798 protein-coding genes, 2 tRNA genes, 30 pseudogenes and 1 riboswitch (2 of these 831 only partly in view) are annotated in these 922,746 nt (G+C 63.5%); of the genes and pseudogenes, 442 read left to right on the forward strand and 388 right to left on the reverse strand.

What is annotated here, in order from left to right:
* From LOY42_RS12310 to LOY42_RS12345, 8 genes are all read left to right on the forward strand, one after another.
* Positions 1-916 carry the 3' portion of a secretin N-terminal domain-containing protein gene (locus LOY42_RS12310; protein WP_046855690.1) on the forward strand. Its footprint begins 962 nt before the window's first position, so 916 of the gene's 1,878 nt are visible here — the last part of the coding sequence; its start codon lies beyond the left edge, outside the window; its stop codon occupies positions 914-916.
* Positions 913-1,386 carry a type II secretion system protein gene (locus LOY42_RS12315; RefSeq protein WP_258600835.1) on the forward strand — a complete coding sequence of 158 codons (474 nt, stop codon included), beginning with the start codon at positions 913-915 and terminating at the stop codon, positions 1,384-1,386. Before LOY42_RS12310 ends, LOY42_RS12315 begins: the two co-directional genes overlap by 4 nt.
* Positions 1,387-1,391: 5 nt before the next feature.
* Positions 1,392-1,766, forward strand: coding sequence for a type II secretion system protein (locus LOY42_RS12320; protein WP_102685110.1), 375 nt, complete (start codon positions 1,392-1,394; stop codon positions 1,764-1,766).
* Complete coding sequence (locus LOY42_RS12325; protein WP_111532336.1) at positions 1,741-2,262, forward strand: type II secretion system protein; 522 nt, start codon at positions 1,741-1,743, stop codon at positions 2,260-2,262. The genes LOY42_RS12320 and LOY42_RS12325 overlap by 26 nt, the downstream gene beginning before the upstream one ends.
* Positions 2,259-2,654, forward strand: coding sequence for a curli production assembly/transport protein CsgE (csgE, locus tag LOY42_RS12330; protein WP_102685112.1), 396 nt, complete (start codon positions 2,259-2,261; stop codon positions 2,652-2,654). The genes LOY42_RS12325 and csgE overlap by 4 nt, the downstream gene beginning before the upstream one ends.
* Complete coding sequence (locus LOY42_RS12335) at positions 2,651-3,070, forward strand: curli assembly protein CsgF (RefSeq protein WP_198754288.1); 420 nt, start codon at positions 2,651-2,653, stop codon at positions 3,068-3,070. The genes csgE and LOY42_RS12335 overlap by 4 nt, the downstream gene beginning before the upstream one ends.
* 32 nt (positions 3,071-3,102) lie before the next feature.
* Complete coding sequence (locus tag LOY42_RS12340) at positions 3,103-3,954, forward strand: CsgG/HfaB family protein (RefSeq protein ID WP_110704246.1); 852 nt, start codon at positions 3,103-3,105, stop codon at positions 3,952-3,954.
* Between the two features lie 113 nt (positions 3,955-4,067).
* On the forward strand, positions 4,068-4,235 hold the full coding sequence (locus tag LOY42_RS12345) for a DUF6021 family protein (protein ID WP_173862475.1): 168 nt from the start codon (positions 4,068-4,070) through the stop codon (positions 4,233-4,235).
* A gap of 1 nt (position 4,236) precedes the next feature.
* Here LOY42_RS12345 and LOY42_RS12350 read toward each other — a convergent pair whose 3' ends face one another.
* Entirely contained in the window at positions 4,237-4,620 is a 384-nt protein-coding gene (locus LOY42_RS12350; RefSeq protein ID WP_102685114.1) for a helix-turn-helix domain-containing protein, read from the reverse strand.
* A gap of 129 nt (positions 4,621-4,749) precedes the next feature.
* On the opposite strand from LOY42_RS12350, the gene LOY42_RS12355 reads away from it, so the two are divergent.
* Complete coding sequence (locus LOY42_RS12355; RefSeq protein ID WP_139671134.1) at positions 4,750-5,304, forward strand: ester cyclase; 555 nt, start codon at positions 4,750-4,752, stop codon at positions 5,302-5,304.
* A gap of 208 nt (positions 5,305-5,512) precedes the next feature.
* Here LOY42_RS12355 and LOY42_RS12360 read toward each other — a convergent pair whose 3' ends face one another.
* Complete coding sequence (locus LOY42_RS12360) at positions 5,513-6,487, reverse strand: polysaccharide deacetylase family protein (RefSeq protein WP_139671131.1); 975 nt, start codon at positions 6,485-6,487, stop codon at positions 5,513-5,515.
* A 104-nt stretch (positions 6,488-6,591) separates the two neighbouring features.
* On the opposite strand from LOY42_RS12360, the gene LOY42_RS12365 reads away from it, so the two are divergent.
* Positions 6,592-7,470 carry a LysR family transcriptional regulator gene (locus LOY42_RS12365; RefSeq protein WP_102685117.1) on the forward strand — a complete coding sequence of 293 codons (879 nt, stop codon included), beginning with the start codon at positions 6,592-6,594 and terminating at the stop codon, positions 7,468-7,470.
* Between the two features lie 48 nt (positions 7,471-7,518).
* On the opposite strand, the gene LOY42_RS12370 is transcribed toward LOY42_RS12365, so the two are convergent.
* Both LOY42_RS12370 and LOY42_RS12375 read right to left on the reverse strand, forming a co-directional pair.
* Entirely contained in the window at positions 7,519-7,770 is a 252-nt protein-coding gene (locus LOY42_RS12370; RefSeq protein WP_102685118.1) for a hypothetical protein, read from the reverse strand.
* A gap of 28 nt (positions 7,771-7,798) precedes the next feature.
* Complete coding sequence (locus tag LOY42_RS12375) at positions 7,799-8,299, reverse strand: DUF4142 domain-containing protein (protein ID WP_023631357.1); 501 nt, start codon at positions 8,297-8,299, stop codon at positions 7,799-7,801.
* 144 nt (positions 8,300-8,443) lie between these two features.
* On the opposite strand from LOY42_RS12375, the gene LOY42_RS12380 reads away from it, so the two are divergent.
* Genes LOY42_RS12380 through LOY42_RS12390 form a run of 3 tightly spaced genes read left to right on the forward strand, consistent with a single transcriptional unit; the run spans position 8,444 to position 11,089 of the window.
* On the forward strand, positions 8,444-8,686 hold the full coding sequence (locus LOY42_RS12380; protein WP_102685119.1) for a hypothetical protein: 243 nt from the start codon (positions 8,444-8,446) through the stop codon (positions 8,684-8,686).
* Complete coding sequence (xth, locus tag LOY42_RS12385; protein ID WP_258600842.1) at positions 8,683-9,477, forward strand: exodeoxyribonuclease III; 795 nt, start codon at positions 8,683-8,685, stop codon at positions 9,475-9,477. The genes LOY42_RS12380 and xth overlap by 4 nt, the downstream gene beginning before the upstream one ends.
* A gap of 43 nt (positions 9,478-9,520) precedes the next feature.
* Complete coding sequence (locus tag LOY42_RS12390; RefSeq protein WP_139671123.1) at positions 9,521-11,089, forward strand: sensor domain-containing diguanylate cyclase; 1,569 nt, start codon at positions 9,521-9,523, stop codon at positions 11,087-11,089.
* Between the two features lie 40 nt (positions 11,090-11,129).
* On the opposite strand, the gene LOY42_RS12395 is transcribed toward LOY42_RS12390, so the two are convergent.
* From LOY42_RS12395 to LOY42_RS12430, 8 genes are all read right to left on the reverse strand, one after another.
* A complete protein-coding gene (locus LOY42_RS12395; RefSeq protein WP_139671120.1) occupies positions 11,130-12,089 on the reverse strand; it encodes a ribonuclease Z in 960 nt (319 codons plus the stop codon).
* A gap of 135 nt (positions 12,090-12,224) precedes the next feature.
* Positions 12,225-13,025 (reverse strand): 4-hydroxy-2-oxoheptanedioate aldolase, encoded by an 801-nt coding sequence (gene hpaI, locus LOY42_RS12400; RefSeq protein WP_139671117.1) that lies wholly within the window; start codon positions 13,023-13,025, stop codon positions 12,225-12,227.
* 9 nt (positions 13,026-13,034) lie between these two features.
* Positions 13,035-13,838 (reverse strand): 2-oxo-hept-4-ene-1,7-dioate hydratase, encoded by an 804-nt coding sequence (gene hpaH, locus LOY42_RS12405; protein WP_139671114.1) that lies wholly within the window; start codon positions 13,836-13,838, stop codon positions 13,035-13,037.
* 7 nt (positions 13,839-13,845) lie between these two features.
* Positions 13,846-14,256 carry a 5-carboxymethyl-2-hydroxymuconate Delta-isomerase gene (locus LOY42_RS12410; protein ID WP_258600854.1) on the reverse strand — a complete coding sequence of 137 codons (411 nt, stop codon included), beginning with the start codon at positions 14,254-14,256 and terminating at the stop codon, positions 13,846-13,848.
* 11 nt (positions 14,257-14,267) lie between these two features.
* Positions 14,268-15,191 (reverse strand): 3,4-dihydroxyphenylacetate 2,3-dioxygenase, encoded by a 924-nt coding sequence (gene hpaD / locus LOY42_RS12415; protein WP_258600856.1) that lies wholly within the window; start codon positions 15,189-15,191, stop codon positions 14,268-14,270.
* A gap of 141 nt (positions 15,192-15,332) precedes the next feature.
* The gene (hpaE, locus tag LOY42_RS12420) at positions 15,333-16,793 is read right to left on the reverse strand and encodes a 5-carboxymethyl-2-hydroxymuconate semialdehyde dehydrogenase (protein ID WP_139671111.1); all 1,461 of its coding nucleotides are present in this window, start codon (positions 16,791-16,793) and stop codon (positions 15,333-15,335) included.
* The gene (locus LOY42_RS12425) at positions 16,790-17,569 is read right to left on the reverse strand and encodes a fumarylacetoacetate hydrolase family protein (RefSeq protein WP_139671108.1); all 780 of its coding nucleotides are present in this window, start codon (positions 17,567-17,569) and stop codon (positions 16,790-16,792) included. Before LOY42_RS12425 ends, hpaE begins: the two co-directional genes overlap by 4 nt.
* On the reverse strand, positions 17,566-18,240 hold the full coding sequence (locus tag LOY42_RS12430) for a fumarylacetoacetate hydrolase family protein (protein ID WP_139671104.1): 675 nt from the start codon (positions 18,238-18,240) through the stop codon (positions 17,566-17,568). Before LOY42_RS12430 ends, LOY42_RS12425 begins: the two co-directional genes overlap by 4 nt.
* 164 nt (positions 18,241-18,404) lie before the next feature.
* On the opposite strand from LOY42_RS12430, the gene hpaA reads away from it, so the two are divergent.
* Both hpaA and hpaR read left to right on the forward strand, forming a co-directional pair.
* Positions 18,405-19,307, forward strand: coding sequence for a 4-hydroxyphenylacetate catabolism regulatory protein HpaA (gene hpaA, locus LOY42_RS12435; RefSeq protein WP_102685341.1), 903 nt, complete (start codon positions 18,405-18,407; stop codon positions 19,305-19,307).
* 170 nt (positions 19,308-19,477) lie between these two features.
* On the forward strand, positions 19,478-19,900 hold the full coding sequence (hpaR, locus tag LOY42_RS12440) for a homoprotocatechuate degradation operon regulator HpaR (RefSeq protein ID WP_023632900.1): 423 nt from the start codon (positions 19,478-19,480) through the stop codon (positions 19,898-19,900).
* A 118-nt stretch (positions 19,901-20,018) separates the two neighbouring features.
* Here hpaR and LOY42_RS12445 read toward each other — a convergent pair whose 3' ends face one another.
* Together LOY42_RS12445 and LOY42_RS12450 are read right to left on the reverse strand one after the other, a co-directional pair.
* Positions 20,019-20,615 (reverse strand): TetR/AcrR family transcriptional regulator, encoded by a 597-nt coding sequence (locus LOY42_RS12445; protein ID WP_173862483.1) that lies wholly within the window; start codon positions 20,613-20,615, stop codon positions 20,019-20,021.
* Between the two features lie 5 nt (positions 20,616-20,620).
* Complete coding sequence (locus tag LOY42_RS12450) at positions 20,621-21,829, reverse strand: multidrug effflux MFS transporter (protein ID WP_258600859.1); 1,209 nt, start codon at positions 21,827-21,829, stop codon at positions 20,621-20,623.
* Between the two features lie 339 nt (positions 21,830-22,168).
* Between LOY42_RS12450 and LOY42_RS26605 the strand changes: the two are divergent.
* The 8 genes and pseudogenes from LOY42_RS26605 to LOY42_RS12490 all read left to right on the forward strand — a co-directional run.
* Positions 22,169-22,291, forward strand: a pseudogene (locus LOY42_RS26605) (general stress protein); the annotation flags it as partial.
* 59 nt (positions 22,292-22,350) lie between these two features.
* A complete protein-coding gene (locus LOY42_RS12460) occupies positions 22,351-22,530 on the forward strand; it encodes a hypothetical protein (protein ID WP_102685338.1) in 180 nt (59 codons plus the stop codon).
* Between the two features lie 24 nt (positions 22,531-22,554).
* Positions 22,555-23,880 (forward strand): iron-containing redox enzyme family protein, encoded by a 1,326-nt coding sequence (locus tag LOY42_RS12465; RefSeq protein ID WP_256659302.1) that lies wholly within the window; start codon positions 22,555-22,557, stop codon positions 23,878-23,880.
* Entirely contained in the window at positions 23,880-24,836 is a 957-nt protein-coding gene (locus LOY42_RS12470) for a class I SAM-dependent methyltransferase (RefSeq protein WP_258600861.1), read from the forward strand. The genes LOY42_RS12465 and LOY42_RS12470 overlap by 1 nt, the downstream gene beginning before the upstream one ends.
* 4 nt (positions 24,837-24,840) lie before the next feature.
* Positions 24,841-25,965 carry a carboxylate-amine ligase gene (locus tag LOY42_RS12475; RefSeq protein ID WP_139671090.1) on the forward strand — a complete coding sequence of 375 codons (1,125 nt, stop codon included), beginning with the start codon at positions 24,841-24,843 and terminating at the stop codon, positions 25,963-25,965.
* A gap of 143 nt (positions 25,966-26,108) precedes the next feature.
* Positions 26,109-27,014 carry an SDR family oxidoreductase gene (locus LOY42_RS12480; RefSeq protein ID WP_111532327.1) on the forward strand — a complete coding sequence of 302 codons (906 nt, stop codon included), beginning with the start codon at positions 26,109-26,111 and terminating at the stop codon, positions 27,012-27,014.
* 81 nt (positions 27,015-27,095) lie between these two features.
* Entirely contained in the window at positions 27,096-27,233 is a 138-nt protein-coding gene (locus LOY42_RS12485; RefSeq protein ID WP_173862482.1) for a PSPA7_2676 family Cys-rich small protein, read from the forward strand.
* A 9-nt stretch (positions 27,234-27,242) separates the two neighbouring features.
* Positions 27,243-28,079, forward strand: a complete 837-nt coding sequence (locus LOY42_RS12490; RefSeq protein ID WP_198755809.1) for a Ku protein — start codon at positions 27,243-27,245, stop codon at positions 28,077-28,079.
* Positions 28,080-28,092: 13 nt separating this feature from the next.
* On the opposite strand, the gene LOY42_RS12495 is transcribed toward LOY42_RS12490, so the two are convergent.
* From LOY42_RS12495 to ligD, 5 genes are read right to left on the reverse strand one after another with little or no spacing between them, the layout of a single operon-like run.
* Complete coding sequence (locus tag LOY42_RS12495; protein ID WP_139671084.1) at positions 28,093-28,755, reverse strand: glycosyltransferase; 663 nt, start codon at positions 28,753-28,755, stop codon at positions 28,093-28,095.
* Positions 28,752-29,351, reverse strand: a complete 600-nt coding sequence (locus LOY42_RS12500; protein WP_139671082.1) for a bifunctional 2-polyprenyl-6-hydroxyphenol methylase/3-demethylubiquinol 3-O-methyltransferase UbiG — start codon at positions 29,349-29,351, stop codon at positions 28,752-28,754. The genes LOY42_RS12495 and LOY42_RS12500 overlap by 4 nt, the downstream gene beginning before the upstream one ends.
* A gap of 10 nt (positions 29,352-29,361) precedes the next feature.
* Positions 29,362-30,117: a PIG-L deacetylase family protein gene (locus LOY42_RS12505; RefSeq protein WP_102685330.1), complete on the reverse strand. Its 756-nt coding sequence runs from the start codon at positions 30,115-30,117 to the stop codon at positions 29,362-29,364.
* Complete coding sequence (locus tag LOY42_RS12510; RefSeq protein ID WP_110704300.1) at positions 30,114-31,154, reverse strand: acyl-CoA dehydrogenase; 1,041 nt, start codon at positions 31,152-31,154, stop codon at positions 30,114-30,116. Before LOY42_RS12510 ends, LOY42_RS12505 begins: the two co-directional genes overlap by 4 nt.
* 19 nt (positions 31,155-31,173) lie before the next feature.
* Positions 31,174-33,639 (reverse strand): DNA ligase D, encoded by a 2,466-nt coding sequence (gene ligD, locus LOY42_RS12515; protein ID WP_258600874.1) that lies wholly within the window; start codon positions 33,637-33,639, stop codon positions 31,174-31,176.
* Positions 33,640-33,796: 157 nt separating this feature from the next.
* On the opposite strand from ligD, the gene LOY42_RS12520 reads away from it, so the two are divergent.
* Together LOY42_RS12520 and LOY42_RS12525 are read left to right on the forward strand one after the other, a co-directional pair.
* Positions 33,797-34,258, forward strand: coding sequence for a phosphotransferase system, HPr-related protein (locus LOY42_RS12520; RefSeq protein ID WP_110704305.1), 462 nt, complete (start codon positions 33,797-33,799; stop codon positions 34,256-34,258).
* Positions 34,258-34,488 carry a metallothionein gene (locus LOY42_RS12525; protein WP_081941252.1) on the forward strand — a complete coding sequence of 77 codons (231 nt, stop codon included), beginning with the start codon at positions 34,258-34,260 and terminating at the stop codon, positions 34,486-34,488. The genes LOY42_RS12520 and LOY42_RS12525 overlap by 1 nt, the downstream gene beginning before the upstream one ends.
* Before the next feature lie 872 nt (positions 34,489-35,360).
* Here the strand turns inward: LOY42_RS12525 and LOY42_RS12530 are convergent.
* Genes LOY42_RS12530 through LOY42_RS12550 form a run of 5 tightly spaced genes read right to left on the reverse strand, consistent with a single transcriptional unit; the run spans position 35,361 to position 39,662 of the window.
* Positions 35,361-35,789, reverse strand: a complete 429-nt coding sequence (locus LOY42_RS12530; RefSeq protein WP_139671076.1) for a hypothetical protein — start codon at positions 35,787-35,789, stop codon at positions 35,361-35,363.
* A gap of 27 nt (positions 35,790-35,816) precedes the next feature.
* Complete coding sequence (locus LOY42_RS12535) at positions 35,817-36,776, reverse strand: lysylphosphatidylglycerol synthase domain-containing protein (protein WP_258600876.1); 960 nt, start codon at positions 36,774-36,776, stop codon at positions 35,817-35,819.
* Positions 36,776-37,978, reverse strand: coding sequence for a cardiolipin synthase ClsB (gene clsB, locus LOY42_RS12540; protein ID WP_258600878.1), 1,203 nt, complete (start codon positions 37,976-37,978; stop codon positions 36,776-36,778). Before clsB ends, LOY42_RS12535 begins: the two co-directional genes overlap by 1 nt.
* Positions 37,975-38,748 (reverse strand): endonuclease/exonuclease/phosphatase family protein, encoded by a 774-nt coding sequence (locus LOY42_RS12545; RefSeq protein ID WP_111532878.1) that lies wholly within the window; start codon positions 38,746-38,748, stop codon positions 37,975-37,977. Before LOY42_RS12545 ends, clsB begins: the two co-directional genes overlap by 4 nt.
* A complete protein-coding gene (locus tag LOY42_RS12550) occupies positions 38,745-39,662 on the reverse strand; it encodes a DUF72 domain-containing protein (protein WP_139671068.1) in 918 nt (305 codons plus the stop codon). Before LOY42_RS12550 ends, LOY42_RS12545 begins: the two co-directional genes overlap by 4 nt.
* 157 nt (positions 39,663-39,819) lie before the next feature.
* On the opposite strand from LOY42_RS12550, the gene LOY42_RS12555 reads away from it, so the two are divergent.
* The 5 genes from LOY42_RS12555 to LOY42_RS12575 all read left to right on the forward strand — a co-directional run bounded on the left by LOY42_RS12555 (position 39,820) and on the right by LOY42_RS12575 (position 41,721).
* Positions 39,820-39,954 (forward strand): hypothetical protein, encoded by a 135-nt coding sequence (locus LOY42_RS12555; protein WP_256659295.1) that lies wholly within the window; start codon positions 39,820-39,822, stop codon positions 39,952-39,954.
* 13 nt (positions 39,955-39,967) lie between these two features.
* On the forward strand, positions 39,968-40,363 hold the full coding sequence (locus LOY42_RS12560; protein WP_102682053.1) for a low affinity iron permease family protein: 396 nt from the start codon (positions 39,968-39,970) through the stop codon (positions 40,361-40,363).
* A 14-nt stretch (positions 40,364-40,377) separates the two neighbouring features.
* Positions 40,378-40,929, forward strand: coding sequence for an ATP-dependent Clp protease proteolytic subunit (locus LOY42_RS12565; RefSeq protein WP_102682052.1), 552 nt, complete (start codon positions 40,378-40,380; stop codon positions 40,927-40,929).
* Between the two features lie 257 nt (positions 40,930-41,186).
* Positions 41,187-41,396, forward strand: coding sequence for a general stress protein (locus LOY42_RS12570; RefSeq protein WP_102682051.1), 210 nt, complete (start codon positions 41,187-41,189; stop codon positions 41,394-41,396).
* Positions 41,397-41,499: 103 nt separating this feature from the next.
* The gene (locus tag LOY42_RS12575; protein WP_031316561.1) at positions 41,500-41,721 is read left to right on the forward strand and encodes a DUF6555 family protein; all 222 of its coding nucleotides are present in this window, start codon (positions 41,500-41,502) and stop codon (positions 41,719-41,721) included.
* A gap of 85 nt (positions 41,722-41,806) precedes the next feature.
* On the opposite strand, the gene LOY42_RS12580 is transcribed toward LOY42_RS12575, so the two are convergent.
* Positions 41,807-41,974: a hypothetical protein gene (locus LOY42_RS12580; protein WP_177486026.1), complete on the reverse strand. Its 168-nt coding sequence runs from the start codon at positions 41,972-41,974 to the stop codon at positions 41,807-41,809.
* A 146-nt stretch (positions 41,975-42,120) separates the two neighbouring features.
* A complete protein-coding gene (locus tag LOY42_RS12585; protein WP_102682050.1) occupies positions 42,121-42,735 on the reverse strand; it encodes a response regulator transcription factor in 615 nt (204 codons plus the stop codon).
* 106 nt (positions 42,736-42,841) lie between these two features.
* On the opposite strand from LOY42_RS12585, the gene LOY42_RS12590 reads away from it, so the two are divergent.
* Positions 42,842-44,461, forward strand: a complete 1,620-nt coding sequence (locus LOY42_RS12590; protein WP_258600888.1) for a hybrid sensor histidine kinase/response regulator — start codon at positions 42,842-42,844, stop codon at positions 44,459-44,461.
* A 17-nt stretch (positions 44,462-44,478) separates the two neighbouring features.
* Here LOY42_RS12590 and LOY42_RS12595 read toward each other — a convergent pair whose 3' ends face one another.
* The 9 genes and pseudogenes from LOY42_RS12595 to paaB form a co-directional block, all read right to left on the reverse strand.
* Positions 44,479-44,790, reverse strand: coding sequence for a hypothetical protein (locus LOY42_RS12595; RefSeq protein WP_102682048.1), 312 nt, complete (start codon positions 44,788-44,790; stop codon positions 44,479-44,481).
* A 201-nt stretch (positions 44,791-44,991) separates the two neighbouring features.
* Positions 44,992-47,040: a phenylacetic acid degradation bifunctional protein PaaZ gene (paaZ, locus tag LOY42_RS12600; RefSeq protein WP_258600890.1), complete on the reverse strand. Its 2,049-nt coding sequence runs from the start codon at positions 47,038-47,040 to the stop codon at positions 44,992-44,994.
* Between the two features lie 24 nt (positions 47,041-47,064).
* On the reverse strand, positions 47,065-48,297 hold the full coding sequence (locus LOY42_RS12605) for an OprD family porin (protein ID WP_258600892.1): 1,233 nt from the start codon (positions 48,295-48,297) through the stop codon (positions 47,065-47,067).
* Between the two features lie 35 nt (positions 48,298-48,332).
* Positions 48,333-49,901, reverse strand: a pseudogene (locus LOY42_RS12610) (cation acetate symporter); the annotation flags it as partial.
* Positions 49,892-50,200, reverse strand: a complete 309-nt coding sequence (locus tag LOY42_RS12615) for a DUF485 domain-containing protein (RefSeq protein ID WP_258600894.1) — start codon at positions 50,198-50,200, stop codon at positions 49,892-49,894. The gene LOY42_RS12615 and the pseudogene LOY42_RS12610, both read right to left, overlap by 10 nt.
* 123 nt (positions 50,201-50,323) lie before the next feature.
* On the reverse strand, positions 50,324-51,400 hold the full coding sequence (gene paaE, locus LOY42_RS12620) for a 1,2-phenylacetyl-CoA epoxidase subunit PaaE (protein WP_198755399.1): 1,077 nt from the start codon (positions 51,398-51,400) through the stop codon (positions 50,324-50,326).
* Positions 51,401-51,415: 15 nt separating this feature from the next.
* Positions 51,416-51,940: a 1,2-phenylacetyl-CoA epoxidase subunit PaaD gene (gene paaD / locus LOY42_RS12625; RefSeq protein WP_102682042.1), complete on the reverse strand. Its 525-nt coding sequence runs from the start codon at positions 51,938-51,940 to the stop codon at positions 51,416-51,418.
* On the reverse strand, positions 51,927-52,685 hold the full coding sequence (paaC, locus tag LOY42_RS12630) for a 1,2-phenylacetyl-CoA epoxidase subunit PaaC (RefSeq protein ID WP_258600897.1): 759 nt from the start codon (positions 52,683-52,685) through the stop codon (positions 51,927-51,929). The genes paaD and paaC overlap by 14 nt, the downstream gene beginning before the upstream one ends.
* A gap of 8 nt (positions 52,686-52,693) precedes the next feature.
* On the reverse strand, positions 52,694-52,975 hold the full coding sequence (gene paaB, locus LOY42_RS12635) for a 1,2-phenylacetyl-CoA epoxidase subunit PaaB (protein WP_011533969.1): 282 nt from the start codon (positions 52,973-52,975) through the stop codon (positions 52,694-52,696).
* Between the two features lie 37 nt (positions 52,976-53,012).
* On the opposite strand from paaB, the pseudogene LOY42_RS26610 reads away from it, so the two are divergent.
* Positions 53,013-53,126 (forward strand): annotated as a pseudogene (locus tag LOY42_RS26610) (hypothetical protein); the annotation flags it as partial.
* On the opposite strand, the pseudogene paaA reads toward LOY42_RS26610, so the two are convergent.
* The 7 genes and pseudogenes from paaA to paaF all read right to left on the reverse strand — a co-directional run.
* Positions 53,109-54,059: pseudogene (gene paaA / locus LOY42_RS12640) on the reverse strand (1,2-phenylacetyl-CoA epoxidase subunit PaaA); the annotation flags it as partial. The pseudogenes LOY42_RS26610 and paaA overlap by 18 nt on opposite strands.
* Positions 54,060-54,265: 206 nt before the next feature.
* Positions 54,266-55,585 (reverse strand): phenylacetate--CoA ligase PaaK, encoded by a 1,320-nt coding sequence (gene paaK, locus LOY42_RS12645; protein WP_258600905.1) that lies wholly within the window; start codon positions 55,583-55,585, stop codon positions 54,266-54,268.
* Positions 55,586-55,679: 94 nt separating this feature from the next.
* Positions 55,680-56,900 carry a 3-oxoadipyl-CoA thiolase gene (gene pcaF, locus LOY42_RS12650; RefSeq protein ID WP_258600913.1) on the reverse strand — a complete coding sequence of 407 codons (1,221 nt, stop codon included), beginning with the start codon at positions 56,898-56,900 and terminating at the stop codon, positions 55,680-55,682.
* Positions 56,893-57,342 carry a hydroxyphenylacetyl-CoA thioesterase PaaI gene (gene paaI / locus LOY42_RS12655; RefSeq protein WP_258600915.1) on the reverse strand — a complete coding sequence of 150 codons (450 nt, stop codon included), beginning with the start codon at positions 57,340-57,342 and terminating at the stop codon, positions 56,893-56,895. The genes pcaF and paaI overlap by 8 nt, the downstream gene beginning before the upstream one ends.
* Positions 57,335-58,852: a 3-hydroxyacyl-CoA dehydrogenase PaaH gene (gene paaH, locus LOY42_RS12660; protein ID WP_139671047.1), complete on the reverse strand. Its 1,518-nt coding sequence runs from the start codon at positions 58,850-58,852 to the stop codon at positions 57,335-57,337. Before paaH ends, paaI begins: the two co-directional genes overlap by 8 nt.
* A 2-nt stretch (positions 58,853-58,854) precedes the next feature.
* Positions 58,855-59,649 (reverse strand): 2-(1,2-epoxy-1,2-dihydrophenyl)acetyl-CoA isomerase PaaG, encoded by a 795-nt coding sequence (paaG, locus tag LOY42_RS12665; RefSeq protein WP_102682036.1) that lies wholly within the window; start codon positions 59,647-59,649, stop codon positions 58,855-58,857.
* Between the two features lie 31 nt (positions 59,650-59,680).
* Positions 59,681-60,454: a 2,3-dehydroadipyl-CoA hydratase PaaF gene (gene paaF / locus LOY42_RS12670; RefSeq protein WP_258600918.1), complete on the reverse strand. Its 774-nt coding sequence runs from the start codon at positions 60,452-60,454 to the stop codon at positions 59,681-59,683.
* A 341-nt stretch (positions 60,455-60,795) separates the two neighbouring features.
* Here paaF and paaY point away from each other — a divergent pair, with 341 nt between their 5' ends.
* Together paaY and paaX are read left to right on the forward strand one after the other, a co-directional pair.
* Positions 60,796-61,395: a phenylacetic acid degradation protein PaaY gene (gene paaY / locus LOY42_RS12675; RefSeq protein ID WP_094009904.1), complete on the forward strand. Its 600-nt coding sequence runs from the start codon at positions 60,796-60,798 to the stop codon at positions 61,393-61,395.
* 59 nt (positions 61,396-61,454) lie between these two features.
* Entirely contained in the window at positions 61,455-62,378 is a 924-nt protein-coding gene (paaX, locus tag LOY42_RS12680) for a phenylacetic acid degradation operon negative regulatory protein PaaX (protein WP_139671043.1), read from the forward strand.
* A 55-nt stretch (positions 62,379-62,433) separates the two neighbouring features.
* Here the strand turns inward: paaX and LOY42_RS12685 are convergent, their stop codons facing one another.
* The 7 genes from LOY42_RS12685 to LOY42_RS12715 form a co-directional block, all read right to left on the reverse strand.
* Positions 62,434-63,348 carry a fatty acid desaturase gene (locus LOY42_RS12685; RefSeq protein WP_256659301.1) on the reverse strand — a complete coding sequence of 305 codons (915 nt, stop codon included), beginning with the start codon at positions 63,346-63,348 and terminating at the stop codon, positions 62,434-62,436.
* A gap of 88 nt (positions 63,349-63,436) precedes the next feature.
* Positions 63,437-64,504 carry a GNAT family N-acetyltransferase gene (locus LOY42_RS12690; RefSeq protein ID WP_139671039.1) on the reverse strand — a complete coding sequence of 356 codons (1,068 nt, stop codon included), beginning with the start codon at positions 64,502-64,504 and terminating at the stop codon, positions 63,437-63,439.
* Positions 64,505-64,942: 438 nt separating this feature from the next.
* Positions 64,943-66,238, reverse strand: coding sequence for a histidine decarboxylase (locus tag LOY42_RS12695; RefSeq protein ID WP_139671037.1), 1,296 nt, complete (start codon positions 66,236-66,238; stop codon positions 64,943-64,945).
* An 81-nt stretch (positions 66,239-66,319) separates the two neighbouring features.
* Positions 66,320-67,069 carry a 2,3-dihydro-2,3-dihydroxybenzoate dehydrogenase gene (gene dhbA, locus LOY42_RS12700; RefSeq protein WP_110703388.1) on the reverse strand — a complete coding sequence of 250 codons (750 nt, stop codon included), beginning with the start codon at positions 67,067-67,069 and terminating at the stop codon, positions 66,320-66,322.
* Positions 67,069-67,935, reverse strand: coding sequence for an isochorismatase (locus LOY42_RS12705; RefSeq protein ID WP_258600923.1), 867 nt, complete (start codon positions 67,933-67,935; stop codon positions 67,069-67,071). The genes dhbA and LOY42_RS12705 overlap by 1 nt, the downstream gene beginning before the upstream one ends.
* Before the next feature lie 17 nt (positions 67,936-67,952).
* Entirely contained in the window at positions 67,953-69,554 is a 1,602-nt protein-coding gene (locus tag LOY42_RS12710; RefSeq protein ID WP_139671030.1) for a (2,3-dihydroxybenzoyl)adenylate synthase, read from the reverse strand.
* A 26-nt stretch (positions 69,555-69,580) separates the two neighbouring features.
* Complete coding sequence (locus LOY42_RS12715; protein WP_258600925.1) at positions 69,581-70,753, reverse strand: isochorismate synthase MenF; 1,173 nt, start codon at positions 70,751-70,753, stop codon at positions 69,581-69,583.
* Between the two features lie 128 nt (positions 70,754-70,881).
* Between LOY42_RS12715 and LOY42_RS12720 the strand changes: the two genes are divergently transcribed.
* Entirely contained in the window at positions 70,882-75,174 is a 4,293-nt protein-coding gene (locus tag LOY42_RS12720; RefSeq protein WP_258600927.1) for an amino acid adenylation domain-containing protein, read from the forward strand.
* Between the two features lie 75 nt (positions 75,175-75,249).
* Positions 75,250-76,569 (forward strand): putative histamine N-monooxygenase, encoded by a 1,320-nt coding sequence (basC, locus tag LOY42_RS12725; RefSeq protein WP_258600929.1) that lies wholly within the window; start codon positions 75,250-75,252, stop codon positions 76,567-76,569.
* A gap of 375 nt (positions 76,570-76,944) precedes the next feature.
* Here the strand turns inward: basC and LOY42_RS12730 are convergent, their stop codons facing one another.
* Positions 76,945-79,050, reverse strand: a complete 2,106-nt coding sequence (locus LOY42_RS12730) for a condensation domain-containing protein (RefSeq protein WP_258600938.1) — start codon at positions 79,048-79,050, stop codon at positions 76,945-76,947.
* A 218-nt stretch (positions 79,051-79,268) separates the two neighbouring features.
* On the opposite strand from LOY42_RS12730, the gene LOY42_RS12735 reads away from it, so the two are divergent.
* The 8 genes from LOY42_RS12735 to LOY42_RS12770 all read left to right on the forward strand — a co-directional run bounded on the left by LOY42_RS12735 (position 79,269) and on the right by LOY42_RS12770 (position 89,544).
* Positions 79,269-79,787: a sigma-70 family RNA polymerase sigma factor gene (locus tag LOY42_RS12735; protein ID WP_046855607.1), complete on the forward strand. Its 519-nt coding sequence runs from the start codon at positions 79,269-79,271 to the stop codon at positions 79,785-79,787.
* Between the two features lie 120 nt (positions 79,788-79,907).
* Positions 79,908-81,695, forward strand: a complete 1,788-nt coding sequence (locus tag LOY42_RS12740; RefSeq protein WP_258600942.1) for an ABC transporter ATP-binding protein — start codon at positions 79,908-79,910, stop codon at positions 81,693-81,695.
* Positions 81,696-81,697: 2 nt separating this feature from the next.
* On the forward strand, positions 81,698-83,467 hold the full coding sequence (locus tag LOY42_RS12745; RefSeq protein WP_258600944.1) for an ABC transporter ATP-binding protein: 1,770 nt from the start codon (positions 81,698-81,700) through the stop codon (positions 83,465-83,467).
* 50 nt (positions 83,468-83,517) lie between these two features.
* Positions 83,518-84,408: an ABC transporter permease gene (locus tag LOY42_RS12750; RefSeq protein WP_232967933.1), complete on the forward strand. Its 891-nt coding sequence runs from the start codon at positions 83,518-83,520 to the stop codon at positions 84,406-84,408.
* Positions 84,408-85,343 carry an iron chelate uptake ABC transporter family permease subunit gene (locus LOY42_RS12755; protein ID WP_102682064.1) on the forward strand — a complete coding sequence of 312 codons (936 nt, stop codon included), beginning with the start codon at positions 84,408-84,410 and terminating at the stop codon, positions 85,341-85,343. The genes LOY42_RS12750 and LOY42_RS12755 overlap by 1 nt, the downstream gene beginning before the upstream one ends.
* Positions 85,340-86,122: an ABC transporter ATP-binding protein gene (locus tag LOY42_RS12760; RefSeq protein WP_139671015.1), complete on the forward strand. Its 783-nt coding sequence runs from the start codon at positions 85,340-85,342 to the stop codon at positions 86,120-86,122. The genes LOY42_RS12755 and LOY42_RS12760 overlap by 4 nt, the downstream gene beginning before the upstream one ends.
* Positions 86,119-87,081, forward strand: a complete 963-nt coding sequence (locus LOY42_RS12765; protein ID WP_258600946.1) for a siderophore ABC transporter substrate-binding protein — start codon at positions 86,119-86,121, stop codon at positions 87,079-87,081. Before LOY42_RS12760 ends, LOY42_RS12765 begins: the two co-directional genes overlap by 4 nt.
* A 225-nt stretch (positions 87,082-87,306) precedes the next feature.
* Positions 87,307-89,544, forward strand: coding sequence for a TonB-dependent siderophore receptor (locus LOY42_RS12770; RefSeq protein WP_139671011.1), 2,238 nt, complete (start codon positions 87,307-87,309; stop codon positions 89,542-89,544).
* 81 nt (positions 89,545-89,625) lie between these two features.
* Here the strand turns inward: LOY42_RS12770 and LOY42_RS12775 are convergent, their stop codons facing one another.
* The gene (locus LOY42_RS12775) at positions 89,626-90,522 is read right to left on the reverse strand and encodes a LysR substrate-binding domain-containing protein (protein WP_111532852.1); all 897 of its coding nucleotides are present in this window, start codon (positions 90,520-90,522) and stop codon (positions 89,626-89,628) included.
* Positions 90,523-90,643: 121 nt separating this feature from the next.
* Between LOY42_RS12775 and LOY42_RS12780 the strand changes: the two genes are divergently transcribed.
* Positions 90,644-91,975: a serine hydrolase gene (locus LOY42_RS12780; protein ID WP_139671007.1), complete on the forward strand. Its 1,332-nt coding sequence runs from the start codon at positions 90,644-90,646 to the stop codon at positions 91,973-91,975.
* Between the two features lie 39 nt (positions 91,976-92,014).
* Here the strand turns inward: LOY42_RS12780 and LOY42_RS26615 are convergent, their stop codons facing one another.
* Both LOY42_RS26615 and LOY42_RS26620 read right to left on the reverse strand, forming a co-directional pair.
* Positions 92,015-92,878, reverse strand: coding sequence for a methyl-accepting chemotaxis protein (locus tag LOY42_RS26615; RefSeq protein ID WP_408981081.1), 864 nt, complete (start codon positions 92,876-92,878; stop codon positions 92,015-92,017).
* 45 nt (positions 92,879-92,923) lie between these two features.
* A pseudogene (locus LOY42_RS26620) lies at positions 92,924-93,622 on the reverse strand (HAMP domain-containing protein); the annotation flags it as partial.
* A 289-nt stretch (positions 93,623-93,911) separates the two neighbouring features.
* Between LOY42_RS26620 and LOY42_RS12790 the strand changes: the two are divergent.
* From LOY42_RS12790 to LOY42_RS12810, 5 genes are all read left to right on the forward strand, one after another.
* Entirely contained in the window at positions 93,912-94,649 is a 738-nt protein-coding gene (locus LOY42_RS12790; protein WP_258600951.1) for a hypothetical protein, read from the forward strand.
* A 1,022-nt stretch (positions 94,650-95,671) separates the two neighbouring features.
* Positions 95,672-97,495 (forward strand): Mu transposase C-terminal domain-containing protein, encoded by a 1,824-nt coding sequence (locus LOY42_RS12795; protein ID WP_258600960.1) that lies wholly within the window; start codon positions 95,672-95,674, stop codon positions 97,493-97,495.
* A 1-nt stretch (position 97,496) separates the two neighbouring features.
* Positions 97,497-98,393, forward strand: a complete 897-nt coding sequence (locus LOY42_RS12800) for a TniB family NTP-binding protein (RefSeq protein WP_258600962.1) — start codon at positions 97,497-97,499, stop codon at positions 98,391-98,393.
* Positions 98,390-99,190, forward strand: coding sequence for a hypothetical protein (locus LOY42_RS12805; RefSeq protein WP_258600964.1), 801 nt, complete (start codon positions 98,390-98,392; stop codon positions 99,188-99,190). Before LOY42_RS12800 ends, LOY42_RS12805 begins: the two co-directional genes overlap by 4 nt.
* Positions 99,191-99,248: 58 nt before the next feature.
* Positions 99,249-100,310: a TniQ family protein gene (locus tag LOY42_RS12810; protein WP_408981071.1), complete on the forward strand. Its 1,062-nt coding sequence runs from the start codon at positions 99,249-99,251 to the stop codon at positions 100,308-100,310.
* Positions 100,311-100,412: 102 nt separating this feature from the next.
* Here the strand turns inward: LOY42_RS12810 and LOY42_RS12815 are convergent, their stop codons facing one another.
* A complete protein-coding gene (locus LOY42_RS12815; protein ID WP_258600968.1) occupies positions 100,413-100,880 on the reverse strand; it encodes a helix-turn-helix domain-containing protein in 468 nt (155 codons plus the stop codon).
* A 238-nt stretch (positions 100,881-101,118) separates the two neighbouring features.
* On the opposite strand from LOY42_RS12815, the gene LOY42_RS12820 reads away from it, so the two are divergent.
* The 8 genes from LOY42_RS12820 (at position 101,119) to LOY42_RS26625 (ending at position 111,502) form a co-directional block, all read left to right on the forward strand.
* Positions 101,119-101,850 (forward strand): metallophosphoesterase, encoded by a 732-nt coding sequence (locus LOY42_RS12820; protein WP_258600970.1) that lies wholly within the window; start codon positions 101,119-101,121, stop codon positions 101,848-101,850.
* Between the two features lie 14 nt (positions 101,851-101,864).
* The gene (locus LOY42_RS12825) at positions 101,865-102,158 is read left to right on the forward strand and encodes a hypothetical protein (protein ID WP_309475691.1); all 294 of its coding nucleotides are present in this window, start codon (positions 101,865-101,867) and stop codon (positions 102,156-102,158) included.
* Between the two features lie 213 nt (positions 102,159-102,371).
* Positions 102,372-102,869, forward strand: coding sequence for a hypothetical protein (locus LOY42_RS12830; RefSeq protein ID WP_258600972.1), 498 nt, complete (start codon positions 102,372-102,374; stop codon positions 102,867-102,869).
* Between the two features lie 51 nt (positions 102,870-102,920).
* Complete coding sequence (locus tag LOY42_RS12835) at positions 102,921-103,556, forward strand: HAD family hydrolase (RefSeq protein ID WP_258600974.1); 636 nt, start codon at positions 102,921-102,923, stop codon at positions 103,554-103,556.
* Between the two features lie 456 nt (positions 103,557-104,012).
* Positions 104,013-106,766 carry a UvrD-helicase domain-containing protein gene (locus LOY42_RS12840; protein ID WP_258600976.1) on the forward strand — a complete coding sequence of 918 codons (2,754 nt, stop codon included), beginning with the start codon at positions 104,013-104,015 and terminating at the stop codon, positions 106,764-106,766.
* 168 nt (positions 106,767-106,934) lie between these two features.
* A complete protein-coding gene (locus tag LOY42_RS12845; RefSeq protein WP_258600978.1) occupies positions 106,935-110,741 on the forward strand; it encodes a hypothetical protein in 3,807 nt (1,268 codons plus the stop codon).
* A gap of 83 nt (positions 110,742-110,824) precedes the next feature.
* Positions 110,825-111,034, forward strand: coding sequence for a hypothetical protein (locus LOY42_RS12850; RefSeq protein WP_258600980.1), 210 nt, complete (start codon positions 110,825-110,827; stop codon positions 111,032-111,034).
* A 309-nt stretch (positions 111,035-111,343) separates the two neighbouring features.
* Complete coding sequence (locus tag LOY42_RS26625) at positions 111,344-111,502, forward strand: UTRA domain-containing protein (protein ID WP_408981072.1); 159 nt, start codon at positions 111,344-111,346, stop codon at positions 111,500-111,502.
* A 172-nt stretch (positions 111,503-111,674) separates the two neighbouring features.
* On the opposite strand, the gene LOY42_RS12855 is transcribed toward LOY42_RS26625, so the two are convergent.
* Complete coding sequence (locus tag LOY42_RS12855; RefSeq protein ID WP_258600982.1) at positions 111,675-112,745, reverse strand: hypothetical protein; 1,071 nt, start codon at positions 112,743-112,745, stop codon at positions 111,675-111,677.
* A complete protein-coding gene (locus tag LOY42_RS12860) occupies positions 112,742-114,376 on the reverse strand; it encodes an ATP-binding protein (RefSeq protein ID WP_258600991.1) in 1,635 nt (544 codons plus the stop codon). Before LOY42_RS12860 ends, LOY42_RS12855 begins: the two co-directional genes overlap by 4 nt.
* A gap of 279 nt (positions 114,377-114,655) precedes the next feature.
* Here LOY42_RS12860 and LOY42_RS12865 point away from each other — a divergent pair, with 279 nt between their 5' ends.
* Positions 114,656-117,232 carry an AAA family ATPase gene (locus LOY42_RS12865; RefSeq protein ID WP_258600993.1) on the forward strand — a complete coding sequence of 859 codons (2,577 nt, stop codon included), beginning with the start codon at positions 114,656-114,658 and terminating at the stop codon, positions 117,230-117,232.
* A gap of 62 nt (positions 117,233-117,294) precedes the next feature.
* Here the strand turns inward: LOY42_RS12865 and LOY42_RS12870 are convergent, their stop codons facing one another.
* Complete coding sequence (locus tag LOY42_RS12870; RefSeq protein ID WP_258600995.1) at positions 117,295-117,711, reverse strand: helix-turn-helix domain-containing protein; 417 nt, start codon at positions 117,709-117,711, stop codon at positions 117,295-117,297.
* A gap of 248 nt (positions 117,712-117,959) precedes the next feature.
* On the opposite strand from LOY42_RS12870, the gene LOY42_RS12875 reads away from it, so the two are divergent.
* Positions 117,960-118,109, forward strand: a complete 150-nt coding sequence (locus LOY42_RS12875) for a hypothetical protein (RefSeq protein WP_258600997.1) — start codon at positions 117,960-117,962, stop codon at positions 118,107-118,109.
* A 73-nt stretch (positions 118,110-118,182) separates the two neighbouring features.
* Here the strand turns inward: LOY42_RS12875 and LOY42_RS12880 are convergent, their stop codons facing one another.
* On the reverse strand, positions 118,183-119,130 hold the full coding sequence (locus LOY42_RS12880) for a tyrosine-type recombinase/integrase (protein ID WP_258600999.1): 948 nt from the start codon (positions 119,128-119,130) through the stop codon (positions 118,183-118,185).
* Between the two features lie 179 nt (positions 119,131-119,309).
* On the opposite strand from LOY42_RS12880, the gene LOY42_RS12885 reads away from it, so the two are divergent.
* The 3 genes from LOY42_RS12885 (at position 119,310) to LOY42_RS12895 (ending at position 121,463) form a co-directional block, all read left to right on the forward strand.
* A complete protein-coding gene (locus LOY42_RS12885; protein ID WP_258601001.1) occupies positions 119,310-120,305 on the forward strand; it encodes a DNA-binding protein in 996 nt (331 codons plus the stop codon).
* 802 nt (positions 120,306-121,107) lie between these two features.
* A complete protein-coding gene (locus tag LOY42_RS12890; protein WP_258601003.1) occupies positions 121,108-121,302 on the forward strand; it encodes a hypothetical protein in 195 nt (64 codons plus the stop codon).
* Positions 121,299-121,463, forward strand: a complete 165-nt coding sequence (locus LOY42_RS12895; protein ID WP_258601005.1) for a hypothetical protein — start codon at positions 121,299-121,301, stop codon at positions 121,461-121,463. Before LOY42_RS12890 ends, LOY42_RS12895 begins: the two co-directional genes overlap by 4 nt.
* Positions 121,464-121,530: 67 nt before the next feature.
* Here the strand turns inward: LOY42_RS12895 and LOY42_RS12900 are convergent, their stop codons facing one another.
* The 3 genes from LOY42_RS12900 to LOY42_RS12910 form a co-directional block, all read right to left on the reverse strand.
* On the reverse strand, positions 121,531-122,937 hold the full coding sequence (locus tag LOY42_RS12900) for a hypothetical protein (RefSeq protein WP_258601007.1): 1,407 nt from the start codon (positions 122,935-122,937) through the stop codon (positions 121,531-121,533).
* A gap of 98 nt (positions 122,938-123,035) precedes the next feature.
* Entirely contained in the window at positions 123,036-123,206 is a 171-nt protein-coding gene (locus LOY42_RS12905; RefSeq protein WP_168186819.1) for a hypothetical protein, read from the reverse strand.
* 216 nt (positions 123,207-123,422) lie between these two features.
* Entirely contained in the window at positions 123,423-123,635 is a 213-nt protein-coding gene (locus tag LOY42_RS12910) for a hypothetical protein (protein WP_258601010.1), read from the reverse strand.
* Between the two features lie 197 nt (positions 123,636-123,832).
* Between LOY42_RS12910 and LOY42_RS12915 the strand changes: the two genes are divergently transcribed.
* From LOY42_RS12915 to LOY42_RS12925, 3 genes are all read left to right on the forward strand, one after another.
* Positions 123,833-125,815 (forward strand): ATP-binding protein, encoded by a 1,983-nt coding sequence (locus tag LOY42_RS12915; RefSeq protein WP_258601012.1) that lies wholly within the window; start codon positions 123,833-123,835, stop codon positions 125,813-125,815.
* A 235-nt stretch (positions 125,816-126,050) separates the two neighbouring features.
* Positions 126,051-127,181 carry a hypothetical protein gene (locus LOY42_RS12920; protein ID WP_258601014.1) on the forward strand — a complete coding sequence of 377 codons (1,131 nt, stop codon included), beginning with the start codon at positions 126,051-126,053 and terminating at the stop codon, positions 127,179-127,181.
* A 166-nt stretch (positions 127,182-127,347) separates the two neighbouring features.
* Complete coding sequence (locus tag LOY42_RS12925) at positions 127,348-128,274, forward strand: hypothetical protein (protein ID WP_258601016.1); 927 nt, start codon at positions 127,348-127,350, stop codon at positions 128,272-128,274.
* A gap of 211 nt (positions 128,275-128,485) precedes the next feature.
* Here LOY42_RS12925 and LOY42_RS12930 read toward each other — a convergent pair whose 3' ends face one another.
* From LOY42_RS12930 to LOY42_RS12940, 3 genes are all read right to left on the reverse strand, one after another.
* Complete coding sequence (locus tag LOY42_RS12930) at positions 128,486-128,854, reverse strand: histone-like nucleoid-structuring protein, MvaT/MvaU family (RefSeq protein ID WP_258601018.1); 369 nt, start codon at positions 128,852-128,854, stop codon at positions 128,486-128,488.
* 201 nt (positions 128,855-129,055) lie between these two features.
* On the reverse strand, positions 129,056-129,367 hold the full coding sequence (locus LOY42_RS12935) for a hypothetical protein (protein ID WP_258601020.1): 312 nt from the start codon (positions 129,365-129,367) through the stop codon (positions 129,056-129,058).
* 18 nt (positions 129,368-129,385) lie between these two features.
* Entirely contained in the window at positions 129,386-130,321 is a 936-nt protein-coding gene (locus LOY42_RS12940) for a hypothetical protein (RefSeq protein ID WP_258601022.1), read from the reverse strand.
* 353 nt (positions 130,322-130,674) lie between these two features.
* Here LOY42_RS12940 and LOY42_RS26630 point away from each other — a divergent pair, with 353 nt between their 5' ends.
* Entirely contained in the window at positions 130,675-130,794 is a 120-nt protein-coding gene (locus tag LOY42_RS26630; protein ID WP_408981082.1) for an antitoxin Xre/MbcA/ParS toxin-binding domain-containing protein, read from the forward strand.
* A gap of 270 nt (positions 130,795-131,064) precedes the next feature.
* On the opposite strand, the gene LOY42_RS12950 is transcribed toward LOY42_RS26630, so the two are convergent.
* From LOY42_RS12950 to LOY42_RS12965, 4 genes and pseudogenes are all read right to left on the reverse strand, one after another.
* A complete protein-coding gene (locus LOY42_RS12950) occupies positions 131,065-134,103 on the reverse strand; it encodes an AAA family ATPase (protein ID WP_258601024.1) in 3,039 nt (1,012 codons plus the stop codon).
* Complete coding sequence (locus LOY42_RS12955) at positions 134,100-134,699, reverse strand: ABC-three component system middle component 1 (protein ID WP_258601025.1); 600 nt, start codon at positions 134,697-134,699, stop codon at positions 134,100-134,102. The genes LOY42_RS12950 and LOY42_RS12955 overlap by 4 nt, the downstream gene beginning before the upstream one ends.
* A 1-nt stretch (position 134,700) precedes the next feature.
* Positions 134,701-136,665 carry an ABC-three component system protein gene (locus LOY42_RS12960; RefSeq protein WP_258601027.1) on the reverse strand — a complete coding sequence of 655 codons (1,965 nt, stop codon included), beginning with the start codon at positions 136,663-136,665 and terminating at the stop codon, positions 134,701-134,703.
* A gap of 490 nt (positions 136,666-137,155) precedes the next feature.
* Positions 137,156-137,952 (reverse strand): annotated as a pseudogene (locus LOY42_RS12965) (cyclase family protein).
* 136 nt (positions 137,953-138,088) lie between these two features.
* Here LOY42_RS12965 and LOY42_RS12970 point away from each other — a divergent pair.
* Both LOY42_RS12970 and LOY42_RS12975 read left to right on the forward strand, forming a co-directional pair.
* Positions 138,089-139,207 (forward strand): hypothetical protein, encoded by a 1,119-nt coding sequence (locus LOY42_RS12970; RefSeq protein ID WP_258601029.1) that lies wholly within the window; start codon positions 138,089-138,091, stop codon positions 139,205-139,207.
* A gap of 134 nt (positions 139,208-139,341) precedes the next feature.
* Positions 139,342-140,034 carry an ImmA/IrrE family metallo-endopeptidase gene (locus LOY42_RS12975; protein WP_408981073.1) on the forward strand — a complete coding sequence of 231 codons (693 nt, stop codon included), beginning with the start codon at positions 139,342-139,344 and terminating at the stop codon, positions 140,032-140,034.
* Positions 140,035-140,053: 19 nt separating this feature from the next.
* Here LOY42_RS12975 and LOY42_RS12980 read toward each other — a convergent pair whose 3' ends face one another.
* Complete coding sequence (locus tag LOY42_RS12980) at positions 140,054-140,368, reverse strand: hypothetical protein (protein WP_258601031.1); 315 nt, start codon at positions 140,366-140,368, stop codon at positions 140,054-140,056.
* A gap of 139 nt (positions 140,369-140,507) precedes the next feature.
* On the opposite strand from LOY42_RS12980, the gene LOY42_RS12985 reads away from it, so the two are divergent.
* The 4 genes from LOY42_RS12985 (at position 140,508) to LOY42_RS13000 (ending at position 145,607) form a co-directional block, all read left to right on the forward strand.
* Entirely contained in the window at positions 140,508-141,329 is an 822-nt protein-coding gene (locus LOY42_RS12985) for an NADPH-dependent oxidoreductase (RefSeq protein ID WP_258601032.1), read from the forward strand.
* A 236-nt stretch (positions 141,330-141,565) separates the two neighbouring features.
* Complete coding sequence (locus tag LOY42_RS12990) at positions 141,566-142,099, forward strand: HAD domain-containing protein (RefSeq protein ID WP_258601186.1); 534 nt, start codon at positions 141,566-141,568, stop codon at positions 142,097-142,099.
* Between the two features lie 422 nt (positions 142,100-142,521).
* Positions 142,522-143,541 (forward strand): hypothetical protein, encoded by a 1,020-nt coding sequence (locus tag LOY42_RS12995; RefSeq protein ID WP_258601033.1) that lies wholly within the window; start codon positions 142,522-142,524, stop codon positions 143,539-143,541.
* A gap of 1,034 nt (positions 143,542-144,575) precedes the next feature.
* Positions 144,576-145,607, forward strand: coding sequence for a M48 family metallopeptidase (locus LOY42_RS13000; protein WP_258601034.1), 1,032 nt, complete (start codon positions 144,576-144,578; stop codon positions 145,605-145,607).
* 163 nt (positions 145,608-145,770) lie between these two features.
* Here LOY42_RS13000 and LOY42_RS13005 read toward each other — a convergent pair whose 3' ends face one another.
* The 7 genes from LOY42_RS13005 to LOY42_RS13035 all read right to left on the reverse strand — a co-directional run bounded on the left by LOY42_RS13005 (position 145,771) and on the right by LOY42_RS13035 (position 154,062).
* Positions 145,771-148,026 (reverse strand): hypothetical protein, encoded by a 2,256-nt coding sequence (locus LOY42_RS13005; protein WP_258601035.1) that lies wholly within the window; start codon positions 148,024-148,026, stop codon positions 145,771-145,773.
* A 1,133-nt stretch (positions 148,027-149,159) separates the two neighbouring features.
* Positions 149,160-149,543 carry a hypothetical protein gene (locus LOY42_RS13010; RefSeq protein WP_198754189.1) on the reverse strand — a complete coding sequence of 128 codons (384 nt, stop codon included), beginning with the start codon at positions 149,541-149,543 and terminating at the stop codon, positions 149,160-149,162.
* Positions 149,544-149,567: 24 nt separating this feature from the next.
* Complete coding sequence (locus LOY42_RS13015; RefSeq protein ID WP_198754188.1) at positions 149,568-150,131, reverse strand: hypothetical protein; 564 nt, start codon at positions 150,129-150,131, stop codon at positions 149,568-149,570.
* A gap of 243 nt (positions 150,132-150,374) precedes the next feature.
* Positions 150,375-151,280, reverse strand: a complete 906-nt coding sequence (locus LOY42_RS13020; RefSeq protein WP_258601036.1) for a glycine betaine ABC transporter substrate-binding protein — start codon at positions 151,278-151,280, stop codon at positions 150,375-150,377.
* Positions 151,281-151,291: 11 nt separating this feature from the next.
* A complete protein-coding gene (locus tag LOY42_RS13025; RefSeq protein WP_258601037.1) occupies positions 151,292-151,618 on the reverse strand; it encodes a putative quinol monooxygenase in 327 nt (108 codons plus the stop codon).
* A 209-nt stretch (positions 151,619-151,827) separates the two neighbouring features.
* A complete protein-coding gene (locus tag LOY42_RS13030) occupies positions 151,828-153,000 on the reverse strand; it encodes an L-dopachrome tautomerase-related protein (RefSeq protein ID WP_198754186.1) in 1,173 nt (390 codons plus the stop codon).
* 54 nt (positions 153,001-153,054) lie between these two features.
* Positions 153,055-154,062: a zinc-binding alcohol dehydrogenase family protein gene (locus LOY42_RS13035; RefSeq protein ID WP_258601038.1), complete on the reverse strand. Its 1,008-nt coding sequence runs from the start codon at positions 154,060-154,062 to the stop codon at positions 153,055-153,057.
* Between the two features lie 106 nt (positions 154,063-154,168).
* Between LOY42_RS13035 and LOY42_RS13040 the strand changes: the two genes are divergently transcribed.
* Positions 154,169-155,059: a LysR family transcriptional regulator gene (locus LOY42_RS13040; RefSeq protein WP_110703451.1), complete on the forward strand. Its 891-nt coding sequence runs from the start codon at positions 154,169-154,171 to the stop codon at positions 155,057-155,059.
* A 64-nt stretch (positions 155,060-155,123) separates the two neighbouring features.
* On the opposite strand, the gene LOY42_RS13045 is transcribed toward LOY42_RS13040, so the two are convergent.
* From LOY42_RS13045 to LOY42_RS13055, 3 genes are all read right to left on the reverse strand, one after another.
* Positions 155,124-155,600 (reverse strand): Atu1372/SO_1960 family protein, encoded by a 477-nt coding sequence (locus LOY42_RS13045; protein ID WP_258601039.1) that lies wholly within the window; start codon positions 155,598-155,600, stop codon positions 155,124-155,126.
* 118 nt (positions 155,601-155,718) lie between these two features.
* A complete protein-coding gene (locus tag LOY42_RS13050; protein WP_258601040.1) occupies positions 155,719-156,195 on the reverse strand; it encodes a VOC family protein in 477 nt (158 codons plus the stop codon).
* Between the two features lie 208 nt (positions 156,196-156,403).
* The gene (locus LOY42_RS13055) at positions 156,404-157,501 is read right to left on the reverse strand and encodes an alkene reductase (RefSeq protein WP_258601041.1); all 1,098 of its coding nucleotides are present in this window, start codon (positions 157,499-157,501) and stop codon (positions 156,404-156,406) included.
* A 177-nt stretch (positions 157,502-157,678) separates the two neighbouring features.
* Between LOY42_RS13055 and LOY42_RS13060 the strand changes: the two genes are divergently transcribed.
* Together LOY42_RS13060 and LOY42_RS13065 are read left to right on the forward strand one after the other, a co-directional pair.
* The gene (locus tag LOY42_RS13060; RefSeq protein WP_258601042.1) at positions 157,679-158,587 is read left to right on the forward strand and encodes a LysR family transcriptional regulator; all 909 of its coding nucleotides are present in this window, start codon (positions 157,679-157,681) and stop codon (positions 158,585-158,587) included.
* A gap of 37 nt (positions 158,588-158,624) precedes the next feature.
* Positions 158,625-158,753 (forward strand): hypothetical protein, encoded by a 129-nt coding sequence (locus tag LOY42_RS13065; RefSeq protein ID WP_258601044.1) that lies wholly within the window; start codon positions 158,625-158,627, stop codon positions 158,751-158,753.
* 154 nt (positions 158,754-158,907) lie between these two features.
* Here LOY42_RS13065 and LOY42_RS13070 read toward each other — a convergent pair whose 3' ends face one another.
* Positions 158,908-160,041 carry an aminotransferase class V-fold PLP-dependent enzyme gene (locus LOY42_RS13070; RefSeq protein WP_198754207.1) on the reverse strand — a complete coding sequence of 378 codons (1,134 nt, stop codon included), beginning with the start codon at positions 160,039-160,041 and terminating at the stop codon, positions 158,908-158,910.
* A 549-nt stretch (positions 160,042-160,590) separates the two neighbouring features.
* Between LOY42_RS13070 and LOY42_RS13075 the strand changes: the two genes are divergently transcribed.
* The 3 genes and pseudogenes from LOY42_RS13075 to LOY42_RS13085 form a co-directional block, all read left to right on the forward strand.
* Positions 160,591-161,625: a DUF4157 domain-containing protein gene (locus tag LOY42_RS13075; protein WP_258601047.1), complete on the forward strand. Its 1,035-nt coding sequence runs from the start codon at positions 160,591-160,593 to the stop codon at positions 161,623-161,625.
* A gap of 193 nt (positions 161,626-161,818) precedes the next feature.
* Positions 161,819-162,505, forward strand: a pseudogene (locus tag LOY42_RS13080) (cyclase family protein); the annotation flags it as partial.
* Positions 162,505-162,660, forward strand: a pseudogene (locus LOY42_RS13085) (LysR family transcriptional regulator); the annotation flags it as partial. The pseudogenes LOY42_RS13080 and LOY42_RS13085, both read left to right, overlap by 1 nt.
* A 99-nt stretch (positions 162,661-162,759) precedes the next feature.
* On the opposite strand, the gene LOY42_RS13090 reads toward LOY42_RS13085, so the two are convergent.
* The 4 genes and pseudogenes from LOY42_RS13090 to LOY42_RS13105 form a co-directional block, all read right to left on the reverse strand.
* A complete protein-coding gene (locus tag LOY42_RS13090; RefSeq protein ID WP_258601049.1) occupies positions 162,760-164,250 on the reverse strand; it encodes a hypothetical protein in 1,491 nt (496 codons plus the stop codon).
* 54 nt (positions 164,251-164,304) lie between these two features.
* On the reverse strand, positions 164,305-164,613 hold the full coding sequence (locus LOY42_RS13095) for a hypothetical protein (protein ID WP_258601051.1): 309 nt from the start codon (positions 164,611-164,613) through the stop codon (positions 164,305-164,307).
* 152 nt (positions 164,614-164,765) lie between these two features.
* Positions 164,766-165,911, reverse strand: a complete 1,146-nt coding sequence (locus tag LOY42_RS13100; protein WP_258601188.1) for an AAA family ATPase — start codon at positions 165,909-165,911, stop codon at positions 164,766-164,768.
* 246 nt (positions 165,912-166,157) lie between these two features.
* Positions 166,158-166,787 (reverse strand): annotated as a pseudogene (locus LOY42_RS13105) (RNA ligase family protein); the annotation flags it as partial.
* Between the two features lie 298 nt (positions 166,788-167,085).
* Between LOY42_RS13105 and LOY42_RS13110 the strand changes: the two are divergent.
* The gene (locus LOY42_RS13110) at positions 167,086-167,304 is read left to right on the forward strand and encodes a hypothetical protein (protein ID WP_050705559.1); all 219 of its coding nucleotides are present in this window, start codon (positions 167,086-167,088) and stop codon (positions 167,302-167,304) included.
* 87 nt (positions 167,305-167,391) lie between these two features.
* Here the strand turns inward: LOY42_RS13110 and LOY42_RS13115 are convergent, their stop codons facing one another.
* Positions 167,392-167,772 (reverse strand): termination factor Rho, encoded by a 381-nt coding sequence (locus tag LOY42_RS13115; protein WP_258601052.1) that lies wholly within the window; start codon positions 167,770-167,772, stop codon positions 167,392-167,394.
* 166 nt (positions 167,773-167,938) lie between these two features.
* A complete protein-coding gene (locus tag LOY42_RS13120; protein WP_309475692.1) occupies positions 167,939-168,118 on the reverse strand; it encodes a hypothetical protein in 180 nt (59 codons plus the stop codon).
* Positions 168,119-168,413: 295 nt separating this feature from the next.
* Between LOY42_RS13120 and LOY42_RS13125 the strand changes: the two are divergent.
* Both LOY42_RS13125 and LOY42_RS13130 read left to right on the forward strand, forming a co-directional pair.
* Positions 168,414-168,684 (forward strand): annotated as a pseudogene (locus tag LOY42_RS13125) (short chain dehydrogenase); the annotation flags it as partial.
* 498 nt (positions 168,685-169,182) lie between these two features.
* Positions 169,183-170,283 (forward strand): mechanosensitive ion channel family protein, encoded by a 1,101-nt coding sequence (locus LOY42_RS13130; protein WP_258601054.1) that lies wholly within the window; start codon positions 169,183-169,185, stop codon positions 170,281-170,283.
* Between the two features lie 17 nt (positions 170,284-170,300).
* Here the strand turns inward: LOY42_RS13130 and LOY42_RS13135 are convergent.
* Positions 170,301-170,823: pseudogene (locus LOY42_RS13135) on the reverse strand (cupin domain-containing protein).
* Between the two features lie 145 nt (positions 170,824-170,968).
* On the opposite strand from LOY42_RS13135, the gene LOY42_RS13140 reads away from it, so the two are divergent.
* Positions 170,969-172,756, forward strand: coding sequence for a thiamine pyrophosphate-requiring protein (locus tag LOY42_RS13140; RefSeq protein ID WP_258601056.1), 1,788 nt, complete (start codon positions 170,969-170,971; stop codon positions 172,754-172,756).
* 192 nt (positions 172,757-172,948) lie between these two features.
* Here the strand turns inward: LOY42_RS13140 and LOY42_RS13145 are convergent, their stop codons facing one another.
* Positions 172,949-173,473 carry a hypothetical protein gene (locus LOY42_RS13145; protein ID WP_023630687.1) on the reverse strand — a complete coding sequence of 175 codons (525 nt, stop codon included), beginning with the start codon at positions 173,471-173,473 and terminating at the stop codon, positions 172,949-172,951.
* A 124-nt stretch (positions 173,474-173,597) separates the two neighbouring features.
* Positions 173,598-174,479 (reverse strand): MerR family transcriptional regulator, encoded by an 882-nt coding sequence (locus LOY42_RS13150; protein WP_258601059.1) that lies wholly within the window; start codon positions 174,477-174,479, stop codon positions 173,598-173,600.
* A 147-nt stretch (positions 174,480-174,626) separates the two neighbouring features.
* Between LOY42_RS13150 and LOY42_RS13155 the strand changes: the two genes are divergently transcribed.
* The 7 genes from LOY42_RS13155 to LOY42_RS13185 all read left to right on the forward strand — a co-directional run bounded on the left by LOY42_RS13155 (position 174,627) and on the right by LOY42_RS13185 (position 180,134).
* Complete coding sequence (locus LOY42_RS13155; protein WP_102681968.1) at positions 174,627-175,073, forward strand: PAS domain-containing protein; 447 nt, start codon at positions 174,627-174,629, stop codon at positions 175,071-175,073.
* A 104-nt stretch (positions 175,074-175,177) separates the two neighbouring features.
* Positions 175,178-175,600, forward strand: coding sequence for a nuclear transport factor 2 family protein (locus LOY42_RS13160; RefSeq protein WP_258601061.1), 423 nt, complete (start codon positions 175,178-175,180; stop codon positions 175,598-175,600).
* Positions 175,597-176,349 (forward strand): SDR family oxidoreductase, encoded by a 753-nt coding sequence (locus tag LOY42_RS13165; protein ID WP_258601063.1) that lies wholly within the window; start codon positions 175,597-175,599, stop codon positions 176,347-176,349. The genes LOY42_RS13160 and LOY42_RS13165 overlap by 4 nt, the downstream gene beginning before the upstream one ends.
* A gap of 6 nt (positions 176,350-176,355) precedes the next feature.
* On the forward strand, positions 176,356-177,603 hold the full coding sequence (locus tag LOY42_RS13170) for an NAD(P)/FAD-dependent oxidoreductase (protein ID WP_214501688.1): 1,248 nt from the start codon (positions 176,356-176,358) through the stop codon (positions 177,601-177,603).
* Entirely contained in the window at positions 177,600-178,409 is an 810-nt protein-coding gene (locus tag LOY42_RS13175; protein ID WP_102681964.1) for a DUF1365 domain-containing protein, read from the forward strand. The genes LOY42_RS13170 and LOY42_RS13175 overlap by 4 nt, the downstream gene beginning before the upstream one ends.
* Positions 178,384-179,643 (forward strand): cyclopropane-fatty-acyl-phospholipid synthase family protein, encoded by a 1,260-nt coding sequence (locus LOY42_RS13180; protein ID WP_258601074.1) that lies wholly within the window; start codon positions 178,384-178,386, stop codon positions 179,641-179,643. Before LOY42_RS13175 ends, LOY42_RS13180 begins: the two co-directional genes overlap by 26 nt.
* 2 nt (positions 179,644-179,645) lie before the next feature.
* A complete protein-coding gene (locus tag LOY42_RS13185) occupies positions 179,646-180,134 on the forward strand; it encodes a DUF2878 domain-containing protein (RefSeq protein WP_258601076.1) in 489 nt (162 codons plus the stop codon).
* Here the strand turns inward: LOY42_RS13185 and LOY42_RS26465 are convergent.
* The 5 genes and pseudogenes from LOY42_RS26465 to LOY42_RS13210 form a co-directional block, all read right to left on the reverse strand.
* A pseudogene (locus LOY42_RS26465) lies at positions 180,075-180,254 on the reverse strand (DUF2256 domain-containing protein); the annotation flags it as partial. The gene LOY42_RS13185 and the pseudogene LOY42_RS26465 sit on opposite strands and share 60 nt — an antisense overlap.
* The gene (locus tag LOY42_RS13195; protein WP_258601197.1) at positions 180,251-181,777 is read right to left on the reverse strand and encodes a cryptochrome/photolyase family protein; all 1,527 of its coding nucleotides are present in this window, start codon (positions 181,775-181,777) and stop codon (positions 180,251-180,253) included. The gene LOY42_RS13195 and the pseudogene LOY42_RS26465, both read right to left, overlap by 4 nt.
* A gap of 8 nt (positions 181,778-181,785) precedes the next feature.
* Positions 181,786-182,091 carry a DUF6482 family protein gene (locus LOY42_RS13200; protein ID WP_258601077.1) on the reverse strand — a complete coding sequence of 102 codons (306 nt, stop codon included), beginning with the start codon at positions 182,089-182,091 and terminating at the stop codon, positions 181,786-181,788.
* Entirely contained in the window at positions 182,088-182,624 is a 537-nt protein-coding gene (locus tag LOY42_RS13205) for a DUF3833 domain-containing protein (RefSeq protein WP_258601087.1), read from the reverse strand. Before LOY42_RS13205 ends, LOY42_RS13200 begins: the two co-directional genes overlap by 4 nt.
* Positions 182,625-182,626: 2 nt before the next feature.
* Positions 182,627-183,166, reverse strand: a complete 540-nt coding sequence (locus LOY42_RS13210) for a chalcone isomerase family protein (RefSeq protein WP_258601089.1) — start codon at positions 183,164-183,166, stop codon at positions 182,627-182,629.
* Positions 183,167-183,278: 112 nt separating this feature from the next.
* Here LOY42_RS13210 and LOY42_RS13215 point away from each other — a divergent pair, with 112 nt between their 5' ends.
* Positions 183,279-184,049 carry an SDR family NAD(P)-dependent oxidoreductase gene (locus LOY42_RS13215; RefSeq protein ID WP_258601091.1) on the forward strand — a complete coding sequence of 257 codons (771 nt, stop codon included), beginning with the start codon at positions 183,279-183,281 and terminating at the stop codon, positions 184,047-184,049.
* Positions 184,050-184,061: 12 nt separating this feature from the next.
* Here the strand turns inward: LOY42_RS13215 and LOY42_RS13220 are convergent.
* Positions 184,062-184,324, reverse strand: a pseudogene (locus tag LOY42_RS13220) (putative quinol monooxygenase).
* A 137-nt stretch (positions 184,325-184,461) separates the two neighbouring features.
* Between LOY42_RS13220 and LOY42_RS13225 the strand changes: the two are divergent.
* Entirely contained in the window at positions 184,462-184,899 is a 438-nt protein-coding gene (locus LOY42_RS13225; protein ID WP_258601093.1) for a GNAT family N-acetyltransferase, read from the forward strand.
* 34 nt (positions 184,900-184,933) lie between these two features.
* Here the strand turns inward: LOY42_RS13225 and LOY42_RS13230 are convergent, their stop codons facing one another.
* A complete protein-coding gene (locus LOY42_RS13230; protein WP_258601095.1) occupies positions 184,934-185,788 on the reverse strand; it encodes a helix-turn-helix transcriptional regulator in 855 nt (284 codons plus the stop codon).
* A 156-nt stretch (positions 185,789-185,944) separates the two neighbouring features.
* Between LOY42_RS13230 and LOY42_RS13235 the strand changes: the two genes are divergently transcribed.
* Positions 185,945-186,511 (forward strand): GNAT family N-acetyltransferase, encoded by a 567-nt coding sequence (locus LOY42_RS13235; protein WP_198754151.1) that lies wholly within the window; start codon positions 185,945-185,947, stop codon positions 186,509-186,511.
* Here LOY42_RS13235 and LOY42_RS13240 read toward each other — a convergent pair.
* The 4 genes from LOY42_RS13240 to LOY42_RS13255 all read right to left on the reverse strand — a co-directional run bounded on the left by LOY42_RS13240 (position 186,508) and on the right by LOY42_RS13255 (position 189,530).
* On the reverse strand, positions 186,508-187,119 hold the full coding sequence (locus tag LOY42_RS13240) for a dTMP kinase (RefSeq protein WP_198754150.1): 612 nt from the start codon (positions 187,117-187,119) through the stop codon (positions 186,508-186,510). The genes LOY42_RS13235 and LOY42_RS13240 overlap by 4 nt on opposite strands.
* 52 nt (positions 187,120-187,171) lie before the next feature.
* Positions 187,172-187,594 carry a hypothetical protein gene (locus tag LOY42_RS13245; RefSeq protein WP_198754149.1) on the reverse strand — a complete coding sequence of 141 codons (423 nt, stop codon included), beginning with the start codon at positions 187,592-187,594 and terminating at the stop codon, positions 187,172-187,174.
* Between the two features lie 175 nt (positions 187,595-187,769).
* Entirely contained in the window at positions 187,770-188,669 is a 900-nt protein-coding gene (locus LOY42_RS13250; protein WP_198754148.1) for a proline iminopeptidase-family hydrolase, read from the reverse strand.
* A gap of 99 nt (positions 188,670-188,768) precedes the next feature.
* Positions 188,769-189,530, reverse strand: a complete 762-nt coding sequence (locus LOY42_RS13255; protein ID WP_102681950.1) for a LuxR family transcriptional regulator — start codon at positions 189,528-189,530, stop codon at positions 188,769-188,771.
* 171 nt (positions 189,531-189,701) lie between these two features.
* On the opposite strand from LOY42_RS13255, the gene LOY42_RS13260 reads away from it, so the two are divergent.
* The 6 genes from LOY42_RS13260 to LOY42_RS13285 are packed head-to-tail and all read left to right on the forward strand — an operon-like array spanning position 189,702 to position 195,924.
* On the forward strand, positions 189,702-190,592 hold the full coding sequence (locus tag LOY42_RS13260; protein WP_258597903.1) for a proline iminopeptidase-family hydrolase: 891 nt from the start codon (positions 189,702-189,704) through the stop codon (positions 190,590-190,592).
* 3 nt (positions 190,593-190,595) lie between these two features.
* Entirely contained in the window at positions 190,596-191,543 is a 948-nt protein-coding gene (locus tag LOY42_RS13265; RefSeq protein ID WP_111532829.1) for an ABC transporter permease, read from the forward strand.
* A complete protein-coding gene (locus LOY42_RS13270; RefSeq protein ID WP_102681948.1) occupies positions 191,540-192,394 on the forward strand; it encodes an ABC transporter permease in 855 nt (284 codons plus the stop codon). The genes LOY42_RS13265 and LOY42_RS13270 overlap by 4 nt, the downstream gene beginning before the upstream one ends.
* Positions 192,391-193,377 carry an ABC transporter ATP-binding protein gene (locus LOY42_RS13275; protein ID WP_258597904.1) on the forward strand — a complete coding sequence of 329 codons (987 nt, stop codon included), beginning with the start codon at positions 192,391-192,393 and terminating at the stop codon, positions 193,375-193,377. The genes LOY42_RS13270 and LOY42_RS13275 overlap by 4 nt, the downstream gene beginning before the upstream one ends.
* Entirely contained in the window at positions 193,374-194,348 is a 975-nt protein-coding gene (locus LOY42_RS13280; protein WP_258597905.1) for an ABC transporter ATP-binding protein, read from the forward strand. The genes LOY42_RS13275 and LOY42_RS13280 overlap by 4 nt, the downstream gene beginning before the upstream one ends.
* 34 nt (positions 194,349-194,382) lie before the next feature.
* Positions 194,383-195,924, forward strand: a complete 1,542-nt coding sequence (locus LOY42_RS13285; protein WP_258597906.1) for an ABC transporter substrate-binding protein — start codon at positions 194,383-194,385, stop codon at positions 195,922-195,924.
* Between the two features lie 2,169 nt (positions 195,925-198,093).
* Here LOY42_RS13285 and LOY42_RS13295 read toward each other — a convergent pair.
* A complete protein-coding gene (locus LOY42_RS13295; RefSeq protein ID WP_258597907.1) occupies positions 198,094-199,296 on the reverse strand; it encodes a DUF3142 domain-containing protein in 1,203 nt (400 codons plus the stop codon).
* Positions 199,297-199,916: 620 nt separating this feature from the next.
* On the opposite strand from LOY42_RS13295, the gene LOY42_RS13300 reads away from it, so the two are divergent.
* The 15 genes from LOY42_RS13300 (at position 199,917) to LOY42_RS13370 (ending at position 218,035) form a co-directional block, all read left to right on the forward strand.
* Positions 199,917-201,779 (forward strand): 3-dehydroquinate synthase, encoded by a 1,863-nt coding sequence (locus tag LOY42_RS13300; RefSeq protein WP_258597908.1) that lies wholly within the window; start codon positions 199,917-199,919, stop codon positions 201,777-201,779.
* Positions 201,776-202,666, forward strand: coding sequence for a UbiA family prenyltransferase (locus LOY42_RS13305; protein ID WP_198754142.1), 891 nt, complete (start codon positions 201,776-201,778; stop codon positions 202,664-202,666). Before LOY42_RS13300 ends, LOY42_RS13305 begins: the two co-directional genes overlap by 4 nt.
* Positions 202,663-203,436: an EboA domain-containing protein gene (locus tag LOY42_RS13310; RefSeq protein ID WP_258597909.1), complete on the forward strand. Its 774-nt coding sequence runs from the start codon at positions 202,663-202,665 to the stop codon at positions 203,434-203,436. The genes LOY42_RS13305 and LOY42_RS13310 overlap by 4 nt, the downstream gene beginning before the upstream one ends.
* Before the next feature lie 36 nt (positions 203,437-203,472).
* Positions 203,473-204,357: a TatD family hydrolase gene (locus LOY42_RS13315; RefSeq protein WP_258597911.1), complete on the forward strand. Its 885-nt coding sequence runs from the start codon at positions 203,473-203,475 to the stop codon at positions 204,355-204,357.
* Positions 204,354-205,586, forward strand: coding sequence for a metabolite traffic protein EboE (gene eboE / locus LOY42_RS13320; protein WP_258597913.1), 1,233 nt, complete (start codon positions 204,354-204,356; stop codon positions 205,584-205,586). The genes LOY42_RS13315 and eboE overlap by 4 nt, the downstream gene beginning before the upstream one ends.
* Entirely contained in the window at positions 205,576-207,021 is a 1,446-nt protein-coding gene (locus tag LOY42_RS13325) for an alkaline phosphatase family protein (protein ID WP_258597914.1), read from the forward strand. Before eboE ends, LOY42_RS13325 begins: the two co-directional genes overlap by 11 nt.
* A complete protein-coding gene (locus LOY42_RS13330) occupies positions 207,000-208,142 on the forward strand; it encodes a hypothetical protein (RefSeq protein WP_258597915.1) in 1,143 nt (380 codons plus the stop codon). The genes LOY42_RS13325 and LOY42_RS13330 overlap by 22 nt, the downstream gene beginning before the upstream one ends.
* A 10-nt stretch (positions 208,143-208,152) precedes the next feature.
* Entirely contained in the window at positions 208,153-210,540 is a 2,388-nt protein-coding gene (locus tag LOY42_RS13335; RefSeq protein WP_258597916.1) for a hypothetical protein, read from the forward strand.
* 57 nt (positions 210,541-210,597) lie between these two features.
* Positions 210,598-211,521 (forward strand): hypothetical protein, encoded by a 924-nt coding sequence (locus tag LOY42_RS13340; protein ID WP_258597917.1) that lies wholly within the window; start codon positions 210,598-210,600, stop codon positions 211,519-211,521.
* A 19-nt stretch (positions 211,522-211,540) separates the two neighbouring features.
* Positions 211,541-212,833 (forward strand): hypothetical protein, encoded by a 1,293-nt coding sequence (locus tag LOY42_RS13345; RefSeq protein ID WP_258597918.1) that lies wholly within the window; start codon positions 211,541-211,543, stop codon positions 212,831-212,833.
* A 3-nt stretch (positions 212,834-212,836) separates the two neighbouring features.
* Positions 212,837-214,648: a hypothetical protein gene (locus LOY42_RS13350; protein WP_258597919.1), complete on the forward strand. Its 1,812-nt coding sequence runs from the start codon at positions 212,837-212,839 to the stop codon at positions 214,646-214,648.
* A gap of 33 nt (positions 214,649-214,681) precedes the next feature.
* The gene (locus LOY42_RS13355; protein WP_198754132.1) at positions 214,682-215,737 is read left to right on the forward strand and encodes a hypothetical protein; all 1,056 of its coding nucleotides are present in this window, start codon (positions 214,682-214,684) and stop codon (positions 215,735-215,737) included.
* 83 nt (positions 215,738-215,820) lie between these two features.
* Positions 215,821-216,339, forward strand: a complete 519-nt coding sequence (locus LOY42_RS13360; RefSeq protein ID WP_258597920.1) for a GNAT family N-acetyltransferase — start codon at positions 215,821-215,823, stop codon at positions 216,337-216,339.
* A gap of 3 nt (positions 216,340-216,342) precedes the next feature.
* The gene (locus tag LOY42_RS13365) at positions 216,343-217,377 is read left to right on the forward strand and encodes a GSCFA domain-containing protein (RefSeq protein ID WP_258597921.1); all 1,035 of its coding nucleotides are present in this window, start codon (positions 216,343-216,345) and stop codon (positions 217,375-217,377) included.
* Entirely contained in the window at positions 217,346-218,035 is a 690-nt protein-coding gene (locus tag LOY42_RS13370) for a hypothetical protein (RefSeq protein WP_258597922.1), read from the forward strand. Before LOY42_RS13365 ends, LOY42_RS13370 begins: the two co-directional genes overlap by 32 nt.
* Here the strand turns inward: LOY42_RS13370 and LOY42_RS13375 are convergent.
* From LOY42_RS13375 to mnxG, 6 genes are all read right to left on the reverse strand, one after another.
* Positions 218,032-218,901, reverse strand: a complete 870-nt coding sequence (locus tag LOY42_RS13375) for a TauD/TfdA family dioxygenase (RefSeq protein ID WP_258597923.1) — start codon at positions 218,899-218,901, stop codon at positions 218,032-218,034. The genes LOY42_RS13370 and LOY42_RS13375 overlap by 4 nt on opposite strands.
* A complete protein-coding gene (locus LOY42_RS13380) occupies positions 218,883-219,566 on the reverse strand; it encodes a hypothetical protein (RefSeq protein WP_198754128.1) in 684 nt (227 codons plus the stop codon). The genes LOY42_RS13375 and LOY42_RS13380 overlap by 19 nt, the downstream gene beginning before the upstream one ends.
* Complete coding sequence (locus tag LOY42_RS13385) at positions 219,556-228,579, reverse strand: non-ribosomal peptide synthetase (protein ID WP_258597924.1); 9,024 nt, start codon at positions 228,577-228,579, stop codon at positions 219,556-219,558. Before LOY42_RS13385 ends, LOY42_RS13380 begins: the two co-directional genes overlap by 11 nt.
* Positions 228,576-232,691 carry an amino acid adenylation domain-containing protein gene (locus LOY42_RS13390; RefSeq protein ID WP_258597925.1) on the reverse strand — a complete coding sequence of 1,372 codons (4,116 nt, stop codon included), beginning with the start codon at positions 232,689-232,691 and terminating at the stop codon, positions 228,576-228,578. The genes LOY42_RS13385 and LOY42_RS13390 overlap by 4 nt, the downstream gene beginning before the upstream one ends.
* On the reverse strand, positions 232,688-241,663 hold the full coding sequence (locus LOY42_RS13395; RefSeq protein ID WP_408981054.1) for an amino acid adenylation domain-containing protein: 8,976 nt from the start codon (positions 241,661-241,663) through the stop codon (positions 232,688-232,690). The genes LOY42_RS13390 and LOY42_RS13395 overlap by 4 nt, the downstream gene beginning before the upstream one ends.
* Before the next feature lie 470 nt (positions 241,664-242,133).
* A complete protein-coding gene (gene mnxG / locus LOY42_RS13400) occupies positions 242,134-247,980 on the reverse strand; it encodes a manganese-oxidizing multicopper oxidase MnxG (protein ID WP_258597926.1) in 5,847 nt (1,948 codons plus the stop codon).
* Between the two features lie 748 nt (positions 247,981-248,728).
* Between mnxG and LOY42_RS13405 the strand changes: the two genes are divergently transcribed.
* From LOY42_RS13405 to LOY42_RS13450, 10 genes are all read left to right on the forward strand, one after another.
* On the forward strand, positions 248,729-249,790 hold the full coding sequence (locus LOY42_RS13405; protein ID WP_258597927.1) for a 3-deoxy-7-phosphoheptulonate synthase: 1,062 nt from the start codon (positions 248,729-248,731) through the stop codon (positions 249,788-249,790).
* Positions 249,791-249,869: 79 nt separating this feature from the next.
* Positions 249,870-250,151, forward strand: coding sequence for a peptidylprolyl isomerase (locus LOY42_RS13410; RefSeq protein ID WP_110604628.1), 282 nt, complete (start codon positions 249,870-249,872; stop codon positions 250,149-250,151).
* Positions 250,152-250,328: 177 nt separating this feature from the next.
* Positions 250,329-252,131, forward strand: a complete 1,803-nt coding sequence (locus LOY42_RS13415; RefSeq protein WP_258597928.1) for an extracellular solute-binding protein — start codon at positions 250,329-250,331, stop codon at positions 252,129-252,131.
* Positions 252,128-253,186: a microcin C ABC transporter permease YejB gene (locus LOY42_RS13420; RefSeq protein ID WP_198754120.1), complete on the forward strand. Its 1,059-nt coding sequence runs from the start codon at positions 252,128-252,130 to the stop codon at positions 253,184-253,186. Before LOY42_RS13415 ends, LOY42_RS13420 begins: the two co-directional genes overlap by 4 nt.
* Positions 253,186-254,202 carry an ABC transporter permease gene (locus tag LOY42_RS13425; protein WP_094009978.1) on the forward strand — a complete coding sequence of 339 codons (1,017 nt, stop codon included), beginning with the start codon at positions 253,186-253,188 and terminating at the stop codon, positions 254,200-254,202. Before LOY42_RS13420 ends, LOY42_RS13425 begins: the two co-directional genes overlap by 1 nt.
* Positions 254,203-254,242: 40 nt before the next feature.
* The gene (locus LOY42_RS13430; protein ID WP_258597930.1) at positions 254,243-255,628 is read left to right on the forward strand and encodes a sigma-54-dependent Fis family transcriptional regulator; all 1,386 of its coding nucleotides are present in this window, start codon (positions 254,243-254,245) and stop codon (positions 255,626-255,628) included.
* 264 nt (positions 255,629-255,892) lie between these two features.
* Positions 255,893-257,284, forward strand: coding sequence for a GntP family permease (locus tag LOY42_RS13435; RefSeq protein ID WP_102684277.1), 1,392 nt, complete (start codon positions 255,893-255,895; stop codon positions 257,282-257,284).
* 11 nt (positions 257,285-257,295) lie between these two features.
* Positions 257,296-258,066 carry a 3-hydroxybutyrate dehydrogenase gene (hbdH, locus tag LOY42_RS13440; protein WP_258597931.1) on the forward strand — a complete coding sequence of 257 codons (771 nt, stop codon included), beginning with the start codon at positions 257,296-257,298 and terminating at the stop codon, positions 258,064-258,066.
* A gap of 89 nt (positions 258,067-258,155) precedes the next feature.
* Positions 258,156-260,105 carry an acetoacetate--CoA ligase gene (locus LOY42_RS13445; RefSeq protein ID WP_258597933.1) on the forward strand — a complete coding sequence of 650 codons (1,950 nt, stop codon included), beginning with the start codon at positions 258,156-258,158 and terminating at the stop codon, positions 260,103-260,105.
* A 52-nt stretch (positions 260,106-260,157) separates the two neighbouring features.
* Positions 260,158-260,433: a peptidylprolyl isomerase gene (locus tag LOY42_RS13450; protein ID WP_013972552.1), complete on the forward strand. Its 276-nt coding sequence runs from the start codon at positions 260,158-260,160 to the stop codon at positions 260,431-260,433.
* Here the strand turns inward: LOY42_RS13450 and LOY42_RS26635 are convergent.
* From LOY42_RS26635 to LOY42_RS13465, 3 genes and pseudogenes are all read right to left on the reverse strand, one after another.
* Positions 260,421-260,879 (reverse strand): CZB domain-containing protein, encoded by a 459-nt coding sequence (locus LOY42_RS26635; RefSeq protein ID WP_408981083.1) that lies wholly within the window; start codon positions 260,877-260,879, stop codon positions 260,421-260,423. The genes LOY42_RS13450 and LOY42_RS26635 overlap by 13 nt on opposite strands.
* 36 nt (positions 260,880-260,915) lie before the next feature.
* A pseudogene (locus LOY42_RS26640) lies at positions 260,916-261,155 on the reverse strand (methyl-accepting chemotaxis protein); the annotation flags it as partial.
* A gap of 523 nt (positions 261,156-261,678) precedes the next feature.
* Entirely contained in the window at positions 261,679-262,302 is a 624-nt protein-coding gene (locus LOY42_RS13465) for a LysE family translocator (protein WP_198755070.1), read from the reverse strand.
* Between the two features lie 135 nt (positions 262,303-262,437).
* Between LOY42_RS13465 and LOY42_RS13470 the strand changes: the two genes are divergently transcribed.
* Both LOY42_RS13470 and LOY42_RS13475 read left to right on the forward strand, forming a co-directional pair.
* Entirely contained in the window at positions 262,438-263,256 is an 819-nt protein-coding gene (locus tag LOY42_RS13470; protein ID WP_258597935.1) for an AraC family transcriptional regulator, read from the forward strand.
* Positions 263,257-263,349: 93 nt separating this feature from the next.
* Positions 263,350-263,970, forward strand: a complete 621-nt coding sequence (locus tag LOY42_RS13475) for a LysE family translocator (protein WP_198755068.1) — start codon at positions 263,350-263,352, stop codon at positions 263,968-263,970.
* Here LOY42_RS13475 and LOY42_RS13480 read toward each other — a convergent pair.
* Positions 263,948-264,643: a metallophosphoesterase gene (locus tag LOY42_RS13480; RefSeq protein WP_258597937.1), complete on the reverse strand. Its 696-nt coding sequence runs from the start codon at positions 264,641-264,643 to the stop codon at positions 263,948-263,950. The two genes, LOY42_RS13475 and LOY42_RS13480, sit on opposite strands and share 23 nt — an antisense overlap.
* A gap of 74 nt (positions 264,644-264,717) precedes the next feature.
* On the opposite strand from LOY42_RS13480, the gene LOY42_RS13485 reads away from it, so the two are divergent.
* Positions 264,718-265,227: a DUF3016 domain-containing protein gene (locus LOY42_RS13485; protein ID WP_198755066.1), complete on the forward strand. Its 510-nt coding sequence runs from the start codon at positions 264,718-264,720 to the stop codon at positions 265,225-265,227.
* Between the two features lie 3 nt (positions 265,228-265,230).
* On the opposite strand, the gene LOY42_RS13490 is transcribed toward LOY42_RS13485, so the two are convergent.
* Positions 265,231-265,755, reverse strand: coding sequence for a DUF2867 domain-containing protein (locus tag LOY42_RS13490; protein ID WP_232968084.1), 525 nt, complete (start codon positions 265,753-265,755; stop codon positions 265,231-265,233).
* An 82-nt stretch (positions 265,756-265,837) separates the two neighbouring features.
* Between LOY42_RS13490 and LOY42_RS13495 the strand changes: the two genes are divergently transcribed.
* The gene (locus LOY42_RS13495; protein WP_258597939.1) at positions 265,838-266,578 is read left to right on the forward strand and encodes a carbon-nitrogen hydrolase family protein; all 741 of its coding nucleotides are present in this window, start codon (positions 265,838-265,840) and stop codon (positions 266,576-266,578) included.
* The gene (locus LOY42_RS13500; RefSeq protein WP_198755064.1) at positions 266,575-266,817 is read left to right on the forward strand and encodes a hypothetical protein; all 243 of its coding nucleotides are present in this window, start codon (positions 266,575-266,577) and stop codon (positions 266,815-266,817) included. Before LOY42_RS13495 ends, LOY42_RS13500 begins: the two co-directional genes overlap by 4 nt.
* Positions 266,818-266,820: 3 nt before the next feature.
* Here the strand turns inward: LOY42_RS13500 and LOY42_RS13505 are convergent, their stop codons facing one another.
* Positions 266,821-267,321, reverse strand: coding sequence for a methylated-DNA--[protein]-cysteine S-methyltransferase (locus tag LOY42_RS13505; protein ID WP_258597941.1), 501 nt, complete (start codon positions 267,319-267,321; stop codon positions 266,821-266,823).
* Between the two features lie 150 nt (positions 267,322-267,471).
* Between LOY42_RS13505 and LOY42_RS13510 the strand changes: the two genes are divergently transcribed.
* Positions 267,472-267,981, forward strand: a complete 510-nt coding sequence (locus LOY42_RS13510; protein ID WP_198755062.1) for a GNAT family N-acetyltransferase — start codon at positions 267,472-267,474, stop codon at positions 267,979-267,981.
* Between the two features lie 241 nt (positions 267,982-268,222).
* Here the strand turns inward: LOY42_RS13510 and LOY42_RS13515 are convergent, their stop codons facing one another.
* The 3 genes from LOY42_RS13515 to LOY42_RS13525 form a co-directional block, all read right to left on the reverse strand.
* A complete protein-coding gene (locus tag LOY42_RS13515; RefSeq protein WP_232968083.1) occupies positions 268,223-268,570 on the reverse strand; it encodes a hypothetical protein in 348 nt (115 codons plus the stop codon).
* Between the two features lie 120 nt (positions 268,571-268,690).
* On the reverse strand, positions 268,691-269,239 hold the full coding sequence (locus tag LOY42_RS13520; RefSeq protein ID WP_258597944.1) for a GNAT family N-acetyltransferase: 549 nt from the start codon (positions 269,237-269,239) through the stop codon (positions 268,691-268,693).
* A gap of 142 nt (positions 269,240-269,381) precedes the next feature.
* Positions 269,382-269,759, reverse strand: a complete 378-nt coding sequence (locus tag LOY42_RS13525) for a hypothetical protein (protein ID WP_102684263.1) — start codon at positions 269,757-269,759, stop codon at positions 269,382-269,384.
* 678 nt (positions 269,760-270,437) lie between these two features.
* Between LOY42_RS13525 and LOY42_RS13530 the strand changes: the two genes are divergently transcribed.
* Both LOY42_RS13530 and LOY42_RS13535 read left to right on the forward strand, forming a co-directional pair.
* Positions 270,438-270,644, forward strand: a complete 207-nt coding sequence (locus LOY42_RS13530) for a DUF6434 domain-containing protein (protein ID WP_023629947.1) — start codon at positions 270,438-270,440, stop codon at positions 270,642-270,644.
* Between the two features lie 376 nt (positions 270,645-271,020).
* The gene (locus tag LOY42_RS13535) at positions 271,021-271,296 is read left to right on the forward strand and encodes a hypothetical protein (RefSeq protein ID WP_258597946.1); all 276 of its coding nucleotides are present in this window, start codon (positions 271,021-271,023) and stop codon (positions 271,294-271,296) included.
* Positions 271,297-271,383: 87 nt separating this feature from the next.
* Here the strand turns inward: LOY42_RS13535 and LOY42_RS13540 are convergent.
* Positions 271,384-271,484 (reverse strand): annotated as a pseudogene (locus LOY42_RS13540) (VOC family protein); the annotation flags it as partial.
* A gap of 87 nt (positions 271,485-271,571) precedes the next feature.
* On the reverse strand, positions 271,572-272,039 hold the full coding sequence (locus LOY42_RS13545) for an anti-virulence regulator CigR family protein (RefSeq protein ID WP_258597949.1): 468 nt from the start codon (positions 272,037-272,039) through the stop codon (positions 271,572-271,574).
* 489 nt (positions 272,040-272,528) lie between these two features.
* Between LOY42_RS13545 and LOY42_RS13550 the strand changes: the two are divergent.
* From LOY42_RS13550 to LOY42_RS13560, 3 genes and pseudogenes are all read left to right on the forward strand, one after another.
* Positions 272,529-272,993 (forward strand): annotated as a pseudogene (locus LOY42_RS13550) (site-specific integrase); the annotation flags it as partial.
* Positions 272,994-273,013: 20 nt separating this feature from the next.
* Positions 273,014-274,600, forward strand: a complete 1,587-nt coding sequence (locus LOY42_RS13555) for an ABC-F family ATPase (protein ID WP_046855494.1) — start codon at positions 273,014-273,016, stop codon at positions 274,598-274,600.
* Between the two features lie 171 nt (positions 274,601-274,771).
* Positions 274,772-275,938 carry an MFS transporter gene (locus LOY42_RS13560; RefSeq protein ID WP_258597950.1) on the forward strand — a complete coding sequence of 389 codons (1,167 nt, stop codon included), beginning with the start codon at positions 274,772-274,774 and terminating at the stop codon, positions 275,936-275,938.
* On the opposite strand, the gene LOY42_RS13565 is transcribed toward LOY42_RS13560, so the two are convergent.
* The 8 genes and pseudogenes from LOY42_RS13565 to LOY42_RS13600 form a co-directional block, all read right to left on the reverse strand.
* Entirely contained in the window at positions 275,897-276,946 is a 1,050-nt protein-coding gene (locus tag LOY42_RS13565) for a dienelactone hydrolase (RefSeq protein ID WP_258597952.1), read from the reverse strand. The two genes, LOY42_RS13560 and LOY42_RS13565, sit on opposite strands and share 42 nt — an antisense overlap.
* A 148-nt stretch (positions 276,947-277,094) precedes the next feature.
* Positions 277,095-277,706 (reverse strand): FMN-dependent NADH-azoreductase, encoded by a 612-nt coding sequence (locus LOY42_RS13570; RefSeq protein ID WP_258597954.1) that lies wholly within the window; start codon positions 277,704-277,706, stop codon positions 277,095-277,097.
* A 1,157-nt stretch (positions 277,707-278,863) separates the two neighbouring features.
* Positions 278,864-280,249: a site-specific integrase gene (locus LOY42_RS13575; protein WP_258597955.1), complete on the reverse strand. Its 1,386-nt coding sequence runs from the start codon at positions 280,247-280,249 to the stop codon at positions 278,864-278,866.
* Positions 280,250-280,750: a hypothetical protein gene (locus LOY42_RS13580; protein ID WP_172288424.1), complete on the reverse strand. Its 501-nt coding sequence runs from the start codon at positions 280,748-280,750 to the stop codon at positions 280,250-280,252.
* Entirely contained in the window at positions 280,750-283,029 is a 2,280-nt protein-coding gene (locus LOY42_RS13585) for a hypothetical protein (RefSeq protein ID WP_258597956.1), read from the reverse strand. Before LOY42_RS13585 ends, LOY42_RS13580 begins: the two co-directional genes overlap by 1 nt.
* Positions 283,026-284,030 (reverse strand): hypothetical protein, encoded by a 1,005-nt coding sequence (locus LOY42_RS13590; protein WP_258597957.1) that lies wholly within the window; start codon positions 284,028-284,030, stop codon positions 283,026-283,028. Before LOY42_RS13590 ends, LOY42_RS13585 begins: the two co-directional genes overlap by 4 nt.
* A gap of 230 nt (positions 284,031-284,260) precedes the next feature.
* On the reverse strand, positions 284,261-285,295 hold the full coding sequence (locus tag LOY42_RS13595) for a hypothetical protein (protein WP_258597958.1): 1,035 nt from the start codon (positions 285,293-285,295) through the stop codon (positions 284,261-284,263).
* Between the two features lie 1,479 nt (positions 285,296-286,774).
* A pseudogene (locus LOY42_RS13600) lies at positions 286,775-286,888 on the reverse strand (IS5/IS1182 family transposase); the annotation flags it as partial.
* A 389-nt stretch (positions 286,889-287,277) separates the two neighbouring features.
* Between LOY42_RS13600 and LOY42_RS13605 the strand changes: the two are divergent.
* Positions 287,278-287,997 carry a hypothetical protein gene (locus tag LOY42_RS13605; RefSeq protein WP_172286460.1) on the forward strand — a complete coding sequence of 240 codons (720 nt, stop codon included), beginning with the start codon at positions 287,278-287,280 and terminating at the stop codon, positions 287,995-287,997.
* A gap of 107 nt (positions 287,998-288,104) precedes the next feature.
* Here the strand turns inward: LOY42_RS13605 and LOY42_RS13610 are convergent, their stop codons facing one another.
* The gene (locus LOY42_RS13610) at positions 288,105-289,280 is read right to left on the reverse strand and encodes a sel1 repeat family protein (protein ID WP_172286459.1); all 1,176 of its coding nucleotides are present in this window, start codon (positions 289,278-289,280) and stop codon (positions 288,105-288,107) included.
* A gap of 322 nt (positions 289,281-289,602) precedes the next feature.
* Positions 289,603-290,505, reverse strand: a complete 903-nt coding sequence (locus LOY42_RS13615) for an RES domain-containing protein (RefSeq protein ID WP_172286458.1) — start codon at positions 290,503-290,505, stop codon at positions 289,603-289,605.
* Positions 290,506-291,290: 785 nt separating this feature from the next.
* On the opposite strand from LOY42_RS13615, the gene LOY42_RS13620 reads away from it, so the two are divergent.
* From LOY42_RS13620 to LOY42_RS13655, 8 genes are all read left to right on the forward strand, one after another.
* Positions 291,291-292,427, forward strand: a complete 1,137-nt coding sequence (locus tag LOY42_RS13620) for a radical SAM protein (RefSeq protein WP_172286457.1) — start codon at positions 291,291-291,293, stop codon at positions 292,425-292,427.
* Positions 292,427-293,041, forward strand: a complete 615-nt coding sequence (locus tag LOY42_RS13625; protein ID WP_172286456.1) for a 3'-5' exonuclease — start codon at positions 292,427-292,429, stop codon at positions 293,039-293,041. The genes LOY42_RS13620 and LOY42_RS13625 overlap by 1 nt, the downstream gene beginning before the upstream one ends.
* Positions 293,038-293,619 carry an ATP-binding protein gene (locus LOY42_RS13630; RefSeq protein ID WP_258597959.1) on the forward strand — a complete coding sequence of 194 codons (582 nt, stop codon included), beginning with the start codon at positions 293,038-293,040 and terminating at the stop codon, positions 293,617-293,619. Before LOY42_RS13625 ends, LOY42_RS13630 begins: the two co-directional genes overlap by 4 nt.
* Complete coding sequence (locus LOY42_RS13635; protein WP_172286454.1) at positions 293,616-294,398, forward strand: aldo/keto reductase; 783 nt, start codon at positions 293,616-293,618, stop codon at positions 294,396-294,398. The genes LOY42_RS13630 and LOY42_RS13635 overlap by 4 nt, the downstream gene beginning before the upstream one ends.
* Before the next feature lie 63 nt (positions 294,399-294,461).
* Positions 294,462-296,237 carry an SIR2 family protein gene (locus LOY42_RS13640; protein WP_172286453.1) on the forward strand — a complete coding sequence of 592 codons (1,776 nt, stop codon included), beginning with the start codon at positions 294,462-294,464 and terminating at the stop codon, positions 296,235-296,237.
* 60 nt (positions 296,238-296,297) lie between these two features.
* Complete coding sequence (locus tag LOY42_RS13645) at positions 296,298-296,783, forward strand: hypothetical protein (RefSeq protein WP_172286452.1); 486 nt, start codon at positions 296,298-296,300, stop codon at positions 296,781-296,783.
* A gap of 84 nt (positions 296,784-296,867) precedes the next feature.
* Entirely contained in the window at positions 296,868-297,467 is a 600-nt protein-coding gene (locus tag LOY42_RS13650; protein ID WP_218583481.1) for a hypothetical protein, read from the forward strand.
* A 111-nt stretch (positions 297,468-297,578) separates the two neighbouring features.
* Positions 297,579-298,547 carry a toll/interleukin-1 receptor domain-containing protein gene (locus LOY42_RS13655; RefSeq protein ID WP_172286463.1) on the forward strand — a complete coding sequence of 323 codons (969 nt, stop codon included), beginning with the start codon at positions 297,579-297,581 and terminating at the stop codon, positions 298,545-298,547.
* A 418-nt stretch (positions 298,548-298,965) separates the two neighbouring features.
* Here the strand turns inward: LOY42_RS13655 and LOY42_RS13660 are convergent, their stop codons facing one another.
* On the reverse strand, positions 298,966-299,154 hold the full coding sequence (locus LOY42_RS13660) for an MbcA/ParS/Xre antitoxin family protein (protein WP_172286451.1): 189 nt from the start codon (positions 299,152-299,154) through the stop codon (positions 298,966-298,968).
* A 350-nt stretch (positions 299,155-299,504) separates the two neighbouring features.
* Here LOY42_RS13660 and LOY42_RS13665 point away from each other — a divergent pair, with 350 nt between their 5' ends.
* Positions 299,505-299,738 (forward strand): hypothetical protein, encoded by a 234-nt coding sequence (locus LOY42_RS13665; RefSeq protein ID WP_175586209.1) that lies wholly within the window; start codon positions 299,505-299,507, stop codon positions 299,736-299,738.
* 98 nt (positions 299,739-299,836) lie between these two features.
* Here the strand turns inward: LOY42_RS13665 and LOY42_RS13670 are convergent, their stop codons facing one another.
* From LOY42_RS13670 to LOY42_RS13680, 3 genes are all read right to left on the reverse strand, one after another.
* The gene (locus LOY42_RS13670) at positions 299,837-300,199 is read right to left on the reverse strand and encodes a histone-like nucleoid-structuring protein, MvaT/MvaU family (RefSeq protein WP_172286450.1); all 363 of its coding nucleotides are present in this window, start codon (positions 300,197-300,199) and stop codon (positions 299,837-299,839) included.
* 121 nt (positions 300,200-300,320) lie between these two features.
* The gene (locus LOY42_RS13675) at positions 300,321-300,911 is read right to left on the reverse strand and encodes a YiiX/YebB-like N1pC/P60 family cysteine hydrolase (RefSeq protein WP_172286449.1); all 591 of its coding nucleotides are present in this window, start codon (positions 300,909-300,911) and stop codon (positions 300,321-300,323) included.
* 101 nt (positions 300,912-301,012) lie between these two features.
* Positions 301,013-301,699, reverse strand: coding sequence for a hypothetical protein (locus tag LOY42_RS13680; RefSeq protein ID WP_172286448.1), 687 nt, complete (start codon positions 301,697-301,699; stop codon positions 301,013-301,015).
* Positions 301,700-302,066: 367 nt separating this feature from the next.
* Here LOY42_RS13680 and LOY42_RS13685 point away from each other — a divergent pair, with 367 nt between their 5' ends.
* Together LOY42_RS13685 and LOY42_RS13690 are read left to right on the forward strand one after the other, a co-directional pair.
* Entirely contained in the window at positions 302,067-302,984 is a 918-nt protein-coding gene (locus LOY42_RS13685) for a viroplasmin family protein (protein WP_172286447.1), read from the forward strand.
* Between the two features lie 169 nt (positions 302,985-303,153).
* Positions 303,154-303,386: pseudogene (locus tag LOY42_RS13690) on the forward strand (monooxygenase); the annotation flags it as partial.
* A gap of 590 nt (positions 303,387-303,976) precedes the next feature.
* On the opposite strand, the gene LOY42_RS13695 reads toward LOY42_RS13690, so the two are convergent.
* Positions 303,977-304,165: an AbrB/MazE/SpoVT family DNA-binding domain-containing protein gene (locus LOY42_RS13695; protein WP_172286446.1), complete on the reverse strand. Its 189-nt coding sequence runs from the start codon at positions 304,163-304,165 to the stop codon at positions 303,977-303,979.
* Between the two features lie 537 nt (positions 304,166-304,702).
* On the opposite strand from LOY42_RS13695, the gene LOY42_RS13700 reads away from it, so the two are divergent.
* Positions 304,703-305,785 carry a hypothetical protein gene (locus LOY42_RS13700; RefSeq protein ID WP_172288582.1) on the forward strand — a complete coding sequence of 361 codons (1,083 nt, stop codon included), beginning with the start codon at positions 304,703-304,705 and terminating at the stop codon, positions 305,783-305,785.
* Positions 305,786-305,787: 2 nt separating this feature from the next.
* Positions 305,788-307,917 (forward strand): hypothetical protein, encoded by a 2,130-nt coding sequence (locus LOY42_RS13705; protein ID WP_172288580.1) that lies wholly within the window; start codon positions 305,788-305,790, stop codon positions 307,915-307,917.
* 159 nt (positions 307,918-308,076) lie between these two features.
* Here LOY42_RS13705 and LOY42_RS13710 read toward each other — a convergent pair whose 3' ends face one another.
* Positions 308,077-308,436, reverse strand: a complete 360-nt coding sequence (locus tag LOY42_RS13710) for a hypothetical protein (protein WP_172288578.1) — start codon at positions 308,434-308,436, stop codon at positions 308,077-308,079.
* A 140-nt stretch (positions 308,437-308,576) separates the two neighbouring features.
* Positions 308,577-308,927, reverse strand: a complete 351-nt coding sequence (locus LOY42_RS13715) for a hypothetical protein (RefSeq protein WP_172288576.1) — start codon at positions 308,925-308,927, stop codon at positions 308,577-308,579.
* A 949-nt stretch (positions 308,928-309,876) separates the two neighbouring features.
* Here LOY42_RS13715 and LOY42_RS13720 point away from each other — a divergent pair.
* The 9 genes and pseudogenes from LOY42_RS13720 (at position 309,877) to LOY42_RS13760 (ending at position 322,125) form a co-directional block, all read left to right on the forward strand.
* Complete coding sequence (locus LOY42_RS13720; RefSeq protein WP_256676390.1) at positions 309,877-310,989, forward strand: TerB N-terminal domain-containing protein; 1,113 nt, start codon at positions 309,877-309,879, stop codon at positions 310,987-310,989.
* Between the two features lie 146 nt (positions 310,990-311,135).
* Positions 311,136-311,633 (forward strand): annotated as a pseudogene (locus LOY42_RS13725) (isocitrate/isopropylmalate family dehydrogenase); the annotation flags it as partial.
* A gap of 241 nt (positions 311,634-311,874) precedes the next feature.
* Positions 311,875-312,414, forward strand: coding sequence for a hypothetical protein (locus LOY42_RS13730; protein ID WP_258597960.1), 540 nt, complete (start codon positions 311,875-311,877; stop codon positions 312,412-312,414).
* Positions 312,415-312,506: 92 nt separating this feature from the next.
* Positions 312,507-312,911, forward strand: a complete 405-nt coding sequence (locus tag LOY42_RS13735; RefSeq protein ID WP_258597961.1) for a hypothetical protein — start codon at positions 312,507-312,509, stop codon at positions 312,909-312,911.
* Positions 312,895-315,966 carry a hypothetical protein gene (locus LOY42_RS13740; RefSeq protein ID WP_172287288.1) on the forward strand — a complete coding sequence of 1,024 codons (3,072 nt, stop codon included), beginning with the start codon at positions 312,895-312,897 and terminating at the stop codon, positions 315,964-315,966. The genes LOY42_RS13735 and LOY42_RS13740 overlap by 17 nt, the downstream gene beginning before the upstream one ends.
* Positions 315,963-318,377, forward strand: a complete 2,415-nt coding sequence (locus tag LOY42_RS13745; protein ID WP_172287289.1) for an RNaseH domain-containing protein — start codon at positions 315,963-315,965, stop codon at positions 318,375-318,377. The genes LOY42_RS13740 and LOY42_RS13745 overlap by 4 nt, the downstream gene beginning before the upstream one ends.
* 52 nt (positions 318,378-318,429) lie before the next feature.
* The gene (locus tag LOY42_RS13750) at positions 318,430-319,995 is read left to right on the forward strand and encodes an ATP-dependent endonuclease (protein ID WP_258597962.1); all 1,566 of its coding nucleotides are present in this window, start codon (positions 318,430-318,432) and stop codon (positions 319,993-319,995) included.
* Complete coding sequence (locus LOY42_RS13755) at positions 319,980-321,005, forward strand: AAA family ATPase (protein WP_172287291.1); 1,026 nt, start codon at positions 319,980-319,982, stop codon at positions 321,003-321,005. The genes LOY42_RS13750 and LOY42_RS13755 overlap by 16 nt, the downstream gene beginning before the upstream one ends.
* 49 nt (positions 321,006-321,054) lie before the next feature.
* Positions 321,055-322,125 carry a hypothetical protein gene (locus tag LOY42_RS13760; RefSeq protein ID WP_258597963.1) on the forward strand — a complete coding sequence of 357 codons (1,071 nt, stop codon included), beginning with the start codon at positions 321,055-321,057 and terminating at the stop codon, positions 322,123-322,125.
* A 29-nt stretch (positions 322,126-322,154) separates the two neighbouring features.
* On the opposite strand, the gene LOY42_RS13765 is transcribed toward LOY42_RS13760, so the two are convergent.
* From LOY42_RS13765 to LOY42_RS13780, 4 genes are all read right to left on the reverse strand, one after another.
* Positions 322,155-322,802: an HAD family hydrolase gene (locus tag LOY42_RS13765; RefSeq protein WP_258597964.1), complete on the reverse strand. Its 648-nt coding sequence runs from the start codon at positions 322,800-322,802 to the stop codon at positions 322,155-322,157.
* Positions 322,803-322,859: 57 nt separating this feature from the next.
* Positions 322,860-323,357, reverse strand: a complete 498-nt coding sequence (locus LOY42_RS13770) for a hypothetical protein (RefSeq protein WP_172288660.1) — start codon at positions 323,355-323,357, stop codon at positions 322,860-322,862.
* Positions 323,358-323,479: 122 nt separating this feature from the next.
* Positions 323,480-323,788, reverse strand: coding sequence for a hypothetical protein (locus LOY42_RS13775; RefSeq protein ID WP_172288662.1), 309 nt, complete (start codon positions 323,786-323,788; stop codon positions 323,480-323,482).
* 15 nt (positions 323,789-323,803) lie between these two features.
* Positions 323,804-324,550: a metallophosphoesterase gene (locus LOY42_RS13780; protein ID WP_172288666.1), complete on the reverse strand. Its 747-nt coding sequence runs from the start codon at positions 324,548-324,550 to the stop codon at positions 323,804-323,806.
* A 296-nt stretch (positions 324,551-324,846) separates the two neighbouring features.
* Here LOY42_RS13780 and LOY42_RS13785 point away from each other — a divergent pair, with 296 nt between their 5' ends.
* The 5 genes from LOY42_RS13785 (at position 324,847) to LOY42_RS13805 (ending at position 332,564) form a co-directional block, all read left to right on the forward strand.
* Positions 324,847-325,290 carry a helix-turn-helix domain-containing protein gene (locus LOY42_RS13785; protein WP_172287872.1) on the forward strand — a complete coding sequence of 148 codons (444 nt, stop codon included), beginning with the start codon at positions 324,847-324,849 and terminating at the stop codon, positions 325,288-325,290.
* Positions 325,291-325,517: 227 nt separating this feature from the next.
* Positions 325,518-329,363, forward strand: a complete 3,846-nt coding sequence (gene dsr1, locus LOY42_RS13790; protein WP_172287874.1) for an anti-phage defense-associated sirtuin Dsr1 — start codon at positions 325,518-325,520, stop codon at positions 329,361-329,363.
* Positions 329,364-329,569: 206 nt separating this feature from the next.
* Positions 329,570-330,778: a DUF5677 domain-containing protein gene (locus LOY42_RS13795; protein ID WP_172287876.1), complete on the forward strand. Its 1,209-nt coding sequence runs from the start codon at positions 329,570-329,572 to the stop codon at positions 330,776-330,778.
* Between the two features lie 221 nt (positions 330,779-330,999).
* Complete coding sequence (locus LOY42_RS13800; RefSeq protein WP_172287878.1) at positions 331,000-331,431, forward strand: hypothetical protein; 432 nt, start codon at positions 331,000-331,002, stop codon at positions 331,429-331,431.
* Between the two features lie 335 nt (positions 331,432-331,766).
* Positions 331,767-332,564 (forward strand): hypothetical protein, encoded by a 798-nt coding sequence (locus tag LOY42_RS13805; RefSeq protein ID WP_172287880.1) that lies wholly within the window; start codon positions 331,767-331,769, stop codon positions 332,562-332,564.
* Between the two features lie 125 nt (positions 332,565-332,689).
* On the opposite strand, the gene LOY42_RS13810 is transcribed toward LOY42_RS13805, so the two are convergent.
* A complete protein-coding gene (locus LOY42_RS13810) occupies positions 332,690-333,226 on the reverse strand; it encodes a hypothetical protein (protein WP_172287882.1) in 537 nt (178 codons plus the stop codon).
* A gap of 652 nt (positions 333,227-333,878) precedes the next feature.
* Between LOY42_RS13810 and LOY42_RS13815 the strand changes: the two genes are divergently transcribed.
* The 4 genes from LOY42_RS13815 to LOY42_RS13830 all read left to right on the forward strand — a co-directional run bounded on the left by LOY42_RS13815 (position 333,879) and on the right by LOY42_RS13830 (position 336,858).
* A complete protein-coding gene (locus tag LOY42_RS13815) occupies positions 333,879-334,331 on the forward strand; it encodes a helix-turn-helix domain-containing protein (protein ID WP_172287594.1) in 453 nt (150 codons plus the stop codon).
* 146 nt (positions 334,332-334,477) lie between these two features.
* Positions 334,478-335,401, forward strand: a complete 924-nt coding sequence (locus LOY42_RS13820; protein WP_172287592.1) for a LysR substrate-binding domain-containing protein — start codon at positions 334,478-334,480, stop codon at positions 335,399-335,401.
* A 172-nt stretch (positions 335,402-335,573) separates the two neighbouring features.
* The gene (locus tag LOY42_RS13825) at positions 335,574-336,491 is read left to right on the forward strand and encodes a LysR substrate-binding domain-containing protein (RefSeq protein WP_258597966.1); all 918 of its coding nucleotides are present in this window, start codon (positions 335,574-335,576) and stop codon (positions 336,489-336,491) included.
* Positions 336,484-336,858, forward strand: a complete 375-nt coding sequence (locus tag LOY42_RS13830; RefSeq protein WP_110701295.1) for an MmcQ/YjbR family DNA-binding protein — start codon at positions 336,484-336,486, stop codon at positions 336,856-336,858. The genes LOY42_RS13825 and LOY42_RS13830 overlap by 8 nt, the downstream gene beginning before the upstream one ends.
* Before the next feature lie 164 nt (positions 336,859-337,022).
* Here the strand turns inward: LOY42_RS13830 and LOY42_RS13835 are convergent, their stop codons facing one another.
* Positions 337,023-337,439, reverse strand: a complete 417-nt coding sequence (locus LOY42_RS13835; RefSeq protein WP_198755055.1) for a VOC family protein — start codon at positions 337,437-337,439, stop codon at positions 337,023-337,025.
* A 223-nt stretch (positions 337,440-337,662) separates the two neighbouring features.
* On the opposite strand from LOY42_RS13835, the gene LOY42_RS13840 reads away from it, so the two are divergent.
* Positions 337,663-342,294 carry an NEL-type E3 ubiquitin ligase domain-containing protein gene (locus LOY42_RS13840; RefSeq protein ID WP_258597967.1) on the forward strand — a complete coding sequence of 1,544 codons (4,632 nt, stop codon included), beginning with the start codon at positions 337,663-337,665 and terminating at the stop codon, positions 342,292-342,294.
* A gap of 2 nt (positions 342,295-342,296) precedes the next feature.
* On the opposite strand, the gene LOY42_RS13845 is transcribed toward LOY42_RS13840, so the two are convergent.
* Positions 342,297-344,801: a UvrD-helicase domain-containing protein gene (locus LOY42_RS13845; protein WP_258597969.1), complete on the reverse strand. Its 2,505-nt coding sequence runs from the start codon at positions 344,799-344,801 to the stop codon at positions 342,297-342,299.
* A 187-nt stretch (positions 344,802-344,988) separates the two neighbouring features.
* Here LOY42_RS13845 and LOY42_RS13850 point away from each other — a divergent pair, with 187 nt between their 5' ends.
* The 3 genes from LOY42_RS13850 (at position 344,989) to LOY42_RS13860 (ending at position 347,734) form a co-directional block, all read left to right on the forward strand.
* Complete coding sequence (locus LOY42_RS13850; protein WP_102684252.1) at positions 344,989-345,687, forward strand: pirin family protein; 699 nt, start codon at positions 344,989-344,991, stop codon at positions 345,685-345,687.
* A gap of 159 nt (positions 345,688-345,846) precedes the next feature.
* The gene (locus tag LOY42_RS13855) at positions 345,847-346,539 is read left to right on the forward strand and encodes a hypothetical protein (protein WP_232968082.1); all 693 of its coding nucleotides are present in this window, start codon (positions 345,847-345,849) and stop codon (positions 346,537-346,539) included.
* A gap of 238 nt (positions 346,540-346,777) precedes the next feature.
* Entirely contained in the window at positions 346,778-347,734 is a 957-nt protein-coding gene (locus LOY42_RS13860) for an AraC family transcriptional regulator (protein WP_258597971.1), read from the forward strand.
* A gap of 39 nt (positions 347,735-347,773) precedes the next feature.
* On the opposite strand, the gene LOY42_RS13865 is transcribed toward LOY42_RS13860, so the two are convergent.
* Positions 347,774-348,235, reverse strand: a complete 462-nt coding sequence (locus LOY42_RS13865; protein ID WP_198755051.1) for a sterol desaturase family protein — start codon at positions 348,233-348,235, stop codon at positions 347,774-347,776.
* Between the two features lie 73 nt (positions 348,236-348,308).
* Here LOY42_RS13865 and LOY42_RS13870 point away from each other — a divergent pair, with 73 nt between their 5' ends.
* Positions 348,309-349,079: a class I SAM-dependent methyltransferase gene (locus LOY42_RS13870; protein ID WP_198755050.1), complete on the forward strand. Its 771-nt coding sequence runs from the start codon at positions 348,309-348,311 to the stop codon at positions 349,077-349,079.
* Positions 349,080-349,417: 338 nt separating this feature from the next.
* Entirely contained in the window at positions 349,418-350,137 is a 720-nt protein-coding gene (locus LOY42_RS13875; RefSeq protein WP_258597974.1) for an MgtC/SapB family protein, read from the forward strand.
* A 138-nt stretch (positions 350,138-350,275) separates the two neighbouring features.
* Here the strand turns inward: LOY42_RS13875 and dksA are convergent, their stop codons facing one another.
* From dksA to LOY42_RS13890, 3 genes are all read right to left on the reverse strand, one after another.
* Complete coding sequence (dksA, locus tag LOY42_RS13880) at positions 350,276-350,683, reverse strand: RNA polymerase-binding protein DksA (RefSeq protein ID WP_102684247.1); 408 nt, start codon at positions 350,681-350,683, stop codon at positions 350,276-350,278.
* An 89-nt stretch (positions 350,684-350,772) separates the two neighbouring features.
* A complete protein-coding gene (locus tag LOY42_RS13885; protein WP_258597975.1) occupies positions 350,773-352,110 on the reverse strand; it encodes a dihydroorotase in 1,338 nt (445 codons plus the stop codon).
* A gap of 2 nt (positions 352,111-352,112) precedes the next feature.
* Complete coding sequence (locus tag LOY42_RS13890; RefSeq protein WP_102684245.1) at positions 352,113-352,673, reverse strand: carbonate dehydratase; 561 nt, start codon at positions 352,671-352,673, stop codon at positions 352,113-352,115.
* Between the two features lie 133 nt (positions 352,674-352,806).
* Here LOY42_RS13890 and LOY42_RS13895 point away from each other — a divergent pair, with 133 nt between their 5' ends.
* Entirely contained in the window at positions 352,807-353,322 is a 516-nt protein-coding gene (locus tag LOY42_RS13895) for a GNAT family N-acetyltransferase (RefSeq protein ID WP_198755047.1), read from the forward strand.
* Between the two features lie 28 nt (positions 353,323-353,350).
* On the opposite strand, the gene ppk2 is transcribed toward LOY42_RS13895, so the two are convergent.
* Positions 353,351-354,160 carry a polyphosphate kinase 2 gene (gene ppk2, locus LOY42_RS13900; RefSeq protein ID WP_258597977.1) on the reverse strand — a complete coding sequence of 270 codons (810 nt, stop codon included), beginning with the start codon at positions 354,158-354,160 and terminating at the stop codon, positions 353,351-353,353.
* A gap of 241 nt (positions 354,161-354,401) precedes the next feature.
* Here ppk2 and LOY42_RS13905 point away from each other — a divergent pair, with 241 nt between their 5' ends.
* The 3 genes from LOY42_RS13905 (at position 354,402) to LOY42_RS13915 (ending at position 356,006) form a co-directional block, all read left to right on the forward strand.
* Positions 354,402-355,034 (forward strand): hypothetical protein, encoded by a 633-nt coding sequence (locus LOY42_RS13905; RefSeq protein WP_258597978.1) that lies wholly within the window; start codon positions 354,402-354,404, stop codon positions 355,032-355,034.
* A 97-nt stretch (positions 355,035-355,131) separates the two neighbouring features.
* Positions 355,132-355,332, forward strand: coding sequence for a hypothetical protein (locus LOY42_RS13910; RefSeq protein WP_258597980.1), 201 nt, complete (start codon positions 355,132-355,134; stop codon positions 355,330-355,332).
* An 86-nt stretch (positions 355,333-355,418) separates the two neighbouring features.
* On the forward strand, positions 355,419-356,006 hold the full coding sequence (locus LOY42_RS13915) for a LysE family translocator (protein ID WP_258597982.1): 588 nt from the start codon (positions 355,419-355,421) through the stop codon (positions 356,004-356,006).
* A gap of 38 nt (positions 356,007-356,044) precedes the next feature.
* Here the strand turns inward: LOY42_RS13915 and LOY42_RS13920 are convergent, their stop codons facing one another.
* Positions 356,045-356,821 (reverse strand): AraC family transcriptional regulator, encoded by a 777-nt coding sequence (locus LOY42_RS13920; protein ID WP_258597984.1) that lies wholly within the window; start codon positions 356,819-356,821, stop codon positions 356,045-356,047.
* A gap of 10 nt (positions 356,822-356,831) precedes the next feature.
* Complete coding sequence (locus LOY42_RS13925) at positions 356,832-357,374, reverse strand: helix-turn-helix domain-containing protein (RefSeq protein WP_038706211.1); 543 nt, start codon at positions 357,372-357,374, stop codon at positions 356,832-356,834.
* A 154-nt stretch (positions 357,375-357,528) separates the two neighbouring features.
* Here LOY42_RS13925 and LOY42_RS13930 point away from each other — a divergent pair, with 154 nt between their 5' ends.
* The 3 genes from LOY42_RS13930 to LOY42_RS13940 all read left to right on the forward strand — a co-directional run bounded on the left by LOY42_RS13930 (position 357,529) and on the right by LOY42_RS13940 (position 359,918).
* Positions 357,529-358,311 (forward strand): aldolase, encoded by a 783-nt coding sequence (locus LOY42_RS13930; RefSeq protein WP_110701327.1) that lies wholly within the window; start codon positions 357,529-357,531, stop codon positions 358,309-358,311.
* A gap of 33 nt (positions 358,312-358,344) precedes the next feature.
* Positions 358,345-359,235 (forward strand): dihydrodipicolinate synthase family protein, encoded by an 891-nt coding sequence (locus LOY42_RS13935; protein WP_198755040.1) that lies wholly within the window; start codon positions 358,345-358,347, stop codon positions 359,233-359,235.
* Positions 359,236-359,360: 125 nt separating this feature from the next.
* Positions 359,361-359,918 (forward strand): RNA 2'-phosphotransferase, encoded by a 558-nt coding sequence (locus LOY42_RS13940; RefSeq protein ID WP_258597986.1) that lies wholly within the window; start codon positions 359,361-359,363, stop codon positions 359,916-359,918.
* A 54-nt stretch (positions 359,919-359,972) separates the two neighbouring features.
* Here the strand turns inward: LOY42_RS13940 and LOY42_RS13945 are convergent, their stop codons facing one another.
* From LOY42_RS13945 to LOY42_RS13990, 11 genes are all read right to left on the reverse strand, one after another.
* Positions 359,973-360,245, reverse strand: a complete 273-nt coding sequence (locus LOY42_RS13945; RefSeq protein WP_258597987.1) for a DUF3077 domain-containing protein — start codon at positions 360,243-360,245, stop codon at positions 359,973-359,975.
* 27 nt (positions 360,246-360,272) lie between these two features.
* A complete protein-coding gene (locus LOY42_RS13950) occupies positions 360,273-360,536 on the reverse strand; it encodes a hypothetical protein (RefSeq protein WP_258597988.1) in 264 nt (87 codons plus the stop codon).
* Positions 360,537-360,923: 387 nt separating this feature from the next.
* Positions 360,924-361,352, reverse strand: a complete 429-nt coding sequence (locus LOY42_RS13955; protein ID WP_408981055.1) for an Imm42 family immunity protein — start codon at positions 361,350-361,352, stop codon at positions 360,924-360,926.
* A gap of 326 nt (positions 361,353-361,678) precedes the next feature.
* Positions 361,679-362,404, reverse strand: a complete 726-nt coding sequence (locus tag LOY42_RS13960; RefSeq protein ID WP_258597990.1) for a hypothetical protein — start codon at positions 362,402-362,404, stop codon at positions 361,679-361,681.
* Entirely contained in the window at positions 362,310-362,561 is a 252-nt protein-coding gene (locus LOY42_RS26645) for an HNH/endonuclease VII fold putative polymorphic toxin (protein ID WP_408981056.1), read from the reverse strand. Before LOY42_RS26645 ends, LOY42_RS13960 begins: the two co-directional genes overlap by 95 nt.
* A gap of 231 nt (positions 362,562-362,792) precedes the next feature.
* The gene (locus LOY42_RS13965) at positions 362,793-363,113 is read right to left on the reverse strand and encodes a hypothetical protein (RefSeq protein WP_258597991.1); all 321 of its coding nucleotides are present in this window, start codon (positions 363,111-363,113) and stop codon (positions 362,793-362,795) included.
* Positions 363,110-370,621 (reverse strand): DUF637 domain-containing protein, encoded by a 7,512-nt coding sequence (locus LOY42_RS13970; protein ID WP_258597993.1) that lies wholly within the window; start codon positions 370,619-370,621, stop codon positions 363,110-363,112. The genes LOY42_RS13965 and LOY42_RS13970 overlap by 4 nt, the downstream gene beginning before the upstream one ends.
* 39 nt (positions 370,622-370,660) lie before the next feature.
* Positions 370,661-372,370: a ShlB/FhaC/HecB family hemolysin secretion/activation protein gene (locus LOY42_RS13975; protein WP_309475678.1), complete on the reverse strand. Its 1,710-nt coding sequence runs from the start codon at positions 372,368-372,370 to the stop codon at positions 370,661-370,663.
* Positions 372,371-372,520: 150 nt separating this feature from the next.
* A complete protein-coding gene (locus LOY42_RS13980) occupies positions 372,521-373,939 on the reverse strand; it encodes a short-chain fatty acid transporter (protein ID WP_094012630.1) in 1,419 nt (472 codons plus the stop codon).
* Positions 373,940-374,076: 137 nt separating this feature from the next.
* Complete coding sequence (locus LOY42_RS13985; protein WP_258597994.1) at positions 374,077-374,733, reverse strand: CoA transferase subunit B; 657 nt, start codon at positions 374,731-374,733, stop codon at positions 374,077-374,079.
* 35 nt (positions 374,734-374,768) lie between these two features.
* The gene (locus LOY42_RS13990; protein ID WP_023632552.1) at positions 374,769-375,467 is read right to left on the reverse strand and encodes a CoA transferase subunit A; all 699 of its coding nucleotides are present in this window, start codon (positions 375,465-375,467) and stop codon (positions 374,769-374,771) included.
* A 120-nt stretch (positions 375,468-375,587) separates the two neighbouring features.
* Between LOY42_RS13990 and LOY42_RS13995 the strand changes: the two genes are divergently transcribed.
* Entirely contained in the window at positions 375,588-376,493 is a 906-nt protein-coding gene (locus LOY42_RS13995; protein ID WP_198755031.1) for a LysR family transcriptional regulator, read from the forward strand.
* Positions 376,481-377,303, forward strand: a pseudogene (locus tag LOY42_RS14000) (aldo/keto reductase). The gene LOY42_RS13995 and the pseudogene LOY42_RS14000 overlap by 13 nt, the downstream one beginning before the upstream one ends.
* A gap of 89 nt (positions 377,304-377,392) precedes the next feature.
* Here LOY42_RS14000 and LOY42_RS14005 read toward each other — a convergent pair.
* The 7 genes from LOY42_RS14005 to LOY42_RS14035 all read right to left on the reverse strand — a co-directional run bounded on the left by LOY42_RS14005 (position 377,393) and on the right by LOY42_RS14035 (position 387,426).
* Positions 377,393-380,467 (reverse strand): error-prone DNA polymerase, encoded by a 3,075-nt coding sequence (locus tag LOY42_RS14005; protein WP_258597996.1) that lies wholly within the window; start codon positions 380,465-380,467, stop codon positions 377,393-377,395.
* Complete coding sequence (locus LOY42_RS14010; protein ID WP_258597998.1) at positions 380,464-381,882, reverse strand: DNA polymerase Y family protein; 1,419 nt, start codon at positions 381,880-381,882, stop codon at positions 380,464-380,466. The genes LOY42_RS14005 and LOY42_RS14010 overlap by 4 nt, the downstream gene beginning before the upstream one ends.
* A 6-nt stretch (positions 381,883-381,888) precedes the next feature.
* A complete protein-coding gene (gene imuA / locus LOY42_RS14015) occupies positions 381,889-382,509 on the reverse strand; it encodes a translesion DNA synthesis-associated protein ImuA (RefSeq protein WP_094012626.1) in 621 nt (206 codons plus the stop codon).
* Positions 382,509-383,126: a transcriptional repressor LexA gene (gene lexA / locus LOY42_RS14020; protein ID WP_198755027.1), complete on the reverse strand. Its 618-nt coding sequence runs from the start codon at positions 383,124-383,126 to the stop codon at positions 382,509-382,511. The genes imuA and lexA overlap by 1 nt, the downstream gene beginning before the upstream one ends.
* Before the next feature lie 72 nt (positions 383,127-383,198).
* Complete coding sequence (locus LOY42_RS14025) at positions 383,199-384,611, reverse strand: ATP-binding protein (RefSeq protein WP_198755026.1); 1,413 nt, start codon at positions 384,609-384,611, stop codon at positions 383,199-383,201.
* Positions 384,608-386,422: a DAHL domain-containing protein gene (locus tag LOY42_RS14030; RefSeq protein WP_258597999.1), complete on the reverse strand. Its 1,815-nt coding sequence runs from the start codon at positions 386,420-386,422 to the stop codon at positions 384,608-384,610. Before LOY42_RS14030 ends, LOY42_RS14025 begins: the two co-directional genes overlap by 4 nt.
* Positions 386,419-387,426, reverse strand: coding sequence for a cytochrome-c peroxidase (locus tag LOY42_RS14035; RefSeq protein ID WP_408981057.1), 1,008 nt, complete (start codon positions 387,424-387,426; stop codon positions 386,419-386,421). The genes LOY42_RS14030 and LOY42_RS14035 overlap by 4 nt, the downstream gene beginning before the upstream one ends.
* 191 nt (positions 387,427-387,617) lie before the next feature.
* Between LOY42_RS14035 and LOY42_RS14040 the strand changes: the two genes are divergently transcribed.
* Complete coding sequence (locus tag LOY42_RS14040) at positions 387,618-388,949, forward strand: HD domain-containing phosphohydrolase (protein WP_258598000.1); 1,332 nt, start codon at positions 387,618-387,620, stop codon at positions 388,947-388,949.
* Positions 388,950-389,073: 124 nt separating this feature from the next.
* Here LOY42_RS14040 and LOY42_RS14045 read toward each other — a convergent pair whose 3' ends face one another.
* The 4 genes from LOY42_RS14045 to LOY42_RS14060 all read right to left on the reverse strand — a co-directional run bounded on the left by LOY42_RS14045 (position 389,074) and on the right by LOY42_RS14060 (position 392,808).
* Complete coding sequence (locus tag LOY42_RS14045; protein WP_198755022.1) at positions 389,074-390,672, reverse strand: hypothetical protein; 1,599 nt, start codon at positions 390,670-390,672, stop codon at positions 389,074-389,076.
* Positions 390,673-390,675: 3 nt separating this feature from the next.
* On the reverse strand, positions 390,676-391,437 hold the full coding sequence (locus LOY42_RS14050) for a hypothetical protein (RefSeq protein WP_258598001.1): 762 nt from the start codon (positions 391,435-391,437) through the stop codon (positions 390,676-390,678).
* A 164-nt stretch (positions 391,438-391,601) separates the two neighbouring features.
* Positions 391,602-392,129 carry a thioesterase family protein gene (locus LOY42_RS14055; protein ID WP_052752599.1) on the reverse strand — a complete coding sequence of 176 codons (528 nt, stop codon included), beginning with the start codon at positions 392,127-392,129 and terminating at the stop codon, positions 391,602-391,604.
* Between the two features lie 268 nt (positions 392,130-392,397).
* Positions 392,398-392,808 carry a thioesterase family protein gene (locus LOY42_RS14060; RefSeq protein WP_198755020.1) on the reverse strand — a complete coding sequence of 137 codons (411 nt, stop codon included), beginning with the start codon at positions 392,806-392,808 and terminating at the stop codon, positions 392,398-392,400.
* A gap of 195 nt (positions 392,809-393,003) precedes the next feature.
* On the opposite strand from LOY42_RS14060, the gene LOY42_RS14065 reads away from it, so the two are divergent.
* Complete coding sequence (locus tag LOY42_RS14065) at positions 393,004-393,669, forward strand: HAD family phosphatase (protein WP_258598004.1); 666 nt, start codon at positions 393,004-393,006, stop codon at positions 393,667-393,669.
* A 969-nt stretch (positions 393,670-394,638) separates the two neighbouring features.
* On the opposite strand, the gene LOY42_RS14070 is transcribed toward LOY42_RS14065, so the two are convergent.
* On the reverse strand, positions 394,639-395,391 hold the full coding sequence (locus LOY42_RS14070) for a methyltransferase domain-containing protein (protein ID WP_258598005.1): 753 nt from the start codon (positions 395,389-395,391) through the stop codon (positions 394,639-394,641).
* A gap of 95 nt (positions 395,392-395,486) precedes the next feature.
* On the opposite strand from LOY42_RS14070, the gene LOY42_RS14075 reads away from it, so the two are divergent.
* The 3 genes from LOY42_RS14075 to LOY42_RS14085 all read left to right on the forward strand — a co-directional run bounded on the left by LOY42_RS14075 (position 395,487) and on the right by LOY42_RS14085 (position 398,159).
* Positions 395,487-396,152 (forward strand): bifunctional 2-polyprenyl-6-hydroxyphenol methylase/3-demethylubiquinol 3-O-methyltransferase UbiG, encoded by a 666-nt coding sequence (locus LOY42_RS14075; protein WP_258598006.1) that lies wholly within the window; start codon positions 395,487-395,489, stop codon positions 396,150-396,152.
* Between the two features lie 297 nt (positions 396,153-396,449).
* Positions 396,450-397,754, forward strand: coding sequence for an MFS transporter (locus LOY42_RS14080; protein ID WP_198754585.1), 1,305 nt, complete (start codon positions 396,450-396,452; stop codon positions 397,752-397,754).
* A 93-nt stretch (positions 397,755-397,847) separates the two neighbouring features.
* A complete protein-coding gene (locus LOY42_RS14085; protein ID WP_139670999.1) occupies positions 397,848-398,159 on the forward strand; it encodes a hypothetical protein in 312 nt (103 codons plus the stop codon).
* Positions 398,160-398,178: 19 nt separating this feature from the next.
* Here LOY42_RS14085 and LOY42_RS14090 read toward each other — a convergent pair whose 3' ends face one another.
* The gene (locus LOY42_RS14090; RefSeq protein ID WP_046855759.1) at positions 398,179-399,111 is read right to left on the reverse strand and encodes a LysR family transcriptional regulator; all 933 of its coding nucleotides are present in this window, start codon (positions 399,109-399,111) and stop codon (positions 398,179-398,181) included.
* 115 nt (positions 399,112-399,226) lie between these two features.
* Between LOY42_RS14090 and LOY42_RS14095 the strand changes: the two genes are divergently transcribed.
* Together LOY42_RS14095 and LOY42_RS14100 are read left to right on the forward strand one after the other, a co-directional pair.
* On the forward strand, positions 399,227-399,472 hold the full coding sequence (locus tag LOY42_RS14095) for a DUF2790 domain-containing protein (RefSeq protein WP_139670997.1): 246 nt from the start codon (positions 399,227-399,229) through the stop codon (positions 399,470-399,472).
* Positions 399,473-399,572: 100 nt separating this feature from the next.
* Positions 399,573-400,868, forward strand: a complete 1,296-nt coding sequence (locus LOY42_RS14100; RefSeq protein ID WP_258598008.1) for an MFS transporter — start codon at positions 399,573-399,575, stop codon at positions 400,866-400,868.
* A 6-nt stretch (positions 400,869-400,874) separates the two neighbouring features.
* On the opposite strand, the gene LOY42_RS14105 is transcribed toward LOY42_RS14100, so the two are convergent.
* Entirely contained in the window at positions 400,875-401,570 is a 696-nt protein-coding gene (locus tag LOY42_RS14105) for a tRNA (adenine(22)-N(1))-methyltransferase TrmK (protein ID WP_305955891.1), read from the reverse strand.
* A 168-nt stretch (positions 401,571-401,738) separates the two neighbouring features.
* Between LOY42_RS14105 and LOY42_RS14110 the strand changes: the two genes are divergently transcribed.
* Positions 401,739-402,119: a RidA family protein gene (locus LOY42_RS14110; protein WP_038706040.1), complete on the forward strand. Its 381-nt coding sequence runs from the start codon at positions 401,739-401,741 to the stop codon at positions 402,117-402,119.
* 75 nt (positions 402,120-402,194) lie between these two features.
* Here LOY42_RS14110 and LOY42_RS14115 read toward each other — a convergent pair whose 3' ends face one another.
* Positions 402,195-403,142 (reverse strand): RHS repeat-associated core domain-containing protein, encoded by a 948-nt coding sequence (locus LOY42_RS14115; protein ID WP_139670993.1) that lies wholly within the window; start codon positions 403,140-403,142, stop codon positions 402,195-402,197.
* Between the two features lie 74 nt (positions 403,143-403,216).
* Here LOY42_RS14115 and LOY42_RS14120 point away from each other — a divergent pair, with 74 nt between their 5' ends.
* Positions 403,217-405,217: a U32 family peptidase gene (locus tag LOY42_RS14120; protein WP_139670991.1), complete on the forward strand. Its 2,001-nt coding sequence runs from the start codon at positions 403,217-403,219 to the stop codon at positions 405,215-405,217.
* An 83-nt stretch (positions 405,218-405,300) separates the two neighbouring features.
* Entirely contained in the window at positions 405,301-406,191 is an 891-nt protein-coding gene (locus tag LOY42_RS14125) for a universal stress protein (RefSeq protein ID WP_139670989.1), read from the forward strand.
* A 72-nt stretch (positions 406,192-406,263) separates the two neighbouring features.
* Here LOY42_RS14125 and LOY42_RS14130 read toward each other — a convergent pair whose 3' ends face one another.
* The 3 genes from LOY42_RS14130 to ptrR form a co-directional block, all read right to left on the reverse strand.
* On the reverse strand, positions 406,264-406,785 hold the full coding sequence (locus LOY42_RS14130; protein ID WP_139670987.1) for an acyloxyacyl hydrolase: 522 nt from the start codon (positions 406,783-406,785) through the stop codon (positions 406,264-406,266).
* Positions 406,786-407,076: 291 nt separating this feature from the next.
* Positions 407,077-407,520: a carboxypeptidase regulatory-like domain-containing protein gene (locus LOY42_RS14135; protein WP_139670985.1), complete on the reverse strand. Its 444-nt coding sequence runs from the start codon at positions 407,518-407,520 to the stop codon at positions 407,077-407,079.
* A 99-nt stretch (positions 407,521-407,619) separates the two neighbouring features.
* A complete protein-coding gene (gene ptrR, locus LOY42_RS14140) occupies positions 407,620-408,495 on the reverse strand; it encodes a putrescine utilization regulator PtrR (RefSeq protein ID WP_102682356.1) in 876 nt (291 codons plus the stop codon).
* 105 nt (positions 408,496-408,600) lie between these two features.
* On the opposite strand from ptrR, the gene LOY42_RS14145 reads away from it, so the two are divergent.
* Together LOY42_RS14145 and panB are read left to right on the forward strand one after the other, a co-directional pair.
* Positions 408,601-409,986, forward strand: coding sequence for an aldehyde dehydrogenase family protein (locus tag LOY42_RS14145; RefSeq protein WP_258598009.1), 1,386 nt, complete (start codon positions 408,601-408,603; stop codon positions 409,984-409,986).
* 167 nt (positions 409,987-410,153) lie between these two features.
* Positions 410,154-410,969, forward strand: coding sequence for a 3-methyl-2-oxobutanoate hydroxymethyltransferase (gene panB, locus LOY42_RS14150; protein ID WP_258598010.1), 816 nt, complete (start codon positions 410,154-410,156; stop codon positions 410,967-410,969).
* On the opposite strand, the gene LOY42_RS14155 is transcribed toward panB, so the two are convergent.
* Complete coding sequence (locus LOY42_RS14155; RefSeq protein WP_258598011.1) at positions 410,957-412,360, reverse strand: PLP-dependent aminotransferase family protein; 1,404 nt, start codon at positions 412,358-412,360, stop codon at positions 410,957-410,959. The genes panB and LOY42_RS14155 overlap by 13 nt on opposite strands.
* Positions 412,361-412,534: 174 nt before the next feature.
* Entirely contained in the window at positions 412,535-413,434 is a 900-nt protein-coding gene (locus LOY42_RS14160; protein WP_139670980.1) for a helix-turn-helix domain-containing protein, read from the reverse strand.
* Between the two features lie 164 nt (positions 413,435-413,598).
* Here LOY42_RS14160 and LOY42_RS14165 point away from each other — a divergent pair, with 164 nt between their 5' ends.
* The 6 genes from LOY42_RS14165 to LOY42_RS14190 all read left to right on the forward strand — a co-directional run bounded on the left by LOY42_RS14165 (position 413,599) and on the right by LOY42_RS14190 (position 419,623).
* Positions 413,599-414,957: a glutamine synthetase family protein gene (locus LOY42_RS14165; RefSeq protein WP_028689491.1), complete on the forward strand. Its 1,359-nt coding sequence runs from the start codon at positions 413,599-413,601 to the stop codon at positions 414,955-414,957.
* Positions 414,958-415,085: 128 nt separating this feature from the next.
* A complete protein-coding gene (locus LOY42_RS14170; protein ID WP_023631637.1) occupies positions 415,086-416,174 on the forward strand; it encodes a polyamine ABC transporter substrate-binding protein in 1,089 nt (362 codons plus the stop codon).
* A gap of 13 nt (positions 416,175-416,187) precedes the next feature.
* Positions 416,188-417,483: an FAD-binding oxidoreductase gene (locus LOY42_RS14175; RefSeq protein WP_139670976.1), complete on the forward strand. Its 1,296-nt coding sequence runs from the start codon at positions 416,188-416,190 to the stop codon at positions 417,481-417,483.
* Positions 417,484-417,613: 130 nt separating this feature from the next.
* Positions 417,614-418,291: a DUF3313 domain-containing protein gene (locus LOY42_RS14180; protein WP_046857799.1), complete on the forward strand. Its 678-nt coding sequence runs from the start codon at positions 417,614-417,616 to the stop codon at positions 418,289-418,291.
* A gap of 263 nt (positions 418,292-418,554) precedes the next feature.
* On the forward strand, positions 418,555-419,148 hold the full coding sequence (locus LOY42_RS14185) for a DUF1842 domain-containing protein (protein WP_139670973.1): 594 nt from the start codon (positions 418,555-418,557) through the stop codon (positions 419,146-419,148).
* Positions 419,149-419,167: 19 nt separating this feature from the next.
* Complete coding sequence (locus tag LOY42_RS14190; protein WP_102682276.1) at positions 419,168-419,623, forward strand: DUF1842 domain-containing protein; 456 nt, start codon at positions 419,168-419,170, stop codon at positions 419,621-419,623.
* A 71-nt stretch (positions 419,624-419,694) separates the two neighbouring features.
* Here LOY42_RS14190 and LOY42_RS14195 read toward each other — a convergent pair whose 3' ends face one another.
* Both LOY42_RS14195 and LOY42_RS14200 read right to left on the reverse strand, forming a co-directional pair.
* The gene (locus tag LOY42_RS14195) at positions 419,695-421,002 is read right to left on the reverse strand and encodes a serine/threonine transporter (protein WP_046855776.1); all 1,308 of its coding nucleotides are present in this window, start codon (positions 421,000-421,002) and stop codon (positions 419,695-419,697) included.
* Positions 421,003-421,092: 90 nt separating this feature from the next.
* A complete protein-coding gene (locus LOY42_RS14200) occupies positions 421,093-422,469 on the reverse strand; it encodes an L-serine ammonia-lyase (protein WP_139670971.1) in 1,377 nt (458 codons plus the stop codon).
* A gap of 146 nt (positions 422,470-422,615) precedes the next feature.
* On the opposite strand from LOY42_RS14200, the gene LOY42_RS14205 reads away from it, so the two are divergent.
* Both LOY42_RS14205 and LOY42_RS14210 read left to right on the forward strand, forming a co-directional pair.
* The gene (locus tag LOY42_RS14205) at positions 422,616-423,563 is read left to right on the forward strand and encodes a LysR substrate-binding domain-containing protein (RefSeq protein WP_102682279.1); all 948 of its coding nucleotides are present in this window, start codon (positions 422,616-422,618) and stop codon (positions 423,561-423,563) included.
* 106 nt (positions 423,564-423,669) lie between these two features.
* Positions 423,670-425,916, forward strand: coding sequence for a TonB-dependent siderophore receptor (locus tag LOY42_RS14210; protein ID WP_258598012.1), 2,247 nt, complete (start codon positions 423,670-423,672; stop codon positions 425,914-425,916).
* A 2-nt stretch (positions 425,917-425,918) separates the two neighbouring features.
* Here the strand turns inward: LOY42_RS14210 and LOY42_RS14215 are convergent, their stop codons facing one another.
* Entirely contained in the window at positions 425,919-427,628 is a 1,710-nt protein-coding gene (locus LOY42_RS14215; RefSeq protein ID WP_258598013.1) for a sulfatase-like hydrolase/transferase, read from the reverse strand.
* A 384-nt stretch (positions 427,629-428,012) separates the two neighbouring features.
* On the opposite strand from LOY42_RS14215, the gene LOY42_RS14220 reads away from it, so the two are divergent.
* The 16 genes from LOY42_RS14220 to LOY42_RS14295 are packed head-to-tail and all read left to right on the forward strand — an operon-like array spanning position 428,013 to position 445,885.
* The gene (locus LOY42_RS14220; protein WP_139670965.1) at positions 428,013-429,362 is read left to right on the forward strand and encodes a UDP-glucose/GDP-mannose dehydrogenase family protein; all 1,350 of its coding nucleotides are present in this window, start codon (positions 428,013-428,015) and stop codon (positions 429,360-429,362) included.
* Positions 429,359-430,423, forward strand: coding sequence for an NAD-dependent epimerase (locus LOY42_RS14225; RefSeq protein ID WP_110699324.1), 1,065 nt, complete (start codon positions 429,359-429,361; stop codon positions 430,421-430,423). Before LOY42_RS14220 ends, LOY42_RS14225 begins: the two co-directional genes overlap by 4 nt.
* A complete protein-coding gene (locus LOY42_RS14230; protein ID WP_046855782.1) occupies positions 430,420-431,166 on the forward strand; it encodes a sugar transferase in 747 nt (248 codons plus the stop codon). Before LOY42_RS14225 ends, LOY42_RS14230 begins: the two co-directional genes overlap by 4 nt.
* Before the next feature lies 1 nt (position 431,167).
* Complete coding sequence (locus LOY42_RS14235) at positions 431,168-431,815, forward strand: CpsD/CapB family tyrosine-protein kinase (protein ID WP_102682284.1); 648 nt, start codon at positions 431,168-431,170, stop codon at positions 431,813-431,815.
* 22 nt (positions 431,816-431,837) lie between these two features.
* Positions 431,838-432,857, forward strand: a complete 1,020-nt coding sequence (locus tag LOY42_RS14240) for a polysaccharide biosynthesis/export family protein (RefSeq protein ID WP_139670963.1) — start codon at positions 431,838-431,840, stop codon at positions 432,855-432,857.
* Between the two features lie 14 nt (positions 432,858-432,871).
* Positions 432,872-434,446, forward strand: a complete 1,575-nt coding sequence (locus LOY42_RS14245; RefSeq protein WP_139670961.1) for a Wzz/FepE/Etk N-terminal domain-containing protein — start codon at positions 432,872-432,874, stop codon at positions 434,444-434,446.
* On the forward strand, positions 434,443-435,549 hold the full coding sequence (locus LOY42_RS14250) for a glycosyltransferase family 4 protein (RefSeq protein WP_256659291.1): 1,107 nt from the start codon (positions 434,443-434,445) through the stop codon (positions 435,547-435,549). Before LOY42_RS14245 ends, LOY42_RS14250 begins: the two co-directional genes overlap by 4 nt.
* Positions 435,546-436,916, forward strand: coding sequence for an O-antigen ligase (locus LOY42_RS14255; protein WP_258598015.1), 1,371 nt, complete (start codon positions 435,546-435,548; stop codon positions 436,914-436,916). Before LOY42_RS14250 ends, LOY42_RS14255 begins: the two co-directional genes overlap by 4 nt.
* Positions 436,913-437,878 carry a glycosyltransferase family 2 protein gene (locus LOY42_RS14260; RefSeq protein ID WP_258598016.1) on the forward strand — a complete coding sequence of 322 codons (966 nt, stop codon included), beginning with the start codon at positions 436,913-436,915 and terminating at the stop codon, positions 437,876-437,878. The genes LOY42_RS14255 and LOY42_RS14260 overlap by 4 nt, the downstream gene beginning before the upstream one ends.
* Positions 437,871-439,007, forward strand: a complete 1,137-nt coding sequence (locus tag LOY42_RS14265) for a glycosyltransferase (protein ID WP_139670955.1) — start codon at positions 437,871-437,873, stop codon at positions 439,005-439,007. Before LOY42_RS14260 ends, LOY42_RS14265 begins: the two co-directional genes overlap by 8 nt.
* 9 nt (positions 439,008-439,016) lie before the next feature.
* On the forward strand, positions 439,017-440,024 hold the full coding sequence (locus tag LOY42_RS14270; RefSeq protein ID WP_139670953.1) for a polysaccharide deacetylase family protein: 1,008 nt from the start codon (positions 439,017-439,019) through the stop codon (positions 440,022-440,024).
* Entirely contained in the window at positions 440,024-441,328 is a 1,305-nt protein-coding gene (locus LOY42_RS14275; protein WP_139670952.1) for an oligosaccharide flippase family protein, read from the forward strand. Before LOY42_RS14270 ends, LOY42_RS14275 begins: the two co-directional genes overlap by 1 nt.
* The gene (locus LOY42_RS14280) at positions 441,325-443,235 is read left to right on the forward strand and encodes a hypothetical protein (RefSeq protein WP_139670950.1); all 1,911 of its coding nucleotides are present in this window, start codon (positions 441,325-441,327) and stop codon (positions 443,233-443,235) included. Before LOY42_RS14275 ends, LOY42_RS14280 begins: the two co-directional genes overlap by 4 nt.
* A gap of 34 nt (positions 443,236-443,269) precedes the next feature.
* Positions 443,270-443,959, forward strand: a complete 690-nt coding sequence (locus tag LOY42_RS14285; RefSeq protein ID WP_139670948.1) for a GNAT family N-acetyltransferase — start codon at positions 443,270-443,272, stop codon at positions 443,957-443,959.
* A gap of 5 nt (positions 443,960-443,964) precedes the next feature.
* Entirely contained in the window at positions 443,965-445,137 is a 1,173-nt protein-coding gene (locus tag LOY42_RS14290) for a GNAT family N-acetyltransferase (protein WP_139670946.1), read from the forward strand.
* Positions 445,109-445,885, forward strand: a complete 777-nt coding sequence (locus LOY42_RS14295; RefSeq protein WP_102682359.1) for a ChbG/HpnK family deacetylase — start codon at positions 445,109-445,111, stop codon at positions 445,883-445,885. The genes LOY42_RS14290 and LOY42_RS14295 overlap by 29 nt, the downstream gene beginning before the upstream one ends.
* An 11-nt stretch (positions 445,886-445,896) precedes the next feature.
* Here the strand turns inward: LOY42_RS14295 and LOY42_RS14300 are convergent, their stop codons facing one another.
* The gene (locus LOY42_RS14300; RefSeq protein ID WP_256659290.1) at positions 445,897-448,140 is read right to left on the reverse strand and encodes a bifunctional diguanylate cyclase/phosphodiesterase; all 2,244 of its coding nucleotides are present in this window, start codon (positions 448,138-448,140) and stop codon (positions 445,897-445,899) included.
* 559 nt (positions 448,141-448,699) lie between these two features.
* Here LOY42_RS14300 and LOY42_RS14305 point away from each other — a divergent pair.
* From LOY42_RS14305 to LOY42_RS14315, 3 genes are all read left to right on the forward strand, one after another.
* Positions 448,700-450,319 (forward strand): NADP-dependent glyceraldehyde-3-phosphate dehydrogenase, encoded by a 1,620-nt coding sequence (locus tag LOY42_RS14305; protein WP_258598018.1) that lies wholly within the window; start codon positions 448,700-448,702, stop codon positions 450,317-450,319.
* A 240-nt stretch (positions 450,320-450,559) separates the two neighbouring features.
* Positions 450,560-451,027 (forward strand): VOC family protein, encoded by a 468-nt coding sequence (locus LOY42_RS14310; protein ID WP_102682297.1) that lies wholly within the window; start codon positions 450,560-450,562, stop codon positions 451,025-451,027.
* Between the two features lie 87 nt (positions 451,028-451,114).
* A complete protein-coding gene (locus LOY42_RS14315) occupies positions 451,115-452,308 on the forward strand; it encodes a hypothetical protein (protein WP_258598020.1) in 1,194 nt (397 codons plus the stop codon).
* Between the two features lie 72 nt (positions 452,309-452,380).
* On the opposite strand, the gene yiaY is transcribed toward LOY42_RS14315, so the two are convergent.
* Together yiaY and ilvA are read right to left on the reverse strand one after the other, a co-directional pair.
* Positions 452,381-453,529, reverse strand: a complete 1,149-nt coding sequence (gene yiaY / locus LOY42_RS14320) for an L-threonine dehydrogenase (RefSeq protein WP_102682299.1) — start codon at positions 453,527-453,529, stop codon at positions 452,381-452,383.
* Between the two features lie 82 nt (positions 453,530-453,611).
* Positions 453,612-455,174, reverse strand: coding sequence for a threonine ammonia-lyase, biosynthetic (gene ilvA / locus LOY42_RS14325; RefSeq protein ID WP_139670940.1), 1,563 nt, complete (start codon positions 455,172-455,174; stop codon positions 453,612-453,614).
* A 354-nt stretch (positions 455,175-455,528) separates the two neighbouring features.
* Here ilvA and LOY42_RS14330 point away from each other — a divergent pair, with 354 nt between their 5' ends.
* Positions 455,529-456,530 carry a FecR family protein gene (locus LOY42_RS14330; RefSeq protein ID WP_258598021.1) on the forward strand — a complete coding sequence of 334 codons (1,002 nt, stop codon included), beginning with the start codon at positions 455,529-455,531 and terminating at the stop codon, positions 456,528-456,530.
* Positions 456,531-456,638: 108 nt separating this feature from the next.
* On the opposite strand, the gene LOY42_RS14335 is transcribed toward LOY42_RS14330, so the two are convergent.
* Positions 456,639-457,958, reverse strand: a complete 1,320-nt coding sequence (locus LOY42_RS14335) for a Na+/H+ antiporter family protein (protein ID WP_102682302.1) — start codon at positions 457,956-457,958, stop codon at positions 456,639-456,641.
* Positions 457,959-458,544: 586 nt separating this feature from the next.
* Between LOY42_RS14335 and LOY42_RS26650 the strand changes: the two are divergent.
* The 7 genes and pseudogenes from LOY42_RS26650 to LOY42_RS14365 all read left to right on the forward strand — a co-directional run.
* Positions 458,545-459,462, forward strand: a pseudogene (locus LOY42_RS26650) (chemotaxis protein); the annotation flags it as partial.
* Positions 459,463-459,855: 393 nt separating this feature from the next.
* A pseudogene (locus tag LOY42_RS26655) lies at positions 459,856-460,368 on the forward strand (methyl-accepting chemotaxis protein); the annotation flags it as partial.
* Positions 460,369-460,466: 98 nt separating this feature from the next.
* Positions 460,467-461,477 carry an ABC transporter substrate-binding protein gene (locus tag LOY42_RS14345; protein WP_139670934.1) on the forward strand — a complete coding sequence of 337 codons (1,011 nt, stop codon included), beginning with the start codon at positions 460,467-460,469 and terminating at the stop codon, positions 461,475-461,477.
* On the forward strand, positions 461,474-462,322 hold the full coding sequence (locus LOY42_RS14350; protein ID WP_102682305.1) for a proline/glycine betaine ABC transporter permease: 849 nt from the start codon (positions 461,474-461,476) through the stop codon (positions 462,320-462,322). The genes LOY42_RS14345 and LOY42_RS14350 overlap by 4 nt, the downstream gene beginning before the upstream one ends.
* 72 nt (positions 462,323-462,394) lie before the next feature.
* Positions 462,395-463,258 (forward strand): LysR family transcriptional regulator, encoded by an 864-nt coding sequence (locus LOY42_RS14355; RefSeq protein ID WP_139670932.1) that lies wholly within the window; start codon positions 462,395-462,397, stop codon positions 463,256-463,258.
* 131 nt (positions 463,259-463,389) lie between these two features.
* On the forward strand, positions 463,390-464,307 hold the full coding sequence (locus LOY42_RS14360; RefSeq protein ID WP_102682307.1) for an AEC family transporter: 918 nt from the start codon (positions 463,390-463,392) through the stop codon (positions 464,305-464,307).
* Positions 464,308-464,353: 46 nt separating this feature from the next.
* Complete coding sequence (locus LOY42_RS14365) at positions 464,354-464,965, forward strand: cell wall hydrolase (RefSeq protein ID WP_198754561.1); 612 nt, start codon at positions 464,354-464,356, stop codon at positions 464,963-464,965.
* Positions 464,966-465,446: 481 nt separating this feature from the next.
* On the opposite strand, the gene LOY42_RS14370 is transcribed toward LOY42_RS14365, so the two are convergent.
* The 9 genes from LOY42_RS14370 to LOY42_RS14410 all read right to left on the reverse strand — a co-directional run bounded on the left by LOY42_RS14370 (position 465,447) and on the right by LOY42_RS14410 (position 471,465).
* Positions 465,447-465,683 carry a hypothetical protein gene (locus LOY42_RS14370; protein WP_139670928.1) on the reverse strand — a complete coding sequence of 79 codons (237 nt, stop codon included), beginning with the start codon at positions 465,681-465,683 and terminating at the stop codon, positions 465,447-465,449.
* A gap of 237 nt (positions 465,684-465,920) precedes the next feature.
* Complete coding sequence (gene ureG / locus LOY42_RS14375) at positions 465,921-466,544, reverse strand: urease accessory protein UreG (protein WP_102682309.1); 624 nt, start codon at positions 466,542-466,544, stop codon at positions 465,921-465,923.
* Positions 466,545-466,555: 11 nt separating this feature from the next.
* On the reverse strand, positions 466,556-467,230 hold the full coding sequence (locus LOY42_RS14380) for an urease accessory protein UreF (RefSeq protein WP_110699366.1): 675 nt from the start codon (positions 467,228-467,230) through the stop codon (positions 466,556-466,558).
* The gene (locus tag LOY42_RS14385; RefSeq protein ID WP_110699368.1) at positions 467,230-467,775 is read right to left on the reverse strand and encodes a HupE/UreJ family protein; all 546 of its coding nucleotides are present in this window, start codon (positions 467,773-467,775) and stop codon (positions 467,230-467,232) included. Before LOY42_RS14385 ends, LOY42_RS14380 begins: the two co-directional genes overlap by 1 nt.
* A 19-nt stretch (positions 467,776-467,794) precedes the next feature.
* A complete protein-coding gene (gene ureE, locus LOY42_RS14390) occupies positions 467,795-468,280 on the reverse strand; it encodes an urease accessory protein UreE (protein WP_139670926.1) in 486 nt (161 codons plus the stop codon).
* Between the two features lie 10 nt (positions 468,281-468,290).
* On the reverse strand, positions 468,291-469,994 hold the full coding sequence (gene ureC / locus LOY42_RS14395; protein ID WP_102682313.1) for an urease subunit alpha: 1,704 nt from the start codon (positions 469,992-469,994) through the stop codon (positions 468,291-468,293).
* Complete coding sequence (locus LOY42_RS14400; RefSeq protein ID WP_110699374.1) at positions 469,991-470,308, reverse strand: urease subunit beta; 318 nt, start codon at positions 470,306-470,308, stop codon at positions 469,991-469,993. The genes ureC and LOY42_RS14400 overlap by 4 nt, the downstream gene beginning before the upstream one ends.
* A 10-nt stretch (positions 470,309-470,318) precedes the next feature.
* Entirely contained in the window at positions 470,319-470,621 is a 303-nt protein-coding gene (locus LOY42_RS14405; RefSeq protein ID WP_139670924.1) for an urease subunit gamma, read from the reverse strand.
* A gap of 10 nt (positions 470,622-470,631) precedes the next feature.
* On the reverse strand, positions 470,632-471,465 hold the full coding sequence (locus LOY42_RS14410; protein WP_258598028.1) for an urease accessory protein UreD: 834 nt from the start codon (positions 471,463-471,465) through the stop codon (positions 470,632-470,634).
* Positions 471,466-471,748: 283 nt separating this feature from the next.
* Between LOY42_RS14410 and LOY42_RS14415 the strand changes: the two genes are divergently transcribed.
* The 5 genes from LOY42_RS14415 (at position 471,749) to LOY42_RS14435 (ending at position 475,851) form a co-directional block, all read left to right on the forward strand.
* Positions 471,749-472,117 (forward strand): glyoxalase superfamily protein, encoded by a 369-nt coding sequence (locus LOY42_RS14415; RefSeq protein ID WP_046855821.1) that lies wholly within the window; start codon positions 471,749-471,751, stop codon positions 472,115-472,117.
* A complete protein-coding gene (locus LOY42_RS14420) occupies positions 472,114-472,467 on the forward strand; it encodes a hypothetical protein (RefSeq protein ID WP_110699731.1) in 354 nt (117 codons plus the stop codon). The genes LOY42_RS14415 and LOY42_RS14420 overlap by 4 nt, the downstream gene beginning before the upstream one ends.
* A 142-nt stretch (positions 472,468-472,609) precedes the next feature.
* Complete coding sequence (locus LOY42_RS14425; protein ID WP_038706002.1) at positions 472,610-473,629, forward strand: branched-chain amino acid aminotransferase; 1,020 nt, start codon at positions 472,610-472,612, stop codon at positions 473,627-473,629.
* Positions 473,630-473,801: 172 nt separating this feature from the next.
* On the forward strand, positions 473,802-474,482 hold the full coding sequence (locus tag LOY42_RS14430; protein WP_038706001.1) for a response regulator transcription factor: 681 nt from the start codon (positions 473,802-473,804) through the stop codon (positions 474,480-474,482).
* Entirely contained in the window at positions 474,460-475,851 is a 1,392-nt protein-coding gene (locus LOY42_RS14435; protein ID WP_139670916.1) for a HAMP domain-containing sensor histidine kinase, read from the forward strand. The genes LOY42_RS14430 and LOY42_RS14435 overlap by 23 nt, the downstream gene beginning before the upstream one ends.
* A 118-nt stretch (positions 475,852-475,969) precedes the next feature.
* On the opposite strand, the gene cysS is transcribed toward LOY42_RS14435, so the two are convergent.
* Entirely contained in the window at positions 475,970-477,352 is a 1,383-nt protein-coding gene (gene cysS / locus LOY42_RS14440) for a cysteine--tRNA ligase (RefSeq protein WP_258598031.1), read from the reverse strand.
* A 9-nt stretch (positions 477,353-477,361) separates the two neighbouring features.
* A complete protein-coding gene (locus LOY42_RS14445; protein ID WP_258598033.1) occupies positions 477,362-479,065 on the reverse strand; it encodes a glutamine--tRNA ligase/YqeY domain fusion protein in 1,704 nt (567 codons plus the stop codon).
* 247 nt (positions 479,066-479,312) lie between these two features.
* Between LOY42_RS14445 and LOY42_RS14450 the strand changes: the two genes are divergently transcribed.
* Both LOY42_RS14450 and lpxH read left to right on the forward strand, forming a co-directional pair.
* Positions 479,313-479,816: a peptidylprolyl isomerase gene (locus LOY42_RS14450; RefSeq protein WP_139670912.1), complete on the forward strand. Its 504-nt coding sequence runs from the start codon at positions 479,313-479,315 to the stop codon at positions 479,814-479,816.
* Positions 479,813-480,535, forward strand: coding sequence for a UDP-2,3-diacylglucosamine diphosphatase (gene lpxH / locus LOY42_RS14455; protein ID WP_102682322.1), 723 nt, complete (start codon positions 479,813-479,815; stop codon positions 480,533-480,535). The genes LOY42_RS14450 and lpxH overlap by 4 nt, the downstream gene beginning before the upstream one ends.
* A gap of 37 nt (positions 480,536-480,572) precedes the next feature.
* Here lpxH and LOY42_RS14460 read toward each other — a convergent pair whose 3' ends face one another.
* Positions 480,573-482,879, reverse strand: a complete 2,307-nt coding sequence (locus tag LOY42_RS14460) for an acylase (protein WP_372241236.1) — start codon at positions 482,877-482,879, stop codon at positions 480,573-480,575.
* 200 nt (positions 482,880-483,079) lie between these two features.
* Here LOY42_RS14460 and LOY42_RS14465 point away from each other — a divergent pair, with 200 nt between their 5' ends.
* Positions 483,080-483,442 carry a fe2+ zn2+ uptake regulation protein gene (locus LOY42_RS14465; RefSeq protein WP_102682323.1) on the forward strand — a complete coding sequence of 121 codons (363 nt, stop codon included), beginning with the start codon at positions 483,080-483,082 and terminating at the stop codon, positions 483,440-483,442.
* A 36-nt stretch (positions 483,443-483,478) separates the two neighbouring features.
* On the opposite strand, the gene LOY42_RS14470 is transcribed toward LOY42_RS14465, so the two are convergent.
* Positions 483,479-483,667, reverse strand: a complete 189-nt coding sequence (locus tag LOY42_RS14470; RefSeq protein WP_023632313.1) for a hypothetical protein — start codon at positions 483,665-483,667, stop codon at positions 483,479-483,481.
* 444 nt (positions 483,668-484,111) lie between these two features.
* Here LOY42_RS14470 and LOY42_RS14475 point away from each other — a divergent pair, with 444 nt between their 5' ends.
* A complete protein-coding gene (locus LOY42_RS14475; RefSeq protein ID WP_139670908.1) occupies positions 484,112-484,480 on the forward strand; it encodes a Mor transcription activator family protein in 369 nt (122 codons plus the stop codon).
* Positions 484,481-484,496: 16 nt separating this feature from the next.
* On the opposite strand, the gene LOY42_RS14480 is transcribed toward LOY42_RS14475, so the two are convergent.
* The 4 genes from LOY42_RS14480 to LOY42_RS14495 are packed head-to-tail and all read right to left on the reverse strand — an operon-like array spanning position 484,497 to position 490,777.
* Positions 484,497-484,643 carry a helix-turn-helix domain-containing protein gene (locus tag LOY42_RS14480; RefSeq protein WP_256659289.1) on the reverse strand — a complete coding sequence of 49 codons (147 nt, stop codon included), beginning with the start codon at positions 484,641-484,643 and terminating at the stop codon, positions 484,497-484,499.
* Positions 484,644-484,660: 17 nt separating this feature from the next.
* Positions 484,661-488,335 (reverse strand): translocation/assembly module TamB domain-containing protein, encoded by a 3,675-nt coding sequence (locus tag LOY42_RS14485; RefSeq protein WP_258598038.1) that lies wholly within the window; start codon positions 488,333-488,335, stop codon positions 484,661-484,663.
* Positions 488,332-490,074 carry an autotransporter assembly complex family protein gene (locus LOY42_RS14490; protein WP_102682349.1) on the reverse strand — a complete coding sequence of 581 codons (1,743 nt, stop codon included), beginning with the start codon at positions 490,072-490,074 and terminating at the stop codon, positions 488,332-488,334. The genes LOY42_RS14485 and LOY42_RS14490 overlap by 4 nt, the downstream gene beginning before the upstream one ends.
* Before the next feature lie 52 nt (positions 490,075-490,126).
* The gene (locus LOY42_RS14495) at positions 490,127-490,777 is read right to left on the reverse strand and encodes an N-acetyltransferase (RefSeq protein ID WP_102682350.1); all 651 of its coding nucleotides are present in this window, start codon (positions 490,775-490,777) and stop codon (positions 490,127-490,129) included.
* A gap of 163 nt (positions 490,778-490,940) precedes the next feature.
* On the opposite strand from LOY42_RS14495, the gene xthA reads away from it, so the two are divergent.
* The 5 genes from xthA to LOY42_RS14520 all read left to right on the forward strand — a co-directional run bounded on the left by xthA (position 490,941) and on the right by LOY42_RS14520 (position 498,363).
* Positions 490,941-491,753: an exodeoxyribonuclease III gene (xthA, locus tag LOY42_RS14500; protein WP_102682351.1), complete on the forward strand. Its 813-nt coding sequence runs from the start codon at positions 490,941-490,943 to the stop codon at positions 491,751-491,753.
* A 137-nt stretch (positions 491,754-491,890) separates the two neighbouring features.
* Positions 491,891-492,769, forward strand: a complete 879-nt coding sequence (locus tag LOY42_RS14505) for a formylglycine-generating enzyme family protein (protein ID WP_139670904.1) — start codon at positions 491,891-491,893, stop codon at positions 492,767-492,769.
* A gap of 119 nt (positions 492,770-492,888) precedes the next feature.
* A complete protein-coding gene (locus LOY42_RS14510; protein WP_258598039.1) occupies positions 492,889-494,553 on the forward strand; it encodes a cyclic peptide export ABC transporter in 1,665 nt (554 codons plus the stop codon).
* A 227-nt stretch (positions 494,554-494,780) separates the two neighbouring features.
* Positions 494,781-497,225, forward strand: coding sequence for a TonB-dependent receptor (locus tag LOY42_RS14515; RefSeq protein ID WP_198754546.1), 2,445 nt, complete (start codon positions 494,781-494,783; stop codon positions 497,223-497,225).
* A 130-nt stretch (positions 497,226-497,355) separates the two neighbouring features.
* Entirely contained in the window at positions 497,356-498,363 is a 1,008-nt protein-coding gene (locus tag LOY42_RS14520; protein WP_258598041.1) for a GlxA family transcriptional regulator, read from the forward strand.
* Between the two features lie 103 nt (positions 498,364-498,466).
* On the opposite strand, the gene LOY42_RS14525 is transcribed toward LOY42_RS14520, so the two are convergent.
* Positions 498,467-498,982 (reverse strand): thioredoxin family protein, encoded by a 516-nt coding sequence (locus LOY42_RS14525; RefSeq protein ID WP_139671364.1) that lies wholly within the window; start codon positions 498,980-498,982, stop codon positions 498,467-498,469.
* Positions 498,983-499,001: 19 nt separating this feature from the next.
* Positions 499,002-499,277 carry a DUF2790 domain-containing protein gene (locus LOY42_RS14530; RefSeq protein ID WP_139670899.1) on the reverse strand — a complete coding sequence of 92 codons (276 nt, stop codon included), beginning with the start codon at positions 499,275-499,277 and terminating at the stop codon, positions 499,002-499,004.
* Positions 499,278-499,496: 219 nt separating this feature from the next.
* On the opposite strand from LOY42_RS14530, the gene LOY42_RS14535 reads away from it, so the two are divergent.
* From LOY42_RS14535 to LOY42_RS14555, 5 genes are all read left to right on the forward strand, one after another.
* Positions 499,497-500,237, forward strand: coding sequence for a response regulator (locus LOY42_RS14535; RefSeq protein ID WP_046855862.1), 741 nt, complete (start codon positions 499,497-499,499; stop codon positions 500,235-500,237).
* Positions 500,234-501,520, forward strand: a complete 1,287-nt coding sequence (locus LOY42_RS14540; RefSeq protein ID WP_046855863.1) for a HAMP domain-containing sensor histidine kinase — start codon at positions 500,234-500,236, stop codon at positions 501,518-501,520. The genes LOY42_RS14535 and LOY42_RS14540 overlap by 4 nt, the downstream gene beginning before the upstream one ends.
* Positions 501,521-501,662: 142 nt before the next feature.
* Positions 501,663-502,361: an AzlC family ABC transporter permease gene (locus LOY42_RS14545; RefSeq protein WP_258598044.1), complete on the forward strand. Its 699-nt coding sequence runs from the start codon at positions 501,663-501,665 to the stop codon at positions 502,359-502,361.
* Positions 502,358-502,672: an AzlD domain-containing protein gene (locus LOY42_RS14550; protein ID WP_102685400.1), complete on the forward strand. Its 315-nt coding sequence runs from the start codon at positions 502,358-502,360 to the stop codon at positions 502,670-502,672. The genes LOY42_RS14545 and LOY42_RS14550 overlap by 4 nt, the downstream gene beginning before the upstream one ends.
* On the forward strand, positions 502,669-503,505 hold the full coding sequence (locus LOY42_RS14555; RefSeq protein ID WP_258598046.1) for an AraC family transcriptional regulator: 837 nt from the start codon (positions 502,669-502,671) through the stop codon (positions 503,503-503,505). The genes LOY42_RS14550 and LOY42_RS14555 overlap by 4 nt, the downstream gene beginning before the upstream one ends.
* Here the strand turns inward: LOY42_RS14555 and LOY42_RS14560 are convergent.
* Positions 503,492-504,271, reverse strand: a complete 780-nt coding sequence (locus LOY42_RS14560; RefSeq protein WP_258598048.1) for a helix-turn-helix domain-containing protein — start codon at positions 504,269-504,271, stop codon at positions 503,492-503,494. The two genes, LOY42_RS14555 and LOY42_RS14560, sit on opposite strands and share 14 nt — an antisense overlap.
* A gap of 103 nt (positions 504,272-504,374) precedes the next feature.
* Between LOY42_RS14560 and LOY42_RS14565 the strand changes: the two genes are divergently transcribed.
* The gene (locus LOY42_RS14565; RefSeq protein WP_139670892.1) at positions 504,375-505,508 is read left to right on the forward strand and encodes an MFS transporter; all 1,134 of its coding nucleotides are present in this window, start codon (positions 504,375-504,377) and stop codon (positions 505,506-505,508) included.
* Positions 505,509-505,562: 54 nt separating this feature from the next.
* Positions 505,563-505,790 carry a hypothetical protein gene (locus LOY42_RS14570; protein ID WP_023630605.1) on the forward strand — a complete coding sequence of 76 codons (228 nt, stop codon included), beginning with the start codon at positions 505,563-505,565 and terminating at the stop codon, positions 505,788-505,790.
* Positions 505,791-505,899: 109 nt separating this feature from the next.
* On the opposite strand, the gene LOY42_RS14575 is transcribed toward LOY42_RS14570, so the two are convergent.
* The 5 genes from LOY42_RS14575 to LOY42_RS14595 form a co-directional block, all read right to left on the reverse strand.
* Positions 505,900-506,382 carry a copper chaperone PCu(A)C gene (locus LOY42_RS14575; protein ID WP_038705971.1) on the reverse strand — a complete coding sequence of 161 codons (483 nt, stop codon included), beginning with the start codon at positions 506,380-506,382 and terminating at the stop codon, positions 505,900-505,902.
* A complete protein-coding gene (locus LOY42_RS14580) occupies positions 506,383-506,991 on the reverse strand; it encodes an SCO family protein (RefSeq protein ID WP_031315095.1) in 609 nt (202 codons plus the stop codon). It lies immediately after the preceding gene.
* 295 nt (positions 506,992-507,286) lie between these two features.
* Positions 507,287-507,871 (reverse strand): Fe-S biogenesis protein NfuA, encoded by a 585-nt coding sequence (nfuA, locus tag LOY42_RS14585; protein WP_023630602.1) that lies wholly within the window; start codon positions 507,869-507,871, stop codon positions 507,287-507,289.
* A 57-nt stretch (positions 507,872-507,928) separates the two neighbouring features.
* Positions 507,929-508,963, reverse strand: coding sequence for an acyltransferase (locus LOY42_RS14590; protein WP_139670890.1), 1,035 nt, complete (start codon positions 508,961-508,963; stop codon positions 507,929-507,931).
* A gap of 189 nt (positions 508,964-509,152) precedes the next feature.
* On the reverse strand, positions 509,153-511,453 hold the full coding sequence (locus tag LOY42_RS14595; RefSeq protein WP_102684609.1) for a fatty acid cis/trans isomerase: 2,301 nt from the start codon (positions 511,451-511,453) through the stop codon (positions 509,153-509,155).
* A gap of 173 nt (positions 511,454-511,626) precedes the next feature.
* Here LOY42_RS14595 and metH point away from each other — a divergent pair, with 173 nt between their 5' ends.
* From metH to LOY42_RS14615, 4 genes are all read left to right on the forward strand, one after another.
* Entirely contained in the window at positions 511,627-515,334 is a 3,708-nt protein-coding gene (metH, locus tag LOY42_RS14600) for a methionine synthase (RefSeq protein ID WP_111532389.1), read from the forward strand.
* A gap of 145 nt (positions 515,335-515,479) precedes the next feature.
* Positions 515,480-516,592: a saccharopine dehydrogenase family protein gene (locus tag LOY42_RS14605; protein ID WP_258598055.1), complete on the forward strand. Its 1,113-nt coding sequence runs from the start codon at positions 515,480-515,482 to the stop codon at positions 516,590-516,592.
* 1 nt (position 516,593) lies between these two features.
* Positions 516,594-517,073, forward strand: coding sequence for a DUF2269 domain-containing protein (locus LOY42_RS14610; RefSeq protein WP_139670886.1), 480 nt, complete (start codon positions 516,594-516,596; stop codon positions 517,071-517,073).
* 162 nt (positions 517,074-517,235) lie between these two features.
* Positions 517,236-518,390 carry a cysteine desulfurase family protein gene (locus LOY42_RS14615; RefSeq protein WP_258598057.1) on the forward strand — a complete coding sequence of 385 codons (1,155 nt, stop codon included), beginning with the start codon at positions 517,236-517,238 and terminating at the stop codon, positions 518,388-518,390.
* Between the two features lie 161 nt (positions 518,391-518,551).
* Here LOY42_RS14615 and LOY42_RS14620 read toward each other — a convergent pair.
* Positions 518,552-519,144 (reverse strand): annotated as a pseudogene (locus LOY42_RS14620) (TonB-dependent receptor); the annotation flags it as partial.
* 279 nt (positions 519,145-519,423) lie between these two features.
* Here LOY42_RS14620 and LOY42_RS14625 point away from each other — a divergent pair.
* A complete protein-coding gene (locus tag LOY42_RS14625) occupies positions 519,424-520,278 on the forward strand; it encodes a CAP domain-containing protein (protein WP_139670883.1) in 855 nt (284 codons plus the stop codon).
* Positions 520,279-520,325: 47 nt separating this feature from the next.
* Here the strand turns inward: LOY42_RS14625 and LOY42_RS14630 are convergent, their stop codons facing one another.
* Positions 520,326-521,327 carry a GlxA family transcriptional regulator gene (locus LOY42_RS14630; RefSeq protein WP_139670881.1) on the reverse strand — a complete coding sequence of 334 codons (1,002 nt, stop codon included), beginning with the start codon at positions 521,325-521,327 and terminating at the stop codon, positions 520,326-520,328.
* A 98-nt stretch (positions 521,328-521,425) separates the two neighbouring features.
* Between LOY42_RS14630 and LOY42_RS14635 the strand changes: the two genes are divergently transcribed.
* The gene (locus LOY42_RS14635; protein WP_139670879.1) at positions 521,426-522,037 is read left to right on the forward strand and encodes a LysE family translocator; all 612 of its coding nucleotides are present in this window, start codon (positions 521,426-521,428) and stop codon (positions 522,035-522,037) included.
* 119 nt (positions 522,038-522,156) lie between these two features.
* On the opposite strand, the gene LOY42_RS14640 is transcribed toward LOY42_RS14635, so the two are convergent.
* From LOY42_RS14640 to LOY42_RS14650, 3 genes are all read right to left on the reverse strand, one after another.
* A complete protein-coding gene (locus LOY42_RS14640; protein WP_258598060.1) occupies positions 522,157-527,013 on the reverse strand; it encodes an RHS repeat domain-containing protein in 4,857 nt (1,618 codons plus the stop codon).
* A gap of 108 nt (positions 527,014-527,121) precedes the next feature.
* A complete protein-coding gene (locus tag LOY42_RS14645) occupies positions 527,122-528,321 on the reverse strand; it encodes an MFS transporter (protein ID WP_139670875.1) in 1,200 nt (399 codons plus the stop codon).
* Positions 528,322-528,428: 107 nt separating this feature from the next.
* Positions 528,429-529,328 (reverse strand): LysR family transcriptional regulator, encoded by a 900-nt coding sequence (locus LOY42_RS14650; protein ID WP_258598063.1) that lies wholly within the window; start codon positions 529,326-529,328, stop codon positions 528,429-528,431.
* 76 nt (positions 529,329-529,404) lie between these two features.
* On the opposite strand from LOY42_RS14650, the gene LOY42_RS14655 reads away from it, so the two are divergent.
* A complete protein-coding gene (locus tag LOY42_RS14655) occupies positions 529,405-529,734 on the forward strand; it encodes a cupin domain-containing protein (RefSeq protein WP_139670871.1) in 330 nt (109 codons plus the stop codon).
* Here LOY42_RS14655 and LOY42_RS14660 read toward each other — a convergent pair.
* A complete protein-coding gene (locus LOY42_RS14660; protein WP_177486029.1) occupies positions 529,725-531,092 on the reverse strand; it encodes an MATE family efflux transporter in 1,368 nt (455 codons plus the stop codon). The genes LOY42_RS14655 and LOY42_RS14660 overlap by 10 nt on opposite strands.
* 104 nt (positions 531,093-531,196) lie before the next feature.
* Between LOY42_RS14660 and LOY42_RS14665 the strand changes: the two genes are divergently transcribed.
* The 4 genes from LOY42_RS14665 to LOY42_RS14680 all read left to right on the forward strand — a co-directional run bounded on the left by LOY42_RS14665 (position 531,197) and on the right by LOY42_RS14680 (position 537,345).
* Entirely contained in the window at positions 531,197-531,790 is a 594-nt protein-coding gene (locus LOY42_RS14665; RefSeq protein WP_139670867.1) for a TetR/AcrR family transcriptional regulator, read from the forward strand.
* 142 nt (positions 531,791-531,932) lie between these two features.
* The gene (locus LOY42_RS14670) at positions 531,933-534,338 is read left to right on the forward strand and encodes a glucose/quinate/shikimate family membrane-bound PQQ-dependent dehydrogenase (protein WP_258598067.1); all 2,406 of its coding nucleotides are present in this window, start codon (positions 531,933-531,935) and stop codon (positions 534,336-534,338) included.
* Positions 534,339-534,447: 109 nt separating this feature from the next.
* The gene (locus LOY42_RS14675) at positions 534,448-535,698 is read left to right on the forward strand and encodes a carbohydrate porin (RefSeq protein WP_139670862.1); all 1,251 of its coding nucleotides are present in this window, start codon (positions 534,448-534,450) and stop codon (positions 535,696-535,698) included.
* Positions 535,699-535,947: 249 nt separating this feature from the next.
* On the forward strand, positions 535,948-537,345 hold the full coding sequence (locus LOY42_RS14680; RefSeq protein ID WP_139670860.1) for an APC family permease: 1,398 nt from the start codon (positions 535,948-535,950) through the stop codon (positions 537,343-537,345).
* 6 nt (positions 537,346-537,351) lie between these two features.
* Here LOY42_RS14680 and LOY42_RS14685 read toward each other — a convergent pair whose 3' ends face one another.
* Positions 537,352-538,365 carry an AraC family transcriptional regulator gene (locus LOY42_RS14685; protein WP_139670858.1) on the reverse strand — a complete coding sequence of 338 codons (1,014 nt, stop codon included), beginning with the start codon at positions 538,363-538,365 and terminating at the stop codon, positions 537,352-537,354.
* Between the two features lie 170 nt (positions 538,366-538,535).
* On the opposite strand from LOY42_RS14685, the gene LOY42_RS14690 reads away from it, so the two are divergent.
* From LOY42_RS14690 to LOY42_RS14700, 3 genes are read left to right on the forward strand one after another with little or no spacing between them, the layout of a single operon-like run.
* A complete protein-coding gene (locus LOY42_RS14690; protein WP_139670856.1) occupies positions 538,536-539,720 on the forward strand; it encodes an acetyl-CoA C-acyltransferase family protein in 1,185 nt (394 codons plus the stop codon).
* Positions 539,721-539,734: 14 nt separating this feature from the next.
* Positions 539,735-540,583: a 3-hydroxybutyryl-CoA dehydrogenase gene (locus tag LOY42_RS14695; protein WP_111532398.1), complete on the forward strand. Its 849-nt coding sequence runs from the start codon at positions 539,735-539,737 to the stop codon at positions 540,581-540,583.
* A 12-nt stretch (positions 540,584-540,595) separates the two neighbouring features.
* On the forward strand, positions 540,596-541,183 hold the full coding sequence (locus LOY42_RS14700; RefSeq protein WP_258598071.1) for a TetR/AcrR family transcriptional regulator: 588 nt from the start codon (positions 540,596-540,598) through the stop codon (positions 541,181-541,183).
* Between the two features lie 36 nt (positions 541,184-541,219).
* Here the strand turns inward: LOY42_RS14700 and LOY42_RS14705 are convergent, their stop codons facing one another.
* Together LOY42_RS14705 and LOY42_RS14710 are read right to left on the reverse strand one after the other, a co-directional pair.
* Positions 541,220-541,972 (reverse strand): anti-sigma factor, encoded by a 753-nt coding sequence (locus LOY42_RS14705; RefSeq protein ID WP_258598073.1) that lies wholly within the window; start codon positions 541,970-541,972, stop codon positions 541,220-541,222.
* On the reverse strand, positions 541,969-542,487 hold the full coding sequence (locus LOY42_RS14710; protein WP_139670850.1) for a sigma-70 family RNA polymerase sigma factor: 519 nt from the start codon (positions 542,485-542,487) through the stop codon (positions 541,969-541,971). Before LOY42_RS14710 ends, LOY42_RS14705 begins: the two co-directional genes overlap by 4 nt.
* A gap of 133 nt (positions 542,488-542,620) precedes the next feature.
* Between LOY42_RS14710 and LOY42_RS14715 the strand changes: the two genes are divergently transcribed.
* The 4 genes from LOY42_RS14715 (at position 542,621) to LOY42_RS14730 (ending at position 546,119) form a co-directional block, all read left to right on the forward strand.
* The gene (locus LOY42_RS14715) at positions 542,621-543,667 is read left to right on the forward strand and encodes a catalase family peroxidase (RefSeq protein ID WP_258598075.1); all 1,047 of its coding nucleotides are present in this window, start codon (positions 542,621-542,623) and stop codon (positions 543,665-543,667) included.
* On the forward strand, positions 543,664-544,197 hold the full coding sequence (locus LOY42_RS14720) for a cytochrome b (protein WP_258598077.1): 534 nt from the start codon (positions 543,664-543,666) through the stop codon (positions 544,195-544,197). The genes LOY42_RS14715 and LOY42_RS14720 overlap by 4 nt, the downstream gene beginning before the upstream one ends.
* Before the next feature lie 79 nt (positions 544,198-544,276).
* A complete protein-coding gene (locus tag LOY42_RS14725; protein ID WP_139670843.1) occupies positions 544,277-545,494 on the forward strand; it encodes an MFS transporter in 1,218 nt (405 codons plus the stop codon).
* A gap of 79 nt (positions 545,495-545,573) precedes the next feature.
* The gene (locus tag LOY42_RS14730; protein ID WP_023631327.1) at positions 545,574-546,119 is read left to right on the forward strand and encodes a cupin domain-containing protein; all 546 of its coding nucleotides are present in this window, start codon (positions 545,574-545,576) and stop codon (positions 546,117-546,119) included.
* A 377-nt stretch (positions 546,120-546,496) separates the two neighbouring features.
* Here the strand turns inward: LOY42_RS14730 and LOY42_RS14735 are convergent, their stop codons facing one another.
* Together LOY42_RS14735 and LOY42_RS14740 are read right to left on the reverse strand one after the other, a co-directional pair.
* Positions 546,497-547,096: a 2-hydroxychromene-2-carboxylate isomerase gene (locus LOY42_RS14735; RefSeq protein WP_110699471.1), complete on the reverse strand. Its 600-nt coding sequence runs from the start codon at positions 547,094-547,096 to the stop codon at positions 546,497-546,499.
* A 27-nt stretch (positions 547,097-547,123) separates the two neighbouring features.
* Positions 547,124-547,855 carry an SDR family oxidoreductase gene (locus LOY42_RS14740; protein WP_139670841.1) on the reverse strand — a complete coding sequence of 244 codons (732 nt, stop codon included), beginning with the start codon at positions 547,853-547,855 and terminating at the stop codon, positions 547,124-547,126.
* Between the two features lie 89 nt (positions 547,856-547,944).
* Between LOY42_RS14740 and LOY42_RS14745 the strand changes: the two genes are divergently transcribed.
* From LOY42_RS14745 to LOY42_RS14770, 6 genes are all read left to right on the forward strand, one after another.
* Positions 547,945-548,508 carry a TetR/AcrR family transcriptional regulator gene (locus LOY42_RS14745; protein WP_102684635.1) on the forward strand — a complete coding sequence of 188 codons (564 nt, stop codon included), beginning with the start codon at positions 547,945-547,947 and terminating at the stop codon, positions 548,506-548,508.
* Positions 548,495-549,088 carry a DUF4157 domain-containing protein gene (locus LOY42_RS14750; RefSeq protein WP_139670839.1) on the forward strand — a complete coding sequence of 198 codons (594 nt, stop codon included), beginning with the start codon at positions 548,495-548,497 and terminating at the stop codon, positions 549,086-549,088. The genes LOY42_RS14745 and LOY42_RS14750 overlap by 14 nt, the downstream gene beginning before the upstream one ends.
* Positions 549,089-549,240: 152 nt before the next feature.
* Positions 549,241-550,482 carry a multidrug efflux RND transporter periplasmic adaptor subunit MexE gene (mexE, locus tag LOY42_RS14755; protein WP_038705949.1) on the forward strand — a complete coding sequence of 414 codons (1,242 nt, stop codon included), beginning with the start codon at positions 549,241-549,243 and terminating at the stop codon, positions 550,480-550,482.
* Between the two features lie 12 nt (positions 550,483-550,494).
* Entirely contained in the window at positions 550,495-553,674 is a 3,180-nt protein-coding gene (locus LOY42_RS14760) for an efflux RND transporter permease subunit (protein WP_038705948.1), read from the forward strand.
* Complete coding sequence (locus LOY42_RS14765) at positions 553,671-555,086, forward strand: efflux transporter outer membrane subunit (RefSeq protein WP_139670837.1); 1,416 nt, start codon at positions 553,671-553,673, stop codon at positions 555,084-555,086. Before LOY42_RS14760 ends, LOY42_RS14765 begins: the two co-directional genes overlap by 4 nt.
* A gap of 605 nt (positions 555,087-555,691) precedes the next feature.
* The gene (locus tag LOY42_RS14770; RefSeq protein WP_038705946.1) at positions 555,692-556,309 is read left to right on the forward strand and encodes a LysE family transporter; all 618 of its coding nucleotides are present in this window, start codon (positions 555,692-555,694) and stop codon (positions 556,307-556,309) included.
* A 3-nt stretch (positions 556,310-556,312) separates the two neighbouring features.
* On the opposite strand, the gene LOY42_RS14775 is transcribed toward LOY42_RS14770, so the two are convergent.
* Positions 556,313-556,708, reverse strand: coding sequence for a hypothetical protein (locus tag LOY42_RS14775; protein WP_046855898.1), 396 nt, complete (start codon positions 556,706-556,708; stop codon positions 556,313-556,315).
* Between the two features lie 68 nt (positions 556,709-556,776).
* A complete protein-coding gene (locus tag LOY42_RS14780) occupies positions 556,777-557,478 on the reverse strand; it encodes an NrtR DNA-binding winged helix domain-containing protein (protein WP_139670835.1) in 702 nt (233 codons plus the stop codon).
* A gap of 142 nt (positions 557,479-557,620) precedes the next feature.
* Between LOY42_RS14780 and LOY42_RS14785 the strand changes: the two genes are divergently transcribed.
* The 5 genes from LOY42_RS14785 (at position 557,621) to LOY42_RS14805 (ending at position 562,954) form a co-directional block, all read left to right on the forward strand.
* The gene (locus tag LOY42_RS14785) at positions 557,621-558,271 is read left to right on the forward strand and encodes a nicotinamidase (RefSeq protein ID WP_258598086.1); all 651 of its coding nucleotides are present in this window, start codon (positions 557,621-557,623) and stop codon (positions 558,269-558,271) included.
* Entirely contained in the window at positions 558,268-559,467 is a 1,200-nt protein-coding gene (gene pncB, locus LOY42_RS14790) for a nicotinate phosphoribosyltransferase (protein ID WP_139670831.1), read from the forward strand. Before LOY42_RS14785 ends, pncB begins: the two co-directional genes overlap by 4 nt.
* Before the next feature lie 118 nt (positions 559,468-559,585).
* A complete protein-coding gene (gene ppnN, locus LOY42_RS14795) occupies positions 559,586-560,959 on the forward strand; it encodes a nucleotide 5'-monophosphate nucleosidase PpnN (RefSeq protein ID WP_046855903.1) in 1,374 nt (457 codons plus the stop codon).
* A 215-nt stretch (positions 560,960-561,174) separates the two neighbouring features.
* The gene (locus LOY42_RS14800) at positions 561,175-561,825 is read left to right on the forward strand and encodes a TIGR04211 family SH3 domain-containing protein (protein WP_094011156.1); all 651 of its coding nucleotides are present in this window, start codon (positions 561,175-561,177) and stop codon (positions 561,823-561,825) included.
* Between the two features lie 118 nt (positions 561,826-561,943).
* A complete protein-coding gene (locus tag LOY42_RS14805) occupies positions 561,944-562,954 on the forward strand; it encodes a zinc-binding alcohol dehydrogenase family protein (protein WP_258598089.1) in 1,011 nt (336 codons plus the stop codon).
* A 47-nt stretch (positions 562,955-563,001) separates the two neighbouring features.
* Here LOY42_RS14805 and LOY42_RS14810 read toward each other — a convergent pair whose 3' ends face one another.
* Both LOY42_RS14810 and LOY42_RS14815 read right to left on the reverse strand, forming a co-directional pair.
* A complete protein-coding gene (locus tag LOY42_RS14810) occupies positions 563,002-563,907 on the reverse strand; it encodes a LysR family transcriptional regulator (protein ID WP_198754498.1) in 906 nt (301 codons plus the stop codon).
* Positions 563,904-564,866: a GlxA family transcriptional regulator gene (locus LOY42_RS14815; RefSeq protein WP_258598092.1), complete on the reverse strand. Its 963-nt coding sequence runs from the start codon at positions 564,864-564,866 to the stop codon at positions 563,904-563,906. The genes LOY42_RS14810 and LOY42_RS14815 overlap by 4 nt, the downstream gene beginning before the upstream one ends.
* A gap of 103 nt (positions 564,867-564,969) precedes the next feature.
* Here LOY42_RS14815 and LOY42_RS14820 point away from each other — a divergent pair, with 103 nt between their 5' ends.
* From LOY42_RS14820 to LOY42_RS14850, 7 genes are all read left to right on the forward strand, one after another.
* Positions 564,970-565,758, forward strand: a complete 789-nt coding sequence (locus tag LOY42_RS14820) for an SDR family oxidoreductase (RefSeq protein ID WP_258598094.1) — start codon at positions 564,970-564,972, stop codon at positions 565,756-565,758.
* Between the two features lie 72 nt (positions 565,759-565,830).
* Entirely contained in the window at positions 565,831-567,051 is a 1,221-nt protein-coding gene (locus LOY42_RS14825; protein ID WP_258598096.1) for a M20/M25/M40 family metallo-hydrolase, read from the forward strand.
* Positions 567,052-567,071: 20 nt separating this feature from the next.
* Positions 567,072-568,571, forward strand: a complete 1,500-nt coding sequence (gene glcD / locus LOY42_RS14830; RefSeq protein WP_258598098.1) for a glycolate oxidase subunit GlcD — start codon at positions 567,072-567,074, stop codon at positions 568,569-568,571.
* Positions 568,571-569,617 carry a glycolate oxidase subunit GlcE gene (gene glcE, locus LOY42_RS14835; RefSeq protein ID WP_258598100.1) on the forward strand — a complete coding sequence of 349 codons (1,047 nt, stop codon included), beginning with the start codon at positions 568,571-568,573 and terminating at the stop codon, positions 569,615-569,617. Before glcD ends, glcE begins: the two co-directional genes overlap by 1 nt.
* A gap of 9 nt (positions 569,618-569,626) precedes the next feature.
* Entirely contained in the window at positions 569,627-570,865 is a 1,239-nt protein-coding gene (glcF, locus tag LOY42_RS14840; RefSeq protein ID WP_258598102.1) for a glycolate oxidase subunit GlcF, read from the forward strand.
* A gap of 194 nt (positions 570,866-571,059) precedes the next feature.
* A complete protein-coding gene (locus LOY42_RS14845) occupies positions 571,060-571,398 on the forward strand; it encodes a hypothetical protein (RefSeq protein ID WP_139670814.1) in 339 nt (112 codons plus the stop codon).
* Positions 571,399-571,504: 106 nt separating this feature from the next.
* A complete protein-coding gene (locus LOY42_RS14850) occupies positions 571,505-572,938 on the forward strand; it encodes a PLP-dependent aminotransferase family protein (RefSeq protein WP_139670812.1) in 1,434 nt (477 codons plus the stop codon).
* Here the strand turns inward: LOY42_RS14850 and LOY42_RS14855 are convergent.
* Together LOY42_RS14855 and LOY42_RS14860 are read right to left on the reverse strand one after the other, a co-directional pair.
* Entirely contained in the window at positions 572,931-574,124 is a 1,194-nt protein-coding gene (locus LOY42_RS14855; protein ID WP_258598106.1) for a cyanate transporter, read from the reverse strand. The genes LOY42_RS14850 and LOY42_RS14855 overlap by 8 nt on opposite strands.
* Positions 574,121-574,579, reverse strand: a complete 459-nt coding sequence (locus tag LOY42_RS14860) for a nucleoside deaminase (protein ID WP_139670808.1) — start codon at positions 574,577-574,579, stop codon at positions 574,121-574,123. The genes LOY42_RS14855 and LOY42_RS14860 overlap by 4 nt, the downstream gene beginning before the upstream one ends.
* A gap of 198 nt (positions 574,580-574,777) precedes the next feature.
* Here LOY42_RS14860 and LOY42_RS14865 point away from each other — a divergent pair, with 198 nt between their 5' ends.
* A complete protein-coding gene (locus tag LOY42_RS14865; RefSeq protein WP_038705936.1) occupies positions 574,778-575,215 on the forward strand; it encodes a carboxymuconolactone decarboxylase family protein in 438 nt (145 codons plus the stop codon).
* A 48-nt stretch (positions 575,216-575,263) separates the two neighbouring features.
* Here the strand turns inward: LOY42_RS14865 and argE are convergent, their stop codons facing one another.
* Positions 575,264-576,424 (reverse strand): acetylornithine deacetylase, encoded by a 1,161-nt coding sequence (gene argE / locus LOY42_RS14870; RefSeq protein WP_139670806.1) that lies wholly within the window; start codon positions 576,422-576,424, stop codon positions 575,264-575,266.
* Complete coding sequence (locus tag LOY42_RS14875; RefSeq protein WP_139670804.1) at positions 576,417-577,094, reverse strand: DUF1028 domain-containing protein; 678 nt, start codon at positions 577,092-577,094, stop codon at positions 576,417-576,419. Before LOY42_RS14875 ends, argE begins: the two co-directional genes overlap by 8 nt.
* A gap of 256 nt (positions 577,095-577,350) precedes the next feature.
* Between LOY42_RS14875 and LOY42_RS14880 the strand changes: the two genes are divergently transcribed.
* Entirely contained in the window at positions 577,351-578,667 is a 1,317-nt protein-coding gene (locus tag LOY42_RS14880) for an NAD(P)/FAD-dependent oxidoreductase (RefSeq protein WP_258598110.1), read from the forward strand.
* A complete protein-coding gene (locus LOY42_RS14885) occupies positions 578,667-579,083 on the forward strand; it encodes a RidA family protein (RefSeq protein WP_023632135.1) in 417 nt (138 codons plus the stop codon). The genes LOY42_RS14880 and LOY42_RS14885 overlap by 1 nt, the downstream gene beginning before the upstream one ends.
* Before the next feature lie 95 nt (positions 579,084-579,178).
* On the opposite strand, the gene LOY42_RS14890 is transcribed toward LOY42_RS14885, so the two are convergent.
* The 6 genes from LOY42_RS14890 to LOY42_RS14915 form a co-directional block, all read right to left on the reverse strand.
* On the reverse strand, positions 579,179-580,066 hold the full coding sequence (locus LOY42_RS14890; RefSeq protein ID WP_258598112.1) for a pirin family protein: 888 nt from the start codon (positions 580,064-580,066) through the stop codon (positions 579,179-579,181).
* Between the two features lie 175 nt (positions 580,067-580,241).
* The gene (pgm, locus tag LOY42_RS14895; protein ID WP_258598114.1) at positions 580,242-581,879 is read right to left on the reverse strand and encodes a phosphoglucomutase (alpha-D-glucose-1,6-bisphosphate-dependent); all 1,638 of its coding nucleotides are present in this window, start codon (positions 581,877-581,879) and stop codon (positions 580,242-580,244) included.
* 79 nt (positions 581,880-581,958) lie between these two features.
* Positions 581,959-584,214 (reverse strand): ATP-dependent DNA helicase, encoded by a 2,256-nt coding sequence (locus LOY42_RS14900; RefSeq protein WP_258598116.1) that lies wholly within the window; start codon positions 584,212-584,214, stop codon positions 581,959-581,961.
* Positions 584,211-585,863, reverse strand: a complete 1,653-nt coding sequence (locus tag LOY42_RS14905; protein WP_258601218.1) for a VRR-NUC domain-containing protein — start codon at positions 585,861-585,863, stop codon at positions 584,211-584,213. Before LOY42_RS14905 ends, LOY42_RS14900 begins: the two co-directional genes overlap by 4 nt.
* A 78-nt stretch (positions 585,864-585,941) precedes the next feature.
* Positions 585,942-587,321, reverse strand: a complete 1,380-nt coding sequence (locus LOY42_RS14910) for a hypothetical protein (protein ID WP_258598118.1) — start codon at positions 587,319-587,321, stop codon at positions 585,942-585,944.
* A gap of 208 nt (positions 587,322-587,529) precedes the next feature.
* Positions 587,530-588,555 carry a zinc-dependent alcohol dehydrogenase family protein gene (locus LOY42_RS14915; RefSeq protein WP_139670793.1) on the reverse strand — a complete coding sequence of 342 codons (1,026 nt, stop codon included), beginning with the start codon at positions 588,553-588,555 and terminating at the stop codon, positions 587,530-587,532.
* Between the two features lie 207 nt (positions 588,556-588,762).
* Between LOY42_RS14915 and LOY42_RS14920 the strand changes: the two genes are divergently transcribed.
* The 5 genes and pseudogenes from LOY42_RS14920 (at position 588,763) to LOY42_RS14940 (ending at position 591,547) form a co-directional block, all read left to right on the forward strand.
* Entirely contained in the window at positions 588,763-589,677 is a 915-nt protein-coding gene (locus tag LOY42_RS14920; RefSeq protein ID WP_046855927.1) for a LysR family transcriptional regulator, read from the forward strand.
* An 87-nt stretch (positions 589,678-589,764) separates the two neighbouring features.
* Positions 589,765-590,082, forward strand: a complete 318-nt coding sequence (locus tag LOY42_RS14925) for a type II toxin-antitoxin system PrlF family antitoxin (RefSeq protein WP_139670791.1) — start codon at positions 589,765-589,767, stop codon at positions 590,080-590,082.
* Positions 590,082-590,297, forward strand: a pseudogene (locus LOY42_RS14930) (type II toxin-antitoxin system YhaV family toxin); the annotation flags it as partial. The gene LOY42_RS14925 and the pseudogene LOY42_RS14930, both read left to right, overlap by 1 nt.
* 153 nt (positions 590,298-590,450) lie before the next feature.
* Entirely contained in the window at positions 590,451-591,029 is a 579-nt protein-coding gene (locus LOY42_RS14935) for an NAD(P)H-dependent oxidoreductase (RefSeq protein WP_258598123.1), read from the forward strand.
* Positions 591,030-591,163: 134 nt separating this feature from the next.
* Entirely contained in the window at positions 591,164-591,547 is a 384-nt protein-coding gene (locus LOY42_RS14940; protein ID WP_003253954.1) for a MerR family transcriptional regulator, read from the forward strand.
* A gap of 83 nt (positions 591,548-591,630) precedes the next feature.
* On the opposite strand, the pseudogene LOY42_RS14945 reads toward LOY42_RS14940, so the two are convergent.
* Positions 591,631-591,957, reverse strand: a pseudogene (locus LOY42_RS14945) (MMPL family transporter); the annotation flags it as partial.
* Positions 591,958-591,982: 25 nt separating this feature from the next.
* On the opposite strand from LOY42_RS14945, the gene LOY42_RS14950 reads away from it, so the two are divergent.
* Entirely contained in the window at positions 591,983-592,075 is a 93-nt protein-coding gene (locus LOY42_RS14950; protein ID WP_305955890.1) for a winged helix-turn-helix domain-containing protein, read from the forward strand.
* Positions 592,076-592,081: 6 nt separating this feature from the next.
* On the opposite strand, the pseudogene LOY42_RS14955 reads toward LOY42_RS14950, so the two are convergent.
* Positions 592,082-593,035 (reverse strand): annotated as a pseudogene (locus tag LOY42_RS14955) (KUP/HAK/KT family potassium transporter); the annotation flags it as partial.
* 700 nt (positions 593,036-593,735) lie between these two features.
* Between LOY42_RS14955 and LOY42_RS14965 the strand changes: the two are divergent.
* The 3 genes from LOY42_RS14965 to LOY42_RS14975 all read left to right on the forward strand — a co-directional run bounded on the left by LOY42_RS14965 (position 593,736) and on the right by LOY42_RS14975 (position 595,598).
* The gene (locus LOY42_RS14965) at positions 593,736-594,263 is read left to right on the forward strand and encodes a DUF3455 domain-containing protein (RefSeq protein ID WP_111532426.1); all 528 of its coding nucleotides are present in this window, start codon (positions 593,736-593,738) and stop codon (positions 594,261-594,263) included.
* 103 nt (positions 594,264-594,366) lie between these two features.
* The gene (locus LOY42_RS14970; RefSeq protein WP_111532427.1) at positions 594,367-594,915 is read left to right on the forward strand and encodes a sigma-70 family RNA polymerase sigma factor; all 549 of its coding nucleotides are present in this window, start codon (positions 594,367-594,369) and stop codon (positions 594,913-594,915) included.
* Positions 594,912-595,598: an anti-sigma factor domain-containing protein gene (locus tag LOY42_RS14975; RefSeq protein ID WP_139670785.1), complete on the forward strand. Its 687-nt coding sequence runs from the start codon at positions 594,912-594,914 to the stop codon at positions 595,596-595,598. The genes LOY42_RS14970 and LOY42_RS14975 overlap by 4 nt, the downstream gene beginning before the upstream one ends.
* Before the next feature lie 182 nt (positions 595,599-595,780).
* On the opposite strand, the gene chrA is transcribed toward LOY42_RS14975, so the two are convergent.
* Entirely contained in the window at positions 595,781-597,151 is a 1,371-nt protein-coding gene (gene chrA / locus LOY42_RS14980; RefSeq protein WP_111532429.1) for a chromate efflux transporter, read from the reverse strand.
* Positions 597,152-597,245: 94 nt separating this feature from the next.
* Complete coding sequence (locus LOY42_RS14985) at positions 597,246-599,324, reverse strand: PAS domain-containing protein (protein ID WP_408981058.1); 2,079 nt, start codon at positions 599,322-599,324, stop codon at positions 597,246-597,248.
* A gap of 286 nt (positions 599,325-599,610) precedes the next feature.
* On the opposite strand from LOY42_RS14985, the gene LOY42_RS14990 reads away from it, so the two are divergent.
* Both LOY42_RS14990 and LOY42_RS14995 read left to right on the forward strand, forming a co-directional pair.
* Positions 599,611-600,036, forward strand: coding sequence for a potassium channel family protein (locus LOY42_RS14990; RefSeq protein WP_139671358.1), 426 nt, complete (start codon positions 599,611-599,613; stop codon positions 600,034-600,036).
* 199 nt (positions 600,037-600,235) lie between these two features.
* Complete coding sequence (locus LOY42_RS14995; protein ID WP_258598127.1) at positions 600,236-600,805, forward strand: GNAT family N-acetyltransferase; 570 nt, start codon at positions 600,236-600,238, stop codon at positions 600,803-600,805.
* Positions 600,806-601,024: 219 nt separating this feature from the next.
* On the opposite strand, the gene LOY42_RS15000 is transcribed toward LOY42_RS14995, so the two are convergent.
* Genes LOY42_RS15000 through LOY42_RS15010 form a run of 3 tightly spaced genes read right to left on the reverse strand, consistent with a single transcriptional unit; the run spans position 601,025 to position 603,980 of the window.
* A complete protein-coding gene (locus tag LOY42_RS15000; RefSeq protein ID WP_258598129.1) occupies positions 601,025-601,675 on the reverse strand; it encodes a hypothetical protein in 651 nt (216 codons plus the stop codon).
* A 20-nt stretch (positions 601,676-601,695) separates the two neighbouring features.
* A complete protein-coding gene (locus LOY42_RS15005) occupies positions 601,696-603,063 on the reverse strand; it encodes an MBL fold metallo-hydrolase RNA specificity domain-containing protein (RefSeq protein ID WP_258598131.1) in 1,368 nt (455 codons plus the stop codon).
* On the reverse strand, positions 603,054-603,980 hold the full coding sequence (locus tag LOY42_RS15010) for a universal stress protein (protein WP_139670774.1): 927 nt from the start codon (positions 603,978-603,980) through the stop codon (positions 603,054-603,056). The genes LOY42_RS15005 and LOY42_RS15010 overlap by 10 nt, the downstream gene beginning before the upstream one ends.
* Positions 603,981-604,161: 181 nt before the next feature.
* On the opposite strand from LOY42_RS15010, the gene LOY42_RS15015 reads away from it, so the two are divergent.
* Complete coding sequence (locus tag LOY42_RS15015; protein WP_258598136.1) at positions 604,162-604,710, forward strand: GNAT family N-acetyltransferase; 549 nt, start codon at positions 604,162-604,164, stop codon at positions 604,708-604,710.
* A gap of 28 nt (positions 604,711-604,738) precedes the next feature.
* Here LOY42_RS15015 and LOY42_RS15020 read toward each other — a convergent pair whose 3' ends face one another.
* Positions 604,739-605,665 carry a universal stress protein gene (locus LOY42_RS15020; RefSeq protein WP_139670771.1) on the reverse strand — a complete coding sequence of 309 codons (927 nt, stop codon included), beginning with the start codon at positions 605,663-605,665 and terminating at the stop codon, positions 604,739-604,741.
* Positions 605,666-605,980: 315 nt separating this feature from the next.
* Between LOY42_RS15020 and LOY42_RS15025 the strand changes: the two genes are divergently transcribed.
* Genes LOY42_RS15025 through LOY42_RS15035 form a run of 3 tightly spaced genes read left to right on the forward strand, consistent with a single transcriptional unit; the run spans position 605,981 to position 608,234 of the window.
* Positions 605,981-606,199, forward strand: a complete 219-nt coding sequence (locus LOY42_RS15025) for a hypothetical protein (protein ID WP_198754523.1) — start codon at positions 605,981-605,983, stop codon at positions 606,197-606,199.
* A gap of 2 nt (positions 606,200-606,201) precedes the next feature.
* Positions 606,202-607,011, forward strand: coding sequence for a helix-turn-helix domain-containing protein (locus LOY42_RS15030; protein ID WP_139670767.1), 810 nt, complete (start codon positions 606,202-606,204; stop codon positions 607,009-607,011).
* On the forward strand, positions 606,996-608,234 hold the full coding sequence (locus LOY42_RS15035; RefSeq protein WP_139670765.1) for an MgtC/SapB family protein: 1,239 nt from the start codon (positions 606,996-606,998) through the stop codon (positions 608,232-608,234). Before LOY42_RS15030 ends, LOY42_RS15035 begins: the two co-directional genes overlap by 16 nt.
* 97 nt (positions 608,235-608,331) lie before the next feature.
* Here LOY42_RS15035 and LOY42_RS15040 read toward each other — a convergent pair whose 3' ends face one another.
* From LOY42_RS15040 to LOY42_RS15055, 4 genes are read right to left on the reverse strand one after another with little or no spacing between them, the layout of a single operon-like run.
* Entirely contained in the window at positions 608,332-608,646 is a 315-nt protein-coding gene (locus LOY42_RS15040) for a hypothetical protein (protein WP_258598139.1), read from the reverse strand.
* Positions 608,647-608,696: 50 nt separating this feature from the next.
* Positions 608,697-609,251 (reverse strand): hypothetical protein, encoded by a 555-nt coding sequence (locus tag LOY42_RS15045; protein ID WP_139670762.1) that lies wholly within the window; start codon positions 609,249-609,251, stop codon positions 608,697-608,699.
* Positions 609,248-609,772, reverse strand: a complete 525-nt coding sequence (locus LOY42_RS15050; RefSeq protein WP_139670761.1) for a hypothetical protein — start codon at positions 609,770-609,772, stop codon at positions 609,248-609,250. Before LOY42_RS15050 ends, LOY42_RS15045 begins: the two co-directional genes overlap by 4 nt.
* Positions 609,773-609,794: 22 nt before the next feature.
* Positions 609,795-610,448: a hypothetical protein gene (locus LOY42_RS15055; RefSeq protein WP_139670759.1), complete on the reverse strand. Its 654-nt coding sequence runs from the start codon at positions 610,446-610,448 to the stop codon at positions 609,795-609,797.
* Between the two features lie 277 nt (positions 610,449-610,725).
* On the opposite strand from LOY42_RS15055, the gene LOY42_RS15060 reads away from it, so the two are divergent.
* Positions 610,726-611,448, forward strand: coding sequence for a tellurite resistance TerB family protein (locus tag LOY42_RS15060; protein ID WP_258598141.1), 723 nt, complete (start codon positions 610,726-610,728; stop codon positions 611,446-611,448).
* A 170-nt stretch (positions 611,449-611,618) separates the two neighbouring features.
* On the opposite strand, the gene arsH is transcribed toward LOY42_RS15060, so the two are convergent.
* From arsH to LOY42_RS15080, 4 genes are read right to left on the reverse strand one after another with little or no spacing between them, the layout of a single operon-like run.
* Positions 611,619-612,320 carry an arsenical resistance protein ArsH gene (arsH, locus tag LOY42_RS15065; protein WP_258598142.1) on the reverse strand — a complete coding sequence of 234 codons (702 nt, stop codon included), beginning with the start codon at positions 612,318-612,320 and terminating at the stop codon, positions 611,619-611,621.
* A 12-nt stretch (positions 612,321-612,332) separates the two neighbouring features.
* Positions 612,333-612,803: an arsenate reductase ArsC gene (locus LOY42_RS15070; protein ID WP_258598144.1), complete on the reverse strand. Its 471-nt coding sequence runs from the start codon at positions 612,801-612,803 to the stop codon at positions 612,333-612,335.
* Between the two features lie 27 nt (positions 612,804-612,830).
* Positions 612,831-614,114, reverse strand: coding sequence for an arsenic transporter (locus LOY42_RS15075; RefSeq protein WP_258598145.1), 1,284 nt, complete (start codon positions 614,112-614,114; stop codon positions 612,831-612,833).
* A gap of 21 nt (positions 614,115-614,135) precedes the next feature.
* Positions 614,136-614,483 (reverse strand): metalloregulator ArsR/SmtB family transcription factor, encoded by a 348-nt coding sequence (locus LOY42_RS15080; RefSeq protein WP_102684010.1) that lies wholly within the window; start codon positions 614,481-614,483, stop codon positions 614,136-614,138.
* A gap of 240 nt (positions 614,484-614,723) precedes the next feature.
* Here LOY42_RS15080 and LOY42_RS15085 point away from each other — a divergent pair, with 240 nt between their 5' ends.
* From LOY42_RS15085 to LOY42_RS15095, 3 genes and pseudogenes are all read left to right on the forward strand, one after another.
* On the forward strand, positions 614,724-615,950 hold the full coding sequence (locus LOY42_RS15085; protein ID WP_258598148.1) for an MFS transporter: 1,227 nt from the start codon (positions 614,724-614,726) through the stop codon (positions 615,948-615,950).
* Between the two features lie 137 nt (positions 615,951-616,087).
* The gene (locus tag LOY42_RS15090) at positions 616,088-617,938 is read left to right on the forward strand and encodes an ABC transporter ATP-binding protein (RefSeq protein WP_139670751.1); all 1,851 of its coding nucleotides are present in this window, start codon (positions 616,088-616,090) and stop codon (positions 617,936-617,938) included.
* Positions 617,939-618,334: 396 nt separating this feature from the next.
* Positions 618,335-618,715: pseudogene (locus tag LOY42_RS15095) on the forward strand (LLM class flavin-dependent oxidoreductase); the annotation flags it as partial.
* A gap of 82 nt (positions 618,716-618,797) precedes the next feature.
* Here LOY42_RS15095 and LOY42_RS15100 read toward each other — a convergent pair.
* From LOY42_RS15100 to LOY42_RS15115, 4 genes are all read right to left on the reverse strand, one after another.
* The gene (locus LOY42_RS15100; protein ID WP_258598151.1) at positions 618,798-621,209 is read right to left on the reverse strand and encodes a TonB-dependent receptor; all 2,412 of its coding nucleotides are present in this window, start codon (positions 621,207-621,209) and stop codon (positions 618,798-618,800) included.
* 171 nt (positions 621,210-621,380) lie between these two features.
* Positions 621,381-622,301, reverse strand: coding sequence for a FecR domain-containing protein (locus tag LOY42_RS15105; protein ID WP_102684016.1), 921 nt, complete (start codon positions 622,299-622,301; stop codon positions 621,381-621,383).
* Entirely contained in the window at positions 622,298-622,813 is a 516-nt protein-coding gene (locus LOY42_RS15110) for a sigma-70 family RNA polymerase sigma factor (protein ID WP_139670749.1), read from the reverse strand. The genes LOY42_RS15105 and LOY42_RS15110 overlap by 4 nt, the downstream gene beginning before the upstream one ends.
* A 187-nt stretch (positions 622,814-623,000) precedes the next feature.
* A complete protein-coding gene (locus LOY42_RS15115) occupies positions 623,001-624,017 on the reverse strand; it encodes an AraC family transcriptional regulator (RefSeq protein WP_258598154.1) in 1,017 nt (338 codons plus the stop codon).
* 185 nt (positions 624,018-624,202) lie between these two features.
* On the opposite strand from LOY42_RS15115, the gene LOY42_RS15120 reads away from it, so the two are divergent.
* Positions 624,203-625,219, forward strand: coding sequence for a hypothetical protein (locus LOY42_RS15120; protein WP_258598156.1), 1,017 nt, complete (start codon positions 624,203-624,205; stop codon positions 625,217-625,219).
* Between the two features lie 230 nt (positions 625,220-625,449).
* On the opposite strand, the gene LOY42_RS15125 is transcribed toward LOY42_RS15120, so the two are convergent.
* The gene (locus LOY42_RS15125) at positions 625,450-625,962 is read right to left on the reverse strand and encodes a GrpB family protein (RefSeq protein WP_139670743.1); all 513 of its coding nucleotides are present in this window, start codon (positions 625,960-625,962) and stop codon (positions 625,450-625,452) included.
* Between the two features lie 162 nt (positions 625,963-626,124).
* On the opposite strand from LOY42_RS15125, the gene LOY42_RS15130 reads away from it, so the two are divergent.
* The 3 genes from LOY42_RS15130 to LOY42_RS15140 all read left to right on the forward strand — a co-directional run bounded on the left by LOY42_RS15130 (position 626,125) and on the right by LOY42_RS15140 (position 630,131).
* The gene (locus tag LOY42_RS15130) at positions 626,125-626,640 is read left to right on the forward strand and encodes a sigma-70 family RNA polymerase sigma factor (protein WP_139670741.1); all 516 of its coding nucleotides are present in this window, start codon (positions 626,125-626,127) and stop codon (positions 626,638-626,640) included.
* Positions 626,637-627,590, forward strand: coding sequence for a FecR domain-containing protein (locus LOY42_RS15135; protein WP_139670739.1), 954 nt, complete (start codon positions 626,637-626,639; stop codon positions 627,588-627,590). The genes LOY42_RS15130 and LOY42_RS15135 overlap by 4 nt, the downstream gene beginning before the upstream one ends.
* 105 nt (positions 627,591-627,695) lie before the next feature.
* Positions 627,696-630,131: a TonB-dependent siderophore receptor gene (locus tag LOY42_RS15140; protein ID WP_139670737.1), complete on the forward strand. Its 2,436-nt coding sequence runs from the start codon at positions 627,696-627,698 to the stop codon at positions 630,129-630,131.
* Between the two features lie 354 nt (positions 630,132-630,485).
* Here the strand turns inward: LOY42_RS15140 and LOY42_RS15145 are convergent, their stop codons facing one another.
* From LOY42_RS15145 to LOY42_RS15180, 8 genes and pseudogenes are all read right to left on the reverse strand, one after another.
* Entirely contained in the window at positions 630,486-632,909 is a 2,424-nt protein-coding gene (locus LOY42_RS15145) for a TonB-dependent receptor (RefSeq protein ID WP_258598161.1), read from the reverse strand.
* Between the two features lie 89 nt (positions 632,910-632,998).
* Positions 632,999-633,832, reverse strand: coding sequence for a FecR family protein (locus LOY42_RS15150; protein ID WP_110702299.1), 834 nt, complete (start codon positions 633,830-633,832; stop codon positions 632,999-633,001).
* A gap of 3 nt (positions 633,833-633,835) precedes the next feature.
* A complete protein-coding gene (locus LOY42_RS15155) occupies positions 633,836-634,345 on the reverse strand; it encodes an RNA polymerase sigma factor (protein ID WP_178082009.1) in 510 nt (169 codons plus the stop codon).
* 181 nt (positions 634,346-634,526) lie between these two features.
* On the reverse strand, positions 634,527-635,462 hold the full coding sequence (locus LOY42_RS15160) for a DNA-3-methyladenine glycosylase (protein ID WP_256659286.1): 936 nt from the start codon (positions 635,460-635,462) through the stop codon (positions 634,527-634,529).
* A gap of 353 nt (positions 635,463-635,815) precedes the next feature.
* Positions 635,816-636,823, reverse strand: a pseudogene (locus LOY42_RS15165) (chitinase); the annotation flags it as partial.
* A gap of 37 nt (positions 636,824-636,860) precedes the next feature.
* Complete coding sequence (locus tag LOY42_RS15170; protein ID WP_046855967.1) at positions 636,861-637,496, reverse strand: lytic polysaccharide monooxygenase auxiliary activity family 9 protein; 636 nt, start codon at positions 637,494-637,496, stop codon at positions 636,861-636,863.
* Between the two features lie 227 nt (positions 637,497-637,723).
* Positions 637,724-639,412: a phospholipase D-like domain-containing protein gene (locus LOY42_RS15175; protein ID WP_139670729.1), complete on the reverse strand. Its 1,689-nt coding sequence runs from the start codon at positions 639,410-639,412 to the stop codon at positions 637,724-637,726.
* A 23-nt stretch (positions 639,413-639,435) separates the two neighbouring features.
* Positions 639,436-640,206, reverse strand: coding sequence for a ribonuclease T2 family protein (locus tag LOY42_RS15180; RefSeq protein WP_177486027.1), 771 nt, complete (start codon positions 640,204-640,206; stop codon positions 639,436-639,438).
* 154 nt (positions 640,207-640,360) lie between these two features.
* On the opposite strand from LOY42_RS15180, the gene LOY42_RS15185 reads away from it, so the two are divergent.
* A complete protein-coding gene (locus tag LOY42_RS15185) occupies positions 640,361-640,534 on the forward strand; it encodes a DUF2986 domain-containing protein (protein ID WP_139670727.1) in 174 nt (57 codons plus the stop codon).
* A 48-nt stretch (positions 640,535-640,582) separates the two neighbouring features.
* Here the strand turns inward: LOY42_RS15185 and LOY42_RS15190 are convergent, their stop codons facing one another.
* The gene (locus LOY42_RS15190; RefSeq protein ID WP_139670725.1) at positions 640,583-641,467 is read right to left on the reverse strand and encodes a LysR family transcriptional regulator; all 885 of its coding nucleotides are present in this window, start codon (positions 641,465-641,467) and stop codon (positions 640,583-640,585) included.
* Between the two features lie 298 nt (positions 641,468-641,765).
* Between LOY42_RS15190 and LOY42_RS15195 the strand changes: the two genes are divergently transcribed.
* Positions 641,766-642,758: an NAD(P)H-quinone oxidoreductase gene (locus LOY42_RS15195; protein ID WP_198755672.1), complete on the forward strand. Its 993-nt coding sequence runs from the start codon at positions 641,766-641,768 to the stop codon at positions 642,756-642,758.
* Between the two features lies 1 nt (position 642,759).
* Here the strand turns inward: LOY42_RS15195 and LOY42_RS15200 are convergent, their stop codons facing one another.
* From LOY42_RS15200 to LOY42_RS15240, 9 genes are all read right to left on the reverse strand, one after another.
* Entirely contained in the window at positions 642,760-643,470 is a 711-nt protein-coding gene (locus LOY42_RS15200) for a PA1136 family autoinducer-binding transcriptional regulator (protein WP_258598167.1), read from the reverse strand.
* Positions 643,467-644,321: a glyoxalase III HchA gene (gene hchA / locus LOY42_RS15205; protein ID WP_139670721.1), complete on the reverse strand. Its 855-nt coding sequence runs from the start codon at positions 644,319-644,321 to the stop codon at positions 643,467-643,469. Before hchA ends, LOY42_RS15200 begins: the two co-directional genes overlap by 4 nt.
* 197 nt (positions 644,322-644,518) lie before the next feature.
* Positions 644,519-648,046, reverse strand: coding sequence for an NACHT domain-containing NTPase (locus tag LOY42_RS15210; RefSeq protein ID WP_258598169.1), 3,528 nt, complete (start codon positions 648,044-648,046; stop codon positions 644,519-644,521).
* A gap of 98 nt (positions 648,047-648,144) precedes the next feature.
* Positions 648,145-648,720, reverse strand: coding sequence for an NTP transferase domain-containing protein (locus LOY42_RS15215; protein ID WP_139670717.1), 576 nt, complete (start codon positions 648,718-648,720; stop codon positions 648,145-648,147).
* Complete coding sequence (locus tag LOY42_RS15220; protein WP_139670715.1) at positions 648,717-649,688, reverse strand: XdhC family protein; 972 nt, start codon at positions 649,686-649,688, stop codon at positions 648,717-648,719. The genes LOY42_RS15215 and LOY42_RS15220 overlap by 4 nt, the downstream gene beginning before the upstream one ends.
* Before the next feature lie 3 nt (positions 649,689-649,691).
* Positions 649,692-650,903, reverse strand: a complete 1,212-nt coding sequence (locus LOY42_RS15225) for a cytochrome c (protein ID WP_038705916.1) — start codon at positions 650,901-650,903, stop codon at positions 649,692-649,694.
* Between the two features lie 2 nt (positions 650,904-650,905).
* Positions 650,906-651,445 (reverse strand): (2Fe-2S)-binding protein, encoded by a 540-nt coding sequence (locus tag LOY42_RS15230; protein ID WP_139670713.1) that lies wholly within the window; start codon positions 651,443-651,445, stop codon positions 650,906-650,908.
* A complete protein-coding gene (locus LOY42_RS15235; protein ID WP_258598172.1) occupies positions 651,438-654,269 on the reverse strand; it encodes a xanthine dehydrogenase family protein molybdopterin-binding subunit in 2,832 nt (943 codons plus the stop codon). Before LOY42_RS15235 ends, LOY42_RS15230 begins: the two co-directional genes overlap by 8 nt.
* A 163-nt stretch (positions 654,270-654,432) precedes the next feature.
* Positions 654,433-655,344 (reverse strand): LysR substrate-binding domain-containing protein, encoded by a 912-nt coding sequence (locus LOY42_RS15240; RefSeq protein WP_046855980.1) that lies wholly within the window; start codon positions 655,342-655,344, stop codon positions 654,433-654,435.
* 95 nt (positions 655,345-655,439) lie between these two features.
* Here LOY42_RS15240 and LOY42_RS15245 point away from each other — a divergent pair, with 95 nt between their 5' ends.
* The 8 genes from LOY42_RS15245 (at position 655,440) to LOY42_RS15280 (ending at position 665,141) form a co-directional block, all read left to right on the forward strand.
* Positions 655,440-656,531: a tartrate dehydrogenase gene (locus LOY42_RS15245; RefSeq protein WP_102684031.1), complete on the forward strand. Its 1,092-nt coding sequence runs from the start codon at positions 655,440-655,442 to the stop codon at positions 656,529-656,531.
* Positions 656,532-656,802: 271 nt separating this feature from the next.
* Positions 656,803-658,401 carry a BCCT family transporter gene (locus LOY42_RS15250; RefSeq protein ID WP_258598175.1) on the forward strand — a complete coding sequence of 533 codons (1,599 nt, stop codon included), beginning with the start codon at positions 656,803-656,805 and terminating at the stop codon, positions 658,399-658,401.
* Positions 658,402-658,503: 102 nt separating this feature from the next.
* Positions 658,504-659,625 (forward strand): aromatic ring-hydroxylating dioxygenase subunit alpha, encoded by a 1,122-nt coding sequence (locus LOY42_RS15255; RefSeq protein ID WP_139670705.1) that lies wholly within the window; start codon positions 658,504-658,506, stop codon positions 659,623-659,625.
* A 63-nt stretch (positions 659,626-659,688) separates the two neighbouring features.
* Positions 659,689-660,663 carry a PDR/VanB family oxidoreductase gene (locus LOY42_RS15260; RefSeq protein WP_258598178.1) on the forward strand — a complete coding sequence of 325 codons (975 nt, stop codon included), beginning with the start codon at positions 659,689-659,691 and terminating at the stop codon, positions 660,661-660,663.
* Positions 660,664-660,846: 183 nt separating this feature from the next.
* Positions 660,847-661,998 (forward strand): DUF1624 domain-containing protein, encoded by a 1,152-nt coding sequence (locus tag LOY42_RS15265; protein WP_258598179.1) that lies wholly within the window; start codon positions 660,847-660,849, stop codon positions 661,996-661,998.
* Between the two features lie 27 nt (positions 661,999-662,025).
* Positions 662,026-662,224: riboswitch (cobalamin riboswitch) on the forward strand.
* A 108-nt stretch (positions 662,225-662,332) separates the two neighbouring features.
* Positions 662,333-663,346 (forward strand): ABC transporter substrate-binding protein, encoded by a 1,014-nt coding sequence (locus tag LOY42_RS15270; protein WP_110701687.1) that lies wholly within the window; start codon positions 662,333-662,335, stop codon positions 663,344-663,346.
* Entirely contained in the window at positions 663,343-664,359 is a 1,017-nt protein-coding gene (locus LOY42_RS15275) for an iron ABC transporter permease (protein ID WP_258598182.1), read from the forward strand. The genes LOY42_RS15270 and LOY42_RS15275 overlap by 4 nt, the downstream gene beginning before the upstream one ends.
* The gene (locus LOY42_RS15280) at positions 664,356-665,141 is read left to right on the forward strand and encodes an ABC transporter ATP-binding protein (RefSeq protein ID WP_258598184.1); all 786 of its coding nucleotides are present in this window, start codon (positions 664,356-664,358) and stop codon (positions 665,139-665,141) included. The genes LOY42_RS15275 and LOY42_RS15280 overlap by 4 nt, the downstream gene beginning before the upstream one ends.
* A gap of 111 nt (positions 665,142-665,252) precedes the next feature.
* On the opposite strand, the gene LOY42_RS15285 is transcribed toward LOY42_RS15280, so the two are convergent.
* Together LOY42_RS15285 and LOY42_RS15290 are read right to left on the reverse strand one after the other, a co-directional pair.
* Positions 665,253-665,573 carry a hypothetical protein gene (locus LOY42_RS15285; protein WP_139670218.1) on the reverse strand — a complete coding sequence of 107 codons (321 nt, stop codon included), beginning with the start codon at positions 665,571-665,573 and terminating at the stop codon, positions 665,253-665,255.
* Between the two features lie 136 nt (positions 665,574-665,709).
* Positions 665,710-666,144 (reverse strand): VOC family protein, encoded by a 435-nt coding sequence (locus tag LOY42_RS15290; RefSeq protein ID WP_139670216.1) that lies wholly within the window; start codon positions 666,142-666,144, stop codon positions 665,710-665,712.
* 276 nt (positions 666,145-666,420) lie between these two features.
* Between LOY42_RS15290 and LOY42_RS15295 the strand changes: the two genes are divergently transcribed.
* From LOY42_RS15295 to LOY42_RS15325, 7 genes are all read left to right on the forward strand, one after another.
* On the forward strand, positions 666,421-666,576 hold the full coding sequence (locus LOY42_RS15295) for a hypothetical protein (RefSeq protein WP_177486017.1): 156 nt from the start codon (positions 666,421-666,423) through the stop codon (positions 666,574-666,576).
* Positions 666,577-666,632: 56 nt separating this feature from the next.
* Positions 666,633-667,112, forward strand: a complete 480-nt coding sequence (locus tag LOY42_RS15300) for a hypothetical protein (protein WP_139670214.1) — start codon at positions 666,633-666,635, stop codon at positions 667,110-667,112.
* A 167-nt stretch (positions 667,113-667,279) separates the two neighbouring features.
* Positions 667,280-668,854, forward strand: coding sequence for a sensor domain-containing diguanylate cyclase (locus tag LOY42_RS15305; RefSeq protein ID WP_139670212.1), 1,575 nt, complete (start codon positions 667,280-667,282; stop codon positions 668,852-668,854).
* 84 nt (positions 668,855-668,938) lie between these two features.
* Positions 668,939-669,718: a DNA/RNA non-specific endonuclease gene (locus LOY42_RS15310; protein WP_198755228.1), complete on the forward strand. Its 780-nt coding sequence runs from the start codon at positions 668,939-668,941 to the stop codon at positions 669,716-669,718.
* A 104-nt stretch (positions 669,719-669,822) separates the two neighbouring features.
* Positions 669,823-670,269 (forward strand): hypothetical protein, encoded by a 447-nt coding sequence (locus LOY42_RS15315; RefSeq protein ID WP_102683734.1) that lies wholly within the window; start codon positions 669,823-669,825, stop codon positions 670,267-670,269.
* Between the two features lie 149 nt (positions 670,270-670,418).
* Positions 670,419-671,765 (forward strand): MFS transporter, encoded by a 1,347-nt coding sequence (locus LOY42_RS15320; RefSeq protein ID WP_258598191.1) that lies wholly within the window; start codon positions 670,419-670,421, stop codon positions 671,763-671,765.
* A 142-nt stretch (positions 671,766-671,907) separates the two neighbouring features.
* Positions 671,908-673,542 (forward strand): hypothetical protein, encoded by a 1,635-nt coding sequence (locus tag LOY42_RS15325; RefSeq protein WP_258598193.1) that lies wholly within the window; start codon positions 671,908-671,910, stop codon positions 673,540-673,542.
* Positions 673,543-673,598: 56 nt separating this feature from the next.
* Here the strand turns inward: LOY42_RS15325 and katG are convergent, their stop codons facing one another.
* The gene (gene katG / locus LOY42_RS15330) at positions 673,599-675,845 is read right to left on the reverse strand and encodes a catalase/peroxidase HPI (protein WP_258598195.1); all 2,247 of its coding nucleotides are present in this window, start codon (positions 675,843-675,845) and stop codon (positions 673,599-673,601) included.
* 480 nt (positions 675,846-676,325) lie between these two features.
* Between katG and LOY42_RS15335 the strand changes: the two genes are divergently transcribed.
* Complete coding sequence (locus tag LOY42_RS15335; protein WP_139670202.1) at positions 676,326-677,423, forward strand: carboxynorspermidine decarboxylase; 1,098 nt, start codon at positions 676,326-676,328, stop codon at positions 677,421-677,423.
* 30 nt (positions 677,424-677,453) lie between these two features.
* Positions 677,454-678,698, forward strand: a complete 1,245-nt coding sequence (locus LOY42_RS15340) for a saccharopine dehydrogenase family protein (RefSeq protein WP_038705903.1) — start codon at positions 677,454-677,456, stop codon at positions 678,696-678,698.
* A 99-nt stretch (positions 678,699-678,797) separates the two neighbouring features.
* Here LOY42_RS15340 and LOY42_RS15345 read toward each other — a convergent pair whose 3' ends face one another.
* On the reverse strand, positions 678,798-679,844 hold the full coding sequence (locus LOY42_RS15345) for a class I SAM-dependent methyltransferase (protein WP_258598197.1): 1,047 nt from the start codon (positions 679,842-679,844) through the stop codon (positions 678,798-678,800).
* A 194-nt stretch (positions 679,845-680,038) separates the two neighbouring features.
* On the opposite strand from LOY42_RS15345, the gene LOY42_RS15350 reads away from it, so the two are divergent.
* Complete coding sequence (locus LOY42_RS15350) at positions 680,039-680,527, forward strand: signal peptidase II (RefSeq protein WP_258598199.1); 489 nt, start codon at positions 680,039-680,041, stop codon at positions 680,525-680,527.
* Positions 680,528-680,640: 113 nt separating this feature from the next.
* On the opposite strand, the gene LOY42_RS15355 is transcribed toward LOY42_RS15350, so the two are convergent.
* Both LOY42_RS15355 and LOY42_RS15360 read right to left on the reverse strand, forming a co-directional pair.
* Positions 680,641-681,495, reverse strand: a complete 855-nt coding sequence (locus LOY42_RS15355) for a type 1 glutamine amidotransferase domain-containing protein (RefSeq protein WP_258598201.1) — start codon at positions 681,493-681,495, stop codon at positions 680,641-680,643.
* 13 nt (positions 681,496-681,508) lie between these two features.
* On the reverse strand, positions 681,509-681,814 hold the full coding sequence (locus LOY42_RS15360; RefSeq protein WP_139670194.1) for a putative quinol monooxygenase: 306 nt from the start codon (positions 681,812-681,814) through the stop codon (positions 681,509-681,511).
* Between the two features lie 87 nt (positions 681,815-681,901).
* Here LOY42_RS15360 and LOY42_RS15365 point away from each other — a divergent pair, with 87 nt between their 5' ends.
* A complete protein-coding gene (locus LOY42_RS15365) occupies positions 681,902-682,828 on the forward strand; it encodes a LysR family transcriptional regulator (RefSeq protein ID WP_258598204.1) in 927 nt (308 codons plus the stop codon).
* Here the strand turns inward: LOY42_RS15365 and LOY42_RS26660 are convergent.
* Positions 682,809-682,883: pseudogene (locus LOY42_RS26660) on the reverse strand (hypothetical protein); the annotation flags it as partial. The gene LOY42_RS15365 and the pseudogene LOY42_RS26660 sit on opposite strands and share 20 nt — an antisense overlap.
* A gap of 267 nt (positions 682,884-683,150) precedes the next feature.
* On the opposite strand from LOY42_RS26660, the gene LOY42_RS15375 reads away from it, so the two are divergent.
* Positions 683,151-684,203 carry a cytochrome D1 domain-containing protein gene (locus LOY42_RS15375; protein WP_258598206.1) on the forward strand — a complete coding sequence of 351 codons (1,053 nt, stop codon included), beginning with the start codon at positions 683,151-683,153 and terminating at the stop codon, positions 684,201-684,203.
* Positions 684,204-684,265: 62 nt separating this feature from the next.
* Here the strand turns inward: LOY42_RS15375 and gspF are convergent, their stop codons facing one another.
* Genes gspF through gspG form a run of 7 tightly spaced genes read right to left on the reverse strand, consistent with a single transcriptional unit; the run spans position 684,266 to position 692,080 of the window.
* Complete coding sequence (gene gspF, locus LOY42_RS15380) at positions 684,266-685,471, reverse strand: type II secretion system inner membrane protein GspF (RefSeq protein ID WP_139670188.1); 1,206 nt, start codon at positions 685,469-685,471, stop codon at positions 684,266-684,268.
* Positions 685,471-686,892, reverse strand: a complete 1,422-nt coding sequence (gene gspE, locus LOY42_RS15385) for a type II secretion system ATPase GspE (RefSeq protein WP_139670185.1) — start codon at positions 686,890-686,892, stop codon at positions 685,471-685,473. Before gspE ends, gspF begins: the two co-directional genes overlap by 1 nt.
* Entirely contained in the window at positions 686,889-689,252 is a 2,364-nt protein-coding gene (gspD, locus tag LOY42_RS15390; protein WP_258598210.1) for a type II secretion system secretin GspD, read from the reverse strand. The genes gspE and gspD overlap by 4 nt, the downstream gene beginning before the upstream one ends.
* Complete coding sequence (gene gspM / locus LOY42_RS15395) at positions 689,249-689,770, reverse strand: type II secretion system protein GspM (RefSeq protein ID WP_198755240.1); 522 nt, start codon at positions 689,768-689,770, stop codon at positions 689,249-689,251. Before gspM ends, gspD begins: the two co-directional genes overlap by 4 nt.
* Positions 689,760-690,680, reverse strand: coding sequence for a type II secretion system protein GspL (gene gspL, locus LOY42_RS15400; protein WP_258598213.1), 921 nt, complete (start codon positions 690,678-690,680; stop codon positions 689,760-689,762). Before gspL ends, gspM begins: the two co-directional genes overlap by 11 nt.
* The gene (gene gspK / locus LOY42_RS15405) at positions 690,677-691,627 is read right to left on the reverse strand and encodes a type II secretion system minor pseudopilin GspK (RefSeq protein ID WP_258598215.1); all 951 of its coding nucleotides are present in this window, start codon (positions 691,625-691,627) and stop codon (positions 690,677-690,679) included. Before gspK ends, gspL begins: the two co-directional genes overlap by 4 nt.
* 6 nt (positions 691,628-691,633) lie before the next feature.
* Positions 691,634-692,080, reverse strand: a complete 447-nt coding sequence (gene gspG / locus LOY42_RS15410; RefSeq protein WP_038705895.1) for a type II secretion system major pseudopilin GspG — start codon at positions 692,078-692,080, stop codon at positions 691,634-691,636.
* A gap of 147 nt (positions 692,081-692,227) precedes the next feature.
* Between gspG and gspI the strand changes: the two genes are divergently transcribed.
* A complete protein-coding gene (gene gspI / locus LOY42_RS15415; RefSeq protein WP_198755243.1) occupies positions 692,228-692,608 on the forward strand; it encodes a type II secretion system minor pseudopilin GspI in 381 nt (126 codons plus the stop codon).
* Positions 692,609-692,649: 41 nt separating this feature from the next.
* On the opposite strand, the gene LOY42_RS15420 is transcribed toward gspI, so the two are convergent.
* Positions 692,650-694,884, reverse strand: a complete 2,235-nt coding sequence (locus tag LOY42_RS15420) for a TonB-dependent siderophore receptor (protein ID WP_258598218.1) — start codon at positions 694,882-694,884, stop codon at positions 692,650-692,652.
* Positions 694,885-695,187: 303 nt separating this feature from the next.
* Here LOY42_RS15420 and LOY42_RS15425 point away from each other — a divergent pair, with 303 nt between their 5' ends.
* Positions 695,188-696,276 (forward strand): TerC family protein, encoded by a 1,089-nt coding sequence (locus tag LOY42_RS15425; RefSeq protein WP_232968116.1) that lies wholly within the window; start codon positions 695,188-695,190, stop codon positions 696,274-696,276.
* Here LOY42_RS15425 and LOY42_RS15430 read toward each other — a convergent pair whose 3' ends face one another.
* A complete protein-coding gene (locus tag LOY42_RS15430; protein ID WP_139670174.1) occupies positions 696,277-696,570 on the reverse strand; it encodes a DUF1330 domain-containing protein in 294 nt (97 codons plus the stop codon).
* Between the two features lie 78 nt (positions 696,571-696,648).
* On the opposite strand from LOY42_RS15430, the gene ribBA reads away from it, so the two are divergent.
* The 5 genes from ribBA (at position 696,649) to LOY42_RS15455 (ending at position 702,008) form a co-directional block, all read left to right on the forward strand.
* Positions 696,649-697,761 (forward strand): bifunctional 3,4-dihydroxy-2-butanone-4-phosphate synthase/GTP cyclohydrolase II, encoded by a 1,113-nt coding sequence (gene ribBA, locus LOY42_RS15435; RefSeq protein WP_110701627.1) that lies wholly within the window; start codon positions 696,649-696,651, stop codon positions 697,759-697,761.
* A 326-nt stretch (positions 697,762-698,087) separates the two neighbouring features.
* Complete coding sequence (locus LOY42_RS15440; protein ID WP_094011077.1) at positions 698,088-699,113, forward strand: ABC transporter substrate-binding protein; 1,026 nt, start codon at positions 698,088-698,090, stop codon at positions 699,111-699,113.
* On the forward strand, positions 699,110-700,027 hold the full coding sequence (locus LOY42_RS15445) for an ABC transporter permease (RefSeq protein ID WP_111532250.1): 918 nt from the start codon (positions 699,110-699,112) through the stop codon (positions 700,025-700,027). Before LOY42_RS15440 ends, LOY42_RS15445 begins: the two co-directional genes overlap by 4 nt.
* A gap of 6 nt (positions 700,028-700,033) precedes the next feature.
* Positions 700,034-700,840 (forward strand): ABC transporter permease, encoded by an 807-nt coding sequence (locus tag LOY42_RS15450; RefSeq protein ID WP_110701623.1) that lies wholly within the window; start codon positions 700,034-700,036, stop codon positions 700,838-700,840.
* 19 nt (positions 700,841-700,859) lie between these two features.
* Positions 700,860-702,008, forward strand: a complete 1,149-nt coding sequence (locus LOY42_RS15455) for an ABC transporter ATP-binding protein (protein ID WP_258598223.1) — start codon at positions 700,860-700,862, stop codon at positions 702,006-702,008.
* Between the two features lie 27 nt (positions 702,009-702,035).
* On the opposite strand, the gene LOY42_RS15460 is transcribed toward LOY42_RS15455, so the two are convergent.
* The 3 genes from LOY42_RS15460 to mqo form a co-directional block, all read right to left on the reverse strand.
* The gene (locus LOY42_RS15460) at positions 702,036-714,536 is read right to left on the reverse strand and encodes a filamentous hemagglutinin family protein (RefSeq protein WP_258598225.1); all 12,501 of its coding nucleotides are present in this window, start codon (positions 714,534-714,536) and stop codon (positions 702,036-702,038) included.
* Between the two features lie 207 nt (positions 714,537-714,743).
* The gene (locus tag LOY42_RS15465) at positions 714,744-715,892 is read right to left on the reverse strand and encodes a substrate-binding domain-containing protein (RefSeq protein WP_102683759.1); all 1,149 of its coding nucleotides are present in this window, start codon (positions 715,890-715,892) and stop codon (positions 714,744-714,746) included.
* A 467-nt stretch (positions 715,893-716,359) separates the two neighbouring features.
* Positions 716,360-717,934, reverse strand: a complete 1,575-nt coding sequence (gene mqo, locus LOY42_RS15470; protein WP_258598227.1) for a malate dehydrogenase (quinone) — start codon at positions 717,932-717,934, stop codon at positions 716,360-716,362.
* 216 nt (positions 717,935-718,150) lie between these two features.
* On the opposite strand from mqo, the gene aroQ reads away from it, so the two are divergent.
* Both aroQ and LOY42_RS15480 read left to right on the forward strand, forming a co-directional pair.
* The gene (gene aroQ, locus LOY42_RS15475) at positions 718,151-718,600 is read left to right on the forward strand and encodes a type II 3-dehydroquinate dehydratase (RefSeq protein ID WP_110701615.1); all 450 of its coding nucleotides are present in this window, start codon (positions 718,151-718,153) and stop codon (positions 718,598-718,600) included.
* Positions 718,597-719,442 carry a shikimate dehydrogenase gene (locus tag LOY42_RS15480; RefSeq protein ID WP_198755249.1) on the forward strand — a complete coding sequence of 282 codons (846 nt, stop codon included), beginning with the start codon at positions 718,597-718,599 and terminating at the stop codon, positions 719,440-719,442. The genes aroQ and LOY42_RS15480 overlap by 4 nt, the downstream gene beginning before the upstream one ends.
* Positions 719,443-719,513: 71 nt before the next feature.
* Here the strand turns inward: LOY42_RS15480 and LOY42_RS15485 are convergent, their stop codons facing one another.
* Positions 719,514-720,176, reverse strand: a complete 663-nt coding sequence (locus tag LOY42_RS15485; RefSeq protein ID WP_102683763.1) for a TetR/AcrR family transcriptional regulator — start codon at positions 720,174-720,176, stop codon at positions 719,514-719,516.
* 126 nt (positions 720,177-720,302) lie between these two features.
* Positions 720,303-722,210 (reverse strand): 3-dehydroshikimate dehydratase QuiC, encoded by a 1,908-nt coding sequence (gene quiC, locus LOY42_RS15490; RefSeq protein WP_258598230.1) that lies wholly within the window; start codon positions 722,208-722,210, stop codon positions 720,303-720,305.
* A gap of 393 nt (positions 722,211-722,603) precedes the next feature.
* Here quiC and LOY42_RS15495 point away from each other — a divergent pair, with 393 nt between their 5' ends.
* Positions 722,604-723,977, forward strand: a complete 1,374-nt coding sequence (locus tag LOY42_RS15495; protein ID WP_102683765.1) for an MFS transporter — start codon at positions 722,604-722,606, stop codon at positions 723,975-723,977.
* Positions 723,978-724,150: 173 nt separating this feature from the next.
* On the opposite strand, the gene LOY42_RS15500 is transcribed toward LOY42_RS15495, so the two are convergent.
* A complete protein-coding gene (locus tag LOY42_RS15500; RefSeq protein ID WP_198755824.1) occupies positions 724,151-725,494 on the reverse strand; it encodes an OprD family porin in 1,344 nt (447 codons plus the stop codon).
* Positions 725,495-725,772: 278 nt separating this feature from the next.
* On the opposite strand from LOY42_RS15500, the gene LOY42_RS15505 reads away from it, so the two are divergent.
* Positions 725,773-726,096: a DUF2790 domain-containing protein gene (locus tag LOY42_RS15505; protein ID WP_046856021.1), complete on the forward strand. Its 324-nt coding sequence runs from the start codon at positions 725,773-725,775 to the stop codon at positions 726,094-726,096.
* A 1-nt stretch (position 726,097) separates the two neighbouring features.
* Here the strand turns inward: LOY42_RS15505 and LOY42_RS15510 are convergent, their stop codons facing one another.
* Positions 726,098-727,252: a GGDEF domain-containing protein gene (locus LOY42_RS15510; RefSeq protein WP_102683768.1), complete on the reverse strand. Its 1,155-nt coding sequence runs from the start codon at positions 727,250-727,252 to the stop codon at positions 726,098-726,100.
* Between the two features lie 144 nt (positions 727,253-727,396).
* Positions 727,397-728,281, reverse strand: a complete 885-nt coding sequence (locus LOY42_RS15515) for a LysR substrate-binding domain-containing protein (RefSeq protein WP_102683769.1) — start codon at positions 728,279-728,281, stop codon at positions 727,397-727,399.
* A gap of 104 nt (positions 728,282-728,385) precedes the next feature.
* On the opposite strand from LOY42_RS15515, the gene LOY42_RS15520 reads away from it, so the two are divergent.
* The 6 genes from LOY42_RS15520 to LOY42_RS15545 all read left to right on the forward strand — a co-directional run bounded on the left by LOY42_RS15520 (position 728,386) and on the right by LOY42_RS15545 (position 734,689).
* Complete coding sequence (locus tag LOY42_RS15520) at positions 728,386-729,351, forward strand: DMT family transporter (protein WP_110701603.1); 966 nt, start codon at positions 728,386-728,388, stop codon at positions 729,349-729,351.
* Between the two features lie 114 nt (positions 729,352-729,465).
* Entirely contained in the window at positions 729,466-730,305 is an 840-nt protein-coding gene (yghU, locus tag LOY42_RS15525) for a glutathione-dependent disulfide-bond oxidoreductase (protein WP_258598232.1), read from the forward strand.
* Between the two features lie 202 nt (positions 730,306-730,507).
* Positions 730,508-732,211, forward strand: coding sequence for an amidase (locus LOY42_RS15530; RefSeq protein WP_139670159.1), 1,704 nt, complete (start codon positions 730,508-730,510; stop codon positions 732,209-732,211).
* A gap of 140 nt (positions 732,212-732,351) precedes the next feature.
* The gene (locus tag LOY42_RS15535; protein ID WP_139670157.1) at positions 732,352-733,047 is read left to right on the forward strand and encodes a transcriptional regulator; all 696 of its coding nucleotides are present in this window, start codon (positions 732,352-732,354) and stop codon (positions 733,045-733,047) included.
* Between the two features lie 15 nt (positions 733,048-733,062).
* Positions 733,063-733,977 (forward strand): pyridoxal-phosphate dependent enzyme, encoded by a 915-nt coding sequence (locus tag LOY42_RS15540; protein ID WP_139670155.1) that lies wholly within the window; start codon positions 733,063-733,065, stop codon positions 733,975-733,977.
* A gap of 100 nt (positions 733,978-734,077) precedes the next feature.
* The gene (locus LOY42_RS15545) at positions 734,078-734,689 is read left to right on the forward strand and encodes a TetR family transcriptional regulator C-terminal domain-containing protein (protein ID WP_139670152.1); all 612 of its coding nucleotides are present in this window, start codon (positions 734,078-734,080) and stop codon (positions 734,687-734,689) included.
* 22 nt (positions 734,690-734,711) lie between these two features.
* Here LOY42_RS15545 and LOY42_RS15550 read toward each other — a convergent pair whose 3' ends face one another.
* From LOY42_RS15550 to LOY42_RS15570, 5 genes are all read right to left on the reverse strand, one after another.
* Positions 734,712-736,130, reverse strand: coding sequence for a DOPA decarboxylase (locus tag LOY42_RS15550; RefSeq protein WP_139670150.1), 1,419 nt, complete (start codon positions 736,128-736,130; stop codon positions 734,712-734,714).
* Positions 736,131-736,208: 78 nt separating this feature from the next.
* The gene (locus LOY42_RS15555; RefSeq protein WP_258598238.1) at positions 736,209-737,153 is read right to left on the reverse strand and encodes a LysR family transcriptional regulator; all 945 of its coding nucleotides are present in this window, start codon (positions 737,151-737,153) and stop codon (positions 736,209-736,211) included.
* A 126-nt stretch (positions 737,154-737,279) separates the two neighbouring features.
* Positions 737,280-737,990, reverse strand: coding sequence for a YebC/PmpR family DNA-binding transcriptional regulator (locus tag LOY42_RS15560; protein ID WP_023631852.1), 711 nt, complete (start codon positions 737,988-737,990; stop codon positions 737,280-737,282).
* 105 nt (positions 737,991-738,095) lie between these two features.
* Positions 738,096-739,487: an FAD-dependent oxidoreductase gene (locus tag LOY42_RS15565; RefSeq protein ID WP_258598240.1), complete on the reverse strand. Its 1,392-nt coding sequence runs from the start codon at positions 739,485-739,487 to the stop codon at positions 738,096-738,098.
* Positions 739,488-739,501: 14 nt separating this feature from the next.
* On the reverse strand, positions 739,502-740,818 hold the full coding sequence (locus LOY42_RS15570; RefSeq protein WP_110701583.1) for an MFS transporter: 1,317 nt from the start codon (positions 740,816-740,818) through the stop codon (positions 739,502-739,504).
* Between the two features lie 246 nt (positions 740,819-741,064).
* Between LOY42_RS15570 and LOY42_RS15575 the strand changes: the two genes are divergently transcribed.
* On the forward strand, positions 741,065-741,934 hold the full coding sequence (locus LOY42_RS15575; protein WP_258598243.1) for a LysR substrate-binding domain-containing protein: 870 nt from the start codon (positions 741,065-741,067) through the stop codon (positions 741,932-741,934).
* An 884-nt stretch (positions 741,935-742,818) separates the two neighbouring features.
* The gene (locus tag LOY42_RS15580) at positions 742,819-743,193 is read left to right on the forward strand and encodes a DUF2784 domain-containing protein (RefSeq protein ID WP_102685406.1); all 375 of its coding nucleotides are present in this window, start codon (positions 742,819-742,821) and stop codon (positions 743,191-743,193) included.
* Here the strand turns inward: LOY42_RS15580 and tam are convergent.
* Complete coding sequence (gene tam / locus LOY42_RS15585; RefSeq protein ID WP_046856037.1) at positions 743,170-743,946, reverse strand: trans-aconitate 2-methyltransferase; 777 nt, start codon at positions 743,944-743,946, stop codon at positions 743,170-743,172. The two genes, LOY42_RS15580 and tam, sit on opposite strands and share 24 nt — an antisense overlap.
* A 143-nt stretch (positions 743,947-744,089) precedes the next feature.
* Complete coding sequence (locus tag LOY42_RS15590) at positions 744,090-745,499, reverse strand: amino acid permease (protein ID WP_046856038.1); 1,410 nt, start codon at positions 745,497-745,499, stop codon at positions 744,090-744,092.
* A 438-nt stretch (positions 745,500-745,937) separates the two neighbouring features.
* Between LOY42_RS15590 and LOY42_RS15595 the strand changes: the two genes are divergently transcribed.
* From LOY42_RS15595 to LOY42_RS15610, 4 genes are all read left to right on the forward strand, one after another.
* Positions 745,938-747,362 carry a PLP-dependent aminotransferase family protein gene (locus LOY42_RS15595; RefSeq protein WP_139671465.1) on the forward strand — a complete coding sequence of 475 codons (1,425 nt, stop codon included), beginning with the start codon at positions 745,938-745,940 and terminating at the stop codon, positions 747,360-747,362.
* 193 nt (positions 747,363-747,555) lie between these two features.
* The gene (locus LOY42_RS15600; protein ID WP_258598247.1) at positions 747,556-749,655 is read left to right on the forward strand and encodes an S-type pyocin domain-containing protein; all 2,100 of its coding nucleotides are present in this window, start codon (positions 747,556-747,558) and stop codon (positions 749,653-749,655) included.
* The gene (locus LOY42_RS15605) at positions 749,652-749,924 is read left to right on the forward strand and encodes a hypothetical protein (RefSeq protein ID WP_110703826.1); all 273 of its coding nucleotides are present in this window, start codon (positions 749,652-749,654) and stop codon (positions 749,922-749,924) included. The genes LOY42_RS15600 and LOY42_RS15605 overlap by 4 nt, the downstream gene beginning before the upstream one ends.
* 73 nt (positions 749,925-749,997) lie before the next feature.
* Positions 749,998-750,144: a hypothetical protein gene (locus LOY42_RS15610; RefSeq protein ID WP_177486036.1), complete on the forward strand. Its 147-nt coding sequence runs from the start codon at positions 749,998-750,000 to the stop codon at positions 750,142-750,144.
* Between the two features lie 51 nt (positions 750,145-750,195).
* Here the strand turns inward: LOY42_RS15610 and LOY42_RS15615 are convergent, their stop codons facing one another.
* From LOY42_RS15615 to LOY42_RS15625, 3 genes are read right to left on the reverse strand one after another with little or no spacing between them, the layout of a single operon-like run.
* Complete coding sequence (locus tag LOY42_RS15615) at positions 750,196-751,218, reverse strand: histone deacetylase family protein (protein ID WP_258598250.1); 1,023 nt, start codon at positions 751,216-751,218, stop codon at positions 750,196-750,198.
* Positions 751,218-752,459, reverse strand: coding sequence for a Zn-dependent hydrolase (locus tag LOY42_RS15620; protein WP_139671474.1), 1,242 nt, complete (start codon positions 752,457-752,459; stop codon positions 751,218-751,220). Before LOY42_RS15620 ends, LOY42_RS15615 begins: the two co-directional genes overlap by 1 nt.
* 16 nt (positions 752,460-752,475) lie before the next feature.
* Complete coding sequence (locus LOY42_RS15625; RefSeq protein WP_139671477.1) at positions 752,476-753,780, reverse strand: MFS transporter; 1,305 nt, start codon at positions 753,778-753,780, stop codon at positions 752,476-752,478.
* A gap of 248 nt (positions 753,781-754,028) precedes the next feature.
* Between LOY42_RS15625 and LOY42_RS15630 the strand changes: the two genes are divergently transcribed.
* Entirely contained in the window at positions 754,029-754,946 is a 918-nt protein-coding gene (locus LOY42_RS15630; RefSeq protein ID WP_198754864.1) for a LysR family transcriptional regulator, read from the forward strand.
* Positions 754,947-755,007: 61 nt separating this feature from the next.
* Here the strand turns inward: LOY42_RS15630 and LOY42_RS15635 are convergent, their stop codons facing one another.
* Positions 755,008-755,748 carry a hypothetical protein gene (locus tag LOY42_RS15635; RefSeq protein WP_198754863.1) on the reverse strand — a complete coding sequence of 247 codons (741 nt, stop codon included), beginning with the start codon at positions 755,746-755,748 and terminating at the stop codon, positions 755,008-755,010.
* A 364-nt stretch (positions 755,749-756,112) separates the two neighbouring features.
* Here LOY42_RS15635 and LOY42_RS15640 point away from each other — a divergent pair, with 364 nt between their 5' ends.
* The 8 genes from LOY42_RS15640 to LOY42_RS15675 all read left to right on the forward strand — a co-directional run bounded on the left by LOY42_RS15640 (position 756,113) and on the right by LOY42_RS15675 (position 770,343).
* A complete protein-coding gene (locus LOY42_RS15640) occupies positions 756,113-759,508 on the forward strand; it encodes an Ig-like domain-containing protein (protein ID WP_258598255.1) in 3,396 nt (1,131 codons plus the stop codon).
* 144 nt (positions 759,509-759,652) lie between these two features.
* Positions 759,653-760,609, forward strand: coding sequence for an SCO family protein (locus LOY42_RS15645; RefSeq protein ID WP_139671489.1), 957 nt, complete (start codon positions 759,653-759,655; stop codon positions 760,607-760,609).
* A 140-nt stretch (positions 760,610-760,749) separates the two neighbouring features.
* Positions 760,750-761,172: a hypothetical protein gene (locus tag LOY42_RS15650; RefSeq protein ID WP_258598258.1), complete on the forward strand. Its 423-nt coding sequence runs from the start codon at positions 760,750-760,752 to the stop codon at positions 761,170-761,172.
* 107 nt (positions 761,173-761,279) lie between these two features.
* Positions 761,280-764,501: an ATP-binding protein gene (locus tag LOY42_RS15655; protein ID WP_139671494.1), complete on the forward strand. Its 3,222-nt coding sequence runs from the start codon at positions 761,280-761,282 to the stop codon at positions 764,499-764,501.
* Positions 764,502-764,627: 126 nt separating this feature from the next.
* Complete coding sequence (locus tag LOY42_RS15660) at positions 764,628-765,905, forward strand: bifunctional O-acetylhomoserine aminocarboxypropyltransferase/cysteine synthase (protein WP_102685020.1); 1,278 nt, start codon at positions 764,628-764,630, stop codon at positions 765,903-765,905.
* 63 nt (positions 765,906-765,968) lie between these two features.
* Entirely contained in the window at positions 765,969-766,736 is a 768-nt protein-coding gene (locus LOY42_RS15665; RefSeq protein WP_139671500.1) for a hypothetical protein, read from the forward strand.
* 176 nt (positions 766,737-766,912) lie between these two features.
* On the forward strand, positions 766,913-768,667 hold the full coding sequence (locus tag LOY42_RS15670; RefSeq protein WP_139671503.1) for an FAD-dependent oxidoreductase: 1,755 nt from the start codon (positions 766,913-766,915) through the stop codon (positions 768,665-768,667).
* Positions 768,664-770,343, forward strand: coding sequence for an alpha-keto acid decarboxylase family protein (locus LOY42_RS15675; protein WP_258598261.1), 1,680 nt, complete (start codon positions 768,664-768,666; stop codon positions 770,341-770,343). Before LOY42_RS15670 ends, LOY42_RS15675 begins: the two co-directional genes overlap by 4 nt.
* 82 nt (positions 770,344-770,425) lie before the next feature.
* Here the strand turns inward: LOY42_RS15675 and LOY42_RS15680 are convergent, their stop codons facing one another.
* Positions 770,426-770,722 carry a DUF3077 domain-containing protein gene (locus LOY42_RS15680; RefSeq protein WP_102685025.1) on the reverse strand — a complete coding sequence of 99 codons (297 nt, stop codon included), beginning with the start codon at positions 770,720-770,722 and terminating at the stop codon, positions 770,426-770,428.
* Positions 770,723-771,088: 366 nt separating this feature from the next.
* Between LOY42_RS15680 and LOY42_RS15685 the strand changes: the two genes are divergently transcribed.
* From LOY42_RS15685 to LOY42_RS15750, 14 genes are all read left to right on the forward strand, one after another.
* Positions 771,089-771,994 (forward strand): AraC family transcriptional regulator, encoded by a 906-nt coding sequence (locus LOY42_RS15685; protein ID WP_139671506.1) that lies wholly within the window; start codon positions 771,089-771,091, stop codon positions 771,992-771,994.
* A gap of 236 nt (positions 771,995-772,230) precedes the next feature.
* The gene (locus tag LOY42_RS15690; protein ID WP_258598263.1) at positions 772,231-773,541 is read left to right on the forward strand and encodes a sugar ABC transporter substrate-binding protein; all 1,311 of its coding nucleotides are present in this window, start codon (positions 772,231-772,233) and stop codon (positions 773,539-773,541) included.
* 70 nt (positions 773,542-773,611) lie between these two features.
* Positions 773,612-774,535, forward strand: a complete 924-nt coding sequence (locus LOY42_RS15695) for a carbohydrate ABC transporter permease (protein WP_139671513.1) — start codon at positions 773,612-773,614, stop codon at positions 774,533-774,535.
* A 10-nt stretch (positions 774,536-774,545) separates the two neighbouring features.
* Positions 774,546-775,379, forward strand: a complete 834-nt coding sequence (locus tag LOY42_RS15700; RefSeq protein WP_046856056.1) for a carbohydrate ABC transporter permease — start codon at positions 774,546-774,548, stop codon at positions 775,377-775,379.
* A 126-nt stretch (positions 775,380-775,505) separates the two neighbouring features.
* Positions 775,506-776,618 carry an ABC transporter ATP-binding protein gene (locus LOY42_RS15705; protein WP_258598266.1) on the forward strand — a complete coding sequence of 371 codons (1,113 nt, stop codon included), beginning with the start codon at positions 775,506-775,508 and terminating at the stop codon, positions 776,616-776,618.
* A gap of 377 nt (positions 776,619-776,995) precedes the next feature.
* Positions 776,996-778,471, forward strand: coding sequence for a mannitol dehydrogenase family protein (locus LOY42_RS15710; RefSeq protein WP_258598268.1), 1,476 nt, complete (start codon positions 776,996-776,998; stop codon positions 778,469-778,471).
* A gap of 16 nt (positions 778,472-778,487) precedes the next feature.
* A complete protein-coding gene (xylB, locus tag LOY42_RS15715; protein WP_258598270.1) occupies positions 778,488-779,978 on the forward strand; it encodes a xylulokinase in 1,491 nt (496 codons plus the stop codon).
* 41 nt (positions 779,979-780,019) lie between these two features.
* Positions 780,020-780,964, forward strand: a complete 945-nt coding sequence (locus LOY42_RS15720) for a carbohydrate kinase (RefSeq protein ID WP_258598272.1) — start codon at positions 780,020-780,022, stop codon at positions 780,962-780,964.
* A gap of 175 nt (positions 780,965-781,139) precedes the next feature.
* Positions 781,140-781,439 (forward strand): His-Xaa-Ser system protein HxsD, encoded by a 300-nt coding sequence (gene hxsD / locus LOY42_RS15725; protein ID WP_139671527.1) that lies wholly within the window; start codon positions 781,140-781,142, stop codon positions 781,437-781,439.
* Entirely contained in the window at positions 781,436-782,923 is a 1,488-nt protein-coding gene (hxsB, locus tag LOY42_RS15730) for a His-Xaa-Ser system radical SAM maturase HxsB (protein ID WP_258598275.1), read from the forward strand. The genes hxsD and hxsB overlap by 4 nt, the downstream gene beginning before the upstream one ends.
* A gap of 5 nt (positions 782,924-782,928) precedes the next feature.
* Positions 782,929-784,158 carry a His-Xaa-Ser system radical SAM maturase HxsC gene (hxsC, locus tag LOY42_RS15735; RefSeq protein ID WP_258598276.1) on the forward strand — a complete coding sequence of 410 codons (1,230 nt, stop codon included), beginning with the start codon at positions 782,929-782,931 and terminating at the stop codon, positions 784,156-784,158.
* On the forward strand, positions 784,155-784,763 hold the full coding sequence (gene hxsA, locus LOY42_RS15740; RefSeq protein ID WP_258598278.1) for a His-Xaa-Ser repeat protein HxsA: 609 nt from the start codon (positions 784,155-784,157) through the stop codon (positions 784,761-784,763). Before hxsC ends, hxsA begins: the two co-directional genes overlap by 4 nt.
* Positions 784,764-784,953: 190 nt before the next feature.
* The gene (locus LOY42_RS15745; RefSeq protein ID WP_258598280.1) at positions 784,954-785,517 is read left to right on the forward strand and encodes a hypothetical protein; all 564 of its coding nucleotides are present in this window, start codon (positions 784,954-784,956) and stop codon (positions 785,515-785,517) included.
* Positions 785,514-785,903 (forward strand): hypothetical protein, encoded by a 390-nt coding sequence (locus LOY42_RS15750; RefSeq protein ID WP_198754850.1) that lies wholly within the window; start codon positions 785,514-785,516, stop codon positions 785,901-785,903. Before LOY42_RS15745 ends, LOY42_RS15750 begins: the two co-directional genes overlap by 4 nt.
* 152 nt (positions 785,904-786,055) lie before the next feature.
* On the opposite strand, the gene LOY42_RS15755 is transcribed toward LOY42_RS15750, so the two are convergent.
* Both LOY42_RS15755 and LOY42_RS15760 read right to left on the reverse strand, forming a co-directional pair.
* Positions 786,056-786,364, reverse strand: coding sequence for a DUF3077 domain-containing protein (locus LOY42_RS15755; RefSeq protein ID WP_258598282.1), 309 nt, complete (start codon positions 786,362-786,364; stop codon positions 786,056-786,058).
* A 76-nt stretch (positions 786,365-786,440) separates the two neighbouring features.
* Positions 786,441-786,677: a hypothetical protein gene (locus LOY42_RS15760; protein WP_258598284.1), complete on the reverse strand. Its 237-nt coding sequence runs from the start codon at positions 786,675-786,677 to the stop codon at positions 786,441-786,443.
* Between the two features lie 472 nt (positions 786,678-787,149).
* Between LOY42_RS15760 and LOY42_RS15765 the strand changes: the two genes are divergently transcribed.
* Positions 787,150-788,241, forward strand: coding sequence for an HNH endonuclease signature motif containing protein (locus tag LOY42_RS15765; protein WP_258598286.1), 1,092 nt, complete (start codon positions 787,150-787,152; stop codon positions 788,239-788,241).
* A gap of 45 nt (positions 788,242-788,286) precedes the next feature.
* Here the strand turns inward: LOY42_RS15765 and qatC are convergent, their stop codons facing one another.
* From qatC to LOY42_RS15780, 3 genes are read right to left on the reverse strand one after another with little or no spacing between them, the layout of a single operon-like run.
* Positions 788,287-789,555 (reverse strand): Qat anti-phage system QueC-like protein QatC, encoded by a 1,269-nt coding sequence (gene qatC / locus LOY42_RS15770; protein ID WP_309475685.1) that lies wholly within the window; start codon positions 789,553-789,555, stop codon positions 788,287-788,289.
* Positions 789,552-790,445, reverse strand: a complete 894-nt coding sequence (gene qatB / locus LOY42_RS15775; RefSeq protein WP_258598290.1) for a Qat anti-phage system associated protein QatB — start codon at positions 790,443-790,445, stop codon at positions 789,552-789,554. The genes qatC and qatB overlap by 4 nt, the downstream gene beginning before the upstream one ends.
* Positions 790,426-792,297: a P-loop NTPase fold protein gene (locus LOY42_RS15780; RefSeq protein WP_258598292.1), complete on the reverse strand. Its 1,872-nt coding sequence runs from the start codon at positions 792,295-792,297 to the stop codon at positions 790,426-790,428. Before LOY42_RS15780 ends, qatB begins: the two co-directional genes overlap by 20 nt.
* 409 nt (positions 792,298-792,706) lie before the next feature.
* On the opposite strand from LOY42_RS15780, the gene LOY42_RS15785 reads away from it, so the two are divergent.
* Entirely contained in the window at positions 792,707-794,134 is a 1,428-nt protein-coding gene (locus LOY42_RS15785) for a DUF6161 domain-containing protein (protein WP_258598294.1), read from the forward strand.
* A 280-nt stretch (positions 794,135-794,414) separates the two neighbouring features.
* Here the strand turns inward: LOY42_RS15785 and LOY42_RS15790 are convergent, their stop codons facing one another.
* The 10 genes from LOY42_RS15790 to thrS form a co-directional block, all read right to left on the reverse strand.
* Positions 794,415-795,293, reverse strand: a complete 879-nt coding sequence (locus tag LOY42_RS15790; RefSeq protein ID WP_258598296.1) for a nucleotide-binding protein — start codon at positions 795,291-795,293, stop codon at positions 794,415-794,417.
* A gap of 330 nt (positions 795,294-795,623) precedes the next feature.
* Positions 795,624-795,700: transfer RNA gene (locus tag LOY42_RS15795), tRNA-Pro, on the reverse strand.
* Positions 795,701-795,799: 99 nt separating this feature from the next.
* Complete coding sequence (locus tag LOY42_RS15800) at positions 795,800-796,156, reverse strand: MerR family transcriptional regulator (RefSeq protein WP_023629031.1); 357 nt, start codon at positions 796,154-796,156, stop codon at positions 795,800-795,802.
* The gene (gene ihfA / locus LOY42_RS15805) at positions 796,137-796,439 is read right to left on the reverse strand and encodes an integration host factor subunit alpha (RefSeq protein WP_009394049.1); all 303 of its coding nucleotides are present in this window, start codon (positions 796,437-796,439) and stop codon (positions 796,137-796,139) included. Before ihfA ends, LOY42_RS15800 begins: the two co-directional genes overlap by 20 nt.
* A gap of 4 nt (positions 796,440-796,443) precedes the next feature.
* The gene (gene pheT, locus LOY42_RS15810; RefSeq protein ID WP_111533098.1) at positions 796,444-798,825 is read right to left on the reverse strand and encodes a phenylalanine--tRNA ligase subunit beta; all 2,382 of its coding nucleotides are present in this window, start codon (positions 798,823-798,825) and stop codon (positions 796,444-796,446) included.
* Positions 798,826-798,856: 31 nt separating this feature from the next.
* On the reverse strand, positions 798,857-799,873 hold the full coding sequence (pheS, locus tag LOY42_RS15815; protein WP_023629191.1) for a phenylalanine--tRNA ligase subunit alpha: 1,017 nt from the start codon (positions 799,871-799,873) through the stop codon (positions 798,857-798,859).
* 111 nt (positions 799,874-799,984) lie between these two features.
* Positions 799,985-800,341 carry a 50S ribosomal protein L20 gene (gene rplT, locus LOY42_RS15820; RefSeq protein WP_003250671.1) on the reverse strand — a complete coding sequence of 119 codons (357 nt, stop codon included), beginning with the start codon at positions 800,339-800,341 and terminating at the stop codon, positions 799,985-799,987.
* 27 nt (positions 800,342-800,368) lie between these two features.
* Entirely contained in the window at positions 800,369-800,563 is a 195-nt protein-coding gene (gene rpmI, locus LOY42_RS15825; protein ID WP_003250667.1) for a 50S ribosomal protein L35, read from the reverse strand.
* 63 nt (positions 800,564-800,626) lie between these two features.
* Complete coding sequence (infC, locus tag LOY42_RS15830; RefSeq protein WP_172670897.1) at positions 800,627-801,178, reverse strand: translation initiation factor IF-3; 552 nt, start codon at positions 801,176-801,178, stop codon at positions 800,627-800,629.
* Positions 801,178-803,100 (reverse strand): threonine--tRNA ligase, encoded by a 1,923-nt coding sequence (thrS, locus tag LOY42_RS15835; protein ID WP_046856069.1) that lies wholly within the window; start codon positions 803,098-803,100, stop codon positions 801,178-801,180. Before thrS ends, infC begins: the two co-directional genes overlap by 1 nt.
* Before the next feature lie 336 nt (positions 803,101-803,436).
* On the opposite strand from thrS, the gene LOY42_RS15840 reads away from it, so the two are divergent.
* The 20 genes from LOY42_RS15840 (at position 803,437) to LOY42_RS15935 (ending at position 838,570) form a co-directional block, all read left to right on the forward strand.
* Entirely contained in the window at positions 803,437-803,739 is a 303-nt protein-coding gene (locus tag LOY42_RS15840) for a hypothetical protein (RefSeq protein WP_258601232.1), read from the forward strand.
* Between the two features lie 163 nt (positions 803,740-803,902).
* Positions 803,903-804,115, forward strand: coding sequence for a cold-shock protein (locus LOY42_RS15845; RefSeq protein WP_007956027.1), 213 nt, complete (start codon positions 803,903-803,905; stop codon positions 804,113-804,115).
* Between the two features lie 278 nt (positions 804,116-804,393).
* Entirely contained in the window at positions 804,394-805,794 is a 1,401-nt protein-coding gene (locus LOY42_RS15850) for an amidase (protein ID WP_258598301.1), read from the forward strand.
* A gap of 39 nt (positions 805,795-805,833) precedes the next feature.
* A complete protein-coding gene (locus LOY42_RS15855; protein WP_258598303.1) occupies positions 805,834-807,243 on the forward strand; it encodes a cytochrome P450 in 1,410 nt (469 codons plus the stop codon).
* Positions 807,236-816,628, forward strand: a complete 9,393-nt coding sequence (locus tag LOY42_RS15860) for a non-ribosomal peptide synthetase (RefSeq protein ID WP_258598305.1) — start codon at positions 807,236-807,238, stop codon at positions 816,626-816,628. The genes LOY42_RS15855 and LOY42_RS15860 overlap by 8 nt, the downstream gene beginning before the upstream one ends.
* Before the next feature lie 15 nt (positions 816,629-816,643).
* Positions 816,644-819,214, forward strand: coding sequence for a type I polyketide synthase (locus LOY42_RS15865; protein ID WP_258598307.1), 2,571 nt, complete (start codon positions 816,644-816,646; stop codon positions 819,212-819,214).
* Between the two features lie 19 nt (positions 819,215-819,233).
* On the forward strand, positions 819,234-820,214 hold the full coding sequence (gene sbnA / locus LOY42_RS15870) for a 2,3-diaminopropionate biosynthesis protein SbnA (protein ID WP_139671569.1): 981 nt from the start codon (positions 819,234-819,236) through the stop codon (positions 820,212-820,214).
* 17 nt (positions 820,215-820,231) lie between these two features.
* The gene (sbnB, locus tag LOY42_RS15875; protein ID WP_139671572.1) at positions 820,232-821,254 is read left to right on the forward strand and encodes a 2,3-diaminopropionate biosynthesis protein SbnB; all 1,023 of its coding nucleotides are present in this window, start codon (positions 820,232-820,234) and stop codon (positions 821,252-821,254) included.
* A 28-nt stretch (positions 821,255-821,282) separates the two neighbouring features.
* The gene (locus LOY42_RS15880) at positions 821,283-824,531 is read left to right on the forward strand and encodes an amino acid adenylation domain-containing protein (RefSeq protein ID WP_258598311.1); all 3,249 of its coding nucleotides are present in this window, start codon (positions 821,283-821,285) and stop codon (positions 824,529-824,531) included.
* On the forward strand, positions 824,528-828,478 hold the full coding sequence (locus tag LOY42_RS15885) for an amino acid adenylation domain-containing protein (RefSeq protein WP_258598313.1): 3,951 nt from the start codon (positions 824,528-824,530) through the stop codon (positions 828,476-828,478). The genes LOY42_RS15880 and LOY42_RS15885 overlap by 4 nt, the downstream gene beginning before the upstream one ends.
* Positions 828,466-829,083: a hypothetical protein gene (locus LOY42_RS15890; protein WP_258598315.1), complete on the forward strand. Its 618-nt coding sequence runs from the start codon at positions 828,466-828,468 to the stop codon at positions 829,081-829,083. Before LOY42_RS15885 ends, LOY42_RS15890 begins: the two co-directional genes overlap by 13 nt.
* Positions 829,080-829,664, forward strand: a complete 585-nt coding sequence (locus LOY42_RS15895) for an SRPBCC family protein (RefSeq protein WP_258598317.1) — start codon at positions 829,080-829,082, stop codon at positions 829,662-829,664. The genes LOY42_RS15890 and LOY42_RS15895 overlap by 4 nt, the downstream gene beginning before the upstream one ends.
* Positions 829,651-831,189, forward strand: a complete 1,539-nt coding sequence (locus LOY42_RS15900) for a hypothetical protein (protein WP_139671587.1) — start codon at positions 829,651-829,653, stop codon at positions 831,187-831,189. The genes LOY42_RS15895 and LOY42_RS15900 overlap by 14 nt, the downstream gene beginning before the upstream one ends.
* Before the next feature lie 512 nt (positions 831,190-831,701).
* Entirely contained in the window at positions 831,702-832,265 is a 564-nt protein-coding gene (locus LOY42_RS15905; protein ID WP_408981084.1) for a LuxR C-terminal-related transcriptional regulator, read from the forward strand.
* Positions 832,234-833,607 carry a HAMP domain-containing sensor histidine kinase gene (locus tag LOY42_RS15910; RefSeq protein ID WP_139671594.1) on the forward strand — a complete coding sequence of 458 codons (1,374 nt, stop codon included), beginning with the start codon at positions 832,234-832,236 and terminating at the stop codon, positions 833,605-833,607. The genes LOY42_RS15905 and LOY42_RS15910 overlap by 32 nt, the downstream gene beginning before the upstream one ends.
* A 75-nt stretch (positions 833,608-833,682) precedes the next feature.
* Positions 833,683-835,065 (forward strand): MATE family efflux transporter, encoded by a 1,383-nt coding sequence (locus tag LOY42_RS15915; RefSeq protein ID WP_258598321.1) that lies wholly within the window; start codon positions 833,683-833,685, stop codon positions 835,063-835,065.
* Between the two features lie 13 nt (positions 835,066-835,078).
* Positions 835,079-835,930 carry an acetylserotonin O-methyltransferase gene (locus LOY42_RS15920; protein ID WP_258598323.1) on the forward strand — a complete coding sequence of 284 codons (852 nt, stop codon included), beginning with the start codon at positions 835,079-835,081 and terminating at the stop codon, positions 835,928-835,930.
* Between the two features lie 3 nt (positions 835,931-835,933).
* On the forward strand, positions 835,934-836,362 hold the full coding sequence (locus tag LOY42_RS15925) for a ParB N-terminal domain-containing protein (protein WP_139671603.1): 429 nt from the start codon (positions 835,934-835,936) through the stop codon (positions 836,360-836,362).
* Between the two features lie 4 nt (positions 836,363-836,366).
* Positions 836,367-837,152: a thioesterase II family protein gene (locus tag LOY42_RS15930; RefSeq protein ID WP_258598327.1), complete on the forward strand. Its 786-nt coding sequence runs from the start codon at positions 836,367-836,369 to the stop codon at positions 837,150-837,152.
* On the forward strand, positions 837,143-838,570 hold the full coding sequence (locus LOY42_RS15935; protein WP_258598329.1) for an ATP-binding cassette domain-containing protein: 1,428 nt from the start codon (positions 837,143-837,145) through the stop codon (positions 838,568-838,570). Before LOY42_RS15930 ends, LOY42_RS15935 begins: the two co-directional genes overlap by 10 nt.
* Here LOY42_RS15935 and thpR read toward each other — a convergent pair.
* The gene (gene thpR, locus LOY42_RS15940) at positions 838,534-839,079 is read right to left on the reverse strand and encodes an RNA 2',3'-cyclic phosphodiesterase (protein ID WP_198754840.1); all 546 of its coding nucleotides are present in this window, start codon (positions 839,077-839,079) and stop codon (positions 838,534-838,536) included. The genes LOY42_RS15935 and thpR overlap by 37 nt on opposite strands.
* A 216-nt stretch (positions 839,080-839,295) precedes the next feature.
* Here thpR and lpxO point away from each other — a divergent pair, with 216 nt between their 5' ends.
* From lpxO to LOY42_RS15965, 5 genes are all read left to right on the forward strand, one after another.
* The gene (gene lpxO / locus LOY42_RS15945) at positions 839,296-840,195 is read left to right on the forward strand and encodes a lipid A hydroxylase LpxO (protein ID WP_258598332.1); all 900 of its coding nucleotides are present in this window, start codon (positions 839,296-839,298) and stop codon (positions 840,193-840,195) included.
* A gap of 145 nt (positions 840,196-840,340) precedes the next feature.
* Positions 840,341-840,679, forward strand: coding sequence for a carboxymuconolactone decarboxylase family protein (locus LOY42_RS15950; protein WP_258598334.1), 339 nt, complete (start codon positions 840,341-840,343; stop codon positions 840,677-840,679).
* 78 nt (positions 840,680-840,757) lie between these two features.
* Entirely contained in the window at positions 840,758-841,327 is a 570-nt protein-coding gene (locus tag LOY42_RS15955; RefSeq protein WP_139671623.1) for a GNAT family N-acetyltransferase, read from the forward strand.
* 154 nt (positions 841,328-841,481) lie between these two features.
* Positions 841,482-843,311, forward strand: coding sequence for an SLC13 family permease (locus LOY42_RS15960; RefSeq protein ID WP_139671625.1), 1,830 nt, complete (start codon positions 841,482-841,484; stop codon positions 843,309-843,311).
* Positions 843,312-843,426: 115 nt separating this feature from the next.
* A complete protein-coding gene (locus LOY42_RS15965; RefSeq protein WP_258598337.1) occupies positions 843,427-844,845 on the forward strand; it encodes a sensor domain-containing diguanylate cyclase in 1,419 nt (472 codons plus the stop codon).
* 1 nt (position 844,846) lies between these two features.
* Here the strand turns inward: LOY42_RS15965 and LOY42_RS15970 are convergent, their stop codons facing one another.
* On the reverse strand, positions 844,847-845,608 hold the full coding sequence (locus tag LOY42_RS15970) for a TSUP family transporter (RefSeq protein ID WP_110698285.1): 762 nt from the start codon (positions 845,606-845,608) through the stop codon (positions 844,847-844,849).
* 101 nt (positions 845,609-845,709) lie between these two features.
* On the opposite strand from LOY42_RS15970, the gene LOY42_RS15975 reads away from it, so the two are divergent.
* Positions 845,710-846,627, forward strand: a complete 918-nt coding sequence (locus tag LOY42_RS15975) for a LysR family transcriptional regulator (protein WP_139671631.1) — start codon at positions 845,710-845,712, stop codon at positions 846,625-846,627.
* A gap of 121 nt (positions 846,628-846,748) precedes the next feature.
* Here LOY42_RS15975 and LOY42_RS15980 read toward each other — a convergent pair whose 3' ends face one another.
* Positions 846,749-846,940, reverse strand: a complete 192-nt coding sequence (locus LOY42_RS15980) for a hypothetical protein (protein ID WP_031315428.1) — start codon at positions 846,938-846,940, stop codon at positions 846,749-846,751.
* A gap of 611 nt (positions 846,941-847,551) precedes the next feature.
* Between LOY42_RS15980 and LOY42_RS15985 the strand changes: the two genes are divergently transcribed.
* Entirely contained in the window at positions 847,552-848,112 is a 561-nt protein-coding gene (locus LOY42_RS15985; RefSeq protein ID WP_258598343.1) for a cysteine hydrolase family protein, read from the forward strand.
* On the opposite strand, the gene LOY42_RS15990 is transcribed toward LOY42_RS15985, so the two are convergent.
* The 3 genes from LOY42_RS15990 to LOY42_RS16000 form a co-directional block, all read right to left on the reverse strand.
* Positions 848,113-848,466, reverse strand: a complete 354-nt coding sequence (locus tag LOY42_RS15990) for an SH3 domain-containing protein (protein WP_139671637.1) — start codon at positions 848,464-848,466, stop codon at positions 848,113-848,115.
* A gap of 47 nt (positions 848,467-848,513) precedes the next feature.
* On the reverse strand, positions 848,514-849,005 hold the full coding sequence (locus tag LOY42_RS15995; protein WP_177486039.1) for a GNAT family N-acetyltransferase: 492 nt from the start codon (positions 849,003-849,005) through the stop codon (positions 848,514-848,516).
* A gap of 78 nt (positions 849,006-849,083) precedes the next feature.
* A complete protein-coding gene (locus LOY42_RS16000) occupies positions 849,084-849,788 on the reverse strand; it encodes an SDR family oxidoreductase (protein WP_139671640.1) in 705 nt (234 codons plus the stop codon).
* 103 nt (positions 849,789-849,891) lie between these two features.
* On the opposite strand from LOY42_RS16000, the gene LOY42_RS16005 reads away from it, so the two are divergent.
* The 3 genes from LOY42_RS16005 to LOY42_RS16015 all read left to right on the forward strand — a co-directional run bounded on the left by LOY42_RS16005 (position 849,892) and on the right by LOY42_RS16015 (position 852,902).
* Positions 849,892-850,833 carry a LysR substrate-binding domain-containing protein gene (locus LOY42_RS16005; RefSeq protein ID WP_258598347.1) on the forward strand — a complete coding sequence of 314 codons (942 nt, stop codon included), beginning with the start codon at positions 849,892-849,894 and terminating at the stop codon, positions 850,831-850,833.
* A 392-nt stretch (positions 850,834-851,225) separates the two neighbouring features.
* Positions 851,226-851,411: a hypothetical protein gene (locus LOY42_RS16010; protein WP_046856083.1), complete on the forward strand. Its 186-nt coding sequence runs from the start codon at positions 851,226-851,228 to the stop codon at positions 851,409-851,411.
* A gap of 534 nt (positions 851,412-851,945) precedes the next feature.
* Positions 851,946-852,902: a nucleoside-specific channel-forming protein Tsx gene (locus LOY42_RS16015; RefSeq protein WP_258598349.1), complete on the forward strand. Its 957-nt coding sequence runs from the start codon at positions 851,946-851,948 to the stop codon at positions 852,900-852,902.
* A gap of 192 nt (positions 852,903-853,094) precedes the next feature.
* On the opposite strand, the gene LOY42_RS26665 is transcribed toward LOY42_RS16015, so the two are convergent.
* Complete coding sequence (locus tag LOY42_RS26665) at positions 853,095-853,463, reverse strand: ArsR family transcriptional regulator (RefSeq protein ID WP_139671646.1); 369 nt, start codon at positions 853,461-853,463, stop codon at positions 853,095-853,097.
* A gap of 47 nt (positions 853,464-853,510) precedes the next feature.
* Here LOY42_RS26665 and LOY42_RS16020 point away from each other — a divergent pair, with 47 nt between their 5' ends.
* The gene (locus LOY42_RS16020) at positions 853,511-854,326 is read left to right on the forward strand and encodes an alpha/beta fold hydrolase (RefSeq protein ID WP_139671649.1); all 816 of its coding nucleotides are present in this window, start codon (positions 853,511-853,513) and stop codon (positions 854,324-854,326) included.
* A gap of 107 nt (positions 854,327-854,433) precedes the next feature.
* Positions 854,434-854,763: a DHCW motif cupin fold protein gene (locus LOY42_RS16025; protein ID WP_110698299.1), complete on the forward strand. Its 330-nt coding sequence runs from the start codon at positions 854,434-854,436 to the stop codon at positions 854,761-854,763.
* 590 nt (positions 854,764-855,353) lie between these two features.
* On the opposite strand, the gene LOY42_RS16030 is transcribed toward LOY42_RS16025, so the two are convergent.
* Positions 855,354-855,695, reverse strand: a complete 342-nt coding sequence (locus LOY42_RS16030) for a hypothetical protein (RefSeq protein WP_258598353.1) — start codon at positions 855,693-855,695, stop codon at positions 855,354-855,356.
* Positions 855,696-856,692: 997 nt separating this feature from the next.
* Positions 856,693-856,902, reverse strand: coding sequence for a hypothetical protein (locus tag LOY42_RS16035; RefSeq protein WP_408981059.1), 210 nt, complete (start codon positions 856,900-856,902; stop codon positions 856,693-856,695).
* A gap of 205 nt (positions 856,903-857,107) precedes the next feature.
* On the opposite strand from LOY42_RS16035, the gene LOY42_RS16040 reads away from it, so the two are divergent.
* Positions 857,108-857,410 (forward strand): DUF2388 domain-containing protein, encoded by a 303-nt coding sequence (locus LOY42_RS16040; protein ID WP_258598355.1) that lies wholly within the window; start codon positions 857,108-857,110, stop codon positions 857,408-857,410.
* A 14-nt stretch (positions 857,411-857,424) separates the two neighbouring features.
* On the opposite strand, the gene LOY42_RS16045 is transcribed toward LOY42_RS16040, so the two are convergent.
* From LOY42_RS16045 to LOY42_RS16215, 36 genes are all read right to left on the reverse strand, one after another.
* Complete coding sequence (locus tag LOY42_RS16045; protein WP_258598357.1) at positions 857,425-857,919, reverse strand: DUF2514 domain-containing protein; 495 nt, start codon at positions 857,917-857,919, stop codon at positions 857,425-857,427.
* Complete coding sequence (locus LOY42_RS16050) at positions 857,916-858,338, reverse strand: structural protein (RefSeq protein WP_258598359.1); 423 nt, start codon at positions 858,336-858,338, stop codon at positions 857,916-857,918. Before LOY42_RS16050 ends, LOY42_RS16045 begins: the two co-directional genes overlap by 4 nt.
* A 41-nt stretch (positions 858,339-858,379) precedes the next feature.
* Complete coding sequence (locus LOY42_RS16055; protein ID WP_258598361.1) at positions 858,380-858,763, reverse strand: phage tail assembly chaperone; 384 nt, start codon at positions 858,761-858,763, stop codon at positions 858,380-858,382.
* On the reverse strand, positions 858,760-860,448 hold the full coding sequence (locus tag LOY42_RS16060; RefSeq protein ID WP_258598363.1) for a hypothetical protein: 1,689 nt from the start codon (positions 860,446-860,448) through the stop codon (positions 858,760-858,762). The genes LOY42_RS16055 and LOY42_RS16060 overlap by 4 nt, the downstream gene beginning before the upstream one ends.
* A gap of 6 nt (positions 860,449-860,454) precedes the next feature.
* Complete coding sequence (locus LOY42_RS16065; protein ID WP_258598365.1) at positions 860,455-861,051, reverse strand: YmfQ family protein; 597 nt, start codon at positions 861,049-861,051, stop codon at positions 860,455-860,457.
* On the reverse strand, positions 861,042-862,082 hold the full coding sequence (locus tag LOY42_RS16070) for a baseplate J/gp47 family protein (RefSeq protein WP_258598367.1): 1,041 nt from the start codon (positions 862,080-862,082) through the stop codon (positions 861,042-861,044). Before LOY42_RS16070 ends, LOY42_RS16065 begins: the two co-directional genes overlap by 10 nt.
* Complete coding sequence (locus LOY42_RS16075; RefSeq protein ID WP_258598369.1) at positions 862,072-862,470, reverse strand: phage GP46 family protein; 399 nt, start codon at positions 862,468-862,470, stop codon at positions 862,072-862,074. The genes LOY42_RS16070 and LOY42_RS16075 overlap by 11 nt, the downstream gene beginning before the upstream one ends.
* A complete protein-coding gene (locus LOY42_RS16080; RefSeq protein WP_186733652.1) occupies positions 862,467-862,976 on the reverse strand; it encodes a phage baseplate assembly protein V in 510 nt (169 codons plus the stop codon). Before LOY42_RS16080 ends, LOY42_RS16075 begins: the two co-directional genes overlap by 4 nt.
* Positions 862,973-864,085 (reverse strand): phage baseplate assembly protein, encoded by a 1,113-nt coding sequence (locus LOY42_RS16085; protein ID WP_258598373.1) that lies wholly within the window; start codon positions 864,083-864,085, stop codon positions 862,973-862,975. The genes LOY42_RS16080 and LOY42_RS16085 overlap by 4 nt, the downstream gene beginning before the upstream one ends.
* 4 nt (positions 864,086-864,089) lie before the next feature.
* A complete protein-coding gene (locus LOY42_RS16090; protein ID WP_258598376.1) occupies positions 864,090-865,439 on the reverse strand; it encodes a DNA circularization protein in 1,350 nt (449 codons plus the stop codon).
* Positions 865,436-867,640: a phage tail tape measure protein gene (locus LOY42_RS16095; RefSeq protein WP_258598378.1), complete on the reverse strand. Its 2,205-nt coding sequence runs from the start codon at positions 867,638-867,640 to the stop codon at positions 865,436-865,438. The genes LOY42_RS16090 and LOY42_RS16095 overlap by 4 nt, the downstream gene beginning before the upstream one ends.
* A 129-nt stretch (positions 867,641-867,769) precedes the next feature.
* A complete protein-coding gene (locus tag LOY42_RS16100; RefSeq protein WP_258598380.1) occupies positions 867,770-868,069 on the reverse strand; it encodes a phage tail assembly protein in 300 nt (99 codons plus the stop codon).
* A complete protein-coding gene (locus LOY42_RS16105; RefSeq protein ID WP_186733650.1) occupies positions 868,069-868,416 on the reverse strand; it encodes a phage tail tube protein in 348 nt (115 codons plus the stop codon). Before LOY42_RS16105 ends, LOY42_RS16100 begins: the two co-directional genes overlap by 1 nt.
* A gap of 57 nt (positions 868,417-868,473) precedes the next feature.
* Positions 868,474-869,970, reverse strand: coding sequence for a phage tail sheath subtilisin-like domain-containing protein (locus tag LOY42_RS16110; RefSeq protein ID WP_258598384.1), 1,497 nt, complete (start codon positions 869,968-869,970; stop codon positions 868,474-868,476).
* Positions 869,967-870,146, reverse strand: a complete 180-nt coding sequence (locus LOY42_RS16115; RefSeq protein ID WP_110698332.1) for a DUF2635 domain-containing protein — start codon at positions 870,144-870,146, stop codon at positions 869,967-869,969. The genes LOY42_RS16110 and LOY42_RS16115 overlap by 4 nt, the downstream gene beginning before the upstream one ends.
* Positions 870,143-870,742, reverse strand: coding sequence for a hypothetical protein (locus LOY42_RS16120; protein ID WP_258598388.1), 600 nt, complete (start codon positions 870,740-870,742; stop codon positions 870,143-870,145). The genes LOY42_RS16115 and LOY42_RS16120 overlap by 4 nt, the downstream gene beginning before the upstream one ends.
* Positions 870,743-870,751: 9 nt before the next feature.
* Positions 870,752-871,186, reverse strand: a complete 435-nt coding sequence (locus LOY42_RS16125) for a hypothetical protein (protein WP_258598390.1) — start codon at positions 871,184-871,186, stop codon at positions 870,752-870,754.
* Positions 871,164-871,538 (reverse strand): head-tail adaptor protein, encoded by a 375-nt coding sequence (locus tag LOY42_RS16130; protein WP_258598392.1) that lies wholly within the window; start codon positions 871,536-871,538, stop codon positions 871,164-871,166. Before LOY42_RS16130 ends, LOY42_RS16125 begins: the two co-directional genes overlap by 23 nt.
* Positions 871,535-871,918 carry a head-tail connector protein gene (locus LOY42_RS16135; RefSeq protein WP_258598394.1) on the reverse strand — a complete coding sequence of 128 codons (384 nt, stop codon included), beginning with the start codon at positions 871,916-871,918 and terminating at the stop codon, positions 871,535-871,537. The genes LOY42_RS16130 and LOY42_RS16135 overlap by 4 nt, the downstream gene beginning before the upstream one ends.
* A 14-nt stretch (positions 871,919-871,932) precedes the next feature.
* The gene (locus LOY42_RS16140; RefSeq protein ID WP_258598396.1) at positions 871,933-873,156 is read right to left on the reverse strand and encodes a phage major capsid protein; all 1,224 of its coding nucleotides are present in this window, start codon (positions 873,154-873,156) and stop codon (positions 871,933-871,935) included.
* Between the two features lie 15 nt (positions 873,157-873,171).
* Positions 873,172-873,789, reverse strand: coding sequence for an HK97 family phage prohead protease (locus LOY42_RS16145; protein WP_050706323.1), 618 nt, complete (start codon positions 873,787-873,789; stop codon positions 873,172-873,174).
* A 3-nt stretch (positions 873,790-873,792) separates the two neighbouring features.
* Positions 873,793-875,019 (reverse strand): phage portal protein, encoded by a 1,227-nt coding sequence (locus tag LOY42_RS16150; RefSeq protein ID WP_214501395.1) that lies wholly within the window; start codon positions 875,017-875,019, stop codon positions 873,793-873,795.
* Positions 875,016-875,159 carry a hypothetical protein gene (locus LOY42_RS16155; RefSeq protein ID WP_214501394.1) on the reverse strand — a complete coding sequence of 48 codons (144 nt, stop codon included), beginning with the start codon at positions 875,157-875,159 and terminating at the stop codon, positions 875,016-875,018. The genes LOY42_RS16150 and LOY42_RS16155 overlap by 4 nt, the downstream gene beginning before the upstream one ends.
* 9 nt (positions 875,160-875,168) lie before the next feature.
* Positions 875,169-876,905 (reverse strand): terminase large subunit, encoded by a 1,737-nt coding sequence (locus LOY42_RS16160; RefSeq protein WP_258598400.1) that lies wholly within the window; start codon positions 876,903-876,905, stop codon positions 875,169-875,171.
* Positions 876,906-876,913: 8 nt separating this feature from the next.
* Positions 876,914-877,390, reverse strand: a complete 477-nt coding sequence (locus tag LOY42_RS16165; protein ID WP_258598402.1) for a phage terminase small subunit P27 family — start codon at positions 877,388-877,390, stop codon at positions 876,914-876,916.
* Between the two features lie 115 nt (positions 877,391-877,505).
* A complete protein-coding gene (locus LOY42_RS16170) occupies positions 877,506-877,895 on the reverse strand; it encodes a hypothetical protein (protein WP_258598403.1) in 390 nt (129 codons plus the stop codon).
* Entirely contained in the window at positions 877,795-878,214 is a 420-nt protein-coding gene (locus tag LOY42_RS26670) for an HNH endonuclease (protein WP_408981060.1), read from the reverse strand. The genes LOY42_RS16170 and LOY42_RS26670 overlap by 101 nt, the downstream gene beginning before the upstream one ends.
* On the reverse strand, positions 878,180-878,503 hold the full coding sequence (locus LOY42_RS16175) for a phage holin, lambda family (RefSeq protein WP_258598405.1): 324 nt from the start codon (positions 878,501-878,503) through the stop codon (positions 878,180-878,182). Before LOY42_RS16175 ends, LOY42_RS26670 begins: the two co-directional genes overlap by 35 nt.
* 933 nt (positions 878,504-879,436) lie before the next feature.
* Positions 879,437-880,123 (reverse strand): hypothetical protein, encoded by a 687-nt coding sequence (locus tag LOY42_RS16180; protein ID WP_258598407.1) that lies wholly within the window; start codon positions 880,121-880,123, stop codon positions 879,437-879,439.
* Positions 880,124-880,133: 10 nt separating this feature from the next.
* Positions 880,134-880,466 (reverse strand): hypothetical protein, encoded by a 333-nt coding sequence (locus LOY42_RS16185; protein WP_258598409.1) that lies wholly within the window; start codon positions 880,464-880,466, stop codon positions 880,134-880,136.
* A complete protein-coding gene (locus LOY42_RS16190) occupies positions 880,463-881,749 on the reverse strand; it encodes a site-specific integrase (RefSeq protein ID WP_258598411.1) in 1,287 nt (428 codons plus the stop codon). The genes LOY42_RS16185 and LOY42_RS16190 overlap by 4 nt, the downstream gene beginning before the upstream one ends.
* Positions 881,746-882,042 carry a DUF1364 domain-containing protein gene (locus tag LOY42_RS16195; RefSeq protein WP_258598413.1) on the reverse strand — a complete coding sequence of 99 codons (297 nt, stop codon included), beginning with the start codon at positions 882,040-882,042 and terminating at the stop codon, positions 881,746-881,748. Before LOY42_RS16195 ends, LOY42_RS16190 begins: the two co-directional genes overlap by 4 nt.
* Positions 882,024-882,236 carry a hypothetical protein gene (locus tag LOY42_RS16200; protein WP_214501382.1) on the reverse strand — a complete coding sequence of 71 codons (213 nt, stop codon included), beginning with the start codon at positions 882,234-882,236 and terminating at the stop codon, positions 882,024-882,026. Before LOY42_RS16200 ends, LOY42_RS16195 begins: the two co-directional genes overlap by 19 nt.
* Positions 882,233-882,916 (reverse strand): replication protein P, encoded by a 684-nt coding sequence (locus LOY42_RS16205; protein WP_104444122.1) that lies wholly within the window; start codon positions 882,914-882,916, stop codon positions 882,233-882,235. The genes LOY42_RS16200 and LOY42_RS16205 overlap by 4 nt, the downstream gene beginning before the upstream one ends.
* Complete coding sequence (locus LOY42_RS16210) at positions 882,913-883,656, reverse strand: helix-turn-helix domain-containing protein (protein ID WP_408981061.1); 744 nt, start codon at positions 883,654-883,656, stop codon at positions 882,913-882,915. The genes LOY42_RS16205 and LOY42_RS16210 overlap by 4 nt, the downstream gene beginning before the upstream one ends.
* A 207-nt stretch (positions 883,657-883,863) precedes the next feature.
* The gene (locus LOY42_RS16215) at positions 883,864-884,070 is read right to left on the reverse strand and encodes a Cro/CI family transcriptional regulator (RefSeq protein WP_258598418.1); all 207 of its coding nucleotides are present in this window, start codon (positions 884,068-884,070) and stop codon (positions 883,864-883,866) included.
* Between the two features lie 104 nt (positions 884,071-884,174).
* Here LOY42_RS16215 and LOY42_RS16220 point away from each other — a divergent pair, with 104 nt between their 5' ends.
* From LOY42_RS16220 to LOY42_RS16230, 3 genes are read left to right on the forward strand one after another with little or no spacing between them, the layout of a single operon-like run.
* A complete protein-coding gene (locus tag LOY42_RS16220) occupies positions 884,175-885,062 on the forward strand; it encodes a LexA family transcriptional regulator (RefSeq protein ID WP_258598420.1) in 888 nt (295 codons plus the stop codon).
* 27 nt (positions 885,063-885,089) lie between these two features.
* Complete coding sequence (locus tag LOY42_RS16225) at positions 885,090-885,908, forward strand: HipA family kinase (protein ID WP_258598422.1); 819 nt, start codon at positions 885,090-885,092, stop codon at positions 885,906-885,908.
* Between the two features lie 11 nt (positions 885,909-885,919).
* Positions 885,920-886,750, forward strand: a complete 831-nt coding sequence (locus LOY42_RS16230) for a DUF3037 domain-containing protein (RefSeq protein ID WP_258598424.1) — start codon at positions 885,920-885,922, stop codon at positions 886,748-886,750.
* A 45-nt stretch (positions 886,751-886,795) separates the two neighbouring features.
* Here the strand turns inward: LOY42_RS16230 and LOY42_RS16235 are convergent, their stop codons facing one another.
* Entirely contained in the window at positions 886,796-887,125 is a 330-nt protein-coding gene (locus LOY42_RS16235) for a DUF1654 domain-containing protein (protein WP_258598426.1), read from the reverse strand.
* A 671-nt stretch (positions 887,126-887,796) separates the two neighbouring features.
* Here LOY42_RS16235 and LOY42_RS16240 point away from each other — a divergent pair.
* Together LOY42_RS16240 and LOY42_RS16245 are read left to right on the forward strand one after the other, a co-directional pair.
* Positions 887,797-888,180, forward strand: coding sequence for a helix-turn-helix transcriptional regulator (locus LOY42_RS16240; RefSeq protein WP_217847483.1), 384 nt, complete (start codon positions 887,797-887,799; stop codon positions 888,178-888,180).
* A gap of 19 nt (positions 888,181-888,199) precedes the next feature.
* Positions 888,200-888,466: a hypothetical protein gene (locus LOY42_RS16245; RefSeq protein WP_258598430.1), complete on the forward strand. Its 267-nt coding sequence runs from the start codon at positions 888,200-888,202 to the stop codon at positions 888,464-888,466.
* A gap of 52 nt (positions 888,467-888,518) precedes the next feature.
* Here the strand turns inward: LOY42_RS16245 and LOY42_RS16250 are convergent, their stop codons facing one another.
* Entirely contained in the window at positions 888,519-889,136 is a 618-nt protein-coding gene (locus LOY42_RS16250) for a hypothetical protein (protein ID WP_258598432.1), read from the reverse strand.
* A gap of 79 nt (positions 889,137-889,215) precedes the next feature.
* Here LOY42_RS16250 and LOY42_RS16255 point away from each other — a divergent pair, with 79 nt between their 5' ends.
* Positions 889,216-889,926, forward strand: coding sequence for a hypothetical protein (locus LOY42_RS16255; protein WP_258598434.1), 711 nt, complete (start codon positions 889,216-889,218; stop codon positions 889,924-889,926).
* Between the two features lie 24 nt (positions 889,927-889,950).
* Here LOY42_RS16255 and LOY42_RS16260 read toward each other — a convergent pair.
* The 3 genes and pseudogenes from LOY42_RS16260 to LOY42_RS16270 all read right to left on the reverse strand — a co-directional run bounded on the left by LOY42_RS16260 (position 889,951) and on the right by LOY42_RS16270 (position 892,196).
* Positions 889,951-890,246: pseudogene (locus LOY42_RS16260) on the reverse strand (hypothetical protein).
* A 135-nt stretch (positions 890,247-890,381) separates the two neighbouring features.
* Complete coding sequence (locus tag LOY42_RS16265) at positions 890,382-891,131, reverse strand: hypothetical protein (protein WP_258598436.1); 750 nt, start codon at positions 891,129-891,131, stop codon at positions 890,382-890,384.
* A gap of 882 nt (positions 891,132-892,013) precedes the next feature.
* Positions 892,014-892,196: a hypothetical protein gene (locus tag LOY42_RS16270; RefSeq protein ID WP_258598438.1), complete on the reverse strand. Its 183-nt coding sequence runs from the start codon at positions 892,194-892,196 to the stop codon at positions 892,014-892,016.
* Between the two features lie 67 nt (positions 892,197-892,263).
* On the opposite strand from LOY42_RS16270, the gene LOY42_RS16275 reads away from it, so the two are divergent.
* Together LOY42_RS16275 and LOY42_RS16280 are read left to right on the forward strand one after the other, a co-directional pair.
* The gene (locus LOY42_RS16275; protein ID WP_217847475.1) at positions 892,264-892,506 is read left to right on the forward strand and encodes a DUF4224 domain-containing protein; all 243 of its coding nucleotides are present in this window, start codon (positions 892,264-892,266) and stop codon (positions 892,504-892,506) included.
* A gap of 1 nt (position 892,507) precedes the next feature.
* Positions 892,508-893,569: a tyrosine-type recombinase/integrase gene (locus tag LOY42_RS16280; protein ID WP_258598440.1), complete on the forward strand. Its 1,062-nt coding sequence runs from the start codon at positions 892,508-892,510 to the stop codon at positions 893,567-893,569.
* Between the two features lie 111 nt (positions 893,570-893,680).
* On the opposite strand, the gene LOY42_RS16285 is transcribed toward LOY42_RS16280, so the two are convergent.
* A tRNA-Ser gene (locus LOY42_RS16285) sits at positions 893,681-893,768 on the reverse strand.
* Positions 893,769-893,914: 146 nt separating this feature from the next.
* Here LOY42_RS16285 and LOY42_RS16290 point away from each other — a divergent pair.
* The 8 genes from LOY42_RS16290 to LOY42_RS16325 all read left to right on the forward strand — a co-directional run bounded on the left by LOY42_RS16290 (position 893,915) and on the right by LOY42_RS16325 (position 899,715).
* Positions 893,915-894,586 (forward strand): Bax inhibitor-1/YccA family protein, encoded by a 672-nt coding sequence (locus tag LOY42_RS16290; RefSeq protein ID WP_028692373.1) that lies wholly within the window; start codon positions 893,915-893,917, stop codon positions 894,584-894,586.
* A gap of 212 nt (positions 894,587-894,798) precedes the next feature.
* Positions 894,799-896,178: a nucleobase:cation symporter-2 family protein gene (locus LOY42_RS16295; RefSeq protein ID WP_110698403.1), complete on the forward strand. Its 1,380-nt coding sequence runs from the start codon at positions 894,799-894,801 to the stop codon at positions 896,176-896,178.
* An 85-nt stretch (positions 896,179-896,263) separates the two neighbouring features.
* Complete coding sequence (tusD, locus tag LOY42_RS16300; RefSeq protein WP_023632843.1) at positions 896,264-896,656, forward strand: sulfurtransferase complex subunit TusD; 393 nt, start codon at positions 896,264-896,266, stop codon at positions 896,654-896,656.
* A 1-nt stretch (position 896,657) separates the two neighbouring features.
* On the forward strand, positions 896,658-897,017 hold the full coding sequence (tusC, locus tag LOY42_RS16305) for a sulfurtransferase complex subunit TusC (protein WP_094010420.1): 360 nt from the start codon (positions 896,658-896,660) through the stop codon (positions 897,015-897,017).
* The gene (gene tusB / locus LOY42_RS16310) at positions 897,017-897,313 is read left to right on the forward strand and encodes a sulfurtransferase complex subunit TusB (RefSeq protein ID WP_139671850.1); all 297 of its coding nucleotides are present in this window, start codon (positions 897,017-897,019) and stop codon (positions 897,311-897,313) included. The genes tusC and tusB overlap by 1 nt, the downstream gene beginning before the upstream one ends.
* On the forward strand, positions 897,310-897,645 hold the full coding sequence (locus tag LOY42_RS16315; RefSeq protein WP_139671853.1) for a TusE/DsrC/DsvC family sulfur relay protein: 336 nt from the start codon (positions 897,310-897,312) through the stop codon (positions 897,643-897,645). Before tusB ends, LOY42_RS16315 begins: the two co-directional genes overlap by 4 nt.
* Positions 897,642-898,658, forward strand: coding sequence for a glycosyl transferase family protein (locus tag LOY42_RS16320; protein ID WP_139671856.1), 1,017 nt, complete (start codon positions 897,642-897,644; stop codon positions 898,656-898,658). The genes LOY42_RS16315 and LOY42_RS16320 overlap by 4 nt, the downstream gene beginning before the upstream one ends.
* A gap of 97 nt (positions 898,659-898,755) precedes the next feature.
* The gene (locus tag LOY42_RS16325; RefSeq protein ID WP_139671863.1) at positions 898,756-899,715 is read left to right on the forward strand and encodes a glutathione S-transferase family protein; all 960 of its coding nucleotides are present in this window, start codon (positions 898,756-898,758) and stop codon (positions 899,713-899,715) included.
* A 131-nt stretch (positions 899,716-899,846) separates the two neighbouring features.
* On the opposite strand, the gene cysG is transcribed toward LOY42_RS16325, so the two are convergent.
* The 6 genes from cysG to LOY42_RS16355 all read right to left on the reverse strand — a co-directional run bounded on the left by cysG (position 899,847) and on the right by LOY42_RS16355 (position 907,422).
* Positions 899,847-901,238 (reverse strand): siroheme synthase CysG, encoded by a 1,392-nt coding sequence (gene cysG, locus LOY42_RS16330; RefSeq protein WP_102682640.1) that lies wholly within the window; start codon positions 901,236-901,238, stop codon positions 899,847-899,849.
* Entirely contained in the window at positions 901,239-902,519 is a 1,281-nt protein-coding gene (serS, locus tag LOY42_RS16335; RefSeq protein WP_139671867.1) for a serine--tRNA ligase, read from the reverse strand.
* A gap of 30 nt (positions 902,520-902,549) precedes the next feature.
* On the reverse strand, positions 902,550-902,924 hold the full coding sequence (crcB, locus tag LOY42_RS16340) for a fluoride efflux transporter CrcB (RefSeq protein ID WP_139671868.1): 375 nt from the start codon (positions 902,922-902,924) through the stop codon (positions 902,550-902,552).
* Positions 902,921-904,246 carry a replication-associated recombination protein A gene (locus LOY42_RS16345; protein WP_102682643.1) on the reverse strand — a complete coding sequence of 442 codons (1,326 nt, stop codon included), beginning with the start codon at positions 904,244-904,246 and terminating at the stop codon, positions 902,921-902,923. Before LOY42_RS16345 ends, crcB begins: the two co-directional genes overlap by 4 nt.
* 12 nt (positions 904,247-904,258) lie before the next feature.
* Positions 904,259-904,882, reverse strand: a complete 624-nt coding sequence (lolA, locus tag LOY42_RS16350) for an outer membrane lipoprotein chaperone LolA (protein ID WP_102682644.1) — start codon at positions 904,880-904,882, stop codon at positions 904,259-904,261.
* 62 nt (positions 904,883-904,944) lie between these two features.
* On the reverse strand, positions 904,945-907,422 hold the full coding sequence (locus tag LOY42_RS16355; protein WP_258598450.1) for a DNA translocase FtsK: 2,478 nt from the start codon (positions 907,420-907,422) through the stop codon (positions 904,945-904,947).
* 379 nt (positions 907,423-907,801) lie between these two features.
* Here LOY42_RS16355 and aat point away from each other — a divergent pair, with 379 nt between their 5' ends.
* From aat to infA, 3 genes are all read left to right on the forward strand, one after another.
* The gene (gene aat, locus LOY42_RS16360) at positions 907,802-908,482 is read left to right on the forward strand and encodes a leucyl/phenylalanyl-tRNA--protein transferase (RefSeq protein WP_110698418.1); all 681 of its coding nucleotides are present in this window, start codon (positions 907,802-907,804) and stop codon (positions 908,480-908,482) included.
* A gap of 57 nt (positions 908,483-908,539) precedes the next feature.
* Positions 908,540-909,247: an arginyltransferase gene (locus LOY42_RS16365; protein ID WP_102682647.1), complete on the forward strand. Its 708-nt coding sequence runs from the start codon at positions 908,540-908,542 to the stop codon at positions 909,245-909,247.
* A 103-nt stretch (positions 909,248-909,350) separates the two neighbouring features.
* Complete coding sequence (infA, locus tag LOY42_RS16370; RefSeq protein WP_002553999.1) at positions 909,351-909,569, forward strand: translation initiation factor IF-1; 219 nt, start codon at positions 909,351-909,353, stop codon at positions 909,567-909,569.
* 128 nt (positions 909,570-909,697) lie between these two features.
* On the opposite strand, the gene clpA is transcribed toward infA, so the two are convergent.
* A complete protein-coding gene (gene clpA, locus LOY42_RS16375; RefSeq protein ID WP_038705843.1) occupies positions 909,698-911,968 on the reverse strand; it encodes an ATP-dependent Clp protease ATP-binding subunit ClpA in 2,271 nt (756 codons plus the stop codon).
* Between the two features lie 30 nt (positions 911,969-911,998).
* Positions 911,999-912,373: an ATP-dependent Clp protease adapter ClpS gene (gene clpS / locus LOY42_RS16380; protein WP_023630410.1), complete on the reverse strand. Its 375-nt coding sequence runs from the start codon at positions 912,371-912,373 to the stop codon at positions 911,999-912,001.
* 231 nt (positions 912,374-912,604) lie between these two features.
* Between clpS and cspD the strand changes: the two genes are divergently transcribed.
* Positions 912,605-912,859, forward strand: coding sequence for a cold shock domain-containing protein CspD (cspD, locus tag LOY42_RS16385; RefSeq protein ID WP_102682648.1), 255 nt, complete (start codon positions 912,605-912,607; stop codon positions 912,857-912,859).
* A gap of 77 nt (positions 912,860-912,936) precedes the next feature.
* Here the strand turns inward: cspD and icd are convergent, their stop codons facing one another.
* Positions 912,937-914,193 (reverse strand): NADP-dependent isocitrate dehydrogenase, encoded by a 1,257-nt coding sequence (icd, locus tag LOY42_RS16390; protein ID WP_198755745.1) that lies wholly within the window; start codon positions 914,191-914,193, stop codon positions 912,937-912,939.
* Between the two features lie 450 nt (positions 914,194-914,643).
* Between icd and LOY42_RS16395 the strand changes: the two genes are divergently transcribed.
* The 7 genes from LOY42_RS16395 to LOY42_RS16425 all read left to right on the forward strand — a co-directional run bounded on the left by LOY42_RS16395 (position 914,644) and on the right by LOY42_RS16425 (position 922,467).
* The gene (locus LOY42_RS16395; protein WP_046856175.1) at positions 914,644-916,869 is read left to right on the forward strand and encodes an NADP-dependent isocitrate dehydrogenase; all 2,226 of its coding nucleotides are present in this window, start codon (positions 914,644-914,646) and stop codon (positions 916,867-916,869) included.
* A 160-nt stretch (positions 916,870-917,029) separates the two neighbouring features.
* On the forward strand, positions 917,030-917,470 hold the full coding sequence (locus tag LOY42_RS16400) for an NUDIX hydrolase (protein WP_102682652.1): 441 nt from the start codon (positions 917,030-917,032) through the stop codon (positions 917,468-917,470).
* Between the two features lie 51 nt (positions 917,471-917,521).
* Positions 917,522-918,646, forward strand: a complete 1,125-nt coding sequence (gene mnmA / locus LOY42_RS16405) for a tRNA 2-thiouridine(34) synthase MnmA (RefSeq protein WP_102682653.1) — start codon at positions 917,522-917,524, stop codon at positions 918,644-918,646.
* Positions 918,643-919,269 (forward strand): high frequency lysogenization protein HflD, encoded by a 627-nt coding sequence (gene hflD, locus LOY42_RS16410; protein WP_102682654.1) that lies wholly within the window; start codon positions 918,643-918,645, stop codon positions 919,267-919,269. The genes mnmA and hflD overlap by 4 nt, the downstream gene beginning before the upstream one ends.
* A gap of 152 nt (positions 919,270-919,421) precedes the next feature.
* Positions 919,422-920,792 carry an adenylosuccinate lyase gene (gene purB, locus LOY42_RS16415; protein WP_046856178.1) on the forward strand — a complete coding sequence of 457 codons (1,371 nt, stop codon included), beginning with the start codon at positions 919,422-919,424 and terminating at the stop codon, positions 920,790-920,792.
* Between the two features lie 81 nt (positions 920,793-920,873).
* Positions 920,874-922,040, forward strand: coding sequence for a cupin domain-containing protein (locus LOY42_RS16420; RefSeq protein ID WP_102682655.1), 1,167 nt, complete (start codon positions 920,874-920,876; stop codon positions 922,038-922,040).
* Complete coding sequence (locus LOY42_RS16425; protein WP_102682656.1) at positions 922,033-922,467, forward strand: GNAT family N-acetyltransferase; 435 nt, start codon at positions 922,033-922,035, stop codon at positions 922,465-922,467. Before LOY42_RS16420 ends, LOY42_RS16425 begins: the two co-directional genes overlap by 8 nt.
* Positions 922,468-922,668: 201 nt before the next feature.
* On the opposite strand, the gene LOY42_RS16430 is transcribed toward LOY42_RS16425, so the two are convergent.
* On the reverse strand, positions 922,669-922,746 hold the 3' end of the coding sequence (locus tag LOY42_RS16430; RefSeq protein WP_258598452.1) for a polyurethanase. Its footprint extends 1,773 nt past the window's final position; 78 of the gene's 1,851 nt are visible here — the last part of the coding sequence; the start codon falls outside the window, past its right edge; its stop codon occupies positions 922,669-922,671.

The raw sequence follows: 922,746 nt of genomic DNA on the forward strand, positions 1-922,746 counted from the left end.
CGAGAAGCTGCTGCAGTCCCAGGACCAGTCCAACCCCGAGGTGGTGCTGGAAGTGGAGGTGATGGAAGTGGCCACTTCGCGCATCCTCGACCTCGGCCTGCAATGGCCCAACACCTTCGGCGTGCTGACCAGCGACGGCAAGTCGGTGAGCGTGCTCGACCAGCTGCGCGGCATCGACTCCAGCCGCATCAGCATCTCGCCGGCGCCACAGGCCAAGATCAATGCCCAGGACAAGGACATCAACACCCTGGCAAGCCCGGTGATCCGGGTCAGCAACCGCGAACAGGCGCGCATCCACATCGGTCAGCGGGTGCCGATCATCAGCGCCACCTCGGTGCCCTCGACCCAAGGCCCGGTGATCACCGAAAGCGTCACCTACCTGGATGTCGGCCTCAAGCTCGAAGTGCAGCCCACCGTGCACCTGAACAACGAGGTGGCGATCAAGGTGGCCCTGGAAGTGAGCAACGCCACGCCCCTGGAGGCCACGCGCCAGGGCACCATTCCGGTCCAGGTCGATACCCGCAACGCCCAGACCAGCCTGCGCCTGCACGATGGCGAGACCCAAGTGCTGGCCGGCCTGGTGCGCAACGACCACAACGCCAGCGGCAACAAGATCCCGGGGCTGGGCGACATTCCCGGCCTGGGCCGGCTGTTCGGCAGCAACAAGGACGACATGAGCAAGTCCGAACTGGTGCTGGCGATCACCCCGCGCATCGTGCGCAACCTGCCGTACCAGAGCCCGTCGGACATGGAGTTCGCCACTGGCACCGAGTCGGCCCTGCAGGTGCGCCAGCTGGCGCAACCGGCGCCGGCCAGCGCGCTGCCCGCCGACGCCCCGGCTGACGAGCCGGCCGCGGCGCCACTGGTAGAGGGGCAGATGGCCGTGGTGCCTGCCGCCGCGAGGCCACGGCCATGACACGCCGCCAGCAGGGTTTCAGCCTGATCGAAGTGGTACTGACCCTGGCATTGCTCGGGCTGCTCGCCACCATGGCCGCGCCCTTGACCGAGACCGTGGTGCGCCGGGGCAAGGAGCAGCAGCTGCGTGAGGCCCTGTATCAGCTGCGCGACGCCATCGACGCCTACAAGCGCGCCTTCGACGCCGGCTACATCGAGAAGCGCCTGAACGCCAGCGGTTATCCGCCGAACCTGCAGGTGCTGGTGGACGGCGTGCGCGATGTGCGCAGCGCCAAGGGTGCGAAGTTCTACTTCCTGCGTCGCATCCCCCACGACCCGCTGCGCGCCGCCAAGGACGACGACCAGGGCGGCTGGGGCCTGCGCGCCTACGACAGCGCGGCCGACAGCCCGCGTGAGGGCGAGGATGTGTTCGACGTGTATTCCAAGGCCAGCGGCAAAGGCCTGAACAACGTGCCCTACGGGCAATGGTGACGGCGATGAAAGCGAGCAGAGGCTTCACCCTCATCGAGCTGCTGGTGGTGATGGCGATCATCGCCACCCTGATGACCATCGCCATGCCGCGCTACTTCAACAGCCTGGAGGCCTCCCGCGAGGCCACCCTGCGCCAGAGCCTGGCGGTGCTGCGCGAGGCCCTGGATCACTACTACGGCGACACCGGGCACTACCCCGATTCGATCGACCAGCTGGTGGAGCAGCGCTACCTGCGCAACACCCCGGTCGATCCGATCACCGAGCGGCGCGATGCCTGGCAGCTGGTGCCGCCGCCCGAGGGCGTTTCCGGCGCGGTGGCCGACATCAAGAGCGGAGCAACCGGGAGGGCGCGCGATGGCAGCCTCTATGCCGAATGGTGAAGCCGGCTTCACCTACCTGGGCGTGCTGCTGCTGATCGCCGTCAGCAGCATGGCCCTGGCGGCCACCGGCACCCTGTGGGCCACCAGCCAGCAGCGCGAGCACGAGCGCCAGCTGCTGTGGGTGGGCGGCCAGTACGCCCAGGCCCTGCGCAGCTACTACCGCGCCTCGCCGGGCCTGGCCCAGTATCCGCAGGACCTTGGGGAACTGGTGGAAGACAACCGTTTCCCGTCGCCGCAGCGCCACCTGCGTCGGCTCTACCCGGACCCTGTCGGTGGCGGCGAAGAATGGGGCCTGTTGCGCGCGGTCGATGGCCGCATCACCGGGGTGTACAGCCGCTCCGACGCCGCGCCGCTCAAGCGCAGCGGTTTCGACGCCCAGTGGAGCGCCTTCGAGGGGCTGGAGCACTACAGCGACTGGCAGTTCGTCGCCGAGCAGGCCTTTGCCGAGAGCGCCGCTGGCGCCCGTCCACACGCCGGCCTGGGAGAAGCGCCATGAAACGCCTGGCCGCGCGGGTGTGCCTGTGCCTGGCCCTGTTGCATGGCCAGGCACAGGCCGGGGCCGAGGACGAGATGATGGGTTTCATCGTCGACAACACCATCTCGCACATCGGCCACGACTTCTATCACGCCTTCAGCGACCGGCTGCGCGCCACCAGCCGGCTCGACTTCAACCTGGTGGTGCGCGAACGCCCGGATGCCCGCTGGGGCAGCCTGGTGACGGTGGAGTACGAACGCGAGGTGCTGTACCGGCGCTTCCTGCCGCCCAACACCACGCAACTGAACGACGAGGCCATCGCGGCCGCCGACCTGGTCAGGCAGCAGATCATCCAGCGCAAATTGCAACGGCTGCTGCAGGACACAACCGATCTGGAGAGGGACGAGCTATGAGCAACCACCTTGCACGACGCATCGCCGCCTGCCTGCTGGCCGTCGGCCTCGGTGGCCAGGCCCTGGCCACCGAGCTGGTGTACACCCCGGTCAACCCGTCCTTCGGCGGCAATCCGATCAATGGCGCCTGGCTGTTGAACAACGCCCAGGCGCAGAACGACTACGACGATCCCGACCTCAAGGACCGCAGCTCGGCATTCGCCGGCACCTCGGCCCTGGAGCGCTTCAGCAACCAGCTCGAGTCGCGCCTGCTCGGGCAGTTGCTGGACAACATCAGCAACGGCAACACCGGCAGCATGTCCACCGACGCCTTCCTGATCGACGTGATCGACGATTCCGGGGCGCTGAGCATCAAGGTCACCGACCGGGCCACCGGGGAAGTCTCGATCATCGAGGTCAGCGGCCTGAACCCCTGAGAGGGACGGGTCTTTACTGGGGAGAGAACGCCATGAAACGCCTGCTGAGCACACTGCTGATCCTCACCGCCCTGGCTAGCCTGCAAGGTTGCGGCCTGCGCGAGCCGATGCCCGCCGAACAAGACCCTGAGACTCCGACGCTGACACCGCGGGCCTCGACCTACTACGACCTGGTCAACATGCCCCGGCCCCGTGGCCGGCTGATGGCGGTGGTATACGGCTTCCGCGACCAGACCGGGCAGTACAAGCCGACTCCGGCCAGCTCGTTCTCCACCAGTGTCACCCAGGGGGCGGCGAGCATGCTGATGGACGCCCTCAACGCCAGTGGCTGGTTCGTGGTGCTCGAGCGCGAGGGCCTGCAGAACCTGCTGACCGAGCGCAAGATCATCCGCGCCTCGCAGAAGAAGCCTGACGTTGCCGAGAACATCCAGGGCGAACTGCCGCCGTTGCAGGCGGCCAACCTGATGCTCGAGGGCGGCATCATTGCCTACGACACCAACGTGCGCAGCGGCGGCGAGGGCGCCCGCTACCTGGGCATCGGCCTGTCCCGCGAGTACCGGGTCGACCAGGTCACGGTCAACCTGCGGGCGGTGGACGTGCGCACCGGGCAGGTGCTGGCCAACGTGATGACCAGCAAGACCATCTACTCGGTCGGGCAGAACGCCGGGGTGTTCAAGTTCATCGAGTTCAAGAAGCTGCTCGAGGCCGAGGTCGGCTACACCACCAACGAGCCGGCGCAGCTGTGCGTGTTGTCGGCCATCGAAGCCGCGGTGGGCCACCTGCTGGCCCAGGGCATCGAGCGGCGGCTGTGGCAGGTGGCCGGGGACGGGGCGGGGGACAAGGCGGTGCTGGACAAGTACCTGAGTCAGTACCAGCAGCAGTAGCGGGCAACGGGGGCACGTGGTCCGTCGACGCCCCCGGCAGTCGGCATTTCAAAGCAAATCAAACTTTGCAGCCGTGGCGGTATCTCCATTGAACGCAACCAGGAGAAATCACCATGTCAGATCCACGCCAATCGCCGGCCAAGCAGGGCCCGCACTCATCCGAGCAGGCCACCGCGCCCGACGACCTCGGCTTCGACCCGGACTCGCCGGATGTCGATGACCCGCAGGTTGATCCCCAGGGGCCGGCCAAGCCACCGAGGGATGTCGAAAAGGAGGCCTGAATCATTCGGCGCATTGGTCATACAGCCGGCGTGCCAGAAGAATCGCCGGCATGTTCGACTCCGCCCACTGCGCCAGACGCTCCACCGTACCGCCCAGTGTCGCGCCCAGTTCGGTGAGGGCGTATTCGACGGTGGGCGGTACGCTCGGATGCACCTGGCGCTCCACCAGGCCGTCGCGTTCGAGCCGCTTCAGGGTTTGCGACAGCACCTTCTGCGATACACCGGCGATATCTCGGCGCAGCTGGTTGAAGCGCACCCGCTCACCGGCGCTGAGGCGGTCGATGAGCAACAGCACCCATTTGTCGGCGAGGCGATCGAGCACCAGGCGGGCCGGGCAATTCGGGGCGAACACGTCGTAGGCGGGGCATTCGCGGTAATGGGCCATGGGTTACTCCAAGGTAATCAGGTGAGTGAAAAGTGCCTTCTTGAGCGCCTGGGCGGGACTGGTTAGGCTTTTATCCATGGTTCGCGGCCGCGCCATACCCACCCGTTGAATGCACTGAAGGAAACTGAGATGAACACCGAACCCAAGGCTTCGGCGCTGCGTGCTGGCCGCTGGATCACCCTGTTGCTGCTGAGCGCGGCGGCCAATCCGGGCAATGCCGGCGAGCTGGTGACTCCGGCCACCCTGGTCGTGGACCGGAGCCTGCCCAAGGCCCAGCTGGAGCAGCAGATCCTCGCCGCCCGCCGCTACGACACCTTCTGGAACACCGGCGACGAGGCCATGGCCCGCGCCGCGCTGGCCAGCGACTTTCGCGACAACACCCTGCCACCGGGACGGCCACAGGGCGTGGAAGGGCCATTGAGCGCTTCCAGGGCATTTCGCGCAGCGGTGCCGGACCTGCGCTGCGAGGTGCTGCAGATGATCGTCGCAGGCGACCGGGTCACCGCGGCGCTGCGTTTCACCGGGCACTTCAGCGGCAAGCTGGGCGAGCACCAGGGGCAGGGCCAGGCCATCGATTTCATCGCCATGGATATCTACCGTGTCGCCGAGGGCCGGATCGCCGAGGACTGGCATCTGGAGGACAACCTTGCGTTCATGCGGCAGGCGGGGTTGGTTGGGCGTTGAATACCCGGGCCGGCCTTGATCCAGGGTTGTCAGGACTGGCCTCATCGCCGGCAAGCCGGCTCCCACAGGTTCAGTGCATGGCGTGACATTTGCGCGGTCGGTGTGGGAGCAAAGCCAGCTCTCACAGAGATGGCGCTTGGCTTGAGGGCGGCGCGGTCGGTGTGGGAGCCGGCTTGCCGGCGAAAGGGCGCTAAGCACCCCCTGTCGGTCAGGCGAACACCCGTGGCGGATTGACCGGCGTATCGGCCTGGGCAAGGGCCCAACGGGCAATCTCGTCCTTGCGCATGAACGCCACGCCGGCATGGCCGCGGGCATAGGTGAAGAACTGGTCCAGCGCGCGCACCACGGTAGGTGTGCCGCCGATGCGGTCATGCGCCGACAGCGACATCAGCCGGCGCCGTTGGCGGCCTTCGGCATAAAGCACGTCGAACTCGTCCTTGAGCTCCTGCAACAGCGCGGCGCCGGTCATCGCCGTGGACCCGGCAATACGACCGATGTCGTTGTTGCGCAGGGTGTAGGGCACTACCGCGAAAGGCTTGCCGCGCACCGGGATGATCGAGGGTTCGTCGCGGGCCAGGTCGTCGATGTGGTAGAGAAAGCCGAGGTCCTGGAGGATGTTCAACGTTTCGCGGGAGTGACGCATCCAGAACGCGTTGAAACCCACCGGGCGTTGGCCGGTGACGCGCTCGATGATGGCGCTGGCCTGCTCGTACTGGCGACGCTCCTCCGCCGGCGTCAGGCTGTACTGCGGAGCCCAGTGCAGGCCGTGCCCGGCGGCTTCGTGGCCGCGCCTGACCACCTCGGCCGCCAGCTCCGGGTAAGCCTCCACAGCCTTGCCGACCATGTGCGAAGTGACCTTGATGCCATGCCGGTCGAACAGCGCGAGCAGGCGCGGCACGCCTTCCAGCGGGCCGTAGCGGTACCAGCTGGGGGCGATGGTGTCGGGGTAGCGTGAATCCAGCGGCGGGAAGGGGCTTTCGGCGTGTTCCGGCTGGCCACCGGATTCGAATTGCAACGACACGGAAATCACCAGTTGCGCGCCATTGGGCCAGAACCCCTTGCCCTCGGCGCTATCGGGCGGCGCCCCGGTGCTGCCGCCTGGCTCTTTCGCCAGTACCGCGCCCGCCGCCACGGCGATGCCGCCGGCGAGGGTGCCTTTCATGAAATCTCTTCTGCTGGTCATCGGGTTGCTCCTGTGCGGGTGTCGATGCCGGGCAGTGTAATTAGCGAGGAAATCACCAATAATCAGGCGAAAGTCAAAATCATATTTCGGGAAAATCGAAAAGCATGCTGGATAACCTGGCGTTGTTCCTGACCATCATCGAAAAAGGCAGCCTGTCGGCGGCAGGCCGCGAGCGCGGGCTGTCACCGGCCACGGTGTCCGAGCGCCTGGCGGCGCTGGAGGCACACTACGGGGTGGCGCTGCTGACCCGCAGCACCCGTTCGCTGAGCCTGACCGACGCCGGCCGGCAACTCGCCGAGGGCGCACGGCGCCTGCTGGCCGAGGCCGACGAGCTGGAAAGCCGTCTCAGAGACGGCCAGCAGAAGATCTCCGGGTTGGTGCGCCTGAGCGCGCCGGTGGACCTTGGCCAGCACTGCATCGTGCCGCTGCTCGACCGTTTCCTGGCCGAGCATCCGCAAGTCTCGATCGACCTGGACCTGACCGATGGCTACGTCGACCTGGTGGGGCAGGGCATCGACTTCGCCATCCGCTACGGCACCCTGGCCGACAGTTCCCTGCGCGCACGGCCCCTGGGCGACAACCGCCGGGTGGTGTGCGCCGCGCCCGACTACTTGCATCGCCACGGCACGCCACTGCACCCGGACGACCTGGCCCACCACGATTGCATCGTCATGCGTTTCGGCATCCACGCCGAACGGGTCTGGCCATTTCGCCTGGACGGCGCGGCTTACCCGGTCGGCGTGCGCGGGCGGCGGGTTGCCAACAGCGGCGAGCAGGTGCGCCGCTGGGCGCTGGATGGGCACGGGCTGTGCCTGAAATCGCTTCGCGATGTGCGCGACGACCTCGACAATGGCCGATTGGTCGAAGTGCTGGAGGACTTCAGCGCCGGGCAAGTGGCGCTGCAGATCGTCTACGCGCCGACGCGGGTGCAGCCACGGCGGGTGCGCGCGTTGATGGAGGCAATCATCGAAGGCCTGCGCTAGCCCGCCCTGTGGCAGTTGGCCGAACCATTGCCACAGGGCGGACCGGCATCAGCCTTCGGCTTGTCTGGCGGCCTCGACACCGGCGGACGACAGCTTGATCGGGTAGTTGACGCTGAGCGCGTGTCCGGATTCGACATTCACGCTGCCATCGTGGATCAAGCCTTGCTCCTGCAGGGTCTTGAGCATGCCGGCCACGGCTTTCTCGCCGCGGTAGTTGTCCAGCACTTCCTTGCCCAGCCCTTGTGGGTGGGCGTGCAACAGGCGGGTCAGGACTTCCGAACGCAGTGCATCATTGCTCATGGGAGCCTCGCTTTTTCAGTGGGGCGGGTTACTGGCCGTGCTTGGCCTGTAGTTCCTTGGCATGCTTCAAGTGCTCTTCGAGCTTGGGCAGGGTCTCGCCGGCGAAAGCCTTGAGTTCGGCCTTGTCGGACGAGGCTGCCTCCTTCCTGAACAGTTCCACGGCTTTCTCGTGGGCCTCGACCTGGTTGTTGACATAGGAGCGGTCGAACGACTCGTCACGCCACTCCAGGATCATCTTCTTGACCTTGTCGGTCAGCGCCGCTTCATCGGGCACGCTGATGTCGAGTTTGCGGGCGATGTCGCCGAGCTTCTGGTTGGCCTGTGTGTGATCGGTGACCATCTGCTGGGCGAAGGTCTTGATTTGCGGGTCCTTGCTCTTGTCCAGCGCCAGCTTGCCGGTCACCACCTCGGCGATGCCGGCCTCGGTGGCGGCGTCGACGAAGTCGTCCGACGAGGCGGCCATGGCCTGTAGCGACGCCATGCCCAGCACCATGGAAAACCCGACCCGCTTGAGGAACAGATTGCTCATCTGTGACTCCTTATCCGTTGGCGCGACGTCAGTGTCGCGTACGGTTGAGGGCCGGCGGCGGGCAAAGGTTTAATTTTTCTGCGCGCTTTGAACCGATGATGACAAGCAAGGCTCACACCTTCAAAGGTGCAGAGGAACCCGACCATGAGCATCGAACGCAGCATTCCCGAACTCGAGGCCTGGTACGCCCAGTACGACGATGCCAGCTATCGGCGCGAATCGCCCGACGCCTATCACCATGAATTGCTGCGCACGGCCGAGGCGCTGCGCGATGATGGCGCGATCGACTGGGACGACTGGCTCAAGCTCAAGGAGCTGGCCGACCAGGCCCACCTGGGGGCACTGCAAGACGCGGTGCAGGCCCGCGTGGACGACCCCGACGCATGAAAGCGCTGAAGATAGCCACGTTCAATGTCAACGGCATCCGCAGCCGGCTCGACAACCTGCTGGCCTGGCTGGCGCGTGAGCAGCCCGACATCGTCTGCCTGCAGGAACTCAAGGCCAGCGACGCGCAGTTTCCCGGTGAGGCCATCGAGGCTGCCGGCTACGGCTGCCTGCACTTCGGCCAGGCGTCATGGAACGGGGTCGCCATCCTCGCCCGCGCCAGCCAGCCCCTGGAGGTGCGCCGCGGCTTGCCGGGCATGGAGGATGACGGCCAGAGCCGTTATATCGAGGCGGCGGTGCACGGCGTGCAGGTGGCCTGCCTGTACCTGCCCAACGGCAACCCGCAACCGGGCCCGAAGTTTGCCTACAAGTTGCGCTGGTTCGAATGCCTGATCGCCCATGCCGACACGCTGCGCGGCGCCGATCACCCTGTGTTGCTGGCGGGGGACTTCAACGTGGTGCCCACCGACCAGGACATCTACAACCCGAAATCGTGGCTCAAGGACGCGCTGCTGCAGCCCGAGTCACGCGCCTGCTACCAGCGTTTGCTGGCGCAGGGCTGGAGCGATGCGTTGCGGCAGTTGTACCCGCACGAGCGGGTCTACACCTTCTGGGACTATTTCCGTAACCACTGGCCGCGCAACGCCGGGCTGCGCATCGACCACCTGCTGCTCAACCCGGCCCTGGCGCCTTACCTGAAGGACGCCGGGGTCGACGCCTGGGTGCGCAACGAGGCGCACGCCAGCGACCACGCGCCGGTGTGGATCAGCCTCGGCACACGCAAGCGGCGCTGAACTATAGTCATTGGCGGCCAAGGGTCGATGACAAGGGACTTCAATGCGCGCAGTCAGGAAACAGACCGAGGACGGCCTCTTCCCGGTGACCGGCGAGGGCCGCGCCGTGTCGCTGTTCCGCCTGATGCTCAGCTTCATGGCGGTGGTGATGCTGGCTTTCGTGCTGGTGGAGGGCTGGCGGATCTGGCGCGACTACCGGCAGGTGTTCACCAATGCCGAAAACGCGGTCAGCAACCTGGCCCGGGCCACCGCCCAGCATGCCGAGGATGCCATCCGCCAGGTGGACGCGATCACCGCGGCCTTGGCCGAGCGCCTGGAGGGCGATGGCTTCGCCCATGTCGACCGACCGCGCCTGCACGCGTTGCTCAAGCAGCAGGCGCAGATCATGCCGCAACTGCATGGCCTGTTCGTCTATGGCCCCGACGGCGGCTGGATCGTCACCGACAAGGATGACGTGCCAGCGGGTGCCAACAATGCCGACCGAGATTATTTCATCTATCACCGCACCCATCCCGACCGTCAGGTGCGTATCGGCACGGTGGTGCGCAGCCGCTCCACGGGCGACCTGATCATCCCCATCTCGCGGCGCCTGGAAAATGCCGACGGCAGCTTTGCCGGGGTGTTGCTGGGGACCATCAAGGTCGACTGGTTCGTGCGCTACTACGGCGACTTCAAGATCGACGAACGTGGCGCCCTGGTGCTGGCCAAGCGCGACGGCACCATCCTCGTGCGCCGGCCGTTCGTCGAGCCGGTGATCGGCCGCAGCCTGGCGGCCAGCGACATCTTCCGCAAGTACCTGCCCCATACCAGCGAAGGGGTGGCCGAGGCGGTGGCGGTGGTCGATGGCACGCCGCGCCTGTACGGGTTTCGCGCACTGAGCAGCTACCCGCTGGTGGTGGAGGCGGGGTTGTCGCGCGAGTCGATCATCGCGCCGTGGCGCCATGACATGATCAAGTCGGTGGCGGTGCTGGTCCTGGTACTGATCGGCCTGGCCGGCTTCGGCTGGATCGTCCTGCGCCAGTTGCGCGAGCGCATCGCCATCGAGCGTGCCCTGCACCAGGCCCACCAGACCCTCAAGGCGCTGGCCCTGACCGACAGTCTGACCGGGCTGGGCAACCGCAGGCGGCTGGATGCGGTGCTGGAACCGGAGATACGCCGGGCGCGGCGACAGGGCTATGCCCTGGCCCTGGTGATGCTCGATCTGGACTGCTTCAAGTCCTACAACGACCGCTACGGGCATCCGGCCGGCGACCAGTGCCTGCGCCGCTTCGGCGAGCTGTTGCGCCAGGCGCTGAAACGCCCGGGCGACCTGGCGGTGCGTTATGGTGGCGAGGAGTTCACCTTGCTGCTGCCCGATACCGATGCCGCAGGGGCCAGCCAGATCGTGCAGGAGATCCTGCAGTTGCTGCGCCGGCAGGCCATCGAGCACGGTGGCAGTCCGTTCGGCCATGTCACGGCCAGCGCCGGAATTGCGGTGGGTGCGCCGACGTTGGCGACGGTGACCCCGGAAAACCTGATGGCGGCGGCGGATGCGGCGCTCTACCAGGCCAAGCGGCAGGGGCGTGATCGCTACTGCCTGGCGGCCAGTGTGGAGCAGCATCCGGCGCATTGAAGCCATCGCCTGAGGTCTGTCATGGCGCCAAGGCAGGGCCTTACTCCACCTCGACCAGCACCCCGTCACGGCCAATCCGATAGCGCGCCAGGTCCCGGGCCAGGGTCAGGTGCCCCTTGTAGTGCGCCAGCGCCTCATCGCGTACCTCCTCGATGGAACCGCCGCGCCCACCGCCCGACTGGTAGCGGGCGCTGAAGTGCGTCAGCACCAGGTTCTTCACCCCCACCATCTCGCCGAAGCGCGCCACAGCGGCGGCGGTGCTGTGCCCGAAGCTGGCCTGGGTGCGTTCGACCAACGGTTGGGTGAAGGTGGCTTCGTGGACCAGGACGTCAACGTTGGCGGCCAGTTCGCTCAACAATTCGGGGCGGTCGTTGTCACCACAGACGATGATGCGTTGCGCCGGGCGCGTCGGTTGCAGGTAGGCCTGCGGGTCGATCTGGCGACCTTCGTGCTCGACCGTTCGGCCACGGGCGATCTGCCCCCACAGCGGCCCGGCGGGGATGCCGTCGCCGCGCAGGCGCTCGGTGTCCAGGTGCGGTTGCGGGTCGCGCTCCTCGAACACGAAGCCGTAGGAGGGTACCCGGTGCGACAGCTCGACCACGCCGACCTGGATGTTACCGTGGCTCAAGCCACCAAAGGTCTCCAGCGCCTGCATCTGCAACTCGAAGGGCAGGTAGGTGTCGCTGACCTCCAGGCTCTGCCGGACCCAGGGGTGCAGGTCGGCCGGCAGGACCAGCACCAGTGGCTCCTTGCGCCCTGACATGCCGGCGCTGGCCAGCAGCCCCGGCAGGCCGAAGCAATGGTCGCCGTGTACATGGGTGATGAAGATGGCGCGCAGGTCGCGCACCGACAGCGGGCTGTGCAGCAGCTGATGCTGGGTGCCTTCGCCGCAATCGACCAGGAACCAACCGGTGCCGGTGGCCTCGATGACCGCGGTCGCGCTGACGTTGCGGGCCTTGGTGGGCACCCCGGAGGAGGTGCCCAGAAACTGCAGGTCCATTGCCTGACTCCTTGATTCGACGTTGTCGCGACCCCGCAGGGCGGGGCGCGCGGAGGCTAGCATGGTGCTGCCGGGCGAGCCAGCAGTGCTTTACCGGATCGCCCCAACATCGAGCTTACGCGCTACAAGGCCAGGCTAGTAGACACCGCCCTGGGCGATGGCGGCGGTCCCTGCCTTGAACGTGCCCGCCAACCCCTGCAAGCCGCGCATCAGCACCGTGGTGTCGACCCCCACCGCGACGAACGCCGCGCCCAGTTCGATGTAACGTCGGGCCAGCGTCGCGTCGGCGCTGAGAATACCTGCCGCCTTGCCGGCCCGCGCGATGCGCACGATGGCATCCTCGATGGCCGCCTGGACCTCAGGATGCCCCGGATTGCCCCGCTGGCCCATGGCGGCGCTGAGGTCGGCGGGGCCGATGAACACGCCATCGACACCTTCGACGGCACAGATCGCGTCGAGGTTGGCCAGCCCTTCGCGGTTTTCCACCTGCACCAGCAGGCACATCTGCTCGTCGGCCTGGTCCAGGTAGCCGGGGATGCTGTTCCAGCGCGACGCCCGCGCCAGCGCGCTGCCGACACCGCGCACGCCGTGGGGCGGGTAGCGCATCGCCCGCACCAGCTGACGTGCCTGCTCGGCGCTTTCGACCATGGGCACCAGCAGGGTCTGCACGCCGATATCGAGCAACTGCTTGATCAGCGCGGTATCGCCGATCACCGGGCGCACGATGGGCTGGGCCGGGTAGGGCGCCACCGCCTGCAACTGGCCGAGCAGGCTGCGCAGGTCGTTGGGCGCATGCTCGCCGTCGAGCAGCAGCCAGTCGAAGCCGGCGTTGGCCGCCAGCTCCGCGCAATATGGGTCGGCCAGGCCGAGCCACAGGCCGATCTGTGCCTGGCCGTCGCGCAGGCGTTGCTTGAAGGTGTTGATGGGCATGTGCATGGGCGCTCCTCAGACGAAACGGCAGGCGATCGAGCCAAGCTGGTCGTAGTCGACGTGAAAGGTGTCGCCGGGACGGGCGGCCACCGGGCGGGTGAACGAGCCGCCGAGAATGAGCTGGCCGGCTTCCAGGCTCACGTCATGTGCCGCCAGCTTGTTGGCCAGCCAGACCACGCCCTTGGCGGGGTGGTTGAGCACCGCCGCCGACACGCCGGATTCCTCGATCACGCCGTTGCGGTACAGCACCGCCGGGACCTTGCGCAGGTCGATATCGCCCGGCCGCACCGCACGCCCACCGATGACCACGCCAGCGTTGGCGGCGTTGTCGGAGATGGTGTCGAAGACCTTGCGGGTGACACCGCTGAGTGGGTCGACCTGCTGGATGCGCGCATCGATGATCTCCAGCGCCGGGATCACCCACTCGGTGGCGTCGAGCACCTCGAACAGGGTCACGTTCGGCCCCTTGAGCGGCTTGCCGAGGATGAACGCCAGTTCCACCTCGACCCGGGGCACGATGAAACGCTCGAAGGGAATGTCGCGGCCTTCCTCGAACAGCATGTCGTCGAGCAGCGCGCCGTAGTCTGGCTCGGTGATGTTCGAGGAGACCTGCATGGCCCGGGAGGTGAGGCCGATCTTGTGGCCGACCAGCTTGCGGCCATCCTTGATCTTCTGCGCCACCCAGGCACGCTGGATGGCGTAGGCGTCCTCGATGCCGATCGAGGGATGTTCCAGGGAAAACTGGCCGACCTGTTCGCGGGTGCGTTCGGCCTGGTCGAGGCGGGCGGCGGCTTGCTGGATGATACGGGCGTCGAGCATGGAGACCTCAGGGCTGGCGGGTGAACAGAGGGTGCAGGCTGCTGTGCTTGGCGTCGTAAACCTGGGCCTGGCTTTCGTCGATCTGCAGGGTCACGCCGACCGGGCGACGTTCCAGCAGCGCGTCCAGGTGCCGGCTCAACACCGCCAGCAGCGCGTCACCGACCTGCTGGTGCACCGCAGCGCTGCGGCCAGCGCCCATGCGCAGGTTGGCGTAGACGAAACCGTAGGCACCGCGGCCATCGGCGATTGCCGCATGGGCGGCGGGGTAGGCCAGCACACGTGTGCCGCCGGTGGGGAACACCTGGCGATGGTGTTCGTCGCGCTGGGCGAGCATGCAGTCGGCCAGGGCGCGGCATAGGCCTGGCATATCGGCGTCGGCTTCGATATCCGGGCTGTAGAGCAGGACCAGATGGGGCATGGTGATGCTCCTTACAGGCGGCTTGTGGAGGTGACGCCGGCCCGGTTCGAGGCCTGGGCGGCAGGGATCGCGCTGCCATCCTGCCGGGTGACCGGGAAGATCGCGTTGATCTGGCCGGTGCCGGAGGAGCCGAAGTACGGCGTCACCACCTCGGCCTTGCCGTCGTATTTCGACCAGCCGAGTGCGCCGAGCAACATGGCGGTGTCGTGCATGAAGCCTTCGCCGTGGCCCTTGACCGCGTACTCGGGCAGCATTGCGCAGAAATCGGCCCAGTCGCCGTCCTGCCACAGGCGCACCACGCGGTGGTCGAGGGTTTCCAGGAACGGGCTCCAGACCTTGGTGGCAAAGTCCGGGGCCTGGCCGTTCTGGGCGAAACGGTGCGACAGCGAGCCGCTGGCCAGGAAGGCCACGGTGCCGTCGTAGTGTTCCTCGACCGCCTTGCGCATGGCCCAGCCCAGGCGCGCGCTGTCGTTGAGGTAGTGCGAGGTGCACAGCGCCGAGACCGAGATCACCTTGAAGTGCTGGTCGGTGTTCATGTAGCGCATCGGCACCAGGGTGCCGTACTCAGGCGCCAGCGTGGTGGCGTCGTGGGCCATGGTTTCCACGCCCAGGCGATTGCACTCGTCGGCGAGGATGCGTCCCAGCTCGGGGTTGCCGGGGAAGCCGTAGTTCATGTTGGCGATGAAGTGCGGCAGTTCGTTGCTGGTGTACAGGCCTTCGAAGTGCGCGGCGCAGTTGATGTGGTAGTTGGCGTTGACCAGCCAGTGGGTGTCGAACACGACGAGGGTGTCGACGCCCAGTTCGCGGCAGCGCCGGCCGATCTCGAGGTGGCCGTCGATGGCCGCCTGGCGAAAGCCCTGGCGCGGGCCGGGCAGTTCGGACAGGTACATCGACGGCACGTGGGTGATCTTGGCGGCGAGAGCAAGTGTGCCCATGGGAGTCTCCGGTAACGAGTTGTTGTTATGTATCCATGGCGAGGGCTTCGCCCTCGTTTCGCCGGCAAGCCGACTCCCACAGTGTGCGGTGATCCCTGTGGGAGCCGGCTTGCCGGCGATGGGCTGCTCAGCAGCCCCGCGTTACACCCCCCAGCGCGGAATGTGATGGCTACCCATGGATATACACACGTTCTTTATCTCGGCGAAGACCTCGAAGCTGTATTGCCCGCCTTCGCGGCCGGTGCCCGAGCCCTTGACACCGCCGAACGGCTGGCGCAGGTCGCGCACGTTCTGGCTGTTGATGAACACCATGCCTGCCTCGATGCCACGGGCCAGGCGGTGGGCCTTGCCGATGTCCTGGGTCCAGATGTACGAGGCCAGGCCGTACTCGGTGTCGTTGGCCAGTTGCAGCGCCTCGGCCTCGTCCTTGAACGGGATCAGGCACACCACCGGGCCGAAGATCTCTTCCTGGGCGATGCGCATCTTGTTGTTCACATCGGCGAACACCGTCGGCTGGATGAACTGCCCCTTGGCCAGGTGCGCCGGCAATCCGGCCGGGCGTTCCAGGCCACCGGCCAGCAGGCGCGCGCCTTCTTCCAGGCCGATGCGGATATAGCCGGTGACCTTGTCGTAGTGCTGCTGGGTGATCATCGAACCGACCTGGGTCTTCGGGTCGGTCGGGTCACCGACGATCAGGCGCTTGGCACGGGCGGCGAACTCGGCAACGAACTGCGGATACACGCTCTCCTGGATGAAGATGCGGCTGCCGGCGGTGCAGCGTTCGCCGTTGAGCGAGAAAATGGTGAACAAGGCAGCGTCCAGCGCACGCTCGAGGTCGGCGTCCTCGAAGATCAGTACCGGCGATTTGCCGCCCAGTTCCATCGAGTACTTCTTCAGGCCGGCGGTCTGCATGATCTTCCGGCCAGTGGCGGTGCCGCCGGTGAAGGAGATGGCGCGCACGTCCGGGTGACGCACCAGGGCATCGCCGGCGGTGGCGCCGTAGCCCTGGATGACGTTGAGCACGCCATCCGGAATGCCGGCCTCCACGGCCAGGCGCCCCAGCTCATTGGCGGTCAGCGGCGACAGTTCGCTCATCTTCAGCACCGCGGTGTTGCCCAGGGCCAGGCACGGCGCGGTCTTCCAGGTGGCGGTCATGAACGGCACGTTCCACGGCGACACCAGCCCGCACACGCCCACTGGCTGGTACAAGGTGTAGTTGAGCATCTGGTCGTCCACCGGGTAGCTGTGGCCGTCCATGCGCGTGCACACTTCGGCGAAGAAGTCGAAATTGTGCGAGGCGCGGGGAATCAGCACGTTGCGCGTCTGGTGGATCGGCAGGCCGGTGTCCAGGGTTTCCAGCTCGGCCAGCTGCGGCACGTTCTGCTCGATCAGCTCACCCAGGCGGCGCATCAGGCGCGCGCGCTCCTTGGCGGGTGTATTGGCCCATTTCGGGAAGGCTTGCTTGGCCGCGGCTACGGCCAGGGCGACTTCCTCGGCGCCGCCACTGGCGACTTCGCCGATGGCCTCGCCGGTGGCCGGGTTGTAGTTGACGAAGGTGTCGCGGCTTTCGACTTCGCGGCCATCGATCCAGTGCTTGATCATGCTGTTGCCTCTTGTGCGTTGCGGGCGAAGAACTCGGCTTCGCTGACGATCCGGTTGACCAGGCGGCCGACGCCTTCCACTTCCACCACCACCTCGTCGCCCGGGACCACGTCGGCCAGGCCTTCCGGGGTGCCGGTGGCGATCATGTCGCCGGGTTGCAGGGTCATGAAACTGGAGAAGTATTCGATCAGGTAGGGGATGTCGAAGATCATGTCGGCCGTGGTGCCTTGCTGTTTCAGCTCGCCGTTGATCCACGTGCGCAGGGTCAGGTTCGACGGGTCCGGCACATCGGCGGTGTCGACGATCCACGGGCCTACCGGGGTGGTGGCGTCACGGTTCTTCACCCGCAGGTTGGGGCGGTAGTAGTTCTCCAGATAGTCGCGGATGGCGTAGTCGTTGCACACCGTGTAGCCGGCCAGGTAGTCGAGGGCGTCCTCGCGCTTGACGTTGCGCGCCGGCTTGCCGATCACCGCCACCAGCTCGCACTCGTAGTGCATGTACTTGACGTTGTCCGGGCGCCAGCTGACCTGGTCGTGCCCGGTGTAGGTGCCGGGCGACTTGACGAAGGCCAGCGGCTCGGTGGGCGGTGTGAAGGCCAGCTCGGCGGCATGGTCGGCGTAGTTCAGGCCCAGGGCGAACATACTGCCGGTAGCCGGTGGCAGCCAGGTGACCTGGTCGGCGTCTACCAGGCGACCATCGGCCAGGCGCAGTCGCTGGTCGTTTTCGACGGTGACCGCGTGGACCTGGCCGTCGAACTGGATACGGGCGTGCTTCATGGGACGAGTCCTTGTTCGGCGACGATGGGGTTGGTCAGCTGGCCGAGGCCGTCGATCTCGACCGTCACCCGGTCACCGGGCAGCACATCGACACGGCCTTCCGGGGTGCCGGTAATCAGCACGTCGCCGGCATGCAGGGTCATGAACTCGCTGATCTCGGCGATCAGCCGGGCCACGCCGCGCACGCAGTTGGCGGTGCTGTTCTGCTGGCGCAGCTCACCGTTGACCCACAGGCGAATGCCCAGCGCGTCAGGGTTGCCGACCTGCGCGGCCGGCACCAGTTGCGGGCCGAGCGGGCAGAAACCGTCGCGGCATTTGGCCTTGACCGCCGGGCGGTAGTAGCTGTCTTCGGGCAGGCTGAACTCGTTGACGATGGTGTAGCCCGCCACGTGGTCCAGGGCGTTGTCCAGGCTGACGCGACTGGCGTCCTTGCCGATGACCACGCCCAGTGCAGGGCCCGCTTGCAGGCGTTCGACTGCCGAGGGGTAGGTCACTGGCTGAGCGTGACCGTTGCGGGTGTTGGGCGTCTTGATGAACAGCACCGGCTTGACCGGCGGTTGCTGGTACGGCGCTTCGTGGAAGGACGCCAGATGTTGTTGCAGCAGGCCCTGGTAGTTCAGGGCGACGCCGAACAGGCTGCCGCTGGCGACCTCGTGCAAGGCACGGCTCATGCATTTCTCCTGCGGTGGGCGAAGCGACCGGGGGCGCTTCGTGGTGTTTTTGTTAATGTGTTAACGTTATATTTAATATGTTAACGATCGTCAAGGCATTCGCCGCTGGTCGGTGGTGCTAGGATGATTTCCCCCCGGCGCGTTTCACCGCTGCGAGAACAACAATGAAAGAACGACAGCCGATCCCCAACATCAACATCGGTCAGGTCTACGACCAGCGCTACAGCGACAGCGAGGTGCATTACGACCGGCTGGGCAACCTGGCCGGTTTCTTCGGCCGCAACATGCCGGTGCACCGCCACGACCGTTTCTTCCAGGTCCACTACGTGAAGACCGGCAGCGTGCGGGTGTACCTGGACGAGCAGCGTTACCACGAGTCGGGGCCGATGTTCTTCCTCACCCCGCCGACCATTCCCCATGCCTTCGTCACCGAGCCCGATGCCGACGGCCATGTGCTGACCGTGCGCCAGCAACTGGTCTGGCAACTGCTGCAGGCTGAGCCTGGGCTTGCGCTTGGCCCACGCCTGCAGCCGGCATGTGTCGCGCTCGGTCATCTGCGGGGGGCGGCGGCCGAGGAGGTGCAGCGCCTGGAGCAGCTGTTCGACCTGCTGGGCGGCGAACTGGGCCATGGCCAGGCCGGGCAGGGCACCGCCGTGCAGGACCTGGCCCGCCTGGTGATGATCAGCCTGTTACGCCTGTGCGCCAATTCGCTGGAGGCCACGCCCGCGCGGCACGAGGACCTGCAGCTGTTCCACCGTTTCAACGAACTGATCGAGCGCCACTACCTCGACCACTGGACCCTGCCGGCATACGCGGCGGCCCTGGGCGTGACCGAGGCGCGCCTGAACGACGTGTGCCGGCGCATGGCCGACCTGCCGTCCAAGCGCCTGGTGTTCGAGCGGCTGATGCAGGAGGCGCGGCGCTTGCTGCTGTACACCGGCGGCTCGGCCAACGAGATCTGCTACCGCCTGGGGTTCAAGGACCCGGCGTACTTCAGCCGCTTCTTCCAGCGCCATGCGCAGATGACGCCGGGTGAGTACCGCCAGCGCCAGGCGGGGTTGCGTTGACATGCGGCGACGGGGTCCGGGCGGTTGGCTGTCGGCAGATCGTGCTACGGGGAAGGCATCGCGGGAATGGGTGATTGCCAGGAGCGCTGGTACTTTTCACAGGGCTGGACAGCCCGGGTGAAAATGTATTTCACTTTATTAATATCTTAATAAAACAGCCCTTGATCCTGATGACCCAACCAAGACCCTCCCTGACCTTGACCCTGCTGCAGGCCCGCGAAGCGACCATGGCGTTCTTCCGCCCGGCCCTGAATGCCCACGACCTGACCGAGCAGCAATGGCGGGTGATCCGTATCCTGCGCCAGCAGGGCGAGCTGGAAAGCCACCAGTTGGCCGACCAGGCCTGCATCCTCAAGCCGAGCATGAGCGGCGTGCTCAAGCGCCTGGAGCGTGACGGCCTGGTGGCGCGGCGCAAGTCGCCGGAGGACCAGCGGCGCATCTTCATCAGCCTGACCGTGCGTGGGCAGCAGGCGTTCCTGGCGATGAGCGAGGAGATGGAGCGCAACTACCAGGAGATCCAGCGCCAGTTCGGCGCGGACAAGCTGGAGCAGTTGATGGGGTTGTTGAACGAGCTGAAGAAGGTCAGGCCCTGAAATCAAGGGGGCGCTGTGCGGCCCATCGCCGGCAAGCCGGCTCCCACAGGGTTGGCAGTTGGCGCGGACATTGTGGGAGCCGGCTTGCCGGCGAGGGGTTGCACAGCAACCCCATGGTTTACTGTCCAGCCAATTGCAGCGAATCATCGAGAATTTTCAGCAACGACGCTGCCCGCCGCGCATAAACCGCCGGGGGCGCGTACAGCAGCTCTACATGCAGGCTGTCGATGATTCCAAGGTACGCATCGCCGTACAGCTCCAGCTTGTTGCCATCGCTTTGGGCCCAGGCGTGGCGCTCGCGCAGGGCCTGGCAGAAGCCCAGGCGGATCCGCTCCAGGTACGCCTCGAAGCCGGTGGTGACAGTCGAGCGGATCGGCGCCGGCGGCAGGAATGCACTGCGCAGCACGAAGCGCAGGTTGGCCGACGCCGCGTAGCGCTCGGCCAGGTGCAGCGGATGCCAGTGCCCCGGCGCCTCGCGGCCCGCCGCTTCATGGCCGAAGCCCGCCTCGACGTAGGCGGTTTCGTCGGCCAGGGCCCGTTCGAAGGCGCACACGAATAACGCGTCCTTGTTGGCGAAGTGGGCGTACAGCGAGGCCTTGCGCATGCCTGCCAGGGCGGCGATCTCGTTCAGCGACGAGCCGTCGTAGCCGTGCTCGGCGAAATGCTCCACGGCATGCTCGCAGATGCGCGCGGCGGAAGGGGTCAGGGCTTTCAAGGCGGTCACTCCGGGTTGACGCAGCAGGGCGAGGCGCTGATTGTCTTTGCCACGGCGGCGCGGGTCAAACCGACGATGACCACGGCCGCCGCCGCCAGTAACCAGGCCCAGGCCAGCGGGCCCAGGGTGGCCAGGTGCCCGGCCAGGGGCGTGGCGCTGGACGAGATCACCAGTTGCAGCGCGCCGAGCAGGGCCGCCGTCGAGCCGACATCGCGCTGCTGCGATGACATCGCCAGGGCCATCAAGGTGGCCTCGCAAACCCCCAGGCCGAACAGCGCCAGCACCACGCCCGCCAGCAGCAGCGGCAGGCCTGCGCCAGACAGGCCGGCAATCACCGCCAGTGCTGCGCCGGCCCCCATGCACAGCGCCCCCCACCAGGCCACCAGGGCCACGCCGTGCCGGCTGACGCAATAGCCGGACAGCGCCGCGCCGAGCAGGATGGCAACGCCGCAGCCGCCGAACAGCAGGCCGAAGTGCGTGCTGGAGAGGCCGAAGTGCTGCTGGTACACATAGGCCGAGCCGGCGATGTAGGCGAACAGGAAGAAGAACACCGCCGACAGGGCCAGGGCCGGGCGCAGGAAAGCGCCGTCGGCGGCGATGCGGCCATAGGTACGCCATACCGTCGCCGGTGCCAGGCGCACCCGATGCGCCGGCGGCAGGGTTTCACTGAGTGTCACGGCCGAATTGACCAGGGTCAGCAGGCCGAGGCCGGCCAGCACCAGCATGATTGCCCGCCAGCCATAGGCCGCGTCGATCACTCCGCCCAGGGCCGGGGCGAGGATCGGCGCCAGACCCTCGATGGTCATCAGCAGGGCGAAGATCTGCGCCGCCCGTGCGCCATCGGCGCTGTCGCGGACCATGCTCATGATCACCACCAGCGTCAGCGCGCTGGCCAGGCCCTGCACCAGGCGCGCCACCAGCAGCGCGTCCAGCGACGGCGCGGCCGCCGCGGCCAGGGAGGCGATGCAGAACACCAGCAGGCCGGCGAGCAGCGGGCGACGCCGCCCCAAGGCATCCACCAGTGGCCCGAACAGCAGTTGCCCGGCGCCCATGGCCAGCAGGAACACGGTCAGCGTCAGCTGAACCTGGGTATAGCCGGTGGCGAAGTCGCGGGCCATTTCCGGCAGGCTGGCCAGGTACATGTCGATGGCAGACGGGCCAAGGGCGCCGATCAGGGCGAGGGAGGCGGCGAAGCGCAAATGTGAAGCGGGCATGAGCGAAAGTCCGTGCAAGCAAAATAGTAACCTACCGACCGGTAGGTTGTCGAAGTATGCCAGATCTCTGCCGGGGGTCAACGCAAAGTCTGCCCACCGGGGATCCGCTTGCGCCCCAAATACACCGTCGCCGCTTGTTTAGCGCCACCGGTCCGATCCGCTCGGAATAATCCGAATCCCTCTTTATCGCCGTACTCCCAATCCATGTACGGCACCTCGCCGTGCAACCCTTAGCCACACGAGGTTTTTGCAACCATGGCCAACAAAGACAGCAACATGACCGGTCGCCAGGACACCAACAAGCAGGACGCCAACAAGACCGGCAGCCAGGGTGGAACGAAGAACCCAGGCAATTTCGCCAATGACCGCGAAAAAGCGTCCGAAGCCGGTCGCAAGGGCGGGCAGAGCTCCGGCGGCGGCAATCGCCAGAGCGAGTCCGGCCACAAGGGCGGCCGCTCGTAAGTGAGGGCACGCGGTGCCGGGTTCGCCTGGCACCGCGCACACCCCACCAGGAGGTTCCCATGCGTATCGCACCTCTGATCTGCCTGTTGGGTAGCCTGAGCCTGCTGGCTGGCTGCTTCGACCGCGACAATGACCATCCGGCGAAAGACGCCGACCCGAGCAAGCCCTCGCTGCAGATGCAGCAACCCGATTCCCCGACCAGCAACCCGTCTCCCGAAACCAAGCCCCAGAATCCATAGCGCGAGGTGACCGGCATGGTGGCGATGATCCGTGAAGGCGTGCGTTCGCAAGCCAGGCACGACATGACTGATGATGTGGCGCATCGCTACCAGGCGTTGCTGGCGGGACGCGATGCCACTGCCGAGCACTGGCTGGAAACACAACTGCGCCGTGTTCGTGACCGGGAAGACGACCTGCCGGAAGAGCCGAACCTGTTGCCCCAATGGGCTGAAAACCATGCCGCCCAGGTCGCCCACGACCATGCGCATTACCTGCGGCAGCGGCGTGAAGGAGCGCCCCGGCGCTATTTCGCCACCCGCGCCCAGGCCTTGTGGTTCCTGCAGCAGGTCGCGCCGACCAAGGCGGTCGACGGTGCCTGGTTGCACGGTACCCTGCGGCATTGGCGCGACCCGCGTTACCACGGGTTGATCCGCACCTTTCTCGAAGAACTGGGCGACGGCGACCCACGCTGCAACCATGTGCTGATCTACCAGCGCCTGCTCAGCCGCCTGGGGTGCCTGCAAGGGCTGCCACTGGAGCCCTCGCGCTTCGTGCAGGGCGCCGTGCAATTGGCCCTCGGCCAGCACTGCGAGCGCTTCCTGCCCGAGGTGATCGGCTACAACCTGGGATATGAGCAGCCACCGCTGCACCTGCTGATCACCACTCATGAGCTGGCCGAACTGGGTATCGACGCCCATTACTTCCAGTTGCATGTGACCATCGACAATGCCGCCAGCGGCCATGCCCGGCGTTCGCTGGAGAGCCTGCGGATGTTGGCTCCAGCGGGCGATGAAGATTTCTATGCGCGTGTCAGGCACGGCTACCGGCTCAACGACCTGGGTCTCGACACACCTTCGCTGATCGCCAGCTTCGACCTGCAGGGCGAACTGCTCGCCGCGCTGGAGCGCAAGCGCGTATTCGGCCAGTTCATGCACTCCGATCGCTGCCGCCTGCAAGGGCGCACCATCAACCAGTGGCTTGTCGAGCCGGGGGCGATGGCCGGGTTTCTCGAGGCCCTGCAAGCCCAGGGGTGGATCAAGCGTGACAGCGACCCGATGCAGAGCCGCTTCTGGTCACTGATCGACGGCCCCGGCGCGGCAATGTTCGGCGTGTTCAGCGCCTACGAGAAACAGCTGTGGCATGACTGGATCGCCGGTAGCTGGCAAGGGGCCGGGCGTCGTCGGGTGCCGCCAGGGCAGTGGGAACAGGCATTGGCCCTGCAGGCGGAGGCGCCCGGCCGGGCCCAGTCCTCGGAGATCGCCACGCTGATCGAGGCCATGGCCGGTAACCGGCACGCCGAACCTGCGGGCCTGCGTGCCACACGCGACTACATCGCTGCCACCGGGCTGTACCAGGGAGGGCCGCGGTGATGCAACTCGACCAGAACCAGATTCGTGCCGACGAGGCCCTGTTGCGACTGGGCTGCAGGCTGCGTGCCGACGGCTACCGTTTCACCTGCGTCACCCCGGCGACCCAGGCGCGGGTCAATGCCCGACCTCAGGCCCAGCGCGCGTGCACGCTGCGAGATGTATTCGGCTGGAGCCGGCCGTTCGCGGCTTCGCTGATCAGTGCCGACGAGCTGGAACAACTGGGCACGGCCGGCGTGCTGGAGGCGCACGGCGAGCTGTGGCGCAGCCGAGTGCGCTGGTCGAGCCTGGATGACCTGTTGCTGGTGCATTCGGCCTGGCCGACGGAGAGCAGCGACGCGGTGTTCTTCGGGCCGGACAGCTACCGCTTCGCCCAGTTGATCGAGGATCACCTGCGGAACAGCCCCCGGCGCGTGCAGCACGCCGTCGATATCGGCTGCGGCAGCGGCATCGGCGCTTTGCTGATTGCCCGGGCCGCACGCCATGCGCAGGTCAGCGCGCTGGACATCAATCCGCTGGCGCTGCGCTACACCGCCGTCAACGCCGCCCTGGCCGGGCTGGCCAATGTGTCGGTCGAGCCCAGCGACCTGCTCACGGGCATCACCGGCACCTTCGACCTGATCGTCGCCAACCCGCCCTATATGCTCGATGCCAGCCAGCGCGTCTACCGCCACGGCGGCGGGGCGCTCGGCGCCGACCTGTCGCTGCGTATCGTCGAACAGGCCTGTGAGCGCATGACACCGGGCGGCACATTGCTGCTGTACACCGGGGTGGCGATCGTCGAAGGGCGCGATGCGTTGCTCGAAGCGGTCCGTCTGCGCCTGGCCGGCCCTGACTTGAGCTGGCACTACCGGGAGCTGGATCCGGACGTGTTCGGCGAGCAGTTGCTCGAGTCCGGCTATGAACAGGTCGAGCGCATTGCCGCCGTGGCCCTGACCGTCACCCGTCGCGGCGGATGAACGCATGGGGCGGCCCTGCACGTTCGGCATCGAGGAGGAGTACCTGCTGGTGGCGCTGGACAGTGGCCGGGTGCTGTCCTCGCCGTCGACGGCACTGATCCGTCTGTGCCGTGAGGTGCTGGGGCCGTGTTTCGCCGAAGAGATGTTCCGCAGCCAGATCGAGCTGGCCTCGCCGGTGTTCGAGACGCTGCGCCAGGCCCGCACCTTCGTTACCGAGCAACGCCAGCGCCTGAGCCAGGCGCTGGCCGCCGAGGGGGCTGGTCTGTACTGTGCGGCAAGCCACCCCAGCGCCCAGTGGTTGCGCCAGCATCCACGCGCAACGCCGCACTTTCGCCAGTTGTTCGACGACTACCGGCTGGTGGCCCGGCGCAGCTTGTTGAACGGCCTGCACGTGCATGTCGGGGTGCCACCGGGCCTGGATCGCATGCAGGTGATCAACCGGGTCCTGTACTGGCTGCCCTTGCTGTTGTCGCTCAGCACCTCATCTCCCTACTGGTGCGGCCAGGACACCGGCTACATGAGCTACCGCCGCGTGGTGTGCGGGGAATGGCCGCACATGGGCCTGCCGGAACCGCTGCCGGACTGGAGCGCCTACGAGCGTTATCGCGCGCTGTTGCAACGCAGCGGCACGTTGGCCGAGGACGGCGACTTCTGGTGGGCGATCAGACCTTCACGGCGTTTTCCGACCGTCGAATTGCGCATCTGCGACGGCTGTCCGCGGCTGGAGGATGCCTTGGCCATCGCCGGCCTGTTTCGCCATCTCGTCGAGCATGCGCTGGGGCGGCACGCTGGCGCCGCCAGCCGGGAAATGCGCTGGATCACCCAGGAGAACTACTGGCGCGCCATGCGTCATGGCCGTCTTGCCACCTTCATTGGTGTTCATGACCAGCACCCGGTGAATGCCGAAGTCTGGCTGACGCAGTTACAGACGCAATGCCCGGCCGACACTGCCGATGCCGAGCGTTCTTTCCTGCACGCCCGGCGCATCCTGCGCGACGGCAGCAGTGCCGATCGCCAGCGCCAAGCCTATGGGTTGGCCCGCGAGCAAGGCCTGGATGAGGGTTTGGCAATGCGCAGCGTGGTCAGGCAGGTGATGGACGACCACCTGTCGGCGATGGGCCCAGCTTGAGCAAACCATCCATCAGCCGGTTGCCTCGAAACTTGTGTGGTCCTCGTGCGGTGCCAGACCGCTTCCACGTGACGAACAGGACCTGTATGCGGGCTTGCCCCGCGCCAGACCTTACGCAGCCATTACCCGAAGGAGTCCAGCCGATGCCCCGCAAGCCCCAGGACCAGTTCACCCTGCAGAACCCCCTGACCCAGTATCCGCATCCGCCATTCCCCGCCCAGCATCAACCGGCCCCAGGCCTGGATGCGCACATGCAACCCAAGCCCGACCACGGCGAAACCACCTACAAGGGTTTCGGCCGCCTGGCCGGCCGGCGCGCCCTGATCACCGGCGCCGATTCGGGTATCGGCCGGGCCGTGGCCATTGCTTTCGCCCGGGAGGGCGCCGACATCGCCCTCAATTATTTGCCGACCGAGGAGCGCGACGCCCGCGAAGTGGTGCAGCTTATCGAGGCCGAGGGGCGCAAGGCCGTGGCGTTGCCCGGCGACCTGAAGGATCCGCGCTTCTGCGGCCAGCTGGTCGACCAGGCTCACGAACGGCTCGGCGGGCTCGACATCCTGGTGAATGTCGCCGGCAAGCAGGAAGCACGCAAGGATATCGGGCAGATCACCCACGAGCAGTTCGACCATACGCTGAAGACCAACGTCTACGCGCTGTTCTGGCTGTGTCAGGCCGCCGTGCCGCTGATGCCGGCCGGGGCGACCATCATCAACACCGCGTCGATCCAGTCCTACCAGCCATCGGCCACGCTGCTCGACTATGCCACCACCAAGGCCGCCATCGTCGCCTTCACCAAGGCCCTGGCCAAGCAGGTGATCGAGCGCGGCATCCGGGTCAACGCGGTGGCCCCCGGGCCGATCTGGACCGTGCTGCAGCCCAGTGGCGGGCAGCCACCGGAGAAGATCCCCGACTTCGGCGGGCACACGCCGATGAAACGCCCGGGCCAGCCCGCCGAGTGCGCGCCGTTGTACGTGCTGCTGGCCAGCCAGGAGTCGAGCTACATCACCGGCGAGATTTTCGGCGTCACCGGGGGCAATCCGCTGCCGTAGGGCAAAGCCGAATAAACCTTCCGCGCGCCGCGCAGTCAGTCCTTGTAAGCGCCCCGTCGATGTGGGCCAAGGAGGTGGCTGATGAAACTCGTCTGCCTGCTGCGTGGCTGCCAATGGCGCAGCCTGTTGTTCCATGAAGTCGCCGGGCTGCAATGCCACTGCTGCGAACGCTGCGGTGCGTTGCGTTACAGCCAGCCCGGCCTGACCCCGAACACTTAGGAGCCAACCATGGCCAGGGCGATCTGGAAAGGCGCGATCAGTTTCGGTCTGGTGCACATCCCGGTTTCCCTCAACACCGCGGTGCGCAGCGAGCGGGTGGATTTCGACTGGCTGGACAAGCGCAGCATGGAACCGGTCGGCTACAAGCGGGTGAACAAGGTCACCGGCAAGGAAATCGACAAGGAAAACATCGTCAAGGGCGTGGAGTACGAGAAGGGCCGTTACGTGGTGATCAGCGAGGAGGAAATCCGCAAGGCCCGGCCCGAGGCGACCCAGACCATCGATATCTTCTCGTTCGTCGAAGCCGGGGAAATCCCCCTGCAACAGTTCGACACGCCGTATTACCTGAGCCCGGACCGCCGGGGCGGCAAGGTCTACGCCTTGCTGCGCGAGACCCTGGCCAGCACCGGCAAGGTGGCCTTGGCCACGGTGGTGTTGCATACCCGCCAGCACCTTGCGCTGCTGCGCCCGCTTGATGAAGCGCTGGTGATGATCACTCTGCGCTGGCCGGAGGAAGTGCGGGGCCTGGAGACACTGGAGCTGGACAAGAGCGTGACCGACAGCAAGGTCGACAAGCGCGAGCTGGACATGGCCAAACGCCTGGTCGAGGACATGAGCGGGCCGTGGAAGCCCGATGACTACCACGACGCGTTCCGCCAGACCATCCTCGACCTGGTCGAGGAGAAGGCCAGCAAGGGCAAGATCGAGACAGTGGAGAAAGGCGAGGGCGTCACGGCGGAGAAGGGCGCGGACATCATCGACCTTACCGAGCTGCTCAAGCGCAGCCTGGGTGGCAAGAGCAAGGCGAAAAAGCCTGCGGCCAAGCGCCCACGCAAGGCGTCGTGATCCGAGCGCCGTTCTACGGGATCTGGCCTTCCAATCCGCTGAGGTAATCGCCGAATCCCTGCCGCGCCCGGCTGTCCCTGCGGCTGCTGGTGGCCACGCTGTGCCTGGCGGTCCAGACGATCTGCGCGCCGATGGCTTCCAGTGCCAGCACCAGTTGCACATCCTCGTGGGCCGGCAGCGGCTGGAAACCGCCGACCTTGGCATAGGCCTTGGCGCATACCCCAAGGTTGGCGCCGTGAATATGCCGGTGGCCTTCCATTGCCTGGTAGCGGCTGTGGTACAGCTGACGCAAGGTGGCACCCTGCCAGGGTTGCCAGCGCTCGATATGTACCGTGCCGCACACCGCGTCGGCATGCCATTGCAGCTGTGAAAGCAGCCAGTGGCCAGGCACGCGGCTGTCGGCATCGGTGAATGCCAGCCACTGGGCGCCGCGCTCGATCATCCACGCCGCCCCCAGGCGTCGGGCGATGCCGACATTGCCGGCCTCCAGCGCCAGCGTGTGCACGCCATGGTGCCTGGCGATGCGCGCGCTGGCATCGGTACAGCGATCGAGCACCACCAGCACCTCGACCTCCAGGCCCGCGGCTTCGGCCCGCGCAGCTGCCACCCGCACGGCCTTCAGGCAGTGTCCGAGGCGCCGGGCCTCGTTATGGGCGGGAATGATCACCGCGATCATGGGCAAATCTCGTCCAGGTCGACCACCCGGGGCTGGCACGACCAGTACTCGAGCAGGAAGTCCGCCTCCTCATGGCGCAACTGCGGATACAGCGGCAGGTGCCTGGCCAGCAGGGCGTGCACTTGGCCGCCGTCCTGGGGGCAGCCGGCAATCGGATGGCGCCAGTGGCAGGCCAGCAATCCGCCGTCGCCAGCCAGGCAGGCCACGGACTGTTCAATCACCTGCAACCAGTCGGTGGGGTCGAGGTAGTAGCCGATCTCGCTGAGCACGATCAGGTCGAACTGCCCGCCCGGCCAATCGCCCGGCAGGTGCCCCTGTTCGACGCGGGCATGATCGACCCCTGCCAGGCGTTGCCGGGCCAGCCTGACGGCAGTGGCGTCGATGTCCTGGCACAGCAGGCTGGCGCAGCGCTCGGCCAGCAGCACGCTCAGCTCGCCGTTGGCGCAGGCCGGCTCGAACACCCGGCCGTAGCACTGGCTGGGCAGGCTGGCCATCGCCAGGTCGCGCTTGCGACGTTCGTACCAGCGGGTGCGAAAGGCCCAGGGATCGTCGTTGCCGGCATACAGGTCGGCGAAATACTGCGCGTCGAGGCTCATGGCGACTCCATTACAGGAAGACCAGTTCGAAAGGCTGCAACAGGCAGGTCTGCAGGGTGACGGGCAGCACCGGCGGATGCTCCCCGTCTGGCTGCAACTGGCTGGCGTGGGCGGCCAAGGCCTGGCGTTTGCGCGCCAGGCGGGTGTCGTCGAGCTGTACCCGATGGGCCTGGGGCCAGGGCAGGCGCGGGTCATCGGGCGTTGCCCAATGCCACGCCCACACCGGGACCTCGGCCAGTTGTACCCGGCGTGCCTGGGCCGCCTGGGCAGCAGCGCGGCCGGCCGCCTCGTGGTCGCAGTGGCCGTCACCGCGCCAGGTGGTCAGCAGCAGGTCATCCGGTTCGAGCAGTTGCTCCAGGTAGTTGGCCAGGAACGCTTCATCGCGGGGCAGGGCGCCGTCCTTGAGGTTCAGGCGCCGCCAGTCCAGGCGGTTGAGGTCCAGATCAAGCTGTTGCAGGGCGTGCCGGCTTTCCTGGGGGCGCTGGTGGCGCAGACGGTGCTCGGTCCAGTGGGCGGAATGGGGATGGCTGCCTTCGCCGTTGGTGGCGGAAATCAGCACCAGGTCCTGCTCGCGCCCGTGGAAACCGGCCAGCAGTCCGCCGGCCATGAGGATTTCATCGTCCGGGTGGGGGGCCAGCAACACCAGGCGCCGGCCGGGGGGACAGAGCTGTTCGGGCTTGAGCCACTTGGCGCGGGCCAGGTGCGCGGATTGCTGCCAGTCGCGCCAAGGGGTGCCGGCAGCCGCCTGGATACGGTTCTCGCTCATAGCTGCCAGGCTCCCGCCGGCATGCCGGTCACTTGCCTGCCCAGTTCGGCCAGATCGCGTTCGGCATGGCTCTGGCGCAGGTAGACCGGCAGGTCGGCGCTGAGCCGGGCGAAATGACTGCTGCGACAGAAGGGCGTGGCACCCAGCGCCCTGCCGACATGGCGGATCACCTGCTCGACCGCCTGTTCGACCTGGGCGCGGGCGCGGCGCACTTCGAAGCTGGCGTCGGCATGGGGCTGCTGGTCGATCCAGGCGGCGCATTCGCGAAGCGCGGCGCGGGCGCCGTACAAGGCGGCATCCACCGCTCCCAGATGGGCATCGGCGTGCGGATCGGGCCGAGGCATGCGGCAATGCTCGCGCAGGTAGTCGGCCAAGGCCTCGGCCGCGCCGTACCAGCACGCGGCGATGCCGGCGCCGCCATGCCAGAAACCAGGACGTGCCAGGTACTGGCCGGGCAGGCCGACGGCCAGCCCGGGCGTGTCGTCGAATTCGATGCTGACGCTGGTGGTGGTGGCCATGCCCACCGCCTGCCACTGGTCGGCCTGGATGCGCTGGCTGGGGTGCGACAACTCGATGGCCACCAGCTGCGGTTGGTCATTCTCCCATGCAGTTATCAGTGCCCGGTCGATCTGCAGCGCGCCCGAGCACCAGGCCTTGCGCCCTTGCAGACGTACCTGCCCGTCGTGCCGTTCGACGATACGGGCACGGGCATCCGGCGGCTCTGCGGCCCACACGCCCCAGATCCCGTCCTGGGCGTGGTGGGCCGCACCGCATTCGGCCAGGATCGCCAAGGCATCGGTATGGCCTTCATAGAGTTTGGCCAGGGTCAGGTCGCAACCGGCTACCCGCGCGAGCGTCTGCCAGCGCTTGAGGGTCTGGCCCTGGCCGGGCAGGGGCAACAGGTCGAGGTGGTCGGCCTGCATGGCCTGCAGCAGCTCCGGCAGCAAGGTGTCGAGGTCGATGGCCTGCGGTCGGGCGCCGAAGCGGCGCAGCAGGCGGTCGAGGTTGGTCAGGTCGAAGTCCTGGATGATGCTCATGAATACGTTCCCCTTGGCCTCAGTCAATGCCCAGCTGTTTGCGCATGCGCACGGTGATGGACTGCCGGGTCTTGGCCATGTCCGCCCAAGGGTCGTCCACCTCGGCCAGCCGCGCCTGCAGATTGCCGATGTGCCACTGGTTGGCGCCTTTGAGCTGGGTCAGCTCTTCGCGCCAGATCGGCACCGACACCGGCAGCCCCTCGCGGGCACGCAGCGAATACGCCGCGACCGTTGTGGCGCCCTTGCCGTTGCGCAGGTAGTCGATGAAGATCCGCCCGACCCGGTTACGGGGCCCGGAGACGGCGCTGAGCCGCTCCGGGAACAGGCCCGCCATATGCTCGACGAGGGCATGGCTGAAGTCCTTCACTTCGTCCCAACCGGCGCGGCGGGTCAGCGGCACCACCAGGTGCATGCCCTTGCCGCCACTGGTCTTGAGGAACACCTTCAGGCCCAGCTCATCGAGCAGGGTGAGGGTCAGTTGGGTCGCTTCGAGCATGGCTTTCCAGGGCAGTGCCGGATCGGGGTCGAGGTCGAGGACGAAGCGGTCGGGCTTGTCGAAATCCTTGTCGGTGGCATTCCAGGTGTGCAGTTCGAGCATGTTCATCTGCACCGCGCCCAACAGGCTGTCGGCGCGGTTGAGCACCATCGCCGCCTGGCCGGCCTGCGCCTTGCTGTAGCTGCGCACCGCCGGGATGTGCAGCTGGCCGGCATTCTTCTGGAAGAACAGTTCGCCACCCAGTCCGTCCGGTGCGCGCACCAGCGCCACGGGGCGGTCCTTGAGCTGCGGCAGCAGCCAGTCGGCGACCTGGGCGTAGTACTCGGCGACCTGGCGCTTGGTGGTGCCGGTGCTGGCGTCGACCACGCGGTCGGGGTGGGTCAGGCGCAGGCTGCCGAGGGCCTTGGCGGGGGGCTGCGCGGCGCGCTTGGCGGGCATGGCTCGCTCCAGGTCGATGGCGGTGGCGGGTTTGTCGTCGCGCAGGCCGTGGAACACCGAGTGGCGCACGATGCCTTCGCGTGTCATCTGGGCGTAGGCGACTTCGGCCAGCAGTTGCGGCTTGAGCCAGTGCACGCCACGGGTGTCGGCGCCGCGGGGCGGCTTGGGCAAGGCCGGCTTGTTTATTTCCAGGGGCTTGAGACGCGCATGCAGGCTGTCCAGCGTGGTGGCGCTGAAACCGGTGCCGACCTTGCCGGCATAGCGCAGCTGGCCGCTGTCGGTGTCGTGCAGGGCCAGCAGCAGGGCGCCGAAGCCGTTGCGGCTGCCTTTGGGGTCGGTGTAGCCGACGATCACGAACTCCTGGCGCTGCTGGCACTTGAGCTTGACCCAATCACTGCTGCGCCGGCCCACGTAGGGGCTGTCGGCGCGCTTGCCGATCAGGCCTTCGAGCTTGAGGCGGCAGGCGCTGTCGAGCAGCGAGTCGACAGGCTCGGTGAAGTCTGCGGAGAACTTGAGGAGGTCCGACGGCGTGTTTTCCAGCAGTCGGGCCAGGGTGGCACGTCGCGCCTGCAGGGGTAGCGGGCGAAGGTCCTCGCCACCCAGGTACGGCAGGTCGAACAGGTAATAGGTGATGCGTTCGTCGTGCTCGGTGTCGAAGGCGTTCTGCAAAGCCTGGAAGTCGGCCACACCCTGTTCGTCGACCACCACCATCTCGCCATCGAGCCAGGCCGAATCAAGCCCCAGCGCTTTCAAGGCCTCGACCTGACGCGGCATCTTCGCACTCCAGTCGTGGCCATTGCGGGTGAACAGGCGCACATCCTCGCCTTCGATGCGGGCGAGGATGCGGTAGCCGTCGAACTTGACCTCGTAGTGCCAGTCACCGCTGGGCGGCGAATCGACCAGGGTGGCGAGTTGCGGCTGGAGCTTGTCCGGCAGGGCGACGGGGTTGGCCTTGCGTTTGTTGGCAGTGGCTGTTTTCGCCGGCCGGCGCGGCAGCAGTGTACGGTCGCTCAGCACACTGTCCGGCAAGGCTTCGACAATGCTGTAGTCGGTTTCGCTGCGGGCCTGGCCATCGTGGGACTTGACCAGCATCCACTGCTCCTTCTTGCCGGCCAGGTGGGTGCGGAACAGGTTCCAGACGCCCGACAGTTTCTCGCCCTGCAGGCGAAAACGCAGCTTGCCCTTGGCGTAGGCCTGGCGTGGATCGCCCTCGGGCTCCCAGATACCGCGATCCCAGACGATCACGTCACCGGCACCGTAGTGGCCTTCGGGGATATTGCCTTCGAAGTCGGCGTAGTCCAGCGGGTGATCCTCCACATGCACCGCCAGGCGGCGGACCTTGGGGTCGAGCGAGGGGCCCTTGGGAATGGCCCAGCTTTTCAAGGTGCCATCGAGTTCCAGGCGAAAGTCGTAGTGCAGGTGGCTGGCGTCGTGTTTCTGGATGCAGAACTGCAAGGCATGGGCCTTGCCCGTGCGGCCGCGCTTGCCGGCAGGCTCGGGCGTGGCGTTGAAGTCGCGCTTGCGCTGGTACTCCAGCAGGGGCTTGGCCATGGCGGGCTCCGAAACGGTTCGCGGGGTCTCTAGGTTGGGAGACGAGGGGGCTGGGCGGAGTTCAAAAAAAGCGTGGGCAGGTGCTGCCTGCAGAAACTCTGAATCATTGACTGGCAGGGGGAGTCGACCGAATGAGCCCACAAATCGGAGAGCGATCATGCCCATTCCCAGAGACCCTAAACCGGCAGTCGAGATCGACGACACGCAAGACCGCATGGGCAGTGTCCATGAACTGGATTTCAGCGAGCGCCGCGATGAGCGCCAGGGCCGGATTGGCGACGAACGACCGGCGCGGGAGGTGGAAGAGGAGTATCCACCCAGACGCGTTGCCGAAAGTGGCATGACCGGTGGCGAGGCGCTGAGTGACAGCCTGCACGAGGACAATGTCACCCTCGACGACCTGAGCCCTGACACGCTGCTGGACGAGACCGGTGCGCGCGATCCGCATGAGCCGGGTACGGCAGGCGGCCCGGCGGACCAGACCCTGCGTCATGTCGAGGCGCACGAGATCGGTGGCGGCATCGGCCTGGACGAGGCCGAACTGGCCCGCTCGGCGCCGTTGGACGGCGAGCCATGGACCGACGAGCTCACCCCTGAAGACGAGCGGAGAGAACGCTGATGAACGAGCAACGTTGTTCCTGCAACCACTGTTCCTGCACCGTGGATGCCAATGCCGTGGTCCAGGATGGCAAGGCGTACTGCTGCGAAGCGTGTGCGACGGGGCACCGTAATGGTGAGCCTTGTCGCATGGGGGATTGCAAATGTGGGGAGGTGAGTCAGCCGAAAGAGAGTAATGTCGATAACGCGTTGGATGAGACTTTTCCGGCGAGCGATCCTATTTCACCTTGATATTCAATATACAGCAGCCCTGTCATTAATTAATTCGACGATAGGGCTGCTGGCCACTAAAATTACATACCTTCACCACACTAAAGCCTTCAACTCTTGCTCTTGCTCTGCTTTTGCTTCTAAGTGCGCGATAGTTCAGGCGACACAAATTGCGACTTCAGGAGGCCGAACGGAGGTCTTGCGGAGGGAGGTGACGGGCATGGATGCCCGTCAAGCGCTGCGCCCCAGGATGGGGCGTTCAGCGCGGTCCTCCCGGGAGCAAGGCCGGAGTGAGGGGACCCCGGAGCGAAGCGTAGGGGCCGGATGAATGGAGCGAGGATTTTTTGGTTCCTTTTTGATCCTTCAAAAAGGGACCCGCCGTAAGGGCGGAAAGGTGATTATGCGTCACCATAGCAAATGAATGTGCGTATAACTTTCAAGACACACGCTGTGTAAGTCAAAGTCAAAGTCAAAGTCAAAGTCAAAGTCAAAGTCAAAGTCAAAGTCAAATGCGGTTGGCGTGGGTTTTTACAGTTGTAAGCGCATTCATTTGCTATAATGACGCTTATTCACCCTTTCGCCACCCGGCGAGTCACTTTTTGTCAAACGCGACAAAAAGTAACCAAAAAACGCTGCGCTCCATTCATCCGGCCCTCCGCTTCGCTCCGGGTCCCCTCTCTCCGGCCTTGCTCCCGGGAGGACCGCGCTGAACGCCCCATCCTGGGGCGCAGCGCTTGACGGGCATCCATGCCCGTCACCTCCCTCCGCAAGGCCTGCGTTCGGCCTCCTGAAGTCGCGAAGTTACGGGCGGCGCCTGCACTGGCGCAGCTGTCGCTAGCAGGCTTCGGGGGTAGACTCCTGATCGGCAGCGGCAGCGGCAACGGCCATTCGCGTCAATGCGTCTGCCAGATCCCATTGTTACGTTCGCAATCACTGCGCGCCTGCCCCAGGCTTGGGGTGTCGTAGTAGTAGGTGATAATCCGCGCATCCTTGGGCACGGCCGGCCGTGTCGAGGGCTCGCCGCGCCCTGCGGCATCAGGATTGGCCAGGGTTTCCTGGGTCAGCGGGGCGATGCAGCTGCCCACGCTGCCATCAGCGCAACGCTCGACCTTGCGTTTCTGGCTGTTGAGCATCTCCTTGCTCTCGTTGCTGCACGACCAGGCGATCGCTTCAGCCGGCATGTTGCCGTAGCTGTAGCAGGTATGCTGCTGCACCGGCTTGACCGCCTCGCTGGACGAGCGGGTGACCACGTCGCAGCCCTCGGCCAGCACCTGCCCGCTGAGCAGGCAGCCCAACAATGCCACACACACAATGAACCGCATGACGAACCTCCCGGGCCCGTGGGGCCCTCAGTGCTTGTCCAGGGCTGGCTCGGCCTGTCGGCGCAGGGCCTTGGCGCGCTTCTCCAGGATCAGGTAGGTAATCACCGCCAGCAACAGCGGGATCAGGTAGTACAGCGTCCGATACCCCAGCAATGCGGCCACCAGCGTGCCCTGGCCCAACTGTCCGTGCAGCAGGGCAAGGAACACCGCCTCCAGCACCCCCAGCCCGGCAGGAATATGCGCCACTACCCCTGCCACGCAACTGATCAGCAACACCCCCAGTACCGAGGGATAGAACAGCGCAGGCGGCAGCAGCAGGTGGATCAGCGCCGCCATCAACGCCCAGTTGCTCGCGCCCAGCGCCACTTGGCACAACGCCAGGCGCAGGCTCGGCAGGGTCACTTCATGCCCGCGCAGATGCCATGTGCGTCGCTTGGCAAATGCACAGGCGAGCAGGTAGCTCGCCGCGACCGCCACCATCAGCACACCGATCAGGCGCAAGCCGCCGGCCCCCACCGCCCAGCTTGCCGGCAACTTCACCAGGCCCAGGGCGAACACCGTGCCGGCCAGCAGCAAATAGCCCATCCAGTTGGTCAACAGACCCAGGGTGAGGATGCGGGTGATGGTCGCGGTGTCCAGCCCCAGCCGGCTGTACAGGCGGTAGCGCAGTGCCACGCCGCCGACCCAGGTGGTGAAATTGAGATTGAACGCGTAGCAGACAAACGCCACCGGCAGCACCTGACGGGCTGGCAACCGGTGACCGGTGTAGGCGCGGGCGAGCAGGTCGTAGCTGGCGAACACCAGGTAGCTGCACAGGGCCAGCAACAGGCCAAGGACCAGGGTGGAAGGTCGATAGGCCAGCAGCGACTGGTGCACCTCGTTCCAGTCCAGGTTGCGTGCCAGGGTGAACAGCAGCACCGGGATCAGCACCAGGAACAGCAGGGTGAGCAGGCGCATGCCCCAGGTCTGCCAGCGTGGCTTGGCCATCAGGTCTTGCCCCCGTTGAAGTCCGCCGGCGCTTCGCTGTCCGCCTGCAGCGACTGCAGGCGCTGCCGGTGCGCGGGGAACCAGCCGGCGATGCGCGGGAAGTAGCGGGTGATGTGAAAGCCCAGGAATATCAGCGGCGCGCGCCACCAGTAGCCACGCACCATGCGTTCCAGGGTCACGCGCTTGCAATGCGCGGCGGTCAGTTCGCTCAGGTGGCGGTACAGGCCATCGTTGAAGGCGCAGTCGCGGATCATCAGGTTGGCTTCGAGGTTGAACGACAGGCTCAGCGGGTCGAGGTTGCTCGAGCCCACAGTGGACCACTCGTCGTCCACCAGTGCCACCTTGCCGTGCAACGGGCGCTGGCAGTACTCATGGATCTGCACATTGTCGCGCAACAGGTAGTTGTAGAGCAGCCGCGACAGGGCGCGTACCCAACGCATGTCCGGTTGCCCCTGGAGGATCAGGGTCACCGCAACGCCGCGCCGGGCAGCATTGCGCAGCTCGCGCAGCAAGCGGTAGCCGGGAAAGAAATAGGCGTTGGCCACGACGATGCGTTGCTGAGCTTCACGGAAGACTTGCAGGTAGCACGCCTCGATGTCGGTGCGATGGCGGCGGTTGTCGCGTTCCACCAGTACGGCGCTGGCCGAACCTGCGACGTCACCGCCCGGCACGACCGCGCTTGGGTCACCCAGCACGGGGGCGAGCATCCGGCAGCTGGAGGCGTGCACCTGGGCCACTACCGGGCCTGTGACTTCCACGGCGTAGTCCTGCTTGGCCTGCGGGCCGAAGTCGCCGAGATGATCGGCACTGTAGTTGATACCGCCAATGAACGCGCGCTGGCCGTCGATCACCAGGATCTTGCGGTGCAGACGCCGGAACAGGTTGGTGCGCATGCCGGCCAGGCGCGGCTGCGGGTCGAATGCATGGAAGCGCACCCCGGCCTCGGTCATCGAGGCAATGAACCCGTCAGGCAGGTCGGCGGTGCCGTAGCCGTCAACCGCCACTTCCACCCGCACGCCGCGCCGCGCCGCGTCGATAAGCGCCAGGCGCAGCGGCTGGCCGACCTTGTCGTCGTAGATGATGAACGTTTCCAGGAGGATCTCCTCCCGCGCTTGGGCGATCGCCTCGAACACGCGCGGGTAGTACTGCTCGCCATTGATCAGCAGTTCGACGTGGTTGCCATCGCTCCAGGTCTGCTTCATAGCGTCACCTGCGCTACCAGCGGGGCATGGTCGGAAAGGTGGGACCACGGGTACCTCGACAACACCCGTGCCTCGCATGCCTGGGCATTGCGCAGGTAGATGCGGTCCAGGCGCAGCAGCGGCAGGCGCGCGGGAAAGCTGCGCGCCGGCCTGCCGAAGGCTTCGACCAGCGACACCGACAGCCGCGCATCGGCCTTCAGCCGCCAGTCGTTGAAGTCACCGGCGACAATGACCGGATCGTCCGGTGGCAGGCGCTCGAGCAAGGTCAGCAGCAGGTCGACCTGACGCTGGCGGTGGTCCTCGCGCAGGCCCAGGTGCACACAGATCGCGTGCACCTGCTCATGACCGGGCACTTCAAGCTGGCAGTGCAACAAGCCGCGCTCTTCATTGCCGTGAATCGACACGTCAAGGTTGTCATAGGCGCGGATCGGGAACTTGGACAGCAGCGCGTTGCCATGGTCGCCATGGGGGTAGACCGCATTACGTCCGTAGGCGAACTGCGGCCACATGCTGTCGGCAAGAAATTCGTACTGCGGGGTCTGCGGCCAGGCCGGATGGCGCTCGGCATGCCGTTGGTGGCTGCCATGCACTTCCTGCAGGAACACCAGGTCGGCGCCGGTGGCGCGCACCGCCTCGCGCAGCTCCGGCAGGATGAAGCGGCGGTTGAACAGGGTGAAACCCTTGTGCACGTTGAGGGTCAGCACCGTCAGGCGGTGCACGGCCGCGACCTTGTCGATGATGCGGTCAGGGGCGGGTAGGGTGCCGTTCATAGTGACTCCTGCGGCTCGACGCCAGGTTCGGTCACCAGTTCGCCGTCCAGGCCAAGCTTGCCCAGCAGGCGACGCGCATCGTAGGGGGCATGCACCTTCTGATCGTTGTCGAAGTAGCAATACACATCCCGGGAGGCGCGCTTGACCGGGGCACGACGGATGACGCGCTGGGCATCCTCCGGCTGGCCGCCCGCGGCCCAGGCCTGGATGCGCAGGCGCCAGCGACGCAGCGCGCTGGCGGTGTAGCCGCTGCTGTAGAGCTCGACATCGCCATGCAGGCGCAGGTAGACGAAATCGGCCGTGACTTCCTCGACACAGGGCCATTTGCCGGCGCTGTCGGCAACCACCAGCGCGACCTTGTGCTTGCGCAGCAGGTTGATGAAGGTGTCGCAGAGGAAGCTCGGATGGCGGATCTCCACGGCATGGCGCAAGTGCGCATTGCCACGGATGGCAGTACCACCATTGACCTGCAGGCGTACGGCCGCGTGCCGGGCACAGGCGCGCGCAGCCTTGCGATCGCGGGGCAGCAGGTCGAGGAAAGCGCTGAAGCGCTGGGCGTCGAACTTCATGCTCGGGGGAAACTGCCAGAGGAACGGCCCCAGCTTGTCGCCCAGCAGCAATGGCCCGGAGGCAAAGAAATTGGCCAGCGGCTCGTCGATGTCGCGCAGCCGTCGCACATGGGTGATGTAGCGCGGCGCCTTGACCGAGAAGACGAATCCTTCAGGTGTTTCATCGCGCCACTGGCGGTAGCGCTCGGGGGTCTGCAACGCGTAGAACGAGCCATTGATCTCGATGCTGTTCACCGCCCGAGAGGCGAATGCCAGCTCATCGTCCTGGCGCAGACCCTTGGGGTAGAAGTCCTTGCGCCATGGGCCATAGCGCCAACCGGAAATACCAATGCGGATCTCGCTCACGAGGGCTCCCTTTCGTTCGTGCACTCTTGACTAGCGACCGGCATCGCGGCGTCAGGGTTCACCAGGAATGACGAGTGGCCAGTGACGCAAAACCCGGAACTTTACCTGCCTTGCGGCCCTCCACCGCAGAGGGAAGCAGCCAATGGAGGCAATGCCGATGAACAGCGAGACAGAACCGGGGGAAGTGCAGGCGCCGCCAGCACCGACCGAGGCAGACGACGAAGAACCCGACGTGCTCCCGGACGACCCTGACATCGAGGGCCTGCCCGGAGAAACCCGGCAGCCGGCCTGAAGGAGCGCTAGCCATGAAATTCGATCGTTTCGCCCAATGGCTGGCCAACCGCAGCGGACGTCCACTGACCTTTGCCGTGGCATTGCTGCTGATCATCCTTTGGGGCGTGAGCGGACCGCTGTTCGATTTCAACGACACTTGGCAACTGGTGATCAACACCTCGACCACCATCATCACCTTCCTCATGGTGTTCCTGATCCAGAACACCCAGAACCGCGACAACGACGAACTGCACATCAAGGTCGACGAACTGCTGCGCACCACCCAGCGGGCGCACAAGGCCCTGCTCGACCTCGAGGACATGGGGCCGGCCGAACTGCATGCGCTGCGCAAGCAGTACCAGCAACTGGGCGAGCACGACCAAGCGGCGCCGGGCAACGATGCACCGGCCAAGGACACCCCTGACTGACCCTGGAGGACGGCATGGCCAGACACATCATCCACTACACCGGCCCGATCAATTCCGCGACCTGCGGCAACCTCATCAACACCTGTTCCAAGGCGTTGCAGCAGGGCGCAGAGGTGCTGCAGATCAACATCGCCACCATGGGCGGCGAATGCAGCTACGGTTTCACCCTGTACAACTTCCTGCGTTCACTGCCGGTGCCGGTGCACACCCACAACCTGGGCACGGTCGAATCGATGGGCAACATCCTGTTCCTGGCAGGCAGTCACCGCACCGCCTGCGCCTTCAGCAAGTTTCTGTTCCACCCGTTCCACTGGACCCTGCATGGCTCGGTGGACCATGCACGGATGGCCGAGTACGCCATGAGCCTGGACTATGACCTGCGCCTGTATGCGCAGATCGTCGCCGAGCGCACCGAGGGTGCGAGCGAGCGGCTCGATGTGCCGCGCTACCTGATGGCCTATCCGCGAATCCTGGGGCCCCAGGAAGCGCTCACCTGCGGGATGATCCAGGCCGTGGACGAGCTGCCGATCGAGGCCGATGCCGTACAGTGGAGCGTCCATGCCTGAGCCGTGGCGGCACTGGCCCCGCAGCCGGCCAGGGCGATGGCCGGGGCCTAGCGCAGGTTCCCCAGGGCAAGTGTCCGAGGGCCAGTTGCAGGCAAGCGTGGTGCATGGGGCGTCTCCTTCGTGCTTGGCCTGGCGGATAAGTGCCGTCGGTCAGAACCCTGGCACACCAAATGAGCCGTTGGCCTGCGCCCCTGTTCGTAATTGAGTGCACGGCATCTTCGCGCGGCACGTCCAACCTAGCGTAAAGGAGAAACGTCATGGCTCGTGACCAGGATCAGACCGGACAACGCGGCGGCACCAAGCAGACCAATCCCGGCAACTTCGCCAACGACCGTGAAAGGGCCTCCCGGGCGGGCCAGAAGGGCGGCCGCAACTCAGGCGGCAACTTCGCCAATGACCGCGCCCGCGCCTCCGAGGCCGGTCGCAAAGGTGGCCGCAACAGCCACGGGAACGCCAGCGGTTCGTAACCTTGCGGGCCCTCTCTTGCTGTTGTCGGACATTTTTTGAATTTTCATGGAACAACGTGATCTGTCAGAAAGTCATCCATGGAGAAGAGGAGGGCCTGCGTCAATGCCAAGTCCCCAGTTGTTTACCATCGAATACCTGCTGCATGGTCAGCCACGGCGTTTCATCATCCGCCAGGAACACATGGACAATGCCGAGGCCTGGCATTGGGCGAGTTGCGACGCGGGTTTGGGGATCATTCCGAAGTTCGGACGCGAGCGCATCAAGAAAGTCAGCCGGCCCATGGCCGAACGGCATGGGATCACCGAAGTGCGCTGGCGGGTGTGAGCCGGCGCGGATGGTTGCAGAAAATCGTCGATATGCGCATCAGTGTGAGAGCGGGCCTGGCCCGCTCTCACACTGCCATGCACACTCAGGTGCCTGACTCCGGATCGCTGGCCGGTACCCCGGGACGGTTCTCTTCCTCGGTCAGGTCGGGGTCGGAATCCGGGTCGTCGGCCTGATCGTTGCGTCGGTCTGGCTCGAGTTCCGGCCAGTCGCTCTGCACATCGCCACCACCCATCCAGTGTTTCGTGCTCATGTCGTCATCCTCTCCTCAGCGTGAAAAAACGGCCCACGCTCGGGCAGGCCGAACACAGGAGTGAACATCGCCACCCTCATGGATTAGGAGGTTGCAAAGCGCTTGAAGGGTCGATTGCATGCCACTGTGCGCCGACCAGCGGTCGCTCAGTTTCCGGAATATTTCACCGCGGCGGCCGTGCGGGTCGGCACATTGAGGGTCTTGAGCAGCGACGACACATGGATGCGCACGGTGAATGGCGAGATGTCCAGCGCCCGGGCGATCTCCTTGTTGGTCTTGCCCTGGGCGATCAGGCGCAGTACGTCCTGTTGGCGGTGAGTGAGCTGTTCCAGCTCGCTGGGGGCATCGAGATGCGGTAACAATCCGCTGGGGGCGTAGTCGACCACCACTTCGCCGTCGCGAATGGCAAGGATGGCGGCGCCGATCGCCTCGGGGCTGACGCTCTTGCCGATGAAGCCATCGACGCCGGCGGCCATGACTTCGCAGATCACCTGCGGGTCGTCGACCATCGATACAACGATCAGCGTGGTGCGCTGCAATTGTCGGCGCAGCTCGGCGAGGCGGCCGATGCAGGTGAGGCCGGGGAAGCGCAGGTCGAGGATCAGGGTGTCGGGCGTCTCGCCCATGGCGGCCAGCCTGAGCACGTCAGCGAGGCTGCCAGCTTCCTCCAGGCGCGCCTCGGGCAGGATGCGCCGTACGGTGTTGACCATGGCCTCCCTGAACAGCGGATGGTCATCCGCCACGATGATGCGGCAACTCACGTCGTGGAACTCCCTGTCAGCCGACACATGCTAATTTAGCAGTCACCTGCGGTTTTTTCCCACGCAGCGTGCCGCAAATGCCGACTGGCGCACAAGGACGTTACCCATGAAGTTCGAGAAGAACAACGAGCTGGACCAGGCCAACCTGCGCATCATCGTCGCCTCTTGTGCGATCACCTACGTGGCGTTGCTGGGTTTCCTGCCGGGCCGCTCGCCCGCCACCTACCTGCCGGTGCTGCTCTACTACGCGGGGTTCGTGGTGGTGTCGATCGGCATGCGCCAGGCGATCAAGCGTTGGCCGGGACACTACCCAGCGCGGCGCATCTTCGGCATGCTGGGCGATTACACCGGCACCAGTTTCGGCCTGGTGGTTGGCGGTGAAACCGCGCTGCCGCTGTATGCAGTGATGGTCTGGATCAACCTGGGCAACGGCATGCGCTTCGGCTCGCGCTACCTGGCCATCGCCACCGTGCTGGCCCTGGCCGCGCTGGTTGTGGTGTGGCAACTGACCCCCTATTGGCAGGAACAGCCGTTCCTGCTGCCGATGCTGCTGACCACCAGCACCCTGATTCCGTTTTATGCCCACCTGCTGCTGGAGCGCACGCGCAAGGCCACAGCCCTGGCCGAGGCGGCGACCCGCGAGAAATCGCGCTTCCTGGCCCAGGCCAGTCACGACCTGCGCCAGCCGATCCACTCCATCGGCCTGTTCACCGCCTGCCTGCGCGAAGCGCGGCTGGGCGAGGAGGAGCGGCGCCTGGTGGACAGCATTGATCGCTCGCTGCTCAACGTTTCGCAGTTGTTCCGTTCGATCCTCGACCTGTACACCCTGGACAACGGCCGGGTGCAGCCCAAGTGGGAAACCTTCGCCGTGGATGGTTTCCTGCGCGAGTTGTTGCGCCAGAACAGTGAGGCGGCGCGCTGGGCCGGGGTCGAGATGCGCCTGGTGCCCAGCCGCCACTGGACACGCGCCGACCCGGGGATGCTCGCGACCATGGTGCAGAACGTGCTGTCGAACAGCTTCAAGTATGCCGCCGGGCGCCCGTTGCTGATCGGCGTGCGGCCACGCGGCGAGGGCCTGGCCATCGTCGTCTGCGACCAGGGCCGGGGCATTGCCGAAGAGCACCAGGGCCGCGTGTTCGAAGAGTTCTACCGGGTGCGCGAGGCGCGTGACAAGGACGTCGAGGGCGTCGGCCTGGGGCTGGCCATCGTCAAGCGCCTGGGGCAACTGATGGGTTTGGCGGTCAGCCTGCGCTCGCGCCAGGGACATGGCACCACGCTGACCTTGCAAGGGCTGCCCAAGGTGCCGGCACAAGTGCCACGGGCCGTTGCCGACCAGGCCGTGCAGGCAGGCATGCTCACCGGTTTGCGGGTGTGCCTGGTGGAGGATGACCATAACGTCCTGCAGGCCACCAGTGCCCTGCTGCAACGCTGGGGGTGCGAGGTGCAGGCCGAGAGCTCGCCCTTTGGCCTGGCCAGTGACTGCGATGTGATCGTTGCCGACTACGACCTCGGCCCGCAGGCCACCGGCATCGACTGCATCGACCAGTTGCGCGCGCAACGCGGCGCCGAAGTGCCGGCGCTGATCATGACGGGCCATGATCTCGACAGGCTGCAGGGCGCCCTGCAGGCAAGGGGTATCGCGGTACTGGCCAAGCCGGTGCGCCCGGCGGAGCTGCGTGCGGCGCTGCGCGGTTTGCGTGAGAGCGTGGCGGCGCCGGTCGTCTAGGCCGGCGCCCTCGACCCTCACTGGAAGACCGGCGCCTGGCCTTCTTTCCAGCAGGTGGGGGATGGCGTGTAGATACCCATGCCGGCCACGGCCACCAGGCCGCCGCTGGGCACCTGGCAGTCGTACTGGCCCTTGCTGGTGCTGGCGGTGAAGTAGGTGGTGTTGGAGTCGCTGCGCAGGTTGCTGACCTTGCTCACGGGCACGCCCAGGGTGACCTCGGTGCGTTGCTTGAGGGTGTCGGCACTGGGGCTGGCGGTCTGGCAGCCGGCCACGGCGGCAAGGGCGCTGAGCAGGACGAGGGACTTGAAGGGGAAGGACTTGAGGATCATCGCGTTGCTTCCTTGGCATTGTTCTCGGTACGGCGCCCGCGCCGCCAGGAAGGGGGCTGGCGGTGGAACGCTGGACCGACTATAGCGCCAGGGAAACGTTGCGCGATGTAGGGCGGATGTGCGAGGTGGCATTTTGCCTTGATTGGGTTGCGGGATGCCTGCCATCTGACTGCATGCAGGCATCTCGCCGCCCACTCGCAGTCAGCGCTTGAGCACCAAGGTCAGAATGTCATAACTGGCCACCAGCTCACCCAACTGGTTGGTCACTTCCACATCCCAGGCCACCACGCCTTGCGCCTGCCCCTGAGGGCTGGTCTTGCCCTGGTCGATCTTGCGCTTGCAGGTCAGGCGCGCCTGGATGGTGTCGCCGATGCCCACCGGGGTGATGAAGCGCAGCGTGTCCAGCCCGTAGTTGGCCAGCACCGGCCCTTCGCCGGGGCTGACGAACAATCCGGCGGCCGCCGACAGCACGAAGTAGCCGTGGGCGATGCGCTTGCCGAACTGCGACTGTTTGGCGGCGATCTCGTCGAAGTGCATGTAGAAGTGATCGCCCGACAGGCAGCCGAAGTTGACCAGGTCGGCCTCGGTCACTGTGCGCCGGTGGGTCAGCAGCGACTCGCCGATGCGCAAGTCATCGAAATGGCGGCGGAACGGGTGCACCTCGGTTTCGATCACCTCGGCCCCGCGCACGTACTCGCCGGTCACCGCCATCAGCATGCTCGGCGAGCCTTGCACCGCGGCTCGCTGCAGGTAGTGCTTGACCGCGCGCAGGCCGCCCAGCTCCTCGCCGCCGCCGGCACGGCCGGGGCCGCCGTGCTTGAGCTGTGGCAACGGTGAGCCATGCCCGGTGGATTCCTTGGCCGCCTCGCTGTCGAGTACCAGCAGCCGCCCGTGCCAGGCCGCAGCCACCGGGATGGCCTTGGCCGCCACGCCGCGGTCGGCGGTGACCAGGCTCGCCACCAGGCTGCCCTTGCCGCGGGCGGCCAGGGCCAAGGCCTCGTCGAGGTCGTCGTAGGCCATCAGCGTGCTGACCGGGCCGAACGCTTCGATATCATGGGCACCGCCCTCGGCATGCGGGTCGCGGGCCAGCAGCAGGGTCGGGGCGCAGAATGCCCCCTCGGCCACGCCATCGCCGACCGGGGTGAAACCGTCACTGGCGCCCAGCAACTGCTCGCAGGTGGCCAGCAACTGGCGCACGCGCTCGGCGACATCACGCTGCTGGTCATGGGAGGCCAGCGCCCCCATGCGCACGCCCTCCACCGAAGGATCGCCCACCACTACCTTGCGCAGCCGTTCGCGCAGGCGAGTGGCCACCGCGTCGATGTGCCTGGCGGGGACGATGGCGCGGCGGATCGCCGTGCATTTCTGCCCGGCCTTGGTGGTCATTTCCCGCGCCACTTCCTTGATGTACAGCTCGAACTCCTCGCTGTCAGGGCTCACGTCCGGGCCAAGGATGGCGCAGTTCAGCGAGTCGGCCTCGGCGGTGAAGGGCACCGAGTTGCGGATCAGGTTCGGGGTGACGCGCAGCTTAGCTGCGGTGTCGGCGGAGCCGGTGAAAGTCACCACGTCCTGCCCCTGCAGGCGCTCGAGCAGGTCACCGGTGCTGCCGATCACCAGTTGCAGGCTGCCGGCCGGCAGCAGGCCCGACTCGTTCATCAGGCGTACCACGGCCTCGGTCAGGTAGCTGGTGGACGTGGCAGGCTTGACGATGCACGGCATGCCGGCCAGGAAGGTCGGGGCGAACTTCTCCAGCATCCCCCAGATCGGGAAGTTGAAGGCGTTGATATGCACGGCCACGCCCGCACGCGGCACCAGGATATGGCTGCCGGCGAAATGGCCTTGCTTGCCCAGGGGGATCGCCGGACCTTCGTGCACCAGGTTGCCCGACGGCAGCTCGCGGCGGCCCATGCTCGAATAGGCGAACAGCGTAGCGTTGCCGCCTTCGATGTCGATCCAGCTGTCGGTGCGGGTGGCGCCGCTGTGATGGGACAGGGCGTAGAGCTGCTCCTTGCGCTCGGCCAGGTACAGCGCCAGGGCCTTGAGGCGGGCGGCGCGCTGCTGGAAATCCATGGCCAGTAGCTGCTTCAGGCCCTGGGCGCGGGCAAAGTCCACGGCCTCGGCGAAGTCCGGGCGTTCCTCGTGGCTGTAGGCCAGAACGTGACCGTCGAGGGCGCTGCGCAGGGCCTGGGCGCCGTGCTGGCCGATCCAGCGGCCGGCGATGAAGCTTTGCAGGGTAGGGGCGGCGGACATGCTGTTCTCCTTTGAAGGGCGCGCTTACCAGAGCGCCAGGGTGTAGCCGATGATCAGGCGATTTTCGTCCACGGCATTGGTCAGGCCATTGCCGGAGCGGAAGGTAACGTTGCGCCAGCGCAGGCTGACGTCCTTGAACGGACCGCTCTGGATCACGTAGGTGATGTCGGTGTCGCGTTCACGCTCGCGGCCATTGTTGACCGTGGTGGTTTCGGCGTGGCGGCCGTCTGTGTAGCGGGTCATGAAACTCAGCCCGGGGATGCCCTGCGCCACGAAGTCGTAGTCGTAGCGCAGCTGCCAGGAGTCGAGCCCGGCGCGGGTGAAGGTGTTGTAGGTGACCAGGTTGACGGTGTACGGGTCGCCGCCGTTGAGGAACGGGAAGGCGCTGTCGCCGGACATCTGCTGCCAGGTGGCGGTGAACTTGTGGGCCTTCACGCCCAGGGTGAACATGGCGTTGAAGTTGCGGTTGTCGATCTTGCCCGCGCGCTCGGCGCCGTCGCCGCGGCTGTCGAAGTAGCGCAGGTCGCTGCGCAGGCTGACGCCCTCGGCCAAGGGTTGGGTATGCACAAAACCCACATATTGCTGGCGGTAGATGTCCTCGAGCTTGGCGTAGTAGTAGCTGACGCTGGCCTGCGGAGTGATGGCGTAGCTGCCGCCGCCGAAGTCGAAGTGGTCGCTGCTGGCGGCGCCGTAGCCGATATCATCGCGCCCGGACGAGTCGCGCAGGTTGGCCTTGGTCAGGCGGCCGCCGTTGAAGGTCAGGCCGTCCAGTTCCTGGCTGGTCAGCAGGCCGCCCTGGAAGGTCGAGGCCAGCAGGCGGGTATCGTTGTACACCACCACCGGCAGGATCGGTTGCAGCGTGCCCAGGCGCAGGGTGCTCTTGGAGACCCGCAGCTTGGCGGTCAGGCCCAGCTCGCTGTAGTCATCCACCGGCTCCAGGCTGTTCGGTCCGTAGGGCAGCAGGCCGGTGTTGCGTCGGTCGCGGCTGGAGTCGAGCTTGATGCCCAGTTGGCCCATGGCGTCCACCCCGACACCAACCGGCCCCTCGGTGAAACCCGATTCGAAGCGGGCGGTGAAGCCCTGGCCCCATTCTTCGGCCTTGCTCTGCGGGGCGTTGCTCTGGCGGAAGTCACGGTTGAGGTAGTGGTTGCGCAGTTCGAGGCGGGCGTGACTGTCAGCGATAAAGTCCGCCATGGCCGGCAAGGGCAGGGCGAGGGTGGCCAGCCAGGCGGCTGACTTGAGGTGCGTGCGGTTCATTGTTGTTGTACCCGACATTGTTATTGTTCTTGAGGTCAGTGCTTGCTGGCACCGGCGGCGCCGATACCGGTCATGGAGCGGATGAACTGGGCCAGGTAGCGCCCACGCTCTTCGCGCGCTTGTTCCGAGCTGTCGGTAACCGAGAAGGCCCAGGCCGCGAGGAAGGCCAGCGACATGGAGAACAGCGCCGGGTTGCTGTAGGGGAACAGCGCCCGTTCGTTGTGCAGCACGTTGACCCACACCGCCGGCCCCAGCACCACCAGCACGATCGCCGAGACCAGCCCGGCCAGGCTGCCGCCCACGGCGCCACGGGTGGTCAGGCCCTTCCAGAACATCGAGAGCAGCAGCACCGGGAAGTTGACCGAGGCGGCCACCGCCAGCACCAGGCCGGAGAGGAAGGCGATGTTCTGCGACTCGAACAGCAGCCCCAGCAGCACCGCGAACAGGCCTATCCCCAGGGTGGCCAGGCGCGATACGCGCATTTCTTCCTGCTCGCTGGCCTGGCCCTTGCGCACCACGCAGGCGTACAGGTCGTGGGACACCGCCGAGGCGCCGGACAGCGCAAGGCCCGCGACCACGGCGAGGATGGTGGCGAAGGCCACCGCCGAGATGAAACCGAGGAACAGGTTGCCGCCCACCGCCTGGGCCAGGTGCACCGCGACCATGTTGCCGCCGCCGATGATCGCCCCCGTGGCGTCGCGGTAGGACGGCTCGGTGCCGACCATGACGATGGCGCCGAAGCCGATGACGATCAGCAGCAAATAGAAGTAGCCGATGAAACCGGTGGCGTAGAACACGCTCTTGCGCGCTTCCTTGGCGTCGCTGACGGTGAAGAAGCGCATGAGGATATGCGGCAGGCCGGCAGTGCCGAACATCATGCCCAGGCCCAGGGAAATGGCGTCCACCGGATTGGACAGCAGCGCGCCCGGCGCCATGATCGCCTGGCCCTTGGCGTGCACGGCCACGGCGCTGGCGAACATCGCCTCGGTGCTGAAGCCGAAATGCCTGAGCACCATGAATGCCATGAAGGTCGTGCCGCAGAGCAGCATCACCGCCTTGATGATCTGCACCCAGGTGGTGGCGAGCATGCCGCCGAAGGTGACGTACAGCACCATCAGCGCACCCACCAGCATCACCGCGTACAGGTAGCTGATGCCGAACAGCAGCTCGATCAGCTTGCCGGCGCCGACCATCTGCGCCACCAGGTACATCAGCGCCACGGCCAGGGTGCCGAAGGCCGAGGTCAGGCGCACCGGAGCCTGGGCCAGGCGGTACGAGACGACGTCGGCGAAGGTGTACTTGCCCAGGTTGCGCAGGCGTTCGGCGATCAGGAACAGGATGATCGGCCAGCCGGCCAGCACGCCCAGGGCATACAGCAGGCCGTCGTAGCCGTTCATGAACATCATCGCCGAGATGCCCAGGAAGGACGCGGCGCTGATCATGTCGCCGGCGATCGCCAGGCCGTTCTGCATGCCGGTGAGGCCGCCGCCGGCGGTGTAGAAGTCGCTGGCCGAGCGGGTGCGCAGGGCGGCCCAGCGAGTCACCAGCAAGGTGAAGCAGACGAACACCAGGAACATCGAGATGGCGGTCCAGTTCATCGCGCGCACTCCTGCTTGACCACTTCGTTGAGCGGGTCGATGACGCGGTTGGCGCGGTGCATGTAGATGCCGGTGAGGGCAAAGGACAGCAGCACCATGAGCACTCCAACCAGCATGCCGACGCTGGTCACGCCGCCGCTGAGGGACTGGCCGAGCACGCCGGGGGCGAAGGCCACCAGCAGGACGAAGCCGTAGTAGGCGGCGAGCATGGTCAGGGTCAGTGAGCCGTTGAGGCGGCGCTTGCGCTTGATCAGTTGCACGAAGGCGGGGTGCTTGCTGATGGTTTCAAGGTGTTCGGGTGTCATGGGAGCGTTCTCTCTGGCTGTTGTAATTGTTTTTTCAGGTCACGCGTGTGTTGCCGAGGGCTTCATTGCTGGCAAGCCAGCGCTTGTGGGAGCTGGCTTGCCAGCGATGAAGGCAATGCGGTCTCAAAGCTGATCGAAGTCGAGCACCACCTTGTCGCTCAACGGGTAGGTCTGGCACGACAGCACATACCCGGCGGCCACTTCGTAGTCTTCCAGGGCATGGTTGCTGTCCATCTCCACCTCGCCCTCGATCACCTTGCACTTGCAGGTCGAGCACACCCCGGCCTTGCACGAGTACGGCAGCTCGGCGCCGATGGCGTTGCCGGCGTCGAGCACGCTGTGGGTGTTGCGCGGCAGGTCGAAGGCCAGGGCGCGGCCATCGCTGATCACGGTCACCTGGCTGACCGCCGAATCCAGCTCGCGGGCCGCTTCACGGGCCTCGCGGCGAGCTTCGCTGCCGGCGGCGGCGAACAGTTCATAGTGGATGCGCGCCTTGTCCATGCCGTTGGCCTGCAGGCTGTCGCGCACGGTTTCGGTCATGGCCTGGGGGCCGCAGATGAAGGCAGCATCGAGAGAGGCCACGTCGAGCCAGCGGGAGAACAGCTGGCCGCACTTGTCGGCGTCGATGCGGCCGTTGTACAGGTCGACGTCCTGTTGCTCGCGGCTGAACACGAAAATCAGGTTGAGGCGCTCGAGGTACCGGTTCTTCAGGTCCTCGAGGCGGTCGCGGAACAGCGCGCTGTTGCTGGCGCGGTTGCCGTACAGCAAGGTGAAGCGGCTGTTGGGTTCAGTGGCCAGCGTGGTGGCGACCAGCGACAGGATCGGAGTGATGCCGCTGCCGGCGGCCACGCCCAGGTAGTTGCCCCGGCGCGTCGGTTCCAGCGGCACGAAGAAGCTGCCCGAGGGCGGCATCACTTCGAGCTGCTGGCCGGCCTTGAGCATTTCGTTGGCAAAGGCCGAGAAACGACCGCCCGGCACGCGCTTGACGGCGACCCGCAGCTCGTCGTCCTGCACCGCGCTGCAGATCGAGTAGGAGCGGCGCACCTCTTCGTCATCCAGGTGGGTGCGCATGACCAGGTACTGGCCCTGGGTGAAACGGAACTCATCGCGCAGGTGCGCGGGCACGTCGAAGGCGATGGACACCGCGTCCCGGGTCTCCTGGCGCACTTGCTTGATGGTCAGGCTGTGAAACTGGCTCATGGCGTTCTCCACGGCTCAAAGGCATTTGAAATAGTCGAACGGTTCCAGGCAGGCGCGGCAGCGGTACAGGGCCTTGCAGGCGGTGGAACCGAACTGGCTGAGCAGTTCGGTATCGGCGCTGCCGCACTGCGGGCAACACACGCTGGGTGCCGCACCACGCAGGTTGGCGCGGCCCTCGGGTGGGGCGATACCGTAGGCGCGCAGCCGCTCACGGCCTTGCGCACTGATCCAGTCGGTGCTCCACGCCGGGGTGAGACGACGCTCCAGCGCCGGCTCCGCGAAGCCGGCCTGTTCCAGGGCCTGGCGAATGTCACTCTCGATCACCTCGGTGGCCGGGCAGCCGGAGTAGGTCGGGGTGACCACCAGGTGCAGGTGGCCGGCGCGCCAGTCGAGGTCGCGCACAACACCTAAGTCGACCACGCTGACCACCGGTACTTCCGGGTCCATCACCTCGGCCAGCACCGCCCAGGCCCGGCTCAGGTCGCCGTCGCGCAAGTCCCTGGCGCCCCGGTCGCCAGCGATCAGCTCACCAGGTTGCATCGGGGTAGGCTCGCGGCAGGAACTGCATTTCAGCCAGCAGCAGGCCGAGGTGTTCGGTGTGCAGGCCCTTGCGCCCGTCCAGGTAGAAGTGGCTGGCGGCCTTGGGCAGGGGCAGATCGACCGAGGCGAAGATGGCCGTGACGGTGTTCAGCCAATGCTGGGCGATCTGCGCCGGGTCGGCGCCGATACCGGCTTTGGCCAGCTGGACTTCACCGTCGTTGGCCACGCTCAGTTCGACCGTGAAGCGCCACAAGGCCGGGATGGCTTCGAGCATGCGTCGGCGGCTTTCTTCCGTGCCGCCCCCCAGGCGCTGTACCCATTCGCCGGAGCGGCGCAGGTGATAGGTGACTTCTTTCAGGGCCTTGGCGGCGATGCCGGCGATACGTTCATCGCGCGAGGCGCTGAGCGCTTCAAGCGTGGCGTGGTGCCAAGCGTCGTACAGGAACTGCTTGAGCAGGGTCACGGCGTAGTCGCCGTTGGGTTGCTCGACCAGGAGCAGGTTGCGGTAGGCGCGTTCGTCGCGACGGAACGCCAGGGCATCGGCGTCGCGGCCGTCGTCCAGCAGTTCGGCGGCGTAGTCCAGCCAGTTGCGCGCCTGGCCCACCAGGTCGAGGCCGACGTTCATCAGTGCCAGTTCTTCTTCCAGCGCCGGCGCCTTGCCGCACCACTCGCACAGGCGCTGGCCCTGAACCAGGGCGCTGTCGCCGAGCAGCAGCAGGTATTGGATAAGTGCTTGCTTGTGCATGGCGGGCCTCACATGTGTCCGACTTCGGCGGGCAGCTCGTAGAAGCTGGCATGGCGGTAGACCTTGTCGTCCGCCGGGGCGAACAGTGGGTCCTTCTCGTCGGGAGAAGAGGCGGTGATCAGCGCCGAGGGCACCACCCACAGGCTCACGCCTTCGCTGCGGCGGGTGTACAGCTCGCGGGCGTTCTCGATGGCCATGGCGGCGTCGGCGGCGTGCACGCTGCCCACATGCTTGTGGTTCAGGCCGTGCTTGCTGCGCACGAAGACTTCGAACAGGGTCCAGACAGACATCAGGGGTATCTCCGCATCATTCGCCGCTTCAGGCGGCATTCTTGTTCTGTTGCTTGCGCGCATAGGCCACGGCGGCCTCGCGTACCCAGGCACCGTCTTCGATGGCCTTGCGGCGGGTGGCGACGCGCTCCTGGTTGCAGGGGCCGTTGCCCTTGAGCACCTCGTAGAACTCATCCCACTGGATCTGGCCGAAGTCGTAATGGCCACGCTCGGCGTTCCACTTGAGCTCAGGGTCGGGAGCGGTGCAGCCGAGCAGTTCCAGCTGCGGCACGGTCTGGTCGATGAAGCGCTGGCGCAGTTCGTCGTTGCTCTGACGCTTGATCTTCCAGGCCATGGACTGGGCGCTGTTGGGCGAGTGTTCGTCGCTGGGGCCGAACATCATCAGCGCCGGCCACCACAGGCGGTCGATGGCGTCCTGGACCATGTCCTTCTGTGCCTGGGTGCCGTGGCGCATCATGGTCAGCAGCAGTTCATAGCCCTGGCGCTGGTGGAAGCTTTCTTCCTTGCAGATGCGCACCATGGCGCGGGAGTAGGGGCCGTAGGAGGTGCGCTGCAGCACCACCTGGTTGACGATCGCCGCGCCGTCCACCAGCCAGCCTACCGCGCCCATGTCGGCCCAGCTCAGGGTCGGGTAGTTGAAGATGCTCGAATACTTGGCCTTGCCGCTGTGCAGCTTGGCGATCTCTTCGTCGCGGTCGGCGCCAAGGGTTTCCATGGCGCTGTACAGGTACAGGCCGTGGCCGGCCTCATCCTGGATCTTGGCCATCAACTGCAGCTTGCGCTTGAGCGAAGGGGCGCGAGTGACCCAGTTGCCTTCCGGGAGCATGCCGACGATCTCGGAATGGGCGTGCTGGGAAATCTGGCGGATGAGCGTCTGGCGGTAGGCCTCGGGCATCCAGTTCTTGGCTTCGATCTTGATCTCGGCGTCGATCTTCTCCTGGAAGGCGCGCTCTTCGGGCGACATCTCTTCCAGGGTCTTCAGGCGTTTGACGCCGGTTTCTACGAGCTGTGCGTACATGGTCGGGCTCCCGCTGATGGGCTGCTTGGGGCGTGGGTCATTTATAAGCGATACAAAACACAACATCAAACAGTATTTGATGTATCAAATAAGATTTGTGTATCGCTTTGCGGCCAATCGCTGGCAAGCCAGCTCCGGTGCAGCACAGACCTAAGGAATTGCGCGATCGCTGTGGGAGCCGGCTTGCCGGCGAAAGGGGCGTAGGCGCCCCCAGCTTTCTCAAGGCAAAAAAAGCCCCGGATCAGGCCGGGGCTGAACGGAATGCCGATGAGTCAGCTGGCCAGCCGCTTGTCATACACGTGACAGGCCTTGCCCTCTGAACGTTTCAGCGTGCCGCACGGCTGCAGCTGGATCTGCGTGCTGATGCCGATGTAGGTCTTGATCTGCTTCGCCAGTTCACCCACCACCTGCTTGCGCTGGCCCTCGTCGAGGTACTGGCTGTCGCTGCGCAGTTCAACGTGCACCTCGACGCTGTCGAGATTGCCATTACGATACAGGTGAATCTCATACAGCTCGGAAAGCTGTTTTATCTTGAGTACCTGCTCCTCGATCTGCGTCGGGAACACATTGACCCCGCGGATGATCAGCATGTCGTCGCTGCGCCCGGTGATCTTGCCGATGCGCCGCATCGGCCGCGCCGTGCCCGGCAGCAGGCGGGTGAGGTCGCGGGTGCGGTAGCGCACCATCGGCAACGCCTCCTTGCTCAGCGAGGTGAACACCAGCTCGCCGAGCTGGCCATCCGGCAGCACCTGGCCTGTGACCGGGTCGATGATCTCGGGGTAGAAATGGTCTTCCCAGATGGTCGGGCCGTCCTTGGTCTGGATGCACTCCATGGCCACGCCCGGGCCCATGATTTCCGACAGCCCGTAGATGTCCAGGGCGTCGATGCCCAGGCGCTGCTCGATGGCGCGGCGCAGTTCATCGGTCCAGGGTTCGGCGCCGAAGATGCCCAGGCGCAGCTTGAGGTCGTGCGGGTCGATGCCCTGGCGCTCGATCTCGTCGGCGAGGTTGAGCATGTACGAGGGGGTAACCATGATGATGTCCGGCTGGAAGTCGCGGATCAGCTGCACCTGTTTCTCGGTCTGGCCGCCGGACATGGGGATCACCGTGCAGCCCAGGCGCTCGGCGCCGTAGTGCGCGCCCAGGCCGCCGGTGAACAGGCCGTAGCCGTAGGAGACATGCACCTTGTCGCCGCGGCGCCCGCCGGCGGCGCGAATCGAGCGCGCCACCACGTTGGCCCAGGTGTCGATGTCGTTCTGGGTGTAGCCGACCACCGTCGGCTTGCCGGTGGTGCCGCTGGAGGCGTGCAGGCGCACCACTTGATCCTGGGGCACGGCGAACATGCCATAGGGGTAGTTGTCGCGCAGGTCGTTCTTGCCGGTGAAGGGGAAGCGGGCCAGGTCCTCCAGCGATTTCAGGTCGTCGGGATGGGCGCCGCAGGCGTCGAAGCGCTGGCGGTACAGCGGCACATTGGCGTAGGCGTGGTTCAGGCTCCAGCGCAGGCGCTCCAGCTGGTGCTGGCGCAGTGCGTCGAGGCTGGCGGTTTCCATCGGGTCGAGCAGGGCGCGGTCGGCATCGTGGTAGAGATTCATGGTTTCACTCGAGTTGTTCTTGTCGTGGGCCGGGGCCCTGAGTGTCATGGCAGGCAGCATACTGCCCGCGTCGCTTGGCGTCTCTGGCGGCTGATCAGAGGCGTTCGATCACCAGGGCGATGCCCTGGCCGACGCCGATGCACATGGTGCACAGGGCGTAACGGCCGCCGGTCAGCTCCAGCTGGTGCAGGGCGGTGGTGACCAGGCGTGCGCCGCTCATGCCCAGCGGGTGGCCCAGGGCGATGGCGCCGCCGTTGGGATTGACCCGCGGATCGTCGTCGGCCAGGCCCAGCTCGCGCAGCACGGCCAGGCCCTGGGCGGCAAAGGCTTCGTTGAGCTCGATCACGTCCATGTCGCCCAGCGCCAGGCCGGTCAGCTCCAGTACCTTGTGAGTCGCCGACACCGGGCCGATACCCATGAGGCGTGGCTCGACGCCCGCCACCGCAAGGCCAAGCACCCGGCCACGGGCCTTGAGGCCGTGGCGTTGCGCGGCCTGTGGGCTGGCCAGCAGCAGGGCGCAGGCGCCGTCATTGACGCCCGAGGCATTGCCGGCGGTGACGCTGCCGCCCTCACGGAACGGCGTGCCCAGGCGCGCCAGTTGTTCCAGGGTGGTGTCGCCCCGCGGGTGCTCGTCCTGCTCGATACGCTTGGGCGGGCCTTTGCGCTGCGCGATCTCCACCGCGACGATCTCTCGGGCCAGGCGGCCATTGGCCTGGGCGGCGGCGGCCTTGAGCTGGCTGCGCAGGGCAAAGGCATCCTGGTCTTCGCGGGCGATGTTGAAGCGCTCGGCGACGTTCTCGGCGGTTTCGGGCATCGAATCGATGCCGTATTGCGCCTGCATCGACGGGTTGACGAAGCGCCAGCCGATGGTGGTGTCGAACAGCTGCGCGCTGCGGCCAAAGGCCTGTTCCGACTTGCCCATGACGAAGGGTGCCCGCGACATCGACTCGACGCCGCCGGCCAGCATCAACCCGGCTTCGCCGCAGCGCAGGGCGCGGGCAGCATTGCCGATGGCGTCCAGGCCCGAGCCGCACAGGCGGTTGATCGTGGTGCCGGGCACCTCGATCGGCAGCCCGGCCAGCAGGCCGGCCATGCGCGCGACGTTGCGGTTGTCTTCGCCGGCCTGGTTGGCGCAACCGAGGATCACATCGTCCAGTGCCGCCCAGTCGAGTCCGGGATGGCGCGCCATCAGCGCCTTGATCGGCACCGCGGCGAGATCGTCGGGGCGCACGCTCGACAGGGCGCCGCCGTAGCGGCCGATGGGGGTGCGCACGGCATCGATGATCAGCGCGTGGGGCAGGCTGGCGTCAGTCATTTGAAGTCTCCGGCGACAGCACGGTGCCGCGCACTTTGTAGGATTTGCCGTGGAACAGGGCGATCAGTTCGCCCTGCTGGTTCTTGATGCGCACGTCGTAGTTGCCGGTGCGGCCTTTGCGGCTTTGTTCGCTGGCGCTGGCCTGCAGGCGGTCGCCGAGCCGCGCCGGGGCCACATAGTCGATGCTGCAACCCAGGGCCACGGCTGCTTCATCGTAGCTGTTGCAGGCGAAGGCGAAGGCCGAATCGGCCAGGGCGAACAGGTAGCCGCCATGGCAGGTGCCGTGGCCCTGGATCATGTCGGCGCGCACGGTCATGCCCAGGCGGGCGCTGCCGGGGCCGGCTTCGAGCAGCTCGATGCCCAGGCCCTGGCTGGCGGCGTCACGGCCGAACATGGCCTCGACGCAGGCGCGGGCCAAAGTGTGTGCGGATTGATCAGCCATGCAGGCGACCTCCTTCGGCGTGGGTGCGGCGCAGCAACAGGGACGGTCGGTAACGTTCCTCGCCGTAGCTGCGTTGCAGGTTGTCGAGCACGTTCAGGGTGTAGCCGATGCCCAGGTCGTCGGCCCAGGCCAGCGGCCCGCGCGGGTAGTTGACCCCGGCGCGCATGGCCAGGTCGATGTCACCGGGAGTGCCTACTCCTTGCAGTACGGCGTCGGCGGCTTCGTTGGCGAGCATGGCCACGGTGCGCAGCACCACCAGGCCGGGCAGGTCGGCGACCGGGCAGGCGCTCAGGCCAGCCCGGGCAAGCAGGGCGACGGCCTGGTCCAGGGCCTCGGCGCTGCATTCGGCACCGTGGCTGATGGCCAGGCGCGTGGCGCTGGCGTAGTCCAGGGCCAGGTCCAGCAGCACCAGGTTGCGCAAGCCGTCCTCGCGGGCGCGCTGGCTGGCCAGTCGGCCATCGGACAGCGCCAGGGTGGCATCTCCCACACGGAGCAGGCCGATGCCGGCGCGTTCGGTGACGGCGATACCGTTGGCGCGCAAGCGCTCGACCAGGGGCTGCAGGGCACCCAGGTCGCCTTCAACCGTGCAGCGCTCTACAGGCGTCTGGCTGGTCAATGTCGCGGGCTGTAGCCGTTCGGCACCCTCGGCGTAGCTATAAAAGCCCTGGCCGGTCTTGCGCCCGAGGCGCCCGGCGTCGACCAGCTCTTTCTGCACCAGCGACGGCTGGAAGCGGAAATCGCCATAGAAGGCTTCGAACACCGAGCAGGTCACCGCGTAGTTGACGTCATGACCGATCAGGTCGGTCAGTTCAAAGGCGCCCATGCGAAACCCCCCGGCGTCGCGCAGCACGGCATCGAGGGTGGCGCAGTCGGCGGCGCCCTCCTGCAGCAGGCGCAGGCTTTCGGCATAGAAGGGCCGGGCCACGCGGTTGACGATAAAGCCCGGCGTCGAACGGGCATGCACCGGTTGCTTGCCCCAGGCACGGGCGGTGTCGTAAAGCGTGGCCGCCAGGCTCGGCGCAGTGGCCAGCCCGGAGACGATCTCCACCAGCGCCATCAAGGGCGCCGGGTTGAAGAAGTGCATGCCAATGACCCGCTCCGGGTGCTTGAGCCCGGCGGCGAGGCTGGTGATCGACAGCGAAGAAGTGTTGCTGGCCAGGATGCAGTCCGTGGCGCACAGGGCTTCAAGCCGACGCAGCAGGTCCTGTTTGACTGGCAGTTGTTCGACGATGGCTTCGATCACCAGATGGGCCTTGGCCAGGGCGTCGAGGCTGTCCACCGGTTGCAGCCGGTCGCGGATTGCGCTGCGGCTGTCAGGCGCAAGCTTGCCTTTTTCCACCTGCCGGCCGAGCAGGCGATCGATGCCTTCGATCGCCTGCTCGGCTGCGCCGGGGCGCGTATCGTAGAGACGCACGGGATGACCGGCCTGGGCCGCCACCTGGGCGATGCCGGCACCCATGGCGCCTGCACCGATTACTGCCACCAGGGCGTCGTTGTCGAGTGCGGCCATGGTCAGCGCCCCTTGAACACAGGTGTGCGTTTGTTCATGAAGGCGCTGACGCCCTCGCGGTAATCCTCGCTGCGCCCGGCCAGGCGCTGGAGGTCGCGCTCCAGTTCCAGCTGTTCATCGAAGCGGTTGTCGAAACTCTGGTTGAGGGCACGCTTGATCAAGGCCAGGCCGTAGGTGGGCTGGGCTGCCAGGTGACGGGCCAGGCCGAGTGCTTCGTCGCGCAGCGCGGCATCGTCCACCACCCGGTGGATCAGCCCCCATTGCTCGGCCTGCTCGGCGCTCAGGCGCTCGCCCAGCAGGGCCAGCGCCTTGGCCCGGGCCATGCCGACCAGTCTGGGCAGCAACCAGGTGCCGCCGGAATCCGGCACCAGGCCAATCTTGCAGAACGCCTGAATGAAGCTCGCCGAGCGTGCCGCCAGCACCAGGTCGCAGGCCAGTGGCAGGTTGGCCCCGGCACCGGCGGCCACGCCGTTGACCGCGCAGATCACCGGCAGCGGCAGGTCGCGCAGGCTGCGCACCAGCGGGTTGTAGAACTGTTCGATGGATTGGCCGAGGTCAGGCAGCTCGGCGCCGGGCGCGACATTGCGGTCGGCCAGGTCCTGGCCTGCGCAGAAGCCACGGCCTTCGCCGGTCAGCAGCAGCACGCGGGCGTGGTCGCTGTGGCGTACCTGCTTCAAGGCCTCGCGCACCTCCAGGTGCATCGCGGTATTGAAGCTGTTGAGCTGCTCGGGCCGGTTGAGCGAGAGGAGGGCGACGCCGTCGTCGCCGATGGAAAACAGGATGTGCTGGAAAGACATGACTGGCTCGCTCCGTCAGTCGGTGGAAGGCTTACAGCCCTTGGAATCGGGCCGGGCGTTTTTCCTGGAAGGCGCGGATGCCTTCGTTGCGGTCGGCGGTGCCGGCCAGCAGGGTGAAGGCATGGCGCTCGAAGCGCAGGCCGCTCGCCAGGTCCATGTCCTGGGCCTTGAGCAGCGCCTCCTTGGCCAGGCGCACCGCCAGCGGCGCCTTGGCGGCGATGGCGACGGCCACCTGCAGGGCGCGCTCGACGGTGAGTTCGGGCTCGGTGACTTCACTGACCAGGCCGGCCTGCAGGGCATGGCGGGCGCCGATGGCCTCACCGCCGAGGACCATCTGCATGGCCAGCGGCTTGCCCACGGCGCGCAGCAGGCGCTGGGTGCCGCCAGCCCCGGGAAGGATGCCGAGGTTGATTTCCGGCTGGCCGAAACGGGCGTCGCTGCCAGCGATAACGATGTCGGCGCACATCACCAGTTCGCAGCCGCCGCCTAAGGCGAAGCCGTTGACGGCGGCGATCAGAGGTTTGGCGAAGCCGGTGATGCGTTGCCAGTGGGCCACCCGCGGGTCTTCGAGGATGCCGACCAGGTCGCGCTGGGCCATTTCGTTGATATCGGCGCCGGCGGCGAAGGCCTTGCGGCTGCCGGTAATGACCACGGCACGGATCTGCGGGTCCTGGTCGGCGGCATGCAGTTCTGCGGCCAGCTCTTCCAGCAGCGCTGTGTTCAGGGCGTTCAGGGCCTGCGGGCGGTGCAGGGCGATCAGGCGGACACCGTCCGCTGGGGCCTGCACGATGAGGTTGCTTGGCATGGGATACCTCGGGCTGCACGTTCGGCGCCGGCTGGGGCCGGCTTTTCTTGGAATTGTTCGTGGTGCTGGGGCAAGTATATGTTCAATACGATACATAAAATCAACATGGAAATTGTAATTGCGTATCTATATGTGAAGCGAGTTACGCTGTCACGGGGCAAGCCCGCTCCCACGCAGCCTCGCTCTTACTATCACTCGGTGGGAGCGGGATTGCCCCACGATGAAGTCTTCACAGGTCTGAAGCTTGGTGAAGAAAGCGATACACCAGCAAGGCATTGACTAAGTGATTTGATCTGATACAGGATCGATAAGTCTTCTGAATCATATCGAGAGCCAGACCCATGCCCTGCTACCGCCTCGACGGCCTCACCCCCGTGGTCCACCCCAGCGCCTACGTACACCCAAGCGCCGTGCTGATCGGCGACGTGCTGGTCGGCGCAAACTGCTACATCGGCCCCTTGGCCTCGCTGCGCGGCGATTTCGGGCGAATCATCCTGGAGGAGGGCGCCAACCTGCAGGACACCTGCGTGATGCACGGTTTTCCCGGCGGCGACACGGTGGTCGAGCGCAACGGCCATATCGGCCATGGCGCCGTGCTGCATGGCTGCCGGATCGGCGAGGATGCCCTGGTCGGCATGAACGCGGTGGTCATGGACGCCGCGCATATCGCCCCGCGCTGCATCGTTGCCGCCACGGCCTTCGTCAAGGCCGGCTTCGAATGCCCGCAGCAACACCTGGTGGTCGGCGCGCCGGCCGTGGCCAAGCGCCCGCTCAGCGACCAGGAACTGGCCTGGAAGCAGCGCGGTACCGCCGAGTACCACAGCCTCGCCCGGCGTTGCCTGAGCGCGCTGGTGGAATGCCCGCCATTGACCGCGCCGGAGCAGGACCGCCCACGCATGGGCGACTCCGGCTTCAGGCCCAAGGCCGAGGGCGGTGCATGAGCCTTGCGCGGTCGCGGCAGGCAGGTATAGTCGAGGCTTTAGCCGCGCCTCGTTCCCCCATGAGCAGCCTTGCCCCCCTGAATCACCTGATCACCCGTTTCCAGGAGCAGACGCCGATCCGCGCCAGCTCCCTGATCATCACCCTCTACGGCGATGCCATCGAACCCCATGGCGGCACGGTCTGGCTGGGCAGCCTGATCAACCTGCTGGAGCCGATGGGCATCAACGAGCGGCTGATCCGCACCTCGATCTTCCGCCTGACCAAGGAAGGCTGGCTGACCGCCGAAAAGGTCGGCCGGCGCAGCTATTACAGCCTTACCGGCACCGGCCGGCGGCGCTTCGAAAAAGCCTTCAAGCGCGTCTACAGCGCCAGCCTGCCGGCCTGGAACGGCGCCTGGACCCTGGTGCTCCTGGCCCAGCTCGACGCCACCAAACGCAAGGCGGTGCGTGAAGAGCTCGAGTGGCAAGGCTTCGGCGTCATGGGCGCGAACCTGCTGGGCTGCCCGCGCACCGACCGTGCCGACCTGGCGGCCACCCTGCGCGAGCAGGATGCCGAGGACGACTGCATCGTCTTCGAGACCCACGCCCAGGAAGTGCTGGCTTCCAAGGCCCTGCGCGCCCAGGTGCGGGAAAGCTGGAACATCGAGGAACTGGGCCAGCACTACAGCGAGTTCATCCGCCTGTTCCGCCCGTTGTGGCAGGCGATGAAGGACCTGGACGCGCCAAGCCCGCAGGACTGCTTCCTGGCGCGCACGCTGCTGATCCACGAGTACCGCCGCCTGCTGCTGCGTGATCCGCAGTTGCCGGACGAGCTGTTGCCGGGGGATTGGGAAGGGCGCGCGGCGCGGCAGCTGTGCCGCAACCTGTACCGGCTGGTGCAGGGCAGGGCGGAGGAGTATCTGGCCAGCGCGCTGGAAACGGCGGATGGGCCGTTGCCGGATGCCAACGAGAGTTACTATCGACGCTTTGGTGGGCTTGCTTGAAAAGCTGTGCCCTGTAGGAGCGGCCTTGCCCGCGCCTACAGGGACGGTGACGCTTTCAACCCCGCTGATCGAAGAAATGCCCCATCAGCTGCAACAACGGCCGGCGTCGGTTCTTCACCGCGAACTCCCATTCATGCGTCTGCGACGGCGCATGGCCGAGCTCATGCTCGCCCAGCAGCTTCTGTACCTTGGCCAGGCGGTACCAGGGCACCGAGGGGAAGGCATGGTGAACGATGTGCAGGTTGAAGTTGAGGATCACGAAGCGCGACCACAGCGGCAGGCTCTTGCAGTCGTGGGACACGCCGTCCTGCTCCCAGAACTGCAGGCGATCGGCATCGCGGGCGAGCAGCGGGGCCTCGGCGTGGTGCGGCAGGTTGAGCAGCTCGACCATGAAGAACAGGAACACCCAGTTGATCAGGTAGAACAGCACCAGGTCCAGCAGGTGCCCCAGGCTCCAGGCCAGCACGGCCGCCGCCAGGTAGCCGGCCAGGTACAGGCGGGCGAAGCGGATCTCCTTGAGGATCCGCGGCGAGCTGTCGCCCTTGGCCTTGGCGATGAAGGGCGCGCGCCAGTTGAGCAGGAAGTGGTTGGCGGCGATCATCGGGATCCAGTGCTTCCAGACGAACTCCAGGGTGCGCTCCTGCTTCTTGGTCATCACCGAGAAGCGCTCGATCATGCCGCGGTTCTCCGGGTCGTTCACCGGGTGCGCGGTCCAGGTGTGGTGGGCCATGTGGAAGCGCCGGCGGACCAGGAACGGCAGGGCAATCAGCCAGCCGTTGCAGTGGCCGATGAAGTCGTTGAACCGGCGGTTGGCCGAGGCGGCGCCGTGGGTCGCCTCGTGCATGATCAGGTAGAGCTGCACGGTGGCCAGACCGGCCAGCGCCAGGCCCAGCAACTGCAGGGCAGTGGAGTCGGCGAGCCAGAGGTTCCAGGCCACCGCCAGCAGCAGCAGGTCGGCAAACCACAACATCACGGTCCAGGGTTCCCGGGCACCGTCGGGGATCTGTTTTCTTACACTAAGCCATTGGTCCTTGGTCACTTGCTGAAACTCCGATCGGTTAGCTGGCGGCCCGGGAAGCCGGGGCCGCGGGTAGGCTGCAGAGGTTGTTGGCCAGGTGCGCGTAGGCCAGGTCGAAGCGGGCGATGTCATCATCGAAACCGTGGCTGCGCGGCGCCACGGCGAAGTCCTGGAACACCAGCTGGATGCAGTCGTAGCGGCTGCCGTTCTCCAGGTGCCAGGCCGGCAGGTAGGCGGTGATCGCAAAGCCCAGGCGGCGCAGGCTGGCCAACAGCTCCAGCTTGTCGGCCAGGATCACCAGGCCGACGTACTCGGCCTGGGAATATTGACGCAGCAGTGCGCCCAGCTCGGTCAGCACGGCGTGGGTCGAGGCATAGCGGCCGCACTGGCCCGACAGCATCAGCGCGGCGGCCTGCGGGTCGTGGCTGTAGCTGAGCTGGCCATGGCGTTCGGCGCCGCTCGGGCCGCTGAGGTAGGTGTCCGGGTAGCTGCCGGGGGCAACGGCAAGCTGCAGGGCGGGGTAGAGCAGCCTGCGGATATAGTCGGCGGCGCGGGTGGTCACGTACCAGGGGGCGACGTGCGCAAAGCGGGCCTGGGGGACGGGGTGGATGGCGGTCAGGTGATACTCGCGCAGGCCATCGACCTTGTCCGGGCCACCGTCATGGCCCACCAGCACGGCGGGGCGGATCTTCTTCATGACGCCGTGGCTGGCGATGTTGCGGGTAATGTAGAAGCCCAGTTCCATGGGTGCTGGCCGGTGCGTCTCGAAACCGAGGCGGACCAGGCTGGAGATGGCGCCGGTCCTGCGCGCGTCAGGGTGAATCACACCGTGGCACACCTCCCACGACTGGTTCCACGGGCGGCGGGCGATGCAGCAGCAGCCGACCAGGTTACCCTCGGCCTCGGCGACGAACCACTGCTGTTGCCCGCTGCTCATCGAGTAGCGGATGTAGGACGAGCTCTGGCAGGGGTGGGTGGTCTGCCCATAGACCTGCTGGAACAGCGCGGCGAGGGCTTCGATATCGGCGGGGTTGGCTGGGCGATAGCGTAGTGTTTCGGTTTCCGGCAACGGCGCAACGGCCGTTTGCGGTGAACGGGTCGCAGTCATGACGCACCTATTGTCTTTATTGAAGGCGAACGAAGGCAGTGACCGCCCAGGGCAGGTCACGGGTACGTGTCGTTTTTGGCGCTGCGGTCAGTGGCGAGGATGTCGTCGGTTGACGGCGGGGCTGGCGGGGGCAAGCAAAAGGCAAGGCAGGGCGGGTTTGAACGGAGCGTCATCCGTGAGCGTGGCCATTACGCAACTCCTGTACATGGCGGGGTTCTTGTCCGAGGCAAACAGAAATCCTTCTCGTTGCCAGGAAACCGACTATAGAGCCATGCCATGGGCTGTCAAACGCGCACGGAGGGTCGCCTGCGCGGTGGCCTGTGTGGGGCGGGCAAGGGGCGGATCAGCCCGCCCCCGGTTTTTCGGCACGCCAGGTTCCAGGGTCATGTGTTGTAGGCACAGGCTTACATGCTTACGCCCGAAATGACGACTCGGCGTTCAGCTATCGCTGCCCTTGGGATGGGCGATGATGCGTTGCGGTTCAGGTTTCCCCAGGCCCGGTGCAGGCACGCGCAGTGGCTGGCCGGCAGTGCTGTAGACCTGGGTGCGAGTGGCCAGTCCGTCGACCAGGGCGCCTTGCAACGGTTGCCTGGCCGGCGGCTTGCCACGGGCCTTGAGATCGGCGATCACCTCGTCGACCAGGGCATCTATCTGCGTGCTGTCCCGGTGGTGGGCGGTGGTGATCAGGTGCGCGGTATCCCCCGAGGTGGCCAGGCAATGCCGCTTCCACACGCTGGCCGAGGGGCAGGGGAACACCACGGTGATCGAGTTAGGGTTGCGCCAGGCCTCGATGCCGGCTGCCCGCAGCCGGTCTACCGCATGCTGGGCCAGGTCCAGGCAGCGCTGGATGCGCTCCCGCCAGTCGTCCATGGAGCGGCTGCGCAGGGCGGCCCACATCATCAGCGGCGTATGGCCGTTGCGCGAGCCGCTGATGGTCTGGTCGCGGGCGCTGATGTAGTCGACCTCCACCGAGATGCGCTCGACGTTGGCGCGCCGGGCCACGACGATGCCGCAGGGCATCGGCGAGCCGATCATCTTGTGCCCCGAGACACAGATCGAGTCGATGCCGTCGGCGAACGAGTAAGGCTCGGGGGCGTCGACGAAGGGCAGGATCATGCCACTGAGTGCCGCGTCGGCGTGCAGGTAGTAGTCTTCGCGGCGGATGCCGGCCCGGGCCAGACGCTGCTGGATGGTGGCGATGTTGTCAGTGGCGCCGCGCAAGGTGGTGCCGATGTTGGCGAAGATGATCGGGTGGTGCTCGCCGTCGGCCGTGATCCGTGCGACCAGGTCGTCATAGTCCATCTCGCCACTGGCCTGGGACGCCACCACCTGGGCCTTGATGCGCAGCAGGCGGACGATCTTGGCCACCGAGTAGTGGGTGTCCTGGGAGTAGTAGAGCGTGGCGTCGGGGAATAGCTCGCGGGCCAGGTAGCAGCCGAACATGTTGCCTTCGGTGCCGCCATTGGTGACATAGCCCCAGCTGTCCTCGAAGGGGATGTGGAACAGTTCGGCGAAGAAGCGCATGACCTCGCGCTCGAAATCGAAGGAGTTGAGCAGGTAGTTGCTGTACTCGTTCCAGTCGCCGCAGTTGTTGATGGAGAAGCGCATGAAACGGTGCAGCAGGCTGTAGTCGAAATCGGCGGATTCGGGGTAGCCGACATTGAAGTACTGGTGGGTGAGGCAGTAGCGCCAGAACCCCTCGAGACGTGCGTGGTCGGCAGGTGAGAATGTCATGTCCAGCTCCATGGAGCGCGCCCGGCCGACCTGGGCCGGGCGCGTTGCGGGTGAAAGTCCTTGTCGGTGGTCGTGTCGGGCTCAGGCGGCCAGGGTGGCGCCGCCGTCGACCACGATGTCCTGCAGGGTCACGTGGCCGGCCTGCTCGGACGCGAGGAACAGCACCACATGGGCGATGTCTTCGGGCGTGGCGATCTTGCCCAGGGGCACGCCGAGCTTGAATTGCTGTGGCAGGCCGTCGATCAACTGCCGTTCTGCCGCCGGATCGCCCAGCATGCCGGCCAGCATCGGCGTGCGCGTCGAGCCCGGCGAGACCACGTTGCAGCGCACGCCGTAGGGCGCAAGCTCCAGGCCCACGCAGTGGCTGAGGCTGACCAGCGCGGCCTTGGAGGCGCAGTAGGCGGCCATGTTCAGGCGCGGCACATGGGCGGCGTTGGAGGCGACGTTGACGATGGCGCCGCGGCGCTGGCGGCGGAACACCGGGGTCCATTGGCGCATCAGGTAGAACGGCGCGCTGGCGTTGACGTCGAGGCAACGCTGCCAGTCCTCGCAGGACACCTCGTCGCTGAGCCCGAGCCGCAGTACGCCGGCGACGTTGACCAGCACATCGAGATACTGCGCCTGTTCCTTGAGCCGGTCGCAGACCCGTTGCACGTCGGCCGGATCGGTCAGGTCGACATGCAGCAGCGGGAACGGCACGTCGGCCTCCTCGCAATCCAGGCCGATGACCTCGGCGCCTTCCTCGACAAAGCGCTGCGCCACGCAGCGGCCGATGCCGCTGGCGGCGCCGGTGACCAGCACGCGCCGTCCAGTGAAGCGGGCCATGGCCATCAGGCAGCCCCCCGCGCTTGTACCAGCGACCACCAGCCGTCCAGGGTCGGCGCGTTGGCCAACTCCTCGAAGCTGACGGCGATGCCGCGCTGCTTGAGCTCGGCCGCCAGCTTCATCACCTGCAGCGAGTCCAGGCCGTAGAAGATCAGGCTTTCCTGGGGATCGAGCTCGCTGTCGTCCTCGATCATCTGGCGCACCCGGCCGTGCAGCCAGTCGCGGGTGGTCACGCCCGCCGGCTGGGTCAGCAGGGTGGCGGTGTCGGTGACATGGCCACAGCGGGTGGCCACGTACTTCAGGGCCAGGCGGTGCTCCTCCTCGGAAAAGTCGGCCACCGCGTCGCCCACCAGGAAGGCCTGGATATCGTTCATGAAGGCATCGGCGGCGGTGATCATGCAGCCGATATGGGCGTACACGCCGCCGATCAGCAACTGGTCACGCTGCCAGCCACGCATGCGTTCGAGCAGGTCGGAGCGCTGGAAAGCGCTGTAGCGCCACTTGGTCAGCACGGTATCGCCCGGCTGTGGCGAAAGCGCGTCGATGATCGGTTGCTGCTCGGGGTTCGCCGCCGGCAGGCCCGGGCCCCACATGGCGTTGAGCAGGGCGCGGTCTTCCGGCGGTTGTTCATGGGGCTGGGCGGTATAAACCACCGGGATGCCCTGCGCGCGAGCCCACTGGATCAACCGCGACAGGTTGTCCACCAGCGCGGTGAGCAGGGCGCCGTCCGGCTGGTAGAAGCGCAGGAAATAGCGCTGCATGTCGTGGATCAGCAGCACGGCGCGGGTCGGATCGGGTTGCCAGGTGGTCTTGTTGGCCGGGTAGCTGGCCGGTTGCGGCATGGGGTAGTCGTGGATGGTTGGAATGGTCATGTCGGGTCCTTGGACGGTCAGGCGGTCGGGGCGACGGCGAGCAGCGCGCGCAGTTGCTTCTTGTCGATCTTGCCCACCGCGGTCAGCGGCATGGCATCGATCAGCCGGATGCGGTCCGGGAGCTTGTATTCGGCGATGCCCAGGCCCATCAGGTGGCGGCGCAGGGCGATCGGCTTGAGTTGCGGGTTGCGCGAGACGATGAACGCGCAGCTCTTCTCGCCGAGCAGTTCGTCGGGCAGCGCCACCAGGGCGGCATGAGTCACGTCGGGGTGCATGACGATCAGGTTCTCGATCTCCTCCGAGGCGACCTTCTCGCCGCCGCGGTTGATCTGGTCCTTGACCCGCCCGACGACCCGCAGGTTGCCGTCGGCGCTGCGCTGGACGATGTCGCCGGAGTGGTAGAAACCGTCCTGGTCGAACACCTGGGCGTTGTGCTCGGGGCTTTTGTAGTAGCCGCAGAAGGTATAGGGGCCGCGGGTGGCGAGCATGCCGGGCTCGCCGTCAGCGACCGGCCTGCCCTGTTCGTCGAGGATGCGCACCTCGTCCAGTTCGCTGATCGGCCGGCCCTGGGTGGTGAACACCTGTTCGTCGCTGTCGTCCAGGCGGGTGTAGTTGACCAGGCCTTCGGCCATGCCGAAAACCTGCTGCAGCTTGCAGCCCAGCACCTCGGGAACCTGGCGCGCCAAGGCCTCGGCGAAACTGGCGCCGCCGACCTGCAGCAGGCGCAGGCTGCGCAGCTTGGCGGCGTGCCCGGGGGCGGCCTGCAGCCATAGGGCCACGGCGCTGGGCACCAGGGCGGCCATGGTCACGGCGTGGCGTTCGATCAGGGCGAAGCAGTGCAACGGCTCCGGGTTGGCCGCCATGACGATGCAGCCGCCAGCGTGCAGCACGCCCAGGCCACCGGGGGAACTGAGGGTGTAGTTGTGCGCCGCTGGCAGCGCGCAGAGGAAGCGCGTGGCGCTGTCGAGGGCGCAGATCTGCGCGCTGGCCCGCACGCTGTAGGCGTAGTCGTTGTGGGTACGCGGGATCAGCTTGGGGGTGCCGGTGCTGCCGCCGGACAACTGGAACAGCGCCACCTCGCCGGCGGCGCTTGGGGTGTAGTGGGTGCCGCGCACATCGGCGCTGGCGCTCCAGTCGTCGAGGGCATCGAGCATCAGCGTCAGTTTCGGGCGCAGGCCTTCCTTGGCCAGGTCGTCGAGGAACGCCTCGTTGCGGAATACCTCATGCTCCGCCGAAGCGATCAGCAAGGCCGGCTGGATCTGCCGGGCGAAAGCGCCCAGCTCGTGCTGGCGGTGGCTGTACAGCGCGTTGACCGGGGCGATTCCGGCCTTGAGCAGGGCGAACAGCACAATGTAGAACTCGGCGACGTTGGGCAACTGCACCAGTGCCGTGTCGCCCTGGCCAAGGCCGTGGGCGGCCAGGCGCGACGCCAGGTTGGAGGCGCGGCGGTCCAGTTCGCCATAGCTGATGCGGCGTTCGCCGCAGAGGATCGCCGGGGCTTGCGGCTGCACGGCGGCGCGGGCGATCAGCAACTGGCTGAGTGGCTGGTCGTTCCACAGGCCGGCGGTGCGATAGCGTTGCGCCCGGTCTGTGGGCCAGGGGGTGAATTCGATGGTCATGGGCATCTCGGAAAGGCGGTTTGAGGTCAATGGTCCAGGCCACAGGCACGCAGCATGGTGCCGAGCTTGGTCTGCACTTCGTTCCATTCGCTGTCGGGGCTGGAGGCCTCGACGATGCCGGCGCCGGCGAACAGGCGCACGCGCTGGCCGCTGAAGGTGCCGCAGCGGATGGTCACCACCCACTCACCGTTGCCCTGGGCGTCGCACCAACCGACCATGCCGGTGAACAGGCCACGCTCGAAGGGCTCGACGAAGCGGATCAGCTGGCGGGCGCGCTCGGTGGGGTAACCGCATACGGCGGGGGTCGGGTGCAGGCGGCAGGCCAGTTGCAGGGCGTCGATATCGGCCGAGGCCAGTTCACCCTCGATACGCGTGGACAGGTGCCACAGCGCCGCAGTGCTGATCAGCGAGGGCCGCTCGGGGACCTGCAGGCGGCTGCACAACTCGCCGACGCGCTGGGCGATGTCCTCGGTGACCAGGCGGTGTTCGTAGTGGTCCTTCTCCGACGCCGCCAGCCATTGCGCATTGGCGCGGTCGGCCTCGGGGTCGGCCATGCGTCGCACGGAGCCGGCCAGCGGGTTGCTGACGAAGGCGGTGCCTTGCTTGTGCACCAGCAGTTCCGGGCTCACCCCCAGCAGGGTGGAACCGTCGGCCAGGGGCACGCGGAAGTGGTAGCCCTCGCGGTTCAGTGCCTTGAGGTTGGCCTGCACCTGGGCTGTGTCCACGGGCGCGGCAAAGTGCAGTTCGCGCTGTACCGAGAGCACGGCCTTGCGCACATCGCTGTGCTGGAAGTTGACGATGGCGTGGCGCACGGCGCGCTTGAAACCGTGTTCGTCGGGGATGTTGGCCTGGCTGAGCAGAGCAGGCAGCGAGCCGGTCTGTACAGGAGCCGCGGTGCGCGCCTGCCAGGTATAGGCCTCGGGAACGTACAGGCTGGAAGCCTGGGTGGTGTCGAAGGGGATCGCGCCGACCACGATGGGATTTTCCTGCCCGGCCTGGCGGGCGCGTTCGAAGGCCTGGTCGATGCTGCGCCGCAGTGCGCCACTGGCCAAATGGCTGCCGTGAGCCGGGGTGTCGATGCGTTCGCGCAGGCCGCTGACGCTCAGCTCGCGCTCGCCGGATGTGAATGAAAAGCTCGAATCCTCTTGGTTGAGCGGCATGGTGTCCCTGTCTTGCAAACGCAGGGTGCCTGTCTTCATGGGTTGCCTCCTTGGCGATGGGTGAGAAAGAAAACCTTGAAATATAATCATTCTCGTTAGTAAATATGAGGACGCGAAACACATGGATTTGTCAACTACGCGGGTAAGCGATGAGAGAGTTAACTTCGATGCAGGCCGCCTGTTGGATCGGGCGGGATGCACATGCGGCACTGGGTGGCGTCAGCGCGCACCTGTACGCCGAGTTCGATGGCCGGGCCATCGATGTGGCGCGCCTTGCCGGCGCACTTGAGGAGCTGTACCGGGCGCATCCGATGCTGAGCCTGCGCATCGACGGGCAGGGGCTGCAGACCATCGACGAAGCAAAGCGCGCCCATCTGGAGCTGGAGGATTTCAGCGATCTGGATGGTCCAGCCGTGGAGCGGCGCCTGCTGGAGAAACGTCGCCAGTGGAGCCACCAGCGCCTGGACCTGGGTGCTGGCAAGGGTGCGCGCTTCGGCCTGAGCCTGCTGCCGGGCAATGCCAGCCGGTTGCACGTGGACACCGACATGATCGCGGTGGACCCGTCGAGCTTCCGGGTGCTGATGGAAGACCTGGCCCGCCTGTACGACTCGCCTGGAAGCGTTCTGCCGACCACGCCGAACTACTTCGACTGGCTGGACCAGGTGCGTGCCGATGCCGACCTGCGTGCCGCCCGCAGCCGCGACCGCGCCTGGTGGCGAGCGCGCCTGGCGCAGATCGCCCCGGCGCCCTCGCTGCCCTTGCTCCCTGCGGGGCCGGCACGCAGCGAGCGCTTCGCCGCTCGCCTTGAACCTGCGCAGTATCGTGCCTTGCAGCACGCGGCGCGCGCACAGCGGATCACCTCGTCGGCGTTCATGCTCGGGCTGTTCGCGACCGCCCTGGGTGAGCACACCGGCGATCGGCGCTTGCGCCTGAACGTCCCAGTGTTCTGGCGCGAACCGCTGCTGGAGCCTGTGCAGCGCATCGTTGGCGAGTTCGCCAACCTGGTGCTGGTGGATGTCGACTTCACCGGAGTCGCCAGCCTTGCCGCGCTGTGCCGGGATCTGCATCGGCAACTGCTGGAGCGTCTGGCGCACAGCGCCTATCCGGGCGTGGACCTGATGCGCGACCTGTCGCGCCATCACGGTACGCCGCAACTGGCACCGGTGGTGTTCACCGCAGGCCTGGACCTGCCTGGCGGCGAGCTGTTCTCCGAGCGGGTGAGCGGGGTGTTCGGGCCGATGGACTGGGTGATCTCCCAGGGCCCGCAGGTGGCCCTGGACGCACAGGTGGCGCGGGCCGACGGCGGCCTGCTGATCAATTGGGACGTGCGCCTGGACGCATTGCCCGCTGACTGGGTCCAGGCACTGTTCGAGCGCTTCATCGCCCTGGCTGTGGCGGTGGCTGCCGACACGGGCGCGCTGCACCAGCCATTGGCGATTGCGGCGAGCCGGGATCGACCACTGAACGCTCTGCAACAGGCTTATCTGCTGGGGCGTGGCGAGCATCTGCCGCTGGGCGGCGTGGCCATGCAGGAGTTCCGCGAGTATCGCGGGCGCATGGACCTGGCGCTGCTGCGCAGCCGCCTCACGGACATGGTGCGCCGCCACGACAGCCTGCGCACCCGTATCGATGCCCAGGCATTGACCCAGTCGACAAGCGACCAGGTGCAGGTCAACCTGGAGGTGATCGACCTGCACGGGTTGACGGCCGAGCAGGCCCAGGCGCAGCTTGAGGTCCGTCGCGAGGACTATGCCCATGCGCTGTTCGACCTGGCCGGGCCGCCCTGGAATGTGACCGCCTTCCAGTCGCCACAAGGCGAGTTGGTGGTGTTCGTGCGCTTCGATGCGCTGATTCTCGATGGACGCTCCATCGCTACCTTGATGGTCGAGTTGTTCGACGGTCACTGCCAGCCGCTGACGGCCAGCGAGCCCACGGCGGCTGTCATCGACCAGAGCGAGGTGCGCAAGGCCGATGCCGAGTATTGGAAGGCAAAGCTGGCCGAGGTCGACGGCGCACCAAGGCTGCCGTGGCGCCAAGCCTTGGACAAGGTCGGCGTGGCCCGATACGCCCGCCAGCGTCAGGTAATCTCCGCCCAAGCGTTCAAGGCATTGAGCCGCGCCGGTGCGCGTGAGGGGCTGTTCAAGAACTCGACGATCATGGCCGTGGTGCTGGAAGTGCTCGGCCACTGGCTGGACGAAGGCAGCCTGTGCGTGGCGGTGCCGGTGGCGCCGCCCCAGGACGGCGCATTCGCCAACCGCTCCAGTTTCATCGCCGTCGATTGGCAGCGCGGCCTGCCCAGCCTGGCCGAGCGCGCCAAGCGCCTGCAGGCCGATGTGCTGGAGGGCTTGCAGCATCTGGCGTTCTCCGGCGTGGACCTGGCCCGCCTGCTGTACGACAGCAACGGGCCAGGCCCGGCGCTACCGGTGGTGCTGACCAACGGCCTGTCCTGGCCAGTGGGCGCGGTCGATGGCCCGATGACCCTCAGCGCGGGCCTGACCCAGACGCCGCAGGTGGCCATGGACATCCGATTCTGCAACACCACCGAGGGCGGGCTGGCGTTCGAGATCGACTATGCCCGTGAAGCGGTCGATGGCCGCTGGGTCGGGCAGTTGTTCGCAGCCTTGAACCAGGCGGTGGCGCAATTGGCCGGGCAGGCTGCATTCGAAGTCCACGCACGGCAGTTCATCGACCTTGGCCACTACCGCCTGAACAGCAGCGAGGCGCAGGCCGAGCCGGTCGATTTCCTTGGGCGCATCGCCCACAACCTGTTCGGCCCGGACAATGGACGCATCGCCTTGCTGCATGGCGAGCGGCGTATCAGCTATGCCGAACTGGGGGAGGGTGTGAAGCGCATTGCCGGGGCATTCCAGGCCCGCGGGCTGCGCCCCGGCCAGGTGGTCGCCATTTGCCTGCCACGCGGTCCTGAGCACACCATGACGACCCTGGCCTGCGCCCTGAGCGGGCTGGTCTGGGTACCGATCGACGCGGCGGCGCCCGAGGAGCGCCTGCGCTATCTGCTGGACAACTGCCAGCCGGCACTGGTGGTCGACGCCGTCGCGCCACTGCTGGCCAGCCCTCCGGCAGCCCTGGACCTGACGGGGCTGGCGGCCTTGTCGGCGAGCACCGCGCCGGCCTACTACCTGTACACCTCCGGCACCACCGGCAAGCCCAAGTGCGTGGTGCTGAACAACCGCGCCACCGCCAATGTCATCGGCAGCACCTTGGCGCAGTGGCAGGTCAGCCGCGACGATGTGTTCATCTCGGTGACCCCGCTGCACCACGACATGTCGCTGTTCGACGTGTTCGGCAGCCTGTGCGCCGGGGCGGCGCTGGTACTGCCCGAGGCTGGCGAGGAAAAGGATGCGCTGCGCTGGAACCAGTTGGTCAGGCAGCACGGCGTTAGCCTCTGGTGCTCGGTGCCGGCCATCCTCGAAATGCTCCTGGCCTGCCGTCAGGGTGATGGTCTGCGCAGCCTGCGCCTGCTGGCCCAGGGCGGCGACTACATCAAGCCGGCGGTGATCGCCGAACTACGCGAGCAACTGCCCGAGGCGCGGCTGGTGTCCCTGGGTGGCCCGACCGAGACCACCATCTGGAGCATCTGGCACGAAATCGGTGAACAGGACCGCGCCAGGGTGCCCTATGGCCGGCCACTGCCGGGCAACCGCTACTGGCTGCTGGACGAGCACGGCGCGCATTGCCCGCAGGGCGTCGCCGGGCGTATCCACACCAGTGGGGTGGGCTTGGCCTTGGGCTACCTGGAGGACGGCAAACTGGTGCAGAACGACTTCGTCAATGTGCCCGACGAGCACGGCGCGCCAGTGCGTGCCTTCCGTACCGGTGACCGGGGCCGCTACCGCGAGGACGGCGTGCTGCTGTTCGACAGCCGGGTCAATGGCTATGTGAAGGTGCGTGGCGTGCGCGTGTCGCTGCCGGACATCGAGATCGAGCTGATCCGCCATCCGGCGGTGCAGCAGGTGCTGGTGGTGGATTACGGCGACACGCTACAGGGCGAGGCCTGCATCGGTGCGCTGTATGTAAGGCGCAACGGTGCGCCGCCCGGCGCCGTGGCGTTGCGCGAGCATGCCCGGGCCCTGCTGCCGCAGTCCCACGTGCCCACACGGTTCGTCGAGGTCGACGCCTTGCCGTTGACCGCCAACGGCAAGCCGGACCGCAGGCTCGCCCGCGCCTTGCTTGAAGGTGACACCGAGCAGGCGCCGATACCGGCGGCTGTGCCCAGCGATCCGCAGCGTCATGCCCAGGTGCTGGCGATCTACCAGCAGGTGCTCGGCGCCACACAGCCGGCCAGGGATTTCCTCGCCATGGGCCTGCGGCCGCAGCACCTCAAGCCGCTGGCGGCGCGCCTGGGCGAAGCCTTCGCGGTGCGCCTGTCGCCCGCGCAGTTGCTGCCGTGCCGCACGGTGGAAGAGGTCGAGCGCCTGCTCGTCAGCGCCCCCGTGTGAAACCACCGGCCTGAATCAATCGCCCTGGGCCTGGCCCGGGGCGCCAATCATCGTTCTTGGGAAATCATCGAGCATATGGACATCGCACACCTGGATATCGCCGGCATCGGCATCGGACCGTTCAACCTGGGCCTGGCCGCGCTGCTGTCGCGCCACCCGCACCTGAACTGCGCGTTCCTTGAGCGCAAGGCGCAGTTCCGCTGGCACGAGGGGCTGCTGCTGCCCGGCACCACCTTGCAGGTGCCGTTCCTGGCCGACCTGGTGACCCTGGCCGACCCCTGTCACCCGCTGAGCTACCTCAATTACCTGCACCAGCATGATCGCCTGTTCCAGTTCTACTACTACGACCATTTCCAGGTGCCCCGGCGCGAGTACGACCACTATTGCCGCTGGGCGGCGGGCCAACTGCCGGGCTGTCATTTTGGCGAGGAGGTCACGGGCGTGCGTTACGACAACGCCAGCGAACGCTTCGTCATCGACAGCGTGTCGGTGTCGGGCCTGGAGCGGCGCTACAGCAGTTGCGACCTGGCCATTGGCCTCGGTACCCGGCCATGGTTGCCGGCCTGGGCGCGCACCCGCACCCAGGCGCCGTTGCTGCACTCGGCAGAGTTCGGCAAGCGTCAGGGCGAGCTGGAGCAGTGCCGGCGCGTGGTGGTGGTCGGTTCCGGACAGAGCGCCGCGGAGTGCGTGCTGGCGCTGTTCAACGCGCTGACCCCGGAGCAGGTGGAGGCGGGGGCGTCGATCCACTGGATCACCCGCTCGGGAGGCTTCCACCCCATGGAGTACTCCAAGCTCGGCCAGGAGTGTTTCACGCCGGCGTACATGAACTACTTCCACACCCTGGCGCGGGACAAACGTCGGGAGATCGTCGCCCAGCAGGGCCTGTTGTACAAAGGCATCAGCTTCTCGACCATCGGCGCGATCTACGACCTGATCTACGAACGCTCCATCGGCGGGCGCGAACCTGGGCTGACGCTGTTGTCCAGCTGTGACGTGGAGACGGTCGAGGAGCTGGGCTCGGCGGGGCTGCGCATGACCTTCCGGCACAGCCAGCTGGAGCAACGGGCAACGCTGGAAGCCGACGCGGTTGTCGCGGCGACCGGCTATGCCCATGCCTGGCCGCAATGGTTCGAGCAGCTCAAGGGTTCGGTGCTGGCCACCGACGCGCACGGCGACTGCATCGTCGGCGAGGATTTCACCGCGCAGCGTTGCGATGGCGGCAGTGGCCGGGTGTTCGTGCAGAACGCCGAGATCTTCCAGCATGGTGTCGGCTCGCCGGACCTGGGGCTGGGGCCGGTGCGCAATGCGGTGATCGTCAACCAGTTGCTGGGGCGGGCGCAGTACCGGGTGCCGCAGCGCTCGTCGTTCCAGCGCTATGGGTTGCCGGAGGGGTGATTGGCGTTTGGGCTGCGAGGTGTTCGCCGGGAGGGATGTTGCGCCTATGAAATCGAGCGCCGCCCGCGCGGCGCATCGCTGGCAAGCCAGCTCCCACATCTATTTCGGGCCAGTCTGTCCTGTGAAGTTGTCGCTGTCCGCCTTGGTGCATGTCTTGAGACAAGTGGGACGCCAGTGATGCCCACGCTGAGACCGTGTCGTACCCACAAGGCGTACAGCCGCGGCGGCGCAGGCATAACTGGCCCGAAACAGATGTGGGAGCTGGCTTGCCAGCGATGCGCCGCGCGGGCGGCGCTCGATCTTGAGGGCGCTGAACCTCTTTCGCCAAACACATAGCAGGCGACGCTCAGTCCCAGAAGCGCCGCCCACCTTGAACTACAACACCACCGCAGCCAAAGCCCGCCGGCCGCCATCCACCTCGGCCAACACACCGAACGCCGCCGAAATCATCGCGCACAGGCGCTCGACCTGAGCACCGCTGTAGCGATCGCTGCGGTAGGTGATCACCAGGCGCAGCGAGCGCTGGCCATCGAACACATCCTCCATGATCTCGAACTGCAGGCCGAACATCGACTCGCTCTTGTCCGGGTCGATCTGCTTGTAGCGGATAGCCCGGCCATCGGGTGCCTGCAACGCGCCATTGAGGGCGTTGTTGGCGTGGATCTGCACATACACATCGAACATCAGGCCCTCGGCGGGGGCCATGCCCAGCGCCTGCTGGATGGTCTCCATGGGCACGTCGGCATAGGCCATCGAGTCGTTGATCATCCGCGTCACCTCGCCTAGCAACCCGGCCAGCGACTGTTCGGGGGCGAACTGCACGCGGTGGGCGACCATGGTGGTGAAGTAACCGACGGTGTCGAAATACGCAGGGTCGGTGCGCCCGGACGCCGAGGTGCCGATCACCAGGTCCGAGAGGTTGCCGAGCTTGTGCAGCGACAGGGCGATGGCGGTGTAGATCACGCTGAACAGCGATGACTGATGCAGCCGGGCGCTGGCGCCCAGTTGCTCCAGCATGCCGGGTTCGGGACGCAGCTCCAGCCAGCGCGCACGCGTGGACGCCTGGTCGGCGGGCAGCAGCGTGGCGTCATCGCAGGCGGGCAGGGCGAGACCGCGGGTGGCGTCGCGCAGCAGCTCGGTCCAATACGCCAGGTGGCGCGGGTTCGGGCCCTGGGCACTCTGGGCCAGGGCGAATTCGTGGAAGGTGCGCGCCGCCGCGGGCCATTGCGGCGCCCGGTCCTGGGCGCGGGCCAGGTAGGCCTCGGCCAGTTCGGCCATGATCACGTTCAGCGACCATTCGTCGATGGCCATGTGGTGGACCAGGAACGACAGCACCTGGTGGCCACTGTGCGGGTCACGCAGCATGCGCAACCTGAGTGGCAGTTCGCGGGCCAGGTCGAAGCGGTGCTTCGCCTCGCTGGCCAGGCTCGCGCTGGTGCTTTCGGCGCTGTTCCAGAACCACTTGAAACGGCCCAGCTCGGCCAGCGGCACGATGCGCTGGCAGGCGTCGTCGCCCTCGCCATGGTAGGTGGTGCGCAGGCTGGCATGGCGCTCCAGCAGGTCGGTGAAGGCCTGCTGCAGCAGCGCCTCGTCCACCGGGTCGTGGAAGTCCAGGGCAAAGGGCAGGTTGAAGATAGTGCCGTAGTCGAAGGCCGCACAGGCACGCCACAACGATGCCTGGGCCAGGGCCATCGGCGCCTGCTGGATATCCACGGCCTGATCGCTGGCCTGGCTGGCTTGCCCTTGGCTCAGCTTGGCGCGTGTGGCCAGCGCCGAGGCGCTGGGCGAGGCGAAGAAGTCGCTGAAGCGCAGTTCGATGCCATGCTCGCCCTGCAAGCGCCCGATGATCCGGGTGGCCAGCAGCGAGTGGCCGCCCATGTCGAAGAAGTCATCGTCCAGGGTCATGCCAGGCTCCGCCAATGCCTGGCGGAACGCGTCGAGGATCCGTTGCGCGATGTCCGTCGAAGGCGCCTGCGACAACGGTTCGAGCACCAGTGGCTGGTCGCCGGCCTGGGCGTCATATGCGGCGCGGATGCGTTCGAGCAGGGCTTGCGGCGGCTGACGCAGCACCGCATGGCAGAGCAGACCGAGCGCAGCCTGGTGATCGCCGGCCAGCAGCAGGGCCTCGAACGGCGGCTGCGTGGTGGAATCCCAGGGCGCCGCCTGGCGCGTCCGCAGCAGGGCGTCCATGCCCTCGGCCGCGCTCCGTTCGATACGCAGGCACGGGTACCAGCCGGGTTCCTGGGTCTTGTACAGGTCGCCATCGTCGCTGAAGTGGTAGCGGCAGTTCAGTCCCGGCGTGGCTTCGACCACCGCCTGCACGGCCAGGGCCAGCAGCGACAGGTCGGCCGTGGGCCCAAGGCGCCAGGCGCCCAGTTGCCGGTGCAGCTGCTCGGGTTGCTGTTGCTGGGCGAACCAGGCGAGTTCTTCGTGTTCATCCAGGGCCTGGGGCGAGGGTAGGGTGGTGTTGCGTTCCAACATGGTTAGCTTCCTGCTGTTCGATCGATCAAGGCCCGCGTCGGCCTTCACTGCCATCCGTGGATCGCGGTGAGTGGCCGCGCAGAGGGTTCGCACCACCGGGGTGCATTGCGTGAATCCCGAGGATTCGTTATGGTGAGAAAGATGCAAATAATTATCATCTAGATTGGCGCACGTCAAAGGAAGCCGTCTGGAATGCACCACGCTCAGGGAGAGGTACCGTGGACAACGGAACGTTCGCGCTTCGTCAACAGCTGCAACAGCTGTATCAGGATCATCACGGCTGGTTGTGCGAGCTGCTGCGCCGCAAGCTGGGCAACGCGGTGGACGCGGCGGACCTGGCCCACGATATCTACCTGCACCTGATGAACAAGGGCCAGGTGCCGACGGCGGAACAGTCGCGCTGCCACCTGACGCAGATCGCCAACGGCAAGGTCATCGACCTGTACCGCCGCCGCCAACGTGAAACCCGTTACCTCGAGGACCATGGCCTGCAGCCCGAGCCGCGGGTGCCGTCGGAAGAGGCGCGGGCGCTGGTGGTCGAGGCCCTGGGTGCGATCGACAGCGCCCTGCAACGGCATTCGCCCAAGGCCCGCCAGGCCCTGCTGCTGTGCCGGCTCGACGGCATGGCCCATCGCGCCATCGCCGCCGAGTTGCGGGTGTCGGTGTCCTCGGTCGAGAAGTACATCGCCGCCGGCGTGCGCACCTGCAGGCGCTACCGCATCGGCAGTGGCGCCTGAGCGTGGGCATTTCTTTTTGCGGGTTTGCCCGCCTCGTGCGGAATACAGGTTGAGAAGGACTGGCGGGCTGGGCGCCCAAGTGGCTGCCCGGCCTGCTCCTCGTGCTGAAAAGGAGCATTCATGAGTGTTGAACAAGGGGTGGCGGTGCAGCAGCCCGCCAAGGGGCCGGTCGCCGCAGTGCTGGCGCCGATTCGCGGGCGCTTGATCATCGCCGGGTTGCTCGCCGCGTTGGGCGCCATGCTCAGCCTGGCGCCCCTGGCCGCGATCGCCGAGGTCGCCCGGCTGGCGTTCGCCGAAGGGCAGGGCGTCGCGCAGGCCTGGCCGGTGATCGTGCTGGGGCTGGGCTGCCTGTTCGTCGGCATGGCCCTGATTTCGCTGGGCGACCTGGTGGCCCACCTGGCCGACAACCACATCACCGGCACGCTGCGCCTGGCGATCATCCGCCGCCTGGCACGGGTGCCGCTGGGCTGGTTCACCAGCCGCGCCTCCGGCGAGGTGAAGCAGGCCATGCAGGACGATATCGGCATCCTGCACAGCCTCACCGCGCACTTCTACACCACCCTCGGACGCAGCGCCGGGGCGGTGCTGGCGTCGATCGTCTACCTGTTCGCCATGGACTGGCGCATGGCACTGGTGTCGATGCTGCCGTTCCCGCTGTTCTTCCTGTTCTTCGCCCGTGCCCACCAGGCCAGCGCCCGCAACATGCAGGCGTTCGGCGCCGGCATGGGGCGGATCAACCAGGCGGTGGTCGAGTTCGTCAACGGCATCCCGGTGGTCAAGGCCTTCGGTGGCCAGCGCAAGGCCCATGGCAGCTACCGCGAGGCGGTGGACGCCTTCGCCGCGGCCTTCACCGACTTCACCCGGCCGCTGGTCAGCGCCATGGCCAATGCCAACGCGATGATCGCGCCGGTATCGGTACTGGGCGTGGTACTGGCGTTCGGCACGCTGTTCGTCGGCCTGGGCTGGATCACCCCGGTGCAGGTGCTGCCGTTCGCCCTGGTGGCGCCGGGCATCTGTGCGCCGCTGCTGTTGCTGGCCTATATCACCCACGACCTGAACAACGCCACCGGTGCCGCTCAGCGCGTGCAGGCGCTGCTGAATACGCCGGTGCTGGAGACCGACGGCCAGGGCGCCGGCAAGCTGCCGGCCGATGCACGCATCGAGGTGCAGGGCCTGGGCTATCACTACGACCCGCGCAATCCGGTGCTGAGCGAGGTGTCGTTCACCCTGGAACCGGGCACGGTAACAGCGGTGGTCGGCGCCTCGGGCGCCGGCAAGTCGACCCTGGCGCGCCTGCTGCTGCGCTTCTTCGATCCCAGTGCCGGGCGTATCACCCTGGGCGGCGTCGACCTGCGGCAGATCGACAGCGCGCAACTATACCGACGCATCGGCTTCGTCCTGCAGGACGTGCGCCTGATCCATGCCAGCGTGCACGAGAACATTGCCCTGGGCCGGCCTTCGGCGAGCCAGGAGCAGATCGAGGCGGCGGCGCGGATCGCCAATATCCACGAGCGCATCCTCGCCCAGCCGCGCGGCTACGACGCGGTGATCGGCGAGGACGTGCAGTTCTCCGGCGGCGAACTGCAACGGCTGAGCATTGCCCGCGCGGTGCTGCTCGACCCGCCGGTGCTGGTGCTCGACGAAGCCACTGCGGCGGCCGACGCCGAGAACGAAGTCAAGCTGCAACAGGCGCTGTCGCGCTTCGCCCAGGGGCGCACGCTGCTGGTGATCGCTCATCGCCTGGACACGGTGATGCACGCCGACCAGATCCTGGTGCTGGACCAGGGCACGGTCGCCGAGCGCGGCAATCACGACGAACTGCTGGCCCGTCGCGGCCTGTATGCCCGCTTGTGGGCCGCCGGCGGCTATGCGAAGACGCGGGCGACCGCGCAGGTGGAGGAGCACTGATCATGTTGGGGATTTTCGTTCGACTGCTCGGCGACGACGCCGTGTTCCTGCGCCGTTACATCCGCCTGGCGCTGGTGTATGGCGTGCTGTGCGGGCTGACCATCGTCACCCTGGTGCCGATCCTGCGTCACCTGCTGGGCAACCAGCTGGAGGCCGCCGGCCAGTGGCTGGCACTGCTGGCCCTGGGCGTGGTGGTGTGCTGGTACCTGCGGCGACGGGTGGAGAAGGCCGGCATCGCGGTGGGCATTGCCGTGCTGCGCGGTGGCCGCCAGCGCCTGGGCGAGCATGTCGGCACGCTGCCGGTGGGCTGGTTCAATGCCACCAACACCGCGCGCCTGAGCCATGTCACCACCCAGGGCATGATGGAGATCGCGCAACTGCCGGCCCATGTGTTCACGCCGCTGTTCACCGGGGTGGTGACGCCGCTGGTGATCCTCGTTGCGCTGTTGCTGGTCGACCTGCGCCTGGGCCTGGTGGCCCTGCTCAGCCTGCCGCTGCTGGCCTTGGTGATGCTTGCGACAATGCGCCTTGGCCAGCGCGCCGACCAGCGCTACCAGCGCGACACCGCGCAGACCAGCCAGCGCATGGTCGAGTTCGCCCAGGCGCAGTCGGTGCTGCGCGCCTTCAATGGCGAGCAGGGCGGCACGCGCTTCCTGGAGCAGGCCGTGGCCCAGCAACAACAGGCGGCGCGCAAGCTGATCCAGCTGTCTGCGTTGTCATCGGTGCTCAACGTCTGGGCGGTGCAGGCCAGCTTTGCCGCGTTGCTGGTGGTCGCCACGCTGTGGCTCGGCGAGCAGGCCGGCGCAGGCTTCGACAACGCAACGGTGATCGGCACTCTGGTCGCGCTGGTGCTGGCGACCCGTTTCATCGACCCGCTGCTGGACGTGGCCGGCTACAGCGAGGTGCTACGCGGCACCCGTGGCCAGCTGCAGGCGGTGGCCGAGCTGCTGGCCGTCAAGCCGCTGCCCGAGCCCGCCGCACCGCAGGCGCCGGTCGACGGTTCGGTGCAGCTGGAGCAGGTCGGATTCCGCTACGGCGACGACCAGCCCGAGGTGCTGCGCGAGGTCAGCCTGGACATCGCGCCCGGTAGCATGACAGCGCTGGTCGGCGCGTCGGGGTCGGGCAAGACTACCCTGGTGCGCCTGATCGCCCGTTTCTTCGACGTTACCCACGGCCGGGTCAAGGTTGGCGGGGTGGATGTGCGGCAGATGTCCGCCGAACAGCTGGCCGGGCAGATCAGCCAGATCTTCCAGGACGCCTACCTGTTCCAGGGCAGCATCGCCGACAACATCCGCCTGGGCAAACCCGACGCCAGCGAGGCCGAAGTGCTCGAAGCGGCGCGACTGGCCGGGGTGCAGGAGATCCTCGAACGCCTGCCCGAAGGTTTGCACACGCCGGTGGGCGAGGGCGGTGCACGTCTGTCCGGCGGCGAACGCCAGCGCATCTCGATTGCGCGGGCGCTGATCAAGGACGCGCCGATCCTGCTGATCGACGAGGCCACCGCGGCGCTGGACGCCGAGAACCAGGCGGCCATCGCCGAAGCGCTGGCGCGGTTGCGCGGCAAGCGCACGCTGATTGTCATTGCCCACCAGCTGTCGACGGTGGCCATGGCCGACCAGATCGTGGTGCTGGACGAAGGGCGCATCCGCGAACAGGGCGCCCATGCCCAGCTGGCTGCCGAAGGTGGCTTGTACGCGCACTTCCTCGAGCAGCGCCGGGCCGCCAAAGGCTGGCGCATCGGTGAGGCCGCAGGCGATGGAGTGACCGCTTGAGTCGGGTGCTGCTGCCAACGCTGTTGTTGCTCTTGTGTGGTGCTTCATTGATGGTCGGGGCCAGCCAGATGTCCTGGTCGGCCTTGCTGTCGGCCTCCGACGATGCCTGGCTGACCCTCACCGCCAGCCGCTTGCCACGCCTGGCGGCACTCGTGCTGACGGGTGTCGGCCTGTCGATCTGCGGGGTGATCCTGCAGCAGATCGTGCGTAATCGTTTCGTCGAACCCGCCACCTGTGGCGGGCTGGATGCGGCCAAGCTGGGCATCCTGGTGGCCCTGACCGTGCTGCCGGGAGCCGGGGCTACCGGGCGCATGCTGTTCGCCCTGGTCTTCTGCCTGCTGGCGAGCCTGGTGTACGTGGCGATCATCCGCCGCATCCGCTTCACCAACCTGGTGCTGGTGCCAGTGATCGGCCTGATGTACGGCAGCGTGCTCAGCGCCATTGCCGAGTTCTATGCCTATCGCCACAACATCCTGCAGAGCATGCAGGGCTGGCTGCTGGGTGACTTCTCGCGGGTGATCGAGGGCAACTACGAAATCATCTACCTGATCCTGCCGATCGTCGTGCTCACCTACCTCTACGCCCAGCGCTTTACCGTGCTGGGCATGGGCGAGGGCATGGCTACCAGCCTCGGCCTTAACTACGCGGCCACCGCGATCCTCGGTCTGGTGCTGGTAGCGGTGACCGTGTCGGCCACGGTGATCACCGTGGGCGCGATCCCCTTCGTCGGCCTGGTGGTGCCGAACCTGGTGGCGCTGCGCTACGGCGAGAACCTCAAGCGCACCTTGCCCATCGTCGCCATGTGCGGCGCGGCGTTGCTGCTGGCCTGCGACATACTTGGCCGGTTGTTGATCCACCCCTACGAAGTGCCCATCGGCCTGACCGCCGGCAGTGTCGGCGGTGTGCTGTTCCTGGTGCTGATCCTGTGGAAGTGCAAATGATGCGCCGCGCCGCCTGGTTGTTGCTGCCGGCCCTGGCGCTGGCGTTCCTGTTGCTGGGCTCGGGCCTGGACTTCAGCTACGTGATCCCCAAGCGCCTGGTGCGCCTGGGCGCGATCGTGGTGGCCGGGGTGTGCATCGCCTTGTCCTCGGTGATCTTCCAGACCCTGGCCGGCAACCGGGTGCTGACCCCAGCGATCATGGGCTACGAAGGCATCTACCTGTTGTTCCAGGCCGTGCTGGTGCTGTGGCTGGGCACCGGCAGCGTGGCGCTGCTCGGCGCGCAGGGCAACGCGTTGCTGTCGATCGCGTTGATGCTCGGTTACTCGTGGCTGCTGCAGCGCTGGCTGCTGCGCGAAGGGCGCGGGGATGTCTACCGCCTGCTACTGCTGGGGCTGGTGCTGACCATGGTGCTGGGCACCTTCACCCAGTTCATCCAGCTCAAGACCAGCCCGGGGGAATTCTCCATCCTGCAAGGCTTGGGTTATACCTCGTTCAACCGCGCCCAGCCGGCCCAGGTGCTGTACTCGGGCCTGCTGGTGGCGGCAGTGGCAGTGCTGGTGGCGCGCGGCACACGGGTGCTTGACGTGCTGGCGCTGGGTCGCGACCAAGCCATTGCCCTGGGCCTGGACCATGGGCGCTGCCTGCGCCTGCAGATGGCGCTGATCGCCGTGCTGGTAGCGGTGTCCACCAGCCTGGTGGGGCCAACCGCATTCATGGGGGTGTTCGTCGCCAACATCGCCTATGCCCTGGCGCGCAGCGCCCGGCACCAGGTGACCCTGCCACTGGCCTGCGCCGTGGCCATCGGCATGTTCCTGCTCGCCCAACTGCTGGTCGAGCATCTGTTCAACTACCGGACCAGCGTGAGCATCCTCGTCAACCTGGTGTGCGGCGCGTACTTCCTCGCGCTGATGGTCCGTACCCGAGGCACCCCATGATCACCCTCGAACACCTGCACAAGGCTTATGGCGACAAGACCGTGCTCGAAGACGTGAGCCTGACGTTCCCGGCCGGCCAGGTTACCTCGCTGATCGGCCCCAACGGCGCCGGCAAGAGCACCTTGCTGATGTGCATGGCTCGGCTGCTGCCGGCCAGCCGCGGGCGCATCCTGCTCGACGGCCTGGACATCGGCCGCATCGCCATCGCCGACTACGCCCGCCGCGTGGCCACCCTGCGCCAGGTACTGGACTTCAACCTGCGCCTGACCGTCGAGGAACTGGTCGCCTTCGGCCGCTTTCCCTACAGCCGCGGGCTGCTGACCGCCGACGACCACCAGGTAATCGACGAATCCCTGGATTTCCTGGGGCTGCAAGCGCTGCGCCGCGCCTACCTCGACGAACTCAGCGGCGGCCAGCGGCAGATGGCCTTCCTGGCCATGACCATCGCCCAGCGCACCGACCTGTTGCTGCTCGACGAGCCGCTGAACAACCTCGACATGAAGCACGCGGTGCAGATCATGCAGGCGATCCGCAGGCTCTGCGACGAGCAGGGGCGCACGGTGATCCTGGTGGTGCACGACATCAACTTTGCCGCCAACTATTCCGACCATATCGTCGCCATGAAGCAGAGCGCGGTGCACAGCCATGGGCCGGTCGCCGAGGTGGTCACCGAGGCCAACCTGCGCGCGCTGTTCGGCCTGGCGTTCGAGATCCTGCCGAGCGCGCACGGTTTCGTCTGCAACTACTTCAACCCATCACTATCGAGAGAGCTGGTATGAACGGAATCTGCAAGATACTGCTGGCCGCCGCCGTGGCGGCCACGTTGCCGGGCTGCGACCAGGCCCCGCCGGAGCAGGCGCGCGCCGCCAGCGCCGACTACGCCCCGGTGAAGGTCGAACACGCCCTGGGCACCACACTGGTCGAACACCAGCCGCAGCGCGTGGTGGCCTTCGACATGAGCGAGCTGGACACCCTCGACCAACTCGGCGCGCCGGTGGTAGGCATCGCCAAGGACTATGTCGCGGGCTTCCTGGCCAAGTACCGCGACGACCCCAAGGTGGCCGACGTCGGCACCACCATCCAGCCCAACCTTGAACGCCTGCATGCGCTCAAGCCCGACCTGATCCTGATCTCGCCGCTGCAGGCGCAGAGCTACCAGGAGCTGAGCCAGATCGCCCCGACGGTGCACTACGACATCGACATGGACAACCGCCAGGGCAATGTCATCGACACCGCCAAGCAGCACCTGCTGACTGTCGGGCACATTCTCGGCAAGGAAGACTTGGCCCGGGAAACCGCCGCGCGCATCGATGCCAAGGTGGCCCAGGTGCGCAAGGTGACCGACGGGCGCCCGGAAAAGGCGCTGGTGGTGCTGCACAACAACGGCGCGTTCACCGCCTACGGTGTGCGTTCGCGCTACGGCTTCATCTTCGACACCCTCGGGGTCAAGCCGGCCAGCGACGACATGCAGGCCGGCCTGCACGGCCAGCCGATCTCCAACGAGTTCATCCACCAGGCCGACCCGGACATCCTCTATGTGATCGACCGCACCGCGGTGATGGAGCGCCGGGCGGCGCTGGACCGCGAGACCCTGGACAACCCGCTGCTGCGCCAGACCAAGGCGTGGAAGAGTGGCCATGTGGTGTTCGTCGATCCGCAGACCTGGTACCTGTGCACCGCCAGCGTGACCTGCCTGGAGCGGGTGGCGGACGAGGTGGTGAAGGGGTATCAGCGCTGACTTCCTGAAAGGGGGCTGCTGCGCAGCCCATTCGCCGGCAAGCCGGCTCCCACGGAAACTGCAGCCAGGCGCGATTCCTGTGGGAGCCGGCTTGCCGGCGATGAGGCCGGTACAGATGTGAAACCGATAGTGGCCATTTGAGTGTAATTTCTGTTGAGGGATTCGCCGATTCGTACGGAATGACTAATGAGAAACATTACCATTCTGTCCCGAAAGGAATCCCTCATGCCTCCACTGCAACATCCCCAGGCCCCGAAACTGCCCCGCAGGGCCTTGCGCATGGCCGTGCTGCTGGGCATGGCCGCCATCGCCGGCAATGCCTTCGCGCAACCGCCACGCAGCACCACCTCGGCGCAGCAGCAGCCCCCCGATGTGAAGGAAGAGGGCCTGACCCTGCCGGAAACCCTGGTGCAGGAAACCCGTGACGCCCTCGGTGCCCCGCCACCGGAATATGCCGGGGGCCAGGTCGGCTCGGGCAGCCGGGTAGGGCTGATGGGCAACAAGGACTTCAGCGAAACCCCGTTCAACGCCATCAGCTACACCAAGGAATACATCGAGAACCGCCAGGCCCAGGACATCGGCGCGGTGATCGGTGCCACCGATCCTTCGGTCTATGTGCCGAGCAAGCGCGGCATCTTCGAGACCTTCTTCATTCGCGGCCTGTACAGTACCGGCAACGACATTACCTTCAACGGCCTGCCGAGCATGGCGCCGAACATGCGCGGCTCCACCGAGCTTGCCGAGCGCATCGAAGTGCTCAAGGGCCCGTCGGCGCTGCTCAACGGCATGCCGCCAGACGGCAGCGTCGGCGGCAGCATCAATATCGTGCCCAAGCGTGCCGGCGACGAGCCCCTGGCCCGGTTGACCGCCTCCTACGAGTCCGATGGCCTGGCTGGCATGCATGCCGATATCGGCCGCCGCTTCGGCGACCAGAAGCAGTTCGGCGTGCGCTTCAATGGCGTCTACCGCGACGGCGACACCCCGGTGGACGACCAGCAGCACCGCATGCAGCTGTCGTCCCTGGCCCTGGACTGGCGCGGCGAGCGGGCGAGGGCGTCGCTGGACTACTACCACCAGCGCGAACGCATGGACGGGGTCAACTATTTCGGCATCGCCTCGATCAGCCCCGGCGTGACCCACCTGCCCAAGGCCAAGAAGGGCGATCACTCGCTGGCACCGGAGTGGGGCTACACCGTCAACGACACCGACACCGTGGTGCTGCGCGGCGAGTACGACCTCAACGACTCGCTCACCGCGTTCGCCGGCTGGGGCCATCGGGAAGGGGGCTACAACGCGCTGATGACCAGCGGCATGCTGCTCAATGATGCTGGCGACATCTCTGCTACACCGATCCGCTCTGCCCGCGATGGCGAGCAGAAGTCCGGCGAGGTCGGCCTGCGCGGGCGCTTCGCCACCGGCCCGGTCGACCATGCCTGGTCGCTGGCGGCCACCCGCTACGACTCCGAGAACAGTTTCAAGGACAAGCGCCTGTCGTCGAACATCCGCACCAACTATTACAACCTGGACTATGGCCCGCGCCCGGAGATCGGCGAGTACGGCAATGTCACCTCGCGTATGCGCGCCCGGCTGAGCAGCGAAGCCTTGCTCGACACGATGTCGTTCCTCGATGACAAGGTGCAGTGGACCGTCGGTGCACGCCACCAGAACGTGCGCGCGTCGAACTACAACGGCAACCACCAGCGTACTTCCAAGCCCTACGATGAAAGCCGGGTTTCGCCGGCCACAGCCTTGCTGGTAAAGGTCACCGACGAGCTGTCGCTGTACGGCAACTACATCGAAGGCCTGAGCCAGGGCGGCATCGCCCCGGACAACGCGCGCAACGCCGGCGCGATCATGGCGCCGTACCAGACCAAGCAGTACGAACTGGGCGCCAAGCTCGACCTGGGCACCTTCGCGCACACGGTCAGTGTCTACCAGGTGAAAAAGCCCAGCGCCTATACCGATCCGCTCACGCAGATCTACGGCGTGTACGGCGAGCAGCGCAACCGTGGCCTGGAGTGGTCGTTCTTCGGCGAGCTCGAACCGGGCCTGCGCCTGCTGGGCGGTGCGTCCTACACCAAGGCTGAGCTGACCCAATCGATACGCAAGGAAAACGAAGGCAACCAGGCCACCGGCGTGCCCAAGGTGCTGGCCAAGCTCGGCGTCGAGTACGACCTGCGCGAGATGCCCGGGCTGACCCTGACCGGCAACGCCAACTATGCCGGCCGGCGCTACGCCACCGATGCCAACAACCTGTCGCTGCCGTCCTACACGATTTTCGATCTCGGGGCCCGGTATACCCTGAAGGTCTCGGACAAGCCGGTCACCTTGCGTGCCACCGTGCAGAACGTCACCAACAAGGCCTACTGGATCGGCTCGTGGAACGGCGGCGACGGCAGCGGCCTGTCCGGAGGGCTGGGCACGCCGCGGTCGTTGTTGTTCTCCACCTCGGTGGATTTCTAGCCAACCCCACACTGGCTGCGTGAGAGCGGCGGCGAGCCGATGCGACTTGCCCCGCGACCACCAGCGCAGCCGGTGCCAGACTCACAGCGCATCCGGAAACTCCTCGCGCAGGCTGCCACCCAGCCAATCCATGAACCACAACGCATCGGCACTCGGCGGCTGAGTCGGCGTCAGCAACTGGTAGCTCTCCAGCGCCACGGCCTGTTCCACGCAACGCACCAGGCTGCCTTCGCGCAGTTCACGTCCGACCAGCACTTCGGTGGCCAGGGCGATGCCGTGGCCGCGCTGGGCCAGGTTCAGCACGATATCGTTGCTGATATGCGAGGTATCGGCCTTGACCCGCACCCTGAGGCCATTGGCCGCGAACCAGCTGTTCCACCAGGTGCCGTCATCGACATGGATCAGCCGCAAGGCGGGCAGGTCGGCAGCGCTCAGCCCTGCGGGCAACTGCGCCAGGTAGCTCGGCGCGCATACCGCGAACACCTTCGGGCGGATCAACACCTCGCGTACACCGTTCAGCTCACCCGGCAGGCCGAAGGCGATGCCCAGGTCCGCCTGGCGGGCATCCACGCTGGTGAACGTGGCATTGGGCTCGATGGCGATCCTCAGGTCCGGGCGCAGGCTGCGCAAGGTGTCGATGCGCGGTGTCAGCCAGCGTGAGGCGAACGCCGGCACGCAGAGGATCCGTAGCCAGCGCTCGTCTCCCCGTTGCGCCAGGCGTGCACCGGCATCGGCAAGGATCTGCAGTGCTTCGGCTGCGGCCTTGTAGTAATGGGCGCCGGGCAGGGTGAGGGTCACGCCGCGGGGGGAGCGCTCGAGCAGGCGCACGCCCAGCCAGGCCTCGAGGTTCTTCACATGCCGACCGATCGCCGGCTGGGTCACGTGCAACGCCTGGGAGGCCGCGACATAACTACCCAGGCGGGCGGCGGCCTCGAAAGCACGCACGGCGTTGAGCGGGGGCAGTCGGTCTTCGGCCATGGGCACTCTCCTGGCTGTTAGTTTTTTTAATAGTGAAGGCAAATTTATTGTGCTTTTCCCGCCCGCTCAAGTTGTCGACACTCGGGACGGCGTATTTCCGCGCTTTACGAGGAGCCCTCCGATGCGGCCAACAACAATAAATAAGTCGTTCAACGGTCTTTCCATCCTGGCCCTGACGCTCGCCGCCCTGGCCGGTGCGGCGCAGGCGGCCGACAACAAGGGGGCCTGCGGCGTGCCAGAGCTTGAACCCTGCCCGCAGCCCTTCGACAAGGTGCTGCCGGCTGCCAGGGATATGCTCACCTGGGACCAGGACACCCGGGTCGTGGGCTTTCGCAACACCTACCGCCTCTACGGTGGCGATGTCTTCGCCCCGAACGGCGCCACGCCATTTCCCTTGCCGCCGGCCAGCCACACGCTGACTGACGTGCAGTATCAGTTGGGCGGCAAGACGCACAACCTGGCGCAATACCTGGCCAACCAGAGCGTGACCGGCCTGCTGGTGCTCAAGGACGGCAAGATCGCCTACGAGTACTACGGCAAGGGCAACACGCCGCAGACCTTGTGGACGTCCCGCTCGGTGGCCAAGTCGGTGGTCAGCGTGCTGGTCGGCATCGCTGTCAAGGAAGGCAAGATCCAGTCGCTGGACGACAGAATCAGCCGCTATGTTCCCGAACTGGAGGGTTCCGAATGGCAGGACGTAACCTTGCACCAGCTGTTGCAACACACCTCGGGCGTAATCTGGGACGAGAACTACGCCTCCAAGGATTCGGACTTTTCGCACATGACCCAGTGCGAGGCCACCGCCGATCCCTATCACTGCGTGCTCGAACTGGTGAGGTCGGTCAAGCGCAAGCCCGGGGTCAAGCCGGGTGAGGTCTGGTCGTACAACACCGGTGGCGCCTGGCTGGTCGGTCGGGTGCTGGAGAATGCCACCGGCATGACCATTGCCAAGTACCTGCAGAGCCGCGTGTGGAGCCGCTACGGCATGCAACAGGCCGGGGTCTGGCATGCGCTGGTGCCCGGCAAGGTGGACATGGGCGGCCACGGCTTCAATGCCACGTTGCGTGACTGGGGGCGGTTCGGCCAGTTCGTGCTGAGTGGCGGACAATTGCCAACGGGCGACAAGCTGCTCCCGGACGACTGGATCGCGCGCTCCACCCACTGGACCCAGGCCAAGGGCTCAGTGACGGCCGCCGCACCCAAGGGTCAGTACGGCTACCAGTGGTGGTACAACGCGCCGGCCCCAGACAGCGATGCCGAACCCAAGCGCACCGCCACCAGCGGCCAGACGTTCTGGGCGCTGGGCATCTTCGGCCAGAGCATCGCCATCAACCCGGCGGAGCGTCTGGTAGTGGTGCAGTGGTCGACCTGGAAGAACGCCGAGAGCCCCGGCTCGCTGTATGACGAGCAGGCGGTATTCGTCAACGCGGTGGGCAAGGCGTTGAGCCTGTAGCGCCGGGCGAGAGCAGGGCGCTGGAAAGCGCCTGCCCAATCACACGCGAAACCGCGACACGCTCGCCTGCATGCCCTGGGCAATCTCGCCCAGGCGTTGCGCCGCCGAGGCCAGCTGCCGCGTGGTGTCGGTACTGTCCCGCGACATGCGGGCGATCAGCTCGACCTGCTGGGCGACATCCTGGCTGGCCCGGGTCTGCTCACCGATGGTCTGCGAGATTTCTTCGACCACCGACGCGGCGCGGCGGGCGCCTTCACGAATCTGCTGGATCGAGTCGCCGGCCTGGGTGGCCAGCTCCACGCCGGCGCGGACCCGGGTGACACCGGTCTGCATGCTGTCGACGGCGTTGCCCGTGCTTTGCCGGATACGTTCGATCATGCCGGTGATCTCCCGGGTCGATTGCGCCGTGCGCCCGGCCAGGCCCCGCACTTCGTCGGCGACCACGGCAAACCCGCGCCCGGCCTCGCCGGCACGGGCGGCTTCGATGGCCGCGTTCAAGGCCAGCAGGTTGGTCTGCTCGGCGATGGTGTTGATCACCTGGATGATCGAATGGATTTCTTCTGAGCTTTGCCCCAGCACAGTGATAGTTTCAGAGGAACGGTTGACCGCTTCGTCGATCCCCTGCATGCCGCCAACCACGTTGAGGATGACCTCGCCGCCGTCGCTGGCCAGGCGCTCGGACTGCCCGGAGATGGCCTGCGCATCGCGGGCGTGGTCGGCGATCCGCGCCAGGCTGGCGATCATCTGCTCGGTGGCCGAGGCCATGCTCACGGCGCTGTCGGACTGCTGGCTGGTACGCTGCACCAGGCTACTGGAGGCCTGGCCCAGTTCATCGGCCACTTCGCGCAGCAGCAGGTTCTCTTCATGGATGGCCTTGATCATATTGCCCAGGCTGTCACGCATGTCCGCCAGCGAACGCAACAGATGCCCGGTTTCGTCACGGTCGTGGACCTCGATCGCGGTGGTGAGGTCGCCCTGGGCGATACGCTCGGCAACCGCCATGGTCTGGCTCAATGGCCGCAGGATCGAGCGCAGCAGCAGGAAGGTGCACAGCACCAATGCCAGGGTCGCCAGGATCATCCCGGCCACCAGCACGCTGATGCCCTGATGCAGGGTGGCGGTGCTCTGTTCGCGGCTCTTGTCGGCATTGCCGGCGATCAAGTCGCTGAGGGTGCTGTTGCGCTGCTCCAGCTCCTTGAAGGCGGCGACGAAGGCCGGTAGCTGCGCCTGGGCCTGTTCAGGCGACTGCAATGCCAACTGAATGATCGAGGTGGCGCTGGCGATGTAGTGGTCGAGGAGGGGGCCCAGGTCGTTGATGGCCTGGTGCAGGTCAGTGTCCAGAGGCAGTTCCAGGTTGCTTTGCACGACGCTGCGGAACCACTTGGCGTGCTCGTCGAGGTCGGCCAGCACCTGGTTGGCGGTGTCGGTATCGCCCGGCTTGACCAGCAGGGCGGCCAGCACATCGGCGCGCAGCGCATCGTGCATCATGTCGCCTTCCATATGATTGCGCAGGGCCGCCATGCTGGCCTCGCTACGTTGCAACGCCTGGTTCTGGTCATGCTCGGCGAGCAGGCCGCTACCGCCGAGCAACAGGGCGGCGAGGATGCTGACCAGACCGAACCCGATGGTTTTCTGGCGAATGTCCATTTTCGAACAGGCTCCGTGGGGTGGGTTTGGTGAGCATAGATGGTTGGAGGTATTTCGCTGGCCGGAACAGGTCTGTGGAGGAGGGTAGGCAGTAGGCTCATGTCACGGCTTCAGAATTTCCTGATTCATGCATATAACTCAACTAAATGTTTATTTAGTTGAGTTATGCTTTATGGTTATTAAAAGCTGAGCAGGGCGCAGGGACGTGTTGCAGGAGTCTATCAAGCGTGTGAAGTTTTCGCCCAACTCGCTTACCTTGGCAAAAACATCAAAGGAATGAGACACCTTCATGCGTCGATTCGCCGTGTTACCGCTGTTGCTTGCCCCCATGATCGCCTGGGGCGATTGCACGCAGCACCTGCAAACCTGGGCCCAGGACCTGCATCCAACCTTGGAGCTCGCCACCGAGTTTGTGGTCTGCAAGGTCAATCCCGCAGACGCCAGTCAGGTGCTGGCAGTCTTGCCTTTGATGGTGAACGTCGATGAATACGGGCAAGGCGATTACGGCCTGGATGTGCTGGTGGCCGATGCCGTCAGCGGCAAGGTCATAGCCCACAGTTACCAGGAGGCTGCGATCGCTTCCGACGCGGTGCGGTTTTCAGGCCTGACGCTGGACACCGCACGTTACCAGGTCGCGCCCGGACTGCGGGCATTTGGCGTGCGCATCAGTCATACAGGCTCGTCACGGGTCAATCCGTTCGGCAGCGAAACCCTGAATCTCTACGTAACCGACGGTTCGCAGTTGCGGCAGATCATGGGGCAGTTGGTGGTCAGCGAGAGCAATGGCGAATGGGACGGTGTCTGCGCCGGTGAATTCGGCGAGACGAAGCGGACCCTGGCGATTGGCAAACCTGGCAAGGATGGATTCAGCCGATTGCGGGTTACCGAGGTTTCGACTGGCAGGCAGGCCGTTCTCAAGGGCGAGGATGACTGTGAAGAAATGGAGGTCAAGTCGAGGACAAAGACGTTCAGCCTGGATTATGACGGCGGTCGGTATGGAGTACCGAAGGAATTGACGTACCAGTGAGCTGGACTGGCAATGGGGCTTTGATGGAGGCTGAAATCTGGCCTCCCTTGTCAGGCCCCCGAAAAAATGCGCCTTCCGCAACCACCTGAATGTGATGGTGTTTTTTTCGCATCTGCCAATAGATGCGCTTTTTTCGAAGGTTAATAAGCAAGAAAGCGCGTTTTCTGGCGGGTAAACAAAAAAGGCGCATTTATTGGCGGGTAAAGGTAACGATCAGCTCTAGCGAGCCTGATACACAGCTTGTGTCATCCAATCTTGAACCCCGACTCAGATCAGGGGAGGAAGGATGGCGCGGGCTCATCCTCAAGCTGGCAGATAGAATACCAGCTACAAACCCGATCTGGACGGGAACTCCGGGATCATTCGGCTCCAAGCCGACGCTACCGTCAATCCCAGAGAATATGCCAGGAGGCTTGTCCGTACAAGCGGACGCTGTAGCTATGAGCCTGGCCTACGCGTCTATTCATTAGGCATTAGCGCCAGCACATAAAGTTCTTGAGACGGCTTGCTGCATTATGACTGTACAACTCAACAGAGCCTCTTTTGCTTACATCCACCCAGGAAGCTCACCGACGAGGATTCGGCTCGGCCTGACGTCTTGACAGTGCCTTACTGATCTCTGAAAGGGTGTCGATCATAAACCCACCTAGCAAGGCGCATGCCGCTTTAGATTGGCAGCGCAAATCACAATTATAGTAAAAGAAAGAGATTGTAAGTGTTTGATTTGCGTAGAGGTTTTGTGCGAAACAATTTAATTGTGTTCCGTAAAGCCCAAGTAGCCAATTAATGCGAAAGCCGTTGTGAAAAAATACAAAAAATATGCTCCCAGGTCTTAAGCAATTGATTACCAAGGCATGACACACTGTAAGGTGCGATGAGGGGTCGTCGATTTACAATATAGCTAATAATATATTGCCTGAAGTATTACATTGGATTTTTCAGCCTTATATGATTGACTTCATACAATCAGCTTGGTATTGCTTTGCAGTGTCAATCGCGCTGAACTGCAAGCCGAGGAAGAGATGCGGGAGATACTACAAAAGGGCCAGCTGGTTGTTTTTGAGGGCAAGCGCTGCAAGATCGTAAGCTTCGATAAAACTAACGGCGTACTCGTCCAGGACAGAAGTGACGGTTCCTTTTCCTACGCATCACCTGAACAACTCACTGCGGTAGAGGAATCTGACAAAACTGATGAACTGAAGAAAAATTTGCATGCACTTTGGTTTGACGACTCTAGGGTAACGCCTGAACAACGCACGCTTGCCTCTAAGCGTGAGACGGCCTTCATCGCGTATCGCAGCAAAGAGCTCTCGCGAGTTGAAGCAGCGTTGTCAGTCGGCATGTCCGTGTCTCAGTTTAATCGAAAGCTAAAACAATATCGCCCCGAGTACGGTGCGATTTCAATTCTGGCCATCCCTCGTGGACGCAAGAAAGGTACGCGCCTTCTATCTGGAGAAGTAGAGGCTATCATAGATTTTTGTATCCAAACGTACTACCAAGGGACAGGTGCGACCTTAGAAAATGTTTACCAGCAGATTGATACAAAGTGCACGCTAAGTGGTTTGCCTACTCCGTCAAGAAACGCTGTTTCTAAACGTTTCTACGAGATTCCAGCTTTCGATAGATGCCGAATGAAGTACGGCCTAGAGAAGGCCAAGCAAAAATTCGGAATGAAAACTCGCTCCAAGAAAGTATTGCATGCACTAGACTTTGTTCAAATTGATCACACAATGGTGGATTGTTTTATTCTAGATGATGCGCGCGTCCCTCTAATGAGGCCATGGATTACCATGCTCATAGACTTGCGTACGCGTGTGGTTTTAGGTTATTACATATCTCTATGTCCGCCTAGTGCAATCAGCTGCGCTATGGCGCTTGTTAATGCAGTATTCCCAAAAACAAAGGCGCTACTTGAATTTAATGATCCCGATATCTTGTACATATGCTACGGATTGATGAAGGTTATTCATTCGGATAATGCCAGTGAGTTCAAAAGCGAGATTTTTGAAGCTGCATGTACAGCTTATGGTATTGATGCGGTCTTGCGTCCATTAGGCGCGAAGCACTTTGGCGGGCATATCGAACGACTCATCGGCACCTTCATGGGAAAGGTACATTTTTTACGAGGATCAACGCAGTCCAACGTTGTGAAAAGGGGAGAGATTGATCCGGCAACTCAGGCCACGAGGACGCTGGATGAATTCGAGCTATGGTTCGCTAGAAGTACTAGCATATACCATGATACGGAGCATAGGGCTCTTGAAGGGCGAACTCCTTTTGAGGTATGGATAGAGGACATGACTACGCCAAGCGGGCAAGACATTATGCCTCCCACGCCCGTAGACCCGAGAACATTTGCTTTAGATTTTTACCCAGAAGACCACAGGGTTGTATCTCCTAAAGGCATACTGTTCAAAGGAAAATATTACGACGATCAGATTCTTCGGGATATGGTGCGCGAGACAGTTTATTTCAAATATGATCCCAGAGACCTAAGTCGCTTATTCCTTAAGGTTAATGGCTTTTATCACGATATCGTTCAATGTGATTTGATGGGGCCAGCTATGAGCGAAAATCAATACATACTGCGGGCTCCCGAAAAGCGTAGAAAGTCCGGAGCGGTGCGATCTGAGCGCAGTCATCGTCTACGTGAAAAAAACAACGAACAAGATATCGAAACCGCCAAGGAAACCAAACGCGCTCGCAAGAAACGGAATGCTGACGCAAAGCATGCCAAGAAAACCCAGGACGTCATAGGGGCACCCGCAGCGCCAGAGGCATCAAGTCCGGCAGTCAAGGAAATCGATCCAAACCGACCACGTCGTAAACTTCGCTGGGAGGATTGATATGGCAGGTGAGCATTTAGACCCTTCTCGTAGGCACCTGCTAGATCTGCCAGTGATTGAAAGGATTGCCGTGATTAAGAAGGATCTATGGGTGCATCATTCTCAATATGACCAAATCGAATTCATCATGAAAATGATGATGAGTTATCATGGCAATCAAATCTCAGCTGAATGCTTGGCCGTTTTGGGCCCAACGGGAGCAGGCAAAACTAGCTTCCTTGAGGCCAGAAGGCGCTCCGGTGATAGCTGGGCGCATAAACTCATTTATTTCGATGTCAAGCCAGAGATCGGGTACCGGAAATTCGTTGCCCAACTGTTCGAGGCTGTGGGGGAGCCAAGGCATGCGGATGCCGCAGTACGAGGTACTTTTAGCTATGAAAATTTTGCGGAAATTTTAAGGCTGAAAGGAAAATGTGGCTTGGCATTCGATGACTTTCATGGTCTAGGGAAGAATAAGCGCGACCAGCTTGATCTAATTTTGGGTTTAATCAGGGGACTTACTGCAAAGCCTTGCAGTCTATCCATTTTTGGGTTTGGCCTTCCTGGTGCGGAAAACCTATTTAAGAACGAAGACCAGCTAGCTAGGCGGGTTGAAAGGATCAAACTTGATCCGTGGCAGGAGAAGGATCCAGAGTTGTTGGATTTTCTGGATATGCTCGAACAGCTATATCCCTTGCGGGAGCGCTCTTACCTCACGGATCCAACAATAGTCCGTACCCTGCACGAACATTCAATGGGGGTTATAGGAATCATGATCAACCTATTGAAAAGTGCAGCGTGCTACGGCATTGTCACAGGGATTGAAAAAATCACTGTCGAGAACATAAAACTTGGCCACAAAGCTGCATCGGGCTGGGTACGTTACCTAGGTGACTCTTACTTAGAGTCGCCTGTATGAATCAGATTGCATACGTCCCCAACATAGTTCAGGATGTCGCCGAAACCGAAATTGCCATGGCTATCTCACACAAACTGCGGGACGGTGCTGGAGGAAGGGTCTGCCTTCATGGTGAAACTCTGAGCGGGATAACCACGGTTCTGTATCGCCTGTGCCGATCTCGGTTAACTGGGCTAAACTCTCCATGGCTGCTTAGGATGACACCAATACCTCATCTGTTAGGTGTCAGAGCTGCATTGCTCCACGCTATGCGGCTACCTAATGAAAGTGTCATGTGGAAAAATACAACGGTCATCCCTCGCTTCCTAAGTGAGTACCTGATGCACTCCACAATCAAAGTAATGCTAATTGACGATATTCACCTGATCCAGAAGCTCGGAAAATTGGAAAGGTCTGTATTTATAAGTATTATGCAGGCAATGATGGAGCCTCCTTACTCTGTAATTTTTGTACTGGCTGGAAATTTTTCTATTTTTCAACCCAAGGTCGTTGGCTGGAGTAATTTTGAGCTAGAGCCTCTACACTCCATCAAGAAATTTGGATCTTCGAAGTATGTTCAAGCGTTCTCCAATGCATTTTTGGCGGAGAAGGCCGTGTCCATGCCGAACTTGGTACCTTATCCGTTGATGCCCATAGATGACGCAAGCACCATCTTGAACCTGACCAAGGGGTATATCGGAGAGGTGGTCGCCTTTTTGTCCATCTTTGCTCGCGAATACCAAGGTGCTGAATGTTGGGCGGTTGGTGTGAATGCTTTCAGTAGGGCGAGGAGTCGCTATAGGCCACGTAATGGTTAAGAACGTGAAGCGGCCCGCGCAAGACGAGACATTTTCGTCATGGCTCTATAGGGTTTGCATGACGCGCTCAGCCTCTGATTACAACGCATTCACTATGGCTTTAAAAGCCATGATTACTCGGGAAAGCCGCGCCCCTGAGACGGTGCTGGCTAGCCAAGAGTCTGACCAATGGCGCTGGGAGTCCACTGATATTGACTACGACATGGATCTGATTCGTGAGGTCATCGGTAGATATCTCTCCAGTTTCGATGTTAAGCAGGACTATTTTGCATCAACCTTCAGCTTGGTCGTGCCGCACGCCATGCGAAACCATTATTGTCCTGAATGCTTGAGGGAGGACATCACTGCAATCGAATTTCCATGCTGGCGCAAGGCATGGACTTACTGCATGACAGCATATTGTTATCAGCACAAGCGCTTGTTGGTAACGATGCGATCTGGCCCAAGCACGTATGATCGGGCATGGCAGGCGTTCAAGGAGGAGGCGTCCGACTCCCCATCGAATGCTTTCAGGATGATGCGTGACCGCCTTGCGATTCGGGTTCAGCGCTGGTATTTCAGGCGGCCGAGCTTCAACACCTTGGGCCTTGAGAACACTCAGAGCACCAAGGCCCTGTTTGACCTCACCTACTCACTATTGCTGAAACAAAGAACCCGGTTCGAAGGAGGAGGATATGCTTGCGCACTGGCACGTGAGAATAGAGGCCAGGTAATCCCAAAAAGCATGCCCTTGACTGAGCGCATCCAAACAGGAATGAGCATCTCAAGCCCGCTCCAGCGATCCTATGCGTTGATTCTCACAGGAATGACTCTCGGCCTTATTCTGCCATCACAGATAACCAGATTTGTCGGGTTGGCGAAGCAGTCCGGCGTCCCCTGGCCAAGCACTCCGTTTGTGATAGGCAAAATGGCCATCCTTTATTCCAATCGGGAAGAATACCTGGAGCTGAGAAAGCTTTATTCCGCTACTCCCCCTGACCTCATTGCTCGATGTGCCGAATTTTTCCGAGGGCTTGAGCATGCTGTGTACTCGTTGCGAGATGAATATTCTTCCCAGGATCGTCTGTGGTTGGAGAGCGGAGCTCCGCATAAGCGCTGGTTGGTTTTCCCAGACCTCTGAGGCGAAGTTTTTCCTGCGTTCTCATTGTGTAGAAGGACGGGGCCTGCACCGTTCGAGAAAGGGGATTCACTACGAGCTTTGGAACATAGATACCGATGGCCGTCAGGATCTACCTTCAACAGATTTTTTCAAATGTCGGCTAACCGTCTGTCTGCTGACACCCAGCTGTCGAGCCACAGCAGACTGGCTGAGGCCCTGCCCGATGAGTTCCCGGATCTGAGAACTAAGCTCTTCCGCCGCAGCGGGTACTGGGTGAAGTACATCGGAAGGGCTGGATGGGATTTCAGTAGTCAGCAAGCCGGCTGAGGCCAGGTCACCCGTAAGGTGGTCAAGAACCTCCTGTGGGGTTTGACGCCGTTCTGCGGCATACGCCAGAACCAAAAGGGAGAGGGGATCGATCCCGAGGGCGCATGCAATGCTATGGCTCACGTCAACCGTGACTGAATGCTCACCCGCTTCAAGCCGGCTGATGTAGGAGCGGTCAGCCGCCTTGCCCAGCGCATCCTGGGACGATTCATGACGTGTGCGCAGGAATTTGAGGGTCGAGCCGTAGGCAGAGCGAAGCGACATGAGCGTTTCCGTTCAAATCGAACGATATGCTGAATTTGCTTTGTCACACGCAAGTGCATATATTCACCATCGTGGTCAGGTGGCTTGCTCCTCGCAATCGCACCACCCAGCTACACCCGTCATCGCAATTGATGCGTAAACCGAATTTAAGCACTGAGGAACTGGACGCCGGGCATCTTTTCGGTGAACCGGCACCCAATCTCTACCCTGGTAGCAAGGCCTAAAGCACTCACCACCCATGAAAGTCCTCATCTACTCAGACCTGCACAACGAATTCGACCGCTTCATCCCCCCAGATGTGTCGGCGGATGTGGTCGTGCTCGCCGGCGACATCGATCTCCAAGCACGAGGTGTTTTGTGGGCAAACGAGACCTTCAGAGCTCCAGTCGTGTACTGCGCTGGGAATCATGAGTGCTACAAGGGGCATATCGATCGAACAATAGAGAAAATGCGAGCGGCAGCGGCACCTCACGTTCACGTGCTAGAAAACGAGTCGTGGGTCTTCGGGAATGTCAGATTCCTGGTCGGTACTGCATGGACGGACTTTTCGGCCACGGGGGATACGGTCGCCGCATCCATCACCTGCGGTCGGGTGATGAACGACTTCAAAATGATCAGGGCCGACTCGAATTATCGGCGCTTGCGGCCGGCCGACCTCATTGCCAAGAACCACGCCGCGCGGGAGTTTCTTAGCCAGGAGCTGAGCCGGCCATTCACGGGGAAAACATTTGTCGTCACTCACCATGCCCCAATGGCTGAGGTAGCGGGCGATGAGCACGATGGGCATGTCAGCGCTGCGTACTACAACAGGTGGCACTCCTTGGTGGAACAGGCCGACTTCTGGGCGTTCGGCCATACCCATTTCTCCGTCGACACTGTCCTGGGTGGGTGCCGCTTGATCTCGAACCAGCGCGGGTATCCTCGGGAAGAATGTGGATTCGACCCGTACAAAATCATTGAAATTAACTGAGGAATAGCGAAAGCGTGAATGCCTGTGAACAGACCGGACTCCCAATGCGGGTTGTGCGGGCGAGTGGTATCGAGTGGGGTATCACCATCGATGCGTATTTAATGAACGCTGCTCGGGTGGGTGATCGCTACACGGCTCTCGTCTACGGTGATCAGTCCGGTGCGATCAGTAATGGCATGACCGTCGTTACCCCGCCGGTTCGTGCTGTCGAGCAACGCGGGGGATTCACGCTGATGCGGAGTTTGGGAGGCAATGATCACTACGTAATCGTCTCCGAGCTTCCGGAGTCTGATGACGCGGAGGCCTGAGTCCATTTTATCGCTGGGCAAACAAGCCCAGGATAGGGAGAGTCAGGTCATAGCCAGTCGAGCACCTCGTTGCTGATCTGATTTGGTCGCGATCTAACTTTTTGGCAGTAAACCATGTATTTCCGTCATGGGGAGGGCACCTGCCTGCTCGCCAGCCCCCCAACATGACCAAATTAACCCAGTACAAACATTGTGGAGCATTTAAGGAAAGGTATGTCCGATCTCAAGAAGATGACGCTCACTGTCAAGAATTTCCACCTCCAGGCGAGCGGTGACCTTGACGCGCTGTATACCCAAGTTCGGTGTGAGGATGACCAAGGTAATACATTCCACTTCAAAGAAGTGGTGATGCTAGCTTACCTCAAGCGGCACGGTGCGATGGTGACTGATGCTCCGCGCACTTGGTTCTATAAGCATGTAGGCAAGAAATCGATTGTTCTGGTTGCATTCGAAAAGAGCAATGGGAAGGTAGAGTATGACCTTGATCATATGCGGCTGGTAGCCAGATCGACCGTTTTAAAGGGAATTGTGTTTGGGGTGGGATCCATTCCGGCCGGCTTGATTGCTGCGACGGCAACGTTCGGTCTCGGCTTGTTGATCATTCCTTTAGGCCTATTTTACGGTTATAGAAATATTTTCAAATTGCCGAAGATGCTGCGTCACAAGACCTTGGTAAACGATCTAGCCTCATATGATATTGTCGTAAAATAGTGGGGCGTGCTCTAACCCACTAAGTGCTACTGATCAATAAGGGAAAACGACATGATCGCGGCGGTAATCTTTGACCTTTTTGGTACGTTGGTTGAAATCCAGAACCGCCAGAATCCCTATCGACAGCTGCTCAGGATAGGAGTGCAACAGGGCCGGGCCGCGTCTCCGATTGACCTGCGCTCGATCATGGCCATCAATGGCGGCCTTAGAGAGGCCGCTGATTTTCTGGGGATCCAGGTGTCCCGAACGCAGTTGGCCAACCTCCAGAGCTGCCTCGACGTTGAGCTCCAGTCCATTAGGCCTTTCGATGACGCAATGCCTGCCATCGGTCTTCTCCGTCAGCATCAAATCAAAATTGCTTTGTGCTCAAATCTGGCGGGGCCCTATTGCTCAATCGCTAGGAAGCTTTTCCCCGATCTCGATGGCTATGCACTGAGTGCTGAGTTAAACCTGCTAAAGCCAGATCCGGCGATATATCGGAGTGTCTGCGACATGCTTGATGTTCTTCCGGGTCAGGTACCCGGGGTGAGCGATGCGCAGGTATTGATGATCGGCGATTCAAAGCGCTGCGATGAGCATGGGCCACGTGCTGTAGGTATCATAGGTCATTTCTTGGATAGAAAAGAAGGAGGGAGTATCAAGGATTTACTCTCGTTCGCCCAGAGCATCACAGCTAGCAACCCTTGATTGAGAGTATTGCCCCCATCAACTCTCTGAGAAGTTGTAACGTAAGCTTTCCGGTTGTTTGAGGGAATGGATGGCGGCACAGCTGCGATCAAGGTCAGACGAGCCCACCGACACCTTCGATGGCGATGATGAATGCCTAGACCGGGGTGTGATTGATGCATCACTGGCAAACTCTCAACGCACCAGACAATAGACTAATCAGTGATCATTGACGCGTCTTTTGCCCGGCCATTTGATTGCTCGAAACGGACTGCCGTTTCGAGTGCTTTCAGGAGCGCAACCCGATACAACGGCAGGCAGGAGATCTGATTCGCCCCGTTGACCTCCTATCTGCCATCACCGATCCCCGTTCCGGCTAGACCTAACTGTCTACGGGATTGAAGCTTACGGTGAAAACTGATCGCACCAATCCTCTGATAAACTGCCAGCCTTTTGCGGTGTGATTAGCGGATGACAATGGAGTGGCAACCTTCTTTTCTGTCGCGGCTGTTCAGAAGGGCGGCGTCATGGCGTCTGACGATCGAAAACGATGAGCTCAGCGTCACGCTGAATGACCAAACGTATCCGATACCGCTCGAAGCGTTCTCCTCGCTGCGCTTCCATGAACGTCTGTTGTGGACGAACGTGACCGTCTGGATCGGTCACGAGGTCAAACTCGTTGGGCTGTCCCATGCTGCACGCAGCAACTTGGATCATCAGCTTCGAGCCGTCACGAGCAAGCAGCATTTCCGTGCTTACTACGCCAAGATCATGGCCTGGCTGAAAGAGGTTGATCAGGTTGTGGTAACTGCAGATGCCGAGCATCGATGGCTAACGCACGACATGCAGCAGGATCTCCTCTCGAAAAGGAATGCCCTGGGGATCGACGCTGCGAAGCTCAAAGCGTTGTTCGATTCTCCTGTCATCCAGGTGGCGTTGGGGGATAATAAGCCGCGAGTGCAAGGGCGGTTGCGGCAATGGTCTCAGGACTGGCCTGAGCACTGGAAAGCTCGAAACCAGGTTCACATGATCCGCGAGCTGGATGCATGTTCGCACCTGCTCGATCACGTCGAGTCCCGGGAGCTCAATGATGAGCAAGCAAAAGCCGTAGTCTGCTTTGACAACCGGGTTCAGCTGATTGCCTCCGCCGGCTCTGGCAAAACCTCAACGATGGTTGCCAAGGCGATTTACGCAGTTCATCGCGGTTTCGTAGCGCCATCCGAGATCATCATGCTGGCCTTCAACAAGGATGCCGCACAGGAACTGCAGGAAAGGGGTGCTCAGTCACTCGCAAGGCTTGGGATGGCCGGAGTCACGATCAACGCACTGACGTTCCACTCCCTGGGCCTGAAAATCATTGGCGGCGCGACGGGCAAGAAGCCGAGTGTTCCCAAGTGGGCCACCAGAGCGGATCTCGGGCTGGAGAAGCTTGGGGTGATCGTCGACACGCTCAAGGACAGTTCAGGTGAGTTCCGCACCAAGTGGGATCTTTTTCGCCTGGTCTTCGGGCGGGATCACTCCACCGCGCCGTTAAGAGATGTGGCGGAGGCTTTCGACCGAGAAGGGGAAGCTCGGCTGATCACACTCAATGGCGAGCATGTCGCAAGCCAAGAAGAGCGATTGATTGCCAACTGGTTGTTCTACAACGGTGTCGAATACGCCTATGAGCGCCCCTACGAGCACGATACAGCTACCGCCGAGCACAGGCAGTATGTGCCCGATTTTTACTACCCAGAGCTGAATCTCTATCACGAGCATTTCGCCTTCGACGCAGACGGCCAAGCGCCCGCACATTTTGAGAATTATGCGGAAGGTGCCGACTGGAAGCGAAAGACGCATGCAAGCTACGGCACCCAGCTTATCGAATCGACCTCCCATCAATTGCGGACGGGTGAGATCTTCGAGCACCTCGCACAAGAGCTGGCATCGCGTGGTGTTGTACTAGATCCAAACCCAGACCGCCCGATCCCGGATTCCGGCCTGGTGCCCCTGGATCACATTGACCTGGTGAAGGTGCTCCGAGCGTTCATTTCGCACTATAAGAGCAACAGCCTGACGGCGGACAACCTGCACGAACGCTATGACGCTCTCCCGCTCAGCGTCTTCAAGTTCCGGTACAAGATGTTCCTGGAGCTCGCTATCCCGGTGATTGAAGGGTGGGATGCCGCCTTGAAAGCAGATGGCGGTATTGATTTTGAGGACATGATCAACATGGCAGCAGACTGCCTTGAGCGTGGCTACCAGTCGCCATATCGTTTGGTCATGGCCGACGAGTACCAGGACGCATCACGCGCGCGTGCGCGGCTCTGCCGAGCCTTGGTTCAGGAGCCCCACAGTCACCTGTTCGCTGTAGGCGATGACTGGCAGTCGATCAACCGGTTCGCTGGCGCCGATGTCAGTGTCATGACAGGGTTCGTCGACTGGTACGGCCACGGTGAGGTATTCCGATTAGAGAAGACTTACCGATGCCCTCAGGCCATCTGCGATGCGTCCAGCCAGTTTGTGGCCAAAAATCCGGCTCAATTGCAGAAGACTGTGATTTCTGTGACTGAGCCTGTAGGCCCAGCTTTTCAGGCATTTCAGCTATCCAGCAGGGATCAGGTTAGGGATGGTTTGCGACAGTACCTGGATGACCTTTACAAGCAGCTTTCGACCGGTGTGATTCCTGGTGCCAGTGGGCGGCTGATATCGATCTTCGTGCTTGGACGGTACAAGTCCGATGCGCAGTTCATCCCTCAGGGATGGGAGCAGCGCTATGGCAACAAGCTCGAAATCAGATTCAAAACCATCCACACCTCGAAGGGTGACCAGGCCGACTACGTTCTGATTCCTGGAATGATGGTGGGAGGGTTCCCGAGCCTGAAAGGTGACGATCCGGTATTTGGTCTGGTCATGCCTGAAGGCGACACATACCTGTATGGCGAGGAACGCCGGCTTTTCTACGTGGCGTTGACCCGAGCGCGTAGGTCAGTCGCCATGTTCACCGTGACGGCGAGAAACTCCCCATTCCTGACCGAACTGGTGAAAGACGGTGTCGTGGTGGTTACAGACATCAAGGGTGAACCGATCCGGGAAGAACGATGCCCGGTCTGCCAACATGGTGTCGTGCTCCAGCGCACCGGCAAGTTCGGTGATTTCAAATCCTGCTCAAGCTTCCCTCGTTGCAAATACAAACCCGAAAAGCCAAGGCGCCAGGGCGGCCTACAGAAAAAGTTCACTCGACAGCGCTGAGGTGTAGGCAACACCCACGACTGCTCTTGGATAGCGCTAAGCATTCATATGTGGCATATAGCCGCTATTGAGTGCGCGGCGGTCAGATTGTGGCTAAGTCGTTATGAATTTGAAGGCGAGTGCGGCAAGGCTGTACGGCAGGCCAAGAACCAGGATCAGGATCAGGACATGCTAGGGAAAATCGTACGCGGCGTCAGCCGCTGTTGGTGGGCGCTCGTCGCCGGTGGACGGGCAACCCGGCGATCGTTCACGGCTTGGCGTAGTCAGGATGGACTCTTTTTCGAGCCGTTGACGCCGGTGCTAGTGGAAGACGGCAGGGCGGCACGGTATGAGCGCGAACTCTTGCGAGCGCTACAGAACGATGAAGTGCTGAACATCGCGATCACCGGTGGCTATGGGGCAGGGAAGAGCAGTGTCCTGAAGACGTTTTTCGAACACCATCGCAGCTTCAAACACACTTTCGTATCGCTGGCCACATTCACCAAGGCGAACGCGCCTACAGCTGTTACGGTGAAGCCACTTGATGAAGCGTCTGACTCTATAGCGCCCGAATTAGCGTCGCCGGTACCGGTTGCAGGCGGTTCCGATACGACAGCCAGTGACGACCTGATCAAACGGATCGAAGAGACGATCGTCCAGCAGCTCCTTTACGCGGTACAAGCTAAGCAGCTACCCAAGACACGGCTCAAGCGCATTTCTCACGCGTCAACGCTGCGCGTTTGTTGGCGTACCCTGTGCGTCGCAGTGATCGGTATCTCCGCACTGCGCCTGGCGGTACCGAAGCTGCAGACCCTCTCCGAGGTAGCTAAGGATTGGGCATTGAAAGGGCTGATGTGGCTGCCCGAACTCGTCGCCCTTGGTGTCGTAGTGGCAGGCGGTGTGTGGGCCCTGTATTCAGGCTTGAAGCTTCTCTCACTCTTCAGCGTTGATGGCCTGACGCTCAAGGGGGGTAAGCTTGAGGCAACTCATCATGGTTCGGTACTGCACAAGAACATCGACGAGATCATCTACTGCTTCGAGCGCAGCGACATCGATGTTGTGGTGATCGAGGATCTGGACAGGTTCGACATCCAGGAGATCTTCTTCAGGCTGCGCGAGATCAACTTCATCATCCGCCAGTCCCCCCAGGTCAAGCGTCCTATCCATTTCATCTATGCGCTGCGGGATGAGATGTTTACCGTCACAGATAAGACGAAATTTTTCGACCTGATCATTCCCATCATCCCTGTGGTGAACTCGGAAAACTCCCGTGAAAAACTGGTCGAGCTGCTGGGCCAGCGACATATGGGTGGTCAGCCGCTGAATGCAGGCCTCACGCCCAAATTGATCGAGACCGTGGGATATCACATCGACGAGATGCGGCTGATCAAGAACATCGTGAACGAGTTCGATATCTACGCGAATATTCTCGCGAATGATGGCTTGCCGCTTGATCCGAACAAGCTCTTTGCGATGGTAGCGTTGAGGAACCTCCATCCAGATGTCTATTCGGATCTACTCAAGCGCAAAGGTGTGGTCTACCAGGTCATCGAAGGCTATCCCACGTGGGTCAAATCTGAGATCCGGCGTCACCAGGCTGCCATCGCTGAGTTAAAACAACGCCGAGAGGAACGAGAAGCGGAAGTCGCCAGTGACATAGCGGGCCTTCGCGCATGTGTCTGGTTTGAGTTAATCCGCAAGGGAAACGTCCACCACGCCAATAACCTGTGGCTGGAAGACCATACAGAGATCTCCCTGATGGACTTTGTCACGGACAGCGTCTTTGAACACGTAGTCAGTCAGCGATACGTCTATCCTTACGTGAGCTCCAGGTCATTGGGATACCAGAGAGGGGAACCGTTGGGCCCCAAGGCGGTGCTACAGGAGCTGTCATATCCTGAGCGTGTCAAAGGCCTTGAGGTGTCTCTCGACGAGATTGATGACGAAATCAGCGTCATCCAAGCAAAAATCACCGGGCTCAAGACCATGCCTTTCCGGGCCGCCTGCAGCAATGCCTATGGAGAGTCATTTGGCTCCATCCTCAAAGGCTATGAGCTGATCACTTTCCTGCTACGACGAGGCAATCTGGACACCGATTACACTGACTACCTCGGCTTCTTCTACGAGGGCTCGCTGACCCAGTCGGACAAGATGCTCACCATGGCCCTTGCCCGGGGCGAAATGCTTGATGTTGGTACGCCCATCCGAAATCCCGAGCGCGTAGTGAGCAAGCTGGATTTCGACTCGATCGACAAGGGCAAAGGGCTGTTGGTGCACTTGATGGCGGAGCTCGTTCGCCCCCGGCACGATGATGTCCACGCTAGGGAAGAAAAGCTGTCGGTAATCATCAAGAGCAGCTTTCAGCACTTGGCGCGCCTTTCAGAGGTGGTCGAACTGCTGCCCGATGACGCGAAGCCTGGGCTCTTCAAGGCATTGTTCAAACATCATCCCAACGTTATCAATGAGCTCGTCGCCTACGACAAGGCGAACCTGGTGCGCGAAGATTTGGTGATCATGGTGTTGGACAGTTTGATGGCCGACCAGGTCAAACAGCTTGAAGGGCGCAGCGACACGCTCTTCAACGTCATCAACGATCTGCGTAATGTTTCGAAGCTGATTCCCGGATTGGCCTCAAACCAGATGGGATGGGCTTGGCTCAGACAAAGGCCCGCGCAGTTCTGGAATGTCAGCGAAACATGCACCTTTGACGAGCTCAAAGCGCTGGTGGAGTGGGGGTGTCTGGCGCCTACATTGCGGATGTTGGTGCTGCTATGCAGCCCCCTGGAACCTGGCACCAAACCGGTCATGGTTTCGCATCATCAGCTTACCCAGTTAGAGCTCGTGGGCTTCGATCAACTCATCGGGCAATCGGCCTCCGAATACGTGTATGAGTTGCTGAGTCAGGAGGGAACCCTACCTGAAACGGAGAGCTCACTGCTTGATCTGTTTGCATTGGTGGACGGTACCAAAGACATGGAGACGCTTCAGCTAGCGCTCTTCAAACACACCGACTGCCTGATAACGGATCTTGAAAAGCTTCCTCATGCACTTTGGTTGCCGGCTCTGAAGTCTGCGCGACTGTGCAACCTCGGGGATGCGGTTTGGACATTGTTCAACCGCGTCATCACCAGCACCGGAGACGCCTCATCGTCCGAGGCAGAACGGCCAGATCTTGGTCAGTCTGCTGTTCCAAGTTTCCTAGATTTTGTCACACGCCATTCAGCTAGCCTGGCCAAAGAACTTTGGGCAGGCGACGGCGATGAGGAATTGCAAACGTTCATTATCCAGCAAGAGCAGCTCACCAATGACACCCTGACGACCCTTTTCTCGTCGATCGTCCTGGCGCCTTCCGTGCTGTTGAAGAGCAAAATCCCGACGAGCCGGTGGCCCTGTTTCTCCAACGCCTCCTTCGTCCCATACAGCTCAGAAATCAGGCAGCTTCTAGCCCAGTATGATTCCTCCCTGGAGGCACGTTACATTGCCTACCATTGGCGGGACGCACGTGACACTCTCAGCCTGTCTAGCTTGCCAGTTGGCTTGGTTACAGCCCTCAGCCGTTCAGGTGTTGCGTCATTGGTCGATACCATGACGATGTGGCAGGGCATCACCGCAGAGATGTTCAGCAGTTGGGAGGGCTCGGTTGTAGAGCTGGCCAACGCTTGCGTCCGCGCAAACAGGGAGCAAGCCACATTCCCGGGCAGCTACCTGTCTGTGATTCTGCATTGTCTTTCGGATGTCTCGTTGAGCACTTTGCAGCGGACAGACATGGTCATCCAGGCGTTGCAGATGAATTGTGCTTGGACTGACGTGGCACCGGTGCTCCCTCTGCTGGGAGAGGAACATGCCGAACTCGTTGGGAAGAAGCGTGCACACCTTCCGCCGTCCTCAGACGTAAGACGGCTGGTCGAGGCCCTGAAGCGTCGTGGGTTTGTAGGGGTTGTGAGGTATGAGGCCAAGCGTACGGTCGTTTTCAACAAACGAAGCCAAATGGCCTAACCTGAAATTGGCTTGGAAGGTCGAACCGCAGACTTGGCTGCCGGCGCCGTTCAGGCATCAGGAGTAGGGAGCTGGAGCGGATCATGAAAAGAGACTTTCTAAAGATCTACGTGGACAGCCAACCGCTATCTCAGCAAGCTGTGGACGCCCTTAGGCGATATCACGAGGCCATGGCAGCCGAGCTTCCAGCAGAGGAGGTCGAGCGTTTGCGGACTGAAGGTGAGGCCATTTTTCAGGCCGTATCTGATTACCAGCTGAGGGCGATGGGTATGCCATCTCCGACACTGCAATGATGTTGCTCAGAAGTCTGATTCTGAGATGCCACGGGGTCGGAAAAGGGTGGAGGGGATAGTGGTTTTGTCGGGCTTGAAAACGAGATGGCCAGCCCTCTGCCTGTCACTGCTTCTGTCAGGGCACGCCGTTGCGGGCGGTGATGTTCACGTCAGGGATTATTACAGGAGCAATGGCACCTACGTGCAGCCTCACTGCCGATCTGCGCCTGACGGTGTGTTTTCTAACAACTGGACTACGTTGGGCAACGTGAATCCACACGCAGGTGAGGCTGGGCATCTAGCGGCTCCGCCCGCGCAAAGTGGGCAGTCATGCCAACCAGGGAGGAGGCTGAGCTTCTGGGAATAACCACAGGCCAGCCCTTGATAGGCATCGAGTCGATAGGTCGGATTAAGGACGGGTTTCCCATTGAGTACTACAACACCGTCTATTCAACGACCAAGAGCCGGCTGCGAGTGACAGCGGGATAGAGCGGGTCTTCAGGTTAAGCAGACAGGGGCTAGTTGCATTAATTCAGAGGCTTTGCCGCTGCTGTAAACTTCAATGGACTGCAGCGGCTTCTCAGATATCCGTCCGAAAAGGAATTGATCATATCCACCATGCTTCAGGTGTTTCTTCTCTACTCCTTGATATAGATCGATGCTACTTTATATTCAGCACGTTATTTATGTCGAACATTTTTACAATATCTCTATTATATTTCCCATATTGCAAGGTTAGAATTTCTTCTTTATTTTTCACGACACCAAAGGCCTTAATTAAATCTAGCAATGCGTTAAACTCATCAGGTGCACATGCAGGATTAGCAAGCAAGTGAGTTCGCTTGCTTAGAATATCGACAAGGTCAGCTGTGCGCGCAAGCTTAGTGCTGCCAGTGTAGCGTTCTTCCAAGCTTAAAATTCCGGCCAGCTGGTCTGGAAAGCTACCTGCCTTAACGAGCTTGACTTTTTCAACGGGCTTGTTGGCAAGCACAGAGTGGTTTAATTCAAATCTATATATAGAGTCGAAGCACTGTTGGTAAGGGTGTATGTGAGTGTCAGTGTCAAATATTTTGCCTTCCTTGAATGTCTGATTACAGATTTTGCAAGAGGGTACGTGATTATAAAATGATAAGGCCAGATAAGGGAAGGCGTGTTTCGGGTAAAAGTGGTCAATATCATAAAGCATCATGATTTTGCTTTTAGGTGCACCCTTTGCAACCTTTATTATCTTTGCTGGCTCGTCATTGCAATACGGGCAAGTTGCCTGCTCAAAAAGTAACTTTTGGTAGCGCCTGAAGCAATGATCGCTGCCGCGATAAGACGTATAGTTGAATACGTTTTTCAGCAGGATGTCTCCAAATGGCTGCGACTTGGTTTTACCTTTGACTGTTACAAATAGATCTTCCTCATGCAGAATGCTTTGGGCTGTCGTTATGATTGGCTTAAGCTGGTCGGGCTTGGCGGTAATGATATGCTTGAGATAAGTGGAGTCCTCTAGCTTTTCCACATATTTCAATTGCCTTGTCTGCGCATCGCCGCCAACCTTATCGAAGTGCTCTTGGCTGGATACTATCGCTCTGAGCCTACCGGCTTTTGAGATCAGAGCGTGCTTGATCGGTTGCTTGAATCTATTGACAGGATTCAGATCAGTCCACATTTCCTCGACAATGTCAGCTAGAAACTTGGTGACATCGGCATATTGGGTGGACAAGTGGTCATGGATGTTGATCATTGTGCTTCAACCCGCTTGCGGATATGGAAGCTAATGACATCATCATCAACCACAGAAAGCGCTAGCCTAAGGTTCTCGGCATCCTGTTGACTCAAGGACGCTTTGTCGAGAAGTTCAAATACTTGTTTTAAATAGTCAGAGGACAGATTTCCGCTTCTTTTCTGGTTCAGCCCAAATGAATATTGATAGATATCGTAAATATTGGCAGCAAACGTTTTCTGCCTTTTTGCGATCTGATTGCTTCCCTCGATGCAACTCTCTTTCTCATGATTCAAAATGACCACGCATTGGTGAGGCAGGTCGCTAATGAGGATGGGGGAGTGAGTCGTGAAGATGATTTGCACTGTGCCTTCAGAGAGTTCGGGCAAGCACTTTATGAGTCTTTCTACAAATTCCAACTGCCATTCTGGATGGAGATAGAGGTCGCCCTCATCGATACATATTAAAGTGGCACGCTTTCGATCCGATTTATATCTATAGCTATCCACACCATTCCATATGGAACTAAACAAATTCAAATAAGCTTTCTGTCCCGAGCTTACGCCCGCCCAGCCGATAGAGCCAAACCTCAAGGCTAGGACGATGTGCGCCAGGTTTTTGTACCAAAAGGATTCGCCTGGATCATAGTCAATTGTAAATACATACTTCGACCCTTTCAGGGTGTCGTCGATATCGAAATGTTTTTCTTCAAGGAAATTTCCAAGCCCTATCAGCGTCGTAAGCGCTTCAAATAAAGGCAGGTCGGGATTCCACGGGGCTACATCATTTTCCTGCAAATAGCGATTTCGCAGCCCGTCGATGAGTTCTTCGAGCTCCAGTTTAGGATTATTCTCCAGAGTGTGTACGATGTGAGAGATAAGCCCCTGATCCAAAGCGTCGCTTTCAAGCAGTACTTTCAAAAAACCCATTTGGATGGTTTGCCTGACTAGATAAAGCTTGCCTCTATCCCTATTAGATTTTCGAATCCCTGCCAGATAGTTCAATATAGGCCCGGCTGGGGCCTGCCTAGATACTTGATCGTGACGATTGATGAATTTATCAATTTTTATTTCAATTCTTGGTGGCGCTGACAGGTCTAGACCCTTAAACTCCTTTGATCTAAAGAACTCAACATCATTTATGAAATCAGATTCTCTTGAGTCCCGATTTTTGGCGAGAGTTCTAGGGTTGTTCTTATTGTTGACGGAAACATCAGCAACAACATCTCCAAAGTCGATAAAATTTTTATCGAATACGTTAGAGAAAAATACTGTGTCCATTCCTTCAAACTCGTCTCGACTTACGACCTCAGCAATATTAAAGCTAGAAGAAATGGTTCTTTTAATATTGGTTGACAGATAAAAAGATCCATCAATGGCGAAAACCATCAAATATTCATCTTTCAGTTTCTCGCTACCATTCACCACTCGGCATATCAATTCTAGTGAGTTGGTTTTGCCAGCACCGTTTATCCCGAGTACTCCTGTAATGCTCGAAATATTTTCGCCAAACAGATGGGGCATCGGGCGCTTCTCAAAGCGCTGAAGAAAATAACCTGTACCGTCGAATTTGAAATCAAATTCATTAGAAAGACTGATTCCAAAATTCTGCAAATTCTTGAATCTTTTTACCCATATAAAGCAAAGCTGCATTAGATCATCCTTGTAATTCTAAATCTCATTTATGTCATGAGGTCACTGCATAAAAAGATACGTGGCGTAATGCCATTCTTAGGAATTCTACCTGACCGGTGAAACCGGTGCAGCATGGTCAGCTGATAAAAAGTACCGCGAGAGGTGTTCTTGCCCATCGCCCCGTCGACGCAAATTTTTTGTTACGTTTGCAGCCTGCGCCCTGCGGAGTAACTGCCTGGCGAGGCGTATGACCCTCTGCTAGCTTTTTGCCACGACCAACGTCCAGGAGTGGGCAAGATGCAGGCGCAGGTGGATATCCGTTCATGGCTTCTTAAGCAAAATGACTGGCTTCAGGAGGCAGCAGACCGGCTGCTGAAGAAGGGCGAAATTGATGCACTCGATGTCGCGGATCTCACCGCGCTGATCAAAACACCAGCCGGAAGTAAGCCGTCATCACATCGCGAGTTTGCCGAGTTAAGTCACCGCCATACCGTCCAGGATGAGCTGAGGCTCATCCAGATTGGCGAGGTTGCAGGCATCGAGAACCTGGAGCCTCGCAGGCCTCTAGAGTTCGGCTCGCACAACCTTTCTGTTATCTATGGGCACAACGGATCAGGCAAATCCAGCTACACCCGCATCCTGAAAAAGCTCTCAGGAAAACCTAGAGCCGCTGAGCTCAAAACCAATGTCTTTAAAGCGGCCCCTCCAGCGAGTAGGTGCCAGGTCACCTCTGAGCTGAACGGCCAACAAAGCGCGCACGAATGGCACGTTGGCCAGCCCCTGATCGAAGCGCTGCGCAATATCGACATTTTCGACAGCGACGAGGCGAGCCACTACCTGACAGCTGAAAGCGCTGCCACCTACATCCCGTCTATCGTCGGCTTGTTCGAAAAGCTCGCCGTCGTCGTAGAGCAGGTGAGGGATGCCCTAGCAGTCGAGCAATCCAAGCTGGTTACAGCCTTGCCCCAGATGCCTGCCATTTATGACGGCACGCCAGGTAAGCGCTTTTACGAGAGCTTGGGGGCAGTGACGCCAACCGTGTTGAATGAGGCATTGACCTGGAAGCCAGAAGACGAGAGCCAGCTTACTGGCTTGATTGAGCGCTTGAAGGCAGAAGATCCAGGTGCTTTGGCTGTTCAGCGGCGACGCACCAAGGCGGAATTGCAGAAGGTTATCACCGCGCTGAGTGGCGGCGCCGAAGCCTATTCTGACCAAAGCCTTAAGGCGATCAGGGGGCTTAGGCAATCAGCCCAAGAAAAACGGCAGACCGCACTTGAAGGGGCCAAGATCAAGACAGCAGAGCTCGAAGGTGTGGGGTTACCTACGTGGAAGGCCATGTGGGAGGCTGCACGCGCGTTCTCAGCCTCGCCGTATCCGCACGATCAGTTTCCGGTCACCCATGACCAGGCGCGCTGTCCTTTATGTCATCAAACGCTGGATGAGCAGGCACAGCATCGACTTCAAGAGTTTGAGGCCTTCGTCCAGGGCAAGCTGGAAACAGATGCCAAAAACGCAGAATCGCTGTACGACAAGGCCTTAGAGCAGCTGTCGAAGATTCCGACAGAGCAAGAGATCACCACTCAATGCGAAGCAGCTGGACTGGGCTCTAAGGAGTGGTTTGAGTACCTCAAGGCGTTTTGGCTAACAGCATCACAAGCCCGGGCCGCACTGCATGCCCATGAAGCTGTGCATCCAGCACAACCAGTCGCCCCCCAGGCCGAAACAATCGCGTCGCTTACGGATTACGCAGGGCGCCTTGACGATGAGGCTGCTCAGCACGAAGCGGATGCTGTGCAGTTCGATAGAGCACAGGCGAGTAAGGAAAAACTGGGTCTGGAGGCGCGCAAGTGGATTACCGAGCAGGCAGTAGCCGTGCGAGCAGAAGTCGATCGGCTGAAAAAATCCAAGGAGTATGATGCTTGGAAGGCACTCACCAGCTCGCGGGCGATTTCCACCAAGGCAGCTGAGGTGACCCAGGCGGTAGTGACTGAAGCGTATGTCGGGCGCTTCAATCAGGAGCTGCGTGCGCTTGGTGCACACCGTATCCAGGTCGAGTTAATCAAAACCAGAGCGCGAAATGGTGTGGTGTTGCACCAGGTTCGACTCAAAGGTGCTCAAGACGCGCGCACCCAGCCTCAGGGAGTATTGAGCGAGGGAGAGCGCCGCATTATCTCACTCGCGGCGTTTTTGGCGGACGTGTGCGAGAAGCCAGGGGCAGCTCCCTTTGTTTTTGACGATCCTATTTCCTCCCTTGATCACGAGTTCGAATGGGCTGTCGCTTGTCGTCTGGTGGCGCTGGCGCAAACAAGACAGGTCATAGTCCTCACGCACCGACTGTCGTTGTACGGGATCTTGGAAGACCTGGCTCGCAAGGTCAGCGATGACTGGAAGTCCAAGCATTACCGCGCTATGCGAATCGAATCTTACGGCGGAGTTGCCGGCCACCCGTCTGATCAGGATGTATGGAATGCGTCGACCAAGAAGGCGAACAACATCTTGCTGACCCGGCTTACGGAAGCAAGAAAGGCCGGTGATGTCGGTGGCGCCGACGCGTACCGGGCCTTGGCGCAGGGAATTTGCAGCGAGTTTCGTAAGCTCGTTGAGCGATCGGTTGAGGAAGACTTGCTCAACAAGGTCGTGCTCAGGCACCGGCGGGGAATCCAGACCGATGGCCGACTCCGAGCTATCCAGGGTATCCAGCTGGAGGACTGCAGGCTGATTGATGAGTTGATGACGAAGTACAGTTGTTATGAGCACAGCCAGTCGACTGAAATCCCGATGTTCATTCCTGAGGAGGCTGAGCTGAGGGTTGATCTCGAAGCGTTAAGCGTCTGGCGGGAACAGTTAAGCAAGCGGCGCGACGCTGCGGCATAACAATACCCCCCCATGGGGCGCCTTAGGTTTTAGGCGCTCCTTTCCCATAGCCTGCAATATTCTTAGAAGGGCAGCTCAGCCTGCCCTGATCCAATCGCGTTCACAGGATGGCCAGACCGTCCAGGCCTCCGGCGCGCGACGACTGTCTGACCTATGGATTCTGGAGGAGGGCTCAATGCACTGAGCTCTGGCAATACACCATCACACGTCAGTGCGCGGATTTCATCGCTCAGCTTTGATATCAGCGTGGTTGTCGGTACGCCAGTGTCTTCGCTCACTGTGAGGGTAAGCAGAGCCAAAGGCGAGAGCTCAAGTCTGTCGCTCAATTGCTCCAACTTGTCCAAGGTGATACTTGACTTACCGCTTTCTAGCTTTGACAGGTATGTCCTGCTCGTCGTGTCGGCGAATCCACGTTGCGTGATGTTTCGCTTGCTGCGTAATGCCCGCAGTACGGTGGCGAATGACGATTTCAGGGGCATGGGATTTTCCTCGCATCCAAACGATCATTGCACATGCTTCTTCACCTTCCTCCTCGCCGAGATGACGCCCCACCCCTTAACGGAGATTGATTGCCACTGGTTCGCCCGGGAGCGGATCCGTACCGATGCGGGGCCACGTGCGTCGACCTCGACCACTGGTTAGCGTAGCACTGTTGAAATATACAGTATTCGAATTTATCCTTCGTGGAGAACATTTGTACTCTTGTCACGATGAAGGCCTATGGCGCATGCGCAAACCAAGTGATGACGATCTGCTCGAACCTTTTTTCACTCGTGAGGAGCTGCTTGAGCAGCGTTGTGACCTGCTTGAGTCCGAGCTCGCGGAGCTGGGGGATGAGCTGCAGGCGAGTCGCGAAAAATATCGACCCTGGTGCTGATGTGGTCAGGTGTTACGTCTGAGTTGCGGGCGGCAGAGGCAGAACTCAGCAAAATGAAGCTCCAGCCTCTCGCTTAGCGTTCATGCTCGATCTCTCCTGCGTTGTAAGCGGCCAGGCCGCCGAAGGAGCTGCTCGCGTCAACGTACCTCAGCGCAGATTTCATGTCCTTCCAGCCTACATAGCTCATAAGGCCTTTAATGTCCCAGCCATTTGCGGATGCCCAGGTTGCGAAGCCACGGCGCATTGAGTGGCTGCTGTACGCCTGCGCAGGTATGTCGGCTTCTTCCAAGATGCGCCTGAGCAGCGGAATCAGGCTGCTCGACTTGAGCCCTTTTTCTGACAGGTTCCCCCATCGATCAAGCTTACGAAAGATAGGGCCCTTAGAAATGCCGGCCACCGTGATCCAATTGATGTATGCATCAACCGGACAAAGCTTTTTAAGGGCAGGGGTGTGGAACGTGGTGCCTTGATGGGCGCGATCCGCTTTGGTGTAGGGCAGGTAAAAAGTGATGCCAATACTGGCCTCAGCCTGGGTATCCTCGACCTGAAGACGGGCCAGCTCATCACTCCGAAAGCCACGCCAAAAACCGATGAGTAGTAGGGCGGCATCGCGCCGGTACCTCATCAGCGCCCGATAGTCTCCCGACTCGATCGCTTCTCCTGCTTTGCTATTCAGCCAATAGACGGCCTTCTCAAGGTGTCGCAGCTGAAGCGGCGCAGCCTGCTTCTGTTTGGCCGGGTGCACAACGCGGATGCCCTTGAGCATCTGCCGTACCTGGGGTGCCTTGGTTGGATCGGGGAATCCCTGGGAGACATGCCATTGGGCGAGCGCTGCCAGGCGCTGACGCAGCGTGCTCAGCGCCAGCGATTCCGCATATTCCGCGAGATAGCGAACGATTCCCTCAGCCGTGGCTGGCAGGAATCCTCCCCATGCCACTTCAAAGTGCTCAATCGCAGCCCGATAGCTTTTGCGCGTGTTTTCGCGCTTGCCTGCCGTCAGGTACCGCTGCGCCTTGTCCATCTGCCATTTCCTGCCATTCGTACCGGGTCTGGAGACGATTCTCGCCGATTCCGGGCTATAAGAACAAATAATCCCCTATTATTTATTCTTGGAAATCCTACATTTTTCAAGATGAAAATTGAGTAAAATGTCACGTAGATACATGACATGTAACCCAGTACGAAATCGTAGGAGAGACCATGGCGCGCGGCGGCATCAACAAGGCATTGGTACAGAAAGCGCGTGCGGCGCTGCTCGCCCGAGGCGTTAATCCGAGCATCGATGCTGTGCGTGTTGAGCTGGGTAATACCGGCTCTAAAACAACGATTTCCCGGTATCTCCAAGAGCTGGAGGCTACCGATACCCGCCCTCAATCTGACCCGAACCGCTTGAGTGATGAGCTCATTGGGATCGTAGATCAGCTCTTGAAGCGGTTATTGGAGGAGGGGAATGCTGCCCTAGCGCAGGAGCGCAGTTCGCACGAACAGAGCCAGGCGGCGCTGTACAGTCAGATCGAGGGGCTTGAGGAAGAGCTGAAGCAGGCTCAGCGAGAGGTGGCGAGCCGAGACATCGCGTTGGCGAACCAGGCTGAGGAACTGAGCACCACGCAATCATCACTCCAATCAGAACTCACCCGGAACGCGCGCATCAGCCAAAGCTGCAGTGATCTCGAATTGCGGGTACAGGAGAAAGACGAGCAAGTTCGCTCCCTGGAAGAAAAACATGCCCATGCTCGTGATGCTTTGGAGCACTACCGCAATGCGATCAAGGAGCAACGTGAGCAAGACCAGCATCGCCACGAGACTCAGCTCCAGCAATTGCAGCATGAACTGTTGCAGCTTCAGCAGACCCTCATGGTGCGACAGGACGAACTGACCAGACTCAATCGTGACAACGAACGCCTGCTGGGTGAAGCGCGCCAGCAGACCAAGCTCGCTCATCAGAACCAGGACACACTGAGGCGCTTGGAAGGGGATCTGAGCTTGGCAAACATGACCGCAGCGCGCGCGGAGGGGGCGAAAGATATGCTCCAGGAGCAGTTAGTGCTCGCCAGGAATGCTACAGAGATTGCGAACGCCGAAGTCACACAGCTCAGGGCGACTTCGGCTGAGCTCAGCCAGCAGCTGACAGACGCCAGGAAAGCTCTGACGCTTGTTAAAGGCACTGAACCTGATAACGGCGATAAGCAAGGGTGAAAAACGAAGGACTTGCTCCGCGCCAAATCGGCCAAACAGGCATAGCAGGAGGCCTGTAAACCTACTTTTTCACTTGTTAACCACCGAGGTTTACAAGTGAAAAAGTAGGTTTACAGCCGATATTTGCCAGGTCACCGACTTTTCTTAGTTCGATGGGGGATTGCTCTGTGCTCCTCCGATGATCTGACGCAAATGCTGGGTGCAATGGCTTACTACGCCACAAATTTCAGGCGAACGAATACCTGCAAATCGCCACCGCAGGTGCCATCCACTAAAATTTTTTTCGAGTGCAAGGTTTTTTTGCAAGCAAAGCGAAGGTGGCGGCAGAGCCGCCAAAGGAAACGATTCCTCCTGCAGCCCACGGCGAGGCCCCCATAGGCGTTCTACTCAGGGTTGGAACGCCCAAGAAGCAAAGCCTAGTAAGCCCCGACGACAGGCTTTACGGCTGATATCCTAAAGCGCTGCGATCTCCGCTTTTTGTTATGCCCTCAAATATAAGAACTCCGTCTCGCCTGATTTTTTTCAAGGGGGTGGGGTGGTGGTTTATTTTCAAAGCGTGATGTACGTCACGCTTTAAGCCTCACTCGGCACGAGAGCCATCAGCCTCCTGGCAGCTGGCGACCGTCACAGAGCACTAGTCGAATGCTGAACGACTGGCCTCTTGCCAGGCGCTAAATTGATGGACAGGTGCAAGCCGGTGCGAAATCTCGCGAATGGCGTTTAATCGTAGAGGGGGTTGAGTCTCGCCGAATGGCTACCGTATTGCTATTACCCACCAACGGGTATGACGAGATGCACAACCATGGCGAAGCCTCTTAAAGGTGACCTGCGGTATGAGTACAGCTGGAAAGCAACGGAAGGGGATAACCCTCATCTCATCCATGACGATGCCAAGCACCTGAGCCGCAAAGAAGGCTACGAGATACTCAGCTACCTGAATAACCTCGGCCTGTCGTCCGACAAAAAGGGGTTGCATATGGGGAAGGGCAGGACTTGACGAAGGAAACCCGGCTGTACGCCGAGTGGATGCTCAAAGAGCATTTCAAGTCGACTGCACCCGGGCGTGGCAAGGTCACTGAGTGGCTCAATGCCAACTGGTGGGATCTGAAGAAAAAATTCACGTCTTTGAAGCCTGAGCGCACAGCAACCAAGGCCTAATGGCAGCAGGGTAGCCCGCCTTGCGGCCGGGCTACCTGTCCTGTGTCCATGGATGTTCGGCCAACGCTTAGCCGCTGTGACTCTGCTGTCGACGCTCCCATTCCTCATCGCTCACGACGGCCGCGATCGTCGTCATGGATGAGTAGACATGAAACTCCGGCAGGTGGCTGACGATCTGGTCATCCTCGAAGTAATGGTGTGCAATCGAAGGGAACAGCTTCTCTGGTACCGGATGCAAGGCATTGGGGTTATGGAATAGGCTCATACCCTCCGCCCAGGTTTCCCCGCAGGTCTCATCGACCTGGTATGCAAACATCTTTGGCATCGAAGCGTCGGGGTCGTGATCATGGTATGTACCCATACGGAACATCATGACATCGCTGTCTCCGAATCCAGCTTGCTTACCCATCCGGTTGAACTTGGACACGGTGCCACTTGCCGAGAACATGACCGCACTGATGTTCTCCACGCCGGGCTGGAAGAAGAAGCCTGACGGAATCTCTTTAGCACCCACGATGTGTTTTTCTATTTTCTGTGAGGTGATGACCAGCTTCCCGGCCTCATCGTAGTGGTGCTCGTGGTGTACCCCGTAGAGGTAGTTGATCAACGCTGTTGACGTCCAGAGCATCGACTGGTTCTCGTGGAAGTCAGCAATGGCGATGACCAATGGGTTGCCTGCGACATGCTCAAGCTCCCAATATTTCTTCTGCAGCTTTGAGAATAGAGGGCTGCCAAACTTGATGGGCATTTCATCCCGGGTCTTCTCTTTGATTTGCTCTGGGGTCATCTCCATGAGCTTGTCGAAGTCTGCGTCCGTCAGCTGGCCCTTGCGCCCCACGATGGTGGCCTCAATTGCCACAGTGTGCCCGTATTTTTGAACGATAAAATCGGGGGCATGGTGATCGCGCTCGAAGACGAGGCCTTCCTCCACCAGGTAGGCGTTCAGGTAAAGCTCCCAGACCCTGGCATCGAAGCCCGTCGTCTGGAATTGCTCGATGAAGTTGCCATCGATGTCGACGTAATGGGGCATCATCTCTTGGATAATGTCCCTCGCTGCTGCATGGGACGGTTGCGTCGAAAGAATCCGAAAATAGGGGTGAAGCCTTTCCTCTGCTCTGACGGGAGTGAAGATATCCATCGCCTCACCTGTTTCATCGTTTTGTTCAAAAACGGTCTTGCCGCTGGATGTCATCGCCGACATGGCATCCACAAGCCAGGCATGAGCTTCCTGAGGGGTTTGCATGGACACTTTCTGGTCAAAGCAGCGATAGCGTCCTACGGTGTCCCGACCAAGCAACAGGGCCGTGAAATCCTTATCGACGATGTCGATCAGCAGGACACCCAGAACCGTTTCCTCTTCATTGGCGAACCATCCAATCTCACGGGTGAAGAGTTCTGCCCTTGGACTACGTGACTGCCCGACCAGGGCAGAGAAACGCTTCAAATCCATTTTTTTGATTTCCACACTCTTCATTTTTTTCTCCGCGCTGGGTGATAAGACGTTAGCCGTAATGAGTCATTGCAGAATCGAGGCAAAGCAGGAAATGTTGGTCAAGAAAGCGGACGAGCTGATCAGCTTTGTGCAGAGACTTGATCTGAGGCTTGCATGGCTTCCAAGAGCGCCTCGAGCGCATCGAGCAAGCGCTGATCCTCCCGAGCATCACCAGTGCTAGGCCGATGCGTTTGGCAATGTCTCATCAAGGCATCAAAATCGTTGCGGTTCAGATCAAATTCAATAAACATCAAAATCCTCCAGGTTTTGGCTTGAGCGAAAGCCAGTTTAAATGACGACCCACCTCGACGAGCTCTCGCGGTAGGGCTTGCATGCATGGGCTTGGGAAAAGCGTATTGAATATCAGTGTAGAAACGGCGGTGTGGACACGAGCAACTGAGCGCTATGGCACTGACTTGGGACGGATACTCGACTCAGCGATCACAACCTACCGAAGACCACCAGGGCTAGAGTCGCCGTCGCGCCTTTACGCCCAAGATATCGGTGAGGAAGGTATTGATGCATTGCGCCATGCGTTGCTTCGCAATCGAGCAAGGCAGTTCCATGTCCTCGATCCCGGCATCGAAATGCGTCACTCCCTGCGCCTGCATCTGGTTCACTGCTTGCGCCAACACCTCGTCAAAGGTGGAGACGCGCCTGGCTGTATGCGCGACGAGCATTTGGCCGCCGACTTGGGGCTGTAGCTTGGTGCTGTTTTCAGTTTTTGAAGGATGCTAAGCGAGAGCGGTACCGTCTTGATTGCTGACTCAGGTGCTTTCGGGAGGTGACCCTTCTGGATTTAGCTCAGCAAGCCGATGAGGTAGAATTGACGCTATCTGGCAATTGGCCAGCCAGTACCCATCCATGGAGGGAATCAATGTCCGACCAAACCCGTCATCAGTCGTTGTTTGAGGAGGACTATCTTCTCCGGGAATTGGGCCCCGTGGCGCACGTGCCACAGGTGGCTCTTACCGAGCTTGTGGCCAATGCCTGGGATGCCGGCGCGAGCAAGGTGGACTTGATATTACCCACTGAGCCTGGCGGCAGACTGACAGTCGTTGATGACGGTCACGGTATGACGGCTCCGCAGTTCAGCAAACGCTGGATGACGCTTCGGTACAACCGCCTCAAGCATCAGAGCTTCAGGGTTGAATTTCCCAAAGGCACGAACGGCAAATCCAGAAAGGCCTATGGCCGCAACGGTGTGGGTCGGCATGGACTTCTTTGTTTTGGTGATGAGTACCAGGTAGAAACCTGGCGCGACGGTAAGCTCAGCACCTTCATCGTGGGTACCGAGTCCGGCCCCAGTCCTTTTGTGGTGCGCTCCGAGGCGTTTGGTGAGCGAGACGGTTCGGGGACGCGATTGTCCGTTTCGGTTGCCCGCAAGATGCCGGATGTGAAAGAGATCATCACGGTTCTCGCCGCACGCTTCATTCATGACCCAAGCTTCCAGATTCGAGTCAATGGCACACCTCTGACCCTCGCCAAGCTTGAGCAGCATGCTCGCACACACACATTGAAACTGAGTGATGGCCGCGCAGCAAAAGTTATTGTCATCGACTCCACACAGCAGAACCATTCATCCATTCACCAAGGCGTGGCGTTCTGGGTTCAGCATCGACTCGTCGGTAACCCCTCGTGGGTGATCGGCCAGGTCGCGAACTTTGATGGCCGCACGCGGTTCGCCAAACGCTATAAGGTCATCGTAGACACCCAGGGCTTTGAAGGGCACTTGATCCAGGACTGGACAGGCTTTCAGTCGACACCTGCTGTCGAGGAACTGTTTAAGGCCGCTGCCGAGTGCATCAGCCAGGTGGCGGATGAGTTGGCAGCCGAGGTTGTGGAAGCCACATCAGAAGATGCTTTGGTGCAGAACCGTTCAGAGCTGAAATCGTTGGGCCATGGGGCTCAGCTCGAAGTCACAGCGTTCACGAAAGCTGTGGCTCAAGCGCACCCCATGGTCTCTCCGGAGTTTCTCGCTACGGCGGTCAAGGCAGTGATCAATCTGGAGAAATCCAAGAGCGGGGCATCCTTGCTTCAAAAGCTGGCCATCCTCCCTGCGACGGACATTGAGGGTTTGGACTCTCTGTTGGCGGACTGGTCAGTCAAGGATGCGTTACGCGTGCTCGATGAGATTGATGGGCGGCTCTGCGTGATTGAAGCCATAACGAGATTGGCAGAGGATCCCGAAACGGATGAGCTCCACACCCTGCATCCGCTTATCCTGCGATCCCGGTGGCTGTTCGGGCCAGAGTTTGAGTCCATGGAATACTGCTCGAACATGACGCTGAAAAGCGTTGCCAAAGAGCTCTGGGCGGATGGCGACGCCTCGTTCATCAATGAACGGAAACGGCCCGACATTGTGGTGCTGCCCGACCGATCTACGGCGCAGCTGGTGGGTATTGAGCAGTTCGACCCTCAGGACGCATCAGTCGCCCAGATGCAAAACATCCTATTGATCGAGCTCAAGAAAGGCGGCTTCAAACTCAATCGAAAGGAGGTCAACCAGGCCGACGGGTATGTTCAGGACATCGCCGCATCGGGCTACGTCAACGGCTCCCCATTCATTACAGCTTGGGTAGTTGGCCAGTCGATCGCCGCCGGAGTGAGTACATCCAAGATTGTGGGTGATGAATCTCGGAGCTATGGCCAGGTACGAGCCACCACTTATGGCACCCTGGTGAGCACGGCCAACCTTCGCCTGATGCGCCTGCGGAAAACACTGGAAGACAGGTACGACAATCTCACTACAGACACACTACTGGCCAAGGTGTTGTCGACACAGGAGCAGGGTAACCTCGACCTGGGTGCATCCGACCCCGCTGAAGCAACGGATGACGCAATCAAGGAAGCGGTGTGATCATCAATAGGGATCTTTCGCTGGGCGGTGAACTGGGGCGCGAAGGGGGAGTTGAGCCGCTGTGAAGCCATGGAGTGTGGGTTTATTCAGTAAGGAGTTTCTAGGCCACAAGCTGCGACGGGAAACTTGTTCGCGAATCGCGATACCGGCGCCAGCAAGATCTCAGATGTTACTTTCAGAAACTGCAACCAAATCTTTTAGTGCTTACCTCCATTGACAAGGAAGATTCTGATAAATGACAGGCACCAGTAGTACAGATTCAGGTCAAGTATTGAAGGAAAAACGCGACGACTTCAGTAAGCCGACCGTAAGGGCGCTGTCATTGCGGGCCGGCCATTGCTGCTCATTACCTGAATGCCAAAGGCCCACAGCAGGCCCAAGCGAGTCTGGGCCAGATATGCATGTCAATATCGGAGTAGCAGCCCATATCTGCGCCGCCTCGCCTGGGGGGCCTAGGTATGATCCAACAATGACACCGGAACAGCGCTCTTCCATCACTAATGGGATTTGGTTGTGCCAGACTCACAGTCGCTTGATCGACGTAGACACCGTCGCTTTCACCAAAAGCCGCCTTCATGAAATCAAGCAAGCTCACGAGCGAGCGCAGGCAGCTCGTCTTGCAGGAGAGAGCGCCCCACTTCACGACAGTGACTTTATAGCTCTTGGCCCTGACTTGGTCTTTACCGGAGAGTTGATTGGTATCGAGAAAAACATATGGTCATTTCGATTGGATCATTTTGTTATCGGGGATCTCAACGACCTTATTTTCTTTGGTGAGAACTTCGAAAGTCTAGATCCATATGACCGTTATGTGCTTGTAAACGCACTTGGTGATGGGCGCCAGCTAGCTGATTCTCCACGGTGGTCAAAGCAGCAAAAGCAACTGCTTATATCTGTAGCTGTTATCGAGAGTTTTCCTCGCATCAACGCTGAAAATCTTCCTTTAGATTTGGCATTGAGTGATGACAATGATTTGTTTATCGTAAACGGAGACATAGCAACCGTACGAGGATTACCTGCTCTTCCGCAAAGAATAAAGGTGTGCCTCTCAACGAGCAGGGGAGAGGTTTTTTTTCATCCTTCCCAGGGCACGCGAATCCGCGAATACTCAAAAGAATTTTTTGGCTCGCCATGGCTTCCTAGGCTTATTAAGCTCGAAACCATTAGAATGGCGTGTATACCCCAAGTAGATCTTGGCCAGACCAAGCCAGTCACTCCGCTAATGGCCGTTCGTAAAGTGGAATCCGTTGAGATGGTGTCTCCTCACCGCAGCGATGGCACCATTCTGTTCAGGTTTCAGATGAATATAGAGGGGATCGGCGCTTGGAGCGACGAGATTCCAATTTACATCTCGCGTGATCTTTGAAGTATATAGTAATCTGGAGCGGCTCAATCGACCCAGGTCACCTAGAATTTTAACTAGTGAGTCGCTGGCCTTCATCACTTCCTCACGCCGAATAGGGCTGATCCGCTTTGTGTTGACGGGCCACCAACAAAGCGTAGAGGAGCGTAGCTAGGATAAGAATTTAGAGATGGGCAGCAGCATGGAAAAACGGGTTGAGTGGCTCTTGAAATCTAGTTTGATTCTTGAGCACGAGGTGGCAGCTATCATTGCCGAATCGGGATTTCACAATCATGGTGAGTTTTCATATGCCCGGACTAATGAAAAAGGCATTGATACTGATTTCTCAGCAGATCTATTGGCTTCAGCCGATATTGTCATGGGGGATACATTTGCGGAGTCATTAAGCTTAGGAGTCCTGATCGAATGTAAATACGCGTCCCCATCTGTTGAGTGGGTCTTTTCTAGAATGCCAGGTTGCGAGCCTACAGTTTACTCGGCGCTGTCGGTGTTCAACTGGTTAGGTAGTTATGTGGTCAAGAGCTCTGAGTCCCTGAATGCATTGGAGCCGCCAATCTACTGCAATCGTGGGGTGTCTTTATCTTCATCTTCCGCTGATCCGAAAATCATAACACATGGCCTTCAGCAGTTGCGATATGCACTGCCTAATTTGCTACAATGGATTTGCACTACATTCGAAGATTCTGAAGATGGGGTGCCTGTACCGATACTGGGCGCATTGCTCGTGACCAATGCGCCTATCAGGGTTTTAAATAGTGGCATCTGTGTAGAGCAGGCCTCAAACTACAGGACACTTGATGAAATCACAACAACATACTCCAATATTGGGGTGTATCAATCCGCCTCTCCCGAGCTTAAGCTAGTTTGTGACAGGATAGCCAGAGTTGTGAGCGGTGCGCTCGAAGTGAATCCAGAGTCAGGTCTGGAAGATATGATCAGGACATCTTTGATAGACTGCGTTGAAACAATTACAGTCGTTTCCCTAGAAGCTCTGCCAGCATATTTGAAGGAAATGCGAAGCACTATGGATCGAGTAGAGCTTATGAGTTATCAAAACTTTTCGAAGTACTACCGAGAACTCAGCAAGACAAGCTAAGCGTTTGTTTATTAGGAGCAGGGTGGTTCAGTAGGTCGATCAGTGAACGATAATTTAACAGGGGCACTTTACAGGCCCGCTGACAATGACGTTGATTGCCCTGTCGAGTTGCTATGCATCAGCCAAGCATCGTTTTGCAGGCATGATAAATGGCTAAGCTAACCAGCTGCGCAAAGGGGCCGTCCAAGGCCCCTTTTCGTACTAAGAAGTCTTACTGAGCTAACCAGCTCTCGACTTCCTCGGAACCGTATTGACCTTTCCATTCCTTCAGGGTCTTGTGGTTGCCACCCTTTGTTTCGACCACTTCACCGTTATGGGGGTTCTTGTACACCTTGACCTGGCGAGGCTTTCGGCTGCCTTTTTCCGCTACAGGAGCTGGAGCTCGGCGGGTTGCTGCCTGTGGATCCAAGATCGCCACGATATTGCGCAGGCTGTAGCCATACTCACCGAGCAAGTCTCGAAGCTTCTTTTCGAATTCGATTTCGCGCTTCAAACCGTCGTCATTTTTGAGGGATTCAAGCTCGGCTAATTGGGCAGCGAGTTGCTGCTCCAAGGCCCTAAATTCAGCGAGGCGAGACATTTGACACTCCTGTAGGTAAGACGTCGAGTATACCGCGAATATCGTTCTTTCGGTTTATGCGCCATAGCCCGTGGTCGAGCAAGTGGTGAACGCGCTTGGCAACCTGTCATCACAGCAGCCCCCGAGAAATACCAGGCATCGGGTGAGCTAAAACTGCCACGACGCGGGGCTGGTATTGCCTGTTCAGCTGGTCTCCTTCAGCTATCTCTCGTATGTCTCCCCGCCGGTGCTGATCTTGTAAATCGTATCCGAGTAAGGCAAGCGAGCTATGATAATAGTAGCTTTCACTACGCCCGCCATGGTCATCCCCCTGCACATGAGACTCACATAGCCCTGGATGCGCACGCACATGGCATCAGCGCTATCAATAAAATTCGTCTTGTTGAGGCGGAGCATAATGACTGTTCTGCCTTCGGGTACGGCTCCGATTGGAGGTACGGCGAAGATCGTGATCTGGGTGTATACGACCAAACAGAGCAGGGTGATACCCGCTGCCATGAGAGCTTTCTTCATGAGAGTCCTGTCTCGGATTCAGTCTATGCGCTTAACGATGCCGAACCGACCTTCCTTGAAGTCGCTGGCACGGAGTACATCTGGGGCAACCTGGTCACAGCTGTAGGTCAGGTAGCTCACAGGTGGATTACCAAATCGATCCGAGCTACGGTTCGCGCAGCCTGAAGATGAGGCAACGATGTAAAGCGGCTTGGTTATCACCTCATTGGGGACTTGGAGTCCCATGGAGAATCTGATACTCGCCTTGTGAGCAAAGTCATTCGCGTCATCATGGTAATTACCGAGGAACGTCGCATAGCTGCTCCAGCTAACGAATTCGAATCCCATGACGCCCAGTCGTTTGAGCTCGCCACCGTTTGACGCGTAGACCACCAACGGCGCCAGCCGAGGATCTTTGCTCTTTGACGAATAGGTAACCCTTGCCGTGATGTACTTGGAGCCACGCTCGGCTGATCGGTACTCGTACTGATCACCGTAATCGTTGAAGCTCCATTGGCCAGTTATCTGGGCAGATTGAAGTGATACAGAGCTGTCGTCTGCTGTGAAGGAGCTTTTGACCGGGATCGCCTTCATCCCAAGGGCTGCTAGCCGGCGCGCCTCTTGCTCTTTGGCTTCACGATCCTTGACCAGCTTCTGCAGGAAGCCGCTTCCGGTTGAGGCTTCAGCTGAATCGGGGTAGCGAGAAGTCAGCGAGGCCAGGGCTGTCCTAGTGGATGCTTCGTCGCCACTGTCGAAAGCCTTTCTCACCTGAGCCAGCAATACGCTTGGTGTCTCTTTGAGCGTGGTGTTTTCCCGCTCAAGCTGCGCAATCCTGTCCTTGGCCGCGCTAATTTCTGCTTGCAGGGCTTTGATGTCCGAGCGAAGGTTCTCAGCCTGCTTCTTGTACACCTCGCCGCCATCTCCACATCCCACAAGCGAGAGCCCCAGGCAGGCGACTAGTAAATCCTTTCTCAAGGTGCACTCCATTTTATCATTGGCCCCAGCGGCGAAGATGGCAATTTACTACCATGCTTGAATTACCGGAAAGGCGCCCACGGCTCGTCCGTAGCTGGCTGTGCGGAGCAAGAGAAGCCAGTGTCACTGGTGACCATGATGCGATGTACCTGGCTGGTACCGGTGAGCCCGGAGCGCTACCATGTATGAATTCGCGAGGGCGCCAGCAGAGGCTAACCGGCGCAGTACTACCCCAACGCATTAGGACATTTCCAATGAGCAGCATGCCCCCTGAACAAAACGAATACTTTTCGCAAGTGTTCAGTGCGGCGCAAAGATTGTATGGGGGTAATGTAGAGGCAGCCCGCCACTGGATGAGAAGTCCTGTCAGGGGACTAGGTGGAAAGTCGCCTGCCTCCATGCTCACGACCAGAGAAGAAACAGACAGAGTTCTCGACTACATCACGCGCCTTGAACATGGATTTGTGTTCTGACCCGCCTGTTCGCGACTCCCCGGTAGCCGAGAGCAAAAACGACCTTTCCTCAACTTCTCTGCAACCGGATGATCCTCTGCAATTTACCGCGCTGCATGAAGTGGGGAGGGAAGCCGCAGGAAGTCATCCCATAAAGGCGCATTCTTGCACCAGTACCCGGACTGCAGCGCCAGCTGATCCACGGTCGCAAAGCTGCCTTCTTGAATCATCGAAAACCACGTTTCGCTGGCTCAGTATTAAGTCAGCGGAACGAGGCAAGTATTGGGAGTATCAATCGGGACTGCGAGGAGCCGGTGATGAGTACCGGTCTACTGATAATTGGTTTTTCGCTGGCCATTGTGTTTCTACCGCTGTGACTCCCTCAGGGGTCGGCACGAGTGACCAGATGCGCGCCTCAATCCCATCATTCTGCAGCTTACGCATGAAATAACGAGCCTGAAGAGCGTCATGGGTGGCTATCACGACCTGAAAGCCATGATCGATGATGTAATCCCGAAGCACATCGAAGACTGCCGCTGCATGCACCATGTCATGGTGCTGGGTGGGGTCGTCGAGAAGCAGTCCGCGCCAGGAAGACCATGGATGATCAAGAGCCATGGACAATAGGAAGGTCAGCTGCAAATCTGTCAATTGGGCTTCGCTTGCTATGGCTGGTACCGGTGCTGAGCCCCCGTGAAGAGGCACTGAAACCTCGGCGCGTTCACTTCTCCAAGCAGTTCGAAAATCCAGATTCGTTCCGGTGAATCTTGGGTCTCTAACCACCCGCTTTAATAGTGCCTGCCAACGGGGTACAACTGCTAGCACGTGCTTTTGTACGTTGGCGATTTCAGCGGAAAGTGATTGGCTAAGTGATTCCATTGCCAGGGAAAGCATGGAGAGGCGCGTTAGGCTTGACTGCTTTGCCTCGATTCGATGATGAAGATCTGAGCTAAAGTCATCTTCAGAGAGTTCGCCGCGTCGCCGATCCAGCATACCTTGTGAGACACGTGCCTGTTCCAATTTGCTCCAAGCATCGATCTCGATTTTAATCGTCTGAAGCACCTCCGAATGGCGAGTCAGCTCACCCACCTTTGACTGCATCTGCGTCTCATGACCGCTCGCAACTTCAGCATTGGGATCACCATCGAACGAAAGTTGGCGCCATGAGGCTCGTACAGTGGCGAGGCGCGATTGGGCCTCAGTCAACTGTGTTTGAAGAGCGGCGACGGTATTCGTCAGCTCTGTCATCTGCACCTGCTGCCTGCTCAACGCAGATTGTTCAGTCGTCAACTTCGCAGACAGGTCAGCGAGCAGAGCGGCGTTCTGCTTTTGAGCTAAAGACAACGCCTCCAGTGTCTGAGCTGGGGGCGCATCTGCGGTAATGGCTGCCAACGCTGCGGTCGCTTGCTCAAGTCTGACGGTGGCATTTGAGCGGGTTTGCCTGGCGGCATCCACGGCACGAACTGCTGCAGCGTAAGCCTTCTTGGCCAAGTCAAATGCCTCAGGAGCTATCGGAGGTGCGAGATTACGCTGTTTCTCGTCAAGTTGGAGCTTTGCGACATCATTTGCATCTCTCCGCCGGCGAATGGAGTCTCTTGCGAGTGGCAAAGTATCACCGCCGAGCAGGGTGTTGGACTTAAGGTCGCTTAGCTCCAGCGCAATATCAGATAGCTGAACAGCTAACTCAACAAGCACACTTCGGCAAGCGATCAGCTCTGCTTCGACAGTTGCAACAGCCTTGTTGCACTCGTCCATCAACTTTTTCGACGTTTTGACAAGCTCAGCAGCTTGTACAACTTCTGGATCGAGAGTCTGCAAAGCCTTGGCCACTCGCTTTTGGAGAGCTTCAGCGCCGTGTTCTACACCGCAGAGAGGGCAGTCAATGCGGTCAGGGGGGAGGTGGGTCGCAATAGTCGCGACCGCACTGCGTATGGCATCAGCTGCCGAGGTTAGGGAATTGTGCCGATCCATGGCGGCCACTACCTCAGCATCTGCCACAACCTGTGCCGTCTGAGCAGTTGCAAGTTTTTTCTTCAGTTGGCTCTCTTCTGCTTCCTGATCCCCCAAGGAGACTGAAATATCTACATTGAGCTGAAGTAGCTCCTCCCACCTGGCAATGAGTTCGCTCGCTGTCAACAAGTCTGCGTCCACCTGCAAGAGCGTCTTACGTTGCTCATTAATGAGGCGGTGCTGAACGTTGACCTGCTCATTGCCCTCGGTTTCGGTACGCGATTCCGCAGCCTTGACCTCCGCGTCGACGAGAACCTTATCCGCGCTCTCTAAAACTCGGCTACGTTCGGATACCAAATCTTTAGCCTGAGTCTCACTCCCATATCGGTTGATCTGCCGAATTATGGCGTCACGCTCGCGTTCTGCAGCGACCAGCTCGTTCTGTACTCGCTCATGACTGGCCGTGGCATTGCTCCGATCCTGCTTTTTGCGCGACAGCTCTGCGGCATTCGATGCGAGCTCGCTACTCAGTTGGTCGATACGGGTTTGCTCGGAGTCGAACCGTCCAATCAGGCCATCTACTTCTGCCAGCGCCTTAATCTGATCTTTGAGCCGTGCGAGTTTGGTTTGCACCAACTGCTCTAGCGCGCTGTGAACAGTTTCCAACCCATCCTGCCCCAGCGGTGGCGTTAACAAACCAGCGGGAAGTTGCTCCAGAGCTTGGGCCTGGCTTGCGATATCTGTGATGGATTCGCCGATATGCTCTCTGCTTCGAAGCGCCCCTTGTGACTGGGCCGCCGCCTGATCTCGGTCATGCTTCAAGCTCTGCCATTCGCTGAATTCAAGTTCAAGTGTTTCTAGCGAAGCTTTGGCCTGGTTCAGTTGCTCTGTGAGCGAGCGGCGAATACCTCCGAGCGCGCCGGTCACTTGTGAGCCGTCCCGCCCAATTGGAAGTCGAGCCAGCTGTGAGCCAGCTACTTTCGCATCCGCTTGAACAAGCCAGTCTCGCTCTCTCTGATCCAGCAAGTGGGTAAGTCTGAGGAGAAACGGAATGTCTTCAGGATCGGCTTCCGGGAATACCGTGCTTAAGTCACCTGACCGCTCTACCTCGCCAAGCTCTCCGATGTGAGCAGCGACATGGGTATCACCAAAATCGAGGCTCACCCGAGCGGTACTTTGAGCGTCTCGAATGATCGGGAAAAGGTTGTCACCCAGTCGAGAAATTTTTCCCGTTAGCCCAAGCTCCAAAGCCTCGAAGACTGCGGTTTTCCCTGTCCCGTTAGGCGCCAGCAGGATAGTTGCTCCCCGACTAAATTCGATTTTGGTATCTATGCCAAATCGGCGAATGTTGGAAAGGGTGAGAGCCTTGAGCTGTTTCATTGGAAGTCCTCGTCACCATAAGCCACACGCTTCAGCGCATCAGCAATCTCAGCGCCCGCCATCCCGGAAAGCAGCAATCCATGCCACTCCGGAAGATGAGGTTCAACCCACGAGTGGGATTTTTTCAGCGAATCCAAGGCCGCTAACAGGGGGTCAGTGATACCGTCCGAGGTGCCTGCTGGAGCTAAGGCTGCCAGGAAGCTTCGGTCAAGAAAGGAACTGACATCCTCCTCCTGTCTCGCCACTACTTTTCTGCAAAAGCGGTCATCCGTTTCCAGACGGGCTGCGTCTTCCGAAGCAATACCATCGATGAGCAGAAACATATAAAGGTCAGCTGTCTGCGGTTCGGGAAGCATGTCTCGCACGTCTGCAGCCCATCGGAAAGCCCCCTGGATACTTACGGGTTCGAAAGGAAAGGCTGCGATCAAGACCGTTCGCCATCCCGCAGTGTTCTGGTTGACGCGCTTGAGCTGAATGGTCTGAAACTCGATTTCGGCTAAGGGTGACGCCAGGTCAACCGATTCGGGCGGGGAAACATCATAGCGGCCTTCAGCCCGCTGCCGAACGGCTGAAACCAACTCTGAGATGTCTATCATTTCAGATTCCTTCCACATGCGACTGAATGGCTGACTGGCGCGTAGCCACTCGCTCTTGCAATTGTTTTGAAAAGTGCTGTCGTACAGAGGCTAACGTGCCACCCCGCAGATGCTTGAACAGTCCAGACCGGGTGACCACCAGGAGAGGCTGGCGCTCAACGGCCATGCTGTTGAATGCCTCTGCGTCGTCAGCCATGCCTGCATCCATCAGATCTGAGGGGGAGGCGCTGATGCCTGACAGAATTACGACGGGGGGAGGCGATGGGCCTATCACTGTCATCAAGTGGTCATCAGATAGCTCGCGGACTAGCGGCGCTTGTCCTGAAGGGCCAGACCAATACCGGAGAGCGAGACTTAACACACGGCCGGCATCGGGGAAGCAGTCCCAGCCAGTGTTGGTACCCCCCAAGCCCACTGCAACCAGGAGCAACGTTTCAACCGCCGTGACCAGCAGATCCAAGGTTCGAGGGCCAAGGCGTAACGCATGCTTTGAGTTCTTACCTTCGGTTTCGGGATAAAGCAGTTGCTCCAGAAATCTCCGGCGGCTATCAGGGGCATTAGTGAAGCCAGTTACCCACTCCCGCCAAACTGCCTCCATCGCGTCCATAAGGTCTGGGTCAGAAATGGTAACGAGCTTGTCCGAGACACCTTGGATCAAACGTTTCCATACCAAGTCATCCATCGCATTTGCGAGCGCTTCAGCCTCATCGCAAGCGTCGCGAAGCGTTTTAAATTCTTTATCCAAAGCGCAAGCCAGGCGTTCAGGGTTATCAATCCACGGCAAATTGCTGAGATCAGTCTCAGCAGATCCGAAGGTGTGGCCCACTTCATGCCCAACACTAGCGCGCCACGCCACCTCGTCCAACATCAAACTCTGGCTTCCGTGAGGGAGGTGCAGCGCCATACGCAGAATTGCTGACGGAAGAGTAAGATTGGCACCGATTGCGGGTTTGTACGGGGCGTAGATTCTAAGCTTTCGATTACCGGCCTCACTGCTCCACAAATGCTCGACGACTCCCGCTGCTGACCTTGGCACAAGACTGCCCAAGTCATGCGTGCCAGCAAATGACCATACCTTGCCGCCGAGCTTCACCTCATCGCTTAACAAGTACTGAGCCCAGGTTACGATGTCCGAACGAAGGCCATCTTCGAGCTCTCGGATCGCCGCATGACATCCCAGCGCTGAAACATCTGAGGTATGGCCTGTGATGTAGGTAATGAGCCGCTCCAGCGTTCGCTTGGGATCAGCAAAATGGCGACCTAAGGTCGCCTGACAGCGTTGCTCCAGAGCTGCATCATTACCGACACAGACAATGGTGACTCGGCGCAGAGTGTCGCTGATCTGGGCCCAGCTCTCAAAACCACACCAAGTTGTCAGCCAAGTGAAGACTCGCTGTGTTGGGCCGTCTTTTCGATCCGCAAGCTCAGTCAGGTTGAGCCCATCTTGGCGGCAAATTTTACACAGCTCATCGAGATGGTTGATTGTGAGCCCGTCTTTGATCTTCAGCTCTGCGCCCACCAGCGTTAACTGGAAAATCCGATCGGGTACGGTCGCGAACGTACCCTTTCGGGCATGGTTCGCCAGACTAGCGAAAGCAGTGTCGAGGACGGAGTCGGGCTTCTTTGGTTTCGGAGCCTTCAGAGAGGCCTTGGACAAGGTAGGGTCAGGATCCTCGACCGGCTGCAAGTATTTTTTACCTTTCGCGCAGCTGGCCAAGTACTTCGCCTTGTCAGCGTCCTTGATGCAAAAATTAGTAGTCTGTCGTTTGATCTGAAGGTGCTCTAGAGAGCGCTCTTCATGTTGGATCACTACGTCATCCCATTCCTCAATTCCGCCCGTCTCGGCACCAATCGAGATAGGAGCGCGGCGGCCGTCGAGGAACTTCTCCAGCATCTCGGACAGCCTTTGAGCGATCACCAACTTCTCGTAGTGAGACTTCTGCTCAAGCCGGAACCTTCTGATCATACTGACATCCCTTCAACCAATCCTAACCTTGCCAGAGGCGCTGGCAGTTGGCCACATCCTAGCAATATGTGTGAGTTAGAAGGGTACAGATTGAGAATTTTCGATCACTAAATTATTTCCGTAGCTTTTCTGCACCCTTGATACCTATCCAGGCGAAGGCTGCACTACACCATCCTAGGGTTGGGGGAGGTTGATCGCTTCCAAGACAGAAATTGTCGGGTAACGGAGTGACAACGAGAGGCGAAGGGCAACGCTCAAGGCAGTTGGAAGGTCAATTCTGCAGATAGTGACGTAGTTCAGCTTAGGCCCGTAGGTGGGCTCTGGGAGCGCATAGACGCGCTTTGTAGCACAGCGAACGTCATAGAGATACGGTTCCAAGCAGCTGCTTCCTGCAGATGCCGAAGTGCTCAAGATTCGTGAGGTAAAGGCCGTCGTTTCGAGACGTGTGGCCCGATGCAGAAACAAGCATCAGGCCACTCCGGTGATAGCATCAGAAGCGATCATCATCCAGCAGCGCTACAGCCCGGACAAATCCTGCGGACGCATGCCTGATTTTGTAAGGGAAGCATGAAATCTAGAACCCAGATTGAAGGGAGCTGATCCAGGTTTGCCAGCTTTTCCATTTGACCGTAGCCTATGTCGCGACCGGCTTTGTGGCCCTCCCAGACAATTGATGCATCCCCAGTCTGTGCGAAGCGCTCGCGGGTAAACTTGAAGGGCGCATCCCAACTCCATGCGTCCGTTCCAACGACCCGAACCCCTTTTTCAAGAAGGTATAAGGTCGCATCGCGCCCCATCCCAACACCTGCATCGAGATAGCCAGGTTGCCCCAAAAGGCTTCCGGCGCGGGCATTGATCACAACGATCTCCAGTGGCTGTATCTCGTGATCAATGCGCTTCAATTCAGCCTCTACATCGGCAACGCTCACGACATACCCATCTGGCAAGTGGCGAAAGTCCAATTTGACGCCTGGCGTCAAGCACCACTCCAGAGGCAGCTCATCGATCCCGTAGGGGGGGCTTTCCACCATCCGTTGTCGAGGCATAGTGCCAAGGCGCATCCATGTGCATACCGCTGTGCGTGGTGATACTTAGCCGTTCTGCTGCCCACGACTCGTTTCCAGGCAAATCCTCCTTGCGAAGCCCTGGGAACATCGCGGCCATCTCTGGCCACCCCTGCTGATGATCCATGTAGTCAATCTTGGGCAGTAGGGGTGGTGGATCTGTATACGGGTTGTTGTCCAGGCTGACCGAGAGGTCGAGCATGCGAAATTTAGCCAAGTTCATGAGTAGTAATCCCTACTTCCGTGCTCTTGGGACGTGTGAAGGGTGGGTAGCCGACATAGGAGCCAGGTACGAATGTACTTTGGTGCGATTCCAGTTTAGAAATTCTCCTTCTCGTCAGGTCGCTCAAGGAGACCGCATGTATAAGAACGTAAGTTTTACGGCCCGCGAGCTATTCGATCGAGCCTGGTCTACACCGGTTCTGAGGCTGGCGCGGGAGATTGGTGTTTCAGATGTCGCGCTGAGCAAGGGATGCAGGAAGGCTGGCATTTCACTGCCGCCTCGTGGACATTGGGCCAAGCCCGCCGAGAACCGCCCCAGCAAGCCCGCTCCGCCGAACTCTACCGAGCTGATTACGTTTCGCGTATTGGACAGGACGATGCTACCTCCAGCGCCGCCCAAACCGCCCAGCACTCCCAAGCTAGAGAAACTCAGTGTGCCGGACAAGTTAATAGACCCCCACCCGCTGGTGCGTAAATGGCTCCAGGCTGTCAGGGCTGCGAAGGATGTTGAAGGACGGGTGGAGCTACGGCGCGAGCGGGTGTTGTATACCCGTATTTCGCGTGACATGGTCGATCGCGCTGCATTGCTTCTGGACGCCTTGATAAAAGACAGCTCAAAACGCGGATGCAGTTGGGCAGTGGATGATCACAACCGAACCACGGTAACGTTCGACGGGGAGATGGTATACGTGACCCTGCGAGAGCGTATTGCAAAAGCAGTGAAACCTCCGCCACCCCCAGAGCCCCGGCCCAGGCGGCGCCGGATGCGTGAGCCGGTGATGTGGTTGGGGCGACGGGAAATCTACGTCTATAGCTCGACTGGCGAATTGACGCTGATTGCTCAAGAAAAGCCAGACGTAGGATCGCAGAGGAGCTGGACAGACAGTAAGACGGGCCACCTGGAAGACAAACTTCATCAGTTCTGCACAGGTCTCGCCAAAGTAATAGAGCGGATGAGAGCGTATCGGGCGAGCATGGAGGAGTGGCGCCGTCAGCGTGAGAGTGAAGAAGCCATTCGACGCCAAGCCATCATGAAAGCAGAGCACCAGCGAGCGCTGCAGCTGCGTTTAGTGGAGAACATGGAGAAGTGGGAGCAAGCGGTACGCCTGAGAAGGTTCATTGATGCCGTAGCAGCTGGCATTGGCGAGGTCAGCGAGGAGGAGGGGCGTCATGTGAAGGCGTGGGTAGAGTGGGCGAGGGAGCACGTCGATGTACTCGACCCACTAGGCAAAAACGCCACCACCTCACTTGACTGAGCGAAACCCAGGGCGCCGCTGTACTCTTCTAAAAAGAGCGCCCATATGGGGTGCCCTCAGGCGACCGACCATGCCGCGCGCTTGGTTAGGATAGTTGCCGGAGTGCCAAATCAGGTTGACTGTAAACCACTTTTTTGAACGAAGCTTCAATCGAGAAAGCAGCGATCGATCTGCTCATGCAGATTTACCGTGATCGCCGGTACCTGTGGCCAGATCAAGATATTCCGCCGATGATGATGCGCAGCCCCCGGATCGCCGCGATGGTCAGCGGCTACGACTATCATGAGCATCCGACCCTAGGAGACACCCAATTCAACCGGCACAGCACCGGTACTCGTATCGCGGGCCTTATTGACCGTCAATCGAACAAGATCGCCGTGGCGACGGAGTTTGGTGACAAAGTCCAGCTCTTCACCGGCGCGCATGAGATCGGCCATCTTGTGCTCCCCGAAGACACTGTCATGCACCGAGACCGCGCTTTTGACGGCAGTCCTCTGCAAGCACCACGTGCACCTGCAGAGCGACAAGCCGATCGCTTCGCCGCCTGCTTCCTCATGCCTCAAAAACTGTTGAGGGAACGGTTCGGGTTCATGTTCTGCTGCACGGGCCAATTGCGCTTCAGCGACGTGATTGCCTATCACCTCGACCCCAACAATCCGGATCGGCTTTTCTACTCTCCGAAAGAGTCGGGAGAACGTGAGCTGGCGCTGGCGCGATGCACCCGACTTAACAACCAGCACCTGGTGTCACTGGCCCAGCAGTTCGGTGTCTCCGACTCGGCGATGGCCATCCGGCTCAAGGAGCTGGAGTTGGTGCGATGGCCTTAGCGAGCAGGGCGTTTTGGCCTTAGGCGACGCTCAAAAGCTTTTCCAATTGAGCGCGTTCCCAGGTACTCAGCAGCTCCACTGGGTCAGTACTGTACGACTGCAACGAGTCGAAAACGTAGACACGCCCCTCCGGGCTGTAGCAACTGTCGCAATAATCGAGCGTGCCACAGTCGTTGTAGAAGGTGAGCACCCAGCCATCGGCCTCCACTGTCATTAGACCGCCGTAGATTTCAGCCCACGACTGCTGACCTAGTCGGCGCATGCTACGAATCCCGAGAGCGATGTCCCGCAGGATCTGATAAGCCTCGCGGGCCGTTAGTGCTTTTGCTTCCAAAAGAACGGTACCTGTATCTGGTTGTTGTCGGACTATCCGTGTCCGACCAGGGCTGACCGAATGGTAAATGAAACCTTGCGTGTTGAGCGTGTTGCGCGGGCCTCAATTTGGTAGCCTTCGGCCCTTTTGGAGCATACCCATGACAGCCAACGCACAGTACAAGCTCAACGCCCGCTACGGCGCGCCTGACATTTCACCGGCCACGCAATGGAATGAGGTCATCGAGCAACTGCTGGATCACCGGAGCGTCCGGGCGTTCACTGATCAATCTCTGCCCGAAGGCACGATCGAGACCCTGGTCGCAGCCGCCCAGTCCGCATCGACATCTTCCAATCTCCAGGTCTGGAGTGTTGTCGCCGTTCAAGATGTCCATCGTAAGAAGCGGCTGTCCGGCCTGGCCGGTAATCAGGCCTATATCCATCAAGCCCCACTGTTCCTGGTATGGCTTGCAGACCTGTCCCGGGTCTCGCGCATCGCGGAGCAGGCAGGGGTAGAGCTGGAGGCGCTGCCGTATCTGGAAAGCTTGTTGCTCGGCACGATCGACGCCGCTTTGGCCGCTCAGAACGCTGTGGTTGCTCTGGAGTCGCTGGGGCTTGGCAGCGTATACATCGGTGGCATCCGTAATGACATCGAAGGTGTCGCCAAAGAGTTGGGGCTGCCGCCACAGGTCTATCCCGTTTTCGGCCTGTGCGTCGGCTATCCATCACCTGACCGCCCTGGAAAGGTAAAGCCGCGGCTGCCGCAGCAAGCCGTACTGCATCATGAAACCTATACAATCGCCGGCGAGGAGGGCGTCCTCTCGGAATACGATGCGCGCCTGGGTGCGTTCTATGAGCGTGAGGGAATGAAGGCATCGGGCTGGTCGGAGCAAGTGGTCAGTAGACTCCGGAATGTTTCGAGTCTGCATGGGCGTGAGGAGCTTCTGGGTGAGCTGGCGCGGATGGGCTTTGGGCTTCGCTGATGCGCTAGTCTGCCCGCGCATGCTCAGCCCTGCTTCAACTGACCGTGAAGGGGAATGCCTAAAATGGCGATGCTCCGCTTGCGACGAAGGTGTTATACATGAGCGGAGCCGCTCAAGTAGTGCGCTCAGCTAATGCTTTACATAGCTAACAGGAGCGTGGATGCGCACCGCCAGACGAAGACTTGAATGCATTGATAGACAACAGCCCAGTAAACACAGCCAGGGTCTCTGAGACGATGGTGGATCCCAGGCCTCGCAAGCTGAGACCTAACGACTTGGTGCTCTTTTTGGATTACGACGGCGTGCTGCACCAGGACGCTGTGTACCGCACAAAGCACGGCCTGGAGCTGCGCGCACCGGGCGAGCTGATGATGCACGCCCACATCCTCACTAGTCTGCTGCAGGACTTTCCAGAGGTTCGGATAGTGCTGTCCACGAGCTGGGCCAGGCTCCTGGGCTACAGCCGAGCGAAGGCAGCACTGCCGGCCGAGCTGCAAGCACGCGTTGTGTCGGCTACTTGGCACTCTCGAATGACTCGATCCCCTATAGAGGGATACGACAGTTTGTCGAGGCATGAGCAAATACGTGCCGCTGTTACACGCGCCGGCATCACCCGTTGGCTGGCAATTGATGACGATCCTGATCACAGTTGGTCAGCTCGCGACCACCGCCTAATACGTTGCGAACCCACGATGGGACTAGGCAGCGAGGCTACTCAAGTGGAACTGCGTACCAAGTTGCAGGCGCTGGTAGACACCGCTGCTGGCTAGTACTGATGACCACCAGTGCGCGGGAGGAGATCACCCGATTGATCCGGGATAACAAGCGGTTTCCGAAAATCGCCAACAGGCCAAAAAGGCCTCGCACCATCGCGAGGCCCTCGAACGTCTGCAGGGTGATCAGGGCATTGAGTGTGCGTACATTGGTGGCATTCGTAACGACATCGAAGTCGTTGCCAAAGCGCTGGCGCTGCCGCCCCAGGTATATCCTGTATTCGGTCTGTGCGTCGGCTACCAATCTCCTGACCGACCAGCGAAGGTAAAGCCGCGGCTGCCCCAGCAGACAGTGCTGCACCACGAAACCTACTCGGCCGCGCCGTTGAGCGGGTTCTCGCGGACTACGATGAGCGCCTGGGTGCGTTCTATCAGCGCGAAGGGATGCACTTCCAGTTCACATTTCAATAGAGGCCGACATGTCCTTCACTCATGCGCACCAGACAGCAATGGCCGAGCAGCGCAACAGGGGGCGGTGCCTCCACTACGAAAATGGGGCCCGCTGCGACGCCATCATCTCCGCGCACTCAATTCAGAAGGGTGGCCAGCTCAACCTGATCGTAGAACAAGGTCATGTCTACCAGCTGTCCGCCGATCTCACCACGTTGAAATCCACCGGGGGTAAGCCTCAACTGAAGAAAGTGGGCATCAACAAGGTGTCCACCTTCCGTGGCATGTGCAAGCACCACGACAATAGGTTGTTCGCACCAATCGATGACAGACCACTGGCATTCGATAACGAACAGATAGCTCTCTATGCCTACCGCAGCATTTGTCGTGAGTACTTCGTCAAAGAAAACGCCGCACGCTCTCTAGCAGCGATGATCGATCACCCTGACGTACCTCAGGCAAACCGCCAATTGCTGGTGGACTCAGCCCAAGGGCAGGCATTTGGTTTTCAACACCTCCATCGACACAAGCTCATCTACGATGCGTCGATCTCACAAGGTAATTTCGCGGAGTTTCGATTCATCATTTTTGGGTCGAGCTCCCCTTGCTCGGTACAGGCCTCAGGGCTGCTTTTTCCTGATTATGACTTTCTTGGTCGCAAGCTTCAGGATCTCGGGCCGGAGGCCGTGGCGCTCGACTTACTGACATTCTTTACCGCCCCCACGCAGGACGGTTGGGCGTATGTGCTCGCCTGGCATGAGTCGAGCGACCAATCCTGTCAGTGGGTGCGCGAGTCCATGCAGGAAGGTTTTAACAGGGGGGCAAAGCTAGAGGATATGCTGATGCGGCTTTCGCTGGCCTGTGAGAATCATGCTGTTCGAATCTCCTGGTGGGACGGGTTACTCCCATCGGCCCAGAGTGCGGGACTTGCCGCACTCTCAGTGGGGACTGACCCACGAGTAGCAACGCCACCAGACTATCTAGCGCATGGCTGTGAAGGACTTGCTGACTGGACGTTTGAGTATGTCCAGGACGGAGCGGAGATCTAGATCACCAAAGTGTCTAGGTAGGTTCAGGCAGGGGATGCAATGCCGGACTGAAAATCAGACACCTGATCCCATTCTGTCCTCTTCTCACGGGGGCACCTCGCAGCCAGATACTCCCAGCTCACTGGCTGACAGAGATTTCATGGACATGATGCGAGAATTCGAATTGGCAGGGCAATGGATCTAAGAGCAGCTGGCGCTGAGTCGTGCAGCTCTGAACGCTGCCGACCCGAAGCAGGCCAGCATTAATAGTCAATTAGCCCTCCCAGGTAGGGCCCGGATGGCTTTAGGACTGACGGGGCGGAAGTGAATCAGACACCGACACCCTGCGGTGACGACCGCGGGCGAAGAGTGCAAGTGCCAAAATCAATACTGGCATTGCAATCACCCACTGATGAATAGTGTGTACTCCGAAACCTGCTGTTGTAGCGGCAAGGCAGCCGATGATCGAGAATATCGATGCCAAGGCTACGCCACCCAACGCAAATGCGGTTCCGCCAGTGGCAATACCGAGTGTTCCTGTTAGCAAAAACGTCAGCCAGCCTAGCAAAGCACCTGTAGAACCACCCAGCACGATCCCTCCGATCCCAGGCAATACAAGTACGGTCGCCGTGCCTAGAGCAACGGCTAAAGCCAGGGCGCCGAAAAGCAGTATCGTCGCGAGCAACCACTGTGTAGTACGTCTGATCGGCTGCCAATGCCTGTAAACGCAGAAGCACAGAAGGCCAACAGCGAAAGTCATTACGAGGACGCGTACCATTAGAGCACCGGTAAGGCAGGATAGGTTTTCAGTTTAGACGGCTGCTGGCCGTCAGGACTACCTTGTGGACAGTTGAAAATGTCCGCCGGACGCAGTCTGCGACCTCCGCTAAGTAGTCGAGCCCAAGCTTTGCCGAGGGGGCCGACGCGCCTATACTGGCTTTTTGCTTTCGAAAGGTAGGAAATTCTCGCTTTTTGTCAGCTACTACAGACGCGGATGCATTGCTTGGAATGGGAGCCCGCATTCCAGCACGCTCAAATTTCCAAAGGAGTAGGAGATGAGCATTTTCAGCTGGCTGTTCAACCGGCCGAAAGCCGTTAAATCCAATACTGCAGTAACGCACCAGCCTGCTCAGGCTCAATCACAGGACGCTCATCCGGATCCACGCCCAGATCCTCAGATTGAACGAGATGAGTTTTTTCTCAGTGTCGAATCCCTTGATTTCTCCGGCATCTATCAGCTGTCCAAGTCCAAGAAGTGGGCGATCGCCTGGAGAGACTCCGATCCGTCAGCGGGTCGGGGAGGTCACAGAGAATCTGGCTTAGGGGCCTACGTGCTTGCAGATACGAGCAGCGGTACCGTTGCCTGCCATGGATGTATGCCTAGGCCAAACAATGGCCACGTGTGTGACACCGGAGTGTTTTGCCTGGAAGATTGGCATTTTGGGAGCACCCTGTCTGGGACGTTCAGCGTTTTCGATCCCAGTGGTTCTGTGATCCTCGCTAAAGAGCTAACGGCCAATATTCTCACCAGCGGTATTTCTAGGCACGGGAAATACGCTTTCTGCGCCACCGCCAACAGCCCAACCGATCATGGCAACAAGGTCTTCCTGTTCGACCTGGTCAATCGGATCGAAATGTACAGCGTCACGCCTAAGGCCGGATGGCCTGACAGCTACGAAGTGGACGAGGGTACCGGGGAACTCATGGCGCTGTTCAAGGACATGGGGAGCTTCCGGTACAACGCTCATGGCGAATTCATGGATGCTGATCAGTTTGGCGATGCCAACCTCAACTCCTCCCATTACGACCGCATCATCCTCGCCGCGGAAAAGATCTTGGGGGAGGTCGACCTGACAGACGAGCGCATCCAGGAAGTCCTGATCGCGGTGCAGCGCGCCCGATCGCTCGGCGCCGATGAAAACCTTGCCTGGAAACCCACAGCGCTCAAAGTCCAAGGGCTTGCACACGAGCAACTGGGCCAGTACCCCGAAGCAGTACAGGTTTATGAGGAGGCGCTGGCCTTGAATCCAAAAATTGGCGTTAAGCGCAGGTTGGCTTCCGTGAGTAAGCGGATCAAGGCTGAGTAGCAGGGGCCATTCTCACCCCCCGATGACGATAGAGGTACTGAGCGCCGGCGGCGCCGGCCAAATGCAGAGCTCCTCACGTCGCCTTGTCCTAACTGACCTCACCAACCTTGCCCTAGTTGTCCGTAGGGTAGGGTACCGCCTGTGTTAATGGGGAAGAACCTGATTACATGAAGTGTAAAGCCTCCTTGAATCGATACTCCGAAGGTTTACAAGAGTTCGCTAAAATTCCGATGGTGATGCTGCGTACCGTCGCTGTAAAGTGAGCGCTTTCCCCACTGCACTGCATGTCCTCTGCTGCAGCTCGGCAGACTTCAACAAGCAATTTTGAGACCCAGCTATCAGAAACCGCCACCCCAATTACCCTGCCAGAAAACAATGGGCATCTATCGATAGGAGATACATTATTTTTTTGAAGAAACATCCTATAAGGCAAAAAAACTTCTTGAACATACCTGGAGCTAACAAGGAGTGACCTTCGAGTTCCTTTTTTACCAGGCAGGGAGGCAGTCCACGCACCATTGCTTGCATCTAAGCAGTCAAACCTAAGAAGGCTGCCGAACGACTTTATATCAGATCTCGACAGTTTGAGCTCGTTAACTGTATATATTAAAAATAGCATTTTAAGCAAATCCCACCCCTTTAGTAGGGTGAAGGCGCCATCGATTACTTTCTGAAATTCAGCCTCACTTGCTCCTTGCTGTAATTTAGGGGTTGCCCGTCTTCTGTGGCTGTAGTGAGCAAAAGAGTCGAGATTAAGTAGAGGATTGTAATCAACGGCTTGCTTGGACAAAAGGAAATCAAAAAAACTACGGGCGACAGTGAGCTGCCCAGCTGAATTTTCAATTGAAGAGTGATATGACAAATCTTTAAGGTCTTCTCCGCACTTGCCAGCAATCCAAAATGGACGCCAATTCAGATTTGCCACTGTGAGAACAGCGCCTCTACTATAAGAGCCCGCTCTAACTTTAGTGAAGCGTCGCTCATAGGAAGTCCTGATCCAATCTTTTGGTGGAGACTTACAAAACTCATTAAACTCATGAAGATCAATCTCGCTCAACTCATATATCGGCTTGCGCTTTATGATATAAGTCCAAAGCAGAAGTCGCTCAACGTACTTCCTATATGCCTCATAAGTATTTCGATTCCTAAAGCCGTACAGATATTCTTTCGCGTGCTCGTAGGCCTCTCGCGGCCTAGCAGCCTCCGAACAGGAAGCTAGATATAGCAGGGTATCGGGATGATCGTTTACGCTCCCGTCGCTGCGTATCACTTCTAGATAATCGGCAAATAGGGGCCTTGGCATCTTATCGGAATCCGGCGAAACCTCCGAAATTGCTGGAGGCTGCGATCTTTTAGGCCCAGGCGCGATAGAATACAACCATACCTTGTACGCATCGTGAAGACTTTGCATCTTTGCTCCCGAGGCACCATTGCTTTCCATATGACGTAGAGCCTCACGAACTGCATCTTTTGTGATTTTCACCAGCGTGCGTCGAGTTAACTGGCCGCTACCATTTATCTTTGAAATTATGGGGCGTGAACCTTCATTCTGTGGGTATAATCCTTGGAAATCACAGACTCTCAAAAAATAGCGTTGAATGAAATCATCCGGAACAGTTATGTCCCCTGAGTCCAACCTTAGTAACCAGGTACCTTCATTGTGGACAAAGGAACCTAAAGTTATTATATTTCCTTTGGAGTCGAAAAAATCTGAGCATGCAACATTCAAATAAGCCTGCGCAGCAACTACAAATACCGTGCGCTCATGCATTCTGGGATTCGCGACTGCTAACCTCTCAGCAGCAGATAAAATTTCCGCCCAGTGATTGGATGCCAAGGTTAATTCAATTAGAGGGGTAGCCACCTCAGTCTTTGAGGCTTGAGAGATCAGCTCCGCAAATGGATTTCGTAGGGAATTTGACGTCTTGACTAAATAAGAAAAGAACGCCGAGCATTCAGTGAGAGTTTTGTACAGGCTTGAAGGCTCAGTGGGCAGCCGTCCCTTCGCAAATGGTCGCCATTTTGGATTCGGAGTGATCGTCTTCAAACCTGAATTAGAAATCTCATTTCTGAACCGCAAAGGGGCTTTTTCACAAATCCATGAATCTGGTGGTTCCTGTACGAACCAAATGAATTCGAAAGCATCGGCTCTATCGAGGGTGAATACTGATTTCCCTCTAATAAGTAGGGCCCATAAAATTAGCCTTTCAATAGCCGTGCGACAGCTTTCATAGCTCGGCAATTCGCGGCGATCCGCTAGGAAGTCGTATGCCAGTTCGTGTATTTCGAAGGGCTGCAGGGCAGGATCAAGCTTGCTCAAAAAAGCTGTGACCAAAACCCTCACTTGTGACGAGGCTGAAAATTCGCAGTCATCTAGAATACGAGCGGAAGCGAATAGTGGATGAGGTAAAAGCTCCATGAGCTATCCAGAACCTGATGGGCTAAAGCCCATCATAGTCCCTACGTGAATCCCAGGAGGCGCAAAATTAAGGAGGTAAAAGCTACTCGGCAGTTCTTCCTGCCGAATTGTACCAAGCAATCAGTGATCAGCTTCGAACTCTAGAGCCGCAGACTGGTGGCATAGGAGGGCGCCTTTGGGGCATTAAAAATAAGATAACTCAACTAAATAGTCATTTAGTTGAGTTGGGGTTTTATCGAGCTTAATTGCGAATGGAGCAGGGTGACTAAGCCTTTGAAAGTCCACTGGCACTATCTCTGCGGTGCACAGCATAGGCATTTTAGATCCTGCTAAGGCGTAGGAACTGCCTCAGGCCACGTTAACATTCCTTACCACTCCATTTCAAATTGCAGCCTGTGTGAGAGTCAGTACCACTGGAGTGACATCAGCATAACTCAACGACCAGGAGACTACTGTCGGCTGTGACGCCAGCGGGCGCACCCGTGGACAGCTTAGCAGCAGCCTGCCGTGCGAAACCGCCATGGGGAAGCAGATTCACCGCTGGCTGGGCAACGAGGTCTCTGACTTCATCGGTACCTCGGGTGATGTGGCCAACGGAAAGCATTTATGCAGCTTCCATTGGTTACGGGCCATCAATGGTGAGCTAGAGACTGTACGCAAACCATGAATGGCTAAGAGCATCATGCGGTAGCGTAATTTGCGAATCAGCACTCTCGTGATCCCGAGGGCGCATTTCCCTGTAGACGGCACCTCGGGGCAAGATAGCCAAAAAAAGCGTGACTGGTTGACGTGCAATTTGTGCGTAAAGCGTATTGGAGGCTTGGGAACCCCAAAAAAAGCGCATCTATAGATGGGGACCGCGTGTGGCTAGAAGCGCATCTTTAGCTGGGTATTCGTTGGTGCAGGTTGGGAAAAGCGCTGTCGATCTTGAGACTGGCACTAACAAATGCATGCTCAAGCCATTGATTTGTAAGAGGCGCACAATTAGGTAGGCAAAGGCGCATCTTTACGGGGGCCTGACATCCCTCTGGGCATGGTGCTTAATACAAACCTACGCATAATGTATATTATGTTAAATGACGTATTAAGGGAGGTGACCTCCTGAGTCGATCACCTGTGGTTTTGCCTGCCGATCACGCTCGAGCTGCCGGCGCCATATCGACAACTGCACAGCGTCCTTTCGTGCGTACCTTCTGCACCAGTCGCGCTCTGTTGACGAACACATCGATCTGACAACTGCCTGAGTGCTGCACATCCTCCCAGTATTCCGTGTGCACAAGCTGTCCGTTCTGCGGCCCCGTGTAAGCACCCGCGGCTTCACGTGTGACATAGCTGCTGTCGCGCACATACCTGAGCACGACCAGATCCTCCTCCGGCACCACCATGACCTGCCGTGGCACGCCGAAGAAATCGATCAGCTCGCCCACCGGGCGATCTTTCCAGGCACTGCTGGCTTCCAGCGATGCGCAGCCGCTGAGCAATGTGGCCAACAGGCCCAATGCGAACAATCGGTTCATAAGGTCTTCTCCCTGGAGGCCGCTTTACTTGGCAGACATCTGTGCGAACCCTTCGTCGATCTTCTGCATGATGGCTGCCTTGGCAGCCTCGCGGTTCAATATCTGGAACAGCTGCGGCCCTGCCTTGGCTATTTGCGATGCCGGCATCACACCCAGGCGCTCCATTTTCCGGGCCTGGCGGTCAGCCGGTTTACACAGGAAGTCGCGGCTTTGCGCCAACCAGGTGTCAGGTTTGCTCTGCCATTGACTGGAATACTTGGCGTTGTGCAATTCATTGAAAACACTACGAAAATCCTGCGCACCCATGATGCGTACACGGTTCTTTGCACAGTCGATTTCGACATCGTACGCCGTAAAGTTTGGCTTGCCGGGCTCTTCGTAAAGCTGATAAACGCCCAATGATTTCGCGCCACCTGGGCGATTGAAGATGTTATTGGGGTCGCCGTCTGCGACGAACACCTGGTTCTTGCCCAAGCCACCTTGGTAGTGGACTACCCAAAAGTCGCCCATCTGTACATCGCTCGCCTGGGCAGCGAGGACATTGCATACAAAGGCGACAGGCAGGAGCTGCTTCTTGAACACGATCATGGGGGACAGTCCTTTGCCTATTCTTCGAGGCAATAGTTTCTCGCCTGAACATAAGGCAAAGGGCTATCTAGTACATCCGTCCTATGCACCGCTGATAGCGCAGCGGCCACCCCATTCGGGTCTTGAGCGCCCTCCTCTGCAGCCTCACCGAAAGGCCCGACGCCAGTTGCGCATGATCCGTGTATCAGGGGACGATCTGTCAAAACCGTGTCGTCGATAAGGAGCCGTGCGACGCCCCTGGATTCAGGACACTGGCCGTAACCACGAAGCCAGCACCTGCGGGTGCTTCTCGAACCAGGCGCGCGCCGCTTCGTCAGGGCTCGCGCCGCGGCGGTTGATGGCGTGGTCGAGCTCGGCCACGATGGTGTTGTCCAGGCGGATGTTGTCGAGCACCTGCAGCTGTGCGGCACTGAAACCCGATAGCCGGTCGTCCCGTGCAAGCAATACGGCCCGGTCAACACTGCCCAGCAAACCCTTGGGGTCCTTGAGCTCGCGGATCCGATAGCTGTGATGCAGGAACTGCGGGTGCCAGAGCGGAACTATTCCCCATTTGCCCTCACGCACCAGTTGCTCATAGGCGGCGACGCATTGCTCCTGGGTCCCGGTACGGAAACTGTACCCGGCACTCACCAGGTCATAGTCGACCATCATTTTCAGGGAGAAGCGGGTAATGCCGGCGCCCGCCCCTATCCCTTGAATCTGTTTGTGCATGCGTGCGCTGACGCTGGGGTCAAGCAGGTCCTCTACCGACGCGACCATCGATTCCGGTACATAATCGGGAACCCCCCATAATGCATAGGGCGTGTAATGCAGCCCCAGCTCACGGGTTGCTACCTGTTCCTCCACCTGTGCCTTGTAAAGTCCATGGCTTGAAGGTATCCACGCCGACGCGAGCATGTCGATCGCGCCCTCGCGCAGCCGCTCGAAGTTGCGCTCGTGCGGCGCGCTGGAACGCTCCACCACGAAGCCCATGCGTTGCAACACCAGGGCCACGACCGCTGCTGTGGCATGGTGAAAAGACAAGTCGGTGACGCCGAGCCTGACCATGGTTGCCCCTCTCTCTTGCATGTGCCCACGCGCCAATGCCGCTGGCAGCAAAGCCACAGTGGCCAGGGCCTGGATGAATTGTCTGCGCTTGACCGGTCGCATTGCCCGCACCCTCAGGGATGGGGCGCAACGGCAGATGAAACCGGGTCAAGGAAAATCAGTTGCAAGGGCTCCGCCAACAGCTGGTCGGCCTGCTCGGCAAAACGCTGGAAGTGTGCGGTGGCCAGGTGGGTGTCCAGGGCCTGCTGGTGGTCGAACGCCTCGCGCATGTAGAACGTCCCGGGCTCGTCGCTGCGTTCGAACAGCATGTAGTCGCGGTTGCCGGGCTCCGCTCGGGTTGGCTCGATCAAGGCCAGCAAGGCCGTTTTCAGTGCCGGTGCCTGGCCCTGCCTGGCCTTGAGGATGGCAAGGGAAACAAGGGGTTGATCCTGTCGGTTCATATCGTGCTCCTGGTCGGTTGTCCAAGGCAGGCGCGGTAAGGCCTGCCTCGAGGTGTGTGTCAGTGTCTGCGGGCAGCTCGCCCGGAGTAACCTGGACTGCGCGTCAACACTTTCACGGCTGCAGTGAAAATACCGATCACATCTGTGTCGCCCGTGGCTTGCTGGTACAGCGGTAGAGCAAGTTGGGTTCACTGACGATCAACAAGTGCTCAATGGGTCGGTGCCGGCGCCGCATCGATCTTCAGGCGCATCAAGGCATAGGGTTTCTGCCGCAGGTCCCGCCCGCCTTGGAACAACGCCTGGCGGTGCAGTTGGTTGGCGATGAAGTACAGGTAGCCATCCGGCCCGATCGACAGGGTATCGGGCCAAAGCAGTCGCGGATCATGCACCAACGTCTGCCAGCGCCCGTCCGGCCAGCGCTTGCGGATGGCGTTATGCTCGTAATCGCCGGCATAGACAGCGCCCTCGGCGTCGGCCTCCATCCCATCGGAGGCGCCCTTTTCACCGAGGTCCTCCACGGCTGCGGCAAGCCGTTGCTCGCTGATGGCAGGGTCGCGCAACAAGGCGGTGGACACGGCATACAAGTGTCGGCTCGACAGCGGCGTGAAGTAGAGCGTCTGACCATCGGCTGACAAGGCGATACCATCGGACGCCACCGACAATGGTTTCGATGTGCCGTCCGGCTGGCTCGCCATCAGCGGTGTCCCCTCGACTACCGGAACAAAGCCTGGTGCCACGGAGGTCGAGAGGGCACCACTGAGACGGCGCTCGGCGCGCCCGCTGGCGATGTCCATCACGATGATCGCCCCTGGACCGCGCAGCGAGGAGTCGGTCACATAGACCGTGCCTTCGGCGCCATGGCGAAAATCAAAGCGCATGTCATTGACGTAGGTGCTGGGCAACATCACGTTTTCCGGGAACACCAGCCGCTTGACGATTCGATTGCTCGCCAGGTCGACCGCGATCAGCTTCGCGCCACCAGGGCGCGGCGTCTGAAACCCCGGTGCCGCAGTGTCCAGCAGCCAGACGCGGCCCCGGCCATCGGCCACCACGCTCTGCACGCTTATCAGTCCCTTTGCGGGGTCCTTCGGATCCTCCTGATTCAACGACAGGTCCGGAAAAGGCCGGACCTCGCCGTCACGAAGCTCGCCAACGGTGAAAGGGACCTTGTCGCCCCAGCGCGGATAGTTGACGAAGATGCGCCCGGTTTCGGTGACGGTAACGCCTGTCGGCATGGCGTCATGGAATGCATGGACCTGCTCGAGCTTGCCGAATGCCCGCTCTGCGGGCGCATGCGCAGAAAGCGCATTGGCAGCGATAACCTGCGCAGAGGACATACCTGCCGTCAGTGCGGCGCAGAGAAACACGGTTTGTTTAAGCATGCTTGCTCCTGGCGGACCGGATCGGCCGGTCCGCCGTTGCCTGTCAAATAGGTTTCAGAAGCCTTCCAGAACGATCTTGCCGCGCGCCTTGCCACTCTCGACCAACGCATGGGCACGGCGCATGTTGGCGGCATTGATGGCTCCGAAATGCTCGCCCAGAGTGGTGCGCAGGGTGCCCTGGTCGATCAGCCCGGCCACGCGCTCAAGCAGCGCGTGCTGGCACACCATGTCGTCGGTCTCGTACAGCGAGCGGGTGAACATCAACTCCCAGTGCAATGACAGCGACTTGCGCTTGAGCGGCATGACATCGAGGGTCTGCGGGTCGTCGATCACACCCAGGCGGCCTTGCGGCCGCAGCACTTCAACCAGTTGCGCGAAGTGCTGATCGGTATGGGTGAGGCTGGCGACATGGCTGACCGACTCGATCCCCAGGGCACGCAGTTGCCCTTGCAGCGGCGCACTGTGGTCGATGACGTGATGGGCGCCCAGTTCGCGCACCCAGTCTGCGGTCTCGGCGCGGGAGGCTGTGCCGATAACCGTCAGGCGGGTCAGTTGCCGGGCCAACTGTACCAGCATCGAACCGACGCCGCCGGCGGCGCCGACGATCAGCAGGGCATCGCCCTCTCCGCCGCCCTCCACGATACCCAGACGATCGAACAACAATTCCCAGGCCGTGATGGCTGTCAGCGGCAGCGCGGCTGCCTGCGCTGCACCCAGACTGCGTGGTTGATGCCCAACGATACGTTCGTCGACCAGGTGATATTCGCTGTAGCTGCCGGGCCTGGCGATGGAACCTGCGTAGTACACCTGGTCACCTGGCTTGAACAGGGTCACCTGCGGCCCGACTTCACGGACGATCCCGGCCGCGTCCCAGCCAAGTATTTTCGGCTCTCGGGTGAAAGTGCCAGCGCGCACCTTGGTGTCGACGGGGTTGACCGACACGGCCTTGACCTCGACCAGAAGGTCCCTTGGCCCAGGGTTCGGCCTGGGCATAAAGATGTCTTGAAGAGACGCAGGGTCTTCAATAGGCAAGCCGTTGTGGATGAAACTGATCGCTTTCATAGGCACTCGCTACTGGATATGGTTTGATTCGTGAACCCAGTCTGGCGTGTCCGGTCCTTGGGAAAAACGGGCCCTGCCCGTGAACACTTTCATTGCAGGAGTGATAATGATCCGTCTCGACGACCTGGGCATCTTCGTTCGCAGCGCCGCGCTGGGCAGTTTTACCGCGGCGGCTCACGAGGCCGATTTGTTGCCCGGCCAGGCGGCCGAGGCGGTCAAGCGCCTGGAGCGTGAGCTGGATGTGCGGCTGTTCGCCCGTACTACGCGCAGCCTGCGCCTGACGGCCGAGGGCGAGCAGTACCTGCCTTCTGCCCTGGCGGCCCTGGAAGCCCTCCGACACGGGCGGGACAACCTGAATCGGGAAAGCGCCCAGTTGAGCGGAACATTGCAGGTGGCCGCGCCCTCCGATCTGGGGCGTAACGTGCTGCTGCCCTGGCTCACGGCGTTTCGTCGCGAACACCCGCAGCTGAACCTGCGCTTCTTTCTCTCCGACCAGATCGCCGATCTGTTCCGTGACCCGGTGGATATCGCCATCCGCTACGGCCTTAACGCCGACGCCAACTATATCGCCCTGCCACTGGCACCTTGGAACCGCAAGGTGCTAGTGGCCTCGCCGGAGTACCTGGCGCGGCAAGGTGCGGTGCAGGCCCCCGAAGACCTGCGCGAACACCAGTGCCTGCTGTACATGCAGCAAGGCCGGATCTACGACAAGTGGCAACTGGGGGCGCAGACCGTCCAGGTGCGTGGCGCCCTGCTCTGCGACGATGCCGATATCGCCCGGCGCTGGGCCGTGGCCGGCGAAGGGATCACCTACAAATCCTGGCTGGATGTGAGCGACGACGTGCTGGCCGGACGACTCGTCGTACTGTTGCAGGATCACCCCGGGCCGATCATGCCGCTGAGCCTGGTGTGCCCGCACCGCAAGCAGTTGTCGCCTGCGGTGAGGCAGTTGCACGCCTGGTTGTCGTGCCGCTTCGCCGGGCTCGAGCGCGACTGATCAACGGGAACAGGCAACTGGCGAAGAACAGTTTGTTGGCCAGGATCATGATCAGGGCTCCCGTTCACTGGGCATCGATTTCAGCGAACAGGTACACCAGGCAGAAGCCGTCCATGGGCATCACGGGGTTGGACCAGATCATGCGTGTGTGACGGGCTCGCTCGTTGAAGACCTCCACCAACAGGTCCGAAGCACCATCCAGCGCCTTGGCATGATCGTAGAAGTCCTCGGCCACATTGAGCACGCCTTCGAGCCTGTAAATCTGACGGATCCGGCTCAATTCACCCACCGCATCCTTGAGCTGTGCGATCGCGTTCAACGCCGCCAAGCGGCAGGCCGCATAGCCTTGGCCGAGGTCGAGATCGCGCCCCAGGCGGCCTCGGTACTGCAATTGCCCATCGACCCAGGGAAACTGCCCGGACGTCATCAGCGTATTGCCGACGATGCTCCAGGGTACATAGTTGCCCAGTGCCGGTGCCGGGCTGGGCAAAGTCAGGCCGGCAGCTTGCAGGCGTGATTCGGGCGTGTCGAGCATGTTCATGGTGAGGTCCTTGTGCTGTTGTTATTGTCAAGCACGCGCAAGGCGCGCCTGGACGCCATGCCGAGGAAAACTCAAGCAGGAGGCAGGTCGCCGCAGATCCTTGTCGAACCAACGGCGGTCAATCTGCGCTGACGGTGTGAGGCGCTTCAGTCTCTAGGTGCGGCATGCTCTGGCCAACAATTCGGCTACCCGGCACGTAGTCGAAGATCATCTCGATGGTTATGCCGTTAGGGTCCTCGAGAAACAGTTGGTGTTCGCCGATTTGTGGTATGACGCGTTCACGAAACGCAATACCCAGGGATTGCAATCGTGCCTGGACTTGCACCAGTCCCTCGCAACGCAGCGACACATGATCGAGTGAACCCGATCCATACCCGCCTGGCTTGTCGCCCAGGTACATCTGCAGTTCCTTTGGGTCGCCCTGGACACTGGCGATGTGCAACAGCGGCTGGTCACCGGCATACATCCAGTAACCCGGGAAAAGAAACCCCGGCCGGGGCCCTGGCACCAGGCCGATCACGTGCTCGAAGAACGCTGCGGTTTCTACCCAGAGCGGGGTGCGGATGGTGAAATGGTCGAGTTTAAGGATGCCCATGAAATCCTCCGGATTGGGGGTAATGCCAATAAGCGAGCCGTTGGAACACGCGGCTCATCGCACCGGTACATCGTGTTGGAGACCGGCATTGCGCGTGTCGAGTCTGGCGTGCTCAGTGCCCGGGATTAATCAGCCCTGCCCATGAACACTTTCATTGCACAAGTGACAATCATCCGGCTCGAAGCACCGGTTATCTTCGTTCGCCACGTCACTGATAGGCGGGATAGTCGCTGTAACCCACTTCGTCACCGCCGAACAGGCGGCTGCCCTCGAACTCGGCCAGCGGCCAGTCATGCTGCAGCCGCGCGGGGAAGTCAGGGTTGGCGACGAAGGGACGGCCGAAGGCAACCAGGTCCACCAGGTCGGCATCGAGCAGCGCCTGGCCGCGCGCCAGGGTATAACGCCCGGCCACGATGATCGCACCGCTGAATTCGCGGCGCAGTTGATGCCGGAAGGGTTGCGGAATCTGCGGTGCGTCGTCCCAATCCGCTTCAGCCAGGTGCAAATAGGCGATACCCAAGGTGTCGAGCGTCTGGGCAGCCTGAAGAATGGTCGGGATCACGTCCCGGCAGTTCATGCCACGGGCGGTGATAAAGGGGGCCAGGCGTACACCGGTACATTGCGCGCCGATCTCCCCGGCGACGGCCCGGGTGACGTCGATCAGGAAACGGATACGGTTCTCGCGGCTGCCGCCATACTCGTCATTGCGCAGGTTCGAGGTGGTGCGCAAAAACTGGTCGATCAGATAGCCGTTGCCGGCGTGGATCTCGACCCCATCGAACCCGGCTTCGCGCGCATGCCGGGCGGCGAGGCGATAATCTTCGATCACCGCCTGGATATCCTCTTGGTTCAAGGCGCGTGGCTCGCTGACATCGACCATCCGCCCTACCCCATCGTCACCGACCACCCATACCTGCGCATCGGCACGCAGCGCGGAGGGTGACACCGGCTGGCCATCGTCGTGGAAGCTGGCGTGGGACATCCGTCCTACATGCCACAACTGCAGGAACATGCGCCCACCCTTGGCATGCACGGCATCGGTGACTTGTCGCCAGCCTGCCACTTGCTCGGCGCTGTAGATACCAGGGGTGAAGCTGTAGCCCTTGCCCTGGGGGCTGATCTGCGTCGCCTCGCTGATGATCAGCCCGGCGCTGGCGCGTTGGGCGTAATAATGCGCCATCATCGCATTGGCCACGTCTCCAGGCTGGGTGCTGCGTGAGCGGGTCATCGGCGCCATGACGATGCGGTTGGGCAGCGTGAGGGCGCCGAGTTCGTATGGGGTGAAGAGTTGCTGCGGGCTGGACATGGGAGGCTCCTGGTCAGATGGGGGCTTGGCTGGGGTGCTGGTAGTCATATGTGGTCGAACTTGAAAGCGAGAGACATGGGCGACATCGTCGCGCTCTGTCGGTGTCTGCATGATCATTTATTGGAAATGTGCGATAAATATGGCTTTTGGCACATAACTTTTAAGGAATGCTTACAAATGCAAGGGCTGGCTGAGTTGAAAGTGCTGGTCAGAACCGCCGAAGCCGGTAGCCTTTCGGCCGCGGCGCGTGAGCTGGACATCAGCCCTGCGGCAGCCAGCCTCACGCTCAAGCGCCTGGAGTCGCGCCTGGGGGTTCGCCTGTTCGCCCGCTCCACGCGCCAGCAGCGCCTGACTGTGGAGGGTGAGCGCTATCTGGAGGCTGCGCGGCTTGCCCTGGCAGCATTGGACGAAGGAGAACGGGCGATTCGCGGGGGGCAGCAGGGTCTGGCCGGAGTATTGCAACTGGCGGCACCTTCAGACTTCGGCCGCAGTGTGCTGCTGGGTTGGTTGGATGAGTTGCGCGTCTCGCACCCACACCTGCAGATGCATCTGTTGCTCAATGACCGCCCCAATAACCTGTTCGGCGAACCGGTGGATGTCGCCCTGCGGTTCGGCGTCCCGGTCGATTCAACCCTGGTGGCTTTGCCGGTGCTGGAGGCGCATCATCGGGTCGCCTGCGCCAGCCCCGCCTACCTTGCCCGTCAGGGGGAGCCTGCATCACCTCAGGCGCTGGCCGCCCACTCGGCGATCATCTACCAGCGTCATGGGCGCCCCTACGATGTCTGGCGTTTCAGCCGTGGTGACGAGGTCTGCGAGGTCAAGGTCCGCGGCGACTATCGCAGCGATGATGGCGAAGTTGCCAGGCGCTGGGCGCTTGCCGGGCACGGGATCGTGTACAAGGCATGGCTCGATGTCGTCACGGATGTGCGTGCCGGGAGGTTGCGCGTCTTGTTCGCCGGCTGGCAGGGAGAGCCTGCGCCGGTCTACCTGATGTGCCCGCACAGGGTTCAGGTCAGTGAACGGGTCAGGGTCCTTCAGGCCTTTCTACGCGAACGCTGCACGTCGTTGGCCGGGACGCAGGGGTAGGCTGCCTGCCGCTCAAGTCCGAACAGGCGTCGTCACTATGCCCACCGCGCACACTGCCAAGCCATATACCCTGCTGGCCAGGAGCAGCCTGCCCGACCTGATCATCCTCGATATCACCATGCCGGAGATGGATGGTTTCCAGGTGCTCGGTGAACAGCGCAAGTGAGCTGAAGGTACTTCCGCAGCCCCTTGAGCACCGAACACACCGACCAGTACCAGCGCGAGTACCAGCACATCCAACGTTGCCAGCGCACGATGGACCATGACCTTGTCCATGACTGCCTGAAAGAGTTGTCATGGCAGGTTCTCCAACCGTGCGCTTAGTTAACCATCACTTCGTCCAGCGCCTGCTCAAGGGTGCTGACCGTGCGCTCGAGATTGTGCAGCTTTTCGAGCCCGAACAGGCCGATGCGGAAGGTCTGGAAGTCGACCGGCTCGTCGCATTGCAACGGCACGCCGGCGGCAATCTGCAGGCCGTGGCTGGCAAACTTCTTACCACTCTTGATATCGGCGTCATCGGTGTAGCTCACCACCACGCCAGGAGCCTGAAAGCCTGCTGCGGCCACGCTCTTGATGCCTTTGCGGGTCATCATTGCGCGCACCCGATCACCCAAGGCCTGTTGTTCGTCGCAGACCTTGTCGAAACCGTAGGCTTGTGTCTCTTTCATCACTTCGTTGAATCGCGCCAGGGCATCGCTGGGCATGGTCGCATGGTAGGCGTGGCCGCCCTGCTCATAGGCCTGCATGATCTGAAGCCACTTCTTCAAGTCGCAGGCGAAGCTGGTGCTTTGCGTCGATTCGATGCGCTCGAGGGCCAAAGCGCTGAGCATCACCAGGGCGCAGCAAGGTGAGGCGCTCCAGCCTTTCTGCGGTGCGCTGATCAGCAGGTCGACTGCGCATCTGTGCATATCAACCCAAATCGCGCCTGAGGCGATGCAGTCCAGCACGAACAGGCCACCCACCGCATGCACGGCGTCGCCCACGGCCCGCAGGTATTCATCGGGCAGGATGATCCCTGATGACGTTTCAACGTGGGGGGCGAAGACAATCTGCGGCTTCTGCGACTCAATGGCCGCCAACACTTCTTCAAGAGGGGCCGGCGCGTAGGCAGCCTGGCGCCCCGTTTCAACCGGTCGGGCTTTGAGCACCGTTGTGGCCGCCGGGATATTGCCCATCTCAAGGATCTGGCTCCAGCGATAACTGAACCAGCCGTTGCGTAGCACCAGGCATTGCTGGCCGGTGGCAAACTGCCGGGCCACCGCTTCCATGCCGAAAGTGCCACTGCCCGGGACCACCGCAACCGCCTGGGCGTTGTAGACCTGTTTCAGGGTGGTTGAAATATTCTTCATCACCCCCTGAAACGACTGGGACATGTGGTTGAGCGAGCGGTCCGTATAGACCACCGAATACTCGACCAGCCCCTCGGGATCGATACCGGGATAAATCTTCGACATGGTGTGGCTCCTTTGGCAGAGTTGTCCTTGGCGTCGACCCTGCCCTAAGCCATTGCAAATGACAAGGGATCAGGCCCACCGCAATCGCCATCCTTGTCCGACTTTTTCCTTGGCTCGCTACCACCACAGCCGTTGCAGGTGCTTTTTGTTTCTGTGCTTCCGGCTAACAGTCCGAACCCCATCGGTCGAGTTTGACTTGTGCCAACGTGATGCGCGCCAGTCGCACGAGCGCCGAATGGCCAGTGCCAAAGTCGTCCAGCACCAGCGGTACTCCGCTTTTCACCAGCTGGCTGATGTTCTAGATGCCATTGAACTTCCTGGGACACGATCTGGGCGTCGAGCGCAGAGTTGAATGCTAGGCGAGGGCGCTTATTGAGGACACTTTTCCTGCTCAGTGCAGCTCTTATCGCCACGTGCTAGAAAGGTTATTCCAAATATCTTAGAGCCTATCCATGCAATACCTATGACGTAGTCTAAATTCAACTATGAATTCTTGAAAAGCACGGGGAGGTGCATGCCATGCGATCTTATGCGAAAGCTGTGAGCCTTATGCTTGTACTGCTGGCAATATTTTCAGCCAATAAGTCGAGCGCGGGAGGACTGCTGGGGGATGCTGTGGAAGGCCTTTGCGGTAACTGCGGTGTAGGAAAAGCAATGGACGATGCAAATCGGCAAGTAAAAGACGCTATCCCACCTTACAAAGCAATCGAGGAAGGGGCCAGCAGAACCGTTAATGAGGCTTTGGTGCAAGCTACCGCGCCACTATTGCAGGAGTTAATTGCGCGTTCACGTGATGATGCTTTGAATGCTGGGGTCGATCAGATCCCGCCGGCAATCAGAAGAAATCTTACTGGATTTATCCCTGAGCAAATTTTGAATATTGCACGCTACAGAGTCGAGGGCGGTGGTGACTTGACATTGCAGGTGAACTCCATCCGTTATGGCGAAGCCAATGCAATCACCCTCGATTACGTCATCGTATTCAAGGAAGTTAACGACGCCTTATATAACCCAGCGCTCTGGGTCCATGAGCTAACGCACGTAATGCAGTATCAGAACTGGGGGATCAAAGATTTTTCGATTCGGTATGTTCGTAATTATCGTGATGTGGAAGCAACAGCTTATGATGCAGGAACACAATATCTGGCGTGGGTGAGCGTGAGAAATGCTCAACAATGGTCTTCAACTGAATCCCCTAATGATACTGTGTCAACTGATATGCTAAATCGTCCGAGGTCCTCATTTCCACTGGACGTAAGCTCAAGCATGTGCGGCACGCCTATTGGTAATTGTCAAGTTAATGGCTCGGCGCCAGTTGGTACTCCTTGCTGGTGCAACTCTACTATAGGAGGAGTTGCTGGTTCGCTAGTCCCAGTAGCCGGGGCGGGTACCCCACAACCAATGCAAGTTTCAAATCCTACGGGATTACCGTCGGGTTACGGAATGCAGGCATGCGGTTGCTGGGGGCCGACTCCTACTGTTACTGCAGCTGAACCACGCTGCGGCAGTGGTTCCGTTAGATTGAATGTTTGCCCTGGGCAATGTGCTCCTGGCCATCCGCCCTATGCATACGTGTGCCAATAGTAAAAAGGGAAAAGTCTAACAAATAGAATGAAGTCTGCGAGAGCTGCTTATGGACTAAACAGCTCTCGCTCAACCATATGTTGAATCATTCTCTTGATCCTGACGCAAAACACCTTGTCTCCCCACTTTTCCCCATCCCCGCCGCCCCCCAAAATCCGCCCCTGACATCCCTCCCCGTTCAGGACCCCACAAATTGCACTATTTCAACCCCCTACTACTCACCCTGGCCCTGGCCAGCACCGCCCAATCCACCCTGGCCGCCAACTGGCAATCCTCCCCCTACGGCCCAAACGACGAAATCGGCGCCGCCAACCTCCTCACCCCCGAAGTGGTCAAGCAAGCCATCAGCCTGGTCAAAACCGGCAAGACCTCCCCCCTCGCCGTCGCCGTCAGCAAGGATCTGCCCGCCTTCCGCCACCGCAGCTTCCACCTTTACAACATCCAGTCCGGCGAACAGGCCGGCCAGACCCTGGGCAAGAACAAGTTCAGCTTCAACGATGAACTGGTCAACGGCTGGACCGGGGTCGGCACCCAGCTCAACGGCATCGGCCATATCGGTATCGACAACGTCTACTACAACGGCAACAAGGCCGCCGACTTCGTCACCGTCGAAGGCGTGACCAAGCTTGGTGTGGAGAAAGTGCCGCCGATGGTCACCCGTGGCGTGGTGCTGGACATGACCGCGTATTACGGCAAGGCCATCGTGCCGGGCGGTACGTCGTTCACCATCAACGACATCAAGACGGTGTTGAAGCGACAAGGCATCACCCTGCGCAAGGGCGACGTGATGCTGTTCAACACCGGCTGGCTGGAGCTGATCGGCAAAGACAACCAGCAGTTTCTCGCGACCGAACCAGGCATTGACCTGCCGGCGGCCGAAACGTCGGCCGCGTGGCGGCGCAGCTTCAGATCTCTCAATCTCCCTTGAGCCGGCAGATCGCCCAGCTCTAGGATCACCTCGGCCTGTCCTTGTTCGAGCGGCGCAACCAGCGCCTGTTCCTGACCGTCAATGATGGCCTCTCCTTCTCGTCCGAGGCCTGCTCAAGCACGCCGAACGTCTGGACTCGCGAGAATTAATTCATGACCAAGGCATCCGCTGAGGCCATTCCAGAACACACTCGCGCCATTCAATTCTTAGCATCCTAAAATTTTTGCCGCTTGGATAGCAGCATTATCTGCTTTCTCGCGGATATAGGAACTAGCGATATTTACGGCTACATCAATATCTGCAGCCCGGAACATATCGATAACTAATCGGATCTCGTGACTAGCACATTCATTTGATTCCTCCCACATCTCACATGCCTCCATACCACGGTGAAGCACCAAGCTGTAGCGCTGCGCCCAAAACTCGCGATAGCCATAGGGGATGGTATCCACTGCCCCCATCACACCTGTTTCCGACAGTCCTTCAACAGCTTTCCTGAGATAATGCCATGGTCGAGTGCTAACACCTGTGTAACCTTTCCACCAGAGCGGATATTCAATTTCCTGCACTCGCGCTCCTAAAACGCTCACTAGTGCAGAAAATCGCTCGACCATGGTCACAGCATTAGACTCTTGAAATCTCATCGTGAGCACTAGAGTCGAGCAATGCCAGTAAAACGCCTTCTGCTCATCTCCAACCTCTATGCCCGTAATATCGAAAACGAGTGCGAATAGCGTCGAGGTGGGGTACTCTAACTCGTCATACAACCACTCCTTGCCAAGTCCTAATGACTGCAGAACAGGCATGGAGTTGTCAGCCTTTAAAAACTCGACCAGCGCATCTGCTGCATAAAGTTTATGCTCAATCTCCAAGAGCGTGAGATGAACGTATAGTGCAACATCCAGTCTCGCGGGAGTAGTTCCCAACACAATTGGCAACATCTCTTTTAGCTTGCAAATTGTATCGTGCCTAACCCCCCGATAACCTTTAAGCAACACCAGTGGATTTACAAACGAGCGACTCTCGAACTGAAGTTGCAGCAACAGCATTACCCATCTAAGCTCATTGTGCTCAGGGCCCATCTGAAATGTCATGATTGCTTTTAGATCTGCGACCGTAGCGACGATATCCCATGCTTTTTTTGTTGACTCACCAGTGGCTACAAACGGCCAAGTGCTCCTAAACTCTGACGAGTAACCTTCTCCAGCTCGAGGGATTTTAAGTAAGCTTGTGAGCGTGGGGCGAACCCTCAATCTGAACTCATATAGCGCGCATAGAACTTTAGCTGTGATGTTTGAATCCACCTCACGAAAAGCTTTGATGTCATAGCCTGTCCAACTCTTGATGTCGTCGCTAATAGACTTAAGGGTTTGCTTGGGCTCACGATTTTCCGGGAAAGATTTCAGGTACGACATCACTCGAGCGGGGCGAGTGTTTTCTGGGGTGAGCTGATGATGGCTTCCCATGTCATAGGGTGACGGAAAGACTTCGATACGCTCTATGTCCGTAATCAAATGATTCACAATCAGCTCCACAAGTGACTGAGCATTACCAGGCCACTTATAAGCAATTGTGTCGAGGGTGCGCACATGTATCCACGAGCGATCACGTAAAAATCTTCGGCTGAATGGTCCTTCCAGGCAGGCCTGAACCTCTGACTGCTGTTGGACTTGCTGGCGAAGCTGTTCTACATCCACATGACGCTCCTTAATACTAGCAAGCCGCCCGTTTTTAAAGGGCGGCTCTCGGGGCTATGCCAACAGCCCTTGGACAAGAGTTGTGTGAGCCGACCTAGGCTCGGACGCTGAGAGACGCTCCCGGATTGCCTTGAAGCGGCCCTCCCCAGATTCGAGCCGCTTCATCATCTTGAATTCGGATGCGGCAGCAACGGCTGAATCCTCAAACGACAGCTGCTGACGTTCCCTGATTTCATCCTGCATAAAAGCCAAAACGCGGGCCTCACCGTTCTCCAGGCAGGCCATATTGAAATGGTAGTGCTCTCCGCCGGCGTGATACACCGACTCCGATGCTTGTGCTGCACGACTGACTTTGCTTTTCATGGGTATGCCTCTCTATAGGTGGGTTCCTGCGAGACAAAATTACCTAGCCATGCGGTCCAAAAATAGGGTGACTTTCTTCAGTGAGGCATATCTCGCTCCGAAACCAAGCAGTTTGGTGTCCAGCGGAGAACTACTGATTGAACGGGTGCGAATCACCCCGTCTCCACCTCATACCTCACCCGATGCGCCTCGGTCGGCAACGGCACCTCCCACTTGAACATCATCCGCCGTATATCGTCATTGCGCAGCGACGTATCGCGTCGCTGGTTCCGCCGCATGATCTCGTCCTCCGGCCGCTCCAGATAGACGATCTCCACCTGCGCCCCATAGCCGTACAGCAAGTCCAGCGTCCGGCTGCGCATCTGCGCCGACAGGTGCGTCGAGTTCCACACGAAGGGCCTGCGCTCGCGCAACAGCGCCTTGGCCCGGTCGATGGCGTAGTGCGCGGCCGCGCCTTCGTTCTGGCCGTGGCGCAGGCCCAGGGCCTGGCGCGCGTCGTCGAACGACACCACCGGCAGGTCTGGGTGGTGTCGGGCGGTCCAGGTATCCTTGCCGCTGGCCGGCAGGCCGGAGAGCATCACCACCTGGGAGCCCTGGGGTTCGTGCAGCGCGTAGTCAGGGTGCACGCGGGCGCCACGCAGGTACTGAATACGCGTGTAGTCGTCGGCAAACGGCCGTGGGCCGTACAAACACCCCTCCTCTGCGGCCAGTTCGCGCCACAGTTCGATGGCGGTCAGAACATCGGCCTTGCCGGCATAGTGGCGGCCCTGCATGTCGGCCTCGGCCACGGCGCAGAGCATCCACACCGGCAGCTCCCACGACAGCTTGTGCAGCAGAAACTCCGCGCTGCGTCCGCTGCGGTCGCCCTGCAAGGCGAAGAACGGCAATTGATGCACAGTGATGATCCGGCAGATCTGTTCACGCAGCGCGAACGGCACGCCAGCGCGCCACAGCAGCAGGCGTGCATCCACCGAGCCTCGGCGCGAGTGGCCGGGTTGGCCGATGCGCCCGGTCTGCGGGTCGATCACCGTGGTGTCGGGCTTGGCGATGTCATGCAGCAGGGCTGCAAAGAACAGCACGAAGCGCTGCTCGGCGCTGGCGTCGCGGTAGGCGCTCTGCGCCAGCAACGCTTCGACCACCAGCCGGGTATGGACCCACACATCGCCCTCGGCGTGATAGGTCGGATCCTGTGGGGTGTCGGCCAGGCGTGCCAGGGCCGGGATGGCCGCAAGGCAAGCGGCGCTGTCCATGTCGCGCCCAGGGTCGGGCACCAGTTGTTGCAGTTGTCGAATATCCATTTCAGGAAGCTCCACAGTCGCCGCGGCGTTCGCCGTGCCAGTCCAGGGACAGGCGCGGTGCGTAGAGATCGACACCGGCGGCCAGTTGATTGGGTATGAACGGTTGGTTGGCATGGTGCTGGTCGGCGTCGAGGATGGCCTGGACAAAGTCCTGGCGCACCCACTCTTGAGCCGGCCCAGGGTCTGGCGCTCGTCTTCGAGCTTCAGGTACAGCCCCTCCATGCGGCTCGAGCGGTCACATTGGCGCCAGGCGCGGGCCAGGTCGAGGCCTTCGCGGCGTACCACCTGCTCGAACACTTCGCGCCAACGCGCGGTCTTGGCCAGCGAGTCGCCGAGCAATGCCATCAGCTCGGCGTAGCGGCGCGGTGCCGGGCCTTCGTACAGCACCGGTACCGACAGCACCGGGCCGTCCGCGAGCAGATGTCGGCGCGCCGCGGTGGACAGGAACTGGCCTGTAGCGCGGTCCCACACGTCGAACTCGCAGAAGAAATGCGGCAGGTGGTCGTAGAACACCGAGTGCTTCTTGTGCAGCCACTCGCCATACAGCACGAAGCGGTCTTCAAGACGCTCCAGCAACCAGTGCTCGTGGGCCACGGCCCATTGCTTGAACAGGTTGAACTGGCGCTCGCGACCACCGCCGCTGAGGTAATGGCCACGCGATTGCAGGCGTAGCTCGCCGCCGTTGGTAAAGCTGATGCCGGCGTTGGCGCCGTCGAGTTTCTCTTCCACCACCAGCCATTGGCCAACCAACGAGCCATAGGCCACCTGGCCGGCATCGCTGTCGCCGTCCTGCAGACGCGAGCCTTGCAGATGCGCTGTGCGGGGGTATTTGAGCAGTTCGAGGGAATGTGCGTCGGCACGAAAATCCATGTTCATGGGTTTCTCCTTGGAAATAGGGAAAAACCGACGACAGGATCAGGCAGGTACGAGGATGAAGCGCCGCCGCGCGCAAGCACGGGCAGCCATCAGGCACGATGGACCGTCGTCGGTATCAGGCGTGTTTGATGGCGCAGGGCACTGGCTTCACCACTTTGGGGAAAGGTTGCGGGGATTCGAGGGCACATATTCAACAGCAGGTATCAGTCGTGGGTCAAGCCCTCAATAGCAGCAATGTGATAGCATCTGCGCGCCCCTGGAGGGGCAATTTTTTGATATCCCGCAAGGAATACGCTTCGTGAAAGACTTCGTCATCAGCGTCAACAACATCGTTCTCTACATCTCCCTGGCCGTTATCTGGCTGTTCGCGCTCATCACCCTGTTCACCGGCGGATTCCTGCCAGCCCTGGGTGTCTTCGTGGCCGGCAGCCTCGGATGGTGCATCGTCTCCGGCTTCTGGTTCGTCCAGTCCGCCACTTACGAAGAGCTGCGCAAGCTCAACGCCAGCAAGGACTGAAGCATCCGGGCGGCTAGGCACCTCGCCTCGCAGCGCATGGCCGCCCTCCTCCAAGCCTGGAACCGTTATCGGCCGATCAGTACCGCCTCAGCCTTTATTGCGCAGTGCCTCGACCAGTTGCGCCTTGGTCATGCTCGAACGCCCCTTGATATCTTTGCTTCGCGCCTCTTTCATGAGGCTTTCCTTGGTTTGCGTACCCAGTGACGCACCTGACTCACGCGCATGGCCCTGACGCGTTTGCGCCGCCCGCTTGGCCGAATCGGCGCGTGCTGTCTTCTTTTCGCTCGGCGATGTCTTGCTGCCCGACCCACCGGCCTTGTCACCGCCGCCGGACTGCTTGTTGACGGTAGCCCAGGCGCGAGCCTCGGCCTCGTCCGTGGACAGGCCCTTGTGCTCGTAGCTTTGCTCGATGTGCTCGGCCTTGCGCTTCTGTTTCTCGGTGTACTTGCCTTTGTCTCCACGGGGCATGTCGTTCACTCCTGAGTGAGTTTGGCTGAACGGTTGAAATGATTGCCACGCCCGAAGTGCGATCGACAGGACGAATGGTCGGCCACCGCAGGTTCTATTCAACGTGATAGTCCGCACCTGCCACCGCCTTAACGAACGCACGATCGGCAAGCCGGCGCAGGTCGCGCTACTCGGTCCAGTCGATCAACCGCTGCCGATCCATCTCATCGGCCTGGCGCAACAGTTCGTCGTGGTAGGTGCTTGGACAATGCCGACGCAGGGCGTGGTTGTCGTAGGTGTCGAACCAGCGGTTGACTGCTGCCAGCCGGCATTGCGCCGGGGTCATCGGGTCGCTGAAGGCATTCATCGCGGGCCGCCCTGCTTTCTTTTACGGAAGATGGCTGCGCGCCGTACGAGGTTCCGTCCAGCCGCCTGGATGGTCACCACAACGCAATGCCACTGGTGATCTGCGCCTGAACTTTACCGCGCTCCCTGGCTTCCCCTGCATAGACCCGTCACCACAGTGCGCAGGAGATCCAACCCATGAGAGCTTTGATCTGTCGCGGTACCCGCGATGTCCGTATCGATAGGCTTCCGGATCCGGTCGACCTGGATAAGGACGGCCGTGTTTTTCGCGCTACAGCCACACGGAGGGTGCAGCCATGATCGATCCCGCCACCGGCATGAAGCCGGGAGAACGCTATGCCGTGGACAACCTCGAGCGGGTGCATCCGTTCACCGGCTTCTTCCTCGACGGCAAGTACTACCTGGGGCCGGAACTGCTGACCGCCGTGGGGTGGCTGGAGGGGCGGCGATTCATCTATGACAACCTCGATGCCACGGGCGAGCCGGTGTTCGCGAACCGCATCGCCGGCGAGATCAAGGACCTGGTATTGACCCTGGCGGACGGCACTCTCCTGGCAGTGTCGCGCCTCAAGCATTGGCCCCCTGACGAGGGGGCCGGTGAAGTCGAACAGCCCGGACAGCGGCCATCGACACCTGAAGCCCCAGCCTTCGCAGCGGTGCAGGGGCGGCGTCTGCTGGCGGGTGTCGAGCGCCTGCAACGCCACCCCGCAGCCATCCTGGCAACCGCATTGGCCCTGGGATTCGTGGCGGGCTGGGTGCTGGCGGCACTTGAACGCAAGCGGCAGTAGGCGGACCAGGCACGCGTGCGCCCTACCCTGGTCTGCGTCTGTCACTCACTGCCATGTGAGGCTTGAAGATCAGCGTAAAGCTGCCGGTCAGGCGCGCACGCAATTCCTTGGGATGGTGTATCCGAAGTGGACAAGCCATGTAACGCGGTGGAGCGCTGGCAGGGTCAAGACGTTCCGAAAACCCGCTCGGGAAAATCCGATCGACCTCTGGCCGCACCTCGACGTCCCATGAAAGGACGCTGCACATCACCGAGGGCAACCAGGAGGCGAGCCACTCATGAATGACCGCATCATTGAACTTTTCACCGATACCACGCTATTCGGTATCTCCATCCTCAACCTGTTGCTGGCGTTGGGTGTCACCACCCTGACCTTTGTCGCGGCGCGGGCGGCGATCAGCTTCGTGCAGCGGCGGGTGCGCCGCTGGTCCGAACACGACGGCGCGTTCAGCCAGGTGCTGGCCAAGGTGCTCGGCGGCACCAGCAATGCCCTGCTGCTACTCGCCTCCCTGCTGGTGGGCCTGGGTATGCTCGACCTGCCTGAGCGCTGGCTGGCCCGGGTGGGCAGCCTGTGGTTCGTGGTGGCGGCGCTGCAGATCGGTCTATGGGCCAACCGCGCCATCGCCCTGGGCCTGCGCCGCTATTTCGCCCGGCACGGCAACGAGGGGCTGAACCAAGGCAGCGCGCTGGCCACCCTTTCGGCCTGGGGCGCCCGGGTACTGCTGTGGTCGGTGGTGGTGCTGGCCATGCTGTCCAACCTGGGGGTGAACATCACTGCCTTCGTCGCCAGCCTTGGCGTGGGTGGCATCGCCGTGGCGCTGGCGGTGCAGAACATCCTCGGCGACCTGTTCGCCTCGCTGTCGATCGCCGTGGACAAGCCCTTCGAGGTGGGCGACTTCATCGTCGTCGGCCCCCTGGCCGGCACGGTAGAGCATGTTGGGCTGAAGACCACGCGGATCCGCAGCCTGGGCGGCGAGCAGATTGTCATGGCCAATGCCAGCATGATCAGCAGCACCATCCAGAACTACAAGCGCTTGCAGGAGCGACGCATCGTCTTCGAGTTCGGCTTGTCCTATGACACCCCCACCGATGCCGTGAAGAAGGCACCCGGCATCATCGAGGAAGCGATCAAGGCACAGGGCCAGGCGCGCTTCGACCGCGCGCACCTGCGCGGCTTCGGCAAGGAGGCGCTGGAATTCGAGTGCGTGTATATTGTCAAGGACCCCGGCTACAACCTGTACATGGATATCCAGCAGGCCATCAATTTCCATCTGCTGGAGCGTTTCTCCAGGATCGGCGCCAAGTTTGCCGTGCCGGTGCAGGCGATCAAGGTCACCGCTTTACCCCAGGAAGACATGCTGCGCCTCAAAGAGGCCTGAACGCCTTTGGCCGGTGATCAGCGCCATAGCGTCATCAGGGCGCCTCGTGCGCCGGTCACCGGATCTTGCGCTGGCCGGGGCACGGCGGCGATGCGCGCCAGCGCCTGGTCGTGCGCGCCGTCCTCGGGCCGCTGAATATCGTACTTCTCCTGCCCAAGCGGATAAGCCCCCACCACCAAGAAGTCCTCGCTGTGCTCGACACAGCAATGGCCGGTGCCGGCCGGCAGCACCAGGACATTGCCCGCTCTCACGGTCAACGTCTGGCCGCCCGCGCCGCCCAGTGTCACCCGCGCCTGCCCGCAGGCGACACCCAGCACCTCATGGGCATTGGGGTGGAAATGCTGGTAGTCGAAAATGCCGGCGCCACAACGGCGTCCATTGGTGAGCGGCGAACAACGCCTCGAAGGCGCCGGCGTTGTCCTCGGCCGGTGCAAGGCGCAGGCGGTAGAGCAACACGGCGAAGCGGCTGTTCGGCGTCGCGCCGTCATCGGCGAAATGCAGCGTCTTCTGCGGCTGGGTGGTGCTGTCGAGGGCAAGCATGAGGGCCTCGCGATGAGGTTGGGCGATACCCTTGAGAATCCGCTGCCAGCGTCGAGGTTCCTGCCGGGCGACCAGGTACATCCAGTGAAACTTTCCCCTTCGCGGCCCAGTCCAGACCCTATCCATCACTGACAGGGACACGACGATGACAACGACGGTAGGTGACTTCCTGGTCGAGCGTTTGTACCAGTGGGGCGTGCGGCGTATCTACGGTTACCCGGGCGACGGCATCAACGGTGTGTTCGGCGCGTTGAACCGGGCCAACGGCAAGATCGCGTTCATTCAGGCCCGCCATGAGGAAATGGCCGCGTTCATGGCCAGCGCCCACGCCAAGTTCACCGGTGAGCTGGGCGTATGTATCGCCACCTCGGGCCCCGGTGCCTCGCACCTGCTCACCGGGCTGTACGATGCGCGCATGGACCACCAGCCGGTGCTGGCCATTGTCGGCCAGCAGGCACGGGCGGCGCTGGGCGGGCACTATCAGCAGGAGCTGGACTTGCTGTCGATGTTCAAGGATGTGGCCGGGGCGTTCGTGCAGCAGGCGTCCACCCCTGCCCAGGTACGCCACCTGCTCGACCGCGCGGTGCGCACGGCCGTGGGCGAGCGCCGGGTAACCGCGATCATCCTGCCCAATGACCTGCAGGACCTGCCCTATGAAGCGCCCGCCAGGGCTCATGGCACCGTGCACTCCGGCGTCGGCTACAGCAAGCCGAGGGTACTGCCCTACACGGCTGACCTGCAGCAGGCCGCCGACGTACTCAATGCCGGGCGCAAGGTGGCCATCCTGGTCGGTGCCGGCGCCCTGAAGGCGAGCGAACAGGTGGAGGCGGTGGCCGAAAAGCTTGGGGCGGGCGTGGCCAAGGCGCTGCTGGGCAAGGCCGTGCTGCCGGACACCCTGCCCTGGGTCACCGGTTCCATCGGCCTGCTTGGCACCGAGCCCAGCTATAAGCTGATGACTGAATGCGACACCTTGCTGATGATCGGATCCGGCTTTCCCTATTCCGAGTTCCTGCCCAAGGAAGGCCAGGCCCGCGGCGTGCAGATCGACCTGCAGCCCGACATGCTCGGCCTGCGCTACCCGATGGAGGTCAACCTGGTCGGTGACACCGGCGAAACCCTGCAGGCGCTGTTGCCATTGCTCGAACACAAGCCCGACAGGCGCTGGCGCAAGAAGATCGAAGGCTGGCGCGCACGCTGGGACAAGACCCTGGAAAAACGCGCCCTGGCCAAGGCCGACCCGATCAACCCGCAGCGGGTGGTGCACGAGCTCTCCCCGCGCCTGCCGGATGCGGCCATCATCACCAGCGACTCCGGTTCCTGCGCCAACTGGTTCGCGCGTGACCTGATGATCCGCCAAGGCATGCAGTGTTCGTTGTCCGGCGGCCTGGCATGCATGGGCGCCGCCGTACCCTATGCGATCGCCGCCAAGTTCGCCTACCCGCAACGCCCGGTGATTGCCCTGGTGGGCGACGGTGCCATGCAGATGAACAACCTGGCCGAGCTGATTACCGTGGCCAAGTACTGGCAGCAATGGGAAAACCCCAAGTGGATCTGCGCGGTGTTCAACAACGAGGACCTCAACCAGGTCACCTGGGAGCAGCGGGTCATGGAAGGCGACCCGAAGTTCGAGGCCTCCCAGTCCATACCCGACGTGCCCTACCACCTGTTTGCCATTTCCATCGGCCTGCAGGGCATCTTCGTCGAGCGCGAGGACGAGGTCGCCAGCGCCTGGGAACGGGCCCTGGCCGCCGACCGCCCGGTGCTGATCGAATTCAAGACCGACCCCAACGTGCCCCCGCTACCGCCGCACATCAAGCTGGAGCAGGCGAAGAAATTCGCCAGCACCCTACTCAAGGGCGACCCTGACGAGGCCGGAGTGATCGTGCAGACGGCCAAGCAGGTACTGGGTGCGGTGCTGCCTGGCAAGAGGTGATGCCAGCCTTCCGGGAATCCGCTGGAACTTCACGCCAGGCCCGAGGCCTGCCCTTTCAGACCTATCAAAAAAGGAGACACGACGATATCCCCGTCTTCAACGAGCAGTTGATCGCAGCGCTGGGGCGCTGACATTGGCGCATGGCCCCCTCGTCCCCAGCCTGCATCGAGCCGGGGCCATGCTTTGGGTTGTTCACGCCAGCTGGATATACACCGAATAACTACCCAGCAGCACCCAGAACACCAGGAAGATCCACGGGGTACGCAGTGAAAAGAGCAATGACTTGCGATGCCCCGCACGTGAGGTTTCGGCCTCGCAGAACAGGGGGGACTCGTCGTAGGCCAGCCCCATCAAGGGCTCGCTGCGCAGCAAGTGGCTCTGCTTGAGTTGCCAGTGATCGATGATGTTGTACGCCGCCCGAATGCCTGGCCAGGCATTGAGCGAACTCAATACTCCGAGCAAGGCAAGGAACGCAGGCACGATCAGGGTGAACATCTCGCCCCACCCCTGATTGAGGTTGCCCATGGATGAGACGAACGCGATGACCAGAAACGACTGGGCTGCCAGATAGGCGTCCGTGCGATTGGCCAGGATGCTGGTTTCGTACTGGATCTCACGCCGGTAGAAGTCCAGGCGCTCCTTGGGCGAGCCGAACATCCTGGCGTTATGTTCGGTGATTTCGTGTTCGGGGGTCGATGGGGTGATGATTCTAGGCACTCGGTTCTCCTGCGGTCAGGCTCCGGGCAAGAAGAATCGAGGAGCTCGCTGTGGTAGAACCGCTCATGCAGGGCAAAATTCAATTCTGTTTGGCGTTGACCAAATCGGCACCGCCGCCCTGCTTTCAGAGATCCAGGGCGCCCCTGAGCAAGGCGTTGAGCATCCCCGCCACATCATCCCCCTGCTCGTCCAGCACACGCAGCGGAATGCCCTGCAACACCGCTTGCGAACCCGCCACCCCGGTCAGGGCCATCGGGCAGGCAATCTCCATCTGCAATGCGCGCAGCCGCCTGGCCAGGCCGGCGTTCACCGGCCCTTGCACCGCGATCACCAGCGCTGCCGGCAGGGTTGCCGCGCACACCAGCGGAAGTTCCTCCAACGGCTGTCCGCAGCCGAGCACGTCGACGCGCTGTTGCTCGGCGCTCAGCAGCAGGCCGGTACACAGCAACGGTAGTTCGGCATGCCCCTCGGTACCGGCCAGCAGCACCCTTGGCGCATCGGCCTGGTTCATCTGCAGGCGCAGCAGCAGGCGGGCGCGCAGGAAGGTGTCGAGGAACAACCATTGGCTGCGTTCCCCGAAGGCCCTGCCTGCCGCCATTTCCTGCCACACCGGCAGCAGCACCTCACGCAGCACGGTAGCCTTGGGCAGGAGCGTGAACAGCTGGCCATGGACACCTTCCAGCGCCCGTGCATCGAATGCCATCGCCGCCCGTTTCACAGTGGCGCGCCAGTCGTGGAAGGCCGAGTCCAGCTGCACGGGCGCCTGGCGCTGGGCGGCGAGCATTTCGCCGACCTTGCTGATCGGCAGGCCGTTGGCAGTCCAGTGCAGGATGTCGCGGATGCGCTGCACGTCGCCGGGCGTGTACAGGCGATGGCCACCGTCGGTGCGCTGCGGGCGGATCAGCCCGTGGCGGCGCTCCCAGGCGCGCAAGGTCACCGGATTGATGCCGGTCAGGCTGACCACGTCGCGCATGGGCAATAAATCGGGTGAGATGGCTTCGGTCATCAGGAGGGATCGTCGGAAAGATGGCACATTCTAAACCCATACGCTCTTTCTGCGGCGAGCTCAGGTAGGCCATTATGTAGCGAATCGCGCCGGCGCTTTGTACCGTTGCGCCCGTCATACCGCTTAGGCTTTCCATGGGTGTCCCCAATGATCAACGCAAAACTCCTGCAACTGATGGTCGAGCACTCCAACGATGGCATCGTCGTCGCCGAGCAGGAGGGCCCAGAAAGCATCCTGATCTACGCCAATCCTGCCTTCGAGCGCCTCACCGGCTACTGCGCGGACGATATTCTCTACCAGGACTGCCGCTTTCTTCAGGGCCAGGATCGGCAACAGTCGGGCATCGCCGCGATCCGCGAGGCGATCCGCAAGGGCCAACCCTGCCGCCAGGTGCTGCGCAACTATCGCCAGGACGGCAGCCTGTTCTGGAACGAATTGTCCATCACCCCGGTGCGTAACGAGGCGGACCAGCTGACTTACTACATCGGAATTCAACACGATGTCTCGGCGCAGATCGCCGCCGAGGAGCGGGTGCGCGAGCTGGAAACCGAGGTCGCCGACCTGCGTCGCCAACTGGCGGCGGCCGGTCTCTGAGCAAAATATCTGTACAAGAACGTTGACTTGTACAGATTTAAACGTAGGCTTCGTTTATACCTGTACAAAAAATACCGGTTGTACAGGATTTCCCGGAGCCGAGCATGTCAACGTACCTGCAGAATTTCGCCGAGCGCTTCGCCCAGCTCGATGGAGAGCACCTCGAAGCGCTGGAAAACCTGTACAGCGAGAACGTCACTTTCCGCGACCCGCTGCATCAGATTGATGGGCTAAGCGACCTGCGGGCCTATTTCGCCCAGCTGTACGCCAACGCCCATGACATCCGTTATGTCTTCTCTGGTGTCGACGAGGTGAAGACCGGGCAAGGGTACCTGCGTTGGACCCTGCAGTTTCGTCACCCCCGGCTGGCCGGCGGTCGCCCGGTTTCCCTGCAAGGCTGCAGCTACCTGCAATGGCATGATCGGGTGCATTTCCACCAGGATTTCTTCGACGCAGGCGCCCTGCTCTACGAGCATGTTCCGCTGATGGGCGGGGCGATTCGCTGGCTCAAGGGGCGGTTGGCATGAGCCGCTGCTGGTTGACCGGTGCCAGCAGCGGCATCGGCGCGGCGCTCGCGCAGTGCCTGCTGGAGCAAGGCCATCAGGTAGCCCTGGGCGGTCGCCGGATCGAGCAACTGGTGCCTTTTGCCGAGCGCTTTCCCGGGCAGGTGCTGCTGGCCAACGGTGATCTGGACGATCCGGAGCAGGTCACGCAGATAGCAGCCCGCATTCGCCAGGCCTGGGGCGCACTGGACCTGGCGATTTTCAACGCCGGGACCTGCGAATACCTGGAGCCCGGCCGGTTCGATCCGGCGCTGGTCGAGCGCGTGATGCGCACCAACCTGCTGAGCCTCAGCCATTGCCTGGCGGCCGCCCTGCCCCTGCTGCGGGCCGGCGCACGTCCTCACCTGGTGGTGATGGGTAGCTCGGTGACCTGGCTGGCCTTGCCCCGGGCCGGTGCCTATGGCGCGTCCAAGGCCGCCGTGCGCTACCTGGTGGAGTCGCAGCGCATCGATCTGACGCAAGCCGGCATCGACGTCACGCTGGTCAACCCGGGCTTCGTCGACACGCCACTGACCCGGCGCAACGATTTCCCGATGCCGCAGCTGTGGTCGGCCCAGCGCGCCGCCCAGCACATCGCCAGACGGCTGCCGCGTCGCCCCCTGGAAATAAACTTTCCGCGCCTGTTCACCTGGGGATTGCGCCTGCTCGGAGTGCTGCCGGCGCGGGCGCGCCTGGCATTGGGCCGGCGCCTGGCACGTCAAGAAACGGACTGAGCAACCATGCGTATAGCCATCATTGGCAGCGGCATCGCGGGCCTGACCTGCGCCTACCTGCTGTCGCGCAAACACGAAGTAACGGTATTCGAAGCCGCCGGCTGGGTCGGTGGCCACACCCACACTGTCGACGTGCTGTGGCGCGGTGAGCGCCATGCCATCGACACGGGGTTCATTGTCTTCAACGACTGGACCTATCCCCATTTCATCCGTTTGCTTGAACAGCTCGGAGTCGCTTCGCAGCCGACGCAGATGAGTTTCTCCGTGCATGATCCACTCTGCGGTCTGGAATACAACGGGCACGACCTGAACACGTTGTTTGCCCAGCGCCGCAACCTGCTGTCGCCGGGCTTCTGGGGCATGCTGCGCGATATCCTGCGCTTCAACCGGCAGGCTCTCGCCGACCTCGAGCACCAGCGCATCGACGCCACCACCACCTTGGGCGCTTATCTTCATGAACGCGGTTACGGCCCGCGTTTCATTGAGCATTACATCGTGCCCATGGGCTCGGCCATCTGGTCCATGTCCCGTGCCGATATGCTCGGCTTCCCGCTGGCGTTCTTCGTGCGCTTCTGTCGCAACCACGGTTTGCTGTCGGTGAACCAGCGCCCGCAGTGGCGTGTCGTCGCGGGCGGTTCGCGCAGTTATGTCGCCCCGTTGTGCCGACCCTTCGCCGAACGCATCCGCCTTGACTGCAAGGTGCACCGGGTCGGCCGCGACGAAGGCGGTGTCACCCTGGTCAGCGACGCCGGCACCGAGCGCTTCGACAACGTGGTATTCGCCTGCCACAGCGACCAGGCCCTGGCGCTGCTGGAGGCGCCGAGCGTGCACGAGCGTGCCGTGCTGGGTGCCATCGGCTACGCCGACAACGATGTGGTGCTGCACACCGACACCCGCCTGCTGCCGCGCCGCCGTAACGCCTGGGCCAGCTGGAACTACCGCCTGGGCGGCCCCGAGCAGGCGCCGGCCGCGGTGACCTACAACATGAACATCCTGCAGGGCATCCAGGCACCGACGACCTTCTGCGTCAGCCTGAACCAGACCGCGCTGATCGACCCTGCGCAGATCCTCGCCCGCTTCAGCTACGCCCATCCGCAGTACAGCCTGGCGGCATCCGCCGCGCAGGCTCGGCAAACGCAACTGCAAGGCCAACAGCACAGCTATTTCTGCGGCGCCTACTGGGGCAATGGCTTCCACGAGGACGGCGTGGTCAGTGCGTTGCAGGTGGCCAGGCACTTCGGAGAGCAGCTGTGAACAGTGGCCTGTGCCTGGGCTGGCTCAGTCATCGGCGCCTGAGTCCGCGGCCCCATGCCTTTCGTTACCGGATCGGCCTGTTCTACCTGGATCTGGACGAACAAGCCTGGCTGATGGGCCTGTCTCGCTGGCTGGGGCGTTGGCGCCTGGCCCCGCTTTGCTGGCGGGAAACCGACTACCTGCCGAGCCTCACCCACCAAGGTCAGCCGCTGGCCCAGGCCGCGCGATTGCTGGTGAGCCAGGCCACGGGGCAAATGCCCGACGGGCCAGTGTGCCTGCTGACCCAGCTGCGTTGCTGGGGGCTGTCGTTCAATCCGGTGAGCTTCTATTTCTGCCATGACCGCGACGGACATCTGGCGGCGATCCTGCTGGAGGTGCGCAACACCCCGTGGCGGCAGCGTTTCCACTATGTGCTGCCGGTGCAAGGCGACCCGGCGAAAACCTTCGCCATGGCCAAGCGCTTTCATGTGTCGCCGTTCATGCCCTTGGACATGGACTATCGGGTGCGCTTTCACCTGGACCAGGCACAGATGCGCATCCACATGGAGAACTGGCAAGGCAGCCAGAAAGTGTTCGAGGCCGACCTGGCCCTGAAGCGCCGGCCGCTGAATCGCAAGGCTGTGCGCGACTACATCCTGGCCTTCCCCTGGATCAGCCTGCGCACCGTCTCGGCCATCTACTGGCAAGCCCTGCGCCTGTTCATCAAACGCACGCCCATCCACGACCACACCGCCAGCCGGGGCAACCTGGCACTCGGCCACTCCTGCGAGGACCCCGATCATGTCCAATCCGACCCTGAGCGTTAGCAAGTCCGCGGGCCTGGCGCCACTGCTCGGCGGCTTGGCGCGCAAGGCCGTGCTCGCCCAGCTGGGCAAGCTGCGTCATGGCCATCTGCGCCTACTCTGCCATGGTCGCCAGTGGACGTTCGGCGACCCCGGCAGCGCGCTGCAGGCCGAGGTGGAGATACTCGACGACACCGCCTGGAGCCTGATCGCCGGCAATGGCTCGATCGGCGCGGGCGAAGCCTATATCCATGGTTACTGGCGCAGCCCGGACCTGGCGTTGGTCACCCGCCTGTTCGTGGCCAACCTCGATGTGCTCGACGCCCTCGAGGGCGGCCTGGCACGCCTCGGCCGCCCTGCCCTGCGGCTGCTGCACCGGCTCAACCGCAACAACCGCCAAGGCGCCCGTCGCAACATCCTGGCCCATTACGACCTGGGCAATACCCTGTTCGAGCAACTGCTGGACCCGACCATGATGTATTCGGCCGCGCAGTTCGAGCACCCCGAACAATCCCTGGAGCAGGCTCAGCGGCGCAAGCTGGAGCGCATCTGCCAGAAGCTCGAGCTGAGTCCGCAGGATCACCTGCTGGAAATCGGCTGCGGCTGGGGCAGCCTGGCGATCCACGCCGCCACCCGCCACGGCTGCCGGGTGACCACCACGACCCTGTCGCACGCGCAGTACACCTATACCCTGCAACGGGTGAAGGACCTTGGGCTGGAGCAGCGGGTGACCGTGTTGTGCGACGACTACCGCGACTTGACGGGGACTTTCGACAAACTGGTCTCCATCGAGATGATCGAAGCGGTAGGCCACCGCTACTTGCCGGTGTACTTCCGTCAGTGCGCGTCACTGCTCAAGCCCAACGGGCTGATGTTGCTGCAGGCCATCACCATCCGTGACCAGCGCTACGCCCAGGCGCGGCGCTCGGTGGATTTCATCCAGCGCTACATCTTCCCCGGCGGCGCCCTGCCCTCGCTGAGCGTGCTGCTGGACACCGCCAGCCGTCGCACCGCGCTCAACCTCGTGCACCTGGAGGATTTCGGCGTCGACTACGCACTCACCCTGGGGCATTGGCGCGACAACCTGCGCCAGGCGCGCGGCACATTGGCGGCACTGGGCTACGACGAGACCTTTCAGCGCCTGTGGGAGTTCTACCTGTGCTACTGCCAAGGCGGCTTCGAGGAACGGGCCATCGGCGTGGCCCAGCTGCTGTGGGCGGCGCCCCAGGCGCGGCGGGCGCCGTTGCCCGGGCAATGACGATGCCCCGCGCCTGGCTGATCGCCAATGCGCTATGGCTGCAGGTGGGCTGGTGGGCCTGCGTGCTGGGCGCCAAGGTTCCCTGGCTATTGCTCCTGGTGCCGCTGGGGCTGGCCGTGCACCTTAAACTGTGCCCGGCCCGCAGCACCGAAGTCGGCGCACTGTTACGCGTGACCTTGGCCGGTTGCATGCTGGACGGCCTGCTGGGGGCAATTGGGATTTTTCGTTTCGAGGCATGGCCACTGCCATTGTGGCTGGCGCTGCTGTGGCTGGTGCTGGCCAGCGGCTTGCGCCACAGCCTGGCCTGGGCGGGTTGGCCGTTTTGGCGCGGTGCGTCAGTCGGCGCGCTGGGTGGCCCGTTGGCGTACCTGAGCGGTGCCGGGCTGGCCGATGTCGCCTTGCCCCTGGGGCCCGTGGCCACGGGCTTGCTGCTGATACCGGTCTGGGCCCTGGCCCTGCCCTTGCTGGTGCGCCTCGCCGCGCGGCGCTGAGCGGCGGCAGCGTTCGGAACAGTAGCGCACCTGCGCCCAGCACCGCGCCCAGCGCTTGCGCCAGGTGAAAGGCCGGCCGCATGCCGCGCATACCTTGCTTGGAAGATGCTGCTTCTTCATAAGTCCTGGCCGGCATCGAGCCGCGCCAGCAACGCCTGGCCGCGTTGCCACACGCCCTCGCGACGGGCAGGCGCCATGCCGTCCAGGCTGCGATACACCAAGGCCAGACGAGGATTGCCTGAAAGCTGGGCGCGGTGGCGAATGAGAAAATGCCAGTACAACGCATTGAATGGGCAAGCGTCTTCACCGACCGCCTTGTCCACCCTGAAGCTGCAGGCCTTGCAGTGATCGGACATCCGCTGAATGTAGCGACCACTGGCGCAATAGGGTTTGGAACCCAGGTAACCGCCATCGGCGTGCATCACCATCCCCAGGGTGTTGGGCAGTTCTACCCAGTCGAACGCGTCGATGTACACGGCCAGGTACCATTGGCAGATCGCGGCGGGCACGATTCCGGCCAGCAGGGCGAAGTTGCCGGTGACCATCAGCCGCTGGATGTGATGCGCGTAACCGAGGCGCAAGGTCTGTCCGATGGCCTGCGCCATGCAGCGCATGCGCGTCTGCCCGGTCCAGTAAAAGTCCGGCAGGCCACGCGTGTTGCCCAGGCGGTTGAGCCCGGCGTATTCGGGCATGCGCAGCCAGTAGATACCGCGCACATACTCGCGCCAGCCAATCAACTGGCGAATGAAGCCCTCTGCGGCGTTGAGCGGCACCCGGCCCCGGCGCCAGGCGTCTTCCACCTCCTCGCACAGGCAGCGCACGTCCAGCAGCCCGATGTTCAGCGCCGCGCTGATGCGCGCATGGAACAGGTAGGGCTCGCCTTCAGCCATGGCGTCCTGATAGTCGCCAAACGCCGCCAGGCCGAAATCGAGAAAATGACGCCATAGCTGTTGAGCGTCGGCATGAGTCACGGGATAGTCGAAACCATCCAGTTCGCCGTAATGGTCGCTGAAACGCTGGCGAACCAAGGCCACCACGCCACGGGTAATGGCATCCTGTTCAAAATGCGCCGGAAACGGGCCTCGCAGACCGCGCGCCAACGGCTTGCGATTTTCGTCATCGAAATTCCATGCGCCCCCCGCCGGGCTGCCGTCGGGCTCCAGGAGCAGGCCGCAACGCTTGCGCATGCCGCGGTAGAAATGCTCCATGCGCAGCTGGGTGCGGCCCTGGGCCCAGCGTGCGAAAGCCTCTCGCGAGCACAGGAAACGGGTGTCGCGGTGCCACACCAACGGTAGCCCTGCCTCCCGTAACGTCTGTTCCAGGCGCCACTCACCGCACTCGGTCAGGTGGATCTCGCTGGCGCCCAGGGCCTGCTGCCAGCGACGCAGTTCGCCGGCAATGCTGGCACTGTTGCCGTCGGCGTCCAGTTCGACGTAGTGCACATGCCAGCCACGCGCCCTCAGCGCCTGGGCGAAATGACGCATGGCGCTGAAGATAAGCACGATCTTCTGCGGATGATGCGGCACGTAGCGTGCCTCGCCCTCCACTTCAGCCATCAGAATCGCATCGCGGGCAGGGTCCAGCGCGGCGAGACTCGCCAATTCGAACGACAGCTGGTCGCCCAGCACCAGGCCCAGGCGCATCGCCGAGGCTACCACTGCTCGTCCAGCGTCACCGGCACCCGCAGCGGCGCGACGGGGCCGTCGCCTTGCCCGCACATTTCATCGTGTACCACGTGCTGGACCAGCATGCACGGCACCGTCGGCAGCCCGGCCAGCACCTGGCGCAACTGCGTGATGGAGCGAAAGCGCAGGGCCTGCCCGTGATCGTCGCTCAGCGTGACCGGCCCTGCGTCGGCCATGGCCCGCAGCAGGTAGAAACCGCCTTCCAGCGACAGCAGCTCCAGCGCCCGGACCTTCCCGGCGCCGACCTGATCGAAAAGTGTATTGAGATTCATCGCGTGCCCTCCGGCAGGCGGCGGAAGAACAGGGTGACCTGGCCGATCTCCACGCCCAGCTTGCTCATGCGCGAGCGGTTGATCAGGGTGTCGTCGTCCATCAGGTACATCCAGTCGTCCAGGTCCACCTGCCAGTGCCGCCCGTCAACCGGCAGGTCCAGCTGGTAACGCCAGCGCAGCGCATTGCCAGCCACCTCGCCGCGGGCCTCGCCGATCACGTCGCCAGCGGTGCCACGCCAGCGACCGGGGCCATCGGGTACCAGCGTCCAGGTGCGCCGCTGTCGGGTACCGTCGCTGTAGAGAAACTGCTCGTCGAGGATCAACCGGTCGCCATCGCGGCGGCTGTCGATACGCACGTGAAAACGCTTCACCACCTCGCCGGAACGCTTCTGGAACATGCCCCAGGCCTGCACCGGACGCGAAAAGAAGGCCGCCAGGTCCAGCTTGGGTTGCTCGTCGGCATAGTGCTCGACGCCGACATTGCCACAGCTGCCCAGCAGCAGGCACCCGGCCAATAACAGGGCTTTGTACATGTTCATTGTCCTCGATCGTTGCCGTCCAGGCCGAGCAGGCGCTGGCGCAGTTGTGGATCCCGGGCGCGCGGATCCAGCCAGATGGCGAAGAACGCCCGGGCAAAAGCCACATCGGCCACTTCACGGCGCAGCCGGCCATCGACGTAGAAGCGGCAACCTGCTTGCGGGAGGTACACCCCCGTGATGCGCATACCGGGACGCACATCCACGAATGCCGCTTGCATTTCCCCGGTCCAGGCGTCGAGTTGCTGTGCCGTGACGCTGCCGGCGCCAAGGCGACGCATCTCCTCAATGCTGGCCTTGACCAGGGTGTCCCGGGACAACGACCGGTGGTAAGCAAGCTCCAGGGCGAACGGTCGACCCCAGTCCAGCAGCGGGCCTTCTGCCCACAAGCGGGCGCTGTACAGGCGCAGGCCGAACCAGGTGAACTCGCCTTCACCCAGCCGTTGAGCCGCCGGCAGCGTGGCTCGCCAATCCGCGCCGATCGAGGCGAGCGAGATCAACAGCAGACAGAAGCAGGCTAATCGTAGAGCGAAGGTCATGATAAACCTGTACAGAAAACAAATTCTGTACAAGATTAGATTTTTGTACAGATAAATTCCAATGCTGTATAGAAATTAGGGCAGCTCGATCCATGCCAGGGGAGTACCTCGAATGAGCCTCATCACCAACCTCCACAGCCCCGCAAACGTGCTGGTCTGCGGCGCCAGCCAAGGCATCGGCCTTGCCCTGTGCGAACAACTGCTGGCACGCGAAGACGTGGGCCTGCTAATCGCCGTGTCGCGCCAGGCAAATTGCAGCACGCCGCTCGATGCTCTGGCCCTGACCCATGGCCGCAGGTTGATGCGCATCGACTGCGATGCTCGGAATGAACAGGCGTTGCAAGCACTGGCAGCGCAAGTCCGGGTCAGCTGTGCGCAACTGAACCTGGTCTTAAGTACCCTTGGCCTGCTCCACGCCCCCCCGGCACGCGCCGAGAAGTCGCTGGCGCAACTGGACATGGCAGGGTTGCAGGCCAGCTTCGTCACCAACTGCTTTGCCCCTGTCCTGCTGCTCAAGCACCTGCTGCCATTGCTGCGCCAGCAACCGGTCACCTTCGCCGCCCTGTCGGCCCGGGTCGGCTCGATCGGAGACAACCACCTCGGCGGGTGGTACAGCTATCGCGCGAGCAAGGCTGCGCTCAACCAGCTGTTGCGCACGGCCAGCATCGAACTCAAGCGGCTCAATCCCGCTTCAACAGTCCTTGCCCTGCACCCCGGGACCACCGACACCCAGCTCTCGCGACCCTTCCAGGGCAATGTTCCAATCGACAAACTGTTCTCGCCAGCGTTTGCCGCCCGTTGCATCCTCGAACTCATCGGCCGGCATGGACCATCACAGACCGGTACCTTCTGGGCCTGGGACGGCAGGCCAATTCCCTGGTGACTCGCAGGCTTGTCAGCGGTGGAGCGGGTCAAGGAAGATCAGTTGCAACGGCTCCACCAACAACGCGTCAGCCTGCTCGGCAAAACGAAGAAAGTGTTCGGTGGCCAGGTGGGTGTCCAGAGCCTGTCGAGGGTCGAACGCTTCACGCATGTAAAACGTCCTGGGCTAATCGTTGCGCTCGAACAACATGTAGTTTCGGTTGCCGCCCTCAGCCCGGGTCGGTTCGCCAGGCCTCTTTAAAGTGCCGGCGGCTGGCCTGGCTTGGCCTTGCGTATGGCAGCGGTATATCCGGACCGGACAATCTTTTACAAACAAGTTCTTGAGGGTATCGGCCAGTTAACCTCCAATACTCTAATCGGGAAGTTAGCAGTACTTCAGTACCCTCGAAACCATTGAGATCCAGAGAGCCTTTGTGAAAATATCACTCGCCACAATAGCAAAGCACAACTATGAAGCCGTTTGCGAATTGGAAGTCACAGACGAGCAAGAAGACTATGTGGCCAGCAATACCTGGTCACTGGTGGAGGCTGCGTACAACCCTGAATACTCCGTACGGGCCATTTACGCCAACGATGAGCCTGTTGGCTTTTTCATGTGGGTTCAGGCGTCACCCCATAAAATATCCATCTGGCGGTTTATGGTTGACAAGAAGCACCAACAAAAATCCATCGGCAGGATAGCACTAGGCCTGGCACTTCAAGAAATCAAGCGAACCCCTGGCCTGGAAGAAATTGAAATCTGCTACAACCCTGGTAATCCCGTGGCGAAAAGATTTTATTCCAGCTTTGGCTTCGAAGAGGTCGGCATGGCCCCAGACGGCGAAGACATGCTGGCGCTCATCAGGCTTTAATCAACCGAGACGCCTTTGTTTATCGAAAAGCGGTTCACGCCTGCCCCGCTTCCTTCTGCCCTTGGAGGCGATAGCGAGAAAGCGAAACACCGGTTTGCCGCTTGAAGTAGCGGCACAGGTAGGAGGCATCGACAAAGTTCAGCTCGTCGGCGATCTGGCCGATCGCCAGATTGCTGTAGGAAAGCAGCGCCTTGATTTCCTGGGTCACCTGCCGATCTATCAGGCCTTTGGCGGTGTCGTTGAAAAACGCTTTGGTCAACTGTGACAGGTAGAACGGCGTAATGCTCAGCGCGTCGGCATAGAACTTCACATCCCGGTGCCTGGTGCAGTGCTTGCCGATCAAGTCCCAAAATTGCCAACTGAGCATTTCCTTGCGGCTGAACGCCTTGCTGCCTTTGTATGTAGCTGGAAGCTGCTCGGCAATTTTCAGGAAAAGGTTCTGCAGTTGGTTGCGCAGCATGACGTGCCGGTAAGTCGGGCAGCACTTCACGATATCCCGCATCTGCGCCAGCCATCCTTCTATCAACGGCCTGTCGTCACTGTCCGGGACGCAATGTGGATGTTCATGCAAGAAGATGAACAGGGGGTTGGGCAGTTGGTAGGCGACCTCCGCAGCGAAACCCTTTGGCATCAGGCAAAAAAATACCTTGAATCCGCGTGAGCGACGTTTGAGCAAGGCAATGGTGTCTTCGGCCAGCAGCAGCACATCACCGCGCCGGACCACATGTTCCTTGAAGTTGAGCGTGAAGCGGGCGCTCCCGGACAGGCAGACCAGCAGCGTCAGATAGGTGTGGCCGAAGGAGAGTGGCACTCCCAGCCCTTCGGTCAGGGTGGTATCACCCATGCGCGGTGGGTCGTCAGCAGTAAAAAGTTGTGGAATATGCTGCATAGCCTCTAGATGCCAGGACCTGAAACGGGATGAATCTTATCACCCATTGGTCATCTAGTTTCGAAAAGTACCGAAATCACCGAGGTACTGATGTATACCGAACCTGTCTTCCTCCCTACCCTGTTCCCCACCTGATCAGCCAACTGAGGACATGAGATGAGCCTGGAAACAACCCGACTGCTGCTGCGCCCTTGGCGAGACACCGACGCTGCGGATCTATACGAATTCGCCAAGGACCAGCGAGTCGGTCCCATCGCCGGCTGGCCCCGGCACACCAGTGTGGAAAACAGTGCCGAGATCATTCGCACGGTCTTCAATCACCCTGAGGTCTATGCCGTCGAGTTGAGGGAAAATCGCCGTGCGGTAGGGTGCGTCGGTATCCTTATCGGTGGCGATAGCAACTTCGAAATCAGTGCCCAGGAAGGCGAAATCGCCTACTGGATCGGGGTACCGTACTGGGGCCAGGGCCTGATTCCCGAAGCTGTGCGGGAAGTGATGCGACACGCCTTCGAAACCCTGAAGCTCAAAGCGCTGTGGTGTGGTTACTTTGCCAACAACAGCCAGTCCTTTGTCGCGCAGTCGAAGTGTGGTTTCCGCCATCACCATACTGAAGAGAACAAGTACAACCCGTTCCTCCAGGACTACCGGACAGAACACATCAGCCGCATTACCTATGAGCAGTGGCTCGAGCATACGAAAGAAGGCACTTGTCGAGCAGGTTAATCAAACAGGCTACGGATCTCTGATACCAACGCCTGCGTTGCCTCTTCAAGGGTTCCTTCGTTGCGACATAAAACCCACCCTTGATCGGCAACCACTCGCTCGAACGCTTGGGTGCAAGCGACATGCTCCTCCAGCGCGTGCATCACAGTGCTGCTCAATCCTCGCGACCGCGCCGCTGCCCTCCTCCACGAGACTTCAGGGTCGGTGACAACGCCCACATGCAGGTCCGGCACCCGCACGTTGCGTTCGATGTTCAACCGCAGGATCTCGGCAAACGGCACCAACCGGCGAAACGCCGCATCGGACGGGTACCAGCGATCGATCAGGATGATGCTGTCCGTCGGCTGCTTGGCCAGCACGTGCCGGGAAATCCAGGCACGGCTGTCCGCCAGGCGCTCACAAACCTTCATCTCCAGGTCCCGGCAGGGTTTCCTGACGAACTGGTTGACCAGGACCATGGTTTCGCCCCGGTAGGGATCGCTTTTCTTCTCGCTGATGCGGATCACCTTCCTGTTTTCCGCCCTCAGCGCTTGCGTGACGGCTTCCAGGAGCGTGGTCTTGCCGGTGCCCTTGGGGCCATCCAGGGAAATGAACAGCGAACGACTCATGCTTCACACAACGGTTGAATTCCTTCACGAACAGTCAATGAACCGGGCTCGGTCACATCAGGCAGTAGAACTCACTGACCTCTGCGACGATTTCCCGGGCGGCATTGTACAGCCTCGCCTCGGGTGTCAGGGCCATGGAGCGGGCTTCCAGCACATAGCGCTGACCAGCCTGGAAATGGGCGTATTCGAGGGTGAGGTAGCATTGGCGGACGGTGGTGCCACCAAGCATGCTCATGCCTCCCCCACCGTTCGTTTCATAGTCGAAGCGCACGATCAGTTCGTGGCTGCCGGGGCTGACCTGGAAGAAACGGCCTTCATCCAGGCGTTGTTTGTCCAGGCGTTCGGCCAGCAGGACGCGGTCATTGGGGAATGGCAGCGACAGATCGACCCAGGCCATCTGCGGGTTGGCGGCTGGCAGTGGGGTTTGGCAGCCTGGGATGGCGGTGATCAGTAACAGCAGTAGCAGCCGGCGCATGGTGAGGTTCCTTGGGGAACTGGGTTAAGGATAGCGCTGGGGCGTTGGGTTGTTAATCACCGCGTGGGAACGTGCTGGTGCTCGTAACCTGGAGGAGATAAAACTCAGGCCCGCCAGGTTGAACCCGGACAGGCCTGAGGAAGGGAAACTGTCGGCCGGCGGACGGCCGTTGAAGCTACAGACTCTCGTCGAGGAACTTGACCACCGTGCCCATGCACGCCACCCGTTCTTCCACATGCGGCATGTGGCTGGAGTTCTCGAACAACGCCCAGCGGATACCGGGGATCAGGTCCAGGTACGGCTTGACCACCAGCGGCGTCGCCTCGTCGTAGCGCCCGGAGATCAGCAGGCTCGGCACGTTGATCCGCGGCAGGCGATCGACGATGGTCCAGTCCTTGGTACTGCCGATGATGTGAAATTCGTTGGGCCCGGTCATCGCGTGGTACACGGTCGGATCGGCCTCCACCTGGGCAAAAGTGCGTGCCACCTCTTCCGGCCAGGGCTTGAGCCGGCACACGTGGCGGTCGTAGAACACCTGGGTAGCGGCGATGTAGTCGGCTGCGGTGTAGTCGCCCACGGCTTCGTGGCGCAGCAGGGTTTCCTGGACGTCCTCGGGCAGTTCCTCGCGCAGGCGGTTGGCCTCGCGCACCCAGGTGCGCATGTCGGCCGGCGAGTTGGCGATCACCAGGCAGCGCAAGCCCCTGGGCTGACGCACCGCGTGTTCGCTGGCGAGCATGCCGCCCCAGGACTGGCCCAGCAGTGCGTAGCGCTCGCTGATGCCCAGGTGCTCGAGCAGGTTGTCGAGCTCATCCAGGAACAGCTTCACCGTCCAGAACGACGGCGGCATCTGCGGCAGGTGGGTCGAACGGCCGTTGCCCAGTTGGTCGTAGTGGATGACCGGGTAGCCACCAGCGGCGACATCTTTATAGGCATCGACATAGTCGTAGGTGCAGCCCGGGCCGCCGTGCAGGATGACCAGCGGGGTGCGGCCACAGGCCAGGTCGCCGGTGACGCGGTACCAGGTCTGGTAGTCGCCAAAGGGGGCAAAACCTTCACGCGATTGGGTGAGTTCCATTTCATCCGGCTCCATGTGAATCATGGAACACACGATAACCCTGCGCGCAACGCGGCATAACTAGAGAGTTCACTAGGTTTTCGGTTTTTTTTGCACCTTTCACGGGTCGAGCAGGCGGTAATGCACCGCCCGGGCGACCGCCTGGACGCGGTTCTTGGCCCCCAGCTTGTGCATGGCCGAGGTCAGGTGCAGGGAAATCGTCGCCAGCGAGCGGTTGAGCTTGTCGGCGATCTCCCCCGCCGTCAGGCCCTCGGCGGCCCAGCGCAGGCACTCGGCCTCGCGACGGGTCAGGCGGATGGCGCGGGTGGCGGATTCCTTGGCCAGCAAGGGATATGCGGCTTCCTGCAGGGCATGGGCGATCAGGCTGAAATCGGCAAGGTGTTCCCGGGCGTCGTCCAGGTCGCGCTGGCTGGCCTGGGGGCGCAGGCCGGTCAGGGTCGCCAGGCCGCCGCGCGGCAGGTGGATGGGTACGGTTACCCCGCAGGTCAGTTGCGCATCGTGCAAGTAGCCGACCACCGGGGCATGGCGCCTGTCGATCAAGCGCTGCAGGACGGTCTCGCCCTTGGGCAGGTACGACCAGACGAAGGGTGCGATGGAGGACACGGCCACCTGCTGTACCGGGTCGATCTGGTAGAAGCCTTCGGAGCACCACAGGTCCTGCCAGTCCTTCGGGGTCTGGCGCAGCCTGACCACGGACGGGGTGATCAGCTCGCCGGTGTGGTCCAGCGGTACCGGGCTGTAGTCATACACCAGGGCGTCGAAGCCCAGTTGCGCCGCCAGGTCGGCGACGCTGTCCATCTGTTCGTCCAGGCTGCTGCCTGACGCCAGACGCGAATTGAGTTCAGCCACCTTGGCCTGCATACCTGACACTCCCTGTGTTCCTTGTGGATTTCCAACTTGAAGTCCGGCACGTAGAATGCCACGGCTTGGCGCGGGACTGCCATACAAAACCTATAGGAAACACTAGCTTGTAGGCGACGAATTCTCCTGCGCTAGTTATAGCCCCAAGCCATGGCCAACAGGAGAGTAGCGATGTGGCGTGAGATGCAACCTGACCAGCGGTTCGATGTAGAGGTCGATGGCCACAACGTCGTGGTGTACAGCTTTGGCGAAGGTGACGAGGTGCTGCTGTGCCTCAATGGCGGGCCGGGGCTGCCTTGCGACTACCTGCGCGACGCCCATGCCTGGCTCAAGGACAAGGGTATCCGCGTGGTCGCCTTCGACCAGCTCGGCACCGGCGCCTCCGACCGCCCGGAAGACGACAGCCTGTGGAACATCACCCGCTACGTGGCCGAGGTCGAACGCGTGCGCCAGGCCCTGGATCTGGGGCGCGTGCACATGCTTGGGCATTCCTGGGGCGGCTGGCTGGCAATCGAGTACGCCATTTATCACCCGCAGTCGCTGAAAAGTCTGATTCTCGAAAACACCGTCGGCGACATTCCGCACCTGATCACCGAGCTTGAACGCCTGCGCGGCGCGCTGGGCAGCGAGACCGTGGCGATGATGCAGCGCCACGAGGCCCTGGGCACCCTCGACCATCCCCAGTACCAGGCGGCCATCACCCTGCTCAACTACCGCCATGTCTGCCGCCTCGAGCAGTGGCCCGCACCGATCCAGCGCTCGTTGGGCGACTGGAACATGGGCCCGTACAGCACCATGCAGGGCCCCAACGAGTTCCTTTATATCGGCAACCTCAAGGACTGGAATCGCCTAGAACAGATGGGCGAGTTCCGCATGCCGGTGCTGATCACCACCGGCCAGCACGACGAACTGACCCCCGCCTGCGCCATGCGCATGAACCTGGCCCTGCACGGCCGCGCCGAGCTGCACGTGTTCCCTAATAGCAGCCACATGCCGTTCTACGAAGAGCCCCAGGCCTATTTCCCGGTGTTGCTGGACTTCCTGCAGCGCAACCGGGGTTGATCGATGAACCTGGCACGTTACCGGTTCGTCCTTGTTCGCCCGTTGCAGTTGCTGCCGGTGCTGCTGGGCATCAGCATCATCACCTTCGTGCTGGTGCGCTCGATCCCCGGCGACCCGGCGCGGGTACTGCTCGGCGCGCGCAGCACGCCGGACGCGATCGCGAAGATTCGCGCCCAGTTCGGCCTCGATGAGCCGATCTGGGTGCAGTACCTGTACTTCCTGAAGAACCTGCTCAACGGCGACCTGGGCAAGTCATTGCTGTACAAGGTCGATGCCCTGCCCCTGATCGCCGGGCGCATCGAGCCCACCTTGTTGCTGGTGCTGGGCAGCGTGCTGCTGGCGTTGCTGATCGCCGTGCCGCTGGCCACCCTCGCCGCCCGCCACAAGGGCGGCTGGACCGATAACCTGATCCGTCTGTTCACCACCGCCGGGCTCGGCCTGCCGGCCTTCTGGCTGGGGCTGATGCTGATCCTGCTGTTCAGCGTGCACTGGGGACTGTTCCCGGTGTCCGGCTATGGCCGCACCTGGCCAGACAAACTGCACCACCTGGTATTGCCGTGCCTGACCATCGCCCTGGCGCTCTCGGCGGTGCTGGTGCGCAACCTGCGCGCGAGCATTCTCCTTGAGCTGCAGGCCGACCACGTCACTGCCGCACGCGCCCGCGGCCTGGGCGAAGGCGCGATTCTGCGCCGACACGTTCTGCCCAACGCCATGCTGCCCACTATCAACCTGCTGGCGGTCAACATCGGCTGGCTGATCAGCGGCACCGTAGTGATCGAGAGCCTGTTCTCGCTGCCCGGCGTCGGCCAGCTGCTGGTGCGCGGCATCTTCACCCGCGACTATATGGTGGTCCAGGGCGTGGCCATGGTACTGGCCTGCGCCACGGTGGCGGTGAACTTCATCGCCGACGTGGTGACCACCGCCCTCGACCCGCGGGTGAACATCCAATGAGCCAGAGCCCCGCACTGGCGCTGCGCTGGCGCCTGGCCTGGCACTTGGGCAATGGCCGCCTGACGCTGTACTGCGGCCTGGCGATCGTCCTCGGCTGGTGCCTGCTGGCCCTGTGCGCGCCGTGGATAGCACCCTTCGACCCGCTGGCACAGGATGCCGACCTGCGGCTGGCCGCGCCCAGCCTGGCCCACCCCTTCGGCACCGACAACTTTGGTCGCGACATCCTTTCGCGAGTGATCTGGGGCGCGCGCATCGACCTGCAGATGGCGCTGATCGGGGTGATCTTCCCGTTCCTGCTCGGCACCTGCATCGGCGCGGTTTCCGGCTATGTCGGCGGTTTGCTGGACAACGTCTGCATGCGCCTGGTCGATATCGTCCTGGCCTTCCCGTTCCTGGTGCTGATGCTGGCGATCATGGCCATCCTCGGCCCGGGCCTGGGCAGCTTCTACATCGCCATGGCCCTGGTCGGCTGGGTGTCATATGCGCGGTTGATCCGCTCGCAGATCCTGGTGCTCAAGCAAGGCGATTTCGCCCTGGCGGCCAGGAGCCTGGGGTTCAGCCACCGACGTGTGCTGTTCGGCCACCTGCTGCCCAACGCCCTGTTCGGTTCGGTGGTGTTCTGCATGTCGGACGCGGTGCTGGTGCTGCTCAATGGCGCGGCCGTCAGCTACCTGGGCCTTGGCGTGCAGCCGCCCACCCCGGAGTGGGGCACCATGGTGGCCGAGGGGCAGAGTTTCATCACCAGCGCCTGGTGGATCTGCACCTTCCCGGGCCTGGCGGTGGTGACCCTGGCCATGGGCTTCAGCCTGCTGGCCGACGGCGTCGCCGAGCTTCTGGGAGACCGCACATGAGCACTGCCCTGCTTCAGGTTCGCGAACTGAGCGTCATCGCCCGCGCCGGCCAACGCGATATCACCCTGGTCGATCGCCTGTCCTTCGACCTCGGCGAGGGTGAGATCCTCGGCCTGGTGGGCGAAAGCGGTTCGGGCAAGACCCTGGCCTGTCGTGCCCTGATGCGCCTGCTGCCGTCACCGAACCTGCGCCTCGAAGGCCAGGCCGTGCGCCTGGCCAGCAACGACCTGCTGCGCCTGGACGAAGCCGGCATGCGCCGTATGCGCGGCCGCGAGCTGGGCATGATCTTCCAGAACCCCAGCAGCCACCTCGACCCACTCATGCGCATCGGCGCGCAGATCGCCGAAGGCATCCGCCTGCACCAGGGCGCCTCGCGTCGCGAGGCACGGGCCGAGGCCATCGAGGTGCTGCGCCAGGTCGGCATCCCCGACCCGAAAACCCGGGTCGACAGCTATCCCCACGAGTTCTCCGGCGGCATGCGGCAACGGGCGATGATCGCCGTGGCCCTGGGCTGCAACCCCAAGGTGCTGATCGCCGACGAACCGACCACGGCGCTGGATGTGACCGTGCAGGCGCAGATCCTGCGGCTGCTGCTGGAGCTGCGCGACCGCCGCGGCCTGTCGATGATCCTGATCAGCCATGACCTGGGTGTGGTGGCGCAGACCTGCGACAGTATCGCCGTGATGTATGCCGGGCGCCTGTGTGAACATGGCGCCAAGCAGGCCCTGCTCAGCCAGCCGCGCCATCCCTACAGCGCCGGGCTGCTGGCCTGCCACCCCGCGGCGCGGCGGCACACGGGGCTGATGAACACCATTGCCGGGCAACCGCCGCTGCTCGACGCCCTACCCGCAGGGTGCCGATTCGAGCCGCGCTGCCCCCAGGCTACGCCTGACTGCCGGGCACAATTGCCGGAACTGCGCGTGATCGGCCCCGGGCATCGTCTGGCCTGCTATACCCCGCTGCTGGCCGGAGGCCTGTCATGACCACGCTGTTGCAGGTCAACGACCTGCATGTGCAGTTCCCCGCCCCGGGCGGCGGCCTGTTGAACCTGCGTCCACGCAAGGTCAACGCCGTCAACGGCGCTTCACTGAGCCTCGCCGCCGGCGAGGCCCTGGGCCTGGTGGGCGAGTCGGGCTGCGGCAAGAGCACCCTGGCCCGGGCCATCCTGCAGCTGACCCCGGCCAGCAGCGGCCAGGTGCTGTTCGACGGCAGCGACATGCACCAGGGCAACCGCGTGGATATCGAGCGCCTGCGCCGCGAGACCGCGATGATCTTCCAGGACCCGTACAGCGCGCTCAATCCACGCCAGCGCATCGGCCAGATCCTCGCCGAGGTGCTGCAGGTGCAGCGCAAGGTGCCCGCCGCGCAGATCCCCGCCCGGGTCGCCGAACTGCTCGGCCTGGTCGGCCTGCGCGCGGAACTCGCCGAGCGCAAGCCCGGTTCGCTCAGTGGCGGCCAGTGCCAGCGGGTCGGCATCGCCCGGGCGCTGGCGGTCGAGCCGAGGCTGATCGTCGCCGACGAGTGCGTTGCCGCCCTCGACGTGTCGATCCAGGGGCAGATCATCAACCTGCTGCTGGAACTGCGCCAGCGCATGGGCCTGGCCCTGCTGTTCATCACCCACGACCTGGGCGTGGTACGCCACCTGTGCGACCGGGTGGCGGTGATGTACCTGGGGCGGATCGTCGAGGAAGGCCCGGTGGCCGAGGTCTTCGACGACCCGCGCCATCCCTACACCACCGCGCTGGTACAGTCCATCGCCGACATCGACCCGGCCCGGCGCCTGCCGCAGCACCCGCTGGCCGGCGAGCCGCCGAGCCCGCTGCAGCCGCCGTCCGGCTGCGCCTTTCACCCACGTTGCCGACACGCGCTGCCCCAGTGCGGCGCAGACATTCCCCCCAGCCACGCAGAGGGCAACCGGCACCATGCCTGCGTCCACCCGCGACTGCCGTGTTGACCCACCCCACATGACCATCAAACGGAGCTTGAGCATGAAACCCACCGCATTGAAGTTACTCACCGCCGCCGTGCTGGCTGCCAGCACCCTGGCCGGCGGCATGGCCCAGGCCGCCGGCGTGCTGACCATCGGCTGCCGCGAGGAGAGCACCACCTTCGACCCGATCAAGAGCGCGCAGAACCGCGACAGCTGGGTCTTCGCCAACGTCTACGACGTGCTGGTGCGTGTCGATAACAGCGGCACCAAGCTGCTGCCGGGCCTGGCCGAAAGCTGGAAGGTCTCCGACGACGGCCTGACCTACACCTTCAAGGTTCGCGACGCCAAGTTCTCCGACGGCTCGCCGCTGACTGCCAGCGATGCGGCGTTCTCCCTGCTGCGCATCCGCGACAACCCCGGCTCGCTGTGGGCCGACTCCTACAAGATCATCGACAAGGCCGAGGCGCCGGATGACCGCACCCTGGTGGTGACCCTGAAGAACAAGTCGGTGCCGTTCCTCGCCCAGCTGGCCACCGCCAACGTGTCGATCCTGTCGAAAAAGGCCATGGACGCCATCGGCGAAGAGGCCTACGCCCAGGAGCCGGTGACCTCCGGCGCGTTCAAGGTCAAGGAATGGCTGCGCGGCGACCGTGTGGTCCTGGAAAAGAACCCCTACTTCTGGGAAGCCGACAAGGTCAGCCTGGACGGCGTGGAATGGATCTCCATCCCCGATGACAACACGCGCATGCTCAAGGTCCAGGCCGGCGAGCTGGACTCGGCGATCTTCGTGCCATTCTCCCGCGTCGACGCGCTGCAGAAAGACAAGAGCCTGACCATCCACATCGACCCGTCGACCCGCGAGGACCACCTGCTCATCAACCATGAGAAAGGCCTGCTGGGCAAGGTCGAGGTGCGCGAGGCCATCGACCTGGCGATCGACAAGAAGGCGCTGGTGGAAACCGTGACCTTCGGCCATGGCGAGGCGGCCTACTCGTACATCCCCAAGGGTGCGCTGTACCACAATGCCAACAACCCGCAACGCCCGTTCGACCCGGCCAAGGCCCGTGAACTGCTGAAGAAGGCTGGTGCCGAGGGGCTCAAGGTCAACTACGTGGTCAACGCCGGCAACGAGGCCGACGAGCAGATCGCCGTGCTGGTGCAAAAGCAGCTGGCCGATGTCGGCATTACCGCCAACCTGCAGAAAGTAGACCCGACCCAGAGCTGGCAGATGCTGGTCGACGGCGACTACGACCTGTCGGTGATGTACTGGACCAACGACGTGCTCGACCCGGACCAGAAGACCACCTTCGTGCTTGGCCACGACACCAACCAGAACTACATGACCCGCTACCACAACGACAAGGTCAAGGAGCTGGTGGCCGCGGCCCGGGTGGAAACCGACCCGGTCAAGCGCAAGCAGATGTACCAGGACCTGCAGAAGCTCGCCAAGCAGGACGTGCACTGGATCGACCTGTACTACAGCCCGTACATCAACATCTCGCGCAGCAATATCCAGAACTTCCTGCAGAACCCGTTGGGCCGTTTCACGCTTGAGGAAACGGTAAAGCAGGATGCAGGGGTGAAGACTGCACAGAAGTGAAGGTCAGGGGGCGGCTGATGGCCGCCCCTTTTCCTTTCACACCTTGGCCTTGCGCCGCCGCAACCACATCCAGCCCCCCCCGCCAACACCACCAACCCCACCGGTAGCACCTGCGCCTTGTACGGCCGCAATGCCGCCCGCGCGGCATCCAGCTTCTCTGCCACGTAGCGTTTGTTGGCCTGGTCGAAGCGGGGCGCTTCGCACTGGTTGCCGAAATCCTCTGCCCACTGCACAAACGGCCCCTGCTGGACATAACGCTTGTACAGCGCGCTTTCCTGATCGGTGCCCGGCACCCAGCCCGCCGCCGTGCACAGCACCGCGGCGAAGGCCTGGCTGCTGCGCGGCAACTGGTCCGCAGCCTGGTTGGCCAGGTCGGCGGCGACATAACGATAGTGGTAGCGTTGGTCTGGCTTGGCCTCGGTCGCCAACTGGCGCTGCACCTCGCCGGCACCGATGAACGGCCCGGGCTGCAGGGTGGCACTGCCCAGGCTGAAGCTGCCGCCCAGCCAGGCATAGTCCGGCGCCATTTCGTAGCCGAGGATCTCCATGCCGGCGCCGCGTGCCATGGTGGCCGCGGCAAACAGCGCCTCGGCGCGGCCCGTGGGCGTCCAGCGCGAGACGGCCTCCTGGCGGTGCTGGCCGTAGGCCTTGGCGTCGGCCTGCAACTGCGCCGTGGCGAAGTAACCGGGCGCCTCATCGTAACGGCCTTCGCGCAGCAGGCGGCGGCCCAGCAACTCACGCAGCTGCGTCGCCACCGGCCGCGGTGCATAGCCGCCCTCTTCCACCTTGGGCGCTGGCGCCGCCGGCACATGGGCGTCGACATAGCCCTTGAGCTCGTCCAGGGTCAGCACGCGGTCGGCCACGTTGGCCGTATCCTGCCAGTAGATGTCCTGGCTGCGGTACAGCAAGTCGAAGGCCTGCAGGTAGTCGCCGCGCTCCAGTGCCAGTATCGCGCCCTCGCCTTCGACCCGGCAGCCGGGCTTCACGCTTTCGTAGTCCCAATCGGGCGTCTGTCTCGAGCCCCACGACTCTTCGCGGGGGAACGCGGCGGCGGCCTTGGCATAGGCAGCGGCGGCCTGGGCCTTGTCACCGTCGCGCAAGGCCAGCTTGGCGCGCAGCCACCAGGCAAGGCCGGTATCGCCAGCCTGCTGCAGATAGCTCCTGGTCGCGGCATAGTTGCCTTGCTGATAGGTCAACGCAGCCAAGCGGTCGGCGTCTTCCAGCTGGTCGCCGACACTGGCCTGCAGCAACGCGGGCAGGCGCCGGGCCTGGGTTGTCGGCTGGCCGTCGTAGTCCCAACCGACATGGCTGAGCAGATAGGCGGTGAGCAGCTTGCGTGGCATCGGTTGTGCCAACTGCGTCTTCAGCTGTTCATCCGGCAGGCTCACCAGTTCGTTGGCAAGCTGCCTGAGCGAGCTGTAGCCGCTGCCCGAGCCCAGACGGCTCTGGCTGGCATACAAGCGGATGGCGCTGTTCCAGTCGCCAGCGAGCTTGGCCAGGCGGGCCTCCTCGCCAAGGCTGGCAACCCCCAGTTCCAATGGGTCGCTGAAGCCTTCGGCGCTGAGCGCGCGGGCTTGCTGGAAAGCCTCGCGCGCCTGGGCTTGCAAGGCCTGCGGGGTCTGTTGCGGATCATCACTGGCCTCGAAGCTCCGGGCCATCAAGGCCCGCCCCAGCGAGTAGGCCGCCCAGGTGCTGCGCAGCTTGCGTTGTTCAGCTGGCAGGGCCAGCACCTTGGCGAAATAATCCGCCGCCAGGGCGTGGTCGTTGGTGTCGAAAGCCACTGCGCCGGCAATGTACAGGCGCAGTTCATCCGGCAGTTCGGCGCCCTGCTCCAGCACTTGTTGCGGATCCGCCAGGGCCCGCAGTTGCGCGACCTTCTCGCGCAGCGATTGCGGTAGCTCGCTTGCCTCGATACGGCTGCGCTGCTCACGGTAAGGTCGGTCGTTATCGTCACTGTCCCAGTAAGGCGTCAGGGTCGCATCGGTGGCGGGCTTGAGGCCTGCAATCTGCTCGCCGAGGCGATTCACCTCGAAGCCGAAATTGCCCTCCGGCAACTCGGCCAGGGTGTGCGCTCGGTCGCCGAGCAACTGCATCGGGAAGTCCGTGCCACAGGCCAGCGCCGGAACGGCCGGCACGCACAGGGACAGGCACAGCAGGCGCCGGGGCCAGTTACGGGTAGACATTCCATGCTCCTTGATCGATTCCATGGCAGCGCGCCCAGCCGAGGATGCGCCGGCCGCCAGCGGCGAGACGCGCGCTGGACTGGCGGTTGAAAGTGAGGTGTCGCGGGGATTGCTGCAAGCGGTAGCCGTTGAGCCCGTCGGCGGCGTCACAGGATTCGACGTCCAGCTCTACCCGCGCAGGCATCGGCAGGTCGAGATTGCCGACATTGACCAGCGTGATGTCGCGCAGCCCCGCCTGCCCGGACAGCTCGACCCGCCATTGGCTGGCGAGCGCATCGCCCCGCGCCACCGCGCTCAAGGTGGTCAGGCTCCAGGCGCGGCGGTCGCCGGGCAACGGCAGGCGGAACCAGATCAGCCCGGCCAGGTGCGCAGGTGGCTGGTTGCGCAATTGTCTGCCCAGGTCCGCCAATTGCTGTGGATCGGCCAGCAGTTCGCGGCGTTCGCCACCACGGTTCAAGGGCGTTTCGCTTTCCACAACGGGCGCGCCGCCGGTGTCGGGCAGCAACGCGACGCCATAGGCGGGCAAGGCCAGGTAGAACGGCTTGTCGCCGACGCGACTCCAGCGTTCGGCCCATTGCCTGGCCTGTGCCGGATCGAACAGGCCGCGACGCGGGTCGCTCACTGCGTGCACCTGCAACACACTGCTGTCCACCACCTGCAACAGCGACGGCAGGTGCGGGCTGCCGAGCCAGGCGGGCAATGCGGTAATGCTCAGCTTCAGGCCCGGTGGCAGTTGTTCGCGCAGCTGCAGGAGAAATTCGCCATAGTCTGCAAGGCGAGCGCTGCCACTGTCATGGTCGATCTCCAACCCATCCAAGGGCACACCCACGGCCTGCCAGTCCGCCAGCAGGCGCGCCATCTGTGGGCCTGCCTCCTGCAGGTCGAGCGCCGGCAGCTGGCCGTCCAGGCGCACCACCGCGATCACCGGCCGGCCATCGGCCTTGAGCTGTGGCAGGTCGACCAGCGCCCTGCTCCACCCGGCCTTGGGCTGCGCTTGCAATGCCAGCACGCGCAAGGTCGAAAAGTCGGCGCGGCTGTCCGCCAGGGCCTGCTCGTGGACGGGTTGCCATTGGCGTTGCCAGATATAGAGCTGCTGGTCGAGGGGCGGTGCGGGTTCTGGCTGGCAGCCGGCGAGCGCTCCGAGCACGATACAGAAGCACAGGTGACGCAGGGACGGGGTGACGGGCATGCAATCCTTTGTCTGGTGCGTTGGCTGCCGTTGGCGAGGTGGGGATAATACCTCAACTCAGCCTCGAGGCGGCGTCCTGCCAGCCATGGAGCACAAATGTACTCCACGAGCAAATGTGCCAAGATTACCGTCGCTGCGCGGACAACACGAACCGCCCCGTCAGCCGGGGCAGTAGTTTGTTGTCCGGGTTGTATCAATGCGGTGAGGAAAGCGCCTTCACTCGGCACTCGTCATTCTAAATAGCTGCGCAATAGTTAGAAGACTACCTAACTTTGACTTCAACTACGAACTTGCAAGCCGAAGGATAACGCTAAAGTTAATTGATTATCATTCGCCAGCCAAATCATACGAACACCAAGATTAATCACTTATCTATAGTCACGAATAATAATTCGCAAGCATTCTAATGCGCGCATAAAAATCACGTGTTTCATCTAACCCTTCGCTTCACATTTACTTGCAAAAGCGAAGCGGCCGACTAGTTTTGTGTTTGTCTTCGCCAACATCCTAACTACAACTCCCCGGCCATTAAATTCAGAGGAGTCCATATCCTCGCGCCCATGGGGCGTGACGTTAGATTGCTGAAACGGAAATCAGTCAAACAACAAGAGGGACGCTTGATGAAGCGCAGCCGCGGGTATCGTGCGCTCTCGCAAAGAGGGCCGGGCAAACATTTCTGGTTGTCAGTACTGTGCTTCTCAGGCCTGGTGATCGCCAGCTTTGTGTTATTCGAGCAACAGATCCAGAACTTCCTCTCCCACCTAGAACACTTGCTGCCTTCGACCCCCGCCCAGATGCTTACCCTGGCGTTGCTGTTGATCGGCTTGCTGGCGCTGGACGTGGTGCTACCGGTGCCGTCGAGCATGGTCGCGCTGCTTGCGGTGGCGTCGCTTGGCAGCGTTGGCGGCTACCTGGTGATCTTCATCGGTCTGTGCCTGGGTGCCGGGCTGGGGTATGCGCTGGGGGCCGGGTATTTTCGCCTGCTGTCCAGCCGCCTGGGCCTGCACCAGCGCCAGCCGGGGCAACTGGCGTATCGGCTGGGCACGCTGTCGTTGATCTGCCTGCGCGGCGTGCCGGTGCTGGCGGAAACCTCGGTGGTGGCGGCCGGCATGCAGCGCTATCCGTTGCGCGCCTTCATCCTGGTCACCACCTTGGCCAATGCCGGCCTGGCACTGGCCTACAGCGCTATCGGCACCTTCCTGGTCGCGCAGAACGCGCTGCTGGTGACCCTGCTCGCCGGCATGGTCCTGCCCGCGCTGTTCATCGCCGGGTACAGCCTGTTCAAGGCCTTGCGCAAGGGTGAACCACTGCGCGGGCGTTTCACGGTCAGTTACGACTACCCCGTGGTGTTCACCGAGCACCTGTTCGATCCGCTCAACACCTGCCTGCATCGCCAGCTCACCGCACAGCAGCGTGGACGGGTAATGGTGCTGGTCTTCGCCGACGAACAGCTGCTGCGTTGCGCACCGCACCTGCCGGGCCAGATCGACGCCTACTTTGCCGCCCATGACGCGGACCTGAACCTGAAAGCCGCGCCCATCGCCGTGCCGGCCGGTGAGCTGAGCAAGGACGCACAGGTACTGCAACAGCTGTACAGCGACATGCTGAGCCATGGGCTGGACCGCCATTGCTTTGTCCTGGCCCTGGGCGGCGGCGCCGTGCTGGACGCGGTGGGCTACGCCTGCGCCACCTTTCACCGGGGCATGCGCCTGATCCGTATCCCCAGTACGGTACTGGCACAGAACGACGCGGGCATCGGCGTGAAGAACGGCATCAACGCTTTCGGCCAGAAGAACCTGCTCGGCGCCTTCTACCCCGCCAGCGCGGTGATCAATGACTTCCAGCTGCTCACCACGCTTGCCCACCGCGACCGCATCGCCGGCCTGGCCGAGGCGGTCAAGGTGGCGCTGATCAAGGACCGCGCCTTCTTCGAGTGGATAGAGCAGGAGGCCGACGCCCTCGCCCACTTCGATCATCCGGCCAGTCGTTACGCCATCCGCCGTTGCGCCGAGCTGCACCTGGGGCACATCACCGGCGCTGGCGACCCCTTCGAACGCGGTAACGGGCGTCCCCTGGACTACGGCCACTGGGCGGCGCACAAGCTGGAAAACCTCAGCCAGCACCGCCTGCGCCACGGTGAAGCGGTGGCGGTGGGAATGTCCCTCGACGGGCTCTATGCCAATGCCCTGGGTCTGTTGAGCGATGCCGACAGCGAGCGCGTCATCAGCCTGTTGCTCAGGCTTGGCTTCAACCTGTGCCCGCCGGAGCTGAGCCTGAAAGATGCGCATGGGCGTTCGCGGGTGTTGCTCGGGCTGGAGGAGTTTCGCCAGCACCTGGGCGGGCAGCTGTCCATCCCCATGCTCAGCTGCATCGGCACATCGGTCGACCTGCACGAGATCGATGACGCCCTGATGGAACAGGCGCTGCTGCGGTTGGTCAGCCAGCACGCGCCCCTCACCTTGGGCGAGGGCTGCGCGCAATGAGCCAGATCGCGCCGGACCTGAAAACCTGGATGACCGTTGGCCGGGTCTCCAACCTGCCCACAGTGTGGACCAATACCCTGGCCGCCGCCCTGCTGGCCAGCAGTGCCAGCGCCCTGGCGCCACCCTCGTCGCTTGTGTGGCTCCTGCTGCTGGCCATGCTGTCGCTGCTGTACCTGGCCGGCATGCTGCTGAACGACCTGCTGGACGCCGATTGGGACCAACAGCACAGCAACGCCCGCCCCATCACCCTGGGGCTGGTCAGCCGACGGCAGGTGCGCCAGGGCATCTACGGGTTGCTGCTGCTGGCCGCGACCGCCGCGCTTGGCCTGAGCCGCCTGGTCGAACAGCCGCACTGGCTGCTGGGCAGCGTCACCCTGCTGGTGGGCTGCATTCTCGGCTACAACCTGCTGCACAAGACCCATGTCCACAGCGTCTGGTTGATGGGCGCGTGCCGCTCCGCCCTGTACCTCACCGCGGCAGCCAGCCTGGCGGTGCCGGCGCAGCCCATCTGGCTGTGCGCGATCCTGCTGGGCGTGTACATCAGCGGCCTGACCTACCTGGCGCGCCAGGAACACCTCAACCAGTTGCTCAGCCGCCTGCCCCTGCTGCTGATGCTCAGCCCGCTGGCCCTGGCGGCCTACGCCGACACCCTGTGGTTCTGGCCGGTGTTGCTGCTATGGCTGGGCTGGTTGGGCTGGCACTACTGGCTGCACCTCGCCGATCCGCGGCGCCGACAAGTACGCGCCTTTATCGGCGCGGGGTTGGCGGCCCTGCCGCTGTTCGATGCCCTGGTCCTGGCTGTGGCCGACCAGCCCTTGGGCAGCCTGCTGTGCGTCCTGGTGTTCTTCCTGCTTCCACACCTCCAACGCTGGATCAAACCGACATGAACAGTCATATCGCTTCGTCGCCAACGGCGGCGCTGGACATGAGCCACGACTGCCTGGCCGAACGGCAGCGGGCCTTGATCGCGCAACTCGATCAGGCCGAGTTGCAGTGGTGGCACCAGGCGCAGACGCGCCTCGGGCAGTCGCCGGACGCCAACACCGCCGCCCTGCTGAGCAGCCAGTGCAAGCGCCGGGTCGGCGACCGGGCCATGCACGACGATAAGGGCTGGAGCCAGCTGCAAGTGGCGCGCGCGCTGCTGCTGGCGCAGGTCCTCAAGCAGCAACCCCAGGCCAGGCAGCTGCCTTTGCTGCGCCAGTTGTTCCTGTGGGGCGACGACCAGGAAAAGGTCGCCCTGCTCAAGGCCCTGGACTGGCTCGACAGCCGTGGCGCGTGCTTGGAGCTGGCCTTGCAGGCCGGGCGCACCAGCAACAGCCAGGTGTTCGCCGCCCTCGCCCTCGACACCCTCTACCCGTCCCGTCACTACCCGGAGCGGGCGTTCCACCAGCTGGTGCTCAAAGCGCTCGGCATGGGGCTGGACGTGAGCCGCCTGCTCGGCCTGAGCCAGCGCCAAGGCGTCACCCTCAACCAACTGGCCCTTGATCTGCTGGATGAGCAACTGGCTGCCGCGCGTCCGGTCTCCGGCGGTCTGTACCTGGCGATTGCCTTCAGCCTGCTCAGCCCGGCGCAGCACCAGCGTCTGCTCGGCCTCTGCCGCCAGCAATGTCTGCCCCCCGGCTGGCATGACCACCTGGCCGGCCACTTACCGACCTGATACCCGACGATGCCTTCTCCCTGACGAGGATTCACCATGCCCAAGTACTTCGACCCGCATATCCACATGGTCAGCCGCACCACCGACGACTACCAGAACATGGCTGCCGCCGGCATCACCGGGGTGATCGAACCCGCGTTCTGGCAGGGCCAGGCCAGGACCAGCCTCGGCAGCTTCGTCGACTACTTCGACACCCTGCTGGGTTGGGAGCGCTTTCGCGCCAGCATGTTCGGCATCCATCACTTCTGCACTATCGGCCTCAACCCCAAGGAGGCCAACGACCTGTCGATCGCCAATGAAGTGCTGGAGATCCTGCCGCGCTACCTGGTCAAGGACGGCGTGGTGGCAGTGGGTGAAATCGGCTACGACGACATCACCCCGGAAGAAGACCGCTTTCTCGCCGCGCAGCTTGAGCTTGCCAAGCAATTCAACCTGCCGGTGCTGGTGCATACGCCACACCGCGACAAGATCGGCGGCACCAAGCGCACCCTGGCGGTGATCCGTGAAGTCGGCATCGCCGAACACCTGGTGATCATCGACCACCTCAACGAACTGACCCTGCCGCTGGTGCTCGACAGCGATTGCTGGCGCGGCCATTCCATCTACCCCAACACCAAGATGTCAGAGCAACGCATGGTCGCGCTGCTGCAGCAGTACGGCACGGAAAAGATGGTGGTCAACAGTGCCGCTGACTGGGGCATCAGCGACCCGCTCAAGGTGCCAAAGACCGGCCAGGCGATGCTGGCCGCAGGCTTCAGCGAGGCCCAGGTCGAACAGGTGCTGTTCCACAACCCGGTGGATTTCTTTGCCCAGAGTGGCCAGCTGGACAAGGCCCTGGTCAGCACTCCGCTGCCCATCGACCAGCGTCGCCAGTGGCAGGAAAACTCGGCCCTGCGCGGCCAGGATCCGGTGGTCAAATGAGCGCTGCCCGGGGATGGAGCGCCACGCAGCTGGGCTACTGCGGCAATGTGCACCCGGCACCGGACCTGGCCGCGCTGCGCACCTCCATCAAGCTGCACTTCCAGGGCGTGCGCAGACTGCGCGGGCTCGAGGTGCAAGACAGCGGGCTGTGGATCAGCGCCCGCGCCGCTTCCGAGTTGCGCGAAGCGTCGGCACGGCAGGCGTTTCTCGACCTGCTGCGACGCAGCGGGCTGCGCCTGACCTCGCTCAACGGTTTTCCCTACGGGCAGTTCCATGAGGGCGCGGTGAAGGCTGCCGTGTACCTGCCCAGCTGGGCCGAGCCGCAACGGCTGGCGTACAGTCTGGAGTTGGCGCGGCTGCTTGCCGAGGCCCTGCCGCCGGACTGCCAGCAAGGGGTGATCTCCAGCGTGCCGCTGGGCTACGCCGCCCACTGGAGCCCGGCGCTGCAGCAGCGTGCCGAGGAACAGTTGCGCCAGCTCACGACGGCACTGGCCCGGCTGCACCAGGAAACCGGCAAGAAGATCATGATATGCCTGGAAATGGAGCCGGACTGCGTGCTGCAGAGCACCGACCAGGCCATCGCCTTCTTCCACCACTGGCAGGCCAGTGACCCATACCATGAGTACCTGGCACTGTGCTTCGACGTCTGCCACCAGGCGGTGATGTTCGAGGACTGCCGGCAGTCCCTGGAAAGGCTGCGCCAGGCCGGGATACCCATCGGCAAGATCCAGCTGTCCAATGCGATGATCTGCCGCCTGCCGGCCCAGGACATTCACCGTTGCGCCCAGATACTCGAGGTGCTGGGCGGCTTTGCCGAAGCCACCTATCTGCACCAGGTGCAGGCGCACGACAGCCAAGGCCACCTGTGCGCCTGGGCGGACCTGCCGGCTGCGCTCGCCGCCTGCCTGGCGGAGCCCGGGCGCTACCGGGAGTTGCGGGTTCACTTCCACATCCCGCTGTTCAGCGAACACCTGCTGCTGCCGGAGCTCGGCGCCAGCCAGGCCTCCCTGGCGCAGACCTTCGATTTTCTCGCCGCGCACGAGGACACCCGTCCCGTGCTGGAAGTGGAAACCTACAGCTGGGGCGTTCTGCCTACGCAACTGCGACCCACCACCGCCCCTGCCCAGCAACAGGGCATCAGCGACGAGTTGCGTTGGGTCGAGGAGCAGTTGCGCCAGCGTCGCCTGCTGCAACCCCACGCACAGGAGGTGTGTGCCGATGCCCTCTGAACAGCCCCGCCAACCGCTGCTGCTGATCAACGTGGTCGGGCTGACGCCTGCGCTGCTGGGCACGGCAACGCCGCACATCAACCGGCTGTTGCAAAAGGCCAGGATGGCCAGCCTGCAACCGGTGTTCCCTGCCGTCACCTCCACGGTGCAGGCCTCGATCCTCACCGGGCTGCCACCGTCAGGGCACGGCATCGTTGGCAATGGCTGGTACTTTCGCGACCAGGCCGAAGTGCGTTTCTGGCTGCAACCCAACGCCCTGATCCAGGGCGAGAAGGTCTGGCAGACGCTCAAGCGCGAGCTGCCGGGCTTCCGCTGCAGCCAGTTGTTCTGGTGGTACAACATGTACGCCGACGTCGATGCCGCCATTACCCCGCGCCCGCACTATCCGGCCGATGGCCGCAAGCTGTTCGGCCTGTACTCCTCCCCGGCAAACCTGCATGCGCGGATCGAAGCGCGGATCGGCGCGTTTCCGTTCCCGGCGTTCTGGGGGCCGGCCGCCGGCATCGCCTCCAGTCGCTGGATCGTCGATTGCGCCATTGCCGAGTTCCAGCTCGATCGCCCGGACCTGCAGCTGGTCTACCTGCCACACCTCGACTACTGTCTGCAGCGCCTGGGGCCAGAGCACCCGTCGATCGTCGACGAAGTGCGGGCCATCGACGCCGAGGTTGGCCGCCTGCTGGGCTTCGCCAAGGCGCAAGGCGCGGCCGTGATGCTGCTGTCGGAGTATGGTATCGAAGCGGTCAGTCAATCGGTGTCCATCAATCGCCTGCTGCGCGCCGAAGGTCTGCTGCAGGTGCGCCAGTCACTGACCTGGGAACTGCTCGACCCCGGCGCCAGCGATGCGTTCGCCGTCGTCGACCACCAGATTGCCCATGTCTACGTCCGCCAAGCCCGCGACATCCCTCGGGTCAAAGCCCTGCTGCAAGGCCAGCCCGGCATTGAGCGGGTGCTGGACAGGGCCGAGCAGCAGGCCTGGCAACTGGACCATGCGCGCAGTGGCGAACTGGTCGCCATAGCCGCCGCCGATCATTGGTTCGACTATCGCTACTGGCTAGACGATCGCAAGGCACCGGACTTCGCCCGCACCGTGGACATCCACCGCAAGCCCGGCTACGACCCGCTGGAGTTGTTCATCGACCCCGCCATCCGTTTCCCCAGGCTGAAAGCGGCGCGGCGCCTGCTGCAGAAGAAGCTCGGCTTTCGCTACTACATGGACCTGATCCCGCTCGACACCTCGATGGTGCGTGGCAGCCACGGCCGTCTGCCCGCCAGCGCGCAGACCGGGCCACTGCTCATTACCGATTGTGATCTGCCGTTGCCGGGCAGCCTGCCGGCGACAGCGGTGAAGCAACTGCTCCTGCAGCATTTTCTGGGGCACTCATACACCGACCTGGCCAAAGCCAAGGAGCCTACATGCGGCGAGCCATTTCAATAACCGTCCTCAGCGCACTGGCCGGACTGGCCCAGGCCGAGGGCCCCCCCCCCTTCGATTGCAACCAGTTCATGCAGTTTGGCGGCAACGTCGACCAGGCCCGGCAGACCTTCGCCCAAGGGCCGGAAAGCATGAGCTGGAACTGGTTCGTCTGCCTGAACCAGCCGGTCGAGTCGAACAGCCCCAACCGGGTCTGGGAAACCCTCAAACCCTCGGACCAGGTCTACCTGAGCAATGGCGCCGCGCCGCTGCCCTGGGGCCAGAGCGAGCCGGTGCCGGCCGCGGTGCTGCAGGCCGCCCAGGCCCAGGGCCTGAACCCCAACCGCACGTTCCACAACCTCAACGCCGTGCAGCAGGTGGATGGCCTGATCCTGGAAATGGGCGGCGCGGTACCCACCGCGCAACAGGGGCAACCGGTGCGTTTCCAGCTGTTGATGGGCGAGGACACCTTCAACTACATCGTGCAAAAGCAGGTGTACAACGTGAACGGCCAGGCTGCCTTGACCAGCAACCTGGCCTTTCCCTCCACCGCCTGGGAGCTCAAGGCCGCCTGGCTGTGGATCGGCAATGACCCGGATTATCAGCAGCAACTGCAAGGCGATGGCTACTACATTGCCCAGGCCTACTACCAGCAGGACAACGGCCAGTACCAGGTCGGCTACGCTGCGCTCAGTGGCCTGCACGTGGTCAACAAGCTGAACCCGCAATGGGTGTGGACCACCTTCGAGAATCGCAACAACGGCAAGTACACCGTGACCAACGCGGTTCCCCCGACCCCGATGAGCAACAGCACCGGGCCGACCCCGGCGGCGCAGACCGCCAACAGCACCTTCCAGGCCATGTACCCGGCACTGGCGCAATACGAACTGATCGGTACCCAGTCCGAGACCAATCCGACGTTGCTGGCCAACTCCCAGCTCGAGTCGGCCTTCCAGAGCCAGTCCTCGTGCTTCGCCTGCCATGGCACCGCGGCCTACTCCAAGACCAAGGGCTATTTCAATTTCGCCCAGAAGCAGCAGGGCGGCATTGTCTATCCGACTGCCGAAGTGCCGGCGTCCGAGTTCGCCGGGTACAACAAACTGGACTTTGTCTGGTCGCTGAAACGCGCCCAGTGGCAACGCTAAGGAGCATGACATGAGCGTACTGAACTTCCCGCGCATCTACCTCGGCGGCCATATGTTCTGGAGCCCGCCGACCGCCAACAACAACGACATGTACCCGCTGTACGATGCCTCGAAGATGCGCTTGAACTGGCGCTTCCTCGAGTACTACAAGATCAACCCGGCGAATGCCAGCAGCAAGTTGATGCCATGGGTGATCGCCCCGCAGGTGCTGCTCGAAGCGCCCACTTATGTGACCCAGGTGCCGGGCAACGTCGCGCAGAATCCCAGCGTGATGATCCCCGGCGAGTGGAACCTGTTCGGCGACAACGCCTGCGGCACCGTCAACTACACGCCGGCAGATCCCACGATCCCGGCGACCGCCTCCGTCATCACCGGCGGCGAGCTGCCCAATGGCGGCTATGTCAGCCAGGACCCGCTGATCAACCAGACCTACAACCTGCTCGGCAATCCGTTCGGCAGTGACGCCCCCACTCCGGCGCGCTTCGTCGACGTCAGCCCCTGGCAGAACACCTTCACCGCGCTGTATTTCGACCGGCTGGTGCTCGGCGACGCCCAGTGCGGCCTGACGCTCAAGCGCGAGCACCGCATGCTCGATCGCTTTCTCAACTTCAACTGGGCCAACCTCGGTGGCCTCATCTATGTAACCACCACCTGGCAGACCTGCTTCCCGAAAGAAAACCTGACCTGGGCGATCGGTAACTCGCAACTTCTGCAGAACCTGCAGCAACAGATGGAGCAGCAGAAGGCCAAAGGGCTGATGTTCCGCTTCTCCACCTACCTGACCTGCTACGACAAGAACGGCATCTTCAACGACCAGCCACCCATCAATACCCATTCCACCGCCCCGGCGGATCTGGCCAATGTGCAGGCGATGTACCAGAAAGGCCTGGAAAATGTCGGCAGCATCTTCTTCAACCCCGCCTACAGCCGCACCGCCGGCACCCTGGGCCTGTGGTTCGACGACGAGTTCCCCACGGCGCCGGCCGGGCGGCGGCTGGTCCCTGGTGATCCGGTACAGTTGCAGAAGGACGGTGTGGACTTCAAACTCATGACATTGGGGGTCATCTCGGCGCAGGTGCATGACGACACCCTGTCGCTGGATCTGCTCAACGGGTTCCCCAGCTATTCCCTCGACCCGGACGCCAAGATACCGGTGGCGGCGAAGTTCGACGCCGGCAGCTATCAACTGGGCGTGCGCCAGGGCGAGCAGTTCACGCCACTGGCCAGTTTCGGCTACGACGACTATCAGCAGGCGGCATTCGACAAGCGCTCAGGGATCCTCGACCTGCCGTTGAGCGCCGAGGCGCAGAAACAGCTGCAAAGCGGATCGCTGGAGCTGCAGCAGCAAGGCACCACGCCGGTGAAGGCGGCGACCCAGCAGATGTGGACCGCCGAAGTGGTCGAGAGCGCCAGCTTCATCGACGTCGGCGACACCAGGACCTTGCAGATCATGGTGCAGTACGACGGTCTGCCAGCGCCGGCCGGCACCGTGCTGTCGGTGGCCGAATACAACAACGCCTACATGATGTGCACCACCGACTACTACCTGGCGTTCAGCAACCCGGCCGACTTCACGCTGTTCCTGGAGGACCCAGACGATCCCGCCAACAACACCCCCAACCTGCCGCAGTTCGTCGGTACCCCGTCGCTCACCCGCCAGCTGAGCGAAGGCACGGGCCGCAGGCTCACGGCGGTCCACCCCGCCGGCCCGACCACCGGCATGAAAGCGGTGAGCTACCAGCAGTACCTGCCCACGCCAGGCTCGGTGGCCCTGAGCCCCAGCCTGGCGTTCGCCAACCCCATCCAGGGCCAGGGCACACTGAAGGATGAGCCGAAGGGCAACGTGCAGTACAGCACCACGCAGATAACTACAGACGCGAACGGAGTTGCCCTGCTGACCGTCAAGGCCGTGGCATCGGGATTCCCGACCTTGCGCTTCTTCGTGCATGAGGACAAGCAGCCGCCGCAGATCCCGTTCAGCTTCAAATTGATGCAAACCTACACCGACTTCCTCGCGCCGCTGCGCGTGCTGCCCCAGGAGCCGGAGATACAGCAGGCGTTCGTCGATGCCTGGAACCAGGTCTACAAGCAGCAGAACGCCGGCCAGTTGATCTGGGAAAGCTTCATCTACCCACTCATCCTGCAGCCGTTCTTCTACATGTACCCGATCATGAACAAGTACATGCCGCTGAACTCCCTGGCCCGCATAGAAGGCGCGGTCGACCAGCTGATCGTGCTGATCAGCAAGGAGTACCAGGAGGAAAGCACCCTGGCGATGCCCATCACCCGGGACATGCCGCAAAGCCGTCGGGCGGTGCTGGAGCTCTGGGCCCAGGCCCTGGTGAAACGCAACTACCCACCCATCGAGCTGAGCATGAGCGACTTCCCGCAAGGCTGACCGGCAGGACTGCCGGGTGACGAGGCTGTCACCCGGCACACTTCACAGGAGTGTCCCATGAACACCCGCATCCTCGACCGACTGTTGCTGCTTGTCCTGCTGCTGTGCCCCTCGCTGGTCGCCCAGGCCGACGACAGCGCCGTCTACTTCACCATGGGCGTGCACAACACCCTGGGGTGCGATGCAAGCAACGGCAACTGCATCGCCAAACGCGCACCGAGCGACCCGTCCGATCCGTTCTTTCCGGCGTACTGGATCAGCGACTGGACGATGTACCGGGTGATGCACAACTACCAGAAGAATCCACCGCCCTACAGCAACCCGCCGGCCACCCTGGCCCCGGCCGACTACACCGTCTCGCGTGGCACCAGCTACTACGACACCACCTACATTCCAGCCGATGGCGACGGCTTCGGCGCCATGATGGAGCACTACGAGAAGTACTGCCTGCCGATCTTCCCGATCAAGAACAACAACTACACCTGCTCGTTCGTGTCCCTGGGCAACAAGGCCTACTTCCTCACCTACCCGCAGGACCGGCCCAAGGACATGCCGGCCTGCTGCCTGTTCTCGCCGATGAACCACCCGCCTCGGCAGGATTTCATCAAGCACCTGCCCTACAGCGCCACCCGCAGCCAGCACCTGGACGCCAGCGTGCAAGCCTATGCCCTGGACCTGGACTCGCCGCAGGGGCCGATCCTGTTCGGCTATGCCTTCTACAACAAGGCCACGGGCCAGCCGCCCTACCGGCAACCGCAGTCGTTCTACTTTTCCGGGGACGCCAGCGTCGCCAACGCGCCGATCGTCAGCCAGAACTACACCGGCTTTCGCATCGCCAAGCCCGACCCCGCCAAGACCTGGGCGCAGGTCGCCGCCATGTGCCCGTCGAACCCGCCGCCCTGCCAGCTGTTCGAGCCGCCAGCGGCGCAGAGCAACGGGCACAAGGCGCAGTGGAACAAACTGATGCAACGCAAACCCTGAGCCACGACGAAGGATCGCCATGAAAGCCATACTGCGTTTATCCGTGATAGCCCTGGGCCTGGCCAGCCTGCCGGCGTTGGCCAGGGAACAGGCCTTGCCCTCGTCCCTGGCCACCCAGCTCGATTGCCAGCCGCCCAGCAGCGCCCCGGCCGCCAACGCCAGCCAGGACCAGTTCGATCGCTACAGCTGGCAGCTGTTCATCGCCTTGAACTGGCCGGCACAGGACCGCCAACGCGGCAACCCGGACTGCACCAGGCAGCCTGGGGACGCCGGCTACACCGTCTGGCAGACATACAAGAGCGTCGACGAGATCTTCCTGCCGGGGGGCGCCAATCCCGGCCCTTGGAACACCCCGCAAGGCGCCAGGAGCCTGGGCATCATCAACATCGCCGCGCTGAAGAACAGCTCGCTGGTCAACGCCATCGACCAGGCGGTCGGTGGCTGGCTGATCGACCAGGCCGGCAACCCGACCTACTACGATATCTCGGCCAACGAGGCGTCCTACGACTACATCGTCGCCAACCAGTTCTACAACGCCGACGTGGTATCCAGGGCACCCAACATCCAGTTCCCCTATGGCGTCATCGAGATCAAGTCGAGCTGGCGCATCCTCGGCCCCCATGACAACGCCAGCCGCTACCTGACCATGCTGGCGCGGGTGGCCACCTTCGATGACCAGGGCCGGCGCAACGGCGTGACCGAGGCCTACCTCGGCCTGGTGGGCCTGCATGTGATCACCAAGGCCAAGGGTTATCCGCAGTGGATCTGGTCGACCTTCGAGCAGATCGACAACGTGCCGCCCAAAGCGCTGGTGGGCGGCCAGTGGGTCGATCAACCAGCATCCGGCACCGCCTATTCCTACTTCAACGCCGACGCGCCCGCCGCGAGCCTCAACCAGTCGCCCTGCGACTGGCAGACCCAGGGCACGCAACTGGTCTGCGTGCCCAAACCTGGCACCACCTTCCAGACCCCCAACCCGCTGAACCGTGTCACCCCGATCGCCGATGTCACCCAACAGGTCAACGCCGCCTACCGCGCCGACCCAGGGCTGCAACGCAGCGTGCTCAGGTACTATCAGTTGGTCACCACCCAGCGCCCGCTGATGCCCGACAACCCTGGCAATCCGCTGGGCCAGCCGACGCCCGCACTGTCGGCCAACGTCACCATGGAAAGCTACATCCAGACCAACAGCAGCTGCATGAACTGCCACTCCATGGCCACGGCGGTCAGGAGCCCGTACAAGTCCGATTTCTCCTACCTGTTCAAATTCGCCCATGCGCCCCTGGGCAAACCCATCAAGGACGAGGATTGAACCATGAGCATCCTGAACGGCCCACGCCTGAACTTCTGGGGTGGCATCCGCACCGATGTCAGCCTGCCGAACAACTCGCCGACCATCCCCTTCGATGGCAACGACGAGTGGCCGATCTTCGACCTGACCACCTCGACCCTGGCACCGGGGGCCCAGTCCTATACCGACGAGCAGTTGAACGACATGCTCAATGCGCCGAACAGCAACTACTACACCGCGGGGGGCTGGAACCATTACGGGCAACACCTGGTCGACCTGCAGAACGCCATGATCAGCTCGCAGGGCAGCCCAGGCAGCGTCAGTACCAGCGGTGACCTGGTGGGGCAACCGGTATACCTGCTTGGCTCGCTGGACCCGGCGACCGGCCAGCCAACCAACTCTGGCCCGATGATGGTGGACCTGGACCCGACCTCGACGACCACCACACAGATCTTCGTCGGCGGCCTGCAGATCGGCGGCACCAGCGATACCCAGCTGCTGATCCGCTGCGACACCGTCTGCAGCAGCCTCGATGTGAAGAAGCGCGTGCTGTTGCCCGCATCGATGGACGCGCCGGGCTCGTTCCGCCTGAGCGGCACCTTCCAGCTGACCTTCCCGCTCACCAGCATCGTCAGCTGGAACCGCGACAGTCCGGGTCTGCGCGCGATCATCCAGGCGCCCGGGGCGACCGGGATCGTGTTGCGCTTCGTGATGTTCGAGATGTGCCCGGCGATGACCAGCGCGCAACTGGACGCCGACTACGCCGCAGGTCGATACACCCCAAACCCGAGCATCGGCCGGGTCATCGGCACCCTGGCCCCGGCCTTTGCCAACGAGCCCGCCAACTGCCAGCCCGGACGCCAGCTGGTCAACCAGAGCACCGGCGGCACCGCCTACGCCGAGCTTGCCAGCAGCGGCCTGCTGAGCGTCGACATGGTCAACCTGATTCCGAAGCAGACCTTCAGGGCCGTGCGCGACGACATCACCAGCCCCATCGGGCCCAACGCCAACTACGGGCCGGTCACCTTCACCGCCGGTACCGTACCCCTGGCCACGCTCGATCCGAACAGCGACCTGCTGCTCAACTACTACGTGTATGGTGGCCTGGTCGACTTGCCACTCGACGCCAGCCAGCAGCAAGCGACGAAAACCTCGGTGCTGCACGTCGACGCCCCCGGCGCCGTCGCCGGCACCCTGTTGCATGCGTGCGAATCGGTCTATCGGGTCTACGCCGACCAGCGCAATGTCTACACCGAGGACTACCCCGACGGCCTGTCGATCACCCTGCAGGTCCGCTACCTGGGTGGCCCGGTCACCACCCTCAGCAAGATAGCGCTCGACACCGGCCCTTCCGGCCCGGACTACGGAGCGCCGGAAAACTGGGACTTTCTCGACGTGCCCGAGGTCCTGGTCGTCGACGCCGGCCAGCTCGCGGTCAACCTGCCGGTCAAGGTCAAGCCCGGTACCGACGCACAGGCCGGGTTCGTCGCCCTGAGCTATTCCGTTAACGGCCTGGCCGCCGGCAGTTTTTTCACCAACTTCCGCAAATTCGCCAGCACCGACTTCGGCATCGCCGCGGGCAGCACCATCACCTGGCAGCAGGTGTACCCGAATGTGCTGCGTTTTCACTACCTGGCCTTCCCTGCCATGTCCCGGTACGTGCCGCTGAACCAGCCCGACGCGATCATGGCGGCGAAGGGGCCGATCCTCGCCCGCACCGCCGATGCCTACAAAGGCACCACGCTGTTCATGCCGGTGGTGCGCTCGATGTCGCCGAGTCAGCGGGCCCTGCTGCGCGCCTACCTCACCGGCGAGCCGTGGCAGCCACCGCAGTAGCCGCTACCCCTGTTCGCTCACGGAGAGAAGCCGATGCCTGCACCTGTTCATGTACCCACACATCCACGCGAAACGCTGCGCCCCAGTACCCTCGTCGCCGAGGGCCTGCTCAACCCACGCGGCATCTGCCTGCAGGCCGATGGCAGCCTGCTGCTGGCCGAGGCCGGCTCCGGCCTGCCCGAGCAGCCCTTCAGCGGCCGGATCAGCCGACTGCAACAGGATCCGACCTCACCCGGCGCCTACATGCCCCGGGAAACCCTGGCACAGGGCTTTCGCGCCATGAACATGCAGGCGCGCATGTTGCGCGACGAAATCATGGGGTTGTCGGACATCGCCTGCGGTGACGGACGCTGCCTGGCCAGCCAGACCGACTATGTCGAGGGCTCGAGGTTGCTCGACCTGCAGTTCAACCCGCCCGAGCCGGTGTTCCACAGCCGCGGCAACCTCAACGCACTGTGCTTTCATCCAACCCGGCACAGCTGGCTGGCGGTCAAGCCCGATAGCAACCAGTTGGTGGAGTTCGTCGATGGCCAGCACGAGCGCGTGCTGGCGCAGTTGCCCGAACTGGAGCAAGGCCAGGAGGCCGTGCCCGTCACACTGGTGTACGAACCCGACACGGACGCGGTACTGATCAGTCTGTTCTCCGGCGAGCTGCACGGTGACCCGCTGCGCAAGGGCATCGACTTTGCAGACAGGGCCGGACGGGTCATCCGGGTCTGGCCAGCCGATGGACGCATCGAGGTGGTTGTCCAGGGGCTGCAACTGCCCACCGGCCTGGCCCTGGATCGCAACGGCAACCTGCTGGTGCTGGAGCTCTGCGACAGCGTGCAGCAACCTTTGACGCCTGACTGGCACGGCGAACCGCGGCATGGCGGCTTCACCCGTTTCTCAGGCAGGCTCCTGCACTGCAACCTGCAGACCGAGCAGGTGACGGTGCTTGCCCAAGGCCTGGATACGCCGTCCAACCTGTGCCTGGTGCGCGATGGGGTGTTGGTCAGCGAAGGCATGGGGCTGCTGGGGCGGGCACTGCCCACGCCAGAGGGCGAGGTGGTGCAATTGGGTGGCAGAGTGCGCTGGGTGGGGCTTTGATACGGCGTACATTCAAGCCTTGAACATTCCCGGCGTCCGGCGTAAAAACTCCCTGCCCTCCCCAATCCCGCAAGGAGCACCGGATGCTGGAGCTGCACACCGACCGCCTCTACCTGCGCCCCCTGAACGAAGCCGATTGGCCACTGTTCCTCAGGCTCCACCGCGAGCCTGACACCATGCGCCATGTGTTCGACGAACTGCCGGAAAGCGAAGTGCGCCGTGGTTTCGAACACCGCCTGCCGCAGTGGTCGCCCGAAGCGGAGCATTGGCTGTGCCTGGTGATGGTCGACAAGGCCAGTGGCTGCGACGTCGGCGTCACCGGCCTGCGCGTGCTGCGCCCCGGCCACGCCGAGGTCGGCTACCTGCTGCTGCCGCAATGGCACGGCAAGGGCCTGGGCAGCGAGTCGCTGCGGGCCATCCTGGCATTCGCCGCCGACAAAGGCCTGGGTTCGCTGGAAGCAACTGTCACCGACGGCAACGACGGCTCCTGCCGGCTCCTGGAAAAGTGCGGTTTCACCCTCGCCCGCCGTGTGCCCCAGGCCTACCTGCTGCGCAATACGTTGCACGACGACCTCATCTACACCCTCGACCTGCACGGATAGCCCATGAACCCCTATCAATGCCTGCCGCCCCGCGCCTTCTGGCGCACGGCGATCGCCGTGCGGCCCGCCGAACAGGTCGGCGAGCTGTGGTCGCCCGCCTTCGAGATCGACGCCAAGGATGCCATCGTCACCGCCGGTTCCTGTTTTGCCCAGCACATTGGCCGTGCCCTGGTGGCCCGGGAAATGAACTGGCTCGATGCCGAGCCAGCCCCGGCCGACTTGCCCGAGGAGCAGCGCAAGGCGCGACAGTACGGAGTGTTTTCGTTCCGCACCGGCAACCTCTACACCCCGGCCATGCTGCGCCAGTGGCTGCAATGGGCGCTGGATGACCAGCCCCAGCCTGGCGAGACCTGGGCGCATGACGGACGCTTTTTCGACCCGTTCCGCCCCACCGTTGAGCCCGCCGGTTTCGCCAGCGAGCAGGCGTTGTTCGCCTCGCGCCAGGCAACCCTGACGGCGATCCGCCTGGCGGTGCGCCGCGCCAAGGTGTTCGTCTTCACCCTGGGCCTGACCGAGGCCTGGGTCCACCGCGACACCGGCGTGGTCTATCCGCTGTGCCCCGGTACCGTGCGCGGCGAGTTCGACCCGCGAGTTCACCAGTTCCGCAACTTCGGCTTCACCGACACCTGCCAGGCCATGACCGACGCCATCGCGCTGATGCGTGCGGTGAACCCAAGCCTGCGCCTGTTGCTCACCGTCTCGCCGGTGCCGCTGACCGCCAGCGCCACCGGCGAGCATGTGCTCAGCGCCACCACCTATTCCAAGTCGGTGCTGCGCGCCGTGGCCGGCCAGTTGTGCCAGGACCTGCCCGAGGTGGACTATTTCCCGTCCTACGAGATCATCACCGGCGCCCCGTTCAAGGGCGCCTTCTACCAGCCCAACCAGCGCGAGGTGACGCCCGAGGGAGTGGCCTTCGTCATGCGCCAGTTCTTCGCCGGCCTCGCCGCCGAGGCCGCGCCCGTGGCAAGCGTCGCCACCCCGTCCGTAACCTGTGAGGACCTTGTCTGTGAAGACGCCAGGCTCGACTATTACGCCTAGTTTCCTGCTGCTGGGCGATTCCCATGTCGCGGTGGTCGGCCTGGCCGCCAGGGCGCGGGGGCTGGCGTTCGGTGGTGGGCCGCTAGGTGCCGGGCGCGATTTTGGCGTGGATTTCTTCAGCCTGGCGGCGGACGACGTGGCAATGCGCGAACCCGAGCTGGAGCAACTGTATCGCCAGGCCCTCGCCCAGCTCGACGCCCCCTGCCTTGGGCGGATTCCCGGCCCGCTGGTGTGCAGCATCGGCCTGAGCCTGCACTACCTGGCCACCACCCAGAACTGGCTGTGCTACCAGGGCCCGGATGGTGAGTTCGACCCCGGTTTCCTCGACGGGCCGCTGTTCGCCACGATCATCGACACCCTGTCGCGCCCCGCCCTCGCGTTCTACGAGCAGGCACTGACCCTGGGCGTCAAGGTGTACGCCGTGCTGCCACCGCAACGGGTGCCGCCGATGGCCGACCGCCGGGTGTTCATGGCCGCGCAGGCGCTGCTGATGGAGCGCCTGCGCGGGCTGGGCGTGGAGCTGGTCGATGTGCGCGCAGCCGCCAATGACGACCGGGGGCTGCAGCGGGTCGAGTTCTGTGAAGTCGATGATCCGCTGCATGGCAACCTGGCCTTTGGCGAGCTGGTGCTCGATCAGTTGTTGCGGCAGATGGCCTAGGCCCGCGGCCGCCCGCCAAGAATCGTCACCCGCTCGCCATAGCGTGAATGCGGGAAGTAATCCCATACTGCATGGTGCTGGGTGCAGCGGTTGTCCCAGAACACCAGGGTCCCCGGCGCCCAGCGTACCCGGCAACTGAGCACCGGCTCCCGGGCCACCAGGTCGAACAGCATGTTCAACAACGCCTGGCTCTCGCCGGCCGCCAGCTGCACGATATGCGAGGTGAAGCCCGAGTTGACGAACAGCGAAGGCCGCCCGGTCTCGGGATGGCGCACTACCACCGGGTGCTCGGTCTTGGGCAGGCCGGGCGGCGGCGTGTAGCCCTTCCACGGGATCTCGCCGTCATGGATGGCGGTCAGGGTGCCGAGAAATGCCTGCATGGCCGGCGACAGCATCTCCAGCGCCAGGTGCATGTTGGCGAACAGGGTGTCGCCGCCCGTGCCGATGGCCGGGGTTTCCTTCACGTACAGCATCGAGCCCATGGACGGCTCCAGGTCGGCGGTGCCGTCGGTATGCCAGGTCTCGCCCGCGACGAAGCGTGACTGCGCATTGGCGCGGATCACCACCAGCTCCGGGTCGTCGCCGTCGATGTCTTCCAGCGGCAAGGCGCGCAGCTCGCCGAACAGGCGGCCGAAGGCCTTGTGCTGCTCGACGCTGAGCTGCTGGTCGCGAAACACCAGCACGTGGTTTTCCAGGAACGCCCGGCGGATCTCCAGCAACTGCGCCGGCGGCAAGTCGCGCGACAAATCGACCCCTGCAATCTCGGCACCGATGATCGGCGTCAGCCGTTCCACGCTGATGCTGCGGTACGGCGTGCGCTGGGCGCCGGCAATCCGTTCGATGGCGTTCAATCCGTGTTGATCCATGCTTCCCTCGCTGATGCGTGTTGATTGATTTGGCTCGCCAGGCGCTGCAGCCCCGCCGCCAGGTGCGTGGCCGGTGCCATGCGCTGCTCGGTCGAGGTCGCGCAGGCCCAGCTGCAGACCCGCGCCAAGGCGCCGACGACGCTGGCGCACGCCTGTTCGTCAGTGTTGGCATAGGCGCGGGCGGCGACTTCGCTGCTGGCCGCCGCATTGGCCGTGGCGAACGCGTGGGCATTGGCCTCGGTGCTCAGTTGCGCGTAGTGCCGGGCGAAAGCCTCGGCGTCACCGAACTGGCCGGCGATCATTGCCTGGTTGCTCGGCGCCTGGCCGTAGTCCAAGGCACTGTCGTAGGCCTGGGCGTAGGCCGCTTCGGCGTCGTAGGCCCGGCGAAACGCGGGCAACAGTACCGGCCTGAGCGCGGCGCGCCACTCACCGACACGCCCGCGCAGCCCCAGGCCGGCGCGTTGGTGCAGGCGTTGCAATGTGAGCAGCGCCTGGACGTGCTCGGGCAGTGCCTCGGCGAGCAGCGGCAACACCACCTCGGCCTGCCACCGGTGCAGCAGGCGCCAGTACGCCTGCCGCTCCAGCGGCAGTGGCAATGGCCCGGTCTGCAACACCCGCAGCAATGGGCTGAGCCACACAGGTGGCGTAATCTGTTCAGCCAGCATGGGCACCCTCCCCCTGCGCTTGCAGGTCGGCATTGATCGCCTCGGCGATCTGCCGGGCCCAGGGGCCGGCGACGATGCCATAGTGATCGGTATCCAGCGCCGCCCAGTCGCTCAGGCCCGGCAGCAATGCCTGCCAGGCCTGGCGCAGGTCCTGCGCCTGCCAGCCGCTGCCGATGCCGTAGGGGTTGGGCCGCGTGGCGATGAACAGCCGCCCGGGCGTGTCCGCCAGCATGGGCGGCACGTGCCCCAGCATGCTCGCCAGGTTGTTGCGACAGCAGGTCACCAGGCGCTCCAGATAGCGCGCGCCGTCCGCCTCGCCATTGCGCAGGGCGAATTCCCGTTCGAACACCTGCTGGATCTGCGCCTCGTCGATCTGTTGCAACTCGGTGCCGGCATCCGGCGCGGGTGGATCGACCAGGTACAGCGTCGGCGCCTCGCGCCCGGCTTCAACGGCCAGGGCGCACAGGGCCTGGGCCACCCAGGCGCCGAAGGACCAGCCCAGCAGGCTCCAGCGTGCACCGGCGGGCAGTTCGGCCTGAATCGCGTCCAGGTACAGCTGCGCACGGGCCTGCAGCGAGAGGTTGGGCAGCGCCGGCTGGCTCAGCACCGGGTCGGCGATCACCCGCACGCAAAGGTCCGGGTGCAGCGCCGTGGCCAGCTCGCGGTAGGCCTGGACGTCACCACCAACCGGGTGGATCAGGTACAACCAATGGCGGCCGCCCCCCTGCTGCCAGTGGTCGATGCGCAGCGCCTGGCGCCATGGGTCGCCGTCACCCTTGGCCTGCCACGGTTCGTCGGCAACCAGTGCCAGTACCTCGCCCAGGCTGACCTGCGGGCTGAACTGCGACAACTGCACGACCTGGCCGGTGGCGCCCTGCAATTCATCGATCAGGTCGAGCAGGGTCAGCGAGTCAGCGCCCAGGTCGTACAGCGACGCATCGTCCGCCAGCGCGTCCACGCCCAACCACTGGCACAGACAGCCACGCAGGCGCTCGGCCAGGTCGCTCCCGCTCGCCTGCACCACGCCTTGGGGTTGCGCCGCCGCCACGCCATGACGCACAGGGTAGAAGCGCCGAGCGGTTTCCAGTGACGTGGTCGAGACCAGCAGCTGGGGCAGCTGCGCAGCCATGGCTCGCTCGAACACCTCGCAGCCTTCCGCCGCCGACAGCCCGACCTTGAGGTGCTGCTGGTGCGCGGCGTCGCTGCCATGGGTGCGGGTGGCCATGCCGGTGTCGCGCCATATATCCCAGTTGATGCCCAGGCGCAGGCAGCCTTCGTCGGGCGTTGCGCGGTAATGGGCAAAGCCGTCGAGCACGCCGCTGGCTGCGGCGTAGTCCAGGTGCCCCACGCCACCGAACAGTGCCGACATGGACGAGCAGTACAGCACGAAGCCGGGCGTCATCCGTGCGATCAGCGCCTCCACGGCGAGCAGGCCACGGGTCTTGGCGGCCATCGCGGCGGCCATCTCCCGGGCGTCGCGATGCCGGATCAGGCTGCCGGCACCGACCCCCGCGGCATGGATCACCCCTTCGAAGCGCCCGTAGCGGCAGGCCAGGTCCTCGAGCACCTGGGGCCAACGCGTCAGGTCGGCGAGGTCGGCCTGCACCCAGTCGCCCCGCGGGTGATCCATGTCCACCGTCGGCGAACGCGACAGCAGCACCACGCGCCGCCCCTCGGCGCGCAGCAGGTGCTGGCACAGGGTAAGGCCGATGCCGCCAGCACCGAGGATCAGGAACGTGCCAGTGTGCGCGAGGCTTGGCGCCGGGGCCGCCGGCAGCGGGCTGGGCACCAGCCGCGGTTGCCACAGGAAGCCGTCGCGCAGGGCCAGGCGCCGGGGCAACGCCTCGGGCTCGCCCAGCAAGGTGGCCAGGGCGCTGGCTTGCTCGCCCAGCGCCGGGCTCGGGAGGTCCAGCCAATGGCAGCGCAGCGGGTATTCCTGGGGCGCGACTTCGGTCACCCCCGCCAGGGCCGCCAGCTCCGGCCGTGCCACCGCGCCCTGCACCGGGCACGCCTGCCAGGACAGCAGCCACAGGCGCAGGCTGGCGTCACGCGGCGCCTCGCCCCAGGCCTGCAGCAGGCTGCCGGGTGTATCCAGGCAGGCCCATTGCGCCGTCGCCAGGCTGCGCTCGTCGACCGCGCCGCTCACCGACAGGGGCAAGGCGTGCAGCCAGTCCAGCGCCCCTGGCAGTGCGTCGAACAGGCGGCCCAGTGCCTGGGCATCGCACACGTCCAGTTCGAAACGGTCGGCGCCAAGCTGACGGAAACCCTTGCCCGCCCGCACGTGCACGACCCGCTGGCAGGCTTGGCCCAAGGTCGCGAGCACACCTTCGTCGGCGGCGTCATGCGCGCACACCACGAGCGTCCGCTGGCCCTTGTGCACGGCTGCCGTGCCCAGGCGGCGCACGCGCTGCCATTGCCGCTGGTGGAACCAGTCGGCCAGAGGCTTGCGCTCAGGCGTGGTGTGCCCCTGGAAGCGGTAGGTTTCCAGGTCGAAGGCGGATGGCGGCAGGTTCCAGGGCGGCGGCGCCGAACGGCTCGGCCACTGGATCTGCGCACCCTCGTACCAGGCTGCCAGCACGGCCTGGGGCGCATGCTCGCTGGCCAGCAGCCGGACCGACGAGGGACTGACCTCGCGCACCGCCGCCAGCGACAGGGCATCGCCTGCCTGGTAGACCATGCCGAAACGCCAGCGACCCTGGCGACGGCCGCCCTGCAGGTGCCGCAGCAACACCTGCACATCACCGGGGTTGGCCAGCAGCCAGTCGCCGACAACGCTGATATCGCGCTCCAGGGCCGTGCGGCTGTGGGCCGACAGCAGCAACAGCGGCGCCACCGCTTCGTGCACCTGCGGCTCGGCCTGCAACGCGCCGACGATCACATGGGCGTTGGTGCCGCCGATGCCGAAGCTGCTCACCCCGGCCATGCGCCGCTGCCCCTGCGGCCAGGGTTGCGCGGTGGTCGGGATATGGAACGGCGAGCGCATCAGGTCGATCTGTGGGTTGATGGCGGAGAAGCCCAGGTTGGGCGGGATCACCCCGTGGTACACCGCCAGCGTGGCGCGGATCAGCCCGACCACGCCTGCCGCCGCGCCCAGGTGGCCGATCTGGCTCTTCACCGAGGCCAGCGCGCAACTGCCCGTCGGCGCCTCGCCAAATGCCTGGGTCAGCGCGGCGACCTCGACCGGGTCGCCGAGCAAGGTGCCGGTGCCATGGGCCTCGACGTAGCCGATGGCGCCGCCACTCACCCCGGCCTTGTCCAAGGCCTGGGCGATCACCGCGCCCTGTCCGGCCACCGACGGCGCGGTGTAGCTCATCTTGGCGCGGCCGTCGTTGTTCAACGCCGAGCCTTCCACCAGCGCGTAGATACGGTCGCCATCGGCGCGGGCGCGGGCCAGTGGCTTGAGCACCACCACCCCGTAGCCGCTGGCGCCGAGGGTGCCGCTGGCGTCTTCGCTGAAGGGCCTGCACAGCCCGTCGCGGGAGAAGATGTGCTGCGAACGGTGACGGTAACCGTCGGCCAGGGTCGGGTCGATCAGCACCCCGGCCGCCAGCATCAGGTCGCTATCGCCCTGGCGCAACAGGTTGCAGGCCAGGTGCACGCCGATCAGCGAGCTGCCGCAGGCAGCCTGTACGCTCAGCGCCGGCCCGGTGAAGTCCAGGTGGTAGGCGGCCTTGGTGGCGAGGAAGTCCTTGTCGTGGTGCAGGGCCAGCTGGAAGCCGTCCGGCAACTCGCCTGCGCCCTGCTCGCGCAGCATCTGCTGGAAGTAGGTGGTCTCGCCACAGCTGGCCACCAGGCCGATGCGCGGGCCCTCGCTCGACGGCACGATGCCGGCGTGCTGCAGGGCCTGCACGCAGGCCATCAGCAGGTGGCGTTGCTGCGGGTCCATCAGCCGTGCCTCCTGGCGGCTGATGCCGAAGTACTCGGGATCGAAGTCGAGCATGCCGTGCAATTGGCTGCGGGCGCCGACCAGGCCATCGGCAGCGGCGAAGTGCTCGATACCCAGCGCATTGTCCTGGACCATCGCCCAGAACTCGCCAAGGTCGCGGGCACCGGCGACGTTGACCGCCATGCCGATGATCGCCATCGGCTGCTCGCGGGTATCGCTGGCACGCGCACGCTGCGCCGGGGTGGCTGCGTCACGCGCCAGGTGCGCGGCCAGGCGGCGGATCGTCACGTGCTCGAACAGCTCGGCCATGCTCGGGGCACGGGTCAGGGCCTCGGTGTAGCGCGCCTGCAGGCGCATCAGGCCGAGGCTGGTGGCGCCGGCCTCGAAGAAAGTCTGCTGCGGCTCGATGGCATGGCCGATCACCTCGCGGAACAGCGTCGCCAGTTCAAGCTCCAGTGGGCTCGACGCACCCGTCACCACGCGGCGGCGTTCCAGGGGCTCACCCTGCCCGACCAGGGCCTTGCGCTCGATCTTGCCGCTGGGGGTGCGCGGCCAGTCGTCGATGCGTCGGTACTGGTCGATGCGCACATGGGCCGGCAGCTGCCGCGCCACCTGTTGGTCGAGGGCCTGTACCGTCGGCGGCGTGCCAGCAAGCTGCAGCCAGGCGACCAGGCGCGCAGTCTCGCCCTGTACCGTCACCACGGCGTTGGCCACACCGCTCACCGCCATCAATGCTGCCTCGACCTGGCCGAGTTCCAGGCGATGGCCGCTGAGCTTGACCTGCTGGTCGTCACGGCCCACGTAGTGCAGGCAGCCCTCGGCGTCGGCCCAGGCCAGGTCGCCGGTGCGGTAGTACAGGCAGCGGCCACCCTCGGCTTGGGGCAGTTCGACGAAACGTTCGGCGTTGAGCGCGGCATCGCCCAGATAGCAGCGGGCAACCATTGCCCCGGCCACCAGCAGGTAACCCTGGCTGCCGCGGGGCACCGGGCGGTCCAGGGCGTCGACCAGCAACAGCCGGGCATTGTCGACCGCCTGGCCGATGGGCGCGCGCAGCGGCCAGGCGCGCACGTCCGGCGGCAGCCGGTAGGCGCAGACCACATGGGTTTCGGTGGGGCCATAGTGGTTGAACAGGCGGGCCTTGGGCAGGCCTTCGAACCAGGTGCGCAGCGCCTCGCTGCACAGCAACTGTTCGCCGGCCGTCACCACCTCGCGCAGGGACGCGGGATAGATGCCCTGGGCCACGGCGGTCTGTGCCAGGTGCTGCAAGGCCACGCAGGGCAGGAACAGCCGTTCGATGCGCGCCTGTTGCAGATACCCCAGCAGCGCCTCGGCGTCCTGGCGCCAGCGCGGTTCGATCAGATGGTAGCAACCCCCGCCGCACAAGGTGCCGAACAACTCCTGGAACGCCACGTCGAACGACAGCATGGAGAACTGCAAGGTCACCGAACGGGCCGGCAACTGCCCGGCATTGCGCTGCCAGTGCAACAGGTTGCACAGGGTGCGATCGGTCACCTGCACGCCTTTCGGCGTACCGGTCGAGCCCGATGTGAACAGGGTGTACAACGGGCGCTCGCCGCGGTGTCGGGGCCGCGTCAGGCTTGCCGGCGCGGCGTCGAGGTTCACCCGCTGGCAGCGGCTGGCGTCGACATCAAGCGCCTGCAACGCCGACTGCGTGGCCGTGCTGAACAGCACACAGCACGCCTGCGCCTGGGCCAGCACCTGGCGCTGTACCGTCAGCGGATAGCTCGGGTCCAGCGGCACGGCGGTAATGTTGAGTTTGGCCAGGGCGAGCAAGGCGACCACGTGCTCCACCGATGGGGCCAGCAGCAGCACCATGGTCAACGGGCCTTCGCCTGCGTAGCGGCTGGCCAGGGTCGCCGCCAGGGTGTCGGCCAGGGCATCCAGTTCGGCGTAGTCCAGCTGTCGCGGTCCGGCCACCAACGCAGTGGCCTTGGGGGTTGCCTGCACCTGATGCTCGAACCAGTCGGCCAGCGTGACGAACGGCAGGCCAACGTCGGGACCTTCGCTGGCCGCTGGCAGGCGTAGCCGATAAGGCGCCACCAGAGCGTCGAGGGTCGCCCGGGGGGCTGCCAGCAACAGGTCCAGGCCCTGGTGCAGCAACGTGTCCAGCGCGGCTACCTCCTCGGCCTCGAAATGGCTGCACTGGTATTCCCACCAGCACTCCAGCGGCCCGTCACCGCCCACCACCAGCAAGCTCAGCGGGCACTTGGCCTGCGGCGTCGCGTACGGCTCCAGGCTAGCCCGCAAAGGGGCGGCGGCGAGCTTGGTGTAGTCGGTGTTTTCCAGCACGAACAGGTAATCGAACAGGCTATGGCCCGAGGACAGCCGCAGGTCCTCGACCAGATCGGCCAAGGCCACGTCTTGCAAGGCCAGCACTTCACGCACGGTGGCGGTCTGTCGGCGTAGTTGCTCGCCTAGGGGTTGCGTGGCACGCAGGTCGGTGGGGATCAGCACGGTGTTGGCGAACATGCCCACGCTGGCCTCGAACTCGGCCAGCGGCCGATTGGCCACCGGACTGGCGATCCGCGGGCGCTCGCAACCGAGCACCGCGTGCAGGCTCCAGGCGAAGGCGCTGAACAGGACGTCGAAGCGGGTCAGGCGCTGCTCCGCGCAAAAGCGTTCGAGGGCGGCGCTGCGCCGTTCGCCCAGTGGCTGGCGATACAGGCGCCCCCGGGCATCGCCGGGATACCTGGCCGGGCGCGGCGAGGTCGCCTCGCCGTGGCGTGCGTGCAACGCCACCAAGGCGCGGCGCTGTTCACGGTAGGCCGGGCTGACGCTCCATTGCCGCTGCCACAGGGCAAAGTCCAGGGTGTCCAGGGCCGGCGCCGGTGCCTGGCTGTCGCGCCCCTGCAGGGCGTCCTGGTACAGGCTGGCCAGATCATCGAACAGCAGGTTCATCGACCAGCCATCGGTGATGCTGTGGTGCAGATTCAGCAGCAGGCGGCAGCTGCCGTCGGCATGCGGCGCCACCCAGGCGCGCAGCAAGCTCGGGCTGGCCAGGTCGAAGGGGGTGTCGAACACCAGGCTGGCGAAGGCTGGCCAGGTATCCTCGGACAATTGGCCGGGAGCCAGGAGCCGACAGACAGCGGCCGACTCGGTGATCGCCTGCTGCGGGCCGTCGGCACCTGCCACGAACGCGGTACGCAGCGCCGGATGGCGCGCCACCAGGCGGCGCAGCGCTTCAGCCAGGGCCTCGGGCTCCGCACCCGGCGCCAGGTGCAGCACCATGGGCACGTTGTAGGCGGTCGATTCGGGCAAGCGTTGCTGTTCGAGCCACAGGCGGCGCTGTTCGCTGCTGGCCGGGCCGGCTTGGCTGCCATGGGGGGCCGGCGCGGGCGGATAGGCCGTGGCTCCGCCCTGCTGCTCCAGGCGCTTGGCCAATGCGGCGAACGGCTCCTCGAGCAATGCCCCGATGGCGATTTCCTGGTGCCAGTGGCTGCGGATCGCCGAACGCAGGCGCATGGCCTTGAGCGAATCGCCGCCACTGCCGAGCCAGTCGTCCCCGGCGCCCAGGGCGGCCTGGCCAAGCAGTCCACGGGCCTGCTCCAGCAGCCAGTGGAGTTGCGGCGACTGCATGCCCGCCTCGGCTGGCGCGCGCCAAGGCCGGGTGGCCTGGGCCAGCAACTCGGCCTGGTCGATCTTGCCGTTGGCGGTCAGCGGCAGGCGCGGCACCTGGAACAGTTGCTGCGGACGCATCCAGGGCGCCAGGTGCTTGCGCAGGTAAGACTCGAACTCGCGGTAGTCCAACGTCCCGCGTGGCACGAGGAAGGCCAGCAACTGGTGGTCCTCGGCGGCCTGCCGGCGGCTGCAGACATAGGCCTGCGCCACCTGGGGATGTTCGCGCAGGCGCTGCTCCACCTCGCCCGGCTCGATACGGTAGCCGCGGACCTTGACCTGCCGGTCCACCCGCCCCAGGCACTCGACCAGCCCTTGCGCGTTGATGCGCACCAGGTCGCCGGTGCGGTAGTGCTTCTGCAAGTCGCCATCCGCCGTGGGCAGCAGCACGAATCCGCGCGCAGTCTCCTCGGGGCGGTTGCGGTAGCCACGGGCCACGCCGCTGCCGCTGAGGTACAGCTCGCCGACCGCGCCCGGCGCCACCGGCTGCTGTTCTGCGTCGAGCACCTGGATGCCAGTGTCCGGCAACGGCAGGCCGATGGGCACGCTGTCGCCGGCAAACTCCCGTGGGATTGCATGGCACAGGGCGAAGGTGGTGCATTCGGTGGGGCCGTACACGTTGAACAGGCGGCAGGCACTTTGCGGATTGGCCTGGTACCAGGCGCGCAGCGCCACGGCGCCGACCTGCTCGCCGCCGGTCAGCACCTGGCGCAGGCTGGCGAAGCAGGCCGGGTACTCAGCGCTCAGGGTATTGAACAGCGAAACCGTGATGAACAGAGTGTCGACCCGCTGCGCCTCGAGCACTTCAGCCAGGCGCCGGGCGTCGAGCAAGTCGTGGTCAGCGATCATCACGCAGCAGCCACCGTTGAGCAGCGGTGCCCACAGCTCGAAGCTGCAGGCATCGAAGGCCGGGTTGGACAGGCAGGCAAAACGGTCGCCGGGGCGGATATCGATATAGCTGCCGGCCTGCGCCAGGCGCAGCAGGCCGCGCTCCCCCACCTCCACGCCCTTGGGCAGGCCGGTGGTGCCGGAGGTATAGAACAGACACATCACCTCGGCGAAGGCCTGCGGCAACGGCTGCGCCGGTTGCTCAGGGTAGTCCAGCAGCGCCTCGACACTGGCCTCCCACGGCCCCGGCAGCCCTTGGGGCGCATCCGCCAGGCTCAGCACACCGACACAGTCGGCATCGGCCAGCATCAATGCACGGCGCTCGCCGGGGCTGGCGCGGTCCAGCGGCATCACCACGGCGCCGGCCTTGAGCGCGCCGAGCAGCGCCGCCCCCCCCTGCCAGCCACGCGGCAGGTAGAGCGCAAGCGCCTGGCCCGGCAGCACGCCCCGCGCCTGCAAGCCCCGGGCGATGCGTTCACTGGCGCCTGCCAGCTGCGCATAGCTCAGCCGCACTTGTTGATCGATCACCGCCAGGGCTTGCGGGGTGCGCTGTACCTGGGCGGCGAAGCGCGCAAGCACGGTGTCCTGGAGCACGCTCATCATTTGCCCTCCTGGGCGTCGAAACGTTGCAGTTCACGCTGGAGGGTGCGTGACACCCGATGGATCTCGGCGCTTTCGAGCATGTCCCAGTGGCCGCCCTGCACCAGCGTGGCCAGGTAGCCGTCGGCGGCGCGGCACCGCCAGAACGCCCGCAGCCCGCGCAACTGGCCGCGGGTCATGTCTTCCCGCGCCTGCACCAGCACCACCCGCCCGGCCTGGGGTGGGCAGGCGTAGGCGGCCATGGCCAGACGGTTATGGTTGTAGACGTGGAAGTAGCGCTCGACCTGGGCGTCCTCGATACCGGGGTACATGCCGTTGAAGCGCACCAGCTTGTCGCGGAACTCGGCCATGTCGACGGTACCGATCTGCGCCCGGAAGGCCGGATCGTCCGAACCCTGGGTGTCGAGCAGGACCACGCTGACCTGCCCGTGTCCGGCCAAGCGCAGACGGCGGGCCATCTCGTAGGCCACCAGGCCGCCGAACGACAGCCCGGTGAGCAGCAGCGGGCCGTGCTTCAAAGGCTCGATCAGGCGCAGGTAGGCATCGGCCATCGCCTCGACCGTGGGCTCGGTGGCTTCGCCGGGGTTGAGCCCCGGCGATTGCACGCCGTACACACCAACCGCCTCGGGCAGCTCCTTGGCCAGCGACAGGTAGCAGAACGCGGTGCCGCCGGCCGGGTGGATACACACCACGTTGTGCCGCCCCTCGCCCTGGCGGAAGGTGATCAGGTTGCCGTTGTCCCCTTGAGTGGCGGCCCCGTTTCGCAACCAGCCGCCCAGGGCCTCGATGGTCGGGTGGCCGAGTACCACCCGCGCCGGGACCTCGACCTCGAAGGCCTGGCCGATCTGGTAGGCCATCTTCACCGCGGCGATGGAGGTGCCGCCGACGGCGAAGAAGTTGTCGCGAATGCCGATCTGTGGGGCCAGCAGCAGGCCTTTCCAGATCTGGTAGAGGGTCAGTTCGATATGGTCGCGGGGGCTGCCGAGGTTGACCTGGCGCGCGGCCAGATCGTGTTCGGCGCGCTCGGCCAGCGCCTGGCGATCGATCTTGCCGTTGGCGGTCAGCGGCATGGCGTCGAGCCACAGATAGCTGCTAGGCAGCACGGCGCTGGGCAAGGTGTCAGCCAGGTGCGCGCGCACGGCCTGTTCGTCCGGCCTGGCGGGCGCCACGCAACAAGCCACCAGGCGCTGGTGCTCGGCCTGTTCGCCGAGCATCAGTACCACGCTGGCCGTGATCCCGGGGAAGGCCTGCAGCCGCGCCTCGACCTCGCTCAGTTCCAGACGCACGCCGCGCAGCTTGACCTGGAAGTCGTCGCGCCCCAGGAATTCCAGTTGCCCATCGGCACGGTAGCGGGCCAGGTCGCCGCTGCGATAGAGGCGATCACCGGGCACGAACGGGCTGTCGATGAAGCGTTCGGCGGTCAGCGCCGGCAACCCGAGGTAGCCACGGGCCACGCCCACGCCGCCAATGTGCAGGTGGCCGGTGACACCGGGCGGCACCGGCGCATCGAAGTCGTCGAGCACATGGAAGCGGTTGTTGGCGATGGGCCGGCCGATCGGCAAGCGCAGGGCCGGCACCGCGTCACCCGGCGCCAGGGTCCAGATGCTGTTGATGACAGTGGTCTCGGTCGGCCCGTAGACGTTGTGCAGCCGCGCCTTGGGCAGGCGTGCGCGCAACAGCCGCGCCAGGGCCGGCGACAGCTCGCCGCCGCCGCAGAACACATCGCTCAGGCCGTGGCACAGGCTGGCCTCCTCCACCTCCAGGAACAGCTGCAGCATGGCCGGCACGAACACCATCGCGGTGACGCCCTGCTCGCGTACCAGCCGGGCCAGGTAGCCGGGCTCCAGATGCCCGCCGGGCCGGGCGATCACCAGGCGCCCGCCGGTGGCCAGCGGCCAGAAGGTTTCCCACGCCGAGGCGTCGAAACCGAACGGGATCTTGTGCAGCATCGCCCCGGCCTCGCCGCATACGCCCAGGCACCACAGCAGCAGGTTGCCCAGCCCGCGATGCGCGACCATCACGCCCTTGGGCAGGCCGGTGGTGCCCGAGGTGTAGATCACGTAGGCCAGGTGCTCAGGGGTCACGCCCACTTCATGGGCGGCCAGGTTGTCGGCGGCCAGGTGCGCCCAGCACGGGGCATCGGCCAGCAGGTCGAGGACCGGCGCCTCCCAGCCCGAGGCCTGCATGGCCCGGCCCAGGGTGGCGCGGGCCGCGCCCAGCGTCAGCAGTACCGCCGGGGTGCTGTCGCCCAGCATGTGGCCCAGGCGCCCGATTGGGTAGTCCGGGTCCAGCGGCACATAGGCGCCACCGGCCTTGAGCACCGCCAGCAGCGCCACCGGCAATGCCGCGCAGCGCTCCACGCAGACCGCCACGCGCACATCCGGGCCGACGCCCAGGGTGCGCAGGTGGCGCGCCAGGCGATTGGCCTGGGCATTGAGTTCGGCATAGCTCAGCGCCTCGCCCTCGAACACCACCGCGCAGGCCTGCGGGTTGCGCGCCACCTGCGCCTCGACCAGGCGGTGCACACAGTCGACCGGCGTCGGCAGCGGGGCCGGCCGGTTCCAGCCGTGCAGCACCTGCTCGCGCTCGGCCGTATCCAGCAACGACAGCTCGCGCAAGGGCCGCTTGGGATCGCCGGCCACCTGGGCGAGCAGATGGCGATAGTGGCCACTGAGGCGCTCGATGGTGCCGTGGTCGAACAGGTCGGTGTTGTACTCGACCAGCAGGTGCAGGGCACCGTCGCGCTCGCTCCACTCGAATGCCAGGTCGAACTTGGCGGTGGCGCTGCCAGTACCGTGAGGCGACAGTTCCAGGCCCGGCAACGCAACGGCGGCGCCCGGGGTGTTCTGCACCACCATCATCACCTGGAACAGCGGGGAATGGCCGGGGTCACGGGGTGGGTTGAGCGCCTCAACCACCAGGTCGAACGGCACGTCGTGGTGCGCGTGGATTTGCAGCATGTTGCCGCGCACTTCGCGCAGCAGTTCGGCGAAGGTCTGCGCCGGGTCGAGTTGCTGGCGGATCACCAGGGTGTTGACGAAGTGCCCGACCAGGGGTTCGAGCTCGGCCCTGCCGCGGTTGGCGAATGGCGTGCCCACGCACAGGTCGCGCTGCCCGCTGTAGCGCCACAACAGCACGTCCAGGGCGGCGAGCAGCACATTGAAGCGCGTGCCCTGGGTGTGCCGGGCCAAGGCGTCGAGCTCGGCCAGGGTGTCGGCGCCCAGTGTCGAGCTGAAGGTCGCGCCGACGAACCGCTGCACGGCTGGGCGCGGGCGGTCGCCGGGGATTTCCAGCAGGATCGGCGCACCGGCCAGGGTGCGCCGCCAGAAGTCCAGCTGGCCCTGCAGCGCCGCGCCGTCCAGGCGTTGGCGCTGCCAGCAGGCGTAGTCGGCGTACTGTATCGGCAGCGGTGCAAGGCGCGCAGGCACGCCGCGCAGCAGCTCGGCGTAGGCGTTGGCGACCTCGTGCAGGATCACCCCCATCGACCAGCCGTCGGCGACGATATGGTGCACGCTGTACAGCCAAACATGATCCTCATCGCCCAGGCGCAGCAGCGTCGAGCGCAGCAGCGGGCCCTGGGCCAGGTCGAACGGCGCGTGGGCCTCGGCTTCGACGGCGGCGGCCAGGCGCTCCTGGCGCAGCGCCTCGGGCAACTGGCTCAGGTCCAGCACGGCCAGGGGCAGCGGCAGGCTCGCGTGCACCACCTGGCGCGGCTCGCCATCGACGCTGGCGAAGGTGGTGCGCAACATGGCATGGCGTTCGACCAGCACGTTCAGCGCTCGCTCCAGCACGGCAGCCTCCAGCCGGCCCTTGAGCCGCAGCGCCGAGGGCACGTTGTAGAACGGGTTGCCCGGTGCCAGCTGGTCGAGGAACCACAACTGCCGCTGCGAGAAGGACAGCGGGCAATCGACCTGCCCGTGCGGACGGCACGGGATCGGCGCGCTGTCGTCTGGCGCTGCGAGCAAGGCGATCAACGCCTGCTTGTGGGTCTTCAGCGCCGCCATCAGGGCGTCATCGAGAAACCCTTTAGGCGCCTTGCAGCGCAGCTTGTCGCCGTCCACTTCGAGGGCTACGCCATGGCGATCGAACAACGCCAGCAGTTGATGGGCGTTCATACTTCGAATTCCTCCATGTCGTTGTCGTCCTGCGCCGTCACGGCGAGTACCTCAGGCTGCGTGGTTGGCGTTGCATGGGCTGCGCGCAGGCCGCCCACCATCGAATAGACCAGCGCATGGTCGGCGCCCAGGTCGAACAACCCGGCCAACTGGCGCGCCTCCACCGAACCGACGCCGCACAGGCCCAGCCCCAGGTCGGGCGCGGCCATGGTCAGCAACTGCGCCATGGCGCCGGCCTCGATCAGACAGAACTCACGGCTGCCGTCACCGTACAGCGGGCGAATCGCCGCCAGGTCGGCAACGAAGAACAGCGCGAACGCCGCGCCCTCGTACACCGGCCGGTTGACGAAGTAGTCGTAGGTGTCGGCATCCAGCGCACCGTCGCCCATGGCCACCAGGCGATGAGCGACCGGGTCGTGGTAGTAGGCGCCGCCGGGCACCCCGAGCACCCGCCCCGGCTTGATGTACAGGTAGGTCTGCAGCGGATAGGCGCCGCCGGCCGAGGGGAACAGGTACTTCGCCTCGCCGTCGAGCTGCCCCTGGGCCAGCATCGCCAGCAGCCCGGCAAAGGCCTGCGCGGTGATCGGCTGTTCCAGGTAATGGCGCACCGAGCGGTAGTCACGATAACGCTGGATAAAGGCCGGATCGTCCGGCACGCCCAGGGGCACCTGCCGCGCATCGTCGGCGAAACGCCGCCGTGCGCGTTGCTCGGCCTTGAAGCGTGCGCGTTGCTGGGGATCGTCCAGCACCTCGTCGACCTGCGCCCTCGGCGCTTCGTGACGCTGGGGACGCTGGCGGTACAGCGCCAACAGGTTGAGCAGGGTCGGCTGCGCCAGCAGGTGAGCCACATGGGGACGGAAGCCCAGTTCGCTGGACAGCGCGTTGCTGATGCGCACGATGTCGATGGAGGTGGCGCCGAGGCTCAGCAGGTTGGCATCGGCGGCGATGGCCGGCTGGCCCAGTACCTGCTCGACGATCGCCACCAGTCGCTGTTCCTGCGGGCCGTCGAGCAGCAGCTGCGGGCCGCTGGCCGGCGCCTGCTCGGGTTCGGGCAGGCGGCTCTTGTCGACCTTGCCGTTGGCCGACAGCGGCCAGGCGTCCACGAAGGTGAACGATGACGGCAGCATGTACGCCGGCAGCTTGTCGGCCAGGTAGCCGGCGAAGTCGCCGACCTGCAGCGCCGGGTCGGCCTTGAGCACGTAGCCGGCCAGGCGTTTTTGCGCCTGGGCCTCGCCGAGGATGCGCACCACCGCGCTGTGCACGCCCGGGTGGCGATTGAGCACGGCCTCGATCTCGCCCAGCTCGATGCGATAGCCCTGGACCTTGACCTGGTTGTCGTCGCGGCCGAGGAACTCGATGTTGCCGTCGGGCAGCAGGCGCCCGAGATCGCCGGTGCGGTACAGACGCTCACCGCTCAGCGGGTGGTCGAAGAAGCTCCTGGCGCTCAGCGCCTCGTCGCGCCAGTAGCCCTTGGCCAGGCCAATGCCGCCGATGTACAGGTGGCCGGTGGCCCAGGTCGGGCGCACCTGCAGGGCCTCGTCCAGCACGTGGAAACGCTGGTGATCCAAGGCCTTGCCGTAGGGAATGCTGCGCCACGCCGGATCGACCTGGGTGATCGGGTAGCCGATCGACCAGATCGACGCCTCGGTGGCCCCGCCCAGGCTCATCATCTGCAACCCCGGGCGCAGTGCCCGGGCGCGTTCGGGCAACGCCAGCGGGATCCAGTCGCCGGACAGCATGGCCAGGCGCAGGCTCGCCGGCAGCGCCCTGCCCTCGCCCTCCAGGTACTCGACCAGCATGCCCAGCAGCGCCGGCACCGAATTCCACACACTCACCCGATGACCCTCGACCAGGGCGGCCCAGTGCGCCGGGTCGAGGCTCAACTGCGGTTCGAGCATCACCACCGCCGCGCCCGCCGCCAGGGTGCCGAAGAAGTCGTACACCGACAGGTCGAAGCTCAGCGACGAGATGGCCAGCACGCGGTCCTGCGGGCCCACGGCGAAGCGCCGGTTGATATCGAGCAAGGTGTTGACCGCGCCCTGGTGGTCGATCACCACGCCCTTGGGGGTACCGGTGGAGCCGGAGGTGTAGATCACGTAGGCGAGGTCATCGGGGCGCACGTCCACTTCGCGCAGCGCTTCGGCCGCGCTGTGCGCCTGCTCGCTGACCGTCAGCGCGGTAATCTGCGCCGGCCACGCCACCTGCTCCAGCAGGCCGGGCTGGGTCAGCGCCAGGGTGGCCTCGGCGCGTTCGAGAATGTGCTGCAAGCGCGCCTTGGGCAGGGTCGGATCGAGCGGCAGGTAGGCGCCGCCGGCATACAGGATCGCCAGCGTCGCCACTACCTGCTCCCAACCACGCTGCATCACCACCGCGACCAGGCGATTGCGCTGCGCGCCGCGCGCTTGCAGTTGCGCGGCCAGTTGGCGGGCCTCCTGACGCAGCTGGCCGTAGCTGAGCTCACGGGTGCCCAGCACCGCGACGGCCTGTGGCGTGGCCAGGGCCTGGCGCTCGAACAGCGCGTGCATCAACGGCAGGTCTCGTGGCGCCGCCGGTGCTTGCGGCAGGCGCGCCTGGGGCAGCAACTGCGGCGTGCTGGCGGCCCAGGCTTCAGGGGCGAGCAGGCGATCGAGCAGCGCGTTGTAGGCGGCGAACATCTGCCCGATCATGCCTTCGGGGAACAATGCATCGATGCTGTCCCAGTTGAACAGCAGGCGGCCTTCGAGCTCGAGCAGGGTGTGGTCGAGCCACACGTGCGGGGTCTGGGTGATGCTGTGTTCCAGCGTCGCGCCCAGGGCGTCGGCCAGGTTAAACTCGGCCAGCTCCGGCGCGGCTTCCGACAGGGTGCTGTTGAACACGATCGGCATCGCCGTCTGCTGCACGCCGCGGGCCTGGGACAATTCGCGCAGCACGCGCACGCCGCTGACCACCGAGTGGTCGATGTCCTGCCACAGGCGTGCCTGCACGGCGCGGGCCTTGTCGGTGAAGCTGGCGGTGCCGTCGATGGCAACCTCCAGCAGTACCAGGGAGGTGAAATCACCGATGATCGCGTCCACCTGCGGGTGCAACGGCAGGCGGTTGAACAGCGGCAGGCTGAGGGTGAAGCGCGGTTGCCGGCTCCACAGCGCCAGTACCTCGCTGAACGCGGTCAGCAGCATCACCGACGGGGTGACGCCGAACCGCCGGGCCATGGCCTTGAGCTGGGCCCACTGCGCCGCCGGCATGTCGCGATCGCGCCGGGTGAAGTGCGGGTTGGCGATGCTTTCCGGCTGGCATACCCGTGGCAAGTCCGGGGCCGGGGCCAGGTGCTCGATGCGCCCGCGCCAGTAGTCCAGGGCCTGCGCGTAGCGCTGGTCGGCGCGCAGCCGGCGCTCGGCCAGCACGTAGTCGCGGAAGGTCACGCCCGGCTCGGGCAGCGCCCGCTCGGGGTCGTGATAGAACCCCATCAGCTCGCGGGCGAGGATCTGCGTGCTGGCGGCATCGACCACCAACGCGTCGAGGCTGATATGCAGGTGGCTGATGCCATGGTCGAGCAGCGATACACTGAAGTCGAACAGCGGCCATCGGCTGGCGTCGAGCACCTGGTGCGACTGACGCTCGCGGGTGGCCAGCAAGGCCTGGTTGGCCGCTTCTGCGCCCAGGCCACGCAGGTCGTGCACGGCCATGCTGTAGCGCGGCACCTGCTCCAGCACTTGCTGGGTGCCATCGCCGAGGAACACCACTCGCAGCATGTCGTGGCGCAAGATCATGCGGTTGAGCGCGGCCTCGAAACGCGGCACATCGAACGCCGGTATGCGCAGTTCCTCGTAGCCGTGGGCGCTGACGCCGCCGAGGCTGACGCTGGCTTCGCGGCCGAACCAGTAGGCCTGCTGGATATCGGTGAGCGGGAACGGCGCGTGACGGCTCGCAGGATCGGGCCGCAGCGCCTGAACCTCGGACGCGGCCTGCCCGTGCGCCATGGCTTTGGCCTGGGCGGCCAGGTCCATGAGCACGGGCGCCTGGAACAGGCTGCTCAGCGACAGCTGCGTGCCCAGGCGCTGGTTGACCGCGTAGACCAGGCGCGTGGCCAGCAGCGAATGCCCGCCCAGGTCGAAGAAGTTGTCATGGATGCCGACCCGCTCGCACTTGAGCACCTCGGCCCAGACCTGGGCCATGCGCTGCTCGGTGTCGTCGCGTGGCGCCTCGAAATGCGCCGCGCCGCCGCGCTCGGGCGCCGGCAACGCCTGGCGGTCGAGCTTGCCGTTGCGGGTCAGTGGCAGTTGCTCCAGGCTGACCCAGGCGCTGGGCAGCATGTGCTCGGGCAACTGGCGCTGCAACGCGGCGCGCAGGGTCTGCGGCGCTTGCTCGCCGACCACGTAGGCCACCAGGCGTGGGTCGCCGGCGACGTCCTCGCGCAACAGCACGGTGGCGTCGCGCACGCCCGGTTGCTGGCGCAGCAGGCTGTCGATCTCGCCCAGTTCGATACGGAAACCGCGCAGCTTGACCTGCTGGTCCGCCCTGCCCAGGTATTCGAGGTTGCCGTCGGCCTGCCAGCGCGCCAGGTCGCCACTGCGGTACATGCGTGCGCCAGGCTCGGTGCCGAACGGGTCAGGCAGGAAGCGCTCGGCACTCGCTGCGCTGCGGTTGAGGTAGCCGCGGGCCAGGCAGGCGCCGGCAATGTACAGCTCGCCGGACACCCCCACCGGCAGCGGATTGAGGTCGCCGTCCAGCACATAGAGCCGCGCGTTGGTGATCGGTTTGCCGATCGGCGGCAGTTCCGGCCAGTGTTCAGCCTCGTCGCAGGCGAGGCTGAACTGGCTGACCACATGGGTCTCGGTGGGCCCGTACTGGTTGCGCAGGCGCGCGCCACCCAGCCCGCAGACCAACCGGCGCAGCGCATCGTTGACCTGCAGCGCCTCGCCGGCGGTGACGATCTCGCACCCACCAGCCGGTCCGGGAGCGTCGGCCTCGGTCAGCGCGGCCAGTTGTTGCAACACGGCGAACGGCAGGAAGGCGCGCCCCGCCGCCTGGGCCACCAGGGTCGGGCGCAGGGCGGCCAGGTCCTTGCGCCCGGCTTCGCTCATCAGCAGCAGGGTGCCACCCTGGCACAGGGTGCTGCAGATCTCCTGGAACGACACGTCGAAGTTCAGCGAGGCGAACTGCAGCACCCGGCGCGGCGCCGGGTCGTCGTCGAGTTGCCAGCCGATCAGGTTGTCCAGGGCGCGGCGGCTATGGGCCACGCCCTTGGGTCGCCCGGTCGAGCCGGAGGTGTACAGCACATAACCGAGGTTCGCCGGGCTGACCACCACCTGCGGATCGCTGGCCGGGCAGCCGGCCCAGCGGGCCGCGTCGCGATCCAGGCACAGCAGCTCGACCGTCTGCGGCAGGCCCGGGCACAGTGAGGCCTGGGTCAACAGCAGGCTTGGCGCGGCGTCGGCGAGCATGAAGGCCAGGCGCTCGGCCGGATAGGCTGGATCGAACGGCACATAGGCCGCGCCCGCCTTGAGGATCGCCAGCAGGCCGACGACCATCTGCGCCGAGCGTTCCAGGCACAGGCCGACCCGCTGATCGGGGCCGACACCTTGGGCGATCAGGTGGTGGGCCAGGCGGTTGGCCGCGCGGTTCAACTCGGCGTAGCTCAGGGACTGCCCGTCGGCGACCAGCGCCACGGCACCCGGCTCACGCCGGGCCATGGTCTCCAGGCGCGCCATGCAGCCCGGCTGGCTGGCGGTGTCGCGGGCCGTACGGTTGAAGGCCTCCAGGACCTGCCCGCGCTCAGCGCCGTCCACCAGCTCAAACGTGGCGATCGACTGCGCGGGGTCATCGACCATGGCCTGCAACAGGCGGCGCAGGTATTCGCCGAAACGCGCCACGGTAGCGGACTCGAACAACCCGCTGGCGTACTCCAGGCCGCCGACGATCTCTCCGTCGCGCTCGCTCAACGCCAGTTGCAGATCGAACTTGGCCACCCGCTGGCGCGCCGGCACGGTGCTGACTTCAAGGCCCGGCAAGGCCAGGGTCTGGCCCTGATCCTGCTCCCAGGCGAACAGCACCTGGAACAACGGGCTGTAGGCCAGGCTGCGCGACGGGTTGAGCAGTTCCACCACCTGTTCGAAGGGCAGGTCCTGGTGGGCCTGGGCCTGCAACGTCAGCTGGCGGACCTGACGCAGCCATTGCGTCAGAGAAGGGGCGCCGCTGCGGGTAACGCGCAAGGCCAGGGTGTTGACGAAGAAGCCGATCAGCCCGTCCAGCGCCGGGTCCGGCCGGTTGGCCGAGGGTACGCCGATGACCACGTCGTCCTGGCCGGACAGGCGCATCAGCAGCAGCGACCAGGCCCCCAGCAGGACCATGAACAGCGTGGTACCCTGGGCCCCGCACAGTGCCTTCAGGCGTGCGGTCAGGGCGCGGTCCAGCACCAGTGGCACGTAACCGCCGCGATAGTCCTGCACGGCCGGGCGCGGGTGATCGGTCGGCAGCGTCAACAGCGCCGGCGCGCCTTCCAGCGCCTGACGCCAGTAGCGGCGTTGGCAGTGCAGGCGCTCGCCGGCGAGCCACTGCCGGTGCCAGGCGGCATAGTCCACGTATTGCACCGCCAGCGCAGGCAACAGGGCCTCGCGGCCTTGCACGGCGGCGCCATACAGCGCCTCCAGGTCACGGGTCAGCACGCCTACCGACCAACCATCGGAGATGATGTGATGCTGGGTCAGCAGCAGCACATGCTCGTCCACCGCCAGGCGTACCAGGCAGGCACGCATCAGCGGCCCTTGGGCCAGGTCGAAGGGCCTTGCGCCCTCCTCCTCGATCAACGCCTCAAGGCGCGACTGCGCATCAGGCAGGCCGTGCAGGTCGACCTGGCTGAAGGCCATGCCCTGGTCCGCGGCGCCAATGAGTTGGCGACCCTCGCCCTCGATGCTGACGAAGGTGGTGCGCAGTGCTTCGTGGCGGGCCACCAGGCGGCCCAGGCTCGCGACCAATGCCGTCACCTGCAACGGGCCCCTGATGCACAGGTTCAGCGGCATGTGGTAGGCGGCATTGCCGCCCTCCAGCTGGGCCAGGAACCACAAGCGCTGCTGGGCGGACGACAACGTTTGCGCGCCGGATCGTTCGATTGCGACGATCGGCATGCGCGCCTCGTCCCGGCTAGCCTGGAGCCGCTCGGCGAAGTCCTTGAGCCGCGGGTATTCGAACAGCAGCGCCGGCGCCACTTCGCGGGCCAGTTCCTGGCGCACCCTGGCCAGGATGCGCATGACCAGCAGCGAATGGCCGCCAAGGGCGAAGAAGTGGTCGTCGCGCCCGACCCGCGCCAGGCCCAGTACCTCGGCCCAGATGGCCGCCAGGGTGGTTTCCAGCGTGCCCTGCGGCGCCTGGTAGTGGGCTTGCTCGAAGTCACCGGCCTGCGGTGCGGGCAGGCCGCTGCGGTCGAACTTGCCATTGGCGGTCAGGGGCAAGGCTGGCATGGCCACGTAGGCGCTCGGCAGCATGTAGTCCGGCAGATGCGCACCCAGCTGTTCGCGCAGGGCCGCCGGGGTCAAGCCGGCGCCCGGCTGCTCGGCGTAGTAGGCCACCAGGCGCGGCTCGCCCGGTGGGTCCTGGCGCAGCAGCACCAGGCTTTGCCGTACGCCGGCCACTTGTGCCAGGCGTGCCTCGATTTCGCCCAGTTCCAGGCGCAGGCCACGCAGTTTGGCCTGCTGGTCGCCGCGACCAAGGAACTCGAGCTGGCCATCGGCGTTCAGGCGCGCCAGGTCGCCGGTGCGGTACAGGCGCTCACCTGCCACATAGGGGCTGTCGATGAAGCGTTCGGCGCTCAACTGCGGCAGATTCAGATAACCGCGCGCGACACCGACGCCGCCGAGGTACAACTCCCCCTCCTCGCTCGCCTGCCCCTGCGCGTCGAGCAGGTAGACGCGGCAGTTGGCCAGCGGTCGACCGATAGGCAGCACGGCGTCGGCGATATCGAGCGCCGGTACTTCGTGGCAGGTACTGTCGATACTGGCCTCGGTCACGCCGTAGGCCTGCACGATCCGCACCCGCTCGCCGCACAGGCGGCGCAGCTGGCGGGCACTGTGGGCGGTCCAGACGTCCGAGCCGCACACCACGGTGCGCAGGAACGACAGGTCGCGATCGTTCGCCTCGGCCCAGTCCATCAGCGGGTTGAGCACCGCCGGCACGAAGTCGCCGAAGCCTACCTGCGCTTCGCTCAGCAGGCGGTACAGCGCGGGCGGGTCCATCAGCGTGTCACGCGGGCACAGCACCAGGGTGCCGCCAAAGCCCAGCGCGCGAATCAGGTCGGCGCTGAACACGTCGAACGAAAAGCCCGCCATCTGCAGGTGATTCAACGGTGCCTGCAGCGAATAGAAGCGGCCCCAGGCGGCGCTCAACGCAACCAGGCCATGGTGCTCGACCATCACCCCCTTGGGGATGCCGGTGGAGCCGGAGGTATAGATCACATACGCCAGGTGACGGGGCGTCAGGCCGATCGCCTGCGGGTCGGGATCAAAGACCGGCTGCTCGGCCCAGGCGTGCTCCTCGTCCAGGTCGAGTACCACTGCCGCCTGCTCCAGGCCAGCGAGCAACGCCAGTGCCCGGCCGTGGCCAAGCAGCACCGCCGGCGCGCTGTCGGCCAGCATGTGCGCCAGGCGCGCCCGCGGGTAGGCGGGGTCCAGCGGCACGTAGGCGCCCCCGGCCTTGAGCACCGCGAGCACGGCCACCAGCATGTCCAGCGATCGCTCGACGCACAGGCCGACCCGCACGTCCGGGCCGACACCCTGGGCACGCAGGTGATGGGCCAGGCGGTTGGCCCTGGCATTGAGCTCGCCATAGCTCAGCGCATCCTCGCCATAGCGCACGGCGATGGCTTGCGGCGCTCGCCGTACCTGCGCTTCGAACAGGCCATGCACACACTGGTCGCTGTCGAACGGTGCGTCGTGGTGCCAGTTATCGGGTAAAACAGCGGCTTGCGCGCCGGCCATGCCGCGCGTGGAGGGGGTGTCGAACATCGGGCTGCCATCCGTGAGTATTGTTTTTATTCGGTGCGCGCAGGACGACGGGCGTCCTGCCGGTCGGGTCGGTCATTCGGGGGAGATCAGGGGCCAGGCGCGGCGCGGGCGCGCGCAGCAGTGAGGCGCACAGCGTGCGACCGGGGGATGGCGCACGTGAAGGGACATGTGGCGAGCACGGGCGCATGGCCCGTCATATCGACGATTCCAGACTGCGTGACCAATTGAAACCTCACCATCCTTATGGGGGCATGCAAGGGCCACGAGCGTTGAGCCTGGGTGGTCCCTTCGGCTGCGTTACCGATGACCTGTGGGCCGTCGGTTTTCCAATTGCGCCGGGCTCCTGGCCCCGGGCGCTGGCGGATGATAACCATGAGGGTCCGCGGCAAGGCAACAAAAACAGAAAATTTAATGCTTGTTTGTTTGCCTGGCGGCCCTCCCCACTTACCGGTCAGGCCGCCAGGCCCCTTTCACTGCGCAGGCGCCACCGCCGGCGGTGGCTCGTTGGTCACCCGCAGGATCCCCCACAGCCCCGAGGCATTGCCGTACGCCGCATAGTCGCGGAACAGGTAGTCCCCCGGCACGGCGTTGGCGCCCCCGGCACTGGGCAGCATGAAGCTGAAGTGCGCCGCCGGCAGCACGCTTTCCTGCGCGCCCACATACATCGCCATCGGGTTGTAGCCGTAGCGCACCGAGCCGATGCCCGGCAGGCCCATGGGGTAGCCCTGCACATCGCTCTTCTCGGCCTGGTAGTTGTGCAGCGGCCACAGGTGCCCGTCGAGCTGGTAGGTGATGCCGCGGCTGCCACCGCTGGGCATCAGTACGTGGCTGCGCGCCGGCTGGCCGGGCTTGGCCCAGAGCACCGGGGTCTGCGGATCACCGCCGACCAAGGCATTGCTGTAGGCCATGTGGGCATTGGGCACATCGGCGAAGCCAAAGCCATCGGCATGGCCGAACGGCGCGTCCGGCGCCAGGCCGAAGCGCAGCCACAGCGGCTCGGTCTTGTAGTTCATCGCCATGTTGCCGTTGTCCTTCGGATCGCCGGGCACGCCGTTGCCCTCGGTGGCGATGCCCTCCACCGGCCGGCCATCGGCCCAGCGCATGTTCAGCGAGCGCTGCCACACGGTGACGAAGTCGCGGTAGTCAGGCTGGCCGCTGACCTTCACCGTGGCCTGGGCGCGGCTGGCGGTGTCCTCGGTCCAGGTCGCGCTTTGCGGCAACACGCTCATGGCGCCCACCAGGCCTTTCTGCGGCTGCTTGATGACATCCGCCGGGGTCAGGTTGAGGCCGCCGAACTCGATGGCCGTGGTGTTGATGTTGTCCACGGTGCGGCCCAGTTGCAGCACCGGCTTGCCTTCACGCTCCAGGTGCCCGGCGTAGTACTGGTACACCCGGTTCGGGTAGGCGCCGCTGTTGCCGGTGCGTGGCGGCACGGTCTGCACCGGGTTGAGGCCGACGTTGACGCCGTCCGACTTGGTGATGTCGTAGGCCAGCAGCTGCGCATGCAAGCCGACATGGCTGGACGGGCGCATCAGGTTGTTGTTGAACGCCGTGGAGCCCTCGCCGCCGGCGCGGTCGCGCTTGACCACGTTCTGCATCACCGCGCTGCTGGGCAGGTCTGGCATCATCAGCGGCAGGCGGTTCTCCAGGGTGATGCTGATGCAGTCACCCGCGTTGGCGCGCAGCACCAGTGGCTCGACCGGCACGCCGGCCTTGAGCTTGCCGGTGCTCGCGTCGAGGTCGGCCTTGCGCACGTAGAGCACTGCGGTCGGGTCATGCAAAGGCGAACTGTGCCCGCCCACAGTGAAGGTCGCGCCGTCCTCCTCGTCGGTGACGGTGGCCATGGGAATATCGACCTTGCGGCTGTTGAACACCAGGGTGCCACCATTGGCCTTGAGCGCGCCACCGACGTGCTGACCGATACCAGCCGGGTCATTGATGCTGACCCCGTGGCGGTTCTCGAGAATGTCGTTGGCCAGGGCCGCGACGATCTCGTAGCTGCGCTTGACCGTCGGCCGCGTGCCGATGCCGTTGGCGTTGGCCGTGGTCTTCGGACAGATGCCGTCGAAATTGACGGTGTTGCGCATGGCCACCGGCTGCGGATTGTTCGGCAGGGCGAACAGGTCGGCGCGTTGCGCGGTGTAGTTGCGCATGATGCCCCAGATGCCGTTCCAGTAGCCTTCCAGCGCCGCATCCAGCGAGTACAGGTAGTCGCCGTTGGTGGCGGCGGAGCTGGAGATCATCGACACCGGTGCCATGAAGCCGAGCTGCTCGGAGATGCCCACCATCTGCGACGACTTCCAGCCCGAGTTGGAGCTGTTGCCGAAGCCTGAGCCGTTCTGCAGCCATTTCACGCCGTGCAGGGTGACGTTGTGTTCCTCTTCATGGCCGCCGGCATGCATGCGCAGGCGCACGTTGTCACCGGAATAGGTGCGCAGCAGCGGTGTGAACGGGTCACCCGGCTCGCTGCCCTTGTTGACGTGCGGCGGGAACAGCGTGGTGCCACCAGTGGGGCCGGTAGCCTGGGTGATCGCCGAGGGCGCCAGGTTCATCGCCGGGATGGCGCGGTCGGTGCGGCTCTGCATGGCGTAGGCCAGGTCGCCGCCGAGGCCATCAGCCTGCATGCCGCGCTTGCCGTCCGGGCCGACCTTGTTCGGGTCGAACACGCGCAGGGCCAGCGGTTCGTTGCGATAGTTGACGACGAACATGCCTGGGTCGTCCACCGAGATCGCCTGCGGGCACGGCCGGGTTGGGCAGCCTGGGCTCAGCCCGCCACGGGATTCGACCACCGACTCGAGCAGCGTCGAGGCCTTTTGCCGCACGGGCGGGTTGATGGCGTAGCGGAAGCTGTCGGCGGTGGCCGGATAGGCCTGGCCATCCGGTACGCCATTGGGCCCGGCGCCCACATACACGCCGGCTTCATAGGCGTGCTGGAAGTCGCTGTATTCGAGGAAGAACTCGCGGTAGCTGTCGTTCTTGCCATCGCCGTCGTGGTCGCCGGTCTGGATCACCGCCTGCCACGAGGTCGGGCCGCCATCCTGGCGAGTCGCCGGGTTGTACAGCTGTTCGCCGGTCTCGCCGTGGTACCAGGTAGAGCCTGCGGGCTCGGCCAGCACGGTCGCATACAGCCCGAGCTGTTGGTGGGTCGATGGGCCGAGGTGATCATGGGTGAAGATGGTGCCCAGGCCACGGTCGACGTTGTGCACGTTCACCAGGGGGTCGGCGAACCAGCGTTGCATCGCAGTGCGCGCGCCGAGCCAGTCGGCCCGGCCGAAGCGTCCGAAGTACGGATGCTGCTTGGCTTTCGGGCAGGCGGCGGTGCCGTCGCGGGTATCGCCTTCGGTGCAGTTGTTGAAGCTGCGAATGGCGTGCACGCGCTCGACCACGCTGCCGGGCGAGAGGATGCCGTCCTCGTAGTTCCAGCCGTTGGCCGAGCCGTCGGCGGCGGTCAGGTCCCATTTGGGCAGGTGGATATGCTGGCCGATCACGTCGGTCGGGGTGCGAACCTGGTAGTCGTCCATCTCGTAGAACGACGGGATCAGGTTGGTGTGCACGTACTGGGTGCAGTCGAAGGTGTTCATGCGCATCACCAAGGGCTCTGGCGGGCGCTGCTTGGTGATCACCGGCCAGGCGTCTTCCCACAGGGCGAGGATGCGCGCCTGCGGGAAGTGGTAGCCGACCTTGTTGTACACCGCGTCGAACTGGATGTTGGCCGCCTTGTACATACGCGGCCGGTCGGCGGTGAAGGTGGACGAACCGCGGAAACTCATGCCGGTGAGGTTTTCGCCGCTGAAGAACTCGCCGACGCCCGAAGATTGGGTCAGACGCTTGCCGCGGTCGTCCATGCACGGCTCATAGTACGGCGCGCCCGCCGTCGGCAAGGCGCCGTTGGTGCGGAAGGTCTTGGCCACCGGCGCGCTGCCGGGGATCAGGGCGAAGCTTGGGTGCTCGGCCTTGGCGTGGAACTGCATGGCCGCCTGTTCGACCTCGGTGCCCTCTTCGGGCAGGTAGATCGGCTTGGCCTTGTGCACCACCTTGGAGAAATCCAGCTTGGTGGTGGTGGTCACGGCGTCGCCACCGGCTGACACACCGTCGAGGGTATGCCGGCCAAGGCCGCCATCCCAGCCGTCGACCTGGTTGGGGTCGAGGTTGGCCCACAGCGCCTTGCCGCTGTCCTTGAGCTGCCGGGCCAGCGTCGGGTCAAGCATGTCCAGTGGCGGGGTTGGCGGACGCTGGCCGACGCTGCTTTCCATACCGCCGATCCAGAACGGATAGCCGGGGTTTTTCAGGCTGCCGTCGGCGTTGCGATTGGTCTCGCTGCGGTCGACCAACGCGAGGGAGCCAACCGCACGCGGCGTGGCGGGGTCGCCGGAGTGATCGCCGCCCTCCTCTTCTCCGTCATCGCCATGTTCGGCGACCAGGGTCTCGGCCAGCTTGGGCACCACCGTGACCTTGCCCGGCATCGGCGCCATGGCCTTGCCGGGTAGCGGCACGATGGCCGGGATCGGCGTGCCGGCGATGATCTCGCCGTCGGGCAGCGCCCGGGCACCCGGGGCCGGCTTGCCATTGCGCAGGGCGAACGGCGTGGTGTGAAAGCCGTTCTCGCCCTCGCCGCTGACCGCCAGGCGGGTGCCTGGCTCGAACACATCATGTACCCGCCACATGGCCCACATGCCCTGGGCAAAGTGCGGATAGAAATGGCAATGATAGATGGCGTCGCCCGCTACCCGGTTGCGGTTGCCGGAGCCGCCGTTGGCGATTTCGTAGGTGTAGCCCACGCCCGGGCCGATGCCCTGGGCGTCGATATAGTCGGAGTTGTCATCGTTGGGGTTGAACAGCCACTGGTGCCCGTGCAGGTGGAAGATGTGCTGCTCGTGGCCATTGTGGGTGTTGCGGAACTTGGTGAAGTCACCGATGTAGCTGTGGTGCACGTTGGCGGGCTCGGCCGGGTACAGGGCCATGGTCGCCTTGACCCCTGTGGCGCTGGCCGGCGGCGTATCGCCCGGACGGATGCTCTCCAGCCCGACGTTGGCCGGGATATCCACGAGGGTGCCGATATCGCCCACAGTGTGGGCACTGAGGAAGAATTCTTCGTAGGCGCACGACAGGCAGTCATGCATCGGCCCCACGCCGAGACGGTTGGCCACCACCTCGGCGCCCATGCCGCCGGAGCCGTAGTTGATCATGAACGAGTCGCGAGTCGGCTCCAGCACGTGGCCCATGACCGGGTCAGCCCAGTAGCCGGGGAAGGCCTGGGTGGCGGCAACCTCATCGGCGAACTGCGAGGCGAAGTCGCGGAAGGCTTCCAGGCGATTGGGCAGCGCCGGGTTGCGCTTGCCGACGCTTTCCAGCGGATAGGTGCTGGCAGGGAAGCTTCCGTCGGGGTTGGGGCCCATGACGATGGCGTCGGTCTCGCTGCTCTGGATCTCGTTGCCCTCGACCATGGCAATGATCGGCTTGCCGGCCTTGCCCTCGGCGATCCACGGCTCGACGTTGGGGTAGCGTGCCTGGTAGTCGATGACCGGCTGACCGGTGGCCGTGCGGCCGGTGGTGGCCAGGCGCATCTCTTCCTCGGTCAGGGTGTTGCGGTAGGTGCGCCCGGCCTTGGGCACCACCACCACCTGGCCGAACAGGCCGTTGGCGACGTTACCGCCGCCGCCCTGCCCGCCGAAGGTCGCGCCCTGGCTCGTAACGGCGAAGGCGCCTTCGCGCTCGGCGTACAGGGTGTAGCTGCGGGTGCCGCCCGGGGCGACCAGGAAGTTGCCGTTGCGCCCGGTGTTGGCGGCGATGTCGCCGATGCTGTTGACCGCCTGCAGGCCATTGACCTGGAAGCCCACATGGCGGTCGGTGACCTGCTCGTCAGCGACGAAGTGCTCGTTGCCCTCGTTCTCGACCTCGGCGCCCTCTTCTTCCTCGCCTTCGACTTCGTTCTCGTCGTGATCGATGCCGTGCTTGTTGGGGTTGGCCTGGTAGGCCAGCAGGTTGCTCAGGTTGACCGTCAGGCAGTCCCCCGCCGCCACCCGCAGCACGATCGGACGCGGGCGCTTGTCCGGGCGCAGGGTGACCTTGCCCGGCACCGCCGCACCGCCCTTGCTCAGGGGCACGCGGTGCTCGTCCACCACGTCCTGGCGCAGGGCGAACATCATGCCGTTGGCGTTCTGCGCGCCGAGGCGGTTGAACATCAGGGGCTGGTCCAGCGCCACCACGTTGGCCACCAGCGTGCGCTGGCACTGCACGGCGGCCTCGCTGGATACCTGCCAGCCCAGCAGGGCCAGCAGGAAGGTGGACAGGACCGGGCCTTTGCGAGGGGTCGACATGGGGCACCTCCGGGGACACAGGGATACTGCGTGGAGGTGAGCAAGTGGCGTGCCATATGATTAACTGATTAATTTCAATTAGTTAAGCCATAAAAAATGGGGCCACTGGGGAAAATCCCCGATGGGTATGCCCCGAATCCGGGGCGGCTACGCAGCCCTCAAGCCAAGCGCCGACCCTGTGGGACCTGGCTTGCCAGCGATGGGGCCAGTAGAGGCACACAATTACTGCAATAGCATTTAGTGATTGAACGCCAACGCGAAGGTGCAGTAAGCTCGGTCCCAATCACTGGAGAGCAACATGTCGAAACAAACCCGCAACCACGCCAACCACACCGGTCGCTCCGCGCACCGCGTGCTGGCCGTTGCCGGTCGTAACGCCGTTGCCAGCTTTTATTTTGGGTATTGGTTTAGCCACTAGGCGCCGATTACCCATCCGGCGCCCACCTTCGAGGGGCCGCCGAACATGAGAATACTCAAACCCCCGGTCGGCTTCCCGACCGGGGGTTTTGCTTTTCCGGGCCCACGAAACCTACCGATTACCTTGAGGACAGCGTCATGAACCACACCACCTACTACCGCACCTATGCATGGCGATTTAGCCAGTTCCGTTCGGGCCAGCCTGCCGCCTCCGTTCGGTCGATTTCCGGTGGCAATGCCGCACAGACACCCCATTTGACGATCAGTCGAACACCTCGATAGGGCCGACCGCGCGGGCCAGAACCCGCCGTCCGCCCAAGGAACAAACGCCATGCAAGCCTCGAACCTCGCCCTGCCCCTGACCCAGCCACACGCTGCCAACACCACTGTCAGCCAGCGCCTGCCCAGCCCGCACCTGCTCAAGCAGCAGATGCCGCTGTCCAGCGAACTCACCCAGCAAGTCCATGCCCAGCGCCAGGCGATCCGCGCCATTCTCGAAGGCCGCGACGAACGCCTGCTGGTGGTGGTCGGCCCCTGTTCGATCCATGACCCGCGCTCTGCCCTCGAGTACGCTGACCGCCTGGCCGCGCTCAGCCGCGAGGTCGACGACAAGCTGCTGCTGGTGATGCGCGCCTACGTGGAAAAACCGCGCACCACCGTGGGCTGGAAAGGCCTGGCCTACGATCCGCACCTCGACGGCAGCGATGACATGCACGCCGGCATCGCCCTGTCCCGCGGCCTGATGCTGGGCATGCTCGAACGCGGCCTGCCGATCGCCACCGAGCTGCTGCAGCCGATGGCCGCCGGCTACTTCGACGACCTGCTGGGCTGGGCCGCCATCGGCGCGCGCACCACCGAGTCGCAGATTCACCGCGAGATGGTCAGTGGCCTGGCGCTGCCGGTCGGCTTCAAGAACGGTACCGACGGCGGTATCGGCATCGCCTGCGACGCCATGCGCAGCGCCGCCCACCCGCACCGTCACTTCGGCATGGACACGCAGGGGCATCCGGCGATCATCGAGACCCTGGGCAACCCCGACACCCACCTGGTGCTGCGCGGCGGGCACAAGGGCCCGAACTACGACGCCCAGAGCGTTGCCCTGGCGCGCCAGGGCCTGGCCAAGGCCGGCCTGGCGCCACGCATCATGGTCGACTGCAGCCACGCCAACAGCGGCAAGGATCCGGCGCGCCAGCCGGCAGTGTTCGAGGACGTGCTGGCCCAGCGCCTGGCCGGTGACCGCTCGCTGGTCGGGGTGATGCTCGAGGGCCACCTGTTCGACGGCTGCCAGGCCCTGGGCAAGGGCGCGCTGAAGTACGGCGTGTCGATCACCGATGGGTGCCTGGGGTGGGACTCGACCGAGGTACTGCTGCGCGATGCCGCCGCACGCCTGTGAGTCTCTGCGGCAAGCCTGGCGAGACAGGGCACGAACAAGTGCGCTAGGCTTGCCTTTTCGAACCCAAGGAGCAGTACCCATGGCCCGAGCCACCGCCCGCCACATCCTGGTTGCCAGCGAAGACAAGTGCAACGAACTCAAAGCGCAGATCGAAGGCGGCGCCGACTTCGCCGAAGTCGCCAAAGCCAACTCCACCTGCCCATCCAGCCGCCAGGGCGGCGATCTGGGCTCGTTCGGCCCGGGCCAGATGGTCAAGGAGTTCGACACCGTGGTCTTCAGCGCGCCGCTGAACGTCGTCCAGGGCCCGGTGAAGACCCAGTTCGGCTACCACCTGCTGGAAGTGACCAGCCGCCAGGACTGATCCGGCATTGCCGTGGTCTTCCCCGTAGGAGAAGGTCTGCAGGAAGCAAGCTGCGTGGGAGCGGGCTTGCCCCGCGATGGTGTCCGCCCAGGCAGCGCTATCGCGGGGCAAGCCCGCTCCCACGATACCCCCTCCCATGTCAGACTTGGCGGTGTGCTGACAGGCTGCTTGTACCTGATGTTGTCCTTGTCAGCCCACGCCGCGCCCACCCACGCACTCACCGTCTACGGTGAAGCCCCCCGCTATCCGGCGAACTTCCACCACTTCGACTACGTCAATCCCGACGCCCCCAAGGGCGGCAGCCTGCGCCGCTCGGCCATCGAGATCGGCCAGTTCGACCATATCCTGCCCTACATCGACAAAGGCATCGGCGTCAGCCAGGTCGATGGCTGGCTGTACGCGCCACTGGCCGTGCGCTCGCTCGACGAGCCCTACACCGTCTACGGCCTGATCGCCCAGCGCCTGGAGCGCGGCCCCGACGACGCCTGGTTGCGCGTCTACCTCGACCCGCGCGCCACCTTTGCCGACGGCAAGCCGGTGCGCGCCGAGGATGTGCGCTTTACCTACGACCTGCTAATGAGCCAGGGCAGCCTCAAGTACCGTACCCAGTTCGCCGAAGTGGCTGGGATCACCGTCGAAGGCCCGCGCCAGGTGCGCTTCGACTTCAAGCAACCCCATGGCCGCACCCTGCCGCTGGAACTGGCCGGCCTGCCGGTGCTGCCCGAGCATGACTGGCGCCAGCGCGACTTCGCCAACGGCGCCGGTTTCGACAAGCCCGTGGGCAGCGGCCCCTATCGCATCGGCAGGATCGACAATGGCCGCAGCATCACCTTCGAGCGCGATGCGAACTGGTGGGCGCGGGACCTGCCGGTCGCCCGCGGGCTATACAACTTCGCCCGCATTGGCGTCGAATTCTTCGGCGACACCGAAGTGGCCCGCCAGGTACTCAAGGGCGGTGGCTACGACTACAACCGCGAGTACTCCGCCACCGCCTACACCCTCGGCTACAACGGCGCGGCACTGGATGACGGGCGCCTGCGCCGCGCCCACCTGGGCCCAGCCAAGCCGCAGATCGCCCAGGGCTTCGTGTTCAACCTGGACCAGCCGCAGTTCAAGGACCGCCGCGTGCGCCAGGCCCTGGCCATGCTCTGGGATTTCGAGTGGAGCAACCGGCAGATGATGCGCAACATGTACATCCGTCAGCAGAGCCTGTACGCCAACACGCCGCTGGCCGCCCGCGCCCTGCCCGACACCGGGGAGCTCAAGCTGCTCGAGCCGCTGCGCGGCCAGGTGCCGGATGAAGTGTTCAGTCAGGTGTTCAGTGCACCGGTCACCGACGGCTCCGGCATCATCCGCCAGCAGCAGCTACAGGCCCTGGCCTTGCTGCAGGACGCCGGCTGGCATCCCCAGGGCGATCGCCTGGTCAACGCCCAGGGCCAGCCGCTGAGCTTCACCTTCCTCAATGGCCAGTCAGGCATGGAGCGCCTGCTGCTACCGTGGAAGCGCAACCTGGCGCAGATCGGTGTCGAGCTGAACATCCGCAACGTCGACGCCGCCCAGTACGTCAACCGCGTGATGGCCCGCGACTACGACATGATCGTCACCGGCTACCCGGTGACTCTGTCGCCGGGCAGCGAGCAGTACAACTACTTCGGTTCCGCAGCGGCCAACGACCCCGGTTCGAACAACCTGATGGTGCTCAAGGACCCGGCGGTGGACCGCCTGCTCGACGGCCTGGTGCGCGCCAACAGCCAGGCCGACATGCTGCGCCACGCCCGCGCCCTGGACCGGGTGTTGCAATGGAACTACTACTGGATCCCCAACTACTATCCGCCTGGCAGCTCGACGGTGTGGTGGAACCGCTTCGGCCTGCCCAAGGTGCAGGCGGCCTATGACGAAGGCCTGGACACCTGGTGGGAAGTCAGCCCACGGGCACTGACCACACAGCAGATGGCCGAGCGCCTGGGGAACGCGCCATGACCTCCTACATCCTGCGCCGCCTGCTGCTGATCATTCCCACCCTGCTGGCGATCCTGCTGGTGAACTTCGCCATCGTCCAGGCCGCGCCCGGCGGGCCGGTGGAACAGGCCGTGGCGCGCCTGCAGGGTATCGGCGGCGGCGCGCCTGGTGCACGAGTCGAGGCGGTGCAGGGCGAATCCCGCGCCACCCGTGGCCTGGACCCCAAGCTGATCGAGGAAATCAAGCGCCAGTACGGCTTCGACAAGTCCGCCCCGGAACGGCTATGGCTGATGCTTGGCCAATATGCGCGGCTGGACTTCGGCCAGAGCTTCTTCCGCGGCGCCAAGGTCACCGAGCTGATCGTGGAGAAACTGCCGGTGACCCTGTCGCTGGGCTTCTGGGCCACGTTGATTACCTACCTGGTGTCTATCCCCCTGGGCATCCGCAAGGCGGTGCGCCATGGCAGCCGCTTCGATGCCTGGAGCAGCGCGCTGATCGTGATCGGCTACGCCCTGCCCTCGTTCCTGTTCGCCCTGCTGCTGATCGTGCTGTTCGCCGGCGGCACCTCGCTCAACTGGTTCCCGGTGCGCGGCTTGGTCTCCGACGATTTCGACCAGCTCAGCTTGCTGGGCAAGGTCGCCGACTACTTCTGGCACCTGGTGCTGCCGGTGGGCGCCCTGGTCATCGGCGGTTTCGCCACCCTGACCCTGCTGACCAAGAACGCCTTCCTCGACGAGATCGCCCGCCAGTACGTGGTCACCGCCCGGGCCAAGGGCCTGAGCGAACGGCGCGTGTTATACGGCCATGTGCTGCGCAACGCCATGTTGCTGGTGGTAGCCGGCCTGCCCCAGGCGCTGATCACGGTGTTCTTCGCCGGCTCCCTGCTGATCGAGGTGATCTTCTCCCTCGATGGCCTGGGGCGCATGAGCTACGAGGCGGCGGTGTCGCGGGACTACCCGGTGGTGTTCGGCACCCTGTTCATCTTTACCCTGGCCGGGCTGCTGATCCGCCTGCTGGGCGACCTGTGCTACACGGTGCTCGACCCGCGCATCGACTTCGACGCGAGGGGCCACTGATGTTCTCGCCCATCGCCCGGCGCCGGCTGCGACGCTTTCGTGACAACCGCCGCGGCTGGATTTCGCTGTGGCTGTTCGCCGGGCTGTTGCTGCTGAGCCTGGGCGCGGAGCTGGTGGCCAATGACAAGCCCTTGCTGCTCGGCTACCAGGGCGAGCTGTACACCCCGGCGCTCAAGCGTTACACCGAGCAGCAGTTCGGCGGGCAACTGCCGTTCCAACCCGACTACCGCAGCCAGTACGTGCGCCAGCTGATCGAGGGCCAGGGCGGCTGGATGCTCTTTGCGCCGATCCCGTTCAGCGCCGACACCCCCAACTACGACCTGCAGGTGCCCACCCCCAGCCCGCCCAGCACAAGCAACTGGCTGGGCACCGACGACCAGGGCCGCGATGTACTGGCGCGGGTGCTGTACGGCACGCGGGTCTCGCTGTTGTTCGCCTTCGCCCTGACCTTGCTCAGCGTGCTGATCGGCGTCACGGCCGGCGCCTTGCAGGGTTACCACGGCGGCTGGGTCGACCTGCTCGGCCAGCGCCTGCTGGAGGTATGGTCAGGGCTGCCGGTACTGTACCTGCTGATCATCCTGTCGGGGTTCGTCGAGCCGGATTTCTGGTGGTTGCTGGGGATCATGGCGCTGTTCTCCTGGCTGACCCTGGTGGATGTGGTGCGCGCCGAGTTCCTTCGTGGGCGTAACCTGGAATACGTCAAGGCCGCCCGGGCACTGGGGCTTTCCGACACCCAGGTGATGCTGCGGCATATCCTGCCCAACGCCCTCAACGCGACCCTGACCTACGTGCCGTTCATGCTTACCGGGGCGATCACCACCCTGACCGCGCTGGACTTCCTCGGCTTCGGCATGCCCGCCGGCAGCGCCTCGCTGGGCGAGCTGGTGACCCAGGGCAAGCAGCACCTCGAGGCGCCATGGTTGGGCTTCACCGCGTTCTTTGCCCTGGCGCTGATCCTGTCGTTGCTGGTATTCATCGGCGATGCGCTGCGCGAGGCATTTGATCCTCGCAGGTGATCGCCTGTAGCACCCTCACATCCAACCGCTGGACCAATGCATGCACGACAACCTCAAGGACTACCCCCAAGTCCGCCAACTGGCCATCCGCTCGCTGTTCGAGATCATCGAGCAGTCCAGCGAAGGCACGGTGATCGTCGACCGCCAGGCGCGCATCGTCTGGATGAACGAGCGCTATGCCCGCCGTTTCGGTCTGGCGGATGCCGCCAGCGCCATCGGCAAACCGTGTGAAGCGGTGATCCCTGGCAGCCTCATGCGTGAGGTAGTGAGCGACGGCACGCCAATCCTGCTGGATATGCTCGACACACCGAACGAACCCCTGGTGGTGATGCGCCTGCCAATCCACGACGATCAGGGCGCGCTGATCGGCGCCATCGGCTTCGCCCTGTTCGACGAGCTGCGCAGCCTGTCGCCGCTGCTCAAGCGCTTCGCCAGCATGCAGCAGGAACTGGCCTCGACCCGCTCGCAACTGCGCGCGCGCCAGGCCCGCTACAGCTTTGCCCAGTTCGTCGGCAGCAGCCCCGCCTGCCTCGAGGCCAAGCGCCGCGCCCGGCGTGGGGCCGGCAGCGACTCGCCGGTACTGTTGCTGGGGGAGACCGGCACCGGCAAGGAACTGCTGGCCCACGCCATTCATGCCGCCTCGGCCCGCGCGCACAAAGCCTTCGTCAGCATCAACAGCGCGGCGATCCCCGAGGCACTGCTCGAGGCCGAGTTCTTCGGCACCGCCCCAGGCGCCTTCACCGGCGCCGACCGCAAGGGCCGCAACGGCAAGCTGCAACTGGCCGAGGGCGGCACGCTGTTTCTCGACGAGATCGGCGACATGCCGCTGACCCTGCAAAGCAAACTGCTGCGCGTATTGCAGGAGAAGGAATACGAGCCGGTGGGCAGCAACCAGATGCTGCGCAGCGACGTGCGGATCATCGCCGCCACCTCCATCGACCTGCAGGCGGCCATGGCCCGGGGTGCGTTCCGCGCCGACCTCTACTACCGGCTGAACGTGCTGCCGGTGCAGGTGCCACCGCTGCGCGAACGCCTGGAGGACCTGCCGGCGCTGTGCGAGGCGATCCTCGTCGAACTGGGCAGCCAGTACGAGCTGGAGGCCGAGGCCCAGGCGTTGTTGGGGCGCCATGCCTGGCCGGGGAACATCCGTGAGCTACGCAACGTGCTGGAGCGGGCGACCCTGCTGGCGGACCAGCCACGACTGGGCGTGCATGACCTGGCGAACGCGCTGGGGCCGTTGAGCCCGGTGGCATTGGCCGCACCAGCGCTGGATTACCGCCAGGCGTGCGCCCAGTTCGAGCGCGGATTGATTGTCGATGCCTTGGCCCGCAGCGCCGGAAATGTGCCGGAGGCGGCGCAGGCATTGGGCCTGGGACGGTCGACGCTGTACAAGAAGATGGCGGCGCTGGAAATCGAGTCTCAATAATGAGACGTTAATCTCTTTTCTGAGATGACCACCAGGGCTTCGCCCTCGATCGCCGGCAAGCGGGTCCCACAGGGGCGTACCGCGATCAACTGTGGGAGCCGGCTTGCCGGCGATGGGCCGCGGCGCGCCCCCACTTTCTCAAATCAGAGACACTGAGCTTCAGAGAAATAAGAAAAACCCATAAATTCAATGACTTAAGAACTTGGCACGATTTCCGCTAACTGCATTCCAACCATAAAAACAACAGTTGGAGATCCCCTTAGGATGACCGTGCTCATCGCCCTGGCCGCCCTGGCCCTGCTGATGCTCGCTGCCTACCGCGGCTACAGCGTGATCCTCTTCGCCCCCATCGCAGCCCTTGGCGCGGTGCTGCTCACCGACCCCGCCGCCGTGGCCCCGGCCTTCACCGGGGTGTTCATGGAGAAAATGGTCGGCTTCATCAAGCTCTACTTCCCGGTGTTCCTGCTCGGCGCGGTGTTCGGCAAGCTGATCGAGCTGTCGGGCTTCTCGCGCTCGATCGTCGCCGCCGCCATCCGCCTGCTCGGCACCCGCCAAGCGATGCTGGTGATCGTGCTGGTCTGCGCCCTGCTCACCTACGGCGGCGTGTCGCTGTTCGTGGTGGTGTTCGCGGTGTACCCGTTCGCCGCCGAGATGTTCCGCCAGAGCGACATCCCCAAGCGGCTGATCCCGGCGACCATCGCCCTGGGCGCGTTCTCCTTCACCATGGACGCCCTGCCCGGCACCCCGCAGATCCAGAACATCATCCCCAGCACTTTCTTCAACACCACCGCGTGGGCCGCGCCCTGGCTGGGCCTGATCGGCACATTGTTCGTGTTCTGCACCGGCATGCTCTACCTGCAACGCCAGCGCAACAAGGCCCAGCGCAAGGGCGAAGGCTATGGCAGCAACCTGCGCAACGAACCGGAGACCGCCGACGACATCGCCCTGCCCAATCCCTGGCTCGCCCTGGCGCCGCTGCTTCTGGTAGGCGTGATGAACCTGCTGTTCACCCACTGGATCCCGCAGTGGTACGGCACCAGCCACACCCTGCAACTGCCGGGCATGGCCGCGCCGGTGCAGAGCGACGTGGCCAAGCTGACGGCAATCTGGGCAGTGCAGGCGGCGTTGCTGGTGGGCATCCTGATGGTGCTGGCCTGCGCCTTCGGCACTATTCGCCAACGCCTGGCCGAAGGCACCAAAAGCGCGGTGAGCGGCGCCCTGCTGGCGGCGATGAACACGGCCTCTGAATACGGCTTCGGCGCCGTGATCGCCTCGCTGCCTGGCTTCCTGGTACTGGCCGACGCCCTGCGCGGCATCCCCAACCCGCTGGTCAACGAAGCCATCACCGTCACCCTGCTGGCCGGCATCACCGGCTCCGCCTCCGGCGGCATGAGCATCGCCCTGGCAGCCATGAGCGACAGTTTCATCGCCGCCGCCAACGCCGCCAACATCCCGCTGGAGGTGCTGCACCGGGTCGCCGCCATGGCCAGCGGCGGCATGGACACCCTGCCGCACAATGGCGCGGTGATCACCTTGCTGGCGGTCACCGGGCTGACCCACCGCGAAGCCTACAAGGACATTTTCGGTATTACCCTGATCAAGACCCTGGCCGTGTTCGTGGTCATCGCCACGTTCTACGCCACCGGCATCGTATGAAGGAGAACTCCATGACGCTCAAAGGCAAGACCGCACTGGTCACCGGTTCCACCAGCGGCATCGGCTTGGGAATAGCCCAGGTGCTGGCCGAGGCCGGCGCCGACATCCTGCTCAACGGTTTCGGCGACCCGGCCGCGGCCATCGCCGAGATCAGGCGGTTCGGGGTCAAGGTCGCCCATCATCCCGCCGACCTGTCCGACGTCGCACAGATCGAGCAGATGTTCGCCCTGGCCGAACGCGAGTTCGGCGCGGTCGACATCCTCGTCAACAATGCCGGCATCCAGCATGTGGCGCCGGTCGAGCAGTTTCCGGTGGAGGCCTGGGACAAGATCATCGCGCTGAACCTCTCGGCGGTATTCCATGGCAGCCGCCTGGTGTTGCCGGGCATGCGCGCGCGCGGCTGGGGGCGGATCATCAATATCGCCTCGGTGCACGGCCTGGTGGGCTCCACCGGCAAGGCCGCCTACGTCGCCGCCAAGCATGGCGTGGTCGGCCTGACCAAGGTGATCGGCCTGGAAACCGCCACCAGCAACGTCACCTGCAACGCCATTTGCCCGGGGTGGGTACTGACGCCGCTGGTGCAGAAGCAGATCGATGACCGCGCCGCCAGCGGTGGCGATGCACAGCAGGCGCAACACGACCTGCTGGCCGAGAAGCAGCCCTCCCTGGCCTTCGTCACCCCCCGCCACCTCGGCGAACTGGTACTGTTCCTGTGTAGCGAGGCCGGTAGCCAGGTCCGTGGCGCCGCCTGGAACGTCGATGGCGGCTGGCTCGCCCAGTAAAGACTAGAGTGGAACAAGACAAACCCGCTCCTGTACAGGAGCGGGCTCGCACCGCGACAAGACGCTCATCCCTGACCGAGACTCCCGGCATGAACGACGTACTCTGGCGCCCCACCACCACCCAGATCGAAGCCAGCCGGATGGATGCCTTCCGTCGTCGCGTCAACCGGCGCTTCAACCTTCAGCTCGACGACTACGCCGCCCTGCACCGCTGGAGCGTCGAGCAGCGCCCGCAGTTCTGGCAGACCCTCGCCGAGTACTTCCATGTGCAGTGGCACACACCGCCTTCGAGCATCCTCGAGGAAGGCGAACACATGGCCGACGCGTGCTGGTTCCGCGGCGCCACCCTGAATTTCGCCGAACACCTGCTGCAGCGCCACGACGACCGCCCGGCCGTGGTGGCCGTGCGCGAGGACGGCGGCCGCCACAGCCTCACCCACAATCAACTGGCCGCGCAGGTCGCCGGCTTGCAGCAGGCTTTTCGCCAGGCCGGGATCGCGCCGGGTGATCGGGTCGCCGCAGTCATGCCCAACACCTGGGAAACCCTGGTTGCCATGCTCGCCGCCACTAGCCTCGGCGCAGTCTGGTCCAGTTGCTCACCGGAGTTCGGCAGCCATGGCATTATCGATCGCTTCGGCCAGATCGCGCCCCGGCTGCTGCTGGCCTGCGCCGGTTATCAATATGCCGGGAAGGTCATCGACCAGGTCGAGAAGATCAACCAGGTCGTGGCCCAGCTACCGAGCGTCGAGCAGTTGCTGGTGGTGCCGCATACCCGGCCGCAGACCCGCGCCGATGAGTTCACCGGCAAGCCGACGACCCTGTGGGCCGACTACTTCACGCCCGGCGGTACGCCGACCTTCGCCGCGCTGCCCTTCGACCATCCGCTCTATATCCTGTATTCCAGCGGCACCACCGGCGTGCCCAAGTGCATCGTCCACCGCGCTGGCGGCGTGCTGTTGCAGCACCTCAAGGAGCACGGCCTGCACAACGACCTCCAGGCCGACGATGTGCTGTTCTACTACACCACCTGTGGCTGGATGATGTGGAACTGGCTGGCCAGCGGGCTGGCGGTCGGCGCCACCCTGGTGCTGTATGACGGTTCGCCTTTTCACCCAGGGCCCGAGCGCCTGCTCGACCTGATCGACGCCGAAGGCATCCGCGCCTTCGGCACCAGCCCCAAATACCTCGCCGCCCTGGAGCAGGCCGCTGTGGAACCTGCGAAATCCCATGGCCTGGGCAGCCTGCGCCTGATCCTTTCCACCGGCTCGCCGCTGTCGCCCCACAGCTACGACTATGTCTACGCCAAGGTAAAGGCCGACGTATGCCTGGCCTCGATGTCCGGTGGCACCGATATCGTCGCCTGCTTCGTGGCCGGCAACCCGCTACTGCCGGTGCGCCGTGGCGAGATCGCTGGCAAGGCCCTGGGCATGGCGGTGGAAGTCTGGGACGGACAGCGCCAGCCGATCAGCGGCGCGAAAGGCGAGTTGGTCTGCGTGCATCCCTTCCCCTCCATGCCGCTCGGTTTCTGGGGCGACGCTGACGGTCAACGCTACCACGACGCTTACTTCAGCCAGTTCGAAGGTGTCTGGTGCCAGGGCGACTACGCCGAGCAGGTGCCTGGCGGCGGGCTGATCATTCATGGCCGCTCCGACGCCGTGCTCAATCCCGGCGGCGTGCGTATCGGCACCGCCGAGATCTACCGCCAGGTGGAAAAGGTCGGGGAGGTACTGGAAAGCGTGGCCATCGGCCAGGACTGGCACGGCGATGTGCGCGTGGTGCTGTTCGTGCGCCTGCGCGACGGTCTGCAGCTCGACGAAGCGCTCAGCCTGCGTATCCGCCAGGTGATTCGCCAGTACACCACGCCGCGCCATGTGCCGGCGGTGATCGTCCAGGTCAGCGACATCCCGCGCACCCTCAGCGGCAAGCTGGTGGAGTTGGCGATCCGCGACGTGGTGCATGGCCGGCCGGTGAAGAACACCGACGCCCTGGCCAACCCCGAGGCGCTGGAGCAGTTCCGCGACCGCCCGGAGTTACGCTGAGGGCGACATCAGGCATAATGTCGCCCTTTTGCCCCGAAGCACAGGTAACCCCATGAAAGCCCAAGCCCGCCACATCCTGGTCAAGACCGCTGACGAAGCCGAAAAGCTCAAGCAGCGCATCGCCAACGGCGAGGCTTTCGACGTGCTGGCGAAGAAATTTTCCACCTGCCCGTCCGGCAAGCGCGGCGGCGACCTGGGTGAAATCCGTCCGGGCCAGATGGTCGGCGCCATCGACCAGGTGATCTTCAAGAAGCCCCTGCGCGTGGTCCACGGACCGATCAAGAGCAAGTTCGGCTATCACCTTGTGCAGACTTTCTATCGCGACTGAGCCTCGCTCTCGCGCCGTCTCTGCAACAACGAAGGCGATTGCTCGCCACTGGCGACCACGCGCTCCAAACCCTCCTGCACGGCAAGGCTGGCACTCTCCATCTCGGCCACCGCCTTGAGCATCGCTGCGGTATCGCCGCTGGCATGGGCATCGATGGCGTCGAATGCACAACGGTGCACGGCGGCATGGGGCGCGTCGATATCCTTGTACCCTGCAAGATGCGCATAGTGCAGGGCCCCGTCCCCCTCGCGATACCACTTGCCCAGGCGGCAGTGGGTATGGTCGGTAAAGTCCGAGCCGCGCTCCTGCGAGACCCCGAACAATACCTTGTAGACGCGGAACTTGTAGATCAGGTGATCGAGCTTGGCCAGCTCGCAGAAGCTGCGCAGCGCCGACACCGATGCCGATCCTTCGGCCACCGTCGACATGTCGAGCAACTGGCGCATGGTACTGGCCGCGGACTGGCCGACACCGCTGTATGACGACGAATGCTCGGCCAGGCTGGCGATATGCCCACGACTTTGCGCACTGTCGGCACGAATCGCCGAGACCAGCGTGCCGATCTCGGCAGTGGCGTCTGCGGTGCGCCTGGCCAGGGTCCTGACCTCATCGGCCACCACGGCAAAGCCGCGCCCGGCATCTCCCGCCCGCGCCGCCTCGATGGCCGCGTTCAACGCGAGCAAATTGGTCTGGTCCGCTACCTCGCGGATGATCTCCAGCACACCGCCGACCTGCTGGGCCTGATGATCGAGCCTGCCGACCTTCTCCGACGCCTCGCCGGAGGCATCGGCCAGTTGCTCGAGATTGGTCGCGATCGCGTCGATACTGGCCTGGTTGCTGCTGGCGATACCCTGGATGCGGATGGCGTACTGCCGTTCCTGCTCCATGCTGTGGGCGAGGCTGGCGAACGAGGTCTGGGTCATTTCCAGGGAATGCGAGAACGCCGAGAGGTTGCCGGCCAGGTGCCCGAGCACCTGGTTCTCTCGCGCCAGTTCCTCAGCCCTCGATTCCGCCTCGCGGGCGCGCTGCTCCAACGCCGCCAACTGTGAACGGGAATGCTCCAGGGCGACGTTCAGCTCCTTGATCTGCGGGTCTTGCCGACCTGCCTTGCTCCACCACTTCACACCACGCTCCCGGGGTAGACCCACCGCTTGTCACCCGGCGAAAAAGCTCCGGGCAGAAACATGGAAAGGTCTCAGCAAGCGCAAAGCGCGGCAATACTCAGCTGCGAGGGAAAACAGCGGATCAGCGACGGGCCGCCAGCAGGCCAAGCCCCGCGCACCCCAGCAGCGAGGCGCTGACCCGGTTGAACATGCGCCGTGGCCCGGGCCGTTCGAACCAGCGCTGCAAATACGCGCCTAGCCCCGCATAGATGGCGATGGCCGCCCACTCCAGCAACAGGAACAGCACGCCCAGGCGCAGGAATTGTTCGCTGACCGGGGTAACGCTGCCCACGGTGACGAACTGCGGCAGGAACGCGGTGAAGATGAGTATTGCCTTCGGATTGCCCGCCGCCACCCAGAACTCCTGGCGCGCCAGCTTCCAGGTGCCGCGAGGCTGCTCGCCGGCCACCGCCGCCTCGCCGACCGGTGCCCGCCACAGCTGCCAGGCGATATAGAACAGGTAACCCGCGCCCAGCACCTTGATCGCCAGGAACAGGTACTCGCTGGTGTGCAGCACCACGGCCAGGCCCATCGCGGCCAGGGCGATCATGCCGCTGAAGGCGAGCAGGCGCCCGGCACCGGCCACACAGGCGGTGCGCAGGCCATAGCGGCTGGCATTGTGCAGGGACAGCAGGTTGTTGGGGCCCGGCGCCATGTTCAGGGCGAAACAGGCGGGGATGAACAGCAGCAGGCTCGACAGGTCCATTCTTGTTCTCCGGCAGGGACCGGCGCAGCGTCGCGCCTGGCGGGCAGGCCCGTCAAGCACAGTGGCGCGGCAAATGGCCGGAACAGCTGCCAGGCGCTAGACTGGCGCCCTCCGTACGTCTCAAGGCACCTCGCCATGACCCGCCCGAGCAGCGAAATCTGGTACGAACCGGCCATGCCGTACGTCGAGAGCCGGCGCGCCTGCCATAGCCGCGCCTGCTACAAGGCCCATAGCCACCCCAGCTTTTCCATCGGCGCAGTGGATGCCGGCAGCAGCCGCTTCACCGGCGCTGCCAGCGGTGAGGAGCGCTTGACGCCGGGTACCCTGGTGTTCGTGCCGGCGCAGCGGGTGCATGCCTGCAACCCGCAACCGGGACAGGCCTGGAGCTACCAGATGCTGCACCTGGATGCCGAGTGGCTGCGTAAGCTACGCCTCGAATCCGGCGTTGCCGCAGGCGAGCCCAGTGCCGTGGCCCGGGTCACTCGCTCGCAAGCGCTGTACCGGCAGTTCTGCGCGCTGAACAGGTTGCTGTTTTCACCGGCGGCAACCTTCGAGAAAGAGGCGGCGTTGGTGGCCTTCATCGGCGAACATGATTTCTCCATGCACCCAGCCTTGCTGCCGGCGCCACCTTTGCCGCCGTCGACACTGCGCGAACTGTTGGAGCACGCCCAGGAGCAGGACCTGGCCGAACTGAGCCTGGAGCGCCTGGCGCGCCAGGCCGGCATGGGGCGCTACCAGTTAATACGGGCGTTCAGCGTCGCTACCGGCATGACCCCTCACGCCTGCCTGCTCAACGCGCGGGTGAACAAGGCCCGGAGTCTGTTGCGCCAGGGGCAGGCGCTGGCGGAGGTGGCCTATAACCTGGGCTTTGCCGATCAGAGCCACTTCCAGCGGGTGTTCAAGGCGCATGTCGGGGTGACACCCGGGGCCTACCGGGCGGCACTGAAGCACTGACATCACCGCACAGCGGCCCCCTGCAATAATCTTCAATACTCCACCCATCACCAGCAACAGACTGCGGCTACCTCCACCAGGAAGCCCGCCCCCATGCAACTGTTCATGCTCGTCGCCACCGCCCACTTCCTCGCCCTGCTCTCCCCCGGCCCGGACTTTTTCCTGGTCGCCCGCACCTCGGCCAGCGCCGGCTGGCGGCTCGCCAGTGGCGCCTGTGCCGGGATCGCCCTGGCCAACGGCGTGTTCATCAGTGCGGCGTTTACCGGGGTATCCTTTTTGCGCGATGGCAGCCCCCTGTTCGTCACCCTCCAGCTGGCGGGCTGTGGCTACCTGCTCTACCTCGGCCAACTGTTCCTGCGCCATGCCGGGCAAGCCACCCTGACGCACGGCGAACCTGGCGCGGCATCGTCTGCGCGTGGCTGGCTGAACAGTTTGGGCATGGGCTTCGCCTCGGGCATCCTCAACCCGAAGAACGCACTGTTCTATGCAAGCCTGGCGAGCATGATCGCCAGCAGCGGCACCTGGGCCAAGCTGGGCTATGGCATCTGGATGTTCGGCATCGTCCTGGCCTGGGATCTGGGGATTGCCGTGGCCATAGGCAACCCGCGGGTGCTGCGCCGCTTCGCTCGCGCCCTGCCCTGGCTCGAGCGTGCCTCGGGCTTGATGTTGATCCTGCTGGCCGGCGCTGTTCTCACGCACCTGGCCTGGCACTGAGCGGCTCAAGGCCGTCCAGTTCTAGCAGGCTGAAGTGACCGCGGCTCCAGCCGCCGGTGTCCAGGTGCCAGACGTTGCCCAGCACCTTGATCTCCAGCACCGGTGTATGGCCGACCAGCAAGGCGCGCAGGCCCTTGACCGGGCGGCTGTCGCCCTCCTTGAGGCGCCGGCGCGACCACTGGCACAGCTCGCGCACCTGCAGGTCATCCCCGGCCAGCAGGCTCGCACACAGCTGGGGCCAGTCGTCGAATGGGCTGTCGGCATGCAGCAAGCCGACCGGTCCGCCCGCCGTGTCGACCTGCAAGGCGATCGGCAGGTGTTCGAACACCTCGACGAAACGCACCTGCTCGGCCTTTGGCAAATCGAGGAACCATCCGCCGCCGGCCGCCCGGTACATGTCCAGGTCGACCCGGCCACCGCGCAGGTGATTGACCGCCAGCGACTCGTGATTGCCCTGCACCGCATGGAACCAGGGCTCGGCCAGCCATTGCAGCGCCTGTGCGCTGCCCGGCCCGCGGTCGACCAGGTCACCGACGCTGAACAGCCGATCGACCACCGGATCGAAACCAACGGCCTCCAGACAGTCTCGCAGGCGCTCGAAATGCCCATGGATATCGCCCACGGCCAGGTCACGGCCACGGCTGTTGGCGGCGATCCGCTTGAACGCACTCATTGCATCATTCCTCTGCTTCTGCCCGGCACCGGCGTAAAATAGGCGGGTAAACCGCCCGAATCCGGAGGTGCATCATGCGAACCACCCTGGCCAGTTGCCTGCTGATGGTGCTGGCACTAGACAGCATGGCACAGGGCACCTCGACCGCGCAGGTCGAGGTGCGTTTCGACCACCCCGAGAAATTCCGCGATGCCAGCCTCGACAACCGGGCCTACACTCGCGGCGCCGACCCGCAGGTGATGAAAGCCCTCACCCAGCACCTGCAGAAACTCGGCCAGCGCTACCTGCAGCCTGGCCAGCAACTGGTCATCGACATCCGCGACATCGACCTGGCCGGCCAGTTCGAGCCCTGGCACAACCAGGCTTACGATGTGCGCTTCATGCGCGAAGTCACCTGGCCCAGCATTGACCTCGACTACATCCTGCAACAGCCCGGCCAGCCCGCGCTAAAGGCCCAGGAGCACCTGAGCGACAAGATGTACCTCAGCCGCCCCGGCCGGCTGGGCAACAACGACCGGCTGTATGCGGAGAAGGCCATGCTTGGCGACTGGTTCCGGCAGCGCTTCGCCCAGCCGCCCTCTTGAGTGTCACCCCGCCAGGCGGCGCAGGGCGATAGGCGCGATCAGCCGATGGAACGGCGCCACCGGCAGCATGTACAGGCGGCCCAGCCGATTGTGCGTGCGCACCACGGTGCTCACCAGCACCTCGCAACGGCCCGCGGCCGTCGGGCGTCGCATCAGGGCGATGTGCACGTCCAGGTGCTGGTCGCGGTCAACCAGCAGCACCTCATCCTCGGTATTGGCCACCAGGGTGAAAATCCCCACCCGCTCTCCGGGCTGGTAGCTGCCCGGGGCGCGGGCCGGGTCGATGGCGGTCAGGCGCCCCAGGTCCTTGAGGCCGAGCAGCGCGACCAGGCGGTTGCGCAGCACCATCAATGTGTCGATCCAGCCGGGCATGCTCGTCATCAGGCGCAGGAAGTGCGCCATGGCCGGCCGCCCGTCGTCCGCAATTTCAATTGCCCGACAATGGCGAAAACCCGCCTGCGCGGCATGCGTGGCGATCAGCGAGTCGGCGGGTATGGCGGCGGCGTGGGTCATTGCGTTTTCGTCCATGAAATCGACACATCGGTACTGGGAGGGAACGGCCGTCGATTGTATCCTCGACAGCCGACGACATGCCAAGGACGGATGCTTCATGAAGATCTGCGCAGTACAGCTGGCTTTGAGCAAAGGCGATCTGGCCGCCAACATCGCGCTCCATCTGCGCGCCATCGAACAGGCCGCGGCCCTGTGCGCCGAACTGCTGGTGTTCCCCGAACTGTCCTTGACCGGCTACGAACCAACGCTGGCCCGGCAACTGGCCATGCCCGCCGACTCGCCGCAACTGGCACCGCTGCAAGCCGCATGCGACCGCTTCGACGTGACGGCGGCGGTCGGCCTGCCCATGCCGACCATGGCCGGCGTACGCATCGGCATGCTGGTACTGCGCCCGAAGCTGGCGCCGCTAGTGTATGCCAAGCAGCGCCTGCATGACGACGAACTGGACTATTTCGTGCCCGGCAGCACCTCGCTGGTGTTCGCCGCCGGCAGCCACCAGGTGGCGCCGGCCATCTGCTATGAATCGATGTTCCTCGAGCACGCCGCGCACGCCCAGGCCCAGGGCGCCGACCTTTACCTGGTCAGCGTGGTCAAGACCGAGGAAGGTATCCGCGCAGGGGCGGCGCACTACCCGCAGGTTGCCCGGCAGCTGCGCATGCCGGTGATCATGAGCAACTGCGTCGGCCCCGCCGACAAGTACGTGGGGGCCGGGCAGTCGGCGGCCTGGGATGCCGAAGGCAACCTGCTGGCCTGCCTCGGTGATGCAGCACCAGGCCTTCTACTGCTCGATACGGCGACAGGCACTGCCCAGGCATGGCCGCTGGAGCTGTGCGCATGAAGTATGCGCTAGTGATCCTGGCCAGCTATGCCAGTGTCTGGTACGTGGTGGGCACCCTGATTCGCGGGCGCCTGGCCGATATCGCCGAAGGCCTGCGCCATCGCCCGGACGCCCCGCCTGCGGGGCAGTACCTGCGCGAAGTCCAAGCCCACGCCCGCCGCGCCCACCGCCACTACAGCCTGTTTGCCGGCACAATGCTGGCCCTGGTGTTGACGGTGTTTTGTGCCTGGCTCAGCTGACGCCTAGAAATCCAGCGCCAGGCTCTGGCGCCCCTCCAGTGCCAGCAGATACTGCTTGGCCGGCAAGCCACCGGCGAAACCGGTGAGGCTGCCCGAGGCCCCGATCACCCGGTGGCAGGGCGCGATGATCGAGATCGGGTTGCGGCCGTTGGCCGCGCCCACCGCCCGAACCGCATCGGGCTTGCCGATCTGCCGGGCGATCTGGCCGTAGCTGCGGGTCTCACCAAAGGGAATGGTCAACAGCGCCGCCCACACCTCACGCTGGAACGCGGTCCCGGCAAAGTCCAGGTCCAGCTCGAAGCGCAGGCGTTGCCCGGCGAAGTAATCGCCCAGCTGGCGGGCGGTCTCGCGCAGCACGCCGTGCTGGTCGTCGCGGTGCAGCTCGCCCAGGCGCACCCGGTTCTCCCGTTCCTGCTCCCACAGCACGGCGGCCAGCCGCTCGCCCCGCGCCACCAGGGTGAGGGTGCCGACAGGCGATTGCATGAGGGTGAAGGCACAAGACATGGCAGGCTCCGGCAGGATGACGATCGCTGCACTGTAACCATCGCGGCGCGGCCGCGCATCCGCTTTCTTGCCCGGCCATCGCCACTGGCTAGCCCGAGGCGCTACCTCGTACACTGAGGCGCCACTCGTTTTTCAAAGGACGGAAACACAGTGAACGACGCCTCGCCCGACATCATCATCGAACGCTTTGCCGAGCAGCACCTGCACGGTATCACCGCGCTCTACAACGAACCTGCGGTGTGCCGCCAGGTGCTGCAGATGCCCTACCAGGGCGTCGAAGTGTGGCGCGAGCGCCTGGCCGCCTATCATGACCGGCAGATCCGCCTGGTGGCGGTGCACCAAGGCCAGGTGATCGGCAATATCGGCCTGGACCAGAGCACGCGCATCCGCCAGGCGCACCTGGGCGAGCTGCTCATGGGCGTTGCCCAGGCCTGGCAAGGCAAGGGCGTCGGCTCGCGCCTGATGACGGCCATCCTCGACATTGCCGACAACTGGATGAATCTGCGCCGGGTCCAGCTGACCGTCTACGCCGACAACGAACCGGCACTGGCGCTGTATCGCAAGTTCGGCTTCGAGGTCGAAGGCCGGTTGCGCGACTACGGTGTACGCGATGGGGTGTTTGTCGACGCGCTGTGCATGGCGCGGCTGCGTCAGTCGTAGAACACCATGCCTTTCCGGGTGTTCGACGAGAGAGTTGCAGCGTTCTTGAGACCGAGCGCCGCCCGCGCGGCGCTCGATCTGATAGGCGCTGCAAGATTTGCGGCGGACACCGGAAGGCCCTCCTCCGGTATATAGTCATAACGCCCAAAGCCCTTGAAAGGGATGCGCATAAGGCCGAGATCAAGTAGGACAAGATCGTTTCGCGGGACGACGCAAACGGCAGCGCCCCGCGAAGCTGCGATCATACCCTCGAACACATCAGCGCGGCATCGAGCAGGCGCCCCTTGTCATACCAGGCATCGCGTTGATAGGCGGAGTATTGTTGCCGCCCTGGGGAGCCCTGGACCTTCACCAAACCGTCGGCCTTGTTCGGATCGGTGCTGGCGACAAACAGCTCGAGGGCGTCCTGGTTCTGCACGATAAAGGTCGTCGCGTTTGCAGGAAGCTCGGCCCTGACGCAGTTCAGGTAATCCGGCGGGGCTTTCGCGGTCACGCCGAAGGTGTTGTCGCTCCCGGCCCGGATATCGGGATCATGCGCGCAACCGGCCAGCAGCAGGCTGGCGGCCAATGCCATCATCAAGCGGTTCATACAGACTCCAACCACCCCAGCAGGATTTCCTGGACAGTCGCACAACTACCACCCTTTTTAATAGTCTGCTTACGATCTACAAGCCTAGCCCCAGGGTGACGGGCCCGGTATGCCGGTTCGCTATATCGCCTGGGTGGGCCGGTCGATCCGGTAGAGCACGTGCGGTCGCAACGAATTGCCTTCAGGCACCGTCACGTCGAGGAAGTCTTCCGTCGGCTCCGAACGCATCCCCAGCCTCTGCATCAATGCCCTGGACGGTGTGTTGATGCTGGAGGTGTAGCCGATGACCTGGCGCAACCCAAGGGTCGACCACGCGTAGGCCAGGCACGCACTGGCCGCTTCGAATGCATACCCTTGCCGCCAGTGGCTGCGCCCGAGGATCCAGCCGATTTCGACATGCGGGCCGCCCGGTATCTCGTCCCCGGTCGAGGACAAGCCAAGGCCGCCGACCAACGCGCCATCTGCCTTGCGCTCGAGCGCGACAAAGCCGAAACCGTGTGTTTGCAGGTGCCGATCGCACTCGGCAAGCATCGAGCGGGTTTCAGCGGGCGTCAGTACTGCGGGGTAGTAGTAGCGCCTGACTTCGGGGTCGGCGTTGACGAGGGCAAAGGCTTCGATGTCCCGCTCGGCCCAGGGGCGCAGGACAAGACGTGGCGTGTCGATGAACATGGGTTAGGCGCAACTCCCTTCTACCAGGCAGGACCGACATCGCCTTGCGATGCCTGCGAGGCATGGGAATCTAGCACATGCGCATGACCGCGGAACTCCGGCCCTCAATAGACCGGAGCCCGGACAGGTCAATCAATCGCGATCAAGCTTTGCCGAACACATAGAAGCTCAGGTTGGCCGAGCTCTTGCCCGCAGCGAACAAACCGCGCAGGTTGTTCATCGAAACGCTGCGAATGTTGAAGGTCTCCTGGGTGGAGTAGCTGTCATTGATGCTGACGTACTGCAGGTTCTTGTCGCTGCCACCGGAATAGTCCAGGCGAACCATGAAGGTGCCCGCGCCGGCGGTGGTCCTGAGGATGAAGGATTTGTACTGCTGGATCTGCGCTTCGACGAAGTTCGCGCCGGCCCGCTCACCTTCCTTGCCCTTCACATCGCAACGACCGCTGCTCAGGTAGGTATAGCCTGGGGGTACCTGAACATCGGCGGCCAGTTCTTCTTTGAAAGCCTGTTGCTGTGTCATGACTCATGCTCCTTATGAGTAGGATTTGCGTACAGCACTGGTGAGTCTACAAGCGCCAGGCAAGTCGGCACTGCTGGCGGACAAGCGGAGCACGCAAACGAGCACGTAAACACCCGAACGAATGCAATCCTCACAGATGCCTGATCTCTCGCCCAGACGAATTCCCGAGCACTCTGTGCCCGGCCCCGATTCTGGGGACGTGTCCTCAGGCGTGGGGGTCAGGCACTGGCCTGCAAGAATACGAAAACCGCCACCACATCCAAGGCCAGCACGGCGGCCACCACGAAGCTCATGAAATAGAGGTCATCCTGGAACATGTCTGCACTCCCGCCTGGTGGGTTTGCTTGACTCAAGCAACTCCCATTCCAGCCTGCCCGCTTCAGGACCATGTCCATTGGTCAGACGTGGTGGGTCTATCGCGCAAATAGGCGCTTACTGATCACTCACTCCGGCTCTACGCAAGGATGCCAATCGAGGTGTGCCCCGATGAGACGCATCCAGAAAATCATCCAGCAGCGCCGTCGGCAGCTGCATGTGCACCTGCCGCCCAGCGAATTGAAGGCGTTGAGCCGTGACGATGGGCCCGGTACGGCGAAAGCGGCATGGCTGCCGGAGAGGCGCCAGACCAAAACAAGAGATGCTAGGCTCCAGCGAACCTGGCCATCCAAGGTAGTGGAAATGAGCTTCGACTGGCACGCTGGACCTATCACCCGCACGACCCTGCTCGACAAGAACTACCGCAATACGCAGAAGGTCCGGCAGTTCCTGCTCGGTGAATGCGGCGCGGCGTTCAAGTTCGATCGGACCTTCATGGCCTGGATCAAGAGTGGAGCACCCTCCACCATGGGGGATGTCGCGGATGAATGGATGCGTACGCGCAGGTGACAGCCAGGCAGTTGATGCTGCCCGCCGATCACTCCGGGATGTCTTTCAGACGAAAAAGCCCGCCAGATGGCGGGCTCTCTGCCTGAGACGCGGGATCAGTTTGTCTGAATGCCTTTGATCAACTGAAGACGCATTGGGTCAGCCCGTGCGAGTAAATAGGTCAAATTTCGGAACTGGAAAAAGCCATCGAACTACTTGCTTTAATTATTTCATGGTCTTAACTGCGTAGCACAACAACCCCTACTGGAAAAAGGCATGATTTTTCTTACAGCCCCATGAGCTAACCTAACTACTAATCACAAGTAGCAGTGGCAAGTCTGCAAACTCCAAATAGGGAGCCGACTCATGGAATCTACAACCCAAAGGGACTTAAAATATGAAGCTCACGATCACCAATGGCGCAAGCACATCGATTGAAATTGCAGTGAGTGCATGGCGTAACGACGGCAATGACAGTTACTACTCGATAGCTCAAGGGGAATCTGATACCTGGGACCGCAGCGACGCAAGAGGGTACTTGATGGCGGTAAAAATGAAATCCCAGGTAAAAACCTACTACATATCCCAAACCAGCAAGATAGTTGTTGAAGACAACATTGTTAAAGACCACGGCCAAACCCTTAACCCGCTATACGCAGTAAACAACATGTAATACCAGCAGTAGTTGTCAACTGCAGAATGACTGGCATGCTGCACAGTGCCAGTCATTCTGCATGCCACTTTGCCCTGCGCATCCACGGTCGTCCGAATACAAGATGACCAGCGGGCCACCGGGCCTGAAAGGCTTACCGTGGTGAAGCCGCCAGTAAGCCGACCATCACTGAGCTCGGTGTATGTCGGGGGCGTGTAAGAGGTCAAACTCTACTACAGCCAGGTGATAGCCAAGCCTTGCATCATTTCCGTGATCTTTGTCGCGATACCTCGCACCTAGTCCAACGCCCCATTGAGCACCTCGTAGATTATGCCGGTGGTAATCGCAACGAGAATTAAGTCCGTTCCGACCTGTTGCCACTCATAACCATCGTAGCGCGGCAGATGACCCAGAAGTCTGCCATCGAGCTTTTTCGCGATGCCAGGAGGGAGCGGTTTTCCTCGTGCTAAATTCTTCTGGATGCCGGGCGGCAAGGCCGGCCCTGGACTCCAGTAGTTGTGGTAACTGCTCAGTACGTTTAGGACGCTGCCACGATCAATTCTTGGGCCGTCATCCCAGCCATTATGCCCTGAACTCTTTCCCTTCGCCCCGCCGCCCTCTGCCCCATGGCCTTGAATATTCTGCGAGTTACCCTTTCCGTGCCCCTGCCCTTTTCCATTGCCGGGATCAGCAGCGGCACTTATTGAGCCCGTAACAAGGGCAGCACTCGCGAGCAATGAGATCAAGGTTTTTGATTTGAGCATGTCCGTTCTCTCATAAAAAGGGAAACCCCCTCCAATGTAGACGACGTTGCCCTAAAAAGTTCATTCACCACCACGCCGCCACCAGCACGGAGGGCAAAGCCGCCTGATCCTCCGGCGCTGCGCGCCAGCACCTTCCCCTATTCAACGATAACGCCGACCCGGCGAGGATCCACCATGTTTCTGCACCGCCTGTGCAGCAAGACTATCCTAGGGTCTGTATGAAAAGTCTTGAGACGAAGGTCAGGCAAGGCGAAAACAGCCGAGGAAGCGGAGTTTACGGGTTGTAAATGAGCATTCCGAGGCTGTTTTCAACGCAGCATCACCGAGTATCAAGGCTTTTCATACAGAGCCTAAGCCGTTCAGGCGGCCGCGCCGCCGCCCGTGATGCAAGCGACACTCCGTCGCTACGAGGCCCTGCACCGTACCAAGGGGACCGCTGAGAGCCTGGCCAAGGCAGAGGTAAACGCCGAGCTGGCATCTCGCTTCGAGCGGACCATCGCCAAGACCTTGTGCGAGGTTGAGGAAAGGACGCAGACAGCAGGGATAGGTTCGTTTTGCTGAACCAGAGGGCTTGGCGCGCTGCAGTACGACAGGGAGTACGCCGAGCTGCGAAAGCCAGGGAAGAGATTAGCGGCCAAAACGCCCTACGTGTTTCCCCGTCAAAGGGAAGTGAGAACGTCAAACAGACGTCAGACGTGCACAAACAGCGGGTTCCGGTGCTGAATGAGCCGGGGATCAGAAGGAGGCCCCCATACAACTGTCGTCACACCTATGCGACAATATGCTTAATGTCTGGCCTCAACCCCGCATTTTATCGCCCAACAGCTGGGTCACAGCGTGCAAATGCTGCTGTCGACGTATGCGCGTTGGCTCAACTCAAGCTCCGACTGGAGCGAGCTGGAAAAGCTCAAGATTGGTATCAAATTGGTATCAGCCGAGAATCCAGCCGCGTAAGTTACTGATAGGTAAGCGCTTTGATCTCCACCGCTAATATCACCATGCAGTTCGGCTCCAAGCCCCTGTTCGAAAACGTCTCGGTCAAATTCAACAACGGCAACCGCTACGGCCTGATCGGCGCCAACGGTTGCGGCAAGTCGACCTTCATGAAGATCCTCGGTGGCGACCTGGAGCCGTCCGGCGGTCAGGTGATGCTCGAGCCCAACACCCGCCTGGGCAAGCTGCGCCAGGACCAGTTCGCCTACGAAGAGTTCGCCGTGATCGACACCGTGATCATGGGCCACGAGCAGCTGTGGAAGGTCAAGGCCGAGCGTGATCGCATCTACTCGCTGCCGGAAATGACCGAGGAAGACGGCATGGCCGTCGCCGAGCTGGAAACCGAGTTCGCCGAGATGGACGGCTACACCGCCGAATCCCGCGCCGGCGAGCTGCTGCTGGGCCTGGGCATTCCCCTGGAACAGCACTTCGGCCCGATGAGCGAAGTGGCGCCAGGCTGGAAACTGCGCGTGCTGCTGGCCCAGGCGCTGTTCTCCGACCCGGACGTGCTGCTGCTCGACGAACCGACCAACCACCTGGACATCAACACCATCCGCTGGCTGGAAACGATCCTCACGGCGCGCAACAGCACCATGATCATCATTTCCCACGACCGCCACTTCCTCAACAGCGTCTGCACCCACATGGCCGACCTGGACTACGGTGAGCTGCGCCTGTTCCCGGGCAACTACGACGAGTACATGACCGCGGCCACCCAGTCGCGCGAGCAACTGCTGTCGGACAACGCCAAGAAGAAAGCCCAGATCGCCGAGCTGCAGACCTTCGTCAGCCGCTTCTCGGCCAACGCCTCCAAGGCCAAGCAGGCCACCTCGCGCGCCAAGCAGATCGACAAGATCCAGCTGGCCGAGGTCAAGCCATCGAGCCGTGTCAGCCCGTTCATCCGCTTCGAGCAGACGAAAAAGCTGCACCGCCAGGCGGTGATCGTCGAGAAAATGGCCAAGGCCTTCGACGACAAGGTGCTGTTCAAGGACTTCAGCTTCACCATCGAAGCCGGCGAGCGCGTGGCGATAATCGGCCCCAACGGTATCGGCAAGACCACCCTGCTGCGCACCTTGGTCGGCGAAATGAAGCCGGACGCGGGCGCGGTGAAGTGGACCGACAGCGCCGAAGTGGGCTACTACGCCCAGGACCACGCCCACGATTTCGAGGACGACGTGACGCTGTTCGACTGGATGGGCCAGTGGACCAGCGGCGAGCAGGTGATCCGCGGCACCCTGGGCCGCATGCTGTTCTCCAACGACGAGATCCTCAAGTCGGTGAAGGTGATCTCCGGTGGTGAACAGGGCCGCATGCTGTTCGGCAAGCTGATCCTGCAAAAGCCCAACGTACTGGTGATGGACGAACCGACCAACCACCTGGACATGGAATCGATCGAGGCGCTGAACCTGGCGCTGGAAAACTACCCGGGCACCCTGCTGTTCGTCAGCCACGACCGTGAGTTCGTGTCGTCGCTGGCCACCCGCATCATCGAGCTGACGCCCGAAGGCGTGGTGGACTTCAGCGGCACCTATGACGACTACCTGCGCAGCCAGGGTGTAGTGGTCTGATCCAACGCTGAGTCATCTTCATCGCGGGGCAAGCCCGCTTCTGCAATGCCTTCGCGGCATTCGCAGGAGCGGGCTTGCCCCGCGCTGCGTTTAATTAGTTAGCCTGCTTCCTTTTCCCTCTCGCCGCAGCCATGATGGGCACAGCCCCACCGCCCGCCCGCGAACGAGCCCATGACAGCCCCTCACGCTTCCAGTGTCACCCTGCAGATCCTCTCGATCGTCTTCTACACCTTCATCGCCTTCCTCTGCATCGGCCTGCCGATCGCGGTGCTGCCTGGCCATGTGCACGATCAGCTGGGTTTCGGCGCGGTGATCGCTGGCCTGACCATCGGCCTGCAGTACCTGGCCACCCTGCTCAGCCGGCCTTTTGCCGGGCGGGTGGCAGACACACTGGGCGGCAAGCGCGCCATCCGCTATGGCCTGTACGGCATCGCCGGCTGCGGCGTACTGACCCTACTGTCGGCCTGGGCCCTCGCCCTGCCCTGGCTGAGCCTGGCGCTGCTGTTGGGCGGCAGGCTGCTGCTAGGCATCGCCCAGGGGCTGATCGGCGTTGCGACCCTGAGCTGGGGGATCGGCCAGGTGGGGCCGGAACATACCGCCCGGGTCATTTCCTGGAACGGCATCGCGTCCTATGGCGCCATCGCCATCGGCGCGCCGGCCGGCGTGCTGCTGGTGGACGGCCTGAGCTTCGCCGTGCTCGGGCCAGCGCTGCTGGGACTGGCGCTGCTGGCCCTGCTGGTGCTGCGCACGCGACCTGACGTGGTGGTGGTGCGGGGTGAGCGGTTGCCATTCTGGTCGGCGTTCGGGCGGGTGGCGCCCTGCGGCCTGGGGCTGACCCTGGCGTCGATCGGCTACGGCACCCTGACTACCTTCGTCACCTTGTACTACCTGGAACGCGGCTGGGTCGGCGCAGCCTGGTGCCTGAGCGCCTTCGGCCTGTGCTTCATCCTGTCGCGGCTGCTGTTCGTCAACGCGGTCAACCGCTTCGGCGGCTACAACGTGGCCATTGTCTGCATGGCCACCGAGGTCCTGGGCTTGACTATGCTATGGCTGGCGCCCTCGCCGCTGTGGGCGATGCTCGGTGCCGGGCTGACCGGCTTCGGCCTGTCGCTGGTATACCCGGCCCTGGGGGTCGAGGCGATCCGCCAGGTACCCAGCAGCAGCCGTGGCGCCGGGCTGGGCGCCTACGCGGTGTTCTTCGACCTTGCACTGGCCATCGCCGGCCCGGTGATGGGCGCGGTGGCAATACACCTGGGGTATGCCTCGATCTTCGCTGTCGCCGCTCTGCTCGCCCTGTCAGGGGTGGGCCTGACCCTGTTGCTGGCCCGCCGCGGCTGAACGTTCGGCGGGCTCCGGTGCACCCAGTGCCTGGCTGAAGAAGGCCGTGGTCTCGCTGCGCAGCGAGCGATGGATATGTCGACGGTCGACACCCTCGGCGTCCTTGCACAGGACCGGCATGCGCTGGTGTTGCTCTTCGTCGCAGGGGGCCATGAACACGAAATGCCCGGCACCGGTCAGCAGGCGGTAGTCAGGTGTTACCGGCAGCTTGCGCGCCAGGGCATCGGCGTTGTGCTCCAGGGCCAGTAATTGGTCATTGTCGCCGCTGTAGATCAGCGCCGGCACCTGCACGCCGGCCAGGGCGTGGCGACCGAACATCAGGCTCAGCGGCGCCATCAGCATGACCGCGCCCACCCTGGCGTCGGCGCGGGGCGCCAGTTCACTGTGGTCGGCGATCAGCACGCCATGGGTCTTGCAGGCGTCGGCGTCACCGGGGCGTTGCTCGCAGTAGCGGCGCAGGCGTTCGAGGTCGGGCCGCGCGCCAGAAAGGATCAGCGCGGTTTCGCCGCCAGCGGAATAGCCAATCACCCCGACCTTGCCATCATTCAGGTACGGCGCGAGCAGCCTGTCGTTTCGCGCCGCAGTGATCGCGGCGCTGATCTGCAGCGGCCGGCCATAAAGGTTGCTGAGGGTGCCCAGGCGGCTATGGTCGCGGTTGTTGTCCCCAGGATGGACCACCGCCACCACCACGAAGCCCTGCCGGGCCAGGCCGTTGGCCAGGTCATGCAGGGCCATCGGGCTGCCAGTGTTTCCATGGGAGATCACCAGCAGCGGGAACTGGCCCATGGCTACCGGTGCCTCTTCGGCAACGCGGGTCTGGTAGCCCTCGATGCGCACCGGGCGCGCTTCGCCGCTGGAGGGGTAGAACGCCAGGGCCTGCATGGGCTTGGCGTCCACCGGGTCGACCAGGGTCAGCCGGTGCAATCCGGCCACCCACGGCGCTGCATCGGCGCGGGCCAACAGGCCGCCCAGCAGTAATAGCGCCATCAGCTGGCGGGTTCGCTTCATCGCAGGGCGCTCCCAGGTTCAAGGCACTGCGCAGTACACGGGTATGGATGCCAGCATAGAACCCGGTGCGCTGGCGACACATGAAAACTGGATGAAAAAAGCCGGCTGGCGCACGAGGCGACAGCCGGCTTTCAGTCGATGGCATCGATCAGGCGGCAGCGAACAGCTCACCTGCAATCTGCGCCTGGGCGGCATCGATGGCCTTGGCGCGGTGCTCCGGGCCGTAGGCCAGGCCATGGGCGCGGACGATTTCCAGGTCGGTGATGCCGATGAAGCCGAGGAACACCTTGAGGAAGTCCTCATGGCCAACGCCGGTCGGCTGGCCCTGGTGCAGGCCACCGGCGGTGGACACCAGGATCACTTTCTTGTCACCGCACAGGCCTTCCGGGCCGGCTTCGGTGTAGCGGAAAGTCTGGCCGGCTACCGCCACGCGGTCGATCCAGGCCTTGAGCTGGGTCGGCACGGTGAAGTTGTACATCGGCGCACCAATCACCACCGCGTCGGCGGCGAGGAATTCTGCCAATGTTTCGGCGCTGAGGTTGGCTTCATGAGCCTGGGCGGCATCGCGCATTTCCTCGGGGGTACCGGCGGCCACCAGGGTAGCGGCGGAGAAGTGGCTGATGGCGTCGCTGGCCAGGTCGCGGTAAACCACTTCGATGCTCGGGTCGGCGGCCTTCCAGGCTTCGACCACTTCGCGGCTCAGTTGGCGGGAGGCGGAATTGTCGCCCAGGATGCTCGAATCGATATGCAACAGTTTCATGGGTCTCTCCTGTGAATGAAGACCGCGGCGGTGGGCGATCACGATGGAGAGAATCCTATCGGCACATCGAATAGCTGATAAGTCGGCAAAAACGCGTTAGTTTGTTCCACTGATGGAACAATGGGGCTGTCAAATGCAAGACCTTAACGTTTTCCTAGACGAACCACTTAACCCCCCGATTTTGATCAAAACCCTACCCTCTTCAACATCGAGCTCCAGTGCTTTGAGCGCGTAATGACATCGATCTCGAAGCCTACTCAGTGAGGTAGATAACGCAATAACCGCGATAATCGACCTAACTCACTGCTCCTGAACCTCTCTCAAAATCGCCCTACCCCAATTCCCTCCCTGCCGCTTATCCATCAATACTCTCCACCGCATTCAGAACAGCCAACCTACCTGCACGAGGCTTCTGACCCCGGGCTTTGTAAACCAAAGATCTGCGGCGCCGTATTTCGAGCTTTAGAGGATAAGCCTGCTGGAGCTGCAGCCGAACCATTGATCGCAGGGGCCGACCCCATGTATTGATGCTCACCATGCGAACCAGCTTCGCTTGCTGACTGTGGTCATAGCTGAGGGAATGGAGGCTGGGTCTCCGGAGCGGCTAGCCCTTCGCCTGCATCCTGCCCTTCTCATTTTCCACGCCGTGCTTACCTTTCGGGATGGCGACCATACGCCCATCCCTCCCCTGAAGGCCATGTCCACCTGGAGGTATGCCGACCATGCGCCCATCTCTCCCTTGAAGGCCGTGACCACCCTTGGGAATCGCAACCATCCTTCCATCTCGACCCTCAAGGCCATGGCCGCCCGGCCTGATCCCAACCATGCGTCCATCGCGCCCTTGGAGACCATGGCCACCTTTGGGGATAGCCACCATTCTCCCGTCGCGACCTTCCAGTCCATGGCATCCATCTGGGATCGTGACTTCTACTCCATCTCTTCCCTTGAGCTTCATCGTTCTTTCCTTCGTCAGGCTTCTCGTCTGGCTCGATAATGCCATGACGGCTAAGCGCGGTACAAAGGGGCCAGGAGCGCGCCCTGAGTACAGACTTAGCTCCCGGTGGGCCCTGACAGCCATTGGTGCAGCATTCGCCTCCAAGGCGTGAGTCTGATCTTCTCCGGAGATCTTTTTACAGGCGAGCAGTCCACCAGCTTGGTCAATGCTTACCCCGGGTGCGGAGGAAGTCTTTCACGGCCTTATTCGTCCGCTCCGCTTGTTCTTGCGCAGAGATCAGCCCCGCTTGCCAGTCCTCGTAATACTCTTCGAGCAATGCATCCAGGGCTTTCACAGACGCCTCAACGAACACCCCTTCTACTACCTTTTCCATCCGGGCCAATTCGTTGAACGCAAGATGAATGTAGCGATCCAGGCTCTCTGTAAGCTTGTGCCCTGACCACTGCTGAAGCACCCGTTTGATCACTTCAGAATTAGCAAGGGCCCGGCGCATCACATCAGTATTTTGAAGGTCGTACTGAATAATGAGCTCTTTAAATTTGTCCGTGATGAAACGATGACGAAACATATGAGGGTGAGAACGCACCTCAAGACCGGCAAGCTTTTTAAGGTCGCCAATTTCATTCGTCAGTGTATTTATGGACAGCGGCTGACAACTTTTTATACAAATAAAAAGAAAGCCATGATCATCAAATTTTTTCTTATGCCTAGCACACCAATCGTCAACCATAGGTATCCGAAAGTCTGTTATGTAGTCGACCCAGGACTTAAGAACTACGTGCGGCACAGGCACAAATCGATACTCATTATGCCCTTTAGCGGACGGCACACGCAGTAATGGATGACTCAAACCTGATCGGTATGCCTCCATGATATCCGGCACAGTGATGCGAGCGGCCTCTATGCGCCTGCACCCAGTATTTATCAGCACCGAAATAATTACCTTGGATCTCGCGCCTTTCTTTAATGGCTGCTTCCTGGCAGCGACCCTCAACGCTTTTATTGAACTGTCAGTAACAGGCTCTCTGCGCCCGTCTTCTGAGGAAACAGGAAAAGAGTGATGATACCAAGCGATTCGACGACAGGTCGATTTGTGCTTACTTCGCATGGCGGCATCTACTTTAACTCCACGAATGACTCCGCCAAGTGCCACAAAATCCGGCAAGTCAAAAAATTCACCGCAGTAAGATAAGAAATCTAAGCAGCGCGAGCCAATAGATCGTACCATACTGGGTTGACGAGCTAATTCACCGTCCTCATCGACATCTGCGCTTAATCCCTTTATAAACATCGTAAAATAAGTATCAGTCAGCCGCAGGAAACTAAGTCGGTTTTTCTCTACAAACCTAATCAAATGGCTGAGCAGCATGCAATCTTGCCTGAGCGAGCCACCTTTATTGGCCAGGGACTTTTTCTCATTGACCCACATATGTAGAATGTACGAGTTTACCTCAAAGCAATATTGTCCGTTAGTCCAATAAAAACATGGAATGCCCTCAGCGTCCTCCCCTATATCGGCGTCATAAGTCAATCCGGCGTTCAGCTTGGCTCCGGGAGGAAGTGGGCGATGCAACTGTGAGTCAGTCATTTATTTCCTCCTTTTCTGCAGCATCTGATTGATTCTGCTTATTTCAAGTTCGTAATAGGCTTTCCTATCAATCAAGTTCAGATCAACCAAGTGATTGCAGAGACTTTTCATTTCGCTGATCACAAGACTCAATTGCTGCAAATCTCGATCTTGAGACGCTATAATTTTTTGAAGGCTAGCCTTCTTCTCCTGCAAATCCCTGCGAGAGTTAGCGACACGTGGCCTAGGACGTCGACTGAGGGCTTTTTCGGCCTTAATCCTTAAGGCTTCAACCCCTGTAAAGCCCTCCCCTAGAGTGCAAGCCAGTGCCTTGAAAGTATTAAGGCTACATCCGACAATACCTCGTTCCTCGTTGCAATATGCAGCCAGTTTCACTTGAGTTTTGACAGCTTCCCGCAGAGGGTCATCTTGTGAAAATTCGGAAGGTATATTTGCTGCTTGGGTCAGCAGTTCAATTAGCTGAACAACTGAGGCTTTGGTGGCCCTACGCTTGCCATCCATCAATGATTTACCCTCACCATCAGATGGATATCGGCCTGCACACCATTGCTGGTCATCAGGCATGCACGTGTAGGAACAAGGTCAATCAGTTTCGAAGCTACAAGATGCTTAAGGTTTGAGTAAATTTCGGAATCAGATAACTTGGCCAACTCCTCGGCACTGGGTGCATCCTCACATGCAGCAGCTTTCTCCAAAATCATGCGCAATTCAGGGATGGTCTTAATACTCAGATCGTGAAGCTCATGCATCTTACACAATGCATACTTGACAGTGTTAAGGTGTTCAATACTCGAATCCTTAGCTAGCACGGCTTTCGCAAGGGCTTCCGTCTTCACACTTTGAAGCATAGCACCTGGCGTAATCTCCACTATATATGTGTAAAGATGCTGAATATCACTGTGCCCCAAAAATGCACGGAGAGCATCGAGGTCTTTGAAGCCAGCAGCCGCAAAGAAAGCCATAGCAAAGAAGCGCCTCAACTGATGCTGCCTGACATAGAAGCGTGCTACTTGCCCGCTTTCCAATACGACCGTGGGTGTTTGAGTGAAATCACAAATAGTACTCAAACAAGCATTGTAAGTTGTGGGGCACATCTGCCTAAAGCTTAAGTTATCAGGCCGAATAAAAATAAGTAGCGGAGTATTTTTTGGAATCAAATCCAGCCGAACACAATCCTGATGCACCTCCTTAAGTGCCCACAACAACTTCGCTACCAACCTAGGAATGGGTACAGTCAGAAACTCCTTTGTATGACGATCACCTGTTTTTCCGGCCATGAAGCCGATTTCGTACTGTACGCATTTGTTTTCGGGAAGGTTAGGATTTTTGTTTGGCTTTAAACAATTGCCCTCCATCATTCCCAGCAACTCCCTTTGCCTTCTTGCAGTTAGCGCGCCGAGTATGATTAAATACGCCCCCATCAGAGTTACAAATGAGTCATGCAGGCTTTTATCAGACCTGAAATAATCATAGTACTCCTCATCTCTCTCTGAGAACGGCGTAAGCCAACACTCGTACTTATTAGCATTCGACATCATTCCGCGCCGAATTTTGTCATTACAAGCTGATCGATGATTCGCCTTGACATATCTGCCATGCACCTTATTATCAATGGCGCGAGCAATAACATTCCAGAATATTGCCCTCGCATTGTTTCTAATATACACGTGCGAGTCGCGAATCAACTTATATACAACCTCTCCTGGCAAGGAGCGAAAATTCCCCTCAACCTTTTTGGGAATCCTTTTATATACCGAGCGGTAAGTTAATTTGGTTAGCATCTTTAGATTAAAATTCATTCCGGGCACCAACTGTTGCGCCAAGCCCATTAGTCGCACAGCGTTAAAATGCCTACTCAGCATTTTTCTGGAAACCGGAACTGTGCTCTCGTTACGAACAGGGACAGGCGGAAACTCGGTCTTCCACGTAAAACCTTCATTTAATTCAGGAAAGGTCTTCGGCACCAGGCTTTTACCAGCTAGCGTATTTCTGTACAATATTTGTGTAAAGGTGGCTGAATTGTACTGCTTTATCCCAAGCACGGTTTTGTACAAGGCATTATCATAAATATAAGCACGCGCGCGCAATAACTCGTCATCATCTAAATCTAGTTCGCGCTCCCACTCCGGGGAAATCTCATCTAAGAAGGGAAAACTTTCAGCTATCAACTCAATATCACTATGCATGATACCTGCAGACACTTTCCTGAGAAGTACTGCAAGCCTGGTTGGATAACTGTAAAGGTAGGTGGATGCGGGATATTTCGTACGGTTTATCAGGTAGTCCGTAAAGTCTACCTTCCTCATCAAGTTAAGCCCCAGCTTCGATAGCTGAAATCGTTCACCATTCATCAGTATGTGATCGACAAATTTAAGGCCGCATTTAAATATTTCGGCCTCCGTTTCACCTTGCCGCCTTTGGTTATTGTTGTACCTGGGATGCAACTGCACAACCAAGAAGGCCTTGAACCCCCTCAGCAGCTGAGCATTGGCAGCCTCCGTAAGCAAACTACCATCTTCTAAGCTTACGTTAAAATCCACAGACATTCTTACATAATTGCCTTCGCTTCCGAAGCGGCATTCCCACACATTGGATTCGAATGACGTACCTTCAACCAGCCAACTGGGGAAATCCATGTCCAGATCGCCAAATCCTCCTTGATCTCTTAACTGCTTAAGATACAGCCTTCGTTCGTAATAGCGCATAGAGCCAAGATCGGCTTGAGCTTCTTCAAGAACACCGTCATTTTTATAATCCTTGGCTTCTTCAGAATCTTTCATGCTTCCTCCAAATACTCCAAACCAATCCATCGGTAAATATTTGCTACGAGAGGAATTGATAGTTCTATGCTGGACAAGATGGTGGCAACCTGATCAGAAATAATTTCCAGTTCACCTGTTTTGTAAAGCTCCACAGCATGCCGTGTGAACGCCGCGTGTAGCTGCCATGATTCAAGCTGCTGGGGCACCTCACGCCCTGCGTTCTGCAGTTGAACTATTACGTGATCAATGCAGATCATAAAAGTCGATATACCGTAATCTACCGGCAGGACGCCTTCAGCCTGTGTTTGGGAGGGATTGCGCTGATCTGCAGGAAGCCAGTTCTCCAAGGTAAGTTGAGGGGGCAATGGTTTCAATTTATGAAGGCGAATAAACTCGTTCATCTCATCGAGTGAGTTCACGTCCATTACTTCCATCAAGTATTGAGTCCCTTGGAATGCCTCAAGAATCATCCCATTCTGGAAGAGCCGGATCCATCTCCCGAGATAGAACTTACGTATCGCTTTTGGCAAATACTTATCAATGAGCTTGACGTTATAATCTGCATGCCCCAAAGCCTCTGACATGGCTTGCACGCTGTTTGTTTGAAAATAAACGATTACGGCTGCGGTGACCCTTACTCTTTTCAAGGAAATCCGTTTAAGCATCACTGACCCTTGATCACCAAATTGATCCAAAATACGCATGGCCAGCAATGATTGCGCATTTCCTTGAACAGCCATTCCTCTGATTGTTGGAATCTTTTTAGGCCGTGTTATACCTGTTGCAGTACTCAGAAAAGTGTAGTGGTGAGCTGGGTCGTTCTCGCGCTTCAAATACTCCCGTGCTTCAGCAGTCAGCTCATATATTTCAGGAAACAACTCTCGTGCCTTGGGTGTTGACCTAACCACCTGACGCGCTAGTTTCGCTCCTCTCCTGGGCTTTGAACTCACAGCGCTGTTGAGTTCATCATCAAACCCAAATTTCTGTCCGAATTTATCTGTGATACGATGGTTATTCAACCACGAGCCCGTAATGCTAGGGCATTCAAGAATTAGAAGATAAATAAAGGGTAGCAACGTCGTGCTATCCAGCAGGCCTAGCGCATTTCTCACATAGGTTTTACTTGCACCAAAGTAATTTTCAAATTCCCGATCATCGTTAGTAAAATAGGGTCGCTGCGCCCATTTCCTGCAAAGAATAATGTACGACTGCTCTTCCTTACTGTAAGTATCAGAAAAACCAGGCGAGTCTACGTCAACCTTGCTCGCTTCGATCCGGCGCCTGTGGTTGGCAGCGTGGCTTCTCTAGCTTCCTCACAAGCAGCTCTCAGCTTCGTAGCATCATTATTTATTTGATGATATAACTTCTGTGCAGCGCCCTCATCTTCAATATGTAAAGGAATAGCAGTAATAGCACTGACAATTCCTTTGTCTTCTCCTTGAGATTGAAACGGATTATTCCCTGCCAGCTCCACACGTTCATGAAACGTGAAGTCAAATAACTTCTCCGGCAAGAAGCCATGCGTAATAAAAACCTCTTCAACAACTAGCATCATTGCACGCCAGTCACTCAAGAAAACCTTCGACTTAAATCCTTGTTCTAGCCAGCGATCATATTCGATGTTAAAAGTCGTGGAAAAAAATTCGTGCATTTCTAAAGGATTTTCAAGGAGGCGCAATTCTTCGGCATTCCAGAAGTGCTCAGTTACAATCCTCATTAATATCGAGATGCTTCTATTTTTTGAGATCCCAGTAGTTCTCGGGAATTTTTGTATGTAGTCTCTACATCTCCGATATATCTTCTCGCACAAGCCCTCACCATATTGATGGTGCACTACCACCAGATTTATAAATATAGGCTTGTCATCGTGATATTTTACCCACCAGCCCTTATAGTATTTAAGCTTGATGTAATTTTTTGGCACCCTGGAATATGCAAGTCGACATTCCTTCTCTTTTTTCGCACCACAAGTATCACGAAATTTATCAACATTAATGCCCAGCAGGTGTGCAACATGCCTGACCTTAGTCAATAGCAACCAGGCATGTGTATAAACAACATCGGTCTCCACCAATAGAAAGCCCCAAAATTTAGACATTATTAGCTCGTCATCTAAATTTTCTCGCTTCAAATTAGTAACGACCATAAACATATCAAACAACCTTAACCCTTGATCCAAGGTGGTTCTGACTTTAGGGTCAGGAAAGAAATTGCGAGCCTGCGCCAACTCGCTTGCTGAAAAATTAACACTTGGGAAATATGAATAGGCGGCTGTGTTTATCATGGCTACTAACATTAATTCTTTATATTACACCTAACATCTATTACCCGGGATGGCAACTATTTTTTACCTTGCATATATATTATCCAGAACCATAAAGGCCAGCGATCTAACTTTGAGAAATATTGATTATCCGTTCACGCCTAGGCATCTGCTAATGCATGTTTTTTATGGCGCTGATTAAGCACCTGCTACGGTAGACTCAACCACAGGTGATGGGTTTTGCCCAATTTGGGCAAAACGCAACGAGAGGGTTAGCTGCTGGATTCAGAGCAGAGCCAGCACTAGCCTAACCTATTGATATATATAGATATTATTTCTTCACAATTCTCTAGGCTGGCTCTGTTAGCACACTCGATCGAGCTGCAGTGCCCTGGCTGCCCCCGTCGCAAAAGGGGTTGGGCAAGAAAGACGCTCAACTTAACGAAAATCAAAGATTGACAACTTTGCGCACCAGCACTTAGATAAGTAATCGTTTCTTACTGAATTCTCCCTAACGGCAGTTCACAAGCTTTTTTGGAGTCAAGATGGCTACAAAACCTTCCAACCGTGACAAATCCCAGGCTGGCACTCTTGTAGTACGGGCCTTAACTACTGACGAGTTAAATCAAATCGCAATTGCAGCGCGCTACTCTGGCAAGAAAATGGAGATGGCACTGCACGAACTGCTTTCATTAGGACTTCGAGCGCAAGATGTTTCTGGAGCAAAACACGGAGTAGGTAACACCGTATTTCTGGCTGCACCCAAATCTTCTCGTCGAGAGAGTCACTCCCCTACACAATCTGTAGTTTTGCGGAGCGTGGAATTTTCGAACGCTATTCCGGGCGAATTCCTTTTCCCAAGTCGCACCGGGCCTGGGCCTTTGCACAGGGTGAAAATTGCTCGAATATTCCACCAGTGGGTACTTCGTGCTGGCCTCGGGGAGCAGGGTGTTACGTTGCATGCGTACAGACGGTCAGTGATGACTCAGAAACTGATGGAGGCCGCATCCTCACTACCTGGATAAATGCGGAGATCTACAGCCTCAAAGCAGGACAAACCGTATCAAGCAGATGCGTCTACTACTCTTAAAGGGATGGTCGTAGGCGTCGGTTGCTGAGCCGCCACGTGCTTCGGCTCAATGGCTTCCTTGCTCGATTGGTTGACGACTATCAGTCGACCATTGCTGATCCGGCTCAGCGACACGGGCTGCCTTTGGGCTCGGTTCAGTGACAGTCGCTCACCAGAGCTCTGCCGCGTCGAATTAGGCCATCATGGTCTCGAACTCCTCGTTGGTGAGGATCGAGGGAGTGTTGTGTGGCTCGTATGTGAATTCCCAGAGGCAGGGCTGTCTTACCCTCGGATATTGAAGCGAGTCCCAAGTGGCCGGCGACCCCCGGCGCAAAGACCATGCAAACTTGCGTCGTTGAATACAGCGAAGCTCCAATTTGAGTGGGAGCCAGACACTTGTATTGTCGTGAGTGGCAAGAAAGAGGTTATGCCTAGGCCCTATACGTAAAGAGATGTCGCAAACACCGCATGGAACAAGCCAGAGAGACCATGGCGGCATAGCTTTTCGCGAGCTTGTCGAAGCGTGTCACGATGCGGCGGTTCTCATCGAACAACTGGTACTCCAAATCCCGGGGCGATACCTTGTCCAGCGCTTGACACATCCTGATGGAGTGGCTTTGCGAACCGCTCCCTCGCGTACCGCTTTTCCTCAGCGCCCACTGCAATGTCTCCAAGCAAATAGGAATCAGGGTGCCCGTCGATGGGCGATGTGGCAATAGCGATGAGCCACTACTTCTTGTCTGCCCTGGGGACTCGTATGCACTGTCCCCACCGTCTTGATAGCGTTGCTCCACTGTCGTATAACCATCACGCTCAAAGGCCAGTCACATTTGGTTTCACCGCATGCGGACGAAGGTCGCCGGGCAGGAAGGCCTCAGGTTAAACAGGGCCGCAAACCTCGCAGCTACAACCGACTTAAACATAGGGAAATACGATGCGCACAAAAGTGGCTGCCATTTTGATGGCTGGTTTATTGATGGCTGGCTGCAGCGATCCAAAGCAGGCGATGCTTCCAGCGGACATGGCCAAATGGTCAGAAGACCAGGGGCTCAAGGATGCTGTGTCCAAGCTGTCCGATGACGAAAAGAAGCTCTTCATTGGGTATGCAACACGCCTCGCGGTAGCAAGTGCGTTTGGGGGCAATAAAACCGTGACCGAGATGACGGTCAATGATGCTCTGAAGTCCCAGCAAGCCTGGTTGGACGAGAAGGCAGCTGAGCAAGAAAAGCAGAAGCTCCTGGCCGAGCAGATCAAGCAACAGCAGCTCGCGGCCCTCAAGGAAATGAACGCCACCCTCACTGCCTCTTTGGTTGAGCTCAAGCTCAATCCCAAGGACTACGAGCGACGCAAATACTCGGAGTACTTCACCATCAGTGTGGCCTTCAAGAACAATACAGCTGAGGCCCTGGCTGGCGTGAAGGGCACGGTTGTGCTGAAGGACATGTTCGGCGATGTCATCAAACGCATCCGGCTGGCTGATGACGCCCAGATCGACGCAGGACAGAACTACATCTATCAAGGCACCATGGACTTCAACCAATTCGAAGCCTCGGACACCAAGCTCGCATCGTCGAACACAGCGAAACTGCAGTTTGAGTGGGAACCAGACACGTACATTTTCGTTAACGGCAAGAAGCAGGTCATGCCCAACTGAGACCATGAGCCTATCGCTTGGACAGGCAGAGGTAACAGGGCGATGGAAATGATCCTATCGCCCTGTATGTATCAACCCCACAAGCTGTTTTCAGCCCATTCGACTCGTTACAGACACTCACCGCCAATATTGTGCAGCCGCCAGCGCCTGAGATTCTCCCCCTTCTCTTCGCAGATTCTCTGCAGCTCAGCAGCCTCAAGGTCAGTGTCAGAAGCGAAGGCAAAGTGATGGGCCGCCCGGTCATACTGGTTCTTGCCCATGAACAGATAGCCGAGCTTCAGGTGGGCCAGAATCGCCTGGGCGGGCGAAGCATTTTCAGAACTGTACACCCGCTCATACCACCGTAATGCCTCTTCAGGATCCGGCTCGATTTCCATCTCAGAGGCCCCCTCGCCCGCGAGCAAGCTCGCGAGCTTGAGCTGCGTTTCGATATCGCCTTCGACCGCTGCCCCCCGGTAGAGCGACATCACCATACGCTTCGTATAAGAGGATTGGTCGTAAGCCAAATAAATTTCAGCCAAGGCCGTTGCAGCGCCCTCGCACCTCATTTCGACGCACTCCTTCAACATCTCAACAAGACGCTCATGTCTCGGTAGCTCCCCTGGATCACTCAACCAAAGCCGAGCGATCGCGACCCACGCAGGTGGGTAATTTCCCATTGTGGCTTCTGCGTAATGATCGAATGCGACTCGGACGCTTTTCAGCTGCCCTCCAACACCACGCTCCGCGAACTGCCCAAGTTGGTATTCGCACGCACTGCATCCCTTTGCCATACCTTGTTGGTAGGCCGCAGCCGCTTGTTCGACCTGCTCTTTACTCAAATAGTGATCACCCAAAAAGCAGTACGCTGCGACATTTCCTAAGTCGGCAGCCATCATTGCGCCCTCCATGCTTCCGGTACCTGTAATCAGACTGAGCTTCGATATGAGTATCAGCGCTGCCGACGAGCCATCTGAATATGCCGCGCCTAGGCTCTCCCAGATGTCTCCGCTAAGGGCGTCGAGGGATTCAACAAACTGCCCCTGATTTATCAAAGCTTCGAGCGGCAGGAAGCGCCCACGTAAAGCTTCGATACGGTTCGCCAGACTTCGAAGGCAATCCCTCTCAATGGAGCGCCAGCTCCTTCCAAATTTGGACTGACAATAATCATCTAAATTGGCCGGGTTTGGGCATGCCTGACTCACCATCCTGCCGTCCGGAAGCTTCAGCCGGCCTTGAAGGGGGGGCTCGGTATTCATCGGGTGGAAAGCGATGGGGGAAACGGGTGGTAGGTCTGGCTTCATGGGCTACTCCAGACAATAGAAAACGAATTCCCCGCCGAACGGGGCAATGGTTTGTCATATTGTCTGGCCGTTTCCAGCTCACGGCGGAACGCCTGCAGCAGGCGTCTGACATCAGATTAGAAGACAGACGAGACGTGTCAAGACGCTCGTGTGTTACGGGGCCACAAATTGACTTCGCCGCAGCAAAGCCTCATTTCGTCGCCCCCATGGGTACTCTTCGGCCCCACACCCGTGCCAATTAGGTCACCCAAGATAAACAACAAACAATGCGCAAAGCGCATCCCAACCAACCAGCTCCCCACCTACCCAAATTATTTGAGCCCTACTTAATCAAAATCTTAATGGGCGACTCGTTAAAATCCGTGTAGTACCCACGATCCAAAAGACGTTTATTTCTCTGAAAATCTAAGTTCTGCCGCTTTTGCTCCCTCGTGCTTTCTGCAATGAACAGGGATTTATTAGACCAAAAATTCAAACATGAAATTTTATTTTTCTTTTTATTGCTCAGCGGTCTGAACATCGAGTGCTGATAAGGAATAAACCCATCTCCACAGTAAGAAAGCCACGCGACGTCGAGCTCAGTTTTCTTGATGTATTCACCAGATATTGCAATATTTTCCGTTGAGCTTATAGCACCCCACGTTGGATCCTCATGACCCTGAGAAACCTTCACCGAGTCATAAACAACGCCATGGAATCCTTGAAACCTTAGCAGTTCATCACTGACTTTATTTATGACAGGATAGAACTTCTTATCCGGGGACATCAATAGCTCATAAACCATGTCTGTAAACTCGTTCACGCCAGGAACGACACGGAAGAAGCGCATCTCTACAGACAACTTTAAGTAGCCAAGAAGGAAATACTCCCCTACTTTTACGTCACACTCAGCAATCGCCACAAACGGATGTTGAGCCACGTATAATACTCGACGATTTGCCTCATTGAATCGTCCTTGCGGGATTTCTACCTTGTGAGACTTAGGCGGATAAAAGTCGCCAATCGCTATTTCACCCGAAACAAACTTACTCGCTTGATCTACCGACAATCGTCGAACCCGGGAGAAGCTAGAACCCTTTCTAAAAATTTGGCTCTGCAACTGATAAGCCGCGCCGTCAAAGCTATCCTGGGTCGAATTTGGAAATAGCTTGGAGCGGAACATCCGGTAATAACCATCCACACCAATATCATCATCGAATTTTTTAAAAATCCCTTCGACACTCATGACTAACGACTCTCAGTATGCCATTCGAATTTAAGAAACCCTAACTTTCCGGAGAACATTCCGACTTTGTTAAGAGTGGCCTGCCCCCGAATTCTACTCGACCACGGCCAGTAACCGCACGTTTTTTTTCGAGCAATGGCATGCTCAAACCCCCTCTCGAACATCAATCCATTTGGATGCCTAAGTAACAAATTGCCGCTCAATTGAATTACTAACTCTTCCATGACGGCGCCAGACTCTACATCCACATAATTGCGCCGCAGTTATAGACTTTGGGGATTTCGAGCCACGCAAGGACGGCGCGCCAACCCCGTCTATCGAAGAAGGAAGACCTTCAGCCTTGCATCAGCACCTCGGCATATAATCCGTCACATCGACATTTTTGCTAAAACCACAACGTCACTTCGTTCAACCAAAGGCGGTAGGCCGCAGATGTTGCAGTAATCAACTGGCTCCGCTCTCCGAGGGACTGAAAAGTACCTAGGCCTGACTTCTATATCGAGCGAAGGCTGTATGAAATACTCAGCATTCCTCCATTGAGGTTACGTAAATCAAGGGTGCGCCGATGACCTGCTCGCCCCTCACGCAAACCCGATCCTCACAAATCCCCCTCCGTTGCCACGGAAAAGATTCTGCCCCACCATTGATTCGATTGATGGCAAATTGATAGCCTGCCAGCTCGCCTGCCTGGTAGTGCTTCACCCCAGTTCCGAGCACGCTCCAGGAAGGATAGGCACACCTTGAAGGAACATCTGCAACTCGGTTGAGTTGCAAGGAGCGCGTCCATGGATAGAAACGTCGCTGTCATCAACGCCACGCAGCTGGCACTGGTCAACCCGAGCCTCCGGGATCCTGTCGAGTACCGCAAAAGTGGCTTGAGCCTGAACCACATCGTTGGCTGCCCCCTGGACTGCAGCTACTGCGTGAGGCACCTTTTCGGTAACTTCGAGCAGCGCACGCCCCAGGCCTTGATGACCGACGAAGAAGCCTTCAGGCAGTTTGTTTCGCATCGCTTCTTCCAGCCTCATATCACGCCGATTCAGCTTTTCAACCGGGCAACCGATCCGATGCTTCCGGACGTGAAAGGCCATACCCATAACCTGCTGCAACTGCTCGATGAGGCAGGGTTTACCAACAACGTGCTTGTGATCACTCGCTGGCGGGTGACGCCCGAGGATTGCGAACGCTTCAACGCCCTGACGAACATCAAGCTGACGGTGTTGGTGACTTACTCAGGCATCGAAGACCCTAAGATCGAGCCCATCAAATCGTCGATCGCAGCCAATAGCCTGCGAACCCTGTTCAAGCATGCACAGCGTTACCGGACGTTGCTCTACTGGCGACCAATTGTCCCTGGGCTCAACGATTCCGAAGAGCACATCGCTCGCGCCGCGCAGCTCGCAAAACACGCGCACGCAACGGTGTTCAGCGGGCTGTTTTATCGACAAGAGATTGCCCAGTACTACCAAAGCCAGGGTATTCCCGAGCCTTACACCTCAACCGCTAGACGTAAGCTGCTGCCGCTGGAGGAGGAGCAACGATTGCTGAGCATGTATCAAGCGCACGCTCCAGGCACCCCGATCTTCCGCAAGACCTCATGTGGGGTGGCCTATGCTCACCAGCAGCCCGACTACAACGGCCATTTCGGCATCACCGAGTTATGTGACACCTGCCCTTCCGCTCAATACACCACATGCCAGGCTGCTTGGAAGAAGCCCGATGAGGCGCTTCTCAGCAGCCTATGCCAGCGGCTGGGCGCTGAGGGTGAACCGGTGGTAACAGAACGCTCCATCATCGTTCGCGGCCTGGATGAACAGCGCCGGTACTTCATGCAGCACACGCTTGGGTACCAGGTGCACGATGCCGACAAGCCACATCACTATGATCGCCATGGACGCGCGGAAGCGCAGAGGAATATCTGATGACTGATACGGAGTTTCAGTGGCCCTCCGAGCCCATCGTAATCGTCGACGTTGAGGGTAATGGCCATACACCGCCTGACCTCGTGGAGCTGGCTATCGCCTCGTTCCCTGTCGTCGAGGGTGATGAGCCTTCGAGCTGGCTCATCAAGCCGCCAAACCCCATCACCTGGCAAGCCAAGCGTGTGCACGGCATCGGCAACACAAAAGTGAAGAGCTCACCTGTTTGGGAAGAGCTGCGGGACAATGTCGAACAACAACTTCAGGGCAAATGGTTCGTCGCGCACAACGCGTCAGTCGACTACGGAGTGATGAAGCGCCATCTTCCCGACTGGGCCCCGATTGGAGTGATAGACACCCTGAAGCTATCACGCCATGTGTACCCAGATGCTCAAAGCCACAGCCTCTCTGCGCTGCTGGCTCTGACTGGCCTGGACGCTGAAGTTTCGGGCGAGTTGCATCGCGCCGGGGAGGACGCCCGAGTAACCGCCCTCCTCCTGGGCAGATTGATTCAGGACTCCCTCCTCAATAGCTGGCCAGAAGTCTGCAAGATCGCTCAGCTCAAGATTCAGACCGTGGACAAAACACCCGCTCCTGAACAGGGAAGCTTGTGGTGAGTTCGGTCGTAATCGGGGTTGCCGGCACGCACTCAACCGGCAAATCCACCTTCTGTGCCGACTTGAGGAAGGTACTTGAGGTGAAGGGGATCCGCGTCGAAGCCATCCCCTCCTTCGGGGCACTTGCCGTTGAGCAAGGCATTCCTCTGCTCACCCAGCACACATACGACTCCACGATGTGGTTCATCGACCGGACGCTTGAGGCGGAGCACGCTGCCTGCGTCAACGCTGATGTTGTGCTGGTTGATCGCCCTGTCATGGATGCAGTGGCGTACTGGAACGCTGCCGTTGAGTACCGAGGCTGCGATTTGGCTGCGCATGAAGTCGAGGCCATTGGGGCCGTAATGATGAATTACAGCCCCAACTACACGACCGTTCTTGCCACGAAGCTGGATCCCTCCATCGCTCTCGGCCCGGGGCGAGACACAGACAGTCGCTACAGAGCATCAGTGGACACCCACCTGCATGCGCTACTTGAGCGGCACTCAATCCATCATCAGGTGCTTACTCCTGCGGCGCGCGAGGCGCTTCTGGCTCAAATCACCGCCGACGTATTCCTGCGCATGGGGTTGGCATGACGTTCACGACACACGGGATGCTGGCCGGAAAGAAGATACGTCGCCTAGGTTTTGGCACCATGCGGCTGACAGGGCCAGGCATCTGGGGGCCGCCTGCTGACGAGCAAAACGCGATCGAGGTCTTGCGCTCGGCGGTGGCATTGGGTGTCCAACACATCGACACCGCCGACGCTTACGGCCCGCACGACGCCGAAAGGTTGATCCGCAAAGCTCTATATCCCTACGCAGAGGATTTGATCATTGCCACGAAAGGCGGGTTTACCCGCCAGGGCCCAGGGCAATGGACACCGTGCGGTGTGCCGGCCTATCTGCGCCAGTGTGTCGAGATGAGCCTACGAAGGCTCGGAGTCGAAGCAATCGATCTTTACTACCTGCACAGAGTCGATCCCAGCGTACCGCTCGCAGATCAGGTCGGGGAGCTGGAGCAGTTGCGCGCAGAGGGCAAGATCAAGGCACTGGGGTTGTCCAAAGTGACCGTTGCTCAAATCATCGAGGCAGCAGCGATCGCTCCGATTGCGGCAGTTCAGAATGCCTTCAGCCGTCTTAACACGGAGTCCAAAGACGTGGTGCAGTGGTGTGAGGAAAACAGCATCGCTTTCGTCCCGTATGCCCCGTTGGGGGCCGGAAAATACCTTGAGTCCGAAGATGCATCGGCGACGTCACGCAGTGCTCTGCGCTGGCTGCTTGAGCACTCTCCTGCCACGCTCCCCATCCCAGGCACCTCTAGGATCGAGCACCTGGCAGAAAACATGGGTGCCGACGTTGAGCCGACGAGTTAGTCGTTAATCGGATACAACTCCCCCACACGAACAGTTCGCCTCTCCAAATCACGAGGATTCTGCATGACCGTTGCTGCTCCTGATCCAACAGCTCAAATCGCCTTCTCCATGTTTGAGAACAAGGGCGTCTATGCCGTGCTTATTGGCTCGGGCGTATCCCGCTCAGCTGGTATTCAGACCGGCTGGGAAATCACCCTGGAGTTGGTGAAACGTTGGGGAGTCGCGATGGGTGCGGGAGAGCAGGATGACTGGGTGGCGTGGTACGTAGGTCAGACAGGAGAGCAACCCAATTACTCCACCCTACTCGAGCGCCTTGCGGCCACTCAAACCGAGCGGCGAGCCATCATCCAAGGCTTTTTGGAGCCTACTGATGAGGAAATGGAGGACGGCCTGAAGCTGCCTACACGTGCCCATCGGGCAATTGCAGCCATGGTCAAATCGGGTCACGTGCGCGTGATCATCACGACGAACTTCGACCGACTCATGGAGAATGCACTGCGCGATGTCGGTGTTGAACCAACCGTCGTCAGCTCAGAAGACACCCTCACAGGCGCTGAGCCACTCACCCATGCATCCTGCTTCATCCTGAAAATCCATGGTGATTACAAGGATGCCAGGATCCTTAATACCGATGTGGAACTGGGCGAGTACCCGGCGGCGTTCAATACGCTGCTTGATCGCATCATCGATGAGTTTGGGCTCATCGTCGCAGGATGGTCAGGTGAGTGGGATCATGCGCTGAGGGCGGCGTTTTTGAGAGCGCCGTCACGTCGCTACCCGACCTACTGGCTATCCCGGGGTCGATTGAGTGAGCGTGGTCAGGAGCTCATCACTCAGCGTCGTGCCACGACCGTAACCGGAATGGATGCCGACACCTTCTTCGATGGGCTAAATCTCAAGCTTGAAACTATCCAACAGTCCCGCCTGCCGAACCCGGCTGGCATCGAGCTGACCCTCGCTTTGGCCAAGCGTTTTATGGCCAGACCCGAACATAGGATTCAGCTCGATGATTTAGTAACCAGCCAGGCTCATCAAGCGATCACTCATCTGGCTCCTCACTTTGCAGCACGACCTCAGGGTAGTACGTCTAAGGATTTTACTGACCTAGTTGAGATCTACGAAGCTGCTATCGAGCCCCTAGCACGTCTTTGTGCAGTGCTGGGGCGATGGGGTGCAGCGGCAGAGCATACGATCGTTCTGGATACCATCAAGGGCCTGCACGCTGCGTCTCAGGTCGAGCAGTCTGGATGGGTAGCTGGGCTTGCATTGAAGAGTTACCCGGTGGCACTTGTTACCTTTGCGTATAGCATGGGGCTTGTGCGGGCCAATCGCCTGGCTGAGCTGAGAGAGCTGTTTCAGACGACGCTGATAAACCGACGAGAAAAGCCTTTCGCTCTGGGCCTTGAGCTATCACCATTCTACGTCGAGGCAGCCAATGGCTTGTTCGAGTTATGGAAAAGTTTTGAAGACCAAAGCAGATCCCTCACCCCCTTGTGCAACCGACTCCATGACCATCTTACGCCTCGGTGGGCGCCTGACTTTGCGGGACTTCAGGATCACGGGCTGCTCTACGAACGCTTCGAGTTTTTGAGTTTCCTGTTCTTCTGCGAGCAACGCGGAATCAGTGAAGAGTCGCTCGCGGACGCGGTGAAAAACCACGGTTTTAGGAAAATCGCATTGGGCCGGCTTTCTTGGCATTCAGAAACCATTCATCGTTTTGCTCATGAGTATACGACCGAGGAGTACAAGGCTCCGGTGATTGCCGCTGGGTTTGCATTGGGGTCTGAAAGCTACTTGGAGCTCATGCTCGAAGGCCTCAAGCGGTTGTCCCGGTACTGAGCCGGCGTGCCGTTTGACTCCACATAGATACTCGAATCTGAAGGGACATGACGTTTGCTGATGAGAACACAGGAAAAGTTTGGACTCTGGCGGCGGGCAGCCCGGGAGATCATCTACGCGTTCTTCATTGGGGCACTGCCACTACTCATCAGTACCTCACCCGGGGAAGTGAGCGCTTTGGTAACTGCACTATTGGCAGCACCAGAGCTCATGGCGTACTACGTGTACCTACTTATCGCATTCGCGATCGTCAGTGTCCTCACTCTGAGGGTAACGTTCCGATCGTTTCATCTCATCGGCAAGTCGCGTGAGCTTCATGCGTTTTTCGTCAACGTAGGCGGTAGCCTGCTGACTGCTTGCAGGGCCGCGCTGGGGGCAATGATTGGTTACCTAGGCGTATGGTGCTATCGAGCAGTAGAAGACGTGAGCGCAGGAGGCGTGTATGCAGTGGTCAGCTACGCCTCCTTAACCCTCATGTTCTGTATTGGCCTTGCCTGGACAGATGAAACCCTTAGAGACCCGCATGCCGTGAGCAGCTATAGGTGAGAGTGAAATCACCGTCCCCCTGTCGAACCGGCCAGCGCCGACAGGTCGAGCCAAGTCATTTGGCACTCAATTTTTGAGAAGTTCATGATCAAAAGCCTGTGTCCCTGCAAGCCTGAGTTTCTAGCGAACGGTTGCTGCCTGGCGTGCGACGGCACCAAAATCAAGAATCCCAACAGAGAGAAAACACTGGATAGCAATCTGCGCCGGCGAATTCCTAGCTGGGAAGATTACCTTAGCTTTGATGGCGCACATTGCCGCCAGCTGTGGGCGAAGCTTCATGATAATTGGCGATGCCCATGCTGTGGTCGGACGCGATACGAATTGCTGCGCTGGACGATGCTGTTCCCCAAAAGACCGGATAGACGAGAAGGATGGGCAGCGGGCCTCCATACCCACCATGATCATGGAACCGATCCCTATGCGACCAAACCTCTCCCTGGTCAACCTCGCCGCATCACCTCATTCTCCCCAGTCATGATCTGCGAACAATGCAACAGTGCTGACGGCACGGCTAAACGACATCTGGGGCTTCCGTCTAGCTTCACCTTCGCGCCTGTGGAGATACGTCAATTCGTGCGGCCAACGCCACACGGGAAGCACATTATCCGCTACGACTTAGCCCAGATGATCTTCGACCAAGTCACGACCCGTAACCCGTTGCCTGCCCCGTTGTTCTTCAACTGACGGGGGGAAGAGGTGCATCGCAGTTTGCGTGCGAGCCAAGCCCAAACCTGTACTTCTGTGGTGAGCAAACCATATGATCGAACAGCACCTACCTGAATGGGAGTAGCCATTTTGCCGAACGTGTTCTTCTCGTATTGCCATGCTGACGAAGCGCTGCGTGACCAGCTCGAAAAGCAGCTTTCCATGCTCAAGCGCCAGGGAGTCATTGAGACATGGCACGACCGCAGAATCGGCGCTGGCCAAGAAATCGATGCCGCGATCGATGATCACATCAACAGCGACGAAATCATTCTCTTGCTTGTGAGCCCCGACTTCATCGCGTCCGACTACTGCTACAACATCGAGATGACTCGCGCGATGGAGCGTCATGGAGCGGGAGAAGCGATCGTCATTCCTGTAATTCTTCGCCCGTGCGATTGGCACCACGCGCCGTTCGGCAAGCTGCTTGGCACGCCTCAGGATGGTAAGCCCGTGACACTTTGGCCAGATCGTGACGAAGCGTTCTTGCAAGTCGCGAGGGAAGTTCGGAAAGCCGCTGAACGATGCAGCCGTGGCCAACCGAGCCCTGCTCCACGGGCCGAGCGCAACGATTTCAATGGCGGTTCAGCGCCCTCCCCTATGGCCCCCGCTGCCCCCAGGTCTAGCAACCTTCGGATGGCTAAGAGCTATACCCAGCTGGACAAGGATCGCTTCCTGCTCGACAGCTTCGAGTACATCGCCCGCTATTTCGAGAACTCACTTGCAGAGCTCCAAGCACGCAACCCAGGGTACGAGGGAGTGTTCCGGCGCGTGGATGCAAATCGCTTCTCCGCGAATATCTACAGGGACGGCAACGATGTTGCGAAAGCGACGGTGTTCACCGGTGGCCAGCTAGGCGCAGGAATCTATTACAGTCATGGCGACTCGTTTGGCGGTGGCTCATACAACGAGGCACTGACGGTAGAAACGGACGACCAATCCATGTACCTGAAGACGTTCGGTATGGCGTTCCACACTCGGCAAGACCAGAAGCTTTCACAAGAAGGTGGCGCCGAAACGTTCTGGAGCCTTCTTATCGCACCGCTACAACGCAATCGGTGAGTCGCTGCTAGATGCGAATTAGCAGGAGTATAGGGGTGAGCCTACGAATACACGCTAAAGGCGGAGTTCGGATGCTTGTGAATAGGACACTCGTTCCACACCCGTTTACACCCATTTCTAAATGCAGCGTCTTTCGGTGTCTACGTGGTCATTCGTTGTCATGTCGGATGACCTTCCGACCTTCCACAGGCAACCTCTGTGAGTCAAATTGATTGCTGAAGTCAGCAGGCACGTCAGAAGGTCGGCTCGCGCGCTTCGACGCCAACTGCTCCTTCATCCAGGCTGATGCCTGCTGAAAGTCTCGCATCATGTTCTCGTACTCTTCAGAGCTCAGCGTCCTAAGCGGGATCAGACTACTCATTGGTCTCTCTACGTTGGGCGGAGCGCAGCTGTGAAAGGGCAACCATGGCAAGCGCGCTCAAACGTAGCCATGATCGATCTGAGCCAGCACTTCCATCACCCGCTCAAAGCACTCCTGGTCGGTCACATAGTCGATGGCTGCCACGTCACCGAATTGATGCTTTGGCGTCGACAACCACACAGCTGCCTTGGCTTTGTCACCAAACACCAGCTGCGCCTTTTGCCACACCAGGTCAAAATTTTGCATACCCCACCCCATTCGATGCTAGGCCTTCGACGAGTAGTTTAAGCGCACCTTCAGGTGCGTCATAACGAAAAGCCTCGGGGCGGTGCCCCAGCCAGGAAAGTGCAGGCCATCATCGGACGCCGAAGCGGCCAATAGCGGAAATCAGACCGGGCGCCCCAACACCCTGCAATGAGCGGATGAATCGACGTCTGCAGTCGGTCGAACACCATGATCAACCCCACGTGGTAAAACGAGTCGTAATCCCCTACTGAAACTCTTGGCTACGCGCTTTGTAAGCGGCCACTATGCTATGTAAACAACGTCGTAGGCTAGACTCGCCATACTACCGCTAGCCAAAATTGGAGCCCCCCATGACCAAGCTGACCCAGCACAGAGATGTCACCGTGACTTTCGATATAGATGGCCGCCGGGCGGATGCTGAGTTGAGCCACGGGGAAACCTTAGCGCTTGCCCAATTCTTCAAGCGGCTCAATTGGAGCGAGGTACGCGGGTGCGCAGTAGATGATGACGAAGCCTATGTGATCCGAGCCGCTGTCGGAAAGCTGCAGTCTGCCCTGGCCCGTGGTGGTTGCGCACCCCGATGATCCTTTTGGTATTACCCAAAAAAGCCAGGGCTGCTGAACTGGGCCAAACGCAAAAAACGGCCTGACAGGCCGTTTTTCATTGAGACGTCAGTCGAATCTTAGGCAAGCCAAGATTCTACTACATCACCACCGTACTCGGCTTTCCACTCTTTCAGCAGCTTGTGGTTGCCACCTTTGGTTGCGATAATTTCGCCATTGTGTGGGTTCTTGTACTGCTTGACCTGGCGTGCACGCCGAGCCGGTTTTTCAGCACTAGGGGCTACCGAACGGCGGCCAGACTGAGGATCCAGCAGGTTGATAATGTCACGCAGACTGAAGCCATACTCACCAAGCAAAGCGCGCAGTTTGGTTTCAAACTCAATTTCTTTCTGCAACTCAGAGGAGCCTTTCAGGGCTTCCAGTTCAGCCAATTGGGCTGCCAATTTTTGCTCAAGCTGACGAAACTCTGCCAATCGGGACATGATGAAACCTCGGGCTAGCAAATGGAAATCATTGCTTAGGATCGCATACCTTTATAGTAATTACGCCTTCGACCAGATGTCAAACCATAATTATTAATCCCGCCCATCCCGAGGAAATTAATTAGGGTCTGTATCCGGTCACATTCCCAACCACCTGTACGACTTTAAGCCTAGAATCCTTGCTTATGTCACCTGGGTTGGAGCCCGGCTCACCGTCGGGCACACTCATTCCAAAATACTGATAGTATGAAGTCCAAGCTGGAAGAATTTCTCTTGTAAGCGGATCTCTGAAACTCATGGGATTTTCAAGAAAAAACTCTGAGCCACCGTTTGCGGCACGAAACATGTCGACAACCAGCTCGCTGCAGTACAGTGCTGATTCATCTGTCAGGTAAAGCTTGTCATAAGGAACGTTCCTGCAGCTCAATCCGTACTCTACTGCCATGGGAATCAAATTTTTGTAAGGCGTCTTCAGTCTCGCGCACACATACCTAGGTTTCTTGGTAACATCCTCCGATCTCTTTAGATGTACATCCACTTGAGTGACGCGTACTTCTGGCGGAAACGTCTCAAGCACAAAAGTCCCTTTATTGTTCACCAAGACAATGCCCATATGGTTAACCCTTGCCCCGCGGTAACCCTCTGTAACCGCCGAAATTGCGTTGTTCGCATCGCCTAGCTGGGTGAAGAGCAAGTCGCCATGTTCGAACATATGTAATCCTTCAAGTGAAAATTTCAGACTATTTTCTGGATGAGCAATCAAGAGGCAGGCCTATACATGCTTACTACATGCCGAGCTCTGATTGCTAACGCCTATTTTGGTTTGGCCAATGCTTCTGCTTCCTGAGCCGATTTTTCAGCCTGGTCGGCTGATGCTCGGGCTTTTTCTGCGGCTTCGATCAGTCTTGTTTCGCTCGGCTGAACGGAGGCGGCACGCTCTGCTTGCGCAGCGGCGTCCTTAGCCTCAACAGCGGCTTCCGCGGCTTTGTCAGCCTTTTCCTGGGCTTGTTTGGCCGCTTCCTGAGTACGTGCATTAGAGACTGGGTTAGGGTTACTAACATGAGCTGTAGTGATTGCCCGTAAAGCTGCGCTCTCAGCGTCAGCGGCGGCGACACTGCAGTTGAAAGCCATCGCAACGGCAACCGCAACGCGCTGATCATCGTCTTCCGCAAGGCTGTATTGGACAATGCCTTCCTTGCCCGCACTGGCAACACTCGCTCTTCGTCTGACGTATACCGCTGACGAGAACCCCTCCTCGAACCCGGTCTGCAGCGCGCTCGTCGAGCCGGACAATCCTGCCCATGCGTCCTTCGCACTACCGCCCGCCAAAGGAGCAGCCACAGCACCAGATAGGGTGCCGACTGCGCCAATCCAGAATTTGCTATTGGTAGCGTAGAAACCGTGAGCCTCATAATAATTTTGGACTTTTCGGCAAAAGCCCACGGCATCGACGAAGGCTTTCGACGCCTCCTTAGCCGTGCATTTCGCCGTGCAAGGCATACTCTCCTCCCATGGCCAGGTAGCTGTCGGCCCCGTGCTGCACCCCCCATAAGCGCTGACACGCCCAGAAGCCAAGCGACCTTTGCTTTACCCCCCATTACTTCCTCCTTGAGTCATCAAATAGCCACTATCCGTATTAGTCGATTATTTGGTAATGGCAAAGGAGAACGCGCTCAGCCGAACCCTCACTGAAACGAGATCGTTCATATTCACCGGACTCTAGGGGACTGATCAGGCAGTGTGCCCAGCTTTCAGAGGGTGACGCCATCAAGGTAGAGTGCACCATTGGCGATCCTGGTGAGGTATTGCTTGCTCACGATTGCTCGCTTCAACAGGCGAATTAGGTAACTCAGGAAGGTTGCACAGGATGGCAAAGAAACCCAAGTTCTACGCTGTCGTTCGAGGACGGAAACTCGGGATTTTCAATAGCTGGGTAGATGGAGCACGCTTGTCCATCGAGCGCTTTCCAGAAGCGAAACACCAGTCGTTCGCAACGCTTGCGCTCGCGGAAGAGTGGTACCGCAAGAACATCCCCACGCCAGGCTCGAATCACTCACCGGTTTTTCACTTCAGCACGCAGGCGCCCGAGCCGCAGCCAACCGCCGCTCCTCTGCAGGCGGCATTTGAAGGCGTGGTTGCCAAGAAATACGTCGTCTATTTGATTATTGATCCCGTGACGGAGGAGCCCTTTTACGTAGGGCAGACGGGCAACTTCAAAAGCCGGCAGCGGAGCCATCTCGAGAAAGCCAATCACAACTGCAAGCGTGCGGCAGCCAAAATCGCTCAGATACTCGATGCGGGGATGACCCCAGCATTCAAAGTCGTGGAAACCTGCGACTCAGAAGAGGCCTCATTGGAGGCAGAAACACGCTGGATCGAACATTGCACTGCCAGGGGTATCAAGGTTTGGAACCGCTGGAGGGAGCATCGAGAAATTCAGGCATTACACATGAAGCCCAGTATCGAGCTTGATCGAATCATCGGCGATGGCCCTTTCACTCTCGGCCCCTACCAATACGACTCCAGATTTGATCTCAAGACCAGGCTCACCGCCTTCCTGGCAAAGTCCTCTCCAGGCGCGATACAGTCCCGCATGGCCACAGAGAAGCTCAGATTGATCTGGGAAGTCACGCGGCAAGAGGGCGAAGTCAGTGAGTTCCGAATCGTCAGTTGTCTATCAAAGCCTGGGTTCATGAACACGCCGCGGCATCAGCTCGAAGCTGTACTCGAGTCCGGAGCAACTGTGGATTTTGACTACCGCGCTGCGATCGACCGCCTCCCCTAGCCGACTGCTTCGCAATTGACACCCAGGGCACCAAGTACAGCAAGTTGAGTTGATACACAGCTAGCAAACCCCAGAAACTTGTGAAGCCCTGGCCATTCTGTTCAGGGCCGTCATTCATTTTGGGAGATTTTATGTATCGTCTGCGCGCTGTGCTTGATCGGCTGTTCCCCTAGTCCTGGCTATCGGGACTGCCAACGTCGCTGCCACCCGTCAAGGTCTGGATATCTGTAACCGCCTGTTCGAAGTTACCGGCGCCCGCGCCACCCATGCTTCGCTGCGCTTCGACCGCCACTGGCGCAACCTGAGGACGCAAACCCTGCACGACCTGGTGGATTACCGCATCCACGAGTCGGCGAGTGGGCCCTCAGCGGAAAGCGCCCTGCCCCATCCTTCTATTCCTAAAGATCGCCCATACAACTGCTGCCCCTCCTCCCGTCGCGCAATGTCATCCGTAAGCGACTCATTGCGATTGTGCCAGTTGATGGTGAACAAGCGCCGAGTGCAGGATGCACAGGTTCTGGATAACCGGCTGGTGAGATTGTCGATTTGAGCTGAACGCCAAAGACCACAGGCAACGCAGATAACCTGACTACTATCAGTGAGGCCTTCAAGGACAACCCCGCTGAGACTGTGGATGGCGTCGAGAACACAAAAATTGAAAGAGGTAGCTGTACTGCTCCGAAACAGGCCACCTGTAAGATGGCCTGTACGTGACGGTTTACAAGACAAGGTGTTGTCGAAGCTTTTGGCTTCGGACGCAAACGTAACAATCTCGGCACGGAGCGATACGTAGTCACGACCCATTTTGTGTAGTCAGGTTGAAACCCGGATAAACGAAATCTAAACTTTACTTTCGTTTTTTCGAAAAACTAGGCAGTTCACCCCTAAAATCTAAGCTATAGCTTAGTTTTTAAGCGGCGTTGAGCATATCCATGTGAATCGCCCCTTGTTTTGTAGACCCATCTAACGACTGCAATGGGTTGATAGCTGCCTTAGGGCTGGGCGTCTGCACCACGAACCGGCTTGAGCACAATGATTCCGCCTATCAACTCGATGGTCAGGGAATCAGCGATTTGCAGGCCCATGCGTTCGAGGACATCGTCGGATAGCTCAATGATGACATCCGCAGAACCATCACCTGGATCTTGGCATTTCACGGTTGTCTGGACGAAATCTTTCATAAGAAGCGGCTCTTGCTGGCCTGATGGGGGAGCCTCCATCCTACGCCCACATGCTTACAACTCATAGCAGTCGCCCCACGGCGACCGCTAAATGTTGGGGCCTTCGGCTAGCGGCGATGGCGCTGAAAACTGAGCTTTGGGTAGTGTCTGCTTCGGGTCAATTTCTGCCGTTCAAGACTTACCAGTGCACTTGTGACATCCGATGCAAATGGCTGGTCATGTGGGATACAAACGCTTGGTCGGAAAAACCCCGCTTTAAGCCAGGATCTACAGTAAAGATAGGACTGAAGCCAACTATTCATTGCGCTTATAACTTCTTGAAACGCCCCATTCAATGCGAACCCACCTAAAATAACGCACGTTCCGCGGCAAAAAACTAGTCAAGTCGAAGACTTACACACCACAAGTAGGAAATAGCAAACACACTAGCAACTTAAATAACACCTCCTGCCCGAACAAATACCTTGCAAACCATTAACTTTTACAAATATACGTGCTACACTACCATGTTTTTTTAGGTGAAGAGGTTTGTCCGTCATGAATGAGATTGTAATCCCTTCTGGATGTTCTATAAGTCACTTAGCTAGCAAAATCAGACACAATCATAAATCAAGCTTCAAATTTGAAAAGGACGCCAGCTTCTCCATTGGAGCCGAAGGCTTTTTTATCTCCTGCGCAATAGGCCTTGCCCGATCTGGCAATTTAGAAAAAGTGAAGATCCACTTATCTAAAGCCGAACTTGAAGAATACGGCATCAAAGATGATTCGTATCTCGCCTCAGCTTGTTTTATCAATATATGCATGCAGGATTTGGTGATTTTAGACAGGCATGACAAGGACATAACACAATACCTTTTAGAAATGATCAGCGCTGCTGTTGATATGGACTATGGTGCATTTCAGGGAAGCCAATCTTATTCACTCTATGCATTGGATCCGTACTACGTCCACCCTCCCGTACTTAACCTAGGCTCCGCTGAGCCTTCGGAGGAGGACTTCCGGACACTCCTAGGCCCCAAGATCGAACAGTGCATGGTTGGGACTACTGCGGAAGCCTTAGGAGCACTTGAAAAAATTGTAAACTCAATGAGCCTCTATGTTTTCCTAAAGGAAATCTGGGAAAACACGATCCATCATGCTCGTCAACCTACAACATCGTTGCGATACATGAAGGTATCAAGAGTTATCTATAACAGTCTTACAGAGATTCAAAATTCAAAACTACCTATAGCTTTGGCTGCGTACCTAACAGCAAGATCCCAAAAGGAAGGCGCAAAAAAATACCTAATTATTGACGTTGTGGACTCAGGATACGGCATATATGAATCTTTGAAAGCCACATTCCCCGGACGAAGCAAGATAGAGGTCGTAGAGAGAGCATTCCACCAGCACAGCACTTCCAAGATTCAGCGCAAACCCATAAGGCGCGGACTTGGTTTACATGCTGCAATGGAGTGCGCCCACAAGCTAAAAGGACTGGTCGTCATCACAACCTCTGGCACTCTTTGCGCCAATTATGACTATGCTAGCGATACATTTCTAGACAACATAAAAGTCCTTTTCTCCGAAGATCAAACCGACGTACTTTCAACATCAATCTCGCTGATCATGCCGGTTTGACTATGAACCCAATAATCATAAACTGCATTGACATAGTCGGCCCAGCAGACATCGAACCACTGCTGGTAATGGCAACCAGCTCATCAGATGAACCCTACGACAAATGTTTTATTCTAGCTAGAAATCTGAATTTGGTTACGGAGATAGACAAAGAAGACAATACTCCTATTCGAAGAAAATTAATAAATCGCTTAAATCTTCCCTTCCTAGGAATTATCACGTACAGCACTCAATTCAAACGCTACCAGGTGTATCAAGTAACTAATGAGGGCGTATCACTCGCTGATGATGAACTCGACACTAAGGCGCTTGCCTCCATCGATCTAGATCGACTTCTAAACAAGTATTCCAGCGAAAGTTTTCTTCGTGGAGGCGATCAGTACCATTTTACAACACCTTCACACAACCATACTGATGCTTTTTTTCGACTCGGGGACTCGATCAAGAATAAAGATGACCTAGACAGGGTAGCATTTTGGTTACTTCAGGTTATCGACCATTCCGATTACATTTTCATTGACTCCTGGTCGATTGCAGCGCTCCCCCTTCGCGCAATGCAAATCCTAGGGAAAACTACTGTATTCGATGCCCTTCCGGCTCACCCGGCGAGGAAGCATGGGGATTGCAGATCTGTTATCTGCGCCACGACGCCGGCCTTGAAATCATCAACAAATCCCCTGCTGATCGTAAGTGTAGATAGCAGCGGTAGCCTGATCCGAACATTCCGCGAAATTTTTAGCGCTGCATATCCGTTAAAAAAGCTCACCGTAGTTTCTGTATATTCATTTAATGGCGGAGACGAGGCGATCTGCAAGATCAACGCTGAAGTCAAGCGCTTTAACTTCGACGAATGTGAACTCTGCAAAAAAAACAGCAAGCCAATAGAAATCCACGCAAGCGCCTATTATGTAAAAAGCCTTACTGACTCTGGGATTACCCTATGCAAAACTATCGCCAGCACAGGTAAACCATTTTTCGAAAAGTACCATGACCATTTGGACAGCATTATCAGCTTCCATAAAGGCGATCACTTCAAAGGCCGTAAACATTACGCTTACTACGTCGACTACAGCAAACTTTCCGGCATTGATGCCTTCTCTGGCGCTTTAAATCAAAAACTGAGATCTCTTCTGACGTCAGCTTCGCTTGTTTTGACCTTCTGCGATGATGAAAATCTTAAAAAAGAAGTTAACTCACTGGGCGCCAAGTGCATCTATCTGAAAGAGGTAGAAAGCGTACTGGAAGGCGACACCATTGGTGCCTTTGCCGCATCTGACAAAGTCGTGATATACGACCCCGTCGTCATCAACGGAAAGCCTTTTGAGCGGCTGAACAATCTAATAAGAGAAACACCAGAGCTAGATCAAGAGGTGCGCGATATTACTTTCCTATCAGGACTATATCGTCCCGCTTCAGGAAACGCTGAAAAGAGACTCAAAAACTGCGTCGCATACCCAGATCGAGATGGTGTAAAGCGAAGCCTTCAGCACATCGAAACCCTAGTACTACCTGATTATAATCAGTTTGATTGCCCCTGGTGCCTTGAGTTCAACTCTATAAATGGCTCCGTAAAAAAAGGCATTAAGAATTCTGGCCATTTCTACGAGAGGCTGACCAAACTCTCTAATATACAGGATGGTCTGTCCGGTAAAGATGCACTGTTCCACATAGATCCACGCACGGAATCCATCACACTGGGAGGTGGCTCTTACCTCGCACCAGAGAAGACCGGAATTTCTGGGGTGGTGCTTGCTGTTGCATCTTCTCTGCAGTTGATGAGAAGTCATGATGATGAAACCAAGCGGCTCTCCCCTGGGTTCCCTTACACCCAGGTATTAGGAGCAAAAAACTTTGAAAATTATTCTGAAGGGCTTATCCGGTCTGCCATCATCAGGAATGCATCAGCTATCGAGTATGGAGTTATTCAGAAAGAGGAAACTCTAGCTGTTCTGCTTCCAGCACTGGAAGACCCTCAACAGGGAAGTCTTCTATCCGAATACCTTATCGCCGTCATTTGCGGAAAGCTCCCGCCATTCACGACCCTAAGCGATAGTATCAACTCTCAGCTTGCAGAACTTAGAGCACAAAGCCCAAAACTTATGGCACTTACTTTGGCCAAGGGGTATGTATAGACCAATATCAATAAACTCACTACCTTGAGAGGTGGCTTTAGATTTTTAAGGGGCTACATCCAGTAGCCCCTCATCAAGCCCCGCACACAGGCCCAGGCTCGCACTTTAATATGTTGCGATCATATTCAGATCACAATAATTCTTTAGTACCTCAGCACATCAAGGTCTGGCCTTGGTAGTTTTCCAAGTATTCATTTCGAAAAGCACTGCTGCGTCGCCATCATCGTTCCAAATTGGGGTTTTGAGCCCAAAATAGAAATGATGCCACTTCACGCCACCATTTATCGTTGTCTGATATGTTCCCGGTTTCGTGTGAAGAGAAATCCGTTCGCCTTTTTTTACCGCAGTTGATTGAAACCAATGAGTATGACGGTGTTTGTTCGAAATCCGTCCATCCGCAGTGTAACTTGTGTCTGCAACCATGTAATAACTCATGTTGCAATCTTCCACCACACTTAGTAACACACGCTCTTCAGACGCATCGCCATGCCCATGAACGTGATCGATCTTGACTTTCATGTCGCTTTCCTTGCCAGAACACCAATTGAGCAAACGACTCTAATTGAATCGAGACCGGCGTGCCACTTTCGTCATTGCTCAGCACCTTAGGTGCCAAGCAGCTTCACCAAGGGCGGCTCACAGCTACTGGTCAAAATCCATCACGCCCCGAGATCCACCGCGAACAGTGCATCCCGCAACGCCGGCGTGCCCTGATGCTCCGACACGATCTTGCGGAGCAAAGCCTCACCTAGGTACGTGCGCAACCGGTAACGTATCTCGACAAAGGATTCCTCAACCTGGTATCCGCGGGCATGCCCTTGCTGTCTCAAGGCGCGCTTGAGAAGCATCAATACGTCATAGCCTGCCGTGCTCCCGTGGAATCGCGTCAATTCGTCAAACCCACCAGCACGCTTGTAGCTAGACAGCACGTTCTCCAAAATCGCGCCCAGCGACTCTCCGTAGATGAGCCACGCGCGCTGCCCCACCAACTGTTCTACTTCGGCGTCCACACAACCTCACAACCATGTCTCCGTGGCCGATACCTGAACACGACCATACCGCCACCCTACAGCCGAGGCCTACATGCACATCGAGTTTGATCTCAACCAGAATGACGCTGAAGCCCTCCTCAGGCACTGCCTGAGCCATCGCCCAGCGAGCGACGACCCCAGAGAGGATCAACGTCTTCTGGATGCCTTGGAAGCGCTAGGAGAGGCCTTGCAGGCCGCCAATAGAGCACATTGACCTATCGCCCGACATCCAGGTCACCAGTCGACAGGCGAACGAGCTAGGTGAGCTCAGCCAACCGGGGGGTGGTTGTCCGACGTTGGTACATAACGAGGTGCACCCTGCCCATCAAAAAAAATGCTGGAAGGACGTTTCTTTGTAATCAAAAGCAAAAGCAGCGGCCTAACGGCCGTAGTACCGATCCCCCTAACAGCCCTCGCCTTGCCTGGTCGGCAAGGCAAGCCAGGCTGTGAAAGCACCTCAGATCAACAGCCAAAAGCAAGGTCGTGACACCGCGTTTTGACCTCTGCGTCACCGGTGAGGCTGACACCTTATAAAGTTTTTTGCTCTCAAATATAAGAACTCCGTCGCGCAAAAAAATTTTCAAGGGTGCATGTAGGAAAAAATCAAAATACGGTGAAAATCACTATTTACAAAATCCTTATCAGTGATAATCACTGCCATCAACGATTAGTCCCGTGCTATCGGAGCTCGCATATACCGCACTCGATCACGGTCTCATCAGCACCAATTTCTGAGATTAAGCACTCGACAGCGGGACACAGGCGGCTGGCCTCAAGCGTGCTGGTGGACGAGTTCAATAGATCATCCTCGCTGGCAATCCCATCTCACTCATTTTCCTGAGCGCTCCCTTCGTCTAATCAGCTTGGCCGGCCCCGAAAAATCCGTAAGAATGTCATTTAGCCATTACCTAAAGTACGGAACACTTATATGCCACGGAAGCGCAAAGGGAGCGGCGGCGGGCCGATTGCTCTGTACGCCTTGTTGTTCGTCGTTGCCCTCTTGGCACAGATTCCAAAACAGGTCTGGATCGCCCTCGGGGTTATCCTGGGCATAGGCGTATTGGTATGGGCCATCAGACGCGCTACCCAGGCAAAGCCCTACGTTCCTGAAGATGATATTGCCGCCGAGATCGCTGCGTCCTCTCGACAAGCAGCCTCCCCCACTGTAACCGTTCAGTTCAGCACCAGTACCCGCGAGCGAGACTTCCATACCGTCCAGGTCGGTTCGTCAAGCGATAGTCAGAGCTACGCCATCCCAAAGCCCAGTGCTAAGCCAACGGGGGTTCGTTGGCTTGCTGAAGGTGAGTCCATCAACGTGGCTGGTCTGGCCATCCCAGGTGGACTGCTCTACATCACCGAGCGGGCGACGCAATTCGGCCAATCTGAACCGTCCCTGATCGATGCCACCCTTCGAATCGCGCGCTCACCGATGAACCTCACCGAGCGACAGATGCCCTACTGGCCAAGCTACCGGAGCATCACACCCGAGGCGCGGCGAGCGTATCTGCAATGGTTGGCAGGAGGTCGCCGCCAGCCTGCCGATGCAGGGTATGTATTTCTGTTTTTCTACGGGCTTGAACGCCGCGCACTGATCGACGCACCGACTGACCCTCAGGCCAAAGCCGAGATCCCAGCCATCAAGGCCGAGGTCGAGCGCTTGCTTGGTCTCTACGGCGACAACAATTCTTTCCGCGGCTACGCTACCCGCTTCCTGGCCCATATCGACGCAGGTTCTGTTCAACCTCTGAGCTACGTGAATGAGCCCGCCGCCAGTGCCGCAGATGGGTATGAGCTGCCTATGTCCCTGCGCGTTGCGCTGGGTCAGATGGCCGTGGACAAGTATCCGCTTAACCCGAGCTGGGCATTGGCCTGGGCGCTCGCAGAGCCCAATATCTCCAGGCGCACACCTGTGACCCGGTGTCCTGAGCAATTCGCAGCGCTCTTCAAAAACGAATTCGCAAAACGCTACCCCAACGGCATTGTGCTCCCTCAGAACAAGACCAAGCTGAAAATTGCCTATCGCCCTGCTTCCGCCGGATAGAGCATTCCGGCAGTGGCCATAGGTGATCTTCCCGATGTTGCGGCAACCTCGGGAACGCGTAACAAGCTGCAGGTCATTGTCGAGGACTGCGCCAACGTGCTTGACCCTTACAGTCGGTATCTGGGGCGCAATCCAGACGCCGGGGATACTGGGACGAGCGCACCGCTGCCATGGCTTCTCAGTACCCGGAAATCAGTTGGGACAAGCAACACATCGATATCCTCTGCGCTCGCTTCGTCTTGCAGCCAGAACGCTTCGATGTAGTGGTGGCCTCCAACCTGTTCGGCGACATCCTGTCCGACCTGGGCCCCGCCTGCGCCGGCACCATTGGTATCGCACCGTCAGCCAACCTCAACCCGGAGCGCAGCTTCCCATCGTTGTTCGAGCCCGTACATGGTTCGGCGCCGGATATCTTTGGCAAGAACATCGCCAACCCGATCGCCATGATCTGGTCGGGCGCCCTGATGCTTGAGTTCCTGGGCAAGCGTGACGAGGACGCTCGCTACCAGGCTGCTCACGATGACATTCTCAAAGCAATCGAGACGGTCATCGCTCAGGGCAATACCACGCGCGACATGGGCGGTACCCGGTCGACTCAGGAGGTTGGCCAGGCGATCATGGAGCTTGTTGAGCGCTCTGCATAAAGAGCATCCTGACCTGAATAAGCACAGCAAGTGACTGTGCTGATTCAGGTTTGTGCGCCCTATTCCCCCACCCAGACAATTCAAATACAGGACTAGGCAAGCCTCGCCTTCTCAGCTAGGCATTGCGCATCACACAACAGTTCCTGTGGGCATTGAACTCTTCGGTGGCACATTGCTAGCCTTACAGAGCTGGCGGCCCTTCCAGAGAAGGCATCGCCGTTCGAGCACAGGAGGCCTTGTCATGGATGATCCTTTACCCCAGTACCTGTTGAGGCTGCTGTCGACCGCGGCATCGTTGACCCAGACGGATCGAGAAGCAGCCTTACTGCTACTTCGTGAAGCCCAGGCGCGGCTGTGGCGAATTACTCCTGGAGAAGGACTTCTCTCGGCCCTGGAGCTCGAGCACCGCTTCGCCCTGCCTCTGGAAGATTGGCTACCAGAATCTGTCCGGTTGGACTACACCGGCCCACTCCTTGCCTCCGGCATTCCCACCCAGACATGCAGCGAGATGCTGCTCGAGCTGGAGAGCCAACAACTCTGGGAAGACATCCAGTCGATCGTAAAGGAGGTAAGAGACCTCTGTCGCATCCGGTCTGATGGTGATGGACTGTACCGTCGCTTTCGCCGCTTCTTGATCGAAAATCCAGTCATCGAGTCAGTAAAGGCGGCTGTTGTCTTTATCCCTCTGAGCAGAACACTCAATGAGTTCTACGATCCCATCCCCGAACACCTGATCGCGGATGGCCACCTTTATCGATGCCCGAATGCGGCTGGCCAATGAACCCTCAGCGCCTCGAGGTTCAATGTGATTCAGCTTGGTGCAGAGACAAACACAGCCTGTATCGGTGGGATAACCGAAGGCTGATCAACCTGGTGACCAATAGAGAACTGAAGGGCGAGGTTGCTGGCACACGCTATATGCTCAAGGGCGCCCTCTGGAAATTCACATTGCTACCTGGCCTTCTAGAGCTGCAGCTGGCGGAACAACTGCTGCAGCATGGTGTAGAGGTCACCTTGTGGCCCAACGTTGACCGATCTGATTTACGCGTGAAGCACGGCGGTATGGATCTGGACATCGACGCCAAAGTTTGGATTTCTCCTCGTGCCCTGGGGCACCACCTGGAAAGCGTTCGCGCGTCTACGCTTCGCTGGATTGTGATTCCTGACTATCAACAAGCCCATGTTGGTTGGCTACAGAGTGTGTGCCCTCCAGGCCTTCAGGTGTTCACTCAAAGCCAATGCATCAAGGAACTGACTAAACGTGCGCACCCTTTCTGACATTGCAGCAACACTGTTCATGGCTCTGGCGGCTCGGCATGTTGAAGGCCAAGTCAGCCTGGCCGATGCCGCGGCGTTGATAGCGGGAAGGACACACAAGTGGAGCACGTGGAACCATCTTGCGCTGGAGCAGCAGATCACCATCGCCAGAGCACTGCGGCTGAGACCACCGGAATTGGCACAACCCGCTCGATTCATTGAAATTGCCGAAGGTGTATTGGCGCACGAGCACAGCCCGTTTGAACTAGTCGACCTGGACTCACCTGGCACTGCACTGAGCGAAAAGGATCAGTACCAGGTCAGGACAGTCCTCAACGTAGATCAGGTTATTCAGGAGTACCTCGATGCCCTGAAGGGGTGGCATCAGCCACCGTCCACCGCCAAGATCCCAGAATCAGGAAGCGTCGCGTTCAAGTACATCACCGCCGAACGCACTCGAACCTTCACGATTCCAGCCGAGGAAAGAAGTTGCCTACCCAAAGGCGCCGAGTACCTCACGATACCTGACGTCGACTGCCTACCAGAAGTTGAATGGGACTACACCACGCTTCGCTCCATCGCCAAGCGCCTGGATGCCGCAGCAACCCCTCACACTCAGCACTGCGCCTCGCTCGACAACATCTGGGGCAATGCTGGTAAGCGATCGGCAGATGCGGGCAGCTTCTTCCGCGTCAATGCAGCGACGGGCACAGGCAAAACGGTGGTGATGTCGCTCATGGGAGTGGACGCTGCCAGCCGTGGTCATAAAGTAGTCATTGCCGTGCCGGGTTACGTCGAGCTGGAAAACACCGTGAGGATCATGCGTGAAGCTGCCTCAGTGGTGGCGCCAGGCTTAAAAATCGCCCCTCTGCATTCGGCATCAAAAATTCCCACGCGAGCAGCCTTACACTTCAAAAATCGCAGCGAGGATCACCCTTACGATTACGCGTGCCTGCTGAACGCGTTCTCAACCGACCAAGAAGAAATGCCTGCAGGCTCTGAACCCTGCTTCAAGCTCCAGGTTGTGACATCCAAACCCAACAGCCAAGAAACGACCAAGCGCATCAGCCACTGTCCATTTCTGTTTACCTGTGGTCAGACGAAAATGATGGCTCGAGCGCTTGAAGCCGACATCATCGTCATCAACCATCACGCCCTGTTGTCCGGCACCTCTCGCATCCCGTTTGAAGATTCAGACAAGTTACCCGGCCCTCGCAGCCTCATCGAAATTCTGCTGCGCACGGCCCCCATTTTTCTCGTGGATGAAATTGACGGGCTACTGAAGACAGCCATCGACAACAGCGCCTTGAGCTTACAGCTAGGCAACATCGGTGAAGACAGCCCGCTGATGCAGCTCTTCCGCACCTTGGTCTCCAATCGCTCTAGAATCCCCGGCATCGATAACAGCAGCATCCTTCGCATCATCTGGGCGCTCACCTACTGCTGTGTGAGCGTCGACCAGCTGATGAACCTCCAGCAACGTCGATACTTTGAGTGGCCGAAGAAGGAAACGACGTGGGCACAAGCGGATGACGGCTACATCAAGGCGAAGCTCGACATCAGCGCTGAAACGCTCGAAGCCCTGTATCGCAGCGGCAATGCCAGTGTTCCTAAGCACCTGATGGCGTTACGGGAGAACCTCGTTTACTGGAGAACCAACGATCCTGCCAGCAGACCAGAAAGCATGGCAGCTGAACTGGGCAGCCTGCTCGTAGCGTTGTCCGACGGCCACCACCTCAAGGAAAAGCTCAATCCCAAGGATCATCAACGGCTGAAAGCATCCCTGATCCTGCGCGGTGTGTTGGATTACATCGAGATTGCACTGAGAAACCTGCAGATCGAACTGCCCTCGTTCGCCAATGCCGAAGTCCCTTACGCCCAAGAGGTTCATAGCAAACTCAAGGGGCGTGAACCCCTCTCTTTCAGCCCGATCGGCCCGCTCCATCGGACAGTATTTGGATTCAAACGAAAACAAACCAGTGAAGAACAATCGACCCTAAACGTAGTCGCCATGCGCGGTGACCCTCACGGCACCTTGCTGGCTCTACCTGAGCTCGCTGCGCTGGGTTTTGCTGGAGTACGACGGATGTTCATGGGTTTCTCTGCAACTGCCTACTTCCCTGGAGCCAGTGCCTTCGACCTGAAGGCCCGAGACTTCATCGACGTACCAGACGCAAAAGGTCAGGTGACATTCGAGAATATCGGGCTGACCACCGTCGTCTCAGGTGCGCCCTATTTCGAACGCAAGGAGCGCATTCGCCAACTTGCACTGGAGCTTTGGCCTTGGCTTGAGAGACGTCTGCACTCCCTGGCCAAGGATCCGGCAACGCAAGACCGAGCGCGCCTACTACTGGTAGCCAGCAGCGATGCCGATGCTGAACTCTTGGCAATCACACTCGCAGACCTGTGCCCAACACCAACTGTTGGCTGGGTACGCGGTCGCTCCAGTGAGTACAAACCCACGCTGCTCAATAGCGAACACGCCCTGGTATACGACGACCTCGCGCAGTTCATTGACGGCATCCATCGAAACAAGACCATCTTGGTCAGCGCCCTTCAGCCCATGGCCCGTGGCCACAATATCGTCAACAAGGACGGGTTGTCTGCGATCGGCGGGGTGGTGCTCTGTGTACGCCCTCTGCCCGCCTCCGACAGCCCAGAAAACAACCTGGCGCATATCAGCTACGAAACGTGGAACCGCATGCAGCCCCAGCCCAGCCTTCGGCACATCCTTCACACGGAGCGAGTGATCTCCAACAAGCTGCTCGACAGCATTCGCGGCGCACCACCCGCCTTCAGTCAACAGCCCCCAAACATCCGCCACTACACCGTGATGAACATTCTGGTAACGCTGACTCAGCTCATCGGTCGGGGACGACGCGGCGGTACCCCAGTGACGTGCTTCTTCGCAGACGCAGCGTTCACGCGTGGGCGTACACCCTGGGCGAAGCTACTTTCCGACAGCGTCAAATGGCTCAAGGAAGAAGGCAACTGGAATCAGTTTTCCCTGCACCACAACGGCATTGCCACAGCCATCACGAAGTACATTGATCAATCAGCAAAGGAAGTTCGATGAAGACCCTCGATCTGCGCACCAGCCTTTTCAGTTTTGACCCTAAAAGGCTCGGGCATGCTTACCGCGTCCAAATCAGTGATACCTACCTGGCTGCCTGGCAAGTGCTGCAAAATCTGGCCAAGAAACACCATCCTGGCTTACCTACCAATGCCCTTGAGGAAATGCTCGCCGCAGTGTCAGGTGGGCCGGTGAAGGTAAACTGGTCGATTAACTGGGATAAAGGGCTATCCGCAATCCTGATGCTCAATCACCTGCCCGTCGAGACGATCAATCAGGTGCTGTACTTGTGGTCGCTGGAGGTCATGCGCATCTGGGGGCAGCAGGTAGAGGGGCTGGAAACCAAGCTTACTGTTACTGATCTGGTTCCACTTCGAACAGAAGACCTCATCGCAGATGACAACATTTCCCCGCTTGCTTACCACCTTGTCCCTTGGCTCGTTGGCAAAGCCATGTGCGCAACGCCCCTGCAGACGACTCAGAACGGCAGTCCTGACCCAATCCCCAAACAGATTTCCCTGCAGCAGGCCTCAGACGGCTCGCTGGTGGCCTGGGACGATCCGATCATCCCAGAGGTTGAGCGCACTGCCAGTGCGCTTCACGTGATAACACCCGGCCTGAAACTGCTCCGTGACTGCAACGAGCCCTTTATCCAGTTGCGTGTAAAGCTCAGTCAGATCATGCCCAACTGGATCGGCAAGAAAAAGCACGCCTGGGTACACACTGGGCAGATCATCGTGCATGCAGGTGTGCACAGCAAAATGACGGACACCGGGTGGCGCGCGTTTTACGACTTCCCTACCAATAAGCTTCTTGGGTTCATGGGCGTTCAACCACTGCCGGATTTGACCGAGGGAGACATTCCCCCGGATGGCCGCGTACGTCCGATCTTCAGCACTCCACCTCAAAATCCGGCCATAGGCTCAGGGCCTGGCCCCCTCTTCCTTGATCAGGCCTGCTTCCACCTGCGACGCAGTGTTGAAGGCGTTCAACCACTCCTCGCCCGAAAGGTTGTGTCGGGTCTCAGTAAGGCAAAAGCTGCGATCACTCCGGAGGCGACAACCGGAATTCGAGTTGGCGTGCTGGCCGGGCATTCCGAGACGTTGCTCAGGCTGACAAAAGCGCGTGAAACGCTGGCTCAAGCCATGCCCTTCTTCAAAAAAATCGCCCCGCCTGAAATCAACCTTACTCGCGTTGAGGTGGAAAGTGCGCGACACATGCTGCATGGCGAAGCCACAACTCAAGAGCTTGATGCCTGGGTGAAACAGGTAGTGGTGCCAGAGGTACGTAAGCTCAACACATCGGTACTGATTGTAGAAACGAGCTTGGCTGCAGCGGGCAAGTCACCTGAACAAGACCCCAAGCATTTCTTGCGACGCGTTCTGGCCGAGAATGGAATTGTCACTCAATTCATCATGCACGAAGTACCAAGGCCTACCAAAAAATCGGATGCTAAGGCCGTCGCTCCACAACCAACCGAAGACGGCAAAAAACCCAAGAAACCTCCTCGTGATTTCAAAGCACTCAACACCGTGACCGAGACCTTGCGCTTGAGCGGATTCTTCCCCGCTTCATTCATCAAAGCCAAGTCAATGCAGGCCGGCACCACTGTGCTGTCGATCTGGCTGGATCGGATTACTGGGCCCGGAAACATGATCTACCTCCCCGTCATTACCAGGACGGTGGTGGGTAGTCAGAAATGCGAGGTGTACTGGTTTGTGGCCGGCAATCTACAGCGTGGCAAATGGTACGAATACACGGAAGGCGTAGCCGCGATCCATGCCACGCAGTCGTTGGTCAATCCCGACGCGATCAGCAAGCTCATTGCGTGGGCAATGCTTGTGCCGACTGAGGACGTCGACACACCACTGCTCGTCTGTTTGGACAGTGACCTACGCACCTTCTACAAAGGCCTGAAGGACAGCCCCGATGTCGGGCTTCCTCCCATGCCCCAAGGGGCCGCTGTGGTACGCATCCGGGTCGGCGATGACATTGCACAGATGTCGGGCAACCACTCTGATCACCCTGATGAGCCGAGGTTCATCGGGCAAAAAATCGGCCTGTTCCAATCACAACGCAGCCCCAGCGTTTACTACTTCGTCTCTCCGTCGAAGATCTACAGCAAAGCCGAGGCACAGCGTCATAACACCCGCTACCAAGTCGATGATGAATGGCTGCAGACACCTTGGCAGCAACTGGGTGTCACCGAACTCACTGTCCTCGATGCCGGCGCGTTCTCTAATCCAACCACCTTGGTCGAGCAGGTCGCACTGCTATGTCGCAATGCGCCGATGTGGGATGGCCATCTCAAGCTGCCGAGCCCCATGCACCTAGGCGCCGTAATCGCAGGTGATCACCCCATCATGGAAATGCGCCGTCAGAGTGAAGCCAATCGCCAGGCTGCCAAGGCGTGAAGTGCACTGGTACTGACCACCTTTAACCGGATCGATCCGAGGGTAACTCGCAATGCCTGCCATCAAGAAAGTGACGCTTCATAACTTCAAGAAATTCGAGGCTCTGACCCTGGACTTTGCCCCGGATGTGAACGTACTGATCGGCGACAACGAGACGGGTAAAAGCAGCGTTCTTCTTGCCCTGGATCTCGCGTTGAGTGCAAGCCGCAGCCGGGTAGAAACCATCGGCTACGAGTCTCTTCTGTCGCAATCTGCCGTACGCACCTTCTTGAAGGGCCCGCGTACGCTCGACCATCTTCCCGAAGTGATTGTTGACGTCGCGCTGGAGGAAGGTGATGCCCCAGGCCTGTATGGCACCCAGAACCAAGCCGGTGTCATGACTGATGGCATCCAGATGAGAATCTCACCGCTGCTCGAGGAGTATGGCCCTACGATCGTCGAGCTCCTGCGCGAAGATCCGGACAACTTCCCTTACGAATACTACGCCGTGAGGTTCACCACCTTCGCAGGCGAGCCGCACGTGAGCTACCGTCGCCCGGTCAAACACCTGATGTTGGACAGCTCACGCATTGACAGTGAGTACGCTGCCCGCGAGTACACGCGAACCGTGTTCAGCTTCAACGCTGATGCCCCTCAGCGTTTCGGTCTGGAGAACCGGTACCGCCGCGGCAAGGAGGCGTTCCGGGACAACGAGCTTGCCGCACTCAATGCAAAGCTCGGAAATTATCAGTTTGCCGTCAGAACCAGCGTCCGCTCCAACCTCGAAACCGACTTGATCATCACCAAGGACGGGATACCGGTAGAAAATCGCGGTAAGGGCGAACAGTGCTTCATCAAGACAGAGTTCGCACTACGCAAACATGACGCCAAGGAACTCAACGCCCTCCTCCTGGAAGAACCTGAAAACCACCTGAGCCACACAAAAATGAAGCAGCTGGTTGAGCAGCTTGCCAAGACTGCCGGCACGCAGCTGTTCATCGCCACCCATAGCAGCCACATCAGTTCAAGGCTGGATCTGCGCCATGCTCTCCTGCTTGGCAGCGACCAAAAGGCTGGCCGTCTGAAAGCGCTGTCCGAGGGTACCGCCAATTTCTTCATGAAAGCGCCGGATAACAACGTGCTGGAGTTCGCCCTCTCTCGGAAGGTCATTCTCGTCGAAGGAGATGCCGAATTCATTCTCATCGAAGAAATGTACAAGCAGGTCACGGACGGCCAGACACCTCAATCTGAAGGTGTGCACATCATTTCAATCGGCGGCACCAGCTTCAAACGTTACCTCGAGCTCGGGAAACTGCTGGGGATCAAGGTCGCGGCTATCCGGGACAACGACGGGAGCCACCAGCAGCACTGCGTCGAAAACTACGAAGACTGCCTGTATGAGCAGGCTCGGATATTTGCTGATCCTGATGACGCACGATCGACATTCGAAATAGGCCTGTATCAGGACAACCAGGCTATCTGCGACGCGCTATTCGGTGGAGGTCGCAGGAAGCTGACCGTCCAAGAGTACATGCTGAAGAACAAGGCTGATGCCGCGTTCGAGCTGCTGACGAAGAAGGCCCCCGATCTGGTTACCCCTCAATACATCCAGGATGCAATCGCATGGATAAGAGAGTGATCTTTGCGGTTGCCGGCTCGGGCAAGACCACCCACCTGATCAACCAGCTCAGCCTAGACCGACGCGCGTTGATCATCACCTATACGGAGAACAACTATAGCCATCTGCGCACCAGCATCATCAAAAAATTCGGCGTCCTACCGCCGAACATTACCCTGATGACCTACTTCGGTTTCCTGCATGCCTTTTGCTTCCGACCTATTGGCCAGAGGCAATTCTCCACGCGAGGCCTCAGCTTCAAAAGACCCCCGGATCTAAAGCTGCCACTCAACGAAATGAGGCGGTACCGCGATTCCAAGGGGCGGCTGTACCACAACCGCCTGGCCAAGCTAATCGAGATCAAAGCGCTCCTCCCCGCTGTGAAGGCGCGAATCGAGCGGTTCTACGATGCGGTCTACGTTGACGAGGTGCAGGACTTCGCCGGGCATGATTTCAACCTCCTCCTGGAGGTCTCGTCCGCCCAGGCAGACATGCTGTTCGTGGGTGATTTCTTTCAGCACACGTTCGACACCAGTCGCGACGGCTCGGTGAATCGCACCCTCCATGACGACCTAGGGCGCTACGAAAAGAAATTCCGCGACGCAGGGCTGACGGTCGACAAGCAGACCTTGAGCAAGAGCTGGCGATGCGGCACCACCGTGTGCGAGCTCATACGCGTTCATCTGCAGATCGACATTGGCGCCCATGAGGATCGAGCAAGCGAGATCGTGAGGGTTGAAACTCAAGATCTCGCGAATCAGCTGCACGCCGATCACAGCGTGGTGAAGCTGTTCTACGAACAGCACTACAGGTACGACTGCTATTCACAGAACTGGGGGGCAAGCAAAGGCCAGGATCACTACCAGGATGTCTGCGTTGTACTGGGTGCCAAGGCCTGGAAGCAGTACTTAGAAGGCACACTACATGAGTCCGTGGCACAGACCCGGAACAAGCTCTATGTTGCCTTTTCACGCGCCCGGGGCAGTGTCTACCTTGCCCCAGACAAGCTCTTCAAGGCCTACAAGTCCTGAGTGCTCAAATAGCGAAGGAACACACCATGAATGTTGGGAGAATAACGCCATGCTAGTCAGCGAGCTGCCAGGAGCCAAATACCCACTGCTGGCCCTCTTCCCGTTTCGCTGGTACGAGACGAGTCACTGGATAATCCGTGCGCTGCGGCTTCATCCCAGTGGAGAGCTCAAATGGATGCATTACGGGGTCGAGCACAACGGCCACGCAAGAGCCCAAACATTTTCCAGCTATGAAGAAGGGCGTAAACACGTAGCTGAGTTCAACGCCGAAGTTTCAGCAAGGGTCGATGAGCTGGATTTGGATAACGACCTCCGCATCTCGATCACGTTGAAGGCTGAAAAGGAGCTGACCGCGCAGCGGCGCTTGGCTGACGAAGAGCGTCTGATGCTGAGTGAAGCTCTGCGCCGCAATGCTCATCTTGACCGACCTCGCGCCGAAGACCTTGTGCTGTCACCCGAGCTCGAAAACTTGCGGGAAGATCTCCACGAGCAGCTCCAGGAATCGCCCTACCTGCGGATTGCACACATCCCAAGGTGGGGAATGGCGTTAGTTCGGTCTGGAGAACATGACTGGTCGACACGGCTCAAGCCCACCAAAAAGTGCTTCGTTTCCTGCGCACGGGAAAAAATTGCCAGGGGATTTGGGCTGTCGGGTACCGACCATTGGGGAAAAACCAAAGCCGCTATCCGATCTATGCTGCTGCCACTTGCTAACCAGCTACTGCAGCTTGCCAGCGTTCAAAAAATCCTCATGGAGGCACGGGCCCGCGGTCAACGCGTCGTGGTCATGGGTGGATTTGTATTTTGGTACGAAGAGAACGGCACCCCCGGATGGGTGATCAAAACCACTGGTGGCGAATCAGGTAGCGAAAATGGACAAACCCTCTGGCATGAGGGAACGATCATCTCCAAGAACCATGGCCGGATTGTCGTACTGCCTTACATCAAAGAAAACGGCGAGAAGGTACAGGGGCACACCAAGAACGCAAGCCACGACGGCAAAGCACTCCCTCGCCATCGAGACGAGTATGTCGAGCTTCCATTCGAGATCCTCGATGGCGACCTGATGATTGGCCTATTTGGTGAGCTGCACTACGAGCGACCAGCCCCCGGTCAGTGACATTACGGGCACCTGCCTGGATCGGGCATTCACTCTTGTTCAACATCCAGGCTTTCGACAACAGCAGCGGAGAAATCGAGCAGACTCTTCAACGGCCCCGCCCCTCCGCGATCCAGGTGGTAACCCAAGATCCCGCATGCTCGAGGCCCTTGCTCATCACATTTACGAGAGTCTCCTACCATCAGCACTCGCCCTGGGTCTGTGTCAGCAGGATTGCCGGGCTGAACACCCAATGCAGAGCAAACGTGCCTGTAGATCATGGGGTCGGGCTTCATCAAACCGCACTCTGAGCTCAGCGCATAGGCATCCAGCCCCGGAAGCAGTAGCCGCGCTTTCTCACAATAGTCCCAGGCCAAATTGGAACACACGGCGATCTTGATACCTCGTGCTGCCAGCAACTCAATTGCCGGCCAGGCATCGTCATATGTCTGCATCGACCTCAGCTCAAGGTCAAGCGCAGCCTGAAGCTTCGCTCGTTGAGAAGGCAACAGTTCTATTTCAAGATGCTCGGCGAGATCAGCAAGGTTGCCAGCGAAGGTCATCAAGGTCTGCACATCCCTCGGAGACACTGCTCGACCTTGGCGCTTACCCTCGCGTAGCAGCCGCAGATAAGGCTGCTGACGATTCTCGATTTTTAGCAACGTTCCGAAAATGTCAAAAACGACCGCGGCCACCATGTTGGCCCCCCCACCAGAATCTTCGCCTAAGGCCCACGCTAATGTCAGTGCCGAAGCTTACCGTACGGTGATGCCGTGCTGCTCGAAATCGCTCAGCAGCCTTTTACGGCTAAGCTTTGCCCCAAGCTTGAAGATATTCACATACGCGTAATACAAAGCCATAGGAATGAAAACAAGTCCAATCCCAAAGGTGGCAGTGGCGATAATGATCCCTGCTGGGACGGCTGCGACCGTGGCCAGAATACCTTTGATAACAGCTGCTCGCGCCATACGACTCAGATCATCCAAGTCATACTCAACTTTACCTTTGCTACTTTCGCAAGCAACAACGACAGTCAACTTCTTTGTTAATTGCTTGACATACCAAGTTCTAGGCGAGTCCGTAACCAGTGCACCGTGTCGCCGAAGATATTCAGGAACAGCCAGTTGCTTGATATAGAAGGTTTTTCCTTGCTCGTCCTCAAGTCTGACCCGAGTGTAAGCACCATCTAAGTCGCCTCTACCCACAACATCATAGTTCTTGATGGTTGCAATCATTTTCCTAAGATTAGACATGCACATTCCTTAATCATGTCAGCCAGGTGAGTAATTTGCCCTTAGTACCCTGAGCAGCCGTAAGCACCACGGCGACCTGAGTTCAGGCCGCCGCGAGTAAAAATACCGGTATCTAGAACAGTTCAGCTAGCACGAAGTATTAGCGTCTGAGGCACGCCATCAAAGGTGTCCTCTATGAACATCAGGTGGCTAACAGCTACGTAGACTGACCCATTCTGGGTCATGAATAGCGTATAGCCATGCTCCTGGCACGTATCCAGAACCTTACTACTTGTGAAGGTGTCACCATCTTCATAGCGATTCAAGGCATCTCTGAAAACCGCGCCTCTCACACCTTCGTCCTTAAGCCGAGCATCAAATAGAAACCCGGTCACCGAGCGGCTGAATTCTTTCTGAGCAGCCTCTGCCAGTTTCTCTTGATAATTACGCATCACATTCCAATTCAATCAATTAATTTCAATGCTGAAATCTGGGTCAAAGCCGCAGTCTTCGTTAGGGTAGCCACGTGGATTACTTACGACACGGCAATTATCAACCATCACGTCTACTCGGCTATGAGTATGGCCAAACACCCAGAAATCCGACTTCCTCACAAGGTCTAACCAGTCATTAGAATATGCCGGCATCAAGACCGAATCCTTTTCCGGCCCACTGAGGTCGACAAGAGGGCAATGATGAGTGACGACCAGAGTCTTGCCTTGAAAATCCTTGTCCAGTTCAGACGCAAGCCATGCGTAGGTTTTGTGATTCCGGGTGATGACATCATCCACGCTCAGCGCTCTATAGCCCTCGCCGGCTCTAATACGCTTAAAGTCGTTCATGGATCGCCGGGCTTCCTGGGACGCCTGATATACGCTGCTCCCGGTCGAGAAGTCAGTCCACGCAGTGGCTCCCAAAACCCTTACGTTTCCAATAACGATTGAGTCGTTCTCAAGCACATGCACGTTTGTACCTGATGCCAGTGATTTCATGGACTGGAGGGTACGGTCAAAGTGGCCTTTATAAAATTCGTGGTTTCCCAGTATGTACACCACTGGTGTATTGAAGGTCGCTTGGGCCCACGCGATTCCCCTTCCCTTCGTATGGATATCCCCCGCCAGGATCACGAGATCGTTGATGCTGGGCTCAGCAGTTACCAGGCTAGGCTGCGAGGCGAACTCTTCATGGAGGTCAGAGTAAATTCGGACTTTCAAACAGCCTGTCTCCGATTCGTGATGAGGGCCTAGCACGCTTCACAGTGAGCGCCCCCTCGATTGGCCCATCTACAGCCATCCTCGCTGAAGACGCTTTAACTCAATATTGATGATTGTCGCAGCCGAGCACGGGCTTCAGCGGCATGGCACGGCTCTACCGGAACCGCAGCTTTCGTGGTTGGAATCAGCAATCATCGGCCTAGCCAGCCACAAAAGTTCGCTCCAGATGAATATAAGGGTTTGAGTCGAATCACGCAAACACGGCATACAGTTGGATTTCCAGGTGCCGGCCAGTCATGCATAGGAAAGCTTTCGCTTCCGCTCTCCGATTTCTTCGTCGCCAAGGCTCCGTTCTCCAGGCGGATTTTGATTCTGGTGTGTCCCAGTCCCACGTCAGCAGGCTAGAGCAAGGCCAGTCCAGCCCGACCTTGGATCGGCTGGAGGAAATTGCCGCTCAGCTTGGACTACACCCCATCACCCTGGTGGCGATCACTTGTGGAGCGAGCGAGCAAATCCCTCCAGCACAGTTGCTCGAGAGGGTTCGCCGGGAGCTGGAAGCTGTTGCAAGCCTCGATCAGCCGCTTCCCATCGAAGATCAGCCCATCACGCATCCGCAGATCATTGAAGCCAGGAAACTGCGTGACGAGGTTCAGCGACTGAAGGGTCTTGGGCACACCAAGGCTGAGATTTCTCGGCTTCTAGGGATTGCTAAGTCGACTGCGGCAAAACACTGGCAGTAAATCCTTACCGCGGGATGGCAACTAGACATCAAGTCTGATGCGCAGCCTTAAATACGCTGTCAAAATCTCCCCTCCCTGGCCAGCCCATCAGAGCCGAGCACAGCTCAGCACTGAATCACAGGTGGGCGTTGTGGCATCGCTTCGCGCCGAGACCTGGTGCAGTCATCAGAAACCCCAAATCAGATTTCGCTGAGCGTGCTCAGCCTTCGTGCTCTAGGAGGAGCAGCATGCAGTTTGTAGCAGATGGGCCAGACGTCCCCGAAGAGCTTTTGCAGGCACATGAAGAAGAGAAAGTGGTGTTCTTCTGCGGAGCTGGAATTTCGTACCCTGCGGGTCTACCAGGTTTCGAAGGCTTGGTTGAGAAAATCTACGACCTGTTGGGAACAGAGAAAGACGAGATCGAGCAGCAAGCGTTCGATAGCCAGAAATACGACGCAACACTCGACCTTCTCGAGCGGAGGATGCCCGGCCAACGTGGGATGTACGGCCACCAGGGGAAAATGAGGCTCGCGTTAGCTGAGGCATTGCAACCTGACCTCAAACCCAAAAGCGCCACGGCTACACACAAAGCACTGCTCAGGCTTGCACGCACAAGGCAGGACACACTTCGGCTCGTCACCACGAACTTTGACAGGATATTTGACGCAGCGGCTAAGCGCTCCAAGCAAAAGCTGCAGACCTACACCGCGCCCATGCTACCGATCCCCAAAAAAAGCCGGTGGAATGGATTGGTAGCCTTACATGGTGTGCTGCCGATCGAGCCTGATGATGATGCGTTGAATCGCTTGGTTATCACCAGTGGCGACTTTGGTCTTGCGTACCTAACCGAGCGATGGGCAGCACGATTCGTGAGTGAGCTCTTCCGCAACTATGTCGTCTGTTTCGTAGGGTACAGCATCAATGACCCGGTGCTCCGCTACATGATGGACGCAATCGCGGCTGACCGGATGCAGGGAGAAAGCACACCCCAGGCGTGGGCCTTCGGCGATTGCGCGCCTGGCCAAGAAGAGCTCAAGACCAATGAGTGGAAAGCCAAGGGGGTAATACCCATCCTCTACAAAGTGGTACCGGGCAGCCACGACCATTCGCTCATGCATAACACGCTCCACGAGTGGAGTGAGACCTACCGGGACGGAATCATCGGAAAGACGCGGATGGTCTCGCTGCATGCGCTTGCACGCCCTTCGTCCAGCACCAAGGAAGATGACTTTGTAGGGCGAATGCTCTGGGCACTCGCGGATAAGACTGGCGATCCGGCCCGACATTTCGCAGATTACAATCCAGCCCCTTCTCTCGAATGGCTAACACATGCGTTCGCAGAGGAACGCTTCCGACACTGTGACCTAAATCGCTTTGGCATCCTAGCATCACAGGATGTGGATAGAGATCTGCGATTCAGTCTGGTCAATCGACCGACTCCTCATGGGCTGGCTCCAAGAATGCGGCTTGCATCTGGCGATGTAAGCAATGTCGCCATGGATGAGGTCATGCTCCATCTATCACGGTGGTTAGTCAGGCACTTGAATGATCCGCAATTGTTGCTGTGGGTAGTGTCACAAGGAGGCGTCCTGCACAGCCACTTGGGAACGTTGATCGAGAATCAACTAGACCGTTTGACGTCGCTCCACCGAGATGGGGGGAGCTTGGAGCTTAAGGAAATTTCAACGAACGCTCCCAATGCTATTCCTACACCCCAGATGGAGCTGCTATGGCGCATAGTGCTCAGCGGTCGAGTCAAGTCGCTTTGGCAACCCACTCGCCTTAACAGCTGGCTGAGTCGCGTCAGAAAAGAAGGCATGTCAGTACTTCATCGACTCGAGCTTCGCGCATTACTTGCACCCAAATTACTGATCAGGGGCTCGATGCATTGGGGAGATGATGCCAGTGACAAGGACGGGGCAATACGCCTTAAAGACCGCTTGAATTGGGAGCTTGTGTTGGCCTCGAGCCACGTCCGCTCAACGCTGCAAGACTTGATGACTTGCCAGATGAACGGATTTCTACCGGGGCTTATCGATGATTTCGAGCGCCTCCTGCTAGAGGCATTGGATCTTGCAAACATCCTTGGAGATGCAACCAATCGCTCAGACAGGTCTTACTGGTACCTGCCTTCCGTTTCACAGCACCCACAAAACCGAGGAAACCGGGACTGGGTCACGCTTATCGAACTACTACGCGATGCATGGCTTGCGTTGCGATTAGAAAATCCGAGACATGCGAGCCAAATCGCGGAGCGGTGGTTCGAAATGCCCTATGCAACGTTCAAGCGGTTAGCACTTTTTGCAGCCTGCCAGGAAGGTAGCGTCGACCAGAATCTATGGGCGGCGTGGCTCACCAGTGAAGATGGCTGGTGGATATGGTCGCTTGAAACCCAGCGGGAGGTATTGCGCCTGATAGTGCTTCAGGGCAGCAAACTATCCAGGTCAGCCGGGGCGCAGCTTCAGCGGGCGATCCTCGAAGGCCCTCCACGTGAAATGTTCCGCCCCGATTTAGAGCCAGAGCGCATTCAGGACTCGACTGCTCACTCAATCTGGCTACGCCTGGCCAAGCTCCAAAGGTCTGGATTCAAACTAAATGCCACCGCGCGCAAACGACTGGAGCAGCTTTCCGTAGCCAACCCACGCTGGCGGGTATCGGAAAATGAGCGTGATGAATTCTCCCACTGGATGAGTGGTACAGGTGATCCCGACTTTGAAAACAGCATCGAGGTCAACGTCGCGCCTAACAAAAAGGCCGAGTTGATCGAATGGCTCAAGTTACCGCCCAAGGAGTCCTATGGGCTCAGCCGGGACACATGGAGCGAAACATGTAGTACTCACCCCCTGAATGCCCTGTTCGCGCTCTCTGAATTTACCTCACAGGGAGAATGGCCTGTCGAGCGCTGGCGGGAAGCACTCCGGGCTTGGTGGGATAGACGATTCCATGCTCGCTTCTGGACGCGGGCAGTACCCGTATTGTTAGCCCTCTCTGATGATAAATTGGCCGACATCGCTCATAGCGTTTCCAATTGGTTGGAAGTGGTTTCTGACAAGACCATCATCAAGGATGAGCATCAGTTGTACGCGCTATGCCGACGACTCATGGACGTGCCATGTGTGTCAGATGATGATTCAGAAGACGATTACTCTACGGTTCCCCCCGTCAATCAAGCCATCAACCACCCCGTCGGTATGGTCACTCAGACGCTGATCAATCACTGGTATCAGCAGTCCCCTAGTGATAACCAACGCTTACCCCCAGCATTGTCGGACTTTTTCACTGAGCTGACGGACACGAGTATCCAACGCAACCGCCATGGTCGAGTGATTCTAGGATCGCACCTGATCTCACTCTACCGGGTAGACAAGGATTGGGCAGAGCGCCGCCTCCTCCCTCTGTTGAACTGGGATCGAGATGCGTTGGAAGCAAAGGGTATCTGGGAAGGGTTTCTATGGTCGGCCCGGCTGTATCAACCGCTGCAAGCGGCCATCAAAAATGAATTTCTGCAGACGGCCCATCACTATGACGAACTGGGTGAGCACAAGCAGCAATTTGCCGCTTTATTGACCTATGTTGCACTAGGCCCCACCGAGGGTTACTCAAACCAAGAACTTCGTAGGGCCTTCGCAGCACTACCTGTCGACGGGCTTGAGGAATCGGCACAGGCGCTCTCGCAATCGCTTGAAGGAGCGGCAGATCAACGTGAGGAAAACTGGCTACACCGTGTTCATCCGTTCTGGAAGCGCATATGGCCAAAAAATCGTGGGCTGATAACAGAGAGAATCGCAGACTCCCTTGCCCAGCTAGCCGTGGCTGCCGGGAAACAATTCCCTGTAGCCCTCAACGCCGTCTCCGACTGGTTGATGCCACTCGACTTCACCTATTCCGTGATGCAGAAGATGGAGAACTCTGGCCTTTGCAGGCACTACCCAGCAGATTCGTTGAGACTTCTTGCGGCTGTGACCGGGGAGCATCAGATCTTTCCCAAAGACCTCCGAAAATGCCTGGAAGATATCGAGCAGTCAGCCCCTGAGCTCAGAGATAACGATCAGTTCCGAAGGCTCGACGAGCTTTTACGGCGCATGAGGGGGTAATCCAAAAAGGTATCCCCTGAGAAGGATAACCCCCTTGGACAATGGTGTTCGATTCGGGGGTAGTTTCAGGGGCTGCCTTCCTGCTCAACCTATCGTGCAGTCCTTTCGACACTCATAACAGATAGGATCTGAGTAGTTGGTTCACTAGGCGCCTAGGCGCTCCTCTGTCATACCGGCTACCGATAGACACCGAAAGGAAGCAAATAATGATCAAAACCGAATCAAGAAAACTCGTACGCCGACCTATCACCACAGAAATCCCCATCGCTAAAATTCGATGTCGCGATGACTTGGTCGTAGATGAAATTTTCCTAAAAAAATATCTGACATACAGCAATGGGAAGAAGCAAGCTCTGCTCACCCGCCTACCGCTGGACAGAATCCTAAACGGTTTTTATCAGAGAAATAATGGGCGATTCGACTTCGTTGAAGATCCTATCCGCAAGGACATGATTGACTACGCAAAGGACATGATCAGATCAGGACACCGACCAGGACTCTACATCTACAAAAACATCAACTCAGGCTCGGACGTAAAATTCATTGCGCCAGACGACAACCATGTTTACCTGGCTTACAAGGAACTCGGGATTGAGAGCGTACCCGTCGTGATCCTGGAGACGTCAGCTGAGCTTGAAGAAAGCGCATTCCAAGTCAGGCACCAGTACTATCACGAAGAGGATCTGGGCGGCTTCATCTGCTCAATACTGCCACAGCCGGAGAGAAGCGATTATTACTCGATCCTTGGTAGAAAGGCATTCCCCGATAATGATTCAAAGCTCGAACACATCCAACGAAACATCGAAGCCCTGATCGAGCGACTGAAAAAATTTCACGGAAACTACAGCAGTGGCATCCATTACCATCAGACATTATTTTCCGTCCTTTATCGCCTGAATGAAAACATTCAAGCCATCAGGCTGCTCATCAAAAATAGCTTCTACTATCAAGCAACTGCATTGCTTCGTTCTATCTACGAAATCTCGTTGGATTTCTACGTCGATTGGTTGGCCCCAGAGCAGGTAGGCTTCTGGCTGCAAACCCACTCAACGGTACATCGCAAAGGCTTTGAAGCCGCCTTAACGATGGCTTCGCGCTCTGATAATGCCAAGCGAAACAAGGTTTGGGCTGAGAGCATGAGATACTGCTATGACTTCTTGAGTAATGTCAGCAACAAGGCGCAGATGTCCCCGCTCGGGCGGAGCTTCTATGACACCGTCTATACGTTCACGTCAGAAGTCATTCATCAAGACTTCAATATGACTGAGATCTATGCGATCCGTATGGAAGATCCGGAACACCGTAGTTTCGACGCCAAGGCCATCACCACTTTGGTACGCTGTATAGATATGATCGCTGGGAAGGTTTGCTTGCGCATTCAACATGACATTGGTACGCCTGTCGATGCGGTGTAATGGCCAGGGCTGATTGCGACTGGTAGCGCAAGCTTCTATACGCATTGTTCAGGCCAACATAATTGGGAGTGGCTTCTCGCGCCTTCCACGAGACCGCTCCTATTGCAAAAATCACTCGATATACCTCAAAGGCTCGAGGCGTCAATGGCTTGGAGTATTGCCACAACTATCAGGGCGTGCCATCATTAACTCATAATAACAAAGAATTACTGGTAAATCTTATGAGCACCCTTTCCCTATCCATCTCGGTTGACGCCCACAACTCTGCAAGATACGTCGTGAAGCATACGACGAGCAAAATTGAATCAACCGACAAATCAGTTTTCCAGCGCATTGGATTAGCCTACCGACTGGCAGACTTTGTTGCGTACTCATACCCAAGCAATCGATATGCCTCGAAAGCCGATTTTGTCGGAGACATGTTACATCTTGGCTTCAGCAGATGTCATAGCGAAGAGCTACTGAGAGCTAAGAAATGGGATGCAAGAATGACGCTTGTGTGGAGCTATCTAGACCCGACAGAACGTGAACTGTCACAAGCACTTGACTATTCTGAATTAGAGAACTACTGGCCTAACCTTGATTTCTTAGAATTGGACTGTACATCTCCATACAGAACAACTGAAGACTATTTCGTGACTACGCCGATGTAACCATTACTCCATAGCAGCAGCTTTCATAGCTTCGAGCGCAGCGTGCTCCGCGCTGTGCCAGCGCATGCACTATATCGTCCTCGCCGTGAGCCCAGTGCACTGACGTCGCCTCCTACTCCTAGGCACGACTCGCCTTGCGGCAATCCCATTCAAACACCTCCTTCACCTGCTTAGCCAACCTTCGGCCACCAAGTTAAATTCATCGATTTACTTATATATTGAACCGTCCCAACCGCTAAAATTTCGTGAGTCTAGCGCGTTAAAAAAGCTTTGCTAACCTGAAGTCACTCACCGGCATCTAACTCACCTTACCTGAGCACGAGGAATCAACCAGAATGATCACCCTCACGCAAATCAAGCTTCATGACGCGGGTATTCCTCATGGCATGAGCGCGCTGAATGAGAAGGCCGTAAAGCAGCCTTTTTATGCCTGTCGATTGCAAGTGGATGCATCGGATAGCCTGTATATCTTCAACGCTTTCTTGGTGATCACTAAAAAGCGAAGCACAGCAAGGACTGACCTGACACAGCTGAGGGCTTTCCGGGGATTCCTGAGCATCGAGATGGCTATGAATGACGACGATGCCAGGTATATTGTGCGCCCGATCGCTGAGGCTCTTTTTTCATCCGTTGACGAAGCGAGTAAAGCTACCGATCAGATCATTGATTCACCGATAGCACGATGCAAGCAGGAGTACTTGGCGCTATCCCCCTCCAAGCGGAAGGTTGAAGAATACCAGTCAGTATTTGAATGCCAGGATCACGGCATTGGCATCTGTGTCGATTTTGGGCGTCTCCGCGCCCTACTTGGCGAGGCTGACTTAACGTACTTCAGCCAACTGCTAGCGAGACACCTGAAAACCACATCGCACGTCTACGCCCAGGGATTTGGCAATAGCATTTGCGGCATTATGCAGGGACTCGTGTACGAGAACCCTGGGAAACCACTTCCGGAGCTTCGCCTTGACAAGCAAAGCACCAATACCTTCATCAAGCATGTGGAGTACCAGGCGATTGATCAGGTAATGAAGGCCGGGTACACACTTGTGCAGGCGTTTGAGAATCGTGAGGTCATCAGGGATTTGATTTCAAAATTCTTTATAAGTAATGTATTTCTTTCCGCCTCGAAGTGAGGGAGGCTGGTTGGGGCTCATATTGATGAGCCCCAACCAGTGGATTGCAATGCACCTGCAAGACTGGACAATGATCCACTTCCACTACATGTAACACCAAGAAGGAGCCTCCAGATACTATGGCGCTATGGCTTTTCGATGAGCTTGAGCATGTCGTCATACGCCTCGTCTTGTGCATCTTCCTCACTGTCCATGTTATAAATTTCACTTAGAGAAGGTCGAGGGTCTTCTTGAGCCTCTTCATCGGCCTCTGCATCGCAATTTTCAAAATCGTAATCGTCGCTGTCCATCTCTTCGCTGGAAATCTGGTCGAACGGATAATTTAAGTCACCCGAACGATCAACAGACTGATTACCCGCTGACGCATCTACAGCCGCCGGCTCAGAACTGAAAAGGCCTTGCACCACGGCATCAGCCTTAGCGCTACCCTGAGCAACCTCCTGAGCGAGGTCTACCGGCTTAGTAACGATCGCGTTGTTGATCGCCGCCCACGCTTTAACCCCCTCCCCGCTCTGCTGCAGCCCCTGACGCTCCAAAGCCTTCTTCATCAGACCTGCTGCGACATCAGGGTCATACTCTTTCTCAAGATCGCTGTACTGGGTGTAATGGGTCACCAGATTAGCCGTACCGCTAGGTTTGTTTGAGCTGGAATCATCTGCCATGGCTTATCCTCTCGTATGAAGTGTTGGGGGGAGGTGGGTTGCTGCTTGCTGATTGCTGGTAACGCCCTCTGGCCTACAAGCAGAAGCGGGTGACTCCACGTGGGCTAAACATCCTGAAAGATGGCCTCGGACGTATCCCTAAGCTAAGGGTAGTTGACACCCGGCTGGGAGATGCCATAGCACGTCGAACGGTACGAGAATCTCCGGGCTTGCGGGCAATCCCTGCGCAGGCCAGCAGCCCGACAGCGGCGATAACTGATACTTGAAGCTCTTGAATCGGGATTGGCGACATCAGCCCCCTAGACCGGCGCTAATCTGCACCGGGGGACGTATTAGCTTCGAAAGGCTCAGCCGCAGGAGTATGGCGCCTTACTTCTCACAACTGCTCATAGGCCCTTTCGGAGGCTTCATGGGCCTCTACTGGCACTCCTCGGAAACAGGGCGCTCCGGGCATTAGCGGCACGCAAATGCCCTGTGGATGTTATTAGAGCTACGCGTTGATGTGTTGGTACTCTTGAGAGATTTTCTTTGCACTCCCCGTCAGAATCGCACCTTTAGGTTTTTCTTATGGGAACAGCCCAAAGGCCATAGGGTCAGCTCTTCAGATCAAGGGAGGGAGGAAGTCAAAGGTCATCTGATCTAGACACCGGAGGTGGACTGTCCGGAAAACTTTGCCGCAGCCTTGCAATTGCTTCGTACCCGCCGCGAGTCATCGCAGCAGGATTTGGCAGAGGCCGTCGACCCTAGCTACATCAGTCGTCTCGAAGCGGGTGCTCGATCTGTGACGCTAGACGTTAGCCAAGAGCTGGCGAAAGCACTGGGAGTGGATCCTTTGACCTTGCTGACGCTCGCTTACGCTGCAGAGCGCGGACAGACGCCACAACAGGTTTTGGATCACCTTGCAAAAGACCTTGAGTCCACCGGCTTGCTCTGCAGCGAGATACCGGCTCTGCCGTCGAAGAAGCCACACCCAAATGTCGCGGCATCCCTTGAGTTGAGAGAGCAAATCAAAGAGCTCGTCGATCAAGGCTATAGTAAGGCGGAGGTTGCGAGAAAGTTGGGGATTTCTCGGCAAACCGTCAGTAATCGTCTGAAGAAATCGTGAAGCTCAACGCGCAAGCGCCACGTCTTACAGCACAGCGGCGTAGGTGACTTTGATACCTGAATTGTGGACGGGTACAGGCCTCTGCCGACTCAGGCATAATGCATGCCCTGCATGCCTAGCTCCCTATGTCCTAAGGTCGTCCGAAAGTGGCTATTGGTGAACCCCGAAATTTGAATGACCTCTTCTATTTCGCGAAGGTCGTGGAGGCTGGTGGTTTCGCTGCGGCAGGCCGCCTGCTTGGCATCCCAAAGTCAAGGTTATCCCGCCGTATCGCGGAATTGGAGGAGCGGCTCAACGCTCGCCTCCTTCAACGCACAACACGCAAGTTGCAGCTCACTGCTTTAGGTGAACGGTACCTGCGCCACTGCCAGGCAATGCTCTTGGAAGCTGAGCAAGCCGATGAAGTGGTTGCCAGCGCAACCAGTGAGCCACGGGGCCCACTACGGGTGAGTAGCCCGGTCGGCTTGGCGAATCAATTCTTAAATCCACTGGTTCGTGATTTCCTCACCCGGTACCCACAAGTCCAGCTCGATCTGCTATTGGTCAATCGCCGAGTCGACTTGATCAATGAAGGTATCGATGTCGCGCTGCGCGTTCGCGAAGCCGAAGATGAAGAGCCAAATCTCGTCACCAAGCGCTTGCGTGAGGCTCGTACGGAGGTTGTGGCTTCTCCAGATTTCCTTGCCGCCCACCCTGTTTGTCACCCCAAAGAACTCATGGCTCTGCCCTTCCTGGGGGCTTTAGACTCTGACCGGCTGGCCAGAATGCGCTTGTTCAACCAGGCCGGCGAGCGGTACGAGATCGCTATGCCTGCCCGTTTGGGTGTCGAAGACTTCATCATGCGTAAGGAAGCGGCGCTGGGTGGTCTGGGCTTCACGGTTTTGCCGTTAATGCACTGTGAGAGCGAACTGGCCAACGGAGAGCTTGTTCGCATGCTTCCTGATTGGCATTGCGCCCCTGCGTGGCTCCAGGCGGTCTACCCGCACAGGCGTGGAGTGTTGCCGGCTGTCAGGGCTTGGTTGGATCACCTGGCACATGCGTTCGATCGCTGTGGTGACCGGCCTTTGTAAAAGGTGATGTTGCGTCCTTAGCCAATGCGTTGCTTTCAGTGGAGAGCTCCACCAGCCTCTCCTCCTCGGCTATCCTAATCTCAATCAATGAGCCTGATCAAAGTGCTGATTTTGATCATTCGTCAAAAGCAAAATCCTTCTATCCCGTTGATCGATAAAGGAAATATCAGTTTTGATCAATGGTTTCTCTAGGAAAACAGGTCACCTCTTCTACTTCGCCCGGGTGGTCGAAGCCGGTGGCTTCGCTGCCGCCGGGCGCCAGCTGGGCATTCCCAAGTCGCGCCTGTCGCGGCGCATCGCCGAGCTGGAGGAGCGCCTGGGCACGCGCCTGCTGCAGCGCACCACCCGGCAACTCAAACTGACCGCCGTGGGCGAGCGCTACCTGAGCCACTGCCAGGCGATGCTGCTGGAGGCGGAGATGGCCGATGAAGTGGTGGCCAGCATGTCCAGCGAGCCCAGGGGGCGGTTGCGGGTATCGTGCCCCGTTGCCCTGGCCCATGCATTCCTGCCGGATATCATCAGCCGCTTCCTTGCCCAGTACCCCTTGGTGCAATTGGACATGGTGCTGCTCAACCGCCGGGTCGACCTGATCTCCGAAGGCATCGACGTGGCCCTGCGCGTGCGCGACCTGGGTGATGAGGACCCCGCCCTGGTCACCAGGCGCCTGCGCCAGGCGCAGATGCAACTGGTGGCCGCGCCAGGTTTTGCCGACCATATCCGCGAGCCCGCACAGCTGGCGACCCTGCCGGTGCTGGGCGCCGCCGAGGCCGACCGACTGGTGCATTTTCGCCTGCATGGCCCCAACGGCCGGCAGGAGGAAGTCGCCCTGGAGCCGCGCCTGGCCATCGACGACTTCGTCGTGCGCAATGCGGCGGTACGCACCGGCCTGGGTTTCACCGCCCTGCCGTCAATGTTCTGCGAGGAGGAACTGGCCCGTGGCGAACTGGTGCGCCTGCTGCCAGACTGGTCCCTGCCTGGCGGCTACCTGCAGGCGGTCTACCCACACCGGCGCGGCCTGCTGCCGGCGGTACGCGCATGGATCGATCACCTGGCGACCTCGTTCGAGGCCTGTGGAGAGCGTTATGTCTGAGAAAAGGATGACCGAGGAGCAAGTGGCCGCGCTGTGCCTGGCCCTGCCGGGCGCACAGGAAGACTACAAATGGGGAGGCATCCGCGTGTTCTCGGTGGCAGGCAACAAGATGTTCGCCGTGCAGGACCTGGGCGGCGCGGGCCTGTCATTCAAGGTGGCCGATGAGTTATTCCTGGGCTATTGCGACCGCCCTGGGGTGCGCCCGGCCCCCTATCTGGCACGGGCGAAGTGGATCAGCATGCTGCCACCCTACCCCATGGGCCGCGACGAACTGAGCGACCTGCTGCGCCGCTCGCACCAGCTGGTGGTGCGACGCTTGCCAAGGCGCCAGCAAGTTGGGTTGCTGCTGGGGACGGGCGACGCCTAGTGTGGTGTTTTGCAAGTACGACCAATAAATCGCGAGTGTTTTTTGCGCTCAGGCAAGGCGTCGCGACGAGTCGTAGCCCAGCTACGGCGAGGAGCGACAACGCCGCATGAGCGCAAAAAGCGCCGCGAGTTATGGTCGTTATTTGTGAAACACCACACTAAGGGTCAACCCGACAATGGCGGCCCCTTGAGCTCGACCCGGTTGCCGTCCGGGTCGAAGCAATACAGCGACAGCCCCTCTCCCTCGGCCCCATAACGTTTTTCGGCAGCCTCCACCCTGACCCCGGCCTCGCTCAGCAGTGCGCGCAGCGCCTGCTCGTCGAACGGCTCGATGCGCAGGCACACATGATCGACATTATGCCCACACTGGCCGGGCGCCGCGCCACCCTGGCGCCCCAGCGGGCCGTCGACTGCCACCAGGTCGATCAGACCATCACCGGCGCCGAGGTGGATCATCCCCAGCGTGTCCCGGCGCTTGCGCACCGGGCAGCCGAGCAGCTCGTGATAGAAAGCCAGGCTGCGAGTCAGGTCGCTGACGCGCAGGACGACATGGTCGATGCGTAGTACGGCGAAAGCTGGCATGGCGAAGCTCCACGATCAGGCTTTGCCTAGACCATAGCAGCCGACCTGTGAAGACACCCTAGGTCGTTGGCGTCAATGACCGACGGCGGGTACACAGCAGCCGCTGTGGGGCAAACGGCCGTATACGTGTCAGCCATTGCCCTGGTGGCGGCGACAATCATGTACAGCCCCACGCGCCACCACCTGCCCTTGAATGGCCGCTCCCATCTTTTGGAATGTGACCATGCACCACAGCGAACCGCCCTACCACCAGCAACAGATCCTGCGCAGCCTGCCGGGCTGGACCAGACACTTGCACCCCCACCACGCCAGTCGACTGCTGCGGCGCGCCCACCGCGAGCATGTCGAGCAGGACGGGCAAATCGCCCCCTGGTTCGCCCAGGCCTCGGCCGCCCGGCGGGCCGAGCTGCGCCAGGCCATCAAGCAGCGCACGACGAGCCATCAGGCGCTGGCCAAGGCACTACAAGGTTTGCGCGGCATCACCGAGTTCTGCGAGCCGCTGCTGCAGGCACGGCTGGGCATTCAGGTGGCGCTGACGCAGGCCCAGTTCAGGCATCAGCCATTCACGTCGAGCCTGGGCGGTGAATTCCCCGACCCGGACGCTTCCCATCATGTCCCCCGTACACCGGCCTCGATCGAGGAACCTGCCGGCACAGCCAGCCTCACCAGCCTGCTCGAGGCGGCCCTGCACAATTTTGAAGGCATGACCGAGGTCGGCCCTTTCAGCACCCTGCAAGTCAGTGTCGACGACAGCAGGGCACTACCCGGCCTGAGCACCACTGCGTTTGTCACCCACTGCCGTGCACTCGACCTGGGTCGGCGCTATCAGGAGCACCTGCAGGATATCTACGGCGGCCAGCGTGAAGCGCTGTTACGCGCCCTGTGGGGCCAGGCTCGGCGCGATGAGCTCACAGTACAGGCGCTGATCGCGCGAATGCGCGGACTCCTGACAGACGACGGCCTCCAGTCCCTGCAACAGCTGTGTAGCACGGGCTCGATACCATGCTACCGAGGAGCACCGGCCAAAGTAGCGGTCTTGCGCATGCTGGACATCCAGCTGCACGATCTGTTGCTGTTGACATCCACCAGGCAGTCCACGCCATCGTGCATCGCCTACCTGCCTTTCGACGACGCGCAACCAGTGCAGGAGTTCAACAACCTGCTGGCCTTCGGCAGGTACCTGCGCCGCCGCTTGCTGGAACCCGCCTACCGCGAACGCTTCCTGGAGCATGTCGCCCTGAAGGACCGCCCGCAAATGGCGAGCAAGCTCAAGGCCAGACTGTTCGAAGCCACCGCAGGTGGCTTGAGCCCGCTGGAAACACCGTCCCCCGCCTTCGCCGAAACCGAGCCCGGCACACATCCCTGGCAAGGGTTGCAGGCCACCCTTTCGCGACAGGAGCAGGATACGCCCCGTCCCACCCGCTTCCCGGCACTGGCGATCCATGTGGTCGCGGTCGCCTTTCCGGTATGGCCCAAGCTGTTCAATGACCATGTCCAACGCCTGCAGGAGGACGCGCGCCGCGTCGCGGTGCCAACGGCGGACATCGATGCCAAGGCCAGGCGTGAGCGCCTGGCATTGTGGGGCGAGCGTGGCCTCACCCTGCTCGGGGTGGCGGCCATGTTCGTCCCCGGCCTGGACGTTGCCATGCTAGCCGTGGGTGCGGGCCAGGTCATGGCGAGCATTTTCCACGGTTTCGAATCCTGGTCTGAAGGTGACAACGCCGAAGCGGTGAACCAGGTCGAGTCGCTGCTGGTCAACCTGGGCAGCGTGGCCGCCATTGCCGGTGTTACCAAGCTGGCCAAGGCCTCCGGCTTTGTCGACTGGATGCAAAGTGTCTGGCTGGATGGCGAGAAGCTGCTATGGCACCCCCAGCTCGAGCAGTACCGCAGCCCAGTCGAGTTGCCGGCGGACCTGCAGCCGGACGAGCAAGGCATCTTCCGCCATGACGACCGGCATTTCGTCGACCTGGACAATACGCTTCACGAGATTCGCCAAGACCCTGAGGGGCACTGGCATGTTGTGCACCCGGCCGACCCACGGGCCTATCAGCCACGGCTGCACGGCAATGGCAGAGGGGCCTGGCGCATGGCGCACGAGCGGCCACAGGACTGGGGGCGGGTCAAGCTGATGCGCCGGCTAGGCCCGCTTGCCAACGGCTTGACCGATGAGGAGCTGATTGCAGTACTCGACAGTACCGACCTGGAACGCGGTGTGCTCGAGCAGGTCCACGTCGATGGCCGGCGCCCTCCCGCGCTGCTTGAGGACGCCATTCGGCGCATCAAGGCCGACCGCATCCATCTCGATCCAGCCACGCCAGCTTCCGCTCCGGCGCTGATGATCGGGCGCGCGTTCCCCGGCCTGCCCAGTCAAGCACTCGAAGAGCTGGTGGGCGCGGCCAACAGCGCCGAACGGCAAGCCCTGAACAGCGGACGGGTTCCTCTGCGACTGGCCGAAGAGGCGCGACTGATGCAAGCCCGGGTCCGACTGGACCGGGCGATTCTGGGCTTGTACCGCCCCGGCCTGGCCAATGACGACAGCCGGCTCATCAGCGATAGCCTGTTGGCCGCACACCCACAATGGACGCCCGAACAGCGCTATCACGCCGCACTGGCCAACCGCACGGCGACCGCACGCCTGCTCGGCCAGCAACCTGTACGGCCGGGCTGGCGCTCACCCTTGCGCCTGAGCGAAGGGCGATACGGATATCCCCTTAGCCCCGGTTTATTCGCCTCACGGGCAGAGCGCGAGCTGCATGCCCTGTATCCGGGGATGAACGGTCGCGAGGTCCGCCAGTTGCTGGCCACTTTGCGTGTCCGGGGAAGTGTGACCGAACAGATACAGGCACTGCGCACCCAACTGTCCTCGCTGCGCGACCAGCTTCACGCCTGGGCTACCAGAGGCGCCCACGACTGGGGTGAGGAAGTCGGTGCTTATTACACCAGGACCGCCGACCAACTCGTTCGGGCCTGGCAACGCCTGGACGGCGACATGCTGAGCCTTTCGAATGTCGCCCTCGACGCCCTGCCGACACTCACGGCACGCTTCGACCACATCACCACGCTGTCGCTGGAGAATCTCAATGTGATCGAGATGCCCGCCGACTTCCTCCAGGCCTTCCCATCGCTCAGGCGGGTGGATGTACGAAACAGCCCCCAGTTGAGCGCCAGTTCGGTCCTCCAGGCATTGCGCAACGCCCCACAGTTGCGGGAACTGCGCTTGAGCGGCACCAGCCTGGGCGCGCTACCCGCCGCGGCCCATGAAGTGCTGCCCACCTTGCACGGCCTGCGTAGCCTGGAATTGCCACATCACCGCTTGACGCTCACCGTGCAAGACGTGCGAATGCTCACCGGCCTGCCGCTGGAAACCCTGGACTTGCGAGCCAATCGTATTGCGCTGGACGCCGACACGGCGAATACGTTCAGTTCGATGCGAACACTGCGCCACCTGCACCTGAGCGACAACCCCCTTGCCATAAGTCCTAACCTGACCGGCCTGGACAACCTCGCCACCTTGCGTCTGGACAACAGCCGACTGCGCTTGTGGCCCACTGGGTTGAGCGACCTGATGCAGCGTAGCCCCTGCATGTTGCGGGTGGTGGACCTGAGCATGAACAGCATCGAACAGGTGCCGGGGCTGCCCGCGCTCTTGTCATCACCCTACCTGGGCGAACTGCTGGCCAGGCGTGCGCAGTATCGCTGGCGGTTCGATTACAATCCGCTGGACGAGACTACCCGCGAAAGCCTGCAGATTGTCGGCGCTTCGGTCGGACAACGTGTCGAGGGCCTCGACGCCACCGCTCCACCAGTGCGAATTGACTGGCTGCAAAGCGCCAGCCAGCAACAGCGGGCAACCTGGGGGGCGCTGTTCGACACGGGCGGCAACACCAACCTGCGCCAAATCGTCGAACAGGCGGGCATGTCGGCCAGTGCCCGTCGCCAGCCCCGAGCATTTGCCCGACAAGTATGGACACTGCTCGAGCGCGCAAGCGCCAGTACCCGACTGCGCGCACGCCTGGACGAAGTGGCCGGCGAGTTCCCGGTGAGCTGTGGCGATGCCGGGGCCGATGGTTTCGGCACCTTGCAAATCGAAGTGATGGCCTATGATGAAGCCGCAGGCGCAGAGGTAGCCACGCCACCGCTGTTCCAGTTCTTCCGCCGCCTGTTCCGCCGCGACCAGGTGAACAGGCTGGCCCAGGAGGTGTTCAACGCCCGCGTGGCCCGGCGCAATGCCCTGCACGCACTGGATGCCTGGGCCACCCGGCCGCTGGCCGAGCGCGGCGCCAGACCCGTGCTGCCGCCCCTGCATCACGTCGACACATTGTCCGACGACGTGCTGCACAATGGTCTTGGTGAAGGACTGGACCTGATCGAGATCCGCCTGGCCCTGCGCAGCGGCCTGGCCAGCCGGCTGGACTTCCCCGACCCCCAGCAGGCCATGTTGTACCGGCACACGGCTGAAATTTCCGCGAGGACCGAGGAAGCGGTGCACGATGAGGTCGATGCCCGGGACCATGACGCCGGGGCACGCCGCCAGTGGATCGCCCGGCAACCGAGCTGGCGGCGCCTGCTGCGCCGGGAACACAGTGCCCATTTCGAGGTGCTCAGAAAGCGCTGGGACGCAGGCCTGGACTACCTCGACGGCAACGACCTCGACGGCCCGCTCGAGCCGCCGGTGATCGAAGCGCTGACCCAGGCCCTGGGCCGCAGCCCGTTGGCCGAGGATGGCCAGCCCCTGCGCGAGCCCATTTCCAGCGACCGCTACGTCGCGGGCATGAACCGCATGGCACTGGGCCTGGAACAGGACGAAGACGCCCTCTATCTGCGCCTGACCCGCCGCCGCGACCCCAACAACTGAGCCTACTGGCCGCGCAGGTCTTCGAAGAAGGCCTGCCGCCCCTGTACCTGGCTTGACGCACGCGGCTGCGCGGCAGCCTCGCCGCTGGCTCGTTCCACGTGCCAGTAACAGTGCCGAACCGCACGCGTCACCGCCACGTAGGCAAGGCGCTGCACTTCTTCCTTCTGCGCCGTATCGAACGCCTGGGCGTCCCCTGGCTTGCCCAAGCCGGCCAGGCGATACGCCTGGTTCTTGTAGGGCGAGCTGGTCAGGTAGTGGCAATCGCCGAGCATGAACACCGCATCTGCTTGCAGTCCCTTGGCGCTGTGATAGGTCAGCTGACGCAGGCGGCGCTGGCCGGGCGGCAAGCTATAATCAACTTTAACTATTGGCAATAAATACTTTTCAATCAATAACTTATCGCTGGATTTTCGAAACAGCATCATGACCGTTTCACCCCGCTGATAATGCTCGATCACGGTTTCAGCCAGTGCCGCCTCGTCCCGATCGAAAACCTTCACCGGCGACAACGGCAGCTCGGCTGCCAGCCCGCTGGCCCTGGCCTTCTTGCCGGTGATGGCCGGCGCGCCTTTGACCAGATGCTCGGCGGCCTCGATGATGTACTGCTGGCTGCGGTAGTTCTCCACCAGCATCACCCGCGTGTTGGCCGGTGACGGGAAGGCCTTGGTGAACTCCATGAAGTACTTCGGCGAGCTGCCGCGCCAACCATAGATCGACTGCCAGTCATCGCCCACGCACATCAGCGATGAATGTTGCGCCACCCGCCCGCTGTGCATGGCCGGCCCACGGCGGCGGATTTCGGCGAGGCAGGCACGCAGCCAGCTGACGATCTGCGGCGAGACGTCCTGGAACTCGTCGATCATCAGGTGAGCCATTGGGCGCAGCAAGGGGGCGGGCAGCAACCCGAGGTTCTCCGGGTTGTTCTCGCCGAACAGGGCGAACATGCGGTTGTAGGTCATCACCGGCGGCGACTGCGCCAACAGGTGTGCTTCCAGTGCCTTCCAGAACAGCGCGAGGGCCTCGAAGAATGCCGCGTCGCTATCGCCAGAAGGGAAGCTCATGGCGGCCACGGCGTTGTTGACGTCCAGGCCGAGGTTCTCGATGAAGCTCGCAGCGGTGACGAAGGCGTCGAGCAACGGCGCCGGGGCCAGCTCGCCCTTGACCTTGTACTCGAAGCCCGGGCCGGCCACGGCATCCCCCGCCAAGGACGTTGCAAGCCGTTTTGCCGAAGAGTAATTATCAAGCCATATCAATGGCTTATCACAGAAAGCTTGAAACAGGGTGCGCTTTACCGCCCATTCCGCGCGCACCGCCAGCTTGGCGCCCGGGCGCTGGTACTGGGCGCTTTCGGACGGGTCGAAACCCAGCACCACCCAGGCGTCCAGCCCTTCCAGGCGGCCATGGACATGAAAGCGGCTGCCGCGGATCTGCACCGTATCGCGGCAGGGTTCGATACCCTTGATCGGCCAGGCACCGGCGGCGAACCACAGGTCCTCGATCACATCGCACAGTTCCTCGTCGCGCTGGGCGGCCAGCTGGGTGACCTGCACACGCTTGTGCACATCCGGATGATCCGGGTCCATCGGCTTGAGCAGCAGTGCTTCCTGGCGCAACGCGCCGACCAGCTGGGCAAACCGCGGGCTCTGGCCCAGCAGCTCGCTGTAGCACTGGTTGAGCTGCTGACGCTGGGCATCGTTCAGGCGCAGGTCGAACGGGTTGCTGTCAGCGTTTGCCTCGCCGCCTGCGGGCATCTCGTTGCCCAGGGTCTCGAACGCCCGCACCTGGGCGAAGCCTGGCAAGCTGCGCACCAACGGCAGGATGCGTGAATGAAAAGTGCGCACCAGCTCCCGCCCCTGGGCAGGCGACAGCTCGAGCTGCCACAGGGCAAACACCTGCAGCAGGCGCTGGATGAAGTCACGGCGCGACTCGCGGGTGAAGGTCACCACGGTCAGGGCATCGAGCTCGAAGCCCAGGTAGTGACGCAGCAGCAGGATGCGCAGCACCAGCGAGGTCGACTTGCCGGCCCCGGCGCCGGCCACGACGCAGGTCGAGGGTGTGTCGCTGAAGATCAGCTTCCATTGCGCCGCGCTCGGTTGCGCCTCGGCAGGCAGACGCCTGGCGACATCAGCCTTGAAGCGCTTTTTCAGCTCGGCGGTCAGCGGCAGGCGCCAGTCGTCGAACAGGTTGTCGTCCTGCCCGGGTACACCGGCATTCTCCGGGCGGGCATCGCGGATCACCAGAACCTGGCGCCCAGCCTCGAATCCAGCGACCCGACCCTGCTCGTAGCCCTCACGCAAGCCATCGGCATGGCCGTTGCGCTGCCCCGTGGCGTGGCCGAGGAACCAGGAATCGCGGTGCTGCGCCTGCAGGCGTGACAGGCCCCGCCCCAACAGGCGGGCGGCCAGGCGGCGCAGCCAGGGCAACTGGGCGGGAGGGGTCAGGTCGGCCGGGGCCCGGGGATGCTCGTGCGGCACGGTCACTCCATTGAAAATCAGAACAGCCGGCATGTTCGCCTCATCCGCGTAAAAGTGCCAGCGAATGCTTATGGATCATGGGATTAGGCGATGAACCGCATGCGAAGTCGCATAATTAAATATCGTATTTATAGATACTTAAGAGCCGATATTTACGCTTTTTATCGATACTTAAGATGCGCATCATGGCCTCATTCCACCGAATCAGAGGAACACCACCATGCTGCAACTACGGCCCTTCGAAAGCCTTGGCCACGCCAACCACGGCTGGCTCGACGCCCATCATCATTTCTCCTTCGCCGAGTACCATGACCCGGCACGCATGCACTGGGGCAACCTGCGCGTGTGGAACGACGACCTGATCGCCGCCGGCGCAGGCTTCCCACCGCACCCGCACCGTGACATGGAGATCATCACCTACGTTCGCGAAGGCGCCATCACCCATCAGGACAGTCTGGGCAACAAGGGCCGAACCGAAGCCGGCGATGTGCAAGTCATGAGCGCTGGCAGCGGCATTGTCCACAGCGAGTACAACCTGGAGAAGGTCGACACGCGGATCTTCCAGATCTGGATCATCCCGGAAAAGGTCGGTGACGCGCCCTCCTGGGGTACCCGCCCGTTCCCCAAGGGTGAACGTGGCGAGGGCTTCGTGACCCTGGCCAGTGGCCGCGAAGGCGATGACGACAGCCTGCGCATCCGCACCGACGCCCGCCTGGTGGCCGCGACTCTGCGCGCCGGTGAAAGCGCCGAGTACCGCCTCGATGAGGGCCGTCGCGGCTACCTGGTGCCGGCCAAGGGACGGATCGAGGTGAACGGCTTGCAAGCCAAGGCCCGTGATGGCGTGGCGATCGAGCAGGAGACGCGGCTCAAGGTGACAGCATTGGAAGACAGCGAAATCGTGCTGGTCGATGTAGCCTGATCGACCTTGGCCGGTTTGCCGGCGCAGGCCGCTATCGCACTTTTTCGCGTTTGTGCGCTCTATGCATGGCCAGGCCCCACCGATCCCCGGCGGGACCGACTTTTCCAACCGGTGCCGATGGCCGTACGAAGACGCCTTCCATTTCCTCGCCGACTGCTGATGGCCGGCAGCCTGGCCTGTCTGGTCGCCTGCACCCAGCAGCAGGGCCGCGACATGCTCACCCAGTTCAGCAACGGCAAGCCCGACGAGCTGTTCCAGACCAGTGTCGACCGCATGGCCACCCTGGCCATGCGCGACAACCTGCAAAGCCTGTACCTGCTGATGAACAAGCTGTACCTGCGCAACCCCAACCAGTGGCGACAATCGGGTTACCTCGACGCCACCACCGCGGCGCGGCAGATCCGCATCGCCATCGAGCAGCGCCAGCCCCTGGCGCAGTTGGGCGAGCGCCGCGACCTGGCGGCCTTGAGCTACGCCCTGAGCCCGGAGTTTCGCGGAGACCGGGTGGGTGCGTTCATTTACGCCATTGGCAGCATGCTGGTCACCGCCCACGGTGGGCGCACCGAGTTCTACATGACCGACACCCTCGACCCGTTGTTCATCCACAATGCCGCGCGCAACATCGAGAAGGCCACCTGGATGCTCGGCCAGCGCCAGGATGCCAATGGGGTGCTCCTGCTGTTTTCCAACGAAATTTCCGAACAAGGCAGCAACCTCAGCTTCGCCGTGGAGTTCGGCAAGGTCGTCGCCCGTCTCGACCTGCTGTCGCAGATGCTTGACGAGCGTTATCGGCGGATCGGCCTGAATTACGCGCAAAGCCTGCTGTTGATGAATTTCCTGCCGGTGCAATGAGCCGCGTCCGCTAATCGCACAAGCCAGCCCGAGGCGGCATCCGCTGTTCGCCCGGCGCTTGTCGGGCCGCATTGCCCCGGTCCCGGCTTATTGCATACTGTGGAAGCTGGCAGCCAACCTTCGCCTGCCTCTACGTGCGCCCGGTGGCTGGCCAGAATGACCGTGAACGACCGCTTGCGCAGCCTCCGGGCCGCAGCGAACGGCGCCCAGAACAATAACGATGGCGAGTGCCTTGCCCATGGAAAGCCGCCTGCTGAGCGAGCAAAGCTGCGTGTTCCACCACGCCGACCCCTATGCCGTGTCCGCCTATGTGAACCACCATGTAGGGCAGCACCATATCGGCCTGTCCCGCACCACCCATCCCCAGGCAAGCCTCAGTCACCGCAAGTTCGCCGAGCTGGACCTGTGCCGCCTCAGCTACGGGGGCAGCGTGCGGGTCACCTCACCCGCGCTGGAGACCCTCTACCACCTGCAGGTGCTGCTCAGCGGCAATTGCCTGTGGCGCGGCCCCCAACGCGAGCATCACCTGCTGCCGGGCGAGCTGTTGCTGATCAACCCGGACGACCCCGTGGACCTGACCTACTCCGAGGATTGCGAGAAGTTTATCCTCAAGGTCCCGGCCAGCCTGCTCGACAGCGTCTGCGACGAGCAGCGCTGGCAGCGGCCCAGCGGCGGCGTGCGCTTTTTGCGCAACCACTATCGGCTGGACGAGCTGGGCGGGTTCCTCAACCTGCTGGGCATGGTCTGCAACGAGGCCGAGGCAAGCGGCTCGCTGCCTCGGGTACAGAGGCACTACAGCCAGATCGTGGCCAGCAAGCTACTGACCCAGATGACCACCAACGTGGGCATGGAAACACTGAGTGGCCCAGGCGCGGGGCTGGAGCGGATCCTGGACTATGTGGAGCGCAACCTGATGCTGGACATGACCGCCGAGACCCTGGCCGAACAGGCGAACATGAGCGTTCGCTCGCTGTATGCATTGTTCGATCGTCACCTGAACACCACCCCCCGGCAGCACATCCGGCAACGCAAGCTGGAGCGCGTGCGCGCCTGCCTGAGCGACCCGAGCTGCACGGTGCGCAGCGTGACCGAACTGGCCCTGGACCATGGCTTCATGCACCTGGGGCGGTTTTCCGAACGCTATCGCCAACAGTTCGGAGAGTTGCCGTCGCAGACCCTCAAGCGGCGCGGTTGAGCCGTATTCGGCCTAACTGGCGAATGAGGCGCAGAGTCATCAGCTCCGTCGCCGTTTCAGTTGCTGCTTCAACACCCGCAACGGCGGCGCATAGAAGAACCCGAACGACACGCTGCCCTGGCGGCCCTTCACCGCATGGTGCAGGCGATGGGCCCGGTACAGGCGCTTGAGGTAGCGATTGACCGGTTTCGGCGCCCGCGGCCAGTGCCGGTGAAACACCCCATCATGGGCCAGCACGTAGGCCAGCCCATAGCCCGCCACGCCGCCACCGACCCATTGCAGCGGCGCGTGCCCGGCCTTGCCCAGCGTCATCAGGGCAGCGGCGATCAGCCCGAGCGCCAGCAGGTAGAGGTCGTTGGTTTCCAGCATGCCCAGTTGCGGCTCGTGGTGCGAGCGGTGCAGCCACCAGCCCCAGCCGTGCATGACGTACTTGTGGGCCAGCGTGCCGACGCCCTCCATGGCCACCAGGGTGCCGAACAGCACGGCGAGATTGAACAACATGTATCGGTCCGGGGGGTTGGCAACGAAATGCGCAAGCGTACCATTGCCGCCAGGTCATTCAGAGGGATTTTCCATGAAGGATGTACACGCCTCGGCCAGCACCGGCTACACCCGCCAGTCGGACAACTATGAGCAAGGTCGGCCGGACTACCCCGTCGCCTTGCAGGACTGGTTACGCGACACCCTGGGCATCGGCGCCGGGACCCCGGTGCTCGACCTGGGCGCCGGCACCGGCAAGTTCACCCGTCTGCTCAGCGCACTGGCACCACACCTGACCGCTGTGGAACCAGTGCCCGCCATGCGCGCACGCTTCCACAAACGGCTGCCCGACATCCCCGTGCTCGAGGGCACCGCACAGCACATACCGCTGGCCGAGGCCAGCCAGCAGGTGCTGGTCTGCGCCCAGGCCTTCCACTGGTTCGCCGATGCCGCCGCCCTGGAGGAGATGCACCGGGTGCTGGCCCCCGGCGGCCGTCTGGGTCTGATCTGGAACGTGCGCGACGAAACAGTGGACTGGGTGGCGCGGATCACCGAAATCATCACCCCCTACGAGGGCGACACGCCACGTTTTCACACCGGGCGCTGGCGCGAAGCCCTCGCAGGCAGCCGCTTCAGCACTCCGCAACTGACCACCCTGCCCCATGTCCATGAGGGTGACCCACAGACCGTGATCCTCGAACGCCTGCGCTCGGTGAGCTTCATCGCCGCCCTGCCCCAGGCCGAACAAGACGAGGTCATGGGCCAGTTGCAAAGCCTGATCGACAACCATCCGGACCTCAGGGGCCGTGAGCGCATCGCCTTCCCTTACCGCACCCAGGCCTACGTCTGCCAGCGCCTGCCGTAACAGGATTGTCATGATTCATGCCTTGACCCCGCGCGGGTCGAGGCGTATGGTCCGCCGCGCATTCAAGCATCCCTCACCCAGGAGACCCCTGCATTGGACAGTAGCCCCAGTCGATTGCGACAGGCCCACACGGCGAGCTAGTCCGGCAGCGTTCCTGCCACTGTCTCGCCGTACTCGGTAGACGGTGGTTTCCTTCGGCCCTCCCCGGCTGAACATTCCTCCTTGCTTCCCAGCCCTGCCACCCGGCATGGCGCGTGGTCCTGCGCATTCCTCGTTTGCAATCGCGCCGTCTCAAGTCGGCGCCCATGCGGGCCAGCGCCCGCAGAACGGAGTTCGCTATGGATTGGAAAATCTTCCTGCTGCGCGTCAGCGTGGCCCTGCTGCTCGGTGCCCTGATCGGCGCCGAGCGTCAACTGCGCCAGCGCCTGACGGGCCTGCGCACCAACGCCTTGGTCAGCACCGGCGCCTGCCTGTTCGTGTTGATGACCCAGGCAGTACCGGGCATGGCGCCCACCGATGCCTCGCGCATCGCCGCCTATGTGGTGTCGGGCATCGGCTTTCTCGGCGGCGGCGTGATCATGCGCGACGGCTTCAACGTGCGTGGCCTGAACACCGCCGCCACCCTCTGGTGCACCGCCGCGATCGGCGTGCTGTGCAGCCTCGGGTTGTTGCTGGAGGCGTCGCTGGGCAGCCTGGTGGTGCTGTGCGCCAACATCCTGCTGCGCGACCTCGCCCAGCGCCTCGACCGCCAGGACGTGCTGCCGGCCAGCGAGGTCGAGCAGCGCTACGAGGTGCGCATCGTCTGCCGCGCCGAGGACGAAATCCAGGTACGCAGCCTGATGCTGCACAGCCTAAGCGACCCGGGCCTGCGCCTGCAGTCGCTGCACAGCGAGGACCTGTCCGACCCGGCACGCCTGGAAGTACGCGCCGAACTGCTCGGCACGCCCCAGGCGCCGACCCAGCTGGAGCGCTTGGTCGGCCGGGTGAGCCTGGAGAAAGGCGTCAGCTCGGTGCGCTGGCAGTTGCAGCTGCAGGCTCAGGGCCTGAACATCGATTAGGGTCTGTACGAAATGTGTCTGCGCGACGGCCAGACAAGGCGAAACGGGGGGAGGAAGCGCAGTGTACTGGAGTACATGAGCATTCCGAGCCCCGTTTCAACGCAGTATGGGCGAGTGCAGATACATGTCGTACAGGGCCTAGACGCTGTCGCGCACATGCCGCTCGCGCAGCTCCTGGCGCTCCTTGGCCTCGACGCACAAGGTCGCGGTGGGCCGCAGCAGCAGGCGGCGCAGGCCAATCGGCTCGCCGGTTTCCTCACACCAGCCGTAGTCGCCCCGGGCCAGGCGCTCCAGCGCCTGGTCGATCTTGTCGAGCAGCTTCTTTTCCCGCTCCAGCGAGCGCAGTTGCCAGTGGCGCTCTTCTTCGGCGCTGCCGATGTCGGCCGGGTCGCTGTGCACTTCCTGCTCGCGCAGGGCGCGGAACTCCTGTTCGATACGGCCCTGCAGCTCGCCGCGCTGGGCCAGCAGCAAGTTACGGAAGAATTGCCGCTGCGGTTCGTTCATGTAGGCGGCGGCAGGTTGTTGCAACAATTGCTCTTCAGTCATGGCAAGGTTCCGAAATGCTGGGGGCGCGTCGCGCCCCTTTCGCTGGCAAGCCAGCTCCCACAGGGGCTGCGCAGCGGCCCCTGGCCCAATCAACGGTCGAACATCAAGGGCAGTCCCTGGCACGGGTCGCGCACCTGGCCCTGGTGCCAGGCCAGTTGCCCCGACACCACCGTGGTACGTACCACATGGTGAAAAGCGCGCTGCTGGAACGGCGTCCAGCCGCAGCGCGCCAGGATCGGGTCGTCCGCCACGGCCCGTGGCCTGGCCAGACGCTCGACGATGGCGAAGTCTGCCCAGTACCCCTCGCGCAGAAAACCGCGTTCGCGAATGGCGAACAGCTCGGCCACCGCGTGGCTGGTCTTGGTCACCACCTGGGCCATGCTCAGCACTCCTTCGCTGACCAGTTCCAGCGCCGCCGGGAGGGCATGCTGCACCAGCGGCAGGCCTGACGGTGCGCGTGCATACACCCGCCGTTTCTCTTCCAGCGTATGCGGCGCGTGGTCGGTACCGATCACATCGATACGGTCACGGGCCAGGGCCTTGCGCAAGGCGTCACGGTCGGTGCCAGTCTTGATCGCCGGGTTGCACTTGATCAGATGGCCGAGGCTGGCGTAGTCGCTGTCGTCGAACAGCAGGTGGTGCAAGCACACCTCAGCAGTGATGCGCTTGCCGCTCACCGGGCCGGGCGTGAACAACGCCAGCTCGCGTACAGTGGTCAGATGCAGCACATGCAGGCGCGTGCCAAAACGCCGGGCCAGTTGCACGGCCAGGCTCGAGGAACGGTAGCAGGCATCGGCATCGCGGATCAGCGGGTGCGCGGCCGGGGGGATGAACTCGCCGTGGCGCGCCCGCCACCAAGCCTCGTTCTGCAGAATGCTCGGCGTGTCTTCGCAATGGGCCAGGACGATGGTCGGCGCATAGATGAAGAGTTTTTCCAGCACCTGCGGATCGTCCACCAGCATGTCGCCAGTGGACGCGCCCATGAACACCTTGATCCCGGCCACTTCGCGGGGGTCGAGGGCGGCAATGGTGTCGAGGTTGTCGCGGCTAACGCCGAAATGAAAGCCATAGTTGGCCCGTGAGCCCGCAGCCGCCCGGCGCTTCTTGTCGGCCAGCGCCTCCAGGGTCAACGTGGGCGGGTTGGTGTTGGGCATGTCCATGAAACTGGTGATACCCCCGGCCACCGCTGCCCGCGACTCGCTGGCGATGCAGCCCTTGTGCGGCGCCCCCGGCTCGCGAAAGTGCACCTGGTCGTCGATCATCCCCGGCAGCAGCCAAGCTCCCTTGGCATCAATCTCCAGTGCCGCCCGGGCGTTGTCGAGGCTGCCGGCGATCCGTTCTATGCGCCCATGGCGCACCAGCAGATCGGCTTCGAATTCACGCCCCTCGTTGACCAGTCGCGCATTGCGCACCAATAGCGTGTCCATGCTCAGAACTCGTTCTGCAAGGCCTTGTAGCCCTGGACCAGGTCGATATTGGTGCGCGCCACGTCCTCGGAAAACTCCGAGGCCGATACGCTGACCGGCGGGTAGCGCTCCAGGTCGGTATGCGGACCGATGTGCTCGGTGGGCGGCACGTAAAAGCGTGGCGGCAAGTCGCGGCCGTCGACCACCGAGTTGTGCCGCACCACGCTGCCATCACCGACCTTGCAGTTGAACAGCACGCTGTTGAAGCCGATGAACACCCGGTCGCCGACTTCGCACGGGCCGTGGACGATGGAGCGATGGGCGATCGAGCTGTACTGGCCGATGCGCACCGCCGCGCCGGACTTGGAATGGATCACCACGCCATCCTGGATATTGGAATTGGCGCCGATGACGATCGGCTGCATGTCGCCGTCGGCGTCCACCTCGTCGGCGCGGATCACCGCGTAGGGGCCGACGAACACGTTGTCGTGGATGATCACCTTGCCGCAGATGATGGCGGTGTGGTCGATATAGGCCGATTCGGCGATTTGCGGGAGATGGCCGGAGGGGTTTCTGCGGATCACGATGAGGTCCTGCCTGTGAGGAAGATCGCAAATGTTACGTTATAACAATTACATTGCAACACCTTCCCGCGTCGATCTGGCAAACTGCGTCTTCTTGCGCAGCGACGCCACGCCCACAGGTCTTGTCTCCACCATGCTTGTCCGCCTCACCCGCATCGAGGATGTTCCCTTGCTCCCGGCCCTGGAACGCTCCGCCGCCCAGGCATTCCGGCAATTGCCGCACCTCGCCTGGCTGGCCGACAGCGACGTGATGGATGAAACCCAGCACCTGGCATTCGTGAGCGAAGGTTGCAGCTGGGTCGCCGCGGATGATCAGGGCCAGGCACTGGGTTTTCTCTGCGCCAGCGTTGCCGACGACGCCTTGCACATCCATGAGCTGTCCGTGCGGCAAGAGGCCCAGGGCCAAGGCCTGGGCCGGCGCCTGCTGGACCAGGCACGGGATGCCGCCCGCCACAAGGGCCTGGCCTGGCTGACCCTGACCACCTTCGACGATGTCCCCTGGAATGCCCCGTTCTATCAGCGCTACGGCTTCGAACGTCTGGCGGTGCGACAGCTGGATCATCGCCTGCAGACGATCATCTCCAGCGAGCTGGCCCACGGCCTGACCGATCGCTGTGCCATGCGCTTGGCCATTACCTGCGGCCCCTAGACACTGCCGATTTGACTTCGCATTGGCATCAGAACCGCTGCGCGACCATCTTGAACGGATACGGCTGCGCCTTGTACTTGCCGATCTTGCCGCGCTTGGGCAGCGTCACCTTGTGCTCCCGGCTGAGGTCCTTGTAAGGGATCTGCTGCAACAGGTGGCTGATGATATTCAGCCGCGCCTTGCGCTTGTCCTCGGAGCGCGCCATGTACCACGGCGCCCAGGAAGTATCGGAGGCGGCAAACATGTCGTCGCGGGCGCGGGTGTAGGCGTCCCAGCGGTTGTAGGACTTGACGTCCATCGGCGACAGCTTCCACAGCTTGCGCCCGTCGCTGATGCGGTCCTGTAGCCGACGGGCCTGCTCTTCGGCACTGACCTCGAGCCAGTACTTGATGAGGATGATCCCCGACTCGACCATCATCCGCTCGAACATCGGCACCACGGTGAGGAACTTGTGGGCCTGCTCTTCGGTGCAGAAGCCCATCACCCGCTCCACGCCGGCGCGGTTGTACCAACTGCGGTCGAAGATCACCACCTCGCCGGCCGCCGGCAGGTGGGTCAGGTAGCGCTGGGCGTACATCTGGGTCTTCTCGCGCTCGGTCGGCGCCGGCAGCGCCACCACACGGAACACCCGCGGGCTGACGCGCTCGGTGATGGCCTTGATGGTGCCACCCTTGCCCGCACCGTCGCGGCCTTCGAAGACGATGCACACCTTCAGGCCCTTCTCCACCACCCACTGCTGGAGTTTGACCAGCTCCACATGCAGGCGCTTGAGTTCCGCCTCGTAGGTCTTGCGTCCAAGCTTCTCGTCGACCTCACCCTTGCGCTTGCCCTTGGCCATTGCCTGCTCCTCTCTGCCCGCTTCAGGTCGCCCCGACGGCGCCGGGGCGGAACCAGCAGAGTATGGCTGAACACCCACCGTTTGCCGGTTGGCCGCCAGTCGGTGCCAGAGGCAGGCTTTGCCAAACAGCGCACAGCACGGGCGATATGTCGTCGTGCCACGATTGCGGCCGCTCTGGCGCGCGGGTTCTAATCCTGCCCTGCGCTCCACCCAGCAATTGGCAATACAAGGAAGCCTTACAATGGACAGGAAGATCATACCGCTGGCGTTGCTGGCGACCCTGGTCGGCTGCTCGGACAACCAGCAGCCCCGTGAAGCCGACCTGCGCCAGGCTGCCCAAGCCTACCTCGACAGCCAGTACCCGCACTGTTTCGTGATCAGTGCCTTCCCCACCCGCACCCGTGACTTCGACGTCGAAGGGACCAACCAGGCGTTGCATGCCCTGGCCCGGGTCGGCGTGGTCAGCGAACGGGAGGTTGCCCGTACCGAAGTCCCTGAGCGGCTGTGGCAGCCGGCACGCACCGACATCTACTACGCCTACGACCTCACCGACGAAGGCCGCCGCTACTACAAGGCCGATGCAAGGCGCAAAGCGAACGGCGCCAGCACCGGCGGGCTGTGCTTCGGCAAGGCCCAGGTCACCGCCATCAACAGCGTCGGCAAGCCTACCGAACATGATGGGCGCAAGCAGTCGCAGGTGAGCTACAGCTACCAGGTGAACGAACTGCCGAGCTGGGCCAGCGACGCGGCGGTCCAGGCCGGCATCGCAGGCCTCGGCCAGGCAGCCGCCAGTGTCGCCAAGCCGCTGGAGGAAACCCGCGCCATGGTGCTCACGGAACAAGGTTGGGTCCACGAGCAACTGCTGACCAACTGATCGCGGTGTTAATCCTGGGGAAATCCGCGCACGCCATCCTTGCCTCAACCCGGCCGCCTGGCGGCCGTTTTTAGGTCAATCGATGGAGACCCCAGTGATGAAAACCCTAACCTGTGCACTCGCCCTGCTGGCAACGATCTCGGCCACCTCGGCCTTTGCCGAAGGCGGTGCCGACCGCCTCAAGGAACGCAGCGACCAATGGGCGCTGCAACGCCAGCAGACCGAGCAGATCGCCAAGGGTGACGCCCAGTCACCCGCCCAGCAGCCCCAGGACAGCGCCAACACCCCCTCCAGCTGATAGGCCCCATGGGCATTTTTGTTCAATACCCGCGCCGCAGCATCGGGCAGGATAGCCGCACTATCCTCGCCATAAGGAAACGCCCGATGAGCCTGACACTGTCCATGGCGGCCTTCGCCCTCGCCGCCTCCATCTCCCCCGGCCCGGTCAACATCGTCGCCCTCGGCAGCGGCGCGCGCCATGGCCTGCGGGCCAGCATCGGGCATGCGGCCGGTGCCACCCTGGGTTTCTGCCTGCTGCTGGTGCTGGTCGGGCTGGGCGTGCATGAGCTGCTGCTGCGCTGGCCGTTGCTGGGGCAGCTGTTGCATTGGGGCGGGGTGTTGTTCCTGCTGTACATGGCATGGAAGCTGGCCAGCGACGATGGCGCGCTGGGCGCCGAGGATGGCCAGCGGGCGCCAAGCGCCTGGCACGGCGCGGCCATGCAGTGGCTGAGCCCCAAGGCCTGGCTGGCGGCCGTGGCCGGCATCGGCGCCTATACCGGCGGCGAGCAACAGCTGTTGTGGCTGTTCACCTGGATCTACGGGCCGATCTGTTTCGTCTCCGTGGCCAGTTGGGCCTGGGCCGGCAGCGTGATCCGCCAGTATCTGGCCGAGCCGTGGCGGATGCGTCTGCTCAATCGGGTGCTGGCGGGGTTGCTGGTGGCGAGCGCGGTGTACCTGATGGTAGGAGGTTGACAGTTCGTGCCCTATCGCGGGGCAAGCCCACGTGCTTTTCAGGCGTTGCGATAGTGCCCCGGCGTGGTCGCCAGGTACCGTTTGAAAGCCCTCTGCAGATGCGCCTGGTCGGCAAAGCCGGCTTCCAGCGCCACCTCGGCGATGGCCCTGCCTGCGCGCAACTGCGCCCGGGCATGCTGCACCCGCTGGTCGAGCAGGTAGGCGTGCGGCGATAGCCCGAAGCGCTTGCCGAATGCGCGGGTCAGGTAGGCCCGTGACAAGCCCGCCGCAGCACAGATGTCCTCCAGGGTCAGCGGATCCAGACGGTGGGTGCGAATGAACGCGGCGGCCATTTCCAGGCGTGGATGCGCCTGTGGGTGACGCGCCGCGCCGCCCTCGAGATAACCTGGCAGCTCTGTGAAGAACGTCGCCAGCCGCTCGGCCTTGTCCAGCGCCTCGCTGTCGAGCAGCCCGGCGAACAGGTCGAGCAACCGCCCGTACAGCGCAGTCGACGTGCTCAATGTCGCTGCCGGCAGTTCGAACCCTCGAGCCTGCAGCCACGGCAAATCAACGAACAGCATCAGGTAGGACCAAGGTTCGCCCTGGAGGGGGTTGCAGGTGTGTACCACCCCTGGATTCATGAGCACCGTGGTCCCCACGGTCACCTCATGCCGTGCATCACCGGTCAGGTAAGTGCTGCGCCCGCCGGTGATCACGCCGATGGAAAAGCTCGCGTGGGAATGCGCGGTGTAGCACACCTGGCGGCCATCCCCGACCAGACGGGCCTCGACGAAGGGCAATGCCGGATCACGCCAGAACCGCGAGACCTCGATCATCGCCCCACCCTCACCCTTCGCCGCCCTGCACCACCACCAGCAACTGCGCCTGGCGCTCGCCGACCGAACGCAGGCGGTGCGGGGTCTGGGCATTGAAATGCAAGGCGTCGCCGGCCTCCAGCAGCACCCGCTCGCTCATGAAGTCGACCTCCACCTGCCCCTCGTGGACGAACAGGAACTCCTCACCCTCGTGTTCCTTGAAGGTCGGGTCGCTGAACTCGGTCGGCGGCTGGATCAGAAACGGCAACAGGCTGCGCTGGCCGACCTGCGAGGTCAGCACCGCATAGCCCGGCCCCTCGCCACCGCCCACCAGCGCCTGGCGCTCGCCGCGGCGCACCAGGCTGTAGCGCGCCTGGCCGTCATGCTCGCCGTCGAACAGCTCTTCGACATTGACGTTCAACGCCCGCGCCAGCTTCAGCGCCGCGGCGATCGACGGCGTGTTGAGGCCACGCTCGACCTTGGACAGGTAGCTCTTGGTCATGCCGGACTTCTCGGCCAGCTGCTCAAGGGTGATGCCCAGTTTCTTTCTCAGCAGTTTCAGTCGGATAGACATGTGAAGCGGGTTTCCCGAACAAACGCACTTGCGCATGACACTTTGTGTCATATAGGATTATTTGTGTCACCTGATGGTTCGCCCCCTCACCGTCCAAAGCTCGGGGGCGAGCCAGCCCTGACATCCGTCATCACGCCACAGAGGAAAGATCCCCATGGCCAATACCCTTACCCTCAGCAAAGACCAGCTGGTGCAAAAGGCACTGACACAGATGCAAGGCTCGCTTGCCGATAATACGTGGACTGTGCGCGAAAAGCTGGCCCTGACCTGCCGAATTCTCTTCGATAACGGCCACGACTCGGGCCTGGCCGGGCAGATCAGCGCCCGTGGCGCGCAACCGGGCACTTTCTATACCCAACAACTGGGCCTGGGCTTCGACGAAATCACCGCCGGCAACCTGCTGCTGGTCAACGAAGACCTCGAAGTGCTGGAGGGCGAAGGCATGCCCAATCCGGCCAACCGCTTCCACAGCTGGGTGTACCGCGCCCGCCCCGACGTCAACTGCATCATCCACACCCACCCTACCCACGTCGCCGCGCTGTCGATGCTGGAAGTGCCGCTGCAGGTCTCGCATATGGACCTCTGCCCGCTGTACGAAGACTGCGCATTCCTCGAAGCCTGGCCGGGCGTGCCGGTGGGTAACGAGGAAGGCGAGATCATCAGCGCCGCCCTGGGCGACAAGCGCGCCATCCTGCTCTCGCACCACGGCCAGCTGTCCACCGGCACCAGCATCGAGCAGGCCTGCGTCTACGCCCAACTGATCGAGCGCGCCGCGCGCCTGCAACTGCTGGCGATGGCCGCCGGCACCATCAAGCCAATCGCCCCGGAGCTGGGCCGCGACGCCCACGACTGGATCGACCGGCCCAAGCGCCACGGCGCCGCCTTCAACTACTACGCCCGGCAGGCCCTGCGCAGCCACGCCGATTGCCTGAACTGATCCCTTTACGCCTTGCTTGCGGAGCCTTGCACAATGACTAATCAATTCCACGGCATCATCGGCTACACCATCACCCCGTTCAGCGCCGACGGCGAACAGCTCGACCTGCCCGCGCTGGGCCAGTCCATCGACCGCCTGATCGCAGGCGGCGCCCACGCCATCGCCCCGCTGGGCAGCACCGGCGAAGGTGCTTATCTGAGCGACAGCGAATGGCAGCAGGTCGCCCAGTACAGCCTGGAGCGCATTGCCAAGCGCGTGCCGAGCATCGTCAGCGTCTCCGACCTGACCACCGCCGGCGCCGTGCGCCGCGCCCGCTTCGCCCAGCAGCACGGCGCCGACGCGGTAATGGTGCTGCCGGCCGCGTACTGGAAGCTCAGCGAAGCCGAGATCCTCCAGCACTACCGCGCCATTGGCGCGGCCATCGACATCCCGATCATGCTCTACAACAACCCGGCTACCAGCGGCACCGACATGCCGGTGGAGCTGATCCTGCGCATCGTGCGCGAGGTGGACAACGTGACCATGGTCAAGGAGAGCACTGGCGACATCCAGCGCATGCACAAGCTGCAGCTGCTCGGCGAGGGCCAGGTGCCGTTCTACAACGGCTGCAACCCGCTGGCGCTGGAAGCCTTCGTGGCCGGTGCCACGGGCTGGTGCACGGCGGCGGCCAACCTGATTCCCGAACTGAACCTGCGGCTGTACCAGGCGGTGCAGAGCGGTGAGCTGGAACAGGCCAAGGCGCTGTTCTACCGCCAGCTGCCGTTGCTCGACTTCATTCTCAAGGGCGGCTTGCCGGCGACCATCAAGGCTGGCCTTGAGATGACCGGGCTACCGGTAGGCGAGCCACGGCGGCCGGTGTTCGGGCTGGATGCCGAGGGCCGCGACAAACTGAAGACGCTACTCGACGCTTTGCGTCAGGGTTGATGTAACAAACGCACCTGTGGAAGTTCGCTTCCACAGGTCATTGCACACACTTGAGAACCCCACCCCAAACCCGGAGAATGCCCCCCGACCCAAACGACCAGAAGACATGGAAAAGGACCTTTCCAGTGAACCAGAAACAACGCGACACCCTCAGCAAGTTCCTCAGCTACGTACTGCGCCACGCACCCGAATCCATCGACCTGTCCCTCGACCGCGACGGCTGGGCCGATGTCGATGCGCTGATCCACGGCGCCGGCAGGCAAGGCCATGCCTTCGACCTGCACGCCCTGCGTGAAGTGGTCGAGACCAATGACAAGCGCCGTTTCACCCTCTCCGACGATGGCCGCCTCATCCGCGCCGCCCAAGGCCACAGCAGCAACCAGGTCGAAGTGCGACACGTCGCCAAGGCGCCACCCTCCCTGCTCTATCACGGCACCGCCAGCCGCTTCCTGGCCTCCATCGAAGCCCAGGGCCTGATCCCGGGCAGCCGTCATCATGTGCACCTGAGCGAGGACCCGCAAACCGCGTTGGCGGTGGGCAAGCGATATGGTCAGCCAGTGCTGCTCACGGTCGATACCCAGGCCATGTGCGCAGCGGGAGCAGTGTTCTATCAAGCGGATAACGGTGTCTGGCTGGTAGACCAGGTGCCGCCGGCATATCTGTCACGCCAGGCAGAAGAATAAGCCGGCAGGAGCGGCCTTGCGCCGCACCTGCCGGCGGACGCGAAAATCCTTAGGCTAATGCGCCATCCCCAGCTCCGCATCATCCATCAGCGCCTTGGCCAGGGCACTGAGGTAGTGCGCGGCCCAGACCATTCGCGGGTCTTCATCCATCACCCCGACCAAGGTCAGGTGCCGCACGTAGTCCATCAGCTCCGACGCCTGTCCGCGGGCATGCTGGCAAGGGATGCCAGGCTCGATGCAGAACAGCGGCTGGGCATCCTTGCCCTCACCCTGGTAGAAACGGGTCTTGCCCGGCGTGAGCTGGCTCTTGCCATCGTCTGTGGTCATGATCGATCTCCCTGAAAACGTCGTCGGCTAGTGCAGCGTGCGGGGCTCGCTCGGCGCCTTAGCCGAGTGCTGCACCTGGGTCAGGGCGGATTCGAGCAACGTGCGCACCGCCTCCATCTCGTGGGCGGCCGCCAGCATCAGTATCGCGCCGGGTGACCGGGGCTTGAGCTGCACGGCCTGGTTGGCCACCGTGAGGGCGCAGAAGGCGTACTCGATGGCGCGTACCAAGGTGTCTTCGAGGAAGTGGGCGTGGTCTTGGGGGGAAGGTGGATCGGGGACAATCTTCAGCATGCTCGTACTCCAACAATGGTTGAGGGTTGAGCTGTCAGCTGAGCTGCTGTCAAACAGTCGGGTGGCAGCTGTACGCGGGTTGACAGACCGAGATTGTTGGCACTCGGCGCACACTAGGTGCCCACACGTACAGCCGCCATTGAGCGAATGCACACGAGGACAACAATCGACGGTCTGTCAAAACCGGCCACTGAATTGGCAGCGGCTGGCCGAGATTAGAAGCCGAAGTAGCCTGGGGCAAGGGCTGAAAGGCGGTAAAAGCATGCTTCGGAAATGGACTACAAGGAATAAGGAAATTCCGATTCTTATCCTTGCTCCAGATGCAAAAAAACCAGAACGGCGAGGCTGTCACAGCAAAGTTGCCTGAGAAGCTGTCTCGATTGAGCGCTACAACCTACACGCTTTAAGCTGTTCGATGACAGCAGCCACGGTACCTGTCTCAAGCTTTAAACCCTCGACTGTATGGCCATCATCCCGTGACCAAACCAGTCGATCGCCATCCCGTTCCATTTTGAAATACAGCATGAAACCAGAATCTTCAGCTTCAGTAGCCGAAAAGTCCGCGATGCCTGGTAGCAAATCGCCTATCTCCCCCGAAAAGTAGGCCCTGGCATTGTCGAAAACTTCTCGATCCTCATAGATTAGATCCGCAGTAGAGTCAGGCAATCGGATGCCGGAGAAGAAACTCAGCGCTGAACGCAGTTCCAACGCTTCTACAGCATCATAAATACGCACTCCACCGGCATACACGCAAAGCAAACCATTTTTCCAACTGTCACCCTGCACATTCCAAGCGCCAACGACCTGGAACTGCACGGCGAACCTATCCGGATCACCTGCAATCACTTGACTTTCACTCCCAAAAGTTTCTGTATATCCGTTGGAAAAAGGGGACACAATGGAAAAAGGGGACTGGAAAAAGGGGACAGATTTATTTTCTACACTCTAATTTTGACGCCACCAGCTTCCAGCTCGTGGCTTCCTCACCGATACTTTAAGCAACGGGCTTCAACGTCGTCTTGGCCATGCAAAGACAGAAATTAGAGTAGAAAAATAAATCTGTCCCCTTTTTGCAATACGAAGTCAGAATATTTTCAAATTGATCGCTGTCTGTTGGCCGATAAGTAGGCGCAAACCATACCCTATGGCAGGCTTTTAAAGTGTCTTAACAAAATCAGGCGATGCCAGTAGTAAAACTCCCCGTGCCACGTCATCAAAAAAACCAACACGCACCAGAACCGCCCCTCCTTTGACAAAAATAGGGAAAACGAACCAAGATCAGCCTCCACACTACCGTGGAAGGTCGAAATCTGACAATCGTCGAACCCAACACCTTTCGGCAGAAAAAACACGTACGAATTGCTTTCCGCCTCCATCAGACGCACGACAGACTTTAGAGAGGAAGTGGGAAAGCGTAAAGCCCCGATAAACGTCACCCCCTCCTCCGTGACCATCATACTCTCCTTAACATCCTGTCCATCAGCAACTTGAAGAGCACGATGCTTGACACTTCCCCAGAGCCCACGATACCTCACCACTCGAGTATCGGGCTGCACACAAGAAGTGGCCAAACATAACCAAAAATCATGTTCTGGAAAGCGCTCACTCAACATGGAACACACATAATCGAATGCACAAGATAAACCCACCACCCTTTCATCTTGAACAACATAGCTTGCTGCTGCAACCGGCACGTCCAAACTCAAGCCAAGGCCCGAATAATGATAAACATCATTGTCTTTGAAAATATTCAAAACCGTCGATTGAACGACATCAGTAGTCATAATGGTTACCTGGTTCGTCATTGAAATGCGCTCCTCGATTTTGTGCGTTGCCCTCTCCAAAATCGTGCCCTTTAGCGTCATCACGTATCGTTACCTTTCGGTATCCCCCGCCAGACTGTGGCACCTCAAACTCATAAACCAGGCCAGGTTGGACTTTCCCACGCCGGTCAACATTCAACGTTACCTTACTCGGTTGTTGACTCGTCGAAAAAGCGAAAAATGGGAAAGATTGATTTTCCACACTCTAATTTTGACGCCCCGACTTCCAGCACGTAATTTCCTCACAGACACTTTAAACAACGGGCTTCAATTTCGCCCCAGCCATGCAAAGACAGAAGTTAGAGCAAGAAAATAAATCTGCCCATTTTTTCTTCCTTTTCTCTTCCTCTCTCTTATGCAAAGATAGAATTTAGAGTAGACAAATATATCTACCCCTTGCTGGTCCTTTGCTGTTAAATAACCATGGAGATTCTTAAAACACTTCATGCCTAAGCAGCTTAAACCCCGCCTGCCTCATAACTCTCTCCAAAGCAGATGAGCGATCTGTAGCATTTATATAAAGCAGGACCGTATAGTCCGAATAATTTTGCTCTACAGCATCACCATCAAAAGGATCAACATTCAGCTTTAGAACAAAATTCTCTGCATCACCCCCACCCAACATATAATAAATACCTCCCTGATAAGAACTTTCTCTTTCCTCGAAAGCTTCCCCCAAGGCTCGTTCTACATTAACTTTCGCCGAGAGAATACCTAAATTTCTCACACCATATAGATCATACGCAACAGTCATTTTGGTAAGCTCACACTCGGTGCACGACTCGAGGCTGTTGCCGCAGAGTCATAAATCATGAAATTAACATCACGCCCAGCCTGGGCGCTAAGCTTACTCGACAAATCCTTTAGACCGAGTGCCTGCAAGTCTCTCGAACTCAACGGCCCTGTACGGGTTCCGCCACTCCTCAAACCTATCCCCAGGGATCGGGCACGTTGTAGAAGCTCTGAGCCAGCCAAGGCAATATCAAAATCACTCACCCTACCAACGTCAAATGCTTGCCCAGTTTTAAAGCTCTGGCCAGTTACAGCACTTCCTTGAAGAATTGGTTCTACATTGCCATAGCCAGCACGAGCCAAACCATCTCGTGCATCTGCGCCAAAGCGTGCGAAATCATCTGTACTTGAAAAACCTTTGGGAAGTACAGCCCCTTTCGCACCGCTCGCGCCAAACCAGGATTTTATAGACTCGATGAGCCCGCTACCACCCCGCGCCAACCCGCGAACAGCCCCTACGCCAGAAAGCACCAGTCCAGCCAGCTCAGCCTTCTCGAGCGTATCCAGCCGCTCAGCTTCCGATGCCGTTGGCGTAAACAACGATTTCTTGTCCGGGAACCTGTCTACGAACGTATCGACCAATTCCATGGCCAGTGGGTTGAGCTTATCTATTCCCTTGCCGTGTTGTGCCATCGATTCGAGGGCATCCACAAGCTCTTGCTGGCTCACCTTGCTGCTACCTTCAGGGCAAGCGGTAGGCACCTCAACGCATGCCTCCAGAATCCCTCTGGCAAAGGCCTCGCCATTCTTGCGATGCAGGTCATGGTTGTACTGGGTGGCCGACTGCGCGATTTGCACGCCCTTGTCCAGCTCGCCGTTCACTGCAGCAGCAGCCACCAGACCAGTCAGTTGCGACAGCATTAAATGCAATGCTTCATTGCCCTGCGCAGCCGACGAGAGCGCATTGACCATCGCCTCGTTGAGTCCAGCGGCGGCCGCGCCGGTCTTGAAGTCGCCACCAGTGGCTTCGGCAATCAGACCGCCCACGATGGCGTGGGAGATGACCTTCGGCAAACTACCGCTCTCGAAGCTGAGCGTCTGGTCGCCCACCCACTTGAAGCCAGTGGCCATGGCCACCGTGCTGGCTTCGCCGGCAAGTGAAGCGAGCAGGTTGTCCTTGAGGCTGCCGCCGTTGATGGCTGTGGAGATGCTGCCACTGATCACCGCCCGGCCACCGGCGCGGAGCGCAACATCGGATGCATTGCTCCAAGTCAGCACATTGTCGGGCGTGGAAACTGCTGGCAGTGCCTTCCCACCCTCAATGCTGACAGCACCTTTGTTGGCTGCCTCACTGGCCTTGAACCAATTGTTATCGGCGTATTGCAGTGCCCCTGCGACAGCCATGGCTGTCGCCGCGCTCTTCAAGCTCTCCTTGCTCAACGTTTCCTTGAGTGCCGCGCCCAGATCGCCTTTGTTATTAATGGTGCTGACCGCACCGGTCGTAGCCAAACTGGTGGCTCCCGCCAGGGGTACGCCCGTCATACCAAATCCGACTGGCCCCATGACTGCAGCCATCATGATCGCAATTGCCAACTGCGCCGCTGGGCCAAGTCCGGAGTTGGCGTACTTGAAGCTGGTGTGCAACTCTTGGACCTGGCGCCAATCAACGCCCCCCTGCGCTTCCAGCTCTTTGAGCCAAGCCAGCTTCGGATCGGCCTTGACCATTGCGTCGATGGACTCGTGCACCGTCTGTTGATTCACCTGGCGAACATCGGCGCGGATATTGCCCACGGCCTCGATCATCACGTCGCCTGTAGCCACCAGCTCACTCTGACGCAAGGTTTCGTCGCTACGCCCCTTGCCCTTCATGCTGAACCAGCCCGCGTCGGACTTGCTCTTCTCGTGGCTTTCGTCGTGCAGGTCCTTGACCCCTTCGAAGGTGATGTCACCCCCACTGCTCAGGGTCAAGTCGGCGCCGCTGGTGAGCTTGGCGGCCTGGTAGAGCTGATCACCCTTGCTTACCAGGCGCAGGTCGGCGCCGCTGGTAATCTTGCTGCCGACATGGGTGAGCTGGGTAACTTCGTCGCGCTGGGTCTGCTTGCTGCCCCAACCTCCCTTCTTCTTCATGTCGTAGAGCGAGTAGTCGCGCTCCTGCCCGGCGATCAGGCTGATGTCGTTGCCGGCATAGACATACGCCTCGTCACCGGCTTGCAGATTGCTGGCCACCAGGTTGACGTCGGTACCGGCAACGACATTCAGGCCGCTTCCGGCACTCAGGCTGGCCGCGACCAGCCGGCTGTGCTCCTCGACTTCGTGGACCTTCTTGTTGCCTTTCTTGCTGCGGCTGTCGATCGCATGGGAGTCTTCGCCGGCCACCAGGTTGATATTGCCCAAGGCACCGGCATCAAGGCGCTTGCCCGCCTTGGCGCTGCTCGCCTCGACGTACAGATCACGGCCTGCCTGCAAGCTGACGTTGCCTGCGGCCTCCAGGCCGGAGCCCAGCTGGGTGACCGTTTCTTCGGTGCGCAAGCCACGGCGCAGGGCGTCGCGAGTGACGGTGCGATCCTGCACGGCAAGCAGGTTGATGTCGCCTCCGGCCTTGGCTTTCAGATCGCCACCGCTGCTGATCTGGCCCTTGTTGGTCAGGTCGCCAGCAGCATTGAGGTTCATGGCGCCACGCGCCTGGATGACAGAGCCGGCATCCAGATGGGTCTTGCTCCCCGCACCGACCACCACTTCGGTAGCGGTACGGTCGTTGACGATATCGCCCTTGAGCGACTCAAGGTCGACACGGTTGCCACGGATCTCGCCGGCCAGGGCATTGCGGATGCTGTCCTGGGCCATCAGGCTCAGGTGTTCATTGGCCACCGCCAGGCCGCCTTGATACAGACTGCCGCCGGCTACGGCCGTCAGGTCGTTGCTCGCCCGCAGGCTACCGACACTCTTCAGGTCGCCACCCGTGACCAGTTCCAGGTCACGCCCCTGGATCAGGCTGCCGCCACGCAGGTTGCGCGAATCGACCTTGGCCAGGTACAGCACCGGGGCCAGGACCTTCTCGCCCCCGACAACCCGCTCTTCCATCCACACGATGTCATGGGTCAGTGCCGCGATCTGCTCGCCGGTAAGGCCCACGCCCACGCTCAGGCCAAGGGCATCCTTGCTGGCCACGGCGTTGTCCATCAGGTACTTGAACTGCTCGTAGTCGCTGGCCAGGCCATCGGCGAGGAAGCGCTGGCCGGTCTGCGCGCGCACCGCATCGGCGATCAGCCGCGTCTCGTAGCGGCCGTCGCCAAGGCGGCGCCAAGCCTGGTCGGGGTCGAAGCCGAGGTTGCCGAGCAGGTAGTCCGAGGCCATGAAGCGACCTGGGTCGGTAAGCTCGGGGTTGGTCTCGATCAGGTAGCGGGCGGTCGGGTTCTGAGTGCGCACGAACAGGCCGTACTCACCCTGCGGCAAACGGAAACTCGGCAAGGCAGTCGGGTCGACGCTGACGAACGGGGCGCCGCTGAAGTCGACCGGGACGAAGCTGATCTGGGTGCTGCCGTCGGCAGCCGTGGTTTCGACACGTTTGACATCGACTGGCAAGCCCGGATCGCCGGCCTGGGTGCCGATCACGATGCGTACTCCACCTGCTCCAATGGCCGCACTGTCCAGTGCCTTGCCGCTGAGCTGGGCATTGCTCTGTGCATCGAGGGTGCCGTTGACCAGCTCGCCGCTGACGTTCAGCGCCAGGGTGCCACCGGCCTGTACGGTGCCAACGTAGGCGGTATCGGTACCGGGCTCAACGCGGGTAATCGGCTTTTCGCTGGGGTACATGGTCACGGCGGTCGGTATCGGCGCCTGCTTGTCCGGTGCCAGGCCTCGGTTCGACGCATTCCAGGCGTTGGTGGCCGCCTCGGTGACACGGTAGGCGCCCTTGCTCACCCCTTGCAGCCAGTAACTGATCTCCTCGACCTCCTTGTCCAGGGTCCGACCACGGTTGTGGAAGTTCACCGCACTGGCGGTCAGGTCGCCGTTGGCTGCCAGCAGGCTCTGGCGGTTGTCCACCGTGCCCGCATCGATCGCCATGTCACGGTTGGCCAGCAGCCGAGCCGCGGGCGAATCGCTTTCGATGGTGCCTTTGTAGGTGGTGGTGACGATGTAGGAGCCGGTGTGACTACGACCGCTGCAGTCAGTGCAGTTGATGCGGATGTAGCGTTCGGCGATGGTCCGGCCGGGGACGAAGACAGCCTTGGCGTTCTCCAGTAAGTCGACCTTGAGGTCGATGTTGCCTTCACTCTCGATACTGCCCGAAAGGTTCTGCAGGCTTGCCGCCCTGCCCCCGCCCAGCGCCGCGTAACTGAAATCACCCTTGCTGTAGATATCGGCGTAGCGGTTGAGCAAGCTGGTGCTGCGCAGCTCCAGCGGGCCGCCGGCGAACAGCAGGCTGTCCTGCTGGTTGCTGATCGCCCCGTTGGCGCGCAGGGTAGCCTTGCCCTGGGCGCCGAGGGTGCCCTGGTTGTCGATGCTCGCGGCGGTGATGTCCAGGGTCTGGCTGCTGGTCAGCCGGCCACGGTTGCTCAGCGCACCGGCCAACTGCACGGTCATCGCCTCTTTGCTGACGATACGGCCACCGTCCTGGGTCAGGTTGGCGCCGCTGATGCTCATGGCCTTCATGCTGGAGAACAGGCCACGGTTGACCAGGTCGCCGGCCATCTCCAGGGTCAGTTTGCCGTCGGTGATCAGCTCGCCGGCATTGGTCAGCTGCGCGCCGGCCAGGCGCAGGTCACTGGCGCTGGCGATACGCTCGCCTGCGCCCAGGGTGAGTGCCTGCAGGCCACTGACATCCAGGGCGCCATTGCTGTGCCAGGTGCCGACGCCGGTGACGTTGGCGAAGGTCCAGCTACCCTTGCCCATGCTGCTGAGGGTGCCCTGGCTGCCACTGAAGTGGTTGGCATCAAGCACCAGGCTGCCGAGCCCGGCGTGCTCCACGCTGCCGCCCTGGTTGAGCAGGCTCGCGGCCTTGACCTTGAACTCGGTGGTGGCGCTGGCGATACGGCCACCTTGGTTGTCCAGCACACCGCTCAATTCGATGCTGGCCTTGTCGCCGGCATGGGCGATCAGCTTGCCGCCGCTGTTGTCCAGGCTCTGGCCCTTGAGCTGCACGGTGTCGCTGGCCTCGATCAGGCCGCTGCGGTTGAGCAGGCGCTGCACGGTCAGTTGCTGGTTGCCGGCCAGGCTGGTCAGGGTGCCAGTGCTGTTGTCGGTATCGCCGGCTACCAGGGTGATGGCGCTGGCGGTCAGGCTGCCCTGCTGGTTGTCCAGGCGGCCTGCGCCGAGCAGCAGTTCGGCCAGCGAGCCCCCGGCGACCAGCTTGCCTTGCTGGTTGCGCACGCGCGCGGCCTTGATCAGCATGCCCTCGCTGCCGGCCAACACCTGGCCACCGACACGGTTGTCGACGCTGTCGGCGACCAGTTCCAGGCGGCTGCTGAGCAACTGGCCGGCGCGGTTGTCCAGGGTGCCTTGGGTGGCAGTGGCCTTCACCGCCTTCTGCCCGACCACCACGCCGGCCTGGTTATCGATACTGGCGGCCGTGATATCCACGTTCGCGGCAGTCGCCTGCAAGCGCCCGCCACTGTTGTTCACCGCGCCGCTGGCCTTGACGCTCAGCGCACCCTCGTCAGCCACCACACGGCCTTTCTGGCTGTTGTCCAGCGACGTGCCATCAAGCGTGACGCTTGCGCCCAGCAGGGCGCCGCCTTGGTTCAGCAGTTTGCCGCCGTTGACCTGCAGGTGAGTCTTGGCCTGTAAGGTGCCGCCGCCATTGTCCAGGCGCTGGTGCGCGGTGACGGTCGCCGTGCCTTCGGTGGCTACGACGCTGCCACCCTGGTTGTCGAACTGCTCGGCCGTGACGACTAGGGTCTTGCCCACCACGCTGCCGCCTTGGTTGGCCACGCTGCCCGCCTTGAGCTGCTGGTGGCTGGCGGAGAGCCTGCCGCCCAAGTTGTTCAACTGCGCGACGTCGACGGTCAGTTGGCCGTCGCTGGCGATCAGGCCCTTGGCGCCGTTGTTAACCTGGCCACCCTCGATTTGCAGTTGCTCCACGCCAAGCACCTGGCCGCCCTGGTTGTCCAGGCGCTCACGGGCGCTGACGCTGGTGCTGCCATCGCTGCTCAAGACGCCGGCATCGCGGTTGTCCAACACCCGGCTGGCCACCTTCAATTCGCTAACGGCAAGCACCTGGCCATTGCGGTTATCCAGTGTGTCGGCCGCCAGGGTCTGGCGTTGGCCTTTGAGCGCCCCGCCACTGTTCACCAGGGTATCGCCGACCGTTACCGCCAAGTCGCGGCTGGCTACTATCTGCCCGCTGTTGACCAGGCCGGTGCTGGTGAGGGTGAGATCGGCGTTATCGTTGCGACGCTGGTCCGCCTCGACCCCGGCTTCGATCACCCCCTGGTTGCGCACCTGCGCGCCTTGCACACTCACATGCTGACGCGCCGCCAGGCTCTGGCGTACATCCACGTCGCCGCCGCTGCGCACGCGGGCCTCGCCCCCGGCGTAGGTGTTGCCGGTCAGCTCCACCTCGCCGGCCTTGAGCTGAATGTCGCGACTGGCACTGGCGTTGGCCAGGGTCAGCTTGCCACTGGCGTCGATATCCAGGTCACCGCCAGCGGCCGCGACGTCGCCGGCCAGGCGTACACCCACGCCCTGCTCGGTACCGACCAGGCGGATCGCCCCGGCGTACATGCCGCCCAGTGCCGTGCTGTCGATGGCCAGGCTCGGCGCCACGCTGCCATCGCTGGCGCGGGCGCTGGCCTTGAGGGTGTCGGCATCGACGTCGTTGCGCCCGGTGACGATATCCAGCTGCTTGGCGTGCAGCGTGGCGTTGACCTTGGCGCTGCGGGTGATCAGCTCGAAGCTGTCGAGGTTGCGGGCATCGAGCCCGCTGCCCTCGATGGCGATGGCACCGCCCTCGACCCGGTAGCTGCGCACCTGGCCGTTGTCGAGGATCGGCTTGCCGGTGCTCAGGGTCACCCGCGGCGTGTTGATGAAGCCGCAGCCGTCGCAGGTAATGCCATGGGGGTTGGCGACGATGACCCGGGCGCTCTGCCCGGCCACCTCGGTGTAGCCGCGCATGAGGCTGGGGTTGCTGCCGGTCACCTCGTTGAGGATGGTGCTGGCCGCCGTGCCCTGCAGGTTCGGGTTGCCAAGGATGATCCCGCCCAGCTCAGTGCCCTGGGTGCGCCCGGTGGCGTTGTTGAGGATCAGCCCCTGCTGGCCGACGTTGTAGTCGCTGAACTGGTTGTGCGACAGGCCGCTGCCGTTGGGCGCGGCGATGTTGACGATGGGCACGCCGTTGCCTGCCTGGCCGAGGCTGGTGCCTGGGGCGCTGACCACCACGCCTTCGGCGGCCTGGGCCCACAGCGGCTGCCAGAACATGACGTTGGCCAGCAGAAACGCCAGGCCGCGCTTGGGCAGGCCGCAAAAGCGTTCACGGGGCTGAATTACGGCCGAGCGTTGGCGGGCCAGGAAGGCGAATAGACGGACGTCCATGTGAAATCTCGTGGATAAGGCGGGGATGAGTCGGGTGAGTCAGAGGAAGAAGTCGAGGCGGAAATACACCGGGCGTTCCTTTTCGGTCAGCACGTCGGGGCGTTCCAGGCTGTGAGCGAAGGTCACGCTGGCAGCCATATGCTGGCCGCGGGCGAACAGCTCCAGCGAGTGGCTGCTGGCACGGCCGTGGTATTGGCCGTTGTAGCGGTCGTTGCGGATCACGCCCAGGTCGTAGCCCAGGCCCAGGCCGTACTCGGCCACCAGCGGCTGCAGCAGCGGCCAGCTCACCGGGCGGGTCCAGCGCAGGTCGTTGCGCCAGTAGCCACCGCTGTCGCCGGACAACGACTGGTCCTTCAGGCCGCGTACCGACGACAGCCCGCCAAGGCTGATGCGCTGCGGGCTGAACAGCACGTCTTCGCTGCGCTGGCCGGTGGCCAGGCTGGTAAAGCTCAGGCGCTCGCCGAGCACTTCAAAGCCCTGTACATAGCTGACGGTGGCGCTGTACTTGCGGTAGCGCGCCACCGGTTGGCCCGGGCGCGGGTGGGCGTTGTCCTGGGCGTCGAAGGCGCCGGTGCCCTGCTGGGTACCCAGGTCGATGTTGACGAAGGCATTGCCCAGGCGGCGGCCGTGGTTGATGCCGAACTGCGCCTCGCTCAGGCGGTTGCTGCTGCCCTCCAGGTGGCTGTCCTCGATGTAGTTGTTGGTGCGCAGGTGGGCCACGCCGGCATTCAGCGAGGTCTTGCTGGTGGCATCACGGTGCACCACGCGCTCGGCGCGCAGCTGGTGGTTCTGGCTGTCGCCGGTCTGCTTGAAGGCAAAGCCGTTGGCCTGCGCCAGGGAGCGGTACTCGCTCTCGCTGTAGCTGTAGCTGAAGTTCCACCAGCCCCACGGCAGGTTGTAGTACAGCACGCCGTTCTTCGAACCCTGGGTGTGGTCGCTGACCACGTCGTGGCCACCGCGCAGCATCAGCTGGTCGGCCAGGCCCAGCGGGCTGTCCCATTCCAGGCCGAGGTTGAGCATCTGTTCACCGGTGCTGCGCTGGCCTTCATTGTTGCGCGACAGCGAGGCGCGCCAAGGCTTCTGCTGGGTGTTGCGCACCAGCACTTCGCTGCCACCGACGGCCTTGCCGGGGGTCAGCTCCATCTGTGCCTTGTTCGACGGCAGGCGGTTGAGCTGGTCGACCATCTGCTCGACTTCGCGCAGGTTCAGGCGCTGCTCTGCTTCGCCGGGGAAAACCATAGCCAGCTCGCGCTCGCTCAGGCCGCTGGCCGGGTCCGGGCGCAGCCCTTCCAGGCGCCCCTCCACCACCAGCACCTGCAGGTGGCCCGAGGACAGGTCCTGCTGCGGCAGGTAGGCGCGGCTGGTGACCAGGCCGCGGCCCAGGTAATGGTCGGTGATCGCCTTGAGCAAGGCATTGAGCTGGGTGACGCCCAGGCACTGGTCGATGAAAGGCTTGAGCAGGCTGTCGCGATCGGCGGCGGACAGGCTGTCGGCGCCTTTGAGCTCGATGGTGTGGATATCGAAACAGCGGGTGTCTTCGGGCCGTTGCTGCTGGGTAGGTTGCGCGCTTTCACCGGGCAGGTTGCGCAGGTCTTCGAGGCGCCGTTGCTGCTCTTCGAGCAGGCGGTTCTGGCGTTCGCGGATCAGGTCCTGGTCACCCGGTGAGACGGCCCAGGCCAATGGGCTGCACAATGTTGCAACAAATGCGAAGCGCGCATAATTGCGCGCTGCGTGAAGACGTACCGGCATGCCTGTCCCTGGTGATCAACGTAAAGTGGCGCGCATAGTAAGTGGCCAGCATATTGACGTCAATTTGCCATCATTCAGCTTTTTCCGATTTTCCGGCAGCGGGCTGCACAAGCGCCGATCCTTGGCGCTTGCAGTTTTCCACCGCCCTGATCAGGGCATTACAGGCGGGACATATTGCAACGTGGTGCCCAGTGCCCACAGCAACACTAGCACCAGCGGCACATGCACCAGCAACTGCACGAACGAGAAGCCGATAAGGTCACGCGCCTTGAGCCCCAACACCCCCAGCAGCGGCAGCATGTAGAACGGGTTGATCAGGTTCGGCAGCGCTTCGGCGGCGTTGTAGATCTGCACCGCCCAGCCCAGGTGGTATTGCAGGTCGTTGGCCACCAGCATCACGTACGGCGCCTCGATGATCCACTTGCCACCGCCAGACGGAATAAAGAAGCCGAGCACCGCCGAGTACACACCCATCAGCAAGGCGTAGGTGTCATGGGTGGCGATCTGGGTGAAGAACAGCGAGATATGGTGGGCCAGGGTCTGGGCGTCCGCGCCCTTGACCTGGGTGAGAATGGCGGCGATCGAGCCGTACAGCGGGAACTGGATCAGCACCCCGGTGGTGGTCGGCACGGCGCGGGCCACGGCATCGAGGAAGCTGCGCGGGCGCCAGTGCAGCAAGGCACCGAGCATGATGAACAGTAGGTTGTAGGTGTTCAGCCCGGAAATCGCGGTGATCGCCGGCTTGGTGGCGAACTCCTGGTACAGCCAGCCGGCGGCCAGGGCCACCAGCAGCAGGATCAGGATCGGGCTGTATTCCAGCCATTCACCCGGCCGCGTGCGCTGGGGCGAAGGCGGTGCGCTGAAGCTCGGGTCCACTCCACAGTCCTGCGCGCTGCGGGCGCTGTTCGGGCCAGGCGCGGTGGCATAGGCGACGATCAGCGAGACGATCACCAGCGCGGCGAGCATCACCCCGGACTGCCAGAGGAAGATGGTCTCGGTGAACGGGATCACCCCGGTGATCGACAGGATCGACGGCGGCAGGCTGGCCGGGTTGGCCTGCAACTGCGCGGCCGACGACGACAGGCCCAGCGCCCACACCGCGCCCAGGCCCAGGTAGGCGGCGGCGCCGGCGGCGCGGTAGTCCATCTTCAGGTCGGTGCGGCGCGCCAGGGCGCGCACCAGCAGGCCGCCGAACACCAGCGACAGGCCCCAGTTGAGCAAGGAGGCGAGCATCGAGATCAGCGCCACCCAGCACACCGCCGAGCGGCCGTTCTTCGGCAGGCGCGCCAGGCGGTCGATCAGCCGGGCGGCGGGTGGCGAGCTGGCCACCACATAGCCGCCGATGACCACGAAGGCCATCTGCATGGTGAACGGGATCAGGCTCCAGAAGCCGTCACCGAAAGCCTTGGCGGTGTCGGTGGGCTTGCCGCCCATGGCCAGGGCGCCAAGGGCCACCAGCATCACGGCCAGGGCGGCGAACACCCAGGAATCGGGGAACCAGCGTTCGGCCCAGTTGGAGCAGCGCAGGGCAAAGCGGGCGGAGCGGCTGTCTTGGATATCAGCGGCCACGATGTTTTCCTTTTTCTGATTTTTATAGGACTGAAACGGCGTCGCCCCATCGCGGGGCAAGCCCGCTCCCACGAGGGATGCGTGGTCCGTCGTGGGAGCGGGCTTGCCCCGCGATGGGGCGCTTGCAACGGTGCTGCTTAGAAGGTCATTTCCTGCACGTCGTCCGGCACGATCAGCTTGCCGGCAGTCTTCGCGACGATCTCCTCGACACTCACGCCCGGCGCGGTCTCGCGCAGGATGAAGGCGCCGTTGTCGATCTCCAGGTAGGCCAGGTCGGTCAGCACCTTGCGGATGCAGCCGGCACCGGTCAGCGGCAGGCTGCACTTGGGCAGCAGCTTGGACTCGCCGTCCTTGGAGGCATGGGTCATGGTGACGATGATGTTGTCGGCGCCGGCCACCAGGTCCATGGCGCCGCCCATACCCTTGACCAGCTTGCCGGGGATCATCCACGAGGCGATGTTGCCTTCCACGTCCACCTCGAAGGCGCCGAGCACGGTGAGGTCGACATGGCCGCCACGGATCATGGCGAAGGATTGCGCCGAATCGAAGATCGACGCACCACGGCGTGCGGTAACGGTCTGCTTGCCAGCGTTGATCATGTCGGCGTCGATGGTGGCTTCGTTGGGGAACTCGCCCATGCCCAGCAGGCCGTTCTCCGACTGCAGCATCACTTCCATGCCGTCGGGCACGTAGTTGGCCACCAGGGTGGGGATGCCGATGCCGAGGTTGACGTAGTAGCCGTCCTTGAGTTCACGGGCGACGCGTTGCGCCATTTGTTCGCGGGTCAATGCCATGGTCAGGATCTCTTTGTTGTTCTTGAGGGCGGCGCTCAGGCCTTGACGGTGCGCTTTTCGATGCGCTTCTCGAAGGTGCCGACGATGACCCGGTCGACATAGATGCCCGGGGTGTGGATCTCGCTGGGCAGCAGCACGCCGGGCTCGACGATCTCTTCGACCTCGACCACGGTGATCTTGCCGGCGGTGGCGGCCAGCGGGTTGAAGTTCTGCGCGGTGTTGCGGTACACCACGTTGCCGTAGTGGTCGGCCTTCCAGCCTTTGACGATGGCGAAGTCGCCGGTGATGGACTCTTCGAGGATGTACTTGCGGCCGTTGAACTCGCGTACTTCCTTGCCTTCGGCAACCGGGGTGCCGTAGCCGGTGGCGGTAAAGAAGGCTGGGATGCCGGCGCCGCCGGCGCGCATCTTCTCGGCCAGGGTGCCTTGCGGGGTGAGCTCCACTTCCAGTTCGCCGCTGAGCAGCTGGCGCTCGAACTCGGCGTTCTCGCCGACGTAGGAGGCGATCATCTTGCGGATCTGCCGGTCCTCGAGCAGCACGCCGAGGCCGAAGCCATCGACGCCGCAGTTGTTGGAGACCACGGTCAGGCCCTTGACGCCGCGGCGCTTGATTTCGGCGATGAGGTTCTCGGGGATGCCGCACAGGCCAAAGCCGCCGGCCAGCACGGTCATGTCGTCGGTCAGGCCCGCCAGGGCCTCTTCATAAGTTGCTACACGCTTGTCCAGTCCGGCCATGCTCAGTCGCCTTTTGTAGTTGTTGGAACCGTACGGTCATCTTCACTGTAGTCGACTGATTTGTTAATTTTGTTTTCGTCATCGATTGATAACTTTTCCAAAACAAAGGGCCCGCCTCTCATGAACGTCAAGCAGCTGCGTGCCTTCGTTACCGTGGCCAAGTACCAGAGCTTCGCCCAGGCCGGCGAGCACCTGCACGTGTCGCAACCGGCCCTGAGCCTGACCATCAAGGCCCTGGAGGACAACCTCGGCGGCGCCCTGCTCACCCGCACCACCCGCAGCGTCAGCCTGACCCCTGAGGGCGAGGTACTGCTGCCCCTGGCCAGGCGCCTGCTCGCCGACTGGGACGATACCGAGGAGATGCTGCGCCAGCGCTTCACCCTGCAACTGGGTCGGGTGTCGGTGGCGGCCATGCCGGCCTTCGCCGGCAACCTGCTGCCACGGTCGCTGAAGGTGTTTCGCCAACGCTACCCCAAGGTCAATGTCACCGTGCACGACGTGATCAACGAGCAGGTGCTGGAACTGGTGCGCCATCGCCGCGTCGAACTGGGCATCGGCTTCGAGCCTGAAAGCAGCGAGGCGCTGCGCTTCCACCCGCTGTACATGGACCGCTTCGTCGCCGTGGTGCCGGCCGACTCGCCCCTTGCCCAGCAGCCCCAGGTGCGTTGGCAGGAGCTGCTGGCCGAGGACTTCATCGCCCTGCAGCGGCCATCGGCGGTGCGCCTGCTGCTCGAACAGCACCTGGCCGCCAACCATGGCAAGCTGGCGGTGGCCTTCGAGAGCCATCAGCTGTCGACCATCGGCCGCATGGTCGCCAGTGGCCTGGGGGTCAGCGCGGTGCCGGCCCTGTGCATCGAGCAGATGCAGGAGCTCGGCGCCCGTTGCGTGCCGCTGGTCGAACCCACCGTGGAGCGGCGCATCGGTGTGATCGCCCTGGGCGATCACAAGCTGTCCAAGGCCGCCGAGGCGCTGCTCGATGTACTGCTGACCCATACCCACCCACAGGAGGTGACATGCGTTACGTGAATCTGGCGGGCTCCCGCGTTCCGCGCCATCGGCCAGGGCACCTGGTACATGGGCGAGGACCCGGGCCGCAGGGCCGCCGAGGTGGCGGCCCTGCAACAAGGCATCGACCTGGGCCTGAGCCTGATCGACACGGCGGAAATGTACGCCGAGGGCGGCGCCGAGCAGGTGGTCGGCCAGGCCATCGCCGGGCGCCGCGACCAGGTGTTCCTGGTCAGCAAGGTCTATCCGCACAATGCCAGCCGACGCGGTGTACCGGCCGCCTGCGAGCGCAGCCTCCAGCGCCTGGGCACCGACTGCATCGACCTGTACCTGCTGCACTGGCGCGGTCAGTACCCGCTGGACGAGACTGTGGAAGCCTTCGAGCGGCTGATCGAGCAGGGCAAGATTCGCCGCTGGGGCGTGTCCAATTTCGACCTCGACGACTTGCGCGAACTGGATGACAGCGCCTGCGCCACCAACCAGGTGCTGTACAACCCGGCTGAGCGTGGTATCGAGTTCGACCTGCTGCCGTGGAGCCGCGAGCAGGGCTTGCCGACCATGGCCTACTGCCCGTTGGCCCAGGCCGGACGTTTGCTGCGTCACCCGGTGATGGCGCAGATCGCCGAACGCCATGGCGCCACACCGGCACAAGTGAGCCTGGCCTGGGTCACGCGCAATGATGGGGTGATCGCGATCCCCAAGGCGGTGGATCCGCAGCATGTGCGCTTGAATGCGGCGGCGGCCGACCTGGTGCTTGCCGAAGAGGACCTGCAAGCCATCGAGCAGGCGTTCCCGGCTCCGACACGCAAGCAGCGACTGGCGATGGTCTGAGCTGCCTGCACCAGGGGCCGCGCTGCGGCCCTATCGCCGGCAAGCCGGCTCCCACACCGACCGCGCCGCCTTCAAGCCAAACGCTATTTCTAGTGAAAGTCCCGGCTGCGCACATCCAGCCCCTGCAACAGTGGGCTGATATCTTCCAGGCGCCGGGCGATCAGGTGCCGTACCCCGCTCTCCTGCTCCAGCCGCCCGCTCACCTTGAGCAACTTCGAACCTACCAGTTCGCGCCGTTGGCGCTCGGCCAGGTCGCGCCAGACCACCACGTTGACCATGCCATGCTCGTCCTCGAGGGTGACGAAGGTCACGCCACTGGCGGTCTGTGGTCGCTGGCGCCCGACCACGATGCCGGCGACGGCGATGCTGTCGCCATGCTCGACCCCTGCCAGCTCCCTTGAACTGCGACACCCCAGCGCGCGCAAGCGTGTCCGTAGCAGGGTCAGGGGATGCGGCCCGAGGGTGGTACCCAGGGTGCCGTAGTCGGCTGCCAGATCTTCGGCAATGCTTGGTGTAGGCAAGGCCACCGCCTGTTCAAGTGTCGATTCGACTTCGGCGAACAACGGCAGCTGCGCCTGCACCCCCGCCACCTGCCAGCGCGCCTGGTGGCGGTCGCCGGCCAACCCGCGCAATGCCCCGGCGTCGGCCAGGCGTGCCCGGGCCCGGCCATCGAGCCCGACGCGCAGGCACAAGTCCTCGACATCCCGCCAGGGGCGTAGCGCCCTCGCCTGCTCCAGGCGCCGGGCATCGTCCTCGCTGAAGCCGCGGATCTGGCGCAGGCCCAGGCGGATGGCCAGTTCGTTCTCGCCCAGTGCCTCCAAGGTGCAATCCCACTCGCTATGGAACACATCCACCGGGCGCACTTCGATGCCCTGGCGGCGCGCCTCCTGCAGCAACTGGTCGGGGCTGTAGAAGCCCATCGGCCAACTGTTGACCAGCGCACAGGTGAAGATCGCCGGCTCATGGCACTTGAGCCAGCTGCTGGCGTAGCACAAAAGGGCAAAGCTGGCGGCGTGGGACTCGGGGAAGCCGTAGCTGCCAAAGCCCTTGATCTGCTCGAAGATACGCTCGGCAAAGGCCAGCTCGTAGCCATTGCGCAGCATGCCCGCGATCAGCCGCTCGCGGTGCGGTTCCAAGCCGCCATGGCGCTTCCATGCGGCCATGCTGCGACGCAACTGGTCGGCCTCGCCGGGGCTGTAGTCGGCGGCGACCATGGCCAGTTCCATCACCTGCTCCTGGAACAGCGGCACGCCCAGGGTGCGCTCGAAGACGGCCTTGAGCTTTTCCGATGGGTAGGTGACCGGCTCCTGCTTCAACCTGCGGCGCAGATATGGATGAACCATGTCGCCCTGGATCGGCCCGGGTCGCACGATGGCCACCTCGATCACCAGGTCGTAGAACTTCTCCGGCTTGAGTCGGGGCAGCATGGCCATCTGCGCCCGCGACTCGATCTGGAACACGCCCATGGTCTCGGCGCGGCCGATCATGGCGTAGGTGGCTGGGTCTTCCTTGGGCAGCGTCGCCAGGGTGTACGCCTGCCCACGGTGTCGGGCGATCAGGTCGAAGCAGCGGCGCAGCGCGCTGAGCATGCCCAGCGCCAGCACGTCGACCTTGAGCAGGCCGACCATGTCCAGATCGTCCTTGTCCCACTGGATCACCGTGCGCTCGGCCATCGCCGCGTTCTCCACCGGCACCAGCTGGTCCAGCGGCTGCTCGGAGATGACGAAGCCCCCGGGGTGCTGCGACAGGTGTCGGGGAAAGCCGATCAGATCCCCCGCCAGCACCAGGATGCGCCGCAGCGACGGGCTGTGCGCATCGAACCCGGCCTCGGCCAGGCGAGCGGCATCAGGGATGCGGTCGCTCCAGCGCCCGCAGCACTTGGCCAGGGCGTCCACCTGGTCGGCCGGCAGGCCGAGCACCCGCGCCACGTCGCGCACCGCGCCGGCGGCATGGTAGCTGCTGACCACCGCGGTGAGCGCGGCACGGTGCCGGCCGTAGCGCTGGAACACGTACTGGATCACCTCTTCACGGCGCTCGTGCTCGAAATCCACATCGATGTCCGGCGGCTCGTTGCGCTCGCGGGAAAGGAAGCGCTCGAACAGCAGGCGGTGTTCCATGGGATCGAGCTCGGTGATGCCGAGGACGAAGCACACCACCGAGTTGGCCGCCGAGCCTCGCCCCTGGCAGAGGATGCGCTGGCGGCGGGCGAAGGCGACGATGTCGTGGACGGTGAGGAAGTAACTCTCGTAGCCCAGTTCCTCGATCAGCGCCAGCTCCCGCTCCAGCACCGCGTGGACCTGGTCGCTCGGGCCCTGGGGCCAGCGCTCGGGCAACCCTCGCCGGCACAGCTCGCGCAGCCAGCTGGCCGGGGTCTGCCCCTCGGGCACCAGTTCCCGTGGGTACTGGTAGTCCAGCTGGGACAGATCAAAGGTGCAGCGCTCGGCAACCTGCAGGGTCTGCGCCAGCAGATCGTCGGGGTACAGCTCGTGCAACTGGTCGAGCGACCTCAGGTGACGCTCGCCATTGGCGAACAGAAAGCGCCCCGCCTCGGCGACCGCGCAATGTTCGCGGATGGCGGTCATGCAGTCCTGCAGCGCCCGCCGTCCGCGCACGTGCATGTGCACATCGCCGCAGGCCACCAACGGAAGATCGAGCCGCGCCCCCAGCGCGCGCAGGTGGGCCAGGCGCTGAGCGTCGTCGGCCCCGCGGTGCAGATGCACCGCCAGCCACAGGCGCCCGTCGAACAGGGGCTGCAGCCAGGCCCCGGCGCTGTCGTCCGGCTCGGCCACCCACAGCGCCAGCAAGCCCTGGTGATGGGCCTCGAGGTCCTCGACGAGCAACTGGTAGCTGCCCTTCTGCGAGCGCCGCCGGGCGCGGGTGATCAAGGCGCAGAGGTTTTGGTAGCCAGCAAGGTCCTGTGCCAGCAGGACCAGCTTCGGCCCCTGGTGCACCCGCACCTCGCTGCCGACGATCAACCGCACCTGATGCTGCTTTGCCGCCTGCCAGGCCCGGACGATGCCCGCCAGGGTGCATTCGTCGGTGATCGCCAGGGCCTGGTAACCCTGCTCGCGGGCGCGGCGGAACAGCTCGTCGGCACTGGAGGCACCACGCTGGAAACTGAAGTTCGACAGGCAGTGCAGCTCGGCGTAGCCGGGGGCGCTCATGCGAACCAGCCTTGCAGCCACAACGGCCCCGGCGCCGCGAGGTCGCGGAAGGCCCAGCCGCGCAGGCCATCACGGGTTTCGATGCGGTAGTAGTCGCGCCGCACATCACCACCGTCCCACCAGCCGGACTCGATGCGCTCGGCCTGCCCGAGCAGTTGCAGGCCGGTCTCGGACAGCGCCTGAGGCACCGGCAGCAACCAGCCGGGACGCCGACCGGGGGCCATCACCAAATGGCCCTGCCCACCCTGCTCCACCCCTTGCCAGGCGCACTCGGGGCGATGATCGGCCTCGGCGCGCAAGCCCTTGACCGCGTCATCGCCCAGCCGCGCGCGCAGGCGCTCGCGCAGCTGGTCCCAGGGCTGAGCCTGTTGCGCACGAGGGTCGAACAGCGCCTGGTGCTGGGGCACGAACGGTGGCAGGTCGGCGGCCAGCAGCCGCAGGTTGCGCACCGGCGCCGGGATGCGCAGCGGCTCAAGGCGGCCACGGGCAAGCTCGAACAAGAGCGAGGCGTCGCGCTCGGCAGCCAACAGGCCGACCTTGAGCACGGTGTCCGCGCCTTCGGCATGCTCCAGGTGCAGTTCGAAACGCTGCACGCCACAGTCACGCCCGGCGAGAAATGCCGCCAGGTCGTGAATGAGACGACGCAGGGGGAAAAGCAGGGCCTGGTGTGATTCGACGTCGAAGTTCAGCTCCAGGCGCGCCTCGAAACGGTCGGGCGGCTGGTAGAAACCCAGCCCCAGGCTGCGCAAACCAAGCAGTTGGTCCAGGTGCAACTGCACCTGGGCACTGAAGCGCCTGGCCAAGGCATCACGGGGCAGCGCCAGCACCTGTCCGAGGCGGCGCAGGCCCATGCGGATGAAGGCTTCGGCTGCCTCACTGGGCAGGCCGACACGCTCGACGGGCATGTCGAGCAAGGCAGCGCGGGTCGCCTGCGGGCAAGTCAGTGCCAGGCCATCGTGACCGTTGGCGAGCATTCTCGCCGCCACCGGGTTGCTGGCCACGACGATACGCTGGCGCAAGCCGAGTGCCGCCAGTTCCTGGCGCAGGCGCGCCTCGAACGACGGCCACGGGCCGAACAGCTGCAGACTCGAGCCTACCTCCAGCAGCAGCGCACGGGGATAGTGCAGGCTGACCTGGGCGCTGAAACGGTAGGCCCAGGCCGCGAGCAGCTGCTGCAACTGCTCGAGACGCGCCGGCTCGACCTCGACGCAGGTGAAACCGTCGGCCAGGGCGCGGGCGGCGGTCAGGGCCTGCCCGGCGCGCAGGCCCAGCGCACTGGCCGCCGGGTTGACCGCCCGCAGCACGCGGCGCTGGGGCGGCCCGCCGAGCAGCACCAGCGGCGCCTCGGGGTCGTCACGTTCGCGCAGGACAGTGTCCAGCGCCAGCTGGGGTAACAGGATGCAGGCCCAGAGCATGGTGCATCACCCCTGCCCAGGGCAGGCGATGGGTGCGGCAGGTGGCAGGCCACCCCGGCACTTGAGCACGCGCCATTGTGCCGGGCGCAGGTCGAGGGCGATGCGCAGGGCGGCAGGCGATGGGTTCAGCGCGGCCTGCCGCGGACGACAGGCGAATGCCAGCGCGTTGCCGGTTTCCGCGGCCACTTGCAAACGCCGCAGCGCCCGATCATCGGCACGCTCCGGCCAACACAACACCGCCGCGCAACTGCCCGAGCGCAGGCACTGCTCGGCTGCCCACAGGGCATCGCCGGCCTCGGCGTCAACCTGCACCAGCCAGCGCAGGTCCACCCCGGCGGCCTGCCAGGCCGGCGCATAAGGGATGAACGGCGGCGCCACCAGCACCACCCTCTGCCCTTCCCCGCTCAGCCGGGCGAGCGTGGGCCAGAGCAACTGCAACTCACCGCAGCCGGGGCTGGCCAGCAGCAGCTCGCTGAGCGACGCCGCCGGCCAACCGCCTTCCGGCAGCCGACCATCGAGGGCGGCATGCCCGGTGGGCTGCAGGCCCTGCGGACGCGCCTGGGCCTGCCGCCCACGCCATACCTGGCGCTGATCGAGCAGCCGGTCGAGTTCGACCACCGCGCCCATCAGTCACGCCTCAGCAAGCCGCAGAACACGCCTTCGATGAAGAACTCGCGCTCGGGGCTCACGTCGATGGGGGCATAGGCCGGGTTGCGCGGCAGCAGCCGATAGCCGTCGCGGGTGCGCTGCAGGCGCTTGATGGTCACCTCGCCGTCGAGCCGGGCGACCACGATCTGCCCGTCGCGGGCCTCGCCCTGCTGGCGAATGCCGACCAGGTCGCCATCGAAGATGCCGTCGTCGACCATCGAGTTGCCGCGCACCTTGAGCAGGTAGTCGGGGGTACGCCGAAACAGGCTGGGGTCGAGCAGCAACTGCTCGTGGATGTCGAGGTCGGGCCCGATCGGCGCACCGGCGGCGACCTGGCCGAGCACCGGCACTTCGAGGATCTCGGGCCGACGCAACGGCTCGGCCAGGCGGATACCCCGCGCCTGGTTGGGCGTGACGTCGATGAAGCCGCCCTGGCTCAGGGCGGTGATGTGCTTGCGCGCCACGCTGCGCGAAGCGAAACCGAAGCGCTCGGCGATGTCGGCCAGCGACGGCGGCTGGCCTTGATCGGTGATGCGCTCGCGGATGAATTCGAGGATGGCGCGGCGTTTGGGGGATAAATTGTCCATGGAGCACATTTGTACTCTTTTCCACAAAAACTGAACAGCCCCCTTCGTCGGCCGCCTGGATGTCGCCTATTTACCGACTATCTAAGGCACTACGCTTGGGGCTTGCTGTTTGATCGGCAGTTCAATGGTGAAGACCGTGCCCTCTCCAACCTGACTACGGACGGATATATGCCCGCTGTGTTTTTTTATAATGCCGTAGGACAGAGAGAGCCCTAACCCGGTCCCCTGGCCGACAGGCTTGGTCGTAAAGAACGGATCGAAGACCTTCTGCAGATGCTCCGGCGCAATTCCTGACCCCGTATCCGCTACCTCGATCCAGACACTGGCGTCCAGCTGGCCGGTGCTCAAGGTGATGGTGCCGCGCTCAGAGCCCATCGCCTGTGCCGCGTTGACCAGCAGGTTGAGAATCACCTGGTTGATCTGCGACGGCAGGCACTCGACATCGGGCAACGGCTGGTACCGCTTGATCACATCGGCCTTGTACTTGAGCTCGCTGGCGACGATGTTCACCGTGGAGTCAATGCCCTGCAACAAGTTGGCCGATTGCCACTGCTGCGCACTGTCGACGCGCGAAAAGTCCTTGAGGTCCTTGACGATCTGCGCAACGCGGCCAATCCCTTCCTTGGACTCCTTGATCAGCACAGGAATGTCTTCCCTCAGGAAATCCAGTTCGGTCTGCTCGCGCAGCCTCTGCAATGCCGCGCTGACTTCACTGGCGCCCAGGCCCTGCTCGGCATGGCGATAGGCATCAAGCATCGTCGCCAGTTGCTGGAAATACCCCTCCAGGGTACCGAGATTGGATGACACGAACCCGATCGGGTTGTTGATCTCATGCGCTACGCCGGCAGCCATCTGGCCCAACGATGCAAGCTTTTCCGACTGCACAAGCTGGCTTTCCAGTTGCTTGCGCTCGTCGATTTCACGCTGCAGTGCCTCGCTGGCATGCTTCAGCTCATGGGTGCGCTGCTCAACCCGCTGTTCGAGCTGGTGCATTTTCAATGAGGCACGCTGGGTCATTTCCCATTTGGTCAACAAGGTGCTGGCCATCTGCTGGACCTCGATGTTGTCGAAGGGTTTTTTCAGGATCAGCAAACGGTCGTGGGCGCGCAGTCGGTCGAGCAGTTCGTCCCAGGAGTAATCCGAATATGCGGTGCACACCACCACCTGCAACTGGGGGTCCTCCTGCCACAGGTGCTCGATAGTTTTGGCGCCATCCCAGCCATCTGGCATACGCATGTCGACAAAAGCCAGCGCATAGGGCTTCTGGGCCTGCAGCGCGCGCTTAAGCAAACCGAGGCCTTCCTCGCCACCGTAGGCCGAATCGAGTTCGAACACCGGTCCTTCCTGCTTGGCCGGTTCGCCGAACAACAGCGCCTCCATCTCGTCGAGTTCGGCGTTCTTCAGCCTGATCGGGGCCAGGACTTTGCGAAAGTCTTCGTGGATCGAAGGCATGTCGTCGATCAGCAGAATGCGGCGATTGGCCAGGTCACTCATGCAGGCTCCGTTACCGCGATCAGCGGAATTCGCAGGGTGAAAAGCGCCCCCAGGCCTGGGCCATCGCTATGAGCCGTCAAATGGCCGTTCATCTCGATGGCAGCCAGGGCGCAACTATGCAAACCGAATCCGTGCCCATCCTTGCGGGTGGTGAAGCCGTGGGCAAAAATCTTCTGCAGGTTTTCCGGGATGATGCCTTCGCCTTCATCCAGCACGCTCATCTCCAGGAATTCACCCTCGATGATCCTTGTCTTGAGCGTCATGGTCCGATGTTCGTTGCCCAGACCCGACATGGCGTATTTTGCGTTGCTGATGAGATTGATCAGGATCAACAGCAGCCGATGTCGGTCACCCATTACCTGCGGTACATCGCCGAAGTCGCGCAACACCGACACCTGATGCCGAGTCAGCGCCCCCGCGTTCATGCGTAGTGCGTCCTCGATCAGCTCGTGGATTGACAGCGGCTCGGGCACGCTCTTGGCACCGGCGTAGGATTGCTGGGTGGCCACCACCTCCTTGATATGGTCGACGCTCTTGTTCATCCTCTCCAGCTCGACCACGATGCCGCGCTGCTCCTGGGTAATAGCCTCGGCCACCTGGTTGAGATAGCCGGGAAGCAACTTGCCCTTGGGGTCCTCGGTGATGAATCGGCCCAGGTCATCGGCATGTTCATCGATCAGTTGCACAGCCCTGCCCAAGCCCGTGGTCTTGCTGCTGCGCAGAATGCGGGCAATCAGTTCGCAGGAGGTGTTCACACTGTTCAGTACGTTGCCCACGTTGTGCAGCACATTGGTGGCGATCTCCGCCATGCCAGCCTGGCGCGCGGCGCTGAACAGCTCACTCTGGGCGTTCCTGAGCTCCCGGGTGCGGTCCTCGACCCGTTGCTCCAGGACTTCGTTGGCGGCCTGCAAGGCGCTGTTGACCCGTCGCACTTCTGCGAAGCTTCGCAACAGCATCATGGCCAGACCCACCACGGACAGTGCCAGCAGGCCCGACAGCCACAAGGTATACAAGTGATACCTGCGATCGCTCTTCTCGACCTGCTGCTGATCGTGGTCCAGCAGACTGGTCAGGCTGTCCAGCCGCTCGGCTACGGGAATTGCCTCGATGTCTTCGAGCAGTCGGTTGACGATGGGCTGCTCACGCAGAATCAATGCCACATGGCTACTCAGCAGCCTCACAGGCGTCTGAAACTCCTCCGGCAGGTTCTGCACGTTGACGGCTAATGCACCCAACCCGACTTCAATCTCTGCGGCCTTGTCCGCAGAGGTTACCTGGGCGAATTCCAGAGCGCTGAGCAACAGGTCGTAGGTGTCGGTGGCAAAATCGTGCACTTCCTTCCGATCGGGGTCGGGCACCTTGCCCAATTGGGCCTGCACGCTGTCTTCGGCCGCGGGCAGGAACGCCAGCGAATTGCGCAGCAGCGCATTGTGCGACTTGAATTGCTCCACCAGCCGCGCCTTTTCTCCCAGCGACGCGAGGAAACCATCATGGGCATCGCGCCACTGGCCCGAGTCGTTGCGCCCCTGATCTGCCTCCTGGCTGTCGAAGCGTGCCCATAGCCGCTTCATCTCCTTGAGTGGTGCTACCAGCGGGTCGTAGTCGTGGGCAAGGGCCACGCGGGCCTTGAGCATCTCGTTTTCCCACAGGGCATCCTGCTGCTTGAGCTGACGGATCAGGTCGCGGGACTCGTTGTAGGCTTGGGTCAGCTCCGAACCGGAATTGAGATACAGGAACCCCAGCGTGGCGGAAAGCGTCAGGACCACGCCACTGAGCAACAGCAGGCTGCCACGCCGTGTGATCGTTTTCATGGTGTGTCTGTCCCTGCCCTGTCACCGGTGAGGGTCTTGAGGAACAGCACGATCAAGGCCCGGTCCTCCTCACTTGGCACACGCCCCAGCTGGTACTGGAACATGACCTCGACCGCGCGCTCGAGCGTGGGCGCCGCACCATCATGGAAGTAGGGCGCGGTCATCGCCACGTTGCGCAGGCTCGGTACCTTGAAGACGCTCCGGTCGGCTTCATCGCCGGTGACGTTGAAGCGGCCCTGGTCCGCGGCTGTGGGATTGCCGCGGTCAGCGAGATAATCGCCGAAGACGCCAAATTTCTGGAACATGTTGCCGCCAATGTTCACGCCCTGGTGGCACGCGATGCAGCCATAGTCCTTGAAACGCTCGTAGCCGTATTTTTCTTGCCGGGTAAGCGCCTCGGTGTTGCCCTGCAGGTAGCGGTCGAACCGCGAGCCGGGTGTCAGCAAGGTCCGTTCATAGTTGGCAAGGGCGTCAAGGATGTTGGCCTTCGTCACGGCATCGGCATAGGCATTGATGAACGCATGGCGGTAGCGGTCGTCGCTGGCGATGCGTTGCACGATCACCCCCCAATCCCCACCCATCTCATGGGCACTGGTGATCACGGTATTGCCTTGCTCCTCGAGCGACTCGACCCGGCCATCCCAGAATTGACGGAAATTGAGGCTGGCATTGAACACCGTCGGGGTGTTCAGCGACAGTGGCTGACCATCGGCCCCTATCGAAAACGCCCTATCGTCGGCCCCGTACTTATCGGGACGATGACAACTGGCACACGAAAGGCTGCTGTTGAGCGACAGCCGCACGTCGTTGAACAACTGGCGCCCTAATTCGACACGCTCAGGCTCCAGTGTCGGAATCGGCGGCAGAGGCTTGAGGGGCTCATCCAGAGGCTCGGCCCCGGCGCCCGCACACAGGCAGAGCATCACCAGCAAGCGCCAGCAGCCTCGGGATCGCGCATAACGCCAGCTGATGTGGGAATGGCGACAGGTATTGGGCTCGATCATCCGGGAAGTCCTTTATCCCTTGGCTGACAAGTGCACAAAAGGGTGCCCCCATCAGATTAGATGCCGTTGGTACTCTTTGCCTGCCATTCACCCGGCATTCCTGCAACGCCCATGGCGTAAAAAATGATCTAGCCTTTGCCTTGGCGCGCTTCGGTGATGCGCGTCCATGGACCGACTGGGAGAGGCCCGCCATGGAAGCGCAACCCACTCTGAACCCAACGTATCGGCCGACCGTGTTGCTCGTCGACGATGAGGAGCCGATTCTCAATAGCCTGCGCCGGCTATTGCGTGGCCAACCCTATGACCTGCTGTTGGCAACCAGCGGCGAACAGGCGCTGGCGCTGATGGCCGAACACCCAGCGGACCTGGTTATGAGCGATGCGCGGATGCCGGGCATGGACGGCGCCACCTTGCTCGCGCAGGTTCACCAGCGCCACCCGGCTTCCGTCAGGATCATGCTCACCGGGTATGCAGACCCAGGCGCCATCATCAAGGCTGTCAACGACGGGCGTATCCATCGTTACATCAGCAAGCCCTGGAACGACGACGAAATGCTGCTGACCTTGCGCCAGGCCCTGGAGCACCAGCGTATCGAACGAGAGCGCCAAAGCCTGGAATTACTTGCACGCAAGCAGAATGCCCAGTTGAGGCTGCTCAACATCAACCTGGAAAAACGCGTGGCGGCGCGTACCGCCGAACTGCAACAGACCGCCGACATGCTGGACCTGGCCTATGAGGAACTGAAACACAGCTACGTCACTGGCACCGAAGTGTTCTCGATGCTGGCCAACCTGCGCCTGCCGCCAGCCAAGCAGACCAACCGGCAAATCATCGATCTGGTGCGCGGCTATTGCCAGGCCCACGCCCTGGACGAAGCGACCAGCCGCGACCTTGCCATGGCTGCCGCGCTGTACAACGTCGGCAAGCTGAGTTGGCCGGACAGCATGATGGTCGCCCCTTCGGACCTGCTCAAACACAGCGAGCGCTATCGCGACTACCCCCGTCAAAGCGAATCATTGCTGATGACCCTGGAGCCTATGAAAGATGCTGCGCGCTTGATCCTGCATCATCAGGAACATTGGGACGGCAGCGGTTTCCCGGACCGTCTCAAAGGTGAGTGCATCCCGTTTGGCGCCCGCCTGCTCAAACTGGTCGTGGATTTCGTCGAACTGCAGCGAGGCCTGGTACTCGAACGGCAGATGAACAGCGACGAGGCCTTGCTCTACCTGCGCAAATATTCGGGCCGCTTGTATGACCCGGCACTGCTGGAGGATTTCGTCATTGTCTGTGCGACATTTGTCAATGATCTAAGCCTCGCGGACCCCGAAGTCCAAGCCTGCACCACCCATGAACTGGCCGCCGGGATGGTGCTGGCACGCAACCTGAACGCTGACAACGGCATGTTACTGCTCAACGCCGGAAAGGTATTGAGCGCCGCGCTTGTGGAAAAATTGATAGCGTTTGAAGCCATGGAGCACGGTCAGTACACGGTATTCGTCAAAGTGCCACAGGTGAGCGCATGACGTCTCCCGAGCGTTGTACAAAAAGTGCCTGGAGTTGAAGTCAGGTTCCCATGAGAAAGTTGGCCTTTGGGGTAATGCCGGGCTGCAGCTTTCCCAGCGAGCGAACGTTCAGTTGGATGGCTGCTCAATAACGAATGGACAAGGCGATCGCCTCGTTTGGCGTCTGGTGTTTCTCCAGCAGGCCGAGCACGTCCTTCTTCAGTTGCGCCTGCTTGTCGATCAGCGACAGGTCGCGGAACTTGTAGTCCAGGTCGGCATAGCTTTCCGACACACCGGCATTGAGGTGATTCTTGCCGAAGGTGTGCACGATGTGCTTGGACTTCCAGATGTCGTATTGGCTGAACACCTGGTCCGCTGGCAGGTGTTTGGCGACCGAGAACGGCAGTCGGGTCAGCAGGCAGTAGTTCATCTTGTACTTGTGGAACTGGTAGTGCTCCAGGGAATGGACGAACGACACGTACCAGATGTAGGTGGCGATCACTTCGATGTTGAAAGCCTTGTCATTGGCCGGGCACGGCAGGTTGACATAGCGGCACAGCTCGGCGACCCAGTTGTTGATATAGGGTTCGGAACCGTCGCGCAGCAGGTCGTCGTAACTGGTCGTGACGAACTTCAGCACCGCCGCGTAGTAGTCGCGGTATTGGGCATTGAGCGCGTGCTGGCCATTGAGGTACTGGTCGAACGGGATGGCGAACTTGATCTCGAATTTCTGGGTCAGCGCCTGGTCTTCGGTGTCGCGCTTGTTGTACATGTTCAGGGCGTTTTCATAACCGACCTTGTAGAAGGTCTGCGCCGAGTAGTAGCCGATGCAGCTGTAGAGGAACTTGTCGGCGATACCGGTGGTTTCGCGCAACGACAGCGGCGATTCCTTGAACTGGTGATTGAGCATCAGGATATAGGCGGTGTGCGGATCCATCAGCTTGTGGAAGTTGGAATCCTTGGGCACCAGGTTGAACAGGAATGCCGCGCCCATTTCGGCGAAGAACAGGTGGTGGTGCAGGTGCGCGCCGAGGATGAAGAACACCATGGTGTTCGACATGAAGTACACCTTGGCCAGGTCCCAGTGCGGCTCGCCCGGGCCGACGCTGAAGCCGTCGCGCAGGGTAATGCGCATGCTGTCGGTGGCGAAGTCCTGGGCGATGGAGATGCTGGCCACGTCGAACACCGAACTGGACAGGCGGATCTCGCGGGTGAAATCACGCATGTCGAAGGTCGATACGCCATCGACCGTCTGCAGGTAGTGGGTGATCTGCGACGACATCAGGAAGACTTTCAGGTCCTCGTCGGAAATCGCCGTCGGTTGCGGGAACTGGCCCAGCGGCACTTTGTAGTAGTCGCGGTTGGCCTTGATGATCGACTGGATATAGTTGTGGTAGACCTTGTCTTTCCTCCAGCGATAGACCAGTTCGGCGGGCAGTTTCTTGGGGATGTAGCCCATGTGGTAGTCAGTGCCCGGGATCGGCGTGCTCTCCATCGAGATGGAGTCACGATTGTAGTGGCGATAGCCAAAGTAGCGAGGCAGCAGCCACTTCAGCTGGACCCACTTCCAGGCCAGGAAACTGGCGCTGAGGTTAATCGCGTACAACGACAGCAGCAACGGCACGAACTTCACGTAATACAGGCCGATGTACACATGCTTCAATGGCTCGGCCCGGGTCTTGCTCATCAACAGGATCACGGGGCTGACGGTGATGAAAAACGCCAGCAGGATAACTTCCAACATGCTTCAGACTCCTTGTTCGATCGCTTTGTTCTTTTTGCGGCTTGCGCCGTAGCTGTACAGGCAGGCGCCTGTGAAAATCACATTGACGACGCTCCAGGCGAGCGCGGCGTCGGGGCTGTACCAGGTCGTCAGGTCGAAGGCCGGCAGGTTCATCAGCGGGGTGTCGCCGGCGATGGTGCGCACGAACAGGTAGAAGCCGAAGGTGTAGGCGCGGGCCTGGAAATACAGGTCGGTGCGGCGCAGGAGCAAGGCGTAGGCCACCGGCGCCAGCAACAGCGGCAGTGCATAGCCGAAGGTGGTGATCCGTGCCGAGTACAGGAAGCACAGGTTCCAGGTGGTGTACAGGTAGGGCCAGTAGGCAGGGACGCGCACCACGAAATCGTGATGACGGCCAGAGATCTCCCAGTGCTGGCGCGAGTACGGCAGACACAGGATCAGGCCCACGGCGGCGACGATGTTGAGGACGTTGCCGGTTTGCCAGTCGATCACCGAGGCTTCGATGATGTTGAGCACGATCACCACGTAGATGAGCTTGTAGATGAAACCCTCGATTTTCGGCCTGTACCTGGCATACGCCAGGAAGCACATGGGCAGCAGCACGCTGATGGTCTTGATGCGCATGAACAGGTTGGCGTTCGGCACCAGCAACGCCGGCAGCGACAGCACGAAGAACGTCAGGCCCACCAGGCGGTAGCGCCTGAACAGCTCGGCGACCAACAGCAAGACCGCGAAAAGAACCAGCATCAACAACAAGGTGTTCGGCATGAGGTGTTCCCTACTCATTCATGGATCGACGTGGGGCAGACGCAACTGGCGGGCACGGCAAAGCCTGCCGCGCGCGGTGCCTGCCACAGGCCTGGGGCCGTGGAGCAATGGACGGACGACGTGGGTGTCAGGTGTTTGCCAAGAGGGCCGCGGCGCGGCCTGGTTCAGGCCTTGCCGAGCACGTGGGCCTCAGCCTCCAGCCATTTCCTGATGGCTTCGGGCATCGGCGCGGTAGTGGGTTCGACCTTGAGCTTTTCGGCGATCACCGCGTTGGCGACCAGCCCTTTACGGCCGACCCAGGCGCCCTTGGAATAGCCAGTCACCACCACTTCACCGGCACGGTTGAAGAAGGTGTACTGGAAGTAGGTCCAGTTCTCGTCGAGGCAGCAGATGCTGAACTCGGCGGTGTACTGCTCGAACATGGAAAGTTGCTTTTTATAGACGACCAGATTACCGCCGAGCATGGGCTTCCAGCCCAACTTGAAGGCAGGAATGAGGATTTTCGCGCGCAGGCAAAGTTCCAGCATGAACAGATCGGCAATCGTCATGTAACGGCCATTGTTCATGTGTTTATTGATGTCTATGTCGTTCGGCCAGACCCGCAGCGTTCGCTGCAGCGTGTCGGTCAGGGCCATCGGCGGCTTGAAGAAACCGCGTAGAACAGCCAGCAACAGACGGATGTAGAGATTCATCCGGTTATCCCTCCCTAGGATTTTTATTATCGTTCCCTGTTCGATCGCCCGTTGTTTGTTCGGGTGACCGCAAGCGGCGCGTTGCAGGCCTGCTTGTTTAATTCCTGAGCGAGGCGAAAGCTAACAGCTTTCAGCAGGAGCAACCAGTGGCAACAGCCTCATTTAAACGGAAAACCGCAACTGAATAACCGGTCACGTTTGGACTTTATATCCAATTGATGCTGAAACGTTTGTTTGTTGATGAAATATCTATCCGTTGTGATGCGCATCAGCCTGTAGTGCTGCACAGTGCCTGGCGCAGTGCCTCGGGCAGCTCAACCGGTTGCTTGCTTTCGGGGCAAACGCACACTTGGGTCATACTGGCCCGAAAACACACTTCGCCACCGGCCCCGAGCCCCTCTACGGCGAAACTGAACGATGTGCGGCCGAGCGGCCCACTGCTGACGTGCACGCGGATCAGGTCGTCCCAGGCCATCGGCGACAGGAACTCGATGGACAACGCCCGCGCCGGCGGCATCACGCCCATGGCGAACAGCTTGCGCAGGCCTTCGCCGCCCAGCCGGTGGGAGAGAAACTCGTGTATCGCCTCGATGACGAAGTAACCGATACGCGGCGTATAGACGATCCCAGCGGGGTCGCAATCGCCGAACAGGATCTTGCGGGTGGTGACAAAAGACATGGGGTGAGTGCTCCGTGCTGTAATGCCTGGCAGCCGATATTAACCGTTCAGGGTCTGTTGAGGCTGAGGCGTTTGCTTGGCAGCCCCACGCCTGTGAGTCTTGCGCCGAAGATGCGCAGGAACAGGCCAACTGCACTTTCCAATGCTGATGGCATAGTATGCTGCTGAATGGTTTCTCCCCTTTAAGGATGCCCGATGCTGACCGCCCTGCTGTTCGATCTCGATGGGACCCTAACCGACACCGACACCCTGCACTTGCAAGCCTTCCGCAAGCTGCTGCACGACCACGATGGCCGCGAGCTTACCCAGGAGCAGTTCAACACCCAGGTCAGCGGCCGCTCCAACGGCCTGCTGTTCGCCGAGCTGTTCCCCCATTCTGATGCCGCCCACCGCCAGGCCCTGGCCGAGCGCAAGGAGGCGTTGTTCCGCGAACTGTCGCCAACCCTGACGCCGATGCCCGGCCTGCTGCGCCTGCTGGAACATGCCGAGCGGCACGGCATCGGCATGTGCGTGGTGACCAACGCCCCGCGCCTGAACGCCGAGCACATGCTCGGGGCCATGGGCCTTGGCGAGCGTTTCGCTCATGTCCTGGTCGCCGATGAGCTGGCACGGCCCAAGCCCGACCCCCTGCCCTACCTCACCGGGCTGCAGTACCTGCAGGCCCAGGCCGCGCAGGCGCTGGCCTTCGAGGACTCGCTGCCTGGCGTCAAGGCAGCTGTCGACGCAGGCATCTTTACCGTGGGCCTGGCCACTACCCAGCCGGCCGAACGACTGCTGGAAGCCGGAGCGCGGTTGGTGATCGAAGACTATGCCGATCCGCGGTTGTGGGACATCATCGCGCGGATGCAAGCCACGGCCTGAACGATTGGTGCCGCTGGCATTGCGCGGTAGGTCGAGTTGAGTCCTGCGAGCGTTCGAGCTGTTGCTGTTGCTGTTGCTGTTGCTGTTGCTGTTGCTGTTGCTGTTGCTGTTGCTGTTGCCGATCAGGAGTCTAGCGCCTTACCCAGCTAGCGACAGCTGCGCTAGTCCAGGCGCCGCCCGTAACTTCGCGACTTCAGGAGGCCGAACGCAGGTCTTGCGGAGGGAGGTGACGGGCATGGATGCCCGTCAAGCGCTGCGCCCCAGGATGGGGCGTTCAGCGCGGTCCTCCCGGGAGCAAGGCCGGAGTGAGGGGACCCGGAGCGAAGCGGAGGGCCGGATGAATGGAGCGCCACGGCTTTGCTTACTTTGGCCACGACCAAAGTAAGCCGCCGTAAGGGCGGAAAGGTGACTGTGCGTCGACATCGCAAATGAATGCGCTTAAAACTATAAAAACCGATGCCGATTGACTTTGACTTTGACTTTGACTTTGACTTTGACTTTGACTTTGACTTACACAGCGTGTGTTTTAAAAGTTATATGCGCATTCATTCGCCATGTCGACGCATACTCACCTTTTCGCCTTTACGGCGACCTCCTTTTCTCTTGGGAAAAGGAGGCAAAACCGTTCGGCTCCGTTCATACGGCCCCTACGCTTCGCTCCGGGGTCCCCTCACTCCGGGCTTGCTCCGGGAGGACGCGCCGACGGGCCATCCATGGCCTGATCGGCGCTTGACGGGCATCCATGCCCGTCACCTCCCTGCGCAAGCCCTCCGTTCGGCCTCCTGAAGTCGCAATTTGTGTCGCCTGAACTATCGCGCGCTTAGAAGCAAAAGCAGAACAAGAGGAAGAGGAAGAGGAAGAGGAAGAGGAAGAAATACAAGTTTCTGCTTGGCGCTTTAATATTTAAAATGCTTCAGCCATCACACTAACTTAACACCACTGACACCTCACGCAATTTAACTACATGACTCACCGCTTGCGCGCACAAATACCGAAGGCGACATCACCGATATAGATATCCTGCGACCGTCGCCGCTCGGCATCCAACCGCGCCTGCAGGGTGTCGATCCCCACCTGCCGCGCCGTGGCCACGCCATGGGCAATGATCCGCGGCAGGCAAGCGCGGATGATCTCGCCCAGCGGATAGGCGCTGTCGGGCGTCTGCACCAGGCACTCGGCCCGCAGGTCCTCGACCATCAGCCCCGCCTCGCTGAATACACGGTGCAGGTTAAAGCCGATCTGCAGGTCGGCCCCCTCATGGGCAAGCATGCGCCGCAACCATTGCTGGACCTTGTGGTGCAACGGGAATGACGCCTGGCTGGCCGGGGCCAGGCTGCCATCGTGCTCCTGGAAGATCATCAGCCCGCCAGGCAGCAGAAACCGGGCCAAAGCGCGCAACGCCTTGACCGGATCCGCCTGGTACATCAGTACCCGTCGCCCGACAATAGCGTCGAACAACCCCAGGGCCGCGGGCAACGCGCACAGTTCGGCAGCCACGAACTCAGGCACCGCCGCCCCTTTGCGGCTTTCACGCTGACGCGCGATCTCCAGGGCGCCAGCCGCCCGGTCGATACCCACCACCGCGCCGTCGTCGCCTACCAGGCCGGCCAGCAGCCAGCTCACCTCGCCACTGCCGCAACCGACATCGAGCACGCGCATGCCGGGGCCGATACCCGCGTCAACCAGCAGGCGCGTGGTGAAATCCGCTTTCGCAAGTGCCATGCCATGCTCCTTCCCAGAGCGCCAGTGTGCAGAGCAAAGGGGCACACGCACAAGACTGGCCTATGCTACAGCCACACTAGACCCCGAGCATCCCCATGGTTACCGACCCACTGCTGGACAGCTGGCAGCACAACGCCCAGGCCTGGATAGAAGCCGTACGCTCCGGCGCCATCGAGTCCCGCCAGCAGGTCACCGACCAGGCGATACTCCTGGCCGTGCTCGGCCAGCAGCCCGGTCGGGTGCTGGATCTGGGCTGCGGCGAGGGTTGGCTGCTCCGTGCCCTGGCCGCACGGGGGATCGATGCGGTCGGGGTGGATGGCGATGCGACTCTTGTCGCCGCCGCACGCGCAGCAGGTTCGGCGCAGGTCCACCTGGCCAGCTATGAACAAATGATCACAGGCGTGCAGGGCATCGACCACGAGCATGACCTGATCTGCGCCAACTTCGCCCTGCTCCAGCAAGACATCATTCCCCTGCTCACGGCCATGCGGAATCTGCTGCGGCCCGACGGCACGCTGCTGATCCAGACCCTGCACCCCTGGACGGCAGCCGCCGGCAACTACCAGGATGGCTGGCGCGAGGAGTCATTCGTCGGGTTCGCCGGCGACTGGCGCCCGATGCCATGGTACTTCCGCACCCTCGGCAGCTGGCTGAAGGCACTGGAGCTGGCGGGCTTCAACCTGGTCGAACTGCAGGAGCCGCAACATCCGCAGAGCCAGGTGCCGCAATCGCTGCTGCTGATCGCGCGCAAGGCAGCCTGACCCCTGCGGCCTCTCGTCGCAGCCTTTTCCCTCTTGGCAAATCCTGTACAGGCCTTAAAATCCCGCCTCCTTTTCGCCCGTCGCCCCAACCGGTGGCAAGCCCCCGCAAAGACCGCGTCCGTGCCTCACACATCGCGCATGTGCCACAGGCTCAACCGCCCCGCCCGGCCTTCACCCAACAGGCCCCGCGGTTGACTCTTGCCAAGCTCGCATCCCGCCCAGGCCGCACTGTACGTCGCTGTTCGGCACGTGCAGCCGAAAAGGCGCATCTGAGCTCTTTCCAACCTTGAGGTAACTATGTCTGTGCGTTTGCTGGCGATGGCGCTGGCACCCCTGCTCGGCCTGTTCATCATTGCCCTGGGCAATGGCGTGCTGTCTTCCCTGACCACCCTGCGCCTTGGCGCCGCCGGCGAATCGGCGACCATGATCGGCGTGGTGTCCTCGGCCTACTTCATCGGCCTGACCCTCGGCGCAGTCTTCAACGACCGGTTGATCCTGCGCATCGGTCATATCCGCGCCTACAGCAGCTTCGCTGCCTTGATCGGCGCAACCATCCTGCTCCAGGGCTTGTTCTACGACACCACCTGGTGGTTCGTGCTGCGGCTGATCAACGGCTGGGCGGCGGTCGGCGTGTTCCTGGTGATCGAGAGCTGGTTGCTGCTGGCCGGTGACGCGAAGATCCGCGGGCGCCTGCTGGCGCTGTACATGATCGCCTTCTATGGCGCCGGGGTGATCGCCCAGGCCGCTCTGGGCGAGGTTACCGGGTGGGGCGAGACCGCGCCGTTCATGGTCGCCGGCATGCTCGCCACACTGTCGGTGCTGCCGATCGTGATCCTGCCACGGGTATCGCCGCTGCTGGATCAGGTCGAGCCGCTCAAGCCCCGGCAGCTGCTGGGCGTGGCGCCGACCGGGCTGGTCGGCTGTTTCGGCTCGGGGGTCGCCATCGCCGGGATCTACGCCTTGCTACCGCTGTACCTGCAACGCATCGGCCTGGATGTTGGCGAGATCGGCGACATGATGGCCTGGGTGATCCTCGGCGCCATGCTGTTGCAATACCCAGTCGGGCGCTGGTCCGACCGCAAGGACCGCCAGGACGTGCTGATCGCCCTGGCCGCCCTGTGCACCGTGCTGTCGCTGCTGTTCGTGCTGCTGCCAGCCGACACCGTGCTGCTGCCGGCCTTGCTGTTCCTGCTCGGTGGCGGTGTGTTCGCGCTGTACCCGGTGGCCGTCAGCAGCGCCGCCGACCGAGCCCCGGCCGACGCGTTGGTGCCGATGATCCAGGGGCTGTTGCTGATCAACTCGCTGGGCTCGGCCATGGCCCCGCTGGCCATTTCGCCAATGATGACCGCCTATGGCGAAGTCGGCCTGTTCTGGGCCTTCGCCGTGATCAACCTGGCCATGGTCGGCTTCTTCTTATGGCGTCGCGGCAAGCGCCCGGCACCGGAGCACCCGGCGCCGTTCGCGCCGACCGCGACTTTCTCGCCGACCGGCGCGGAGCTGCGGGTGACCGAGGACCTGATGCACGCGGCGCAGGAACACCCGACCCTGGAAGCGATGGATTCCACGCCCGGGCAGCCGGCGGTGCGCGCGGACGCCCAGTGAAGGCCTACGCCAAGGACCGCCCGTCGCTTGACGGGCACCTTGGCGCTGCCGTGGCGGCCAAAACATGACAGGTCATCCGACAGGAGATTAATCATGTTCAATCCACGCCCCCTCGCCCTGCTGCTCGCCCTGATGCTGGGCAGCACCGCCACCCTCAGCCTCGCGGCCACCGACATGAACGGGAGCGGCACGCACAAAGAGCACACTTCCGAGCAAGGCAAGACCGCCGGTGAAGGCAGCAGCGTAAATACCCCGGGCAGTAGCAACGACAATGACAGTAGTGACACCGGCACTAATTCCGATGCTGCCGACGGCGCTGCCGGTGGCTCCAACAACACGGGGGAAGCCACCGGCAGCGGCGCCGGGGCCTCTGGTGGCAGCGCCGAGGATCAGGACAGCCGGTGACCCGCGATGCGCGCGGATTTCAGCGCCAGTACCGGGGCTCGTCCACCACTCGCTGGTGCTCGGCGAACAACAGCGGCAGCTGCTCCTTGAGAAAGTCCAGCCAGGTACGCACCTTGGCATCCAGATAATGCCGTGACGGATAGATCGCATAGATCTCGCGCTGGCGCAGCCGATGCGGCGCCAGCAACCGGCACAAGCGCCCCTCCTGCATCGCCTGGCTCGCCGAGTAGTACGGCAGCAAGCCCACCCCCATGCCCAGTTCGGTGGCCTTGAGCATGGCGTCTGCGACGTTGGTGAGGAAGGTGTCCTGGGGCACGATCACGCAATTGTCGGGGTGGCCTTCGAACGACCAGTCCTCCTCGAACAGCGGGTCGACGGTGCGCAGGCAGACGTGCCCGTGCAAGTCCTCGGGGCGCTCGGGTACGCCGTGACGGGCAAGGTAATCCGGGGAGGCGCAAAGGATGCTGTGGATGCTGCCCAGCGGGATGGCAATCAGCTGCGAGTCCGGCAGCCCCTGGCCGATGGTGATCACCACGTCGTGCCCCTCGGCCAGCGGGTCGGGGTTGCGCTGCGACAGAGTCAGTTCCATCACCACTTCCGGGCAGGTCGCGTTGTAGCGCGCCACCAGCGGCATCATCAACAGCCCCAGGCCATGGGTGCAATGGAAGCGCAAGCGGCCACGGGGCGTGAGGTGGGCGCCACGGGCCTCGTCCACGGCCTCTTCGGTAAGCAGCATGATCTGCCGGGTGCGCTCGAGAAAGCGCTCGCCCGCCTCGCTCATGCGCAGGCGCCGGGTGGTGCGGTGCAGCAGGCGGGTCTGCAACTGGTTCTCGAGCTCGGCGACGATCCGCGACACCTGCGCGGCGGAAATATCCAAGGCCTGGGCCGCCCCGGCGAAACTGCCACACTCCACTACTCGGGCGAAGGTTCGCATCGCATGCAGCATGTCCATGGGCAGGCACTCTCATTCATACATGAAAGGCAGGAATCTATCACGGGATAGCCCATTTATTGTGAAACACAAATGAATGGATCATTAGTTATCCGTAAGAAATGAGGTACCTGTCATGAAACGTTCGATCGCCCTGCTCGCCCTCAGCGCCACCCTCGCCTCGTTCGGCGCCTTCGCCGACAACAGCTCCAGCACCTACGAATACGGCATGCCGCTGGACATCGCCAAGGTCATTTCGATTACTCCGGCCAGCAACGACGCCGATTGCCAGGTCGGTACCGCGCACATGGTCTACGTCGACCACCAGGGCCAGACCCGCGAAGTCGACTACCGCCAGATGGGCAACTGCTCGCAGCTGTAACCCCATGGCAAAAATACCAGCCATCTTGCTGAAAGTGCATTTGCCCGCCTGACGCGGCGCCGCATGATCTGCCGGGACAACAACAAGAACGTCCCGGACCATGAATACGCTCGATACCCCCGCCGCCGCGCCGGCACATGCTACGTACGCCCGCATCACCTGGCGGCTGATGCCGCTGCTGCTGGTGTGCTACCTGTTCGCCCACCTGGACCGCATCAACATCGGCTTCGCCAAGATGCAGATGAGCGCCGACCTGGGCTTTTCCGATACCGTCTACGGCCTGGGCGCCGGCCTGTTCTTCATCGCCTACGCGCTGTTTGGCGTGCCCAGCAACCTGGCCCTGGAGCGGGTCGGCCCGCGACGCTGGATCGCCACCCTGATGGTGACCTGGGGGCTGTTGTCCACCGCCATGATGTGGGTGCAGGACGCAGCCGGCTTCTATGCCTTGCGCTTTCTCCTGGGAGTGGCCGAGGCCGGTTTCTTCCCCGGCATCCTCGTAGTCCTCAATCGCTGGTATCCGGCCCGGCGCCGCGCCCAGGTCACGGCATTGTTCGCCATCGCCGTGCCCTTGGCCGGAGTGATCGGCGGGCCGTTGTCCGGCGGCATCCTGCAGGCGTTTCACGATCAGGGCGGCATGAGGGGCTGGCAGTGGATGTTCCTGATCGAGGGGCTGCCGGTGGTGCTGCTCGGGCTGGTGGTGCTCAAGGCCCTGCCGGACAACTTCGAGCAGGTGGCTTGGCTCACCGCCGATCAGAAGCGTGCAATGCGCGAGGAAATGGCCCGCGAGGAGCGGCACAAGCCGATCGACTCGATGCGCGGGCTGCTGGGCGACGCCCATGTCTGGTTGCTGGTGGCGATCTATTTCGCGGTGATGCTGGCGGTCAACACCCTGGCCTTCTGGATGCCCAGCCTGATCCACGGCGCCGGCATCGGCAGTGATGGCCGGGTCGGCCTGCTCAGCGCCATCCCTTATCTGGCCGGTTGTCTGTTCATGCTCGGCTGCGGACGCTCGTCCGACCGTCACCGCGAACGCCGCTGGCACCTGTGCGGGCCGTTGCTGATGGCCGCCGCCGGCATCGCCCTGGCCGGATGGGCGCCGGACGACGCCTTGCCGGTGATGAGTGGGCTGGTGGTCGCGGGTATGGGCGCCAGCGCGGCGCTGCCGATGTTCTGGCAACTGCCGCCGGCCTTCCTGGCGGGCGGCGCCCAGGCCGCCGGTATCGCCATGATCAGCTCGTTCGGCAGTATCGCCTCGTTCGCCGCGCCTTACCTGATCGGCTGGATGCGCGACAGCACCGCCAGCCCTGGCCTGGCCTTGCAGGTACTGGCCGTGGCCATCGTGCTAGGTGCCGCGCTGGTGATGAAAGTGCCAGCCGGCGTGGTCAACCCAAAGTGAGGTGCTTCACGCCAGCAACTGGGTAATCCACTGCGCCTGACGGGTAATGTCGCGCACCTTGTCCTCGGGCACCGGCTGGCGCGCCCGGGCGAAGTTGGCCAGGGTCTGGTGTTTCTGGCGCAGCATGCGTTGCCACTTGAACAGGAACGCCGGGCTGCGTGCCTGCATCAGCAGCGGGCCGAAGTACAGCTGCTCGGCGCTGTAGCTGACCGACTCGGCACGTTCGGCGACGATGATTTCGTAGTCGAAACGGTTTTCCCGCAGCACTTCCTCGCAGACAATCCGATAGCCGTTGTCCATCAGCCACTGGCGCAGCGCCTGCTCACCGCCGTTGGGTTGCAGGACCAACCGCTCATGTCCGCCCAGGTGCTGCTTGCCGGCCTCGAGGATGTCGCGAATGGTCTCGCCACCCATGCCGCAGATACTGACTGCGGTGACGCCATCATTTGGCTCGATGGCTGCCAGGCCACTGGCATGGCGCACGGTGATGCGGTCTTCCAGGCCGTTGTCGCGCACGGTGCGCTGCGCGGCCTGGTACGGCGTCAGCGCGACTTCGCCGGCCACGGCCGCGACAATCGCGCCCCGACGCGCCAGCGCCACCGGCAGGTAGCCATGGTCCGAGCCGATATCGGCCAGTCGCGCACCCGCCGGCACATGGGCTGCCACGCGCTCCAGGCGCATGGACAATGTGTGTTCGTTCAACGCAAGCCTCTTTTCACGACCAGGGCCCGACGCCTGTGGTCGGGTGGGGCGCGATTCTGCCGGTCCCGGCCAGGTATTTCAAATGCCCTCGACCGACCGCCCTGCCTCGACCTGCCCTGCACGCTCGCGTAGGCTTGGCGGTTTCCTTCCGTTGCAAGGCGAAACCCCATGGCACACAGCGACATCATCTACACCCCCGACCCGGACGCCGACTCGATCTCCTCGGACGTTGCCGAATACAACGGCATCCTGGTCAGCACCCAGATCCCCGTGCAGGCCGACGGCAGCCTGGAGCTGGGCGATATCACCACCCAGTGCGAGTGCACCCTGCAGGCTTTGAAAGTTGCCCTGGAGCGTGCCGGCAGCTCGATGGACCGGGTGTTGCACCTGACCATCTACCTGACCGACATGGCCGATCGGGCGGCGTTCAACGAGGTGTACCAGCGGTTCTTCAGCAAGCCATGGCCGGTGCGCGCGGCGGTGGGCGTGGCTTCGCTGGCGTTCGAGGGGATGCGTGTGGAAGTGACGGCGATGGCGGCCAAGGGCTGATCGCATTAAGAATATCGACTTTTTCTTGCACTGCGCCGTCTGCCAACTGCATCTGCTTGTCAGGCGGCGTGCCCCTCAAACCGAACTTTCAGTCAGGTTGCTCGGCCGACTAATTCGTCTTTCTTGTGAGGCACCATCAGGTTGTCTTATAGACTCCCCTCTACCGTTCAACTCCTCGACTTTCTCCGAGCCCTTGCGAGCAAGTGCTTTGTACTTCCCATTCAAGTCCCCAGCCATGGCATCGCTCATTTTGGAGGCGCCAGCGGTCAGAAGATTGAGAACCGGTAGAACGATTTCCCCAAACGGATCAGATACGCCAGACGCACCTGGACTGATGTCGGCAGCCTTGGCACTCATCTGAAGCTCGCGGTACGTACCGCCTGCCGCAACACCAAATGCAACAGTACTGGTGAGCGCACCGAATACAGCCTGTCCTACATCCCTTTTGGAAAGCGCCGGAAGATCCCTGGCCGCTGCTGGATCCAGTTTCAGTGCCTTTGCCCTGTCCACTTTGTAACTGAACATGTTCCAAAGGGTCAGCAAGTGCTCATGCAACTTTCCTGACGCATACCCGCCAGCTGTGTACAACGCTACGTTCAACGTCGCGATACGCCCCGTAGGATCGTTCCGGTTGACAGGGTCGCCCATGCAGTACGCGTAGACATTCAAGCCCCCCGCCGCAAACGGACTCAATCGATCGGGCGAGTTAAACCGCATCAGCAAAGGATTAAAGGCTCGATACCCATTGCCCAGGTGGTAATGCCCCGTCAGTGAATCACGGGCCTGGCCGCAATAGGCCAAAACGGCTCCACACTTATCAGGAAAGGCCCCATACGGTGTGTAAGCCCTGGGCAGGCTGGAGCTCCCCAGCACTGATCGCTGCTGGTCGATCACGGACAAACGGCCGGAAGTCATCGCATAACCTTTTTGCAGAACGATTTTGGACCCGACGCTATCACTATCGCGCCGCACGCATAACTGACAAAAATGCCAGGCCCTCTCCCACCGTTTGGGCAAGTTCATCGGTTATGGATGCCCCCGCCCCGATTCACCGCTACAATGCCCGCCTTACCGTGACAGCCCGAACCTATAACGACATGTCCCTTCCAAAGCACCACCTGGAACTGCTCAGCCCTGCCCGTGACGTGAGCATCGCCCGCGAGGCGATCCTGCACGGCGCCGACGCCATCTACATCGGCGGCCCGAGCTTCGGCGCACGCCACAACGCCTGCAACGAGGTCAGCGAAATCGCTGAGCTGGTCGAGTTCGCCCGGCGCTACCATGCCCGCGTGTTCACCACCATCAACACCATCCTCCACGACAACGAACTGGAGCCAGCACGCAAGCTGATCCACCAGCTGTACGACGCCGGTGTCGACGCGCTGATCGTGCAGGATCTGGGGGTGATGGAGCTGGATATCCCGCCGATCGAGCTGCATGCCAGCACCCAGACCGATATCCGCACCCTGGAGCGGGCCAAGTTCCTCGACCAGGCCGGCTTCTCCCAGCTGGTGCTGGCCCGCGAGCTCAACCTGCAGCAGATCCGCAGTATCGCCGCCGAGACCGACGCGGCCATCGAGTTCTTCATCCACGGCGCGCTGTGCGTGGCCTTCTCCGGCCAATGCAACATCTCCCACGCCCAGACCGGGCGCAGTGCGAATCGCGGCGACTGCTCCCAGGCCTGCCGCCTGCCGTACACGCTCAAGGACGACCAGGGCCGCGTGGTGGCCTTCGAGAAGCACCTGCTGTCGATGAAGGACAACAACCAGACCGCCAACCTGCGCGACCTGGTCGATGCCGGCGTGCGCTCGTTCAAGATCGAGGGCCGTTACAAGGACATGGGCTATGTGAAGAACATCACGGCCCACTACCGCAAGGAGCTCGACGCCATCCTCGAGGACCGCCCTGAGCTGGCTCGCGCCTCCAGTGGCCGCACCGAACACTTCTTCGTGCCGGACCCGGACAAGACCTTCCACCGTGGCAGCACCGACTACTTTGTCAGCGACCGCAAGATCGACATCGGCGCCTTCGATTCCCCAACCTTCACTGGCCTGCCAGTGGGCGTGGTCGAGAAAGTCGGCAAGCGCGACCTGCTGGTGACCACCGATGTCCCGCTGACCAACGGCGACGGCCTCAATGTGCTGGTCAAACGCGAGGTGGTGGGCTTCCGCGCCAACATCGCCGAGCTGAAAAGTGAATCCGAGGAGGACGGCCAGAAGCGCTACCGCTACCGCGTCGAGCCTAACGAGATGCCCGAGGGCCTGTACAAGCTGCGCCCCAACCATCCGCTTTCGCGCAACCTCGACCACAACTGGCAACAGGCGCTGCAACGCACGTCGTCCGAGCGCCGGGTGGGTGTCGAATGGCATGCCGTACTGCGTGAGCAGCGCCTGATGCTGACCCTCAGCAGCGAGGAAGGCGTCAGCGTGCAGGTCGCCCTGGACGGCCCGTTCGGCGCCGCCAACAAGCCGGAACAGGCGCTCGAGCAACTGCACGACCTGCTCGGCCAGTTGGGCACCACGATGTACCACGCCGACGCCATCGAGCTCGATGCGCCCCAGGCGTTCTTCATTCCCAACTCACAGCTCAAGGCCCTGCGTCGCGAGGCCATCGAAGCGCTGACCGAAGCACGGGTCAAGGCCCACCCGCGTGGCGGTCGCAAGGCCGAGACCACGCCAGCGCCGGTGTACCCCGAATCGCACCTGTCGTTCCTGGCCAACGTCTACAACCAGAAGGCCCGCGACTTCTACCACCGCCACGGTGTGCAATTGATCGACGCCGCTTACGAGGCCCATGAAGAGCATGGCGAGGTGCCGGTGATGATCACCAAGCACTGCTTGCGCTTCTCCTTCAACCTGTGCCCCAAGCAGGCCAAGGGCGTGACCGGCGTGCGCACCAAGGTGGCGCCGATGCAGCTGATCCAGGGCGATGAAGTGCTTACCCTGAAGTTCGACTGCAAGCCTTGCGAGATGCATGTGATCGGCAAGATGAAGAGCCATATCATCGACCTGCCGACACCAGGCAGCGCGGTGGCCCAGGTGGTCGGGCACATCAGCCCCGAAGACCTGCTCAAGACCATCCCGCGCGCGCCGCACTGAGGCATGACCCGTCGTCGCTCCAACAGACTTCACCGGCGGCGGGTCTAGACTGAACAGGGGGCTGCCACACGTGGAGGTGTGAGATGAGCCAGTTCAAGCGATTGTTCGTCATGCTCGGCCCGCAGATGCGCCATACGCCTGCCCTGCAGCGCGCCGCGGCATTGGCCGAGTCCAGCGGGGCACTGCTGGACCTCAACGTCTTCGTCGACGATGTCGACACCTTTGGCTTGATGAGCGACAGCCGCGAACGCGAGCGACTGCTCGACGACAATCGCCAGTGGCTGGCCGACGAGGCCGAGCAGCTGCGCAATGCCGGCCTGGATGTCTCTACCGAACTGCTGCTGACCCGTGATCCGCTGGGCAGCGTGCTGGCGCAGATCGAGCGGCTGGGCTGCGACCTGCTGGTCAAGGACGTGCAGCACGAACCCATCCTCAAGCGCCTGCTGGTCACCCCGCTGGACTGGCAACTACTCAAGGACAGCCCGGTGGCGGTGCACCTGGTCAGCGACATCCGCCTGCCTTTGCCCCGGCAGATCGCCGCAGCGGTCGACCTCAACTGCCATGGAGCCGGCGAGCACCTGGACGACGCGGTGATCCATAGCGCCCATGCCCTGGCTCTGCAATGCAACGCCGAACTGCACCTGTTGCATGTGTGCGATGCGGCCAGGACCCATATCGCCGACTTCGGTGCCGGCACCGTGACCATGCCTGGCTTCGACACCAGCGTGCGCACGGCCCAGCGCACGGCCTTCAACCGCCTGGGCGACCATTACCAGATCGACCTTGACCGCCGTCACTTCCTCGAAGGGCCGGCGGTCAAGGCGCTCACCCAGTACATTGCCGCCAACCGGGTCGATGTGATCGTCATGGGCAATCACCGTCACGATGCCCTGCAGGCATTTCTCGGCGGCACAACGGCGCATGTGATGGAGCATCCGCTGTGCAACGTGCTGGCGATCAAGGCGGTGCGCTGAAGCCATCGCGGGGCAAACCCGTTTCCAGCGCGTGGAAGCGGGGCTGCTCCGCGGTGGAGCGCAAGTACAGGATCAGAACGCTTTGCTGTAGAACAGCGAGTACGACTCGATCCCGTCGTTAGGCTGCTTCAGCCCGGCGTTGGAGTAGTGCATGGCGCGGATGCCGATCTTCTGCTCCGCCGGCAGCTTCAGGCCGAAACCGATCCGGTCCTCGAAGTTCACCGACGAGCCAAGGCGCTGGTCGCCCACGTCGGTCTTGGAGAACGCCGCCAGGCCAATACCCGCCTCGATGAAGGGGGTGTAGGTAAAGCCACTGAATTCATAGACGAACACCGGGCTGATCGACAGCGAGTGGGCCCCACTGGCCTCGCCGCCTTCCCAGTAGGTGTAGGCCGCATCCCAGTATCCGGTCAGGTGCCCGGTGCTGCTTTCCAGCCATTTCTTGTCCCAATCGAAGGACAGGCCGATGCGGTAGGTCATGTCGCCCTGGCCAGTGGCGCCCACGGCACCAGACATCTGCGCGGCCTGGGCCAGGTTGGCGCCGGCGAGTGCCAGCACTGCAACGGCCAACGTTGTGGCCAGACGGGTTTTCATCAATGACTTTCTCCTGATGGTCTTCACGGACAGGGCCGCGAAATGCGCGTCCCTGCGTCGATGGAGGCTACGCCCCTCGTTTTTCCTGCATTGGCAACCCCAGACTGTACAAGGGTTACAAGCGGTAATACTTCTTTGATTATTGTCAGAATGCACTGATAGTGGGAAGTGATTTGCCACTATTGGCTAAAGGACATTGGGTGCTCGCCATTGGTTCAGTCGTATTCCGCTTCCTCGTGTTCACCCAGCAATCGGCGCTGCCTGGGCGTCGCTCGCCCCGCGACAGGAAACTTACCGCCAATTGAGATCAACCCGCGCCGGCGCCTTGCCGTCCACCGTCACCTGCTGCTGCACCGTCTGGCCCTCGGCATTGCCGACCACGCGGTAGTGCCCAGGGGGCAATTGCACGAAGATCAACGGACCGACGTCCTGCAACGTCAGTACCGACTGGCCCTGGGCCGATTGGATATCCACCGCGGCACCACTCTGGAACTTGCCTTCGGCACCGGACGAGAGAGTGATGTGCAGGTCGTAGCCGGGTGTGCGGCGCAGGGCATCGGCTTCATCCTGGCCGATACCGCCCTGCAGGTAGCGGATGCCGTTCTGTTCCTGGGGCTGCAATTGCACGCCCTGCGGATCGATGGGGGTATTCAGGTCGGTGGCCGCTGCAAGGTTCCAAGGCATGGCCAATGCCAGCAACAGCGCGGCGCAAAGGCCGTAATGATGAGTGCGCATGGTGCATTCCTCCCTGGTGGGATGGTCTACACAATTTGGAGGGTTTTCCGGGGCTCGGGTTCGCCCGTTGACGCACCGTTAGTCCGCGAGGCGTTGCCCTCAAGACAAGGGCAGCTCACGACGCTCCTCCAGCAACTTGATGAACATGCTCAAGCTGCGCGACACCGTCCCCCGTCGCCACACCAGCCAGGTCTTCAAGTAGCGAAAATCCTCGGCCATCGGCCAGGCGCTGACCGTGCTGCACCCCGGCATGTTTTCGAGCATGCTGCGCGGCATCATCGCCAGGCCTGCGCCTGCGCTGACACAGGCGAGCATGCCATGGTACGACTCCATCTCGTGGATCTTGCCCGGCACCGCCTGGTCATGAATGAACCAGCTTTCGAAGTGGTGGCGGTACGAGCAGTTGGCGCGAAAGGCGTAGATGCTCGAGCCGTTGACGTCCCGGGCACGGGTCACGGGCGGGTGGTTGAGCGGTGCGATGACCATCATCTCTTCCTCGAACACCGGCATGCCTTCCAGCGTCGGGTGCAGCACCGGTCCATCGACGAAAGCCGCCACCAGGCGCCCGGACAACACCCCTTCGAGCATGGTCCCCGACGGCCCGGTGGACAGGTCCAGGTCGACCTTCGGGTAGCGCTGGTTGTAGGCCGCCAGCAAGGCCGGGATGCGCACCGCGGCGGTGCTTTCCAGCGAACCCAGGGCAAAAGTGCCCTGGGGGTCCTCCCCCGCCACGGTCAGGCGTGCCTCGTGTACCAGATCGAGGATGCGCCGGGTGTACTCGAGGAAGTTCCAGCCGGCCGGTGACAGGCGCAGGCGGCTCTTCTCGCGGATGAACAGCTCGACACCCAGGTCCTCCTCCAGCTGCTTGATACGGGTGGTCAGGTTCGACGGCACCCGATGGATCTGCTGGGCGGCGGCGCTGATGCTGCCGTGCTCGGCCACGGCCTTGAACATCTCGAGTTGCACCAGGTCCACAGTCATTCTCCAAACGTGAATGTTTCGCTCATTATTATTCAGTTTTCATTAAAGCGCGTCACCACTAGTCTGCGCTCACCCCATCAGAACAATGAGAGTCCTGCCATGAGCGAGATCAGCAGCCTGACCCACGCCATCTCCGTCGACCCCTACAGCGGCGAACGGATCGGCCATTACGCCTTCGACACCGACGCCGCACTGGACGCGGCGCTGCAACGCGCCAAGGCCGGCTACAGCCAGTGGCGCAAAGTGTCGCTGGGTCAGCGCAGCGAGTACCTGGTCGCGCTCGGGCAGGCCCTGCAGGCCAACGCCGAGGCCTTCGCGCAGATGATCGCCCGCGAGATCGGCAAGCCGATCAGTCAGGCCCGCGGTGAAGTCAGCAAGTGTGTCGGCCTGTGCCAGTGGTACGCCGAACACGGCCCGGCCATGCTCGCGCCGGAGCCGACCCAGATCGAAAAGGCCCGTATCGAATACCGTCCGCTTGGCCCGATCCTCGCCGTGATGCCGTGGAACTTCCCGGTCTGGCAGGTGCTGCGCGGCGCGGTGCCGGCGCTGCTGGCGGGCAACACCTACGTGCTCAAGCACGCGCCCAACGTGATGGGTAGCGCCTACCTGCTGGCCGACCTGTTCAAACGCGCCGGCCTGCCTGAGGGCGTGTTCGAAGTGCTCAATGTCACCCCAGAGGGCGTCACCCGCGCCATCAACGACCCGCGCATCGCCGCCATCACCCTGACCGGCAGCGTGCGCGCCGGCATGGCCATCGGCGCGCAAGCCGGTGCGGCGCTGAAGAAGTGCGTGCTGGAGCTGGGCGGCTCCGATCCGTTCATCGTACTGGCCGATGCCGACCTTGATGCCGCGGTGAAGGCCGCCGTGATCGGCCGCTACCAGAACACCGGCCAGGTCTGCGCCGCGGCCAAGCGCCTGATTGTCGAAGAAAGCATTGTCGAGGCGTTCACCCACAAGTTCGTCGAGGCCACCAGTGCGCTGACCGTCGGCAATCCGCTGGACGACGCCACCTACATCGGCCCGATGGCCCGCTACGACCTGCGCGATGAACTCGACGGCCAGGTCCAGGCGACCCTCGCCGAAGGCGCCACCCTGCTGCTGGGGGGCAAAAAGGTCGAGGGTGCGGCCAACTTCTACGAGCCGACTGTATTCGCCAACGTCACCCCGGACATGACCGCGTTCAACCAGGAGCTGTTCGGGCCGGTGGCGGCGATCATCGGCGCCCGCGACGCCGACCACGCCGTGGCGCTGGCCAACGACAGCGAATTCGGCTTGGCCGCAACCATCTACACCGCCGACTATGCCTTGGCCGAGCGCATGACCGCTGCGCTGGACACCGGCGGCGTGTTCATCAACGGCTACTGCGCATCCGACCCCCGCGTGGCGTTCGGTGGCGTGAAGAAAAGTGGCTTTGGCCGTGAGCTGTCACACTTCGGCGTGCGCGAGTTCACCAATGCCCAGACGGTGTGGCTGGATCGCAACTGATCCCCGCTCCCCGTTACCACCGCTGCGGGAGCGGCTCCAGCCGCCCCGCACCTGAGGTTGCCGCCTGGCCATGCGCAACTGGGCTGCAAATCGGCCCGATCCTGTATCTTGAATCCCCTTCCCATACACGAATAATCGAGCACCTCCCCAGCGAACCGGAGGTACCCATGAGCCTGCAACCCGACACCCGTCGCCTGACCGTCCCTGAACTGGCCGCCATGAAGGGCCGGCAGAAGATCGTCGCCCTCACCGCCTACAGCACGCCGATCGCTCGCCTGATCGACCCGTTGGTGGACTTCATCCTGGTGGGCGACTCGACCGCCATGGTCGCCTATGGACGGCGCTCAACCTTGGCCATGCGGCTGGACGAAACCATCAGCCACACCCGTGCCGTGGTCGACTGTACCCAGCACGCCTGCGTGATCGCCGACATGCCTTTCGGCAGTTACCAGGAGTCCCCTGAACAGGCACTGCGCAGCTGCGCCAGGGTGCTGGCCGAAACCGGATGCGACGCGGTGAAGCTGGAAAGCAACCGCATACTGGCCGCCACGGTGGCGTTCCTGGTCGAGCGGGGTATTCCGGTGATGGCCCACGTCGGCTTGATGCCGCAGTTCGTCAATGTCCTGGGCGGCTACAAGGTACAAGGGCTGACCGAGGAAAGCGCCGCCACCATCCATGCCGATGCGCGCGCCAACCTGGCCGCCGGCGCCTTCAGCCTGCTGCTCGAGGGCGTGGCCGAGCCACTGGCCCGACGAATCAGCGAAGAAAGTCGGCAGCCTTGCATCGGTATCGGCGCCTCCCCGGCCTGCGATGGCCAGATCCTGGTCACCGAGGATCTCCTCGGGCTGAGCGGGCCGCGCAAGGCGAAGTTCGTCAAGCAGTACGCCGACGTGTCGACAGTCATCCGCTTAGCCTGCGCCCGCTATGCCAATGAAGTGCGTCAGGGTGAGTTCCCTGAACGCGAACATTGCTACGGCAGCTGAGGTGCCTGACGGATCGCCCGGGCCAGCTTGACCAGCGCAGCTTCGATGTCCAGCTGCCAATCGACGGTAAAGCTCAGCCGCAGATGGTCGCGCCAGAACCCGGCCTGGCTGAACAACGCCCCCGGCACGATCACCACGCCCTGATCCAGCAACTGCTTGCACACGGCCTGCATGTCTACCGGGCGCACCGCCTGCAGCCAGAACGTGGCGCCCGCCACGGGCATCGTCAGACGCAGGCAGTCGGCGGCGTGACGCTCAAGCAACTGCACCATGCGCTGCCGGCTGCGTGCCAGATGCCGGATCAGCTGGCCCTGGTGCCGAGCCAGGCGTCCGGAGCTCAACAAACGGGCAACGGCCTGTTGCCGATAGCTCGGCAATCGAAAGCCTTGGGCGAGAAAGGCTTGAGCCAGGCTCGGCGTCGCGCCACGGCACAACAGGTAGCCGAACGGCGCCTCTGCGCCGATGCACTTGTCGAAGCCGGCCAGCACCAGCAAGCGCTCTGGGTCGGCATAGTCACGGTAGCGCTGGCCCGTCGCAGCCTCGCACAGCGCACCATAACTGTCGTTTTCGATCAGCCATGCCTGGTGCTCGGCCAACAGGGCACACAGGTGCTGTTTATCCTGGATCGGCATCACGCCGCCCTGGGGTATGTTGACGGTCGAGGACAGTACCGCCGCCCTGATCGGCTTTTCGCTGAATACTCGCGCCACGGCCTGCAGATCGAAACGACCGTCCGCGCCAAGTGGTGCCTCGACGATCTGCATCCCCGCCGCCTGCAGCAGCCGCAGGACCAGCCAGGAGCAAGGCGACTCGACCAGTACCCAGGCACCCCGTGGCAGCAGTGTGCGCAGCGCAAGCTCGAACACGCTGCGCCAATCGGCGCCAACGAACACCTGGTCGGCCTGCCAATGATCATCCACGCCACGGCTGTAGCGGCGGGCCAGGGCCTCGCGCAGCGCCGGTTCGCCAAAGGGCGCGAACGGTGGTGCGTCGGCACGGGGCAACTGGCGCAGCAGCTCGCGTTCGACACTCAGCAACGGCCCCTCCAGGGACGCCAGCATGGTCGGGGAGTCGCTGCTCAAGGCCAGCATGCCCGGTTGCCGGGCGCTGGCATACAAACAGTCGATCAGGCTGAGCGCAGGCGGCAGCCGCGACGATGCTGCACCGGCCACGCTGAAGTAACCAATCTTGGGGCGTGCCTGGATCCGCCCCTGGGCTTCAAGCAGGGCGAAAGCCTGTTTGCTGGACGACAGCGAGACGTTCAGGTGCCGGGCGACATCGCGCAGCGAGGGCAACCGATGCGCCAGCTCCGGTGCGCGGGCATCAAGCCAGTCGCTCAGGTAGCGGTGGACTTTCTGGTAGATGAAACGGGGCGTCTGCGCGGTGTCCATACCGGTCCTCCGATAAACTGCGGCAGGCACACTAGCAAGCTTTGCCGCACTGTCCTAGGCTCTGCACCAAATGTATCTGCACTCGCTCGGAATGCTCATGTACGCCAGTACATTCCGCTTCCTCACCCCGTTTCGCCTTGTCTGGCCTTCGCGCAGACACATTTGCTACAGACCCTAGCTTGCCCGCCGCCGCTTGAGCGTTTCGCTCGGCAGTTCGCGAAACAGCTGCCGGTAACTTTCGGAAAACCGTCCCAGGTGCCAGAACGACCAGCGCATCGCCACTTCGGCCACGGTCGCGTCACCGGCCAGCAGATCGCGCCGCGCGCCGTTCAGGCGACGCAGGCGCAACCAATGCGCCGGTGGCAGGTTGGTGAAACCCTTGAAGGCTTGCTGCAATTGACGCACGGAAACCCCGGCGACCTTGGCCAGTTGCAGCAGGTTTAGGGTTTCGTCGGGGCAGTCGGCGGCCCACTCGCTGACCCGGCGCATGATCGCCCGCTCCTCGTCGCGCCGCCCCAGCGCCTCGCCCTGCAGGCGCTGGCCGGCGTTGTCGAGGATGAACAGGCAGTCCTCCAGCAACTGCTCGCCCAGCGCCCCGCCCTCCAGCGGGCAATCGGCCTGTCCCAGCTGCGTGAGCGTGGCGCTCAGCCAGTTGCCGAACAAAGCGTTCTGCTGGCAGGTCAGCGGCACCATGAACAGACCGCGCAGGCGATCCAGGTCGAGGCCGTGGCTGGCCAAAAACGGCTGCTCGAACACCACCGCCACTTCCTGGTAGTTCTCCGGGGTGATCCAGATATTGCGGCTGTCTTCATTGAGCAGATAGAGGCTGTTTTCACTGCGGTCGAAGCAGAACGCCAGGGCGCCGCTGGGCGCGCGAAAGAACTGCTCGACCCGGGTGTTCAGGCGCTCCTCGTAGACCTCCACGCCATCGAGGCCCAGCCAGCGCAGCTGGCCGTTGAAATGCCCGGGCGACATCTGCCGGTATTGCTGCTGCCAGCCAGGGGTGACGCGGGTCTGTTCGGTCACATCGGTGGTGCGGTAATCCTGGACCTGCAAGGCGGTTGGCGTTGTCACGCGCTGTCCTAGTTGCACTCTTTTGGTGCATTAATTGCCGAAGAAAGTGGATAGATCACCCTGGGGGGCAGCGACCAAGATAGTCCTCAGCGTCACCTGTGGGAAGTGCCCCTCGGCACTGAACGCCTTGCGTCCCACCACAACTACCCAACCAAGAGGTTTGTATGAACGCCCCCTTCGATCAGCTGTCCACCTGGCTGAAAGAACACCGGATCACCGAAGTCGAATGCGTGATCAGCGACCTGACCGGCATCGCCCGCGGCAAGATCGCCCCGACCGCCAAGTTCCTCCACGAGCGCGGCATGCGCCTGCCCGAGAGCGTGCTGCTGCAGACCGTCACCGGCGACTATGTCGACGACGACATCTACTACAGCCTGCTCGACGCCGCCGACATCGACATGGTCTGCCGCCCCGACCCCACGGCGGTGTACCAGATCCCCTGGGCCATCGAACCGACCGCGATCGTCATCCACGACACCTTCGACAAACAAGGTAACCCCATCGAGCTGTCGCCGCGCAACGTACTGAAGAAGGTGCTCAAGCTGTACGCCGACAAGGGCTGGCAGCCGATCGTCGCGCCGGAGATGGAGTTCTACCTCACCCAGCGCTGCGAGGACCCGGACTTGCCGCTGCAGGTGCCGCTGGGCCGCTCGGGCCGTGCCGAAAGTGGCCGTCAGTCGTTTTCCATCGATGCCGCCAACGAATTCGACCCGCTGTTCGAGGACGTCTACGACTGGTGCGAAATCCAGGGCCTGGACCTCGACACGCTGATCCATGAAGACGGCCCGGCGCAGATGGAGATCAACTTCCGCCACGGCGACGCCCTGGACCTGGCCGACCAGATCACCGTATTCAAGCGCACGATGCGCGAGGCGGCGCTCAAGCACAACGTCACCGCCACCTTCATGGCCAAGCCGATCACCGATGAACCGGGCAGCGCCATGCACCTGCACCAGAGCGTGGTCGACATCGCCACGGGCAAGCCGATCTTCGCCAATGACGACGGCAGCATGAGCGAGCTGTTCCTGCACCATATCGGCGGCCTGCAGAAGTACATCCCCAAGCTGTTGCCGATGTTCGCGCCGAACGTCAACTCGTTCCGCCGCTTCCTGCCTGACACCTCGGCGCCGGTGAACGTCGAATGGGGTGAGGAAAACCGTACCGCCGGCCTGCGCGTGCCAACGTCGAGCCCCGAAGCGATGCGCGTGGAGAACCGCCTGCCGGGCGCCGACGCCAACCCCTACCTGGCCATCGCCGCGAGCCTGCTGTGCGGTTACATCGGCATGGTCGAGAAACTCGAACCCAGCGCCCCGGTACAGGGCCGCGCCTATGAGCGGCGCAACCTGCGCCTGCCGATCACCATCGAGGACGCGCTGCAGCACATGGAAGACTGCGAAAAGGTGCAGCAGTACCTCGGCCAGCAGTTCGTCCAGGGCTACGTCGCGGTCAAGCGTGCCGAGCATGAAAACTTCAAGCGCGTGATCAGTTCGTGGGAGCGCGAATTCCTGCTGTTGAGCGTCTGATCCGCTTTCTGGCAGGCCAGATCCCACGGCAGAACCAAGATGCCTGTGGGAGCCGGCTTGCCGGCGATGGGCTGCAAAGCAGCCCCTACACCACCGAACTCGAAGAACAAGACCAACGAGGTGTCGACATGCGTCATCCGCAAGCTTTGATCCCCGCAACCTTCGCCCTGCTGTTCGGCGCGGCCGTCCAGGCCCAGCCGACGGTGAGCGTCTACAACTGGACCGACTACATCGGTGACACCACCCTGGCCGACTTCCAGGCCAGCAGCGGGATCAAGGTGGTCTATGACGTGTTCGACTCCAACGAAACCCTGGAGGGCAAGCTGCTGGCCGGGCGCACCGGCTACGACGTGGTCGTGCCCTCCAACCATTTCCTCGCGCGCCAGGCTCAGGCCGGCGCGTTCCTGCCGCTGGACCGCAGCAAGCTGCCGAACTGGCGGCACCTGGACCCGAAACTGCTCAAGCAACTGGAGCAGAACGACCCGGGCAACCAGTACGCCGTACCGTACCTCTGGGGCACCAACGGCATCGGCTACAACGTCGACAAGGTCAAGGCGGTGCTGGGCATCGACAGGATCGACTCCTGGGCCGTACTGTTCGAAGCCGAAAACCTGAAGAAGCTCAAGCAGTGCGGCGTGGCGTTCATGGACTCGCCCGACGAGCTCTACCCCGCCATGCTCAACTACCTGGGCATGAACCCGCGCAGCGAGAAGGCCGATGACTACAAGAAGGCCGAGGCCCGCCTGTTGGAGCTGCGCCCGTACATCACCTACTTCCATTCCTCCAAGTACGTTTCGGACTTGGCCAATGGTGATGTCTGCATCGCCTTCGGCTACTCCGGCGACGTACTGCAGGCCGCGCACCGCGCCGAAGAGGCCGGCAACGGCGTCAAGGTCGCCTACAGCATTCCCAAGGAAGGCAGCAACCTGTGGTTCGACCTGCTGGCCATCCCCAAGGACGCCAAGAACCCCGAGCAGGCCCTGGCCTTCATCAACTACCTGCTCGACCCCAAGGTGATCGCCAAGGTCAGTGCCACGGTCGGCTATGCCAACGCCAACCCCGACGCCAAGGCCGACATGGACCCGGCGCTGGTCGACAACCCCGAAATCTACCCGCCGCAGGAGGTGCTGGACAAACTGTATGTCTCGTCCATGCAGAGCCCGCCGATCCTGCGGCAGATGACCCGCTCCTGGAGCAAGATCAAGTCCAACCGCTGAGTCGAGCCCACCCATGCCCCACATGACTGAACACACTGCCTCCTACTACGCCGCCTCGGCGCGCCAGGCGGCGACCTACCCCGCGCTCGACCAGGACCTGCAGGCCGATGTCTGCGTGGTCGGCGGTGGCCTGACCGGGGTCAACGCGGCCCTGGAGCTGGCCGAACGCGGCCTCTCGGTGATCCTGCTGGAGGCCCGCCGTATTGGCTGGGGCGCCAGCGGGCGCAACGGCGGGCAACTGATCCGCGGCATCGGCCATGACGTCTCGGGCTTTGCCCGCCATGTCGGCCAGGACGGCGTGCGCTACCTCAAGCAGGCCGGGATCGATTCGGTGGCCCTGGTCGCCCGCCGTATCGCGCAATATGGCATCGACTGCGACCTGCGCTGGGGGTTCTGCGAGCTGGCCAACACCCCCGCCCAGTTCGCCGCATTCGAGGACGAGCAACGCGACCTCGCCACACTGGGCTACCCGCATGAGACCCGCCTGGTCGGCCCCGAGCGCATGCACGAGATCGTCGCCAGCGACCTGTACGCCGGTGGCCTGGTCGACATGGGCTCGGGCCATCTGCACCCGCTCGACCTGGTCCAGGGCGAAGCCCACGCCGCCCATGGCCTGGGGGTGCGCATCTTCGAGCAAAGCCCGGTACTGCGCATCGAACATGGCAGTACGGTGACCCTGCACACCGCCCGCGGCAAGGTGCGCGCGCAGAGCCTGGTACTCGGCTGCAACGCCCACCTCGACGAACTGGAGCCACGCTTGAGTGGCAAGGTGCTGCCGGCCGGCAGCTACGTGGTGGCGACCGAGCCACTGCCTGAAGGCCTGGCGCGTACGCTGATCCCGCAGAACATGGCGCTGTGCGACCAGAAAGTGGGCCTGGACTACTACCGCCTGACCGCCGACAACCGCCTGCTGTTCGGCGGTGCCTGCCACTATTCCGGGCGCGACCCCAAGGACATCGGCGCCTACATGCGGCCCAAGGTGCTCAAGGTGTTCCCGCAACTGGCCGAGGTGCGCCTGGACTACCAGTGGGGCGGCATGATCGGCATCACCGCCAACCGCTTCCCCCAGGTAGGCCGGCTCAGCCAACACCCCAACGTGTTCTATGCCCAGGGCTACTCCGGGCATGGTTTGAACGTCACCCACTGGACAGCGAAACTGCTCGCCGAAGCCATTGCCACCGAGCAAAGCCATGGCTTTGATGTGTTCCGCGCGGTGCCGCACGTGACCTTCCCCGGTGGCAAGGCACTGCGCTCGCCGCTGCTGGCACTGGGGATGCTGTGGTATCGCTTGCGCGAGGCGCTGGGCTGACGACCCTGTAATGCCAGTGATTCAGCGTCACTTGGGGCTACTACACAGTCCAACGAAGGCCCGGAAACTGGCCTTCGGCCCACCACCTGCTAGCGTTGTCCTGGCCCCTTCCCTCATGGACCTCGTCATCATGAAGCACCTGCCTCGCACCACCCTGCTGTGCGCTGCTCTGCTGGCCCTGGTTGCCTGCTCCAGCAACCGTGTCGACCCCAAGGACTATTCCGGGTTTCTCAAGGACTACAGCCGCCTGAAGCCGGCCGAAAGCGTCTCCGGCGCGCCGGTGATGCGCTGGATCGACCCGGACGTGAAGGCCAGCCAGTACACCAAGGTGTTCATCGAACCGAGCCAGTTCTACCCCAAGCCGCAACCGACCAACGTGATCTCGGCGCAGACCCTGCAAGAGATCACCCGCTACTTCAACGAAGCGATGCGCCGCGAACTCGGCAGTGTGCTTACCCTGGTCAAGGAGCCCGGGCCGAATACCATCGTGGTGCGCCCGGCGATCACCGCGGTCTCCACCAGCACCGAAGGCCTCAAACCCTATGAAGTGATCCCCATCGCCCTGGTCGCCGCGGCGGTCAACACCGCCGCCGGTGGCCGCGACCAGGCCGTGGACATCGCCGTGGAGGCGGCCTTCCTCGATGGCGCCAGCCAGAACGTGCTGGCCCAGGTGGTGCGCAAGGGCAGTGGCAAGGACCTGGAGAACGACACCACGCAGCTGACCCTGAACGACGTCAAGCCGGTGCTCGACGGCTGGGCCAGCGACATGCGCCGCAGCTTCGTGGCCCTGCAGCAGAAAGCGAAGTAAGTGACCATTCGGTCATTGCGCGACCACTCGTCGGACGTACTGTAAAAAGGCCATCACTGCCTGGCCGGCCTGCTTAACTCAAGCGGGCTGCCAGGCAGGCGGCACCGCGTACCAGGGATGGCTGCACAAGCCGGCTGCCAACAGCCGCTCGCACCGGGCAAGCCTGTTCTCCCCGCCCGGTCTCCCACCTTCTCCGCCTCTTCGCCCGCCTGCGCCAGTCGTGGTTATCGGTATGTCATTCATCGAATGCAATGGAGGCAATCATGTCTGAATCGCTGCTCGCACCGTCGGAAGGTCTTTTCCCGGTGTCCTACCTCATTGGTACCAACGCGCCAGGTGCCCCGCGCCTGCAAGTCGACCTGCTGGTCTACACGCCAGACCGCAGCGTCAACGGCCACGCGCTGATCACCCAGACCACCAACCCACCGCTGGAGCTGGGGCTGGATGTCTGGGGCACCTACAGCTACCTCACCGTGCAGCCGCCAAGCGAAGGCAAGATCCTGCTGACGGTACGTGGCAACCATGGCGGACCACACGCCAACTCGCCGGAGCAGTTCGAACTGCGTGCGCTGCTCGACCAGGACTGGCAGAAAGGTACGGCCAGCTACCGCTACTACAACGGCCAGCGCTGGATCGAGGTGGACAACGTACCCGTCGTGCTGGAGCTAAAGCGCATCCAGACACTGGCGAACGTCGACCTGACGACCGAACTGCACAACGCCACCCTGGAGGCAGTGATCGCCACCGGTGATGTCGCGCAACTCAAGCATCTGGCCAGCGGTGCCGTGGGCAAAGCCCTGGACCAAGCTCTTGCCTCGACCAAAAGCCCGGCCGCCAAGGCCGCCAAGAAAGCCTGAGCAGACAAGGAGAATCAGCATGTCCTTCGGACTTTTTCATACCCGCCTGAACGTCAGCAACGGGCTGCTCGGCGCACCGATCCTGACCCTCGACCTGCTGGTGAATACCGTGCAGAAGAAGGTCACCGGCAGGGCTTCCATCATCCAGACCACGCATCCGGTTCAGGTGTTCCACGCCAAGGTGTGGGGCGGCTACAGCGAGCTGCCGTTCGCGCCCGCGGGTAGCCCGTCGATCGTCCTGCACCTGGATGGCAGCCCTAGCGGCCCGCTCAGCCAGATTGCCCAGACCTTCCACCTGCAGGGTCTGCTCGACCAGGGCTGGAATGTCGGCACTGCCAGCTACCGCTACTTCATCAACGGCCATTGGGTCGACCAGCATGGCCGCGTGCGCAAGGCGCCGGACATCACCCACCAGGATCAACCGCGACCAGCGGAGCGCCTGAAGGCCGCGATCAGGCACCTGGAAAGCGTCTGACCTGAGCGGTCCGCGGGGCAAGTCCTCCCCCACGCTTTCACGTGGGAGCGGGCTTGCCCCGCGTTCATTGGTCAGGCCATGAAGCTGTAGGCGATCGCCGACAGCGTGATCAAGCCGATCAGCACCACGAACACATTCGACAACTTGCCCGAGTACTGGCGCAACGCCGGCACCTTCTGTACCGCGTACATCGGCATCAGGAACAGCAGGCAGGCGATCACCGGCCCACCAAGGCTCTCGATCAGCCCAAGGATGCTTGGGTTGAGGGTGGCCACCGCCCAGCAGGTCACCAGCATGAACAACGCGGTGGCGCGCTCCAGGCGCTTGGCCGGCCATGTCTTGCCGCGCCCGCGCAGGCTCTTGACGATCATGCCCTGGAAGCCTTCGCTGGCTCCGATGTAGTGGCCGAGGAAAGACTTGGTGATAGCCACCAGCGCGATCAGTGGCGCGACGAAGGCGATCACCGGGGTCTGGAAGTGGTTGGCCAGGTACGACAGGATCGAGATGTTCTGCGCCTTGGCCGCGGCCAGGTCCGCCGGGCTCAGGGCCAGCACGCAGCTGAAGCAGAAGAACATCACCGTCAGCACCATCATCACATGGGCCGTGGCCAGGGTCCGGCCACTCTTGCGGTCGGCATCATTACCATAGCGGTGCTTCTGGTCGACGGCGAAAGCCGAGATGATCGGCGAGTGGTTGAACGAGAACACCATCACCGGAATCGCCAGCCACAAGGTCAGCAACAGCTTCGAGGCACTGATGCCCTCGTTGGCCTGGGCGAAGAAGGCGCCGTTCCAGTTGGGGATCAGGCTCAGCGCCAGCAGCAGCAACGAGGCGACGAAGGGATACACCAGCACGCTCATGGCCTTGACGATGATCTGCTGGCCGCAGCGCACCACGATCATCAACCCGCAGATCAGCAGCAACGCCAACAGCGCTCGGGGCGGCGCACCGATGTGTAGCTGGTGCTCGAAGAAGCTGGTCAGGGTATTGGTCAATGCCACGCTGTAGACCAGCAGGATCGGGAAGATGGCGAAGAAGTACAGCAAGGTGATGAGCTTGCCGGCGCCCACGCCGAAATGCTCCTCCACCACTTCGGTGATGTCCTCGTTGCCACCTTTGCGCCCGGACAGCACGAAGCGCGTCAGGGCGCGGTGGGCGAAGAAGGTCATGGGGAAGGCCAGCAATGCCAGGATCAGCAACGGCCAGAAGCCCCCGACCCCGGCGTTGATCGGCAGGAACAGGGTGCCGGCGCCGATCGCCGTGCCATACAGGCCCAGGGCCCAGGTGGTGTCGTGGCGGTTCCAGGTGGTCGAGCCACTGGCCGAAGCCGGGGCAGCCGAATCCGCACGAACGCTCGTGGTGCTTTGTACATCAGTCATGGGTATCGCCTTGTAGTTGTTTTTGTCGCAGGTACAGCGGGTGTTGCAGGTTCAATCAGGTTTGCGGGGCACTTCGCGGGAGCCTGTTTCTCAGCACTCGACGAACGCGACGGCCAGGCCGCCGCGAGAGGTTTCCTTGTAGTTGGCGTGCATGTCCGCGCCGGTATCGCGCATGGTGCGGATCACCCGGTCGAGGGAGATGAAATGCTCGCCGTCGCCACGCAAGGCCATCTGCACGGCGTTGATGGCCTTCACCGCGGCAATCGCATTGCGCTCGATGCACGGGATCTGCACCAGGCCACCCACGGGGTCGCAGGTCAGCCCGAGGTTGTGCTCCAGCGCGATCTCGGCGGCGTTTTCCAGCTGCGGCGGGGTCGCGCCAAGCACCTCGGCGAGCCCTGCGGCAGCCATCGAGCAGGCCGAGCCCACTTCACCCTGGCAACCGACTTCGGCGCCGGAAATCGAAGCGTTCTTCTTGCACAGAATGCCCACTGCGGCCGCCGCCAGGAGAAACGCCACCACATCGTCGTCACAGGCGCCGGGGTTGAACTTCATGTAGTAGTGCAGCACCGCCGGGATGATGCCGGCGGCGCCGTTGGTCGGCGCGGTGACCATGCGCCCGCCGGCGGCGTTCTCTTCATTCACCGCCAGGGCGAACAGGTTGACCCACTCCATGGCGCTGAGGGTCGAGCCGATCACGTTCGGCTTGCCGACCTCCTGCAGGCTGCGGTGCAGGCGCGCCGCCCGGCGCTTGACCTTGAGCCCACCCGGCAGGATGCCTTCGTTGCGCAGGCCGTTGTCGACGCATTCGCCCATCGCCGCCCAGATCTTCAACAGGCCTTCGCGGACCTCGCTTTCCGGACGCCAGGCGCACTCGTTGGCCAGCATCAGCTGGCTGACGCTGAGGTTGTGGGCCTTGCACAGGGCCAGCAGTTCGGCACCGCTGGAAAATTCGTAAGGCAGCTCGACCAGGCCTTCATCGCTCGAAGGCGCATCGATTTCAGCTTGTTCGACGATGAAGCCTCCGCCCACCGAAAAGTAGGTCTGGCTGAACTGGCTGCCCTGCCCGTCGAAGCTTTCCAGGGTCATCGCATTGGGATGGTAGGCCAGGCTCTCGTCCAGCAGGCGCATGTCGCGGCTGTACTGGAAGTCGATTGGATGACTGCCGTCGAGCATCAGGCAGTGCTCCTGCATCAGCTGGTCGATGCGTGGCTCGATGCTGTGCGGGTCGATCCGGTCCGGCCACTGGCCCATCAGCCCCAACAGGCAGGCACGGTCGGTGGCGTGCCCGACCCCCGTGGCCGACAGCGAGCCATAAAGGCGTACCTCGACCCGGCGAACCTGGGCCAGCAAGCCGCGCGCGCGCAGGGCCTGGGCAAAGGTCGCCGCGGCGCGCATGGGGCCGACGGTGTGGGAGCTGGATGGGCCGATGCCAATCTTGAAAAGGTCGAAAACACTGATAGCCATGCTAATGCCTGACCGTGACGGCAATCTGCGACACGCCACGGCTCTCCGGAAAATTTGAGCGGTATTGCCAAGTTGCGCGATACTGCCGCGCTCAGGCCAGCTTGACCAACGAAACTTCCTACACAAGCCTTTAGCAGGACTAAACAATGAAAGGCCCACTCAATGGCCAGGTGTTCGTCTGGCTGCACGTGTTCTCCTGTGCGGCGCGACATCTGTCGTTCACCCGCTGCGCCGAAGAGCTGCACATCACTCCCGGAGCAGTCAGCCAGCAGATGCGCCAGCTCGAGGAGCGCCTGGGCTTTCGCCTGTTCCTGCGCCGTGCTCGCGGCGTCGAGTTGTCCGCCGAAGGCCAGCGCCTGGCGCAGACCGTGGCCGAAGCCTACGGCAGCATCGAGGCCGAGCTGCTGCGCCTGGACGCCGGCGAGATCCGCGGTACCTTGCGCCTGCGCTCGATCCCCTCGTTCCTGGCCAAGTGGCTGACCCCGCGCCTGCCGCGTTTCCAGCAACGCTATCCGGACATTGAGCTGCGCCTGGTGGCCGAGGACAGTAACCAGGCGCTGCACCCGGAAGACTTCGACCTGGCCATCGATCTCAACGATGGCAGCTATCCGGGCATGCTCTCCACGCCTCTGCTCGACGAGCAGATCTTCCCGGTGTGCTCGCCTGCCCTGCTGCGCGGCCGCCCGCCCCTGCACGGCCCGGCCGGCCTGGCCCACTACCCGCTGCTGCATGACATCACCGCCTGGCGCGGCAGCTCGGAATACGCCGAGTGGGAGTTCTACCTCGACGGCATCGGTGCCGGCGGGCTGGACGTACGCCGCGGACATACCTTCAACCGCAACCACCTGACCATCGAGGCCGCCATCGCCGGGGTCGGCGTGGCCATCGCCCGGCGCACCCTGCTCAACGACGAACTGGAACGCGGCGCGCTAATCGTGCCGTTCGGGGTGCCTATCGCCAACCACAAGCGTTATGTGCTGCTGTATCCACCGGGCGGATTGAGCCAACCTGGGGCGCGGGCGGTGCATGACTGGTTGGTGGAAGAAGCGCAGAGCTTTCGCGCCATGCACCCATTGGCACTGTCGGCGACTTAGATCAACACCACTTTTAATGCTAATGATTAGCATTGAGGTTTTGCCTTTCTGATTCGGAATCCCTAGTGAATGCCTTCACTTACTTGCGAATCGAAAGGAATCCAGTATGTCGCAACAACCTGTCAGCCCGGCACATCCGCCGGCTGTACCGCACTTCACCTGCAATCGCACCTTCGCCGCCGTGCACATGGCATTGCTCCTCGGGCTGGGCGGTGCCGCCATGAACCTGGCTGCGGCACACGCAGTGGAACCTGCGGAAGAAGTGGAGAAGGCGCGCCACGGCCAAGGCGCCGGCAGCCTGGAGCTGTCCGAAACCATGGTCGAAGGCAGCCGCGACGCCCCCAGTGCGTTGCCGCCGGTCTACGCCGGTGGCCAGGTGGCCTCGGGTGGCCGGGTCGGGCTGCTGGGCAACAAGGACTTCATGGAAACGCCATTCAGCACTATCAGCTACACCGAGAAATACATCGAGGACACCCAGGCCCAGACCGTCACCGACGTGATCGCCGCGACCGACCCCGCAGTCTTCAGCAACGGGCTCAAGGGCACCTACAGCGAGAACTACTCCATCCGCGGCTTCAACTCCAACATCAGCGACGTGAGCATTGGCGGCCTGTATGGCATGGCGCCCTACTACCGGATCTCGCCGGAGATGTACGAGCGCATCGAGGTGCTCAAGGGCCCGTCCGCCCTGCTCAACGGCATGCCGCCAGGTGGATCGGTGGCCGGCAGCATCAACCTGGTGCCCAAGCGCGCGGGCGCCGAACCGCTGACGCGGATCACCGGCACCTACATGTCGGACGCGCAGCTCGGCGGGCACCTGGACGTCGGCCGTCGCTTCGGCGAGGAACAACAGTTCGGCGTGCGCTTCAACAGCGTCTACCGCGACGGCGATACCGCCACCGACCACCAGCGCATGAAGGCCGAGCTCAATGCCCTGGGCCTGGACTGGCGTGGCGAGCGCGCGCGCCTGTCGGCCGACCTGTACGAAAGCGAGGACCGGGTCAGGGGCCAGAACCGCGGCATCGGCCTGGCCGCAGGCGTGCCGGTGCCCAGGCCGCCGAAGTCCGAGACCTTGCTCAACCCGGATTGGGGTTTCGTACAGACCCGCGACAAGGGCGTGATCGTGCGCGGCGAATATGACCTCAACGACAACCTCATGGCCTATGCCTCAGCCGGCACCAGCAAGACCGACTACAAGTACAGCGGCACCATGCTCGCAGAAGTGCTCAACACCGCCGGCGACTTCGAGACGCGCATGGGCCAGTTGAAGATCGACCTGGAGAAGACCTCGGGCGAAGCCGGCCTGCGTGGCCATTTCGACACCTTCGGCGTCGGCCACCAGTGGTCGCTCAATGCCACGCACTACTCGGACAAACAGCGCGACTATGGCCGGCGCAACGTTCCGGGTGCCGAGTGGATCACCAACATCTACCACCCGGTCTGGGGCCCGGAGGCCGCCAGGAGCTACCCCGCCATCGCCCACACCGAGTCACGCCTGAGCAGCTACGGCCTGGCCGACACCCTGTCGTTCTTCGACGAGCGTGTGCAGCTCACCCTGGGCGTGCGCCGCCAGCAGGTGCTGACCGACAGCTTCAGCGTCACCACCGGCGCACAAACCAACCGCTACAACGAAAGCGCCACCACCCCGGCGGCGGCGGTGCTGGTCAAGGTCACCGACGAGGTGTCGCTGTACGCCAACTACATCGAAGGCCTGAGCAAGGGGGCGACCGCCCCCCTGACCGCGGCCAACGCAGGCGAAGTGTTCGCACCCTACAAATCGAAGCAGAAGGAGGTGGGGATCAAGCTCGACCTGGGCGACTTCGCTCACACCCTGAGCCTGTACCAGATCGAGCGTCCCAGCAGCTACACCAACCCCGCAACCAACGTTTTCTCCTTCGGCGGCGAGCAACGCAACCGCGGGCTCGAGTGGAGCTTCTTCGGCACACCGCTGACCGATGTGCGGCTGATGGGCGGCGTGGCCCGCCTCGATCCCAAAGTGACCAAGGCTGCCAGCGGCTCGGATGAAGGCAAGACCGCCACCGGCCAGCCGAAACTGCAGGGCAAGCTGGGCGTGGAGTGGGATACCCCACTGCTCGATGGACTGACCCTGACCGCCAACGCCACCGCCGTGTCGAAACAGTACATCAGCAGCGACAACAGCCAGTCGATTCCCGGCTACACCATCTACGATGTCGGTGCCCGCTACCGGCTGCAGGTAGCCGACCACCCGGTGACCTTGCGCGGCACGGTGGAAAACGTGACCAACAAGGCCTACTGGGGCATGCCGCTGCTCACCAGCCTGGGGCTGGGTGCGCCACGCACCGTGCAGGTGTCCGCCAGCATCGACTTCTGACGTCAGTCAGCCTTGCCTACCGGCATCGGTTGCCCCGCCAGGACACTGGCGGGGGTGACCACCTGGCCCAGGTCGATATGACGGAAATCCGGCTTGGCCCCCAGACGCGCATTGAAACGCACGTTGAAGGTGAACGGGTCGTCGGTCGGCATGTCCAGCGACTGCCCGTAGAGCGCGCTGACCGCCTTGTCGTCGTAGCCCATCAGCTTGAGCATTGTGGGGAACAGGTTGTAGTGGCTGGAGGCGTTACGGTTCACCGCCAGGTTGCCTTCCCAATCCAGTGTCCTGAGGCCCTGCCCCTGGATCACTACCAGCGGCACCAGGCCCTCCTCCGGCACCGGGTCGCTGTCGCAATGAGTGTTCAGCCCCGGGTTACCGCGCTCATGCAGGTCCTGGCCATGGTCGGAGGTGTACAGCACCACGGCCTGGCTGAGGTCGGCCTCGGCGAATAGCCGGCGGAAGAACTCACCGACGCTCCACAGCACGGTGTTCTGGTAGGCATTGCGGTACAGCACCCAGTCCTGCAGGCGGCCATCGAAACCGTCGCGGGTGCCAGTGTCGGCAATATCGACGTAGTGGCCCCGGGGCAACGCGGGCTGGTATTTGAGGAAGTCGTCTGGATATTTGTCGTGCACCGGGAAGTGGGCGCCGACCTTGTTCACCACGATCAGGTGCGGCTTGCCATCCTTGAGCAGCGCCACCAGCCGCTCCAGCGCTGCCATGTCGCGCTGCACCACGGGGGTGTCGTCGAACTGGATGAACTGGTCGATATCGCGCTTCTCGGTTTCGGTCATCAGGTTCTGCAGGTTGCCGCCGGTGCGCTGGCCGTCGATGTAGACCGTCTCCAGGCCCGCGCGCTTGGCGTACTGCCAGATCGACGGCTGGGTCGAGTTGATGCGCAGATAGTCGGCGCGGGTGCCGCCATAGCGCAGGGTGACATTGGTGTCGGCGCTGCAGTTGGCAATCGACGCGGCGTAACCGAAATTGACGATTTGCACGCCGGGTTGGGCCTGGGCCAGATGGCTGGTGACCCCGGCCGGGGTGTTCAGGTCCAGGTAGTTGCCCGAGATGCTCTCGTCGATCAGCAGCACGATGTCCCGCGCCATCGCCGGGCCTGATTGGGCAAGGGTCACGGGCTGACGTGGCCCGACATGGTCGTGCAGGGTCTCGTAGGTGAACAGGCTCAGATAGGCCAGCGGCGTGTACATCACCGGCAGCCCGCGGGCGCCCTCGCCGGCCCGCACGAACAGGATGGCGACCAGCGCCAGCAACCCCAGCAGCGGTGCCAACGGTGGCAACAGGCGCGGCAACTTCGGCGTCGGCCCAGGACGCAGGCCAATGCCCAGCAGCAATAGCAGCGCCCGTGCCGCAGCGAGGGTTATGGCGTAATGATATTGCTGCAGCGCCTCCTGGACGAAACCGCCGGCGTAGACCATGGACACGAAGGCGCTGTAGGTCAGGTACGAATCGGTGATGCGGTTATAAGCGTCGAGAAAGATCGCGCTGACCGTGAACATCAGGGCCAACGCCCAGCGCAGCCACCCCGCACGCGTGAACGCCGTCAGCACAAGCGCCACCGCCAAAACCGCAAACATACCCAGGTAAAGGACCAGCGGCACGCCAATACCCAAGGCTTCTATGCGCTCACGGTAATAGCCATGAAAGCTGGCCAGGTAAACCAGCAGCAGCAAAAGCTTGACCCATCCGCGCATGTTTCGGCCACTCCGGTCATGGAATTCTTCTCAAACCGTAGCACCTGTGAAACAAACCACAACGCAAAAAAGTCAAATTTCCGACGACATACCGACACCGGAATCTGGCACAGGCCGCAAGCTGTTGTTGATTATCTCTATCGTCTGCAGACCGCTTATTTCGCTGCATTGCACCGTTCATCGGCTCGCCGAACGGCCAATTGCCACTAGCTATGTTCGCTAACACACGGATTGGAAACGGGTTGGTGGCAGAAGGCCCGTTGCGTTGGACTCTGTAAATGCGACGAAACATGCCATTGCTTTGACGCAATTCCACCGGGCTGAGCTATACCCAATTCACACCACTGTTTCATCTCCCTTACTCATCCATTCGAGGCACCGCGCATGGACGTGAGCGTTTTTGGCACCGGTTATGTCGGACTGGTACAGGCAGCAGCACTGGCGGACGTAGGTCACCGGGTACTGTGCGTGGATGTCGATACCCACAAGATCAACCAGTTACGCCAGGGTGTGCCGCCGATCAGCGAGCCGGGCCTGTCGGACTTGCTCGAGGACAACATCAAGGAAGGTCGCCTGCTGTTCAGCACCCAGGCCAGCGACGCCGTCAGCCATGCCGAGCTGATCTTCATCGCCGTGGGCACCCCGCCCGACGAGGACGGTTCGGCCGACCTGACCCATGTGCTCAACGTCACCCGGCAGATCGCCGCGCTGATGGAGACCGACCATACCCTGATCATCAAGTCCACCGTGCCGGTGGGCACCGCCGACCAGGTCATGGCCCTGGCCCGCGACGAGTTGCAGCGCCTGGGCAAGGGTCAGTTGCAAGTACGCGTGGTGTCCAACCCCGAGTTTCTCAAGGAAGGCAGCGCCCTGGCCGATTGCATGCGCCCGGACCGCATCATCGTCGGTACCCTCGACGAGGTCGCCCATGACCAGCTGGCCGAACTGTACGCGCCGTTCTGCCGCAACCACGAAAAACTGATGTTCATGGATAACCGCAGCGCCGAACTGACCAAGTACGCCGCCAACGCCATGCTCGCCACCCGCATCAGCTTCATGAACGAGCTGGCCAACCTCAGCGAACACCTGGGCGCCGATATCGAGGCGGTACGCCGCGGCATCGGTTCCGACCCGCGCATCGGCTACCACTTCATCTACCCCGGCTGCGGCTTTGGCGGTTCGTGCTTCCCCAAGGACATCAAGGCCCTGCTGCACACCGCCGCGCACAGCGGCATGCCGCTGCGCCTGCTGCAGAGTGTCAGCGAGGTCAACGATCAGCAGCGGCGCATCCTCTTCGCCAAGCTCAAGCAGCGCCTCGGCGGCCTGGCGGGCAAGTCCATCGCCCTGTGGGGGCTTGCCTTCAAACCCAACACCGACGACATGCGCGAAGCGCCCAGCCGCTACCTGATGGAAGCGCTGTGGGCCGAAGGCGCCACGGTGCGCGCCTATGACCCCGAAGCCATGGACGAATGCCGGCGCCTGTACGGCTACCGCGACGACCTGCAACTGTGCGCCACCCGCGACGACACCTTGCAGGACGCCGACGCCCTGGTGATCTGCACCGAGTGGAAAAACTTCCGAGTAGTGGACTTCTCGATGCTGGCCAGCAAGCTGCGCGCGCGGGTGATCGTCGATGGCCGCAACCTGTACAACCCTGAACAGGTGGCGGCCCACGGCCTGCACTACAGCGGCATCGGCCTGCGCCAGGTCAGCCCGCAGGCGGATGCGCCATGAAAGTGCTGGTCACCGGCGCGGCCGGTTTCATCGGCGCCCATACCTGCCGCCAGCTGTTGCTCGAGGGGCATCAGGTGGTGGGGCTGGACAACTTCAACGACTACTACGAGCCGTCGCTCAAGCATGCCCGCGTGCACTGGGTACGCCAGACAGCGGGCGATTTCCCGCTGCACTGCCTGGACCTGGGCGACCGCGACGGCATGGCCCGGCTGTTCGCCAGCGAACGCCCGGACGTGGTCGTGCACCTGGCCGCCCAGGCCGGTGTGCGCTACTCGCTGCAGAACCCGCAGGCTTACCTGGACAGCAACCTGGCCGGTTTCCTCAACGTGCTCGAAGGCTGCCGCCGGCACCCGGTCCAGCACCTGCTGTACGCCTCGTCCAGTTCGGTGTACGGCGCCAATCAGCAAACGCCGTATCGGGTCGAAGACGCCGTGGACCACCCGCTGTCGCTGTATGCCGCCACCAAGAAGGCCAACGAGGCCATGGCCCACAGCTACAGCCACTTGTACGGCATTCCCTGCAGCGGCCTGCGCTTCTTTACCGTGTACGGCCCCTGGGGCCGCCCGGACATGTCGCCGATGCAGTTCGCCCGGGCGATCAGCGAAGGCAGGCCGATCCAGCTGTTCAACCATGGCCGCCACCAGCGCGATTTCACCTATATCGACGACATCGTCGAGAGCCTGGTGCGGCTGATCCCCCTGCCCCCGGTCGCCGACCCGCAGTGGAATGCGCTAACCCCGGATCCGGCCAGCAGCCACGCGCCGTGGCGGCTGTACAACATCGGCGGGCAGCGTCCGGTGGAGCTGCTCGACTACCTGGCGCTCCTGGAGAAACACCTGCAGCGCAACGCGGTGATCGAACTGCTGCCGCTGCAACCAGGCGATGTCCTGGCCACCTGCGCCGATGCCAGCGCCCTGGCCAGGGTCACCGGATTCACCCCACAGATAGGCCTCGATGAGGGGCTCAGGCGCTTCGTCGCCTGGTTCAAGAGCTACTACTCGCCCGCCGCCAGCGAAGCGGCGCCCACGGGTGAGCAGCCAGATCAACGGAGGGCGGTATGACAGGACAACCCAAGAGCGCACAACTGCAGGCGCTGTACCAGGACAAACGCATGGACCCGGCGCACCGACAGCGCATTGATGCCGCCATCCACATGCAGGGCCGCGGCTGGATCACCGGCCGCGTCGGTGGTCGCCCCTGGACCCTTTCGCGCACCAACCGCGTGCTGTCGTGCCTGGCCGCGCTGACCCTGCTGCTGCTGCTGTCGCCGCTGTTCCTGGTGCTGGCGCTGCTGATCAAGCAGTCCAGTCCAGGTCCGGTGTTCTTCGTGCAGAAGCGCACCGGCTACCGCGGCCGCGCCTTCGGCATGTTCAAGTTCCGCACGATGGTGGCGAACGCCGAGGCGTTGAAGGATTCGGTGCGCCACCTGAACAAGCACGGCGCCGATGCCATCGACTTCAAGATCGACAAGGATCCGCGCATCACCTCGGTCGGCGGCTGGTTGCGCAGAAGCAGCCTGGACGAGCTGCCCAACCTGATCAACGTGGTCACCGGCGATATGCGCCTGGTCGGCCCGCGCCCCACTTCATTCAACGCCTACCGCTACCACGACAACCACCTGGCGCGGCTGTCGATCTACCCGGGCATGACCGGCCTGTGGCAGATCTCCGGGCGCAGCAACATCGACTTCGACCAACGGGTGGAGCTGGACCTGAGTTACATCAACGAACAGAGCCTGATGCTGGACCTGAAGATCCTGCTCAAGACCCCGTTCAAAGTCTTCACTGGCCACGGAGCAAGCTGAGATGGACGGTTCATCCTCAAGAAGCCTGACGATCGCTACCCCAAGCGAGACCAACCTGACCGCCACCGTGCTCGACCTCGACCAGCGCACCCTGCTGCTGACCGCGGCCAACACCGGCAGCGGCACCAGCACCAGCGCCCTGGCCTTCGCCAGCCAACTGGCCCTCATGAGTGCGGGCAACGTGCTGCTGATCGATGCCAGCCTCAGCCCCGGCGGCCTCAGCCAACAGCTCGGCCTGGCCAAGCTGCGCGGCTACAGTGACCTGCTGTTCAACCAGGACACCCCGCCGCTGGCCCAGGACTGCATCGTGCGCCTGTCCGACCAGCCGTTCGACGTGCTCCCGGTGGGCACCTGGAAGCGCGGCCGCGACCGCCTCGACCACGAGCAGTTGCGCGTACTGCTGAACCAGTTGAGCAACCAGTACCGTTTCGTGGTGATCGACGGCGAAGCCATCTATGCCAGCGCCGACAGCCTGGTAATCGGTACCTTGGTCGACGGCGTGATCCTGGTCGTGTGCGCCGAGGAGACCCGCTGGGAGGTGGCCCAGGCCGCCAGCCAGCGCCTGACCCAGGCCGGCGCGCGATTGATCGGCAGCGTGTTCAACAAGCGCAAGTACTACATGCCCAAGTGGCTGTACGAAAATCTCTGAGAGGCCGCACAGGATGAACGCCATGAGATATCCCTCGATTGCCCTGTGCGTACTGGCCCTGGCCGGCTGCGCCAGCCAGGAAAACCGCGAGATGCCGGTGCAGATCCTCACCGCGCCTCCCGCCGAAAGCCAGGCCACCGAAGTCGCCCGCCGCGAACAGGTACTACGCCCGCAGGACGTGCTGGAAGTGATTTTCCATGTCAGCAACCGCTCGGCCGGGGCCTACCGGATCCAGTCCGGCGACACCCTGGACCTGAACTTCATGGCCGCCAGCGGCTTGAACGGCAACCAGCTGGTGCAGCCCGACGGCACCATCACCCTGCCCAGCACCAACGCCGCGGTGCGCGTAGAGGGCATGACCCCCGGCGAAGCCGAGAGCGCCATCCGCCAGGCCTACCAGGACAAGCGGGTGTTCAAGCCCAACCGTGACCAGGTCACCGTGCGGGTGATGAGCCCAATGACCGACGAGGTCAACCTGAAGAACGCCCTCAGCCACCCCGGCACCGGCATGAGCCGCGACATCACCGTGGGCAACGACGGCCGCGCCACCTTCCCGGAAATCGGCTCGGTGCCGCTGCAGGGCATGACCGTCAACCAGCTGCGCGACTACCTCAACGAGCGCTACGCCACGTTGCCAGGGCGCATGAGCGTGGATGTGCTGCTCAAGTCCACCGCCGCCAACGAGATCTACGTGCTCGGCGAAGTCGGCCAGCCCGGCGCCTTCCAGATCCGCCGCCCGATCTCCGTGCTCGAGGCGCTGACCCTGGCCCGCGGCCCGACCCTCAAGGCCAAGCTCGGTTCGGTGGTGATCATGCGTCGCGAGGGCAACACCGTGCATGCGGTCAACTACGACGTCGACCAGGCACTCTCCGGCGGCAGCCAGAAACTCGCCTACCTGCAGCCCGAAGACATGCTCTACGTGCCCAAGACCAAGCTGGCCAGCGCCGCCGAGCTGTCCCGGCAGCTGGCCGACGTGGTGCTGTTCCAGGGCTTCGGCTTCAGCTTCAGCTACCGCGTCGACAATAAAGAAAGCGACGACTGACCGGGGGACGGACCATGACCACGCAACCGAAAGAAAACTACGTACATGAGTTCTTCCGCATCTTCTTCGCCAACCGCCAGTTGGTGAAACGGGTGTTCCTGGTGTTCGCGGTGATCGCCGTGCTGTTGCCGCTGGTGCTCAAGCAGAGCTACGACATCACCGCCGAAGTCATCGTGCAGTCCAAGAAACTCTCGCAGAGCGACACCACCTCGGCGCTCAGCCAGCAGGCCGACCAGTTCATCCCGCCGTCGCTGGCCGACATGGAGACCGAGAGCAACATCCTGCGCTCGCCAACCCTGATCCGCCAGACCATCGGCGAGCTGCGCAAGGAAGGCCACTATCCGGACGAGCCCGGCCTGCTGCGGCGCACCGTGCTCGACCCGCTGCGTCACGCGGTGATCGAGCCCCTGCACCGGCTGTTCGGCAATGCCGTGGCGGACGATCGCGACACCCAGCTCGACACCCTCACCGACCAGGCCGTCAAGGACCTCAAGGTCGAGACCCTGCCCGGCTCCAACGTGATTTCCATCACCTACAGCGCCAATGACGCGAAGCTGGGCACGCTGTTCGTCAGCCGCCTGCTGGAGAACTTCCTGGCCAACCGCCAGGACCTGCAGTCCAATGAACTGCCCGAAGCCTTCTACGAGCAGAAGAAGCTGCACTACCAGGCCCGCCTGGGCGACCTGGAAAGCCAGCGCCTGGGCCTGCTCACCGCCATCGGCTCGTCGGATCCGAAGGAGGAGATCACCTTCCGCCTCAACGCTATCAACACCGAAGAGCAGGCGCTCAACCTGCAACGTGACCGCCAGCTGCAGAACCAGAAGTGGCTGGACTACCTGCAGAGCAGCCTGGCCGCGGCCAACAAGGCGAAGATGGCCGACTACGCCTTCCCCTACACCTTCACCACCACGGTCGACAACGTCGCCTTCGAAGACCGCGAGATCAAGCAGCTCGGCGAGCAGCTGACCACCCAGCTGGCCCGCTACAACGGTGACGCCACGGTGTTCCAGCCAGGCTCCGACCAGATGGTCATGGCCCGCCAGCAGATTGCCCAGTTGCGCGCGCAGTTCCTCAAGATCGTCGAGAACCGCATCCGTGAACGCCAGCAGGACCTGGCCGTGACCCAGCAGGTGATCGAGCAGAAGACCCAGCGCATCGCCGACTACAGCAAGCGCATCCTCCAGTTGCGCGAGACCCAGAGCAAGACCCGGCAGCTGGACACCGAGATCGATGCCCTGCACAAGGCCTTCTCCACCTACGCCCAGCGCTACGAGGAAAGTCGTGGCCAGGGCCTGCTCGATGGCAGCCAGTCCAACGCGCGCATCCTCAGCGCCCCCTACGAACCCACCGCGGCGAGCTTCCCGAAACCTGGCCTGATCATTCCGTTCGGCCTGGTCACCGGCCTGCTGCTGGCAATTGCCGTGGTCTACGTCAGGGAGTTCTTCGACCACCGCTTCAAGCATCCGGCGCAGATCAGCCACGAGCTGGGCCTGCCAGTACTGCTGGTGATCAACGACCAGACCCCGGCGCTGCCCAACCCGCACAAGAGCTGGTCGCTGCCACGCCTGTGGCACTGGGTGCGCAATTGAACGCCGCGCTGCACGCCGGCCGGCCGATCCTGCACCTGCTGAGCAGCGGCGGGTTCTATGGCGCCGAGCGCATGCTCCTGGACCACTGCCAGGCCACCCCCGGCCGGCATCGGGTGCTGTTCCTCGATGCCCCGGCGGACCTGGTGGCGCGCTTTCGCGAGGCGGGTGTCGAGTGCGACACCTGCCACGGGCTGGGGGCGGTGCTCAAGGTGCTCGGCGCGCAGCGCGGCGAACGTCCACTGGTCAACAGTCATAACTTCAAGGGCCAGCTGTTCGGCTGGATCGGCGCCACGCTGTGGCGCCTGCCGATGGTCAGCACCCAGCATGGCTTTACCCCGCGCAGCCGCAAACAGCGTTTCTACACCTGGCTGAGCCTGCAGTTGTGCCGCACGCCGACAGTGGACACGGTGGTGTGCGTGGCCGAGAGCATTGCCCGTATCCATCGCGATGCCGGGGTGCCAGCGGCCAAGCTGCAGGTGATTCCAAATGGGCTGCCCGAGATTTGTGAAACGCAGGCAAAGGATGGCCTGGGGGCGGCACAGCCAGGCGGCGCCCCCTGGCTAGCCGCCTACGTTGGCCGGCTGTCCAGCGAAAAAGGCCCCGACCTGTTCCTCGACACGTTGATCCCGGTGTGTCAACGCCAACCGCGGGTCCACGCCGTGATGCTTGGCGAAGGCCCTGAACGCGATGCCTTGCAACAGCGCATCGACGCTGCCGGTCTGGGCGAGCGCATCACCCTGCCGGGCTTCCAGCGCGACATGCGCGGCTGGATGAAACGGCTGGATGCCCTGGTCATCAGCTCGCGCACCGAAGGCACGCCGATGATCCTGCTGGAAGCCATGCAGGATGGCGTGCCGGTGGTGGCCTTCGGTGTGGGCGGCATCCCCGACGTCATCGAGCACGGCCACAACGGCCTGCTCGCCCGTCCCTTGGTCACGACCGAACTGGGCGAGCATCTCGAAGCGCTGCTGCAAGACCCCGAGCAGGCCGACGAACTGGTTGCCCGGGCTCGCCAGACTCAACGTCAACGCTACCACCTGCCAACCCTGGCACAACGTTGGGCCCAGGTGTATCGAGGCACGACCGAGGAGGTTGTCGCATGATCATTCCCCTGTCGCTGGTGGCCCTGGTGGCCTTGCTGAGCCTGGGTCTGCTGGCCAGCCCCTACCCGTTCCTGGCGCCCGGCGGCGTGATCGGCCTGGCCGGCGTGCTGGTGCTGTACCGCAAACCGGCCTGGGGCCTGCTGGCGATCGCCACCCTGGTGCCGCTGGAGGGGCTGCTCAAGGACGGCCTGGTGTCCGGCGCCAAGCTGGTGGGCATCGGCCTGGTGCTGATCCTCAGCCTGCAACTGGCAGTGCGCCAACTTCCCGGCGAGCGCCTGCGCAGCAATCAATGGCGCCTGCTGCTGCCGTTCATGGCCCTTTACCTGCTGAGCCTGTGGGCCAGCGACGACGTGGCCCTGTCGGGCGGGCACCTGCGTGAGCTGCTGGTGGGCCTGGTGGTGTTCGTCATTACCTTGCTGGTCGGTCGCGACCTCAACCTGCCGCTGCTGGCGCGGCTGGTCACCGTCAGCGTGTGCGTAACCTGCCTGTTCGCAATCTTCTCCACCAAATACCAGGAGCAGGGCCGCGCCTCGGCCATGCTCGACCCCAACGCCTTCGCTCTGCTGATCACCATTGCCATGCCCCTGGGGCTATGGCTGGCGATCAAGGCGCGGCAGATCCCGGTCAAGCTGTTCTGGGCCGGTTGCTGCGTGTTGCTGCTGGTGGGCATGACCAAGACCGAGTCGCGCTCGGGGCTGGTGGTATTGCTGATCAGCCTGGGCATCGTGCTGTACAACTACCGCGAACAGCTGACGCGCATCCGCCCGCGCCACCTGGGCTTCGCCATCCTTGGCCTGGCCATTGTCCTGCCCCTGAGCGTGGCCTTGATGCCCGCCGGCTACGCCGACCGCATCCAGTCGCTGATGCTGCTCAAGTCCGGGGTCAACGCCCACCAGGACGAATCGCTGGGCCGGCGCGCCTCCTACCTGGTGGTGGGCAAGGAAATGATCAGCCACAGCCCGCTGCTCGGTACCGGCCCCGGCACCTTCCCGCTGCACTATGCCGACACTGGTTTCTCCAAGGCCTTTGCCCCGGTCAACAGCAAGACCACCGACCTCTACCGCCGCGCTCACAATACCTACCTGGAGCTGTTCAGCGAGGTCGGCCTGCCGGCGGGCCTGCTGTTCGTCGGCATGATTGCCCTGGCCCTGCGCAACTTCTGGCAGGCCCGCGCCGCCTTCCGCGCGGCCGGCGACCCGGACCGCGCCGACCTGATGACCCACCTGACCATGAGCATGCTCGCCATCGGCCTGTTCCTGATGTTCCTCAGCGCCCCGAGCCACAAGTACCTGTGGCTGATGCTGGCGCTGTCCAGCGTGCTGCTTGGCCAGGCGCGTGAGCAGCAGCCCGTGGAGGTGGCCCGATGAGCCGGGTGAGTATCGTCATCCCGATGTTCAACGAAGCCCGCCATATCGGCCGCACCCTCGATGCCGCCCGGCGCGCGGCCAGCGCAGCCGGGCTGGCCTGCGAACTGATCGTGGTGGACAACGGCTCCAGTGACAACGGCCCGGCGATCGCCCGCGCCCACGGTGCCCAGGTGCTGAGCCTGCCGGGCGTGGCCATCGGCGCCCTGCGCAATGCCGGTGTGAACGCCAGTCAAGGCGACTGGCTAGCCTTCCTCGATGCCGACATCGAGGTCCCGGAACACTGGCTGGACCTGCTGCTGGACCTGCAACGCCGAGGCGAAGGCGATGTCTTCGCCCTGGACTGCGACACCCCGCGCCAAGCGCCCTGGTTCGCCCAGGCCTGGCAACGGCGCACCCTGCGCACCGGGCAGACAGTGCAGGACTGTACCTGGCTGCCCACCCCCAACTTGTTGATGCGGCGCCACTGGTTCGAGCAGGTCGGCGGTTTCGATGAGCGCCTGCGCACCGGCGAGGACAAGGACTTCACCCTGCGCCTGCATGAAGCCGGCGCGCGCCTTCGCGTGCTGCGCGAACCTGCGGTGCTGCACTGGGGTTATGAAGCCAACTGGCGCGAGTGGCTGGGCAAGGAGATGTGGCGCCAGGGCAGCCACCTGCAATTGCTGCGCAGCCATGGCGTGAGCCTGCGCCTGCTGCGTTTTCCGATGCTCTCGGTGGGCGCCTGGGTGCTGGATGCCGTTGCCCTGTCGGCGCTGCTCGACGGCTTCCCTCATGTCGCGCTGTTCTTCCTGCTGGTCAGCGCCCTGCCCGCGCTGTTCCTCAGCCTGCGCCAGAGCCGCAGGCACCGCGACCCGCTGCTCACGCTGCAACTCTGGGGCCTGCACTGGCTGCGCCTGCACCTGGCCGGCGCGGCCTTCATCCTCAGCCTGTTCAACCGCACCGCAAGGAGGCCCGCCCGTGGCTGAGTTCATTTTCTGGCTATGCCTGCTACTGCCGTTGTACGCCTGGGTCGGCTACCCGCTGCTGCTGACCCTGGCTGCGCCGTTCTTCGCCCGTCGCACCGCCATGCCGTTGCCCGCGCAACGGGTCAGTGTGGTGATCGCCGCGCACAACGAAGAGCGGCATATCGAAGCCAAGCTTGCCAGCGTGCTCGGCCAGGACTACGCAGCCGCGGAGCTGCAGGTGGTGGTGGCCAGCGACGGCTCCAGCGACCGCACCGTGGCCTTGGCCCGTGGCCTGGGCGACCTCCGGGTGCAGGTGCTGGACCTGCCACGCCTGGGCAAGGCCGGTGCGTTGAACAGTGCCGTGCAGGTGTGCACGGGCGACCTGCTGGTGTTCACCGACGCCGATAACCAGTGGTCGACCGACACCCTCGGCCTGCTGCTCGCCCCCTTCGCCGATGCGCAGGTCGGCGGCACTGCAGGGCACATGATCATTCCCGACCCGGGCAAGGGCCTGAGCATCGGCGACAGCCTGTACCGCCACTACGAAGCCTGGGTGCGCAAGGTGGAGAACCGCACCGGCTGCATGGTCTCGGCCGACGGCGCCCTGCTGGCCCTGCGCCGGGGGCTGTACCAGCCAATCCCGAAACAGGTCAACGACGACTTCTTCATCAGCACCTGCGCACCGGCCGCAGGCCTGCGCATCGTCTATGTGCCCGAGGCGGTGGTGCTCGATCAGGGCGTCGACGAGGCCGACAAGCAGTTCCGCCGCCGCCAGCGCGTCACCGTCGGTGGCCTGCTGAGCCTGGCCGCCCGCCGCGAGCTGCTCAATCCGGCGCGCCACGGCCTGTACGCCATCGCCCTGATCAGCCACAAGCTGATCCGCCGCCTAGCCCCGGTACTGCTGCTGCCGCTGTTGCTGGCCAACCTGTGGCTGGCCGCCGAGCCCGGTTTCTACCGCCTGACCCTGGCCCTGCAACTGCTCGGCTACGCCGCCGCCATCGCCGGCCTGCTCGACGCCCGCCGGCGCTTGCCCCGCCCGTTCCGCCTGGCCGCCTTCGTGCTGGTCACCCTCGCCGGCATGAGCGTGGGCCTGTGGCAGTTCCTGCGCGGGCACAGCTACAGCCAATGGAACCCCGACCAGAATCGATGAGCGACGGACATGCCGATCAAGACCCACATCAAGCAGGCCAGCGGCTGGTTCTATTTCAACTCGCCACGCGGACGCGCCGAGCTGCGTGGCGCCGGGGTGATCCTCATGCTGCACCGGGTGCTGGCCGATGACGCCAGCGCCGCGCTGCCCCACCGCAACGAGCTGTGCGTCGGCCCGCGGGCCTTCGAGGGCTTGCTGCGCTGGCTGCCCCGGCATTTCGATTGCGTCAGCCTCATGGACCTGCTGCAGAGCCACGAGGAACCCCGCGCCGACTGCCGCCCCAAGGTAGCCCTGACCTTCGACGACGGCTGGCGCGACAACGCCGTCAACGCCTTCCCGCTGCTGCAGCGTCACCAGGTGCCGGCAAGCATCTTCCTGTCCACCGACTACATCGGCAGCCGCCAGCGCTTCTGGTGGGAAAGCGTCGGCGAGACACTGTGGGGCAGCCATGGCGAAGAGGCCCGGCGGCAACTGATCGAACGCCTGCGCAAACTCGGCCGACCGTTACCGGCGGCCTACTTCATGCACGACCACAGCAAGGCCCGCAGCCTGGTGCTGGCGCGCTACCTGCAGACCCTCAAGAGCCTGAGCCCCCAGGCCCTGCACGTGCTGACCGACGCCTGCCCGACAGAGTCGCTGCCCCAGGCCATGGACTGGCAGCAGGTGCGCGCCCTGGAGGACTCAGGCCTGGTGCGTTTCGGCCCGCATGGCGCCAGCCATGCCCTGCTGCCCTACCTGGACGACCATCGCCTCAACGAAGAACTGACCCGCAGCCATGCGGCACTCAACGAAGGCTGCCGCGCACCGCTGCCGGTGTACTGCTACCCCAACGGCGACCACGACGAGCGCGTGCGGGCCCAGGTCGCCGCGCATCGCTACCCCTACGCCCTGAGCACCCGCCCGGGCATCTGCCAGGGTCATGACGATCCGCTGGCCCTGCCGCGCATCGGCGTCAGCCAGCGCAATGCCAGCCGGCCCTCGCTGCTGGCCTGGCGCATCAGTCGTGGAGAACGCTGATGAATCGCAACAGCTATATGCGCCACCTGGCACTGAGCATGGGCACCAAGCTTGCGATGATCGCCCTGCGCCTGCTGCGCAACGTGCTGCTGGCGCGCATCCTCGGGCCGAGCGAGCGCGGCCTGTTCGCCCTGCTCAGTACCCTGCCCGACCTGATCAGCGCCGCCACCAGCGGCGGCCTGAACAGCGCGGTCGGCTACCAGGCGGCCAAGCAGCGCGACATGGGCCTGCTGCTGACCCAGGTGCTGGTCTACGGTTGCCTGCTGGCCGGCGTGCTGACCCTGGCCTGCGTGTTCCTGGTGCGCGAGTTCGGCGCCAACCTGGAAGTCACCATGCAACTGGGCCTGCTGGCTTGGCTATTGCTGCTGGCGGTGCCGATGACCGTGCTCAAGAGCGGCCTGCTGACCCTGCACAACGCCAGCGGCGGCGTCGGCGCCTTCAACGCCCTGCGCCTGACCGAGTCGCTGGCGCCGCTGCTGCTGTTCCTCGGGCTGTTCTGGATGTGGCGAGACGAGGCGCTGGAAGCGGCGCTGATCAGCTGGCTGTGCGGCATCGCCCTGGTCCTGGCGCTGGGCCTGTGGTGGCTGCGCCGCCAGTACCCGCTGGCGCTGCGCTGGGACCGCAGTGGCCAGCGTGAGTTGCTCAGCTACAGCGCCAAGAGCCACCCCGACCTGTTGTTCCAGCAGTTGATCCTGCGCTCGGACTACCTGTTCATCGGCGCGCTGCTCGGCAGCACCGCCCTGGGCCACTACGCCATGGCCAGCGCCGCCGCCGAACTGCTGCTGATCGTCCCCGAGGCGGTGACCACACCGCTGATGAAGCGCCTGCTGCAGCAGGATGCCGGCATGGAGCGCATCACTCCCCTGGCCCTGCGCCTGACCGCCACGGTGATGCTAGGCGCCTGCCTGGGCATGGCGCTGATCGGCCACTGGCTGATCGTCACCTTGTTCGGCGCCGACTACGCCCCGGCCTACCCGGCCCTGCTGGCGTTGCTGCCGGGCCTGCTGGGACTGTGCTATGCCAGCATCTTGCGCCTGGACCTGCTAGGCAAGAACCGTCCCGGCACGGTGTCGTTGATGATGGGCGCTGGTGCCGCGCTGAACCTGGTGCTCAACATCTTCCTCATTCCGGCCTGGGGAATCGTCGGCGCGGCCGCAGCTTCGTCCATCGCCTACCTGGCGGTCACCGTGACGATGCTGGTGCTGTACTGCCGCCTCAGCGGCGTGCCGCTGGGCCAGACCCTGATCATCCTGCCCGCCGACCTGACGCCGCTGCGCCAGATGCTGCAACGGAGGGCGGCATGAAGGCCGCCTTGCTGTGCGGCGCGCTCTTGGCGCAGGGCGTGTTCGCCGCGCCGGTGCAGTGGGCGGACATCCGCGACGGCAGCCTGTACCTGCTCCCCGACCGCGCCGACGAACTGCGTATCCAGTGGCAGCCCGCCTGGCAGGCCGATGCCAACGCCGAGCGTCTGTACCTGCTGGACGGCCAGGGGCGCCTGGCCGGCAACCGGCGGATCGAAGCCGCGCAGGTGCGCGGCGAGCAACGCTGGCCGTTGGCGGCGGGCGGCGGCGCTTATCGCCTGGAGGTGCCCGGCTACAGCTTCCGTGACTATCGCATCCAGCACGACAACAGCACCCGCGCGCTGTTCGCCCCGGCAAAGGTGCACTTCAGCGCAGAAGTCAGACCAGGCGTTGCCCTGTATTTCCGGGTCAAGGCCGGCGAGCAGGCGGTATTGGCCGGCAAGCACCACGGCGGCGTGCATGGCCTGTTCGCCGAACGCCTGAGCGATGGCCGGCGCATCCAGCTACCACTCAAGCCCTACCGTGCCTACTGGCGCTTCGATCAACAGGCGCTGCCCGCCAGCGGCCGTGACGAGATCTGGCGACTGGGCCTGCAGGGCAGCGGCAAGGCGGCGTTCTGGCTCGACGGCAGCGCCAACCTGTTCGCCCAGCGCGCCGCCGACCTGGGCGAGCTGCCACAACTGCCGGGCCAGGTAACCCTTGCCTTGGGTGACAAGGTCCTCGGCCCCACCCCACGGCTGGGCGTCGCCCTGCCCTACGTGCTGCCACCAGCCTCGAGCTTTGCCGCGCTGGACGCCCTGCGCCCCCAGGCCGCCGGCTTCTACAGTTTCGTCGACGTACTGCAACGCCAGCCGGACTTCGAAAACGCCTGGCGCAAGCTCTATCAGCAGCGCTTCGGCATTCTCCAGGACATCACCCTGCTGGCTGGCAGCGCCCGGGTCGCCGACCTGCGCAGCGACCGTACCAGCACCGACGGGCTGAGCGCCTGGCTCGAGGCGACCAAAGCCCTGGGCGGCAAGGGCACTCACTACCTGGCCTTCGCCGACGAGCCGAATCTCAACTACCGCGACTACGCCAGCTACCGCGATTTCTTCCAGGCCATGGCCAAACGCGTGCGCGAGTATCCCGGTGCCCACGAGGCCGGCGTGCGTATCGCCATGCCGGCCTCCTCGCGCCTGCTCGGCGGGCCTTTCACCGACGACGGCAAGCAGCGCCGCGGCATCGACTGGGCGCGGCGCCTGCTGGCCGAGCAAGGCGCGCAGATCGACGCCCTGGCCTGGCACGAATGGATGGTCCGCGACCTGCTCGCCACCCGCAGCTACCGCGACAGCGTGCGCCAGGCTGCCGCGCTGGTGGGCCTGGATGGCCAAGGGCGGCCGCGCAAGGCGCTGCTGCTGGACCAGACCAACCTGTCCAGCGGCTCGAGCCTGAGCCCCTACGAGCAGAACACCCACTACGCCGGCTTGTGGTGGGCCTCGGTGGTGATCAACGCCGCCAGTGACGGCCTGCTCGACATGCTCAACTGGTTCCATGTCGCCGACGAGCCCGAATGGCCCAAGGGCATGCTGCGCGATGCCGGCGGCCAGCGCTACGAACTCAAGCCGGTAGGCCTGGCCCAGCAGTTCATCCAGCGCCACTGGCTGGACCAGGTGCTGGCCCTGGACAACGACGCCTTCGAGGTCGACGCCCTGGCCATGGCCCGCCAGCACCAGCGCAGCCTGCTGGGGGTGAACAAGGCCGAGCGCCTGCAGCAGGTGGCGCTGACCCTCGGCGGCTGCCCCAACGGCCAGCTCGAACTGTTCGGCCCCGACAACCAGAGCCGCCGCGCCAGCTTCAGCTGCACCGATGGCCAGATCCATTTTCAACTGCCAGGGCAGACCGTATTCGCCCTGACCTGGAGCGCGTCATGAGACGCACCTCGATCAGCCATGCCCAGGAGGCACCATGACTGCATTCACCAAGATCCAGGACCGCATCAAGCGCAAGGGACTGCGAGACACCTGCCGTAGCGCCTTCCGGCATTACGTCTTCTATCATTGGGAACTGTTGTGGATGGAGCGCGACCTGGTCAGCCCGGTGCCGCCGCACCGGCTCAAGCCCTACGGCACCTTGCGGGTCGAGCACATCACCGTGCATAACGTGCGCGCCTTCGCCCGCCACTTCGGCGACCGCGTCGAGACCATGCGCGAGCTGGCCGCCGAGGGCCATACCGGGTTGATGTTCCTCGACGACGACAACGACGCCGTGGCATTCATCTGGGGCAGCAGCCGCCATTACCACGACCGTCACTACTACGGTTGCTGGTTCCCGGTCGGGCCGGGGGAGTTCTTCGAGTTCGGCGGCGAGCTGATCCGCAAATACTGGGGTACCGAGCTGTCGGTGGACCTGCAGCTGGAACTGTGGAAGGCCATGGCCGCCCAGGGCTGCACCAAGGTGGTGGACGTGTGCGAGCAGCACAATATTCCGGCGCTCAAGCTGCACCTGCGCATGGGTTATCAGGAACAAGGACGGATCATGAACGTGTACTGCCTGTTTGGCCGCTGGAAGTTCTTCCGCGAAAGCCGCTACACCGCCTCGCGACTCGAGCCGTTGCGCAAGCCGGAGGCTCCGGCCTCCTCGGCCACGGCGGGCTGACCCCCATGGGCCTGCAACTGAAATGGTGCGCCTCGCTGCGCGCCGGCGACTTTCCCGCCGCCGACTACGAGGCGCTGCGCAGGCGCCTGCCCGACAGCACGCCGTTCAACCACCTCGGCTGGCTGCGCGCCGCCGAGTCAGCCCTGCTGCCGGGCCAGCGGCTGCAGGTCCTGCTCGGCTACCAGGACGAACGCCTGTGCCTGTGCCTGCCGCTGATCCGTGCCCGCGAACCGTTCGGCCCGCTGTTCGCCCCGGTGGTGCGCCACCTGGGATACCCGCTGAGCGACCGCATCGCCCTGCTCATCGACCTGCCGGCGCTATATGCCGACCAGGTCCTGCAGGCCATACGCAAGCGGCTACCGCATGCCTTGCTGCAGTTGAGTGAAGTACCGGACAGTGCCGAGCACGATGGCTGGCTGCGCCAGTGGGCCGGCGCCAGCTCCACCTGGCAGCAGCGCCTGACCTGCCGGGTGCCGGTGCACCGCATCAACGAACAGGACCGCCAGGAAGTCAGCGGCGACCCACGCTACAAGCTGCGCCGCGCGCGCAAACGCATCAAGGCCTGCGGTGCCAGCGTGCGCCGGGTCGTGGCCACTCCCGAGAACATGGGTGAACTGCTCGACGCCATCAGCGCCGTCGAAGCGACCAGCTGGAAAGGCGACGACGAGGTCGGCATCTTCTCCGGCCCCCAGCGTCGCCCATGGATGTACCAGGCCTTCACCGCCCTGGCCGGCGAAGGCCTGGTGTGCCTGGTGCTGCTGGAACTGGACGGGCGCTGCATCAGTTACCGCCTGGGCCTGCTGGAGCGCGGCCGGGTGTACGACTACAACCTGGCCTTCGTTCCTGAGTACCGCGACCTGGGCAGTGGCCGCGTGCTGCTGGAGGAATGGATTCACTGGGGCCTGGACGAAGACTGGAAATGGGTCGACGCTTCGCGGGTCAGCCTGGACAACTCCAGCCACCAGTTGCACGAGCGCATGACCGGCCAGGTCGAACAGTGGCGCCTGAGCAGCTACAGCTGGCGCCCCGACGGCGTGCTGCTGGGGCTGGCGCTACGCTGCTGGCACTGGTTCAAGCCACGCCTGCGCAGACGCTCGCCGCGCCAGGAAGCCGATGTTGTCGCCCCCACCCCGCCACAGGAGCGCCCGGATGCCATCCCAGGTCATAGTCAACGCTGACGATTTCGGCCTCAGCGCCCACACCAACGCAGTCATCCTGCATGCCTTCCAGGCCGGGCTGATCAGCTCGGCCACGGCCATGGCCAACATGCCGGCCTTCGCCACCGCCTGCATGCTGGCCCAGCAGCCGGCGCTCAAGGGACGGGTGGGGTTGCACTTCAACCTCACCTACGGCCGCCCGCTGAGCCAGGCGATCCTCGCCGAGCCGCGCTTCTGCACGCCCCATGGCGAGTTCGACCTGCGCCTGAAGCAACGCACCCTGCACCTGTCGCGGCGCGAGCGGGCCGCCGTGGAAGCGGAATTGGAGGCCCAGTGGAAACACTGCCTGGATCACGGCCTGATGCCCAGCCACCTGGACTCGCACCAGCACGTGCACAACATCTGGCCGGTGGGCGTCATCGTCGCCCGCTTCGCCCGCGCCCAGGGGGTGCCGATTCGCCTGGCACGCAATGTGGGGCACAACATCGGGCCGGCCAAGCGCATGTTCAAGAGCCTGCTCAACCGGCGCCTGCGCCAGCTCGCCGGAAGCACCGCCGACTTCGTCTGCACCCCGGCCGACCTCAAGGCCGGGCTGGCCCCCGCACACGGCGTGCTGGAGGTAGTCGCCCATCCCAGCGCGCTGGGCGGGCACGATTTCGGCGATGCCTACCTGGCCAGCGGCGAATCGCTGCTGGCGTTGGTCGAGCAGCGCCTGGGGCAGGTGCCAAGGGTGGGGTATGCGAGCCTGGGCATCCAGGAGATGGGCTGAAAGCCCACCCGCTAGCGCCCCGGTGGCCGATGCCGGCGCTCGTGGTTGTCGGCCAGCCAGCCGCGCAGTGCCTCGGCCGGCATCGGCCGCCCGAGCAAAAAGCCCTGCCCCTGGTCGCAACCGGCGTGGCGCAGGAAATCGTACTGTTCCTGAGTCTCGATGCCTTCAGCGGTGATGCGAAACCCCAGGGCATGCCCGAGATCGATGATCGCCCTGGCGATGGCCACCGCGTCGTCGTCTGCGGGCAGGTCCTTGATGAAGGCCCGGTCAATCTTCAGGTGGTCGATCGGCAGCGCGCGCAGATAGGCCAGTGACGAATAGCCGGTACCGAAGTCGTCCACCGCCGTGGCCACGCCCATGGCCTGCAATTGCGCCAGCACCGCGCAGGCTTGCTGCTGGCTTTCCATCAGCAGGCTCTCGGTGATCTCCACCTCCAGCAGGTTGGCCGGCAGGCCGTGGCGCTCCAGCGCCGAGGCGAGGCTGGTCACATAGTCGCTGCGCTCGATCTGCAGGGCCGCTACGTTGATCGCCAGCGGCCCGGGCAGGCCATCACTGGCGCGCCATTCGGCCAACTGGGCGCAGGCAAGTTCCAGCACCCGCTCGCCGAGCGGGATGATCAACCCGGTGCGCTCGGCCAGGGGGATGAACTCACCGGGCGAGATCAGGCCATGCTCCGGGTCGCGCCAGCGCAACAGCGCCTCGACGCCCTCCAGCTGCCCGCTGAACAGGTCAACCTTGGGCTGGTACCACAGCTCGAACTCGTTGTGCTCCAGCGCCCGGCGCAGATTGCGCTCCAGCTCCAGGCGCTGCTGCAGGCGCTCGGTCATGTCCGGGTGATAAGGCCGCCAGGCATCGCGGCCGGCCTCCTTGGCCGCGTACATGGCGGTGTCGGCATGGCGCAACAGGCTGTCGGCATCCTCGCCATGCTGCGGGCACCAGGCCAGGCCAATGCTGCCAGTAACCAGGGCGGCGTTGCCATTAAGGTCGAATGGCCGCTGCAGGCAACGCAGCAAGGCGCGGACCTGCTGGCTCACCTGCCCCTGGGCGCCTTGCAGCATGAACACGAACTCGTCGCCGCCCAGGCGGCAGAGCCGGTCCTGACTGTCGAGCTCCTGCAGGAAGCGTGCGGTCGCCTGCTGCAGCAGCAGATCGCCCATCGGGTGCCCCAGGCTGTCATTGACCTGCTTGAAACCGTCGATGTCGAGCATCAGCACCGCCAGGCCATGGCCCTGCAAGATGGCAGTGCTCAGTTGCTGCTGGAACAGGATGCGGTTGGGCAACCCGGTGATGGTGTCGTAGTGGGCCAGGCGTTCGAGCTGGGCCTGGTAGCGCTGCAGCTCGCGATTGCGTTGCTCGAGCAGACGCTGCTTGCGATTGAGCTGCGCGACAAACAGGCTGAACACACCCGTGCAGCTCAAGGCGAACAGGAACAGCGGCGAGCCGAACAAGTCCAGCCCCGACCAGCCACCCCGTGGCGCGGCGACCAATTGCCAGAGGCCGCCCGGCACCTCCACGGTCATCTTAACCTGCGGCTCGTCGAACAGCCGTGGGTCGCCCCAGATCAGCGCGCCTTCGGCGCCCTTGCCATCGCCCCCACGCACGGCCAGCTCGAACTCGGTGTCCGGGCGCAGCCCCGCCGTATGCAGCAATCGGTCGATATCGGCAACGATCGACACATTGCCCCAGTAAAAACGCACGCCGCGGTTGCCAGTGACGAACACCGGCCGCCGGTAGATCAACGCCCGCCCGCCCTGATACAGCTGCAGCGGGCCGGCCAGCACCGGCTGGGCATGCTCGCGGGCCGAGCGCAGCAGGGGAAACTGCTCCGGCAACTGGCGGTAATCCAGCCCGATCAGCCGCTCGTTGCCGGACAACGGGTAGACATCGCTGATCACATCATCCGGCGCCAGCGCGATATGGCGCATGTAGGGCACCGACTGCAAGGCATCGCGGGCCATGCCATGGAAGTGCGCGGGGCTGATGCCGCCGTCGGCACTGATCAGCTGGGCGATGCCTTCGGCCTCGCCGAACGCCGCGCCCAACTGCGCCTCCAGCGCGCCCCGCATCCCCGCCAGGTGGGCTGCCAGGTTGCCCAGTTGCTCACTGCGCTCGCGCTGCGCGTCTAGGTGACCCAGGGCGACCGAAAGGCCGATGCCCACCAGGGCAAGACCGACCGGCAACAGGCGGTTGAGCGTGTGCCGCAAGGTGCCGGATGGCAGATGCGTAGGTTCAGGAGAATGCTGGGGAATGGTCATAGGCAGGCGATGGCAGTCGATTTAGCAGTTATCGGCGTTGCGCGGCCAATATTGAGGCCTGTTTTCCCAGCCCGCGGGCCGGCATGCATCTGCACCACCGTCGGTGCCATCGCGACTGCTCTGATGCGAGCTTTGCGAGGAGCCAAACAGGACATCGGATACCTCCAACCCGCACCAATCTATTCTTGAGCGCTGCCTGCCGGCCTGGGCGCGGGAAGCCACGCCCGAACACTGGCAGCGGCTGCCCAACCCCGCGCCGGGTCGCTGGCGACCTTGGCCCGGCGCCAGAGGTGTCGATGTACTGCGCCAACGAATGCAGCGGATCTGCCAGACTACGATCAAACCCGGCTGTGGCAATGGCGGCGCACCTGTGCAGATCCGCGAGCCATGGATTATGGCCTGGCGATCGGCGCAATGAGGCTGCTGGAGGCCAAGGCGTTCCCGCCACCATTCGAGGAGTGATCGGCGACGACGGCGCCGGACTGGTAATTTTCCGGAGGTCGGCGCATGCTCGCAAGCTGAAGCGTTTCATCATCCGAATTGGAGAGGTGCAGTACCCATGGACCGTCTGCTCGACTCGCTGTTTCCCACCCTCGAGGACATCCCCGAAGCCTGGCGCCTCGGCGCCCCCCTGGAGCAACGCGACTACCTGGTCAACGGTGAACTGCGGCACTGGGCCGGCCCCCTGGCTACCGTGCGCAGCCCGGTCTGGCTCAAGGAAGGCGACAGTGAGCGCCAGGTCATCCTCGGCAGTGCCCCCCTGCTTGACGCCGACACGGCGCTCACCGCGCTTGACGCGGCCGTGGCCGCCTACGACAAGGGCCGCGGCGCCTGGCCGAACATGCGCGTCGCCGAGCGTATCGGGCATGTCGAAACTTTCCTGGCGCGCATGCGCGAGCAGCGCACGGCGGTGGTCAAGCTGCTGATGTGGGAGATCGGCAAGAACCTCAAGGATTCGGAGAAGGAGTTCGACCGCACCTGCGACTACATCGTCGACACCATCGAGGCGCTCAAGGACCTCGACCGTCGCTCCAGCCGCTTCGAGCTCGAGCAGGGCACCCTTGGCCAGATCCGCCGCGCACCGCTGGGCGTTGCGCTGTGCATGGGCCCATACAACTACCCGCTCAACGAAACCTTCACCACGCTGATCCCGGCGCTGATCATGGGCAACACCGTGGTGTTCAAGCCCGCCAAATTCGGCGTGCTGCTGATCCGCCCATTGCTCGAAGCCTTCCGCGACAGCTTCCCGCCTGGGGTGATCAACGTCATCTACGGGCGTGGCCGCGAGACCGTCAGCGCACTGATGGCCAGCGGCAAGGTCGACGTGTTCGCCTTCATCGGCACCCACAAGGCCGCCAGCGACCTGAAGAAGCTCCACCCACGCCCGCACCGCCTGCGCGCGGCGCTGGGCCTGGACGCCAAGAACCCCGGCATCGTCCTGCCCCAGGTCGACCTCGACAACGCCGTCGAAGAGGCCGTCACCGGCGCCCTGTCGTTCAACGGCCAGCGTTGCACCGCGTTGAAGATCCTGTTCGTGCACGAGGACGTGGTCGAGGCATTCCTCGACAAGTTCCAGCGCAAGCTCGCCGCGCTCAAGCCCGGCATGCCCTGGGAACCCGGCGTGGCGCTGACGCCGCTGCCGGAACCCGGCAAGCTCGACTACCTCGACAGCCTGGTGGACGACGCCATCGCCAAAGGCGCCCGGGTGCTCAACGAGGGCGGTGGGCAGAGCCGCGGCTCGTTCTTCTACCCTGCGCTGCTCTACCCGGTCAGCCAGGACATGCGCGTCTATCACGAGGAACAATTCGGCCCCCTGGTGCCCGTGGTCCCCTACCGCGACCTGCAGAGCGTGATCGACTACGTGCTCGATTCCGACTACGGCCAGCAGCTGAGCCTGTTCGGCAACGACCCGCAGACCATTGGCGCGCTGGTCGATACCTTCGCCAACCAGGTCGGCCGGATCAACCTCAACGCCCAATGCCAGCGCGGCCCGGATACCTATCCATTCAACGGCCGCAAGAACAGTGCCGAAGGGACCTTGTCGGTGCATGACGCATTGCGCGTGTTCTCCATCCGCACCTTGGTGGCGACCAAGTTCCAGGAAGCCAACAAAGAACTGATCAGCGAGATCATCCGCAACCGGCAGTCGAGCTTCCTTACGACCGACTACATCTTCTGAACAATTCGCCTGATCGGGGCTGCTGCGCAGCCCATCGCCGGCAAGCCGGCTCCCACACCGACCGCGCTGCCCTCAAGCCAAGCACCATCCCTGTGGGAGCCGGCTTGCCGGCGATGGGGCGCAACGCGGCCCGTTGTTTTTATAGAGAATCGATATAAAGCAAGTGTCGATTTTCCAGGCTCATGAGCGACTCAAATCACCAAGGCGTTGCACCCCCCCACGTGAAAGGAGATTACGCAAATGGCAGCCAAGCCCATCCCCGAAGGCCAGCACAGCCTGACCCCATACCTCGGCATCAAGGACGCCGCCAAGGCCATCGAGTTCTACAAGAGCGCCTTCGGCGCCATGGAAATGTTCCGCCTCGAAGGCCCTGACGGCAGCATCGGCCATGCCGAACTGAAAATCGGCGACTCCTCGCTGATGCTCGGCTCGCCCTGCGACATGGAGGGCGGCCTCAAGCCCAGCGAGACCATCGAGACGCCGGCTGTCGGCCTGCACCTGTATGTCGAGGACTGCGACAAAGTCTATGCCCAGGCCCTGCGCGCCGGCGCGACAGCAGTACGCGAGGTGCAGGACCAGTTCTATGGCGACCGCAGCGGCACCCTGAAGGATCCGTTCAACAACCTGTGGTTCGTCTCCACCCACAAGGAAGACCTCAGCCCCGAGGAAATCCGCGCCCGCGCCGCCAAAATGTTCGGCGGCCAGTGAGCGGTGGGCCCCAGGCTGCAAGCTTCGAGTTGAAAGCCGCCGCGCTTTGCCTGAAGCTTGGGGCTTGTAGCTTGGAGCTGCCCCTCAATGCGAATCATCGAAAAATCCGGCGCCCTGGTGCGCAGCCTGACCCCGGCAGAGGACGAATTGCTGGTGGGCTTCGCCTACGGCACCCTCACCGGCCCCCGCCTGCTGCAGGCCAACCAATGGCTGATGAAAATACGCAGCGCCAACCAATGGCTGGCCTGCGACTGCCGCAAGGATGCCCTGCCGGTGCTCAACGTCTCGTTGAACGGCAGCACCGGCACCCTGTTCCTGCGCAACAACCCCGAAACTCCCGAGCACAACCCAGGCTGCCCGTTCAGCAAGGATGAGCGTGAGGCCGGCGAACGTGCCGAGGAAAGCGCCGCGCCAGCGGCCTGGCTGGCGCCGGATACGCCACTGCGCCTGCTCGGCGACTATCGCCGCGCCAGTGACGGCGAAACACCCGCAACGTCACGCGAGCCCGGCGAGCGCCGCGAGCAGCAGCGCCTGCTGTCGCTGCTGCTGACCTGGATCGAGGCCAGCGGCCTGAACGTCTACGCCAGCCACCTGAAAAAGGACCTCACCGCGCAGTTCGCCGACCTGCGCACTGTCGCCAGCCGCTACCCGCTGCTGGAGCGGGTACCTGCCAGCAACTACCTGGAAACCCGCCTGGACATGAAGCACATGATGATGCTCAAGGCACGCCTGCGCGAGGCCACGGTGTTCGGCAACCACCGCCGGCATGGCCTGCTGCTCGACTGCGTGGACCAGGTCAAGGGACGCAAGCTGTTCAACAACCGCAGCGAGGACGGATTCGACTTCCAGGGCCACCATCAGTACTGGGGCGGCAACCGCGCCAGCGGCCCACTGCTAGCCCTGGCGCTGTACTCGCCGGCCACCGCAGGCAGCCATTTCTACGAACTGATCCACGTCGCCAGCGTGCCGGTGCTGTCGCGCGGGCACCTGTTCCCGGTGTACCGCGACGAAGAACGCGAGCCGCTCAAGGCGCTGGTGTCGCTGATCGACTGGATGGCCGGCAAGGGCGTCAAGGTGCTGATGCGCCGTCCGGTGATTGGCGGCCAAGTGATGGATGAACTGGTGCTGACCTCGGACCAGGACCGGGTGCTGTCGGTATCGCTGCTGGAGCAACCGATCGGGCCGGAGCCGGATACCGAGAACTTCAAGCGCTACGCCGACTTCAAGAGCCTGGACACCTTCCGCAAGTATGTGGCCGGGTTCTTCATGCGCGAACGCTGAGGGGAAGTCCCACAAGAGCCGGGTCTCGCGGCTCTTGTGGGAGCGGGCTTGCCCCGCGATGACTCGACCAGTCTAAAACGCCGCCTTGAAGATCGCCTCGATCTCCACCTGGCTGGCCACCCGTGGATTGGTCAGCCCGCAGGCATCCTTCAACGCATTGGCCGCCAGCACCGGCACATCCTCGACCTTGGCCCCCAGTTCGGCCAGCCCGGCCGGGATGCCGATGGCCGCCGCCAGGTGCTCGATGGCCGAAATCGCAGCGCCGGCCCCCTGCTCGGCGTCCAGCGCGCATACCTTCACCCCCATGGCCTTGGCCACATCACGCAGGCGCGTGGCGCTGACCTTGGCATTGAAGCGCTGCACATGGGGCAGCAGCACCGCGTTGCACACACCATGGGGCAAGTCGTAGAAGCCGCCCAACTGGTGGGCCATGGCATGCACATAACCCAGCGAGGCATTGTTGAACGCCATGCCCGCGAGGAACTGGGCGTAGGCCATGTTCTCCCGCGCCACCAGGTCACCACCGTCGGCGACCGCCTGGCGCAGGTTGGCACTGACAAGACTGATGGCCTTGAGCGCGCAGGCATCGGTGATCGGCGTGGCGGCGGTGGACACATAGGCCTCGATGGCGTGGGTCAAGGCATCCATGCCCGTGGCCGCGGTGAGCCCCTTGGGCATGCCGACCATCAGCGCCGGATCGTTCACCGACAGGATCGGGGTGACGTTGCGGTCGACGATGGCCATTTTCACGTGGCGCGCCTCGTCGGTGATGATGCAGAAGCGCGTCATCTCGCTGGCGGTGCCCGCCGTGGTGTTGATCGCGATCAGCGGCAGCTGCGGCTTGCTCGAGCGGTCGACGCCCTCGTAGTCGCTGATATGCCCGCCGTTGGTGGCGCACAGCGCGATGCCCTTGGCGCAGTCGTGGGGCGAGCCACCGCCCAGGGAGATCACGCAGTCGCAGCCCTCGCGACGCAGCATCGCCAGGCCCGCCTCGACGTTGGCGATGCTCGGGTTGGGCTTGGCGCCGTCGAACACCCGCGAATCGATGTCGCGCATGGCCAGCATGCCGGCGATGCGCTCGGCCACGCCGGCCTTGGCCAGCCCGACATCGGTGACGATCAACGCCTTGCGCAGGCCGTAGCCGGCAATCGCCGCCATCGCCTCTTCCAGGCAGTCGATACCCATGATGTTTACGGCGGGGATGAAGAACGTGCTGCTCATGGCCGGGGTCCTCTCAAGCTGACGGTAGGTTTTCAGCATCCGCCGGAATGGGCAGGTGGGCATTGATCCAGCGCAAGCCGGCCTACCCCATGAACAACCGATACGCCGGATTCTCCGTCTCGTCCCAGTACTGGTAGCCCATCTCGTCCAGTGCCCGTGGCAACCCGGCCAACTCGTCCTCGGGCACCTCCAGCCCGGCGAACACCCGTGCCTGTGCCGCGCCATGGTTGCGGTAGTGGAACAGGCTGATGTTCCAGCGCTTGCCCAGGCGCTCGAGAAAGCCCAGCAATGCCCCCGGGCGCTCGGGGAATTCGAAGCGCAGCACGCGCTCACCGGCGCCGGGTGCCGCGTGACCGCCGACGGTATGGCGCACGTGCAGCTTGGCCAGTTCGTTGTCGGTCAGGTCGAGCACCTGGTAGCCCTGTTCGCCCAGGCTGGCCAGCAACTGTTGCCGCGGGTCCTGCTGCGGGTGGGTCTGCACGCCGACGAACAGGCGTGCCTCCTTGCCTGGGTAGTAGCGGTAGTTGAACTCGGTGATCTGGCGCTTGCCCAGGGCCAGGCAGAACGCGCGGAAACTGCCGGGGCGCTCGGGGATGGTCACGGCGATGATCGCCTCGCGCTGCTCGCCCAACTCGGCGCGCTCGGCCACGTGGCGCAGGCGGTCGAAGTTGACGTTGGCGCCGGAGTCGATGGCGACCATGGTCTGCCCTTGCAGCCCTTCACGGGCCACGTAGCGCTTGATGCCGGCCACCGCCAGGGCCCCGGAAGGCTCGGTGATCGAGCGGGTGTCATCGTAGATGTCCTTGATCGCGGCGCACAGTTCGTCGCTGCCGACCGTCACCACCTCGTCGACGAAGTGGCGGCACAGCTCGAAGCAGTGCGCCCCCACCTGCGCCACCGCCACACCGTCGGCGAAGGTACCTACCTGCGGCAGGATCACCCGCTCACCTGCGGCCAGGGCGGCCTGCAGGCAGTTGGAGTCCTGCGGTTCGACGCCGATCACCTTGACCTCCGGGCGCAGGTACTTGACATAGGCGGCGATCCCTGCGACCAGGCCACCGCCGCCGACGGGGACGAAGATCGCATGCAACGGGCCCGGGTGCTGGCGCAGGATCTCCATGGCCACGGTCCCCTGCCCGGCGATGACATCGGGGTCGTCGAACGGCGGTACGAAGGTGGCGCCGTCGCGATCGGCCAGTTGCAGGGCGTGGGCCAATGCGTGCGGAAAGCTCTCGCCGTGCAGCACCACATGGCCGCCCCGTGAGCGCACGCCTTCGACCTTGAGCGAGGGTGTGGTGGTCGGCATGACGATGGTGGCCTTGATGCCCAGGTGCGACGCGGCCAGGGCCACACCCTGGGCATGGTTGCCGGCCGAAGCGGTGATCACGCCGCGGGCGCGCTGTTCGGGTGTCAGGCGTGACAGACGGGTGTAGGCGCCGCGGATCTTGAAGGAGAACGTCGGTTGCAGGTCTTCGCGCTTGAGCAGGATCTGGTTGCCCAGGCTGGCCGACAGGGCCGGCGCCGCTTGCAAGGGGGTTTCGATGGCCAGGTCGTACACCGGCGCCGAGAGAATCCGGCGCACTTGCTCGGACAGCAGTTGTTGGGGGGTTGCCGGGGTACGAGGGGTGGCGCTGAGGCTGGACATCGATGACTCCTGGTTTTTTTGTCGTGCCCAGGAGTCAGAGAGAAGAAACCCGCCTCCAGGGCGGGTTCAGTGCATGTGTGCGCTAGCCCGCCAATCTGATAATGGCGGTAATAATGCTGAGGGCGCTGTACTGCGGGAATAGGTTCATGGGCTGGGAAACTAGCGTGTGGCGTAAGAAAAAGTCAAGGCTTGGCGCTACCGCCCTTGTCGACGCCCACGAAGTCCCCTGCCCTGTCGCAGATGAAACCCAACCGCAGATACGACGAAAAACTGCACAATTGATAGTCATTCGCCATTAACTCGTTCTCGGAACCCCCCGCCCGGGGGTAGAATGCCGCAAAACCGGGAGCCGCGATGAATCAGGACCGCCACATTCCAAGCGAAGACGATGCAATCACCGATGCCGCCGCGCATTGGTGCATGCGCCTGCACGCCGACGATTGCACGGCGGCCGAGCGTGAGGCGTTCGGCCAATGGTTGGCTGCCGACCCGCGGCATGCCGAGGAATACCAGGCGATGCTGGAAATCTGGGACACCGCCGACCTGCTGCCGCGCACCGCCCAGGTGATCCCGCTGCCCGTGCGGCGCCCTGCGGCGACGCGCCACTGGCGCCCGTTCGCCTCCGCCGCGGCCATCGCCCTGCTCGCCCTGCCGCTGGCAGGCTGGCTCGGCTGGGAACAGGGCTGGCTGCCCAACGGCTACCAGCATTTCGAAGCCACCGACCACCTGCGGCAGGTACGCCTGGGCGACGGCAGCAGCGTCGAGCTGAACCTCAACAGCGAGCTGCGCTTCCTGAACTTCAAGGATGAGCGCCGGGTCACCCTGATCAAGGGCGAGGCGTTCTTCAAGGTCACCCACGACAGCAGCCACCCGTTCATCGTCCACGCCGCCGACGGCCAGACCCAGGTCACCGGCACCCAGTTCAACGTGTGGAAGTACAAGGACCAGGTCAAGGTGACGCTGGTGGAAGGTTCGGTGCTGGTCAGCAGCGGCGGCGGCTCCGGCGGCTATCGCCTTGGCCCGGGCATGCAGGCCAGCTACCACAAGGGCGATTTCGAACCCGAACTGAACCAGAGCGACGACTACGCCAACAGTCTGGCCTGGCGCAGCGGCAGGCTGGTGCTGGACAACCTCAGCCTCGGCCAGGCGCTGCCGGTGATCAACCGTTACCTGGACAAACCGCTCACCCTGGCCGACGACAGCACCGCCAACATTCGCATCAGTGGCATCTACAGCACCCGCGAGGTGGAACGCCTGGTCGACACGCTGCCCAAGGTGCTGCCGGTATACCTGACCCGCAGCAAGGACGGCAGCACCGTCCTCAACCGTATCGTGCCGGCGCCGACCCGCGGCTGATCAGAGGCGGCCTGTGCTCTCCTGGGTCGCGTGGGCGCGATGCGTCATATGGCACCGGCTGCGCCGGTGATCGCGGGGCTAGCCCGCTCCCACGCTGGCCCCTCGGAATCAGAGCGTCATCGCCGCCAACCAGCCAAACGCCAGCAGCGGCAGGTTGTAGTGGAGGAACGTCGGCACCACGGTGTCCCAGATATGGTGGTGCTGGCCATCCACGTTCAGCCCGGAGGTCGGCCCCAGGGTCGAGTCCGAAGCCGGCGAACCGGCATCGCCTAGTGCACCGGCAGTACCGACGATGCACACGGTGGCCAGCGGATCGAAGCCCAACTGCACGCAAAGCGGCACGAAGATCGCCGCCAGGATCGGCACGGTGGAAAACGACGAACCGATGCCCATGGTCACCAGCAGCCCCACCAGCAGCATCAGCAACGCACCAATGCCCTTGCTGTGGTCGATCCATTGCGCTGATGTCTCCACCAGGCTCTTCACCTCGCCGGTGGCCTTCATCACTTCGGCGAAGCCGGAGGCAGCGATCATTATGAAGCCGATCATCGCCATCATCTTCATGCCTTCGGTGAACAGGTCGTCGGTGTCCTTCCAGCGCACGATCCCCGACAGCGAGAAGATCAGGAATCCGACCATCGCGCCGATGATCATCGAGTCCAGCCACAGTTGGATGATGAACGCCGCGGCGATCGCCACCCCGGCCACCAGCAGGGTCACCGGGTTGTACTGCACGCTGACCTGCTCGACCTGCTCGATCCGCGCCAGGTCGTAATCACGTTTCTTGCGGTAGCTGAAGCACACCGCCAGCAACAGGCCGGCGAGCATGCCCGCGGCGGGAATGGCCATGGCGTGGGTGACATTGACCCCGCTCACGTCGACGCCGGCGCGGGCGACGTTGGCCAGCAGGATCTCGTTGAGAAAGATGTTGCCGAAACCGACCGGCAGGAACATGTACGGGGTGATCAGGCCGAAGGTGATCACGCAGGCAATCAGCCGGCGGTCGATGCGCAGGCGGGTCAGCACGTACAGCAGCGGCGGCACCAGCAACGGGATGAAGGCGATGTGGATCGGCAGGATGTTCTGCGACGACACCGCCACCACCAGCATCAGGCCGATCAGCAGCCACTTGATCTTGCCACCGTCGGCATGGCCCTGGCGATCGATCATCGCCAGGGCCCGATCGGCCAGGGCATGGGCCAGGCCGGACTTGGCAATGGCCACCGCGAAGGCGCCGAGCAGCGCGTACGACAACGCCACCGTGGCACCGCCACCCAGGCCACCATTGAAGGCCTTGAGGGTGCCCTCGATACCCAGCCCACCGACCAGGCCTCCGGCCAGGGCGCCGATGATCAGGGCGATGACCACATGCACACGGGACAGGCTCAGGATCAGCATGAGCCCGACCGCGGCAATCACTGCATTCATGGTGTGCAAACCTCGTTACGACAGACAAAAAGCGGGCATTCCGGCGACAGACTGCGCGCAGGCAGTGGCCGGACCAGGGGATGTTGTTATGAAGGGCGCACACTCTGAAGCACAGACCGGCAGAAGTCAAAAGCGTCTGCGCCGCGGCCCTTTGTAGGGAATAGACGAAAGTCGCAGGGTTTAATTGAACGTTTGAATAAAGAAAAATCCGAGCAAGCCGACACAGTCGGCAGCATCAAACCTATTACAAGGGATTTTCCCCATGCCTTTGCTGCGACAACTCTCCATCCAATGGAAGATCACCCTGCTGGCGGGCCTGTGCCTGGCGGCAATCGTCACCCTGCTCGTCGGCCTTTCGCTGTACCGCATGGACCACAGTTCGGACCTGGTGAAAGCCAGCAGCATGCGCATGCTCTCCGACTCGGCCCAGTCGCGCATCGAGTCCCAGGGCGAGGTCCAGGCCCTGAACATCCGTCGTCAGTTCATGGACGCCTACCAGTACGGCGCCGGTTTCGCCCGCCAGGTGCTGTTCCTGCGTGAGCAGGCGGAAAAGCGCTTCCTCGACGCCTACGATCTGCGCCAGGACATGACTGCCCAGGTGCGTGCCGCGCTGCAGGCCAACCCCGACCTGCTCGGCCTGTCGCTGGTGTTCGAACCGGGCGCGCTGGATGGCAAAGACAAGCTGTTCGCCGGCCAGGGCGAATTGGGCAGCAACGAGACCGGGCGCTTCGCCCTGTACTGGTCGCAGCCGCGGGTCGGCCAGCTGACCTCGATGGCGCTGCCCGAGCACGACATGGCCAACACCGAGATCGGCCCCAGCGGCCAGCCGGCCAACACCTGGTGGGTGTGCCCGCGCAGCACCGGCACAGTGTGCGTGGTCGAGCCGTACTTCTATGACATCGACGGCCAGCGGGTGCTGATGACCAGCATCGTCTTCCCGCTCAAGGCTGGCGACAAGGTCATCGCCACCCTGTCCATCGACATCAACCTCAACAGTTTGCAGGCTTTGAGCCAGACCGCCAGCCGCAGCCTTTACGAGGGCCAGACCACCGTCGGCATCCTCAGCCCCGTAGGCCTGCTGGCCGGTTACAGCGCCGATGCCGGCAAGCTGGCTCAGCGCTTCGACCAGGTCGACCGGACCCTGGGCGCGGAACTGGTGCGCAAGCTCGCCGAAGGCAAGCTGCAGATCCTCCATGACCAGCAGCGCCTGAAAGTACTGGCCGCCTTCGAGCCGATCCCCGGCGGCAAGCCCTGGGGCGTGCTGCTGGACGTACCGGAAAGCGCCCTGACCGGGCCGGCCGAGGCGCTCAAGGTAGAACTCGACGCCCTCAACACCAGCGGCACCCTGCTCGAACTGGGCCTGGGCCTGGCCGCCGCCATCGCCGGCCTGCTGCTGGTGTGGCTGATGGCCCGCGGCGTGACCCGGCCGATCCTTGGCGTGGCCGCCATGCTCAAGGACATCGCCAGCGGCGAAGGCGACCTGACCCGCCGCCTGCAATACGACAAGCAGGACGAACTGGGCGAACTGGCCGGTTGGTTCAATCGCTTCCTCGACAAGCTGCAGCCGACCATCGCCGAGGTCAAGCGCTCGGTCCAGGCCGCCCGCGGCACCGCCGACCAGTCCGCGGCCATCGCCGCCGAGACCAGCGCCGGCATGGAGCAGCAGTACCGCCAGGTCGACCAGGTGGCCACCGCCTCCCACGAAATGAGCGCCACTGCCCAGGATGTCGCCCGCAGCGCTGCCCAGGCCGCCCAGGCCGCGCGTGAAGCCGACCAGGCCACCCGCGAAGGCCTGGCGGTAATCGACCGCACCACCACCAGCATCGATACCCTGGCCGCCGACATGAGCGGCGCCATGGCCCAGGTCGAGGGCCTGGCGCGCAACAGCGAGAAGATCGGTTCGGTGCTCGAGGTCATTCGCTCGATCGCCGAGCAGACCAACCTGCTGGCGCTCAACGCCGCGATCGAGGCGGCCCGTGCCGGCGAGGCTGGCCGCGGCTTCGCCGTGGTCGCCGACGAAGTGCGCAACCTGGCGCGCCGTACCCAGGAGTCGGTGGAGGAAACCCGCCAGGTGATCGAGGCCCTGCAGGCCGGCACCCAGGAAGTGGTCGGCGCCATGGACAGCAGCCATCGCCAGGCCCAGGGTGGCGTGGAACAGGTCGGCCAGGCCGTTACCGCGCTGCAGCGCATCGGCCAGGCGGTGACCGTGATCACCGACATGAACCTGCAGATCGCCAGCGCCGCCGAGGAACAGAGCGCGGTGGCCGAGGAGATCAACAGCAACGTCGCCACCATCCGTGACGTGACCGAGTCGCTGAGCGGCCAGGCCAACGAATCGGCACGGGTCAGCCAGTCGCTCAACAGCCTGGCCAACCAGCAGCAGGGGTTGATGGATCAGTTCCGCGTTTAACTGCCAAACGCCGGGGCCGCTCGCAGGTGGTCTCGGCTGCAAAGCCTCGTCGTCTACACTTTTGCCGGAACCCACGGACCGGCACCGACGAGGCCCCGATGAAGAAAGTTCCTACCCTGCTGGCCAGCCTGCTCCTTGCCTTCGGCCTGGCCAGCACCGACTCCGCCGCTGCGGCCGAGCAACCCATCCACTTCGGCGCCATCGGCTGGGAAAGCGGCGCACTGACCACCGAGATCCTGCGCCTGATCGTCGAACGTGGCTACGACTACCCCACCGACACCCTGCCCGGCAGCACCGTGAGCATGGAAGTGGCCCTGGCGCGCAACGACCTGCAAGTGATCGCCGAGGAATGGGCCGGGCGCAGCCCAGCCTGGGTCAAGGCCGAGCAGGCCGGCCAGGTGTTCGCCCTGGGCGACACGGTGAAGAACGCGGAGGAAGGCTGGTGGGTACCGGCCTACATCATAAAGGGCGACCCGGCACGCAACCTCGACCCCCTTGCGCCGGACCTGCGCAGCGTCGACGACCTCAAACGCTACCCCCAGGTATTCGACGACCCCGAGGCGCCCGGCAAGGGCCGCTTCCTCAACAGCCCCAGCGGCTGGACTTCCGAGACCGTCAACAGCCAGAAGCTCAAGGCCTATGGCCTGGACGGGCTGTACAACAACTTCCGCAGCGGCACCGGCGCGGCCCTCGACGCCGAGATCGCCGCCAAGATCAAGCTCGGCAAGCCCGTGCTGTTCTACTACTGGAGCCCTACTCCGCTGATGGGCCGCTACGACCTGGTACGCCTCGAAGAGCCCCCGTTCGATGCAGCCGCCTGGGCCACCCTCACAGATCCCGCCAATCCCGCTCCCAAAGGCAGCCGTTCGTTGCCGGCCAAGCTCTCGATCGGGGTATCGAAGGCGTTTCGTGACGCCCACCCGGACCTGGTCGCCGTATTCGAGAAAGTCGACCTGCCCATCGACACCCTGAACAAGGCACTCGCCGACATGAGCGAAACCCGGCAGAAACCTCGCGACGCGGCGATCGCCTTCCTGCGTGACAACCCCGCGGTGTGGAAGGCCTGGCTGCCCGCCGAAAACGCCGCCAAGGTCGAGGCCGGCCTGTGAGCGGTGGTTTTCCCGAAGCCCTGCAATTTTCTTTCGCCGCTTGGGTCAACCGCCTGGTCGACTGGCTGGTCCTGCACTATGGCGACCATCTGCGCACCGTCTCCGACCAGTTGCTGCAACTGCTGCTAGGCCTGGAAAACCTGCTCCGCCTGCTGCCCTGGTGGCTGCTGCTGGTGCTGGTCGGCCTGCTGGCCTGGCATGCCAGCCGCAGCCTGGTCCGGGCGTTGATGCTGCCACTACTGCTGGCACTGATTGGCATGCTCGGGCTGTGGGACAAGCTGCTGCAGACCCTCGCCCTGGTGCTGGTCAGCACCGGCCTGTGCGTGCTGATCGGGGTGCCGCTGGGCATCCTGCTGGCCACCCGGCCCCTGGCCCGGCGCCTGATCCTGCCGGTGCTCGACGTGATGCAGACCCTGCCGGCCTTCGTCTACCTGATCCCGGTGCTGATGCTGTTCGGCCTGGGCAAGGTGCCGGCAGTGTTCGCCACGCTGATCTACGCCCTGCCGCCGCTGGTGCGCCTGACCGAGCTGGGCCTTTCGCAGATCGACCCGTCGCTGCTGCAGGCCGCCCACGGCCTGGGTGCCAGCCGCTGGCAACGGCTGCGACGCATCGCCTTGCCGCTGGCCCTGCCAAGCATCATGGCCGGGCTCAACCAGTCGGTGATGATGGCCCTGTCGATGGTGGTGGTAGCCTCGATGATCGGCGCCCGCGGGCTGGGCGAGGACGTGCTGGCCGGTATCCAGACCCTCAACGTCGGCCAAGGCGTCGAGGCGGGCCTGGCGATCGTCGCGCTGGCGATGGTGATCGACCGCATCAGCCAGGCATACGGACGCCCCGGGCGTTGAGGCTCGCATTCGCGTATCGTACCTATTGCCCTCGACAGGGTGAGCCCGCCACGTCACGAACCGGAGCCCCGCGTGTCCCTCAAAGCCCTGCGCACCCTGGTCACCATCGCCCGCCATGGCACCTTCGCCCGCGCCGCCGACCTGCTGAGCCTGACCCCTTCGGCGGTGAGCCTGCACATCAAGACCCTGGAAGACGAGCTGCAGGTCGCCCTGTTCGACCGCAGCCGCCGCCAGGTGATGCTGACCGAGGCCGGCCAACTGGCGGTGGCCCGCGCCGAAGGCATCCTGGCTGCCTACGACGAACTGGCCGACACCCTGGCCAGTGGCACCAGCCTGCGCGGTCGCCTGCGCATCGGCGCGATCCACACCGTGCTCGCCCGGCGCCTGCCCAGGGCACTGGTGTGGATCAAGGCGCACCACCCCGAGCTGCACGTCAGCGTGGTGTCGGGCATGTCTGCGGAACTCGCCCGGCGGGTCGAAGATGGCGAGCTCGACGCGGCAGTCACCACCGAACCGGTCAGCCCCTACCCGCAAAGCCTGCAGTACACGCCGCTGTTCGAGGATCGCTTCTGGGCCATTGCCAGCCCGGATCTGGCTGGTCAGAGCCTGTCGGCGCTGCTCGCCAGCCAGCCGTTCCTGCGCTTCGACAAACGCGCATGGGCCGGCCGCCAGATCGAACAGGAACTGCGCCGCCAGCGCCTGCAAGTCAACGAACAGATGGAGCTGGACAGCCAGGAGGCCCTGGCGCGCATGGCGGCCATGGGGCTCGGGGTGGCGGTCATCCCCATGAGCGACGACGACCTCGACCGGCTGCCCGCCGCCACCGTGCTGCCCTTCGGTGAACCGCAGCTGACCCGGCGCATGGTGCTGCTGGAACATGAAAAGAGCCAGCGGCGGCACCTGAGCGCGGTGTTGAAGACCGCGCTCGAGGCTTGAATACTGGCGAAAGCGCTACGCAGCGGTGTAGACAGTGCATTTTTTCTCAACGGTCACTCAAGAAAACACCGTTTTTTCTGCTCACTCAACTCCGCTAGTCTGTGCCCGTACCCGGCCACGGACCACCCGCCATGCTCCACCTGCTGCTCACTACTCTCGTCCCGATCATCCTGCTCATCGCCCTGGGCACCTGGCTGCGGGTCCGTGGCTTTCTCGCCGAAACCTTCTGGCCCGGCGCCGAACGCCTGAGCTATTACGTGCTGCTGCCGTCGTTGTTCCTGCACGGCCTGGCCACCGCCAACCTTGAAGGCGTGCCGGTACTGGGCATGGTCGGCGTGCTGATGCTCTCGACCCTACTCGGCGCCCTGCTGCTGGTGCTCTACCAGGGCGTTGCCAGCCATGACGGCGGCGACTTCACCTCGGTGTTCCAGGGTGGCGTGCGCTTCAACAACTACATTGGCGCCACCCTGGCCGCCGGCCTCTACGGCACTGCCGGCATCGCCCTGGCGGCGGTGGCCAACGCCGCCATCGTGCCGCTGGTCAACCTGCTCTGTGTGCTGGTATTCGCCCGCTTCAGCGCACGCCACAGCTCACCGACCACAGTGCTCAAGGCGATCTTCGCCAACCCGTTGATCATCGGCTGCGCGGCTGGCCTGTTGCTACGGGTAACCGGCCTCGGCCTGCCGGCCGGCCTGGAGCCCACGGTCAAGGCCCTGGGCCAGGCGGCGCTGCCCCTTGGCTTGCTGTGCGTCGGCGCGGCGCTCGGCGGGGCGCGACTGGGCCAGCAGGTCAGGCCGGTGCTGGCGGCGTCGCTATTCAAGTTCCTGGTCATGCCGGTGACCACCTGGGGCCTGTGCCGGTTGCTCGGGCTGGGTGGCCAGGCAGCGGTGGTGGCGGTGCTGTTCCAGGCACTGCCCACCGCTTCCTCGTCCTATGTGATGGCCCGGCAGATGGGCGGCAATGCACCGTTGATGGCCACCATCATCGCCCTGCAGACCATCACCGCCGCCGCGACCCTGCCCCTGGTGCTGAGCCTGACACTGAATTGAAGCCGAACGGCTAGACTGTGAACAGCCCTCTCGCGGAGTCTCGATCATGCGCCTTGCGTGGATGCTGTTCGGTGTGTCCCTGACCCTGCTCGCAGGCCCCCTCCCCGCCGCTGACAGCCAGCAGGCCGCCGTTGCCGAAGACAAGGCGCAGGTGCTCGAGGAGAAGGTGGTCGAGGACGCCCCGCCGCCGAAAAAACAGGAAACCCTGACTCCCGGCGAAGTCCAGGCCGTCGACCCGGCGGGCCAGGCGCCGATGGACGACAGCATCACCTGCCTGGCCCGCACCATCTACTGGGAAGCCAAGGGCGCCGACGCCGAGGACATGAGCGCGGTGGCCAGCGTGGTGCTCAATCGCCTCGGCCACGAAGGCTTCCCCGACAGTATCTGCGCGGTGGTCAAGCAGGGAGTCGAGAGCAAGAGCTGCCAGTTCTCCTGGTGGTGCGACGGGCGCCCCGATCAGGTGGAAGAAGCGCAGCGCTACGCCGTGGCCAAGGAAATCGCCCGCAAGGCACTCAACCAGCAGCTCAAGGACCCCACCGGCGGCGCCCTGTATTTCCATGACCGTAGCGTCCGCCCCGACTGGGCCAAGGCCTATCGCAAGACGGCCCAGACGACGCACTTCCTGTTCTACAAGCCGAACCAGGCCTTGGCCCGCTAGACATCAGAAACCGACCGTTGCCGATACCCGCCAGGTCAGGCCAGTAGGCGATGTCGAGCACATTTTGCACGCTGGCGCACAGGCGTGGACAAGGGGCGAATCAGAGAGTTCAGGGACATCCGCAATGCACTTGTTGGAGGGTGATGCCCTGAGTGCGCGCGTTCACAGCGCCACCAACAGGCAATGCTCGCACGCCCTGACCATGTAGCGCTTGACCGTGCGCTCACTGACGCTCACTGACCCGCAGGCGGGCGGTGATATTGGCGTAGTCCAGGCGTCGCTGGAGCCAGCCGCGATGTGCTTGATAGAGAGCGCTTAGCGGAGGGACGGTTGCCGCGGTGGACTCGGTCATCAAGAGCTCGCTGATGCGGGTGTAGATGAGACGGTTCTCTTTGACTTCAATGCATTGGCCAATCGCTGCGGCCCTGAGGGGAATGCAGTTATGTTCGCCATTTCACTGAGCTGCCCACCCCGAGTTACATCAGTCGAACTCAATAGGAGGCTGACAGTCGCCGGCTGAACTTCGAGCCGTCCCGGCCGGGCATACGCTTGATCCAACGTCACCGATGAACGTGGCGGCAACCTGCAGCGTCTTCTGCGCAATGCTGCTTTGGAAAAACGGTGAAGCGCCCTTGGGAGAGCTCTCCGGCTCATTGCCATAGGCTATCTGGGTCAAGCTTGCAGATACCAGCAACGCGGCCGATACAACCTTTTTCATACAGTGTCCTTTCAGTAATTTCTGGTTTCATTAGCGCAGACGAAGCATTTTCTCCTGCAGCCCGACAGACTCTATCTGTCATTCATCCCAGGCAGCGTTAGGAAAAGACCACTTCGCCGCTTTAAAGCACTCCGCTAGCTTGTGGGAAATAGTACTGGAGGACATGTCGGCGCCAAGGTACCGGGCCAGCAGCCGTGAGGCCGCGCGGGCTGCGCTCGGCCTCACGGCTGCTGCCCTCTACCGCCCAACCCCCAGCATCCCGCGCTCGACGATGAAATCGATCACTGCCTGCAGCCCCTCGCCCTTCTTCAGGTTGCTGAACGTCCACGGCCGCTCCGGGCGCATGCGTCGGGTGTCGCGCTCCATCACCTCCAGCGACGCCCCCACATAGGGCGCCAGGTCGGTCTTGTTGATCACCAGGAAGTCCGACTTGGTGATGCCCGGCCCGCCCTTGCGCGGGATCTTCTCGCCCTCGGCGACATCGATCACATAGATGGTCAGGTCGGCCAGTTCCGGGCTGAAGGTGGCGCTGAGGTTGTCCCCGCCACTCTCGACGAAGATCACCTCGAGGTTGCCGAACTGGCGCGCCAGCGCCTCGACGGCGGCCAGGTTCATCGAGGCGTCCTCGCGGATCGCCGTGTGCGGGCAGCCGCCGGTCTCGACGCCGACGATACGCTCAGGCTCCAAGGCCCCGGCTTCGGTGAGGATGCGCTGGTCTTCCTTGGTGTAGATGTCATTGGTCACCACGGCGATCTGGTAGTGATCACGCATGGCCTTGCACAGGGCTTCGAGCAGCGCGGTCTTGCCGGAGCCGACCGGGCCGCCGACGCCGACACGCAGGGGTTGCTGGTAGTTTTGCATCGTGGCAGTCCTCAGGAACGGAACAAACGGGTGTATTGGGTTTCATGGCGCGACGAAGCGATGGCCAGCAGTGGCAGGCCACCGCCTAGCTGTTCGTCGTCCAGGGTCAGGGCATGATCGAGCACGGCAGGCAGTTCCTCGCCCAAGTCGCGCAGCAGGGTCTGGGCGGCCTGCTGGCCGAACGGCACCAGCTTCACCCCCGCCATCACCGCGCCTTCGAGCCAGGCAAAGCCATGGCCCAGGGCGAGCTGGCGCAGCGGGATCGACCAGTGCACCCCAAGCCAGGCCATGCCGCCCAGCTGGCTGAGCTCAAGGCTGGCGCGCCAGGCCGGCTCCTGCCCCAGTTGCCAGCCATCGAGCAGACGTGCCAGGGCGCTGCCGCGCTGCCGTTCCTCAAGGCGCAGTTCGGCGGTCTCGCGGTTGGCCAAAAGAAACTGGCTCCAGTGCGCGAAGGCGTCGGCATCGTCCGCCTGGCAGGCCTTGTACAGGCGCGCCAGCAACGGCCAGTCGAGGTAGCCGAGGGTGTCGTGCAACTGCTCGCGCTGCCAGGCGGCGAAGCCTTTGGCGTCCTTCACCCAACCGGCTTCCACGGCCCATTCCAGGCCTTGCGAGTAGGTGAAGCCGCCCACCGGCAAGCCGGGGCTGGCCAACTGCAGCAAGCGCAGCAGCGCCAGGTCGCTGTGCATCAGCCGGCCAGCACCAGCGCAGCGCCCGCCAGCAGACCGCCGCCGAAGGCCTTCTGCAGGCCGGCATGGCGCCGCAGCAGGCAACCGACGCCAAAGCCCGCCGCCAGCAGCAGGCCGCTGACCGTGACGAAACCGGCACTGAACTGCCAGAACGCGCTGGGGGTGGCTTCCACGCCATGGGCCCAACCGTGGAACAGGGCGAATACCGGCATGATCAGCGACAGCAGCAGCTGACGGCTCGGCAACAGCATGGCGGCGGCGGCCACCAGCAGCGAGCCGAGGATCATCTGCTCCATGCCGACCACATCGCCGAACAGATGGCCACACACCGCGCCGCCGAACATCGCGGCCAGGGTCGCCAATGGCAAGGTCAGGTTGCGTCGCGTGAGGGCGGCGAGTACGCCGGTGCCAAGCAGCATCAGCAAGTGATCGAGGCCGGTCAGCGGGTGCAGCAGGCCATCCTGCAACGGGTTGCTGTCATGGCCGGGATGGGCGAAGGCCGGCAAGGCCACCATCAGCAGTACCAGGGCGAACGTCTTTTTCATTGTGGGCTCCAGGGTGAGGTCAGGAATGGGCTGGCAGGCGCACGAACGGGTGGTCATGGCCGTGGGAATGGCTGTGAGGTGCGCTCTGGTAGGCGCCGGCCTCGGGCTCGAACGGTGCCTGTTCGGCCACCACCTCCAGCCCCAGGCCACGCAGCATGTCGTCGAGCACATGGTCGTGCTGGAAGCGCAACAGGCCCGGCTCGATCTGCAGCGGTACGTGGCGGTTGCCCAGGTGGTAGGCGGCGCGGGCCAGCAGGAGCGGATCGGCGCAGCGCACAGTCGAGACCGTCTCGGGAGCAGCGAGCACGCGAATGACCTGCTGGCCTTCAGCATCGGCCAGCAGTTCGCCGCCTCGCAGCAGATGGCCGCGCTCGAGCATCAGCCCAGCCTCGCGACCATCGTCCAGGGTGACGCGCAGGCGGCTCTTGATGCGGCTGTCGACATCCAGGGTGACGGTGCCGGTGATGGCTTCGGACTCAGTGATCCGACGGGTGAGGACAATCATGTTCGCTCCTTCAGAACAGGAAATAACGCTGCGCCAGCGGCAACTCGTGCGCCGGCTCGCACACCAGCAGCTCGCCATCGGCGCGAACCTGGTAGGTCTGCGCGTCGACTTCGATCAGCGGTTGCAGGGTGTTGTGGACCATGTCGGCCTTGCGTACCCGCCGGCAACCGTGGGCCACACCGATCAGGCTCTGCAGCTTCAGTTGCTCGGGTAGGCCACGGTCCAGTGCGGCCTGGGGCAGGAAGGTCATGCGCGTGGCATGCCGGGCCGCGCCCAGGGCGCCGAACATCGGCCGGTAGTGCACCGGTTGCGGGGTCGGGATCGAGCCGTTGATATCGCCCATCGGCGCCGTGGCAATCATCCCGCCCTTGAGCACCAGCGCTGGCTTGACCGCGAAGAACGCCGGCGCCCACAGCACCAGGTCGGCCAGCTTGCCCACCTCCACCGAGCCGACCTCGTGGGCGATGCCGTGGGTCAGCGCCGGGTTGAGGGTGTACTTGGCGATGTAGCGCTTGACCCGGAAGTTGTCGCTGTAGCTGCTGTCCGGGGCCAACGGGCCGCGGCGCAGCTTCATCTGGTGCGCCACCTGCCAGGTGCGCAGCACCACCTCACCGACCCGCCCCATGGCCTGGGAGTCGGACGAGGTCATGGCGAAGGCGCCCAAGTCGTGGAGGATGTCCTCGGCGGCAATGGTCTCGCGGCGGATGCGCGACTCGGCGAAGGCGACGTCCTCGGCGATGCTCGGGTCCAGGTGGTGGCAGACCATGAGCATGTCCAGGTGCTCGTCCACCGTGTTCACGGTGTAGGGCAGTGTCGGGTTGGTCGAGGACGGCAGCACGTTGGCCTGGCCCGCCGCGCGGATGATGTCCGGCGCGTGGCCGCCGCCCGCCCCTTCGGTGTGGAAGGTATGGATGGTGCGATCGCCGATGGCGGCCAGGGTGTCCTCGATGCAGCCCGACTCGTTGAGGGTGTCGGTATGGATCGCCACCTGGATGTCCATTTCCTCGGCCACGCCGAGGCAACAGTCGATGGCGGCAGGCGTCGAGCCCCAATCCTCGTGCAGCTTGAGGCCCACGGCGCCAGCGGCGATCTGCTCGCGCAGGGCTTCGGGCCGCGAGGCATTACCCTTGCCCAGCAGGCCGATGTTGATCGGCAGGCAGTCGGCGGCCTGGAGCATGCGCGCCAGGTACCAGGGCCCCGGGGTGCAGGTGGTGGCGTTGGTGCCGGTGGCCGGCCCGGTGCCGCCGCCGATGAAAGTGGTCACGCCGCTGGTCAGCGCCTCCTCCACCTGCTGCGGGCAGATGAAGTGGATATGCGAGTCGATGCCGCCGGCGGTGACGATCTTGCCTTCGGCGGCGATCACCTCGGTGCCCGGCCCTACCGGTACCGTGACGCCGGGCTGAACATCAGGATTGCCGGCCTTGCCGATGGCGGCGATACGGCCATGCTTGACGCCGATATCAGCCTTGACGATGCCCCAGTGGTCGATGATCAGCGCATTGGTCAGCACCAGGTCCATGGCCTCGGCCGCGAGCATCTGGCCCTGGCCCATGCCGTCGCGGATCACCTTGCCGCCGCCGAACTTGACCTCCTCGCCGTAGATCGTGAAGTCCTTCTCCACCTCCACCCACAACGCGGTGTCGGCCAGGCGCACGCGGTCACCGACGGTAGGCCCGAACATGTCGGCGTAGGCCTGCCGGGAAATGCGGCTCATGCCCTGCCCTCCAGCACGCCCATCACCTTGCCCTGAAAGCCGTACACCTCGCGCTTGCCGGCGTAGGCCACCAGTTGCACGGTGCGCGCCTGCCCCGGTTCGAAGCGCACCGCGGTGCCGGCCGGGATGTCCAGGCGAAAGCCCCGGGTCGGCTCGCGCTCGAACACCAGGGCGTCGTTGACTTCGTAGAAGTGGTAGTGCGAGCCCACCTGCACCGGGCGGTCGCCATGGTTGGCCACGCTGACGCTGACGCTCTGGCGGCCGACATTGAGCTCGATGTCGCCTGCGGCGACCTGGACTTCTCCGGGAATCATGCCGGCCTCCTCAAACGATGGGTTCATGCACGGTCACCAGCTTGGTGCCGTCGGGGAAGGTCGCTTCGACCTGGACGTCGTGCAGCATTTCCGGCACGCCGGCCATCACCTGCTCGCGCACCAGCACCTCGCGGCCCAGGCTCATCAGATCGGCGACCGTGCGGCCATCGCGGGCGCCTTCGAGCACCGCGGCGCTGATCAACGCCACCGCCTCCGGGTAGTTCAGTTTCAGGCCACGGGCCAAGCGCCGCTCGGCCAGCAAGGCGGCGGTGAACAGCAGCAGTTTGTCTTTCTCTCGCGGGGTCAGCTCCATGGCGGCTCTCTCAGGTGGCCCAGATGCGCGGCGGGCACGGCGCCAGGCCAAGCACGGCCGGGCGCAGCAGGTGCCAGAGGCGCTGCAGGTTGCGTTGCAGGTGTTGGTTGTCGTGGTCGAGCAGGCGGATCACCAGCAGTGAGCCGAGCAGCGTCGCGCCGGCTGGGGTGTCGAGTTCGTCGAGAACCTGACGCACCCGCTCCAGCATCGCTGAGTCGGCGGGCGCTGCGCAGAAGGTGGCGAGCAACGGGTGCCCGGCCACCTTGCCCAGCTGCCCGCCCTCGATGCGCAGGCGCTCGTGCAGGCCGGGGTCGCCGGGCAGTTCGATGCGCAGGCGGCTGTCCAGCGCGCCCTCTTCGAAGCGCTCGTTCATCACCGGGCGACCCAGGCACAGCGTCTCCCAGGCCAGCAGGCGCGCGCCGGGCTCAAGGCTGAAACGGCTGTCGAGGCAGGCGCGGGCGCCATTGAAAAAGATACTGTCCTGCGGCAGCCATTCCAGAGTGCTGCCGGCGGCGAGGTGAAATCGCTGGGCGAGCCGTGCGGTGGGGCCGATGCTGCGGTAGAACTTGCTCGCGCCGGGCATCGTCAGCAAGGCATGGCTGCCGGGCTCGAGGTGGACATCAAGTTCGAGGCGGTCGCCGGCGACGATGCCCCCTGGCGGGTGCAGCACATAGACATGGCATGGCGCACCCTCCGGATAGAACGGCCGCTGCACCAAAAGAGGTCCGACATGACGCCGCGCACCAAGGCGGGTCACGTCATCGCGCTGGACGAAGCGCAACTGCAGGTGGGCGCTCCAGCCCGGGTCTGCCTGCGGTGGGTCGATCTGCTGCGCCAACGACATCCTCAAACCCCTGAAATCCATGGCCTGACGGCCGGATGAGGGCCCTGCGCGGGGCGCTTGCGGGCGCGCCGGGCTGACCACTCGATCAATATTCGCTGGAGGGATATAGCAGGGAGCGGGCCAACTGCGCAGATGAACGATGATGAAACTTTCGAACCGTCAGTCATGCCGCAAGGCTGCGGACCAGAGCGGCTGCGCCCGGACGCGCAATTCAAGTGCCTGCCGGCGTGGCGAAGTAGGCTAAAGTGACCACCCTGCCCTTTTTCGAGCCAAGGATGCCCCCATGCAATTCGCCCCCGCCATTCCGATTCTGCGGATCTTCTCGGTCGACAAGGCCCGGGAGTTCTACCTTGATTTCCTGGGTTTCCAGCTCGATTGGGAACACCGCTTCGCCCCGGACCTGCCGCTGTACATGCAGATCCACCGCGACGGGTTGATCCTGCACCTGTCCGAGCACCACGGCGACGCCACGCCGGGCTCGGCGGTGTTTGCCCGGGTCGAGGACCTCAAGGCGCTGGAGCGCGAACTGCTGGCCAAGCGCTACGGCTACGCCCGCCCGCAGGCCGAGGCGGTCGACTGGGGCCTGGAAATGCAGGTTGCCGACCCGTTCGGCAACCGCCTGCGCTTCTGCCAGCAGATCGACAACGTCTGATGGCCAGCGGCAAGCGTGCCCTGGCGCGCCTGGAGCGGGAGATGGTCGCCTGCCTGACCGAAGCCTGCGCCACTGCTCAGGGCGAGATCGTCGGTTTCGCCTGGCTCACCCACCAGGTGGACCTCAACGACTTCCCCGCCAGCCTGCGCATCACCTGGGTGTTCACCGACGACACCGACAAGGCTCGCGCGCTGGCCGGCACGGACAAGGCACGGATGATCGCGCTGACTGGCCAAGCGCTGAGCGACGCGGGGATCGCGCTGGACCATGTGGCCTGGCATGTGCGTTTCGACAGCGAAGAAGCCTGCTGGCGCGATCATGGCGGGGACTGGAACCGGCGCTTGCGCTGAACCATGTGGCCCGCTCCTACAGATCTCCTACAGATCTCCTACAGATCTCCTACAGTTCCCGATCCGCGCCGGATGTATTAAGGTGGCGGGGTGCGCATATAAAAGCAGCCCGCCGTGTTCGGGCAAGAGCAATGAGGGTGTCATGAGTAACGAAAGCATTAACTGGGACAAGCTGGGTTTCGACTACATCAAGACTGACAAACGTTACCTGTCCGTATGGCGTAACGGCGAGTGGGACAAGGGCACCCTGACCGAAGACAATGTGCTGCACATCAGTGAAGGCTCCACCGCCCTGCACTATGGCCAGCAGTGCTTCGAAGGCCTGAAGGCCTACCGCTGCAAGGACGGTTCGATCAACCTGTTCCGCCCCGACCAGAACGCCGCGCGCATGCAGCGCAGCTGCGACCGCCTGCTGATGCCACGCGTCTCGACCGAACAGTTCATCGAAGCCTGCAAGCAGGTAGTCAAGGCCAACGAAAAATTCGTTCCACCGCACGGCAAAGGCGCCCTGTACCTGCGTCCGTTCGTGATCGGCACCGGTGACAACATCGGCGTGCGCACCGCCCCCGAGTTCATCTTCTCGGTCTTCGCCATCCCGGTCGGTTCGTACTTCAAGGGCGGCATGACCCCGCACAAATTCCTCATCTCCGACTTCGACCGTGCCGCCCCGCAAGGCACAGGCGCGGCCAAGGTCGGCGGCAACTATGCGGCCAGCCTGCAGCCAGGCTATGAAGCCAAGAAAGCCGGCTTCGCCGACTGTATCTACCTCGACCCGCTGACCCACAAGAAAATCGAGGAAGTCGGTTCGGCCAACTTCTTCGGCATCACCGCCAACAACGAATTCGTCACGCCGAAGTCGGTCTCGGTGCTGCCGGGCATCACCCGCCTGTCGTTGATGGAACTGGCTGAATCGCGCCTGGGCCTGAAGGTCATCGAAGGCGACGTGGAAATCGACAAGCTCGACCGCTTTGTCGAAGCCGGTGCCTGCGGTACCGCCGCGGTGATCACGCCGATCGGCGGCATCCAGTACAACGGCAAGCTGCACGTATTCCACAGCGAAACCGAAGTCGGCCCTGTGACGCAGAAGCTGTACGCCGAGCTGACCGGCATCCAGAGCGGTGACGTCGAGGCGCCAGCGGGCTGGATCGTCAAGGTCGTTTAAGCCTGTGCCGTCATGAGAAAGGGGCGTGCCAGCAATGGCACGCCCCTTTTCCTTTACTGCTGCGCCATCGCCCGGTCAGCCACGGCAGTATTGCGTAGATGAATTTTTCTTAAATCGCCGGTTGTCTATTCTTTGGCACAATCAGGTCTCCACTCGCCGCCCAGGAACCAGCATGCCACGCGTACTGACCATCGAAGACGACGCTGTCACCGCCCAGGAAATCGTCGCCGAACTGTCCAGCCACGGTCTGGAAGTCGACTGGGCCGACAATGGCCGTGAAGGCCTGGCCAAGGCCATCGCCGGCGGCTACGACCTGATCACCCTGGACCGCATGCTGCCCGAGGTCGACGGCCTGACCATCGTCACCACCCTGCGCAACCTGAAGATCGCCACGCCGATCCTGATGATCAGTGCGCTGTCGGACGTCGACGAGCGTGTGCGCGGCCTGCGCGCCGGCGGTGACGACTACCTGACCAAGCCGTTCGCCTCCGACGAGATGGCCGCCCGGGTCGAGGTGCTGCTGCGCCGCAACAGCGTGCCGATGACCCAGACCCGCCTGCAGGTCGCCGACCTCGAGCTGGACCTGATCAGCCACGAAGCCCGCCGCGGCGAACAGGCGCTGAACCTGCTGCCCACCGAGTACAAGCTGCTCGAGTACCTGATGCGCCACTCCGGCCAGGTGATCACCCGGATGATGATCTTCGAGGAGGTCTGGGGCTACCACTTCGACCCTGGCACCAACCTGATCGACGTGCACATCGGCCGCCTGCGCAAAAAAATCGACTCGCCCGGCCAGAACCCGCTGATTCGCACCGTGCGGGGCTCCGGCTATGCCATTGCCGAACCCGTCTAAGGGCTGGAGCTCCTCCACCAGCCGTCTGCTGGCGCTGTACAGTTTCCTGTTCGTGGCCTGGAGCAGCATCCTCATGGGGGTGCTGTACTTCGAGGTCACCAGCTACCTGAACAAGCTCACCCGCCACTCGATGCTGCAACGCCAGCACCTGTTCGCCCACATGAGCGGCAAACAGCTGGACGACGCGCTGGTGGCAAGCCAGGCCTTCGAGGAACGCAGCTTCGACGCCTACGGCCTGTTCGACGCCCAGCTCAACCCGATCGGCGGGCGCATCCGTGCAATACCCTCGGAGCTGGGTCTTGACGGCAAGGTCCATGAGCTCAAGCGATGCCTGGACGCCGACGACCCCCACCTGCCCCGCGACAGCTGCGATGCCGTGGCGATCAAGGTGCAGGACGGTCGCTGGCTGGTGCTGGTGCGCGACAACGGTTCGCTGTTCGTGGTGACAAGAATCATCCTCGATGCCCTGCTCTGGGGTATCTCGCTAACCTTGATCCCTGGCTTTGCCGGCTGGTACCTGCTGCGGCGCCGGCCGCTCAAGCGCATCCGCGCAATCCAGGCCCAGGCCGAGCTGATCGTCGCCGGTGACCTCACCCACCGCCTGCCCCTGTCGGCCCGGCGCGACGAATTGGACATGCTTGCCGCCATCGTCAACGCCATGCTCGACCGCATCGAGCGGCTGATGCACGAGGTCAAGGGCGTCTGTGACAACATCGCCCACGACCTGCGCACGCCACTGACACGCCTGCGCGCCCAGCTCTACCGCATTCGCCAGCAAAGCAGCAGCGACTCCGCTGAAGGCGCGGCGCTGGACCAGGCGATTGGCGAGACCGACACGCTGATGGCACGCTTTCGCGGCCTGCTGCGCATCAGCGAACTGGAAGACCGCCAGCGCCGCGCCGGCTTCGTCCGGCTCGACCCGCAGGGGTTGCTGGTGGAGCTTCATGACTTCTACCTGCCGCTGGCCGAGGATGGCGGTATTCGCCTGCACCTGGAGCAGCCTGCGCAGTTGGCGGCGCTGCATGGCGACCGGGAGTTGTTGTTCGAAGCCCTGGCCAACCTGGTGGGCAATGCCATCAAGTTCACCCCCGAAGGCGGACGAGTGCGTATCGTCGCCAGCGAGGACGAGGCCGGCGTGCATATTGCAGTCGAGGACAGTGGGCCGGGGATCCCGGCGGATGAGCGCGAGGCGGTGTTGAAGCGCTTCTACCGCAGCGAGGAAGGCCATCGCCACGCGGGGTTCGGGCTGGGGCTGTCGATCGTCGCGGCGATTGTCGACCTGCATGGGTTCGGGCTGGAGGTGGCCAGCAGTGCACTGGGTGGGGCAAAACTGGTGCTGCATTGCCCGTTGGCGGGGCCGGCAAAGTAGCAGCCTGAAAAGCATCGCGGGGCAAGCCCGCTCCCACGTTGACACCCAATTGCAGGTGCGTCGACGTGGGAGCGGGTTTGCCCCGCGACTGGGCCGCACAGCGGCCCCGGTTGCAGTATCAGTCCGCCAGGCGCCAGGTGGTGGTGCCCTTGCTGTCTTCCAGCACCACACCCATGGCGGCCAGCTGGTCGCGGATGCGGTCGGATTCGGCCCAGTTCTTGTCGGTGCGCGCCTGCAGACGCGCCTGGATCAGCGCCTCCACTTCGGCGGCATCGACCTTGCCCTCTGCACCGGCGCGCAGGAAGTCATCGGCTTCCAGTTGCAATACACCCAGCACATCCCCCAGCTCGCGCAGACGACCGGCCAGGCCGGCGGCGGCCTCGGGGTCGCTGTCACGCAGGCGGTTGATCTCGCGCACCAGGTCGAACAGCACCGCGCAGGCCTCAGGCGTGCCGAAGTCGTCGTTCATCGCCATGGTGAAACGCTCGACGAACGCCTCGCCACCCTGGGCAGCCACGCGCGGCAGGCCACGCAGCGCATGGTAGAAACGCTCGAGCGCGCCCTTGGCGTCGCGCAGGCTGTCCTCGGAGTAGTTGATCGCGCTGCGATAGTGGCTGGCCACCAGCAGGTAACGCACCACTTCCGGGTGGTACTTGTCGAGCACGTCGCGGATGGTGAAGAAGTTGTTCAAGGACTTGGACATCTTCTCGCCATTGATGCGGATCATGCCGCAGTGCATCCAGGCGTTGGCGTATTGCTTGCCGGTGGCCGCCTCGCTCTGGGCGATCTCGTTCTCGTGGTGCGGGAACTCCAGGTCGCTGCCGCCACCGTGGATGTCGAAGCTCTCGCCCAGGCAGCAGGTGGACATCACCGAGCACTCGATGTGCCAGCCCGGACGGCCCGGGCCCCACGGTGAATCCCAGTACGGCTCGCCGGGCTTGACGCCCTTCCACAGCACGAAGTCCAGCGGGTCCTGCTTGGCCTCGTCGACTTCGATGCGCGCGCCGATGCGCAGGTCTTCGATCTTCTTGCGTGACAGTTTGCCGTAGCCGACGAACTTGCCGACCCGGTAGTACACGTCGCCATTGCCCGGCGCGTAGGCGTAACCCTTGTCGATCAGGGTCTGGATCATCGCGTGCATGCCGGGGATATGGTCGGTGGCACGCGGCTCCAGGTCCGGCTTGAGGATGCTCAGGCGGCGCTCGTCCTCGTGCATCGCGTCGATCATTCGGGCGGTCAGCGCGTCGAACGACTCACCGTTCTCGTTGGCCCGGTTGATGATCTTGTCGTCGATGTCGGTGATGTTGCGCACATAGGTCAGTTCATAGCCGCTCTTGCGCAGCCAGCGGGTGACCAGGTCGAAGGCCACCATGCTGCGGCCGTGGCCCAGGTGGCAATAGTCATACACGGTCATGCCGCACACGTACATGCGCACCTTGTTGCCGTCCAGCGGCTTGAAAACTTCCTTGGTCTTGCTCAGCGTGTTGTAGATGGTAAGCACGAAGGTTCCTCAGCTGCCCCACGAGTCGCGCAGGGTCACGGTGCGGTTGAACACCGGGCGACCCGGCTGGGAGTCTTTCAGGTCGGCGCAGAAGTAGCCTTCGCGCTCGAACTGGAAGCGGTCTTCCGGTTGGGCCTGGCCCAGGGAAGGTTCCGCGCGACAACCGCTGAGCACCTGCAGCGAATCGGGATTGATGTTGTCGAGGAACGTGCCGCCGTCTTCGGTCTTCTCTGGGTTGGCCGAGCGGAACAGACGGTCGTACAGACGCACTTCGCACTCGATGCTGCCTTCAGCCGGCACCCAGTGGATCACGCCCTTGACCTTGCGGCCTTCGGGGTTCTTGCCCAGGGTGTCCGGGTCGTACGAGCAGCGCAGCTCGACGATGTTGCCTTCGGCGTCCTTGATAGCCTCGTCGGCGCGGATCACGTAGCTGCCGCGCAGGCGCACTTCACCGGCCGGCTCCAGGCGTTTGTAGCCCTTGGGCGGCTCTTCCATGAAGTCGTCGCGGTCGATGTACAGCTCGCGGGCGAACGGCAGCACGCGCACGCCCATGTCTTCCTTCGGATGGCGCGGCAGTTCGAGCTGCTCGACCTGGCCCTCGGGGTAGTTGGTGATGACCACCTTCAGCGGGCGCAGCACGCACATGGCGCGCGGCGCGGTGCGGTCGAGGTCGTCACGGATGCTGAACTCGAGCATCGCCATGTCGACCACGCCGTCGGAACGGTTGGTGCCGATCATCTCGCAGAAGTTGCGGATCGAGGCCGGGGTGTAGCCGCGGCGGCGGTAGCCCGACAGGGTCGACATGCGCGGATCGTCCCAGGCCTCGACGTGGCCTTCGTCCACCAGTTGCTTGAGCTTGCGCTTGGAGGTGATGGTGTAGTTCAGGTTCAGGCGGCTGAACTCGTACTGGCGCGGGTGCGCCGGCACCGGCAGCTTGTCGAGGAACCAGTCGTACAGTGGACGGTGGCTTTCGAACTCCAGGGTGCAGATCGAGTGGGTGATGCCTTCGATGGCGTCCGACTGGCCGTGGGTGAAGTCGTAGTTCGGGTAGATGCACCACTTGTCACCGGTCTGGTGGTGGTGGGCATGGCGGATGCGGTACAGGATCGGGTCGCGCAGGTTCATGTTCGGCGAGGCCATGTCGATCTTGGCACGCAGCACGCGCTCGCCGTCCTTGAACTCGCCGGCCTTCATGCGGGCGAACAGGTCGAGGTTCTCCTCGACGCTGCGCTCGCGGAACGGGCTGTTCTTGCCTGGCTCGGTCAGGCTGCCGCGGTATTCCTTGGCCTGCTCGGGGGTCAGGTCGCAGACGTAGGCGTTGCCCGACTTGATCAGCTCCACGGCCCAGGCGTGCAACTGGTCGAAGTAGTCGGATGCATAGCGCACCGGGCCTGCCCACTCGAAGCCCAGCCACTTGACGTCACGCTGGATGGAGTCGATGTACTCCTGGTCTTCCTTGGCCGGGTTGGTGTCGTCGAAACGCAGGTGGCAGGCGCCGCCGAATTCCTTGGCCAGGCCGAAGTTGACGCAGATCGACTTGGCGTGGCCGATGTGCAGGTAGCCGTTGGGCTCCGGCGGGAAACGGGTGACGATGCTCTGGTGCTTGCCCGCGTCCAGGTCGGCCTGGACGATCGGCCGCAGGAAGTTCACAGGGACGGCGGGGGCGCCTTTGGCAGGGGCGTTTGGCGCGTTGTCGGCAGTGGGCTTGCTCATAGTGTCCTTGAATGCAGGTAGCCGGCCGGGTAGGCCGATTGAATCAAAGGGCCTATCATAGCCGAAGCAGTCAAGCTGCTGACAGCCGGAGCACCGACAAAGTGGCGCGTTTTGTCGCCGCAGCGGTCTACAATCCGGCACAATGGCGCCCCAGTGGCGTGTGCCGAGGCTGCCTGATCCTGCGTCAGGTTGTCCGAGCGCAGCGCGCACCCTATTTCCCGAATGCCTTGAAAGAGCGAATTTCAGCATGTCCAAAGTCAAACTGAGCACCAACCACGGCGATATCGTCATCGAACTGAACGCTGAAAAAGCCCCGATCACCGTGGCCAACTTCCTCGAATATGTGAAGGCCGGGCACTACAGCAACGTCGTGTTCCACCGTGTGATAAAGGGCTTCATGATCCAGGGTGGCGGCTTCGAACCGGGCATGAGCGAGAAGAAAGACAAGCGTGCCAGCATTCAGAACGAGGCCGACAACGGCCTGAAGAATGACAAGTACACCATCGCCATGGCCCGTACCATGGAGCCGCACTCGGCTTCCGCGCAGTTCTTCATCAACGCCTCGAACAACGATTTCCTCAATCACAGCGGCAAGAATGTCCAGGGCTGGGGCTACGCTGTCTTCGGCAAGGTGACCGAAGGCCAGGACGTTGTCGACAAGATCGAAGGCGTCGCCACCGGTTCCAAGGCCGGCCACCAGGACGTGCCGAAGGACGACGTGATCATCGAGAAAGCCGAGATCATTGAGTGATACTGCTGATCTCCGATCTGCACCTGCAAGAAGAACGCCCGGACATTACCCGGGCGTTTCTTGATCTGCTCGACGGCCGCGCCCGCCACGCCAAGGCGCTGTACATCCTCGGCGATTTCTTCGAGGCTTGGATCGGCGACGATGCGATGACGCCCTTCCAGCAGTCGATCTGCCAGGCCCTGCGCCGGCTGAGCGACAGCGGCACGGCGATCTACCTGATGCACGGCAACCGCGACTTCCTTATCGGCCAGGCGTTCTGCGACGCCGCGGGCTGCACCCTGCTGGCCGACCCCAGCGTGGTCGAGCTCGGTGGCGAGGCGGTATTGCTGATGCACGGCGACACCCTGTGCACCCGTGACGTGGCCTACATGAAGCTGCGCCGCTACCTGCGCAACCCGCTGACCCTGTGGATCCTGCGGCACCTGCCGCTGGGCACGCGGCACAAGCTGGCACGCAAGCTGCGCAGCGAAAGCCGCTCGCAGACACGGATGAAGAGCACCGAGATCGTCGATGTCACCCCCGAGGAAGTGCCCAAGGTGATGGCCGCCCACGGCGTGCGCACCCTGGTCCACGGCCACACCCATCGGCCGGCGCTGCACAAGCTGGTGGTCGATGGCCAGCCGGCACGGCGTATCGTGCTGGGCGACTGGGACCGGCGTGGCTGGGCGTTGCAGGTGGATGAACAGGGTTTCCAGCTGGCCCCGTTCGACTTCTCCTGAAACATCGCGGGTCTCCCCCGCGATGTCTTCACCGGCACTATTGGGCGCTGACCACCCGCCCCTTGTCCCGCTCGCTGATCACATACTGCCGATACTGCGGATCAGCCTTGATCTGCGCCTCGGTGAACGGTATCGGCGCCAGTTGCTTGGCCGCGAAAGCTCGCGTCTGGTCAGCGGCATGCGCCGACGCCCGCTCGCTCGACAGCGAGAAAGCCAGCAGCCCTTGGGCCTGAGGGCCGTGCTCGGTAAAACTGACCACTTGCAGATAGCTCGAACCACTGACCACCAGGCGCTTGCCCGGCCCTACCGGCACACTGACCATCGCGTTGTAGACGCCCAACGCCTGCGGCCCGCCGGGCACCGGCGTGCCATCGGCGGCCTGCTGGATCTGCCCCCAACGCTGGTCGGCGGCGATACCGGCCTCCTTCACCTGCGCCAGCGAGTCCAGCGCCGCTTCGTGCAGCAGCTTGCTCACCGCGGCCTGCTCCACCGCCAGGCCACGAGGCGTGTGCAACGGGTCGGCCGGATCGAACGGCACGCGCCAGCTTTGCGGATGCTCGGCCAACGCGCCTGCGATGTTGATGAAATGAACCAGGCCGATGCCGCTATCCTGATCGGCCTTGCCGGTCCACGCCTGCAGACTGGCACACACCGACTGTATGTCCGCCTCCACGCCCTTGCACCATTGCAACAGGTCCGGCATCAGCAGGCTGGCCTGGTACACCTCGTCATCGAACACCATGTGCTGCAGCTCGGCGCTGCCCAGCTTGCCCTTGCCTTGCAGGCGCTGCAGGGCAAAGCGGCTACGCAGGCCCAGGGGCTGGTCGGCACGGCTGACCAAGGGCGAGAAGCCGGTCAACGGCTGGGCCGGGTTGGCCATCCACGCCGAATCGTTGGCGTGCTGTACATAATCGCGCCGCTCCAGGCTCGGCAGCAGGTTGGCCGGGAAGATCCCTGGCTGGGCCGCCTGCGCATCCACCTTCCATTGACAGGCACTGCGCGAGCCGTCGAGCACCACCAGCGGGCCCGATGCGCCCGGGTTGCTGCACTGTTCCAGCATCCCCTGGTCGACATAGGGCACCACCGACTGATTGAGGTACAAGGCCTGGCCAGCAGCGTCCACTGCCAAGGTGTTGACCCAGGGGATGCCCTGCAGCTCGCCCACCGACGCCTTCAGCGCCTGCAGGCTGTCGGCACGGTTGATCCGGTACCACTGCTGCAATACCCGGGTGTTGTCGAGGTTGGCGTCACGCAGGCTGTAGGCGGCGTGATTGTCCCAATCCAGACGGCCGGGCCATTGCACCACAGGGCCAAACTTCGACAGGTGAATCGTGCGTTCGACCTGGCTGAGCGTACCGTCCTCACCCTTCACCGTGACCGTTAGCAGCTTGCGCTCCAGCGGCAGCGACTGGCCGTCATACAGGTAGCGGGTGGCGTCCTTGGGGTCCAGTTGCAGGCGGTAGAGGGTGAAGTGCTTGGAGGTGTCGACCGTGTGGGTCCAGGCCAGGTGCCGGTTGAAACCGATATTGACCACCGGCAGGCCCGGCAAGGCCGCGCCCATCACATCCAGTTGCCCGGGGATGGTCAACTGCATCTGGTAGAAACGCAGCCCACCGACCCACGGGAAGTGCGGGTTGGCCAGCAGCAACCCACGGCCATTGGCCGAACGTTCGGCGCCCACGGCCACGGCATTGCTGCCACGCTCGGCGGCGAACTGCGCCTGTCGCGCCAAGGCCACGCTGTAGTCGACCGCCGGGCGCTGCGCCGCCAGCTTGGGTGGCGTCGCGGCGACCACGGCCTCGACGAATTGCCCCACACCGCCCTCGGCCAGCAAGCGCCGGGTCAGCTTGACCAGATCGCGACTGGTGATCGGTCGTAGCCACTCCCCTGCCCCGCACTCGGCCGGCAGCCCCTCGGCCCGTCGTTCACCCAGGGCACGGTTGTAGCCGTTGGCATAACCATCAAGCAGGTCGCGCACCGCCACCGGCTGCGCCTTGAGGAAACTGTCTACCGCCGCAGGCTCGTTGAGCCAGGTAAAGAACAGGTCGCTGGAGAGATTGTCACGCTGCTCGACCGTCTTGCCGTCGGCACCGAAATAGCGGGAGCGCTCGCCATTGACGGTCAGTACTTCGCCAGCCAGCAGGCACAGGTTGTCCTGGGCATAGGCGTAGCCGATGCCGTAGCCCAGGCCGCGCTCGTCCTTGGCCAGGATGTGCGGCACGCCGAAACTGGTGCGACGGATCTGCGCGGAGGCTTCGCCATCGACCTCGCGCGCCTGCAGGGTCAGGCTGGAAGCGACCAGGGCGGCGGCAAGGCCCAGGCGAAACAGGGGAAGAGGGATCACAGGCACTCCTCGTGCTTATCGGGGTCATCCCGAACAGACGAATGGCCAGATGAAAATTTTACGTTCGACGCAGTGCTGCAACGTTCTCAACAGAACGTGTCAGATTTTTTTCACCGAGGGTTGCAGTTTTGTCGAGCTCAAACGTCTTTAGATGTGAGGCACCCATGATTTCGGGACAGTCCACGAAAAGGAGCATTCACATGTACAACCCGCAACAATCGCTAGCGGCGCAGCCTGCACCCAGCCAGGCCGCCGCCTCCCAGGAGGAACGCGTGGGCAACGAACAGATCCGCGAGCTGCTGCGCGCCTACGGCCTGCGCACCAGCCTGATCCGCCTGAAGGTCATCGACGCCCTGCACACCGCCGGCCGCAATGGCCGCAGCATTGGTGTGCGTGGCGTGCATGCGCAACTCGAGCAGCTGGATATCCCGCTGTCGTTCCTGAGCGTGCGCGAGGTGCTCAAGCGCCTGTGCAGCGAAGGCGTGATCAACCTGGGCAGCGACAAATGCTACAGCCTGAACCCTCAGGCCCGGGCCGTGCTCGAGCAACCCGCCTCGCGCTGAGCGCATGGCCGGCAAGGATATGCCGGCCCGCCTGCTTCAGGGTTTCACCTTGCGCCGCAGGATCCCGTTGATCACCACCACGACCACCGCAATGGCGATGGCGACGTACTGGAATGTCTGCTCGCTGATAGTGCCCTGCTTCTGCAGGTAACTTAGGCCAAGCATGATTCCCAGGACCACCAGGATGATCAGGATCGAATATTTCAGGCGCTGCACGTGTGTCATCGGAGGTTCCTTGCGACATCGGGGACATGAGGCTCCAGCGGAGCCGACGCCATGATACCTCGGCCGCTTTCCCCTCGCTGCAGTTCCTGCCGGCTCCCAACGCAGCAATCCCCTCTTTCCTGCCCCTGCCCCACGGTAGCGTCGAGATGCGCCCGTAAGTGCATGTCTAGGTAAGCTACCCACTAAGCCATCATGGAACCCTTTCTCTAGATGGTTTGGGGCCTGTAGCGCAAGGGTGAAGGCATTTCCTACTTCAAGGAGCCCAATTGCCCGCAAACAACAGACAAGGACGACTACAAACCCCGGTCCGCTTCGCGCCTAGCGACCCTTTCCGTCGCTGTTCGAAAATCTGGCCACGCCACGCGGACCTCCCCGTGGCAACCCACGCCGCAGCCCATCGGGACCTCGGCGCCGGCCAAACCCAATGACGGAAGGAACCATTTCGTGGAAATGCCAGACCTGAGCAACATCGACCTCACCCAACTGCCTCAGTCGCTGCAGGCACTGATCGAATGCATCGGTTTGGACAACGCCTACCGGCTGACCCATGCCTTTGGCGGACGCCCCAAGTACATCCCCAAGCATCGCCAACGCACCAAACTGGCCGATGTGTTGCCGTCCGAAGCGCTCGATGCGCTGATCCAGCGCTTCGCCGGCCTTGCCCTGGAGATCCCCAAGTCCGACCACTTCCAGCGCCAGCTGCGCAACCAGCAGATCCAGCGGGAGAGCGCCAGCGGGCTGTCACGCAGCCTGCTCGCCGACAAGTATGGGTTGAGCCTGCGACAGATCGGCAACATCCGTCGACAGGCGTAGCCACGGCAACCTCGAACTACTTTTCGCCGTCCTCGAGCGGTGTGCTCCACAGCACCAGCTCGAGCGCCGCGGCAATCTGGATACGGTGGTCGGCAAAGGGAATGGGCAGCATGTCCTGGGCGCGCTCCAGGCGCCGGAGCAAGGTATTGCGATGCGTACCCAATACTTCGGCGGTCTGGATCAGAAATCGCGCTTGTAGAAGATATCCAGCGAGCTGGCCAGGCCGCTGGCGGCTTCCAGGTAGACCTTCTTGCTGAGCTTGTAGCGCAAGGCAATGGTATTGGCCGGCTCGAACACGCCCACGCCATAGCGCAGGCTCAGGCGCTCGGTGAGGTTGCCGCTGGCCACCACGCTGGTCTTGTTGCCCGTGCCCTGGGTGTCGAGCTGGAAGTCGTCGATGCCCAGGTTCGAGGCCAGGCCGCCAGTCAGACCGGCGCTGCCCATCAACCCCAGCCCCAGCGCCGCCTCGGCGAGCATGTTGCTGTCTTCGCCGGAGCTGTTCAGCGGGCGACCCAATACCAGGTAGGACAACGCCTGCTCCTGGCTCATCGCCGGCTCCGAGAACACCTTGGTGGTCGGCTGCTCGGCGCTGCCGCTCAGGCGGATGCCGGCGATCACGTCGTCGACCTGGCGGATCGCCTCGATGTCCAGGTACGGCTGGTCGATGGGGCCGGCGAACAGCAGCCGCGCGCGGCGAATGGTCAGCTTCTGCCCGTAGGCGCGGTAGCGTCCATCGGCCAGGCTGAGCTCGCCCCGGGTATCGAGGTTGTCGCCGATATGCACGTGCCCCAGCAGGTTGGCGGTCAGGCCGAAGCCCTTGAACGACAGTTTTTCGCTGCCGACATCGACATCGATGTCCATCGCCACCGCCATCGCCGGCTTGCCCTGCTCGGTCTGGTGGCCGACGATCACCGTGTCGTCCGAGACCTTGACCGTCGACGGCGGCAGCTCGCGCACGGTGATCTTGCCCTTGGGCACCTGCACCTTGCCGGTCACCGCAAGCTTGTCGTCCACCAGGCGAATACTCAGGTCGGGCGCCACTTCCAGCGCCGCGTAGGGCTCGACGCTGACAGGCAGTTGCTGGCCTTGCAGGCGTAGGTCCATGCCCAGCGCCTGGCCCCAAGTCATATGCCCGGTCAGTTGCCCACGCCCTGCCGCGCCACTGCGCCAGTTGCCGTTCAATTGCACCTGTTCACCGGCGATCAGCGCCTGCAGCGACAGGTCCTCCAGGCTCACCGGCAACTCCGCGCCGCTGACCTCGCCACCACTCAAGGCCAGGCTACCATTGACCTGGGGCGCAATCAGGCTGCCGGACAGACGCCCGCTGCCGTTGAGCTGGCCGGCCAGGCGCTCGACCATCGGCAGGAACGGCCGAATGACGGACAGCTCAAGCCCGGCCAGGCGGAAATCACCGGACAACGGCTTGTTGCGGCCCAGGGGATCAAGGCGGGTGCTCACATTCAACTCGCCCAGGCGCTCGCCTCGGAAGTCCAGGCGGGTGTCGACCCGGCGTGGCGCCAGGGTGCTGTCCAGGCGCAGCACCTGATAGGGGAAGTCGACCCAGCGGTCCTTGTCGCGTACCCGCAGGGTGCCGCCGCCGGCATCGACGCGGATACTGCCCTTGGGCCCGCTGGCCGGGATGTCGAGGTTGATGTCGGCGTTGAGCAGGCCCTGCCAGGCGAAGTCCTTGGGCAGCCACTGCGCCAGGCTGTCCAGCGGGAACTGCTTGAGGTGGTAGCGCAGGCGCGGCTCCGGCGCCAGGCGCTGGTCCTCGCCGCACAGGCTGGCCTGGCCGGAACGCCAGCAATGGGCGCCGAAATCGAGCTGACCGCTGGCCAGGCGCTGCAGGCGCGCCGGGGCCTGCAACTGCCAGTCCTGGCCGCCGGCCTGGATGCGCCCGCTGGCCAGGCGACCACGCCAGTTACCCTTGGCCAAGGCGCCATCCAGCGCCAGGTCGAGCTTGAGTTGCGGGCCGTCGAGGGCCAGGGTGGCAGCCTGCTGGCGAAGATCGCCCTTGCCTTGCACATCAAGGCTGCCCAGGGCGGTATCACCCACACGGATACCACCGGCCTTGAGCGTCAGTTGGCCGCGCTGGGCATTGTCCAGCCGGGCATCCAGGTCCAGCCGCTGCACGCGGTTGTCGGCCTGGCCCAGCTGCTGCCCCTGCAGGGTCAGGGTGCCTTGCGGCGCGGCCAGGGTGCCGGCCAGGTCCAGACGGCCCTTGGCCTGCCCTTGCAGCTGTGGCCAGAGCTGGCCCAGGCGCGGCAGGTCGAGGTCGATTCGCCCGACCAGGCGCTGCTGCACGCTGGCGCTGCCATTGATGCGGTTGTCGCCCAGCTGCACCGCCAGGCTGCCCAAGGTCCAACGCTCGCCCGCGCCTTCGGCGTCGACCTTGACCAGCGCCGGCTGGCCGCGCAGGCGCCCTTTGAGGTCCAACTGAGCCTTGAGCGTCAGTTGCTCGTGCTTCAATTCGCCCTGGCTGCGCAGCGGGCCGGCCAGGGTGCCGGGCAGCTCCGCCAGCCAGTAGGCCGGGTCCAGGGCCGACAGTTGCAGGTCGACATCCCAGGCCAGGGTGTCGGCGAAACGCACGCCGACACTGCCGGCGGCCTTGCCCTGCCCGGCGTTGAGCACCAGCTGTGGCAGGCGTACCTGGCCCAAGTCGCCGTCGAACGGGCTGGCCAGGCTGAAGGCGCCGGCCGGGCCATCCAGGTCGCCGTTGAACACCCCCTTGTAGCTGCCGTCGCGGTACTGCACCTGGGCGTTGAAGCGCTTGAGCGTGACCTGGGGCGCCGTCTCCAGCGGGTACAGGCGCAACCAGGGGAAGTCCAGCCAGTCGAGGCTGGCATCGGCGCTCAGGCCCTGCTGCCAGTCGGCGCTGGCCTGCAGCTTGAGGCGCTGCTGGTCACTGGCGTTCAGGTCCAAGGCGTCGAGCCGGGCACCCTTGGCATCGACCTTGCCGGCCAGCACCAGGCCGATGGGCCCTTGCTCGGCGGGCAGCGTGGCCGAGCCGGACAGTTGATACCCCTTGAGCAAGTCACCCTGGGCATCGAGCCGCAGCTGGTCGAGTTGCAGGGTGTCGGGCAGCTCGGCGGCGGGTTTGAAGCTGTCCGCGCGAATGCTCAGGTGGGCCGGCAGGTGCTCGGCCAGGGCCTGCAGCTCACCGCTCAGCCGTGCGTCCAGGTAGCCACTGCTGGTGGCATCGACGGCAAGGGACTTCTGCAACTCGCCCTTGGCGCTCAACGCCAGTTGCCAAGGCTTGCCATCGACCGCGGGCAGTTGCAGCGTACCTTGCAACTGCAGCGGCCAGTCGCCTTGGGGCGTAAGGTTGCCCTGCACGTCCAGGCGCAGGTCGTCGCGGCGCAGTTGCAGGCTGTCCACGCGCAGGCCGCTCGCAGTCCAGTGCGCGGCCAGGCTGAGGTCACCCAGCAGATCGCTGCCATCCAGGCGCAGCTGGCCTACCTTGACCTCGCCCAGCTCGATGGCCAACGGCAGATTCAGCGTCGGCAGTTGCAGCGGGCCGCTATCGGGCTTGTCCTCGCCCGGGGCGAAGGCCATGTCGATACGCTCGGCCTGCAGACGCTCGACGCACAAGGTGGCGCGCAGCAGGCAGGCTGGCGACCAGTCCAGTTGCGGGGCCTGCACCTCGACACGGTCTTCGCCCGCCGTCCAGCGCAGTTGGCTGGCCTGCCAACTGCCGCCGAGGCGTCCGGAAAAATCGCTGATTTGCAGCCCCGGCACCAGGCCCAGCACCCAGCGGCTGCCGCCCTGGGTACCCAGCACCAGGCCCAGCGCCAGGACGATCAGCAACAGCAGGCCCAGCAGTGCCAGCAAGATGGGTTTGACTACACGCGTCACAGCTCAGGCCCCATGGAGAAGTGCAAACGAAAACCACCGTCGTCATCCAGGGCGCGGGCCAGGTCCAGGCGCAGCGGCCCCACCGGCGACACCCAGCGCACGCCGATGCCGACGCCGGTCTTGAGGCTGGGCAGTTCCAGCGAATTGAACGAATTGCCCTGGTCGATGAAGGTCGCCAGGCGCCATTTCTCGGCAATCGAGTACTGGTACTCGGCGCTGCCAGCCACCAGGTAACGGCCACCGATGCGGTCGCCCTGGTTGTTCTTCGGTGACAGCGACTGGTAGTCGTAGCCGCGCACGCTCTGGTCGCCACCGGCGAAGAAGCGCAGTGACGGCGGGATGTTCTGCTGGTAGCCATTGGTGGCACTGCCGCCGAACTGCACGCGGCCAAGGAAGCGATGGTTCTGGCCCAGGGTGGTCAGGCCCTTGAGCAGCACGTTGCCGTGGATCAGGTTGGTGTCCGAACCCAGGCCTTCCTTGGCCGCTTGCAGGTCGAACTGCAGGCGGTAGCCATTGTGCGGGTCGATACGGTTGTCGCTGCGCAGGTAGGAAAAACTGACACCCGGCATCAGCAGGTTGCTCAGCCCCGAGTCGTCGCCCAGGCGATACTCCTCGCGCTGGTACTTGAGCGAAATCACCCGCTGCCAGCCGCTGGGCAGCTTGCTGTGCCACTCCGGGCCGACGGTGAGCAGCTTGCTCAAGGTATCGGTGCCGGAAATCTCCTCGTTCTGGTAGCCGCCGGCGAAGCGCAGCTTGTCGGTGAGCGGCGGGTCCAGCGGAACGTCGTACCACAAGCCGACGTTCTGCCGGGGCGCCGACAGCTCGGTTTCCCAGCCGTAGCTGTGCCCTTGCGGGTTGACCCAGTGGCGGGTCCAGTTGGCCTTGCCGCGCGGGCCGACGTCGGTTGAGAAACCCAGGCCCAGGCCGAGGGTGCGTGGCTTGCGGGTGTCGAGGTGGACGTCCACCGGGATGTCCTCGCCGACTGCGGCGGTGGGCGCGGCGTCCACGCGCACGCTGTCGAAGTAGCCGCTGGACTGCAGGTCGTTGTTGAGTTCGGCGATCAGTTCCGAGTCGTACGGGGTGCCGGGCTTGAACCCCACCATGCGCTGCAGCAGGTCGTTGTCCAGCGGCGCATCGCCACCGAAGCTCACCGCGCCAAGGCGGTAGCGCGGGCCGCTCTGGTAGACCAGTTCGATGTCGGCCACACCGGCCTGCGGATCGACCGCCAGGCGCTGGCGCTCGAAGCGCCCGGCGAAGAAGCCGTAGCGCGAGGCCTGGTTCTGGATCAGCCGCTTGGCGTCCTCGTAGGTGCCATGGTTGAGCTGCTCGCCCGGACGCAGCGCCTTGCTGTCGGGAATACGGAACACCCTGAGCTCGCTGGCCGGCCCTTCGATACGCACGGTCACGTTGCGCAGGCGAATCGGTTCGCCGGGCTCGACCTGGATGATCAGTTGCGGTGGCTTGTCTTTTTCGGCCGGCGCCTTGACCTCGGTCTCGACCCGCGCCTGGTAATAGCCCAGGGCCTGGGCCGCCTTGCGCGCCTGCTCCTCGGCGCCCCGGCTGAAGCGCAGCAAGGCCTCTTCGTCGCGATCACCCAGGCTGCCGATATACCCTTCGATATTGGACTTGAGCGCCTTGTTGGCGGGTTTGACCCGCACCAGCAATTCGCTCTGCGCCCATGCCATGGAGCTGGCGGCCAGCAACAGCAGGCCCCAGCCAAGTCTTCCTGAATACGTCATGCGCGGCATGCTACCAGAGCGCAACGGCCAAGGGGCTTTCAGAAAACGCCTGTCACAGGTTCGCTACCCTCGACGAGCGCGGGTTGGGATGGAAGAACACCCGCTCACGGATCGGCCCCACGGCGATCTCGCCGATCTCTTCATAACCCTGGCGCTGGTAGAACGCCAGGTAGTGCGCATTGCCGGTGTCCAGCACCACGCCCTCGGTACCGGCATCCTCGGCGCACCAGTCATGCACGGCCTGCAGCAGTTGCTCGCCGTAGTGCTGGCCCTGGAACTGCGGATGCACGCCCAACAGCGGCAGCACATGCACTTTGTCCCCCGGCAGGCACCCGGCCAGCGCGGCCTGGTAATCCAGGTAGCGGCGGGTGCAGCGCAGGCCGGTGCCGAGGATCATGCGCAGGCGCCAGGCCCAACTGTCGGCCACGCCGAGCCGGCGTTGCGGCGGCACGATCAGCGCCAGGCCGATCAGGCGATCCTCCAGCAACAGGCCGATCGCCGGCAATTGCAGATAAAAGTGCTGGCGCACCCACTCGCGCACCATCACCCGCAGGCGGCGCTCGTACCCGGGGCGCTGGGCCTCGAACAGCCAGGCGAAGGTCGGTTCGTGGCGGTAGGCATGGTAGAGCAGCGAACGCGCCTCGCGGGCGTAGCCGGCGTCGAGCAGGCAGATCCGGGCCGGGGCGGCGATGTCGTCGGGCATTGCGGGCAGTCCTCCTGGAATGGGCGTACAGGGCCTTGGAGCCAGATTCCGGCGCTGGGTTCACCTCCTCCAGCACGTTAGCAGCGCCCGCAGCGCGGCGCCATGCTGGCCGTGGCCGGCGATGTCGGCTAGCATCCGTGGCTTTTACCAGGATCGTCTTTCCATGAAGATCGTCTCGTTCAACATCAACGGCCTGCGCGCCCGCCCGCACCAGCTGGCGGCGCTGATCGACAAACACCAGCCGGACGTGATCGGCCTGCAGGAAACCAAGGTCAGCGACGATCAGTTCCCGTTGGCCGACGTCGAGGCACTCGGCTACCACGTGCACTACCACGGCCAGAAGGGCCACTATGGCGTCGCCCTGCTCTCGCGGGAAAAACCGCTGTCACTGTCCAAGGGCTTCGCCAGTGACGAGGAGGACGCCCAGCGCCGCTTCATCTGGGGCACCTTCGCCGATGCCGACGGCACGCCGATCACCATCATGAACGGCTACTTCCCCCAAGGTGAAAGCCGCGACCACCCCACCAAGTTCCCGGCCAAGCAGCGCTTCTACAGCGACCTGCAGGCCCTGCTCGAGGGGCAGTTCAAGAACGACCAGCCTGTTGTGGTAATGGGCGACCTGAACATCTCGCCCCAGGACTGCGACATCGGTATCGGCCCGGACAACGCCAAGCGCTGGCTGAAGACCGGCAAGTGCAGCTTCCTGCCCGAAGAGCGCGAGTGGATGGAGCGTCTCAAGGGCTGGGGCCTGGTCGACAGCTTCCGCCACCTGTACCCGGACGTGGCCGACCGCTTCAGCTGGTTCGACTACCGCAGCCGCGGTTTCGAGGACGAGCCCAAGCGCGGCCTGCGCATCGACCTGATCATGGCCTCCCATGGGCTGCTGCCGCGGGTCAGGGCCGCCGGGGTCGACTATGAGCTGCGGGGGATGGAAAAGCCTTCGGACCATGCGCCGATCTGGCTTGAGTTGGGCTGATTGCGTACGGGCTGCGCGATTACAGGCGCAGCCCTACCACACCTGGATACAAATCCCCCTTAAACATCGCCTCGTTCAGTTCGTCCAACAGCACGAACTCCCGCTGTCTGCCCAGCAACCCTGAACAAGGCTTCCCCATGACCGCACCCCTGAACCGCCTCACCCTGGCCGCCCTGCTGGTCGCCTGCAGCCTGCCGGCCCTGGCCGCGGCGCCCGCGCACAAACCCGGCAGCGTGTTCCGCGACTGCGCCAAGACCTGCCCGGAAATGGTGGTGCTGCCCGCCGGCAGCTTCATGATGGGCACCCCGGATGACGAAAAGGGCCGCCAGGACGACGAAGGCCCGCTGCACCAGGTAACGTTCAAGAAGGCCTTTGCCGTCAGCCAGTACCAGATCACCAACGGGGAGTGGAAGGCCTACCTCAAGGCCACCGGTTACAAGGTCCCCAACGGCGATACCCGTCCGGGCCGCGAGTGCATCGCCGGCGTGCCGCGCTACCAGCAGGGCGACCGCCAGCCCGCCGTGTGCCTGAACTTCCACGAAGCCGAGGCCTATGCCAGCTGGCTGTCGAAGAAGACCGGCAAGGTCTACAAGGTGCTCAGCGAGTCCCAGCGCGAGTACGCCGTGCGCGGCGGCAGCACCGGGCCGTTCCCCTTCCCGCTCGATGACAACGACGAACAGAAGTACCAGATCTCCAAGCACGCCAACACCTACGGCCCTACCGACGGCTTCTCCTTCACCTCGCCGGTCGGCAGCTTCCCGCCCAATGCCTTCGGCATCTATGACGGCCACGGCAACGTCTACGAGTGGACCCGCGACTGCTACGTCGACAGCTACGCCAACGCCCCCACCGACGGCAGCTCGCAGACGAAAAGCAGCGAATGCGAGGATCGTCGGGTGATCCGCGGCAACGACTACACCGAGGCGCCGATCTTCTCGCGCTCGGGCAACCGCAACGAGCGCAGCTCCACCCTGCGCGGCGACTGGATCGGTTTCCGCGTCGCCCGCGAGCTGTAGGCCCTGCCCCGCCCCGGCGCCCTCGGCGCCGGGCGACTAAATCCGCGCAAAACCCTCTCGTCTACCAAGATCAGGACCTGCTCCTGCCCGGCGCCAACGAATACTCACGAGATGCCCCCATGACGCTCAAGACACCCAGCCTCGCCCAGGAAACCCTGCGCATACTCAAGCCGTTCTGGATGCTGGTCGCGCTTTCGGCGGCCCTTGGCGTGGTCAGCGGCCTGAGCGTCACCGCCCTGCTGGCCACCATCAACAGTGCGATGAATGCCGCCGGCGGGCCGGACACCCATACCGCCCTGCTGTTCGGCGGCCTGTGCGTGCTGACCCTGGCCTGCTCCACCGGCTCGAACTTGCTGACCAACTACGTGGGCCAGAAGGTGGTGGCGCGGCTGCGCCGCGAATTGTCCGCCAAGGTGCTGGTGGCGCCGATCGCGCAACTGGAGCGCTACCGTGCCCACCGCCTGATCCCGGTGCTGCTAAACGATGTCAGCACCATCAGCGCCTTCGCCCTGTCCGTGGCGCCGATGGTCATCGCCTTCACCGTCACCCTCGGCTGCCTGGCCTACCTGGCGCTGCTGTCCTGGCAGATCCTGCTGATCACCGCCCTGACCGTGGTGATCGGCACCGGCGCGCAGTTCCTCGCCCACCGCTTCGGCATGAAGAACATCCTCACCGCTCGCAACGGCGAGGACGAGCTGCAGAAGCACTACCAGGCTCTCTCCGGCGGCGCCAAAGAGCTGCGCATCCAGCGCAAGCGCCGCCAGCACATGCATGACCAGCTGATCCACGGCGCCACCGAGCGCATCTGCAAGGCCAACATCCGCGCGGCGAACATCTTCGTCAGCGCCGAGACCTTCGGTTCGATGCTGTTCTTCGCCGTCATCGGCGTCGCCATCGCCTTCCAGGCGCTGTGGCCGAGCACCGATCGCACCGTGCTAGGCGGCTTCGTACTGGTGATGCTGTACATGAAGGGGCCGTTGGAGCAATTGATCACCAACCTGCCGAGCATCAGCCGCGCGCAGATCGCCCTGCGCCGCATCGCCGAGCTGTCGGCGCGCTTCTCGTCGCCCGAGCCGCACCTGCTGGTGAGCGATCGTGCCCCGGCCGTGTCCAGCGTCGAGTCCATCGAGCTGCGCCAACTGCGCTACGACTACCCGCAGGTCGAGGGCAGCCAGCCGTTCCACCTGGGGCCGGTGAACCTGAGCATCCGCCAAGGCGATATTGTCTTCATCGTCGGCGAGAACGGCTGCGGCAAAACCACCCTGATCAAGCTGCTGCTGGGCCTGTACAGCCCGCAACAGGGCGAAGTGCGGCTCAATGGCGAAACGGTCACCCCGCAGCGCCTGGACGACTACCGCCAGCTGTTCACCACCATTTTCGCCGACTACTACCTGTTCGACGAGCCGCTGCCCGACCAGGCCGAGCTGCCGCCCGAGGCCGGCAAGTACCTCGAGCGCCTGGATATCGCCCACAAAGTGAGCATCCGCGACGGCAGTTTCACCACCACCGACCTGTCCACCGGCCAGCGCAAGCGCCTGGCGCTGATCAATGCCTGGCTCGACCAGCGCCCGGTGCTGGTGTTCGATGAATGGGCCGCCGACCAGGACCCGGCCTTCCGCCGCGTGTTCTACACCGAGCTGTTGCCGGAACTGAAACAGCAAGGCAAGACCATCATCGTCATCTCCCACGACGACCGTTATTTCGCGGTGGCCGACCAACTGGTGCGCATGCACGGCGGCCAGATCGTCGTCGAGCGCAACCAGGAACCCGCCCTGCCCGCCTGACCCCGCCTCACGGGCGGTGGTCCTCGCCACCGCCCGCACGTTGTAAATTCCCCGCCGCTCCGCTCGTTCCCCTATAGCCGCACGCTGAATCACTCCTGCCTACAGGGAAGTCACAGGTCAGGCCCCTGCCAACCGAAAATATTTTTCCGGTTTTGGCATGCGCATGCGTCCTACTCGCAACGGAATAATTTTCATTTACTTTGCGTACCTTGAGCCAGAGCATAAAAATGCCACTACCAGCCAACACACTGACCCCTTTGAGCAAGGCGCTGATGCTGCGCCGGATGCTGCGCTCCTCGCCGGCCATGGCCACCCTCGGCCTCGCCCTGTCCCTGCCGCTCGCCGCCCAGGTGCAAGCCCAGGAGCAGGATTTCGACATCCCGGCACAATCGCTGAGCAGCGCGCTGCAAGAGCTGGGTCGCCAGGGCAACCTGCAGGTGCTGTTCAGCCCGGAAACCGTACAGGGCCTGCGCAGCAGCCCGGTCAAGGGCCGCTTCTCGCCAACCCAGGCAGCTGGGGAGCTGCTGAAGAACAGCGGGATTCGCTACAGCGTGCAGGACAACACCCTGATCATCAGCGGCGCGGCTGAATCCGGCTCGGCCATGACCCTGGACGCCACCACCATCAATGGCCAGGTGCTGGGTGCCACCACCGAAGGAAGCAACTCCTACACCACCGGCGCGGTGACCATCGGCAAGACCGCGCAATCGCTGCGCGAGACCCCACAGTCGGTCACCGTGGTCACGCGCAAGCTGATGGACGACAAGAACCTGGTCTCGCTGGACCAGGTGATGGCCCAGACCACCGGTATCACCCGCGCCAACCGCGGCTATGGCAACCACCACTTCAGCTCCCGTGGCTTCGACCTCACCGACGAAAGCTACATGGTCGACGGCGTGCCCGGCCAGGCCTACGCCTACACCGGCTGGATGACCCCGGACATGGCGATCTTCGACCGCGTCGAAGTGCTGCGCGGCGCCTCCGGCCTGCTGGTGGGCGCGGGCAACCCGGGCGGCGCGGTGAACCTGGTGCGCAAGCGCCCGACCGCCGACCCGCGTTTTTCCGTCATCACCCGCGCCGGCTCCTGGGACAACTACCGCCTGGACCTGGATGCCAGCGGCCGCCTCAACCCCCAGGGCACCCTGCGCGGACGCATGGTCGCCTCCTATGAGGACCGTGGCTACTTCACCGATGTCACCAAGTCCAAGCGGCCGCTGCTGTACGGTATCGTCGAGGCCGACCTCAACGATGCCACCACCGTCGCTGTCGGACTGCGCCGCCAGACCTCGCGCATCGACGGCTACAGCGTGCTGGGTATCCCCAACAACCCCGACGGCAGCAACCCGCACCTGAAGCGCTCGACCTACCTCGGGCAGGACTGGACCAAGTTGCAGACCAACATGGACGAGGTGTTCGCCGACCTCACCCATCGATTCAACGACAACTGGACCGGCAAGCTGGCGCTGTCTCACTCCGAAGGCGGTTACAACCGCAGCGCCATCGAGTGGGGCGTGAATGACACGCTGGAGTACGGCGCCCCAGGTGGTCCAGTGGTCAAGGACGTCAGCTATCACAAGTTCGATGTCACCTCCAACGCCGTCGACGGCCACTTGGATGGCACCTTCGAAGCGTTTGGCCTGACTCACCAGCTCACCCTGGGTGCCAACTGGTCCAAGCGCAAGATGAACGACAAGGACGCCACGGAGTTCTTGCCCACCCCTATTCCTCTCGATGTGTTTGATCCCAGCCACAGCAATATTCCTGAGCTGGCGCGCCAGGGATGGGACTCCAAGAACGACACCATCGACACCCGCTACGGCACCTACCTGAGCGCCCGCCTGCACGCCACCGAAGACCTGAGCTTCGTCCTCGGTGGTCGCCTGAGCTGGTACAAGAACGAAGCCTGGAACGGTCCGAAGGTGACCACCAGCCGGCAGGACGAGGAATTCACACCCTTCGTCGGTGCGATCTACGACCTGAACGACCAGTGGTCCTGGTACGCCAGCTACGCCGACATCTTCCTGCCGCAGTCCAACTACCGCACCGTCAGCGGCAGCGTGCTCGACCCGTCGATCGGTTCGAACTACGAGACCGGGATCAAGGGCGAGCTGTTCGACAAACGCCTGAACGTGTCCTTCGCAGTCTTCTACATCGAGCAGGAAGACGTGGCCCAACAGGACGCCGCCAACCGTGGCAAGTGCCCGACCGATCCGGCCGGCCGCTGCTGGGTCAACGGCGACGGCATCAACCGCAGCAAGGGCTTCGAAGCCGAGGCCACCGGCGAACTGCTGCCAGGCCTGCAAGTGGCGGCTGGCTACACCTACAACACCACCAGCTCCTCCGAAGGTGGCCCGATCTCGGCGCAGACCCCGAAACACATGGTGCGCGTGAACACCAACTACACCTTCCCGGGCGAGTGGAACCGTCTGAGCGTCGGTGGTGGCGTTTCGGCGCAGAACTCCTACGTCGATGCCTACAACGAGGCGTACAACAGCGGCCGGGCGATCTTCGACGCGCGTGCCGCCTACAAGCTCGACGAGCACTGGACCGTGGGCGTGGACGTCGAGAACCTGTTCGACCGCAAGTACTTCGACTCGATGGGCTACTGGACTCGCGGCACCACCTACGGTACTCCGCGTAGCTACATGTTCACCCTGCGCGGCGACTTCTAACCCCCGCGCGGCAGAGACCGGCGCCCTCTCTCAAGAGGGCGCTGTGTTTTCAGCGGCATCCAACGCCCTGTTGTCTTTCCCCCCGCCCCACCGCACACTCGACTCCGCCAGCCAGGAAGCGGAGTCCGCAGTGCCCACGCCACGCCAATTCAGCAAGAAGACCAGCACCAGCAACATGCTGCGGCTCAAGTCCGGAGACGCCGGCAACCAGCGCCCCTATCGCGTCGACTTCGTCCTGCTCGAACACTTCTCCATGGCCAGCTTCACCGTGGCGATGGACGTGCTGGTCACCGCCAACCTGCTGCGCGCCGACAGCTTCACCTCCACCCCGCTGTCACTGGGCGGTGATCGCGTGCTCAGCGACCTGGGCCTGGAACTGATCGCCAGCCCGCTCGATCCCCGCAGCCTGGAGGACCTCGACCTGTTGGTGGTGTGCGGCGGCCTGCGCACGCCATTGAAGTACCCTGACCTCGACCGCCTGCTGGGCGATTGCGCCAGCCACGGCATGACCCTCGGCGGGCTGTGGAACGGCGCCTGGTTCCTCGGCCGGGCCGGAGTGCTCGACGACTACGGCTGCAGCGTACACCCCGAGCAGCGCGCCAGCCTGGCCGAGATCAGCCCACAGACGCGCATCACCCCGGCCAGCTTCACCCTGGACCGCGATCGCCTGAGCGCCGCCAGCCCCAATGGCGCAATGGAGCTGATGCTCGGCCTGGTACGGCGCCTGTACGGCGATGCCCTGGCCGAAGGCGTGGAAGAGATCCTGTCGTTCTCCGGCGCACGCTATCGCCAGGTCGGACCCGGGGCGAAGAAGTCCATGAGCCTGCACCTGCGCACCATCGTCGAACTGATGGAGAACAACCTCGAGGAAACCCTGAGCCTCGACCAGCTGGCCGCCTACTCCGGGCGCTCGCGGCGGCAGATCGACCGTTTGTTCCAGGCCCAGCTGGGGACCTCGCCCAGGCGCTACTACATGGAACTGCGCATCACCAAGAGCCGGCGGCTATTACAGTATTCGGACCTGTCGGTGATGGAGGTGGCGGTGGCCTGCGGCTTCGTTTCGGTATCGCATTTCAGCAAGTGCTATGCGGCGTACTTCGGCTATCCGCCGTCGCGGGAGCAGCGGCTCGGCGAATGATGCTGCCTGGGCGGGCCATATCGCGGGGCAAGCCCGCGCAGGTTGCTAGACGGCGGTCGTGGGAGCGGGCTTGCCCCGCGATAGGGCCGGAACGGACAACGGATCAGCCCTGCTCATCGAGCAATGCCTGGATCACCCGCTCCTGCCCCGCATAATCGCCTTCGCCAAAGTGTACATGGCGCACCTGCCCCTTGCGGTCGACGAAGTAGTGTGCAGGCCAGAACTGGTTGCCCCAGGCGTTCCAGATCCGGTAGCCGTTATCCACCGCCACCGGATAGGCGATGCCCAGTTGCTGCACCTGCGCCCGAACACTGTCAATGTCATGCTCGTAGTCGTACTCCGGCGTGTGCACCCCGACCACCACCAGCCCCTGCGCGCTGTAGCGCCGCGCCCAGTCGTTGACATGCGGCAGGCTGCGCCGGCAGTTGATGCAGTCGTAGGTCCAGAAATCCACCAGCACCACCTTGCCCTTCAGGGCCGGGCCGTCCAGCGGCGGCGAGTTGAGCCACTGCTCGGCCCCGGCCAGCGAAGGCATGGGGCCATAGCTGTCGCGGGCCAGCAGGTGGCCGGCCAGGCCCAGCCCGAGCAGGGCCAGGGCCACGCCGCCGGCCTTGAGCAGGCGGCGCTTGCCGCGCGCCTCAGTTGTCATGGCAGCCACTGGTGGCGTAGGAGCGGTACTCGACGCTCTGCGGCTTGCCCTGGGAGTCGAGGTAGTCCATGCGGGTGTTGACCACGCCGCAGGTGTCACTGCGGTCATCCTTCACTGACAGCACCTTCTTCACATCCAGCTTGTCGCCGTAGCGGTACTGCATCACGCTGGCCTCGTTGAGCGAGGTGCTGCTGGCCTGGGCGGTGATGGCGCCGAGACCGAGGGCGGCGAACAGGGCGGCGCTGGCGAGGGTCTTGATAGTCATGGTGGTTCTCCTGATGCGAGGTCTTGGCATTGGGGAGGCGTCGCTCCCCGGTAGAGCCATTTCACTCCCGCCAGGTATCCCGCTTGTGTCCGCCCAGGCTGTGAAGTGCTTGCTCCTGTATCCACGGCAGCGCCAGATACACTGCAATACAAAGCGTGGCAGGCAAGCCCGGATTCGCTCGGTACACTGCGCCCAACCCTCACCTACAAGGACACCCCGATGGAGCATGTCGATCACATCCTGGTCGTCGACGACGACCGCGAAATCCGCGAACTGGTCGGCAACTACCTGAAGAAGAACGGCCTGCGCACCAGCATCGTCGCCGATGGCCGGCAGATGCGCGCCTTCCTGGAAAACAACACGGTCGACCTGATCGTCCTCGACATCATGATGCCCGGCGACGACGGTCTGCTGCTGTGCCGCGAACTGCGCGCCGGCAAGCACCGCAACACGCCGGTGCTGATGCTGACCGCGCGCAACGACGAGACCGACCGCATCATCGGCCTGGAAATGGGCGCCGACGACTACCTGACCAAGCCGTTCTCCGCCCGCGAGCTGCTGGCGCGGATCAACGCCGTGCTGCGCCGCACGCGCATGCTGCCGCCTAACCTGACCATCAGCGAAAGCGGTCGCCTGATCGCCTTCGGCCCCTGGCGCCTGGACACCACCGCCCGCCACCTGCTCGACAGCGAAGGCACCCTGGTGGCGCTGTCCGGCGCCGAGTACCGCCTGCTGCGGGTATTCCTCGACCATCCGCAGCGAGTGCTCAGCCGTGAACAGCTGCTCAACCTGACCCAGGGCCGCGAGGCGGACATCTTCGACCGCTCCATCGACCTGCTGGTCAGCCGCCTGCGCCAACGCCTGGGCGACGACGCCCGCGAGCCCACCTGCATCAAGACCGTGCGCAGCGAAGGCTATGTGTTTTCGCTGCCGGTGCAGCTGCTGGAGTCACCGGCATGAAGTGGCCACGCACCCTGGCCTCGCGCCTGGCGCTGATCTTCTTCACAGGATTGGTGCTGGCCTATGGCCTGTCATTCAGCCTGCAGGCGTACGAGCGCTATGTCAGCAGCCGCTCGATGATGCTCAGCAACCTGGAGCTGGACGTGTCGACCTCGGTCGCCATCCTCGACCGCCTGCCCGCCGCCGAGCGCCCCGCCTGGCTGTCGCGCCTGGAACGGCGCACCTACCGCTACCGGCTGGACGAGGGGCTGTCCGGCGAGGCCATGCCCAGCGAGAACCCGCCGATGGCCGCCGACTCGATCGTCAAGGCCATCGGCGACCGCTACCGCCTGACCTTCCAGGAAATCCCCGGCCCCAATGCGCACTTCCAGGCCCACCTGCGCCTGGCCGACGGCGCGCCGCTGACCATCGACGTCACCCCGGCACCGGTACCGGTGGCCACCTGGCTGCCCGTGGTGCTGCTGATTCAGCTGGCGGTGCTGCTGGCCTGCACCTGGCTCGCCGTGCGCCTGGCCATCGGCCCGCTGACCCGGCTGGTCCAGGCCGTGGACGACCTTGACCCGAACAGCCCCGGTCCGTTGCTCGACGAAAGCGGCCCGCGCGAGGTGCGCTACGCCGCCGTGGCCTTCAATGCGCTGCAGGCGCGCATCGCCGCCTACCTCAAGGAGCGCATGCAATTGCTGGCCGCCATCTCCCACGACCTGCAGACGCCAATCACGCGCATGAAGCTGCGGGTCGAGCAGATGGACGACGGGCTGGAGAAGGACAAGCTGTGGCACGACCTCGACGCCATGGAGCACCTGGTGCGCGAGGGCGTGGCCTATGCCCGCAGCATGGACAGCGGCACCGAGGCGCCGTGCCGGGTCAACCTCGACGCCTTCCTCGACAGCCTGGTATTCGACTACCAGGACAGCGGCGCGCAGGTGAATCGCAGCGGCAGCGCCCAGGCCACCCTGGAAACCCGCCCCCACGCCTTGCGCCGGGTGCTGGTGAACCTGGTGGACAATGCGCTGAAGTTCTCCGGTGCCGCGCAGCTGGAAGTCGGCTGCGAGAACGGCGTGACGCTGATCCGCGTGCTCGACGATGGCCCCGGTATCCCCGAGGCGGAACTCGATGACGTGCTCAAGCCGTTCTACCGGGTCGAAAGCTCGCGCAACCGCAGTACCGGCGGCACCGGGCTGGGGCTGGCGATCGCCCAGCAACTGACCCAGGCCATGGGCGGCAGCCTGACCTTGCGCAACCGCGCCGAAGGAGGACTGTGCGCGCAGGTCGAGTTGCGTTGAAGTAAAGGGCAAGCCCGCTGCTCAAGCCTGTGGGCTTGCCCTTTGACGCGGCCAGCAAAGGCGACAACAAAGCAAGATCGTTCAAGCCACCTCCGGCCCCCTCTGGCATGCTTGTCTGCCCTGTCGATTCGTTGCCGCTTCCATGCCCAGCCCACCCCTCGCCCGCCAAGCGTTCCTCCACGGCGCCATCGCCATCCTGCCGCTGTCCGTGGCCGTTGCCCCCTGGGGCCTGCTCGCAGGCAGCATGGCCATCGAAGCCAACCTCAGCGCCTGGCAAGGCCAGGGCCTGTCGGCCATCGTCTTCGCCGGTGCCGCGCAACTGGTGGCCATCGGCATGCTCAAAGGGGGCGCCAACCTGTTCTCGATCCTGCTCACCACCCTGCTGCTGACCTCCCAGCACCTGCTCTACGGGCTGTCGATGCGCCCGGTCCTGTCGGGGCTGCCGACTCGCTGGCGGCTGGGCCTGGGCTTCCTGCTCACCGATGAGTTCTTCGCCCTGACCAGCCACCACGACCAGCAGCAGTTCAACCGCTGGTACGCCCTGGGCGTTGGCCTGACGTTCTATGTGGCGTGGAACCTGTTCACCCTGGCCGGCATTGTCCTCGGCCAGAACATCCCGCACCTGGATCAGTTGGGCCTGGACTTCTCCATCGTCGCCACCTTCGTCGCACTGATCGCGCCGCTGGTGCGCAACCTGCCGACCGTGGTGTGCGTGGCGGTGTCGCTGTTCTGCTCGGTGCTGTTCAGTTACTGGCACTGGGAGACCGCCCTGGTCGCCGCCGGCCTGCTGGGCATGACCGCCGGTTTCGTCTGCCAGAAGTTCTCCGGAGGCCGCCCATGATCTGGCTGCTGATCTTCGCCATGGGCGCGGTGGTGTTCCTCAACCGCTACGCCTTCCTCGAGCCGCGCCTACCCCTGCGCCTGAGCTCCAACGCGCGGCAGTTCCTCGGTTTTGCCGTGCCCGGCATGCTCACCGCGATCTGCGGGCCGATCATCTTCCTGCCCGGGCACCAGCTCGACCTGAGCCCGCTGAACCCCTATCTGCTCGGTTCACTGGTGGCCATCGCCCTGGTGCTGTTGACCCGCAGCGTATTGCTGAGCATGCTGGCGAGCATGCTGATCTTCTTCCTCCTGCGCAGCTGGCTGGCATGACCACGCCCCTGCGCGAACAGGCCCACCTGTGGCAGGCGCCCGCCCTGGGCGATGTCGAGATGCTGCACGCCCGCTATATCCAGCAGCGCTTCGCCCCGCACGTGCACGAAGGCTATGTGTTCACCGTGATCGAGTCCGGCGCCCAGCGCTTCTGGCACCGAGGCAGCGAGCACCTGGCGCCGGTGGGCAGCATGGTGCTGATCAACCCCGACGAGCTGCATACCGGCGCCACCGCCCACGAGGCTGGCTGGCGCTACCGCGGGTTCTACCCCGAGCATGAACGGGTCACCGGCGTGCTCGACGAACTGGAACTGGGCCGCCATGGCCTGCCCCGGTTCAAGGACAGCGTGATCCAGGACCCGGCCCTGGCCGCCACGTTCAGCCACCTGCACCGGCTTTCGGAGTCCTGCGCCAGCGCCCTTGAGCAACAGACAGCCTGGCGCCAGGCCGTGCTGGCCCTGGTGCAGCGCCATGGCCATTGCGCCGAACCCGTCTCCCCCGGCAGCGAGCCGCTGGCCGTGGCCCGCGCCCGCGAGCTGCTGGAGAGCCAGCTGGCCGATCCGCCGTCGCTGGAGGCCTTGGCGGCCGCGGTAAACCTTTCGCCGTTCCACTTCGCCCGGGTATTCCGCCAGGCCACCGGCCTGCCGCCCCATGCCTGGCTCAAGCAGCGCCGCCTGGCACGCGCCCGGGAACTGCTCAAACGCGGCCAAGCCGTCCTCGAAGTCGCCTTTACCCTGGGTTTTGCCGACCAGAGCCATCTGAGCCGGCAGTTCAAGCAGGCCTATGGCGTGCCGCCGGGCGCCTATCGCCAGGCCTGTCTCAATCTGGCGTAGCGGCACGACTCCAGGCGCCCGGCGTCAGCCCGGTCATGCCGCGGAAAAACGCGATGAAGGCGCTGTCGCTGGAGAAGCCCAGCTCATCGGCGATCTCCCCCAGCGGCACGTTCAGCGCCAGGCGCTCGACCGCCCGCAGCAACCGCCACTGCTGGCGCCATTGCTGGTAACTCATCCCGGTGTCGCGACGCAGCAGGCGGCCAATGGTCTTTTCACTGGCCCCGGCTTGCCGCGCCAACTCGCCCAGCGCTGGCGGCAAGCGATCGAGGCCGTCCACCAGGCGCGCCAGGCGTCGGTCGCGCGGCAGCGGCAGCAGCATTGGCTGGCGCTGCGCGCTCTGCAGTTCGGCACGACACAAGCCCAGCAAATGATGATTGGCCCCATGCCGCCAGTCGCTGTCGAAGGGCGCCAGGGCAATCCGCTCGAGCAGTTCGCGCAGCAATGGATTGACGTCGAGGATGGTCACCTGCTCCGGTAGCCCCTGCGCCGCCGTCGCATCCAGGTACACCGAGCGGTAATCCACCGTCTCGCGCATCCGTGCGCGGTGCGCCAGCCCGCCCGGTATCCACGCCGCGCGGCTCGGCGGCAACAGGCACAGCAGCCCCGGCGAGTCGATGCGCACGCAGCCCTGGCGAGTGAACAGCACCTGGCCTCGGACATGCCAGTGGTTGCCGGAATCATGGTCGCCCAGGGCCGAGCAGATGCCGATCACCGGTGCGCAGTGGGCGTCCGGGTCAAAAGCGCTATCGGGTGCGAGCCATGCCATTGCAGCTTGTCCTGTTTCATTGATTTTATGGCCTGATCACGATAATGGATCACGGCTTGCCAACCCTACCATGGGCCTCCGATAAACTGCAGAGGACAAGCCCATGCAAAATCGTTGGTGGCTGGCTTTCACCACTGCCATGCTCATGTTCCCGCAAATAGCCGAAACCCTTTACAGCCCGGCACTCGTATCGCTGGCCGAAGGCTTCGCGGTTTCCGCTGCGGATGCCTCGTTGACCCTGTCGTTGTACTTCGTCGCCTTCGCGGTCGGCGTGCTGTTCTGGGGTCGGTTGTGCGATATCAAGGGCCGGCGGCCGACCATGCTCGCGGGCCTTGCGCTGTACGCCCTGGCGGCGCTGGCGGCACTGCTGGCCAGCGATTTCAGCCAGTTGCTGGCAGCGCGGATGGTCGCCGCTTTCGCCGTCGCGGTCGGTTCGGTGGTGACCCAGACCGCATTGCGCGACCGCTACGACGGCGCGGAACTGGCCCGGGTGTTCTCCCTGATCGGCGCGTGCCTGGCCATCAGCCCCGCACTGGGCATGCTCGGTGGCGGCTGGTTGGATCAGGCGTTCGGCTATCGCGGCGTGCTGGCCGCACAGCTGAGCCTGGCATCGGCATTGCTGGCCTGGGGCTGGCAGGCGATGCCCGAGACCCAGGCCGCCGCGCCCGCACTGACACCGTTGCGCCAGGTGCTGATGCGCCTGCTGGCGGACCGCCGGGTGCTGCTGGCCAGTGCGCTGGTGGCCTTGTTCAATATCGCCGTGTTCGCCTGGTACAGCTTGGCGCCGTTCGTCTTCGAACGCCTGGGTCAGGCACAGTGGATGGGCTATTCGGGCGTGGCCCTGGCCCTCGGCTCGCTGGCTGGCGCGAGGCTCAATGCCCTGCTGCTGGGGCGCGCAGTCGCGGCCGCCACCCTGATGAAGGGTGCCGCGCTGCTGCTCGTGCTCGGCGCGCTGGGCATGACGGCGATCGGTGAATCACCGTGGATCGTCGCGCCAATGGCCCTGGTGATGGTCGCGTTCGCCATGGCCATCCCCTTGCTGCTCGGCTCGGCACTGGTGGCCTACGCCGATTGCCGGGGTACGGCGGCAGCTTTGTTCGGCCTGCTGTATTACCTGCAGATCGGCGCGGGGCTGCTGCTGGTCGGCATGCTGCAGATACTGGCGCCTGGGTTGCTGCTGATCGCGCTCGCCATCTGCGCGCTGAGCCTGGGCTATTTGCGCTATCTGCGCGGCTGACACCGTCGGATCCAGCCGCTGCTACACTCACAAGGCTGAACGGAGGAACCCGCCATGTCCGAACGAGAAATCACCACGCTCCTGTCGCTGATGAGCCAGCGCCAAGCCTGCCTGAGCAGCGCCTGCAAGGAGATCGCCGACTGGATCGACCGCCAGGGCGACGTGCCCGCCGCCGGCAAGATCCGCGCCAGCCTCAAGGCACTCGAGGCCGAAGACGCCCAGGTGCGCAAGACGCTGACCTCGCTGAACATCGAACGGCCGCTGCCCAGATTCCGCAGTTGACCTACAGGCAAGGTTTTGAGGTAGCGCCGGTCAGAAATCAAGCAGGGGGCTGACTTGCAGTCCTTCGGTGGCTTGCCAGCGAAAGGGGCGCCTAGCGCCCCCTACTTGTTCAGTGGTTCATGTGCATATGGTCGTGGCCAGCGCCGGCCTCGGCGTTGAGCGCACGCACCGGAGCCTGCACCTGCAGGGTTTCCTTCGCGCCCTTGGCATCCTCGATGGTCAGGGTCAGCGGCACCTGCTCACCCTCCTTCACCTGCTGGTTCAGGCCCATCAACATCACGTGGAAGCCGTTCGGGTCCAGCTTCACCGCCTTGCCGGCCGGCAACTCCACCGCCTTCACCTCACGCATGCCCATCACGTCGCCGTTCATGGTCATCTCGTGCACCTGCACGGTCTTGGCCACGGGCGAGGCGACGCTGACCAGCTTGCTGTCGCTGCTGGCGGTCAGGGTCATGAAGGCCCCGGTGGCATGCTGGTGCGGCACGCTGGCGCGTACCCAGGCGTCGCTTACGGTGGTCTGGGCCAGGGCCGGCAGGGCCAGGCTCATCAGTGCCAGGGCGGCCAGGCCGCGCTTGATCGGTTGCATCGACATTCAGCAGATCTCCATCAGGGTGACCAGGTCTTCGGCGCATTCCTGGGCGTTCAGGGAATGGCCCAGGCTCAGGCGCAGGGTGCCACGGGTATCGTAGACGTAGCTGGTGGACGAGTGAGAGATGGTGTAGGTATCGCCGGCCGGGACTTTCTCGTAGAACACCTTGAATTCACGGGCCACCGCGTCGATTTCCTCGGGGGTACCGGTCAGGGCGACGATCGACGGGTCGAAGGCCTTGACGTAGGCATCGAGCACCTCGGGGGTGTCGCGCTCCGGGTCCAGGGTGATGAACACCGGCTGGAACAGGTCGCGGTCGCGGCCACGCAGGATCTTGCGGATCTGCGCCACACGCGCCATGGCGGTCGGGCAGACGGCCGGGCACTGGGTGAAGCCGAAGAAGATCATCGGCATCGAGCCGTAGAAGCTCGACAAGGTGCGCTCGTTGCCTTGCGGGTCCTTGAGCTTGAACTTGCGCCCGAGGATCTCGTTGCTCATGTTCTTGCCGTACTTGAAGTCCAGGCCCCTGGCCGGGCTGCAGCCCGCCAACAGGCCAAGCCCCAGTACGCCCATCCCGGCGACAACCGCGCGCCGGGTCAACAGATCATTCATGGAACCATCCTTTACAGGGAAGGTGCCGACCCCTGGGATGGGCCGGCCAGAAAACCGGGGCATTCTGTCACGCCACCCCCGCACCATCCACCCGACATCCGGCTGATCGGGCTGCAGCCCTTTGAATACGGGGCGCGACCGGTTGTCGCAGGGGTTGAATCCGTAACACTTTGTTGCTAAGGATCAATGCACAAAGCCTGAAAAGCATCGCGGGGCAAGCCCGCTCCCACGCCTGGATGCAGCTGCTGCCAGGCGTGGGAGCGGGCTTGCCCCGCGATGGCGTCACCACTGGCGATCAGTAGTACGCGTTTTCCTTCTGGCTGTGGTCAGTCACGTCGCGCACGCCCTTGAGCTCGGGAATACGCTCGAGCAGGGTGCGCTCGATGCCTTCCTTCAGGGTCACGTCGGCCTGGCCGCAACCCTGGCAACCACCGCCGAACTGCAGCACGGCAATGCCGTCGTCGACCACGTCCACCAGGCTCACGGCGCCGCCGTGGCTGGCCAGGCCCGGGTTGATCTCGGTCTGCAGGTAGTAGTTGATGCGCTCGTTGATCGGGCTGTCCTCGTTGACCATCGGCACCTTGGCGTTCGGCGCCTTGATGGTCAGCTGGCCGCCCATGCGGTCGGTGGCGTAGTCGACCAGCGCGTCCTCCAGGAACGGCACGCTGACCGCATCGAGGTAGGCGGTGAAGCTCTTCAGGCCCACCGGCTGGTCGTCGGGCTTCTCCTCGCCCGGCTTGCAGTAGGCAATGCAGGTCTCGGCGTAGGTAGTGCCCGGCTGGGTAATGAAAATACGGATGCCGATGCCAGGCGTGTTCTGCTTGGAGAGCAGATCGGCCAGGTAATCATGGGCGGCGTCGGTAATGGTTATAGCGCTCATGGAAGTTCCTCACAGACTTGCCGGCAGTGTACGCCAACCCGGCCGGGTAACAAAGTCCTAGCATTTGACTCGGGATAGCGCCAACGCCGGTTCCCGCGCCGCACTGGCGGCCAACCAGCCCTTGAGCCGCCAATACAGGCCACGTTCCAGCCATTGGTAGCTGAGCCACGACATTAGTCCGATTGACGGTACGCACAAGGCGAACACCAGGTAAGGGTTCAGGCGCAACCACTCGCTGATGAACAGGCCGCCGTACAGCACCAGCACGTGCACCAGGTACACCGAGTAGGAACAGTCGCCGAGCGCCTTGAGCACCTGGTTGCCCTTGAAGTACGGCTCCAGGGCAATGAACGCCAGCACCACCAGGGCGCTCGGCAGGCCCCAGTGCAACAGGCGCTGCGAAGCGTCGAGATGATAGAGCGCGAACCCTGCAAGGCCGAGCAGGCCCAGCGGCAACCACAGGCCTTCGCGGATCAGCCCGCGGCGGTACAGCACGCCCAGGCCGATGCCCAGCAGGAACTCGTAGACGATGTCGTTGTTGTAGAAGCGGCTGAGCACACCCAGGCGCCCCAGCACTTCGCTTACCAGCAGCAATGCCGCCGTCACCAGCAACAGGTGATGACGCTGGCGCACCAGGAAGGCCAGGCCGAACAGCAGGTAGAAAAACATCTCGAAGTTCAGCGTCCAGCCGACATTGAGCGTCGGATACAACCCGTAGCCACCGGGGTTTTCCGCCGGAATGAACAGCAGCGACAGCAGCAGGTGCTGCCACTCGAACACCTGGTGCGGCATCCAGTGGCTGGCGACCAGCATCAGCACGGCCATCAGCAGGCTGTAGAACCAGTAGGCGGGCACGATGCGCAAGGCACGGTTGAGCAGGAACTGCCCGGGGGCGATGGCCTTGTCGCGGGTTGACAGGTAGATCACCAGGCCACTGATGACGAAGAAGATGTCCACCCCTGCCGCGCCGCGGTCGGCGAGCAGTTGGCCGACGGGGCCCGTGGCGTGGAAGTCGAAGAAGATCTGCATGAAGTGGTGGCAGACCACCACCCAGGCGGCGAATGCCCGGAGTGCCTGAAGCGAATACAGCATGAAATATCCTGTGATCGGCGGTGCATTGAGGCCCGGCGAGCGCTTCGCGCTCGTTTCGCCGGCAAGCCGGCTCCCACAGGGTTCGCGCACTTCTGTGGGAGCCGGCTTGCCGGCGGTGGGCTGCAGAGCAGCCCAGGGCCTACCTACCGATTCCGACCGCAGGATGCCGGGAAAGTCCCGGCCAACCGATCAGAGGTTCTCGTAGCGGTTCATGTCCAGCACCCCTGCCTCCACCGGCTGGGTCTGCTTGATGTAGCTGTTCAGGTCATGGAAGTAGTGCCAGAACTCAGGATGGCTGCGGCGCACGCCCCAGCGCATGACGATGCGTTCGAACTTGTCGGTGTCGTCACGCGCCGCCTCCATGTCTTCGACGAACTCCGGCACATCGGCCGTCGGGATATTGAAGATGAAGTTGGGGTAGCTGCTGAGCACGCCCGGATACAGGGTCAGGGTGTCCAGCCCCGGCTGGTAGCGGTAGGCCTCGCCAAGCAGGAACGCCACGTTGCTGTGGGCGCGGTTGCGCAGCAGGCTGTAGACCTGGCGCTGGCCGCCCTGCCCTTCGATGCGCAGCATGCTCGCCTCGGGCAGTTGGCCGATCACCTTGAGCCCCGCCGCCGGGCGCGACACCAGGCGGCTCAGCGACTGCTCGGCGTCACGGAACTCCGCGGACAGGCCGGGCCGCGAGCAATAGGCGCCCTGGCAGCGGTTGATCGGGTCCGGGGCGGCGTTCAGGCTGCCCGTGCGTTGCAGCAGCTTGAGGCCGAAGTCACGCTTGGGATCGTGCTTGTCCAGTTTCAGCGCGCTCGGAGTGCTGGTGTCGATGTCCTCGTAGTCCATCCACATCTTCACCTTGCCGCTGTTCTGGTACCAGTCGCCGAGGATCTCGCCGCGCTTGCCGGCCGGCATCAGGCGCAGGAAGTTGACCTCGGCGCCGTTGCGGATCAGGTCGAAGTACAACCGCGTCTGCAACTGGTGCGAGACGTTGCCGAACACGTCGAAGTTGACCGCCAGCTGATAGTAGGTGCGCTCGAACAGCGGGTAGTCGAACAGCCACATGGTCAGCGGCACGTCACCGATCAGGCCCTTGGTCACCGAGGCGCTGTCGAAGTGGCGGAAGATGCTCAGCAACGCGTTGTCGTTGCCCGCCCACAGCGTCGACCAGCTTGGCGCCGGCTGTTCGGCATAGGCTTCACGGCGCAGGGCTTCGTACTCGTTGCGCTTGTCGCGGTAGGCGTGCCACAGACTCAGCACGCTGCCCACGTCATCGATCTGCCCTGGCATGGCCAGCAGCGGCGTAGCTTCGCCACGGTACTGGGCGTCGGTGATGTACAGGTCGTGGGCCGGCTCCTGGAACAGCGCCCAGAAATTGTCGCGGATCACGTCGGTGGCGATCTGCCCGCGGCACACCGGGCCACGGATGAAGGTACGGACGAAGTACTCGGCGTTGTCCAGCATGAACTGGTAGCGGGCCACCGCCGGGATCGCCTCGAAGGTCTCGAACGGGTTGGACCGGTGCCGTGGCCCATAGCCCGGCAGTGCGCTGGCGTGCCAGTCGCCGCTGTAGAACAGCTGCTTGACCCGCTTGAGCTTCTGCGGCCCCATCGGGTAGGTGATGTGGGTCTTGTGCACGATCACGCCCTGCACCGGGATCAACCGATAGTAGAAATCGGTGCCCGGCGGGTCGTTGGGGCGGCGGGTGGCGATCAGGTCCACCGGCTGGCCACTCGGCGTGCGCGAGCGCACCCACTGGAAGAAATGGCCCTGCTCGCCGCCGACGAAATGGATGTGCGCGAGGAACAGGTGCTCGTACAGCCAACGGCCGACCAGCGCCTCGGTCGAGCCGGGACGATTGAGCAATTCTTCCCAGTCGGCGATCTGTTTCACCTCTGCCGCGCTGGGCTGGATCGGCGTCTTCTCCACTGGCGCGCCAGCGGCCAGCCAGCGCTGCAGGGTCTGGTACTCCTGGTCGGTCAGGCCGGTGACCGCCAGGGGCATGCCCTCCTTGGGATGGGCGCCGGCATAGGCGTCGAATTCATGCGGCAACGGGCACATGTTGTTGCGGTTAAGCCCCAGCACGATCTCTTCGGGCAGCTTGGCGTTGGGCGTGAGCGGAGTCTTGTGGCCCAGTTCGAGCATGCGCGCCATCAGCGCCGCCTGGCTGCCCTGCTTGTCCAGCACCGAGTAGAAGCCCTGCTTGCGCCAGCCCGCTTCGTCGCGGGCATCGTAGAACAGCCGCGTGGTGGGTACCGCCTGGCTGCGCTCGCCCTGGTAGACCGGCACCTTCGAGGCGCCGCGCTCGGCGCCCTCGGCGCTGCCCAGGTTGAGCTGGCAGGCAGCATCGTTGCAGGCGTGGCAGGCCACGCACTTCTCGGTGAAGATCGGTTGGATATCCCGGGTGTATGAAATCGTAGGGCTCGATTGGGGGGCCTGCCCGAACGCCGCGCCACTGATGAGCAAGGCGAAGGCGCTGGCAAGTATGCGATGCAGCATGTGCCGAATGTCCTGGTTACTTGAAGCCATCACGATGTGCCTGGCGGGTCCTGAGGTGTTGGGGGCGTCGCGCTAACATGAGGGAAATTCATGCGAATGGGCGATACGCCTAAAATCCGTGCAGCTTTGTTATTATTCGGCACCTTCTGTTATTTGCCCGACCAGGTAGTCCTATGTCCGACCGCAGCGCTCGTTTACAAGCACTCCAGAACGCACTCAAAGAGCGCATCCTGATCCTCGACGGCGGCATGGGTACTATGATCCAGAGTTACCGCCTCGAGGAACACGACTATCGTGGCACGCGCTTTGCCGATTGGCCAAGCGATGTCAAAGGCAACAACGATCTTTTGCTGCTCAGCCGCCCCGATGTGATCGCCGCGATCGAGAAAGCCTACCTGGACGCCGGCGCCGATATTCTCGAGACCAACACCTTCAACGCCACGCAGATTTCCCAGGCCGACTACGGCATGGAGGCACTGGTCTACGAGCTCAACGTCGAAGGCGCGCGCATCGCTCGCCAGGTGGCCGACGCCAAGACCCTGGAGACCCCGGACAAGCCGCGCTTCGTCGCCGGCGTGCTCGGCCCGACCAGCCGCACCTGCTCGATCTCCCCCGACGTCAACGATCCCGGCTACCGCAACGTCACCTTCGACGAACTGGTGGAAAACTACATCGAGGCCACCCGTGGCCTGATCGAGGGCGGCGCCGACCTGATCCTGATCGAGACCATCTTCGACACCCTCAACGCCAAGGCGGCGATCTTCGCCGTGCAGCAGGTGTTCGAGGACGACGGCATCGAACTGCCGATCATGATCTCCGGCACCATCACCGACGCCTCCGGCCGCACCCTGTCGGGCCAGACCACCGAGGCGTTCTGGAACTCGGTACGCCACGCCAACCCGATTTCCGTGGGCCTGAACTGCGCCCTCGGCGCCAAGGACCTGCGCCCGTACCTCGAAGAGCTGTCGACCAAGGCCGGCACCCACGTCTCCGCCCACCCCAACGCCGGCCTGCCCAACGCCTTCGGCGAGTACGACGAGACCCCGGCCGAGATGGCCGCGGTGGTCGAGGAGTTCGCCGCCAGCGGCTTCCTCAACATCATCGGCGGCTGCTGCGGCACCACCCCGCCGCACATCCAGGCCATCGCCGAGGCCGTGGCCAAGTACAAACCACGGGCGATCCCGGACATCCCCAAGGCCTGCCGCCTGTCGGGCCTCGAGCCGTTCACCATCGATCGCCAGTCGCTGTTCGTCAACGTCGGCGAGCGCACCAACATCACCGGCTCCGCCAAGTTCGCCCGGCTGATCCGCGAGGAAAACTACACCGAGGCACTGGAAGTCGCCCTGCAGCAGGTCGAGGCCGGCGCCCAGGTGATCGACATCAACATGGACGAAGGGATGCTCGACTCCCAGGCCGCCATGGTCCGCTTCCTCAACCTGATCGCCGGCGAGCCGGACATCTCCCGGGTGCCGATCATGATCGACTCCTCCAAGTGGGAGGTGATCGAGGCGGGCCTGAAGTGCATCCAGGGCAAGGGCATCGTCAACTCGATCTCGATGAAGGAAGGCGTCGAGCAGTTCAAGCACCACGCCCGCCTGTGCAAACGCTACGGCGCCGCCGTGGTGGTGATGGCCTTCGACGAGGTCGGCCAGGCCGACACCGCCGCGCGCAAGCGCGAGATCTGCCAGCGCAGCTATGACATCCTGGTCAACGAAGTCGGCTTCCCGCCGGAAGACATCATCTTCGACCCGAACATCTTCGCCGTCGCCACCGGCATCGAGGAGCACAACAACTACGCCGTCGACTTCATCGAGGCCTGCGCCTACATCCGCGACCACCTGCCGTATGCCCTGAGCTCGGGCGGCGTGTCCAACGTGTCGTTCTCGTTCCGCGGCAACAACCCGGTGCGCGAGGCGATCCACTCGGTGTTCCTCTACCACGCGATCAAGAACGGCCTGACCATGGGTATCGTCAACGCCGGCCAGCTGGAGATCTACGACGAGATCCCCGCCGCCCTGCGCGAAAAGGTCGAGGACGTGGTGCTTAACCGCACCCCGCACGGCACCGACGCCCTGCTGGCCATCGCCGATGACTACAAGGGCGGCGGCGCCACCAAGGAAGTCGAGAACGAAGAATGGCGCTCGATGCCGGTCGACAAGCGCCTCGAGCATGCGCTGGTCAAGGGCATCACCGCCTACATCGTCGAAGATACCGAAGAGTGCCGCCAGCAGTCGGCGCGCCCCATCGAAGTCATCGAAGGCCCGCTGATGAGCGGCATGAACGTGGTCGGCGACCTGTTCGGCGCCGGCAAGATGTTCCTGCCCCAGGTGGTCAAGTCGGCCCGCGTCATGAAGCAGGCCGTGGCCCACCTGATCCCGTTCATCGAGGCCGAGAAAGGCGACAAGCCCGAAGCCAAGGGCAAGATCCTCATGGCCACGGTCAAGGGTGACGTGCACGACATCGGCAAGAACATCGTCGGCGTGGTGCTCGGTTGCAACGGCTACGACATCGTCGACATGGGCGTGATGGTCCCGGCCGAGAAGATCCTGCAGACCGCCCGCGAGCAGAAGTGCGACATCATCGGCCTGTCCGGGCTGATCACCCCGTCGCTGGACGAGATGGTCCATGTCGCCCGCGAGATGCAGCGCCAGGACTTCCACCTGCCGCTGATGATCGGCGGCGCGACCACCTCCAAGGCGCACACGGCGGTGAAGATCGAACCCAAGTACTCCAACGATGCGGTGATCTACGTTACCGACGCCTCGCGCGCGGTGGGCGTGGCCACCCAGCTGCTGTCCAAGGAACTCAAGAGCGGTTTCGTCGAGAAGACCCGCCAGGAATACGTCGAGGTGCGTGAGCGCACCGCCAACCGCAGCGCCCGCACCGAGCGCCTGAGCTACGCCCAGGCTATCGCCGCCAAGCCGCAGTACGACTGGGCCGCCTACCAGGCCGCAGTGCCCGCCTTCACCGGCGTCAAGGTGCTGGAGAACATCGACCTGCGCACCCTGGCCGAGTACATCGACTGGACGCCGTTCTTCATCTCCTGGGACCTGGCCGGCAAGTTCCCGCGCATCCTCACCGACGAAGTGGTCGGCGAGGCCGCCACCGCGCTGTACAAGGACGCCCGCGAGATGCTCGACAAGCTGATCGACGAGCAACTGATCAGCGCCCGCGCGGTGTTCGGCTTCTGGCCGGCCAACCAGGTGGCCGATGACGATATCGAGGTGTACGGCGACGCCGGCGAGACCCTGGCCACCCTGCACCACCTGCGCCAGCAGACCATCAAGCCCGACGGCAAGCCGAACTGGTCGCTGGCCGACTTCGTCGCGCCCAAGGCCAGCGGCGTGACCGACTATGTCGGCGGTTTCATCACCACCGCCGGCATCGGCGCCGAGGAAGTGGCCAAGGCCTATCAGGACAAGGGCGACGACTACAGCTCGATCATGGTCAAGGCCCTGGCCGACCGCCTGGCCGAGGCCTGCGCCGAGTGGCTGCACGAACAGGTGCGCAAGGAGCACTGGGGCTATGCCAAGGACGAGCACCTGGACAACGAGGCGCTGATCAAGGAGCAGTACAGCGGCATCCGCCCGGCGCCTGGCTACCCGGCCTGTCCGGACCACACCGAGAAGGAAACCCTGTTCCGCCTGCTCGACGGCACCGCGATCGGCGAGACCGGCCCCAGCGGCGTGTTCCTCACCGAGCACTTCGCCATGTTCCCGGCGGCGGCGGTCAGCGGCTGGTACTTCGCCCACCCGCAGGCGCAATACTTCGCCGTGGGCAAGGTCGACAAGGACCAGATCGAGCAGTACAGCGCACGTAAGGGCCAGGACATTGCCGTGAGCGAGCGCTGGCTGGCGCCGAACCTCGGCTACGACGCCTGACCACACCGGGGCTGCTTTGCAGCCCATCGCCGGCAAGCCGGCTCCCACAGGGTGACGACTGCACAGCACCTGTGGGAGCCGGCTTGCCGGCGATGGGCCGCAGGGCGGCCCCGCGTTCCCCCGACACATGCACAAGGACCCCAGCATGTCTCCCCGAATCCTGGTGATCGGCGCCTACGGCAACTTCGGCCGTATCATCTGCCGCCACCTGAACCAGATGCCCGCCGTGCAACTGGTGATCGCCGGCCGCAATGCCGACAGCCTCTCGCAACTGGCCGCACGGTTGAACGGCAGCGAAGGCTGGTGCGGCGACGCCATGGCCCCAGGCTTCGCCCAAGCCCTACGCGACCTGCGCATCGACTGGGTGATCCACACCGGCGGCCCCTTCCAGGGCCAGCCCTACCGCGTGGCCGAAGCCTGCATCGAAGCCGGCAGCCACTATTGCGACCTGTCCGACTGCCGGCTGTTCGTCAATGGTATCGCCCAACTGAACGAACGTGCCCGCGAGGCCCAGGTCACCCTGCTCAGTGGCTGCAGTTCGGTGCCGAGCCTGTCGTCGGCGATTCTCGACGAGCAGCGCCATCACTTCGGCCGCATCGACCGCATCGAGCACGGCATTTCGTCGTCGGCGAAGATGCCCGGCTTGTCCACCATCGAAGGCGTGCTGGCCTATGCCGGCCGGCCGATCCGCCAGTGGCGCGACGGCCGCCCGTGCAGCGTCGACGGTTGGCTCGGCCTGCAGCTGCGCCATCTGCCGGGCCTGGGCTGGCGCCTGCTGCACAACGTCGACGTGCCGGACATGGACATCTTCGCCCAACGCTATGGCGCCCGTGACCTGGCATTCAAGGCCGGCTCCGGGCTGATGCTCGGCGGCCTGGCCAACGCGACACTGGCGCGGCTGGTCAAGCTGGGCCTGGTGCGTGACCCGCTACCTTGGGCGCGACGCCTGCATCGGCTGGGCAGCCGCTTCGAACGCTGGGGCGATGGCAAGAGCGCGATGTACCTGGATGTCCGCGGGCTGGACCCGCAAGGGCAGCCACTGCGCCTGCAGGCCCAGGTCAGCGCCAGCGACGACAAGGGCCCGGAGATTCCCAGCTGCGCGGCGGTGGCGCTGATCGCCAGGGTCGTCGCAGGCTACCAGCCTGAACCGGGCGCCCGCCCCTGCGTCGGCGAGATCAGCGTCGAACAGTACCTGGCGGCCATCGGCGAGCCGGACAAGGTGCGCTACAGCGTCGGCTTGCAGCGCAGGCGCGCCTGAGATGAGCTACCTGCTGCTCAAGTACCTGCACATCATCGCCGCGGTATTTCTCTTCGGCTTCGGCATGGGCTCGTACCTGTACCTGATTGCCGCCAATCGCAGCGGCGATCCGCGGGTGATCGCCGCTGTGGCGCGGATGGTGGTGCGCTTCGACGCCTGGATCACCACGCCGGCGGGCGTACTGCAACTGCTGACCGGCTACGCCATGGTCAGCATGGGCGGCATGCCGTGGTCCGCCGACTGGCTACGCGCCGCGCTGCTGATCTTCTTCGCGGTCGGCGCCTTGTGGCTGCCGGTGTTGCTGTTGCAAAAACGCCTGCACACCCTTGCCGTCCAGGCGGTCGACAGCGGCGCGGCCCTGGGCCAGGCCTACCAGCGGCTGTATCGCCCATGGCTGTGGATGGGGGTGGTGGGGTTTGCCGGGATGTTCCTGATCGTGCTGGTGATGGTTACCAAACAGGCGCCATGGCAGTGGCTTTGATACGCCAAGAAAATATTTCTACATCCAAGCAAAAAGCGAGTAGAAGTTTTTCCTGAAAGCCCCACAAGCTGGAAAAATTGGAAAACATTCATATCACCATTTCCCTAGCATGAGTCCATGGATGCCGACAGGCGGCGTCCACGCACGGACCCGCCCTTGATCATGCCCAGCACCCTGCTCTACTTCGATTACGCCGCCACCACGCCGGTCGATGACCAAGTCATCGCCGCCATGCTCACCTGCCTGGGCCGTGAGTCGAACTTCGGCAACCCCGCCTCCAGCGGCCATTCCCACGGCCAGGCGGCCCGCGAAGCCGTCGAACATTCCCGCTATCAGGTGGCCGTGCAGGTCGGCGCGCAGCCCGACGAGCTGGTCTGGACCTCCGGCGCCACCGAATCGAACAACCTCGCGCTCAAGGGCATCGCCCAGGGCTTCGCGCAGCCGGGGCATGTGATCACCAGCCAGCTTGAGCACAAGGCCATCCTAGACACCGCTGCCGAACTGGAGCGCCTGGGCTGGGCGGTGACCCGCCTGGCCCCGGATGCCCGAGGGTTGATCCAGCCCCAAGCGGTCCAGGCCGCGCTGCGCCCGGACACCCGCCTGGTATCGCTGATGGCGGTGAACAACGAACTGGGCACGGTGACCGACTTTGCCGCTATCGGGGCAATCGTCCGCGAACACGGTGCGCTTTTGCACGTGGACGCGGCGCAGGCAGTGGGCAAGGTTCGGATCGACCTGGCGCAGCAGGCGGTCGACCTGATGTCGTTCTCGGCACACAAGGTCTATGGTCCCAAGGGCATCGGTGCCCTCTACGTCGGCCCTCGCGCCCGCCCGGCGATGCGTGCGCAGATGCACGGCGGCGGCCATGAGCGCGGCCTGCGCTCTGGCACCCTGGCCACCCACCAGATCGTCGGCATGGGCAGCGCTTTCGCCCTGGCCGGCCAGCCCGGCGCGGCAGAGTACCAGCGCCTGGAGCAACTCGCCCGGCGCTTGCGCGACGGCCTGCTGGCAATGCCCGGGGTCACGCTCAACGGCTGTGCGGTGCAGCGCATTCCCCACACCCTCAACCTGTGCATCGACGCCAAGGGCTTCAACAGCCTGGCCCTGGCGGGCGAGCTGGCGCTGTCGAGCACTTCGGCGTGCAACTCGGCGAGCAATGCGGCGTCCCACGTGCTGCTGGCCCTCGGCCTCGACGAGCGCCAGGCGCGCAACAGCGTGCGCCTGAGCGTCGGGCGCTACACCAGCGAAGCGGACGTGGACACGGCGCTGGCGGTGTTTGGCCGGGTGATCGGCGCGGCGGCAGTAGCGCTCTGGTAGGGCAGCACTTTCGCAGGCGGGAACGGCGCCGCTGACGCGCCGCATCGCCGGCAAGCTGGCTCCCACAGGGATGGCGCCTGGCTTGAGGCCGGTGCGGTCGGGGTGGGAGCCGGCTTGCCGGCGATGAGGCCCGCACAGCCAACACACGTACCGTTTAGACCTCAGAAATCAATGCTCCCCGAGAACTTCACCAGCCGCGGGTCGCCCTGGGTCAAATACCCCCCATTGGCCGACGCCCAATAGTTCTTGTCGGTCAGGTTCTCCACGTTGACCCGCAGGGTCACCGCCTTTTCCTGCACCTTGAAGCGATAGCGCGCGCCAACGTCGAAACGGTTCCAGGTCGGCAGGCTCAGGGTGTTGGCCGGGTTGGCGTACTGCCCGCCGGTGCGCAGCATGCGCGCATTGAGCGCCACGCCCTCCAGCCCCGGCACATCCCAATCGACACTGGCATTGAGCTGGAAGGTCGGCACGCCTACCGCGTGGTTGCCATCGGCCGTGCCGCCCTGGGTGTTTTTCAGCTCGGTGTCCATGCGCGTGCCACCGGCCATCAACCGCAGCCCCGGCAGCGGCTCGCCGAACACACTGAGCTCAAGCCCCTTGTTGACCTGCTCGCCATCCTGGACGAACACATTGCCGTCGACGAAGCCATCGGTGGGCCGCTCGATGCGGAACACCGCCAGGTTGGCGCCGAAGGTCTGGTAATCGAGCTTGCCCCCGCCTCCACCTGTTTGGTCTTGGCCGGCGGGAACAATTGATACGGGCAGGCACGTGTCATGGAGGGCTCCCGGGAAGGGTCAGGGCCGTCCTGGCGGATGAGAAACTTGAAGTGACTGAATAGTGTTTCTAGCCGATAGTGCGAATTATTACCAAAAAACCGCACTTTTTTGCCGACCAGCGGTCTACCCCCTCTTTTGCCGACTGCAATCGATTGCAAGGCTTGGTTTTCATACCGCACAGGGCCGGGCCAAAAGCCTTGCGCTTGTGTAGGATGGGCAGCGCAGATCCAGACGCTGCCAGTTACAGGGAGATCCACATGCGCGTCCCATCCGTTGCCTGCCTCGGCCTGATGCTGGGCCTGCTTGCCGCCCCCGGCAGCCAGGCGTATGCCGGCGAAGAAGCGCAACTGATCGATACGATCAACGTCTACCGCAGTCAGGCCCAGCGCTGCGGCGGCGAGGCTTCGCTGGAGCTGCCGCCGCTCAACAGCGACACCCGCCTGGCGCTGTCGCCGGAGGGCACCCGCGACCTGCAGCAGGCCATGACCCGCGCCGCCTACCCGATGGTCAACGTGCAGGCCATCAGCCTGTCCGGCCCACGGGATGCCAAGGCGGCGATGAAAGCCATCGAGGAGAGCTTCTGCCAGGTGGTGCTCGACCCGCAGTTCGTCGATATCGGGGTCAGCCAGGAGGGTCGCGACTGGCGCATCGTCCTGGCCCGCCCGCTGCTCAGCGGGCGCCTGGGCGACTGGCAGGCCGAAGGGCAGAAGCTGTTGCAGGAAATCAACGCCGCGCGCAACCTGCCGCGCCAGTGCGGCGGCCAGCCCTACCCCGCCGCCCCGGCGCTGGCCTGGAGCGCGACCCTGGCCGGCGTCGCCGCCAACCACACCCGGGCCATGGCCAACCAGAACTTCTTCGACCATATCGACCGCGATGGCCGCACGCCGGGCGACCGCGCGGAACTGGCCGGCTACCTGTATCGGCAGATCGGCGAGAACATCGCCGCCGGGCGCGATACCGCGCGCAAGGTGGTCGACGGCTGGCTGGCCAGCCCTGGGCACTGCGCCACGCTGATGAACGCGGACTTCCGTGAACTGGGGGCGGCGTATGCGGTGGACCCGAAGAGTGACGCGGGGATCTACTGGACGGGGTTATTCGGTACGCCGCAGTAACCCCACATCGCGGGGCAAGCCCGCCCCCACGCCCCGCACGCCGCGGGTCAGACGCTGGCAGCGGGCTTGCCCCGCGATGAGTCCGGCTCGGACCTGCGCAGCGCCAGCGCCGTACAACCGAAGCGCCGCCGCACCCACTTGCCCAGGTAACTGGCATCGCCCATGCCCACTTCATCGGCGATCTGCGCCAGGCTGTGGCTGGAGTTGAGCAACCGCCAGCGCGCCTGCTGCAGGCGCAGCTCCTGCCACCAGGCCTTGGCGCTCATGCCATGGCAGGCCTGGAACTGGCGGTCGAGCTGGCGCCGGCTGATCCCCAGCTCCGCCGCCAGCGCCTCCACCGGCAGCCGCGCCGCCAGGTGATGGCGCATCAGCGCCGTGGCCCGTTGCACCTGGCGCCCCTCCCCGGCGCCGGCCTCCAGCGAGCGCAAGGCGTGGCGGCTGTCGCGGCTTTCATCCACCAGCATGTCGGCCAGGCCCTTGAGCGCTCGGGCGCGGCCGCTGGCGCGGGCGATCAGCTCCACCGCCAGGTCGATGGCCGCCGTGCCGCCGGCGCAGGTGATACGGCTGCCGTCGAAGCAATACAACTGCCCGGTCAGCAGCCGCACACGGGGAAACGCCACGCGAAACTCGGCCTCATGACGCCAGTGCACCACCACCTGATGACCGTCCAGCAGGCCACAGGCCGCCAGCAGGAAGGCCGCGTTGTCGACGCAGACCAGCCTCACCCCCGCCATGGCCGCCTGTTTCAGCAAGGCCCGGTAGCGTGGCGCCAATGCCGCCGTGGCGCTGGCATTGCGCCCGCCGAACAGCACCAGATGGTCGTAGGCACTCCAGTCGACCTGCGCGGACGTCGCCTCCACTTGCACCATGGCCCCACTGCTGGACGGCACAGGCGCCAGGTCCAGGCCGATCACGGTCCAGCGGCAGTAGCGCTGGCGGCTGTAGTCCTCGTCGTCGGCGGAAAAGCGCAGCTTGTCGAGGAAGGCGCCGAAGGGCAGCAAGGCGAATTCCGGCAGCGGCAGGATCAGCAGACGCAGGTCGGGTGTCATGGCAATGTCCGGATATGACCATCAGTTGTCCGAATACTACCCTGCATTGCTACCACCCTGCCCTACACTGGCGCCCTCACCACCGACAAGGCAAACCCATGGCACTCGACACCTGGCTCATCTACCTGCTCGCCAGCATCGGCCTGTCCCTTACTCCAGGCCCCAACAGCCTGCTGGCCCTGACCCATGGCGCGCTGTACGGCGCCCGGCGCACGCTGTTCACCATCGGCGGCGGAGTGTTCGGTTTCAGCGCCCTGATCGCCCTGACCATGTTCGGCCTGAGTGCCCTGCTGCAGGCCTCGGCCTCGGTGCTGACGGTGCTCAAGTGGGTGGGCGGGGCCTACCTGGTCTGGCTGGGGATCCAGCTGTGGCGCACCCCGGCGCTGCATCTCGAGTTGCCCCGCGGCAGTACCGCGCTGAGCAATGCCGGGCTGTTCCGCCAGGGCTGCCTGTCGGCGCTGGCCAACCCCAAGGTGCTGTTGTTCTATGGCGCGTTCCTGCCGCAATTCATCGACCCGCAGCGCGGCCTGCTGCTGCAGTTCGTGGTGATGGCGGCGACCTTCGCCAGTGTCGAGTGCCTGGTGGAGTACCTGCTGGCGCGCCTGGCATTTCGCATCCGGCCATGGCTGGCCAAGGGTGGCCGGGGGTTCAACCGTGCCTGTGGCGGCCTGTTTGCGCTGATCGGCGTGGCCCTGCCGTTGGGGCGCTGAACGTATCTGCAGGTGCGGGCTTGCCCGCGATGGCATTCGATCAGCCCAAGGCTGATACGTGATCAAACGCTATCGCGGGCAACCCTGCTCCCAGCTACGCCTGGGGAGCGGCAAGGTCATTATTTTCTAAACAAAGCCCCAAAATCCCCCCAAGGCAAGGCGGTAAAGTTGTTCTTCCACGAATTGGTCGTTTGGATCACGCCATCCTCATACGCTTCGGTAAGCCCCAGCACGCCGGTCACGCCATACATAACCGTATTGACCTCTCCAACGCCCAGCGCCTTGAAGGCCAGCCGCAATGGAGTGTCTTCCTTGACAATGGCCCGCAAAGCCCCCGTGTAATCGTTCCTCATGTTCGGCCGAAAGCGGTCCAACTCCCCGATGCGCAATTCACCCAAGGACTCTTTGACAATGTTGCGTAACGCGCCAGGCACCGGTTTGACCACAGTCTTCGGCAGCCGACCAGGCCCTTGCCGGAGGCTGCGCAAGGCACCGGCACCTTTCTGTATCAGGTGCCGGGCAGCCTGCCTGCCCGAACGCCCCAATTGCACCATGAGCACGGTGATTTTCCTGCCCATTTGCGCCAGCCCACCTGCGATGCCCGCGCCCAACGACACCCAACCCAGGATCCGCGACGCCTCTGGGTCGCTCTCGGCCACGATCGCCCCGGCAATCGCCGTAGCCGCCGATACCACCGCCAGCGTCACCAGCGCCGCGGTCACCATTAGTGACACGCCACCGGTCATCACCGCCGAGAGCACCGTGATCCCACCGAAAATGATCGCGGAGATCAGCGCACCGTGCTTGCCCAAGCTCATCGGTGCCGGTTCGCAGTCCGTATAGTCCCAGTACTGGCGTCGCCGTTTCCATTGCCCGCTCGGGTCGCTGTGATTCACCGGGTCGCCGTCGCAGTAGCCATAGGCGTTCGGCCCGCCCTGGCCGAATGGGCTGGCACCATCCTGGGCCTGGAACTGCATGAGCTGCGGCGCGTACCAACGATAGCCACTGCCCAAAGGATACTGGTCGCCCTCGGCCTCGCGGTACTCACCGTTATAGCCGTGCAGGGCACCCTGCTCGTCCGAGCTGTGCGCGCCATAGGCGCTGTAAGCGTGGTGTACCGGCTTGCGCGACACCACATCGAAACTGAGCAACACGCTGCCATCGTCATCGCACAGGTTGAACAGGGTGCGCTCGCTGGTGCCGGCCTTGTTCTTCTGTACCTGGCAAGCACTGCTGCCCGGCAGCACGATACGCTGGTCCTTGTGCTCGCCCACCGGGTATTCGCCGCGCACACGGTAGCCTTCGTGGATCAACTGGTGCGGCGTGGCACCCTCTTTGTCGGCACTGCTGGCCAAGCGGTTCAGCGGGTCGTAGGTGTAGTGCCGCGAGCCGGACTGCACCAGCCGCCCCAGCCAGTCGTAGGCGTAGGTCTTGCCGGCTGCGTCCTTGATCACGCGGCCGGCCGCGTCGTACACGATCGTCACGGCGGGCTTGTAGTCGGCATGGCTATGCTCGACCTTCTGCAGCCGATAGCCCTTGGCGCTGTCGTAGGTATAGGTGGAAGTACAGCTCTGCTTGTCAAAGGTGCTGATGCAGGTTTTCACGTTGCCCAGATTGTCATAGGTGAACGCCTGCATGCTGATCGCCGTGCCCTTGGGCGTCTTCGGCTGCCAGACACCGGTCGAACTGCAGGTTTCCACGGCACCGCCCACGGTATAGCTGTAAGCGTGCGAGCCCAGCGTTTTCTTGGCCTGCTCGTCGTACAGTTCGATGGATTTCAGCCGCCCTTCGCCACTGTACTCGCGCTTGATGCTCAGGTCGAAGGCCTTGTCCAGGGTGAACCTGCGCTGTGTTTCCTGGCCACCGGTGTCGTAGGCATAGGTCACCGTGACCTTGTCGCCACCCAGGGTGATCGTGTCGTTTTCCAGGCGACCACGCTCGTCATAGGTGTGCTGCGTCGTGTGCAGCGTCGTGGTGTCGCCATTGACGACCACCTTGTCGCGCTGCCCTTTGCCGTTGTAGCTGAACACGCTCTTGTTACCGGCCGCGTCGGTTTCAGACAGCAGACGCCCCCCTTCGGAAACGCTGCGGCTCACGGTGGTACTGGCCTTGGCGCTCAGCTTGGCCTGCTGCTTGGTCCATTGATTGCGTTGATGATCGAAGGTGATCACCTGCCCGCCCTCGCTCGCCGTGGCTTGGCTGCTACTGCCATGGGCATAGGTGAACGTCTGTTTGCCCAGCTGCTTGTCATCGGCGCTTTTGCCGCTAACGCTCTTGACCTCGTTGCCCAGCTCGGGGAAATACTCGAACGCCAGCGTGACACCGTCGGCCCCCGTGCGTGATTCCGGCACGCTGTTCATGCCTGCGTACTTGTAGGTTTCGCTGATATCGCCGCGGCTCAACCGCGTCACCCGACCCAAGCTGTCGAACGCGCGCTCGCCCAGTGCCTGGCCATCCAGGCTGATCTTGGTGGGCTCGGTCATCAGCCAGTTGGCGGGGTATTCATAGCTGTAGGCATAGGTGGTTTTTTCTTTGGCATCGGCGCTGGCACGCTCATCATGGGCCTGCTTGAGCAGGCGCCCCGCAGCGTCATAGGTATAGGTAGTGCACCGCCAACTGCCTGCGCCTTCGATCGTACGGGTGTGTACCTGCGCGGCATGGGTGTAGGTCAGCGTCTCTAGCTGGCACTCTTCGCCCTGGGCATCCGTCCAGACGATGTTGGCCACGGTGTCGTCATCATTGTAGGTGGTGACCTTGCGCTGCTTGTCCGTCGCCCTGCCGCTCCACTCGGTGCGGGTATGCGCCACCGGGTCATACTGGTTGAATACGTGCTGGCCGGTGCTGTAGGTCTGCTGGCACTCCTGGTTCCAATTATCGTACTTCAGCTCGCACCACTCGCTGACCTGGGTGCCGTCAGCCAGGTAGTCGTAGCGGGTGGTCTTGCTCTTGCGGCCACGGTTGTCATAGTCGACTTTCAGCGTCTGGCGCCAAGGCTTGTTGGCGTCCGCGCGCACGTATTCAGCGATAAGGTTGCCCAGGCCATCGTCTTCGGTAGCCCGTTGCGTGCCATCCGGCTCGATGATCTCCAAACGTCCGGCACTGGGGTAGCTATAGGTGGTCACTTGCTGGTAAGTGTCACTTTGGGCGCAGCGGGTAAGGGTCTTCAGGCGGCCATGTTCGTCATAGGTATAGGTGGTCTGGTTGTCGTGCACATCCGTCTGCGTGATCAGGCGGCCACTGAGAATGCTGGTTGTTTCACTCCCCTCGTTACTCGTTTCGGCACACCGCTCAAGCTCGTCTACCCAAACTTCAAAATCTTTGCTGCTGATAAGGACCCACCGACCATCAGCATCTTTATAATGATGAGATATTTGCTCGAGCCTATTTTGCTTATCGTACCTTCTGAGCTCGCGCACTTTCGCCACTTGACCATCAGAAAAGCTCATTACAGCAACGGTTGACGACCAAATTTGACTAGTTTTATGTTCATATAGCCTTTCAAACTTAAAATTAAACTTTCCCCACGCAAAGTTTATAGGGTCCGGGGTGACACCCATGAACTCAACCTTAATTCCCCCATGAATAATATCATCAAACGAATCATAAGGACCTGTATGATAATCGTTTTTGACTTCTACATCGGAGCTCTCGAGCTCGACCCCCTTCTTGCGAAAAACAGCTTTGAGGTGTGAAAAATCATTTTCCACTTGAAAATGGTGCATAGCACCAGGAGTAATCTTCTTTACTAAGCGACCTGAATAAAAATAGCTTTCATCGTTTATTATTCGACACCCTCCACTCGTAGTCGAATACGAAACCTTGGTTACTGCCTTAAAACTATTGGGGCCTGCCTGATTTGAATACTCCTTCGTTATCTCACATGCGCCCTCACTGGTCGTCTCCTTTACTCGCTCATGGGTTTTATCGTAGCGATACACTGTCTTGCACGCCCCGCCTCCCTGAGTGGTAGTGGTTGAATACTGGCCATCACTGTCGTTGTCCCGCTGATAAGCATAGGCCGTCACAATAGGTTGGCTCATCCCACCTCGGGGAGTAAGAGTGTGCTGGCTGACACAGGGCAACGCCGACAGTTTGGGGTTATCTTTGAACGTCAGCCCGTTGTCCTTGTAGGCCACCGCCTCCTTCACTCCTTCGAATGTCGTGAGTTCCTTGAGCAGGCGACCACATTGGGCATGGTCGTGATATTTGAATTCACAAGCACTGCCATCGGGGGCGTCGACCCGGGTCAAGGCATAGTCCGCCAGGCTCAGTGTGAAGCTCACATGCTCGCTGGCCTCATCCGGCCAATACGCCAGCGTGACCTTGGTATCGGTATAGGTAAGCTTGACCAACATACGGCTATCGGCCGAGATCTGCGCAAGGCGAATGTAACTGGCTTCAAGTGCCGTCTTTTCCACACCTCGAAGCAATGCGGCATATTTTTTCTTTACCGACGGTTCAAGAGTTTGTTGCTGCCACGTCAGATTTACATCGCCAGTGTGAGAGCCTATGCTCGTGGGCATCCATACCTTGCTGCTTCCCACTTGCTCTAGCCACTCGCGCCGATCATCTGGGTACCTCACTCTGACACGCGTACCCTTGAGGTCCCACATCACCGCTACACCATTCTTCTCGAGATTCTCAAGGTCCTTGCCTTTCTCAACCCTCAGCACCTCCCCCGAATGCAGCGTCAATTGCTGCTGTTCTTCCCGATAACAGGTAAAGGCAAACGACCAGCCATCCCCCAGTCCGGCATGGTTGTTGACCAAGGGTGAATAGAACAGGCTCATGTCCACCACAGGCCCTTCACCGTCGCCGCCCACAATCGAGGGCAAGGGCACGTAGGCTTCGAACAACCCCGTGCGCGGGTCCACGGCATTGCGCTTCTGCGTGGTGGCATTGAAAATCGGGTGGTTCTGATGATCACATGGATCCATCCCGAATGGATGATGGACAACGCTGTTGGTGCTGCTCATGGTTAGCCTCCGTGCCCTGCGTGATGGGTGTCGCCACAGCGTGCTACGGCAGGGAGGCCAGGGCTACTGGCAAAATTATCAGGTCGGGATGGCTTGAAGTGGTCGCCCTCAGGCCCGCTGCGCCCTCACCACGAACAGCATCAGTGCCACGGCCGGCAACACAGCCCCCAACAGCGCCACCCCATGCCAGCCGAACTGCGCATACACCCCGCTGGCCAGCGCCGAGCCCACGGCGCCGCCGAGGAAGATGCTGGTCATGTACAGGGCATTCAAGCGGCCACGGCTGGCCGGATCCAGCGCGTACACCTCGCGCTGGCCGATGACCAGGTTCATCTGCACGGCAAAATCCAGCAGCACCCCGGTCAGCCCCAGGCCCATCACGCTCATGCCCGCGGTACTCAGGCCGCCGAGCAACGCCAGCGGCGCCAGGCTCAGCGCCAGCAACGAAGCGCGCCGTCCATGTCCGGCATCAGCCAACCGCCCGGCCAACGGCGCCGCCACCGCGCCCACCGCCCCGACCAGGGCAAACAGCGCGATCTGGCTCTGCGACAGGCCATGTTCAGCGGCCAGCGCCAGCGGCACCGCCGTCCAGTACAGGCTGAACGCCGCGAACATCAGCGCCTGGTACAACGCCCGCTGGCGCAACACCGGATAACGGCGCAACAGCACCCGCAACGAGGCCATCAGCTCGGCATAGCTCGCCTTGTGCTCGGGGACTCGGCGCGGCAGGGTCGACGCCAGCAGCAGGATGATCGCCAGCATCAACCCGGCGGCACCGACGAACACCGCACGCCAGCCGAAATGATCCGCCACCAGGCTTGCCAGTGGACGCGCCAGGAGGATCCCCAGCAGCAACCCACCCATGATGTTGCCGACCACCCTGCCACGCTCGCGCTCCGGCGCCAGATGCGCCGCCAGCGGTATCAGCATCTGCACCGCCACCGAACTGAAGCCGATCAGCAACGCGTACAGCAGGAACACCTCGCCCTGCCCATGGCCGCTGGTGCCAGCCAGCAACAGGCTGCCGGCGGCCAGCACCGCCGTGGCGACCATCAGCCGGCGGTTCTCCAGCAGGTCGGCCAGCGGCACCAGAAACAACAGGCCCAGGGCGTAGCCGATCTGGGTCAGGGACACGATCAGGCCGGCCTGCTCGGTGGACAGGCCAACGTCCGGGGCGATCAGGCCGACGATGGGTTGGGCATAGTAGATGTTGGCGACGATGGCGCCGCAGCAGAACGCCAGCAGCATCACCAGGGCGCGACTCAGGCCTGGGGCCGCTGGCTGGGCGACGGCGAGGGAGGGATTCATTCGAGGGTACCTCGGCTTGCGAAAGGATGTGCGCGAAGGGTGACGGACATTCGCCCCGGGGAGAATCCATCGCCTGCGCAACAGGCCTTTGCGCGACACGCAACGCCTTAGCCTGCCAGCAGCCCCTCACAGAAGGCGACGAACGCCATCACCCGTCGCGAACCACGGTGATTGGGCAGGTACAGGGCGTTGATGCTGGCGCTGGCATTGCCCGGATTCACCGTCCAGTCGGCGAACAGCCGTTGCAGGCGCCCGGCCTCGACATCCTCGCGCACCAGCCAGTCGGCCAGCAACGCCACCCCACTGCCAGCAATCGCCGCCTCGCGCAACAGGTCGGCATTGGCGCTGCGCAGCGGGCCGCTGATATCCAGTTCCAGGCATTGCTCGCCCTGGCTCAGGCGCCAGGGCCGCGCCGACTGGCCGTAACGAAAACGCAGGCAGGCGTGATCGGCCAGTTGTCGCGGTTCGCCGAGCGGCGGGTGCTGACGCAGGTACGCGGGACTTGCCACCAGCCAACGCTCGAAGCGGCCCAGCGGCCGGCACACCAGTTCATCGCCGGGCGCCGGTTCGCCCAGGCGGATGGCCAAGTCGTAGCGCCCGTCGAGCAGGTCGTCGAAACGGTCGCTGAGGTCGATGTCCAGCTCCAGGGCCGGGTGACGGGCGAGAAACGCCCCCAGGTGCGGGGCAATCACCCGCCGGCCGAACTCCACCGGCAGACACAGGCGCAGCACCCCCACCGGCTCCTCGCCACGGTCGGCGACGCTGGCGTCGGCTTCGGCCAGCGCCTCGAGGATCTCGCGGGCGCGCTGGTAGTAGCTGGTGCCGGCCTCGGTCAGGCTGACCTGGCGGGTGGAGCGGTTGAGCAGGCTGGCCCCGAGCGCCTGTTCGAGGGCATCGACCTGGCGGGTCACCGAAGACGTCGCCACCCCTAGCCTGCGCGCGGCGGCGGAAAAACCCCCGGTCTCGGCGGTGGCCATGAACACCTTGATCGCCAGCAGCTTGTCCATCGTGGTTTTCCGTGGGGCAAAAGCCGAAACCTTCCTACAATTGCCCCTCTGCAATCAACCACCCGCGAGCCGTCCCATGCCAGACAACCTGTTCACCGCCCTGCCACCGCTGGCCCCCGAGGCCGATGAGCAATTCACCGAACTGCTGCGGCGGCCGGGCTTGCGCATCGAACGCATCGTCTCCAGCGGCCAGGCCAGCCCTGAGGGGTTCTGGTACGACCAGGCCGAGGGCGAATGGGTGGTCGTGCTCAGCGGCAGCGCCGGGCTGCGCCTGGAGCACGAGACGCACACCCGCGTGCTGCGCGCAGGCGACCACCTGGACATCCCGCCCCGCTGCCGCCACCGCGTGGAGTGGACCGAGCCCGGCGTGGCCACGGTGTGGCTGGCGGTTTTCTATCAGGGCTGAACCAGCGCCGCGGTGAGCGGCCTTGCCTGCAGCCGATAGAAACGCCACGGCAGCAGCACCGCCGACACCGCCAGACCACAGGCGAAGCCCACCCACACACCCACCGGGCCCAGCGCGGAATGGAAGGCCAGCCAGTAGCTCATCGGCAGCGCCAGCAACCAGTAGCTGACCAAGGTCACCCCCACCGGCCAGCGGTAGTCCTGCAGGCCACGCAAGGCGCCCAGCGCGGTGGATTGCAGGCCGTCGGCCACCTGCATCGCCGCGACCACCACGAACATCGGCACGGCGATGGCGATGACCTGCGGGTCGTCGCTCATGGCTTCGGCGATGCGCCGCCCGAACAGCGCCAGCAGCACGGTGGCCACCAGCATCCAGGCGGTGACGCTGGCGAAGGTGGCGCTGCCGATGGCGCGGATGCGCGCCGTCTCGCCGCGGCCCTGGGCCTGGCTGATGCGAATGCTCACCGCCGCGGCCATGCCCAGCGGCAGCATGTACAGCAGCGCGCCGATCGACTGCACCACCTGGTTGGCGGCCAACGCGGCATTGCCCAGCCAGCCAAGCATCCATGCCGCGATCACCACCGCGCCGGCCTCGGCCAGGTAGCCCAGCCCCAGTGGCCAGCCCTCGCCAAGCAGCGTGCGCCAGGACAAGTGCGGCCCCTGTGGCGCCTGGCGATAGCGCGCCAACGACGGCGCCATCCGCCAATAGGCCAGGGCCAGCACCACCGCCAGCGACTCGGCGATCACCCCGGCGATGCCCGCACCCAGCAACCCCAGCGCCGGCAAGCCGAAATGCCCATGGATCAGGCCATAGCTCAGCGGCAGGTTGAACAGCACCGCGCTCATCACCAGCAGCACGGCCACCCAAGGCCGGCCGATGGCCTCCAGCACGTCCTTGAACACCACCGCCAGGCAGTACGGAATCAGAAACACGGCCATGGCCTGCCAGTACGGCGTCAACAGGGCCACGTCCGGCAGCGGCACGCCCAGCCATTGCACCAGCGGCAGCGTGGCCAGCATGGCCAGGCAGCCGAGGATGCCGACCAGCAGCCCATAGCCGAGGCCGCCACGCAGCGTGCGCGCCACCTCGCCCGGATCATCGGCGCCGAAGGCGTGGCCGACGCGCACGCTGAGGGTGGCGAGCATGCCGTACAGCCCGGCATGGAAAATCAGCCCGGCACTGCTGGTCAGCGCGACACAGGCCAGCACCAGTGTGCCCAGCGAAGCCAGCAGCACGGTGTCGGTCAGGCTGATCAGCTCGGCCGCCGACAGGCCCAGCACCAGCGGCAGTGCCAGGCGCAGCAGGCCCGGCAGCTCGCCCAGCCAGGCAGTGGGTTTACGCGAAACGAGGCCAGACACGGTGACAACCTCCAATTGACATACGCCGCGTATGCTAATGCTATTTATTGACATACGCAACGTATGCTAATTTGCATCCATCGTTTTTTTTCATCGGAGCCTCAATGCCCACCCCACGCCGCAGCCGCGCCGCCATGAGCGCCGACACCACCGAACGGCTGATCGCCGTCGCCCGTCGCCAGTTCGCCGAAAAAGGCTTTGCCGCCGTGGTGATGGACGAACTGTGCGCTGAAGCCGACCTCACCCGCGGCGCCCTGCACCACCACTTCGGCGGCAAGGCCGGGCTGTTCACCGCCGTGGTGCAACACCTGCTCGACGAGATCAACCAGGCCATCGATGCCCGCTACGCCACCCACGCCGATCCGTGGGAGGGCTATATCGACACCTGCCTGTACTACTACGACCTGCTGCATGAACCAGCACTGCGGCGCATCCTGTTGCAGGATGCCCCCGGCGTGCTCGGCCCGCGCCTGCGCGAGATGGAAGAGGCCAGCTACATCGGTCCCATGGCTCAGGGCCTGGTCGAGTTGCAGCAGGCCGGCAGGCTGCGCGCGTTCGATGCCGTGGCCATGGCCCACCTGCTCAACGGCGCCATGGGCGACAGCGGTATCTGGGTGATTGCCCAGGACGATCCGCAGGCGGCCGCCGAACGCGTGAAAGGGGCGTTGCGCTGCGTGCTGGAGGGGTTGCAGGCCTGACGCCATTCGCATGTTGCAGCGCAGGGGCTCCAGCAGGTCTGCACGCCCCTGCGACAATCGGTCCCGATTTAAAATGTACTAACTTGTTAATTAGCTTGCTAAGGGATTAAACTGCCGGCATTCCACCTGCGAGATCCCTGGCATGAAAGACTCCCCCCGCGCCCGTGGCGCCTCAACCTTCATCCTGGTCTGCCTGGGCGTTGTCATCGCCCTGCTCGGCCTGCTCCTGGCTGCCGGCGGCCTCAAGCTGGCCGGCCTGGGCGGCTCCTGGTACTTCCTGACCGGCGGCCTGGCCATGGCCCTCGCCGGCCTGCTCATCGCCCGAGGCAAACCCGCCGGCGCCTGGCTGTACGCCCTGTTCCTCGCCGGCACCGCGATCTGGGCCGTGGCCGACAGCGGACTGGTGTTCTGGCCGCTGTTCTCGCGCCTGTTCATGTTCGCCGCCATCGGCCTGGTGGTCGCGCTGGTTTACCCGCTACTGGTGCGCCACAAGGCGCGCGGTGCCTATGGCATCGCCGGCTTGCTGGCCGTGGCCCTGGCGATCGCCGCCGGCAACATGTTCGTTGCCCACCCCAGCGTCGCCCCCACCGGCAACGGCCCGGGCCTGACGCCGGTGGAGCCCGGCCAGCAACAGAAGGACTGGGCCCACTACGGCAACACCGAAGGCGGCAGCCGTTTCGCCGCCCTGGACCAGATCAACCGCGGCAACGTCGACAAGCTCAAGGTCGCCTGGACCTACCACACCGGCGACGTCGCCCTCAGCGACGGCAATGGCGCCGAAGACCAGCTCACCCCGCTGCAGGTCGGCGACAAGGTGTTCATCTGCACCCCGCACAACAACCTGATCGCGCTGGACGCCGACACCGGCAAGCAGCTGTGGAAGAACGCCATTAACGCCCAGTCCAAGGTCTGGCAGCGTTGCCGTGGCATGGCCTACTTCGACGCCACCACGCCGATCGCCCAACCGAGCCAGCCGAACAGTTCACCGATCACTCTGGCCAGCGTGCCGGCCGGCGCCAACTGCCAGCGCCGCCTGCTGACCAACACCATCGATGGCCGCCTGATCGCCGTCGACGCCGACACCGGCGCGTTCTGCCAGGGCTTCGGCGAAAACGGCCAGGTCGACCTCAAGGCCGGCCTGGGCGATGTCCCGGACTCCTACTACCAGCTGTCCTCGGCACCGCTGATGGCCGGTACTACCGTGGTGGTCGGCGGGCGCGTGGCCGACAACGTGCAGACCGACATGCCCGGCGGCGTCATCCGTGGCTTCGACGTGATCAGCGGGGCCCAGCGCTGGGCCTTCGACCCCGGCAACCCGGAAGACCGCGCTGCCCCGCAAGGCGACGGCACCTACGTGCGCAGCACTCCCAACAGCTGGGCGCCGATGTCGTACGATCCGGCGATGAACACCGTGTTCTTGCCGATGGGCTCCTCGTCCACCGATATCTACGGCGTGGAGCGCAGCAGGCTTGACCACACCTACGGCGCCTCGGTGCTGGCCCTGGACGCCACCACCGGCAACCAGAAGTGGGTCTACCAGACCGTGCACAACGACCTCTGGGACTTCGACCTGCCGATGCAGCCAAGCCTGATCGACTTCACCAAGGATGACGGCAGCAGCGTGCCGGCCGTGGTGATCGGCACCAAGGCCGGGCAGATCTACGTGCTCGACCGCGCCACCGGCAAGCCGCTCACGCAGGTCGATGAAGTGCCGGTCAAGCCAAGCAACATCCCCAACGAGCCATACTCGCCAACCCAGCCGAAATCGGTAGGCATGCCGCAGATCGGCGCGCAGACCCTGACCGAGTCGGACATGTGGGGCGCCACGCCCTATGACCAGCTGCTGTGCCGCATAGATTTCAAGAAGATGCGCTACGACGGCCTCTACACCGCGCCCGGCACCGACCTGTCGCTGAGCTTCCCGGGCTCGCTGGGCGGGATGAACTGGGGCAGCATTTCCACCGACCCGGTGCATGGTTTCATCTTCGTCAACGACATGCGCCTGGGCCTGTGGATCCAGATGATCCCGTCGCAGAACAAGGGTGATGTCGCCGCCGGTGGCGAGGCGTTGAATACCGGCATGGGCGCGGTGCCGCTCAAGGGCACCCCGTATGCGGTGAACAAGAACCGCTTCCTGTCGGTGGCTGGCATCCCGTGCCAGGCACCGCCGTTCGGTACCCTGACCGCCATCGACATGAAGACCCGCCAGGTCGCCTGGCAGGTGCCGGTGGGCACCGTCGAGGACACCGGCCCCCTGGGCATCCGCATGCACCTGCCGATCAAGATCGGCCTGCCGACGCTCGGCGGCACCCTGTCCACCCAGGGAGGCCTGGTGTTCATCGCCGGCACCCAGGATTTCTACCTGCGCGCCTACGACAGCAGCAACGGCAGCGAGATCTGGAAAGCCCGCCTGCCGGTCGGCAGCCAGGGCGGCCCGATGACCTATGTGTCGCCCAGGACCGGCAAGCAGTACGTGGTGGTCACTGCCGGCGGTGCGCGCCAGTCGACCGACCGCGGCGACTATGTGATGGCGTACGCATTGCCATAAATCGCGTCGCCTGTATCGCCGGCAAGCCGGCTCCCACAGGGTGCGCGCACTCACTGTGGGAGCCGGCTTGCCGGCGATGAGGCCCTTTCAGACCACCCGAGACTTCGCAATGTCATCCGTTTCACGCCTCACCCCCACCCTGCTCCTTGCCCTCGCCAGCACCACTGCATTCGCCGCCGACAACACCCTGACCGGCGACTGGGGCGGCCTGCGCCACCAGCTCGCGGCAGACGGCATCACCTTCACCGGCGACTACAGCGGCGAGACCGCCTACAACGCCCACGGCGGCCTGCACCGTTCGGCCCGCTACTCGCAGAACCTCAAGCTGGGCGCGCAGTTCGACCTGTCGAAACTGTACGGCCTCGACAACGGCGGCAAGGTCCAGCTGACCATCAACGACCGCCGCGGCAACAGCGCCTCGGAGGACCTGGTGGGCAACCGCCTGCCGATCCAGGAAAACTACGGTGGCCTCTACACCCGCCTCACCGAACTGAGCTACGAGCGCAACCTGTCGCCTTCGCTCAACCTCAAGCTCGGCTACATGGCCATGGGCAACGACCTCGGCGGGCTGGACAGCGGCATCCTGTGCAACTTCATGAACGCCGGCTTCTGCGGCCACCCGCTGAACATGTCCGGCGGCAGCGGCTGGACCAACTACCCCAACGCTCACCTCGGCGCGCGGCTCAAGTACGACCTGGCGCCGGACTGGCAACTGCGCGTTGCGGCGTTCAACGTCGACCCCGAGAGCAACGGCAATTCCAGCCGTGCCTGGCACCTGGGGCCCAAGCACAGCACCGGCACCGTGCTCCCGCTGGAACTGGTGTACAAGCTGCGTGGCGAGCTGCCGGGCGAATACAAGGTCGGCTACTACTACGACAGCTCGAACGTGAAACGCATCGGCAGCAGCGAGGAAGTCGCCGGTCGCGGTGGCCATTACCTGCTGGTCGACCAGGCCGTGTGGAACGACCCGGCATTACCAGGGCGCAGCCTGCACGCCTTCGGCCAGTACTCGGCGTCGAGCAAGGCCGCCTCGCCATTCACCAAGTGGTACGGTGCCGGCATGGTGCTGTACCAGCCGTTCGCGGGCCGGCCTCGGGATACCGTGGCGCTGGGTTACGGGCGCGCAGTGCCGAACCCGCGCAGCCGCGACGTGCTCGAGAATGCCGCATTCAATGCCGGCCAGCCATTCCCCGACATCGACAGCGCCGAGCAACTGATTGAGCTGAGCTACGGCTACCAGGCCACGCCGTGGCTGAACCTGCGCCCGGACGTGCAGTACATCGTCGAGCCGGGGGCGTTTTCCGGGAAGGACATCGACAACGCGCTGGTGCTCGGCTTGCAGGTCAAGGCGACATTCTGAGCACCAGGGCCGCCCTGCGGCCCTTTCGCCGGCAAGCCGGCTCCCACACCGACCGCGTAAACCTCAAGCCTTGCGCTGTCCCTGTGGGAGCCAGCTTGTCGTGGCGACGAACCACGGCGAAAGGAATGCGCAACAACCCCCGGCCAACCCAGCTTTTTCCTCTGCACCAACCACATATTTACTAATTTCCCCGCCTGCCACCCTGTCCCAGTATCTGCGCACTAAAACAACAAAGAGCGGGGAACTGTCATGAGTGCAAGTGCGTCCGTGCCTGCCAGCGTGCAGCACGATCAAGCCGGCTTTCGCCGGGTCCTGGGGCTGGGCTCGCTGCTGGCGGTAGCCGTCGGCCTGGTGGTGTCGCAAGGGGTGATGGTGATGATGCTGCAGGGGGTCGGCGCCGCCGGCCTGGGCTTCATCGTGCCGTTGGGGCTGGCCTACCTGCTGGCCCTGAGCTATGCGTTCTCCTTCTCCGAGTTGGCCCTGCTGGTGCCGCGCGCCGGCAGCCTGTCGAGCTACACCGAGGTGGCGCTGGGGCACTTCCCGGCAATCCTCGCGACCTTCTCCGGCTACGTGGTGGTGGCCATGTTCGCCCTGTCGGCCGAGTTGCTGCTGCTCGACCTGATCGTCGGCAAGGTCTACCCCGGGGTGTTCCCGCAGTATTCGGTGGCCTTCGGCGTACTTGCCCTGTTCACCGCCCTCAACCTCATGGGCATCGACATCTTCGCCAAGCTGCAGAGCGCCATGGCCGTGGTCATGGTGATCGTGCTGCTGATCCTCGGCGTTGCCGCGATCAGCGAAGGGCATGCCGACGGTGTCACCACCACCCTGCTGCAGGGCGACTGGAACCCCATGGGCGCCGGGGTGCTGGCCCTGACCGCCATGGCCGTGTGGGGCTTCGTCGGCGCCGAGTTCGTCTGCTCGCTGGTGGAGGAAACCCGCAAGCCCGAGCGCAACATCCCGCGCGCGATGATCATCGGCCTGACCGTGATCTTCGCCACCATCGGCCTGTACGGCCTCGGCGCGCTGTTCCTGGTGCCACGCGAGGCGCTGGGCAGCGATGCCCTGCCCCACTACCTGTTCGCCACCACGGTGTTCGGCAAGACCGGCGAGGTGTTCCTGGTGATCGCCGCAGTCACCGCCACCTGCAGCACCCTCAACACCTCGCTGGCGGCCATCCCGCGCATGCTCTACGGCATGGCCTGCAATGGCCAGGCGTTCCCCCAGTTCAAGCAGCTCAGCCCGCGCGCCCGTACACCTTGGGTCGCCGTGCTGTTCGTGGCGGCGATCACCGGGCTGCCGATCCTGCTGATGGGCCAGGACGCTGCGGCGATCAACCTGTTGCTGCTGGCCGCCGCGCTGGCCTGGCTGCTGGCCTACATCATCGTGCACCTGGACGTGATCGCCCTGCGCCATCGTTACCCGCACCTGGCTCGGCCGTTCCGCACGCCGTTCTATCCGCTGCCGCAACTGTTCGGCATCGGCGGCATGCTGTATGCGATCTGGAACGCATCGCCCAGCCCCGAGATGAGCCTGAAGATCTACGGCACCGCCGGGCTGGTGCTGGCGGTGGTTTCACTGATCGCGGTGGTGTGGATCAAAGCGGTGATGAAGAAACCGTTGTTCAAGCCCGAGCCCTTGCGGCACTGACTGCCATCAAGCCGATGCGGCGCGCCTGGCCCGGTAGCTGCCCGGGCTTTGCCCGGTCCACTTCTTGAACGCCCGGTGAAACGCGCTGGGCTCCTGGAAGCCGGTGTGCTCGGCGATCTCGGCGATGCTCAGGTGGCCTTCGCGCAGCAGCTCGAAGGCCATTGCCCGGCGCACCTCGTCCTTGATCTGCTGGTAGGAGCGCCCCTCGCGCTCCAGCTGGCGGCGAAAGCTGCTGGCGCTGAGCTTCTGCCGTGCGGCCATGGCGTCGAGCGTCGGCCACTGTCCGTAATGCAGGGCGCGCAAATGCCGATAGACCTCCGCCACCCGGCCATTCTGGTTGCGAAAGCGGATCACCAGCCCCTGCGGCGCGCTGCGCAGAAAGCCCTTCAACCCCGCCAGATCCTGCACCACCGGCAGGCGCAGCCAAGCGCTGTCGAACTCCACCTCGGTGCGCCCGCTGCCCAGGCGCAGGTCCGGCCCCCAGAGCAATGCGTCATCCTCCTGCGCCGGGCGCGCCAGGGCCAGCTCGGTACGGTCTATGGCGATGCGTCGGCCGGCCAGCCAGCACAGCAGGCCGATCACCAGCACCAGGTAGGTTTCCTCGGCGTAGACCCGGGTCAGCGGATCGGCGATGCTCGACTGCACACTGATCACGGTGCGCGCGCCACGCACCGTGACATTGCCGTTCAAGTCACGCAGGAACAGGGCGAAACTGCCCAGGCACTGGCGCAGCGCCTTGCCCAGGGTCGGTTCCTGGATCAACCCGCGACAGATCAGGGCGAAGCTGCCCAGGGGCATGCCGTGGCTGTCGAGTTGGAAGAACTCATCGTGCAGCTCGTCGATCAGCGCCAGCCACAGCTGGGCGAAGGCCTTGGCCGGCACCCGCGCCAGCGGCTGGGCCAGTACCTGCGGGTCGATGCCCACCGCCCGCAGATGGGCGTCCCGCGCCTGGGGCCGGTCGCGCAGGGCGTGGACCATGGCATTGAGGAAGTACACCGCGACCGTGTCGCTATCGCGCATGGCAAATGTCCGCTGTCTATGCTGAGTGGCAAAAAATGCCAGGTTGTCTGAACAGATCCGGCATAGGCCGCCCGCGGGCCTTTGCCTAGACTCGATCCACCCCGCAGGGTGTGGGCGCCATTCTCGCAGAGCCTCCCGCGCCCCGCCACGCCTTCGAATACGGAGCCCCCATGAGCAGCACAGAAATCTTCGTCGTCAGTGCGGTACGTTCGGCCATCGGCAGCTTCGGCGGTTCGCTCAAGGACCTGCCGCTGGCCGACCTCGCCACCCAGGTCACCCGCGCCGCCATCGAGCGTTCGGGCGTGTCCGCCGAGCAGATCGGCCACGTGGTGATGGGCAACGTGATCCCCACCGAACCACGCGATGCCTACCTGGGCCGGGTCGCGGCAATGAACGCCGGCATTCCCAAGGAAACCCCGGCCTTCAGCGTCAACCGCCTGTGTGGCTCGGGCCTGCAGGCCATCGTCTCGGCTGCCCAGGGCCTGCTGCTGGGTGACAGCGACATCGCCCTGGCCGCCGGCGCCGAAGCCATGAGCCGCGGCCCCTACCTGCTGCCGCAGGCGCGCTGGGGCGCACGCATGGGCGACCTGCAGGGCATCGACTACATGGTCGGCATCCTCCAGGACCCGTTCGAGCACTTCCACATGGGCATCACCGCCGAGAACGTCGCGGCGGCCCATGGCATCAGCCGCCAGATGCAGGATGAAGTCGCCCTGACCAGCCAGCACCGCGCCGCCCGCGCCATCGCCGAAGGCCGCTTCGACGGCCAGATCGTGCCGATCGAGATCAAGACTCGCAAAGGCAGCGTGCAGTTTGCCGTGGACGAGAACGTGCGCACCGATGCCAGCGCCGAACAACTGGCCGGCATGAAGCCGGTGTTCAAGAAGGACGGCACGGTCACCGCCGGCAACGCCAGCAGCATCAACGACGGCGCCGCCGGCCTGGTCCTGGCCAGCGGCGACGCCGTGCGCCGCCAGGGCCTCAAGCCGCTGGCGCGGATCGTCGCCTACGCCCACGCCGGCGTGGAGCCGGCGCTGATGGGCCTGGGCCCGATCCCGGCGACGCAGAAGGTGCTGGAGAAAGCCGGCCTGAAGGTCAGCGACCTGGACGTGATCGAGTCCAACGAAGCTTTCGCCTCGCAGGCCTGTGCCGTGGCCCGCGCCCTGGGCTTCGACCCGGAAAAGGTCAACCCCAACGGCTCGGGCATTTCCCTCGGCCACCCGGTCGGCGCCACCGGCGCAATCATCGCCACCAAGGCCATCCATGAACTGCACCGCGTGCAGGGCCGCTACGCCCTGGCCACCATGTGCATCGGTGGCGGTCAAGGCATCGCCATCGTCTTCGAACGCGTTTGACAGGAGTCAGCAGCATGAACATCGAACACATCGCCGTGATCGGCGCAGGCACCATGGGCAACGGCATCGCCCAGGTGTGCGCGCTGGCCGGCTACCAGGTCCTGCTGGTGGACGTTTCCGACGCGGCGCTGGAGCGTGGCGTGGCGACCCTGGGCAAGAACCTCGAGCGCCAGGTCGGCAAGGGCACCATCGACGCCGACAAGGCCAGCGCGGCCAAGGCGCGCATCCGCACCAGCACCGACTACGCCCAGCTGGCCAGCGCGCAACTGGTGATCGAGGCGGCCACCGAGAACCTCGCCCTCAAGCAGCGCATCCTGCAGCAGGTGGCGGCCAACGTCGGAGCCGAGTGCCTGATTGCCACCAACACCTCGTCGCTGTCGGTGACCCAACTGGCGGCCAGCATCGAGCAGCCGCAGCGCTTCATCGGTGTGCACTTCTTCAACCCGGTGCCAATGATGGCGCTGGTCGAAATCATCCGTGGCCTGCAGACCAGCGACGCGACCTATGCCCAGGCATTGCTGGTCACCGAGCGGCTCGGCAAGACCCCGATCACCGCCGGCAACCGCCCAGGCTTCGTGGTCAACCGCATCCTGGTGCCAATGATCAACGAAGCGATCTTCGTGTTCCAGGAAGGCCTGGCCAGCGCCGAGGACATCGACACCGGCATGCGCCTGGGCTGCAACCAGCCGATCGGCCCGCTGGCCCTGGCCGACCTGGTGGGCCTGGACACGCTGCTGGCGATCATGGAGGCCTTCCATGAAGGCTTCAACGACAGCAAGTACCGCCCCGCGCCGCTGCTCAAGGAAATGGTTGCCGCCGGCTACCTGGGGCGCAAGAGCGGTCGCGGCTTCTTCACCTACTAGAGGAACCGCGCCATGGCCCCGGTCACTGCGGCGCCGCGCTGCGCCAATTTCGAGGAGCGGCGGGACCGGGCCATGGCCCTGTTCGCCGAGAAAGGCTTCGGCCAGGTCAGCATGCGTGAGCTGGCGGCGCACGTGGGCTTGACCGCAGGCTCGCTGTACCACCATTTCCCCAGCAAGCAGGACCTTTTGTACGACCTTATAGAGGAGTTGTACGAGGAGCTGCAGGCCACCCTCAACCAGGGCCGCCGGGCGCGGGCCCAGGGCAAGCCGGTACTGGCCTGCCTGATCGCCGCGCACTGGCAGTTGCATGGCGAGCGGCCGTTGCAGTTTCGCCTGGCCGAGCGGGATTTCTGCTGCCTGAGCGAGGACCAGCAGGCACGCCTTGCGGGATTGCGCGAACGCTACGAAACCGGGCTACTGCGCCTGATTGCGCCGCAGGCGCGGTTGGCCGGGGAAACCCTGGCGGCCACCGGGCATGTGCTGGCGACGCTGTTGAACCAGTTGCCCGGGATGTTGCGCGGCAAGGGCCTGGGTGAAGCCGAGGGCGTTGGGTTGATGGAGGGGCTGGTGGTGGGCGCCATGGAAAGGACGCTCGGTTAGCGCTGTGATCACCCGGGCGAGCGCTGCCCAAGCCGCCTACAGACTGACCCCCAGCGCCCGGCGCAGCTGCTCGCCACGGGCATCGTCCGCCGCGCTGACCAGGGCAAAGTTGTAATCGCCATGGGACCAGTAGCGAGCCTCCAGCTGGCCATCGGTGCGCTGGCCGGTAGGCATGCGCTCGAAATGCTCGCCGGGAGAGCGCAGGAACAGGCTGATGCGCTGCCCCTGGCGATCCTCGAACACCAGCAACGCCGCTGGCCCCGCCTCGTTGCTCAACAGCCGAGCCCCTACCGGCTGGAAGCCATAACCCGCCAGGTCCGGCAAGCGGCCGACACGGTTGAAGTGGGTTCTCAGCCAAGCCTGCAGGCGTGCCGGCTCGCGGGCCTCGATGTCCAGTGTGCTGGCCTCGGCGAACAACCTGTGGGCCTGCACCGCGTCGGCCATGGGCAGCATGCCGGCGAACAGCGTCGCCTCACGCGCCTGCCAGCCGCCCAACCCGCCCAGGCCTACCGCCAGCATCAGCACCGCCGCTACTGCCAGGCGGCGCTGCCGGCGTTGACGCAGGCGGCGACGCAGCGGGGCCAGGTCAAGCTCCGGATCGCTCGGCCGCTCGCCAAAGCCGGCCAGCGCCGCCCGCAGGCGTCGAGCGTCGGCACGCCAGGCCTCGATGCGCACGGCCTCCTGCGGATTGGCGGCCAGCCAAGCCTCCACCTCGGCCCGGCGCGCCGGCTCCAGGCGCTCGTCGACATAGGCGTGCAGTTCGTGTTCGGTGGGGATCAGGCGTGTCATTTGAGTCTCCGCAAGGCCGGGGGCGTAGGGCTGCCCTCGGTCAGTTCACGCAGGGCGGCACGGGCACGCGACAGGCGCGACATCACCGTGCCGATGGGGATGCCAAGCGTCTCGGCCGCCTCCTTGTAGCTCAAGCCTTCGACACTGACCAGCAACAGCAATGCCCGCTGCTCGGGCGACAAGCGGGCGAAGGCCTGCAGGTCGGCCTGGGCCAGCACGATGCTCTCGATCTCGCCGCCCGCCGCTTCCTCGGCCTGGCCCCGGCCGAACCAGGCCAGCCAGCGCGCATGCAGGCGCTCGCGGCGCTTGCCGTCGAGGAACAACCGGTAAAGGATGGTGAACAGCCAGGGGCGCAGGCTGTCGGCATCACGCTGCTGGCCGCGACGGCTCAAGGCGCGCTCGACCGTGGCCTGGACCAGGTCGTCGGCGGTACCGGGCTCGCGGGTCAGCCACAGGGCAAAGCGGCGCAGGCGCTGCAGCAGCTCGCGCCATTGTTGGTCGTCCAGATCGTGCATGGTAGGGTTCCGGGGCCCTGCGGGCTGTCAGTGTACAAGGCAGACGCGCGGGCACGGAATCTATTCCCCCGCCGGGAATAAATCGTTTGCCCCTGCGTCGTACCGGTTCATTCCACCTGACCGGACCGTTCCCATGACTACTCCCCTGCACGGCCCTGCCAAGGCCCTGCGCCTGGCCGCCATCGCTGCCACGCTGGCCGCCCTGGGCGCAGGCTTCGCCTACGCCGCCGGCTGGATCGGCGCGCCAAGGCTGACCCCGCAACGCATCATCGACACCTTCGAAGCCCAGGCCGGCCACCACCCCGGCTACCGGAAGAACCATGCCAAGGGCCTGTGTGTCAGCGGTTACTTCCAGGCCAGCGGCCAGGCCACCTCGCTGTCCCGCGCCCGGGTGTTCAGCCAGCAGAAGGTGCCGGTGATCGGCCGTTTCGCCATCGGCGGCGCCAATCCGTTCGCGCCGGACACCGCCATACCGGTGCGCAGCCTGGCGGTGCAGTTGACCAGCGACGACGGCCAGGTCTGGCGCACCGGCATGAACAACCCGCCGGTACTGGCCGTAAGCACGGTCGAAGGTTTCTATGAACAGGTCCTGGCCGGCGCTCCGGACCCGGCCACCGGCAAACCCGACCCGGCCAGGCTGCAAGCCTTCTTCGCCGCCCACCCGGAGAGCGCGGCGTTTCGCCAATGGGCGGCCAGCTACAAGCCCAGCGACAGTTTCGCCAACACCGCCTACAACAGCATCAACGCCTTCCGCCTGATCGATGCCAACGGCCAGGCGCACCCGGTGCGCTGGACACTGGAGCCGCAGGCCGCTTACGCCGCTTTGCCCGCCCAGGTCGACGACAAGCAGTTCCTGCAACACGATCTGCAGCAACGCCTGGCGCAGGGCCCGCTGCGCTGGACCCTGCGCCTGACCCTGGCCGAGCCCGGCGATCCGGTGGACGACCCTGCCCGTCCCTGGCCCGCCGAACGCCGCAGCCTCAATGCCGGCACCCTGGTCCTGGAGCAGGTCGACGGCCCCGAGCAAGGCGCCTGCCGCGACCTGAACTTCGACCCGCTGATCCTGCCCCACGGCATCGAACCCTCCGCCGACCCGATCCTCGCCGCCCGCTCGGCCGCCTATTCGGTGTCGTTCAACCGCCGCAGCCACGAGTCGCTGACCGAAGGAGCCCGCCCATGAGCGCCACTGCCTTTCACCCCCTGGCCCGGCTGCTGCACTGGCTGATGGCCGTGCTGATCCTGGCCATGCTGTTCATCGGCGTGAGCATGGTCGCCGACCTGTCGCCCCGCCACCCGTGGCTGGTCGAGCTGCACAAGGCCACTGGCCTGGCCCTGCTGGTGCTGGTGATCCTGCGCATCGTCCTGCGCCTGAGCCTGGCGCACCCGCCGCTGCCTCGCGACCTGCCTCCCCTGCAGCGCCTGGCCGCCGGCGCCTCGCACCTGCTGTTGTATGGGCTGATGCTGGCCATGCCGCTGCTCGGCTGGGCGATGCTCTCGGCAGGCGGTTACCCCCGCCCGCTGCAACTGCCCGCCATCGCCCCCCACGACCTGCAGCTCTACGCCGTGCTGCGCCAGGCCCACGGCTGGGCAGGCTACCTGCTGTTCGCCACGGTGCTGGCGCACCTGGGCGCGGCCCTGGTGCATGGCCTGGTGCGCCGCGACGGCGTCTTGCGTAGCATGTGGCCAGGCCCGTTGCGTCGCGGTGAGTGAGCACCGCCGGGGCTCGACAAACATAAATAATAATCACTAACATCGGCGCTCATTTCGTCGAGCTGCCCTGGACTGCCTTATGAACGCCGCAAAGGACCCTGCCACGCTTGCCCCAGTGAGCAGCCCGCCCAGTACGTTGGACCTGCGCCCGCTGATGCTGGCCAACATGGCCTGCACCATGTCGATGATGGCCTTCGTCGCCCTGATCGGCCCGATCGCCCGCTTGCTGGGCATGGCCACCTGGCAGGCCGGCGCGGCGGTGACCGTGGCCGGCGTGGTCTGGGTGCTGCTGGCCCGGCCCTGGGGCCGCTTGGCCGATCGGCTTGGCCGGCGCCGGGTGTTGCTGCTGGGCAGCGGCGGCTTCACCCTGGCCTATTGGGTGCTGTGCCTGTTCATCGACGGCGCGTTGCGCTGGCTGCCGGGCGCGACCCTGGCCTTCTTCGGCCTGATGCTGGCACGAGGCATGATCGGCGCCTTCTATGCCGCGCTGCCGGTGGGCGGCAACGCGCTGATCGCCGATCACGTCGAGCCGCAACGCCGGGCGCGGGCCATGGCCTCGCTGGGTGCGGCCAACGCGGTCGGCCTGGTGCTGGGCCCGGCCCTGGCCGCGCTGCTGTCGCGCTACAGCCTGAGCATGCCGTTCTATGTGCTGTCGCTGCTGCCGGCCACGGCGTTCGTCGTGCTGCTGTTCAAGCTCAAGCCGCAGCCCTTGGCCCAGGCCCATGCGCCCAACCCGGTGCGACTGTCCGACCCGCGCCTGCGCAGGCCTTTGCTGGTGGCCTTCAGCGCCATGCTGAGCATCACCGTGTCGCAGATCGCCGTCGGTTTCTTCGCCCTCGACCGCCTGCAGCTCGAGGCCGGCGCCGCCGCCCAGGCCGCGGGCATCGCCTTGACCAGCGTGGGCGTGGCACTGATGCTGGCCCAGGTGTTCCTGCGCCAGTTGGAATGGCCACCTCTGAAGATGATCAAGGTCGGCGCCTGCGTATCCGGGCTCGGTTTCGCCGCCGCGGCCCTGGCCACCAGCGCGCCGTGGCTATGGGGCGCGTTCTTCATCGCCGCGTTCGGCATGGGCTTCGTGTTCCCGGCCTTTTCGGCGCTGGCGGCCAACGCCATGCACGCCAGCGAACAAGGTGCGACGGCCGGCTCGATCGGCGCCGCCCAGGGCATGGGCGCGGTGATCGGGCCACTGGCCGGCGCCCTGGTCTACGCCCTCGATCCGCGCCTGCCGTTCCTGGCCGTGGGCGCCCTGCTGTTGCTGGTCGGCCTGTGGCCGGCAGCGTCCGACCTGCGCCACTGACGCGCACAGCGCGCAAGCGTGCAGAGTGTGCTTTAATGCCTCGCCCATTATTTTTGACACCTCTGCAAACAAGGCGGCTATGGACACGGGGACACGACTCAAACTGGTGCGTGAACGCAACAACCTCTCCCAACGGGAGCTGGCCCGCCGCAGCGGCCTGACCAACTCGACCATCTCGCAGATCGAGCAGAACCGGGTCAGCCCTTCAGTCAGCTCCCTCAAGAAACTGCTCGAAGGGATCCCCATGTCCCTGGCCGAGTTCTTCAGTTTCGACGAGCCGGTGCGCGAGGAGCGCTATGTGTTCCGTGGCGGCGAACAGCCCGACCTGGGCCGCAACGGTCTGCGCATGCTGCTGGTCGGCGCCAGCGTCGAAGGTCGGCAGATGCGCATGCTGCGCGAGCTGTACGCACCGGGTGCCGATTCCGGCGAGCCGATCGTGCATGCCGAAGGCGAGGAATGCGGCCTGGTCACCCGTGGCACCCTGGAACTGTGGGTCGATGGCCAGGTGAGCATCCTCAATGCCGGCGACGGCTACTACATCCCCACCACCCTGCCCCACAGCTTCAAGAACATCGGCCCCGACGAGGCCGAGATCATCAGCGCCAACACCCCGGCGAACTTCTGATTCGCCAAAAGGGTTTCAGCGCTTGTGATATCGAGCGCCGCCCGCGCGGCGCATCGCTGGCAAGCCAGCTCCCACATCTGTTTCGGGCCAATCTGTCCTGTGAAGTCGTCGCTGTCCGCCTTGGTGCAGGTCTTGAGACAGGTAGAGCGGCAGTCATGCCCACGCTGAAACCGCGTCGTACCGACAAGGCGTACAGCCGCGGCGGCGCAGACATAACTGGCCCGAAATAAATGTGGGAGCTGGCTTGCCAGCGATGCGCCGCGCGGGCGGCGCTCGATCTCACAAGCGCTACAACCCTGACGACATACACCTGACAGCCATGAATCAATAGCACCCAAGGCCTTTAAAAGCGCTGCCTGCAAGAACGTGGTTGTACTTCATGCCTGCCTGACCAAGGCCTGCTCGACGAAATCCAGGCGGTCCTGGCCGAAGAACATCTGCCCGTCGACAAAGACCGTCGGCGCCCCGAACAAACCGCGCTCGACCGCCTCCTCGGTGGCTTTGCGCAAGGCGTCCTTGACCTCGGGCCGGGCGGCCAGTTCATGGAACATCTCGGCCTCGAAGCCACCGGCGGCCAGGGTTTCATCCAGTACCGCGGGATCTGCCAGATTGCGCCCATGCACGAACAGCCCTTCGAACAACACCTTCAACAGCGCCTCGAAACGCTCTTCGGCAAACAACTGGATGCCGATCAGCCCGCGCATCAGGTTCAGGGTGTTGACCGGGAACCCCGGCGGCAGGGTCAGCGGCACGCCATAGCGATCGGCATAACGCTTGAGGTCGATGCGCATATAGCGCCCCTTGGCCGGCACCATTACCGGCGAGGCATTGCCGGTGGCCTGGAACACCCCACCCAATAGAATCGGCTTGTACACCAACCGCGCCCCATGACGCGCGCACAGGGCGGGTAGCTGGGTGGAAGCCAGGTAGGTGGCCGGGCTGCCCAGGTCCAGGAAGAACTCGACGGTCTTGCTCATGATTCAATCCTTGTATGAGGGAGGGATTTACCAGCGCTCCATCCACGGGCGCAGGTCCAGCTCGAAGGTCCAGGCATCACGCGGTTGCGCATGCAGGAACCAGTAACTGTCAGCGATATGCGCAGGATCGAGGATGCCGTCCTGGTCCTTGAGCGCGTAGCGTTCAGGGAAGCTGTCGCGGATGAAGGCGGTGTCGATGGCACCATCGACCACCACATGGGCGACATGGATGTTCCGTGGCCCCAGTTCCCGCGCCATGCTCTGGGCCAGGGCGCGCAGGCCATGCTTGGCGCCGGCGAAGGCGGCGAAACCGGCCGCGCCGCGGGTGCCGGCGGTGGCACCGGTGAAGAGGATGGTGCCTTGCTCTCGGGTGATCATGCGCCGGGCGACCGCCTGGGCGGTGAGAAAGCCGGCGAAGCAGGCCATTTCCCAGATCTTGAAGTACTTGCGCGGGGTCTCCTCGAGGATGCTGCACGGCACATTGGCACCAATGTTGAAAACGAACGCCTCGATCGGGCCGATATCGCGCTCGATGGTCTCCACCAGCTCGGCGACCTCCTCTTCCTTGCGCGCATCCGAGCCAAAGCCATGGGCCTGGCCGCCCGCGGCGCGAATCTCGGCGAGCAGCGGCTGCAGCTTCTGCGCCTCGCGCCGGGTCACACAGGCGACATAGCCCTCACGGGCGAAACGCTTGGCAATCTCGCCGCCGGTGGCATCACCCGCCCCGATCACCAGCACGACTTTTTGTTGTTCTGCCATGGACCGCCCCATTGATGAATGATCGTTTAGTAAACGAACGCTATGCTACGATCAGCTCATCGTCAAGCCCACACCACGAGGTTGCGCGCATGCGCTACGCCACCGACCACAAGCAACAGACCCGCGAAAAACTGCTGTCCAGCAGCGGCGCCCTGGCCAAGCGCGGCGGTTTCGCCGCCACTGGCGTGGCCGGGCTGATGAAGGCCATCGGCCTGACCGGCGGCGCCTTTTACAACCACTTCCCGTCCAAGGATGACCTGTTCAGCGAGATCGTCCGCCGCGAGCTGGCCAACAGCCCGCTGGCGCGCCTGGTCGAACGTGGCACCGACCGTGCGCGGCTCAAGCGCCTGCTCGACCAGTACCTGAGCCTGGCGCACCTGCACAATGCCGAAGGCGGATGCCCGTTGCCGCCACTGGGGGTGGAGATCGCCCGCGCTGAACGGCCGGTGCGCGAACAGGCCGAACACTGGCTGCTGGAATTGCACCAGGCCTGGAGCGAAACCCTGGATGACCCCGACCTGGCCTGGGCCTTGCTCAGCCAGTGTGTCGGCGCGCTGGTGGTGGGTCGCATGCTGGCCAGCGAACCTGTGCAGGCACAGGTGCTGGACGCCAGCCGCAAGCTGGTCGAGCGGGTTTTCGATGAAGTTCGCTAGCACGCTGCTGGGCCTGCTGCTGGCCTTGCCCGCCGTCGCCCAGGACAGCTGCCCGACCGGGCAGTACCAGGTCTGCCTGGTGGTGTGTTTCTGCGCGCCCATCGACCCCAACCAAGGAGGCCAGGTGCTGCAGGATGTCGAGCGCATGGCCACCGGCAGCTTGGTGTTCGCCCTGCGCCAGGCCCGCGACGAAGCAGCCGCCAACGGCACGCAGCCGATTCCCCTGCATATCCGCGCCCAGCTCGAACCCTGGTACGACTTCGCCGTGCTCGACGCGGCGCGCTACCGGATCGGCAACGAACAGCAGATCAGCGCCGCCAACGCACTACTGCAGAACCCGGACGTCAACGCCGTGACCCTGATCGACACGGTCATCTTCCGCCGCCCCGCCGATGCCGAGGACAACGTGGCATTGTGGGCCCATGAGCTCAAGCACGTGCAGCAGTATCAGGCGCTGGGCGTCGAGGGCTTCGCCCAGCAATACACCCGTGACTACCAGGCGCTGGAGGGGCCCGCCTACGAGATCGAGGCCAAGGTGGCCAAGGCGTTACGTGAAAAGGCCGCTGGCGGGCCGCGCTGACTGCGCAATCTGATGGGTGCCCATGCGTCATGATTGATGATGGCACCCGACATATCATTGCCCGTGATAATAACCTTCGCTCCATTTGATTCGTGCGTCACGCGCAAGACACTCAAACTCCGCCCACTACTAATATCTCGGCGGAGTTCTCCATGGATCACTCACTCAAACCCTTGCGCTTCCCCCTCGCTGCCCTGGCAGTGGTGGTGCTCAGCGCTTGCGGTCGCACCCCCGACGCCGTGCAGGCTCCCGCCGCGCCCAAAGTCAGCGTAGCCAAGGTGATCGAACAGCCGATCAACGAATGGGACGAGTTCACCGGCCGCCTCGAAGCACCGGAAACCGTCGAGGTACGCCCACGGGTGTCCGGCCAGGTCGACCTGGTGGCCTTCACCGAAGGCGCCCAGGTGAAGAAAGGCGACCTGCTGTTCCAGATCGACCCGCGCCCGTTCCAGGCCGAAGTCCGCCGCCTCGAAGCCCAGCTGCAACAAGCCAAGGCCACCGCCATCCGCAGCGCCAACGAAGCCCGCCGTGGCGAGCGCCTGCGTGACAGCAACGCCATCTCCGCGGAGCTGGCCGAGTCGCGCACCAGCGCCGCCGCCGAGGCCCGCGCCGGGGTCGACGCGATCCAGGCGCAGCTCGACCTGGCCCGCCTGAACCTGAGCTTCACCCGCGTCACCGCGCCGATCAGCGGCCGGGTCAGCCGCGCCCAGTTCACCGCCGGCAACATCGTCACGGCCGACGTCACCCCGCTGACCAGCGTGGTCTCCACCGACAAGGTCTACGCCTACTTCGACGCCGACGAGCGCGTGTACCTCAAGTACAGCCAGCTGGCCCGCGACGGCCAGCGCGGCCAGAGCACCCCGGTGTACCTGGGCCTGACCAACGAGACCGGCAACCCGCATCTGGGCCAGATGAACTTCGTCGACAACCAGGTCAACCCACGCACCGGCACCATCCGTGGCCGCGCCGTGTTCGACAACCGCGACGGCCAGTTCACCCCCGGCCTGTACGCTCGCCTGAAGCTGGTCGGCAGCGCCCAGTACGACGCTGTACTGATCAACGACGAAGCGGTCGGCACCGACCTTGGCAAGAAGTTCGTGCTGGTAATGGACAAGGACAACAAAGCGGCCTACCGCGCCGTGGAACTGGGGCCCAAGCTCGAAGGCCTGCGTATCGTGCGCAGCGGCCTGGGCAAGGACGACCGCATCGTGGTCAAGGGCCTGCAGCGCGTGCGCCCTGGCTCGCCAGTCACCCCGGAAGAAACGCCGATGGCCAGCGAGCAGACCCTCGCCGCCCTCGCCCAGCAGCGTCAGGCCCTGGAGGCCAGCAACCCGGCGCCGAAGGTTGCCGGCGCCAATGTCAAAGTCGCCAGCGCCCAAGCGCCGCGCGGTTAAGGGACAACACCGATGAACTTTTCGAAATTCTTCATTACCCGGCCGATCTTCGCCGCGGTGCTGTCGCTGGTGCTGCTGATCGCAGGTTCCATCTCGCTGTTCCAGCTGCCGATCAGCGAATACCCCGAAGTGGTACCGCCCACCGTGGTGGTGCGCGCCAACTTCCCCGGCGCCAACCCCAAGGTGATCGGCGAGACCGTCGCCGCGCCGCTTGAGCAAGCCATCACCGGTGTCGAGAACATGCTGTACATGTCCTCGCAATCCACCGCCGACGGCAAGCTGACCCTGACCATCACCTTCGCCCTGGGCACCGACCTGGACAACGCCCAGGTGCAGGTGCAGAACCGCGTCACCCGTACCCAGCCCAAGCTGCCGGAAGAAGTGACCCGTATCGGCATCACCGTCGACAAGGCCTCGCCCGACCTGACCATGGTCGTGCACCTGACCTCGCCGGACAACCGCTATGACATGCTCTACCTGTCCAACTACGCCATCCTCAACATCAAGGATGAGCTGGCGCGCCTGGGCGGCGTGGGCGACGTGCAGCTGTTCGGCATGGGCGACTACTCGCTGCGCGTGTGGCTCGATCCGAACAAGACCGCCTCGCGCAACCTGACCGCCAGCGACGTGGTGGCCGCGATCCGCGAGCAGAACCGCCAGGTCGCCGCCGGCCAGCTCGGCGCCCCGCCCGCCCCCGGTTCGACCAGCTTCCAGCTGTCGATCAACACCCAGGGCCGCCTGGTCAACGAGGAAGAGTTCGAGAACATCATCATCCGTGCCGGTGCCAACGGCGAGATCACCCGCCTGAAGGACATCGCCCGGGTCGAACTCGGCTCCAGCCAGTACGCCCTACGCTCGCTGCTGAACAACCAGCCGGCGGTGGCCATCCCGATCTTCCAGCGTCCGGGCTCCAACGCCATCGAGATCTCCGACGAAGTGCGGGCGAAGATGGCCGAGCTGAAGAAGGACTTCCCCGAAGGCATGGACTACAGCATCGTCTATGACCCGACCGTGTTCGTCCGTGGCTCCATCGAGGCGGTGGTGCACACCCTGTTCGAAGCGCTGGTCCTGGTGGTGCTGGTCGTCATCCTGTTCCTGCAGACCTGGCGCGCCTCGATCATTCCGCTGCTGGCCGTGCCAGTGTCGCTGATCGGTACCTTTGCGGTCATGCACCTGTTCGGCTTCTCGCTCAACGCGCTATCGCTGTTCGGCCTGGTACTGGCCATCGGTATCGTGGTGGACGACGCCATCGTGGTAGTGGAGAACGTCGAACGCAACATCGGGCTGGGCCTGAAACCGCTGGAAGCCACGCAAAAGGCCATGAGCGAAGTGACCGGGCCGATCATCGCCACGGCGCTGGTGCTGTGCGCCGTGTTCGTGCCGGCGGCGTTCATCTCTGGCCTTACCGGGCAGTTCTACAAACAGTTCGCCCTGACCATCGCCATCTCCACCGTGATCTCGGCGTTCAACTCGCTGACCCTGTCGCCGGCCCTGGCCGCCGTGCTGCTCAAGGACCACCACGCGCCCAAGGACCGTTTCTCGCGGTTCCTGGAAAAACTCCTGGGCAGCTGGCTGTTCGCCCCGTTCAACCGCTTCTTCGATCGCGCCAGCCATGGTTATGTCGGTGGCGTGCGCCGGGTCATCCGCTCCAGCGGTATCGCCCTGTTCGTCTATGCCGGCCTGATGGGCCTGACCTACCTGGGCTTTTCGTCCACCCCGACCGGCTTCGTGCCGTCCCAGGACAAGCAGTACCTGGTGGCCTTCGCCCAGTTGCCTGACGCCGCCAGCCTCGACCGCACCGAGGCGGTGATCAAGAAGATGAGCGAGATCGCTCTCAAGCAGCCAGGCGTGGCCGACTCGGTAGCCTTCCCGGGCCTGTCGATCAACGGTTTCACCAACAGCCCGAACAGCGGCATCGTGTTCACCCCGCTCAAGCCGTTCGACGAGCGCAAGGACCCGAGCCAGTCGGCGGCAGCCATCGCGGCCGCACTGAACGCCCAGTTCGCCGATATCCAGGACGCCTACATCGCGATCTTCCCGCCTCCGCCGGTACAAGGCCTGGGCACCATCGGCGGCTTCCGCCTGCAGATTGAGGACCGCGGCAACCTGGGCTATGAAGCGCTGTACAAGGAAACCCAGAACATCATCGCCAAGAGCCACAACGTGCCGGAACTGGCGGGCCTGTTCACCAGCTACCAGGTCAACGTGCCGCAGGTCGATGCCGCCATCGACCGGGAAAAGGCCAAGACCCATGGCGTGGCGATCAACGACATCTTCGACACCCTGCAGGTCTACCTGGGCTCGCTGTACACCAACGACTTCAACCGCTTTGGCCGCACCTACCAGGTCAACGTCCAGGCCGAGCAGCAGTTCCGCCTCGACGCCGAACAGATCGGCCAGTTGAAGGTGCGCAACAACCTGGGCGAGATGATCCCGCTGGCGACCTTCCTCAAGGTCAGCGACACCTCGGGGCCTGACCGCGTGATGCACTACAACGGCTTCATCACCGCCGAGATCAACGGTGCCGCAGCCCCCGGCTACAGCTCCGGCCAGGCCGAGGCTGCGATCGAGAAGCTGCTCAAGGAAGAGCTGCCCAACGGCATGACCTTCGAGTGGACCGACCTGACCTACCAGCAGATCCTCTCGGGCAATACCGCACTGTTCGTGTTCCCGCTGTGCGTGCTGCTGGCGTTCCTGGTGCTGGCCGCCCAGTACGAAAGCTGGAGCCTGCCGCTGGCGGTGATCCTGATCGTGCCGATGACCCTGCTGTCGGCCATCACCGGGGTGATCATCTCCGGTGGCGACAACAACATCTTCACCCAGATCGGCCTGATCGTACTGGTGGGCCTGGCGTGCAAGAACGCGATCCTGATCGTCGAGTTCGCCAAGGATGAACAGGCCAAGGGCCTCGACCCGCTGGCTGCGGTACTGGAAGCCTGCCGTCTGCGTCTGCGGCCGATCCTGATGACCTCGATCGCCTTCATCATGGGTGTGGTGCCGCTGGTGTTCTCCTCCGGCGCCGGTGCCGAGATGCGTCACGCCATGGGTGTGGCGGTGTTCTCGGGGATGATCGGGGTGACCGTGTTCGGCCTGTTCCTGACCCCGGTGTTCTTCTTCCTGATCCGCCGTTTCGTCGAGCGTCGCCAGGCCCGCAAGGCCGAGCACGCCGTGGCACTGGAGAACCATGCATGAAGTTGCTCAAACCCCTGACCCCGAGCCTGCTGGCACTGGCCCTGGCGGCCTGCGCGGTGGGCCCGGACTACCAGGCCCCGCTGACCGAACCGGCCAAACTGGACGCCGGCCTTGAAGCCAAAGCCTATGACCGCAGCCGCTTCGAGAGCGTGTGGTGGAAACAGTTCGACGACCCGGTGCTGAACCAGCTGGTGCAGGCATCGCTGGACGGCAACCGCGACCTGCGCGTGGCCTTCGCCCGTCTGAAAGCGGCGCGGTCGATTCGCGAGGACGTGTCCAACGACCAGATCCCCGTGGTCACCAGCCGCGCCAGCAGCGAGTTGGGCAAGGGCCAGGTCCCTGGCCAGACCGAGCGCCGGGTCAACAGCGAACGCTATGACCTGGGCCTGGACATGGCCTGGGAGCTTGACCTGTTCGGCCGCATCCAGCGCCAGATCGAGGCCAGCGAAGCCCAGGAAGCGGCGGCCGAGGCCGACCTGCAGCAACTGCAGGTCAGCCTGATCGCCGAGCTGGTCGACGCCTACGGTCAATTGCGTGGCGCGCAACTGCGCGAGCAGATCGCCGTGGCCAACTTGAAGACCCAGCAGCAGTCGCGGGACATCACCGTGACCCTGCGCGACACCGGGGTCGGCAACGAGCTCGACGTGGTCCGCGCCGACGCCCGCCTGGCGGGTGTCGAAGCCACCGTGCCGCAATTGCAGGCCGAACAGGTACGGGCGAAGAACCGCATTGCCACCCTGCTCGGCCAGCGCCCGGACGCGATGGCCGTGGACCTGTCGCCCAAGGCCCTGCCGGCCATCGCCAAGGCCTTGCCGGTGGGCGACCCCGGCGAGCTGCTGCGCCGCCGCCCGGACATCCGCAGCGCCGAGCGCCAGCTGGCTGCGGCCACGGCCAACGTAGGCGTGGCCACCGCCGACCTGTTCCCGCGGGTCAGCTTGAGTGGCTTCCTCGGCTTCACCGCCGCCCGCGGTTCGCAGATCGGCTCCTCGGCGGCCAACGCCTGGGCGCTTGGCCCGAGCATCACCTGGGCGGCGTTCGACCTGGGCAGTGTGCGCGCCCGCCTGCGCGGCGCCAAGGCCGATGCCGAAGGGGCGTTGGCCAACTACGAACAGCAAGTGCTGCTGGCCCTGGAAGAGTCCTCCAACGCCTTCAGCGACTACGGCAAGCGCCAGCAGCGCCTGCTGGCGCTGATGCGCCAGAGCGACGCCAGCCGCAAGGCGGCGGACCTGGCCTCGGTGCGCTACCGCGAAGGCACGGTGGATTACCTGGTGCTGCTGGACGCCGAGCGCGAGCGCCTGAGCGCCGAAGACGCCCAGGCCCAGGGCGAGGTCGAGCTGTACAGCGGCATCGTCGCGATCTACAAGGCGCTTGGCGGCGGCTGGCAACCCGATGTGGTGGCCAGCTCGCGCTGACCGCCCCCTGATGTGAAGACTCCTTTGGTTGGTTCCTCCCCCAACCGTTTGCCCCGAAGGCCTTGGTCTTCGGGGCTTTTTTATGCGCCGCTGGTGCCTAGGCGTATCCCCTGGATCGGCCTTTCAAGGTGTTCGGCGTTGGAGTTGCAGCGTTCTTGAGATCGAGCGCCGCCCGCGCGGCGCATCGCTGGCAAGCCAGCTCCCACATCTGTTTCGGGCCAATCTGTCCTGTGAAGTCGTCGCTGTCCGCCTTGGTGCAGGTCTTGAGACAGGTAGAGCGGTAGTCATGCCCACGCTGAAACCGCGTCGTACCGACAAGGCGTACAGCCGCGGCGGCGCAGACATAACTGGCCCGAAATAAATGTGGGAGCTGGCTTGCCAGCGATGCGCCGCGCGGGCGGCGCTCGATCTGATAGGCAGAGCAAGGCTTGCGGTGAACACCTGGAGGCCCTTACTCGGTCAATAGTCTCGGGCGCAAAGACCTAGGATCGGCCTCACGCTCTTGACCGCCAGCAACACCTCCCTGTGCCGTCATGGCTTTGCAACTGCCGCGAATAATGGCATATATCGTAATCTGCCCGCCCAACACCCCCAGGAGAATCCCCATGCTCGGCGTGACCGACTACGGCGCTTTCGTGATCGCGTTCCTCATCCTCCTGGCGATCCCCGGGCCCGGCAACTTCGCCCTGATCACCGCCACCGGCAAGGGCGGCATCAAGGGCGGGCTGGCCGCCACCTTCGGGGTGATCCTCGGCGACCAGGTGCTGATGTGGCTGGCGGTGGCCGGCGTGGCCACCTTGCTGGCCACCTACCCCACCGCCTTCCACGTGGTGCAGTGGGCCGGCGCCGCCTACCTGGCCTGGCTCGGCCTGCGCATGGTGCTGAGCAAGCCCGGCGGCGCCCCGCGCGAGAGCCGCATGGCCAGCGGCCGCTACCTGCGCCAGACCATGATGATCACCCTGCTCAACCCCAAGGCGATCATGTTCTACATGGCGTTCTTCCCGCTGTTCATCGACCCGGTGCGCCACCAGGGCGTGGTCACCTTCGCCTTCATGGCGCTGACAGTGGCCGGGCTTACCTTGCTCTACGGCCTGATCGCGGTGTTCCTTACCCACCGACTGGCCGAGCGCATGCGCGCCAGCCCGCGCATCGCCAACCTGCTCGAACGGCTGGCCGGCGCCTGCCTGGTCGGCTTCGGCATCAAGTTGGCGGCGATGCGCTGAGGCTCAGGCGTCGCGCAGCAGGTCGTGGGCGTCGAGCAGGCGGAAGGCCACTTGCGGGTTGCGCTCGAGCCCCCGGCGGATCGCCGCGGGAATGGCTTGGCGCGTCTTGCGGCACAGGCCCAACTGCGCCTCCAGTTCGATGACGATACCGCGCATGGTGCGCACTTCGTTGAAGCCTGGGGCGATGTGCACGCGGATGCCGAGCTGCTCGTAGAGGCGTGACTGCAGGCGCTGCAGGTCTTCAAGATCCCTGAGGTTCTCCAGGCGCTCGACCAGGCGCTTTTCCTCCTCTCGGGTGAGCAACAGGATGCGCCGCTCCGGGCCGTCGGCCAGGCGTTCGCGGCCGCAGTCGCAGGCGCCTGGTGGACACGGGTGGCGTAAGGGAGGCAGGTTGGTCATGGGGGCAAGGATAGTCGCTACTCGACAACAGCAGGAAGTGGCCGTGACGCGATTGCGGCCTGTCCTGGCTATCCTCCCGCCAGCAGGCTCCGGTCGAACATGAACGCCCCCGCCCCCTGCGGGGTGTGCCGGTACAGCTGCTGCGGCCGCCCGAGCCTGGGCTGGACCTTCTCGCCGGTGTCCTGCACCCAGCCTTCGCTCTTCATGCGTTCAAGGCGTTTGCGCAGCGAGGTGTTGTTGACCACCTGCCCCAGGCACGCCTGCACCGCTGCCAGGGCGTCCAGCACAGTGAACCGCTCGGGCGCCAGGTACAACGGCAGGTTGGTGTACACGGCCTTGGCCGCCAACCGCTCACTGGCGCGCTCGACCAGCAGGCCATGGTCGAACGGCAGCGACAGCTCACGCGACAGAACGCTTTGAAGGTCAAAGAAGGCAACCTGCGCGTTTTCTACCACGACCGCCGGATCGAGCAGCGCCAGATAGTAGGTGCTCAAGGTCCAGCCCCGTGGGTCGCGAACGCCATTGCCTTCAGTGCCTACCTGTTCCAGATGGCGGGGGACCACCTTGGCCTTTTCCGCCAGGACACGGGCGGCGGCGGCATCCAGACTGTTGTCCGAGGTGCTGCCATTGACGATCACACCTGGCAGGGCCCATTGCCCTTCGTAGGGCTCGCGTCCACGCCGGTGCAGCAACACCTCCAGGCGAAGGCTGTGCGGCGACAGGCGCAGGGCAATGATATCCACGCTGGCCAGGACTTCTGCTGTGCTCACGGTACGATTCCTTCTGATAACCCGCCTATATTCCACCAGGGCCATTAAATCTATCAAGGGCTAATTCTAATGTGGGAATAGCCTTGACACACATAGTACACCAGGTGAATTATATGACCATCTCAGCCGAGGACCTCTGCCCATGATCATCGCCAGCTTCGACGTCGACGCGCAAAACGGCTTTACCGCCAACGCTCCCCAGGAGTTGCCGGTACCTGGCGGCCACCTGATCGCGCCTGCGCTCAACACCATGGCCCAGCGTGCCACGCTGCGCTTGGGCAGCAAAGACGCCCACCCGGCAAACGCCGCCTGGGCAGTCGCCGAGCCGGCCCAGATGCTGCAACCCCTGGCCCTGCCCAATGCCGACCTGACCTGGGTCAGCCACTGCGTCCCCGGCACGCCCGGCTTCGAACTGCTCCCCGGCCTGCCCGCCCCCATCGACTACGACTACTTCGTCTGGAAAGGCGTCGAACCCGACCTGCACCCCTACGGCGCCTGCTACCACGACCTGGCGGAACGCCGCTCCACCGGTGTCATCGAGTTCCTCAAGGTGCAACAGGTACAGGCGATCATCGTTGGTGGCCTGGCGCTGGACTACTGCGTGCGCACCACCGCCCTGCAACTGCGCCGCGCCGGTTTCGAGGTGTTGTTGTACCTGCCGGCCTGCCGCGCACTGAGCGCTGAGGGCGCACAGGCTGCCTGCACTGCAATGGTCAATGCGGGCATCCAGCTGTGCGGCGACGAACAGGCCCTCGACGCCCAGCTCACCGCCCTCAAGGAGGCTCGCCCATGAGCGACAGCGTTTTCGGCCCACGGATCATCCAGAACCTGCTGGATACCGACTTCTACAAGATCACCATGATGCAGGCGGTGCTGCACAACTACCCCAACGCCGAGGTGGAATGGGAATTCCGCTGCCGCAACAACGAGGACCTGGCGCCCTATCTCGCCGAGATCCGCTACCAGGTCGAGCAGTTGGCCGATGTGTCGATTACCCACGACCAGCTGGCCTACCTGGAAAAGATCCCGTTCATCAAGGCGGACTTCATTCGCTTCCTCAGCCTGTTCCGCTTCAACCTGCGTTATGTGCAGGTGGGCCTGGACGACGCCGGGCAACTGGCGATCCGCCTGCGCGGCCCCTGGCTGCACGTGATCCTGTTCGAGATCCCGCTGCTGGCGATCATCAGTGAAGTACGCAACCGCTATCGCTACCGCGAGGTGGTGATCGAACAGGTCGGTGAGCGCCTCTACCAGAAGCTCGACTGGCTCAAGGCCGAGGCCAGCGGCGACGAACTGGCCGGCCTGCAGTTGGCCGACTTCGGCACCCGCCGGCGTTTCTCCTACCGGGTGCAGGAAGAGGTGGTGCACATCCTCAAGCGCGATTTCCCCGGGCGCTTCGTCGGCACCAGCAACGTGCACCTGGCCCGCGAGTACCAGGTCAAGCCTATCGGCACCATGGCCCACGAATGGTTCATGGCCCACCAGCAGCTCGGTCCGCGCCTGGTGGACAGCCAGGCCGCCGCCCTCGAGTGCTGGGTGCGCGAGTACCGCGGCCAGCTTGGCATCGCCCTGACCGACTGCATCGGCATGGACGCGTTCATGAAGGACTTCGACCTGTACTTCGCCAAACTCTTCGATGGCCTGCGCCATGACTCGGGCGAGCCGCTGGCCTGGGCCGAGAAAGCCATCGCCCACTATGAACGGCTGGGTATGGACCCGAAGGGCAAGACCCTGATTTTCTCCGACGGGCTGGACTTCGAGAAGATGCTGACCCTCTACCGCGCCCTGCACGGGCGGATCAACGTCAGCTTCGGCATCGGCACCAACCTGACCTGCGACATTCCCGGGGTCACGCCGATGAACATGGTGATCAAGATGACCGCCTGCAACGGCGCGCCAGTGGCGAAGATTTCCGACAGCCCGGGCAAGACCCAGTGCCGGGACGAGAACTTCGTGGCATACCTGAAACATGTGTTCAAGGTGGCGTGAGGCACCTTGTGAGAGCGGGCTTGCCCACAGGCTTTTTCAGCCGGCCCCTCGTTGCCACGCACATTTGCTTGTATGGTGTTGTCCAAGAAGGATGTTTTACCCGCACAGGAAAGACCAGATGCCCCAACGCAATGTCATCAACGCCTCCGTCAGCCCCAAGGGCAGCCTGGAGACGCTGTCGCAACGTGAAGTCCAGCAACTGAGCGAAGTCGGTACCGGCAGCCTCTACACCCTGTTCCGCCAGTGCGCCCTGGCCATCCTCAACACCGGCGCCCATGTCGACAATGCCAAGACCATCCTCGAGGCCTACAAGGACTTCGAGGTGCGCATCCACCAGCAGGACCGCGGCGTGCGCCTGGAACTGCTCAACGCCCCGGCCGACGCCTTCGTCGATGGCGAGATGATTGCCAGTACCCGCGAGATGCTCTTCAGCGCCCTGCGCGACATCGTCTACACCGAGAGCGAACTGGCCAGCCAGCGCATCGACCTGGAAAGCTCGCAAGGCATTACCGACTACGTCTTCCACCTGCTGCGCAACGCCCGCACCCTGCGCCCCGGTGTCGAGCCGAAGATGGTGGTGTGCTGGGGCGGCCACTCGATCAGCACCGAGGAATACCAGTACACCAAGAAGGTCGGCCACGAGCTGGGCCTGCGCAAGCTGGATGTCTGCACCGGCTGCGGTCCGGGCGTGATGAAAGGGCCGATGAAGGGCGCCACCATCGCCCATGCCAAGCAGCGCATGCACGGCAGCCGCTACCTGGGCCTGACCGAGCCGGGCATCATCGCCGCCGAGGCGCCCAACCCGATCGTCAACGAGCTGGTGATCCTGCCGGACATCGAGAAGCGTCTTGAAGCCTTCGTGCGTGTCGGCCACGGCATCATCATCTTCCCCGGCGGCGCCGGTACCGCCGAGGAGTTCCTCTACCTGCTCGGCATCCTCATGCACCCGGACAACCAGGGCCTGCCGTTCCCGGTGGTGCTCACCGGGCCGCGCAGCGCCGAGCCGTTCCTGCTGCAGTTGCATGCCTTCGTCGGCGCCACCCTCGGCGAGGCGGCGCAACGCCACTACCAGATCATCATCGACGACCCGGCCGAAGTGGCCCGGCAGATGGTCGAGGGGCTGAAGGCAGTCAAGCAGTTCCGCCGCGAGCGCAACGACGCCTTCCACTTCAACTGGCTGCTGAAGATCGACGAAGGCTTCCAGCGCCCGTTCGACCCGACCCACGAGAACATGGCCAACCTGGCCCTGCGCCGCGACCTGCCGCCACACGAGCTGGCGGCCAACCTGCGCCGGGCGTTCTCGGGCGTCGTTGCCGGCAACGTCAAGGACAAGGGCATCCGCCTGATCGAGGAGCACGGGCCTTACCAGATCCGCGGCGATGCGGCGATCCTCGACCCGCTCGGGCGCCTGCTGCAGGCATTCGTCGACCAGCACCGCATGAAGTTGCCCGGTGGGGCGGCGTATGTGCCGTGCTATGAAGTAGTGGCCTGAAGGCACTGGGGCCGCTTTGCGGCCCTTTCGCCGGCGAGCCGGCGCCCACAGCAGCCAATAAGTCCTGGTTTTTCGCAATATTTTGCAGATATTTCCTGCGCCAGGTGGTGAACCTGCCTACAAAAAAACGGTCTTTCGCTGACGGTCAATCCACCCGACCGGATCGCCGGCCCAGTCATCGGGCCTTCATTCGTCCTGTTTCAGCGAAGACCAGCATGCCAGACATCCAGCCCGCTTCCCCTGCCCTCACCGCCCTGCGCGGTGGCCTGATCGCCGCCCTGATCGCCCTCGCCGCCCCGGCCCACGCCGAAGAGCCGGCCACTGATGCGCGTTGGGTCAGTGACAGCCTGAACACTTACGTACGCAGCGGCCCTACCGATGGCCATCGCATCGTCGGCACGCTCAAGTCCGGGCAGAAGGTCACCCTGGTCACCAGCCAAGGCAACTACAGCCAGGTACGCGGGCAAAGCGGCGACCTGGTGTGGATCCTCACCAGTGACCTGCAGGCGGTGCCCGGCCAGAGCGAGCGCCTGCCGCAGCTCGACGCCCAGGTGGCCGAACTGTCCGGCCAGCTCAAGACCATCGACGACAGCTGGAAGAACCGCGTGCAGGGCATGCAGGAGACCCTCGACTCGCGCAAGGCGCTGATCGACGAGCTGGAAACCCGCAACAAGGCACTCAACGAGCAGCTCGAGCAGAGCCAGTCGAGCCTGCGCGATACCCAGGCGCGCCTGGGTGACGAGAACAAGCAGGTGATGATGCGCTACATGGTGTATGGCGGCAGCATCGCCGGCGCCGGGCTGCTGGCAGGGCTGATCCTGCCGGCGCTGACCCGTGGGCGCAAACGCAACGATCGCTGGTTCTGACCAGCATGGCCGCTACATTTTCAAGAAAATGCTGAAACTGTTCCCGTGATTGCGATGTTTTTGCGATAAATCTTGCAGGCTAAGGTTGCCCTACCTACCACTCAGGGACCCTGATGCCATGAAAGCCATCGTCTTCACCCAACACGGCCTGCCGCTTACCGACCCGGCCTCGCTCTATGACAGCGACCTGCCCGCCCCTGTCCCCGGCCCACGCGATTTGCTGGTGGAGGTCCGCGCCATCGCGGTCAATCCGGTCGATACCAAGGTCCGCGCCGGCAGCGGCAGCACCAGCCAACCCAAGGTGCTGGGCTGGGATGCGGTCGGTGTGGTGCGCGCCATCGGTGAACAGGTGACCCTGTTCCAGCCCGGCGACGAGGTTTTCTATGCCGGTGCCATCGACCGTCCCGGCAGCTACAGCGAACTGCACCTGGTCGATGAGCGCATCGTCGGCCACAAGCCGCGCAGCCTGGACAATGCCAGCGCCGCCGCCCTGCCGCTGACCTCGATCACCGCCTGGGAGCTGCTGTTCGACCGCCTGGGCGTGCGCGAAGGCGGCGGCGAAGGGCAAAGCCTGCTGATCGTCGGCGCCGGCGGTGGCGTGGGCTCGATCCTCACCCAGCTGGCGCGCCAGCTCACCAACCTCACCGTGATCGGCACCGCCTCGCGCCCCGAAACCCAAGCCTGGGTACGCCAACTCGGCGCCCACCAGGTGATCGATCACAACCAGCCGCTGACGCCCCAGCTGGACGCCGTGGGCATTGGCCAAGTGGACCTGGTGATCAGTCTGACCCACACCGACCGCCACTTCGCCCAGTTGGTCGAGGTGCTGCGCCCACAAGGCCGCCTGGCACTGATTGACGACCCGGCCAGCCTCGACGTGGTGCCGCTCAAGCGCAAGTCGCTGTCGTTGCACTGGGAGCTGATGTTCACCCGTTCGCTGTACCAGACCGCCGACATGATCAAGCAGCACGCACTGCTGGAGCGAATCGCCGGGCTGGTCGATGAAGGCGTGATCAAGACCACGCTGGGCGAGCATTTCGGCGCGATCAACGCGGCCAACCTGCGCCGCGCCCATGAGTTGATCGAAAGCGGCAAGGCAAAGGGCAAGGTTGTACTGGAAGGTTTCTAGTCCGATAGGGGCCCTGTAGGCGCGATGACGTACCTGCAGGCGCCTTGCTAGCCAAGCTCGGCAAACTTCTCCCCCAGGTAGCTGCGCAACCGCTGGATCGCCGGCGACACCGCCTGGCGGTGCACGCACACCAGTTGCAGCGGCGCCGCCTGGCAGCATTCTGGTGGGAACAGCTCCACGAGCCGCCCGGCCCGCACGTCGGCCAGCACATCCAACCGCGACTTGTAGACGATCCCCAGCCCCGCCACCGCCCAACGGCGGACGACATCGGCGTCGTCACTGGTGCGATCGCCCGAAACACTCACCGTCCTGACCCCGTCCGGCAGGTGGAAGCCCCAGCGTTCGTGGGTCTGCTCGCCCATCACATAGCGCAGGCAGTTGTGCCCGACCAGTTCCTCCGGCGTGCGCGGCGCGCCATGGCGGGCGATGTAGGCCGGCGCGGCGCACAGCGTGCGGCGGTTGTCCGCAGCCAGGGGCAGCGCCACCAGGCCCGAATCGGCCAACTGGCCATAGCGGATACTGGCATCCAGGCGATCCCCAACCATGTCCGCCACCTGGTCGCTCAGACGCAGTTGCAGGCTGATGCCCGGGTGCTGCAACTGGAACTCGTCGAGCCAGGGCAGCAGCACATTGCGCCCCAGGTCCGAGGGCATGGACAGGCGCAACATCCCGCCGATCTCCTCACGCCCCTGCTCCAGGGCCATTTCGCCCTCCACCAGTGCCTCGAGCACCTGGCGCGCATGGGGCAGGTAGCGTTGGCCTTCATCCGACAGGCGCAGGCGCCGGGTCGAACGCACCAGCAGGCGGAACCCCAGGCTGCGTTCCAGGCGCTGCACGGCGCCGCTGGCCAGGGCCGGCGAGATGTCCAGCTGGCGCGCCGCCGCGGAGAAACTGCCGGTTGCCACGGTACTGACGAACACCTGCAGGTCGTCCATGCGCACGAGTTTCTTCATGCCGGCACCTCGCTGTCCAGGCGCCGCGCATCGCGGCGCACGGCCTGCGGCGGAATGCCGAAGCCGCGCAGGAACGCCTCGCGCAGATGCCGACGATCGCGAAAACCGGTCTCGCGAGCTACCACATCAAGGCTGTGGCGGCTCTGTTCGATCAGCAGCCGCGCCGCCTCCAGGCGCAGGCGCTCGATGGCCTTGGCCGGCGATTCACCGGTCTCGGCGCTGAACACGCGACTGAACTGACGCGGGCTCAGGTGCGCCACCTCGGCCAGTGTCTCGACGGTCAGGGGCTGCCCCAGGTGCCCGCGCACATGCTCCAGCGCCGCCTGGATACGGTCCGAGCGTGGCGCCATGGCCAACAGCTGTGAATGTTGCGATTGCCCGCCCGAACGGCGCTGGTGCATCACCAGGCGATGGGCCACGCCCCGGGCGATCTCGGCGCCCAGGTCCTGCTCGACCATGCCCAGGGCCATGTCGATGCAGGCGGTCATGCCGGCCGAGGTCCACAGGTTGCCATCGGCGATGAAGATGCGGTCTTCCTCCAGCTGGATGCGCGGAAACATCTCGCGGAACTCACGGGCAAAGGCCCAGTGGGTGGTGGCGCGGCGCCCGTCGAGCAGGCCGGCCTGCGCCAGTATGAAAGCCCCGGTGCAGATGCCCGCCGTGCGCCGGGCCTGGCCGCCGAGGCGCCGCACCAGTGTGACCGACTCGGGTGCAGGCGGTAAGTCGACCGGCGACAAGGTGCCCGCCACCAGCCAGGTATCGGCATGGCTCGGCGACCCTACCGCCTGGGTGTCGAGCACCAGGCCCAGCGACGAACGCAGCGGGCCGCCTGCGACACTGAAGTTGCCCAAGGCGTAGACCGGCCGCCCGGCCAGCAGGTTGGCGAACTCGAACACCGACTGCGAGGCCAGCGCCATCACCTGGAACCCTTCGCACAACAGATAACCGACCCGATGCATGGGTACACTCCAGAGCATGTCTCGAATACGTACTATATGCGTCATTTGCGCCAACGGCAAAGCCTAGCATCATGGCCTCACCCCAACCCACGGAGTCACAACCATGAACTTGAAAGGCACCGCACTCATCACTGGCGCATCCACCGGCATCGGTGCTGTGTACGCCGAACAGCTGGCCCGCCGTGGCCACGACCTGATCCTGGTGGCGCGCAACCGCGAACGCCTCAACGCGCAGGCTGAGCGCCTCACCACCCTGACCGGCCACAGCGTCGAGGTATTGCCGGCAGACCTGGCCGATGCCCAGGACCTGGCACGCATCGAGGCGCGCCTGCGCGAGGACGCCAGCATCGACCTGCTGGTCAACAATGCCGGGGTCGGCACCCACACCCCGCTGCTGGACAGCGACGTGGAGCAGATGAGCCGGATGATTGCCCTCAACGTCACCGCCCTCACCCGCCTGACCTACGCGGCGGTACCCGGTTTCGTCGGCCGCGGGCGCGGCGCGGTGATCAACATCTCGTCGGTGGTGAGCCTGGCGCCCGAACTGCTCAACGGCGTATACGGCGCGAGCAAGGCCTATGTCACCGCCTTCAGCCAGTCGTTGCACAAGGAGCTGGCCGGCAGCGGCGTGCAGGTCCAGGCCGTGCTGCCCGGCGCCACCGCCACGGACTTCTGGGCCATCGGCGGGCTGCCGGTGGAAAACCTCGACCCGGCTATCGTGATGACGGCGCAGGACCTGGTCGAGGCGGCGTTGCAGGACTTCGATGCGCAGCGGTTGATCTCGATCCCGTCACTGCATGAGCTCGAGCGCTACGAAGCCTTTGAAGGTGCCCGCCTGGGCCTGGCCGGGCAGTTGTCAAACCAGCGTCTGGCGCATCGTTACGGCCTGTAGACACGACGGCTCGGGCGGCCATTCATCGGGTAGGGTCTACGCTGAAGGGTTCATGACAACGAGACCCTGCCCATGCATCTGCGACTTTGCACTCTGGCCCTCGCCCTCACCTGCGCTACCGCCCAGGCCGCCGAGCCCACGCCCCAGGAGCTGTACAGCCAGGCCCAGGCCGAACAGCCCCATTACCTGGAAACCCTCAAGTCCCTGGTTTCGGTGGACACCGGCACCGGTACCGAGGCGGGCCTGAAACAGGTCGGCGCCGAGCTGGTCAAACGCCTCGAGACCCTGGGCGCCAAGGTCACCACCCAGCCGGCCACGCCGTCGGTGGGCGACAACATCGTCGGCACATTCAAGGGCACCGGCAACAAGGACTTCCTGCTGATGGTCCACTACGACACGGTGTTCGGCCCCGGTACCGTGGCCAAGCGCCCGTTCCGTATCGAAGGCGAACGCGCCTATGGCCCTGGCGTGGCCGATGCCAAGGGCGGCGTGGCGATGATCCTGCATGCGCTGAAGCTGCTGCAGGACCAGCAGTACAAGGGCTATCGCACCCTCACCGTGCTGTTCAACCCGGACGAGGAAATGGGCTCGGCAGGCTCCAGGCAGCTAATCGCCGAGCTGGCACGCCAGCACGACTTCGTCTTTTCCTACGAGCCACCGGACAAGGACGCGGTGACCGTCGCCACCAACGGCATCAACCGCCTGAAACTCACGGTGAACGGCCGTGCCTCCCACGCCGGCTCCGCGCCCGAGGCCGGGCGCAACGCGCTGATCGAACTGGCGCACCAGTTGCTGCAATTGAACGCTCTCGGCGACAAGGACAAGGGCACCACCGTCAACTGGACCCTGGCCAAGGCCGGGGAAAAGGCCAACATCATCCCTGCCCAGGCCAGCGCCGAGGCCGACATGCGTTATTCCGACCTGAGCGAAACCGAGCGGGTGCAGGAGGATGCCCTGCGGATCATCAAGAAGCAGTTGGTCGCCGATACCCAGGTCGAGCTGGTCATGGAGAAAGGCCGGCCGCCGCTGGCGAAGAACGACGCCTCCACGCAGCTTGCACAAACTGCGCGGCAGCTCTACAGCAAGATCGACCGGCAACTGCAGCCCATCGCCATGCGCTTCGGCACCGACGCCGGCTACGCCTACGTGCCCGACAGCGACAAGCCCGCAGTGCTGGAGACCCTGGGCGTGGTCGGCGCCGGCCTGCATGGCGACGACGAGTACATGGAGATCGCCAGCGTGGCGCCGCGCCTGTACCTGACGGTGGCAATGATCAGGCAACTGGCGCAATAGGCCACTGCGCAGGAGCGCCGATGAACATCCTCTACGACGAACGTGTAGACGGCCCGTTGCCCAGCGTGGACAAGCCGGCGCTGCTGGCCGCACTGCGCGAGGCCCTGCCCGACCTGGACATCCTGCACCGCAGCGAAGACCTCAAGCCCTATGAGTGCGACGGCCTCTCGGCCTACCGCACGCTGCCCCTGCTGGTGGCACTGCCCGAGCGCCTGGAACAGGTGCAGGCGCTACTGCGGCTCTGCCACCAGCGCGGCGTGCCGGTGGTCGCGCGCGGTGCCGGCACCGGTCTGTCGGGCGGCGCGTTGCCGCTGAGCCAGGGCATCCTGCTGGTGATGGCACGATTCAACCGCATCCTCGAAGTCAACCCGCAAGGCCGCTTCGCCAGGGTCCAGCCCGGCGTGCGCAACCTGGCGATTTCCCAGGCGGCGGCACCCTACGGCTTGTACTACGCGCCGGATCCCTCCTCGCAGATCGCCTGCTCGATCGGCGGCAATGTCGCCGAGAACGCCGGCGGCGTGCACTGCCTGAAGTACGGTCTGACCGTGCACAACCTGCTCAAGGTGGACATTCTCACCGTCGAGGGCGAGCGCCTGACCCTCGGCAGCGACGCCCTGGACAGCCCCGGCTTCGACCTGCTGGCGCTGTTCACCGGCTCCGAGGGCCTGCTCGGCATCGTCACCGAGGTCACCGTCAAGCTGCTGCCCAGGCCACAAGTGGCGCGGGTGCTGCTGGCCAGCTTCGCCAGCGTCGAGGACGCCGGGCGCGCGGTGGCCGATATCATCGCCGCCGGGATCATCCCGGCAGGCCTTGAGATGATGGACAACCTGGCGATCCGCGCTGCCGAGGCCTTCATCCACGCCGACTACCCGGTGGACGCGGCGGCGATCCTGCTGTGCGAACTGGACGGGGTCGAGGCCGATGTGCAGGACGACTGCGCCCGCGTCGATGCCGTGCTGCGCCAGGCCGGTGCCCGCGAGGTGCGCCTGGCCTGCGACGAAGCCGAGCGCGGGCGCTTCTGGGCCGGGCGCAAGAACGCCTTCCCGGCGGTGGGGCGCATTTCGCCGGACTACTACTGCATGGACGGCACCATCCCGCGGCGCGAGCTGCCGCGCGTGCTCGCTGGCATCAGCCAACTGTCCGAGACATACGGCCTGCGGGTCGCCAACGTGTTCCATGCCGGCGACGGCAACATGCACCCGCTGATCCTGTTCGACGCCAACCTGCCCGGCGAGCTGGAACGCGCCGAAGCCCTCGGTGGCCGGATCCTCGAGCTGTGTGTGGCGGTGGGCGGCAGCATCACCGGCGAGCACGGCGTGGGCCGGGAGAAGATCAACCAGATGTGCGCCCAGTTCAACAGCGACGAGATCACCCTGTTCCACGCGGTCAAGGCCGCCTTCGACCCACGGGGCCTGCTCAACCCGGGCAAGAACATCCCCACCCTGCAGCGCTGCGCCGAGTTCGGCGCGCTGCATGTGCACCATGGGCAGTTGCCCTTCCCCGACCTGGAGCGCTTCTGATGGGCACGGATCTCAGCCAGCAGTTACTGGAGCAGGTCAACCAGGCGTTGCGCCAGGGTACCGCGCTGCGCATCCAGGGCGGCAACAGCAAGGCCATGCTTGGCCGCCCGGTGACCGGCGAGCTGGTCGATACCCGTGGGCACAGCGGTATCGTCAGCTATGACCCTACCGAACTGGTGCTCACCGCCCGCGCCGGCACGCCGCTGCGCGAGATCGAGGCGACGCTCCGCGAGGCCGGGCAGATGCTGCCTTGCGAGCCGCCGCACCTGGGACCCGAGGCGACGCTGGGCGGCATGGTCGCCGCCGGGCTTTCGGGGCCGCGCCGGCCCTGGGCAGGCGCGGTGCGCGACTATGTACTTGGCACCCGGCTGATCACCGGCCACGGCAAGCACCTGCGCTTTGGCGGCGAGGTGATGAAGAATGTCGCCGGCTACGACGTATCGCGGCTGATGGCGGGCAGCTTCGGTTGCCTGGGGCTGCTTACCGAGGTTTCGTTGAAGGTGCTGCCCAGGCCGCGCCAGTGCCTGGGCCTGCGCCTGGAGATGGATGCCCGCCAGGCGCTGGCCAGGTTGGCCGAATGGGGCCAGCAGCCATTGCCGATCAGCGCCGCCAGCCACGACGGCGAGGCGCTGCACCTGCGCCTGGAGGGCGGCGAAGGCTCGGTGCGCTCGGCACGCGAGCGCCTGGGCGGCGAGGTACTCGACCCGCAGTACTGGGGCGACCTGCGCGAGCAACGCCTGGCGTTCTTCACCGCGCCGGCCACGTTGTGGCGGCTGTCCCTGCCCATCACCTGTGGCGTGCTAGATCTGCCCGGGCAGCAGCTGATCGACTGGGGCGGCGCCCAGCGCTGGCTCAAGTCCGAGGCGCCGGCGGCCACCCTGCGTGCCCTGCTGGCCGAGGTCGGCGGCCATGCCACCGCCTACGCGCCCGGCGACGACAGCAGCGCGCCTCTGGACCCGATGACGCTGCGCTACCACCAGGCGCTGAAGCGCCAACTCGACCCCCAGGGCATCTTCAACCCTGGCCGCCTGTATGCACACTTGTGAGGCCACGGCATGCAAACCCGACTGAGTGACTCCGCCCGCTGCCTGGCCCGCGCCGACGAGGCCGAGCGCATCCTGCGCTCTTGCGTGCACTGCGGCTTCTGCACCGCCACCTGCCCCACCTACCAGTTGCTCGGCGACGAGCTGGACGGCCCACGCGGGCGCATCTACCTGATCAAGCAGGTGCTCGAAGGCGAACCGGTCAGCGCCAGCACCCAGACGCACCTGGACCGTTGCCTGAGCTGTCGCAATTGCGAGACGAGCTGCCCGTCAGGGGTGCAGTACCACAACCTGCTGGATATCGGCCGTGCGGTGGTCGACCGTCAGGTGCCGCGACCACTGGGCCAGCGCCTGCTGCGCGGCGGCTTGCGTGCGGTAGTGCCGCGGCCGGCGCTGTTCAAGGCCTTGCTCCACACCGGCCTAGCCCTGCGCCCCCTGCTCCCTGCCAACCTCAAGGCCAAGCTGCCGCCACGGATCGCCGCCGCCGGCCAGCGCCCGCCAACGGGTCACGCCCGCCGCGTATTGCTGCTTGAGGGTTGCGTGCAGCAAGCGCTCTCACCCAATACCAACGCTGCCACCGCACGCCTGCTCGACCGCCTCGGTATCAGTGTCGAACCGATAGCCGAGGCCGCTTGCTGCGGGGCCGTGGACTATCACCTGGATGCCCAGGCACGCGGCCTGGAGCGTGCCCGACGCAACATCGACGCCTGGTGGCCGGCCATCGAGGCCGGCGCCGAGGCCATCGTGCAGACCGCCAGCGGCTGCGGCGCATTCGTGCGCGACTATGGTCACTTGCTCGAAGGCGACCCACGCTATGCCGACAAGGCCGCCAAGGTCAGCGCGCTGTCCCGTGACCTGGTGCAGGTGCTGCAGGCCGAGCCACTGGAGCAACTGGGGGTGTGCGCCGAGCAACGCCTGGCCTTTCACTGCCCGTGTACCTTGCAGCACGCGCTCAAGCTCGGCGGCGCGGTGGACAGCCTGCTGACGCGCCTGGGCTTTCAACTCACCCCGGTGCCCGATGGCCACCTGTGCTGCGGCTCGACCGGCACCTATTCATTGACCCAGCCGACGCTGGCGCGGCAATTGCGCGATGATCGCCTGCATGCCCTGGAGAGCGGCAGCCCACAGGTCATTGCCACTGCCAACATCGGTTGCCAGGTGCACCTTGGAAGCGCTGGGCGAACACCGGTGCGGCACTGGGTCGAGATCGTCGAGGCGGCGCTCGATCCCAAGCCTTCTGACTGGGCATGAACGGACTCGGCAACAGGCGCTGGAGCTGACGCGGATCAAGGCGATGTTCAACCTCCTGCCTATATTTTCGGAACCCTCCTACCAAAAGCAAGGACGCTTCTTGATTGTTGCCACACCCTCGGCAAAACATCATCCGACCTGGAGACGTTACGGTCGCCCCGACGCGGCCAACCCCATCCAGACGAGGCCATGCCATGCCCACACACGACCGCCCCACCCGCGAACTGCGCCATACCCTGCGCCAGTTGCTGGCCCATGAAGTCAGCAACCCCGACGACAACCCGAACCTGTCGGGCGTGCGCTTCTTCTGCGCCACCGACGAGCACACCCGCCAACTGATCGAGCGCGTCGAGCTGCTCGCCAGCGAGGCCTTTTTCGACGCCAAGGGCCGCGCCATCCCCGCCCGCATGCGCGAGGCCACGGTGGATGGCGTATGCATCAGGCAGAAACGCAAGGCCTGCGACGACCAAACGGTGATCCGCATCGCGCTGCCCGCAAAAGGCTACATCACCATCAGCACCGCCCGCCTGTGAACACCCGCGGCCTGCAGGCGCGGGTCTGGCTCGCGCCTGCGGCCCTTGCGGCTTTGCCGATAAACCCCGAAGCTTCTACATCCCTGCGCTTCGGACCCTTCCCACGATGGAACTGCACATCCGCCTCGAAGGCCGCAAAGGCCTTGCCGAGCAGCTCTACCGGCAACTGCGCGCCGGCATCGACAGCGGCCACCTCGCCGCCGGCACGCAACTGCCGCCCACCCGCCTGCTGGCCGAACAGCTGGGGGTCTCGCGCAAGACCGTGGCCGAAGCCTATTCACGCCTGACCTACGACAACCTGCTCAGCGGCGTGGTTGGCCGCGGCACCTTCATTACCCCACGCCGCTCCTTGCGCCAGGGCGACAGCGAGCATATACCGCTAGCCGCCGCCGACACCCTCGAAGGCTGGCGCCAGCGCGCCACGGTACTGGCCCAGCGGGCGCTGGACGCGCCTTCGCGCTATGACTTCATCGGCGGCGCCTCGAGCAAGTCGCAGTTTCCCTACGATCAGTGGCGCAGTTGCATGAACTACGCCCTGCGCCGCAGCCAGCGTCACCCCGAGCGGCAGTTTTCCGCCCAGGGCCTGCCCGAACTGCGCGAGGCCATCACCCATCACATTGCCTTCACCCGGGGTATCCAGAGCGACCCCAGTGATGTGCTGGTGTGCAACGGCGCCCAGCAGGCCCTGGACCTGATTGCCCGGGTACTGGTCGAGCCCGGCTGCAAGGTGGCCATGGAAGACCCGGGCTACCCACCGGCCCGGCAGTTGTTCCAGGCCTTGGGCGCACGCCTGCAGTCAGTGCCGGTGGACGACCAGGGATTGTGCGTGGAGCAGATCGAGGATGGCACCCGGCTGATCTACGTGACCCCCTCGCACCAGTTCCCGCTGGGCATGCCCATGGCCGTGCCACGGCGCGAGGCGCTGCTGGCGCGAGCTGCCGCGCTTGGCGCGCTGATCATCGAGGATGACTACGACTGCGAGTTCCGCTACCAGGGGCCTGCCGCCGAGGCCCTGCAACGCATGGACCGGCATGGCCTGGTGGCGTATGTCGGGACGTTCTCCAAGACCCTGCTGTCCGAGCTGCGCCTGGGCTATGCGGTGCTCCCGCCCGCCGTGCTGCAGGCCGCCTGCGTGGCCAAGCACCTGAGCGACTGGCACAGCCCGACCCTGCAGCAATGGGCGCTGGCGCGGTTCCTTGGCGAAGGCCACCTGAACAAGCACATCCGCCGTTGCCACGAGGTGTACAGCGCCCGCCGCGAGCGGATCCTGGCGCGGCTTGGCGGCGACCTGGCGCCGTGGTTCGACGCGGTGCCGACCAGCGCCGGTTTCCACCTGAGCGCGCTGGCCAAGCCTGGAGTGGATGTCGAGTTGCTGATCAGCCTGGCGCGCAAGGTGGAGGTGGGCCTCTACTCCTTGGCCCCGTTCTTCAGCGAAGCCCCGGTGCGGCCGGGGCTGCTGCTGGGCTTCGGTGCCATCGAGCTGCTGGATATCGACCCGGCGTTGGACCGGGTCGCCGACACCCTGCAGCGCCTCAGTTGACCAGCGCTTCACTGGGCCGCTGGCCACGGGCAATCGCCCTGGCGTAGCCCTGCGGCGCAAAGCACGCGGTCACCAGCAACATCGCCAGCACGGTGCAGGCCAGCAGGGTCCAGGAGGCCTGGAAGTCGCCGCTGACATCGCGCAGCCAGCCGGTGATGTACGGCACGATGCCGGTGACGATGAAGCCCACGCCCTGGACGAACGCCGCCAGGCTGCCGGCCTCGCCGGGGCTGCGCAGGTGCTCCAGGGTCAGCGTCAGGCTGAGGCTGAAGCAGGCTCCCAGGCCCAGGCCGATCATCGCCACCCACAGGCCCATGGCGCTGGCCGGCGCCAGCAGCAGGCCGAGGAAGCCACCGAGCTGGATCAGCAAGGCCAACCACAGGCCAGGCCGGCGATCGACCAGGCGCCGCAGCAGCAATGGCAGACCCAGGGCTCCGCAGACCTGGAAGAGGGTCATCAGGCCGACCAGCTCGCCGCCCCCCTGGGCCGTGCCGCCGTGTTCCAGGTGATAGGCCGGCAGCCACGCCACCATGCTGGTATAGCCGCCATTGATCAGCCCGAAGTACAACGCCAGCAGCCAGGCCCTGCGGTTGCCGAACCAGTGCCCGCCACTGCCGGCGGCCAGGCTTGGCGTGAGCTGGCGCGGACGCAGCAGCACCCAGGCGGCCATTGCCAGCAGCGCCGGCAGCGCCCAGAGGCCCAGGCCGAATTGCCAATGGCCAAAGTGTGCGGCAATCGCAGGGCCGAGCACCGCGGCCAAACCACCGCCGCTCATCAACGCCGCCGAATACAGCCCCATGCTCGCCGCCAGGCGGCTGGGGAACCAGCGGTTGACCAGCCCCGGCATCATGCCCTGCACCACGGCAACGCCCAAGCCGGCGACCACGGCGCTGGCGATCAACGCCCAGGCGCTGTCCAGCTGCAGGCGCCACAGGCAGGCCAGGGCAATGGCCGCAAGCCCTGCGAGCATGCCGCCATGCTCGCTCAGCCAGCGCCGCAGCCAGGGTTGCAACAACGGGATCAGGCCCATGCACAGCACCGGCAACGCAGTCAGCAACGCCGCCTGCTGGTAACCCAGGCCGGTGCCCTGGCGCATGGGTTCGAGCAAAGGGCCGATGCTGGTGAGGATCGGCCGCAGGTTCAGGGCCAGCAGCACCACCAGCAACAGGTTCAGCGCGCCCCTCATCCTTGGCTGGCCTGCTGCCATTCACGGTACAGGCCGCCCTCACCCACGGGTTTCAGCGGGCGCAGGGGCAGGCTCTGCTGCTGCGGCGGGCGGGCCATCTGCGCATACACCGCGGCGGTGGACAACCCATAGGGCTCGCCCTCGTCGTTGTCGTAAGCGAACCAGGCACGCTCGATGCCACACAGGTGCATGGCTGCCAGGCACATCGGGCACGGGTGGCCGCTGGCATAGATCTCGGCGCCCTCCAGGCGCGGCCGGCCGAGCACCTGGGCGGCCTGGCGGATGGCCTGCATCTCGGCGTGGCTGGTCGGGTCCTGGGTGCTGTGGATCTCGTTGACGGCGCGGGCGATCACCTGCCCCTGGTAGACCAGCACGGCGCCGAACGGGCGGCCGCCGGCCTGGATATTGGCGCGGGCCAGCTCGAGGGCCTCGCGCATGTAGCGATCTGCGGACATGAAACGGTTCTCCGGTATTGACCCGGCCATTATCCCGGCTGCGACGCGCCGACAGAAATGAAGAGATTGGATGCCTGTCAGTGGCCATCCAAATGCGCGATTGGCCTCCTGGCAAAGCGCGGGATTGGCTATTCGGCACGGCGCGACGCGGCGCTAAGGTAGTGCCACTTGCCACCTGAACACCTTTGGAGCCTCACCATGCATGACCGTATCGAATGGGCCAAGCACTCGCCGGAAGCCTACAAGGCCATGATCGGCCTCGAACAGGCGCTGGTCGCCTCCGGCCTGGAACACTCGCTGCTGGAGCTGATCCGCCTGCGCGCCTCGCAGGTCAATGGCTGCGCCTACTGCGTCAACATGCACGCCAACGATGCGCGCAAGGCCGGTGAAACCGAGGCGCGCCTGCAGACCCTGAGCGTCTGGCGCGAGACCCGCTACTTCACTCCCCGCGAACGTGCCGCCCTGGCCTGGGTCGAGAGCCTGACCCGCCTCCCGGAGCGCGGCGCGCCGCAAGACGAGTACCAGGCGTTGCTCGAGCACTTCAGCGCCAAGGAAATCGCCAACCTGACCTTGGCCATCGCCACCATCAATGCCTGGAACCGCTTCGGCGTGGGCTTTGCGATGGTGCCGGCTTAAGTCAACCGGGTCCCCGCCCCTGCCGGGGCGGGTTTGCATCGCCATCGATCATGCCTGCGTCAGGTACTCGACCAAGCGCCGCAGCATCGCATCGCAGCCACGCAACTGCTCGACGCTGACGAACTCATCGGGCTTGTGCCCCTGCTCCATGCTCCCCGGCCCGCAAACCACGGTGGGAATCCCCGCCTGGTCGAACAACCCGCCCTCGGTGCCGAACGCCACCGTGCCGAAGTCATCCGAGCCACTGAGCAACGCCACCAGTTGCGCGGCCTCGCTGGCGGCAGGCGTGGCCAGCCCCGGGTAGGCGCTCAATGGCCGCAAGCGAATCGCACTGGCCGCATTCACCGCACGCATGCGCGGCAGCAGCTCGGCCTCGGCGTAGGTTTGCAGGCGGTCGGCCACCGCCTGGGCTTCAAAGCCTGGCAAGGCGCGTACTTCGAAGTCGAATTCGCATTCCTCGGGAACGATGTTCAACGCCCGTCCACCCTTGATCACCCCGGTCTGCACTGTGGAGAACGGCGGGTCGAAACGCCCGTCGTGATGCTCGGGATGCGCCAGCTCATCACCGATCTCGCCCAGTTTGCCGATCAACCGCGCCGCGTACTCGATGGCGTTGACCCCATAGGGGGCATAGGCCGAATGGCAGGCGGCACCGTGCACCTCGCAGCGCATGGCCAGCTTGCCCTTGTGGCCGAGCACCGGCTTGAGCTCGGTGGGCTCGCCAATCAGGCACAGCCGCGGCTTGTGCGGGCGCTGCGCCACGGCCGCCAACATCGAACGCACGCCCAGGCAGCCGACTTCCTCGTCATAGGAGAACGCCAGGTGCACCGGCATCTTCAGGGGTTGGGCAAGAAACGCCGGCACCGCCGCCAGCACCGAGGCGATGAAGCCCTTCATGTCGGCCGTGCCACGGCCATACAGGCGCCCGTCGCGCTCGCTCAGGCGAAACGGTTCGACGCTCCAGGCCTGGCCGTCGACCGGCACCACATCGGTGTGCCCGGACAGCACCACGCCGCCCCGGTCAAGCGGGCCTATCGTGGCGAACAGGTTGGCCTTGGTGCCTTCATCGTTGTGGAACAGCTCGCTGTGAACGCCAAACCCGGCTAGATAATCGCGAATGAAGGCGATCAGCTCCAGGTTGGAATTACGGCTGACCGTGGCGAAGCCGACCAGCCGCTCCAGCAGCACGCGACTGCTCGCTTCACTCATCGCCGGGCACTCCGTAGCTGGGCGCGGCGGTCGGGTTCAGCGCGCGGGTCACATAGTCCTGCATCTGCGGGCGATAGGCTTGCCATAGGGAGTCCAGTTCGGCGATCGGGTCCTGCTCGGTCCAGTCCACCCGCAGGTCAACCAGCGGCCAGGTCAGCTCGCCGGCGATTTTCAAGGCCGCCGAGTGCACCGGCCCCGCCTCGCCCCCGGCCGCCATTGCCGCGTGCATGGCCGCCAGCAGACGATCAGCCAGATGGCCACCAGCCTGCTCGAACGCCGCGACCATGGCCGCGATCACCGTCTGCGACGACAGCAGGTTGCCGGCTGCCGCGCATTGCTCGCCCGCCACCGCATTGTGCGTGCCCAGCGCTTCCTTGCCGGTGAACAGCGCCACCTGCCCCTGGCTGTCGATCACCGTGACCTGGCGATACTCGCTCCAGCCATTGGCACTCAGCACCCGGTCCAGCGCCGCGGCAGGCGGCAGCTGGCCTTGTTCCAGGGCATCAAGGATCTGCGGGCCGAGGGCCGGTAAGGTGATGTTCTGCGTGGCCACGGCACCGACCCCGGCGCGCACCCACGGGCAACGGGCGCCGACGGCGATGCTCGAAGAACTGATGGCGATGCCGACCTGGCCGGTTTCCTGGCAGCGGCCGATGATGGAGAAGGTCATGGTGCAGCTCCTGTGTTGAGTTACCGGCATTCTCGGCGGGCCAAGGCAGCGGCGAAACCAACATTTTCCTCGGCACAGGGCAGGAAAAAACTATGGCGATGCGGCGCGCAGCGGTGCCCATCCACCCTTCGCCAATTTATCGGCAAGCCCCAGCTAAATACTATTTTCGCGATTGCCCCCCCATCCCTAGTCTGGCCCCAGGCAAAGGCGGTCCCCACCGACCTGAACAAGAACGCCGCTGAAGAAGGGCTGGGACATGACACTGAACAACATCGAAATCGACACCCTCGTAGTCGGCGCCGGCCAAGCCGGCGTGGCCATGAGCGAACACCTGAGCAAGCTTGGCGTGCCGCACCTGGTGCTGGAGCGCAAGCGCATCGCCGAGGCCTGGCGCACCGGGCGCTGGGATTCGCTGGTGGCCAACGGGCCGGCCTGGCACGACCGCTTCCCGGGCCTTGAATTCGACCTCGACGCCGACGCCTTCGCCGGCAAGGACCAGGTCGCCGACTACTTCGAGCAGTACGTGCGCAAATACAACCTGCCGGTGCGCACCGGCGTCGAGGTCAGGCAGGTGGTGCGCAACGCCGACCGCCCGGGCTTCACCATCGAAACCAACCAGGGCGTGATCCACGCCAACCGCGTGGTGGCCGCCACCGGCCCGTTCCAGCGCCCGGTGATCCCGGCCATCGCGCCAAAGGACGAAGGCCTGCACCAGATCCACTCCGCCGCCTACTACAACCCCGGGCAACTGCCTGAAGGCGCGGTGCTGGTGGTGGGCGCCGGCTCCTCCGGCGTGCAGATCGCCGAGGAGCTGATGCGCGCCGGGCGCCAGGTGTACCTGTCGGTGGGTGCCCACGACCGCCCGCCACGCAGCTACCGCAACCGTGATTTCTGCTGGTGGCTGGGCGTGCTCGGCGAATGGGATGCCGAGATCGCCAAGCCCGGCCGCGAGCATGTGACCATCGCCGTGTCCGGCGCCCGTGGTGGCCACACCGTGGACTTCCGCGCCCTCGCCCACCAGGGCATGACCCTGGTCGGCCTGACCCAGTCGTTCGAGGGCGGCGTGGCGCGCTTCCAGGACAACCTGGCCGAGAACATCAACCGCGGCGACGAGAACTACCTGGCCCTGCTGGACGCCGCCGACGCCTATGTCGAACGCAACGGCCTGGACCTGCCGCAAGAGCCCGAAGCGCGCAAGCGCCTGCCCGACCCTGCCTGCGTCAGCAACCCGCTGCGCGAGCTGGACCTGGCCCAGGCCAACGTCAACACCATCATCTGGGCCACCGGCTACGGCGTGGACTTCAGCTGGCTGCAGGTGGACGCCTTCGACGCCAATGGCAAGCCGCAGCACCAGCGTGGCGTGTCGAAAGAACCAGGCGTGTACTTCCTCGGCCTGCCCTGGCTGTCGCGCCGTGGCTCTTCGTTCATCTGGGGCGTGTGGCACGACGCCAAGCACGTCGCCGGTCACATCGCCACCCAGCGTACCTACCTGGCTTACCGCGACCGCGAGCAGCGCGCGGCAGATGAGCAGCAACCCTTGATCAGCAACATCAGCACTTTCGGAGCCCACTGATGCCTACTCACACTCGCATCCGCATGTTCAACACCAAGGCCACCTACCCCAACCAGACCCTGGACAATGACCTGTGCCAGGCGGTGCGCGCCGGCAACACCATCTACGTGCGCGGGCAGGTCGGCACCGATTTCGAAGGCCGCCTGGTCGGCCTGGGCGACCCGCAGGCGCAGGCCGAACAGGCGATGAAGAACGTCAAGCAGTTGCTTGAAGAGGCAGGTTCGGACCTGTCGCATATCGTCAAGACCACCACCTACATCACCGACCCACGGTTCCGTGAGCCGGTGTACAAGGAAGTGGGCAAGTGGCTCAAGGGCGTGTTCCCGATTTCCACCGGGTTGGTGGTGGCGGGGTTGGCGCAGGCCGAGTGGCTGATGGAGATCGATGTGATCGCGGTGGTGCCGGATCAGCTGTGATCTTCTGAAAAAGCAATCGCCGGCAAACCGGCTCCCACAGGGATAGCACAGATCCTGTGGGAGCCGGCTTGCCGGCGATTGGAGTCAACGCTTTGTCATTGTCGGACGCCGCGCTCGGTACCTCCCATCTGCCCGAACCGCCCGGCCTGGAAATCATCGAACGATTCGGCGATCTCGGCCTGGCTGTTCATCACGAACGGGCCATACCCGACGATGGGCTCGTCGATCGGCTCGCCGCTGAGCAGCAGCACGCTGACGTCCGCCAGTGCCTCGAGGCGCACGCCGTCACCGTCGCGCTCCAGCAATACCAGGCTGGCCGCACCGGCTTCGCGCTCATCGTTGACCCGCAGCGTGCCGCGCAGCACCACCAGCGCGGCATTGCGCCCGGCGGCCGCCGGCAGTTGCAGCGTGGCACCCGCCTTCAAGCGCAGGTCCCAGACGTCCATCTCGGTAAAGGTGCGCGCCGGCCCCTGATGGTCAAGGTAACGCCCGGCGATCACCCGCAGGCTGCCCGCCTCGCCTTCCAGTGTCACCACGGGAATGTCGTTGGCCAACAGCGTCTGGTAGCCCGCTGCGGCGCGCTTGTCCCTGGCTGGCAGGTTGACCCACAGCTGCACCATCTCCAGCGTGCCGCCGCGCTGGGCGAATGCCGGGGAATGGAACTCCTCGTGGATGATGCCGCCCGCGGCGGTCATCCATTGCACGTCGCCCGGCCCGATCAGACCGCCCGCACCAGTGGAGTCGCGGTGCTCCAGTTCGCCCTGGTAGACGATGGTGACGGTCTCGAAACCGCGGTGCGGGTGCTGGCCGACACCACGCCGTGCAGTGGTCGGGGCGAAGTCATGCGGCCCGGCATAATCGAGCAGCAGGAACGGGCTGATATGCCGCGCCAGGTGGTCGTAGGTGAACAGGCTGCGCACCGGGAAGCCGTCGCCCACCCAGTGGGCGTTGGGGCTGCGGTGGATACCCTGGATCTTTTTCATGAGAAGCCTCCTGTTGATGGGTTACACCTTACAGATGAGGCCAATACTGCGGTAGATAGCTGAAACGGCATAGATCGTTCCATCAGTGGAACAACCAAACGACTCGCGGGGCAAGCCCGCTCCCACGCCTGAACCAAGCAGGCAGTGGGAGCAGGCTTGCCCCGCGATGCGTCGATCAGGCGATCGCCGCGTCCACCAACACTTGGGCTTCGGCCACCAGGCGGTTGAGGTGCGCCTCGTCGATGAAGCTTTCGGCGTAGATCTTGTAGATATCCTCGGTACCGGACGGCCGCGCGGCGAACCAGCCGTTCTCGGTCATCACCTTCAGGCCGCCAATGGCCTGGTTGTTACCCGGCGCATGGCTGAGGATCTGCTGGATCGGCTCGCCGGCAAGCTCGGTGGACTTGACCTGTTCCGGCGCCAGCTTGCTCAGCAACGCCTTCTGCCGAGCGTCGGCCTTGGCCTCGACACGGGTGGCGTACGGCTTGCCCAGCTTGGCGGTCAGGTCGGCGTAGATCTGGCTCGGGTTGCGCCCGGTGCGGGCGGTCATCTCGGCCGCCAGCAGCGCCGGAATCAGGCCGTCCTTGTCGGTGGCCCAGACAGAGCCGTCCTTGCGCAGGAACGAGGCGCCCGCGCTCTCTTCGCCACCAAAGCCCAGCGAGCCGTCGAACAGGCCCTGGGCGAAGAACTTGAAGCCCACCGGCACTTCGTAAAGCTCACGGCCCAGGCCAGCGGTGACGCGGTCGATCAGGCCGCTGGAGACCACGGTCTTGCCCACGGCGGCATCGCTGCGCCATTGCGGGCGGTTGCGGTACAGGTAGTCGATTGCCACGGCCAGGTAGTTGTTCGGCTGCAGCAGGCCATCGGCGGTGACGATGCCGTGGCGGTCGTGGTCCGGGTCACAGGCGAAGGCCACGTCGAACCGCTCGCGCAGGCCGATCAGGCCTTGCATGGCGTAAGGCGAGGACGGGTCCATGCGGATCTGCCCGTCCCAGTCGACGGTCATGAAGCGGAAGGTCGGATCGACCTCGGTGTTCACCACTTCCAGGTTCAGCTGGTAGTGCTCGGCGATGGCCGACCAGTAGCGCACGCCGGCACCGCCCAATGGATCGACGCCCAGGCGCAGGTTGGCGCTGCGGATCACGTCGAAGTCGATGACGTTTTCCAGGTCGGCGACATAGCTGCTCACGTAGTCGTGGCGCTGAGTGGTCGGCGCCGCCAGCGCCTGCTGGTAGTCCATGCGCTTGACGCCGGCCAGGTTCGCCGCCAGCAGCTCGTTCGCCTTGGCCTCGATCCACTTGGTCACGTCGCTGTCGGCCGGGCCGCCGTTGGGCGGGTTGTACTTGAAGCCGCCGCTCTGCGGCGGGTTGTGCGACGGGGTGATGACGATGCCGTCGGCCAGGCCCTGCTGGCGGCCACGGTTGTAACAGAGGATGGCATGGGACACTGCCGGTGTCGGCGTGTACTCGTCGTCCTTGCTCAACATCACCTGCACGCCGTTGGCGGCCAACACCTCCAGGGCGCTGGCGGCGGCCGGGGCGGACAACGCGTGGGTATCGGCACCGATGAACAACGGGCCGTCGATGCCTTTCTCCTGGCGATACAGGCAGATGGCCTGGGTGATCGCCAGCACATGGTATTCGTTGAAGCTCAGTTCGAACGAAGTGCCGCGGTGGCCCGAGGTGCCGAAGGCCACGCGCTGGGCCGCCACCGCGGCGTCAGGACGGCCGGTGTAGTAAGCGGTCAACAGGCGGGGGATATCGACCAGCACGCTGGCCGGAGCCGGCTTGCCTGCCAAAGGACTGAGCGTCATGCGGAACCTCGAAATCAACGGATGTTGGTGTTGGAACGCGCAGTGTACTGGGAGTTTCAGCGCCAGGCGATGGCCGCGTTCACGCCAGTTGCCACCAGCCGGGGAACATCTGCCGAACCCGTGGTTCGGCAAAGCGCTCGTCGATCAGCACCAGTACACCCCGGTCGTGGTCGCCGCGGATCACCCGGCCTGCGGCCTGGATCACCTTGCGCACCCCAGGATAGAGATACGCATAGTCGAAACCGGCGCCGAACTGGCGGCCCAGGCGCTGCTTGAACTGTTCGTTGACCGGATTGACCTGGGGCAGTCCGAGGGTGGCGACGAAAGCGCCGATCAAGCGGCTGCCCGGCAGGTCGACACCCTCGCCGAAGGCGCCACCGAGCACGGCGAAACCCACCCCCTGACCGTGCTCCACGAAGCGCGCCAGGAAGGCCTCGCGGCTGGCCTCGTCCATGCCGGGAGACTGGCGCCAGATGGGTAGCGCTGGGTAGCGTTCGGCCAGCAGTCGCGCCACCTGTTCGAGGTACTCGAAGCTGCTGAAGAAGGCCAGGTAGTTGCCCGGCTGGCCAGCAAACTGAGCGGCGATCAGCTCGACGATCGGCGCCAGTGAGGCATGGCGCTGCTGGTAGCGGGTAGACACCTCGCTGACGATGCGCACCTGCAACTGCTCGGCGCGAAACGGCGCGGCGACTTCCAGCCATGCAGTGTCGGCCGGCATGCCCAGCAGGTCGGTGTAGAAGTGCCGGGGATTCAGGGTCGCGGAAAACAGTGTGACGCTGCGCGCCGCGCTCATGCGGGGGCCCAGCAGCCGGGCAGGCACCACGTTGCGCAGGCACAACGTGGCCAGGCGCCGTCCACGGGGGCCGTTGCGCGGACTGATATCGAACAGGAAGTGCTCATCGAACAGCTCGGCGATACGGCTGAACTGCAAGGCCTGGAAGTAGAACTCCAGCACCTTGGGCTCGACCTCGGCAGGCGCCTGGTTCATGCGCTCCTGGATCAGCCCGATGCACTGCTGCAGGGCGCGCAGGAAGGCGTCGGGCAGCTGTTCGCTCGCCTGGTAGGGCGCGACCTGCCCCTTGTACAACGCGTTCCATTGCCGATTCAGTCGGTCCAGGGCGCTGCCCAGACCGGCCGGCTTGGCCTGGCGCAGTGCCAGCAACTGGCCCTGGTCGAGGCTGGCGCTGTACATCTGCCGTCCGCGCTCGACCAGGTTGTGCGCCTCGTCCACCAGCACCGCCGTGCGCCACTGATTGGCCTGGGCCAGGCCGAACAGCAATGCATGGGCGTCGAAGTAGTAGTTGTAGTCGGCCACCAGCAGGTCGACCCAGCGCGCCATCTCCTGCCCCAGGTAATAGGGGCAGACCTGATGTGCCAAGGCCACCTCGCGCAGGCTGGCGCGGTCGAGCAACGGCACCTGCGCGGCCGCTTCACGGGCAGCGGGCAAGCGGTCGTAGAAGCCCCGCGCCAAGGGACAGGACTCGCCATGGCAGGCGTTTTGCGGAAACTCGCAGGCCTTGTCGCGGGCGATCAGCTCCAGGCTGCGCAGGGCCGGTTGCGGCGACGCCTGGGTAATCTGGCGCAATGCATCGAGGGCCAGGGCCCGCCCTGGGGTCTTGGCCGTGAGGAAGTAAAGCTTGTCCAACTGCTGAGGCACCACGGCCTTGAGCAGCGGAAACAGGGTGCCGAGGGTCTTGCCGATGCCGGTGCTGGCCTGAGCCATCAGGCAACGGCCGGTGCTCACCGCCTTGTACAGGGTCTCGGCCAGTTGCCGCTGGCCTTGACGCAACGCAGGGAAAGGAAAGGTCAGGGCCAGCAGACCCCGGTCGCGTTCGGCCAGGCGTCGTTCCTGCGCCTGCGCCCAGGCCAGGAAGCGCTGGCACTGAGCTTCGAAAAAACGCCTGAGGTCGTCGGCGCCGCAATGCTCGCTGATCACGGTCTGGCCGTCGCTGTCGACGTCCAGGTACACCAGCGCCACGTCGATCGCCGGCAACTGCCGCGCCTGGCACAGCAGCCAGGCGTAGACCTTGGCCTGGGCCCAGTGCAGTTGGCGGTGATTGTCGGGCTGGCGGGCGAGGTCGCCGCGATGGGTCTTGATCTCTTCCAGCCGGTTGCGTGCCGGGTCGTAGCCATCGGCACGGCCGCGCACCCTCAGGCCTTGGTATTCGCCCTCCAGCGCCACCTCCGACTCATAGCCGGCGCCGCGCTTGGCCACCACCCGGCGGTGCCCGGCGATACCTTCCTGGGCACTGGGCGACGGCGTGAAACGCAGGTCGAGATCGCCGACCTTGGCGCTGAATTCGCACAGGGCGCGCACGGCCACGGTGTAGCTCATGCCGGCGTAGCCTGCCAGCGCACATGGCAGACCGCCACCGGCAACCCGTGGGCGTGGCAGAACTCGAGCCAGCGCAGCTGGTTGTCCTGCAGGCGGTCGCCCGGCCCCTTGACCTCGACCATGCGATAGCCGCCCTGCCCCGGCCAGAACTGGATAAGGTCGGGCATGCCGGCGCGGTTGGCGCGGATGTCCTGCAGCAAACGCAGGAAGCAGGCTTTCAAATGCTCGGGCGGCAGGTGCTCGAGTGCCTGTTCGAGCAGTGGCTCATCGAGCATCTGCCAGAACACAAACGGCGACTGCAGGCCTTGCTTGGCCGCATGGCAGGCCCGAATGGCCTCACGGTGACTGCCATCGTCGAGCCGGCCCAGGCAGGTTGCGAACAGCTCGGCGCGGCGCAGTTGGAAGTCCGTGTCATGCAGGTCCTGGGGCCCGGCCTGGAATGGGTTGAAGAAAGCACCTGGTACCGGTGCGAAGATCGCCTCCCAGCACAGCAGGCCGAACAGGCTGTTGAACAGGGTGTTCTCGACGTAGTGGACAGCCCCGCCCTGCTGCTCCAGATACAGACGCACCGCCTCCTCCACCCCCAGTGCCGCCATCACGGCCGGCAGTTCCAGCTCGATGAGCGTGACCGCGCTCGTGCGCCGACGCGGTTGTGGCGGGCCGCCGAGCTTGCGCGCCAACCGTAGCAGCATGCGCTCCAGCGCCTGGCATTCCAACGCGTTGGCAGGCGCCTGGGCCATGGCCTGGGCCAATGCGAGTGCCGGCTGCCACTGCTCGCTGCGCTCGTATACCCGGACCTGGCGGATGCGCGCCTCGGGGTGGGCGCAGTCGGCATAGACCTGCAACGCCAGGTCCCAGTCGCCAGCACGCTCGCATTGCTGGCCGATGCTGAACAGCAGCCGCGCCCGACGACGGACCAACCAGGGGTTGCTGTGGTCAAGGCCCGCGAGTGCCGCGAGCAGTTCGGCGGGCGCGGCGCCCTGCTCGAGGCGCTCGGCGCACTGGTGCAAGGCCATGGCCAGGTCGACCTCGCTACGCTGGCGCAAGGCCCGCGAGTCGGCGCTGAACGCCACCTGTTCGTAACGGAACACGCCCAGATCGGCCAGCACGAAATCGGACCAGCTCTGGTACAGGTTGCCAAAGAACAACAGCCGCAGCCGGTCGCATAATGGCTGCCGGCTCCAGTGCAGGATCAGCGTCGGGAAATCGGGGCACCACTGTGCCAGGGGCCTGGGCGCCAGCTCGAGTGCCTGCAACTGTTCCAGCAATTCGGCCTTGCTGGCCCTAGGCCGGGGAATTTTCCCGGCGAAAAGCCCGGCCAGCTCATCCTTGCGCAGCAAAGCCCACAATTGCTCGACGGCCAACGGTGCGTCGGCTGTTACCCAGCCCAAAGCCAACAGCGGCACCAGGGCCGCGTCGGCATCGCCGATCTCGGCGTAGTCGAGCTTGTCCCTGCGAAACCACTCGCCCTTGCGCATGACCATCCGTACCAGCAGCGCCTGCGCTGACACAGGCAACTCGCTGAACACCTGGATGAAACGGTGCTCATCGCGGTCCAGCAGGTCGGCGTAGCGTTGCCCGACCCAGCTCAGGACCTGACGGAAGTTATACAGGTAGTACAAGGGATCATCGACAGAATGGGCGATCACGGTGCAGGTCGGGCGCAGGGGAACAAGCACTGGTTATACATACAGACCGCCTGCTGGGCAAGTGCGCTGGATCAACGGTCACGCGCTGCTCCACGAACCGGTCGGCAGCGGCCGCAGCCACAGGTCGCGCCGCCCCAGCAACTGATACAGGCGCCGCGCCTGGCTGCCGAGCGTGCCGGCGTACAGCGCCCGCAACTGCGCGAGCTGCAGGCCGCTGGTGTCCACCAGCCACTGGCTGACAGGCTCCGGACAAGGCTGGCCCTGCAGGGCACGGTGCAGGTATGGCAACGCCACGCGCATACCGGGGTGGCAGCGCAGCACGAAGGCTTCGAGGTTGTGCCCCTGTGCGTCGAAGGGGGTGAACAGCTGGCAGACCAATTGCGCTTCATTGACGCCATAGGCCGCAAGCAGTCGCGCCTGAGCCTCGTCGCGCAAGGCCCGCCCCTGCGGCCAGGCCACCGCCGGCTGGCGCAAACGCTGATAGAACGCCTGCGCGCCCTCGCGGTAGGTACGCTGCTCGAGGTACTGCGCCTTGAGGCCATGCAGGTGGGCCAGCGGCAAGGGGTCGAACAACCCTGCCGGCCCCTGGGCATGCCAGGCCTGCGCCTCCTCCCGCCCGAGCATGCGGTCAAGGTGCCCGCCGTCATCGGGATGGCGCAGCAGATCCTCCACCGTCATCAGGTGGGTATCGCCCCAGGGCTGATCGTGCATGGGCGCTGTCGGCGACTGCCAAGGGTCGGACAGCATCTGGTGCAGCTGTTCGACACCGGCGGCCAGGACGCTGTGGGGTGTCACGGTGTGCGCGACCTCCCCGCTATGGCGCAGGCAACGCCGCCCCCAGGCCAGCAGGCGGTGGCGCTGGGCAAGCGGCGCGGCGCTGACCAGGAGCTGCTCGCCGTCTTGTCCACCCAGCACCTGCCCAAGGCTGGCCCCCACATCCAGATACCCCCTGGCGCCGAGCAAAGCCCCGGGCTGCCCGCCGGCGAGGTGCCCGAACAGCAGCCAGGCGTTACCCGCGGCGGCCAATTGTTCGGCCGAACAGGCCTGTCGGGCACCAAATGGGCCAAGCTGCCCGCCATCGGCGCGCAACAGCTCCACCCGTGGATCATCGTGCAGGAACAGTGCGCTGAAGCAACGGTCGTGAAGGGCCAGGGCGGTGTCGTCGAGGGTGGGCAGGCGGGCCGCCAGCACCCGCAGGCGGAAAGTGGCGGCGTGGCGAATGGCGATACTCAGTTGCGCGGCGCGCAGGCAGGCCAGCAGATGCGCGCTGCGCCGGTCCACGCCGTGCAGGGCCAGTACCCGCAGGTTGCCGATGTATTCCTGGCCGCCAGCGATGACCAGCAGGCGCTGGATCAGCAACTGCACCGAGGCGCGCTGGGCCTGGCTCATGTGCTCCAGCAGGCGCTGCAGGACTTGCTGGTAGATATAGTGCATGGCTTGGTCGTGGGTCTCGGTCATGCTATCGCTCCATCTCCCTGACGGCTTCGAATTGAAGTCCGATTCTGGCAGATGAATAGCTGACCGGGCTTGAAGGAAACTTCCCAAAACCGGGTAAGAAAATTAGCAATGTTTGGCAGTGAGGCCACGAACCAAGGCCCGCCCCTACAGGGCGGGCGTCATGCAACGGCGGTAGAAGCGGGCTTGCCCGGCGCTGGCGTCGGCAGCGTCAGCCCTGCCCGCCCATGTCCAGCACCACCCGTCCACCGCAAGGGCAGGCGTCCATATGCCGGTGCGCCTCGACCACCTGCTCGAACGGGTACACCTTGATGATCTGCGGTGTCAGCAACTGGTCGGCGGTGAACTGGTTGATGTCGCGCAAGGCCCGTTGCAACGCCACCTGGTCCTGGGCGATGCCCAGCTCCGGCTTGCCGGTGAAGTTGCCGATGCAGTGCACATGGAACTGGATGTTCTTCTGGAACGCCGCGCAGGCCGGGAACGGCGTCTGGTTGCCGCCCTGCAGGCCATACAGCACCAGGCTGCCGCGCGGTGCCAGGACATCGCCGAGCAGCGACATCTGCGGGCCGCCCATGCCGTCGAGGACCATGTCCACGCCACGGCCATCGGTGTACTTGCCGATCTGCATCAGCAGGTCCTGCTCCTCGGTGACGATCACCTTGTCCGCGCCCAGGCCCAGCAGGTACTCACGCTGCTCGGGTTCCTTGGTGGCGGCGAACACCTTCAACCCCAGGGCCTTGCCCAGTTGCACGAAAGCCGGCCCGGCGCAGTGGCTGGCGTCGGTGACCAGCGCGGTCTGCCCGGCCTTGGCCCGGGCCAGGTCGACATAGGCGAAGTAGGCGATCAGCAGCGGGGTGTAGTGCACGCTGGCCTCGATCGGGGTCAGCACGTCCGGATAACGGGTGATGGCGCTGCGCGGCAGCACGATCACGTCACCGTAGACCGGGTGGTCGTTGGGGCTGGTGGCCGGGAAGCTGGCGACCCGGTCGCCCACCGCGATATCGTCCACTCCCTCGCCGACCGCGGTGACCACGCCGGCCATCTCATGGCCGATACCCGCCGGCAGCCGCGCCTGGGACGGCGCCAGGTTCTGCCGCCAGAGCACGTCGTACCAGCTGATGCCGATCGCCTCGACGCGGATCTGCACCTCGCCGGTGGCCGGTGACGGTTCGGCCTGCTCCTCGCAACGGAGCACATCGGCCTGGCCGAACTTGTGGAAACGGATCATGCGGGACATCGCATACCTCGCCTTTGTGAATCTCGTATTACCACGGACTTTATCCGGGCTTTCACGGTTGGACCATCAGTGGCTGTTAATAGTCGACATGCCTGTCATTGATTGGGCCCCTGACAAATCTGTGCATTGGCACCCGGAAATCGGTGCAGGGTACCAGCCTTTGGCCTTAAGATTCACCCCTGCCCCACTTCAGGCGAGCCGCATCGAATGAATCGTAACGACTTGCGTCGCGTAGACCTCAACCTGCTGATCGTGTTCGAGACGCTGATGCACGAACGCAGCGTGACCCGCGCCGCCGAGAAACTGTTCCTCGGCCAGCCGGCGATCAGCGCCGCGCTGTCGCGCCTGCGCAACCTGTTCGACGACCCGCTGTTCGTGCGCACAGGCCGCAGCATGGAGCCATCGGCGCGCGCCCACGAGATCTTCGCCCTGCTGTCGCCGGCGCTGGACTCGATCTCCACCGCCGTCAGCCGCGCCGCCGAGTTCGACCCGGCCACCAGTAACGCCGTGTTCCGCATCGGCCTGTCGGACGATGCCGAGTTCGCCCTGCTGCCCCAGTTGCTCAAGCGCATCCGCGCCGAAGCGCCCGGCATCGTGCTGGTGGTGCGCCGGGTCAACTACCTGCTGATGCCCACCCTGCTGGCCTCCGGCGAAATCTCGGTGGGCGTGAGCTACACCAGCGACCTGCCGGCCAACGCCAAGCGCAAGGTACTGCGCCGCAGCATGCCCAAGCTGCTGCGCGCCGACAGCATGCCCGGCAACATCACCCTGGACGACTTCTGCGCCCGGCCCCACGCGCTGGTGTCGTTCGCCGGCGACCTGTCCGGGTTCATCGACGAGGCGCTGGAGGAGATCGGCCGCAAGCGCCATGTGGTGCTGGCCGTGCCGCAGTTCAACGGCTTGGGGAGCTTGCTGGCGGGGACGGATATCGTTGCCACCGTGCCGGATTACACCGCCGATGCGCTCACGGCAGCGGGCGGCCTGCGGGCCGAGGATCTGCCGCTGGAAGTGCGCAGCTTCGAGCTGCACATGGCCTGGCGCGGGGCGCAGGACAATGATCCGGCAGAGCGGTGGTTGAGGTCGCGGATACAGATGTTCTTCGGGGATCCGGATAGCCTCTAGGGATCTTGGAGCAATCAACCACCAACCGAAATTGACCATGTAAGGATATTTCCTTGCTATTTGATCAATTCATCCGGGAGAACGCTCATGCCTGCCATCCACGAAATCGCCACGTTGACCTCGAAGGGGCAGGTCACAGTGCCCAAGTCCGTTCGACAGCTTCTGGGCCTCGACACTGGCGGCAAGATTGCATTCGACGTGCGCGGGGGTGAAATCGTGGTCAGCCGCGTAGAAACCACCCACGAAGACCCTGCCATTGGTGCGTTCCTGGGTTTGCTGGCGGCTAATATCCGAGGCGGCCGCAACCTCACCACTCTGCCGGAAGACTTGGCGCAAACCATGCTCGCCAACGCAAAGCACTCCGTGAACCTGGACGAAGATATCGATGGTGAGGTCGCGATCTGATGCTGCGACATGGCTGGACACTGTTGTTCCATGAAGGTGTGACTTTGCAACTACGCAAATTGCAAGAAGCAGCTGCCCGGGCCGAGCAGAACGACCCGCAAGGTTTTGAAGGCAACGCCAACGTGAAGCTGTTTCGGGCATTGAGTCATCTGATCATGGAGGCTGTACCAGCCGACCCAGGCCGGGATGAGTTCCGCCAAGGCAGCACGCTGGGCATGCGGAGACATGGTTGACACTTTTCGGCAAGCAATCTGCCGGGTTACACCCAAGCGCTGCAGGACTGTTTGTCTCTACCAGTAGCCGGTAAGGCTTGACTCTACCGTTAAGGGCAGACTTTACCCTTGGCACTCCATTATCTGGAGTTTGTCATGAAGAGCAAACGCATGCTCGTGATCCTCGGCCACCCTTCAAACGACAGCTTTTGCGGCGCCGTGACCGAACGTTACGTCGAGGCCGCCACGCAAGCAGGCCATCAGGTCCGTCTGCTGCGTCTGGGCGCCCTGGATTTCGATCCGGTCTTGCACGCTGGCTATAACCAGATCCAGTTGCTCGAGCCCGATCTGCTCAACGCACAAAACGACATTAGCTGGGCCGAACACCTGACATTGGTGTACCCGATCTGGTGGGGCGGCATTCCGGCGTTGCTCAAGGGGTTCTTCGACCGCGTGTTTCTGCCCGGTTTTGCCTTCAAGTACCGCAAGGGCTCGCCCTTCCCGGACAAGCTGCTCAAGGGCCGCACGGCTCACCTTTTGGTGACCATGGACACGCCGCCGTGGTACTACCGCTGGGTGTATCGCATGCCGGGCCTGCAGCAAATGCGCAAGACCACCCTGGCGTTCTGCGGCATAAAACCCCTGAAAACCCTGACCTTCGGTCCGGTATTGGGCTCCACGCCGGAACAGCGTGAAGCCTGGCTCAAACAAGTCCAGGCGATCGCCAGCCGCTGATCGGCCGAGTCTCCCTGCTGTGACACCATGTCCAACCCGGCTTCCTGCCCCCCGGCGCTTATGCAAAGATGTCGCGCGCTTGTACGAGCGCGCGACATCCTCTCGCTTCTGATGCGTCAAAAAAAGGGATTTTCATGTACATCGGCAAAGCCGCCCAGCTGTCGGGCACCACCGTCAAAAGCATTCGACATTACGAAGAAATCGGCCTGTTGCCCCCCCCGCAACGCGAAGGCAAGTACCGCATCTACAGCCAGCAAAGCGTAGAGCTGCTGACCTTCATCAAATGCGCTCAGCAACTCGGCTTCAAGCTCAAGGAAATGCAGGCCATTCTGCAGGATCATCGCGGCCAGGAGCTGCCCTGGGATCTGGCCATGCAGGCCATCGATAACAAAAAGCAGGAATTGATGGGGCAGATCCAGGCCTTGCAGCAAGTGCATGACGGCTTGGTTGAGTTTGAGCTGAGCCTCAAAGATGCTCAGATGCAATGCCAGTTCGAACACCTGGAAAAGGCCCGCTGAATCCGCTCCGCCGCCCCTGAACGGCCATGGCGCCCCGTGCCGTTTTCAGCACGCAGGCGCCCCGGCGATTTAGCCTGGCACAGCCCCCCCGGCTGCTCGCCCTCTTGCACTGCTGGCTGCGACACAATCGAGGCAAATAACCACGGCGAAATCAGCGTGACCAACAAAATGGTCATGAAGCCGCTGGATGACAGCGCCCGTATCACCAATACACCCAGGTCAATGACGGGTTTGTAGGCGGAGAACAGCAGCGCGACAAAGCCAATCGAGAAGTTCACGACGTTGACCACCGTCGAGCGCCCGACGCCCTGCATGGCCGCCAGGATGGCCTCGTCGATCTCGATGCCCTTCTGCACCAGCATCTTGATCCGTGACAGCAGGTGAACGGCGTAATCCACGACGCCCACCACCGACACGCCCTACCTGCGGGTATTCATGGGCGGGCTGCGCAAGAAGATCGAAGCCGACCCATCCCAGCCTCGCCACCTGGTGACGGAAACCGGCGTGGGTTACCGGTTCATGCCCTAATCCGCCTTACATTTCGACCTGGGTGCCCAGTTCGATTACCCGGTTCAGCGGCAGCTTGAAATACTTGAGATTGCTGTTGGCATTCTTGAGCAGGAAAGCGAACAGATGCTCGCGCCACTTGGCCATGCCGATCCGTTTGGTCGGTACCACGGTTTCCCGGCTGAGGAAATAAGTGGTGCGCATGGGGCTGAAGTCCAGTTCGGCGGTGCTGCTCTTGCTGAGCGCGAGAGGCACGTCTGGCTCTTCCATGAAGCCAAAATGCAGGCTGACCCTGAAGAAACCCTGGCCGAAAGCCTCCACCTCGAAGCGCTTGTCGGCGCTGATCCGTGGCGAGTCCTCCGAGACGACCGTCAGCAACACCACCTGCTCGTGCAACACCTGGTTGTGCAGCAAGGCATGGGGGACTGCATCAGTGCGCGCAGTCAAGAACACCGCCGTCCCTTGCACGCGATGGGGCGGCTGCGCCTGCACGCTGCCGATGAACAACGGCAGCGGCAATGCAGTTTCATCCAGCCGCTCGACGACAATGCTGCGCCCACGCTTCCAGGTGGTCATCAGCACGAACAGCGCCAGGCCGGCGATCACCGGGAAGGCACCGCCTTGCAAAATTTTCGGGGCGTTGGCGGCAAAGTACAGGCCGTCCACCAGCAAGAAGCCTAACAACAAAGGAATCGCCAACCAGCGCGGTGTCTTCCACAGAAGCAAGACCACCGCCGAGGCCAACAGCGTGGTGATCAGCATGGTGCCAGTCACCGCCACGCCGTACGCGGCGGCCAGCGCACTGGACGACTCGAAGCCGATCACAAGCAGCACCACGCCCGCCATCAGCGCCCAGTTGACCATGCCGATGTAGATCTGCCCTTGCTCTTCGCTGGAGGTGTGCTGGATGAACATGCGCGGTACATAGCCGAGCTGAATGGCCTGGCGGGTCAGCGAGAAGGCACCGGAAATGACCGCACCAGTATCAACGCATGCCACGACCCGCTGCATAAAGAAAGCGTAAAAAGTGAGACGCCATGGCTTATTTCCCCCGCAACATGTTCAAATGCTTTTCGGCGACCCCAACCGCTTGTGAAAAGCTTCTACTTATATGAAAAAATACTAATCGATTCATAGAGATGCTGAGTACATCAGTCCAAAACCGCCCATCGTATTCCGCTCATTTCCAGCACGTCAGCGGATATATGAGGGGGGCTTGTCTCTCTGAAAAAAGTCGAGCAAACCTGCAGCCAAATATTGGCGTACGCGATCGGCCGCTACCCCGACATCGGCTTGAAAGATGCACGCGAACTGGCCCGTGCCGCGCATCGCGATATTCCAATCACATCGCCCCGCTGAAAGCTAAACGGAAGAAAATTGCCGCACAGTTGCTCGATGAAGAGCGCACCTTCCGTGACGTATCCGAACAGTGACTGGTGAGTAAATCCATCGCGGGCGTTCGCGGTGTCTTGAGTAGCATCACGATGCGCTGGCTAGGTGTTCAGTCCCCGGGGAGTCATGGTGCGTTGGTGAAAATGCGCAGGAAAGGCGTCGACCTATTGGCAGGTTGTGGGCTAAACCCATTTTTCCCATTTAAGTGCATCCAGTTTGCTCGTTGGCGGGTATTGCTAGTGGGCGGCCTGTGACTGCCCAGCCCAATCACCTGTCAGGAGCCATACCCATGAGCCTCAAATCCTCCGCCTGCCTGCTCGCCTGCAGCCTCGCCCTGACGCTGCAACCCGCATACGCCCAATCCGCGCTGCCTGATGCGGTCAAGGTCCCCGATGGCCATCGCGTATTGCTCGAGACCGTAGGCGTCGGCGAGATCACCTACGAGTGCCGCGACAAGGCCAACACCCCCGGCCAGACCGAATGGACCTTCGTCGGCCCCAAGGCCGTGCTCAATGACCGTGCAGGCAAACAGGTGGGCGACTACTTCGGCCCACCCGCCACCTGGCAGGCCAAGGACGGATCGAAAGTCACCGGCACCCAGCTGGCGGTGGCACCTGCCGACAAGGGCGCCATACCCTATCAACTGGTCAAGGCCAACCCGGCCGAAGGCAAAGGCGCCATGCAGGGAGTCAGCTATATCCAGCGCCTGGCCACCCGCGGCGGCGTGGCGCCGGCAAGCGACTGCACGGCGCAAAACAAAGGTGCCAAGCAGATCGTCCAGTACCAGGCTGACTATGTGTTCTGGACAGCCAAGTGAAGGACGCTTGAGCAGACACGTTGCAACCGTTCATCTACGCTCGTTGGCAAGCCCCCGGCTGATTGGCCGGGGTAACTTGCATACAACAAGGAAACCGCACACGTTGAACTCGCCTGTCACCGACTTCGATTTCGATCGTTGCCTGAAGGCCTGTGCACAGGGCGACCGCCGAGCCCTGCAGGCGCTCTATGATCACGAAGGTGCACGCCTGTTGGGTGTTGCCCGGCGCATTGCCCGTGATGACGCCACCGCAGAAGATATCGTCCACGATGCCTTCATCCGCATCTGGACCCGCGCTGCCAGCTTCGATCCGACGCGCGGCTCAGCTCGGGGCTGGATCTACAGCATCACCCGCCACCTGGCGCTGAATACGATCCGCGATACTCGCCGTGAAGCCGTGCTGGATGACGCCCACCTCGACATTTCAACTGCATTACACGGGGAGCTCGATGACATTGACCTCTGGTCAGGCTCGGCGAAAATCTACCGTTGCCTCGAACAATTGCAGCCCGCCCCCCAGCGTTGCATCCTGCACGCCTATGTGGACGGTTGCAGCCACGCCGAAATCGCCGGGCTACTGGGTGCGCCATTGGGCACCGTCAAAGCCTGGATCAAGCGCAGCCTGAAGGCCCTGCGGGAGTGCCTGGAATGAACCCGGATACTGCCGAAGCACTGGACACCCTCGCCGGCGAGTTTGTATTGGGGGTCTTGTCACCGGAGCAACACGCCGCAGTGACCGAGCGCCTGGGCACCGACCCGTACTTGCGCGCCGCGGTGGATGCCTGGGAGGCACGCCTGCTGGAGCTGACCGCGCTGGCTGCTGCGCGGCCACCAAGCGCCCGCCTGTGGGGCCGAATCCAGCGCAGCCTGAGTGAATTGGCCACCCCCTCAGTCAAGTGGTGGCAACGGCTCGGCCTGTGGCAAGCACTGAGTACTGCGGGGCTGGCAGCAAGCGTGTTGCTGACGTTCATGCTGCTGACGACACCCCCGCCCACCACTCAATTCGTGGTAGTGCTCGTGGCACCGAGCAGCCAGGCACCTGGCTGGGTGGTACAGACCAGCGACAGCCGTATGATCGAGCTGATCCCGCTTGGCAAGGATGCAGTCCCCGAAGGCATGGCCCTGCAGTTCTGGACCAAGGGCGAGCAGTGGCGCGCACCGGTTTCGCTGGGCCTGGTCAAACCCGGTGAGCCCTATCGTGTTCCGCTGCAGAGCCTGCCGCCACTGGAGGCCAATCAGTTGTTCGAGCTGACATTGGAGAAGTCCGGCGGTTCGCCCACCGGGCTGCCGACGGGGCCGGTGAAGTTCATTGGCCGTGCGGTAAAAGTGATATGACCCACAAGTCTGCAAATACTGGCCGCCTGAGTCGTTAGAGGCTATCAACAATACTCCGCTTTCGCCCCCCCAAGCAGGTAGTGACGAGAGGTAATCTGAGCGCTGCTTTTTACAGCGCCAGGCTAAGGATTGACAAGGGCTCGCCGGTCACTGGGAAACCCTTTTCGGCACAACCTCTGGTCTCATATACCCATCATGTGCACTGCGATGCCGGCCAGTGCGCAGGTGAACAGCACCTCAATCACACCTCGCTTGAAGCGAAACAAAGCAATCGCAGCTAGAGCCGTGATCACTGCGGACGGCCAGTCGAACGCCCCATTGAAGCCCATAGGCCAGAGCACGTGGTAGCCGAAGAACATAACGAGGTTCAGGATCAAGCCAACTACAGCGGCGGTGATGCCTGTAAGCGGGGCGGTGAATTTAATCTCGTTGTGAGTCGACTCCACTACCGGGCCTCCAGCAAGGATGAAGATGAACGACGACAGGAAGGTGAACCAAGTGACAAGACTCGCTGCGACTGCGCCAGCAAGGAATGGATGTTCGGCACCGAACATCGGATGGACGTAGCCACCGACAAAGCCGACGAAGGCAACCACCATGATCAATGGCCCTGGTGTGGTTTCCCCTAACGCGAGGCCATCGATCATCTGGGTGGGTGACAGCCACCCATAGTGCCCGACAGCCCCTTGGTAGACATAAGGCAGCACCGCGTAGGCGCCACCAAAGGTCATCAGAGCGGCCTTGGTGAAAAACCAGCCCATTTGCGTCAGGGTGCCATCCCAGCCAAACCACAGCACCAGCAGCCCCATGGGTATTGCCCATAGTCCGGCACCGGTGAGCAGCAGGCGTACCAGGTGCCTCGAGCTGAAACGGGCATGCTCAGGGGGTGGGGTGTCGTCATCGATCACAGCCGGACCATAGCTGTTCGTCGCGCCCCCATGACCGCCACCGATCACGAATTTGCCTGGGGCGAGGCGACCGCCTATATAGCCAATGATGGCGGCCACCAGCACGATAAGGGGGAACGGCGCGTTGAGGGCGAAGATGGCCACGAACGAGGCTGCGGACATAGCCCACAGCCAGCCATTCTTCAGTACGCGCGATCCAATTCGGTGGGCTGCGTGGATCACAATGGCCGTGACTGCCGGTTTGATGCCATAGAAGATCCCCGCGACTACCGGCACCTCGCCAAACACGACGTAGACCCAGGACAAACCGATCAGAATGAACAGCGAAGGCAGCACGAACAATGCGCCGGCAATCACCCCACCCCAGGTGCGGTGCATGAGCCAACCGATGTAGGTGGCAAGCTGCTGAGCCTCAGGGCCAGGCAACAACATGCAGTAGTTCAGCGCGTGCAAAAACCGCTTCTCGCTGATCCAGCGGCGACGCTCGACCAGTTCCTGGTGCATGATCGAGATCTGTCCGGCGGGTCCGCCAAAGCTGATGAAGCCCAGCTTGAGCCAAAACAGAAAAGCTTCATAAATGCCTATCGGCTGCTGAGTCGCTTGCGATGGGGGCTGTCTACTCACAGCGGGGGTGGTATCAACCATTGTTTTTTTCCTCACGCGCAGGCGCTGCCAGCATTACATCGAAAATGCCTTCTGCGACCATTGCCAGTAGTCGTCGCCATAGCCGAACCGTCAATCATGGCTCTTGCGCAATCGAGAGAGCCTCCTGCAGCACTACGTGGAGGCTCGCCCTGAACGCATCCAGACTGAATGGTTTGATAATCACAGCCATTGCCGGTCCTGGTGGGTAGTCTTCAAGAATCTGCGGTTCAACGTACCCCGTCATGAACAGAACAGGTAATCCGGGCCTGCTTAGACGGGCCTTTTCGGCCATCTCCCGGCCATCGAACCCACCCGGCAAGCCGATATCGGTGACGAGCAGATCCACACGCGTGTCCGAGCACAGCACCTGGAAACCTGCCTGGGAATCGGCAGCTTCCACGACAACATAGCCAAGGCTGCCAAGGACTTCACTGACGAACATTCGAACGGACGGTTCATCATCGACGACCAGAACCGTTTCCCCCGCACAGACCTGCGGCACCGCACTTGTGACTGCAGTGGGCGGTGGCGCCTGGGTCGGCTCGGCACAATTGGGTAGCTGCAAGTAGACCTTCGTACCTTTGCCCAACGCCGATTCAATTTTCATCTGCCCACGGGATTGCTTGGCAAACCCATAGATCATCGAAAGCCCAAGGCCGGTGCCTGCGCCTGTTGGCTTGGTGGTGAAAAACGGCTCACATGCCTTGGCCAGGGTTTCCTCGCTCATTCCGATGCCATCGTCCACCACACGGATGCTCAGGTAAGTTCCAGGCTGTAAATCCGGATCCAGTCCGGCCCCTTCCTCAAGGGTCACGCTCGACGTCTCGATAGCGATGGTTCCGCCTTCCGGTAAGGCATCCCTTGCATTGACGCACAAGTTCAACAAAACGTTTTCCATCTGGCCAGGGTCGATCAAGCACGTAGAGCTCGTTGCAGAGAGATCTACTTGCAAACGTATCAATGGGCCGACGGTACGACGGATCAGTTCTTCCATGCCAGCGATCAGCTCGTTCACATTGGTGACTTGAGGCAACAACGTCTGGCGGCGTGAAAAGGCAAGCAAACGGTGTGTGAGTGCCGTGGCCCGCTGGGCAGCGCCATAGGCCACCGAGAGATATCGTTCAAGATCGGCCGTGCGGCCTTTGCTCAAGCGAACCTTGATCAGGTCCAAACTGCCAACGATACCTGCAAGCAAGTTGTTGAAATCATGGGCGATTCCTCCCGTCAATTGCCCCACCACTTCCATCTTCTGCAAGTGGCGAAGGGCCGCCTGCGCAGCCTCCCGTTCGGCAATGGCCTCGCCAACCCTCGCCTCCAGGTTCTGGTTCAGTTCCAACAATGCTGCCTCGGCGTTCTTCCTTGCCGTTACATCAATAGATGAGCCAATCAGCCCAATCACCTCGCCTGCAGCGTTGAACATCGGTGCCTTGACGGATAGCCAGATCGTTTCCGAGCCATCCGGCATGTCCACTCGCTCCTCGATCTGCTCCGCCATGGCGCCGCGCATTATGCGTTGGTCCGTCTCCATCACCTTGAGGGCCTGCGCTTTGTCCTCGAGTATTTCCAAGTCGGTCTTGCCTAGATAAAACTCCGGCGGCTTACCGATCAACCGCGTGGCACCATCGTTTGCTATCAAGAGCCTGCCATCGCGGTCTTTGGCGTACACCACTCCAGGAACAGCCGCGGTGAACGCGCGAAGCAACGCCGATGCGCGATCGCGTTCAGCTTCCGCCGCCTTGCGCGATTCAATATCGATCAGCACTCCCGGGAATCTGACCGCTACGCCATTATCATCGTGCTGGGCACGGCCATTGGCCTCGATCCACCGGTAGCCTCCATCAGTCTGCTTGACGCGGTATTCACACCGGAACGCGCCCCCGCGAACCATGGCGTCTTCAATGGCCTCATCCAGACGTACATGATCCTCTGGATGGATCGAAGTGAGTGCCTCTTCAATGGGGATACCGCGCGCGCAACATGCCGGTGAAAGGTCGAAGGTACGGGCAAAGCGCTCGTCAGCCGTCACACAGTTCCTTGAAATGTCCCAGACCCACGTGCCCACGATAGCCCCTGCTTCCAGTGCCAGCTGAAGACGTTCGCACGCATCCGCCGGCAGCATTTGAGGCTCATCGCCACTTTCTCGCTCGATTGTGTGAGTGCCTTTCGTGTCCATTACACACCTTCTTTCGTTGTGCTTCGTTCTGGACTGATACCTGCTTTGATAGTTGCTGGTAAATGGCCACCCACCCCTTCAGACCTCTGGCAACCAAAGGCGTTCCAGCAAGGCGGCCTTTTGACATCAATACTGCACTACTCATGGTTCCCAACAGACTTGAAGGTACCTGGGATCACACGATTGCCAGCCATTTGCTGCAAGCGCGAAGTCGTCGAGCGTGCAGCCTGGTCGGTGCCGGGCGTGAGCTAGCATTGACCGTGCAGCCCCGTCCCGAGTAACGATGATGCTCACTGTCACGCTGATCAACATGCTGATCGTTATCCTGGTGGTGGTCATCCACTACGAATGCCTGCTGCGCCTGAATGACTGGTTACCACGCCTGAGGCTGTGGAGCCGGTTCCGTATCGTCGCGGGGGTGTTCGGCGCGTTGCTGGCCCATGCCGTGGAAGTCTGGTGCTTCGCCCTGGCTTATTACCTGATGGCCCATGCCGAGGGCTGGGGGACGCTCAGCGGACATTTCGACGGGAGCCTTCTGGACTGCGTGTATTTTTCCTTCACCACCTACACCACCATAGGCTTCGGCGACATCGTCCCCACCGGTCACCTCAAATACCTCACCGGCCTGCAGGCGCTGACGGGCCTGGTGCTGATCACCTGGACTGCTTCATTCCTGTTTCTGGAGATGCAGAAGTACTGGAAAGCCAAATGAAGGTCGAGTAGCCAGGTGTTCAGAAAGCGCAAAAGGCCAGAAGAAGCTCAGAGACCCTCGGTGCGCAGATCTTCCTCCCGCCGGCGTTGATGAAGGCTTGATCGGGGGCTCTTGCACGCCTTTGACAACTGTCAAGTCAGTTTCAGGTCGATCGCCCACACTGGTGTTTCCTGGTTCAATCACTGCCGAGGATATTGCCATGCCCCCCGCCGAGACTTCACGCCAACCCTCCAATCCCGAGTTTCCAACACCCCCTGGCGAGCACTGGATCGAAGCCTTGGACAACGGCAGCCATGTGCTGATCCGACCGTTGCAAGCCAAGGACCGGCAACGCGAAAAGGCCTTCATCGAGCGCTTGTCGCCTGAGTCGCGGCATTTTCGCTTCCTCTGCCAGGTCAAGGAACCCGGTGAAGCCATGCTCGACCAGTTGATGATGGTCGACCAGAACCGGCAGGCAGCCTATGTCGCCCTCGCCCATGTGGACGGAGAACTGCAGGAAGTAGGCATTTCGCGCTACGCCGCCTGTGCCGGCAAGGATGAATGCGAGTGCGCGGTGACGGTACTCGACAGCTGGCAACATCATGGGCTGGGCCAATTGTTGCTCAGGCACCTGATCGATCACGCCAAGGCCAAGGGATTCCGGCAGATGTACTCGATCGACTCGGCAGCCAATCAGCCCATGCGCGACCTGGCCAAGGCGGCAGGCTTCACCACAACCTCCGACCCGGATGACCTGAGCCAGGTTATTCATCTGCTCATCCTGAGTTGATCCCTGGCCGCCGCGCAGGCCTATGGTTTGTACGAAAAGTAGCCGAGCGACGATCAGGCAAGGCAAAAACAGGCGAGGACGCGGAGTTTACGGGTTGTAAATGAGCATTCCGAGCCTGTTTTCAACGCAGCATGATTGTCGCGCAGGCACTTTTCGTACAAAGCCTAAGGCGCGGCGGCCTACCTGCGCAGGCATGCCCATGATGGCAACCGCCTGGGTTCAAGGCCTGGTTGCACTGCCTTCCTCGGGCACCAGGTCGAACTGCGCGAGGCAGCGCTGCTCATCAGCAGGGGTCAGCGCCCGCAGGCCGCTCACTTTCTGCAGCGGTGTCTCGAACAACGCCAGGCGGATCACCCCATTGCGCTCCAGAAAGGTTTGCGCCAGGCAGGTGCATACGGGCTTGCCGACCAGCGCCGCAAGCTGCTCATCTTCGGGCACCTGCACCTGTGCCTGTGCCTGCAGGTTGGCCGAGCAGTTTTCTACAATCTGCGCCACAGAGCGCCCGGCCAGCCATGCGGTGGCAGCGCCCAGCACCGCCAGGAGCAACAGCATGCCCATCAGCACATTCGACTCCCGGCAGATCGAGCGCAGCAATGCCAGCCTGGCCTGCCAGCCCGACTCCTGGCCGTTGAAAATGGTTTTGCCGACCGTGCGTTTCACTCCGTGCTGCACGGCCCAGCCCAGCGCCACACTCCATGCCAGCAGGCTCAGGAGCACGACCGGATCACGCATGGGCATGCGCCAGCTGGGGCTCAAGGCGTGGTAGACAGATGCCGCGACGAGTAACGCGACAATGGCCACGATCCAGCCCAGGCTGCCCCTGGGCCGGTGCATCCAGGCCCGTAGTTTCGCTCGTGCTTGCGTGTTCATGACTACCTCCCGCGCCGGGTTCAGCGCACAGGGTCGATGGCAATGGTTTCCTGATATTCCGGCACGCACACCTGCCAACCGAGCTCCAGGCTGATTCGCCGTCGCAAGGTGTCAGCGGCATGTGGCTCGCCATGGATCACATAGGTCTGCCGCGGTGGCCGGGTGAAACCGCGCAACCACTCCATGATCTCGTCGGCGTCGGCATGGGCCGAAAGGTTTTCCATGGCGTGCACCTGCGCCCGAATGGGCACGTCTTCGCCCTGCAGGCGTACGCTGCGGGCGCCAGCGACGATGTCGGCGCCGCGCGTGCCTCCCGCCTGGAAACCCGAGAACAGGATGCTGTTGCGCGGATTGGGGGCTAGCGCCTTCAGGTGGTGCAGCACCCGGCCGCCGGTAGCCATGCCACTGGCGGCAATGATCACCGCCGGCTCGCGCAGCTGGTCGAGGTGGCGGGACTCATCGACCGTGCGGATGATCCGCGTGCCCTTGCACATCGCGGCGCACTCCGCCGCCGTTAGCCGATGTTCGTTGCGAAACTGCTGATACAGGGCGGTGGCATCGGTGGCCATCGGGCTGTTGAGGTACACCGGGATATCCGGGATCAGCCGGTCACGCTTGAGCTTGTACAGGTAATACATCAGCAGTTGGGCGCGCCCGACAGCGAAAGACGGCACCAGGACAATGCCATGGCGCAGGAGTGTCTGGTTGATCACCTGGGCCAGGTACTGCTCGGTCGATTCTGTCGGGTGCTGGCGATCACCGTAGGTGGACTCCATCAGCAGCACATCCGCCGTCCGGATCAGCTCCGGCGCCCGCATGATCGGGTCTTGCGGCCTGCCCAAGTCACCCGAGAAGACCAAGGTCTGCCCCTGGGCACTGAGCTGCACCGTTGCCGCACCCAGGATATGGCCTGCCGTGCGCAACAGCAGGTCCATGCCCTCGGTGATCGGCATTGCCTGGTGCAGCTCCACCGGGCGCAACAGTGCCAGCGCCCGCTTTGCATCCTGTTCTGTATAGAGCGGCCGCGCCGGCGTGTGTCTGGAATAGCCGTGGCGATTGGCATGTTCGGCCTGCTCTTCCTGCAGCCGCGCGCTGTCGAGCAACAGCACTTCAGCCAGGGCGCAGGTTGCCGGGGTGGCATAGATCGGCCCGCTATAGCCCTCCCTGGCCAGCACCGGCAGGTAGCCACTATGGTCGAGATGGGCATGGGTCAGCACGACCGCATCAAGCGCCCCCAGTGCCGGTGGCAAGGGCTCCCAGTTGCGCAGACGCAATTGCTTGTAGCCCTGGAACAGTCCGCAGTCGACCAGCACTCGCGTGCTGTTGTAGGTCAACAGGAATTTGCTGCCGGTCACTGTCCCGGTGCCGCCGAGAAAGGTCAGTTGCATGGCCAAGGCTCCTGGGTTTCGAACACATGGGGATGAACCGCCAGCACGCTGCACGGTGGGTGATCAACGATACGTTCAGTGGTATCGCCCAGCAGCTTGTCCAGCCCTTTGGGCTGCACCACACCCATCACCACGGCGTCGACCTCCAGGGCCGCGACCTGTTCGCGGATCACCTGCACCGGTCCGCCCTCCATGAAGTGCCGACAGTCCGGCGCCACCCCTTCGGCCTCAGCCAAGGCATTGAAGGATTCCTGCAGTGCTTCGCGCATCTCTTCGATCCACGCTTGGGTGAGGTTGATATCCGCCGCGAACACTCCGGCCATGTTGTAGGCAGACAGCAGGTGCAACTGGGCATCGCACTGCAGTGCCAAGGCCTGGGCAACACGAATGAGTCCACGATTGAACTGTTCCTGTACGGCTGGCGTCTCGCTGAAGCGGGTGTCCACGGCTACGAGAACACGCCGGGGCAATGAGGCGGCCGCCATCGGCACGAACAGGGTGAGCCCCTTGAAGCCGCGCATCAGCGCACAGTCCAACGGGGTGCCGAACAGCCGCGCCATGGCCGACGCGGCTTCACTGTCCTTGATGACCATGTCCGGTTGCAGTTCGCGAATATAGTCAAGGGCTTCGCTGCGGATATCCTCGGCGGAGAGGCTATCGACCGTCAGTGCCACGCCACTGCTGCGGTGCCGCTCGACCAGCGTTCGCAACTGCTCGCGATAGTGATCGTACTGGCGCTTGATATCGGCCTCATTCAGCCGCTCTTCGCGCAGCAGGTGCGCCTCGCTTGGCACGAACACCCCCAGCACGTGCACGCGGGCTCCGCTGGCATGCGCCAGCGCCAGCCCCCTACGCAGCGCGGCTGAATGCGGATCGACGTCGATAATCAGCACCAGCAACTGTCGATATTGACTCATGGTGGACCTCCGGACTTGCGCCGCTGGGGTGCGATGAAAGGGATTTTCCTGGGGTGGTCGCACTGGCGCTTGATGCAGATCAGAAACGCGTGATCCGGTCCGAACTTGACGATTGTCAGAACCGCGGCGGCCGTCCACGTTACAACGGCTTCAGGTATCTATCCGGGTGATGGGAGGCAACATGAATACGCAGCAGACCGAACAGCCGGGCGCCTGCGAGCACTGGGTCGAAAAGCTTGATGACGGCACGCCCGTGCTGATCCGGCCGCTGCGCGAGGAAGATCACGACCGCGACCGGCACTTCCTCAGGTCGATCACCTCCGAGGCCCGGCGTTTCCGCTTCATCGCCGGGATCAGCAGCGGCCTGCCCAGCCTGGACCCGCAAAGGATGCCCGTCGACTACCACCAGCGCATGGCCTATGTCGCGCTGGCTCACGTCGACGGCTGCTTGCAGCAGATTGGCGTCAGCCGCTACGCCGGAATATCGGGTAGCCCGTGCTGCGAGTGTGCCGTGGCGGTGCGGGAGGACTGGCAGCGTAGAGGTCTGGGCAAGCGCCTGTTGCTGCACCTGATCGAAGCGGCGCGGCGCAATGGCTATGAGTGGATGATGTCCAGGGACCTGGCGAACAACTACGCCATGCACCGCCTGACCAAGGCGCAGGGGTTCACCTCACGCTACCTGGGCGGCGATGTCAGCGAGATCCTTCACGAACTTGACCTGCGGGCCTGAAAACCAAGGCCCTTGCGGGCCTTGTACCTTACCCCTGGGCATGTTCGGGGGAAATCACCAGCACACTGCTGGACAAGCGATGCAGTACCCGCTCCGCGGTACTGCCGATGAACCATCCAATGCCGTGGTGGTGATAACTGCCCATCACCAGCACATCGATATCATTGTTATCCATGAACACGGCCAGAACCTTGGCTGGATCGCCTATGCGCATGTGCCGGTGCTCGACAGCGATGCCATTGCGCTCGGCAAGGGCCTGGAAGGCATCGCTCTGGGCTTCGTGAAGCGTCTGGGCGAGGTTGGAATCGAACAGAAACGAATGCTCCCGGCTGCCGCCGGCGTCCAGGTACATCGAACCCAGGTCATAGGCATACAGCAATTCGATCTGCCCGTTGCACTGCAGGGCCAGTTTCAACGCCTCGCTGATGATCTGGTTGTTGAAGCCTTCGAACTGATCCTCGGGCCTGGACAGGTCCACAGCCGCGAGGATCCGGCGCGGCAGCGCATGGCTGGCCTTGTGCACCAGATGCAGCGGGATGCGGGTTTCGCGCAGCAGCTGGATATCCAGGGAGGTGAACATGGCACGCGCCCACCAGGGTTCATGCTCGAACGCCTTGATCAACATGGCGAACGGCTGTTCGCGCAGGTGCACCAGGATCTCGCTCAAGGGATGCTGCACCCACACCACCTCGGTGGTGACCGTGACACCATTGCGCCGCATCGACTGCGCCTGGCTTTCCAGCCATTCCCGGTGTTGCCGCACGTAGCCTTCGCGCATCACCGCCAGTGCCTGGTCATTCACCAGGCCCGCCGTGGCAAGCCCTTCCACATAATCGAAAGCCACGATGTGCAACGCCATGCCCTTGGCCTTGGCCAGTGCTGCGGCGCGGTCGTAGACGGGGGTTCGGCGCATCAGGGGCGATGCGATCAACAGCAGTCTTTGCAGGGTTTCCATGGCACACCTCGGCGGTTGCGATACGTAACCCAAGCATCGTTTAGCCGTGCTTTGCAGACTTGACGTTTGTCAACTGACGCCCCACGGACCAACGGCATATCCCGCTGCACAAAAACTTGACGAGGATCAACGTATCGCCGCTTGCCGGGCGCACGCTACTCCCATATCAACAACAATCTCCAGCCTCCGGAGGCGTGCCATGGCCCTCATCAACGCAATGGTGTTCGTCGACAGAAACCGAATCGTGCTGGCAGGGACGCCTTCGCTTCGCATTGTTCCGCAGTTTTCCTGCCCATGCATGCTCCGGAGGCACCCATGAACATCTACATCGAGCACAACACCGAACGGAACCGCTGTTGGGTCCGCATGGACGACTGGCGGGTAGGTTTCAGCACCGCCGCTGAAGCCGAACAGTTTGTCGAGCGGCTCAACGCCCGCCTCAACGCCCCGCATTCGCTGGACATGCTCGCGGATTCGTCGCCCCGCCCAGGCGTGACAGTCCGGGCTGGCCGGCGATGTGCGAAGGAGGCCTGAACATGTCTGGCCAACTGAAAGTCACACTGCTCGAGCAGCCTCCTTCACCTGCGGCTCACCTGGAACCACTGGCGACATTGTGCCGCGACTGTAGGGTCAGCGGCTTGTGCCTGCCCACCGGTCTGCCCTTGCATGACTCCGGCTGCCTGGGCGCGCTGATCGGGCCACGCATGCGTATCCGCAAAGGGGCGGCGCTGTTCAATGCCAATGACCCCTTGACCACGCTCTATGCCGTGCGCTGCGGCAGTTTCAAGACCAGCCTGAACAGCGTCGAAGGCCAGGGTGTAGTGATCAACTTCTGGATGACGGGTGATGTGCTTGGCCTGGACGCCATCGCCACCGACCACCATGTCTGCGACGCGATTGCCCTGGAAGACAGCGAAGTCTGCCCAGTGCCGTATCGTCGCCTGCAAGCGCTGGCACGCGACTTTCCGGTATTGCAGCAAAGCCTGAACCGCTTGATGAGCCGGGAGATCGTGCGTGAGCACGGGCGCGTGCTGATGCTGTGCAACCTCACCGCCGAGCAGCGCCTGGCCAGTTTTCTGATCGGACTGTCCAGGCGCTTCGTCAACCGTGGCTACTCCGCCCATGGTTTCATGTTACGCATGTCACGAGAGGACATGGCATCTTACCTGGGCCTGCGCCTGGAGACCGTATGCCGTTCGGTCGCCCGCTTGCGTGCGCAAGGCATCGTCAGCCTGTGCGGCAGGCTGGTGGAAATACTTGACATGCCAGCGTTGATGGCGCTCGAGCAAGGCGGCCCTGACAGTGAACGCAAGCAAAGCCTGAAAGCGCCATGCTCGACATGCTGAATGTTGGCCACGGCGCCGTGGCGCTGGGGATCGGCATGCTGGTAGGCCTTGAGCGCGAACGCAAGAAACGTCGCGACGAGGAACCTGCCGCAGCGGGGCTGAGGACCTTCGCCATCACTGCCCTGCTTGGCTATGTCAGCATGCTGCTGGCAGGACCGGTGCTGGTCGGCACAACGAGCCTGGGCCTGGTACTGCTCCTCTGCCTGCAATACCGCCACTCGCGCAGGAGAATGCCGGATGTGACAGGGCAGATAGCCCTCTTGCTGGTGCTGGTCCTGGGCGCGCTGAGCGTTGCCGAGCCTGAGCTCGGCGCTGCAGCAGGTGTGGTCACGACCGTATTGCTGGCCCTGCGCCACGAGCTGCATCATTTCGTGCTGCAGCGACTGAGCGAACAGGAGCTGCGTGATGGGCTGACATTGCTGACGGTAGCCCTGGTGGTATTGCCACTTACACCGGACCGCTTTCTGGGCCCCTACAACGTGCTCAACCCACGCACCATCTGTACCTTGGTCGTCCTGCTGATGACGGTGGCAGCGTTGGGCCATATCGCCATACGCCTCGTGGGTCCGCGCTATGGCCTGCCCTTGAGTGCCATTGCTTCAGGTTTTGCCTCCGGCTCGGCGACCATTGCCCTGCTGGCCCATGAAGCCCGACGACAAAGCGCAGCGGTGCGCCCCTTCGCGGCGGCGGCGGTGTTGTCGAACCTGGCCACCATCACCCAGTTCGCCCTGGTGCTGATCTTCATCGACCGTCACCTGCTCGGCCCTTTCCTGCCAGCGGTCGGCCTCGGCGCGCTGGTTACCGCGCTCTATGGCGTGCTGCTGCTCGCGCCCTGGCGCGCCGACTCGAACTGCTCGGCGGTGAATCCGGGCACTGGCGCCTTCAATCTGTGGACAGCCCTCATCATCACGCTCGCCCTGACCGGTATCGCTTTGCTCTCGGCGTTTCTGCTCGAACACCTGGGACACAACGGTGCCAGCATCGCAGCGTTCGTCAGCGGCCTGGGCGATGCCCACGCGGCAACGGCGTCGGCAGCCTCGCTGGTGGTTGCAGGTCGGCTGCAAATGACCGAGCTGGTGGTACCGGGCATGATGGCTTTGACGGGGAACACGCTGACCAAATGTGTTTTGGCGTTCAGCAATGGTGGCTACGATTTTGCGCGGTACCTGGTGCCGGCGCAGCTCATCATTCTTGGGACGATGTGGCTGGGGATGCTGGCGTAACGCCCCATTGCCGCCAGCGATCGCCCCACAGTCGCTGACGCGCAGTTCGAACACTTGGGCGGTGGCAAGTCACATTCCGAACAACGCAGGTTCTGGATCACTCATCCTCGAACAAGGTCCAACCATGCCCCAAACCTTCGACGTCTTTCGCCGTGAAGAACAAGGCCAACTCCCCAGGGTCGAACGCTCTGTATAACCAGTGCCCGGCAACCGGCCCTCTCGTTATCACATAGTTCAAGCGGTATCGGAGGATGGCGCCAGCGTTAAACGAGCCCGAGTTCAACTCGGATCTCTCGCCATGATCGAGCGCCCATAGCATTTCGACGAGCTTGTCATTCAACACCACCCCTTCGGCGACCTCGATCAGATGGCGCTTGTGCAATTTCTTTTGAAGTCTTGCGCTTCTGCCCATGTTCAAGCGCCCTTGCTGCGCGACGGAGAATTCATTGGCCTGCCTACGACTTACCGTTGATCAACCAACCCAACCTGCCCCGCATCGTCGACATGGGGAATCAGCGCACTGGCCTCCACGTCGCGCATCAGTTCGGTAAGCATCTGCCGCTGGTTCTCGGTGATCGGTGGCGGCACATACCAGGCGCCCACGCTCATGCCCTCACGCTTGTAGCTGAAGGTGCGCAGCAGCTCGCCATCCTTGTAGACCTTGCCGGTGAGGTTGTGCACGTAGCTGTAGGGCATCGGGAACGTCAGTAGCGTCAGGGCGTTGAGCGCGACCAGAAAACCAGCCCCTTCCCCTGGCGGTTGGCTGATGACCAGGGCGTAACCCTTGCGCGGCAGTCCGTGGTCGACGAAAGAGAACGCGCCGGACGACCTGACTGCGGTGGTCAGCTCGTCACGCTCCTGGACGTCGAAGCGGGTATAGCCATCCGGCAGCACCAACAGGCTCATCGGCACGTAGGGCTTTTGCGCGTGATAGCCCAGCGGCTTCATCGACGGGTTACAGCCGCCGAGCAATGCCAGCCCGGTCGCCATCAGCGCCGCCTTGACCAGATTGTTCATCGCTGCGCCTCCAGCGGCTTACTGGCCAGGTTGGCAGCCTGCATGTCACGGGCGAAGGCACGGGCGACCCGGCGGATGTTTTCCTCGCGTTCAGGAACCCCGAGGTCAAGCAGCCAGGCGTACTTGGCCATGTAGTTTTCATAGTGATAACGCTTGAGCACCTTGCCATCACGCATCACGATGAAGTCGGCCTTGGTGTCCAGGTCACTCTGCAAGGGCAAGAGGAACAGAGTGGCGGCACTGAGGAACAGTAGAGGAAATGGCGCGACCTTGCGCTGGGCATCCAGCTTGACCATCACCTGGGTCTGCCCTTCGCCGGCAGCACCATTCTCGACCTTGCTGAATACGCCGCTCTCGCGCAGGTAATTGCGCAGCTCGGTGCCGTGCTCGAGCGAATCGACCATTACCGCGATCGGCGGCAGGTAATCCTGGCCTGCCTCGATGTGCGGATCGGGCAAGGTCTGGGTACCTGCGCAGCCGGCCAGCAGCAGGCTGGCGCTGAGGAACAGAGTCTTTTTCATTGCGGGTTTTCCTGGGTACGGGTCACTTCGCCGGCTGGGCGGCTTGGGGCAGTGGCATGACGAAGGGGAATGCCGGCGCCATGTTCAAGTTCAGGGCCTGCAGGGGCGGCAATGCGGGGGTGTAGCGCCGGGCGATCACTTCATCGCGCGGCTGCTGGTCACCATGGAAGAACAGGCAGGCGGAAGTCCCGAGGCAGCGCGAACGGAATTCGCCGATGTAGTACGCCTTGCCGGCTTCCAGGTGCATGGGCACGAGGAACTGTTCCCGTGCCCTGATGGAGCTGTAGCCACCGTTGTAGCCATTCCAGAAGAACTGGAAGTCATAGAATTCGTAGTCGCCGGGCTTGAGGGGCATTACGAACACGCTGGCCTCGCCGGGCAGCGCCTGTTTGTCGGGGCCGCGCACCTCTTCGATGTCCTTCGGGGTGTGGGCCACCTCGGCGAAACCCCACCATGCCGCCGCGCCGTCCTGCGCGCCACGTTTGCGCAGGAGGATGCGTTGGTTGGTGTAGGCACTATCGCGGCCAAGGGGGCCGATGCTGCCTACCAGGTACGTTACTGGACCACCAGCGGCCGGTTGCAGGGCCTCGCTGACCAAGGCGGGAGATTTGGCGGCGCAGCCGGTAAGTAGGGCAAGCGGTAACAGACGTGCGAACGCACGGAGCAATCCAGACATGAAAAATCCTTGGGGCGGGTCTCGATCCATCGGCAGCTGCAATCAGCGAGCAAGCACCTCAGCTGCGGGGGCGCAATGATATAGCGCGGCAAGGGATCAGGCGAGCAGGAATACGGCCTTTTGCCACCATCGTTGGGCAGGCGGTATTGCCCTCCCTCAATCCAAGCAACGACAACGCATTGAGCCGAACGCCCCATTGGTCAGGCGGTCATGGCGGATCGCCTTCAGGGGGCTATCGTTGCTTGTCTGGGCGACCACGACCGACGAGGGCGGTGCCATGAATACCAGTGATCTACTCGAACAGCTGCTTCGGGCAGGACAAGCTTCGCAGATGCAAAAAGGGAGCGGCGGCAGCTCATCGCAAGACAGCATGGGTGGCTTGGATGGCTTGCTCGGCGGCCTGCTTGGCGGCGGCGGTACGACGGCTGGCGGTGGCGGCCTTGGTGGATTGCTGGGCGGACTGCTGGGCGGCGGTGGCAGCAACACTGGCGGCTATACCCAGGGGCGTTCCGCGGGCGGCGTCAATTACGCGGCCCTGGCGTCGCTGGGGATGATGGCATTCAAGGCCTATCAAAGCTGGCAGCGCAGCCAGGCGGCAGCCCCGCAGCAGGCGGTTCGCACGGTGGATCAACTGTCCGGCCCCGAGGCCGAGGATCACAGCCATGCGATCCTGCGCGCGCTGATTGCGGCGGCCAAGGCCGATGGTCGCATCGACCAGCAGGAAGAACAGTTGATCTATGCCGAAATCAAACGCCAGACCAGCGACCCGCAACTGCAGCAATGGCTGGATGAAGAAGTCGGCAAGCCACTCGATGCTGCAGAGGTGGCGCAGTCGGCGCGGGACCCGGCCATGGCCGCGGAAATGTACCTGGCCAGCGTGATGCTGGTGGATGACCAGCAGGCAGCTGAGCGGGCCTACCTGGATGAGCTGGCCGGCGCACTGCAACTGGATCCGGCATTGCAGGTGCATCTGGAGCAGCAGGCCAAGGGCGCCGCCTGACTTGGCAGCGATGCCTGCGCTAACCATTGATCCCGGGCCAGGGCGGGCAAGGCTTTTGCGAACGATGGCCGTGGGTCGATAGGTGCAATCCTCGGGTGAGCGCTTACGACCCAAGCGGGCTATTCCCTATGGGACGCCCTCGGCCAATAGCGGATATTCCGGGCATCGTCTCAGATCGAGCGCTGGTTTACACGGGCAGCGAGTTGCTCGGCGTTTTCCTTGCGCTCCGAATAGCGATCAACCAAGAACGCCTGGCGGTCGCGCAACAGAACGGTGAACTTCACCAGTTCCTCCATGACGTCCACCACGCGATCGTAGTACGGCGAGGGTTTCATCCGCCCGGCGTCATCAAACTCAAAGTAGGCTTTGGGCACCGAAGACTGGTTGGGAATGGTGAACATGCGCATCCAGCGGCCAAGCACGCGCAACTGGTTGACCACGTTGAATGACTGCGAGCCGCCGCATACCTGCATGACCGCCAGGGTCTTGCCTTGAGTGGGGCGAACCGCACCCAGTGCCAGAGGAATCCAGTCGATCTGCGCCTTGAACACTGCTGACATTGCACCGTGGCGCTCTGGCGAGCACCAGACCTGGCCTTCCGACCACTGCACCAGATCACGCAGCTCCTGCACCTTGGGGTGCTCGACAGGCACATCGTCAGGTAGCGGCAGGCCCGAAGGATTGAAGACCTTGGTCTCGGCACCGAAGTGCTCCAGCAGGCGTGCAGCTTCCTCCACCAGCAGGCGACTGAAGGAACGTTCGCGGGTCGATCCATACAGCAACAAGATGCGCGGTTTGTGCTCGCTGGAGCGCGTTGCCCCTGGCGGCAGATCGAACAGCGAGAAATCGAGATTAGGCAGTTGCTCGGACATGTTTCCTCCTGCTCAAAGCGTAGCGATGCGATCCAGCTCGTTTTTGAGCTGCTCACGATCGAGATGTTCGAATGGCAGCGCGAAGAAGGCCTCGCAACGAGACTGGATCCGGGCCAGCGTTGCGCGGAATGCAGCGTCGACCGACGCTTCGTCAGCCACGACAGCGGACGGATCCTCCAGCCCCCAGTGCGTCTTCAGCGCAGGGCCGAAATACACCGGGCAGGCTTCGCCGGCAGCGTTGTCGCAAACGGTGATGACGATGTCAGGAGGACAACGCTCGAACGCGTCATTGCCCTTGCTGCTCAGACCCTCGATCGAGATGCCGGCATGCTGCAAGGTGGTCAGGCTGCGAGGCAACACTTGGCCTTTCGGGTAACTGCCGGAACTGACGGCTTCAAATCCGTGAGGCGCCAGGTGATTGAACATGGCCTCGGAAAGGATGCTGCGGCAGCTATTGGCCGTGCACATGAATAGGACTCGCATGAGGGCTCCTGCGCTTCGTGGCGGGTTTCAGAGGCTGAGGCGCAATGCCAGAGCCGAAAGGGTGATCAATAGAACTGGCAGCGTCAGCAGGATGCCGACTTTGAAGTAATAGCCCCAGGTGATGCGCATGCCTTTGCGCTCCAGCACGTGCAGCCAGAGCAGCGTGGCGAGGCTGCCGATGGGGGTGATTTTCGGGCCGAGGTCGCAGCCGATGACGTTGGCGTAGATCATCGCCTCGCGTACCAGCCCTTGCGCCTCGCTGGCCTGGATAGACAAAGCGCCGATCAGCACGCTGGGCATGTTGTTCATGACCGAGGACAGCAATGCAGCGATCAGCCCGGTGCCGATGGCGGCACTCCACAGCCCTTGCTGCGCAAGGCGGTCGAGCAGGTGGGTGAGCATGTCGGTGAGGCCGGCGTTCTTCAGCCCGTATACCACCAGGTACATACCGAGAGAAAAGATCACCACCTGCCAGGGTGCTTCGCGCAGCACACGCCGGGTCGAGATGCGGTGGCCACGGGCGGCGACGGTAAACAGGATCGCTGCACAAGTTGCTGCTACCGCACTGATCGGGATACCCAGTGGTTCCAGAGCGAACAGGCCGATCAGCAACACCAGCAGCACCCAGCCACCAACCTTGAAGGTTGCGCGGTCATGAATTGCCTCGTTTGGCATCTTCAGGGCCGCGAGCGCGTACTGTCTCGGGATATCACGGCGGAAGAACAGGAACAGCACCAGCAGGGTTGCCGACACACTGGCGAGATTCACTGGCACCATCACCGAAGCGTATTCGCTGAAGCCCAGCTTGAAGTAGTCGGCCGAGACGATGTTCACCAGGTTGGAGACCACCAACGGCAGGCTCGCCGTGTCGGCGATGAAACCGGCCGCCATGACGAAGGCCAGTGTCGCGGCGGGCGAGAAACGTAGCGCGAGCAGCATCGACATGACGATAGGTGTGAGGATCAGCGCCGCACCATCGTTGGCGAACAGCGCCGACATGGCGGCGCCGAGTAGCACACAAAAGGCGAACAGGCGATAGCCGCTGCCGTTTGCCCAGCGCGCCACGTGCAGCGCGGCCCACTCGAAGAAACCGGCCTCATCCAGCAGCAGGCTGATGATGATGACGGCGATGAAGGTGACGGTGGCGTTCCAGACGATGGCCCACACAGTCGGGATGTCATGCAGCGAAACGGCGCCTGCCGCCAGGGCGATGAGGGCACCGAGCGCTGCGCTCCAGCCAACGCCAAGCCCCTTCGGCTGCCAGATGACCAGGATGAGGGTAAAAACGAAGACTGCAATCGCTACCAGCATGATGACCTCGTACAGTGATGATCAGCAGCAGGCAGCGTCACGAACGGGGCGACCGTCCATGTTCTGCAGACGCAGGGTGTTTTCTGCCAACCATTGCCTGTTGGCCTGCAGTGTCGCCTGCAAGATCTCGTGTACCCAGGCGGGCAGGTCCGGGTTGAGGCGGTAGTACACCCATTGCCCTTGGCGGCGGTCCAGCAGCAGGCCACTGCTGCGCAGCTGCGCCAGGTGGCGACTGATCTTCGGCTGGCTGTCGTTCAGCGCGCACATCAGCTCACAGACACATAGCTCACCGAGACTGGCAATCAGCAGGCTGGCGCGAGCACGGGTTTCGTCAGACAGGCTCTTGAACACATCGGGCGGGGTTATCATGGCTGCACCAATACATATGGAAATCCAAATATACGGATCCCCATATGTATTTTGCAAGCGTCCACGGGCGTTCAGGCGTGCCAGGGGTGATCGTATTCGCGGTACAACCATCGATCAGGCTGATGATTACTATCGAGCGCCCCGCCTGTCGGCTTGGCAAAACCGTCTCTTATAATCGCCAACCATTTTTTCCGCTCCCCGGTCCGCCCCAGGCGGCATCCCCCCATGGAATCCAACACCATGCCCAGTGTCACTCCGCCGTCTCACGGCCGTCCCGAACACAGTCAACAAAGCGTCAGCCAACAGTGGCTGGCGATTCTCTCGGTCGCCGTGGGCGCCTTCGCCCTGGTCACCAGTGAGTTTCTCCCGGTGGGCGTACTCAACGATGTCGCCAGCGACCTGGGCATCAGCGCCGGCCAGGCCGGCCTGATGGTCACCCTGCCCGGCATCATGGCCGCCCTCGCCGCGCCCTTGCTGTCGGTGGGCATCGGCGCCCTGGACCGTCGCTACCTGCTGATCGGCCTGACGCTGATCATGATCCTCGCCAACGCCGTCGTGGCCTACGCCAGCGACTTCAGCCTGCTGCTGTTCGGCCGCGTGCTGCTGGGCATCAGCATCGGTGGTTTCTGGGCCACCGCCATTGCCCTCAGTGGCCGGCTGGCACCCAAGGGCGTGGGCGTGGCCCAGGCCACCTCGATCATCATGGTCGGCGTGACCCTGGCCACCGTGCTGGGCGTGCCGGTCGGCACCTGGCTGAGTGGCCTGATGGGCTGGCGCATGACCTTCCTGGCCACTGCGCTGGTAGGCGTGCCGGTGCTGCTGGCGCAAGTCTTCCTGCTGCCGCGGCTCACCCCTGACAAAGCCATTCGCATCAGCGACCTGCCGGCGCTGTTCGTCAATCCGCAAGCGCGGGTCGGGTTGATCGCGGTACTGCTGATCGGCTTGGCGCATTTTGCCGCCTATACCTATGTCGCACCGTTCTTCAAGCAAAGCGCCGGCTTCGATGGGCCGACCATCGGTTCGCTGCTGTTGCTGTACGGCGTGGCCGGGGTGATCGGCAACATCTTCGCCGGTTTCGCCGCCAACCGCAGCGTGCGCCACACCCTGTTGCTGGTCACCCTGATGATCGGCATCAGCACCGCCCTGTTCCCCTACTTCGCCACCGGCATGACCGGCGCCGCGATGCTGATCGCGCTGTGGGGCTTCGCCTTTGGTGCCTTCCCGGCCTGCGCCAGTATCTGGATGTTCGTGGTGGCACCCAAGGATGTCGAACGCGGCATGCCGCTGTTCGTCGCCATGTTCCAGGTGATCATCGCCTTGGGCTCGTTCTTCGGCGGGCGCATTGTCGATCAGCTCGGTACCGCGGTGCTGTTGAGCCTGGCCACGGCCCTGGTGGGCTGCGGTTTTGTCGCGGTACTGGTGCTCGGGCGCAACGTCTCCAATCGGATGGCGGCGCAGCCTTGCTGACCGATCGCGGTAGATGACACTGGGCAGCAGCTGGCCTCAGGAGGACACGAGCGGCAAGGCGAACACCTCGATGTGCGGTATGGTTGCACGATCGCTACGGCGTTGCCGATCAACGCCGCGCCCTTCCGGAGACCAGCATGCTGCGTGTTTTTGAACGATGGCTCGACCCCTTCCCGCCTGATGAAATACCACCGCCACCGCTAGGCCTGCTGCGCTTCTTGTGGGCCTGCACGCGGGGCGCGCGCGGGTACCTCCTGGCCCTCGCGCTGTTCAGTGCCGGCGTGTCGATCTATGAAGCCTGGCTGTTTTCCTTCCTTGGCCAGGTGGTCGACCTGCTTCCCGCCTGGCAGGCGGGTGGCGCAAGCGAACAGGAAAGCCGCGTGCTCTGGAGCATCGGTATCGTCCTGCTGACCAGTATCGTGCTGGTGGCCCTGCGCACCCTGATGCAGCACCAGGTGCTGGCGATCAATCTGCCGCTGCGCCTGCGCTGGGATTTCCATCGGCTGATGCTGCGCCAGAGCCTGTCGTTCTTCTCCGACGAGTTTTCCGGCCGGGTCACCACCAAGGTGATGCAGACCGCGCTGGCCGTGCGCGAGGTGTTGTTCACCCTGATCGAGGTCCTGCCCGGCATCGGCGTGTACTTCATCGCCATCATCGCCCTGGCCGGCGGCTTCGCCCTGCAACTGATGCTGCCGTTCCTTGCCTGGGGTGCCCTGTTCGGGCTGGCCATGCTGTACTTCGTGCCGCGCCTGGGCAAGGTCGGCCAGGAGCAGGCTCATGCGCGGTCGTCGATGACCGGGCGCATCTCCGATGCCTACACCAACATCACCACGGTGAAACTGTTCTCCCATTCCAAACGCGAAGCACACTTTGCGCGGGCGGCGATGGAGGACTTCAAGCTCACCGGCTTTCGCCAGATGCGCCTGGTCAGCCAGTTCGAGATCGTCAACCAGGCGCTGGTGGTCGGCTTGATCCTGGGGGCCGGCGGCTATGCCCTGTGGCTCTGGCACCAGGGCCAGGTTGGCGCGGGCGCCGTGGCGGCGGTCACGGCCATGGCCCTGCGGATCAACGGCATGTCGCACTGGATCATGTGGCAGATGACCTCCCTGTTCGAAAACATCGGCACCGTGCAGGACGGCATGGCCACCCTGACCCGCGGCCCCAAGGTGCAGGATGCGCCCGACGCCGGCACGCTGGTGACCCGCGGTGGCGCGGTGACCTTCGACAAGGTGAGCTTCAACTACAACGGCGAACGCCAGGTGCTCGATGACCTGACCCTGCACATTCGCCCCGGCGAAAAAGTCGGCCTGGTGGGCCGCTCCGGCGCCGGCAAATCCACGCTGATCAACCTGCTGCTGCGCTTCTACGACGTCAACGACGGCGAGATCCGCATCGATGGGCAGAACATCGCCCAGGTCACCCAGGACAGCCTGCGCAGCGCCATCGGCATGGTCACCCAGGACACCTCGTTGCTGCACCGCTCCATCCGCGACAACATCGCCTATGGCCGCCCCGAAGCGACCGAGGCGCAGATCCGCAGCGCCGCGGCCAACGCCCAGGCCGATGGTTTCATCAGCCAGCTGAGCGATCGGCAAGGCCACAGCGGTTACGACACCCTGGTGGGCGAGCGTGGCATCAAGCTGTCCGGTGGTCAGCGACAGCGCATTGCCATTGCCCGGGTGATGCTCAAGAACGCGCCGATCCTGTTGCTCGACGAAGCCACCAGCGCCCTGGACTCGGAGGTTGAAGTCGCGATCCAGGAAAGCCTCGACGACATGATGCAGGGCAAGACCGTCATCGCCATCGCCCACCGTTTGTCCACGATCGCCGCCATGGACCGGCTCATCGTCATGGACGAGGGGCGCATCATCGAACAAGGCAGCCATGCCGAACTGCTCGACAGGAACGGCACCTATGCACGGCTGTGGCGGCATCAGAGCGGTGGTTTCCTGGGTGAGGACCAGGGGCTGGCGGAGGCAGTGGAGTAGCGGCGGGGCAACATCGTGAAAGTCGCGACCCGGAAAAATACTGCCCCCTACCCTCTAGCCACCGACAAGCTGCCCAGCCAGCCAGTCGATGAACGCCCGCACCGGCGGTCGTTCGAGCTTCTCCCTGCGGGCGACCACGTAATAGGCGAAACGCGACGGCCAGGGCCGGTCCAGGGCCACCTTCGCCTGGCTGCATATCGCAGCCCTGGTGGGCTTTGATTTCAGCGCCCACCGCCACCTGACGCGCTGGTACCGGCAGGTCGAACGGCGCCCGGCCGTGCAACGCGGTATCCGCCTCCCCGCCCCGGCCACCGGCCCGTGAACATGCTGACCCAAGGAGCAGTCATGAACACCACCCCGAACACCTGTGGCGCCAACGCCGACACCTTTCGCGAACATGCCGATGGCTGGCTCACCTACCCACACGCCACCCACGACAGGCACGGGCCGCTGCGCCTGGCGGCAAAAGTCCGCGCCTGGCGCGAAGCGATACCGGGTGGCGGTTTCCGCCCGCACATGACCAATGAATGGATCGACCTGGACGAAGACCCGCACTTTCCCCGAACGCCCCTGCAGGGCGGTTATGTGCTGCGCACAGGGCGCCATGGGCTGGTCGAACTGCTGGAGGAATGGCGCGAGGCCGGGGGGAACCACGCCGCGCTGGGATTGCAGATGGCCAGGCGTCCGGCGCAGGAGATCATCCAGGAGCTGGCCGAGGAGGTGTTGCCGTTGTTTCCGACGCTGCCAGAGCCGCAGCCTCATTCACAAAGCTGGTAGCACCAGGCAGCCGCAGAGCCTGTCCATCGCGGTATGTCGGGTGGCCCCAGCCATGGGCGCCACCAGACCTGCCCGACGTGGATCAGAATGCGTAGACCAACGTTGCCGTGGCACTGCGCGGGGTGCCGTACCACCCGCGCCCGCCGATCGCGGAGTAGTACTTCTCATCCAGCACGTTGTTGAGGTTCAAGGCGACGCTGGTCTGCGGCGTGAACGCGTACTGCGCCATCAGGTCGACCACACTGAAGGCGCCCTGGGTGAACGTCTCCTTGTTCGGGCCGGCGTTCTTCTTGTACTCCATGCCCTGCCAGCGCACGCCGCCGCCAATCTTCAACTGTGGCAAGGACTGCAGTTGGTAACTGGTGAACAGCTTGAAGGTATCGCGCGGTACTTCGGTGAGCAGGCGCTTGCCATCGGAATCCTCGGCCTGGGCATAGGTGTAGCTGGCGGAAACCTGCCAGTCAGGCAGGATCTGCCCCGCCATTTCCATCTCGAAACCACGGGTCTTGGTGCCAGATTCGGCGCGGTAGGCCTGGTCGCCGTTTGGTGCCAGCTTGTCGCCGTCGGCCACGGCCAGGTTGTCCTGCTGCACCTCGAAGACACTAAAGGCGGTGGTCAGGCGCTTGTCCCAGAACTCGCTCTTGATACCCAACTCGTAGTTCACGCCCTCCAGCGGCTCGATGTAGCCGCCACTGGCATCCTGCCTGCTCTGCGGCTTGAAGATCGCGGTATAGCTGGCGTACGCCGACCAGTTTTCGGCGAATTCGTAGACCAGCCCCACGTAAGGCGTGACAACCCCGGTTTCGCTGCGCGAGGTGCGCGTGGTGGCGCCGCTTGACAGAGTGGTCCCGGTTTCGTCGCGTTTCCAGTCGATCACCCGTGCGCCGGTGATCAGCGACAGCTCATCGGCCAGGCTCCAGCGTACCGACGCCACCAGGCCGTCCTGGGTTTCGTCCAGCGCATCTTGCGAATACTTGTTGTGGATGGCGTCCGGAATCGCCAGCGAACCGTCCCAGGTATGAATGTTGTCGATAGGCTGGCTCGTCCATAGCTGGTAACCGGGATTACGGTAGTAGGCCCGGTAGTGACTGGCGCCGAGGTACGCTTGATGCTCGCGGGAAAGCAGCTCGAACGGGCCGCTGGCGGACAGGTCGAACGACGTCTGCCGGGGCTCGCCCGCCCAACGCCCGGTCCAGGTGCTGATACCGCTGCCATCGGGCTTGACGCTACCGGCGGCGGCGGTGGCGAAGGTGTCGTCATAGCTGCGGCGACTGTGCTCGGCATTCAGTTTCAACTGCCAGCCGTTGTCCAGCTGGTGTTCCAGCGTGGTGAACAACGTTTTCGTGCGGCGCTTGTGGTAGCTCCAGTCCGAGGCCGAGTTGAACGAACGCGACGGATTGAAGTGGCTGCCATCGGCATTGAACATCGGGAAGCCGTGGTTGCCTGCGCCGTCGTTGTCCATCTCCTGGTACTCGGCGCCCACGGTCAGCATCGTGCTGTCGGTGACATCCCATTCCACCACCCCGTAGGCCACCTGCCTCTCCAGCGACTGACGATCGACATGGCTCTGGCTGTCGGTGGTCGACGCCACGAAACGCCCACGCACATGGCCGCTCTCCGACAGTTTGCCGGACAGGTCCAGCTCGGTGCGGTAGCTGTCCCAGGAGCCCGCCTTGAGGGTCAGCTTACGCTGCGTCTCGAGGGTCGGTTTCTTGCGCACCAGGTTGATGGTGGCGCCGGGGTCGCCGGTCCCCGACATCAGGCCGGTGGCGCCGCGCACCACCTCGACCCGGTCGTACGACACCATGTCGGCAAGGTCGTCGCGAAAGCCGAAGGTGTCGGGGCGGTTGACGCCGTCGACCTGGATGCTGCCGACCTGGAAGCCGCGCACATAGATATGGTTGGCGTCGCTGCCGGCCGGGCCCATGCTGTCAACGACCACGCCCGGCGTCTGCTCGAGCACCTGAGTGACGTCTGTCAGGTTCTGGTCCTCGATCTGCTGACGGGTCACCACACTGACCGACTGCGGCGTCTCGCGTGCCGACAGGCGCAGGCCGGTCGCGGTGCTGGCAGAACCGGTGGTGTAGCTGCCGGTGCCTTCGGTGGTGCTGCCCAGGCCCAGGGCGTCGACGCTGGTCGCGCCAAGCTCGACGGCGCCGTCGTTGTACACCTTGCTCAGCACATAGCGCTTGTCGCCCACCTGCTGCACGCGCAACCCCGATCCCTGCAGCAACGCGGAGAAACCTTGCTCCAGCTCGAAGCTGCCGTGCAGCCCCGAGGAATGCAGCCCGCTGGTTTCGTCATTGCTGAAGCTGATGGTCACGCCGCTGGCAGCGGCGAACTGGCTGATCGCGGAGGCCAGGCTGCCGGCCGGGATATCGTAGCGCTGCGCGGCGGCCCAGGCGGTCGAGGTCGCCAGCGCGGCGCCGCAAAGGCTCAGTGCGAGGGTCGCCTGACGAATACTGCAGGCTAGCGAGGTACGGCGTGCGGACATGAAAAAGGGTTCCTGTTTCGGGTTGGCTTGGGCACGCTTGATGCGCGCGCCATCAAGAGCCGAAGCAGCGAAGGAAATCTGCTACCCCAAATGCGAAAAATTCTCGAATGCTTGAGAGCGAATGAGATTTCAACCACTCTTCCCGGCTCGGGCCTCCACGATTGTGGGCCCCTACCCCTTGCCGATTGGCTCCAGGCGCACCCAGTAGCGCGTCATGCGCCGTGCGCGAACCGGCAACGCGTCTTCCAGGCTGGCCAGGGCGACGTCGGTGTCGTCCAAGTTGAATGCGCCAGACAGGCGCAAGCCGGCGACCTCCCCCGCGCAGCCGAGATAACCGGGGCGGTAGCGCGCCAGCTCATGGACCACCTCGTCCAGGCGCCAGTCAACGCTGACCAGCATGCCCTCGGCCCAGGCCTGGCCACCGGGGGCCAAGGGTTGTAGGGGGCCGATGTGGTCGGCGGCAAAACTCAGGCTGTACCCGCTGTCGATACGCACCACCTGCGACGCCCGGCTGGGCCGCACCTCCACGGCATGGGCGGCCACCGCCACATGGCTCACGTCGTTGTCCTGACGCACGCTGAAGCGGGTACCCAGGGCCAGGATGTCGCCTGCCACGGTGCGCACGCTGAGTGGCCGCGCATCCTTGGCGGTTTCCACCAGGATCTCGCCGCGCTGCAGCTGGATCAGGCGTTGGCCCGCGTCGTAGCGAACATCGACACGGCTGTCGGTGTTGAGGTCCAGGCGTGTGCCATCGGCCAGGGTCAGTCGGCGGCGCTCGCCGATCCGTGTCGCATAGTCGGCACTCCAGGGCGAAGCCCGGTACCCCTGCCAACCAACGGCCCCGACGCCGAGCAACAGCGCCAGTGCCTTCACGGCATGGCGCCGGGCGCGCCGGGCGTTCTCCAGGGTCTGCGCGGCGCCGCGGGGCGCGCTGCCCAGGCGGCCTTGCAGTTGCTCCAGGCGCGCCCAGGCTGCGGCGTGGCGAGGGTCGGCCATGCACCAGGCTTGCCATGCGGCGCGGGTGGCGTCATCGACACTGCTGTCATGCAGGCGCACGTACCAGTCCACCGCCGCGCTGAGAATGGCCTTCATGCGTCCTCGACCAGCAGGCAATGCATCAGCGCGCGGGCCAGGTGCTTGCGCACGGTGCTCACCGAAACACTCAGGCGTTCGCTGGTCTTCTCGTAGCTCAGGCCATCGAGTTGCACGGCGAGAAACACAGCCCGCGTGCGCGGGCCAAGCCCATCGAGCATACGGTCGATGGCCATCAGGGTATCGAGGATCGCGGCGTGGGTTTCGGCCGAGGGCGCATAACGCTCCGGCTGCTGCGCCAAGGCTTCAAGGTAGGCGCTTTCCAGGCTGCGGCGGCGGTAGAGGTCGATGGTCAGCCCGCGCGCGATGGTCGCCAGGTAGTGCCGCGGCTCCTTGAGGGTGCCGGCGGTGCGCGCCAACAGCACCCGGATGAAGGTGTCCTGGGCCAGGTCCGCGGCATCGGCAGAGTTGTTCAGACGCTGGCGCAACCAACCGTGCAGCCAGCCGCTGTGCTCACGGTACAGTGTTTCCAGGCCGGTGTGCGCAGTGCCATCGGGAACAACGGTGGACATCACGCCTCCCTAAAAAAGATTACCAGGTGCAAATAAGAACTTATCTCAAGTGTACTCAGTGAGGGAGGAATTGGGAATGCTGGCATGTGAAAGGGGTCGCAGGGATTGAAGTCCGCCATAGGCCCTGGTGGGGTCTGGGCATAGCTGGATGTTTGGGCGAGCGCAAAGCTAGGCAACCAGGACTTTGCTAGTCTCGAAAGGCTCCCGGAGGGCGGTCGAACCAGCGCTTGAAGGCACGGTGGAAAGTGCTGGTATCCCTGAACCCCAGCCGCTCGCTGACCTTCGCTACGGGCAGCCCCTGGCGAATCAGCTCCGCGGACAACTCGCGACGTACCTCCGCCACCAGCGCGCTGAAACTGGTGCCCTCTTCCTTCAAGCGTCGGTAGAGCGTGGTGCGACTGACGTGCAACGCCTGGCAGGTTGGCTCGATGCTCATGGCTTCGGGCAGGCTTGCGAGAATCAAGCGACGCACCGTGCCGGCAAGCGTGTCTGCGTCTTGCAGCTGCGCGAGTGTCGCCCTTGCACGAGACGCCAGCATCTGTCGCAGGTAGTCGCTGGCGCCGAGAATGGGATGCTGCAGGAAGTCGCGCGGCAGGTGGAGGCTGTTTCTCTCGCTGTCGAAGCGCAGCTCGCTGCCGAACAGCTCGACATAGTGCGCATGGTAGGGCGGGGATGGGAAAGCGAACTCGCAGGCCAGAGGTCGCAGCTCTACGCCGGTCATCTCCCGGCTCCAGCGCAGCACTGCACTCATGCTGCGTTCGATGGCGGCCTGCGGGTAGGTTTTGCCGGGGGCGAAGGTGATCTCCAGCACCAGAGCATCTGCCGTTTCACTGTACTGCCAGTTCTCCGAAGGGTTCATCAGCGCAATATGCCGCTGGAACACTTCCAGCGCCTCGCTCACCCGACTGCATTGGCGCAACCAACTAGCCAGCACGCCATGCGTGGCGGGGTTGAAGGTCTGTCCGATCAGCAGGCCGATATGCGGCAAATGCGTGTTGTTCGCGGCGAACTGCCACAGCGCCAGTAACTGGGTCTCGTCGACACGCTGCTCCTGGATCGGCGATGCCGCAGCCCCCTGGTCGAGAAGTTTGGCACCCTCCACTCCGGCCTCCCGCAACTGGGTTGCAGTGACCACGCCGAGACTCAGCAACTGGTCGTGCAGATCCAGCACTGCGACGGCCGATACGGTGGTACTTCTGACCATCGGGCCTGCTCTTGGTAGTTGCTTGGGTAACGACTCTAACGCACGGTGCAGAGTGGCGGCCAGTCGTCGGCCGTGCAAGTGCAGGTTGCAACCAAAAGCCATGCAGGTTGAACCGCAGAGCCATGGCCAGCCGTCATCGGACTGCCTAGCATCGACGACACGACCATGGCACAGGAAGACCTGCTATGCCCGAGCACAGAATCGCATCGTTAAGCGCCTTGCGCGCACTGATTCCGCCACCACCGGCGATGATGCACAAACGCCTGCAGCGCAGGTTGGATGAGCACTGCCTGCTGATGATCCGCCAAGCGACGGTTTGCGCCGTAGGCTTCGCCGACCCGCGGTTAGATATCGAGTACCTCGATTTGCGCCACCATCCAGTGTTACGGGCCGAGGGCCAGGACATCCTGCTGCCCTGGCCGGCAGACAAAGCGATCTCACAGCAGCCGATAGAGGAAATGGCCTGCAGTCTGTATTTCATCCTGCCCGGCGTGGGGTTCAGCCTGCGCGCCAATGGCCGGTGCTCTCTGCGAGCCGGAAAGCTGTTGGAGTTTCGCGCCGAGGCGCTGTTCCTGCACTGTTCGCGAGCCAAGATACGCGCCGATTTCTGGAGGGCCAGAGCGTACACGACACCTTTTTTAGCTGACACAGGGCAGGCCTTGTCCGAGCCAGCGCAGGCCTTTATCGCCGCCTCGCCGTACCTGCTGATGCTCACGCAGCGCCAGGCCGACGCCACCGAGATGTCGCCACGAGGTGACCCGGCTGGTTTCGTCCAGGTACTGGATCGCCACACTCTGCTGGTACCGGAACGCCCCGGCAACAAGGTTGCCTGCAGCCTGAGCAATATCCTCGTCGATGGCGCCTTGCGCCTGTCCTTCCTTCAGCCCGGCGCCGACACGGTTTTATCCGTGGCCGGACGCGCCTGGTTGAGCAGCGACTCGAACTTGCTCGCCCCACTGGCAATCAACGGCAAGCCACCTCGGGTCGCTACCGTCGTGAACGTCGAGCGCTATCGCTTCCAGCACTGCCCAGAACTGCTGGCCGCGGGCTTGTGGGATCGCGCAACACACCTGGACGAAAGGCAGATTCCAGCCTTTTCCAAGATGCTGTCCGAGCACATGAACGGTACGGGCCTGTTAGGCAAGGCCACCAGCCTGGTGGTCGATGCGGTGGTCAAGCATGACCTGCGCCATCTCTATTGAGGTGAAGGGGTAGGCGACGGCTTAGGTGCCCTTCTGTACCTTGCCCAGCCGGATGCTTATTACTATCCGTCAGCATCCGAATCCGCTGCGCTTTCTAGCGAGGTTCTGCTCTAGCCGGTCATGTAAGCATTCGACTGACGGGTATTGGCCGGTTCAGGTCATCCACGAACGAGCGCAAAGGGTCGAAAACAGCCGGTCGCGACTGGCTGCTATCGACCCATAGCGGACCATCACCGTCGCCTGCTATCGACCTCAAGCAACGCCGCGATAATGAACGGCCCCTTCTTCTTCAGATATTCAGCCATACCGCCTGTATTGGTGGCTTCCAGCTCAAGCTTGAGGTCTTGATATCGCTGCCGAAGGGAGGCGTCGTTCCTGAGCAGATCTCTGAACGTCAGCATCTGGATGACTGATGGGTGACCACACCTGCAAATTTGGATCTTGTGGGTTCGCACCTCGCCAACATTGCGGCGGTAGAAATGGTGCCCTTGCGACAGGTCACTGCCGCGTACATACCCCAGCGTCAGCAAAACCTGGTCTCGTGCTGCCTCGTTGCGATGCTCTGAAACCTCGATCAGCACATCGATCTCAGGCTTGGCTGCAAGTTGCGGGACAGCCGTGCTGCCTACATGGTGCATGGCGACAAGCTCATCGCCGAATGCCAAGGCGAGCAGCAGTTTGTCCGCTTCGTATTGTTGCGGCCATGCGGGGTCGTAGGTCGTGATCTTGCTGGTCAGCGCCATGGGCCATCCTTGGTTGGTTAAGAACGTTCTGATGCGCCTTTTCGGCAGGCGCCTGCCGCCATCTGATGACCTGCCTTCACGGATAAACCCGCAACCACAGGTATTGCCAGTCCTCACGCTCACAAACAATAATAAGAGCAATTCCTATTTGAGATAGCCCCCATGTCGGCCGACTCGTCTGCTTCTGCCTCCGTCGGCACGCTCTACGTCGAACACAGCCCTTGGCTGCTTGGCTGGTTGCGCAAGCGTATGGGCAACCACTGCGATGCCGCAGACCTGGTGCAGGATACGTTCCTCAAGGTACTCAAGGCGCGTACCGCCGATGACATCCGCGCCCCCCGGCACTACCTGTCGAAGGTGGCCAAAGGCTTGATGATCGACCTGTATCGCCGTCGCTCGTTGGAGCAGGCGTACCTCGAAGCGCTGGCCGCTTTGCCGGAAACCCACGTGCCCAGCTCCGAAGCCCAGGTGATGATGTTCGAAACCCTGGTCGAGCTCGACCGTATGCTCGCCGGCCTCGGCGCCAAGGTGCGCGAGGTATTCGTGCTGGCGCAATTTGAGGGTCTGCCCTATGCGCAGATCGCCCAGCGCCTGGGCATCTCGTTGCGCACGGTGAACAACCACATGGCCAAGGCCATGGAGCATGTCTGCCTGATGCAGTGGGAGCACGACCAGTGAGCAGCGTGCCAAGCGCGGCCCAGCGCCAGGCCGTGCGCGAGGCGGCACGCTGGTATGCGCAGTTGTCCACCCAGTCGGCCAGCACAGAGGAGCAGGCTCGCTGGCAGGACTGGTACGACAGCGACCCGCTGCACCGTGAGGCGTGGCAGAGGATGCTGGCGGTCAGCGACCGCTTTGCCGGCTTGCCTGGGCGTCTTGCCGCTTCGGCCTTGCTCGGCGCAGGGCAGACCCGCCGCCAGGTGTTGTATGGGCTGGCCGTGCTGGTGGGGGGGGGCGTGCTCGGTGGTGTTGGCTGGCGCAGCGAAACTCGCCAGGCCTGGGCCGCCGACTACCGCACGGGTGTCGGTGATCAGCGCACGGTGCAACTGTCCGATGGCAGCCGGATGCTGATGAACACCGACACAGCGGTGGACGTGTTTTTCGATGGCCAGCAACGGCGTTTGTTGTTGCGGCGCGGCCAGGTGCTGATCACCACTGCACGTGATCCCGCTGCCAGGCCGTTCATGATCGACACCCGCGATGGCCGTGTCCTCGCCCTGGGTACGCAGTTTCAGGTCAGTGTCGACGACCACCACAGCGAAGTGGCCGTGCTGGAGAAAGCTGTCGAGGTTTCCGTCGACAGGGTTTACGCAATGCGCCTGGAAGCCGGCCAGCGGGCAGCGTTCAACGCCCAAGGCATTGGCCCGCTGCGCGCCAATGACGCCAGCGTTGCTGCCTGGGCGCAAGGCAGCGTCGTGGCCATCGACACACCCCTGGCTGAGCTGTTAGCGGATTTGTCGCGCTACCGGCCCGGCTTGTTGAGCTGCGACCCTGGCGTAGCGCGCATGAAGATCTCCGGCGCGTTCCCGATCACCGACACCGACCTGGCGCTGACCGCGCTGGAAAGTGCATTCCCGCTCAAGGTGCACCGGCGCACGCGTTACTGGGTGACCGTGGTACCAGGCAGCTGACCGCCGTACGCGGAAGAAAAAAATGTTCGGCACCTTGCACTTTGCTGGCAGCTCGTTCGGCTTTTCCTCCCACAAGTTCAATCGAATGTTCCTGGGGAGGGAAACATGAGCAACACGCGACAGTCGCATCCAGCATTGGCATTGGCGGTACACCTGGCCTTGGGCGCGATGTACATGGCAGGGGGCAATGCCGTTGCCGCATCGGCGGCCCAGGAGCAAACCCGCAGCTACGATATTGCGCCGGGTTCGCTGACCGAGACCCTGGGTCATTTCGCCAGCGCTGCCGGGGTTACGCTGTCGTTCGACGGTGCCAGTACCCAGGGCCGCCGCTCCGCTGGGCTCAGGGGCAGCTACAGCGTCGCAGGCGGTTTTGCCGCGCTGCTTGCCGGTAGCAACCTGCAGGCAGTGCGCCAGGCCAACGGCATCTACTTGCTGGTTGACGGTGGCGAAGGCGCGGTGGTGCTGGGGGCCACCAGCATCACCGGGCAGGCATTGGGCAGCACCACCGAAGGCACGGGTTCCTACAGCACCAGCGCCATGCAGAGCGCTACCAAGCTGCCTTTGTCCATACGCGAAACCCCGCAGTCGGTAACGGTCATCACCCGCCAACGGATGGACGACCAGGCCATGCGCAGCCTCGATGACGTCGTGCAAGCCACCCCCGGCCTGCGGATGTCGGCAGCGCGCCCAGCCAACAGCGAGTATTTCTCGCGTGGTTTTCCCGTCACCAACCTGATGTTCGACGGCTTGCCGACCACCTACAATGCCGACTGGGTCGCCGCAGCCGACATGGCCCCGTATGACCGGGTCGAAATCGTACGCGGTGCCACGGGCATGATGCAGGGCGCAGGCAACCCTTCGGCGGCCATCAACATGGTGCGCAAACGGCCCACCCAGCAATTCCAGGGCAGCATCACCGGCGCCGCCGGTAGCTGGGACAACTACCGCGGCGAGCTGGACCTCAGTGGCCCGCTCAATGACAACGCCAGCGTGCGCGGGCGCTTCGTGGGCGCCTACCACGACAAGGACAGCTACCAGGACTACGCCGGTCGCGAGCGTGGCCTGTTTTATGGCATCACCGAGTTCGACCTGACCGACAGCACCACCCTGACCCTGGGTGCCTCCAACCAGAACGACAATAACAACATCAACTGGGGTGGCCTGCCGGTCAACCGAGATGGCAGCCACGTCGGTTACTCCCGCTCCACCAACATGGGTTACGACTGGAGCTACCAGGACATCGACAACACCACGGCTTTCGCCGAGCTCGACCACCGCTTCGACAACGACTGGCGCCTGCACCTGGCCGCTTCCAAGAGCTGGTCCGACTTTGCCATGCAAGGGGCGGTGTTCGAGCGCACCGGCACACCGGCTGCAGAAGTTTTCCGCCAGCGGGTGTTCAACCAGCGGCGTGACTATGACCAGTCCACCTACGATGTGTACGCCAGTGGCCCGTTCAAGTTGTTCGAGCGCCAGCATGAACTGGTGGTCGGTGCCAGCAAGCGTGAAGTCAAGACCAGCGCCCACGGCGGCACCGTGTTTCTGCCGGTCGACGATCTGTTCAGTGTCAACCCAAGTGGTGTGAGCAAGCCTTCTGTGGCCGACATCTACACCCTCAGCGAGCACGTCGAGCAGGAAGGGGTCTATGCCACCACCCGGATCAACCTGGCCGACCCGCTCAAGCTGATCGTTGGCGCGCGCCTGGACTGGTATGACAACCAGTCGGTGTACAGCGAGATCAATGACGGCTACTACACCAATGCCGACTACAAAGTGACCCGCAACGTCACCCGTTACGCCGGCGTGATCTATGACCTCGACGACCATCACTCGGTCTACGCCAGCTACACAGATATCTTCATGCCCCAGTCGGAACTGGCCCGGGATGCCTCCATCATCCGCCCGATCGAGGGCAAGAACTACGAAATCGGTATCAAGGGTGAGTACTTCGACGGCGCGCTCAATGCCAGCGTGGCCGTCTTCCAGATCGATCAGGAAAATCGCGCGTCGCAAACGTCCGACCAGGCCGGTTGCATCAACTTCACCTGCTACGAAGCTTCCGGCAAGGTGCGTACCCAGGGTATCGACCTGGAGTTGATGGGGGCGTTGACTCCGAACTGGCAGGTAGGCGCTGGCTACACCTACTCGCAGACCCGGTACCGCAAGGACCCCGACAAAACCAAAGAGGGCACCAAGTTCGACACCGACCTGCCCGAGCACCTGTTCAAGCTCAGCACCACCTACACCTTGCCGGGCGAGTTGCACAAATGGCGTGTCGGCGGCAACGTCTATGCCCAGAGCAGCATCTTCAACAAAGGCTCCAATGCGTTCGGCAATTATCACATCGACCAGGGTGCTTACGCGGTTTACGGGTTGATGGTGGGCTACAAGGTCAGCGAGAAGCTCGAGACGCGGTTGAACGTGAACAACGTGTTTGACAAGAAGTACTACCAGGGGATCGCCAGCAACAACACCTGGAGCCCGTACGACGTTTATGGTGATCCGCGTAACTTCACTGTCACTGCCCGGTACAGCTTCTGAAGTAGACGCGACAATGGATGACCCCGATCAGGCCTCTGAACCGACGGTGCAAGCCTTGGGGCAGTGCGGTGTTCGGACGTGTTCGCCGTGAGATTTTCAGCGCCTACGAGATCGAGCGCCGCCCGCGCGGCGCTCGATCTCGTAGGCGCAGACGATGTCACGGTGAACGTCCGCAATTGGCCGTGTGCGGCCCTCAGCGAAGGGCTACTACGGGTCGATAGCGGTCATCCAGGATCGGCAGCTATCGACCCAGAGCAGACATTGATCCAAGCCTTTGTGTTGTCCACGACCGACATTCGCTCGCGCCATGAGCCCTGTGACAATCACAGCAGGCCCTCGCGCACTACAGCCAAACTAGAGTTCAGGCGTGTATTTCACACTGAACATGACATTGCGCGGGTCGCCGTAGTAGTTGTTGTAGTCGATGGTGTTGTAGGCCGGCTGGTAGTACTTCTTGTCCAGCAGGTTGTTGAGGTTCGCCGCCACGGTCACCTCGTCGCTGACCTTGTACGCGACCCGAGCATCCCAGATGGCATAACCGGGCAGGTCGAAGACGTGGTCGTAGGAGGTAGTGCCGGTGACCGCCGTGGTGCCCAGCCCCACCGAGGCACGGCTCCAGTTACCGGGCAAGGTATAGTCGGCCCACAGCTTGAACTGATGCTTGGGCGTCCAGGTGCTGTAGACCTTGTCCTTGTAGTTGGCGTCTTCCAGGTAGCGCGTGGTGTTGTAGACGTAGCCGGCCATCACTTGCAGGCCACTGAGGACCTCACCGCTGACCTGCGCCTCCAGGCCCTGGCTGCGCACCTTGCCTGAGGCCTTCGAGCAGTACCAGCCGTTGCAGTCCATCGGCCCGCTGCGGTCGAGCACCGCGTGGTGCTCCTGGTCGTAGCGGAACAGCGCGACCGAGGTGTTCAGCGCCCCGTCGAACAACTCGCCCTTGAGCCCCAGTTCGTAGTTGCTGCCAATGATCGGCTCGACCACCGAACCACTGCTGGTGCGTGCACTCTGCGGCTGGAAGACGTCGGTGTAGCTGGTGTAGACCGACCACTGTTTGTTCAGCGCATACACCAGGCCCGCATAGGGCGAAACCTTGCCGTTGCTACTGGTTGTCGACTCGCTGTAGCCGGTGCGGGCGAAGGACTGGGAGGCGTAGCTGTAGTCGTACCAGCTGGTGCGGGCACCGACGATCAGCTTCAGCGGCTCGGTCAGGTTGATCGACCAGCGCGAATACAAGCCTTTCTGGGTGATCTGGTACTCGGTCAACTCGCCACGGCCCCGGCTTGCCAGGCCGTAGATGTCTGGCATCGGGCGGTGATGGTCGACGTTACTGGAGTCTGCGCCTAATGTGGGAGCCCTGGCCCAGCGGTCGTCGGTATTGATGCGCGAGTAGTTGGCGCCGAGCAGGAAGGTCTGCTCGAAACCGAAACCGGTGAACTGGCCGTCCAGGTACAGGTCCAGGCCCTTGCTGTGGGTGGTGAAATCGGTGCTCCAGTCGATGTAGGTGTTGCTGGTGGAGCCGTTGGCCGGGAGGGCATCCCACAACGCCTGGTAGGTCGCGCCGTTGTGTTCGCTCATGTACACGCCGGCAGCCTTCAGCCGCCAGTCGTCGTTGAGCCGGTAGCTGGCGTCGAGGAACACGCTGGTCTGATCATTGTTGGCACGGTTCCAGTCCGCGCCGACATAGGTCGAGCGCGACCAGTCGGGGTTGCCGCCGTCGGCATAGCGCGGCAGGCCGAGCATGGCCGGGCGGGCGTGGCCCTTCTGGTTGGCAACGCCAAGACCCATCGTGAAGTCCGGGGTGAAGTCATAGTCCACGGCAGCGTAGACGGTCTGGTTCCAGCCACGCACGTAGTCGATGAACGAGCCGTTGTCGTTCTGGCTGACCACCGTGCGGGCACGCAGGGTGCCCTCGGCATTCAACGGGCCGCCAGCGTCCAGTTGCAGGCCATAGCGGTCCCAGGAACCGGCCTTGCCGGTCAGGCTGACCACCGCCTTGTCCTGCCCGCGCTTGCGTACCAGGTTCATCGCCCCGCCCGGGCTGTCACCGCCTTGCAGCAGCGCGGCCGGGCCACGCAGCACTTCGACACGGTCATAGAAGCTCAGGTCTTCGCTGAGGTAGCTGCCTAGCGAGTAGGTATTGCGCGGGATCGGCACGCCATCGTACTGCAGCGTGTCGATGCTGAAACCGCGCGAATAGATGAACAGCCCCGACCCCGGCGAACGGCTGGCGGTGAGGCCGGGCGTGCGGTTGACCAGGTCGCTGATGGTCTGGGTGTTCTGGTCGTCCATCTGCTGGCGGGTCATCACCGTGACCGACTGCGGGATGTCCTTGAGGGTCTGTACGCCCTTGCCCAGGGTGACCGCGCCAGAGGTGTAGGAATGGCTGCCCTCGGTGGTGGTGACCGGCTGGCGGCCGATGACGCTGGACGCGTCCAGTTCCAGCGCACCGTTGCTGGGTTCGCTGGGCAGCGCGATCAGATACTGGCCATCGGCTGCCTGGGTGAGGCTCAGGTGGCTGCCGGCGAGCAAATGGCGCAGCGCCTGTTCGACGCTCAGTTGCTGGTGCAATGCCGGCGCTTGTACCGCGTGCGCGGCGTCAGTGTTGAACAGAATGCGGCTACCGGTCTGGCGGGCAAGGGCGTTGATCGACTGATCCAGCGGTTGGGCCGGCAGGTCGATGCGGTAGTGCGTCTGTTCGGCCTGCACAGGCCCGGCAAGCAGAAATCCGAATGTCGCCAGGCCCATGGCCTGACGCAGCGGGTGGCTAAAGAGCGTCATGGAATCCCCATCAGAGCAAGTGAGAATGCGTTTCATAGGGATTGGCGTTTGTGCTGACCCGCACATTGATGCAGCGCTGAAAAAATTTTTCAGCGCTGCACATCCACCTGCACAGCACCGCTCTTGTCGCGACTGACCGTTACCGGCGCCAGTTGGGGCAGGCTGTCGAGCAACTGTTCGACATTGCCGGTGGGGAACTCTCCGCTGAGCCGGTGTTGCCTGGCGGTCGCGCCCTGCAGCCGAATCGGCGCGTCACGGTGGCGGCGCAGTTGCGCCAGGACCGACTCGAGCGGGGTGCCGTCGAAATGGAACAGGTCATGCCGCCAGGCGTCTCGTTCGCCGGGCTTGCTGGCGTGCACCGGCCCCAGGCGCTGAGGGTTGGCAAGCAGTTGCTGGTTGGCCGTCAGCCGTTGACGCGCCATACCGTTGTCCACTTCCACCTCGCCCTCCAGGACAGCCACCCGCACGCCGTCCAGGTCGCTGCGTACATCGAACACCGTGCCGATATCGCGCACAGCCACGCCCTGGCTACGCACGATGAAGGGCTTGGCTTGATGAGCCACGCTGAACAAGCCTTCACCATCGAGCAGCTCGAACTGCCGACTGCGCAGGCGATATTCGATGCGCAGCACGCTGCCGGCGTCCAGTTCGACCACGCTGCCATCATCCAGGTGCAACGTTTCGCGACCGGTGCTGGCCACCTCGACCTGGCGGTAGCCCAGCGCCGGGTCGGCCAGCCAGGCCCAACCGGCCAGGGCCAGCAGCAGGGCCGTGCCGGCAGCCTTGCGCCGACGATTGGCGTTGCGTGCGCTCTGCGCCTTGGCTTCCTGCAAAAGCGCCTCACGGCTGGGCACCAGCGCACGCAAGGATTCAGCGTAAGGCTCGAGGGCATCGCGCGCGCCGGGCGCGCTACGGCGTTGCATCGATCAGGCCTCCGGCTGCCAGCGTTGTGCGAGGGTGCGCATGGCCCGCATGAAATGCTGGGCAACCATGTTCACGGAAATCTCCAGCTCCTGCGCGATGTCCTTTTGTGGCATGCCGTGGATACGGTGGAGCAGGAACACCTGGCGCTGGCGCGCCGGCAATGCGTCGATCACCGCCAGCAAGGCACGCAGGCGCTGTTCGAATTCGAGCGCCATCGCACCATCCAGCTGGTCGCAGTGCTGCTCGACCACGGCGATCTGGCTCTGCGCGTACAGCGTGCGGGTGCTTTCCGAACGGCGCCGGTCGATTGCGCGGTTGAGCGTGGCACGCCGCAAAAAGGCCATGGGCACGCTGATGGCGTTGAGCGGCGGCTTTTCCAGGATCTGTACGCAGACATCATGGACCACGTCGCGGGCAAAATGCTGGTTGGAAAAACGTCGGCGAATGTGCTCGACCAAATCGTCGTAGTGCAAGGCCAGGGCTCGCAGGAGATCGTTGTCGGTCGACGCCATGATGGCAACCAATTGATAGTGAATCTCATTTATATCATGCGCTTTTCAGGTCGGGCAACTGGACCTGCCATGGCAGGCACGTCAGCTGTGTTCGGCGCCCAGCGCTTCGACTCCCCCGATACTCAAGAGAAAAGCCCGAGAGTGCGTCCAGCCATGCATCTGCAAGTTAGTGACAGGCCTGTCAGTGCAGGCTTTGCCAGGCGCGCAGCACTGCATAACCGCGCCAGGGTCGCCAGCCCTGCGCGGCTTGCGTTGCCGCCTGTGCGCTGCTCACCCCCAGGGCTTTTTGCAGCGCCACATCGCCCGCCGGGAAGGCATCGGGCCAGCGCAACGCACGCAAGGCGATGTATTGCGCGGTCCAGTCGCCGATCCCCGGCAGTGCGCGCAAGCGGGCACAGGTGGCCGCGACGTCCACCCCTGGGCTCAGGATCAGGCCGCCCTCCAGCACCGCTTCGGCCAGCGCCTTGAGCGCCGCCTGGCGTTGGCGCGTGATGCCCAGCCGGCCCAGTTCATCACCGCTGGCCGCAATCAACGCGGCGGGCGTGGGGAACAGACGGTCCGTGCCAGCCAGCGGTGTTGTGATGGGTTGTCCGAAGGCCGCGACCAGGCGTGCGCCCAATGTGCGCGCAGCGGCCACGGTGATCTGCTGGCCCAGCACGGCGCGCACGGCCAGCTCGAAACCATCCACCGTTCCCGGAACGCGCAGGCCCGCACCCGAGGGGAACGCACTGTGCAGCACGGCGTCGATGGCGAGCGGGTCGGCATCCAGGTCGAACGCGGCGCGCACGCGGTTGATCACCGTGGGCAGGACGCCCGCCAGGGAATCGCTGATCGTGACCCGCGCCTGGGCGCGCGCCTCGTCAAAGGCCACGCTCAACCAGCCGCAATGTTCCTGACCGTCCTGCATGAGGCGCAGCGTACGGGTGTATGTCCCCTCCTCCACACACTCCAGGCCGGGTATCGCCCGCAGGCGCAGAAAGCCGAGCATTGCCGCAGTGTCATAGGGGGGACGCCAGCCCAGGAAAAAACAGCCGTCCAAGCGCGTATCGCGCGCTTTCAGTGCCAGGTCGCAGGTGTCGTTTTCGGTGGTGTCGTTGATATTGGCCATGGGTGACATGGTAGCCCCTGTGCATCGCCGTGACTCGCCATTTTCGTACCGGCGCCCTAGTGTGGTGTTTTGCAAATACGACCAATAAATCGCGAGCGATTTTTGCGCTCAGGCAAGGCGTCGCGACGAGTCGTAGCCCAGCTACGGCGAGGAGCGACAACGCTGCATGAGCGCAAAAAGCGCCGCGAGTTATGGTCGTTATTTGTGAAACACCACACTAGCGACCAGGCACAAAAAATCCGATGCCTTGCGGCATCGGATCTTCATGTGGTGATCAAGCCGACAGGCCTCGACTGTCGGGCATCAGGCACGTCTGCCGGATGCTGGCTCGATCAGGCGTCGACGGACGCTGTGGCCTTGTTGCCACTGTTGATCAGCGGCCCGTAGCGCCGGCTGAACTCCTGGTTGTAGGGCACGTGGTTCTTGTTGACCCCGCTGTCCCAGTTGACCGACCAGGTCATCAGGCCCTTGATCGACACGCCCTTGGCGTAAAGGCGCTTGAACGCGTTAGTCACCGCCGTCGGGTTGATCACATAGCCGGTGGCGGCGGCGTCGACGTTGGCCGGCAGGCCGATGACGAACTTGTCGGCCGGGATCCGGGTGAAGCCGCGGGTGCCACTGACCAGGCTCTCGGTCAGGTAGAACAGGAAGTCCTCCTTCATGGCATCGTTGTTCTGCGCGATCCAGGCGCCGTTGCCATTGTTGGCCTCCTGCACCCAGAGCCCGTCGCCCCCCTGGTTGTAGAACTGCGGGGCGATGAAATCGTAGTACCCCTCCAGTGCCTTGAGGTAGTCGACGTAGCGCCCCGCGCTGGTCAGGTAGGGGAACTCCGGTGCCATGCTGATGATGAAATGCTTGCCCTCGGCGGCGTAGTGATCCTTCACCAGTTTCAGCGCGGCAGGCAGGACCGTCTTGTTGGCGGCGAAATCGATCGCGCTCTGTTCAAGGTCGATGTCCAGCCCGTCGAAACCGTAGGTTTCCACCAGGCGAATGATTTCATTGGCCAGCGGTTGTTCATGGCCCGGGTTCAGGGCGATATGCGCATCGGCGCCGCCCAGGGACATCAGCACCGTCCTGCCCTGGCTGTTGAGCACGCCCACCTGGCGCCGGAACTCGGCATCGGACAGGTTGTACGGCTTGAAGGTCGGTATGCCGCTGCCCTTCATGAAGGCCACCGCCACCACGTTGTAGTCGCGTGGCACCTCCTCCAGGCTCATGTTGGCGAACTGCCCGCGCTGGTAACCATCCGCCGGGCCGGCCGGCCAGTTGTGCCAGTAGCCCATGAGGATCTTCTTGCCCGCCAGGCTGGGCATCCGCGATGCAGCGTCATCCTGCGCTGCCTTGAGTTGGGTAAAGTCAATCGTTGCCATGTTCCAATCCTTCAGAACGTGTGTAGATCCCGCGGACTTACTGGAAGTCGACGTCGAATGCCTGGTAGAAGGCGTTGCCGGTGTTGGCGACGATCCACATCAGCACGATCACGTGACGGCCTTTCTTGTTGGCCGGCAGCTTCACTTCGTGGTCGACCTTGGCCTTCAACTCGCCGGCGTGGCTGTAGTACGGCACCTGCGGGTAGAAGTCCTCGGCGAACGGCTTGTCTTCCAATTGCGCACGGGTGATGCGTTGTTTCGGGTCCCAACCGTCCTTGGTGATCAGCCAGCGATAGCCGCGGGTGGTATGCGGCGCGGTGTAGCGCCAGGTCACCTTGAACACTTGCCCGGCGTCAACATTGATCAGCGGCCAGGTGAAGGCGCGGTTGAGCTTCTTGCCCATCTCCTCGTCGGTGAAGTTGACGCAGTCACGGGCGTCGGTCTTGCCACCGCTGAGGATGTAGCCATCGGCGGGCGGTGCGACGCTCGGGTTGTCCGACTGGAACGGCGCGGGGAACGGACCGGCGGCCAGGGCCGGGAAGTTCTTGCCGCCTTCCATTTCATCGACCTGCCAGCCGCTCAGCACGCCGAGGTCGATGGCGACGGCGCCACGCGAGGCTGGGGTGGTGACACGACCGTGACGAAGCGGGTTCTGGTTTTCTGGTTGGTTCATCGTTGTAACTCCATGTGGTTTGAGAACTCTCCCTTTCCGAAGGAGAGGCCTTCAAACTAACGGAGCTGGATTTATTGTCCACGCAGCCATTTTTGCTCCTGGCGTGCTCAGGCATTGGAATCACCAATGAATACTGGACAAATATACAGTATAACTTGAATTATCCTACTCACCCTGAAGCAAAACACCTACACGCCAGCGCGATGTCTGGCCTGTATACGAGCCTGTCAGCCAATGAAGTACTGTCGGCGTTTGGAGCGGTAGTTCGACGGGTCCAGGTGCGCGGGCAGCCACTGCCCGGCCGTCTCCTTCAGATAATTGCCCTGGCTGCCGGGCCGGGCCTGGTACCTTGCCGCCAGGTAGCGGGCGTAGTGATGGTCGAACAGGCGCATGAACTCGCCAAAATAGATGTCCGCAACCCGGGTGTCGCCGTGGATCACCAGCATGTTCTCGTCGTTCTTCACCTGGGAGGCGCTGCTGAAGTTCGCCGAGCCCGTCACCACCGTGGGCTGCTCGCCCAAGGGATCGACCAGCATGTACTTGGTGTGGATGTAATCGTTGCTGTTGAGCGGGTTGTCGCGTTCCTTCAGCGCGTTGCTCAGCGTGTTGTCCTCGCTCAGGTAGCTACCGGCAGCGAAGATCACGTCACCGTCGGTACCGATGTTCTCCGTCTCCTTCAGCGGATCGTCCTTGATCACGTAGCGCAGCACATCGTTCTGTGCCTGGAACACCGCCTGGAATTCGGCGGCGATCTCGAAGGCAGCGGTGAAGCACACCAATTGACTGGCCGCGCTGGCCAGGTTGGCGTACCACTGCAAGGTCTTGCGCGCCTGGGGCTGATCGTTATCTTCGCGCGGGCTGAACACGGGATAGGTGCCCGGCTGCAACGGCAATGCCGGCAGCGGGCTGGCCTGGGCATTGGGCGTGCGCAACTTGCCTGGCGTCAGGTTGCGTTGCAGGCGTGTCCAGTAATCAAGGTATTGCCGGGCGATTTCGGGGTCGTGGACGATGTGCCCCACGTTCGAATGGCCGAAGATCCCACCGGCCGAGATATTGGTCGAGCCGGTCCAGACACTGACCGGCTGGCCATGCTCGAGCAGCACGATGAACTTGTTGTGGCGGATACCTTCGCTGACCGTGCGCGGATGAGCGTGAGCGGCCAGGCCGGCCTGGGCGATGGTGGCCTGGTTCTCGGCCTTGTACTTGCTGGCCGCGTCATAGACCACCTGCACGTCGCCTTCTTGCGCGGCATCGCTTAGCGCCTGGGCGACCGGCAGGTAGTGAAATTCATAGAACGCCGCGCGCAACCCCATGCCCGGCCTGGCACCGCGTTCGATGAAGGCAAGCAGGGCTTCGTACAAGCCTCGCGAAAGCCACCTCATCGGCTTGGATTGCGGCGCGTCGGGGTCGGGAGCGACGTTGTCGAACTCCCGGGCATAGGCCTGGGAGCCGATCACGCCACGGTTGAAGTGCACGTCGTGGCGCACGCCCGTGCCTGGCGCCGTCGTGCTTTCGCAGCGCACACGCACGGCAACACCCAGGGCCTCATCCACACGCAGGTTCTTCGGCTCGCCGAACACCGGTTGCACCGCGTACTCGTAGTCGCCTTCGGCAGTGGCGGTGTAGTCCGCCCACAGGAAACTCTGGATGGGGTGCTCGCTGGTCGGCACCCGCGTGCCTGGGGGCAGCCCCTTGTCCTTGTCTGCGAAGCGTTTCAAGCCACGCAGGTAATAGCGGGTACGCACCTGGCCGGCCGCGTCGAACTGCTTGCGCTGCACGGCAAAGCCCAGCAGGTTCTGCTCGGCGACCAGCGTCGCAAGGTTCGGTGGCGTGACGAAGTCCCAGGCCAGCACCACGACATGGGTACCGGTGATGGCGCGTACGCGCAGGTAGTCGCCCGTGGCGGATGCTCGCATGGGAGGCACTCCTTGCAGGAAGGTTACTGGTAGGGTGTGCGGACCTTGATCTGCTGGTTGTCGGGGGTCCCGCCGGCCGGGCACGGCATTGGGCCGAGCTGTTTGTCCAGGCAGACCCAGAGCTCTTTCAGGCGGTTGCCCGAACCCACCGATACCCGCAGGCTCTGCGCAGGCAGCGCCGGGTTATGGGCCAGGAACGCCTGCTTGATGTCGCTCACCTTGGCGTCCACCAATTGATTGGGGCCCGCTTCGCTGCCGAGCATTTCCTGCAGGGAGGGCCGCTGCAGCGAGTCGTAGACCCGCTGGATATCGGCAAAGTAGCGGTCCGGCGACGACCAGCCGCAGGTACCGTGGGCCTGCCATTCGTTCTGCATCAGGTCCGGCCCGGGCATCATGCACAGGTGCTGCCTGACCAAGGGTGCCGGCAACGAACCGACAGTCTGGCAGTTGCGCGGATGGTCCTGGTTGGACCTGGCGTAGCCATTCTGCGGCCACAGGCCGTGCACCACCCATTCGAAACGATTGCCCGAGAAGCACTGGAAGGCATGCTTTTCGCGTTGCGCCTTGGGCTTGTTGCGCTGGGCTTCACAATGCTCCGGCGACCAGGACAGCACCAGGGCCAGGTAATCGGTGGGCAGGTCCTTGTTGACGTAATCCACGGGGCGGGCCGGCGCAGGCTCGACATTGTCGGGCAACACGCAGACTTGCTCGGCGAAGGTGGGCGAGGCGGCGGCTGCCAGGCAGCCAAAGAGCAGCGTTTTCAGGCGGGTTGCAGATCGTGGTGTCCATTGCATGATGACCTCCTTGTCGGGTGCGACAGGCTCCGTGCCTGTCGCTCGGTTTAACCCGTCATGTGATGGTGTAGCGCGAATATGACGATTCGTCAGTGGCGGTTTGCTGTATCGTTCACCCCTGCGGCAGCACCCAGCGTCAATGAAGTGGAAGAACATGAACCGTCGTAAAAAGATCAACCAACTGTTGAAAGCCCACGCCAAGAAGGCCAGCGCCAAGTTGGCGCCGAAAAACAGGAACCCCTACATCTCCAAGGCCGACCGGTTGAAACTGGCGGCCGAGGCCGACCAGCAGACCGTGGCAGAGGGTGGCGTGCCCGCGCAATCCTGATTGACGGCAGGCCGCTCGCAGAAACTGCGGCGTCGCGAGGCAAACCCGCTACAGGGGCCTTATGGTGCTTGGCCCGGCAAACGCCCGCACCAACTGGTCGATCACCGCGCGCACCCGCGCCGTGTGGCGCAGGTCCTGGTGGGTGACCATCCACACCTCGTAGGGCTGGCTGCGCATGCGTTGCGGCCAGACTCGCCGCAAGCCGTCACGCTGCCCCAGCTCCACCGGGATCTCCCCCAGGCCCAGGCCTTCGGCGATGCCGCGGCGCAGCATCATGCTGGCGTTGGCCGCCATCACCACCCGCCCTTCGCCCAGGGGCACGTCCACCAGGGTCGGTTCGGCGCGGTCGCGCCAGTACGGCTCATACACCACCAGGTCGTGGCCGGCAAAGCTGCCCTCCTCCGGCACGCCCCGCCGCGCCAGGTAATCCGCCGAGGCGAACAGGCCCATCTGCCAGCTGGCCAGCTTGCGCAGCACCAGGTCGGGGCTGTCCGGGCGCTGGTTGCGGATGGCGATGTCGGTTTCACGTTGCGACAGATTGACGATCTCCGAACTGCCACTGAGCACCGCGCGCACCTCAGGATGGGTCTCGTGCACCTGCCGCAGTGCCGGGATGACGAACTCCAGGGCCAGGGAGTCAGTGGTGGCGATGCGCACCTCGCCGGCCTCCTCGTTGTCCGCGCCTCGGGTTCGGCGGGCCAGCTCCAGAGCCGCCTGTTCCATCTTCTGCGCCATTTCCACGGCCACTTCACCGATGGCGGTCAACTGGTAGCCGGCCGGCGTGCGCAGGAACAAGGTCGAGCCCAGGTCCGCCTCCAGCGCCGCCACCCGCCGGCCCACCGTGGCCTGGTCGACCCGCAGCACCCGGGCGGCGCGGCGCAGGGTCTGTTCGCGGCTCAAGGCCAGCAGCATACGGGCATCATCCCAGTTCATTGGTCCACTCCTGATTGGGGGCGCGCCGCGCCCCATCGCTGGCAAGCCAGCTCCCACAGGGATCACCTGCGCATTGTGGGAGCTGGCTTGCCAGCGATGAGGCCAGTACAGGCAACACAAAACCGCTTCCCACAACAATTCGCAGGGATGCGGCAGGCTGAAGAAAATCTGCAAAGGTGCGTCGCAAAATCGCCGCGCGACCCGGCAACCCGGGTTGCATACCCTGTGTCGCAACGGGCCGGCACGGCCTTTCTTCAGAATGACAGAGGTCTTCATGCGTCACATCATCCCCAGCCAAATGAGCGCCATCGACATCACCCGGCCAGGCGGCCCCGAGGTCCTGCAGGTTGCCAGCCATGCCACGCCCCAGCCAGGCCCGCGCGAGGTGCTGGTGCAGGTGCATGCCGCTGGCGTCAACGGCCCCGACCTGCTGCAGCGCAAGGGCCTGTACGATCCACCCGCCGGCGCGCCGGCCATCCCGGGCCTGGAGATCGCCGGCAAGGTGGTGGCCATCGGCGAGCAGGTCCGTCACTTTGCCCTCGGCGATGCCGTGATCGCCCTGGTCCAGGGCGGGGGTTATGCCGAGTACGCTGTGGCCGACGAACGCACCACCGCGCACCTGCCGGAAAACCTGTCGATGGTCGAGGGCGCGGCGCTGCCGGAAACCTTCATGACCGTGTGGGTCAACCTGTTCCAGCGCGGCGGCTTCAAGGCCGGTGAAAGCGTGCTGATCCATGGTGGCGCGTCGGGCATCGGCACTACCGCGACGCAGCTGGCCCGGGCCTTCGGCGCGGCGAAGATCTTCACCACGGTCAATGGCGCCGGGCAACAGGCCGCAAGCCTCGAACTTGGCGCCGACGTGGCCATCGACTACACCCGCGAGGACTTCGTCGAGCAAGTCATGGCGCACACCGACGGCAAGGGTGTGGATGTGATCGTCGACATCATCGCCGGCGACTACGTGGCGCGGAACTTCAGGGCCGCCGCCATGGACGGGCGCATCGTGCAGATCGGCGTGGTCAAGGGCCCGGCCACCGAGGTCGACCTGTTCCCGCTGCTGACCAAGCGCCTGACCCATATCGGCTCGACCCTGCGCGCGCGCAGCGCCGACGACAAGGCGGCGATCCTCGGCGAGTTGCAGGCCAAGGCCTGGCCCCATATACGCAGCGGCGCGGTCAAGCCGCTGATCCATGCCACCTTCCCGCTGGCAGCGGCCAGCCAGGCCCATGAACTGATGGAGTCGGGCCGGCATATCGGCAAGGTGGTGCTGAACGTCGCGCACAAGGGCTGAGTCAGTCGAGCGCACCGCTGCCCAGGGCGATCCTGATCGCCTGGGCGGTGGTGCTCACCCCCAGGCGCCGGCGGGCGGCGCGCAGGTGGTTTTCCACCGTGCGCAGCGACAGGCCGAGGGTGGCGGCGATATCGGCCTGGCGCTGCCCGGCGGCGGTCCAGGCCAGGACCTGGCGCTCACGCTCGGACAAACGCCCCTGGCCGCTGGGCGCTTCCAACAGCCGCCGAGCGCCCGCGAACGCGGCCTGGGCCAGCAGCGTCAGGGCCAGGCGTGCGGCAGATGTCGCCACGACCTGCGCGCCACCGAAACTCATGGCGCCTTCCAGGCCTGCGGGACCGAACACCGGCACCTGCAAGCCGTGGATACCCGGCCCGCTCGGCGTTCGTACCACGCGGTAACGCTCGTTGCCATCGTCCAGCCGCTTGCTCCAGAAGAACGGCTCGCGTGCCGCCAGCAGGTGACGGGTCACCGGACAGTGGCGCACGTAGGTCTGGGCGTCGACCGCCTGGCCATCGCCGAACCAGTCCCCCTCCACCCAATGGATACGCTCGACCACCTCGTCCCGCGCAGCGCTGGCGCTGAACAGCACGAAGCGGTCATAGCCCAGCGGCCGGGCGACATCGCGCACGGCCGACTGGATATCCGCCAGGTCGGTGGCCTGCGCGATCCGCTGGACGGCTTGCACCAGCTGATCGAACGGCAAGTCCCTCATCCGCCGTTGACTGCCTTGAGCAACGCCGAGGCGGCCAGCTTGCCGAGGGCATTGCCGGCCAAAGGACTGTCGCCGGTGAGCAGCTTGCGATCCTGGTGGACGGCACCGGAGATGCCCTCGTTGATGATCTCGACGCCCTGGGCCTGCAGGCGTTCGCCGAACTTCCAGGTCAGGTGGCCGGGCATGTAGCCGATGTCCGGGGTCTTGGCATCCAGATCGTCAGGGAAGGCGCAGATCTTGTAGCCGTCGTAGAGCTTGCCGCCGGCCAGCAGCGCCGCCGGGCCGTGGCACAGGGTGATGACGAACTTGTCGTGGTCCGCCGCCCATTTCAGCACTCGCCCGACTTCCTCGCTTTCCGGCAGGCCGATCAGCGCGCCGTGGCCGCCCGGGATGAATACACCGATATAGTCCGAGTCCTCACCCAGGGCCTGTTCCAGCACATCGGCGAGCTTGCGCGGCTGCTTGAACGCTGGCTTGTAGCGATCGAACAGGCCCAGCACCTCGGTGTCCTCGCCCGGCATGGCCCAGTATTCGAACTTGACCGGGTTGCCCGACAAGGTCGCGACGTCGAAGGCAAAACCGGCCTTGTCCAGGTGGTACATCGGCAGCAGCGTTTCCACCGGGTGGTTGCCGGTGGAGAACAGCGTGCCGTTGTCGGTGAGCAGGTAGCGCTCGTCGGCGCCGATCAGCAGGACCTTCCAGCGTCCGCCGCGGTAGGCGTCGGGATAGTCGGCGCCGCTGAGGTCGGACTTGCGCGAAGTGAACTGGCTGAGGGAATACGGCGAAGGGAAGAAGGCGTTGTCTTCGGCGTGGTCGGGGGTGGGGCGTTTGTCTTGGGAGGGCGTGGTCATGGTTGTTTCCTGTGCCTGAATGGTAACGGGAACAATGTTAGGCGTGCACCAACGCACCCACCATGAGGGATTTCCCTCAATAGCGGCACTGCTGGCACATAGGTCGTGACGGAGGGCTGGAAACATCTAACCCAGCGTGAGAATGCAACAACCTCGACGAACGCTTGCAACGCGCGGGCCTGCTCGACCGGCTGACTTCAGATGCCGGCGAGCAGCAGTTTGAGTTCCGAGTGGACATCCCGATCGTAATGTATCAGGGAGCTCGGTTGGTTACGCCAGTGCTCTTCAGCCAGGACCACCGCCTGAGCCTGAGTGAAGACCTTGGCAGCCTGCCAGCTCTGGACGAGATCAACAGCGCTAAATACTGTCTGTAGACAATCCGAGGTGAGGTAGCCTGCAACGAGCGCATCCACGCCCCCCTCCGGAGACGCGCCAAGCCGATGTAGCGAATTCAGCACGCCGGACACTGGTTGGTCGGGAGTGCGGTGTAAATACTCAACCAGCAAATCGACCGCCCGATCGGCGCAGTGGGCCTCTATAAGTAGGCAGACCAGGCCCACTGCACGGCCTGAGGCTTGATACAACAGATGTTGAACGTCCTGCTCAGTCATCTGAGCGCGGAGCAAGAGCAGGCCAGCAATAAACTGGATGCCGGCGGGGCCATTCAAGAGATAGGCCGCTGCAGGCTTCAGACCCACACGGATCTTCAAGAGCTTATTGGCGTATTCACAGTCAACGTCCGGCAGGTGGTCGAACAGTGTGAAACCAGGCTCTGCTTCGAGCCGTCGCAATACTTCCCTCGCTTCCCAGGCAAGCCCGGCAAGGTCCAACTCCAGAGCACGAGCGAAGTCCTTGAACAGCGCCCCCAGACTGGCCGGGTCTTCAGGCCAGTCTTCTACGAAGCACTCATCGAGATTGAAACGGTTAATGTCGGAAACCGACAGCAATCCAGCAAATTGAGGGAACTCGGTCAGTACCCTATGTTCAACCGCCCAGCATGACTTCTCCTGTACAAATGCGTCTGCCAGTAATTTTGTTACACGCCGACTCAGCGCCCGGTAGCGCGAGATGGTTTCGTGTGAAGGCCCCTGCGCCCGAGCAAACAGTTCACCGAATGCATGCCTGTGGTTATGAGTCTCATAGTGGGGGCGAATGCCACGCTCAAACAGCACCCAACTGACTTTGTATTGAAAATCCCCCGCCTTATACAGGCGTTCTTCTCCAAGTAGCGCCTCAGAAAACGCTTGTATCTCCTCCAGCGCACACGATTCGAGTGCAGCCATCGCGACATGCTGGAGTAGCAATCCGTCGGGCCGGTGGCGATTTTGAAAGTACTCATGAGGCTCAACAACTCGACCATGAAGCTCAAGCAGCTCCCCATAGGTCGCACGGATCTGCAAAGGCTGATAAAGCGATAGCCCTGAGCGACAAGCCACAGCCCATGCAATCAATTTCGTCACTGCATCGACAGCGTGCAGCGCCGTTCTCAACCAGCGCTCCAGAAAGTTGCTACCCATCATCGCGACACCACACAGCGCTAGCCCTATTTCCAAACGCTGCGTAACCGGAATCGGTGGTGAAGCGTCCAGCAACGCCAAGGCCGCCTGGACCAGTCTTTGAAGGTCTGCAGCCTGTGCGACCGGTTCTGACTTCGCCGCCCAAGTGAGTGCATGGCTTAGTGCATCAGGGTCGCCGTCTTCATGGCGTGCCCAGTAGTACGTGGCGAGGTCCTGGGCCATCCCGAACTCCACCGCATAGCTAACGACTTCTTGCCATTCGGGTTTGTCGGCTACCTCCGCCAACAAGCGTTGCGCTTGGCTTTGCAAATGCCTGGCCGCGAGGAATTCGGCAAAAGAAAGATGAGTGAACGTCAACAGTTCCTGGCCGTTATGGTTCAGCACTTCGATCAGACCAGCGCTCTCCCAAAGGCTGAGTGCGTGTTCAACCTCACGCCCTGCCTCCCATTTAGTCATCTCCCAACACCGAGAAATTTCAGCAGTGCATTCCTCCGTCAGCTGATCACGCGGACCTATTGTCGGTTTTTCCCGCAACTGCCAACCCATTAGGTTCAAAACACTGTCGGCAAGCTTCTTTGTGTTTCTATCGAACCCCGGAGGTAGCTTGTCGTAGAGCGCCAAAAACCGAATGTACAGATCTGTTCGACGCTGCGGCAGTTCATCGTCTTCAAGCAGCAAACAGGCCGACATTACCAGCAACAATGGGCTGGTACTGATCGCCTTGGCTGCCGGGGACTGGTTTAGCTGAAGTTCAGCGAGCCGCTCGCACGCCTCATGCGTTCGAGTCCCCGCAGCCGCAGCGACCATCAGCTTCGACAGGTTGGAACAACCGTTTTCTGACGCAGGCGGGATTATCGTGTAGTGCGCCCAGGTATCCAGTTCGGCCGTGTCATAACCTATCGGCCGTGTCGTAACCACTACACGCATATTGGGATGGCCCCAGGTGAATGCCTGGATCTCGCGGGCCATGTCACTGTGCTCATTCGCGCATTCATCCAGACCGTCTGCCAGCAGCACCCAGCGGGATGAGTCGATCGAAAGAAACGCTTCATGACTGAGGGGCGAACTGTCCAGAGCTGCGCCCAGCAAGGCATGCTTGAACGTTGCGCCTTGCTTCATGGCAATGGCCAGCTGTTTAAGCCGTACGGCCAGCACAAAGTAACCATCGGCGCTGTAACGAGTAGCCAGGACTTTCATTGCCATGGACTTGCCTTGCCCTGGACCAGCAACGATGACTGCCTGGCGCTTGAACCGCGCAAGCCAATCTACAGCAAACTGATCGGAATAGCGCTTTTCCTCAGCACCAGCCCGGTAACGTTTCAACGCGGACTCCAGCGATTCGTCGCGATAGGTTGTGCGCGTGTGACGGCATACCCTCATAGGCAACAAACTATTCAGGGGCAGTGTTCTGTTCCCGACGGGGAGTGAGAAACATGAGTTGCGCTGTTCAACCCAGCGCCGAAATGCAATGTGCGATTTCTGGCTGCCGGGGGCTGTGCGAAGTGTAAAACCATCGCGTTCCAGCACTTTCACCAACGACTCATTGGTGATCCGACCACGCGCCTCTATTTGCGAGTGAACATAATCACTCAGGCTATACCATGCGTTTTGCGCGGACTGCCCTTCGGCCAGTAGCTGACCCAACATGTCCTTCGCATAGTCAATATGCACACGATCAGCGCGTGTGGCGTGGATCACCTCGATGCTCAAACGCTTGCAGATAGCCTTGATGCAAATACCTTGAGCAACGAGTCGGCCCTCCCAACGCCCAATGACGCCACTCCCGACGACTTCCTGGCCGCGGCTTATAGTGGCGATATCTTTGGCAAGCTCATGCTGGATCGGTTTGCTGGCTCCTGGATCGATGACCAGCACCGCGTAGTCGAGCGTTCCTTCATGAAGGGCCGATGCCAGCGGGTCCAATGCCTCCCACAACCTATAGTCTGCCCTGAGGCCTTTCTTTACCTGCGCCTCAACGCATACGCCGTCACTGTACTCGATCCTCAAGTCGTCGCCTGGACCACCGCTTTCAGGAGAGATCGCGACCGGCACCCCAAGGTAGATGTCCCGCAACCAGCCCAGATCCTTTCCTGCCAGCATGCGTACGCAGGCACAAACGGTAACCGACGCTTGAAAGCTCATGCCACCATTGGTTGCCGCGCCACCTGCGCCTGGCCTCTTCTGATGGTCTGGTGCGTTTACAGACATCGCGTACATCGCCCTTTGCTAGATTGTGCGCCAAGGGTGCCTGTACCTCGGATCATTGGCTAGCAAGATCTTTGTGCAACGCGGGCCAGGGAGAACAGCTAGGACGGAAGCTGCCTGAGCGTTGCAGGTGTATCAACATCTTGCAGCACACCCGGATCACTCACTTCAAGGTGAACGACGTGTTCCGGATGCCGCTGCAGGATCGAACGAGCCCCCATATCACCTGCGAGACATAGAAGCTCGGGCCAGAAACTGCGCCCGAACAGCACAGGGTGACCGCTATCCCCCAGGAAGACAGGCACCACGATAGAGGTCGCGGTAACACTTTGCGACAGGTGAGCAAGCGTCGCAGGGCGTATCCAAGGCATATCCCCCAGCAGGATCGCCACCGCCTGCGCCTCGCTGTCACCCAGCGACGCCGCGCCAGCCGCCAGGCTATGACCCATGCCCAGACCTGCGTCGGGGCTGTGGACGACCCGGCAGGCCGGCGGCAACCCAAGGTCCTCGGCCCGCTCGCCAGCGCGCAGCACCACGCGCACCTCGTCGAACGCCGCCAGGGCGCGCTCCACACTGTGCTGCAACAAGCTGCGCCCATCGGCCATCAAGGCCCGGCGCTTGTCCGCGCCGAAGCGCGCGCCCTGCCCGGCCGCCAGCACCAGGGCGACGACCTTCACAAGGCCTCGCGGGCGATACCGCTGCGGGTCCGCAGGATATCGGCGAGCACCGCCAGGGCGATCTCCGCCGGCGTCTTGCTGCCCAGGTTCAGGCCGATCGGCGCATGGATGCGCGCCATGTCGGCATCACCGAGCTCGCCGATGCGGCGCAGGCGCTCACGACGCTTGGCCGACGTGGCCTGTGAGCCCATCACACCGATGTAGAACGCTTCGGTACGCACTGCTTCGAGCATGGCCAGGTCGTCGATCTTGGGGTCGTGGGTGAGCGCCACCACCGCGGTGTCGCGATGGCAGCCGCCGTTGGCGATGAACAGCGAGGGCAGTTCACGACGGATTTCTATCCCGTCCAGCGCCACGTTGTCCATCACCTCGTCGCGAGGGTCGCACAGCACCACCTCGAAACCCAGGCCCTTGCCAAACTCGGCACAAAAGTGCGCGACGCTGGAGTAGCCTGCCAGCAACAGGCGCTGGGCGGCGCCGATGCGCAGGCGCACGCAATGCTCGCCACGCTCCACCCGTGGCCCCTGGCCGAGGTCATCGCTCAGCCTCCGTTCACCGCTGCGCAGGTCGACCTCGCGCAACAGCCGCCGACGCCCGAGCAAGGCACTCTCCAGCTCGGCAAGATGCGCCTGGGTGGCGCAGTCGCCGGGCAGGTTCTCCACCAGCACGTCGAGAATGCCGCCGCACGGCAGGCGGATGTTGCCGCGGGTGTCGCTGCCGTCGCCATAGCGCACCACGGCAACCGCCGAGGCGAACTCGCCAGCGGACACCCGCTCGAGGAAGTCATCCTCGACACAGCCACCCGACAGCGATCCCACCCAGTGCCCACCCTCGCCCACCGCCAGCAGCGAACCCGGCGCGCGCGGCGCCGAGCCATAGGTGCACAGCACACTGCACAGCCACACGCGCAGCCCGTCGCGCGACCATTGCGCCGCCTGGCGCACCACCTGCAGGTCGAGATGCTGCACGGGTCAATCCGCCTTCAGCTGGGCCAGCTGCTGGGTGGTCAGGTCGCCTGGCAGGCCGCCCCAGGCTTCGCGCAGGTAGTTGACCATGTCGGTCAGCTGCTGGTCGTCGAGCTTGTCGGCGAAGCCCGGCATCGGTTGCATGCGCTCGAAGCCGGTGAACTGCTGTTCGCGGATGCCGTCTACGATGGCTTTGACCAGGTTGCGCGAGTCGGCTTGGCGCAGCACGGTGTTGCCCTGCATGGCCACGGCAATGTGCGGCTTGCCCTCGCCATCACCGCCGTGGCAGCCGGCGCAGACATTGAGGTACTGCTGGCGGCCACGCTTGGCGCTCTCGCCCAAGGTTTCGTGGGCCACCGCCTGCACCACCTTGGCCGCCGGCGGCTGGTCGCCGAGCAGGTAGGTGGCCATGGCCGACAGGTCGCTGTCTTCAAGGTGCTGGGTGCTGTGGTGCACCACCGGGTACATCTCGTTGAACATGCTGCCCTGGGCACTGATACCGTGCTTGAGGAAGGTCGCCAGGTCGGCCTGGTTCCAGCCGCGGTCGGCCAGGTCCTGGGCCAGCAGGCTCGGCGCCAGGTAGCCCAGCAGCAGGCCGCCGGTCAGGCGTTTGTCCTGCTGCAGTGCGCCGATGGGGTTGCGCGGGGTGTGGCACTCGCCGCAATGGCCGAGCACCTCGACCATGTACTGGCCGCGCTTCCACGCCTCGCTGTTGCCCTTGCCCTCCTCCAGTTGCACGCTCTTGCCGTACAGCAGGTTCCAGCCCATCAGGCCGGTGCGCACGTTGAACGGGAAGCTCAGGCTGGTTTCCGGCGCCGGCCGGTTGATCGGCGCCACGCTCATCAGGTAGGCGTGGATCGCATCGGAATCCTCGCGCTTGATCAGGTGGTACGAGGTGTAGGGCATGGCCGGGTAGAGGTTGGCGCCGTCCTTGCGCTTGCCCTCGGTGAGGGCGGCGAAGAACTCGTCGCTGCTGTAGTTGCCGATGCCGTGCTGCTTGTCCGGGGTGATGTTGGTGCCGTAGATGGTGCCGAATGGCGAATGGATCGGCAGACCGCCAGCGTAGGGCGCGCCGCCCTCGGCGGTGTGGCAGGCCATGCAGTCGGCGGCGCGGGCGAGGTATTCGCCGCGCTTGATCAATGCCTCATCGGCCGCCTGGACATTGCAGGCGACCAGCGCGCCAATGGCCAGGGCGAGGCTGCTCAGAACTCGCGTCATGCTCAACCCTCCTTGACCAGGCCGAGGTCGCCCAGCACGTCGCGGGTCGCCTCGTAGTAGCGCACATAGCCGGTGCAGCGGCACACATGATGGCCGAGGCTGGCTTCGATGGCCTGCTCCAGCTCGCTTTTTTTCAGCGGCTTGCGCTGGGCCTTCTCCACCAGCACCGTGGCGGCGTTGACGAAGCCCGGGGCGCAGTAGCTGCACTGGAAGGCGAAGCGGTCGACGAACTTCTGCTGGATCGGGTTCAACTCGGTGGGGTTGCCCGCTTCGTCGCGTTTGGCGTGGCCTTCGATGGTGCGCACTTTCTTGCCCTCGAAATAGTGCGCGCCGGTGATGCAGGTGCGCACTTCCTCGCTGGTGCCGTCGGGGTTGTCGACGATCACCACGCAGGCGTGGCAGATGCCCTGCCCGCAGCCCAGGCGCGAGCCTGTGAGGTTCTGGTATTCGTGCAGGTAGTCGATCATCGCCAGGTCATCGGGGACCACTTCGGTGACGACAGGTTGACCATTGAGGGTCAGTTGCAGCTTGCGGTCAGCCATTGAGGGCCTCCTTGACGCGGGCGGGGGTGATGGGCAGGTCGCGGACACGCTTGCCGATGGCATGGGCCACGGCGTTGCCGATGGCGCCGACCACCGGGATCATCACCACCTCGGCAATGCCCTTGGACGGGTCGGTCGGCGACAGCGGCGGCAGGATCTCGGACGTCTGCTTCCACACCGCCACATGCCGGGCCATCGGCAGGCGGTAACGGTTGAAGTTCCAGTCGCCCTCACCCGGGCCACCCTCGTACAGCGGCATCTCTTCCAGCAGCGCATGGCCGATACCCATGGCGATACCGCCTTCGAGCTGGCCCTTGACCAGCTCGGGCACCAACACCCGGCCGCACTCGACCCAGCTGTGGTGGTTGAGCACGCTGACCTCGCCGCTGCCCTTGTTCACCTTGACCTCGACGATGGTCGCCACCGGGCTGTAGTAGGTGACCATGGCGTTGTTCAGCTGGGTGGCCGGGTACTCGGCGTTCTGCCGGTCGAGCAGGTGGAAGCCGGCGCTGTTCATCTGCGCCTTCTTCGCGTTCACCGCACCGTCGCCGTACTTCACCGCCAGGGCATCGAGCGGCAGGCGCTCGCGCACGCCGTCGATGACGAAGTCGGCCTCGGCCCAGCTCCAGCGGTTGAAGCCGTGCACACTGACGCCGGTGACCAGGCCCATCTCGTGGGCCTTCTTCGCCAGCGTGGCGAACGGGATCGGCTCCAGGCCGTTGCCAGTCAGCGCACCGTTGACCCACACCGCGTTCTCGCGGCGCACCACCAACGGGTTGGCCTGGCCGCCGAACGGGCCCTGGCTCCACAAGGCCATGGCCGCCGGCCACAGGCCGTGGTTGAAAAGCACCCGGGCCGCCTCGCGGGTGGCGTGGCTGAAGTAGAACGCCGAGTTGGTCGCCGACGACGGCGAGGCCAGCTTGGCGACCCAGCGCGGGTTGCGCAGCGCGGCGTCCTGCTCGGCCTGGCTGATCAGGTAGGGGTTGCCGCTGGTGCTCAGTTGCAGCTCAGGCCATTCGGTCTGGGCGGTCTGCACGTGATCGGCGACGCGGCCGAGGAAGTCGCTGACCACCAGGGCCTGGGAGGTCGACATGCCGGTGCCCAGCTCGGTGCCGATATGACGCAAGGTGATCTGGCCATCGGCAGTGAACTCGACCGCCGCCATCGGCGCTTCGGCGCCGGTGCCGAAGTCCTTCTGGGTGATGGCGAAGCCCACGCCGTACCAGTTGTCGTGGTCCTTGGCGTCTTCGGCCTGCTTGCGCGCGTGGCGGTTCTTCCACCAGTCGTGTTCCGCGGCCTTGTCGAGGATCTCGTGCAGGCGCAGGGCTCCGGCGGGCACCGCGCCCTGGGTGTTCTTCATGCCCGACTTGAGGGCGTTCTTGCGGCGCAGTTCGATGGCATCCACGCCCAGGCGGTCGGCAATCTCGTCGACCATCATCTCGGTGGCGGCCATGCTCTGCAGGGTGCCGTAGCCGCGCATGGAGCCGGCCTCGACGCCGCGCGAGTGGTAGGCGGTGACCGACAGGTCGTTCTGCGGCATGTAGTAGATCGACTGCGCGGCAGTAGCGCCTACTGAAGCCACCGACGGGCTGTAGTTGATGCGCCCGCCGCCGTCGACGGTCATGTCGGCGCGGAAGATCTTGAAGCTCATGTCCTTCTTGTCGACGGCCAGCTGGTAGCGGATGTCGAACGGGTGGCGCTTGATGCCACTCTGGAACTGCTCGTAGCGGTCGTTGGCCAGGCGGATCGGCACGCCCGCGCCGTACAGGGCGGCGACGGCGGCGTAGAACACGAAGATGTTGTTGTCCTTGGAGCCGTAGCCGACGGTGTAGCCCGGGTGCATGTTCAGGTGTTTCAGGCCGAAACGCGACGGCTTGATCATGTGCACGCATTCCTGCGCCACTTCGAACGGGCACTGGGTGGCGACGACAAAATGCAGGGTGCCGGTGGCCGGGTCGAACCAGCCGTTGCCGTTGTCCGGCTCGAGGGCTGCGGGCTCGATCGACGGGGTCTTGTAACGCTCGTCGAACAGCAGCCAGTCTTGCGGCGGCTGCTTGAGCTGCTCGTCGATACGCTGGGCGTAGAACATCCCCTGCTCGGTGAGGGTGCCGTGCTGCTTGGGCTCGGCGGTCCATACCGGCTTGCGCGCCAGGATGGTGGGGAACAGCATGGTGTTCTTCAGGCTCGAGTATTCATCTTCGTCGAACGGCGTCTTGCCGGCCACGCGCACGAAACGGAAGCTGCCGTAGGGGTCGCGCTGGTACAGCGGCGCCTGGGCACCGTAGCGGATCGCCTGGTCGTTGAACTGCAGCTTGAGCTTGGCCTTGCGAAAGCGCTCGAAGTCGTTCCAGATCAGGATCGCCACCGGATGGCCGATGAACATCGGCACCTGGCCGGGCGGCAGCAACGGGTCTGGCGAATGGGCTTCGGGCCAGGCGATGCCGTCCTTTTTCAGGTCATCGGCGCTGACGACGCGGTCCGGCTGCAGCTCGGCGCCCAGCAGTGACAGGTCGTAGCCCGCGTAGATTCGGTCGGCCTTGGTCGCCTTGAGCAGCATGGCGTGGCCTTGCTGCTGTGGCCAGCCAGGCATGTCCTTGGCACGGATGTCGCGGGCGAACACCTTGTTGCCGCAGACCTTGGACAGCGCGTCGTTACGCAAACGCACCTTGCCGTCGTGGTTCATCCACTTCTGCGGCGAGGTGGTGACCTTGCTCTCCATCAGGGCGGCGAACGCCTGGCTGCCGAGCGGCGCCATGGTCACGCCGACACCGGCGATCAGCCCGCCTTGCAGGAACGAACGCCGGGAAATATCACGGTTGGACATGGTTGATCCTCTGGGCAGCTCTTGGGTTGCCCATGCTTTTTCTGGTGCTTGAGAAACTGAAAGGGCGCGCACGATCACAAAAACTGACCACGAAGTCAAGTTAACGATCGTAGGGTGCCCTTGCAAGTCAAGCAGACAACTTGTCGCGGGGCGCCGCGAAGGGTCAATCCGGCAAGCGATAGCGCTCGGCGAAGTACTGGCGGAAGAACTCCACCGCCACCCGCACCTTGGCCGAACCTGCCAACGGCGCGGTATACACCGCCCAGATATCCGCCGCCTGCTGGTACTCGGGCAGCACCTGCACCAGGCGCCCATCGGCGATGCTGTCATGCACGTCCCACCAGGAGCGCAGCAGGATCCCTCGCCCGTCCAGGCACCACTGGTGCGCCACCTCGCCGTGGTTGCTGGAAAGCCCGCCGGTGACGCGCACGCTTTCCTCGCCCTGGGGGCCTTCCAGGTGCCACAGGCCGAACGGGTGGTCGCGCTCCTTGATCACCAGGCAGTCATGGCTGGCCAGGTCGGCCAGCACCCGCGGCGTGCCATGCGCGGCCAGGTAGCCAGGGGCGGCGCACAGCACCCGACGGTTGCGCGCCAGGGGCTTGGCGATCAGGTGCGGGGCGATGACGTTGCCCACGCGGATGTCCAGGTCCACCCCTTCGGCGATCAGGTCCACCAGGCGGTCATGCACATCCAGGCGGATGTCCAGCCCTGGGTAGCGCGCCGCCAGCTCCGACAACGCCGGCGCCACGAAGCGCCGCCCCAGCCCCAGGCTGCTGGCGATGCGCAGTTGCCCCGCCGGCTCGCGCTGGCCGGCGTTGAGGTCGTCGTCCATGCGCCGCAGGGTCTCGAAGATCTGCTGCGCCCACTGGTACACGCGCTCGCCCTCCTCGCTCACCGTCACCCGCCGGGTGGTGCGGTGCAGCAGGCGCACGCCGAGGCTTTCCTCCAGCAGGCGAATTCGCTTGCTGATGAACGCCGCCGACATGCCGCGCTCGTCCGCCACTGCGGCGAAGCTGGCGCGGCGCGCCACCTGCAGGAAGATGTCGAGGTCATCCAGGTTCGGCAGATTATTCACGTTTCGTGCACCAAGAATTGATGGATTGCCGGATTATCTCCGAAGCACAGCCTTATAGCATGGCCTGCATCTTCCCTGGACACGAGATGCGCCCCATGACCAAGACCTTCAAGATCGCCGCCATCCCCGGTGACGGCATCGGCAACGAAGTCCTCCCCGAAGGCCTGCGCGTGGTCGAGGCCGCCGCCCGCAAGCACGGCCTGGACCTGCAGTTCGAGTTCTTCGAATGGGCCAGCTGCGATTACTACCTGGCCCACGGCAAGATGATGCCTGACGACTGGTTCGACCAGCTCAAGGGCTTCGACGCCCTGTACTTCGGTGCAGTCGGCTGGCCCGACAAGGTCCCGGACCACATCTCGCTGTGGGGCTCCCTGCTCAAGTTCCGCCGCGACTTCGACCAGTACGTGAACATCCGCCCGGTGCGCCTGTTCCCCGGCGTGCCCTGCCCGCTGGCGCACAAGCAGCCCGGCGACATCGACTTCGTGGTGATCCGCGAGAACACCGAGGGCGAATACTCCTCTCTGGGCGGGCGCATGTTCGAAGGCACCGACAACGAGTTCGTGCTGCAGGAGTCGGTGTTCACCCGTCGCGGCGTCGACCGCATCCTCAAGTACGCCTTCGACGTGGCGCAGACCCGCGAGCGCAAGCACGTGACCTCGGCGACCAAGTCCAACGGCATGGCCGTGAGCATGCCCTACTGGGACGAGCGCACCGCCGCCATGGCCGCCCACTACCCCGAGATCAGCTGGGACAAGCAGCACATCGACATCCTCTGCGCCCGTTTCGTGCTGCAGCCTGAGCGTTTCGACGTGGTGGTGGCCTCCAACCTGTTCGGCGACATCCTCTCCGACCTCGGCCCGGCGTGCGCCGGCACCATCGGCATCGCGCCGTCGGCCAACCTCAATCCCGAGCGCAAGTTCCCCTCGCTGTTCGAGCCGGTGCATGGCTCGGCGCCGGACATCTACGGCAAGAACATCGCCAACCCGATCGCGATGATCTGGTCCGGCGCGCTGATGCTCGAGTTCCTCGGCCAGGAGAACAACGATGCCCGCTACCAGGCGGCCCACGACGACATCCTCAAGGCCATCGAGACGGTGATCGCCAACGGCGACACCACCCGCGACATGGGCGGTAGCCGTTCGACCCAGGAAGTGGGCAAGGCCATCGCCGAGCTGCTCGGCGCCTGATTTGACGTCAGGTCATCGCGGGGCAAGCCCGCTCCCACAAGTAGAAACACGTCTTTGCGTGGGAGCGGGCTTGCCCCGCGATAGCGACAGCCCACCCAATCATCCGGATTGTCCGACGATCCTATTGCCACCCACTTCGATTCAATGCAGAATCTGTCAACCATAAGATACTTGTTATCTATTAGTTAACAGAAAGGAAACACAGAACCTCGATACGGACTTCCCCAACGCCTGACGCCTACTACAAAAAAAATGCTCCAGGAGACAATTGATGTCCCCCAATAACAAAAAGATCGACGTGTTCCTGATCGCCGTGAGCCTGTTTGCCGTGCTGCTCACCGTGATCGGCCTTGCCGCCTTCCCTGCCCAGGCCGAAAACCTGGCCAACCAGCTGTTCGAAGTGGCCACCCGCACCTTCGGCACCAGCGTCCAGGTACTGGTGTTCGGCAGTTCCCTGGCCGTGCTGTACCTGGCCTTCAGCAAATACGGCAACATCCGCCTGGGTGCCGGCAAGCCCGAGTACTCCACCGCTACCTGGGTGTTCATGTTCATCTGCGCTGGCATGGGTTCCTCGACCCTGTACTGGGGCGTGATGGAATGGGCCTACTACTACCAGACCCCAGGCCTGAACATCGCGCCGATGTCGGCCAAGGCTCTGGAATACAGCGTCAGCTACTCGTTCTTCCACTGGGGCATCAGTGCCTGGTCGATCTACGCCCTGGCCTCGCTGGCCATGGCCTATCACTTCCATGTGCGCAAGAAGAGCGGCCTCAACCTGGCCTCGATCATCGAGGCGGTCACCGGCTTCAAGGCCACCGGCCCGGTCGGCCGCGCCGTCGACCTGATCTTCCTGCTGACCATGATGGGCGCGCTGACCGTGTCGCTGGCGCTAACCGCCTCGACCCTGACCCGCGGCCTTGCCGACCTGGCCGGTACCCCCAACACCTTCACCGTGCAGTTGCTGGTGATCGGCGCGGTGGCGCTGCTGTTCTCGCTGAGCTCGTACATCGGCATCGACGGCGGCCTGCAGCGCCTGTCGAAGATGGTCTGCATCGGCGCCCTGGTATTCGCCGCCATCGTCCTGCTGGTGGGGCCGACCCAGTTCACCCTGAACAACACCGCCAATTCCATCGGCCTGATGCTGCAACATTACGTGCAGATGAGCCTGTTCACCGACCCGGCCGGCGACGGCGCCTTCACCCGCAACTGGACGGTGTTCTACTGGCTGTGGTGGGTGTCCTACGCCCCGGGCGTGGCGATGTTCGTCGCCCGCGTATCCCGTGGCCGACTGATCAAGGAAGTGGTGTTCGCCCTGCTGCTGGGCGGCAGCTTCGGTTGCTGGTTCTTCTTCGGCGCGCTGGAAAGCTACAGCATGCACCAGTTCATCAACGGTCAGATCGACGTACCCAAGCTGCTCGGCACGCTGGGCGGCGAAGCCGCGGTGACCGACCTGTTGCTGGCCCTGCCCTGGGGCACGCTGTTCCTCGCCGCGTACCTGTTCATCATGGCGGTGTTCTGCGCCTCGCACATGGACGCCGCCGCCTACGCCGTGGCCGCCACCAGCACCCGCAACCTGCGCGAAGGTGAAGACCCAAGCCCCACCCTGCGCCTGTTCTGGTGCGTGGTGCTGACCCTGGTGCCACTGGCCATGCTCTTCGCCAAGGCCTCGCTGTCGACCATGAAGACCGCCGTGGTGCTCACCGCGATCCCGTTCATGCTGATCCTGCTGGTGAAGATCTACGGGTTCTTCAAGTGGCTGGTGGCCGATTACGGCCAGGTGCCGGCCTACCGCATCGAGGAAGAGGCCACCCGCCTGGCGGGTGAGGAACCGCAGCCGCAGGCACCGCGTAGCGCTGCCGTGGTGCACTGAAATACAAGGTGGGGGCGGCTTGCCCCCCCATTTGGCAAATTTTTTTTGCCCAGATTGTTAACCAACAGATACGCGTTAACCAATAAGAACCGAGATAGAGCCATGAACGATTTCAAACGCCTGCCCGCCGACTTCTGCGCCAACGCCGAGGAGGCCTTCACCCTCCCGGCCAAGTTCTACACCCAGGCCGCCGTCTTCGAACACGAGAAGGAAGCGATCTTCGCCCGCAGCTGGATCTGCGTCGGCCACCGCAGCGAAGTCGCCGAAAAGAACGCCTACATCACCCGTCAGGTGATCGGCGAGAGCATCATCGTCGTGCGTGGCCGCGACGACGTGCTGCGGGCCTTCTACAACGTCTGCCCGCACCGTGGCCATCAACTGCTCGAAGGCAGCGGCAAGGCCAAGAATGTGATCACCTGCCCGTATCACGCCTGGACCTTCAAGCTCGACGGCGAGCTGGCCCATGCGCGCAACTGCGAGAACGTGGCCAACTTCGACAAAGGCAATTCCACCCTGGTGCAGCTGCGCGTGGAGGAATACGCCGGTTTCATCTTCATCAACATGGACAACGACGCAGGCTCCGTCGAAGACCAGCTGCCGGGCATGCAGAAGCGCATGCGCGAAGCCTGCGCGGTGATCGACGACCTGCACCTGGCCGCACGCTTCGTCAGCGACACTCCGGCCAACTGGAAATCCATCGTCGACAACTACCTGGAGTGCTACCACTGCGCCCCGGCCCACCCTGGCTTCTCCGATTCGGTGGACGTCGGCCAGTACAGCCACAGCCTGCACGGCAACTGGACCCTGCAATATGGCCTGGCCAAACCGTCGGAGCAGTCATTCTCCTTCGACGAGTCGGTGAAAGACCCGTCCTTCGCCGGCTTCTGGGCCTGGCCGTGCACCATGTTCAACGTACCGCCAGGGGCCAACTTCATGACCGTGATCTACGAGTTCCCGGTCGATGCCGAGACCACCCTGCAGCACTACGACATCTACTTCCTCAACAAGGAGCTCAGCGAAGAGCAGCACAAGCTGATCGACTGGTACCGCGAAGTGTTCCGTCCCGAGGACCTGCGCCTGGTCGAGAGCGTGCAGAAAGGCCTGAAGTCCCGCGGCTACCGTGGCCAGGGCCGGATCATGGTCGACGCCCAGCGCAGCGGTGTCAGCGAGCACGGCATCGCCCACTTCCACAACCTGATCGCGGTCGCCCACCTGGACGACTGAACACACGCCAGCTCCCCGCCCCGCGCCAGGGCCTGGCGCGGGGCTTTGTTGTCGAGGTACGCCATGGCCAAGCAATACGAAATGTTCAAGGTGCGCGTGACCGGTGTGGAACAGGCCACGCCGCAGATCAAGCGCTTCACCCTGGCCCGCGCCGACGGCGGCCCCCTGCCCGCCTTCAGCGGCGGCAGCCACGTGATCGTGCAGATGCAGTCGCCCTGCGGCGGCCAGTTCAGCAATGCCTACTCGCTGATGAGCGACCCGCGTCAATTGCACAGCTACCAGATCGGCGTGCGGCTCGAGGAGCAGTCCAAGGGCGGATCGGCGTTCATGCACAACCAGGTAGCGGTGGGCAGCGAGCTGACCATCTCCACCCCCAACAACCTGTTCGCCCTGGACGCCGATGCCGGGCGCCATGTGCTGATCGCCGGCGGCATCGGCATTACCCCGTTCCTGGCGCAGTTGCACGAGCTGGAAGGGGGCGCCACCCCCTACGAGCTGCACTACGCCTTCCGCGCCCCGGAACACGGCGCCTTCCAGGGCGACCTGGAACAAGGCCCGCATGCCGGCAACACGCGGTTCTACATCGACAGCCTGGACCGCAAGCTCGACCTCGCCGCGCTGTGCGCGGGCCTGGCCGATGACGCCCACCTCTATGTGTGCGGGCCCAAGCCGCTGATCGACGCGGTGATCGCCACCGCCGCCGCCGCTGGCATCGCCGAATCGCGGGTGCACTGGGAACAGTTCGCCGCCGCCGCGCCGGCCACAGGTGCGGCCTTCACGGTGGTGCTGGCCCGTTCAGGCACCGAGCTGGCAGTCGAGGCAGGCATGACCATCCTGCAGGCCATCGAGAAGTCCAAGGCCGCGAAGGTCGAGTGCTTGTGCCGCGAAGGCGTGTGTGGCACCTGCGAGACGGCGATCCTCGAAGGCGAGGCCGAGCATTTCGACCAATACCTCAGCGACGAGGAAAAGGCCGCGCAGCAGAGCATGATGCTGTGCGTGTCGCGGGCGCGCTCGGCGCGGTTGGTGCTGGATCTCTGAAGTCAGATCGCGTCCCAACGGGGCGAACGATGCCATCGCGGCGCAGGCCCGCTCCAGGAATAGCGCATGAGCTGGAGCGAGCTTGCCGCGATGACGTCGGGCGCCTCGATGTAAATGCAGGCCAGTGGATTGAAAAATTGTTATGAGATAACATTTTACTTCCACTGTTTGCGACTTTTTTCAATGGCCAGCCCCCAACTCCCCCAACGCCTGCAAAGCATCGACGCCCTGCGTGGCCTGGTGATCCTGTTCATGCTGCTGGATCACGTGCGCGAAACGTTCTTCCTGCACCGCCAGGTCAGCGACCCGATGACCATCGACGCCACCGAACCCAGCCTGTTCGCCAGCCGCACCCTGGCGCACCTCTGCGCGCCGGTGTTCGTGCTGCTTACCGGGCTATCGGCCTGGTTGTATGGCGAGAAGCACCAGGGCCGTGGCGATGTCTCGGTGTTCCTGTTCAAGCGCGGTCTGTTCCTGGTGGTGCTGGAATTCACCCTGGTCAACTTCGCCTGGACCTTCCAGTTGCCACCGAGTGTGATCTACCTGCAGGTGATCTGGGCCATCGGCCTGAGCATACTCGCCCTGTCACTGCTGGTGTGGCTGCCGCGCCCGGCGCTGCTCGCCCTCGGCGCGCTGATCGTCGCCGGTCACAACCTGCTCGATGGCCTGCACTTCGGGCCTGAATCGGCGCTGCATGTGCCATGGGCGATCCTGCATGAGCGCAGTTGGCTGGAGGTAGGCGAACATCTGCGCCTGCGCACGTCCTACCCGCTGTTGCCGTGGATCGGCGTGATCGCCCTGGGTTATGGGCTCGGGCCGTGGTTTGCCCGGGGCAGCGACGCCGGCAAGCGCCAGCAGCGTCTGCTATGGGCCGGCGCGGGCCTGCTGCTTGGGTTCGTCGCGCTGCGCCTGCTCAATGGCTACGGCGAAGCCCCCTGGAGCCTCTACGCCCGCGTCGGGCAGACGCTGATGAGCTTCTTCAATATCACCAAATACCCACCGTCGCTGCTGTTCCTGGCCCTGACCCTTGGCGTCGGCCTGCTCCTGCTGCGCGGCTTCGAGCGTGCCGGCGACGCCCGCTGGATCGGCCCGCTTGCGGTGTTTGGCGCAGCGCCGATGTTCTTCTACCTGCTGCACCTGTATGCGCTCAAGCTGCTGTACGTGGCCTGCGTGGCACTGTTTGGCCTGAACCAGGGCCGCTATTTCGGTTTCGATGGCATCGGGGCGGTATGGCTGACCGCCGTGCTGCTGCCACTTGTCCTGTACCTGCCGGTGCGCTGGTTCGCCCGGCTGAAAGCGCGACGGCGCGATATCGCCTGGCTCAAGTACCTGTAAAAGCGTTTTCACCCGACAGCCCGATGGTCTACCATGCCGCCCGCCGGTTTCCACACGGAATCAAAAGGGAATCCCGGGCTCGCCACTGGCGATCCAAAGGGAACTGCCCCCGCAACTGTAGGTGCCGAGTCTGCGCCATCGATGCCACTGGGTCTGCCGACCCGGGAAGGCTGGCGCCGGCCTGGACGCACCAGTCAGGAGACCTGCCGGCACGCATTCACCAACCGGCGGGGTGTCCGGGATGGTCATCCGCCCTGGCCGCGTGCTTGCGCAGGCTGCCGGGCGATGCCTGTCCGTGGGCCATTCCGTGCACCACCCAGGAGATCGCCCCACCATGCCGCACCGCCTCGCCGCCCTCCTCGCCGGCCTGTCCCTGTCGGGCCTGGCCCACGCCAGCGCCACCCAGTACCCGCTGACCGTCGACAACTGCGGCATGCCGCAGACCTTCACCCAGGCCCCGCAACGGGCGGTGACCGTCGGCCAGGCCGGCACCGAGCTGCTCTATGCCCTGGGCCTCGGTGAGCGGCTGGCGGGCACCTCGCTGTGGTTCAACAACGTGCTGCCGGAATTCAAGACGCAGAACGACAAGGTCCCGCGTCTGGCCGACAACGAACCGAGCTTCGAGGCGGTGGTCGGCAAACGTCCGCAACTGGTGACGGCGCAGTTCGAGTGGATGATCGGCGCCCAGGGCGCGGTCGGCACCCGCGAGCAGTTCCAGGAGCTGGGCATCCCCACCTACCTGCTGCCCTCGGACTGCGAGGGCAAGGACAACCTGGTGGGCGCCGACGGCACCCGCCTGCAGCCGTTCAAGGTGCAGAGCATCTACAAGAGCGTCAGCCAGCTGGCCGAGATCTTCGACGTGCAGGAACGTGGCGCGCGCCTGAATGCCGAGCTCCAGGGCCAGCTGGAACAGGCCAGGCAGCGCCTGGCCGGCCAGGACCTGGCGCACACCAGCGCGCTGTTCTGGTTTTCCAGCGCCGACCTCAAGACCGACCCCTATGTCGCCGGCCGCCAGGGCGTGGCCGACTACATGCTGCAGACCCTTGGCGTGCGCAACGTGGTCGAATCCAGCGAAGAATGGCCTACCGTGGGCTGGGAGACCCTGGCCAGGGCCAACCCCACCTGGCTTATCGTCGCGCGCATGGACCGCCGTCGCTACCCGGCCGACGACTACCAGAAAAAACTCGACTTCCTGCGCAGCGACCCGGTCACGCGCAATATGGACGCGGTCAAGCACGGCCGCATCATCGTCCTCGATGCCGACGCCATGCAGGCCGGCATACGCCTGTTCCGCGGCCTGGACGTGCTGTCCAGCGCCTTCGCCAGCGGTAAAGCACCCCAGCCATGAGCCGCCTGCTGCCTATCAGCCTCTTTGCCTTGCTCGCCCTGTGCCTGGCCATGCTTGCCGGGATTGCCATCGGCGAGACCCGAGTCGGCGCCGAGGCGATCTGGCAGGTGCTGGCCAACCAGCTGTGGCAGGCCGGCCATGCCGTCGACCCGATCGACGCCGGCATCGTCTGGAACTACCGCCTGCCGCGCACCCTGGTCGCCGCCGCTTGTGGCGCGGGGCTGGCGACCTGCGGGGTGATCCTCCAGGCGCTGCTGCGCAACCCGCTGGCCGAACCGTACCTACTGGGCCTGTCGGCCGGTGCCTCGACCGGTGCGGTGGCGGTGGGGTTGTTCGGCCTGGGCGGGGCGGTGCTGTCGCTGTCGGCAGGCGCCTTCATCGGCGCGCTGGCGGCGTTCGCCCTGGTGCTGCTGCTGTCGCGCGCCAGTGGCAGCCGCCATGACAACGCCCAGGTGATCCTCGCCGGCATCGCCGGCTCGCAGCTGTTCAACGCGCTCACCGCCTTTCTCATCACCAAGTCGGCCACCGCCGAGCAGGCCCGCGGCATCCTGTTCTGGCTGTTGGGCAACCTCAGCGGCGTGCGCTGGCCGTCGGTGTGGCTGGCGGTGCCGGTCGCTCTGTTCGGCCTCGCGATATGCCTGTGGCAACGCCGGGCACTGGACGCCTTTACCTTCGGTGCCGACTCGGCGGCCTCGCTGGGCGTACCGGTGCGCCGTACACAGCTGCTGCTGATCAGTTGCGCGGCGCTGGTCACCGCGGTGATGGTGTCCATCGTCGGCGCCATCGGCTTCGTCGGCCTGGTCATCCCCCACGCCTTGCGCCTGCTGCTCGGCCCCGGGCATAGCCGCCTGCTACCGGCCAGCGCCCTGGGCGGTGCGCTGTTCCTGATCATCGCCGACATCCTCTCGCGCACCCTGATCACCGGCCAGGTGATCCCGGTGGGCGTGGTCACGGCCTTGATCGGCGCACCGGTGTTCGCGTTGATCCTGGTCAGCCGCCGGGGGCGCCCATGAGCGTGATGACCACCATCGCCGACGCGCCGCTCACCTGCCAAGGGCTCAGCCTGCGCCTGGGCGGACGCGACGTGCTGCAGGGTGTCGATCTGAGCGTGATGTCCGGCGAAACCCTGGGCGTGGTCGGCCCCAACGGCTCGGGCAAGTCCACCCTGCTCAAGCTGCTCGCCGGCCTGCGCACGCCCAGCAGTGGCAACGTGCGCCTGCTCGGCGAAGCGCTGGAGCGCATGCCACGCCGGCATATCGCCCAGCGCCTGGCCCTGGTCGAGCAACAGGCCGACACCCTGGACGCCATCAGCGTGTACGACGCCGTCGCCCTGGGCCGCACGCCCTGGCTCTCGGCCCTGGCACCGTTCGGCAACGATGACCGCGCCATCGTCGAACAGGCGCTGGCCGACGCCGACGCCAGCCACCTGCGCCGACGGCTATGGGGCGAACTGTCTGGCGGCGAGCGCCAGCGCGTGCATATCGCCCGGGCCCTGGCGCAACGACCGCAGCTGCTGTTGCTGGACGAGCCAACCAACCATCTCGATATCCAGCACCAGCTCGGCTTGCTGCGCCAGGTGCAGGCGCTGCCAGTGACGACGCTGGTGGCGCTGCATGATCTTAACCAGGCACTGACTTGCGATCGGCTGGCCGTGCTCGATCAAGGGCGGTTGGTTGCGCTAGGCAAGCCGGAGGCGGTGTTGACGCCGGAGCGGTTGTTGGGGACGTTTGGGGTGCGGGGGCACTACCTGGTCGATCCGTATGATGGGGCGCGGGTGCTGCGGTTTCGTGCCTGAGTCAGCATGGAAAGCGCCGCTCACGCGGCGCATCGCCGGCAAGCCGGCTCCCACACCGACCGCGCCAGCCTGAGGCCATGCGCCATCCCGTGGGAGTCGACTTGGTGGCGATCAGGCCGACTGGTTTACCTGCGGCAGCTTCCAGGCCTTCATCTCCTGCGGCGTCAGGCTGGCCAGTACCTGCATGAAGGTTTCGGTCAGCTCGCTGCTGACATTGCCGTGAGTCTGGTAGTTGCTCAGCAGATAGCGCTTTACCGTATTCGGCCAATTGTTCGCCAGGTGAGCGGCCTTGATGATTCCCTTGGCGTCCTGATAGTTGGCGGCGGGCTTGACCTGGGTCAGCCGGCGCTCGAAGTGGCCGAAGCTCCAGTCGTCCTCGCGAGCCTCGAATTCGTCCAGCAGTTTCACCTTGTACAACGCAAGCTCGGGCATGCGTGATCTCCTTGTGATGGGGTGGAAGGAGACGGTAGGCGAATACGTCGGGAATGGAAATGAACACGGTGTTGAGCATGGCGGGGTCGGTTGGGATGGCCTGTCAGACGCCGGCTGCAGGGGCCGGTAGCAAGGGCTACCGCGCGGATAACGCAACCGGGCGCTCGCCCAGTTTCTGCGCCAGCCGCAACAGGTAGCCATCCGGGTCCTGGACCAGGAACTGGCGCAACCCCACTTCGACGGCATCTGCGCGATACCAGACCTCCTCGCATGCCCGGAACAACGGCCAGCGTTGGCGCTCCAACCGTTCGAGCAGCGGCGCGACAGCGGCGACATCGATCTGCAGGTTGATTCCCCGCCCGAAGGGCTTTTCCAGCGGCCCGGTGAGCCAGTGATCATCGGCATCGAGCTGCTCGAGCATCACCTGCGCGCCGTGCAGGTCGAGGTAGGCGAAACGCTGCTCCGGGCGTTGATAGGCAATCTCGAAGCCCAGCAACGACACCCAGAAATCCAGGCTGCTGTCGAGGTCGCTGACGATCAGTTCGGGCACCATTGTGTTGCGCTGTAGCATGCGGGTCGTCCTTGAGGGGTATGGGCAAGCGGACGACATGATAACGCTTACCCCAGCTTCCACCAGCGTGGCCGGCAAGCACGAAACGAATGCGATGTGGGCCGCAGGGCCTGGGCGCCCTTGCCATCGAAGCAGCCCAGCAGCAAGGCGACCGTGGGGTGCGCATGGAGCGCCGTAAAAGTGTTACGCCGTATGGCATCCTGGCCTGCGCGCCTGCGCCACTGCTAAAGTGCGCGCCGCGGCCCTCCCGGCCTCAGCAATGATGGAAACCTGCCGATGGAAAGAATGATCCAGTTCGTGGCGGTGGTGGTGGTCTGCACCAGCATCGGCATCGCCTGCGAGCACTTTGAAGTGAATCGCTACCTGAAATGGCTGCTGATGGCCCTGCCGGCGATTGTCTGGGTGCGCCTGCGCAATCCGTTGCAACGCTGAATTTGCGCATGGGTTTGCAGTAAACTCGCAGGCCTTAACGTGCCCAAGGCTGCCCCATGTCCCGCCTGACCCGACTGCTGTTGCCCGTGCTCCTGCTCGGCGCCCTCGCCGCCTGCGACCAGAAGCCCAGCCGCGAGGAACAGATCCTCGCCAACCTGCCCTTGCAGGAAGCCTACGACCACAACATCGAACGCATGGCCGGGCTGCTGGCCATGAACCACGCGCAGGTGCCCCAGGACAAGATCAAGCAGGTGCTGCGCAAGCACCTCACCGTCGAGGATCAGCGCCAGGACCTGTTCAAGTTGTACAGCGAGGAGCACTTCGACGACGCCGAATTCGCCAGCATCGTCCAGGCCACCCGCGACCCGGCCAAAGCCAAGGAACTGGGCCAGAGCGACGAGGGCAAGCGCCTGAGCGAGAAGCTCACCCGGCTGATGCGCGAGAGCGCCAGCGACCCCCAGGTCCAGGCCCTGGCGCAAGCGCGCATGCAGCAGGTCGAGGATGACCTGCGAGCACTGCAACAGGCCGCGCCCTGACCCGATAGGGCACAGGAATCAATCACGGCAAAGTCCGTGATAGCTGTGAGAAGCCGGAGCGCCCTGCGTAATCCAACCCTGCAATTGCCCGCCTGCATGGTTCACCTTGCGCCTAGCGCGTAAGGTGAGGCACCTGCTGCATCCCATGAGGCCAAGGATTGCGATACATGCCCCCCCACGCTCGGCGCCCCGACCTGCGCACTCTCATACTCGCGCTCTGCGCCATCACCGCGCTGGTGATGCTGCTGGCCAGTTACTTCGCCAGCTACCGTGTGCAACGCCAACTGCTGATCGACAGTGCCCTGGAAGCCAACCGGGCCTACGCCGCCAAAGTGGCCGCCGTGACCGAGAACACCCTGGGCAACGCCCTGCAGCAACTGGCCTATAGCGCCAGCCAATGTGCCCGGCACCCCGATGACGTTAACCTGGTACAGGCTGAAATCGACCGCCTGCAACAGCAAAGCAACCTGTTCAACTCAACCTTGCGGGTCAGCGCCCAAGGTGTGGTGCGCACGCTTGCGCCAGCGCCACTGCAACACCTGGCCGGTACCCAGGCCAGCTCGGCCGCGTCCCGGGAAGCCTTGCGCGAGCGCCGTACGCTGGTTTCCACGCCCTTCCTGTCGGCGGCCGGCAACCTGTTGGTGATCATGTCGCAGCCGATCTTCGACGCCGACGGACGCTACCAGGGCTATATCGGCGGCAGCCTGTACCTGCGCGAACGTAACTTGCTCAACAGCCTGCTGGGCACGCACTTCTACCAGAACGGCGCCTACCTCTACGTGATTGATCGCAACCGTCGACTGCTGTTCCACCCCGACAGCCAGCGGGTCGGCACGCTGGTGGGCGACAACTCGCTGGTCGACGAACTCCCCCATCTTGACCACGGCACCCGCCGGCTGGTGAACAGCCAGGGCGTGGAAATGCTCGCCGGTTTCGCCACGGTGCCCAGCACCGGCTGGGCCATCGTTTCCCAGCAACCGCTGCAACAGACCGTGGCACCGCTGCGCCACCTGATCCTCAATGTCATCGCCATTTCCGCGCCGCTGGCCCTGCTCGGCTGCCTGCTGCTGTGTTGGCTGACGCAAGTCATCGCCCACCCGCTCAGGCAACTGGCCACGGTCGCCCGGGGCACGGGCGAGCAGCAGACCACCGAGCGCATCCACCAGGTTCGCGCCTGGTACGCCGAGGCTGCGGAGCTCAAACGCGCCCTGCTGTTCGGCCTGAACCTGTTGCAGGAGCGCATCGGCCGACTCAACCATGACGCCCAGACCGACCCGCTCACCGGACTGCTCAACCGCCGTGGCCTGCAGCAGGCACTGCGTTTGCTGCAGGCCGAGAAACGCGGCTTCGCCGTGGTGGTACTGGACATCGACCATTTCAAGCGGATCAACGACAACCACGGCCATGACATCGGCGACCTGGTCCTGCAGCGGCTGGCAGGCCTGATGCGTGGTACCTGCCGTGAGGGCGACCTGCTGTGCCGCACCGGTGGCGAGGAGTTCCTGATGCTCCTGCCGGGCGCGGGTTTGGAGGTGGCGACCGCCATCGCCGGCCACCTGCGCCTGACCGTGGAGCATACCCCTATCGAACCTATCGGCGGGATTACCCTGTCCCTGGGCGTGGCCAGCTGGCAGCCCCTGACGGGTGACGAGCCTGGCGATACCCTGCGCAAAGCTGACCAGGCGCTGTACCGGGCCAAGCAGAAGGGGCGCAACCGCGTGTGCATCGACAGCCAGGCCTGACACTTCGCCAGCACAGGCCGGAAAAAGGCCGGCCTCCTGCAGACTGCTGTAACATCCCGCGCTTTTGTTCAAGGAAGACGCGCCATGCGCCGTTTGCTGTTCCTGTTGCTGGCCCTGAGCCTGACCTCGTGCGCGCCCCGCCTGCCCTCCCCAACACCTCCCGAGCCTGCCGCCACGCCGCTGACCCTGCTCGACCATGGGCGCTTCCGGCTCTGGTACGACTGCCAGCGCGGCGAGCCGCACCGTTTCAGCTTCACCCTCGACAAGGACCAGGGTCACCTGCCTCGCGTCGATAACTTCCGTATCGATCGCAGCCTGCCCGAGGGTTGCATGGGCCAGTTCTCGGCCAAGGCCTACTCGACACCCAAGGGCTATCACCGCGGCCACCTGGCAGCCAACAATCATTTCGACGACGACCGGGCGGCGATGGACGCCTCCAACCTGATGAGCAATATCGTCCCGCAGTTGGCCTCGCACAACAGCCGCACCTGGTACCAGACCGAGCTGCTGACCGAGTGCTACCGCGACCTGCGCCCGGTGACGGTAATCGGTGGCGTGGTGTTCGGCCATGCCGGCGCGGCCCTGGACAACGATGCCTTCGTCCAGTCCCACGGCATCGCCACGCCCGAGGCGTTCTGGAAGGTGCTGCTGACCGAGGATGAACACGGACAGCCCCAGGTCATCGCCTGGTGGATCCCGCACCAGGCCGGACTCGGTACCGACCTGGACCCATACTTGCGCAGCGTTCGCCAGATCGAGACTGCGCTTGGCCCGGACGAGCCGCCGATCGAGGTGCCCGAGCAGCTGAAAGATCAGCGCCCGCCCCACACCTGGCCACTGCCGGCGCATTGCGACCGAGAGTGAGGGGAAGCCTTCCCCCTGAAGAATGAGGCGCAGTCACGTTAAACTACTGCCCCTTCTCAAACCGGTACACGCAGGTACCGGTGTTTGCCTCCAAGGACGTTGCCGTGTCGAAGATCCAGCGTTTCACCCTCTCCCCCCTGGCAGCGCTTGGCCTGCTCACCCTCGTGGCCTGCAGCGCGAACCCCGAGGCCAGCGCGAAAGTCGACGCCGCCGCCCTGTCCGGTTTCACGGCGGCCATGCAGAGCGCCCTCATCAACCGCATCGATGCCGCCAACCAAGGCACTCTGGTTGGCGTAGTCACGCTCAAGCTCACCCTGGACCGGAACAATCGCCCCATCGCCTGCAAGGCCGTGCGCAGTTCGATTGCCCATGAACGGCTGTTGCCCTTGGGCGTCACGGCATCTTCCTTGAGCCAATTGAAGCAACTGGTCGAGCACGAATGCTGGAGAACCACCTACCCGCCAGTGCCTGAAGGCCTGTTCGAGAACGACCAGGTGGAAGTGATCGCCCCCCTTGTGCTGATCTCTCGCCTGCCGATGCCGCGGCCCTGAGTCCCACATCCGGTGCTAACAGGCATCCGGATGTCGCCCCCGACAAAGCGCCCTCGCCCTACCGCTTGTCTACTGGCCCGAGAACAACGACGGCGCGCCCCGAGCGCGTCGCATCCGTCCAGGCTGCCAAGACCACCGGAGAGCACCCCATGTCCATCGCCCACGAGGTCCCACCCGCCACCTTGCGGCGGGTGATCGCTGCCTCGGCCATTGGCAACTTCGTCGAATGGTTCGACTTCGCCGTCTACGGTTTCCTCGCCACGCTGATCGCCAGCCAGTTCTTCGCCAGCGAGGATGAAAGCGTCGCCCTGCTCAAGACCTTCGCCGTGTTTGCCGTGGCCTTCGCCCTGCGCCCGCTGGGCGGCATCGTGTTCGGCGCGCTGGGCGACCGCCTCGGGCGCAAGCGCATCCTGTCGTTGACCATCCTGCTGATGGCCGGCTCCACCACGCTGATCGGCCTGCTGCCGACCTATGCCAGCATCGGCGTGCTGGCCCCGGCGCTGCTCACCCTTGCCCGTTGCCTGCAGGGGTTTTCCGCAGGGGGTGAATATGCCGGCGCTTGCGCCTACCTGATGGAGCACGCGCCACGGGGCAGACGGGCGTTCTACGGCAGCTTCGTGCCGGTCTCGACCTTCTCCGCCTTCGCCTGCGCGGCGGTCATCGCCTATGGCCTGGAGGCGAGCCTCACTGCCGAGGCGATGAATGCCTGGGGTTGGCGTATTCCGTTCCTCGTCGCCGCGCCCCTGGGCCTAGTCGGCCTGTACCTGCGCTGGCGCATGGAGGAAACCCCGGCGTTTCGCCAGGCAATCGCCGAAGGCAAGGCCCACAACCATTCGCCGTTGGGCGACACCCTGCGCCACCATGGCCGCACCATCCGCAACCTTGGCGCGTTCATATCGCTGACAGCGCTGTCGTTCTACATGTTCACCACCTACTTCGCCACCTACCTGCAGACGGTCGGCCACCTGAGCCGCGCCCAGGCGCTCCTGGTCTCGACCGTGGCGCTGCTGTTCGCCGCCGCCGGTTGCCCGCTGGCGGGCGCCTTTTCCGATCGTGTCGGGCGACGCCGGACCATCGGCTTCACTTGCCTGTGGGTGATGGTCGCGGTATTCCCGGCCTACTGGCTGGCCAGTTCGGGGTCGCTGACCGGGGCATTGCTGGGGGTGATCCTGCTGGCCATCGGCGCGCTGATGAGTGGCGTGGTCACCGCCGCGCTGCTGTCGGAGTGCTTCCCCACCCGCAGCCGCTACACCGCCTCGGCGATCACCTACAACGTTGCCTACACCCTGTTTGGCGGCACCGCGCCGCTGGTGGCGACCTGGTTGATCGAACAAAGCGGCAGCCGCCTGGCGCCGGCGTTCTACCTGGTGGTGATTGCCTTGCTGGCGTTGGTGGGCGGGTTGGCGTTGCCGGAGACATCGCAGGTTTCACTACACCGTGAAAGCGAAGGCGCGCGCCGGCATGCCGATAGCGATAAAGCGATGTCGACGGACTGATTGCACGCGCTGTCGACAGCATCAAGACATGGCGATAGGCCATGCATTAGCATGCGTGGCCTCGGTGGCCTGATGGGGGCCACCTGTCTTGTTCCTGCTCACTGAGCCGTGAGTCGGTCAATGCCATGTAAAGGATGCGCTGATGGCTACAGATGTCTGCACTCTGGCGGGAATCGCTTTCGAATGTTTCCAGCTGGACAAGAATGCGCCCAAGCTCTTTGGTTTCGCCGAACTGCTCAGTGGCCTGGCCCTGACCCTGCTGGTCTGGACCATTGCCGATGTACGCTACAAGTTTCGTATAGAGACCGCCGGGTTCAGGGTACGAGACACCTCGATCGCTATCATCCTGGCGCTGGGTGTAGTGGTACTGATTACTGATCTATGGCGCTACAGCCAATGGTGGATGCCCCTGAAGGGACCGATCACTCCCGAAATCTGGCAATTCATGCTGGGCCTGGTGTTCTTCGCGGTATTCAGCACGTGGTTGATTGTCGCGTTCCTGAGACCTCCAGTCTTCAATCACTGCAATGCCAGACAGTTCGGCAAGAGTGTCGAGTCTCGTCTACAGCGTGGGTCCACGGGCGAATTGACGATTGTCGCAGCAGAACTGATCCGATCATCCAGCAGCATTATCAGCCATGCTGCCGAACGGGCGCCGAAAGGCAATCTCAAGACCACAGCACGCGCCCGTGAGCTACTCAACACCATTGCCAGCCCCAGGTTCTGCAAGGTTTTCGTGGAAAGCGCACCAAAGTTGATCATCAGCTTGTTCAACGAGATCCGCGCACAGGAGGCGTATGGTCCCGAAGCAGAAAACCTGGCACGAAATGTCCTGACCGCCGCCATCAACAATCGTGACTCATTCCTGTTCGTAGAATTGCAACATGAAGAGCTGGGCTTGAAGGACTACCCGGTTATCAGGGCACTGTGGGGCGACCTGAACATGGTCAACGGTATCAGCATGCTGCTCTCTCCCTACACTTCGCGCAGAACCCCATGGGATCTCGAACAATGGCGCGCTTATCTCCACCTGGTCCGGGAAGCGTTCGCTACGTATGTGAAGGGGCCCTGCACGATGAATCCCAATTCGCTGCATTGGGCATATCTAAATATTCGCGGGATGTATGCAGATCTGAATGCGGATCTGTCAGTTCAGGAACTACGGCCCGACGACGATCTTTTCCAGCGCCTCCAGGCCCTTGGAGAATTGATCGAGGACATGGTCGAAATGCTGGACAAGCACAAAGCGCCTGCGCCCCTGCCGCACACAACTATCGCCAAGATCATCCTTGACCTGATCAAAGCAGCCTCTTGCGTACGCAAGCCACGCCCCGTAGTGAGGAAGATCCAGGCCAAACTGGTCTGGGAGGACATCCTCAACTCCTGCGCACTCAGGAGCGATGCAGGTACAGCGATCCAGTCCATCGTACATGAGCAGCTCCTGAACACGATCAAGCGATGCCCGGATCTCGATAGCGTTCGCCTGCTGGGATATAGCCTCAACGTGCTCGGTTTCGTGGTCTCCAAGGAAGACAGTGACTATGGATCGACCTGGAGAACACTTCACATCGAGCTTCTGCAATGGGTCAGGGCGAATCTGGCAGGAATGCTCAGGCAACACCCCCGCATGGCCAGTGAATGCTTCGTCGACGGGATGTCATTCGATGCGGTACACAATCGACTGGTCATACGCTACCCCACCGATTGGGGAGACGTACCGCCTGAATACTTCGAACTGGACCCGACACCCGACGAACCGCAAGCCGCTGCGGGTTGAACGCTATTACCCAAGGGTGAAAAGGGGGGCGCACAGCGCCCCCTGACCTTCGGGAATCACGGCAAATCGAACCTGTCCAGCTCCATCACCTTCACCCACGCCGCGACGAAGTCCTTGACGAACTTCTCCCTGGCATCGCTGCTGCCATACACCTCGCTCACGGCACGCAGCTGCGCATGGGAGCCGAACACCAGGTCGACCCGGCTGGCGGTCCATTTCACCTGGCCGGTCTTGCGGTCACGGCCCTCGAACGCTTCGTTGTCCGCCGAAGTCGGTTTCCACTCCACGCCCATGTCCAGCAGGTTGCGGAAGAAGTCGTTGCTGAGCACGCCGACCCTGTCGGTGAACACACCCTCCTTGCTGCCGCCATGGTTGGCGCCAAGCACCCGCAGGCCGCCGATCAGCACGGTCAGCTCCGGTGCGGTGAGCGTCAGCAACTGGGCCTTGTCCAGCAGCAATTTCTCGGCCTTGACGCTGTAGCGCGCCTTGCTGAAGTTGCGGAAACCGTCGGCCAGAGGCTCAAGCACCGCGAACGACTCGACATCGGTCTGCTCCTGCGAGGCATCCACGCGCCCCGGATGGAACGGCACGCTGATGTTGTGCCCGGCATCCTTGGCGGCTTTTTCCACCGCCGCGCTGCCGGCCAGCACGATCAGATCGGCCAGGGAGATCTTGTTGCCGCCCTCGTTGCGGATCTTCTCCAGCGCCGCCAGCACCTTGTCCAGCCCCTGGTTCGCCGTCCAACCGTTCTGCGGCGCCAGGCGCAGGCGGCCGCCGTTGGCGCCGCCGCGCTTGTCGGAACCGCGGAAGGTCGAGGCCGAGGCCCAGGCGGCGGACACCAGTTCGCCGACACTCAGCCCAGAAGCCAGCACCTTGGCCTTGAGCGCGGCGATATCGGCGTCGCTGGGTTGAGGCCCTGCCTTGGGCAGCGGGTCCTGCCACAGCAGCTCCTCGTTGGGCATTTCCGGCCCGAGGTAGCGTGCCAGCGGGCCCATGTCGCGGTGGATCAGCTTGTACCAGGCACGGGCGAAGGCATCGGCGAGCTGGTCGGGGTTGTCCTTGAAGCGCCGGGCGATGGGCTCATAGATCGGGTCGAAGCGCAGCGCCAGGTCAGAGGTGAGCATCGACGGCGCGTGCTTCTTGCCGGGATCATGGGCATCAGGCACGGTCCCCGCGCCCTTGCCATCCTTCGGCCGCCACTGGTGGGCGCCAGCCGGGCTCTTGGTCAGTTCCCACTCGAAGTTGAACAGGTTGTTCAGGTACTCGTTGCTCCACTGAGTCGGGGTCGAGGTCCAGGTCACTTCCAGGCCGCTGGTGATCGTGTCGCCACCCTTGCCGGTACCGAACTTGTTGCTCCAGCCCAGGCCCTGCAGCTCGAGGCCCGCGGCTTCCGGCTCGGCGCCGACATTGTCGGCGGGGCCGGCGCCGTGGGTCTTGCCGAAGGCATGGCCGCCGGCGATCAGCGCCACCGTCTCTTCATCGTTCATGGCCATGCGGCCAAAGGTCTCACGGATATCCTTGCCGGATTTCACCGGGTCGGGCTCGCCCTCCGGTCCTTCCGGGTTGACGTAGATCAGGCCCATCTGCACGGCGGCCAACGGGTTTTCCAGGTTGCGCTCGGCAGACAGGTCGCGGTTCTGTTCCTCGCCATGCTTGGCGGGCTCGGCCACCAGGTCACCCTGGCCGGGCGGCTGGGCCTTGACCTGTTCCTTGCCGTAACGGGTGTCACCACCCAGCCAGACCTTCTCCGAGCCCCAGTACACGTCCTCGTCGGGCTCCCACACATCGGCGCGGCCACCGGAAAAACCGAAGGTCTTGAAGCCCATGGACTCCAGGGCGACGTTGCCGGTAAGCACGATCAGGTCGGCCCAGGAGATCTTGTTGCCGTACTTCTGCTTGATCGGCCACAACAGGCGCCGGGCCTTGTCCAGGCTGACGTTGTCCGGCCAGCTGTTGAGCGGGGCGAAGCGCTGCTGGCCGGAGCCGGCGCCGCCACGGCCATCGCCGATGCGATAGGTACCGGCGCTGTGCCAGGCCATGCGGATGAACAACGGGCCATAGTGGCCGAAGTCGGCCGGCCACCAGTCCTGGGAGTCGGTCATCAAGGCGCTCAGGTCTTTTTTCAAGGCCTGGAAGTCGAGGCTCTTGAACGCCTTGCCGTAGTCGAAGTCCGGGTCCATGGGGTCGGACTTGCTGGAGTGCTGGTGGAGGATCTTCAGGTTGAGCTGGTCAGGCCACCAGTCACGGTTGCTGGTGCCGCCACCGGCGGTCTGGTGGAACGGGCATTTCGATTCGTTCGCCATCTGCTTCTACCTTTAGGGTCGGTTCAATTCAGATTTCCGGGCGTTCTTGTAATTGCGCTGCCAGGTGTTGGATCAGGCGTTCGCCAAGCGCGCCTGCCCCTCATCGGTTATGGCCGGGCACACCTGTGCACCGGCTTTTCACGGAACCAGCAGAAAGACTAGCCGAGCCTGGGCAGAGGTCTAATAGAGGCGATATTGGGGGGTGATAGCCTGGCTCTGTCAGCCTGTGGCGCCGGCAGATCAGGATCGTCACATTGATCTGTTCAACTGGGCTCGCCCCGATGCAAAAGCACATTCGGCCGTCCTTCGCGATAGCGGCCGACCCCGCGCCAAGGACGGCGCAGTCACGGGCCTGATGGCACTTGCCTGGCCAAGTGCGTGGACAACTCGGACGAAATGCGCCTCACGCCCTTTCGTACCGCGGCAAGTGAAGGCACAATGCGTGTCCTTTTTTTGGCCGGCCTGGCCGGGGGCCTTTAAATGATCAAGACGCCGTACTACCTCATCGACAAAACCAAGCTGCTGAGCAACATGGAGAAGATCGCCTACGTGCGCGAACACTCCGGTGCCAAGGCACTGCTTGCCCTCAAGTGTTTCGCTACCTGGTCGGTATTCGACCTGATGCAGCAGTACATGGACGGCACCACCTCGTCTTCGCTGTTCGAGCTCAAGCTCGGCCGCCAGAAGTTCGCCGGCGAAACCCATGCCTACAGCGTGGCCTGGGCCGACGACGAAGTCGAAGAGATGCTCGAGAACTGCGACAAGATCATCTTCAACTCCATCGGCCAGCTCGAGCGCTTTGCCGAGCAGTCCGAAGGCAAGGTGCGCGGCCTGCGCGTCAACCCGCAGGTGAGCAGCTCCGACTACCTGCTGGCCGACCCGGCGCGCCCGTTCAGCCGCCTCGGCGAGTGGGATCCTGAGAAGATCGAGAAGGTGATCGAGAAGATCTCCGGCTTCATGTTCCACAACAACTGCGAGAACGGCGACTTCAGCCTGTTCGACAAGATGCTTACGCACATCGAGGAACGTTTCGGCCATCTGCTGCACAAGGTCGAGTGGGTCAGCCTCGGCGGCGGCATCCACTTCACCGGCGAGGACTACGCGGTGGACGCCTTCTGCGCGCGCCTGAAGCAGTTCTCGCAAACCTACGGCGTACAGGTGTACCTGGAGCCGGGCGAAGCGGCCATCACCAACAGCGCCTCGCTGGAAGTGACCGTGCTCGACACCCTGTACAACGGCAAGCACCTGGCCGTGGTCGACAGCTCCATCGAAGCGCACCTGCTCGACCTGCTGATCTACCGCCTCAACGCCAAGATGGCCCCCAACGACGGCGCGCACACCTACATGGTCTGTGGCAAGTCGTGCCTGGCCGGCGACATCTTCGGCGAGTACCAATTCGACAAGCCACTGGCCATCGGTGATCGGCTGTCGTTCGTCGACACGGCGGGCTACACCATGGTCAAGAAAAACTGGTTCAACGGTCTGAAAATGCCATCCATCGCGGTCAAGCAACTCGACGGCAGCGTCGAAGTGGTGCGCGAGTTCGGTTTCGAAGACTACGTTTCGAGCCTGTCGTAAGACAGGCTTTCATGAAGGAGAGCAGCTGAATTGAAGAAGAACGTTCTTATCATTGGTGCAGGAGGTGTCGCCAAGGTGGTGGCCCACAAGTGCGCACAGCATAACGACGAACTGGGTCGTATTGCGATTGCGTCACGGAACATCTCCAAATGCCAGGCCATCATCGACAGCGTCAAGGCCAAGGGTAGCCTCAAGGTACCCGCCGACATCCAGGCCTTCTCGCTCAACGCCCTCGATGTCGAGGCGACCAAGGCACTGATCCGCGAGACCGAATCGCAGATCGTGATCAACGTTGGCTCCGCCTTCCTCAACATGTCGGTGCTGCGCGCCTGCATCGATACCGGTGTCGCTTATCTTGACACCGCCATCCACGAAGAGCCGGGCAAAATCTGCGAGACCCCGCCGTGGTACGGCAACTACGAGTGGAAACACCTCGAAGAGTGCCAACAAAAGAACATTACCGCCATTCTCGGCGTCGGCTTCGACCCGGGTGTGGTGAACAGCTACGCGAAACTCGCGCAGCAGCAGTACTTCGACCAGATCGACTCGATCGACATCCTGGACGTGAATGCCGGTTCTCACGGCAAGTACTTCGCCACCAACTTCGACCCGGAAATCAACTTCCGCGAGTTCACCGGGCAAGTCTGGAGCTGGCAGAACAGCCAGTGGACCAGCAACACCATGTTCGAGGTCAAGCGCACCGACGATCTGCCGGTAGTGGGTTCGCAGAATCTGTACCTGACCGGCCACGACGAAGTGCACTCGATCTCGAAGAACCTGAACGTGCCGAACGTGCGTTTCTGGATGAGCTTCGGCGAGCACTACATCAATGTGTTCACCGTGCTGAAGAACCTCGGCCTGCTCAGCGAGCAACCGGTGAAGACCGCCGAAGGCCTGGAAGTGGTGCCGCTGAAAGTGGTCAAGGCCGTGCTGCCGGATCCGGCCTCGCTGGCCCCGGGCTACACCGGCAAGACCTGCATCGGTGACCTGGTCAAGGGCACCAAGGACGGCCAGCCGCGCGAGGTGTTCATCTACAACGTGGCCGACCACGAAGAAGCCTACGCCGAGACCGACAGCCAGGGTATTTCCTACACCGCAGGCGTGCCTCCGGTAGCCGCCGCGCTGCTGGTTGCCCGTGGCCAGTGGGATGCCGGGCGCATGGTCAACGTCGAGGAGCTGCCGGCCGAGCCGTTCCTCAAGGCGCTGGACGTGATGGGCCTGCCGACCCGCGTCAAGGATGAAAAAGGCGATCGTCCATGGGACGCTGAAGCCTAAGCTGCACGATGAAGGGGCGCCAGATGGCGCCCCTTCTGTTTGTGGGATCTAACTGAGGGAGCGGGCTTGCCCCGCGATAGCGCTAGCACCGGCAAATCGCTACTTCCTGGCCTCCAGTATCAAGTTGAACGGCGTCTGCGTCGCCCGCCGGAAGCGCCTGAACCCCGCCTCCTCGAACACCGCCCGCAACCGAGCTTCCCCAGCCTGCGCACCCAGCCCCAGCCCCACTTCCTGCGACAGCGAGTTCGGCGTGCAGATGAACGTCGAAGCCGCGTAGAACAAGCGCCCCACCGGGTTGATATTGGCGTCCAGAGTATCCTCGGCGAATGGCTCCACCAGCATCACCGTGCCATCGTCCTTGAGCGCCTGATAGGCGTGTCGTGCCGCGCCCACCGGGTCACCCATATCGTGTAAACAATCGAAGAAACACACCAGGTCCAGATCGTGGCCGGGATAGTCCTTGGCCGACGCCTGCTGGAAGCCGACCCGCTCGGCCACGCCTGCGTCACGCGCGCGCTCGCTGGCGGTGAGCACCGAAGGCGCATGGTAGTCGTAGCCGATGAAGCGCGAGGCGGGAAACGCCTCGGCCATCACAATGGTCGAGGCACCATGGCCACAGCCGACATCGGCCACCTGGGCGCCGGCCTGCAGCTTTTCCACCACCCCGTCCAGAGCCGGCAGCCAATCAGCCACCAGGAACGTTCGGTAGCCGGGTCGAAAGAAGCGCTCGGTGCCACTGAACATGCATGGATGGTGATCGCCCCAGGCCAGGGCGCCATCGCCGCGCATGGCTGCCACCAGCTTGTCCTTGTCATGGAACAGTGCCGCCAGCACCGAGGCGCCGCCGGCCATGTAGGCCGGCGAATCTTCCAGCGCCAAGGTCATGGCCTGCTCCTCGGGCAGGGTGAACTGTCCATCGTGATGCACCAGGTAACCCGCCGCGGCCTGGCCATTGAGCCACTCGCGTACCAGCCGTGGCTGGCAGCCGGTGCGCGCGGCCAGGGCCTCGGGCGTGACTGGCTGACTGTCGGCCATGGCCCGATACAGCCCCAGCTCATCCCCAAGGATGACATTGGCCAGCGTCGCCGCCGCCCCCATGTCGCCCACCAGCTTGCCCATGAACTCGTGAAGCCTTGCCTCGTCCATGACCTGCCCTCCTCTGCCAGAAGGCCACCGTCGGCGACGTCCGATCCGGTAGGCGGTGGTCGGATGGTTGATCGGGTCGCATCTGCAACCAACCCGGGCTTTAAGTCTAGACCCGCCTGCGCTATCTTCGCCGCGCCGCAGGCTTGCCCGCCAATGGTGGACGACCGCATTCGCGCACTAAAGGAACTGTCAGCATGTTTTCCAGCCGTACCCTCGTCCTCACCCTGGGCGTTGCCTTCATCATTCTCGACCAGTGGGTAAAACTGATCGCCCTGGTCGCCCTGAACAATCACAGCTATGTCTATGGCAACCAGAGCGTCTGGCTGGACCTGGCCCTGAGCCTCAACCCCGGAGCGTTCCTCAGCCTCGGCGCCGGGCTGGCTCCGTGGCTCAAGCAACTGGTGTTCGTGGTCGCCGTCGGCGTGGTGTGCGCCTGGGCCATGGTCTGGGCCTGGCGCCACTGGCAATCGGCACCGGTCAAGGCCAGCGCGGCCTGGTTCATCGCCGTGGGCGGGCTATGCAACTTGATCGACCGGGTGATTCGCGACGGCCACGTGGTCGATTACCTGGTCCTCAACATCGGCACCCTGCACACCGGCGTGTTCAACCTGGCCGACATCGCCATCATGGCCGGTGCCACAGTGCTGGTGGTGGACGGCATTACCCGGCCGAGCAAAGGCTGATCCCGCCTCGCCAATGGGCCGTGCTGCGGGCCGCCCCAAGCGAGGCAAAGCCTGCGCACCTGAATGACCGAGGCCCTGCCAGCATCCGCAAGGCCTCAATCACCTGCACTCGCTCAGTTCTTGCGACTACCGACACTCTCCAACTGCTCAAGCAACGCCTTTGCCAACGCCTTGTCGGAAAACGGATTCTGCCCGGTGATCAACTCGCGATCGACCACTACATGGGGCTGCCAGGCCTGGGCATAACTCATGTCGCCTCCTGCGCCGGCCATGGCCTTGGCGGGATAGAACTGCAGACGCTGCTCCTTGAGTGAGCCCTCGAACACCTGCTCCTCAGGGTCAGAGAAAATGGTCATGCGATAGCCCAGGTACGTCCAGTCGCTGGCCGCCGGGGTTTCGCCACGAGCGAGCGCGGCGCGGTAGGCAACCGGATCCTGCTGCGCAGACAGCAACGTGATCGGGCCGTGGCAAATGGCGGCCGTGGGCTTGCCGGCCTGGTGGAAGTGACGCAACAGGGCACCGACGTCGGGGTTGTTGGCCAGGTCGATCAGCGGCGCATGGCCCCCCGGGATGAAGATCCCGACATAGCGGCCCATATCGCCCGCCAGTACCTCCTTCACCGACAGCGTGTCGTCGATATCCGGCAGGCTGTCGACCACCTGGCGGATACGCTGCATCTCGCGGGCATCGCCGCCGAAGTACATCGGATCGATCGAGCGCTCATCGACACTCGGCGCATTGCCCTTGGGAGTCACCAGCACCAGCTTGTAGCCGGCCTTGAGCAACTGGTCGGCAGGCACGCCGAATTCGTTGAGGTAGTAACCGGTGGGGTACGGTTTACCGTCCTCGAGCTGCAGCTGGTTCTCGCTGGACAACAGCACCAGTACCTCACCCTTCACAGCGGCGGCGGCCTGACCGGCCAGCAAAGTGCCAGCCAGTGCCAGCGCGACGGGAGCAATCATGTTCATGGTGTCTTCCTGATCAGTTGAATGGCGCGATATCCAGCCCGTGGGCAAGCTGCACCTGAGTCGGTGCGGCCAACCAGCCGGCGCTGGCGGCGCGATAGGCCTGGTAATGGGCACTGTTGCGATGGGCCTCGACGGCGGCGGCATCGACATACAACTCGAACAGCTCGAAAGCCAGTACCTCGCCCTCGCGGACGAACAGGTCATAGCGCAGGTTGCCGGGCTCGGCGCGGGTCTGCTCCACCATCAGGCGCAAGGCCTGTTCTGTGACCTCACGGTGTTCAGGATGCGGCTGGATAGTGGCGAAGATGGCAATGGTCACGGGCGTCTCCCTCAACAAGTTGGGCCCATCCTAACCAGCACGTTATGATTCGATAATTCGAAAGCACTTATTCCTGTGATTCATTTTATGAATATCAGCAACAAGGACCTCAACCTGCTGCACCTGTTCCAGGTGCTCTATGAAGAGCGCAATGCCTCCCATGCAGCGCAACGGCTGGCCCTCAGCCAGCCCGCCCTGAGCCACAAGCTCAACAAGCTGCGCCAGCAGTTCGGCGACCCCTTGTTCGTGCGTGCGCCGCGTGGCCTCACGCCAACGCCCAGGGCCCATGAACTGGCGCCCCGGATACAGCAACTGGTTGCACAGCTACAGGACTTCTACAGGGATTGCGACGGCGATGATTTCCTCTCCCGCCCGACCCAGGTGCACCTTTACAGCACTGACTACCTGGAGCAGACCCTGCTGCCCAGGCTGCTGCCGATCCTGCGCACCCAGGCACCGAACCTGACCCTGATCACCCACAACACCCAGGGCAACCTGCCACGCGAGGCGCTGGAAAAAGGCACCTGCGACCTGGCCATCGCCGGTTTCTACAACGGCTTGCCGGACACCTTCCATCAACAGCGCCTGCTCAGTGAGGACTTCGTGGTACTGGCCGCCGCCGACAACCCGCTCCTGACCAAGGGCATGAGCCTGGAGGCGTTCCTGGCCTGCGAGCACCTGCTGACCACACTCACCGGCGACCTCGATGGCCGGGTCGATCACGCCCTGCGGGCTGTTGGTCGGCAACGTCGGGTGGTGGCCGGCCTGTCCAGCTTCATTGCCCCTACGCGCCTGGTGCGCGGCACCGACCTGCTACTCACCTGCCTGCGCTCGCTGGCCATCGAAGCGGTCGAGCGCGACCCCGGCCTGCGCCTGCACACCCTGCCCCTGGCGATGCCTCGGGTGGAAGTGATGCAAATCTGGCACGCGCGTACCCACGTCGACCCCTTGCGTCGCTGGTTCCGGCAACAGGTATGGGAGGTGGCGCAGCAGGTCACTGCACCAGCTGGTTGATATCGATGATCGGCATCAGCACCGCCATGACGATCAGCAGCACCACCGCTCCCATATCGCCCACCAGCTTACCCATGAACTCGTGAAGGCTTGCCTCGTCCATGACCTGCCCTCCTCTGCCAGAAGGCCACCGTCGGCGACGTCCGGTCCGGGAGGCGGTGGTGGGATGGATGATCGGGCCTTGTCTGCAACCGGCCCGAACTTAAGTCTGGACCCGCCGGCACCGCCCCTGCGGCTGCACATGTCCACTGAAACTCTCGGGCGGCCCGACGGGTCACAGCCAGTGCATGCAACAAGGATCACACCTTCAAGGAGACTGGACATGCCCTACCCCATGACATTCACACCCCCCTTCCGCCTGCTGGCCCTGGCCGGTGCCCTGCTGGCCTGCTCCACTTTGGCCAATGCCGACGACGTGCTGCTGGTCGGCAACAAGGCCGACGCCAGCGTGTCAGCCCTGGACACTGGCAGTGGCCAGGAAATGATCCGCCTGCCGGTAGGCACCGGCCCCCACGAGGTGGTGGTCAGTGGCAATGGCCTGCTCGCAGTGGTTGGCAATTACGGCGCGCAAGGCACGGCGAACAATAGCCTGAGCGTGATCGACTGGCCGACCCGGACGGTCGTGCGCACCATCGACCTGGGCGAAGACGCCCGCCCCCATGGCATTCGCTTCCTGCCCGACAGCCAGCGTGTGGTGGTCACCAGCGAAGCCAGCGAACGTCTGCTGGTGGTCGACCTGGCCCAAGGCAAAGTGCTCGACCGGATCGACGTCGGTGGCGGCAAACCGCACATGGTGGCGCTATCACCCGGTGCCGACCGCGCCTACGTCACCCATGTCGAGAGCGGCACGCTGTCGGTGGTCGACCTGCTGCACAAGAAGAAAATCGCCGAGGTCCCCACAGGCGCCGGCAGCGAAGGCGTGGCGGTAACCCCCAGCGGCACCCAGGTATGGGTCAGCAACCGCGACGGCAACGAAGTGGTCATCGTCGATAGCAAGCGCCTGGAAGTCACCGACCGTATCCGCACCGGCCTGTTCCCGATCCGCGTCGCGATGACCCCGGATGGCAAGTATGCACTCGTCACCTGCGCCAAGTCGGCGGAATTGGCGGTGATCGATGTGGTGGCCAAGAAAGAGATCAAGCGCATCGGCCTGGCGCGCGAAGGCGCCGAATACCGCCGTACGATGCTCGGCGAAGAGGCGCTGCCGATTGGCGCGGTGGTCTCGCCGGATGGCAAGCGGGTCTATGTGGCGATCAGCGGCGGCGACGAAGTCGCGGTGATCAGCACCGCCAACTGGACCGAGAAGGCACGCTGGAAAGCCGGCCCCGAGCCGGATGCCCTGGCGATCGTGGTGCAGCCGAAAGAAGAGAGCTGAGCACCGCAAAGGCGCCTCGCGGGAGGCGCCTTTACCGAGCGCTCGGGCCATGGCTCACCCCCTCACTGCACCAGCTGGTTGATCTCGATGATCGGCATCAGCACCGCCATGACAATCAGCAGCACCACCGCGCCCATGATCACGATCATCAGCGGCTCGAGCAGCGCGGTCATGCCCATGGCGCGGCGCTCGATGTCCTTGGCCAGGCTGTCGGCGGCGCGGTCGAGCATCGGCGGCAGGTTGCCGGTCTTCTCGCCGCTGGCGATCAGGTGGATAAGCAGCGGCGGAAAGACCTTTTCCACCGCCAGCGCCGAGGCCAGCCCGGCACCCTCGCGCACCCGCGCGGTGGCCTCGCTGACACACTGGTCGAGGCGATCGTTGCCCAAGGTCTGGCGCGCCGCCTCCAGCGCACGCAGCAGCGGCACCCCGGCGCTGCCGAGGATCGCCAGCGTGGAGGCAAAACGCGCCGTGTTCAGGCCCAGCGCGAAACGGCCGAACAACGGCAGCCGCAGGATCCGGGCGTGCCAGGCCAGGCGCGCCGCCGGGGCGCGCAGGTAGACCCGCCAGGCCCAGAACGCCCCGGCCATCAGGGCGCAGCACAGCGCGCCCCATTCACGCACGAAGTCACTGGCCGCCAGCATCGCCAGGGTCAGCCCGGGCAGGTCCTGGCGTGCCTGGGTGAAGGCGCTGACCACCTGCGGCACCACGTAGCTGAGCAGGAAGATGACGATGCCCACCGACACCAGCCCGACCACGCCGGGGTAGATGAACGCGGTGAGTATCTTGCCGCGCAAGGTGTTGCGCTCCTCGATGTAGTCGGCCAGGCGCTCCATCACCTGGGCCAGGTCGCCGGACTCCTCACCCGCCGCCACCAGTGCCCGGTAGATCTCGGGGAAGTCCCGCGGCCGCTGCGCCAGTGCGTCGGCCAGGCGCATGCCACTGCGCACATCGCCGCGCACCGCCCCCAACAACTGCGCCACATGCTTGCGCTCGGCCTGTTCCAAGGTCGCGCCCAGCGCCGCTTCCAGCGGCAGGCCGGCGGCCAGCAGGCTGGCCAGCTGACGCGTGGCCCAGGCCAGGTCGCCATCGCTCAGCCTGGCGCTGAACAGGCCCGCGCCCTGCCCGACAGCGGCCTGGGCCTCGACCTCCAGCGCGGTCAGCCCCAGGCCGCGCAGCTGCGCCATCGCGGCGCCCGGACTGTCGGCTTCGAGCAGCCCTTTGACGATATGCCCCTGGGCGTCGGCGGCTTCATAGCGATAACGGTTCATCAGGCATCCCGTGTCACGCGCAGGATCTCTTCCAGGCAGGTGCTGCCGCTGTCGACCCAACGCTGGCCGTCTTCACGCATGCTGCGCATGCCGTTGCCCCGGGCGGCGGCGCGCAGGGCCTGTTCATCGGCGCCCTGATGCACCAGGGCGCGTACGGTGTCGTCCACGCAAAACAGCTCGTGGATGCCGGTGCGCCCGCTGTAGCCACAGTGATTGCAATGCGCGCAGCCCACCGCCCGGTACTGCCCGGGCGCGGCTGGGTCGGGCTCGCGGCAGTGCGGGCACAGGCGCCGCACCAGGCGCTGGGCCAGCACGCCGAGCAGCGCCGAGGCCAGCAGGAACGGCTCGACGCCCATGTCGACCAGGCGGTTGACCGCCGACACAGCATCGTTGGTGTGCAGCGTGGCCAGCACCAGATGCCCGGTCAGCGAGGCCTGCACGGCAATCTGCGCGGTCTCCAGGTCGCGGATCTCGCCGATCATGATCACGTCCGGGTCCTGGCGCAGAATGGCGCGCAGGGCCACGGCGAAGCTCATGTCGATGCGCGCGTTGACCTGGATCTGGCTGATCCCCGGCAGGTCGTATTCCACCGGGTCCTCGACGGTGAGGATGTTGCTGACACTGGCATCCAGCCGCGCCAACGCAGCGTACAGGCTGGTGGTCTTGCCCGAGCCGGTGGGGCCGGTGACCAGCACGATGCCATGGGGCTGGCGGATCAACTGGTCCAGCCGCGCCAGCACTGCGGCGTCCATGCCCAACGCCTCCAGGCGCAGGCGCCCGGCCTGTTTGTCCAGCAGGCGCATCACCACGCGCTCGCCATGGCCGGTGGGTACGGTGGACACGCGGATATCGATGGGCCGCCCGGCCACGCGCAGGGCGATGCGGCCGTCCTGGGGCAGGCGCTTCTCGGCAATGTCCAGCTGCGCCATGATCTTGATGCGCGACACCAGCGCGCCGTGCAGCGCCTTGCGCGGCGAGACCACGTCGCGCAGTGTGCCGTCGACCCGGTAGCGCACCAGGCAGTGGCTCTCGAATGGCTCGATATGGATATCGCTGGCCTGGTCGCGGGCCGCCTGGGTGAGCAAGGCGTTGATCATGCGGATCACCGGCGCGTCGTCCTGGGCCTCGAGCAGGTCGGTGACTTCCGGGATGTCCTGCAGCAGGCGGTCGAGGTCCACTTCGTTCTCTGCCGCACCCACCACCGCCGCGGCGCTGCCGGTATCGGCGTAGGCGCTGACCAGCAAGGCGTCCATGTTCGCATCGGTCACCGCTTCGACAGCCACCGGGCCAAAGCGCCGACGCACCTCTGCCAACGCCCAGCCCGGGCTCGAAGGGCAACACGAGAGTACCGCCCTCGCCTCGTCATCGGCCTGCAGCACCACCCGCTGGGCCTTGGCCCAGGCATACGGCAGGCGGCTCAACGGGCCACCTCGTCCACCGGCACGGCACGGATCGAGGCCCGTGGTGCCTGCGATGACACCGGCCGTGCGCGGCCTTGGTCGGGCACGCCCTGCTCCACCGGCGGCAGCAGCGGCATGTCCATGTCCGGCAGCGCCCAGGAGTGCTCGGGCTTGAGGTTGCCCTGGGTACGGCGGATGAAGTCGTAGCGGTTCAGGGTGATGCTGCGCCCGGCCGCGGCATCGCGCACGATGTACGGGCGCAGGAACACCATCAGGTTGGTCTTGGTGCTGGCCCGGCGCTCGCTGCGAAACAACGCGCCGACCCCCGGCAGCCCGGACAGCCACGGGATGCCTTCGTTGCTCTGGGTGTAGCCGTCCTGCAGCAATCCACCCAGGACCATGATCTGGCCATCATCAAGCAGGATGCTGGTGTCGATGGCGCGCTTGTTGGTCACCGTACCGGCGGCGCTGGAGGCGCGCTGGTCGACGCTGCTGACCTCCTGGTAGACGTCGAGCTTGACCGTGCCACCCTCGGAGATCTGTGGCCGCACGTTCAGGCGCAGGCCCACTTCCTCGCGCTGGATGGTCTGGAACGGGTTGTTGCTGTTGCCGCCGCCATCGGTGACGTACTGGCCGCTGACGAAGGGAATGGTCTGGCCGACGAAGATGCTCGCCGCCTCGTTGTCCAGGGTCAGCAGGTTGGGTGTCGACAACACGTTGCTGCCACCCTTGCTGGTCAGCGCACGGGCCAGCACCTTGAGGTCGAGCACCTCGCCGATGCCGGGGATCTTCACCGTGCCATCGACCACGCCCACCGACAGCCCCTTCGGCAGCACGTCGATGCTGCTCGGCCCCTTGACCAGCCCGCTGCCACCGAGATTGGCGCCGCCGAACACGCCATTCTTGCCAAGGTTGCCGGCTTGCCACTGGATGCCGAATTCATTGGCGTCGTCCTCGCCGACCTCGACGATAAGGCTTTCCACAACCACCTGGGCGCGGCGCTGGTCAAGCTGGTCGATGACCTCGCGCAGGCTGCGGTACAGCGGCTCGGGGGCGGATATCAGCAGGGTGTTGGTGGTCTTGTCGGCCTGGATGGTCGCGCCGCCAGCGGAGAACGCGGTGCCTTGGTCATTCTGCTGTGCGCTGGCGCCGTAGCCGTTCGGCGCACTGCCGGCGCCCAGGCCGTTGCCGCGGTTCTGGCTGCCAGTTGTGCTGTTGTTCTGCATGCCGGTGTTGTTGCCGGTGCTGGCGCTATTGCTGTTGCCACTGCCGCCGGTGAGCATGCCGCCACCGCTGAGCAGCGCACGCGTGCCGTCGGCAGTGGCGCTGTCGCTCTCGCCGGTCAGCAGCCCGCGCAGGCTCTGCGCCAGCTTGTCGGCCTGGGCGTTGCGCAGGTACACCACGTGCAGGTTGCCGGCGCTGTTCTGCGCATTGTCGAGTTTGTAGACCAGGTCGCGGGCCAGCTGGGTACGTTCGGGACTGCCGGAACGGATCACCACGCTGTTCGAGCGCGGATCGCCCAGCACGCTGATCTTCTGGGTCGGGTCGCTGCCCTGGCTGTCGAGCAGCTCATTGACCATGCTGGCGATGTCGCTGGCGATACCGTTGTTGATCGCCACCACATCGGTGTCGATGGCGCTGGGGATGTCGACCCGATCGAGGATCTGCGCGACCCGCTCGAGGTTTTCGGCGTAATCGGTGACGATCAGGGTGTTGTTGCCCGGGTAGGCGTTGATCGGGTTGTCCGGCGAGACGATCGGGCGCAGCACCGGGATCAGGTTGACGGCATTTTCATACTGCAGACGGAAGGTCCGGGTGACCATGCCGTTGCCGGCGTCGCGGTCACCGCTCACCAGCGCGCCGCCGAGCAACTTGGCGTCGGCCTGGGGCACCACCTGGGCCACGCCGCCGACATCGACCACGCTGAAGCCCTGCATGCGCAGGGCCGACAGCAGCATGGAATAAGCCTTGGCGGCAGGCACCTCGCCTTCGGAAACCAGGGTCAGCTGGCCCTTGACCCGTGGATCGACCAGGAACTGGCGACCGGTGGCGCGGGACAGGCCGCGCACCACTGCCTGGATATCGGCATCGACGAAGTTCAGCTGTACCGGCTGGTCGCCCAGTGGATTGGCTGGCGCGGGTGCGGCCACGGCGCGGCTGTGGCGCTGGCCGACGCGAGGCGGTGCCTGGCGCTGCAGCGGGCGGCTCTGCGGTTCGCGGTGATCCAGGGTGCCCGCCGTGGCACCGGCTTCGGCCAGCGGGCGGCCCAGCTCGCTGCTGGCCAGGGGGCGTTGCACGCTCGGCGCGCTGGCACAGGCGCTGAGCGCCAGGGCCAGGAGCAAGGGCGCGAACGGCAATCGCGGTGAACGGAGGCACGTCATGAAGGGTCCTTAGCGCCATGCGCCTGAGTCATGCGAAGGGTTCCGGAAAAAGTCACCGGGCTGCCTGGGCCGCTGGTCGGGTCTCGGCGCAGCGCCAGCTGGCCAACACCAAGCCCGAGGCGCGGTGGTACTGCCTGCAGCCAGGCCATGGCCGCTTCCGCGGGGGCCCGCTGCCAGCCCAGGCGCCAGGTATCGCCCTCGCCGTCGAGCTGTGACTGCGCCAGCAGGCCAGCCTGCTCCAGGCTCTGGCGCAAAGCCTGGGCGGTATCCGCAGGCCGTTGTGCCAGGCGCTCGCCGAGCAAGGCATCGAGCGCCTGCGCCTGGCTGCGCAGCTTGGGTGTTTCGGCCTGCCAGTGGTCGATCCGGGCCAGGGCGGGAAGCAGCAGTACCTGCCAGCAGAACAGCGCGCCAAGCAAGCCGCCTGCCAGGGCGACCGCACGACGCTCCCTCGCGGCCAGGGCTTGCCAGCGTTGCCGGCCCTGCCCGCGCAGCAGGCCCAGGCGGGCCTTAATCGACATGGGCCAGCTCCTCACCGGATGGGTTGGCTGCCCTCAGGGTCCAGCCTTGCCCACTGGCCTGGCCCTCGATGCCGCGTGCGGCGAGGTCGGCCTGCCAGGCGCTGTCCGCCGGGGCCTTGCCACCATCGTCCAGGGGCGTGAGACGCAGCACGCCATCCTGATAGTCCAGTGCCTCGACATTACCCGCGAGGAACGGCATGACCTGTCCGGCGCCGTCGAGCAAGGCCGCCAGCCCCGAGCCGGCGCCGCCCTGCCCGCCCTGCAGTTGCTGACGCGCCTGCTGCAACGGGTTGAGAACCACCGGCAACTGCGGGAAGGCCATGCGCACCTGGGCGACCATGTAGGCGCGCAGCCGCTCGCCCTCGTCGGCCAGGTGCGCGGCATAGAGGTTCAAGCCCAGGCACCAGATCACTGCCGCCGCGCCCCAGATCGCCAAGGTGCGTCCCATCGCTGGCGATTTCACCGGCCCGGCAAGCCCGCCGGCCAAATCGACCGACGACGCTGTATCGTCCTGCCGGGCGAACAGCCCGGCCACGCGGATGCCATCGGCCTGCAGCCACGCCTGCAGACGCGCCATCTGCGCAAGGCCCAGCCAGGCCACGGCGACCTGCCCATCAGCCTGGCGCGGCCCGTGCGCCACATGGACCTGCCCGACATCGCCAAGCACCAGCCCCTGGACCGCGCAGCCCACCGCCGCGCTCAACCGCTTGCCCGTCAGCGGTGGCAAGGCCAGGGCCAGGGCCAGGCTGTCGTGCGCATGCAGGTGCAGGCGCCAGGGCGCGCCCTTGGCCTGGCGCTGCAACTGCGCGCGGGTGGCCTGGCCACCACGCTCGGCCTGGCGGTAATCCAGCAGCGAGGCATCCTCCAGCTCCGCCAACGGCGGCAGCTGCACGTCAACCAGCGTACTCATGCGCCCACCCGGCTCCAGATGACATCCGGCAACTGCCCCTCGCGCTGGCGCAGCAGCGCCTGCAGGGGTAGTTCACGGCTGCCCAGGCGCGCCTGGCCGCGCAGGCGGAACCAGTCGCTGTTGATCCCCACCCGCACATTGGCCATGGCCAGCTGCGGCATGCGCAAACGGTTGACGAAATCGCCCCGGTTGATGAACCAGCGCCCACTGTCGCGCTCGGCCACCAGCGCCATGGCCTGCTGCAGCGACAGCCCCGGCACCTGCGCGGCAAGCACTTCGGCGCTGGCGGTGTTGCCATTGATCCAGGTCAGCGCCGGCAGTACCGTGACGAATCGGCGCAGGCGTTGCAGGGCCTGGCCATCCATGCCCTTGAGCCGGGCCAGGGCATCGACGCTGCGCAGCATCGGGCGCCTGGCCGGCAACGGCTCGGCGGCAACGGCCGGCGAGGTCGCACGGCCGCCTTGCAGGCCTTGACCGGCACTGCTGGGGGATACCGGCGGGCGCCGTGGGTAGCTGTCGATCACCTGCCCGGCAATGGCCGTGGCCAGCCGCTCGCCGATGCCGATCAGCGCGCACAGGCGCTGGAAGGCCGCCAGTGCCTCGCTGTCCACCTGGCCATCGACTACCAGGTTGCGCAGGTTGAACTTGCCCTGCTCATCCTCCAGCTGCCCGTCGAAGCGCACGCTACCGGACGGCACATCGCGCATCGGTCGCGCCCAGGGCTGGCCACCACGTACCAGCGGATCGCGCAGGCGTTGTTCGAACAACACCCGACGGCTCAACTGCAGGCCGCCTTCCAGAGCCCATTGTCCCTGCAGCGCCATCTGGCGGTTCTCTATCTGCCGGGTCTGCAGCCCCTGGCGTTCGATCATGCCTGCGGCGATCACCGCCACCACCGCGGCAATCAACAGCGCACTGATCACGGCCATGCCTTCCTGGCGCGCCATGGCCGGTCACAACTGCCAGGAGCCGAGGTCGGCGTTCACCCCGTCGCCCCCGGCCTGGCCGTCGGCGCCCAGGGAAAACACATCGATCTCGCCGTTGGCGCCCGGATTCAGGTACTGGTAAGGGCGGCCCCAGGGGTCGTTGGGCAGGCGGTCGAGGTAGGCACGCCATTGGCCATCCTTGGCCTGTGCCGGCTTCTCCACCAACACCTTCAGGCCCTGGTTCTGGTTCGGGTAGGCGCCGTTGTCCAGGCGGTACAGCTTCAGTGCCTGCATCAACCCGCCGATGTCCTGGCGGGCCGCCGTGGCGCGCGCCTGGTCGGGGCGGTCGAGCACCTTGGGCACCACCATCGCCGCGAGAATCCCGAGGATCACCACCACCACCATGATCTCGATCAGGGTGAAGCCCTGCTGGCGCAAGCGGCGGGCGGGAAGGTTGCGGCGGGCGATCTGCATCTCGGCATTCCTTGCGTGAGTTCGAATCGGGGGCCGATTGTGGCAAGACGGTATGTCACGGATATTGAAAAAGCTCGGGAGTCGGCGTCGTCAAAGCGTCATCGGGCCGCTCTACAATGCTGCTTTGCCTTGCGCGAAAGGTGCCCTGTGCGTGCCACCGAGGATGGTTTCACCCTGATCGAAGTGCTGGTGGCGTTGACCATTGTGGCGGTGGCCATGGCCGCCGCCGTGCGCGCCAGCGGCTTGATGACCCAGGGGAACGGGCTGTTGCGCGACAAGGCGCTGGCCTTGCTCGCCGCCCAGGGACGCCTGGCCGAACTGCGCCTGGAAGGCAGCGCCAGGCCAGGCATCAGGCAGTTCGAATGCGACCAGGGCCGCCTGCGCTTGCGCTGCGAGCAGCGCGTGTCGCGCTCGCGGCAAGGGCTGCTGGAGGTGTCGCTGCAGGTGTTCGACCGCCAGCATGAAGGGCCGGCGCTGGCGCGGTTGCAGACGTTGCTCGGGGGCGCCGAGGCTGCGCCCTCCACGTAAGAAGCGGGCGTGCCCGCTCCCCCGTGGCGGGTACCAGCCCCTCAGAACGCGTAGCGGGTGGTCAGCATGAAGTTGCGTGGGTCACCGTAGTAACCGCCGTTGTAGAAGCCCAGGTTGTTAAAGTACTTCTTGTCGGTGAGGTTGTTGCCGTTGAGGGTCACCGACAACTGCTCGGTCACCTGGTACCGCGCCAGCGCATCCAGGGTCAGGTAGTTCGACTGGGTGTAGCGGATGGTCTCGCCCGCCGCCACCGGGCTGTCCAGGTCCTTCCAGATCTTGCTCTGCCAGTTGGCCGAGCCGCCCACGGTAAGCTTGTTCCACACCCCCGGCAGGCGGTAGGTGGTGGACAGGCGCAGCAGGTTCTCCGGCTCGATGGTGGAGATCTTGTCGCCCTCGCCATCGCGGGTGATACGGTGGGTGAAGCCACCCTGCACATGCCAGTCCGGGGTCAGCTCGCCCGCCACTTCCAGCTCGAAGCCACGGGTCTTGGCGCCCTGGATCGCCCGGTAGATGCCACGGTTGGTGGACGGGTCGGTGCGGTCGAGTTCAGCGAGGTTGTCCTGGCGTACCTCGAACAGCGCCAGGCTGGCGTTGAGACGCCCGTCGTAGAACTCGCCCTTCAGGCCCAGCTCATAGGCGTCGCCCTCCTCCGGCTCGATCATCTTGCCGTTGGCGTCCTGCTCGGTCTCGTGCGGCTTGAAGATGCTGGTGTAGCTGCCATACACCGACCAGCTGTCGTCCAGGTCATAGACCACGCCGGCATAGGGTACGACCACGCCGTTCTCTTCCAGGTCCTGGGTCTTGCTGCGCTGGCCGCTGGTGGTGTCCAGGCGGGTGCTGTCGAGCTGCCAGTTGGACAGGCGACCACCGAGGATCACCGACAGTTTGTCGGTGGGCTTGAAGCGGCCGGTCAGGTAGGCCGCGTCTTCCTGCACACGGGTATCGACCTTCGACAGCGGACGCCCCCAGTCGGGTTCGCTGAACTCGCCGCGCCACTGGTAGATGTTGGCGCCACCGAAAAGGAACGGCCAGTTGCTTTCATGGGCGCGCACGTCGCGGTGGGAAATACCCGCTACCAATTCGTGCTCACGCCCCAGCAACTGGAACGGGCCACTGGCGTACAGGTCGTAGGCGTTCTGGTCGGTCTGGTAGCGGTAGCGGCCCAGCCACACGCCCATGCCGGCTCCCGTGGCGGCATCGGGGTAGCCACTGGCAGCCGAACCCAGGCGCATCGGCGCATCGGTCTCGCTGCGAGTGGCCGAGGCCTTGAGCGTCCAGTCGTTGGCCAGGCGCTGCTCGAGGGTGACGAACAGGTTGTCGGCGGTGTTGTCCCAGGCACTCCACTTGGCCCCGGGGTTGAACGAGCGCGACATGCCAAAGCGGTTGCCCTGGCTGTCCAGCAAAGGTGTCGACGGCCCCCAGGACGAACCTTCCGGGCGGTTGCTCTGGCGGCTCAGGCCGACGCTGAGCAAGGTGTCATCGCTGAGGTCGGCCTCGACGATGCCGTACATCACCTGTTTCTTCTCGGACAGGTTGTCCATGAACGACTGGCCGTCCTCGTAGGCCGTGACCAGGCGCCCGCGCACATTGCCGTCCGGTGTCAGCGCGCCGCCGATGTCGAACTCGCCACGGTAGGTGTCCCAACTGCCGGCGCCGAGCGATACATAGCCGGACAACTCGCGGGTCGGCCGCTTGCGCACCAGATTGACGGTCGCCGACGGGCTGCCGAAGCCACTGAGCAGGCCCGTGGCGCCACGCAGCACCTCGACCCGGTCGTAGATCACCAGGTCGGTCTGGTCGATGCCATTGCCGAAGCGGAAGGCCGCCGGGATGCCATCGACCTGGAAGTTGTCGATGTCGAAGCCACGGGCCTTGAAACTGGCGCGGTTGCTGTCGAGCTTGGTGACGGTGACGCCAGGCGTCTTGCCCAGCACATCGCTGATGCTGGTGAGGTTCTGGTCATCCATCTGCTGGCGGGTGATGACCGTGACCGACTGCGGCGTTTGCCGTTGCGACAAGGCCATGCGCGTGGCGGTGCGGCTGGCGCCGGTGGTGTAGGACCCGCTGCCTTCGGTGGTCTCGCCCAGCGCGGTATCGGTGATGGCGGTGGCGCCCAGCTCCAGGGTGCCCTTGCCGCTGGCGGTTTCGGCCCAGGCCGGGCCGGCCGGCGCGGCGAGGCTTGCCGCGAGGATGGCCAGTGCCAGCGGATGGCGCTGGCGGACGGTGGTGGCGTTCCCTGCCCTTTGAACCGTGTTCAGAGAGTGCTGTCGTTGCACGCTTGTCGACCCCTAGTTGTTGTGTCTGCTTGATGCAGGTGGGGCTAATCACTGGCGATTGTTGTGGTTGTGCGCCCGTTCTGCGACGGCTGCGGCGCATCCTAGGGTTTTTACGAATTTTTTACAATTGCGAATATTTCGCATTGATTGGATCCAGGCAAAGAAATGTAACAGCCTGCCATTCGGCAACCCCGGCGAACGCGACTAGGCTCAATGGCATGTGATGCCGGGCCCCTCTGACGGTTTGCGCCGCCATGTCGGAATCACTGTTGCCATGCAACGTCGACAATCAAGGAGGGGCTCATGACAGCTCTGCACACTTTTCTTTTCACGCCTTTTCTCGGTACCAGCGCCTGGTTGTGGCTGGTCTTCATCACCATCGTCATCGCCTTGCTGGTCCTCGACCTCGGTGTGCTGCACCGCCAGGACCGCGAGATCGAGATGCGCGAAAGCCTGCTGCTGTATTCGGGCTACTTCAGCGTCGGCGTGCTGTTCGGCGTATGGGTCTGGTATGAACTCGGGGCGCAGCCGGCGCTGGAGTTCTACACCGGTTTCCTGGTCGAGCAATCGTTGTCGATGGACAACGTGTTCGTCATGGCGATGATCTTCAGCTTCTTCGCCATCCCCCGCCGCTATCAGCACCGCGTGCTGTTCTGGGGCATCCTCGGGGTGGTGGTGCTCCGGGCGATCATGATCGGCGTGGGCGCCGCGCTGGTACAGCACTTCGCCTGGGTCCTGTATATCTTCGGCGCCTTCCTGCTGTTCACCGGAGTGAAGATGGCGCTGTCCAAGGATGATGCCCACCCGGACCTGGCCAACAACCCGGTGCTGCGCTTCGTGCGCCGGCACATGCGGGTGACCGACCAGCTGCATGGCCGGCACTTCTTCGTCCATCTCACGCCGCCGGGAACGGACCGCGCCATCCGCTATGCCACACCGCTGTTCCTGGCCCTGGTGCTGATCGAGCTGGCCGACCTGGTGTTCGCCGTCGACAGCGTGCCGGCGATCTTCGCCATCACCCAGGACCCGTTCATCGTCTACACCTCGAACATCTTCGCCATCCTCGGCTTGCGCTCGCTGTACTTCGCCCTGGCGGCACTGATGCACCGCTTCGTCTACCTCAAGTACGCCCTGGCGTTGGTGCTGATCTTCATCGGCTGCAAGATCTTCTGGCACGGGCTGGTGGGCAAGGTGCCGGCCGGCATTTCGCTGGGGGTCACGTTCGGGCTGTTGCTCGGCGGCGTGCTGCTGTCGTTGCTGCGCACACGCAATCAGCAGCAACCGGCCGAACAACAACCAGCACAGGACGAACCACTGCCCACAGAAAACAAGCCGACCGCCATTGCCGCCGACAACATTGCCGAGAAGAAAGGCCCGCACCTGCGGGTCTGATCAGGGCACGAGCCCCTCGACGATGATCACCTGCGCCATCGCCGCCCCCTGGCGATGGCGGCAGGCCTCCTGGTACAGGTCCGAGCGATAGCAGGCCACGGCCTGCTCATAGGAATCGAACTCGATCACCACGCTGCGCTGCGGCGTCGCCCGCCCCTCCAGCGCTTCGCTGCGCCCGCCCCGGGCCAGGAAGCGCCCGCCAAAGGCGACGAACGCCGCCGGGGCGCGCTGGGTGTATTGCAGGTATTGCTCGGGGTCGGTGACGTCCACATGGGCGATCCAGTAGGCCTTCATTCGTCGCGCTCCGGTTGCATGGTCATTATCGTATTATGGTATACCATAAAACTTTCCTGACCAGTATGAGCGTGCAACATGGCCTTCAACAACATCGAAGAACTCCTCGACGACTACCGCCAGGGCCGGATGGTCCTGCTGGTGGACGACGAGGACCGGGAAAACGAAGGTGACCTGCTGATCGCCGCCGAGCGCTGCGACGCCCAGGCCATCAACTTCATGGCCCGCGAGGCGCGTGGCCTGATCTGCCTGACCCTCACCGACGAGCACTGCCAGCGCCTGGGCCTGGAGCAGATGGTGCCAAGCAACGCCAGCGTGTTCGGTACCGCTTTCACCGTCTCGATCGAAGCCGCCAGCGGTGTGACCACCGGCATTTCCGCCGCCGACCGGGCACGCACGGTGGCCGCGGCCATGGCCGCCGACGCCCGCCCCGAAGACCTGGTACAGCCCGGCCACATATTCCCCTTGCGTGCCCGCGAAGGCGGCGTGCTGACCCGCGCCGGGCACACCGAGGCCGGTTGCGACCTGGCCCGCCTGGCAGGCTTCAGCCCGGCATCGGTGATCGTCGAGGTGCTCAATGACGACGGAAGCATGGCCCGCCGGCCCGACCTGGAAGTGTTCGCCGCCCGGCATGGCATCAAGATCGGCACCATCGCCGACCTGATCCACTACCGGCTGAGCACCGAGCAGACCATCAAGCGCATCGGTGAACGCGCATTGCCCACGGTGCACGGCAACTTCCGCCTGGTGACCTACGAAGACCGCATCGAAGGCGGCGTGCACATGGCCATGGTCATGGGCGAGATCCGCCGCGAGCAGCCCACCCTGGTGCGCGTGCATGTGATCGACCCGCTGCGCGACCTGGTTGGCGCCGAGTACGCAGGCCCGGCCAACTGGACGCTGTGGGCGGCGCTGCAGAAGGTCGCCGAGGAAGGTGCCGGGGTGGTGGTGATCCTGGCCAACCATGAATCCTCCCAGGCCCTGCTCGAACGCGTGCCGCAACTGACTCAGCCGGCCCGGCCCTACCAGCGTGGCCAGTCGAAGGTCTACTCGGAGGTCGGCACCGGCGCGCAGATTCTCCAGGACCTGGGCGTGGGCAAGCTGCGCCACCTGGGGCCGCCACTCAAGTACGCCGGGCTGGCCGGGTACGAGCTGGAGGTGGTGCAGAGCATTCCGTTCGAGGGCAATTGATTTCACGGGGCTGCAAGCACTGCCTGTCAGCGGGCTCCCACAGGGACCTCGCAATTCCTGAGACCCGCGCCGTATCTGTGGGAGCCGGCTTGCCGGCGATGGGCCGCAAAGCGGCCCTGTCTCCACGCGGAGTGATGGCCGGTCAGCGCCGACCTCTTGCGAAAAGTTTGGAATACCATAATATGACATTCCGTAGACCTTGATTCTGCCGGCCGCACCTACACTGACATGACGGCCACGCTCCACCCGTTTGACGCTGCTCCCCGAACATGATTGGCGGGCGACAGAAGCCCGCCTCGAATAACAAAAGCAACGAGGGCGTAACCATGCTGTTGAGCAAACGAGTAACCGCAGTGCTGTCCGCCAGCCTGCTGACCCTGGCTTGCCAGGCCACCCAGGCGGCCGACAGCCTGAACTTCGTCAGCTGGGGCGGGACCACCCAGGATGCGCAGAAGGCCGCATGGGCCGAACCCTTCAGCAAGGCATCCGGCATCAAGGTGGTGCAGGACGGCCCCACCGACTACGGCAAGCTCAAGGCCATGGTCGAAAGCGGCAACGTGCAGTGGGACGTGGTCGATGTCGAAGCCGACTTCGCCCTGCGCGCCGCCAGCGAAGGCCTGCTCGAACCCCTCGATTTCAAGCAGATCCAGCGCGACAAGATCGACCCCCGCTTCGTCTCCGACCATGGCGTCGGCTCGTTCTTCTTCTCCTTCGTGCTCGGCTACAACGAGGGCAAGCTCGGCGCCAACAAACCGGTGGATTGGTCCGCCCTGTTCGACACCAAGACCTACCCCGGCAAGCGCGCCCTGTACAAGTGGCCCAGCCCCGGCGTGCTCGAACTGGCCCTGCTGGCCGACGGTGTGGCGCCAGACAAGCTCTACCCGCTGGACCTGGACCGCGCCTTCAAGAAGCTCGACACCATCAAGAAAGACATCGTCTGGTGGGGCGGCGGCGCCCAGTCGCAGCAACTGCTGGCCTCGGGTGAAGCCTCGCTCGGACAGTTCTGGAACGGCCGCGTGTATGCCTTGCAGCAGGACGGCGCGCCGGTCGGCGTGAGCTGGAAGCAGAACCTGGTCATGGCCGATTTCCTGGTCATCCCCAAAGGCGCGAAGAACAAGGACGCAGCCATGAAGTTCCTGGCCAACGCCAGCAGCGCCGAAGGCCAGGCCGAGTTCGCCAACAAGACCGCCTACGCCCCGGTCAACGTCGACAGCGTGGCCAAGCTCGACAAAGACCTGGCGCCGAACCTGCCGACTGCCTACGCCCAGGACCAGGTGACCCTGGACTTCGCCTACTGGGCGAAGAACGGCCAGGCCATCGCCGCCCGCTGGAATGAGTGGCTGGTCAAATGAAAGTCGCCATCAATGCCCTGCACAACGCGCAAGGTGCCCCCAGCGGCACCGGCGCGCCCGGGGCGGCCGAGCGTCGCCCGCCCATCAGCCAACGTTGGCGCGGCAGCCGCAACCTGCTGCCGGCGCTGCTGTTCCTTGGCCTGTTCTTCTTCGCCCCGCTGGTCGGCCTGCTGCTGCGTGGGGTGCTGGAGCCCGAGCCGGGCCTTGGCAACTATGCGCAGCTGTTCGCCAACTCGGCCTATGCCCGGGTGCTGTTCAACACCTTCTCGGTGGCCGGCCTGGTCACCCTGATCAGCGTGCTGCTGGGCTTCCCGCTGGCCTGGGCGATCACCCTGGTGCCCAAGGGCTGGGGCCGCTGGCTGCTGAACATCGTGCTGCTGTCGATGTGGACCAGCCTGCTGGCGCGCACCTACTCGTGGCTGGTGCTGCTGCAGAGCTCGGGGGTGATCAACAAGGTGTTGATGGCGCTGGGTATCATCGATGCGCCGCTGGAGATGGTGCACAACCTCACTGGCGTGGTGATCGGCATGAGCTACATCATGATCCCGTTCATCGTCCTGCCGTTGCAGGCGACCATGCACGCCATCGACCCGATGGTGCTGCAGGCAGGCTCGATCTGCGGCGCCAGCCCCTGGACCAACTTCTGGAAGGTGTTCCTGCCGCTTTGCCGCTCGGGGCTGTTCTCCGGCGCGCTGATGGTGTTCGTGATGTCGCTCGGTTACTACGTCACCCCGGCCCTGCTCGGCGGCGCGCAGAACATGATGCTGCCCGAGTTCATCATCCAGCAGGTGCAGTCGTTCCTCAACTGGGGCCTGGCCAGCGCCGCCGCCGCGCTGCTGGTGGTGATCACCCTGGTGCTCTTCTACCTGTACCTGAAGCTGCAGCCGGAGTCCCCGGTCGGCAACGCGAGGTAAACCGCCATGCTGCTTTCCCCCAATGCCATGGGTCGCCCACTGCGCACCGGGCTTTACCTGACCACCGGGCTGATCGCCGCCTTCCTGCTGCTGCCGGTGGTGTTCATCATCCTGCTGTCGTTCGGCTCGTCACAGTGGCTGGTGTTCCCGCCACCAGGCTGGACCTTGAAGTGGTACGCGCAGTTCTTCGCCAACCCCGAGTGGATGGATGCGGCGCTGGCCAGCCTCAAGGTGGCGCTGCTCACCACCTTCGCCGCCGTGGCGCTCGGCCTGCCCACTGCCTTTGCCCTGGTGCGCGGTCGCTTCCCGGGCCGCGAGCTGCTGTACGGGCTGTTCACCATGCCGATGATCGTGCCCCTGGTGATCATCGCCGTGGCGGTGTACGCGCTGTTCCTCAAGCTGGGCTACACCGGCACCTTGTTCGCCTTCGTGGTCAGCCACGTGATCGTCGCCCTGCCCTTCACCATCATCTCGATCATCAACTCGCTCAAGCTGTTCGACCAGTCCATCGAGGACGCCGCGGTGATCTGCGGCGCCTCGCGCCTGCAGGCGATCGTCAAGGTGACCTTCCCGGCGATCCGCCCGGGCATGATCGCCGGCGGCCTGTTCGCCTTCCTGGTGTCCTGGGACGAAGTGGTGCTGAGCGTGATGATGGCCAGCCCCGACCTGCAGACCCTGCCGGTGAAGATGTGGACCACCCTGCGCCAGGACCTGAGCCCGGTAATCGCGGTGGCCTCGACGCTGCTGATCGGCCTGTCCCTGCTTGTGATGTTCATTGCCGCCGCCCTGCGCCGGCGCGCCGAAAACGCCTGACTGCCTGGAGACAATGACAATGAGTGCAGTGATTAAAGACGATACCCGCAACCAGACCCTGGTCAGCCTGCGCGGCCTGAACAAGCACTACGGCGACTTCACTGCCGTGGACAACCTGGACCTTGAGATCCAGGACGGCGAGTTCCTCACCTTCCTCGGCTCCAGCGGCTCGGGCAAGTCCACCACCCTGTCGATGCTGGCCGGCTTCGAGACGCCCAGCAGCGGCGAGATCCTGGTCGACGGCCAGTCGCTGGTCAACGTGCCGCCGCACAAGCGCGACATCGGCATGGTGTTCCAGCGCTACTCGCTGTTCCCGCACCTGAACGTGCGCGACAACATCGGCTTCCCCCTGGCCATCCGCAAACTCGGCGCCGACGAGACCCGCAAGCGCGTGGAGGCCATGCTCAAGCTGGTACGCCTGGAACCCTTCGCCCACCGCAAGCCCTCGCAGATGTCCGGCGGCCAGCAGCAGCGCGTGGCGATCGCCCGGGCGCTGGTGTACGAGCCGCGCATCCTGCTGATGGACGAGCCACTCGGCGCGCTGGACAAGAAGCTGCGCGAAGACCTGCAGGACGAACTGCGCCAGCTGCACCGGCGCCTGGGCATCACCATCGTCTACGTGACCCACGACCAGGAGGAGGCAATGCGCCTGTCCCAGCGCATCGCCATCTTCAGCCATGGCCGCATCGTCGGCCTGGGCACCGGCTACGACCTCTACCAGAACCCGCCGAATGCCTTCGTCGCCTCGTTCCTGGGCAACTCCAACTTCCTGCGCTTCACTGCCAGCGGCAACGGCGGCGGACACTTCGAGGGCCAGCCGGTGGCGGTGCGCCTGACCCCGGGCCTGGCCAACGCCCAGGAAGCGTTGATCATGGTGCGCCCGGAGAAGGCCCAGGCGCTGACCGTCGAGCAGGCCGCGCGCGAACCCTTGCCGGCAGGCTGGAACGAAGTCAGCGCCACGGTCGCCGAGCTGCTGTTCCTCGGCGAAAGCCAGACCTGCCACGTGGTCACCCAGGGCGGCACGGAGCTGACGGTCAAGGCGCTGTCCGCCGCGGGCATGCCCATGCAGCCGGGCGACCAGGTCAGGGTGCGCTGGGCCGTGGCGGATGCGTGCGTCTACACCGACTGGGCCGAGAGCGACCTGAGCAAGGGCGCCGGGGCGCATTGAGCCAACCAGGGGCCGTAGCGCGGCCCCTCACAGCAACAGGTTGCCCCGCTCCTCCTCGGTCAATTGCGCCTTGGCCCGCTCATCCAGCGCCCCCGCGCCCAGTACCTGCACTGGGCTCTGGCGGTTGTACTGCGGATTAAGGCTCGCCCCGTCCTGCCCCGGCACCAGCCGCTCGCCACCGAAGCCCAGCACCTGCACGGTGATCACCGATGGCTGGCGCTGACGCGACGCGGCCTGTTGCTGGCGGCCCGCCTCCTCGGCCGCCTGGCTCGCCGACGACGCCGCGGCGCTGGCCGAAGCGATCGCCCCGGTGTTCACCGCGGCCACCACCGGCATGCCCTTGGCATCGCCCTGCACCTGGATGTTGGCAGCGTTGACCACCTGCAGCGCGGCGATGTTGACGTTGCCCGACACGCGGATCCCCGCCTCGCCGGCATCGATGGTGCCCAACGGTGCGATCAGGTCGATATCCCCCGGCGCCACCTCGGCAATCGGGTTGAGCGTGGCAATGCCAGCACCGGTGCTCGGCACGCTCGGCGCCAGGCCGACGTTACCCCACAGGTCGTAGGTGCGCTTGGGCGGCGTGTACACCACGGTGGTCTTCGAGCCGCGGCCGGCGTTGATGTCGCCCTGGGCCGACCAGCCGAGGATCGAGCCGCCGAAGGTGGTCATGATCCGGCTCTGGCCGAGCAGGATGCTGCCCTGGGAGTACAGCTGGATGTCGCCGCTGCCCTGGGTGATCACCCCGGCGGTGGACGGCGGCGCTTCGCCCTCGATGCCGAACACCTGCTGGCCACCTGGGGTCAGCACCTGGATGCCGCCGCCGAAATCGGTGTGGATGCCCGCGCCGCCGTAGAAGGTGGCGCTGCCGTCGTAGCGGATCGGATTGCCGGCCACGTCCTTGTCCGGGAACAACGCGGCGATCGCCTGGCGACCGCGCAGGTAGCTGCCGGTACGCGGGCCGTTGACGTCGTTGTACTCGCGCCCGCCTTCACGCAGCTCGCTGAAGTAGACCTGGCGGGCGAAGATGCGCTGCTGCTCGGCGGGCAAGGCGGCAAAGTAGGCGCGGTTGTCGGCGCTGTCGCCGCTGAAGCCGAAGCGTTCGCGCAGCCAGGCCTGCAGCTCCAGGTCATAGCGCTTGAACACGTTGTCCGCCTGGCCGCTGTCGGCGGGCTGCTCCGCACCGAGGTAGCGCTCGAGCAGACGCTGGTAGTCCGGGCCGGCCTTGCCGGCGCCGACGACGATGGCGATAGCCGCGCCATCGTTGCCGCCACCACTGCCATCGACCCGGCCGATACTGTTGATCGCCGCCTCCTGGTAAGCCGAGCCCACGCCCTGGCCGGACTGGAACAGGTTGCGCCCGGCGACCACCTCCAGCTGGCCGGGCCCGGCAACATTGAAGGTGCTCAGGCGAATGTCGCGCCCGGCGCTGATCAGCGAGACATCCAGGGCATCGCCATGGATGACCAGGTTGCCCGAGGAATAGACGTTACCCTGGTCCCCCGCCACCATGCCCGGCGCGCCGAAGCGCTCGACGCCCAGGGCCTTGCCGGCGTTGACGATGTCGCGCCCGGCCATCACCCGCACCGGCCCCGCGCCCTGATACAGCTTGAGCCCGGTCTGCTGGTACTCGATGATCTCGCCGGTGTTCAAGCCGACGATGTCCCCGGCCAGGGCATAGAAGCGTGCGGGTGTCTGCGGCCGCGACCCGGCCTTGTAGGTGTTCAGGCCATAGGTGAACAGCGGCGACGCATCCAGGCTCGCGGCGATATCCGCGCTCAGGTTGCTGGCCTGGTACACGTACGAGAAGTCCTGGCCAAGCATTGCCGGCCGTTGCGGCGTGGCGATGGCCGAGGTGTCGGTGCCCGCCTGGCTGATCACATAGCCGCCGGCGTAGATCGACTCACCGGCGATCAGTTGCAAAGCGCTGCGCGCCGAAGGTGCGGTCATCAGCGAATAGGCGGAGGTGGCGATGCCACGCTCGCTGGCCGAACTGCCGTAGTACAGGCTGCCGTTGGCCGCCGTCACCCGCAGCGCCGTCGGGTAGAACAGGCGGCCACCGTAGAGCGGCAGGTTACGGCCCGGACGCAGCTCATCGAAGTTCACCGGCGTGACATTGCCGCCCAGGGCGAGCATGTCCACGGCGGTGGTCTCGCGCCACAACGAGAACCAGCTGTTGCCCTGCCCGGCATAGCGCACACCGTTGTCGCCGAGGAAGCCGGTCATGTTGAACTGCGGCACCCGGCCCGGGTCACCGACACCCTGCACGACCAGGTCGCCGCGGCTGTCCAGGCGCACCGCGGCATCACCAGGCATGAGCGTCAGCCCCCCCAGCGCCGCGGCCTTGGTCGAGGTATAGGGGTCGTAGGCGCGCGACTCGCTGCTGTCATTGAAGGCGAAGCTGCTGCCATACACCTGCCTGACCACCCCGACGCTGCCCGCCTGGACATTCAGCGCACCCCGCAGGTTGACCAGCGTGCCGCCCAGGTCGGGGGTGACCCGCGCCATCTCCAGTGCCGCGGACGCCGGGTTGATGCCACCGGCCACCCGCAGGTTCAGGTCGCCGCCGCCGGTCTGCACCAGGCGACCATCCTCGGCGATCCGGCCGCTGCCGCCGACCACCAGGTTCAGGCCCTGGCTGCGCTCGGCCTCGACGCCCGCGGTATTGCTGGCCTGCAACAGGCCGGCCGAGCCACCCACGCCGACGTCCAGGTTGCCACCCCCCAGGGTGCCGATGCCGGTGAAGCCCACCAGCCAAGGTTCGGCCACCGAGGCCTGGGGCTGCTGGGCGAAGGTGCCGAAGTTGACCCACCACGCCGCCGGGGTATCGGCACTGGTCTGGCCCTGGCGCCACAGCCAGTTGCCCACCGCGGCCGATGCCACTTGCGGCCTGGAGAGGGCGCCGCCGGTCTTGCTCGCCACCAGGTTGCCGGCAAGGTCGCCCCCGGCCGCGATCCGCAGGTTGCCGCCCTGCTCCGGATACCAGGCGCGGTACAGGCTTTCGGTCAGCGCCTCATAGGGCGCGCCGGCGCTGCCGAGCACGCTGCCGTCGGCCAGCCGGCCACGGGCGAGCTGGTGCGGATCGACGCCGTCGCGCCACAGCGACGGCGCCTGGGTGCCGGCGGTGTAGACACCGAACAGCGAGTCCATGCGCCAGTCGCCGGCACTGAGCAGGTCAAGGTCGCCGGTACCGGTGCGCAACACGCTGAACATCAGGGTGTGCGGCGTGACCTCGATACGCTCGGGCTCGGTCGGCGCGTCGATCTCCACGCACCAGCCGGGGATCGAGCACAACTCCATGTCGGCGTCGGCCACCGGGGTGCCGGGCTCCATGCCATAGGTGTTGTCCGGCCCCCAGACCCAGAGCTTCTTGCCCCCCAGCGTCTGGTCCACGCACCAGCCGGCGATGTCGCACAACACCAGGTCCTCGGGCGCCACCGGCGTGCCCGGCTCCATGCCGTAGGTGTTGTCGGGGCCCCACACCTTGATGGTCTTCACCGCCGGCTCGCACCAACCGGCGATATCGCACAGCGCCAGGTCCTCGGGGGCTACCGGGGTACCGGGCTCCATGCCGTAGGTGTTGTCCGGCCCCCAGACCATGCCGGTGCCGCCAGCCCCGCCACCGCTGCGCTTCTGCTGCGCGATGTAGTGCAGGTCGGCCAGGCGAAGCACGCCGGCATCGGTGTCGGCGCGGGTGATGCGGCTGTCGGCGGCGTCCAGGTCGGCGCCGGCCACCAGGCGCATCGACCACGACTGCGAGCCTGCCGGCAGCATCTGCGCCAGCGCCCAGTTGCGCCCCTGCTGGCCATTGCTTGCGGGGCGCAGCTCGATCAGGTCGACGCCTGCGGCGAGCTTGACATCGGTGCCCGCCGGCAGCCGCGAGCCAACGGCCAGGGTAAGCGCGCTGCCTTGGGTAAGGCCGCCACTGGGCAGGGCGATGCCCTTGCTCCAGATACCGCCCTGCACGGCCACGCTGACCGGCAGGCGGCTGCCGGCGTCCAGACGCGTGCCCATGCCCAGGGTGACCGCCTCGCGCAGCAGCGTGCCGGCGGCGTACAACAGGTTGCCGCCAGCGTCGCGTACCGCGGCCTCGAGCACCGTGCCCGCGGGCAGGCTCAGCGGCGCCGACAGGCTCATGGCGCTGGGCAGGCGCAGGTTGGCCGGCAAGGTGGTGGCGGCGAACGGCAGGTCGAAATTGAGCAGGCTGCCTTCTGGGAACAGCGTGCCCTCGGCCAGCTCGACGCCGCTGCGCGGAATCACCAGGTCGCTGTCGAACGGCTGCTTGCCGGGCAGCAGCAACCAGCCCTTGCCGTCCATGCGCGCTTCGTCGCTGGCCAGGTCCAGCGGCATGAAACCGTCGCTGATGCTGCCATACACCTCCAGGTTGCCGCCGGCGCGCAGCACCAGGTTGCCTACCTCGCCCGAACCGTGAACGGCAGTCTTCGGCGTCAGCGGGTTGAGGCTGGCGTAGCGATGGCCGGACAGGTCCAGGTCACCCTGCACCACCAGGTCGGTGCCGGCATCGACCGTGGCGATCTCCACACCCGGGCGCAGGTGCAGGGCCTGGGCGTAGCGGGCGTTGTTCAGCCCGGCCAGGCGCACGTCGAGCAGGTCACGGTTGCGCAGCAGGTTGTCAATGAACAGCACACTCAGGTCGTGCTTGCGGGTCAAGTAGTCCTGGTCGATGACCTGGATCGGCCGGCCACTGGCCGAAGTGCCGCCCGGCGCCGCGTCGGTGTAGCGCTGGTTGCCGACCACGGCGATGGTGCGCGCGCCGAGAATGTCCACTGGGCCACGCACGTCGATGGCGATATCGCCCGCCGTATCGCTGCCCAGGCGCGGGGCGATCAGCTCCAGGGTGCCGCGCTGGCGGCCATCGCCCTGCCCGGAGGCGGTGCCGTGGCGCAGGTCGATGCGTGCGCCGCTGGCCAGGGTCAACTGGCCCTGGCCGCTGTTGAGCTCGACCACGGCACGGTTCGGCGCATCGATGATCGCGCCGTAGCTGTCGACCCGCAGCACACTGCCATGGGCGTCAAGCAAGGCCCCGGCGCCCAGGGTCAGGCCTCGATTGGCAGCCAGGCGGATGCTGCCGACCTGCTCGCCGCTGGCATCGACATGGCCGTTGACCGTGAGCTGCCCGTTGTCCAGCGACAGGTTGATCTGCTGGGCCTTGAGCTCATCGCCGATCACCAGGTCACCCTGCTTGATCTGGAAGCTGCGCGCACCGAACACCTGGTCGCGGTTCAGGCGCTGGTTGAGGCCGGCAAAGTCGTCCAGTTGCCGGGCGCGGATATCGACCACCCCGCCCGCGTACGGGACCTGCGTGCCGGCGGCGTCGTAACGGCCACTGGCCGCGCCGAGGATCTGGCCGAGCAGTTCGATGCGCCCACCCTGCTCGCCCAGGGCAATGGCCGTCAGCCGCCCGGCGCGGTTGCCGCGGGCACTGAGGTCGATCAGCGCGCCAGCGGCCTGGTGAATGTCGCCGAACTGGCTGCCCAGCACCAGCTCGCCGCCCCAGCTGTACTGGGTCACGTCGTTGAGGGTCAAGGTACGCCCGGCCAGGTCCAGCCGCGCGGCGTCGCCCAGGCGCAGATCGTCCAGCGCCTGCAGGGTCAGGCGGCCGCTGGGCAGGCTGAAGGTGCCATCGACCAGCAGTTGCCGCGCCTTCAGGCTCAGCTCGGCGCCCAGGGCCTGACGACCGCCGGCCAGGGTGCCACCGCCGCCCTGCACGCGCAGGGTGCCACCGGCCTCGATACGATTGAGCGAGCCGGCGGTGCCGGTCCACAGCGGTGTGTCCACCAGCAGGTCACCGCCGCTGTAGGCGAAGCTACCGTCGGCCTGGTAGTCGCCACGGCGGTGGTGGACCAGCAGGCTGCCCTTGTGGTTGGCGCTCACCTGGTGGCTGGCGTGCAGTTCCACGCGGCTGAAGCCCAGGGTCTGGCGCGCCATGTCGGCGCTGCCATCGGGCTGGCTGTTGGCGCCGTAACCGAACTCCAGGTCCTTGACGCGGATTGCCAGCAGGCCATCGCCACTGCCGGCCCCGCCCGCGATCGGCGCGCCCGCGGCGTTGCGCGCACCGCTCCAGATCAGCCGTTCGGTGCGAATGGTCGCCTGGTCGCCGGCCTGGCCATGGCCATAAATGGCCGGCACGCCGAGCACCAGCGCCTGCAGGCGGTTCTTGCCGGTGACCGGGTCGTAGGTGTCGAGCGCCGTGGTGCCGAAGAAGTTCAGCGAGTCGGACGCCGCCAGGGTCAGGGTCTCCAGTGCCGGCACAGCCTCGGCCGGGCTGCCCTGCAGCAGACGGTCGAGCACCTGCTGGTTGAGGGTCAGGCCCTGGCCCAGCACGCCGTCCGCCAGGGCGCGAGCCAGCGCGTCGGCGCTGCCGACGTTGATCCGCCCGACCGCCAGGCCCAGGTGCCGGGTCCCGAAGGCCACCCCGTCATCGAGACTGAAGGTCTTGTCGGTGGCGGCGAACAACGAGCCTTCCGAGTACAGCCGGGTGGTGCCCTGGCAACCGCCGGCGCTGCAACCGCCAATGAGGATGGAGCCCGGCGACCAGCTGCTGGTGAACTGCGACGACACCACATCCAGCCGGCCGTTGGACACCGCCAGCAAGGCACGGCCGTTGCTGTTGATGAAGTAGCCGTCATCGGCATCGAAAGGCACCGCGCCTCGGCCAAGGGTCACGATCCCGGCCCCCTGCTCGACAACGATGCTGCCACGCGGGTCGTTGTTGGTCAGGAACACTTCACCGGCCTGCAGCACCGCCCCCGAACGCAGCCAGACATCGCTGGTGCCTTCGAGGAAGGTCATCTGGTTGCCGCCCTGGCCGTAGAGTACGTTGGCGCGGCCGCCCAAGGTCAGCCGGGGTACCTGCAGGGCATTGAGCTCGCGGGCCGACAGCACCGCGATGTTCTCGCCGCTGGCCTGGCCGGCGCCACCATCGGCCACCACCTCAAGGCCGCGGGCGCCGAACACTGCCGCGCTGCCGGCATGACCGCCTTCGGCGGCGGCGAAGTTCACCCGGCCGGCGACGCGCAAAGTACTGGCGGCCTCGTTGTTGCCCTGCACCCGCAGGTTCAGCCACTTGCCATCGGCCTCGATCGCCGCGCGCGGCACGCCCTTGGCCGAGGCATCGGCACGGGCGAAGGTGGCGTAGGACGTTTCGTTGTACTGCGAATAGCGCCGCAACACGTCGCCCGAGGTCAGGATCACCTGGCTCGACAGCGGCTGGCGGATACCGGTGTTGGCCACCGACAGGCTGCCCGTGGTAGTCCAGGAGCCGTTGCGCATCGCCAGGCTGGCAGCGCTACCCCCGGCCATGGCCAGGCCATTGAGCTCGACCCTGAACGCCCCCGGCAGCAGCGCAAAGCTGGCCGGCAGCAAGGTGTAGGTGCCCGCCGCCAGGCCAGGAACGCTGCCATCCAGGGTGATCTGCTGGCCGATCCCCGGCGCCGTCACGCCGGCCTCGCCGGTCACCGGCGCATAAGGGCCGGTGAAGCTCGGCACAATGGCGTAGACCGGGTTGCTGCCCAGCGTGGGCAGGACCAGGCGGCCCTCGCCATCGAGTTGCATCAGCGGATGGTAGCGGGCGTCGGTGGAGCCGCCACGCCCGGAGACGAAGCCAGCGCCGGTCAGCGTGCCGCCTCCGGACAGGTCGATCAGCGCGTCCTGGCGGATGTCGATGGACTTGCCGTTGAGCGATACCCCGTACAGGCTGTCGCCCGCCGCGCCCAGCAGCTTCACCGCCTGGCCACCGAACAGGTAGCTCAGGCCATCCACCGTCCCGCCGTAGGGCATGACCAGCCCTGCCGCGCTGACCGAGGTGATGCTGCCCGGCAGCAGGGTGACGGACTTGGTGCCCCCCGTTTCCTGCCCCAGCGACAGCCCGCCGAGGGGCGCGCGCAGCACACCGCCCTGCTCGACCTTGCCGGCGATCAGCGCCAACCGGCCAAACACCGAGAACGGCTGGTCGGGCGTGCCTTGCCCAGCCCTGCCGATGCGCAAGGTGGCGTCGCTGGCCGTCTCGATCTGGCCGAAGGCGCCCGTGGTCGGATAGACCTGGGCAGCGAGCAGCTCCAGGTCGGCATTGCTGCGCAGCAGGGTCCTGTCGGTGCCCTCGCCAACCTTGCCCAGCACCCGCAGGTCGCCCTGGCTGCGCAGGCTGCCCAAGGCAAAACCTCGGCGGTCGAAGTCCAATGAACCACCGGCGGCCAGCGCCAGGCTGCCATGGGCGCCCAAGGTCACGGCATCGCGCAGGTCCAGAAGGTGGGCGTCGACCTGCAACAGCGCCGTACTGTCTTGCGTCGACAGCCCGCCCTTGAGGGTCGGCCGGGTCGCCTGGTCGGCGCTGCGATGGTTGCTGCCGGCAAGCCGCACATAGGGCGCCTGCAAGTGCACACGGGCATCGCCGGCGCTGCTCTGGGCCAGCACCAGCGAGCCGGTGTACAGCTGCAGGCTACGGGCCATGCGCAGGTCCAGGTCACCCTCGAAGGCCACTACACCATCGCTGAGCAGCGACAAGCTGTCGAAGCCCCCCGCAGCAACCTGAGCAACGCTGAGCCGCCCCTGACCATAGCGCAGCGGCCCTTGCTCGGCATTGGCCGCGCCTTGCCCGAGCACCAGCTCGCGTGGCGCCTTGACGGCGTCGACCAGGCTACCGTTGAGGTAGAGACCGCTATCCAGCGCCACCTCCAGGCTGCCGCCCGCGGCACCAAGGCCACCGGAGGCGGCGCTGAAGCTGCCGTCCAGGCGCAGGCCGTGGCTCGACGACAGGCTGATGCGCCCGCCGTTGCTGGCCATGGCCAGCGGACCCTGGCCACGGATATCCAGCGTGGCCTGGGCGCCGTCGGCGCGCAGGCGAGCGCCCTCGGCCATGTCCAGGAACAGATAGGCGCCGTTGCTGGTGCCCTGGTCATGGTCGATCTGCCCGCCAATGACAATGCTGCCGCCATCGTCGACCCGACCATAACGGCGACCTTGCGCATCCAGGGCGGTGACCGCCCGCCCGGACACATCGATCACGGCCTGCTCACCCAGGCGGATCGAGCGCTGGTGCGCCCCCTCCGTCACGCCGGAGTCCATGGTCGGCAACCATTGCTGCAGCAGGCTGACACTGCCACCCCAGGCATTGAGGGTACCGTTCAGGTTCAACTGCGCGGTGCTGGTCAGGCTGATCGACTGCAAGGGGTCGACACTGATCGTCGCGCCGCGCCCGACCTCGAGCACCGCCGCTTCACGGCTCGCCTGGTCGAAGCGGCTATCACCCGCCGCCAGGGCCAGGCTTGCGCCGGCGCGCGGTTCCAGCTTGCCGGCCACCGCGTTCTGCGCCAACAGTGGCGCCAACCCGATCAGCGCCGGATCGCCGAGCGGCCGGCTGGCGTCGAGTTGCTCCACCGGCCGGGTGACGTCGATACGGCTGCCAGCGGCCACACTCAGGCCATGGTTGCCGGTGATGGCGTAATGAGCGAAACCACGGTTGAAGAAATCCTCGGCCAGGTGCACGCCGGTCTCGCCCTGCCCGCTGCCCCCCACACTCACCCGCTCGGCGGCCACGGTCAGGGTGCCTGCGCCACTGCTGCCGTAGCCGCGCAGCTCGCCGTCGAGGCGCATGCGCCCGGTGCCGCTGTTGTCCAGCGCGCTACTCTGCAAGGTCAGGTTGCCGCCACTGCCACCGAGCAGGCGGTTGCCCTCGCGACGTACCACACCGCCGGATACGTCCAGCACGCTGCCGTTGTCCAGCAGCACATCGCCGCTGCTGCGCAGGCTCAGGCTGCCACCGTTGCGCCAGGCGCGCTCGCCTGGGTCCATGCCTTCGCTGCGCAGACCGCTGACATCCAGGCGCACTCCGGCGGCCACGCCGACCTGCGCGCGCAGCCCTGCCGGGGTGGCCAGCGTCTGGTCCTGCAGGCTGGCGAGAACACGCTGGCGTAGCACATCGCCCAGGGCCATCTGCCCGCCCCTGGCGGTCAGGTCGGCATTGACCTGGACCTGCGGGGCATAGAGCGTCAGGCTGCCGCCATCGGCCAGGCGCACGGCATCATCGACCTCGATGCGCCGCTGGGCGGCAACACTCAGGCCACCCAGCTCCAGGCCGTTGAGCCAGCCACTGTCGAGTACCAACTGGCCACGGCGCCGCTCGTCCAACGGTGCCTGCAGGCCGACATCGGCGCTCTGCCCCCCGGCGCCCTGGCGTATCAGCACCTGCTGCATGACCGGGGTCAGGCTGAAGCCGAGCTCCTTGGCGTCGCTGAGGTAGCCGGGCAGCTGTTGGCCGATCACCAGTTGCGCGCCCTGGGCCCGGGCGGTGTGCACCTGGCGATAGCCGTCGCGCCCGCGTACCGGCGCCTGCACCTGGCGCTCGTCCTGCCAGGTCTGGCCGATCAGCCGGCCGTCGAGCAGCGCGCTCTGGGTCGCCACCACCAGGCTGCCGGCGTCGCGGCCCACGGTATAACCCTGCTCGTAACGCTGGCCGGGGGCAATCAGCGGGTTGTAGAAGGTGCGGGTCTGGTCCCAGCGCGCGCTGTGCGCCTCATAGCCGTTGTACAGGCCGGTGTAGAGCAGGTCGCCCGGGGCCTTCGACAGTTCGTAAAGGCGGCCGTCCTCACCGCGCAGCCAGCTCTGGCGGATGTAACCGTCCTGCACCGCCAGGGTGCCGCCAGACAAGTTGATCTCGGCGCCGGCGCGGGTCACCAGGTCCTGGCCGGTGAAGGTCACCGTGCCGCCCTGGGCCATCCACTCGCCGACGCTGTGGTTGCGCGTGCCCAGGTAGCCGCCCACCTCGAGCAGCCCACCGGCGGTGTACCAGCGGTCGCTGGCGTAGCCGTTGACGCCCTTCTCCACATGCACCAGCTCACGCACGTCCACCCACACATCGCGGTTGATCAGGCCGCCCTTGTCACGGTTGCCGGCCGCGTCGCGCTGTTCGTTGCCCTGCACGTTGATCTTGATGACATTGCTTTCCATGGCGACCTTGACCCCGAGGGCCCCGGCCACATCGATACGCGCGCCATCGTCCACCAGGCTGCGCAGCCCGGCGCTGACGGCCACCTGGCCACCGGTGGCCAGGGTCAGGGCGCCTTCCTGGAAATGCACGGTGCCACCGCTGACCACCTCCACCCGCGACTGCTCGGGGCGATCGATGACTTTGCTCAGGTTGTCGAAACGGCCCGAGGCATTGTTGCCGCTGACCCCATCCACCCCCTGCCGCGAGGCCTCGCGCTGGCTGTCCAGGGCCTGACTGTCGTCGAGCAGCACGGCGGTGACGCTGCCCTTTCCAAAACTGACCGTGCCGCTGGTGTCGCTGGCCGAGTTGAGCAGGTGGATGCTGCCGCGCCGGTCCACCGCGGTGCTGGCAAGGGCCACGCCATCCTGGCGCAGGGCATGGCCGGTCAGGGTGATATCACCGCCCGCCGCCTGGATCAGTCCGTTGTTGACCACGTTGCCGGCGCTGCTGCCAGGCTTCAGGCTGCTGGCGACCTCATTGCCGCGGGTGGTGGAGAAGACGTTGGCCTGGGTGCCCCTGCCCCGGCGGATGTAGAAGTCGTCACCGGCGGCAAGCGTTGCCTGGCCCTGGGGCGTGATGATCTGGCCTTCGTTGTTCACCTCGCTGCCCAGCAGCAGCACATACCCGCCGCCTTCGGTGGAGGTGACTGGGGCGCGGGTCTGCAGTTGAGCGCCCCGTTGCACCACGACCTTGCCGCCGGCCTGGGTGAAGGTGGCCTGGCTGCCGTTGCTGTCGACATACAGCCCGCGTTCGCGGAACTGCTCGTCGCTGACCTGCGCCGCCGCCGCCACCAGGTTGCGCACGTTGACCTGGCTGCTGCCGTTGAATACCACGCCGTTGCGGTTGAGCAGCATCACCGTGCCCTGGGCCTCGATCTGGCCGTGGATCTGGCTCGGCCGGGCGTTGGGGTCGTTGACCCGGTTGAGTACCGCCCACTGCGCCTGCTGGTCGAACTTGACCGTGGTGTCGCGGCCAACGTTGAAGGTTTCCCAGTTGAGGATCGCCTTGTCGGCGGTCTGTTCGATCAGCACCTGGGTCTTGCCGCCCACCTGGCTCTGCTGCGGCGCCTTGGCGTTCTGCCAGCCCTTGGTCAGCGGGTTCTCGTCGACCTTCAGGCCGCCCTCGCCCAGGCCGTTGGGCACGGTCTGCGGCTGTACCTGCGCCAGGGTGCGGCCGGCGGCCTGCGCCGCCTGCTGCGCGGCGATGGCGGCCACGGTGTTGTCGAGGTTGCCCAGGGAGCGCTGGAACCGCTGCTGCAGGCGCTGCTGCTGGGCCAGCGGAGGTGGCGCGCCGGGCAGTTGCACGTGGCCCGCTGCCGCGCCGCCACCGGCTGCGGGCGCGGCGCCCTTGGCCGCGAACCAGGCCGGGCTGAACGGCTGCGCGGCCTGGGCCGTGCCGGACAGCAACAACAGTGCGATGGCCTGGGCCAAGGGCTTGAGCAGCATCGGCGCGTGGCCTGCAGGCTGGCGACGCCGGCGGGCGACGGTGGCTGGTAGGTCTGGCTGGTGCTGGCCGCGCGACATTGCAGGGTTCCTTGTGCAGGGTCATGGAAGGCAGGTCGGTGCGGCCGTGATGCCGCTTTGCCATAAGGCAGTCGGCCCGGGCGCGGACCGAAGCTTTGTCATGCAAAGTTCATCTGCCTGGGGTACGCGCACACGCGAAAACCGACGGTGCCGTGCCGGCCACCGTCGGTTGTCCGCCCGTTGCGGGCCTGGCGCTTCGCGTGACGCTTACAGACGGCCGATACCGTTGCAGACCGAAGCGTTGGCGATGTTGGTGCCTTCGTTGTAGCCGTTGTCCAGGAACACCTTCTTGATCTCGGCGGCGTAGGCGGCCGGCAGGCTGACGAAGGAGTGCTGGGCGATGGTGGCGGCCTTGGCACCGGTGTACAGATCGTTCAGGAAGCTGCGGATGGCGGTGGCATCGGCGGCGGTCTGGTAGCACTGGCCGACCAGCAGGTTGGTGTAGCCGACGATCGGATAGCCCGAAGTCGGTACCACGCCACCGGCGTTGAAGATCGGCACCCACTTGCTTGGGTCGGCGCGGTCGGCTGCGGTGCTCGGGGCGACAGCGGTCCCCAGGGCGGTGCGGGCGTTGGCGGCGGTTGGCAGCGGCGCAGTACCGGCGGCCATGGCGTTCTTGCTGACGCGGGCGACCACGGCGTTGTTGCCGGTGGCGACATAGTCAGGGCTGACGTAGCCGATGGTGCCATCGGTGGCGTTGACCGCGTTGACCACATCGGCGCTGCCGGCGACGGCTTGCCAGGTGGCCGGTTCGCTGCCGACGTTGGCGGTGGTGAAGGTGCTGCTGACCACGAAGGACGATGGGCAGGCGTCAGCCAGGAAGCGCGACAGCAGCTCGGTGGTGCCGCTGCTGCCGGAGCGGTAGATGACCTTGATCGGCGTGGCGTCGGCGGTGCCCAGCAGCTGGCCCCAGGTGGTGGTGGTACCGGAGAACACGCCGCACAGCTGGGCGCCGGTCAGTTGCAGGTTGGTCACGCCCGACTTCTTGTAGGGAATGGCAACGGAGGTGCCCACCGATGGGATCTGCACCAGCTTGCCCCAGGTGGCGGCCTTGCTGCTGTTGTAGGTCGACAGCTCCGAGGCGCTCAGGACCGAGTCGCTGCCGGCGAAGTCGACGTTGGTGCCGGCCGGCTGGTTGATCGAGGCCGCTGCGTTGGTCAGGAACGCCGTCTTGCCGCCACCACTGCCGACACCGGTGTAGCTGAAGTCGGCCGGCAGCAGGCGCGGCAGGCTCGAGGTGCCGTTGTAGAGGTTTTCCGGCAGGGTGGCGCCGCCACCGACAACAGCAGCCATGGATTGGGCCGAAGCCAGGGTAGCAGCCACCAGGGAGGCGGCGATCACAGTACGCTTAAACATGAAGCAATCTCCTATCGTCGTGTTCATACGTTGAGTGGGTCGCGCATTGCTGTGGCCACAGGCCGTATACCCTGATCCAGAGGGGCTGAGGCCTGTCCACGGGGCCAACATTCGCAGCTTGTGGTGACAGGCAAAGGAAAAAATATCGGGAGTTCGGCGGGGAAAGACTCGGGTGTCGGGAGGCGTTTTTTCAGGCTTACGCGCAGGCGATGGAGGCGGGACCAGACGGTACGGGTGGGAGCAGTCCGGAGGTTGAGCAGTGGCACACTCGGGTGTTTACGGTGAGGGTGAAAAAAGATGCAACCGCTGTCGACCGGTTCAAACTGACAGGTTGGTTATCGTTCCTGGCAAACCCAAGCGCCGCTGACGCGACGCACCGCCGGCAAGCCGGCTCCCACACCGACCGCGCCGACCTGCAGCCTGGTGCCGTCCTGTGGGAGCCGGCTTGTCGGCGAGCGGGCAGCCGCTCAGGGCGCGGCCACCTCGCTGGGCGATGCCAGTTGCAGGAGTTCGCTGGTATAGGTCCACTCTTCCTGGACCTTGTCGGGGTGCTCGTTCAGGCGGATGCCGTAGGACGGGATGATCTGCTTGATCTTCGCCTGCCACTCAGGCGTGGCCACCTTGTCCTTGAACACCTTGTTCAGCAGGTCGAGCATGATCGGCGGCGCGGTCGAGGCGCCCGGCGAGGCGCCGAGCAGACCGGCGATGCTGCCGTCCTTGGCGGTGACCACCTCGGTACCCAGCTTCAGCACCCCGCCCAGGTTGTCGTCCTTCTTGATGATCTGCACCCGCTGCCCGGCCTGCCACAGGCGCCAGTCTTCCTTCTTCGCCTCGGGGAAGTAGGTCTGCAGCGCGGCAAAGCGGTCGTCGTCGGACTGCATCAACTGGCCGATCAGGTATTGCACCAGGTCGAACTCGCGCACCCCGACCCGCACCATCGGCCAGGTGTTGTGCAGCGACATGCTGGCGAACAGGTCGAGCAGCGAGCCCTCCTTGAGGAACTTGGTGGAGAAGGTGGCGAACGGCCCGAACAGGATCATGCGTTTGCCATCAAGTACCCGGGTGTCCAGGTGCGGCACCGACATGGGTGGCGCGCCGGTGGCGGCGATGCCGTAGGCCTTGGCCATGTGGCGCTGGGCGATGGCCGGGTTGTCGGTGACCAGGAACGAGCCGCCCACCGGGAAGCCGGCGTAGTCCTTGGCCTCGTCGATGCCCGACTTCTGCAGCAGGTGCAGCGCGGCGCCGCCGGCACCGATGAACAGGAACTTGGCGTCGGTGCTCGCGGTGCCGCCGTCCTTGAGGTTCTTGTACTCGACGTGCCAGCTGCCGTCGTCGTTACGGGTGATGTCCTGCACCTCGCTGGACAGCTTGAGGTCGAAGTTCGGCCGGGTCTGCAGGTAGCCCACGTACTGGCGGGTGATCTCACCGAAATTGACATCGGTGCCGATCGGCGTCCAGGTGACGGCGAGCTTCTGGTTGGGGTCGCGCCCTTGCATCATCAGCGGCACCCATTTGGCGATCTGCGCGTGATCCTCGGAGTACTGCATCGGCTTGAACAGCGGGCTGGCCTGCAACGCCTCGTAGCGTTTCTTGAGGAAGCGGATGTTGTCGTCACCCCAGACGAAACTCATGTGCGGCGTGGTATTGATGAACGAGTGCGGATTCTTCAGCACGCCCTGCTTGACCTGCCAGGCGAGGAACTGACGGGTGACCTGGAACGACTCGTTGATCTCCACCGCCTTGCTGATGTCGATCTTGCCGTCCTTCTCCGGCGTGTAGTTGAGCTCGGCCAGCGCCGAGTGACCGGTGCCGGCGTTGTTCCAGCCGTTGGAGCTTTCCTCGGCCACCTTGTCCAGGCGCTCGACCATCTGCATCGACCAGCCCGGCTCCAGCTCGTTGAGCCACACCGCCAGGGTGGAACTCATGATGCCGCCGCCCACCAGCAGCACATCGACGCGCTTGCTGTCGGCGGCCTGGGCATGCAGCCCCAGGGCCAGGGTGAGGGCCGCCAATGCCCATCTGGGCGTTTTGTAGATGTTCATGTGCTCTCCCGTATTGGTCATTCCGTGCGCCTGGAGGACAAGCTTAGCCGAGTGTTTTGCTCGGGCATGGTCGCAGTGTTTTCTGGTCCCTTGCCCCGCGACAAGGCCAGTACACCCAGTTCGATAATCGCCCGTTTTCAACCCTTCGGGATTTGACGAAACTAACCAGATAGTACAAATATCGGAGTATTCAAAAACAACAAAGCGATACCCGCCATGACACCCCGAATCCTCGTGCTCAACGGCCCCAACCTCAACCTGCTGGGTACCCGCGAACCTACCCAGTATGGCCATGAAACCCTTGCCGACCTGGCCAGCCTGTGCGCCGGCAGTGCCCGCGAACTGGGCCTGGAACTGGAGTTCCGCCAGACCAACCACGAAGGCGAGCTGCTCGACTGGATTCACGCCGCCCGTGGCCGCTGCCACGGCATCGTGATCAACCCCGCCGCCTGGACCCACACCTCGGTGGCCATCCGCGACGCCCTGGTGGCCAGTGAACTGCCGGTGATCGAAGTGCACCTGTCCAACGTGCACAAGCGCGAGCCGTTCCGTCACCTGTCGTTCGTCTCCAGCATCGCCGTGGGAGTCATCTGCGGCCTTGGCAGCCAGGGCTACCGCATGGCCTTGGGCTATTTCAGCGAGCACCTGCGCGAGCACGCGGCATGAGCACCCAAGGCATCCTCGCCGGCCTCATCGGCCGTGGCATCCAGGCCTCGCGCACACCGGCGCTGCACGAGCGCGAAGGCGACGCCCAGGCGCTGCGCTACCTGTACCGGCTGATCGACGCCGACCAGCTGGGCCTTGACGACAGCGCCCTGCCCGCGTTGCTCGACGCGGCCCAACGCACCGGGTTCAGCGGGCTCAACATCACCTTCCCGTTCAAGCAGGCGATCCTGCCGTTGCTCGACGAACTGTCGGACGAGGCCCGCGGCATCGGCGCGGTGAACACCGTGGTGCTGCGCGATGGCAGGCGGGTCGGCCACAACACAGACTGCCTGGGCTTCGCCGAAGGTCTGCGCCGGGGCCTGCCCGGGGTGGCCAGACGCCGCGTGGTGCAGCTGGGCGCGGGTGGCGCGGGCGCGGCGGTGGCTCACGCACTGTTGGCCGAAGGCGTCGAGCAACTGCACGTGTTCGAGGTGGATCCGGCCCGCGCCCAGGCGCTGGTGGACAATCTCACACAGCGCTTCGGCGCGGGCCGCGCCATGCTCGGCAACGATCTGGCCGAGACCCTGGCCGGCGCCGATGGCCTGGTCAACACCACGCCCGTGGGCATGGCCAAGCTGCCGGGCACCCCCTTGCCGCCAGCGTTGCTGCACGCAGGGCTTTGGGTGGCGGAGATCATCTATTTTCCGCTGGAGACCGAGCTGTTGCGCCAGGCCCGGGCCCTGGGCTGTCGCACCCTCGATGGCGGCACCATGGCAGTGTTCCAGGCGGTCAAGGCGTTCGAGCTGTTCAGTGGACGCCCGGCGGATGCCGCGCGGATGCAGGCGCATTTCGCCAGTTTCTAGTCGCCAGGCAGCTCATCGCGGGGCAAGCCCGCTCCCATGGAAGAGGGAGCGGGCTTGCCCCGCGCTTGCATTCAGGCCTTGATGTAACGCATCACCGCCTCGCAGATTACCTGCTTGTGACGCTGCTTGACCTGCTCGTCGGACAGGTCGATCTGGAAGATGTCGCCAAAGGTATGGCGGTTGGACACCCGGTAGAAGCAGAACGAGCTCATCAGCATATGCAGGTCGATCACTTCGATGCCGGGGCGGAACACGCCCTGGGCAACGCCACGGGCGAGAATCTTGCCCAGCGCGTCGAGCACCATGCTGCTCATCTCGCGGATCACCGGCGACTGCTTGACGTACTCGCCGTAGTGGATGTTCTCGGTGCAGACAATGCGCACGAAATCGACGTTGTTGGCGTGGTGGTCGAAGGTGAACTCCACCAGGCGCTGGATCGCCTGCTCGGGCGCCAGCGAGTCGAGGTCCAGGCTGTGCTCGGTCTTGCGAATGTCGCCGTAGAGCTTGACCAGGCACTCGACGTACAACTGCTCCTTGCTGCCGAAGTAGTAGTAGATCATGCGCTTGGAGGTGGCGGTGCGCTCGGCAATGGCATCGACCCGGGCGCCCGCCAGGCCCTGCTGGACGAACTCGGTGATGGCGGCCTGGAGAATGTTCTCGCGGGTCTTTTCCGGATTGTTCTTGCGCGTCTTGCGCAGGCCTTCGACTTCAGGCTTGACGACCGAATCACTCATACCGACTCACAGGCTCGTTGTAGTAATCCGGGCGATTATCCGTGAGCCGGGCGATGCTGGGAAGCGCGGTGTTGGTCGGGTGGTCAGGTTTGGCCTAGAGGCGCCGTCGCCGGCCAAGGGCCTCGCTCACAACACCACCTTGCGCCCTGCCCCGCTGCGCGCCTTGGCCATCGCTGCCAGGCGCACCGCCACGTTGGCCGCGCCATAGCCGGCATAGCCGCCCTTGCGCTGCAGGACCTCGAAGAAGAACCGCCCTTCGAACGGCTCGGTGTACACGTGGAACAGCTCGCCGCCCTGGGCATCGCGGTCGTACAGCACGTTGTAATACGCCAGCTCGCTGAGGAACTCGTCATCGAAGTCGAAGCGCGCCGCCAGGTCGTCGTAGTAGTTCAGCGGGATTTCCAGCAACGGCACGCCGGCTTCCTTGGCCCTGGCCACCTCGCGGAAGATGTCGTCACAGTCAAAGGCGACGTGGTGCACGCCCGAGCCGCGATAACTGTCCAGGGCATGGGCGATGGCGGTGTTGCGGTTTTCCGAGATGTTCAGTGGCAGCCGCAGGGTGCCGCAGTGGCTGCGCAGGGCACGGCTCTTGACCAGGCCATAGGGGTCGGGCAACACCATCTCGTCGTCGGCGGTGAAGTCGAACAGGCTCTTGTAGAACAGCACCCAGCTGTCCAGCGCCTCGGCCGGCAACGCCAGGGCCATGTGGTCGATTCGCTTGAGGCCACCACTGGCGCGGGCTGTCGGGTCCAGGCGGAAATCATTGTCGTAGAGGGTCTGGCCGTTGCCGTCGGGCTGCACCAGGTACAACAGGCTGCCGTCCGGTGCGCGCACCGCCGGGATCTCGCGCTCGTTGGGGCCGACCAGGCCGCGGAACGGCTGGCCACGGTAGGCCATGGCGCGCTGCAGGGCGTCCTGGCCAGCGTTGACCCGCAAGGCCGTGGCGCACAGTGACGGGCCATGGGCTTCGAAGAAGTTGTGGGCGAACGAATAAGGTTCACCATTGAGGACGATGTTGATATCGCCCTGGCGCAGCAGACGCACGGCCTTGCTGCGGTGCTCGCCGGCCTCGGCGAAGCCCAGGCGCTTGAGCCAGGCGCCCAGGCGTGCGCCGACCGCCTCGTCGACGGCGAATTCGAGGAACTCCACGCCGTCGTAGCGGCTGGCGGCCGGCGGCGCGAACAGCACGCCCGGCTCGACCGCCCGCGCCTCGCGCTCGAGCTGGCGGCGGGTCTTCTCCTCCAGGTACAGCAGCGAGCGCAGGCCATCGGCGGCGTTCTGCCGGGGTGGCGCCGCGCGGAAACCGTCATTGAAGATCTCCAGCGACAACGGGCCGCGATAGCCGCTGGCCAGGATCGGCGCCAGGAAGCCCGCCAGGTCCATTTCCCCCTGGCCGGGGAAGCAGCGGAAGTGCCGGCTCCACTCCAACACATCCATGGCCAGGATCGGCGCATCGGCCATCTGCACGAAGAAGATCTTCTCGCCAGGGATATCGCGGATGCCGCTGGGGTCGCCCCTGAGCGACAGCGTATGGAAGCTGTCGAGGATCACCCCCACTGCCGGGTGGTCGGCCTGGCGCACCAGGTTCCACACCTGTTGCCAGGTATTGACGTGGCGCCCCCAGGCCAGGGCCTCGTAGCCGATGCGCAGGCCCCGCGCGCCGGCATGTTCGGCGAGCAGGCGCAGGTCGTCCACCAGCAACTGTTCGTCGCCCAGGGCGTCGGGCTGGACATTACTGCACACCAGCACCAGGTCGGTGCCTAGCTCCTGCATCAGGTCGAACTTGCGCTCGGCGCGGTCGAGATTCTTGCGCAGGCGGTCGCGGCGGCAGCCCTCGAAATCGCGGAACGGCTGGAACAGGGTAATGGCCAGCCCCAGGCCCGCGCACAACTGGCGCACTTCGCGGGGGCTGCCGGCGTAGTACAGCAGATCGTTCTCGAAGATCTCGACGCCGTCGAAACCGGCGGCGGCGATGGCTTCGAGCTTTTCCGGCAGGGTGCCGCTCAAGGAAACGGTGGCAATCGAACGGTGCATGGCGGGTATTCCTTGTTATTGAGTGAGGCCTGGCACGATCGATTATTCGCAGGTAAAGTCGCCCCGGCAACGAACTTTGTACGGAACAGTTAGTTTTTGTTCGATTACCGAACAAAACCCGTTCCAGCGAATTGCGTCACCCACCCCCGTGAACAACCATGAACACCAGTCGCAGGCCCGCCGCCCCTTCCCGCCGCCACGCCGGTCGTTCGGCGGAACCTGCGCTGCAATACCCAACGTCACCACATAATAAGTTCAAGAAAACGGGTACCGACCTATGCACACCTTGCTCGCCCTGCGATCCGCGCCGCCTCGTTCGTCTTCTCCACACAGCCCCTGCCCGCGCCTCAAGCGCTGACCAATCCGGCCCCTGACAAGAACAACGGAGACAACATGGCCCGCTCAAGTTCCCAAGCCAAGAAAGCCACCGCCAGCGGATGGATCGGCTCTGCCCTCGAGTACTACGACTTCTTCATCTACGCCCAGGCCGCGGCGCTGATCTTCCCGCAGATCTTCTTCCCGTCCGCCGACCCGAAGATGGCCATCATCGCCTCGCTGGCCACCTACGGCGTGGGTTACCTGGCGCGCCCGGTGGGCGCCTTCGTGCTTGGCCACTGGGGCGATACCCGCGGGCGCAAGAACGTGCTGCTGCTGTGCATGTTCCTCATGGGTCTTTCGACCATGGCCGTAGGCCTGCTGCCGACCTACCACGATGTCGGCCTGCTGGCCCCGGCACTGCTGGTCCTGCTGCGCCTGGTCCAGGGCTTCGCCGTGGCCGGCGAGATCTCCGGCGCCAGCTCGATGATCATGGAGCACGCGCCGTTCGGCCGGCGTGGTTACTACGCCAGCTACACCCTGCAAGGGGTGCAGGCCGGCCAGGTGATGGCCGCCGCGGTGTTCCTGCCACTGGCCTACTTCATGCCCAGCGAGGCCTTCAACGACTGGGGCTGGCGCATTCCGTTCCTGATGAGCGCGCTGGTGCTGGTGGCTGGCTTCATCATCCGCAAGGAGGTCCACGAGACCCCGGCCTTCGTTAGGGAAGAGAAACAGGACAAGGTGGCCAAGTCGCCGATCAGCGAGGCCTTCCGCCACAGCTGGAAGCACATGGTGCTGGTGATGTTCATGGCGCTGATGAACGTGATCCCGGTGGTCGCCACCATCTTCGGCGCGGCCTACGCGGTGCAGCCGGCCTACGGCATCGGCTTTGACAAGAGCGTGTACCTGTGGATCCCGGTGGTGGGCAACATCGTCGCGGTGCTGGTGATCCCCTTCGTCGGCAACCTCAGCGACAGGATCGGCCGGCGCCCGACCATGATCGCCGGTTGCCTGGGCTCGGGCCTGCTGGCGTTCGTCTACCTGTATGCGATCAGCATCCAGAACGTGCCGCTGGCCTTCGCCGCCTCGATCATCATGTGGGGCATGGTCTACCAGGGCTACAACGCGGTGTTCCCAAGCTTCTACCCAGAGCTGTTCCACACCCGCTACCGGGTCTCGGCCATGGCCATCGCGCAGAACCTCGGCACCATGATCACTGCCATGCTGCCGGCATTGTTCGCCGCAGTCGCGCCGCCGGGCTCGGACAATATCCCGCTGGTGGTCGGCGGGCTGGCGTTCCTCATTACCTGCGTGTGCGCGCTGGCCGCCTACCTGGCACCGGAAACCCACCGGCTGGCTATGGAAGACCTGGGCAACCCGCAGGCACGACCCATGGCGCGGGAAGCCTATGAAGCGAGCCGCAAGGGCAGCCTGAAAGCGTTCGGCCACTGACCGTCAACAGCCGTTCCGAACATGGTGTTAGGTTTCCCGTACGGGCCTCATCGCCGGCAAGCCGGCTCTCACAGGGATTGCGCATACCCTGTGGGAGCCGGCTTGCCGACGATGCGCCGCGCGAGCGGCGCTCTATCTCCAGGGCCGCAACACGTCCGTCGAACAGGTGCCGATCAGAGAATCGATAACGGGTACTCGACGATCACCCGTACCTCGTCCAGGTCCGACTCGAAGGCTGTCGCCCGGGTGGTGGCCTGGCGCACGCGCAGTGCCAGGTCCTTGGCCGCGCCGGTCTGCACCACGTACTTGACCTCGATGTCGCGCTCCCAGCGCTTCTGGTCGGTGAGCGGGTCGCCGTTGCCGTCGCGGCGCATGTAGTAGGCGTTGGCATGGCTGTAGTCGGCGTCGCTGCCACGGCCATAGCGGGTCATGAACGACAGCCCCGGCACACCGTAGGCGGCCATGTTCAAGTCGTAGCGCAGCATCCATGAGCGCTCTTTCGGCGAGTTGAAGTCGCTGTACTGGATGGAATTGTCGAGGAAGATCGAATCGGACTGGCGCAGGTAGTCGAAGTCGTCGTCGCCGTTGTTGCGCTGGTGGGTCAGGGCCAGGGTATGGGCGCCGTAGCGCACGCCGAGCTTGGCGCTCCAGATGTCGTTGTCGAACTGGCCCAGGCGCTGGCGCCCTTCGTCCCTGGCGTTGTAGAAATTGAACCCGCCGATCAGCGCCAGCTCATCCGACAACGGCCAGGTCACGCTGGTACCGGCGTAGTACTGGTTCCACACATCCTTCAAGCGACTGCCGAACAGGCTGACGCTGACGTTTTCGTTGATCGCGTAGTCGCCACCGCCGTAGGCGATCCACGGCGAATCCACCGGGCCGCCGTAGAACGTCACGAAGTTATCGCGCAAGTCGCTGGACACCGGCTGGCTCATGGCGTGCAGGCGCCCGGCCTGCAGCGTCAGGCCTTGCACACTGGTGTTCTCCAGGGTCACGCCGCGAAAACTTTCCGGCAACAGCCGCGAGTCGCCGGCCGCCACCACCGGGTTGACCGGGAACACATCGCCCACCCGCAGCACGGTGTCGAACAGGCGCACCTTGGCCGCGCCGCCGAGCTTGGTGTATTCATCGCGGGCCTGGCCATCGCGGTCCACCGGCAGCACGTCGAACGAGCTGCGCCCACCGTTGCGTCCGCCACCGGTGTCGAGCTTGAGCCCGAGCATGGCGAAGGCGTCCACGCCGACGCCCACCGTGCCTTGGGTGAAACCGGACTCGAAGCGGGTGATCACGGCATGGGCCCAGGCCTCGGAGTAGCCGTTGCCGCTGTCCTTGCCACTGTTGTAGGTGGGGGCCGGGCCATCGCGATGATCGCGATTGAAATAGTAATTGCGGTTGAGCACGCTCAGGCGGCTGCCTTCGATGAACCCTTCCTTCTGCTCTTCTGCGGCCCAGGCCGCCGGGCCGAAGCCGGCCAGCGCCACCAGGGCGGCCAGGGAAAGTGTCGGATTGCTCTTCATCCACTGCTCCTTCGATTGCGGCTGTTCTTGTTGTCAGGCCCTGGCGCTGGAGCCTCCCTGGTCTGGCCAGATGCGCACGCACCCAGCCCCATTGGCCGAGCCTGATGCTCGCTGCTGGCGGATAACGGGAAGGTGATGGGGGCATTACAATCGTGTCATGCGCAGCGGGGGGAGCTGCGTGCGCGCCCAGCTTTCAGATCTGTAACCCGGCCGTCATGCCCCTGTTGGCCGGGCATCGCTAGCGTGGTCTGCGAAACGAACTTTTCGGAGGCACGACCATGCTACGACCGACCCTCACCGCCGCCCTGCTGGCGCTTTCCCTCTCGACCCAGGCCAGCGGCTTTTCCAGGCTGGACAGTGAACAGCTGCTGGCGGACCACCAGCAGGCCGTGGCGGCCTATGCGGCCAAGCGGGCGAAGCCCATGCCGGAGATCGTCGACTACCGCTATGGCATGAAGCTCGACGTTGCCCGCCTCGTGCGCCAATCGGGCGACCCGCGCACCTGCGAGGTGGTGCCACGGCTGATGACCTTCGAAGACAGCCAGGGCACCTTGCGCACCGTGCGCTACGCGGTGCAGTCGCAGTGCATCAACAACAAGTAGTTCAGCCGCGCAGCCCGTCCACCAGTTGCAGGCTGTTGCGCCCGCTGCGCTTGGAGGCGTACAGCAGCACGTCGCCTTGCTCGATCAACGCCGCCAGGCTGGCCGGCGGGCGGTCGAACAGATTGGCGCCGATGCTCAGGGTCACCGCCTCGGGGGTGCGGAACGCCTGTTCGGCGGTGCCCTGGAACTGCTGGCGCAGGGCCTCGGCCAGGCGCTGGATGGCTTCGCGCGAAGCCCCGGCCAGGAGGATCACGAACTCGTCGCCGCCCAGCCGTGCGGCGATCGCCCGCTCCGGCAGCATGGCCCGGATCATCTCGCTCAAGGCCACCAGCAGGCGGTCGCCGGCGGCATGCCCATGCAGGTCGTTGACCAGCTTGAAGTGGTCGATGTCGATCAGCAGCAAGGCCCCGGGGTTTGCCGGGGAAACCTCGTTGAACAGGTTCGCCGCGCGCATTTCCAGTGCACGGCGGTTGTACAGCGCGGTCAGCGGATCGCGCGCGGCCAGGCGCTCGATGCGCTCCTCGCGGCGGTAGCGCACGGTGCCGGTCATCGACAGGGCAATCAGCATGATCGCCATGGCCCCTTCCACCAGCGACACCTGGATGATCTGCCCGCGAAACGCGGTCAGGTCGATCAGTGTCCCCGGCAGCAGCGCCGGCAGCGTCTTGGCCAGGTAGAACAGCCCGTGCAGCAGCAGGATGCAGCGCAGCTGCACCGCGCCGACACTGAACGACTTGCCGTGCGGGCGCAACAATGCGCTGGCGTACAGGGTGAACGCGGCGACCAGCAGCGAGTTGGCCACCAGGAAGGTCTTCGACCAGGTGGGCCACTGCGGCAGCAGCAACAGGCTCAGCCAGGCCAGCGGGGCCAGGTAGCAGAGCCGTGACAGGCGGGTTTCGGTAAAGCGTGACACCCCCAGCAGGAATAGCCAGTGTGCAGCCACCAGCATGCCGTTGGCGAACCAGATACCGATGAACAGATATCCGCTGCCACGCAGCAAGGCGAGCGAGGAACCGACGCTGATGGTGGCGAAGCTGGCGCTCCAGCACAGCAGCGAGGACTCGCGCACGCTGCGCCACTCCACGGCCAGATAAAGCGCGGCGGCCGCGGCCAGCGCGATGGTGAGGGTCAGCATGGTGGAAGCGTCGAACGCCATGGGTGGAAGTGGCCTGTATCTGGGTTACCGTTCAGAACGGTGATTGTATGCGTTCAAGGGCCATTGCACAGGCATAAATGATATCCAAATGATGGCGCTCGGACGACCAACCAATTCATCCGAATACTCGACGACAGTCACCTGTCATTGCCCGGAGAGGAAGCTCACCAGCTGTCGCCCGTGCGAGCTGAGCGCCTCCCAGCTACGGAAACAGATACGCAGTTCCAGGGTCGCCCAACGCTCCTCAAGCGCCACACGGCGCACCGCCAGCTCCTGCTCGGCGCGCAGCGCCGCCGTTTCCGGCAGCATGGCGATACCCGCGTGCTGGGCCACCAGTTGGGCGATGGCTTCGAAGCTGGGCGCGCGCACCCGCACCTTCAGCGGCATGGCCAGGTTCATCGCCAGCTCCTCGACAAAGCGCTGCATGGCACGCTCGGCGGGCAGGCAGACGAAGGGAAAGCCCAGCGCGTCCGCCAGGCGCAGCTGGCCGCGCCCGGCCAACGGGTGATCGAGCGGCACCAGCAGCACCAGGCGCTCGGTGCGAAACGGCAGCGACACCACGCCCTCGTTGACCAGGTTGCCGTCGTACACGCCGATCTCGCACTCCCCGGCCAGCACCACCCGCAGCACATCGATGCTCTTGTGCTCGACCAGTTGCAGGTCCACCTCCGGGTAGTCGGCCAGGAACGGCCCGAGCACGGCCGGCAACAGGGTGCTGTTGGTCACGGTGGACGCCGCCAGGTGCAGGGTGATGCGCCGCTGGCCGGCGAGTTCGCGCAGCGTGTCCTGCAGCTTCTGCGCCTCGCCCAGCACGCCCCGCGCCGACTCCAGCACCAGGCGCCCGGCCGGGGTCAGCTGCATACCGTCGGCCTTGCGCAGGAACAGGGTCAACCCGCTGCGCGCTTCGAACAGGCGCAGGCGGGTGCTGGCGGCCGATACCGCCACCGGGAAGGTGGCCGCCGCCTTGCTCAGGCTACCGGTGGCGGCAATGGCGGCGAGCAGCCGCAGGTCGGCCAGGTCGAAGTGCATCAGGGCTTCTCCAAATCAGAACGCCATGTTCGAGAAAAAGCGATTCTAGCGCGGGTGTGTTCTGCGCAGAATAAACCACACTTCCTCTGTGCCACGGACCCGCCATGACCCGCCTGCCCGCCCCGCTCCAGCGCGCCCTTGCCAACGGCAGCCTGTACGCCGTACTCGCAGCCCTGGGCTTCAGTTTCAAGGCCATCTTCGTCAAGCTTGCCTATGCCGCAGGCCCGGTGGACGCCATCAGCCTGCTGGCACTGCGCATGGCCCTGTCGCTGCCGCTGTTCGCCTGGCTGGTGTGGGCCAGCCGTGGCCAGGGCGGCGCGCCGCTGAGCGCCGGCGACGGCCTGCGCGTAGCCTTGCTTGGCCTGTTCGGCTACTACCTGGCCAGCCTGTTCGACTTCTACGGCCTGCAATACATCAGTGCCGGGCTCGAGCGGCTGATCCTGTTCACCTACCCGACCCTGGTGCTGGTGATCCAGGCCATCGTCCAGCGCGAACGCCCGACCCTGCGCACCCTGGCGGCCATGGGCCTGTGCTACCTGGGGCTGGGCATCGCCTTTGTCCACGATATCGGCGCCTCGGGCGGCGGCAATGCGGTGCTGGTCGGCTCGCTGTGGGTGTTCGCCAGCGCGGTCACCTATGCCCTGTACTACTCGGGCACCGGCATGATGCTCAAGCGCATGAATTCGATGCGCCTGGCCGGGTTGTGCGGCACCGCCTCCTCGCTGATGGTGCTGGCCCACTACCTGCTGGTGGCCGATGTCGCGCCGCTGCTGCAGCTGCCCGGCACGGTGTGGCTCAACGCAGCATTGATGGCGCTGTTCTCCACGGTGCTGCCGATCTACTGGGTGGCGCTGGCGATCCAGCGCCTCGGGCCCACGCACACGGCGGCGGTGGGCAACCTGGGGCCGGTGCTGACGATGCTGGCCTCATGGCTGATCCTCAGCGAGGCGATCTCCTTGTACCAGGTGGCCGGGTTGGTCCTGGTGCTGTTCGGGGTATCGCGGCTGAAACCGGCGAAAAAGCCAGAGGCGCCAACCGCACCGATTCCGGCCTCGGCGCGGTCCCTGTAGGCGCCATGCATCCGCTGCGGGCACGCATTGCATTTGCCCTGCACGGCGAACCCATGGCATAGAAAGGCTGTCCACGTCCTTACCCGGCCGCATCGCGCCCTCCAGGAGATCTCAATGAGCAAGCCCCCTTATGTCCCGCCCAAGGTCTGGACCTTCGAGGCCCCTTCCGGTGGCCAGTTCGCCAGCATCAACCGCCCGGTGGCCGGCGCCACCCACGACAAGCCGCTGCCCACCGGCAAGCATCCGCTGCAGCTCTACTCCCTGGCCACGCCCAACGGGGTCAAGGTCACCATCCTCCTGGAAGAACTGTTGGCCCTCGGCCACGGCGACGCCGAGTACGACGCGTGGCTGATCCGTATCGGCGAAGGCGACCAGTTCGGCAGCGGCTTCGTGCAGGTCAACCCCAACTCGAAGATCCCCGCCCTGCTCGACCGCAGCGTCGAACCGCCGGTGCGGGTGTTCGAGTCCGGCGCGATCCTGCTGTACCTGGCGGAAAAATTCGGCGCCTTCCTGCCCCAGGACCTGGTCGCACGCACCGAGACCCTCAACTGGCTGTTCTGGCAGATGGGCGCCGCACCTTATCTGGGCGGTGGTTTCGGCCACTTCTACGTCTACGCGCCGGAAAAGTTCGAATACGCGATCAACCGCTTCACCATGGAAGCCAAGCGCCAACTCGACGTGCTCGACCGGCGCCTGGCTGAAAACGCCTACCTGGGCGGCGACGTGTACAGCATCGCCGACATCGCCGTCTGGCCCTGGTATGGCCAACTGGTGCGCGGCAACCTGTACGGCGCGGCCGAGTTCCTCGCGGTGGACGAATACCCCAATGTGCAGCGCTGGGCCGAAGCCATCGCCCAGCGCCCGGCGGTGCAGCGTGGTACCCGCATCAACCGCACCTGGGGCGAGGAAGCCAGCCAGGTGGCGGAGCGCCACGCGGCCAGCGACCTGGAGTGACCCAGTCACCCCGCACATAGCGACGCGTACACCTCATTCGTGTTGCCTATGCCTCGAGGGGCATAGGCAACTGCGCACACCGACCCGCCGTTCGATTGCCTGGCTGCAACCAACCATTTCCCCGCTGCATGCCTGCGCCCATCGGGACCTTCTTGCTACACTCGCCGCCATGATTTTCCACCTGCACAACTGTGGTGACAGCATGATCGAGGTAACCGAGGTTTCCATTGCCGAGCTGCGCGACGCGCTCGAGTCCGGCCGCACGACGGCCGTCGAGCTGGTCAAGGCGTACCTGGCCCGCATCGACGCCTACGACGGCGCCGACACCGCCACGCGGCTCAATGCCGTGGTGGTGCGCAACCCCGAGGCCCTGAAAGAGGCCGAAGCCTCCGATGCCCGCCGTGCCCGTGGCGAAACCCTCGGCCCGCTGGATGGCATCCCCTACACCGCCAAGGACAGCTACCTGGTCAAGGGCCTGACTGCCGCCTCCGGCAGCCCGGCGTTCAAGGACCTGGTCGCCCAGCGCGACGCCTTCACCGTCGAGCGCCTGCGCGCCGGCGGCGCCATCTGCCTGGGCAAGACCAACATGCCGCCGATGGCCAATGGCGGCATGCAGCGTGGCGTGTATGGCCGTGCCGAGAGCCCGTACAACGCCGCCTACCTGACCGCCCCCTTCGCTTCCGGCTCCTCCAACGGTGCCGGCACCGCCACCGCCGCAAGCTTCAGCGCCTTCGGCCTGGCCGAGGAAACCTGGTCCAGTGGCCGCGGCCCGGCCTCGAACAACGGCCTGTGCGCCTACACCCCGTCGCGCGGGGTGATCTCGGTGCGCGGCAACTGGCCGCTGACGCCGACCATGGACGTGGTCGTGCCTTATGCGCGGACCATGGCCGACCTGCTGGAGATCCTCGACGTGGTGGTGGCCGACGACGCCGACAAGCGCGGCGACCTGTGGCGCCTGCAACCCTGGGTGCCGATCCCGGCCGCCTCGAGCGTGCGCCCTGCCTCGTACCTGGACCTGGCCGTGGGCGCCGAGTCGCTCAAGGGCAAGCGCTTCGCGGTGCCACGCATGTACATCAATGCCGACGCCGAAGCCGGCACCTCGGAGAAGCCCGGCATCGGCGGCCCGACCGGCCAGCGCATCCATACCCGTGCCAGCGTGATCGAGCTGTGGCAGCAAGCCCGCCAGGCCCTGGAAGCGGCCGGTGCCGAAGTGGTCGAGACCGACTTCCCGCTGGTCTCCAATTGCGAGGGCGACCGCCCCGGCGCGCCGACCGTGTTCACCCGGGGGATCGTCAGCAAGGAGTTCCTGCATGACGAACTGTGGGAACTGTCCGGCTGGGCCTTCGACGACTTCCTGCGCGCCAACGACGATCCCAAGCTCAACCGCCTGGCCGATGTCGATGGCCCGCAGATCTTCCCCCACGACCCCGGCACCCTGCCCAACCGTGAAGACGACCTCGCCGCCGGCATGGACGAGTACGTCAACATGGCCAAGCGCGGCCTGAAGAGCTGGGACCAGATCGCCACCGTGCCCGATGGCCTGCGCGGCCTGGAAGCCACCCGCAAGCTCGACCTGGAAGACTGGATGGACGCCCAGGGCCTGGACGCGGTGCTGTTCCCCACCGTGGCCGATGTCGGCCCGGCGGATGCTGACGTCAACCCGGCCTCGGCGGACATCGCCTGGAGCAACGGCATCTGGGTGGCCAACGGCAACCTGGCGATCCGTCACCTCGGTGTGCCGACCGTGACCGTGCCGATGGGCGTGATGGCCGACATCGGCATGCCGGTGGGCCTGACCTTCGCGGGCAAGGCGTACAGCGACAACAATCTGTTGAAATTCGCCGCCGCCTTCGAGTCCACCGGCTCGCGCCGCATCGTCCCGCCGCGTACGCCGAAACTGGGCTGACGCACCTGATCGCGGGGTCATCCCGCTCCTGCCTTGAGTAGGAGCGAGATGGCCCCGCGGTTGCTTTTGAGCATTCGAAACTCTCGCCAAATTCAACTTTTTGTGTAATATTCAACACAATATTGAATCTGGTGCCGACCATGCTCACCCTCGCCCACGAACGCCAGCTCACCCTGAACGTGCTCAAGACCGCCCTGCAGGCCTTGGGCAGCGTCGTCCCGCGTAATGTGGAAATCCTTCTGCACGACCTCGAACACCCGGAACGCTCGGTGGTGGCGATCGTCAATGGCGAGCTCTCCGGCCGCCAGGTCGGCAGCCCGATACTCGCCGCTCCCGAACAGGATCAAGGGTTCAAGGCCTTGATGCAGGCCGCCGCCGACCAGCAGGGCTGCGACCCTGTGGTACTGCCCGACTACCCCACCACCCTCAAGGGGCGCAGCCTGCGCAGCGCCACGGCGATCTACCGTGACAGCACCGGCCAGCCCTTCGCCAGCCTGTGCGTGAACACCGACGTCACCGGCCTGGACGCCGCCATGGCATTCCTGCGGCACTTCCAACCGCTGGGCGCCACACCGGCGACGGTGCCAGGCGACGAGCCAGCGGACATGACCGCGTTGATGGCCGGGATCATCCAGGACGCGCTGCAGCGCAGCGGCCAGGGACGGATGACCAAGCAGGCCAAGGTCGAAGCCGTGCGCGTGATGCAGGAGCGCGGCCTGTTCATCGTCAAGGGCGGCGTCGAGAAAGCCGCCGAGGCCCTCGGTGTAACCCGCTACACCGTCTACAACTACCTGGAGCAGCTGCGCGGCGAGCCCGCCGCGGCTGCCCGCGACTGAGCCACGGAGCCCACCATGCCCTTGCATATCCCTACCCCACTGATCGAATCCCGTCCGCTGTCACTGAGCGCCGGCCGCCCGGTGTGGCTCAAGCTCGAAGCCCTGCAACCCTGTGGCTCGTTCAAGCTGCGCGGCGTCGGCCACGCCTGCGAGGTGCACCATGCTCGCGGCGCCCGTCACTTCGTCTCCTCATCCGGCGGCAATGCCGGGCTGGCGGTGGCCTACGCCGGCCGCAAGCTCGGCGTGCCGGTGACCGTGGTGGTGCCCGAGACCACCACCGAACGGGCCAAGGAACTGCTGCGCCTGGAAGACGCCAGCGTGGTGGTGCGCGGCAGCTCCTGGCAGGAAGCCAACGAGCACGCGCAGACCCTGCTGGGCGCGGGTGACGCCTTCATCCACCCGTTCGACGACCCGCTGCTGTGGACCGGCCACGCCAGCATGATCGATGAAGTGGCCCAGGCCGGCTGCAAGCCGGATGCGGTGGTGCTGTCGGTCGGCGGCGGCGGCCTGCTGCGCGGCGTGGTCGAAGGGTTGCAGCGCAATGGCTGGCAGGATGTGCCGGTGCTGGCCGTGGAAACCGAAGGCGCGGCGTCGATGCACGCGGCCATGGCTGCCGGGCACACCGTGGAACTGCCGGGGATCACCTCGGTAGCCACTTCACTGGGGGCCAAGCGGGTGGCCGAACAGGCGCTGGCCTGCACCCGCCAGCACCCGGTGGTCAGCCACCTGGTGAGTGATCGCGAGGCGCTCGACGCCTGCGAACGCCTGCTGCGCGATCACCGCCTGCTGGTGGAGCCGGCCTGCGGCGCGGCGCTGGCCTTGCTCGAACACCCCGACGCAGTGGCGGCCTTTGGCAATGTCCTGGTGATCGTCTGCGGTGGCGCCACCGCAACACTGGAGCAGATCCGCGCCTGGCGCGAAGCCTGCTGATCCGACACAGGCTCGCTTGAACACGAGCCTGGGCAGCTGTCGGCGAACACGTTACCGCTATATACTTTTGAACATATTGATTCAGAAGTACGTGTTTGCCATGCCCAGTATCCGTGATCGCAACCTGCAACTGATCCTCGCCGCCGCCAGCGAGGAATTCGCCCACCATGGTTTCGCCGCCGCCCGGGTCGACGCTATCGCCGCCCGCGCCGGGCTGCCCAGGGCCAACGTGTTCTACTACTTCCGCAACAAACGCCTGCTCTACACCGCAGTGCTCGACCTGGTGATGGAACCCTTGCTGCGCGCCTCGCGCAGCCTGGTGCCGCAGGCTCACCCCGAACAGGCCCTGCCCCGCTACTTCAAGGCCAAGGCCGAGGTGGCGCGCCAACACCCCGGCGCGGTGCGTGTCTGGCTCAAGGAAATGCTGCATGGCGCCCGGCAACTGCCCGGTGAACGCGCCGAGCTGCTGCGCAGCAGTGCCAGGCAGACGCTGGCCTGCCTGGCGCAGTGGATGGAGCGCGGGCTGATCGTGCGGACCACGCCCGAGCACCTGCTGCTGTACCTGTGGTCTACGTCCCTGGCGACCTTCCGCTTCGGCATGGCCCCCGGCAGCTCAGGGCAGATCAAGCCATCCCGCGCCTCGACCCAGGCCCAGGCCGAGCTGCTCTTGCGTGGCCTGCGCCCCACGCCCTTTTTTGCCCATTCGCTATAGCTTAAAGATTATAGCGATAGCTTCAGGCTTGTTCAGCTACCACCCCCTGCAACCGCGCCCACAGCCGCTCGACATGCTCACGCTCGGTGGGCAGCGCCCCCACCGAGACCCGTACCATCCAGCGTCCATCCAGGGTCGCCGGGGTCACATAGGCATCACCCGAGGCGTTGAGGCGCTCGGCCCAGGCGCGGGTGTGGGCATCCAGCGCCTCACCCTCGAGACCTGTCGGGCGATGGCGGATGCACAAGGTCTGCAACTGCACCGGCGCCAATACCTCCCACGCGGGCGCCCCCTCCACCTGCGCGGCCAGCCACTGCGCGTTTTCCAGGTCACGCCGCAGCCGTTGCTGCAGGGCCTCGACACCTTCGCTGCGCAGCATGAACCACAGTTTCAAGGCGCGGAACCGACGCCCCAGGGGAATGCCCCAGTCGCGCAGATTCTTCACCTCGCCATCGACCGCCGACTGCAGGTAGCTGGGGTTGGTGCTCATCACCCGGATCAGGTGCTGCGGGTCACGCACATAGTAGATCGAGCAATCGAAGGCCACGCCCAGCCACTTGTGGGCATTGACCACCACCGAGTCGGCCAGCTCGATGCCGTCCCACATCCAGCGGCATTCCGGGAGGATCATCGCCGAACCGGCCATGGCCGAGTCCACGTGCAGCCACAACTGGTTGGCCTGGGCGATCTCGCCGATCGGGCGCAGCGGGTCCAGCGCGGTGGTGGTGGTGGTGCCGGTGGTGGCAACCACGGCGCAAGGCTGGTTGCCGGCGGCGAGGTCCTGGGCGATGGCTTCGCGCAGCGCCTCCGGGCGCATGGCGTAGTGCGCGTCGGTGGGGATCAGGCGAATGTTTTCACGGCCGAATCCGGCCAGCAGCGCGGCCTTGTCAACCGAGCTGTGGGCATGGGCGCTGACGTAGACCACCAGAGGCTTGCCCTGGGCCTGCAGGCCGCCGCGCACCTGGGCATGGTCGGTGGCACGCTCGCGGGCGCAGATCAGCGCCACCAAGGTACTGGTCGAGGCGGTGTCCTGGATCACCCCGCTCCATTGCCCGCTCAGGCCCAGCAGCTGGCGCAGCCAGTCGAGGGTGGTTTCCTCCAGTTCGCTGAGGGCCGGGCTGGACTGCCACGACAGGCCGAGCACGCCCAGGCCGGTGCTGAGGAAGTCGCCGAGCACCGACGACAGGGTGCCGTTGGAGGGGAAGTAGCCGTAGAAGCCCGGGTGCTGCCAGTGGGACAGGCCGGGCATCACCAGCTTGTCGACGTCGGCGAGGATGGCCTCGAACGGCTCGCCTTGCTGCGGCGCGCCCTGGGGCAGCGCGGCCTTGAGGTAGCCGGGCTCGACCTGGGCCATGACCGGGCGCTCGCCGACGGTCTGGCGGTAGTCGGCGATCAGGTCGATCAGTTGGTGGCCGTATTGGCGGAATTGTTCGGGGGTCATGGGCGGTCTCCTGGCTGACAATACCTCGCAGTCTAGGCCTCCATCACCCGCCGAATAACCCCGCTTCACGCATAGCTGCTATGGCAAAGGCGCATGCCCACCCTGCACGCCGAACTGCGACTGGCGCCACACCTCGAACACCCGGTTACGCAGCCAGCGATGTTCGGCCGAGGCCTGCAGACGCTGATGCCATACCACCCAGTAACGCTGGGTGTGCTCGACAAAGCCCATCGGCCGCCAGCTCAGCCCATGCAACCGCGCCAGTTGCCGGGCGATATGCTCGGGCACCGTGGCCAGCGCCTGGCCGTTGCCGACCACCTGGACCATCGCGCTGAAGAACGGCACCTCCAGGCTGACGCGCCGTTGCAGCCCCTGGGCACGCAGATGGCGGTCGATGAAACTGTCCTTGTCGCCGCCACCGGACACCCGCACGTGCTTGAAGGCCAGGTAGTCATCCTGGCTCAGTTCGGCGCGGGCGCTCAGCGGATGGTCATGGCGCATCAGGCACACCGCCCGATCCTCGCCCAGCAGCCGACCGTGCAGGTTAGGTGGCGACTCATCGAACAGCGTGGTGGCCAGGTCGATCTCGCCGCTGGCGAGCAAGGCGTACTGCCCGGCCTGCCAAGTGCGGTATTCCAGCGATACCCCTGGCGCCTCCTGCTCCAACGCTTTCACCAGCTGCGGCAGCATATGTTCAGCCACGTAGTCCGATGCCGCCAGGCAGAAGCGCCGTTCGCAGCGCGCCGGGTCGAACGCTGCGGGCTGGCGCAGGGTGTTGAGCTCGTCCAGTACCTGGCGCAATGGCTCGACCAGCGTTTCGGCGTGTTCGCTGAGCACATAGCCACGCCCCTGGCGCACCAGCAGCGGGTCGTCGAAAGCCTCGCGCAGGCTGGCCAGCTGGCGGCTCAGCGCCGATTGGCTGCAGCCCAGGCGCTCGGCGGCGTGGCTGAGGTTCTTCAGCTGCAGGAGGCAGTCGAGGGTGCGCAGGTGGGCGAGGCTGAGGGAGGCGAAGGTGGGGTTCATGCAAGCTCCCCTTGGGTGAGTCTAAAGGCCTCATCGCCGGCAAGCCGGCTCCCACAGGCATCTGCGCAACCCTGTGGGAGCCGGCTTGCCGGCGATTGGGCCGCAGAGCGGCCCCTGAAGCACCAATCAGTCAGTCAGGCCAACATAGACGTTCTGCACGTCTTCGTTCTCGTCGATGGCCTCGAGGAAGGCCTCGACCTCGGCCAAGGCTTCGGCGCTCAGGCTGGCCGCACTCACCGGGTTTTTCGGGGTGTAGCCAATCTTCGCCGAGGTGACGGTGAAGCCATGCTCGGGCAGGGCCTTCTGCACGGCATCAAGGTCGGTGGTATCGGTGATGAACAGGGTCGAACCCTCTTCCTCGCCGTCCTCGAAGTCCTGGGCACCGGCTTCGATGGCTGCCATTTCCGGGTCGGCGTCGCCTTCCGGGGTCGCCTCGATCAGGCCGACGTGGTTGAAGTCCCAGGCCACCGAACCGCTGGCACCCAGCTGGCCCTTGCGGAACAAAACGCGGATCTGCGCCACGGTGCGGTTGACGTTGTCGGTCAGGCACTCGACGATCAGCGGCACCTGGTGCGGCGCGAAGCCTTCATAGCTGACGGCATGGTACTGCACGGCCTCGCCGTCCAGACCGGCGCCTTTCTTGATCGCGCGTTCCAGCGTCTCACGGGTCATCGAGGCTTTCTTGGCCTGGACGATGGCCAGGCGCAGGCGCGGGTTCATGTCCGGGTCGGCGCCGGACTTGGCGGCGATCTGGATCTCCTTGGCCAGCTTGCCCATGATCTTGCCCTTGGCGTTGGCCGCCGTTTCTCTATGCTTGGCTTTCCACTGTGCGCCCATATCGACTCTCTTTGTTTCAGCGGCCGGTTCAGGAAGCGACCGGCCAAAAAGTGGGGAGAGTTTATACGCCCTGCGCACCGGGTTCGACAAGAAATCGCATCAGCTTCAGCCCTTGTCGGCCTTCCCCGCCGCCGCCGCGAACTTCGCCAGGCGCACATCCAGCCCGCGTGGACGCACGCCGCGGTCTTCGGCGCGCTCCTTGCGGCGAATGGCGTTGCGCACCATCAGCGACCCCAGGTAGCGCACCGGCTCCGGCGGGAAACGCCCCAGCGGACCCTTGACCAGCGGCGAGCGGGTCCAGGCGTTGTCCAGCCCCAAGGCCAGCGACGAGAGGATCTGCCCGCCCATGTGACACGGCCCCACCCCGCTGCCCGAATAGCCGAAGCCATAGAACACGTTGCCCTGCCCATCGAGCCGGCCAAAGAACGGCAGGCCGGTCACCGAGCGGTCCGACGGCCCGTTCCAGCTCGCCGCCAACGGCACCTCAGCCAGCGCCGGGAAGAACTCGGCCAGGCTGTCACGCAGCAACGGCTGATACGGCGACGGCTGGTCGAACACCGGCAGCATGCGCCCGCCGTAGGCAAAGGTATTGCCGCCCTTGCCGAGCATCAGCCGACCGTCGGAGGTGTTGTGGTAGTAGTGCACGAAGATCCGCGAGTCGAGCACGCTGACGCCGCTGTCCAGGCCGATCTGACGCAGCAGCTCGGGGCACGGCTCGGTGATGACCATGTCGCTGGAGACGATCGCCACGCTGCGCTCGAACTGCGGGAAAGCCCGCGCCATCCAGGCATTGAGGCCCAACACCACGCGGTCGGCGCGGATGGTGCCGGCCCGGGTGCGCACCTGTGCCGGCGCGCCATGCTCCAGGCCGGTCATCGCCGTGCCTTCGTGGATGCGCACGCCACGCTGCAAGGCTACCCGGCGCAAGCCGCGCACCAGACGCCCCGGCTGTACCGTGGCCGCGGCCGGCGAGTACCAGCCCTCCAGATGCCGCTGGGAGCCGGCCAGGCGCTGCACCTGTTCCAGCGCCAGGCGCTGGAACGAGTTGATGCCGTGGCGCTCCAGCGCGGCGATCACCGCATCGGTGCCGCCGAGCTGGGCCTGGTTGGTGGCGGTGTAGAGCGTGCCGTCCATGCGGAAGTCGCAGCGGATGCCATTGGCCGCGCAGAACTCGCCGATGGCGCCGATGCTGCGTTCGGACTCGCCCACCAGGCGCACCGCCTCGGCCACCCCGAACAACCGTTCGAGGGTGAAGTACTTGGCCGACCAGGACAGCGCGCAGCCACCGTTGCGCCCGCTGGCCCCGGCGCCGCAGATGTCGGCCTCGATCAGCAGCACCTCCAGCTGCGGCGCCTGTTCCTTGATCATCAAGGCAGTCCACAACCCGGTGTAGCCACCGCCGACGATGCACACGTCGCAGCGCGCATCGCCGGCGAGCGGCGGGCACAGGGCCTCGTCTTCCTGGTCCAGGGCCTGTTGCAGCCAGAAGGGTCTCATCTGCTCGCTTTCCTCTAGGTACGCAGTGGCTTGATCGCCATGCCGGTATTGGGGGCCACGTCGGTGGCCTGGGGGGCCGTCGCCGGCCGGCTGTTCCAGTGCGGCAGCAGCACCAGGGCGGAGAACAGCGCGGTGCCGGCGAAGACGATGAATACCGTGACGCTGTCGAAGTAGCCCGGCAGCAAGCCGCCAAGCACCGCGCCCACCGAGCCGCAGCCGTTGACGAAACCGGCCGCGGTGGCGCCGGCCTTGGCCGTGCCGAAGTCGATGGCCGCGGCGCCGCTGATCATCGAGTCCGGGCCGTAGAGGGTCAGGCCCATGACGAACAGCAAGGCCACCACCAGCGCCACGCTACCGCTGTGCATCGCCGCCATGAAGCCGGCCAGGGTCAGGGTCAGCAGCACCAGGCTGATCACGCAGGCCGGCATGCGCCGGGCACCGAACAGCTTGTCCGAGGCCAGGCCGATGAGGATCGGCCCGAGCAGCCCGGCCAGCTCGAACGCCGTGGGAATGATCGCCGCGCCGACCTTGCCCACCGAGGGCATCTGCTCGAAGACGATCACCGGCCCCCACAGCAGGATGGCGTAGCGCGCCGGCTTGAGCATGAAGTAGGCCAGGCCCAGGGTCAGCACCGTGCGGTTGCGCAGGATCTCGCGCAACGGCGCCCACACGCTGCACAGGTTCGCCCCTGGGGCCATGCTCTGTGGCTCGGGCTCCACCGCCGGCAGGCCGACGTCCTCGGGCTTGTTGCGCTGGAAGATGAAGAACAGCACCGCCACCACGGCCACCACCACGGCACTGGAGAAGAATGCCGCGTGCCAGGTGCCGACCAGGGTGTAGGCCCACCAGCCGGCGAACGGCGAGGCCACCAGGCCACCGAAGGCGTAGCACGAACTCCACAGCCCCAGTACCCGTCCGCGCTGGGACGCCGGGAAGAAACTGCCGATGTTCTTGCACAAGCCCGCCCAGCCGGTGGACTGCGCCAGCCCCTGGACCAGCATGCAGGTAGCGAAGATCGGGAAGGTTGCGTAACTGCCCATCACCACCGCGGCGGCCGACGAGATCAGCAGCCCGCCGAGCACCACCACGCGCGGCCCGAAGCGATCGGCGAGCATGCCCCAGGTGAACTGGCCCACGGCGTAAGCGGCCAGGTAGATGGCGTCGAGGTTGGCCATGGCGGCCTTGTCCAGCATGAAGGTCGGGTCTTCGCCGATGCCGAGCTTGGCCACCGAGAAGGCCTTGCGGGTGAAGTAGAAGGCGGCATAGGCCAGCCAGGTGATCGCGAAAATCTGCACGCGCCAGCGCTTGATGGCGCCCAGGGATTGGTTCATTTGACTCTGACCTCTTGTTTGAGTGTGCCGGCAGAATGTGAAGAAACGCCTGTCTTGTTGTTGTGTTGCGCACTGCGTGACGGAGGGACGTCACCTGGTCAGATGGCGGTGGTGCCGCCATGGCCGACATGCCGCTGCTCGTGGCAGAGGCGTCGGGTTGAAACACATGGAAACAGCTGCTGACTGATAAATAAAATCGATTTATCGTATTTCACACATAAGCCCAGCTTGTAAGCGGAGTGTTCGATGTCGGTTTCCCACGCTCAACTCAAGGCCTTCCACGCGGTTGCCGAGCAAGGCAGCTTTACCCGCGCGGCGCAAAAGCTGTTTCTCACCCAGCCGGCGGTGTCCGACCAGGTGCGCAAACTGGAGGAGCGCTTTGGCGTTTTGCTGTTTCACCGCAACAAACGCTCGGTGCAGTTGACCGACCTGGGCGAGCGCCTGCTCGGCGTCACCCAGCGCCTGTTCGCCTGCGAGGCCGAGGCCCAGGAGCTATTGCAGGACTCACGCGCCCTGCACACCGGCAGCCTGACGCTGGCGGTGGACGCGCCAGTGCATGTGCTGCCGCAGATTGCCCGGTTCTGCCAGCGCTATCCGGGGATCCAGGTGAAGATCGAGACCGGCAACACCGATGAGTCGCTGGCGCGGCTGTTCAGCTACCAGGCTGACCTGGCCCTGCTCGGGTGCGATGTCGATGACGAGCGGCTGTTCTGCGTGCCGATGCGGCGCGACCCGATGGTGGCGTTCGTCTCGCACCAGCATCCCTGGGCCAGCCGTGGGCAGATCAGCCTGGCAGACTTGGACGATACGCCGCTGGTGCTGCGCGAGCCGGGGTCGGTGACGCGGCAGACGCTGGAGGAGGAGATGCAGCGGGCGGGGTTGCGGATTCGCTCGGCGATCCAGGTCGAAGGGCGGGAGGCGGCGCGGGAGGCGGTGGTCGTGGGGATTGGTGTGGGGGTGGTGTCCGCGGCTGAATTCGGGGCCGATGCTCGGGTTTGTGCTTTGCCGATTGTGGATTGTCAGCGGCATTTGACGGAGACGTTGGTGTGTTTGCAGGAACAGCGGATGCGGCGGGTGGTGGCTACGTTTTTGGAGATGGTTTTGGAGGGGGGTTAGGGTCTGGGTCTGGGTGATTGTTTTGGGACTTGTATGCGCATTCGTAGACGGTGCTGACATTTAGTCACCTTTCCGCCCTTACGGCGGCCTACTTTGGTCTTGGCCAAAGTAGGCAAAACCGTTCGGCTCCGTTCATACGGCCCCTGCGCTTCGCTCCGGGGTTCCCTCGCTCCGTTCTTGCTCCCGGGAGTACCGCGCTGAACGCCCCATCCTGGGGCGCAGCGCTTGACGGCCATCCATGGCCGTCACCTCCCTTCGCAAGAACTCCGCTCGGCCTCCTGAAGTCGCAATTTGTGGCGCCTGAACTATCGCGCGCTTAGAAGCAAGATCAAGAGCAGATATTTTGGTTTATTAGTGGATGAAGTGTTGTTCTTCATTACGCCATCGCGGGGCAAGCCCGCTCCCACGATAGTTTAACTATCACTCAACGTGGGAGCAGGCTTGCCCCGCGATGGTGTTCCAGAGTTCCCACGATGGCAACTAGCGACTAGCTGCGCTAGTGCAGGCGCCGCCCGTAACTTCGCGACTTCAGGAGGCCGAACGCAGGACTTGCGGAGGGAGGTGACGGGCATGGATGCCCGTCAAGCGCTGCGCCCCAGGATGGGGCGTTCAGCGCGGTCCTCCCGGGAGCAAGGCCGGAGTGAGGGAACCCGGAGCGAAGCGGAGGGCCGGATGAATGGAGCGCAACGGCTTTGCTTACTTTGGCCAAGACCAAAGTAAGCCGCCGTAAGGGCGGAAAGGTGAATAAGCGTCGACATCGCAAATGAATGCGCATACAACTATCAAAACAATTACCCCAAACTCAAAACCGAAAAACCGAAAAACCGAAAAACCGAAAAACCATGACAAACTAACCCATCTCCCCCAGCAAGGCCCCACCCACCATGTTCCACCGCCTGGCCGCCGACACCCTGGTCCTGTTCCACCTCTCGTTCATCCTGCTCGTCCTGTTCGGCGGCCTGCTGGTGCTCTGGCGCCGCCGCGCCCTGCTGATCCACCTCCCCGCCCTAGCCTGGGGCCTGGCCGTGGAAGGCCTGCACCTGGAGTGCCCCCTCACCGACTGGGAAAACCACCTGCGTAAAGCCGCCGGCGACGCCGGCTACCACGGCGGTTTCGTCGAACACTACATCTGGCCCGTGATCTACCCCGCCGGCCTGACCCCACAGATCCAGCTGTGGCTGGGCACCATTGTGCTGGCGCTCAACCTCGGCATCTACACCTATGTGCTATGGCACCTATCGCGTGGCCACCACAAATAGCCGCGGGAACGGCAACAACACCCGACCGTCGCTGGCCGCCGGGTAGTCATGCTGCATGGCCTGCAGGTACAACTGCAGAAAACCCGCCTGTTCCTGCTCATCCAGCCGCGCCAGGTAAGGCCGCAACGCCGATCCCTTGAACCACTCCACCACCGCCTCGGCGCCACCGATCAAGGGGTGGTGATAGGTGGTGCGCCACACATCCACCCGCGCGCACAAAGGGCTGAGCAGGTCGTAATAGAAACCTGCGTTGTGCCGCGGCGGCAGGCTGAAGTCAGCGAACTTGTCAGCCCAAGGTCCTTGGCTGGCAATCTCGCGCAAGCGGCGATGAGCCGGCTCGTCGAGGTTGTCCGGCGTCTGCACGGCCAGGCTCGCACCTTCGTTCAGCTGCCGCACCAGATGCGGATAGAGGCTGGCATGGTCCGGCACCCACTGCAGCGAAGCGTTGGCAAGAATCAGGTCCTGGGGCACCTGGGCCGCCCAGCCGGCGATCTCGCCAATCTCGCAACGCACCCGTGGAATGCTCAACCGTGGCCGCTGCCGGGCCTTGTCGACCATGTCCGGATCGCTGTCCAGGGCGACGACCTGCGCATCAGGGCAACGTTGCAGCAACACTTCGGTGGAGTTGCCCGGACCGCAGCCAAGGTCGGTGGCGTGGCGCACCGGGCGCGTCGGCACGGCGGCAAGCAGGTCGCGTACGGCGCGAGTGCGTTCGTCTTCGAACAGCGAATACTGGGTGGCGGACCAGGACATGGGACACTCCTTGTAGGGCAATTGCGTGCAGCATAAGCCATGTCGGCACCCCACAGCGTAGGGATGATCCGATTGGCGCAGGCGAAAACGGAAACGGCCGGTCCCTTGACGGGTACCGGCCGTTGCGCGCGGCGCTACCGTATTCAGTGACGCTTGGCGGTACGCATCTGGTGCACCACGCCCATGGCCACCACGATGGCCGCGGCGATGCCGGTGGAGATCACCAGGATCTGGTAGTCAGGCATGAAGGCCATGGTCACCAGCGCCGCCACGATGAACACGATCACCAGGTAGGTCAGCCACGGGAACAACCACATCTTCAGGCGCACTTCCTTGCCCTCGGCCACCAGCTTGCGACGCATGCGCAGTTGCGAGAAGGCAATCACCAGGTACACCAGCAGGGCGATCATGCCGGTGGTGTTCATCAGCGTTTCCAGCACGTCTTTCGGGCGCAGGGTGTCGCTGAAGTTGATCAGCGCGCAGAACACTGCCACCAGGCACGAGCCGATGATCGCGTTCACCGGTACGCCGGTGCCGGTGCGGGTGAACTTGAACAGGCGCGGCGCATCGCCACGCTGGGCCAGGGAGAACAGCATGCGCGAGGCGGTGTAGTGGCCGGAGATCAGGCAGCTGCTCACCGAGGTCAGCACCACGAAGTTCATCAGCAGCTCGGCATACGGCACGCCCAGCAGCTCCAGGGTGCGTCGGTAGGCGCCATAACCGGAGACGCCCAGGTGCGGGTCGTTCCACGGCACCAGGCAGACGATCAGGAAGATCGAGCCGACATAGAACAGGCACACCCGCCAGACCACCGAGTTGGTCGCCTTGACGATCTGGGTGGCAGGGTCCTTCGCTTCGGAGGCGGCGATGGTGACGATCTCGGCGCCGAGGAAGGCGAACATCACCCCCAGCAAGGCGCCGATCACCGTGGTGATGCCGTTGGGCATGAAGCCTTCGGCGGTCAGGTGGCTGATGCCGCGCACCTCGCCGAACTGCCAGACGTTCATCACTGCGGCGGTGCACACCACCAGGAAGCAGACGATCGCCACCACCTTGATCAGCGCGAACCAGAACTCGAACTCGCCGTAGTGCTTGACGTTGAAGAAGTTGACGGTGATCAGCAGCAGGGTCGTGGCCAGCACGAACACGTTGACGCTCACGTCCGGGAAGAAGCCGTGCAGGATCTTGCCCGCCACGTAGGCCTCCCAGGCCATGAGGATCACCCAGTACCACCAGTACAGCCAGCCGATGGTGAAACCGGCCCAACGGCCAATGGCGCGGTCGGCGTAGGTGGAGAACGAGCCGGTGTCCGGCGACGAAGTCGCCATTTCACCCAGCATGCGCATGATCAGCACCACCAGGATGCCGCCGGCCAGGTATGCCAGGACAGCCGCCGGGCCGGCGCTGTGGATCACGCTGCCGGAACCGACGAACAAGGCGCCGCCGATCACCCCGGCGATGGACATCATCGTCAGGTGGCGCGACTTGAGCGAGGCACTGAGCTTGCTCTCGTGCCCATCCTTCGCGGTGGTGGATGTGGATGTTGCGTCCATCAGTTATTTACCCCGTGCTTCTTTTTATCCAAGGAAAAACTGTGAAACCCCGATGGTTATCGGTCTCACCTGTACATCAGTGCTACTGCGGGCAGGGAGGTGTGCGCGAGCACACGCAGGCCATCCGTGGCGGCCTGCTTACGCGGCCAGAGGCGACCCTCTGGACGAACTGAACCATGCTGGGGACGGACGAGCAGCGTCCGGCCACGCGGGAAGAAGGTGCGAGGCGGACCTCGACGGTAAAGCAGCGATGTTGTGATTATTCATGGCGCTGTCATGTGCTGTGTTGGCTATATCTGACACGTAATGTAAAAATGTCGAACACATTGAGCCATGCACAGCGGCATGAAAAACGCACTGCACTGTACAGGCCGCCGATGCAATACACCCGCTGTGCCCCGCAGGCGCCTGGCGTCCCGCACACCTGAAGGCCCCCGAATGCTCCAGCTACATCCGGACTCCTCCACCCCGCTGGTCAACCAGATCATCGACGGCTTGCGCGCGCTGATCGACGACCAGACCCTCAAGCCCGGGGCGAAGGTCCCGTCGATCCGGGCGTTCGCCTCGACCTACTCGGTGAGCACCTTCACCGTGGTCGAGGCCTACGACCGCCTGGTGGCCCAGGGGTTGCTGGTGAGCAAGGGCAATGCGGGGTTCTTCGTCAATCGTGCGGCCAACGATCTGCTGGACAAGCACTCCGTCGAGGCCGATACCAGCCGCCCCACGTTCAACTCGGAATGGTACCTGCAGCAGATCTTCGAGATCCGCCAGCTGCCGTTCAAACCGGGTTGCGGCTGGCTGCCCAACGACTGGATGTACGAAGAAGGCTTGCGCCGTGGCCTGCGCCAGGTCGCCGGCAGCCCGCTGGAGCTGTCCGGCTACGGCGACCCCATGGGCCTGCCGGAATTGCGCGCATTGACTGCGCAGAACCTGCAGCAGGAACTGTCGATCGTCGCCAACCCGGCGCAACTCATGCTCACCCACGGTGCCAGCCAGGCCCTGGACCTGGCCGTGCGCACCCTGGTGCGCCCCGGCGACGTGGTGCTGGTGGACGACCCCGGCTACCCCAACCTGATGAGCATCCTGCGCACCCAGGGCGCCACCCTGGTGGGCGTGCCGCGCACCCCGGCCGGCTACGACCTCGACCAGCTCGAGCGCCTGCTGGCCCACCACCGCCCCACGGCCTTCTTCACCCAGCCGCACCTGCACAGCCCGACCTGCTCGCGCACCCCGCTGGCGCAGCTGCACCGCCTGTTGCAGTTGGCCAGCCAGCATGGTTTCCGCCTGGTGGAGAACAACCTCTACGCCGACATGATCGCCGACCCGCTGCCCTGCCTGGCGAGCCTCGACCACCTGCAGCAGGTGGTGTACGTGGGCAGCTATTCGAAAAGCATCTCGCCCAACGTGCGCGTCGGCTACCTACTGGCCAACCCTGAGCTGACCCAGCAACTGCTGCACCTGAAGATGCGTTCGGGCCTGACCACCTCGCAGGTGATGGAGCGGGTGGTGTACGCCGCGATCATCGACGGCCGCTGGCGCAAGCACCTCAAACGCCTGCGCCAGCGCCTGGCCGAGGCGCACCAGGAAGTGGGCCGGCACCTGCATCGGCTGGGTTTCGAGCTGTTCATCGAATCGGATGAGGGGATGTACATCTGGACCCGCCATCCGGCGATCCCCGACAGCGCCGCGCTGCTCGACGATGCGCTGGAGAAAGGCATCATGCTCGGGCCCGGGCAGTTGTTCATGGTCGATGCCAAGGCTACCGGGTGGATGCGCTTCAACGTGGCGTTCAGTACCGACCCGGCGATGTGGGAGTTGCTGGAGAAGGTATTGGTGAAGCATGTACGCCGGGGCGGGATGTAACCATACTTCCCACGCATTGCATGGAACTAACGACTGATCACTACAGTGCATTAATTCCATAAAAAACTGACCTTGCTTACAGGCCAATGGCGCCTGCGTTTCATGGGCCAGTACTTCCAGATTAACGAGTCCTTTTGAAAGCTGAACACTCTCTAACCCGCTCCATTTTCGGAGCCAGCCTAGGGAGATCACCATGCCAAACACCGTCACATTGCCCGCTCAATGGGTAACTCCCGATCCGTTGCCTTCTCTAGGGCATCATACTCTACCGCCTCTGAGCCAACCCGTTTTCACAGCGCCAAAAAATTGGAAACAAGGGGTCCCTGCAATACATGCACCCCATGACATCGACAAACTCGGCACGCTTTATACCTTGGAGAAAGTTCCTTTACTCGTAAACATCTTCATATCGGCACAATTAAAAACAGAAGAACAATACGCACGCTACCAGGCACACCTTGAAGCTGCACTGGATAGTGAAATACAGGCCATTGCACCGTCAGGAAATTTTGACATCTGGCATATGGAACGGCAACTGGATGCCCTCTATAAACTGACCGTCAGCAAACGACATGCCTTGCTTGAAAGCAGAACGCTAGAAGCCCGATTTCTCGGCCAACCTATCGATACGACCAACAAGAAACGTCATGCCATTAACTTTGTCAATCGCATGCAAAAACGGCACGGCAGCCGTCCCAGCGCTGTTTATGCGTCGTTCATCGAATCCCTGAGCGCCGCCCATATGAGCATCCTGCTCACCCGCTCTATCAGCTTGCTCGAAACAAGGATCGCAGCACTGTCGACGCTGATTGCGAACACTCGAATTGAAGCTGAACGCGCTGCCGCCGCTCACGCAGAAGCCGAACGCATCGCCGTAGAAACCGCCGCACGCGCAGAAGCCGAACGTATCGCCGCCGAAGCCGCCGCTCGCGCAGAAGCCGAACGTATCGCCGCCGAAGCCGCCGCTCGCGCAGAGGCCGAGCGTATCGCCGCCGAAGCTGCCGCACACGCAGAAGCCGAGCGTATCGCCGCCGAAGCCGCCGCACGCGCAGAGGCCGAGCGTATCGCCGCCGAAGCCGCCGCACGCGCAGAGGCCGAGCGTATCGCCGCCGAAGCCGCCGCACGCGCAGAGGCCGAGCGTATCGCCGCCGAAGCCGAACGCACGTTTGGCAAAAACGTAGAAGCCAAAGCGAATACCCTTACCCTTGCCATTTCCGGTGGCCCTCAGTTGACGACCACCGCCACCCTTTCCAATATTGAATTCACGCTAGAGTCGGCAATTCGCCAAGCCATTCAGCTTCTCAAGGGAGGACTGGAGGTCGTAGCCAACCGAGTGTTTGCGGTCGGTATTGGGGCACTGGTGTACTCCCCCGCACTCGGTAACGGTGAATTGCCGTCGGAAGTAGCGCTGGGCCTTGCAGCCAGCACCTTGTTGCCGGAACTACCCGACAACTTGCAGCAGATCGCAGCGGCGAATGGCAGTATCGCTCTTCCATACAGGATCCATGGCCAACGCAGTGGCTATGCACTGGTATCCACTTCGTCGCCCGGCACTTCAAGAGATGTCCCTGTACGCGCTCTTTCTTTTGATGAAGCGAGTGCCAGCTACCGCTTCACATCGACAGACAGTCCACCTGTAACCCTCAGCTTCCCGATAGTCCGGCCAGCAGACCATTCGACCAAAAGTCCTGCGATAGCGCCTCTGCCATCTATCTATCGGGGAGTATCCCTACAACCTGTCGAAAGCAATGCATATACACTACCTGCGTCTGACATCCAGCATATCCGTGACTGCATTTACTGCTTCCCGATAGAAACGGGATTTCCTCCACTATACATTGTTTTCAACAGCCCTTATCCCGGCGACACTATAGGAGCTTTTACGGGCCGCTCGTACCAGTCAGACCAAATAGGTGGCCCCATCATAAATGCCGACTGGAGAACGGCTATTATAACCACTGAAGGAATCGACCTTATTAAGCTGCACACCAGTCGCTTCGAACAGTCAGATGCAAACACCACCATGATCCATCGGCTCGAAAGAATATTGAATGGACTCACCGACATTACCGATACTGACAAGCGTTTTTACACTCACGAGCTTCGAGAACTTGAGCGATACCGAGCAATTGGAATCCCTGATGGCGTCCAACCCAACGATAACGGGGTCACTTGGAACAATGCCCACACGGCCACATTAGAAGACTTCCAGCTTGGCGCATCTGCAGATCTACTCTACACTCCAGAAGCATTGGAAGCCGACGACAAACAACTGGCAAGAAAATATAAATGAACACTATAAAAGACATAGTAAAAAACGAAGTGCCGCAGGATGTAATCTTGTTTTTAGCCACAGACCAAGGGATATCACACCCCCAGCTCGACAGGCTGTATAGCAGCAGCGACTGGCCTTTCCTCAGCGACAATACGTCATTGATCCTCCTGATAAACCACATGATATCAGAGGGGCTTATCAGCTTTTCCGGAAAAGCATATGTAAAAGGGCCCCACTGGCGAGAGCCTCAATTCCTGACCGAAAAAAAATACAAGCTCGCACCTTAATTAGTAAGCAGACCATGGGCCGCACGCGGCTCATGGTGAGCACAGCCAAGCCCTTTCAGGTTCTGGTGATGTGATGCTCGGTTATCCAAACCTCATCCGCATACATGACGCCGTGCTGGTGGGTGTATCTGCCGGCTACGACCTTGATCAGTTCGACTACCTGCTGACCGACGCCGAACTGCCCCAACATTGGCGTGCTGTGCGCTCCACGGACACTTAATCACTAGCTCCGCCCCCACAATCGAGGGAGCGGGCTTGCCCCTCGACAGGTTTAACGCCAATCGCGCTCTTCGCCGAAGAACGCCCGCGCATTCGCTTCCAGGCTCTCCAGGTGATACCCGCCCTCCTGCACAATCAGGCACGGCACACGCAACCCACGAATCTGTTCACCCAGCCGGGCGAACCCTTCGGTAGTCACCGCCACCTTGCTCTGCGGGTCCAGCTCGTAGATATCGAAGCCCAGCGAAAGTACCAGCACCTCGGCGCCGAAGTCCTTCAGCGCTTGCAACGCAACCTCCAGCTGCGCCATGAAGTCCGCTTCACTCGCCCCGTGGGCCATCGGCAGGTTGAGATTGCAGCCCTCTCCTGCTCCGCTACCGCGCTCGTCGGCAAAGCCCGCCACTCCTGGATAGAAATTGGTCGGGTCACCATGCACCGAGACGTACAGCACGTCGTCCCGCTCGTAGAAAATCTCCTGGATGCCCTGCCCGTGGTGCATGTCGGTATCCAGGATCGCCACGCGCTGATAGCGGCCGCGCAACACCTGGGCCGCGACGGCGGCGTTATTGAGGTAGCAGAAGCCACCGGCGGCATCGTACCGGGCATGGTGCCCCGGCGGACGACACAGGGCATAGGCGGCGGGTTCGCCGTCAAGGATGGCCTGGGCCCCGGCGACGGCGCTCTGTGCCGACCAGTAGGCGGAGCGCCAGGTATGCTCGCCCACCGGGCAGCTGCCATCGGCCAGGTAGCGGCCGGCCTGGGCAAGAATACCGCGCAGGGCGTTGGGTTCGCGGACGAAGATGTTGGACATCACCTCGTCGCCCCAGTCCTCGGGCACCTCCTTCCAACGCGCATGGGCTTCTTCGAGGAAGGCGAGGTAGGCCTCGCCATGCACTGCCTTGAGCGGTGCCAGGCCGGCATCCTCGGGTTTGCGGATATCGAAGCCAAGGGCCTTGGCGGCCTGCAGCAGACGCTGGGCGCGTTCGGGGACTTCCTGCGGGGTGCGCATGGCGCCGCGCGAATAGTAGCTGCGCGGATGGTGGAACAATTGTTCAGGGTGGAAATAGCAGCGCATCAGGCTTCTCCTTCGACAACCTGGCCGGCACGGGCCAGCACGGCGTTGAGCAATACATCGGCGCCCTGGCGGGCATCCTCGGGCAGCACATCCTCAGCCTCGTTGTGGCTCAGCCCACCGACGCAGGGGATGAACACCATCGCCGTGGGGCAGTAGCGCGCCAGCAGGATCGCGTCATGGCCGGCGCCGCTGACGATGGACTGCTGGCTGTAGCCCAGGCCATCCACCGCCTGCTGCACGGCGGCCACGCAGTCGGCGTCGAACGGCGTGGCCGGGCTGACCCAGTGGCGCTCGATGCGCACCGCCAGGCCACGCTGGCCGGCGATGGCCTGCAACTGCAGGCTGATATCGCGCTCCATGGCGTCGATGGCCTCGTCGCGGTGGTGGCGCAGGTCGAGGGTGAAGCGCACCTGGCCGGGGATGGTGTTGCGCGACGACTTGGCGATGCTCAGCTCACCCACTGTGGTCAGGCCCTCGGGGGCGAAGTCGCTGGCCAGCTGTTCGATGGCCTGGATCATCCGTGCCACGCCGTACAAGGCGTCCTTGCGCAACTTCATCGGCGTGGTGCCGGCATGCGCGGCCATGCCCTCGACAGTCACGTCGAGCCAGCGGATCGCCTGGCCGCCGCTGACCACACCGATGCTCCTGGCGTTGTCCTCGAGGATCGGGCCCTGCTCGATATGCGCCTCGAAATAGGCGTCCACCTTGCCGCCCAGCGGGCGTTGGCCGGCATAACCCGTGCGCGCCAGTTCATCGGCGACGCTGATGCCGTCGGCATCGCGGATCGCCAGGGCCTGGGCCAGCGGCAAGGTGCCGGTGAACACCGCCGAACCGAACATGGCCGGGGTAAAGCGGGCGCCCTCCTCGTTGGTCCACACCGCGATCTCCAGCGGCTTGCGGGTACGGATACCCAGGTCGTTCAGGCGGCGCACCACTTCCAGCCCGGCCAGCACGCCGTAGACGCCGTCGAAACGCCCGCCTTCGGGCTGGGTGTCCAGGTGGCTGCCCATCATCACCGGCGCGGCATGCGGGTCGCTGCCTTCGCGGCGGGCGAACAGGTTGCCGATGGCGTCCACGCTCAGGCTCAGCCCGGCCTCGCGGCACCAGCGGTCGAACAATTCACGCCCGGCCTTGTCCTCGTCGCTCAGGGCCAGGCGGCAGCTGCCGCCACGGGCGGTGGCGCCGATCTCGGCCATGGCCATCAGGCTCGCCCACAGGCGATCGCCATTGCTTTTCAACATTGCGGATACTCCAGATTCAGGCCAGCTCGAGCTGCCGGCCAAGGGCGTAGCGGCGCGCCAGCGCCAGCACGCAGACCAGGGAAGTGCAGGCGATCAAGCTGTAGAAGACCGCCATCGGCCACCATTGGCCGCTGAAGCTGTGGGCCAACCAGGTGCCGATCAGCGGGGTCAGGCCACCGGCGATGGCGCCACACACCTGATAGGCCAGGGAGATGGCGGTGTAGCGCACGCGGGTGGCGAACATGCCGCTGACGTAGCCTGCGATCACGGCGTAGAACGACGCCATGCACGCCGCCGCCAGGGCGATGCCGAGCACGATCAGCGGGCCTTCGCCGCTGCTCACCAACACGAACATCGGGTACGGCGAGGCCATCGCCAGCAGCGCCATCAGGGCCAGGAAGCGCGTGGCGCCGAGCCGCTCCGACAGCCACGCCGCCAACGGCTGCACGCAGAACTGGATGATCGCCACGAAGAACAGGCATTCGAGGATCAGCGAACGCTCCAGGTGCAACTGCTGGGTGGTGTAGCTGATCATGAAGGTATTGGTGAAATAGACCCCGGCGATCCCCAGGGTGTTGGCGCCGATGCACAGCAGCAGCGGCCGCCAGGCGCTGCGCAGCACTTCCAGCACTGGTGCCTGCTCCTTGCGCCGGGCCTGTTCGGCGTGCTCGCGGCTGGCGAGGAACTCGGGCGACTCGTTGACCCCCAGGCGGATTGCCAGGCCCACCAGCAGCAACAGCGCGCTGGCCAGGAACGGCACGCGCCAGCCCCAGCTCATCAGGTCTTCTTCCGGCAGGCGGGTGACCGCGCTGAACGCCAGCAGCGACAGGATCAGTCCTGCCGGGCTACCCAGCTGGGCGAACGAGGCGAAGAAGTTGCGCCGGCCCTTGGGCGCATGCTCCCCGGCCATCAGTACCGCCCCACCCCACTCGCCACCCACGGCGATGCCCTGGACCACGCGCAACAGGACCAGCAGCACCGGCGCGCTGGCGCCGATCTGCGCGTAGGTCGGCAGCAGGCCGATGGCGACGGTGACCACGCCCATCATCAGCAAGGTGATGATCAGCGATTTCTTGCGCCCGATACGGTCGCCGATATGGCCGAAGATGATGCCGCCCAAGGGCCGGGCGAAGAAGCCCACGGCAAAGGTGCCGAAAGCAGCCATGGTGCTGAACAGGCTGTTGTCCGAGGGGAAGAACAAGGCACCGAACACCAGCGCGGCGGCGGTGGCATAGATGTAGAAGTCGTACCACTCGATCATGGTGCCGATGAACGCGGCGGCGGCGGCACGGCGCGGTTGGGGCGAAGCGGCGGGCTTCATGGGGTGGCTCCTTTGGTTGTTTTTCTGGCAGGAGTTGTCGGGTCACGGTGGCGCTCTGGCGGCGCCTGGGCGGCCTTATCGCGGGGCAAGCCCGCTCCCGTCTCCATCATGACCTGGAGACACCTGTGGGAGCGGGCTTGCCCCGCGATGAGGCCCGCACTGCTGGAGATCATTCATCGCGGGCGCCTATAATTCAATTTTCTATTTATTATTCGAATTATTAACCACGCTTATCATCGAGCCCGACCATGCCCGACCGCCTGCTCAACGACCGCCTCGACTGGAACCTGCTGCGCACCTTCCGCGTCATCGGCCAGGAACTGTCGATCAGCCGCGCCGCCGCCCGCCTGCACCTTACCCAGCCCGCCGTAAGCCAGGCGCTCAAGCGCCTTGAAGAGCAACTCGGGCGCCAGCTCATCGCCCGCCGTGGACCGCGCTTCGTGCTGACCGAGGTGGGCGAGCAGCTGTTCCAGCTGGCCGGCGAGGTGTACGGGCAGATGTCGCAGATCGGCGGCCTGCTGGAGCAGCCGGCAGACGAACTGGTAGGCAAGGTGCGCCTGCTGATGATCAGCCGTATCGTCAGCGAACGCTTCGACGACTTCCTCGCCGACTTCCACCGCCAGCACCCGCGGGTAGAGCTGGAGATCGACGTGATGCGCAGCTCCGACATCGTCGCCGCCCTGCAGGAAAAAACCGCCACCGCCGGCCTCAGCCTCAACCGCCGGCCCCAGCCACGGCTGGAGCAGCGGTTGTTCCTGCGCCAGCGCTACGCGTTCTTTTGCGGCAAGCACCACGCGCTGTTCGGCCAGGCCGAAGGCGACCTGCAGCGGGAGAATTTCGTCAGTTTCACCAGCGACCAGATTGGCGGCATGCTCTCGCCGCTGACCATCTTCCGCGACCAGCAGGGCTTCGCCGGGCGCATCGTCGCCTCGTCGCCGAGCCTGGAAGAGGTGCGCCGCCTGGTGATCGCCGGCTTCGGCATCGGCTGCCTGCCCGAGCATGTGGTGGCGCCGGATGTCGACGCGGGGCTGTTGTGGAAACTGCCGCCGCAGGAGGGCATCGCCGACGTCGACATCCACCTGTTGTGGAACAAGGACCAGCGTATGAGTCGAGCAGAAAGCCTGTTCATCGACGCCTTGCTGTCGGCCGCCACGCCTGTGATCTAGCTGCAATCCTGTAGGCGATCAGCAGCCGAGCGGTAGACTTGCCAGGTTCGCGGTTCATCGCCTACAGGCTATGCGACACCCCGGTGACCCGCGCCCGCCCCAACCAGATATACGCCAGCGCCAGCAACCCCAGCCCCAGCGTGGCGAACACCGCCACCACCACCTGGCTGTAGCGCGCCAGCAGCGCCGGGAACCCCGTCACTTCACGAACCACCTGGATATCGGCACTGCCATCGGCATCGCGAATGCTGATCCCACCCTGGCGGATCTGCGAAAAGTCGGCATCGAAGTACACCCAGACCTTGCTCTCGCTCACCCCGTCGATGGCCGGCAGGTCGATGCTGCTGGTCGACGTCGGCACCAGCGTGTCGTTGCCGGCCGCATCGCGCACCTGGACCAGGCCCTTGGCCGGCAGACGGATGTGCACGGCCTTCAGTGGCACCCCTGCTGGGTTGTACAGCTCGATCAGCAGACCGGTGCGATGGTCCACCAAACCGGCCTCGAAGGGCCTGGCGAACAGGTGCAGGTACGGCGCCTGGGCCAGGTCGACCAGCTTGTCGATCTGCGGGTGGCTGAGGGCGCCTGCGCCGATCTCGCTGATCTGGGAATGCAGCCGCTCGTACTTGAGCAGGTCGTTGGCCTGGCTGATGCGCTCGTTGAACTGGCCCGGGTAGGTGAGATGGGCGTAGGTCAGGCGCGCCTGCAGGCGGTCGTCGTCGTGCAGCACCGCATAGAGCGTGGCGCCGACGGCAACCAGGGCCAGCAGGCCCACCAGGGATTTACCGACTTTCTCCCAACTCACCTTGAAGGTTCCTTGTTTGATGGGCGTGACGAGACGCAAGGCAGGCAAGGGTGCCAAGAACACCGGTTTCGGGCAAGGCCTGGCTGCCTGTGGCGACACTGTCGCGGGGCAAGCCCGCGACAGGAGCCTAGCCTACCTGGTGTTCGTGAAGTGGGGAGCATTCCCCACCCAGCCCTGGGTGTCTATCCCCAGGTTTGTGGCAGTTGCCCGAGCGTGTCTCATTCGCACTTCTGCAACATCTTGAAACACGTGGCGTTTAGCCATTTGCCGATTGGCACAGCGGTTGCTGACCCCTGTTCAAGGCACATCGCCACTTATCGCAGTGGCAACAGATGCCAACCTGCACAACACGGGGCATACGGCAATGAAGAAACCAGTTGCAACATCGACCCAGGTGTTCAGGTTGTCCTCCCTCACGGCGCTGCTGCTCAGCCTGGGGATGGCCAACGTGTTCGCTGGGTCGCTTGACGACGTGAGCCAACCACCGCCCACCGACCCTTCCGCCTTCAGCGACCCGGCCGCCGATCCGGTAGCCCAGGCGGCGGCGCTGGAGGCCTTGAAGAACATGCCCGAGGCCAACGAAGGCTCGCTCGAACTGAGCAACGGGGTCTACGGCACCCGCGCCACGGTGACCAGCAACAATGCCCTGCCCCCGGCGCAGCAGACCTCACGCAAATACCCCACCAACGGCAAGCCCAGCCCATTGTTCGGCGCCGAACCCTTTACCCAGCAGCTGCTGCTGTTCGAAGAATTCGGCCCAGAGAAACTCGACCCGGCCACCCCGCCCTACAGCCTGACCTTCCCGCCCCCGGTGATCGGTGCCGCGCCCGCGCAGGACCCAGACTACGCCGCGCGCAGCAGCCCCAACGGCAATGCCCTGGAGGCGTTCCTCACCCAACCGGGGCTGACACCGTTCCCGTCGCAGTACGCCAACGTGCTCGACCGCAACCCGTGGAAGGCGCAGATCGAGATGTTCCTCAACCGCAGCGGGGTCGGCTCTCCCGCCGAGGGCCGCCCACCAGGAAAGGGCTGGTCGCACCAGCGCTGGAACGAGTTCTACCCACAGGCCGCATTCAAGACCGCGCAGGCCGGCGCACGCATCAACCAGGGTTTGCGTGACCGCAAGCAACTGCACAACTACGCCAAGGGCGAATTCGCCCCGGGCGGACTGTACTACCAGACCTCCGACATCCCCACCACCCTGGGCACCACCAAGGGTATCGATACCCGCTTCCACCCGAAAATGCCCCTGCAGGGCCACAAGGCGTTATGGACCTTCGACGGCACCTTCCCGGTCAAGCTGCTGATGGTGCGCTATGGCCAGCCGGTGCTGATGCGTCACTACAACGCCCTGCCGATCGACCCCTCGGCCAACAACGGCTTCGGTCTGCACACCATCTCCACCCACGAGCACAACGGCCACTCGCCGGCCGAGAGCGACGGTTTCGCCAACGCCTACTTCTTCCCCGGCCAATACTATGACTACCGTTGGCCGATCCAGCTGGCCGGCTACGACACCATCAACACCCGCGCCCAGGACCCGCGCGCTGCCTTCCCCTGCGCGCCGGGCGAAACCCTGTACGTCAACGACGCGTCCCCAGGCCTCAAGACCTGTGAGAACGGCAGCATCAAGATCCGCGGTGATTGGCGCGAGACCATGAGCACCCACTGGTTCCACGACCACATGCTCGATTTCACCGCGCAGAACGTCTACAAGGGCAACGCGGTGATGATGAACTACTACTCGGCCATCGACCGTGGCAACGAAGCCCTGCAGGACGGCGTCAACCTGCGCTTCCCCAGCGGCGCGGCGATGCCATGGGGTAACCGCGACTACGACGTCAACCTGGTCATCGCCGACAAGGCCTGGGACGCCAACGGCCAGTTGTGGTTCAACCCGTTCAACACCGACGGCTTCCTCGGCGACCAGATCCTGGTCAACTGGCAGTACCAGCCCAAGCTCAAGGTGCGCGCGCGCAGCTATCGTTTCCGCATTCTCAACGGCTCGGTGTCGCGCTACTTCAAGTTTGCCGTGGTGCGTGAAATCGCCGGCAACAGCGGCGAATTCAAAGGCCCGAGCGGCTCCAACGTCTCCTATGCCCGCGTGCCGTTCCACATGATCGCCAACGACGGCAATATCATGGAACACGCCGTGCCGTTCGACGGCACCCTCGACCTCAACGGCGACGGCAGCCTGCAGGACAACAACGCCATCCTGCCGCTGCAGGGCATCGCCGAGCGCTACGACATCATCATCAATTTCGCCAGGAACGGGATCAAGGTCGGCGACAAGCTTTACTTCGTCAACCTCATGGAACACGAGACCGGCAAGGGCCCGAAACAACCCATCGCCCTGGCCGACGTGCTGTCGGGCAAGTACAAGCCCGTGATCAAGCAGACCAGCAACGGCCCGGAATGGGATGGCGGCGACCCGGTGGTCGGCAAGTTCATGCAACTGATCGTGCAGCCCTACGCCGGCCAGGACCTCAGCATGGACCCAAGCCTGTATGAACCGGCCAAGCCCGGCAAGGCTGCTGGCCTGGTGATGATTCCCCTGCCGATCGACCGCAACAGCGCCAGTGACCAGGTCAAGATCAAGGCCGCCCGCCACCGCGAGTTCATCTTCGGCCGCTCCGACGGCACCGACAGCACCCCCTGGACCATCAAGACCGACGGCGGCTTCGGCTACACCATGGACCCACGGCGCATCAGCGCCGCCCCGCAACTGGCCAACGAGGCTACCGACGGCGGCTTCAGCGGCGACGGCACCCTGGAAGTGTGGAAGATCAAGAACGGTGGCAACGGCTGGAGCCACCCGGTGCATGTGCACTTCGAGGAAGGGGTGATTCTCAGCCGCGACGGCAAGGCCCCGCCGGAATGGGAAAAATGGGCGCGCAAGGACGTCTACCGCATCGGCCCGGACAGCGACTCCTCGGAAGAAGTGGAAATGGCCATTCGCTTCCGCGAGTTCGCCGGCACCTACATGGAGCATTGCCACAACACCCAGCACGAAGACACCTCGATGCTGCTGCGCTGGGACCTTGAGCACCCCGGCCAGTTCCAGATGATGCCGACGCCATTGCCTGGCTGGGATGGTGTGGAGTACGTCAACTCCGCGGCCCTGCCGACCTTCCGCACCTCGAGCAGCGGCCCGGGCAACGACAGCAACAAGCCGCCGGTGGCGGTCAACGACAGCGCCGCGACCATGGCCGGCAAGCCGATCGTGCTCAACGTGCTGGCCAACGACACCGACCCCGACGGCAACCTGCCGCTGAGCGTCAGCAGCCTGGCCCAGCCCGACTCCGGCCAGGGCACGGTCAGCAGCAACGGTACCCAGGTCACCTACACCCCACCGGCCACCGTCGCCACGGCATTCACCGCCAGCTTCACCTACGCCGCACGCGACGCCAAGGGCCTCGAATCCCTGGCCCCGGCCACGGTGAGCATCGCAGTTTCGCCCGCCGTGCCGATGGACGAAATCCAGGTCAGCAGCGCTTCGGTGCAGTTGCGCAGCAACAGCCGCTGGACCTGGGAGGTGTCCGGCACCACCTCGGTGGCCGCCGGCAACAGCATCCGGGTGACCAGCAACACCACCAGCGGGCCGCTCGACCTGGGCCTGGCGACGTTGAGCGCCAGCGGTTCCGGCGCGCGCTGGAAACTATCGGTAACCACTACCGGCAGCGGCCCGGCCTCGCCGCCGGCGGTAACGGTCAAGTCAGCGCTGGGGCAGAGCGTGACGGTACCGTTGAGCATACGTTGATATCGCCAAGACCCGACAGGGAATTGGCGTGGGAGCGGGCTTGCCCCGCGATGAACGCACCGCATGGCACCGGCTCTGCCGGTGTTCGCGGGGCAAGCCCGCTCCCACGCTGCCCTGGCCTGCCCCTGACCAGAGGGTAAAACCATGCCCCGCCTCTTCCGCCTGCTGCTCCTGTTGCTGCTCACCCTCAGCCTCGCCTGGTCGCTGCCCCCCAGCACCCGCGCAACGCCCTCCACCCCCTGGGGCGCCGACTACTTCCCCAACATCCCCCTGCTCACCCAGGACGGCCGCCAGGTGCATTTCTTCGACGACCTGATCAAGGACAAGGTGGTGGCCATCAATTTCATATTCACCGGTTGCGGCGACTCCTGCCCGGTGGAGACCGCCCGCCTGCGCCAGGTACAGAAACTGCTGGGCGAGCGCGTCGGCCAGGACATCTTCATCTACTCGATCAGCATCGACCCCTACAACGACACCCCCGCCACCCTCAAGCGCTACGCGGAAAAATTCGCCATCGGCCCCGGCTGGACCCTGCTCACCGGCGAGGCCGCCGACATCGAACAGCTGCGCCGCAGCCTGGGCCTGTACATCGAAGGCCTGGAGAATGGCCGCAGCAAGGACCATAACCTCAGCCTGATAATCGGCAACCAGGCCACCGGCCGCTGGATGAAGGCCTCGCCCTTCGAAAGCCCGTACATCCTCGCCGACCGCCTGGCCAACAGCCTGCACAACTGGAAAACCGCCAGCGCCCAGCACCGCGACTACACCCAGGCCCCCGACATCCGCCCGCCGAGCAAAGGCGAGCAACTGTTCAGGACCCGCTGCTCGTCATGCCATACCCTGGGCGACGCAGAGCCAGGCGCCACCCACGGCATCGGCCCGGATCTGCTGGGGGTGACCCGGCAGCGAGACGAACTGTGGTTGAAGCGCTGGCTGATGGAACCCGATCGGATGCTCGCGGAGAAAGACCCGTTGGCAATGCTGCTGTTCGCGCAGTACAACCAGTTGGCGATGCCCAACATGCGATTGGGGGAAACAGAGGTGGCTGCGCTGGTCGGCTATCTCGAAGAGGAAACGACGCGCTTGCAAGCACCGCATTGAGCGACCGCAGGGGAACGCTGCGGGGCAGCTGGCGATATCATGAAGCCATCAAATCGCGTTAAGCTCGCAGCATACACTCAGCCATCGCACCATTGGGTCCGGTGCACGCACTGCTCGCCGAGATCACAAGGAGTCTTCTCATGCCATACATCACCCAGGTCGACAGCACCCTTTGGGCACTGATCACTCGCCTGCAGGGTCAGGAGCTGCAAACACCCCATACGCCGAGCAACGCTCACTTCCAGGTCGATGCGGTCGGTGCCGACAACCTGACGATCACCACCGGCGCCCAGGCCAGTAGCCTGACCATCAGTCGTGGGGCATTCCAGCAAACACTGGACTATCTCGCAGCCAACGGGCACTTCGGCGTTTCCAACGCGGTCCCGGTCGCCTCCAACAAGGACCCGGCACTGGCCGGTCCGGTCTGCCTGGCGGCGCGTCTTCAGCCCAACGGCAACCCTGGGCGCATGGTCATCACCTACATCCTGCCGATTCTCGAACACTGCCAGGCGGTCGGCATACAGCGCGCCACCACTCCGACCACGACCTGGCTTCTACCCTGAAGGCCATCTTGTCAGCGCGGCAGGACGCCAACGCGCCGCAGTTCCCATGCCGCATTTTTGCCTAGAGCGACCGCCCGGATCCCGAGGCCCCGTTTTCAAGGATGTCGATGAACCCGTCAAGCATCGTGCGCTACTGGCACGCCATCGAATTGTTGCAACCTCAACCCGTACCCAAGCTGAACATCCGTGACGAGGACGATATTTATCTGCCGTTCTTCCACGACATCCGCAGCCAGGAAGACCCGCTGCCCTGGATGCCCGGCAGCCTGGTGGGCAAGCAGAAACTGCCGGAAAAACGCGTGTGGAGCCACAGCCTGTTCGCCCACCTTTACGACAGCCTGGCAGTGACCACAGCGCTGGGAGAGCGGTTTGGCGCCGACCAGGGCTACAGCGAGCCACAGTCGCGGGAAACGGCCCTGTTCGCCCTGCGCTTCAGCGCGGAAGGCATGCTGGTACCGGACAGCCTGGTGCTGTCCAGCGAAGCATGGTTTCTTGGTTGCGTGCTTGCCGAGCGGAAGTGGGAGCATGGCTTCGCCAGCGCCCAGGACGACGCCCGCCAACTGGCCTGCCAGCTGCTTGGCACAGCCGTCACCTGCGATGCGTTGCACGAGCTTACCCAGGCGATTGTTCAAGCGTTGGGGCTGGAGGCATTCTTCGGCGATGCCCCCCGCCGCCACAGGGTGCGCTCCACCCCGATCGATCCAGAGAAGCCGGCGCCTCAGGACGATCCACTCAACAGCTTCCTGCTCGATGACCTCACCCATGTCGCCTCGGCGCTGGATCGCGGCGTGTCCAGCACCGCGCTCGCCCAGTTCCTGCGTGAACATGCCCCAGGCCAACGGCTGCACCTGGACCAGCCGCATGCCTCGCTGCCGATCATCGAACGTCTCTATCCACATCGCCATGCACCGGGCTGCTGGCCGAGCGACAAGCATCTTGGCCTGGTGCACTCGCAACAACTGGCGGTCAACAGCCTGTTGGCCGAACTCGGTGAAAGTGCCGGAGTCATGGGAGTCAACGGTCCACCAGGAACGGGCAAGACCACACTGTTGCGCGACCTGATCGCCGCCGTGGTGACCCGCCGAGCCGATGTTCTCGCCTCGTTCGACCGGGCTTCCCAAGCCTTCCTCAACAATGGTTGCGAGGAGCTCAACGACGGCGGGCGGCCGCAGAAAGGCTACCGCCTGAACCCCGAGCTGTTCGGTTTCGAAGTCGTGGTAGCCTCGAGCAACAATGGCGCGGTGGAAAACATCACCCTGGAGCTGCCGCAGGCCGGAAAGGTCGACCCATCCTGGCTTGGCGAAATCGATTACTTCGCTGACATCGCCACATTGCTGATCGATCAGCCGGCCTGGGGATTGATCTCTGCGGCATTGGGCAGCAAGACCAAGCGCAAGCAGTTCGTCAGCCAGTTTTTCTACGGTGAAGCACCACCCAAGAAGAAAAAGGCACGAACGAGCGAAGCCGCGAACGACCTGCAGACCGCCGACGTGCTCGCTGAGCACGAAGACAGCTACACCGCGGATATCGACGTATCCGACAAGCCGACCGGCCCTCGGGGGTTCATCGGCTGGCTGAGCAACCCAGCCAACAGCATCCCCGAGAGCGAGCGCCAGGCACGCTGGAAAGCGGCAAAGCGTCGCTACACCGCCAGCAAGGATGCAGCCGACGCGCTGTGTGAACAAATCGCGGCGATCAATCAACGAATCGATGCCGTTCGTGAACGCCGAACGGCGTTTACCCTTCAACAGGCCGAGCACGACGCTCACTGGCGCGCCCATGAGCAACTCAAGGCCGGCCAGCTAGACCACGAGCACGCGAATCTGCTGCCGGCGCGGAATGAACTGAGAAGTGCGCTGGATGCCCTGGACAGCCAGGTTGGCCAACGGCCCGGCTTGTGGCTCAATCTTTTCACCCTCGGGGGAGCGGGTCGCACATGGCGTGCGCAACGTGCCCACCTGCAGCAACGCCACCAGCTTTGCAGCGACAACTACGCCACCGCCATGAAACAGGATGCGCGTCTTGCCGAGCAGCTACAGACGCATCAACTGCTGCTCGAAACCGCCAGGCAGCAGCTTGGGCTTGCAGAGGCAGCGTTGCACACCGACGTCGAAACAGCTCGGCAACTTGCCATTGCGGGGGGCGCCGAACATCTGCTGCCCTGGCTGACGCAGGAGGACATTGGCCGTGGGGAGGCCATCGAGAAACTCGAGCCCTGGCAATTGAAAGGCTGGCGCCAGGCACGGGCCCGGGTGTTCATCGAGGCACTCGGCCTGCACAAGACCCTGTTCCAGATCGAGGCGAAGCGCTTGAGCGCCAACCTCTACTGCATCACCCGTCAACTGACAGGCAGCCAGTATCTGGGCATTTCCCAAGAACTGAGCCGGTCGATCTGGGCATCACTGTTCATGGTGGTTCCGGTCCTGAGCAGCACCTTTGCCTCGTTCGCCCGTTCATTCGGCAGCTTTGGCTGTGAAGAAATTGGCTGGCTGCTGGTGGACGAGGCCGGCCAGGCCACGCCACAGGCTGCCGTAGGCGCCCTGTGGCGTGCACGCCGCGCCGTGCTGGTCGGCGATCCGCTGCAGTTGCCGCCCATCGTGCCGGTATGTGATGCCGTGCTCGAGCACATGCGAAACCACTACCAGGTCGATCCGCACTGGATCTGCAATCGCCAGTCTGCCCAATCCCTTGCCGACCTTGCCACGCGATGGGGCAAGATGCTGGGCCCAAAGGAGGCGCAAACCTGGGTAGGCTTGCCACTGGTGGTCCATCGTCGCTGCGACCGTCCCATGTTCAAGATGGCTAACCTCATTGCCTATGATGGTGCCATGGTCTATGGCACGGGCGCGCCTGAACCCGCGAAAGCTACCAAGGCCAGCCTGCCCTCCGGCTGGTTGCATGCTCCAGGACCATCGTCAGGCAATTGGGTCCGCCAGGAAGGCATCATGCTCAAACGTCTGCTGGAACGCCTTGAGGCCGATGGCGTGACGAAGGACGCGATTACCGTCATTACGCCGTTTCAGGACGTGCGAAGCAAACTCTCGACATTCCTGCCCAGCCAGATCGTCTACGGCACCATACATACCATGCAGGGCAAGGAGGCAGAGATCATCGTCCTGGTGCTCGGTGGCAGCGCCGACAACCGAGGAGCACGCGACTGGGCGGTCGAAACGCCGAACCTGCTCAACGTTGCGGTCACCCGCGCCCGAGAGCGGCTGTACGTCATCGGTGACTACGATGACTGGAGCACGCGCCAGCAATTCGAACAGATCATGCATCTGCTGCCGAAACAGTCCCTGCTGGCACTCAGCAACACAACCACAGCGTAAGCCCCTGTGCCGAGCGTGGCCCGCCCTGACAACGGGGTTGGCCATGCACGTCGCGGGGCACTTGACCCACATCCACTGCCCACTCCATGCTCGACCGCTTCCACCCCACGCTCAAGGAACGATTGCATGAAGCTGGAAACACTCGCCATCCACGCGGGCTTCAGCCCCGACCCGACCACCAAGGCGGTGGCCGTGCCGATCTACCAGACCACCTCGTTCGCCTTCGACGACACCCAGCACGGCGCCGACCTGTTCGACCTCAAGGTGGCCGGCAACATCTACTCGCGCATAATGAACCCCACCAACGATGTGCTCGAACAGCGCATGGCCGCCCTCGAAGGCGGGGTTGGCGCGCTTGCAGTGGCCTCGGGCATGGCCGCCATCACCTATGCCATCCAGACCGTCGCCGAGGCCGGCGACAATATCGTCTCGGTGGCCAAGCTGTACGGCGGCACCTACAACCTGCTGGCCCATACCCTGCCGCGCCAGGGCATCACCACCCGCTTCGCCGCCCATGACGACATTGCCGCCCTCGAGGCGCTGATCGACGAACGCACCAAGGCAGTGTTCTGCGAGTCCATCGGCAACCCTGCCGGCAATATCGTCGATATCGCCGCGCTGGCCGAGGCCGCCCACCGCCACGGCGTGCCGCTGATCGTCGACAATACCGTGGCCACGCCAATCCTCTGCCGCCCGTTCGAGCACGGCGCTGATATTGTCGTGCACTCGCTGACCAAGTACATCGGCGGCCACGGCACCAGCATCGGCGGCATCGTCATCGACTCGGGCAAATTCCCCTGGGCCGATCACACGCAACGTTTCGCCCTGCTCAATACCCCCGACCCGTCCTACCACGGCGTCACCTACACCGAAGCCTTCGGCCCCGCCGCCTTCATCGGCCGCTGCCGCGTGGTGCCGCTGCGCAACACCGGCGCCGCGCTGTCGCCGTTCAACGCCTTCCTGATCCTGCAAGGCCTGGAGACCCTGGCCCTGCGCATGGAGCGCCATACCGAGAACGCGTTCAAGGTTGCCCGCTACCTGCAGGAACACGACCAGGTGGCCTGGGTGAAATACGCAGGCCTGCCCGATCACCCCGAGCACCAACTGGCCCAGCGCTACACCGGCGGCAAGCCGGCCTCGATCCTGTCGTTCGGCATCAAGGGCGGCCAGGCCGCCGGGGCGCGCTTCATCGATGCGCTGCAACTGGTGGTGCGCCTGGTGAACATCGGCGACGCCAAGTCGCTGGCTTGCCACCCCGCCTCCACCACCCACCGCCAGCTCAACGACGACGAGCTTGAAAAGGCCGGTGTGCCGCGAGACATGGTGCGCCTGTCGATTGGTATCGAGCACAGCGATGACATCATCGCCGACCTTGCCCAGGCCCTGGAGGCCAGCCGCGGCTGATCCACCCGCGCCCCACCCAATGCCGACGGCGGGCGCCCCCTTGCAGAACCGGAACTGCGCGCAATGACCCTCTTCTACCTGAAACTCCTCGTCACCCCGCTGCTGATGTGGGCCATCTCCCTTGCCTCGCGGCGCTGGGGCGGCCTGCTCGGCGGCTTGCTGTCCGGCCTGCCGATCACCTCGGCGCTGGTGATGACCTTCCTGTGCCTGGAGCAAGGCACGGCCTTCGCCCTGGGCGCGGTGCCGGGTGCGTTGGGCGGCTTGGCGGCGGTGCAGGCCACCTACGCGTTCTACCTGTTCGCCACGCGCAAGCTCGGCATCGCTGCGGCGGTATCGCTGGCGATCCTGTTCTACGGCCTGGCGGCCTATGCCTTCACCCACTGGGGCGGGTTGTACCTGTCGGTCGGCGTGGCGCTGCTGCTGATCGGCGTGTTGATCCGCGCCAGTGGCCGCGAGCCCAGGCCCGATACGCTTGCCCGGCCTCGACACCGCTATTGGGAGATCCCCCTGCGCATGGTGTCCGCCACCGCGCTGCTGATGCTCACCACCCGCCTGGCCAGTTGGCTGGGGCCGGCAACCAGCGGGATGCTGGCGCCGATCCCGGTGATTGCCTGGCCGTTGGTGGTGTTCGCCCATGTACAGGGCGGCCGCGCCGGGATGGCAGCGATGGTGCGGGGCAATGCCATCGGCGCGGTAGGGGTGATTGCGTTCTATCTGGCGATGGCGGGGTTGCTCGAACACACGGGCGTCGCCATTACCATGCTGGTTGCGATGGCGACCGCCGTTGGCCTGACCATCGCCCTGGCAGCACTATTGAAAGGGCGCACCTAACTGCCGTAATCGACGGCACATCGGTATCGCCGACATTGATACCCCGTACCGCGTCTTGCGCCAGGGCCTGGGCCCCTTCGAAAACTCAATGATGGCAAACTGGCATTCCGCCAAACCTCGACAATACTGGCTCGACACATGGATTCCTTGCCCACAACAACAAAAGGGAATTTGCGATGAGCCAGCCCCAACCCTTGGACGTCGCCATCATCGGCGGCGGTGTCTCCGGTACCTACAGCGCCTGGCGCCTGCAACAGGCCCACGGCGACAGCCAGCGTATCCAGCTATTCGAATATGGCGACCGCATCGGCGGGCGGCTGTTCAGCGTCAAGCTGCCCGGCCTGCCCAACGTGGTCGCCGAGGTGGGCGGCATGCGCTACATGCCCGGCGCCGACGGCCATGTGATGGTCGACACGCTGGTGCAGCACCTGGGCCTGCCGAGCAAGGACTTCCCCATGGGCAACGAACTGCCCAAGAACGCCCCCATCGGCGCCCAGGACAACCTGTTCTACCTGCGCGGCCAGCGCTTCCGTTTCCGCGACTTCGTCGAGGCGCCGCACAAGATTCCCTACGACCTGGGCTGGACCGAGCGCGGCTACAACCCCGAAGACCTCCAGGTCAACGTGATGAACAGTATCTACCCCGGCTTCGACAAGCTGAGCCTGGCCGAGCAGATGCAGGTGCAGGTGTTCGGCAAACCGATCTGGCGCTACGGCTTCTGGGACCTGCTCTACCGCGTGCTGAGCAACGAGGGCTACCAGTTCATGAAGGACGCCGGTGGCTACGAGGCCAACGTCGCCAACGCCAGCGCGGTAACCCAGTTGCCCGCCACCGAATACAGCGACGCCACCGTGTTCCGCACGCTCAAGGATGGCTTCCAGAGCCTGCCGCTGACCCTGGCCCAGCGCTTCAGCGAACAGGCCGGCGGCCTGGTGCCCGCCGACCAGCGCATCCAGATGAACCGCCGCCTGGCCGCCCTGAGCTACAGCGACGACACCGAGTACCCCTACCGCCTGCACCTGCGCCACACCGAAACCGTCAACGGCAAGACCCACGACCTCGAAGGCGAGGACATCGTCCACGCCCGCCAGGTGATCCTCGCCCTGCCGCGCCGCGCGCTGGAGCTGATCGACTCGCCGCTGTTCGACGACCCGTGGCTCAAGGACAACCTCGGCTCGGTGCTGGTGCAGTCGGCGTTCAAGCTGTTCCTGGCCTACGAGCAACCCTGGTGGCGCAACCTGGGCCTGGTGGCCGGGCGCTCGGTCACCGACCTGCCGATCCGCCAGTGCTACTACATGGGCACGGAGTGCGATCAGGCAGGTGGCGAGAACACCTTCAACTCGCTGCTGATGGCCTCCTACAACGACATCGGCACCGTACCGTTCTGGAAAGGCCTGGAAGACGGCCCCGAATTCATCGGCTACACCCCGCGCAGCCTCGAAGGGCGCATCGCCAGTGACGCGGTGGTGCCGCGCACGCAGTTCCAGATCAGCGACGAGATGGTGCGCATCGCCCAGCGCCAGGTCACTCAGCTGCACGCCCAGGTCGAGCTGCCGGCACCCTACAGCGCCGTGTACCACGCCTGGGACGCCGACCCCTACGGTGGCGGCTGGCACGAGTGGAAGGCCAACTACCGCCTGGACCTGATCATCCAGAAGATGCGCCACCCGGTTAAGGACCAGCAGGTGTTCATCGTCGGCGAGGCCTATTCCTATGGCCAGGGCTGGGTCGAAGGCGCGCTGACCACCGCCGAGTCCGCCTTGCAGGAGTTCTTCGAACTGCCGCGCCCCAACTGGCTGCCGGCCTCCTACCAACTGCTGCCGACCCCGGCACCGGAAGAGATCGACTACGCCACGCCGCCCATGCCCGGCCACGCGCCGCAGGTGCTCGAAGCAATCACCCAGGCCATCTGCGCGGGGGTCAAGCCATGAGCACCTTCACCGTGGCCGACTACCTGCTGACCCGGCTCAAGGAGCTGGGCCTGGACAAGGTGTTCCAGGTGCCGGGGGATTATTGCTCCAGGTTCATGAGCGCGCTGGACGCCTTCGACGGCATCGACGCCGTGGGCGAAGTCTATGAGATGGGCGCCGCCTACAGCGCCGACGGCTACGCCCGGGTGCACGGCCTGGGCGCGGTGTCGCTGCAGTACGGCGTGGGCACCTTCAGCGCGGTGAACGCCATCGCCGGCGCCTATGTGGAGCGCAACCCGGTGGTGGTGATCTCCGCCAGCCCCTCGACCAGCGACCGGCTCAAGGCCAATGCCCAGAACGTGCTGTTCCATCACTCCACCGGCAACTTCGAGGCCGACCGCAACGTCCTGGAGCAGGTGACCGTGGCCTGCGAGATCCTCGCCGACCCGCACCGCGCGCCCTGGCAGATCGACAACGCGCTGATCGCCGCCCTCACCCACCGCCAGCCCATCTACCTGGAAGCCTACCAGGACATCTGGGGCGCCGAGGTCAGCCGCCCCCACGGCCAGCTGACCCCAGCCCCGCGTCCGTCCAACCCCCAAGCCTTGCAAAGCCTGGTCGAGGCCACCGTGCAACGTCTGGCCACGGCGCGCCAGCCGCTGGTGCTGCTGGGCGTGGAAATCATCCGCTACGGCCTGCAGGACGCCGTGCAACGCCTGATCGACAGTTGCGGCCTGCCCTTCTCCACCACCCTCGACGCCAAGACCGTGCTCGACGAAAGCCAGGCGCCGTTCATCGGCACCTACGCCGGCCCCGCCTCGCGCCCGGAAACATCAGCCCAGGTGGATGCCTGCGACTGCATCCTGGCCATCGGCGTGATCTTCACCGACGACTACCTGGACCTGCTCAAGGCCCGCTATGGCGAAATCGTCCAGGTGAACTGCGAGCTGGCCCGCGCCGGCGCCGACTACTATCCCAACGTGCGCCTGCCCGACTATGTCGACGCCCTGCTCAAGGCCCTGAAGGTGGACACCCAGTTCCCCCGCCCAGGCACGGCCCTGGCCGCCTCGCGCCCGCTGCTGGGCAGCGGCGCGGTGCCCAGCGCGCTGAGTTATGCAAGCTTCTTCGACAGCCTGGTGAACTTCGCCCAGGAGCATCGCCTGTGGCAGACCAGCACGCTGATCCTCGGCGAAAGCTCGTCGCTGTACGTGGCCAGCAACATCAACGGCATGCCCCGCGGCAGCTTCATCTCCGATGCCATCTGGGGCTCGCTCGGCCACGAGACCGGCTGCGCCCTGGGCGTGGCGCTGGGCAGTGGCCGGCGCCCGGTGGTGGTGGCCGGTGATGGCGGGTTCATGATGGTCAGCCAGTCGCTGGCGGCGCTGGCGCGCAACAGGGTCAATGCCGTGGTGTTCGTGATGAGCAACCAGGTATATGCGATCGAGCAGGCCTTCGTCGACCCTGATGCGTTCACGCCCGAAGGTGAATTCGCGCCATTCGATACCCTGCCAGCGCTGGACTACACCGCGCTGGCCAGCGGGTATGGCGTGCTGGGGTATCGGGTGGAAACGGTGGACGAGCTGGAGCGCTTGCTGCCGCAGTTGCTGATGGTGGTGCAGCGGCCAGTACTGGTGGAGGTGAAGATTGCCGAGAAGGACTTCGCCGAGCAGATCAAGCGGTTGGCCGGGGTAAGTTGATTGCACGGCTGATCGCTTGCCTGCAGTAAACAAAAAGCCGCTTTCGATTGCTCGAAAGCGGCTCTTGCGTTTGCAGCGCTGCTCAACTGTCACCCTGTTCCTTGCTTGCCGGCAACTGCCCGTCGATCATCGCCTTGGCCATCCCGCTGAGGTAGTACGTTGCGCGCATCAGCGTCTGTGCCTGTTTCGGCTGGCTCAACGCCTGGTACGTGAGCGCGGTGATACAGCCCAGGATGATCGACGTTTCCTGCAGCACCTCGGCCGTCGGCAACCCCGGTATCGCCTGCACCCAGTCGCGTACCGACCGGCGTCGGGTACGGCCGACCAGGCTGACGATTTTCAGTTCGCCGCTGCCCTTTGCTTGTTCGTCCTTGTCCATGACCCACCCCCTGAAAAATGAAAGAGCCCGCCGCGTCTCACCGCCCGGGGCCAGCGGGCCAAACCGCGCGATCCTTGCGCGGCGCTCTGCCCAAAGGCCCGGCCAACCCCGGACGGCGAAACACGACGAGCAGGGCGAGACTAAAGGGCCTACCCACTCGCTACAACGGCCCGGCGAGTGGAAAAGGTACCTTTAGGAAAAGGACTACACGAACAACGGAAGAATGGCTGTAGGACCTACAAAATCTGCCTGAGCAAGCGGCCGCATAAGTCCATCGCAAGGCACGCACCTACAGAACTGTGCGCTGCCCTGCTTCGCCACTTCAGGCTAGGATGACACCTCGCCCCTCCAGGCCCAGTCACCGCCATGCCCAGAACAAGTAAAGTCACCGACCCGTCCTACGAGCTGATGGACGACCACGAAGGCGCCTCGCTGATCTACCGCCAGCACGGTTTCCCCAGCCCGCTGGTGCGCTGGCACTTCCACAAGGAATACGAGCTGCACCTGATCGTGGCCAGCGCCGGCAAGGTGTTCATCGGCGACTACATCGGCAACTTCGCCCCCGACACGCTGTTCCTCACCGGCCCCAACCTGCCGCACAACTGGATCAGCCAGGTCGGCCCCGACGAGGTGGTGGGCAAGCGCGACATGCTGGTCAACTTCACCGACCAGGTACTTGAACACGGCAGCCAGGTGTTCGCCGAGCTCAACCAGCTGGCCCCGCTGCTGGCCCGGGCGCGCTATGGCATCGAGTTCCGCGACCCGGCATTGATCAACGAGAGCCGCCAACTGCTGCAACGCATCGCCGACAGCCGCGGCATGACCCGCCTGGGATACTTTTTTATCCTCATGGAACAGCTCGCCGCCTGCGAGGACTACCAACTGCTGTCCACCGTGACCTCTTCGCAGCTGGCCGACGAACACAACGTCGAGCGCATCAACCGGGCGGTGGACTACATCTTCCAGCACTACGCCCAGGACCTGACCCAGAACCAGGTCGCCGAGCACCTGGGCATGACGCCGACCTACTTCTCGCGGTTTTTCAAGCAAGCTGCCGGGCGCGGCTTCGTCGAGTTCGTCAACCGGCTGCGGGTGAGCAAGTCGTGCGAGCTGCTGGCCAAGGGCGAGCTGCCGGTGACCGAGGTGTGCTTCGAATCGGGCTTCAGCAACCTGTCGAACTTCAACCGGCGCTTCCTGCAACTCAAGGGCATGACCCCTTCCGACTACCGCAGCCTGGTGACCCAGCGGCTGACCGAGCAGAACCGCGCCTGAGCCTTGGGGCTGCGTTGCAGCCCATCGCCGGCAAGCCGGCTCCCACCCCGACCGCAGCGCCTTCAAGCCAGCGCCATCCCTGTGGGAGCCGGCTTGCCGGCGATGGGGCGCGCATCGGCCTCTGTCCAAGCACTGCAAAAAAGTATCAGCCAAGGTGCAGGCGAGGCTTTGTCGGCATCGCCGTGCACGGGTGTAATCAGCGCCGAGCGATACAAAAACAATAAGGGAGTTCACTGATGAACGACTCGATCAAGGCCTGCCTGGCCGCCGCCTGCCTCAGCCTGCCGCTGCATGCCCAGGCCGCCGACACCCTGACCATCGCCACGGTCAACAACAACGACATGATCCGCATGCAGCGCCTGGCCAAGGTGTTCGAACAGCAGCACCCGGACATCCAGCTCAAGTGGGTGGTGCTCGAAGAGAACGTGCTGCGCCAGCGCCTGACCACCGACATCGCCACCCAGGGCGGCCAGTTCGACGTGCTGACCATCGGCATGTACGAAGCCGCGCTGTGGGGCGCCAAGGGCTGGCTGGCACCGATGACCGACCTGCCCGCCGACTACAACCTCGACGACGTGTTCCCCTCGGTACGCAACGGCCTCTCGGCCAATGGCACGCTGTACGCCCTGCCCTTCTACGCCGAAGCCTCGATCACCTACTACCGCAAGGACCTGTTCCAGCAAGCCGGCCTGAGCATGCCCGAGCAACCGACCTGGACCCAGCTCGGTGAGTTCGCCGCCAAGCTCAACAAGCCCGACCAGGGCCAGTACGGCCTGTGCCTGCGCGGCAAGGCCGGCTGGGGCGAGAACATGGCGCTGATCGGCACCGTGGCCAACGCCTTCGGCGCGCGCTGGTTCGATGAGCAATGGAAACCCGAGTTCAGCGGCAGCGAGTGGAAGAACGCGCTGAACTTCTATGTGAACACCCTCAAGCAATACGGCCCGCCCGGCGCCTCCAGCAACGGTTTCAACGAAAACCTCGCGCTGTTCAACAGCGGCAAGTGCGCGATGTGGGTCGACGCCAGCGTCGCCGGCTCGTTCGTCACCGACAAGACCCAGAGCAAGGTCGCCGACCAGGTCGGCTTCACCTTTGCGCCCAAGGAAGTCACCGACAAGGGCGCCACCTGGCTGTATTCCTGGGCACTGGCGATCCCCACCAGTTCCAAATCCAAGGACGCCGCCAGAACGTTCGCCACCTGGGCCACCTCCGAGGCCTACGGCAAGCTGGTGGCCGAGAAAGAAGGCGTGGCCAACGTGCCGCCCGGCACCCGCGCCTCGACCTACAGCGACGCGTACCTGGCCGCCGCGCCATTCGCCAAGGTCACCCTCGAATCACTCAAGCGCGTCGACCCCAACCACCCCACCCTAAAGCCCGTGCCCTACGTGGGCATCCAGCTGGTGACCATCCCCGAGTTCCAGGCCATCGGCACCCAGGTCGGCAAGCTGTTCGCCGCCGCCCTCACCGGGCAAATGAAGGTGGAGCAGGTGCTGGCTGCCGCCCAGCAGTCCACCGAACGCGAGATGAAGCGCGCCGGTTACCCCAAGTAACCCCTACCGCCACCAACCGCGCCGAACCCCGGCGCGGTGACCGCCCCTTTTTGCCGCACACGGAGTCGCCATGAACACATCGGCCCTCGACACCCCGAGCCTCGCCACCGCGCGCCCCGGCAAACGCCGCGTCGGCCCCGGCTGGTTCCTGGTCAGCCCTTCGGTGGCGCTGCTGCTGTTGTGGATGATCGTGCCCCTGGGCATGACCCTGTATTTCTCGCTGATCCGCTACAACCTGCTGTACCCCGGCGAAAACCAGTTCGTGGGCCTGGAGAACTTCGCCTTCTTCGTCACCGACGCGGGCTTCGTGCCCGGCGCCCTGAATACCCTGACCCTGGTCGGCAGCGTGCTGGCGATCAGCGTGGTGCTCGGCGTGCTGATCGCCGCGCTGCTGGAGGCCGGCGAGTTCTGGGGCCGCGGCGTGGTGCGGGTACTGCTGATCTCGCCGTTTTTCATCATGCCCACGGTCAGCGCGCTGCTGTGGAAGAACCTGATCTTCCACCCGGTGTCCGGCATCCTCGCCGCCGTGTGGCGCCTGTTCGGCGCGCAACCGGTGGACTGGCTGGCGCACTACCCGCTGCTGTCGATCATCCTGATCGTCTCGTGGCAGTGGCTGCCGTTCGCAATCCTGATCCTGATGACCGCCATGCAGTCGCTGGACCAGGAACAGAAGGAAGCCGCGCGCCTGGACGGCGCAGGCCCCTTGGCGATCTTCTGGCACCTGACCCTGCCGCACCTGGCGCGGCCCATCGCCGTGGTGGTGATGATCGAGACCATCTTCCTGCTGTCGGTATTCGCCGAGATTTTCACCACCACCAGCGGCGGCCCCGGATACGCGTCCACCAACCTCGCCTACCTGATCTACAACCAGGCGCTGCTGCAGTTCGACGTCGGCATGGCCTCGGCCGGTGGCCTGATCGCCGTGCTGATCGCCAATATCGCCGCCATCGTGCTGGTTCGCATGATCGGCAAGAACCTCACCGCGCGCAGCTGAGGAGCCCGCCATGCTGACACTCAAGCAAACCCGCACCCTGAAGAACGCCCTGCTCGGCCTGCTGTGCTGGGCCATCGCCCTGGTGATCTTCTTCCCGATTTTCTGGATGCTGCTGACCAGCTTCAAGACCGAGCTGGACGCCTTCGCCACGCCGCCGCAGTTCATCTTCGCGCCGACGCTGGAGAACTACCTGCACATCAACGAGCGCAGCGACTACTTCGCCTACGCCTGGAACTCGGTGCTGATCTCGTTCTCGGCGACCCTGCTGTGCATGCTCATCGCCGTGCCGGCGGCCTACTCCATGGCCTTCTTCGAAACCCGCCACACCAAGCGCACGCTGCTGTGGATGCTGTCGACCAAGATGCTGCCGCCGGTGGGCGTGCTGATGCCGATCTACCTGCTGGCCAAGCAGTTCGGCCTGCTTGATTCGCGCCTGGCGCTGGTCATCGTCTACACCCTGATCAACCTGCCGATCGTGGTGTGGATGGTGTACACCTACTTCAAGGACATCCCCGTGGACATCCTCGAAGCGGCGCGCCTGGATGGCGCCGGCACCTGGCAGGAGATCGTCCGCGTGCTGCTGCCGATCGCCCGGGGCGGGTTGGCCTCGACCCTGCTGCTGTCGCTGATCCTGTGCTGGAACGAGGCGTTCTGGTCGCTCAACCTGACCTCGTCCGCCGCCGCCCCGCTGACCGCGCTGGTGGCCTCCTACTCCAGCCCCGAAGGGCTGTTCTGGGCCAAGCTCTCGGCCGTCTCGACCCTGGCCTGCGCGCCGATCCTGATCTTTGGCTGGATCAGCCAGAAGCAGCTGGTGCGCGGGCTCTCCTTCGGGGCTGTGAAATGACCTGGCTTCGCAATTCCCTTGTGGGAGCTGGCTTGCCAGCGATGGGCCGCAAAGCGGCCCCTTTGCAAGCCAGTGATCCCCACAGACCCTCATTCAATCAACCGGCCACCACAGAGGTGACTAGCCATGGCTGACCTGAAAATCCGCAACCTGCACAAAGGCTTCGATGGCCACGCCATCATCAAGGGCATCGACCTGGACGTGCGCGACCGCGAGTTCGTGGTGTTCGTCGGCCCCTCCGGCTGCGGCAAGTCCACCCTGCTGCGCCTGATCGCCGGCCTCGAGGAGGTCAGCAGCGGCAGCATCACCCTCGACGGCGCCGACATCACCGACACCGCCCCGGCCAAGCGCGACCTGGCCATGGTGTTTCAGACCTATGCGCTGTACCCGCACATGACCGTGCGCAAGAACCTGTCATTCGCCCTGGACCTGGCCGGCGTCGCCAAGCACGAGGTCACCGCCAAGGTCGACAACGCCGCGCGCATCCTCGAGCTGCAACCGCTGCTCGAACGCAAGCCGCGCCAGCTGTCCGGCGGTCAGCGCCAGCGGGTGGCGATCGGCCGGGCGATCGTGCGCAACCCGAAGATCTTCCTGTTCGACGAGCCGCTGTCCAACCTCGACGCCGCCCTGCGCGTGCAGATGCGCCTGGAGCTGGCGCGCCTGCACCAGGAGCTGGCGGCGACGATGATCTACGTGACCCACGACCAGGTCGAGGCCATGACCCTGGCCGACAAGGTGGTGGTGCTCAACGGCGGACGCATCGAGCAAGTGGGCTCGCCGCTGGAGCTGTACCACCATCCGGCCAACCTGTTCGTCGCGGGTTTTCTCGGCACGCCAAAGATGGGCTTCCTGCGCGGACACCTGAGCCGTAACCAGGGCAGCCAGTGCGAGGTGGCACTCGAATGCGGTGCGCGCATCGTCCTGCCGCTGTGCGCGGGCGAGCTGCATACCGGCAGCCAGGTGACCCTGGGGATCAGGCCCGAGCACCTGAGCATCAGCCCGGTGTGCCAGGGCACGCCGGGCTCGCTGCAGGTGACGGCCGATGTCAGCGAGCGGCTGGGCAGCGACAGCTACTGCCATGTGCGTGCCGCGTCCGGCGAGATGCTCACCGTGCGCGTGCGCGGGGACTTTGCGCCGGGGTTTGGTGAGGGGCTGGAGTTGGGCTTTGATCCGGGCCATTGCCATTTGTTTGATAGCAATGGGCAGGCGATCGACAAGCGCTCGCAGAAGGTGGCCTGAGGTGTTCGCCGAGAGGGTTGTGGCGCCTATGAGATCGAGCGCCGCCCGCGCGGCGCATCGCCGGCAAGCCGGCTCCCACATTTGTTTCGGGCCAGTCAATCCTGTGAGGTCTCCACTGTCCGCCTTGGTGCATGTCTCAAGTCTGGTGGTGCGGCATCAGCGCCAATGCTGAAACCGCGTCGTACAAACAAGGCGGACAGTGGAGATGGACCAGAAGGAACTGGCCCGAAACAGATGTGGGAGCTGGCTTGCCAGCGATGCGCCGCGCGGGCGGCGCTCGATCTCGAGAGCGCTACAAAACTACCGCCAAGCACCTCGTCGCCATCACGCGATCAACAGCCTCAACGGCCTACGACCTCGAAAGGAATGCCCCCAGCATGAAACTAATCACCCCCAACCTCGACCACCTCCCCCCTTCGGTCGCCCGCCCCAGCTACGACCCAAGCCAATTGCGCCAGGGCATCGTGCACATCGGCGTCGGCGGCTTCCACCGCGCCCACCAGGCCGCCTACACCGATGCCCTGATGAACCTGGGCGAAGGCCTCGACTGGGCCATCTGCGGTGCCGGCCTGCGCCGCGAAGACCGCGCCATGCGCGATGCCCTGGCCGCGCAAGACCACCTCTACACCCTGTTCGAACTGGGCGACCAGCCCGACACCCAGGTCCGCGTGATCGCCGCGATCAACGGCATGCTGCTGGCCGAGGACGGCGCCGAAACGCTGCTGGCCAAACTCGCCGAACCCGCCATCCGCATCGTCTCGCTGACCATCACCGAAGGCGGCTACTGCATCGACGACAGCACCGGCGAATTCCGCGCCGACCTGCCGCAGATCCAGCACGACCTGGCCAACCCACAAGCCCCGCAGAGCGTGTTCGGCTTCCTCTGCGAAGCCCTGCGCCGCCGCCGCGAGGCCGGCAGCGGGCCGTTCACGGTGATGTCCTGCGACAACCTCCCGCACAACGGCGACGTCGCCCGCAAGGCCCTGCTGGCCTTCGCCCACCTGCAGAACCACGACCTGGCCCGCTGGATCGACGGCCACGTCAGCTTCCCCAATGCCATGGTCGACCGCATCACCCCGATGACCAGCCCCGCCCACCGTCAGCAGCTGCTCGAGCGCCACGGCGTCGACGATGCCTGGCCGGTGGTGTGCGAGCCGTTCTTGCAATGGGTGGTGGAAGACAAGTTCGTCGCCGGTCGCCCGGCCTGGGAGCAGGTCGGCGTGCAGTTCACCGACGACGTCACGCCCTATGAAGAAATGAAGATCAAGCTGCTCAATGGCAGCCACCTGGCCCTCACCTACCTGGGCTTTCTGCAAGGCTACCGCTTCGTCCACGAAACCCTCGCCGACCCGCTGCTGCACCGCTACATGCGCACCTTCATGGACCAGGACGTCACCCCGCAACTGGCCCCGGTACCGGGCATCGACCTGACGCGCTACAAGCACAGCCTCACCGAGCGCTTCGCCAACCGCGCCATCGCCGACCAGCTGGAGCGCGTGTGCTCCGACGGCTCGTCGAAGTTCCCCAAGTTCATCGTGCCCACCGCCAACCGCCTGATCGCCGACGGCAAGCCCCTGGAGCGCGTGGCCCTGGTGGTGGCCGCCTGGGCCCTGTACCTGCGCGGCGAGGATGAACAGGGCACCCGCTACAGCATCCCCGACCCCCGCGCCGCCGACTGCCAGGCCCGAGTAGCACAGCGCGACGGCCTGGCCGCCCGGGTGCTCGGCGACGAGGCGATCTTCGGCACGGCGATCCCCGCGTCCAAAGCCTTCGTCAGCGCCTTCGAGCGCCTGTACGACAGCTTGCGCGAAATCGGCGTGAGTGAAACCCTGCGCCAGGTCCTCGGCGACTGACACGGAGGCTTTCGAAATGGACGGACTGTTCCTCGGCATCGACTGCGGTACCCAAGGCACCAAGGCCCTGGTGCTGGACGCCGGCAGCGGCCAGGTGCTGGGCCTGGGCAGCGCCGCCCATGCGCCGCCCCAAGGTCGCGATGGCCGGCGCGAACAGGATCCGGCCGACTGGCTGCAAGCCCTGCGCACGGCGGTGTCCGCTGCCTTGCGCGAAGCCGGTGTGGATGGCCAGGCCATTCGCGCAGTGGCGGTGTCCGGCCAGCAACACGGCCTGGTGCTGCTCGACGCCCAAGGCCAGGTGCTGCGCCCGGCCAAGCTCTGGTGCGACACCGAGAGCGCACCCGAGAACGCGGAGTTGCTCGATGCACTCGGCGGCGCCCAAGGCTCGCTTGAACGCCTCGGGCTGGTGATCGCGCCGGGCTATACCATTTCCAAGCTGCTGTGGACCAAGCGTAAACATCCCGAACTGTTCGCCCGCCTCGCCCATATCCTGCTGCCCCACGACTACCTGAATTACTGGCTGACCAGTCGCGTCTGCACTGAGCCCGGCGACGCCTCCGGCACCGGCTACTACGATGTGCGCCGCAGGACCTGGGCGCCTGATGTCCTTCAGCGCATCGAGCCCGGCGAGCGTCTTTTGGCTGCGCTGCCTGAACTGGTCGAATCCGGCGATTGCCTCGGCACCCTGCGCGCACAGGCTGCCACTGCCCTCGGCCTGAGCCCACAGACCTGGGTAGCCACTGGTGGCGGCGACAACATGCTCGGCGCCATCGGCACCGGCAATATCGCCCCCGGCATGATCACCCTGAGCCTCGGCACCTCCGGCACTCTGGCCGCCCACGCCGACCAGCCCCACGTCAGCGCCCAGGGCGAAGTGGCGACCTTCTGCGCCTCCAGCGGCGGCTGGTTGCCGTTGATCTGCACCATGAACCTCACCAGCGCCTGCGCCCTGGTGCGCGACCTGCTGGAACTCGACCTTGACCGTTTCACTGAGCTCGCCGCCCAAGCCCCGATCGGCGCCGACGGCCTGCTGATGCTGCCCTTCTTCGACGGCGAACGCGTGCCCGCGTTGCCCGAAGCCACGGCCAGCCTGCACGGCATGACCAGCGCCAACCTGACCCGCGCCAACCTCTGCCGGGCCGTGCTCGAAGGCACCGGCTTCAGCCTGCGTTACGGCCTCGACCTGCTGCGCGCCAGCGGCCTGCCAGGCAGCGAAATCCGCCTGGTCGGCGGCGCGGCGAAAAGCCCGCTGTGGCGCCAGACACTGGCCGATCTGCTCGGCCTGCCAGTGGTATGCCCCCAGCAGACCGAAGCCGCCGCCCTCGGCGCCGCGATCCAGGCCGCCTGGAGCCTCGGCCGCCAGCTGGGCCAGGGCGACAGCCTCGAAACCCTGTGCAAACGCTGCGTCGCCCTCGACGAAAGCACCCGCACCCTGCCCCGCCCGGCGCAACAGGCCGAGTACGAGGTCGCCTATCAACGCTACCGGGATCAACTGCCTGCGCACTGAGCACAGGTATCCTGCCCTTATCTATCGCTCTGGAGAACTGCATGTACCTGGTGTGTGGCGAGGCCCTGTTCGATGTCTTCAGCCTGGAAAACAGCACCCGCAGCAGCGAGCTGGGGTTTACCGCGATTGCCGGCGGATCGCCGTTCAACGTGGCCGTCGGCCTGCGCCGGTTGGGCGTGGCGTCGGCGTTGTTTGGCGGGTTGTCCAGCGACTACCTCGGTGCTCGGCTACGCCGGGTGCTGGAAGAGGAACGGGTGGACTGCCGCTATGTGGTGACCAGCGATGCGCCGACCACACTGGCCATGGTCGGGCTGGATGCCGATGGCTCGGCGCAGTATCAGTTTCGCGGTGAAGGGTGTGCGGATCGGCAGGTGAAACTGGAGCATCTGCCGCTGCTGGATGAGCGTGTGCGGGGGTTGCATGTGGGCTCGTACACCCTGGTGGTGCAGCCCGTGGCCGATACGCTGATGGCGCTGGTGGAGCGCGAGCGGGACCGGCGACTGATCAGCCTTGATCCGAATGTACGGCTTAATCCGCAGCCGGATGTGGCGTTGTGGCGGCGGCAGGTCGAGGCGTTTGCCGGGCATGCGCATGTGATCAAGGCCAGTGAGGAAGACATCGCCTTGCTCTACCCAGGCCGGGAGCCTCGTGACGTGGCCCGTGGCTGGCTCAACGAGCGCTGCCGACTGGTTTTCATCACCCATGGAGCAGATGGAGCCAGCGTGCATTGCGCACATGGCTCATGGCAGCGCCCAGCAGATACCTCGTTGCCAGTAAGCGACACCGTAGGCGCCGGTGACACCTTCCAAGCCGCCGTGCTCGCCTACCTGGCTCGCCTAGGAGCAGACAGCCCAACCGGTGTGGCGACGCTCCCCCATAAAACCATCGATTCAATCCTCGCCTACGCAATCCATGCCGCAGCAATCACCTGCTCCCGAACAGGCCCGAACCTGCCCTTTGAGCATGAACTACCACCGACATTCTGAGGATCATACATGGGCTGGGAAGCTTTCATACAACGCTTCCCACTCTCATCATTTTTCCCATACCGCCCGTCAAAATCCTGACTAAATGTATGCAAATGTAAAAAATATGATGGCACTATGCCTCGTTAGCCGGCAAAATCCATACATCCCCAATGGATTTGAAGGACCGGTTCCAATGACATGGCCAGTCATTCTGAAACTCGACAGCGCAGCCTATTCCCTCAGCGTGGTGCAACGAACCGCTTACGCCTTGGCTGACACAGTCGCGATTCAGATCGGCATTGAAGCTGACCAGATCAGCCTCACTGCCTTCCCTGCTAAAACGAAAGTCATGCTGCCTCAGGAGCAGGCACATTCGCTGATCCTCCAGCATTTAAATGACTTTGCCCTACGTGATCACATCAATCGTGAGACAGCTGGGTTGCGTGAGGTGCTGGCTCGAGCAGCGCTTGCTGGATGCGGGGTTTCGCGGTGACATTGATTGCGACCGACGCTAACGGCTACCGTCTGCTGCCCTTTCGCTTCATGCGCCTGAACACCGCAAATGACCCGGACATTTTGCTCACCTCCGATACAGGCGAGTATCTGTACGTGGACGACGCGCAGTTACGGGCCCTCAGTTACTTCGACATAGAAGCAGGCACATCTTTTTACAAGGACCTGCTAGCTCGCCATTTCATCTACGAACCGACACGCCACGATCCTTTTCCCGAAATGGCGGCGCAGTATCGCAGCCGCAAGGACTTTCTTTTCCAGGGGCCAGCCCTGCACTTGTTCGTTGTAACGCTACGCTGTAACCACACCTGCCAGTACTGCCAAGTTTCGCGCGCACCGCTGGGTGGCTCGGGCCATGACTTATCGGAAGCGGATGCACTCGCTGCCGTTGATCGCTTGTTCGAATCGAACGCTCCCGCGCTGACGGTAGAGTTCCAGGGCGGCGAGCCACTTCTGGCCTTCGAACGTGTACGCCAGATTGTCGAATGGGTAGCTACACGAAACCTAGTCGAGCAACGGGATATTCAGTTCGTCATAACCACAACGCTGCACCACCTGACGGACGAAGTACTCGACTTCGCAAAACAGCACAGCATCCAGTTCTCGACTTCCCTCGATGGACCGGCGCCCTTGCACAATGCCAACCGCCCGACACCTTCACGGGACTCTTACGAGCGCACCGTGGAAGGCATCAAACGGGTCCGGGAGCATCTTGGACACGACGCAGTCTCCGCGCTGACAACGTTGACCTCTCGAAGCCTTGAACAGCCTGAAGCTATCATCGACGAATACGTAAAGCAGGGTTTTTCCAGCATTTCACTTCGACCTCTCAGCCCTTACGGGTTTGCTTCCAAGAGTGCACATCGCCTTGACTATCCGATTGAGCAGTACCTGACCTTCTACACGAAGGCGCTGGCCTATATGCTGAAGATCAACCAGCAAGGGACCTACCTGTCGGAGAGCTACACCAGCTTGCTGCTGAAGAACATCCTGACGCCCTTCTCATCCGGCTATGTCGACCTGCGCTCACCCGCCGGCGCGGGTACAGCGGCGCTGGTCTACAACTATGACGGTTACGTCTACCCGTCGGACGAGGCTCGGATGCTGCTGGAGATGGGCGAGGACGGTTTAAGGTTGGGCACAGTCCAGCAACCCTTGTCAGAACTTTTGGCCTCACCCGTTATGGAGGCGCTACTTGCCAGTGGCGTCGCGGAGGCATTGCCGGGCTGTTCGGATTGCGCATTGGTTCCCTACTGCGGCGCAGACCCGGTCGAACATTATGCTCGCCAAGGTGATCCGATCGGACACCGGTTGTTCAGCAGTTTCTGCAAGAAGAACATGGGGCTGTTAAAGCACTTGTTCGCCTTGCTTCGCGACGGAGATGACAACGTCCAAAGGGTACTGCTGTCCTGGTTGAACAGGCGCTCATACAGCGATGTTCGCTTCCCAGGCTACAGGGGCTAAGGACGATGCTGCGCAAAGATACCCACTTCGAAATTCAATACCTGCATGAACCAAAGCTGCTCAAGGTCATCACCCTGGATGAGTTCATTGAGCAAGGAGTCGCAGTTTGCGCCGGTACCGCGCAATTCAATGATTTACTACTCTGGCTACCCAACGAAGATCTTGAGCGAAATCCACATCTGGTTTCATTGCCAGTGGGCGGCTTCCTGACCCCAGGGTCACTCTCTAGCCCCTTCGACAACGGCAGGCTACACCTGCATTCCCCCAAAGATCCGGATGTCGTTCAACCTGGCGATGTCATTGCCATTACCCCTGGCAATGCATTGGTAAGAGTGCTCTATCGACGCGGGTCAGACAGTAACCTGCTGTTCATGACGGATCGTTGCAACAGCCTCTGCCTGATGTGCTCGCAACCGCCTAAAGATATCGATGACCGCTGGCATATCGAGGAAAACCTTCGACTGATCGACCTGATGGATGCAGGCAAGGAAAACCTGGGGATCAGCGGCGGAGAGCCCACACTTTATCGTGATGGCCTGCTTGAGATTCTGGCCAAGTGCAAAACCGTTTTGCCACAGAAGTCCGTACACGTGCTCAGCAATGGACGGCTGTTCAAAGATCCAAGCTGGATCGCAGCCCTCGCGGCCCTAGGCCACCCCCAGCTGAGCTGGGGCATTCCGCTGTATGCCGACAACGCAGTCGACCATGACCATGTAGTTCAGGCCCCGGGCGCCTTCAGCGAAACCGTGCAAGGACTCTATAACCTCGCACGCGCTAACCAGATCATTGAGATACGCGTGGTACTCAGTCGCCTGACCACACCACGCTTGCCTGAATTAGCCCATTACGTGTTCAGGAACCTCCCCTTCGTACGGCACGTTGCGTTGATGGGTATCGAAAGTACTGGTCTGGCCAGAAAGCACTATGAGGAGTTGTGGATTGACCCGCTAGATTATCAAGAGGCATTGAGCCAAACCGCCTATTTCCTCTTCAACCGTGGGATGCCGGTTTCGATCTACAACCTGCCCCTGTGCTTGATCCCACCCCACCTCTCACGATTCGCCCGCCAGAGCATCTCCGACTGGAAAAACCTGTTCATCGATACCTGTCAGCAATGCGCTGCCGTCAAACATTGCTCAGGGTTCTTCAAATCCTACACTGACCGCTGGCAGAGCCGCGGCGTACGACAACTATCGACCGAGGCCTTTAGCGCCTATGCAAGGAGTGCACAGTGAAATTGCTTGACCGCTGGAAAATCCTGATCAGTGGCATCACCTTGTTGCCGATGGCTGGTACCACATTGGCACAGGCGGGCCATACACCGCTTGCCGATGCGAACTGGCAACCGAACGACAAGCTGCAGCCTCCAGTCTTTGCCGATACGCTCAATGCCACAGACGCAGTGAACATTTATGCGGCACATCGCTCGCACAGCTCACATCGGTCCCATAGCTCCCACAGTTCCCATTACAGCGGGTCCGGTGGCTATAGCGCGCCTCGCTACTACAGTCCGCCCGCAACGAGCACGCGGAGCTACAGTGCGCCGAGTACCTCACACAGTACTTCAGGTAGCAATAGCCTTTATCAGTCGTCCGGCACAGTTCCCGGAGCGAGCCCGGCTTCGTCAAAGACACGTGCGACCAACGAACAGAAAAGCAACCTGGTCAAGCGCGTACAGACTGCACTGATGGTTCGCCAGTACTATCAAGGCACAATTGATGGGGTCATGGGCAAGGCTACTCGTGGCGCGTTGATGGCCTTCCAAATGGATAGCGCACTGACCGTGAATGGCAGGATGGATACACCCACTCTCAATTCCCTGGGGATCAAGATTCCATAAACTTCGTCAGGTTAAGACTCCACCGCGAACTCGCTCTAGCAACCGGTGAGTCCCAATGCAAGCCGTTCGCGGCAGGTTCTGATTACTGCGCCTAAAGGCGCTTGGCCATTAGCACAAGCGCCCTAATCGACCCTACTCACCCAGCGCTCGTATAGTCCCCTCTGGATTACAAAAACCAGGAAAGGACTCCATGGGTCACAAACTTCCACCCCTCTGCCAATGGCTGGCCACCCTGGCCCTCACCTGCAGCACCCCGGCCCTGGCCGCACCCGCCTCAGGCGACTACTGGATCATCTACGGCAAAGGCGAACGCCTGCACAACGAGGTGTACGTCGCCGATGCCGCCGGCATCCTGCAAAAGCCCGGTGGCGTGCAATCGGCCCAGGTCATGCAGCTGTTCGAAGACCCGGCCTTCCCGACCCTCGCCGCCTACGAGGTGCAGGTCAAATGCAAACAGCGCCAGATCCGCCTGGACAGCGCCCGGGCGATACGTCGCTTCGACGGCGCCGTGCGCGATGTGAAAACCAACGCCAAAGACTGGGTCGCACCAAAGGACTACTGGTTGCAGCGCACCTTCGCCTTCGTCTGCGCCCCCGATAACCGCGCGCGCAACCAGATGCTGTCGATCGGCAAGATGCCGGCGGCGAAGATGGTCGCCACCATCCAGGCCATGTTCATCCAGTTGATTGGCGTGCAGGCCAACAGCCAGGCGGTGCAGGAGCTGGACGACATGCTGGCGAACACCCCACGATGAGCACACGCCATCTGCTGATCCTTGGCCTGTTGCTGCCTGCGCTGGCCGGCTGCATCCCGACCCTGCCGGAGCTGATGGCGGGCAACCAATGGCAAGGGCGCGACGCCAAGCAGGCCATCGACTTCTTCGGCCCGCCCATGCGCATGGAGCCGTTGCCCGGTGGCGCTGGGGTGCAGTTGGGCTGGTACCGCGATACCACCTACGTGCAAAAGGAGGTGGTCGGCAGCACCGCCGAGATGCAAGGCAACGTGATGGTCCATACCAACTACTGGGACGACGTGGCTCATCCTGGCGGCTGCACGATCCTGATGTCGGTGAACAAGGCGCGGCAGATCAACGATTTCGCCACCAAGGGGCGCTGTAACGGCGTGAACCTGGCGCCATAGCAGCTTGGCGAAACGTGGAAGCAGGCCTGTGGGATCGGGCTTGTGGGCGCGGATTTGTATGAACGAACTTGTATGAGCTAACTCGTGGGAGCGGGCTTGCCCCGCGATAGCGCCCGCCCAGACAACCAAGCCCCCAGCCAGATACCCTTCCCCTACTCAGCCCCCCGCCCAACCATCAACCCATGATTCACATCCTGGGCCAACGCCTTGGCCATGCCACTGAGGTAGTGCACCGCCGTCAGCAGCGTAAGCAGATGATCAGTCTCCACCATTGCCAGATCACTGATCTTGTGCGCCGCACACATCAGCACGGTCGCCTGCTCCACCGCATGGTCCAGCGGATGCCCCTCCACCACGCGGAACAGCGGGTCTTGCACACTCACCTGCGCGCCTTCGCCGAAATGCCCGACGCCGGTAGTGGCAAGTTTCTTGATGCGCGGGATTTGCAATTCCTTATCCATACCATTCCTCCTGCGGTCCCGCGAACGGCGCGGGGCCTGATCGGTGAACATCAAGTGCGAGCCCAGGCTCGCCAGGTCAGTGCCGGGATTGCAGGCGGCTCAGCGCCACTTCCACCAGGGTGCGGGCGCTGTCGATTTCGTGCATGGCGGCGAGGGTCAGGACCTGGCCTGGCGGTTTGGCGTGGAGCAGGACGGTCTGCTGGCTGACGGTCAAGGCGCAGACGAGGTATTCGGAGATCTGGACCAGAAGGTCTTCGAGGGTGTGGGTGGTGTATTTGTTTTGTAGGGGTGGATCGGGGACTATTTTCAGCATGGTAGAGCTCCTATTTTCAAATGGAGCTACCGTTCTCTGCTGTCAAACAGAAAGGTGGCAGCTGTACGCGGGTTGACAGACCGGGAAAATAGGAAACCGGCGCACCGAAGTGCCCCACGTACAGCCACCATAGACGGCTATGCACGCGCGTTACTATCTTCCCGGTCTGTCAAAACCGGTCGCTGAATTGGCAGCGACTTGGCGAGACTAGATGGGTGATGCAGCGGCTGCAACGGGCTGTAAGGGGGTAGAAGTATGTTTCGGAAACGGACTACAAGGAAGAGGGAAAATCCGATTCCGTAGACCCTGGGCACGCCTGCTGCCACAACGAATATGGACCTGAAACGCATACGAACTCTCGCGCGGACGCTACGATCGCAGTGGCGCTTTGCCAGTTTTTCTTGAACCGTTTGATCACTTTGGCGACGATGGGGAAATTTCCTACAAACATCGGCGACAAAGGGCAGCGCACGTGGCGATCAAAGCTGTATCGAAGGAACGTATTGACGAGGCTTTGCTGGAATTTGACCGCGATTTTAGAGGAAAACGAGAGTGGCTTGGTTGGGAGACAAACCCTGCCCACCGCTACGCGATTGCTGTAGGGGGTACATCGTACCCGGCAAAGAAAATAGTCTCCTTAGCTACCGGCATCGCAGTTAGCCAATTCCCAGGCGGACACCTCACAAACCACTATTTAGAAAAGCGTGGATTTACCATCATCGAGCTGCAGAGCACTGGTCTAGAACCAGTCCTGATGTTTGAGCCTGGGGCCATTTACGATCGCGTGACTGAAATCAACGGACCATTCGGGGGTAGCCGGCAGAGTGGCATAGCGGCATCTGCTACCTACCCGACGATTTTCTTGTTTACAGGTGATAGTGGCGAGCAATACGGCTATGCCGACAGCTGGGACAACGGTGCGTTTCTCTACACCGGTGAAGGGAAGCGTGGGCCTATGAGATTGAACCGTGGCAACAGAGCTGTCGCTGAGCATGCTGAGACAGGTCGTGCACTTCATCTGTTCCAATCGCTCGGCAAAGGAAAAGGTAATCGCTACATAGGTGAGTTCTGCTGCGCCGATGTCTTTGAACGAACCCAGCCGGATGTTGATGGCGAGGATCGTACTGCTCTTGTATTCAGATTGGTACCTGTGGGCATTCCAGAGCTGGATATCGAAACTGAGTTGGAGACAAAGGTTGAACTCGCAGATTCGTTAGCTGCGGCTCGGATAGCTGCTCTGGCTGCCTGTAAGCCGGTAACGAATGCAATGGACCAATCAGCACAGCGCAAAATTTACCAGCGCAGCCGAAAGGTCGCTCACTACGTCCTCATGCGTGCCAAAGGCTTATGTGAAAGCTGTGACAAGCCAGCTCCTTTTTTTAAGAAAGATGGAACCCCATACCTGGAGCCGCATCATGTGAATCGGCTCTCCGACGGTGGCCTCGACCACCCTCGGTACGTAGGTGCTGTGTGCCCATCCTGTCATCGCGAGATTCACTCAGGTGTACATGGTGTGTCGCTTAATGAGCAGTTGAAGCAGCGACTTAATGCAATTGAAGGCTAAGTTGATTGACAACACTGCCGGTACCTAGAGGCACGTGTCACTCGGCTAGATCAGCCGATAATCACGGTGCAAAACGCCAAGCTCATCCAGCCCTCGCGCGAGCATCTGACTGTACCCCTGGCGATCATGGATAAAGGGAGAAAAGAGGCTGTGGCCAAGCCATTCCTCGAAGCCATTTTGAGCCACGTTTGCCAACGCCATACCCACCGAGCGCACGTCTTCGAATCTCCCGTGCTGCAGGTCATCTTGGTTGAGGTTGTCGTAGACGTACCAAGTATCGTCATCGAGCTCTGACCAGCGCTTGAACGATGCTCGCCTCACTTGGCACGGAACGCAGCGACCACAATGTTTATAGCCGAACCGCTGGAAGCGCCCACAACTGGTGGATGACACAGCATGCTGCTTGAGCAAATCCTGATTTTTGCAGTCCACCATCATTTCGCCTTTCGTGACCAAGGCATAGGGATTGCGAATCTGAACGTTGATGCCAGCAGCATCAAAAATCTGTTGGAGCCGCCCCAAGTATTCGGGATGCGCAGTGCGAGTGCTCAGGCTACCGACCCGGGACATGGTCAGCGGTGGATTGATGGCGATGAACCCGTTCTCGCAGATATACAGCGGCACGGTCTCGCCACGATGGTAGCGATCGAGCGAAGTCGCTACGGCTAGGCCAAATGCCAAAAATACGATCGAGCGCGCGCGCTGGGACGGCTCTTGCTGCCCAGGCGACCTGGCCACGTGGTTGAGACCGATCCGGTTCAAACCAAGACTCTGTGCGAACAGATCCTGCTTCTCACCATCGCCTCGAACAATCTGGCTCACTGCGTAGGGTTTCACCCCCTGTTCGACCAGGTCAATTGCGCCAATCAAGCTGTCTAGACCACCAGAGAGCAGCACCACCGAATCTTCAACAGGATGCAGTACCTGCATCTGTGCCGGCGGCTCAAAACCACCAGGGTGAAAAGCCAGTGTCCACTGATCCGTTGTGAGGAACCGCAACGCCGCCTCCAAGGCACGAGCCTGCGCATTCCAAAACACCGGATCCAGCACAGCAATTTCAAGGCTGATCTGGCGAGTCCAGGCATCAGCACTTTTTGCTCTCAGATCAGTGAAATCAGCAGCCACCACTGAAAGCGCGATACTCAGAAAGTCCCAGGCTTGAGGGCTGATTTCCAAATGGGCCCTATCTAGCAGTTCCCGAGCATAGCCACCAACGCTGACCTGCCCATCCTCCGCTTTACCGTAGATCACCACTTGCATGGCGCCATCCATACCCGGCACCGTGAATCCAGCTGGACCGCACACAAACCTCATTCTACGTACCCCTCAAAGACTTCAAAGGTGTCCTGCAGCGCCTGGGTAACAACCTGAGAAATTCTCCCAGTAGTCAAGGGCGTTCTGGCGTTTGCGATCTTGCGGAACGACGCGCTCACGCATTCTTTGATGTAGTCCTTGATCTCCTTCAAGCGACGCATTGCGACGGATGCTGAAGGCGCTTTTTCCTGGATCGTCTTGCACATATCGAGCTCGTACCGATGGAAGACGTCCATCGCTGTGAAACGCTCAATCGCAAACGCCCGCTGCTCGGCTGACAGGTTGAGTAGGTCAGCGTCTGGGTAACGCACAAGAACATCGGATAGCGAGCCACGGATCGAGGCACGCTCAGCCTCCGCATCCTGAGTACCGTCTACTGGGCGCACGGCTTCAACCAGCGCATCCATCACTTCGGAGGCAGAGCGACCTTTCAAAAGGACTCGGTCAAGTACACCGGGGCCGGCTTGTTGGCTGCCATCAGCGACCGACTCAAGCGCATTACCGAAGACCCCGGCGATCGACGCGGTGCCTCCAAAGCGAGCCGTGGTGGTTTTTGATCCACCATATCCATGGCGCACATATTCCCGCAGGCTCTTGCGTAAGCTATTGCGATTACCGCTGTTTGCGAAGTCACCGAGCCCCCGCCGCGCCCCCTTGAATCGTGCAGGAGGTGCTAAGGGTGAAGGTGCCAGGGGTACCTGTCTTGGGTCATCGGCTTGGTCACTACCATTCTCGGTCTCGTCCTTATCTGGCTCGGATGGCCCGTCATCTTGTGGATCTACCTCCGGTGGCTCGGGCGGCTTTGGCGGCACAGGAGGCAGCGGAGGAGTCCAAGGTGGTACGTACGGTAGGCCCTTGCCAGGCGGATCGTTATTTTGTGAGGTTCCCATCAAACTTCCTTATTGCAGCCTTCACCGGCGGACTGACTTCAGCCGTCTTCCAAAATTCGTACACTGACTTCACCCAAGCCTCGTCTGTAAGCTTCGGCACAATGCCCGCCTGGATTTGTGCCGGCGGACGAGCTTTCAGAAACGCAGCCAGTCGGAGCCCCTGCTGAGCATCAAGTCGTCCGACTACGAGCAAGGCCTCCAGGATGTCAGGTACTCCCCACTCTTGCTCAGCACCTGCCTTGTCTAGCAAACGATCCATCACCACGTTGATATCGACAGGCGCTATGAGTGCCAGCCTATCCTTGAGCTGCTCAGCCATGTCAGGGGTAGCGAGCAGTGCGGTAAGCAGCTCGGCAGCTTCCGAAGACAGTCGGTCTTCGTCTGTGATGATCGGAGCATGCTCACGACTGACGTATATGGCACCCCGCAGATCTTTGTCTGCCAAAGCTGGAGGCAGGGCAAGCCACTCTTTGACGAAAGGAAGATCCCAAGGCTGCTGGAGCGTTAGGGCTTTGCCCAACTTCATATCAGCTTCCCACTCACCAAGCAGCACGGGCTTACCGTCCTTGTGGGATGCCACGGCCTTCATCAGTTCTTCGTACGCCTTTGGGTTACCGCTACGCTCGAAAAGCATCAGCTTGACCAGCACCGCTTCGTCTACACCCACCCCTTGGGCACGAGAGATGCTCATGCGGATAGACAGGGCGTTCAGGAAGCGCTTGATGAGTCGAGGGTTTCCCTGGATACCCGAGGCAGACGTCATGACTGCAGCCAGGCGCTCAGCGGTGTCGAACTTGCCGATCAGGTCTGTGGGGTAGTTGCTATACAAGCTCTGCATGAAAGCGCGATCCACCCGGTTGCCCTGCCAGGTTGTCCGAAGCTGTCCGCGCACCTGGACTCGAATTTTTTCGACGACCTCTTTGGGCAGCTTACTGTTCTCCAGGAACAGCATCATCATGTACGCCCTGACTTCCTGGGTACCCAGGGGAGGAACACGAATCGGCACCTGAATCAGTTTGTCGAAATAGCTGGTCACCAAGACATCATCGGGCACACCGCTAAAGTGCTTGCGCACCGCGTGCTTGATCATCTCGTTGTCCGCAGCGATAACGAACGCTGTATTGCGCAGGAACAGGAAGAGTCGAATGGCTTCCAGCGTGGAGATAGTGGTCTCAGGCAGGCAGCGATCCAGGTCGTCGATCAACACGACCAGGGTGACCCCCAGCTCTTCCAGGATGGCCTCGAAGTTATCCCTGAGTGCCTGGATTTCCTTCGGCGGAGACTTTTTGGCAGGTGCGCTACTCCATAGCTTACCGGCCTCATACTTGGCTTTTTCAGCGGTATCGTGCAACGCCTCTATGGCATCCTGATCGACCTGCCCAGATCGAACTCGGTCAACAAGGCCGATGATCTCGCCTAGCAGGCCCGGCGCGGGTACTCCCGTAGCAAAGGACAAAGCTGTGCTGCCGGCGAGCTTCGCAGCCCGGAGCCAATTTACCCGTGAAAGCAGCTCAGAAGCTTTATCTAGACCTTTAGCGCGCTTCTTAGCCTCGGCTTCCAGACGCGTGGCAATCACGTCCATCAGGGCAGCGCGGGCGTCATCATAGCCTTGGTATAGCCAAGCGTTGAATTCGACGAATACAAAGTCCTTCGCAGGCTTCTCCTCGACTTGGGGCGGATCTTTGAGGGACGCCTGGATCAACTTGATCATGGACGACTTGCCCGCGCCCCACGCACCAGACACACCGATGGAAATTGGGCGGCCATCAGCTTGGTAGACGATCTCAGCGACTGTATCAGCGACCCCAGAAAAATTTAAGAAGTCTGTTTCCGTCTCATTATCTACCCACATGAAAACCCTCCCTGGACGTCTTCAGCGTGAAGCAATGGCAACGACGCACCATAGTAGCCTTTACACTTGGCCAATGGCCACCACCTAAGAGAGCAATGAGATGTGGAAAAATTTCGTTACGTTGAGGTTGGTCGGGAACAGGTCGCACGCGCCTGCTACCTGCATTCAAGCATTTATGCGTGCTGGCTCATCTACTACCAGGTGTGCTTGCCGCTGCAGCGGTGTGGGAGCACACATGTAGCCTCGCAGTTCACGACCGTCCGCTTACGACTCAAAGCATCCGGTCGACGTGTCTACAAAACCAAGGGCGATTTACGATAATCTGATCGTTGGCGCGGTTAGCCCACCGGTAGTGCCCGCACTTCTGATAACAATCAGTGCGCGATCATTTGGTCAGGGGAAGATATTGATGTCGAAGAGCACGGGTGTAGTCTTACGTCTAAACGGCGACGTGTTAAGGTTTAAATCCAAGGATGAGCTAAATGAGTATCTGAAATCCATTTGCCGGGGATGGGAGTGGTTGGTAAATATGACGGGGGTCTATCAGGAGGTTGGCAAAGCCATTTTTAAGGTCTATTTTCACGATCCGATCTCTGTGACTAGGCAGGAAATGGAAGATCGCGAGATCTCTGTCTATAAGTTGGGGAGCGAGAAGTCCGTATTTTTACTCAACGACAGTGATGCCGGTCACCTCATCGCCAAGACGAGGCGGGAGTACGATGATGTCACGGCTGCATTGGCAATCCTATTTTTGAATAAATACACAAGGAGCTTGATTGCTCGTCACGAAAGAATTAGCGAATTTGCAATCAGCGATCGGCTCACCTTTGAGCGTTCGGTTGCGATTCAAATTGCCATTTCGCTTCAAGGTTTTTCATCCATAGGGGCTGATGCCCGCTCTGCGTTGATGATGGAGACATTAGATCGATTCGTTTCGCATGCTGACTTGGCAACGGATGCAGTGAATAACTACGTAACCGACATCAGCGAGTCCACCCAGTCGGCGAAGCGAAACCTCGACAGCTTGGGCGACTCGTTGAAGAACGCGTATATCCGACGTCGCAAGCGCTACTCGGCCTATCTGCTCAACGCGCGAAATTCAGCCCGCGCGGCCTTTACCGACGCTTTAGATTCTTTTGAGTCCGCGAAAACTGCGTACCACGATCAAGTAGACTTGGATGCGTCTGTGCAATATTGGATGGCGCGCAAATGGAATCACTCAGTATTCAAGGTCATCTGGTTTTTTGCGGTGCTCATGAGCATGGCCATCATGTTCGTCTCGGTAATGGGCTATTACGGAGTTGGTGGGGCTGCGGGGCTCTCAAGCGCGTTCGGTCAGTACCGTCAGCAAAGCGCGGACGGCAACGACTCTTCTGTGGGACTCGTTGCAGCACTGTTGCCAGCACCCGCTTCCGCTGAGGCTAGCAGCCCAGTTCTACACCCAGCTCAAACGGAGTCTGCAGATACCGCATCCGCAGTGACCACAACACCGACCCATGCCGTGTTGCCAGGCGCCGTTCGATCCGAAGTGGCTACGGCGATCGCGGATTTAGCCGGGGTTGCATTGCTGATCACACTCCTAGGAATTCTCATCAGAATTACGCTTCGCCAGTTCAACACCCACTCACACTTGGCGTTGGAAGCCGAGGAGCGGATCACGTTCACCAAGACATACCTGGCCTTGCTGAACGAAGGCAAGCTGAAGTCCGAGGAAGACCGTAAACTGGTGTTGGAGAGTCTGTTCAGATCAACCAAGTCAGGCACCATGGACGAGATTCCGTTCTCCAGCCCGGTTGAGCTGATCTTCAAAACTATTTCTGACAAGAAAGCTAGTTGAGCACATCAAGGGTTCTGGCTCTGGTCACGTAGGCCGGGCCTCAGTAAGCATTTCGGCTCCCGTCACACGGCCGCACTGCGACTGTATTGACCAGGAGCGCTCGGGGGGCACCAGCTCGAGCTCAGCCTGGCAGAGAAGTACTCTCACTCAACGTTGGCAGCAGTGCCTGCAGGTGTGTGTGGTCGAACCTGGCAGATAAACGCACTCGGAAAGCACAGTTGAGCCTATTGCCGCTCATCTTGGGGGCTGGCTAATAACTGACAAGAAACCAGTAGCTGGCTTACGTCCGCATGACTTTGTTCCAATCGATCTCATGGCCGGCGGCCTGTAATTCTCGGCCCAACGCCTGCTTCCAGCCATTAGCATCCATGGACTCCCACACCACGCCGGCGAAGTCACTTGGAATCTCCACGGTGCCGCGCTTCAGTGCACACACTTTGTCGCGCCCGAGACGTCCCAGGAAATAGCCCAGTTCAAGCAGGACATTCTGCCGGGCACGGGGCTCCGGCGTGCCACCTTTGACACAGCCCTCATCATCAGGAGTTAGCAGCACCACGGCAAAGTCCACCTCTCCATGCGCTTCGACCTTCTCCATGACGGTGCGGCCGCGATTGGCTTGCTCATGCAGGATGATGGGATCAAAGCCTAGTTGCATCAGAAAACGAGCGACGGTTTCCCTTGCCCCTTCATCATGCCCATGTACTACAAAAACCTTGCGCTGTAGCACTCGCAGAGCGTTATCAACAACGATTGCGGCTTCAGGTGTATCTGCATGCTTTTGATCAGTAAGATCTTCTCGTAGCGTCCGCTGGGCTTCCTTTAGAAGGGCCACTGCATTAGCAATATTCCTACGAGTTGGAGTCAAGTAGTCTATCGGCCCGCCACCTATAAACCTTGAGACATGGCGGAGGCCGGTAGCAGGATGGAAGCGTTGATAAGCTGAGGTATTCTCACCAAAACACCGCTCCAAAGTATCTTTGATAGCTGCTTTCAATGCCGTCAGCTCAGGTGAACTTCCGTTTACCAGAGTGTGCACGTTGAAGTTCTCGAGCTCGGAGATACGCTCGTCTAACCGGGCAAGCCCTCGTTCGATAGCTTGGGGTGTCAGCTGTAGCTTAGGAGCGGTGACGGTATTGGTTGGAGGGTTAGCTCGGGCCATCCTGTGAATCCTTTCTCTTTATCTGATAAAGGACATTATGACCGATAGAAACGGATAGTGGTGGCTGTCTGGGTCGACCTGTCGCCACCGTCAGCTTTGGGTCGAAAGCGACCATCCAGGATTTACCATTTGCAAATCAGTTGGGTGCGAGCATCTGACCATCACCCCCTAAAGGTAAACGGTCCTGAGCAGAACTCAGCCACGAATTCTGATGTACTAAACAGCCCGCAAAATCTGAAAAAACGTAGGGTAAAAAATCTATAAGCGACAAAATTCGAGGACATAAAAAAATCCAGTCACCGCTAAGTGACTGGATTCTTTGGAGTATTTTGGTCGGGACGGAGTGATTCGAACACTCGACCCCTTGCACCCCATGCAAGTGCGCTACCGGGCTGCGCTACGCCCCGACATCATTCTCGATACCGCTGAGAACGTTGAAGAATTTAACCTAACCTTTTGAATAATGGAAGCTTTTTTTCAAAAATTTCCACTCGTCGCCAACCAGGTCACTTCTTCAGAACCACCAACACATCCTCCAACTCCGCAATCATCTGCCGAATCAGCTGCTTGTACTGGCTGGACTCATCCTTGACCTCATCACTGGAGAGCCGCAGTCGCGCCCCGCCAATGGTAAAGCCCTGGTCATACAGCAAAGCGCGGATCTGGCGGATCATCAGCACGTCCTGGCGCTGGTAATACCGCCGGTTGCCACGGCGCTTCACCGGGTTGAGCTGCGTGAATTCCTGCTCCCAGTAGCGCAGCACGTGCGGCTTTACCGCACAGAGCTCGCTGACTTCACCGATGGTGAAGTAGCGTTTGCCCGGGATGGGGGGCAGCTCGTCGTTATGGCTTGGTTCCAGCATAGGCCTCTACCCGGGCTTTCAGCTTCTGCCCTGGACGAAAGGTGACGACGCGGCGCGCAGTGATCGGGATCTCTTCCCCTGTTTTAGGGTTGCGGCCCGGCCGCTGGCGTTTGTCGCGAAGGTCGAAGTTGCCGAAACCGGACAACTTGACCTGCTCGTTGTCTTCAAGCGCGTGCCGAATTTCTTCGAAAAACAGCTCGACCAGCTCCTTGGCCTCACGCTTGTTAAGCCCCAGCTCCTCGTACAGCCTTTCGGCCATCTCAGCTTTCGTCAGAGCACCCATGCCGTTATTTCCTTAACGTGGTGTTCAACCTTTGTTCAAGCGAGGTGAGGATGGTTTGCAGGGTTTCATTCACCTCATCGTCGTTAAGAGTGCGCGATGGATGTTGCCAGGTCAAGCCGACCGCCAGGCTTTTTCTATCAGGATCAATGCCTTTACCCTGGTAGACGTCAAACAGCCTGAGGTCTGTGAGCCATTCGCCCGCATTGTCACGAATTACTTCAAGCACCGAGCTAGAAGCTACATCACGACCTGCGATCAAAGCCAGGTCACGACGGGTTTCCGGGAACTTGGACAGTTCGCTGAACTTCGGCAGGCGGCCTTCGACTACATCGCCGAGCACCAGCTCGAAGACGAACACCGGGCGGTCGAGGCCGAGGGTCTTGGCCAGCTCGGGGTGGATGGCGCCGAGGTAGCCGACTTCCTTGCCGTCGCGCTCGATACGGGCGGTCTGGCCGGGGTGCAGGGCCGGGTGTTTGCCGGCGGCGAAGGTGAAGTCGCTCAGGGCACCGGAGTAACCCAGCAGGGCTTCCACGTCGGCTTTGACGTCGAAGAAGTCGATGCTGTCGCGGCCATTGGCCCAGCCTTCCGGCAGGCGACTGCCGGTGACGACGCCGGCGATCATCGGTTGCTGCTTGAGGTCACCAAGCTGGCCGACGAAGCGCAGGCCGCTCTCGAACAGGCGCACGCGGTCTTGCTGGCGGTTGAGGTTGTGCTGCATGGCCTTGACCAGGCCCGGCCACAACGAGGCGCGCATGGCGGCCATGTCGTTGGAGATCGGGTTGGCCAGCAGCAGCGGTTCGACGCCTGGGGTGAACAGCTCGAACAGTTTCGGGTCGATGAAGCTGTAGGTGATGGCTTCCTGGTAGCCGCGGGCGACCAGCAGGCGGCGCAGGTTCGGCAGCTCGCCACGGGTTTCCGGGCGGGCTTGCGGGGCCAGGCGAGCCTGCGGGTAACGGACCGGCAGGTTGTTGTAGCCATACAGGCGGGCCAGCTCTTCGATCAGGTCGACTTCCAGGCTGACGTCGAAGCGGTGGCTTGGGACGGTGACGGTCCATTCCCCTGCCCCATTGGCGCTGGTGTTCAGCTCCAGGGCGTTGAGCAGCTGCTCGACCTGGGCGGCTTGCATTTGCATGCCGAGCATCTGGGTGATGCGTTCGTCGCGCAGGGTGATCGGCGCGATGTTCGGCAGGTGCTGCTCGCTCACGGCTTCGACTACGGGGCCGGCTTCGCCGCCGACGATCTCCAGCACCAGGGCGGTGGCGCGCTCCATGGCTTCACGGGCCAGTTGCGAATCCACGCCTCGCTCGTAGCGGTGCGAGGCGTCGGTGTGCAGGCCGTAGGAACGGGCCTTGCCGGCGACGGAGATCGGCTCGAAGAAGGCGCTCTCGAGGAACAGGTCGCGGGTCTTCTCGGTGTTGACGCCGCTGTGCTCGCCACCCATCACGCCGGCAATGGCCAGGGCGCGGGTGTGGTCGGCGATCACCAGGGTGTCGGCGCGCAGGGCAACTTCCTGGCCGTCCAGCAGGACGAGTTTCTCACCCTCCTCGGCCATGCGCACGCGGATACCGCCGTTGATTTCGGCGAGGTCGAAGGCGTGCATCGGCTGGCCGAGCTCGAGCATCACGTAGTTGGTGATGTCGACGGCGGCGTCGATGCTGCGCACGTCGCTGCGGCGCAGGCGCTCGACCATCCACAGCGGGGTCGGCTTGCTCAGGTCGACGTTGCGGATCACGCGGCCCAGGTAGCGCGGGCAGGCGGCCGGGGCGCTGACTTCGACCGGGCGCACTTCGTCGTGGGCAGCCGGTACGGCTGGCACCACCGGGCGGGTGACCGGCACGTCGTACAGGGCGCTGACGTCACGGGCAAGGCCGGCGATGGACAGGCAGTCGCCGCGGTTCGGGGTCAGGCCGATCTCGATGCTGGCGTCGTCCAGGTTCAGGTACTGACGGATGTCCTGGCCAACCGGAGCGTCGGCCGCCAGTTCCAGCAGGCCGTCGTTCTCGTCGCTGATCTGCAGCTCGGAAGCCGAGCAGAGCATGCCGAAGGATTCGACGCCGCGCAGCTTGGCCTTCTTGATCTTGAAGTCGCCCGGCAGTTCGGCGCCGATCATGGCGAACGGGATCTTGATGCCTGGGCGGGCATTCGGGGCGCCGCAGACCACCTGGAAGGTCTCTGCGCCGTTGCTTACCTGGCACACGCGCAGCTTGTCGGCGTCCGGGTGTTGTTCGGTGGTGAGGATCTCGCCCACCACGATGCCGCTGAACTGGCCGGCAGCGGGGGTCACGCTGTCGACTTCGAGGCCGGCCATGGACAGGCGGGCGACCAGTTCGTCACGGGAGACTTGCGGGTTTACCCAACCGCGCAGCCACTGTTCACTGAATTTCATGCTGTTCTCCTGAAAGTTGCGTCGATTGGGCCTAGCGGAATTGAGCCAAGAACCGCAGGTCGTTGTCGAAGAACAGACGCAAATCGTTGACGCCATAGCGCAGCATGGCCAGGCGCTCGGCGCCCATGCCGAAGGCGAAGCCCTGATACTCTTCCGGGTCGATGCCGGACATGCGCAGCACGTTCGGGTGGACCATGCCGCAGCCCATCACTTCCAGCCAGCCGGTCTGCTTGCACACGCGGCAGCCCTTGCCGGAACACATCACGCACTGGATGTCGACTTCGGCGCTCGGCTCGGTGAAGGGGAAGAACGACGGGCGGAAGCGCACGGCCAGTTCTTTCTCGAAGAACACCCGCAGGAACTCTTCGATGGTGCCCTTGAGGTCGGCGAAGTTGATGCCGCGATCGACCAGCAGGCCTTCGACCTGGTGGAACATCGGCGAGTGGGTGATATCCGAGTCGCAACGGTACACACGGCCTGGGCAGACGATGCGGATCGGCGGCTGGGTGCTTTCCATGGTGCGCACCTGGACCGGCGAGGTGTGGGTGCGCAGCAGCATGTTGGCGTTGAAGTAGAAGGTGTCGTGCATCGCCCGGGCCGGGTGGTGGCCGGGGATGTTGAGCGCTTCGAAGTTGTGGTAGTCGTCTTCGACCTCAGGGCCTTCGGCGATGCCGTAGCCGATGTGGGTGAAGAACTGCTCGATGCGCTCGAGAGTACGGGTGATCGGGTGCAACCCGCCGGTGGTCTGGCCACGGCCTGGCAGGGTCACGTCGATGCATTCGGCGGCCAGGCGAGCGTTCAGCTCGGCCTCTTCAAAAGCGGCCTTGCGTGCGTTGAGCACGTCGGTGACGCGTTCCTTGGCGTCGTTGATCAGCGCGCCGACCTTGGGGCGCTCTTCGGCTGGCAGGTTGCCCAGGGTCTTCATCACCTGGGTCAGCTCGCCTTTCTTGCCGAGATATTGGACCCGGATCTGTTCCAGGGTAGTGATGTCTTCAGCGCGTTCCACGGCCTCGAGGGCTTGGGCGACCAGCGCGTCCAGGTTTTCCATGTACAGACTCCAGATACGAAAATAGGGGAAGAGCTTTTGAAGGCTCTTCCCCTATCCGATGACGTTTTACACCCGACGGCGCAGGCGCCGCCGGATGATTGTCGTGGGTACTTAAGCCAGTACGGCTTTAGCCTTCTCGACAATCGCAGCAAACGCCGCTTTTTCGTTCACTGCCAGATCAGCCAGAACCTTACGGTCGATTTCGATCGACGCTTTTTTCAGGCCAGCAATCAGACGGCTGTACGACAGACCGTTGGTGCGGGCACCGGCGTTGATACGAGCGATCCACAGTGCGCGGAACTGACGCTTCTTCTGGCGACGGTCGCGGTAGGCGTATTGGCCTGCCTTGATGACCGCTTGCTTGGCAACGCGGAATACGCGCGAGCGCGCACCGTAGTAGCCTTTAGCCAGTTTCAGAATTTTTTTGTGACGCTTACGAGCGATAACGCCGCGCTTAACACGAGCCATGAGTAACTTCCTCTATCTTAACCAGAATTAACGAACGCGCAGCATGCGCTCGACTTTTGCCACGTCAGACGGGTGCAGCAAGCTGGCACCGCGCAGTTGACGCTTACGCTTGGTCGACATTTTGGTCAGGATGTGGCTCTTGAAAGCGTGCTTGTGCTTGAAGCCGGAAGCCGTCTTCAGGAAGCGCTTCGCAGCACCGCTCTTGGTTTTCATTTTTGGCATGTTGGAACTCCGCATTCGAATAAAAATTACACAATAATCATCAGGCCTGCCGTGCCCGGGAGATTACTTCTTCTTTTTGGGGGCGATGACCATCATAAGCTGGCGTCCTTCCATCTTCGGATGCTGCTCAACGGTGCCGTATTCCACGAGGTCAGCTTCGACCCGCTTCAACAGCTCCATGCCCAGCTCCTGGTGGGCCATCTCACGGCCGCGGAATCTCAGAGAGATCTTGGCCTTGTCCCCATCGCTAAGGAAACGTACCAGGTTGCGTAGTTTTACCTGGTAATCCCCTTCTTCCGTCCCTGGACGAAACTTGATTTCTTTGATCTGGATCTGCTTCTGGTTCTTCTTGGCTTCGTTGGCCTGCTTCTTCTTTTCGAAGAGGTGCTTGCCGTAGTCCATCACCTTGCAGACGGGCGGTACCGCGTCTGCAGAGATTTCCACCAGATCCAGCTTCGCTTCATCAGCGATACGCAGCGCTTCATCAATCGAGACGATGCCAATCTGCTCGCCGTCAGCACCAATTAACCGAACCTCGCGTGCCGAGATATTCTCGTTGATCGGGGCTTTCGGTGCAGTTCGTTTATCGTTTCTCATTTCACGCTTAATAGTCATTACTCCGATTCTTGGCGACCACGCCGGGAAACCGCTTGCGACAGCAGCTCAGCGAACTGCGCGACGGGCATCGAGCCCAGGTCTGCGCCTTCGCGGGTGCGCACAGCGACGGTTTGCGTTTCGACTTCGCGATCCCCTATAACCAAAAGATAAGGGACCCGCAGCAACGTATGCTCGCGGATTTTAAAGCCGATCTTCTCATTTCTCAAGTCCGACTTGGCACGGAATCCGCTACCGTTCAGGGCTTTTTCCACCTCGAGGGCGAAATCGGCCTGTTTGTCGGTGATGTTCATGATCACGGCTTGGGTCGGGGCGAGCCAGGCCGGGAACACGCCGGCGTAGTGCTCGATGAGCATGCCGATGAAGCGCTCGAACGAACCGAGGATGGCGCGGTGCAGCATCACCGGGCGCACGCGGCTGTTGTCTTCGGCGATGTAGCTGGCATCCAGGCGCTCGGGCAGGTTCGGGTCGTACTGCAGGGTGCCGCACTGCCAGTTACGGCCGAGGCAGTCGCGCAGGGTGAACTCGATCTTCGGCCCGTAGAAGGCGCCCTCGCCCGGCTGGTATTCCCACTCCAGGCCCGACTCGTTCAGGGCGTCGGCCAGTGCGCCTTCGGCACGGTCCCACAGCTCTTCGGAGCCCACGCGCTTGGCCGGACGGGTCGACAGCTTCATGGCGACGTCGGTGAAACCGAAGTCCTTGTACACGTCCAGGGTCAGCTTGATGAAGTCGGCGGCTTCCTTCTTCACCTGTTCTTCGGTGCAGAAGATGTGCGCGTCGTCCTGCACGAAGCCACGCACGCGCATGATGCCGTGCAGCGCGCCGGACGGCTCGTTGCGGTGGCAGGCGCCGAACTCGGCCAGGCGCAGCGGCAGGTCGCGGTAGGACTTCAGGCCCTGGTTGAACACCTGCACGTGGCACGGGCAGTTCATCGGTTTTACCGCGTAGTCGCGGTTTTCCGACGAAGTGGTGAACATGTTCTCGGCGTAGTTGGACCAGTGGCCGGAACGCTCCCAGAGGATACGGTCGACAACCTGCGGGGTCTTGATTTCCTGGTAGCCGTTTTCACGCTGGACCTGGCGCATGTACTGCTCGAGCACCTGGTACACGGTCCAGCCGTTGGCGTGCCAGAACACCATGCCCGGGGCTTCTTCCTGCAGGTGGAACAGGTCGAGCTGCTTGCCGATCTTGCGGTGGTCGCGTTTTTCGGCTTCTTCGATGCGCTGGATATAGGCGGCCAACTGCTTCTTGTCGGCCCAGGCGGTGCCGTACACGCGTTGCAGCTGCTCGTTCTTGGCATCGCCGCGCCAGTAGGCGCCGCTGAGCTTGGTCAGCTTGAACGCTTTCAGGAAGCGGGTGTTCGGCACGTGCGGGCCACGGCACATGTCGACGTATTCTTCGTGGTAGTACAGGCCCATGGCCTGTTCATCCGGCATGTCCTCGACCAGGCGCAGCTTGTAGTCTTCGCCACGCTGGGTGAACACGTCGATGACTTCGGCGCGCGGGGTCATCTTCTTGACGACGTCGTAGTCCGTGTCGATCAGCTGCTGCATGCGCTTTTCGATGGCGGCGAGGTCGTCCGGGGTGAAGGGACGCTCGTAGGCGATGTCGTAATAGAAGCCTTCGTCGATCACCGGGCCGATCACCATGCGGGCGGTCGGGTACAGCTGCTTCACTGCGTGGCCGATCAGGTGGGCGCACGAGTGACGGATGATCTCCAGTCCCTCTTCATCTTTAGGGGTGATGATCTGCAGGGTGGCGTCGTGGTCGATCTTGTCGCAGGCATCGACGAGCTTGCCGTCGACCTTGCCGGCCAGGGTGGCCTTGGCCAGGCCTGCGCCGATCGAGGCGGCGACTTCGGCTACGGATACCGGCTGGTCGAACGTGCGTTGACTGCCATCGGGAAGAGTAATAACGGGCATGGCGCCTCCTCTCCTAGTGGTGACCCCTACCAAAGGTCACGTGGGTTGGGATGAGCCAGTACAAGATCCGCCCTGCCTTTCCCGCGGGAAAGCCTGCCTCACAGTGGCAGAGACCTTTCGGCCTGCCAGGGACGAACCAGAGTGACTGGAAGGTATAAAAAGAAATGCGCCCGCACAGGGCGTGGCGCAAGGGAGGCATGCTAGCACGGGGCTAGAGCGGCCGGCAGAAATATTTGGAATTTACGCCGTGGCGGTGAACTCTTGCGGAAAATTTCCTATCAGACTTTCTGAAGCAACCTACTCTTGATGAGACCATTAACCAAGGAGTGTCCGGTTATGCGACTTCAGTCCCTTCTGGCCGTCTTTGCCGCAAGTGCCCTGTGGCTGCCCTTGGCTGCCACTGCAGGCGATTTTCCGGCTGGCAAGGAGAAAAACTACATGACCCAGTGCGAGGAAACGGCCAAAGCGCAGGGCGTCGACGCGGCGACTGCGACCAAGCACTGCTCATGCGGCGCCCAAGCCATCAAAAAGAATTTCAACGACAAGGAGATCGAGGACCTCGACAGCAAGGACGGCGTAGACGCCAAGCTGATGCAGAAGGCCCAGCAGGTGGTTCAGGCCAGCTGCAAGCCGAAATAGGCCGGATTTTCCGGCGATCCGTCGCATCTTTTGCCCTGGATCAACATCCTGCGAAGGTAATAGGGGCTAGATGCGAAGAATTAGACTATAGTGTCGTCGGTGCCACTGAAGCTTAGGCGACACTGCACCCCGATAAAAAATCATGTTTCTGGAGATTCACCCCATGTCCAATCGCCAAACCGGCACCGTCAAGTGGTTCAACGATGAAAAAGGCTTCGGCTTCATCACTCCTCAAGGCGGCGGCGACGACCTGTTCGTACACTTCAAGGCCATCGAAACCGACGGTTTCAAAAGCCTGAAAGAAGGCCAAACTGTTTCCTTCGTAGCCGAAAAAGGCCAGAAGGGCATGCAGGCTGCGCAGGTTCGTCCGGAGTAATTTTCGGATAGCTGCAAAAAAACCCGCCCTCGTGGCGGGTTTTTTATTGGGCGCCTGCCAAGGCAGGCTGTACCCCTGGACCCGCAATACCCCTCCGCCCCCCCCCTCCAAGCCCTCCTCATGGCCGGCAAGCGCGACAGCGCGACCTGGGCAAACCGTGATGAATTGCACATATACGCTCCTACCCCCCGTTGGCACTCTGCATCGCAGCCCCGCCCTGGATACCGACACTCGGTCCCGCGGCGTTTGTCCTGCCGACGAGCGATGGAGAGCGATACGTGGACATACTCGGTTGCGATGCCAACACCCTGTCAGAAGCGGTCAAGCGCGGCGCGATCCGTCCGACACAGGTGCTGGACGCCTATTTCCGCCAGGTCGACAAGGTCAACCCGCAGATCAACGCGCTGGTCCAGAGCAACCGGGCAATGGCCTACGAACAGGCGGCATGGATCGAGCGCAACCTGCCCCGCCTGCAGCACAAGCGCCTGCTCGGCGTGCCCTTCAGCGTCAAGAACACCTGCCACGCCCTGGGCTACAGCCCGGACAAAGGCTGCGCTGGCCTCGCCGGCCAGCCCAGCGAGGCCGACGCCACCGTGGTGGCACGCCTGCGTGGCGAAGGCGCGCTGCTGCTGGGCCTGACCAACACCCCCGAGCTGAGCATCGGCTACGAGACCGACAACCTGCTCTACGGGCAAACCCGCAACCCCCATGACCTGAGCCGCAGCCCTGGCGGCAGCAGCGGTGGCGAAGCCGCGCTGATCGCCGCCGGCGGCTCGCTGCTGGGCATCGGCTCCGATGCCAGTGGCAGCCTGCGGGTGCCGGCGCACAACAGCGGCATCTGCACCTTGCGCCTGACTCAGGGCCGCGTGCCCTTGACCGGGCATTTCCCGCTCGACTGCATGGGCATGTTCAGCCCGTTCATCAGCTTCGGGCCGATGGCCCGGAGCATCGCCGACCTGCGCCTGGCCGCGCCGCTGCTGGCCGGCCCCGATGGTCGCGACCCCCATGTGGCCCCGGTGCCCTGGCAGACCGCGCCGGTGCAAGCGCTGGCGAGCCTGCGGGTGGCCTGGTATGCCGACGACGGCATCGCCCCCGCCGAAGCGGACGTGCGCCAGGCCGTGGGCCGCGCCGCCGATGCCCTGCGCGGCGAAGTCGCGCGGCTCGACGAGCGGCGCCCCGAGGTGCTCGGGCAGATTCAGCAACTGCTGGCCGACAGCGTCCTGCTCGGCGGAGACGAGGGCCAGTGGCTCACCGACCTGATCCAGCAACTGAACCTGCGCGAGATCTCGCCACTGCTGCGCGAGTACCACGCCCTGACCCGTCGCAGCCGCCTCACGGTCACCCAGCTGCGCGGTATCTGGATGCAGTTGGACCGCTGTCGCCAGGCAATGCTGCGGTTTCTCGACGACTACGACGTGATCATCTGCCCGGTGGCCGCGACGGTAGCCAAGGGCCACGGCCGCTCCTACGCCGAGGTCGGCGACTTCAGCTATTCGATCTGCTACAGCCTGGTCAACTGGCCGGTGGCGGTGGTGCCTGTGGGCCAGTCCCGCGACGGCCTGCCGATCGGTGTCCAGGTGATCGCCCGGCCCTGGCGCGAAGACCTCGCCCTGCAAGTGGCCGGCCACCTGGAGCAACTGGCGGGCTGGCGCCTGCCGGCCCTGGCCCGGGGCGCCTGACCGCCCTTCCCCCTCCTCCCACGAATCCGCAGGTATGCCATGGAAGCGCTCGACAACCGTTCACTGCACAACCACGCCGGCCATCCCTTCACCCTGGTCGCCGCCCCCCCCCTGCAAAGCCGCCTGCGGCGTGTGCTCGGTGTGCTCGCCGCGCCCTGGCTGCTGCCACGGCGCTGGCGCAATTCGCGCGCACTGCGCGACCGCACCCGCCCCTACCACTACATCGGCCAACTGGCGCGGCGCGCCGATGGCAGCTGGCGGCGCTACCTGCGCCTGGTGACCTTCGCCGGCGACTACCACGTGCTGATCGGCGTCGAGGAAATCCGCGGGCTGATGCAGCACCCGCGGATGGGCCAGGGCGAGCTGGTCGGCGACGGCCGGCAATTTCTGGTAATTGCCGACGCCCTGGGACGCATGCGCCTGAGCAAGGAACGCCAGGACGCCAAGCAGAAGCGCAACATCATCGCCCACTTGGTAAGCAGCCCGGAACGCTTCATCCAGACCATGCGCAGCCTCAGCGAACAACGGGTGCGGCGCTGGTGGCAAGGCGCCCCGACCCTGCTGGTGAACGCCGAGCTGAGCGAGTTCACCGCCGAGGTGTACCTGCGCTCGGTGATGGACCTGCAAGGCCCGGTGGAGGGCGTGGGGCAGATGCTCGAAGAGCAGGTCGACCTGCTCGGGCAGGCGTTCGCCTACCACAAGCCGGCGCACTTCAACCGCCGCTTCGACGAACTCAAGCGCCAGTTGGTGGCGCGCATCGGCAACGACCCGGGGTTGCTCAACAGCACCGACTACACGCACCGCCTCAGTGCCTACATCGACCAGCACTACCAGTCGCAGCAGGACGAGGCGTTTGCCACCGGCCTCAATGGCGCGGTGCTGGCCGGCTATGTCGCACCGTTTCCGTCGTTCCTCGCCCTGGTCGACGAGCTGGGCCGCCATCGCCACTACCAACAGGCCCTGCGCGAGGAGCTGCGTACGCAAGGCCAGGACCACAGCGCCTACATCCGCCGCGACGACACGCTGCTGCATGCCTGTGTCCACGAAGTGTTGCGCCTGCATCCGGCGCAGCCGTTCCTGTTCCGCGCGGCCAGCCGCGACCTGCTGCTCAACGGCCGGTTCGTTCGCCAGGGCAGCGAGCTGGTGGCCGACATCTACCACGTGCTGCGCCTGCCCGAACTGTGGGGCGAGGATCCCGAGCGTTTCCGCCCCGAACGTTTCCAGGAGGCCCCCGAACGCTACCGCCAGCCGTTCCTGGCCTATTCCAGCGGGCCCAACAACTGCACCGGGCAGATGTTTTCGCGCTACTCGCTCAAGGTGCTGCTGGCCGAGCTGGTGCGGGCCGGCGACTGGGAGGCCAGTGACGAGCCCCTCGAACACCACTTCCACTTCGCCCTGGCCATGAACCGCCCGGTGCGGATCCGCCTGAAGGAGCAGCAACATGCTTGAGGCCCGCGCCAACCCCTACCAGCACCGGTTCTTCCTCGAATGGCAACTGGCCCCCGACAGCACCCTGTACAACACCCCGCTGGTCTACCGGATCGCCGGCGAGCTCGACCTGCCAGCGCTGCGCACGGCCCTGGGGCACTTCGTCAACCATTACTACAGCGCCTGTCTGGGGCGCTTCGAACTGCGCGGCGAGGCGCTCTGGCAACTGCCCGGGCAGCCGCTGGATGACGTGCTCGCGGTACGCGAAGTGGCCAGCGACCAGGACCTGGACGCGGCCATCGACCAAGTGCTGGCCCATGCGTTCGACCTGCAGGCCGGCCCGCTGTTTCGCTTCGACCTGCTGCGCCAGGGCGGCCAGCAGCGCCTGGTGCTGAACTTCCACCACATCATCGCCGACGCCACCTCGGCCCTGCAGTTCGTCCAGGTACTGGCCGCCAGCTACCAGTGCCAGCGCGAGGGCCACCCACTGCCGCTGCCGGAGCCGCTGGCCAAGCCGCTGGCGGTCAGCGCCAGCGATGCCGCCGATGTCGGCCACTGGTGCGCGCGCCTGGCTGGCCGGGCGCTGAATGTCGAACTGCCCTGCCAGCGCGACGCCCAGGGGGCCGCGCACGGGCTCGGTGCCTCGCACTATTTCGACCTCGACGATACGCTGGCCCGCAACGTGCGCCGTTATGCCCGCAGCCAGGGTGCCACGCCGTTCGTGGTGCTCGCCGCGGCGCTGGCCGAGGTGCTGCGCGGCTACAGCGGCGCCCGTTCGCTGGTGCTGAACTATCCGGTGGATGAACGCCCCGCCGGTACCCGCCGGGTGCTCGGCTGCCACATCAACAACTACCCGCTGCCGGTCGAGATCAACCCCGGCGACAGCCTGCAGTCGCTGGTCGCTGCGCTACGTGAAGAACGCAAGGCGGCGCGCGGGCACTCCCGCTTCACCCTCACCGAGGTGATGCGCCACCTGCGGGCGCAAGGCCTGAGCGTCGAGCGGCCGTTCAATGTCAGCCTGGTCGAGGCCTACTTCGGCGACGATCAGTTGGCCCTCGGCGCGGCAACCCTGACGCCCCACGGTCTGGGGCGGCGCCAGGTTGTCGGCGACCTGGTGGTCGCCTACCAGGTCGAGGCGCAACGTATCCGTCTGCGCCTGGACTACCCGCTCGAGCGTTTCAGCCCAGCCTTCATCGAGCGCCTGGGCGCCAGCCTGGCGCACCTGCTGGAGCATGCCTTGGCCGAGCCCGAGGCGCCACTTGACGCCCGCTGGCTGTTGCCACCGGCCATGGCCAAGCAGCTGCGGGGCTTCACCGGCGAGCCCGGCAGCCGCGCCCTCGGCCAGGACGGCGTGATGCGCCGCTTCCTCGACCAGGTACAGCGCCAGCCCGAGGCGCCGGCCCTGCAATACCGCCAGGCCACCCTCGGCTATCGCCAGCTGGCCAGCGCCGCCTCGGCACTGGCCGAGCGCCTGGGCGAGTGCCCTGCTGCGGCGTGCATCGGTGTCCACCTGCGCCGCAAGGACCAGGCCGTGATCGCCATGCTCGCGGTGCTGGGCAAAGGCGCCGCCTACGTACCGATCGACCCGGACATGCCGCTGGAACGCCTGCGCGACATTGTCGCCGACAGCGCAATGGACCTGCTGATCACCGACCAGGCGCTGCCCATCGACGTGCGCCAGCTGTGCCACTCGCCGCTGCCCGCCCGCGCCACGCCCCACCCGGTGACCCTGCAGGCGCCCACGGCTGGGCAACTGGCGTACCTGATCTATACCTCCGGCTCCACCGGCAAGCCCAAGGGCGTGCGCATCACCCACGGGGCCCTGGGCAACCTGGTCGCCGATTTCGTTGCCGACCTGGGCCTGAACACCCAGGACCGGGTCCTCGGCGCCACCGCGGTCGGCTTCGACATCTTCGGCCTGGAGCTCTTCGGCGCGCTGACCTGCGGCGCCTGCCTGCAACTGATCGACGAGCAACTGCGCGAACCAGCGACCCTGGCCTGCACCCTCGATGAACTGCGCCCCACCTTGCTGCAGGGCACGCCCTCGTTCTGGTCGCTGCTGGCCCTGGCCGGCTGGCGCCCGGCCGAGCCCGAACGGGTACGCCTGCTGTGCGGGGGCGAAGCGCTGTCGGCCAACCTGGCCAGCTACCTGCTGGGTTGCGCCTCCCAGGTGGTGCAGGTCTACGGCCCCACCGAGACCACCATCTGGTCGACCCGCCAGCACCTGAGCGACGCGGGCCAGCACGCGCTGATCGGCCGCCCGGTCGGCGCCACCCGCTGCTATGTGCTCGATGAGCAGGGGCAGGCGCTGCCCTGGGGCGCCAGTGGCGAACTGTACATCGGCGGCGCCGGCCTGGCCGAGGGTTACCACCGGCGCGCGGCGCTCAATGCCGAACGCTTCCCGCTGCTCGACCCGCTTGGCCTGGAAGGCCAGCCGGCGCGCCTGTACCGCACCGGCGACCGGGTGTGCTGGGACGACCACGGCCGGCTGGTCTACCACGGGCGCCTGGATTTCCAGGTCAAGGTGCGTGGCCACCGCATCGAACTGGGCGAGGTCGAGCACGCGCTGCACCAGCTGCCCGGCATCCGCCAGGCCGTGGTACTGGCCTGGGACAGCGACGGCCAGACCGAGCTGAGCGCCCATGTGGTGCCGCGCGACGCCGGCCAGGGCGACCCTGCCACGTGGCGCGCGGCGTTGCTGGAGCGGTTGCCGGCCTACATGGTGCCGCAACGCTTCGAATGCCTGGCGCGTCTGCCGCGCTCGCTCAATGGCAAGGTCGATCGCCAGGCCCTGAAACGCCCACCCCGCAGCGACCTGGTGGCCCAGGTAGCGCCGCAGGGGCCGACCCAGCTGCGCCTGGCGGCCATCTGGCAGACGCTGCTCGAGCTGCCCCAGGTCGGCGCCGAACAGTCGTTCTTCGAGCTCGGCGGTCATTCGCTGCTGGCCGCGCAACTGCTGGTGAGCATCGACCAGCAGTTCGGCGTACGCCTGAGCCTGGCCGACCTGCTGCGCCAGCCCAGCGTGGCGGAACTGGCCGCCCACCTGGACGCCGCCGGCCAGCGCGCCGTGCCCGCCGAACCACGCAGTGTGGCCGCGCGCTTGCCGCTGTGCGCCGCGCAACGCCAGCTGTACTTCAGCGACCGCTATGACGAAGGCGGGCCGCAACGCTTCAACCTGGCGGTGGTGCAGCGCCTCGACGGGCCGCTGGATGTCGACGCCTTGCAATGGGCCTGGCAGCAGGTCGCGGCGCGCCATCGGCAGTTGCACATGCGCATCGAGGCCGACGCCGAGGGCCTGTGGCAGGTCTACGACGCCGTCGCCGAACCGGCCCTGACGCCAATCGAGGTGGCACCCGCGCAACTGCCCGAGTTGCTGCGCCGGGCCCTGCGCACGCCGCTGCCGCTCGACCGCGCGCCACTGTATCGCCTGCGCCTGCTGCGCCTGAATGCCCAGCAGCACGTGCTGTTGCTGCAACTGCCGCACCTGCTGGCCGACGGCTGGTCGTTCGAGCTGCTGCGCGAGCAACTGAGCCAGGCCTACAACGCCCGACGCCGCGGCCAGCCGCTGGCGGCCGTGGCCGTCAAGCAGCACTATGCCGATGCCCTCGCCGAGCAGCAGGCCTGGCTCGACGGCACCGATGGCCAACAGGCGGTTGCTTTCTGGCGTGAACTGCTGGCCGGCTACGAGGGCCTCGACCTGCCCCGCGACAGCGGCCTTGAGCAGGCTGGCGACGAGGATGGCGGCCACTGCCACTTCGACCTGCCGGCAACCTTGATCGAGCGCCTGGAACAGCATTGCACGGCACGCGGGACTTCACTGTTCTGCGCGCTGTACGCCGCCTATGCGGTATTGCTGGGCCGCTATTGCAACACCCGCGACCTGGTGATCAGCGTGCCATCGGCCAACCGCGGCGCCGGTAACGATCAGGTGCTGGGGCTGTTCACCAGCACCCTGCCGCTGCGCCTGCACCTGGACGATCACGCCGGCTTCGGCCAGCTGCTCGCCCAGGTCACCCAGCTCGCACGCCAGGCCCAGACCTGCCAGGGCGTACCGCTGGAAGCGATGGGCGAGGTCGCCGGTGACGGTCGCGTGCACCCCTGGATGCAGGCGGTATTCACCCTGCAGAACGCCAACGAACAGCACACCTTGGCGCTGGACGACGTGCAGGCACGCTTCGTCGAAGTGCACGATGGCATCGCCCGCTATCCGCTGTTCCTGTCCTTGCGCCGCCACGATGGCGCGCTGCGCGCCACCCTGGAGTACGACCGAGGGCGCTTCGCCGCCGCACGCATGGCCCGCCTGGGCGAGCATTACCAGTACCTGCTGGAGCAACTGCTCGAGGCCGACGTGCCACTGCGCGACCTGCAGTTGCTGCGCGCCGAACAGCGCCAGGCCTTGCTGCAGCCGGTGAGAATGCTGGCCAGCACGCCAGGTATTTCGCTGGTCGAGGCGTTTGCCGAGGTCGCCGGGCGCATGCCTGGGCGGGTGGCGCTCGAGGACGGCCGCCAGCGCCTGAGCTACGCCGAGCTGGACCGCGCCAGCGATCACCTGGCCCGCCGCCTGCGCCGGCGCCATCGGCAACTGCACGGCCAGGCACTGGCGGCCGACACGCTGGTTGGCCTCTGCGCCGACCGCGGCATCGAGCTGCTGGTGGGCATGCTGGGCATCCTCAAGGCCGGCGCCGCGTATGTGCCGCTGGACCCCGACTACCCCCACGCGCGCCTGGCCGCGGTGTGCCAGGACAGCGCCCTGACCTTGCTGGTGGCACAAGGCGCCGCCCTGGAGCGCAGCGGGTTGCGGGACATGGCGGTGGTGCTGCTCGACGGCGCTGACGACGACGGCGATGCGCACGACGAGCAGCCGCTTCCGCGCATCGCGCCGACGCAACTGGCCTATGTGATCCATACCTCCGGCTCCACCGGCACGCCCAAGGGCGCGATGCTCAGCCATCACAACGTGATGCGTCTGTTCACCACCAGCCGCGCGCTGTTCGATTTCGACGAGCACGACAGCTGGTGCCTGTTCCATTCCTACGCCTTCGACTTCTCGGTCTGGGAGATCTGGGGCGCGCTGCTGCACGGCGCGCGCCTGGTGATCGTGCCACAGCCCACCAGCCGTGACCCCGAGGCACTGCGCGCGCTGCTGCTGGAGCATGGCGTGACGGTGCTCAACCAGACCCCCAGCGCGTTCGTGCGGTTGCTCGCCGAAGACCTGCGCCACCCCGGCCACCTGCCCCTGCGCCAGGTGATCTTCGGCGGCGAGGCCCTACAGGCCGGGGCTCTGGCGCCGTGGTTCGGCAAGTACGGCAAGCGTGTGCGCCTGAGCAACATGTATGGCATCACCGAGACCACCGTGCACGTCACCCATACCGTGGTGCGCCACGACGACCTCGGCGGCAACCGCATTGGCCGACCGCTGCCCGACCTCGCCGTGCTGGTGCTCGACGCCCACGGCCAGCTGTGCCCGCCAGGGGTCACCGGCGAGCTGCACGTTGCCGGCGCCGGGTTGGCGCGGGGCTACCTTAACCAGCCGGCGCTGACCGCCCACGCCTTTGTCGAACGGCATGGCCTGCGCCTGTACCGCAGTGGCGACCTCGGCCGCTGGCTGGAGGACGGCACGCTGGAGTACCAGGGGCGCAACGACCACCAGGTCAAGGTGCGTGGCTTCCGTATCGAACTGGGCGATATCCAGGCCGCGCTGCTGCGCCTGGCGCAGATCGACGACGCGGTGGTGCGCCACGACGCCAGCCGCGGTGTGCTGCAGGCCTGGTTCAGCGCCAGCCGGCCAGTGCCCCTGGCCAGCGTCCAGTCACACCTGCGCGACCACCTGCCGGCTCACATGCAGCCCCAGCAGTTGCGCCAGGTCGAACGCCTGCCGCTGACCGCCAACGGCAAGGTCGACATCGCCGCCTTGCGTGCCTTGGCGCCGCTGGCGGCGGAGCGCGCCGAAGCGGGTCGGGCGCCGGCCGGTGAGCGCGAAACGCTGCTCGCCGATATCTGGCGCAAGGTGCTGGAACTGCCGCAAGTCGCCGCCGACGACGACTTCTTCGCCTGCGGCGGCGACTCGTTGCGCATCCTCGATGTCCAGCGCCTGGTGCGCGCCGCCGGTTTTACCTTCAGCCCGCGCCAGTTGTATCGCCACCCGACCCTGGCAGCCCTCGCCGTTGAACTGGCGCCCTGGCAGGCACGCGCCAGCGCCGCCTGCGCGCCATTCGCCCTGCTCGACCCTGAACGCGCGGCGCTCGCGCGCCAGGCCGGCGACCAGGACGGGTACCCACTGACCGCGTTGCAGGAGGGCATGCTGTTCCATTCCCAGCTCGAACAGGCGGCCACCTACCTGGATATCATGTCCTGTCGCGTTCGCGGCCCGTTCGACGAAGCGGCGCTGCGCGAGGAGCTGCAGGCGCTGATGCGCGACCACGCGGTGCTGCGCACTTTGTTCGCTGCCAGCGCCCAGGGCCACTGGCAGCGCGTGCGCGCGGCGCTGCCGCTGCCGCTGCAAGTGGAAGACCTGCGCGCGCTAGAGCCGGCAGCCCAGGAACGCTGGCTGGAAGCTTTCCACCGGGACGAGCTGCAACGTCCGCTAAACGGTGATCAGGCACCGTTGTGGCGGGCGACCGCGCATGTCCTGCACGGTGGCTGGTACCTGACGCTGACCTGCCACCACGCCATCCTCGACGGTTGGAGCGTGGCGCGCCTGTTCACCACCGTGTTGGAGAACCTCGACCGTCGCCTGCAGGGCGAAGGGACGCAGGCATCGGCCGCGGCGCTGGACTTCAGCGCCTATGTGGCTCGCGAGCGCCACTGGCGTGCCCAGGCTGAGCTGGGGGCGTTCTGGCAAACCACCTGCGACAGCCTGGAGCCTACCCTGCTGGCCGAAGCCCCGCGCCACGCGGAGGGTCACCTGCGGCGTCTCGAGGTGCCGCTGGACGGCGCCCTGGACGCTGCCCTGCGCGATACTGCCCGCGGCCTGGGGGTGAGCCTCGACCTGGTGCTGCTGGCCGCTCACCTGCAGGCCCTGAGCCGCTTCACCGGGCGGCGCCAGGTCGCTTGCGGCATGCCCTCCCATGGGCGGCTGGTGGAGGACGAGGGGCAGCGCATGCTTGGCCTGTTCCTCAACACCACCCCCTGCGTGGTCACCCTCAGCGCCGACGAGCCGCCGCGCCAGCTGGTGCAACGTCTGCGCGACTACCGCGCCGGGCTCGGCGACGCCGCCCAGTACCCGCTGCGGGAAATCCTCCGCGAGCGCGGTGGCGGCGCGCTGTTCGACAGCCTGTTCAACTTCGTCCACTTCCATGTCTTCGACCGCCTGCAGCACCTGCGCCACTTGCAGGTCAGCCCTGGGCACTGCCACGAGCAGACCAACTTCACCCTGGTCAACCAGACTGGCATCGACCCCCACAGCGGCGCGCTGCGCATCGAGCTGGTGCACCGTTGCGAACAGTGGTGCGACGCTTCGGCGCAACGTTTCGCCCTGTACCTGCGCCAGGCGCTATGCGACCTCGCCGAAGTAGCCCCGGACCGCGCCCTGCGCACGGCATTGCAGGCCCTGTACCCACCCGTGGCCTGGCAAGGCCGGGCCGACCAGGCCGCAGCCGGCGGCATGCTGCTGCGCTTTGCTGAGATCGTTGCCCGCCATGGCCAGCGCCTGGCCTTGCGCGGCACCGACCAAGCGCTCAGCTACGCCGAACTCGATCGCTGGTCGGACAACCTCGCCCTGGCGCTGCAGGCAAGCCACGGCGCGAGCCTGGCCGGGCAGCACGTCGGCGTGTTCACCGGCCCCGGCATGGCGACCATCGCCACCCTGCTGGCGGTGCTCAAGGCCGGTGCAAGCTACTTGCCGCTGGACCCTGGATACCCCACCGCACGCTTGCGCCAGTTGCTCGATGACGCCCGTCCGGCGCTGCTGGCTGGCGCGGTGATGGCGCTGGAGCGCCATGCCGAGCTCAACCTGCCGGCGCGGGTCATCGACGACGCGCCACTGCTGCAAATGCCAGCCCGAGCGTTGCCGCCAGCAGACGCCAATGCCCTTGCCTACGTGATGTACACCTCGGGCTCCAGCGGCCAGCCGAAAGGCGTGATGGTCGAGCAGGCCGGCATCCTGCGCCTGGTGGTGGAGGCCGACTATGTGCGCATCGGCCCCGGCGACGTGCTCGGCCAGCTGGCCACCCTGAGCTTCGACGCGGCCACCTTCGAGCTCTGGGGGGCGTTGCTCAACGGCGCCACCCTGGCGCTGGCGCCGGTGGGTTGCGCCCTCGACAGCCCGGCGCTGGCCCGCTACCTGCGTGAACAGGCGGTGAGCGTGCTGTTCATCACCACCCGCCTGTTCGATCGCCATGTCGCCGCCGGCCACGCCGCGATGTTCCGCGGCCTGCGCTACCTGATGATCGGCGGCGAAGTGATGGACCCAGTGACCGTCGACCAGCTGCTGGCCTGCGCCGAAGGCTGCCCTCAACAGGTGTACAACGTCTACGGTCCGACCGAGAACACCACCTTCAGCACCTTCCAGCCCTTGGACCGCGAGTACCTGGCACGCGAGGGCAGCGACATCGCCATCGGCCGACCAATCCGCGGCACCAGCGCCCATGTCCTGGACGAACGCGGCCTGCCCGCCGCCATCGGCCAGGTCGGCGAGCTGTACCTCGGCGGCCCGGGCCTGGCACGCGGCTACCTGAACGACCCGGCGCGCAGCGCGGCCGCCTTCATCACCCTCGATCCGGCCGACGGCCTGGGACGGCGCCGGCTCTACCGCACCGGCGACGCGGTGCGCTGGCAAACCGACGGCAGCCTCGGCTACCGCGGCCGCATCGATCGCACGGTCAAGATCAATGGTTATCGGGTCAACCTTGGCGAGCTGGAAAACAGCGCCCGGCAGTGCGCCGGGGTCGACCAGTGCATCGCCGTTGGTGGCCAGGGCCTGCTGCTGTATTTCAGCGGCACCACCGACGCCCAGGCGCTGCGCCAGGCCCTGGCCAGCCAGTTGCCGGGGTACATGCTGCCGGCGCGGTTGATCGCGGTCGACACCTTCGAACTCAACCGCAACGGCAAGATCGACAGCACCCGTCTGCCGGCGCCGGACACCCTCAGCGCGCCGCCACGCAGTTTCAGCGATCCCAGCGAGCAGCGCCTGCACCAGATCTGGAGCGCGCTGCTCGGCCATGGCGAGATCGACGCCGAGGACAACTTCTTCGAGCGCGGCGGCGACTCGTTGCTGGCCATGCAACTGCAGCAGCACATCAGCCTGGCCTTCGCCCGCGAGCTGACGGTGGTGGAGGTGTTCCGCCACCCCACCCTGCGCAGCATGGCGCGTTTTCTCGACGGCGCCGCCAGCCAGGCGCAGCCCGACAACGACGAACAGCGCCGCGCCGCGGCCTTCAGCGCACGCCGTGCGCGCCTGACCACCTGAACAAGGAATGCAGCGATGAACCCGTCCATGGATAATGCCGTCGCCATCATCGGCATGGCTTGCCGCCTCCCCTTCGCCGACCACCCCGAACAGTTCTGGCAGGCCCTGGCCCAGGGCCAGGAAGCCATCGAGTCGTACAGCGACGAGCAGTTGCGCGAACGCGGCGTGCCCGCCGAGCGCCTGGCCGACCCGCACTTCGTCAGGGCCGGCGTGCCGCTGCCGGGCCGCCAGTTGTTCGACGCCGGTTTCTTCGGTTTCTCGCCGCGCGACGCCAGCTTGATGGACCCCCAGCAGCGCCTGTTGCTGGAAACCGCCTGGCACGCCTTCGAGCGCGCCGGCCTGGCCCCCGAGCGCAACGGCCGCGAGACCGGCGTGTTCGTCGGCGCCGACGCCAGCAGCTACTTCGTCAACAACCTGCTGCCCAACGCCCAGGCCATGGCCGGCACCGACCCGGTGCAATTGCTCTACGCCAATAGCGGCAACGCCACGCAGATCGCCTACAAGCTCAACCTGCGCGGCCCGGCGCTGGACATCGCCACCGCCTGCTCCACCTCGCTGGTGGCCATCCACCAGGCCTGCCGCAGCCTGCTGCTGCACGAATGCGACATGGCCCTGGCCGGTGGCGCCTCGGTGCAGGCCGCCGAGCAGCAGGGCTACCTGCATCGCCCTGACAGCATCCTGTCGCCGGACGGCCACTGCCGCCCCTTTGACCAACAGGCCCGCGGCACGGTGGCAGGCCAGGGCGTCGCCCTGGTGCTGCTCAAGCGCTACGAGGACGCGGTGCGCGACAACGACCGCATCGAGGCGGTCATCCGCGGCTCGGCGATCAACAACGATGGGGCACGCAAGGTTGGCTATACCGCCCCGAGCATCGACGGGCAGGTCGCGGTGCTGCGCCGGGCGCTGGCCATGGCCGGCCTGCAGGCGGCCGAGGTCGGCTACATCGAGTGCCATGGCACCGGCACCGCGCTCGGCGACCCGATCGAGCTGACCGCCCTCGACGAGGTGTACGGTGGCCAGCCGCGCGCTACGGACGCGCCTTGCTACCTGGGTTCGCTCAAGAGCAACCTCGGCCACCTCAACGCCGCCGCCGGCGCCGCCGGGCTGATCAAGGCCGTGCTGTGCCTGCAGCAACGGCAGATTCCCGCCTCGCTGCACTTCACCCGGCTCACCGACAAGGCCAGCCTCCACGGCCTGCAGGTCAATGCCCGGTTGCGCCCGTGGCCGGCGGCCGATCGCATCGCGCGGGCGGCGGTCAGCTCGTTCGGCATCGGCGGCACCAACGCCCACGTGCTGCTGGAGGCGGCGCCGCCACGCCCCGCCAGCCAGGCCGACGCGGGCCCGCGGCTGCTGACCCTGTCGGCCAAGTCGGCCGACGCCGTGGCGCGCAAACAGGCGCAGCTGGCCGACTGGCTGGAACGTAACCCCGAAGCCGCGCTGGCGGATGTCTGCCACACCGCCAACCGACGCAGCCAGCAGGTACATCGCCTGGCGCTGCTGGCGCGCAGCGGCGCCGAACTGCTCGCACGCCTGCGCGAAGGCACCCCTGCGCGCCTGGCCGCGCCGCCGCCAGCCGACCTGGTACTGGTGCTGCGCGACGGCCCAGGCTTGGTCGAAGGTGTCGCGGCGCTGGCCGCGCACTGCCGCCCGGTGGCCTGCGCCCTCGCCGTCAGCGCCGACGCCTTCGGGCCCGACGCCGGCCTGGCGCAGCGTGGCTTCGCCGCCCTGCACGCCCTGGCCGGGCTGTGGCACGCGTGGGGCCTGCGCCCGCACCTGGTGCTGTGCGACGCCCTTGGCGAACTGGCCATGGCCTGCCAGGCCGGGCGCCTGAGCCTGGGCGACGCGGCGCGCCTGCTCGCCGGCCAGGCCAGCGAGGTGAGCGCGCCACGCGCCGCTGGCGGCGAGCAGACCGGCACCTGGCTGTCGAGCCTGGACGGCAAGCCGGTGAGCCCCGTGCGCCCGCTCGATGCCGACTACTGGCGCCAACCGCGCGATAGCGCGCAGTTCAGCGCCAGCCTGGCGCGCCTGGCCAAGGCGCCCGGGCACTGCCTGGTGGACGCCGCGGCACTGCCCTGGCCGCAAGCCTGCGCCGCCTGCCTGGACAGCGCCCAGGCAACCCTGCACGAGCAACTGCTCGACCTGGCCGGGCAGCTCTGGGCCCGCGGCGTCGCCCTCGATCTCGACGCCATGCACGATGGCCAGGGCCAGCGCGTGGTGCTGCCGGGCTACCCGTTCGAGCGCAGCCGGCACTGGGTCGACGCGCCGCGCGAGGCCCTGGCCGCACCAGCGTCGGCCAGCCCCGCCGGCGACGCTGCGGCGTTGCCTGAAGTGCTACCGCGCAACGAACTGGAACGGGAGATCGCCGGTTTCTGGTCGGAGCTGCTGGGCATCGAGCAGATCGGCGTGACCGAGGATTTCTTCGATCTCGGCGGCCATTCGCTGCTGGCGACCCAGCTCAATGCGCGCATCCACCAGCGTTTCGGCATCGAGCTGAGCCTTGAGGACCTGTTCGACCACCCCACCGTGGAGGCCACCGTGAACCTGCTGCTGCGCAGCGAGGCCGCGGTGCCCGACACCTCCCACTGACCCTCGCAAGGACGCTTACATGGTGATTTCCTCTCCCGCCGACCTGGTGTTCGACGATGTGTTCCTGGAACTGCGCGAAGTGCTGCCCCACACCCCGGTATTCGTCAAGCTCGAGGGTTTCTCGCTCAGCGGCTCGATCAAGGTCAAGCCGGCCCTGCGCATGGTCGAGCGGCTCGAGCTCGAAGGCCGCCTGGGGCCTGGCAAGGCCCTGGTGGAAAGCTCCTCGGGCAATCTCGGCCTGGCCCTGGCGATGGTCTGCGCCAGCAAGGGCTATCCGTTCATCTGCGTCAGCGACCCGAACATCTCGCCGCAGACCGCCAAGCTGATCCGCGCCTATGGCGCACGCCTGGTGATCGTCGAGCAGCGCGACCGCAACGGCGGCTTCCTCGGCAGCCGCATCGGCCTGATCGAACGCATGCTCGGCGAAGACCCGAACCTGGTCTGGACCAACCAGTACGGCAACATCAACAACGTCGAGGCGCACATGCTCAGTACCGGGCCGGCGATCCTGCGCCAGTTTCCGCAACCTGACCTGGTATTCGTCGGTGCCGGCACCACCGGCACCCTGGCCGGGGTTTCGCGCTACCTGCGCGAGCACTCGCCGCACACCCAGGTGGTCGCGGTGGACAGTGTCGGCTCGGTGACCTTCGGCCAACCGTCCGGCCCCCGTCACATCCCCGGCCTGGGCACCAGTCAGGCGCCGGAAATCCGCCATCACTGCCGCCATCACCAACTGCTGATGGTGCCCGAGGAAGAAGCCGTGACCCTGTGCCACGACCTGGCCCGGCGCGGCATCCTGCTCGGTGGCTCCTCCGGCACGGTGCTGGCCGGCGTGCGCCGGCACGCCCGGCACATTGCCCCCGGCGCCTGCGTGGTGGCGATCGCCCCCGACCTCGGCGACCGCTACGTCGACACCCTCTACAACCCCGAGTGGGTGTACCGCCACTTTCCCCATCTGCACACCGGCCAGCCCGTCGCGGCCGCCGAATCATGCGCCTGAGCCACCAGGAGACCCCCATGGACAACCACCCGCCCGCCTTGTCGCTGCTTGGCGCCGCCCCCATCGAAGCCTGGCTGCAGGCCAATCCCGGCCGCCTGCTGGAACTGGTCGCGCAGGCATACCTGGACGCCGCCGAAGGCCGCGCCGGCAACCCCGACAGCTACTTCCTGCGTTTCGCCGACAGCGACCGCAACCGCATCATCGCCTTGCCCGCGGTGCTCGACGACGCGCAGCCGATCGCCGGTTTGAAGTGGATCGCCAGCTTTCCGGAAAACACCCGCCACGGTCTGGACCGGGCCTCCGCGCTGATCATCCTCAACGACCGCCGCACCGGTTATCCGCTGGCCTGCCTCGAAGGCAGCCTTATCAGCGCCGCGCGCACCGCGGCCTCGGCAGTGCTCGGCGCGCGCTGCCTGCACCCTACGCCAGGGCGCAGCGCGGCCTTCGGCGTGGTCGGCTGCGGGCCGATCGCCTGGCGCACGCTGCGCCTGCTGCTGCAGTCGGGCTGGGCGCTGGAGCAGGTCAACCTGTGCGATCTGGACCCTGCGCGTGCCGAGCGCCTGCGCCGGCACTGCCAGGCGCTGGGCCTGGATGCCCAGGTGCAGCCGCTGGAGCGGTGCGTGCGTGACAGCGACTTGCTGCTGTTCGCCACCTCGGCAGTGCGCCCGGGCATCGACCAGACCGCCTGGTTCGACCACGCCCCCACCGTGCTGCACCTGTCGCTGCGCGACCTGGCCCCTGGGGTGATGCTGGCGGCGCAGAACCTTGCCGACGACGTCGGCCACTGCCTCAAGGCCGCCACCTCCCTGGAACTGGCCTGGCGACAGGCCGGCCACCAGCGCTTCATCGCCGGCGACATCAGCCAGGCCCTGCGCGGACAGGTCACTCCGGACCCGACCCGGCCGCGGATCTTCTCGCCCTTCGGCATGGGCGTGCTCGATCTCGCCGTGGCCAGGGCCATTCACCACGACTGCGCGGCACAACCGCACCTGCGGGTGACGGACTTCTTCCCCCGGCCCTACCAGGCCGACCAGGCATGAGCGCCACCACCAGCAAAGGGATGTGACGATGAACCCATCAGAGCAGGATCCACACCACCACGCCCAGCCAGCGCAAAGCCTGGCGCAACGGCGCCGACGCGGCCAGGGCGGGCTGCAGGCCAGCGCAGCGCCGCCGTGCCTGTCGGCCGCCCAGCAACGGCTCTGGCTGCACCAGCGCCTGGAGCAGGTCGGCGGCCTGTACAACATGCCCTGCGCCTTGCGCGTGCGCGGCGCCATCGACGTCGAGGCGCTGCGCCAGGCGATCGAGCTGCACGTGCAGCGTCACGCCGTGCTGCGCACGCTGATCGAGGACCGCGACGGCCAGCCGCAGGCACGCTGCGAACCGCTGCCGCGCCTGGAACTGCCGATCCTCGAGATGGCCGATGAGCAGCAGGCCCTGGACTGGCTGCGCGGCGAGGCCGATGCGCCGATCGAGCTGGACCGGGCGCCGCTGCTGCGCACCCACCTGTTGCGCCTGGACAGCCGCCATCACCTGCTGTCGCTGACCGTGCACCACATCGCCTGCGACGGCTGGTCGGTTGGGGTGATGCTGCGCGAGATCGGCCAGGCCTACGAGTCCCTGAGCCAGGGCCTGCCGGCATCGCTGCCAGCGCTGGCGGTGCAGTACGCCGACTACGCCCACTGGCAGCGCGAGTGGCTGGACGGCAGCCGGGTCGAGCGCCAGCTGGCGTTCTGGCGCGAGCGGCTGGCCGACGCCCCGGCGCTGCTGGCCCTGCCTCTGGACCATCCGCGCCCGGCGCAGCAGTGCTACACCGGCAAGACCCTGCGCCTGGCGCTGCCTGCCGAGCTGAGCACGCAACTGCGCCAGTTCGCCCGGGCCCAGGGGGTGACGCCCTACATGCTGTTGCTGGCAGTGTTCAACATCCTGCTGTCACGCTACAGCGCCAGCGAGGACATCCTCGTCGGCTCGCCGGTGGCCAACCGCTTCCCACAGGAGACCGAGGCGCTGGTGGGGTTCTTCGTCAACACCCTGGTGATGCGCAACCAGCCACGCGCCGAACTGGCCTTCGACGCCTTCTTGCAGCAGGTCAAGCAGCAGGCGCTGGCCGCCTATGCCCACCAGGACGTGCCGTTCGACCGTGTGGTGGAGGCCGTGCAACCGCCACGCAGCAACAGCCACGCGCCGCTGTTCCAGGTCGAGTTCGTGCTGCAGCAGGCCCTGGCCCGGCGCTTTGCCCTCGGCAGCGCCAGCGTCGAGCCGTTGCCGCGCGCCAGTGGTTTCACCAAGTTCGACCTGACCCTGGCGCTGGAAGACAGCCCCGGCGCGATCACCGGCCAGATCGAGTACAACGCGGCGCTGTTCGACGATGCCTTCGCCCAGCGCATGATCGGTCACCTGCGTACCCTGCTGGTCTCGGCCATCGCCACCCCAAAGGCGCGCCTGGCCGATCTGGAGATGCTCGACGACGACGAAAAGACCTGCCTGCGCCGCTGGGGCAGTGCCGGCCATGACCCCTTGCCCGACCGTCACCTGCTCACCTGGCTGGCCGACTGGGTGGCCGTCCAGCCCGAGGCCATCGCCATCGAGCACCACGACCTGAGCCTGAGTTACCTGGAGCTGGACCGTCTGGCCAACCGCATCGCCCACGCCGTTCGCCAGCAAGGCGTGGCCAGGGGCGAGCGAGTGGCGCTGTTCATGTCCCGCGGCTGCCACTACCTGGCGGCCATGCTCGCGCTGTTCAAGCTGGGGACGCCGTTCGTGCCCTTCGACCCGGACCAGGGCGCCGTACGCAACGGGCGCATGCTGCAACGCAGCGCACCAGCGCTGATCCTCTGCGACCCGGCCTGTGCGCCGGCGCTGGAACACCTGCAGGCGCCCTGCCCGACCCTGTGCCTGGAGCCGACCAGCCTCGAGCGCCACCCCGCCGAGTGGCCCCACGCACCGGCCAGCGAGCTGGGCGACACCGCCTACATGATCTTCACCTCCGGTTCCACCGGGGAGCCCAAGGCAGCCATGGTCAGCCACCTGGGCATGGTCAATCACCTGTTGGCCAAGGCCCACGACCTGCAGTTGCGCGGCGACGACTGCGTGGCACAGATCGCCGTGCAGACCTTCGACGTGGCAGTGTGGCAGTTTCTCGTCGCGCTCCTGCCCGGGGCGCGCACCCGCGTGCTCACCGGCCTGCAGGCGTGGGAGCCGCAGGCGCTGTGGGACCAGCTGGAGCACTGCCAGGTCAGCGTGGTCGAGACGGTGCCTTCGCACCTGGAGCTGCTGCTCGATGAACACCAGCGCCAACCCCGAGCACTGCCCCGGCTGCGCTGGATGATCAGCAACGGCGAGCCGCTGGCCACCGCCCTGGCGCGGCGCTGGTTCGAGCATTGCCCGGGCACCGCGCTGATGAACGCCTACGGCCCCAGCGAGTGCTCCGACGACGTCACCCACCTGTGCCTGTACGCCGCGCCTGCCGCCACCCAGCCGTACCAGCCGATCGGCCGCCCCATCGGCAACGCCCGCCTGTACGTGCTCGACGCCAACCTGCGGCGGGTACCGGCCGGGGTCACCGGCGAGATCCACATCGGTGGGCTGTGCGTCGGCCAGGGCTACTTCGGCGACCCAGGGCGCAGCGCCGAGCGCTTCATCGACGACCCGTTCTCCAGCCAGCCAGGCGGGCGCCTGTACAAGACCGGCGACCTTGGCCGCTGGGACGCCACCGGCCAGCTGCACATGCTCGGCCGTTGCGACTTCCAGCTAAAGATCCGCGGCTGCCGCATCGAGACCGGCGAGGTGGAGGCGGTGCTGCGCCGCCATCCAGCGGTCGAGCAGAGCCTGGTCATGGGCGCCAGCGACAGCAACGCCCAGCAGCAACTGGTCGCCTACGTGATCGCCCCACAGCGCCCGGCGCCTTCGGCCCAGAGTCTGCGTGCCTTCTGTCGGCAGCACCTGCCCGACTACATGGTACCTGCCGCGATCTGCCTGCTGGATGCCTTCGCCCTGCTGCCCAACGGCAAGATCGACCGCGCCGCGCTGCCACCGCTGGCCAGCTTCGCCCCGTCCGGCGAGGTGCCCTACCGCGCCCCGCGCGATCAGCGCGAGGCGCGCCTGGCGGCAATCTGGGCCGAGATGCTTGGCCTCGAGCGGGTCGGTATCGATGACAGCTTCTTCCTGCTCGGCGGCCATTCGCTGCTGGCTGTCGAGCTGACCAGCCGCTGCCGCGAAGTACTCGGCCAGGGGCTGGAGGTGCGCCACCTGTTCAACCACCCAAGCATCGCCGAACTGCATGACTACTGCGCCCAGGCGCTGGAGGAAACCGCATGACCCCGCAAGCCCTGGCCCCGAGCCAGATCCCCGAGTGGTTCGCCTACCAGCTGGCGCCGGAAAGCGCGGTCTACAACGTCAGCTTCAACCACTTTTTCCTCGACCGGGTCGACCGCGCAGCGTTTCTCGCCGCCTGGCAGCAGTTGCTCGACCGTCACGACGTGTTCCGCCTGCGCCTGGGCTACGCCGATGGCCGCCCCTGCCAGTTCCTGGGCGAGCCGCAGGTACTCGACCCGGCACAGCTGTTCATCGAACGCACCACCCTGGCCCCGGAACAGGTGCTGGCCGAACAGCAGCAACTGGCCCGGGCATACGCCCTGGCCCCGTTCGACTTTGCCAGCGAGGTGCTCTACCGCCTGCACCTGGTGGCGTACCCGGGCGATGAGTTCCAGCTGATCTTCACCGTGCACCACATCATCTGGGACGAAACCAGCACACTGAACCTGATCCGTGAGTTCGCCACGCTCTACGGCGCCGCCTGCCAGGGCCGGCAGGCACAGCTGCCGCCACTGCGCGGCAGCTTCCTCGACTACGCCAGACGCTGCAACGACGCGCTGCGCAGCGGCGAACTGGAGGTGCATCGGCAGTACTGGCTGCGCCAGTTCGCCGACCTGCCAGCACCGCTGGAACTGCCCACAGACAGGCCGCGGCCGGTGGTCCAGACCTACAACGGCAACACTGCCAAGACCTGGCTGCCGCGCGGCCTGGCGCGCGATCTGGGGCGTTTCTGCGCCAGCCGCAACAGCACCCCGTTCATGTTCCTGCTCAGCGTGCTGAACCTGTACCTGCACCGGGTCTGCGGCCAGGACGACCTGGTGCTCGGCTGCCCGATCGCCGGACGCTCGCCCCAGGACCAGGACAGCCTGGGCTGCTATGCCGTGCCCATGCCGATCCGCACCCGGATCGCCCCCGACATGACCTTCGCCACCTTGCTGGAGCAGGTCGGCGGCACGGTGATGGAAGCGTTCGAGCACTACCGCTACCCCTGCGTCAACGTGATCGAGGCCCTCGACCACCACAAGGACCTGTCACGACCCAAGCTGTTCTCGGTGATGGCCGGGGTGCAGAACGACAAGTCGGATTTCGTCAGTGTCGACCTCGGCCAGGGCCAGCTCTATCCGAAGGAGGTGTTCGCCGCCGAGAACCACGGCGCCCGCTTCGACCTGGCCATCGGCCTTGATCCGGTGGGCAGCGACGTGAAGTTCTTCTGCACCTACAACAGCGACCTGTTCGACGCCGACACCATCGAGCGTTTGCTCGACAGCTTGCAGACCTTGTTCCAGGCGACGATCGACGACCCGCACCAACCCTTGGCGAGCTACCCGTTGCTGTCCGCCGAGGCCGCGCGGCAGGTGCTGCGGGGCTTCAACCCGCCGACGCGGGCCGGCACCCCTGTGCCCGGCACCGTGCTCGAGCTGATCGAGGCCCGCTGCCGCCAGGCACCCACCGCCGCGGCCCTGGCCAGCGTCCACGGCAGCCTTGACCAGGCGGCCGTGGCCGGCGAGGTCGACCGCCTGGCGCGCGCGCTGGTCGCCAGCGGCGTTGGCGCCGGCCAGGCGGTAGGCGTGCTGCTCGATGGAGGTGCCGAAGCGGTCATTGCCCTACTGGCGGTGCTCAGGCTCGGAGCGCTGTACGTGCCGCTGCACCCGGACTGGCCACTGACCCGCCTGCGCGCGGTGGCCGACCAGGCCGGGCTGGCCATCCTGGTCAGCCGCGAGGCCCAGGACGAACAGGCCCACGCCCTGGGCGTACCGACCCTGTTCATCGAGCGCCTTGCGCAACAGCCTGCGGGCCAGCCCCGCCTGGCCAGCCAAGCCAGCGCCGGGCAACTGGCGTACTTGCTGTTCACCTCCGGCACCACCGGCCAGCCCAAGGGCATCCCCGTGCACCATGCCGGGTTGCTGGCGCTGATCGAGGCGACCCAGGCCAGGCATGCGCTGCAACCTGGCGAACGCATGCTGTTCTGGACCGCGACAACCTTCGACGCATCGCTGCTGGACATGCTCTGGCCGCTGTGCGCGGGCGCCGAGGTGGTGCCCTGGCCGCCGGGGCTGGCGCGCACCGCCGAGCACCTGCTGCAGGTATTGGAGGCGCAACGTATCGCCGTGCTGCAGACCGTGCCGGCCATGCTCGAGGCGCTGGTCGAGGCCGCGCGGCGCGGGGGGCGCCGCCTGCCGGCCCTGCGCCTGATCATCTGTGGCGCGGCGGCCCTGCACCGGTCGCTGGCCGAGCGCGCCCTGGCCACGTTCGACTGCCGCCTGGCCAACCACTACGGCCCCACAGAGGCCACGGTCGATGCCTTGTGGCACGATTGCGCGCAGCCCTGCGTCGGCGAACGGGTGCCCATCGGCCGGCCACTGCCGCATGTGCAGGCGTTCATTCTCGACCGCCACGACCAGCCCCTGCCGATCGGCGTTCCCGGCCAGTTGTGCCTGGCCTCCGCAAGCCTCAGCCCAGGCTACTGGCAGGCGCCGGAGCAGACCCGCCAGGCCTTCTTCAGCAAGGCCTTGCTGCCGGGCGAGGCGCCACTGCGGCTGTACCGCACCGGCGACCTGGCGCGCTTCGACGCCGAGGGCCAGGTGCACTACATCGGCCGCCTCGACCACCAGGTCAAGGTGCGCGGCAACCGCGTCGAGCTGGGCGATATCGAGTCGGCGCTGGCCAGCCACCCGGATGTAGCCCGCGCCGCCGTCACCTGGCAGGAAGACGACGGCGGCCGGCTGCGCGCCTTCGTCGAGCTGCGCGAGCGCCAGGTGGCGCGCATCGAAGCCCGCGGCCAGGTACTGCGCCAGTTCAGCGTGGCCCAGCGTCCGGAACTGCGGGTACACATGAACCTCATCCACCAGGGCACCTGGCCGCGCTACTTCGCTGGCAGCCAGGTGCTGACGCGGCATTGGCAATCGTTGTACAGCCTGTTCCCTCACTACCAGTTCTGCTTGGTCGACGCCGCCGACCAGGTTGCCTGCGTGGCCAACGGCGTGCCGCTGTACTGGGACGGCCAACCACAGACCGTGCCCGCCGGTTGGGACGCAGCCCTGCAGTTGGCGCTGCAACAGCACCAAGCGGGCATCACGCCGAACACCGTGGTCGGGCTGGCCGGCATCGTCGCCGAACATTGCCAGGGCCAGGGCCTGGCCAGCACCCTGGCCAAAGGTTTCCGGGCCCTGGCCAGACGCCATGGGCTGGAGCACTTCCTTGGCCCGGTACGCCCGGTGGGGATGCCCGTGGGCATGCCCGTGCAGCAATGGGCGGACAGCCGCGACGAGCAGGGCGAACCCCTGGACTTCTGGCTGCGCGTGCACCTGCGCCTGGGTGCCCGGGAACTGGGGGTGGCGCTGGAGTCGCAGCGTATCGAGGGCAGCCTGGCGCAGTGGCGGGAATGGACCGGCGCGCGCTTCGAGCACGCCGGCCCGTACCAGGTCGACGAGGCGTTGCAGCCGGTGCAGGTTGACCTGGCCAATGACCGCGCCTACTACCACGACCCCTCGATCTGGGTCGGCCACAGCGGCCTGCGCGAACCGACCCCGCCCGCCCCGCCATGCGACCCGGCGGCGCTGCGCCAGTACCTGGCCGAGTGCCTGCCCGCCTACATGCTGCCCGATGAACTGCTGATCATCGGCCAGATGCCCCTGACCGAGAACGGCAAGCCCGACCTGCGCCGCCTGCACAGCCAGGCAGTGCCTCACGACGCCCCGGCGAGCCAGGCGAGCACCCCGTTGCAGCAGCGGTTGCAGGCGCTGTGGCAGCGCCTGCTGGGCAGCGACGGCTTCGGTATCGACCATGACTTCTTCGCGCTCGGCGGCCAGTCGTTGAAAGTCATCGAGATGCTCGCCGCGGTCGAGCAGGCTCATGGCCACAAAGTGCGCCTGCAGGCGTTCTACCGCCAACCCACCATCCGCCATCTGGAACAGTTGCTGAAGGACCAGGAGCCGACATGTTCGAAATGACCCGACACCACCTGCGCCAGGTGCGCTACCGCTGGCTGAGCTGGCGTGCCGACCCGTTGTACCTGCTGTTCGAACGCATGTACCGCTGCGACCCTGGCGCCCTGCCCACGGTCACCCCGCACCCGAGCCAGCGCGGTTTCCTGCTGACCCAGTTCAGCTGCGCCGATTTCGCCCAGTACCGCGGCCGCGAGATCGCCTTCTTCAACCCGCGCCAGGTTGCCGTGTACTGGCTGCCCGGCGCGGCGCACAGCGGTGGCGGCCATGTCGCCGACGGCGACTACGAGGTGACGGTCGCCGGGCATGCGGTTCGCTGCCCGGTGCGCCTGCAGGTGCGCAAGGAGGCCCAGCGCACCTCGATTCGCGCGGTGGCCACCGACGCCCGACGCGCCGACCGGGTCCAGGGCGGCTTCATTGCCTTCGCCATCATCGCCCGCGAGCTGCGCTGCCTGGCCTTGCAGTGGCTGGAGCAGTTGCCCCGGCGCCTGGCCCAGGGCGGCGGCGGCCAAGGCTGGCGACAAGTGCTGGAGCAAGCCACGCAACTGGTGGGTGAAAGCGAAGTGCGGCGCCAGGCCGAGCGCCTGCTGCGCGACGGTGCGGCGCGATGACGCCCGCCGAGTTCAAGGCCCTGGCACGGCTTGAGCGAGCCAATGTGGTCAGCCTGCACCAGCGCCCGCTGCGCAGCGACCCGGCGGTGGTCGGCGCGCTGCTGGCCGGCTTCGACGCCGCAGACTCCCCCTTGTGGCCGCACGCCACTTGGCCGCGAGACCGCTGCGAGGGGCCCATGGGCGAAGGCTGCATCGGCGGCCACGGCGCGACCCGCTATCGCCTGGAACGCTACGTGCCGGGCCAGGAGGCGCTGTTCCGCTTCATCACCCCGCAAGGCTACCGGGGCGTGCATGGCTTTCGCATCCAGGCCCTGGAGGACGGACGCACCTGCCTGAGCCATTTCACCTGCCTGCGCCTTAGCCCGTACCACTGGCTGATGTGGCACCTGCTGGTGCGCTGGGTGCACGACGCGCTGATCGGCGACCTGCTCGATGGCGCTGAAGGCCACTTGTGCGACGGCGTGCGCCGGCACCGCCGTTGGAAGTGGCGGGTACACCTGATTCGTCATGCGCTGGGAGGCGCGCGTCTGCTGGCTGAAGCGGCCGGCCTGAAAAGGAGGAACCACCATGCAAGCCATTGAGATCCACCCGCGGTGGGCGGTCAACGACCTGTGCAAGGTCATCGTCGGGTTTCGCAACTACAGCACCCACGCCACCCGCTCGCGCTACGTGTCGTTCGCCGTGCTCGAGCAGCCGCGCATGTGCGAGTTGCTGGTGCGCCTGGCCCGCGGCCAGGTCGACGGCGACGCGGTGCGAGACTATCCGGAGCACCTGTTCGAACAACTGATCGACTACGGCTTCCTCGCCCCGCTCGACCGCCTCGGCTGGCGTGGCCAGGCCCGGCGCCTGTGGCGCGTGCTCGACAGCGGGCGCCTGCGCCGCGTGCCGTTTCGCGGGCGCGACTATCATGTCACCTCGCTGGTGTTCATGGCGTTCTACACCCAGCGCCCCGGGCAATTCCTCGAAGAGCGGGTGATCCTGCCCGCCTGGTCGCCGGGCTATGCCGAACACGCCTTGCGCATCGCCGCCAACGGCCTGGACGAGCCCGGCTACCGCGCGTTGCCAGGCCGGGTAAGGCGGCGGCTGGACAAGCACGGCCTGGTCACCGCGGTCGAGCGCCTGCCGCGGCGCGAGCGTTTCCTTGCCGAGCGCTGCCAGCTCGACCCGGCGCTGTTCGACGAACTGCCGGCCTACTATCGCCCGACGCTGCACAACGGCGGCCTCGACGGCCCTGGCCTGGCGCTGGTGCCAGGCCTCTACGAGCGCTTCGAGCAGGTACCTGAGGCCCTGCGCCGCCAGGTGGTCGACCCCGACTGGGCGCAGTCCTGCGCGCCGACCCTGTGGCTCGAGGACCCGGTCAAGGGCATCGTCGCCATGCGCTGGCTGACCGCGCAACAGCAGCAGGCCCTGGCCGCGCTGCGCGAGGGGCGCTTGACGCCGGCAACGCTCGACCCGGCCACCCGCGCGCTGTTCCTGCAAGCCGGCATCCTGCACGAGCCGGCCAGCCTGGACACGCGCCGCGAAGCCTGGCGAAGGCACCTGCAGACCTTGAGCGCACGCATGGCAGAGGACGGCTGCGTGACCTTCGAACAGGTGCTGCCGCCCCTGGAGCTGGCGATTGCCCGCCGCTACCTGCGCTTCATGATGGAGGGGCGCTTCCTGCTGCTGGACCGGGTCAACGGCAAGACCGAGCAACGCTTCTGGTGCCACCGCGACGCGTTTACCTTCTACCTGCACGGCATGGTCTGCGCCTTGCTCAACCAGGTCCTGCCCGAGCCCGTCAAGCCAGGCCACAACGCGCTGACCATCTACCAGGATGGTGCCACCCTGCCCCGCCACCAGGACGATGTGCAGGCATTCGCCTGGGTGATGTCGCTGCCCATCGAAGCCCGGCCGGAGCATGACCGCCAGCTGGCTTGGCCGATCTGCGTGGAAACCCCGCGCCAGGTTCACCAGGCACGCTTGCTGCCCGGCGACGGTCACCTCATCGACCCGCAGATGCCCCACTGGCGCGACAAGCTCGAACAAGGCCGGCTGGGCATTCTGTTCCTGTGGTTCGTGCCGGCCGACTACCGCGGTTTTGTCAATGGCAGCTGGGTGGCGTGAATCAGCCTCTTCGCCCCGGCCTTGCCGGGGCGAAGGTTAGCCAAACTAGCTGTTTAATAACTTTGCGTTTTACAGGAAACTTCAGAAATTGACCTGTCTTGCAAACTTTGCCGATGAACCACGGTCATAATACCCCTATACTTTCCCCGTGCCAGCGTCGCATATCCAGACTAGAGTATGAGTGCCTGGCCCGGTTCCAGGGTATGGAATTACAATATCAAGGAAGACCCCTCATGATCCGCAAGCAAATTGATTCATCGTGCAACTCCCCCTCCGTCAGCACCGCGGCCATGCCCTCGTCGCGTCACGAGTCGCCCGCCCGCTGAACCTGCCCACGCGCCCAGGCATATCAATGTCTGCGCAGGTTCAGGCAGCGCAGGCCGCCATCGCCTTTGGTTCACCCCGCGCCGGTGACGAGGATTGAAACGATGCACTTTCAGACTGTAAAAAGAATATTGCTCGTCGAAGATCATCCCTTGGTGGCCGATGCCACCCGAACACTCTTGTTGAAGATGGACAGCTCACTGAATGTATTCATTTGCGACAGTGCCCCCAGCGCCATCGAAACTTTCAAAGATCAACATGACTGGCATCGGATATTACTTGATATCAATGTGCCGCATGCCTGCGGGCTCTCCTTGGTGAGAACTTTCCATCGCCTGGGCGTGGCACAACGCTGTGCGGTGGTGACGGCCACCCACAATCAGGACTGGAGCGCGCAGGCTCAGGCCATGGGGCTGCTCGGCTATGTGGTCAAGGCCGCCAACCTGGAGGACTTCACCACGGCCATGCAGCAAATCCTGCAAGGCCGCAAAACCTTTCCGATCAGCGATGACCGCGCCCCCGCCAACGCCGTGCGCCTGACCCGCCGGCAGCAGGAGATCCTGCAGTTGCTGCACCGCGGCCTGGCCTCCAAGGAGGTCGCCGCCGAGCTGGGCCTGAGCCTGGGCACGGTGAACAACCATGTCACCGGCCTGATGCGTGTGCTGGGTGTGACCAACCGCACCCACGCGGTGTCCCGTGCAATGGACCTGGGGTATCTGCATGACTACGACACACCAACCGCTTGGCACTGAGGCGCTTGCCCTGCCACTGGCCAGGGCCCGCAGCCGCTCCTGGCGCGCCGCCCTGGCGGTGACGCTGGGCCTTTCGCTGCTTTTCGCACTGTTGGGCGGTGCCGTCTTGCAGCGTTTCAAGGCCGGATTGCTGGAAAACCTGCGCGGGGCCCAGCAGATCCTTGCCTGTGAAATGGTCGCGGGCCTGCCGCAGCACCTCGACGGCGACGCGCTCGCCCACTACCTCGACACCCACCTGGCACCGTCCCTGCGCGCCCATCGCCAGCTGTACCTGCTTGACGCCGAAGGGCACGTCGCCTACGCCGCCGCACGCAAGCCGTCAGCGGCCACCCAGGCGTTGGCGGATAGCCCGGCGTTCGGCCGCAGCCAGCATGTGCCGGTGGCCAGCAGCATCAGCGAGGACACCCACGGCGACAGCTACCTGCTGACCTTCCGCCGGGTGCCCGACAGCGACGTGACCCTGGTGCTCGGCAGCGCCCTGGCGCCGGTGCTGGCGCCTTACCAGAGCTTGGGCCGCCAGGCCTTGCTGGCGCTTCTGCTGGCCTGTGTGGCGGTGCTGATGGCTTTGCGCAGTCGCGCCCAGGAGCTGTTCGCCGAGATCGAACGCAACCTTGCCCAGTTGCGCGGCCACAACCAGGAGCTGTCGCGTCAGCGCCGCGAGCTGGCCTGCCAGGTCGACCGCGACTGCCGGTTCTTCCAGGAAGCCTCCCACGACTTCCGCCAGCGCCTGCACGCCATGCAGCTGCTGCTGCACACCGTGCAGCAGTGCGATGCGCACGAAGGCCGCGTGCTGCTGGGCAAGACCCTGTACGTGGTACTCAATCTGCAGGCCTACGTGCGCGACTTCCTCGACCTGGCGCGCCTGCGCGGCGACACGGCGCCACCCTGCTGCCAGGTGCTGCAGGCGCAGTCGCTGCTGCAGGAGCTGGAGCTGGGCTTCGAGGATGTCGCCCTGCAACGTGGCCTGGACCTGCGCGTGCGCGCCAGCGCCCTGAGCCTGCACAGCGACCATCATCGCCTGGCGCGGGTGATGGAGAACCTGCTGGCCAATGCCTGCAAGTTCGCCCGGGGCCGAGTCCTGGTGGCGGCCAGGCGCACCGGCCGCGGCGTGGCGCTGGAGGTGTGGGACGATGGCCCGGGTATCGCCAAGCAGGACCGCCAGCGGATCTTCAGCCCTTATTACCAGGCGGCGGACGGCCCTTGCCCGCCAGAAGGGGTTGGCCTGGGCCTGGCCATCGTCCTGCGCCTGTGCGCGATCCTCGGCCACGAAGTCAGTGTGCACGAACGTCACGGCCTCACCCTGGTTCGCGTGCATGTTCCCGGCGATACCGCGCAACCATGAGGAATTGCACCTGTCGCCACCGCTCCCGGCGCTCTAGCCTTCATCGCTGCGGCTCACCTGTACCACGGACCCTCCATGACTGAAACCACACTCGGCACCTGGTGCCGCGAAATCATCAAGCTGGCCACGCCGATCCTCGGCGTGCGCGTGCTGCACATCGCCGTGAACGTCATCGGCATGCTGCTGATCGCGCGCCTGGGGCCCGACGAGCTGGCCGCCGGTGCCCTGGTCACGGTGCTGTGCACCAGCATCCAGGTCATCGCCCTGTCGCCACTGCTGGCCACCGGTATCTGCATTGCCCGGCGCCTGGGCCAGGGCGATGCCGAGGGGGTGGGCATCGACCTGCGCCAGGGCTTGTTCATGAGCGTGGCCATCGGCATCCTTGCCGCCCTCGCGCTGCTGGCCCTGCCGACGCTGATGCCGCTGCTCGGCGAACCCCAGGCCCTGCAGGCATTGACCGCCGGTTACTGGCGCGGCATGGCCTGGGGCATGCTGCCCTTCATGTGTACCGCCTGCTGCCACCAGCTGTTCTTCCCAGCCGGCAAGGGGCGCCTGGTGATGCTGTTCAGCGCCATCAACCTGGGCGGCGTGCCGCTGCTTGGCCACGGTTTGCTGCAAGGCGCCTGGGGCTTGCCCGCGCTGGGCATGGCCGGCTGGGCGCACGCGGTGTCGGCGCTGAACTGGGTGATCCTGGCGCTGACCCTGGGCTACCTGGCCCTGGCCCCGGCCATGCGCCGCTACCGGCTGTTCACCCGTGAGCGGCTGTGGGCGCCGGATCGGCTCAAGGCATTCTTCGTCCTGGGGGTGCCGATCACCGTGCAGTTCGCCAGCGAGCTGCTGGCCTTCAGCCTGGTCAACATCATGGTCGGCTGGCTGGGCGTCGGCGCGCTGAGCGTGCAGCAGATCGTCATCCAGTGCGCCACCGTGGCGCTGATGATCCCGATGGGCGCCGGCCAGGCCTGCACGTTGCTGATCAGCCGGGCCATGGGCCGTGGCGACGGCCAGGCGGTGCGCCGCATCGGCCTGGCCGCGTCGCTGCTGGTCGGCACGGTGATGGCCGCGCTCGCCTTGGTCTACCTGCTGCTGCCAGGGCAGATCATCAACGCCTACCTTGATCCGGCGCGGGCCGACTACCCGGCCCTGGCAACGCTGGCCACCGGCATGCTGGCGGTGGTCGCCTTCAGCCAGGCCCTCGACGCGCTACGCAACCTGATGCTCGCGGCGTTGCGCGGGCTGCCCGATATCTGGGGCCCGATGTGGCTGAACATGGGGTTGCTGTGGGTGCTCGGCATGCCGCTGTGCTACCTGCTGGCGTTCCCCGGTGGCCTGGGCCTGTGGGGCATCAACGGCGGCCTGTTGGTGGCCTTCGGCCTGGGCGCGGTGCTGATGCTCAGCCGCTTCCACCAGCGCACCGCGCCCTTGGTCGGCGCCCACTCACGCCAACCTGTCCCAGAATAAGGAGCCCGCGACCATGTCCGATGCCCGCCAGTTGCGCCTGTGGATCTTCGGTTTCCAGATATCCCAGGCCATTCATGTGGCCGCGCGCCTGGGCGTGGCCGAGCACATCGGCCAACAACCGGTAGCCATCGAGCCACTCGCCCGCGCCTGCGGCTGCCCGGTCGACGGTTTGCAGCGCCTGCTGCGGGCGCTGTGCGGTATCGGCCTGTTCGCCGAGCACGAGGACGGGTTCGTGCATGCCGGCGCCTCGCCACTGCTGCGCCGCGACCATCCGCAATCGCAATACCTGGCGGCCAGCCTCTACGGTGCCGAGCACTACGCCAGCTGGGGCGACCTGTACCAGGCCGTGCGCCTCGGCTGGCCGGTATTCGAGCAGCGCCACGGCCTGCCCTACTACCGCTATCTGCAGCACTGCGCCGGCCGCCCGGGGTTGCATGCCGACTACCTGGCGGCCGACGCCCAGGCCCAGGACCAGGCGATCCAGGCGGCCTTCGACCTCGCGGGCTGCGCCTGCCTTGTGCGTATCGAGGATGCCGCGCAGGCACTGCCGAGCGCTGCCGACGCCTACCTGCTGACCCACCAGTTGCACCGCCTGGACGACGCCCACGCCGGCGCCCTGCTCGGCCGCTGCGCCACCGCCATGTGCGCGGACAGCCGCCTGCTGCTGGTGGAACTGATGCTTGCGCCCGACCCCGGCTTCGACTTGGCGCGCTGGCTCGACCTGCACAACCTGCTGATCGGCGCGGGCCGCGAGCGCAGCCAGGCGCACTACCTGGCCCTCGCCGCCGAGGCCGGGTTGGCCCTTGCCGAAGCCTGCCGGCTGGACAACGGCATGACCCTGCTGGACCTGCGCCTGGCGAGGTGAACCATGCCCCACCGCTATGACATCGAACTGACCGCCATCGATACCCTGCGCGCCAGCGAGGCAATCGACGAAGGCCATGCGCGGGCGCTGGCGCGTGACATTCTCAGCCAACAGCAGTGGCGTACCGCACTGCCGGTCGAGCGCGGCAGCGGCCTGGTGATGGACGGCAATCATCGCCTGTTCGCCGCGCGCCTGCTGGGCCTGCGGCAGATCCCCTGCGTGCTGCTGGACTACGCCGACGGCCGGGTCAGCGTGAGCGCCTGGGCCGATGGCCAGGCCTTCGACCTGGCTCGCCTGTACGGCACCATCGCCGCCGGCCAGGTGCTGCCCTACAAGACCACGCGCCACCGTTTCCAGCCAGCATTGCCGTCGATCAACCTGCCCCTGGCGCTGCTGCGCCAGGATCAGCCCCTGCCGCCTCGCCAAGGATGAGCCGATGCCCCCTCGCGATACCTGGTTCATACGCCGTACCGTCAGCGCGCCACGCCTGCGCCTGTTCTGCTTCAGCCACGCCGGCGGCAGCGCCGCCGACTACCTGCACTGGCACCCGCACCTGGGCCCGCACCTGGAACTGTGCGCGGTACAGCTGCCAGGACGCGGCTCGCGCATGGCCGAGACGCCGCGCGACGACCTGCCACGCCTGGTCGCCGAACTGCTGCAAATGCTGCGCGCCAGCGACAACGGGCTGCCCTTCGCCTTCTTCGGCCACAGCCTCGGCGCGCTGCTGGCCTTCGAGCTGAGCCAGGCCCTGCGCGAGCAAGGCCTGGCCCTGCCGCTGCGGCTGTTCGCCTCCGGTTGCGCCGCGCCCTCGGTATGCCGCCTCGAGCCGCCACTGCACCGGCTCGACGACATACAGTTGCTGGCGCAGTTGCGCGGCTACAACGGCACGCCCCCGGGCGTGCTTGCCAACCCGGACCTGCTCGGCCTGGTGCTGCCGACCCTGCGCGCCGACTTTCGCCTGGTGGGCGACTACCATTACCGGCAGCGCCCGGCGCTGCCGGTGCCGATCCACGTGCTGGCCGGCCACGACGATCCCCATGTTGCCCCCGCCGACCTCGTCGCCTGGGCCGACGAGACCAGCGCCGGCTGCAGCCACCACGGTTTCGCCGGCGACCACTTCTTCATCCGGCCCCAGGCCGCGGCCATCCGGCGCATCCTGCTCGATGCCCTGGCCACGACGCTGACCGGCCCGGCCAGGAGGGCCGCCATCCAATGGCAATGATCGAACTGCTCGGCGTGGGTTTGCACCATGGCCGCAAACACTGTTTCAGCGAACTCGACGCGCGCATCGAATGGGGGCAGCGCATCGCCATCATCGGCGACAACGGCAGCGGCAAGTCGTCACTGCTGCGCCTGCTGCAGGGCAGCCTGGCGCCCAGCGAGGGGCACCTCGAGCGCCACGGCGGTTTGCGTGTCGGCCATGTGGCCCAGGTACTGGACGGCGAGTCGTCGCTCAGCGGCGGGCAGCGTGTCAACCAGGCATTGAGCCAGGCCCTGGCCCTGGGCCCCGACCTGCTGCTGCTGGACGAGCCGACCAACCATCTGGACGCCGCCAACCGCCGCTCGCTGTCGCGCATGCTCGAGCATTTCCACGGCACCCTGGTGCTGGTGACCCACGACGTGGCCCTGATGAACCAGACCTGTGACACGCTCTGGCACTTGCACCACGGGCGCCTGGATGTGTTCAACGGCAGCTACGCCGACTACATGGCCGAGCGCGACCTGCAGCGCGGCGTGCTCGACAAGCGCATCGCCGAGGTGCGCCGCGCCCGCGACGACGCCCACGACTCGCTGATGCAGGAACAGGCCCGCGCCGCCAGCGCCCGCAAGCGCGGGGTCAAGGCGATTCAGAACAGCAAGTGGGCGACCGTGCGCTCGCCGACCAAGCTGGGCCGCGGCAACACCACCGCCGGGCGCAAGCAGGCGCAGATCCTGCAGCAGCAGCGCGAGCTCGGCGAGCAACTGGCCGAGCTGCGCCCGGAGCCGGTGATCGTGCCACGCTTCCACCTGCCGGCGACGGGCCAGTCGTCGCGGGTGCTGATCCAGGTGCGTGGCGGCAGCGTCGGCTACGCCGACGCGCCGGTGCTCAGCGGCATCGACCTGCAGCTGGACGGCGGCGAACGCCTGGCCCTGACCGGCAACAACGGCAGCGGCAAGTCCACCCTGGCGCGGGCGATCCTCGGCGACCCGCGGGTCTGGCGCCGTGGCGACTGGCTGCTGCCGGCGCCCGAGCAGATCGGCTACATCGACCAGCACTACGACACCCTGCCCGTCGATGCCAATGTGCAGGAAGCCCTGGCGCGACTAGTGCCGGATTGGCCGCTGGAACAGTTACGCGCGCACCTGGCGGACTTCCTGTTCCGCCAGGCCGATGCGGTGCAGACTCCGGTGGCTGGGCTGTCCGGCGGCGAGAAGGCACGCCTGTCCCTGGCCTGCATCGCCGCCCGGCCGCCGCAGCTACTGATCCTCGACGAGCCGACCAACAACCTCGACCTGCGCATGCGCACCCACCTGCTGGAAGTGCTGGTGGACTACCCCAACGCGCTGCTGGTGATTTCCCACGACCAGGACTTCCTCGACGGCCTGGGCATCGACCGTCACTTTCACTGCGCCAGGGACCACTCGGCCAAGGGCCAGTAGCGGCCCTTGCGTGACTCGTACAAGGTGAAGTGGCGGGCGATGAGGTGGAACGCCGGCGCCTCGGCCGCCTCCGGCAAGGGGCCAGGAAAATCCCGGGACAGGGTCAAGTGCGGCCGGTAATCGCGCACCTGCGGCTCGATACCCAGGGGCAGCAGCGCCTGCTGCAAGCCGTACACCAGCTGGCGCAGGGCCAGCGGCGCCTGCTCGGGCGCAAGCACCAACGCCGAAGCCCGCGGCCACACCTGCAACTGGTCGAGGACCAGGCGCAGGTTGGCCTCAGGAAGCCGCAGCGTATCCACCGCAGCGCACACCGCCGGCACCTGGGCGGCATCGACATCGCCCAGGAACAGCAAGGTGACATGGAAGTTCTCGCTTGGCACCGGCTTGCCGCTGCGCAGGCCCAGAGCACGCCGCCACTGGCTGATGCCACGGCGCTGTTCGTCGCCCAGCGACAGGGCGAAGAACAGCCGCTTGAAGGGGGCCCCATTAGGACGTGCGTCCTGAATCATCGGGAGTTCCTTGCTGGATGGACGGCCACCGGATTGTAAACGCCGGGTCGTCAGAAATACCCACTCATGCGGATGAATCGTTTGCGCAAGCTGTAGGCCATGCCACCTAAGTCGGGCCGTTTTGTCGTAACAATAAGTACAAACCCTGGCCACGATTGTTTATGCTGGCGGGCTTACGCCATGGCGCATGGCCATTTTTTCGACAAGTAAACGTCCATGAAAATTGCATTCGTACTGATCTTCGTCCTCTCGATCGCCTATGTTCATCTGCGCGGTCGGGTTCGTCACAAGCTGACCCGCCAGCTGGGTGACCACTCCAGCTTCCTGGCCCCGGTCAACGCCTTCCTGTACCTGTTCTCCAAGCACCCGGCCAAGCCTTACCTGCCGGTCAGCGCCTTCCCTGAGCTGCAGGTGCTGCAGGACCACTGGCAGGAGATCCGCAAGGAAGGCCAGCAACTGCTGCAGGCCGGCGAGATCAAGAAGTCCGACAACTATGACGATGTCGGCTTCAACTCGTTCTTCAAGACCGGCTGGAAGCGCTTCTACCTGAAGTGGTACGGCGAGAGCCACCCCTCGGCGATGACCCTGTGCCCGCGTACCACCGAACTGCTGGCCGGCATCGGCACAGTCAAGGCGGCGATGTTCGCCACCCTGCCGCCGGGCGCCAAGCTGGTACGCCACCGTGACCCGTACGCCGGCTCCTACCGCTACCACCTGGGCCTGGACACGCCCAACGACGATGGCTGCTACATCGACGTGGACGGCGAGAAGTACTCCTGGCGTGACGGCGAGGGCGTGGTGTTCGACGAAACCTACATTCACTATGCCGCCAACACCACCGAGCACAACCGCATCATCCTGTTCTGCGACGTCGAGCGTCCACTGAAGTACCGCTGGGCGTCTGCGTTCAACCGCTGGTTCAGCCGTAACGTGATGGCCGCCGCTGCCGCGCCCAACGATGCCAATGACAAAACCGGCGGCATCAACCGCCTGTTCACGCGTATCTACAAGATCCGTGAGCGCGGCAAGGCCATGAAAAAGCGCAACCGCACCCGCTACTACCTGGAGAAATGGGCGGTGGTCGCGGCGCTGGTGCTGGTGTTCATCTACATCTGATCCGGTCGTCATCTTCGCGGGGCAACCCCGCTCCTGCCAGCAGTGGGAGCGGGCTTGCCCCGCGAGTGTTTTCCCCGCTGCACATCCCGTCTTCGACTAGCCTGAAAGCTCCTGTTGCCAACCTGACAAGGTGAAGACGAGGAGCATGATGGACTGGGACGCCTACCGTAAGCAGTTGATGGCCGGCATCGGCGATCTCAAGCAACTCTCCCCCGATACCGTGGCCGGCTACATGACCGCCAGTGGCGCCGGGGCCAAGACCAACCACCTGGACGCCAAGACCCGCGAGCTGATCTCCCTGGCCGTGGCCGTCACCACCCGCTGCGACGGCTGCATCGCCGTGCATTCGCAGCAGGCGGTCAAGCATGGCGCCACCCGCGAGGAGATCGCCGAGGCCCTGGGCGTGGCGGTGGCGATGAACGCCGGCGCGGCACTGGTCTACTCGGCCCGAGCCCTGGACGCGATGGGCAAGGCCGGCGCCTGACACACCAAGGCGTCGCCGCCCTTGCGCGACGACGCCCTGGCACCCAGACTTGGCGGCTCAGCCCGTGCAGGAACCGCCATGATCCAGATTCGCCCCATGACCCCGGAAGACTTCGAGCGCTTCTGGCCGACCTTCCAGGCCATTGTCCAGGCTCGCCAGACCTATGCCTTCGACCCCGCTCTTAATATCGACCAGGCCCGCACGCTGTGGCTGGAGAGCCCGTTGCGCACCCTGGTGGCCGAGGCAGATGGCGAACTGCTCGGTTCCTACTTCCTCAAGGCCAATGCCGCCGGGCCCGGAGCGCACGTGGGCAACTGCGGCTACATGGTGTGCGAAAACGCCCGTGGCCGTGGCGTGGCCAGGCTGATGTGCGAGCATTCGCAGAAGCTCGCCCGCCAGGAAGGCTTCCTGGCCCTGCAGTTCAATTCGGTGGTGGCGACCAACGAAGTGGCCGTGGCGCTGTGGCACAAGCTCGGCTTCGAGACCGTCGGCCGCCTGCCCAAGGCCTACCGCCATGCTGAACTCGGCCTGGTCGACTGCCTGGTGATGTACAAGTGGCTGGCCGACGAGCCGGTGGTGGAGAAACCGCCGCTGTTGATCGGGCGCAAGAACATCGAAGCGCGGGTGTCGCGGCGACGCGGTCGCTAGCGGCTGCTACAGCGGGCCGCCGAGCGGCCCGCCCCTGCCCCTTGCCGGGTCATCACCCGGCAAAACACTGCAGCACGTCAACGACGCGGTCGCGTCAAGCTGCCACACTAGGGCCATTGCCTTTCGTGCCTGTGTGAAGGAACACCCCCTCCCCATGAACCATGAGCTGCTCTGGGTCCTTGGCCTGCTGGCCGTCGTCGTCACCCTGTTCATCCTCAACCGCCCGCGCATGGACGTGGTCGCCCTGCTGGTGATCGTCGCCCTGCCGCTGTCGGGCATCCTCACCGTGGAGCAGGCCATGGCCGGCTTCAGCGACCCCAACGTGGTGCTGATCGCAGCCCTGTTCGTGATCGGCGAAGGGCTGGTGCGCACCGGCATCGCCTACCGCATCGGCGAATGGATGAGCGAGCGCGCCGGCAACAGCGAGGCGCGCCTGCTGGTGCTGCTGATGGTGGCCGTGGCCGGCCTGGGTTCGGTGATGAGTTCCACCGGCGTGGTGGCGATCTTCATCCCGGTGGTGCTGAGCATTGCCGCGCGCCAGCAGCTTTCGCCCAGCCGGCTGATGATGCCGCTGAGCTTCGCCGGCCTGATCAGTGGCATGCTGAGCCTGGTGGCGACACCGCCGAACGTGGTGGTGCACAGCGAGCTGGTGCGCCACGGCGAGAGCGGCTTCGGCTTTTTCAGCTTCACCCCCTTTGGCCTGGTGGTGCTGATGCTCGGTATCGGCTACATGCTGCTGACCCGCCACTGGCTCAACGGCGAGGTGCGCAAGGACGGCCGGGTCGAAAGCCGCCGCACCCTGCTCGACCTGGTGCTGGACTACAAACTCAACGGCCGCGAGCGCCGCCTGCGCATCCGCCCCCATTCGCCGCTGATCGGCCATACCCTCGGCGAGCTGGAGCTGCGCACCCGCCACGGCGCCAACGTGATCGGCATCGAACGCCAGCACAAGTTCACCACCCGGGTGATCGGCGCCGACTCCGGCACCTTGCTGCAGCAGGGCGACGTACTGTTGCTGGACCTGTTCGCCAACCGCGACGACCTGCGCAGCCTGTGCCAGACCATGCTGCTTGAGCCCCTGCACTTCAAGGCCGCCTACTTCATCGACCAGTCCCAGGAACTGGGCATGGCAGAGATATCGCTGCCGCCGGGCTCACAACTGATCGGCAAGAACATCCTCGAGCTGGCCTTTCGCACCCGCTACGACCTCAACGTGGTCGGCCTGCGCCGTGACCAGCAAGCCATCGAAGGGCAACTGGTGGAAGAAAAGCTGCGCCTGGGCGACACCCTGCTGGTGGTCGGCCCGTGGAAGGCGGTGCGCCAGCTGCAGGGCAAGCCGCGCGACTTCCTGGTACTGAGCCTGCCGGCGGAAATCGACCAGGTCGCGCCGGCACGCGCCCGGGCACCCTATGCGCTGATCAGCCTGGCGGTAATGGTCGGGCTGATGGTCAGCGGCCTGGTGCCCAACGTCATCGCCGCGCTGATCGGCTGCCTGCTGATGGGCGCCGGGCGCTGCATCGACATGAACAGCGCCTACCGCGCCATCCACTGGCAGAGCCTGGTGCTGATCGTCGGCATGCTGCCCTTTGCCCTGGCCCTGCAGAAGACCGGCGGCATCGACCTGGCCGTCGGTGCGCTGGTCGGTGCGCTCGGCGGCGCCGGGCCCAGCGTGATCCTCGCCTGCCTGTTCGCGGTGACGGCGCTGATCGGGCTGTTCATCTCCAATACCGCCACCGCGGTGCTGATGGCCCCGGTGGCGGTGAGCACCGCGCAGCAGCTGGGCATGTCGCCCTACCCGTTCGCCATGACCGTGGCCCTGGCGGCGTCGGCGGCGTTCATGACGCCGGTGTCGTCTCCGGTCAACACCCTGGTGCTGGGGCCCGGCCAGTACCGCTTCGCCGACTTCGTCAAGGTCGGCGTGCCGTTCACCCTGCTGGTGATGCTGGTGACCGTGCTGATGGTGCCGTGGGTGTTCGAGCTGTAGTCGTGGGCACGATCCGGGCCGATTGCGGCGAATTGACATCAATTGATCAGTTGAAAGACACTGACACGACATCGTCCCAGGTGCCTACAGCCGTTTTCCTGGATTCTGTCTTCGCTTGTCGGTCGAGCCCATGGTGTCTCCAGTTCCGTCACGCCTGCTACCCCCGCTGATTCTGTTCGGCTTGACCCTGGCGCTGACTCTGGGCGGCATCCTCGCCCGCCCCATCGAATCACTGTCGCTGTTCTGGCCGGTGAACGCGGTACTCGCCGGCGTGCTGCTACGCAACCCACGCCAAGCCAGCCCCGGCGGCTTTGCCCTGGTCTATCTGGCCATGGTCGGTGCCGACCTGGCCTGCGGCAGCGCCTGGCGCCCGGCCTTGTGGTTCAACCTGTGCAACCTCGGCGCCATCGCCACCATCTGGTACCTGATGGCTCGGCTGCCGCGCGTGCATCGTCGCCTGCGCACCCCGCACGGCACCCTGTGCCTGTTCGGTGCCTGCGCCGTCGGTGCGGTGGTCGCCGCGAGCCTGGCCTGCGTAATGGCCGCGCCGTGGTTCGAACAATCGCTGCGCGCCACCTGGCTGGCCTGGTTCAGCGAACAGTTCTCCACCAGCGTGCTGGTCCTGCCGGTGCTGCTCACCGCGCCATCGCCCAGGGCCCTGACCCGCCCCGGCTGCACCGGCCAGACGGTGCGCCTGGCGCCGTTGCTGGTGCTGTTCGCCTCGCTGAGCGTCAGTATCGTCTTCGGCGGGCCCGGCGCCATCGCTTTCCCGATTGCCGCGCTGTTGTGGTGCGCGCTCAGCTATTCGCCCTTTCTCGTGTCGCTGCTGGCCCTCACCGCGGGCAGCACGTTGATCGTCGCCGTGGCGCAGAACCTCATGCATTTCAACATCCCGCAGAGCGAGTCGGGGGTCACTACCTTGATGTCGGCGCGCCTGGGCATCGCCATGCTGGTGCTCGGCCCGCTGGTGCTGGCCTGCGTCAGCAGCGCCAACCGCAGCCTGATGGCGCGCCTGGCGCACCAGGCGACCATCGACCACCTGACCGGGGCCCTCAGCCGCAGCGCCTTCATCCGCCGCGCCCACGCCCTGCTCGACAACCGCCAGCAAGCGCCGCTGACCTTGATGATGCTCGACATCGATCACTTCAAGACCATCAACGACCAGCATGGCCACGCAATCGGCGACCAGGTGCTGCGCCAGTTCGCCATGACCCTGCAGGACCAGTTGCACGATGGCGAGCTGTTCGCCCGCCTGGGCGGCGAGGAGTTCGTCATCGTCGTGCCGGGGCTGGCGCCGGAGCTGGCCAGGTTCACCGCCGAGCGCCTGCGCCGGGCGGTGCAGGACCAGCACATCGCGCAGCCCGGGCAGTCGCTGCGGATCACCGTGAGCATCGGTGTGAGCGGTTGCGCCGCCGGCACCCCGGCACCCAGCCTGGACGTGCTGCTGGCCAGCGCCGACCAGGCGCTCTACCGGGCCAAGGCCCAGGGCCGTAACCGTGTCGAACAAGCCGATGGGCAGCGCCAGGTGGTGTGAGTCAACCGGCCAGCAGGTCCCAGCTCAGCTTGGCGATCAGCACGCACAGCAGCACCAGGAACAGCCCCCGCACGAACCCGGCGCCCTTGCGCACCGCTAGCCAGGTGCCGGTCAGCGCGCCAAGGACATTGAACAGCGCCATCGGCAGCGCAATGGCCCACAGCACATTGCCCGACGGGATGAAGAACACCAGCGCAGCCAGGTTGGTGGCGATGTTGACCAGCTTCGCCGAGGCCGAGGCATGCAGGAAATCCAGGGCGAAGAAGCGGATGAACAGGAAGATCAGGAAACTGCCGGTGCCAGGCCCGAACAGCCCGTCATAGAAGCCGATGGCGCCACCGATCAGCACCGCCAGGCACTGTTCCTTGCGGCCGATGGCCATGGGTTTGTGCAGGGTGCCGAAATCCTTCTTGCAGAAGGTGTAGATGGCCATCAGCACGATCAGCGCCAGCACCATCGGGCGCATCACGCTCGCCGGCACCAAGGATACGGTGGCCGCGCCGAGGAACGACATCACGAAGGCGCTCAGCGCCGCGGGCACGATCAACCCCCAGTCCAGCTTGACCTTGCGGATGAACGAACGCGCCGCGAACGTGGTACCGCACACCGAGGCCAGCTTGTTGCTGCCCAGCAGTGCCGCCGGCTGGGCGTTGGGCAGCACGTTGAACAGCGCGGGGATCTGGATCAGCCCGCCGCCACCGACGGCAGCGTCGATCAGGCCAGCGGCGAAGGCAAACAGCGAAAGCAGGGCAATATCCATCATCTCGAAGGTCCAGGCGGCACAAAACAGGCTGCCAGACTAATCAAAGCGCCGCGCTTGTGTTGAAATGCCATATTGCGAAAACTGCAACAAGGAGCCCTTGCATGGCCCTGGACATGCTGCGTGAAATACAAGCGTTCGTCAGCGTTGCGCACAAGCGCAGCTTTGTCAGCGCCGCCCGTGCCCTGGGCCGTTCGCCCAGCGCAGTAACTCGTGCGGTGCAGGCGCTGGAGGACAACAGCGGCGCCAAGCTGTTCAACCGCAGCGCCAGCGCCGTGTCATTGACCGAGGCCGGCGAGCGTCTGCTGCCTCACGCCGAACGCTTGCTGGATGTGCAACGGGATGCCGCCGACGAGTTGGCCGCGCTGACCGGCAACGCCAAGGGCTGGATCCGCCTGGCCGCGCCCGAGGTTCTGGCCCAGCAGATATTGCCAGGAGTGCTGGCCGAGTTCTCTCGTCGCCACCCTCACGTCACCCTCGACGTGCAGTACAGCGATCAGGTTCTGGATCCGCTGCAAGGCAAGCTGGACTTCGTGATCCGCGGAGCCTTCCCACAGTCCAGCGAACTGATCGGCTACCCGCTATGGCGTTACCGCCGCCACCTGTACGCCAGTCCTGAGTACCTGGCGCAGGCCGGCACGCCCCAAGGGCTGGAAGACCTGGAACGGCATGCGCTGATCCTGCATACCGCACCGCGCATCCTCAAGGCCTGGCATTTCAGCAAGGATGGGCGCATCTCCAGCCTGCGCCCACGGCCGCGGCTGCGCCTGGGCTCAGGGGTGGCAGTACTGCAAACCACCCTGGCGGGCGCCGGCATCGCGCGGCTGGCCGATTGGCTGGGGGAACCGGAGGTGCGAGCCGGACGGTTGGTGCGGGTCTGCCCCGATTTTCACCTGACATCCAGCACCGGGCACGACCCGCAGATGCATGCCGTGTACCCCGCCGGCGACCTTCCGGCACGGGCTCGCGAGCTGCTGCAGGCCCTGCGCGATGCCCGTCCGCGCCTATGGGAACAGCCCTGAACAGGCCTGCTCAATTTCTGCTCAATCTAACAGAGTGCCTGCCAATACTGGCCTGTAGCGTTTTATCCACAGACCTACCCACGATTTTTGTGGACAGTTTCCGCAAGCCTTGAAGGAAAAATTACAAGCGCAGCAAGGCCACGTTGGCCAGCTTGACCAACTCGATCCATTCGCTTGCGCTGATCACACCGGAACGCTCCAACTCTTCGGCACGGCGCAGTGCCTGATCGTAGTCCTCTTCGTGGAGGATGCCCTCGCCGAGAAAACGACCGCGCCACTCCAGCATCGCTGCAGTGCCTTTCTTGCATTCCATAGTGTGTATTGTCTCCAAGGCAAGTGAATGGCCCGTGTGCCCGGGCCCTTTGATTGGGGGCGGGAGATTACACGAGCGACTTGCACTTGAGAACGACTTGCAGCTACCGCTTGTCTAGACGACTGCGGTATTCGGCGGGAAAACCGGGAGGGAAGAGTCCGGCCCGCCATTGCGCCAGGCGGGCCGGGACAGGAAAAAGTTGCGGCTCAGCTTGGCGGAATGGTGCCCAGCAGGCCAATCATGATAGTCAGCAGCAGAAAACCACCCAGAAACAGCGCGAGCTTGCCCATCGGAACCTCTACAGTGTGATGACGTAACGGCGGGGCTGGCCGCTGCGGTAGTGCAGCGGGGCAGCCTGCCCAGCGCACACCGGATTGGAAGGCTGGGCCTGGGCGTATTGTCCGGCAGCGGCTGATACGGTTACAGATTCAGGTTCGTGGAAAAAAAGCGGATCAGATGGTAATCGACCATCGCGGTGCAAGCCCGCTCCCACGAGTGCACAACGTGAGGTCAACGCGGTTGGCGTGGGAGCGGGCTTGCCCCGCGATACATCCGCGCAGGCAACACACCTATGCTACGGTCCGAAGCCCAGACAAGGAGAACCACCGCAAATGACCGCGCTCGCCAGCAACGCCGCCCTGCTGATCATCGACATGCAGAACGGCATCAACCACCCTCGCCTGGGCCGTCGCAACAACCCCGAAGCCGAACAGCGCATCAGCGAACTGCTCGCCTTTTGGCGCGCGAGCACGCGCCCGGTGGTGCACGTGCGCCATATCTCCCGCGATCCGGATTCGGTGTTCCGGCCAGGTCAGTCCGGCTGCGAGTTCCAGCCCGACTTCACCCCGCAGGCGAACGAGGCCGTGTTTGAAAAACACCTGCCCGACGCTTTCTGCAACAGCGGCCTGGAACACTGGCTGCACCAGCGCGGCATCCAGCAACTGGTCATCACCGGCGTGATCACCAACAACTCGGTAGAGTCGAGCGCACGCTCGGCGGGCAACCTGGGGTTCGCAACGGTGGTGGTGGGCGACGCCTGCTACACCTTCGACCAGCATGATCTGCAAGGCCGGCTGTGGCCGGCGGAGGATGTCCATGCCCTGGCCCTGAGCAACCTGGCCATGGACTATGCGCGCGTTCTGGAGAGTGCGGCGGTGCTGACCGCTGGCTGATCACGCCAGCGTGCGCAGCTTGGCCAGCGGCACCCAGCCGAGCTCGCCATTGCTCACCCGGCGACACCAGGCCCAGCCATTCAAGGGGCGCAGGCTATCGAGCTGCTGGCCGGGGTCGACGTCCAGTTCATGGGCCGAATAAGCTTCCAGCGCCCTGCCCCGGCCCACGCCCAGCCGTTCGATGAACTGGGCTGGCACCCACCCTGCTGCCTGGCCCTGGCAACTGCACAGGTACCAGTCCTCCCACTGCTCGTCGCCCTCGTAGCGCTGGCCGATCTCCAGCAGCGTGCCACGGGCGAAGGTGATGGGCGCAGGGTACTCACTGCGGTGTGTCTCGATCACGACGTACTTCACAGGCCTCTCCCTGGCTGCGAAAAGCGTCGATCCTAGTCGAAGGGCCTCTACAGCACCATGACCATTTCATGCCAGGCCATGCCGCCATGATCGGAAGCCGACGGGCGTACATAGGCGTAGCCCATCTTCTCGTACAACCCGACATGGCGCTCCTTGCACATCAGGTGGATGGTGGCCTTGCCGCGCTCGCGCATCTGCGCGACGAAGCGCGCCATCAACCGGCAGGCATGGCCCTGGCCCTGGTACGCGGGGTCAAGCACCACCGACATGATCACCACATTGGGCGCCTGCGGGTCATGCCCGACCAGTTCCTTGAAAGCCTCGTCCGACATCACCACCTGGTCGGCGCAACCGCTGTTGATGAAGCCGATCACCTGGCCCTCGGCCTCCAGCACGAGGAAGCCCTCCGGGTACTGGGCGATGCGCGTGGCGATCTTTTCCCGGGTGGCGGCTTCGTCGCCTTCGTAGGCGCTGGTCTCGATCTGGTAGCAACGATCCACGTCGCTGGAGGCGGCCTGGCGGAATGTCGGTGTGCTCATGGGCGGAATCCGGATAGCGGGAAACAGGGGCGACATCCTAACGGAAGTCGCCGCCCTGCCACAGGCTCGCCATGTCACCTACACCGAACGGGTAATCCCCCCATCGACCCGCAGGTTCTGCCCGGTGATGTAACCCGCGCCCTCGGAGGCAAGGAAGCCGACAGTGGCCGCGATTTCCTCGGCCTTACCGTACCGCTCCATGGGAATCCGGCTACGGAATTCCTCCTTCTCCGGCAGGCTGTCGATGAAGCCTGGCAGAACGTTGTTCATGCGGATGTTCTCGGCCGCGTAACGGTCGGCGAACAGTTTGGTGAAGGCCGCGAGCCCGGCACGGAACACGCCGGAGGTCGGGAATGCCGGATCCGGCTCGAAGGTGGCGAAGGTCGAGATATTGATGATGGTCCCGCCCTGCTGCCGCTGCATGATCGGGGTCACCAGGCGGGTCGGGCGCACCACGTTGAGGAAGTACACCTCCATGCCCCGGTGCCAGTCCTCGTCGCTGAGCTCGAGCACCGGCGCACGCGGGCCATGCCCGGCGCTGTTGACCAGCACATCGATACGCCCCCATTGCTGTATCACGGTATCGACCAGACGCTGCAGGTCCTCTGCCGACTGGTTGGAGCCGGTGATGCCGATGCCACCCAGCTCGGCCGCCAGGGCCTCGCCTTTGCCCGAGGACGACAGGATCGCCACCCTGAAACCATCGGCAGCCAGCCGCCGCGCGGCCTCCGCGCCCATGCCACTGCCACCTGCGGTGATGATTGCCACTTTCTGAGAAGACATATGCCGCCCCTTCCGGGAGTTGATCAAGTAGGCCCATGAAGCCAGAATCCGGCTGTACGCACCAATCACGAATACTGGCAGCAGCCTGCAGGAAATCTACTGGATGAGCGCGCCCAAGCGACGCAACGCCCCCGCCATCGTCAATCACCTGGTAGCCTTCGAGGCCGCCGCCCGCCTGGGCAGCTTCCGCGCTGCCGCCGACGAGCTGCATGTCACGCCGGGCGCGGTCGCCCAGCAGGTGCGCACCCTGGAAGACAAACTTGGCCGCCCCTTGTTCGAGCGCCTGCCCCGTGGCCTGCGGCCCAACCGGGACGGCGCCGACTACCTGTCCCGCGTGCGCCTGGCCCTGGAGATCATCGAGGACGCCACCGGCGAACTGCTGGAGCGCGACAACCAGCGCGATCCCCAGCAGGTCCTGCTCAGTACCACCCCCGCCTTCGCCAGCCGCTGGCTGATCCCGCGCCTGGGGCGGCTGGCCGAGGCGCATCCGCAGGTAGCCCTGATGATCGACGCATCCGACAGTACCCGCCCCCTGAACGGCAAGGGCGCAGTGGACCTGGCCGTGCGCTGGGGAGCGCCGCCCTTCGCCGACGCCTACGCCCTGCCCCTGCTGCCCGGCGTGGCGGTGCCGGTGTGCGCGCCGGGGTTGCGCGGTGAGCCCCCTTGGCGGCAAGCCGCGGATCTTTCGCAACACCCGCTGATCTCCGACAGCCACAACAACTGGAAGCGCTGGTTCGACCACTACGCGTTGCCCGGCGCACGGTTCAACGGCCCGGTATTCTCGCAGACCATTCTCGCCATCGAGGCCGCCGAGCAAGGCATGGGCATCGCCTTGGTGCCGCGCCTGCTGGTTGAGAATGCCCTGAAAGCCGGGACCTTGGTGCTGGCGCTGGAAGGCCATGAATTGCGCAGCGACGCCGGCTTCCACTTGCTGGCCAGCCATGCGCCGGTGGCAGGCTCGGCCGCCGAGCAGGTGGTGAACTGGCTGCTGGCCCAGGTGAACGCTGATGCTCAAGCGCTTCCAAATCATGACTCTTTGATTTAGCGGGCTTTAGTAATCTGCGTGGGATCGGCCACAACCTGCCGCAGGAAGCGCCCTAGGCGTTCGTCAAGGCGGTGGTGGATGCGGAGCATCTGTAGGGGCAATTGCAACATATCGTTTCAGTGGCGCGTGTTGGGTGCCGGGAAACACGGATTATCGCTACGACCCGTCTTTTACGCGGCAGGCTTTGTACTTCGGGGCCTGCCGCAAAATGAGCGGAAGCATCCCGAAACAGTCACCCAAGCCATCCTGTAAGACGCCTCTTTTGTCGCTGTAGGACGTTTCTACGGGATTGTGAGCCAGTGTATGAATAATCAGTATTGGCGGGAGAATTGACCTGATACCGTCGAGCCTTTCTTACAACGGCACGGATGCCCACGAACAACGAGTACAGCATGGACAACTACGACAGCTCGGCACTTGGACTGCAAAAATGCCTGCTGAACCTGCGAAAGGATCATGCCCGGATGAAGGCGTCAGGAGAGCTGGAAAGAGCGGCGATACTGGCGCAGGTAATCGGGCGGATGGAACAGGGATTGAAGGAGGCTTCCCAGGGGAGGAAGCCCGAGACGTTGCAGTGAAGTGATGCCCGGCAAATGGCGATGGGTATGCGGTGCTCATCTAGTGTGGTGTTTTGCAAATACGACCAATAAATCGCGAGCGATTTTTGCGTTCAGGCAAGGCGTCGCGACGAGTCGTAGCTCAGCTACGGCGAGGAGCGACAACGCCGCATGAGCGCAAATTCGCCACGGGTCAGCGGAGGGCGCGGCCCAGCGCGGCCTCGGCCTACTCGCTTCCTCCTTGGGCACACATGCCTTCCATGGGCGGCGACTGGAACCCATTTTTTGCTGGATTATTTCAATCGAACGGGTTGTTGCGACGCAGGGCGATCAAGCCCCTCCATGCGCTCATGCGCACGCGCCATGCCCGATTTCAGGGCGTTTTTCTAACCCAATGATCAGCTCAAACGCCGAATCGGCTTTTATTTCAAAGACCTCGGGTGATTTGGTACAGACTATGCAAACGTTTGCTCCGAGCCATTGAGCGAACAATCGCTGCAGCTCTCGACAAATCGCAGCCCCCTGGGCTTACCACTGCATGAACAAGGATTTTCAATGCACCGACCGTCTTTACCCGCAACGGCCCGCTTCTGCCTGCCTGCCAAACTGCTACTGGGCGCTGTTACGGGACTACTCAGCGTCACCACCCACGCCCAGGACAACCCCCCCAGCGAGTCGGCCCAGGGCGAGACCTTGAGCCCGGCCGCCGCGGCGGCCAAATCGGGACCCTACCTGTCGGACTGGTACAACCAGAACTTCACCCTGATCGGCACCAAGGACATCAGTTTCGGCCCCCGCCCGGTCGACGATATCTACCTCGAATACGAGTACTTCGGCCGCAAGGGGCCGTTCGAGCTGTACGGCTACATCGACATCCCGAAGATCCTCGACATCGGCAACAGCCATGACAAAGGCGCGTGGGACCACGGCTCACCGCTGTTCATGGAGCATGAGCCGCGGATCTCCATCGACTACCTGGCCGGACGCAGCCTGGCCGTCGGCCCGTTCAAGGAGTGGTACGTAGCCTTCGACTGGATCTACGACCACGGCAGCAACAGCGCCAACCGTGCCAATACCCTCTACAGCGGCCTGGGCACCGACATCGACACCCATTCGCGGGTCAACCTGTCGGCCAACTTCTACGGCCGCTACCAGTGGGAAAACTATGGCGCCAGCAACGAGTATTCGTGGGACGGCTACCGGGCCCAGCTCAAGTACATCGTGCCCCTCGGCAAGTTCGACAACGGCGCCTCGCTGACCTATATCGGTTTCACCAACTTCGATTTCGGCTCGGACCTGCACAAGGACAATCCCAACCGCACGGCCAATGCCACGGTATCCACCAACGTGTTGCTCTACGCCTTCACCCACCTGCGCTTCACCCTGGTGGGCCGCCATTTCCACAATGGCGGCAACTGGCAGGACGGCAGCCAGCTGAATTTCGGCGACGGCGATTTCCGCGGTCGGTCCGATGGCTGGGGGTATTACGCCGGGGTTGGCTATCAGTTCTGATTACCTGGGCCATGGAAGCTTGCATGCGCGTGATGCACCGTCTACCCCCATGCTCGCTTTCAAGGCCCGAGCCACCTGACCCGCTGGCGCTGGCCGCCAGCGCCTTATGGTTTTCTGGTCGACTCGGGCCTCCTGTCCATATACGTCTGCGTGGCGTGAACCACTCTCGGACCTTATCCAATCTTTTGCCCATTAGCGCTCACTCTCCCTATCGCCTGCCGTACTGCGAGGTTCTAGGGGACCAAGATGGCCGGGCGGCGACAACTCAAGCCTGAGCCACTCCAGGTACTCGAGAATCTCAGCGTCATTACGTTTGCAATACGACCATTTGTGCTGCCTTGAAACCGATATGAACCCCGCCTGCTTGAGAATTTCAAGGTGCCGGCTCGCTGTGGGCTGGGCAATACCCAACGCACTTGCGATAAGGGTCATGCAGACGCCGCACTCGACGGGGTCTGCCGACCACTGATCGGCGAAGTGCTCACGAGGCGCTGCGAGCAGGCGAAGGATCGCCATGCGGACCTCACTGCTCATCGCTTTCATCTGTATTGATCTGTCCATGCCCGCATCATATAGTCATTTAGCTAAATGACAATGTGAGGTGAGCCATGCTGGATCTACCCTACGCATCGTGCATCGAAGGCAACACCGTCAGATGGGGAAAAATGGGCACAGGCGCGCCGCTGGTCGCCGTCCATGGCACCCCCTTCTCTTCGCAGGTATGGAGGCGCGTCATACCGCACCTCGCTGACCGCAGAACTGTGTATTACTTCGACCTGGTTGGCTATGGCCTGTCTGAAATGCGGGAGGGCCAGGACGTTTCATTGGCGATTCAGAACAACGTCATGGCTGCGCTTTTCGAGGAGTGGGGCATCGAACGCCCCGACATCCTGGCCCATGATTTTGGCGGCGCGACAGCGCTGCGCGCGTACTACCTGAACGGTCTGCGCTATGCGTCCCTCACCCTTTTTGATGCGGTGGCCCTGGCCCCCTGGGGCTCTGCGTTCGTCCAGCATGTCCGTCAACATGAGGCCGCCTTTTCCGGGATGCCCGACTACATGCACCGCGCACTGCTGGCCGCCTATCTGCAAACCTCTGCGGCCAATCCACTCAGTGACGAAGCCCTGCAGGTTTACAGCGCACCATGGCTGGGGCCGATTGGCCAGGCGGCCTTTTACCGACAGATCGCGCAGATGGATCAGGTCTATACCGAGGAAATTGAACCGCTTTACGGGAAGCTGGATTGCCCCGTGTCGGTACTTTGGGGCGCGGAGGACGCCTGGATTGCGTATTCCCAAGGGGAGCGTCTTGCTGGGCTTATTTCCCAGCAGCCTTGCATCCGGGTAGAGAACTCAGGCCACCTGATGCAGGAAGACAGGCCGGAAGCGATTGTGGCGGCGGTTTTGAAGCAGATCGGCCTCTGAGACAGGTTCGCGGGCTGTCTGTATGTGCAAATTCCCTGCGGTCTGTGCCTATCGGCAGAGCGAATTCATCGGTACGGTTCAGGCCTCACTGTTTCTACGAGATTGTCATGGAGCTGACAGCAATCCCCTTTGGCACCACGGACTGGTCAAAAATCGATCCCGTCGCTTATCCAGGCGAGACCGGTACCGCGTACTGGCGCACCTGTCTGTTTGGGGAAGTTCGGGTTCGATGGGTTGAGTACACACCAGGATATGTGGCCGATCATTGGTGCCGGAAGGGGCATATTCTGTTTTGCCTGGAAGGTCGGTTGGACACTGAGCTGGAGGATGGTCGGACTTTCACCCTGCAGCCGGGCATGAGCTATCAGGTGGGGGACAATGCGGAGGCGCACCGGTCATCGACGCCTACTGGAGCCAAACTCTTCATTGTGGATTGATCAGATGGCTCTGATTGCACAGCGGGTGGAACTGGCGCGCAACGGTGCTAACGACAAAGTCTTCTGCAGAATGCAATCTGGCTGGGTGGTGATGAAACCCTGTGGAGCAACTATGAAATTCTTTGACTCCGAGTCCTGAACTGCGAGGCACCTGGCCGTCAACATGCGATCAAGAACTGCTCGCCCCTCCAAGAACGCCCTCCTGGACAAGCCCCCACCCAGAAACGCAAAAAGCCCTGACGTTGTCAGGGCTTCAGATATGGCGGAAGCGTAGAGATTCGAACTCTAGGATAGTTGCCCATCGACGGTTTTCAAGACCGTACCATAAGCGCCCATTTATCAAGGCGTCAACGCAAAAATCGATTCCAAAACCAAGGCAGCTCAGCGCATCTACAGGCCGCGAGCTGCAAGGGGTGGGATTTTAGTTTTGGAATCGATTTCCGCCCCTACTCCGGCGCTCTGCGGATCGCCCCAAACTCGCGAAACCTCATAGACTGCAACTGGCCTATCGCACCCAATAAAATACTTCCTCTTACATATCATCAATAAGTTCCTTGACAACCCATGGCCCAACCCGAACCAAATACACATCAGGATAACAGCCCCTTGCAATACGCCCACACCCCTACTGCAACAATTATCAGCCCCTTGGACAGATAGCACGAAAAAGACTTCCACCACGGAAAAATCTTCTCCTCACCCGGCCGCGCATTATCAACATGACGGATAAATAAAAGAAGATGAAATCCTGAAACCCAAACGTAGAACCATAAGCCGACTACAAGTATCCGCAACAACGCTCGGCCATTAGCATCGAGTTCCCCATACCCAAGAATCAAGCTGAAAACCATGAACAACACCACGGCATCAGCAATCAGCCAGCTATACTCCCAGACAATACGTCCAAAAGACTCAAAGGTTTCTCGGGACACTGGCGACCTCCTTGCCTAATCATATTGATCAAAGTCATAGCCCAGTGACTAGACGTCATGATCTACAGTCAAGCAGTGAGAGACGCCACTTACAAGCTCAGTAAAGGTTGAGCGGCTGATGACCTAGCGTATGAACCTGGTAATCCGTTACGGCCTGAAATGCCGACTACGCGATCAAGCGCAGACGCTCGACCCCGTCGGTAGGAGCACCGCTGTCCTAGGCATCTTAATAAGCACGCAGGGTCCTTCAATCGCTCGTTTCACGGCACTATCTTAGGGATTTTCCGACTCAACAGTGTCATGCAACTGTCCCCAGTAGGATATGAGAAACGCTATTTCCTGAGCTTGGAGAGTGCATAGGAAACCAAGGGAGATTCAGGTTTTTTGCCTTCACGCTTTTTTCACACTCAATGCCGCATGGTGAAGGCTCATCCGATCCCCTACGTTCGCCCGCGCTCCCCTGCGGGCTTTTTCTATTCTGGATAAGACGAAACCGGCTAAGTCCAGTCGCCTTCAGCGCACATCAGCAGCGCTGCATTGGCCTGGCGAACCATTGCAATCCACTCAGTTGAGCTTACCAAGCCGGAATGCTGAAGACGCTGGGCCACTGCCAGGGCTTGATCATATTCTGACTCTCGTAGCACGCCCGCACCAAGGTACCTACCCGTCCAGTCAGCAATGACCAGATTTTGCTCTTGCTCTACCACCCCAAAGCCCCCACGAAGCCTAGCGCTAAATGTCGGCGAGATTACATAATGTCTTCCGAGCAAGAAATTGGGGCTCACTACCGCTCATCCGGATCTTCCTGCAAAAAGAAATAATACCAAGGTCTAGTTGTAAGAAATCATTTCAAGCACAGAAAACGGAACGATTCGCAGCAATACTGCTTGAGCTGCATGAAGCCATCGGCAGGCTGAATCGAGCAGCCCAACCCATCGCTGCATGTGAATGACCTGCGGGCCATAGCAACCCGATGCCCTGTTGAGCGAAACGAAGCTCAATGGCGGGATAGTGGCTGATGACCCAAGGCGTAAAGCTGATAATCAGTCACCGCTTGAAATGAGGACTCCGCAATTAGCCGCAAGCGCTCAACCTCTTCTGCTGGAGCTCCCGAATCCTGCGCACTGTGATACGCGCGCATGTCATCAAGAGCCTCATTCATTAGCGGCTCACCCGCCAGAATCATTCCTTCGATCGAACGCTTCACGACGCTACCCTGATGGTCTGATCAGAAGAGTATAGTGCGCCTAACACACTAAGCCAGCATCCGTGCCTGGCCAGCCACAGCCGCCAACTATCACAATGCCCATCAAGGAAAGCATCTAACGCCTAAAGCCCGTTTACCTGCTATGGTGGCGTCCCTCTCCCGGCAGCTGACAGCTTTAAGAATGGAACTCTTGAGAACTCTAGGCATGCTTTTTCTGGCCTATACTTGCGCTCCTGCAATGGCCCACGAAACGAATAATCCTTTCGAAAGTGCGACCTTTGGCACGACAATTTTCCCCTTTATTATCATTGGCGGAACCACAGCGCTAACGGTCTGGGGGCCCTCAATTATGAAGTCGGCAAAGCTCGATGCGCTGGCTTTTATCGGATCAGGCGGAGAGATCCGAGGTGCCCAATTCGAACAAGCCGTTCGTTACTATCACTCGGCTTATGACCAACCGTACATGAATGATGAGCAGTTGGCTCTTGCGATCGCAACTTCGCTTTGAAGCCTACACGCGCCTCATTTGAGGCTGTCATAGGCCTGCTCGCACGCCAGGCCCGCTACTCGGGCGCGGTCAAGCGCTGCCGCCAGCTCTCCCGCTCGTGCATCAGCCCGTGCGAGCAGGTCGGAGAGCACCATGGCGGCGCGGCGGGCTGTCTCGCCTCGAGAGGCAACGGCGGGATCCTGGCCGGAGCAACCGACGGTGGCGGCGAGTTTGCCGGCTTCGTTGCGCAGCCGCTGGCCAGCAGCATCAGCCCCAGTAGCAGCGCCTTCAGCAATCGTTCGTTGTTCCTGAGCATGCGCCCTAACCTCTTCATGTGCCGCGGCGCGGCGCTGTTCCTCTCTCCGGGCTCCCCGCTCGCCCAGCACCTCAGCCAAGCGATCGCCGCTGTCCCGGATCGCTGACGCGGCTTCAGCCTCGGCGCGCTCAACTGATCGTCCATGCTGGTAGACGAGCCAGTACGAACCGACCACAGCCAGCAGCGCAATCACGCGCACGCCCCAGCCATTCACGCTAACGCCCTCCGCAGGCCTTCCGCGAAGACGGCTGGTGAGTACTCGTAGTTCGCGTTCTCGTGCTTAATGATCGCGTGCACCAGGCCGCCCAGGACCTGCTGGTTCTTGATGTCCTTGATCAGATCGCTCGGGGCAAGACCACAGCGCTGCGCTACGGTGCGGATGTAGGCATCGGTGTCGTTCTCTACCTCCGGTGCCCAGCGTTTGATGATCGCCGCCACAGTGCGCAGACCGTGTTTGTTGTAGTAGGTCTGCAGCAGCTTACCGAGGGCGCGGATGCCGTTCTCAGGGGTGTCGAAGACGCAGAATCGGCCGCCGGGCTCCTTGCCGATCTGGCCTATCCAGTTGTTGGCGGAGCTGAAATCGATGTTGCCCGGGTTGCAATTGCGTACACCACGGGGAAGGGATTGGGTCATTGTTTTCTCCAGGCAAGAAAAAGCCCCGTCAGTGCGGGGCTTCATTGGGTTTGTTCGGCGATCCAGGGCGGCACGACCGGCCGATGCTCGGCCTCCGGGAACTGCTCCGACTGGGGCCAGTCACGCAAGGACTGTAGGTAGGCCAGCAGCTCGGCGAAGCGCTCGCCGGTCAGCGTGGTGCTGCGCTGCAGGTCCTGTTCGTCGCGATGGCGCTCGCGCAGCCACAGCACATCATTCACCGAAGCATCGCGCCATACACGCTCAGCAGCCTCGATCTGCTCTCGCGTCCTCTGCGGGTTGAGATAGGCCTGCAGCTCGGCGTCAGTCATAAGCACCAGGTCCTTGACCTTGAATGCGTCCTCAGAACCGTCCGCCGCGTAGGCATAGACTTGGTTCGTTCCCTTTTGTCGGTAGTGCTTGTTCATCGGAATTCAGTCCATTTCATAATCAGGTCATTGGTGTCTTCACGGAACAGCGCGTAGGAACCGCCCGGCGGCACCGGCCCCTCCAGCGTTGTTTCACTGCCACCGGTCATAAACGCCTTCGCCCAGAGGGTGCCGCCGATATAGAGGCTGGCCGACAAGTTCCCGCCGCTCGGGTCGCGCACGTGAACGGACACGAAGATGGTCTTGTTCGTTGTGTTCGTGTAGTTGACGGCCCAGGCTCGGCTGCTGGTGACGTCCTGCGGCGCCTGATTCATGCCGAACGCAACATCCGCGAACCGTCGAGGCGAGATGTATGTGTTGTAGGAAGTCTTGTTCACCATATCGACCAGAGTGGCTTCCATCTGGTAGCTGAACGCATCGAACCAGCCACTCCACGCAGAGCCATCCCAGACCCGCCAGGCCTTGCGGCCGCTGTTCGCCCCGACACCGTTCAGGGTCTGTTCGCAGTACGCATCGCCCCCGCTGACATCGATCACGTGACGGCCTTGTGCCCAGCCCAACGGGAGGCCGACCAGCCCCGTGGCCGGCGTGATGAATTTCCCGCCGGTCTTGTACTTGCCCAGGTCGGTTTCGGTCGAAATCGCTTGCCCGCCGATGCCGTATGCCATCAACGCGGCCGAGGACAGCAGCGGCGAGCCGTTCCACTTGAGGGCGCCGGTATAGTCCATGCTGAGCTTGCCCGAGGCCTTGCCCTGCCAGCTGAAGCCGATCGCAGGCGCGTAGTCATCACGCACTTCTACGGGGTTGGATACGCCAATTTCCCCCGCCTCGCGGATCAACGTCGCGCCGGCCGAGTAATCAGAGCCGTTAACCGGCGAGGCCAGCACGGGCTGCTGCCGGCTGACAGCACCCACGAGCAATCTGTTTACGACTTCGTTCTGCACGAACTCTGTCGTGGCTAGCTGGGTGGTTTTAGTGCCCTTCGTTGCCGTAACGGCCGTTGGCACGCCGGTAAAAGCAGGACTGGCAAGCGGGGCTTTCTGGGCCAGCGCCGCGTCTACCTGCTGCCGGTTGTAGGCATCAGTGATGCCGTAATCGCCCAGCGTCGTGGGGTTGCTGCCGCCGGTGACCCTACCCAATGCATCGACCGAAACCTGCCGGTAGCTGCCGGCGACCACGCCCGTCTTGCCGAACAGCTGGGCGAAGGTCAGCGCCGTGGTACCGACCTGCGGCGGCGCGGTGTTGCTCAGCTGCCACACTGACCCTGCGTAAGCCGTACCGGCCTGCACGATGATCAGATGGCCCGGCGTGCATTCTGCGCTGTCGTTGGCGTCGAGCGCCCGCACCCAGGCCCCTGCGGCGGCGTTGTAGATCCAGTTTTGCGAGGCGTTGGCCTGGTCCTTCACCAGCACCCGGTCACCGGCCGTCAGGGACACGCCGTCAATGCTCTGCAGGCCAGACAAAGCAATGGGGCCGGTGGTAGCCACCCGCACAGCGCGCTTGACGTCACTAGTGGCGAGCCCCTGAATGGCCTGCAGCAGTTGGGCGTTGTCGTCCTCGCTCGGTGTGAGGCCGGCAGCCTTGATCACGGCCAACAGCTCGTCGGTGACGGCATTGCCCCAGGCCGAGGGGATCAGCGAGCCCGGCAGCCCCGTGCTGACGTTCTCGTCCACGAACTTGCCGCCGACAAGGCCGACATTGGGAATGCGTTTCGGGTAGTCCATATCGCGTTATCCGTAGGTAATGGTTTCAAGGGTGTGTGCCGGGGCGGCGCGGCCTACAAGGCACTCAAGGGCACCATTGGCGGCGCCGCCGAAGGTCTGGCCCCAATGGCTGAAGCCGAAGCGGCTGCCTTGGGCCAGGCGCGGCCCCGTCTCCAGGGTCCACATGAATTGCGCGCCCCAGGTGCCGAAGCGGGCCGAGCCGAAGCGCGACCGTCCGAAGCGCGGCGCTCGGTGCTCGATCACGCGGGCATTGCGGTAGCCAAGCGAAAAGGCCAGCTCCACGAAATAGGCCGGCGTCTGCCCACCGACCTCCAGCAGCCGGCGGCGCACGGCCAGTTGCCGATCAGCAAATGCCGGCGAGTCACCCATGCAGGGATCGGGTAGCTGCATGACCCGCTCCCAGTCGGGGACCAGCTCGCGCACGGTGGCGGGCTCACTCTCGGCCAGTAGGTCGGCGGCGCGGCGGTCCTCGGTGGCCAGCTCCTGGGCCGCCGCCTGCAGCACCTGGTCGACGCCTGGGTTGAATTCACGATCCCAGGCTGGCCCCGGTGGCAGCAGCGCGCACAAGTGGGCGTAGTAGTCCGCTACCGTCCTCACGACCACAGCACACCCCCATAGGTCAGCAGCTCATTAGGGGCCGCCTGCACGGCGCCTGCGGGACTGATGACCTTGTGATCGCGCTCACCCGTGGCGCCGCTTATAGCCTCGGCAATGTGGGTGGCCAGCAGCGTGGCGCCCAGCTCCGATTCACGGTTGTGCAGGTCCACCAGGGCGGCTTCCACGGCGCGGCGTACCGCGCTGCTGTCGGGCGTGACTGACAGCTGGTACTGCACCGGCTTCTCTGCCGGCGGCAGCACGTACACTTCGGCCGTGACCGGCCGTTCCTGCTCGATGTACGCCGCCACGGCCGCCAGGGCCTCGGCGCTGGGAATGATGTCGATATCGCCATCGCGCACGAAGAACACCCCCACCGTGCCCGGCCCCACCCAGTGCCGCACCACCCAGGCCCGGGTCACCCCGGCGACCTCCAGCGCCCAGGTCTCGTAATCGCTCTTACTGCCGCCGTGGGCAATGACGCGGTACGAGCGAATCACCCGAGCGCGCAGCGCCTCGATACTCTCCTGCTCGGTGCCACCGGTCAGGCCCGGCGCGGCCACGGTGAACGTGTCATTGACGCCCAGCACCGGCGACACCAGGCGCAGCTGCGTGCCGGCGGGCGTGTTGCCCAGCTCGCCCGGCTCCAGGGCCTCGACCTGGGCGACGCCTTCGGTGCTGCTCAGCTTGACCGAGGCCCGCACCCTGAACATCACCTGATCATCGCGCTGCAGCAGCGTGCCGGCATCGAGCAGCGCCGAGACGGCGCCGGTGAAGCTGGCCGTCCCGCTCGCCTTCACGGCCTCCAGGCGGCCGCGCTTAAGCCGTGCCTGGGCCATGCGCAGTAGCGTTTCATCGTCGGCCGTGTCCGGCAGGATCTGGTCGGCAATGTAGCGCTGATGGCCGTAGCGGCCGGACGAGGCCGCGCCCAGCACGCGGGCCAGCACCTCGGCGTCGGAGCGGACCAGGGCGCTACCGCCGGCTAGATCAGCCTGAGCCCTGGCCACCAGGGCGGGCAGTGTTGGGATTTCAAACGGCATTGATCACCTGCCACAGGTTGTCTAGTTGAACATCGATCACCGGGCCATCGCGCAGGCCGACTTGCACCTGCATGTCGAGGCGGTCGGCCTTGCGCGACGCCGTTACCGTAACGGCGCTCACCCGGTCGTCATCCACCGCCCACTGCAGCGCCTCGCGGGCGAACGCCTCGGCCGTGCGCACCGTGTCGTCGGTCAGCGTGCGCCGGCGTAGCTGCCACAAGCGTGACCCGATGCGGTCATTGGCCAGGGTCGGGAACGTGTCGCCCCACCAGCCGTAACGCTGGTCGTCGTCCAGCAGGTCGCCGTCGTCGGCGCGGCGCCAGGTCAACAGGCTGATCACCACGGCGCGCTGCCAGGCGCGTTCGGACTCGGCATCGAGCAGCGTCATGCCGTCACCACCGGCTTACCGCTCTGCTGGTTACCCTTCGCCACTCCCTCATGCGGGTGGTTGACCTGGCTGACGCCGGCGGCGATCTGGTCGCCCTGCGACACGATCTGGCCCGTGGTGCGGATCACCGGTGTATCGAACTCCACGGCCGTATCGGCCTTGATCTTGAGCGTCAGCGTCTCGATCTCGATCACGCGGCCGCGCTTGAAGTGCAGGCGGTCGCCCTCGTCGGTGTAAATAGCCACCTCACCGCTCTTGAGCGCCTGCAGGCGAAAGCGCCGGTCGGCGACGCAGACGACCACCCCATGGGAGCGGTCGCCGCCCAGGAACGCCGCCAGGGCCTCGGCGCCGGGCAGCGGGTTGGACGTAAAGCCGTAGGGCTCGAAGTGCTCCATGCCGTCTTTCACTTCGTCGGCGGTCAGGCGCATCTGCAGGCCCTGCAGCTTGCGGCCGGCATCGACCAGGGCAACCACGCCCCGGGCGAGAAAATTTCTCATGGGTTTCATTGGCCAGGCTTCCAGTCAGCGGGGATCAGGTATTCGAAGTTGTCGGCCTTGCCGCCCTTCTTGAGCTTGCGCGACTTGTGCGGGTCTTTCGGCTCGGGGTCGAAGCCATCCGGCGGGCCTACCACGATGTTGGCCACGGTGCCGGCATCATCGAGTACGTACTCGATTTCGCTGATGAGCATGTCGCGGTCGATGCCGATCAGCGGGTCGACCACACGCACGATCATGTTCGGCACCCACAGCGCGCCGGTGGACTGCCGCCATCCTTGAATCTTGTAACGCAGCGTCAGCGCCTTACCCATGCGGCTACCGCGCTCCCAGTTGGCCCGCGCCTGGGCCAGCTCCGGGGTCATCTGGCCACTTTCGTGAATCAGCAGCACCCGCCGCCGTGAGGCACGCGGATCGGTGACGCCCGCCTTCACTTCGCTGGCCGCCTCGCCGTAGTCAGTATCGGTACCCGAACGCTGGCCGGTGACGCGGTACTCGGAAAACACCCCCGAGAAATCCAGCTCGGCACTGCCGGTCAGCAGGTTCTGCCCCAGTTCCAGGCGGTCGACGGCGCGGCCGGCGCTGCCCGGCTTGATGATCACCACCCGCCCCCGGGCGTCATCGGTCGACAGCAGCCGCGACAGCGTCAACAGGCGGTCGATGGACTCGAAGGCGGTTTCGCCCGGTTCTATCTGGTGGTCGGCCAGCTTGGTGGTTTCGGCCACCTCGCTCAGCGCCCGCACCCCGTAGGGCTCGGCCAGGGCCTGCACGATTTTCTGCACACTCTGCCCGCGCCACTGGCCGGGCTTGTTCACCGCCGAGCAGTCCACCAGGTCGGCAGTCAGCGAGCGGCCGGCGACCGACCGTTCGACGCTGCGGGCGTCGTAGCTTATCGGCGTGCCGAACACCCAGCCGGTCAGCACTAGGTCGGCACCGATGCGCACTTCGCAGCGGTCGCCCTGGCGCACCGGGATTTCCTGCACCTGGCCCGGCCAGCTCCACGTCACACCCAGGCGAAAATCCCGGGCCTGGCGTTCGATGCCGGCACTGATGCTGACTTTCTTCCAGCCGCGATAGTCCAGGCCGTTCACGCTCAGCGTGACAGCATTTTGGTTGTCCATGGATTCACTCTCGAGCGATGGTCAGCGCGCCGACAGGCAGAAAGCCCGGGTGCTGCACCTTGTTACGCGTAACGATTTCCTCGGCGCGGGTGGCGTCGCCATAGCGCTGGTACGCCAGCACCACCGCCGGCAGGCTTTCCCGCGTGGTGACCTCGGCCAGCCGCACGCCGGCGCGGGCCACTTCGGTCAGGTGCACCCGCACCTGGCTGCGCACCACCTCCAGCCGCTCGACGTGCTCGACCCGCGACGCCAGGGCGGCCAGCCACAGGGCGTCGCTGATGGCATCACGCAGGGCGACCACATCGGCAGTGACCGGCACCTCGGGGCGCTGGATCGGGGCCACCACCTGCTGCTCCAAGGTGGCGAAGCCGGTCAACGGCTCGGGCGCCTGCACCACCGGCATGGCCACCGCCTCGCGCACGGCCAACACGATCAGCGCATCGCGCACCAGCTCGCGGGCAGCAGTGACCACGGCGGCGGTGTCGGTTCCTCCGGCCGGCGGCGGCGCGTTGGCCAACTGGCGGGCCTGCTCCACCTGGCCGGTGATGGCCCGGCCGGACTCGGCGAAGCTGGCAAACTCCGGCGTCGCCTCGGGCAGCGCCGCGACGGTGCGGGCAAACTCCGGGTCAGCCTCCAGGCTGGCCGACTCGCCGCCGCTGGACGGCCCCCAGCGATAGCCCGACGACCGTGAACTGCCGCCGACACTGGCGAACTGGCCCCGGATCATCGCCGCGAAGTTGCCCGGGGCGTTAATCAGCATGTCGGCCAGCGCCTCCACCGAGCTGACCAGGCCCGTCAGTTGGCGAAGCTCCGAGGCAATGGCCATCTGCACCCCGGCCACACCGTTCTGCAGCGCGACCACGGCCAGGCGCGCCCGGTTGACCACCGCCATGGCGGCCTTGTACCGGGCAATCGCCGACTCAAGCAGGCTTTCCGATGAGTCCTCCAGCTGCCGCGCCGTGTTCGGCACGCCGGCAGGAAAGCCCTTCTCGCCGTCCTCCACAAACACCAGGTCAAAGCGGACCATGCCGCCTTCACGGCGCTCATGGCTGACGCTACAGACCGTCGCGGTGGCCGTCAGCCGGCCATACCAGGGGTGGACCAGCTCGCCCGCCCCGGGCTTGTCCAGGGCGTTGAGCAGGTTGTCACGTTGGAAATAGCAGTCCTCCCCGATCACGAAGGCGGCCAGCTTGATTTCCCGCGTGACGCGGCCCAGGTCTTCCACCAGCGGCTTGTCCCGCTGCGGATACTCATGCGTCTGTGTGCGCCGTCCCGCCGGCATGCTGTCGTTGTCGACGTGGAACGGCACGCCCCGGAATGAGGCCGGGTGCAGCTGATCCCGCCAGGTACTCATGACGCCCTCCCCAAGGATCGGTAGCCCACTTGTGGGCTGACCTGCAGCCCGGGTTGGTTGGTGTCGGCCTGCTCCACCCGCATGCCGGGCGGGGCATTGTCGAAGCGCACGACCATTTGCCCTTCCAGCTGGGCTTTATTGGCCTGGGAGGCCTGCTGCACTAGGGAGCCCCGCGACGCGGCCAGGGCACCGGGTGCCGGCGCCGACAGGCTGGTTTGCCCAGGACGCGACAGGAGGCCCATTTCAGCGCGTTTCGCCGCCTCCTGCGGGGTTAGCCCCTTGGCCAGGCTTTCCTGCGCATGCTCGGCCATCTGCGAGGCCGACAGCGGCATCGCCGCCCACGGTCCCGGCTGATTCGGCGCACGCATCAGGCTGGTCACGCTGGTGGCTTCGGGCATCAGTTGCACCGGCTGCGCCATCGGCTTGACCAGTGTCCCCGGCACCGGCTCGCCGGCGGCGTTACGCGCCTTCTGCTGCTCGGCCCAGTCGTTGACCTTGGCCGTCGCCGCGCTGATCACGCCGTCGCCGCTCGACTCGCTGTCGAAGCCCAGGAATTTCATCATGGGCTCGATGATGGGTCGCAGCTTGTCCCAGATCCCCTTGAAAAAGCCGGTGATGGGCTCCCAGTGCTTGATGATCAAACCCAGCGGCGACCAGTCAAAGACCGACTTGAGGAAGTCGAAGAAAGGCACCGACAGGGCTTTGACCAGCTCCCACAGCGCACCGAAGAACGCCGTCAGCGGCTCCCAATTGGCGACGATCTGGCCCAGTGGCGACCAGGCGAAAGCGGTTTTCATCCACTCCCACACGGCCATCGCCGGGGCCTTGATCTTGTCCCACACCGCTTGGAAGTACGGCGCCACGGTCGACCAGTTGGCGATCAGGATGCCGGCGGCGATGGCAATGCCGCGAACGATCATGCCCACCGGGCTCATGCTCGCCACGGCGTTGACCAGCGTAAGCTTGGCTGCCGCACCTGCAGCAGCCAGGCGCAGCACGGTGAAGCCCACGGCCGCGCCCAGCACGCCCTTGATCAGCCACGGGTGCGCCCCGGCCAAGGTGGCCACGCTGCTGATGATCGGCCCCACGGCCGCCATGAAATCGTTGAGCGGCGGCAACAGCATGCTGCCGACCGTGATACCCAGGCGGGTTACCCGGTTCTGCAGCAGCTGCATGGCGTTCTGTGTGGTCGCGGCCCGTGCGGCGTACTCGTTGTTCATCGAACCGGCATACTGACTTTCGTCGCCCACCGATTTGAAGTTCTTCTGCAGTGTGCCCAGGCTGGTCAGCAGTGGCGCGATAGCCCCCACTGACTCCTTGCCAAACAGGTTGGTCAGTACCGCCGCTTGCTTGCTTTTCTCGACCTTGGCCAGCGTCTCCAGAACGCGGTTAATCGTCCCTTCGCTGTCGGTCTGCATGCCTTTGGCCAGCTCGTTGGCATCCAGGCGCAAGGCCTTGTAAGCCTCCTTCTGCGACTTGGTGGCCGCCGTGCCGGCGGTCAGGGTCAGCATGAAGTTTTTGATGCCCGTGGCGGCCACGTCCTGGGCAATGCCCACGCCGGCCAGGGTCGAGCCCATGGCCGCCAGCTGCGCCGCACTGACGCCCGCGACCTCGCCCAGGGGGCCGATGGCGGTCAGGATGTTGGAGATTTGCCCGGTGCTGGCCGCGCCGGTGTTGCCCAGGTAGTTGATCTGGTCAGCGAGCGTGACCACCTGATCCTGGTTCATCTTGAAGGCCGTGCGCCACTTGGCCATCATCGAGCCCGATTCTTCGGCCGTCTGGTCGAAGGCGACACCCATTTTCACCGCGTCTTCCGCGAAGCGGTTCAGCTCTTCCCGGGCAATGCCGGACTGGCCGCCGGCGGCGACAATCTGCGCGATGCCCTCGGCCGCCATGGGCAGGCGCTCGGACAGGCACAGCACGTCGTCACTCATCGCCTTGAACTGCGCCGGCGACTCGAAGTTGACCACCTTCTTCACGTCGGCCATAGCGCTTTCAAATCCCATGGCCGCCTTCACGCCCATGACGAACGGTGCCGCAATCGCCCCGCCCTGCAGGGCCTCACCGAACGTGATCTTGCCCAGGCCCGAGCTGTTCAGCTGCTTGCGCAGCACCGCGGCGTTCTTGCGTACCCCGCTCAGCACCGGCGACAGCTTGTCGACGCCGGTGATCAGGGCCTTGAGTTGGAATTTATCCGCCACCGCCTCCCCCATTCAGCGCGTTGATGCGCCACGCGTTTTCCTCACTCTCGAACAGCGTGTCGAGGGTCCAGCCCAGCACCTCACCCGGGGTGGCTTTCCACCACCAGGCAAGGTCGTAGGCCAGCTCGGTCAGGCCGCCGACTGCTTCGAATCTTGGGGCATGAAAAAATCGACGATGATCCAGGCCAGGGTGTTCAGGTCCGACAGCTCCAGTTGGTTGACCGAACTGGCCGGGATCGCGGCGCACACGGCGATGTACTTCGCCGCCGCTTCAAGGTCGACCACCGGGTAGCCGTCGCCGCCGAGGTTGTACGGCAGCACCTTGATGGCCCGACATTCCTGCACGGTCGGGCGGCGCAGATTCAGTTCCTTGACCTCTTCACCGTGGGCCTGGATCGGGGTTGCGAGTTCATGGGTTGCGGTAGTCATTACTGCCAGTCTCCTTGGATGCCTTCGAATTTGAGCGAGACCTTGGCGTCATCGCCGGTCACTTTGGACTCATCCACTTGGTACGCGCCGCTCAGCACATACACCGAGCCGTCTGCCAGCTCGGCGGTGATGGTCATGTTGGTCCCGTTGGCCAGCTTGGCCCGGGGGAAGTTGGCGGTTTTCACCGCGTCGACCACCACATAGGGGATCAGGTCTTCTTCCTTGAAGTAGCCCCGCGTGATCGTTTCGCGTTTTGTGTCCGACAGCGGGCATTCCACGCCGCCGGTGATGACCAGCTGATCGCCGTCGACCTTCACAAAGCAGGTGCCCGCGACTTTCTGACCCATAAAGGGCACTCCCATAAAAAAGCCCGCACAGGGCGGGCCGGGGTTGAACGATGAGGGTTACGCCGCGTCCGGGTACTGCAGGCGGAACTGGTACAGCAGCGCGAACACACGCAGCTGGTTCACCAGGTCCGGCGGGAACAGCACACTCAGGCGGTTCGGGTTCTTCGGGTCGCGCTCGACGATCAGGTACTGATTGAACGCCTCGGCGTTCTCGACAATGCCCTCACGCTCCAGCGCGCCATAGGCGGCGATCAGCTCGCCGCGAATCACCTTCGGCGTGACGATGGCCTGGCCGGGGCCAAAGCGCGTGCCGTCGTTTGCCAGCTTGTGACGGCCATACTTGCTGGTGATGATGCTGCGCAAGTAGCGAATCACGTAGGCCGACTGATGCAGCGTCTCGCTGTCCAGATAGGAGTCATCCGGCTGGCCATAGGCGTTACGCTGGTAGGTCGTAACGGCCCGTTCGATACGGTAGCTGCCGCCGTTGTAGACGGCGGTGGCCACCCCGCTGGTCAGCAGCGATTGCCGCTCGGTCAGGGTAAAACGATCACTCGCCTGCGCCGGGTCGATGCCCGTCAACGCGCCGGTCTGCGTCGGTCGCGCCGGGTCGGCGCTGATAAACACGGCGGTACGTGCCGCCCAGGCCGCAGCCACTTCCCACGCCGGCTGCGGCACGCCGCGCTCGAAGCCATGCACGGACACGTGCGGGTCGTTGCGCAGGCGCCCAGCGGCGACCAGTTGGCCCAGCGTGCCGCGCTGTGCGCTGTACACATGGCCGTAGAGCTGCTTCGCCCAGGACCAGCGCCCGGTGCTGTCGTCCATGGCAGTTTTCCAAGCGCCCAGCGTGTCGGCATCGGTCCAGGGCTGGGCGATGAACTCGAATTCTTCGTCGCCCAGTGCAGCCAGCGCCGCCGACACGGCCGGGGTGCCGGCGCCGTTGGTCATGGCCGTGGCCACCACCGTCAGGCCGGCCGGCGTGGTTTCGCCATTGGCGCGCCCCAGGCGGTTCAGCTGCACTTGGATATCGTTGCCCAGCTCGCCCTTGAACTTGGCCTGCAGGGTGACCACGCCGGCGGCGGCGTTGGCCGTCACCGGCAGGTCAATGGCGGCATTGATGGCCGCCGCCAAGCTGGCCGCCACGGCTTCGGCCGAGGCACCGACCACGGCATCGGCGCGCACGCGTTGGCCAGCCACGTACAGATTGACCAGGCCCGCCGTAGCGACGCTGCCCGTTACGGTAACGGTGGCCGTCGCAGCCGCGCCGGTGGCCACCTTGAGCGGCAGGCACCAGACCTCGCCGGCCACGTCGATGGCTCGCCAGCGTGCATGCATGGCGGCGAGCATCGAGCCGGTGCCGCCAATGTCCTTGGCGTCGCTGGTCTTCGACACCAGCACCAGGCGGCCGATTTCGTCGCTGTCGGCATCGTCGTTGACCTGGCCCACGATCAGCCGGCGCAGGCTGGAACCGCCGCTGTTGGCCATGGAGTTGTCGACTTCGGCATAGAACAGCGGCACGCGAATGTCGCTGGGGATGTTGCTGAAACTGATGCTCATCGCGCTTTGCTCCCCCGGGTGGTGGTCTTCTGTTCCAGGGCATCGCCGGCGATGATACGGCGTTCCCAATAGGCATCACGGGGCACCGCGGCGCCCTCGGCGGGCAGGTATTGGCCCGGCTGGCTTGGCATCGGGCAATCGCGCCCCGGGGCCGGTTTGAGGTGAATGGTGGTCATGGGTTCAAGTCCTCACGGATGGTGAACTCGACCCGCCCGTCTGGCCCGGGGGCGTTGACGTTGGGGTCTTTCAGGGGGTTGAGGAAGTCCAAACGGGTGTCGATGCCTTCCAGGGCCGGCAGGCCGGCCAGCTGCCATTCCTGCCAGGTCTGCGGCTTGCCTTCGCCGGTCTGCTCCCAGCGCCCCAACTGCAGGTCGGCATAGAAGCGATAGCGGTAAACCACACGTTCGCGGTCGATCAGCAGCAGCTGACCACCGTCGTACAGCAGCGGTCCCGACTCCGGATCAGGCTCGAAGCCCACCAGGGCGCGCCACAACTGGGCGCGGAGGTCGTGCAGCGGGTCAGCTACCGATTGCCCGCGCTCGTCGTCAGTCGGTAGCACGACGCACACGTCGATGGCGTCGCGCACAACTTGGGTGTAAACGTTCTGCGCTTGTGGCTCGTCGGCCGAGTCGCCAACGGCGATCACATAAGCCGCTGGCGGCTCCATCTTGGCGCTGTCGGCGGTCGGGTCCCAATCCAGACCGCCGGCCACGCGCCCTTCGAAGCCAGGCGCATAGGCGCGCAGCTGCTCGATCACAGGCGTGATTTTCATGTCAGGTACTCAGTTGAGCAGCGCGGCGGCAAAGGCCTGCTGCAGGATGCGCCGCACCTCGTCACGGCTGTCGACCAGGGCGTCGGTCATGTAGTTGTCGCGGGGCCTGATCCGCCACCCGCCACCCGTCTTGCGGCGAACGCCGTAGTGCAGGTAAGCGGGGTAATACTCCCTCATGCTCGCGGTCTTGGTGGGCGCAACCCGCACCAAAAAGCCCGACTTGGACAGCTTGAAGTTGATCGACTCGGTGGTGGCCCCGGTCCGGTTGACGGGGTAGCCTTCCTGGCCACCGCCGAGCGCTAGATTCATCTGTGCCCGGCCGGTGATCAGTTGGCCGACCTTGCGCATGCCGGCGCGGATCTTTCGCTTGTTGAAGGCCTCTTGGTCGAACTGGTCGAAGCCCTCGACATGCAAATAACCGTCAATTGAAACGGAGTTGGCCACGACCACCTCCCGCCGCCGCATTCACCGCCTGCAGTTCCTCGACCTCGATCACCGACCACACTTGCCGCCCGCGCATGCCGGTAGCCCGCTTGACGCGAAACACCCGGCCGTCGGCGACCAGCTCATGCCGCGTGTCCAGGTCACGCACGAACCGGCAATAGATCCGATGCGTGATGGTCGTACCGGTCTGCACCGACCCGGTGTAGGTGGCCGTGCCTAACGGCTCGATCTTGCACCAGCGTTTGGCCACCGGCTCGAAATTTGACTCAAGGCTCGCAGAGCCTTTTGGCGTGTCGTTGCGGATGCGCACCACCGCCCGGGTGCGCAGTTCGCCCGCTTCCGGCTCCCTCACAGTGTGAACCAGCGATAAGGCTGCACCAGGGCGTCATAGGCCAGCGGCATCGCCTTGGTGCCGTTGCTGGTCGACTCGGTGACAGGCTCGCGGTTGCGGTGCCAGTGAGCGACCAACAGCAGCATGGCCAGCTCTACGTCATCCGTTACGGGTAACGCGTTCTCCGAAGCATCGAGCGGCAACAGCCCACGCAGGTAGGCTTCATCGCCGGTCGCGTCTGCCGGCGCGTCGGCCGGCAGCGTGACCCAGTACAACCGCCGGCCGCTGTCCTTCTCGACCTGGCGACGCGCTGCGCGGGCGTAGGCCTGCAGCAGCGTGTCTTCCTCGGTTTCGTCCAGCTCCAGCTTGCAATGGCTCTTGATCTGCTCAAGCGTCAGCATGGGCAACCCTCCCGTCAGGCGGTCTTGCCCACCAGGTGCTTGATAGCGGCCGTGTCCTGCAGCACCAGGCCGAAGCGCACGAACGCCAGGAAGCCGACCTGGCCGTACTCGGCGTAACGCTCCACCAGACGCTTGAGGGTCAGGCTACGGACCGCGCGCAGCACCAGTTCGTTGAAGTCGCCGGCATACATGAATTTCTTGCCGGCGCCGATATCGGCGATGGCCTGATCGATCACGTACTGATGCTTGAGGATGGTGGCCGGACGGTCGCTGTCGATGCCGGGCAGCCACAGCGGGCGATTGTTGGCGTCCACCATTTCTTCCATCGCCTGCAGCGTCTTGTCGTTGAACGCCAAGCGGAACTTGGCGGCCGCACGATACGCCGGGTCAACGGAGTGAATCAGGTTGTTGACCTCCTGCCAGGTGAAGACGGTGGCCTTGGCCGTCATAGCCCCTTGAGGGGTCGAGTATTCCAGGCCCTTCGGCTGCGCCGGCGCATCGGCGGTTTCACCGGCGCCGGTGCCCTGGACGATCAGGCGGTTCCGGGTACGCGACACGCGCTTACCGATGCGGCCGGCCAGGTAGCCTTCCATATCAATGCCCGAGTCCTGCAGCAGCTGTTCAGAGACGCGGATGATCTTCGAGCTGATGGTGTGCGACCCCATGGTGCCCATCCCGAACTCGACATCCTTTTCGCCGGCGGCCTTGTTCTCGCCGATCAGCTCGCCTTCTTCCTCGCCGCCGTTGCTAGTGGCCCAGGCGATGGGCGCGCCGTTGTCGGTCTGCAGCAGTTGGCACACCGAAGCAATACCGCCGTAGGTCACCAGCGATTCGATCACCTTGGCCTGTAGGGTGGTCGGCACGGTGAAGCCGCCCGCTTCGTTCGGATTGGTACCTTGAGCACGCATTTCCAGTACCACGGAACGCTGCTCGGGGGTCAGATACTCCAGGCCGCGACGCACCCAGTTATCCCAGGCACTGCGCTGCTCGGCCTCCGCCTCGTTCTTCGGCGCGCCGGCCGGACGCTCACGGTCCAGACCTTCGACAAAGTTTTGATCCTGGGCGCGCAGTTCTTCTTCGCGCTCGATCTTCTCGCGCAGCCCCTTGAGGTCGGCTTTCATGCCTTCCCACTTGCTGCGGACTTCACCGGTCCAGCCGTCGTCCGGGGTGGTTTCGTGCAGCGAGCGCATTTCGGCCGACAGCTTGTTATAGGCTTCTTTCAGTTGTTGCAGGGTCATAGCTCCCCCTTGGGATCACAGTTCAGTTAGGTCAAGCAGTCGCTCGCGGGCCTCGCGCTCGAAATGTGCGCGGGCTTCGTCGCCTTCGGTTTGCGCCTGCTTCCAGGCAGTCAGGGAGCGCTGGGCAGCGCTGGAGTCGGGGTAAGCCGGGAACGCCACCGGCCCTACGTCGCGCAGCTCGGCGATCTTGAAGATCGTGCGCACGATCAGGCCGTCTTTCTCCTCGTGCCAGGTATCGCCGCCCTTGGCCACGCGCATGGCGAAGCTGCTGCCGCTCATGTCGCCACGGCGCAGCGGCTCGACCACCAGGTCGCGGATGGTCTGCGTATTGGGCGTATCGATTTCGTAGGCCAGGCCACGTTCATCCACGGTCAGGCGCAACGTGCCGCTGGCCGTGCGGCCCAGCAGATAGGTCGGGTCGTGGTTGAACAGCGCCCGGGTGTCCTGATTCAGCACGTCATCGAACGCGCCTGGGGCGATGATCTCCACGAAGGTGCCGCCCAGCAGGTCGCTACGCTGGTTGAAGACAGCGGCATAGCCGGCGATCTTCGGCGCACTGCCCTGCTCATCCGGCTGGACAGCACGAAGCTCGCAATGCTGCGCCTGCAGCATGCGTTGTTCGAATTCACTCATGGGTTATTCCTGCTTCGTTACGGGTAACGGCTTGCCGTCGGCGCCGAGCAACTGCGTGTTGACGTTGAGCAACATCGAGTCGAGGCCTTCCAGCTGGTTGAGGTCTTCCAGCACACGCACTTCGTTGCGGCTCATCCAGCCGTCTTGAATGGCGATGCGGTAGAACTCGGCGCGCTCTTTCGGAGTGCCGCGCAACAGGCCGGCCAGGTTGAACTTGACGTAGTAGCCGGCCATGCGCTCGGCGCGGGTGAAGACGCGGCGGTTTACTTCTTCCTCCCAGTTCTTCACCCACGGCATGACCGTGTGGCGCACGAACTGGATGGCCTGTTCGCTGATGTTCGAGAACGTGGCCTTTTCCAGGTCGTTGATCATGTGCGCCGGCACGTTGAAGATGCTGGCAATCTCGCTGCGGGTCAGCTTGCGAGTCTCGAGAAATTGCGCATCCTCGGGGGCGATGGTCAGCGCCTTGTAATCGAGGTCGGCGGGCAACAGCAGCGTCTTGTTGTCCGAACGCTTGAGCCGTTCCACGGCGGCGCGCCAGACCGTTTTCAGGCGCTCCCAGCTGGTGTTATCCAGCTTCCCGTCCTTGACGGTGACCAGGCCCGTAGGCCGGCCGCCGCCCTCGAAAAACTCCTTGCCGTAGCGCACCGTGGCCATGCCCAGGCCGATGGTGTCGGCGTTCTGCCGGATGGGGCTGATACCCATGCGCCGGTGCGAGCCGATGGCGCGCAGGTGAATCATGTCCTCGGGCGACACCGCCAGCGGCGCGCCGTCTTCGTCCTGGGTCGAATACACCCAGCGATTGCCGTTCTTCACCAGCTCGGTGTGTTGCGGCTCATGCATTTCCAGCGACAGCAGTTCACCGCGGCGACTGCGCACCGTGCGCGTGTAGCCGTTGCCCCACCCGAGCACATGGGCTTGCTTGGTTTCCCGCCAGCGGTAGGAGGTCTGCCAGGTGTTCGGCTCATCGTGCAGCAGGTAATGGGCCGGGTGGTCGGTGGCCACCTCGATCCGCCCGTTGACCTTGCGCAGCACGCTCAGCGGCAGCTGGGCCATGGAGCTGGACAACACGTAGATGCACGCATACACCGCCGTCAGACGCATGGCCGAAGCCGGGCTGACGCTGATGCCCTGCCCTTCAAACAAGTATTCGGTCAGCTCCTTGCTGTTCATCGGCGTGCTGGGCGCCTCCAGGCTGCTGCGCTGCTCGAACATCGCGCCCAGGATCATCGCCACACCGCCTTGGCGGCGCCGGCCAGCAGCAGGCCGCCACCGACCATCAGGGCCACCCCCGCCCCGAACTGGACGTAGAGGCCTGCGACGAACAGGCAAAAGCCTGCCGTCCCGATAGATTCAGGAAGCCATTTCATCGTAGGGGCTCACATAGCTAATAGGTCGTCTTCGGTCAGGCTGGCCAACAGCCCTTCCGGCTCAAATTCGCTGACCATGGCGCGGTTCATCGCCATCAGCGCGGCGACAATGCCGTCGATTTTGCGCATGTCGGTCTTGCCTTCGTCGGCCTTCATCGGCGTGATGCAGCCCTTGAACGGACGCACCACGACGTTTCCGGCCTGCCAGGCCAATACCGGGTCGCTGGAGTGGCGCACGCGACCGGACAGCAGCGCCGCTTCCAGCTCGCGCATGGGCAGGTTCATGCTGGCCACGCCGCCGCCCATTTCGACTACCTCGGCGCCGTCCTTCTGCAGCTGGTGGGCCAGCTGGGTGGCGCGCCATTTGTCGTAGGCCACTTCCTGCACGTCGAACATGCCAGCGAATTCGCCCACCATGTCGCGCACCAGGTCGAAGTCCATTTCCTCGCCGTCGCACACCTCCAGCAACCCAGCGTTGGCCCAGGCCTCGTAAGCGGCCTTGTTGGGGCCGCCCCGCTCTATCGCGCCTTCGGGCAAGAACGACTTGCAGAAGATGGTCCAGCGGTTGACCCACTTGCCGCTCCCCGGGACCAGCTCCACCTTGTCCAGGAACACCAGCGACACCGCGCAGATATCCGATTTGCTGGCCAGGTCAATGCCGATCCAGCAGCGCTGGCCCAGGAACTGATCCAGGGTCAGCGTGGGGTCGCCGCACGCCTCCCAGTCGGCCATGTTTAGCCAGGCTTCTTTGGCGCTGACCCAGATGTTGAGGTGCTTGGTCTTGAACGCGTTTTGCCGTGACGGGTAACGCGTCGCGTCGGCCTGGCGTTTCAGCAGGTACTCAGCCCCGACCGAGACGCCGTAGTTGGGGTTAGCCTTGCGCAGGACCGCCGGGTCTTTCCAGTCGTCGTCCTCGTCAATCGCGTAGATGATCCCGAACAATTCGTCGTTCGGTACCGTCCCTTCCAGCTTGTCGATCACCTGGGCGCGCTGCAGATAGCACGGCCCGGCGATGTTGTAGCCCGCCGTGGTGATGGCGAACATCATCGGCTGATCACGGGCGCCCATGCCGGTCAGCATGGTTTCGTAGAGCGCGGCCGAGGTGTGTTCGTGGAACTCGTCCACGATGGCGCAGCTCGGTGACTGGCCGTCGCCGGGGTCGCCGATCAGGGGTTCGAACTTGCTTTCGTCGCCGATCACCGACAGGTTTTTCGCCGCGACCTGGATGCCGAAGGCCTCGACCAGCTCGGGGGTGCGTCGCACCATCTGCCGCGCCGGCTTGAACACCTCCCAGGCCTGCCGCTCGGTGGTCGCACCGCAATACACCTCAGCGCCGAACTCTCCGTCCATGACCAGCATGTACAGGCCGACGCCGGCGGCCAGCACGCTCTTGCCGTTCTTGCGCGGCACCTCGATGTAAACCTCGCGGTACCGCCGGCGGCGGGTCTTCTTGTCGACCCAACCGAAGATGCTGCAGAAGATGAACAGCTGCCACGGCTCAAGCTTGATCAGCTCGCGCAGCGCCGCCCATTTGCCCTTGGCGTGCGGCAGCAGCTGGATGAACACCGCCACCTGCTCGGCCGTGTCGCGGTCGAAGGCCCAGCGAAAGCCGCGCTTCTTCGACTTGGCCAGGTCATCCAGGTGAAGCCGGCAGGCACGACTCACGTACTTGCATGCCGGGATCTTGCCGGCCACCACGTCGCGGGCGTACTTGTTCGCCGCGTTTACGTTCGGGTAGCTGGCCATGTCCTAACTCACTTCGAGGCCCGCCCTCCTTTGAGCACGATGAACGGGTTTTCTGGTTTATCCGGCCCGCCACTGCCCATCAGGCGCGCACGGCTGGCCGGGTCCAGCCCGAGGGCTGCCCCGAAGCTGGCCAGCTGACGCAGCGCCTCATTGATCACGGTGCAGGCGGGGTTCTTCTTGAGCACGCCTTTGGCGTCCACGACGGTGATGCCCTTGCTGGCCACTTCTTCCTCAGCCAGCCGCCACCGCTCATAGGCAGCGCAGAAGACCGCCAGGTTGTGCGTGTCGGTGCGGGTCATGATCCCGACCTGGGTCAACCACGGCGCAATGGCGCCCCACATTTCAACGGCCCATTCCCCCAGCCACTCCGGGGCGTCTGGTGTTTCCGCCAGCGGCGCCGGCGCAGGGCCATCCTTCTTGAGTTTTCGCTTGCCGGGATTGCCCTGCAGCAGCTTGAGAGCGGTAGGTTTCGCGGGTCGCCCCATCGTTCAGGCCTCCCGATTTTCTGGAATGCGATTTTTTTTAATTTCGCGGGTGTGTGAAAAAGGCTGGGCGATCGGTGGAGAGAGACGAAAGCTGTAGAAATATTGCCCCACCCCCTCAATTGGCCGATTTTTGACCACTTTTCGCTAATTTTGCCCGCAGACTCTCGCCATCGATAAAGGCAGCCAGATGAGGAAACGGACGCTCTGGCACACCGTCAGCGGCATGCATGTATGCGTCAATTGCTGCCACTAACTCATGCAGAACACGCGAAATCAGCTCTGGAATTCCAAGCTTATGAATGTTTTTCCAGGAGTACAGCGCTCGATCCAGGTGCCAGTCACCATGGCGGATCAGTTCGGTACTTCGGCTGCGCTTAATCGCTTTTTCGCGCAAACGCATAGCTTCACGCGCCAGGCGAACGGCCTGACCGCGCCCGCGCCGACTCTGCCGCCGTTTTGAACTTGTGGCAGTTTTCATTGATGGCAAACAGGTTGGATGAGTCATTTCTTCCCCCTTCAAACTTCGGTGTGCGATGGTCAACCTCTGTAGCCGGCAGGCGCCGACCATTGCATTCAGGGCACTGGCACAGATAACGGTCACGTTTGAGCACTGCCTTAGCTAGCTTGCGCCATGCCCAGTCATAGCCGCGCTGCTCAGCAGTGCCACGACCCGGGTTGCTCCAACCAACTGCCAGCGAGGCATGCGCGCCGCAGTAACCATTGCTATCACTGGTTTTACCGGGACACATAGGTACACGACAAGGACGCTTGGCTTTCGGTGGCATGACATCAGCCGCCAATCTGTCGGGCGGCCACGCGATCATAGTAGCCGCGCACTTTCTCGACACCCAGGAAGCCCACAGCGCCACCGGCGAATGTGGCCATACTCTGCGGCAGGCCAAGCCATTCCAATAGCGGGACAAACGACAGCGTCACCAGTCCACACAAAGCGCCCTCCAGGCACATTTGACGGCGGCTACCACCGCCATACATAACACGCAGTACGGCGATACCAACGGACAAGCCTGCTGCATAAAGCTGTGGCTGATGTGCGATCAACCATGCGAGCACAGCGGCCCACAGGCCTGGGTCCTTTTCTGGCATGTTCGGCATCTCGATTCCTCCCGTTTCGGGGAGCTAAAATGAAAAAGGCCCGCCAATTGGCGAGCCTCTCGAAGGGTTCAATGCAAATTTCAAGCTTATGCGATCAGTACTAAGCAAGCTAATGCAATGAAAAAATACTTTATGCTACCGATCCATCTGCATTGAGGAAGTCCCACGAAACATGGCACTTATTAGTATACGAAGTCGTAAGTAGGAAATAAACTCCATTACCAGCCGGAACGAAGTAGTCGTCAAACTTAACGCAATCCGCCAAAAACCTAACGCAAGTAGTATCGTTTCGACCCAGTGGTTTGACTGGACCATAAACATAAGCGTAGTCGTAGATAGGATTATGCAAAGATCTAATCACTAGACCATGCAAATTCTGCTCCGGGGCAACGATAGTATGCACCTGATTTACGCTACCATTTACGTCTTCGTTCTTGAAATTTTTACCGAGAGTGCGAACTGTCATAGATTTACCTTAGAAAATGATTGAATAGATTCATTAGGCAGTATTAGCGCCTAACCACTATCGCTCGAGACTCAAAGGCCTTCTCTAGAAAAACCCAAGATGCGCATTGCGCGCACCGCGTGGATCTGACAATGGAGCAGTCGTATTATCTCACCCGAATACTGTACATGCAACCAGTATTTTGACCTTGATTGATCCTACTCCCTGCAGTTGCAGGGCACCGACTTACTTGAAATGGAGATTTGGAGGGTGGCGGGAATCGTGCCCCTGTCAGGCCGCAGTTTTGGCGCCTCCCCCAGTCGCCACGCAGACTGTTACCCCTTCACGCGTCTACCGGGCTTTAAACATCTCCTGAAACGACAAAGCCCGACACACTGGCCGGGCTTTTGTTGATCAGTCCTAAACACACGCAGGAATGACAGGATGGCGATAATTTCTCTCACTCTATCACTGATGTCAACAGGCAATTACGCAGCATCCTTGATCAGCAGCCCTTCCGCCTCAAGGATGGTGCGCACCTCAAGCAAAGCGTCGTCAATCATTCCGTCGAGCTTGTCCTTGATGCCGGCCCGCCAGCGGTACCGCGTCGGTTCGGGAGTAGCATCGGTATCCCAGGTGTTCATGTCGTAGAAGCTGGCCGGCAGGACGATCAGGTCCTCGGCCAGCGCCTCGGCCTTGGACCGCTCAGCCTGGCCAGCGGCGAGGGCCGCGTTGACCAGCCGCTCGCGTCTCCACTCTGGCGCATCCAGGGGGATGTCCACGACCACCGACCGCGGACCTTGGCGACGAGTGCCCTTGAGCTTCGGCACGGCCCAGGCAGTCACGGCCTTGTAGATGAACAGCTGCGGCGCTGGACTGGCGATCAGTGGCGCGATGCCTGAGATCCCGTGAAGCCGCTTGGCCTTGTTGGTGGCGTACTTGGCGTTGAGCGCGTTCCAGTGGCGCGGGATCAGCAAGTGGTGCAGCCGCGCTGACAGCCAGTAATCCACCTGAGCGCGATCACAGCCGCCGCTGCTGCCGCCAAGTGAGGCGAGGCACCCACCCTCTTCTTCTGCCGACTTATAGAGCTTCTGCCATGCCTGGCCCTTAGCAGCACCCTTTTCTCCTGCCGCCAGAGCGGCAACTACTGCACCCGATACGCTGCTGTAGATCATTCCTTTCCCCTCAATCCCCGGTGTAGTTGGTGCCGCCGGCGCCGCGGCGATTGTTCTCGTGATACTGCCGCTCCGGCCCCTGCGAACTGCCCGCCCCAAGCAGTTCCCTGGCCTTTGCAATCTCGGCCAGAGCGTCCCTGAGACGACTGTTGAGCACCGGAACGATGTCGCTCGCCGCAAGAGGCTTGAGTGAGTGTCCGCAAAGCCATCCAGCCCCCAAGCAGTGCGGACAATCCATCTGATGGAACACACCAATGAAGAGTCCGCTTCCGCCGCAGGTGGTGCACTCGATGATGAACTTGAGCTCTCGCCGGAGAGATGGTCCATGGCGCTTCCCTGTCATTTCGAATCCTCGCCTATGGTTGTTTCCTGAATCTCGTTGCAGGCCTTGTGCTGCGCTGCTTGCGGGCCATTACCCGAATCTGCGTTTCTAGCCTCCTTCTTCCCGTGGATGCGCTCGAAACCCTTGCTGTCGAGAAAGGCATGCCACTGCTCCAGAGCGTCACGCTTGCGCTCCTCGGCGGTGGTCTGGATGTACACCTGCACGTTGTGGCCCATGGCGTGGTTGATCAGCAGTTCGCCAATCAGGAAGTCGATGCCTTGGTCCGCCCAGCACCCCCTGGCCAGCTTGCGCAGGTCGTGGCTGGTCCACTCGCCCTGCCCCAGGCGGGTGAACACCTCGGCTGCCTGTTTCTCACTCAGGCAGCGCCCAGACCTTCCCGGGAACAGGAAGCGCCCGGTGTAGCCCTGAGCCTGCTGGAACTCGCGGTACTGAGTCAGCAGCGCACACACCTGGTCGGTCAGCGGCAGCGAGTGTTCCACCCGGGTCTTGGTGTGCTCGGCTGGCAGGTACCAGCGGCGGGTGGCCAGGCTGATGTGCGGCCACTGCGCCATGCGGGTCTCGCCGACACGGTTGCCGTGGCACAGCATCAGCAGAGCCAACACGGCGTCGGCGGGCGCCTGGGCGTTGGCCTCGGCCAGCAAGGTCAGCAGGTGTTCGATCTGCTCGGCACGCAGACGGGCGGCCTTGGGCTTGATCCGCGCCTTGGTGAAGTCGCCGAAGCGCATCCCTGCCATGGGGTTTGTGGCGATCATCCCCAGGGCCTGGGCCTTCTTGAACGCATCGGCCAGCAAGCCGAACACCAGGCGCACGTACTCAAGCGATAGCTGCTCCTGCAGCGGCCACACCAGGTCGCGGTCCAGCGTGCTGCGACTTACATCGGCCAGGGCCATGCCGCCCAGGCGCGGAATCAGGTGGCGGCTGATCGCCGACCTGGCCGTGGCTTTGCGTTTGGCCGACAGGCTGCGGTTGCGCTCCAGGCGATCAGCGAACCAAGCCAACAGCTCGCCGACCTGCTCCCAGCCCGACACCGTGGCGACGTTATCGGCGACCAGGCGCTGGCGGATCTCCGGCAGCGCGGCCAGCACCACCTTGGCGGACTGGTCGGGGTAGGCGCCGATTCGGTGCCAGCGCTTGCGCACCACCAAGTACCAGGTGCCACGCGGACGGGCCTCTGTGAAGCGGAAGCGCAAGCCTGGATAGCGTGGGTCGCGTAGCAGCGCGGCGGACAGGTCGCCGCCCCGGCGGCGCAGCTCAGCGTCGGAGAATGCAATTACCGAAGTCATGCAATCAGCACCCCTTCGTTCAGCAACGCGGCCTGGGTGCGCATTACGCCCTCGGCGTGGTACTGCCGCGCAATGTCACGGTCGACCACTCGACTACGACTATCACAGGCATCATGGCAGGCGCTGCACGCCCAAGCGCCCTGCATGTCGTGTGGTTTCATACCGACACCGCAAGTGCCCGCCATGCGGTAATGCGCAAGCACGGTGGTTTCGGGGTTGCCGTTGCACACCCCGGGAATGCGCACTTGGCACTCCCGGCCGCGTGCGGCCTTGGTCAGTTTCGATTGCCGCATGGGCTGTCTTCTCCATGAAGGTCGATGACGGTGTAAGCGCTCGGCCACATGAGTTGGCCATGAGCGACGGCCGAAGCTTCGTCGCGATAGAGCGCAATGGGTGGATGCGAGGTACTGGAGAGCCCGAACAGGTCGGAGCGGCAGTACAGCGCGTATCGGTATTCCGTAAGGTCAGGTGCAGGAAGCTCGATCATCGGCCGAGCATCCTGGATCGGATCGCCGCCAGGGCTTCATTCCCCACTTTTGGTGTGCGCTGGCCTGGCACCTCCGCAGGAAGAGCCAGCGGCATCCTCTGCAACGGCTCACCTGCGACCAGGCGCCGAACGGCAATCGTGTAGTTGCGCTCGAACAGCTTGGCGCTCACATCGGTAGCCAGCTTGTTCAGGTTCTCGAAACCACTTTCCTTGGCGGCATGCCAGACCGCGTCATGGGTCCACTTGCCCTTCCCTGCCATGGCGGGATGCGCGTTACGGCAAGCCTCGCGGAAGGCAGCAGCCAGCGGGGGGAGGCCCAGCATTTCCGGCGAAGGCTGGCACCACTCGATGAATTTCCCAGGTGCCGGGATGAACTCGCGGCCGGATTGTCGGCAGCGCATCAACCCGAATTGCAGTTGCTCCGGGGTGTTGATACCGGCCTCGAGAAACGCAGTCAGCCATTGTTGCTTGGCGGCCTTGTACGTTGCTTCGTCCGGCCACGCTCGCTGCCAGGCGCTGCAGATCGTGCGCAGATCGCGGAACAGATCGTTGATCACCGCCGCAGTTTTGCGATTGAGCTCGGCCTTCACGTCGGCAGGCAGCGAGTAATCCGAGGGCACGTATTGGCCAGCCTGAACCTTTGCCCACAAGCCATGAGCCACGGTTGCAACCTGATTCATTGGCCGCCCCCTTCCCCGATCCAAGACGTGTCATCGTCATCGAAGCTGGAGCGCTGCGATCCGCCGGTGCGAGCAACGGGCGAGCGCGCAGCACGGGCGAGATCGGACTTCACCCAACTGACCAGGGCGGCCAGCCACTGCTTTTCGGTTTGGGCCAGGCCCTTGGCATCGTGGTGGAGCACAAAGCCGGATATGGCAACCGTGTTGAACTGATCCAGGGTCAGACCTGCCCGACGGGCGTAGGCTTTCAGCAGTTCCGGATTCGGTTCCCAGTCAAGGGACATTGCGAACGGCTCGCGCTGAGAGAGAGTAGATTGGTTCAATGACGGATTGGGTGCAGCTGCTGCACCCCGTTCTGCGTTTTGCTGCACCCCGTTCTGCTGTGAGCTGCACCCCGTGCGGTTTCCTGCACCCCGCTCAGAACGAGGTGCAGCAGATGCACCCCGCTTAATCAGCAGGTCGTAAACGACGGGGCGACGGTCGCGGCGATCGATATGGGCAGCAGCAATTGCCTGGTTACCTTCAGCGATCCAACCGGCCTGGGCGAGCTCATCTAGCTTCAGCCGTACTGTTCGCTCAGAAAGGCCGGTGTCGTCGGAGAGAGTCGAGGCAGAAGGGAATGCCCCTCTTCCATCGCTGCCAGCGTAGTTGGCCAGGCAGAGCAGTACATGGCGGGCTGCAGGATTCTCAAGTGCGGTTTTCGGGATGGCGAGTGCCCAGGTCATAGCTTGTACGCTCACGCGTGCCACCGTTGCGATGGACATTGAGCGACAGGCGCACCATTGCGCGTAGCATTGGAGAGATGCATAATCGATCCCGCTATTAAGAAGTTAAGAAAGCCGGGCTGCCACCCGGTTTTTTTGTGCCCGAGATTCGGGTACTGGATAAATCAGCAGGTGTTTCAGCCATCTACTGGCACAATGCCGGATGACACAGAATTCGTCTCGTTAGGCCTCGACACGGATTGCGCCGGGACGACTCGGGAACGGGCGCAGCTCCTCCCCCTCCAACGTCCCATCGTCGTTCTCAATTACGAAAATGACCCGGCCAGCCTTGACCGCCTTGGCGATGGCAGGTGCGCTCACATCGAGCCCCTTGGCGACAGCGGTCTGGCCGATTCGCTCTACAAGCTCAGGCAGCAGTGTTCGATTCATGGCATTTCCTCAGTAGTGAACAGGCACAATATTAACCGCCGGTTAGTATTTATTCAACACCGGCGGTTGAGGCAGTTCAATTAACCTCCGGTTAAATTCCGCGCATGACGAAAAAGAAAGATCTCTCTCCCGAACTCAAGGCCGAGTGCGAGGCAGCCAAAAGGCTGTTCACTCAGAAAAAAAATGCGCTTGGCCTGACGCAGGCAAAGATGGCCGAGGCTGCTGACATCTCGCCGGCCGGCGTAGCCATGTACCTGAATGGCACCAACCCTCTAAATGCAAAGTTCGCGGTTGTGCTGTCCAGGCTTCTCCAAGAGCCTGTGGATCGTTTCAGCCCTAGGTTGGCTGCTGAGCTCGCGCAGATGCAGGGTGCCCAGGTGAAGAGCGCTGAAGGCTCTGAAAGCACTGCAGCTGAAAAGGTCTTAGAAATGCTGCGCAAACATGGCGGCAAGTCGCTGGATGCCACGGCCCAGGACAAGATTGCGAGAGCGGTCGCTGATAGCCTGTCCGGAGCCCCGACTTCGTTAACAGCGGCCAGCCACGCTGCAAATATGTTCGCTCCAGGCCATGGCGATATCTCTATCCCCCAGTACGATATCCGGGCGGCCATGGGCCACGGCCAGGTACCGGCTGAATACAGCGAAGTCATTCGTAACGTGGTCATCCGCGAAGAAGTACTTCGCGAGAAAGGTTTGACCTACACCTCTGCTCAAGCCCTTTCTATGATCACGGGTTGGGGACAGAGCATGGAGGGGACGATCAATGATAAAGATCCCGTGATAGTCGACCGTGGTGTGAATGATTATCAAGGTGAAGGTGTTTACGTGCTTTCCTGGCATGGAGATCTCTTGATCAAACGCATACAAAGGAAAGACGAGGATCACGTTTGGCTTATTTCAGACAATAAAAATTACGAAAAACAATCTGCTCACGTAGACGATGTGAGGATCCACGCCAAAGTTCTATTGGTCTGGAATGCCCGAAAAATTTAACTTGCCCGATGAAAGGTAGGGAGCATTATGGATAGTGCTGACTCAGTCGACCAAAAAGATTCAGAAGATAAGAAAAGACTCCCAATAGAAGCTGCTTATCAAAGACAGCTCATGCCTATCGATGTTATTACTTCCTACTCCAGCCATATGGGCACTGCTGATCTTCGGGTGATTGTAGAGGCTCGGGACGGAAAACACTACGCAGTCAAAACCACAGCAGACGGAGCAGGCAACGTGCCTGCTTCAGAGCTATTCTGTTATGAGCTGGCTTATCGCGTGTTGATACCCACCCCATCTTATGCTTTTATTAGCATGCCTACAGAGGGAGTCTCTTTTGGCTCCGCATGGGAAGGGGGCGTAGTAAACGGCGATTCAAAAATTAACTACCTTAGCTTCATACAAGACGTTCTCTCCGGCCAAAAGAAAATACCAAATCTAAAGGTATTTTTCAGCCGGCTTTTTGCCTTCGACCTCTTCGTAAACAATGTAGATCGCCATTGGGGAAACTATCTTTGGCGCACTAGCTTTAACGACTCGTACGTCGCTCTAGCATTTGACTTCAGCAGAGCATGCTTCGAATTAGGACACGACGGTTATCACGCCTTGTCGCCGCTAAGCAAAACCCAAGGCACCTTCCGGCTGCTGAATACCACCAAAAACTATGAGCGTTCCGAGGCGGTAGCATGCCTGGAGGCAATCCGGGCTATACCTACCGCAGAGGTCGAAGGAATCCTCGCGAATTTCCCCTCTGCCTGGATGGGTAAGGCAAAGCGACGCGAATACATTGAATGGTGGAATTCTGAAGCCAGACAGGCTAGAATTGACCATTTGCTTAAGCTTCTCTGATGGTGAACCTAATGCATACATTTAAATATTCAATAATTAAGTATATGCCTGACCCAATGCGAGGCGAGATTGTAAACGTTGGGCTAGTTATCTTCACCAACGAGAAACTTGACATACGAATGCTCGCCGCATCCGCAAAAGTAAGAATACTAGATGGGGCATCAGGTTTATCTGAAATTGAGTCTCTCCGGGACACCATCCTTGCATTTGGGGAAATGGCAACCTCCACGGAAGAAGCAATAGATTTCCTTCAAACATTCAAGGGCTCCTCGACCTACCTATCAGACCCTGCCTTTTTCGTGTTAGATGACATAAAACAGTACGAAACCAGAGTTCGTCATCTTTTCGACGATCTAGTTAAACCATTCGCAGCAAAAGAGAAGACTCAGCGAACCTCTAGACTCAATACATTCTTAAAGCAGTCTTTCGAAAGAATGGACATGTTGGGCAAGGACATAGATGACATTAGCCGACATAAGGTCGTCTACAACTACCCACTTAACGACAAAACCGGATTTTCCGCAGACTTCCTGCTCAAAAATGGAAAATTTCATATCACTGAAGCCATTGACTTCAACGTGAATGATACGAGCGCAAAGTTTAAAGAAACCACCATGAAGGTTATGACCTTTATGGAAGGGCGGAAATATTTAGGAGAAGACTCGGCTAGGTATTTTGTCTACGCAGCATCCTCTGACAAAGAGAAAGAGCTAATCCCTCATCTCAACCTAGCAGAAGAATATAGCGACAAAGTCTTCAATTTGAACTCAAAAGAAGAAACCCAGGAATATTTTAACTTAATGTCTTCATTAGTCGGCTCAACATTGGGGCATATACATTAGTTTCGCCCTGAAAAAAGCCCGCTTCGGCGGGCTTTTTCGTGCGCACTAGAAAGGGACTTTCGCCTCTCCATGGAGGACTAGTTGGAGCTCCACTCCCCTCTCGATAACAAGATCGTCATCCGTCGGTATACCCCACTGCAAGATCACCGAACCTTCATCACAGAAGGTCATTTCCAGGCCATCAGTCTCTGCCAGCAGCTCCATGATCGCATCCCAATCCTGATTGCAGTCCGTGTCCAGCTGATGGATCAGAACCCTTCTGCCGAACTGAGCAAGCGGTGAATTGATCATCGCTGAAACCCTCAGCCCCAGTTTCTCCAAGCCCGACAGCTCCTTGCGAGCCGTCGGCACCGAGAATACTTGTGCCGCTCCCATTTTTTTACCTCCGATACTGTATATCCGTACAGCCTTAGGCAATTTTAGCGCGCTTGCCAGGAAAAATAATTAACCGCCGGTATTGACGAATAATGAGCCGCCGGTTAACTTTTGCTCACTGCCGGATCGACACCGGCCAGCAACGAAGGCAGCGATGAACAGGCCTCAACTGTTCAGAGGGGTGGCAACTGCCCCGGGTGTGCAGGGTAAAGCACCAAGATCAGTTATCCGGCGGGAAGGTTCGCGGTCGGAGTCACCAACTAGAAGATCGCCGGAGGCCGACGCCAGTAGCGGGTCCCGGCAGGTTTCACTGGCTGGCCTTGGAGGCAGGGCCAGACGGGAAATCAACCGCCCTGGAGGGCAAGAGATGACCGGAGTATCCAAGCAAGGCTGCGTGCGACACGCCCGTTATCAAAACCGGGAGCTGGTCAGAGCTCGGAAAACCCGTCAGTGGAGCCTGGTCCTTCACTGCCGAATCAGTCGCGACGACTGGATGGCAGAGGCTCGCACCAAGCAGGCAACCAGCGCCACGTCAGCCTGACGTTAACTGCCCGATCACCTGGTCTTCCCCAGCACCAGGCTGCATCGGAGAGCCCTTCCCGACCCTACATCAACATGTTCAGGGAGACAGGCGGGATTGGCTCTCCAATGCAGCCCACCAAGGATCACTCATGGAAACGATCACCTGCGGCACATGGACAGGCCACCTTGGTAAAGGGTTGGCTCCTCGCGAGCTGGAAGCGCTTCTAGGCGTTGCCCAAGGCATGACCGCCAAACAGATTGCCCAGCAGATGCAGATCACCCCGGGCACTGTGGCCAACCGCATTGAAAACGCCATGTTCAAGCTCGGCGTAGCGCGTCGAGCAGCCGCAGTGGCCGAAGCCATGCGACGGCAGATCATCAGCCCGCTGTGCATAGCCCTTGCCGGCCTGATCGCTATGCATGCGGTCATCGATGACGGCGATCCACTGCGCCGCGACCGCAGGGCGCCCGAGCGGCGCACTGCCCAGATTCGAATCGTTCGTAAGGCCGAGGCCTTCGAGCATCACGCCTGAATCCCACGAGGATCATCCCATGCAGACAGCAATGCACCCAGCCTTCCAGGAGAAGGCAGATCTGCTCGCAGCCCTGCTCAAGCGAAGCAAGTCAGTCAGGGCTGAGGCCATGGCCAAGATCGGCCAGGGCGCCCCGCGATTCCAGGCATCTGGCAAGGGCCGGATATGGAATGTAGTCGAGATCGCGACAGGGTCCGTGCAGGGGTTCGCCTTCAGCTATCGAACGGCCCTGTTCTTCGTTGCTGCAATGGAGGCAGCGACAGCGAGCAAAGAAGCGGCAATATAACGAGAAGCTATGAGTGACCAGTTCGTAGCAATGCCGGGCCAACTCAAAACTTCTAGTACAGTGCTACCAACTCACCGGTACCAGCGGGAAGTTGGACTAGCCGCCGCTGTGCACCGATATTCTTCCAAAATAGTCGGTACTCGCATTGCCAGCTATCGGCCGAGGATTTGAGAAATGGATTCCTTAGATGGCCATCGGTGTATTTGCAGTGCTTGCCCTCAGAGATAGAGCCGAGCTGCTCGTCAAGCGCCTTCTTAAGGTTTGGTAGATTTTTTATCTTCACGCACGCCGCTTTTCCATTAAATTTTTTTGCCAGCATCCGGCTCTGAGTGGTGCAAAAGCACATGATCCAGCCATCCCAGTGGCTGTACTCTTTAATATGCAAGTCAGACAAACGCCCTTGGGGGCCAAAATTGTTTGTAACGCTGCCCGTTAAGACACCACCATTGCTAACCTCAAATCTTACACCTGGAACGCTATCTACCGGTATAGAACTATCAACGGTAAAGTTCTCATCTGGTGTATAGATACCGCTTCTATCTATGCTTCGATAGGCGCTCGCTGGATTCACTGGTACTTCTCCCCCCTTAACCCATGCTTCGGCATGGCACCTTTCATTTAAATATACAAAAAGCTCCACAGCCGGGCCTTCCTTTTCGAGTTCGGTCACCCGTAATACCCCATCCCACCCCAAATTGCCACCATGCCGCCACCGCCACGGAGGGCGGCGCATGCCCAGGAGATATACCATGCAACTCGACATCAACATCGAAAGGATCGTAGCCGACTCGGTAGCCGCCGCGCTGAGCCCGGAAAAGCTGCAGCCGATCATCGACAAGAACGTGTCAAGCGCGGTCACTGGCGCGATTCAAGAGCAGTTCAGCTACAACTCGCCGTTCAAGAAGCTGCTGGAAGAGAGCCTGGCGGGCGCCATGCCTACCAAGATTGCGGGCCTGGGCCGCTACGGGGATCTGGTGCTCAAGACCGTCTCCGCGATGATCAATGACTACCAGGAACAGGCGCTACGCCAGACCATCACGGAAAAGCTCGCCACGGTGCTTGAACCACTGCCCGCTCGCATCAAGCTCTCGGAATTGATTGACCAACTGACCAGGGCCTTCGAGGACAGCCACCTCCGTGACAAGCACGGCAGCGAGGCCCCGACGTTCATCATCGAAAAAGGCACTGGCTACTCCTCCACTTCCGAATACTGGCGCCTCTATGCCGATGCCAACGAGGGGGTGGACAAGTATTCCTGTCAGGTGCAGATGGCGTTCAACGGCGAGGGCGAGTGCTACTCCCTGCGTGTCGGCGAGACTGACATGAAGAAGTCGCTGATTCTTGGCAGCGCGTACGACGCAGAGGCCTTGGTTCTGAACCTGTACACGGGAGGCACCAAGGTGGAATACGAGCAGGTGTACGTCGGCGATATCCGCTACAGCGAAGATGCCTACGACTGAGCTTAACGCGCTGCCGACAACGCTTTAGGAGTCCGCGCTCTTTACATGGCAAACCCCGTTGCCTCGGTTCTTACCGGTATATGAGACATCTGGCGAGCCATCCGGCTTGATCGACAGCGAGATAGTCACCTCGCTGCCCTTGGCTTCGAAGTAGTTGTCGTTGAACTTCTTCAGCTTCGCCTTTTTGCCATCGATGTAGATCGGGCCACCCTTGTCGGCGTGGACCTCAATGTCTCCGGGGCACGTAGCATTCAGCATCGGTATCCCGGCGTGTGCTGCACTAGATGCGACCAAAAAAGACCCAGCAGCAAACGCTTCATTTTCGGCCCCTTCAGTGTACCCATAGAGCAGAAGCAAAACCCATTTCCTCGCTGCCCACCAGCGCCTGCTCCTACTTCAACGATAAAGCGTACCCGTCGAATAGGTTATTTCCTTAGCAAAAACTGCAGCGAAACTCATTTCTTGGCTTCTTTGATTGGAAATCCGGTAATACCGTCAGGAACCTTAATGGCTACGCCATCTATACGAAAAGTGCAAAGAAGAAGGACCAGCCAAACCAAAGCAAATCCCCCCCCGACATAGACGGGTATCCTGCTCGCGGAAAATCTACGCATGATAATGAAGTTCATTATTGGAGCCCACGGCCGGCTTACCTTCAAGTTATCTCGAATCCTGTCGCGATTTTTATTATCCTCAAAAAGATGAACCACCGTTCGCCTAACCTCCAGCCTATTTATCAAATCACCGCTGACAGACAGAGATCTCTTATTTATCTGATTTCTAATTATTCGGTGCGCCATTAACCATAGAGTCATTTCGCGCTCAGCACTTCTAGTATTTATCTCCCAGTGCTCTTGCCAGTACTTTGCGCCAGCAGCCATGCCAGCCTGAAATAGCGAGGTACAGAAACCAACCAAGCAAATCATCAAACTTACAACTGGGACCATCGCAGCGGATTGACAAATCCCTGCGAAGAGGACCCCTTGAAAGATCATGAAGAAGTTATTCCGCTGAATGAGCTGCGTAATTTCAAACCCCCGCTGCCTGAGACATTCACCGTAAATAGATTTCCACGCTTTCAGCTCTTCAACAGCAACAAGGATAGAGACTTCCACATCTTTGTCTTTGATATTTTTGCTTAAAACCCTCTCTCGCATTTCATCAAACTTAAAAGGAAGAGGCATTTCTTTTTGTTCGGTTGTCATAACAGGGTCTCTGCGGCCAATGCTTGTGCACCCTACTTCAAAACCAAGCCATTAGCCACTATTACTAGGTATTCCGATGCCCACAGAAAACCGATCCAACACCGAGAAGAAACTCTGCATCCGTGACTGTCGCGAATGCGGCAGCACCGCCCTGACTTGGCAGACCCACAACAGGAACGCCGGTCACGCTCAACATGGCCGGCTCACCACACAAGATGTTCAGTGCCTGCTGGTGCTGGGCTGCGATGAGTGCTCCGAGACCCTTGCCGTTCTAACCGCTGACCAAGTCGCAGCTTGGCTAACTGACGCAATGCAAATCAGCGCAGAGCCGGAGATCACATACGGCCCAACCCCGGGATGTAAGCATTGCGAGGAAGCTGAACGCTGCCGGCTCACGGACTGCCCCGAATGCGATGCACAGCTATATGAAGACGTGAACGGTGATGGCGTGCGCCCAAATACCTGAGCCTGGCACAAAGAGCACTTTTGTACTCCTTTCAATATGAACCCTCTTCCCTCAACTCGCCGCCGCGATACAGAGGTTAAGGAATCGTCATGCCTGAACTACTCGAACTACAGCGCGGCCGCACCTATCGCGGCAAGAAGCCCGCATGCGTGCGGAGCTGCGGCCTGGTAAATGATCGCACCGTTATCTATATCAGCGTGGATGAGGTCCAGTACGACGGACCATCAGTGGCCCCTGGGCGCCACTATCCGCGTGCCGCCAGGCGAATACGCATCCTGGCCACCAGCCAAGCGGACAAAATCGGGGGGAGCCGGCCAGCCAGATTTAAGTCGGTCTCGGACCCAAGACGACTAGCTGAGCGACCCAAACTAATCATGACGAATTCGCTGGGCAGGGTCTGTAAAGGCTGATCCCCACTAAACCCGCTGGCGACTCGACCTATAGCCCGCACCGAGCAACAACAAGCCAGGCACCAGTAGCCCAACTGCGGTGTAGCCGAAGGCTTCCTGCCCCGACGCACCTACAGCGGCGAAGGCGGCACCAATCGCAACGAGCGGTGCGCCTGCGAAGTAGAACGGTTTATTGGCTGTCTTGCCCATATCGATCCTCCTGATTGAGGCCCCATTTAATCACACCTGCCGCCACCAACGGCGTGGAGACCATCACATGCAAACCGAGATTCTTTCGGACGAAGAGCTAGCCGAGCTGACTGGCTATAAGGCCAGGGGATATCAGCGCCGCTGGCTAGAGGAACGTGGTTGGGTATTCGTTGAAACCCGAAGCGGGCGCCCACTGGTTGGCCGCCATTACGTCCGCATGAAGCTGGGCGTGAGCCTTGGAATAGTGCCAACGGCGTCACCGCCACCTGTAGTCCCTGCGTGGACACCTGACATTTCGAAGGTGAGGTGAAATGCGCCCACGGAAGACTGAGAACCGTGACCTGCCGCCCGGCATGTACCGGCGCAAGCGCACTAGTAAAAGCAAGAAAAACCCTGGCAAGGAGTGGATCAGCTACTTCTACTTGGATAAGTCTGGGAAGCCGGTACCGCTGGGCACTGACCTGAACCTGGCAAGGCTGAAATGGGCCGAGCTGGAAGCGAAGGAGAAACCCAAGGACCTGGTCACCATGGGGGCGATATTTGACCGATACGAGCGCGACATCATCCCGAAGAAGGCGCCGCGCACTCAGAAAGACAACCTGGCCGAAATACGCCAGTTGCGCAGCTACTTCGAGAAGGCTCCAATCGACGGCATTACGCCCGCTCATGTAGCGAAGTACCGCGACGCCAGGACGGCGCCGGTCCGTGCAAACCGAGAGCTCGCCACCCTGTCGCACATCTTCAACATCGCCCGTGAATGGGGCCTTACCAACCAGAAGAACCCCTGCCAGGGTGTACGCAAGAATAAGGAGGTGCCGCGGGACTTCTACGCGAACGACGCAATCTGGAGCGCGGTTTACGCGAAAGCGGTGGGCGAATTGAAGGATGCCATGGACTTGGCATATTTGACGGGCCAGCGTCCGGCGGACGTGCTGGCAATGAGGAAGGATGACATCGAGGGCAAGGCCCTAGGCGTAAAGCAGAAGAAGACCCAGAAGAAGCTGCGGATCATGCTTGAGGTGGACGGAGTAGAAAGCAGCTTGGGCGCGTTGATCAGAAAGATTCTGGAGCGGAACGCACCCCATGGATCGCCCTACCTGTTGCTGACCGATTCAGGCAAACGGGTCTCGGCGGCCATGCTTCGCCATCGATGGGACGATGCCAGGGAGGAAGCTGTGAAGGAAGCAGTCGCAGCCGGCGACCAGGTCCTGGCCGGCAGGATCAGCCAGTTCCAGTTCCGAGACATCCGCCCAAAAGCTGCATCGGAAATCACTGACGTCGACCACGCCAGCCTGCTGCTGGGGCACACCAAGGGCGACATCACCGAACGGGTTTACCGCCGTGTTGGAGCCTTGGCGAAACCCACGAAATAGAGAAAGTTTTGCCAGCGCTGACAAATAAAACCATTCCCAAGGGTGTTCCCATGGGTAGTTTTACTATGCCCCAAAAACGCAAAAAGCCCTGAAAAATCAGGGCTTTGAATGTGGCGGAAGCGTAGAGATTCGAACTCTAGGATAGTTGCCCATCGACGGTTTTCAAGACCGTTGCCTTAAACCACTCGGCCACGCTTCCAGCTGTTTTGCGGCGGCAATAATACCTTAATGTAACAAGCTGTCAAACTCTCTGTGTCGCGGCTTGCGACAGCTCTGATATGCTCTGCACCATACGTTCCACTACCGCAGGTCCCGGACCGCGGTCTCACCCCAAAGGAGTGCGCCATGCGCGAACAGGATTACGCCGTCCAACACGGCCAGCAGGTCGAGCAGCAGGAGGTCAGCAAGGTCCTGCGCAACACGTACAGCCTGCTGGCTCTCACCCTCGCCTTCAGCGGCATCATGGCCTTCGTCGCCCAGCAGATGCGTGTCGGCTACCCGAACATCTTCGTGGTGCTGATCGGCTTCTACGGTTTGTTCTTCCTCACCAACAAGCTGCGTGACTCGGCCTGGGGCCTGGTTTCTACCTTCGCCCTCACCGGCTTCATGGGCTTCATCCTCGGCCCGATCCTCAACCGCTACCTGGGCATGGCCGGTGGCGCCGAAGTGGTCAGCTCGGCCTTCGCCATGACCGCCCTGGTGTTCGGCGGCCTGTCGGCCTACGTGCTGATCACCCGCAAGGACATGAGCTTCCTCAGCGGCTTCATCACCGCCGGCTTCTTCGTCCTGCTGGGTGCCGTGGTGGCTAGCTTCTTCTTCCAGATCAGCGGCCTGCAACTGGCGATCAGCGCTGGCTTCGTGCTGTTCTCGTCGGTCTGCATCCTGTTCCAGACCAGCGCCATCATCCATGGCGGCGAGCGCAACTACATCATGGCTACCATCAGCCTGTACGTGTCGATCTACAACCTGTTCGTCAGCCTGCTGCAGCTGTTCGGCATCATGGGCCGCGACGACTGATCGAATCGGTTGCCAGCGCTTCAGGAAAAGCCCGCTTCGGCGGGCTTTTTCATGCCCGTTGAACAGCGCCAGGAACCTCACAAACATTGACTTAAAAGTCAGCTTATTAGCACCTTCCTCCGCGATTGTGCACCCATCGTGCTTGCCTCTACCGCAATGGCCGTTCTGCCCGTAGAATGCGCTCCTTTTTTCTTCCGGGGCGGCATTTTCCCATGAGTTCACACGAACACGGCCCAGGCGCGGCGGCGCCTGCCAATGAACTGGTCCTAGGCCTCGAGGACAAGCCTCGCTTGCTGATCGGCCTGCTGGCAGCACTGCAGCATTTGTTGGCAATCATCGTGCCGATCGTCACGCCAGGCCTGCTAATCTGCCAGGCGCTGGGCGTGTCGGCGCGTGATACCAACCTGATCGTGTCGATGTCGCTGGTGATCTCGGGCATCGCCACCTTTGTCCAGTGCAAGCGCTTTGGGCCGTTCGGCGCCGGGCTGTTGATCGTGCAAGGCACCAGCTTCAACTTCGTCGGCCCGCTGATCGCCGGCGGCGCGCTGATGGTCAAGCAGGGCACGCCAGTCGAGGGCGTGATGGCGGCGATCTTCGGCGTGGTCATCGCCGGTTCGTTCGTGGAAATGGGCGTGTCGCGCATCCTGCCCTTCGTCAAGCGCCTGATTACCCCGCTGGTGACCGGCATCGTCGTGCTGATGATCGGCCTGACCTTGATCAAGGTCGGCCTGATCAGCATGGGCGGCGGCTTCGGCGCCATGGCCAACGGCACCTTCGCCGATGGCGAGAACCTGCTGCTGTCGGGCGTGGTGCTGGCGATCATCGTCATCCTCAACCGTGTCCCGGTGGTATGGATGCGCAGCTGCGCCATCGTCATCGCCCTGGCTGTGGGCTACGCCCTGGCCGGCTACCTGGGCCGCCTGGACTTCACTGGCATGCACCAGGCCGCACTGTTCCAGGTGCCGACGCCGTTGCACTTCGGCCTGGGCTTCTCCTGGTCGCTGTTCATCCCGATGCTGGTGATCTACCTGGTCACCTCGCTGGAGGCCATCGGTGACGTGACTGCGACCAGCAAGGTTTCACGCCAGCCGGTCGAAGGCCCGGTGTGGATGCAGCGGATCAAGGGCGGGGTGCTGGTCAACGGTGCCAACTCGCTGCTGGCGGGCCTGTTCAACACCTTCCCCAGCTCGATTTTCGCCCAGAACAACGGCGTGATTCAGCTGACCGGCATTGCCAGCCGCCATATCGGTATCTGGATCGCCGCCATGCTGGTCCTGCTGGGCCTGTTCCCGTCGGTTGCCGGGGTGATCCAGGCAGTGCCGGAGCCAGTGCTCGGCGGCGCGGCCATGGTGATGTTCGGCGCCGTCGCGGCCTCGGGTATCAATATCCTCGCCAGCACCCGCCTCGACCGCCGCGCCCTGCTGATCATCGCCGTGTCGCTGTCGCTGGGCCTGGGCGTGGCCCAAGTGCCGGAGTTCCTCGCGCACATGCCGTCGGCGCTGCGCAACGTACTGGAGTCGGGTGTCGCCACCGGCGGCATCTGTGCCCTGGTGCTCAACTGGTTCCTGCCGGAAAGCAAAGACCAGGCCTGAGCCCCGCCAGCCAGAACAGAAGCCCGTGCCCACCCGCACGGGCTTTTTGCTTTATCATGGCCGCATTCATTTGCTCGAGCCTTACATGAAATTCGCCATTGCGGTCTTTTCCCCGGCCCATGCGCCCTCCTCCCGCCGCGCCTTGCGCTTTGCCGAGGCGGTGCTGGCCGGCGGGCATGAAATTGCCCGGCTGTTCTTCTACCAGGACGGGGTGCACAGTGCCTCGGCCAATATCGTCGCGCCCCAGGATGAGCTGGACGTGGCCGCGCAGTGGCGCGCTTTCGTCAGCGATCACCGGCTCGACGCCGTGGTGTGCATTGCCGCCGCCCTGCGCCGGGGTGTGCTCGACGACACCGAGGCCAACCGCTACCAGCGCCCGGCGGTGAACCTGCCGATGCCGTGGGAGCTGTCCGGCCTGGGCCAGCTGCACGAAGCCGCGCAACTGGCCGACCGCCTGGTCTGCTTCGGAGGTGATTGAAATGGCCAAGTCCTTGCTGATCATCAGCCGCCAGGCGCCATGGAGCGGCCCGTCCGCTCGCGAAGCCCTGGACATCGCCCTGGCCGGTGGCGCCTTCGATTTGCCGCTGGGCATGCTGTTCCTCGATGACGGCGTGTTCCAGCTCGCCGCCGCACAGCAGCCAGACGCCGTGCAACAGAAGAACCTGGCCGCCAACCTCCAGGCCCTGCCGATGTTCGGTGTGGAGGAATTGTTCGCCTGTGGCCACAGCCTCGCCCGCCGAGGGCTGGACAACGATGCCCTGTCACTGCCGGTGGAAGTGCTCGACAACGCCGCACTGACCGCACTGATTGCCCGTTTCGACCAGGTGGTGACGCTCTGATGACGACCCTGCACGTAATCGCCCATTCGCCCTTCGGTGACGAGCGCCTGGCCAGTTGCCTGCGTCTACTTGGCCCGCAGGACGCGCTGCTGCTGTGCGGTGACGCCACCTACGCGCTCAAGGCCGGCACCGAGCCCTTCGCTGCCCTGCAGGCCGCCAATCTCGGCGAGCGCCTGTTCGCCCTCGCCGAAGACCTGCGGGCCCGCGCCCTCGACAGCCAATTGGCCAAGGCAGTGGACTACCCAGCCTTTGTCGAGCTCACCCTGCACCACGACAAGGTCAACAGCTGGCTATGAGCACCCTGACTGTCGGCGAGCGCAGCATCGCCCTGGACAAGGACGGCTTTCTGGTCGAGCTGCAGGACTGGTCCCCCGAAGTCGCCGAAGCCCTAGCCACGCGCGAAAGCATCGCCCTGACCGCAGACCACTGGGAAATCCTCGAGCTGCTGCGCCAGTTCTACCAGGAGTACCAGCTGTCGCCGGCCACGCGCCCGCTGATCAAGTACACCGCGCTCAAGCTCGGCGCCGAGAAAGGCAACAGCCCGCACCTCAATCGCCTGTTCAACGGCACCCCCGCCAAACTCGCCGCCAAACTGGCGGGCCTGCCCAAGCCGACTAATTGCATATGACCGAGTCCCTGCTGAACGAAGCACGCCCACTAACCCTGCAAACCCCGGCCGAACACCCTTTCGCCGAGTTCGTGCGCATCCTCGGCAAGGGCAAGCGTGGCGCCCGCGGCCTGACCCGCGAGGAAGCCCGCGCCGCGATGACCCTGCTGCTCGAGGGCAAGGTCGAGGACACCCAGCTGGGCGCCTTCCTGATGCTGCTGCGGCACAAGGAAGAAAGCGCCGAGGAGCTGGCCGGCTTCACCGAGGCCCTGCGCACCCACCTGCACGCCCCCCGCATCGCCGTCGACCTCGACTGGCCCAGCTACGCCGGCAAGAAGCGCCACCTGCCGTGGTACCTGCTAGCGGCCAAGTGCCTGGCGGGCAACGGCGTGCGTATCTTGATGCACGGCGGCGGTGCCCATACGGCGGGCAGGCTGTACACCGAGCAACTGCTCGACTTGCTGGGCATTCCGCTGTGTCGCAACTGGACGGCCGTGGAGCAAACCCTGTCCAGCCATCGGCTGGCCTTCTTCCCGCTGCAGGACTGGGCGCCGCAGCTTCAACGCATGATCGACCTGCGCAACACCCTGGGCCTGCGCTCGCCCATCCACTCCCTCGCCCGGGTGCTCAACCCTCTCGGCGCCCGCTGCGGCCTACAGAGCATCTTCCACCCTGGCTACCAGGCGGTGCACCGCGAGGCCAGCCGCCTGCTCGGCGACCACGCCGTGGTGATCAAGGGCGACGGTGGCGAGATCGAGGTCAACCCGGATGTCATCAGCCACCTGTATGGCACTTCGTCCGGCGAGGCCTGGGACGAGGAGTGGCCGGCCCTCAGCCCTCAGCGCCATGTGAAGCCAGCCAGCCTGCAGCCCGAGCACCTGCTGGCGGTATGGCGTGGCGAGGCACAGGACAGCTATGGCGAGCTGGCCGTGGTCGCCACTATGGCCCTCGCCCTGCGCGGGCTGGGCCAGGGCCGCGAGCAGGCGTTCAGCTGCGCTCGCGACTACTGGGGCAACCGTAGAAGCATCGATTAAGCCGATAGATACGACGCGGTCTTTGCGCTATTTATTCGAACGCTTTTCACTAGACTGAGCTCCAACGACAAACGACTTTGTTCCGAGGAGCTTTGCAATGGGCCTTTTGATCGATGGCCATTGGCATGACCAGTGGTACCAGACCAGCCAGGATGGCGCGTTCAAGCGCGAGAACGCCCAGCGCCGCAATCAACTGCCCGCCGCCGAGGCCGGCCGCTATCATCTGTATGTGTCGCTGGCCTGCCCCTGGGCGCATCGCACCCTGATTTTCCGCGCCATCAAGGGCCTGGAACCGCTGATCGGTGTCTCTGTGGTCAGTTGGCTGATGGGCGAGCACGGCTGGACCTTCGACCAGCAGCAGGGCTCCAGCGGTGATCATCTGGACGCATTGCAATACCTGCACCAGCGCTACACCCAGGACGACCCGCATTACACCGGGCGCGTGACCGTGCCGGTGCTGTGGGACAAGCAGGAGAAGCGCATCGTCAACAATGAGTCGGCCGAGATCATCCGCATCTTCAACAGCGCGTTCAACGAACTGACCGACAACACCCTGGACCTGTACCCCGAGCCGCTGCGCGCGACCATCGATGCGCTCAACGAACGTATCTACCCGGCCGTGAACAACGGCGTGTACCGCGCAGGCTTTGCCACCGCGCAAGAGGCTTACGAGGCCGCCTTCGACGATGTCTTCAACGAACTGGACCGCTTAGAGGCGCTACTGGGCCGCCAGCGTTACCTGGCCGGTGAGTACCTGACCGAAGCCGATGTGCGTCTGTTCACCACCCTGGTGCGTTTCGACGCGGTATACCACGGTCACTTCAAGTGCAACCTGCGCCGCTTGAGCGACTACCCGAACCTGTCCAACTGGCTGCGTGAGCTGTATCAATGGCCGGGCGTGGCGGACACAGTGAACATGGAGCACATCCAGAAGCACTATTACATGAGCCACAAGACCATCAACCCGAACGGGATCGTGCCCAAGGGGCCGCTGCAGGATTTCGGCTTGCCGCATGATCGGGAGCGGTTAATGGGCAAAGGGATCTGGAAGGCTTGATAAAGCTGGGGCTGCTTTGCAGCCCATCGCCGCGGTTCGTCGCCACGACAAGCCGGCTCCCACAGGGGCTTGTATGATCCTATGCGAGCCGGCTTATCGTGGCGATGGGCCGCAAGGCGGCCCCAGTCATTTCAGACGTCTTGCGAGCCTTCGAACCACGCCAGTTTCTCGCGCAACTGCACCACTTCCCCGACGATCACCAGGGTCGGCGCATGCACTTCGTGGCGTGCCACCAGCGCCGGCAGGTCGGCCAGGGTGCCGGTGAACACCCGCTGGTTGCGAGTGGTCCCCTGCTGCACCAGCGCGGCCGGCGTACTCGCCGCACGGCCATGGCGGATCAACTCGGCGCAGATGGTCGGCAAGCCGACCAGGCCCATATAGAACACCAAGGTCTGGGCCGGAGCCACCAGGTCATTCCAGGGCAGGTTGCTGGTGCCATCCTTCAGGTGGCCAGTAACGAAGCGCACCGACTGGGCATAGTCCCGGTGGGTCAGCGGAATCCCGCCATAGGCCGAACAACCACTGGCTGCCGTGATGCCCGGCACCACCTGGAACGGAATACCCTCGTCGGCCAGCTCTTCGATCTCCTCGCCTCCCCGGCCAAAGATGAACGGATCGCCACCTTTGAGCCGTAGCACGCGCTTGCCCTGGCGAGCCAGGTCGACCAGCAGGCGGTTGATCTTATCCTGCGGCACGGCATGATCGGCGCGGCGCTTGCCGACATAGATGCGTTCGGCGTCACGCCGGCACATCTCGATGATGGCCGGGGCCACCAGACGGTCGTAAAGCACCACATCGGCTTGCTGCATCAGGCGCAGGGCGCGGAAGGTCAGCAGGTCCGGATCGCCCGGCCCCGCGCCCACCAAGTACACCTCGCCGCCCTGCTGCACCGGCGCGCCGTCGACCATCGCCTGTAACAGGCGCTCAGCCTCGGCGCCCTGCCCGGCCAGCTGACGTTCGGCGATCGGGCCCTGGAACACAGTTTCCCAGAAGCCGCGACGCTGGTTGACATCCGGGTACAAGGCCTTGACCCGCTCACGGAAGCGTGCGGCCAGGCCGGCAAGTTCGCCATAGGCGGATGGAATCCAGGCTTCCAGCTTGGCGCGGATCAGCCGCGCCAGCACCGGAGCGTCGCCGCCGCTGGAGACCGCCACCACCAACGGTGAACGGTCGACGATGGCCGGGAAGATCACCGTGCACAGGGCCGGAGCGTCCACCACGTTGACCGGCAGGCTGCGCGCCTGGGCCTCGGTCGAGACCTGGGCGTTGAGCGCCGAGTCGTCGGTCGCCGCGATCACCAGCCGGCAGCCGTCCAGGTCCGAGGCCTGGTAGCCACGCACCAGGACCTCGCCCCCGCCCTCACGGGCCAGCGTGGCGAGCTGGCCGTCGACCTCAGGCGCCACCACCCGCAGCGCGGCGCCGGCGTCGGCCAGCAAGCGCGCCTTGCGCAAGGCGATCTCGCCGCCGCCGACGACCAGCACACGGCCACCCTGCAGCTTGTGGAACAGCGGCAGGTAGTCCATTCAGCGAATGACCTCGACGCCACCCATGTACGGCTTGAGCACTTCAGGCACACGGATCGAACCGTCAGCCTGCTGGTAGTTCTCCAGCACGGCGACCAAGGTACGGCCAACGGCCAGGCCCGACCCGTTGAGGGTGTGCACCAGCTCCGGCTTGCCGGTTTCCGGGTTGCGCCAGCGGGCTTGCATGCGACGTGCCTGGAAGTCACCGCAGTTGGAGCAGGAGCTGATTTCGCGGTACTTGTCCTGGCTTGGCACCCAGACTTCCAGGTCGTAGGTCTTCACCGCGCCGAAGCCCATGTCGCCGGTGCACAGCGCCAGTACGCGGTACGGCAGTTCCAGCAACTGGAGCACGCGCTCGGCGTTGGCGGTCAGGCCTTCCAGGGCTTCCATGGATTTAGCGGGTTCGACTACCTGGACCATCTCGACCTTGTCGAACTGGTGCTGGCGGATCATGCCGCGGGTATCACGGCCCGAGGCGCCGGCCTCGCTGCGGAAGCACGGGGTGTGGGCGACCAGCTTCAGCGGCAGCTGCTTGGCGTCGAGGATTTCACCCGCCACCAGGTTGGTCAGCGACACTTCGGCGGTCGGAATCAGGTAGAAATCGGCCTCGCCTTCGCGGGAGATCTTGAACAGGTCTTCCTCGAACTTCGGCAGCTGGCCGGTGCCCTGAAGGGCCGGGGCCTGCACCAGGTACGGGGTGTAGTGCTCCTCGTAGCCGTGCTCGCCGGTGTGCAGGTTGATCATGAACTGCGCCAGGGCGCGGTGCAGGCGGGCCACCGGGCCACGCAGCACGGCAAAGCGGGCGCCGGACAGCTTGGCCGCGGCCTCGAAGTCCAGGCCACCGCTGACCTCGCCCAGGGCGACGTGGTCCTTGATCTCGAAATCGAAGGCCTTCGGCGTGCCCCAGCGGCGCACTTCGACGTTGTCGTCTTCGCTGGCGCCGACCGGCACGCTGGCGTCGGGCAGGTTGGGGATGGTCAGCAGGATGCCGTCCAGTTCCGCCTGGATACCGTCCAGCTCGGTCTTGCCGGCGGCCAGCTCGTTGGCCATGCGCTCGACGTCGGCCATCAGCGGGGCGATGTCCTCACCCTTGGCCTTGGCCTGGCCGATGGACTTGGAGCGGGCGTTACGCTCAGCCTGCAGTTGCTCGGTGCGGGTCTGCACCGCCTTGCGGCGCTCTTCCAGCGATTCGATGCGCGCGACATCCAGGCTGAAGCCACGGGAGGCCAGGCGGTCAGCCACTTCCTGAAGTTGGCCGCGTAACAGTTTGGAATCGAGCATATCGTTCTCTCGTTATAAGTAGGTGTTGGTTCAGAATCGGGTCAGGGACAGGCCGGCCCAGGTCGCGAGCAGGCCGCCCACCACGCTGATAATGGTATAGCCCAAGGCCAGCGGGACCTGCCCGCTTTCCATCAGGCGCACGGTATCGAGCGAGAAGGAGGAAAAGGTGGTCAGGCCGCCGAGAAAGCCGACGATCAGCCCGGCGCGCAGCTCGACCGGCACCAGCGGCTTGTGCAGGAACAGCCCGTACAACAGGCCGATCAGCAGGCAGCCGACCAGATTGACCGCCAGCGTACCGGCATAGAAGTATCGCGGCCAGTGGGCCGTCACCCAGTTGGCAGTGGCGAAACGCAACAGCGTGCCGGCGATACCGCCGGCGCTGACTGCGGCAATCAATGCAATCAAGGTTTTCTCCGCTGGCGGGGGCTGGCACGATCGAGTTCGGCCAGGTGCTTGAGCTTCTCGCCGATTTTCAGTTCCAGCCCGCGGGGCACTGGCTGATAGTACTGGCGCGGTTCGAGCTGCTCGGGAAAATAGTCCTCACCGGCGGCATAGGCGTCCGGCTCGTCATGAGCGTAGCGGTACTCATCGCCATAGCCCAGTTGCTTCATCAGTTTGGTCGGCGCGTTGCGCAGGTGCAGCGGCACTTCCAGCGAGCCGTGCTCGGCCGCCTCGCGCATCGCCGCCTTGAAGCCCATGTACACCGCGTTGCTTTTTGGCGCGCAGGCGATGTAGGTGATGGCCTGGGCCACCGCCAGCTCGCCTTCTGGGCTGCCCAGGCGCTCCTGCACGTCCCAGGCTGCCAGGCACAGGCTCAGGGCGCGGGGGTCGGCGTTGCCGATGTCCTCGCTGGCCATGCGCACCACCCGCCGGGCGATGTACAACGGGTCGCAGCCACCGTCGAGCATACGTGCATACCAGTACAGCGCACCGTCCGGGTTGGAACCACGCACCGACTTGTGCAGCGCCGATATCTGGTCATAGAACGCCTCGCCACCCTTGTCGAAGCGGCGGCGGCTGTCACCGAGCAGGCTCTGCAGCAGTTCGACGCCGATCTCGCCGCCATCTTCAGCCAGGTCCGAGGCGTTCTCGAGGAAGTTGAGCATGCGCCGGCCATCGCCGTCGGCGGCGGCCATGAGCATCTTGAAGGCTTCGTCACCCACCCGCAGGTTGCGCTTGCCCAGGCCGCGCTCCTCGCTCAGGGCGCGATCGACCAGTTTGCGCAGCGCGGCCTCGTCCAGGCTCTTGAGTACATAGACCCGCGCCCGCGACAGCAGCGCGTTGTTCAGTTCGAAGGACGGGTTTTCGGTAGTCGCGCCGATGAAGATCAGCGTGCCGTCTTCCACGTAGGGCAGGAAAGCGTCCTGTTGCGACTTGTTGAAACGATGCACTTCATCGACGAACAGGATGGTGCGCCGACCATACTGGCCGGCCTGCTGCTTGGCCACCTCGACGGCTTGGCGGATCTCCTTGACCCCAGCCAGCACCGCCGAGACCGTTTCGAAGTGGGCGTCGCAAAACTGCGCCAGCAGCCGCGCCAGGGTGGTCTTGCCCACCCCGGGCGGGCCCCAGAAGATCATCGAGTGCAGCGCACCCTGCTCCAGCGCCTCGCGCAGCGGCTTGCCGCGCGCCAGCAGGTGCTCCTGGCCGACATACTCGTCCAGGTTCGACGGGCGCAGGCGGGCGGCCAGGGGCTGGGCGACGGGTTCGCTTCGAAACAGGTCCATCACAGGCTCCGCTTACTCCTTGATGACGTCCGCGCCTTTGGGGATGTCGAACTTGAACTTGCTGTCCGGCACCGCCTGGTTGGCCTTGACGCCATTGAACAGGATGTTGGTGCGCTGGCCGACGCTGTCGATCAGCTGCATGTCATTGATCAACCCCCGGCGGAACGACACGCGCAGCGAGTCGAACAGGGTGTCCTTGGTCTTGGGTTTCAAGGTGAAGTCCATGACCTCGCCCTGCTCCTTGGAGGTGATGTCGAAGCTCTGACTGATCTTCGAGACGTCACCGGACAGCAGCAGCGCCGGCGTCTGGTTCAGGCGCACATCGAGCTTCTTGACGGTGGCCTGCTCCAGGTCCGGGTCCCACAGGGTGACGTTCTTGCCGTCGGACACCACCACTTGCTCCTGGGGCGCGTCGGTATGCCAGTAGAACAGGCCCGGACGCTTGACGGTCATCTTGCCGCTGGTCTCCTGCAGACTGGTGCCACCAGCATCCAGGGTCAACTGGGAGAAATTGGCCTCGATGGTCTGCGACTTCTCCAGCAATTGCGTCAGGCGCTGGACGTCCTGTTCGCCGGCGTGGGCCGACAGGCTGGCCGTGGCCAGGGCAGAAACCAACAGCATGCGAATCGCGCGCATGGAAATCCTCATTGCACAGTGAAGGGGCCGGGCGCCGTCTATGGCGCCCGACAGGTTGTTCATCAATCGCGTGGGCCGCCCGGAGCAATCACTTCCCGCGAGCCGTTGCTGTTCATGGGGGTAACCACACCGGCCATCTCCATCGCCTCGATCATGCGCGCGGCGCGGTTGTAGCCGATCTTGAGCTTGCGCTGCACCGCCGAGATCGACGCCCGGCGGCTTTCCAGCACGAACTGCACGGCTTCGTCGTACAGGGCATCGCTTTCCGAGTCTTCGCCATCGCCGCCACCGCTGCCGCTGTCGAAACCGCTGCCGGCCTCTTCGACACCATTGAGGATGTCGTCGTTGTAGTCCGGCGCGCCGCGCAGCTTCCAGGCCTCGACCGTGCGGTGCACCTCGTCGTCGGAGACGAAGGCGCCATGCACGCGGATCGGCAGGCTGGTGCCCGGCGGCATGTAGAGCATGTCACCGTGGCCGAGCAACTGTTCGGCGCCGCCCTGGTCGATGATGGTCCGCGAGTCGATCTTGCTCGACACCTGGAACGCCATGCGGGTCGGGATGTTGGCCTTGATCAGGCCGGTGATTACGTCCACCGACGGGCGCTGGGTGGCGAGGATCAGGTGGATACCGGCGGCACGGGCCTTCTGGGCGATACGCGCGATCAGTTCCTCGACCTTCTTGCCGACGATCATCATCATGTCGGCGAATTCGTCGACCACCACCACGATGGTCGGCAGGGTCTTCAGCGTCGGCGGCTCGTCGTCCATGCTCTCGCGACGGTACAGCGGGTCGTGGATGACTTCGCCGGCTTCCTGGGCATCCTTGATCTTGCGGTTGAATCCCGCCAGGTTGCGCACGCCCATGGCCGCCATCAGCTTGTAGCGCCGCTCCATTTCAGCGACGCTCCAGCGCAGGGCGTTGGCGGCATCCTTCATGTCGGTGACCACCGGGCACAGCAGGTGCGGGATGCCTTCGTAGATCGACAGTTCGAGCATCTTCGGGTCGATCATGATCAGCCGCGCGTCTTCCGGGCCGGACTTGAACAGGATCGACAGGATCATCGCGTTCACACCCACCGACTTACCGGAGCCGGTGGTACCGGCCACCAGCAGGTGGGGCATCTTGGCCAGGTCGGTGATCACCGGCTTGCCGCCGATGTCATGGCCCAGGGCCAGGGTAACCGGCGACTTGTTCTCGTCGAATTGCGGCGACGACAACACCTCGGAGAAGCGCACCATCTGGCGGTTCTCGTTGGGGATCTCGATGCCCACGGTGGTCTTGCCGGGGATCACCTCGACCACGCGCACGCTGGTCACCGCCAGCGAACGCGCCAGGTCCTTGGCCAGGTTGGCGATGCGGCTGACCTTCACGCCGGCGGCCGGCTGGATTTCGTAACGGGTGATCACCGGCCCCGGATGGATCGAGTCCACCGCGACTTCCACGCCGAATTCCTTGAGCTTGATCTCCAGCAACTGACCGACACCGGCCAGGGACTCAGGCGAGTACTCGATCTTCTTCTGCTCGGCCGGGTCAAGGATGGAAATGGACGGCAAGGTACCTTCCACCGCGCTGTCGATGAACAGCGGCGCCTGTTTTTCCTTCATGACCCGCTTGCTCGGTTCCGGCGCCTTGTCCGCGGTCGGCGGGATGATCACCGGGGCGGCGGGCTGGGTGCGAGCTACCACGGTTTCGCGCGGCACGACCGATTCGCGGGCCACGGCCACTTCGCGCGGCACCACTGGGCGGGCCGGCGGCTCGTCGCGCGTCATCACAGGCTCGGCGCGCTCGCGCAGCTGCGCCTTGGCCGGCTCGCGCCTGTCGCCTTTGCCGCCCAGGTCAAAGACCGGGTCGTCGACTTCACGCAGCTGGGCTTCCAGGCGCTTGCGCTCGTTGCGTGCTTCCCACCAGCGGCTGGCTGCGCCTTGCACCAGTTCGAACAGGTCAAGGGTAATCTTGCCCGTCAGGTCCATCACTTTGAACCAGGACAGGTCGGTGAACACCGTCAGGCCGAACAGGAACAGGGCAATGAACATCAGCGTGCTGCCCTGCACGTTCAACAGGTTGCGCGCCAGATCGCCCAGGCTTTCGCCCAGTGCGCCGCCAGCGGAGAACGGGATGTTCGCCGAGGGATGGAAGTGGATATGCGCCAGCGCCGCGCCCGACAGAACCAGGAACACCAGGCCGATCAGACGCCAGGAGAACAGCCAGCCGCTCCACTGCCAGGGCTGATGCCGCTCGCGGAAGATCTGCCAGGTCTTGATTGCCAGCAGCAGCGGGAAGATGTAGGCGAAGTAGCCGAGCACCATAAACAGGATGTCGGCGAAATAGGCCCCGGCACGGCCAGCGGCGTTCTGTACCTGCTCGGCGTTGCTGGTATGGCTGAAGCCCGGGTCGGCGGTGTCGTAGGTGACCAGTGCCATCCACAGGTACAGGCACAGGGCGCCAACGGCAATCAGCGCACCTTCCTTCAGGCGGTAGTGCAGCTGCTGCCGCCACAGGGGCACTGGCAAGGGGGCTGGAGTTGCGGTGGATTTCTTCAAAACGCGTCTATTCCTGCGCGTGCTGCGCGTCCAGTAGTGATTGGCCGGTCACCGGCCAATGAACCACTACTTTTAACATTACTGCCCACCCGCCGCCATGGCGGCACGCTGTATGGCGCGTGAACGGGGCGACTTTCATATGGATGCAATTTGAGCATGCATTTTCTTTTGTGACAAAGGCTTATGCTGTGTTTTTGCACAGGTGTGACAGCAAATGTGCCAGATGGTGCCGATGGCGGTGCGAATGCGTGAATTATCGGCAGTCGATTTTGCCTGGGCAGCCCCGTCGCTGGGCATGCCCCGGGATGACGGTCGTTGACCTCATCCACTAGCCACGCCATGCTGGGCGCTCTCCCCTCCCCCGCCGCCCAAGAACACCATGCTCACCTGGCTGACCCGCGACTCACTGACCTTCCCGCCTCTGGAAAAGGCCCTGCACGACCCCAACGGCCTGCTTGCCGCCGGCGGCGACCTGACCCCGGATCGCCTGGTCGCAGCCTACCGCCACGGCTGCTTCCCCTGGTATCAGGACGGCCAGCCGATCCTCTGGTGGTCGCCCGACCCGCGTACCGTGCTGCTTCCGGACGAACTGCATGTCTCGCGCTCGCTGGCCAAGCTGATCCGCCAAGGCCGCTACCAGGTGAGCTTCGACAGCGACTTCCCGGCGGTGATTGCCGCCTGCGCCGCGCCCCGGGATTACGCCGATGGCACCTGGATCACCGACACCATGCGCGCCGCCTACTGCGAGCTGCACCGCCGCGGCATCGCCCATTCGGTCGAAGTACGCCGGGAGGGTGAACTGGTCGGCGGCCTGTATGGCCTGGCCATGGGCCAGCTGTTCTTTGGCGAATCGATGTTCAGCCGCGCCGACAATGCCTCCAAGGTGGGATTCGTGACACTGGTCGAGCACCTGAAGCAGGCAGGCTTCGTGCTGATCGACTGCCAGATGCCGACCGACCATCTGCACAGCCTGGGTGCCCGCGCCATCAGCCGGGCCAGCTTCGCCGATTACCTGGCGCGCCATCTGGACCAGCCCAGTGCGGCCAGCTGGGTTGCCTAGGCGAGTTCCCGGAGCTGGCTTACACTTAGATACAACGTCTCACCTAAGGGGTTGATCATGACAGAGCTGGCGCGGTTGAAGTTCTATGCCACTCAACCCCACTCCTGCAGCTACCTGCCGGATGAGCAGGCGACCACACTGTTTCTCGACCCCAGCCAGCCGATGGATGTGCACGTCTACGCCGACCTGTCGGAAATGGGCTTTCGTCGCAGCGGTGACCACCTCTATCGCCCGCATTGCCAGCAGTGCAACGCCTGCGTGCCGGCGCGCATCCCCGCCGCGCGGTTCATTCCCAACCGCCAGCAGCGGCGCATCCTCAAGCGCAACGCCGACTTGACCGTCAGCGCCGCCCGCCCGGCGTACAAGGAAGAGTACTTCGACCTGTACCGGCGCTATATCGAACAGCGTCACGCCGACGGCGACATGTACCCGCCGAGCCGCGATCAGTTCTCCACCTTCCTGGTGCGCGACCTGCCGTTCTGCTGGTTCTACGAGTTCCGCCTGGAAGGCCGACTGCTGGCCGTGGCGGTGTGCGACCTGCTGCCCAACGGCCTGTCGGCGGTCTACACCTTCTACGAGCCCGAAGAAGAGCGCCGCAGCCTTGGCCGCTACGCGATCCTCTGGCAGATCACCGAAGCCTTGCGCCAGAACCTCGAGGCCGTTTACCTCGGCTACTGGATCAAGAACTGCAAGAAGATGAACTACAAGACCCAGTACCGCCCCATCGAATTGCTGATCAACCAGCGCTGGGTCACCCTCAACTGAAAGGCATTGGCTTGAAACACAATTTTCGGGCATAATCCACGCCACTTTTTTGCCCGGTGCAGTTGCGCGTCGGGCCATCACTGGATACCGAGGGCTTTACTGCATGTCGAAAGAAGACAGCTTCGAAATGGAAGGCACTGTCGTCGACACCCTGCCCAACACCATGTTCCGCGTGGAGTTGGAAAACGGGCACGTCGTTACCGCGCACATCTCTGGCAAGATGCGCAAGAACTACATCCGTATTCTCACTGGCGACAAGGTCCGCGTCGAACTGACGCCGTACGACCTGAGCAAGGGCCGCATCACCTACCGTGCGCGCTAAGCTCAAGCCATGAAAAAGCCCGGCCATTGTGCCGGGCTTTTTTGTGGACGCTGAAAAGCATCGCGGGGCCAGCCCGCTCCCACGCCAGATTCTGCTGGCGTGGGAGCGGGCTGGCCCCGCGATGGTCGTTACGCGACCTCGGCCGTGGTCTCGTAATCGAACACCAGCTCATCATCGCGCAGGTCGATGTGCACCACACCGCCATGCTCGGCCAGCTCACCGAACAGGATCTCTTCGGCCAACGGCCGCTTGATCTTGTCCTGGATCAGCCGCGCCATTGGCCGCGCACCCATCTGCACGTCGTAGCCCGAGGCCGCCAGCCAGCCGCGTGCGGCGTCGGTGACCTCCAGCAGCACACGTTTGTCTTCCAGCTGCGCCTGCAGTTCGATAAGGAACTTGTCGACGATGCTCTTGATCGTCTCGTGGGACAGGCGGCCGAACTGGATGATGGTGTCCAGGCGGTTGCGGAACTCCGGCGTGAAGCTCTTGCGGATGACCTCCATGGCGTCGGAGGAGTGGTCCTGGTGGGTGAAGCCGATCGAGGCGCGCGCGGCGGTTTCGGCACCAGCGTTGGTGGTCATGATCAGGATCACGTTGCGAAAATCCGCCTTGCGCCCGTTGTTGTCGGTCAGGGTCCCGTGGTCCATCACCTGCAGCAGCAGGTTGAAGACTTCCGGATGAGCCTTCTCGATTTCATCGAGCAGCAACACGCAGTGCGGCTGCTTGGTGATGGCCTCGGTCAGCAGGCCACCCTGGTCGAACCCAACGTAGCCGGGCGGCGCACCGATCAACCGCGACACGGTGTGCCGCTCCATGTACTCGGACATGTCGAAGCGCACCAACTCGACACCCAAGGCCTTAGCCAGCTGGCGAGCCGCCTCGGTCTTGCCCACGCCGGTGGGGCCGGCGAACAGGAACGAGCCCACCGGCTTGTCCGGCGCCTTGAGGCCGGCACGGGACAGCTTGATGGCGGTGGCCAGCGAGTCGATCGCCGCATCCTGGCCGAACACGGTCAGTTTCAGATCGCGTTCGAGGTTGCGCAGCAGCTCCTTGTCGGAGCTGGTGACGTGCTTCGGCGGGATCCGCGCGATCTTGGCGACGATGTCCTCGACCTGCGGCACGTCGATACGCTTGACGCGATTGGCTTCAGGCTGCAGGCGCTGGTAGGCGCCGGCCTCGTCGATCACGTCGATGGCCTTGTCCGGCATGTGCCGGTCATTGATGTAGCGCGACGCCAGTTCGGCGGCGGCGCGCAGGGCCTCGTCGCTGTACTCGATGTTGTGGTGGCTTTCAAAGCGCCCTTTCAGGCCACGCAGGATGCCCACGGTGTCTTCCACCGACGGCTCGGTGACATCGACCTTCTGGAAGCGACGCGCCAGCGCGCGATCCTTCTCGAAGATGCCGCGGAACTCCTGGAACGTGGTTGAGCCGATGCAGCGGATCTCACCAGACGACAACAGCGGCTTGAGCAGGTTGGACGCATCCATCACGCCACCCGAAGCCGCACCGGCGCCGATGATGGTGTGAATCTCGTCGATGAACAGGATCGCCTGCGGGCGTTTGCGCAGCTCGCCGAGCAGCGCCTTGAAGCGCTTCTCGAAGTCGCCACGGTACTTGGTGCCGGCCAGCAGCGCGCCGAGGTCCAGGGAATAGACGACGCTCTGGGCCAGCAGGTCGGGCACCTGACCATCGACGATGCGCTTGGCCAGGCCTTCGGCGATGGCAGTCTTGCCCACGCCGGCCTCGCCGACCAGCAACGGGTTGTTCTTGCGCCGACGGGCAAGGATCTGCGCGACGCGCTCGACCTCCTGCTCACGACCAACCAGCGGATCGATACGACCGGCACGGGCCAGTTCGTTGAGGTTGCTGGCGTAAGCGTCCAGCGGGTTGCTGGAAGAGGAAGCCTCGCCGCCCTCCTCATCCTGCATGTCCTGGTCGCTGTCGGTGTTCGGCCCATGGCCCGGCACCTTGCTGATGCCATGGGCGATGTAGTTGACGACGTCGATACGCGCCACGCTCTGCTGCTTGAGCAGGAACACCGCCTGGCTTTCCTGTTCGCTGAAGATCGCCACCAGCACGTTGGCGCCGGTCACTTCGCGCTTGCCGGAGCTCTGCACGTGGAACACGGCACGCTGCAGCACGCGCTGGAAACCCAGCGTCGGTTGCGTCTCGCGGTCCTCGTCATGCACGGGGATCAGCGGGGTGGTGGAATCGATGAACTCCTGCAGGTCGTGCTTGAGCTTGTCGAGATTGGCGCCACAGGCGCGCAGAACGGTCGCGGCAGCCTCATTGTCAAGGAGTGCCAGCAGCAGGTGCTCGACGGTCATGAACTCATGACGTTTCGAACGGGCCTCCTTGAAGGCCAGATTGAGGGTGACTTCGAGCTCGCGGTTTAACATAGCTTCACCTCATACCCAAGTGGTCGGCGATTAACCGTCCTTCTCGATTTCACAGAGTAGCGGATGCTGGCTTTCCCTGGCGTATTGGTTGACCTGCATGGCCTTTGTCTCGGCGATGTCACGGGTAAACAATCCGCACACTGCCCGCCCTTCGGTATGGACGGTCAGCATGATCTTGGTCGCCAGCTCGCGGTTCAGATTGAAGAACGTCTCGAGCACTTCGACGACGAAATCCATTGGCGTGTAGTCATCGTTGAACAAAACCACCTTGTACATCGGTGGCGCCTGCAGGATCGGCTTGGCCTCCTGGACGGCAAGGCCCGCGCCATCGTCCTCATGCCCGTCCTCATGCGACTGCGGGCGATCCTGATTGAATGTTAGTCGAATCTCACTGAGTACATGCATGGAAAGAATTTCATCATGATCGACAGGTTAAGGTTGTGGGTTGACTGCGCAGGCCCCTCCCGGCGCGGGCGCCGGCTGACCTTGACTATCGGCAAAACGGTGTTACAACCAATAAGAACCCACCGTGGTCGATAAAGATCCGCGCAGTCAACCAGATTTTCTCGCAAGGTTCGTATGCGGATGAAGTGGATGATACTCCAGTGATGGAGTCCTTTGCAGAGGGACATAGGGATGGCAAGCGGTAAAGTCAAGTGGTTCAACAATGCCAAGGGCTACGGATTCATCAACGAGGACGGTAAGACCGATGATCTGTTCGCCCACTATTCAGCGATCCAGATGGACGGTTACAAGACGCTGAAAGCCGGCCAAACCGTGAACTTCGAGATCATCCAGGGCCCCAAAGGGCTGCATGCGACCGACATCAGAAGCGCCACCAGCAACGTCCAGGCCAGCGCCACGAACCCAGGCAGCACCGTCGAAGCCTGACCTCTGGCCTGTCTGCCGGTAAACGAAAAAACCGGTCGCCCCTTTAATTAAAGAGGCGACCGGTTTTTTTGCCACGCTTACATGTGCTTGATCAACGCCTCGCCAAAGCCCGAGCTGCCGACCAGGGTCGCGCCATCCATCAGGCGCTCGAAGTCGTAGGTCACGGTCTTGGCCGCAATGGCGCCATTGGTGCCCTTGATGATCAGGTCCGCCGCCTCGGTCCAGCCCATGTGCCGCAGCATCATCTCGGCCGACAGGATCACCGACCCTGGGTTGACCTGATCCTTGCCTGCGTACTTCGGCGCGGTACCGTGAGTGGCCTCGAACATGGCCACGGTGTCCGACAGGTTGGCCCCCGGCGCGATGCCGATACCGCCCACTTCCGCCGCCAGGGCGTCGGACAGGTAGTCACCATTGAGGTTGAGCGTGGCGATTACATCGTACTCGGCCGGGCGCAGCAGGATCTGCTGGAGCATGGCGTCGGCGATGGCATCCTTGACGATCACCTCGCGGCCGGTGCGCGGGTTCTTGAACTTCATCCACGGACCGCCATCGAGCAGTTCGGCGCCGAACTCGTCGCGGGCCACCTCATAGCCCCAGTCCTTGAAGGCACCTTCGGTGAACTTCATGATGTTGCCCTTGTGCACCAGGGTCAGCGACTTGCGGTCGTTATCCACGACATATTGCAGGGCCTTGCGCACCAGGCGCTTGGTGCCTTCCTTCGATACCGGCTTGACGCCGATGCCGCAGTCCTGGTCGAAGCGGATCTTGGTGACGCCCATCTCCTCCTTGAGAAACTTGATCACTTTGTTCGCCTCGGGCGAGCCGGCCTTCCACTCGATGCCGGCATAGATGTCCTCGGAGTTCTCGCGGAAGATCACCATGTCGACGTCGCCCGGCTTTTTCACCGGGCTCGGCACGCCCTGGAACCACACCACCGGACGCAGGCACACATACAGGTCGAGTTGCTGGCGCAACGCCACGTTCAACGAACGGATGCCGCCACCGACCGGCGTGGTCAGCGGCCCCTTGATCGACACCACATAGTCTTTCACCGCATCCAGGGTTTCCTGGGGCAGCCAGGTGTCCTGGTCATAGACCTGGGTGGCCTTCTCGCCAGCGTACACCTCCATCCAGGCGATCTTGCGCTTGCCGCCATAGGCCTTCTCCACGGCGGCATCCACCACCTTGATCATCACCGGCGAGACGTCCACGCCGATGCCGTCGCCTTCGATGTAGGGAATGATGGGTTTGTCGGGAACATTGAGCGAATGGTCTGCATTGACGGTGATCTTGGCACCATCGGTCGGAACCTTGATTTTCTGGTATCCCATGCTGCACTACTCCGCTTTTCCTGGGTGATTGGAAATCGTGCGATCCACTGAGCCTAAACCACATCCGCCGACCTGCAAGGCAGGAGCCCGCCAACACCGGCAAACAGCTGGCAAATGCATGCGGCAACACGCCACATTGCCCCTACGTCTTTGGTCTTATAAATGCGCTGATACCACTTCGCCTTGCTGATTAGCCCAAAGGGTTTGATATACTCCGGCGCGACCATAGGGTCATCGGGGCGAACCCTAGGAAAATGCGGCTCGCCCTTGGTCATGAATGGCCACAAAGCCTGGGTCGTTACCGCGGCCCAGCACTTGACGCTCGACTGATGCATCCACCATCACCGCTCGCAGCCTCTCGACTTTCCGCTCATGGCGTCGCCAGGGCGAAGCGCCTACCCTGCGCACCTCGAGACTCGAGTACGCTCAGCACATAGAGAGTTAACCCGCATGCCCACCCGTTCCAAGATCATCTACACCTTCACCGACGAAGCCCCCGCCCTCGCCACCTACTCGCTGCTGCCGATCGTCGAGGCCTTCACTGCCTCCGCCGACATCGCCGTCGAAACCCGCGACATCTCCCTGGCCGGCCGTATCCTCGCCGCCTTCCCGGAGCAACTGGGCGCCGAGAAGCAGGTAGGCGATCACCTGGCGGAACTGGGCCAGCTGGCCACCACCCCTGAAGCCAACATCATCAAGCTGCCGAATATTTCCGCTTCGGTTCCACAGCTGAAGGCCGCGATCAAGGAGCTGCAAGCCAAGGGCTTCAACATCCCCGACTACGCCGACGAGCCGGCCAGCGCCGAAGAGAAAGAATCGCGCGCCCGCTACGACCGCATCAAGGGCAGCGCCGTGAACCCGGTCCTGCGCGAAGGCAACTCCGACCGCCGCGCGCCGCTGTCGGTCAAGAACTACGCCCGCAAGCACCCACACAAGATGGGCGCCTGGGCCGCCGACTCCAAGTCGCACGTTGCCCACATGACCCAGGGCGATTTCTACGGCAGCGAGAAGGCCGCGCTGATCGAGGCTGACGACAGCCTGCGCATCGAGCTGGTCGGCAAGGACGGCAGCACCACCGTGCTGAAAGAAAAGACCGCCGTCAAAGCCGCCGAAGTGATCGACTGCGCCACCATGAGCCGCAAGGCCCTCAAAGCCTTCATCGCCGAGCAGATCGCCGATGCCAAGGCCTCCGGCGTGCTGCTGTCGGTGCACCTGAAAGCCACCATGATGAAGGTTTCCGACCCGATCATGTTCGGCGTGATCGTCGAAGAGTTCTACAACGACGTGCTCGCCAAGCACGCCGCCGCGCTGGCCGAAGTGGGCTTCAACGCCAACAACGGCATCGGCGACCTGTACGCCCGCATCAAGGACCTGCCTGCTGAAAAGCAAGCCGAGATCGAAGCCGATATCCAGGCCCTGTACGCCGTTCGCCCGGCCCTGGCCATGGTCAACTCGGACAAGGGCATCACCAACCTGCACGTACCGAGCGACGTCATCGTCGACGCCTCGATGCCGGCGATGATCCGCGACTCGGGCAAGATGTGGAACACCGCAGGTGAGCTGCAGGACGCCAAGGCCGTGATCCCGGACCGCTGCTACGCCGGCATCTACCAGGCTACCATCGAAGACTGCAAGGCCAACGGCGCCTTCGACCCGACCACCATGGGCAGCGTGCCGAACGTTGGCCTGATGGCGCAGAAAGCCGAAGAGTACGGCTCCCACGACAAGACCTTCCAGATCAAGGCCGACGGCGTCGTGCGCGTGGTCGACGGCAAGGGCAAGGTCGTCCTGGAGCAGAACGTCGAAGCCGGTGACATCTTCCGCATGTGCCAGACCAAGGACGCGCCGATCCAGGACTGGGTCAAGCTGGCCGTCAACCGTGCCCGCCTGAGCAACACCCCGGCGGTGTTCTGGCTGGACCCGGCCCGCGCCCACGACGGCGTGATGATCGAGAAGGTGCAGCAGTACCTGAAGGACCACGACACCGCCGGCCTGGATATCCGCATCCTGGCCCCGGTCGACGCCATCAAGTTCTCCCTGGCCCGCATCCGCGAAGGCAAGGACACCATCTCGGTGACCGGCAACGTGCTGCGCGACTACCTGACCGACCTGTTCCCGATCATGGAGCTGGGCACCAGCGCCAAGATGCTGTCGATCGTGCCGCTGATGAACGGCGGTGGCCTGTTCGAGACCGGCGCCGGTGGTTCGGCACCGAAGCACGTGCAGCAGCTGGTTGAAGAGAACTTCCTGCGTTGGGACTCGCTGGGTGAATTCCTGGCCCTGGCCGCTTCCCTGGAGCACCTGGGCAACACCTACGACAACCCGCGCGCCAAGGTCCTGGCCAACACCCTGGACCAGGCCACCGGCAAGTTCCTCGACACCAACAAGTCGCCTTCGCGCAAGGTTGGCGGTATCGACAACCGTGGCAGCCACTTCTACCTGACCCTGTACTGGGCAGAAGCACTGGCCGCCCAGTCCGATGACGCCGCCCTGCAGGCGCGCTTCGCCCCGCTGGCCAAGACCCTGAGCGAGAACGAAGCGACCATCGTCGCCGAGCTCAACGCTGTCCAGGGCAAGCCGGCCGACATCGGTGGCTACTACGCCCCGGATGCCGAGCTGACCGCCAAGGTGATGCGCCCAAGCCAGACCCTGAACAGCGCCATTGCAGCACTGTAAGGTTCGCTTGAAGTAACAGCACAAACCCCGGCCACGCACCGGGGTTTGTGCTTTTTCAGCCGCAAGTTTCAAGCTGCAAGGCATAAGCCAAAGCGGTCCGCGTACTGCTTCTACTTGTGGTTTGCAGCTTGAAACTTGCTACTTAGGGAGAGAATCGACCGTGTCTTGGCAACCCCACATCACTGTCGCCACCGTCGTCGAACACGAGGGCAAGTTCCTCTTCGTCGAGGAGTTCAAGGCCGGCCGGCATGTCTTCAACCAGCCCGCCGGCCACCTCGAAGCCAATGAAACCATCACCCAGGCCGCCCTGCGCGAAACCCTCGAGGAAACCGCCTGGGAAGTCGAGCTCACCGGCGTGGTCGGCATCTACCTATATACCGCCCCCAGCAACGGCGTCACCTACCAGCGCATCTGCTTCGCCGCCCGCCCCGTGCGCCACCACCAAGGCCGCGCACTGGACAGCGACATCGTCCGCGCCGCATGGCTGACCCGCGACGAACTGCTGGCCGAGCCGTCGCGCTGGCGCAGCGAGCTGGTGCCGCGCTGCCTCGACGACTACCTCAAAGGCCCGCTGCACAGCCTTGACCTGCTGCGCGACTGACGCCGGTTTGATAGAATCGGCGTTTTTCCCCTCTGATACACATCGGTAGCCATGACCAGCCCAGCACTCAAAGACCCCGCCAAGACCCGCGTCATCGTCGGCATGTCCGGCGGCGTGGACTCTTCCGTCTCCGCCCTTCTGCTCATGGAGCAGGGCTACCAGGTGGAAGGTCTGTTCATGAAGAACTGGGAAGAGGACGACGGCACCGAATACTGCACCGCCCGCGAAGACCTGGCCGACGCCCAGGCCGTGTGCGACCGCATCGGCATCAAGCTGCACACCGCCAACTTCGCCGCCGAGTACTGGGACAACGTGTTCGAGCACTTCCTCGAGGAGTACAAAGCCGGCCGCACGCCGAACCCGGACATCCTCTGCAACCGCGAAATCAAGTTCAAGGCCTTCCTCGACTACGCCCTATCCCTGGGCGCCGACCTGATCGCCACCGGCCACTATGTGCGCCGCCGCGACACTGGCGAGCTGACCGAGCTGCTCAAGGGCCTGGACCCGAACAAGGACCAGAGCTACTTCCTGCACGCCGTCGGCGGCAAGGAAATCGCCCGCACCCTGTTCCCGGTAGGCGAACTGGAGAAACCCGAGGTACGCGCCATCGCCGAGAAACACGGCCTGGCCACGGCCAAGAAGAAGGACTCCACCGGTATCTGCTTCATCGGCGAGCGCCGTTTCAGCGACTTCCTCAAGCAGTACCTGCCGGCCCAGCCGGGCGAGATCCAGACCACCGAGGGTGAAGTGATCGGCCAGCACCACGGCCTGATGTACCACACCATCGGCCAGCGCCAGGGCCTGGGCATCGGCGGCCTGAAGGACGCCAGCGACGAGCCGTGGTACGTGCTGGAAAAAGACCTCACGCGCAATGTGCTGGTGGTCGGCCAGGGCAATGAGCATCCGTGGCTGTTCTCCCGCGCCCTGCTGGCCTCGGAAATTTTCTGGGTAAACCCGATCGACCTGTCCAGCCCGCGCAAGCTCACCGCCAAGGTGCGCTACCGCCAGGGCGACCAGCAGTGCACGCTGGAGCAGACCGCCAGCGGCTACCGCGCAGTGTTCGACGAGCCGCAGCGCGCTGTCACCCCGGGCCAGTCGGTGGTGTTCTACGACGGCGAGGTATGCCTGGGCGGCGGCGTGATCGAAATCGCCGAGCCATGGAGCCCGCGCCCATGAACAACCTCCAGGAGCAACTGATTGCCCTGGGCGGCGTGTTCCAGGCCGCCGTGTTGGTGGACCGTATCGCCCGCACCGGCCAGGCCAGCGAAGCCAATATCGGCTGCATGCTCGGCAGCCTGCTGGTGGTCGACCCCAAGGACACCCTGGAAGTGTTCGGCGGCGACGACCTCAACCTGCGCGACGGTTACCGGGCACTGGTCGGCGCCCTGGAGCGCGACCCCAGCAGCCTGCAACGCGAGCCGCTGCGCTACGCCCTGTCGATGCTGGGCCTTGAGCGCCAACTGAACAAGCGTGGCGACCTGCTCGACACAATCGGCAACCGCCTGCCGCAGATCCAGTCCCAGGCCGAGCATTTCGGCCTGGTTCATGAAAACGTCATCGCCTCCAGCGGCGCCTTGTACCAGGACACCCTGAGCACCCTGCGCCAACGTATCCAGGTGCACGGCGACATGCGCTTCCTGCAGCAGGCCAGCAACGCCTCGAAGATCCGTGCCCTGCTGCTGGCCGGCATCCGCGCCGCACGCCTGTGGCGCCAGCTGGGCGGACATCGCTGGCAGCTGGTGTTCAGCCGGCGCAAGCTGCTCAACGAGCTGTACGGCATGATGCGTACCGCCGATTGAAATGAACCGCGGGAGCGGCGGTGCGCCGCCGCTCCCGCGCCAGCCACCACACGCTTCGAAATGGCCCGACCTTTGGTCAGCCACCCGACCCGGGCGCGTTTTTCATGTATGATATGCGCCCTTCCAAAAGCCTGACTGTCCGAGAACACCCCATGCAGCTCTCCTCGCTCACTGCGGTTTCCCCTGTAGACGGCCGTTATGCCGGCAAAACCCAGGCCCTGCGCCCCATTTTCAGCGAATTCGGCCTGATCCGTTTCCGCGCCCTGGTCGAAGTGCGCTGGCTGCAGCGCCTGGCCGCCCACCCGCAGATCGGCGAAGTGCCGGCGTTCTCCGCCGAAGCCAACGCCGTGCTGGACAGCCTGGCCACCGACTTCAAGCTCGAGCACGCCGAACGCGTCAAGGAAATCGAGCGCACCACCAACCACGACGTCAAGGCCATCGAGTACCTGCTCAAGGAGCAGGCCGCGCAGTTGCCTGAGTTGGCCAAGGTCAGCGAGTTCATCCACTTCGCCTGCACCAGCGAGGACATCAACAACCTGTCCCACGCCCTGATGCTGCGCGCCGGCCGTGACGAAGTGCTGCTGCCGCTGATGCGTCAGATCGCCGAAGCGATCCGCACCCTGGCCCACACCCACGCCGCCGTGCCGATGCTCTCGCGCACCCATGGCCAGCCAGCCTCGCCGACCACCCTGGGCAAGGAACTGGCCAACGTCGTCTACCGCCTGGAGCGCCAGATCGCGCAAGTGGCCGCCGTGCCGCTGCTGGGCAAGATCAACGGCGCCGTGGGCAACTACAACGCCCACCTGTCGGCCTACTCGCAGATCGACTGGGAAGCCAACGCCCGCGCCTTCATCGAAGACGAGCTGGGCCTGGTGTTCAACCCCTACACCACCCAGATCGAGCCGCACGACTACATTGCCGAGCTGTTCGACGCCATCGCCCGCTTCAACACCATCCTCATCGACTTCGACCGCGACGTCTGGGGCTACATCTCGCTGGGCTACTTCAAGCAGAAGACCGTTGCCGGCGAAATCGGCTCCTCGACCATGCCGCACAAGGTCAACCCGATCGACTTCGAGAACTCCGAAGGCAACCTGGGTATCGCCAATGCGCTGTTCCAGCACCTGGCCAGCAAGCTGCCGATCTCGCGCTGGCAGCGTGACCTGACCGACTCCACCGTGCTGCGCAACCTGGGCGTGGGCTTCGCCCACAGCGTCATCGCCTACGAGGCCAGCCTCAAGGGCATCGGCAAGCTGGAAGTCAACGAAGCCCGTATCGCCGCTGACCTGGACGCCTGCTGGGAAGTCCTGGCCGAGCCGATCCAGACCGTGATGCGCCGCTTCAATATCGAGAACCCCTACGAGAAGCTCAAGGAGCTGACCCGTGGCAAGGGCATCACCCCTGACGCGCTGCTGACCTTCATCGACGGCCTGGACATGCCGGCCGAAGCCAAGGCCGAGCTCAAGCAGCTGACCCCGGCGACCTACATCGGCAACGCGGTGGCCCAGGCCAAACGCATCTAAGCTGACCGTCGCGTGCAACGCCCGGCCTGGCCGGGCGTTTTTATTCCCGTACGAAAATTACGTTTTTTCAATAGGTTGAACATGAATTCTGATACTCCACTGCAACTGCTGGGCGGCCTCACGGCCCGTGAATTCCTGCGCGACTACTGGCAGAAGAAGCCGCTGCTGGTACGTCAGGCCTTCCCTGACTTCGTCAGCCCCATCGACGCCGACGAGCTGGCCGGCCTGGCCCTGGAAGAAGAAGTCGAGTCGCGTCTGGTGCTCGAGCACGGCGAGCGCCCGTGGGAGCTGCGCCGCGGCCCGTTCGCCGAGGACGCTTTCAGCGACCTGCCCGAGCGTGACTGGACCCTGTTGGTGCAGGCCGTGGACCAATTCGTGCCGGAAGTGGCCGAGCTGCTGGAAGAGTTCCGCTTCCTGCCGAGCTGGCGCATCGACGACGTGATGATCAGCTATGCCGCGCCCGGCGGCAGCGTCGGCCCGCACTTCGACAACTACGATGTGTTCCTGCTGCAAGGCGACGGCACGCGCAACTGGAAAGTCGGGCAGATGTGCAACAGCGACAGCGCGCTGATCGACCACGCAGACCTGCGCATCCTCGCTGATTTCGAGCAGAGCGACGAGTGGACCCTCGAACCCGGCGACATGCTCTACCTGCCGCCGCGCCTGGCCCACTACGGCGTCGCCGAGAGTGAGTGCCTGACTTACTCGGTCGGTTTCCGCGCCCCGAGCGCCGCCGAAGTGCTGACCCACTTCACCGACTTCCTCGGCCAGTTCCTGCCGGATGAAGAGCGCTACAGCGATGCCGATGCCCAGCCGGTCAGCGACCCGCACCAGATCCAGCACGATGCCCTCGACCGCCTCAAGGCGCTGATCGACAAGCATATGTCCGACAAGGACCTGCTGCTGACCTGGTTCGGCCAGTTCATGACCGAGCCTCGCTATCCTGAGCAGGTGGTGGGCGAAGAGCTCAGCGAACAGGAGCTGCTCGACTATCTCGGCCAGGGCGCCATCCTGATTCGCAACCCGAGTGCACGCCTGGCCTGGTCGGAGTTCGGTGACGACCTGCTGCTGTTCGCCAGCGGTCGCAGCTGCCCGCTGCCAGGCAAACTGCGCGAACTGCTGAAGCTGATCTGCTCCGCCGACGCCCTGCACAGCGAAAACCTGGGGCAGTGGCTGCAGGACGAAGACGGCCTGATGCTGGTACAACAGCTGGTCATGCAAGGCAGCCTGGGATTTGCCGATGAATAAGATCAGTGTTCGACTGGCCGACTGGTACAAGGACAATGCCGACATCCACCGCATCCGCAGCGCCGTGTTCGTTGCCGAGCAGCACGTGCCGCCAGAGCTGGAGTTCGACGCCGAAGACCCAACCGCCGTGCACTTCCTGGCCATGGAGGGCGACTACCCGATCGGTACCGCCCGCCTGCTGCCCGACGGCACCATCGGCCGGGTTTCGGTGCTCAAGGACTGGCGTGGCTTGCACGTGGGCGATGCGCTCATGCGTGCGGTGATCATCGAGGCGCAGAACCGTGACCTCAGCCAGCAGATGCTCAGCGCCCAGGTGCATGCAACGCCGTTCTACGAGCGTCTGGGGTTCCGCGTGGTCAGCGAGGAATTCCTCGAGGCCGGCATCCCGCATGTGGACATGGTTCGGGATTCGCGCGAGATCGCCTGAGCAACGGGCCGGCTAGCGCCAGCCATCGCCGGCAAGCCGGCTCCCACACCGACCGCGCCGCTCTCAAGCCAAGCGCCGTCCCTGTGGGAGCTGGCTTGCCAGCGATGAGGCCCTTACAAACAGCACAAGACAATTGCTCCCACGAACAGCGCTTTGCCTGAGGGAGCCAGCTTGTCGTGCCGACGAACAGCAGCCCCAGGATCAGGCAATCACGATCTGCCCATCCCCAACGCCCTGCCCCGCAATCCCCACCAGCGTCACGCTGTCCCCGCCGAACTT

It is taken from the genome of Pseudomonas sp. B21-023 (genome assembly GCF_024749165.1).
Taxonomy (GTDB): domain Bacteria; phylum Pseudomonadota; class Gammaproteobacteria; order Pseudomonadales; family Pseudomonadaceae; genus Aquipseudomonas.

Bases quoted from the DNA above. Each gene is read 5' to 3' on its own strand.
- LOY42_RS12315 (WP_258600835.1), top strand. From the start codon at position 913: ATGACACGCCGCCAGCAGGGTTTCAGCCTGATCGAAGTGGTACTGACC.
- LOY42_RS12320 (WP_102685110.1), top strand. From the start codon at position 1,392: ATGAAAGCGAGCAGAGGCTTCACCCTCATCGAGCTGCTGGTGGTGATG.
- LOY42_RS12325 (WP_111532336.1), top strand. From the start codon at position 1,741: ATGGCAGCCTCTATGCCGAATGGTGAAGCCGGCTTCACCTACCTGGGC.
- csgE (WP_102685112.1), top strand. From the start codon at position 2,259: ATGAAACGCCTGGCCGCGCGGGTGTGCCTGTGCCTGGCCCTGTTGCAT.
- LOY42_RS12335 (WP_198754288.1), top strand. From the start codon at position 2,651: ATGAGCAACCACCTTGCACGACGCATCGCCGCCTGCCTGCTGGCCGTC.
- LOY42_RS12340 (WP_110704246.1), top strand. From the start codon at position 3,103: ATGAAACGCCTGCTGAGCACACTGCTGATCCTCACCGCCCTGGCTAGC.
- LOY42_RS12345 (WP_173862475.1), top strand. From the start codon at position 4,068: ATGTCAGATCCACGCCAATCGCCGGCCAAGCAGGGCCCGCACTCATCC.
- LOY42_RS12350 (WP_102685114.1), bottom strand. From the start codon at position 4,620: ATGGCCCATTACCGCGAATGCCCCGCCTACGACGTGTTCGCCCCGAAT.
- LOY42_RS12355 (WP_139671134.1), top strand. From the start codon at position 4,750: ATGAACACCGAACCCAAGGCTTCGGCGCTGCGTGCTGGCCGCTGGATC.
- LOY42_RS12360 (WP_139671131.1), bottom strand. From the start codon at position 6,487: ATGACCAGCAGAAGAGATTTCATGAAAGGCACCCTCGCCGGCGGCATC.
- LOY42_RS12365 (WP_102685117.1), top strand. From the start codon at position 6,592: ATGCTGGATAACCTGGCGTTGTTCCTGACCATCATCGAAAAAGGCAGC.
- LOY42_RS12370 (WP_102685118.1), bottom strand. From the start codon at position 7,770: ATGAGCAATGATGCACTGCGTTCGGAAGTCCTGACCCGCCTGTTGCAC.
- LOY42_RS12375 (WP_023631357.1), bottom strand. From the start codon at position 8,299: ATGAGCAATCTGTTCCTCAAGCGGGTCGGGTTTTCCATGGTGCTGGGC.
- LOY42_RS12380 (WP_102685119.1), top strand. From the start codon at position 8,444: ATGAGCATCGAACGCAGCATTCCCGAACTCGAGGCCTGGTACGCCCAG.
- xth (WP_258600842.1), top strand. From the start codon at position 8,683: ATGAAAGCGCTGAAGATAGCCACGTTCAATGTCAACGGCATCCGCAGC.
- LOY42_RS12390 (WP_139671123.1), top strand. From the start codon at position 9,521: ATGCGCGCAGTCAGGAAACAGACCGAGGACGGCCTCTTCCCGGTGACC.
- LOY42_RS12395 (WP_139671120.1), bottom strand. From the start codon at position 12,089: ATGGACCTGCAGTTTCTGGGCACCTCCTCCGGGGTGCCCACCAAGGCC.
- hpaI (WP_139671117.1), bottom strand. From the start codon at position 13,025: ATGCACATGCCCATCAACACCTTCAAGCAACGCCTGCGCGACGGCCAG.
- hpaH (WP_139671114.1), bottom strand. From the start codon at position 13,838: ATGCTCGACGCCCGTATCATCCAGCAAGCCGCCGCCCGCCTCGACCAG.
- LOY42_RS12410 (WP_258600854.1), bottom strand. From the start codon at position 14,256: ATGCCCCATCTGGTCCTGCTCTACAGCCCGGATATCGAAGCCGACGCC.
- hpaD (WP_258600856.1), bottom strand. From the start codon at position 15,191: ATGGGCACACTTGCTCTCGCCGCCAAGATCACCCACGTGCCGTCGATG.
- hpaE (WP_139671111.1), bottom strand. From the start codon at position 16,793: ATGATCAAGCACTGGATCGATGGCCGCGAAGTCGAAAGCCGCGACACC.
- LOY42_RS12425 (WP_139671108.1), bottom strand. From the start codon at position 17,569: ATGAAGCACGCCCGTATCCAGTTCGACGGCCAGGTCCACGCGGTCACC.
- LOY42_RS12430 (WP_139671104.1), bottom strand. From the start codon at position 18,240: ATGAGCCGTGCCTTGCACGAGGTCGCCAGCGGCAGCCTGTTCGGCGTC.
- hpaA (WP_102685341.1), top strand. From the start codon at position 18,405: ATGAAAGAACGACAGCCGATCCCCAACATCAACATCGGTCAGGTCTAC.
- hpaR (WP_023632900.1), top strand. From the start codon at position 19,478: ATGACCCAACCAAGACCCTCCCTGACCTTGACCCTGCTGCAGGCCCGC.
- LOY42_RS12450 (WP_258600859.1), bottom strand. From the start codon at position 21,829: ATGCCCGCTTCACATTTGCGCTTCGCCGCCTCCCTCGCCCTGATCGGC.
- LOY42_RS12460 (WP_102685338.1), top strand. From the start codon at position 22,351: ATGCGTATCGCACCTCTGATCTGCCTGTTGGGTAGCCTGAGCCTGCTG.
- LOY42_RS12465 (WP_256659302.1), top strand. From the start codon at position 22,555: ATGATCCGTGAAGGCGTGCGTTCGCAAGCCAGGCACGACATGACTGAT.
- LOY42_RS12470 (WP_258600861.1), top strand. From the start codon at position 23,880: ATGCAACTCGACCAGAACCAGATTCGTGCCGACGAGGCCCTGTTGCGA.
- LOY42_RS12475 (WP_139671090.1), top strand. From the start codon at position 24,841: ATGGGGCGGCCCTGCACGTTCGGCATCGAGGAGGAGTACCTGCTGGTG.
- LOY42_RS12480 (WP_111532327.1), top strand. From the start codon at position 26,109: ATGCCCCGCAAGCCCCAGGACCAGTTCACCCTGCAGAACCCCCTGACC.
- LOY42_RS12485 (WP_173862482.1), top strand. From the start codon at position 27,096: ATGAAACTCGTCTGCCTGCTGCGTGGCTGCCAATGGCGCAGCCTGTTG.
- LOY42_RS12490 (WP_198755809.1), top strand. From the start codon at position 27,243: ATGGCCAGGGCGATCTGGAAAGGCGCGATCAGTTTCGGTCTGGTGCAC.
- LOY42_RS12495 (WP_139671084.1), bottom strand. From the start codon at position 28,755: ATGATCGCGGTGATCATTCCCGCCCATAACGAGGCCCGGCGCCTCGGA.
- LOY42_RS12500 (WP_139671082.1), bottom strand. From the start codon at position 29,351: ATGAGCCTCGACGCGCAGTATTTCGCCGACCTGTATGCCGGCAACGAC.
- LOY42_RS12505 (WP_102685330.1), bottom strand. From the start codon at position 30,117: ATGAGCGAGAACCGTATCCAGGCGGCTGCCGGCACCCCTTGGCGCGAC.
- LOY42_RS12510 (WP_110704300.1), bottom strand. From the start codon at position 31,154: ATGAGCATCATCCAGGACTTCGACCTGACCAACCTCGACCGCCTGCTG.
- ligD (WP_258600874.1), bottom strand. From the start codon at position 33,639: ATGGCCAAGCCCCTGCTGGAGTACCAGCGCAAGCGCGACTTCAACGCC.
- LOY42_RS12520 (WP_110704305.1), top strand. From the start codon at position 33,797: ATGCCCATTCCCAGAGACCCTAAACCGGCAGTCGAGATCGACGACACG.
- LOY42_RS12525 (WP_081941252.1), top strand. From the start codon at position 34,258: ATGAACGAGCAACGTTGTTCCTGCAACCACTGTTCCTGCACCGTGGAT.
- LOY42_RS12530 (WP_139671076.1), bottom strand. From the start codon at position 35,789: ATGCGGTTCATTGTGTGTGTGGCATTGTTGGGCTGCCTGCTCAGCGGG.
- LOY42_RS12535 (WP_258600876.1), bottom strand. From the start codon at position 36,776: ATGGCCAAGCCACGCTGGCAGACCTGGGGCATGCGCCTGCTCACCCTG.
- clsB (WP_258600878.1), bottom strand. From the start codon at position 37,978: ATGAAGCAGACCTGGAGCGATGGCAACCACGTCGAACTGCTGATCAAT.
- LOY42_RS12545 (WP_111532878.1), bottom strand. From the start codon at position 38,748: ATGAACGGCACCCTACCCGCCCCTGACCGCATCATCGACAAGGTCGCG.
- LOY42_RS12555 (WP_256659295.1), top strand. From the start codon at position 39,820: ATGAACAGCGAGACAGAACCGGGGGAAGTGCAGGCGCCGCCAGCACCG.
- LOY42_RS12560 (WP_102682053.1), top strand. From the start codon at position 39,968: ATGAAATTCGATCGTTTCGCCCAATGGCTGGCCAACCGCAGCGGACGT.
- LOY42_RS12565 (WP_102682052.1), top strand. From the start codon at position 40,378: ATGGCCAGACACATCATCCACTACACCGGCCCGATCAATTCCGCGACC.
- LOY42_RS12570 (WP_102682051.1), top strand. From the start codon at position 41,187: ATGGCTCGTGACCAGGATCAGACCGGACAACGCGGCGGCACCAAGCAG.
- LOY42_RS12575 (WP_031316561.1), top strand. From the start codon at position 41,500: ATGCCAAGTCCCCAGTTGTTTACCATCGAATACCTGCTGCATGGTCAG.
- LOY42_RS12580 (WP_177486026.1), bottom strand. From the start codon at position 41,974: ATGAGCACGAAACACTGGATGGGTGGTGGCGATGTGCAGAGCGACTGG.
- LOY42_RS12590 (WP_258600888.1), top strand. From the start codon at position 42,842: ATGAAGTTCGAGAAGAACAACGAGCTGGACCAGGCCAACCTGCGCATC.
- LOY42_RS12595 (WP_102682048.1), bottom strand. From the start codon at position 44,790: ATGATCCTCAAGTCCTTCCCCTTCAAGTCCCTCGTCCTGCTCAGCGCC.
- paaZ (WP_258600890.1), bottom strand. From the start codon at position 47,040: ATGTCCGCCGCCCCTACCCTGCAAAGCTTCATCGCCGGCCGCTGGATC.
- LOY42_RS12605 (WP_258600892.1), bottom strand. From the start codon at position 48,297: ATGAACCGCACGCACCTCAAGTCAGCCGCCTGGCTGGCCACCCTCGCC.
- LOY42_RS12615 (WP_258600894.1), bottom strand. From the start codon at position 50,200: ATGACACCCGAACACCTTGAAACCATCAGCAAGCACCCCGCCTTCGTG.
- paaE (WP_198755399.1), bottom strand. From the start codon at position 51,400: ATGAGCCAGTTTCACAGCCTGACCATCAAGCAAGTGCGCCAGGAGACC.
- paaD (WP_102682042.1), bottom strand. From the start codon at position 51,940: ATGCAACCTGGTGAGCTGATCGCTGGCGACCGGGGCGCCAGGGACTTG.
- paaC (WP_258600897.1), bottom strand. From the start codon at position 52,685: ATGCACAAGCAAGCACTTATCCAATACCTGCTGCTGCTCGGCGACAGC.
- paaB (WP_011533969.1), bottom strand. From the start codon at position 52,975: ATGTCTGTCTGGACCCTGTTCGAAGTCTTCGTGCGCAGCAAGCACGGC.
- paaK (WP_258600905.1), bottom strand. From the start codon at position 55,585: ATGAATCTCTACCACGATGCCGACCGCGCCCTGCTCGACCCGATGGAA.
- pcaF (WP_258600913.1), bottom strand. From the start codon at position 56,900: ATGACTGACGCCAGCCTGCCCCACGCGCTGATCATCGATGCCGTGCGC.
- paaI (WP_258600915.1), bottom strand. From the start codon at position 57,342: ATGGCTGATCAATCCGCACACACTTTGGCCCGCGCCTGCGTCGAGGCC.
- paaH (WP_139671047.1), bottom strand. From the start codon at position 58,852: ATGGCCGCACTCGACAACGACGCCCTGGTGGCAGTAATCGGTGCAGGC.
- paaG (WP_102682036.1), bottom strand. From the start codon at position 59,649: ATGTCTTTCCAGCACATCCTGTTTTCCATCGGCGACGACGGCGTCGCC.
- paaF (WP_258600918.1), bottom strand. From the start codon at position 60,454: ATGCCAAGCAACCTCATCGTGCAGGCCCCAGCGGACGGTGTCCGCCTG.
- paaY (WP_094009904.1), top strand. From the start codon at position 60,796: ATGCCCTGCTACCGCCTCGACGGCCTCACCCCCGTGGTCCACCCCAGC.
- paaX (WP_139671043.1), top strand. From the start codon at position 61,455: ATGAGCAGCCTTGCCCCCCTGAATCACCTGATCACCCGTTTCCAGGAG.
- LOY42_RS12685 (WP_256659301.1), bottom strand. From the start codon at position 63,348: ATGTTGTGGTTTGCCGACCTGCTGCTGCTGGCGGTGGCCTGGAACCTC.
- LOY42_RS12690 (WP_139671039.1), bottom strand. From the start codon at position 64,504: ATGACTGCGACCCGTTCACCGCAAACGGCCGTTGCGCCGTTGCCGGAA.
- LOY42_RS12695 (WP_139671037.1), bottom strand. From the start codon at position 66,238: ATGACATTCTCACCTGCCGACCACGCACGTCTCGAGGGGTTCTGGCGC.
- dhbA (WP_110703388.1), bottom strand. From the start codon at position 67,069: ATGGCCATGGCCCGCTTCACTGGACGGCGCGTGCTGGTCACCGGCGCC.
- LOY42_RS12705 (WP_258600923.1), bottom strand. From the start codon at position 67,935: ATGACCATTCCAACCATCCACGACTACCCCATGCCGCAACCGGCCAGC.
- LOY42_RS12710 (WP_139671030.1), bottom strand. From the start codon at position 69,554: ATGACCATCGAATTCACCCCCTGGCCCACAGACCGGGCGCAACGCTAT.
- LOY42_RS12715 (WP_258600925.1), bottom strand. From the start codon at position 70,753: ATGAAGACAGGCACCCTGCGTTTGCAAGACAGGGACACCATGCCGCTC.
- LOY42_RS12720 (WP_258600927.1), top strand. From the start codon at position 70,882: ATGCAGGCCGCCTGTTGGATCGGGCGGGATGCACATGCGGCACTGGGT.
- basC (WP_258600929.1), top strand. From the start codon at position 75,250: ATGGACATCGCACACCTGGATATCGCCGGCATCGGCATCGGACCGTTC.
- LOY42_RS12730 (WP_258600938.1), bottom strand. From the start codon at position 79,050: ATGTTGGAACGCAACACCACCCTACCCTCGCCCCAGGCCCTGGATGAA.
- LOY42_RS12740 (WP_258600942.1), top strand. From the start codon at position 79,908: ATGAGTGTTGAACAAGGGGTGGCGGTGCAGCAGCCCGCCAAGGGGCCG.
- LOY42_RS12745 (WP_258600944.1), top strand. From the start codon at position 81,698: ATGTTGGGGATTTTCGTTCGACTGCTCGGCGACGACGCCGTGTTCCTG.
- LOY42_RS12750 (WP_232967933.1), top strand. From the start codon at position 83,518: ATGGTCGGGGCCAGCCAGATGTCCTGGTCGGCCTTGCTGTCGGCCTCC.
- LOY42_RS12755 (WP_102682064.1), top strand. From the start codon at position 84,408: ATGCGCCGCGCCGCCTGGTTGTTGCTGCCGGCCCTGGCGCTGGCGTTC.
- LOY42_RS12760 (WP_139671015.1), top strand. From the start codon at position 85,340: ATGATCACCCTCGAACACCTGCACAAGGCTTATGGCGACAAGACCGTG.
- LOY42_RS12765 (WP_258600946.1), top strand. From the start codon at position 86,119: ATGAACGGAATCTGCAAGATACTGCTGGCCGCCGCCGTGGCGGCCACG.
- LOY42_RS12770 (WP_139671011.1), top strand. From the start codon at position 87,307: ATGCCTCCACTGCAACATCCCCAGGCCCCGAAACTGCCCCGCAGGGCC.
- LOY42_RS12775 (WP_111532852.1), bottom strand. From the start codon at position 90,522: ATGGCCGAAGACCGACTGCCCCCGCTCAACGCCGTGCGTGCTTTCGAG.
- LOY42_RS12780 (WP_139671007.1), top strand. From the start codon at position 90,644: ATGCGGCCAACAACAATAAATAAGTCGTTCAACGGTCTTTCCATCCTG.
- LOY42_RS26615 (WP_408981081.1), bottom strand. From the start codon at position 92,878: ATGCGTGACAGCCTGGGCAATATGATCAAGGCCATCCATGAAGAGAAC.
- LOY42_RS12790 (WP_258600951.1), top strand. From the start codon at position 93,912: ATGCGTCGATTCGCCGTGTTACCGCTGTTGCTTGCCCCCATGATCGCC.
- LOY42_RS12795 (WP_258600960.1), top strand. From the start codon at position 95,672: ATGCGGGAGATACTACAAAAGGGCCAGCTGGTTGTTTTTGAGGGCAAG.
- LOY42_RS12800 (WP_258600962.1), top strand. From the start codon at position 97,497: ATGGCAGGTGAGCATTTAGACCCTTCTCGTAGGCACCTGCTAGATCTG.
- LOY42_RS12805 (WP_258600964.1), top strand. From the start codon at position 98,390: ATGAATCAGATTGCATACGTCCCCAACATAGTTCAGGATGTCGCCGAA.
- LOY42_RS12810 (WP_408981071.1), top strand. From the start codon at position 99,249: ATGACGCGCTCAGCCTCTGATTACAACGCATTCACTATGGCTTTAAAA.
- LOY42_RS12815 (WP_258600968.1), bottom strand. From the start codon at position 100,880: ATGTCGCTTCGCTCTGCCTACGGCTCGACCCTCAAATTCCTGCGCACA.
- LOY42_RS12820 (WP_258600970.1), top strand. From the start codon at position 101,119: ATGAAAGTCCTCATCTACTCAGACCTGCACAACGAATTCGACCGCTTC.
- LOY42_RS12830 (WP_258600972.1), top strand. From the start codon at position 102,372: ATGTCCGATCTCAAGAAGATGACGCTCACTGTCAAGAATTTCCACCTC.
- LOY42_RS12835 (WP_258600974.1), top strand. From the start codon at position 102,921: ATGATCGCGGCGGTAATCTTTGACCTTTTTGGTACGTTGGTTGAAATC.
- LOY42_RS12840 (WP_258600976.1), top strand. From the start codon at position 104,013: ATGGAGTGGCAACCTTCTTTTCTGTCGCGGCTGTTCAGAAGGGCGGCG.
- LOY42_RS12845 (WP_258600978.1), top strand. From the start codon at position 106,935: ATGCTAGGGAAAATCGTACGCGGCGTCAGCCGCTGTTGGTGGGCGCTC.
- LOY42_RS12850 (WP_258600980.1), top strand. From the start codon at position 110,825: ATGAAAAGAGACTTTCTAAAGATCTACGTGGACAGCCAACCGCTATCT.
- LOY42_RS26625 (WP_408981072.1), top strand. From the start codon at position 111,344: ATGCCAACCAGGGAGGAGGCTGAGCTTCTGGGAATAACCACAGGCCAG.
- LOY42_RS12855 (WP_258600982.1), bottom strand. From the start codon at position 112,745: ATGATCAACATCCATGACCACTTGTCCACCCAATATGCCGATGTCACC.
- LOY42_RS12860 (WP_258600991.1), bottom strand. From the start codon at position 114,376: ATGCAGCTTTGCTTTATATGGGTAAAAAGATTCAAGAATTTGCAGAAT.
- LOY42_RS12865 (WP_258600993.1), top strand. From the start codon at position 114,656: ATGCAGGCGCAGGTGGATATCCGTTCATGGCTTCTTAAGCAAAATGAC.
- LOY42_RS12870 (WP_258600995.1), bottom strand. From the start codon at position 117,711: ATGCCCCTGAAATCGTCATTCGCCACCGTACTGCGGGCATTACGCAGC.
- LOY42_RS12875 (WP_258600997.1), top strand. From the start codon at position 117,960: ATGCGCAAACCAAGTGATGACGATCTGCTCGAACCTTTTTTCACTCGT.
- LOY42_RS12880 (WP_258600999.1), bottom strand. From the start codon at position 119,130: ATGGACAAGGCGCAGCGGTACCTGACGGCAGGCAAGCGCGAAAACACG.
- LOY42_RS12885 (WP_258601001.1), top strand. From the start codon at position 119,310: ATGGCGCGCGGCGGCATCAACAAGGCATTGGTACAGAAAGCGCGTGCG.
- LOY42_RS12890 (WP_258601003.1), top strand. From the start codon at position 121,108: ATGGCGAAGCCTCTTAAAGGTGACCTGCGGTATGAGTACAGCTGGAAA.
- LOY42_RS12900 (WP_258601007.1), bottom strand. From the start codon at position 122,937: ATGAAGAGTGTGGAAATCAAAAAAATGGATTTGAAGCGTTTCTCTGCC.
- LOY42_RS12905 (WP_168186819.1), bottom strand. From the start codon at position 123,206: ATGTTTATTGAATTTGATCTGAACCGCAACGATTTTGATGCCTTGATG.
- LOY42_RS12910 (WP_258601010.1), bottom strand. From the start codon at position 123,635: ATGCTCGTCGCGCATACAGCCAGGCGCGTCTCCACCTTTGACGAGGTG.
- LOY42_RS12915 (WP_258601012.1), top strand. From the start codon at position 123,833: ATGTCCGACCAAACCCGTCATCAGTCGTTGTTTGAGGAGGACTATCTT.
- LOY42_RS12920 (WP_258601014.1), top strand. From the start codon at position 126,051: ATGACAGGCACCAGTAGTACAGATTCAGGTCAAGTATTGAAGGAAAAA.
- LOY42_RS12925 (WP_258601016.1), top strand. From the start codon at position 127,348: ATGGGCAGCAGCATGGAAAAACGGGTTGAGTGGCTCTTGAAATCTAGT.
- LOY42_RS12930 (WP_258601018.1), bottom strand. From the start codon at position 128,854: ATGTCTCGCCTCGCTGAATTTAGGGCCTTGGAGCAGCAACTCGCTGCC.
- LOY42_RS12935 (WP_258601020.1), bottom strand. From the start codon at position 129,367: ATGAAGAAAGCTCTCATGGCAGCGGGTATCACCCTGCTCTGTTTGGTC.
- LOY42_RS26630 (WP_408981082.1), top strand. From the start codon at position 130,675: ATGAGAAGTCCTGTCAGGGGACTAGGTGGAAAGTCGCCTGCCTCCATG.
- LOY42_RS12950 (WP_258601024.1), bottom strand. From the start codon at position 134,103: ATGAAACAGCTCAAGGCTCTCACCCTTTCCAACATTCGCCGATTTGGC.
- LOY42_RS12955 (WP_258601025.1), bottom strand. From the start codon at position 134,699: ATGATAGACATCTCAGAGTTGGTTTCAGCCGTTCGGCAGCGGGCTGAA.
- LOY42_RS12960 (WP_258601027.1), bottom strand. From the start codon at position 136,665: ATGATCAGAAGGTTCCGGCTTGAGCAGAAGTCTCACTACGAGAAGTTG.
- LOY42_RS12970 (WP_258601029.1), top strand. From the start codon at position 138,089: ATGTATAAGAACGTAAGTTTTACGGCCCGCGAGCTATTCGATCGAGCC.
- LOY42_RS12985 (WP_258601032.1), top strand. From the start codon at position 140,508: ATGACAGCCAACGCACAGTACAAGCTCAACGCCCGCTACGGCGCGCCT.
- LOY42_RS12990 (WP_258601186.1), top strand. From the start codon at position 141,566: ATGGTGGATCCCAGGCCTCGCAAGCTGAGACCTAACGACTTGGTGCTC.
- LOY42_RS12995 (WP_258601033.1), top strand. From the start codon at position 142,522: ATGTCCTTCACTCATGCGCACCAGACAGCAATGGCCGAGCAGCGCAAC.
- LOY42_RS13000 (WP_258601034.1), top strand. From the start codon at position 144,576: ATGAGCATTTTCAGCTGGCTGTTCAACCGGCCGAAAGCCGTTAAATCC.
- LOY42_RS13005 (WP_258601035.1), bottom strand. From the start codon at position 148,026: ATGGAGCTTTTACCTCATCCACTATTCGCTTCCGCTCGTATTCTAGAT.
- LOY42_RS13010 (WP_198754189.1), bottom strand. From the start codon at position 149,543: ATGAACCGATTGTTCGCATTGGGCCTGTTGGCCACATTGCTCAGCGGC.
- LOY42_RS13015 (WP_198754188.1), bottom strand. From the start codon at position 150,131: ATGATCGTGTTCAAGAAGCAGCTCCTGCCTGTCGCCTTTGTATGCAAT.
- LOY42_RS13020 (WP_258601036.1), bottom strand. From the start codon at position 151,280: ATGCGACCGGTCAAGCGCAGACAATTCATCCAGGCCCTGGCCACTGTG.
- LOY42_RS13025 (WP_258601037.1), bottom strand. From the start codon at position 151,618: ATGAACCGACAGGATCAACCCCTTGTTTCCCTTGCCATCCTCAAGGCC.
- LOY42_RS13030 (WP_198754186.1), bottom strand. From the start codon at position 153,000: ATGCTTAAACAAACCGTGTTTCTCTGCGCCGCACTGACGGCAGGTATG.
- LOY42_RS13035 (WP_258601038.1), bottom strand. From the start codon at position 154,062: ATGAAAGCGATCAGTTTCATCCACAACGGCTTGCCTATTGAAGACCCT.
- LOY42_RS13040 (WP_110703451.1), top strand. From the start codon at position 154,169: ATGATCCGTCTCGACGACCTGGGCATCTTCGTTCGCAGCGCCGCGCTG.
- LOY42_RS13045 (WP_258601039.1), bottom strand. From the start codon at position 155,600: ATGAACATGCTCGACACGCCCGAATCACGCCTGCAAGCTGCCGGCCTG.
- LOY42_RS13050 (WP_258601040.1), bottom strand. From the start codon at position 156,195: ATGGGCATCCTTAAACTCGACCATTTCACCATCCGCACCCCGCTCTGG.
- LOY42_RS13055 (WP_258601041.1), bottom strand. From the start codon at position 157,501: ATGTCCAGCCCGCAGCAACTCTTCACCCCATACGAACTCGGCGCCCTC.
- LOY42_RS13060 (WP_258601042.1), top strand. From the start codon at position 157,679: ATGCAAGGGCTGGCTGAGTTGAAAGTGCTGGTCAGAACCGCCGAAGCC.
- LOY42_RS13065 (WP_258601044.1), top strand. From the start codon at position 158,625: ATGCCCACCGCGCACACTGCCAAGCCATATACCCTGCTGGCCAGGAGC.
- LOY42_RS13070 (WP_198754207.1), bottom strand. From the start codon at position 160,041: ATGTCGAAGATTTATCCCGGTATCGATCCCGAGGGGCTGGTCGAGTAT.
- LOY42_RS13075 (WP_258601047.1), top strand. From the start codon at position 160,591: ATGCTTGTACTGCTGGCAATATTTTCAGCCAATAAGTCGAGCGCGGGA.
- LOY42_RS13095 (WP_258601051.1), bottom strand. From the start codon at position 164,613: ATGAAAAGCAAAGTCAGTCGTGCAGCACAAGCATCGGAGTCGGTGTAT.
- LOY42_RS13100 (WP_258601188.1), bottom strand. From the start codon at position 165,911: ATGGATATTCGACAACTGCAACAACTGGTGCCCGACCCTGGGCGCGAC.
- LOY42_RS13115 (WP_258601052.1), bottom strand. From the start codon at position 167,772: ATGCCCCGTGGAGACAAAGGCAAGTACACCGAGAAACAGAAGCGCAAG.
- LOY42_RS13120 (WP_309475692.1), bottom strand. From the start codon at position 168,118: ATGAATGCCTTCAGCGACCCGATGACCCCGGCGCAATGCCGGCTGGCA.
- LOY42_RS13130 (WP_258601054.1), top strand. From the start codon at position 169,183: ATGAATGACCGCATCATTGAACTTTTCACCGATACCACGCTATTCGGT.
- LOY42_RS13140 (WP_258601056.1), top strand. From the start codon at position 170,969: ATGACAACGACGGTAGGTGACTTCCTGGTCGAGCGTTTGTACCAGTGG.
- LOY42_RS13150 (WP_258601059.1), bottom strand. From the start codon at position 174,479: ATGACCGAAGCCATCTCACCCGATTTATTGCCCATGCGCGACGTGGTC.
- LOY42_RS13155 (WP_102681968.1), top strand. From the start codon at position 174,627: ATGATCAACGCAAAACTCCTGCAACTGATGGTCGAGCACTCCAACGAT.
- LOY42_RS13160 (WP_258601061.1), top strand. From the start codon at position 175,178: ATGTCAACGTACCTGCAGAATTTCGCCGAGCGCTTCGCCCAGCTCGAT.
- LOY42_RS13165 (WP_258601063.1), top strand. From the start codon at position 175,597: ATGAGCCGCTGCTGGTTGACCGGTGCCAGCAGCGGCATCGGCGCGGCG.
- LOY42_RS13170 (WP_214501688.1), top strand. From the start codon at position 176,356: ATGCGTATAGCCATCATTGGCAGCGGCATCGCGGGCCTGACCTGCGCC.
- LOY42_RS13180 (WP_258601074.1), top strand. From the start codon at position 178,384: ATGTCCAATCCGACCCTGAGCGTTAGCAAGTCCGCGGGCCTGGCGCCA.
- LOY42_RS13185 (WP_258601076.1), top strand. From the start codon at position 179,646: ATGCCCCGCGCCTGGCTGATCGCCAATGCGCTATGGCTGCAGGTGGGC.
- LOY42_RS13195 (WP_258601197.1), bottom strand. From the start codon at position 181,777: ATGCGCCTGGGCCTGGTGCTGGGCGACCAGCTGTCGTTCGAATTGGCG.
- LOY42_RS13200 (WP_258601077.1), bottom strand. From the start codon at position 182,091: ATGAATCTCAATACACTTTTCGATCAGGTCGGCGCCGGGAAGGTCCGG.
- LOY42_RS13205 (WP_258601087.1), bottom strand. From the start codon at position 182,624: ATGTACAAAGCCCTGTTATTGGCCGGGTGCCTGCTGCTGGGCAGCTGT.
- LOY42_RS13210 (WP_258601089.1), bottom strand. From the start codon at position 183,166: ATGACCTTCGCTCTACGATTAGCCTGCTTCTGTCTGCTGTTGATCTCG.
- LOY42_RS13215 (WP_258601091.1), top strand. From the start codon at position 183,279: ATGAGCCTCATCACCAACCTCCACAGCCCCGCAAACGTGCTGGTCTGC.
- LOY42_RS13230 (WP_258601095.1), bottom strand. From the start codon at position 185,788: ATGCAGCATATTCCACAACTTTTTACTGCTGACGACCCACCGCGCATG.
- LOY42_RS13235 (WP_198754151.1), top strand. From the start codon at position 185,945: ATGAGCCTGGAAACAACCCGACTGCTGCTGCGCCCTTGGCGAGACACC.
- LOY42_RS13240 (WP_198754150.1), bottom strand. From the start codon at position 187,119: ATGAGTCGTTCGCTGTTCATTTCCCTGGATGGCCCCAAGGGCACCGGC.
- LOY42_RS13245 (WP_198754149.1), bottom strand. From the start codon at position 187,594: ATGCGCCGGCTGCTACTGCTGTTACTGATCACCGCCATCCCAGGCTGC.
- LOY42_RS13250 (WP_198754148.1), bottom strand. From the start codon at position 188,669: ATGGAACTCACCCAATCGCGTGAAGGTTTTGCCCCCTTTGGCGACTAC.
- LOY42_RS13255 (WP_102681950.1), bottom strand. From the start codon at position 189,530: ATGCAGGCCAAGGTGGCTGAACTCAATTCGCGTCTGGCGTCAGGCAGC.
- LOY42_RS13260 (WP_258597903.1), top strand. From the start codon at position 189,702: ATGTGGCGTGAGATGCAACCTGACCAGCGGTTCGATGTAGAGGTCGAT.
- LOY42_RS13265 (WP_111532829.1), top strand. From the start codon at position 190,596: ATGAACCTGGCACGTTACCGGTTCGTCCTTGTTCGCCCGTTGCAGTTG.
- LOY42_RS13270 (WP_102681948.1), top strand. From the start codon at position 191,540: ATGAGCCAGAGCCCCGCACTGGCGCTGCGCTGGCGCCTGGCCTGGCAC.
- LOY42_RS13275 (WP_258597904.1), top strand. From the start codon at position 192,391: ATGAGCACTGCCCTGCTTCAGGTTCGCGAACTGAGCGTCATCGCCCGC.
- LOY42_RS13280 (WP_258597905.1), top strand. From the start codon at position 193,374: ATGACCACGCTGTTGCAGGTCAACGACCTGCATGTGCAGTTCCCCGCC.
- LOY42_RS13285 (WP_258597906.1), top strand. From the start codon at position 194,383: ATGAAACCCACCGCATTGAAGTTACTCACCGCCGCCGTGCTGGCTGCC.
- LOY42_RS13295 (WP_258597907.1), bottom strand. From the start codon at position 199,296: ATGCCCGTCACCCCGTCCCTGCGTCACCTGTGCTTCTGTATCGTGCTC.
- LOY42_RS13300 (WP_258597908.1), top strand. From the start codon at position 199,917: ATGAAGCGCAGCCGCGGGTATCGTGCGCTCTCGCAAAGAGGGCCGGGC.
- LOY42_RS13305 (WP_198754142.1), top strand. From the start codon at position 201,776: ATGAGCCAGATCGCGCCGGACCTGAAAACCTGGATGACCGTTGGCCGG.
- LOY42_RS13310 (WP_258597909.1), top strand. From the start codon at position 202,663: ATGAACAGTCATATCGCTTCGTCGCCAACGGCGGCGCTGGACATGAGC.
- LOY42_RS13315 (WP_258597911.1), top strand. From the start codon at position 203,473: ATGCCCAAGTACTTCGACCCGCATATCCACATGGTCAGCCGCACCACC.
- eboE (WP_258597913.1), top strand. From the start codon at position 204,354: ATGAGCGCTGCCCGGGGATGGAGCGCCACGCAGCTGGGCTACTGCGGC.
- LOY42_RS13325 (WP_258597914.1), top strand. From the start codon at position 205,576: ATGCCCTCTGAACAGCCCCGCCAACCGCTGCTGCTGATCAACGTGGTC.
- LOY42_RS13330 (WP_258597915.1), top strand. From the start codon at position 207,000: ATGCGGCGAGCCATTTCAATAACCGTCCTCAGCGCACTGGCCGGACTG.
- LOY42_RS13335 (WP_258597916.1), top strand. From the start codon at position 208,153: ATGAGCGTACTGAACTTCCCGCGCATCTACCTCGGCGGCCATATGTTC.
- LOY42_RS13340 (WP_258597917.1), top strand. From the start codon at position 210,598: ATGAACACCCGCATCCTCGACCGACTGTTGCTGCTTGTCCTGCTGCTG.
- LOY42_RS13345 (WP_258597918.1), top strand. From the start codon at position 211,541: ATGAAAGCCATACTGCGTTTATCCGTGATAGCCCTGGGCCTGGCCAGC.
- LOY42_RS13350 (WP_258597919.1), top strand. From the start codon at position 212,837: ATGAGCATCCTGAACGGCCCACGCCTGAACTTCTGGGGTGGCATCCGC.
- LOY42_RS13355 (WP_198754132.1), top strand. From the start codon at position 214,682: ATGCCTGCACCTGTTCATGTACCCACACATCCACGCGAAACGCTGCGC.
- LOY42_RS13360 (WP_258597920.1), top strand. From the start codon at position 215,821: ATGCTGGAGCTGCACACCGACCGCCTCTACCTGCGCCCCCTGAACGAA.
- LOY42_RS13365 (WP_258597921.1), top strand. From the start codon at position 216,343: ATGAACCCCTATCAATGCCTGCCGCCCCGCGCCTTCTGGCGCACGGCG.
- LOY42_RS13375 (WP_258597923.1), bottom strand. From the start codon at position 218,901: ATGGATCAACACGGATTGAACGCCATCGAACGGATTGCCGGCGCCCAG.
- LOY42_RS13380 (WP_198754128.1), bottom strand. From the start codon at position 219,566: ATGCTGGCTGAACAGATTACGCCACCTGTGTGGCTCAGCCCATTGCTG.
- LOY42_RS13385 (WP_258597924.1), bottom strand. From the start codon at position 228,579: ATGATGAGCGTGCTCCAGGACACCGTGCTTGCGCGCTTCGCCGCCCAG.
- LOY42_RS13390 (WP_258597925.1), bottom strand. From the start codon at position 232,691: ATGAACGCCCATCAACTGCTGGCGTTGTTCGATCGCCATGGCGTAGCC.
- LOY42_RS13395 (WP_408981054.1), bottom strand. From the start codon at position 241,663: ATGTTCGACACCCCCTCCACGCGCGGCATGGCCGGCGCGCAAGCCGCT.
- mnxG (WP_258597926.1), bottom strand. From the start codon at position 247,980: ATGTCGACCCCTCGCAAAGGCCCGGTCCTGTCCACCTTCCTGCTGGCC.
- LOY42_RS13405 (WP_258597927.1), top strand. From the start codon at position 248,729: ATGCAAGCCTCGAACCTCGCCCTGCCCCTGACCCAGCCACACGCTGCC.
- LOY42_RS13410 (WP_110604628.1), top strand. From the start codon at position 249,870: ATGGCCCGAGCCACCGCCCGCCACATCCTGGTTGCCAGCGAAGACAAG.
- LOY42_RS13415 (WP_258597928.1), top strand. From the start codon at position 250,329: ATGTTGTCCTTGTCAGCCCACGCCGCGCCCACCCACGCACTCACCGTC.
- LOY42_RS13420 (WP_198754120.1), top strand. From the start codon at position 252,128: ATGACCTCCTACATCCTGCGCCGCCTGCTGCTGATCATTCCCACCCTG.
- LOY42_RS13425 (WP_094009978.1), top strand. From the start codon at position 253,186: ATGTTCTCGCCCATCGCCCGGCGCCGGCTGCGACGCTTTCGTGACAAC.
- LOY42_RS13430 (WP_258597930.1), top strand. From the start codon at position 254,243: ATGCACGACAACCTCAAGGACTACCCCCAAGTCCGCCAACTGGCCATC.
- LOY42_RS13435 (WP_102684277.1), top strand. From the start codon at position 255,893: ATGACCGTGCTCATCGCCCTGGCCGCCCTGGCCCTGCTGATGCTCGCT.
- hbdH (WP_258597931.1), top strand. From the start codon at position 257,296: ATGACGCTCAAAGGCAAGACCGCACTGGTCACCGGTTCCACCAGCGGC.
- LOY42_RS13445 (WP_258597933.1), top strand. From the start codon at position 258,156: ATGAACGACGTACTCTGGCGCCCCACCACCACCCAGATCGAAGCCAGC.
- LOY42_RS13450 (WP_013972552.1), top strand. From the start codon at position 260,158: ATGAAAGCCCAAGCCCGCCACATCCTGGTCAAGACCGCTGACGAAGCC.
- LOY42_RS26635 (WP_408981083.1), bottom strand. From the start codon at position 260,879: ATGCGCCAGTTGCTCGACATGTCGACGGTGGCCGAAGGATCGGCATCG.
- LOY42_RS13465 (WP_198755070.1), bottom strand. From the start codon at position 262,302: ATGGACCTGTCGAGCCTGCTGCTGTTCATCCCCGCCTGTTTCGCCCTG.
- LOY42_RS13470 (WP_258597935.1), top strand. From the start codon at position 262,438: ATGACCCGCCCGAGCAGCGAAATCTGGTACGAACCGGCCATGCCGTAC.
- LOY42_RS13475 (WP_198755068.1), top strand. From the start codon at position 263,350: ATGCAACTGTTCATGCTCGTCGCCACCGCCCACTTCCTCGCCCTGCTC.
- LOY42_RS13480 (WP_258597937.1), bottom strand. From the start codon at position 264,643: ATGAGTGCGTTCAAGCGGATCGCCGCCAACAGCCGTGGCCGTGACCTG.
- LOY42_RS13485 (WP_198755066.1), top strand. From the start codon at position 264,718: ATGCGAACCACCCTGGCCAGTTGCCTGCTGATGGTGCTGGCACTAGAC.
- LOY42_RS13490 (WP_232968084.1), bottom strand. From the start codon at position 265,755: ATGGACGAAAACGCAATGACCCACGCCGCCGCCATACCCGCCGACTCG.
- LOY42_RS13495 (WP_258597939.1), top strand. From the start codon at position 265,838: ATGAAGATCTGCGCAGTACAGCTGGCTTTGAGCAAAGGCGATCTGGCC.
- LOY42_RS13500 (WP_198755064.1), top strand. From the start codon at position 266,575: ATGAAGTATGCGCTAGTGATCCTGGCCAGCTATGCCAGTGTCTGGTAC.
- LOY42_RS13505 (WP_258597941.1), bottom strand. From the start codon at position 267,321: ATGTCTTGTGCCTTCACCCTCATGCAATCGCCTGTCGGCACCCTCACC.
- LOY42_RS13515 (WP_232968083.1), bottom strand. From the start codon at position 268,570: ATGAACCGCTTGATGATGGCATTGGCCGCCAGCCTGCTGCTGGCCGGT.
- LOY42_RS13520 (WP_258597944.1), bottom strand. From the start codon at position 269,239: ATGTTCATCGACACGCCACGTCTTGTCCTGCGCCCCTGGGCCGAGCGG.
- LOY42_RS13525 (WP_102684263.1), bottom strand. From the start codon at position 269,759: ATGACACAGCAACAGGCTTTCAAAGAAGAACTGGCCGCCGATGTTCAG.
- LOY42_RS13530 (WP_023629947.1), top strand. From the start codon at position 270,438: ATGAGCTTCGACTGGCACGCTGGACCTATCACCCGCACGACCCTGCTC.
- LOY42_RS13535 (WP_258597946.1), top strand. From the start codon at position 271,021: ATGAAGCTCACGATCACCAATGGCGCAAGCACATCGATTGAAATTGCA.
- LOY42_RS13545 (WP_258597949.1), bottom strand. From the start codon at position 272,039: ATGCTCAAATCAAAAACCTTGATCTCATTGCTCGCGAGTGCTGCCCTT.
- LOY42_RS13560 (WP_258597950.1), top strand. From the start codon at position 274,772: ATGACAGCCCCTCACGCTTCCAGTGTCACCCTGCAGATCCTCTCGATC.
- LOY42_RS13565 (WP_258597952.1), bottom strand. From the start codon at position 276,946: ATGAAGCGAACCCGCCAGCTGATGGCGCTATTACTGCTGGGCGGCCTG.
- LOY42_RS13570 (WP_258597954.1), bottom strand. From the start codon at position 277,706: ATGAAACTGTTGCATATCGATTCGAGCATCCTGGGCGACAATTCCGCC.
- LOY42_RS13575 (WP_258597955.1), bottom strand. From the start codon at position 280,249: ATGACTGACTCACAGTTGCATCGCCCACTTCCTCCCGGAGCCAAGCTG.
- LOY42_RS13580 (WP_172288424.1), bottom strand. From the start codon at position 280,750: ATGGATGGCAAGCGTAGGGCCACCAAAGCCTCAGTTGTTCAGCTAATT.
- LOY42_RS13585 (WP_258597956.1), bottom strand. From the start codon at position 283,029: ATGAAAGATTCTGAAGAAGCCAAGGATTATAAAAATGACGGTGTTCTT.
- LOY42_RS13595 (WP_258597958.1), bottom strand. From the start codon at position 285,295: ATGATAAACACAGCCGCCTATTCATATTTCCCAAGTGTTAATTTTTCA.
- LOY42_RS13605 (WP_172286460.1), top strand. From the start codon at position 287,278: ATGCGCACAAAAGTGGCTGCCATTTTGATGGCTGGTTTATTGATGGCT.
- LOY42_RS13610 (WP_172286459.1), bottom strand. From the start codon at position 289,280: ATGAAGCCAGACCTACCACCCGTTTCCCCCATCGCTTTCCACCCGATG.
- LOY42_RS13615 (WP_172286458.1), bottom strand. From the start codon at position 290,505: ATGAGTGTCGAAGGGATTTTTAAAAAATTCGATGATGATATTGGTGTG.
- LOY42_RS13620 (WP_172286457.1), top strand. From the start codon at position 291,291: ATGGATAGAAACGTCGCTGTCATCAACGCCACGCAGCTGGCACTGGTC.
- LOY42_RS13625 (WP_172286456.1), top strand. From the start codon at position 292,427: ATGACTGATACGGAGTTTCAGTGGCCCTCCGAGCCCATCGTAATCGTC.
- LOY42_RS13635 (WP_172286454.1), top strand. From the start codon at position 293,616: ATGACGTTCACGACACACGGGATGCTGGCCGGAAAGAAGATACGTCGC.
- LOY42_RS13640 (WP_172286453.1), top strand. From the start codon at position 294,462: ATGACCGTTGCTGCTCCTGATCCAACAGCTCAAATCGCCTTCTCCATG.
- LOY42_RS13645 (WP_172286452.1), top strand. From the start codon at position 296,298: ATGAGAACACAGGAAAAGTTTGGACTCTGGCGGCGGGCAGCCCGGGAG.
- LOY42_RS13650 (WP_218583481.1), top strand. From the start codon at position 296,868: ATGATCAAAAGCCTGTGTCCCTGCAAGCCTGAGTTTCTAGCGAACGGT.
- LOY42_RS13660 (WP_172286451.1), bottom strand. From the start codon at position 299,154: ATGCAAAATTTTGACCTGGTGTGGCAAAAGGCGCAGCTGGTGTTTGGT.
- LOY42_RS13665 (WP_175586209.1), top strand. From the start codon at position 299,505: ATGACCAAGCTGACCCAGCACAGAGATGTCACCGTGACTTTCGATATA.
- LOY42_RS13670 (WP_172286450.1), bottom strand. From the start codon at position 300,199: ATGTCCCGATTGGCAGAGTTTCGTCAGCTTGAGCAAAAATTGGCAGCC.
- LOY42_RS13675 (WP_172286449.1), bottom strand. From the start codon at position 300,911: ATGTTCGAACATGGCGACTTGCTCTTCACCCAGCTAGGCGATGCGAAC.
- LOY42_RS13680 (WP_172286448.1), bottom strand. From the start codon at position 301,699: ATGCCTTGCACGGCGAAATGCACGGCTAAGGAGGCGTCGAAAGCCTTC.
- LOY42_RS13685 (WP_172286447.1), top strand. From the start codon at position 302,067: ATGGCAAAGAAACCCAAGTTCTACGCTGTCGTTCGAGGACGGAAACTC.
- LOY42_RS13695 (WP_172286446.1), bottom strand. From the start codon at position 304,165: ATGAAAGATTTCGTCCAGACAACCGTGAAATGCCAAGATCCAGGTGAT.
- LOY42_RS13700 (WP_172288582.1), top strand. From the start codon at position 304,703: ATGAATGAGATTGTAATCCCTTCTGGATGTTCTATAAGTCACTTAGCT.
- LOY42_RS13705 (WP_172288580.1), top strand. From the start codon at position 305,788: ATGAACCCAATAATCATAAACTGCATTGACATAGTCGGCCCAGCAGAC.
- LOY42_RS13710 (WP_172288578.1), bottom strand. From the start codon at position 308,436: ATGAAAGTCAAGATCGATCACGTTCATGGGCATGGCGATGCGTCTGAA.
- LOY42_RS13720 (WP_256676390.1), top strand. From the start codon at position 309,877: ATGCCACGGAAGCGCAAAGGGAGCGGCGGCGGGCCGATTGCTCTGTAC.
- LOY42_RS13730 (WP_258597960.1), top strand. From the start codon at position 311,875: ATGGATGATCCTTTACCCCAGTACCTGTTGAGGCTGCTGTCGACCGCG.
- LOY42_RS13745 (WP_172287289.1), top strand. From the start codon at position 315,963: ATGAAGACCCTCGATCTGCGCACCAGCCTTTTCAGTTTTGACCCTAAA.
- LOY42_RS13750 (WP_258597962.1), top strand. From the start codon at position 318,430: ATGCCTGCCATCAAGAAAGTGACGCTTCATAACTTCAAGAAATTCGAG.
- LOY42_RS13755 (WP_172287291.1), top strand. From the start codon at position 319,980: ATGGATAAGAGAGTGATCTTTGCGGTTGCCGGCTCGGGCAAGACCACC.
- LOY42_RS13760 (WP_258597963.1), top strand. From the start codon at position 321,055: ATGCTAGTCAGCGAGCTGCCAGGAGCCAAATACCCACTGCTGGCCCTC.
- LOY42_RS13765 (WP_258597964.1), bottom strand. From the start codon at position 322,802: ATGGTGGCCGCGGTCGTTTTTGACATTTTCGGAACGTTGCTAAAAATC.
- LOY42_RS13770 (WP_172288660.1), bottom strand. From the start codon at position 323,357: ATGTCTAATCTTAGGAAAATGATTGCAACCATCAAGAACTATGATGTT.
- LOY42_RS13775 (WP_172288662.1), bottom strand. From the start codon at position 323,788: ATGCGTAATTATCAAGAGAAACTGGCAGAGGCTGCTCAGAAAGAATTC.
- LOY42_RS13785 (WP_172287872.1), top strand. From the start codon at position 324,847: ATGCATAGGAAAGCTTTCGCTTCCGCTCTCCGATTTCTTCGTCGCCAA.
- dsr1 (WP_172287874.1), top strand. From the start codon at position 325,518: ATGCAGTTTGTAGCAGATGGGCCAGACGTCCCCGAAGAGCTTTTGCAG.
- LOY42_RS13795 (WP_172287876.1), top strand. From the start codon at position 329,570: ATGATCAAAACCGAATCAAGAAAACTCGTACGCCGACCTATCACCACA.
- LOY42_RS13800 (WP_172287878.1), top strand. From the start codon at position 331,000: ATGAGCACCCTTTCCCTATCCATCTCGGTTGACGCCCACAACTCTGCA.
- LOY42_RS13805 (WP_172287880.1), top strand. From the start codon at position 331,767: ATGATCACCCTCACGCAAATCAAGCTTCATGACGCGGGTATTCCTCAT.
- LOY42_RS13810 (WP_172287882.1), bottom strand. From the start codon at position 333,226: ATGGCAGATGATTCCAGCTCAAACAAACCTAGCGGTACGGCTAATCTG.
- LOY42_RS13830 (WP_110701295.1), top strand. From the start codon at position 336,484: ATGTCTGAGAAAAGGATGACCGAGGAGCAAGTGGCCGCGCTGTGCCTG.
- LOY42_RS13835 (WP_198755055.1), bottom strand. From the start codon at position 337,439: ATGCCAGCTTTCGCCGTACTACGCATCGACCATGTCGTCCTGCGCGTC.
- LOY42_RS13840 (WP_258597967.1), top strand. From the start codon at position 337,663: ATGCACCACAGCGAACCGCCCTACCACCAGCAACAGATCCTGCGCAGC.
- LOY42_RS13845 (WP_258597969.1), bottom strand. From the start codon at position 344,801: ATGCCGGCTGTTCTGATTTTCAATGGAGTGACCGTGCCGCACGAGCAT.
- LOY42_RS13850 (WP_102684252.1), top strand. From the start codon at position 344,989: ATGCTGCAACTACGGCCCTTCGAAAGCCTTGGCCACGCCAACCACGGC.
- LOY42_RS13855 (WP_232968082.1), top strand. From the start codon at position 345,847: ATGGCCGGCAGCCTGGCCTGTCTGGTCGCCTGCACCCAGCAGCAGGGC.
- LOY42_RS13860 (WP_258597971.1), top strand. From the start codon at position 346,778: ATGGAAAGCCGCCTGCTGAGCGAGCAAAGCTGCGTGTTCCACCACGCC.
- LOY42_RS13865 (WP_198755051.1), bottom strand. From the start codon at position 348,235: ATGTTGTTCAATCTCGCCGTGCTGTTCGGCACCCTGGTGGCCATGGAG.
- LOY42_RS13870 (WP_198755050.1), top strand. From the start codon at position 348,309: ATGAAGGATGTACACGCCTCGGCCAGCACCGGCTACACCCGCCAGTCG.
- LOY42_RS13875 (WP_258597974.1), top strand. From the start codon at position 349,418: ATGGATTGGAAAATCTTCCTGCTGCGCGTCAGCGTGGCCCTGCTGCTC.
- dksA (WP_102684247.1), bottom strand. From the start codon at position 350,683: ATGACTGAAGAGCAATTGTTGCAACAACCTGCCGCCGCCTACATGAAC.
- LOY42_RS13885 (WP_258597975.1), bottom strand. From the start codon at position 352,110: ATGGACACGCTATTGGTGCGCAATGCGCGACTGGTCAACGAGGGGCGT.
- LOY42_RS13895 (WP_198755047.1), top strand. From the start codon at position 352,807: ATGCTTGTCCGCCTCACCCGCATCGAGGATGTTCCCTTGCTCCCGGCC.
- ppk2 (WP_258597977.1), bottom strand. From the start codon at position 354,160: ATGGCCAAGGGCAAGCGCAAGGGTGAGGTCGACGAGAAGCTTGGACGC.
- LOY42_RS13905 (WP_258597978.1), top strand. From the start codon at position 354,402: ATGGACAGGAAGATCATACCGCTGGCGTTGCTGGCGACCCTGGTCGGC.
- LOY42_RS13910 (WP_258597980.1), top strand. From the start codon at position 355,132: ATGAAAACCCTAACCTGTGCACTCGCCCTGCTGGCAACGATCTCGGCC.
- LOY42_RS13915 (WP_258597982.1), top strand. From the start codon at position 355,419: ATGAGCCTGACACTGTCCATGGCGGCCTTCGCCCTCGCCGCCTCCATC.
- LOY42_RS13920 (WP_258597984.1), bottom strand. From the start codon at position 356,821: ATGATCGAGGTCTCGCGGTTCTGGCGTGATCCGGCATTGCCCTTCGTC.
- LOY42_RS13925 (WP_038706211.1), bottom strand. From the start codon at position 357,374: ATGTCTATCCGACTGAAACTGCTGAGAAAGAAACTGGGCATCACCCTT.
- LOY42_RS13930 (WP_110701327.1), top strand. From the start codon at position 357,529: ATGGCCAATACCCTTACCCTCAGCAAAGACCAGCTGGTGCAAAAGGCA.
- LOY42_RS13935 (WP_198755040.1), top strand. From the start codon at position 358,345: ATGACTAATCAATTCCACGGCATCATCGGCTACACCATCACCCCGTTC.
- LOY42_RS13945 (WP_258597987.1), bottom strand. From the start codon at position 360,245: ATGACCACAGACGATGGCAAGAGCCAGCTCACGCCGGGCAAGACCCGT.
- LOY42_RS13950 (WP_258597988.1), bottom strand. From the start codon at position 360,536: ATGCTGAAGATTGTCCCCGATCCACCTTCCCCCCAAGACCACGCCCAC.
- LOY42_RS13965 (WP_258597991.1), bottom strand. From the start codon at position 363,113: ATGACTGTTGCGTATGATCTATATGGTGTGAGAAATTTAGGTATTCTC.
- LOY42_RS13970 (WP_258597993.1), bottom strand. From the start codon at position 370,621: ATGGACGTCCGTCTATTCGCCTTCCTGGCCCGCCAACGCTCGGCCGTA.
- LOY42_RS13975 (WP_309475678.1), bottom strand. From the start codon at position 372,370: ATGCCGGTACGTCTTCACGCAGCGCGCAATTATGCGCGCTTCGCATTT.
- LOY42_RS13985 (WP_258597994.1), bottom strand. From the start codon at position 374,733: ATGGCATTGACCCGCGAACAAATGGCGCAACGCGTCGCCCGTGAACTC.
- LOY42_RS13990 (WP_023632552.1), bottom strand. From the start codon at position 375,467: ATGGCCGGACTGGACAAGCGTGTAGCAACTTATGAAGAGGCCCTGGCG.
- LOY42_RS13995 (WP_198755031.1), top strand. From the start codon at position 375,588: ATGAACGTCAAGCAGCTGCGTGCCTTCGTTACCGTGGCCAAGTACCAG.
- LOY42_RS14005 (WP_258597996.1), bottom strand. From the start codon at position 380,467: ATGAGCGCCCCCGGCTACGCCGAGCTGCACTGCCTGTCGAACTTCAGT.
- LOY42_RS14010 (WP_258597998.1), bottom strand. From the start codon at position 381,882: ATGCTCTGGGCCTGCATCCTGTTACCCCAGCTGGCGCTGGACACTGTC.
- imuA (WP_094012626.1), bottom strand. From the start codon at position 382,509: ATGGGCGCGGTGGTCGAACTCGACCGGCTGCTCGATCAGCGCCAGGTA.
- lexA (WP_198755027.1), bottom strand. From the start codon at position 383,126: ATGTGCTCCATGGACAATTTATCCCCCAAACGCCGCGCCATCCTCGAA.
- LOY42_RS14025 (WP_198755026.1), bottom strand. From the start codon at position 384,611: ATGAGTGACCTGGCCAATCGCCGCATTCTGCTGATCGACGACATGCCT.
- LOY42_RS14030 (WP_258597999.1), bottom strand. From the start codon at position 386,422: ATGAAAACGATCACACGGCGTGGCAGCCTGCTGTTGCTCAGTGGCGTG.
- LOY42_RS14035 (WP_408981057.1), bottom strand. From the start codon at position 387,426: ATGATCGAGCCCAATACCTGTCGCCATTCCCACATCAGCTGGCGTTAT.
- LOY42_RS14040 (WP_258598000.1), top strand. From the start codon at position 387,618: ATGGAAGCGCAACCCACTCTGAACCCAACGTATCGGCCGACCGTGTTG.
- LOY42_RS14045 (WP_198755022.1), bottom strand. From the start codon at position 390,672: ATGTTGGAAGTTATCCTGCTGGCGTTTTTCATCACCGTCAGCCCCGTG.
- LOY42_RS14050 (WP_258598001.1), bottom strand. From the start codon at position 391,437: ATGCCGAACACCTTGTTGTTGATGCTGGTTCTTTTCGCGGTCTTGCTG.
- LOY42_RS14055 (WP_052752599.1), bottom strand. From the start codon at position 392,129: ATGAATCTCTACATCCGTCTGTTGCTGGCTGTTCTACGCGGTTTCTTC.
- LOY42_RS14060 (WP_198755020.1), bottom strand. From the start codon at position 392,808: ATGTCTTTTGTCACCACCCGCAAGATCCTGTTCGGCGATTGCGACCCC.
- LOY42_RS14065 (WP_258598004.1), top strand. From the start codon at position 393,004: ATGCTGACCGCCCTGCTGTTCGATCTCGATGGGACCCTAACCGACACC.
- LOY42_RS14070 (WP_258598005.1), bottom strand. From the start codon at position 395,391: ATGGCACTTGCGAAAGCGGATTTCACCACGCGCCTGCTGGTTGACGCG.
- LOY42_RS14075 (WP_258598006.1), top strand. From the start codon at position 395,487: ATGGTTACCGACCCACTGCTGGACAGCTGGCAGCACAACGCCCAGGCC.
- LOY42_RS14080 (WP_198754585.1), top strand. From the start codon at position 396,450: ATGTCTGTGCGTTTGCTGGCGATGGCGCTGGCACCCCTGCTCGGCCTG.
- LOY42_RS14085 (WP_139670999.1), top strand. From the start codon at position 397,848: ATGTTCAATCCACGCCCCCTCGCCCTGCTGCTCGCCCTGATGCTGGGC.
- LOY42_RS14090 (WP_046855759.1), bottom strand. From the start codon at position 399,111: ATGGACATGCTGCATGCGATGCGAACCTTCGCCCGAGTAGTGGAGTGT.
- LOY42_RS14095 (WP_139670997.1), top strand. From the start codon at position 399,227: ATGAAACGTTCGATCGCCCTGCTCGCCCTCAGCGCCACCCTCGCCTCG.
- LOY42_RS14100 (WP_258598008.1), top strand. From the start codon at position 399,573: ATGAATACGCTCGATACCCCCGCCGCCGCGCCGGCACATGCTACGTAC.
- LOY42_RS14110 (WP_038706040.1), top strand. From the start codon at position 401,739: ATGGCACACAGCGACATCATCTACACCCCCGACCCGGACGCCGACTCG.
- LOY42_RS14115 (WP_139670993.1), bottom strand. From the start codon at position 403,142: ATGAACTTGCCCAAACGGTGGGAGAGGGCCTGGCATTTTTGTCAGTTA.
- LOY42_RS14120 (WP_139670991.1), top strand. From the start codon at position 403,217: ATGTCCCTTCCAAAGCACCACCTGGAACTGCTCAGCCCTGCCCGTGAC.
- LOY42_RS14125 (WP_139670989.1), top strand. From the start codon at position 405,301: ATGAGCCAGTTCAAGCGATTGTTCGTCATGCTCGGCCCGCAGATGCGC.
- LOY42_RS14130 (WP_139670987.1), bottom strand. From the start codon at position 406,785: ATGAAAACCCGTCTGGCCACAACGTTGGCCGTTGCAGTGCTGGCACTC.
- LOY42_RS14135 (WP_139670985.1), bottom strand. From the start codon at position 407,520: ATGCGCACTCATCATTACGGCCTTTGCGCCGCGCTGTTGCTGGCATTG.
- LOY42_RS14145 (WP_258598009.1), top strand. From the start codon at position 408,601: ATGAGCGAGATCAGCAGCCTGACCCACGCCATCTCCGTCGACCCCTAC.
- panB (WP_258598010.1), top strand. From the start codon at position 410,154: ATGAGCCTGCAACCCGACACCCGTCGCCTGACCGTCCCTGAACTGGCC.
- LOY42_RS14155 (WP_258598011.1), bottom strand. From the start codon at position 412,360: ATGGACACCGCGCAGACGCCCCGTTTCATCTACCAGAAAGTCCACCGC.
- LOY42_RS14165 (WP_028689491.1), top strand. From the start codon at position 413,599: ATGAACGCCCCCTTCGATCAGCTGTCCACCTGGCTGAAAGAACACCGG.
- LOY42_RS14170 (WP_023631637.1), top strand. From the start codon at position 415,086: ATGCGTCATCCGCAAGCTTTGATCCCCGCAACCTTCGCCCTGCTGTTC.
- LOY42_RS14175 (WP_139670976.1), top strand. From the start codon at position 416,188: ATGCCCCACATGACTGAACACACTGCCTCCTACTACGCCGCCTCGGCG.
- LOY42_RS14180 (WP_046857799.1), top strand. From the start codon at position 417,614: ATGAAGCACCTGCCTCGCACCACCCTGCTGTGCGCTGCTCTGCTGGCC.
- LOY42_RS14185 (WP_139670973.1), top strand. From the start codon at position 418,555: ATGTCTGAATCGCTGCTCGCACCGTCGGAAGGTCTTTTCCCGGTGTCC.
- LOY42_RS14190 (WP_102682276.1), top strand. From the start codon at position 419,168: ATGTCCTTCGGACTTTTTCATACCCGCCTGAACGTCAGCAACGGGCTG.
- LOY42_RS14195 (WP_046855776.1), bottom strand. From the start codon at position 421,002: ATGACTGATGTACAAAGCACCACGAGCGTTCGTGCGGATTCGGCTGCC.
- LOY42_RS14200 (WP_139670971.1), bottom strand. From the start codon at position 422,469: ATGGCTATCAGTGTTTTCGACCTTTTCAAGATTGGCATCGGCCCATCC.
- LOY42_RS14205 (WP_102682279.1), top strand. From the start codon at position 422,616: ATGAAAGGCCCACTCAATGGCCAGGTGTTCGTCTGGCTGCACGTGTTC.
- LOY42_RS14210 (WP_258598012.1), top strand. From the start codon at position 423,670: ATGTCGCAACAACCTGTCAGCCCGGCACATCCGCCGGCTGTACCGCAC.
- LOY42_RS14215 (WP_258598013.1), bottom strand. From the start codon at position 427,628: ATGCGCGGATGGGTCAAGCTTTTGCTGCTGCTGGTTTACCTGGCCAGC.
- LOY42_RS14220 (WP_139670965.1), top strand. From the start codon at position 428,013: ATGGACGTGAGCGTTTTTGGCACCGGTTATGTCGGACTGGTACAGGCA.
- LOY42_RS14225 (WP_110699324.1), top strand. From the start codon at position 429,359: ATGAAAGTGCTGGTCACCGGCGCGGCCGGTTTCATCGGCGCCCATACC.
- LOY42_RS14230 (WP_046855782.1), top strand. From the start codon at position 430,420: ATGACAGGACAACCCAAGAGCGCACAACTGCAGGCGCTGTACCAGGAC.
- LOY42_RS14235 (WP_102682284.1), top strand. From the start codon at position 431,168: ATGGACGGTTCATCCTCAAGAAGCCTGACGATCGCTACCCCAAGCGAG.
- LOY42_RS14240 (WP_139670963.1), top strand. From the start codon at position 431,838: ATGAGATATCCCTCGATTGCCCTGTGCGTACTGGCCCTGGCCGGCTGC.
- LOY42_RS14245 (WP_139670961.1), top strand. From the start codon at position 432,872: ATGACCACGCAACCGAAAGAAAACTACGTACATGAGTTCTTCCGCATC.
- LOY42_RS14255 (WP_258598015.1), top strand. From the start codon at position 435,546: ATGATCATTCCCCTGTCGCTGGTGGCCCTGGTGGCCTTGCTGAGCCTG.
- LOY42_RS14260 (WP_258598016.1), top strand. From the start codon at position 436,913: ATGAGCCGGGTGAGTATCGTCATCCCGATGTTCAACGAAGCCCGCCAT.
- LOY42_RS14270 (WP_139670953.1), top strand. From the start codon at position 439,017: ATGCCGATCAAGACCCACATCAAGCAGGCCAGCGGCTGGTTCTATTTC.
- LOY42_RS14275 (WP_139670952.1), top strand. From the start codon at position 440,024: ATGAATCGCAACAGCTATATGCGCCACCTGGCACTGAGCATGGGCACC.
- LOY42_RS14280 (WP_139670950.1), top strand. From the start codon at position 441,325: ATGAAGGCCGCCTTGCTGTGCGGCGCGCTCTTGGCGCAGGGCGTGTTC.
- LOY42_RS14285 (WP_139670948.1), top strand. From the start codon at position 443,270: ATGACTGCATTCACCAAGATCCAGGACCGCATCAAGCGCAAGGGACTG.
- LOY42_RS14290 (WP_139670946.1), top strand. From the start codon at position 443,965: ATGGGCCTGCAACTGAAATGGTGCGCCTCGCTGCGCGCCGGCGACTTT.
- LOY42_RS14295 (WP_102682359.1), top strand. From the start codon at position 445,109: ATGCCATCCCAGGTCATAGTCAACGCTGACGATTTCGGCCTCAGCGCC.
- LOY42_RS14300 (WP_256659290.1), bottom strand. From the start codon at position 448,140: ATGACCATTCCCCAGCATTCTCCTGAACCTACGCATCTGCCATCCGGC.
- LOY42_RS14305 (WP_258598018.1), top strand. From the start codon at position 448,700: ATGGACCGTCTGCTCGACTCGCTGTTTCCCACCCTCGAGGACATCCCC.
- LOY42_RS14310 (WP_102682297.1), top strand. From the start codon at position 450,560: ATGGCAGCCAAGCCCATCCCCGAAGGCCAGCACAGCCTGACCCCATAC.
- LOY42_RS14315 (WP_258598020.1), top strand. From the start codon at position 451,115: ATGCGAATCATCGAAAAATCCGGCGCCCTGGTGCGCAGCCTGACCCCG.
- yiaY (WP_102682299.1), bottom strand. From the start codon at position 453,529: ATGAGCAGCACGTTCTTCATCCCCGCCGTAAACATCATGGGTATCGAC.
- ilvA (WP_139670940.1), bottom strand. From the start codon at position 455,174: ATGTCCAGCCTCAGCGCCACCCCTCGTACCCCGGCAACCCCCCAACAA.
- LOY42_RS14330 (WP_258598021.1), top strand. From the start codon at position 455,529: ATGAATCAGGACCGCCACATTCCAAGCGAAGACGATGCAATCACCGAT.
- LOY42_RS14335 (WP_102682302.1), bottom strand. From the start codon at position 457,958: ATGAATGCAGTGATTGCCGCGGTCGGGCTCATGCTGATCCTGAGCCTG.
- LOY42_RS14345 (WP_139670934.1), top strand. From the start codon at position 460,467: ATGAAGAAAGTTCCTACCCTGCTGGCCAGCCTGCTCCTTGCCTTCGGC.
- LOY42_RS14360 (WP_102682307.1), top strand. From the start codon at position 463,390: ATGCTCCACCTGCTGCTCACTACTCTCGTCCCGATCATCCTGCTCATC.
- LOY42_RS14365 (WP_198754561.1), top strand. From the start codon at position 464,354: ATGCGCCTTGCGTGGATGCTGTTCGGTGTGTCCCTGACCCTGCTCGCA.
- LOY42_RS14370 (WP_139670928.1), bottom strand. From the start codon at position 465,683: ATGAAAAAGGTTGTATCGGCCGCGTTGCTGGTATCTGCAAGCTTGACC.
- ureG (WP_102682309.1), bottom strand. From the start codon at position 466,544: ATGCAAAACTACCAGCAACCCCTGCGTGTCGGCGTCGGCGGCCCGGTC.
- LOY42_RS14380 (WP_110699366.1), bottom strand. From the start codon at position 467,230: ATGCACAGCGACCTGGCGCTGCTGCGCTTGCTGCAGTTGGCCAGCCCC.
- LOY42_RS14385 (WP_110699368.1), bottom strand. From the start codon at position 467,775: ATGAAAAAGACGTTCGCCCTGGTACTGCTGATGGTGGCCTTGCCGGCC.
- ureE (WP_139670926.1), bottom strand. From the start codon at position 468,280: ATGATTGTCCTCACCCGTCGGATCACTGAGTCCGAAGCCATCACCGGC.
- ureC (WP_102682313.1), bottom strand. From the start codon at position 469,994: ATGAGCCGCATTTCCCGGCAGGCCTACGCCGACATGTTCGGGCCTACC.
- LOY42_RS14400 (WP_110699374.1), bottom strand. From the start codon at position 470,308: ATGATTCCCGGAGAAGTCCAGGTCGCCGCAGGCGACATCGAGCTCAAT.
- LOY42_RS14405 (WP_139670924.1), bottom strand. From the start codon at position 470,621: ATGGAGCTGACCCCGCGAGAGAAAGACAAACTGCTGCTGTTCACCGCC.
- LOY42_RS14410 (WP_258598028.1), bottom strand. From the start codon at position 471,465: ATGTCGTTGGCGCAGCAGATCGACCCACCGCAGGCAGACCCGGGCTGG.
- LOY42_RS14415 (WP_046855821.1), top strand. From the start codon at position 471,749: ATGCAATTCGCCCCCGCCATTCCGATTCTGCGGATCTTCTCGGTCGAC.
- LOY42_RS14425 (WP_038706002.1), top strand. From the start codon at position 472,610: ATGAGTAACGAAAGCATTAACTGGGACAAGCTGGGTTTCGACTACATC.
- LOY42_RS14430 (WP_038706001.1), top strand. From the start codon at position 473,802: ATGCCACGCGTACTGACCATCGAAGACGACGCTGTCACCGCCCAGGAA.
- LOY42_RS14435 (WP_139670916.1), top strand. From the start codon at position 474,460: ATGCCATTGCCGAACCCGTCTAAGGGCTGGAGCTCCTCCACCAGCCGT.
- LOY42_RS14445 (WP_258598033.1), bottom strand. From the start codon at position 479,065: ATGAGCAAGCCCACTGCCGACAACGCGCCAAACGCCCCTGCCAAAGGC.
- LOY42_RS14450 (WP_139670912.1), top strand. From the start codon at position 479,313: ATGTCCAAAGTCAAACTGAGCACCAACCACGGCGATATCGTCATCGAA.
- LOY42_RS14465 (WP_102682323.1), top strand. From the start codon at position 483,080: ATGTACAACCCGCAACAATCGCTAGCGGCGCAGCCTGCACCCAGCCAG.
- LOY42_RS14470 (WP_023632313.1), bottom strand. From the start codon at position 483,667: ATGACACACGTGCAGCGCCTGAAATATTCGATCCTGATCATCCTGGTG.
- LOY42_RS14490 (WP_102682349.1), bottom strand. From the start codon at position 490,074: ATGACGTATTCAGGAAGACTTGGCTGGGGCCTGCTGTTGCTGGCCGCC.
- LOY42_RS14495 (WP_102682350.1), bottom strand. From the start codon at position 490,777: ATGCCCGACGACATCGCCGCCCCGGCCCGGATCTGCCTGCTCGACGCC.
- xthA (WP_102682351.1), top strand. From the start codon at position 490,941: ATGAAGATCGTCTCGTTCAACATCAACGGCCTGCGCGCCCGCCCGCAC.
- LOY42_RS14505 (WP_139670904.1), top strand. From the start codon at position 491,891: ATGACCGCACCCCTGAACCGCCTCACCCTGGCCGCCCTGCTGGTCGCC.
- LOY42_RS14510 (WP_258598039.1), top strand. From the start codon at position 492,889: ATGACGCTCAAGACACCCAGCCTCGCCCAGGAAACCCTGCGCATACTC.
- LOY42_RS14515 (WP_198754546.1), top strand. From the start codon at position 494,781: ATGCCACTACCAGCCAACACACTGACCCCTTTGAGCAAGGCGCTGATG.
- LOY42_RS14530 (WP_139670899.1), bottom strand. From the start codon at position 499,277: ATGACTATCAAGACCCTCGCCAGCGCCGCCCTGTTCGCCGCCCTCGGT.
- LOY42_RS14535 (WP_046855862.1), top strand. From the start codon at position 499,497: ATGGAGCATGTCGATCACATCCTGGTCGTCGACGACGACCGCGAAATC.
- LOY42_RS14540 (WP_046855863.1), top strand. From the start codon at position 500,234: ATGAAGTGGCCACGCACCCTGGCCTCGCGCCTGGCGCTGATCTTCTTC.
- LOY42_RS14545 (WP_258598044.1), top strand. From the start codon at position 501,663: ATGCCCAGCCCACCCCTCGCCCGCCAAGCGTTCCTCCACGGCGCCATC.
- LOY42_RS14550 (WP_102685400.1), top strand. From the start codon at position 502,358: ATGATCTGGCTGCTGATCTTCGCCATGGGCGCGGTGGTGTTCCTCAAC.
- LOY42_RS14555 (WP_258598046.1), top strand. From the start codon at position 502,669: ATGACCACGCCCCTGCGCGAACAGGCCCACCTGTGGCAGGCGCCCGCC.
- LOY42_RS14560 (WP_258598048.1), bottom strand. From the start codon at position 504,271: ATGGCATGGCTCGCACCCGATAGCGCTTTTGACCCGGACGCCCACTGC.
- LOY42_RS14565 (WP_139670892.1), top strand. From the start codon at position 504,375: ATGCAAAATCGTTGGTGGCTGGCTTTCACCACTGCCATGCTCATGTTC.
- LOY42_RS14570 (WP_023630605.1), top strand. From the start codon at position 505,563: ATGTCCGAACGAGAAATCACCACGCTCCTGTCGCTGATGAGCCAGCGC.
- LOY42_RS14575 (WP_038705971.1), bottom strand. From the start codon at position 506,382: ATGTCGATGCAACCGATCAAGCGCGGCCTGGCCGCCCTGGCACTGATG.
- LOY42_RS14580 (WP_031315095.1), bottom strand. From the start codon at position 506,991: ATGAATGATCTGTTGACCCGGCGCGCGGTTGTCGCCGGGATGGGCGTA.
- nfuA (WP_023630602.1), bottom strand. From the start codon at position 507,871: ATGAGCGCTATAACCATTACCGACGCCGCCCATGATTACCTGGCCGAT.
- LOY42_RS14590 (WP_139670890.1), bottom strand. From the start codon at position 508,963: ATGCTGTATTCGCTTCAGGCACTCCGGGCATTCGCCGCCTGGGTGGTG.
- LOY42_RS14595 (WP_102684609.1), bottom strand. From the start codon at position 511,453: ATGCTGCATCGCATACTTGCCAGCGCCTTCGCCTTGCTCATCAGTGGC.
- metH (WP_111532389.1), top strand. From the start codon at position 511,627: ATGTCCGACCGCAGCGCTCGTTTACAAGCACTCCAGAACGCACTCAAA.
- LOY42_RS14605 (WP_258598055.1), top strand. From the start codon at position 515,480: ATGTCTCCCCGAATCCTGGTGATCGGCGCCTACGGCAACTTCGGCCGT.
- LOY42_RS14610 (WP_139670886.1), top strand. From the start codon at position 516,594: ATGAGCTACCTGCTGCTCAAGTACCTGCACATCATCGCCGCGGTATTT.
- LOY42_RS14615 (WP_258598057.1), top strand. From the start codon at position 517,236: ATGCCCAGCACCCTGCTCTACTTCGATTACGCCGCCACCACGCCGGTC.
- LOY42_RS14625 (WP_139670883.1), top strand. From the start codon at position 519,424: ATGCGCGTCCCATCCGTTGCCTGCCTCGGCCTGATGCTGGGCCTGCTT.
- LOY42_RS14630 (WP_139670881.1), bottom strand. From the start codon at position 521,327: ATGACACCCGACCTGCGTCTGCTGATCCTGCCGCTGCCGGAATTCGCC.
- LOY42_RS14635 (WP_139670879.1), top strand. From the start codon at position 521,426: ATGGCACTCGACACCTGGCTCATCTACCTGCTCGCCAGCATCGGCCTG.
- LOY42_RS14640 (WP_258598060.1), bottom strand. From the start codon at position 527,013: ATGAGCAGCACCAACAGCGTTGTCCATCATCCATTCGGGATGGATCCA.
- LOY42_RS14645 (WP_139670875.1), bottom strand. From the start codon at position 528,321: ATGAATCCCTCCCTCGCCGTCGCCCAGCCAGCGGCCCCAGGCCTGAGT.
- LOY42_RS14650 (WP_258598063.1), bottom strand. From the start codon at position 529,328: ATGGACAAGCTGCTGGCGATCAAGGTGTTCATGGCCACCGCCGAGACC.
- LOY42_RS14655 (WP_139670871.1), top strand. From the start codon at position 529,405: ATGCCAGACAACCTGTTCACCGCCCTGCCACCGCTGGCCCCCGAGGCC.
- LOY42_RS14665 (WP_139670867.1), top strand. From the start codon at position 531,197: ATGCCCACCCCACGCCGCAGCCGCGCCGCCATGAGCGCCGACACCACC.
- LOY42_RS14670 (WP_258598067.1), top strand. From the start codon at position 531,933: ATGAAAGACTCCCCCCGCGCCCGTGGCGCCTCAACCTTCATCCTGGTC.
- LOY42_RS14675 (WP_139670862.1), top strand. From the start codon at position 534,448: ATGTCATCCGTTTCACGCCTCACCCCCACCCTGCTCCTTGCCCTCGCC.
- LOY42_RS14680 (WP_139670860.1), top strand. From the start codon at position 535,948: ATGAGTGCAAGTGCGTCCGTGCCTGCCAGCGTGCAGCACGATCAAGCC.
- LOY42_RS14685 (WP_139670858.1), bottom strand. From the start codon at position 538,365: ATGCGCGATAGCGACACGGTCGCGGTGTACTTCCTCAATGCCATGGTC.
- LOY42_RS14690 (WP_139670856.1), top strand. From the start codon at position 538,536: ATGAGCAGCACAGAAATCTTCGTCGTCAGTGCGGTACGTTCGGCCATC.
- LOY42_RS14695 (WP_111532398.1), top strand. From the start codon at position 539,735: ATGAACATCGAACACATCGCCGTGATCGGCGCAGGCACCATGGGCAAC.
- LOY42_RS14700 (WP_258598071.1), top strand. From the start codon at position 540,596: ATGGCCCCGGTCACTGCGGCGCCGCGCTGCGCCAATTTCGAGGAGCGG.
- LOY42_RS14705 (WP_258598073.1), bottom strand. From the start codon at position 541,972: ATGACACGCCTGATCCCCACCGAACACGAACTGCACGCCTATGTCGAC.
- LOY42_RS14710 (WP_139670850.1), bottom strand. From the start codon at position 542,487: ATGCACGATCTGGACGACCAACAATGGCGCGAGCTGCTGCAGCGCCTG.
- LOY42_RS14715 (WP_258598075.1), top strand. From the start codon at position 542,621: ATGACTACTCCCCTGCACGGCCCTGCCAAGGCCCTGCGCCTGGCCGCC.
- LOY42_RS14720 (WP_258598077.1), top strand. From the start codon at position 543,664: ATGAGCGCCACTGCCTTTCACCCCCTGGCCCGGCTGCTGCACTGGCTG.
- LOY42_RS14725 (WP_139670843.1), top strand. From the start codon at position 544,277: ATGAACGCCGCAAAGGACCCTGCCACGCTTGCCCCAGTGAGCAGCCCG.
- LOY42_RS14730 (WP_023631327.1), top strand. From the start codon at position 545,574: ATGGACACGGGGACACGACTCAAACTGGTGCGTGAACGCAACAACCTC.
- LOY42_RS14735 (WP_110699471.1), bottom strand. From the start codon at position 547,096: ATGAGCAAGACCGTCGAGTTCTTCCTGGACCTGGGCAGCCCGGCCACC.
- LOY42_RS14740 (WP_139670841.1), bottom strand. From the start codon at position 547,855: ATGGCAGAACAACAAAAAGTCGTGCTGGTGATCGGGGCGGGTGATGCC.
- LOY42_RS14745 (WP_102684635.1), top strand. From the start codon at position 547,945: ATGCGCTACGCCACCGACCACAAGCAACAGACCCGCGAAAAACTGCTG.
- LOY42_RS14750 (WP_139670839.1), top strand. From the start codon at position 548,495: ATGAAGTTCGCTAGCACGCTGCTGGGCCTGCTGCTGGCCTTGCCCGCC.
- mexE (WP_038705949.1), top strand. From the start codon at position 549,241: ATGGATCACTCACTCAAACCCTTGCGCTTCCCCCTCGCTGCCCTGGCA.
- LOY42_RS14760 (WP_038705948.1), top strand. From the start codon at position 550,495: ATGAACTTTTCGAAATTCTTCATTACCCGGCCGATCTTCGCCGCGGTG.
- LOY42_RS14765 (WP_139670837.1), top strand. From the start codon at position 553,671: ATGAAGTTGCTCAAACCCCTGACCCCGAGCCTGCTGGCACTGGCCCTG.
- LOY42_RS14770 (WP_038705946.1), top strand. From the start codon at position 555,692: ATGCTCGGCGTGACCGACTACGGCGCTTTCGTGATCGCGTTCCTCATC.
- LOY42_RS14775 (WP_046855898.1), bottom strand. From the start codon at position 556,708: ATGACCAACCTGCCTCCCTTACGCCACCCGTGTCCACCAGGCGCCTGC.
- LOY42_RS14785 (WP_258598086.1), top strand. From the start codon at position 557,621: ATGATCATCGCCAGCTTCGACGTCGACGCGCAAAACGGCTTTACCGCC.
- pncB (WP_139670831.1), top strand. From the start codon at position 558,268: ATGAGCGACAGCGTTTTCGGCCCACGGATCATCCAGAACCTGCTGGAT.
- ppnN (WP_046855903.1), top strand. From the start codon at position 559,586: ATGCCCCAACGCAATGTCATCAACGCCTCCGTCAGCCCCAAGGGCAGC.
- LOY42_RS14800 (WP_094011156.1), top strand. From the start codon at position 561,175: ATGCCAGACATCCAGCCCGCTTCCCCTGCCCTCACCGCCCTGCGCGGT.
- LOY42_RS14805 (WP_258598089.1), top strand. From the start codon at position 561,944: ATGAAAGCCATCGTCTTCACCCAACACGGCCTGCCGCTTACCGACCCG.
- LOY42_RS14810 (WP_198754498.1), bottom strand. From the start codon at position 563,907: ATGAAGAAACTCGTGCGCATGGACGACCTGCAGGTGTTCGTCAGTACC.
- LOY42_RS14815 (WP_258598092.1), bottom strand. From the start codon at position 564,866: ATGCATCGGGTCGGTTATCTGTTGTGCGAAGGGTTCCAGGTGATGGCG.
- LOY42_RS14820 (WP_258598094.1), top strand. From the start codon at position 564,970: ATGAACTTGAAAGGCACCGCACTCATCACTGGCGCATCCACCGGCATC.
- LOY42_RS14825 (WP_258598096.1), top strand. From the start codon at position 565,831: ATGCATCTGCGACTTTGCACTCTGGCCCTCGCCCTCACCTGCGCTACC.
- glcD (WP_258598098.1), top strand. From the start codon at position 567,072: ATGAACATCCTCTACGACGAACGTGTAGACGGCCCGTTGCCCAGCGTG.
- glcE (WP_258598100.1), top strand. From the start codon at position 568,571: ATGGGCACGGATCTCAGCCAGCAGTTACTGGAGCAGGTCAACCAGGCG.
- glcF (WP_258598102.1), top strand. From the start codon at position 569,627: ATGCAAACCCGACTGAGTGACTCCGCCCGCTGCCTGGCCCGCGCCGAC.
- LOY42_RS14845 (WP_139670814.1), top strand. From the start codon at position 571,060: ATGCCCACACACGACCGCCCCACCCGCGAACTGCGCCATACCCTGCGC.
- LOY42_RS14850 (WP_139670812.1), top strand. From the start codon at position 571,505: ATGGAACTGCACATCCGCCTCGAAGGCCGCAAAGGCCTTGCCGAGCAG.
- LOY42_RS14855 (WP_258598106.1), bottom strand. From the start codon at position 574,124: ATGAGGGGCGCGCTGAACCTGTTGCTGGTGGTGCTGCTGGCCCTGAAC.
- LOY42_RS14860 (WP_139670808.1), bottom strand. From the start codon at position 574,579: ATGTCCGCAGATCGCTACATGCGCGAGGCCCTCGAGCTGGCCCGCGCC.
- LOY42_RS14865 (WP_038705936.1), top strand. From the start codon at position 574,778: ATGCATGACCGTATCGAATGGGCCAAGCACTCGCCGGAAGCCTACAAG.
- argE (WP_139670806.1), bottom strand. From the start codon at position 576,424: ATGAGTGAAGCGAGCAGTCGCGTGCTGCTGGAGCGGCTGGTCGGCTTC.
- LOY42_RS14875 (WP_139670804.1), bottom strand. From the start codon at position 577,094: ATGACCTTCTCCATCATCGGCCGCTGCCAGGAAACCGGCCAGGTCGGC.
- LOY42_RS14880 (WP_258598110.1), top strand. From the start codon at position 577,351: ATGACACTGAACAACATCGAAATCGACACCCTCGTAGTCGGCGCCGGC.
- LOY42_RS14885 (WP_023632135.1), top strand. From the start codon at position 578,667: ATGCCTACTCACACTCGCATCCGCATGTTCAACACCAAGGCCACCTAC.
- LOY42_RS14890 (WP_258598112.1), bottom strand. From the start codon at position 580,066: ATGAAAAAGATCCAGGGTATCCACCGCAGCCCCAACGCCCACTGGGTG.
- pgm (WP_258598114.1), bottom strand. From the start codon at position 581,879: ATGACGCTCAGTCCTTTGGCAGGCAAGCCGGCTCCGGCCAGCGTGCTG.
- LOY42_RS14900 (WP_258598116.1), bottom strand. From the start codon at position 584,214: ATGAGCTACACCGTGGCCGTGCGCGCCCTGTGCGAATTCAGCGCCAAG.
- LOY42_RS14910 (WP_258598118.1), bottom strand. From the start codon at position 587,321: ATGACCGAGACCCACGACCAAGCCATGCACTATATCTACCAGCAAGTC.
- LOY42_RS14915 (WP_139670793.1), bottom strand. From the start codon at position 588,555: ATGTCCCGCATGATCCGTTTCCACAAGTTCGGCCAGGCCGATGTGCTC.
- LOY42_RS14920 (WP_046855927.1), top strand. From the start codon at position 588,763: ATGAATCGTAACGACTTGCGTCGCGTAGACCTCAACCTGCTGATCGTG.
- LOY42_RS14925 (WP_139670791.1), top strand. From the start codon at position 589,765: ATGCCTGCCATCCACGAAATCGCCACGTTGACCTCGAAGGGGCAGGTC.
- LOY42_RS14935 (WP_258598123.1), top strand. From the start codon at position 590,451: ATGAAGAGCAAACGCATGCTCGTGATCCTCGGCCACCCTTCAAACGAC.
- LOY42_RS14940 (WP_003253954.1), top strand. From the start codon at position 591,164: ATGTACATCGGCAAAGCCGCCCAGCTGTCGGGCACCACCGTCAAAAGC.
- LOY42_RS14950 (WP_305955890.1), top strand. From the start codon at position 591,983: ATGGGCGGGCTGCGCAAGAAGATCGAAGCCGACCCATCCCAGCCTCGC.
- LOY42_RS14965 (WP_111532426.1), top strand. From the start codon at position 593,736: ATGAGCCTCAAATCCTCCGCCTGCCTGCTCGCCTGCAGCCTCGCCCTG.
- LOY42_RS14975 (WP_139670785.1), top strand. From the start codon at position 594,912: ATGAACCCGGATACTGCCGAAGCACTGGACACCCTCGCCGGCGAGTTT.
- chrA (WP_111532429.1), bottom strand. From the start codon at position 597,151: ATGGTTGATACCACCCCCGCTGTGAGTAGACAGCCCCCATCGCAAGCG.
- LOY42_RS14985 (WP_408981058.1), bottom strand. From the start codon at position 599,324: ATGGACACGAAAGGCACTCACACAATCGAGCGAGAAAGTGGCGATGAG.
- LOY42_RS14990 (WP_139671358.1), top strand. From the start codon at position 599,611: ATGCTCACTGTCACGCTGATCAACATGCTGATCGTTATCCTGGTGGTG.
- LOY42_RS14995 (WP_258598127.1), top strand. From the start codon at position 600,236: ATGCCCCCCGCCGAGACTTCACGCCAACCCTCCAATCCCGAGTTTCCA.
- LOY42_RS15000 (WP_258598129.1), bottom strand. From the start codon at position 601,675: ATGAACACGCAAGCACGAGCGAAACTACGGGCCTGGATGCACCGGCCC.
- LOY42_RS15005 (WP_258598131.1), bottom strand. From the start codon at position 603,063: ATGCAACTGACCTTTCTCGGCGGCACCGGGACAGTGACCGGCAGCAAA.
- LOY42_RS15010 (WP_139670774.1), bottom strand. From the start codon at position 603,980: ATGAGTCAATATCGACAGTTGCTGGTGCTGATTATCGACGTCGATCCG.
- LOY42_RS15015 (WP_258598136.1), top strand. From the start codon at position 604,162: ATGAATACGCAGCAGACCGAACAGCCGGGCGCCTGCGAGCACTGGGTC.
- LOY42_RS15020 (WP_139670771.1), bottom strand. From the start codon at position 605,665: ATGGAAACCCTGCAAAGACTGCTGTTGATCGCATCGCCCCTGATGCGC.
- LOY42_RS15025 (WP_198754523.1), top strand. From the start codon at position 605,981: ATGAACATCTACATCGAGCACAACACCGAACGGAACCGCTGTTGGGTC.
- LOY42_RS15030 (WP_139670767.1), top strand. From the start codon at position 606,202: ATGTCTGGCCAACTGAAAGTCACACTGCTCGAGCAGCCTCCTTCACCT.
- LOY42_RS15035 (WP_139670765.1), top strand. From the start codon at position 606,996: ATGCTCGACATGCTGAATGTTGGCCACGGCGCCGTGGCGCTGGGGATC.
- LOY42_RS15040 (WP_258598139.1), bottom strand. From the start codon at position 608,646: ATGGGCAGAAGCGCAAGACTTCAAAAGAAATTGCACAAGCGCCATCTG.
- LOY42_RS15045 (WP_139670762.1), bottom strand. From the start codon at position 609,251: ATGAACAATCTGGTCAAGGCGGCGCTGATGGCGACCGGGCTGGCATTG.
- LOY42_RS15050 (WP_139670761.1), bottom strand. From the start codon at position 609,772: ATGAAAAAGACTCTGTTCCTCAGCGCCAGCCTGCTGCTGGCCGGCTGC.
- LOY42_RS15055 (WP_139670759.1), bottom strand. From the start codon at position 610,448: ATGTCTGGATTGCTCCGTGCGTTCGCACGTCTGTTACCGCTTGCCCTA.
- LOY42_RS15060 (WP_258598141.1), top strand. From the start codon at position 610,726: ATGAATACCAGTGATCTACTCGAACAGCTGCTTCGGGCAGGACAAGCT.
- arsH (WP_258598142.1), bottom strand. From the start codon at position 612,320: ATGTCCGAGCAACTGCCTAATCTCGATTTCTCGCTGTTCGATCTGCCG.
- LOY42_RS15070 (WP_258598144.1), bottom strand. From the start codon at position 612,803: ATGCGAGTCCTATTCATGTGCACGGCCAATAGCTGCCGCAGCATCCTT.
- LOY42_RS15075 (WP_258598145.1), bottom strand. From the start codon at position 614,114: ATGCTGGTAGCGATTGCAGTCTTCGTTTTTACCCTCATCCTGGTCATC.
- LOY42_RS15080 (WP_102684010.1), bottom strand. From the start codon at position 614,483: ATGATAACCCCGCCCGATGTGTTCAAGAGCCTGTCTGACGAAACCCGT.
- LOY42_RS15085 (WP_258598148.1), top strand. From the start codon at position 614,724: ATGCCCAGTGTCACTCCGCCGTCTCACGGCCGTCCCGAACACAGTCAA.
- LOY42_RS15090 (WP_139670751.1), top strand. From the start codon at position 616,088: ATGCTGCGTGTTTTTGAACGATGGCTCGACCCCTTCCCGCCTGATGAA.
- LOY42_RS15100 (WP_258598151.1), bottom strand. From the start codon at position 621,209: ATGTCCGCACGCCGTACCTCGCTAGCCTGCAGTATTCGTCAGGCGACC.
- LOY42_RS15105 (WP_102684016.1), bottom strand. From the start codon at position 622,301: ATGAAGGCCATTCTCAGCGCGGCGGTGGACTGGTACGTGCGCCTGCAT.
- LOY42_RS15110 (WP_139670749.1), bottom strand. From the start codon at position 622,813: ATGTCCACCGTTGTTCCCGATGGCACTGCGCACACCGGCCTGGAAACA.
- LOY42_RS15115 (WP_258598154.1), bottom strand. From the start codon at position 624,017: ATGGTCAGAAGTACCACCGTATCGGCCGTCGCAGTGCTGGATCTGCAC.
- LOY42_RS15120 (WP_258598156.1), top strand. From the start codon at position 624,203: ATGCCCGAGCACAGAATCGCATCGTTAAGCGCCTTGCGCGCACTGATT.
- LOY42_RS15125 (WP_139670743.1), bottom strand. From the start codon at position 625,962: ATGGCGCTGACCAGCAAGATCACGACCTACGACCCCGCATGGCCGCAA.
- LOY42_RS15130 (WP_139670741.1), top strand. From the start codon at position 626,125: ATGTCGGCCGACTCGTCTGCTTCTGCCTCCGTCGGCACGCTCTACGTC.
- LOY42_RS15140 (WP_139670737.1), top strand. From the start codon at position 627,696: ATGAGCAACACGCGACAGTCGCATCCAGCATTGGCATTGGCGGTACAC.
- LOY42_RS15145 (WP_258598161.1), bottom strand. From the start codon at position 632,909: ATGACGCTCTTTAGCCACCCGCTGCGTCAGGCCATGGGCCTGGCGACA.
- LOY42_RS15150 (WP_110702299.1), bottom strand. From the start codon at position 633,832: ATGCAACGCCGTAGCGCGCCCGGCGCGCGCGATGCCCTCGAGCCTTAC.
- LOY42_RS15155 (WP_178082009.1), bottom strand. From the start codon at position 634,345: ATGGCGTCGACCGACAACGATCTCCTGCGAGCCCTGGCCTTGCACTAC.
- LOY42_RS15160 (WP_256659286.1), bottom strand. From the start codon at position 635,462: ATGTCACCCATGGCCAATATCAACGACACCACCGAAAACGACACCTGC.
- LOY42_RS15170 (WP_046855967.1), bottom strand. From the start codon at position 637,496: ATGAACCAACCAGAAAACCAGAACCCGCTTCGTCACGGTCGTGTCACC.
- LOY42_RS15175 (WP_139670729.1), bottom strand. From the start codon at position 639,412: ATGCGAGCATCCGCCACGGGCGACTACCTGCGCGTACGCGCCATCACC.
- LOY42_RS15180 (WP_177486027.1), bottom strand. From the start codon at position 640,206: ATGCAATGGACACCACGATCTGCAACCCGCCTGAAAACGCTGCTCTTT.
- LOY42_RS15185 (WP_139670727.1), top strand. From the start codon at position 640,361: ATGAACCGTCGTAAAAAGATCAACCAACTGTTGAAAGCCCACGCCAAG.
- LOY42_RS15190 (WP_139670725.1), bottom strand. From the start codon at position 641,467: ATGAACTGGGATGATGCCCGTATGCTGCTGGCCTTGAGCCGCGAACAG.
- LOY42_RS15195 (WP_198755672.1), top strand. From the start codon at position 641,766: ATGAGCGCCATCGACATCACCCGGCCAGGCGGCCCCGAGGTCCTGCAG.
- LOY42_RS15200 (WP_258598167.1), bottom strand. From the start codon at position 643,470: ATGAGGGACTTGCCGTTCGATCAGCTGGTGCAAGCCGTCCAGCGGATC.
- hchA (WP_139670721.1), bottom strand. From the start codon at position 644,321: ATGACCACGCCCTCCCAAGACAAACGCCCCACCCCCGACCACGCCGAA.
- LOY42_RS15210 (WP_258598169.1), bottom strand. From the start codon at position 648,046: ATGTCTGTAAACGCACCAGACCATCAGAAGAGGCCAGGCGCAGGTGGC.
- LOY42_RS15225 (WP_038705916.1), bottom strand. From the start codon at position 650,903: ATGACGCGAGTTCTGAGCAGCCTCGCCCTGGCCATTGGCGCGCTGGTC.
- LOY42_RS15230 (WP_139670713.1), bottom strand. From the start codon at position 651,445: ATGGCTGACCGCAAGCTGCAACTGACCCTCAATGGTCAACCTGTCGTC.
- LOY42_RS15235 (WP_258598172.1), bottom strand. From the start codon at position 654,269: ATGTCCAACCGTGATATTTCCCGGCGTTCGTTCCTGCAAGGCGGGCTG.
- LOY42_RS15245 (WP_102684031.1), top strand. From the start codon at position 655,440: ATGACCAAGACCTTCAAGATCGCCGCCATCCCCGGTGACGGCATCGGC.
- LOY42_RS15250 (WP_258598175.1), top strand. From the start codon at position 656,803: ATGTCCCCCAATAACAAAAAGATCGACGTGTTCCTGATCGCCGTGAGC.
- LOY42_RS15255 (WP_139670705.1), top strand. From the start codon at position 658,504: ATGAACGATTTCAAACGCCTGCCCGCCGACTTCTGCGCCAACGCCGAG.
- LOY42_RS15260 (WP_258598178.1), top strand. From the start codon at position 659,689: ATGGCCAAGCAATACGAAATGTTCAAGGTGCGCGTGACCGGTGTGGAA.
- LOY42_RS15265 (WP_258598179.1), top strand. From the start codon at position 660,847: ATGGCCAGCCCCCAACTCCCCCAACGCCTGCAAAGCATCGACGCCCTG.
- LOY42_RS15270 (WP_110701687.1), top strand. From the start codon at position 662,333: ATGCCGCACCGCCTCGCCGCCCTCCTCGCCGGCCTGTCCCTGTCGGGC.
- LOY42_RS15275 (WP_258598182.1), top strand. From the start codon at position 663,343: ATGAGCCGCCTGCTGCCTATCAGCCTCTTTGCCTTGCTCGCCCTGTGC.
- LOY42_RS15280 (WP_258598184.1), top strand. From the start codon at position 664,356: ATGAGCGTGATGACCACCATCGCCGACGCGCCGCTCACCTGCCAAGGG.
- LOY42_RS15285 (WP_139670218.1), bottom strand. From the start codon at position 665,573: ATGCCCGAGCTTGCGTTGTACAAGGTGAAACTGCTGGACGAATTCGAG.
- LOY42_RS15290 (WP_139670216.1), bottom strand. From the start codon at position 666,144: ATGCTACAGCGCAACACAATGGTGCCCGAACTGATCGTCAGCGACCTC.
- LOY42_RS15295 (WP_177486017.1), top strand. From the start codon at position 666,421: ATGGAAAGAATGATCCAGTTCGTGGCGGTGGTGGTGGTCTGCACCAGC.
- LOY42_RS15300 (WP_139670214.1), top strand. From the start codon at position 666,633: ATGTCCCGCCTGACCCGACTGCTGTTGCCCGTGCTCCTGCTCGGCGCC.
- LOY42_RS15305 (WP_139670212.1), top strand. From the start codon at position 667,280: ATGCCCCCCCACGCTCGGCGCCCCGACCTGCGCACTCTCATACTCGCG.
- LOY42_RS15310 (WP_198755228.1), top strand. From the start codon at position 668,939: ATGCGCCGTTTGCTGTTCCTGTTGCTGGCCCTGAGCCTGACCTCGTGC.
- LOY42_RS15320 (WP_258598191.1), top strand. From the start codon at position 670,419: ATGTCCATCGCCCACGAGGTCCCACCCGCCACCTTGCGGCGGGTGATC.
- LOY42_RS15325 (WP_258598193.1), top strand. From the start codon at position 671,908: ATGGCTACAGATGTCTGCACTCTGGCGGGAATCGCTTTCGAATGTTTC.
- katG (WP_258598195.1), bottom strand. From the start codon at position 675,845: ATGGCGAACGAATCGAAATGCCCGTTCCACCAGACCGCCGGTGGCGGC.
- LOY42_RS15335 (WP_139670202.1), top strand. From the start codon at position 676,326: ATGATCAAGACGCCGTACTACCTCATCGACAAAACCAAGCTGCTGAGC.
- LOY42_RS15345 (WP_258598197.1), bottom strand. From the start codon at position 679,844: ATGGACGAGGCAAGGCTTCACGAGTTCATGGGCAAGCTGGTGGGCGAC.
- LOY42_RS15350 (WP_258598199.1), top strand. From the start codon at position 680,039: ATGTTTTCCAGCCGTACCCTCGTCCTCACCCTGGGCGTTGCCTTCATC.
- LOY42_RS15355 (WP_258598201.1), bottom strand. From the start codon at position 681,495: ATGAACATGATTGCTCCCGTCGCGCTGGCACTGGCTGGCACTTTGCTG.
- LOY42_RS15365 (WP_258598204.1), top strand. From the start codon at position 681,902: ATGAATATCAGCAACAAGGACCTCAACCTGCTGCACCTGTTCCAGGTG.
- LOY42_RS15375 (WP_258598206.1), top strand. From the start codon at position 683,151: ATGCCCTACCCCATGACATTCACACCCCCCTTCCGCCTGCTGGCCCTG.
- gspF (WP_139670188.1), bottom strand. From the start codon at position 685,471: ATGAACCGTTATCGCTATGAAGCCGCCGACGCCCAGGGGCATATCGTC.
- gspD (WP_258598210.1), bottom strand. From the start codon at position 689,252: ATGACGTGCCTCCGTTCACCGCGATTGCCGTTCGCGCCCTTGCTCCTG.
- gspM (WP_198755240.1), bottom strand. From the start codon at position 689,770: ATGTCGATTAAGGCCCGCCTGGGCCTGCTGCGCGGGCAGGGCCGGCAA.
- gspL (WP_258598213.1), bottom strand. From the start codon at position 690,680: ATGAGTACGCTGGTTGACGTGCAGCTGCCGCCGTTGGCGGAGCTGGAG.
- gspK (WP_258598215.1), bottom strand. From the start codon at position 691,627: ATGGCGCGCCAGGAAGGCATGGCCGTGATCAGTGCGCTGTTGATTGCC.
- gspG (WP_038705895.1), bottom strand. From the start codon at position 692,080: ATGCAGATCGCCCGCCGCAACCTTCCCGCCCGCCGCTTGCGCCAGCAG.
- LOY42_RS15425 (WP_232968116.1), top strand. From the start codon at position 695,188: ATGACAGCTCTGCACACTTTTCTTTTCACGCCTTTTCTCGGTACCAGC.
- LOY42_RS15430 (WP_139670174.1), bottom strand. From the start codon at position 696,570: ATGAAGGCCTACTGGATCGCCCATGTGGACGTCACCGACCCCGAGCAA.
- ribBA (WP_110701627.1), top strand. From the start codon at position 696,649: ATGGCCTTCAACAACATCGAAGAACTCCTCGACGACTACCGCCAGGGC.
- LOY42_RS15440 (WP_094011077.1), top strand. From the start codon at position 698,088: ATGCTGTTGAGCAAACGAGTAACCGCAGTGCTGTCCGCCAGCCTGCTG.
- LOY42_RS15445 (WP_111532250.1), top strand. From the start codon at position 699,110: ATGAAAGTCGCCATCAATGCCCTGCACAACGCGCAAGGTGCCCCCAGC.
- LOY42_RS15450 (WP_110701623.1), top strand. From the start codon at position 700,034: ATGCTGCTTTCCCCCAATGCCATGGGTCGCCCACTGCGCACCGGGCTT.
- LOY42_RS15455 (WP_258598223.1), top strand. From the start codon at position 700,860: ATGAGTGCAGTGATTAAAGACGATACCCGCAACCAGACCCTGGTCAGC.
- LOY42_RS15460 (WP_258598225.1), bottom strand. From the start codon at position 714,536: ATGTCGCGCGGCCAGCACCAGCCAGACCTACCAGCCACCGTCGCCCGC.
- LOY42_RS15465 (WP_102683759.1), bottom strand. From the start codon at position 715,892: ATGTTTAAGCGTACTGTGATCGCCGCCTCCCTGGTGGCTGCTACCCTG.
- mqo (WP_258598227.1), bottom strand. From the start codon at position 717,934: ATGAACATCTACAAAACGCCCAGATGGGCATTGGCGGCCCTCACCCTG.
- aroQ (WP_110701615.1), top strand. From the start codon at position 718,151: ATGACACCCCGAATCCTCGTGCTCAACGGCCCCAACCTCAACCTGCTG.
- LOY42_RS15480 (WP_198755249.1), top strand. From the start codon at position 718,597: ATGAGCACCCAAGGCATCCTCGCCGGCCTCATCGGCCGTGGCATCCAG.
- LOY42_RS15485 (WP_102683763.1), bottom strand. From the start codon at position 720,176: ATGAGTGATTCGGTCGTCAAGCCTGAAGTCGAAGGCCTGCGCAAGACG.
- quiC (WP_258598230.1), bottom strand. From the start codon at position 722,210: ATGCACCGTTCGATTGCCACCGTTTCCTTGAGCGGCACCCTGCCGGAA.
- LOY42_RS15495 (WP_102683765.1), top strand. From the start codon at position 722,604: ATGGCCCGCTCAAGTTCCCAAGCCAAGAAAGCCACCGCCAGCGGATGG.
- LOY42_RS15500 (WP_198755824.1), bottom strand. From the start codon at position 725,494: ATGAAGAGCAATCCGACACTTTCCCTGGCCGCCCTGGTGGCGCTGGCC.
- LOY42_RS15505 (WP_046856021.1), top strand. From the start codon at position 725,773: ATGCTACGACCGACCCTCACCGCCGCCCTGCTGGCGCTTTCCCTCTCG.
- LOY42_RS15510 (WP_102683768.1), bottom strand. From the start codon at position 727,252: ATGGCGTTCGACGCTTCCACCATGCTGACCCTCACCATCGCGCTGGCC.
- LOY42_RS15515 (WP_102683769.1), bottom strand. From the start codon at position 728,281: ATGCACTTCGACCTGGCCGACCTGCGGCTGCTCGCCGCCATTGCCGCC.
- LOY42_RS15520 (WP_110701603.1), top strand. From the start codon at position 728,386: ATGACCCGCCTGCCCGCCCCGCTCCAGCGCGCCCTTGCCAACGGCAGC.
- yghU (WP_258598232.1), top strand. From the start codon at position 729,466: ATGAGCAAGCCCCCTTATGTCCCGCCCAAGGTCTGGACCTTCGAGGCC.
- LOY42_RS15530 (WP_139670159.1), top strand. From the start codon at position 730,508: ATGATCGAGGTAACCGAGGTTTCCATTGCCGAGCTGCGCGACGCGCTC.
- LOY42_RS15535 (WP_139670157.1), top strand. From the start codon at position 732,352: ATGCTCACCCTCGCCCACGAACGCCAGCTCACCCTGAACGTGCTCAAG.
- LOY42_RS15540 (WP_139670155.1), top strand. From the start codon at position 733,063: ATGCCCTTGCATATCCCTACCCCACTGATCGAATCCCGTCCGCTGTCA.
- LOY42_RS15545 (WP_139670152.1), top strand. From the start codon at position 734,078: ATGCCCAGTATCCGTGATCGCAACCTGCAACTGATCCTCGCCGCCGCC.
- LOY42_RS15550 (WP_139670150.1), bottom strand. From the start codon at position 736,130: ATGACCCCCGAACAATTCCGCCAATACGGCCACCAACTGATCGACCTG.
- LOY42_RS15555 (WP_258598238.1), bottom strand. From the start codon at position 737,153: ATGAACCCCACCTTCGCCTCCCTCAGCCTCGCCCACCTGCGCACCCTC.
- LOY42_RS15560 (WP_023631852.1), bottom strand. From the start codon at position 737,990: ATGGGCGCACAGTGGAAAGCCAAGCATAGAGAAACGGCGGCCAACGCC.
- LOY42_RS15565 (WP_258598240.1), bottom strand. From the start codon at position 739,487: ATGAGACCCTTCTGGCTGCAACAGGCCCTGGACCAGGAAGACGAGGCC.
- LOY42_RS15570 (WP_110701583.1), bottom strand. From the start codon at position 740,818: ATGAACCAATCCCTGGGCGCCATCAAGCGCTGGCGCGTGCAGATTTTC.
- LOY42_RS15575 (WP_258598243.1), top strand. From the start codon at position 741,065: ATGTCGGTTTCCCACGCTCAACTCAAGGCCTTCCACGCGGTTGCCGAG.
- LOY42_RS15580 (WP_102685406.1), top strand. From the start codon at position 742,819: ATGTTCCACCGCCTGGCCGCCGACACCCTGGTCCTGTTCCACCTCTCG.
- tam (WP_046856037.1), bottom strand. From the start codon at position 743,946: ATGTCCTGGTCCGCCACCCAGTATTCGCTGTTCGAAGACGAACGCACT.
- LOY42_RS15590 (WP_046856038.1), bottom strand. From the start codon at position 745,499: ATGGACGCAACATCCACATCCACCACCGCGAAGGATGGGCACGAGAGC.
- LOY42_RS15595 (WP_139671465.1), top strand. From the start codon at position 745,938: ATGCTCCAGCTACATCCGGACTCCTCCACCCCGCTGGTCAACCAGATC.
- LOY42_RS15600 (WP_258598247.1), top strand. From the start codon at position 747,556: ATGCCAAACACCGTCACATTGCCCGCTCAATGGGTAACTCCCGATCCG.
- LOY42_RS15605 (WP_110703826.1), top strand. From the start codon at position 749,652: ATGAACACTATAAAAGACATAGTAAAAAACGAAGTGCCGCAGGATGTA.
- LOY42_RS15610 (WP_177486036.1), top strand. From the start codon at position 749,998: ATGCTCGGTTATCCAAACCTCATCCGCATACATGACGCCGTGCTGGTG.
- LOY42_RS15615 (WP_258598250.1), bottom strand. From the start codon at position 751,218: ATGCGCTGCTATTTCCACCCTGAACAATTGTTCCACCATCCGCGCAGC.
- LOY42_RS15620 (WP_139671474.1), bottom strand. From the start codon at position 752,459: ATGTTGAAAAGCAATGGCGATCGCCTGTGGGCGAGCCTGATGGCCATG.
- LOY42_RS15625 (WP_139671477.1), bottom strand. From the start codon at position 753,780: ATGAAGCCCGCCGCTTCGCCCCAACCGCGCCGTGCCGCCGCCGCCGCG.
- LOY42_RS15630 (WP_198754864.1), top strand. From the start codon at position 754,029: ATGCCCGACCGCCTGCTCAACGACCGCCTCGACTGGAACCTGCTGCGC.
- LOY42_RS15640 (WP_258598255.1), top strand. From the start codon at position 756,113: ATGAAGAAACCAGTTGCAACATCGACCCAGGTGTTCAGGTTGTCCTCC.
- LOY42_RS15645 (WP_139671489.1), top strand. From the start codon at position 759,653: ATGCCCCGCCTCTTCCGCCTGCTGCTCCTGTTGCTGCTCACCCTCAGC.
- LOY42_RS15650 (WP_258598258.1), top strand. From the start codon at position 760,750: ATGCCATACATCACCCAGGTCGACAGCACCCTTTGGGCACTGATCACT.
- LOY42_RS15655 (WP_139671494.1), top strand. From the start codon at position 761,280: ATGAACCCGTCAAGCATCGTGCGCTACTGGCACGCCATCGAATTGTTG.
- LOY42_RS15660 (WP_102685020.1), top strand. From the start codon at position 764,628: ATGAAGCTGGAAACACTCGCCATCCACGCGGGCTTCAGCCCCGACCCG.
- LOY42_RS15665 (WP_139671500.1), top strand. From the start codon at position 765,969: ATGACCCTCTTCTACCTGAAACTCCTCGTCACCCCGCTGCTGATGTGG.
- LOY42_RS15670 (WP_139671503.1), top strand. From the start codon at position 766,913: ATGAGCCAGCCCCAACCCTTGGACGTCGCCATCATCGGCGGCGGTGTC.
- LOY42_RS15675 (WP_258598261.1), top strand. From the start codon at position 768,664: ATGAGCACCTTCACCGTGGCCGACTACCTGCTGACCCGGCTCAAGGAG.
- LOY42_RS15680 (WP_102685025.1), bottom strand. From the start codon at position 770,722: ATGGACAAGGACGAACAAGCAAAGGGCAGCGGCGAACTGAAAATCGTC.
- LOY42_RS15685 (WP_139671506.1), top strand. From the start codon at position 771,089: ATGCCCAGAACAAGTAAAGTCACCGACCCGTCCTACGAGCTGATGGAC.
- LOY42_RS15690 (WP_258598263.1), top strand. From the start codon at position 772,231: ATGAACGACTCGATCAAGGCCTGCCTGGCCGCCGCCTGCCTCAGCCTG.
- LOY42_RS15695 (WP_139671513.1), top strand. From the start codon at position 773,612: ATGAACACATCGGCCCTCGACACCCCGAGCCTCGCCACCGCGCGCCCC.
- LOY42_RS15700 (WP_046856056.1), top strand. From the start codon at position 774,546: ATGCTGACACTCAAGCAAACCCGCACCCTGAAGAACGCCCTGCTCGGC.
- LOY42_RS15705 (WP_258598266.1), top strand. From the start codon at position 775,506: ATGGCTGACCTGAAAATCCGCAACCTGCACAAAGGCTTCGATGGCCAC.
- LOY42_RS15710 (WP_258598268.1), top strand. From the start codon at position 776,996: ATGAAACTAATCACCCCCAACCTCGACCACCTCCCCCCTTCGGTCGCC.
- xylB (WP_258598270.1), top strand. From the start codon at position 778,488: ATGGACGGACTGTTCCTCGGCATCGACTGCGGTACCCAAGGCACCAAG.
- LOY42_RS15720 (WP_258598272.1), top strand. From the start codon at position 780,020: ATGTACCTGGTGTGTGGCGAGGCCCTGTTCGATGTCTTCAGCCTGGAA.
- hxsD (WP_139671527.1), top strand. From the start codon at position 781,140: ATGACATGGCCAGTCATTCTGAAACTCGACAGCGCAGCCTATTCCCTC.
- hxsC (WP_258598276.1), top strand. From the start codon at position 782,929: ATGCTGCGCAAAGATACCCACTTCGAAATTCAATACCTGCATGAACCA.
- LOY42_RS15745 (WP_258598280.1), top strand. From the start codon at position 784,954: ATGGGTCACAAACTTCCACCCCTCTGCCAATGGCTGGCCACCCTGGCC.
- LOY42_RS15750 (WP_198754850.1), top strand. From the start codon at position 785,514: ATGAGCACACGCCATCTGCTGATCCTTGGCCTGTTGCTGCCTGCGCTG.
- LOY42_RS15755 (WP_258598282.1), bottom strand. From the start codon at position 786,364: ATGGATAAGGAATTGCAAATCCCGCGCATCAAGAAACTTGCCACTACC.
- LOY42_RS15760 (WP_258598284.1), bottom strand. From the start codon at position 786,677: ATGCTGAAAATAGTCCCCGATCCACCCCTACAAAACAAATACACCACC.
- qatC (WP_309475685.1), bottom strand. From the start codon at position 789,555: ATGAGGTTTGTGTGCGGTCCAGCTGGATTCACGGTGCCGGGTATGGAT.
- qatB (WP_258598290.1), bottom strand. From the start codon at position 790,445: ATGGGAACCTCACAAAATAACGATCCGCCTGGCAAGGGCCTACCGTAC.
- LOY42_RS15780 (WP_258598292.1), bottom strand. From the start codon at position 792,297: ATGTGGGTAGATAATGAGACGGAAACAGACTTCTTAAATTTTTCTGGG.
- LOY42_RS15785 (WP_258598294.1), top strand. From the start codon at position 792,707: ATGTCGAAGAGCACGGGTGTAGTCTTACGTCTAAACGGCGACGTGTTA.
- LOY42_RS15790 (WP_258598296.1), bottom strand. From the start codon at position 795,293: ATGGCCCGAGCTAACCCTCCAACCAATACCGTCACCGCTCCTAAGCTA.
- LOY42_RS15800 (WP_023629031.1), bottom strand. From the start codon at position 796,156: ATGCTGGAACCAAGCCATAACGACGAGCTGCCCCCCATCCCGGGCAAA.
- ihfA (WP_009394049.1), bottom strand. From the start codon at position 796,439: ATGGGTGCTCTGACGAAAGCTGAGATGGCCGAAAGGCTGTACGAGGAG.
- pheT (WP_111533098.1), bottom strand. From the start codon at position 798,825: ATGAAATTCAGTGAACAGTGGCTGCGCGGTTGGGTAAACCCGCAAGTC.
- pheS (WP_023629191.1), bottom strand. From the start codon at position 799,873: ATGGAAAACCTGGACGCGCTGGTCGCCCAAGCCCTCGAGGCCGTGGAA.
- rplT (WP_003250671.1), bottom strand. From the start codon at position 800,341: ATGGCTCGTGTTAAGCGCGGCGTTATCGCTCGTAAGCGTCACAAAAAA.
- rpmI (WP_003250667.1), bottom strand. From the start codon at position 800,563: ATGCCAAAAATGAAAACCAAGAGCGGTGCTGCGAAGCGCTTCCTGAAG.
- infC (WP_172670897.1), bottom strand. From the start codon at position 801,178: ATGACTATTAAGCGTGAAATGAGAAACGATAAACGAACTGCACCGAAA.
- thrS (WP_046856069.1), bottom strand. From the start codon at position 803,100: ATGCCCGTTATTACTCTTCCCGATGGCAGTCAACGCACGTTCGACCAG.
- LOY42_RS15840 (WP_258601232.1), top strand. From the start codon at position 803,437: ATGCGACTTCAGTCCCTTCTGGCCGTCTTTGCCGCAAGTGCCCTGTGG.
- LOY42_RS15845 (WP_007956027.1), top strand. From the start codon at position 803,903: ATGTCCAATCGCCAAACCGGCACCGTCAAGTGGTTCAACGATGAAAAA.
- LOY42_RS15855 (WP_258598303.1), top strand. From the start codon at position 805,834: ATGGAAGCGCTCGACAACCGTTCACTGCACAACCACGCCGGCCATCCC.
- LOY42_RS15860 (WP_258598305.1), top strand. From the start codon at position 807,236: ATGCTTGAGGCCCGCGCCAACCCCTACCAGCACCGGTTCTTCCTCGAA.
- LOY42_RS15865 (WP_258598307.1), top strand. From the start codon at position 816,644: ATGAACCCGTCCATGGATAATGCCGTCGCCATCATCGGCATGGCTTGC.
- sbnA (WP_139671569.1), top strand. From the start codon at position 819,234: ATGGTGATTTCCTCTCCCGCCGACCTGGTGTTCGACGATGTGTTCCTG.
- sbnB (WP_139671572.1), top strand. From the start codon at position 820,232: ATGGACAACCACCCGCCCGCCTTGTCGCTGCTTGGCGCCGCCCCCATC.
- LOY42_RS15880 (WP_258598311.1), top strand. From the start codon at position 821,283: ATGAACCCATCAGAGCAGGATCCACACCACCACGCCCAGCCAGCGCAA.
- LOY42_RS15885 (WP_258598313.1), top strand. From the start codon at position 824,528: ATGACCCCGCAAGCCCTGGCCCCGAGCCAGATCCCCGAGTGGTTCGCC.
- LOY42_RS15890 (WP_258598315.1), top strand. From the start codon at position 828,466: ATGTTCGAAATGACCCGACACCACCTGCGCCAGGTGCGCTACCGCTGG.
- LOY42_RS15895 (WP_258598317.1), top strand. From the start codon at position 829,080: ATGACGCCCGCCGAGTTCAAGGCCCTGGCACGGCTTGAGCGAGCCAAT.
- LOY42_RS15900 (WP_139671587.1), top strand. From the start codon at position 829,651: ATGCAAGCCATTGAGATCCACCCGCGGTGGGCGGTCAACGACCTGTGC.
- LOY42_RS15905 (WP_408981084.1), top strand. From the start codon at position 831,702: ATGGACAGCTCACTGAATGTATTCATTTGCGACAGTGCCCCCAGCGCC.
- LOY42_RS15910 (WP_139671594.1), top strand. From the start codon at position 832,234: ATGACTACGACACACCAACCGCTTGGCACTGAGGCGCTTGCCCTGCCA.
- LOY42_RS15915 (WP_258598321.1), top strand. From the start codon at position 833,683: ATGACTGAAACCACACTCGGCACCTGGTGCCGCGAAATCATCAAGCTG.
- LOY42_RS15920 (WP_258598323.1), top strand. From the start codon at position 835,079: ATGTCCGATGCCCGCCAGTTGCGCCTGTGGATCTTCGGTTTCCAGATA.
- LOY42_RS15925 (WP_139671603.1), top strand. From the start codon at position 835,934: ATGCCCCACCGCTATGACATCGAACTGACCGCCATCGATACCCTGCGC.
- LOY42_RS15930 (WP_258598327.1), top strand. From the start codon at position 836,367: ATGCCCCCTCGCGATACCTGGTTCATACGCCGTACCGTCAGCGCGCCA.
- LOY42_RS15935 (WP_258598329.1), top strand. From the start codon at position 837,143: ATGGCAATGATCGAACTGCTCGGCGTGGGTTTGCACCATGGCCGCAAA.
- thpR (WP_198754840.1), bottom strand. From the start codon at position 839,079: ATGATTCAGGACGCACGTCCTAATGGGGCCCCCTTCAAGCGGCTGTTC.
- lpxO (WP_258598332.1), top strand. From the start codon at position 839,296: ATGAAAATTGCATTCGTACTGATCTTCGTCCTCTCGATCGCCTATGTT.
- LOY42_RS15950 (WP_258598334.1), top strand. From the start codon at position 840,341: ATGATGGACTGGGACGCCTACCGTAAGCAGTTGATGGCCGGCATCGGC.
- LOY42_RS15955 (WP_139671623.1), top strand. From the start codon at position 840,758: ATGATCCAGATTCGCCCCATGACCCCGGAAGACTTCGAGCGCTTCTGG.
- LOY42_RS15960 (WP_139671625.1), top strand. From the start codon at position 841,482: ATGAACCATGAGCTGCTCTGGGTCCTTGGCCTGCTGGCCGTCGTCGTC.
- LOY42_RS15970 (WP_110698285.1), bottom strand. From the start codon at position 845,608: ATGATGGATATTGCCCTGCTTTCGCTGTTTGCCTTCGCCGCTGGCCTG.
- LOY42_RS15975 (WP_139671631.1), top strand. From the start codon at position 845,710: ATGGCCCTGGACATGCTGCGTGAAATACAAGCGTTCGTCAGCGTTGCG.
- LOY42_RS15980 (WP_031315428.1), bottom strand. From the start codon at position 846,940: ATGGAATGCAAGAAAGGCACTGCAGCGATGCTGGAGTGGCGCGGTCGT.
- LOY42_RS15985 (WP_258598343.1), top strand. From the start codon at position 847,552: ATGACCGCGCTCGCCAGCAACGCCGCCCTGCTGATCATCGACATGCAG.
- LOY42_RS15995 (WP_177486039.1), bottom strand. From the start codon at position 849,005: ATGAGCACACCGACATTCCGCCAGGCCGCCTCCAGCGACGTGGATCGT.
- LOY42_RS16000 (WP_139671640.1), bottom strand. From the start codon at position 849,788: ATGTCTTCTCAGAAAGTGGCAATCATCACCGCAGGTGGCAGTGGCATG.
- LOY42_RS16005 (WP_258598347.1), top strand. From the start codon at position 849,892: ATGAGCGCGCCCAAGCGACGCAACGCCCCCGCCATCGTCAATCACCTG.
- LOY42_RS16010 (WP_046856083.1), top strand. From the start codon at position 851,226: ATGGACAACTACGACAGCTCGGCACTTGGACTGCAAAAATGCCTGCTG.
- LOY42_RS16015 (WP_258598349.1), top strand. From the start codon at position 851,946: ATGCACCGACCGTCTTTACCCGCAACGGCCCGCTTCTGCCTGCCTGCC.
- LOY42_RS26665 (WP_139671646.1), bottom strand. From the start codon at position 853,463: ATGGACAGATCAATACAGATGAAAGCGATGAGCAGTGAGGTCCGCATG.
- LOY42_RS16020 (WP_139671649.1), top strand. From the start codon at position 853,511: ATGCTGGATCTACCCTACGCATCGTGCATCGAAGGCAACACCGTCAGA.
- LOY42_RS16025 (WP_110698299.1), top strand. From the start codon at position 854,434: ATGGAGCTGACAGCAATCCCCTTTGGCACCACGGACTGGTCAAAAATC.
- LOY42_RS16040 (WP_258598355.1), top strand. From the start codon at position 857,108: ATGCTTTTTCTGGCCTATACTTGCGCTCCTGCAATGGCCCACGAAACG.
- LOY42_RS16050 (WP_258598359.1), bottom strand. From the start codon at position 858,338: ATGACCCAATCCCTTCCCCGTGGTGTACGCAATTGCAACCCGGGCAAC.
- LOY42_RS16055 (WP_258598361.1), bottom strand. From the start codon at position 858,763: ATGAACAAGCACTACCGACAAAAGGGAACGAACCAAGTCTATGCCTAC.
- LOY42_RS16060 (WP_258598363.1), bottom strand. From the start codon at position 860,448: ATGGACTACCCGAAACGCATTCCCAATGTCGGCCTTGTCGGCGGCAAG.
- LOY42_RS16070 (WP_258598367.1), bottom strand. From the start codon at position 862,082: ATGCCGTTTGAAATCCCAACACTGCCCGCCCTGGTGGCCAGGGCTCAG.
- LOY42_RS16075 (WP_258598369.1), bottom strand. From the start codon at position 862,470: ATGACGCTGCTCGATGCCGAGTCCGAACGCGCCTGGCAGCGCGCCGTG.
- LOY42_RS16080 (WP_186733652.1), bottom strand. From the start codon at position 862,976: ATGAAACCCATGAGAAATTTTCTCGCCCGGGGCGTGGTTGCCCTGGTC.
- LOY42_RS16085 (WP_258598373.1), bottom strand. From the start codon at position 864,085: ATGGACAACCAAAATGCTGTCACGCTGAGCGTGAACGGCCTGGACTAT.
- LOY42_RS16090 (WP_258598376.1), bottom strand. From the start codon at position 865,439: ATGAGTACCTGGCGGGATCAGCTGCACCCGGCCTCATTCCGGGGCGTG.
- LOY42_RS16100 (WP_258598380.1), bottom strand. From the start codon at position 868,069: ATGACTACCGCAACCCATGAACTCGCAACCCCGATCCAGGCCCACGGT.
- LOY42_RS16105 (WP_186733650.1), bottom strand. From the start codon at position 868,416: ATGGGTCAGAAAGTCGCGGGCACCTGCTTTGTGAAGGTCGACGGCGAT.
- LOY42_RS16110 (WP_258598384.1), bottom strand. From the start codon at position 869,970: ATGAGCATCAGTTTCAGCAACATCCCCAGCGACATTCGCGTGCCGCTG.
- LOY42_RS16115 (WP_110698332.1), bottom strand. From the start codon at position 870,146: ATGACCACCATTCACCTCAAACCGGCCCCGGGGCGCGATTGCCCGATG.
- LOY42_RS16120 (WP_258598388.1), bottom strand. From the start codon at position 870,742: ATGAAAATCACGCCTGTGATCGAGCAGCTGCGCGCCTATGCGCCTGGC.
- LOY42_RS16135 (WP_258598394.1), bottom strand. From the start codon at position 871,918: ATGCTGACGCTTGAGCAGATCAAGAGCCATTGCAAGCTGGAGCTGGAC.
- LOY42_RS16140 (WP_258598396.1), bottom strand. From the start codon at position 873,156: ATGACCCTGCAACAACTGAAAGAAGCCTATAACAAGCTGTCGGCCGAA.
- LOY42_RS16145 (WP_050706323.1), bottom strand. From the start codon at position 873,789: ATGAGTGAATTCGAACAACGCATGCTGCAGGCGCAGCATTGCGAGCTT.
- LOY42_RS16150 (WP_214501395.1), bottom strand. From the start codon at position 875,019: ATGATCCTGGGCGCGATGTTCGAGCAGCGCAGCAGCCTGGAGGCGCCC.
- LOY42_RS16155 (WP_214501394.1), bottom strand. From the start codon at position 875,159: ATGAAATGGCTTCCTGAATCTATCGGGACGGCAGGCTTTTGCCTGTTC.
- LOY42_RS16160 (WP_258598400.1), bottom strand. From the start codon at position 876,905: ATGGCCAGCTACCCGAACGTAAACGCGGCGAACAAGTACGCCCGCGAC.
- LOY42_RS16165 (WP_258598402.1), bottom strand. From the start codon at position 877,390: ATGGGGCGACCCGCGAAACCTACCGCTCTCAAGCTGCTGCAGGGCAAT.
- LOY42_RS16170 (WP_258598403.1), bottom strand. From the start codon at position 877,895: ATGACTCATCCAACCTGTTTGCCATCAATGAAAACTGCCACAAGTTCA.
- LOY42_RS26670 (WP_408981060.1), bottom strand. From the start codon at position 878,214: ATGATCGCGTGGCCGCCCGACAGATTGGCGGCTGATGTCATGCCACCG.
- LOY42_RS16175 (WP_258598405.1), bottom strand. From the start codon at position 878,503: ATGCCGAACATGCCAGAAAAGGACCCAGGCCTGTGGGCCGCTGTGCTC.
- LOY42_RS16180 (WP_258598407.1), bottom strand. From the start codon at position 880,123: ATGATCTACAGCAGCGTATCGGGTGCAGTAGTTGCCGCTCTGGCGGCA.
- LOY42_RS16185 (WP_258598409.1), bottom strand. From the start codon at position 880,466: ATGACAGGGAAGCGCCATGGACCATCTCTCCGGCGAGAGCTCAAGTTC.
- LOY42_RS16190 (WP_258598411.1), bottom strand. From the start codon at position 881,749: ATGACTTCGGTAATTGCATTCTCCGACGCTGAGCTGCGCCGCCGGGGC.
- LOY42_RS16195 (WP_258598413.1), bottom strand. From the start codon at position 882,042: ATGCGGCAATCGAAACTGACCAAGGCCGCACGCGGCCGGGAGTGCCAA.
- LOY42_RS16200 (WP_214501382.1), bottom strand. From the start codon at position 882,236: ATGATCGAGCTTCCTGCACCTGACCTTACGGAATACCGATACGCGCTG.
- LOY42_RS16205 (WP_104444122.1), bottom strand. From the start codon at position 882,916: ATGAATCAGGTTGCAACCGTGGCTCATGGCTTGTGGGCAAAGGTTCAG.
- LOY42_RS16215 (WP_258598418.1), bottom strand. From the start codon at position 884,070: ATGAATCGAACACTGCTGCCTGAGCTTGTAGAGCGAATCGGCCAGACC.
- LOY42_RS16220 (WP_258598420.1), top strand. From the start codon at position 884,175: ATGACGAAAAAGAAAGATCTCTCTCCCGAACTCAAGGCCGAGTGCGAG.
- LOY42_RS16225 (WP_258598422.1), top strand. From the start codon at position 885,090: ATGGATAGTGCTGACTCAGTCGACCAAAAAGATTCAGAAGATAAGAAA.
- LOY42_RS16230 (WP_258598424.1), top strand. From the start codon at position 885,920: ATGCATACATTTAAATATTCAATAATTAAGTATATGCCTGACCCAATG.
- LOY42_RS16235 (WP_258598426.1), bottom strand. From the start codon at position 887,125: ATGGGAGCGGCACAAGTATTCTCGGTGCCGACGGCTCGCAAGGAGCTG.
- LOY42_RS16240 (WP_217847483.1), top strand. From the start codon at position 887,797: ATGGAAACGATCACCTGCGGCACATGGACAGGCCACCTTGGTAAAGGG.
- LOY42_RS16245 (WP_258598430.1), top strand. From the start codon at position 888,200: ATGCAGACAGCAATGCACCCAGCCTTCCAGGAGAAGGCAGATCTGCTC.
- LOY42_RS16255 (WP_258598434.1), top strand. From the start codon at position 889,216: ATGCAACTCGACATCAACATCGAAAGGATCGTAGCCGACTCGGTAGCC.
- LOY42_RS16265 (WP_258598436.1), bottom strand. From the start codon at position 891,131: ATGACAACCGAACAAAAAGAAATGCCTCTTCCTTTTAAGTTTGATGAA.
- LOY42_RS16270 (WP_258598438.1), bottom strand. From the start codon at position 892,196: ATGGGCAAGACAGCCAATAAACCGTTCTACTTCGCAGGCGCACCGCTC.
- LOY42_RS16275 (WP_217847475.1), top strand. From the start codon at position 892,264: ATGCAAACCGAGATTCTTTCGGACGAAGAGCTAGCCGAGCTGACTGGC.
- LOY42_RS16280 (WP_258598440.1), top strand. From the start codon at position 892,508: ATGCGCCCACGGAAGACTGAGAACCGTGACCTGCCGCCCGGCATGTAC.
- LOY42_RS16290 (WP_028692373.1), top strand. From the start codon at position 893,915: ATGCGCGAACAGGATTACGCCGTCCAACACGGCCAGCAGGTCGAGCAG.
- LOY42_RS16295 (WP_110698403.1), top strand. From the start codon at position 894,799: ATGAGTTCACACGAACACGGCCCAGGCGCGGCGGCGCCTGCCAATGAA.
- tusD (WP_023632843.1), top strand. From the start codon at position 896,264: ATGAAATTCGCCATTGCGGTCTTTTCCCCGGCCCATGCGCCCTCCTCC.
- tusC (WP_094010420.1), top strand. From the start codon at position 896,658: ATGGCCAAGTCCTTGCTGATCATCAGCCGCCAGGCGCCATGGAGCGGC.
- tusB (WP_139671850.1), top strand. From the start codon at position 897,017: ATGACGACCCTGCACGTAATCGCCCATTCGCCCTTCGGTGACGAGCGC.
- LOY42_RS16315 (WP_139671853.1), top strand. From the start codon at position 897,310: ATGAGCACCCTGACTGTCGGCGAGCGCAGCATCGCCCTGGACAAGGAC.
- LOY42_RS16320 (WP_139671856.1), top strand. From the start codon at position 897,642: ATGACCGAGTCCCTGCTGAACGAAGCACGCCCACTAACCCTGCAAACC.
- LOY42_RS16325 (WP_139671863.1), top strand. From the start codon at position 898,756: ATGGGCCTTTTGATCGATGGCCATTGGCATGACCAGTGGTACCAGACC.
- cysG (WP_102682640.1), bottom strand. From the start codon at position 901,238: ATGGACTACCTGCCGCTGTTCCACAAGCTGCAGGGTGGCCGTGTGCTG.
- serS (WP_139671867.1), bottom strand. From the start codon at position 902,519: ATGCTCGATTCCAAACTGTTACGCGGCCAACTTCAGGAAGTGGCTGAC.
- LOY42_RS16345 (WP_102682643.1), bottom strand. From the start codon at position 904,246: ATGGACCTGTTTCGAAGCGAACCCGTCGCCCAGCCCCTGGCCGCCCGC.
- lolA (WP_102682644.1), bottom strand. From the start codon at position 904,882: ATGCGCGCGATTCGCATGCTGTTGGTTTCTGCCCTGGCCACGGCCAGC.
- aat (WP_110698418.1), top strand. From the start codon at position 907,802: ATGCTCACCTGGCTGACCCGCGACTCACTGACCTTCCCGCCTCTGGAA.
- LOY42_RS16365 (WP_102682647.1), top strand. From the start codon at position 908,540: ATGACAGAGCTGGCGCGGTTGAAGTTCTATGCCACTCAACCCCACTCC.
- infA (WP_002553999.1), top strand. From the start codon at position 909,351: ATGTCGAAAGAAGACAGCTTCGAAATGGAAGGCACTGTCGTCGACACC.
- clpA (WP_038705843.1), bottom strand. From the start codon at position 911,968: ATGTTAAACCGCGAGCTCGAAGTCACCCTCAATCTGGCCTTCAAGGAG.
- clpS (WP_023630410.1), bottom strand. From the start codon at position 912,373: ATGCATGTACTCAGTGAGATTCGACTAACATTCAATCAGGATCGCCCG.
- cspD (WP_102682648.1), top strand. From the start codon at position 912,605: ATGGCAAGCGGTAAAGTCAAGTGGTTCAACAATGCCAAGGGCTACGGA.
- icd (WP_198755745.1), bottom strand. From the start codon at position 914,193: ATGGGATACCAGAAAATCAAGGTTCCGACCGATGGTGCCAAGATCACC.
- LOY42_RS16395 (WP_046856175.1), top strand. From the start codon at position 914,644: ATGCCCACCCGTTCCAAGATCATCTACACCTTCACCGACGAAGCCCCC.
- mnmA (WP_102682653.1), top strand. From the start codon at position 917,522: ATGACCAGCCCAGCACTCAAAGACCCCGCCAAGACCCGCGTCATCGTC.
- hflD (WP_102682654.1), top strand. From the start codon at position 918,643: ATGAACAACCTCCAGGAGCAACTGATTGCCCTGGGCGGCGTGTTCCAG.
- purB (WP_046856178.1), top strand. From the start codon at position 919,422: ATGCAGCTCTCCTCGCTCACTGCGGTTTCCCCTGTAGACGGCCGTTAT.
- LOY42_RS16420 (WP_102682655.1), top strand. From the start codon at position 920,874: ATGAATTCTGATACTCCACTGCAACTGCTGGGCGGCCTCACGGCCCGT.
- LOY42_RS16425 (WP_102682656.1), top strand. From the start codon at position 922,033: ATGAATAAGATCAGTGTTCGACTGGCCGACTGGTACAAGGACAATGCC.